Origin of the sequence: Variovorax sp. V116 (assembly GCF_041154435.1) — a bacterium.
Classification (GTDB): Bacteria; Pseudomonadota; Gammaproteobacteria; order Burkholderiales; family Burkholderiaceae_C; genus Variovorax; species Variovorax paradoxus.
On the sequence record NZ_AP028661.1, the window covers coordinates 614,335 to 1,519,541 of the forward strand.

General features: G+C 68.2%; 826 protein-coding genes, 7 tRNA genes, 1 other RNA gene, 7 pseudogenes and 3 riboswitches (2 of these 844 only partly in view). Of the genes and pseudogenes, 495 read left to right on the top strand and 346 right to left on the bottom strand.

What is annotated here, in order from left to right:
- The 4 genes from ACAM58_RS02845 to ACAM58_RS02860 form a co-directional block, all read right to left on the bottom strand.
- On the bottom strand, positions 1-160 hold the 5' end (the start) of the coding sequence (locus tag ACAM58_RS02845; protein WP_018903998.1) for an acyl-CoA dehydrogenase family protein. It extends 1,004 nt beyond the left edge of the window; the window shows 160 of its 1,164 coding nt (coding positions 1-160); the start codon lies at positions 158-160; its stop codon lies beyond the left edge, outside the window.
- Positions 161-163: 3 nt separating this feature from the next.
- Positions 164-970, bottom strand: coding sequence for an enoyl-CoA hydratase-related protein (locus ACAM58_RS02850; RefSeq protein ID WP_369664089.1), 807 nt, complete (start codon positions 968-970; stop codon positions 164-166).
- The gene (locus ACAM58_RS02855) at positions 970-2,148 is read right to left on the bottom strand and encodes an acetyl-CoA C-acetyltransferase (RefSeq protein WP_026283920.1); all 1,179 of its coding nucleotides are present in this window, start codon (positions 2,146-2,148) and stop codon (positions 970-972) included. The genes ACAM58_RS02850 and ACAM58_RS02855 overlap by 1 nt, the downstream gene beginning before the upstream one ends.
- 133 nt (positions 2,149-2,281) lie before the next feature.
- Complete coding sequence (locus tag ACAM58_RS02860) at positions 2,282-2,599, bottom strand: DUF2917 domain-containing protein (RefSeq protein WP_369664090.1); 318 nt, start codon at positions 2,597-2,599, stop codon at positions 2,282-2,284.
- Between the two features lie 82 nt (positions 2,600-2,681).
- On the opposite strand from ACAM58_RS02860, the gene ACAM58_RS02865 reads away from it, so the two are divergent.
- Both ACAM58_RS02865 and ACAM58_RS02870 read left to right on the top strand, forming a co-directional pair.
- Entirely contained in the window at positions 2,682-3,617 is a 936-nt protein-coding gene (locus ACAM58_RS02865; RefSeq protein ID WP_369664091.1) for a LysR substrate-binding domain-containing protein, read from the top strand.
- Positions 3,618-3,924: 307 nt separating this feature from the next.
- Complete coding sequence (locus tag ACAM58_RS02870; RefSeq protein ID WP_278880354.1) at positions 3,925-4,143, top strand: hypothetical protein; 219 nt, start codon at positions 3,925-3,927, stop codon at positions 4,141-4,143.
- A gap of 88 nt (positions 4,144-4,231) precedes the next feature.
- Here ACAM58_RS02870 and ACAM58_RS02875 read toward each other — a convergent pair whose 3' ends face one another.
- Positions 4,232-5,542, bottom strand: a complete 1,311-nt coding sequence (locus tag ACAM58_RS02875; protein WP_369664092.1) for an MFS transporter — start codon at positions 5,540-5,542, stop codon at positions 4,232-4,234.
- A gap of 140 nt (positions 5,543-5,682) precedes the next feature.
- Here ACAM58_RS02875 and ACAM58_RS02880 point away from each other — a divergent pair, with 140 nt between their 5' ends.
- Positions 5,683-6,891, top strand: a complete 1,209-nt coding sequence (locus ACAM58_RS02880; protein ID WP_369664093.1) for a YhcG family protein — start codon at positions 5,683-5,685, stop codon at positions 6,889-6,891.
- A gap of 55 nt (positions 6,892-6,946) precedes the next feature.
- On the opposite strand, the gene ACAM58_RS02885 is transcribed toward ACAM58_RS02880, so the two are convergent.
- From ACAM58_RS02885 to ACAM58_RS02895, 3 genes are all read right to left on the bottom strand, one after another.
- Positions 6,947-9,121 (bottom strand): malate synthase G, encoded by a 2,175-nt coding sequence (locus tag ACAM58_RS02885; protein WP_369664094.1) that lies wholly within the window; start codon positions 9,119-9,121, stop codon positions 6,947-6,949.
- Positions 9,122-9,177: 56 nt separating this feature from the next.
- A complete protein-coding gene (locus ACAM58_RS02890; RefSeq protein WP_278874485.1) occupies positions 9,178-9,855 on the bottom strand; it encodes a haloacid dehalogenase type II in 678 nt (225 codons plus the stop codon).
- 111 nt (positions 9,856-9,966) lie between these two features.
- On the bottom strand, positions 9,967-10,707 hold the full coding sequence (locus ACAM58_RS02895; protein WP_369664095.1) for an IclR family transcriptional regulator: 741 nt from the start codon (positions 10,705-10,707) through the stop codon (positions 9,967-9,969).
- Positions 10,708-10,832: 125 nt separating this feature from the next.
- On the opposite strand from ACAM58_RS02895, the gene ACAM58_RS02900 reads away from it, so the two are divergent.
- From ACAM58_RS02900 to ACAM58_RS02930, 7 genes are all read left to right on the top strand, one after another.
- Positions 10,833-11,774, top strand: coding sequence for a hydroxymethylglutaryl-CoA lyase (locus tag ACAM58_RS02900; protein WP_369664096.1), 942 nt, complete (start codon positions 10,833-10,835; stop codon positions 11,772-11,774).
- Complete coding sequence (locus tag ACAM58_RS02905) at positions 11,767-12,957, top strand: CaiB/BaiF CoA transferase family protein (protein WP_369664097.1); 1,191 nt, start codon at positions 11,767-11,769, stop codon at positions 12,955-12,957. The genes ACAM58_RS02900 and ACAM58_RS02905 overlap by 8 nt, the downstream gene beginning before the upstream one ends.
- A gap of 4 nt (positions 12,958-12,961) precedes the next feature.
- Entirely contained in the window at positions 12,962-13,942 is a 981-nt protein-coding gene (locus ACAM58_RS02910; RefSeq protein WP_369664098.1) for a Bug family tripartite tricarboxylate transporter substrate binding protein, read from the top strand.
- Between the two features lie 22 nt (positions 13,943-13,964).
- Positions 13,965-14,909: an SMP-30/gluconolactonase/LRE family protein gene (locus ACAM58_RS02915; protein WP_369664099.1), complete on the top strand. Its 945-nt coding sequence runs from the start codon at positions 13,965-13,967 to the stop codon at positions 14,907-14,909.
- A 54-nt stretch (positions 14,910-14,963) separates the two neighbouring features.
- Positions 14,964-15,908: a LysR family transcriptional regulator gene (locus ACAM58_RS02920; protein WP_369664100.1), complete on the top strand. Its 945-nt coding sequence runs from the start codon at positions 14,964-14,966 to the stop codon at positions 15,906-15,908.
- 62 nt (positions 15,909-15,970) lie between these two features.
- Positions 15,971-16,423, top strand: a complete 453-nt coding sequence (locus ACAM58_RS02925; protein ID WP_012745621.1) for a DUF2214 family protein — start codon at positions 15,971-15,973, stop codon at positions 16,421-16,423.
- Positions 16,424-16,429: 6 nt separating this feature from the next.
- A complete protein-coding gene (locus tag ACAM58_RS02930; RefSeq protein ID WP_369664101.1) occupies positions 16,430-18,475 on the top strand; it encodes a spermidine synthase in 2,046 nt (681 codons plus the stop codon).
- A gap of 60 nt (positions 18,476-18,535) precedes the next feature.
- Here ACAM58_RS02930 and ACAM58_RS02935 read toward each other — a convergent pair whose 3' ends face one another.
- On the bottom strand, positions 18,536-18,940 hold the full coding sequence (locus ACAM58_RS02935) for a hypothetical protein (RefSeq protein WP_018904011.1): 405 nt from the start codon (positions 18,938-18,940) through the stop codon (positions 18,536-18,538).
- Positions 18,941-19,071: 131 nt separating this feature from the next.
- On the opposite strand from ACAM58_RS02935, the gene argS reads away from it, so the two are divergent.
- From argS to ACAM58_RS02970, 7 genes are all read left to right on the top strand, one after another.
- The gene (argS, locus tag ACAM58_RS02940; protein WP_369664102.1) at positions 19,072-20,757 is read left to right on the top strand and encodes an arginine--tRNA ligase; all 1,686 of its coding nucleotides are present in this window, start codon (positions 19,072-19,074) and stop codon (positions 20,755-20,757) included.
- 7 nt (positions 20,758-20,764) lie between these two features.
- Positions 20,765-21,505, top strand: coding sequence for an SPOR domain-containing protein (locus ACAM58_RS02945; protein WP_369664103.1), 741 nt, complete (start codon positions 20,765-20,767; stop codon positions 21,503-21,505).
- 145 nt (positions 21,506-21,650) lie between these two features.
- A complete protein-coding gene (locus tag ACAM58_RS02950; RefSeq protein WP_012745626.1) occupies positions 21,651-22,298 on the top strand; it encodes a thiol:disulfide interchange protein DsbA/DsbL in 648 nt (215 codons plus the stop codon).
- 193 nt (positions 22,299-22,491) lie between these two features.
- Positions 22,492-23,211: a lipopolysaccharide transport periplasmic protein LptA gene (gene lptA, locus ACAM58_RS02955; protein WP_018904014.1), complete on the top strand. Its 720-nt coding sequence runs from the start codon at positions 22,492-22,494 to the stop codon at positions 23,209-23,211.
- A complete protein-coding gene (gene lptB / locus ACAM58_RS02960) occupies positions 23,208-24,002 on the top strand; it encodes an LPS export ABC transporter ATP-binding protein (protein WP_018904015.1) in 795 nt (264 codons plus the stop codon). The genes lptA and lptB overlap by 4 nt, the downstream gene beginning before the upstream one ends.
- Before the next feature lie 17 nt (positions 24,003-24,019).
- Positions 24,020-25,612, top strand: coding sequence for an RNA polymerase factor sigma-54 (locus tag ACAM58_RS02965; RefSeq protein ID WP_012745629.1), 1,593 nt, complete (start codon positions 24,020-24,022; stop codon positions 25,610-25,612).
- A gap of 10 nt (positions 25,613-25,622) precedes the next feature.
- Positions 25,623-27,227: a phospholipase D family protein gene (locus tag ACAM58_RS02970; RefSeq protein WP_369664104.1), complete on the top strand. Its 1,605-nt coding sequence runs from the start codon at positions 25,623-25,625 to the stop codon at positions 27,225-27,227.
- Between the two features lie 10 nt (positions 27,228-27,237).
- On the opposite strand, the gene ACAM58_RS02975 is transcribed toward ACAM58_RS02970, so the two are convergent.
- The 5 genes from ACAM58_RS02975 to ACAM58_RS02995 all read right to left on the bottom strand — a co-directional run bounded on the left by ACAM58_RS02975 (position 27,238) and on the right by ACAM58_RS02995 (position 31,677).
- The gene (locus tag ACAM58_RS02975; protein ID WP_369664105.1) at positions 27,238-27,885 is read right to left on the bottom strand and encodes a LysE family translocator; all 648 of its coding nucleotides are present in this window, start codon (positions 27,883-27,885) and stop codon (positions 27,238-27,240) included.
- 21 nt (positions 27,886-27,906) lie between these two features.
- Positions 27,907-28,542 (bottom strand): YceI family protein, encoded by a 636-nt coding sequence (locus ACAM58_RS02980; protein ID WP_012745632.1) that lies wholly within the window; start codon positions 28,540-28,542, stop codon positions 27,907-27,909.
- A gap of 40 nt (positions 28,543-28,582) precedes the next feature.
- Entirely contained in the window at positions 28,583-29,164 is a 582-nt protein-coding gene (locus ACAM58_RS02985; protein WP_369664106.1) for a YceI family protein, read from the bottom strand.
- Complete coding sequence (locus ACAM58_RS02990; RefSeq protein WP_307592924.1) at positions 29,161-29,790, bottom strand: cytochrome b; 630 nt, start codon at positions 29,788-29,790, stop codon at positions 29,161-29,163. Before ACAM58_RS02990 ends, ACAM58_RS02985 begins: the two co-directional genes overlap by 4 nt.
- A 90-nt stretch (positions 29,791-29,880) precedes the next feature.
- Positions 29,881-31,677 (bottom strand): hybrid sensor histidine kinase/response regulator, encoded by a 1,797-nt coding sequence (locus tag ACAM58_RS02995; RefSeq protein WP_369664107.1) that lies wholly within the window; start codon positions 31,675-31,677, stop codon positions 29,881-29,883.
- A gap of 80 nt (positions 31,678-31,757) precedes the next feature.
- Between ACAM58_RS02995 and ACAM58_RS03000 the strand changes: the two genes are divergently transcribed.
- From ACAM58_RS03000 to ACAM58_RS03025, 6 genes are all read left to right on the top strand, one after another.
- Positions 31,758-32,999, top strand: coding sequence for a class I SAM-dependent RNA methyltransferase (locus ACAM58_RS03000; protein ID WP_369664108.1), 1,242 nt, complete (start codon positions 31,758-31,760; stop codon positions 32,997-32,999).
- A gap of 40 nt (positions 33,000-33,039) precedes the next feature.
- Complete coding sequence (locus ACAM58_RS03005) at positions 33,040-33,471, top strand: putative toxin-antitoxin system toxin component, PIN family (RefSeq protein WP_369664109.1); 432 nt, start codon at positions 33,040-33,042, stop codon at positions 33,469-33,471.
- Positions 33,472-33,655: 184 nt separating this feature from the next.
- Positions 33,656-34,039 (top strand): T6SS effector amidase Tae4 family protein, encoded by a 384-nt coding sequence (locus tag ACAM58_RS03010; protein WP_369664110.1) that lies wholly within the window; start codon positions 33,656-33,658, stop codon positions 34,037-34,039.
- 96 nt (positions 34,040-34,135) lie between these two features.
- A complete protein-coding gene (locus ACAM58_RS03015) occupies positions 34,136-34,381 on the top strand; it encodes a hypothetical protein (protein ID WP_062363682.1) in 246 nt (81 codons plus the stop codon).
- Positions 34,382-34,426: 45 nt separating this feature from the next.
- Entirely contained in the window at positions 34,427-34,669 is a 243-nt protein-coding gene (locus ACAM58_RS03020) for a hypothetical protein (RefSeq protein WP_038106906.1), read from the top strand.
- 32 nt (positions 34,670-34,701) lie between these two features.
- Entirely contained in the window at positions 34,702-34,956 is a 255-nt protein-coding gene (locus tag ACAM58_RS03025; protein ID WP_018904026.1) for a hypothetical protein, read from the top strand.
- Between the two features lie 9 nt (positions 34,957-34,965).
- Here ACAM58_RS03025 and ACAM58_RS03030 read toward each other — a convergent pair whose 3' ends face one another.
- Positions 34,966-35,883 (bottom strand): hypothetical protein, encoded by a 918-nt coding sequence (locus ACAM58_RS03030; protein ID WP_369664111.1) that lies wholly within the window; start codon positions 35,881-35,883, stop codon positions 34,966-34,968.
- Positions 35,880-37,604: an FMN-binding glutamate synthase family protein gene (locus ACAM58_RS03035; protein ID WP_369664112.1), complete on the bottom strand. Its 1,725-nt coding sequence runs from the start codon at positions 37,602-37,604 to the stop codon at positions 35,880-35,882. Before ACAM58_RS03035 ends, ACAM58_RS03030 begins: the two co-directional genes overlap by 4 nt.
- Positions 37,605-37,659: 55 nt before the next feature.
- Between ACAM58_RS03035 and ACAM58_RS03040 the strand changes: the two genes are divergently transcribed.
- The gene (locus ACAM58_RS03040; RefSeq protein WP_319429065.1) at positions 37,660-38,442 is read left to right on the top strand and encodes a UPF0149 family protein; all 783 of its coding nucleotides are present in this window, start codon (positions 37,660-37,662) and stop codon (positions 38,440-38,442) included.
- Positions 38,443-38,488: 46 nt separating this feature from the next.
- The gene (locus ACAM58_RS03045) at positions 38,489-39,676 is read left to right on the top strand and encodes a nitrate/nitrite transporter (protein ID WP_369664467.1); all 1,188 of its coding nucleotides are present in this window, start codon (positions 38,489-38,491) and stop codon (positions 39,674-39,676) included.
- Here the strand turns inward: ACAM58_RS03045 and ACAM58_RS03050 are convergent.
- From ACAM58_RS03050 to ACAM58_RS03065, 4 genes are read right to left on the bottom strand one after another with little or no spacing between them, the layout of a single operon-like run.
- On the bottom strand, positions 39,666-39,980 hold the full coding sequence (locus tag ACAM58_RS03050; RefSeq protein ID WP_369664113.1) for a GNAT family N-acetyltransferase: 315 nt from the start codon (positions 39,978-39,980) through the stop codon (positions 39,666-39,668). The two genes, ACAM58_RS03045 and ACAM58_RS03050, sit on opposite strands and share 11 nt — an antisense overlap.
- Positions 39,977-40,474 carry a nuclear transport factor 2 family protein gene (locus ACAM58_RS03055; protein WP_369664114.1) on the bottom strand — a complete coding sequence of 166 codons (498 nt, stop codon included), beginning with the start codon at positions 40,472-40,474 and terminating at the stop codon, positions 39,977-39,979. Before ACAM58_RS03055 ends, ACAM58_RS03050 begins: the two co-directional genes overlap by 4 nt.
- A gap of 1 nt (position 40,475) precedes the next feature.
- Positions 40,476-41,030 carry a CinA family protein gene (locus ACAM58_RS03060; RefSeq protein ID WP_369664115.1) on the bottom strand — a complete coding sequence of 185 codons (555 nt, stop codon included), beginning with the start codon at positions 41,028-41,030 and terminating at the stop codon, positions 40,476-40,478.
- Positions 41,024-41,551 carry a phosphatidylglycerophosphatase A gene (locus tag ACAM58_RS03065; protein WP_062363668.1) on the bottom strand — a complete coding sequence of 176 codons (528 nt, stop codon included), beginning with the start codon at positions 41,549-41,551 and terminating at the stop codon, positions 41,024-41,026. The genes ACAM58_RS03060 and ACAM58_RS03065 overlap by 7 nt, the downstream gene beginning before the upstream one ends.
- 166 nt (positions 41,552-41,717) lie before the next feature.
- On the opposite strand from ACAM58_RS03065, the gene ACAM58_RS03070 reads away from it, so the two are divergent.
- Complete coding sequence (locus ACAM58_RS03070) at positions 41,718-43,178, top strand: MFS transporter (protein WP_369664116.1); 1,461 nt, start codon at positions 41,718-41,720, stop codon at positions 43,176-43,178.
- Positions 43,179-43,227: 49 nt separating this feature from the next.
- Positions 43,228-43,938, top strand: a complete 711-nt coding sequence (locus ACAM58_RS03075) for a DUF3053 domain-containing protein (RefSeq protein ID WP_049826138.1) — start codon at positions 43,228-43,230, stop codon at positions 43,936-43,938.
- On the opposite strand, the gene thiL is transcribed toward ACAM58_RS03075, so the two are convergent.
- Together thiL and ACAM58_RS03085 are read right to left on the bottom strand one after the other, a co-directional pair.
- On the bottom strand, positions 43,939-44,898 hold the full coding sequence (gene thiL / locus ACAM58_RS03080) for a thiamine-phosphate kinase (RefSeq protein WP_369664117.1): 960 nt from the start codon (positions 44,896-44,898) through the stop codon (positions 43,939-43,941). It abuts the gene before it with no gap.
- A 25-nt stretch (positions 44,899-44,923) separates the two neighbouring features.
- A complete protein-coding gene (locus ACAM58_RS03085; protein WP_369664118.1) occupies positions 44,924-45,553 on the bottom strand; it encodes a cysteine hydrolase family protein in 630 nt (209 codons plus the stop codon).
- Positions 45,554-45,657: 104 nt separating this feature from the next.
- On the opposite strand from ACAM58_RS03085, the gene ACAM58_RS03090 reads away from it, so the two are divergent.
- Entirely contained in the window at positions 45,658-46,635 is a 978-nt protein-coding gene (locus tag ACAM58_RS03090) for a GlxA family transcriptional regulator (RefSeq protein WP_369664119.1), read from the top strand.
- Here ACAM58_RS03090 and ACAM58_RS03095 read toward each other — a convergent pair.
- From ACAM58_RS03095 to apaG, 4 genes are all read right to left on the bottom strand, one after another.
- The gene (locus tag ACAM58_RS03095; RefSeq protein WP_081247509.1) at positions 46,632-47,834 is read right to left on the bottom strand and encodes a YbdK family carboxylate-amine ligase; all 1,203 of its coding nucleotides are present in this window, start codon (positions 47,832-47,834) and stop codon (positions 46,632-46,634) included. The genes ACAM58_RS03090 and ACAM58_RS03095 overlap by 4 nt on opposite strands.
- Positions 47,831-49,102, bottom strand: a complete 1,272-nt coding sequence (locus tag ACAM58_RS03100; protein WP_012745654.1) for a cation:proton antiporter — start codon at positions 49,100-49,102, stop codon at positions 47,831-47,833. The genes ACAM58_RS03095 and ACAM58_RS03100 overlap by 4 nt, the downstream gene beginning before the upstream one ends.
- On the bottom strand, positions 49,099-51,069 hold the full coding sequence (locus tag ACAM58_RS03105; protein ID WP_278877599.1) for a site-specific recombinase: 1,971 nt from the start codon (positions 51,067-51,069) through the stop codon (positions 49,099-49,101). Before ACAM58_RS03105 ends, ACAM58_RS03100 begins: the two co-directional genes overlap by 4 nt.
- Before the next feature lie 125 nt (positions 51,070-51,194).
- Entirely contained in the window at positions 51,195-51,590 is a 396-nt protein-coding gene (gene apaG / locus ACAM58_RS03110; RefSeq protein WP_012745656.1) for a Co2+/Mg2+ efflux protein ApaG, read from the bottom strand.
- A 71-nt stretch (positions 51,591-51,661) separates the two neighbouring features.
- Between apaG and rpe the strand changes: the two genes are divergently transcribed.
- Positions 51,662-52,360 (top strand): ribulose-phosphate 3-epimerase, encoded by a 699-nt coding sequence (rpe, locus tag ACAM58_RS03115; protein WP_369664120.1) that lies wholly within the window; start codon positions 51,662-51,664, stop codon positions 52,358-52,360.
- A gap of 9 nt (positions 52,361-52,369) precedes the next feature.
- On the opposite strand, the gene ACAM58_RS03120 is transcribed toward rpe, so the two are convergent.
- Positions 52,370-52,642 carry a hypothetical protein gene (locus ACAM58_RS03120; RefSeq protein ID WP_278877596.1) on the bottom strand — a complete coding sequence of 91 codons (273 nt, stop codon included), beginning with the start codon at positions 52,640-52,642 and terminating at the stop codon, positions 52,370-52,372.
- A gap of 172 nt (positions 52,643-52,814) precedes the next feature.
- On the opposite strand from ACAM58_RS03120, the gene ACAM58_RS03125 reads away from it, so the two are divergent.
- The 3 genes from ACAM58_RS03125 to ligD all read left to right on the top strand — a co-directional run bounded on the left by ACAM58_RS03125 (position 52,815) and on the right by ligD (position 55,886).
- On the top strand, positions 52,815-53,828 hold the full coding sequence (locus ACAM58_RS03125) for a succinylglutamate desuccinylase/aspartoacylase family protein (protein ID WP_369664121.1): 1,014 nt from the start codon (positions 52,815-52,817) through the stop codon (positions 53,826-53,828).
- Positions 53,829-53,958: 130 nt separating this feature from the next.
- The gene (locus ACAM58_RS03130; protein WP_369664122.1) at positions 53,959-54,981 is read left to right on the top strand and encodes a Ku protein; all 1,023 of its coding nucleotides are present in this window, start codon (positions 53,959-53,961) and stop codon (positions 54,979-54,981) included.
- A complete protein-coding gene (gene ligD / locus ACAM58_RS03135; RefSeq protein ID WP_369664123.1) occupies positions 54,978-55,886 on the top strand; it encodes a non-homologous end-joining DNA ligase in 909 nt (302 codons plus the stop codon). The genes ACAM58_RS03130 and ligD overlap by 4 nt, the downstream gene beginning before the upstream one ends.
- Before the next feature lie 22 nt (positions 55,887-55,908).
- On the opposite strand, the gene ACAM58_RS03140 is transcribed toward ligD, so the two are convergent.
- Positions 55,909-56,727 (bottom strand): transglutaminase family protein, encoded by an 819-nt coding sequence (locus ACAM58_RS03140; RefSeq protein WP_369664124.1) that lies wholly within the window; start codon positions 56,725-56,727, stop codon positions 55,909-55,911.
- A 336-nt stretch (positions 56,728-57,063) separates the two neighbouring features.
- Between ACAM58_RS03140 and ACAM58_RS03145 the strand changes: the two genes are divergently transcribed.
- The 8 genes from ACAM58_RS03145 (at position 57,064) to ACAM58_RS03180 (ending at position 71,520) form a co-directional block, all read left to right on the top strand.
- Positions 57,064-57,231 (top strand): hypothetical protein, encoded by a 168-nt coding sequence (locus ACAM58_RS03145; protein WP_012745663.1) that lies wholly within the window; start codon positions 57,064-57,066, stop codon positions 57,229-57,231.
- Positions 57,228-59,414: a catalase HPII gene (katE, locus tag ACAM58_RS03150; RefSeq protein ID WP_369664125.1), complete on the top strand. Its 2,187-nt coding sequence runs from the start codon at positions 57,228-57,230 to the stop codon at positions 59,412-59,414. Before ACAM58_RS03145 ends, katE begins: the two co-directional genes overlap by 4 nt.
- Positions 59,415-59,839: 425 nt before the next feature.
- Positions 59,840-61,993 (top strand): CHAT domain-containing protein, encoded by a 2,154-nt coding sequence (locus tag ACAM58_RS03155; RefSeq protein ID WP_369664126.1) that lies wholly within the window; start codon positions 59,840-59,842, stop codon positions 61,991-61,993.
- A gap of 425 nt (positions 61,994-62,418) precedes the next feature.
- Positions 62,419-64,080 (top strand): ShlB/FhaC/HecB family hemolysin secretion/activation protein, encoded by a 1,662-nt coding sequence (locus ACAM58_RS03160; protein WP_369664127.1) that lies wholly within the window; start codon positions 62,419-62,421, stop codon positions 64,078-64,080.
- Between the two features lie 7 nt (positions 64,081-64,087).
- Positions 64,088-69,625, top strand: a complete 5,538-nt coding sequence (locus ACAM58_RS03165; protein WP_369664128.1) for a filamentous hemagglutinin N-terminal domain-containing protein — start codon at positions 64,088-64,090, stop codon at positions 69,623-69,625.
- Between the two features lie 14 nt (positions 69,626-69,639).
- Positions 69,640-70,740, top strand: coding sequence for a radical SAM protein (locus ACAM58_RS03170; protein WP_369664129.1), 1,101 nt, complete (start codon positions 69,640-69,642; stop codon positions 70,738-70,740).
- 22 nt (positions 70,741-70,762) lie between these two features.
- A complete protein-coding gene (locus tag ACAM58_RS03175) occupies positions 70,763-71,272 on the top strand; it encodes a hypothetical protein (RefSeq protein ID WP_369664130.1) in 510 nt (169 codons plus the stop codon).
- Positions 71,257-71,520, top strand: a complete 264-nt coding sequence (locus ACAM58_RS03180) for a hypothetical protein (RefSeq protein WP_369664131.1) — start codon at positions 71,257-71,259, stop codon at positions 71,518-71,520. Before ACAM58_RS03175 ends, ACAM58_RS03180 begins: the two co-directional genes overlap by 16 nt.
- Positions 71,521-71,538: 18 nt before the next feature.
- Here the strand turns inward: ACAM58_RS03180 and ACAM58_RS03185 are convergent, their stop codons facing one another.
- The 4 genes from ACAM58_RS03185 to ACAM58_RS03200 form a co-directional block, all read right to left on the bottom strand.
- Complete coding sequence (locus ACAM58_RS03185) at positions 71,539-72,342, bottom strand: hypothetical protein (protein ID WP_369664132.1); 804 nt, start codon at positions 72,340-72,342, stop codon at positions 71,539-71,541.
- A 58-nt stretch (positions 72,343-72,400) separates the two neighbouring features.
- Entirely contained in the window at positions 72,401-74,392 is a 1,992-nt protein-coding gene (locus ACAM58_RS03190; RefSeq protein ID WP_018904052.1) for a hybrid sensor histidine kinase/response regulator, read from the bottom strand.
- Positions 74,389-75,384 carry an ABC transporter substrate-binding protein gene (locus ACAM58_RS03195; RefSeq protein WP_369664133.1) on the bottom strand — a complete coding sequence of 332 codons (996 nt, stop codon included), beginning with the start codon at positions 75,382-75,384 and terminating at the stop codon, positions 74,389-74,391. The genes ACAM58_RS03190 and ACAM58_RS03195 overlap by 4 nt, the downstream gene beginning before the upstream one ends.
- Before the next feature lie 224 nt (positions 75,385-75,608).
- Positions 75,609-77,498 (bottom strand): hybrid sensor histidine kinase/response regulator, encoded by a 1,890-nt coding sequence (locus ACAM58_RS03200; RefSeq protein WP_018904054.1) that lies wholly within the window; start codon positions 77,496-77,498, stop codon positions 75,609-75,611.
- A gap of 291 nt (positions 77,499-77,789) precedes the next feature.
- Here ACAM58_RS03200 and phnD point away from each other — a divergent pair, with 291 nt between their 5' ends.
- From phnD to tagF, 7 genes are all read left to right on the top strand, one after another.
- Positions 77,790-78,773: a phosphate/phosphite/phosphonate ABC transporter substrate-binding protein gene (gene phnD / locus ACAM58_RS03205; protein ID WP_369664134.1), complete on the top strand. Its 984-nt coding sequence runs from the start codon at positions 77,790-77,792 to the stop codon at positions 78,771-78,773.
- A 14-nt stretch (positions 78,774-78,787) separates the two neighbouring features.
- On the top strand, positions 78,788-79,846 hold the full coding sequence (locus ACAM58_RS03210; protein ID WP_369664135.1) for a phosphate/phosphite/phosphonate ABC transporter substrate-binding protein: 1,059 nt from the start codon (positions 78,788-78,790) through the stop codon (positions 79,844-79,846).
- Between the two features lie 71 nt (positions 79,847-79,917).
- On the top strand, positions 79,918-80,319 hold the full coding sequence (locus ACAM58_RS03215; RefSeq protein WP_369664136.1) for a hypothetical protein: 402 nt from the start codon (positions 79,918-79,920) through the stop codon (positions 80,317-80,319).
- 197 nt (positions 80,320-80,516) lie between these two features.
- Complete coding sequence (gene tssK, locus ACAM58_RS03220; RefSeq protein ID WP_369664137.1) at positions 80,517-81,848, top strand: type VI secretion system baseplate subunit TssK; 1,332 nt, start codon at positions 80,517-80,519, stop codon at positions 81,846-81,848.
- Positions 81,849-81,880: 32 nt separating this feature from the next.
- Entirely contained in the window at positions 81,881-83,209 is a 1,329-nt protein-coding gene (locus tag ACAM58_RS03225; protein ID WP_369664138.1) for a DotU family type VI secretion system protein, read from the top strand.
- On the top strand, positions 83,206-86,805 hold the full coding sequence (gene tssM, locus ACAM58_RS03230) for a type VI secretion system membrane subunit TssM (protein ID WP_369664139.1): 3,600 nt from the start codon (positions 83,206-83,208) through the stop codon (positions 86,803-86,805). The genes ACAM58_RS03225 and tssM overlap by 4 nt, the downstream gene beginning before the upstream one ends.
- The gene (gene tagF / locus ACAM58_RS03235) at positions 86,802-87,425 is read left to right on the top strand and encodes a type VI secretion system-associated protein TagF (RefSeq protein WP_307592883.1); all 624 of its coding nucleotides are present in this window, start codon (positions 86,802-86,804) and stop codon (positions 87,423-87,425) included. Before tssM ends, tagF begins: the two co-directional genes overlap by 4 nt.
- A 454-nt stretch (positions 87,426-87,879) precedes the next feature.
- On the opposite strand, the gene ACAM58_RS03240 is transcribed toward tagF, so the two are convergent.
- On the bottom strand, positions 87,880-88,845 hold the full coding sequence (locus ACAM58_RS03240) for an IS110 family transposase (protein WP_369663129.1): 966 nt from the start codon (positions 88,843-88,845) through the stop codon (positions 87,880-87,882).
- 404 nt (positions 88,846-89,249) lie between these two features.
- Between ACAM58_RS03240 and ACAM58_RS03245 the strand changes: the two genes are divergently transcribed.
- From ACAM58_RS03245 to ACAM58_RS03380, 28 genes and pseudogenes are all read left to right on the top strand, one after another.
- A complete protein-coding gene (locus ACAM58_RS03245; protein WP_369664140.1) occupies positions 89,250-91,178 on the top strand; it encodes a protein kinase in 1,929 nt (642 codons plus the stop codon).
- Positions 91,179-91,232: 54 nt separating this feature from the next.
- Positions 91,233-92,843: a murein transglycosylase A gene (locus ACAM58_RS03250; protein WP_369664141.1), complete on the top strand. Its 1,611-nt coding sequence runs from the start codon at positions 91,233-91,235 to the stop codon at positions 92,841-92,843.
- A gap of 105 nt (positions 92,844-92,948) precedes the next feature.
- Complete coding sequence (locus tag ACAM58_RS03255; protein WP_012745684.1) at positions 92,949-93,698, top strand: hypothetical protein; 750 nt, start codon at positions 92,949-92,951, stop codon at positions 93,696-93,698.
- A 28-nt stretch (positions 93,699-93,726) separates the two neighbouring features.
- Entirely contained in the window at positions 93,727-94,905 is a 1,179-nt protein-coding gene (locus ACAM58_RS03260; protein ID WP_369664142.1) for a hypothetical protein, read from the top strand.
- A gap of 170 nt (positions 94,906-95,075) precedes the next feature.
- Positions 95,076-97,025, top strand: a complete 1,950-nt coding sequence (locus ACAM58_RS03265; protein WP_369664143.1) for a caspase family protein — start codon at positions 95,076-95,078, stop codon at positions 97,023-97,025.
- A 34-nt stretch (positions 97,026-97,059) separates the two neighbouring features.
- Positions 97,060-97,617 (top strand): type VI secretion system tube protein Hcp, encoded by a 558-nt coding sequence (locus tag ACAM58_RS03270; RefSeq protein WP_012745687.1) that lies wholly within the window; start codon positions 97,060-97,062, stop codon positions 97,615-97,617.
- A gap of 1 nt (position 97,618) precedes the next feature.
- Positions 97,619-98,455, top strand: a complete 837-nt coding sequence (locus ACAM58_RS03275; protein WP_062363594.1) for a type VI secretion system accessory protein TagJ — start codon at positions 97,619-97,621, stop codon at positions 98,453-98,455.
- A 2-nt stretch (positions 98,456-98,457) separates the two neighbouring features.
- Positions 98,458-98,973, top strand: a complete 516-nt coding sequence (tssE, locus tag ACAM58_RS03280) for a type VI secretion system baseplate subunit TssE (RefSeq protein WP_012745689.1) — start codon at positions 98,458-98,460, stop codon at positions 98,971-98,973.
- Between the two features lie 7 nt (positions 98,974-98,980).
- Positions 98,981-100,873 carry a type VI secretion system baseplate subunit TssF gene (gene tssF / locus ACAM58_RS03285; protein ID WP_307592875.1) on the top strand — a complete coding sequence of 631 codons (1,893 nt, stop codon included), beginning with the start codon at positions 98,981-98,983 and terminating at the stop codon, positions 100,871-100,873.
- On the top strand, positions 100,837-101,928 hold the full coding sequence (gene tssG / locus ACAM58_RS03290) for a type VI secretion system baseplate subunit TssG (RefSeq protein WP_369664144.1): 1,092 nt from the start codon (positions 100,837-100,839) through the stop codon (positions 101,926-101,928). Before tssF ends, tssG begins: the two co-directional genes overlap by 37 nt.
- Positions 101,925-103,259, top strand: a complete 1,335-nt coding sequence (locus ACAM58_RS03295; protein WP_369664145.1) for a methyltransferase domain-containing protein — start codon at positions 101,925-101,927, stop codon at positions 103,257-103,259. Before tssG ends, ACAM58_RS03295 begins: the two co-directional genes overlap by 4 nt.
- A 69-nt stretch (positions 103,260-103,328) precedes the next feature.
- On the top strand, positions 103,329-106,058 hold the full coding sequence (gene tssH / locus ACAM58_RS03300) for a type VI secretion system ATPase TssH (protein ID WP_369664146.1): 2,730 nt from the start codon (positions 103,329-103,331) through the stop codon (positions 106,056-106,058).
- Between the two features lie 24 nt (positions 106,059-106,082).
- Positions 106,083-107,833 (top strand): annotated as a pseudogene (locus ACAM58_RS03305) (type VI secretion system Vgr family protein); the annotation flags it as partial.
- 304 nt (positions 107,834-108,137) lie between these two features.
- A pseudogene (locus tag ACAM58_RS03310) lies at positions 108,138-109,010 on the top strand (pentapeptide repeat-containing protein); the annotation flags it as partial.
- Positions 109,011-109,092: 82 nt separating this feature from the next.
- Positions 109,093-111,705 (top strand): DUF2169 domain-containing protein, encoded by a 2,613-nt coding sequence (locus ACAM58_RS03315; RefSeq protein WP_369664147.1) that lies wholly within the window; start codon positions 109,093-109,095, stop codon positions 111,703-111,705.
- A gap of 1 nt (position 111,706) precedes the next feature.
- Positions 111,707-112,774, top strand: coding sequence for a pentapeptide repeat-containing protein (locus ACAM58_RS03320; protein WP_369664148.1), 1,068 nt, complete (start codon positions 111,707-111,709; stop codon positions 112,772-112,774).
- A gap of 67 nt (positions 112,775-112,841) precedes the next feature.
- Positions 112,842-113,528: a DUF3540 domain-containing protein gene (locus ACAM58_RS03325; RefSeq protein WP_369664149.1), complete on the top strand. Its 687-nt coding sequence runs from the start codon at positions 112,842-112,844 to the stop codon at positions 113,526-113,528.
- A gap of 12 nt (positions 113,529-113,540) precedes the next feature.
- Positions 113,541-113,936 carry a DUF4150 domain-containing protein gene (locus tag ACAM58_RS03330; RefSeq protein WP_012745698.1) on the top strand — a complete coding sequence of 132 codons (396 nt, stop codon included), beginning with the start codon at positions 113,541-113,543 and terminating at the stop codon, positions 113,934-113,936.
- An 87-nt stretch (positions 113,937-114,023) separates the two neighbouring features.
- Positions 114,024-116,402 (top strand): type VI secretion system Vgr family protein, encoded by a 2,379-nt coding sequence (locus tag ACAM58_RS03335; protein WP_369664150.1) that lies wholly within the window; start codon positions 114,024-114,026, stop codon positions 116,400-116,402.
- Between the two features lie 21 nt (positions 116,403-116,423).
- Positions 116,424-116,906, top strand: coding sequence for a DUF6484 domain-containing protein (locus ACAM58_RS03340; RefSeq protein WP_307592867.1), 483 nt, complete (start codon positions 116,424-116,426; stop codon positions 116,904-116,906).
- 16 nt (positions 116,907-116,922) lie between these two features.
- Complete coding sequence (locus ACAM58_RS03345) at positions 116,923-118,044, top strand: DUF2169 domain-containing protein (protein ID WP_369664151.1); 1,122 nt, start codon at positions 116,923-116,925, stop codon at positions 118,042-118,044.
- A complete protein-coding gene (locus ACAM58_RS03350) occupies positions 118,041-119,072 on the top strand; it encodes a hypothetical protein (protein ID WP_369664152.1) in 1,032 nt (343 codons plus the stop codon). Before ACAM58_RS03345 ends, ACAM58_RS03350 begins: the two co-directional genes overlap by 4 nt.
- On the top strand, positions 119,069-120,199 hold the full coding sequence (locus tag ACAM58_RS03355; RefSeq protein WP_307592864.1) for a PAAR-like domain-containing protein: 1,131 nt from the start codon (positions 119,069-119,071) through the stop codon (positions 120,197-120,199). The genes ACAM58_RS03350 and ACAM58_RS03355 overlap by 4 nt, the downstream gene beginning before the upstream one ends.
- A 24-nt stretch (positions 120,200-120,223) precedes the next feature.
- On the top strand, positions 120,224-121,120 hold the full coding sequence (locus tag ACAM58_RS03360) for a hypothetical protein (protein WP_307592863.1): 897 nt from the start codon (positions 120,224-120,226) through the stop codon (positions 121,118-121,120).
- 7 nt (positions 121,121-121,127) lie between these two features.
- A complete protein-coding gene (locus tag ACAM58_RS03365; protein ID WP_369664153.1) occupies positions 121,128-122,408 on the top strand; it encodes a TIGR02270 family protein in 1,281 nt (426 codons plus the stop codon).
- A 2-nt stretch (positions 122,409-122,410) separates the two neighbouring features.
- Positions 122,411-122,581 carry a hypothetical protein gene (locus tag ACAM58_RS03370; protein WP_307592860.1) on the top strand — a complete coding sequence of 57 codons (171 nt, stop codon included), beginning with the start codon at positions 122,411-122,413 and terminating at the stop codon, positions 122,579-122,581.
- A gap of 113 nt (positions 122,582-122,694) precedes the next feature.
- Entirely contained in the window at positions 122,695-124,353 is a 1,659-nt protein-coding gene (gene tagH / locus ACAM58_RS03375; protein WP_369664154.1) for a type VI secretion system-associated FHA domain protein TagH, read from the top strand.
- Between the two features lie 55 nt (positions 124,354-124,408).
- Positions 124,409-125,248, top strand: a complete 840-nt coding sequence (locus ACAM58_RS03380; RefSeq protein WP_018904083.1) for a PP2C family serine/threonine-protein phosphatase — start codon at positions 124,409-124,411, stop codon at positions 125,246-125,248.
- Between the two features lie 26 nt (positions 125,249-125,274).
- Here the strand turns inward: ACAM58_RS03380 and ACAM58_RS03385 are convergent, their stop codons facing one another.
- From ACAM58_RS03385 to tssA, 6 genes are all read right to left on the bottom strand, one after another.
- Entirely contained in the window at positions 125,275-125,814 is a 540-nt protein-coding gene (locus ACAM58_RS03385; RefSeq protein ID WP_278876438.1) for a peptidoglycan recognition family protein, read from the bottom strand.
- A 27-nt stretch (positions 125,815-125,841) separates the two neighbouring features.
- The gene (locus ACAM58_RS03390; protein WP_012745710.1) at positions 125,842-126,402 is read right to left on the bottom strand and encodes a hypothetical protein; all 561 of its coding nucleotides are present in this window, start codon (positions 126,400-126,402) and stop codon (positions 125,842-125,844) included.
- A gap of 72 nt (positions 126,403-126,474) precedes the next feature.
- Positions 126,475-126,957, bottom strand: coding sequence for a type VI secretion system tube protein Hcp (locus ACAM58_RS03395; RefSeq protein ID WP_012745711.1), 483 nt, complete (start codon positions 126,955-126,957; stop codon positions 126,475-126,477).
- 146 nt (positions 126,958-127,103) lie between these two features.
- The gene (tssC, locus tag ACAM58_RS03400) at positions 127,104-128,597 is read right to left on the bottom strand and encodes a type VI secretion system contractile sheath large subunit (RefSeq protein WP_018904086.1); all 1,494 of its coding nucleotides are present in this window, start codon (positions 128,595-128,597) and stop codon (positions 127,104-127,106) included.
- A 41-nt stretch (positions 128,598-128,638) separates the two neighbouring features.
- Positions 128,639-129,157: a type VI secretion system contractile sheath small subunit gene (gene tssB, locus ACAM58_RS03405; RefSeq protein ID WP_012745713.1), complete on the bottom strand. Its 519-nt coding sequence runs from the start codon at positions 129,155-129,157 to the stop codon at positions 128,639-128,641.
- A 70-nt stretch (positions 129,158-129,227) separates the two neighbouring features.
- On the bottom strand, positions 129,228-130,259 hold the full coding sequence (tssA, locus tag ACAM58_RS03410; protein ID WP_369664155.1) for a type VI secretion system protein TssA: 1,032 nt from the start codon (positions 130,257-130,259) through the stop codon (positions 129,228-129,230).
- Between the two features lie 158 nt (positions 130,260-130,417).
- On the opposite strand from tssA, the gene tssJ reads away from it, so the two are divergent.
- A complete protein-coding gene (gene tssJ, locus ACAM58_RS03415) occupies positions 130,418-130,846 on the top strand; it encodes a type VI secretion system lipoprotein TssJ (RefSeq protein ID WP_369664156.1) in 429 nt (142 codons plus the stop codon).
- Between the two features lie 22 nt (positions 130,847-130,868).
- Here the strand turns inward: tssJ and ACAM58_RS03420 are convergent, their stop codons facing one another.
- Both ACAM58_RS03420 and ACAM58_RS03425 read right to left on the bottom strand, forming a co-directional pair.
- On the bottom strand, positions 130,869-131,999 hold the full coding sequence (locus ACAM58_RS03420; RefSeq protein WP_369664157.1) for a type VI secretion system protein: 1,131 nt from the start codon (positions 131,997-131,999) through the stop codon (positions 130,869-130,871).
- Between the two features lie 10 nt (positions 132,000-132,009).
- Positions 132,010-133,335, bottom strand: a complete 1,326-nt coding sequence (locus ACAM58_RS03425) for a DotU family type IV/VI secretion system protein (protein WP_369664158.1) — start codon at positions 133,333-133,335, stop codon at positions 132,010-132,012.
- Positions 133,336-133,597: 262 nt separating this feature from the next.
- Between ACAM58_RS03425 and ACAM58_RS03430 the strand changes: the two genes are divergently transcribed.
- Positions 133,598-134,281 carry a response regulator transcription factor gene (locus ACAM58_RS03430; protein WP_278876443.1) on the top strand — a complete coding sequence of 228 codons (684 nt, stop codon included), beginning with the start codon at positions 133,598-133,600 and terminating at the stop codon, positions 134,279-134,281.
- Between the two features lie 14 nt (positions 134,282-134,295).
- Here ACAM58_RS03430 and ACAM58_RS03435 read toward each other — a convergent pair whose 3' ends face one another.
- The 7 genes from ACAM58_RS03435 to ACAM58_RS03465 all read right to left on the bottom strand — a co-directional run bounded on the left by ACAM58_RS03435 (position 134,296) and on the right by ACAM58_RS03465 (position 140,212).
- On the bottom strand, positions 134,296-135,627 hold the full coding sequence (locus ACAM58_RS03435) for an MSMEG_0569 family flavin-dependent oxidoreductase (protein ID WP_369664159.1): 1,332 nt from the start codon (positions 135,625-135,627) through the stop codon (positions 134,296-134,298).
- 38 nt (positions 135,628-135,665) lie between these two features.
- Positions 135,666-135,950, bottom strand: coding sequence for an MSMEG_0570 family nitrogen starvation response protein (locus tag ACAM58_RS03440; protein ID WP_018904091.1), 285 nt, complete (start codon positions 135,948-135,950; stop codon positions 135,666-135,668).
- Positions 135,941-136,939, bottom strand: a complete 999-nt coding sequence (locus ACAM58_RS03445; RefSeq protein WP_018904092.1) for a sll0787 family AIR synthase-like protein — start codon at positions 136,937-136,939, stop codon at positions 135,941-135,943. Before ACAM58_RS03445 ends, ACAM58_RS03440 begins: the two co-directional genes overlap by 10 nt.
- Positions 136,936-137,496: an MSMEG_0567/Sll0786 family nitrogen starvation N-acetyltransferase gene (locus ACAM58_RS03450; RefSeq protein ID WP_018904093.1), complete on the bottom strand. Its 561-nt coding sequence runs from the start codon at positions 137,494-137,496 to the stop codon at positions 136,936-136,938. Before ACAM58_RS03450 ends, ACAM58_RS03445 begins: the two co-directional genes overlap by 4 nt.
- A gap of 2 nt (positions 137,497-137,498) precedes the next feature.
- On the bottom strand, positions 137,499-138,569 hold the full coding sequence (locus ACAM58_RS03455) for an MSMEG_0568 family radical SAM protein (protein WP_369664468.1): 1,071 nt from the start codon (positions 138,567-138,569) through the stop codon (positions 137,499-137,501).
- Positions 138,532-139,584 (bottom strand): Nit6803 family nitrilase, encoded by a 1,053-nt coding sequence (locus ACAM58_RS03460; protein WP_369664160.1) that lies wholly within the window; start codon positions 139,582-139,584, stop codon positions 138,532-138,534. The genes ACAM58_RS03455 and ACAM58_RS03460 overlap by 38 nt, the downstream gene beginning before the upstream one ends.
- A gap of 145 nt (positions 139,585-139,729) precedes the next feature.
- Positions 139,730-140,212 (bottom strand): MSMEG_0572/Sll0783 family nitrogen starvation response protein, encoded by a 483-nt coding sequence (locus tag ACAM58_RS03465; RefSeq protein ID WP_018904096.1) that lies wholly within the window; start codon positions 140,210-140,212, stop codon positions 139,730-139,732.
- Positions 140,213-140,562: 350 nt separating this feature from the next.
- Here ACAM58_RS03465 and ACAM58_RS03470 point away from each other — a divergent pair, with 350 nt between their 5' ends.
- Complete coding sequence (locus ACAM58_RS03470) at positions 140,563-141,960, top strand: PLP-dependent aminotransferase family protein (RefSeq protein ID WP_369664161.1); 1,398 nt, start codon at positions 140,563-140,565, stop codon at positions 141,958-141,960.
- A gap of 15 nt (positions 141,961-141,975) precedes the next feature.
- Here ACAM58_RS03470 and ACAM58_RS03475 read toward each other — a convergent pair whose 3' ends face one another.
- Entirely contained in the window at positions 141,976-142,425 is a 450-nt protein-coding gene (locus tag ACAM58_RS03475; RefSeq protein WP_369664162.1) for a hypothetical protein, read from the bottom strand.
- A 268-nt stretch (positions 142,426-142,693) separates the two neighbouring features.
- On the opposite strand from ACAM58_RS03475, the gene ACAM58_RS03480 reads away from it, so the two are divergent.
- Positions 142,694-143,059, top strand: a complete 366-nt coding sequence (locus ACAM58_RS03480) for a hypothetical protein (RefSeq protein ID WP_369664163.1) — start codon at positions 142,694-142,696, stop codon at positions 143,057-143,059.
- A gap of 20 nt (positions 143,060-143,079) precedes the next feature.
- A complete protein-coding gene (locus ACAM58_RS03485) occupies positions 143,080-143,532 on the top strand; it encodes a hypothetical protein (protein WP_369664164.1) in 453 nt (150 codons plus the stop codon).
- Positions 143,533-143,559: 27 nt separating this feature from the next.
- On the opposite strand, the gene ACAM58_RS03490 is transcribed toward ACAM58_RS03485, so the two are convergent.
- Both ACAM58_RS03490 and ACAM58_RS03495 read right to left on the bottom strand, forming a co-directional pair.
- Positions 143,560-143,787, bottom strand: coding sequence for a hypothetical protein (locus ACAM58_RS03490; RefSeq protein WP_012745730.1), 228 nt, complete (start codon positions 143,785-143,787; stop codon positions 143,560-143,562).
- A 21-nt stretch (positions 143,788-143,808) separates the two neighbouring features.
- Entirely contained in the window at positions 143,809-144,159 is a 351-nt protein-coding gene (locus tag ACAM58_RS03495) for a hypothetical protein (protein WP_012745731.1), read from the bottom strand.
- A gap of 201 nt (positions 144,160-144,360) precedes the next feature.
- Here ACAM58_RS03495 and ACAM58_RS03500 point away from each other — a divergent pair, with 201 nt between their 5' ends.
- The 3 genes from ACAM58_RS03500 (at position 144,361) to gph (ending at position 146,110) form a co-directional block, all read left to right on the top strand.
- Positions 144,361-144,618 (top strand): hypothetical protein, encoded by a 258-nt coding sequence (locus ACAM58_RS03500; protein WP_027730236.1) that lies wholly within the window; start codon positions 144,361-144,363, stop codon positions 144,616-144,618.
- Between the two features lie 192 nt (positions 144,619-144,810).
- Positions 144,811-145,296, top strand: coding sequence for a PA2169 family four-helix-bundle protein (locus tag ACAM58_RS03505; protein ID WP_018904102.1), 486 nt, complete (start codon positions 144,811-144,813; stop codon positions 145,294-145,296).
- An 85-nt stretch (positions 145,297-145,381) separates the two neighbouring features.
- Positions 145,382-146,110: a phosphoglycolate phosphatase gene (gene gph / locus ACAM58_RS03510; RefSeq protein WP_369664165.1), complete on the top strand. Its 729-nt coding sequence runs from the start codon at positions 145,382-145,384 to the stop codon at positions 146,108-146,110.
- An 11-nt stretch (positions 146,111-146,121) separates the two neighbouring features.
- On the opposite strand, the gene ACAM58_RS03515 is transcribed toward gph, so the two are convergent.
- Positions 146,122-146,724 (bottom strand): chalcone isomerase family protein, encoded by a 603-nt coding sequence (locus ACAM58_RS03515; protein ID WP_307592844.1) that lies wholly within the window; start codon positions 146,722-146,724, stop codon positions 146,122-146,124.
- 328 nt (positions 146,725-147,052) lie between these two features.
- On the opposite strand from ACAM58_RS03515, the gene trpE reads away from it, so the two are divergent.
- The 28 genes from trpE (at position 147,053) to ACAM58_RS03655 (ending at position 175,447) form a co-directional block, all read left to right on the top strand.
- Positions 147,053-148,555: an anthranilate synthase component I gene (gene trpE, locus ACAM58_RS03520; protein ID WP_369664166.1), complete on the top strand. Its 1,503-nt coding sequence runs from the start codon at positions 147,053-147,055 to the stop codon at positions 148,553-148,555.
- Positions 148,552-148,944, top strand: coding sequence for a GxxExxY protein (locus ACAM58_RS03525; RefSeq protein WP_369664167.1), 393 nt, complete (start codon positions 148,552-148,554; stop codon positions 148,942-148,944). The genes trpE and ACAM58_RS03525 overlap by 4 nt, the downstream gene beginning before the upstream one ends.
- A complete protein-coding gene (locus tag ACAM58_RS03530; protein WP_369664168.1) occupies positions 148,941-149,525 on the top strand; it encodes an aminodeoxychorismate/anthranilate synthase component II in 585 nt (194 codons plus the stop codon). Before ACAM58_RS03525 ends, ACAM58_RS03530 begins: the two co-directional genes overlap by 4 nt.
- A gap of 7 nt (positions 149,526-149,532) precedes the next feature.
- The gene (ltaE, locus tag ACAM58_RS03535) at positions 149,533-150,591 is read left to right on the top strand and encodes a low-specificity L-threonine aldolase (protein WP_369664169.1); all 1,059 of its coding nucleotides are present in this window, start codon (positions 149,533-149,535) and stop codon (positions 150,589-150,591) included.
- A gap of 18 nt (positions 150,592-150,609) precedes the next feature.
- A complete protein-coding gene (locus tag ACAM58_RS03540; RefSeq protein ID WP_369664170.1) occupies positions 150,610-151,269 on the top strand; it encodes a LysE family translocator in 660 nt (219 codons plus the stop codon).
- A 20-nt stretch (positions 151,270-151,289) separates the two neighbouring features.
- Positions 151,290-152,315 carry an anthranilate phosphoribosyltransferase gene (gene trpD / locus ACAM58_RS03545; protein ID WP_369664171.1) on the top strand — a complete coding sequence of 342 codons (1,026 nt, stop codon included), beginning with the start codon at positions 151,290-151,292 and terminating at the stop codon, positions 152,313-152,315.
- A gap of 29 nt (positions 152,316-152,344) precedes the next feature.
- Positions 152,345-153,145, top strand: a complete 801-nt coding sequence (gene trpC, locus ACAM58_RS03550; RefSeq protein WP_369664172.1) for an indole-3-glycerol phosphate synthase TrpC — start codon at positions 152,345-152,347, stop codon at positions 153,143-153,145.
- A complete protein-coding gene (locus ACAM58_RS03555; protein WP_307592839.1) occupies positions 153,142-153,861 on the top strand; it encodes a uracil-DNA glycosylase in 720 nt (239 codons plus the stop codon). Before trpC ends, ACAM58_RS03555 begins: the two co-directional genes overlap by 4 nt.
- A 91-nt stretch (positions 153,862-153,952) precedes the next feature.
- A tRNA-Tyr gene (locus ACAM58_RS03560) sits at positions 153,953-154,038 on the top strand.
- Positions 154,039-154,103: 65 nt separating this feature from the next.
- A tRNA-Gly gene (locus ACAM58_RS03565) sits at positions 154,104-154,177 on the top strand.
- A gap of 41 nt (positions 154,178-154,218) precedes the next feature.
- Positions 154,219-154,293 (top strand) — tRNA-Thr (locus ACAM58_RS03570).
- Between the two features lie 74 nt (positions 154,294-154,367).
- Positions 154,368-155,561, top strand: a complete 1,194-nt coding sequence (tuf, locus tag ACAM58_RS03575) for an elongation factor Tu (protein ID WP_012745744.1) — start codon at positions 154,368-154,370, stop codon at positions 155,559-155,561.
- 19 nt (positions 155,562-155,580) lie between these two features.
- Positions 155,581-155,656: transfer RNA gene (locus ACAM58_RS03580), tRNA-Trp, on the top strand.
- A 137-nt stretch (positions 155,657-155,793) separates the two neighbouring features.
- Positions 155,794-156,177, top strand: coding sequence for a preprotein translocase subunit SecE (gene secE, locus ACAM58_RS03585; protein WP_012745745.1), 384 nt, complete (start codon positions 155,794-155,796; stop codon positions 156,175-156,177).
- Positions 156,178-156,789, top strand: a complete 612-nt coding sequence (gene nusG, locus ACAM58_RS03590) for a transcription termination/antitermination protein NusG (protein WP_025569411.1) — start codon at positions 156,178-156,180, stop codon at positions 156,787-156,789.
- Between the two features lie 136 nt (positions 156,790-156,925).
- Positions 156,926-157,357: a 50S ribosomal protein L11 gene (gene rplK, locus ACAM58_RS03595; protein ID WP_012745747.1), complete on the top strand. Its 432-nt coding sequence runs from the start codon at positions 156,926-156,928 to the stop codon at positions 157,355-157,357.
- On the top strand, positions 157,358-158,056 hold the full coding sequence (rplA, locus tag ACAM58_RS03600) for a 50S ribosomal protein L1 (protein ID WP_012745748.1): 699 nt from the start codon (positions 157,358-157,360) through the stop codon (positions 158,054-158,056).
- A gap of 246 nt (positions 158,057-158,302) precedes the next feature.
- The gene (gene rplJ / locus ACAM58_RS03605) at positions 158,303-158,836 is read left to right on the top strand and encodes a 50S ribosomal protein L10 (RefSeq protein WP_012745749.1); all 534 of its coding nucleotides are present in this window, start codon (positions 158,303-158,305) and stop codon (positions 158,834-158,836) included.
- A 43-nt stretch (positions 158,837-158,879) separates the two neighbouring features.
- Positions 158,880-159,257: a 50S ribosomal protein L7/L12 gene (rplL, locus tag ACAM58_RS03610; protein ID WP_012745750.1), complete on the top strand. Its 378-nt coding sequence runs from the start codon at positions 158,880-158,882 to the stop codon at positions 159,255-159,257.
- Positions 159,258-159,511: 254 nt separating this feature from the next.
- On the top strand, positions 159,512-163,636 hold the full coding sequence (rpoB, locus tag ACAM58_RS03615; RefSeq protein WP_012745751.1) for a DNA-directed RNA polymerase subunit beta: 4,125 nt from the start codon (positions 159,512-159,514) through the stop codon (positions 163,634-163,636).
- A gap of 21 nt (positions 163,637-163,657) precedes the next feature.
- A complete protein-coding gene (rpoC, locus tag ACAM58_RS03620; protein WP_012745752.1) occupies positions 163,658-167,887 on the top strand; it encodes a DNA-directed RNA polymerase subunit beta' in 4,230 nt (1,409 codons plus the stop codon).
- Positions 167,888-167,989: 102 nt separating this feature from the next.
- Positions 167,990-168,598, top strand: a complete 609-nt coding sequence (locus ACAM58_RS03625; RefSeq protein ID WP_012745753.1) for a hypothetical protein — start codon at positions 167,990-167,992, stop codon at positions 168,596-168,598.
- Between the two features lie 141 nt (positions 168,599-168,739).
- Positions 168,740-170,068 (top strand): 16S rRNA (cytosine(967)-C(5))-methyltransferase RsmB, encoded by a 1,329-nt coding sequence (rsmB, locus tag ACAM58_RS03630; protein WP_369664173.1) that lies wholly within the window; start codon positions 168,740-168,742, stop codon positions 170,066-170,068.
- On the top strand, positions 170,049-170,696 hold the full coding sequence (locus ACAM58_RS03635; protein ID WP_012745755.1) for a DUF4390 domain-containing protein: 648 nt from the start codon (positions 170,049-170,051) through the stop codon (positions 170,694-170,696). The genes rsmB and ACAM58_RS03635 overlap by 20 nt, the downstream gene beginning before the upstream one ends.
- Positions 170,693-173,023 (top strand): ATP-binding protein, encoded by a 2,331-nt coding sequence (locus ACAM58_RS03640; RefSeq protein ID WP_369664174.1) that lies wholly within the window; start codon positions 170,693-170,695, stop codon positions 173,021-173,023. The genes ACAM58_RS03635 and ACAM58_RS03640 overlap by 4 nt, the downstream gene beginning before the upstream one ends.
- Before the next feature lie 91 nt (positions 173,024-173,114).
- Positions 173,115-173,816 carry a response regulator gene (locus tag ACAM58_RS03645; protein ID WP_012745757.1) on the top strand — a complete coding sequence of 234 codons (702 nt, stop codon included), beginning with the start codon at positions 173,115-173,117 and terminating at the stop codon, positions 173,814-173,816.
- 18 nt (positions 173,817-173,834) lie between these two features.
- Positions 173,835-173,910 (top strand) — tRNA-Phe (locus tag ACAM58_RS03650).
- 235 nt (positions 173,911-174,145) lie between these two features.
- Positions 174,146-175,447, top strand: a complete 1,302-nt coding sequence (locus ACAM58_RS03655) for a methyl-accepting chemotaxis protein (RefSeq protein ID WP_369664175.1) — start codon at positions 174,146-174,148, stop codon at positions 175,445-175,447.
- 39 nt (positions 175,448-175,486) lie between these two features.
- Here ACAM58_RS03655 and ACAM58_RS03660 read toward each other — a convergent pair whose 3' ends face one another.
- Positions 175,487-175,978 (bottom strand): SRPBCC family protein, encoded by a 492-nt coding sequence (locus ACAM58_RS03660; RefSeq protein WP_369664176.1) that lies wholly within the window; start codon positions 175,976-175,978, stop codon positions 175,487-175,489.
- A gap of 214 nt (positions 175,979-176,192) precedes the next feature.
- On the opposite strand from ACAM58_RS03660, the gene ACAM58_RS03665 reads away from it, so the two are divergent.
- From ACAM58_RS03665 to ACAM58_RS03675, 3 genes are all read left to right on the top strand, one after another.
- Positions 176,193-176,915 (top strand): DeoR family transcriptional regulator, encoded by a 723-nt coding sequence (locus tag ACAM58_RS03665; RefSeq protein ID WP_049808391.1) that lies wholly within the window; start codon positions 176,193-176,195, stop codon positions 176,913-176,915.
- Positions 176,912-177,295 (top strand): DUF427 domain-containing protein, encoded by a 384-nt coding sequence (locus ACAM58_RS03670; protein WP_369664177.1) that lies wholly within the window; start codon positions 176,912-176,914, stop codon positions 177,293-177,295. The genes ACAM58_RS03665 and ACAM58_RS03670 overlap by 4 nt, the downstream gene beginning before the upstream one ends.
- Before the next feature lie 100 nt (positions 177,296-177,395).
- Complete coding sequence (locus ACAM58_RS03675) at positions 177,396-178,511, top strand: mechanosensitive ion channel family protein (protein WP_049808390.1); 1,116 nt, start codon at positions 177,396-177,398, stop codon at positions 178,509-178,511.
- Here ACAM58_RS03675 and ACAM58_RS03680 read toward each other — a convergent pair.
- The gene (locus tag ACAM58_RS03680; RefSeq protein ID WP_369664178.1) at positions 178,496-179,884 is read right to left on the bottom strand and encodes a hypothetical protein; all 1,389 of its coding nucleotides are present in this window, start codon (positions 179,882-179,884) and stop codon (positions 178,496-178,498) included. The genes ACAM58_RS03675 and ACAM58_RS03680 overlap by 16 nt on opposite strands.
- Positions 179,885-179,952: 68 nt before the next feature.
- Here ACAM58_RS03680 and ACAM58_RS03685 point away from each other — a divergent pair, with 68 nt between their 5' ends.
- Positions 179,953-180,345, top strand: coding sequence for a TraR/DksA family transcriptional regulator (locus tag ACAM58_RS03685; RefSeq protein WP_012745847.1), 393 nt, complete (start codon positions 179,953-179,955; stop codon positions 180,343-180,345).
- A 25-nt stretch (positions 180,346-180,370) separates the two neighbouring features.
- On the opposite strand, the gene ACAM58_RS03690 is transcribed toward ACAM58_RS03685, so the two are convergent.
- The 11 genes from ACAM58_RS03690 to ACAM58_RS03740 all read right to left on the bottom strand — a co-directional run bounded on the left by ACAM58_RS03690 (position 180,371) and on the right by ACAM58_RS03740 (position 191,546).
- Positions 180,371-180,739, bottom strand: coding sequence for a hypothetical protein (locus tag ACAM58_RS03690; protein WP_018903814.1), 369 nt, complete (start codon positions 180,737-180,739; stop codon positions 180,371-180,373).
- An 18-nt stretch (positions 180,740-180,757) separates the two neighbouring features.
- Complete coding sequence (locus ACAM58_RS03695) at positions 180,758-181,363, bottom strand: cytochrome c oxidase subunit 3 (protein ID WP_062363499.1); 606 nt, start codon at positions 181,361-181,363, stop codon at positions 180,758-180,760.
- Positions 181,360-183,291 (bottom strand): cytochrome c oxidase subunit I, encoded by a 1,932-nt coding sequence (gene ctaD / locus ACAM58_RS03700; RefSeq protein WP_369664469.1) that lies wholly within the window; start codon positions 183,289-183,291, stop codon positions 181,360-181,362. The genes ACAM58_RS03695 and ctaD overlap by 4 nt, the downstream gene beginning before the upstream one ends.
- Positions 183,292-183,350: 59 nt before the next feature.
- Positions 183,351-184,322: a cytochrome c oxidase subunit II gene (coxB, locus tag ACAM58_RS03705; RefSeq protein WP_369664179.1), complete on the bottom strand. Its 972-nt coding sequence runs from the start codon at positions 184,320-184,322 to the stop codon at positions 183,351-183,353.
- Complete coding sequence (locus tag ACAM58_RS03710; RefSeq protein WP_012745852.1) at positions 184,319-184,888, bottom strand: c-type cytochrome; 570 nt, start codon at positions 184,886-184,888, stop codon at positions 184,319-184,321. Before ACAM58_RS03710 ends, coxB begins: the two co-directional genes overlap by 4 nt.
- On the bottom strand, positions 184,885-185,730 hold the full coding sequence (locus tag ACAM58_RS03715; protein WP_369664180.1) for a substrate-binding domain-containing protein: 846 nt from the start codon (positions 185,728-185,730) through the stop codon (positions 184,885-184,887). The genes ACAM58_RS03710 and ACAM58_RS03715 overlap by 4 nt, the downstream gene beginning before the upstream one ends.
- The gene (locus tag ACAM58_RS03720; RefSeq protein WP_369664181.1) at positions 185,708-187,531 is read right to left on the bottom strand and encodes a methanol/ethanol family PQQ-dependent dehydrogenase; all 1,824 of its coding nucleotides are present in this window, start codon (positions 187,529-187,531) and stop codon (positions 185,708-185,710) included. Before ACAM58_RS03720 ends, ACAM58_RS03715 begins: the two co-directional genes overlap by 23 nt.
- Positions 187,532-187,635: 104 nt before the next feature.
- A complete protein-coding gene (locus tag ACAM58_RS03725; RefSeq protein ID WP_369664470.1) occupies positions 187,636-188,577 on the bottom strand; it encodes a cytochrome c oxidase assembly protein in 942 nt (313 codons plus the stop codon).
- A gap of 126 nt (positions 188,578-188,703) precedes the next feature.
- Positions 188,704-190,329 carry a chaperonin GroEL gene (gene groL / locus ACAM58_RS03730; protein ID WP_369664182.1) on the bottom strand — a complete coding sequence of 542 codons (1,626 nt, stop codon included), beginning with the start codon at positions 190,327-190,329 and terminating at the stop codon, positions 188,704-188,706.
- Between the two features lie 53 nt (positions 190,330-190,382).
- Positions 190,383-190,703, bottom strand: a complete 321-nt coding sequence (gene groES / locus ACAM58_RS03735; protein ID WP_145742341.1) for a co-chaperone GroES — start codon at positions 190,701-190,703, stop codon at positions 190,383-190,385.
- Positions 190,704-190,880: 177 nt separating this feature from the next.
- Positions 190,881-191,546 (bottom strand): diguanylate cyclase, encoded by a 666-nt coding sequence (locus ACAM58_RS03740; RefSeq protein ID WP_369664183.1) that lies wholly within the window; start codon positions 191,544-191,546, stop codon positions 190,881-190,883.
- 189 nt (positions 191,547-191,735) lie between these two features.
- Here ACAM58_RS03740 and ACAM58_RS03745 point away from each other — a divergent pair, with 189 nt between their 5' ends.
- The 3 genes from ACAM58_RS03745 to ACAM58_RS03755 all read left to right on the top strand — a co-directional run bounded on the left by ACAM58_RS03745 (position 191,736) and on the right by ACAM58_RS03755 (position 197,308).
- Entirely contained in the window at positions 191,736-192,815 is a 1,080-nt protein-coding gene (locus tag ACAM58_RS03745; RefSeq protein ID WP_369664471.1) for a glycosyltransferase family 4 protein, read from the top strand.
- Positions 192,816-192,817: 2 nt separating this feature from the next.
- On the top strand, positions 192,818-194,962 hold the full coding sequence (locus ACAM58_RS03750; protein ID WP_369664184.1) for a glycogen debranching N-terminal domain-containing protein: 2,145 nt from the start codon (positions 192,818-192,820) through the stop codon (positions 194,960-194,962).
- Positions 194,963-195,205: 243 nt separating this feature from the next.
- Positions 195,206-197,308 carry a LamG-like jellyroll fold domain-containing protein gene (locus tag ACAM58_RS03755; protein WP_369664185.1) on the top strand — a complete coding sequence of 701 codons (2,103 nt, stop codon included), beginning with the start codon at positions 195,206-195,208 and terminating at the stop codon, positions 197,306-197,308.
- Between the two features lie 17 nt (positions 197,309-197,325).
- Here ACAM58_RS03755 and ACAM58_RS03760 read toward each other — a convergent pair whose 3' ends face one another.
- Positions 197,326-198,432, bottom strand: a complete 1,107-nt coding sequence (locus tag ACAM58_RS03760) for an SMP-30/gluconolactonase/LRE family protein (protein WP_012745859.1) — start codon at positions 198,430-198,432, stop codon at positions 197,326-197,328.
- A 196-nt stretch (positions 198,433-198,628) separates the two neighbouring features.
- Between ACAM58_RS03760 and ACAM58_RS03765 the strand changes: the two genes are divergently transcribed.
- The gene (locus tag ACAM58_RS03765) at positions 198,629-199,063 is read left to right on the top strand and encodes a CBS domain-containing protein (RefSeq protein WP_369664186.1); all 435 of its coding nucleotides are present in this window, start codon (positions 198,629-198,631) and stop codon (positions 199,061-199,063) included.
- A 23-nt stretch (positions 199,064-199,086) separates the two neighbouring features.
- Here the strand turns inward: ACAM58_RS03765 and ACAM58_RS03770 are convergent, their stop codons facing one another.
- The 4 genes from ACAM58_RS03770 to ACAM58_RS03785 all read right to left on the bottom strand — a co-directional run bounded on the left by ACAM58_RS03770 (position 199,087) and on the right by ACAM58_RS03785 (position 204,257).
- Positions 199,087-199,305: a hypothetical protein gene (locus ACAM58_RS03770; protein WP_369664187.1), complete on the bottom strand. Its 219-nt coding sequence runs from the start codon at positions 199,303-199,305 to the stop codon at positions 199,087-199,089.
- Positions 199,306-199,389: 84 nt separating this feature from the next.
- Positions 199,390-201,609 carry a copper-translocating P-type ATPase gene (locus ACAM58_RS03775; RefSeq protein ID WP_369664188.1) on the bottom strand — a complete coding sequence of 740 codons (2,220 nt, stop codon included), beginning with the start codon at positions 201,607-201,609 and terminating at the stop codon, positions 199,390-199,392.
- Between the two features lie 121 nt (positions 201,610-201,730).
- Positions 201,731-203,254 (bottom strand): amidase, encoded by a 1,524-nt coding sequence (locus ACAM58_RS03780; protein ID WP_369664189.1) that lies wholly within the window; start codon positions 203,252-203,254, stop codon positions 201,731-201,733.
- Between the two features lie 16 nt (positions 203,255-203,270).
- The gene (locus ACAM58_RS03785) at positions 203,271-204,257 is read right to left on the bottom strand and encodes a Bug family tripartite tricarboxylate transporter substrate binding protein (RefSeq protein ID WP_369664190.1); all 987 of its coding nucleotides are present in this window, start codon (positions 204,255-204,257) and stop codon (positions 203,271-203,273) included.
- Positions 204,258-204,404: 147 nt separating this feature from the next.
- Here ACAM58_RS03785 and ACAM58_RS03790 point away from each other — a divergent pair, with 147 nt between their 5' ends.
- Both ACAM58_RS03790 and ACAM58_RS03795 read left to right on the top strand, forming a co-directional pair.
- Positions 204,405-205,319, top strand: coding sequence for a LysR family transcriptional regulator (locus ACAM58_RS03790; RefSeq protein ID WP_018903799.1), 915 nt, complete (start codon positions 204,405-204,407; stop codon positions 205,317-205,319).
- A 103-nt stretch (positions 205,320-205,422) separates the two neighbouring features.
- Positions 205,423-205,800, top strand: a complete 378-nt coding sequence (locus ACAM58_RS03795) for an HU family DNA-binding protein (protein WP_012745866.1) — start codon at positions 205,423-205,425, stop codon at positions 205,798-205,800.
- A gap of 60 nt (positions 205,801-205,860) precedes the next feature.
- Here the strand turns inward: ACAM58_RS03795 and ACAM58_RS03800 are convergent, their stop codons facing one another.
- Positions 205,861-206,769: a LysR family transcriptional regulator gene (locus tag ACAM58_RS03800; RefSeq protein ID WP_018903797.1), complete on the bottom strand. Its 909-nt coding sequence runs from the start codon at positions 206,767-206,769 to the stop codon at positions 205,861-205,863.
- 294 nt (positions 206,770-207,063) lie between these two features.
- Here ACAM58_RS03800 and ACAM58_RS03805 point away from each other — a divergent pair, with 294 nt between their 5' ends.
- From ACAM58_RS03805 to ACAM58_RS03820, 4 genes are all read left to right on the top strand, one after another.
- A complete protein-coding gene (locus ACAM58_RS03805) occupies positions 207,064-208,023 on the top strand; it encodes a TRAP transporter substrate-binding protein (RefSeq protein ID WP_369664191.1) in 960 nt (319 codons plus the stop codon).
- Entirely contained in the window at positions 208,020-210,989 is a 2,970-nt protein-coding gene (locus ACAM58_RS03810; RefSeq protein WP_018903795.1) for an EAL domain-containing protein, read from the top strand. The genes ACAM58_RS03805 and ACAM58_RS03810 overlap by 4 nt, the downstream gene beginning before the upstream one ends.
- 29 nt (positions 210,990-211,018) lie before the next feature.
- Complete coding sequence (locus ACAM58_RS03815; RefSeq protein WP_369664192.1) at positions 211,019-213,424, top strand: diguanylate cyclase; 2,406 nt, start codon at positions 211,019-211,021, stop codon at positions 213,422-213,424.
- Positions 213,425-213,572: 148 nt separating this feature from the next.
- Positions 213,573-215,498 carry a PAS domain S-box protein gene (locus tag ACAM58_RS03820; protein WP_369664193.1) on the top strand — a complete coding sequence of 642 codons (1,926 nt, stop codon included), beginning with the start codon at positions 213,573-213,575 and terminating at the stop codon, positions 215,496-215,498.
- Between the two features lie 36 nt (positions 215,499-215,534).
- On the opposite strand, the gene nadE is transcribed toward ACAM58_RS03820, so the two are convergent.
- From nadE to ACAM58_RS03840, 4 genes are read right to left on the bottom strand one after another with little or no spacing between them, the layout of a single operon-like run.
- Positions 215,535-216,383, bottom strand: a complete 849-nt coding sequence (gene nadE / locus ACAM58_RS03825) for an ammonia-dependent NAD(+) synthetase (protein WP_028254050.1) — start codon at positions 216,381-216,383, stop codon at positions 215,535-215,537.
- A 17-nt stretch (positions 216,384-216,400) separates the two neighbouring features.
- A complete protein-coding gene (locus tag ACAM58_RS03830) occupies positions 216,401-217,579 on the bottom strand; it encodes a phospholipase A (RefSeq protein WP_028254049.1) in 1,179 nt (392 codons plus the stop codon).
- Positions 217,576-218,037: a hypothetical protein gene (locus tag ACAM58_RS03835; RefSeq protein ID WP_028254048.1), complete on the bottom strand. Its 462-nt coding sequence runs from the start codon at positions 218,035-218,037 to the stop codon at positions 217,576-217,578. Before ACAM58_RS03835 ends, ACAM58_RS03830 begins: the two co-directional genes overlap by 4 nt.
- A complete protein-coding gene (locus ACAM58_RS03840; protein ID WP_369664194.1) occupies positions 218,034-220,139 on the bottom strand; it encodes an ATP-dependent helicase in 2,106 nt (701 codons plus the stop codon). The genes ACAM58_RS03835 and ACAM58_RS03840 overlap by 4 nt, the downstream gene beginning before the upstream one ends.
- 120 nt (positions 220,140-220,259) lie before the next feature.
- Here ACAM58_RS03840 and ACAM58_RS03845 point away from each other — a divergent pair, with 120 nt between their 5' ends.
- Positions 220,260-221,273 carry an AEC family transporter gene (locus tag ACAM58_RS03845; RefSeq protein ID WP_018903788.1) on the top strand — a complete coding sequence of 338 codons (1,014 nt, stop codon included), beginning with the start codon at positions 220,260-220,262 and terminating at the stop codon, positions 221,271-221,273.
- A gap of 6 nt (positions 221,274-221,279) precedes the next feature.
- Here the strand turns inward: ACAM58_RS03845 and ACAM58_RS03850 are convergent, their stop codons facing one another.
- A complete protein-coding gene (locus ACAM58_RS03850) occupies positions 221,280-221,933 on the bottom strand; it encodes a hypothetical protein (RefSeq protein ID WP_041945440.1) in 654 nt (217 codons plus the stop codon).
- Between the two features lie 254 nt (positions 221,934-222,187).
- On the opposite strand from ACAM58_RS03850, the gene ACAM58_RS03855 reads away from it, so the two are divergent.
- Positions 222,188-222,397: a hypothetical protein gene (locus ACAM58_RS03855; protein ID WP_012745878.1), complete on the top strand. Its 210-nt coding sequence runs from the start codon at positions 222,188-222,190 to the stop codon at positions 222,395-222,397.
- Positions 222,398-222,435: 38 nt separating this feature from the next.
- On the opposite strand, the gene ACAM58_RS03860 is transcribed toward ACAM58_RS03855, so the two are convergent.
- The 6 genes from ACAM58_RS03860 to ACAM58_RS03885 all read right to left on the bottom strand — a co-directional run bounded on the left by ACAM58_RS03860 (position 222,436) and on the right by ACAM58_RS03885 (position 231,561).
- Positions 222,436-224,538 (bottom strand): primosomal protein N', encoded by a 2,103-nt coding sequence (locus ACAM58_RS03860; RefSeq protein ID WP_307596515.1) that lies wholly within the window; start codon positions 224,536-224,538, stop codon positions 222,436-222,438.
- A gap of 478 nt (positions 224,539-225,016) precedes the next feature.
- Positions 225,017-226,129: a uroporphyrinogen decarboxylase gene (gene hemE, locus ACAM58_RS03865; protein WP_018903785.1), complete on the bottom strand. Its 1,113-nt coding sequence runs from the start codon at positions 226,127-226,129 to the stop codon at positions 225,017-225,019.
- A 165-nt stretch (positions 226,130-226,294) separates the two neighbouring features.
- Complete coding sequence (locus tag ACAM58_RS03870; RefSeq protein ID WP_307596473.1) at positions 226,295-227,659, bottom strand: MFS transporter; 1,365 nt, start codon at positions 227,657-227,659, stop codon at positions 226,295-226,297.
- Positions 227,660-227,764: 105 nt separating this feature from the next.
- Positions 227,765-228,457, bottom strand: coding sequence for a thioredoxin family protein (locus ACAM58_RS03875; protein WP_369664195.1), 693 nt, complete (start codon positions 228,455-228,457; stop codon positions 227,765-227,767).
- A 92-nt stretch (positions 228,458-228,549) separates the two neighbouring features.
- A complete protein-coding gene (locus ACAM58_RS03880; RefSeq protein WP_369664196.1) occupies positions 228,550-230,703 on the bottom strand; it encodes a protein-disulfide reductase DsbD family protein in 2,154 nt (717 codons plus the stop codon).
- 108 nt (positions 230,704-230,811) lie between these two features.
- On the bottom strand, positions 230,812-231,561 hold the full coding sequence (locus ACAM58_RS03885; protein ID WP_026283887.1) for an alanyl-tRNA editing protein: 750 nt from the start codon (positions 231,559-231,561) through the stop codon (positions 230,812-230,814).
- A 159-nt stretch (positions 231,562-231,720) separates the two neighbouring features.
- Between ACAM58_RS03885 and ACAM58_RS03890 the strand changes: the two genes are divergently transcribed.
- The gene (locus tag ACAM58_RS03890; protein WP_369664197.1) at positions 231,721-233,079 is read left to right on the top strand and encodes a sorbosone dehydrogenase family protein; all 1,359 of its coding nucleotides are present in this window, start codon (positions 231,721-231,723) and stop codon (positions 233,077-233,079) included.
- 15 nt (positions 233,080-233,094) lie between these two features.
- Here ACAM58_RS03890 and ACAM58_RS03895 read toward each other — a convergent pair.
- Together ACAM58_RS03895 and ACAM58_RS03900 are read right to left on the bottom strand one after the other, a co-directional pair.
- Positions 233,095-233,448 (bottom strand): annotated as a pseudogene (locus ACAM58_RS03895) (GNAT family N-acetyltransferase); the annotation flags it as partial.
- 14 nt (positions 233,449-233,462) lie between these two features.
- Entirely contained in the window at positions 233,463-234,473 is a 1,011-nt protein-coding gene (locus ACAM58_RS03900; protein ID WP_369664198.1) for a zinc-binding alcohol dehydrogenase family protein, read from the bottom strand.
- Positions 234,474-234,566: 93 nt separating this feature from the next.
- On the opposite strand from ACAM58_RS03900, the gene ACAM58_RS03905 reads away from it, so the two are divergent.
- Complete coding sequence (locus ACAM58_RS03905) at positions 234,567-235,472, top strand: LysR family transcriptional regulator (protein ID WP_369664199.1); 906 nt, start codon at positions 234,567-234,569, stop codon at positions 235,470-235,472.
- A 3-nt stretch (positions 235,473-235,475) separates the two neighbouring features.
- On the opposite strand, the gene ACAM58_RS03910 is transcribed toward ACAM58_RS03905, so the two are convergent.
- Positions 235,476-236,273 (bottom strand): SDR family oxidoreductase, encoded by a 798-nt coding sequence (locus tag ACAM58_RS03910; RefSeq protein WP_012745889.1) that lies wholly within the window; start codon positions 236,271-236,273, stop codon positions 235,476-235,478.
- A gap of 76 nt (positions 236,274-236,349) precedes the next feature.
- Here ACAM58_RS03910 and ACAM58_RS03915 point away from each other — a divergent pair, with 76 nt between their 5' ends.
- On the top strand, positions 236,350-237,177 hold the full coding sequence (locus ACAM58_RS03915; protein WP_369664200.1) for a creatininase family protein: 828 nt from the start codon (positions 236,350-236,352) through the stop codon (positions 237,175-237,177).
- 301 nt (positions 237,178-237,478) lie between these two features.
- On the opposite strand, the gene ACAM58_RS03920 is transcribed toward ACAM58_RS03915, so the two are convergent.
- From ACAM58_RS03920 to ACAM58_RS03965, 10 genes are read right to left on the bottom strand one after another with little or no spacing between them, the layout of a single operon-like run.
- Positions 237,479-238,456 (bottom strand): threonine dehydratase, encoded by a 978-nt coding sequence (locus ACAM58_RS03920; protein ID WP_018903774.1) that lies wholly within the window; start codon positions 238,454-238,456, stop codon positions 237,479-237,481.
- 16 nt (positions 238,457-238,472) lie between these two features.
- The gene (locus tag ACAM58_RS03925; protein ID WP_012745892.1) at positions 238,473-239,105 is read right to left on the bottom strand and encodes a LysE family translocator; all 633 of its coding nucleotides are present in this window, start codon (positions 239,103-239,105) and stop codon (positions 238,473-238,475) included.
- Position 239,106: 1 nt separating this feature from the next.
- Positions 239,107-239,799: a VOC family protein gene (locus ACAM58_RS03930; protein ID WP_018903773.1), complete on the bottom strand. Its 693-nt coding sequence runs from the start codon at positions 239,797-239,799 to the stop codon at positions 239,107-239,109.
- Between the two features lie 11 nt (positions 239,800-239,810).
- The gene (locus ACAM58_RS03935) at positions 239,811-240,737 is read right to left on the bottom strand and encodes a PhzF family phenazine biosynthesis protein (protein WP_026283885.1); all 927 of its coding nucleotides are present in this window, start codon (positions 240,735-240,737) and stop codon (positions 239,811-239,813) included.
- Between the two features lie 5 nt (positions 240,738-240,742).
- Positions 240,743-241,384, bottom strand: coding sequence for a glutathione S-transferase family protein (locus tag ACAM58_RS03940; RefSeq protein ID WP_018903771.1), 642 nt, complete (start codon positions 241,382-241,384; stop codon positions 240,743-240,745).
- A gap of 5 nt (positions 241,385-241,389) precedes the next feature.
- Positions 241,390-242,061 (bottom strand): LysE family translocator, encoded by a 672-nt coding sequence (locus ACAM58_RS03945; protein ID WP_018903770.1) that lies wholly within the window; start codon positions 242,059-242,061, stop codon positions 241,390-241,392.
- Positions 242,062-242,083: 22 nt separating this feature from the next.
- Entirely contained in the window at positions 242,084-242,716 is a 633-nt protein-coding gene (locus ACAM58_RS03950; RefSeq protein ID WP_018903769.1) for a DJ-1/PfpI family protein, read from the bottom strand.
- Positions 242,717-242,739: 23 nt separating this feature from the next.
- On the bottom strand, positions 242,740-243,942 hold the full coding sequence (locus ACAM58_RS03955; protein ID WP_174545056.1) for a PLP-dependent aminotransferase family protein: 1,203 nt from the start codon (positions 243,940-243,942) through the stop codon (positions 242,740-242,742).
- Positions 243,943-243,973: 31 nt separating this feature from the next.
- Positions 243,974-244,930 (bottom strand): DMT family transporter, encoded by a 957-nt coding sequence (locus ACAM58_RS03960; RefSeq protein WP_018903767.1) that lies wholly within the window; start codon positions 244,928-244,930, stop codon positions 243,974-243,976.
- Complete coding sequence (locus ACAM58_RS03965) at positions 244,927-245,526, bottom strand: LysE family translocator (protein WP_018903766.1); 600 nt, start codon at positions 245,524-245,526, stop codon at positions 244,927-244,929. Before ACAM58_RS03965 ends, ACAM58_RS03960 begins: the two co-directional genes overlap by 4 nt.
- 104 nt (positions 245,527-245,630) lie before the next feature.
- On the opposite strand from ACAM58_RS03965, the gene ACAM58_RS03970 reads away from it, so the two are divergent.
- The 3 genes from ACAM58_RS03970 to ACAM58_RS03980 all read left to right on the top strand — a co-directional run bounded on the left by ACAM58_RS03970 (position 245,631) and on the right by ACAM58_RS03980 (position 249,175).
- Complete coding sequence (locus tag ACAM58_RS03970) at positions 245,631-247,046, top strand: PLP-dependent aminotransferase family protein (RefSeq protein WP_018903765.1); 1,416 nt, start codon at positions 245,631-245,633, stop codon at positions 247,044-247,046.
- Between the two features lie 88 nt (positions 247,047-247,134).
- Complete coding sequence (locus tag ACAM58_RS03975) at positions 247,135-247,851, top strand: PhaM family polyhydroxyalkanoate granule multifunctional regulatory protein (protein WP_018903764.1); 717 nt, start codon at positions 247,135-247,137, stop codon at positions 247,849-247,851.
- A gap of 43 nt (positions 247,852-247,894) precedes the next feature.
- Complete coding sequence (locus ACAM58_RS03980; RefSeq protein ID WP_026283884.1) at positions 247,895-249,175, top strand: FIST N-terminal domain-containing protein; 1,281 nt, start codon at positions 247,895-247,897, stop codon at positions 249,173-249,175.
- Between the two features lie 17 nt (positions 249,176-249,192).
- Here ACAM58_RS03980 and ACAM58_RS03985 read toward each other — a convergent pair whose 3' ends face one another.
- Positions 249,193-250,494 (bottom strand): D-amino acid dehydrogenase, encoded by a 1,302-nt coding sequence (locus ACAM58_RS03985; protein WP_018903762.1) that lies wholly within the window; start codon positions 250,492-250,494, stop codon positions 249,193-249,195.
- A 90-nt stretch (positions 250,495-250,584) separates the two neighbouring features.
- A riboswitch (glycine riboswitch) is annotated at positions 250,585-250,691 on the bottom strand.
- Positions 250,692-250,730: 39 nt separating this feature from the next.
- Positions 250,731-250,820: riboswitch (glycine riboswitch) on the bottom strand.
- 98 nt (positions 250,821-250,918) lie between these two features.
- On the opposite strand from ACAM58_RS03985, the gene rfbB reads away from it, so the two are divergent.
- From rfbB to ACAM58_RS04020, 7 genes are all read left to right on the top strand, one after another.
- On the top strand, positions 250,919-252,001 hold the full coding sequence (gene rfbB, locus ACAM58_RS03990) for a dTDP-glucose 4,6-dehydratase (RefSeq protein ID WP_018903761.1): 1,083 nt from the start codon (positions 250,919-250,921) through the stop codon (positions 251,999-252,001).
- Positions 251,998-252,888: a dTDP-4-dehydrorhamnose reductase gene (gene rfbD / locus ACAM58_RS03995; RefSeq protein ID WP_018903760.1), complete on the top strand. Its 891-nt coding sequence runs from the start codon at positions 251,998-252,000 to the stop codon at positions 252,886-252,888. Before rfbB ends, rfbD begins: the two co-directional genes overlap by 4 nt.
- Before the next feature lie 40 nt (positions 252,889-252,928).
- Complete coding sequence (rfbA, locus tag ACAM58_RS04000) at positions 252,929-253,828, top strand: glucose-1-phosphate thymidylyltransferase RfbA (protein ID WP_018903759.1); 900 nt, start codon at positions 252,929-252,931, stop codon at positions 253,826-253,828.
- Positions 253,825-254,376 carry a dTDP-4-dehydrorhamnose 3,5-epimerase gene (gene rfbC / locus ACAM58_RS04005; RefSeq protein ID WP_018903758.1) on the top strand — a complete coding sequence of 184 codons (552 nt, stop codon included), beginning with the start codon at positions 253,825-253,827 and terminating at the stop codon, positions 254,374-254,376. Before rfbA ends, rfbC begins: the two co-directional genes overlap by 4 nt.
- 93 nt (positions 254,377-254,469) lie before the next feature.
- Entirely contained in the window at positions 254,470-257,736 is a 3,267-nt protein-coding gene (locus ACAM58_RS04010; protein ID WP_080642496.1) for a class I SAM-dependent methyltransferase, read from the top strand.
- Positions 257,733-258,881, top strand: coding sequence for a hypothetical protein (locus tag ACAM58_RS04015; protein WP_155247799.1), 1,149 nt, complete (start codon positions 257,733-257,735; stop codon positions 258,879-258,881). Before ACAM58_RS04010 ends, ACAM58_RS04015 begins: the two co-directional genes overlap by 4 nt.
- Before the next feature lie 1,394 nt (positions 258,882-260,275).
- Positions 260,276-260,626 (top strand): hypothetical protein, encoded by a 351-nt coding sequence (locus tag ACAM58_RS04020; RefSeq protein ID WP_155247798.1) that lies wholly within the window; start codon positions 260,276-260,278, stop codon positions 260,624-260,626.
- 10 nt (positions 260,627-260,636) lie between these two features.
- Here the strand turns inward: ACAM58_RS04020 and ACAM58_RS04025 are convergent, their stop codons facing one another.
- Complete coding sequence (locus ACAM58_RS04025) at positions 260,637-261,773, bottom strand: hypothetical protein (protein ID WP_155247797.1); 1,137 nt, start codon at positions 261,771-261,773, stop codon at positions 260,637-260,639.
- Between the two features lie 581 nt (positions 261,774-262,354).
- Between ACAM58_RS04025 and ACAM58_RS04030 the strand changes: the two genes are divergently transcribed.
- Positions 262,355-262,573, top strand: a complete 219-nt coding sequence (locus ACAM58_RS04030; protein ID WP_230537748.1) for a hypothetical protein — start codon at positions 262,355-262,357, stop codon at positions 262,571-262,573.
- Between the two features lie 15 nt (positions 262,574-262,588).
- On the opposite strand, the gene ACAM58_RS04035 is transcribed toward ACAM58_RS04030, so the two are convergent.
- Entirely contained in the window at positions 262,589-263,446 is an 858-nt protein-coding gene (locus ACAM58_RS04035) for a site-specific integrase (RefSeq protein WP_230537747.1), read from the bottom strand.
- Between the two features lie 142 nt (positions 263,447-263,588).
- Between ACAM58_RS04035 and ACAM58_RS04040 the strand changes: the two genes are divergently transcribed.
- Positions 263,589-264,146 (top strand): lysylphosphatidylglycerol synthase domain-containing protein, encoded by a 558-nt coding sequence (locus ACAM58_RS04040; RefSeq protein WP_080642495.1) that lies wholly within the window; start codon positions 263,589-263,591, stop codon positions 264,144-264,146.
- Here the strand turns inward: ACAM58_RS04040 and ACAM58_RS04045 are convergent.
- The 5 genes from ACAM58_RS04045 to ACAM58_RS04065 all read right to left on the bottom strand — a co-directional run bounded on the left by ACAM58_RS04045 (position 264,143) and on the right by ACAM58_RS04065 (position 268,015).
- Positions 264,143-265,009, bottom strand: a complete 867-nt coding sequence (locus ACAM58_RS04045; protein ID WP_018903752.1) for a GDP-mannose 4,6-dehydratase — start codon at positions 265,007-265,009, stop codon at positions 264,143-264,145. The two genes, ACAM58_RS04040 and ACAM58_RS04045, sit on opposite strands and share 4 nt — an antisense overlap.
- Positions 265,006-266,043 (bottom strand): GDP-mannose 4,6-dehydratase, encoded by a 1,038-nt coding sequence (gene gmd / locus ACAM58_RS04050; protein WP_018903751.1) that lies wholly within the window; start codon positions 266,041-266,043, stop codon positions 265,006-265,008. Before gmd ends, ACAM58_RS04045 begins: the two co-directional genes overlap by 4 nt.
- Positions 266,044-266,192: 149 nt before the next feature.
- A complete protein-coding gene (locus ACAM58_RS04055; protein WP_018903750.1) occupies positions 266,193-266,939 on the bottom strand; it encodes an ABC transporter ATP-binding protein in 747 nt (248 codons plus the stop codon).
- A 3-nt stretch (positions 266,940-266,942) separates the two neighbouring features.
- Positions 266,943-267,746 (bottom strand): ABC transporter permease, encoded by an 804-nt coding sequence (locus ACAM58_RS04060; RefSeq protein WP_018903749.1) that lies wholly within the window; start codon positions 267,744-267,746, stop codon positions 266,943-266,945.
- On the bottom strand, positions 267,743-268,015 hold the full coding sequence (locus ACAM58_RS04065; RefSeq protein WP_230537746.1) for a hypothetical protein: 273 nt from the start codon (positions 268,013-268,015) through the stop codon (positions 267,743-267,745). The genes ACAM58_RS04060 and ACAM58_RS04065 overlap by 4 nt, the downstream gene beginning before the upstream one ends.
- A gap of 207 nt (positions 268,016-268,222) precedes the next feature.
- On the opposite strand from ACAM58_RS04065, the gene ACAM58_RS04070 reads away from it, so the two are divergent.
- Both ACAM58_RS04070 and ACAM58_RS04075 read left to right on the top strand, forming a co-directional pair.
- On the top strand, positions 268,223-269,227 hold the full coding sequence (locus ACAM58_RS04070) for a glycosyltransferase family 2 protein (RefSeq protein WP_018903747.1): 1,005 nt from the start codon (positions 268,223-268,225) through the stop codon (positions 269,225-269,227).
- A gap of 39 nt (positions 269,228-269,266) precedes the next feature.
- A complete protein-coding gene (locus ACAM58_RS04075; RefSeq protein ID WP_018903746.1) occupies positions 269,267-270,328 on the top strand; it encodes a glycosyltransferase family 2 protein in 1,062 nt (353 codons plus the stop codon).
- A gap of 24 nt (positions 270,329-270,352) precedes the next feature.
- Here the strand turns inward: ACAM58_RS04075 and ACAM58_RS04080 are convergent, their stop codons facing one another.
- Together ACAM58_RS04080 and ACAM58_RS04085 are read right to left on the bottom strand one after the other, a co-directional pair.
- The gene (locus tag ACAM58_RS04080) at positions 270,353-272,386 is read right to left on the bottom strand and encodes an acyltransferase family protein (protein WP_018903745.1); all 2,034 of its coding nucleotides are present in this window, start codon (positions 272,384-272,386) and stop codon (positions 270,353-270,355) included.
- 87 nt (positions 272,387-272,473) lie between these two features.
- Positions 272,474-273,232: a glycosyltransferase family 2 protein gene (locus ACAM58_RS04085; protein WP_369664201.1), complete on the bottom strand. Its 759-nt coding sequence runs from the start codon at positions 273,230-273,232 to the stop codon at positions 272,474-272,476.
- A 45-nt stretch (positions 273,233-273,277) separates the two neighbouring features.
- Here ACAM58_RS04085 and ACAM58_RS04090 point away from each other — a divergent pair, with 45 nt between their 5' ends.
- Positions 273,278-274,375 (top strand): glycosyltransferase family 4 protein, encoded by a 1,098-nt coding sequence (locus ACAM58_RS04090; protein WP_012745925.1) that lies wholly within the window; start codon positions 273,278-273,280, stop codon positions 274,373-274,375.
- A 64-nt stretch (positions 274,376-274,439) separates the two neighbouring features.
- Positions 274,440-275,333, top strand: coding sequence for an acetylglutamate kinase (gene argB / locus ACAM58_RS04095; RefSeq protein WP_012745926.1), 894 nt, complete (start codon positions 274,440-274,442; stop codon positions 275,331-275,333).
- A 10-nt stretch (positions 275,334-275,343) separates the two neighbouring features.
- Here the strand turns inward: argB and ACAM58_RS04100 are convergent, their stop codons facing one another.
- The 3 genes from ACAM58_RS04100 to galE form a co-directional block, all read right to left on the bottom strand.
- Entirely contained in the window at positions 275,344-279,774 is a 4,431-nt protein-coding gene (locus ACAM58_RS04100; RefSeq protein WP_369664202.1) for a class I SAM-dependent methyltransferase, read from the bottom strand.
- Between the two features lie 64 nt (positions 279,775-279,838).
- Positions 279,839-281,473: a glycosyltransferase gene (locus ACAM58_RS04105; protein WP_369664203.1), complete on the bottom strand. Its 1,635-nt coding sequence runs from the start codon at positions 281,471-281,473 to the stop codon at positions 279,839-279,841.
- 372 nt (positions 281,474-281,845) lie between these two features.
- Positions 281,846-282,883, bottom strand: coding sequence for a UDP-glucose 4-epimerase GalE (galE, locus tag ACAM58_RS04110; RefSeq protein WP_369664204.1), 1,038 nt, complete (start codon positions 282,881-282,883; stop codon positions 281,846-281,848).
- 120 nt (positions 282,884-283,003) lie between these two features.
- On the opposite strand from galE, the gene slmA reads away from it, so the two are divergent.
- From slmA to ACAM58_RS04135, 5 genes are all read left to right on the top strand, one after another.
- Positions 283,004-283,657 (top strand): nucleoid occlusion factor SlmA, encoded by a 654-nt coding sequence (slmA, locus tag ACAM58_RS04115; RefSeq protein WP_012745930.1) that lies wholly within the window; start codon positions 283,004-283,006, stop codon positions 283,655-283,657.
- Positions 283,658-283,774: 117 nt separating this feature from the next.
- On the top strand, positions 283,775-285,298 hold the full coding sequence (locus ACAM58_RS04120; protein WP_369664205.1) for a catalase: 1,524 nt from the start codon (positions 283,775-283,777) through the stop codon (positions 285,296-285,298).
- A 150-nt stretch (positions 285,299-285,448) separates the two neighbouring features.
- The gene (locus ACAM58_RS04125) at positions 285,449-286,051 is read left to right on the top strand and encodes a DUF1326 domain-containing protein (protein ID WP_018903738.1); all 603 of its coding nucleotides are present in this window, start codon (positions 285,449-285,451) and stop codon (positions 286,049-286,051) included.
- Between the two features lie 61 nt (positions 286,052-286,112).
- Complete coding sequence (locus ACAM58_RS04130; protein WP_307596424.1) at positions 286,113-286,928, top strand: DUF2182 domain-containing protein; 816 nt, start codon at positions 286,113-286,115, stop codon at positions 286,926-286,928.
- Complete coding sequence (locus ACAM58_RS04135) at positions 286,921-287,808, top strand: DMT family transporter (protein ID WP_369664206.1); 888 nt, start codon at positions 286,921-286,923, stop codon at positions 287,806-287,808. The genes ACAM58_RS04130 and ACAM58_RS04135 overlap by 8 nt, the downstream gene beginning before the upstream one ends.
- Positions 287,809-287,823: 15 nt before the next feature.
- Here ACAM58_RS04135 and ACAM58_RS04140 read toward each other — a convergent pair whose 3' ends face one another.
- From ACAM58_RS04140 to ACAM58_RS04150, 3 genes are read right to left on the bottom strand one after another with little or no spacing between them, the layout of a single operon-like run.
- Positions 287,824-288,888, bottom strand: coding sequence for a malate/lactate/ureidoglycolate dehydrogenase (locus tag ACAM58_RS04140; RefSeq protein ID WP_018903735.1), 1,065 nt, complete (start codon positions 288,886-288,888; stop codon positions 287,824-287,826).
- Positions 288,889-288,895: 7 nt separating this feature from the next.
- Positions 288,896-290,422, bottom strand: coding sequence for a UxaA family hydrolase (locus ACAM58_RS04145; protein ID WP_369664207.1), 1,527 nt, complete (start codon positions 290,420-290,422; stop codon positions 288,896-288,898).
- Positions 290,419-291,165, bottom strand: coding sequence for a FadR/GntR family transcriptional regulator (locus ACAM58_RS04150; RefSeq protein WP_018903733.1), 747 nt, complete (start codon positions 291,163-291,165; stop codon positions 290,419-290,421). The genes ACAM58_RS04145 and ACAM58_RS04150 overlap by 4 nt, the downstream gene beginning before the upstream one ends.
- Positions 291,166-291,302: 137 nt before the next feature.
- Here ACAM58_RS04150 and ACAM58_RS04155 point away from each other — a divergent pair, with 137 nt between their 5' ends.
- From ACAM58_RS04155 to ACAM58_RS04245, 19 genes are all read left to right on the top strand, one after another.
- Positions 291,303-292,037 carry an SDR family oxidoreductase gene (locus ACAM58_RS04155; protein WP_018903732.1) on the top strand — a complete coding sequence of 245 codons (735 nt, stop codon included), beginning with the start codon at positions 291,303-291,305 and terminating at the stop codon, positions 292,035-292,037.
- On the top strand, positions 292,034-292,780 hold the full coding sequence (locus ACAM58_RS04160) for an SDR family NAD(P)-dependent oxidoreductase (protein WP_018903731.1): 747 nt from the start codon (positions 292,034-292,036) through the stop codon (positions 292,778-292,780). The genes ACAM58_RS04155 and ACAM58_RS04160 overlap by 4 nt, the downstream gene beginning before the upstream one ends.
- Positions 292,781-292,809: 29 nt before the next feature.
- Positions 292,810-293,658 carry a fumarylacetoacetate hydrolase family protein gene (locus ACAM58_RS04165; RefSeq protein ID WP_012745943.1) on the top strand — a complete coding sequence of 283 codons (849 nt, stop codon included), beginning with the start codon at positions 292,810-292,812 and terminating at the stop codon, positions 293,656-293,658.
- Positions 293,659-293,795: 137 nt separating this feature from the next.
- Complete coding sequence (locus tag ACAM58_RS04170) at positions 293,796-294,581, top strand: GntR family transcriptional regulator (RefSeq protein ID WP_012745944.1); 786 nt, start codon at positions 293,796-293,798, stop codon at positions 294,579-294,581.
- A 21-nt stretch (positions 294,582-294,602) separates the two neighbouring features.
- Positions 294,603-295,805, top strand: coding sequence for an ABC transporter substrate-binding protein (locus ACAM58_RS04175; protein WP_018903729.1), 1,203 nt, complete (start codon positions 294,603-294,605; stop codon positions 295,803-295,805).
- A 337-nt stretch (positions 295,806-296,142) separates the two neighbouring features.
- Positions 296,143-297,015 (top strand): branched-chain amino acid ABC transporter permease, encoded by an 873-nt coding sequence (locus tag ACAM58_RS04180; RefSeq protein WP_018903728.1) that lies wholly within the window; start codon positions 296,143-296,145, stop codon positions 297,013-297,015.
- Positions 297,012-297,995, top strand: a complete 984-nt coding sequence (locus ACAM58_RS04185; RefSeq protein WP_369664208.1) for a branched-chain amino acid ABC transporter permease — start codon at positions 297,012-297,014, stop codon at positions 297,993-297,995. Before ACAM58_RS04180 ends, ACAM58_RS04185 begins: the two co-directional genes overlap by 4 nt.
- Positions 297,988-298,749 carry an ABC transporter ATP-binding protein gene (locus ACAM58_RS04190; protein ID WP_018903726.1) on the top strand — a complete coding sequence of 254 codons (762 nt, stop codon included), beginning with the start codon at positions 297,988-297,990 and terminating at the stop codon, positions 298,747-298,749. Before ACAM58_RS04185 ends, ACAM58_RS04190 begins: the two co-directional genes overlap by 8 nt.
- Positions 298,746-299,456 (top strand): ABC transporter ATP-binding protein, encoded by a 711-nt coding sequence (locus ACAM58_RS04195; protein ID WP_018903725.1) that lies wholly within the window; start codon positions 298,746-298,748, stop codon positions 299,454-299,456. The genes ACAM58_RS04190 and ACAM58_RS04195 overlap by 4 nt, the downstream gene beginning before the upstream one ends.
- Before the next feature lie 50 nt (positions 299,457-299,506).
- Positions 299,507-300,463 (top strand): tripartite tricarboxylate transporter substrate binding protein, encoded by a 957-nt coding sequence (locus ACAM58_RS04200; RefSeq protein WP_018903724.1) that lies wholly within the window; start codon positions 299,507-299,509, stop codon positions 300,461-300,463.
- The gene (locus ACAM58_RS04205) at positions 300,460-301,749 is read left to right on the top strand and encodes a 3-isopropylmalate dehydratase large subunit (RefSeq protein WP_018903723.1); all 1,290 of its coding nucleotides are present in this window, start codon (positions 300,460-300,462) and stop codon (positions 301,747-301,749) included. The genes ACAM58_RS04200 and ACAM58_RS04205 overlap by 4 nt, the downstream gene beginning before the upstream one ends.
- Positions 301,746-302,270, top strand: coding sequence for a 3-isopropylmalate dehydratase small subunit (locus ACAM58_RS04210; protein WP_018903722.1), 525 nt, complete (start codon positions 301,746-301,748; stop codon positions 302,268-302,270). Before ACAM58_RS04205 ends, ACAM58_RS04210 begins: the two co-directional genes overlap by 4 nt.
- Positions 302,257-303,591 (top strand): MmgE/PrpD family protein, encoded by a 1,335-nt coding sequence (locus ACAM58_RS04215; RefSeq protein WP_018903721.1) that lies wholly within the window; start codon positions 302,257-302,259, stop codon positions 303,589-303,591. The genes ACAM58_RS04210 and ACAM58_RS04215 overlap by 14 nt, the downstream gene beginning before the upstream one ends.
- A 28-nt stretch (positions 303,592-303,619) precedes the next feature.
- Positions 303,620-304,591, top strand: coding sequence for a tripartite tricarboxylate transporter substrate binding protein (locus ACAM58_RS04220; protein WP_018903720.1), 972 nt, complete (start codon positions 303,620-303,622; stop codon positions 304,589-304,591).
- A 2-nt stretch (positions 304,592-304,593) separates the two neighbouring features.
- Positions 304,594-306,276, top strand: a complete 1,683-nt coding sequence (locus ACAM58_RS04225) for a hydantoinase B/oxoprolinase family protein (protein ID WP_018903719.1) — start codon at positions 304,594-304,596, stop codon at positions 306,274-306,276.
- Entirely contained in the window at positions 306,273-308,327 is a 2,055-nt protein-coding gene (locus tag ACAM58_RS04230) for a hydantoinase/oxoprolinase family protein (protein ID WP_018903718.1), read from the top strand. The genes ACAM58_RS04225 and ACAM58_RS04230 overlap by 4 nt, the downstream gene beginning before the upstream one ends.
- Entirely contained in the window at positions 308,324-308,938 is a 615-nt protein-coding gene (locus ACAM58_RS04235) for a cysteine hydrolase family protein (RefSeq protein WP_018903717.1), read from the top strand. Before ACAM58_RS04230 ends, ACAM58_RS04235 begins: the two co-directional genes overlap by 4 nt.
- On the top strand, positions 308,935-310,350 hold the full coding sequence (locus ACAM58_RS04240) for an FAD-dependent oxidoreductase (RefSeq protein ID WP_018903716.1): 1,416 nt from the start codon (positions 308,935-308,937) through the stop codon (positions 310,348-310,350). Before ACAM58_RS04235 ends, ACAM58_RS04240 begins: the two co-directional genes overlap by 4 nt.
- Positions 310,347-311,210: an oxaloacetate decarboxylase gene (locus ACAM58_RS04245; protein WP_018903715.1), complete on the top strand. Its 864-nt coding sequence runs from the start codon at positions 310,347-310,349 to the stop codon at positions 311,208-311,210. Before ACAM58_RS04240 ends, ACAM58_RS04245 begins: the two co-directional genes overlap by 4 nt.
- A 9-nt stretch (positions 311,211-311,219) precedes the next feature.
- Here ACAM58_RS04245 and ACAM58_RS04250 read toward each other — a convergent pair whose 3' ends face one another.
- The gene (locus ACAM58_RS04250) at positions 311,220-312,104 is read right to left on the bottom strand and encodes a LysR family transcriptional regulator (RefSeq protein WP_018903714.1); all 885 of its coding nucleotides are present in this window, start codon (positions 312,102-312,104) and stop codon (positions 311,220-311,222) included.
- A gap of 130 nt (positions 312,105-312,234) precedes the next feature.
- On the opposite strand from ACAM58_RS04250, the gene ACAM58_RS04255 reads away from it, so the two are divergent.
- The 13 genes from ACAM58_RS04255 (at position 312,235) to ACAM58_RS04315 (ending at position 325,925) form a co-directional block, all read left to right on the top strand.
- Positions 312,235-312,993 (top strand): SDR family oxidoreductase, encoded by a 759-nt coding sequence (locus tag ACAM58_RS04255; RefSeq protein WP_018903713.1) that lies wholly within the window; start codon positions 312,235-312,237, stop codon positions 312,991-312,993.
- 133 nt (positions 312,994-313,126) lie between these two features.
- On the top strand, positions 313,127-313,825 hold the full coding sequence (locus ACAM58_RS04260) for a TetR/AcrR family transcriptional regulator (RefSeq protein WP_018903712.1): 699 nt from the start codon (positions 313,127-313,129) through the stop codon (positions 313,823-313,825).
- Between the two features lie 59 nt (positions 313,826-313,884).
- Positions 313,885-315,681 (top strand): acyl-CoA dehydrogenase C-terminal domain-containing protein, encoded by a 1,797-nt coding sequence (locus ACAM58_RS04265; protein WP_369664209.1) that lies wholly within the window; start codon positions 313,885-313,887, stop codon positions 315,679-315,681.
- Between the two features lie 42 nt (positions 315,682-315,723).
- On the top strand, positions 315,724-316,158 hold the full coding sequence (locus ACAM58_RS04270) for a DUF2147 domain-containing protein (RefSeq protein ID WP_018903710.1): 435 nt from the start codon (positions 315,724-315,726) through the stop codon (positions 316,156-316,158).
- A gap of 36 nt (positions 316,159-316,194) precedes the next feature.
- Positions 316,195-318,618: a 3-hydroxyacyl-CoA dehydrogenase/enoyl-CoA hydratase family protein gene (locus tag ACAM58_RS04275; protein ID WP_369664210.1), complete on the top strand. Its 2,424-nt coding sequence runs from the start codon at positions 316,195-316,197 to the stop codon at positions 318,616-318,618.
- A 63-nt stretch (positions 318,619-318,681) separates the two neighbouring features.
- The gene (locus ACAM58_RS04280; protein WP_012745966.1) at positions 318,682-319,101 is read left to right on the top strand and encodes an endonuclease domain-containing protein; all 420 of its coding nucleotides are present in this window, start codon (positions 318,682-318,684) and stop codon (positions 319,099-319,101) included.
- On the top strand, positions 319,098-320,300 hold the full coding sequence (locus ACAM58_RS04285; protein WP_018903708.1) for an acetyl-CoA C-acyltransferase: 1,203 nt from the start codon (positions 319,098-319,100) through the stop codon (positions 320,298-320,300). The genes ACAM58_RS04280 and ACAM58_RS04285 overlap by 4 nt, the downstream gene beginning before the upstream one ends.
- A 167-nt stretch (positions 320,301-320,467) precedes the next feature.
- Positions 320,468-321,364, top strand: coding sequence for an alpha/beta fold hydrolase (locus ACAM58_RS04290; protein WP_018903707.1), 897 nt, complete (start codon positions 320,468-320,470; stop codon positions 321,362-321,364).
- A gap of 31 nt (positions 321,365-321,395) precedes the next feature.
- On the top strand, positions 321,396-322,229 hold the full coding sequence (locus ACAM58_RS04295; RefSeq protein ID WP_012745969.1) for an acyl-CoA thioesterase II: 834 nt from the start codon (positions 321,396-321,398) through the stop codon (positions 322,227-322,229).
- A gap of 91 nt (positions 322,230-322,320) precedes the next feature.
- Positions 322,321-323,067 carry an SDR family oxidoreductase gene (locus ACAM58_RS04300; RefSeq protein WP_174545055.1) on the top strand — a complete coding sequence of 249 codons (747 nt, stop codon included), beginning with the start codon at positions 322,321-322,323 and terminating at the stop codon, positions 323,065-323,067.
- 137 nt (positions 323,068-323,204) lie between these two features.
- Positions 323,205-323,798: a 2-hydroxychromene-2-carboxylate isomerase gene (locus ACAM58_RS04305; RefSeq protein WP_018903705.1), complete on the top strand. Its 594-nt coding sequence runs from the start codon at positions 323,205-323,207 to the stop codon at positions 323,796-323,798.
- Between the two features lie 60 nt (positions 323,799-323,858).
- On the top strand, positions 323,859-324,623 hold the full coding sequence (locus tag ACAM58_RS04310; RefSeq protein WP_012745973.1) for an enoyl-CoA hydratase: 765 nt from the start codon (positions 323,859-323,861) through the stop codon (positions 324,621-324,623).
- Positions 324,624-324,818: 195 nt separating this feature from the next.
- Positions 324,819-325,925, top strand: a complete 1,107-nt coding sequence (locus ACAM58_RS04315; RefSeq protein ID WP_369664472.1) for an ABC transporter substrate-binding protein — start codon at positions 324,819-324,821, stop codon at positions 325,923-325,925.
- Positions 325,926-325,931: 6 nt separating this feature from the next.
- Here ACAM58_RS04315 and ACAM58_RS04320 read toward each other — a convergent pair whose 3' ends face one another.
- Complete coding sequence (locus ACAM58_RS04320; RefSeq protein WP_012745975.1) at positions 325,932-326,357, bottom strand: acyl-CoA thioesterase; 426 nt, start codon at positions 326,355-326,357, stop codon at positions 325,932-325,934.
- A 41-nt stretch (positions 326,358-326,398) separates the two neighbouring features.
- Here ACAM58_RS04320 and ACAM58_RS04325 point away from each other — a divergent pair, with 41 nt between their 5' ends.
- Complete coding sequence (locus ACAM58_RS04325; RefSeq protein ID WP_018903702.1) at positions 326,399-328,276, top strand: ABC transporter ATP-binding protein/permease; 1,878 nt, start codon at positions 326,399-326,401, stop codon at positions 328,274-328,276.
- A 39-nt stretch (positions 328,277-328,315) separates the two neighbouring features.
- Positions 328,316-329,254 (top strand): 2-hydroxyacid dehydrogenase, encoded by a 939-nt coding sequence (locus ACAM58_RS04330; protein WP_018903701.1) that lies wholly within the window; start codon positions 328,316-328,318, stop codon positions 329,252-329,254.
- Between the two features lie 116 nt (positions 329,255-329,370).
- Here ACAM58_RS04330 and ACAM58_RS04335 read toward each other — a convergent pair whose 3' ends face one another.
- A complete protein-coding gene (locus ACAM58_RS04335) occupies positions 329,371-330,813 on the bottom strand; it encodes an amidase (RefSeq protein WP_018903700.1) in 1,443 nt (480 codons plus the stop codon).
- Positions 330,814-330,874: 61 nt separating this feature from the next.
- Between ACAM58_RS04335 and ACAM58_RS04340 the strand changes: the two genes are divergently transcribed.
- The 6 genes from ACAM58_RS04340 (at position 330,875) to ACAM58_RS04365 (ending at position 336,906) form a co-directional block, all read left to right on the top strand.
- Entirely contained in the window at positions 330,875-331,864 is a 990-nt protein-coding gene (locus tag ACAM58_RS04340) for a LysR substrate-binding domain-containing protein (RefSeq protein WP_018903699.1), read from the top strand.
- Between the two features lie 194 nt (positions 331,865-332,058).
- A complete protein-coding gene (locus tag ACAM58_RS04345) occupies positions 332,059-333,510 on the top strand; it encodes an aspartate ammonia-lyase (RefSeq protein WP_012745980.1) in 1,452 nt (483 codons plus the stop codon).
- 171 nt (positions 333,511-333,681) lie between these two features.
- The gene (locus tag ACAM58_RS04350; RefSeq protein ID WP_012745981.1) at positions 333,682-334,584 is read left to right on the top strand and encodes an amino acid ABC transporter substrate-binding protein; all 903 of its coding nucleotides are present in this window, start codon (positions 333,682-333,684) and stop codon (positions 334,582-334,584) included.
- Between the two features lie 124 nt (positions 334,585-334,708).
- Positions 334,709-335,440 carry an amino acid ABC transporter permease gene (locus ACAM58_RS04355; protein ID WP_018903698.1) on the top strand — a complete coding sequence of 244 codons (732 nt, stop codon included), beginning with the start codon at positions 334,709-334,711 and terminating at the stop codon, positions 335,438-335,440.
- Position 335,441: 1 nt separating this feature from the next.
- Positions 335,442-336,131 carry an amino acid ABC transporter permease gene (locus tag ACAM58_RS04360; RefSeq protein WP_018903697.1) on the top strand — a complete coding sequence of 230 codons (690 nt, stop codon included), beginning with the start codon at positions 335,442-335,444 and terminating at the stop codon, positions 336,129-336,131.
- Between the two features lie 37 nt (positions 336,132-336,168).
- Positions 336,169-336,906 (top strand): amino acid ABC transporter ATP-binding protein, encoded by a 738-nt coding sequence (locus ACAM58_RS04365; protein ID WP_018903696.1) that lies wholly within the window; start codon positions 336,169-336,171, stop codon positions 336,904-336,906.
- Between the two features lie 56 nt (positions 336,907-336,962).
- Here the strand turns inward: ACAM58_RS04365 and ACAM58_RS04370 are convergent, their stop codons facing one another.
- The 13 genes and pseudogenes from ACAM58_RS04370 to ACAM58_RS04430 form a co-directional block, all read right to left on the bottom strand.
- The gene (locus ACAM58_RS04370; RefSeq protein ID WP_018903695.1) at positions 336,963-337,904 is read right to left on the bottom strand and encodes a nucleoside hydrolase; all 942 of its coding nucleotides are present in this window, start codon (positions 337,902-337,904) and stop codon (positions 336,963-336,965) included.
- A 46-nt stretch (positions 337,905-337,950) separates the two neighbouring features.
- The gene (locus ACAM58_RS04375; protein WP_018903694.1) at positions 337,951-338,988 is read right to left on the bottom strand and encodes a DctP family TRAP transporter solute-binding subunit; all 1,038 of its coding nucleotides are present in this window, start codon (positions 338,986-338,988) and stop codon (positions 337,951-337,953) included.
- A gap of 375 nt (positions 338,989-339,363) precedes the next feature.
- Positions 339,364-340,662 carry a TRAP transporter large permease gene (locus ACAM58_RS04380; protein WP_012745987.1) on the bottom strand — a complete coding sequence of 433 codons (1,299 nt, stop codon included), beginning with the start codon at positions 340,660-340,662 and terminating at the stop codon, positions 339,364-339,366.
- Positions 340,659-341,243 carry a TRAP transporter small permease gene (locus ACAM58_RS04385; protein ID WP_369664211.1) on the bottom strand — a complete coding sequence of 195 codons (585 nt, stop codon included), beginning with the start codon at positions 341,241-341,243 and terminating at the stop codon, positions 340,659-340,661. The genes ACAM58_RS04380 and ACAM58_RS04385 overlap by 4 nt, the downstream gene beginning before the upstream one ends.
- Positions 341,244-341,357: 114 nt before the next feature.
- A complete protein-coding gene (locus ACAM58_RS04390) occupies positions 341,358-342,377 on the bottom strand; it encodes a tripartite tricarboxylate transporter substrate binding protein (RefSeq protein ID WP_018903691.1) in 1,020 nt (339 codons plus the stop codon).
- Positions 342,378-342,435: 58 nt separating this feature from the next.
- Positions 342,436-344,379, bottom strand: coding sequence for an acyl-CoA synthetase (locus ACAM58_RS04395; RefSeq protein WP_018903690.1), 1,944 nt, complete (start codon positions 344,377-344,379; stop codon positions 342,436-342,438).
- 52 nt (positions 344,380-344,431) lie between these two features.
- Positions 344,432-345,430, bottom strand: coding sequence for a tripartite tricarboxylate transporter substrate binding protein (locus tag ACAM58_RS04400; protein ID WP_018903689.1), 999 nt, complete (start codon positions 345,428-345,430; stop codon positions 344,432-344,434).
- A gap of 34 nt (positions 345,431-345,464) precedes the next feature.
- A pseudogene (locus ACAM58_RS04405) lies at positions 345,465-346,672 on the bottom strand (CaiB/BaiF CoA transferase family protein).
- Positions 346,673-346,736: 64 nt separating this feature from the next.
- The gene (locus ACAM58_RS04410; protein ID WP_018903688.1) at positions 346,737-347,552 is read right to left on the bottom strand and encodes an oxepin-CoA hydrolase, alternative type; all 816 of its coding nucleotides are present in this window, start codon (positions 347,550-347,552) and stop codon (positions 346,737-346,739) included.
- Entirely contained in the window at positions 347,549-348,691 is a 1,143-nt protein-coding gene (locus ACAM58_RS04415) for an acyl-CoA dehydrogenase family protein (RefSeq protein WP_018903687.1), read from the bottom strand. The genes ACAM58_RS04410 and ACAM58_RS04415 overlap by 4 nt, the downstream gene beginning before the upstream one ends.
- A gap of 13 nt (positions 348,692-348,704) precedes the next feature.
- On the bottom strand, positions 348,705-349,913 hold the full coding sequence (locus ACAM58_RS04420) for an acyl-CoA dehydrogenase family protein (RefSeq protein WP_018903686.1): 1,209 nt from the start codon (positions 349,911-349,913) through the stop codon (positions 348,705-348,707).
- Positions 349,914-349,980: 67 nt separating this feature from the next.
- On the bottom strand, positions 349,981-351,171 hold the full coding sequence (locus ACAM58_RS04425) for an acetyl-CoA C-acyltransferase (RefSeq protein ID WP_018903685.1): 1,191 nt from the start codon (positions 351,169-351,171) through the stop codon (positions 349,981-349,983).
- A 30-nt stretch (positions 351,172-351,201) separates the two neighbouring features.
- Positions 351,202-353,337 carry a 3-hydroxyacyl-CoA dehydrogenase NAD-binding domain-containing protein gene (locus tag ACAM58_RS04430; RefSeq protein ID WP_369664212.1) on the bottom strand — a complete coding sequence of 712 codons (2,136 nt, stop codon included), beginning with the start codon at positions 353,335-353,337 and terminating at the stop codon, positions 351,202-351,204.
- 154 nt (positions 353,338-353,491) lie between these two features.
- On the opposite strand from ACAM58_RS04430, the gene ACAM58_RS04435 reads away from it, so the two are divergent.
- Complete coding sequence (locus ACAM58_RS04435) at positions 353,492-354,424, top strand: LysR family transcriptional regulator (protein ID WP_012745998.1); 933 nt, start codon at positions 353,492-353,494, stop codon at positions 354,422-354,424.
- A gap of 54 nt (positions 354,425-354,478) precedes the next feature.
- Positions 354,479-355,000 (top strand): ureidoglycolate lyase, encoded by a 522-nt coding sequence (locus tag ACAM58_RS04440; protein ID WP_012745999.1) that lies wholly within the window; start codon positions 354,479-354,481, stop codon positions 354,998-355,000.
- On the opposite strand, the gene ACAM58_RS04445 is transcribed toward ACAM58_RS04440, so the two are convergent.
- The 7 genes from ACAM58_RS04445 to ACAM58_RS04475 all read right to left on the bottom strand — a co-directional run bounded on the left by ACAM58_RS04445 (position 355,001) and on the right by ACAM58_RS04475 (position 362,611).
- A complete protein-coding gene (locus ACAM58_RS04445; protein ID WP_012746000.1) occupies positions 355,001-355,363 on the bottom strand; it encodes a TfoX/Sxy family protein in 363 nt (120 codons plus the stop codon). It abuts the gene before it with no gap.
- A gap of 76 nt (positions 355,364-355,439) precedes the next feature.
- On the bottom strand, positions 355,440-356,621 hold the full coding sequence (locus ACAM58_RS04450) for an amidase (RefSeq protein WP_018903681.1): 1,182 nt from the start codon (positions 356,619-356,621) through the stop codon (positions 355,440-355,442).
- 34 nt (positions 356,622-356,655) lie between these two features.
- The gene (locus ACAM58_RS04455; protein WP_369664473.1) at positions 356,656-357,693 is read right to left on the bottom strand and encodes an ABC transporter ATP-binding protein; all 1,038 of its coding nucleotides are present in this window, start codon (positions 357,691-357,693) and stop codon (positions 356,656-356,658) included.
- 7 nt (positions 357,694-357,700) lie between these two features.
- Positions 357,701-358,738, bottom strand: coding sequence for an ABC transporter ATP-binding protein (locus tag ACAM58_RS04460; protein WP_369664213.1), 1,038 nt, complete (start codon positions 358,736-358,738; stop codon positions 357,701-357,703).
- A gap of 342 nt (positions 358,739-359,080) precedes the next feature.
- Entirely contained in the window at positions 359,081-359,995 is a 915-nt protein-coding gene (locus ACAM58_RS04465; protein WP_369664214.1) for an ABC transporter permease, read from the bottom strand.
- Positions 359,996-359,999: 4 nt separating this feature from the next.
- Entirely contained in the window at positions 360,000-360,953 is a 954-nt protein-coding gene (locus ACAM58_RS04470) for an ABC transporter permease (protein WP_018903677.1), read from the bottom strand.
- The gene (locus ACAM58_RS04475) at positions 360,953-362,611 is read right to left on the bottom strand and encodes an ABC transporter substrate-binding protein (protein ID WP_018903676.1); all 1,659 of its coding nucleotides are present in this window, start codon (positions 362,609-362,611) and stop codon (positions 360,953-360,955) included. Before ACAM58_RS04475 ends, ACAM58_RS04470 begins: the two co-directional genes overlap by 1 nt.
- Positions 362,612-362,706: 95 nt before the next feature.
- Between ACAM58_RS04475 and pyrC the strand changes: the two genes are divergently transcribed.
- From pyrC to htpX, 4 genes are all read left to right on the top strand, one after another.
- Complete coding sequence (gene pyrC, locus ACAM58_RS04480) at positions 362,707-363,738, top strand: dihydroorotase (RefSeq protein WP_018903675.1); 1,032 nt, start codon at positions 362,707-362,709, stop codon at positions 363,736-363,738.
- Positions 363,735-364,559, top strand: coding sequence for an NYN domain-containing protein (locus ACAM58_RS04485; protein ID WP_018903674.1), 825 nt, complete (start codon positions 363,735-363,737; stop codon positions 364,557-364,559). The genes pyrC and ACAM58_RS04485 overlap by 4 nt, the downstream gene beginning before the upstream one ends.
- Complete coding sequence (locus ACAM58_RS04490; RefSeq protein ID WP_018903673.1) at positions 364,556-365,296, top strand: DUF3025 domain-containing protein; 741 nt, start codon at positions 364,556-364,558, stop codon at positions 365,294-365,296. Before ACAM58_RS04485 ends, ACAM58_RS04490 begins: the two co-directional genes overlap by 4 nt.
- A 152-nt stretch (positions 365,297-365,448) precedes the next feature.
- Positions 365,449-366,321: a protease HtpX gene (gene htpX, locus ACAM58_RS04495; protein ID WP_012746012.1), complete on the top strand. Its 873-nt coding sequence runs from the start codon at positions 365,449-365,451 to the stop codon at positions 366,319-366,321.
- Positions 366,322-366,399: 78 nt separating this feature from the next.
- Here the strand turns inward: htpX and ACAM58_RS04500 are convergent, their stop codons facing one another.
- From ACAM58_RS04500 to cysK, 6 genes are all read right to left on the bottom strand, one after another.
- A complete protein-coding gene (locus ACAM58_RS04500) occupies positions 366,400-366,945 on the bottom strand; it encodes a hypothetical protein (protein WP_018903672.1) in 546 nt (181 codons plus the stop codon).
- Complete coding sequence (locus ACAM58_RS04505; RefSeq protein WP_012746014.1) at positions 366,942-367,385, bottom strand: hypothetical protein; 444 nt, start codon at positions 367,383-367,385, stop codon at positions 366,942-366,944. Before ACAM58_RS04505 ends, ACAM58_RS04500 begins: the two co-directional genes overlap by 4 nt.
- A gap of 145 nt (positions 367,386-367,530) precedes the next feature.
- The gene (locus ACAM58_RS04510) at positions 367,531-368,418 is read right to left on the bottom strand and encodes a ProQ/FINO family protein (protein WP_018903670.1); all 888 of its coding nucleotides are present in this window, start codon (positions 368,416-368,418) and stop codon (positions 367,531-367,533) included.
- 56 nt (positions 368,419-368,474) lie between these two features.
- Positions 368,475-369,104, bottom strand: coding sequence for a flavin reductase family protein (locus ACAM58_RS04515; RefSeq protein ID WP_018903669.1), 630 nt, complete (start codon positions 369,102-369,104; stop codon positions 368,475-368,477).
- An 11-nt stretch (positions 369,105-369,115) separates the two neighbouring features.
- A complete protein-coding gene (locus tag ACAM58_RS04520) occupies positions 369,116-370,756 on the bottom strand; it encodes an NAD(P)/FAD-dependent oxidoreductase (protein WP_369664215.1) in 1,641 nt (546 codons plus the stop codon).
- 72 nt (positions 370,757-370,828) lie between these two features.
- On the bottom strand, positions 370,829-371,749 hold the full coding sequence (cysK, locus tag ACAM58_RS04525) for a cysteine synthase A (protein WP_018903667.1): 921 nt from the start codon (positions 371,747-371,749) through the stop codon (positions 370,829-370,831).
- A gap of 93 nt (positions 371,750-371,842) precedes the next feature.
- Here cysK and rnpB point away from each other — a divergent pair.
- The 7 genes from rnpB (at position 371,843) to ACAM58_RS04560 (ending at position 378,714) form a co-directional block, all read left to right on the top strand.
- An RNA gene (rnpB, locus tag ACAM58_RS04530) (RNase P RNA component class A) lies at positions 371,843-372,190 on the top strand.
- Positions 372,191-372,293: 103 nt separating this feature from the next.
- Positions 372,294-372,773: a MarR family winged helix-turn-helix transcriptional regulator gene (locus ACAM58_RS04535; RefSeq protein WP_018903666.1), complete on the top strand. Its 480-nt coding sequence runs from the start codon at positions 372,294-372,296 to the stop codon at positions 372,771-372,773.
- Complete coding sequence (locus tag ACAM58_RS04540) at positions 372,774-374,852, top strand: FUSC family protein (protein ID WP_369664216.1); 2,079 nt, start codon at positions 372,774-372,776, stop codon at positions 374,850-374,852.
- Positions 374,849-375,055: a DUF1656 domain-containing protein gene (locus ACAM58_RS04545; protein WP_027729862.1), complete on the top strand. Its 207-nt coding sequence runs from the start codon at positions 374,849-374,851 to the stop codon at positions 375,053-375,055. Before ACAM58_RS04540 ends, ACAM58_RS04545 begins: the two co-directional genes overlap by 4 nt.
- A 10-nt stretch (positions 375,056-375,065) precedes the next feature.
- Positions 375,066-376,001, top strand: a complete 936-nt coding sequence (locus ACAM58_RS04550) for an efflux RND transporter periplasmic adaptor subunit (RefSeq protein ID WP_027729863.1) — start codon at positions 375,066-375,068, stop codon at positions 375,999-376,001.
- Between the two features lie 5 nt (positions 376,002-376,006).
- Complete coding sequence (locus ACAM58_RS04555; RefSeq protein WP_369664217.1) at positions 376,007-377,497, top strand: efflux transporter outer membrane subunit; 1,491 nt, start codon at positions 376,007-376,009, stop codon at positions 377,495-377,497.
- Between the two features lie 2 nt (positions 377,498-377,499).
- Positions 377,500-378,714 (top strand): multidrug effflux MFS transporter, encoded by a 1,215-nt coding sequence (locus tag ACAM58_RS04560; protein ID WP_018903661.1) that lies wholly within the window; start codon positions 377,500-377,502, stop codon positions 378,712-378,714.
- A gap of 10 nt (positions 378,715-378,724) precedes the next feature.
- Here ACAM58_RS04560 and ACAM58_RS04565 read toward each other — a convergent pair whose 3' ends face one another.
- Genes ACAM58_RS04565 through ACAM58_RS04575 form a run of 3 tightly spaced genes read right to left on the bottom strand, consistent with a single transcriptional unit; the run spans position 378,725 to position 381,715 of the window.
- Positions 378,725-379,273 carry a hypothetical protein gene (locus tag ACAM58_RS04565; protein WP_012746025.1) on the bottom strand — a complete coding sequence of 183 codons (549 nt, stop codon included), beginning with the start codon at positions 379,271-379,273 and terminating at the stop codon, positions 378,725-378,727.
- 58 nt (positions 379,274-379,331) lie between these two features.
- A complete protein-coding gene (locus ACAM58_RS04570) occupies positions 379,332-380,045 on the bottom strand; it encodes an RNA pseudouridine synthase (RefSeq protein ID WP_018903660.1) in 714 nt (237 codons plus the stop codon).
- A complete protein-coding gene (locus ACAM58_RS04575; RefSeq protein WP_018903659.1) occupies positions 380,042-381,715 on the bottom strand; it encodes an MBL fold metallo-hydrolase in 1,674 nt (557 codons plus the stop codon). The genes ACAM58_RS04570 and ACAM58_RS04575 overlap by 4 nt, the downstream gene beginning before the upstream one ends.
- A 119-nt stretch (positions 381,716-381,834) precedes the next feature.
- Between ACAM58_RS04575 and ACAM58_RS04580 the strand changes: the two genes are divergently transcribed.
- A complete protein-coding gene (locus ACAM58_RS04580) occupies positions 381,835-382,878 on the top strand; it encodes a tripartite tricarboxylate transporter substrate binding protein (RefSeq protein ID WP_012746028.1) in 1,044 nt (347 codons plus the stop codon).
- Here the strand turns inward: ACAM58_RS04580 and ACAM58_RS04585 are convergent.
- Positions 382,865-383,821 carry a DMT family transporter gene (locus ACAM58_RS04585; RefSeq protein WP_051127990.1) on the bottom strand — a complete coding sequence of 319 codons (957 nt, stop codon included), beginning with the start codon at positions 383,819-383,821 and terminating at the stop codon, positions 382,865-382,867. The genes ACAM58_RS04580 and ACAM58_RS04585 overlap by 14 nt on opposite strands.
- Before the next feature lie 138 nt (positions 383,822-383,959).
- Here ACAM58_RS04585 and ACAM58_RS04590 point away from each other — a divergent pair, with 138 nt between their 5' ends.
- The 5 genes from ACAM58_RS04590 (at position 383,960) to ACAM58_RS04610 (ending at position 389,243) form a co-directional block, all read left to right on the top strand.
- Positions 383,960-385,162 (top strand): amidohydrolase family protein, encoded by a 1,203-nt coding sequence (locus tag ACAM58_RS04590; RefSeq protein WP_369664218.1) that lies wholly within the window; start codon positions 383,960-383,962, stop codon positions 385,160-385,162.
- A 116-nt stretch (positions 385,163-385,278) separates the two neighbouring features.
- Positions 385,279-385,563, top strand: coding sequence for a hypothetical protein (locus tag ACAM58_RS04595; RefSeq protein ID WP_018903656.1), 285 nt, complete (start codon positions 385,279-385,281; stop codon positions 385,561-385,563).
- Positions 385,564-385,617: 54 nt separating this feature from the next.
- Positions 385,618-386,361, top strand: a complete 744-nt coding sequence (locus tag ACAM58_RS04600) for a hypothetical protein (RefSeq protein ID WP_018903655.1) — start codon at positions 385,618-385,620, stop codon at positions 386,359-386,361.
- Between the two features lie 241 nt (positions 386,362-386,602).
- A complete protein-coding gene (locus ACAM58_RS04605) occupies positions 386,603-386,833 on the top strand; it encodes a hypothetical protein (RefSeq protein WP_018903654.1) in 231 nt (76 codons plus the stop codon).
- Positions 386,834-386,876: 43 nt separating this feature from the next.
- The gene (locus ACAM58_RS04610) at positions 386,877-389,243 is read left to right on the top strand and encodes a phosphocholine-specific phospholipase C (RefSeq protein ID WP_369664219.1); all 2,367 of its coding nucleotides are present in this window, start codon (positions 386,877-386,879) and stop codon (positions 389,241-389,243) included.
- A gap of 22 nt (positions 389,244-389,265) precedes the next feature.
- On the opposite strand, the gene ACAM58_RS04615 is transcribed toward ACAM58_RS04610, so the two are convergent.
- Positions 389,266-390,237 (bottom strand): alpha/beta hydrolase, encoded by a 972-nt coding sequence (locus ACAM58_RS04615; protein WP_018903652.1) that lies wholly within the window; start codon positions 390,235-390,237, stop codon positions 389,266-389,268.
- 391 nt (positions 390,238-390,628) lie between these two features.
- Between ACAM58_RS04615 and ACAM58_RS04620 the strand changes: the two genes are divergently transcribed.
- The 3 genes from ACAM58_RS04620 to ACAM58_RS04630 all read left to right on the top strand — a co-directional run bounded on the left by ACAM58_RS04620 (position 390,629) and on the right by ACAM58_RS04630 (position 394,915).
- Positions 390,629-391,441 carry a TSUP family transporter gene (locus ACAM58_RS04620; RefSeq protein WP_018903651.1) on the top strand — a complete coding sequence of 271 codons (813 nt, stop codon included), beginning with the start codon at positions 390,629-390,631 and terminating at the stop codon, positions 391,439-391,441.
- A 63-nt stretch (positions 391,442-391,504) separates the two neighbouring features.
- The gene (locus tag ACAM58_RS04625; protein ID WP_018903650.1) at positions 391,505-391,864 is read left to right on the top strand and encodes a hypothetical protein; all 360 of its coding nucleotides are present in this window, start codon (positions 391,505-391,507) and stop codon (positions 391,862-391,864) included.
- Positions 391,865-392,779: 915 nt separating this feature from the next.
- Complete coding sequence (locus ACAM58_RS04630) at positions 392,780-394,915, top strand: alpha/beta hydrolase domain-containing protein (RefSeq protein ID WP_038106759.1); 2,136 nt, start codon at positions 392,780-392,782, stop codon at positions 394,913-394,915.
- Here ACAM58_RS04630 and ACAM58_RS04635 read toward each other — a convergent pair.
- Together ACAM58_RS04635 and ACAM58_RS04640 are read right to left on the bottom strand one after the other, a co-directional pair.
- A complete protein-coding gene (locus tag ACAM58_RS04635) occupies positions 394,878-395,570 on the bottom strand; it encodes a LysR substrate-binding domain-containing protein (protein WP_230537745.1) in 693 nt (230 codons plus the stop codon). The two genes, ACAM58_RS04630 and ACAM58_RS04635, sit on opposite strands and share 38 nt — an antisense overlap.
- 92 nt (positions 395,571-395,662) lie before the next feature.
- Positions 395,663-395,806: pseudogene (locus ACAM58_RS04640) on the bottom strand (LysR family transcriptional regulator); the annotation flags it as partial.
- A gap of 61 nt (positions 395,807-395,867) precedes the next feature.
- Here ACAM58_RS04640 and ACAM58_RS04645 point away from each other — a divergent pair.
- The 8 genes from ACAM58_RS04645 to ACAM58_RS04680 all read left to right on the top strand — a co-directional run bounded on the left by ACAM58_RS04645 (position 395,868) and on the right by ACAM58_RS04680 (position 402,527).
- A complete protein-coding gene (locus tag ACAM58_RS04645) occupies positions 395,868-396,245 on the top strand; it encodes an I78 family peptidase inhibitor (RefSeq protein ID WP_038106754.1) in 378 nt (125 codons plus the stop codon).
- A gap of 17 nt (positions 396,246-396,262) precedes the next feature.
- Entirely contained in the window at positions 396,263-396,922 is a 660-nt protein-coding gene (locus tag ACAM58_RS04650; protein WP_018903647.1) for a 2-hydroxychromene-2-carboxylate isomerase, read from the top strand.
- A gap of 7 nt (positions 396,923-396,929) precedes the next feature.
- A complete protein-coding gene (gene dapF, locus ACAM58_RS04655) occupies positions 396,930-397,814 on the top strand; it encodes a diaminopimelate epimerase (RefSeq protein ID WP_012746049.1) in 885 nt (294 codons plus the stop codon).
- Entirely contained in the window at positions 397,811-398,509 is a 699-nt protein-coding gene (locus ACAM58_RS04660) for a DUF484 family protein (protein WP_062363151.1), read from the top strand. The genes dapF and ACAM58_RS04660 overlap by 4 nt, the downstream gene beginning before the upstream one ends.
- Positions 398,506-399,144 carry a YdcF family protein gene (locus tag ACAM58_RS04665; protein ID WP_244883409.1) on the top strand — a complete coding sequence of 213 codons (639 nt, stop codon included), beginning with the start codon at positions 398,506-398,508 and terminating at the stop codon, positions 399,142-399,144. Before ACAM58_RS04660 ends, ACAM58_RS04665 begins: the two co-directional genes overlap by 4 nt.
- Positions 399,128-400,171 (top strand): tyrosine recombinase XerC, encoded by a 1,044-nt coding sequence (locus ACAM58_RS04670; RefSeq protein WP_062363147.1) that lies wholly within the window; start codon positions 399,128-399,130, stop codon positions 400,169-400,171. The genes ACAM58_RS04665 and ACAM58_RS04670 overlap by 17 nt, the downstream gene beginning before the upstream one ends.
- Complete coding sequence (locus tag ACAM58_RS04675; protein WP_062363146.1) at positions 400,172-401,392, top strand: class I SAM-dependent rRNA methyltransferase; 1,221 nt, start codon at positions 400,172-400,174, stop codon at positions 401,390-401,392.
- Positions 401,393-401,477: 85 nt separating this feature from the next.
- Positions 401,478-402,527, top strand: coding sequence for a GTP-binding protein (locus ACAM58_RS04680; RefSeq protein WP_012746054.1), 1,050 nt, complete (start codon positions 401,478-401,480; stop codon positions 402,525-402,527).
- 126 nt (positions 402,528-402,653) lie between these two features.
- On the opposite strand, the gene ACAM58_RS04685 is transcribed toward ACAM58_RS04680, so the two are convergent.
- Complete coding sequence (locus ACAM58_RS04685) at positions 402,654-404,132, bottom strand: YdgA family protein (protein ID WP_244883407.1); 1,479 nt, start codon at positions 404,130-404,132, stop codon at positions 402,654-402,656.
- Positions 404,133-404,888: 756 nt separating this feature from the next.
- Here ACAM58_RS04685 and dksA point away from each other — a divergent pair.
- From dksA to ACAM58_RS04795, 22 genes are all read left to right on the top strand, one after another.
- On the top strand, positions 404,889-405,512 hold the full coding sequence (gene dksA / locus ACAM58_RS04690; protein ID WP_012746056.1) for an RNA polymerase-binding protein DksA: 624 nt from the start codon (positions 404,889-404,891) through the stop codon (positions 405,510-405,512).
- 45 nt (positions 405,513-405,557) lie between these two features.
- Positions 405,558-407,240 (top strand): STAS domain-containing protein, encoded by a 1,683-nt coding sequence (locus tag ACAM58_RS04695; protein ID WP_012746057.1) that lies wholly within the window; start codon positions 405,558-405,560, stop codon positions 407,238-407,240.
- Between the two features lie 74 nt (positions 407,241-407,314).
- The gene (gene hslV, locus ACAM58_RS04700) at positions 407,315-407,860 is read left to right on the top strand and encodes an ATP-dependent protease subunit HslV (RefSeq protein ID WP_012746058.1); all 546 of its coding nucleotides are present in this window, start codon (positions 407,315-407,317) and stop codon (positions 407,858-407,860) included.
- A 2-nt stretch (positions 407,861-407,862) separates the two neighbouring features.
- The gene (gene hslU / locus ACAM58_RS04705; protein WP_012746059.1) at positions 407,863-409,191 is read left to right on the top strand and encodes an ATP-dependent protease ATPase subunit HslU; all 1,329 of its coding nucleotides are present in this window, start codon (positions 407,863-407,865) and stop codon (positions 409,189-409,191) included.
- Between the two features lie 270 nt (positions 409,192-409,461).
- Positions 409,462-409,890 (top strand): division/cell wall cluster transcriptional repressor MraZ, encoded by a 429-nt coding sequence (gene mraZ / locus ACAM58_RS04710; protein WP_012746060.1) that lies wholly within the window; start codon positions 409,462-409,464, stop codon positions 409,888-409,890.
- An 8-nt stretch (positions 409,891-409,898) separates the two neighbouring features.
- On the top strand, positions 409,899-410,822 hold the full coding sequence (gene rsmH / locus ACAM58_RS04715; protein ID WP_012746061.1) for a 16S rRNA (cytosine(1402)-N(4))-methyltransferase RsmH: 924 nt from the start codon (positions 409,899-409,901) through the stop codon (positions 410,820-410,822).
- Position 410,823: 1 nt separating this feature from the next.
- On the top strand, positions 410,824-411,171 hold the full coding sequence (ftsL, locus tag ACAM58_RS04720) for a cell division protein FtsL (RefSeq protein ID WP_012746062.1): 348 nt from the start codon (positions 410,824-410,826) through the stop codon (positions 411,169-411,171).
- On the top strand, positions 411,168-412,916 hold the full coding sequence (locus tag ACAM58_RS04725) for a penicillin-binding protein 2 (protein ID WP_012746063.1): 1,749 nt from the start codon (positions 411,168-411,170) through the stop codon (positions 412,914-412,916). Before ftsL ends, ACAM58_RS04725 begins: the two co-directional genes overlap by 4 nt.
- A 2-nt stretch (positions 412,917-412,918) precedes the next feature.
- Positions 412,919-414,481 carry a Mur ligase family protein gene (locus tag ACAM58_RS04730; protein WP_062363144.1) on the top strand — a complete coding sequence of 521 codons (1,563 nt, stop codon included), beginning with the start codon at positions 412,919-412,921 and terminating at the stop codon, positions 414,479-414,481.
- A complete protein-coding gene (gene murF / locus ACAM58_RS04735; protein ID WP_369664220.1) occupies positions 414,478-415,908 on the top strand; it encodes a UDP-N-acetylmuramoyl-tripeptide--D-alanyl-D-alanine ligase in 1,431 nt (476 codons plus the stop codon). The genes ACAM58_RS04730 and murF overlap by 4 nt, the downstream gene beginning before the upstream one ends.
- Positions 415,909-415,923: 15 nt before the next feature.
- Positions 415,924-417,102: a phospho-N-acetylmuramoyl-pentapeptide-transferase gene (gene mraY / locus ACAM58_RS04740; protein WP_012746066.1), complete on the top strand. Its 1,179-nt coding sequence runs from the start codon at positions 415,924-415,926 to the stop codon at positions 417,100-417,102.
- Positions 417,103-417,115: 13 nt separating this feature from the next.
- Positions 417,116-419,239 (top strand): UDP-N-acetylmuramoyl-L-alanine--D-glutamate ligase, encoded by a 2,124-nt coding sequence (gene murD / locus ACAM58_RS04745; protein WP_012746067.1) that lies wholly within the window; start codon positions 417,116-417,118, stop codon positions 419,237-419,239.
- Complete coding sequence (gene ftsW / locus ACAM58_RS04750) at positions 419,236-420,534, top strand: putative lipid II flippase FtsW (protein WP_012746068.1); 1,299 nt, start codon at positions 419,236-419,238, stop codon at positions 420,532-420,534. The genes murD and ftsW overlap by 4 nt, the downstream gene beginning before the upstream one ends.
- Positions 420,531-421,595, top strand: a complete 1,065-nt coding sequence (murG, locus tag ACAM58_RS04755) for an undecaprenyldiphospho-muramoylpentapeptide beta-N-acetylglucosaminyltransferase (RefSeq protein ID WP_018903637.1) — start codon at positions 420,531-420,533, stop codon at positions 421,593-421,595. Before ftsW ends, murG begins: the two co-directional genes overlap by 4 nt.
- Complete coding sequence (gene murC, locus ACAM58_RS04760) at positions 421,592-423,049, top strand: UDP-N-acetylmuramate--L-alanine ligase (protein ID WP_012746070.1); 1,458 nt, start codon at positions 421,592-421,594, stop codon at positions 423,047-423,049. The genes murG and murC overlap by 4 nt, the downstream gene beginning before the upstream one ends.
- Positions 423,046-424,017, top strand: coding sequence for a D-alanine--D-alanine ligase (locus ACAM58_RS04765; protein WP_012746071.1), 972 nt, complete (start codon positions 423,046-423,048; stop codon positions 424,015-424,017). Before murC ends, ACAM58_RS04765 begins: the two co-directional genes overlap by 4 nt.
- Before the next feature lie 2 nt (positions 424,018-424,019).
- Positions 424,020-424,808, top strand: coding sequence for a cell division protein FtsQ/DivIB (locus ACAM58_RS04770; RefSeq protein WP_012746072.1), 789 nt, complete (start codon positions 424,020-424,022; stop codon positions 424,806-424,808).
- A gap of 23 nt (positions 424,809-424,831) precedes the next feature.
- Positions 424,832-426,061: a cell division protein FtsA gene (ftsA, locus tag ACAM58_RS04775; protein WP_007832444.1), complete on the top strand. Its 1,230-nt coding sequence runs from the start codon at positions 424,832-424,834 to the stop codon at positions 426,059-426,061.
- Between the two features lie 168 nt (positions 426,062-426,229).
- Positions 426,230-427,450 carry a cell division protein FtsZ gene (ftsZ, locus tag ACAM58_RS04780; RefSeq protein WP_012746073.1) on the top strand — a complete coding sequence of 407 codons (1,221 nt, stop codon included), beginning with the start codon at positions 426,230-426,232 and terminating at the stop codon, positions 427,448-427,450.
- A 205-nt stretch (positions 427,451-427,655) separates the two neighbouring features.
- Positions 427,656-428,579, top strand: a complete 924-nt coding sequence (lpxC, locus tag ACAM58_RS04785) for a UDP-3-O-acyl-N-acetylglucosamine deacetylase (RefSeq protein ID WP_012746074.1) — start codon at positions 427,656-427,658, stop codon at positions 428,577-428,579.
- Positions 428,580-428,592: 13 nt separating this feature from the next.
- On the top strand, positions 428,593-428,769 hold the full coding sequence (locus tag ACAM58_RS04790; RefSeq protein ID WP_018903635.1) for a hypothetical protein: 177 nt from the start codon (positions 428,593-428,595) through the stop codon (positions 428,767-428,769).
- Positions 428,770-428,840: 71 nt separating this feature from the next.
- Positions 428,841-429,323: a hypothetical protein gene (locus ACAM58_RS04795; protein ID WP_026283872.1), complete on the top strand. Its 483-nt coding sequence runs from the start codon at positions 428,841-428,843 to the stop codon at positions 429,321-429,323.
- Between the two features lie 12 nt (positions 429,324-429,335).
- Here ACAM58_RS04795 and ACAM58_RS04800 read toward each other — a convergent pair whose 3' ends face one another.
- Positions 429,336-430,295, bottom strand: coding sequence for a LysR family transcriptional regulator (locus tag ACAM58_RS04800; protein WP_018903633.1), 960 nt, complete (start codon positions 430,293-430,295; stop codon positions 429,336-429,338).
- 114 nt (positions 430,296-430,409) lie between these two features.
- Between ACAM58_RS04800 and glyA the strand changes: the two genes are divergently transcribed.
- Positions 430,410-431,735: a serine hydroxymethyltransferase gene (gene glyA / locus ACAM58_RS04805; RefSeq protein WP_026283871.1), complete on the top strand. Its 1,326-nt coding sequence runs from the start codon at positions 430,410-430,412 to the stop codon at positions 431,733-431,735.
- Position 431,736: 1 nt separating this feature from the next.
- Here the strand turns inward: glyA and ruvC are convergent, their stop codons facing one another.
- The 3 genes from ruvC to ACAM58_RS04820 form a co-directional block, all read right to left on the bottom strand.
- Positions 431,737-432,285, bottom strand: coding sequence for a crossover junction endodeoxyribonuclease RuvC (gene ruvC, locus ACAM58_RS04810; protein ID WP_018903631.1), 549 nt, complete (start codon positions 432,283-432,285; stop codon positions 431,737-431,739).
- A gap of 1 nt (position 432,286) precedes the next feature.
- Complete coding sequence (locus ACAM58_RS04815; protein ID WP_018903630.1) at positions 432,287-433,276, bottom strand: phosphatidate cytidylyltransferase; 990 nt, start codon at positions 433,274-433,276, stop codon at positions 432,287-432,289.
- A gap of 252 nt (positions 433,277-433,528) precedes the next feature.
- Complete coding sequence (locus ACAM58_RS04820; RefSeq protein ID WP_026283870.1) at positions 433,529-434,410, bottom strand: 1-acyl-sn-glycerol-3-phosphate acyltransferase; 882 nt, start codon at positions 434,408-434,410, stop codon at positions 433,529-433,531.
- A 7-nt stretch (positions 434,411-434,417) separates the two neighbouring features.
- On the opposite strand from ACAM58_RS04820, the gene ACAM58_RS04825 reads away from it, so the two are divergent.
- Positions 434,418-434,855, top strand: coding sequence for a DUF2809 domain-containing protein (locus tag ACAM58_RS04825; protein ID WP_038106777.1), 438 nt, complete (start codon positions 434,418-434,420; stop codon positions 434,853-434,855).
- On the opposite strand, the gene ACAM58_RS04830 is transcribed toward ACAM58_RS04825, so the two are convergent.
- The 5 genes from ACAM58_RS04830 to ACAM58_RS04850 all read right to left on the bottom strand — a co-directional run bounded on the left by ACAM58_RS04830 (position 434,800) and on the right by ACAM58_RS04850 (position 440,026).
- On the bottom strand, positions 434,800-435,543 hold the full coding sequence (locus tag ACAM58_RS04830; protein WP_012746083.1) for a transglycosylase domain-containing protein: 744 nt from the start codon (positions 435,541-435,543) through the stop codon (positions 434,800-434,802). The genes ACAM58_RS04825 and ACAM58_RS04830 overlap by 56 nt on opposite strands.
- On the bottom strand, positions 435,540-436,397 hold the full coding sequence (gene aroE, locus ACAM58_RS04835; RefSeq protein WP_012746084.1) for a shikimate dehydrogenase: 858 nt from the start codon (positions 436,395-436,397) through the stop codon (positions 435,540-435,542). The genes ACAM58_RS04830 and aroE overlap by 4 nt, the downstream gene beginning before the upstream one ends.
- Positions 436,398-436,418: 21 nt before the next feature.
- The gene (locus tag ACAM58_RS04840) at positions 436,419-437,270 is read right to left on the bottom strand and encodes an energy transducer TonB (RefSeq protein WP_012746085.1); all 852 of its coding nucleotides are present in this window, start codon (positions 437,268-437,270) and stop codon (positions 436,419-436,421) included.
- 37 nt (positions 437,271-437,307) lie between these two features.
- Positions 437,308-439,368 carry a ribonuclease catalytic domain-containing protein gene (locus tag ACAM58_RS04845; protein ID WP_012746086.1) on the bottom strand — a complete coding sequence of 687 codons (2,061 nt, stop codon included), beginning with the start codon at positions 439,366-439,368 and terminating at the stop codon, positions 437,308-437,310.
- 64 nt (positions 439,369-439,432) lie between these two features.
- Positions 439,433-440,026, bottom strand: coding sequence for a YqiA/YcfP family alpha/beta fold hydrolase (locus ACAM58_RS04850; protein ID WP_012746087.1), 594 nt, complete (start codon positions 440,024-440,026; stop codon positions 439,433-439,435).
- A gap of 299 nt (positions 440,027-440,325) precedes the next feature.
- Between ACAM58_RS04850 and ACAM58_RS04855 the strand changes: the two genes are divergently transcribed.
- From ACAM58_RS04855 to ACAM58_RS04880, 6 genes are all read left to right on the top strand, one after another.
- Positions 440,326-441,069: a response regulator transcription factor gene (locus ACAM58_RS04855; protein ID WP_012746088.1), complete on the top strand. Its 744-nt coding sequence runs from the start codon at positions 440,326-440,328 to the stop codon at positions 441,067-441,069.
- A 5-nt stretch (positions 441,070-441,074) separates the two neighbouring features.
- On the top strand, positions 441,075-442,931 hold the full coding sequence (locus ACAM58_RS04860; protein WP_369664221.1) for an ATP-binding protein: 1,857 nt from the start codon (positions 441,075-441,077) through the stop codon (positions 442,929-442,931).
- A 32-nt stretch (positions 442,932-442,963) separates the two neighbouring features.
- Positions 442,964-444,118, top strand: a complete 1,155-nt coding sequence (rodA, locus tag ACAM58_RS04865) for a rod shape-determining protein RodA (RefSeq protein ID WP_012746090.1) — start codon at positions 442,964-442,966, stop codon at positions 444,116-444,118.
- Positions 444,119-444,171: 53 nt separating this feature from the next.
- Positions 444,172-445,632 (top strand): metalloprotease TldD, encoded by a 1,461-nt coding sequence (gene tldD, locus ACAM58_RS04870; protein ID WP_018903628.1) that lies wholly within the window; start codon positions 444,172-444,174, stop codon positions 445,630-445,632.
- Positions 445,633-445,679: 47 nt separating this feature from the next.
- Positions 445,680-446,216: a hypothetical protein gene (locus ACAM58_RS04875; protein WP_012746092.1), complete on the top strand. Its 537-nt coding sequence runs from the start codon at positions 445,680-445,682 to the stop codon at positions 446,214-446,216.
- A gap of 226 nt (positions 446,217-446,442) precedes the next feature.
- Entirely contained in the window at positions 446,443-447,561 is a 1,119-nt protein-coding gene (locus ACAM58_RS04880; protein WP_012746093.1) for a 3-deoxy-7-phosphoheptulonate synthase, read from the top strand.
- Between the two features lie 9 nt (positions 447,562-447,570).
- Here ACAM58_RS04880 and ACAM58_RS04885 read toward each other — a convergent pair whose 3' ends face one another.
- Both ACAM58_RS04885 and mpl read right to left on the bottom strand, forming a co-directional pair.
- Complete coding sequence (locus tag ACAM58_RS04885; protein WP_012746094.1) at positions 447,571-448,080, bottom strand: cupin domain-containing protein; 510 nt, start codon at positions 448,078-448,080, stop codon at positions 447,571-447,573.
- A complete protein-coding gene (mpl, locus tag ACAM58_RS04890; RefSeq protein ID WP_018903627.1) occupies positions 448,077-449,480 on the bottom strand; it encodes a UDP-N-acetylmuramate:L-alanyl-gamma-D-glutamyl-meso-diaminopimelate ligase in 1,404 nt (467 codons plus the stop codon). The genes ACAM58_RS04885 and mpl overlap by 4 nt, the downstream gene beginning before the upstream one ends.
- A 102-nt stretch (positions 449,481-449,582) precedes the next feature.
- Here mpl and ACAM58_RS04895 point away from each other — a divergent pair, with 102 nt between their 5' ends.
- The 7 genes from ACAM58_RS04895 (at position 449,583) to ACAM58_RS04925 (ending at position 455,923) form a co-directional block, all read left to right on the top strand.
- Entirely contained in the window at positions 449,583-450,182 is a 600-nt protein-coding gene (locus tag ACAM58_RS04895; RefSeq protein ID WP_012746096.1) for a hypothetical protein, read from the top strand.
- Positions 450,183-450,731: a TlpA disulfide reductase family protein gene (locus tag ACAM58_RS04900; RefSeq protein ID WP_012746097.1), complete on the top strand. Its 549-nt coding sequence runs from the start codon at positions 450,183-450,185 to the stop codon at positions 450,729-450,731. It begins immediately after the preceding gene.
- A gap of 99 nt (positions 450,732-450,830) precedes the next feature.
- On the top strand, positions 450,831-451,292 hold the full coding sequence (accB, locus tag ACAM58_RS04905; protein ID WP_012746098.1) for an acetyl-CoA carboxylase biotin carboxyl carrier protein: 462 nt from the start codon (positions 450,831-450,833) through the stop codon (positions 451,290-451,292).
- Positions 451,293-451,294: 2 nt separating this feature from the next.
- Positions 451,295-452,644: an acetyl-CoA carboxylase biotin carboxylase subunit gene (gene accC, locus ACAM58_RS04910; RefSeq protein WP_012746099.1), complete on the top strand. Its 1,350-nt coding sequence runs from the start codon at positions 451,295-451,297 to the stop codon at positions 452,642-452,644.
- 16 nt (positions 452,645-452,660) lie between these two features.
- Positions 452,661-453,545 carry a 50S ribosomal protein L11 methyltransferase gene (prmA, locus tag ACAM58_RS04915; RefSeq protein WP_012746100.1) on the top strand — a complete coding sequence of 295 codons (885 nt, stop codon included), beginning with the start codon at positions 452,661-452,663 and terminating at the stop codon, positions 453,543-453,545.
- Between the two features lie 73 nt (positions 453,546-453,618).
- Positions 453,619-454,962: a zinc-ribbon and DUF3426 domain-containing protein gene (locus tag ACAM58_RS04920; RefSeq protein ID WP_012746101.1), complete on the top strand. Its 1,344-nt coding sequence runs from the start codon at positions 453,619-453,621 to the stop codon at positions 454,960-454,962.
- 58 nt (positions 454,963-455,020) lie between these two features.
- Positions 455,021-455,923 (top strand): carbohydrate kinase family protein, encoded by a 903-nt coding sequence (locus ACAM58_RS04925; protein WP_012746102.1) that lies wholly within the window; start codon positions 455,021-455,023, stop codon positions 455,921-455,923.
- An 82-nt stretch (positions 455,924-456,005) separates the two neighbouring features.
- Here ACAM58_RS04925 and ACAM58_RS04930 read toward each other — a convergent pair whose 3' ends face one another.
- The 8 genes from ACAM58_RS04930 to ACAM58_RS04965 form a co-directional block, all read right to left on the bottom strand.
- Positions 456,006-456,530: a histone H1-like DNA-binding protein gene (locus ACAM58_RS04930; RefSeq protein WP_012746103.1), complete on the bottom strand. Its 525-nt coding sequence runs from the start codon at positions 456,528-456,530 to the stop codon at positions 456,006-456,008.
- Positions 456,531-456,730: 200 nt separating this feature from the next.
- On the bottom strand, positions 456,731-457,906 hold the full coding sequence (locus ACAM58_RS04935) for a ribonucleotide-diphosphate reductase subunit beta (protein ID WP_012746104.1): 1,176 nt from the start codon (positions 457,904-457,906) through the stop codon (positions 456,731-456,733).
- Positions 457,907-458,084: 178 nt separating this feature from the next.
- Positions 458,085-461,000, bottom strand: a complete 2,916-nt coding sequence (locus ACAM58_RS04940; RefSeq protein WP_012746105.1) for a ribonucleoside-diphosphate reductase subunit alpha — start codon at positions 460,998-461,000, stop codon at positions 458,085-458,087.
- Between the two features lie 350 nt (positions 461,001-461,350).
- Positions 461,351-461,959 (bottom strand): 1,6-anhydro-N-acetylmuramyl-L-alanine amidase AmpD, encoded by a 609-nt coding sequence (ampD, locus tag ACAM58_RS04945; protein ID WP_012746106.1) that lies wholly within the window; start codon positions 461,957-461,959, stop codon positions 461,351-461,353.
- Entirely contained in the window at positions 461,946-463,487 is a 1,542-nt protein-coding gene (locus tag ACAM58_RS04950) for a sigma-54 dependent transcriptional regulator (protein ID WP_012746107.1), read from the bottom strand. Before ACAM58_RS04950 ends, ampD begins: the two co-directional genes overlap by 14 nt.
- Positions 463,488-463,512: 25 nt before the next feature.
- The gene (locus ACAM58_RS04955; protein ID WP_012746108.1) at positions 463,513-465,213 is read right to left on the bottom strand and encodes a nitrogen regulation protein NR(II); all 1,701 of its coding nucleotides are present in this window, start codon (positions 465,211-465,213) and stop codon (positions 463,513-463,515) included.
- Between the two features lie 22 nt (positions 465,214-465,235).
- A complete protein-coding gene (locus ACAM58_RS04960; RefSeq protein ID WP_369664222.1) occupies positions 465,236-465,514 on the bottom strand; it encodes a PP0621 family protein in 279 nt (92 codons plus the stop codon).
- Positions 465,511-466,323, bottom strand: a complete 813-nt coding sequence (locus tag ACAM58_RS04965) for an inner membrane protein YpjD (RefSeq protein WP_012746110.1) — start codon at positions 466,321-466,323, stop codon at positions 465,511-465,513. The genes ACAM58_RS04960 and ACAM58_RS04965 overlap by 4 nt, the downstream gene beginning before the upstream one ends.
- A 98-nt stretch (positions 466,324-466,421) precedes the next feature.
- Between ACAM58_RS04965 and ffh the strand changes: the two genes are divergently transcribed.
- Complete coding sequence (gene ffh, locus ACAM58_RS04970) at positions 466,422-467,810, top strand: signal recognition particle protein (RefSeq protein WP_012746111.1); 1,389 nt, start codon at positions 466,422-466,424, stop codon at positions 467,808-467,810.
- 90 nt (positions 467,811-467,900) lie between these two features.
- Here the strand turns inward: ffh and mdoH are convergent, their stop codons facing one another.
- The 7 genes from mdoH to ACAM58_RS05005 form a co-directional block, all read right to left on the bottom strand.
- Positions 467,901-469,916 carry a glucans biosynthesis glucosyltransferase MdoH gene (gene mdoH / locus ACAM58_RS04975; protein ID WP_012746112.1) on the bottom strand — a complete coding sequence of 672 codons (2,016 nt, stop codon included), beginning with the start codon at positions 469,914-469,916 and terminating at the stop codon, positions 467,901-467,903.
- 7 nt (positions 469,917-469,923) lie between these two features.
- A complete protein-coding gene (locus tag ACAM58_RS04980) occupies positions 469,924-470,127 on the bottom strand; it encodes a hypothetical protein (RefSeq protein ID WP_012746113.1) in 204 nt (67 codons plus the stop codon).
- Positions 470,128-470,320: 193 nt separating this feature from the next.
- On the bottom strand, positions 470,321-471,709 hold the full coding sequence (locus ACAM58_RS04985; RefSeq protein WP_012746114.1) for a sigma 54-interacting transcriptional regulator: 1,389 nt from the start codon (positions 471,707-471,709) through the stop codon (positions 470,321-470,323).
- 34 nt (positions 471,710-471,743) lie between these two features.
- Positions 471,744-472,355 carry a hypothetical protein gene (locus ACAM58_RS04990; RefSeq protein ID WP_230537741.1) on the bottom strand — a complete coding sequence of 204 codons (612 nt, stop codon included), beginning with the start codon at positions 472,353-472,355 and terminating at the stop codon, positions 471,744-471,746.
- Positions 472,356-472,473: 118 nt separating this feature from the next.
- A complete protein-coding gene (locus tag ACAM58_RS04995; RefSeq protein ID WP_012746116.1) occupies positions 472,474-473,901 on the bottom strand; it encodes a sensor histidine kinase KdpD in 1,428 nt (475 codons plus the stop codon).
- The gene (gene miaB, locus ACAM58_RS05000) at positions 473,901-475,265 is read right to left on the bottom strand and encodes a tRNA (N6-isopentenyl adenosine(37)-C2)-methylthiotransferase MiaB (RefSeq protein ID WP_012746117.1); all 1,365 of its coding nucleotides are present in this window, start codon (positions 475,263-475,265) and stop codon (positions 473,901-473,903) included. The genes ACAM58_RS04995 and miaB overlap by 1 nt, the downstream gene beginning before the upstream one ends.
- A gap of 94 nt (positions 475,266-475,359) precedes the next feature.
- Positions 475,360-475,755 (bottom strand): hypothetical protein, encoded by a 396-nt coding sequence (locus ACAM58_RS05005; RefSeq protein ID WP_230537739.1) that lies wholly within the window; start codon positions 475,753-475,755, stop codon positions 475,360-475,362.
- 324 nt (positions 475,756-476,079) lie between these two features.
- On the opposite strand from ACAM58_RS05005, the gene ACAM58_RS05010 reads away from it, so the two are divergent.
- Together ACAM58_RS05010 and ACAM58_RS05015 are read left to right on the top strand one after the other, a co-directional pair.
- The gene (locus tag ACAM58_RS05010; protein WP_018903624.1) at positions 476,080-477,207 is read left to right on the top strand and encodes an efflux RND transporter periplasmic adaptor subunit; all 1,128 of its coding nucleotides are present in this window, start codon (positions 476,080-476,082) and stop codon (positions 477,205-477,207) included.
- On the top strand, positions 477,204-480,374 hold the full coding sequence (locus ACAM58_RS05015; protein WP_012746120.1) for an efflux RND transporter permease subunit: 3,171 nt from the start codon (positions 477,204-477,206) through the stop codon (positions 480,372-480,374). The genes ACAM58_RS05010 and ACAM58_RS05015 overlap by 4 nt, the downstream gene beginning before the upstream one ends.
- Here the strand turns inward: ACAM58_RS05015 and ACAM58_RS05020 are convergent.
- From ACAM58_RS05020 to ACAM58_RS05040, 5 genes are read right to left on the bottom strand one after another with little or no spacing between them, the layout of a single operon-like run.
- Positions 480,371-481,018 carry a histidine phosphatase family protein gene (locus tag ACAM58_RS05020; RefSeq protein WP_018903623.1) on the bottom strand — a complete coding sequence of 216 codons (648 nt, stop codon included), beginning with the start codon at positions 481,016-481,018 and terminating at the stop codon, positions 480,371-480,373. The genes ACAM58_RS05015 and ACAM58_RS05020 overlap by 4 nt on opposite strands.
- 21 nt (positions 481,019-481,039) lie before the next feature.
- On the bottom strand, positions 481,040-481,660 hold the full coding sequence (locus ACAM58_RS05025) for a DUF4136 domain-containing protein (protein WP_018903622.1): 621 nt from the start codon (positions 481,658-481,660) through the stop codon (positions 481,040-481,042).
- Between the two features lie 46 nt (positions 481,661-481,706).
- On the bottom strand, positions 481,707-482,636 hold the full coding sequence (ttcA, locus tag ACAM58_RS05030; RefSeq protein ID WP_018903621.1) for a tRNA 2-thiocytidine(32) synthetase TtcA: 930 nt from the start codon (positions 482,634-482,636) through the stop codon (positions 481,707-481,709).
- 57 nt (positions 482,637-482,693) lie between these two features.
- Positions 482,694-483,068 carry a dihydroneopterin aldolase gene (locus tag ACAM58_RS05035; protein ID WP_012746124.1) on the bottom strand — a complete coding sequence of 125 codons (375 nt, stop codon included), beginning with the start codon at positions 483,066-483,068 and terminating at the stop codon, positions 482,694-482,696.
- Between the two features lie 8 nt (positions 483,069-483,076).
- Positions 483,077-483,865, bottom strand: coding sequence for an SDR family oxidoreductase (locus ACAM58_RS05040; RefSeq protein ID WP_018903619.1), 789 nt, complete (start codon positions 483,863-483,865; stop codon positions 483,077-483,079).
- Between the two features lie 59 nt (positions 483,866-483,924).
- On the opposite strand from ACAM58_RS05040, the gene ACAM58_RS05045 reads away from it, so the two are divergent.
- Together ACAM58_RS05045 and ACAM58_RS05050 are read left to right on the top strand one after the other, a co-directional pair.
- Entirely contained in the window at positions 483,925-485,007 is a 1,083-nt protein-coding gene (locus tag ACAM58_RS05045) for a class I SAM-dependent methyltransferase (protein WP_018903618.1), read from the top strand.
- 59 nt (positions 485,008-485,066) lie between these two features.
- Positions 485,067-485,930, top strand: a complete 864-nt coding sequence (locus ACAM58_RS05050; protein WP_369664223.1) for a TauD/TfdA dioxygenase family protein — start codon at positions 485,067-485,069, stop codon at positions 485,928-485,930.
- Between the two features lie 29 nt (positions 485,931-485,959).
- Here the strand turns inward: ACAM58_RS05050 and ACAM58_RS05055 are convergent, their stop codons facing one another.
- The gene (locus ACAM58_RS05055) at positions 485,960-486,361 is read right to left on the bottom strand and encodes a DUF5329 family protein (RefSeq protein ID WP_278877404.1); all 402 of its coding nucleotides are present in this window, start codon (positions 486,359-486,361) and stop codon (positions 485,960-485,962) included.
- A gap of 105 nt (positions 486,362-486,466) precedes the next feature.
- On the opposite strand from ACAM58_RS05055, the gene hisN reads away from it, so the two are divergent.
- The 3 genes from hisN to ACAM58_RS05070 are packed head-to-tail and all read left to right on the top strand — an operon-like array spanning position 486,467 to position 488,423.
- Positions 486,467-487,243 (top strand): histidinol-phosphatase, encoded by a 777-nt coding sequence (gene hisN / locus ACAM58_RS05060; protein ID WP_018903615.1) that lies wholly within the window; start codon positions 486,467-486,469, stop codon positions 487,241-487,243.
- A gap of 9 nt (positions 487,244-487,252) precedes the next feature.
- Positions 487,253-487,447 carry a DUF2905 domain-containing protein gene (locus tag ACAM58_RS05065; RefSeq protein WP_012746130.1) on the top strand — a complete coding sequence of 65 codons (195 nt, stop codon included), beginning with the start codon at positions 487,253-487,255 and terminating at the stop codon, positions 487,445-487,447.
- 49 nt (positions 487,448-487,496) lie between these two features.
- Positions 487,497-488,423: an ROK family protein gene (locus tag ACAM58_RS05070; RefSeq protein ID WP_012746131.1), complete on the top strand. Its 927-nt coding sequence runs from the start codon at positions 487,497-487,499 to the stop codon at positions 488,421-488,423.
- Here ACAM58_RS05070 and ACAM58_RS05075 read toward each other — a convergent pair.
- The gene (locus ACAM58_RS05075; protein ID WP_369664224.1) at positions 488,396-489,949 is read right to left on the bottom strand and encodes a PLP-dependent aminotransferase family protein; all 1,554 of its coding nucleotides are present in this window, start codon (positions 489,947-489,949) and stop codon (positions 488,396-488,398) included. The two genes, ACAM58_RS05070 and ACAM58_RS05075, sit on opposite strands and share 28 nt — an antisense overlap.
- A 173-nt stretch (positions 489,950-490,122) precedes the next feature.
- Here ACAM58_RS05075 and ACAM58_RS05080 point away from each other — a divergent pair, with 173 nt between their 5' ends.
- Positions 490,123-490,464 (top strand): hypothetical protein, encoded by a 342-nt coding sequence (locus ACAM58_RS05080; protein ID WP_369664225.1) that lies wholly within the window; start codon positions 490,123-490,125, stop codon positions 490,462-490,464.
- Positions 490,465-490,476: 12 nt separating this feature from the next.
- Here ACAM58_RS05080 and otsA read toward each other — a convergent pair whose 3' ends face one another.
- From otsA to ACAM58_RS05100, 4 genes are all read right to left on the bottom strand, one after another.
- Positions 490,477-491,862: an alpha,alpha-trehalose-phosphate synthase (UDP-forming) gene (otsA, locus tag ACAM58_RS05085; protein WP_018903612.1), complete on the bottom strand. Its 1,386-nt coding sequence runs from the start codon at positions 491,860-491,862 to the stop codon at positions 490,477-490,479.
- A gap of 73 nt (positions 491,863-491,935) precedes the next feature.
- A complete protein-coding gene (locus tag ACAM58_RS05090) occupies positions 491,936-493,858 on the bottom strand; it encodes a glycoside hydrolase family 15 protein (protein WP_307593759.1) in 1,923 nt (640 codons plus the stop codon).
- Complete coding sequence (gene otsB / locus ACAM58_RS05095) at positions 493,855-494,637, bottom strand: trehalose-phosphatase (RefSeq protein WP_230537738.1); 783 nt, start codon at positions 494,635-494,637, stop codon at positions 493,855-493,857. The genes ACAM58_RS05090 and otsB overlap by 4 nt, the downstream gene beginning before the upstream one ends.
- A gap of 71 nt (positions 494,638-494,708) precedes the next feature.
- A complete protein-coding gene (locus ACAM58_RS05100; protein WP_018903610.1) occupies positions 494,709-495,968 on the bottom strand; it encodes a multifunctional CCA addition/repair protein in 1,260 nt (419 codons plus the stop codon).
- A gap of 161 nt (positions 495,969-496,129) precedes the next feature.
- Here ACAM58_RS05100 and ACAM58_RS05105 point away from each other — a divergent pair, with 161 nt between their 5' ends.
- Positions 496,130-496,855: an OmpW family protein gene (locus ACAM58_RS05105; protein WP_012746138.1), complete on the top strand. Its 726-nt coding sequence runs from the start codon at positions 496,130-496,132 to the stop codon at positions 496,853-496,855.
- Positions 496,856-496,876: 21 nt separating this feature from the next.
- Here ACAM58_RS05105 and ACAM58_RS05110 read toward each other — a convergent pair whose 3' ends face one another.
- The 3 genes from ACAM58_RS05110 to ACAM58_RS05120 all read right to left on the bottom strand — a co-directional run bounded on the left by ACAM58_RS05110 (position 496,877) and on the right by ACAM58_RS05120 (position 500,230).
- Entirely contained in the window at positions 496,877-497,560 is a 684-nt protein-coding gene (locus tag ACAM58_RS05110; RefSeq protein ID WP_012746139.1) for a glutathione S-transferase family protein, read from the bottom strand.
- A 95-nt stretch (positions 497,561-497,655) separates the two neighbouring features.
- Entirely contained in the window at positions 497,656-498,225 is a 570-nt protein-coding gene (locus tag ACAM58_RS05115; RefSeq protein ID WP_012746140.1) for an MgtC/SapB family protein, read from the bottom strand.
- 1 nt (position 498,226) lies between these two features.
- The gene (locus ACAM58_RS05120) at positions 498,227-500,230 is read right to left on the bottom strand and encodes a lytic transglycosylase domain-containing protein (protein ID WP_167313221.1); all 2,004 of its coding nucleotides are present in this window, start codon (positions 500,228-500,230) and stop codon (positions 498,227-498,229) included.
- A 36-nt stretch (positions 500,231-500,266) separates the two neighbouring features.
- Here ACAM58_RS05120 and ACAM58_RS05125 point away from each other — a divergent pair, with 36 nt between their 5' ends.
- Positions 500,267-500,884 carry a 5-formyltetrahydrofolate cyclo-ligase gene (locus ACAM58_RS05125; protein ID WP_012746142.1) on the top strand — a complete coding sequence of 206 codons (618 nt, stop codon included), beginning with the start codon at positions 500,267-500,269 and terminating at the stop codon, positions 500,882-500,884.
- A 6-nt stretch (positions 500,885-500,890) separates the two neighbouring features.
- Here ACAM58_RS05125 and ACAM58_RS05130 read toward each other — a convergent pair whose 3' ends face one another.
- Positions 500,891-501,874: a LysR substrate-binding domain-containing protein gene (locus ACAM58_RS05130; RefSeq protein WP_012746143.1), complete on the bottom strand. Its 984-nt coding sequence runs from the start codon at positions 501,872-501,874 to the stop codon at positions 500,891-500,893.
- A 165-nt stretch (positions 501,875-502,039) separates the two neighbouring features.
- On the opposite strand from ACAM58_RS05130, the gene ACAM58_RS05135 reads away from it, so the two are divergent.
- Positions 502,040-502,360, top strand: a complete 321-nt coding sequence (locus ACAM58_RS05135) for a DUF2917 domain-containing protein (RefSeq protein ID WP_012746144.1) — start codon at positions 502,040-502,042, stop codon at positions 502,358-502,360.
- Positions 502,361-502,416: 56 nt separating this feature from the next.
- Here the strand turns inward: ACAM58_RS05135 and ACAM58_RS05140 are convergent, their stop codons facing one another.
- Entirely contained in the window at positions 502,417-502,821 is a 405-nt protein-coding gene (locus tag ACAM58_RS05140) for a BLUF domain-containing protein (protein WP_012746145.1), read from the bottom strand.
- Between the two features lie 168 nt (positions 502,822-502,989).
- On the opposite strand from ACAM58_RS05140, the gene ACAM58_RS05145 reads away from it, so the two are divergent.
- A complete protein-coding gene (locus ACAM58_RS05145; protein WP_012746146.1) occupies positions 502,990-503,682 on the top strand; it encodes a Crp/Fnr family transcriptional regulator in 693 nt (230 codons plus the stop codon).
- A gap of 19 nt (positions 503,683-503,701) precedes the next feature.
- Here the strand turns inward: ACAM58_RS05145 and ACAM58_RS05150 are convergent, their stop codons facing one another.
- A complete protein-coding gene (locus ACAM58_RS05150; RefSeq protein ID WP_369664226.1) occupies positions 503,702-504,556 on the bottom strand; it encodes a DUF6279 family lipoprotein in 855 nt (284 codons plus the stop codon).
- 31 nt (positions 504,557-504,587) lie between these two features.
- On the opposite strand from ACAM58_RS05150, the gene glmU reads away from it, so the two are divergent.
- Positions 504,588-506,018 (top strand): bifunctional UDP-N-acetylglucosamine diphosphorylase/glucosamine-1-phosphate N-acetyltransferase GlmU, encoded by a 1,431-nt coding sequence (glmU, locus tag ACAM58_RS05155; RefSeq protein WP_369664227.1) that lies wholly within the window; start codon positions 504,588-504,590, stop codon positions 506,016-506,018.
- A gap of 24 nt (positions 506,019-506,042) precedes the next feature.
- Here glmU and ACAM58_RS05160 read toward each other — a convergent pair whose 3' ends face one another.
- A complete protein-coding gene (locus tag ACAM58_RS05160) occupies positions 506,043-506,528 on the bottom strand; it encodes an Lrp/AsnC family transcriptional regulator (RefSeq protein WP_012746149.1) in 486 nt (161 codons plus the stop codon).
- A gap of 139 nt (positions 506,529-506,667) precedes the next feature.
- Between ACAM58_RS05160 and glmS the strand changes: the two genes are divergently transcribed.
- The 6 genes from glmS to ACAM58_RS05190 all read left to right on the top strand — a co-directional run bounded on the left by glmS (position 506,668) and on the right by ACAM58_RS05190 (position 512,730).
- Positions 506,668-508,548 (top strand): glutamine--fructose-6-phosphate transaminase (isomerizing), encoded by a 1,881-nt coding sequence (gene glmS, locus ACAM58_RS05165; protein WP_369664228.1) that lies wholly within the window; start codon positions 506,668-506,670, stop codon positions 508,546-508,548.
- 115 nt (positions 508,549-508,663) lie between these two features.
- Positions 508,664-510,259: a Fic family protein gene (locus tag ACAM58_RS05170; RefSeq protein WP_369664229.1), complete on the top strand. Its 1,596-nt coding sequence runs from the start codon at positions 508,664-508,666 to the stop codon at positions 510,257-510,259.
- A gap of 56 nt (positions 510,260-510,315) precedes the next feature.
- Positions 510,316-511,440: a 3-deoxy-7-phosphoheptulonate synthase gene (locus tag ACAM58_RS05175; protein ID WP_012746152.1), complete on the top strand. Its 1,125-nt coding sequence runs from the start codon at positions 510,316-510,318 to the stop codon at positions 511,438-511,440.
- Positions 511,441-511,448: 8 nt separating this feature from the next.
- Positions 511,449-511,805 carry a DUF2200 domain-containing protein gene (locus ACAM58_RS05180; protein WP_062363113.1) on the top strand — a complete coding sequence of 119 codons (357 nt, stop codon included), beginning with the start codon at positions 511,449-511,451 and terminating at the stop codon, positions 511,803-511,805.
- 99 nt (positions 511,806-511,904) lie between these two features.
- The gene (locus ACAM58_RS05185) at positions 511,905-512,351 is read left to right on the top strand and encodes a GFA family protein (RefSeq protein ID WP_230537736.1); all 447 of its coding nucleotides are present in this window, start codon (positions 511,905-511,907) and stop codon (positions 512,349-512,351) included.
- A 58-nt stretch (positions 512,352-512,409) separates the two neighbouring features.
- Positions 512,410-512,730 carry a DUF2845 domain-containing protein gene (locus ACAM58_RS05190; RefSeq protein WP_012746155.1) on the top strand — a complete coding sequence of 107 codons (321 nt, stop codon included), beginning with the start codon at positions 512,410-512,412 and terminating at the stop codon, positions 512,728-512,730.
- Positions 512,731-512,777: 47 nt separating this feature from the next.
- On the opposite strand, the gene ACAM58_RS05195 is transcribed toward ACAM58_RS05190, so the two are convergent.
- Both ACAM58_RS05195 and ACAM58_RS05200 read right to left on the bottom strand, forming a co-directional pair.
- On the bottom strand, positions 512,778-513,068 hold the full coding sequence (locus ACAM58_RS05195) for a DUF1330 domain-containing protein (protein WP_012746156.1): 291 nt from the start codon (positions 513,066-513,068) through the stop codon (positions 512,778-512,780).
- Positions 513,069-513,124: 56 nt separating this feature from the next.
- On the bottom strand, positions 513,125-513,436 hold the full coding sequence (locus ACAM58_RS05200; RefSeq protein ID WP_012746157.1) for a hypothetical protein: 312 nt from the start codon (positions 513,434-513,436) through the stop codon (positions 513,125-513,127).
- Positions 513,437-513,592: 156 nt separating this feature from the next.
- Between ACAM58_RS05200 and ACAM58_RS05205 the strand changes: the two genes are divergently transcribed.
- From ACAM58_RS05205 to ACAM58_RS05220, 4 genes are all read left to right on the top strand, one after another.
- The gene (locus tag ACAM58_RS05205) at positions 513,593-513,871 is read left to right on the top strand and encodes a GIY-YIG nuclease family protein (RefSeq protein ID WP_012746158.1); all 279 of its coding nucleotides are present in this window, start codon (positions 513,593-513,595) and stop codon (positions 513,869-513,871) included.
- Between the two features lie 101 nt (positions 513,872-513,972).
- Positions 513,973-515,214: a 3-methyl-2-oxobutanoate dehydrogenase (2-methylpropanoyl-transferring) subunit alpha gene (locus ACAM58_RS05210; RefSeq protein WP_012746159.1), complete on the top strand. Its 1,242-nt coding sequence runs from the start codon at positions 513,973-513,975 to the stop codon at positions 515,212-515,214.
- Between the two features lie 4 nt (positions 515,215-515,218).
- A complete protein-coding gene (locus tag ACAM58_RS05215; RefSeq protein ID WP_012746160.1) occupies positions 515,219-516,232 on the top strand; it encodes an alpha-ketoacid dehydrogenase subunit beta in 1,014 nt (337 codons plus the stop codon).
- Positions 516,233-517,471, top strand: a complete 1,239-nt coding sequence (locus ACAM58_RS05220) for a dihydrolipoamide acetyltransferase family protein (RefSeq protein ID WP_012746161.1) — start codon at positions 516,233-516,235, stop codon at positions 517,469-517,471.
- Positions 517,472-517,492: 21 nt separating this feature from the next.
- Here the strand turns inward: ACAM58_RS05220 and ACAM58_RS05225 are convergent, their stop codons facing one another.
- From ACAM58_RS05225 to ACAM58_RS05295, 15 genes are all read right to left on the bottom strand, one after another.
- Positions 517,493-517,849 carry a ferredoxin gene (locus ACAM58_RS05225; RefSeq protein ID WP_012746162.1) on the bottom strand — a complete coding sequence of 119 codons (357 nt, stop codon included), beginning with the start codon at positions 517,847-517,849 and terminating at the stop codon, positions 517,493-517,495.
- Positions 517,846-518,829: a precorrin-3B C(17)-methyltransferase gene (gene cobJ, locus ACAM58_RS05230; protein WP_012746163.1), complete on the bottom strand. Its 984-nt coding sequence runs from the start codon at positions 518,827-518,829 to the stop codon at positions 517,846-517,848. The genes ACAM58_RS05225 and cobJ overlap by 4 nt, the downstream gene beginning before the upstream one ends.
- Positions 518,826-519,617: a CbtA family protein gene (locus ACAM58_RS05235; protein WP_012746164.1), complete on the bottom strand. Its 792-nt coding sequence runs from the start codon at positions 519,615-519,617 to the stop codon at positions 518,826-518,828. Before ACAM58_RS05235 ends, cobJ begins: the two co-directional genes overlap by 4 nt.
- Before the next feature lie 14 nt (positions 519,618-519,631).
- Positions 519,632-519,832, bottom strand: coding sequence for a CbtB domain-containing protein (locus ACAM58_RS05240; protein WP_012746165.1), 201 nt, complete (start codon positions 519,830-519,832; stop codon positions 519,632-519,634).
- Positions 519,833-519,869: 37 nt separating this feature from the next.
- Entirely contained in the window at positions 519,870-520,274 is a 405-nt protein-coding gene (locus ACAM58_RS05245; RefSeq protein ID WP_012746166.1) for a cobalamin biosynthesis protein, read from the bottom strand.
- Positions 520,271-521,008: a cobalamin biosynthesis central domain-containing protein gene (locus ACAM58_RS05250; protein WP_012746167.1), complete on the bottom strand. Its 738-nt coding sequence runs from the start codon at positions 521,006-521,008 to the stop codon at positions 520,271-520,273. The genes ACAM58_RS05245 and ACAM58_RS05250 overlap by 4 nt, the downstream gene beginning before the upstream one ends.
- On the bottom strand, positions 520,998-521,795 hold the full coding sequence (cobI, locus tag ACAM58_RS05255) for a precorrin-2 C(20)-methyltransferase (RefSeq protein WP_012746168.1): 798 nt from the start codon (positions 521,793-521,795) through the stop codon (positions 520,998-521,000). The genes ACAM58_RS05250 and cobI overlap by 11 nt, the downstream gene beginning before the upstream one ends.
- Positions 521,792-523,078 carry a precorrin-6y C5,15-methyltransferase (decarboxylating) subunit CbiE gene (gene cbiE / locus ACAM58_RS05260; RefSeq protein ID WP_196230432.1) on the bottom strand — a complete coding sequence of 429 codons (1,287 nt, stop codon included), beginning with the start codon at positions 523,076-523,078 and terminating at the stop codon, positions 521,792-521,794. The genes cobI and cbiE overlap by 4 nt, the downstream gene beginning before the upstream one ends.
- Positions 523,079-523,098: 20 nt before the next feature.
- Positions 523,099-524,196 carry a cobalt-precorrin-5B (C(1))-methyltransferase gene (locus ACAM58_RS05265; protein ID WP_012746170.1) on the bottom strand — a complete coding sequence of 366 codons (1,098 nt, stop codon included), beginning with the start codon at positions 524,194-524,196 and terminating at the stop codon, positions 523,099-523,101.
- Positions 524,193-524,882, bottom strand: a complete 690-nt coding sequence (locus tag ACAM58_RS05270) for a precorrin-8X methylmutase (RefSeq protein WP_012746171.1) — start codon at positions 524,880-524,882, stop codon at positions 524,193-524,195. The genes ACAM58_RS05265 and ACAM58_RS05270 overlap by 4 nt, the downstream gene beginning before the upstream one ends.
- Positions 524,879-525,808 (bottom strand): sirohydrochlorin chelatase, encoded by a 930-nt coding sequence (locus ACAM58_RS05275; protein ID WP_012746172.1) that lies wholly within the window; start codon positions 525,806-525,808, stop codon positions 524,879-524,881. Before ACAM58_RS05275 ends, ACAM58_RS05270 begins: the two co-directional genes overlap by 4 nt.
- Positions 525,805-526,650, bottom strand: a complete 846-nt coding sequence (gene cobM / locus ACAM58_RS05280; RefSeq protein WP_018903601.1) for a precorrin-4 C(11)-methyltransferase — start codon at positions 526,648-526,650, stop codon at positions 525,805-525,807. The genes ACAM58_RS05275 and cobM overlap by 4 nt, the downstream gene beginning before the upstream one ends.
- A gap of 158 nt (positions 526,651-526,808) precedes the next feature.
- Positions 526,809-527,073, bottom strand: a riboswitch (cobalamin riboswitch).
- Between the two features lie 159 nt (positions 527,074-527,232).
- On the bottom strand, positions 527,233-527,541 hold the full coding sequence (locus tag ACAM58_RS05285) for a hypothetical protein (protein ID WP_012746174.1): 309 nt from the start codon (positions 527,539-527,541) through the stop codon (positions 527,233-527,235).
- 96 nt (positions 527,542-527,637) lie between these two features.
- On the bottom strand, positions 527,638-528,639 hold the full coding sequence (locus tag ACAM58_RS05290; protein WP_012746175.1) for a tripartite tricarboxylate transporter substrate binding protein: 1,002 nt from the start codon (positions 528,637-528,639) through the stop codon (positions 527,638-527,640).
- A gap of 45 nt (positions 528,640-528,684) precedes the next feature.
- On the bottom strand, positions 528,685-529,749 hold the full coding sequence (locus ACAM58_RS05295; protein ID WP_012746176.1) for a tartrate dehydrogenase: 1,065 nt from the start codon (positions 529,747-529,749) through the stop codon (positions 528,685-528,687).
- A 111-nt stretch (positions 529,750-529,860) separates the two neighbouring features.
- Between ACAM58_RS05295 and ACAM58_RS05300 the strand changes: the two genes are divergently transcribed.
- A complete protein-coding gene (locus ACAM58_RS05300) occupies positions 529,861-530,790 on the top strand; it encodes a LysR substrate-binding domain-containing protein (RefSeq protein WP_018903600.1) in 930 nt (309 codons plus the stop codon).
- Between the two features lie 29 nt (positions 530,791-530,819).
- On the opposite strand, the gene ACAM58_RS05305 is transcribed toward ACAM58_RS05300, so the two are convergent.
- The gene (locus ACAM58_RS05305; RefSeq protein WP_012746178.1) at positions 530,820-531,149 is read right to left on the bottom strand and encodes a four-helix bundle copper-binding protein; all 330 of its coding nucleotides are present in this window, start codon (positions 531,147-531,149) and stop codon (positions 530,820-530,822) included.
- A 146-nt stretch (positions 531,150-531,295) separates the two neighbouring features.
- Between ACAM58_RS05305 and ACAM58_RS05310 the strand changes: the two genes are divergently transcribed.
- The 5 genes from ACAM58_RS05310 to ACAM58_RS05330 all read left to right on the top strand — a co-directional run bounded on the left by ACAM58_RS05310 (position 531,296) and on the right by ACAM58_RS05330 (position 536,890).
- A complete protein-coding gene (locus ACAM58_RS05310) occupies positions 531,296-532,612 on the top strand; it encodes a lytic murein transglycosylase (RefSeq protein WP_012746179.1) in 1,317 nt (438 codons plus the stop codon).
- Between the two features lie 115 nt (positions 532,613-532,727).
- On the top strand, positions 532,728-533,987 hold the full coding sequence (locus ACAM58_RS05315; RefSeq protein WP_012746180.1) for a putative Na+/H+ antiporter: 1,260 nt from the start codon (positions 532,728-532,730) through the stop codon (positions 533,985-533,987).
- A 42-nt stretch (positions 533,988-534,029) separates the two neighbouring features.
- Positions 534,030-535,703 (top strand): alpha/beta fold hydrolase, encoded by a 1,674-nt coding sequence (locus tag ACAM58_RS05320; RefSeq protein ID WP_012746181.1) that lies wholly within the window; start codon positions 534,030-534,032, stop codon positions 535,701-535,703.
- A 46-nt stretch (positions 535,704-535,749) separates the two neighbouring features.
- Entirely contained in the window at positions 535,750-536,337 is a 588-nt protein-coding gene (locus ACAM58_RS05325) for a helix-turn-helix domain-containing protein (RefSeq protein ID WP_028254131.1), read from the top strand.
- 1 nt (position 536,338) lies between these two features.
- Positions 536,339-536,890: a GNAT family N-acetyltransferase gene (locus ACAM58_RS05330; RefSeq protein ID WP_028254130.1), complete on the top strand. Its 552-nt coding sequence runs from the start codon at positions 536,339-536,341 to the stop codon at positions 536,888-536,890.
- On the opposite strand, the gene ACAM58_RS05335 is transcribed toward ACAM58_RS05330, so the two are convergent.
- Positions 536,860-537,843, bottom strand: coding sequence for a DMT family transporter (locus ACAM58_RS05335; RefSeq protein WP_028254129.1), 984 nt, complete (start codon positions 537,841-537,843; stop codon positions 536,860-536,862). The genes ACAM58_RS05330 and ACAM58_RS05335 overlap by 31 nt on opposite strands.
- A gap of 138 nt (positions 537,844-537,981) precedes the next feature.
- Here ACAM58_RS05335 and ACAM58_RS05340 point away from each other — a divergent pair, with 138 nt between their 5' ends.
- The 4 genes from ACAM58_RS05340 (at position 537,982) to ACAM58_RS05355 (ending at position 545,724) form a co-directional block, all read left to right on the top strand.
- Positions 537,982-538,857 carry a LysR family transcriptional regulator gene (locus ACAM58_RS05340; protein ID WP_012746185.1) on the top strand — a complete coding sequence of 292 codons (876 nt, stop codon included), beginning with the start codon at positions 537,982-537,984 and terminating at the stop codon, positions 538,855-538,857.
- A gap of 89 nt (positions 538,858-538,946) precedes the next feature.
- Complete coding sequence (locus ACAM58_RS05345) at positions 538,947-543,701, top strand: CapA family protein (protein ID WP_028254128.1); 4,755 nt, start codon at positions 538,947-538,949, stop codon at positions 543,699-543,701.
- 5 nt (positions 543,702-543,706) lie between these two features.
- Positions 543,707-544,654: a S9 family peptidase gene (locus ACAM58_RS05350; protein ID WP_018903597.1), complete on the top strand. Its 948-nt coding sequence runs from the start codon at positions 543,707-543,709 to the stop codon at positions 544,652-544,654.
- The gene (locus tag ACAM58_RS05355; protein WP_028254127.1) at positions 544,651-545,724 is read left to right on the top strand and encodes an aldose epimerase family protein; all 1,074 of its coding nucleotides are present in this window, start codon (positions 544,651-544,653) and stop codon (positions 545,722-545,724) included. Before ACAM58_RS05350 ends, ACAM58_RS05355 begins: the two co-directional genes overlap by 4 nt.
- On the opposite strand, the gene ACAM58_RS05360 is transcribed toward ACAM58_RS05355, so the two are convergent.
- Positions 545,721-546,659, bottom strand: a complete 939-nt coding sequence (locus ACAM58_RS05360) for an SMP-30/gluconolactonase/LRE family protein (RefSeq protein ID WP_028254126.1) — start codon at positions 546,657-546,659, stop codon at positions 545,721-545,723. The two genes, ACAM58_RS05355 and ACAM58_RS05360, sit on opposite strands and share 4 nt — an antisense overlap.
- A gap of 137 nt (positions 546,660-546,796) precedes the next feature.
- Here ACAM58_RS05360 and ACAM58_RS05365 point away from each other — a divergent pair, with 137 nt between their 5' ends.
- Positions 546,797-547,573: an SDR family NAD(P)-dependent oxidoreductase gene (locus ACAM58_RS05365; RefSeq protein WP_028254125.1), complete on the top strand. Its 777-nt coding sequence runs from the start codon at positions 546,797-546,799 to the stop codon at positions 547,571-547,573.
- On the opposite strand, the gene ACAM58_RS05370 is transcribed toward ACAM58_RS05365, so the two are convergent.
- Entirely contained in the window at positions 547,574-548,533 is a 960-nt protein-coding gene (locus ACAM58_RS05370; protein ID WP_012746191.1) for a LysR family transcriptional regulator, read from the bottom strand.
- A gap of 156 nt (positions 548,534-548,689) precedes the next feature.
- Between ACAM58_RS05370 and ACAM58_RS05375 the strand changes: the two genes are divergently transcribed.
- The 10 genes and pseudogenes from ACAM58_RS05375 to ACAM58_RS05420 all read left to right on the top strand — a co-directional run bounded on the left by ACAM58_RS05375 (position 548,690) and on the right by ACAM58_RS05420 (position 561,594).
- Positions 548,690-550,141, top strand: a complete 1,452-nt coding sequence (locus ACAM58_RS05375) for an aldehyde dehydrogenase family protein (protein ID WP_028254013.1) — start codon at positions 548,690-548,692, stop codon at positions 550,139-550,141.
- Between the two features lie 61 nt (positions 550,142-550,202).
- Positions 550,203-551,168 (top strand): ABC transporter substrate-binding protein, encoded by a 966-nt coding sequence (locus tag ACAM58_RS05380; protein WP_028254012.1) that lies wholly within the window; start codon positions 550,203-550,205, stop codon positions 551,166-551,168.
- Positions 551,169-551,300: 132 nt separating this feature from the next.
- Positions 551,301-552,371: a multiple monosaccharide ABC transporter substrate-binding protein gene (gene chvE, locus ACAM58_RS05385; protein WP_012746194.1), complete on the top strand. Its 1,071-nt coding sequence runs from the start codon at positions 551,301-551,303 to the stop codon at positions 552,369-552,371.
- Between the two features lie 8 nt (positions 552,372-552,379).
- On the top strand, positions 552,380-553,948 hold the full coding sequence (gene mmsA / locus ACAM58_RS05390) for a multiple monosaccharide ABC transporter ATP-binding protein (protein WP_369664230.1): 1,569 nt from the start codon (positions 552,380-552,382) through the stop codon (positions 553,946-553,948).
- Positions 553,935-555,149, top strand: a complete 1,215-nt coding sequence (gene mmsB / locus ACAM58_RS05395) for a multiple monosaccharide ABC transporter permease (protein WP_018903592.1) — start codon at positions 553,935-553,937, stop codon at positions 555,147-555,149. The genes mmsA and mmsB overlap by 14 nt, the downstream gene beginning before the upstream one ends.
- Before the next feature lie 8 nt (positions 555,150-555,157).
- The gene (locus ACAM58_RS05400; protein WP_028253963.1) at positions 555,158-556,678 is read left to right on the top strand and encodes a sugar ABC transporter ATP-binding protein; all 1,521 of its coding nucleotides are present in this window, start codon (positions 555,158-555,160) and stop codon (positions 556,676-556,678) included.
- Positions 556,679-556,823: 145 nt separating this feature from the next.
- Positions 556,824-557,858: an ABC transporter permease gene (locus ACAM58_RS05405; protein ID WP_028254138.1), complete on the top strand. Its 1,035-nt coding sequence runs from the start codon at positions 556,824-556,826 to the stop codon at positions 557,856-557,858.
- Positions 557,855-558,883 carry a galactofuranose ABC transporter, permease protein YjfF gene (gene yjfF / locus ACAM58_RS05410; RefSeq protein WP_012746199.1) on the top strand — a complete coding sequence of 343 codons (1,029 nt, stop codon included), beginning with the start codon at positions 557,855-557,857 and terminating at the stop codon, positions 558,881-558,883. The genes ACAM58_RS05405 and yjfF overlap by 4 nt, the downstream gene beginning before the upstream one ends.
- Positions 558,884-558,919: 36 nt before the next feature.
- Positions 558,920-560,671, top strand: coding sequence for an IlvD/Edd family dehydratase (locus tag ACAM58_RS05415; RefSeq protein ID WP_028253965.1), 1,752 nt, complete (start codon positions 558,920-558,922; stop codon positions 560,669-560,671).
- Between the two features lie 6 nt (positions 560,672-560,677).
- Positions 560,678-561,594: pseudogene (locus ACAM58_RS05420) on the top strand (dihydrodipicolinate synthase family protein).
- A gap of 52 nt (positions 561,595-561,646) precedes the next feature.
- On the opposite strand, the pseudogene ACAM58_RS05425 reads toward ACAM58_RS05420, so the two are convergent.
- Positions 561,647-562,513, bottom strand: a pseudogene (locus ACAM58_RS05425) (LysR family transcriptional regulator); the annotation flags it as partial.
- A gap of 120 nt (positions 562,514-562,633) precedes the next feature.
- Between ACAM58_RS05425 and ACAM58_RS05430 the strand changes: the two are divergent.
- The gene (locus tag ACAM58_RS05430; RefSeq protein ID WP_028253967.1) at positions 562,634-563,413 is read left to right on the top strand and encodes an SDR family NAD(P)-dependent oxidoreductase; all 780 of its coding nucleotides are present in this window, start codon (positions 562,634-562,636) and stop codon (positions 563,411-563,413) included.
- Positions 563,414-563,438: 25 nt separating this feature from the next.
- Here ACAM58_RS05430 and ACAM58_RS05435 read toward each other — a convergent pair whose 3' ends face one another.
- The 6 genes from ACAM58_RS05435 to ACAM58_RS05460 form a co-directional block, all read right to left on the bottom strand.
- A complete protein-coding gene (locus tag ACAM58_RS05435) occupies positions 563,439-563,693 on the bottom strand; it encodes a hypothetical protein (protein WP_018903584.1) in 255 nt (84 codons plus the stop codon).
- Positions 563,694-563,865: 172 nt separating this feature from the next.
- Positions 563,866-564,375: a hypothetical protein gene (locus tag ACAM58_RS05440; protein ID WP_028253968.1), complete on the bottom strand. Its 510-nt coding sequence runs from the start codon at positions 564,373-564,375 to the stop codon at positions 563,866-563,868.
- Positions 564,376-564,455: 80 nt separating this feature from the next.
- Positions 564,456-564,872 (bottom strand): hypothetical protein, encoded by a 417-nt coding sequence (locus tag ACAM58_RS05445; RefSeq protein WP_028253969.1) that lies wholly within the window; start codon positions 564,870-564,872, stop codon positions 564,456-564,458.
- 170 nt (positions 564,873-565,042) lie between these two features.
- Entirely contained in the window at positions 565,043-567,610 is a 2,568-nt protein-coding gene (cphA, locus tag ACAM58_RS05450; RefSeq protein ID WP_018903581.1) for a cyanophycin synthetase, read from the bottom strand.
- A gap of 16 nt (positions 567,611-567,626) precedes the next feature.
- On the bottom strand, positions 567,627-569,873 hold the full coding sequence (gene cphA, locus ACAM58_RS05455) for a cyanophycin synthetase (protein ID WP_012746208.1): 2,247 nt from the start codon (positions 569,871-569,873) through the stop codon (positions 567,627-567,629).
- Positions 569,874-570,063: 190 nt separating this feature from the next.
- Positions 570,064-570,195, bottom strand: a complete 132-nt coding sequence (locus ACAM58_RS05460) for a hypothetical protein (RefSeq protein WP_268969206.1) — start codon at positions 570,193-570,195, stop codon at positions 570,064-570,066.
- Positions 570,196-570,249: 54 nt separating this feature from the next.
- Between ACAM58_RS05460 and ACAM58_RS05465 the strand changes: the two genes are divergently transcribed.
- Both ACAM58_RS05465 and ACAM58_RS05470 read left to right on the top strand, forming a co-directional pair.
- Positions 570,250-572,295 carry an ABC transporter ATP-binding protein gene (locus ACAM58_RS05465; RefSeq protein ID WP_369664231.1) on the top strand — a complete coding sequence of 682 codons (2,046 nt, stop codon included), beginning with the start codon at positions 570,250-570,252 and terminating at the stop codon, positions 572,293-572,295.
- The gene (locus tag ACAM58_RS05470) at positions 572,295-572,771 is read left to right on the top strand and encodes a DUF1854 domain-containing protein (RefSeq protein WP_028253971.1); all 477 of its coding nucleotides are present in this window, start codon (positions 572,295-572,297) and stop codon (positions 572,769-572,771) included. The genes ACAM58_RS05465 and ACAM58_RS05470 overlap by 1 nt, the downstream gene beginning before the upstream one ends.
- A gap of 12 nt (positions 572,772-572,783) precedes the next feature.
- Here ACAM58_RS05470 and ACAM58_RS05475 read toward each other — a convergent pair whose 3' ends face one another.
- A complete protein-coding gene (locus tag ACAM58_RS05475) occupies positions 572,784-573,890 on the bottom strand; it encodes an acyltransferase (RefSeq protein ID WP_028253972.1) in 1,107 nt (368 codons plus the stop codon).
- 150 nt (positions 573,891-574,040) lie between these two features.
- Between ACAM58_RS05475 and queC the strand changes: the two genes are divergently transcribed.
- A complete protein-coding gene (gene queC / locus ACAM58_RS05480; protein ID WP_028254139.1) occupies positions 574,041-574,754 on the top strand; it encodes a 7-cyano-7-deazaguanine synthase QueC in 714 nt (237 codons plus the stop codon).
- Here queC and ACAM58_RS05485 read toward each other — a convergent pair.
- Positions 574,751-576,532, bottom strand: a complete 1,782-nt coding sequence (locus ACAM58_RS05485; protein WP_028254140.1) for an ABC transporter ATP-binding protein/permease — start codon at positions 576,530-576,532, stop codon at positions 574,751-574,753. The genes queC and ACAM58_RS05485 overlap by 4 nt on opposite strands.
- 105 nt (positions 576,533-576,637) lie before the next feature.
- Positions 576,638-577,198 carry a phosphonate degradation HD-domain oxygenase gene (locus ACAM58_RS05490; protein ID WP_278879315.1) on the bottom strand — a complete coding sequence of 187 codons (561 nt, stop codon included), beginning with the start codon at positions 577,196-577,198 and terminating at the stop codon, positions 576,638-576,640.
- A 129-nt stretch (positions 577,199-577,327) separates the two neighbouring features.
- Between ACAM58_RS05490 and ACAM58_RS05495 the strand changes: the two genes are divergently transcribed.
- Positions 577,328-577,462 carry a hypothetical protein gene (locus tag ACAM58_RS05495; protein WP_259347628.1) on the top strand — a complete coding sequence of 45 codons (135 nt, stop codon included), beginning with the start codon at positions 577,328-577,330 and terminating at the stop codon, positions 577,460-577,462.
- Positions 577,463-577,567: 105 nt separating this feature from the next.
- Positions 577,568-578,821, top strand: coding sequence for an MFS transporter (locus ACAM58_RS05500; protein WP_062363095.1), 1,254 nt, complete (start codon positions 577,568-577,570; stop codon positions 578,819-578,821).
- A 13-nt stretch (positions 578,822-578,834) separates the two neighbouring features.
- Here the strand turns inward: ACAM58_RS05500 and ACAM58_RS05505 are convergent, their stop codons facing one another.
- The 14 genes from ACAM58_RS05505 to gspG form a co-directional block, all read right to left on the bottom strand.
- Positions 578,835-581,039, bottom strand: coding sequence for a phosphocholine-specific phospholipase C (locus tag ACAM58_RS05505; RefSeq protein ID WP_062363092.1), 2,205 nt, complete (start codon positions 581,037-581,039; stop codon positions 578,835-578,837).
- Positions 581,040-581,065: 26 nt separating this feature from the next.
- Positions 581,066-581,263: a hypothetical protein gene (locus ACAM58_RS05510; RefSeq protein ID WP_369664232.1), complete on the bottom strand. Its 198-nt coding sequence runs from the start codon at positions 581,261-581,263 to the stop codon at positions 581,066-581,068.
- Positions 581,264-581,462: 199 nt separating this feature from the next.
- Positions 581,463-582,362, bottom strand: coding sequence for a 5'-nucleotidase (locus ACAM58_RS05515; RefSeq protein ID WP_012746219.1), 900 nt, complete (start codon positions 582,360-582,362; stop codon positions 581,463-581,465).
- Between the two features lie 24 nt (positions 582,363-582,386).
- The gene (gene gspF / locus ACAM58_RS05520; protein ID WP_369664233.1) at positions 582,387-583,622 is read right to left on the bottom strand and encodes a type II secretion system inner membrane protein GspF; all 1,236 of its coding nucleotides are present in this window, start codon (positions 583,620-583,622) and stop codon (positions 582,387-582,389) included.
- Positions 583,623-583,638: 16 nt separating this feature from the next.
- Positions 583,639-585,030 (bottom strand): ATPase, T2SS/T4P/T4SS family, encoded by a 1,392-nt coding sequence (locus tag ACAM58_RS05525; protein WP_319429979.1) that lies wholly within the window; start codon positions 585,028-585,030, stop codon positions 583,639-583,641.
- A gap of 5 nt (positions 585,031-585,035) precedes the next feature.
- Positions 585,036-587,363 carry a type II secretion system secretin GspD gene (gene gspD / locus ACAM58_RS05530; RefSeq protein ID WP_369664234.1) on the bottom strand — a complete coding sequence of 776 codons (2,328 nt, stop codon included), beginning with the start codon at positions 587,361-587,363 and terminating at the stop codon, positions 585,036-585,038.
- Between the two features lie 2 nt (positions 587,364-587,365).
- Entirely contained in the window at positions 587,366-588,166 is an 801-nt protein-coding gene (gene gspN / locus ACAM58_RS05535; RefSeq protein ID WP_369664235.1) for a type II secretion system protein N, read from the bottom strand.
- A 10-nt stretch (positions 588,167-588,176) separates the two neighbouring features.
- Complete coding sequence (gene gspM / locus ACAM58_RS05540) at positions 588,177-588,710, bottom strand: type II secretion system protein GspM (RefSeq protein ID WP_369664236.1); 534 nt, start codon at positions 588,708-588,710, stop codon at positions 588,177-588,179.
- Positions 588,707-589,918 (bottom strand): type II secretion system protein GspL, encoded by a 1,212-nt coding sequence (gene gspL / locus ACAM58_RS05545; protein ID WP_369664237.1) that lies wholly within the window; start codon positions 589,916-589,918, stop codon positions 588,707-588,709. The genes gspM and gspL overlap by 4 nt, the downstream gene beginning before the upstream one ends.
- A gap of 136 nt (positions 589,919-590,054) precedes the next feature.
- Positions 590,055-591,056, bottom strand: a complete 1,002-nt coding sequence (gspK, locus tag ACAM58_RS05550; protein ID WP_012746226.1) for a type II secretion system minor pseudopilin GspK — start codon at positions 591,054-591,056, stop codon at positions 590,055-590,057.
- On the bottom strand, positions 591,053-591,736 hold the full coding sequence (locus tag ACAM58_RS05555) for a type II secretion system protein J (protein ID WP_369664238.1): 684 nt from the start codon (positions 591,734-591,736) through the stop codon (positions 591,053-591,055). Before ACAM58_RS05555 ends, gspK begins: the two co-directional genes overlap by 4 nt.
- Positions 591,736-592,110 (bottom strand): type II secretion system minor pseudopilin GspI, encoded by a 375-nt coding sequence (gene gspI / locus ACAM58_RS05560; protein WP_012746228.1) that lies wholly within the window; start codon positions 592,108-592,110, stop codon positions 591,736-591,738. Before gspI ends, ACAM58_RS05555 begins: the two co-directional genes overlap by 1 nt.
- Entirely contained in the window at positions 592,107-592,571 is a 465-nt protein-coding gene (locus ACAM58_RS05565; RefSeq protein WP_018903565.1) for a GspH/FimT family pseudopilin, read from the bottom strand. Before ACAM58_RS05565 ends, gspI begins: the two co-directional genes overlap by 4 nt.
- Entirely contained in the window at positions 592,546-592,986 is a 441-nt protein-coding gene (gene gspG, locus ACAM58_RS05570; RefSeq protein WP_018903564.1) for a type II secretion system major pseudopilin GspG, read from the bottom strand. Before gspG ends, ACAM58_RS05565 begins: the two co-directional genes overlap by 26 nt.
- A 49-nt stretch (positions 592,987-593,035) precedes the next feature.
- On the opposite strand from gspG, the gene ACAM58_RS05575 reads away from it, so the two are divergent.
- Positions 593,036-593,680, top strand: a complete 645-nt coding sequence (locus tag ACAM58_RS05575; RefSeq protein ID WP_018903563.1) for a type II secretion system protein N — start codon at positions 593,036-593,038, stop codon at positions 593,678-593,680.
- 15 nt (positions 593,681-593,695) lie between these two features.
- Here the strand turns inward: ACAM58_RS05575 and ilvA are convergent, their stop codons facing one another.
- Positions 593,696-595,336: a threonine ammonia-lyase, biosynthetic gene (gene ilvA, locus ACAM58_RS05580; RefSeq protein WP_244883405.1), complete on the bottom strand. Its 1,641-nt coding sequence runs from the start codon at positions 595,334-595,336 to the stop codon at positions 593,696-593,698.
- A gap of 23 nt (positions 595,337-595,359) precedes the next feature.
- Between ilvA and ACAM58_RS05585 the strand changes: the two genes are divergently transcribed.
- Positions 595,360-596,490: a hypothetical protein gene (locus ACAM58_RS05585; RefSeq protein ID WP_062363075.1), complete on the top strand. Its 1,131-nt coding sequence runs from the start codon at positions 595,360-595,362 to the stop codon at positions 596,488-596,490.
- A gap of 92 nt (positions 596,491-596,582) precedes the next feature.
- Here the strand turns inward: ACAM58_RS05585 and ACAM58_RS05590 are convergent, their stop codons facing one another.
- Positions 596,583-597,788, bottom strand: coding sequence for a porin (locus tag ACAM58_RS05590; RefSeq protein WP_369664474.1), 1,206 nt, complete (start codon positions 597,786-597,788; stop codon positions 596,583-596,585).
- A gap of 262 nt (positions 597,789-598,050) precedes the next feature.
- On the opposite strand from ACAM58_RS05590, the gene ACAM58_RS05595 reads away from it, so the two are divergent.
- Positions 598,051-598,500, top strand: a complete 450-nt coding sequence (locus tag ACAM58_RS05595) for an OsmC family protein (protein ID WP_012746235.1) — start codon at positions 598,051-598,053, stop codon at positions 598,498-598,500.
- A gap of 12 nt (positions 598,501-598,512) precedes the next feature.
- Here ACAM58_RS05595 and coq7 read toward each other — a convergent pair whose 3' ends face one another.
- Entirely contained in the window at positions 598,513-599,142 is a 630-nt protein-coding gene (coq7, locus tag ACAM58_RS05600) for a 2-polyprenyl-3-methyl-6-methoxy-1,4-benzoquinone monooxygenase (RefSeq protein WP_018903559.1), read from the bottom strand.
- Between the two features lie 281 nt (positions 599,143-599,423).
- Here coq7 and ACAM58_RS05605 point away from each other — a divergent pair, with 281 nt between their 5' ends.
- The 8 genes from ACAM58_RS05605 (at position 599,424) to ygiD (ending at position 608,817) form a co-directional block, all read left to right on the top strand.
- Positions 599,424-600,668 carry a porin gene (locus tag ACAM58_RS05605; protein ID WP_018903558.1) on the top strand — a complete coding sequence of 415 codons (1,245 nt, stop codon included), beginning with the start codon at positions 599,424-599,426 and terminating at the stop codon, positions 600,666-600,668.
- Between the two features lie 198 nt (positions 600,669-600,866).
- A complete protein-coding gene (locus ACAM58_RS05610) occupies positions 600,867-601,847 on the top strand; it encodes an ABC transporter permease (protein WP_012746238.1) in 981 nt (326 codons plus the stop codon).
- A 1-nt stretch (position 601,848) separates the two neighbouring features.
- On the top strand, positions 601,849-603,123 hold the full coding sequence (locus ACAM58_RS05615) for a M20 aminoacylase family protein (protein WP_278874701.1): 1,275 nt from the start codon (positions 601,849-601,851) through the stop codon (positions 603,121-603,123).
- 33 nt (positions 603,124-603,156) lie between these two features.
- Positions 603,157-604,743: an ABC transporter substrate-binding protein gene (locus tag ACAM58_RS05620; protein WP_012746240.1), complete on the top strand. Its 1,587-nt coding sequence runs from the start codon at positions 603,157-603,159 to the stop codon at positions 604,741-604,743.
- Positions 604,744-604,826: 83 nt separating this feature from the next.
- Complete coding sequence (locus ACAM58_RS05625) at positions 604,827-605,738, top strand: ABC transporter permease (RefSeq protein WP_012746241.1); 912 nt, start codon at positions 604,827-604,829, stop codon at positions 605,736-605,738.
- 24 nt (positions 605,739-605,762) lie between these two features.
- Positions 605,763-606,833 (top strand): ABC transporter ATP-binding protein, encoded by a 1,071-nt coding sequence (locus tag ACAM58_RS05630; RefSeq protein WP_369664239.1) that lies wholly within the window; start codon positions 605,763-605,765, stop codon positions 606,831-606,833.
- Positions 606,830-607,828 (top strand): ABC transporter ATP-binding protein, encoded by a 999-nt coding sequence (locus ACAM58_RS05635; RefSeq protein ID WP_369664240.1) that lies wholly within the window; start codon positions 606,830-606,832, stop codon positions 607,826-607,828. The genes ACAM58_RS05630 and ACAM58_RS05635 overlap by 4 nt, the downstream gene beginning before the upstream one ends.
- A 56-nt stretch (positions 607,829-607,884) precedes the next feature.
- Positions 607,885-608,817, top strand: coding sequence for a 4,5-DOPA dioxygenase extradiol (gene ygiD / locus ACAM58_RS05640; protein ID WP_369664475.1), 933 nt, complete (start codon positions 607,885-607,887; stop codon positions 608,815-608,817).
- Positions 608,818-608,827: 10 nt separating this feature from the next.
- Here ygiD and zwf read toward each other — a convergent pair whose 3' ends face one another.
- A complete protein-coding gene (gene zwf / locus ACAM58_RS05645; protein WP_369664241.1) occupies positions 608,828-610,297 on the bottom strand; it encodes a glucose-6-phosphate dehydrogenase in 1,470 nt (489 codons plus the stop codon).
- Positions 610,298-610,441: 144 nt separating this feature from the next.
- Between zwf and ACAM58_RS05650 the strand changes: the two genes are divergently transcribed.
- From ACAM58_RS05650 to ACAM58_RS05665, 4 genes are read left to right on the top strand one after another with little or no spacing between them, the layout of a single operon-like run.
- Positions 610,442-611,455 (top strand): ABC transporter substrate-binding protein, encoded by a 1,014-nt coding sequence (locus ACAM58_RS05650; RefSeq protein ID WP_369664242.1) that lies wholly within the window; start codon positions 610,442-610,444, stop codon positions 611,453-611,455.
- The gene (locus ACAM58_RS05655; RefSeq protein ID WP_369664243.1) at positions 611,456-613,732 is read left to right on the top strand and encodes an ABC transporter permease; all 2,277 of its coding nucleotides are present in this window, start codon (positions 611,456-611,458) and stop codon (positions 613,730-613,732) included.
- Positions 613,729-614,778 carry an ABC transporter ATP-binding protein gene (locus ACAM58_RS05660; protein ID WP_369664244.1) on the top strand — a complete coding sequence of 350 codons (1,050 nt, stop codon included), beginning with the start codon at positions 613,729-613,731 and terminating at the stop codon, positions 614,776-614,778. The genes ACAM58_RS05655 and ACAM58_RS05660 overlap by 4 nt, the downstream gene beginning before the upstream one ends.
- Positions 614,779-614,790: 12 nt before the next feature.
- Positions 614,791-615,441 carry an HAD family hydrolase gene (locus ACAM58_RS05665; RefSeq protein WP_369664245.1) on the top strand — a complete coding sequence of 217 codons (651 nt, stop codon included), beginning with the start codon at positions 614,791-614,793 and terminating at the stop codon, positions 615,439-615,441.
- On the opposite strand, the gene ACAM58_RS05670 is transcribed toward ACAM58_RS05665, so the two are convergent.
- Positions 615,428-616,105, bottom strand: coding sequence for a lipocalin family protein (locus ACAM58_RS05670; RefSeq protein WP_369664246.1), 678 nt, complete (start codon positions 616,103-616,105; stop codon positions 615,428-615,430). The genes ACAM58_RS05665 and ACAM58_RS05670 overlap by 14 nt on opposite strands.
- A gap of 253 nt (positions 616,106-616,358) precedes the next feature.
- On the opposite strand from ACAM58_RS05670, the gene tal reads away from it, so the two are divergent.
- The 3 genes from tal (at position 616,359) to ACAM58_RS05685 (ending at position 619,358) form a co-directional block, all read left to right on the top strand.
- Complete coding sequence (tal, locus tag ACAM58_RS05675) at positions 616,359-617,315, top strand: transaldolase (protein WP_018903545.1); 957 nt, start codon at positions 616,359-616,361, stop codon at positions 617,313-617,315.
- 2 nt (positions 617,316-617,317) lie between these two features.
- Entirely contained in the window at positions 617,318-618,880 is a 1,563-nt protein-coding gene (gene pgi / locus ACAM58_RS05680) for a glucose-6-phosphate isomerase (protein WP_369664247.1), read from the top strand.
- Positions 618,881-619,028: 148 nt separating this feature from the next.
- Positions 619,029-619,358, top strand: a complete 330-nt coding sequence (locus ACAM58_RS05685) for a DUF805 domain-containing protein (protein ID WP_369664248.1) — start codon at positions 619,029-619,031, stop codon at positions 619,356-619,358.
- An 8-nt stretch (positions 619,359-619,366) separates the two neighbouring features.
- On the opposite strand, the gene ACAM58_RS05690 is transcribed toward ACAM58_RS05685, so the two are convergent.
- Positions 619,367-620,431, bottom strand: a complete 1,065-nt coding sequence (locus tag ACAM58_RS05690) for a 4-hydroxythreonine-4-phosphate dehydrogenase PdxA (RefSeq protein WP_369664249.1) — start codon at positions 620,429-620,431, stop codon at positions 619,367-619,369.
- A gap of 37 nt (positions 620,432-620,468) precedes the next feature.
- Positions 620,469-621,449, bottom strand: a complete 981-nt coding sequence (locus ACAM58_RS05695) for a Bug family tripartite tricarboxylate transporter substrate binding protein (protein WP_369664250.1) — start codon at positions 621,447-621,449, stop codon at positions 620,469-620,471.
- 90 nt (positions 621,450-621,539) lie between these two features.
- Here ACAM58_RS05695 and ACAM58_RS05700 point away from each other — a divergent pair, with 90 nt between their 5' ends.
- From ACAM58_RS05700 to xylB, 11 genes are all read left to right on the top strand, one after another.
- Positions 621,540-622,475, top strand: a complete 936-nt coding sequence (locus ACAM58_RS05700; protein ID WP_230537734.1) for a LysR family transcriptional regulator — start codon at positions 621,540-621,542, stop codon at positions 622,473-622,475.
- Between the two features lie 177 nt (positions 622,476-622,652).
- Positions 622,653-623,963 (top strand): sugar ABC transporter substrate-binding protein, encoded by a 1,311-nt coding sequence (locus ACAM58_RS05705; RefSeq protein ID WP_012746257.1) that lies wholly within the window; start codon positions 622,653-622,655, stop codon positions 623,961-623,963.
- A 97-nt stretch (positions 623,964-624,060) separates the two neighbouring features.
- Positions 624,061-624,918, top strand: a complete 858-nt coding sequence (locus ACAM58_RS05710; RefSeq protein ID WP_307593682.1) for a carbohydrate ABC transporter permease — start codon at positions 624,061-624,063, stop codon at positions 624,916-624,918.
- Positions 624,919-624,928: 10 nt separating this feature from the next.
- Complete coding sequence (locus ACAM58_RS05715; RefSeq protein WP_369664251.1) at positions 624,929-625,753, top strand: carbohydrate ABC transporter permease; 825 nt, start codon at positions 624,929-624,931, stop codon at positions 625,751-625,753.
- 17 nt (positions 625,754-625,770) lie between these two features.
- Positions 625,771-626,808: an ABC transporter ATP-binding protein gene (locus tag ACAM58_RS05720; protein WP_012746260.1), complete on the top strand. Its 1,038-nt coding sequence runs from the start codon at positions 625,771-625,773 to the stop codon at positions 626,806-626,808.
- Between the two features lie 82 nt (positions 626,809-626,890).
- On the top strand, positions 626,891-628,282 hold the full coding sequence (gene dalD, locus ACAM58_RS05725; protein ID WP_369664252.1) for a D-arabinitol 4-dehydrogenase: 1,392 nt from the start codon (positions 626,891-626,893) through the stop codon (positions 628,280-628,282).
- Positions 628,279-629,067 carry an L-iditol 2-dehydrogenase gene (locus ACAM58_RS05730; RefSeq protein ID WP_018903539.1) on the top strand — a complete coding sequence of 263 codons (789 nt, stop codon included), beginning with the start codon at positions 628,279-628,281 and terminating at the stop codon, positions 629,065-629,067. Before dalD ends, ACAM58_RS05730 begins: the two co-directional genes overlap by 4 nt.
- A gap of 351 nt (positions 629,068-629,418) precedes the next feature.
- Complete coding sequence (locus ACAM58_RS05735; RefSeq protein WP_369664253.1) at positions 629,419-630,090, top strand: transaldolase family protein; 672 nt, start codon at positions 629,419-629,421, stop codon at positions 630,088-630,090.
- A 20-nt stretch (positions 630,091-630,110) separates the two neighbouring features.
- Positions 630,111-631,079, top strand: a complete 969-nt coding sequence (locus tag ACAM58_RS05740; RefSeq protein ID WP_369664254.1) for a carbohydrate kinase — start codon at positions 630,111-630,113, stop codon at positions 631,077-631,079.
- A 13-nt stretch (positions 631,080-631,092) separates the two neighbouring features.
- Positions 631,093-632,031, top strand: coding sequence for a helix-turn-helix domain-containing protein (locus tag ACAM58_RS05745; protein WP_369664255.1), 939 nt, complete (start codon positions 631,093-631,095; stop codon positions 632,029-632,031).
- Positions 632,032-632,076: 45 nt separating this feature from the next.
- Entirely contained in the window at positions 632,077-633,552 is a 1,476-nt protein-coding gene (gene xylB, locus ACAM58_RS05750; protein WP_369664256.1) for a xylulokinase, read from the top strand.
- Positions 633,553-633,626: 74 nt separating this feature from the next.
- Here xylB and groL (ACAM58_RS05755) read toward each other — a convergent pair whose 3' ends face one another.
- The 4 genes from groL (ACAM58_RS05755) to ACAM58_RS05770 all read right to left on the bottom strand — a co-directional run bounded on the left by groL (ACAM58_RS05755) (position 633,627) and on the right by ACAM58_RS05770 (position 639,571).
- Positions 633,627-635,279, bottom strand: coding sequence for a chaperonin GroEL (groL, locus tag ACAM58_RS05755; RefSeq protein WP_012746267.1), 1,653 nt, complete (start codon positions 635,277-635,279; stop codon positions 633,627-633,629).
- Positions 635,280-635,309: 30 nt separating this feature from the next.
- Positions 635,310-635,600, bottom strand: a complete 291-nt coding sequence (locus ACAM58_RS05760; protein WP_018907465.1) for a co-chaperone GroES — start codon at positions 635,598-635,600, stop codon at positions 635,310-635,312.
- Between the two features lie 191 nt (positions 635,601-635,791).
- A complete protein-coding gene (locus ACAM58_RS05765; protein WP_369664257.1) occupies positions 635,792-637,897 on the bottom strand; it encodes a TonB-dependent siderophore receptor in 2,106 nt (701 codons plus the stop codon).
- Positions 637,898-637,963: 66 nt separating this feature from the next.
- Positions 637,964-639,571: a phospholipase D family protein gene (locus tag ACAM58_RS05770; RefSeq protein ID WP_369664258.1), complete on the bottom strand. Its 1,608-nt coding sequence runs from the start codon at positions 639,569-639,571 to the stop codon at positions 637,964-637,966.
- A gap of 182 nt (positions 639,572-639,753) precedes the next feature.
- Between ACAM58_RS05770 and ACAM58_RS05775 the strand changes: the two genes are divergently transcribed.
- The 4 genes from ACAM58_RS05775 to ACAM58_RS05790 all read left to right on the top strand — a co-directional run bounded on the left by ACAM58_RS05775 (position 639,754) and on the right by ACAM58_RS05790 (position 645,449).
- Complete coding sequence (locus ACAM58_RS05775; protein WP_369664259.1) at positions 639,754-641,856, top strand: TonB-dependent siderophore receptor; 2,103 nt, start codon at positions 639,754-639,756, stop codon at positions 641,854-641,856.
- Positions 641,857-641,886: 30 nt separating this feature from the next.
- A complete protein-coding gene (locus tag ACAM58_RS05780; protein WP_012746272.1) occupies positions 641,887-643,077 on the top strand; it encodes a PepSY domain-containing protein in 1,191 nt (396 codons plus the stop codon).
- Positions 643,074-643,256: a hypothetical protein gene (locus ACAM58_RS05785; protein ID WP_018907470.1), complete on the top strand. Its 183-nt coding sequence runs from the start codon at positions 643,074-643,076 to the stop codon at positions 643,254-643,256. Before ACAM58_RS05780 ends, ACAM58_RS05785 begins: the two co-directional genes overlap by 4 nt.
- A gap of 63 nt (positions 643,257-643,319) precedes the next feature.
- Positions 643,320-645,449, top strand: coding sequence for a TonB-dependent receptor (locus tag ACAM58_RS05790; RefSeq protein WP_369664260.1), 2,130 nt, complete (start codon positions 643,320-643,322; stop codon positions 645,447-645,449).
- Positions 645,450-645,478: 29 nt separating this feature from the next.
- Here ACAM58_RS05790 and metK read toward each other — a convergent pair whose 3' ends face one another.
- On the bottom strand, positions 645,479-646,660 hold the full coding sequence (gene metK / locus ACAM58_RS05795) for a methionine adenosyltransferase (RefSeq protein WP_012746275.1): 1,182 nt from the start codon (positions 646,658-646,660) through the stop codon (positions 645,479-645,481).
- Positions 646,661-646,876: 216 nt separating this feature from the next.
- Between metK and ACAM58_RS05800 the strand changes: the two genes are divergently transcribed.
- Entirely contained in the window at positions 646,877-647,773 is an 897-nt protein-coding gene (locus ACAM58_RS05800) for a lysophospholipid acyltransferase family protein (RefSeq protein ID WP_018907472.1), read from the top strand.
- Positions 647,770-648,654 (top strand): lipid A biosynthesis acyltransferase, encoded by an 885-nt coding sequence (locus ACAM58_RS05805; RefSeq protein WP_278878817.1) that lies wholly within the window; start codon positions 647,770-647,772, stop codon positions 648,652-648,654. Before ACAM58_RS05800 ends, ACAM58_RS05805 begins: the two co-directional genes overlap by 4 nt.
- 6 nt (positions 648,655-648,660) lie before the next feature.
- On the opposite strand, the gene ACAM58_RS05810 is transcribed toward ACAM58_RS05805, so the two are convergent.
- The 3 genes from ACAM58_RS05810 to yihA all read right to left on the bottom strand — a co-directional run bounded on the left by ACAM58_RS05810 (position 648,661) and on the right by yihA (position 651,900).
- On the bottom strand, positions 648,661-649,887 hold the full coding sequence (locus tag ACAM58_RS05810) for an IS110 family transposase (RefSeq protein WP_015866363.1): 1,227 nt from the start codon (positions 649,885-649,887) through the stop codon (positions 648,661-648,663).
- A 279-nt stretch (positions 649,888-650,166) separates the two neighbouring features.
- Positions 650,167-651,078: an alpha/beta fold hydrolase gene (locus ACAM58_RS05815; RefSeq protein ID WP_369664261.1), complete on the bottom strand. Its 912-nt coding sequence runs from the start codon at positions 651,076-651,078 to the stop codon at positions 650,167-650,169.
- A gap of 78 nt (positions 651,079-651,156) precedes the next feature.
- Complete coding sequence (gene yihA / locus ACAM58_RS05820; RefSeq protein WP_012746279.1) at positions 651,157-651,900, bottom strand: ribosome biogenesis GTP-binding protein YihA/YsxC; 744 nt, start codon at positions 651,898-651,900, stop codon at positions 651,157-651,159.
- A 70-nt stretch (positions 651,901-651,970) separates the two neighbouring features.
- On the opposite strand from yihA, the gene ACAM58_RS05825 reads away from it, so the two are divergent.
- The 5 genes from ACAM58_RS05825 to ACAM58_RS05845 all read left to right on the top strand — a co-directional run bounded on the left by ACAM58_RS05825 (position 651,971) and on the right by ACAM58_RS05845 (position 658,060).
- Positions 651,971-652,639 (top strand): cytochrome c, encoded by a 669-nt coding sequence (locus tag ACAM58_RS05825; RefSeq protein ID WP_012746280.1) that lies wholly within the window; start codon positions 651,971-651,973, stop codon positions 652,637-652,639.
- 116 nt (positions 652,640-652,755) lie between these two features.
- Positions 652,756-654,924, top strand: a complete 2,169-nt coding sequence (locus ACAM58_RS05830; RefSeq protein ID WP_369664262.1) for a cytochrome c biogenesis protein ResB — start codon at positions 652,756-652,758, stop codon at positions 654,922-654,924.
- Positions 654,921-656,237 (top strand): c-type cytochrome biogenesis protein CcsB, encoded by a 1,317-nt coding sequence (gene ccsB / locus ACAM58_RS05835; protein ID WP_018907492.1) that lies wholly within the window; start codon positions 654,921-654,923, stop codon positions 656,235-656,237. The genes ACAM58_RS05830 and ccsB overlap by 4 nt, the downstream gene beginning before the upstream one ends.
- A 115-nt stretch (positions 656,238-656,352) precedes the next feature.
- Entirely contained in the window at positions 656,353-657,363 is a 1,011-nt protein-coding gene (gene msrP, locus ACAM58_RS05840; RefSeq protein WP_012746283.1) for a protein-methionine-sulfoxide reductase catalytic subunit MsrP, read from the top strand.
- 28 nt (positions 657,364-657,391) lie between these two features.
- On the top strand, positions 657,392-658,060 hold the full coding sequence (locus ACAM58_RS05845) for a sulfite oxidase heme-binding subunit YedZ (protein ID WP_369664263.1): 669 nt from the start codon (positions 657,392-657,394) through the stop codon (positions 658,058-658,060).
- Between the two features lie 30 nt (positions 658,061-658,090).
- On the opposite strand, the gene lysA is transcribed toward ACAM58_RS05845, so the two are convergent.
- Both lysA and ACAM58_RS05855 read right to left on the bottom strand, forming a co-directional pair.
- Positions 658,091-659,374 carry a diaminopimelate decarboxylase gene (gene lysA / locus ACAM58_RS05850; protein ID WP_369664264.1) on the bottom strand — a complete coding sequence of 428 codons (1,284 nt, stop codon included), beginning with the start codon at positions 659,372-659,374 and terminating at the stop codon, positions 658,091-658,093.
- Entirely contained in the window at positions 659,371-659,643 is a 273-nt protein-coding gene (locus ACAM58_RS05855) for a lipoprotein (protein WP_307593658.1), read from the bottom strand. The genes lysA and ACAM58_RS05855 overlap by 4 nt, the downstream gene beginning before the upstream one ends.
- A 12-nt stretch (positions 659,644-659,655) precedes the next feature.
- Between ACAM58_RS05855 and cyaY the strand changes: the two genes are divergently transcribed.
- A complete protein-coding gene (gene cyaY / locus ACAM58_RS05860) occupies positions 659,656-659,988 on the top strand; it encodes an iron donor protein CyaY (protein ID WP_012746287.1) in 333 nt (110 codons plus the stop codon).
- Between the two features lie 19 nt (positions 659,989-660,007).
- On the opposite strand, the gene ACAM58_RS05865 is transcribed toward cyaY, so the two are convergent.
- Positions 660,008-662,416, bottom strand: coding sequence for a penicillin-binding protein 1A (locus tag ACAM58_RS05865; protein ID WP_026284348.1), 2,409 nt, complete (start codon positions 662,414-662,416; stop codon positions 660,008-660,010).
- A 238-nt stretch (positions 662,417-662,654) separates the two neighbouring features.
- Here ACAM58_RS05865 and ACAM58_RS05870 point away from each other — a divergent pair, with 238 nt between their 5' ends.
- The 32 genes from ACAM58_RS05870 (at position 662,655) to ACAM58_RS06025 (ending at position 694,959) form a co-directional block, all read left to right on the top strand.
- Complete coding sequence (locus ACAM58_RS05870) at positions 662,655-663,734, top strand: pilus assembly protein PilM (protein WP_012746289.1); 1,080 nt, start codon at positions 662,655-662,657, stop codon at positions 663,732-663,734.
- A complete protein-coding gene (locus tag ACAM58_RS05875; protein ID WP_012746290.1) occupies positions 663,731-664,351 on the top strand; it encodes a PilN domain-containing protein in 621 nt (206 codons plus the stop codon). Before ACAM58_RS05870 ends, ACAM58_RS05875 begins: the two co-directional genes overlap by 4 nt.
- Positions 664,352-664,358: 7 nt before the next feature.
- Entirely contained in the window at positions 664,359-665,042 is a 684-nt protein-coding gene (locus tag ACAM58_RS05880; RefSeq protein WP_369664265.1) for a type 4a pilus biogenesis protein PilO, read from the top strand.
- Positions 665,039-665,581 (top strand): pilus assembly protein PilP, encoded by a 543-nt coding sequence (locus ACAM58_RS05885; protein ID WP_012746292.1) that lies wholly within the window; start codon positions 665,039-665,041, stop codon positions 665,579-665,581. The genes ACAM58_RS05880 and ACAM58_RS05885 overlap by 4 nt, the downstream gene beginning before the upstream one ends.
- Positions 665,578-667,722 carry a type IV pilus secretin PilQ gene (gene pilQ, locus ACAM58_RS05890; RefSeq protein ID WP_012746293.1) on the top strand — a complete coding sequence of 715 codons (2,145 nt, stop codon included), beginning with the start codon at positions 665,578-665,580 and terminating at the stop codon, positions 667,720-667,722. Before ACAM58_RS05885 ends, pilQ begins: the two co-directional genes overlap by 4 nt.
- 23 nt (positions 667,723-667,745) lie before the next feature.
- Positions 667,746-668,294, top strand: a complete 549-nt coding sequence (locus tag ACAM58_RS05895; RefSeq protein WP_012746294.1) for a shikimate kinase — start codon at positions 667,746-667,748, stop codon at positions 668,292-668,294.
- 32 nt (positions 668,295-668,326) lie between these two features.
- Positions 668,327-669,439 (top strand): 3-dehydroquinate synthase, encoded by a 1,113-nt coding sequence (aroB, locus tag ACAM58_RS05900; RefSeq protein WP_369664266.1) that lies wholly within the window; start codon positions 668,327-668,329, stop codon positions 669,437-669,439.
- A 22-nt stretch (positions 669,440-669,461) separates the two neighbouring features.
- Entirely contained in the window at positions 669,462-670,592 is a 1,131-nt protein-coding gene (locus ACAM58_RS05905) for a deoxyguanosinetriphosphate triphosphohydrolase (protein WP_369664267.1), read from the top strand.
- 62 nt (positions 670,593-670,654) lie between these two features.
- Positions 670,655-671,917 carry a CynX/NimT family MFS transporter gene (locus ACAM58_RS05910; protein ID WP_278881080.1) on the top strand — a complete coding sequence of 421 codons (1,263 nt, stop codon included), beginning with the start codon at positions 670,655-670,657 and terminating at the stop codon, positions 671,915-671,917.
- Entirely contained in the window at positions 671,914-672,489 is a 576-nt protein-coding gene (locus ACAM58_RS05915) for a DUF1415 domain-containing protein (protein WP_307593644.1), read from the top strand. The genes ACAM58_RS05910 and ACAM58_RS05915 overlap by 4 nt, the downstream gene beginning before the upstream one ends.
- Positions 672,486-673,370 (top strand): SAM-dependent methyltransferase, encoded by an 885-nt coding sequence (locus ACAM58_RS05920; RefSeq protein WP_369664268.1) that lies wholly within the window; start codon positions 672,486-672,488, stop codon positions 673,368-673,370. Before ACAM58_RS05915 ends, ACAM58_RS05920 begins: the two co-directional genes overlap by 4 nt.
- Positions 673,371-673,408: 38 nt before the next feature.
- Complete coding sequence (locus tag ACAM58_RS05925; protein ID WP_062363049.1) at positions 673,409-674,104, top strand: transposase; 696 nt, start codon at positions 673,409-673,411, stop codon at positions 674,102-674,104.
- A gap of 183 nt (positions 674,105-674,287) precedes the next feature.
- Complete coding sequence (locus ACAM58_RS05930; protein WP_369664269.1) at positions 674,288-679,036, top strand: glutamate synthase-related protein; 4,749 nt, start codon at positions 674,288-674,290, stop codon at positions 679,034-679,036.
- A 34-nt stretch (positions 679,037-679,070) separates the two neighbouring features.
- Complete coding sequence (locus ACAM58_RS05935) at positions 679,071-680,549, top strand: glutamate synthase subunit beta (protein WP_369664270.1); 1,479 nt, start codon at positions 679,071-679,073, stop codon at positions 680,547-680,549.
- Between the two features lie 65 nt (positions 680,550-680,614).
- The gene (locus ACAM58_RS05940) at positions 680,615-681,475 is read left to right on the top strand and encodes an ABC transporter ATP-binding protein (protein WP_012746303.1); all 861 of its coding nucleotides are present in this window, start codon (positions 680,615-680,617) and stop codon (positions 681,473-681,475) included.
- A gap of 82 nt (positions 681,476-681,557) precedes the next feature.
- A complete protein-coding gene (gene mlaE / locus ACAM58_RS05945) occupies positions 681,558-682,340 on the top strand; it encodes a lipid asymmetry maintenance ABC transporter permease subunit MlaE (protein ID WP_018906525.1) in 783 nt (260 codons plus the stop codon).
- A gap of 38 nt (positions 682,341-682,378) precedes the next feature.
- The gene (gene mlaD / locus ACAM58_RS05950; protein ID WP_012746305.1) at positions 682,379-682,870 is read left to right on the top strand and encodes an outer membrane lipid asymmetry maintenance protein MlaD; all 492 of its coding nucleotides are present in this window, start codon (positions 682,379-682,381) and stop codon (positions 682,868-682,870) included.
- Complete coding sequence (locus tag ACAM58_RS05955) at positions 682,867-683,613, top strand: VacJ family lipoprotein (protein ID WP_062363040.1); 747 nt, start codon at positions 682,867-682,869, stop codon at positions 683,611-683,613. Before mlaD ends, ACAM58_RS05955 begins: the two co-directional genes overlap by 4 nt.
- A gap of 183 nt (positions 683,614-683,796) precedes the next feature.
- A complete protein-coding gene (locus ACAM58_RS05960; RefSeq protein WP_012746307.1) occupies positions 683,797-684,456 on the top strand; it encodes a phospholipid-binding protein MlaC in 660 nt (219 codons plus the stop codon).
- A 4-nt stretch (positions 684,457-684,460) separates the two neighbouring features.
- Positions 684,461-684,733, top strand: coding sequence for a lipid asymmetry maintenance protein MlaB (locus ACAM58_RS05965; protein WP_012746308.1), 273 nt, complete (start codon positions 684,461-684,463; stop codon positions 684,731-684,733).
- Positions 684,734-684,820: 87 nt separating this feature from the next.
- Positions 684,821-685,768, top strand: coding sequence for an ABC transporter ATP-binding protein (locus ACAM58_RS05970; protein WP_012746309.1), 948 nt, complete (start codon positions 684,821-684,823; stop codon positions 685,766-685,768).
- Between the two features lie 82 nt (positions 685,769-685,850).
- The gene (locus tag ACAM58_RS05975) at positions 685,851-686,615 is read left to right on the top strand and encodes an ABC transporter permease (RefSeq protein WP_012746310.1); all 765 of its coding nucleotides are present in this window, start codon (positions 685,851-685,853) and stop codon (positions 686,613-686,615) included.
- Positions 686,616-686,634: 19 nt separating this feature from the next.
- On the top strand, positions 686,635-686,877 hold the full coding sequence (locus tag ACAM58_RS05980) for a BolA family protein (protein ID WP_012746311.1): 243 nt from the start codon (positions 686,635-686,637) through the stop codon (positions 686,875-686,877).
- Positions 686,878-686,914: 37 nt separating this feature from the next.
- The gene (murA, locus tag ACAM58_RS05985; RefSeq protein WP_062363038.1) at positions 686,915-688,204 is read left to right on the top strand and encodes a UDP-N-acetylglucosamine 1-carboxyvinyltransferase; all 1,290 of its coding nucleotides are present in this window, start codon (positions 686,915-686,917) and stop codon (positions 688,202-688,204) included.
- Positions 688,201-688,842 (top strand): ATP phosphoribosyltransferase, encoded by a 642-nt coding sequence (gene hisG, locus ACAM58_RS05990; RefSeq protein WP_012746313.1) that lies wholly within the window; start codon positions 688,201-688,203, stop codon positions 688,840-688,842. The genes murA and hisG overlap by 4 nt, the downstream gene beginning before the upstream one ends.
- Before the next feature lie 11 nt (positions 688,843-688,853).
- On the top strand, positions 688,854-690,176 hold the full coding sequence (gene hisD / locus ACAM58_RS05995; protein ID WP_012746314.1) for a histidinol dehydrogenase: 1,323 nt from the start codon (positions 688,854-688,856) through the stop codon (positions 690,174-690,176).
- Between the two features lie 32 nt (positions 690,177-690,208).
- Positions 690,209-690,580, top strand: coding sequence for a hypothetical protein (locus ACAM58_RS06000; RefSeq protein WP_062363035.1), 372 nt, complete (start codon positions 690,209-690,211; stop codon positions 690,578-690,580).
- Entirely contained in the window at positions 690,577-691,668 is a 1,092-nt protein-coding gene (gene hisC / locus ACAM58_RS06005) for a histidinol-phosphate transaminase (RefSeq protein WP_018906518.1), read from the top strand. The genes ACAM58_RS06000 and hisC overlap by 4 nt, the downstream gene beginning before the upstream one ends.
- Positions 691,665-692,273: an imidazoleglycerol-phosphate dehydratase HisB gene (hisB, locus tag ACAM58_RS06010; protein WP_018906517.1), complete on the top strand. Its 609-nt coding sequence runs from the start codon at positions 691,665-691,667 to the stop codon at positions 692,271-692,273. The genes hisC and hisB overlap by 4 nt, the downstream gene beginning before the upstream one ends.
- Before the next feature lie 19 nt (positions 692,274-692,292).
- Entirely contained in the window at positions 692,293-692,949 is a 657-nt protein-coding gene (hisH, locus tag ACAM58_RS06015) for an imidazole glycerol phosphate synthase subunit HisH (protein WP_018906516.1), read from the top strand.
- Between the two features lie 63 nt (positions 692,950-693,012).
- A complete protein-coding gene (gene hisA, locus ACAM58_RS06020) occupies positions 693,013-693,756 on the top strand; it encodes a 1-(5-phosphoribosyl)-5-[(5-phosphoribosylamino)methylideneamino]imidazole-4-carboxamide isomerase (protein ID WP_012746319.1) in 744 nt (247 codons plus the stop codon).
- A 30-nt stretch (positions 693,757-693,786) separates the two neighbouring features.
- The gene (locus ACAM58_RS06025; protein WP_018906515.1) at positions 693,787-694,959 is read left to right on the top strand and encodes an AAA family ATPase; all 1,173 of its coding nucleotides are present in this window, start codon (positions 693,787-693,789) and stop codon (positions 694,957-694,959) included.
- A gap of 9 nt (positions 694,960-694,968) precedes the next feature.
- On the opposite strand, the gene ACAM58_RS06030 is transcribed toward ACAM58_RS06025, so the two are convergent.
- Positions 694,969-695,889, bottom strand: a complete 921-nt coding sequence (locus tag ACAM58_RS06030) for an amino acid ABC transporter substrate-binding protein (protein WP_369664271.1) — start codon at positions 695,887-695,889, stop codon at positions 694,969-694,971.
- Between the two features lie 8 nt (positions 695,890-695,897).
- The gene (locus tag ACAM58_RS06035; protein ID WP_369664272.1) at positions 695,898-697,205 is read right to left on the bottom strand and encodes a dicarboxylate/amino acid:cation symporter; all 1,308 of its coding nucleotides are present in this window, start codon (positions 697,203-697,205) and stop codon (positions 695,898-695,900) included.
- A 187-nt stretch (positions 697,206-697,392) separates the two neighbouring features.
- On the opposite strand from ACAM58_RS06035, the gene ACAM58_RS06040 reads away from it, so the two are divergent.
- From ACAM58_RS06040 to tatC, 9 genes are all read left to right on the top strand, one after another.
- On the top strand, positions 697,393-698,229 hold the full coding sequence (locus ACAM58_RS06040; RefSeq protein ID WP_369664273.1) for a D-hexose-6-phosphate mutarotase: 837 nt from the start codon (positions 697,393-697,395) through the stop codon (positions 698,227-698,229).
- A 22-nt stretch (positions 698,230-698,251) separates the two neighbouring features.
- Entirely contained in the window at positions 698,252-699,031 is a 780-nt protein-coding gene (gene hisF, locus ACAM58_RS06045) for an imidazole glycerol phosphate synthase subunit HisF (protein WP_012746324.1), read from the top strand.
- Between the two features lie 30 nt (positions 699,032-699,061).
- A complete protein-coding gene (gene hisI / locus ACAM58_RS06050; RefSeq protein WP_174545073.1) occupies positions 699,062-699,460 on the top strand; it encodes a phosphoribosyl-AMP cyclohydrolase in 399 nt (132 codons plus the stop codon).
- Complete coding sequence (locus ACAM58_RS06055) at positions 699,457-699,837, top strand: phosphoribosyl-ATP diphosphatase (RefSeq protein ID WP_012746326.1); 381 nt, start codon at positions 699,457-699,459, stop codon at positions 699,835-699,837. The genes hisI and ACAM58_RS06055 overlap by 4 nt, the downstream gene beginning before the upstream one ends.
- A gap of 11 nt (positions 699,838-699,848) precedes the next feature.
- Entirely contained in the window at positions 699,849-700,238 is a 390-nt protein-coding gene (locus ACAM58_RS06060) for a membrane protein (RefSeq protein WP_012746327.1), read from the top strand.
- A complete protein-coding gene (locus ACAM58_RS06065) occupies positions 700,228-700,587 on the top strand; it encodes a histidine triad nucleotide-binding protein (protein WP_012746328.1) in 360 nt (119 codons plus the stop codon). Before ACAM58_RS06060 ends, ACAM58_RS06065 begins: the two co-directional genes overlap by 11 nt.
- Positions 700,588-700,652: 65 nt before the next feature.
- Positions 700,653-700,901 carry a Sec-independent protein translocase subunit TatA gene (gene tatA, locus ACAM58_RS06070; protein ID WP_018906514.1) on the top strand — a complete coding sequence of 83 codons (249 nt, stop codon included), beginning with the start codon at positions 700,653-700,655 and terminating at the stop codon, positions 700,899-700,901.
- A 13-nt stretch (positions 700,902-700,914) separates the two neighbouring features.
- Positions 700,915-701,373 carry a Sec-independent protein translocase protein TatB gene (gene tatB, locus ACAM58_RS06075; RefSeq protein WP_012746330.1) on the top strand — a complete coding sequence of 153 codons (459 nt, stop codon included), beginning with the start codon at positions 700,915-700,917 and terminating at the stop codon, positions 701,371-701,373.
- A gap of 78 nt (positions 701,374-701,451) precedes the next feature.
- Positions 701,452-702,270 (top strand): twin-arginine translocase subunit TatC, encoded by an 819-nt coding sequence (gene tatC / locus ACAM58_RS06080; RefSeq protein ID WP_012746331.1) that lies wholly within the window; start codon positions 701,452-701,454, stop codon positions 702,268-702,270.
- A 4-nt stretch (positions 702,271-702,274) separates the two neighbouring features.
- Here tatC and ACAM58_RS06085 read toward each other — a convergent pair whose 3' ends face one another.
- A complete protein-coding gene (locus tag ACAM58_RS06085) occupies positions 702,275-703,435 on the bottom strand; it encodes a S1C family serine protease (protein WP_012746332.1) in 1,161 nt (386 codons plus the stop codon).
- A gap of 289 nt (positions 703,436-703,724) precedes the next feature.
- On the opposite strand from ACAM58_RS06085, the gene ACAM58_RS06090 reads away from it, so the two are divergent.
- The 3 genes from ACAM58_RS06090 to pdxA all read left to right on the top strand — a co-directional run bounded on the left by ACAM58_RS06090 (position 703,725) and on the right by pdxA (position 706,950).
- Positions 703,725-705,068: an MFS transporter gene (locus tag ACAM58_RS06090; protein ID WP_018906513.1), complete on the top strand. Its 1,344-nt coding sequence runs from the start codon at positions 703,725-703,727 to the stop codon at positions 705,066-705,068.
- Positions 705,065-705,838 (top strand): Nif3-like dinuclear metal center hexameric protein, encoded by a 774-nt coding sequence (locus ACAM58_RS06095; RefSeq protein WP_018906512.1) that lies wholly within the window; start codon positions 705,065-705,067, stop codon positions 705,836-705,838. The genes ACAM58_RS06090 and ACAM58_RS06095 overlap by 4 nt, the downstream gene beginning before the upstream one ends.
- Before the next feature lie 62 nt (positions 705,839-705,900).
- A complete protein-coding gene (gene pdxA / locus ACAM58_RS06100) occupies positions 705,901-706,950 on the top strand; it encodes a 4-hydroxythreonine-4-phosphate dehydrogenase PdxA (RefSeq protein WP_369664476.1) in 1,050 nt (349 codons plus the stop codon).
- A 23-nt stretch (positions 706,951-706,973) separates the two neighbouring features.
- Here pdxA and mscL read toward each other — a convergent pair whose 3' ends face one another.
- Positions 706,974-707,405 carry a large conductance mechanosensitive channel protein MscL gene (gene mscL / locus ACAM58_RS06105; RefSeq protein WP_012746336.1) on the bottom strand — a complete coding sequence of 144 codons (432 nt, stop codon included), beginning with the start codon at positions 707,403-707,405 and terminating at the stop codon, positions 706,974-706,976.
- A 111-nt stretch (positions 707,406-707,516) separates the two neighbouring features.
- Here mscL and ACAM58_RS06110 point away from each other — a divergent pair, with 111 nt between their 5' ends.
- The 9 genes from ACAM58_RS06110 (at position 707,517) to ACAM58_RS06150 (ending at position 718,289) form a co-directional block, all read left to right on the top strand.
- Entirely contained in the window at positions 707,517-708,209 is a 693-nt protein-coding gene (locus tag ACAM58_RS06110; RefSeq protein WP_012746337.1) for a phosphatase PAP2 family protein, read from the top strand.
- A gap of 371 nt (positions 708,210-708,580) precedes the next feature.
- On the top strand, positions 708,581-709,744 hold the full coding sequence (locus ACAM58_RS06115; protein WP_012746338.1) for a polysaccharide biosynthesis/export family protein: 1,164 nt from the start codon (positions 708,581-708,583) through the stop codon (positions 709,742-709,744).
- Positions 709,741-710,196 carry a low molecular weight protein-tyrosine-phosphatase gene (locus tag ACAM58_RS06120; protein WP_012746339.1) on the top strand — a complete coding sequence of 152 codons (456 nt, stop codon included), beginning with the start codon at positions 709,741-709,743 and terminating at the stop codon, positions 710,194-710,196. Before ACAM58_RS06115 ends, ACAM58_RS06120 begins: the two co-directional genes overlap by 4 nt.
- Positions 710,193-712,445 (top strand): polysaccharide biosynthesis tyrosine autokinase, encoded by a 2,253-nt coding sequence (locus ACAM58_RS06125; protein ID WP_062363029.1) that lies wholly within the window; start codon positions 710,193-710,195, stop codon positions 712,443-712,445. Before ACAM58_RS06120 ends, ACAM58_RS06125 begins: the two co-directional genes overlap by 4 nt.
- Before the next feature lie 342 nt (positions 712,446-712,787).
- Positions 712,788-713,501: a sugar transferase gene (locus ACAM58_RS06130; RefSeq protein WP_062363026.1), complete on the top strand. Its 714-nt coding sequence runs from the start codon at positions 712,788-712,790 to the stop codon at positions 713,499-713,501.
- A 24-nt stretch (positions 713,502-713,525) separates the two neighbouring features.
- Complete coding sequence (locus ACAM58_RS06135) at positions 713,526-714,689, top strand: polysaccharide pyruvyl transferase family protein (protein WP_062363023.1); 1,164 nt, start codon at positions 713,526-713,528, stop codon at positions 714,687-714,689.
- A 9-nt stretch (positions 714,690-714,698) separates the two neighbouring features.
- Complete coding sequence (locus ACAM58_RS06140) at positions 714,699-715,766, top strand: glycosyltransferase family 4 protein (protein ID WP_012746343.1); 1,068 nt, start codon at positions 714,699-714,701, stop codon at positions 715,764-715,766.
- Positions 715,763-717,043 (top strand): hypothetical protein, encoded by a 1,281-nt coding sequence (locus ACAM58_RS06145; RefSeq protein ID WP_062363020.1) that lies wholly within the window; start codon positions 715,763-715,765, stop codon positions 717,041-717,043. Before ACAM58_RS06140 ends, ACAM58_RS06145 begins: the two co-directional genes overlap by 4 nt.
- 16 nt (positions 717,044-717,059) lie before the next feature.
- Positions 717,060-718,289, top strand: coding sequence for a lipopolysaccharide biosynthesis protein (locus ACAM58_RS06150; protein ID WP_062363018.1), 1,230 nt, complete (start codon positions 717,060-717,062; stop codon positions 718,287-718,289).
- 64 nt (positions 718,290-718,353) lie between these two features.
- Here ACAM58_RS06150 and ACAM58_RS06155 read toward each other — a convergent pair whose 3' ends face one another.
- The 3 genes from ACAM58_RS06155 to ACAM58_RS06165 form a co-directional block, all read right to left on the bottom strand.
- Entirely contained in the window at positions 718,354-721,449 is a 3,096-nt protein-coding gene (locus ACAM58_RS06155; protein ID WP_062363015.1) for a YjbH domain-containing protein, read from the bottom strand.
- Complete coding sequence (locus tag ACAM58_RS06160) at positions 721,446-722,066, bottom strand: YjbF family lipoprotein (RefSeq protein ID WP_062363012.1); 621 nt, start codon at positions 722,064-722,066, stop codon at positions 721,446-721,448. The genes ACAM58_RS06155 and ACAM58_RS06160 overlap by 4 nt, the downstream gene beginning before the upstream one ends.
- A gap of 134 nt (positions 722,067-722,200) precedes the next feature.
- Complete coding sequence (locus tag ACAM58_RS06165) at positions 722,201-722,500, bottom strand: hypothetical protein (protein ID WP_018906501.1); 300 nt, start codon at positions 722,498-722,500, stop codon at positions 722,201-722,203.
- A 283-nt stretch (positions 722,501-722,783) separates the two neighbouring features.
- Between ACAM58_RS06165 and petA the strand changes: the two genes are divergently transcribed.
- The 6 genes from petA (at position 722,784) to ACAM58_RS06195 (ending at position 727,128) form a co-directional block, all read left to right on the top strand.
- On the top strand, positions 722,784-723,401 hold the full coding sequence (gene petA / locus ACAM58_RS06170) for a ubiquinol-cytochrome c reductase iron-sulfur subunit (RefSeq protein WP_012746349.1): 618 nt from the start codon (positions 722,784-722,786) through the stop codon (positions 723,399-723,401).
- A 14-nt stretch (positions 723,402-723,415) separates the two neighbouring features.
- Complete coding sequence (locus tag ACAM58_RS06175) at positions 723,416-724,852, top strand: cytochrome bc complex cytochrome b subunit (protein ID WP_012746350.1); 1,437 nt, start codon at positions 723,416-723,418, stop codon at positions 724,850-724,852.
- A gap of 29 nt (positions 724,853-724,881) precedes the next feature.
- The gene (locus ACAM58_RS06180; protein WP_012746351.1) at positions 724,882-725,655 is read left to right on the top strand and encodes a cytochrome c1; all 774 of its coding nucleotides are present in this window, start codon (positions 724,882-724,884) and stop codon (positions 725,653-725,655) included.
- Between the two features lie 95 nt (positions 725,656-725,750).
- Positions 725,751-726,362, top strand: coding sequence for a glutathione S-transferase N-terminal domain-containing protein (locus tag ACAM58_RS06185; RefSeq protein WP_012746352.1), 612 nt, complete (start codon positions 725,751-725,753; stop codon positions 726,360-726,362).
- A 41-nt stretch (positions 726,363-726,403) separates the two neighbouring features.
- The gene (locus ACAM58_RS06190) at positions 726,404-726,997 is read left to right on the top strand and encodes a ClpXP protease specificity-enhancing factor (protein WP_012746353.1); all 594 of its coding nucleotides are present in this window, start codon (positions 726,404-726,406) and stop codon (positions 726,995-726,997) included.
- A 55-nt stretch (positions 726,998-727,052) separates the two neighbouring features.
- Positions 727,053-727,128: transfer RNA gene (locus tag ACAM58_RS06195), tRNA-Thr, on the top strand.
- Between the two features lie 85 nt (positions 727,129-727,213).
- On the opposite strand, the gene ACAM58_RS06200 is transcribed toward ACAM58_RS06195, so the two are convergent.
- The gene (locus ACAM58_RS06200) at positions 727,214-727,612 is read right to left on the bottom strand and encodes a YXWGXW repeat-containing protein (RefSeq protein WP_012746354.1); all 399 of its coding nucleotides are present in this window, start codon (positions 727,610-727,612) and stop codon (positions 727,214-727,216) included.
- A gap of 152 nt (positions 727,613-727,764) precedes the next feature.
- Between ACAM58_RS06200 and ACAM58_RS06205 the strand changes: the two genes are divergently transcribed.
- On the top strand, positions 727,765-728,553 hold the full coding sequence (locus tag ACAM58_RS06205) for a YoaK family protein (protein WP_012746355.1): 789 nt from the start codon (positions 727,765-727,767) through the stop codon (positions 728,551-728,553).
- Here ACAM58_RS06205 and ACAM58_RS06210 read toward each other — a convergent pair.
- From ACAM58_RS06210 to ACAM58_RS06220, 3 genes are all read right to left on the bottom strand, one after another.
- Positions 728,528-729,541, bottom strand: coding sequence for an SDR family oxidoreductase (locus ACAM58_RS06210; protein WP_062363007.1), 1,014 nt, complete (start codon positions 729,539-729,541; stop codon positions 728,528-728,530). The genes ACAM58_RS06205 and ACAM58_RS06210 overlap by 26 nt on opposite strands.
- 124 nt (positions 729,542-729,665) lie before the next feature.
- Positions 729,666-731,387 carry a single-stranded-DNA-specific exonuclease RecJ gene (gene recJ / locus ACAM58_RS06215; protein ID WP_012746357.1) on the bottom strand — a complete coding sequence of 574 codons (1,722 nt, stop codon included), beginning with the start codon at positions 731,385-731,387 and terminating at the stop codon, positions 729,666-729,668.
- Complete coding sequence (locus tag ACAM58_RS06220; RefSeq protein ID WP_244883391.1) at positions 731,384-732,328, bottom strand: hypothetical protein; 945 nt, start codon at positions 732,326-732,328, stop codon at positions 731,384-731,386. Before ACAM58_RS06220 ends, recJ begins: the two co-directional genes overlap by 4 nt.
- Before the next feature lie 159 nt (positions 732,329-732,487).
- Between ACAM58_RS06220 and ACAM58_RS06225 the strand changes: the two genes are divergently transcribed.
- The 3 genes from ACAM58_RS06225 (at position 732,488) to ACAM58_RS06235 (ending at position 735,104) form a co-directional block, all read left to right on the top strand.
- A complete protein-coding gene (locus ACAM58_RS06225) occupies positions 732,488-733,744 on the top strand; it encodes a lipoprotein-releasing ABC transporter permease subunit (RefSeq protein ID WP_012746359.1) in 1,257 nt (418 codons plus the stop codon).
- The gene (lolD, locus tag ACAM58_RS06230) at positions 733,737-734,414 is read left to right on the top strand and encodes a lipoprotein-releasing ABC transporter ATP-binding protein LolD (protein WP_012746360.1); all 678 of its coding nucleotides are present in this window, start codon (positions 733,737-733,739) and stop codon (positions 734,412-734,414) included. The genes ACAM58_RS06225 and lolD overlap by 8 nt, the downstream gene beginning before the upstream one ends.
- A gap of 93 nt (positions 734,415-734,507) precedes the next feature.
- The gene (locus ACAM58_RS06235) at positions 734,508-735,104 is read left to right on the top strand and encodes an ATP-dependent Clp protease proteolytic subunit (RefSeq protein WP_012746361.1); all 597 of its coding nucleotides are present in this window, start codon (positions 734,508-734,510) and stop codon (positions 735,102-735,104) included.
- On the opposite strand, the gene ACAM58_RS06240 is transcribed toward ACAM58_RS06235, so the two are convergent.
- Positions 735,105-735,494 carry a RidA family protein gene (locus tag ACAM58_RS06240; RefSeq protein ID WP_012746362.1) on the bottom strand — a complete coding sequence of 130 codons (390 nt, stop codon included), beginning with the start codon at positions 735,492-735,494 and terminating at the stop codon, positions 735,105-735,107. It lies immediately after the preceding gene.
- Between the two features lie 184 nt (positions 735,495-735,678).
- On the opposite strand from ACAM58_RS06240, the gene ACAM58_RS06245 reads away from it, so the two are divergent.
- The 9 genes from ACAM58_RS06245 to ACAM58_RS06285 all read left to right on the top strand — a co-directional run bounded on the left by ACAM58_RS06245 (position 735,679) and on the right by ACAM58_RS06285 (position 745,944).
- The gene (locus ACAM58_RS06245; RefSeq protein ID WP_012746363.1) at positions 735,679-737,253 is read left to right on the top strand and encodes an ABC transporter substrate-binding protein; all 1,575 of its coding nucleotides are present in this window, start codon (positions 735,679-735,681) and stop codon (positions 737,251-737,253) included.
- A gap of 29 nt (positions 737,254-737,282) precedes the next feature.
- Positions 737,283-738,224, top strand: coding sequence for an ABC transporter permease (locus tag ACAM58_RS06250; RefSeq protein WP_012746364.1), 942 nt, complete (start codon positions 737,283-737,285; stop codon positions 738,222-738,224).
- Between the two features lie 10 nt (positions 738,225-738,234).
- Entirely contained in the window at positions 738,235-739,074 is an 840-nt protein-coding gene (locus ACAM58_RS06255) for an ABC transporter permease (protein WP_012746365.1), read from the top strand.
- Entirely contained in the window at positions 739,074-740,111 is a 1,038-nt protein-coding gene (locus ACAM58_RS06260; RefSeq protein WP_012746366.1) for an ABC transporter ATP-binding protein, read from the top strand. Before ACAM58_RS06255 ends, ACAM58_RS06260 begins: the two co-directional genes overlap by 1 nt.
- 145 nt (positions 740,112-740,256) lie before the next feature.
- Entirely contained in the window at positions 740,257-741,234 is a 978-nt protein-coding gene (locus ACAM58_RS06265; RefSeq protein ID WP_012746367.1) for an ABC transporter ATP-binding protein, read from the top strand.
- A complete protein-coding gene (locus ACAM58_RS06270) occupies positions 741,231-742,544 on the top strand; it encodes an amino acid deaminase (RefSeq protein WP_012746368.1) in 1,314 nt (437 codons plus the stop codon). Before ACAM58_RS06265 ends, ACAM58_RS06270 begins: the two co-directional genes overlap by 4 nt.
- 10 nt (positions 742,545-742,554) lie before the next feature.
- Positions 742,555-743,466, top strand: coding sequence for a MurR/RpiR family transcriptional regulator (locus ACAM58_RS06275; protein ID WP_012746369.1), 912 nt, complete (start codon positions 742,555-742,557; stop codon positions 743,464-743,466).
- On the top strand, positions 743,463-744,935 hold the full coding sequence (locus ACAM58_RS06280) for an amidohydrolase family protein (protein WP_012746370.1): 1,473 nt from the start codon (positions 743,463-743,465) through the stop codon (positions 744,933-744,935). The genes ACAM58_RS06275 and ACAM58_RS06280 overlap by 4 nt, the downstream gene beginning before the upstream one ends.
- Positions 744,936-745,296: 361 nt before the next feature.
- A complete protein-coding gene (locus ACAM58_RS06285; protein WP_012746371.1) occupies positions 745,297-745,944 on the top strand; it encodes a flavin reductase family protein in 648 nt (215 codons plus the stop codon).
- Between the two features lie 27 nt (positions 745,945-745,971).
- On the opposite strand, the gene ACAM58_RS06290 is transcribed toward ACAM58_RS06285, so the two are convergent.
- The 16 genes from ACAM58_RS06290 to ACAM58_RS06365 all read right to left on the bottom strand — a co-directional run bounded on the left by ACAM58_RS06290 (position 745,972) and on the right by ACAM58_RS06365 (position 761,974).
- On the bottom strand, positions 745,972-746,775 hold the full coding sequence (locus ACAM58_RS06290; RefSeq protein ID WP_062363004.1) for a CPBP family intramembrane glutamic endopeptidase: 804 nt from the start codon (positions 746,773-746,775) through the stop codon (positions 745,972-745,974).
- 6 nt (positions 746,776-746,781) lie between these two features.
- Positions 746,782-747,342: an isoprenylcysteine carboxylmethyltransferase family protein gene (locus tag ACAM58_RS06295; protein ID WP_062363001.1), complete on the bottom strand. Its 561-nt coding sequence runs from the start codon at positions 747,340-747,342 to the stop codon at positions 746,782-746,784.
- A gap of 30 nt (positions 747,343-747,372) precedes the next feature.
- On the bottom strand, positions 747,373-748,131 hold the full coding sequence (locus ACAM58_RS06300; protein ID WP_018906485.1) for an SDR family NAD(P)-dependent oxidoreductase: 759 nt from the start codon (positions 748,129-748,131) through the stop codon (positions 747,373-747,375).
- Complete coding sequence (gene paaZ / locus ACAM58_RS06305) at positions 748,131-750,191, bottom strand: phenylacetic acid degradation bifunctional protein PaaZ (protein WP_062362999.1); 2,061 nt, start codon at positions 750,189-750,191, stop codon at positions 748,131-748,133. The genes ACAM58_RS06300 and paaZ overlap by 1 nt, the downstream gene beginning before the upstream one ends.
- 154 nt (positions 750,192-750,345) lie before the next feature.
- Positions 750,346-751,077 (bottom strand): ABC transporter ATP-binding protein, encoded by a 732-nt coding sequence (locus ACAM58_RS06310; protein ID WP_062362996.1) that lies wholly within the window; start codon positions 751,075-751,077, stop codon positions 750,346-750,348.
- The gene (locus ACAM58_RS06315; protein WP_012746377.1) at positions 751,074-752,969 is read right to left on the bottom strand and encodes an ATP-binding cassette domain-containing protein; all 1,896 of its coding nucleotides are present in this window, start codon (positions 752,967-752,969) and stop codon (positions 751,074-751,076) included. The genes ACAM58_RS06310 and ACAM58_RS06315 overlap by 4 nt, the downstream gene beginning before the upstream one ends.
- Complete coding sequence (locus ACAM58_RS06320; RefSeq protein WP_012746378.1) at positions 752,966-753,994, bottom strand: branched-chain amino acid ABC transporter permease; 1,029 nt, start codon at positions 753,992-753,994, stop codon at positions 752,966-752,968. The genes ACAM58_RS06315 and ACAM58_RS06320 overlap by 4 nt, the downstream gene beginning before the upstream one ends.
- Before the next feature lie 97 nt (positions 753,995-754,091).
- Positions 754,092-755,240: an ABC transporter substrate-binding protein gene (locus tag ACAM58_RS06325; RefSeq protein WP_012746379.1), complete on the bottom strand. Its 1,149-nt coding sequence runs from the start codon at positions 755,238-755,240 to the stop codon at positions 754,092-754,094.
- Between the two features lie 37 nt (positions 755,241-755,277).
- The gene (gene paaE / locus ACAM58_RS06330) at positions 755,278-756,372 is read right to left on the bottom strand and encodes a 1,2-phenylacetyl-CoA epoxidase subunit PaaE (protein ID WP_012746380.1); all 1,095 of its coding nucleotides are present in this window, start codon (positions 756,370-756,372) and stop codon (positions 755,278-755,280) included.
- Between the two features lie 3 nt (positions 756,373-756,375).
- The gene (gene paaD / locus ACAM58_RS06335; RefSeq protein WP_041945450.1) at positions 756,376-756,909 is read right to left on the bottom strand and encodes a 1,2-phenylacetyl-CoA epoxidase subunit PaaD; all 534 of its coding nucleotides are present in this window, start codon (positions 756,907-756,909) and stop codon (positions 756,376-756,378) included.
- Positions 756,903-757,682: a 1,2-phenylacetyl-CoA epoxidase subunit PaaC gene (gene paaC, locus ACAM58_RS06340; protein WP_012746382.1), complete on the bottom strand. Its 780-nt coding sequence runs from the start codon at positions 757,680-757,682 to the stop codon at positions 756,903-756,905. Before paaC ends, paaD begins: the two co-directional genes overlap by 7 nt.
- Before the next feature lie 8 nt (positions 757,683-757,690).
- Positions 757,691-757,987, bottom strand: coding sequence for a 1,2-phenylacetyl-CoA epoxidase subunit PaaB (gene paaB / locus ACAM58_RS06345; protein WP_012746383.1), 297 nt, complete (start codon positions 757,985-757,987; stop codon positions 757,691-757,693).
- The gene (gene paaA / locus ACAM58_RS06350; RefSeq protein WP_012746384.1) at positions 757,984-758,997 is read right to left on the bottom strand and encodes a 1,2-phenylacetyl-CoA epoxidase subunit PaaA; all 1,014 of its coding nucleotides are present in this window, start codon (positions 758,995-758,997) and stop codon (positions 757,984-757,986) included. The genes paaB and paaA overlap by 4 nt, the downstream gene beginning before the upstream one ends.
- Before the next feature lie 41 nt (positions 758,998-759,038).
- A complete protein-coding gene (gene paaK / locus ACAM58_RS06355; RefSeq protein WP_012746385.1) occupies positions 759,039-760,349 on the bottom strand; it encodes a phenylacetate--CoA ligase PaaK in 1,311 nt (436 codons plus the stop codon).
- A gap of 14 nt (positions 760,350-760,363) precedes the next feature.
- Complete coding sequence (paaI, locus tag ACAM58_RS06360) at positions 760,364-760,807, bottom strand: hydroxyphenylacetyl-CoA thioesterase PaaI (protein WP_012746386.1); 444 nt, start codon at positions 760,805-760,807, stop codon at positions 760,364-760,366.
- Positions 760,808-761,170: 363 nt separating this feature from the next.
- On the bottom strand, positions 761,171-761,974 hold the full coding sequence (locus ACAM58_RS06365; RefSeq protein WP_012746387.1) for an enoyl-CoA hydratase-related protein: 804 nt from the start codon (positions 761,972-761,974) through the stop codon (positions 761,171-761,173).
- Positions 761,975-762,101: 127 nt separating this feature from the next.
- On the opposite strand from ACAM58_RS06365, the gene ACAM58_RS06370 reads away from it, so the two are divergent.
- Together ACAM58_RS06370 and ACAM58_RS06375 are read left to right on the top strand one after the other, a co-directional pair.
- A complete protein-coding gene (locus ACAM58_RS06370; RefSeq protein WP_012746388.1) occupies positions 762,102-762,704 on the top strand; it encodes a phenylacetic acid degradation protein PaaY in 603 nt (200 codons plus the stop codon).
- 64 nt (positions 762,705-762,768) lie between these two features.
- A complete protein-coding gene (locus ACAM58_RS06375; protein ID WP_012746389.1) occupies positions 762,769-763,404 on the top strand; it encodes a TetR/AcrR family transcriptional regulator in 636 nt (211 codons plus the stop codon).
- Here ACAM58_RS06375 and ACAM58_RS06380 read toward each other — a convergent pair.
- The 4 genes from ACAM58_RS06380 to ACAM58_RS06395 form a co-directional block, all read right to left on the bottom strand.
- Positions 763,388-764,425 (bottom strand): VWA domain-containing protein, encoded by a 1,038-nt coding sequence (locus tag ACAM58_RS06380; protein ID WP_012746390.1) that lies wholly within the window; start codon positions 764,423-764,425, stop codon positions 763,388-763,390. The genes ACAM58_RS06375 and ACAM58_RS06380 overlap by 17 nt on opposite strands.
- Positions 764,422-765,411 carry a DUF58 domain-containing protein gene (locus ACAM58_RS06385; protein ID WP_012746391.1) on the bottom strand — a complete coding sequence of 330 codons (990 nt, stop codon included), beginning with the start codon at positions 765,409-765,411 and terminating at the stop codon, positions 764,422-764,424. Before ACAM58_RS06385 ends, ACAM58_RS06380 begins: the two co-directional genes overlap by 4 nt.
- Positions 765,412-765,519: 108 nt before the next feature.
- On the bottom strand, positions 765,520-766,533 hold the full coding sequence (locus ACAM58_RS06390) for a MoxR family ATPase (RefSeq protein WP_012746392.1): 1,014 nt from the start codon (positions 766,531-766,533) through the stop codon (positions 765,520-765,522).
- 50 nt (positions 766,534-766,583) lie between these two features.
- Positions 766,584-767,576 (bottom strand): S1C family serine protease, encoded by a 993-nt coding sequence (locus ACAM58_RS06395; RefSeq protein ID WP_012746393.1) that lies wholly within the window; start codon positions 767,574-767,576, stop codon positions 766,584-766,586.
- A gap of 91 nt (positions 767,577-767,667) precedes the next feature.
- On the opposite strand from ACAM58_RS06395, the gene ACAM58_RS06400 reads away from it, so the two are divergent.
- From ACAM58_RS06400 to ACAM58_RS06430, 7 genes are all read left to right on the top strand, one after another.
- Positions 767,668-768,528, top strand: coding sequence for a TatD family hydrolase (locus ACAM58_RS06400; protein ID WP_062362993.1), 861 nt, complete (start codon positions 767,668-767,670; stop codon positions 768,526-768,528).
- Positions 768,529-768,658: 130 nt separating this feature from the next.
- Entirely contained in the window at positions 768,659-769,075 is a 417-nt protein-coding gene (locus ACAM58_RS06405) for a hypothetical protein (RefSeq protein ID WP_018906470.1), read from the top strand.
- 78 nt (positions 769,076-769,153) lie between these two features.
- Positions 769,154-769,681, top strand: coding sequence for a DNA-deoxyinosine glycosylase (locus ACAM58_RS06410; protein ID WP_012746396.1), 528 nt, complete (start codon positions 769,154-769,156; stop codon positions 769,679-769,681).
- Entirely contained in the window at positions 769,681-770,463 is a 783-nt protein-coding gene (locus ACAM58_RS06415) for a hypothetical protein (RefSeq protein ID WP_012746397.1), read from the top strand. The genes ACAM58_RS06410 and ACAM58_RS06415 overlap by 1 nt, the downstream gene beginning before the upstream one ends.
- Complete coding sequence (locus tag ACAM58_RS06420) at positions 770,460-772,247, top strand: GspE/PulE family protein (protein WP_012746398.1); 1,788 nt, start codon at positions 770,460-770,462, stop codon at positions 772,245-772,247. Before ACAM58_RS06415 ends, ACAM58_RS06420 begins: the two co-directional genes overlap by 4 nt.
- A 116-nt stretch (positions 772,248-772,363) precedes the next feature.
- Positions 772,364-772,852 carry a tripartite tricarboxylate transporter TctB family protein gene (locus tag ACAM58_RS06425; RefSeq protein WP_012746399.1) on the top strand — a complete coding sequence of 163 codons (489 nt, stop codon included), beginning with the start codon at positions 772,364-772,366 and terminating at the stop codon, positions 772,850-772,852.
- Between the two features lie 15 nt (positions 772,853-772,867).
- A complete protein-coding gene (locus ACAM58_RS06430) occupies positions 772,868-774,379 on the top strand; it encodes a tripartite tricarboxylate transporter permease (protein WP_012746400.1) in 1,512 nt (503 codons plus the stop codon).
- A 137-nt stretch (positions 774,380-774,516) separates the two neighbouring features.
- On the opposite strand, the gene ACAM58_RS06435 is transcribed toward ACAM58_RS06430, so the two are convergent.
- Positions 774,517-775,443, bottom strand: a complete 927-nt coding sequence (locus ACAM58_RS06435; protein ID WP_028254269.1) for a LysR substrate-binding domain-containing protein — start codon at positions 775,441-775,443, stop codon at positions 774,517-774,519.
- A 97-nt stretch (positions 775,444-775,540) separates the two neighbouring features.
- Here ACAM58_RS06435 and ACAM58_RS06440 point away from each other — a divergent pair, with 97 nt between their 5' ends.
- Genes ACAM58_RS06440 through ACAM58_RS06455 form a run of 4 tightly spaced genes read left to right on the top strand, consistent with a single transcriptional unit; the run spans position 775,541 to position 779,936 of the window.
- Entirely contained in the window at positions 775,541-776,515 is a 975-nt protein-coding gene (locus ACAM58_RS06440) for a tripartite tricarboxylate transporter substrate-binding protein (protein ID WP_028254270.1), read from the top strand.
- Positions 776,516-776,529: 14 nt separating this feature from the next.
- Positions 776,530-778,143 (top strand): gamma-glutamyltransferase, encoded by a 1,614-nt coding sequence (locus ACAM58_RS06445; RefSeq protein ID WP_028254271.1) that lies wholly within the window; start codon positions 776,530-776,532, stop codon positions 778,141-778,143.
- Between the two features lie 21 nt (positions 778,144-778,164).
- A complete protein-coding gene (locus tag ACAM58_RS06450) occupies positions 778,165-779,115 on the top strand; it encodes a DMT family transporter (protein ID WP_369664274.1) in 951 nt (316 codons plus the stop codon).
- Between the two features lie 26 nt (positions 779,116-779,141).
- Complete coding sequence (locus ACAM58_RS06455; protein ID WP_028254273.1) at positions 779,142-779,936, top strand: SDR family oxidoreductase; 795 nt, start codon at positions 779,142-779,144, stop codon at positions 779,934-779,936.
- A 39-nt stretch (positions 779,937-779,975) separates the two neighbouring features.
- Here the strand turns inward: ACAM58_RS06455 and ACAM58_RS06460 are convergent, their stop codons facing one another.
- Positions 779,976-780,884, bottom strand: a complete 909-nt coding sequence (locus tag ACAM58_RS06460; RefSeq protein WP_018906465.1) for a DMT family transporter — start codon at positions 780,882-780,884, stop codon at positions 779,976-779,978.
- 101 nt (positions 780,885-780,985) lie between these two features.
- On the opposite strand from ACAM58_RS06460, the gene ACAM58_RS06465 reads away from it, so the two are divergent.
- Entirely contained in the window at positions 780,986-781,969 is a 984-nt protein-coding gene (locus ACAM58_RS06465; protein WP_028254274.1) for an NADPH:quinone reductase, read from the top strand.
- Between the two features lie 101 nt (positions 781,970-782,070).
- On the top strand, positions 782,071-782,481 hold the full coding sequence (locus tag ACAM58_RS06470; protein WP_012746408.1) for a response regulator: 411 nt from the start codon (positions 782,071-782,073) through the stop codon (positions 782,479-782,481).
- Positions 782,482-782,497: 16 nt separating this feature from the next.
- On the opposite strand, the gene ACAM58_RS06475 is transcribed toward ACAM58_RS06470, so the two are convergent.
- The 10 genes from ACAM58_RS06475 to ACAM58_RS06520 all read right to left on the bottom strand — a co-directional run bounded on the left by ACAM58_RS06475 (position 782,498) and on the right by ACAM58_RS06520 (position 795,078).
- Positions 782,498-784,159: a Na/Pi cotransporter family protein gene (locus ACAM58_RS06475; protein ID WP_012746409.1), complete on the bottom strand. Its 1,662-nt coding sequence runs from the start codon at positions 784,157-784,159 to the stop codon at positions 782,498-782,500.
- A gap of 64 nt (positions 784,160-784,223) precedes the next feature.
- Positions 784,224-785,084, bottom strand: coding sequence for a phosphodiesterase (locus ACAM58_RS06480; protein ID WP_278880950.1), 861 nt, complete (start codon positions 785,082-785,084; stop codon positions 784,224-784,226).
- Positions 785,081-786,142: an ABC transporter ATP-binding protein gene (locus tag ACAM58_RS06485; protein ID WP_012746411.1), complete on the bottom strand. Its 1,062-nt coding sequence runs from the start codon at positions 786,140-786,142 to the stop codon at positions 785,081-785,083. The genes ACAM58_RS06480 and ACAM58_RS06485 overlap by 4 nt, the downstream gene beginning before the upstream one ends.
- Entirely contained in the window at positions 786,132-786,932 is an 801-nt protein-coding gene (locus tag ACAM58_RS06490; protein ID WP_028254344.1) for an ABC transporter permease, read from the bottom strand. Before ACAM58_RS06490 ends, ACAM58_RS06485 begins: the two co-directional genes overlap by 11 nt.
- Before the next feature lie 19 nt (positions 786,933-786,951).
- On the bottom strand, positions 786,952-787,773 hold the full coding sequence (locus ACAM58_RS06495; protein WP_369664275.1) for an ABC transporter permease: 822 nt from the start codon (positions 787,771-787,773) through the stop codon (positions 786,952-786,954).
- A gap of 315 nt (positions 787,774-788,088) precedes the next feature.
- Positions 788,089-789,102: an ABC transporter substrate-binding protein gene (locus tag ACAM58_RS06500; RefSeq protein WP_369664276.1), complete on the bottom strand. Its 1,014-nt coding sequence runs from the start codon at positions 789,100-789,102 to the stop codon at positions 788,089-788,091.
- A 48-nt stretch (positions 789,103-789,150) separates the two neighbouring features.
- The gene (locus ACAM58_RS06505; RefSeq protein WP_369664277.1) at positions 789,151-790,161 is read right to left on the bottom strand and encodes a LacI family DNA-binding transcriptional regulator; all 1,011 of its coding nucleotides are present in this window, start codon (positions 790,159-790,161) and stop codon (positions 789,151-789,153) included.
- 380 nt (positions 790,162-790,541) lie between these two features.
- Positions 790,542-791,054, bottom strand: coding sequence for a signal peptidase II (gene lspA / locus ACAM58_RS06510; RefSeq protein ID WP_028254282.1), 513 nt, complete (start codon positions 791,052-791,054; stop codon positions 790,542-790,544).
- Entirely contained in the window at positions 791,054-793,918 is a 2,865-nt protein-coding gene (gene ileS / locus ACAM58_RS06515; protein WP_369664278.1) for an isoleucine--tRNA ligase, read from the bottom strand. The genes lspA and ileS overlap by 1 nt, the downstream gene beginning before the upstream one ends.
- Positions 793,919-794,040: 122 nt before the next feature.
- Positions 794,041-795,078 (bottom strand): bifunctional riboflavin kinase/FAD synthetase, encoded by a 1,038-nt coding sequence (locus ACAM58_RS06520; protein WP_012746418.1) that lies wholly within the window; start codon positions 795,076-795,078, stop codon positions 794,041-794,043.
- Between the two features lie 166 nt (positions 795,079-795,244).
- Between ACAM58_RS06520 and ACAM58_RS06525 the strand changes: the two genes are divergently transcribed.
- Positions 795,245-795,805 (top strand): HNH endonuclease, encoded by a 561-nt coding sequence (locus ACAM58_RS06525; RefSeq protein WP_028254280.1) that lies wholly within the window; start codon positions 795,245-795,247, stop codon positions 795,803-795,805.
- On the opposite strand, the gene ACAM58_RS06530 is transcribed toward ACAM58_RS06525, so the two are convergent.
- From ACAM58_RS06530 to ACAM58_RS06545, 4 genes are all read right to left on the bottom strand, one after another.
- Entirely contained in the window at positions 795,806-796,594 is a 789-nt protein-coding gene (locus ACAM58_RS06530) for an enoyl-CoA hydratase (protein ID WP_028256325.1), read from the bottom strand.
- A gap of 22 nt (positions 796,595-796,616) precedes the next feature.
- A complete protein-coding gene (locus tag ACAM58_RS06535; protein ID WP_028256324.1) occupies positions 796,617-797,969 on the bottom strand; it encodes an alpha/beta fold hydrolase in 1,353 nt (450 codons plus the stop codon).
- An 85-nt stretch (positions 797,970-798,054) separates the two neighbouring features.
- Positions 798,055-799,170, bottom strand: a complete 1,116-nt coding sequence (locus ACAM58_RS06540) for an acyl-CoA dehydrogenase family protein (protein ID WP_028256323.1) — start codon at positions 799,168-799,170, stop codon at positions 798,055-798,057.
- A gap of 12 nt (positions 799,171-799,182) precedes the next feature.
- The gene (locus tag ACAM58_RS06545) at positions 799,183-800,364 is read right to left on the bottom strand and encodes an acyl-CoA dehydrogenase family protein (RefSeq protein ID WP_028256322.1); all 1,182 of its coding nucleotides are present in this window, start codon (positions 800,362-800,364) and stop codon (positions 799,183-799,185) included.
- A gap of 144 nt (positions 800,365-800,508) precedes the next feature.
- On the opposite strand from ACAM58_RS06545, the gene purN reads away from it, so the two are divergent.
- Positions 800,509-801,105 (top strand): phosphoribosylglycinamide formyltransferase, encoded by a 597-nt coding sequence (gene purN, locus ACAM58_RS06550; RefSeq protein ID WP_028256321.1) that lies wholly within the window; start codon positions 800,509-800,511, stop codon positions 801,103-801,105.
- 34 nt (positions 801,106-801,139) lie between these two features.
- On the top strand, positions 801,140-801,460 hold the full coding sequence (locus ACAM58_RS06555; protein WP_012746425.1) for an I78 family peptidase inhibitor: 321 nt from the start codon (positions 801,140-801,142) through the stop codon (positions 801,458-801,460).
- Between the two features lie 40 nt (positions 801,461-801,500).
- Here the strand turns inward: ACAM58_RS06555 and ACAM58_RS06560 are convergent, their stop codons facing one another.
- Positions 801,501-801,737 carry a DUF1653 domain-containing protein gene (locus ACAM58_RS06560; protein WP_012746426.1) on the bottom strand — a complete coding sequence of 79 codons (237 nt, stop codon included), beginning with the start codon at positions 801,735-801,737 and terminating at the stop codon, positions 801,501-801,503.
- 44 nt (positions 801,738-801,781) lie between these two features.
- Here ACAM58_RS06560 and ACAM58_RS06565 point away from each other — a divergent pair, with 44 nt between their 5' ends.
- From ACAM58_RS06565 to ACAM58_RS06575, 3 genes are all read left to right on the top strand, one after another.
- Positions 801,782-803,635: a M48 family metalloprotease gene (locus ACAM58_RS06565; RefSeq protein WP_028256320.1), complete on the top strand. Its 1,854-nt coding sequence runs from the start codon at positions 801,782-801,784 to the stop codon at positions 803,633-803,635.
- A 28-nt stretch (positions 803,636-803,663) separates the two neighbouring features.
- Complete coding sequence (locus tag ACAM58_RS06570; RefSeq protein ID WP_012746428.1) at positions 803,664-804,935, top strand: RsmB/NOP family class I SAM-dependent RNA methyltransferase; 1,272 nt, start codon at positions 803,664-803,666, stop codon at positions 804,933-804,935.
- Positions 804,936-805,068: 133 nt separating this feature from the next.
- Entirely contained in the window at positions 805,069-806,283 is a 1,215-nt protein-coding gene (locus ACAM58_RS06575; RefSeq protein WP_012746429.1) for a fatty acid desaturase, read from the top strand.
- A 151-nt stretch (positions 806,284-806,434) separates the two neighbouring features.
- On the opposite strand, the gene rpmG is transcribed toward ACAM58_RS06575, so the two are convergent.
- The 3 genes from rpmG to trxB all read right to left on the bottom strand — a co-directional run bounded on the left by rpmG (position 806,435) and on the right by trxB (position 807,992).
- Positions 806,435-806,608, bottom strand: a complete 174-nt coding sequence (gene rpmG / locus ACAM58_RS06580; protein ID WP_007830291.1) for a 50S ribosomal protein L33 — start codon at positions 806,606-806,608, stop codon at positions 806,435-806,437.
- Positions 806,609-806,619: 11 nt separating this feature from the next.
- Positions 806,620-806,853, bottom strand: coding sequence for a 50S ribosomal protein L28 (gene rpmB / locus ACAM58_RS06585; RefSeq protein WP_007830293.1), 234 nt, complete (start codon positions 806,851-806,853; stop codon positions 806,620-806,622).
- Positions 806,854-807,032: 179 nt separating this feature from the next.
- Entirely contained in the window at positions 807,033-807,992 is a 960-nt protein-coding gene (gene trxB, locus ACAM58_RS06590) for a thioredoxin-disulfide reductase (RefSeq protein ID WP_012746430.1), read from the bottom strand.
- A 181-nt stretch (positions 807,993-808,173) separates the two neighbouring features.
- On the opposite strand from trxB, the gene ACAM58_RS06595 reads away from it, so the two are divergent.
- From ACAM58_RS06595 to ACAM58_RS06630, 8 genes are all read left to right on the top strand, one after another.
- Positions 808,174-808,848 carry a Crp/Fnr family transcriptional regulator gene (locus ACAM58_RS06595; RefSeq protein ID WP_018903175.1) on the top strand — a complete coding sequence of 225 codons (675 nt, stop codon included), beginning with the start codon at positions 808,174-808,176 and terminating at the stop codon, positions 808,846-808,848.
- Between the two features lie 94 nt (positions 808,849-808,942).
- Positions 808,943-811,342 carry a DNA translocase FtsK gene (locus ACAM58_RS06600; RefSeq protein WP_026283832.1) on the top strand — a complete coding sequence of 800 codons (2,400 nt, stop codon included), beginning with the start codon at positions 808,943-808,945 and terminating at the stop codon, positions 811,340-811,342.
- Between the two features lie 154 nt (positions 811,343-811,496).
- Positions 811,497-812,129, top strand: coding sequence for an outer membrane lipoprotein chaperone LolA (gene lolA, locus ACAM58_RS06605; protein WP_062362977.1), 633 nt, complete (start codon positions 811,497-811,499; stop codon positions 812,127-812,129).
- A gap of 20 nt (positions 812,130-812,149) precedes the next feature.
- Positions 812,150-813,442, top strand: a complete 1,293-nt coding sequence (locus ACAM58_RS06610; RefSeq protein ID WP_062362975.1) for a replication-associated recombination protein A — start codon at positions 812,150-812,152, stop codon at positions 813,440-813,442.
- 239 nt (positions 813,443-813,681) lie between these two features.
- Positions 813,682-814,611: a branched-chain amino acid ABC transporter permease gene (locus tag ACAM58_RS06615; protein ID WP_012746435.1), complete on the top strand. Its 930-nt coding sequence runs from the start codon at positions 813,682-813,684 to the stop codon at positions 814,609-814,611.
- A 13-nt stretch (positions 814,612-814,624) separates the two neighbouring features.
- Positions 814,625-815,824, top strand: a complete 1,200-nt coding sequence (locus ACAM58_RS06620) for an ABC transporter ATP-binding protein (RefSeq protein ID WP_018903178.1) — start codon at positions 814,625-814,627, stop codon at positions 815,822-815,824.
- A gap of 19 nt (positions 815,825-815,843) precedes the next feature.
- Complete coding sequence (locus tag ACAM58_RS06625) at positions 815,844-816,617, top strand: ABC transporter ATP-binding protein (RefSeq protein WP_012746437.1); 774 nt, start codon at positions 815,844-815,846, stop codon at positions 816,615-816,617.
- 16 nt (positions 816,618-816,633) lie between these two features.
- On the top strand, positions 816,634-817,422 hold the full coding sequence (locus ACAM58_RS06630) for an ABC transporter ATP-binding protein (protein ID WP_027730917.1): 789 nt from the start codon (positions 816,634-816,636) through the stop codon (positions 817,420-817,422).
- Between the two features lie 10 nt (positions 817,423-817,432).
- Here ACAM58_RS06630 and ACAM58_RS06635 read toward each other — a convergent pair whose 3' ends face one another.
- Both ACAM58_RS06635 and ACAM58_RS06640 read right to left on the bottom strand, forming a co-directional pair.
- Complete coding sequence (locus tag ACAM58_RS06635) at positions 817,433-818,410, bottom strand: tripartite tricarboxylate transporter substrate binding protein (protein WP_062362972.1); 978 nt, start codon at positions 818,408-818,410, stop codon at positions 817,433-817,435.
- Positions 818,411-818,447: 37 nt separating this feature from the next.
- Positions 818,448-819,512 carry a CDP-6-deoxy-delta-3,4-glucoseen reductase gene (locus ACAM58_RS06640; protein WP_062362970.1) on the bottom strand — a complete coding sequence of 355 codons (1,065 nt, stop codon included), beginning with the start codon at positions 819,510-819,512 and terminating at the stop codon, positions 818,448-818,450.
- Between the two features lie 55 nt (positions 819,513-819,567).
- Between ACAM58_RS06640 and ACAM58_RS06645 the strand changes: the two genes are divergently transcribed.
- The gene (locus tag ACAM58_RS06645; RefSeq protein WP_062362967.1) at positions 819,568-820,509 is read left to right on the top strand and encodes an SDR family oxidoreductase; all 942 of its coding nucleotides are present in this window, start codon (positions 819,568-819,570) and stop codon (positions 820,507-820,509) included.
- 4 nt (positions 820,510-820,513) lie between these two features.
- On the top strand, positions 820,514-821,140 hold the full coding sequence (locus ACAM58_RS06650; protein WP_062362964.1) for a hypothetical protein: 627 nt from the start codon (positions 820,514-820,516) through the stop codon (positions 821,138-821,140).
- Positions 821,141-821,167: 27 nt separating this feature from the next.
- On the opposite strand, the gene ACAM58_RS06655 is transcribed toward ACAM58_RS06650, so the two are convergent.
- A tRNA-Leu gene (locus tag ACAM58_RS06655) sits at positions 821,168-821,252 on the bottom strand.
- Positions 821,253-821,293: 41 nt separating this feature from the next.
- Between ACAM58_RS06655 and cysM the strand changes: the two genes are divergently transcribed.
- The 3 genes from cysM to ACAM58_RS06670 are packed head-to-tail and all read left to right on the top strand — an operon-like array spanning position 821,294 to position 823,000.
- The gene (cysM, locus tag ACAM58_RS06660; protein WP_062362961.1) at positions 821,294-822,196 is read left to right on the top strand and encodes a cysteine synthase CysM; all 903 of its coding nucleotides are present in this window, start codon (positions 821,294-821,296) and stop codon (positions 822,194-822,196) included.
- A gap of 8 nt (positions 822,197-822,204) precedes the next feature.
- Positions 822,205-822,783: an NUDIX domain-containing protein gene (locus tag ACAM58_RS06665; protein ID WP_062362958.1), complete on the top strand. Its 579-nt coding sequence runs from the start codon at positions 822,205-822,207 to the stop codon at positions 822,781-822,783.
- Entirely contained in the window at positions 822,773-823,000 is a 228-nt protein-coding gene (locus ACAM58_RS06670) for a sulfurtransferase TusA family protein (RefSeq protein ID WP_012746445.1), read from the top strand. The genes ACAM58_RS06665 and ACAM58_RS06670 overlap by 11 nt, the downstream gene beginning before the upstream one ends.
- Before the next feature lie 40 nt (positions 823,001-823,040).
- On the opposite strand, the gene galU is transcribed toward ACAM58_RS06670, so the two are convergent.
- On the bottom strand, positions 823,041-823,931 hold the full coding sequence (gene galU, locus ACAM58_RS06675; protein WP_062362956.1) for a UTP--glucose-1-phosphate uridylyltransferase GalU: 891 nt from the start codon (positions 823,929-823,931) through the stop codon (positions 823,041-823,043).
- A 109-nt stretch (positions 823,932-824,040) separates the two neighbouring features.
- Positions 824,041-826,920, bottom strand: a complete 2,880-nt coding sequence (locus ACAM58_RS06680; RefSeq protein ID WP_062362953.1) for a valine--tRNA ligase — start codon at positions 826,918-826,920, stop codon at positions 824,041-824,043.
- Positions 826,921-827,027: 107 nt separating this feature from the next.
- Here ACAM58_RS06680 and yaaA point away from each other — a divergent pair, with 107 nt between their 5' ends.
- The 10 genes from yaaA (at position 827,028) to ACAM58_RS06730 (ending at position 836,475) form a co-directional block, all read left to right on the top strand.
- Entirely contained in the window at positions 827,028-827,810 is a 783-nt protein-coding gene (gene yaaA / locus ACAM58_RS06685) for a peroxide stress protein YaaA (protein WP_062362950.1), read from the top strand.
- Position 827,811: 1 nt separating this feature from the next.
- Positions 827,812-828,651 (top strand): 2OG-Fe(II) oxygenase, encoded by an 840-nt coding sequence (locus ACAM58_RS06690; protein ID WP_062362946.1) that lies wholly within the window; start codon positions 827,812-827,814, stop codon positions 828,649-828,651.
- Positions 828,652-828,668: 17 nt separating this feature from the next.
- Complete coding sequence (locus ACAM58_RS06695) at positions 828,669-829,568, top strand: alpha/beta fold hydrolase (RefSeq protein ID WP_062362943.1); 900 nt, start codon at positions 828,669-828,671, stop codon at positions 829,566-829,568.
- Positions 829,565-830,443, top strand: coding sequence for an NADPH-dependent 7-cyano-7-deazaguanine reductase QueF (gene queF, locus ACAM58_RS06700; protein ID WP_062362940.1), 879 nt, complete (start codon positions 829,565-829,567; stop codon positions 830,441-830,443). The genes ACAM58_RS06695 and queF overlap by 4 nt, the downstream gene beginning before the upstream one ends.
- A 118-nt stretch (positions 830,444-830,561) precedes the next feature.
- The gene (locus tag ACAM58_RS06705) at positions 830,562-831,467 is read left to right on the top strand and encodes an SDR family NAD(P)-dependent oxidoreductase (protein WP_012746452.1); all 906 of its coding nucleotides are present in this window, start codon (positions 830,562-830,564) and stop codon (positions 831,465-831,467) included.
- 96 nt (positions 831,468-831,563) lie between these two features.
- Complete coding sequence (locus ACAM58_RS06710; protein WP_062362937.1) at positions 831,564-832,454, top strand: LysR substrate-binding domain-containing protein; 891 nt, start codon at positions 831,564-831,566, stop codon at positions 832,452-832,454.
- A gap of 19 nt (positions 832,455-832,473) precedes the next feature.
- Positions 832,474-833,361, top strand: coding sequence for a LysR family transcriptional regulator (locus ACAM58_RS06715; protein WP_062362934.1), 888 nt, complete (start codon positions 832,474-832,476; stop codon positions 833,359-833,361).
- A gap of 110 nt (positions 833,362-833,471) precedes the next feature.
- On the top strand, positions 833,472-834,626 hold the full coding sequence (locus ACAM58_RS06720) for a mandelate racemase/muconate lactonizing enzyme family protein (protein ID WP_062362931.1): 1,155 nt from the start codon (positions 833,472-833,474) through the stop codon (positions 834,624-834,626).
- A 133-nt stretch (positions 834,627-834,759) separates the two neighbouring features.
- Positions 834,760-835,767, top strand: coding sequence for a tripartite tricarboxylate transporter substrate-binding protein (locus tag ACAM58_RS06725; RefSeq protein ID WP_259347634.1), 1,008 nt, complete (start codon positions 834,760-834,762; stop codon positions 835,765-835,767).
- A complete protein-coding gene (locus ACAM58_RS06730; RefSeq protein WP_062362927.1) occupies positions 835,768-836,475 on the top strand; it encodes an aspartate/glutamate racemase family protein in 708 nt (235 codons plus the stop codon).
- A gap of 6 nt (positions 836,476-836,481) precedes the next feature.
- Here the strand turns inward: ACAM58_RS06730 and ACAM58_RS06735 are convergent, their stop codons facing one another.
- Genes ACAM58_RS06735 through ACAM58_RS06745 form a run of 3 tightly spaced genes read right to left on the bottom strand, consistent with a single transcriptional unit; the run spans position 836,482 to position 839,813 of the window.
- Positions 836,482-837,846, bottom strand: coding sequence for an MmgE/PrpD family protein (locus ACAM58_RS06735; RefSeq protein WP_062362924.1), 1,365 nt, complete (start codon positions 837,844-837,846; stop codon positions 836,482-836,484).
- 9 nt (positions 837,847-837,855) lie between these two features.
- Positions 837,856-839,019 carry an acyl-CoA dehydrogenase family protein gene (locus tag ACAM58_RS06740; protein WP_012746459.1) on the bottom strand — a complete coding sequence of 388 codons (1,164 nt, stop codon included), beginning with the start codon at positions 839,017-839,019 and terminating at the stop codon, positions 837,856-837,858.
- Positions 839,016-839,813, bottom strand: coding sequence for a citryl-CoA lyase (locus tag ACAM58_RS06745; RefSeq protein WP_369664279.1), 798 nt, complete (start codon positions 839,811-839,813; stop codon positions 839,016-839,018). The genes ACAM58_RS06740 and ACAM58_RS06745 overlap by 4 nt, the downstream gene beginning before the upstream one ends.
- 106 nt (positions 839,814-839,919) lie before the next feature.
- On the opposite strand from ACAM58_RS06745, the gene ACAM58_RS06750 reads away from it, so the two are divergent.
- The 3 genes from ACAM58_RS06750 to ACAM58_RS06760 are packed head-to-tail and all read left to right on the top strand — an operon-like array spanning position 839,920 to position 844,788.
- Positions 839,920-842,247, top strand: a complete 2,328-nt coding sequence (locus tag ACAM58_RS06750) for an acyl-CoA dehydrogenase (RefSeq protein ID WP_062362920.1) — start codon at positions 839,920-839,922, stop codon at positions 842,245-842,247.
- A gap of 43 nt (positions 842,248-842,290) precedes the next feature.
- Entirely contained in the window at positions 842,291-843,277 is a 987-nt protein-coding gene (locus ACAM58_RS06755) for a tripartite tricarboxylate transporter substrate binding protein (protein ID WP_062362917.1), read from the top strand.
- A gap of 5 nt (positions 843,278-843,282) precedes the next feature.
- Positions 843,283-844,788: a class I adenylate-forming enzyme family protein gene (locus ACAM58_RS06760; protein ID WP_062362914.1), complete on the top strand. Its 1,506-nt coding sequence runs from the start codon at positions 843,283-843,285 to the stop codon at positions 844,786-844,788.
- On the opposite strand, the gene ACAM58_RS06765 is transcribed toward ACAM58_RS06760, so the two are convergent.
- Positions 844,785-845,201, bottom strand: a complete 417-nt coding sequence (locus tag ACAM58_RS06765; protein ID WP_012746464.1) for a nuclear transport factor 2 family protein — start codon at positions 845,199-845,201, stop codon at positions 844,785-844,787. The two genes, ACAM58_RS06760 and ACAM58_RS06765, sit on opposite strands and share 4 nt — an antisense overlap.
- A gap of 143 nt (positions 845,202-845,344) precedes the next feature.
- Here ACAM58_RS06765 and ACAM58_RS06770 point away from each other — a divergent pair, with 143 nt between their 5' ends.
- Both ACAM58_RS06770 and ACAM58_RS06775 read left to right on the top strand, forming a co-directional pair.
- Positions 845,345-845,524 (top strand): DUF3606 domain-containing protein, encoded by a 180-nt coding sequence (locus ACAM58_RS06770; RefSeq protein ID WP_012746465.1) that lies wholly within the window; start codon positions 845,345-845,347, stop codon positions 845,522-845,524.
- 184 nt (positions 845,525-845,708) lie between these two features.
- On the top strand, positions 845,709-846,386 hold the full coding sequence (locus ACAM58_RS06775; RefSeq protein ID WP_012746466.1) for a hypothetical protein: 678 nt from the start codon (positions 845,709-845,711) through the stop codon (positions 846,384-846,386).
- Here the strand turns inward: ACAM58_RS06775 and ACAM58_RS06780 are convergent.
- Positions 846,332-847,579, bottom strand: coding sequence for a DNA topoisomerase IB (locus ACAM58_RS06780; protein ID WP_369664280.1), 1,248 nt, complete (start codon positions 847,577-847,579; stop codon positions 846,332-846,334). The two genes, ACAM58_RS06775 and ACAM58_RS06780, sit on opposite strands and share 55 nt — an antisense overlap.
- 122 nt (positions 847,580-847,701) lie before the next feature.
- On the opposite strand from ACAM58_RS06780, the gene ACAM58_RS06785 reads away from it, so the two are divergent.
- A complete protein-coding gene (locus tag ACAM58_RS06785; RefSeq protein ID WP_062362908.1) occupies positions 847,702-848,775 on the top strand; it encodes a purine nucleoside permease in 1,074 nt (357 codons plus the stop codon).
- A gap of 6 nt (positions 848,776-848,781) precedes the next feature.
- Here the strand turns inward: ACAM58_RS06785 and ACAM58_RS06790 are convergent, their stop codons facing one another.
- A complete protein-coding gene (locus ACAM58_RS06790) occupies positions 848,782-849,462 on the bottom strand; it encodes a TIGR02117 family protein (RefSeq protein ID WP_062362906.1) in 681 nt (226 codons plus the stop codon).
- 13 nt (positions 849,463-849,475) lie between these two features.
- The gene (locus ACAM58_RS06795; protein WP_244883484.1) at positions 849,476-850,672 is read right to left on the bottom strand and encodes a DNA polymerase IV; all 1,197 of its coding nucleotides are present in this window, start codon (positions 850,670-850,672) and stop codon (positions 849,476-849,478) included.
- A 162-nt stretch (positions 850,673-850,834) separates the two neighbouring features.
- Here ACAM58_RS06795 and ACAM58_RS06800 point away from each other — a divergent pair, with 162 nt between their 5' ends.
- On the top strand, positions 850,835-851,674 hold the full coding sequence (locus tag ACAM58_RS06800; RefSeq protein ID WP_012746471.1) for an RNase A-like domain-containing protein: 840 nt from the start codon (positions 850,835-850,837) through the stop codon (positions 851,672-851,674).
- A gap of 21 nt (positions 851,675-851,695) precedes the next feature.
- Here ACAM58_RS06800 and ACAM58_RS06805 read toward each other — a convergent pair whose 3' ends face one another.
- The 3 genes from ACAM58_RS06805 to ACAM58_RS06815 form a co-directional block, all read right to left on the bottom strand.
- Positions 851,696-852,316, bottom strand: coding sequence for a hypothetical protein (locus tag ACAM58_RS06805; RefSeq protein ID WP_062362901.1), 621 nt, complete (start codon positions 852,314-852,316; stop codon positions 851,696-851,698).
- A gap of 86 nt (positions 852,317-852,402) precedes the next feature.
- Positions 852,403-853,860, bottom strand: coding sequence for a TRAP transporter large permease subunit (locus ACAM58_RS06810; RefSeq protein WP_062362898.1), 1,458 nt, complete (start codon positions 853,858-853,860; stop codon positions 852,403-852,405).
- A 10-nt stretch (positions 853,861-853,870) separates the two neighbouring features.
- Positions 853,871-854,395: a C4-dicarboxylate ABC transporter substrate-binding protein gene (locus ACAM58_RS06815; RefSeq protein WP_062362895.1), complete on the bottom strand. Its 525-nt coding sequence runs from the start codon at positions 854,393-854,395 to the stop codon at positions 853,871-853,873.
- Between the two features lie 95 nt (positions 854,396-854,490).
- Between ACAM58_RS06815 and ACAM58_RS06820 the strand changes: the two genes are divergently transcribed.
- Together ACAM58_RS06820 and ACAM58_RS06825 are read left to right on the top strand one after the other, a co-directional pair.
- On the top strand, positions 854,491-855,054 hold the full coding sequence (locus tag ACAM58_RS06820) for a putative glycolipid-binding domain-containing protein (protein WP_012746475.1): 564 nt from the start codon (positions 854,491-854,493) through the stop codon (positions 855,052-855,054).
- Complete coding sequence (locus ACAM58_RS06825; RefSeq protein ID WP_062362890.1) at positions 855,054-856,424, top strand: hypothetical protein; 1,371 nt, start codon at positions 855,054-855,056, stop codon at positions 856,422-856,424. The genes ACAM58_RS06820 and ACAM58_RS06825 overlap by 1 nt, the downstream gene beginning before the upstream one ends.
- 28 nt (positions 856,425-856,452) lie before the next feature.
- Here the strand turns inward: ACAM58_RS06825 and ACAM58_RS06830 are convergent, their stop codons facing one another.
- The 4 genes from ACAM58_RS06830 to ACAM58_RS06845 form a co-directional block, all read right to left on the bottom strand.
- Positions 856,453-857,790 carry an MFS family transporter gene (locus tag ACAM58_RS06830; RefSeq protein ID WP_062362887.1) on the bottom strand — a complete coding sequence of 446 codons (1,338 nt, stop codon included), beginning with the start codon at positions 857,788-857,790 and terminating at the stop codon, positions 856,453-856,455.
- A gap of 106 nt (positions 857,791-857,896) precedes the next feature.
- A complete protein-coding gene (locus ACAM58_RS06835; protein WP_062362884.1) occupies positions 857,897-859,054 on the bottom strand; it encodes an alpha-hydroxy acid oxidase in 1,158 nt (385 codons plus the stop codon).
- Positions 859,055-859,192: 138 nt separating this feature from the next.
- Positions 859,193-860,077, bottom strand: a complete 885-nt coding sequence (locus tag ACAM58_RS06840) for a LysR substrate-binding domain-containing protein (protein WP_062362881.1) — start codon at positions 860,075-860,077, stop codon at positions 859,193-859,195.
- A 21-nt stretch (positions 860,078-860,098) separates the two neighbouring features.
- Entirely contained in the window at positions 860,099-860,689 is a 591-nt protein-coding gene (locus ACAM58_RS06845) for a TetR/AcrR family transcriptional regulator (protein WP_062362879.1), read from the bottom strand.
- Positions 860,690-860,774: 85 nt separating this feature from the next.
- Between ACAM58_RS06845 and ACAM58_RS06850 the strand changes: the two genes are divergently transcribed.
- The gene (locus tag ACAM58_RS06850) at positions 860,775-861,200 is read left to right on the top strand and encodes a nuclear transport factor 2 family protein (RefSeq protein ID WP_012746481.1); all 426 of its coding nucleotides are present in this window, start codon (positions 860,775-860,777) and stop codon (positions 861,198-861,200) included.
- 78 nt (positions 861,201-861,278) lie between these two features.
- Positions 861,279-861,722, top strand: coding sequence for a cyanase (gene cynS / locus ACAM58_RS06855; RefSeq protein WP_062362876.1), 444 nt, complete (start codon positions 861,279-861,281; stop codon positions 861,720-861,722).
- Between the two features lie 21 nt (positions 861,723-861,743).
- Here cynS and ACAM58_RS06860 read toward each other — a convergent pair whose 3' ends face one another.
- Complete coding sequence (locus tag ACAM58_RS06860; RefSeq protein WP_062362873.1) at positions 861,744-862,496, bottom strand: SDR family oxidoreductase; 753 nt, start codon at positions 862,494-862,496, stop codon at positions 861,744-861,746.
- A gap of 88 nt (positions 862,497-862,584) precedes the next feature.
- Positions 862,585-864,048: a PLP-dependent aminotransferase family protein gene (locus ACAM58_RS06865; RefSeq protein ID WP_062362870.1), complete on the bottom strand. Its 1,464-nt coding sequence runs from the start codon at positions 864,046-864,048 to the stop codon at positions 862,585-862,587.
- A gap of 134 nt (positions 864,049-864,182) precedes the next feature.
- Between ACAM58_RS06865 and ACAM58_RS06870 the strand changes: the two genes are divergently transcribed.
- Positions 864,183-865,316, top strand: coding sequence for a pyridoxal phosphate-dependent aminotransferase (locus tag ACAM58_RS06870; protein WP_062362867.1), 1,134 nt, complete (start codon positions 864,183-864,185; stop codon positions 865,314-865,316).
- 6 nt (positions 865,317-865,322) lie between these two features.
- Here ACAM58_RS06870 and ACAM58_RS06875 read toward each other — a convergent pair whose 3' ends face one another.
- Complete coding sequence (locus ACAM58_RS06875; protein ID WP_018903213.1) at positions 865,323-865,913, bottom strand: NADPH-dependent FMN reductase; 591 nt, start codon at positions 865,911-865,913, stop codon at positions 865,323-865,325.
- A gap of 122 nt (positions 865,914-866,035) precedes the next feature.
- On the opposite strand from ACAM58_RS06875, the gene ACAM58_RS06880 reads away from it, so the two are divergent.
- Positions 866,036-866,833 (top strand): hypothetical protein, encoded by a 798-nt coding sequence (locus ACAM58_RS06880; protein ID WP_018903214.1) that lies wholly within the window; start codon positions 866,036-866,038, stop codon positions 866,831-866,833.
- A gap of 27 nt (positions 866,834-866,860) precedes the next feature.
- On the opposite strand, the gene ACAM58_RS06885 is transcribed toward ACAM58_RS06880, so the two are convergent.
- The 3 genes from ACAM58_RS06885 to pbpC form a co-directional block, all read right to left on the bottom strand.
- Positions 866,861-868,141 carry an MFS transporter gene (locus tag ACAM58_RS06885; protein ID WP_018903215.1) on the bottom strand — a complete coding sequence of 427 codons (1,281 nt, stop codon included), beginning with the start codon at positions 868,139-868,141 and terminating at the stop codon, positions 866,861-866,863.
- On the bottom strand, positions 868,138-868,827 hold the full coding sequence (locus ACAM58_RS06890; RefSeq protein ID WP_012746489.1) for a FadR/GntR family transcriptional regulator: 690 nt from the start codon (positions 868,825-868,827) through the stop codon (positions 868,138-868,140). The genes ACAM58_RS06885 and ACAM58_RS06890 overlap by 4 nt, the downstream gene beginning before the upstream one ends.
- A gap of 101 nt (positions 868,828-868,928) precedes the next feature.
- A complete protein-coding gene (gene pbpC, locus ACAM58_RS06895; protein ID WP_062362864.1) occupies positions 868,929-871,169 on the bottom strand; it encodes a penicillin-binding protein 1C in 2,241 nt (746 codons plus the stop codon).
- A 264-nt stretch (positions 871,170-871,433) separates the two neighbouring features.
- Between pbpC and ACAM58_RS06900 the strand changes: the two genes are divergently transcribed.
- Positions 871,434-871,646 carry a thrombospondin type 3 repeat-containing protein gene (locus ACAM58_RS06900; RefSeq protein ID WP_012746491.1) on the top strand — a complete coding sequence of 71 codons (213 nt, stop codon included), beginning with the start codon at positions 871,434-871,436 and terminating at the stop codon, positions 871,644-871,646.
- An 18-nt stretch (positions 871,647-871,664) separates the two neighbouring features.
- Here the strand turns inward: ACAM58_RS06900 and ACAM58_RS06905 are convergent, their stop codons facing one another.
- Genes ACAM58_RS06905 through mnmH form a run of 5 tightly spaced genes read right to left on the bottom strand, consistent with a single transcriptional unit; the run spans position 871,665 to position 874,647 of the window.
- Complete coding sequence (locus ACAM58_RS06905) at positions 871,665-872,291, bottom strand: LysE family translocator (protein ID WP_062362861.1); 627 nt, start codon at positions 872,289-872,291, stop codon at positions 871,665-871,667.
- Between the two features lie 28 nt (positions 872,292-872,319).
- Entirely contained in the window at positions 872,320-872,589 is a 270-nt protein-coding gene (locus ACAM58_RS06910; RefSeq protein WP_012746493.1) for a DUF2277 domain-containing protein, read from the bottom strand.
- 37 nt (positions 872,590-872,626) lie between these two features.
- Positions 872,627-873,121 carry a GNAT family N-acetyltransferase gene (locus ACAM58_RS06915; protein WP_062362858.1) on the bottom strand — a complete coding sequence of 165 codons (495 nt, stop codon included), beginning with the start codon at positions 873,119-873,121 and terminating at the stop codon, positions 872,627-872,629.
- The gene (locus ACAM58_RS06920; RefSeq protein WP_062362856.1) at positions 873,118-873,543 is read right to left on the bottom strand and encodes a GNAT family N-acetyltransferase; all 426 of its coding nucleotides are present in this window, start codon (positions 873,541-873,543) and stop codon (positions 873,118-873,120) included. Before ACAM58_RS06920 ends, ACAM58_RS06915 begins: the two co-directional genes overlap by 4 nt.
- A 33-nt stretch (positions 873,544-873,576) precedes the next feature.
- The gene (mnmH, locus tag ACAM58_RS06925) at positions 873,577-874,647 is read right to left on the bottom strand and encodes a tRNA 2-selenouridine(34) synthase MnmH (RefSeq protein WP_062362853.1); all 1,071 of its coding nucleotides are present in this window, start codon (positions 874,645-874,647) and stop codon (positions 873,577-873,579) included.
- 110 nt (positions 874,648-874,757) lie between these two features.
- Here mnmH and ACAM58_RS06930 point away from each other — a divergent pair, with 110 nt between their 5' ends.
- The 5 genes from ACAM58_RS06930 (at position 874,758) to ACAM58_RS06950 (ending at position 878,575) form a co-directional block, all read left to right on the top strand.
- Positions 874,758-875,246, top strand: a complete 489-nt coding sequence (locus tag ACAM58_RS06930; RefSeq protein ID WP_062362851.1) for a DUF4124 domain-containing protein — start codon at positions 874,758-874,760, stop codon at positions 875,244-875,246.
- Between the two features lie 13 nt (positions 875,247-875,259).
- A complete protein-coding gene (locus tag ACAM58_RS06935; RefSeq protein WP_062362848.1) occupies positions 875,260-875,709 on the top strand; it encodes a ribonuclease HI family protein in 450 nt (149 codons plus the stop codon).
- Positions 875,710-875,753: 44 nt separating this feature from the next.
- Positions 875,754-876,002: a DUF3297 family protein gene (locus ACAM58_RS06940; RefSeq protein WP_062362845.1), complete on the top strand. Its 249-nt coding sequence runs from the start codon at positions 875,754-875,756 to the stop codon at positions 876,000-876,002.
- Positions 876,003-876,228: 226 nt separating this feature from the next.
- Positions 876,229-878,040, top strand: coding sequence for a pectate lyase (locus tag ACAM58_RS06945; RefSeq protein ID WP_062362841.1), 1,812 nt, complete (start codon positions 876,229-876,231; stop codon positions 878,038-878,040).
- A gap of 13 nt (positions 878,041-878,053) precedes the next feature.
- Positions 878,054-878,575: an O-acetyl-ADP-ribose deacetylase gene (locus ACAM58_RS06950; RefSeq protein ID WP_062362839.1), complete on the top strand. Its 522-nt coding sequence runs from the start codon at positions 878,054-878,056 to the stop codon at positions 878,573-878,575.
- Between the two features lie 22 nt (positions 878,576-878,597).
- On the opposite strand, the gene ACAM58_RS06955 is transcribed toward ACAM58_RS06950, so the two are convergent.
- Complete coding sequence (locus ACAM58_RS06955; protein ID WP_062362836.1) at positions 878,598-884,636, bottom strand: alpha-2-macroglobulin; 6,039 nt, start codon at positions 884,634-884,636, stop codon at positions 878,598-878,600.
- A gap of 151 nt (positions 884,637-884,787) precedes the next feature.
- On the opposite strand from ACAM58_RS06955, the gene opgC reads away from it, so the two are divergent.
- On the top strand, positions 884,788-885,930 hold the full coding sequence (gene opgC / locus ACAM58_RS06960; RefSeq protein ID WP_062362832.1) for an OpgC domain-containing protein: 1,143 nt from the start codon (positions 884,788-884,790) through the stop codon (positions 885,928-885,930).
- A 19-nt stretch (positions 885,931-885,949) separates the two neighbouring features.
- Here the strand turns inward: opgC and ACAM58_RS06965 are convergent, their stop codons facing one another.
- Positions 885,950-886,735, bottom strand: coding sequence for an SGNH/GDSL hydrolase family protein (locus tag ACAM58_RS06965; RefSeq protein WP_062364430.1), 786 nt, complete (start codon positions 886,733-886,735; stop codon positions 885,950-885,952).
- Between the two features lie 162 nt (positions 886,736-886,897).
- Between ACAM58_RS06965 and ACAM58_RS06970 the strand changes: the two genes are divergently transcribed.
- Positions 886,898-887,434 (top strand): hypothetical protein, encoded by a 537-nt coding sequence (locus ACAM58_RS06970; protein WP_012746505.1) that lies wholly within the window; start codon positions 886,898-886,900, stop codon positions 887,432-887,434.
- Between the two features lie 17 nt (positions 887,435-887,451).
- Positions 887,452-888,753, top strand: a complete 1,302-nt coding sequence (locus ACAM58_RS06975; protein WP_081247503.1) for a tol-pal system YbgF family protein — start codon at positions 887,452-887,454, stop codon at positions 888,751-888,753.
- Positions 888,754-888,766: 13 nt separating this feature from the next.
- On the opposite strand, the gene ACAM58_RS06980 is transcribed toward ACAM58_RS06975, so the two are convergent.
- Together ACAM58_RS06980 and argH are read right to left on the bottom strand one after the other, a co-directional pair.
- Positions 888,767-890,245: a rhomboid family intramembrane serine protease gene (locus ACAM58_RS06980; RefSeq protein WP_062362829.1), complete on the bottom strand. Its 1,479-nt coding sequence runs from the start codon at positions 890,243-890,245 to the stop codon at positions 888,767-888,769.
- 15 nt (positions 890,246-890,260) lie between these two features.
- Positions 890,261-891,658, bottom strand: a complete 1,398-nt coding sequence (argH, locus tag ACAM58_RS06985) for an argininosuccinate lyase (protein ID WP_062362826.1) — start codon at positions 891,656-891,658, stop codon at positions 890,261-890,263.
- 22 nt (positions 891,659-891,680) lie between these two features.
- Between argH and ACAM58_RS06990 the strand changes: the two genes are divergently transcribed.
- From ACAM58_RS06990 to ACAM58_RS07015, 6 genes are all read left to right on the top strand, one after another.
- The gene (locus ACAM58_RS06990) at positions 891,681-892,781 is read left to right on the top strand and encodes a sensor histidine kinase (protein ID WP_081247502.1); all 1,101 of its coding nucleotides are present in this window, start codon (positions 891,681-891,683) and stop codon (positions 892,779-892,781) included.
- Positions 892,778-893,524, top strand: coding sequence for a LytTR family DNA-binding domain-containing protein (locus ACAM58_RS06995; protein WP_012746510.1), 747 nt, complete (start codon positions 892,778-892,780; stop codon positions 893,522-893,524). The genes ACAM58_RS06990 and ACAM58_RS06995 overlap by 4 nt, the downstream gene beginning before the upstream one ends.
- Positions 893,521-894,783 (top strand): AI-2E family transporter, encoded by a 1,263-nt coding sequence (locus ACAM58_RS07000; RefSeq protein WP_012746511.1) that lies wholly within the window; start codon positions 893,521-893,523, stop codon positions 894,781-894,783. The genes ACAM58_RS06995 and ACAM58_RS07000 overlap by 4 nt, the downstream gene beginning before the upstream one ends.
- Positions 894,784-894,862: 79 nt before the next feature.
- A complete protein-coding gene (locus ACAM58_RS07005) occupies positions 894,863-896,011 on the top strand; it encodes a DUF1624 domain-containing protein (protein WP_062362820.1) in 1,149 nt (382 codons plus the stop codon).
- A gap of 5 nt (positions 896,012-896,016) precedes the next feature.
- Positions 896,017-896,769, top strand: coding sequence for a DUF4198 domain-containing protein (locus ACAM58_RS07010; protein ID WP_062364426.1), 753 nt, complete (start codon positions 896,017-896,019; stop codon positions 896,767-896,769).
- Between the two features lie 13 nt (positions 896,770-896,782).
- Positions 896,783-898,189, top strand: coding sequence for an OprD family porin (locus ACAM58_RS07015; protein WP_244883388.1), 1,407 nt, complete (start codon positions 896,783-896,785; stop codon positions 898,187-898,189).
- Positions 898,190-898,211: 22 nt separating this feature from the next.
- Here the strand turns inward: ACAM58_RS07015 and ACAM58_RS07020 are convergent, their stop codons facing one another.
- A complete protein-coding gene (locus tag ACAM58_RS07020) occupies positions 898,212-899,468 on the bottom strand; it encodes an MFS transporter (RefSeq protein WP_062362814.1) in 1,257 nt (418 codons plus the stop codon).
- A complete protein-coding gene (locus tag ACAM58_RS07025) occupies positions 899,455-899,988 on the bottom strand; it encodes a GNAT family N-acetyltransferase (RefSeq protein ID WP_062362811.1) in 534 nt (177 codons plus the stop codon). Before ACAM58_RS07025 ends, ACAM58_RS07020 begins: the two co-directional genes overlap by 14 nt.
- A gap of 49 nt (positions 899,989-900,037) precedes the next feature.
- On the opposite strand from ACAM58_RS07025, the gene ACAM58_RS07030 reads away from it, so the two are divergent.
- Positions 900,038-900,979, top strand: coding sequence for a LysR family transcriptional regulator (locus tag ACAM58_RS07030; RefSeq protein WP_062364424.1), 942 nt, complete (start codon positions 900,038-900,040; stop codon positions 900,977-900,979).
- On the opposite strand, the gene ACAM58_RS07035 is transcribed toward ACAM58_RS07030, so the two are convergent.
- The 3 genes from ACAM58_RS07035 to ppc form a co-directional block, all read right to left on the bottom strand.
- Complete coding sequence (locus ACAM58_RS07035) at positions 900,960-902,198, bottom strand: MFS transporter (protein ID WP_018903235.1); 1,239 nt, start codon at positions 902,196-902,198, stop codon at positions 900,960-900,962. The genes ACAM58_RS07030 and ACAM58_RS07035 overlap by 20 nt on opposite strands.
- A gap of 159 nt (positions 902,199-902,357) precedes the next feature.
- The gene (locus ACAM58_RS07040) at positions 902,358-902,933 is read right to left on the bottom strand and encodes a hypothetical protein (RefSeq protein WP_062362808.1); all 576 of its coding nucleotides are present in this window, start codon (positions 902,931-902,933) and stop codon (positions 902,358-902,360) included.
- A protein-coding gene (ppc, locus tag ACAM58_RS07045) for a phosphoenolpyruvate carboxylase (protein WP_062362804.1) crosses the window boundary here: on the bottom strand, positions 902,930-905,207 show its 3' portion. Its footprint extends 566 nt past the window's final position; 2,278 of the gene's 2,844 nt are visible here — the last part of the coding sequence; its start codon lies beyond the right edge, outside the window — the gene reads right to left on this strand; its stop codon occupies positions 902,930-902,932. Before ppc ends, ACAM58_RS07040 begins: the two co-directional genes overlap by 4 nt.

A 905,207-nucleotide genomic window follows, 5' to 3' on the forward strand; every position in this document is an offset into this window, starting at 1 on the left:
AGAGAAAGCCGTTCTCGCCGGCCTTGGACCAGACGGCGCGGTCCACGTAGCCCTGTTCTTCCCACGCCTCGTGGAAGGGCGCGATCTCCTTGTCCATGAAGCGGCGGAAGCTGTCGCGGAAGGCCTCGTGGTCGGCGCTGAAAAGCGTGCGTTCGATCATGGCTCAGCGCCCGGGGAAGCTTGGCGGGCGCTTCTGCAGGAAAGCGCTCACGCCTTCGCGGAAGCTGGGGCGGTCGATCAGCTCGCGCTGGCGCTCGCTTTCGTAGTGCAATTGCTCGGCCAGCGTGTGGCGCTCGGCGGCCTCGAAGGTTTCGCGCGCCTCGACCACCGCATGCGCCGGCAGGCGGGCGAGCCGCTGTGCGATGGCGCGTGCTTCGTCGAGCAGCTGTTCGTCGTCCGCGCAGGCCCAGATCAGGCCCCATTGCACCGCCTGCTCGGCGCCCAGGCGCTCGTCGAGCAGCGCCATGCCCATCGCGCGTGCCCGGCCGGTGCGCCGCGGAATGGCCCAGGTGCAGCCCAGGTCCGGCACGATGCCGAGCTTGGGCAGGAAGGGCAGGTAGAAATAGGCGCTGCGCGCCGCAACCGTCACGTCGGCCGCCAGCGCCAGGCCCACGCCGGCGCCCGCAGCGGCGCCGTTGACGGCTGCCACCACCGGCACGGGCAGCGTGCGCAGCGTCTCGATCAGCGGGTTGCTGAGCGATTGCATCCACTCCGCAGTCTGCGCGCCGAGCGACTTGCCTTCGCCGCCTGGCGCCATCGCGCTCAAATCGGCGCCCACGCAGAAGGCCTTGCCGGCGCCGGTCAGGATCACGGCGCGCACCGCGCGGTCGTCGCGGATGCGCTCCAGCGTGTCGCGCAGTTCGACCTGCAGTTCGCGCGCAATCGGGTTCAGCTTGGCCGGCAGGTTCAGCGTGAGCGTGGCGACGCCGTCGGCCAGCGCGTAGAGCACATAGGGCTGCGGTGCGTTCATCAGAGCCTCTCCACGATGGTGACGTTGGCCATGCCGCCGCCTTCGCACATCGTCTGCAGCCCGTAGCGCTTGCCGCGCCGGCCGAGCGCGTGGACCAGCGTGGTCATGAGCTTGGTGCCCGAGGCGCCCAGCGGATGGCCGAGCGCGATGGCGCCGCCGTTCACGTTGAGCCGCGCGGGGTCGGCATCCAATGCCTCCAGCCAGGCGATGGGCACGGGCGCGAAGGCTTCATTCACTTCATAGAGATCGATGTCCTGGATGCGCATGCCGGCCTTCTTGAGCGCACGCAGCGTGGCGGGCAGCGGGGCCTCCAGCATGATCACCGGGTCGTGCCCCATCACGCTCATGTGGTGGATGCGCGCGATCGGCTTCACGCCCAGGGCCTTGAGGCCGCGTTCGTTCACCACCAGCACGCCGCTCGCGCCGTCGCAGATCTGGCTCGCGGTGGCGGCGGTGCAGCGTCCGCCCTCGGCAATCAGCTTGACGCCCGCAATGCCTTCGAGCGTGGCATCGAAGCGGATGCCTTCGTCCACCATGTGCCGCTCGCCCGTGCCGCTGCCGTCGGCTTGCAGGATCTCGATGGGCACGATCTCGCCTTCGAACGCGCCCGAGCGCGTCGCGGCCATGGCGCGGCGGTGGCTTTCGAGCGCGTAGCGGTCGAGCGCATCCTTGTCGATGCCGTAGTTCTTCGCGATCATCTCGGCGCCGGTGAACTGGCTGAACTCCACGCCGGGGTAGCGCCTTTTCATGGCCGGGCTCATGTAGGTGCCCAGGCCCGCCTTGGCCGGCAGCGCATTGGGCGTGAACATCGGCACGCGCGTCATGCTTTCGACGCCGCCCGCAATCACCGCGTCCATGGCGCCCGACATCACGGCCTGCGCCGCAAAGTGCAGCGCCTGCTGCGACGAGCCGCACTGCCGGTCGACCGAGGTGCCCGGCACCGACTCGGGCAGCCTCGAGGCCAGCACCGCGTTGCGCGCGACGTTGGTCGCCTGCTCGCCCACCTGGCTCACGCAGCCGAGGATCACGTCTTCCACCGCGGCCGGATCGATGCCGCTCCTTGCCACCAGTGCGTCGATCACCTGCGCCGCCAGGTCGGCCGGATGCCAGCCCGCGAGCTTGCCGCCGCGCCGCCCGCCGGCCGTGCGCGCGGCGGCCACGATGTATGCCTCTGCCATGGTCATGTCCCTCCAGAAAAGAAATCAGCGTGACCCGCGCGGCGCCCAACGCAAAAAAGCCGCCCGTCACGGCGGCGGCGTTCGGTGCTTAGAAGGTCCATGGCATCGAGGGTCGATGCCGGGGCGACTCAGGTCAAGCCGGGGACAACCCGAGCGGCAGCAGTCGCCAAGGCGACCGGCGCCGCGTCGGCAGCGGCATGGCCGCGGGCTGCGCGTCCGACACCGTGATGCACGAGGCTTCGAGCGCCGACACCAGCACGCGCCGGTGCTCGCTGCCTTCGAAGCGCTCGCCCGGCGCAAGCACGATGTCGCGCGGATCGCGGTCGAGCGTCACCCAGACCGAGCCGCTGCGGCATTCGATGCCCACGCCGGCGCCATCGGGCACCGAGAAGATGGAACGGGTCGGCAGGCTGACCTGGAAGAGGGAAGAAGAAAGAGGCTGGGTGCTCATGGCAAGCTCCATTGCATTCGTGATACGAATGAATATAGTGAACCGGCCTTCCTCTTGCACACGGTAATTCGGAATTCGTTGCATGCTTCCAGAGAATGCGAAAGCCTTTGGCGCCGCCTCCGGCGAACTGCCGCCGCTCGAACTGCTGCGCAGCTTCGAGGCCGCGGCGCGCCGGCTGAGCTTCACGCTCGCGGCCGGCGAGCTGCACCTGACCCAGTCGGCCGTGAGCCGCCAGATCCAGCAGCTCGAAGCCAGCCTGGGCGTGCTGCTGTTCGAGCGCCGGCACCGCGCGCTGGCGCTCACCGAAGCCGGCGGCGTGATGCAGCGGGCCGTGACCGACAGCCTGGAGCGGCTGCGCGACGCCACCGCGCGGGTGCGTGCCAGTTCCGCGCCGCGCCAGGTGGCGATCACCACCACGCCGGGTTTTGCGTCGCTGTGGCTCATTCCGAAGCTCGCGCGCTTCACCGGCAGCCATCCGCAGGTCGACGTGCGCGTGTCGGCCACGCTCGACGTGCTCGACCTGGAAAGCAGCCGGCTCGACTTGGCGGTGCGCTTCATGCCGATCGGCCGCGGCATCGGCCCGGCGCTGTTCGAGGAATCGGTGATCCCGCTGTGTTCGCCGCAGCTTGCCGCCTCGCTGCGCACGCCGGCGGACTTTTCGAAGCTCACCCTGCTCACCGTCGAATATCCGGACCATAGCGAAGCGCCCACCGCCGATTGGGAGCCCTGGCTCAAGGTGATGGGGCTCGACGACCTGCGCATGAAGAGCACGCTGCGCTTCACCCAGTACGCCGATGCGGTGGCCGCCGCCGTGGCCGGGCAGGGCGTGGTGATCGGCCGGCTGCCGCTGCTGCGCGAGCTGGTGCAGGACGGCCGCCTGGTGGCGCCGCTCGGCGAGGGCGCGGCTTCGCACCGCGGCTACTTCATCGAGGCCTCGCGGCGCGCCGCCGGCAACCGTGATGCGCAGGAGTTCGCAGAGTGGCTGCGCGACGAAGCCGAGGCGGCGCAGCGGAGCTGAGGGATTCGAGACAAGTGCCTCGCAGCGCGAGGCGTGGGCTTTGCGCCACAGCCGCATGTGCCGCGCTTGCACACAGCGCGCGTGCTCGCCAGAATCCGCCCTTCGTTTTTCAGCAACAGTTTTTCATCCGCGCCTGGCGACGACCAACCTCCCGGGCGGCAACACATTCAATGAACCGTTTCCTGAACACCTAACCCGCACACCGACCGCCCCGGCCGCGTGTGCATCCACGCATCCGCCGAGGCCCATCGACAAAGGCCCCGCGCAGCCATTCGCCGGGGCTTTCTTGTTTCTGGAGTGTGCGCACATGAGTGCTCAACGAAAGGCCCGCGACGACGGCAAGCGTCTGGGCCGGTTTTATTTTTCGGTGCCGAATGCGGCACCCCGCAACCCCGTGGTGGCCGCGATCGCGCGCGGCGAATCCAATCAGAAGGCCGGGCGCCACCTGCGCACGCACCGTGCGGAACGGCGCGCGCAGAAGGTCGCGTTGCAGAAGGCTGCGCGCAGCCTTGGGCGGGAGGGCTGACGATGCGCGAAGACATGGACAAGCTCATCGTGGAACGCCCGCGCCGCAGGGTGCGCTCGCCGTTGAGCTTGCGCCTGCGCGATCCCGCTCAGGGCTGCGCGGAGGCGAGGCCCGCTTTTTCGTGCGCGCGCGGCAGCAACAGGAACGCCAGGGTGCCCACCGCCAGCATGGCCGTGATCGTGAGGAACACCGCGCGAAACGGCTCCACGCCGTTCGACGCGGCCCACGACGCGGCCACGCCCGTGGTCCACTGCATCAGCGACACGCCGAGGAACATCGCCATGTTGAGCAGCGACAGCGCGCGCCCCGTCATGGCCGCCGGATAGGCGGCGCGCGTGTACGAATACTGCAGCACCGAGTAGCCCGAGAGCAGGCCATAGAGGATCGGCAGGCCGATGTCGACGGCGAGCGAATGCGTGAGCGCCATGAACGCGAAGATCACCGCGGCCGCAAACGCGCAGCCCATGAGCCAGCGGCCGCGCCGCCTGCCGCCCGGGTCGAGGCGGCCGAACATGGCGGGGCTGATCATGCCGGCGATGGTCATCACCAGCGCCACGTTGCCGCTGCTGACCAGCGACAGCCCATGGCGGTCGTGCAGCACGGGGCCGAGCCAAAGGCCGCGCAGGGTGATGAAGGCGGCATATGACACGCAGGCAAAGCACAGCAGGCCCAGTGTGTGCGGCATGGCAAAGAGCGGGAGCAGTTCGCGCACGGCCTTGCGCAGCGACTGGCGTTCGGCCGGCGCGGTCTCCGCGCTCGTGCGGTCCTCCGCGCGCACGGGGTCGCGCACGCGCCAGAAGATGAGGATCCACGAAAGCACGGCGGACGCAGCCAGCACCGCATAGCCGGCGCGCCATGACGCGGCTTCGATCAGCAGTGCCAGCGGCGTGCCGGTGAACAGGATGCCCAGGCCCGCGAGGCTCATCACCAGCCCCGACATCGCGGTGAAGCGCGAGGCATCGAAATGCCGTGCGATGAACACCGTGCAGGCCAGGAAAGCCGGCGCGCAGCCGACACCGATCAGCGCCTGCCCCAGCAGCAGCGCATGGAAGCTCGATGCCACTGCGCACAGTACGGCACCCGCGACGGCCAGCGGAAAGGCGGCAAGCACCGTGCGGCGCACGCCGAACGTGTCGATCGACACGCCCATCGCGAGCTGCATGATGCCGAACATGAAGTGGAAGATGCCCGCCCAGGTGCCGATCTGCTGGGGCGAGAGGCCGAAGTGGCCGCTGAGCGGCGTGGCCATCATGGCGCCGACGGTGCGGAAGGCCTGGCTCAGGGCAAAGGCCGAGGCGAGGGCGATCAACATCGCGGTGGTCGAGGTGGACCAGCGGGAGAAGCGGGAGAGGCGTGAGCTGGGGCGCTCCGCGGGCTTGGATGCCGCGTTCGGGTTCATAGGGCGGGAGGCCAGTAAGGAGGGCGGCCTGATGCTAGTTGATCGTCGGACGCGCAGGGTCGCGGTGGCGACGCCTCGTGGACATTCGACCGCACATGACAGGTACCCCATAATTTCTAAACAACCCTGAGAGCCTCGCATTGCCAACGCCCTCCATCTCCTCCAGTGCCCGCACGGCAAAGCCCGGGCGCGCAAAGGCTGCACAGCCGCTTTTCAGCCGTGTGCGAGAGATCCTGGATGCCGCGCGTGCCGGTGTGGCACGGACGATCAATACGACACAGGTCGCAGCCAACTGGTTGATCGGGCGCGAGATCGTCGAGGAAGAGCAGAGAGGGCAGCGCCGAGCAGGCTATGGTGCCAGGCTGCTCGCTGATCTGTCGACGCGCCTGAATGCCGAGTTCGGTCGCGGTTATTCCGCGGACAACCTCGAAGCGTTCAGGCAGTTCTATCTGGACTATCCGCAACTGATTTCCGAGACGGCGTCTCGGAAATCGACCACGCCAACGGCGTTGCCTCTTCAGGTCAGTTCCGAGACATCGTCTCGGAAATCCGAAGGCGACACGGACTGGTGCCCCGGAGCGCTGCATCCGTCTCTTTCATGGAGTCACTACCGCCAACTCTTGCGTGTGGCGAGGCCGGAAGCGCGTGCCTTCTACGAAATCGAAGCGATCCGAAACGCGTGGTCCGTGCGTGAGCTCCAGCGCCAGACGGCCAGCCTGCTGTACGACCGTTTGGCAAAAAGCAAGGACAAGAAGGGCCTGATGCGATTGGCAACGCATGGCCAGGAAGTGATGCAGCCGCTCGATGTGTTGAAAGACCCGGTGGTCATCGAGTTCCTCGGCCTGCCGGAGTCCCCGAGGTTGGTCGAGTCCAAGCTGGAGCAGGCGCTCATCGACAACCTGCAGACTTTCCTGCTCGAACTCGGCAAAGGTTTTGCATTCGTGTCGCGCCAGGAGCGTATCACCATCGACGGCGACCATTTCTATATCGACCTGGTCTTCTATCACGCGGTGCTCAAGTGCTATGTGCTCATCGATCTCAAGGTCGGCAAGTTGACTCATGGCGATCTCGGCCAGATCCAGTTCTATGTGAACTACTACGACCGCGAGCGTCGAACCGAAGGCGACAACCCGACGCTGGGTGTGATCCTTTGCCCGGACAAGAACGATGCCGTGGTGAAGTACACCTTGGGCGAGCAGCAGGAGCGAAATATCTTCGCCAGTCGCTACCAATTGCATCTGCCGACCGAGCAGGAACTCGAGCGAGAGTTGCGCCGTGAAATCCGGCAGTTGTCCGTGGCAACGCCGCTCAAGATGCCCCCAAGAAAAAAGGCCGGACCGGACGCATAAAAACAAGAACGGCACCCGAAGGTGCCGTTGGTTGACTCAGGAAAGAGGCCGAAGATCAGGCCTCGCCCTTCACCTTCAGCCGCCACGCATGCAGCAGCGGCTCGGTATAGCCGCTCGGCTGCTCGATGCCCTTGAACACCAGGTCCTGCGCGGCCTTGTACGCGGCCGAGGTGTCGAAGTGGCCGGCCATCGGCTGGTACACCGGGTCGCCGGCGTTCTGCTCGTCGACCACCTTGGCCATGCGCTGGAAGGTCTCGTCGACCTGCGCCTTGGTCACCACGCCGTGCAGCAGCCAGTTGGCGATGTGCTGGCTCGAGATGCGCAGTGTGGCGCGGTCTTCCATCAGGCCCACGTTGTGGATGTCGGGCACCTTGGAGCAGCCCACGCCCTGGTCGATCCAGCGCACCACGTAGCCGAGGATGCCCTGCACGTTGTTGTCGATCTCCTGCTGCTTCTCGGCCTCGGTCCAGTTGGCCGCGGGCGCGATGGGCACCTGCAGCAGCGCATTGAGGATGTTGTCGCGCTCCGCGTCGGCGTCGATCTTCTCGAGCTCCTGCTGCACGGCCGTGACGCTCACCTGGTGGTAGTGCAGCGCATGCAGCGTGGCCGCGGTGGGCGAGGGCACCCAGGCGGTGTTGGCGCCGGCCTTGGGGTGCGCGATCTTCTGCTCGAGCATGGCGGCCATCAGGTCGGGCATGGCCCACATGCCCTTGCCGATCTGCGCCTTGCCGCGCAGGCCGCACGAGAGGCCGACCAGCACGTTGTTCTTCTCGTAGGCGCCGATCCACGCGCTGGACTTCATGTCGCCCTTGCGGATCATCGGGCCGCCGTGCATGGCGGTGTGCATCTCGTCGCCGGTGCGGTCGAGAAAACCGGTGTTGATGAAGGCCACGCGCGCGGCGGCCTCGGCGATGCAGGCCTTGAGGTTGACGCTGGTGCGGCGCTCCTCGTCCATGATGCCGAGCTTCACGGTGTTGGCGGGCAGGCCGAGCAGCTGCTCGACGCGGCCGAACAGCTCGCTCGCAAAGGCCACTTCGGCCGGGCCGTGCATCTTGGGCTTGACGATGTAGATGCTGCCGGTGCGCGAATTGCCCTTGCGCTTCAGGTCGATCATCGCGATGGTGGTGGTGACCACGGCATCGAGGATGCCTTCGGGAATTTCCTTGCCGCCTGCATACAGCACGGCCGGGTTGGTCATCAGGTGGCCCACGTTGCGCAGGAACATCAGCGAGCGGCCGTGCAGCTTCACGGGGCGGCCGTCGGCGCCGGTGTATTCGCGGTCGGGGTTGAGGCCGCGCGTGAAGGTCTTGCCGCCCTTGGCGACTTCTTCGGTGAGCGTGCCCTCGACGATGCCGAGCCAGTTCGAATAGGCGACCACCTTGTCGGCCGCATCGACCACGGCCACCGAGTCTTCCAGATCGAGGATGGTCGAGAGCGCGGCTTCGAGCACCAGGTCGCTCACGCCGGCGGCATCGCCCTTGCCGATCGGCGTGCTGCGGTCGATGCGGATGTCCAGGTGGATGCCGTTGTGCTTGAGCAGCACCGACGACGGCGCGGCCGCATCGCCCTGGTAGCCGACGAACTGCGCGGGATCGGCGAGGCCGGTGCTGCTGCTTTGCAGCGCGACCACGAGCTTGCCGTCCTTCACGCTGTAGCCGGTTGCCATCTTGTGCGAGCCGTTTTCGAGCGGCGCGGCCTGGTCGAGCACCTTGCGCGCGAATTCGATGACCTTGGCGCCGCGCACGGGGTTGTAGCCCTTGCCCTTTTCGGCACCGCCGGTTTCGGGAATGGCATCGGTGCCGTAGAGCGCGTCGTACAGCGAACCCCAGCGCGCGTTGGCGGCGTTGAGCGCGTAGCGTGCGTTGAGGATCGGCACCACCAATTGCGGGCCGGCCTGCAGCGCGAGCTCGGAATCGACGTTCGCGGTGGTGGCCTTCGCGCCCTTGGGCTGCGGCAGCAGGTAGCCGATCTTCTCGAGGAAGGCGCGGTAGGCCGGCATGTCGGCGATGGGGCCGGGGTTCTTCTTGTGCCAGGCATCGAGCTCGGCCTGCAGGCGGTCGCGTTCGGCCAAGAGCGCGATGTTCTTCGGCGCGAGGTCATGGACGATGGTGTCGAAGCCTTTCCAGAAAACATCGCTGGCCACGCCGCTGGCGGGCAGGACCTTGTCTTCGATGAAGCGATGAAGCTCGGTCGCAACCTGGAGGCCGTGGGTGGTGGTGCGGGCGGTCATGTTTTTTCTCTCCTTGAGAACGGTGCAATGCTGAATGAAATGAGGAGCGGTGTCTGTCAGAAGAACCCGAGCACGTCGCGCAGGCTGCTGCCGATGCGTTCGGGCTGCGTGCCGAGTTCTTCGAACGGAAGCTGGTAGCGGTTGACCCAGAGCGTGCGAAAGCCGAACCAGGTGGCGCCGAGCGCGTCCCAGCCGTTGCAGCTGACGAAGGCGATGCGCGCGGGCGGCAGGCCGGTGGCGGCCACGCCGAGCTGGTACGCATCGGGATGCGTCTTGTACTTGCGGATGCCGTCGACGCTCAGCACATGGTCGAGCAGGCCATCGAGCCCGGCGCTGCGCACGGCCGCGTCGAGCATGCCGGGATCGCCGTTCGAGAGGATGCCGGTGGCCACGCCGCGCGCCTTGAGCGCCTGGAGCACTTCGCGGCATTCGGGAAAGGCCGTGAGCGTGCGGTACTGGTCCATCAGCTGCTGCTCGGCGGCTTCGGTCAGGCCGAGGCCCAGCCGCTTGCAGGTGTAGCGCAGCGCGGCGCGCGTGAGTTCGCCGAAGGGCCGGTAGTGGGCGCCGTGGTTGCTGGTGGTGACGAGGCGCGTGTATTCGATCTGCTTGTCGCGCCAACCCGCGGCCAGCGCCTGACCCTGGCCGGCGAACAGCCGCTCGGCCGTCTGCCCGACGCTGTAGACGTCGAACAGCGTGCCGTAGGCATCGAAGAGCACTGCGCCGGGTTGATCCATGGCTTGGACTTTATTCGATACTTTGCCGACAAGTAATAACCAAGATCGGGATTTATCAGTGACAAAAATGAGGGTAATTGCAGGAAGACCTGCGTTTTCTCCTCCTTTTTGTCAGAGGGTTCCGCTCAGCTCACGGGCCGCGGCGCGTACCGGCTCGATGTGGCGCGCGTCGTAGCGGTGCGCCGGCATCGTCAGCGTGACCGCCGCGGCCAGGCGGCCGTCGGCATGGAACACCGGTGCCGAGATGCCGGCCAGCTCGGCCGTGCGGTCGCCCACCAGCGCGCAGTAGCCCTGGGCGCGGATCTCGTCGTACAGCTTGCGCTCCCTGGCGCCGCGCGGGCGCTCGGCCTCGGGGCCGAAGGCGATCAGCACGCGCGCGCCGGCGCCGCGGTCGTTGGGCAGCAGGTCGCCCGCGCGCACGTGGTCGCGCACCACGTGCGAGGAATCGACACGGAACTGGCACAGCCGCACCCAGCTGTCGCCCTGTTCCTGCCGCACGTGGTACGCCGCGCTCTCGCCCGTCGTTGCGGCCAGCGCGCGCAGCACCGGCAGCACGATGCGGTCGAGCGACAGCGACGCCGCATAGAGGCCGTGCAGCCGCGCGATCTCGGCGCCCAGCGCATAGCGGCCGTCGTCCTGCCGGCGGATCAGCCGCGCATGTTCGAGCGAGGCCAGCAGCCGCAGCACCGTGCTCTTGTAGAGCTGCGTGCGCTCGGCAAACTGCGCAAGCGTGAGCGCCTCGTCGCCGGGTTGGAAGGCCGAAAGCAGGCTCAGCGCGCGGTCGACCGCGGCGGCGCCGCCGGGCGCGGCGTTGAGGTCTGAAACCGATTCGGTCTGGGCTTTGCGGGGCATGGCTTTGGCTTGACAGGGAAAGTCGTTCGGCGGTTTAATTCTGTTTAACGGAATTTAGTTCTGTAAGATAGAACTGTCAAGCGATCAGTGCCACATCACCCGATCGCTCCAAGGAGACGAAACCGATGACACCCCCCGACGTCCTCATCAGCGAGGTCGGCCCGCGCGACGGCCTGCAGTCGGTCAAGGCCACCATGCCCACGGCCGACAAGCTGCGCTGGATCGACGCGCTCCACGCGGCCGGCGTGCGCGAGATCGAGGTCGCCTCCTTCGTGCCCGCCAGGCTGCTGCCGCAGATGGCCGATGCGGCCGAGGTGGTGCGCCACGCCGTCACCTTGCCCGGCCTCACCGTGATGGCGCTGGTGCCCAACCGCAAGGGCGCGCAGGCCGCGCTCGAAGCGGGCGTGCACAAGCTCACGATGCCGGTCTCGGCCAGCGTGGCGCATTCGCTCGCCAACGTGCGCAAGACGCCGACCGAAATGGTCGAGGAGGTGCGCGCCATCTCCGAGCTGCGCCGCGCGATCGCGCCGCATGTGAGGCTCGAGGCCGGCATCTCCACCGCCTTCGGCTGCACGCTGCAAGGCCTGGTGCCCGAAGACGACGTGATCCGCCTCGCCGCGCAGTGCATCGAGGCCGGGGCGGAAGAAGCGGGCCTGTCGGACACCGTCGGCTATGCCAACCCCGCGCAGGTGCGTCGGCTCTTCAGGCGCCTGCGCGCCGAGCTCGGCGCGCACGCCGGCGCCGCCCACATGCACAACACGCGCGGCCTCGGCATCGCGAACTGCCTCGCGGCGTGGGACGAGGGCGTGCGCACCTTCGATGCCTCGCTCGGCGGCCTCGGCGGCTGTCCCTATGCGCCCGGCGCCTCGGGCAATGCGGTCACCGAGGACCTCGTCTTCATGTTCGAGGCCATGGGCGTTCGCACCGGCATCGACATCCAGAAGCTCATCGCGGCGCGCGCGCCGCTCATGGCCGGCCTGCCCGGCGAACCGGTCTACGGCATGACGCCCGAGGCCGGGCTGCCCAAGGGCTTTGCCGTCCAACAGGAAACCACCCCACATGCCTGAATCCCAAGCCCTGCCGTACGCCGGCGTCCGCGTCGTCGAGTTCACCCACATGGTGATGGGCCCGACCTGCGGCCTGCTGCTGGCCGACCTCGGCGCCGAGGTCATCAAGGTCGAGCCCATCGAGGGCGACAGCACGCGCCGCCTGCTCGGCTCGGGCTCGGGCTTCTTCCCGACCTTCAACCGCAACAAGAAGAGCATCGCGCTCGACCTCAAGACACGGGAGGGCGTGGAGGCCGCGCTGCGCCTCGTCGCCACGGCCGACATCGTGAGCGAGAACTTCAAGCCCGGCACCATGAAGAAGCTGGGCCTGGACTACGACAGCCTGAAGCAGCTCAACCCGCGCCTCATCTACGTGAGCCACAAGGGCTTCCTGCCCGGCCCCTATGACCATCGCACGGCTCTGGACGAAGTGGTGCAGATGATGGGCGGCCTCGCCTACATGACCGGCCGCGCGGGCGACCCGCTGCGCGCGGGCACCAGCGTGAACGACATCATGGGCGGCATGTTCGGCGCCATCGGCGCGATGGCCGCGCTGCGCCAGCGCGAACTCACCGGCAAGGGCTGCGAGGTGCAGTCCGCGCTGTTCGAGAACAACGTGTTCCTGGTCGCGCAGCACATGATGCAGTTCGCCGCCACCGGCAAGGCCGCCGACCCGATGCCCAGCCGCATCTCGGCCTGGGCCGTGTACGACGTGTTCACCGTGAAGGACGGCGAGCAGATCTTCCTGGCGGCCGTGAGCGACAAGCAGTGGGCGATCTTCTGCAGGGCCTTCGGCCTGGAAGAAATGCTGGCCGACCCGCGCTTGAAGACCAACAACGACCGCGTGCTCGCGCGCGACTGGATGATGCCGATCCTGCGCTCGCACCTGGCCGGCTACAGCGCCGCCGAACTCAGCGCAGTGTTCGAGCAGAACGAGCTGCCCTTCGCGCCCATCACCAAGCCGCAGGCGCTGTTCGACGATCCGCACCTCAACGCCACCGGCGGCCTCGCGCCCGTGCGCATGAACGACGGCCACATGGCCAAGGTGCCGCTGATGCCCTTCACGCTCGACGGCGAGCGCCCCGCGATCCGCCTGCAGCCGCCGCGCATCGGCGAGCACACGGGCGAGCTGCTGAGGGAAGTGGGCTACAGCGACACGGAGATCGCCGCCCTCAGGACACGCAACATCACCCTTGGAGACTGAGCCAATGCCTTCCATCCCGCGGCGCGCCTTGCCCGTCCTGTTCTTCTGCGCCGCGACCGCGGCTTGCCTTCCCGCCCTGGCCGCAGACACCGCGTGGCCGAGCAAGCCGGTGCGCCTGGTGGTCCCGTACGCGCCCGGCGGCACCACCGACTACGCCGCGCGCCAGATCGCCCAGAAGCTCACCGAGCAGACCGGCATCTCCTTCTATGTGGAGAACAAGGCCGGCGCGAGCGGCACGATCGGCTCCAGCCTGGTGGCCAAGTCCGCGCCGGACGGAGGCACCTTCCTGGTCAACGACACCACCTACGCGATGCTGCCGCACCTCTTCAGGAAGCTGCCGTGGGAGCCCGCCGACCTGGTGCCCGTGACGACCATCGTCGATGCGCCGCTGGTCGTGGTGGTGGGTGCGAACTCGCCCTACAAGAGCGTGGCGGCGCTGATCGACGAGGCCCGCAAGAACCCCGGCAAGCTGACCTTCGGCTCGGGCGGCGTGGGCAGCTCCACCCACCTGGGTGGCGAACTGCTCAAGCAGAACGGCAAGCTCGGGCTCACCCACGTGCCCTACAAGGGCGCGGGCGAAGCGATGCTGGGCGTGGTGTCGGGACAGGTCGACGTGCTGGTCACCGCAGCGCCCACGGCCATTCCGCAGGTCAAGGGCGGCAAGGTGCGCGCACTGCTCGTGACCTCGCCGCAGCGCCTTGCCGCCTTGCCCGAGGCGCCCACCAGCGCCGAGACCGGCCTGAAGGATTTCACCGCCAGCAACTGGTTCGGCATCGCGGCGCCCAAGGGCACGCCGCAGCCGATCATCGACAAGCTGCATGCCGAGGTGAAGAAGGCGCTGGCATCGCCGGACCTCGCGAAGCGCTTTGCGGAGCAGGGCGCCAGCCCGGGCGGCCTGTCCCCGGCCGACTTCGGCAAGTTCGTTCACGGTCAGACCCAGGCCTGGGGCCAGGTGATCAAGGCCGCGGGCGTGCAGCCCGACTGACCCCACCGGAGACCATGCAGCCATGTGGAACCTGAGCTTCCAGCCGCCCGAGATCATCGAGGCGCGCGTGCTCACGCGCCTGCCCGATGCGTTTCGCACGCCGCGCCGCACCGACTGGGTCGACGCCAACAAACCGGGCCACGTGATGGACAGCTTCCTGGAAGGCCCCGCGTTCGACCGGGCCGGGAACCTGTACGTCACCGACATTCCCTACGGCCGCATCTTCAGGATCGCGCCCTCGTCGCTCGAATGGCAGCTGGTGGCGGCCTACGACGGCTGGCCCAACGGCCTGGCGGTCCATGCCGACGGCAGCCTGTGGATCGCCGACTACCGGCGCGGCATCCTGCGGCTCGATGCGGCCGGCGGCGCGGTCGAGACGGTGCTCGGGCATCGCAACAGCGAATCCTTCAAGGGCGTGAACGACCTCGTCTTCGACCTGGAAGGACGGCTCTATTTCACCGACCAGGGCCAGACCGGACTGCACGATCCCACCGGCCGCGTCTACCGGTGGAATGCCGATGGCCGCCTCGACCTGCTGCTGGCCAACGCGCCCAGCCCCAACGGCGTGGCAACCAGCGGCGACGGCAAGGTGCTGTTCGTGGCCGTCACCCGCGGCAACCAGGTCTGGCGCGCGCCGCTGCTGCCCGACGGCAGCCTCTCCAAGGTCGGCGCGCTGCAGACCTTCTTCGGAACCAGCGGCCCCGACGGGCTTGCGCTCACGGCCGATGGCGGGCTGGTCGTTGCCCATGCCAGCCTGGGCGGCGCCTTCGTGCTCAATGCGCGCGGGGAGGTCACGCACATGGTCCGCAGCCCGGCCGGCCAGACCGTGACCAACCTTGCCTTCCGGCCGGGCACGCGGCAGCTGGTGCTCACCGATTCGGCCACCGGCAGCGTGCTGGAAGCCGAGCTGCCGGTGGGCGGAGCGCCGCTCTATTCGCACTCCACGTACTCGCGGGCCCAGAAATAGCCGCGGCGGGCGCCGGCCCAGGCTCGCGGCGCCGCGGGCTATAGTTCCGCCGCCATGGACCGCCTGAAGCAACTCGAATCCTTCGTCTCGGTGGCGACCCGCGGCGGTCTCACGGCCGCGGCCAAGGCCGAGGGCGTGGCGCCTGCGATCATGGGGCGGCGGCTCGACGCGCTCGAAGCGCGGCTGGGCGTCAAGCTGCTGGTGCGCACCACGCGGCGCATCACGCTCACGCACGAAGGCAGCGCCTTTCTCGAGGACTGCCAGCGCCTGCTGACCGAATTCGCCAATGCCGAGGCCAGCGTGAGCGCCGGCGGCGTCAAGGCCAGCGGCCACCTGCGCGTGACGGCGCCGGCCGGCTTCGGCCGCCGCCACGTGGCGCCGCTGGTGCCGCGCTTCCATGCGCTGCACCCGGAGGTCACGATCTCGCTGAACCTGAGCGACCGCGTGGTCGACGTGCGCGGCGAGAGCTTCGACTGCGCGGTGCGCGTGGGCGACATGCCCGACTCGTCCTTGGTCAGCGTGCGGCTGGCCGACAACCGCCGCCGCTGCGTCGCCACGCCGGAGTTCGTGCGCCGCCACGGCATGCCGCGGCATCCGAACGAGCTGTCGCGCTTTGCCTGCCTCACGCTGTCGAGCGACGCCTCGCAGACGCGCGGCTGGGCATTCCGCATTCCGCGCGCCCCGGCGGCTGCCGGCGAGGAGGCCGGCGAAGAACTGATCTACCTGCGGCCCGAGGGCCCGCTCGATTGCTCCGACGGCCAGGTGCTGCACGACTGGTGCCTGGCCGGCCACGGCATCGCGTGGCGCAGCACCTGGGAAGTGGAGGCCGAGATCGATGCCGGCCTGCTGGTGCCGCTGCTGGACGAATTCGCCGCGCCGCCCAACGGCATCTACGCGGTCTTCGCGGGCACCAAGCACCTGCCGCTGCGGGTGCGACTGTGGCTTGATTTCCTCAAGGAGCAGTACGGACGGCCCGAATTCTGGGGCGGCAGGGGGTAAAGCGCGCGAGCGGCGTCACAATCTGCAAGCATTTGCAACCCCATTGAAGAAGAAAGCCATCGATGACCCTCGAAGCCATCCTCGCCTACCTGCATCTGCTGGCCATCCTCACGATGGTCGTCTTCATCTCCAGCGAAGCGGCGCTGTGCCGCGTGCAGTGGCTCAATGCCGCCGTGGTGGAGCGGCTCGCCAAGGTCGACATGGTCTACGGCATGGCCGCCATCGCGGTGCTCGCCACCGGCATTGCGCGCACGGTGTGGGGCGTGAAGGGCACGGCGTGGTATTGGACCAACCCGCTGTTGCACGTGAAGCTCGGCTTGTTCATCATCGTCGGCGTGCTCTCGATCTTTCCGACGCTCACCTACTTCCGCTGGCGCAAGGCGCTGCGCGCCAACGGCACGCTGCCGGCCGAGGCCGACATCCGCAAGACGCGCCGGCTGGTGATGGTGCAGGCCCACCTGATCGCGCTGATTCCGCTGGTCGCCGTGTTCCTCGCGCGCGGCTTCGGCAAGTAGGCGCGCATGGAACGCGCCGGCATCCAGCTTCTGTTTGCCGGCACGATCTTCAGCAGCGCGTTCCTGCTGTTCCTGGTGCAGCCGCTGATCGCCAAGCAGATCCTGCCCTGGTTCGGCGGCTCGGCCGCCGTCTGGTCGACCTGCATGGTGTTCTTCCAGGCCGTGCTGCTCGCGGGCTATGCGTACTCCGACTGGGTCACGCGCCGCCTTCGCGTGCGCGCGCAGGCCGCGCTGCACGTGGGGCTGCTGCTGGCGAGCCTGGCCTTCCTTCCGCTGGTGGTGGCCGCGCGCTGGAAGCCCACCGGCGCCGAAGACCCGGCGTGGCTGATCCTGGGGCTGCTGCTCGCGACCATCGGCCTTCCGTACTTTCTTCTGTCGACCACCGGGCCGCTGGTGCAGTCGTGGGTGGCGCGCACGCCCTGGAGCGCGCGGGTGTACCGCTACTTCTCGCTCTCCAACCTGGCGTCGCTGCTGTCGCTGCTGAGCTACCCGGTGCTGATCGAGCCGCGCAGCTCGCTGCTGCAGCAGGCGCTCGGCTGGTCGTGGGGCTATGGCCTGTTCGCGCTGCTGTGCGCCGGCACGACATTGCTGGTGGCGTACCGCTGGCCGGCGGCTGTGCCGGTTGGCGCGGCGCCCGGCCAGGCCGCGGCCGCGGCCGATAGCGAAAAACCGCCGCGCTGGTCCGACGGCCTGCTCTGGCTCGTGCTGCCGGCGCTGGCGTCGTGGCTGTTGCTGGCCGTGACCAACCACATCACCCAGAACGTCGCGGCGGTTCCCTTTCTCTGGATCGTGCCGCTGTCGCTGTACCTGTTCACCTTCGTGCTGTGCTTCGAGAGCGACCGCTGGTACCGGCGCGGCGTCTTCCTGCCGCTGGCGGCGGGCGTGCTGCTGCTGTGCGCCTTCGGGCTGCAGCACCACATCGGCTCGAATGTGCGCACGGGGCTGCCGATCTATGTCGGCGGCCTGTTCGTGCTGTGCATGTTCCTGCACGGCGAAACCGCCAGGCTGCGGCCGGCGCCGCGCTATCTCACGCGCTTCTACCTGATGCTCGCGCTCGGCGGTGCGCTGGGCGGCGCCACGGTCGGGTTGGTGGCGCCGCATGTGCTGCCGGCGTACTACGAGCTGGGCATCGGCCTGGTGCTGACGGCGCTCGCGGCGGCGGCCGTCCTGCGCCAGCGGATCTGGCTGCGGGCCATGAGCGTGGCATTGGCGGCCGGCTGCGCATACTTCCTGATGGCGCAGATCGCGAGCGACCGGTCGGACGCGCGCCACCTGCTGCGCAATTTCCATGGCGCGCTGATCACCTTCGACATGCGGCGCCTCCACCCGTCGGACAGCGTGCGGGTGCTGTCGCACGGCTCCATCAAGCACGGCGAGCAGTTCCTGGACCCGGCCCGCCGGCGCGAGCCCACCACCTATTACGGCGCCACCTCCGGCATCGGCCGCGCGATGGCTGCCGCACCGGCCGGGCCGCGCCGCGTGGGGCTGATCGGCCTGGGCGCCGGCACGCTCGCGAGCTACGGCCGCAGCGGCGACGCCTACCGCATCTACGAGATCAATCCGCAGGTGTTCGAGCTCGCGGACAGCGAATTCAGCTTCCTGCGCGACAGCCCCGCGCGCGTCGAGCGCGTGCTCGGCGATGCGCGGCTGGCGCTGGAGCGCGAGCCGCCGCAGGGCTTCGACCTGCTTGCGGTGGACGCCTTCTCGGGCGATGCGGTGCCGGCCCACCTGCTCACGGCGCAGGCCATGGATGTCTACCTGCGGCACATGAAGCCGGATGGCATCGTGGCCTTCCATGTGACCAACCGTTTCCTCGAGCTCGCGCCCGTGGTCGCGCGGATCGCCGAACTGAAGGGCCTGCATGCCGTGCTCGTGAGCGACGACGCCGAAGCCTCGCGGTGGCTCAGCCCGACCGACTGGGTGCTGGTGGCGCGCGATCCGGCCGTGCTGGCACGCGAGCCGGTGCGCGCCGCGGCCTCGCCGATCGTGCTGCGCGCCGGCGTCCGCCCCTGGACCGACGATTTCAACAACCTGCTGAGCGTGCTGAAGTAGCCATGAAAAAGGCCCGCACGCGGCGGGCCCTGTTTGCGCAGGCTGGAGCGCGGTGCGGCTTCAGGCCTTGGCGTCCTTTTCGCACTTCTTCATGAAGCTGTTCTTGGCGGCGCCGGCCAGCGGCTTGCCGTTCTTGTCGACGGCCTTGGCTGCGCAAGCGGGTGCTGCGGCGGCCTTGGTGTCTTTTTCGCACTTCTTGATGAAGCTGCCCTTGGCGGCGCCGGCCAGCGGCTTGCCGTTCTTGTCGATGGCCTTGGATTCGCAGCTCGCGGCGGGCGCTGCCGCGGTGGCGGGCGCTGCGGGGGTGGCCGCCGCAGGAGCGGCGGGGGTCGCTGGGGTGGCCGGCGTGGCCGCAGGTGCGGTGACAGGCGCCGGAGCCTTGGCAGCCGGGGCCTTGTCTTGTGCCTGTGCGGCGCCGAAGGAGAGACAGGCGCCCAGGGCGACCAGGGAAAGGAACTTCTTCATGGTGATATGTCCTTGCAAGGTGGGTTGTGACAGGTGCCCCGCCCCGGGGCCGAGGCTTCTAACGGCCCAAGCCAGCGATCGGATGACGATGGTCAACGGCGCCCCGGGTTTGCCCCCGGTAAAATTCGCAGATGCTATTGGTCAAACAGGAGCTGCTCGCGGCGCTCGCGAACACGCTCGAATCCCTCTCGCCCGGCGCTGGCTCCAAAGCCGCGTTCGAGTCGCCCAAGGTGGCTGCCCACGGCGATTTCGCCAGCACGGCCGCCATGCAACTCGCCAAGCCGCTCGGGCGCAAGCCGCGCGAACTGGCCGAGGAGCTCAGTGCGGCGCTGCTCGCCACCCCGGTTTTCGGCCAGTGGGTCGAAGCCATCGAGATCGCCGGCCCCGGTTTCCTCAACATCCGCCTCAAGACGGCTGCCAAGCAGCAGATCGTGCGCGAGGTGCTGGCCGCGGGCGGCGCCTTCGGCCAGCAGCCCGCCACCGGCGAAAAGGTGCTGGTCGAGTTCGTCTCGGCCAACCCGACCGGGCCGCTGCACGTCGGCCACGGCCGTCAGGCCGCGCTCGGCGACGCCATCTGCAACCTGCGCGCCTCGCAGGGCGACACCGTCTGGCGCGAGTTCTACTACAACGATGCCGGCGTGCAGATCCAGACGCTGGCCCACAGCACCCAGCTGCGCGCCCGCGGCTTCAAGCCCGGCGACCCCGAATGGCCGAGCGGCGAAAAGGCGCCCGCCTACAACGGCGACTACATCGCCGACATCGCCGAAGACTTCAAGGCGAAGAAGACCGTCAAGTCGGACGACCGGGAATACACCGCCAGCGGCAACATCGACGACCTCGACTCCATCCGCGAATTCGCCGTGGCCTACCTGCGCCGCGAGCAGGACCTGGACCTGCAGGCCTTCCGCGTGCGCTTCGACAACTACTATCTCGAATCCAGCCTCTACACCAGCGGCCGCGTCGAGGAGGCGGTGCGCAAGCTCGTGGCCGCCGGCAAGACCTACGAGCAGGACGGCGCGCTGTGGCTGAAGTCGACCGACTACGGCGACGACAAGGACCGCGTGATGAAGAAGCAGGACGGCACGTACACGTACTTCGTGCCCGACGTCGCCTACCACATCGCCAAGTGGGAGCGCGGCTTCCACAAGGTGGTCAACATCCAGGGCACCGACCACCACGGCACCATCGCGCGCGTGCGCGCCGGCCTGCAGGCGGCGGGCGTGGGCATTCCCGAGGGCTATCCCGACTACGTGCTGCACACCATGGTGCGCGTGATGAAGGGCGGCGAAGAGGTCAAGATCAGCAAGCGCGCCGGCAGCTACGTCACCTTGCGCGACCTGATCGAGTGGACCAGCACCGACGCCGTGCGCTTCTTCCTCCTGAGCCGCAAGCCCGACACCGAATACACCTTCGACGTCGACCTCGCCGTGGCCAAGAACAACGACAACCCGGTCTACTACGTGCAGTACGCCCATGCGCGCATCTGCTCGGTGCTGGCGGGCTGGGGCGGCGACGCCACCTCGCTCAAGGACGTGGACCTGTCGCCGCTCGAAAGCCCGGCCGCGCAGGCGCTCATGCTGCTCCTGGCCAAGTACCCGGCCATGCTCACGGCCGCCGCCAAGGATTTCGCGCCGCACGACGTCACTTTCTACCTGCGCGAACTGGCGGCCAGCTACCACAGCTACTACGACGCCGAGCGCATCCTGGTCGACGACGAGCCGGTCAAGCTGGCGCGGCTCGCGCTCGTCGCGGCCACCGCACAGGTGCTGCACAATGGCCTCGCGATTCTCGGCGTCAGTGCGCCGAGCAAGATGTGAACTGACTATGAAGAAGACAACCAGACAACGCGGCAACATCGTCATCGGGCTCATCGTCGGCCTGGTGCTGGGGTTGGGTGTCGCGCTGGGCATCGCGGTCTACGTGACCAAGGTGCCGATCCCGTTCGTGACCAAGACCCAGCGCGGCGGTGCCGAGCAGGACGAAGCCGAAGCCCGCAAGAACCGCGACTGGGACCCCAACGCGCCGCTGGCAGGCAAGGCCGGCGCGCCCAAGCCGCCGGCCGCGGCCGGCCCCGTGGCGCCACCGGCCGGCGGCGACACCGCGGCCGTGGCGCCTGGCACGGCCCCGCCGCCCGCGCCGCCGGTGCCGGTGGTGGTGGCTCCGAAACCCGCGCGCCCGGCCCCGGTGCCGGCCGAGGCCAATTCCCTGCCGCCGTCGAACGATCCGCTCGGCGACCTGGCCCGCGCGCGCGCCGGCGGCGGCAGCAGCGGCAGCACCACCACGGCTTCCGCTGCGCCCAGCAACAACAGCGCGGCGGCGGGTGCCGATCCGTTCATGTACTTCGTGCAGGCGGGCGCCTTCCGCACCACCGACGATGCCGAGGCCCAGCGCGCCAAGCTGTCGCTGATGGGTGTCGAGGCCCGGGTCACCGAGCGCGAGCAGGCCGGCCGCACGGTCTACCGGGTGCGCGCGGGCCCGTTCAACAAGAAGGACGAGGCCGATCGCCTGAAGGAGCGGCTCGACAGCGGCGGCCTCGAATCGGCGCTCGTGCGCGTGCAGCGCTGAGCCTGCCGGCAGGCGCCGCGGATATTCTTTAAGCTTCGCCGCGCGGCATGGGCCGCCGCCAGGATCGTCCTGGGCATGCCGCACGCGGGAACTCCGCGCGGCGCGCCGGCTCAGTACTGCCGTACCCAACAGGAGAACTCTTTCAATGAAACGTCGTGACTTTTCGCTGGCCGCCACCTCGCTGGGCCTGCTTTCGCTGGCTGGCAACACCGCGCACGCCCAGGCGCGCGCGCCCAAGGCCGGCACCGAGTACCTGGTGCTCGACAAGCGCGTGCCGGTCGACGCGCCGGCGGGCAAGGTCGAGGTGATCGAGTTCTTCTCGTACAACTGCCCGCACTGCAACGACTTCGAGCCGCAGCTGGAAGCCTGGCTCAAGACGGTGCCCAAGGAAGTGGCGTTCCGCCGCGTGCCCGTGCCCTTCGTGGGCAACGACGTCGAGGCCAAGCAGCGCCTGTACTACGCGCTCGAAGCCATGGGCAAGGTCGACGAATTCCAGCCCAAGGTCTTCGACGCCATCCACAAGCAGCGCCAGAACGTGAACGGCGACGCCAACATCATTGCCTGGGCCGGGGCCAACGGCCTGGACGGCGCCAAGTTCAAGGAAGTCTTCACCTCCTTCGGCGTGGCCAGCAAGGCCAAGCGCGCCGCGCAGCTGACCGACGCCTACAAGGTGGCCGGCGTGCCGGCGCTGGCCGTGAACGGGCGCTGGTACGTGGACGGCGAACTGGCCGGCAACATGACCAAGGCGCTGCAGGTCACCAACTACCTGATCGGCGAAGCGAAAAAGGGCTAACCCCCAGGCTGCGCGGCACTTCGTGTCCGCTGCGCCCACCCCTTGCAGGGGCGGCACCTGCGGCCCGGCGAAGCCGGTTCCGCGGTGTCTCCCGATGGGGACACCGGCCCGCTTCGGCGGGCCTTTTTCATCGGCGTTGGTGGCTGGTGCTGATCCGCCGCATACAATGGTTCAGAGCAAGTTTCGTGCCTCTATGACATTGCCCTCCTATCCCCACACCACCCCCTTCGTTCGCCGAATCCGCCGCCTGGCCGCCGGCGCGCTGCTGCTGGCCGGCCTGGCCTCGGGCGCGCTGGCCGAGACCGCCGACCGCAGCAAGCCGATGAACATCGAATCCGATGCGATGCGCTACGACGACCTCAAGCAGACGAGCGTGTTCACGGGCAACGTGCTGGTCACCAAGGGCACGATCATCATCCGCGGCGCGCGCATCGACGTGCGCCAGGACGCCGAGGGCTACCAGTACGGCGTGGTCACGGCGGCGCCCGGCAAAAGGGCCTACTACAAGCAGAAGCGCAATGCGCCCGACGAGTGGATCGAGGGCGAATCCGAGGTCATCGAATACGACAGCCGCGCCGACAACGTCAAGTTCATCCGCAATGCCGTCATGCGCCGGCTGATCGGCGCCACGCCCAACGACGAGAGCACCGGCGCGCTCATCGTCTACGACCAGAGCAACGACACCTACACGGTCAACGGTTCCACCGTGCCGCCCAACACGGGCGTGAACGCACCCCCAGGCGGACGCGTGCGGACCATCCTCACGCCCAAGAGCGCCACCGCGCCGGCGCCCGGGGCCTCGGCGCCCGCCGGCGGACGGGCCGCGCCGGCGGCGGCCGCGCCCCAGCCGGCACCCGGTGCCGGCCTGCGCTCGAGCACCACGCTGGGCGGCGACGGGGAAAGGCGCAAGTGATCGAAGCCGCTGGAACCCAGAACGCCGACGGCACGCCGGGCAGCCGCCTGGTGGTGCGCGGCCTGCAGAAGAGCTACGGCAGCCGCAAGGTCGTGCGGGATGTCTCGCTCGACGTGCAAAAGGGCGAAGTCGTCGGGCTGCTCGGCCCCAACGGCGCCGGCAAGACCACTTCGTTCTACATGATCGTGGGGCTGGTGCGGGCCGATGCGGGCGAGATCACCATCGACGGCGAGCCCATCGCCCACATGCCGATCCACCGGCGCGCGCGCATGGGCCTGAGCTACCTGCCGCAGGAAGCCTCCATCTTCCGCAAGCTCACGGTCGAGGAAAACGTGCGCGCCGTGCTCGAGCTCCAGCGCGAGCCCGACGCCAGCGGCAAGCCCGCGCCACTGACCAAGCAGCGCATCGAGGAGCGCCTCTCCGGCCTGCTGGCCGACCTGCGGGTGGACCATCTTCGCGATTCGCCCGCGCTCGCGCTCTCGGGCGGCGAACGGCGCCGGGTCGAGATCGCCCGCGCGCTGGCCACGCAGCCGCGCTTCATCCTGCTGGACGAGCCCTTTGCCGGCATCGACCCGATCGCGGTGATCGAGATCCAGCGGATCATCAGCTTCCTGAAGGAGCGCGGCATCGGCGTGCTCATCACCGACCACAACGTGCGTGAGACGCTGGGCATCTGCGATCACGCGTTCATCATCAGCGACGGGCATGTGCTGGCACAAGGCACACCCTCGGAGATCGTCGACAACGCCGAAGTACGCAGGGTGTACCTCGGCGAGCACTTCCGGATGTAAGGGAGGAGTCGGTCTCCATGAAGCAAGGGCTGTCCCTTCGCGTTTCGCAGCACCTGGCGCTCACGCCCCAGCTGCAGCAGTCGATCCGGCTGCTGCAGCTGTCCACGCTCGAACTGAGCCAGGAAGTGGAGCAGATGCTGGACGAGAACCCGTTCCTCGAACGCACCGCGGAAGAAGCCGCGCGCGAGGAATTCGGGCTCGACGCCATCGACACGCCGGTGCCGCGCGACGAGGCCGGTGAAGCCGCCGAGGGCGAATTCAGCTCGGCCCCGGCCAGCAGCACGACCAGCACTTCGAGCGAAACCGCCTCCACGGCCGAGTCCGAGGTTCCTGCCGCCGACGCCACCGAGCGCGAGCCCGACTGGGAAGGCGACGGCACCGTCGACATGGCGCCGGACGACAGCGAATGGGGCAGCGATGCCCCCGCGCGCCAGAACAACCTGGGCGACGACGAGCGTGCCGACGCCACTGAGCTCGCGCGCAGCCAGGAGTCGCTGCAGTCCTTCCTGCACCGGCAGGCGCTGAGCCTGCGGCTGAACGAGAACGACAGCGCCGCGCTGCGCTTCCTGATCGAATCGCTCAACGACGACGGCTACCTGGAGGATTCGCTGCCGGCGCTGGCCTCGGGCCTCGCGGGCGACGACAACGACCAGTTCGACGAGCTGGTGCACCACTTCCAGGTGGCGCTCGGCCTGCTGCAGAGCCTGGAGCCGGCCGGCGTCGGCGCGCGCGACCTGGGCGAATGCCTTTGCATCCAGCTGCGCGCGCTCGCCAGCGAAAGCGAGACCGAGGAACAGGCGCTGGTGCGCAAGACCGCCATCGCGATCTGCAAGCAGCCGATGGAGCTGCTCGCGCGGCGCGACTTCAAGCGCCTGGCCACGCTCACGCGCACCAACGAAGAGCTGGTGCGCTCGGCGCTGCAGGTCATCTCGCGCCTGGAGCCCAAGCCGGGCCGCCGTTTTGTCGATGTCGAGCGCAACATCGTGATTCCCGACGTGATCGTCACCAAGATCGGCCGCGGCACCAATGCCAAGTTCCGCGTCATGCTCAACCCCGAGGTGATGCCGCGGCTGCGCGTGCACGACATCTATGCCGGCGCGCTCAAGTCGCACAAGGGCGAGGGCAGCCAGGCGCTGTCGCAGCGGCTGCAGGAGGCACGCTGGTTCATCAAGAACATCCAGCAGCGCTTCGACACCATCCTGCGCGTGAGCAACGCCATCGTCGAGCGGCAGAAGAGCTTCTTCGTGCACGGCGAGCTCGCGATGCGACCACTGGTGCTGCGCGAGATTGCCGACGAACTCGGCCTGCACGAATCGACCATCTCGCGCGTGACCACGGCCAAGTACATGTCCACGCCTTTCGGCACGGTCGAGCTCAAGTACTTCTTCGGCTCGGCGCTCGGCACCGAGACCGGCGGCAATGCATCGAGCACCGCGGTGCGCGCGCTGATCAAGCAGTTCGTGAGCTCCGAGAGCATCAAGAAGCCGCTGTCCGACAGCCAGATCTCCGAGATGCTCAAGGAGCAGGGCATCGAGTGCGCGCGCCGCACCGTGGCCAAGTACCGCGAGGCCCTGCGCATCGCGCCCGCCAACCTCCGCAAGGCGCTGTAGAAAGCCGCCGATGGCCCGTCGCCTGCTGTCGCGCTGTGGGCAATGGGTCTTCGCCATGGCGGCGGTGCTGCTGTTCGCCGGCTGCGCCACCCTGCCCGACGAGGCGCCGCGCCCGGCCACCCGGGCCATGGCCGCCTCGGCCGACACCGCGCTCGGCAAGATCGCGCAGGCCTCGCAGCCCGACCCCGACCTGAGCGGCTTCCGCCTGATGCCGGGCGGCGACTTTGCCTTCGACACCCGCATCCAGCTCGCGCGGCGCGCCCAGCGCACGCTCGACGTGCAGTACTACCAGATCGAGAACGACGAGACCGGCCGCTACCTGCTGCGCACGCTGCGCGACGCGGCCCGGCGCGGCGTGCGCGTGCGGCTCCTGATGGACGATCTCTACACTTCGGGCGAGGACGAGCTGCTGCTCGGCCTGGCCGCCACGCCGAATGTCGAGCTGCGCCTGTTCAATCCCTTTCCGGCCGGGCGCGGCAGCCTGCTCAGGCGCTTCACCGCCTCGCTGTTCGACTTCAGCCGCGTCAACCGGCGCATGCACAACAAGCTCTTCATCGCCGATGGCGCGATGGCGGTGGCGGGCGGGCGCAACATCGGCAACCAGTATTTCAGGCGCACGGCGGGCGAGAATTTTCTCGATCTCGACACCTTCGTCGCCGGCGCGCTGATTCCGCGCCTGGGCGCGCTGTTCGACCAGTACTGGAACAGCGTCTATGTGCGGCCGGTCCGGTCGGTGGTGGCCAGCACACTGACACGTGACGAGCTGCAGAAGCGCTTCGACACCGCCACCGGCCCGGACACCACGCCGCCGCCGCCCCGGCCCGCGCCCAACGACCTGCTCGGCTACAGCCCGATCGCCGAAGACCTGGATGCCGGCAAGCTCGACCTGATCTGGACGCTGGCCGAGGCGTATGCCGATTCGCCCGAGCGCGTGATCGGCAAGACCGCCTCGTACGGCGGCGTGCCGCTGCTCGACGTCGACAGCGTGCGCTACAACGTGGTCGAGCAGATGCGCCGCGCGCGCTCCGAGGTGACCATCGTCTCGCCCTACCTGATTCCGGGCAAGGCGGGGCTCGAAGTGATGCGCGAAATCCGCCGGCGCAACGTGAAGATCAGCATCGTCACCAATTCCTTCGCCGCCACCGACGAGCCGCTGGTCCACACGGCCTACCGCCGCTACCGGCCCGAGATGCTCGAGCTCGGCGCCGAGCTCTACGAACTGAGCACCACGCGCACGCGGCGCAGCGTGCGCCTCGGCCTGTTCGGCACTTCGGTGGGGCGGCTGCATGCCAAGTCGGCGGTGATCGACCGGCAGGTTCTTTTCGTCGGCTCGATGAATTTCGACCCGCGCTCCGAAACGCACAACACCGAGATCGGCCTGTTCATCCGCAGCCCCGAGATGGCGCAGCAGACGCTCAAGCTCATCGAGGTGCTGAAGCAGCAGGGCGCCTACCGGCTGCGCTTTGCGAAGGACAGCGGCAATGCGCGCATCGAGTGGATCAGCGAGGAGGAGGCCGGCCGGACCACCGTGCTGAACGAGGAGCCCGACTCCGATTTCTGGGGCCGCACCATGCTCGAGATGCTGGCGCCGCTGACGCCCGAGAGCCTGCTGTAGCCCGCGCGGCTCAGCTGCTGCTGCGCACGCCCGACAGCAGCTTGAGGCCCAGCAGCACCATCACGCCGCCGGCCGCGCGGTCGATCCAGGCCTTGTAGCGCAGATAGGCCGAGCGCGGCGCCGCCGACGACAGCGCCAGCGCGACGACCGCATACCAGCTGGTCTCGATGCAGAAGATCACCGCCGGCACCGCCAGCGCCAGCGCCAGCGGCACCTCGCGCGGCAGGAAGGCCGCGAAGATGCTGGCGTAGACCACCGCCGTCTTCGGGTTGCTGACCTGCGTGCCCATGCCGAGGAGAAACGCGCGCCGCGCATTGCTGCCCGTGCCTGCGGCCGCGCGTTCGTCCTGCGCGGCGGACAGCGGCTCGCGCGCACCGCGCCAGATGCGGATGCCCAGGTACACAAGATAGGCGCCGCCGAGCAGCTTCACCGCCAGGTAGAGCGCCGGCACCGCGAGGAACGCCGCCTGCAGCCCGACCAGCGCCGCAATCGCGAACACCACGCCGCCCGCGCCCATGCCCAGTGCCGCGGCCAGGCCGTCGCGGCGCGACGACGACACGGCGGTGCGCGCCACCATGACGAAGCTCGGTCCGGGGCTCATGGCCCCGACGATCATTGCGCCCGCGATGCCCAGCAACGGAACCGTGATGCCGCTCATGGTTGCCTCCTTCTTCTTCTTCTATTGCTGCACGTTGACCGCTTCGACCTGCACCAGCAGCTTCACCTTGTTCTCGAAGCCGAAGTTCAGGCCCCAGGTGATGCCCCAGTCGCTGCGCTGCACCGTCGTCTCGAAGTCGCCGCCGCAGACCTGGCGGTTGATGAGCGGGTTCAGGTAGCAGTTGAAGCGCACGGCCCTGAGCGTGACGGGCCTGGTCTGCCCCATCAGCGTGAGCGTGCCCGGCACGTCGGCCACCTTGTCGCCGTTGAACTCGATGCGGTCCGCCACGAAGCGCCCGGTCGGGAATTCGGCCACGTTGAAGAAGTCCTTGCTTTGCACGTGGCGGTTGAGCAGGTCGACGCCGGTGTTGATGGAGCTGATGTCCATCGTGATGTCGACCTTGCCGCTGCTGCCGCTGCCGTCGATCTGCACCGAGCCGTCCTTGGTGCTGAAGCGGCCGCGGTTGGTGGTGGTGCCGTAGTGCCCCATCTCGTACATCACGAAGGTGTGGGTGGGGTCGATCACGTAGCTGGCGTTCTTCACCGGGCCGCCCGCGGGCTTGGCGGCGACGGGCGGCGCGGTGTATTCCTGTGCCAGGGCAGGGGTGGCAAGGGCCGCCGCGGCTGAGAGCGCGGCAGCGAGGAGGAGCTTCTTCATGGCAATGGGCGTGCGTGGCGTGAGAACGAAATAAAGGAATTCAGAGCGGACCGAAGCCCGCGAGCGTGAACTTGAAGCGAACCAGCACCTCGTTGCCGACCACCGAGGTGTCGGTCCACTCGCCGTCGCCCACCTTGTAGTCGAGCCGCTGGATCGTAAAGCTTCCGCTGGCCACCGCGTGGCCGTTGGCCGGCGCAATGCTCACCGGCACCGTGATCGGGCGCGAGATGTTCTTGATGGTGAGCTTGCCCGCGATCTCGAAGCGGCCGTCGCCCAGCGCCTTGATCGCGCTCGACTGGAAGCTGGCCTGCGGAAAATGCGCCGTGTCGAACCACGGCGGCTTGGGCAGTTCGGCGTCGCTCATCGGAACGCCCAGCGACGCGCTGCCCGTGTCGATCTGCAATGCGACCGTGCCGCCTTCGGGCTTGCGCGGGTCGAAGGCCACCTGCGCATCGAACTTCTTGAACGTGCCCTCCACCGGCACGCCCATCTGCTTGCTCACGAAGGCGATCTGGCTCTTGTCCGCCACCAGCCGGGTGGCCGTGGCGGGCTCGGCGAGCGCGGGCGCGAGAGGGGCGAACGCCAGGGCGGCCGCAAGACAGAGACGGGAGGTGCGCTTCATCCGGCGGATTCCTTGCGTGGCGCGGGCCACATGCGTTTCAAGATGCCATCGCGGTCGATCCAGTGGTGCTTGAGCACCGCCGCCACGTGCAGCAGCGCCACCGCGGCCAGCGTGAAGGCGCTGCCCTTGTGCAGCGGCTTGAGCACGGCCTCGGCCCATTCCTTGTCGACCGGCACAAAGTCGGGCAGCGGCAGCACGCCGAACCACACGACCGGAAAGCCCAGCGCCGAACTGTAGGCCCAGCCGAACAGCGGGACCGCCAGGAACAGCAGGTACATCAGCGCGTGGCTCGCGCGGTAGCCGCTGCGCTGCCAGCGCGGCATGGCCGCCGCCGCTTCGGCCGGCAGCGGCGGCGGCGGATGGCGCAGCCGCCACAGCAGGCGCACGGCCGACAGCAGCAGGATCGTCACGCCGGCCCATTTGTGCCAGTTGTAGAGCTTGATGCGCGCCGGCGAGAGCGGCAGGCCGGTCATGTAGAGGCCGACGCCGAGCGAGCCGACGATCATGGCCGCGAGCAGCCAGTGCAGCGCCATGGCGACCGGGCCATAACGCAGTTCGCGCAGGCCGCGCGGATCGGCGGGCGCATCGGCCATGGCGGCGGGATGGGAGGGGGTGTCGATGGACATCGGGGGCAGGACCGGCGGCCTGTGCGCGGAGCATATATCGGAAGCGGTGAAGGCAGTGCACGAGCCGTGCCAGACGCACCGCCCGCCCGTTCAGCGCCCCGATGCCGCCTGCTGCGCCTGCACCAGCACCGCATGCAGCTCGGCCGGCTGCACCGGCTTGCGCAGCGCATGCCAGCCGCGCTCCGCGGCCAGCCGCTGGGTGGCTTCGCCGATGTCGGCCGATACCAGCGCGATGGCGAGCGAGGGCTTTTGCCGCTGCAGCCGTTCCGCCAGCGCGATGCCGTCGAGCGCGCCCGGCAGCCGGATGTCGCACAGCGCCACGTCGAGCGCGCGCAGGTCGGCCAGCGCCAGCGCCTCGGCCGCGCTGGCGTACACGCGCGGCGCGAGCTGCCATTGCTGCAGCAGCGCGCCGAGGCTGTCGGCCACCACGGCGTTGTCTTCCACCACCAGCACGGCCAGGCCGGGCCGCAGGGCGTGCGCCGCGCCGGACCGGGGCTGCGCCGCGGGCGCGGGAGCCGCCACCGGCGCATCGGCCGGCGCCGCGGGCAGCTCGAAGCCGAACACCGAGCCCCGCCCCGGCGCCGAACGCAGCGAAACCTGGATGCCGAGCTGCGCGGCCAGCCGCCGCACGATCGCCAGGCCCAGCCCATGGCCGCGCTGCAGGTTGCGCTCCACGTTGCCGATCTGCTCGAAGTCGCCGAACACGCGCTCCTGCGAGTCCGCCGCAATGCCGATGCCGCTGTCGCGCACCTCCACCCGCCAGGCGCGCCCGGTGTCGCGCCGGCGTGCGCGCACGGCCAGCAGCACCCGGCCGCGCGGGGTGAACTTGACGGCGTTGTCGACCAGGTTCGCCAGCACGCGGCGCAGCGACACCGCATCGGCCCAGCCCACCGCATCGGCGGGGCAGCGCACCGTGACGCGGCCATTGCCGGCCTGGCGCGCGAGGTCGGCCAGAAGCGGCGCCAGCGGCACCGCCACCGGCTGCAGCGGATCGGCCGCGGCCTCGATGCGGCCGATCTCGAGCAGCTGGTTGGTCAGGCCTTCGAGCGCCTGCTGCGCGCGCGCGAGCGAGGCCACCGTGTGCTGCACCACGGGCGCATCGGCGCCGTTGTCCAGCTGCTGGCGCAGCACCTCGGCCTGCAGGCCGATGGCCATCACCGGCTGGCGCAGGTCGTGGTTGGCGGCCGAGAAGAAGCGCAGCCGCTCGGCCTGCGCCTGCTCGGAGGCGCGCAGCCCGGCCAGCGCCTGCTCGCGCAGGCTGCGCTCGTTCAGGCGAAGGCCGATGTTTTCCTCGAGCTGGCGCGAATGCTCGGCCACCAGCTTCCACATCATCGCGGTCAGGCCGATGCCGATGAGCGCCACCGCCTTCATGGCCGGCGCGCCCAGCCAGAGGCCGGTCACGATCACCGGCGCCAGCAGCAGCGTGATCGCCAGCTGCGTGGCCGGAACGTAGAAGGACACCGAGAACGCCGAGGACAGCGTCATGCCCATCAGCATCAGCCCGAGCAGCAGCTGCTGCTCGGGCTGGGCGGGGTTGAACAGCAGCACGCCGGCCAGGCCGTGCGCCAGCTCCCAGATGCCGGTGCGCGCCGTGTGCGTGCGCTGCGCATCGCGCAGGCTTTGCGGGGTGAAGGGGGTGGGCAGGCGCTGCGGAAAGAAGCCGCGCATGAGCGTCACGGCGGTGATGAGCGAGATCCACACCAGTGCGCGGGAAAGCGAATACTGCCAGGCAAAGAGCGCCGCCACGCCGCAGTTCAGCAGGTATTGCGCCAGCAGCACCGGCCCGATCGGGCGGATCGACAGCCGCAGCACCTCGCACTGGATGGCAAAGCGCCCATCGTCGTCGGCGACAGCCGGAGCAACCATGGGCGCGGTGGTGGAATTCATCGGCCGATCCACTATATAGAGAAGCGGCCCGGCGCGGCGACAATGGCGTTCCCCAGCGGCCGAATGATGGCGAACCCCCCGTGAACGATCTCTCTCTCTTTTTGCCTTGCGCCGCCGGCGTCGAGGAATTCCTCGCGCAGGAAGTCCATGCGCTCACCGGCCGCGTCGGCCAGGACCTGCTCACGCTGCGCGGCGGCGTGCGGGTGCGCGCCGAATGGCGCGACGCGCTCAAGCTCAACCTGCACAGCCGGCTCGCGCAGCGCGTGCTGGTCGAACTGGCCCACGCGCCCTACCGCAGCGAGAACGACCTCTACGCGATCGCGAGCGGCGTGGCCTGGGAGATCTGGTTCACGCCCAAGCAGACCTTCAAGATCGAGACCACGGCGCAGCACAGCCCGCTGCAGAGCCTGAACTTCGCCACCCTGCGCATCAAGGACGCCATTGCCGACCGCTTCCGCGCCAAGGCCGGCGGCGTGCGCCCGAGCATCGAAACCCAGTGGCCCGACTGCCGCGTGTTCGCCCACCTGACCACCGAGCACTGCACGCTCTACATCGACACCTCCGGCGAGCCGCTCTTCAAGCGCGGCTGGCGCCAGGACAAGGGCGATGCGCCGCTGAAGGAAACGCTGGCCGCCGCCATGCTGGCCGCCAGCGGCTGGTGGAACCCCGAAACCGGCGCCGTGGCCGCCGATCCGCTGTACGACCCCTGCTGCGGCAGCGGCACCATCGCCATCGAGGCGGCGCAGATCGCGCGCGGCATTGCGGCCGGGTCGCTCAGGCGCTTCGGCTTCGAGAAGCTGCTGCCGTTCCAGGCGCACGTCTGGGACGCCATCAGGAAAGAGGCCCAGTCGTCGGCGGTGCCGCGCGATGTCGCCATCTTCGGCTCCGACGTCTCGCACCGCATGGTCGACTTTGCCGAGCGCAACGCGGAGCGCGCCGGCGTTGCCGATGCCATCGAGTTCCGCGGCGGCGACGCGCTGCAGCGCATGCCGCCGGCCGAGGGCGGGGTGATCATGCTCAACCCGCCGTACGGCGAGCGCATCGAGGTCGGCGGCGTGGCGCGCTTCGGCGCCCGCGAGGCCGCGCAGACCCCGGGCGAGGGCGGCGGTGAAGGCGGCGACGGCGGCGGCGATTTCTTTCCGCAGCTCGCCACCCACTGGAAGAAGAACTACGCCGGCTGGACCGCCTGGGTGCTCACGCCCGACCTGAAGCTGCCCAGGCAGATGCGGCTGAAGGAATCGCGCCGCGTGCCGATGTGGAACGGGCCCATCGAGTGCCGGCTGTTCCGTTTCGACATGGTTGCGGGTTCGGCCAGGAAGTAGCCACGCGCGCACCTGCGGGTGCGTGCCTTCACGCAGAGCCATGCTCGTTCCGGAATCCGGCCTCGTCGTCATCGACACCAACATCGCGCTCGACCTGCTGGTCTTCGAGGACCCCGCCTGGGTGCCGCTGATCGCCATGCTGGCCGCGGGCGAGCTGCGCTGGCTCGCAACGGCCGCGATGCGCGTCGAACTCGAGCGCGTGCTCGGCTATCCGCTGATCGCCCGCCGCATGGCGCAGCGCGGCCTGCAAGTGCCCGAGGTGCTGGCGGACTTCGATGCGCGGGTGCGCATGATCGAAGGCATTCCGTCGCGTGCGCCCTGCGTCTGCAGCGACCCCGACGACCAGGTCTTCATCGACCTTGCGGTGGCGCACCGCGCGCTGCTGCTCAGCAAGGACCGCGCGGTGCTGTCGATGAAGAAGCGGCTGGCCTTGCGCGGCGTGGTGGTGCAGGCGGCGCTCGGGCTTTCGTAGCCGGCGCAGTGATGGCGCTCGGCTCATGCCGCGCCAATTGCACCCATGGGACTGGTCGATTGCCGCTGTGCGCAGAAACGCGCGAAAACCGGCGGATTGACAACTTCCGACTCATCGACACCTGCGGGGGACGGTGTTAGCTTTCACTGGCGCCGCCCTTCAATTCTTGTTTCGACGGGAAAAAATGCAACCATCTTTCGCGACGCTCTGGGCCAATCATCCCAATATCAAGGGCGACGGCGCTTTATTGGACAAGGACGTTTACAAGGACCAATGTGCGATCAACGTTGGCGCTGCCTTTATCCGGTCGAGCATGAATCTCGACACTTTTCGAGGCGTCTACTCCTGGCAAAAAGACAAGCCGAAGTATCCGATCCGGGCACAGGAGTTAGCGAGCTGGCTTGATTCGGGAACCGCCGGTCTTATGTCGCGCACCGAAAAGTACACCGGCAAGGAAGGATTCGACAAAATTGCAGGACGCACTGGCATCGTGTTCATCCAGAACTACTGGGGTGAGGGGCGGCAGGGCGACCATTATCGATCTCTGGAATGGATCGCGGTTGACTAAACTTTCGTCCTGGTTCCTCATTCAGTGGCGGATCTCTTGGGAAGGTGTCCTCACTGACATGCGCCATGCGCAAGCTATATGGTTTTGGCCGGTCCTATGAAGATCCTCGCTCGACTGCTCTGCATTTTGGTCGGAGCGCTGGTGCTCAGTTTTCTTGTTTCGAAAGTCGTGCTCGCCCCTATTGGGCAGTGGTACGAAATGAACAAGGCCCAGAGCTTCGACGATGTATCCGACGCTTTCGTTATCGCTCTTGCTGTGCAAGCGATTTTCGCTGTTGCGGGCGGGTGGCTGGGCGATTGGGCATTTCGCAAATGGCGACAGAAGCAGCTTGATCGCAAGTAGCTCGTGGCGCATCTGTTGGGCGGGGTCATCATTGATCTGGGCCAAATGAAAACACTCGTTCGATTGCTCTGTATTTTGGTCGGAGCGATTGCACTCAGCCTTGTTTTCTACAAGCTGATTGGCCCTGTGGGCCATTGGTACGATCTCAACTTTGCAAGGAACGACGGTGACCTGGGCCAGGCGTACATGGTCGCGCTCGCCGTTCAACTCCTCGCATTGATCGCGGGCGGTTGGCTCGGCGACTGGGCATTTCGCAAGTGGCGGCAGAGGCAGCCTGATCGCCCGTAGCTCATGTAGCGATCACGGATCGGCCGAGTTCCATGAAGATACTCATTCGACTGCTCTGTATTCTGGTCGGAGCGCTGACCCTCAGCTTTCTTGCTGCCAAAGGTGTGCTCGTTCCCATTGGGCAGTGGTACGAAATGAACAGGGCCCAAAGCGAGAGCGATTTGTCGCAAGCCTTCGTCATCGCTCTTGCAGTGCAGGCCCTTTGCGCCATTGCCGGCGGCTGGCTCGGCGACCTCGCATTCCGCAGATGGCGGCAGAAGCAACTCAGCCGCCAACAGCGCCCCTGACGACCGCTGCTAGTTCTGCAGCGCAGCAGCCGGCCCCAGGTGCCAGCGCCCCAGCAGCCGCGCCACCGCGCGCACGCGCTGCGTGTCGCGGCCCCAGCGGCGGCTGGCGGGCAGCTTCTGCGCCCATTTCATGCGCCGCGCGGCCTCGGCGATGCGCTCGCGCACTTCCGTGTCCACCTCGGCCAGCGCAGCGTGCCAGTGCTGGCCGGCGGCTTCGGGGGCGGCGGCCTCCAGCATCATGGCCGTGGAGTGCAGGTAGCTGAGCCAGTCGCGGGCCTGGCACTCGGCCAGGGTCATGACCTCGGACGGGTCGTCCTCGAAGTCGATGTAGCCGATCACGCCGTCGGGGCACTGCACCAGGTTGCGGTCGAAGGCCTGGCTCAGGTGCTGGCCGCGCACATGCACCTTGGCGATCGCGGCCAGCCCTACGCGCCAGACCGCGAGCAGCGCGGCCGGGCCGGCGGCGGCGGCCTGGTCGAGCCGCTCCTGCAGCACGACGGTGGCGCGGCCGCTTTGGCCGAGGTCCGAGATCAGCAGGCCGTCGGGCTGCTGCGCCAGCACCGCCGGCACGCGCAGGCCCGCGGCCGCGAGCTGCCGCAGGCGCCGCGCCTCGGTGGCGATGGCGGCCTCGCCGCCCGGGTTGGGTACCGGCTTGATGATGTCCAGCCGCGCCATGCGCGCGACCGCCGCCATCACGCGGTAGCCCCACTTGCCGTGGCGCGGGCCGGCCTTCTTGAGCCACACGCGCTCGCTGCCCAGGCGGTGGCTGGCGACGTTCTTCTGCTGCTTGGGCAGCATGAGGCGCAGGAATTCGGCGTAGTCGCCGGCCGCCGGCACGAAGGGCTGCGCGTCCAGCGGCGCGGGCGCGGAGGCCGCGCCCTTGGCGCTGTGCAGCCGCGCCGATGCGCCGCGTCGCAAGGGGTTCATGCGGCCAGCGGAAGGTTCGACACCAGGCCGTGCGGTCCTTGTGTCAGGGGCTGGAAGCTCTCGGCGCTGGCCAGCGGCCAGTAGGTGCGGAACACGTTGTGCTGCTTGTCGAGCGGGCCGAGCAGCGCGCCCGGCTGCACCTGCATCACCAGGTTGCTCAGGAGGCGCACCTCGGTGTCGGAAATGCGCCGCACGATGTGGTGCGCCGTGATCTGCTGCGGATGGTCGAGGCCGGCGGCCTGCACCAGCTCCTGCAGCGCATGCAGCGTGCTGCGGTGGAAGTTGCGCACGCGCTCGGCCTTGGTCGGCACCACCAGCGCCTGCTGGCGCACCGGGTCCTGCGTGGTCACGCCGGTGGGGCAGTGGCCGGTGTGGCAGCTTTGCGCCTGGATGCAGCCCAGCGCCATCATGAAGCCGCGCGCCGCGTTGCACCAGTCGGCGCCGAGCGCCATCATGCGCGCCACGTCGAAGGCCGTGATCACCTTGCCCGCGCAGCCCAGCTTGATGCGGTGGCGCAGGTTCACGCCGACGAGCGTGTTGTGCACCAGCAGCAGGCCTTCCTGCAGCGGCGCGCCCACGTGGTCGCTGAACTCGACCGGCGCGGCGCCGGTGCCGCCCTCGGCGCCGTCGACGACGATGAAGTCGGGCGTGATGCCCGTCGCCTGCATGGCCTTGACGATCGCGAACCACTCCCACGGATGGCCGAGGCAGAACTTGAAGCCGGTCGGCTTGCCGCCCGACAGCTCCCGCAGCTTCGCGATGAAATGCATCATCTCGATGGGCGTGCTGAACGCGCTGTGCGACGAGGGCGAAACGCAGTCGATGCCGATCGGCACGCCGCGCGCGGCCGCGATCTCGGGCGTGACCTTGGGTGCCGGCAGCACGCCGCCGTGCCCGGGCTTGGCGCCCTGGCTCAGCTTGATCTCGATCATCTTCACCTGCGGATCGCGCGCGTTGGCGCTGAAGCGCTCGGCGTTGAACGTGCCGTCCTCGTTGCGGCAGCCGAAGTAGCCCGAGCCGATTTCCCAGATCAGATCGCCGCCATGCACGCGGTGGTGCTGCGAAATGGAGCCTTCGCCGGTGTCGTGCGCAAAGCCGCCCAGCCTGGCGCCCTGGTTGAGCGCGAGGATCGCATTGGCCGACAGTGCGCCGAAGCTCATGGCCGAGATGTTGAACACGCTCGCGCTGTAGGGCTGCGTGCAGGGATGGTGCGACGCCGCGCCCGCGCCCGATGGCGGCGGGCTGGCATCGGCGGTGTGCGGCGTGCCGCCGATCACGATGCGGAAATCGTGGTTGTCGAGCTTGGTGGGCTGCATCGAGTGGTTGATCCACTCGTAGCCCGCAATGGTCACGTCCAGTTGCGTGCCGAAGGGCCGGTTGTCGGGCTCGCCCTTGGCGCGCTGGTACACCAGCGAACGCTGCGCGCGCGAGAACGGGGCGGCCTCGGAATCGCTCTCGATGAAGTACTGCCGCATTTCCGGCCGGATGAATTCCAGCAGGAAGCGCAGGTGGCCGATGACGGGGTAGTTGCGCAGGATGGCGTGGCGCGCCTGCCGCAGGTCGTGCACGCCGGTGCCCGAAAGCACCGCGAAGACCGCCACGCCCACCCAGGCCAGCCACAGGTGGGGCGACACCAGCACCAGGGCGATGCAGGCCGCCAGCCCGACCACGCACAGGGCGAAGGCGCTGTAGCGCGTCGGAAACGGAATAATCGTGGACATAGAAATAGTGTCGACCGGAGCCTGCTGCATCATAGAGGGCTGCCCCGAACTTGCCATGACCAACAACCACGACACCCCCCAGGCCGAAGCGGCCGCTTCCGCCCCCCTCGGCCCCGACGATTTCGACGCCCTCGACCAGGCGCTGGACGCCATGCGCGAGCAGGACGAGGAAATTCCCCAGTGGGAGTTCTGCGAAGGCTTCATGGCCGCGCTGATCTGCACCCGCCGGCCCATCGAGCCGGCCGAATACTGGCCGGTGCTGCTGGGCGAGGGCTTCGTGCCGGCCCAGCACATGGAGTTCGTCTGGAACTGGAAGCGCCGCTGGCTCGAGATCGAAGAGGGCCTGGACGCCGACGTGCAGTCGCTCGACGACGAGCGCAGCTGGCAGCCCGAGGTGCTAGACACCCGCGGCGCCATCGCCTCGCTGCCCGAGGAAGAGCGCGCCGAGGTGGCGGGCGAGGAGATTCCCTCGTTCGCGCAGGTCTGGGCGCTGGGCTTCATGTACGCGGTCGAGAACTGGCCCGAGGACTGGGCCGCGCCGCGCGACAAGGAAGCCGCCCAGATGCTGGACGACGCGCTCGACAACATCGTGGCGCTGACCGAGGACGACAAGGCCAAGCCCACGCTCTCGATGTTCAGCGACGACGGCCCGCCGAGCGTGAGCCAGCAGCGGCTGGACGATTTCGGCGCCGCCATCTGGGCCGTGTACGACCTGCGCCAGCTCTGGAAGAGCCTGGGCCCGAAGGTCGAGACCGTGCGCAAGGAAGCCACGCCCGGCCGCAACGACCCCTGCCCCTGCGGCAGCGGCAAGAAATACAAGAAGTGCCACGGTGCCTGACAGCGGCCCTGCCAGCGCACGGCTGACGCCACGCGCGGCGTGGGCCATGGTGCTGGCGCTGTGCGCCGGCGTGGCGCTGAGCCAGGCCTTCCGCACCGTGGGCGCCATCATGGCGAGCCCGCTGCAGGCCGACTTCAGGCTCTCGGCCCAGGCACTGGGCATTTTCTCGGGCGCCTTTCATTTCGCCTTTGGCGCGATGCAGCTCTTCATGGGCATCGGCATCGACCTGCATGGCGTGCGGCGCACGGTGCTGGTGGCCTTTCCGGTCGCCATCGCGGGCGCGCTGCTGTCGGCGTTCGCGCCGAGCTACGCGGTGCTGGTGGCGGGGCAGGCACTGATCGGCGTCGGCTGCGCGCCGGCCTTCCTGGTGTGCACCGTGTTCATTGCGCGGCACTTTCCGGCCGCGCGCTTTGCCACCGTCTCGGGCCTGGTGCTGGCCATCGGCGGCCTCGGCATGCTGGCCACCGGCACGCCGCTCGCGTGGCTGGTGCAGGCCTATTCGTGGCGCGCGGGCTTCCTGGTGCTGGCGGTGGCCTCGGCGCTGGCGTGGCTCGCGATCTGGCACTGGGTGCGCGAGCCCGCTTCGGCCGTGCCGCGGGTGAACGAGTCGATTCCCGAGGCCATCCGCCAGTTCGGCGCGCTGCTCGCAATGCCGCACACGCTCGGCATCGTCATGCTCGGGGCCGTGACCTACGCTGCCTTCATCTCGCTGCGCGGGCTCTGGCTCGGGCCGCTCATGATGGAGCGCCACGGCTATTCGCTGGTGCAAAGCGGCAACGTCGCCATCGCGGTGTCGGTGATCTCGCTGTTCGGTGCGCCGCTGTTCGGCCGCTTCGACCGTGATGGCGCCGCGCGCCGCCGCCGGATCGTGGTGTGCGCGCTCGGCTATGCGGCGCTGTTCGCGCTCATCGCCTTCACGCATTCGGCCTGGCTGGACATCGGCGGCATGGTGCTGATCGGCGTGCTCTCGGGCTTCATCGTCTGGCAGTACGCCGACGTGCGCGTGGCTTATCCGGCGACGCTCACGGGCCGCGCGATGGCGGTCTTCACCATGGCGATGTTCCTCGGCGTCGCGCTCATGCAGTGGGCCACCGGCGTGGCGGCCTCGGTGGCCGCGGCGCATGGCGGCGATCCGCTCACGGCCGTGCTGGCCACCATTGCCGCGCTGCTGGTGCTGGGCATCGCGGCCTTCGCGTGGCTGCCCGCGCCGAAGGCCGACGCCCTCAGATCTTGAAGGCGCGCTGGATGTCGGGCCGCACCAGGTCGGCGTATTCGCGGTGCTTGCGGATGTAGCCCGCAATGAACTGGCACACCGGAATCACATGCAGCCCCTTGGCGCGCGCCTCGTCCAGCACATGCCGCGCAATGCCCGAGCCCACGCCCTTGCCCTCGTGCTCGGGCAGCACCTCGGTGTGGGTGAACATGATGGCGTCGGTCAGCAGGTTGTATTCGGCGTAGGCCGCGAGCTGGCCCTCGAGCGCGGCTTCGTAGCGGTGCTGGGCTTCGTTGTTGGTGATGATCAGGTTGCTGTTGCTCATGGTTGGCGTGCGAGATAAGTGGCGAGATTGGCGGCCGCGGTGGCGCGTACCTTGTTGCGCAGCATCGGCGTCCAGCCGAGCAGCAGGCCCGGCGCGCCGAGCGCCTGGCGCGACCAGGTCCAGAAGGCAAAGCTGTCGCGGTGCGTGGCAATCAGCCCCTCGGGCGTGAAGCCGAAGCGCGCATCGACGCTGTTGTCGACCAGCCGGCCGGTGGCGCTGAAGCGGTAGTGCGCGTCCCAATGGGCATGGCCGCTGGTGCCGTCGGCCTGCACGTCGCGCCAGGTCAGCCGCCAGACGTCGGCGCCCTTGGCGCGCGTGGCGTCGCAGAGCATGCGCCACATGCCGCCCACCTGTTGCCGGCCGCGCAGCGAGAAGGCCTCGTCGTCGAAGGCCGCGTCGCTGGCGTAGCAGGCAGCCATGGCGCGGGCATCGAGCCGGGAGAAGGCCTCGTAGAAGCGCTCGATGGTCTGGGCATTGGCGGTGGCAGTTGTCATGTCATGGGGCCTTTGTTGTGGTGCCGGGCTGCGGGCCGAGCAGGCCCACCAGTGTCTGCAGGGCGTAGTGCACCGTGGCCGCGCGCACCGCGGCGCGGTCGCCATCGAAGCGGCGGCGCTCGGTGCGCACCTGCCCGCCGGCCGACCAGCCGAACCACACGGTGCCGACCGGCTTGTCGGGGCTGCCGCCGGTAGGGCCGGCCACGCCGGTCACGGCCACCGCGGCGCGCGCTGCCGAATGCGCGATGGCGCCTTCGGCCATGGCGCGCGCCACCGGCTCGCTGACCGCGCCGTGGGCTTCGATCAGCGCAGCATCGACGCCCAGCAGTTCGGTCTTGGCCGCGTTCGAGTAGCTGACGAAGCCGCGCTCGAACCAGGCGCTGGAGCCCGCGAGCTCGGTGCATGCGCCGGCAATGAGCCCGCCGGTGCAGCTTTCGGCCGTGGCCAGCATCCAGCCCTTCTTCAGCAGCAGTTCGGCCAGGGCTGCGACGAGCGCGGGCGTGTCCTGGTCGGCAAGAAAATTCGCTGGGGTCGAGACTTCCATCGTGTTCACCATGCGCGCCAGAGCGCGATGACCAAGAGCGTGCAGAACGCCGCCACCAGGTCGTCGAGGATGATGCCGAAGCCCGCGCGCCACCAGCGCACCTGGACCGCGTCGCGCTGCTTGAACAGCGCATCGGCCCAGGCCACCGGCCCCGGCTTGGCGGCATCGAAGAAGCGGAACAGGCCGAACGCGATGGCCTGCGCGAGGAGCCCGGCCGGCGTGACGAGCCACAGCACGATCCAGAACGCAATCACCTCGTCCCACACGATGCTGCCCGGGTCGGCCACGCCCATGTCGCGCGCGGTGATGCTGCAGGCCCACCAGCCGATCGGCAGCGAGGCCAGGATGATCCAGCCGATGGCCGCGGGCGTGAGCCACAGCTGCATCACGGCAAAGGCGGCCCAGGCCCACAGCGTGCCGACGGTGCCGGGCGCCACGCGCGGCAGGCCGGAGCCGAAGCCCATGGCGATGAAATGCGCCGGGTGGGACAACAGGAAGGCGATCGAGGGGCGGCGGGGCGTGGCTGGCGGCATGGGGCCTGCGGAGGAAGAAGCGGCTTGCATCAGGCCAGAGTGTCGCGCATTCGGGGGGCTGTCCAAGACCCTCTATTTATCAAAGCAATAACTTGTTTAATTCACAAGGCCGGCCTAGTATCCGGGCCTTGCCTTGCCACCCGTCGTCTGCCAAGGACCGCGCCATATGCCTGCCGCCTCATCCAACGCCCCTGCCTCGCTCCACCCCGTTTCGCCCGCTGCCGATTGGAGCGAACTGTTCAGCGGCCGCAACGGCTGGCGCGCGCTGGCGCTCACGGGCGGCGTTGCGCTGCATGCGGTCAACGTGCACATCGTGACGACCGTGCTGCCCTCGGTGGTGAACGAGATCGGCGGGCTCGACTGGTACGCCTGGAGCACCACCCTGTTCGTGGTGGGGTCGATCCTCGGCGCCACGCTGTCGGTGCGGCTGCTGGCGCGGCTGGGGCCGCGCGGCGCCTGCCTGGCGGCGCTCGTGGTGTTCGGCGCGGGTTCGATGGCTTGCGCGCTCGCGCCGGCCATGCCGTGGCTGCTCGCGGGCCGCACGGTGCAGGGGCTGGGCGGCGGCCTGCTCGCGGCCCTGAGCTATGCGCTGATCCAGCGGGTGTTCGCGCCGCGGCTGTGGCCGCGCGCGGTGGCGCTGGTGTCGGGCATGTGGGGCGTGGCCACGCTCTGCGGGCCGGCGGTGGGCGGCCTGTTCGCGCAGGCGGGGCACTGGCGCTGGGCCTTCTGGTCGCTGCTGCCGCTGGCTGCCGTGCAGGCGCTGCTGGTCGCGGTGCAGTTGCGGCCCGCGGCCGGCGTGCGGCATGAACGGCCGCCGGCCATGCCGCGCATCCCGGCGCTGCAGATCGGCGTGCTGGCGGCCTCGGTGCTGGTGATCGCGGCCAGCGAGTTCCTGTCGGCCATGGCCTGGCAGGCCGCCGGCGTGGCGCTGGGCCTGGCGCTCGGCGTGGCCGCCACGCGCATCGACCGGCATGCCGCGGTGCGGCTGCTGCCCGCCGGCGCCTACGCGCTGTGCACGCCGATGGGCGCCATCTATGCCTGCGTGGTGCTGCTCTTGATCGGCACCACCACCGAGATCTTCGTGCCGTACTTCCTGCAGTTGCTGCATGGCCATTCGCCGCTGTCGGCCGGCTATCTCACTGCGGCGATGGCCGGTGGCTGGAGCGCGGGCTCGCTGCTGTCGTCGGGGCGCAGCGGCGCGGGCGCCGACCGCATGCTGCGCGCCGGGCCGGTGGCCTGCACGCTGGGGCTTGCCGCGCTCGCGCTGCTGCTGCCGGCACCCGGGCGCTTTGCGCCGGGGCTCGAGATGCTGCTGGCCGCCATCGCGCTGGCGGCCGTGGGGCTGGGCGTGGGCATCGGATGGCCGCACCTGGTCACGCGCGTGATGTCGCTCGCGCCGGCCGGGCAGGAAGGCCTGGCCTCGGCCTCGATCACGACCGTGCAGCTCTACGGCATGGCCGTGGGCGCGGCGGTGGCGGGGCTGGTGGCCAACGCGGCCGGCCTCAGCGAGCCCGGCGGCGCGGCGGGCGCGCGCTCCGCCGCGGCCTGGCTGTTTGCGAGCTTCGCGTTCGCGCCCGCGCTGGCGGCGTGGCTGGTGGCGCGCTTCGTTGCCGCGCGCCGCCGATGAGGGCCATCGTATGCTCGGCGGTTCATCCAAGCGCGAAGGCATCTGCATCATGAAAAGAACCCGGGTCCGTTTCAACGCGTTGTGGCTGTGCCTGGCGTTCAGCTTCCTGCTCGCGGCTTGCGGCAGCAAGGAGGCCGAGCAGCGCACCGCCTTCATCGGCTTCCTGCAGGCCCGCGTGCTCGACAAGCCGGGCCTGCGCGTGCCCACGCCCACGGCCGACGAGAAGGCCTCCTTCGGCGACTATGCGCAGCACTACGCGGTGATCGCCGACTTCAACGAGGGCATGAACAAGTCGGTCAGCCAGCCGATGGGCCAGGTCATGGCCAAGGGCGCGCTGCGCTCGATTGCCGACCTGGCGTCGCGCCGCGACGACCTCAAGGCCGCCAAGGACGGCCTGGGCGGCCTGCGCACCGCGCTCGACCAGGAACTGGCCAAGGCCGATGCCGCGCACGCGAAGCTCAAGCAGCCCGACGACCTGAAGCAGGTCTACGACAAGGCCTACGAGAAGACCGTCTCGGCGCCGGCCGCCACCTTCAAGGAGGTGTTCCCTGCCCTCGACAAGGTGTTCGACGGCGCGCTCGCGGTGGGCGACTACCTCGAGCAGAACAAGTCGAAGATCCAGGTCTCGGGCTCGTCGGTCAGCGTGAGCGATCCGGCCGTGCAGGCGCAGCTCAACAAGATGCTGCAGGAGCTCAATGGCCAGTCTGCTGCCATCAACGCCGCACAGGCCAAGATGCAGGCAATGGTTCGAGGGTCCTGATCAGACGAAGTGGTCGAAGGAGCCGAAGCGCTGCGCCACCGGCGCGCCGCCGGCGTCCACGATGCGCAGGCCGGCTTCGGCGTCGATGCGGCCGATGCGCGTCACGCGCGTGGCGCTTTCCCTGCCGGCCTGTTCGACCGCGGCGCGCGCGGCGGGCGGTGCGGTGAAGACCAGCTCGTAGTCGTCGCCGCCTGAAAGCGCGCAGGTGCGCAGGATCTCGGTGCCGAGGCCGCAGGACGCGGCCGCGGCGATCACGCCGGTGGCCACATCGGCATCGAGCGTGGCGCCCACCTTGCTCGACGCGAGGATGTGGCCCAGGTCGCCCACGAGGCCATCGCTCACGTCCACCGCCGCAGAAGCCTTGCCCCGCAGCGCCTGGCCCAGCGCCACGCGCGGCGCGGGCTGCTCCATGCGCATGCGCGCCTGTGCGAACACATCGGCGGGCAGTGCGAGTGTGCCGCGGAACATCTCGAGCGCGAGCCGCGCATCGCCGAGCGTGCCGCTGACCCAGATGTCGTCGCCCGCGTGCGCGCCCGAGCGCAGCAGCGCCGCGCCGGCCGGCACTTCGCCGAACACGGTGATGCAGATGTTGAGCGGGCCGCGCGTGGTGTCGCCGCCCACCAGCTCGCAGCCGTGTTCGTCGGCCAGCGCGAACAGGCCGCGCGAAAAGGCTTCGAGCCAGGGCTCGTCGACACCGGGCAGCGCGAGCGCGAGCGTGAAGGCCAGCGGCTTTGCGCCGCAGGCCGCCAGGTCGCTGAGGTTCACCGCCAGCGCCTTGTGGCCGAGCCGCGCGGGATCGACGGTCGACAGAAAGTGCCGGCCCTCGACCAGCATGTCGCAGGACACGGCAAGCTGCATGCCGGACGCGGGCGCAAGCAATGCGCAGTCGTCGCCCACGCCGAGCGGGGAACGCTTGGCGGGGCGCTGGAAGTAGCGTGTGATCAGGTCGAATTCACCCATGGGGCGAGCATAAGCGCTGAACCGCTCACCCCCGCGCGCGCCGGTTCGACATCACGACGTTGTCCTTCTCGATCGGCTGGCCGGCCTGCAGCGCGGCAATCCAGGCCTCGGTGCTTGCCACGGCCGCGAAGTTGCTGTGGAACACGACGCTGAAGACGCGGTGGATTTCCTCGGCGCTGACCTGCCCGGCCGCATTCGAGTAGGGCAGCGCGCCGCTCGCGTCCGACAGGAACTCCACGTTGAGGCCGCGGTGCATGGCCTCGAACACGGTGGAGGCATCGCAGTTCTGGGTCATGTAGCCCACCACGCTGAGCGTGTCGATCTGGTGGCGCGCGATCCAGTCGGCAAAGTCGGTACCGGTGAACACGCTCGGGAGGGTCTTGGTGATGAGGTGGTCATGCGGCCGCCTCGCAATTTCCGGATGCAGCTGGCCGTTGTGCGCGTCGGCCTGGAACACCGGCGCACCCTTGGGGGCGTGGTGCTGCACCACGACCACCGGCGTGCCGGCCGCGCGCGCGGCGTCCATGGCCTGCGTGATCTTCGGCAGCGAGCTTTCGACCGGCGGGTACTCGATGGGCAGGCCGCCGCCTTCGAAGTATTCGTTCTGCACGTCGATCACGACGAGGGCGCGGCGCGGGGTGGGGTGGTTGCTCATGGTGGGTGGCTCCGTGGTTGCAAGTGGTTGGGATGGCGCAATTGTTCGCGCTGGAGCCTTCGGCAGAAAGTGGCCCGGAAGCCATTCATCGATAAAATCGGGCCATGGCTCGAAAAACCCTGGAAACCATCGCCGTCGTCGCCTTCGACGGCATCAGCCCCTTTCACCTGTCGGTGCCGTGCATGGTCTTCGGCGAAGACCGCACGGAAGCGGGCGACCCGCGTTTTCGCCTGCAGGTGTGCGGCACCGAGCCGGGCCCGCTGCAGACCAATGCGGGCTTCACGCTCGGGGTGCCGCATGGGCTCGAGGCGATCCGGCGTGCGCAGATCGTGGTCGTGCCCTCATGGCGCGACGACGGCCGGCCCGCACCGCCGGCGCTGATCCGCGCGCTGCAGGCGGCCCATCGGCGCGGCGCCATCGTGGTCGGGCTGTGCCTGGGCGCCTTCGTGCTGGCCGAGGCGGGCCTGCTCGATGGCCGCCCGGCCACCACGCACTGGAACCTGGCCGAAGCCTTTGCCAGGCAATATCCGAAGGTCAGGCTGCAGCCCGAGGTGCTGTATGTCGACGACGGCGACGTGCTCACCTCGGCCGGCACGGCCGCGGGCATCGACTGCTGCCTTCACCTGCTGCGCGTGCGCCATGGCGCCGAGGCGGCGAACCGCGCCGCGCGGCGCATGGTGGTGGCGCCGCACCGGCAGGGCGGACAGGCGCAGTACATCCGCCAGCCGATGCCCGCCGCGGCCGAGGGCGATCGCCTTGCGCCGCTGCTCGAATGGCTGGGCCGCCACCTCCAGAGCCCGCACGAGCTCGACAGCCTTGCGCGGCGCGCACTGATGAGCCGGCGCACCTTCACGCGGCGCTTTCGCGAGGCCACGGGCACCACCGTCGGCCAATGGCTGCAGAACCAGCGGCTTGCGCTCGCGCAGCGGCTGCTGGAGACCACCGACCGGCCGGTGGAACGCGTGGCCACCGACGTGGGCTTCGGCTCGGCGGTGTCGCTGCGAAAGCACTTCGCGGCGGCGTTCAAGGTGTCGCCCACGGCCTACCGCAGGCAGTTCTCGCAGGAGGCGGTGGCGGCCTAGGCTCCGCCGCCGCGAAAGCGCAGCGCCGCCTGCCGCACCACCTCGGCCAAGAGGCGCTCCTTGCCCTGCTTCTCGCGCAGCCAGCGCGCGTCGTTGCGGTTGGCTTCCACGCTGGTGCGCAGCTCGCCGAGCGCCTGCGTGGCGTTGAGCGCCTCGCTGTGCCATTCGAGCTGCGTCATGGTCATGAGGATGTGGTCGCGCAGCGGCATGTGCTGGCCGCTGGCCGGGTCCACGTACACCGCATCGAGCCCGAAGCGGCAGGCCTGGAAGCGGTTGTAGGTGTAGACGAGGTAGTCGTCCTCGGTCGGTTCGAAGGGCTGCTCCTGCAGGAACCATGCGGCCAGCGACTGCACGTAGCCCGCGAGCGCGGCCGCGCGCTCGACCGTGAGCGGCGTGTCGAACACGCGGATCTCGATGGTGCCGAACTCGGGCTTGGGCCGGATGTCCCAGTAGAAGTCCTTCATGCTGCGCACGACGCCGGTGCGGGTCATGCGCTCGAAATACGCTTCGAACTCCTTCCAGCTCAGCGTGAAGGGCGCGCGGCCCGAGAGCGGAAACGCGAACACCGAGTTGAGCCGGGCCGAGTCGAACTGCGTGTCCTGCCCCTGCACGAACGGCGACGAGGCCGACAGCGCAATGAAGTGCGGGATGTAGCGCGACATGCGGTGCAGCATCAAGAGCGCCGAGTCGGCATCGGGGCAGCCGATGTGCACGTGCTGGCCGAAGATGGTGAACTGCTTGCTCAGGTAGCCGTACAGCTCCGACAACTCGCGAAAGCGCGGCTTGTCGTAGATGCGCCGCTCGTGCCACTGCTGGAAGGCATGCGTGCCGCCGCCCACCACCGCGATGTTGAGCTTGTCGGCGTTCTTGATGAGCGCCTCGCGGATCGGCGAGAGCTGCGTGATCACGTCCTGCGCCGAATGGCAGATGTCGGTGGAGATCTCGATCATGCTCGAGGTCATCTCGGGCACCACGCTGCCGGGCAGCGGGGTCTGCGACATCAGCCGAAGCATGTCCTCGGCATAGGGCGCTAGGTCGTAGTCGTGCGTGTTGACGAGCTGCAGCTCGAGCTCCACGCCGAGCGACAGCGCTTCGGAGCGGTTGAAGGGCTCGAGCTTGACCACGCGGCTCGCAGGGTCCGCGGGCAGGGCGGGCGAGCGGAAGTCGTCGCTGTCGGGCAAAGGCATGGCCGCGGTCATCGCTGCGTGTCCTCCGTGGTGCTGAAGGCCTGGGGCGTCCAGGGCACCGAGCTTTCGCCCACCGCGTGGATGGCCACGGTGGCGAGCACGGCGCCCATCACTTCCATCAGGAGAATCGAGGGCAGGGCCACCTGCGTGATCATGGTGCCGAGCAGCGGCGACGCGGTGGTGAAGTTCGAGGCGATGAGCAGCGCGATCGACGACAGCGGCGACATCGCGCAGCCGACCCAGAAGGCCTGGTTCCAGCTGGCGCCGCTGCCGGGGTTGGCAATGGCCACGCCGGCGATCTTGGCGAACAGGCGGATGCCGATCACGGCCAGCACCACGCTGGCCACGGGCAGCGTCCAGTCGGCCTGCGCCGCCACGATGGACACCAGCACGAACATCAGCATGGTGAGCAGCGACGAGGCCGTGCCGAGCTGCCGCTGCCAGGCCCAGGGCTTGGGGTTCAGCGTCTTGAGCAGCACCCCGCCGATCAGCGCGGCCAGCGGCGCCGAGCCGCCGACGTGGGCCGTGAGCGCGCTGGCGGCCGCAATGAGCGCGAGCAGCAGGATCGAGGTGTTCTCGCTCGTCGGGCTCATGAAGCGCAGGGCCGTGCGCAGCGCCAGCGCGAGGATGGCGCCGACCACGAACGACAGGCCGAGCACCACCGCCACCGGATAGAGCTTCTGCAGCAGCGTCTGCGGCGCCCGTTCGATCAGGCCGGCCTGCGCATAGCCGAGCGCCAGCGCATAGAAGGTGTTGAGCGTGGCCAGCGTCATGGCGCGCTCGGTCACCGGGCCCGAGGCGCGGGTGTCGATGATCACGCGGCTCAGCACCGCCGGCGAGGCGACGATGGCCATCAGCGCGATGGGGTTGGCCACCGGATCGGGCAGGCCCAGCAGCTGCAGCATCCAGAACACGCCGAAGTAGGTGAGCGTGGCCTCGAGCAGGCTCTGCACCAGCACCATCGGGTTGTGGCGGAACCAGCGCAGCGGCAGCCGGCCGCCGGCTTCGAACAGCACCACGGCCGCGCCGAGCTCCAGCAGGAACAGGCTGATGCCGCGCAGCGGCCAGATCGCGCCTTCGAAACCGGCCAGGCCGGCCACCGCGCCGACCATCGAATAGCCCACCACCTTGGGCAGGCCCAGGTAGCGCTGCACCAGGTGGCCGGAGGCCGCCGCCGCGGCCAGCAGCAGCGACCACAGCACCGTGGGCAGGCCGGCCGAAGGGCGCAGCCACTCGGACCAGAAGCCCAGCAGATCGTTGATGAGATTCGTCAGATTCATGCAGGTAGAAAAAAGCTGATGGGCCGGCTGCGCCAGCGCGCCCAGATGGCGCTGCGGATGCGTGCGCGGTCACCCAGGCTGACGCTGTGCGCGCGCAGCGCCAGCCGGAATGCGAAATAGAAACTCACGCTCACATTGAGCGCGCCGATCACGGGAATAGCCGCCACCGCCCACCACAGCGCGGGCTGCTGGAGCACCGCCATGCCCGTGGAGGCCGCGGCCGCCGCGATCTGCCCGGCCGACAGTGTCACGTGGCGCACGTCCAGCCCGAGCCCGAAGAAACCCGCGAATGCGGGCAGCAGTCCGAGCATGAGCCCGAGCGAGATGTTGGAGGCAAAGCCCGATATGTGCGTGCGCATGAAGGTGGCCCAGCGGCGGGCGCGGGCGGCACCCAGAAAAGCGCCGATGCGAGGGTTGTAACGCATGGCGGAGTCCAGGCGATGCAGGACAAAGGCGTTTTCTGTCCAGCCCGCGACGATGCTGGCCGCGAACAGCAGCACGCCGGTCAAGGCCGCGAAGAGCGCCGTGGGCCCCGCCAGCGAGAGCGATTGCAGCGTGGCCGCGGCATGCGCCGCGTCCAGCAGCGGCCGGCCGAGCGCGAACTGCACCAGCAGGGCGAGCGCCAGCATCGCGGGCACCACCAGCCCCACGTTGCCCAGCACGGCCGCCACCTGCGAACGCACCAGGTTGGCCACTTCGTCGACGAAATCGGCCACCGCGGCATCGGTCTTGATGTCGCGCAGCCGCGCCGCCATGGCCGGCGCCGTCATCGCGGGCTGCTTGGTGGCCAGCGTCAGGTGCAGCAGCTGGATCGCGACAAAGCTCGCGGCATACATCAGGCCCGACCAGAGCCCGCTCCAGAAGGCCGACAGCGCGAGCGAATAGATGCCGAACTTGAGCAGCACCGTCAGCGCGGTGAGCGCGCCGCCGCCCGCGGCCTTGCGCACCATCTGCAGGTAGCTGGCGCGGTCGCGCGTGATGTAGTGCTCGCCGGTCTCGGCGCTGCGCTCCGTCACCTTGGCCGCGAGCATCGAGGAATTCGACGCGATCAGTGCGCGGATGCTGTTGCGCTCGCCGCCGGCCAGCACCAGCCGGCCCACCAGCCGCGCCACGCTGGGGGCGGGTGCGGGCGAGATCAGGCAGTCGAGCAGCTCGCGGATGCGCAGCACCCGCTCGCGCAGCTGGCGCAGCCGGAACACCAGGCCGACCGAGATGCCGTTGTCCTCCAGGTGCGTGTAGACCGACGAGGCGCTGGCGCGGCAGGCGTCGAGCCGGTCGCGGAAGGCCAGGAACGCGGCCTGCAGCGCGTCTTCATTGCGGGGGGCCCGGAACATCTGCTCGCGCAACGCGTCGAGGTCGGACATCAGCGCATGGAAGGCGCGGCTCTCGCTTGCCGCGCTCATGCGCAGCCGCAATTCGGGCGAGAAGCCGGCCGCCACCACCTGGCTGCTGCAATAGGTGACGGCGTCCATCACGGTGTGGCGCCAGCGCGGGGCGCCATCGTCGTCGAGTGCGGCGTCGGCCAGCAGATTGCCGATGCGCGCGAGCTGTGCGTCGTCGAGCAATGCGATCCAGCCCGCATCGAACGCGCCGGGCAGCACCATGCGGAACAGGTCCGAGGCGTCGGTGGTTTCGGGCGTGCCGGGCAGGATCTTGCGGCGCAGCCGTTCGGTGAGCTCGCTCACGAAGGCGGTGCGCGGCGCAAAGCCGTAGTCCGCGAGCAGCGTGGTCAGGTCGACCGCCTGCGTGAAGGCGCGCCACCATGCCCGCAGCCGCCCGCGCAGCTCGGGCCTTGCCTCGACCGCGTCGAGCAGTAGCGACACCCGCCCCACCGCGGCCTGCGGCGACGCACGGTCGCCGCGCAGCCAGTCGAAGACGTCGATCAGCCAGATGTGGCGCTGCGCCACATCCGCCGTCGGATCGAGCCGGGCCAGCAGCCCCTGCAGGTCAAGCGATGCAGCAGCCATAAGAAAACTTAAAAAGGAGAACCAAATGCCAGAAACACCGAGGAACCGGCTTTGCCGGGCCTCTGGTGTTGCCCCCGGTAGGGGGTTGGCGTAGCGACACGAAGTGCGCGAAGACTGGGGGCGAGCTAATGAAGTACCCGTGAAACGGGCGCCCCGCCGATGTCCGCCTCCAGCACGAACATCGGAATCGGCACGTCGAAGCGTTCGCCGTCTTCCGTCACCATGAAGTAGCTGCCGTGCATGGTGCCGCTGGGCGCCTGCAGGCGGCAGCCGCTGGTGTAGCGGAACGATTCGCCGGGCGCCAACAGTGGCTGCTGGCCGATCACGCCCAGGCCCTTGACCTCCTGCGCATGGCCCGAGGCGTCGTTGATGAGCCAGTGGCGGGCGATGAGCTGGGCGCTGGTCTCGCCCTCGTTGGTCACGGTGACGGTGTAGGCAAAGGTGTAGATCTTGTCCTTGGGCGAGGACTGGTCTGCGAGATAGCGCGGTTCGACCTGGACGCGGATGGGGCTGTGCGGCATGCGCGCGATGGTAACTGGAGCCTTCTCTTGCACTGCTTTCCGGGTTTTCCGCCGGCTGCGACAATCGGGGCATGAGCAGCACGCCGTTCCGCATCGCCCCCTCCATTCTCTCGGCCGATTTCGCCCATCTGGGCGACGAACTGGCCAAGGTCATCGCCGCCGGCGCCGACTGGATCCATTTCGACGTGATGGACAACCATTACGTGCCCAACCTGACCTTCGGCCCGATGATCTGCAAGGCCCTCAAGCCTTATGCCAAGACAGCCGACGGCGAGCCGGTGCCGATCGACGTGCACCTGATGATCCAGCCGGTCGACGCGCTGGCCGCCTCCTTCGCGGAAGCGGGCGCCGACTACATCAGCTTCCACCCCGATGCCTCGCCGCACGTGAACCGCAGCATCCAGGCCATCAAGGGCGCGGGCTGCAAGGCGGGGCTGGTGTTCAACCCGGGGCTGGGGCTGGAGGCGCTGGACTGGGCGATCGACGACATCGACCTGATCCTGATCATGTCGGTGAACCCCGGCTTCGGCGGGCAGAGCTTCATCGATTCGGCGCTGCGCAAGATCGAGCTCGCGCGCAAGCGCATCGAGCAGAGCGGGCGCGACATCCGGCTGGAGGTGGACGGCGGCATCAAGGTGGACAACATCGCGCGCGTGGCGTCCGCCGGCGCCGACACCTTCGTGGCCGGCAGCGCGATCTTCAATGCCAAGGACTACGCGGCGGTGATTTCGTCCATGCGCGACCAGCTGGCAGGCGTGGGCGGCAAATAAAACCCCGGCTCAGCGCTTGACCTTGTCGTTGTAGACGCGGTCCGCCACCGGCCCGCGGTCGGTATCCACGCTGCCGCGCTCGATGTCCTCGTGGCCCTTGCGGCCGATCTCGGGCGGCTTTCCGTTCGGCGTTTGCTGGCTGTCGGAAGACTCGTCGCGCTCGTGCGGCAGGCGCGGCGCCGAATCGCCGCCCTGCCGGGTCTTGGTGTCGCCGCCGCCGGCGTCCCGCAGCGGGTCGCTCGGGTCGGCCGGGTCCTTGGTACGGGGCTTGGTGCTGCTCATGGCGCTCGGTTCCTTTTTGCTGCGGTGTCTGTGTGCATCCACGACCGAGCCTGCATGGCGCGCCGCCCGCAGCCGGTAGGACAGCCCAGGCATGCCCTGTAGGCACGGCGCGCCGCTATGAAACGAGTAGCGTCTTTGCGCGCAGGGGAAGGCCTCCGCAATAATCGCCCGGATGTCCTCTGATCCTCTTGCCGCTGCTGCTGCCGCCACCGACAACCTGCGCATCCATACCTTCGCCGCGCTGGAGCCGGGCCCGCGGCTGCTCGTGCTGGGCGGCGTGCATGGCGACGAGACCTGCGGCACGGCGGGCATCGAGCGCGTGCTGGCCGAGCTCGACGGCGGCACCTTCCGGCTGCGGCGCGGGCAGCTCACGCTGGTGCCCGTTGCCAACCCGCTGGCGCGGCGGCGCCTGCAGCGCGAAGGCGAGCGCAACCTCAACCGCCTGTTCAAGCCGAGCGCTGCGCCCGCGGACTACGAAGACCGGGTCACCAACGTGCTGTGCCCCATCATCGAGCGGCACGACGTGCTGCTCGACCTGCATTCCTTCCAGAGCGAGGGCGAGGCCTTCGCGATGATCGGCCCGCGCGACAACACCGGCACGCTCGAGCCCTTTGCACGCGCCAGCGAGGAAGGACTGTTGGCGCTGCACCTGGGCACGCCCATCGTGGTGGAGGGCTGGCTCGACATCTATGCCGCGGGGCTCGCGCAGCGCTCCGCCGGCATCGCGGTGGGCGAGGACGCGATCGACTTCGGCCGCGGCACCAACGAATACATCCGCAATTGCGGCGGCTACGGCGTCACGCTCGAATGCGGCCAGCACCGGGACCCGAAGGCGCCCGAGGTGGCGTGGCGCGCCATCCGCCGCGCGCTCGCGCTGCTCGGCATGGCGGCGCTGCCCCAGGGCCTGGCGGGCGCGCCGCCCGCGCCGCCCCGGCTGCTGCGCCTGGCGAGCGTGACCGACCGCTTGCACGAGGACGACAGCTTCGTGCGCGACTGGGCCACCTTCGATGCGGTGCAGCGCGGCGAACCCATCGGCATGCGCCACGACGGCACGCTGGTGAGCGCGCCGGACGACGGCTTCATCGTCTTTCCCAACGCGCTGGCGCTGCCCGGCACCGAATGGTTCTACTTCGCGCGCCCGAGCGAGCGCGTGCTCGGGTCCGCGGCGCACGCGCCATCGGCCTGAAGCATTTGCTCCCTCCCCCGGAAGGGGAGGGAGAGAAAACGCCGGCCTGCGCCTTACGGCAGGCGCCGCCGCGCTCCTACATCGCCGAGCGGCCCGGGGCGCAGAGTCTCGAGGCTGAAGGAGTGTGTCCATGGCAGTCTCGAAAAAAGCCCCCGCGCCGCGCGTCCTGTGGAAGGGCGCGATCAGCTTCGGCCTCGTCCACATCCCGGTGGCGCTGTACTCGGCCACCACCGACCACGCCATCGACTTCGACTGGCTCGACAAGCGCACGATGGACCCGGTCGGCTACAAGCGCATCAACAAGAAGACCGGCAAGGAGATCGCGCGCGAGAACATCGTCAAGGGCATCGAGTACGAAGACGGCGAATACGTGGTGCTGAGCGACAAGGAGATTGCCGACGCCTATCCCAAGACCACGCAGACCATCGAGATCGAGAGCTTCGTGCCCGCCAACGGCATCCCCTTCGTCTACCTCGAGCGGCCCTACTACGTGGCGCCCATCAACCGCGGCACCAAGGTGTACGCGCTGCTGCGCGAGACGCTGCAGCGCACCCAGCGCATCGGCGTGGCGCGCGTGGTGATCCAGACCAAGCAGCACCTGGCCGCGCTCGTGCCGGTGGGCCCGGGGCTGGTGCTGAACCTGCTGCGCTGGGGCGCCGACATCCGGCCCTGGACCGAACTGCCGCTGCCCTCGGAAGACGCGAAGAAGGCGGGGCTGCGCGAGCACGAGATCAAGATGGCCGAGCAGCTGGTCGAGGACATGAGCGCCGAGTGGGACCCGGACGACTACAAGGACGAGTTCAAGGACGAGATCCTGCGGCTGGTCGACCGCAAGGTGGCCGCGGGCCAGACCGAGACCGTGACGCAGATCGAGCCCGCGGAAGGCCAGGCGCTGGAGAGCCGCGGCGCGAAGATCATCGACCTCACCGAGCTGCTGCAGCGCAGCCTGCGCAAGGGCGGTGGCGGCGGCAAGGCGGCCGCGGCCGGCGAAGACAGCGGCGATGAAGAAGAAGAGGCGCCCGCGGCAACCAAACCGAGGTCCAAGGCCAAGCCCCGGGCCCATGGCAAGGCCGCCGCAAAAAGCAGCAGCAGCGGCGCCGCGCGCAAGCGCACTCCGGCCAAGAGCGCCACCGCCCGGCGCCGCGCGGCATGAGCGCGCGCATGGCCACGGCGCAGAAGGCGCCGCGCATCACCCACGCGGAGCGCCTGATCGACGCCGCCAGCGGCCTCACCAAGGGCGATCTCGCGGCCTACTACGCGCGCGTGGCGCCGCTGATGCTGCCGCACCTCGAAGGGCGCCCGGTGGCGCTGGTGCGCGCGCCCGACGGCGTGGGCGGCGAGCTGTTCTTCCAGAAGCATGCGCAGCACAGCGACATCGCGGGCATCAAGCTGCTCGATCCCGCGCTCGACCCGGGCCACGACCCGCTGCTGCAGATCGACACCGCAGAGGCGCTGGTGGGCGCGGCGCAGTTCAACACCGTCGAGCTGCACACCTGGAACGCCACCTCGCGCGCCCTCGGCAAGCCCGACCGCATGACCTTCGACCTCGACCCCGGCGAAGGCATCGACTGGCAGCAGATGCAGGAGGCGGCGCTGCTGGTGCGCGTGCTGCTCGACGAGCTCGGCCTGCCGTCGTTCCTCAAGACCAGCGGCGGCAAGGGGCTGCACGTGGTGGTGCCGCTGCGGCGCCAGTTCGGCTGGGACGAGGTGCGCGGCTTCTCGCGGGCCATCGTCGAGCACCTGGCGCGCACCGTGCCCGAGCGCTTCGTGGCCAAGAGCGGGCCGCGCAACCGCGTGGGCCGGATCTTCGCGGACTACCTTCGCAACGGCTTCGGCGCCACCACCGTGAGCGCCTGGTCGGCGCGCGCGCGGCCGGGCATGGGCGTGTCGGTGCCGCTCGCCTGGGAAGAGCTGCCCGACCTGGACAGCGCCGCCCACTGGACGGTGGCGAACATCGGTCCGCGCCTGGCCACCGGCAACACGCCCTGGGACGCGATGGAGCGCAGCCGCACCGGCCTTCGCGCCGCGATGCAGATGCTCGGCTTCCTGCTTGAGTGACTGCGTGAGCGGGGCCGCGGGCCTACTGCGGCACTTCCTCGGTCGTCACTTCGAAGCGCTTGAGCGAGTTGGCGCCGAACACCATGGTGATCGGCACGTCGGCCGCGTCGCGTCCGCGCGCAATCACGATGCGGCCGATGCGCGGCACGTTGTGGCGCGCATCGAAGGTGTACCAGCGCTCGCCCAGGTACACCTCGAACCAGGCGCTGAAGTCCATCGGGGAGGGCACGGGCGGAATGCCGATGTCGCCCAGGTAGCCGGTGGCATAGCGCGCGGGAATGTTCATGCAGCGGCACAGCGTGATCGCCAGGTGGGCGAAGTCGCGGCACACGCCCGTGCGCTCGCGGAATCCTTCGAGCGCCGTGCGCGTGGCGCGCGCGCTCTGGTAGTCGAAGCGCAGGTGCTCGTGCACGAAGTCGCAGATGGACTGCACGCGGTGCCAGCCCGGCGCCACGCTGGAAAAGTTGCTCCAGGCGAAGGCGAGCAGTTCGCTGTCGACCTCGCAGTAGCGGCTCGGCAGCAGGAAGGGCAGCGTGGCGACCGGCAGGTCCGCCGCCGCGTGCTCGACGGCGCCGAAGTCCACCGGATCGGCCCAGCCCGGGTCGAACACCACCGCATGGTTGCGCAGCCGCACGCTTGGCACGCCCGCGGGAATGCGCACGCGCGCGCAATGGTTGTCGAAGCCGTCCATGTAGTAGTCGGTATGCAGCGGCGGCGTGAGGGTGACGTGCTCGCCGTCCTGCAGGTCCGCCGCGCGCGAAGGGTGGACATGCAGCATGTAGACCAGTGCGGTGGGCGCCGTGACGGCGAGTTCGATGTCGAAACCGATCTTGATCTGCATGTTTCTTTCTTTCTTCCCTGTGTGAATGGCTTCGGTCCACGAATGCCCAAGCAGGCTTCGTGCCGACCGTGTTCGATGCTACGGCTGCGCACCGGGCGCGGATGCGGGCCGACACGCCAGCCCGCGTAGGCGGCAGCCAGCCGCTGTCGGTGCGCTCCTACCGCGTAGACGCCGCCTCTCCCACAAGCGCGGGCGAGGCGCCACTACGGGTAACAGTGTGAGAAAAACATAACCTTTGGATTCGCTCGCAACTGCCCCCGCGAACCCGCTTTCGTGGCTTCATGGAGGCCGCAGCGCAAGCATCGAGTTGTTCAATCTGATCTGCTGGAGCGAATCATGGATCTGTCGTCGCTGTTCGATTCACTCACCGGTGCTTGGGGGGATGAAATCCTGTTCTGGGTGGTGGCCGCCGTGGCGGGCTTCATCTGCCTGATTGCGCTGGTGAACGTGCTGGACCTCTTTCTCGACAACGAAGCCGACCCTCCCATGAAAGACCCTCGATGACGCCTCAGAACAAGGCCGCCGCCGGACGCCGCTCGAAGGCCACGGACGGCAGCAACGCCAAGCAGCAGCAGCTCGATGGATTCGCAACCGATCATGCGCCCAATCTGACGACCAACCAGGGTCTTCAGATCCCCGACAACCACAATTCGCTCAAGGCCGGGGTGCGCGGCCCCACGCTGCTCGAAGATTTCATCCTGCGCGAGAAGATCACGCACTTCGACCACGAGCGCATCCCGGAGCGCGCGGTGCATGCGCGCGGCTCGGCGGCGCATGGCTATTTCCAGGTCTACAAGTCGATGTCGCAGTTCACCTGCGCCGACTTCCTGCAGGACCCGGACGCAAAGACGCCCGTTTTCGTGCGCTTTTCGACCGTGGCCGGCTCGCGCGGCTCGGCCGACACGGTGCGCGACGTGCGCGGCTTTGCCGTCAAGTTCTACACCCGCGAAGGCAACTACGACCTCGTGGGCAACAACATGCCGGTGTTCTTCATCCAGGACGCGATGAAGTTTCCCGACCTGATCCACGCCGTGAAGCCCGAGCCGCACCACGAGATGCCGCAGGCCGCCAGCGCGCACGACACCTTCTGGGATTTCGTCTCGCTCATGCCCGAGAGCACCCACATGCTGATGTGGGCGATGAGCGACCGCGCCATTCCGCGCAGCCTGCGCATGATGGAAGGCTTCGGCGTGCACACCTTCCGCTTCGTCAACCTGCGCGGCGAGAGCCATTTCGTGAAGTTCCACTGGAAGCCCAAGCTCGGCATCCATGGCCTCGCATGGGACGAGGCGCAGAAGGTCGCGGGCAAGGACCCCGACTTCCACCGCCGCGACCTGTGGGAAGCGATCGAGCAGGGCGACTTTCCCGAGTGGGAGCTCGGCGTGCAGCTGGTGCCGCCCGACAAGGCCGATTCGCTCGGCTTCGACCTGCTCGACCCCACCAAGCTGATCCCCGAGGAGATGGTGCCGGTGCAGCGCATCGGCCGGCTGGTGCTCAACCGCAACCCCGAGAACTTCTTTGCCGAGACCGAGCAGGTGGCGTTCCACCCGGGGCACGTGGTGCCCGGCATCGACTTCAGCAACGACCCGCTGCTGCAGGGGCGCCTGTTCTCCTACACCGACACGCAGATCTCGCGCCTGGGCGGCGCCAACTTCCACGAGCTGCCCATCAACAAGAGCGTGTGCCCGTTCCACAACTTCCAGCGCGACGGCATGCACCGCCAGACCATCGCGCGCGGGCAGGTGGCCTACGAGCCCAACTCGCTGGGCGACGGCAAGGAGTTCAGGGTGGACGGCGGCAGCGTCGGCTTCCAGCCGCATCCCGACGAGCTCGAGTCGCCCAAGGTGCGCCGGCGCAGCCCGAGCTTCGACGACCACTTCACGCAGGCGCGGCTGTTCTTCAACAGCCAGAGCGCGGCCGAGAAGGAGCACATCGTTGCGGCCTTCCGCTTCGAGCTTTCGAAGGTCGACGTGCCGGCCATCCGCCAGCGCATGGTCGACAACCTCGCGCACGTCGACGAGAAGCTCGCGCGCCGCGTGGCCGAGCCGCTGGGCATCGGCGCGCCGGACGCCAAGGCGGCCGCGGGCCGCGCGGGCTACCGCGAGCACCGCATGACCCTGCCCATCGAGGAGTCGCCCGCGCTCAGCATGGCCGACAGCGGCGACGGCTCGATCCGCACGCGCAAGATCGCGATCCTCGCGGCCGACGGCATCGACTCCGCCTCGCTCAAGCCGATCCGCGATGCGCTCGAGCAGGCCGGCGGCAAGTGCAAGGTGGTGGGCGCGCGCCTGGGCACCATCGCCAGCGCATCGAAGCGGCAGATCGACGTCGACATGACCTTTGCCAACGGGCCGTCGGTCGTGTTCGATGCCGTGCTGATCCCCGGCGGCGCCCAGGGCGTGGCGGCGCTGGCGGGCATGGGCGATGCGGTGCACTTCGTGCTCGAGGCGTACAAGCACTGCAAGGCCATCTGCACCGTGGGCGACGGCGTGCAGCTGCTCTCCACGCTCGGCATCGGCGCCAACGCGCAGCAGGGCGATGCGCCCGCCGGCATCATCGTGGCGGCCACGCCGGTCACCAACCTCGGCGACACCAGCGAGGCGACGCAGATCGCGCAGGCCTTCATCGCCGCGATTGCCAAGCACCGCCACTGGGACCGCGCCAACATCGATGCGATTCCCGCCTGATGCAGGGCCTGCGGTCCTAGGGCCTGTTAACGCTACGGAAGGGGTCGCGAAGCTCGACACAGCCCGCCCATCAAGGCGCGTGACGCCGTGCGTGCATGCGCACGCACAAGGAGCGCAACGCGGAGGGGCGGGCTGTGGCGAGCTTCCCTTCGGGTTACTTCGCCAAGGGGCCGTCTGCGGCGTTGCCCGCGCTTGCAAGGCCAAAGCCTTGCTGCGCCCGGGCGCCTTGCATCCAGCCCCTTGGCGAAGCAACGCGATCCCCTTCCGTAGCGTTAACAGGCCCTAGTCCGTTCGCGCTAGGCCTTCTTGCGAATAGGCGCCGCAAGGGGCCGCTCCTAGACTTTCCCCACGAGGCCTGAACGGCGCGCACTTCCGCGGCGTCGACCCCCGCAACCGCGGGCACACGGGCCGCGCGCGGGGGTCCAATGACGTGGTTTTCGAGAAGAACGGAACGGGAGCGCTCGGCACGTCGTGCAGGGGCCGCGGGTGCGCTGGGGCTGGCAGCCATTCTTCTGCTGGGCCATGGGTCCCTGGCATCGGCGCAGCAGCCACAGCAGGCGCCGAATGCCGAAGTCGCGGCCGGCAGGGCGGAGCAGGCCCGTCTTGCCGACACCGACACCTTGCTCGCATTGACCAGCGAGGGCGCGGTGCTCTACGGGCAGGATGCGGTCAAGCTGTCCGGCTACCAGTACTGCAGCCAGGCGGTGGCGCTGGCCGAGGCCGGCGAATTCCGCCAGAGCGTGCGCGCCGCCAGCAAGGCGCTGCACCTGGCCAATGCCACGAGCGATCCCAACCTGCTGGCCATGGCCAACCGCGACCTGGCCATCGTCTACAGCTATTCGGGCCAGCTCGAGAAGGCCGAGGAATTCGCGCGCGAGGCGCTCAAGCATCCGGCGCGCGATCCCAAGCTGGTGGTCGGCCCGGTGCAGAAGGTGATCGGCGACGTGCGCACCCGCCGCGGCGACTACGCGGGCGCCGTCATCAGCTATGACGAGGCGCTGGCCAACAGCTCGTCGCGCTATGCGCCGCTGGTGCAGGCCTCGCTCGTCAATGCGCTGATCGAATCGGGCGACGCCGCCAGGGCGCGCGAAGTGCTCGGGGGCATGGCGCCGCCCCGGGACGCGCCGCTCACGGCGCAGCTGGACCGCACCCGCGCGCGGCTGCTGCTGGCCGAGAACAAGCCGGCCGAGGCGCGCGACCTCTACCGCGCGCTCACCGCGCGGCAGGTCGGCACCGACACCGAGTACTACCGCCTCTGGGCCTGGGACGGCGTGGCGCGCAGCGAACTTGCGCTCGGCCAGAAGCAGGCCGCGGCCGAGGCCGTGGCGCGCGCGCTGGGCGGCATCGACCAGGTGCGTGCCAGGTTCCGCAGCGAAGAATTCAAGATGGGCCTGTTCTCGGACCTGCAGTCGGTGTTCGAGCGCGGCGTCTCGATCTACAGCGACGCAGGCGATGCGCGCCAGGCCTTCGAGGTGAGCGAGCGCAGCCGTTCGCGCGCGCTGCTCGATGCGGTGCGCGGCCGCGCGAAGATCAACGAGCGCGCCGCGACCACCGTGGACCTGGCCGCGCTGCAGGGCATGCTCGCGCCCGACGAGCGCGTGGTGCAGTTCCATTCGCTGCCCGACCGGCTGCTGGTGTGGGTGGTCGGCCCGGCCGGCATCGAGGCCAGGACGGTGCCGGTGCGCCGCGACGAACTCACCGAACTGGTCGAGGTGTTCCGCAACTCCATCGTGCGCGGCCGCCGCGCGGCCATCACCAATGCCGACAAGCTCGGCGCCGCGCTGCTCGGCCCGCTGGGCCTGGCGCCGGGGCAGCGGCTGATCGTGGTGCCGCACGGGCCGCTGCACTACCTGCCGTTCCAGGCGCTGCGGCTCGACGGGCGCTACGTGATCGAGACGCATCCGGTGGCGGTGGCGCCATCGATCAGCATCGCGGTGCAGCTCGCGCAGCGCTCGCCGCGCGTGGGCGCGTCGCTCACGGCCTTCGGCAACCCGCGCATCGAGGACAAGTACGACCTGCCGGGCGCCGAGGTCGAGGTGAAGCAGCTCGCGCAGCTGTTCCCGCGCAACGCCGTGTACATGGGCGCCGCGGCCACCAAGACGCAGTTCCGCGACGTGGCCGCGCGCTCGCCGCTGATGCACGTGGCGGCGCATGCGGAGGCCGACGCGGTGGATCCGCTGTACTCGCGCATCCTGCTGGCCAACGAGGGCGGCAAGCAGAATTTCCTGGAGGCGCACGAGATCCTCGGCCTGCCGATGGACGGCACGGCGCTGGTGACGCTGTCGGCCTGCGAGTCGGGGCTCGGGCGCATCGCGCAGGGCGACGAGGTGCTGGGCTTCACGCGCTCCTTTCTCTCGGCCGGCAGCTCGAGCCTGATCGCATCGCTGTGGCCGGTGTCGGACGACGCAACCGCGGTGCTCATGGGCACGCTCTACGGCGAGCTGGCGAAGGGCCGCGACATCCAGAAGGCGATGCAGGCCGGGCAGCTGGCGGTGTTGAAGGATCCGAAGATGTCCCACCCCTTCTTCTGGGCGCCGTTCAACCTGATCGGCAACTGGCGTCTTACGGTGGGGAGCTGACATGAAAAGAAGAATTGCCATGTCTGTTTGTGGTGTTGTGTTTGAAGTTTGTTGTTCGGGCCGCGATCACGCCGACGGGGTACCTTGCTCCGCGAATGTCCCCCGGCCTGCGGCCTCCTCCTTGATTTCGCTGCGCAAGGCACCCCATCGACGTGATCGTCATGCGCAGCGGTCGTTGATCGGTCAGCACAACGACCGCGCTCATCGTGCGCAGGGCATCGGGTGCTCCCCGCAGCGAAATAAAGGAGGAGCCGAAGGCGGGGGACATTCGCGGAGGGGAGTACCCGGTGGCCTGTGCACGCGCCCTGAACAACAGCACCCTGAACAGCAGCGCCCCCAACAACAGCAACACGCGGTGGAGCACTGAGATGCAGATGCGCGCAATCCAACGCTCCACCCCGATCGCCCTCGCAGTCGCCGCTCTGGTGAGCGCAACGCTTCTCGTTGCCGCCCAGCGCACCCATGCAGCGGAAGCCGATGCCAATGCGCTGCTGCCGACAAAGGATCCCTGCGGCAGCTGCGACCGCCCCGTCGCGCAGGCCACTGGCACCGTGGCGCCTCAGAGCCTGCCCGCGCCGCCGCAGCCACCTGCGGCCAGATTCAAGCTCAACGACCTGCGGCTCAACGGCGTCAAGGCACTGAGCAACGAGGAACTGCAGGGCATCACCGCGCCGTACATCGGGCGAGACGTCACGCTCGGCGATCTCGAAAGCCTGGCGCAGGCCATTACCGCGCGCTACAAGGAGCGCGGCTACTTCCTCGCGCAGGCCGTCGTGCCCGTGCAGACCGTGCGCGACGGCATCGTCGAGATCAGCGTCATCGAAGGCCGGCTCGGCAAGGTCGAGGTGATCGTTGCGCCCGATGCGGCCATCAGCGAGGCGCGCGTGCGCGGCTTCCTTGCGCCGTTGCAGCCCGGCGAGGCCGTCAACGCACCGGCCTACGAACGCTCGATGCTGCTGCTGTCGGACCAGCCCGGCATCAAGGTCTCGTCCGCGCTGCAGGAAGGCACGCAGCCGGGCACCACCGACCTGTCGGTGGAAGTGGCGCCGGCGCCGCGCTGGGCCTTCGCGGCCGAGGCCGACAACCACGGCACCAAGGAATCGGGCCGCTACCGCCTCGGCGGCACGATGCGCTGGGCGAGCCCGCTGGGCATCGGCGACAACCTGGACGTGCGCGCCATGGTCTCCAACGGCAATGCGCTGCAGTTCGGCCGCGTCGCCTACGAGGCGCCCATCGGCAGCAGCGGCCTGCGCGCGGGCCTCGGGCTGGCGCGCGTCAACTACGAGCTGGGCGGCGAGTTCTCGGAACTGGGCGCCCAGGGCAAGGCCGACGTGTTCGACGTCTCGCTGAGCTACCCGGTGATCCGCCAGCGCCAGCACAACCTGTTCCTGCGCCTGTCGGCCGACAGCAAGAAGCTCACCGACGAGTACACGGCGGTCGACTTCTCGGCGCGCAAGCGGGTGCGCGGCTTCGGTCTGGGCTGGACCTGGGAGCGCCGCGACGACTGGCTGGGCGGCGGCTATTGGGCGAGCACCGGCAATCTCTACCACGGCCGGCTCTCGATCCGCGACGCCGACAGCCTGCAGACCGACCAGGGCCTGGGCGGGCACCGCACCGAGGGCGGCTTCACCAAGGCCACCTTCCAGCTCTCGCGCCTGCAGGCGGTGCTGCCCCGGCACTCGCTGTACCTGGCGCTGGGCGGCCAGTGGGCCAGCAAGAACCTCGATGCCTCGGAAAAACTCTCGCTGGGCGGCGCGCGTGCCGTGCGTGCCTACCCCTCGGGCGAACTGCTGGTGGACCAGGGCGTGATCGGCACCGTGGAATGGCGCTGGTCGCTCGATGCCGAGTTCACGCCCTTCCTGTTCTACGACGCGGCGCACGGGCGCCAGACCAAGAACCCGACGATCTTCGACAGCGGTGCCCGTTCGCGCAGCCTGCGCGGCGCGGGCATCGGCCTGAGCTGGACGCGGCCCGGCAACTTCACCATCAACGCCACGCTGGCCTGGCGCGCCGGCACCGACCCCGCGCGCACCGACGGCGGCGGGCGCAACCCGCGGCTGTACGTGCAGGCGCAAAAGACCTTCTGAGGGCAGCATGAGAAACCATGATCTTTCCGCGAACGCCCTGCCGCGGCACTGGCGCGTGCGGCCGCTCGTGCTGTCGCTGGCCTGCATGGGCATGGTGCCGGCCTGGGCGCAGCTCAACCTGCCGGCGGGCTTTCCGCAGAGCGGCAATGTGGTGTTCGGCAATGTGGGCATCGCTTCCGGCGGCTCGGCGACCAGGCAGGTGCTCAACCAGAGCACGATGAACGCCATCGTCAACTGGAACGCGTTTTCGCTGGACGGCGGCAAGACGCTCAACATCAACCAGCAGATGGGCGCCGCGAGCGTGATGCTCAACCGCGTGGTGGGCAGCGGCGGCGTGATCGAGCAGTCGGTCATCAACGGCACGCTGTCGGCCAACGGGCATGTGTTCGTGGTCAATCCCTCGGGCGTTCTCTTCGGCGGCAGCGCCCAGGTGAACGTCGGCGGGCTGGTGGCCTCCACGCTGGACATCAGCGACAGCCAGATCGCCAAGGAGGGCAGCGTGGTGGGCAAGGGCGGCCAGCTGCTGTTCGGCGGCGGCATCAACGATGCCAGCAGCACCGCCCGCGTGACGGTCCAGCCCGGCGCGGTCATCAGCGTGGGCGAAGGCGGCACGCTCGGGCTGATCGGCGCGCTGGTGCGCAACGAAGGCAATATCAACGTGGCGCGCGGCTCGGCGGGCCTGGTGTCGGGCGCGCGGGTGACGCTGGACTTCGAAGGCGACGGGCTGACCAAGTTCACGGTGCCGCTCGAAGGCGGGCTCATGAACACCTCGGTGGCCGGCGTGCAGGCGACCGATCCCACCACCAAGGCGCTGGTGATGAACACCGGCACCATCACGGCCGATGGCGGGCGCGTGGTGCTGGTGGGCGCCTCCGGGCTGGTGCAGCAGGTGGTCAACCAGAGCGGCACGGTGCGCGCGCGTTCGCTGGTCGAGCGCGGCGGCGAGATCGTGCTGGAGGCCATCGGCGCCCAGATCGACAGCGGCGCGGGCCTCGAGGTGAGCGGCACGCTGGATGCGCGCGGCAATGCGGCCGGCGTGGCCGGCGGCAGCATCCGCACCACGGCCGGCAACCTCAATGTGCTGGCGGGTACGCAGATAGCCGCCGGCGGCAATGAAGGCGGCGCCAACGGCAGCTGGACGGCCGAGGGGGGCCGCAATCTCTCGATCGTGGCCGATGCCGATTCCGGCAACATCGCGGCCAGCGTGATCGGCAAGGCCCTGAGCCAGGGCACCGACGTGACGCTGACCACGCGCTCGTCCAGCAAGGTGGCGCAGATCAACGACGCCGTCGTGTTCCAGCCCGGCGCCCAGGTGATCAAGGACGGCGGCGGCGCGGCCACGCTGCGCGTGAATTCGGTGGGCAACATCGACATGCGCTGGGCGGTGGAGGGCGGCGGCGCAACCATCGCTTCCACCAGCGGTGCGCTGAACGTCGATTTCAATGCCGACGCGCAGGGCCTGGCCGCCGCCGAGGCCGGCCAGGCCAACGGCATTGCGGCGGCCATCCGGCTGGACCGCGCGCGCATCGATGCCAACGGCGGGAACATCCGCTTCTTCGGGCAGGGCGACAGCGACAACGGGCGGGCGATCGGCGGGCAGGTCAAGGGCCCGGGTGCCGACGGCGCCGGCGAAATCCGCAGCGGCGTCTGGCTGGGCGGCAGCGCCTTGAGCACGCTCGGCGCGGGGAGCATCTTGCTGCGCGGCGAAGGCGGCACCGGCGAAGTGGGCAGCGGCTTCCTGAGCGCCACCGACGGCGTGCGCATCGACGGCGACAGCACGCTCGGCACGCAGGCCGGCGGCATCACGCTGGCCGGCCGCGGCGCCGCGGGAGGCTCGGGCGTGCGGCTGAACGGCGACGACTATTCGGTCGCCCTGTCTTCCGCAAGCGGCAATATCGCCCTGACCGGCACGGTGCGCGACTGGACCAGCGGCGGCCCGGTCGGCGAGCCGCCGGATGGCGCCGGCGTGCAGATCACCGGCTCCAAATTGACCACCGGCGGCGATGTGCGCATCACGGGCCAGGGCGGCGACCTGTCGGGCATGGCCGCCGGCCTGCGCACGCAAGCCGTCGAATTGATCACCAGCTACACCGTGGGCGCCTCGAATGGCGTGGCGATCGACGGCACGCGCATCGAGGCCGGCGCGGGCCGCAGCATCGCGATCACCGGCACGGCCGGCAGCGCAGGCTTCGGCTACGACGGCACGGGCGCGGCGCTGGGCTTCGCGCCGCTGGACGCGACGGTCACTCCGTTTGGCGTGCGGCTTTCGTCCTCCCAGCAGGCCGACGGGCTGCATGCCGCGGGCGGCAGCATCCGAATTGCGGCCGGCACCGGCGACGTGAGCCTGGTGGCCGGCGCCTTCGAGGGCACGCTGCTCGATGCCGCCAGCGCCACCGGCATGGGCGGCAGCATCGGCGTGACGGGGCGCAACATCCTCGCGCAATCGACGGCGGACAGCAGCGGCCTGGCGGACGCCAGCGGCGCGGGCGGCGGCGGCAGCATCGAGATCCGCGGCAGCACCGCGGCCGGCGCCGGCAACGAGAACACGGGCGTGGTCTCGGTCGGCCCGAACCTCACGCTGCTGGCCAACGCGCTGGGCAGCGGCAACGGCGGCAGCATCACCATCGTGGGCGAGCGCTCGGTGCGCGCCTTCGGCGACCTGCAGGCGCGGGGCGGCAGCGCCGGCGGCAATGGCGGCACGATCGAGACCTCGGGCGGCTCGTTCGACGTGAGCGGCATCCGCATCGACGCCTCGGCGCCGGCCGGCCTGGCGGGGCGGTGGATCGTCGACCCGTATGACGTCACCATCGTCCACGGCGTGGCCGGCGGCGGCAGCCTGCCCACCAACCCCTTCGATCCGGTGGCCACCTCGACCATCCAGGACGGCGACATCAACGGCGCGCTGAACACCGGCACCAGCGTGAGCATCACCACCGGCAGCGGCGGCACCGATGCGGGCGACATCCGCTTTGGCAGCGGCATGGTGATCGAGCGCACGGTGGGCAGCGCGCCGCTGGTGTTCGAGCTGAACGCGGCGCACTCGATAGGCGACCGCGTGTTTTCCAGCTCGTACCTGGCGCCGATCATCCGTTCGACCACGGGGCCGATGGACGTGATCTTCAATGCCGGCTCGGCCGGGGCGCTCGACGGCTATGTCCATTACTTCGGCAACACGGGGGCCGACCAGGCCGTCATCTCCACCAACGGCGGCAGCGTGCTGGCGCACGCCACGGGCACGGGCTATGCCGAAGTGGTCTTCAACTCCGCCAGCATCGACACCGGCGGCGGCAACCTGAGCCTTGTGACGGACGGGCCGAGCAGCACCCAGTTCGTCGGGCTCAGCGGCAATGTGCAAACGCGCGGCGGCAGCGTGACGCTGGACTCCGGCTTCGTCGGCGCCAGCCCCGCGTTCAGCGACATCAACATCGACGTGGACGGCACCATCGACACGGGCGGCGGCGCGGTGTCCATCCATGCGCATGGCGTGGGCGGCATCTACGATTCGGTGACCAGCCGCTTCAACAACCAGATCATCACCAACGGCGGGGCAGTGTCGATCCTGAACGGGCAGACCGGCGCGCCCTCGGGCTTCGTGCTGCTCCAGGGCACCCGCATCGACACGCGCGTCGGCCAGTCCGATGCGGGCGCCGGCGGCGACGTGAGCATCGCCGGGGGCGGCGTGAGCATCAACGGCGCGCGCATCGACAGCGCCACCGGCGACGTGGCCATCACCGGGACCGGCGGCACCGGCCAGAGCGGCAGCGCGGTGCAGCTGGATTCGCTGTTCCTGCGGGCCGTGGGCGTTCCGGTTCCCACTGCCATCTCGACCACCAGCGGCAACGTGCTGGTGCGGGGCGTGCAGGACTTCAACCGCGGCTCGAGCGCATTCAATGCGACGCACGGCGTGCTGGTCACCGGCGGCAGCAGCATCACGACCGGCAGCGGCAACATCGCGCTGCAGGGCCTGTTTGCCAGCGCGGTGGTCGACGGCACCGACAGCGGCGTGCGGCTGGAAAACGGCGCGCGCCTGGCCACCACCGGCGGCGGCAGCATCGAGCTGACCGGCAGCTCGCTGCAGGGCACGCCCGGCGTGTCGATCCAGACCGGCCTCTTGTCCACCGGCGCTCCCGGCGCGGCGCCGCAGGTGCAAAGCAGCGGCAACCTGGTGCTGCGCGCCAGCAACGACGGCAGCGCGCCGGCCCTGGCCATCGATGTGCCGGTGAGCGCCGCGGGCACCATCAACCTGCGGCCGGGCGGCATGGACGCGGCGCTCAATGCCTTCGACGCCACGGCCGCCGGCATCACCGTGGGCGGTGCGGCGGGGGGCGGCTTCACGCTGTCGGATGCGCTGATGTCGCGCTTGAATGCGCCCAGCGTGGTGGTGGGCAGCAACACGCACGCAGGCACCATCACCGTGGCCGGACCGCTGACGAGCGCCGGCGCGCTCACGCTGCAGAACGAAGGCGTGGGCGCAGGCGCCGGCGGCATCGTGCTGAACGGCGCCGTCACGGCGGACCGCCTGGGCCTGCTCTCGGCCGGCGACATCACGCAGACGGTGAAAGCACCGATCACCGCCCAGCACCTGCTGGCGCGCTCCAGCCGCGGCAGCGTGCTGCTCGACCAGGCGGCCAACAACGTGAGCGAGAACACGCTGGGCGGCGGCGCCGCCGGCGCCTTCCGCTACCAGGACGTGGACGGCGTGCGCATCGGCGCGCTGTCGGTCACCGGCTTCGACGCCGGCAGCAACCAGCCGCAGCTGGTGTCGGCCACCTCGATGGCGGCCGACACGGTGTTCGTGCGCACGCTCTCGGGCGACCTCACGCTGGACACCGCCGTCACCAGCACCTCGGGCACCGACCTGGTGGCCGCGGCGCGCTTCCAGAATGCGGGCGGCGGCAGCATCGGCGGCGCGCCCTGGCGCATCTGGGCCGACACCTGGGTGGGCGAGTCGCGCGGCGGCCTCGCCGGCTCGGGCGCCACGCCCAACCTGTTCCACTGCGCCTACCTGGGGCTGTGCACCGTGAGCATCACGCCGGGCGACAACCACTTCATCTACGCCCAGCAGCCGCGGGCCACGGTGGTCATCGGCGACGCCAGCCGGCCCTTCGGCACGGCCAACCCGCCCTTCGGCTTCACCATCGGCGGGCTGATCCTGGGCGACGGCACGGCCGGCTTCCTGGGCACGCCCACGAGCGCGGCCGGCATCTTCAGCCCCGCGGGGCGCTATGGCATCAACGGCAGCTTCACCTCCGCGGCCGGCTATGCGGTGGACGTGGTGCCCGGCACGCTGACCGTGACGGCCAGCCTGCGCCGGCCCGACTTCCCGGGCTCGGACCTGGTGCGCGAGCTGCCCAACACCAACACCTACACCTTCGACCGCAACCTCGGCGCGCCGCCGATCTGCTTTGCCACCGGGCCGCTGGAGGGCGACCGTGCGCAGCAGGACGGCGACCTGCTGGCGCGCGAATGGTCGCGCGTGCGTTCGCGGCCCAACCTCACCAGCTGCGTGGCCACCGACCGTAAGAACGGCTGCGCCGATTTCTGAAAGCGAACCCGGCCGTGGAACTGCCGCCGCCCCTGTTCCTGTTCATCCAGACGAACAAGCGCTGCAACCTGCGCTGCGAGCACTGCGACTTCTGGAAGCTCGACGACGCCGACCGTGCGCGCTACCTCGGCCCGGGGCGCCGGCACGAGGTGCTGGCGGAGTTCGCCGCGATGAACCCCCAGGGCAGCGTGGTGATCTGCGGCGGCGAGAGCATGCTCGACCTGGAGGACTACTTCCACATCTCGCGCACCTGCCGCGAACTGGGCCTGGCCTGCCTGTCGGTCATCAACGGCACCCGCGTGCGCGACGAGGCCACGGCCGAGCGCATGATCCGCGAGGGCCCGCACGGCATCTCGGTGTCGCTCAACAGCCATCGGCCGGCCCTGCACGACCGCACGCGCGGCGTGAAGGGCGCCTTCGGCAAGGCGGTCGCCGCGCTGCGCCTGCTGGTGGCGGCGCGCCCGCCGGGCGGCGACACCCGGATCAACGTGATGGGCCTCGTCTTCGACGAGAACTACCTCGAGCTGGAGGACTTCTACGCCTTCGTGCTGGACGAGCTGGGCGCCGACAAGCTGAAGCTGAACTTCCTGCAGCCCAGCTTCGGCCAGATGGGGCTGGTCGACCCCTTCTTCGCCGCCCACCGCAACGTGGACCCGGACCGGCTGGTCGAGGTGATCCGCCGCTGCGACCAGCGCTTCGGCCTGGGGCTGAACCCGCTCTGGCTGCACCAGGTGCACATGTACTTCTCCACGCTGCGCGCCTGCCCGGACGCGGCGCGCGGCTGGGGCTCGCACACGCGCACGACGGAACACATCTGCAACACCTACGAGCGCAACATCATGGTGGACCACTACGGCGTGGCGCGCCTGTGCTTCTCGGGCAGCTTTCCGGGCATGCGGCTGGACAAGCCCGGCGACTTGCGCCTGTTCTGGCGCGAGGCGGAGTTCGTCCGCACGGCGATGCGCGGGTGCAACCAGTTCTGCGGCATCAGCCACAGCGTGCGGCGGGAGACCAGCACCTGCGCCTCGCGCCGACCGGCCGCGCTCTTTCCCGCGGCGCGGCCCGCGGTCGGCGTGGCGCGCACCATTCCCCTGCACGTGGACCGCGGAGGCTGAGGTGAACGGCGCGGCGCTCAGGGTGGCCGTGGTCACCCCCTACCACCGCGAGCCGGCCGCCGTGCTGCGCCGCTGCATGCAGAGCGTGCGCGCGCAGAGCCATCCGCAGGTGGTGCACTACATGGTGGCGGACGGCCTCCCGCAGGCCGGGCTGCTGGCCGAATGGCCGCAGGTGCGGCACATCGTGCTGCCGCAGGTCAACGCCAACTTCGGCTGCACGCCACGCGGCATCGGCGCGCTGTGCGCGCTGGCCGACGGCGCCGACGTGGCGTGCTTCCTGGACGCGGACAACCTGTTCCTGCCCGGCCACGTCGCCTCGGTGGTGCAGGCCTATGCCGAGGCGCAGGAGCGGGCCGGCCGGTCGATGCGGTGTTCTCTTCGCGGTACATGTTCCTGCCGGGCCACGAGCACCTGCGCATCGTTCCGCCGGACGAGGCGCCGGGCTCGGATTTCGTGGACACCAACTGCATCAGCCTGGCCCGCTCGGCCGGGTTTCTCTGGGGCGCGTGGTCGCAGTTGCCGCGTTCGCTGACGCCGGTGTGCGACCGGGCGATGTGCTGGCTCATGCAGCACCACGGGCTGCGGGTGCGCTGGACCCGGCAGTGCACCGTGCTGTACGAATCGCGCTGGCGCGCCACCTATCTGCAGGCCGGCCTGCCGCCGCCCGAGGGGCTGCACGACGAGCTGCTGCGTTCGGCCGGCGTTGGCCTCACGCCGGAAGAGCTCTGGGGCCTGCTGCGGGTGCAGTGGAGCTTCGATCCGCCGGCCCGGCGGGCGTGACGGACCCGGCGCGCCGGCTCACCGCGGGAGGCCGTGGCCGCCCGTTGCGTCCAGTGCGCCCAGCGCGCGCGGCAGGTCGCCGTGCCAGGTCTTCAGGCCCTGGTGCGACAGGCGCGACTGCAGGTCGACGAACACCTGGCCGCCCAGCTGCTGCCAGCGCCGGCAGAAGGCGAAGTCCTCGCTCAGGTAGCGGCCGGTGGCGGGCTCGAACTGGGTGTCGAAGAAGCGCCAGTGCGGCAGGTGCGCATTGGCGTGGTCGCCGGCCTCGGGCGTGTAGCGCAGCTCGGGCATGGCCGCGGCCATGCGTTCGAACACGCCGCGGGCGATCAGCATGAAGCCGGTCGGCGCGTCCAGCACCTCGACGAAGCCGTCCGCATCGGCCTCGGTCGGCGTGTGGCGCAGGTTCAGCGGATAGCGCGCATGCAGCGCGTCGAAGTCGGCCTGCGTGGCGCCTGCGGGCAGCGGCCGGGCCAGGCCCTGGGCCGGCCAGCCGTCGTTCTTGTGCGGGTAGACGCCGGCCACCACGTCGCGGCCGGACAGCAGCAGGCGCAGCGCCGCATCGGGCGCGAAGCCGACGTCGGCGTCGATCCAGAACAGGTGCGTCCATTGCGCATCGGCCATGAACTCGGCCACCAGCCGGTTGCGCGCGCGCGTGAGCAGGCTGTCGCCGTCGAGGAAGCGCGTCTGCATGGCGAAGCCGTGCGTCCACGCCGCATTGACCAGGCCCAGCAGGCTGCGCACATAGAGGCTGGTCATGGCGCCGCTGTAGCTGGGCGTGGCGACGAAGGGGCGGATGCCCTTGAGGGCGGCGGTGTCGAGCATGGCGGGGTCGGTGCGTGGTGAATGCCTGGTGAATGCTGGTGGAAGGGGGGCGTGCAGTTCAGGCCGCGTGCGCATGGCGCCGCGTGGTGAGCAGTGCGCGCAGCTTGGCCGGCGCGACCGGCTTGGTCAGCAGCATCACGCCGCCGTGGCGCAGCCGCTGCAGCACCTCGGGGCCGGTGGCGCCCGAGACCAGCACCGCGAGCGCATCGGGCTGCAGGCGCCGGGCGGCATCGATCACCTCCATGCCGTCGGCGTCGCCGGCCAGCTGCAGGTCGCACAGCACCGCGTCGAAATGCACGTCGCCCGTGCCCAGCCGCGCGATGGCTTCGGCGCCGGTGGCCACGCATTCGACCTGGCAGCCCCATTGCTCCAGCAGCGCGCGGCTGCCGTCGAGGATGGCGGGGTCGTCGTCGACCACCATGCAGTGCAGCCCGGCCAGCGGCGTCAGCGCGAGCGGCGCGGGCTCGGGTGCGGTGGCGTCGGCCGCATGGGCCGCGGGCAGCGTGAGCGCAAAGGTGCTGCCCGCCTGCAGCGCCGAGCGCAGCGTGATGCGGGTGCCCAGCAGCGCCGCGATGCGCGCGCAGATCGCCAGGCCCAGGCCGAAGCCGCGGCGGCGGTCGCGCTCGGTGTTGGCCACCTGGTAGAACTCCTCGAAGATGCGGCCCTGGTGGATGGGCGCAATGCCGATGCCGTTGTCGCGCACCTCGATGCGCACGCTGTCGCCGTTCCTTCCGCGGGCGCGGCGCGCGGCCACCAGCACGGTGCCGCCGGCCGGCGCATGGCGCAGCGCGTTGGCCACCAGGTTGCCGACGATGCGCTGCAGCAGCGCCGCATCGCTGCGCACCGCCAGGCCGCGGTCGCTCCAGCGCAGGCGCACGTGGGTTTCCACCGCGGTGGCGGCATGCTGCGCATCGAGCTGGTCGAACAGCGCCGCGAGCGGCACCTTGGTGATCGCCGGCGTCAGCACCTGGGCATCGAGCCGCGAGATCTCCAGCAGGTCGTCCAGCAGCACGCCCATGAACTCGGTGCTCTCCTGCAGCCGCAGCATGGCGGGGCGCTGCGCGGCGCTGGCGCCCGGCAGCAGGCCGTCGATGAACAGGCCCATGGCATGCAGCGGCTGGCGCAGGTCGTGGCTGGCCGCGGCCAGGAAGCGGGCGCGCGAGAGCGCGGCCTGCTCGGCCTCGGCCATGCGCTGCAGCGCCACCGCGGTGGCCTCGCGCACGCGCTCCTCGCTGATCTGCCGGTTGCGCTGCAGGCGCTCGGCCAGGCGGTCGATGTCGTGGGCGAGCACCGTGAGCTCGTGCGCGCGGCCCTTGCCGGCGCCGCCGGTGGCCGCGCGGCTGTCGCCCTCGGCCACGTCGCAGCGCGCCTCGAAATGGCCGCCCTCGAGCGCGGCCACGGTGCGCGAGATGCGCCGCAGCGGCCGTGCCACCGTGCGCGCCATGTGGCGCACCGAGGCCCAGGCCGCGAGCAGCGCCACCAGCGCGATGCCGATGCTCGCGATCAGCGAGCGGCTGCGTTCGCGCGCATAGGCCGTGGTGTCGCGGAAGGTCTGCACCAGGCCGATGGGCGCATCGCCGGCGGCGGTGGAGCCAGCCGGCGCGAAGGCGCTGGCGCGCGAGGCCTCGCGCAGCGTGACCGGCGAGGTGAACATGCGCAGCTGCGCAAGCGAAGAGGCCTTGGGACCGGCCGTCACGTAGACGCCGGCGCTGTTGCTGATTTCCACGCGCATCACCTGGCCGCCGCGCAGCGCGGCATTGGCCACGTTCTGCAGCGCCGGCAGGTCGCCGGCATAAAGGCTCAGGTCGGACATGGCCGCCACCTGGCGCGCCACCGCCTGGCCCTCGGCGTCGAAGGCGGCCTCCAGCGTCTGCAGCCGGCTGTGGGTGAACCAGCCGGTGAGCGCGAGCGCCACCGCGGCGCACGGCACCACGCCAAGCCGGAACAGGTCGCGCTGCAGGTTGCCGCGCACCAGCAGCGTGGGCGTGGGCGCAGAGGGCGGCGGCGCTGCATCGGCGCGCCCGCCCGCGGAGGGCAGCGTCTCGCTCATCGCACGACCGTGAGCCGCTCGGTCAGTTCCCGCTCCTCGGGCAGGCGCAGGCCGAGTCCGCGCGCCACCGTGGCATTGACCCGCACGGTCGCGGGCGCGGCCGATTCCACCAGCGGATTGCCGCTGCCGCCGGCGCCGCTCGCAAGCTTCTGCCCGAGCAGGCGCGCCTGCTGGGCCAGCTGCGCCGGCGTGGAGACGGCCGCCGCCAGGCCGCCCGAACGCACCAGCCCTTCGCTGGCGCCGAACACCGGCAGGCCCGCACCGGCACCGGCGCGCAGCACCGACAGCGTGGCGGCCTGGTTGTCGCCGATCAGGTCGGGCAGCACCAGGAGGGCATCGCTGCGCGGCACCACCGAGCGCAGCGCGCCGGCCAGCGACCTGTCGTCGGGTGCGTACTCCACCTGGATGTCCCACGGTGGATTGCCGTTCTGCGCAGCGCGCTGCAGCTCGCGCACCAGCGGTTCGGATTCAGGTGTGGCGACCACGCCGATGCGGTGCTTCTGCGGCAGCACCGCGCCGATCAGCGCGAGCTGGTCCGCCATGGCCGGGTCGCGCAGCAGCACGCCCACGCGTCGGTCGCCGCGCTTGAGCGCCGCGCTGCTGGCGCGAAGGCTCTCGTAGTCGAGCCGGCTCAGCATCGCGAGCACCAGCGGCTGCTGGCCCGGGCGCTCCAGCGCGGCGCGCGCGGCCGGCGCGCCGACGGCCAGCGTGAGCGCGGCGTTCGCGGGCGCGGTGCGCAGGCTGCGCGTGCGCACGCCGGCATTGGCGCCGCGCTCGGAGTCGGATTCGGCGCGGGCCGTTTCCACCGGCTGCGCGGCTTCGGCGCCGCCCGGCGCGAGCCGCACCAGCTCGAAGCGGCTGCCGGGCTCCTGGCTCGCGCGCAGATGCTGCACGAACTCGGCATGCGCCGGGAGCTCGTCGCCCACCAGCACCGTGAGCTCGGCTGCCCAGGCGCTGGCGGCGGGCTGCGCCATGCACACGAGGGCCAGCACGGCGCAGGCGCCTTGGCGTCGCCGTTTCCGGAGGAGCGAGATGAGAGGGTTCACGGCGACAAACATGGGCTGCGGCTGCAGCAAGTGCAGCACCCAATGTACGGAAGCCGCCTGCTCCGCGCGATAAGGCAGAGGGCTTATGTCGGCGCCCGCAGCCCCGCGCGGCTGTGAGGAAGATCACAGCGCCGGCAGCCGCTTGGCCTATGTCCGACGCACTACCCTGGTCAGGCGTCGGCGTTGGACAGCGCCGCCGCGCGCTGCGCCTGGATCGCCTGGCGCAGCACGCGCGGCGACACCGGCTTGTAGAGCACCGCGATGCCGGCGCTCGCCACTTCGCGCAAGCGGTCGGGCTTGGTCTCGCCCGTGACCAGCAGCCGCGCCGTGCCCGGGCCGATGCCGCGCGGATGGCGCTCCAGCGCGGCGATCACGTCCAGGCCGTTGTCACCGCCCTGCAGCAGCAGGTCGCTCACCACCACGTCGGGCGGCTGCGCCCAGGTGTCGGCCAGCGCCAGCGCTTCGGCGCGCGTCTGCGCGGCCAGCACTTCGGCGCCCCAGTGGGTGAGCACCACCGTCAGGCCTTCGAGGATGGTGCGCTCGTCGTCGATCACCAGGATGCGCAGGTTTTCCAGGCTCGCTTCTTCTTCGGCGCCGCCGGCGGCGGGCGCGGCGGCCGGCGGCGGCAGCGCGGCCGGCGCCGAGCGCACCAGCACGCGCACGCAGGTGCCCTTGTGCGGCCTGGACGTGAGGTCGACGCGCGTGTTGAGCAGCTCCGCCAGCCGCTGCACCGTGGCCAGCCCGAGGCCCATGCCGCGCGCGCCGCGCGGTGCCTGGCGGCCCGTGGTCTCCACCTGGTAGAACTCCTCGAACACGCGCGCCTGGTGCTGCGGCGCGATGCCCACGCCGGTGTCGACCACGTCGATGCGAACCCCCTTGCCGCGCCGCCGCGCGCCGATCAGCACGCCGCCTTCGAGCGTGTGGCGCAGCGAGTTGGACACCAGGTTGTTGAGGATGCGCGAGAGCATCACGTAGTCGCAGCGCACCCACAGCTCGGTCTTGCGCGCCACCAGCCGCAGGCCCTGCTGCTCGGCCACCGGGCGGAAGTTGCGGCTGATCTCGTCGAACAGCCGGTCCAGCGGAAAGTCGGCCCACTGCGGCTGCAGCACGCCGGCATCGAGCTGCGAGAGATTGAGCAGCTCGGAGAACAGCCGGTCGAGCGAATCGACGCATTCGCGGATGTGGCCGATGCGCTGCAGGCGCAGCGGGTCGGTCTCGCCGTTGGCCAGCCCGTCGGAAAAGAGCGTGAGCGCATGCAGCGGCTGGCGCAGGTCGTGGCTGGCCGCGGCCAGCAGGCGCGTCTTGGCCTGGCTTGCCACTTCGAGCTGCTGGTTCTTGCGCGCGAGTTCGGCGGTGGCCTCGCTGATGCGGCTTTGCAGCAGGCGGTGGCTCTCGGCCAGCGCGCGCGCCGCCTGGTTGAAGCCGTGCTGCAGGTGCCGGATCTCGGAGGTGCCTTCGATGGCCACGCTCGCGGCCTCGCCCGCGCCGAGCCGGTCCACGGCCCTGCCGAGCGCGCGGATCGGCTCGCTGATGCGCCGCGCCGCCCACCAGCCCGCCAGGCCCACGCCCACCAGGCTGATCGCCAGCACCAGCACCACGTTGAGCCACACCGAACGGCGCGCGTCCTGCACCGCGTCCAGGCTCATCTCCACCATCACCTTGCCGCTCTGGCGGCCCTCGTCGCTGACGATCGGCACCACCACCTGCAGGCCATCGCCGCGCGCGCGGTCGACGGTCTCGGAGTTGGCGACGATCTCGCCGTCCTCCGACCAGATCTGCACCTGCTGCACGTGCGGCTGGTAGGTGCCCGACTGGGCGGTGCGCTGCAGCATGCGGCGGTCCATGCGCAGCAGCGGCGTCTGCGCCGCGGTGGCCACCTGCATGGCCACCGTCTGCGCGTTGGCGCGCATCAGCGCGGTCAGGTTGTCCAGGTGCTGGCGCGTCAGGACGGCAATGGCCGCCAGCGTGGCCGCGGTGGCCGGAACCAGCGCCAGCAGGATCAGCTGCTGCGCGAAGGTGAGGCGCGCAAGCCCCCGGAGGACGCGGAAGTTCCAGTTCATGGGGGGATTTGGCGCATGAATGTCGAGCTTAGAGGGACGGCCATGCGAGCGAAAGATGGGAAAAACATCACGAAATTAACTTGTATTTGGTATCTAATTGCGTCGCGTTGCCCATGTTAGACCCGCTGGTCCGCAGCGGCCCCATGTCTTCGTGTTCCAAAAATGCAGGCCTCCCCATGCCGCGCCCGGAAGGCTTCCGGCGCTTCCGACGCCCTTCGCGCCTCTCGCTGCCCGAGGTTCGGGCGCGCCGCCGCCATGGTGGGCGTGGCGCGCCGCGGCGCAGCGGCCGCCATGCTCGCATTGCTTGCCGGCCTGCCACAAATCGCCCTTGCGCAGCCTGCGCTGCAGCCCGATGCACCGGTTCGCTTCGGCATCCTGCCGCTGGGCGGCGCCTTCGAGTCGCGCAGCGACTGGGACCCGCTGCTGGCCGAATTGAGCCGCGCCATCGCCAGGCCCGTGAGCGTGCTGTCGGTCAACTCGTACGAAGCGCTCGACCAGGCGATCCGGCGCGACGAGGTCGACATGGCCTTCCTGTCCGGCAAGATGGCGCTGGACGCGGTCACGCAACGGCGCATGAAGGTGGTGGCCCAGGTGGTGCGGCACGACGGGCTGCCCGGCTACCGGGCGCTGCTGCTGGCGCGCAAGGCGCCGCCGTTCAACAGCATGAAGAGCCTGCTCGCGGAGCCGGAGCGCTGGCGCCTCGCACGCGGCGAGCGGCAGTCGGTGTCGGGCTTCATCGTGCCGCAGCTGCAGCTGTTCCTGCCCAACCACATCGCGATGGAGACGCGCTTCCTGAGCGAGATCGTCGGCACCCACCAGACCACCGCGCTGGCCGTGGCCAACAGCGAAGCCGACGTGGCCACCAACAACACCGCCGACTTCGAGCGCTTCAGGCAGCGCTTTCCGGCCGAGGCCGAGCGGCTGCAGGTGCTGTGGGAGTCGGAGCTCATTCCGCACGCGCAGATCGTGGTGCGGCGCGAATATCCGCCCGAGCTGCGCAGCCGCGTGCAGGCCTTCCTGGTCGGCTACGGCCGCGCGAAGGGCCCCAAGGGCGATGCGGAGCGCGTGGTGCTCAAGTCGCTGCATGACCTGGCCGGCTTCGTGGCGGCGGACAACAGCTCGCTGCAGCCGGCCGCCAAGCTGGCCTACCAGCTGGCCAGGCAGAACGCCATGGGCGCGCAGTGGGTCAACGATGCGGCGCGGCAGGCGCGGCTCTCGCGCATCGAGAGCGGGTACGCGGAACAGACCGCCGTGCTGCGCGACCTGTCTCCCTGAGGCGGGCCCTGCCCATGTCCATGTCCATGCTGCGTCTCCTGCGTTCGGTTGCCGCGGCGCTCGCGCTCTTGGCCGTTGCCGCGGCCTGCCTGGCGCAGGGCGGTGCCGCCACGGCGGACAAGGCGGCTGCTGCGCCGGTCAAGTCGATCCGCTTCGGCGTGCTGCCGCTGGGCGGCGCGGTCGAATCGCGCGCCCTGTGGACGCCGCTGCTGGCCGGCCTGAGCCAGGCCATGGGCGTGCCCGTGAGCGCCTACTCGGTGGCGTCGTACGAGGAGCTCGACCGCGCCATCCAGCGCGACGAGATCGACATGGCCTTTCTCTCGGCCAAGATGGCGCTCGACGCCGTGATGCAGCGGCGCATGAAGGTGGTGGCGCAGATCGCGCGCCGGCCCGGCATGCCGACCCACCGCGCCGTGCTGCTGACGCGCAAGGCCGGCATGCCCAGCACGCTGGAGGCCGTGCTCGCCGAGCCCGAGCGCTGGCGGCTGGCGCGCGGCGACAGCCGCTCCGTGACCGGCTTCCTCATTCCGCAGAGCCAGTTGTTCCTGCCGCGCGGGATCGCGATGGAAACGCGCTTTCGCGGCGAGATCGTCGGCACCCACCAGGCCACCGCGCTGGCCGTGGCCAACGGCGATGCCGACGTGGCCACCAACAACACCACCGACTTCGAGCGCTTCAGGGAACAGTTCCCGGTGGAGGCCGCGCGGCTGCACATCGTGTGGGAGTCGGAGCCGCCGCCTGGTGCGCAGATGGTGGTGCGGCGCAGCTATCCGCCCGAGTTCCAGGCCCGGCTGCAGGCCTTCCTGGTGGGCTACGGCCAGGGCAAGGGCCCCGGCGCCGAAGCCGAGCGCGAGGTGCTGAAGACCCTGCGCGCGGCCTACGGCTATGCCCCCGCCGACGACAGCGCGCTGCTGGCCGAGGCCATGCTCGAATACCAGCTCGGCAAGCAAAGCGCCATGGCCGCTGCCTGGGTCAACGACGCCGCGCGCGAGAAGCGCCTGCAGCGCATCGAGAAGAACTACCGGGAACAGGTCGAGGCCCTGAGCGCCGCCGCCAGTTCTGGCGCGCGCTGAGCATCTGCAGCTGGCATCGATATCATGGATCGGGCCCACCAGGGCAACGCGTCAGTCAAGGGAGAGAACAAATGCCGTCGAACATGAATTCGGCTGCGCGTGCGCAGCATCATCTTGCGCATTGCTCTACATCCACGCCAGCTCGTCGCCAACGAGGCGATCCGATGAAAACGCGGTGGTGGTGGCTGCCGCTGAACATGCTGGCCTGGACCTTGGCGATGCCTTTGCTCAGCGTCGGCCTGCGCTTCCTGGAGCAGCATCGGATCCTGGCAATGTCGGGGAGCGCCGTGGCGGCCGGAGCGATTGCGCTTTTGCTTTGGGCCGCCTTGATCTACGCGAGATGCGTTCCGGCCGCGCCCGAACTTTCGCGCCGCATCGGGTACTTCGTGGCGTTCGTCGCCGCGATGCTTGCGCTGGGCGCAGGAGCCCTTTGGCTGACCTTCTGGGCCATCGTCGCAATCTACGGCCTGTAGCGCCCGCCCAGGGCTGCCCGTTCCGTTTGCCGGTGGACATCTGGCGGGACATTTGCGCCACCGCCATCCAGGCATCTACTCCCTTCGCCGTAGCTCCAAAACCCCGCATCTAGGCCGTTAGGCGGATTTGCCCGCCGCGGCGCGCGCCGGAAACTTCGTGTTTCTTTCAGGCAGCCCTTGCCGTTGACGGAGTGCGGATGAGTTGGCGAACAAAAGTGGTCTGGAGCGAGGGGATGCTGCTGCAGCCCCAGCACCTGCAGCAAAGCGAGCGTCATGCCGACCATGCGAGGCATGTGCTGCTGCGTTCCACCACGCCCTATGCCTGGGGATTCGCGGAGATCGAGATCGACCAGGCCGCGCTCACGCTGGGCAAGCTCGCGCTGGTGCGGGCGGTGGGCCTGTTCGGCGACGGCACGGTGTTCGACATGCCGGCGGTCGATCCGCTGCCCGAGCCCATCGACATTCCGCCCGCCATGCGCGACGAGGCCGTGGTGCTGGCGCTGCCGCTGCGCCGCGCCGGCGCCCGCGAGGCCGATGCCGAAGACTATGAAGAGCTGGTGCGCCACCGCGTGCTCGAGTCCGAGGTGCCCGACTCCAACACCGCGGGCGAGCGCACCGCCGTGCTGCAGCTGGGCCAGCTCCACACGCGCCTGATGCGCGCCAGCGAAGCCACCGACGCCTGGACCACGCTGGGCGTGGCGCGCGTGCTGGAGCGCCGCGTCGACAACCAGGTGCAGCTCGACCGCGCGATGCTGCCGCCGCTCTTGGACGTGGCGGGCCATGCCGTGATCCGTTCCTGGCTCGACGAGCTGCTGGGCCTCTTGCGCCAGCGCGGCGAGGCGCTGGCCGGCCGCATGACGCAGGGCGGCACCGGCGGCGTGGCCGAGATCGCCGACTTCATGCTGCTGCAGGCCGTCAACCGCAACGAGGCGGTCTTCGCGCACCTGGCCCAAAGCGCCATGCTGCATCCGCGGCACTTCTTCGAGCATGCGCTCGGGCTGGCCGGCGACCTGGCGAGCTTTCGCGATTCGCGCCGCGTCACGCGCTTCGGCCCCTACGTCCACGACGACCTGGCGCTGAGCTTCCGCCCGCTGATGGACGACCTGCGGCGCAGCCTCTCGATGGTGCTGGAGCAGTCGGCCATCCGCATCGACCTGCACGACCGCAAGCACGGCGTGCGCGTGGCGGTGGTGACCGACGTGGAGCTGCAGCGCAAGGCGACCTTCGTGCTCGCGGTGAATGCCAACATGCCGAGCGAGGCGCTGCGCGCGCGCTTTCCCACGCAGGTCAAGATCGGCCCGGTCGAGCGCATCCGCGACCTCGTCAACCTGGCGCTGCCGGGCGTCACACTCACGCCGATGCCGGTGGCACCGCGGCAGATTCCCTTCCACACCGGCGCCAACTACTTCGAGCTCGAAACGCGCAACAGCGACCTGTGGCGCCAGCTGGAGCAATCGGGCGGCATCGCGATGCACATCGCGGGCGACTTCCCAGGGTTGGATCTGGCTTTCTGGGCCATTCGTTCCTAGCCGCATCGGGCTGACGGAAACGGAACACCATCATGACAACACCCGATCCCTTCGCCGCCTTCGAGTCGGAGCGCACGGTCATCAAGCCCAAGCCGCGCACGCCGGCCGGCACGCCGCCCGCGCCGGCTCCCGCACCGTTCTTCGGCGGCGCTGATCCGACGCCGGCCGTCGAGGTCGGCGAGATCGGCCTGCTCAATCCGCTGGTCTCGGCCGCGGGCAAGCTGCTGGTGCTGATCGGCAAGCTGCGCAACCTGGTGCAGCCGCCCAATGTGCCGGCCCTGCGCGCCTCCACCGCCGACGCGGTGAACCAGTTCGACGCCGCCGCGCGCCGCGCCGGCGCCAGCAACGAATCGGTATTGGCCGCACGCTACGTGCTGTGCACCGCGCTGGATGAAGCCGTGGCCAACACGCCCTGGGGCGTGCAGGCCGGCTGGAACAAGCAGAGCCTGCTGGTGCAGTTCCACAACGAGACCTGGGGCGGCGAGAAGGTGTTCCAGCTGCTCGCCAAGCTCGCGCAGGACGTGCCCACGCACCGCCAGCTGCTGGAGCTGATCTACAGCGTGCTCGCGCTCGGCTTCGAAGGCCGCTACCGCGTGGTCGACAACGGCCGCGCGCAGCTCGATTCGGTGCGCCAGCGCCTGGCCGACCTGATCGCCAAGGACCGCCCGCCGCTCGAAGCCGAGCTTTCGCCGCATTGGCGCGGGCAGGGCGCGGGCACGGTGCGGCTGCGCGAATCGCTGCCGCTGTGGGTGTTCGCGGCCGGCTTCGCGCTGCTGCTCGCGCTGGCCTGGTTCGGCCTCAGGCTCACGCTCAACTACCGCTCCGACACCACCTATGCCGCGGTGTCGGGCCTGCGCGTGCCCAACCTCCAGATCGCGCCGCCCGCCGCGCCGGCCAAGTCGCCGCGGCTCGCGCGCTTTCTCGAGCCCGAGATCAAGCAGGGCCTGGTCACCGTGACCGACGAGGCCGACCGCAGCGTGGTGCGGCTGCGCGGCGATTCCTTCTTCGGCTCCGGCAGCGCCGAGCCGATGGCCGCCTCGCTGCCGGTGCTGCGCCGCATCGGCCAGGCGCTGGCCGAGGTGAAGGGCGAGGTGCTGATCACCGGCCACTCCGACAACCAGCCGATCCGCTCGCTGCGCTATCCCTCCAACTGGCACCTGTCGGCCGCGCGCGCCGATGCGGTGAAAGGCGCACTCACCACGCTGGTCGAGCCGGCGCGCATGCGCTCCGACGGCAAGTCCGACGCCGAGCCGGTGGCCGCCAACGACACGCCGGCCAACCGCGCGCGCAACCGGCGGGTGGACATCGTGCTCTTGTCCGAGCCGGACCGCGTGGCTGCCGCGGCGGGAGTGACGAAATGATCAAGAAAATCTTCGGCTTCCTGTTCAGCCCGCTGCTGCTGACGCTGCTGGCGCTGGTCATCGTCGCGCTCCTGATCTGGTGGATCGGCCCGCTGGTGAAGATCGGTGCGTGGGTGCCGCTCGAAAGCGAGCTCGCACGCGCGCTGCTGATCGGCGCCATCGTGCTCGTCGTGGTGCTGCGCGCGATCTACCGCCGCTGGCGCGCACGGCGTGCGAGCCAGCACCTGACCGACGGCCTCATGAAGGCGCCCGCCGCCAAGACCGATGCGCCGGTCAACGGCGAACAGAAGATCCTGGACACGCGCTTCAGCGAAGCCGTGGCCACGCTCAAGCAGATGCGCCTGCATGCCGCGGGCAAGAAGCCCGGCTGGCGCGACTGGCTCTCCATTTCCGGCGGCAGCTACCTGTACGACCTGCCGTGGTACGTGTTCATCGGCGCGCCGGGCGCGGGCAAGACCACGGCGCTGGTCAACTCGGGCCTCTCGTTCCCGCTGGCCGAGAAGTTCGGCCCCGGCGCGATCCGCGGCGTGGGTGGCACGCGCAACTGCGACTGGTGGTTCACCGACGAGGCCGTGCTCATCGACACCGCCGGCCGCTACACCACGCAGGACAGCCACCAGTCGGAAGACAAGAGCGCGTGGGAGGGCTTCCTCGGCCTGCTCAAGAAGGCGCGCCCGCGCCGGCCGCTCAACGGCGTGTTCCTCACGGTGAGCGTGGCCGACCTGCTGAGCCAGGGCCCCGAGCAGCGCACGCAGCTGGCCGCGTCCATTCGCGCGCGGCTGCTCGAGCTCGATGCGAAGCTCACCACGCGGCTGCCGGTGTATGTGCTCGTCACCAAGAGCGACCTGCTCTATGGCTTCACCGACTACTTCGACGATCTCGGCAAGGAGCAGCGCGCGCAGGTCTTCGGCTTCACGCTGGCGGCCGACGAGAACGTGCAGGCCGACGAGAAGGGCCTGTCCACGGCCTTCCACCGCGAATTCGCGCTGCTGCACAACCGCGTCAACGACGGGCTCATCGCACGCATGCAGCGCGAGACCGACGGCACGCGGCGCGCGGCGATCTTCGGCTTTCCGGCGCAGTTCGGCTCCATCGGCTCGATGCTGTCGGACCTGCTCGACCAGGTGTTCACCGGCTCGCGCTTCGCGCAGCCGCCGTGGGTGCGCGGCGTGTACTTCACCAGCGGCACGCAGGAAGGCAGCCCGATCGACCGCGTGATGGGCAGCCTCGCGCGCAGCTTCGGCATCGAGCGCGCGATGCTCGCGCCGCAGAAGTCCAGCGGCCGCAGCTACTTTCTCACTGCGCTGCTGCGCGAGGTGGTGTTCCCCGAGCAGCGGCTGGCCGGCGCCAACGTGAAGCTGGAGCGCCGGCGCCATGCGCTGCGCATGGCGGGCGTGGCGGCCATGACGCTGGTCACGCTCGCGCTGCTCGCGGGCTGGGGCTACAGCACGCTGCAGAACCTCAACTACCTGAAGTCGGTCGAGGCGCGCGTCGACCCCGCGCGCCAGAACTTGGCGGCCCTGCCTTCGCGGGTGCAGAACCTGGTCGAGGTGGCGCCGGTGCTGCAGGGCCTGCGCAACATCTGGAAGACGCCCGACAACCGCCAGGGCGACGAGCCGCTGTCGATGACGCTGGGCCTCTACCAGGGCGACAAGCTCGACGCCGCCGCCATGCTCACGCACCAGCGTGCGCTCAACGACGCCTTCCTGCCGCAGATCGCCAAGCGCATCGAGGACCAGCTGCGCACCGCGCAGAAGGACAACCTCGAGTACACCTACGAGGCGCTCAAGAGCTACCTCATGCTCTACCAGCCCGAGCACTTCGATGCCGAGGCGCTCAAGGCCTGGATCACGCTCGACTGGGCGCGCAGCCTGGACCGCGGCATTCCGGAGGACCAGCGCCAGGCGCTCGAAGACCAGCTCGACGTGCTCATTGCCCAGGGCCCGCCGCGTTCGCCGCTCAAGATGGACGAGAACCTGGTGCGCAGCGTGCGCGCCGTGCTCGCGAGCTATCCGCTGGAGCAGCGCGTGTTCAGCCGCCTGAAGCGCCAGCGCGCCACCAAGGACATTCCGGCCTTCAGCATTGCCACCGCGGCCGGCCCCTCGGCGCCGCTGGTGTTCGAGCGCATCAGCGGCAAGCCGCTGACCGAAGGCGTGCCGGGCATGTTCACCTACGACGGCTACCACAAGCGCTTCCAGAATGAAGTGACGGTGCTCACCGGCCTGCTGGCGCAGGAAGACCCGTGGGTGCTCGGGCAGGACCGCAGCGCCGCCGACCGCATGCGCGACGTGGCGGCGCTCGGCGCGCTGACCGACCGCGTGCGCCGCCTCTATCTTGCGGAGTACGTCAAGGTCTGGGAGGCGCTCCTGGCCGACGTGCGGCTGATCCGTGCCAGCGGGCTCGAGAAGAACATCGAGGCCGCGCGCATTCTCTCGGGCGTGGGCTCGCCGCTTGCGAACTTTTTGCGCGCGGTGGTGAAGGAGACCACGCTCATTCCGGCCGACCAGCCCAAGGACGTGGTGAGCAAGGCCACCGCCACCGTCGCGAGCACGCGCAAGGGCCTGGAAGACCTGTTCGGCGGCGACCCCAACAAGGCCGTGGCCAGCGGCAAGCGCATCGAGAGCATCGTGGACGACCGCTTCGAGCCGCTGCGCCGCCTTGTCACCGCCGCCGGGCCGAACCAGCCCGCGCCCATCGACGATGCGCTCAAGCTCTTCAACGAGGTGTACGTGTACCTCACGGCCGTCGACACCGCCGTGAAGGGCCGCACCTCGCCGCCACCCGGCGACGTGGCCGGCAAGCTCAAGTCCGACGCGGGCCGCCTGCCCGAGCCGGTGCGAACCATGGTGGAGAACCTGAGCCAGTCGGGCGCGGCACAGGCCCAGGTGGCCGAGCGCGGCAACCTGAGCCAGGACCTGCGTCCCGTGACCGACTTCTGCAACCGCGCCATCGCGGGCCGCTACCCGTTCGTGGGCAGCAGCAAGCGCGACGTGCTGCCCGAGGACTTCGGCCAGATGTTCGGCGCCGGCGGCCTGATGGACGAGTTCTTCCAGAAGCGGCTGGCCGCGCTGGTCGACACCAGCACCAAGCCCTGGCGCTACAAGCCCGTGGCCGAACGGGGCGCCGTCACCACGCAGGCGCTGGCGCAGTTCGAGCGGGCCGCGCGCATCAAGGACATCTTCTTCCGCGGCGGTGGCCGGGGCCCGTCGATGCGGCTGGACTTCAAGCCGGTGGAAATGGATGCGGGCATCACGCAATTCATCCTCGACGTCGACGGCCAGCTCGTGAAGTACGCGCACGGCCCGGTGGTGCCCATGGCCGTGCAGTGGCCCGGCCCGAAGGGCAGCAACCAGGTGCGCATCCAGGTCAGCCCGCCTTCGGCCACCGGCAGTTCGGGCGCGGCGGTCGATGGGCCATGGGCGCTGTTCCGCGCGCTCGACGACGGCCAGCTCGAAGCCGGCGATGCACCCGAGAAGTTCTTCATCACCTTCCAGATCGGCGCGCGCAAGACGCGCTTCGAGGTGACGACGAACAGCGTGCAGCATCCGATCCGCTTGAAGGAGCTGCGCGAGTTCTCCTGTCCGGAGGGGCTGTGAGCGAAGCCGCTGTTTTTTCTGCATTGCCCGGATGGTTCGGCAAGCTGCCGGGCATGGGCGACTTCGCGCACCGGCGCCTGCCGGAGTCGTTTCGCTCGGTGTGGGACCCGTGGCTGCAGCGCGGATTGGCGCGGCTGCGCGACCGGCATGCGGACTGGACTTCGCACTACCTCGAAGCGCCGGTGTGGTGCTTTGCGCTCGGGCCGCAGGTGGTTGGCGAAGGCGCATGGATCGGCGTGCTGATGCCGTCGGTCGATGGGGTAGGGAGGTACTTTCCGTTCACGCTGGCGGTGGGGCTCGATGCTTCTGCGGGCGGGCCGCTGCAGGGCGAGGCGCTGCAACAGGCGCTGGGGTGGTGGGCGCGGGGGACGCGGGCTGCGCTCGAAGGGCTTGAGGGGGATCTGGATGCGCTGCGGTTTGATGCGGTGCTGGAGAGGGTGTTTGCTGCTGCCGGTGATCTCGAGGTGCGCGAGATGGCAGTGGAGTCGCTTGCCTTGCCGGGGGTGGGGGAGTCTTTGTGGCTTGGTGATCCGAGCGATGGGGAGGGGGCTCGGATGCTTGTTGCGGGATTGCCTTTGGATGCTCGGTTTGAAGCCTTGTTTTTGGGGGGTGGGGAATGACGGTTGTTGGTCGTTTTCCTTCCGGAGGCCGGGATGTCCGCCCGGCGGCGGACTTACTTTCTTTTGCTTCGCCAAAAGAAAGTAAGCAAAGAAAAGGCGACCCTACTGTCTGCGTCCCTCCGCTTCGCTACGGGCAACCTGCGGTGCTCGATTACGGCGGGGGTCCGCAGAACTCGCTTCGCTCAAACAGCTGCGGCCCTGATCCCGCCTCCATCTGCGCTCCTCGGCGCATACAGAAGGGGGGGGAGAAGACGGGCCATTGCTTCGCTCGGCCCCAAGACCAAACCCAACAGCCAATACCAATACCGACAGCCCAATCCCAACCACCGCGGCGCTGCGCGCCGCTGGGGCTTGGTGGCCGAGCGAAGCAAAGGCCCGTGTGGTTTGTCCTCCCCTCTGTATGCGCCGAGGAGCGGAGGGTTTCGCGGATCAGGGCTCGCAGCTGTTTGAGGTTCTATGTTTTTTGCAAGTCAGTTTTAGGGATCAATCGAGCTGGATCGAACACCTCGTTGCCCTTCCAGATAGCGAATGCCACGCGCAACAGCTTGCGCCCAAGAATCATCAGCGCCGCGGTGGTCGCGAAGCCCTTGGCACGGATCGACTGGTACAGCGGCTTGAGGGCCTTGCTGTGACTCGCGGCGAAGCCCGCCAGATACATCTGCCGGCGCAGCAGCGGTGGGCCCTTCTTGCTCAGGCGACGTCGCCCGCGTTTGGTGCCGGAGTCGTTGGGGCGTGGGTCCAGGCCGCTGTAGGCCACCAGTGCATCTGCGTTGGCGAAGTCGAAGCGGCTCAGCAGCGTGGCGAGCAACGCCGAAGTCTGCGGGCCGATGCCGGTGATCGTGCGCAGACGCTCGCATCCCTGGGCCATCTGCGCATCGCTGGCGATCAACGCTTGGACCTGCTGGTCCATCGACTGCAGCAAGGCGTCGAATGCCGCCTGCAGTTTTGCAGTCTCGATGCCCTTCGTATCGATTCCTGTGAAGACCTGGCGCAAGGCCGATCGATGCGTGGCCACCTGGGCTCGGCGCGCGAGCAGATCCTGCAACCGTTGCTGCAACGAGCTGCCAGGTTGCCAGGGGTGCAGCCGGGCACGATGCTCGACGAGATACCGGGCAATCACCCCGGCGTCCACGCCATCGGTCTTGGCCCGGGTGCCCAAGGCACGCGCGTAGAAGTAGACGTCGCGCGCATTGAGCACATAGACCTTCAATCCGGCCTGGCTTGCCAGGTGCGCCAACAGAGTGTGATAGCGGCCCGTGGACTCCATGGCGATGAGCGCATGCGCCGGAATCGCTCGAAGCCAGTTCGAGATACTCACAGCGTCGTTGGCGACACTGCACGGTCGTCGCTCTGGTCCCATGGCGATGACCAGCTCGGCCTTGGACACATCCACGCCGATGCACAGGGTGGGCTCTTGCATGACAACACCTCCGATTGGACAATTTGTCGTGTCGGGGTGCAGCCCACCTGCCACGTTGGCTTGCCTTCAGATCGGTGGTCGTTGCACCGCCAGGTGCAGCGCCGCTCAGTTCCTGATCGACGTTGGAAGGTGGGGCGGGAGAAATCTCAAAACTGTCGGTCCGCTGCCGCGGCCGAATCCGAAGCGAGTCCCTCCACCCCGACACCCAAACATACAAGCGAAGCGAGTTCTGCGAGACCCCGCGAAACGCGAGCACCGCAGGTTGCCCGTAGCGAAGCGGAGGGTCGCAGACAGTGGGGTCGCCTTTTCTTTGCTTACTTTCTTTTGGCGAAGCAAAAGAAAGTGAGTCCGCCGCCGGGCGGACATCCCGGCTCCGGAAAACAAACAAACAAAGGAGCCCGTCAATGACCGAAGCTCCAAACCCCAACATGCCCCCAGAAGACGACCGCACCCGCGTCATGTCCAGGCCCGCGCAGCAACCCGCAGACAGCGAATCCGACACCTCCGCCACCGTCATCACATCCGGCTCCACAAGCCTCTCCAACGCGCCACCAGCAGCAGCCGCCGCTGCAGCAGAAACCAGCGAGGCCGGCCTCCTCCCCGTAGGCAGCCGCCTCGCCGAATTCGAGATCACGCGGGTCGTCGGCCAGGGCGGCTTCGGCGTGGTCTACGAAGCCTGGGACCACACGCTGGAACGCGTCGTCGCCATCAAGGAATACCTGCCCACATCGCTGTCCACAAGGCAGCACGACGGCACGGTGGTCCCGCTGTCCGAGCGCCACCGCGAAACCTTCGACCTCGGCATGCGCAGCTTCATCAACGAAGCCCGCCTGCTCGCGCAGTTCGACCATCCCTCGCTGCTGAAGGTCTACCGCTTCTGGCAGGAGCGCGGCACCACCTACATGGTGATGCCGTTCTACCGCGGCGACACGCTGCGCCAGGCGTTGGTCTCCATTCCCGCGGGCGTGGACGAGGCCTGGCTGATCCGCATCATGGACGGCGTGACGCAGGCGCTGGCGGTGATGCACGGCGCCAACTGCTACCACCGCGACATCGCGCCCGACAACATCATCCTGCTCGAAGGCTCCGGCCGGCCGGTGGTGCTGGACTTCGGCGCCGCGCGCCGCGTGATCACCGACAAGACGCAGGCGATCACCGTCATCCTCAAGCCTGGCTACGCGCCCATCGAGCAGTACGCCGAGATGCCCGACATGTCGCAGGGCGCGTGGACCGACGTCTACGCGCTCGCGGCGGTGATGCATGTGGCCGTGTGCGGGCGCGCGCCGCCGCCCTCGGTGGCGCGGCTCCTGTCCGACAGCTACGTGCCGCTCGCGGGCAACGACATCCTGCGCCAGCGCTACAGCCTGCGTTTGCTGCAGGCGATCGACGCGGGCCTGGGCGTGCGGCCCGAATCGCGGCCGCAGTCGATGGCCGAGTTCCGCGCCGCGCTCGACCTGGAGGTGGGCCACAGCATCGCGCCGACGCCGCGCACCACGCCCGGCGGCTCAGGCGCACGGAACAACAATAGCAACGCCGACCTGCCGACGATGATCGGCCGCGGCAAGGCATCATCACCCGCGCTGGCACCCGCTCCGGGCACGGGTGCCGGCGGAAAGAACGGCGGCAAGACCGTGGCCGCGATCGCCTCGGTGGCGGTGCTGGCCGCCGTGGCCGGCGGCGGCTGGTGGTGGTACCAGGGCCGCACCAGCGCGGGCGTGGAAGAGGGCAGCGGCGGCAAGCAGGTCGCCGTTGCACCGCCGCCGCCGCCCGAATCGCGCGTGGTCCAGGCACCTCCGCCACCACCACCGCCTCCGCCCGCGCCACGCACGCCGCTCGAATCGCTGCAGTCGCTCGCGGCGGGTGCGGCGCCGGGCTTCGACGTGACGGCCGCGCCCAGGAAGGCCGAGGTGTCGATCGGCAAGGACAAGCTCGCCTTCGAGGTCCGCAGCAAGCGCGAGGGTTTCGTCTACGTGTTCCTGCTGTCCAGCGGCGGCGAGATGTTCCTGCTGTTCCCGAACCTGCTCGACAAGTACAACAAGATCACCGCAGGCAGCCCGCTCTCGCTGCCGCGCGCCTCCTGGCCGATGGATGCGGGCGGTCCGGCCGGCACCAATCAGTTCGCGGTGCTCGTGAGTGAGCACGAGCGCGACTTCGGCGGTTCGGGCGTGCAGAACGACGGCGTGTTTCCGCAATTTCCGCTGCCCGTGCTGGCGGCGCTCGAAGCCAGCCGCGGCACGGGTCCGTCGCCTTTGCTGGGCAAGCCGGTCTGCGCGCCCAACACCCCGTGCAACGACGTCTACGGCGTCGCGAATTTCAAAATCGTCGAGAAGTAATCGTCTGCAGAGCGTTGGCCCGATGGGCCGCTCTTTCCGGACAAGGAGGCTTTCATGAACACGACACCGTCGCCGGTTCTTTTCATTTCCGCCCTGCGCTGGGCGGCCACCGCAGCAGCCATGCTTGCGGCGGGCTGCGCCAACACGCCGCCGACGGCGAGCGCCGGCGCTTCGGACACGGCGGCCAGCGCGGCGGCCGCCGGCTCGACGACGACGACGACGACGCCACCACCGCCGCGCCCCGCCGGCTCGAGCACGGCCGGCCAGGCGCGCACCTTCTCGACCCAGCTGGCCACCTACACCTCGGTCAGCTTCGATGCCGTGCCCGGATGGGCGCGCGACGACTTCTCCGAAAGCTGGCCCGCCTTCCTCGGCAGCTGCAAGGTGCTCACCGGCCGCGGCGCCGAGTGGAAGGACGTGTGTGCGCGCGCCCTCCGGGTCGACAGCAAGAACAACAGCGCGATCCGCGCCTTCTTCGAGCAGGAGTTCTCGGCCTACCAGATCCGCGACGACGACCGCAAGCCCGATGGCGTGGTCACCGGCTACTTCGAGCCCGAGATCCCGGGCAGCCGGCAGTACGCGGCGCCGTTCATCTACCCGGTCTATGGCCAGCCCGAGGACATGCTGTTTGCCGATGCGCGCAAGCTGCCGGCCGGCAACGGCACGGTGGCGGCGCGGGTCGAGGGCCGCAACGTGGTGGTGCAGACCGGCCTCAGCACGCGCGACATGGGCGCGCCCGGGCTCTATGCGCTCGACCTCTCGGCCATCACGCGCGACACGCTCGACCGCAAGGTGCGCCTGCGCATCGAGGGCAAGCAACTGCTGCCCTACTACACGCGCGAAGAGATCGAGACCAAGGGCGCGCCCAATGCGAAGGTGCTGGCCTTCGTGAGCAGCGCCACCGCGCTCTATGAGATGCAGATCCAGGGTTCGGGCCGCATCAAGCTGGCCAACGGCGACATCATCCGCGTGGCCTATGCCGAGCAGAACGGCCAGCCTTTCCGCCCCACGCTGGCGCAGGCGGCCAACGGCAAGCCGCGCAGCCCGGTCAAGGTGCGCGGCTCGTCCATCGAACTGCAGCTCGACGACGGCGACGAGGACGACGACGTCGGCGGCCCCGCGACCGGCACCATCCGCACGCGCGGCTTCACGCTTGCGCAGCCCACGGCCAGCGGCGCGGTGCTGGTGCCGGGGCGGCGCACGGCCGGGCCGGTGATCGGCTCGGGCATCAAGGACCCGAGCTACGTGTTCTTCAAGGAATCGCCGTCGCCTTCGGGTGGGCCGGTGGGCGCGTTCGGCGTGCCGTTGTCGGCGGGCCGCTCGATCGCGGTGGACCCGCGCAGCACGCCGCTGGGCTACCCGGTGTTCGTGTCGACCCGCGCGCCCGGCACCGGTGCGCCGATGCAGCGGCTGACCATTGCGCAGGACACCGGCGGCGCGATCCGCGGCGCGGTGCGGGCCGACTATTTCTTCGGCAACGGCCAGCAGGCCGCGACCAACGCGCGCCGCATGAAGGAGCGCGGCCAGCTCTGGATCTTGCTGCCGCGCGGCCTGGCGGTGGCCACGGCGGCGGTGTCCTCGGCCATCCGCACGCGCGGCGGCCCGGCGGGCGCCGGCCTGCCGCAGTGCCTGGTGCCGACCGAAGGCGTGTGCGTGGACGACTGAGTCATGTCTGCCCCCCGGCTTTTCACTCGCTGCGCTCCTGTAACTCCACCCCCCGAGGGAGAGGCGCGGCCCGCCTTGGGGCGGCCCGGCGGCGGCCGCTGACCCATGCAAGAAACCCTTTCGTCCGCGGAAAGCACCGAACTCGTCCGCCTCTGGCAGCGCCGGCAGACGCTGTCCCCGGGCGACATGGGCACCATGTACCGCATCGTGGGCGATGCGCTCGTGGCCTGCAATCCGCCCGAGCTGCAGGTGCTGGGCGAAGGCCGGCAGGAGCTGGTGGCGCAGTTCATCTACGTGAAGGTGCTGCGGCTCGATGCCGATCCCGACGAGGCCGACGAGCGCGCGGGCCACAGCGCGCCCTCCACCGCCTTTGCGCTGTGCGCGTACTTCCGCCGCTACCTGATCGACTGCACGCGCGCGAGCGCATTCCGGCGCAAGCTCTCGATCGGCGAGCAGGTCAGCGAAGCGCAGCTCGAAGATGCGCTGGGCGCCGGTGAAGACCTCGAAGGCTGCCTCGCGGAGCACGGCCTGAGCGCCGGCGCGGTGCAGCTGGCCGCGCGCGCCTTCATCGCAGAGCTGCCCGAGCCCGAGCGCATCCTGCTGTGCGAGGGCTTCGGCAAGGAGGCCGAGGGCGGCCTCTCGGGCATTGCCTCGCGCCATGCCATCGCCTCCTACCACTACCGCGCGGGCCGGCTGGGCCTGGTGCACAAGCGCGAGGGCCTCACCGCCGACTACGCCAAGACCCGGCTTGGGGGCTGGATCCAGCAGACCCTGGGCATCGCGATCGAGCCCGGCAACATGGCGGCGATCCTGCAGGTTTTCAAAATCCTCGGTGCTGAAGCGTCTTATGCCTGAAGACATAGCCATTCAGGAACAGACCGCCATGAACACCGACCTCTGGCCCCCGCTCAGCGTGATCCGAAGCGCATTCCAGGCCGCGGGCCCCGCGCCTGCGATGCCGGGCGCGCCAGGTGCATCCGGCCAGGAAGCCGCCGTGGCGGCCGTCGCGATGCCCGGTGCCGCACCCCATGACGCGCAGCAGGGCACCGCGGCCGCGCCGCCGCGTGCCGTGCTCGATCTCGTGCTTCCGCTCACCGAATTGGCCCGGCGCCGCGAGGCTGTCGCCCAGCGCGCCTTCAGTGCGCGCTGGGCGCCGGGCCGCCTCGTGAGCGTGGTGCACGAAGGGCGGCTGCTCGGCGTGCTGCTCGACCGCTGCATCCACGGCAACCTGTGGCAGGGCTGGATGGCCGCGGGCGAGGCCGACTGGGCCGGGCCGTTCGACGTGCTGCTCGAGCCCGACGACGAGCCCTTCGAGCCGGCCTTCGGCCTGGTGCAGGCCTGGAACATGCTCACGCTCGAACCGAGTCCGCAGCTGTGCGCGCGCGTGCTCGGCGAGGTCTCGGCCACCCGGCTCGCCGCGATCCGCGCGGTGCACGACGAATGGGCCGCGCAGGCGCCGCTGGCCATCGCGCCCGAGCCCGGGCGCATTGCGCTGCGCACCGTGGGCGGCGTGTTCTCGGTGCTGTCCGGTACGCCGCTCGCTGCGCAGGATCCGCGTGCCGACTACCAGGCGCTCTATCGCTCCGCCGCATCGCAGCTGGGCACGGCCCTTCAGCCGGCTTCGAGCCGCACATCGGCGCCACCGAGCGTGCCGCGCGCCCGGCCGCAGCCGCGGCCCGAAGGCGGCTGGTGGGGCAGCATCCGGCACTGGTTCGGTTCCGGCGGATGGCTGCGTCCCGCGTTCGCGGTGCTGGCGCTGTTCGCGGTGGTGCAGAACACCGGCCTGCTCGGCAGCCGGGATGCGGAGCAAGACGATGTGCGCTTTCGTGCGGTGCCCGCCGTGCCCGTTGCAACGCAAGCCAACCTGGTCGTGCGCTGGAAGGACGGCGTGCGCATCGACGAGGCCGGCCGCCTGCTGCGCTCGATGCCGGCCGAGGTGGTCGGCGGGCCGGATGCGAACGGCGTCTGGCGGCTGCGCGCGGCCGATCCGGTCGGCGGCCGCGCGGTGCTTGCGGCATCGCCGCTGGTCGAGTCGGCCGGACCGGTCTCGGGGCGGCCATGACATCGGCCTGCGTGCTGTCTTGTTCCCTCTCCCGCTTGCGGGAGAGGGGCAGGGTGAGGGTGGGTGCCTTCGCAAAAGCATCGCCCTCGCCATCGCCGCCGGCCCTCACCCCAGCCCTCTCCCCAAGGGGAGAGGGAGCAACACAGCGGCGCTTCCGGCAAACGTTGCTAATGGCGTGGCTGCTTGCCTGCAGCAGCTTTTCCTTCGCCACCCAGCGCGCCCTGCTCGTCGGCGTTTCCGAACTCGTCAACCAGCCGCAGGCCCTGTGGCTGCAGGCGCCGCGCAACGACGTGATGCTGATGCGCGATGCCTTGCTGAAGCAGGGCTTTGCCCCATCCGACATCACCGTGCTCGCCGACGGCGTGGGCGGCGCGGTGCTGCCCGAATCGCAGGCCATCCACGATGCGCTCGGCCGGCTGCTCGCGCAATCGAGAAGCGGCGACTTCGTGCTGCTCTACTTCTCGGGCCACGGCACCCGCCTGCGCGACAGCAGCAAGCTCTACCAGGAGCCCGACGGCCTTTCGGAAAACTTTCTCGCGCGCGATGTGCGCGGCACGCTCGGCAGCGACAGCGCGCTCACGGGCGACCTGCGCGATGCCGATTTCGATGCCTGGATCCAGGCCCTCCTCGCGCGCAACGTGTTCGTCGCCTCCATCTTCGACACCTGCTCGGCAAACTCGATGACCCGCAGCGGCACGGCCGAGAGCCCGCTCATCGCCGATGGGCCGGCCGACGACGAGGTGCGCTGGCGCGGCCTGCGCATCGGACAGCTGCTCGGGGCGCCCGCCCCGGCGGCGCGCGCTGCCGTGGCGCGGCCTGCCGCCGCGGCCGAGCCGGTGCCGCGCGCGCGCTATGTCGCGCTCTTCGCCTCCGAGAGCCACCAGATCACGCCCGAGCTGCGGCTGCCGCGCAAGAGCCGCAATGCGCGCCCGCAGGGCCTCCTGACCTGGGCCGTGGTGGAGGCGCTCTCGCGCCGGCCCGCCACCTGGCGCGAGCTGTTCGACGGCGTGCTCGCGGCCTATCCGCCGGTGATCGACGAACTCGCGCAGCGCTTTCCCACGCGCGAGCTGCCATCGCCGGTGGCCGAGGGCAACCTCGATGCGCCGATCTTCGCCAACCGCGCGCAGCCGGTTTCGACGCGGCCGGTGTGGCGTGCGCAGCGCTCCGGCGACGCGCTGGTCCTGCAGGCCGGCCAGCTCGACGGCCTGGTGGCGCAGCAGCCGCTGCGCGTGCTGGCCACGATGGAAGACGGCACGGTGCGCAGCGCCGAGGGCCTGCTGCTGCAGGCCTACACCGACAAGGCGCGCATGGCGGTGCCGCCCGCGCTGCGCGAGCTGTCCGGCGCCGCGCTCTGGAACATCACGCCGCTCGGCGAACCGGCGTCGGTCGCGCTGCGCGTGCGCGCGGAGCAGGGCCTGCCGCCCGGGCTGAGCCTCGACTACCCCGCCTCGGTCGTCGCCGTGGCCGCGGCGGACGGTGCCGACGTGCACTGGAGCGCCTCCCGGCTCGACGTGCTCTCGCCCGCGCTCGGCGCCGGCGCCAGGCCTGTGCCGGCCGATGCCGCAGCGGCCCGCCGGCATCTTGAAATGCTGGCCCGGCTCAAGTGGCTCAACCAGCTCTACAGCATTGCCAGGGATGCGCAGTTCGAGGGCTTCGACGCATTGTTCGAAGTGTGGAACGGCGACCGCCTGGTGCGCAGCGGCCCGGCCCGCCAGGCCGGCGCCGGGCTGCTGCCGCTGCGTGCCGGCGAGCGCGCCGTGCTCAATGTGCGCAATGCCACCGGGCGCTCGGTGGACCTTGTCGTCGTCGGCATCGACCCGCAGGGCGGCGCGCGCCAGGTCTACCCCGGGGACCCGGGCGAGACCAACCGCTTCAAGCGCGGCACGCGCGACGCGCCCGCCGTCAAGCGCTTCGAATTGCCCTGGTTCAACGCCGAAGGCGGCCGGCTGCTGGTGCTGGCCGCGCCGGCAACGCCCTACAGCGCGCCGCGCCTGTTCGGCGCCGGCACGGCCGACGGGGTGGCCCAGGTGCGGGTGCGCGGCGCCCTGCAGCAAGACAGCGAGCGGCAGAGCTTTGCCGCGATGGTGCATTGGGCGGGCGAAGCCTTGTCCGCCAGGTAACGACAGACCACCGGATTTTTTTCAGGAGATCGACATGAGCTGGACCTACGATGGAAAACTGGACCCCGACGAGGCCCTGCGCCTGCTCGACTACCTGTCGGGCGAATCGGGCAACGACTTCGCGATGATGATCGAGAGCAAGGGCTCGCCGATCGAGGGAGAGTCCAAGCGCACCTACGAAGACGGCAAGCAGCGCATGGACATCGGCGGCTACTCGTACAAGTCGGACGTCGTCGTTCCGCCCGGCTCCACCAAGGGCAAGCTGCGCAACCACGCCTTCATCGTGATCCGCGACTGCGATGCGGCCACGGCCTCCATCGCGAGCCTGCTCAAGAGCCAGGACAGCGACCTGAAGGTGACCATCTCGGTCTTCAAGGCCGGCGGAGACAGTTCCAAGGACCAGCAGTCGCACCTCGAATTCGTGCTCGAAGGCGCGCGCGTGAACTGCCACGCCATCGTCACCGGCGGCACGCCCAAGCGGCCCTGCGACCTGATCTTCTTCGACTACACGAAGCTGGAGATCCGCTCGGCGCCGCAGCAGCAGACCGGCGCGCGGGGTGCCGTCCGCACCTGCACCTTCGCGGGGAACTGACATGGCCAGCTCCGCCGAACTCCTCAAGTCCGCCGACCCCGTCGGCGCGCTCAAGGCCCTGAGCGACGAGGTCCGCGCCAAGCCCGCCGACAGCAAGCACCGCGTCTTCATGGCGCAGCTGCTGTGCGTGCTGGGCCAGTGGGAACGCGCGCTCAACCAGCTCACCGTGGCGGCCGAGCTCGATGCGCTCGCCGTTCCCATGAAGCAGGTGTATGGCGACGCCGTGCGCTGCGAAGGCCTGCGCGCCGAGGTGTTCGCCGGCACGCGCACGCCGATGATCTTCGGCCAGCCCGACGAATGGCTGGCGCTGCTGATCGAATCGCTGCTGCGCCAGGGCCGCGGCGAGAGCGAACTGGCCGAGGACCTTCGCCAGCGGGCCTTCGATGGCGCACCCGCCATCGCCGGCACCATCGACGGCGTGCCCTTCGAATGGCTGGCCGATGCCGACATGCGCCTGGGCCCGGTGCTCGAAGCCTTCGTCAACGGCAAGTACTACTGGATTCCCTACGCGCGGCTTGCGCACATCAGGATCGAGCCGCCCGAAGACCTGCGCGATTGCGTCTGGATGCCCGCGCACCTGCAGTTCGAGAACGGCGGCGAGACCCTGGCGCTCATTCCCACCCGCTACGAAGGCACCGAGCAGAGCGAGGACGGCGAGCTGCGGCTCGCGCGCAAGACCGAGTGGCGCGAACTGCGCCCCGAGGTCTGGGCCGGCCGCGGCCAGCGCGTGCTCGGCAGCGACGCCGGCGAGTACGCGCTCATGGACGTGCGCGAGATCCTTTTCACGCCCACCGCCTCTGCCGCAGCGCAGGACGGCCCCGGCGACGCAGGCGGCTGATCGTGGCCGAGCTCACTGCCCAGGAGCGCCTGCAGCCGTCGCTGCTCGACCGCCTGGTCGACGACGCGCCCACCGAAAAGCGCGAGAGCGACGACAAGCGCACGCTCACCAAGCAGGCGCTGCGCTCGGCCGTGCTGCGTGACCTGAGCTGGCTCTTCAACGCCACCGGCTTCGGCCTTGCGATGGACGACAAGCAATACCCGAACGCCGCGCGCTCGGTCATCAACTACGGATTGCCTATGCTGTCTGGCCAGTTCACCTCGTCGGTGCAGCGTGTCAGCATGGAACAGGCTTTGAAGAACGCAATCCTGCAGTTCGAGCCGCGCATTTTGTCCCGCACTCTCGAAGTTGAACTCGTCATGGAAGGCTCGGCACTCGACTCGCACAACAGCATCGGCCTGCAGATCCGCGGCATGCTGTGGGCGCAGCCCGTGCCGCTCGAGTTCCTGATGCGAAGCCGTGTAGACCTGGAAGAAGGACGCATCGAGATCGTGGACATGGCGCAAAACCCAAGGTGAGTCCGACATGGACCCTCGGCTGCTGAACCTGTATGAACAGGAACTGCGCTACTTCCGCGAGAGCTCCTCGGAGTTTGCGCGCGCCTTTCCGAAGATCGCGCACCGCCTGGGCATCGAAGGCCAGGAGGTCGCCGATCCGTACGTCGAGCGGCTGATCGAGGCCACGGCCTTCCTGTCGGCGCGCGTCAACCTCAAGCTCGATGCCGAATACCCGCGCTTCACGGGCCACCTGCTCGACATCGTCTATCCGAATTTCCTCGCGCCCACGCCCGCCATGGCGGTCGTCTCGTTCTCGCCCGACCTGGACGACGCCAACCTTGCGACCGGCCCCAGGCTGCCGCGCGGCGCGGGCCTGCGCGCGCGGCAGGCCGTGGGGCAGAACACGCACTGCGAGTTCCGCACCTCGAGCGCGCTGCGCATCTGGCCGATCGAGATCCAGCGCGCCCAGTACTTCACCTATGCGCCCGACCTGCCGCTCGCCACGCACCCCCAGTCCCGCGCCATCCGTGGCGGCCTGCGCATCACGCTGCATGCGACGGCGGGGCTCAACTTCAGCCAGATTCAGCTCGACGACCTGGTGCTGCACCTGGGCGGCGCCGAAGACGTGGCATGGCAGCTGCAGGAGTGCGCGCTGGGCCAGCCCATCGGCGTGATGGTGCGGCCGCTGTCGCCCACCGGTGCGCTGCAGGGCGCGGCGCAGAGCCTGCCGGCCACGGCGATCCAACCGGTCGGCTTCGAGGACGATGAAGCGCTGCTCCCGGTCACGGCCACGGGCTTCTCGGGCTTTCGGCTGCTGCAGGAGTACTTCGCGTTTCCACAGCGCTTCCAATTCCTGCGCATCGCCGGGCTGCAGTCGGTGCTTGCGGCCATGCCGGTCGCCGAGGTCGAGCTCGTGCTGCTGTTCTCGCGCGGCGATGCGGCGCTCGAAAAACTGGTGAGCGCCGACAACGTGCAGCTGCACTGCGTGCCGGTGGTCAACCTGTTCAACAAGCGGCTCGACCGCGTGCCGCTGACCGAAGGCGTGAGCCAGTTCCATCTGGTGCCCGACCGCACGCGCCCGCAGGATTTCGAGGTGCACACCGTCACCGAGGTCATCGGCCACGGCGCACCCGGCGCCGATGCAGCGGCGGCCGAACAGGTGTTCCGCCCTTTCTATTCGGCCTTCCATGGCACGCGGCACAGCCATCCGGCCTACTTCACGACCACGCGCGAGCCGCGGATGCTGTCGGTGCGCCAGCGCACCGAGGGCCATCGCAGCAGCCACATCGGCTCCGAGGTCTACATGCAGATCGTCGATCCGCAGCAGGCGCCGTATGCGGCCGCGCTGCGGCAGCTTGCGGTGGCCGCGCTGTGCACCAACCGCGACCTGCCGCTCCTGATGCCGCTGGGACGCGACAACGACTTCGACTGCGTCGACTCCTTCCCCGTGCAGCGGGTACGCATGGTGCGCGGTCCTTCGCGGCCGGTGTCGCCGGTGGTGAGCCAGGGGCTGGGCTGGCGGGTGGTCGACCACCTGGCGCTCAACTACCTGTCGATCTCCGACAGCACGCCGGAGCAAGGCGCCGCCGCATTGCGCGAAACGCTGATGCTCTATGCCACGCATGCCGACGAGATGCGCCAGGGCCAGGTGCGCGGCCTGCTCTCGGTGAAAGCCAAGCCCGTGGCGCGCCGCCTGCCGCTCAAGGGGCCGATCGCTTTCGGGCGCGGGCTCGAAGTGACGCTCGAGGTCGACAAGGACGCATTCCACGGCCACAGCGTGTTCCTGTTCGGCGCGGTGATGGCGCGCTTTCTGGCGCGCCATGTGGAGGTCAACCATTTCGTCGAGACCGTGCTGCGCGTGGCGGGCCGGGGCGAGACCATGCGATGGAGGCCGCTGTGCGGGACCCGGCAGATTCTGTAGCCGGGAGAGTCGACGCCGCGCTGCGCGGATGGTCGGCCGAGCCGTGGTCCTTCGACTATTTTGCGGTGCTGCGCCGGCTGGAGTCGGTGGCCGCGACCACGCCGCGCTGGGGCCGCGCCCTGCTGCCGAGCGCGGAGCCGGTGCGCGTGGGACAGGAGCCGTCGCTGTCGTTCGCGCCGGCCAGCTTCAGCCGCTTCGAGCCGGCCAGCGCGTATTCGCCGCCGCGCCTGCGCCAGCACTTCTTCAGCTATGTCGGGCCCAACGGTCCGCTGCCGGTGCACCTGAGCGACTTCATCCGCGAGCGCAGCCTGAACCATGGCGATCCGACCTGGCTGGCCTTTCTCGACAGCTTTCTGCACCGCTTCTCGCTGCACTTCTACCGCGCCTGGGCGCAGGCGCGGCCCGCGGTGGCGCTCGACCGGCCGGGCGAGGACCGCTTCCGCCTGCAGGTTGGCGCGTTCGTGGGCATCGGCACGCCGGGCCGCATCGAGCGCGACGAGGTGCACGACGATGCGCGCCTGCATTTCTCGGGCTGGCTCGCGCGCCGCGTGCACAACGCCGAGAGCGTGGAGTCGGTGCTGTGCAGCTACTTCGGCGTGCCTGTGAAGCTGGAGCGCTGGGTCGGCCACTGGATGAGCCTGCCCGCGGGCGAGCTCACGCGGCTGGGGCAGGGCGAGAGTTCGCGTTCGATGGGCATGGGCGCGATGCTCGGCACGCGCGCGTGGGACCGGCAGCACCGTGTGCGCCTGCACATCGGCCCGCTCACGCTCGCGCAGTACCGCATGTTCCTGCCGACCGGCAACGCGCAGCCGGTGCTGCAGCGCTGGATGCAGCAGCTGCTCGGCGACGAACTCGAATGGGACGCCGAGCTGGTGCTCGAGACGACGCAGGTGCCCGCCACGCGCCTTGGCCAGGCCAAGGGCAACGCGCCGCGCCTGGGCTGGGTCTCCTGGCTCGGCCAGCGCACGCGTGCCAAGGATGCGGCGGACGTGCGCATCGGCAACCGCCCGATGAGTGCCCGCAGCGCCCAGGCCACCGTGGGAGCCGCTGCATGACGACGACGCCCGTGCAGCCGGACACGACGGCGCACGCGGCCGCGCTGGCGCAAGCTGCGGCCCTGGTCAAGGCGCAGAAGCTGGACGCGGCGGGCCGATTGCTGGACCGCCTCCTGGAGGCCGCGCCGGCCGACCCCGACGCCCTGCACTACCAGGGCCTGCTGCGCCATGCGCAAGGCCGCAGCAATGAGAGCATCGCGTTGATCGGAAGGTCGCTCACGCTGCAACCCGCGCAAAGCGGCGCCTGGAACAACCTGGGCAACCTGCTGGTCGAGACCGGCCGCATCGACGACGCGATGCTGGCCTACGGCAACAGCGTCTCCTTCGCCAAAGGAGGCGACGAAGGCGCCGATGCGCTGAGCAACATCGCATCGCTCGAACGCCGCAAGGGCCACTGGCAAGCCGCCGAGCGCGTGAGCCGCCAGGCGATCGAACTGCGGCCGGAATTCAGCGAGGCCTGGTACAACCTGTCGATCGCGCTGATGGAGCAGGGGCGCATCCACGAGAGCGTGATCGCCAACAGTCGTGCGGTGCTGCTGCAGCCGCGCAACCTGAGCGCCCGCTCGCAGGTGATTCGTGCGCTGGAACTGCTCGGCGAGCACGGGCAGGCCCTTGGCATGTACCGGGAGTGGCTGGCCGAGGATCCAGGCAATCCCGTGGTCACGCACCTGCTGGCCGCCTGCGAGGGGCAGGCGCCCGCGCGCGCCAGCGACGGCTATGTGGAGACCGTGTTCGACAGCTACGCCGGAAGCTTCGACGCCAGCCTGGAGAAGCTGCACTACCGTGCGCCCGAGCTGGTGGCGCAGGCGGTGCAGCAAATGCATGGCGCGCCGGCCGCGAGCCTGGCCGTGGTCGATGCCGGCTGCGGCACCGGGCTCTGCGCCCCGCTGCTGCGGCCCTGGGCCGCGCACCTGGCCGGCTGCGACCTGTCGGTCGGCATGCTGCAGCGCGCGGAGCAGCGCGGCGGCTACGACGTGCTGCACAAGGCCGAGCTCACCCACTACCTGCACACGCAGCCCGGCCGCTTCGACCTGGTGATATCGGCTGACACGCTGTGCTACTTCGGCGACTTGCACGAGGTGCTGGCGGCGGCCGCGCGCGCGCTGCGTCCGGCGGGCGGGGTGGTGTTCACGGTCGAGGCCATGCCCGGCGGGCAGCACGACTTCAGGCTCGAAGGCAGCGGCCGCTACCGCCATGCGGCTGCGCATGTGGAGGCCTGCCTTGCGGCTGCCGGCTTTGGTGCCGTTCGCATCGAGCCGATCATTCCGCGCCGCGAGGCGGGGCAGGACGTGCAAGGGTGGCTGGCCAGCGCAAGGCTTTCTGCGCATTGACGCCGGACACGGATCGCCGAACTTCAAATTTACCGGCATGAATCGTCTTCAACAGATACGGAGTCTTCCATGAGTGAAATCAGTCGCACCGCCCTTTTCGGCAAGCTCAACTCGCTGGCCTACAAGGCCATCGAGGGCGCCACGGTGTTCTGCAAGATGCGGGGCAATCCGTATGTGGAACTGGAGCACTGGTTCGCCCAGCTGCTGCAGGCGCAGGACTCCGACCTGCACCGCGTGATCCAGCACTACGGCCTCGACGTGTCGGTCATCGCCAAGGACATGACGGCCGCGCTCGACCGCCTGCCGCGCGGCGCCACCGCCATCAGCGATTTTTCGCCGCACATCGAGAACGCCATCGAGCGCGCCTGGACCTACGCCACGCTGCAGTTCGGCGAAGCGCAGGTGCGCACCGGCTACATCCTGGTGGGCATGCTGAAGACGCAGAGCCTGCGCAACCCGCTGTTCGGTTTGTCCAGGCAGTTCGAGAAGGTCAAGGTCGAGGACCTGGCCGACAACTTCGCGAAGATCTGCGACGCCTCGCCCGAATCGCAGATGCGCGCGCAGGACGGCACCGGCATGGGCAGCGGCGCGCCCGGCGAAGACTCGGGCGCGATGGCGCCCGCCGCCATGGGCAAGGGCGATGCGCTCAAGAAGTTCGCGGTCGACCTCACCGAGAAGGCCAAGAAGGGCGAGATGGACCCGATCACCGGACGCGACGAGGAGATCCGCCAGATCGTCGACATCCTGATGCGGCGCCGCCAGAACAACCCGCTGCTCACGGGCGAGGCGGGCGTCGGCAAGACGGCCGTGGTCGAAGGCTTCGCGCAGCGCCTCGCGCGCGGCGACGTGCCACCGCAGCTCAAGGACGTGAAGCTGCTCACGCTCGACATCGGCCTCTTGCAGGCCGGCGCCAGCATGAAGGGCGAGTTCGAGCAGCGGCTGCGCCAGGTGATCGACGAGGTGCAGGCATCGCCCACGCCCATCATTCTTTTCATCGACGAGATCCACACGCTGGTGGGCGCGGGCGGCGCGGCCGGCACCGGCGATGCGGCCAACCTGCTGAAGCCGGCACTGGCGCGCGGCAACCTGCGCACCATCGGCGCCACCACCTGGGCCGAGTACAAGAAGTACATCGAGAAAGACCCGGCGCTGACAAGGCGCTTCCAGGTGGTGCAGGTGCCCGAGCCCGACGAGGTGAAGGCCATCCTGATGCTGCGCGGCGTGGCCAGCGTGCTCGAGAAGCACCACCGCGTGCAGCTGCTCGACGAGGCCATCGAGGCGGCCGTGAAGCTGAGCCACCGCTACATTCCCGCGCGCCAATTGCCCGACAAGGCCGTGAGCCTGCTCGACACGGCATGCGCGCGCGTGGCTGTGAGTCAGCACGCGACGCCGCCTGAAGTTGAAGACTGCATGCGCCGCATCGAGGGACTCACGGTCGAGCAGGAGATCATCGGCCGCGAGGAAGCCATCGGCATCGACGTGACCAAGCGCGCGGCGCAGGTCACCGCGCTGCTGCTGGAATCGAACGGGCAGCTGGAAACGCTCAACGCCCGCTGGAAGGAAGAGAAGGGGCTGGTCGATCGGTTGCTGGAATTGCGCAGCAAATTGCGTGCGGGGAGCAAGCCGGTGGACACTGCGTCCGCCGATGGCGATGCGAAAGCCGACGTGCCCCCACCCCAGCCCTCCCCCGGCGGGGGAGGGGGCGAAGACCGGGCTGCGCTGCTTGAAGAACTGCATGCGCTGCAGGCCAAGATCCATGCGGTGCAAGGCGAGTCGCCACTGATCCTGCCTTCGGTCGATGAGCAGGCGGTGGCCTCGGTGGTGGCCGACTGGACCGGCATTCCCGTCGGCCGCATGGTCAAGAACGAAGTCGAGGCGGTGCTCAAGCTCGCCGACACGCTCAACCAGCGCGTCATCGGCCAGAAGCACGGCCTGGAGATGATCGCGCGGCGCATCCAGACGTCTCGCGCGCGGCTGGACAACCCGCAAAAGCCGATCGGCGTGTTCATGCTCTGCGGCACCTCGGGCGTGGGCAAGACCGAGACCGCGCTGGCACTGGCCGAGGCCCTGTACGGCGGCGAGCAGAACATCATCACCATCAACATGAGCGAATTCCAGGAGGCGCACACGGTCTCCACGCTCAAGGGCGCGCCGCCGGGCTACGTGGGCTACGGCGAGGGCGGCATCCTGACCGAGGCGGTGCGCCGCCGGCCCTACAGCGTGGTGCTGCTCGACGAGGTCGAGAAGGCCCACCCCGACGTGCACGAGATCTTCTTCCAGGTGTTCGACAAGGGCTGGATGGAAGACGGCGAGGGCCGCATGATCGATTTCAAGAACACGATCATCCTGCTCACCACCAACGCCGGCAGCGAGCTGGTGATGAGCATGTGCCGCGACCCCGAGCTGCTGCCCGATTCCACCGCGCTGGCCGATGCGCTGAAAGCGCCGCTCATGAAGGTGTTCCCGCCCGCGCTGCTGGGCCGCATCGTCACCATTCCCTACTACCCGCTGTCGCCCGACATGATGAAGAAGATCGTGCGGCTGCAGCTGGGCCGCATCAAGAAGCGCGTGGAGACCAACCACGGCGTGCCCTTCGAGTACAGCGACGCGGTGGTCGACCAGGTGGTTGCGCGCTGCCAGGACCCGGAGTCGGGCGGACGCGTGATCGACGCGATCCTGACCAACACGGTGCTGCCCACCATCTCGGTCGAGTACCTGCAGCGGCTGGCCTCGGGCGGCGAGATCCGCCGCGTCGCGCTCGATGTGAAGGATGCCGACTTCACCTACGCGTTCGACTGAGCAACTGCGCATCAAGAGTAAAAAATGGCCGATCACGAGTTCCGCATCGAGACAGATTCACCCGCCAAGGACGACCTGATGTTCTGGCGCATCGTGGGCCACGAGGCGCTGGCGCGTCCGTCGGCCTACGAGCTCACGGTGCTGTCGAAGAACAAGGCGCTCGATGCCAAGGACATTCTCGGCCGCGCCTTCGACGTGGTCATCCAGTTCCAGGACAAGGACGGCGGCGTGCACGAGCGCCACTGCCAGGGCCATGCGGTGCGCTTCGTGCGGGCCGGGCATGTGGGAAGGCATTTCGAATACCGCATCACGCTGCGCTCGTGGTTCTGGCTGCTCACCAAGCGCACCAACTCGCGCATCCTGCAGGACAAGAAGGTGCTCGAGGTGCTCGACGCGGTCTTCGAAGACAGCCCGATCAAGCGCTTCAAGAAGACCAAGGCCGGCAACGTCATCGGCACCCACACGCCCCGGCGCTACTGCGTGCAGCACCAGGAGAACGACTACCAGTTCCTCTCGCGCCTGCTGGAGGACGAAGGCATCTACTACTGGTTCGACGCGCACGACGCGCCCGGCACCATGCACCTGTCGGACGCGAGCGACCTGGCGCACGAGAAGCTGCCGGTGGAAGGCACGCTGCGCTACATGTCCAGCGACGCGAGCGAGGCGCGCCACAACGAGATCTCGCGCTGGGTGAGCGCACGCCAGTTCGACACCGGCAAGCAGGCCTCGCGCGACAGCGACTTCAAGGCGATCAAGAAGAAGCTGGCTGCCACCATCGACGTGAAGGACGACCACGAACTCGCCGACTTCGAGGAGTTCGAATTCCCGGGCGGCTACTTCACGGGCGACGACGGCGAGAACCGCACCAAGCTGCGCGGCGACGAGCTCAACGCGCGCCGCGACCGCCACTGGGCGCTGACCACCTGGCCCGACGTGGCCGCGGGGCGCAGCTTCAAGTTCGAGGGCGACCCCGACGGCACGCGCAACGGCGACTACGTGATCGCGGCCTGCACCTTCATGGCAAGCCACCCTGGCTATGAAAGCGTGGGCGCCGGCACGGCCGTTCCACAGGACCTGCGCACGGCGCTGGCCGGCGTGCTGCGCGACGATGCGGTGAACGCCGACACGCTGCAGGTGCTGGAAGACCTGATCGCCAGCACGCCGATGCTCAGCACCTCGCAGCCGGGCACCAGCGCATTCCTGATCACCGCGATACCGATGGAGCGGGCCTACCGGCCGCCGCGCCTCACGCCGCGCGTGACCATGCCCGGTCCGCAGACGGCCATCGTGGTCGGCCCCGCGGGCGACGAGCTGCACGTGGACGAGCACGGCCGCGTGAAGGTGCACTTCCACTGGGACCGCTACGACGAGAGCAACGAGAAGTCGACCTGCTGGGTGCGCGTGTCGCAGCCCTGGAGCGGCAAGGGCTGGGGCGGGTACTTCATTCCGCGCATCGGCCAGGAGGTGATCGTCGACTTCATCAACGGCGACCCCGACCGGCCGATCATCGTGGGCCGCGTCTACAACGACGACCAGCCCATTCCTACAAGTCGCCCACGCAGAGCGGCTTCAAGACCCGCTCCACGCCCGGCGGCGGTCCCGCGAACTACAACGAGATCATGTTCGAGGACAAGAAGGGCGAGGAGAACATCAACATCCATGCGGAGCGCAACATGAGCCGCAGCGTGGAGCGCGACGATTCCACCACCGTGGGCCGCGACCAGAGCCTGGTGGTCGAGCGCGACCAGAGCGGCATCGTCCAGCGTGACCAGAGCCTGGCCGTCACGCGCAACCGCAGCATCCACGTCAAGAACAACGAGTCGCACATCGTCGACGTCAACCAGAGCCTGAAGGTCATCGGCAACCAGGAAAACAAGATCGTCGGCAACCAGGTCACCACGGTGGACGGCGTGCACCAGGTCGAGGCCAAGGGCGACATCCGCACCAAGACCTCGGGCAACCGCATCGACCACACCACAGGCAATGAAACGCGCAAGGTAAGCGGCAACCAGACCTTCACCGTCTCCGGAAACATGGGCTTCAGGCGGCCACCATCGTGATGGAAACGCCGCACTTCGAATGGAAGATCACCGGTGCCAATTCCGCGGTGATGGCGGTGCCCAGCGGCCCCTACTCGATCATGGCGAACAAGTTCAGCGTGCTGAGCAACACGGACGCCTCGATCCTGGCGGTTGGCAAGATCAACCAGACGTCGATCGAGAACAACGTCACGGTCATGGGGAACAACAACAGCGGCTACGTCGGCATGGCGAGCGAGACGAACATGGGGCTGGCCCGCAGCACCTTTCTCGGCGTGGCCATCGACACCTTCATGGGTGCGAGCATCAGCAACACGCTGGCGCTGCAGTTCGAGGCGGTGGCCGCCGCCAAGCTGAGCATCGCGGTGGGGCCGCACATCGAGATGAATTCGATGAAGATGTACGTGCCCGGTGGAGGGGCCGCCGGCGGCGGCGCCACGGTGCTGAGCGAGGGCGCGGAGTTCCTGGCGATCGTCGGCGTGCTGGAAGGGGTGAACGTGGGCTTCATGTCCTCCGTCATCGGGTTCGCCGAGCTGTCGGACCAGTACAGCGATGCCAAGGCGGAACTGGCGCAGGCGGCCCGGGATGCCGCCGCTGCCGGGCACCCGGGCCTGGCCGCGCGCCTGAACCGCCTGGCCACCGACGGCGCGGGCACCATGGACAAGGACGCGCCGACGAGCACCCAGAACACCCGGGGCGACGCCTTCTCATCGGACTACGACCCCTTTGCCGTGCCCGACGGCGGATCTTCCAGCGATCCATCCGCCGGCGGCGACGGGCCGACCTCGTCGGAGCCCAGCTCGTCGGAGCCCAGCTCGTCCGAGCCCAGTTCATCCGGGCCCAGTTCATCCGGGCCCAGTTCGTCCGAGCCCAGCTCGTCCGAGCCCAGCTCGTCAGAGCCCAGTTCGTCCGAGCCCAGTTCATCCGGGCCCAGCTCATCAGAGCCCAATTCGTCCGAACCCAATTCCTCCGGTTTCTGAAACAAGCTTGCCCCCATGCAGATCATCAAGCCCCAGACACTCGGGCTCTCGTTCAGGCCCATGGCGTTCCGCAAGCGGTTCGGCCTGTCCGTGTCGGGCTACCTGCACGTCCCTTTCGCGCAGCCGGCGCAGGGCTGTCTCTGGGGCGAGCAGTCGATGTGGAATTTTCTCGGCGCCGAGATGGCGGTGCCCTTGATCGACGAGGGCATCGCCAAGCTGACGCCCGAGTTTCTCGTGCATGGCAGGGCCTTCGCGGCACCCGAGCGCCCCGAGGCCGTCGCGGTGCGCGCCCGGCTTGGCGGCACCTCGAAGACCCTGCTGGCATTCGGGGAGCGCTACTGGGACGGTGACGCGCCGAGTGCGCCGGCGCCGATGCAGCCGCTGGCCCTGGACTGGCCCAACGCCTATGGCGGCGCGGACTTCGCCGAGAACCCGTCGGGGCGCGGCCGCCAGGCCACCGACCGCATTCGATGGCTGCCCGCCCTCGAATACCCGGGCGACCGGCTGCGCAGGCCGGACCAGGCGGTGGCGCCCGCGGCCTTCGCGCCGCTCGACGTGCTGCATCCGCAGCGGGCGGCGCTGCGCGGCACCTACGACGCCAACTGGCTGAAGGAGCATGCACCCGGCTACGCGCCCGACCTGAACTGGCAGCACTTCAACATGGCGCCGCGCGACCAGTGGATCGATGCGCCCTTGCGCGGCGACGAGACCTACGAGCTCGATCACATGCATCCCGAGCGCCCGCACATCGAAGGCCGGCTGCCAGGTCTTCGCGTGCGTGCGTTCGCGCACTACCGGATGGGCGAGGGGGACAGCGCGGTCTTCAAGCTGCGTGAAATTCCGATGCGGCTGACGACGGTGTGGTTCTTCCCGGCGGCGCAGCGGATGGTCCTGGTCTTCCACGGCCTGGCTGAAACCGCCGAGGACGACGCATCCGACATCCACGATCTGCTCGGTGCGGTCGAGCGCATCGATCCGGCCGAGGCGCGCACTGGCGCGCACTACCTGTCGGTGCTCGAGAAGCGCACGCGCGGCCGCGACGCGGCGCTCGAGGCCCTGAACGACGGCGATCTGCAGCCCGAGGGCCTGGACACCGCCGATCCCTCGCTGGAGGCCCTGCAAGCCGTCATGAAGTCGCAAGGCCTGCAGGAGGCGGCGCAGTACCGCCGCGCGCAAGTCGAGGTGCAGTTGGCGCGCGACTTCCTGCAGTCGAAGGGCAGGGACCCCGATGCGCTCGGCGTTCGGCTGGCGCCGCGAGAAAAGCCGCCGACCGCCGCCGAGATGCCGGCCTACCTGAAGAAGTTGCGCGAGCAGATGGACGCGCAGAGGTGGGCGGCGCTGGACGACGCGGCAACGCACGCCGAAACCGCGATCGCCTTCGCCAGAAAGCACAAACCCGCCGCTGAAAAGCTCCAGCACCGCGGTCCGCCGCTCTTCAGCGCGAAGCAGCAGCTCGCCGAACTGGAAGGCGCGCACCGTACTGCCGGCAAGCCCTTCGACCGTGCGCGCATCGGTACCGCGCTCTGGCGCATGCAGAACTCGCTGCACGCCGACTACCTGCAGACGGCGCACCTGCAGGCAGCCGCCGTTCCCCTTGCGGGCGAGGCCGCGGCGGCGAGCCGCCGCGAGGTGGCGTTCTTGCTGAGGAGCCATCTGAAGCGGTGGCCGGGCATCGACCTGACGGGCGCGGACCTGTCGAACCTCGATCTGCGCGGCGTCGATTTCACCGGCGCCTGGCTGGAGAGCGCGAACCTGCGCAACGCCAACCTGTCGGGCGCGAAGCTGCAGGCCACGGTGCTGGCCCACGCCGACCTGCGTGGGGCAATCGCCATCGGCACCGACTTCCGTGCGGCCAACCTCGGCGGCGCCGAATGCGCACAGGCGGTGTTCGACAATGCGAACCTGCAGGGCGCCATCCTCGGTGGAACCCGGCTCGGCCTGGCCCAGCTGCGCGGCGCGCGGCTGGCGCAGGCTCAATGGCTCGACAGCGTCTGGGCCGGAGCCGACGCCTCGACGATCGTGGCGCCGGGGATGCTGTTCTACAAGCTCGACATGAGCGGGGCGCGGTTCGTCGAAGCCGTCCTGGCCAACTGCAGCTTCATCGAATGCAACCTGCAGGGCGCAGACTTCAGCGGCGCGGATCTCGGCGCGGCCAGCCTGGTCGGCTGCAATGCCGCGAACGCCCGCTTCGTCGGCGCCCGGATGGCCGGCGCGGTGGTGGTCAAGACCACACGCTTGGCGGGAGCCGATTTCACCGGTGCCATGCTGGCCAATGCCAACCTGGGCGAATGCGACCTGAGCGGCGCGCGGCTGGCGCGGGCGAACCTCGCGGGGGCGAACTTCGGCATGGGCCTTCTTTCGGACAGCGACCTGCGCCTGGCGAACGCCAAAGGGGCGCTGTTTCGCAAGGCGGGGCTGCAACGGGCCCGTCTCGCGGGCGCCAACTTCCACGATGCCATCCTGCAGTCCGCCGACCTGCGCGGCGCGGATCTGCGCGAGGCCAACCTCTTCGGCGCCGACCTGTCCCGCGTGCGGCTCGATGGCGACGCGAAGTTCGACGGGGCGTTGCTCGAACGTGCGCGCATCCACCCACGGCTGACGCCGGAACAGCATGCGGGAGGGCGTTGAGATGCCCAGCGCACTGCTGACTCCGAAACTGCTGGCACTCGCCGTGACGCTGGGCGAGCCGATGGAAGACAAGGACTTTGGCGCCGGCGCCTATGCGCGCGCGTACCTGGCCGGCGGCGTGTTCTCGCGCTGCCGGTTCGACGAGGCCGACCTGCGCGGCGCCGACCTGCGCGAGACGCTGTTCGACCAGTGCAGCTTCAAGGGCGCGCTGATGGACGGCGCCAGCCTGCGCCGCGCCGTGCTCAACCGGTGCACCTTCGACCATGCTGCGCTGCGCAGTGCCGACCTGCACGGCGCGGTGCTGACCGACTGCGCGCTGCCGCATGCGCAACTGACCCAGGCTGTGCTGTCGATGGCAACCGTCTCGAACTGCGACTTCGCCCACGCCGCGCTGATCGGAGCCGACCTGGAGTCTTCGACCTTCACGCGGTCGAACCTGGTGGACGTCAACGCGGACGACAGCCGCTGGGTCCACACCTCGATGCTCGCATGCGGCTTGGCGCAAATGACCTGGGCGCGCGCCCGGATGCAGCGGGTCGTGTTCCACGAGGTCGACCTGCAGGGGAAATCCTTCGCCGGCCTGTCCCTCGACGGTTGCCAGTTCGCGAACTGCAACCTCGGCGGCGCGAGCTTTCGCAACGCGCCGATGCGGCAATGCAATTTCCAGGGCGCGCGCCTCGATCGTGTCGACTTCTCCGGCGCGCAAGGGCCGATGGCCGTGTTCTGCGATGCCCGGGGCGAAGCCGTCAACTTCGCGGGTGCGGGGCTGCGGCAGGCGCTGTTCACGCGCAGCATGCTGCCCGGCGCGCGCTTCGATGGCGCCGACCTGCACCAGTGCCACTTTGCGGATGCGAAGCTGGCTGCCGCTTCGCTGCGCGACTGCGAACTGAGCTATGCCGATTTCAGCCGGGCCGACCTGAAAAAGGTCGACGGCCGCGGCGCCACCCTGTTGCGCACCGTGCTGCATCGCGCCGACACCGAGGACGCGCTGTGGACCGACCGGCCCCGGGCGCTGGAAACCGACGCGGCGTTGGCGCGCGCGGAACTCTGGAGGGGGCCTGCGCCATGACGCGAAATCCGCCGGCCCGCCATGCCGCTCTCTTCCTTTTCTCCACACTTCCGAGGAGTGCCTTCCGATGACTCACGCTACCGCCGCCCCTCTCGATGCCAGCCGCCCGAAGGCGCAGCCGCGCACCCGCAAGCAGGCGCCGCCGCGGCGGCCTTCGCCGATCGCTGCGGAATCCTGCGTGGGCGTGGTGGTGGCCGGTGCGGCCGATGAACTGCGCGTGGTCGCAGGCGACTTCGACGCCCGCGCGAGCGTCGCAGCCAGCTGCCTGCTCGTGCCGCAGCCAGGCGACACGGTGGCGTGCTTCCGGGTGGCACCTGACGAGATCTGGATCCTTGCAGTGCTGGAGCGCGAAGCCGGCGCGCCGCGGGTGCTGCGCAGCCACGGTCCGACGCGCTTCGAGGTCACCGACGGCGCGCTCGAGCTGCATGCGCCGGCGATCGCGCTGAGTTCGCGGCGCTTCGCGCTGGACAGCGCGCGCACCGACATCGCCAGCGACGATCTCGAATTCGCCGGAGGCCAGGTCCGCATCGTGGCCGGGGCAATGCGGCTGATCGGATCGGCGCTTTCCACGGTGTTCGACCGGGTCACGCATTTCAGCAAGCACCATGCGCGGACCACCGAAGGCCTGGACCGCGTGCATGCGGCGCATCTGGAGATGGAAGCGCAGCAGCTCGTGCACATCAGCGCGGAGCACGCACTGGTGAACGGCAGCAAGCTGGTCAAGGCGCGCGGCGGGCAGATCCATTTCGGATAGAGGAGGCGCATCATGTTCGCCAATTGCCAGATGATGGGCACCGACATGGGATTTCCCGATGTGTGCCTGACGCCCACGCCGGCTGGCCCGGTGCCCATTCCCTATCCCAATGTGGCCATGGGGCCGATGGCGGTGCCGAACTGCCCGAACATCCTCATCATGGGCATGCCGGTGCACAACCTGGCCACCACCATTCCCATGACCAACGGCGACAACGCGGGCGTCAACATGGGGGTGGCGTCGGGCACCGTGATGGGACCGAGCCGGCACTTGACGGGCGCCTTCACCGTGCTGTACCTCGGCATGCCCGCGACCCGGCTGACCAGCATGTCGCTGCAGAACAGCACCAACTGCCCGGGCGTGCGGATCGTGCCGAGCCAGACGATGGTGCTGTTGCTTGCGCCCTGAGGCGCTGCCAATCCGGCAGGCTGCAAGGCCTGCCGGGGAAGAGTCAGGGACCGGAAGAAATGGGAGAGGGGCCTCGAGCCGAAGCACATGGCCGATCACGAGTTCCGCATCGAAAGCGATTCGCCCGCCAACGGCGAGCTGATGTTCTGGCGCATCGTGGGCCATGAGGCGCTCGCGCGCTCGTCGAGCTACGAACTCACCGTGCTGTCCAAGAACCATGCGCTCGATGCCAAGGACATCCTCGGCCGCGCCTTCGACGTGGTCATCCAGTTCCAGGACAAGGACGGCGGCATGCACGAGCGCCACTGCCAGGGCCACGCCGTGCGCTTCGAGCGCACCGGCCACGTGGGACGGCACTTCGAATACCGCATCGGCCTGCGCTCGTGGTTCTGGCTGCTCACCAAGCGCATCAACTCGCGCATCCTGCAGGAAAAGAAGGTGCTCGAAGTGCTCGACGCGGTGTTCGAGGACAGCCCGATCAGGCGCTTCAAGAAGACCAGGACCAGCAACGTCATCGGCACCCACAACCCGCGCCGCTACTGCGTGCAGCACCAGGAAAGCGACTACCAGTTCCTGTCGCGGCTGCTGGAAGACGAAGGCATCTACTACTGGTTCGATGCGCACGATGCGCCCGGCACCATGCACCTGTCGGACGCCAGCGACATCGCGCACGACAAGCTGCCCGTGGAGGGAACGCTGCGCCACATCGCCACCGACACCACCGAGGCGCGCCACAACGAGATCTCGCGCTGGGTGAGCGCACGCCAGTTCGACACCGGCACCTACGCCTCGCGCGACAGCGACTTCAAAGCCATCAAGAAGAAGCTCGAGGCCGCGGGCGGCCAGCCCGACAAGCACGAGCTGGCCGAATTCGAGGCCTTCGAGTTTGCCGGCGGCTACTTCACGGGTGCGGATGCGGACGACAAGGGCAAGCTGCGCGGCGAGGAGATCGCCGCGCGCCGCCAGCGCCACTGGGCGCTCACCACCTGGCCCGACGTGGCGGCGGGGCGCAGCTTCACCTTCGAGGGCGACCCCGACGGCACGCGCGATGGCGACTACGTGATCGCCGCCTGCATCTTCGCGGCGAGCCACCCGGGCTACGAGAGCATTCCCCATGCCACGCCGAGGATGCCCATCGAGCAGGCGCTGCGCGAGGCGCTCGACGACGATGCCGTCAATGCCCAGGCGCGGCCCGCACTTGAGGCGCTGATCGCCGACGCGCCCGCGCTGCGCACCGACCTGCAGGGCACCAGTGCCTTCCTGATCACCGCGATTCCCGTCGACGTGCCGTTCCGCCCGCCACGCCTCACGCCGCGCGTCGTCATGCCCGGGCCGCAATCGGCCATCGTGGTGGGGCCGGCCGGCGAAGAGATCCACGCCGACGACTTCGGCCGCGTGAAAGTGCACTTCCACTGGGACCGCTACGACAAGAGCGACGAGAAGTCCACCTGCTGGGTGCGCGTGTCGCAGCCCTGGGCGGGCAAGGGCTGGGGCGGGTACTTCATTCCGCGCATCGGGCAGGAGGTGATCGTCGACTTCCTGAATGGCGATCCCGACCGGCCGATCATCGTGGGCCGCGTCTACAACGACGACCAGCCGATCCCCTTCGGCTCGCACACGCAGAGCGGCTTTCGCACGCGCTCCACGCCCAAGGGCAGCGCGTCCAACTGCAACGAGTTCCGCTTCGAGGACAAGAAGGGTTCGGAGCAGATGTACCTGCACGCCGAAAAAAACCAGGACATCGAGGTCGAGAACGACGAGACCCATTGGGTGGGCCACGACCGCACCAAGACCATCGACCACGACGAGACCACGCACGTCAAGCACGATCGCACCGAGACGGTGGACAACAACGAGACCATCACCGTGCACGGCCAGCGCACCGAAACGGTGGACAAGAACGAGACCATCACGATCCACCAGAACCGCACGGAGACGGTGGACCTGAACGAGACCATCTCCATCGGCCAGAACCGCTCGATCACGGTGGGCGCGAGCGAGACGGCCACGGTGGCACTGCAGCGCACGCATTCGGTGGGGATCAACGAGACCATCACCGTGGGCGCGGCGCAGGAGATCACGGTGGGGGCGATGCAGGCGGTGACGGTGGGGGCGAGCCAGACGATCAATGTGGGCGCGAACCAGTCGAGCAGCATCGGGGCGAACCGGTCGGTGGATGTGGGGGCGGACCTTTCCACCACCGTGGGCAAGAACGAGTCGCGCAGCGTGGGCGAAGGGCGCACATCCAGCGTGGGCAAGGACGACGCGCTCACCGTTGGGAAGAACCTCGTGATCGATGCGGGCGACTCCATCTCCATCAAGACAGGCAGCGCCAGCATCACGATGAAGAAGGACGGGACCATTGTGATCAAGGGCAAGGACATCATGATCGAAGCCTCGGGGAAGATCAACGCGAAGGCGAGCGGCGACATCGTGATGAAGGGCTCGAAGATTCTGCAGAACTGACTGCATGCAAGGAGAGCGACCATGAGCGGCAGGGACCTGATCGACGCACAGCTGGAGGCGGCTGCAGCCATTGCGCCGTGGAACTCCGTTGTCACGGGCGAATTGATTGCCATCGCCGATGAGGGGCAGACGCCGCTCGTCATCTTCGCCGGCCAGATCGGCACGGCCGCCGTGCGGGCGCGCAGCGTGATCGACCTGCACGGTGCGCACATCGGGAGGAGTGTGGTGCTGATGTTCGAAGCGGGGGATCCGGCGCGGCCCATCGTGATGGGCGTGCTGCGCGGCGCGCAGGGTTGGCCCGCATCCAATGCACCGGCGCAGGTCGAAGTCCAGGCCGATGGGGAGCGCGTGCTCGTGAGCGCGTGCGATCAGCTGGTGTTGCGCTGTGGCAAGGCCAGCATCACGCTCACAAGCGCGGGCAAGGTGCTGATCCAGGGCAGCTACGTATCGAGTCGATCAAGCGGGGTCAACTGGATCAAGGGCGGATCGGTGCAGCTGAACTGAGACGGGAGAAGACCTCGTGGAACTGGTCAACGCCACGCGCATGGTCGCTGGAATCAATATCGGGTTGGCGCCCAGCGGGCGCGAATCCCTGGTGGTTGTGATCAAGGGCACCTTCCGCATTCCGCGGCCCGGCGAGGCGGCCGGGCATTTCGAGCTGCACGAGCAGCAGTTGCCGCTCGTGGCTGCCGACACCTTCACCGGAGAGCCGAGGCTTTCGGCGCCTTTGCAGGAGGTGGATTTCGCACCGTGCAAGCCGCGCTGCGACATCCTGCTGTCAGGCACTGCCTACGCGCCGAAGGGGAGGCCCTCCACGGAGGTCGAGGTCGGCGTCAGGATGGGTCGTTGGAGCAAGAGCTTCAACGTGGTGGGGCCACGGCATTGGGCCTGGGCGCCGCTCCGGGCCACCGCGTCGCCGCCCGGAACCTTCGTGCGGCAGCCTCTTTCCTACGACGTCGCATTCGGCGGGGCCGATCTGCGGCATGAAGATCGCTCGGAGCACGTGGCTTTCATGCCCAACCCGGTGGGCTGCGGCTTCCACCGGCACAACCGGATGGACTGGATCGACGGAGCACCCCTGCCAAGGACCGAACAGATCGGCCATGCCGTGCGTGATCCAAGCGGCAACTATCAACCGATGGCTTTCGGTCCAGTGGGGCGCGGATGGTCCACCCGAGCGTGCTTTGCCGGAACCTACGACGACGAATGGTTGGAAAAGCACTTTCCGTTCCTGCCGCCGGATTTCGATCCCCGGTACTTCCAGGCCGCACCGGCGGACCAGCAGCTGCCGCTGGAATTTTTCCAGCAAGGCCCGGTCGAGGTGGCGTTGGGCAATCTCACGCCGGAAGGCATCACGCACTTCACCATTCCGCACCTCATTGCGCCAGTGCATGTGTTCCCCAAGCGCGGCGAGCGCGAAGACTACGCCGCCGTGCTCGACACCGTGGTGATCGAGCCGGACGCGCAACGCTTCAGCCTCTCGTGGCGAGTGGCGAGGCCATTGCGGAAGAACCTGCACGAGATTGCGCAGGTGCTGGTCGGCAAGAAGGGCAAGGAATGGTGGCAGCAGCGCGAGCAGATGGCCTTCCCGATCCCGGTGGTGATGATCCCCATGCCCTCCGAAGAGGCAGAGGCGACATGAGTTCGCCGCCAGTCGCCATTCTTCGATCAGGTCTGGTCACGCCGGTCGGGCTGACTGCGCCGGCGAGTTGTGCGGCGTTCCGCGCCAGGCTGACGAACCCGAGCGAGACCCGTTTCATCGATGCCGATGGAGAGTGGATCATGGCGCACCAGGTGCCGCTGGAGCAGCCTTGGCGGGGCCTTGCCAGGTTGGCGCGGATGGCCGCGACGGCGATCGAGGAGGCGTTGGCGGATGTCCCGCGAGAACAGTGGGATGCACTGCCCCTCATCCTGTGCGTTGCGGAAACGGACAGGCCAGGGCGGATGGAGGGGGTGGATGACGAACTCTTCCAGCGCATCCAGGAACTGCTGGGTGTCGGCTTCTCGGCCGATTCGACGATCGTTGCGCAGGGCCGCGTGGGCGTTGCGGTGGCCTTCGCGCGGGCACGCGCGTTGATGGCCGGACCGCGTACGGCACGCGTGCTGGTGGCCGCCAGCGACAGCCTGCTGTCCTGGCCCACGCTCGGCCGCTACGAGCGAGGGGACCGCCTCCTCACGGCCGGCAATACCGATGGCTTCATGCCCGGCGAAGCAGCCGGCGCCTTGCTGCTGGGCGTGCCCGAAGGCCGTGCCGGCGAACTGCTGTGCACCGGCATCGGCCTTGGCCGCGAACCCGCGCACATTGAAAGCGAAGAGCCGCTGCGCGCCGAAGGTCTTGCCCAGGCCGTCAAGGCGGCGCTGGCCGACGCGGGGTGCCAGATGCACCAGATGGATTTGCGCATCACCGATCTTTCGGGAGAGCAGTATTACTTCAAGGAGGCGGCGCTGGCGCTGTCGCGCACGCTGCGTGTACGCAAGGAGGCGTTCGACATCTGGCACCCGGCGGAATGCATCGGAGAGGTGGGCGCTGCATCGGGCATTGCCATCGTCTCCAGTGCGCTGGCGGCCTGCGAGAAGCATTACGCCCCCGGGCCGAACATCCTTGCGCACATGTCCAACGACGCCGGCCAGCGCGTGGCGCTCTGCCTGCAATACACGGTGCCCGAATGAGCAACCAGGTCTATGCCAACAACATGGAGGTGTCCTGCAAGCAGGCGGCGGGCAAGGCGATCTGCGCCTTCCCGGACGTGTGCTTCACGCCGCCGCAGACACCCGCAACGCCGCCGGGCGTTCCCATTCCCTATCCGAACACCGGAATGGCGTCCGATACGACGAGTGGCTCCACGAGCGTGAAGATCTCCGGCCAGGAGGTGATGCTCAAGAACAAGAGCTATTTCAAGAGAAGCTCGGGCGACGAGGCGGGCTGCGCACCCAAGAAGGGCGTGGTGACCAGCAAAAACATGGGCAAGGTCTATTTCAATGCGTGGTCGATGGACGTGAAGGTGGAGGGCGAGAACGTCGTGAGGAACCTGGACATCACGACCCACAACCACGCATCCTTTCCCGGCAACTCGCCCACCTGGCCCTACATCGACGAGGCCGCATTCGCCGCCGGCAGCGATCATCCGTGCGCCGCAGTAGCCAAGAAGCTGAAGACGCATTGCAGCTCCGCCGCGGGCCCCTTTCTCAAGCCCGACGGCAAGGGCGGGAAGACGATGCCCGCGCGCAGCCGCAAGGCGGCCATGAAGAGCATGTGCAGCAAGAAGAACGAGAAATGCAGGGACGCCATGACCTGCGTCATGACCAAGAAGAGCCCGAACAACTGCTGTCCCAACTCCAAGGGCAAGAAGCCGACGCCTCACCATGTCGTTCCCGATTCGCAGTTCAACAACTCGTCGGGCAAGCGCATCCGGCTGGGTGCCGGGAAAAAATACAGCTACAACGGCGCGCCCTGCGTGTGCGCGAAGGGCAACAGCCATTCGACCGGTGCACATGGAGAGATCCATACCGAAACCAACAACCTGACGGTCAACCACAAATCCCTGGACGCCAAGAACGTTTCCAGGACAGGCAAATCGATCGTCGGGGAGCCGCGCTGGAGCGTGGGCGAAGCGGAGGATGTCGGCGCCAAGGCCGTTGCCGCAGTGACGGGCTGCGACAAGGACTGCACCCAGTCCCAGGTCCGCGCCGGACACCAGGCCATGGGGATCGAGGAGTCCGACCAGATCCGCCCGACGACGGCCGGCGAAGTCAGCAAGCCGCGCAGCATGAAACCCAAGAAACCCAAGCGCCGCTGAAGCCGCGCGCCACAGGAGTCGACCATGAGCAAGGCCCCCTTCAAGGATCTGATCTTCCGCACGGCGGCGGTGATCTCGCCGCGCTGCGGATTCATCTATGCCTGCGATCCGAGGCTGGAGCGCCGCGAAGAACCGCATGCCTACGTGTTCCTGTGGGACGACGGAAAAATCGACCGCGGCGACTGCAACTATGACGCCCACAGCGTCTGCCTGATCGACCACCCCGAGGACGGCACGGTGGACATCTCCGAAGCCGGCTACTACACCGCCGACACCGATGACGACCGCGTGACGCAGGATCTCTTCGAGAACAGCGCACCGCCGCCGAAGGAGAAGCGTTCGCGCGGACTGCGCTCGGTGCGCGAGATCGGAGGCGTTGCCCATGCGATCGGCATCCGCGGGATGGTCTATCGGCTGGACGTACTGGACCGCTGGACCCGGATCGACGAAGGCCTGCCCAACAGCTTCGATGGCCAGGCCATCCATGGCTTCGGCGGATCCGACCTTCTTGCGGTCGGCTTCAAGGGCGGCGCCTGGCATTTCGACGGGAAGGGATGGCGCCGGCAGGACGTTCCAACGAACCGCAACCTGACCTCGGTGGTCTGCACTGCGGAAGGCACCGTGTACATCGGCGGACACGGCGGAACACTGCTGCATGGCCAGCCTGATCGATGGTCGCTGATCGATCATGGCGACACGGCCGAGGACATCTGGGACCTGGAATGGTTTGCAGGAAAACTCTACGTCTCGACGCTCGATGGCCTTTTCGTTCTCGACGGAGAGCGCCTGCGTCCGGTGGCCTACGGCAAGCACACGCCGAAAACCACCTACCAGCTCAGTGCCTGTGAAGACGTGATGTGGTCGAACGGAGAAACCGACATCATGGAATTCGACGGAAAAGCGTGGACGCGCATTGTCTGAGCGACCGTTGACCTCGCACATGGACATGTCCGCATTCGTCCGGCCTCCTGTAGCGATGGTGGTGCAGCAGCACCTCGAGAGCGCGGATGCATTGCGCTCGACACGGTCGGTGCAGGTGCGTGCGCCCCATGTGGAACTGCACCGGTTGCGGCGCCTGGACGATCGCTTGGCGGCGAGTCTGGATGGATTGGCTGTTGCGGGCGACTACGCGAGGCATCTCGGCCTGGCCGCCTTGGATCCGCCTGGCCGCGGGTCCATATTCGTGGCTACCGTCGGCGCGATCGAGGCCCGAGACCCTGCATTGCTCGAAAGACTGCTGTCGCTCGCAGAAGCCGTGCCCGAGGCGCGGGTCGGATTGGTCTCCGCCTTCGGCTGGGTGCCGGCCCCCGAGTTGCGCGGCATCACCCGCGCACTGCTGGATTCGCCGCATGCCTTTCGCCGGGACATCGGCCTGGCCGCATGCGCCATGCATCATGCCGACCCGCAAACCGTGCTCGAAACCGCCATGGCCGATGAAGAGCACTCCGCGCAGGCCATCGTTGTCGCCGGCAAGCTGGGCCGCATCGATCTGCTGCCCGGCTGCCTGGGCGGGCTGATGCACGAGGACGCCGGACGCCGCTTCGAATCGGCCCGCGCAGCGCTGCTGCTCGGCGACCGGCAGGCCGCGCTCCGAACGCTCGTTGTGCTCGCGGGGGAGGGCGGTCCTTGCCAGCCGGCAGCTGCGATGCTGGCGCTCAAGGTCCTCCCTGCCGAACAGGCCCATGCGCTGCTTCAGTCGATTGCCCGGAAGGAGGACTCGGTCCGCATCCTGATCCGCGGCATCGGCGCGGCCGGCGATCCGCACTACGTGCCCTGGCTCATCGCGCAGATGGGCGACCTGAAGCTCGCGAGGCTGGCCGGCGAATCCTTCAGCACGATCACCGGGCTGGACCTCGCCGCCGAAGATCTCGAACTGAAGCCACCGGAGAACCCCGTGGCCGGCCCCAACGACGACCCGGACGACGAAGACGTTGCAATGGACGAGGACGAAGGCCTTCCCTGGCCCGATGCCGAAAAGATCGATGCATGGTGGCAAGCCGACGGACACCGCTTTCCGCACGGCATCCGATGCTTCGTGGGCGAACCAGTCACGCAGGGGCACTGCCTCGCCGTGCTCAAGACGGGGTTCCAGCGCCAGCGTATCGCCGCCGCCGAGCACCTGTCGCTGATGGCGCCGGGCAGGCCGCTGTTCAACGCGGCAGCGCCGGCCTGGCGCCAGCAGTGGCTCTTGTCGCAGATGGAGGCGTAGCCATGCAGGCTCGGTACATCCTTGCTGCGTTGGCTGCTGCCTTCCTGATCGCGGCTGCGATGCGCCGGGTGCGCAACACGAGGCGCCGCCCCGACCCCGCCACCCGCACCTGCCTCCTCATCGCCCTCATCTTCACCGCCGTCGCGGCCTGGCTGCAATGGCATACCTCTTAAGGCGAGATTGCCAACCCGCTCCACGGAATGAATACTCCTTCTGAGTTTTTTCGCCCGTGCATGCGCGGGCTGTGTTCGGGCGTAGAAGGGCATAGAGCCTCGGGGGCAGATTCATGATCCATATCGCTGTCATCACCCGGCAAGGCGCTCCGGCGGGGCAGCCCATCGCTGCCGATTTCGGGCCCAACGGGGGCACCATCGGGCGCGCCGACACCAACACGCTGGTGCTCGACGATCCGGACCGCACGGTTTCGCGCGTGCACGCGCAGGTGCTGTGCCGCGACGGCCAGTACTTCGTCATCGACCGCGGCAGCAATCCGATGCAGTGCAACGGCGTGTCGCTGGGCTCGGGCAAGGAGGCTCCGCTCGCGGATGGCGCGCGGCTGATCGTGGGCAGCTTCGAACTCAGCGTGCGCATGAGCGCGGCCGCGCCGCCGGCATTGGCCATTCCCAACACCGTGATGTCGGCGCCGCTCGGCGCCGCCCCCGCGGCCAGCACCAGCGACGATCCCTTTGCCGACCTGCTTGCGGGGCTCGGATCGCCCGCGCCTGCCGCGCCTGCCGCGGCCCGTGCATCCGGTGCCAGGACGGCCGCGCCGGCAAGCGCGGATCCGCTGCTCTTTCCCGACCCGATGGAAAGCGGCTCGCGCAACGCGCAGGCCGCGCAGGTCGATCCCTTCGCCAACCTGCTCGGGCCCACGCCGTCCGCTGCGCCGGCCGCAGGCTTCGGTGCGCTCGACGATTTCTCCGACCTCGGCGCGCCGCCCGCGCACGGCAAGGCCGCCGGCATCGACGAGCTCTTCGGCGGCATGGGCGGTGGCGGCGGCATCGGCGGCGATCCGCTCGCGCTGTCGCCGCTGGCCGATCCGCTGCTGCAGCCGAACACGGCTTCGTCCGCCGATCCATTGGCCGCATTGCAGAGCGCGGCGCCGCACACGCCGACACCGCGCTCCGATCACCTGCCGATCGACCAGTTCGGCTTCACGCCGCCGAAGGCGATCACGCCGGTTCCGGCCGCCGCGCCGGTGGAAGCGCTGCCGCGCTTCGACGACATCACAGGGCAGCCGATACGCATCAGCGGCCCTGAGGTCGCGAGCCGGCCGTTCGAGCCGCTGCCGCCACCACCACCACCGCCGCCGCCCGTCCAGCGGGCGCCCGCCGCGGCCCCGCGCACCGCATCCGACGACGAGCTGCTCGCCGCCTTCCTGCGCGGCCTTGCCAGTACGCACCAGCCGCCCGAGATGCTCACGCCCGGCCTCATGGAGCGCATCGGCTCGATCCTGCGCAGCGCCACCGAAGGCACGCTGCAGCTCCTGCTCACGCGCCAGGAGTTCAAGCGCGAGGTGCGCGCCGAGGTCACGATGATCGCGGCGCAGGCCAACAACCCGCTCAAGTTCTCGCCGACCGTCGAGGTCGCGCTGGCCCACCTGCTGGGCCCCGGCGTGCGCGGCTTCATGCCGCCGGAAGCTGCGATGCGCGATGCCTTCAACGACCTGCGCGCGCACCAGTTCGGCGTGATGGTGGGCATGCGCGCGGCGCTGGCCCATGTCATTGCGCGCTTCGAGCCCGAAGAGCTCGAGAAGAAGATCAGCGCGAAGTCGGCGCTCGACACGCTCTTCAGCGCCAACCGCAAGGCCAAGCTCTGGGACCAGTTCGTCGCGCTCTACGGCGGCATCGCGAGCGAGGCGGAAGACGACTTCCACAACCTCTTCGGCAAGGCCTTCCTCGAAGCCTATGAAGAGCAGATGGCGCGCCTCAAGTCGGACACCTGAAGAACGCTCTCTCAGGCACCACTACAACAGCACCAGCAAACGCGAGGCACCCCGCTTGGAAATCGAAATCGTCACGCTGTCCCGGCAGGGCGGCCGCAACTACAACGAAGACGTCCACGGCCACTGGCACGACGAGCGCTACGTCGCCTGCCTGGTGGCCGATGGCGCCGGCGGCCATGGCGGCGGCGACGTGGCGGCGGCAACCACGCGCAGCAGCGTGCTGGGCGGCTTCTCGGCGGCGCCGGGGCTGGACGAGTTCACCTTGCGCACGCTGGTCGAGCAGGCCAACCGCGACGTGGTGGCGCGGCAGTCCGAAGGCGGCAAGCTTGCCGGCATGCGCTCCACGGTGGTCTTCGCGGCCATCGACCTGGAGAGCCAGGCGCTGGCCTGGGTGCACAGCGGCGACAGCCGCGCCTACCTGTTCCGCGGCGGCGCCATCGTGGCGCGCACCACCGACCACAGCCTGGTGCAGCAGATGGTGGCCGGCGGCATGCTCGACGAGGAAGGCGCGCGCCTGCATCCGCAGCGCAACATGCTGCTCTCGGCGCTCGGCTCGATCGAGGAAGCGCCCGACATCACGGTGTCCGACCGCATGCGCCTGATGCCCGGCGACGTGCTGCTCCTGTGCAGCGACGGCGTGTGGGAGCCGCTGGGCGACGAGTGCCTGGTCGACACGCTGCACGCCTCGCGCACGCCCAGCCAGTGGACCGAGCAGCTCGACGCGCAGATCAAGGCGCACGCCAAGCCGGGGTACGACAACTACACGGCGCTCACGCTGTGGGTGATTCCCGATGACATCGACGACGCCACGCGCCTGATGCCCGCGGCCGAGGAAGAGACGATGCCGGCGTCGATCGAGGAACCTTCGGCGGCGCCCGGCAAACTGCCGGATTGACGAACCGGGGCCGGACCCGCGGGAATCTAGCCGCCGCTCAATCCCACGGCAGCGTCCACGATGTCCTGCAGCTGCGCGATGACCGGTTTGCCGGGGCAGGGCTTCGACTTGGTGAACATCGCGTGGTACGACAGGCCGCTGTCGTCCGGCGTGGCCGCGAGCTTCAGCGGCACGCCGTATTCCCCGTTGAGCCACGCGAGCAGATAGCCGTTCATGCGGATCTGCATGTCGGTGAGCGTCTCGCCGTGCACCGCGACGTTCTCCACGCTGTACCAGAGGTTGTCCACCTTCCAGCCGTCGACGGCCCAGGAGCGCTGCGACAGCGGAATGTACTGCGCGATCGTGCCGCCCTTGTCCACCGCGAAGTGGGCCGAGGCCGCGCGGTTTTCCCAGGTGGTCTTCAGCGAGCTGAGCAGGCTGTTGCCGTCGGTGATGTGGACGATCAGCCCCTTGATGCCGGTCTTCTTCATCAGGCCGGCAGCCCCCGGGCCGCCATAGTGCTTGCTCAGCGGGTAGTACTCATCCGCATAGGGGTGATAGTCGTTGTCGTTCCACTTGCTGCTCATGCTCGAACTCCTGTTCGTTGGCAGGTGTCAGGGCTTCTTCGGCCGGTACGCCTTGAGCTTGCCGCTCACCGTCACGTCCACCGTGACCACCACGAGAGCCGACTCCGTCTTGCCGTTGTCCTGCCGCTTCATCGGCTTGCGGGTGGTGGTCGAGGTGGAGCTGCCCTTCCAGCGGATCGTGCTGGCGCGCACGGGCTCCTTGTTGCCCTGGTGGTTCTGCTCCAGCACCGTGATGGCGCCGGTGCCCGGGTTCTTGGAGAGGATCGAGGTGTGGTGCGGATGGCCGACCGTTACGTAGGGGCTGTCGGTCCAGCCCGTGCCATCGGCAAAGGTGACGTCGGTGGTGGTGGTCGTCGTCATCTCGTAGTCGCGGTACTGCAGGATGTCGCCGGGAAGCGCATCCTTGAGCGCGACTTCGTTGCCCCAGATGTAATCGTCGTCGTCGCCCATCGGGCCGAAGTCCGACGAGGTGCCGGCGCCGGCCTGGCCGAGGGCCGAGTTGGCCAGGTCCCAGCATTCGCCCGCGCCGATCTGCTTGCCCAGCTGTGCGCTGGCCCACTGAAGGACCGTGGTGTTGAGTGTGGCCATCGCGTCTCTCCGGCTGGAAGGTCAATCAAGGGGCGGCCGCCGTCCACCGGGCGGCCGTTGGCGCAAGGCGCCTCAGACCTTCTTGTTGGCGGCGATGTCCCAGCCGGTTTCCTTGGTGCCGTCGCCGGAACCGTCGGCCTTCTGCGGCGTGTACTCGTACTTGAACTTCGAGAAGTTCAGCGTGATGGTCTCGGTCAGGCGGTCTTCGCCGCCGCTGCCGCCGGTGTGGATGTTGCTGACGATGATGTCTTCCATCGTGAGCTTGATGTACTCGAGCGGCGTGGCCCCGGCCTTGCGGACCACCAGCGTGCCCTTCTTGATGTGCTGGCCGTTGCAGCAGTCGAGCAGCAGCAGGTGCGAGGAGGAGTCCACGTACTTGGTGACCGAGAGGTCCTGCACGCTCACCTTGCCTGCGCCCGAGCCGCCGCCGACGTGGCCGGTGCCCGATTGGCTGGCACCCCAGCTCCAGGAGAGAACGTCGATCTCCTTCTTGTGCGAATCGTCCTTGGATTCACCGTCGACGCCCTCGAGCTTCAAAAACATGTCTGCAGCCATGATGCTTACCTTTCAGTTGTGTGCGAGTCAGAGAAAAAAAGGGCTTCCGTGCGGTGCCTGGTCGGCGGTGGTGCCCGGGAGCTATGGAGAGAACGAGCAATGGGCCCCGTTTTCAAAGGCCCCCCGACGGCATATGCCGCCCGTTGCTACTTGCCGCCCTTGGCCGAGGGCAGCTTCGACACCAGCCGCAGCGACACCGTGAGGCCTTCGAGCTGGTAGTGCGGGCGCAGGAAGAACTTGGAGGTGTAGTAGCCGGGGTTGCCCTCGACCTCTTCGACCACCACCTCGGCCGCGGCCAGGGGCTTCCTGGCCTTGGTCTCTTCGGAGGAGTTGACGGGGTCGCCGTCCACGTAGTTCATGATCCATTTGTTGAGCCAGCGCTGCATGTCGTCGCGCTCCTTGAAGCTGCCGACCTTGTCGCGCACGATGCACTTCAGGTAGTGCGCAAAGCGGTTGCAGGCAAAGAGGTAGGGCAGGCGCGCCGCCAGGTTGGCGTTGGCCGTGGCGTCCGGGTCGTCGTACTCGGCCGGCTTGTGCAGCGACTGCGCACCGATGAAGGCCGCGAAGTCGGAGTTCTTGCGGTGGATCAGCGAAAGCAGGCCGGCCTTCGAGAGCTCGGCTTCGCGCCGGTCGCTGATGGCGATCTCGGTCGGGCACTTCTGGTCCACGCCGCCGTCGTCGCTCGGGAAGGTGTGCAGCGGCAGGTTCTCCACCGCGCCGCCCGATTCGATGCCGCGGATGCGCGAACCCCAGCCGTAGAGCTTGTAGGAGCGGTTGATGTTGGTGGCCATCGCATAGGCTGCGTTGGCCCAGGCGTACTTGCTGTGGTCGGCGCCGGCGGTGTCTTCCTCGAAGTCGAACTCCTCCACCGGATTGGTGTTGGCGCCGTAGGGCGTGCGCGCCAGGAAGCGCGGCATGCACAGGCCCAGGTACTTGGCGTCGTCGGAGTCGCGCAGCGACCGCCAGCCGGCGTACTCGGGCGTGAGAAAGATCTTGGTCAGGTCGCGCGGGTTGGCGAGCTCCTGCCACGATTCCATCTGCATCAGGTTGGGGCTCGCGCCGGTGATGAAGGGCGCATGCGCCGAGGCGGCGATCTTGGACATCTCGCCCAGCAGCTCGATGTCGGGCGGGCTCTGGTCGAAGTGGTAGTCGCCCACCAGCGCGCCGAAGGGCTCGCCGCCGAACTGGCCGTATTCCTGCTCGTAGATCTTCTTGAACATCGGGCTCTGGTCCCAGGCCGCGCCCTTGAACTTCTTCAGGCTCTTGGCAAGGTCCGTCTTCGAGATGTCCATCACCCGGATCTTCAGGTGCTCGTCGGTCTCGGTGTTGTTCACCATGTAGTGCAGGCCGCGCCACGCACTCTCGAGCTTCTGGTAGTCGGGGTGGTGGATGATCTTGTTGACCTGGTCGGTCAGCTTGGCGTCGATCGCGGCGATCATCGACTGGATCGACTTGGTCACGTCCTTGCCGATGACGGTACTGTTGCTCAGCGCCTGCTGCGCGAGCGTGAGCACCGCGGCTTCGACGGCGCTCTTGGCTTCGTCGCTGCGCGGCTTGAATTCCTTTTGCAGGAGCGACGAAAAATCGCTGCCCGCATAGGCGACATCCTTGAGTGCGCTCTGCTCGAGTGCTTCGGCCATGGTGGTTCTCCTCGGGGGTCCGGTGTGTCGGGTGTGGGGGATCAGGCGGCCGGCTTGGCCGCTTCGTCGTCGGGCTTGGCGGTGGCCGCCAGCGACTGCAGCAGGGCCGGGTCCTCGAGCACCTTGGCCAGCAGTTCCTCGGCGCCGTTCTTGCCGTCCATGTAGGTCACGAGGTTCGACAGCTGGGTGCGCGCCTCGAGCAGCTTGTCGAGCGCGCCGACCTTCCTGGCCACGGCAGCGGGCGAGAAGTCTTCCATGTTCTCGAAGGTGAGCTCGACCTTGAGCTCGCCTTCGCCGGTCAGGGAGTTCTCCACCGCGAAGGCGGCGCGCGGTTTCATGGCCTTCATGCGCGAGTCGAAGTTGTCCACGTCGAATTCGAGGAACTTGCGGTCGGCCACGGGCGCGAGCGGATCGGCCGGCTTGCCCGACAGGTCGGCCAGCACGCCCATCACGAAGGGCAGCTGGATCTTCTTCTCGGCGCCGTAGAGTTCCACGTCGTACTCGATCTGCACGCGTGGCGCCCGGTTGCGGGCGATGAATTTCTGACTGCTCTTGGCCATGGCGATGCTCCTTGCGGGGGTAGATGAGGCGGTTCGATCAACAGGAAAAAAAAGGAAAGGGAAAAGCCGGCTACTCGGACGGACGCTTGCCGGTCACGGTCTCGATCGTGTCCAGCGCGCCGGGCGCGAGGTTGGCCATGATTTCGAGAAAGCTCACGCCGATGAGCTTCTTGGCGCGCTCGATCAGGAGCGGGGCGGGGTTGCCGGGCTCGGTCTGCTCGAGAAAGCGGATCACGCGGTCCAGCATCTGCAGCGCGTCCTGCCGGCTCTGGATCTCGCCGCGCATGGCAGCGGGCCGCGGCGCGCCGCCGGCCTGCGGCACATCGCCTTGCGCCTCTTCGGCGGTGCCGGCTTCTTCGGGCGCACCGATGGCAGCGCTGCACGCCTTCTGCAGCATGCGGCCGATGGCGCGCAGCGGGGAGAGGTCGATCGCGTCGGAGCGGCCGGTGCGCTCCACCAGCAGGGCCTGCAGCTTCTCGACCCCGCCGGGCACGCCGATGGCGGCCTGGATCAGCTCGGGCCGCTCGGCATGCAGCGCTTCGAGGCCGCCCTGGATCTGTGCCGGCGAATAGGTGGCTTCGCCGCCCACCGCATTCAATGCGTTGTTGGCCACCGCGATGTCGCGCACGCGGATCGCGCCTACGCCGGGTGCCACGCCCACCTGCGCGTCGTACAGGTCGCGCAGGACCATCGTCTCGTCGCCGAGCGGTGCGAGCGCGTTCAGGCGCATGGTGGGATCGTTGTCGTCCTCGGCATCGAGCTTTGGATGTATGCCGTCCCAGAAATTGTCGAGCAGGCGGGTGAGCAGTTCGAGCCCGGCAACGAAACCGGCAAGTCCCTGCAGCCGCGTGGAAGCACGCAGCAGCAGCACGGCGGCGCGCACGTCCTTGCTGCGGCGAAGGATCGCGTCGGACTGTTCGGCCACCTCGCGCCACTCCGGCTCCACCGCGGGGATGACGGTGTCGCCGAACTGCTGCTCGGGCTTGCCCTGCGCTGCGGTGGTGAGCGCGGTAAAGGCCGCGTCGTACTCCAGATCGTCGCCGCACGGCGAGGCCTCGCCGATGGGCGTGAGCAGGGCTTCGACAAGTTCGGTGGTCAGCATGTTGCCTGTTCGAGTTGGCTGGTGATAATCAAAGATGCGTCCGAACCGGTCAATGCAACGAAGGGAATAGCATGCGCACGCTGGGTACACACCATTCGTCCTATGGACGCTCTTTTGCTGCGGTCTCGCGGCGCCTTGCATTGGCCTCTGGCCTCGCATTGACCGGTGCCCTGATCGCAGGCTGCGCAAGCAAGCCCGTGGTCACGCCGGTGTCGATCACGCTCGCGGCCGGTGCCGACGCCAACCCCGATGCGCGCGGCCGCGCATCGCCGCTCACGGTGCGCATCTATGCGCTGAAGTCGCCCGGCCCCTTCGAAGGGGCCGACTTCTTCTCGCTGTTCGAAAAGGACCAGGCCACGCTCGGCGCCGAGCTGGTGCAGCGCGAAGAGATGCTGCTGCGCCCCGGCGAAAGCAAAAAGCTCGACCTCACGCTGCCGGCCGATGCCAAGGCCATTGGCGTGATGGCCGCGTTCCGCGACCTCGACCGTGCGCGCTGGCGCGAAGTGCGCGCGGTGGAGCCCGGCAAGCCGCAGACGCTCACCGTGACCTTCGGCGCGCGGCAGATCCGCATCGACAGCAGCAAATAAACCTCGCCTGCGGGCCGCTCGTTCACGCCTTCGCCGCGCTGGCGTTCGGCGCGCGGCCGGGCCGCGCGAGCGGCTGGTCGGCGGGCAGGAAGCGCTCGAACAGGTCGGTCACGAAGGCGCCGCCGGCTGCACCCGATGCGGCGGCCGTCACATAGAGGCCGCGCCATCGCGGGCCGCGCGAGCCGCGGCCATGGCTTTCGAACAGGGCCTCGGCCACTTCGCGCAATGCGGGCTGCAGCGCCCGCAGCGCCTCGATGAACTCATGGATCGCGAGCCGGCCCGATGCGCCCGGCTGTTCGCGCAGCAGCGCCATGCGCAGCGCATGCAGCTGGCGCGCCATGGGATCGAACAGGGCATCGAGCCGTTCGGCCGCGGTTTCGCCGTGGGCGGCCGGCCCGGCCAGGCGATGGCCGATCACCTGTGCGAGCACTTCGGGCGGCAGCGCACCGCGCAGCGTGGCATAGCCGGCCAGCTGCTCCAGGCCGGTCACGACCAGGTAGACCGGCAGCTGCAGGCGCAGGGTGTCCGCGGCCTCGTCGAGCAGCCGGCGCATCCTGCCGGCCAGCGGCTTCATGCCTGCGCTGGACGGGTGCAGCAGTTCGCTCGCCGCCACGCAGGCCACCACGCCGTTGATCGGCACGCGGTCGCGCCGCTCGGCCAGTGCGAGGAGCGCCTGGAGCCACAGCGCACGCGTGTGCGGCGCCGCGGCCACGTCGCTGACGGCGCTCGGGTGCAGCTCGATGGCCGTCATCGAGCCGGTGAGCCACCAGCGCCAGTAGGGTTCGCCGAAAGGCTCGCTGCCCGAAGGTGCCAGGTGCTCGGCATGGGCCGCCGCCAGCAGCCCCGGCAGGTTGGCCGCCGCATCGCCGAGAAAGAGAAACCAGGGCACCGGCGCGGCTTGCTGGCACGATGGCTGGCGCAGGAGCTGGCGTGCGTGCGACATGGCTTTCCTCATGGCCTCCCTCATGGCTTCGATCGCGGCTTCGTCGGCTTCGGCCGCCGGCGGGCCGAGTGCGGCAATGCGCCGGCGCAGCGCGCGGCGGCGCGCGCCGCGGCCCGCGTCGTGGACCGCGGCGTACAGCAGCGCAAAGCCGGCCAGGCACAGCGCGAGCAGGAGCCAGAAGAAATGGGCAGGCAACAACGCGGCGGGCATGCTGCGGCTTTCAACGTGCAGTGGTCTCGAGGAACTCGAAATCGGCAAGCAGCCGCTCGTTGCCCTTGTTGGCCGCGAGCACCTCGCGCAGCCGCAGCAGGTAGGCCGAAGCGAGTTCGTAGGGCGGCCGGTCGGCCGCGCCGTCGAGCGGCGTGGGGGACGAGAGCGCCGTGACAAGCACGGTGCCGAAGGGCGGGCCCACCAGCCAGCTCGCCGGGATGTCGCGGCCCAGCTCCAGCTTCTCGCCGGCGCGCAGCCGCATCGGCTGGCCGGTGTTCAGGTGCATGACCGAACCGTCGGCGGTGTAGTAGTCGACCCACAGGTAGCTGTCGTGCCGGGGCGCGGCCACCTGCATGCGCACGTCGTCTCCTTCGCGCAGCCGGCCGTTGCGGGCCGTCACGGCCGTCACGTCCAGTCCGAGGGCCTTCTCGCGGTTGCGCAGCTGGTAGGGCTTCAGGATGGCGAACACCTCGCAGTGGGGCCACACGCGCAGCCTGACGTCGAAGGTGGGCGAGCCGCCATCGGGCAGCAGGCCGGCCACCTCGCGCTCCACCCGCTCGAGGTCGGCCGGCAGCGAGACGAAGCCGCTCACATGCAGCTTGCCGCCCTTGTCGGCCGAAGCCGAGAGATCGGCGCATGCATAGCCTTGAAGATGCTGCTCGATGCGCTGCGCCGGTCCCGGCTCGCCCGCGTGCAGCCCGGCCGGCCACTGCCACCACAGCAGATAGAGCAGCGGCAGCAGCAGCGCGAGCGCCCCGAGCGCGCGCAGCAGGCTGCGGTCGCGGCGGTGCAGGTCGTGCGGGCCCGGCGGATCCGCCACGCCATAGGGCTGCGGCGTGATGCGGTCCTGCACCAGGCTGCCGAGCGCCAGGGGCCTCTGCCGCAGCTGGTGGCCGTGCAGCTCCTTCAGCTTGCCGAGCTCGCCGCGGTCGTCGCTCTCGAAGTAGTACTGGCCCTTGAAGCCGTGCACCAGCGCATGCCAGTAGACCTCGCGCAGCTCGTCGTCCTCGGCGCCCAGCGCCGACAGGTGGTGGAAGAACTCGCTGTGGGCGTTGTTCGAGTTGAACAGCTGCACCTGCAGCGGCGCCGCGCCCGCGGCCGCACCGGGATGGCGCGCCAGGATCTCGTCGATCCAGGCCACCATCGCAAAGACCGCCGATTCGACCTGCGCGGCGGGCTGGCCCGATGCGCAGGCGCGCGCCGCATCGAGCAGCCGGCGGGCCTGTTGCTGCGCGGCAGCGTGCGAGGGCGGCGCGGCGCGGCCGGCCGCGATCGATGCGTCGAGGGCGAGGCCGAAGGAGACGAATGCGGAAAAACAGTCGAGCAGCCGGAGCATGGATGACCGCGCCCGCTCACCGCGCCTGCGTTGCGGAGGATGCCTTGCACCGGCGTCTGCTGCGATGGCACATCCCCATGTCCCCGGTTCCTTCGAGTAAGGATTCCATCTTCCGAACGCCGGGCGGCGGGCGCCATATCGCTTGGGGACTATGCCGTTCGTCGGGCAAACCGGCTTGCTGTGCGGGGCAATCGCCGGTATCTTCGGCATCCGCTGAGTTCAATGCACGCACGCTGGGACACCCGGGACACTAGGACATGCCATGAAAATTCTGATCGCCGACGACCACCGGCTCGTCATCGAGGCGGTCAAGGCCAAGTTGTCGGAGCTGGGGCCCGGCATCGAGTTCGTCCTGGCGATGAGCGTCGACGAATTGCTTGCCGGCGCCACCGACGAGCTCGACCTGGCCCTGATCGACCTCAACATGCCCGGCGCCGACGGCCAGGCGCACATCGACGAAATCCGCCGCCGCCATCCGGCCGTGCCGGTCATCGTGCTCTCGGGCTACGAAGACCCGGCCATCATGCGCAGCGCGCTCGAGCGCGGCGTGCTCGGCTTCATTCCCAAGGCCTATTCGCCCGAGGTCATGCTGTCGGCCGTGCGGCTGGTGCTGGCCGGCGGCGTGTACGTGCCGCCCATGATGCTCACGGCGCTGCCGCCCGGCATCGTGGCCGGCGTGGCGCCCGCGCAGAACGGCGATGCGCGCTCCGCAGGCGCTTCTTCGCAGACGCTCGAGCACCTGCGCAGCGTGCTCACCGAGCGCCAGGTCGAGGTGCTGCAGCTGCTCTCGCAGGGCAAGCCCAACAAGCTCATCGGCCGCAGCCTCGGCATCAGCGAAGGCACCGTCAAGATCCACCTGGCGGCCATCTTCCGCGCGCTCAACGTGCGCAACCGCACCGAGGCCGTGGTGGCCGCGCAGGCGCTGACCGAGGCGCAGCAGGCCTGAGCCCGGGCCTGAGCTCAGGCTGCAGCGCGCAGCCCGGTGCCGGCCGGTTCCTCCTCCTGCGCATCGGCTCGGCCGGCCGCCGCCGCCTTCTTTCTCTCCTCGACCGCCTCGGCAAGAAACTCCGCATCGCGCGCCACGCCCGAGAAGCGGCCCGATCCCCAGGTGTGCAGCCACGGCAGCCCCAGGAAGTAGAGCCCCGGCACGCCCGTCACGCCGCGCTGGTGCACCGGCGCGCCGCGGCCGTTGAACACCGGCGCATCCACCCAATCGAAGTCGGGCGAGAAGCCGATGCACCAGAGCACGCTCGCGATGCCCGCCTCGGCAAGGCTCAGGCGCGTGCGCTCCTCGGGCGGCTCCCACACCGGCGTGTAGACCGAGGGCGGCGGCGCCTCGATGCCCCGGGAGGCAATGAACTTGTCGATCGAGGCGTTGATGCGGTTGTAGGTGGCGTCGGCGCTGTCCAGGTGCTCGCGCAGGTTGGGCTGGAACTCCAGCGTGCCGTCGCCGCCCAGGCCGGTCAGCAGGCCATACAGCTCCATGCCTTCGAGCGCGAAGCGCCGCAGGTCGATGTCGCGGCCGCCGTCGCGGCCGGTCACGTAGTGGTTGGTGTTGTCGCGCACGCCCTCGCGCAGCGGATGCTCGGTCACGGGCATGTCGTAGTACTTCATGTCGGCGAGCCAGTCGACCACTTCGCGGCCGCGGTAGAAGCGCGCGCAGCGCGGCGCATCGCCGGTGGCAAGGTACACCTTGCGCCCGGCCAGGTGCAGGTCCTCGGCGATCTGCGAACCCGACTGGCCGCAACCCACCACCAGCACCGCGCCCTCGGGCAACTGCGCCGGGTTGCGGTACTGCGCCGAGTGGTACTGCACCACGTGCGGCGGCAGCTTCTCGGCCAGGCGCGGCACGATGGGGCGGTGGTAGCCGCCGGAGGCCACCACCACCTGGTCGGCGGTGTAGAGGCCGGCGTCGGTCTGCACCATGAAGCGGTCGCGCTCGCCCGTGCCTGGCACGCGCGCCACGCGCTCGACGGTCACGCCCTCGATGGCCGGTGCCTTCACCTGCGCGACGAAGCCCGCGAGCCAGTCGTTGATCTGGTCCATGACCATGAAGCCGTGCGGATCGTTGCCGGCGTAGGCCCAGCCCGGCAGCTGGCACTGCCAGTTGGGCGTGACCAGGCAGAACGAATCCCAGCGCTGCGTGCGCCAGCTGTGCACCAGGCTGCGCTTCTCGATCACGAGGTGGTCGATGCCGCGCTGCTGCAGGCAGTGGCTCAGCGACAGGCCGGCCTGGCCGCCGCCGACGACGATGACGCTGTAGTGGCTGCGTCCGCCAAATGGATAGGACATGGGGTCTTCTTTCTTTCTCTCTGGATGTGTGGGACGCGTCAATCGAAGGCGACGACCGTGACTTGGGCATCGGCGGCGCCGGTGAAGCGGGCGGCGATGCGCTCGATCTCGGCGAGCTGGTCCATGGCCTGCGAGCACGCGAAGCCGTACTTGGCGCGCACGCGTTCGGAGGCGATGCCCAAGGCCTCGCGCGAGCGCTGCAGGAAGTCTTCGAGCGCATAGCGCTCGCCGGGCGCGAAGAAATCCTGCACCACGGAAGAGGGCGAGTAGCAGCGCGTTTCGCTGGCGTCGGGCCAGCGCACCTGGAAGTGCATCACGGGCATGCGAGCGCCTCCTGCGGCGGCTGGATGAAGGCATCGCGGCCGAAGTCCCACAGCAGGGCCTCGTCGCCGCCGGCCTGCAGCCGCACCTGCCGCGTCGCATCGACCTCGCCGACCACCGCGCAGGCGATGTCGCGCGCGGCGAAGCGGCCTAGCACCGGCGCAACCTGCGAAGGCGCCACGCTGAGCACGAATCCGTAGCTCGGAAAAGAAGAAAGCCAGCGCAGCAGCGGTACGCCGCCGGGCCTGGGCAGTGCATCGAGGTCGATGCGCGCGCCGACGCCCGAGCACTCCAGCAGCATCATCGCGGTGCCGACCGCGCCGGCCATGCTGATGTCCTTGGCGGCGCGGCACAGGCCCTCTTCCGCAATGGAGGGCAGCAGTTCGAGGTCCGCGCGCAGCCGCGCGGCCGGCGCCGTGGTCGACGCGTTCCAGTAGGGAAAGGGCTCCTCGTAGGCGCCGCGCAGGTCGGCCGCCATCACCAGCAGGTCACCGGGCCTGGCGTCGAAGCTCGTGAGCAGCTTGCGTGCGTGGCCGAGGATCGCGACTGCGAGCTGCGGCCGTTCGCTGCGGTTGTTGCTGTGGCCGCCCACCACCGGCACGCCGTAGCGCACCGAGGCTTCCGCCATGCCGCGCAGCACCTCGTCGGCCGGGTGCATGCCGGTGCTCCACAGCGCATCGACCACGGCCGTGGGGCGGCCGCCCATCGCATAGATGTCGCTCACGTTGACCATCACGCCGCAGTAGCCCGCGAACCACGGCATGCGCACGATGAAGTCTTCCACCATGCCTTCGATCGCGAACAGCAGGTAGCCGCCATGGCCGTCGGGGAGGGCCGCACAGTCGTCGCCGATGGGCACGGCCTGCGCGAGCGCGGCATGGCCGCCGGGCAGCGACCGGCCGAGCGCCGACACCACGTCGCTGATGTCGCGCTTGTGGGCGAAGCCGCGCGTGGCGCGCAGCGCTTCGGCGATGGCGTGGACATCGGTCATGACAGCCCCTTCGCGCGCGTGACGAAGCCGCTCACCGGGTCGTGGCAGGGCGGGTAGAAGGCGAGCCCGGCCTGCATGCGCGCATGCGGACGGCCATGGATGGCGCTCTCGTCGAGCAGCTGCCAGCCGAGCTTCTGGAACAGCGGCACGTTCTGCATCTGCACCTGCGCGAAGAACGCATCGCAGCCCAGCGCGTTGGCGCGCGACACCGCGAGCCGTATCAGCGTGGCGCCCAGGTGGCCCTGGCTGCGGAACGCGGGATGCACCGCGAGGCGCGAGCCCCACCATTCGCCCGGCGCCTCGCCGCGGTGGATGCGCACCGTGCCCACCACCTGCTCGGGCATGCCGCCGTTGCACGACATGGCGACCAGCAGCCGCGCATGGCCGTCGGTGGCGTCGCGGTCGTCGCGCGCGAAGATGCCCTGCTCGATGCAGAACACCGCGCGGCGCAGCGCCATGGCTTCGTCGCGCTCCCACTGCTGCGCCGCTTCGCGCACCAGATATTCGACCGGCGCGTAGTGCGGGTCGAGTTCGCTGAGGTCGTCGATGCACAGCATGGTCAGCTTTCGTAGACTGAAAGCGAGGAGCACGCGCCGCACTTGCCGCAGCCCGCCTTGATGTCGGCCGAGCGCAGGCCCGCGGCGACCACGCGCTCGCCCAGCGGGGCCAGCAGCGACTTCATGAATTCGGGCGACGGTGCGGGATGGTCCTCGAGCGGCGTGCCGCTGATCGGCACGAAGGGCACGACGAAGGGGTACACGCCGCGTGCGAGCAGCTGGTCGCAGGTGTCCAGGATGGCCTCGCGCGTGTCGCCCAGCCCGGCCAGGATGTAGGTGCTGACCTGGCCGCGCCCGAACACGCGCACGGCCGCCTCGAAGGCGCTCATGTAGCGCGAGACCGGCACGCTGGCCTTGCCCGGCATGATGCGTTCGCGCACCTCGGGCGTGACCACCTCCAGGTGCATGCCCAGCGTGTCGATGCCCGCGGCCTTCATGCGGTGGAACCACTGGTCGTCGTCGGGCGGCTCGCACTGGCCCTGGATCGGAATGTCGACCGTGGCCTTGATCGCGAAGGCGCTCTCGCAGAGGATGGCCGCGCCGCGGTCGGTGGCGTTGGGCGTGCCGGTGGTCATCACCATGTGCTTGACGCCATCGAGCAGCACGGCCGCGCGCGCCACTTCGGCCAGCTGTTCGGGCGTCTTGCGCGCGACGGTGCGGCCGGCCGCGAGCGACTGGCCGATCGCGCAGAACTTGCAGCTCTTTTTGCGGCTCTCGTAGCGGATGCAGCTCTGCAGCACCGTGGTGGCGAGCACGTCGCTGCCGTGCAGCGTGGCAATGTGCGAATAGGGCACGCCGTCGAAGGTCTGCATCGCATAGAAGCGCGGCTGCTTCGGAAAGCTGATGCTCGCAATGGGAATGCTGCCGCGCATCACGCGGCTCACGCCCCGCGCATCGGGCGCCTCGGCCGTGAACGGCGAATGCCAGGCGCTCGAAGTGTGGACCGGCACCATGATCGTGTGGCCGTCCACCGTCACGGCCTTGTGGTCCGACGGGCCCGCACCGCCGCGGCGGCTTGCCACGCCGGCCGAAGGATCAACCAGCCGCAACCCGAAGGACTGGAGCTCGGTCATCAGCTGCCGGCTGTCCGGCGGGGTCGTCGTGGTGATGGTGGTCATGGTCGGGGCTCCGTTGAGCGAGGGGTTGCGTGGGATGCATCGGCACGGTGGTCTGCGCCGGCCGGTCGTTGATGGCGAGCGACAGCAGCTCGGGCCGCGCGTAGTGGCCGACCGAATCCATCATTCGCTTGCGCTTGGCGATCAGCGCCATGTCGAGGTCTGCAATCACCATGCCTTCGCCCTCGGTGAGCGGCGGCGCAAGGTGCTTGCCTTCGGGCGAGACGATGGCGGTGTGGCAGCCGCCGCGCAGCGCCTTCTGCAGGCTGGCGTCGGGCGTCACGCTGCGGATCTGTTCGTCAGTGAGCCAGCCGGTGGCGTTGACCACGAAGCAGCCCGACTCCAGTGCGTGGTGGCGGATCGTCACTTCCATCTGCTCCGCGAAGATCGGGCCCACCAGCGAGCCCGGGAACTGCGCGCAGTGGATCTCCTCGTGCTGCGCCATCAGGGCGTAGCGCGCGAGCGGGTTGTAGTGCTCCCAGCAGGCGAGCGCGCCAACGCGGCCGACGGCGGTGTCGACCACCTTGAGGCCGGCGCCGTCCCCCTGGCCCCACACCATGCGCTCGTGGTACGTCGGCGTGATCTTGCGGCGCTTGAGCGCCAGCGTGCCGTCGGCATCGAACACCAGCTGCGTGTTGTAGAGGCTGCCGTGGTCGCGCTCGTTCACGCCCAGCACCACGACCATGCCGTGATGCCGCGCACGCTCGGCCACGGCCTGCGTGACCGGCCCGGGCACGACCACAGCGCGCTCCGCCAGCGCGAGGTGCGGCGCACCCTGCAGCACCGGCGGCAGCACGAAGCTGAAGTAGGGGTAGTAGGGCACGAAGGTCTCGGGGAATACAGCCAGCTGCGCGCCCTTGGTCGCGGCCTCGTCGATGGCGCCGCACACCCGCTCGAGCGTGCCGTCGGGCCGGTCGAAGTCGGGCGCGATCTGGATCGCCGCGGCACGCACGATGCGGGGTGAAGAGCTCATGGGCACCCCCTGTTCGCAGCGGCAAGCGAAGCGAAGCCAATTCGTGGAACACCGCAGAACCGGCTTTGCCGGGCTGCTGGTGTTGCCCCCGGCGAGGGGGTTGGCGAAGCGACACGAAGTGCGCGAAGACTGGGGGTGGACATGTTTACAGCGTCCAGGTGTCGAGGATCACGGCGCCGGCCTTCTTGTGCAGCAGCACGAGGTCCAGCACGTCGAGCGGGTTGATCGGCGTGATGCCCTCGATCAGCGCGCCCTCGCCGTGGCCGTACAGCGCCTGCAGCGCGAAGCGGCACGCATACACCTTGCCGCCTTCCTCCATGAACTTGCTGATCTGCTTGTTGAAGTTCTGGTGGCCCGGAAAGGCCTCGTCGCCCAGCGTCGGAAAGCCGCGCTGCACGCCCAGCGTCACGCCGGGGCCGTACAGCAGCACCGAGGTCTCGTAGCCCTTGCGCCTGAGGCGCGTGGCCTGCAGCAGGTTCACGAAGCCGATCGAGCCCTCGAAGGCCACGGTGTGGAAGGTGACGAGCGCCTTCTCGCCGGGCTCGGCCTTGACGTCTTCGAACACCTTCTCTTCGTAGTCGACGAGGAACTCGCCTTTCTCGTTGCGGGGGCGGGTGACTTTGGGCATGGGGTACTCCGGTTGAAGAAAAAGGGGATGAACGCAGGTCTTGCGCGCCTTTCTCTTTGCAGGCGATGTGCCAGCGCCCGGCGCGGCGCGTGCGATCAATGCGCGATCAATTCGCCGGGATGCGGCCTCCGCGCCCGAAAACTTTTTTCGGCCGCACGAAACCCCCTCGGCCAAGGCGGCCGGCGCGGCCCCGCCTGCACCGGGAAGACGCATCCGCCATGCGATCAATGCACCCGATCAACGGGGTTGATCGCACCTGATCGAGGCGTGCGGCCCCTCTGGAGCGGGCGCGATTCCTGCGTGCCTGATCGGTGACCCGATGCAATCAATGGATGCAATCAACTTTGCCGATGACCACGATCACCGCCCACTGGCGCAAGCAGCTGCGCAACACCGCCAAGCCGGCCTACCTGCTGCTGGCGGAATTGATTGCCGACGACATCAAGACCGGCCGCCTCGCCGTGCGCGACCGGCTGCCCACCCTGCGCGAGCTCGCGGCCGAGCTGGAGCTCAACTACACGACGGTGGCACGCGGCTATGCCGAGGCACGCAAGCGCGGCCTGATCGATTCGCGCGCCGGCACCGGCACCTTCATCCGCTCGGGCAGCCCGAGCCTGCGGCTGCGCGGCGGCAGCGGCGCCGAGATGACGATGAACATGCCGCCCGAGCCCGACAACCCGCACCTGATGGCGCGGCTGCACGACAGCGCGAGCCGCGCCTTCGCCGAGGCCAACCTGCACGACCTGCTGCGCTACCAGGACTTCGGCGGCACCGCGCACGACCGCGAGGCCGCGATGCACTGGCTGCGGCCCTTCGTGCCCGACGCGGGCATCGACCGCATCCTCGTGTGCCCGGGCATCCACGGCGTGCTCACGGCGCTGTTCTCGCAGCTCGCGCGGCCGGGCGAGCTGATCTGCGTGGAGTCGCTCACCTATCCGGGCGTGAAGGCCATCGCGGCGCAGCTGGGCGTGCAGCTGCATGCGCTGCAGCTCGATGACGACGGCCCCATTGCCGATGCCTTCGAGCACGCGTGCAGGACGCTCAAGCCCAAGGCGCTCTATTGCAACCCCACGCTGCTGAACCCGACCGCGGGCACGGTGCCCCGCGCGCGGCGCGAAGCGCTGGCCGACGTGGCGCTGCGCTATGCGGTGCCGATCATCGAGGACGACGCCTACGGCATGCTGCCGCGCCAGACGCCGGCCGCGCTCGCCACGCTGGCGCCCGGGCTCACCTACTACGTGAGCGGGTTCTCCAAATGCTTTGGCGCGGGACTGCGCAGCGCCTACGTGTGCTCGCCCACCGTGGTCCAGTCGCAGCGCCTGGCCGGCGCGATGCGAGCGACCACCGTGATGGCCTCGCCCATCACCAATGCCTTGACCACGCTGTGGGTCGAGGACGGCACCGCCGAGGCCATGCTGCAGGCGGTGCGCAGCGAATCGATGGCGCGGCAGGCGCTGGCCGCGCGGCATCTGGGCGGCAGCGGGCTGCAGGCGCATCCCGAGGGCTTCCATGCCTGGCTGCCGCTCTCGCCGGGCTGGAGCCCGGTGGAGTTCGCCTCCTACCTGCGCACGCAGAACGTCGGCGTGGTGGCGAGCGCTGCCTTCTCCACCGATGGCGATCCGCCCGAGGCGGTGCGCATCTGCCTGGGCGGCCCGATGTCGCGCGAGCAGTGCGACCAGGCGCTGCGGCTCATCGCCGACACGCTCGCGCATCCGCTGCATCCGCACGCCACGCTGCTCGGCGGCTGAGCGCGGTGGCCGTGCTCAGGCGCAGTCGAGCTTCAGTGCCTCGATGCGGCCGCCGAAGCCGAGCTTGCGCATCAGGCCGCCCTCGCGGCTGTTCGCCGGAAAGTCGACCGTGCGGTCCTTGAACATCGCATGCTCGTACACCTTCAGCGTGGCGCGCGGGCCCACGCTGACACTGTCGATGTCGCGCTTGAGCTGCCGCGCGGTGCCGCGATCCATGCTCTGGACCTCGGCCGGTCCCACCAGCGTCAGCATGTCGCCCTGGAAGTTGCGGCCGGTATAGAACTGGGCCCAGCAGCCCGAGGCCAGCGCGGGGTCCTCGATGCGCACGGGCACGAGCAGGATCGTGGGATCGGGCTGGTTGTCCGCGGCCGCGGTGGGGCCGGCCGAGCGCGTGGGGCCGGGCATGTGGGAGCAGGCGCCGAGCGCCATGGCGCCGGCAATCATGAGGTAGCGGAAATTCTTCATTGGTTCATTGGATGAGGATGGTGGTTGCTGCGGTTGGGAAAGCAGGCTCTTCAGGCTAGCGGCCACGGCTGCCCGCCGCGTAGGAGCAAAGCCCAAGCGCCCGTCCCCGCGCCGCGACGGCGGCGTTTGCCGCGCGCAACGCCGGGCGGCAAATCTCCGCGAATGGCTGCGGCCCGGATGCGCCCCTTTCCTACGCCGGCCGGTGCTGCGGATGTCCAGTCTGGCGATTCGCACCCATCCAATTTCTTGTTCATCATCGAAGGAAGCCATGGCCACGAGCAGCATCCTGGGAGGCGAACGCCCGCCGGAGGAACCGAAGGGGGCGGACGTCGACAGCCTGGGCCCCAGCGACACGAGCGACAGCGGAAGCGACGTGCGCACCTCGCGCGAACGCAGCGCCATTCCCGAAGACGCCGCGGAAGGCGCCATTCCCATTTCGCATGAAAGCAGCACCGATGCCGAGGGCACCGGTGAGCGTGCGTCGGCGGACGCTCCGCCGTCGGCGCCCGATGCGGACATCCTGCCGGACCGCACCGAGGACGCGGGCTCGGCCGCCGAGCTTGCCGGCACGGAAGAAGAAATCGACGGCGACAACGACGACGAAGCGGAGGACGCCGGCAACAAGCCCGCTTGAGGCGAGTTCGGTGCGACGCCATGCACGGCCAACTTGACTGCGCGCTCCACGGGCTCCAGCAGCTTGCCTATGCCCGGATCACGCGCGAATTCCACCAGGCCTGGCAGGCGAGGACGGACTGTCCCGCGTCCTGCGAAGCCGCCATCGGCGAGTCGCATCGCCGGGTGCAGCAGTGCGAGCAGGTGCTCGCGCAGCTGCGCCTGCTGATCGACGATCCACAGCAGATCGCGGAGATCAAGATTGCGCGCGCGCTGTACCTGCGCCTGCTGCTGGAAAGCGCGCCCGTGCGCCTGCAGTCGTGGAGCGACAGCGAAAGCTTCGACGACATGCCCAAGTCGCACCTGTTCGAATGGATTTCCTACGACTTCGAACGGCTCGAACTGGCCGAGCTCGAAGGCTCCATGACGCCCGAGGAAGCCGCTTCGTACGCGCAGGCGCTCGACGCGCGCGCCAGCAGTCTGCGCGAGGAGTGAGCACGCGCGCGGCGGGCGGGCCTTCACTCAGCCCCGGCCCAGCACGATCGCGCCGTCCTGGATGTAGCGGTCGAATTCGAGCTTGGGAATGGCCGCGGTCAGCGACTGGCCCTGGTCGGTCCAGGTGAGCACGACGCTGTCGTCGGCCATCATGATCTGGCAGTTCCCCTTCGGGATCTTCAGCTGCGGGCCGTCGCCGGCGCGAAAGGCCACATCGCCTGCGATGCGGGCGTCGATCTGCGTGGTGGAAGTCATGGTCTTGATCTGCCTTGCTTGCTATTGCGGCGCGGGGCGCGCGTGGCGGTGGCTGCCGTCGCTGCGCTGCTCCTTGGAAGGATCGGCATCGCGCGTGGGTGCGAGGCCGCCGGGCGAACCCGCCGAGGGCGGCCGCGAGGTCTGCGTGCGCGCGCTGGCCGGGCCCTGGTCGGCGCCGAGCTGGCGCTGGTCGGTCGCGCCGGCGGGCTGGTCCGCGGGGCGCGTGGCCGGCGGTTTCTCCGCATCGCTCATCGGCGGAGCGCGCGTGCCCTTGGGCGTGCCGGTGGGCTGGGCGACCGCGGCCATGGCGGCCAGGGCCATGGCGGCTGCCGCGAGGCCGCATTGGAAGAAGCGCAGTGGTTTGCCGTGCATGGAGGAGTCCTCGAAAAGAAGAAGCTGCAAGCCTCCTTTCTCGCGCAGCCTGGCCGCGTGCTTGTAGGCAGGGACAGCATTCCCGCGCCGGTGGCAGGCCTGCGCGCGACTCGCTTGCGCCGAAGACGCGCCGCTTTCCTACGCGCGCCGCCGCCAGCGCGGCGCACGGTGGAATTTTCTTTCTAGCAAAGGAAATCCAGCGTGACCCAAAGACGATCCACCGAACCAGCGAATGCGCCGGCCTACGGCCGCCCCGTGCCCGCCGAGCGCAGCATGAAGCGCGAGGCCAGGACGCCGGCTGAAAACGGCGAGCCCATGGGCCCCAACAACGGCCCGGCCATCACCGAGCAAAGAAAGCCGCCCACCCCCGGCGATGCCGCGGTCGGCGAAAGCGGCAACCACGGCAGTTCGCCGGGCAGCCAGCCCGGCCGCCCCGAGAAGGCATTGCGCGAGGAATGATGAGCCGCCGGTGAATGCATCGGGGCAGCCCACCCCGAAGAACGCTTACAGCGGACGTCAGGCGGCACCGACACCGGTCCTCCTCCGCTCGAACACCATTTCTTCATGGAACCAGCGCACGCAGTGCAGCAGCTGGCGCTGGCAATTCTCAACCTGCCTCGATTTCGACGAGGCCTACGAAGGAGTCATGACATGGCCAACTACACGAACACCGCGGACACCGCCACCACCGAGGATGTGGTCAAGGTGCTGAACGATCTTCTGGAGAACTCGCGCGACGGCGAATACGGCTTCCGCGCCTGTGCCGAGGAGGTCGACTCGCCGCAGCTCAAGCAGGTCTTCCAGAGCCGCTCGGCCGAATGCGCCAAGGCGGCAGCGGAACTGGTCCAGCTCATCCAGCGTTTCGGCGGCTCGCCCGACAAGGGCGGCACGGCGACCGGTGCCATGCACCGCGGCTGGGTGCACGTGAAGGGCACGGTGGGCGCCAACAGCGCGCTCTCCATGCTCGAGGAGTGCGAGCGCGGTGAAGACGCCGCGGTGGCGCGCTACCGCAAGGCGCTGAAGGAGGACCTGCCGGCCGACGTGCGCGCCGTGATCCAGCAGCAGTCCGAAGGCGCCAAGCGCAACCACGACCAGATCAAGCGGCTGCGCGACGAGATGCGCAGCAAGAGCAAGTAAGTCATAAGGGGCAAGGGGCTGCGCCGCCCGGCAGGGCCGCACGGGGCAAAATGGACATCGTCCTGCAACTCCGGCGGCCTTGTCCTTGACCTCCATTCACTACGACCTCGCGCGCTTCGATGCCGCCATCGTCGACCTCGACGGCACCATGGTCGACACCCTCGGCGATTTCGCGGTGTCGCTCAACCACATGCTGGGCGACCTTTCGCTGCCGCCCGTGGCACCGGCCGCCATCGAGAAGATGGTGGGCAAGGGATCGGAGCACCTGATTCTTTCGGCGCTCGCGCACGTGATGTCATCCGGCAGCGCGGCGCCCGAGGGCGCGGACGCGCAGGTGCTGCACGCGCGTGCGCAGGCGCTCTTCGACCAGGCCTGGGAACGCTACCAGCATCACTATCTCGCCATCAACGGACAGCACTCGGCGGTGTACCCGGGCGTGGTCGAAGGATTGAAGGCGCTGCGCTCGCGCGGCCTGCGCCTGGCCTGCCTCACCAACAAGCCGACCTCGTTCGCCAAGCCGCTGCTGGCGGCCAAGGGGCTCGACGGCTTCTTCGACTTCGCGTTCGGCGGCGATGCCTTCGCGCGCAAGAAGCCCGATCCGCTGCCGCTCCTGAAGACCTGCGAAGCGCTGGGCACCGCCCCCGCGCGCACGCTGATGATCGGCGACTCCAGCAACGACGCCAAGGCCGCGCGCGCCGCCGGGTGCCCGGTGGTGCTGGTCACCTACGGCTACAACCACGGCGAGCCGGTGCGCGGCGTCGATGCCGACGGCTTCGTCGACTCGCTCGCCGAGATCGACCGAAGCGTTTCCTGACGGCGCCGCGGCTACTTGCCGAGCAGCGCGTCCTTGAGCTTCCAGTCGGCCGGCGCCGGCCCGAGCCAGATGCGCAGCAGCGCGTTGAAGAACGCCGGCTCCTTCACCGGATCGGGCTGCGGCACGCCGCGCACCGTCACCAGCGTGCCCGTGCCGGGCAGCCAGTCGATGGTGAAGGTGTCGCCGGCCTTGAGCTGCTTCTGGTCGGAGAACATCCGGCCCATGCGCAGCAGCCCCGGAATGAGGTTGACCATTTCGCTCTTGGGCGAGTTTTCTTCCACGCCCTTGGTGAAGAACCTGCCGAGCTCGTCGGCATCGATGTCGCGCAGCATGGTGATGGCCACGCGCTTGGGCCCGGGCGCGGCCAGCGCCTCCTCGGGCGTGGAGACCTTCTTCTCCACGTACAGGCCCGCCGCGTACACCTTGAAGATGGCCTTGTAGCGCACCCCCGCGCCGTTGAGCTGCAGGGTGCTGCCGCGCAGGTCGAGGGTGTCGTTCAGCTTGACGCCGGCCACGTCGACCTGCGCGGCCGAGGCGCCGAGCGCGAACCAGGCGCAGGCCAGCACGGCCAGTCGGGAGAACAACCGGGTCGGGAGCGAAAGGGCAGCGGGCACGAGGCTTCCTTGATTTGCGAACGATCGTTCGAATGTATCTTTTCGTTTTACCGCCGGCCCCTCGGGCGAACCCTGAAGGCGGCGGTTGCACCCGCCAGCGTTTTCGTGGGCTAAACTCCACGCTCCATGTTCGTTCATCACATCATTCAAACAGGTGAAGGCAGCCGGGGAGCCTGGCCCTGGCGTCGCCATACATCGCTGACTGTTTGATTGCACGGCGCACGCCGTGCGCCCGCGGTACCGGATCGTTTTTTCTCGACGCCGGGCCACCAGTGAATGACCTTGCCACCGGCCAAGAAGCGCCGGCCGGCAACTGGAGAACGAATCCGTGATCACCGAACTTGAATTCAAGAGCCTCAGCGCCCAGGGCTACAACCGCATCCCGCTGATGGCCGAGGCCTTTGCCGACCTCGAAACGCCGCTTTCCCTCTATCTGAAGCTCGCCCATTCGCAAGGCGGCGGCAAGCACAGCTTTCTGCTCGAATCGGTGGTGGGCGGCGAGCGCTTCGGGCGCTACAGCTTCATCGGCCTGCCGGCGCGCACGCTGCTGCGCGCGAGCGGCTTCGGCGCCGACGCCGTCACCGAAGTGGTGACCGATGGCCAGGTCGTCGAAACCGCCGCGGGCAATCCGCTCGATTTCATTGCCGAGTACCAGAAGCGCTTCAAGGTGGCGCTGCGGCCCGGCCTGCCGCGCTTTTGCGGCGGCCTTGCGGGCTACTTCGGCTACGACACCGTGCGCCACATCGAACGCAAGCTCGAAAAAAGCTGCCCGCCCGATGCGCTCGGCTGCCCCGACATCCTGCTGCTGCAGTGCGAGGAACTGGCGGTCATCGACAACCTCTCGGGCAAGCTCTACCTGATCGTCTACGCCGACCCGAAGCAGCCCGAGGCCTACGCGGCGGGCAAGCGCCGCCTGCGCGAGCTGAAGGAAAAGCTCAAGTACTCGGTGAGCGCGCCCATCGTGAAGCCCACCCAGCCGCATCCGCCCGAGCGCAGCTTTGCCAAGGCCGACTACCTCGCGGCCGTGGAGCGCGCCAAGGACATGATCGCCGCCGGCGACTTCATGCAGGTGCAGGTGGGCCAGCGCATCAGCAAGCGCTACACCGAGTCGCCGCTGTCGCTGTACCGCGCGCTGCGTTCGCTCAACCCCTCGCCCTACATGTACTACTACCACCTGGGCGATTTCCATGTGGTGGGCGCTTCGCCCGAGATCCTGGTGCGCCAGGAGAACACGGGCGACGGCGAGCAGAAGATCACCATCCGCCCGCTGGCCGGCACCCGCCCGCGCGGCGCCTCGATCGAACTCGACAAGGCGGCCGAGGAAGAACTCATCAACGACCCGAAGGAGCGCGCCGAGCACGTGATGCTGATCGACCTCGCGCGCAACGACATCGGCCGCATCGCCAAGACCGGCACCGTCAAGGTGACCGAGGCCTTCGCGGTGGAGCGCTACAGCCACGTGATGCACATCGTGAGCAACGTCGAAGGCACGCTGAAGGACGGCATGACCGCCATCGACGTGCTCAAGGCCACGTTCCCGGCCGGCACGCTCACCGGCGCACCCAAGGTGCATGCGATGGAGCTCATCGACCAGCTCGAGCCCACCAAGCGCGGCCTCTACGGCGGCGCCTGCGGCTACATCAGCTATGCCGGCGACATGGACGTGGCCATCGCCATCCGCACCGGCATCGTGAAGGACCAGATGCTGCACGTGCAGGCCGCGGCCGGCGTGGTGGCCGACTCGGTGCCCGAGCTGGAGTGGAAAGAAACAGAAGCCAAGGCGCGCGCGCTGCTGCGGGCCGCTGAACTGGTCGAGGAAGGCCTGGAATGAGCAACGCACCCGACATCCAGAACGATTTCTCGCACGAGATCATCGGCGCCGCCGTCGAGGTGCAGCGCGTGCTCGGCACGGGCTTGAGCGAGGACGCCTATGCCGCGGCACTGGCCGTCGAACTTGCCGAGCGCGAGATCGGCTTCACGCGCGACGTGGCGCTGTCGGCCAGCTACAAGGGCCGCTCGCTCGGCGAGGTGTACCGCGCGGGCTTCGTGGTCGAGCAGTCGGTCATCGTCGAGCTCAAGGCGGTCGACGTGCTGACCGACCTGCACCGCGCGCAGGTGCTTGCCGCGCTGCGTCTCTCGGGCCTCAAGCTGGGCCTTCTGATCAACTTCAACGTGTTCCCCGTCGTCAAGGGCGTGCACCGGATTGTGAGCAAGCCATGAAACTGCTGATGATCGACAACTACGATTCCTTCACCTACAACATCGTCCAGTACCTGGGCGAGCTGGGTGCGGATGTCCAGGTGCACCGCAACGACGAGATCACGGTGGCGCAGATCGGCGAGCTGATCGCCTCGGGCGTCACGCGGCTGGTGGTGTCGCCGGGGCCCTGCTCGCCGGCGGAAGCGGGCGTTTCGGTGGCGGCCATCGAGGCGTTCGCGGGCAAGCTGCCGATCCTCGGCGTGTGCCTGGGCCACCAGGCGATCGGCGCGGCCTTCGGCGGCAAGATCATTCGCGCGCAGCAGCTCATGCACGGCAAGACCAGCGAGATCACGACCACGCAAGAGGGCGTGTTTGCGGGGCTGCCCGAGAAGTTCACCGTCAACCGCTACCACTCGCTCTCGATAGAGCGCGAGAGCTGCCCGAAGGCCCTGTCCATCACCGCCTGGACCGACGACGGCGAGATCATGGGCGTGCGGCACACCGGCTTTGCGCATGAGGTGCGCGTCGAGGGCGTGCAGTTCCATCCCGAATCGATCCTCACCGAGCACGGCCACGCGATGCTCAAGAACTTCCTGGACTGACCCCGCCATGACAGACCGCTCCTCCATCGTCGACCTGCGCAGCGACACCGTCACGCAGCCCACCCCGGCGATGCGCGAGGCCATGATGGCGGCGCCGCTCGGCGACGACGTCTTCGGCAGCGATCCAAGCGTCAACGCGCTGCAGGAAAAGATCGCCGCGCTGCTGGGCTTCGAGGCGGCGCTGCTGGTGCCGACCGGCACGCAGAGCAACCTGTGCGCGATCCTTTCGCACTGCGGGCGCGGCGACGAGTACATCGTCGGCCAGCAGGCGCACTGCTACCGCTGGGAAGGCGGCGGCGCCGCGGTGTTCGGCAGCGTGCAGCCGCAGCCGCTCGACCATGCATCCGACGGCACGCTGCCGCTCGCGCAGATCGAAGCCGCCATCAAGCCCGACGACGCGCACTTCGCGCGCACACGGCTGCTGGCGCTGGAGAACACGCTGGGCGGCAAGCTGCTGCCCTTCGAATACGTGCAGGCGGCAACCGACCTGGCGAAAAGCAGGGGGCTGCAGCGGCACCTCGATGGCGCGCGGCTCTTCAATGCCGCCACCGCGCAGGCCGCGCTGAACAAGAACGGCGACGTCCGCACCGAAGCGCGCCGCATCGCGCAGTGCTTCGACAGCGTGTCGGTCTGCTTCAGCAAGGGCCTGGGGGCACCCATCGGCTCGGCGCTGGTCGGTTCGCGCGAGTTCATCGCGCGGGCGCACCGCATCCGCAAGATGGCGGGCGGCGGCATGCGGCAGGCGGGCTTGCTTGCTGCAGCCGCTTCGCATGCGCTCGACCACCACATCGACCGCCTCGCCGACGACCATGCCCTGGCCCGTCGCCTGGCCGAGGGGCTCGAGGGCATCGAGGGCCTGAAGGTCGAGGCGCCGCACACGAACATCGTGTTCGTCGACCTCATGGGCGCAGCGCAGGCGCGTTCGGCCGAACTGCTCGCGAACCTCAACGGGCAGGGCATTCTTGCCACCGGCCTCTATCGGCTGCGCTTCGTGACGCACCTCGATGTCGATGCGGCCGGCGTCGACCGCGCCGTGGCGGCCATCCGCGGCTTCTTCAACGCCTGAACCCCAAGGAGCCGTGCGATGCCCGATCTCCCGCATCTGCTCGCTTTCATCGCCGCCGGCTGGCTGCTGAACCTCACGCCGGGGCCCGACGTGCTCTACATCATTGCCAACTCGCTGCGCTCCGGCGTGCGCGCGGGCATCGTCGGCGGCTTCGGCATCCTCACCGGCTGCTTCGTCCACATCTTTGCGGCGGCGGTCGGCGTCGGCACGCTGCTGGCCACCTCGGCGGCGGCCTTCACGGTGCTCAAGTATGTTGGCGCGGCCTACCTGCTGTACCTGGGCGTGCGCATGGTGTTCTCGCGCGCCAAGGCGCCGGTCGATCTGCAGCAGGCGGCGGCTGCATCGGGCGAGCGCGGGCTCAAGGAGATCTTCCTGGGCGGCTTCTGGACCAATGTGCTGAACCCCAAGGTCGCGTTGTTCTTCCTGGCCTTCGTGCCGCAGTTCATCGCACCGGACGCCGGCAACAAGGGCCTGTACTTCGTGCTGCTGGGCGTGCTGTTCAATTTCAATTCCATTCCCGTCATCGTGGGATGGGCCGCATTCGCCGGCTGGATGGCGCAGAGGAGCGCCGTGCAGAAGGGCATGCACTGGCTCGACCGCGCGGCCGGCGTGCTGTTCATCGGCTTCGGCCTCAAGCTTGCATTCACGGACGCGCCGGCCGGCCGCGTCGGCCCCTGAAAACACCGAGGAGACTCCCCATGATCACCCCCCAGGAAGCGCTCCAGCGCACCATCGAGCACCGCGAGGTGTTCCACGACGAGATGCTGCACATCGTGCGGCTCATCATGAGCGGCGAATGCTCGCCCGTGATGATGGCGGCGCTGATCACCGGGCTGCGCGTCAAGAAGGAAACCATCGGCGAGATCACCGCGGCCGCGCAGGTGATGCGCGAGGTGTCGACCAAGGTGCCCGTGAAGGACACCACGCACCTGGTCGACATCGTCGGCACCGGCGGCGACGGCTCGCACACCTTCAACATCTCGACCTGCTCGATGTTCGTCGCGGCCGCGGCGGGCGCCAAGGTCAGCAAGCACGGCGGGCGCAGCGTGTCGAGCAAATCGGGCAGCGCCGACGTGCTGGAGTCGCTGGGCGTCAACATCAACCTGCCGCCGGAGCAGATCGCGCGTTCCATCGAAGAGGTGGGCATCGGCTTCATGTTCGCGCCCAACCACCATCCGGCCATGAAGAACGTCGCTCCCGTGCGCAAGGAGCTCGGCATCAAGACCATCTTCAACATCCTCGGGCCGCTGACCAATCCGGCCGGCGCGCCGAACATCCTGATGGGCGTGTTCCACCCCGACCTCGTGGGCATCCAGGTGCGCGCATTGCAGCGCCTGGGCACCGAGCACGCGATGGTGGTGTATGGCCGCGACGGCATGGACGAGATCTCGCTCGGCGCCGCCACCATGGTGGGCGAACTCAAGGACGGCGAGATCCGCGAATACGAACTGCACCCCGAGGACTTCGGCTTTGCGATGTCGAGCAACCGCGCGCTGCGCGTGGAAACGCCCGAACAGTCGAAGACCATGCTGCTCGGCGTGCTCGACAATCAGGCCGGCCCGGCGCTCGACATCGTGTTGCTCAACGCCGGCGCGGCCCTGTATGCCGCCAACGTGGCCGAGTCGATGGCCGCGGGCATCGAGCGTGCGCGCGAGGCCGTGGCATCGGGCGCGGCGCGCGCCAAGCTGGCCGAGTTGGTCAAGGCCTCCACGGCCGCCGCGTGAAGCAGGAAAACAGCCAGGAACGCAGAAAAATGTCCGACATCCTCGACAAGATCATGGCCGTCAAGCGGCAGGAAATTGCTGCAGCGCAGAAGAGAAGCCCGCTCGAAGCCGTGCGCTTCGATGCCGAAAGCCGCGTGCTGACGCGCGATTTCGAGGGCGCGCTGCGCGCCAAGATCGCCGCCGGCCACGCCGCGGTGGTCGCCGAGGTCAAGAAGGCCAGCCCGAGCAAGGGCGTGCTGCGCGAAGACTTCATTCCAGCCGACATCGCGCAGAGCTATGCCGAAGGCGACGGTGAAATCAGCGCGGCCTGCCTCTCCGTGCTGACCGACAAGCAGTTCTTCCAGGGCGGCGTCGACTACCTCAAGCAGGCCCGCGCCTCGTGCGACCTGCCGGTGCTGCGCAAGGACTTCATCGTCGATGCCTACCAGGTGTACGAATCGCGCGCGATGGGCGCCGATGCCGTCCTGTTGATCGCTGCCTGCCTCGACGACGCGCAGATGAAGGACTACGAAGCCATTGCGCGCGGCCTCGGCATGGCGGTGCTGGTCGAAGTGCACGACGCGGCCGAACTCGATCGCGCGCTCAAGCTCAAGACGCCGCTCATCGGCGTGAACAACCGCAACCTGCGCAATTTCGAGGTGTCGATCCAGGCCACCATCGACCTGCTGCCCAGGCTGCCGGCCGACCGGCTGGCCGTCACCGAATCGGGCATTGCCACGCGCGAGGACGTGGCCACCCTGCGCGCGGCCGGCGTCCATGCCTTCCTGGTCGGCGAGGCCTTCATGCGCGCCAAGGAACCCGGCGAGGCGCTCGCCGCATTGTTCAAATGAGCCGGCCCGATCAGCTGGCGAGCAGCGATCCCGCCGACTGGCCCGTCGCGCCGGGCTGGCGGCCGCTGGTGGACGGCTTCTTTGCCGGCATCGTGGGCCAGAAGCTGCTCGGTTTCCTGCGCGAGCGCCTCGATGCGGGCGCCGTCATCTTCCCGCCGCAGCCGCTGCGGGCCCTGGAGCTGACGCCGCCCGAGGACGTGCGCGTCGTCATCCTGGGGCAGGACCCGTACCACGGACGCGGCCAGGCCGAAGGGCTCGCATTCTCGGTGGCGCCCGGTGTGGCGCTGCCGCCGTCGCTGCGCAACATCTTCAAGGAACTCCAGCGCGACCTGGGAACGGCGCCGCCGCCGTTCCCGAACCCGGGCGGCAGCCTGGTGAAGTGGGCCACCCACGGCGTGCTGCTGCTCAACACCTGCCTCACGGTCGAAGAAGGGCAGCCGGCCAGCCATTCAGGCCGCGGATGGGAGGTGCTGACCGATGCCGTCATCCGCCATGTATCGGACAGCGAGAAACCTGTTGTTTTTATGCTCTGGGGTTCGCATGCCCAAAGTAAGCGTGCGTTGATCGACATTGGCCGCCATAAGGTGCTGATGTCGAATCATCCGTCGCCGCTTTCGGCCTTGCGCCCGCCCGTTCCGTTCATCGGCTGCGGCCACTTCGGCGAGGCGCGCGCCTGGCGGCTCGCGCACCAGCCGGGCGGCGAAATTCACGGATAATGCCGGCTGTTTCGCCTCGGGCAGTTCCCCGCATCTTCTTGGTGCTGGGTTCTGCGTAGTCACAAAACCGTGCTATATTTCGAGGTTCGCCGGAGAGGTGGCCGAGTGGTTAATGGCAGCAGACTGTAAATCTGCCCTCTAACGAGTACGCTGGTTCGAATCCAGCCCTCTCCACCAGCGATGAATTTGGTTTCTAAGAGCGATTGGATCTAGCGCTTTGGGTGCCTTGAAGTGCCCCCGATGCGGGAGTAGTTCAATGGTAGAACCCCAGCCTTCCAAGCTGATGACGCGGGTTCGATTCCCGTCTCCCGCTCCAGAGACCCGGTTCGGCGCCGGAAAGCGATTGGTTAGACAAAAGCCCTTTTGGCTCAGTGGTAGAGCACTCCCTTGGTAAGGGAGAGGTCGCGGGTCCGATTCCCGCAAAGGGCACCAGTTTTTAGGGGGTTGCAATGGCAGGTTTGCAACCCATCTGCATACGTTGAAATCGTTTTTTTCGGAGTCGAAAAATGGCAAAAGGTAAATTCACCCGCACCAAGCCGCACGTGAACGTGGGCACGATCGGTCACGTTGACCACGGCAAGACCACGCTGACGGCGGCCATCGCCACGGTGCTGTCGGCCAAGTTCGGCGGCGAAGCCAAGGCCTACGACCAGATCGACGCGGCGCCCGAAGAAAAGGCCCGCGGCATCACCATCAACACCGCCCACGTCGAGTACGAGACGGCCAACCGCCACTACGCCCACGTCGACTGCCCCGGCCACGCCGACTACGTCAAGAACATGATCACCGGCGCGGCCCAGATGGACGGCGCCATCCTCGTGTGCTCGGCCGCCGACGGCCCCATGCCCCAGACCCGCGAGCACATCCTGCTGGCGCGCCAGGTGGGTGTGGGCTACATCATCGTGTTCCTGAACAAGTGCGACATGGTGGACGACGCCGAACTGCTCGAGCTCGTCGAAATGGAAGTGCGCGAACTGCTGGACAAGTACGAATTCCCGGGCGACGACACCCCCATCATCCACGGCTCGGCCAAGCTCGCCCTGGAAGGCGACAAGGGCAAGCTCGGCGAAGAAGCCATCATGAAGCTGGCCGAAGCGCTGGACACCTACATCCCGACGCCCGAGCGCGCCGTGGACGGCACCTTCCTGATGCCCGTGGAAGACGTGTTCTCGATCTCCGGCCGCGGCACCGTGGTGACCGGCGCCGTCGAGCGCGGCGTGATCAAGGTCGGCGAGGAAATCGAGATCGTGGGCATCCGCCCGACCGTCAAGACCACCTGCACCGGCGTGGAAATGTTCCGCAAGCTGCTCGACCAAGGCCAGGCTGGCGACAACGTCGGCGTGCTGCTGCGCGGCACCAAGCGCGAAGAAGTCGAGCGCGGCCAGGTGCTGTGCAAGCCCGGCTCGATCAAGCCGCACACGCACTTCACCGCCGAGGTGTACGTGCTGTCCAAGGACGAAGGTGGCCGTCACACGCCGTTCTTCAACAACTACCGTCCGCAGTTCTACTTCCGCACGACGGACGTGACCGGCGCGATCGAGCTGCCCAAGGACAAGGAAATGGTCATGCCTGGCGACAACGTCAGCATCACCGTGAAGCTGATCAACCCGATCGCGATGGAAGAAGGCCTGCGCTTCGCCATCCGCGAAGGCGGCCGCACCGTGGGTTCGGGCGTCGTGGCAAAGATCCTCGACATCTAAGCCGAGCAAAGAGTACCGGAGGGGTATAGCTCAATTGGCAGAGCGTCGGTCTCCAAAACCGAAGGTTGTAGGTTCGATTCCTACTGCCCCTGCCACTTAGGTGGCGCCTCCGAAAAAGCCCATCCATCACCTGGTGGGAGGCTAAAAAAGCCCATCGTGACCCGATGGGCTTCGGCGTCTCAAGAAGGCGCATTGAATTGAAGGCCGAAAGGCCACAGGAAATCAGCCGAACATGGCCACTTCTCAAATCGAAACCGTGAGCACGGGTGCCGACAAGGCCAAATTGGCCGCGTCGGTGGTGCTGGCAGTGGGCGCCATCGTGGCGTTCTACCTGCTGGCGCGCCAGGGCTCGCTGGTGCAATGGGCTGCGCTGCTGGTCGGCCTGGCCGCGGCCGTGGGCGCCTTCGGCAGCTCCGAGAATGGCCGCCAGCTGTGGGCTTTCGGCCGCGACTCGTGGCGCGAGGTCAAGAAAGTCGTCTGGCCGACCCGCAAGGAAGCCATGCAGATGACGGCTTATGTGTTTGCCTTCGTGGCCGTCATGTCCGTTTTCCTCTGGCTCACCGACAAGACGCTCGAATGGGTGTTTTTCGACCTCATTCTGGGCTGGAGAAAATAAATGACCGACGACGCAGTTGAAACCACGCCGAGCAGCCCCGAGGAAGAAAACACCTCCGTGCTGGCTCCCGCCGCCAACCCCGATCTGCGTTGGTACGTGGTGCATGCCTATTCGGGCATGGAAAAGGCCGTCGAGCGCAACATCATCGAGCGCATCAACCGCGCCGGCATGCAGGACAAGTTCGGCCGCATCCTGGTGCCGACCGAGGAAGTGGTCGAAATCAAGAACGGCCAGAAGCGCACCACCGAGCGCCGCTTCTTCCCGGGCTACGTGCTGGTCGAAATGATCATGGACGACGAGAGCTGGCACTTGGTGAAGCACACCAACAAGGTGACGGGCTTCGTCGGCGGCGCCAAGAACCGTCCGGCCCCGATCTCGCAGAAAGAGGTCGAAGGCATCGTCAGCCAGATGCAGCAGGGCACCGAGAAGCCGCGCCACAAGGTCGAGTTCACCGTCGGCGAATTCGTGCGCGTCAAGGAAGGCCCGTTCACCGACTTCAACGGCACCGTCGAGGAAGTCAACTACGAGAAGAGCAAGGTCAGCGTGTCGGTCATGATCTTCGGCCGCGCGACACCCGTGGAGCTCGAGTTCAGCCAGGTCGAGAAGACCTGAGCCCCGCCGGTCCCCGGACCGGAACCATTCCCGGCTGCGCGTTGTCCGACTCGGCGCGCGGCCTTGATCGAAGAGTCGTTCAACCCCGGGGAGCCGCGGCGAAAGCCAAGGCGATATCACCCGCAAGGAGCAAAGCATGGCGAAAAAAATCGTCGGCTTCATCAAGCTGCAAGTGCCAGCTGGTAAGGCCAACCCGTCACCACCCATCGGTCCCGCACTGGGCCAGCGTGGTTTGAACATCATGGAGTTCTGCAAGGCGTTCAACGCGCAGACCCAGAGCGTCGAGCCTGGTCTGCCGCTGCCGGTGGTCATCACCGCGTTCGCTGACAAGAGCTTCACCTTCATCATCAAGACGCCGCCGGCGATCACCTTGATCAAGAAGGCCATCAAGCTGGACAAGGGCTCGGCCCGTCCGCACACCGACAAGGTCGGCAAGATCACGCGCGCACAGCTCGAAGAGATCGCCAAGACCAAGATGAAGGACCTGACTGCCGCCGACCTGGACGCAGCAGTTCGCACCATCGCCGGCTCTGCCCGTTCGATGGGCGTGAATGTGGAGGGCGTGTAAATGGCCAAGATCACCAAGAAGCAAAAAGCGCTCGCAGGCAAGGTCGACAGCAACAAGCTGTACCCGCTGGCTGACGCAATCGGCATCGTGAAGGAAGCCGCCACCGCCAAGTTCGACGAATCGATCGACGTGGCCGTGCAGCTGGGCATCGACGCGAAGAAGTCGGACCAGGTCGTGCGTGGCGCCGTCGTGCTGCCCAACGGCACCGGCAAGACCAAGCGCGTGGCTGTGTTCGCCCAGGGCGCCAAGGCTGAAGAAGCCAAGGCCGCCGGCGCCGACATCGTCGGCATGGACGACCTGGCTGCCATGGTCAAGGCTGGCGACATGCCTTTCGACGTCGTGATTGCCGCTCCTGACGCGATGCGCGTGGTCGGTACGCTCGGCCAGATCCTCGGCCCGCGCGGCCTGATGCCCAACCCCAAGGTTGGCACGGTGACCCCGGACGTCGCCACGGCCGTGAAGAACGCCAAGGCTGGCCAGGTCCAGTTCCGCGTCGACAAGGCCGGCATCGTGCACGGCACGATCGGCCGCCGCTCGTTCGACAACGACAAGCTGCAGGGCAACCTCGCCGCGCTGATCGACGCTCTGGTCAAGGCCAAGCCGGCGACCAGCAAGGGCGTGTACCTGCGCAAGGTGGCTGTGTCGTCGACCATGGGCCTGGGTGTCCGCGTGGACACGCAGACCATCGCGGCGAGCTAAAGAAAGATTTGCCCGATCCGCAAGGAGAGGGCAGATGTGGTGGGTCGCGGCAGCTCCGGTTGCTGCGAGCCATCCAAGACCGCTGGTGTGCAGGGCGCTGCACTTAATCGCCGGATCGATCCTTCCGGCATCCAGCGCAGATGGCGACCCCACTGCAAGGAATTTGATTTTTGTTCCTGACAGTTGGTCGCTGCATGAAGCGCGATCCGAGGCCCCGGCCGAAGGTCGCATTAAAAGGAGTAGACCTTGAGTCTGAATCGCAGTGAGAAAGAAGCGGTCATCAGTGATGTGACCAGCCTCGCCGCTAAAGCTCAAACGCTCGTGATGGCGGAATACCGTGGCATCACGGTGGCCGATATGACCAAACTGCGCAGCGAAGCTCGCAGCAAGGGTGTGACCCTCAGCGTGTTGAAGAACACGCTGGCACGCCGTGCTGTGGCTGGTAGCGCATTTGAGATCGTTGGCGACCAGATGACCGGCCCGCTGATCTATGGCTTTTCCGAAGACGCAGTGGCCGCCGCCAAGGTGGTGGCCGATTTCGCGAAGACCAACGACAAGTTGGTGATTCGCGGCGGCGCATTCGGCGGCAAGGCCCTGGACGTGAACGGCGTGAAGCAACTGGCCAACATCCCTTCCAAGGAAGTGCTGCTGGCGCAATTGCTGGGCTTGATGCAATCCCCGATCTCTCGTACCGCCCGCGTGCTCGCGGCGCTGGCCGAGAAGCGCGGTGGTGGCGAAGCTGCACCCGCCGATGCACCGGCAGAAGCGCAGGCTGCTTGAGCCTTGCGTTTGAAATATTCAACCCAATTGTTAGGAAACAAAAATGGCATTCGATAAAGACGCATTTCTGACCGCGCTCGACAGCATGACGGTCCTGGAACTCAACGACCTGGTGAAAGCCATCGAAGAGAAGTTCGGCGTGAGCGCCGCTGCAATGGCTGCCCCCGCCGGCGCTGGTGGTGGTGCTGCCGCTGCCGTGGCCGAAGAGCAGACCGAGTTCAACGTCATGCTGATGGATGCAGGCGCGAACAAGGTTTCGGCGATCAAGGCCGTGCGCGAAATCACCGGCCTGGGCCTCAAGGAAGCCAAGGACCTGGTGGAAGCCGCTCCCAAGGCTGTCAAGGAAGGCCTGTCGAAGGCTGACGCTGAAGCCGCCAAGAAGAAGCTGGAAGACGCCGGCGCCAAGGTGGAACTGAAGTAATTCAGACCCGCCAGAGGGCTGGAGGTGCCTGAAAAGGCCCTCCAGCCTTTGCCGCTTTCAGAGCGCACCCGAAAACCGGAAAAAAGACGGTTTTCGAGTGTCTTCTGACCCCGACTGCAGAAGACCCCTTGGTTCGGGCGATGTGCAACGCATCGCTGTCCGCCAACGGCTGGTAGTGGCCAGCCGCCAAGCAGTGGTGCCGTTCGCCCGGCACCGCTGACAAGTCGCTGAAGATCTCAAGCTCCGGAGCTCTCATGGCCCAATCGTCCGCGTACAGTTACACCGAACGCAAGCGCATCCGAAAAAGTTTCGGCAATCGCGACAGCGTCGTAGAAATCCCCTACCTGCTGCAGATGCAGAAAGACGCGTACACCGCGTTCCTGCAAGCCGGCATTCCTCCCAAACAGCGCACCGTCGAAGGCCTGCAGGCCGCGTTCGACGCTGCCTTCCCGATCGTCTCGCACAACGGTTTTGTCGAGATGAAGTTCCTCGAGTACAACCTCGCGAAGCCGGCTTTCGACGTGCGCGAGTGCCAGACCCGCGGCCTGACCTTCGCCTCGGCCGTGCGCGCCAAGGTCCAGCTCATCATCTATGACCGCGAGTCGTCGACCTCGCAGTCGAAGGTGGTCAAGGAAGTGAAGGAACAAGAGGTCTACATGGGCGAAGTGCCGCTCATGACCGACAAGGGTTCGTTCATCATCAACGGCACCGAGCGCGTGATCGTCTCGCAGCTGCACCGTTCGCCGGGCGTGTTCTTCGAACACGACAAGGGCAAGACGCACAGCTCGGGCAAGCTGCTGTTCTCGGCCCGCGTGATTCCCTACCGCGGTTCGTGGCTCGACTTCGAGTTCGACCCGAAGGACATGCTGTACTTCCGCGTCGACCGCCGCCGCAAGATGCCGGTCACGATCCTGCTGAAGGCCATCGGCCTGAACCCGGAATCGATCCTCGCGAACTTCTTCGTGAACGACAACTTCCGCCTGATGGACAGCGGCGCGCAGATGGAATTCGTTCCCGAGCGCCTGCGCGGCGAAGTCGCGCGCTTCGACATCACCGACAAGTCGGGCAAGGTCGTGGTTGCCAAGGACAAGCGCGTGACCGCGCGCCACACGCGCGAGCTCGAGCAGTCGGGCACCACGCACATCAGCGTGCCGGAAGACTTCCTGGTCGGCCGCGTCATTGCCCGCAACATCGTCGATGCCGACTCCGGCGAGATCCTGGCCAAGGCCAACGACGAACTGACCGAAGCACTGCTCAAGAAGCTGCGCACGGCCGGCGTGCAGGACATCCAGGTGATCTACACCAACGAACTCGACCAGGGCGCGTACATCTCGCAGACCCTGCGCATCGACGAGACGGTGGACGAATTCGCCGCCCGCGTGGCCATCTACCGCATGATGCGCCCCGGCGAGCCGCCGACGGAAGACGCGGTGCAGGCCCTGTTCCAGCGCCTGTTCTACAACCCGGACACGTACGACCTGTCGCGCGTCGGCCGCATGAAGTTCAACGCCAAGGTCGGCCGCGACGAATCGACCGGCCCGATGGTGCTGACCAACGAAGACATCCTGGCCGTGGTCAAGATCCTCGTGGACCTGCGCAACGGCAACGGCGAAGTCGACGACATCGACCACCTGGGCAACCGCCGCGTGCGTTGCGTGGGCGAACTGGCCGAGAACCAGTACCGCACCGGCCTCGCTCGCATCGAGAAGGCCGTGAAGGAACGTCTGGGCCAGGCCGAGCAAGAGCCGCTGATGCCGCACGACCTGATCAACAGCAAGCCGATCTCGGCCGCGCTGAAGGAATTCTTCGGTGCCTCGCAGCTGTCGCAGTTCATGGACCAGACGAATCCGCTGTCCGAAATCACCCACAAGCGCCGCGTGTCGGCCCTTGGCCCGGGCGGTCTGACGCGCGAGCGTGCCGGCTTCGAAGTGCGCGACGTGCACGTGACCCACTACGGCCGCGTGTGCCCGATCGAAACGCCTGAAGGCCCGAACATCGGCCTGATCAACTCGCTGGCCCTGTACGCCCGCCTGAACGAATACGGCTTCATCGAGACGCCGTACCGCCGCGTGGTCGACAGCAAGGTCACCAACGAGATCGACTACCTGTCGGCCATCGAGGAAGGCAAGTACGTCATCGCCCAGGCCAATGCGGTGCTGGACAAGGAAGGCAAGCTGACCGGCGACCTGGTCTCCGCGCGTGAAGCCGGCGAATCGATCCTGGTCGGTGCCGAGCGCATCCAGTACATGGACGTGTCGCCCGCGCAGATCGTGTCGGTGGCTGCCTCGCTCGTGCCCTTCCTCGAGCACGACGACGCGAACCGCGCGCTGATGGGCGCCAACATGCAGCGCCAGGCGGTGCCCGTGCTGCGCCCCGAGAAGCCGATGGTCGGCACCGGTATCGAGCGCGTCTCCGCGGTCGACTCCGGCACCGTGGTCACGGCCACCCGCGGCGGTATCGTCGATTACGTCGACGCGACCCGCATCGTGGTGCGCGTGAACGACGCCGAAGCGGCAGCCGGTGAAGTCGGTGTGGACATCTACAACCTGATCAAGTATCAGCGTTCGAACCAGAACACCAACATCCACCAGCGCCCGATCGTCAAGCGCGGCGACAAGATCGCCAAGGGCGACGTGGTGGCCGACGGCGCATCGACCGACCTCGGCGAACTGGCCCTCGGCCAGAACATGCTGATCGCGTTCATGCCCTGGAACGGCTACAACTTCGAAGACTCGATCCTGATCTCGGAACGCGTCGTCGCCGAAGACCGCTACACCTCGATCCACATCGAGGAGCTGGTGGTGATGGCCCGCGACACCAAGCTCGGTGCCGAGGAAATCACGCGCGACATTCCGAACCTGGCCGAGCAGCAGCTCAACCGCCTGGACGAATCCGGCATCATCTACGTGGGTGCCGAAGTGCAGCCGGGCGACACGCTGGTGGGCAAGGTCACGCCGAAGGGCGAGACCACGCTGACGCCTGAAGAGAAGCTGCTTCGCGCCATCTTCGGCGAGAAGGCTTCCGACGTGAAGGACACCTCGCTGCGCGTGGACCAGGGCTCGCAAGGCACCGTGATCGACGTGCAGGTGTTCACCCGCGAAGGCATCACACGCGACAAGCGCGCCCAGCAGATCATCGACGACGAGCTCAAGCGCTTCCGCCTCGACCTGAACGACCAGCTTCGCATCGTCGAAGCCGACGCGTTCGACCGTATCGAGAAGCTCCTGACCGGCAAGGTTGCCAACGGCGGCCCGAACAAGCTGGCCAAGGGCACCAAGCTCGACAAGGCCTACCTGTCGTCGGTCGAGAAGTTCCACTGGTTCGACATCCGCCCGGCGGACGACGAAGTGGCCACCCAGCTCGAGTCGATCAAGAACTCGCTCGAGCAGACGCGCCACAGCTTCGACCTCGCGTTCGAGGAAAAGCGCAAGAAGCTCACGCAGGGCGACGAGCTGCCCGCAGGCGTGCTCAAGATGGTCAAGGTCTACCTGGCCGTCAAGCGCCGCCTGCAACCCGGCGACAAGATGGCCGGCCGCCACGGCAACAAGGGTGTGGTGTCGAAGATCGTTCCGGTCGAAGACATGCCCCACATGGCCGACGGCACGCCGTGCGACATCTGCCTGAATCCGCTGGGCGTGCCTTCGCGGATGAACGTGGGCCAGGTGCTCGAAGTGCACCTGGGCTGGGCCGGCAAGGGCATCGGCCACCGCATCGGCGACCTGCTGCAGCAGGAGGCCAAGGTGGCCGAGCTGCGCAAGTTCATGGAGCAGCTGTACAACGGCTCGGGCCGTCCGGAAGACCTCAGCCAGCTGAGCGACTCCGACGTGCTCGCCATGGCAGCCAACCTGCAGAGCGGTGCGACCTTCGCCACGCCGGTGTTCGACGGCGCCTCGGAAGAGGAAATCCGCGGCATGCTGAAGCTCGCCTATCCGGACGACATCGCCAAGCTCAAGGGCCTGACCGAGACGCGCACCCAGGCCTACCTGTACGACGGCCGCACCGGCGACCAGTTCGAGCGTCCGGTCACCGTCGGCTACATGCACTTCCTGAAGCTGCACCACCTGGTGGACGACAAGATGCACGCCCGTTCGACCGGCCCGTACTCGCTCGTCACCCAGCAGCCGCTGGGCGGCAAGGCGCAGTTCGGCGGCCAGCGTTTCGGCGAAATGGAAGTGTGGGCGCTGGAAGCCTACGGCGCCGCCTACGTGCTGCAGGAAATGCTGACTGTGAAGTCCGACGACGTGCAAGGCCGTACCAAGGTGTACGAGAGCATCGTCAAGGGCGAACACTCCATCGAAGCCGGCATGCCGGAATCGTTCAATGTGCTGGTCAAGGAAATCCGTTCCCTGGGCCTGGACATCGAACTCGAACGTTCTTAAGTTGAAAAGGGAAAGAGTCTTATGAAATCGCTACTCGACCTGTTCAAGCAATTCACGCCTGATGAGCATTTCGATGCCATCAAGATCGGCATGGCTTCGCCCGAGAAGATCCGTTCGTGGTCCTTCGGCGAGGTGAAGAAGCCCGAGACGATCAACTACCGTACCTTCAAGCCCGAGCGCGACGGTCTCTTCTGCGCCAAGATCTTCGGCCCCATCAAGGACTACGAGTGCCTGTGCGGCAAGTACAAGCGCCTGAAGCACCGCGGCGTGATCTGCGAGAAGTGCGGCGTCGAAGTCACGCAGACCAAGGTGCGCCGCGAGCGCATGGGCCACATCGACCTGGCTGCGCCCTGCGCGCACATCTGGTTCCTGAAGTCGCTGCCGTCGCGCCTGGGCCTCGTGCTCGACATGACGCTGCGCGACATCGAACGCGTGCTGTACTTCGAAGCCTACGTGATCACCGACCCCGGCATGACCCCGCTGAAGAAGTTCGGCATCATGTCCGAGGACGACTATGACGCGAAGCGCAAGGAATACGGCGACGAGTTCGTCGCCAAGATGGGCGCCGAAGGCATCAAGGACCTGCTCGAAGGCATCGAACTCGACAGCGAGATCGAACGCCTGCGCGGCGACCTGACCGGCTCCGAAGTCAAGGTCAAGAAGAACTCCAAGCGCCTGAAGGTGCTGGAAGCCTTCCGCAAGTCGGGCATCAAGCCCGAGTGGATGGTGCTCGACGTGCTGCCCGTGCTGCCGCCGGACCTGCGTCCGCTGGTGCCGCTGGACGGCGGCCGCTTCGCGACCTCCGACCTGAACGACCTGTACCGCCGCGTCATCAACCGCAATTCGCGCCTGCGTCGTCTGCTGGAGCTCAAGGCTCCGGAAATCATTGCTCGCAATGAAAAGCGGATGCTGCAAGAAGCAGTCGACTCGTTGCTCGACAACGGCCGCCGCGGCAAGGCCATGACGGGCGCCAACAAGCGCGCGCTCAAGTCGCTCGCCGACATGATCAAGGGCAAGAGCGGCCGCTTCCGCCAGAACCTGCTGGGCAAGCGCGTCGACTACTCGGGCCGTTCGGTCATCGTGGTGGGCCCGACGCTCAAGCTGCACCAGTGCGGCCTGCCCAAGCTGATGGCGCTCGAGCTGTTCAAGCCCTTCATCTTCTCGCGCCTGGAAGCCATGGGCATCGCGACCACGATCAAGGCTGCCAAGAAGGAAGTCGAATCGGGCACGCCGGTGGTCTGGGACATCCTGGAAGAAGTGATCAAGGAACACCCGGTCATGCTGAACCGTGCGCCTACGCTGCACCGTTTGGGCATCCAGGCCTTCGAGCCGATCCTGATCGAAGGCAAGGCGATCCAGCTGCACCCGCTGGTTTGCGCGGCCTTCAACGCCGACTTCGACGGCGACCAGATGGCCGTCCACGTGCCGCTGTCGGTGGAAGCGCAGATGGAAGCCCGCACGCTGATGCTGGCCTCCAACAACGTGCTGTTCCCGGCTTCGGGCGAACCGTCGATCGTTCCTTCGCAGGACGTGGTGCTGGGTCTGTACTACACGACCCGCGACCGCATCAACGGCAAGGGCGAGGGCCTGATCTTCTCCGACATCGGTGAAGTGCAGCGCGCACTCGACGCCAACGAAGTCGAACTCACCGCCAAGGTGGCAGTGCGCATCACGGAGTACACCAAGGACAAGGAAACCGGCGAATTCACGCCTTCCACGTCGCTGGTGGACACCACCGTGGGCCGCGCCCTGCTGTCCGAGATCCTGCCCAAGGGCCTGCCGTTCTCGAACATCAACAAGGCGCTGAAGAAGAAGGAAATCTCCAAGCTCATCAACGTCTCGTTCCGCAAGTGCGGCCTGAAAGAGACCGTGGTGTTCGCCGACAAGCTGCTGCAGAACGGCTTCCGCCTGGCCACCAAGGCCGGCATCTCGATCGCCATCGACGACATGCTGGTGCCCGCTGAAAAGCACGGCATCATCGAGCGCTCGGCCAAGGAAGTGAAGGAGATCGAGCAGCAGTACGTCTCCGGTCTCGTGACCTCCGGCGAGCGCTACAACAAGGTGGTGGACATCTGGGGCAAGGCCGGCGACGAAGTGTCGAAGGTCATGATGGCCAAGCTGTCCAAGCAGAAGGTCATCGACCGCCACGGCAAGGAAGTGGAGCAGGAGTCGTTCAATTCCATCTACATGATGGCCGACTCCGGCGCCCGCGGTTCCGCAGCGCAGATCCGCCAGGTGGCCGGCATGCGTGGCCTGATGGCCAAGCCGGACGGCTCGATCATCGAGACGCCCATCACCGCGAACTTCCGCGAAGGCCTGAACGTGCTGGAGTACTTCATCTCCACCCACGGTGCCCGAAAGGGTCTGGCCGACACGGCGCTGAAGACGGCGAACTCGGGCTACCTGACCCGCCGTCTGGTCGACGTGACGCAAGACCTGGTCGTGACCGAGCAGGACTGCGGCACGCACGGCGGCTACCTGATGCGCGCCATCGTCGAAGGCGGTGAAGTCATCGAATCGCTGCGCGACCGTATCCTCGGCCGCTCGGCTGCCGACGACGTGCTGCACCCGGAAAACCGCTCGGTGCTGCTGAAGGCCGGCGAGATGTTCGACGAGGACAACATCGAAGAGCTCGAGGCGCAAGGCGTCGACGAGGTCAAGGTGCGTACCGCGCTGACCTGCGAAACCCGCTTCGGCATCTGCGCGACCTGCTACGGCCGCGACCTGGGCCGCGGCGGCCTGATCAACATCGGCGAAGCCGTCGGTGTGATCGCTGCGCAGTCCATCGGCGAACCCGGCACGCAGCTCACGATGCGTACCTTCCACATCGGTGGTGCGGCATCGCGTGCAGCGGTGGCCTCGAGCGTCGAAGCCAAGTCCAACGGCGTGATCGGCTTCAACGCCACGATGCGCTACGTGACCAACAGCAAGAACGAGCTGGTGGTGATTGCACGTTCGGGCGAGATCGTCATCCATGACGAACACGGCCGCGAGCGCGAACGCCACAAGGTGCCGTACGGCGCGATCCTGGCGGTCAAGGCCGACCAGCAGATCAAGGCCGGCCACGTGCTCGCCAACTGGGATCCGCTGACGCGCCCGATCATCACGGAATTCGCCGGCAAGACGCAGTTCGAGAACGTGGAAGAAGGCCTCACCGTCGCCAAGCAGGTGGACGAAGTGACCGGCCTGTCGACCCTGGTCGTGATCGATCCGAAGCGCCGCGGCGCTGCCAAGGTCGTGCGCCCGCAGGTGAAGCTCATCGACGCCTCCGGCGCCGAAGTGAAGATCCCGGGCACCGACCACTCGGTGACGATCGGCTTCCCGATCGGCGCCCTGGTGCAGATCCGCGACGGCCAGGACGTGGGCCCCGGCGAAGTGCTGGCGCGTATTCCGGTCGAAGGCCAGAAGACCCGCGACATCACCGGCGGTCTGCCGCGCGTTGCCGAGCTGTTCGAAGCCCGTTCGCCGAAGGACAAGGGCATGCTGGCCGAAATGACCGGTACCGTGTCGTTCGGCAAGGAAACCAAGGGCAAGATCCGCCTGCAGATCACCGATCCCGAAGGCACCGTCTGGGAAGACCTCGTGCCGAAGGAAAAGAACATCCTGGTGCACGAAGGCCAGGTGGTGAACAAGGGCGAAAGCGTGGTCGACGGCCCGGCGGACCCGCAGGACATCCTGCGCCTGCTGGGTTCGGAAGAACTCGCGCGCTACATCGTGGACGAAGTGCAGGACGTGTACCGCCTGCAGGGTGTGAAGATCAACGACAAGCACATCGAGGTGATCGTTCGCCAGATGCTGCGCCGCGTCGTGGTCGACAACATCGGCGAGACCGGCTACATCTCCGGCGAACAGGTCGAACGCAGCGAAATGCTCAACACCAACGACGCCCTGCGCGCCGAAGGCAAGATCCCCGCGACGTTCACCAACCTGCTGCTGGGTATCACGAAGGCGTCGCTGTCGACCGACTCGTTCATCTCTGCCGCTTCGTTCCAGGAAACGACGCGCGTGCTGACCGAAGCCGCGATCATGGGCAAGCGCGACGAGCTGCGCGGCCTGAAGGAAAACGTCATCGTCGGCCGCCTGATCCCCGCGGGCACCGGCATGGCCTACCACCAGGCGCGCAAGGCCAAGGATCAGATGGACGAGGCCGAGCGCCGCGCCATCGCCGAATCCGAAGCCGCCGAACTGGCCGGTTCGACCAGCGATGTTTCCACCACGGCCGACGCCAGCGAAGGCGCCGCGTCCGAATAACTGGTTAGCATCACCGGCCATGACCGGTATCCGACGCCCCCCGACCGCCCCCGGTTGGGGGGCGTTTTTCTTTGAGTTGTCTATTGCGAGGCGTTTTTGCCGATGAGCGTGTTGCCCGATTCGATGGTCGGCTGGATCGTCATTGCCGTGCTGCTGTTCTGGTTCGTGGGCGCGTACAACCGGCTCGTGCGGCTGCGCGCGGCCGTGCTCCAGGCCTATGCGACGCTCGATGCGGCCCTGCGGAAGCAGCTGGACTTCGTCCAGGCCAGCATCACGGCCGCCCTGCCGGAAAAGGATGCGTCCAGCCATTCGTCGGCCGTGGCGCCGCTGCAGGCCGCCACCAACCAGCTTGCGACGTTGCTTGGCGCCACCCGCCTGCATCCGCTCGACCCCGGCGGCATGGCCGCGCTGGCCACGGCGCTGCAGGTGCTGATCACGGCTTGGCAGCGCCAGCATCCGGACGCGGTGACGGTCTTCGAGGCGGACGGAACGCTCTCGCGGCCGGCGCCGCTGCTGCCGGCCGGCGCCGGTGCCGGTTCGGCCTCCGGCACACTGGAACCCATGGCCTGGCCCGAGCCTTCGGCCGCCGCGGAAATCGCACGCAGCCAGTTCAATCTGGCGGTGGGGCAGTACAACGCCGCCATCGTCCAGTTTCCGGCGCTGCTGGTGGCATGGATGGTGCGTTTGCGTCCGGCCGCGCCGCTGCTTTGAAGCCGCCCGGACGCCGGCGTTGCATTTTTTCTCCGTACGCTCGCGGGGCGCCGCGCCAGCCGCGCGCCCGTTGACGCCCATTACCATCGCCCCAACTTGTCAGAACTAACTTCCGATCATTCCGCCGGCACCGCGCCGCCGATGCAACCTCCGCTGTGGCGCCAGCTGCAGCTGACCGCAGCGGCGCTCGCGTCGATTCGCGCCGGCAGCTCGGGCACCGTCGCGTTCGAAGCCGTCGAGCCCGCGATGCGCCCCGGCGTGCAGGCGCTCGGCTTCCAGGTGCTGCGCTGGCTCGGCCGCGCCGAGGCCCTGCGCCGCCACCTGGCCAAGCGCACGCCGCCGCCGCTGCCCGACGCGCTCCTGTGCACCGCTTTGGCGCTGGCCTGGGATGCGCAGCATGCGCCCTACGAGCCCTTCACGCTGGTCGACCAGGCCGTCGAGGCGGCAAAGCGCAATCCCGCCACGCGCGCCCAAGCGAGCTTCATCAACGCCTGCCTGCGCCGCTTCCTGCGCGAGCGCGACGAACTCGTGGCCGCCACCGACCATGAGCCGGTCGCACAGTGGAACCATCCGCGCTGGTGGATCGAGCGGCTCAAGCGCGACCATCCGCGCGACTGGCAGCGGGTGCTTGCCGCCGACAACGCGCAGCCGCCGATGACGCTGCGCGTCAACCTGCGCAAGACCACCGTGGCTTCCTATCAGCTGGCGCTCCAGGCGGTGGGCCTTTCGGCCGTCCGGGTGGGGGAGGCGGGCCTGCAGCTGGCGCGCGCGCGCCCGGTGCAGCAGCTGCCCGGTTTTGCCGACGGCGAATGCTCGGTGCAGGACGCCGCCGCGCAGCTGGCCGCGCCGCTGCTGCTCGAAGGCCTGCTGCCCGCGGCCGGCGCGGCCCCCCTGCGCGTGCTCGACGCCTGCGCCGCTCCCGGCGGCAAGACCGCGCACCTGCTGGAATTTGCCGGGCCGGCGGCCATCGAGGTGACGGCGCTCGAGGTCGATGCCGCCCGCAGCCGCCGCATCGACGAAACCATGGGCCGGCTCGGCCTGTCCGCCAGGGTGGTGGTGGCCGACGCCGCGCGGCCGGCCGCCTGGTGGGACGGCACGCCCTTCGACGCGATCCTGCTCGATGCGCCGTGCACCGCCTCGGGCATCGTCCGGCGCCATCCCGACGTGCGCTGGCTGCGCCGCGAGAGCGACACCGCCCAGCTGGCGGTCCAGCAGGCGGCGCTGCTCGCGGCCCTCTGGCCCCTGGTCCGGCCCGGCGGCCGGCTGCTCTACTGCACCTGTTCCGTCTTCCGGGAAGAAGGCTCGCAACAAATCGATGCGTTCCTTGCGCACAACACCGACGCCCGATTGGGGGCATCGCCGGGCCATTTGCTTCCCCAAAGCGGGGCGAATGCCCGCGCCGTCCCGGACAATCCCTCAGGTGACCACGACGGCTTCTTCTACGCCCTGCTTGAAAAACGTCCGCGCTGAGGCCCGCAGGCGGCGCATCCTGGCGCCGCTGGCCGGGCTCGTGCTGGCCTGGGCATTGCTGCTGACCTGCCTGCTTCCGATTGCGGTGGCGCAGGGGCGCGTCGTGCCATCGGTCACCCAGATGCGGCTGGAACAGGCCGACGACGGCGTCTACCTCACCGCGGCCGTGCAGTTCGAGCTGCCCTCGCTGGTCGAGGAAGTGCTCGACAAGGGCATTGCCATCTATTTCGTGGCCGAGGCCGAGGTCTTCCAGGAGCGCTGGTACTGGACCGACCGCAAGGTGGCCCAGGTCACGCGCCACATGCGGCTGGCCTACCAGCCGCTCACGCGCCGCTGGCGGCTCAACGTGTCGCCGGTGCCCATCACCGGCACCGCGGGCTTCGGCGTTTCGCTGAACCAGAACTTCGACAGCCTCGCCGACGCCATGGACGCCGTCAAGCGCGTCGGCCGGCTGCGGCTGGGCGATGCGGCCGAGGTGGGCGACGAGGCGCAGCACCAGGTCGTGTTCCGCTTCCGGCTCGACACCTCGCAGCTGCCGCGTCCGTTCCAGATCGGCGTGGTCGGCCAGGCCGACTGGAACATCGTGGCCGAGCGCAGCGCCAAGCTCGCGCTGGAGAAGCAGCGGTGAGCAGCAAGCCGCGCAGCGGCGCAGCGGCCACGCCCGCCGCCCGCCGCGCCCGCGCGCTGCGCTGGGCGGTGGGCGTGGGCGCCGCGCTGGTCACGGCCATCGGCCTGGTGCTGATGTTCCTGCTGGCCCAGGCCACCAACAACCGCGCGCTGTACGAGCGCTACTACGTGCGCCTTTTCGGCATCAACGTGGTGGTGGCGGTGCTGCTGGTGCTGGTGATCGGCTGGGTCGCCTTCCGGCTGCTGCGGCGGCTGCGCCAGGGCAAGTTCGGCAGCCGCCTGCTCATCAAGCTGGCGGCTATCTTCGCGCTGGTGGGCGTGGTGCCGGGCGCGCTGGTCTACGTGGTGTCCTACCAGTTCGTGGCGCGTTCGATCGAAAGCTGGTTCGACGTCAAGGTGGAGGGCGCGCTCGACGCCGGCCTGAACCTCGGCCGCGCCACGCTCGACTCGCTTGCGGACGACCTGGCCGCCAAGACGCGCGTGGCCAGCGCCCAGCTGGTGCAGGTGCCCGACGCGAGCGCCGGCCTCGTCCTCGAGCGCATCCGCGACCAGCTCCAGGCCAGCGACGTGGTGCTCTGGACCGGCACCGGTCAGCTGGTGGCCGGCGCCGGCGCCTCGCGCTTCCAACTCAACCCCGAGCGGCCGACCACCCAGCAGCTGCGGCAGGTGCGCGCCGACCGCGCCATCGCCCACATCGAGGGCCTGGACGAAACCGCGGCGCCGGGCACCAACCTGCCGCCCGCCACCGTGCGCGCGCTCGCGATGGTGCAGCGGCCGGGCTTCGACTTCGACACGGCGCCGCGCTTCCTGCAGGTGACGCAGCCGCTGCCGCCCGCGGTGGTGGCCAACGCACTCGCCGTGCAGGAGGCCAACCGCGAATACCAGGAGCGGGCCCTGGCCCGCGAGGGCCTGCGGCGCATGTACATCGGCACCCTCACGCTGAGTCTTTTCCTGGCCGTGTTCGGCGCCGTGCTGCTGGCCGTGCTGTTCGGCAACCAGCTCGCGCGGCCGCTGCTCGTGCTGGCGGACGGCGTGCGCCAGGTGGCCGGCGGCGACCTGCGGCCGACCGCCGTGCTGCAGGGCAAGGACGAGCTGGGCGGCCTCACGCGCTCCTTCGCCGTCATGACCCAGCAACTGGCCGATGCCCGCGGCGCCGTCGAAAAGACCATGGGCCAGCTCGACGCCGCCCGCGCCAACCTGCAGACCATCCTGGACAACCTGACCTCCGGCGTGATCGTGCTCGACGCCAAGGGCACCATCCTTTCCACCAACCCCGGCGCCACCCGCGTGCTGCGCGCCCCGCTGGCGGCCTACGAGGGCATGCCGCTCGCCCAGGTGCCCGGGCTCGCGGACTTCGGCAACAGCGTGCAGCAGCAGTTCGACGAATTCCAGGTCGAGCGCCTGCAGCACGGCCTGGACCACTGGCAGCACGCCTTCGAGCTGCATGCCAGCGGCACCGACCTGCCGCAGCAGGACAGCGCCATCAACATCGTGGCGCGCGGCGCCGAGCTGCCAGGGGCCGCGCGGCTGCTGGTGTTCGACGACATTTCCGAAATCGTCTCCGCCCAGCGTGCCCAGGCCTGGGGCGAAGTGGCGCGCCGCCTGGCCCACGAGATCAAGAACCCGCTCACGCCCATCCAGCTCTCGGCCGAGCGGCTCGAAATGAAGCTCTCGGGCAAGGTCGCGCCGCCCGAGCAGGCCGTGCTCGTCAAGTCGGTCAAGACCATCGTCGACCAGGTCGACGCCATGAAGCGGCTGGTCAACGAATTCCGCGACTACGCCCGCCTGCCCGCGGCCGACCTGAAGCCGGTCGACCTCAACGCGCTGCTGGCCGACGTGCTCCAGCTCTACAGCGCCGAGAACGCGCCGATCGCGCTGCGCTCCGAGCTCGACGAGCGCTGCCCGCCCATCCGCGGCGACGCCCAGCAGATCCGCCAGGTCATCCACAACCTGCTGCAGAACGCCCAGGACGCTGCCGAGGCCGCCGCCAGCACCACCGGCCGCGCCGGCGAGGTCGTCATCCGCACCCGTCTGGGCGATTCGGGCCAGCGCGTGCGCCTGACCGTGCAGGACAGCGGGCCGGGCTTTGCCGAGAACATCCTCAAGCGCGCCTTCGAGCCCTACGTCACCACGAAAACAAAAGGTACAGGTTTGGGACTGGCCGTGGTCAAGAAGATCGCGGACGAGCACGGCGCGCGCATCGAGCTTTCCAACCGCGTTGTCGATGGGGCTGTAGCAGGGGCGCAAGTCTCGCTATCATTCGCGCTGGCAGGCGAGCCGCAAACAGCGGTCGCTCACACCGAAGATCCGAAGTCTTCCGCCGCCTGAGCGTGAAACAAACCCGTCGCGCGCAGACGATGGGGCGGCTGGCGGACCCTACACACATTGCAGATACCGGCGCATACAACAAGCAGCACTCATGGCAAACATTCTCGTGGTCGATGACGAGCTGGGCATTAGGGACCTGCTCTTCGAAATTCTCAATGACGAAGGCCACAACGTGGAGTTGGCGGAAAACGCGGCCGAGGCACGCGCAGCGCGGCAGCGCGCACGGCCCGATCTCGTGCTGCTCGACATCTGGATGCCCGACACCGACGGCGTCACGCTGCTCAAGGAATGGTCCACCGCCGGGCTGCTGAGCATGCCCGTCATCATGATGAGCGGCCACGCCACCATCGACACCGCCGTCGACGCCACCCGCATCGGCGCCTTCGCTTTCCTCGAAAAACCCATCACGCTGCAGAAGCTCCTGAAGGCCGTCGAGCAGGGCCTCGCGCGTGAGAACGCCAGGCGCGCGGCGGCGGGCGTGGTGCCCCCGGCCCCGGGCATCAACCCCTCGGCCGCCATCACCACCACCGGCGACAGCCTGCTGCTGGCCTCGCTCGCCTCCGTGCCGGTGCCCGACGCCGGTCCGCAGTCGACCCAGAGCTTCGACCTCGACCGCCCGCTGCGCGATGCACGCGACGGCTTCGAGAAGGCCTACTTCGAATTCCACCTGGCCATGGAGAACGGTTCGATGACCCGCGTGGCCGAGAAGACCGGCCTGGAACGCACGCATCTGTACCGCAAGCTCAAACAACTTGGCGTCGATCTTTCGAGAGGGCGCAGAAGCGCTGTATAATTTAAGGCTGCACACCAAGGCCCGGTAGCTCAGTTGGTAGAGCAGCGGATTGAAAATCCGCGTGTCGGTGGTTCGATTCCGCCCCAGGCCACCATTCATCATTTTGAGGTCGTCCGCAGGCGACCATCAAAATCAAAAAAGCCCTAAGTAGATCAACTGCTTGGGGCTTTTTTCATTCCAGGGCGGCCCGCAGCGTTCCGCGCCAGGCCGGGCGCTCGTAGGGCGAACCCCGGGTTTACGCCTAGGCCCGCACCCTCAAGTTCCGCCGCCGCACTGCCGATATACCAGGCAACCTGGCCCCGCATCGGCGGCCGTCACGGAAAAAGCACATGCGCAATTGGAAGATCAGTGCCCAGCTGGGCGCGGCGTTCGGGATCGTGTTGCTGTTGATGGCGACGGGGCTCGCGATCGGCATCTCGGGCCTTCAGGAGGTCGCCGGCAGCGGCGTCGCCCCGGAGCTCGCACGGCATATCGCGTCGACGCGCAACCTCATGGCGGGCTTCGGGCTCGCCGCGCTGCTGGCGGGCGTGGGCTGCAGCGTCTGGCTCGCGCGCAGCATCATGCAGCCGCTTGGCGAGGCGATCTTCATCGCGGAGACCGTGGCCTCGGGCGACCTCAGCAAGGAATTCGAGACCGAGCGCGGCGGCGATTTCGGGCGGCTGCTGCGCGGCATGGGCGAGATGGAGGACACGCTGACGGACGTGGTGACGCGCATCAAGGCATCGACCGATTCGATCGTGGTGGCGTCCGGGCAGATCGCGGCCGGCAACCAGGAGCTGTCCTCGCGCACCGAGGAGCAAGCGAGCTCGCTCGAACAGACCGCGGCCTCGATGGAAGAGCTCACGAGCACCGTCAAGCAGAACGCCGACAACGCGCGGCAGGCCAACCAGCTCGCGCTCTCGGCCTCCGAAGTGGCCGTGAAGGGCGGCAGCGTGGTGGGGCAGGTGGTCGACACCATGGCGTCGATCAATGCTTCTTCCCGGAAGATCGTCGACATCATCGGCGTGATCGACGGCATCGCGTTCCAGACCAACATCCTGGCGCTCAATGCGGCTGTCGAAGCCGCGCGCGCCGGCGAGCAGGGCCGCGGCTTCGCGGTGGTCGCGTCGGAAGTGAGAAGCCTCGCGCAGCGCTCGGCCGCGGCGGCCAAGGAGATCAAGGGCCTGATCGACGATTCGGTGGGCAAGGTCGACGTGGGCAGTGCGCTCGTCGGCGAGGCCGGCAAGACGATGGAAGAGATCGTGAGCGGCGTCAAGCGCGTGACGGACATCATCGGCGAGATCACCGCGGCCAGCCACGAGCAGGCGCAGGGCATCGAGCAGGTGAACCAGGCGATCGCGCAGATGGACCAGGTGACGCAGCAGAACGCGGCGCTGGTCGAGGAGGCGGCGGCCGCGGCCCAGTCGCTGCAGGAACAGGCCGACAGCCTCTCGCAGGTGGTGGCCACCTTCAAGCTCGACGACGACGAAGAGGAACCCGCCGCGGCGCCGCCCAGGCCCGCACCCGTCCAGGCGCGTGTCGAGCAACCGGTCCAGCCGGCTCGCCGTGCACTTGCCGCTGCACCGCCGCGCAAGCCGGTGGCGGCGATCGCGGGCTCGTCCGCCGCCAGCGGAGACTGGGAGACTTTCTAAGCCAGTGCGTGCGCGCCGGCCGCAAGAGGCAATGAACGGTCAGGCCCGCTGCCAGCCTGCCTTGAGCGCATCGGGGTTCTTGTCCGCCACAAGATTCAGCTTGATGCCATGCTCGAGAAACGCCTTGAGTCCTGCAAGCGTCCAGGTGAAGCCTTGGGTCGACTCGGCAACGTACTTGAAGAGTTCGTCTCCGTCACCCGTCCAGCCAGACTCCGTGATGACGACGTAGGTCGTTCCATCCTCGCGTGCGGAGAACGTCCATTCGACCGTCGTGCGGCCGCTGTATCCGTCCCACTCGATCACGATGCGCTTGTCGGGTTCGATGTCTTTCACGAGCACCGATGTGGATGCCCCATACATCTCCCAGTCCCATCTGACTTCACGGCCGGCCTCGAGCCGGCCGCTGCTTTTGGTGAACCAGAAGTTGGTTGTCACACGGGGATCGATGAACGCTTCGAACACCTCTGCGACGGGCTTGCGAACCAGCATCTCCGTTTGTGCGACGGGTGCTTTCGTGATCTCGACTTTCATGGTGGCCTCCTTTTGCGGGACGCGTTGCGGCGCCTGCCAATCAATCAATCCTGGCACGGAGCGCGTCGCACCATGAGCACGCGGCGCCATGGACCCACCTGCAGCGCAGTTTTCTTTCAATATGCAACGCTCCACTGCACCTACGCGAATGTGAGCATCGCCCTACAGAAGAGCCGCTGCAAAAAATTAAGGTGACCGATGGCGAGGCCGGGCAATGTGTGAAGTGCCTCGCGCAAAGGAAGCCAAATTGGACCCCCCATCCAGAACCTTCGAGCGCCGCGCGCTCCGCATTCCGCTGCGCTCTTCCGTGACGCTGGAGGCCGACCTGTGCCTGCCGGCGGCCTCGCGCGGGATCGTGCTGTTTGCGCATGGCAGCGGCAGCAGCCGCTTCAGCCCGCGCAACCGACAGGTCGCGGAGAGCCTCAACGAGGCGAAGCTGGCCACGCTGCTCGTCGACCTCCTGACCTCCGACGAAGAGGCCGTCGACGAGCGCACGCGCGAGCTGCGCTTCGACATCGACATGCTGGCCGACCGGCTCGTCGGCCTGACCGACTGGCTGTGCGACTACGAGCCCGCCGCGGGCCTGAGGATCGGCTACTTCGGCGCGAGCACCGGTGCGGGTGCCGCGCTGGTGGCCGCGGCGCAGCGGCCCGACGCGGTGCACGCCGTGGTCTCGCGCGGCGGGCGGCCCGACCTGGCCGGGCCCGCGCTCGAGCGCGTGCGCGCGCCCACGCTGCTGATCGTCGGCGGCAATGACGGGCCGGTGATCGACATGAACTGGCAAGCCCTTGCGGTGCTGCGCGGCGAGAAGCGGCTTTCGCTCGTGCCCGGCGCAACGCATCTTTTCGAGGAACCCGAAGCGCTGGGCGCGGTGTCCAAGCTGGCGCGCGACTGGTTTCGGGACCATCTCGATCCCTCCAGGAGTACCAAGAAATGAGCAAATCACCAGGACACCAGAAATGGCCCGACCACCAGGTGCGCGAAGAGCCGCTTCGCCAGCCGATGGAGGTCGAGGTCGAAGGCATGGTCGTCGCGAGCTCGGCGGACGTGATCAAGGTGGTCGAGGACAAGTCGCCGGTGCGCTACTACTTTCCGCGCACCGACGTCCGCACGGACAAGCTCAAGCGTTCGCAGACCACGACCGAATGCCCGTTCAAGGGCACCGCGAGCTACTACAGCCTGAACGTGGGCGAGCGGCAGCTCGACGACGCGATCTGGTCGTATGAAGCTCCGTACGACGAGCACCAGGCGCTGAAGGGCCGCATGGCTTTCTACGACGAGAAGTTTCCGGAGATCCATGTCCGTCCGAAGAGCTGAGCGAGCCGCCGGGTAGCGCTCTCGCATGTGCGGCAATATTTGCCGCACAACCCGCAGCGATGACCTTCCTTCACTCCAAGCCCGGAAAGGCCGTTCTCCGATGAATGAAGCGCTCGACACGCTGGCCGATGCAACGCTGCTGGGGCTGCCGGTGCCCGATCTGGCGCTGGCGGTGGCCGCCGCGCTTGCCGCCTACCTGGCGATGCGGCTGGTGCTGCGCTACATGATCGGGCGCATGCGCGGCATCGCGCAGCACACGAGCAATCGCATCGACGACACGGTGGTCGAAGTGCTGGCCGGCACCAACCGCGCATTCCTGGTGCTGGCCGCGCTGCTCGTCGGCGTGGGCATGCTCGAGCTGCCCGAGCGCTGGAACCAGCGCGTCGGGCAGCTGTGGTTCATTGCCATTGCGCTGCAGGCGGGCCTGTGGTTCACCCGGGCCATCGGCTTCGGGCTGCGCCGCTACGAGCAGCGCCACTCCTCCGCGAGCATGACGCAGGTCAGCGCATCGGCCACGCTGATGTCGTGGTCGATGCGCACCGTGCTGTGGGCGGTGATCCTGCTGGCGGTGCTGTCGAACCTGGGCGTCAACATCACCGCCTTCGTCGCCAGCCTGGGCGTGGGCGGCATTGCGATTGCGCTTGCGATGCAGAACATCCTGGGCGACCTGTTCGCCTCGCTGTCCATCGCAGTCGACAAGCCATTCGAGGTGGGCGATGCGATCGGTGTCGGCGGGCTCTCGGGCACGGTGCAGCACGTGGGCCTCAAGACCACGCGGCTGCGCAGCCTGAGCGGCGAGCAGATCGTGATCGGCAACACCGACCTGCTCAAGCAGACCGTGAAGAACTATCGCCGCATGGACGAGCGCCGCATTGCCTTCAAGTTTGGCGTGAGCTACCGCAGCACGCCCGAACAGCTGGAGGCCATACCGGGCATCGTGAAGCGGTTGATCGAGTCGCGGCCGTCGCTGCGGCTGGACCGCGTGCACTTCCAGGCCTTCGGCGAGAGCTCGCTCGACTTCGAGGTCGTGTACTTCGTGACCACGCCGGACTACGGGCTCTACATGGACGAGCAGCAGCGCCTCAACCTGCAGATGATGCGCGAGTTCGCGCGGCTGGGCGTGGAGTTTGCGATTCCGGCGCGATCCCTGCACGTGCTGTCGCCCGAGGGCCGGCGCGCGGTGGCGAAGGAACTGGCCACTCAGGAAGAAGAGTAGGAACGCTCCAGGCCGTGCGCCACCGACGCCAGCAGGTCGTCCGGATGCAGCATGGCCGCGCGTGCCTTCTGCGCGGTTTCGTACTGGTGCAATGCGGCCTGCAGCCGCGGTGCCGTGGCCAGCGCGTGCCAGACCGGGGCCAGTGCGGCATGCGATGGCGCCTCGTCGCGTGCGAGCTGCTGCGCGAAAGCCAGGCTCGCGGGCTCGGCAAGCAGCACGGCCCTGGTTGCGGCGCCCAGCGGCTGCGGCAGGGCCTCGGGCGGTGCCGAGCAGCAATAGATCACGTGGGGCGGCAACAGGCGGCGGACCGGGCGCAGGCCCTGCAGCGAGGCGCCGGCAATGCGCTGCTCGCCGTCGGCCGATGCAAAGGCGTAGACCGCGTCGGCGCGGGCCTTCGCAAGGCGCCGCAGGCCGCGCAGCAGGCGCGGAAAGTCGGAGGTGGCCGCGGCGGGCGAGGCCTTGGTTTCGGCAAGGAGAACGAGGCTGGCGCCACCCGCATCGCCCCCGCGCACGATGGCGGCGTCCCACTCCTCCTTGGCCTTGCTCGCTTCTCCCGGAAAGCCGCGCGGCGTGCGAAGACCGCGTGCGACGCGGTAGGTGGCGGCTCCCTCGCTATGGCGGTTCAGCATGCCGGCGATCTCGCGGAAGGCCTCGACCGCGGCGTGTTCGGCGATCCGGCCCTGCTGCGCCGATGCGCGCCCTTCGGCGGCCGCGGCATCGCTGCCCGCGAGCGGTCCGCGCCGTTCGCACAGCGCCTGGTAGCGCTGCACGCTCTCACGCCGGAGCAGCTCGCTGCCGCGCACCAGCCGCCGCAGCGCGGGGCTTGCGTGGATCGCTTCCAGCGGCGCGCGGAAATTTCCGGGGCCGGGGAGTTCCTGCGCGAGCAGCTGCCCGATGGCCTCTGCCAGTTCCGCCCATGCGCCCGCGGCCGCAAGGCCGTGCAGCCGGGCCAGCGCGTCGCGCAGGGCGCCGGCCGCCTCGCGCCGCAGCTTGCCGGGATGCGCGATGGCATCGACCGCCATCCTGAGGGTGCGCCGATCGGCCGCGCGCTGCCGGGACAGCTGCACATGCTCATGCACCTGCGCGTCCCGCGCCTGCAGCATGGCGGCCTGGAACGCCGGGTCGCCGCGTCCGGGCGCGAGCGCCTCGCGGATCAAGTGCGCCAGCGCGCGGGTGAAAAGCGCCTGGATGCCTGGTGCGGGCCCGGTGCGCGCGGCCTCGATCGCAAAGGCGAGCGTGGCCTGCGTGCCGCCCGCCACGGCCGCCTCGGCATCGACCGGCAGAGGAGGCAGGCGATACCGGCGCGGTGCCGCGCGCAAGGCGGCCAGGAGAACGGCGTCGAGGTGCTGTTGTTGCGGCTGCTGCAAATCCATTCGAATCCTGCGGCTGGATGTTCCGATGGCGGCCCGCGGCGGGCATGCCGATTGCCTGCCACTCTGCCATGGACAACACTGAAAAAGCGCAATGGAACCGCAAGCTCGACGAGCGGGCGGCCGAACTCGAAAGCGAACTGAGAGCCGCCAAGGCCGACGAGGACGAGGCGCCCACCCGCACCCCGCACGTCCAGGTGCCGGACACGGTGGACGCGGCCGAGGAGCGGCTGCGCGGCGCGCTCCGGGGCGCGGAAGTGGAGCGCGACGTGTCCGAGCTGCGGGACATCGAGGCCGCGCGCGAGCGCCTGCGCACCGGCGAGTTCGGAACCTGCATCGATTGCGGCGTGCAGATTCCGCTCGATCGACTCGAGGCCATGCCGGCCTCGGCGCGCTGCCTCGAATGCCAGCAGCGCCATGAGCGCACGCATCCGATCGAAATCCGCATTCCCCCCGCCCTGTGAACGCGGGCACTCAGAGCCGCCCTGTTCATTGCAGGCAGGGTGACAGCACCCAGGCCGCGAACCATTGCGCCGCCACCAGCAGCGTGAAAAGTGCGCCCATGCCGGTCGCCAGCGCCGCGAGAAAGCGCTGGCGCACGGCGGGCGCCGCCGCGTCGCTGTCCAGCGTACCGCCGGCCTGTACGCCGCTGCCCAGGCGCCGCCATTCGCCGCCCGCGAGCAGCGTGGGCGCGAGGCAGCCCAGCAGCGCGCCGATGCTCAGCGCATGCAGCAGCAGCGTCGTCTGCAGGGTGCAGGCCTGGGGAACCGCGGCATACGCGAGCGTCTGGCAGAGCAGCGCGAAGGCGGGCACCACGAGCAGCGCGAGCCATGTCTTCGAGGCGTGCAGCTTGGTCATGGCCCGTTCTCCCTCGATTCAATGAAGGCGCGGCACGCCATAGATCACCGCGTAGATCGGCAGCCAGGAGAACACGACGAAGTACCAGTACAGCGCGTTCTCGCTCACGTCGACGAAGCGCTGGCCTTCCATCGGGCCGGTGAACAGCAGCACGTCCAGCACGGCCGTGTCGTAGGTGTCGGTGAGCAGGTGCACCGTGTGCAGCCCGAGCAGGGTCCAGACGACCGAGCCGTAGGCGTTGTGGTCCCAGCGCGTGTGCAGCGCCACAAACTCGAAGCCCCGCAGCACCAGGAAGGCCAGCGCGAACAGCAGGCACACCAGCAGCCAGCCGCGCGTGCGCACCAGGTCGCGGGCTTCGGCGGCGCGCTTGGCCTTCTGGTTCGGCCAGATGCTCGCGAGCAGGATCAGCGTGTTGGCCGAGCCCCACAGCAGGTCGGGCGGCGGTGCGCCGAGGGGCCAGCTGTCCGCCTGGCTGCGCAGGTACAGGTAGGCGCCGATGGCGATTGCGAAGATCGTGCCCTCGATCGCGATCAGGCCGAAGGTGCCCCACCACATCAGGCTGCGGTGGCCGAAGGCATAGCTCGGCAGGGCCGAGACGTCGAGCTCGCGCCGTGGCGCCGTCATGGCCCCTGCTCCAGGCGAAGGTGCACCGCGGTTTCCGCGCGCCGGGGCCAGAACCAGGCCGTGAGCGCGATCGCGATCGGGATGCTGCCCCACACCACGGCCCATGGCGTGAAGATGGAGCCGATGAACAGCACCGTGACGGCCAGTGCGCTGACCAGCGGCCAGATGGTCGGGTCGGGGAAGTTGACGCGCAGGTCGGGCCGCGCATCGAGCACGGTGGTGGCGAGCAGCTCGCGCGTATGGGCCGCGAGACCGCCCACGTGCGTGAAGGGCGGTGGCCTGCCGTCGGCCGCGGCGCGCGGCGGCTCCCAGAGCGGATCGCGGCCGTGCACCACCGGAATCGCGTGGAAGTTGCATGGCGGCGGCGGCGACTCGGTGGCCCATTCGAGCGTGCCGGCGCCCCAGGGGTTGGGGCCCGCGGGCGCGCCGCGGCGCAGGCTGCGCAGCGCGTTCACCACGAACAGCAGCGCCGACAGCGCGATGATCCAGGAACCGAGGGTCGCGACCAGGTTCAGCGTGTCCCAGCCCAGGCCCGCCTGGTAGGTGTAGACCCGGCGCGGCATGCCCCGGAGGCCGAGCAGGTGCATCGGGAAGAAGGTCACGTTGAAGCCGACGAAGAAGAGCCAGAAGTTCCAGCGCCCGAGGCGCTCGCTCATGAGCCGGCCGGTGATCTTGGGATACCAGTAGTAGAAGGCGCCGAACAGCGGAAACACCGCGCCGCCGATCAGCACGTAATGCAGGTGCGCCACCACGAAGTAGCTGTCGTGCACCTGCAGGTCCAGCGGCACCGACGCCAGCATGATGCCGGTCAGGCCGCCCAGCACGAGGATGAAGAAGAAACCGAGCGCGAAGAGCAGCGGCGTCTTGAAGTCGAGCCGGCCGCTGCACAGCGTGGCGATCCAGCAGAAGATCTGCACGGCCGAGGGAATGGCGATCAGCATGCTCGCCGCGGTGAAGAAGCTCTTGCCGAGCTCCGGCAGGTTGACCGCGAACATGTGGTGCACCCACAGCCCGAAGGCCAGGAAGGCGGTGGCGATCAGCGCCAGTACCATGGCCGTGTAGCCGAAGATCGGCCGCCGCGCGAAGGTCGGGATGATGGCCGAGAGAAAGCCCAGGCCGGGCAGGAAGATCAGGTAGACCTCGGGGTGGCCGAAGAACCAGAACAGGTGCTGCCAGAGCACCGCGTCGCCGCCCTCGGCCGGGTTGTAGAAGTGCGTGCCGACCAGCCGGTCCGTGATCAGCGTGGTGCTCGCCAGCATCACCGCGGGCATCGCGAACAGCACCATGAAGGCCGTCACCAGCATGGCCCAGGCGAACAGCGGAATGCGGTTGAGCGCCATGCCCGGCGCGCGCAGCTTGAACACGGTGGTGATCACCACGATGGCCTCCAGCAACGCCGACAGCTCGGTGAAGGTGATCATCTGGGCCCAGAAGTCGGTGCGCTTGCCGGGCGAATAGTCGGGCCCCGCGAGCGGCACGTACGAGAACCAGCCCACGTCGGGCGCGGCGCCCAGCGCGAACACCGCGTAGAGCATCAGCCCGCCGAACAGGAAGATCCAGTAGGCGAAGGCGTTCAGGCGCGGAAAGGCGACGCTGCGCGTGCCCAGCATCAGGGGCAGCAGGTACACGGCCACGGCCTGCATCACCGGCACGGCGAAGAGGAACATCATGGTCGAGCCGTGCATCGTGAACAGCTGGTTGTAGAGATCGGGCCCGACCAGCCGCGCGCCGGGCCGCGCGAGCTGCAGCCGCATCACGAACGCAAGCAGCCCGCCCGCCACGAAGAAGCAGAAGGTGGTGACGATGAAGCGGCGCGCGATCGCCTTGTGGTTGACGGCGGCCAGCCAGCCGAGCAGCCCGGGCGGATCGCGCCAGGTGGCGTCCAGCGCGGCGGCTTCGGGCGAGCCGGGGCCGGGGCCGTCCTTCATCAGGTGCGGCGGGGCGGGGGTGCGGCCGGGTTGCTGCTGCATGGCGCGTTCGTCGTTCATCAGCGCAGGGTCTGCAGGTAGCCCACCAGCGCGCCCATGTCTTCGGACGAGAGCCGGGTGGCGGGCATGTAGGTGCCGGGCTTGACCTGCTGCGGATCGGCGATCCAGCGCCGCAGGTCTTCCGGCGTGTTGGCCAGGCTGCCCGCGGCCAGCGTGCTGCGGCTTGCCAGGTGCGTGAGGTTCGGCCCGCGCACGGCCTGCGCCGAGGTGCCGTCGATGGCGTGGCACATCGCGCAGCTCGAACGCATGAAAATTTCGCGGCCGCGCAGCGGCTGGCCTTCTGCGGGTTCGCCCGCCGTACGGCGCTGCGCCGCGGCCCAGGCCGCATAGCGCTCGGGCGGCTCGGCCAGAACGAAGAAGGCCATCAACGCATGCTGCGAGCCGCAGAACTCGGCGCACTGGCCGCGGTAGATGCCGTCGCGGTCGGCGCGGAAATTCAGGGTGGCGGTGCGGCCCGGGATCAGGTCCTTCTTGCCCGCGAGGCTCGGCACCCAGAAGCTGTGGATCACGTCGTCGGCCTTGAGCGTGACGATCACGGGCCGGCCGGTCGGCACATGGATCTCGTTGGCGGTCATGAAGCTGTCGGCCACCTGCGGCTCCACGTAGCGCACCTCCCACCACCACTGGTGGGCCGTCACCTCGAGCCGCAGCGCGCCGTCGGTGGACAGCCGCGCGAGCGCGCGGTCGGTGAAGATGCTGGCCGCGATGAGCGCGAGCAGCAGCAGCGTGGAGGCCGCCACGGCCGCGATCACGCTGCGCCGGCGGCCGGGCTCGGGCCGGCCCAGGGACGACAGGTCCGGCGCGCTTTCCGCGCCCGCGCGCTGCGCGCGCAGCAGCGCGACGAGCAGCGCCGCCAGCACGGCTGCGAAGACCACGGTGCACACCGCCAGCGTCAGCGTCCACAGGCCGCGCACATGGCCGGCCTGCGGACCGAAGGGGGCGAGCACGTCGTGCAGCGCGTCCATCATCATTTCGCTCCCGGGCGCGCGGGTTCGCGGTCGCGCGCGGCTTCCGGTTCGTTGGCCTGCAGGGCATCGGCGCGGCCGGGGGCCGTGTCCTTGCGCAGTTGGCCGCTCATCGAGCGCACATAGGCGGTGAGCTGCCACACCTGGTCCTCGCTCAGGTGCCCGCCGAACGAAGGCATGCCGTTGGGCCGCCCCTGCATGATGGTGCTGAAGACCTGCGCCGGCTCGCTGCCGTAGCGCCACTGGTCGTCGATGAGCGCGGGCCCCATGCCGCCGCCGCCCTGCGCGTGGCAGCCGGCGCAGTTGTACCAGCGGTACAGGCGCTTGCCCTGCGCCACGTTGTAGGCGTTGTCTTCGTAGCCTTCGCCGTTGCCCGCCGGCAGGCGCACCGGATCGCTGCGCGCCTCGGCCGGCTGCAGCGCGCTGGTCCTCGGTGCTTCGGGGCGCGGCGCCGCGCGGTTGTCGGGCGGCGTCTCGAAGCGGCGCATCTCGCGCTCGCAGGCGCACAGCGCCAGGCTCGATGCGAGCGCGAGCACCGCGGTGCCGGCCATCCGCAGCGGCGGCGTTCTCATGGCGGCTCCCCGTTCGAGACGGGAAGGCGCGGCACCGCATAGGCATCGAGGATGCGGCCGATGTCGGCGCCGCGCCGCAGCAGGAAATCGTCGAGCCGCGCCTTCATCGCGCGGTCGTCCTTGCGCACGCCCATTGCAATCGAGAAGCTGAAAGGCAGGTCCGGATCGCCGGGCGCCGCGGCCGGCGTGAGCCGCAGCGCCGGTGTGGCGCGGGCCGCGAAGTAGCCCGCCTGCGGCCCCCAGACCACCGCGGCATCGAGCTCGCCCTGCGCCACCGCCTCCACCATGCGCTGCGCGGGCGGCCCGTCGCCGGACACGGTGAAGCCGACCACGTTGCGCACCGCGTCGTGCCGCGCCAGCACATGGCCCGGCGGCGTCGCGGCCAGGTCGTTGCCCACCAGCTGCACGCCGATGCGCAGCGCGGGCAGGCGGGCATCGTCGAAGGAGCGCAGCGCATCGGCCATCTCGGCCCGCGCCGCGGGCTGCACGAACACATAGCTCGAGCGGTAGTAGGGCCTCGTGGCCAGCACGCGCTCGTCGCCCGCGGGCACGCCGATGATCACGTCGCAGGCATGGGCGCCGAGCGTCTTGCGCACGAAGCCGCGCCGGTCGGGCAGCCATGCGTACTGCAGCGGCAGACCCAGGTCGTCGGCCAGCAGGCGTGCGATGCGGTTCTCGAAGCCGCTCTGATCCTCGCGCGAGTAGGGCAGGTTGTCGGGCTCCGCGCAGACGCGCAATGCGGCGGCCGGCTCCTGCGCGCCGGCACGGGGCAGCGCACCCGCCAGTGCAAGCAGGGCGGCGCAGGCGGCGCGCGCGAAGTCAGTCCGGCAGCTTGAAGACATACAGCTTGCCGCCCTTGCGCGTGGCCGCGGGCAGGTCTCTCATGGCGTTGGCGAAACCCAGCGCTGCGGTGCCGTCGCGCGCGTCCAGGTCGCCCGAAACCACCGCGCCCGCCCAGCCGCCGACGCCCGACAGCACGGCCACATACTGCCTGCCGTCGGGCCCGCGGTAGGACACCGGCTGGCCGATGATCCCGGAGTCGGTCCGGTACTGCCACAGCAGTGCGCCCGTATGTGCATCGAGGGCCTTGAACCAGCCATCCATCGTGCCGTAGAAGACCACGTCGCCCGCGGTCGCGAGCGCGCCGCTCCAGACCGGGAAATTCTCTTCCTTCGTCCATGCGGCCTTGCCGGCGGCCGGGTCCCATGCGGTGAAGCGGCCGCGCTGGCCGCCGGGCCCCGCGTACATGCGCGCATCGGTGCCCACATACGGCGTGCCCGCGATGTAGCTGACCTGGGAGGACTGGCTGTCCTGGCACAGGTTCTGGTGCGGGATGTAGACCAGCCGCGTGCGCGGCGAGTACGCCGAAGGCTGCCAGTCCTTGCCGCCGGGCGAGGCCGGGCAGATCCCGCGGATGGTCTTGCCGACCTTCGGCTCCCTGGCCGGGTCCTGGCGCAGGCGGCCGGTCTGCAGGTCCACGCCCAGGGAGGTCGTCACCTTCACGAAGGGCCGGGCCGACAGCACCTCGCCGCTCGCGCGGTCGAGCAGGTAGACGTGGCCGTTGCGGTCGGGGTGGACCAGCACCTTGCGCGGCTTGCCGCCCACTTCGGCGTCGACCAGGATGTTCTCGTTCACGCCGTCGTAGTCGTGCAGGTCGTGCGGGCTGAACTGGTAGAACCAGACCGCCTCGCCGGTGTCCGGGCGGCGCGCGAAGATCCCGGCGGTCCAGCGGTTGTCGCCCGGGCGCTGCTCGGGATTCCATGGCCCCGGGTTCCCGGTGCCGTAGTAGACGAGGTCGAGCTCGGGGTCGTAGGAGATCCAGCCCCATGCGTTGCCGCCGCCGATCTTCCAGGCCTCGGGCGGCCAGGAGCTCACGCCCAGGTCCTTGCCGCGGTCCTGCGCATAGAAGGGCTTGAACTGCGGGCCGATCAGCACGTCGCTGTCCGGCCCCGTGCTCCATGCGCGCCACACGGTCTTGCCGGTGGCCGCGTCGAGCGCCGCAAGCCAGCCGCGCACGCCGAACTCGCCGCCGCTGTTGCCCACCAGCACCTTGTTCCTGACCACCAGCGGCGCCATCGTCATGGTCTCGCCGCTGCGGATGTCGCCGAGCTTCGCGCGCCAGAGCTCGGCGCCGCTTGCCGCGTCGACCGCGAGGGTCTGGTTGTCCAGCGTGTTGAAGAAGATGCGGCCGTCCGCATAGGCGGCGCCGCGGTTGACCTGGTCGCAGCAGGCCACGCCCTGCGAGCCGGCCTCGGGCCTGGGCTCGAACTTCCACTTGAGCGGCGCGCCGGGCTTGGCGAGGTCGAGCGCGAAGAGCGTGTTGGGGTAGGGGCCCACGATGTACATCGTGCCGCCCACCACCAGCGGCGCGGCCTCGTGTCCGCGCACCACGCCGGTGGAAAAGGTGAAGGCCGGCTGCAGCTTCGCGGCGTTGGCGCTCGTGATCTCGGCCAGCGGGCTGAAGCGCGTGCCCGCATGGTCGCGCGCGGCCATGGTCCATTCGCCGTCGCCGCCGCCGTGCGGCACGCCGTCGGCCGGCGCGGGCTGCGCGAGCGCGAGCGAGGCCGGCAAGAGGCTGCTCAGCAGCAGCAGGCCGGCCCATCCGGCGCAGCGCTTCTTCTTGGTGTGTTTCTGGCTTCGCATCGACCGTGAGTCCGGCATGAGGGCCTCAGCAACTTAGCAAGGCAAGGACCGCCAGTTGTAGGGCGGCAAGCCGACTTCGCCGTCGGCAACGGCTGATGCGCTGACTACCTAGGCGGCATGGCGCCCGGTGCCGCGCGCGCGGGGCCGCCCTGCAGCAGCCGCGCCGCCGCGACCAGCGCCACCACCAGGTAGGCCAGGCCGGCCGGCACCCACATGATGAGCCCGCCCAGGCGCTGGTCCTCGAGCAGGTCGAAGCCCAGCGCGGGCGTGGCGGTGCCATAGGCCGGATACCAGGGCATGGTCGAAAAGGTCAGCAGCGCGCCGAGGGCGCCGGTGTGCACCATGGTCGTGAAGAGATACAGCATCGAGCCGCCATGCCCGGCGCGCGAAGCGCCGGCGAGCGGCGGCCACCAGAACAGCAGCGCCGTCGCAAGAAAGCTCGCATGCTGCAGGCTGTGCACGGCCTGGCTGCGCAGTGCCGCCTCGAAGAACAGCGGCAGGTGCCAGGCCCAGAGCGCGAGGCCGTGCAGGGCCCAGGCGACCGGCGCACAGGTCAGCACTTCCCATGTGGCGGCCACCGCGGGCTGCCGCACCAGGCGCGTGGTTCGCATGCGCCATGGCGCCGGCAGCGCCCAGGTCCAGACCGCCAGCGGCCGGCCGATCACCAGCAGCGGCGCGGCCAGGATCATGAGCACCTCGTGCTGCACCATGTGCGCGGAAAAAAGATAGCCGCCGAGCGCATCGAGCGGCGAGACCAGCGCCAGCACCAGCGCGAGCCAGCCTGCGCCGAACGAAGCCGCGCGCCGCATGCCGACTCCGCGGCCCGCACCGGCCTTGCGCCACAGGCGCAGCAGGCCGGCCAGGTAGAGCAGCAGGCTCGCGCCCAGGCAGGCCAGCACCCAGGGCTCCAGACTCCAGCCGAGCGTGGGCGTTGCGGCCGCCTCGGGCACATGCGCACTGGCCAGCGGCGCCGCCAGCAACAGCGATGCGGCGCATGCGTGGCGCGCCCGGCGTGCAGGAGGCCGGGAGCCGGTCGGCGGCGTCATGGCTTGCATGGCCCTTAGTCTGAGCTAACTGCGCCGGGGCTGCTCGCGGCGGGAAAGACGCACGAAAAGAAAAAGCGGCGCCCCGCGAGGGACGCCGCTTGCTGCTTCATGGCGGATCGGCCGGGCTCAATAGTCCATGCCGCCCGCCGGCATCGCGGGCGCCTTCTCGGCCGGCTTCGGCAGCTCGGCCACCGTGGCGTCGGTGGTGAGGATCAGGCCCGCGATCGATGCCGCGTTCTGCAGCGCGGTGCGCGTGACCTTGGTCGGATCGACCACGCCGAGCTGCACCAGGTCGCCGTACTCGCCGGTGGCGGCGTCGTAGCCATGGTTGCCCTTGCCCTCGAGCACCTTGGCCACCACCACCGAAGGCTCGACGCCCGCGTTCTCGACGATCGCGCGCAGCGGCGCCTCCAGCGCGCGCAGCGCGATGCGGATGCCCGCGTCCTGGTCGGCATTGGCACCCTGGAGGCTCGACACCGCGGCGCGTGCGCGCAGCAGCGCCACGCCGCCGCCCGGCACAATGCCTTCCTCGACCGCCGCGCGCGTGGCGTGCAGCGCATCGTCGACGCGGTCCTTCTTCTCCTTCATCTCGACCTCGGTCGCGGCGCCCACGCGGATCACCGCCACGCCGCCCGCGAGCTTGGCCACGCGCTCCTGCAGCTTCTCGCGGTCGTAGTCGCTGGTCGCCTGCTCGATCTGCGCCTGGATCGACTTCACGCGCGCGTCGATCTGCGCCTGCTCGCCCGCGCCGTCGATGATGATGGTGTTCTCCTTCTGCACCTCGACGCGCTTGGCGCGGCCCAGGTCCTCGAGCGTGGCCTTGTCGAGCTGCTTGCCGGTTTCCTCGGAGATCACCGTCGCGCCCGTGAGCACCGCAATGTCCTCGAGCATCGCCTTGCGGCGGTCGCCGAAGCCCGGCGCCTTGACGGCCGCCACCTTGAGCACGCCGCGCATGGCGTTGACCACCAGCGTGGCAAGCGCCTCGCCCTCGACTTCCTCGGCCACGATCAGCAGCGGCTTGCCGGCCTTGGCGGCGGCTTCGAGCACCGGCAGCAGCTCGCGGATGTTCGAGATCTTCTTGTCGTGCAGCAGCACCAGCGGCTCATCCAGGTGCGCCACCTGCTTCTCGGGGTCGTTGATGAAGTAGGGGCTCAGGTAGCCGCGGTCGAACTGCATGCCCTCGACCACGTCGAGCTCATTCTCGAGCGACTTGCCGTCTTCCACCGTGATCACGCCTTCCTTGCCGACCTTCTCCATCGCGTCGGCAATGATCTTGCCGATGGACTCGTCGGCGTTGGCCGAAAGCGCCGCCACCTGCGCGATCTCCTTGCCGGTGGAGATGGGCTTGGAGAGCTTGCGCAGCTCGTCGATCACGGCGGCCGTGGCCTTGTCGATGCCGCGCTTCAGGTCCATCGGGTTCATGCCCGAGGCCACGTGTTTCATGCCTTCCTGCACGATGGCCTGCGCGAGCACGGTGGCGGTGGTGGTGCCGTCGCCGGCCACGTCGGCCGTCTTGGAGGCCACCTGCTTGACGATCTGTGCGCCCATGTTCTCGAACTTGTCGGCCAGTTCGATTTCCTTGGCCACCGACACGCCGTCCTTGGTGATGGCGGGTGCGCCGAAGCTGCGCTCGAGCAGCACGTTGCGGCCCTTCGGACCGAGCGTGACCTTCACGGCATCGGCAAGGATGTTCACCCCCGCGACGATGCGCTGGCGGGCGTTGTCGTGGAACCGGACGTCCTTGGCAGTCATTTTTTCATCACTCCTTTCTCAACAGGTCTGGGACATCTTCTTCATCATCGTCATCAGGCGACGCGCTTGAGGCCGCCGCGCTCGCTGGTCTCGATGGTCGCCAGAACATCGTCCTCGCGCAGCACCAGCAGTTCCTCGTCGTCGACCTTGACCGTCTGTCCCGCGTACTTGCCGAAGAGCACCTGGTCTCCGGCCTTCAGCTGCAGCGGCCGCAGCGTGCCGTCGGCGAGCAGCTTGCCCTGGCCGACCGAGAGCACCTCGCCCTGTTCGGGCTTCTCGGCGGCCGAGTCGGGGATCACGATGCCGGAAGCCGTCTTGCGCTGCTGTTCGATCCGCTTGACGATCACCCGGTCGTACAGAGGATGAAGTTTCATGTTCGATCTCCTAAGCGATACAGGTCATCAAAAAAGGAACCCGCGCCGGCACGCGGCCGGCGCCATGTCGGTTCACGTTCTTTCTTGCCGGCCGCAAGAGGCCGGCGCGCGAGAGCTATGGGCGCGCGCGCGGCGCTTCAAGGGCCCGCCGCGCGGATTTTTTTGTGACGATTTTTTTCAGGAGCCACCCAGCACGATGCGGTCGCTGCGGCCGAGCCGGTAGACCGTGGTGCGGCGCGCCGCGGCGTCGGCCTGGCGCGGCTGCGGCATGACGGGGCAGGGCAGCGCGCGCCCGCCGCTGTCGTCGAGCGTGTCGTCGCCGCCCTGCGGCTCCTGCACCGCGGCCCAGATGCCGCGCTTGCGCGGGCGGAACAGCCAGCGCAGGTAGCCGCGGTGCGCGGCCAGGCGCATCAGCTCCTCGCGGTCGGGGGCATCGGCCACCAGGTGCTCGCCGTCCTGTTCGTCGTCCTCGTAGTAGCCGAAGGCGCGGCGCCCATCGCTGACTTCGGTGGCCGGCGCGCCCAGGCGCCACCAGGCCGGCCGCTCGAGCCGCTCCACGTCCCAGGCGCCGAGCTGCCAGGCGGCTTCCAGCAGCGAACGCTCGAGCTCGTCGAATGCATCGAGCCGGCCTGCGGGCACGTCGAACTGCGCCATCGACTGCGGCACCGGCCGCGCCGGCAGCGGCACGCCAGGCAGGCGAAGCGGCGTCTGCCGGAAGAAGCCGTGCCAGTGCAGCGACAGCAGCGCCGGCGCCTGTTCGCGCGCCACCGCGGTCACGGTCACCGCATAGAGCGGCAGCTTCATCGCATCCGACTGGTCCGCAACGGTTTCAAGAATGTCCATCGAAAAACCTCCTGTCACGAGCTGAAAAATCTAGGCCAAGCCCGCGCCGCGTGCAAGCGGCGCAGGCCGCGCAGGCGGCTCTTGAAAGCGGGCGCGCCCATCCCAAAATGTGCGCCGGAGGCTGTGCCGCCTCCATTCTTCGCCTTGTTCCTTGTTCATTCATTCCCTTGCGAGGAGATTGTCTTGACGATGAAGATCGCGCAGATCGCGCCCCTGTACGAAGCCGTTCCGCCGCGGCTCTATGGCGGCACCGAACGGGTCGTTGCCCACCTGGCCAATGCGCTGGTGGACCAGGGCCACGAGGTCACGCTGTTCGCCTCCGCGGACACGCAGACCCGGGCCCGCCTGGCGCCCATGCGGGCCCAGGCCCTGCGGCTGGACCCGGCGCCGCTGAAGTCCGACCTGGCCAGCCACCTTTGCATGCTCCACGAAGTGCGACGACGAGCGCACGAGTTCGACGTGCTGCATTTCCACGTCGACCTGCTGCACTTTCCCTTTTTCGAGGACATGGCCGGCCGCACCCTCACCACGCTGCACGGGCGCCTGGACATCGCGGACCTGCCCGGCGCGTACATGCGCTGGAACCAGTTTCCGCTGGTCTCCATCTCGCGCCACCAGCGCAAGCCGCTGCCCTTTGCCAACTGGCTCGCGACCATCCCGCACGGACTCGAAGAGACGCCCTACGCCTTCGAGCCGAACCCTGGCGGCTACCTGGCCTTCCTCGGCCGCATCTCGCCCGAGAAGCGGCCCGACCGCGCCATCGAGATCGCCCGGCGCGCGGGGCTGCCGCTGAAGATCGCGGCCAAGGTCGACGCGGCGGACGCGAGCTACTTCGCGCAGAAGATCCGGCCGCTGCTGGACGATCCGCTGGTCGAGTTCATCGGCGAGATCGGCGACGCCGACAAGGCCGCGTTCCTGGGCGGCGCGCGCGCGCTGCTGTTCCCGATCGACTGGCCCGAGCCCTTCGGCCTGGTGATGATCGAGGCCATGGCCTGCGGCACGCCGGTGATCGGCTGGCGCTGCGGCTCGGTGCCCGAGGTGATCGAGCACGGGGTGAGCGGGCTCATCGTCGAGGACGAGGCGCAGGCCGTCCAGGCGGTGCACGCCATCGGCGCGCTCGACCGCCGCCGCGTGCGGCAGGCCTTCGAGCGGCGCTACTCGGCCCAGGCCATGGCCAGCGCCTATGTCGAGCAGTACGCGCGGCTGGCCGGCGCCGGCGCGCTCCTGCCGCAGGAGCCGCAAGAGCCCCTCTACCGCGAGGCCGCTTGAGCATGAGCGCCGAAGTACCCGCCACCGAGCAGGCCGAGCCCGCGCCCGAGCGCGCGGTGCAGCATGCCTTCGTGCTCAAGGAGGGCGACACCTACTTTGTCATGGACGGCCACGGCGACGTGGGCGACGGCGTGGACGGGCTCTTCCATGACGACACGCGCATGCTCTCGACCTTCGTGCTCCGGCTGGACGGCGCGCGGCCGCCGCTCCTGTCCAGCGGCGTGAGCCACGACAACGTCTTCTTCACCGCCAACCTCACCAACCGTCCGCTGCCGGTGCTCGGATCGACGTCGATGCCGCAGGGCGTGATCCACATGGAGCGCAAGCGCTTTCTCTGGGGCGCGCGGCTGTTCGAGCGCATCCGGCTGGTCAACTACGGCGACCTGCCCGCGCAGGCGCCGCTCATGCTGCAGTTCGGCGCCGACTTCCGCGACATGTTCGAGGTGCGCGGCCAGCGGCGCGCGCGGCGCGGCGAGATCGGTGCGCCCGAGGTCGGCGCCCAGGGCGTGGTGCTGCGCTACCAGGGACTGGACACCGTCACGCGGCTGGCCTGCATCGATTTTTCCGAGGCGCCGCAGCGCCTGGACGCGGGCACCGCCGCATTCGCCGTGCCGCTGGCCGCGCGCGGCCACTGGACGCTCTACCTGGAGGTGGGCACGGCACCCGCGCGGCCCGGCGCCCAGCGCTTCCGCGAGGCCGGCGTGCTCGCGCGCTGGCGCATGCGCCAGCGGCAACGGCGCGGCTCGCGGCTGCACGCCTCGGGGCGCCTGTTCCAGGCCTGGCTCGACCGCTCGCGCGCCGACCTCGCGCTGCTCACCACCGACCTGCCCACCGGCCCCTATCCCTATGCGGGGATCCCGTGGTTCTCGACGCCGTTCGGGCGCGACGCCATCGTCACGGCCTTCCAGATGCTGTGGATCGACCCGAGGCTGGCGCAGGGCGTGCTCGAATTCCTGGCGGCGCGGCAGGCGCACCAGACCTCGAGCTTCCGCGATGCGGAGCCCGGAAAGATCATGCACGAGACCCGCAAGGGCGAGATGGCCGCCGTCGACGAACTGCCCTTCGGCCAGTACTACGGCGGCGTCGACACCACGCCGCTGTTCGTGGCGCTGGCCGGCGCCTATGCACGGCGCACCGGCGACCGCGCCACCATCGACCGCATCTGGCCCGCGCTCGGCGCGGCCTGCGAATGGATGGAGCGGAACATGGCGCGCCACCCCGACGGCCTGCTCGCCTACCAGCGCGGCGAAGCCAGCGGCCTGGTCAACCAGGGCTGGAAGGACAGCCACGATTCCATCTTCCACGCCGACGGCCGCACGCCCGAGGGGCCGATCGCGCTGGTGGAGGTCCAGGGCTATGCCTATGCGGCCTTCCTTGCGATGTCGGCCATGGCCGAGTGGCGCGGCGATGCGGGCGCGAGCCGCTGGCGCCAGCGCGCGGCGGCCATGCGGCTTGCGGTCGAGAGCCGGTTCTGGCTCGACGACCTGGGCTTCTATGCGCTGGCCATCGACGGCGCCAACCAGCCTTGCCGCGTGCGTGCTTCCAACGCGGGCCACCTGCTGTTCGCCGGCCTGCCGAGCGCAGAGCGGGCCCAGGCCGTGGGCCGCCAGCTGCTGTCGTCGGCCTTTGCATCGGGCTGGGGCGTCCGCACCCTGCCGGCGGAGGCGGTGCGCTTCAATCCGATGTCCTATCACAACGGATCGGTGTGGCCGCACGACGCGGCCCTGTGCGCAGCCGGCCTTGCGCGCTACGGCGAGCGCGACGGCGTGGTGCGCATCCTGGACAACCTGTTCGAGACGGCCGCGCACTTCGGCATGCGGTTGCCGGAACTGTTCTGCGGCTTCGATCGCGAGCCCGGCCAGTCGCCCGTGGCCTACCCGGTCGCGTGCCTGCCGCAGGCCTGGGCCGCCGGCTCGGTGTTCATGCTGCTGCAGGCCTGCCTGGGCCTGCAGGTGGACGGCATCCGGCGCGAGGTGAAGATCGTGCAGCCGCGGCTGCCGGCCGACATCGACCAGCTGCACGTGCAGCGGCTGCAGGTGGGCCACGCGCGGGTGGACCTGCATTTCCAGAGGCTCGAGGAGCGCATCGTCGTGGTCGCGCAAACGGCGCCCGGCACGCCCGGCGTCCAGGTCAACCTGCAGCTCTAGCGCGGCGGCCCGCGGCGGGCTGGCATGACATTTCTGAGCGCATGGGCGCCGCGGGTTGACACTGAATGTCATCCGCGGCGCGGCTTCCTGCACCTTCGCGGTGCCGTCGCGTTCCGGGCCGCGATTCGGTGAATGGAAAAGGATGCATCCGCCGATTGGGCATGCATGTTGCGGTAACGAGGTTTAACAAAACTCGATCCCGACATGCATCAGTCACAAAGCGAAAACAACAACATCAATCCCTTGGACCGCCGCGCATTCTGCGTGGGCGCCGTGAGCCTCGCGGCCCTCGGCACCGCCGCGTGCGGAGGAGGGGGTGGCGGCGGCGGCGTGGCGGGCGGCTTCGGCGCGCTGGGCGGCGGTGCGCCGCAGGCGGATGCATCGGCACCGGCGGCGGCCCCGCCCGCCGCGCCCGATGCACCCGCGGCGCCCGACGCGGCGCCCTCCGCACCGCAGGCGCGCAAGTTCGTGCACCCCGGCCTGCTGCACACCGAGGCCGACTTCGAGCGCATGCGCCAGAAGATCGCGGCCAATGCGCAGCCCTGGGTCGCCGGCTGGAACGCGCTCACGTCCAATGGCCGTTCGCAGCTCGGCGCCAAGCCGCGGCCGCTGGCCACGGTGATTCGGGGGGACGTCCCGGGCCAGAACTTCGCGCAGTTCTACATCGACGTCGCGCGCGCCTACCAGCTCGCGCTGCGCTGGAAGGTTTCTCAGGACACGCGCTATGCCGACCTTGCCGTGGTCTTCCTGAACGAGTGGTCCTCCACGCTGAAAGAGGTCACGGGCAATGCGGATCGCTTTCTTGCGGCAGGCATCTACGGCCAGCAGTTCGCGAATGCGGCCGAGATCATGCGCTCCTATCCGGGATGGGCGGCCGGCGATTTCGAGCGCTTCCAGAACATGATGCTCACGGTGTTCTATCCGCTCAACCACGACTTCCTCGACAGGCACAACGGTGCGGTGATCACCAACTACTGGGCCAACTGGGACCAGTGCGCGCTGGGCTCGATCCTGGCCATCGGCGTGCTGTGCGACCGGCCAGACCTCTACGACGAGGCGATCGGCTACTACAAGGCGGGCCAGGGCAATGGCGCCGGCCTGCAGGCGGTCTACCACGTGCATCCCGGCTACCTCGGCCAGTGGCAGGAGAGCGGCCGCGACCAAGGGCACTGCACGCTGGGCATCGGCCTGGCGGGCGCATTCTGCGAAATGGCCTGGAACCAGGGCGACGACATCTACGGCTACGAGAACAACCGCTTCCTTGCCGGCGCCGAGTACGTGGCCAAGTCCAACCTGCAGGACGGCGCCGGCAACTTCTACACCGTGCCCTTTCTCACCAGCGCCAACCGGCAGGGAACAAAGACCGTGCTGGGGGACGGCCTCGGCCACCGGCGCGGCATCTGGGAAAGCGTCTACAACCACTATGCCAACCGGCTGGGCATCGCCACGCCCTACACCGCGCTGCAGGCCGAGCAGATGCGGCCCGAGACGGACGGCAACAACGGCGACCAGCTCGGCTTCGGCACGCTCACCTACACGCGCGATCCGATCACGACGCCGCTGCGGCCGAGCGGGCTCACCGCGCGCGTGCACGGACCGCAGGTCGAGCTCTCGTGGTGGGGCTGCACCGGCGCGCTGAGCTATTCGGTCAAGCGCGCCACCATGGCGGGCGGGCCGTATGCCACGGTGGCCACGGGCATCAGCGACACGCTGACCTTCACCGACAGCACCATCGCGCCCGGCGTGGCGTACCACTACGCGGTGGTGGCGCTGACCGCGGCCGGAGAAGGCAACCCCTCCGACGAGGCCCGCGCCGCCATCAAGGCCGAGCTGCTGCTGCAGCGCGACTTCAGCGAGACGCAGGCGGCCGCCGACTACGCCGAGCTCCCCGTGGGCGTGGTCAAGGACGTGGCCGACTTCACCATCGCATGCCGCGTGTTCCTGGACGAGATCTCGACCTGGGCGCGCGTCTTCGACTTCGGCTCCGGCGAGCGCCGCTACATGATGCTCACGCCGCGCAGCGACACCGGCAAGGTGCGCTATGCCATCTCGCCGGTTCACGGCTACAACATGCAGATGATCGAAGGCGCGTCGCCGCTGCCGACGGGCCGCTGGGTGCATGTGGCGGTGACCCTGTCCGGCACGCTCGGCACGCTGTACGTCGACGGCGTGGCGGTCGGCAGCAATGCGCAGATGAGCTTCGGGCCCTGCGAGCTCGGCGAGACCACGCGGAACCTGCTCGGGCGTTCGCAGTATCCGAACGACCCGCCGCTGCGCGGCCGCCTCGGCGATCTGCGCATCTACCAGGGCGCGCTGGGTGCCGCGGAGATTGCGGCACTGGTCTAGGCCCGAACGCTGAAGCGCTAGACCGCGCCGTGCGCCTCCACGTAGAGCGCATAGAGCGAATGGCTGCTCGCCATGTAGAGGCGGTTGCGCTTGGGCCCGCCGAACTCGAGGTTGGCACAGCGCTCGGGAAGGCGGATGAAGCCGATCGGCTTGCCGTCGCGGTTGAAGACCTTCACGCCGTCCATCTCTTCGGATTTCCCGAGCGGCAGGTGGGCCTTCAGGCCGCCGCCCACGTCGGTGGGCTCGGGCGCGAATGCGCCGTTGAAGCCCCATCCGCACCAGAGGTTGCCGTCGCGGTCGACGCGGAATCCGTCGAGCGCGCCGGGGCCGTCCGCATCGATGAGCTTGGTCTTGTTCGACACGCTGGCGCCATCGGCGGCAACGTCGTAGCTCCAGATGCTGCGGTTGGGCGTGCCCTTCCACTCGACCACGTAGAGCTTCTTCTCGTCCGGCGAGAACGCGAGCCCGTTCGGGTTCACCAGGTCTGTGATGACGGCGCTGAGCTTGCCGTCCTTCGCGATGCGGTAGACATTGGTGGTGGCCTGCTCCGGCGTGGCCTTCGATCCTTCCCACTCGCCGTTGATGCCGAAGGTCGGGTCGGTGAACCACACGCTGTCGTCCGACTTCACGACCACGTCGTTGGGCGCATTGAGCTTCTTGCCCTCGTAGCTGTCGGCCAGCACGGTGATGCGGCCGTTCTTCTCGGTGCGCACCACGCGACGCGTGACCGAGTGCTCGCAGGTGACGAGGCGGCCCTGGCGGTCGCGCGTGTTGCCGTTGGCATAGTTGGCGTTCTGCTTGTGCACCGTGAACTTGCCGGTCTTCTCGTCGTACTTCATGAGCCGGTTGTTCGGAATGTCGCTGCACAGCAGGTAGCCGCCCTCCGGAAAGTACACCGGCCCCTCGGCCCAGCGCATGCCGGTGCCCAGCTGCTCGACGGTGCTGCTGTAGATGCGGTACTTGGCAAAGCTCGGGTCCAGGATCAGCACCGAAGGGTCCGGGTAGCGCTGGTTGGGCTTGAAGTCGAAGGACTGCGCATTGGCCAGCCCGGCGACGGCGGCCAGTCCGGAGCCCGCGGCATTCTTCAGGAAGCGGCGGCGAGGCTCGAGGGCTTTGTTCTGCATCTGTAGATCTCCTTTGTCGTCGTTGCGGAAAACCGGCGGACGCCGATCTTACGTACCCGCCGCGCGCAGCCGGGCCCTTCGCAGCGGCGAAGTGCGACATGGCTTACTTGCGGTCCCCGAGACTGCCGACACGGCCCGCCCGCCGCCCGCCTAAGCTGGGACCTGCAGCGGGCCTTCGCTGCAGAAGGGACATGCGATGACTCAGGTTCATGAAGTGATGACGCGCGGCGTGCGCACGGTGGCGCCGGGCGACACCATCGTGCAGGCCGCCAAGGCGCTGGAAGAACTCGAAGTGGGCGTGCTGCCGGTGTGCGACGGCAGCCGGCTGGTCGGCGTGGTGACCGACCGCGACATTGCCGTGCGCGGCGTGGCCCGCGAGATCGACCTTGGCGCATCGCCGGTCAGGCAGATCATGACCGCCGACGCGTACTGGTGCTATGCCGACGACACGGTCGACGAGGCGCTCAGCCAGATGAGCGCGGTGCAGATCCGCAGGCTTCCGGTGGTCGACCGCGACAAGCGCCTCGTGGGCATCCTGTCGCTGGGCGACGTGGCGGCCAAGGGCGAGGCCGGCGCGGCGGCCGATCCGCTCGGAAAGATATCGGAGCCCGCGCGGCCCAGGCACCTGTAGCACGGGCCGGCCGGCAGCTTCGCTCAGGCGGTCTGTGCCTGCGGTTGGCCGGAGGCGCGCCGGCGGATCTCGCTGTGCAGCGCGCGCTGTCCCGCGGCCAGCGCGGCTTCGTAGGTGTCCGCCGGATCGAAGGCGTCGCGGAGCACCTTGGGGTTCGCTCCGTTCGCATCCGTTTCGAGCAGGCGCCAGACAAATGATCCGAGGGCTGGCTCCTCGATGATGAGTTCGATGGGCTGTGTCATCCGGCCAACTTGCATGAACCCGCGCCAAATGTATGTAGGCGGAGTTCGAATGCTGCCGGCCCGGTGCCCCATGGGACTGGCGCCTCAGCCCGGCCTGCCGCCCGCGCCCTCGGCTCTCAGCCGCAATGCATTGGTGATGACCGACGCCGAGCTCAGGCTCATCGCCAGCGCCGCGATCATCGGCGACAGCAGCCAGCCCGTGAACGGGAACAGCACGCCCGCGGCCAGCGGCACGCCGAGCGCGTTGTAGACGAACGCGAAGCCCAGGTTCTGCTTCATGTTGGCGATGGTCTTCTCGGAGACGATGCGCGCCTCTGCAATGCCGCGCAGGTCGCCCTTGACCAGCGTGACCTGGGCGCTGTTCATCGCCACGTCGGTGCCGGTGCCCATGGCCACGCCGACATCGGCCTTGGCGAGCGCGGGCGCATCGTTGATGCCGTCGCCGGCCATCGCGACGATGCGGCCTTCGCGCTGCAGCTTCTCGACCAGCGCGAGCTTGTCGGCCGGCTTGACTTCGCCGTGCACCTCGTCGATGCCCAGCCTGGCGGCCACGGCGCGCGCAGTGGTCAGGCCGTCGCCCGTGGCCATGATCACGCGCATGCCCGATGCCTTGAGCGCCGCCAGCGCTTCCGCCGTGGTGGCCTTGACCGGGTCGGACACGGCCAGCAGGCCGGCGGGCTGGCCGTCGACCGCGAGGAACATCACGCTGGCTCCCTCGGCGCGCAGCGCCTCGGCCTGCGGCCGGAGCGCATCGACCGGCACGCCCAGCTGGTCCATCAGCGCGGTGTTGCCGAGCGCCAGCCGGCGGCCGCCGGCGCTGCCGTTCACGCCGATGCCGCTGGCGGACTCGAACTCGTCGGCCGCGGCCAGCGCAAGCCCGCGCTCGCGCGCCGCACGCACGATGGCATGCGCGAGCGGATGCTCGCTGCCCTGGTCGAGGCTTGCCGCGAGGCGCAGCACCTCGTCCTCGCTGAAGCCGGGCAGCGCCACCGCGCGTTCGAAGCCCGGCTTGCCTTCGGTCAGCGTGCCGGTCTTGTCGACGATGAGCGCGTCGACCTTGCGGAAGTTCTCGATCGCGGCCGCATCGCGGAACAGCACGCCCTGCGTGGCCGCCTTGCCCGTGGCCACCATGATCGACATCGGCGTGGCCAGCCCGAGCGCACAGGGACAGGCAATGATGAGCACCGCCACCGCATTGATGAGCCCGTGCGTCCAGCTCGGCGCCGGCCCGAAGAAGCCCCACGCAAAGAAGGTCAGCACCGCGATGCCGATCACGGCCATCACGAAGTAGCCGGCCACGTGGTCGGCCATGCGCTGCATCGGCGCGCGGGAGCGCTGGGCCTGCGCCACCATCTGCACGATGCTTGCGAGCACGGTCTGCGAGCCGACCTTTTCCGACTGCATCACCAGCGCGCCGCTGGTGTTGAGCGTGGCGCCGATGAGCTTGTCGCCGGCCCGCTTGGTCACGGGCAGCGGCTCGCCGGTGAGCATCGACTCGTCGACCGCGCTCGCGCCCTCGACCACCACGCCGTCCACCGGCACCTTCTCGCCGGGCCGCACGCGCAGCTTGTCGCCGACGTGCACGTGGGCGATAGGCACGTCTTCTTCCGTGCCATCGGCGCCGATGCGCCGCGCCGTCTTGGGCGCAAGGCCGAGCAGCGACTTGATGGCCGCCGAGGTCTGCGAGCGCGCCTTGAGTTCGAGGATCTGGCCCAGCAGCGTGAGCGAGATGATCACCGCGGCCGCCTCGAAGTACACCGCCACGCGGCCCATCGACATGAACGATTCGGGAAACACGCGCGGCGCCACCGTGGCCACCACGCTGTAGGCGAAGGCGGCCGCGGTGCCCAGGCCGATCAGCGTCCACATGTTGGGGCTGCGGTTGGCGACCGATTGCACGGCACGCCTGAAGAAGGGCCAGCCCGCCCACAGCACGATGGGCAGCGAAAGAACCAGCTCGATCCAGCTCTGCGTGGCCATCTCGAACCACTGCAGCCGGTGCCCCGCCATCGCGAGCACGGCCACCGCGAGCGTGAGCGGCAGCGTCCACAGGAAGCGGCGCTTGAAGTCGCGCAGCTCGGGGTCTTCGCCCTCGTCGAGCGTCGGCATCTCGGGCTCCAGCGTCATGCCGCACTTGGGACAGTTGCCCGGATGGTCCTGCCGGATCTCCGGATGCATCGGGCAGGTGTAGATGGTGCCGGCGGCCGCAGGCACAGGCACAGGCGTGTGGTCATGCGGCGCGTGGTGGCCTTCGTGCTGCGGGTGATGCGGGTGCTGCGGCGCTCCGGAATGCGCGTGGTTCATCGAGTGCTCCAACGAGAAAACAGGAAGATGCTGCTGCGCACCACGCGCAGCGCATCGCCAGTTTCCAGGCTGACACCGTGTCAAGGTCAAGGCTGGCGCGCTGGCCGGCCCCGGGGCTTTCTCAGACCGCGGAGGTGGCGGCTGCAGGCGCGCTGCGGCCCGCACCGGGCGGCGCCGTGACGATCGACCTGAGCGCAGGTTCGGCCGCGCGCAGCGACGCGATGTCGGGCCGCGGGCGGCGCAATTGCGCGTCGGCCGCGAAGGCCTTTTCCATGGCGTGCGCCGCGCCCAGCACCTGGTGGTCGGCCCTGAACGCGCCCACGATCTGCAGCCCGAAGGGCATGCCCGCATGGTCGAGGCCGCAGGGCAGCGCCAGCGCCGGATGCGTCGTCAGCGTGACCACGTAGGTCAGCGCGAGCCAGCGGTAGTAGTTGGCCTGCTTCTCGCCGTTGATGGTGTCCGCATAGAGCTGCGTCCACGGAAAGGGCGACACCGGCGTGGTGGGCGAGAGGATCAGGTCGTAGTCGGCGAAGGCGGCCTGGAAGCGCTTGATGAGCCGCGTCTGTTCGGCCTGGGCCCAGGCGCTGTCGAGCAGGCTCATCTGCGCGCCCATTTCGTAGTTGGCGCGGGAGTTGGGGCCCAGGCTGGCCGGGTCGCGCTGGTAGGCGGCATGCATGCCGGCCACGAAGGCCTCGGCACGCAGCACGTCGAAGCAGCGGTGCGCTTCGCCGAGGTCGAGCTCGATCTCGTCGCAGCGCTTGAACAGGTGCTGCATCGCACCGATCTTTCCGCGCATGGTGGCGCGGATGCCGTCGTCCACCGCGCAGGTGCCGAAGTCTTCGGTCCACGCCACGCGCAGGTTGCTGAGGTCGATGCCGGCCGGCTTCAGGAAGCTGAGCGGATCGAGCGGATAGCTCAGCGGATCGCCCGCGTGCATGCCGGCGGAGGCCGCCATCTGCAGGCAGGCGTCTTCCACCGTGCGGCCCATCGGACCCACGACCGAGATCGGCGTCCAGCCCAGCAGCTTGCGCACGCTTGGCACGATGCCCGGCGAAGGCCGGAAGCCCACCACGCCGCACTTGGCGGCCGGAATGCGCAGCGACCCGCCGGTGTCGGAGCCGGTGCACACCGGCAGCATGTCGCAGGCCAGCGCGGCGGCCGAGCCGCCGGAAGAACCACCGGCATTGAGGTTCGGGTTGAAGGGGTTGCCGGTGGCGCCCCACACCTCGTTGCGCGAGTTGGCGCCGGCGCCCATTTCGGGAACGTTGGTCTTGCCCGCCACGATGGCGCCGGCCCTGCGAAGGCGGGCCACCAGCTCGATGTCCTCCTGCGGCACGTGGTCGCGGAAGATCGCGGAGCCCCAGGTGGTGAGCAGGCCTTCGGTCGGCTCCAGGTCCTTCACGCCGAGCGGCAGGCCGTGCAGCAGCCCCAGCGCATCGCCGCGCATCACGGCGCTCTCGGCCGCCCGGGCCTCGGCCCGCGCGCGCTCGAAGCAGGTGGCGGTCACGGCGTTGATGAAGGGGTTCACGCGCTCGATGCGCGCGATGCAGGCCTCGAGCAGCTCGACCGGCGAGACCGCCTTGCTGCCGATGAGCCGGCGCAGTTCGACGGCGGTTTGTTCGATCAATTCGGTGTGGGTGCTCATGTCGCTTCGAGTGGCGTCAATCTGATGTGATGTTTGCGCGCGCAGCGATGGCGCGCATCTGCGGCAATTCCTTGGCGATCAGCTCGCTCACGGCGGCGGAATTGGCATAGCCCGGCTCCAGGCCCTGCGCACTGAGCTTGGCGCGCGTGTCGGGATCGGCCATGGTCGCGGCCAGCGCCTTTTCGAGCTTGGCCTTCACCTCGGGCGGCAGGCCCTTCGGCGCCACCAGCACCAGCCAGGTGTCGGTGTTGACTTCGGGGTAGCCGCTCTCGGCCATGGTGGGCACGTCGGGCAGCAGCGTTGAGCGCTTGGCCGTGGTCACGGCAATGGCCTTGATCTTGCCGCTCTTGAGCTGGGGAATGGCCGCGCTCACGGTGTCGATGCTGAACGGAACCTGCCCGCCCATGAGGTCGGTCATGGCCGGGGCGCTGCCCTTGTAGGGCACGTGCGTCATCTTGAGGCCGGCGGCATGCAGGATGGTCTCGCCGGCAAACTGCGAGGTGGTGCCGGTGCCGAAGGACGCGTACGAGTACTTTCCGGGCGAGGCCTTCACGTAGTCGACGAACTGCTTGACCGTTTGCACCGGCACTTCGCTGTTCGCCAGCAGGATGAGGCCCACGCGCCCGGCCAGGCCGATCGGCTCGAAGCCCTTGACCGGGTCGTAGGGCAGGTTGGGGCGGATCGCGGGATTCACCGTGAAGGTGGTGCCCGAGCTGATCAGCAGCGTGTAGCCGTCGGGCGCCGCCTTGGAAACGTAGCTCGCGCCAATCACCGTGCCGGCGCCGCCGCGGTTCTCGATGACCACGGGCTGGCCGAGCTCCTTGCCCAGGCGCTGCGCGATCACGCGGCCGTTCACGTCGGTGGCGCCGCCGGGCGGAAAGGGAATCACGAGCGTGACCGGGCGCGACGGAAACCCGGTGTCGGCAGCCAGCGCCGCGAAGGGCGCGAGGCCGAGGCAGGACAGCAGCAGCACCATGCAGGCCAGTGCGGGGAGGCGTTTCATGAAGGACTCCTGGAGGAACGACAGAGCGGGGATGCAGGTTCATCCTAGGAGCCGCAACGCGCTGCCACAAGCGCAATGTTTAGAATTGTCGATTGCCGATTCGGCAATCGACAAACGCGCGTCGCCACGCGGCCACAAGGAAGAAACATGTCGCTTCACACGCTGCAGGAAACCGCGGTCCGCTACTTCCTGGAGGTGGTCAGGACCGGGTCGGTGAAGGAGGCGGCGCTCAAGCTCAACGTGGCGCCTTCCGCCGTGAGCCGGCAGGTGGCGCGCCTGGAGCGCGAACTCGACACGCTGCTGTTCGACCGGCACGCGCGCGGCATGGTGCCCAATGCGGCCGGCGAACTGCTGGCCGCGCATGCCAAGCGGGTGCAGCAGGACATCGAGCGCGTGGCCGGCGAGATCCAGGGCCTGCGCGGCCTGCGCAGCGGGCGCGTGCGCGTGGCGAGCACCGAGGGCTTCGCGTTCGACTTCCTTCCCACATTGATCTCGCGCTTTCGCGCGAAGCATGAAGGCATCCGCTTTCACCTGGAGGTCTGCCCGCCCCACGAGATTCCCGGCCGCATCCGCGACGGCGAAGCGGACGTGGGCATCACGCTGAGCGCGGTGCCCGAGCCCGGCATCCGGATCGAGCTGCGCCACCCGAGCCCGATCCTCGCCGTGATGGCGAGCGACCATCCGCTGGCGGGGCAGCGGCAGCTCTCGCTGCGCCAGGTGGCGGCCTATCCGCTGGGCCTGCCGCCGCGGGACAGTTCCATCCGGCAACTGCTGGACATCAGCTGCAGCCGGCAGGGGCTGCAGTACGTGCAGGCCATGTCGAGCAACCATGCGAATGCGCTGGTGAGCTTTGCGGCCGCGGGCGGCGGCACCATCGCCTTCTATGGCGAGCTGTCGATCCGCACGCAGCTCAAGTCGAAGGCGCTGGTGGCCATTCCGCTGAAGGACCGCGAGATGAACGAGCGCCACCTCGAAGTCGAGACGCTCGCAGGCCGTTCATTGCCCGATGCAGGCAAGGCTTTCGTGCGGTTTTTGACGGATGCCATCAAGGCCTCGGCCTGAGGGCATCCGCGCGTGCGCTACACTCCGCGCCGCTTGCAGCCGGCCTCAGCCGCTGCGCCGTCATTGGCAACATGACGAGAACAAACCAAAGGAAATTTTTCAAGTGAACCGTATCGAACTGGTCGAGAAGATCGCCACCGCCCACAACGTCAGCAAGGCCGAAGCCGCCCGCATCCTGGAAACCGTCACGGGCTCCATCGTCGCCGCAGTGAAGAAGGGCGACCCCGTGCAGCTCATCGGCTTCGGAACCTTCAAGCAAGTGGCGCGCGCCGCACGCACCGGCTTCAACCCGCAAGCCGGCGCCAAGATCAAGATCGCCGCGCAGAAGGTGCCCAAGTTCGTGCCGGGCGCTGCGTTCAAGGCTGCCATCGACCCCAAGGCTGCAAAGCGCAAGGCCGACAAGGCCGCGGCAGCCAAGCCCGCCAAGAAGGCCGCACCGGCCAAGAAGGCCGCACCCGCCAAGAAGGCTGCCAAGAAGTAAGGAATGGATCGCAGCCGCAAGGCTGCCTTCATGCAAGCAAACGGCCTTCGGGCCGTTTTTTCATGCCGGCGTGCCCAGCCGTTCGAGGATCAGGTCGTGCAGCGTCTGCGCCGCCACCGAGAGGCTGCCCTCCCGGCGCTGCACCAGGTAGATGGTGCGCGTGAGGCCGGGCAGCGGCAGCGGCCGCGTCACCAGCGTCTCGCGCTGGAAGTGGAAGAGCGTGAGTTCCGGCACCACGCTGATGCCGATGCCGGCCTCGACCAGCCCCATCACCGTGGCCAGGTGCTCGACCTCGAACACCGCATTGAGCCGCAGCGGATGCAGCGCCGCGTCGAGCGACTGGCGCACGCTGCTGTTGCGCGCCATCTGGATGAAGGGCCATGGCGCGAGTTGCCGTGCCGTGAGCCTGGCGGCGCCGGCGAGCGGATGGTCCTTGCGGCAGACCAGATGGAAGCGGTCGCCGCAGAGCTTGCGTCCGCGCAGGTCGCTGGCCGCGGCCGCGCCGGCACCCGTTGCCGCCAGCGCGAAATCCGCCTGGTGGCTGCGCAGCTGGGCAATGCAGGCGTCCGACAGCGCATCGTGCAGCTCGACCGTGATGCCGGGCCATGCCTGCATGAACTCCGCCAATATGGCCGGCAGCCGGCCCGCCGCCAGGGAGGGCAGGGCCGCCACGCTGACGCGGCCCTTGCGCCGCTGGGCATGGTCGGCCAGGTCGCCGATGGCGCCCTGCATGTCGTCCAGCAGCCGCCGCGCCGAGGGTTCGAACAGCCGGCCCTCGGGCGTGAGCTGCACGCTGCGCGTGTCGCGGTCGAACAGCCGCGCGCCCAGCGTTTCCTCGAGCGTACGGATCAGTGCACTGAACGCGGGCTGCGACAAGTGGCAGGTCTGCGCGGCGCGCGTGAAGTTGCGCTGCTCGGCCAAGGCCGTGAACGCGCGCAGTTGGCGGCTGGAAAGCTCGGGCGCTGGCATCGGTCTGGAATCTGGGTGGATGGGCCGGGAATCGGGGCCTTGTGGATGGTATTCCTGTGCCCTGTACGCAACGTGCCTTGGCGATTCGGGCCAACGGGCGCCAGAATCGGCGTTTTTGTAAAAAAATTGTGACTTAAGGCCCAATTCGGCATCATGATCCGGGCCATGAGGTCCGGCGAAGTTTCTTCCGCTTGGCGACGCGTGCTCTGGACGCATGTTGCCGTTCTTTTTCTTGCTTTCGCTGCAACGAACAGCAAGGCTCAGCAGCCGGCGCCTGCGCAAGGGCTTCGGATCGTGGGCGGGCTGGCGAGCGTGAGCCAGTACACGCTGCATGAAGAGCGCTTCTGGAGCCAGGACCTGCGCCGCCTGAGCGGCGGAAAGTACAGCGCGAGCATCGTGCCGTTCAACCAGGCCGGCGTTCCGGGGCAGGAAATGCTCAACCTCATGCGGCTGGGCGTCATTCCGTTCGGCACCGCGCTGCTCAGCCAGGTCAGCAACGAGTACCCCGAACTGGGCACGCCCGACATTGCCGGACTGAACCCCGACATGCCCACGATGCGGCGGGTGGTCGCAGCCTTTCGGCCTTACCTGGAGAAGACGCTGCGAGAACGCCATGGCGTCGAGCTTCTCGCGGTGTATGTCTACCCCGCCCAGGTGATCTTCTGCAAGCGGGCCGTGACGCGGCTTTCGGACCTGGCGGGGCGGCGCGTCCGCGTGTCGGGCAGCAGCCAGGCCGACTTCATCCGCGCGCTCAACGGCGTGCCCGTCTTCACCGAATTTTCAGAGATCATGGCGAACATGAATTCGGAGAACACCGAATGCGCCATCACCGGTGCGATGTCCGGCAACACGCTGGGCCTGCACAAGATGACGAATTCGCTCTACACCATGCCCATCAACTGGGGCCTGGCCGTCTTCGGCGCCAACACGGATGCCTGGAACGCGCTGCCTGCGGACCTGAAGGCCCTGTTGAAAGCCGAACTGCCGAAACTCGAGGCCGCGGTCTGGAACGAGTCGGAGCGCGACACCGGCAACGGCATTGCATGCAACACGGGCGCTGCAAGCTGCATGAAGGGCACCAAGGGCACGATGGTCGAGGCGCGCCCTTCTGCGGATGACGAGCGGCGCCGGCGCGAGATCTTCGCCACCAGCGTGCTGAGCCGGTGGGTGCAGCGCTGCGGGGCCGTGTGCGCGGAGGTGTGGGACCAGACCGTCGGTCCCATTGCTGGAATCAAGGCTCCTGTCGGGCAGTGAACAAGCCTGTGCCCAGCCGCATCACCGGCTTCGTCTATGGCGTTGCGGCGCTGTTTCTCGCGGCCGTGCTCGCCATTGCCGGGCTGATGGCATGGCAGATGTACCAGAAGGAGATTGCCGACAGCGAGGCCCAGGCCGTGCGGTTCATCGGCACCTCGGAGGCTGCGCTCAACCGCAGCCTGCTCGGGGCGAACACGCTGCTGGCGGGCCTGGGGCAGTTCCTGCGCAAATCCAGCGGAAGCACCATTGCAGGCGACATTGCGCAAGCCGAGACCGTGCAGCTGGTCGAAACCAGCGTTCGCCAGAGCCTGCTGGCGCGCTACGTCGCCTTCCTGACGCCCGAGGGCCAGGTGATCGGGTCTTCCGACCGGCGCGGAGCGAAGCTGGCGGTACAGCTGCCCGACGGATTCCTGCAAGAGGTTCTGGGCCGTCCGGGACCGGTGATGTCGATCAGCACGCCCTCGGTCAGCCCGGTGACTTCCCAGCAGGTGCTGCATCTTGCGCGCGTCCTCACGCTCGCGGACGGCAGCAAGCTGGTCGCGGTGGCCGAAGTGCAGGTCTCGGTGCTCACCACCATCCTTGCGCAAGGGGCCAACATCAGGGGGCTCGAGGTCACGCTGGAGCGCGAAGGCGGGCTGCTGCTGGCCAGCATGCCGCCGCGCGACGACCTTGCGGGACGCACCATCAGTCCCGCGTTGACCGACCAGGCGGACGGGCGTCCCCGGCACATGCATTCCCGGCTCAGCGGCGCTCCGGCCATCGTGGTTGCCCGGCCCACGCTGCATCGAGGCCTGCTGATCGTCGCGAGCATTCCGCTCGAGTCCGCGCTCGAGGATTGGCGCAGGGACCGCAACGTGGTTGCGGCCGCGGCCCTGGCCTTCGCGCTGATGATCCTGGCCGTCACTTACTTCGCGCTCGCGCAGCTGCGGCGGCAGTGGCGCGCGCGCGCGGAGCTGCTGCGCTCCAAGGCCACGCTGGACCAGGCGCTCGAATCCATGGTGGACGGCTTCGTGCTGCTCGATCCCAATGACCGCGTCGTCACCTGGAACCGCCGCTTCGTGGACTTCTTTCCCTGGACGCAGCCACTGCTCGCGCCGCTGGTGCCGTTCCAGCAGATCGTGGAGCAGAACGCGCGCCACCTGCTGACGCAGAACGACCAGGAGATCACGCTGCTGAACGGGCAGGTGATCGTTGCGGTGAACAGTCCCACGCCCGACGGCGGCCTGGTGTGCGTCTACCGCGACGTGACCGAGAAGAAGCGCCACGTCGCGGATATCCTCGAAGGCAAGGCGCAGCTGCAGGCCACGCTGGATGCCTTGCCTGACGTGCTGATGGACGCCGGCATCGACGGCCGCTGCTACAGCTTCCATTCGCCGCGCCGCCCGCGGCCCGCGTTCAAGGTGCGCGAGCCCGTGGGCAAGCTGATGTCGGACCTGCTGCCCGCGAATGCCGCGGCCGAGGTGATGGTGGCGCTGCGCGATGCCTTCGAAACCGGCTTTTCCACCGGCCGGCAGTTCGAGATCCGGACGGCGCGGGGCGTCACGTGGTTCGAGATTTCGGTCTCGCGCAAGGTCATCGGCGAAGGCGCCGCCGCGCGCTTCATCGTCATCCTGCGCGACATCACCGAGAGCAAGCTGGCCGCCCGCGAGATCGAGCACCTGGCCTTCTACGACATCCTCACGGGCCTGCCCAACCGCCGGCTGCTGCTGCACCGCCTGCAGGCCACCATCGACGCGAACGTGCGGCGCTCGCGCCACGGCGCGCTGCTGTTCCTGGACCTGGACGCCTTCAAGACGCTCAACGATGCGCTCGGGAACGCCACGGGCGACGAGCTGCTCAAGCAGGTGGCCGCGCGGCTGCAGGACAGCCTGAAGGAGGGCGGCACGGTCGCGCGGCTCGGAGGCGACGAATTCGTGGTGCTGCTGGACAACCTCAGCGAAGACGCCGGCGTGGCCGCGATGCAGGCCAATGCCGCGGGCGAGGCCATCCTCGCGGCGCTGAACGGCACTTTCCAGCTCGCGGACCACCAGTACCACAGCACCGGCAGCATCGGCGCCGTGGTGTTCAGCGCCACGCAGCAGTCGCTGGAGGATCTGCTGAAGCAGGCGGACATCGCGATGTACTACGCCAAGTCCGCGGGCGGCAACGCGCTGCGTTTCTTCGAGGCCTCGATGCAGACCGCCATCACGGCCCGCGCAACGCTGGAGAGCGAGCTCCACGCGGCGCTGGCGGGCGAGCAGTTCGTGCTGCACTACCAATCGCAGGTGGCCTCCAATGGCCACGTGGTGGCCGCCGAGGTGCTGATCCGCTGGCAGCATCCGGTGCGGGGCATGGTGCAGCCCGGAGGCTTCATCGAGCTGGCGGAGGAAACCGGGCTGATCGTGCCGATCGGCATGTGGGTGCTGGAGACGGCCTGCGTCCAGCTCGAGCGCTGGAGCCACGATGCGAGGCGCCGGCACCTGCGGCTGGCGGTGAACGTCAGCGCGCGCCAGTTCCGCACCGACGACTTCGTGGACCGCGTGCGCGACGTGCTGCGGCGCACCGGCGCCGACCCGACGCGGCTGGAGCTCGAGCTCACCGAAAGCCTGCTGCAGGACAAGGTGAGCGAAACGATCTGCAAGATGCAGGCGCTCGCGGCACTGGGCGTGCGCTTTTCCATGGACGACTTCGGCACCGGCTTCTCGTCGCTCTCCTACATGACCCAGCTGCCGCTGAACCAGATCAAGGTCGACAAGTTCTTCGTGCAGAGCATCGGCCTCGATCCGAAGGTCGAGCTGATCATCCAGGCCATCATCGGCATGGCCCGCAACCTCGACCTGGAGATCGTGGCGGAGGGCGTCGAGACGCAGCAGCAGTTCGAGTTTCTCCAGGCGCACGGCGCGATGCTGTGCCAGGGCTACCTGTTCAGCAGGCCGGTGCCGCTGGACCAGTTCGATGCCCAGCTGGATGTCGAGATGGCGAGCTGAACGCAGGCTGCGCTCACCAGGCCACTGCGATGCGCCTTCCATTCCCCGCCGTCCCCCGCCTGAGCCTGCGCGCCCGCCTGTCCGCGGGCGTGCTGGCAATCGTCTTCCTGACGACGATGGGCGTCACCGCCGCGGCGCTTTATTTCCTCAAGCGCAGCATGGAGGCGGCCATTGCGAGCGAGGAATTCGAACGCATCTCCGCCATCGCCGGCGCGGTGGACCAGAAGTTCCTGAGCCGGCGCACCCTGCTCAAGACCTTCGGCGACGGCGTCGAGAGCCGCAACCTGGCCGGCCCCGGGGGACTGCAGGAGCTGGTCATGCAGCATGGCGCGCTGAGGGAGGCGTTCGACAACGTGGCCCTCACCGACATGGACGGCGAACTGGTGGCCAACCTCAACGGCACGCAGCCGATCGGCAAGGTCAACATCAAGGACCGCGAGTATTTCCAGCGCACGGTCGCTGCCCGCGCGGGCGTCATCTCCAAGCCCTTCCGCAACCGCGTGAGCGGCCTGGCGCAGATCGCCATGACCGAGCCCGTGCTCGACCGCAGCGGCAATGTCGCCTACGTGATCTCGGCCTTCGTCAACCTCAAGGAAAAGAACTTCCTGGGCGAGCTTGCCAATGTGAAGTTCGGCAAGAGCGGGTACATGTTCATCACGAACGCCGATGGCATCGTCATCGACCATCCCGACAAGTCGAAGCTGCTTCAGCGCGTGGACGCCGGCGGCGCGCGCAACCCCGCGATCGAGCGCGCCATCGCGGGCTTCGAGGGCGCCATCGAAGCGGCCGATTCGCAGGGCGTGCACGGGCTCTACGCCTTCAAGCGCATCGGCCAGACCAACTGGGTGCTGGGCGCGGTGTATCCGCGCGACGAGGCCTTTGCGCGCATTGCGCGGGTCGAGCGCTACGCCTGGGCCGGCGCGCTGCTGCTGACGCTGCTGGCCGGCGGGCTGGCCTTCATGACCGCGCGGGCGCAGCTCGCACCGCTGTCGCGCCTGCGCGAACACATGCAGGTTTCGCGCGCCGCCAGCGCCTATGCGCCCATGCGGGAGGCACCGCCGGACGACGAGGTCGGCGATCTCTCGCGGACCTTCGACCTGCTGATGACGGAGCGGCAGGCCGCCAACGAGAAGCTGGCCGCCAGCGAGAGATTCCTGCGCGACGTGACCGACAACCTGCCGGCCGTGGTTGCCTACTTCGACAGCAGCCAGCGCTGCCTGTTCGCGAACAAGGCCGGCCTCGGCATGCGCGGCAGGACCGTGGCCGACATCGGGCGCATGACCATGCAGGAGTCGCTGCCCGACCACGTCTACCGGCAGCTCGTGCCGGGCATCGCCAAGGTGCTCGCCGGAACGCCGACGCGCACCGAAGGCACCTACGAGCGCAACGGCAAGCCGGGCTTCTTCGAATGCCACCTGGCGCCCGACATCCGCGAGGACGGCACATTGGCCGGCTACTACGTGATGACCTTCGACGTGAGCAAGCGCAAGCAGGCCGAGATGCACAGCGCCGAAAGCGAGCGGCGCCTGCGCGGGCTGACCGACAACGTGCCGGCGCTTCTTGCCGAGCTGGATCTCGAGGAACGCGTGGTCTTCTGCAACGGCAGGTACCAGGCCTGGCTCGGCGTCTCGCCGGAGGCAATGGCGAACCGCCCCGTCCACCAGGCCATCGGCGAGGCGCACTACGAAATCCGCAGGCCGCTGCTGGCGCGGGCATTCGCGGGCGAGGTGGTGTCCTTCGAGCAGACCGCCCGCCTGCTGATCGGCGAGCGGACCTTGCAGACCACCTATCTGCCCCAGCGCACCGCGCAAGGCGCGGTCACCGGGCTGTACATCCTGTCGAACGACGTCACCGAGCTCAAGCAAAAGCAGATGAAGCTCGATGCCCTGGCGCGCGAGGACGCGCTCACCGGCCTGCCCAACCGCCGCTCGTTCGAGGAGCATGCGCGCGACGCCATGGCCAGGTCCCGGCGCGCCGGCCTGCCGGTCTGCCTGCTGTTCCTGGACATCGACTACTTCAAGACGATCAACGATTCGCTGGGCCATGCGGCGGGCGATGCGGTGCTGCGGGAATTCGGCCGCCGGCTCAGGGAGAGCGTGCGCGAGACCGACATGGCGGCGCGCTACGCGGGCGACGAGTTCGTGATCCTTCTCGAAGGTGCCAGCGGCGCCGCCGAGGCGCAGGTGGTGGCCGGCAAGGTGCTGGCCGCCATGCGGCCGGCTTTCCACCTGCCCGGCCGCACGCTGCAGGCCACCACCAGCATCGGCGTCGCGGTCTCGGAGGACGACGAGGACTTCGCGTCCTTGTTCGTGCGTGCCGACACCGCGCTCTATGCGGCCAAGAAAGAAGGAAAGAACCGCTTCATGATGGCGCCGCCCCGGTCTGCAAAACCCGGCGGCGCGTCGTGGCCGCGCGAAGAGCCTTCGAGCGCCTGAGGCCCGCAGGGCCGCGCCTCCAGCGTGCAATCTGGACCTTGTCCTACGCGAAAAGTAACCATTGCTGGCCTAAATTGGCACCACCGTTTCATGGCGGACACTGCGCGCCGTGGCATCGATCGCGCGGCCACTGAAGGGAAAAAGAGCAATGGCAGATCACGGCGCTGGGAGTGCACCCCTGAACCAACGCACTCTGACCGACGCCGATTTCAGGCTGATGGTCGACTCGGTCACCGACTACGCCATCATCGTCCTCGATCCTGGCGGCATCGTCATCAGCTGGAACGAGGGCGCCCGCCAGCTCAAGGGATACGACGCCCCCGATGTCCTGGGGCGGCACTTCTCGCTTTTCTATCCGACCGAGCTGATCGAGCAGAACCGGCCGGAGCAGGCACTCGAAACGGCGCGCCGCGATGGCCGCCTGGAGGAAGAAGGCTGGCGCCTGCGCAGCGACGGCACGCGCTTCTGGGCCAGCGTGGTCATCACGCGAATCCCCGGCGCGGGCGGAGAAGTCCGCGGCTTCTCGCTGATCACCCGGGACCGCAGCGAGATCCGCCGCCAGGACGAGATGCTGCGCATGAGCGAGGAGCGCTTCCGGCTCTTGGTCGAGGGCGTGAAGGACTATGCGATCTTCATGCTCGACCCGGGCGGCCACGTCGTGAGCTGGAATCTCGGCGCGCAGAAGAACAAGGGCTACGAGGCCTCGGAGATCATCGGGCAGCACTTCTCCAGGTTCTATCCGCCGGAGGTCGCCGCCAGCGGCTGGCCCCAGCAGGCGCTGCGCAACGCGCTGCGCGACGGCCGCTTCGAGGACGAGGGCTGGCGCATCCGCAAGGACGGCAGCCGGTTCTGGGCCAGCGTGGTGATCACCGCGCTGCACGATGCCACCGGCAGGCACCGCGGCTTTGCCAAGGTCACGCGCGACCTCACGGAGCGCCGCCGCGTGACCGCGCTCGAGGACGAAGGGCGCCGCGTGACGAACTTCCTTGCGATGCTCGGGCACGAACTGCGCAATCCGCTGGCGCCGATCTCCAACGCGCTCGAGCTCCTCAAGCGGGAGAAAGCGGAGTCGGCCGCGCTCGTGCACACCCGCGACATCATCGCCCGGCAGCTGCGCCAGATCACCCGGCTGGTGGACGACCTGCTCGACGTGGGCCGCATCACCAGCGGCAAGATCCAGCTCGAGAACAAGCCGGTTCGCCTGCGCGATGCCATCGCCGAGGCCATCGAGGCGGTGCGCCCGCTGATCGACGGCAAGTCGCAGACCCTGCACCTGCAGACGCAGGACGCGGACCCCTGGATCGCCGGAGACAGTGCGCGCGTCATCCAGATCGTCAGCAACCTGGTCCACAACGCCGCCAAGTTCACCGGGAACGGCGGCAACATCCACGTGTCGCTCTCGCGGACCGCAGCGGATGCGGACATCAGCGTGCGCGACGACGGGCCCGGCATACCGCCGCAGGACCTGCAGCGGATCTTCGACCTGTTCGTGCAGGGCGAGCAGAACCTGGCCAGGACGCAGGGCGGCCTCGGCCTGGGGCTCAGCCTCGTGCAGCAGCTCACCACGCTGCACGGCGGGCGCGTCAGCGCGTTCAGCACCGGCCGGCCGGGCGAGGGCAGCGAATTCGTGGTGCAGTTCCCGACCACCCAGGCGCCGGTCGCCATGCTCGAGGCGCAGCCGCGGCCGGTGGGCGAGCAGCGCGTGCTGGTGGTGGACGACAACGTGGACGCGGCCGAGACCATGGCGATGCTGCTGGAGGCGCTGGGCTACAAATCCAGCGTCGTGCATGGCGGACTGGCTGCCATCGAGGCGGTGAAGGCGCAGGACCCGGACGTGGTGCTGCTGGACATCGGCCTGCCCGACCTGAGCGGCCATGAAGTCGCCCGCCGCGTGCGCGCCGAGATGGTCAACCCGCCGCCGCTGATTGCCGTCACCGGCTACGGTCAGGCCAGCGACAGGGAAACCAGCCTGGAGGCGGGCTTCCGGGCCCACCTGACGAAGCCGGTCGATGTCGACAAGCTCTCGGCGCTGCTCGAACGGCTGCTGGAGCCGCCTCGGTTCAAGGCCGCGTAGAACCCGCGTGGGGCCCCGCAGAGCCGGCCTGGAAAGCTAGGCCGGGTGCGGCGGCTCCACCGGCAGCGCGCGCTTGTGGGCGCTCTTGCGGTGCGTGGCAAGAATGATCTCGCGCGCCGCGGCGGCCACCGGCTTGCCTTCGAGGAAATCGTCGATCTGCTCGTAGCTCACGCCGAAGGCGTCTTCGTCGGGCTTGCCCGGCACCAGCGATTCGAGGTCCGCCGTGGGCACCTTGAACACCAGCGCGTCGGGGGCGCCGAGCCGCTGCGCGAGGGCGCGCACGCGGCGCTTGTTGAGGCCGCTGAGCGGCGTCACGTCGGCCGCGCCGTCGCCGAACTTGGTGAAGAAGCCCATCAGCGCCTCGGCCGCATGGTCGGTGCCGATGACGATGCCGTCGTGCGCACCGGCCACCGCGAACTGCGCGATCATGCGCTGGCGCGCCTTGATGTTGCCGAGCACGAAGTCTTCATGCGCCGCATCGCGGAAGGCCAGGTCGCCCTTCTTGAGCGCCGCGAGCATGCCGTCGGCCGCGGGGCGGATGTCGACGGTCAGGATGCGGTCGGGCCGGATCACCGCGAGCGAGGCCTGCGCCTCGTGCTCGTCCTTCTGCACGCCGTAGGGCAGGCGCATCGCGATGAAGGTGGCGCCGTAGCCCTCGGCGCGCAGCTTCTCGACGGCGCGCTGCGCGAGGCAGCCGGCCGTCAGCGAATCGACGCCGCCGCTGATGCCCAGCACCAGCGCCCTGAGGCCGGTGCCCCGCAGGTAGTCCGCGAGAAAGGCGGTGCGCCGCTCGATTTCCGCGGCGGCGTCGAAGACGGGCGCGACGTGCAGCGCCGCGATGATCTCGCGCTGCGTGGCGTCGACGGGAGACAGGTCGTGGGTCATGGTGTGGCCTGGAAAAGTCAGAAGTCCACCAGGCTCAGGCCGATGCTGAGCACGGTGCGCTTGCGGTTGTAGTCGACCAGCGTGTCGCCGTAGCCGTGGAACAGCTGCGTATGGAAGCGCAGGTTGCTCGTGGCCGGATCGCCGATGGCCTTGAGCCATTCGAGCCGCACCGAACCGCGGCCGCTGTCGCGCAGGTTGTTGCGCACGGTGAGGCCCAGCGTGTTGTCGCGGTTGAAGTTCCAGCGGCCCGTGAGTTCGGCGCGGCCGATGTAGTTGGAGATGTCGGGGTTGTCGTCCTTCGCGGCCTCTTCCGACATGCGCTGCCAGATGCGCCCGGTGATGGTGAAGCGGTCGCCCAGCTCGGCGCCGCCCATCAGGTAGACGCGGTTCCAGCTGCGCGACAGCGGCAGGCTCTGGCCGTTCGACTGGTGCACCACGCCCACGCCCGCATAGCGCCAGCGCCAGCCGCCGGGCAGGGCGAAGTCCAGCGGATAGACATACATCAGCTCGGGCTCGTGGTCGGTGGTGCGGAACGGCCGCGAGATCGAGCCGTTGAACAGCTGCCAGGTCGACTGCTGCGAGTACGCGAACCACAGCGAGTCCTTCTTGGCCGGTTCGTTCTGCGTGAGCAGGCCCTGGGCGATCTTGGTGCGCACCGACAGGCCGATGCGCATCTCGTTGGCCTGGTAGGCCACGGGCGTGCCGGTATGGCCCTCCGAGGGCGAGGTGGGCGTGTCGGGCCGGCTGGTGGCGGCCGAGGCCGACACGTTCAGCGGCCGGTAGCCGCGGAAGCCGAAGGTGCCGCAGTCGGTGCCGTTCTCCAGTTCCCAGAAGCGCGACAGCGCCGAGTACTGGCGGTCGCGGCAGCCTTCGCTGGTGCCGACCGAGATCACGCGCGTGGCCGGTATAGCGGCGTCCACCGGCGGCGCCGGCTGCGTGCTGGCCAGCACCGGCGGCGCCACGGGCACCGAGACCGAAGGCAGCGTCTGCTGCTGCGCCCAGCGGTCGAAGCAGGCCAGGCGCGCTTCGTTGCTGTTGCCGAGCGCGGCGCATTGCTGCCACGTCAGCTGCGCGTCGGCCAGCGGGCTGCGCGGCTGGTCCGTGGCCTGCGCATGCGCCGCGGCGGTGCCGCCCAGGCAGGCCGCGAGGGCCGCCAGCCGGGAGACGGAGAAGATGGCGTGTGTTCGTTGGGTCATTGGTTTCCTTGCATCCCTCCCTTTTTGTTCAGCACGAACGGATGCGTGCTCTCGTCCGCGGCGTTGCGCCACGTGCCCCTGAATTCCCGGCCGCAGGAGCCCGGTTGCAGGGTGCCGGCCCAGACGCCGCTGATCGCGCGGCCGTCCAGCGATTCGTCGATGGAAAGGGCGCCGTCGTCGTCGACGTCGCCCGCGAGCTGCGCCACCGTCGGCTGGGCACCGCCGTGTGCGGGGCGCGTGATGGTGCCGCGCACGCCGGCGTAGTCGGGATGCCTGCCGAGCTGCACGGCGGCCGCGGCGGGAGTGCCGTCGAAGCGCGCCTCCCAGTGGCCGTAGAGCGACTGCAGCGGCAGCTCGCGCGCATCGGCGGGGCAGTCGCCGCCGCCGCCCTGCGTTGCCGTGGTGCAGCCGGTGGCGGCAAGAAGCGCCGCAAGAAAGGCGGGCAGCAGCCTCTTCATGGCGCCGCCGCAGCCGCGGCCTTGGCGGCCGCGCTGTCCTGTGCCTTGCGCGCGAACTCGGCGCGCAGCGCCTTGAGCTTCTCGCGCGGGTCTTCGCGGGTGGTGGCCTTGTCCAGGCCCATCTCGGCGATGAAGCGGCTCGGCACGCAGGGCACCATCTCGCGGCCCTGCTTGCGCTTCTTGGTCCAGCTCACGGCCAGGCTGCGCTGCGCGCGCGTGATGCCCACGTACATCAGGCGGCGCTCTTCCTGCAGCCGCTGCAGCGTGTCGTCGCTCACCTGGAACTGGCGGCCGTTGTCGTCCTCGAGCTTGAAGGGCAGCAGGCCCTCGGTCACGCCGATCAGCATCACGTGCGGCCATTCGAGGCCCTTGGAGGCATGCAGCGTGGACAGCGTGACCACGTTCTGGTCCTGCTCGCGCTCGCTGATGGTCGACAGCAGCGAGATGGTCTGCGCCACCTCGAGCAGGCTCTTGCGCTCGGTCTCGATGTTGCTGTCGGCGCCCGAGGCATCGTCGATGGTGCCGCCGGCGCGCTGCGACATCCAGTCGACGAATTCCATCACGTTGGTCCAGCGCGCGGCCGCGGCCTGTTCGCTGTCCTCGCCGTCGTAGAGATGCTTCTCGTAGTCGATCTCCTTGAGCCAGTCGAGCATGAAGGTGCGCGAGTCTTCCGCGCCCATGGTGCGGCGCGCGCGGTATTCGAGGTCGTTGATGTAGCGGCCGAACTCGTGGATGCCCTCGAGCGTGCGCTTGGGCATCACGCTCGGCAGCGACGGGCTGAACAGCGCCTCGAACAGGCTCAGCTTGTACTGGCTCGCAAAGGTGCCCAGGCTCGCGAGCGTGGTGTGGCCGATGCCGCGCTTGGGCGTGGTGATGGCGCGCAGGAACGCCGGGTCGTCGTCGTTGTTGACCCAGAGGCGGAACCAGCCGCACAGGTCCTTGATCTCGGCGCGGTCGAAGAAGCTCTGGCCGCCCGACACCTTGTAGGGAATCTGCGCCTTGCGCAGCGCCTGCTCGAACACGCGCGCCTGGTGGTTGGCGCGGTAGAGGATGGCGAAGTCGCGGAACTCCTTGTACTGCTTGCCCTCGATGGCGGTGTCGCCCGCGCGCAGGCTGACGATGCGCGCCACCGCGCGCTCGGCCTCGTGCGCCTCGGAGTCGGCATCGACCACGCGCACCGGCTCGCCTTCGCCGAGCTCGGAGAACAGCGTCTTCGGAAACAGCTTGGGGTTGGGGCCGATCACGTTGTTGGCCGCGCGCAGGATCGCGCTGGTGGAGCGGTAGTTCTGCTCGAGCTTGATGACCTTCAGCGCCGGGTAGTCGACCGGCAGCTTGCGCAGGTTGTCCAGCGTGGCGCCGCGCCAGCCGTAGATCGACTGGTCGTCGTCGCCCACCGCGGTGAAGCGCCCGCGCTCGCCGGCCAGCGCCTTCAGCACTTCGTACTGCGTGGCGTTGGTGTCCTGGTACTCGTCCACCAATATGTGGCCCAGCGCGGCCTGCCACTTGGCGCGCACTTCGTCGAAATCGCGCAGCAGCTTGAGCGGCATGCCGATGAGGTCGTCGAAGTCGACGCTCTGGTAGGCCGTGAGCCGCTCTTCGTAGCGCGCCATGATGCGCGCGGTGATGCGCTCGTTGTCGTCGGCCGCGGCGGCTTCCGCCTGCGCGGCGTTCTGGCCCATGTTCTTCCACTTGCTGATGGTCCACTGCCAGATGCGCGCGGTGGCGGTGTCGGTGGTGCCGCCCGCGTCCTTGAGGATCTTGGTGACGTCGTCGCTGTCCAGGATGCTGAAGGCCGGCTTCAGGCCCAGCACCGCGCCGTCCTCGCGCATCATGCGCACGCCCAGCGCGTGGAAAGTGCAGATCACCACGTGCTTCGCCTCGCGCCCGATCAGCCCCTTGGCGCGTTCGCGCATTTCGCTCGCGGCCTTGTTGGTGAAGGTGATGGCCGCGATGCGCTTGGGCTCCAGGCCGGCCTGGATCAGCCGCCCGATCTTGTGCGTGATGACGCGCGTCTTGCCCGAGCCCGCGCCCGCCAGCACCAGGCAGGGGCCGTGCAGGTAGTTGACAGCTTCTTGTTGCGCGAGATTGAGACCGGAGGACATGGGGAGTGGGAACGGAAGGCCGCGGAGGAACGGCAGGCGCAAAGCGCGCAATGATACGGGGCGCATGTTTCCGGAGAGGCCGCCAGAGTTCACGATGCGGGACGCGGCGACAATCGGCGCGTGCTGCCTGTATTTCTCGTAACTTTTCCTTTCTTCGCGCTGATCGCGGCCGGCTACGGCGCCGCGCGCGCCCGCATCCTGCCGCTGGACGCGATTCCGGGCCTCAACACCTTCGTGCTGTACTTTGCGCTGCCCTGCATGCTGCTGCGCTTCGGCGCGGGCACGCCGATCGGACAGCTGCTCGACGGCAGCGTGGCGCTGGTCTGGGGCCTGAGCGCGCTGGCCGTGGTGGCGGGCGTGGTGATCTTTACCCGCAATGCGCGCATCGGCTGGAACGACGGGGCATTCGGCGCGCTGGTCGCGGCCTTTCCGAACACCGGCTTCATGGGCGTGCCGCTCCTGGTGGCGCTGCTGGGCGCGCAGGCCGCGGGGCCGATGATCATCACCATCGCGTTCGACCTGGTCGTGACTTCTTCGCTGTGCATTGCGCTGTCGCGCCTGGACGGCGCAGGCGGGCAGCACGGCCCGCGGCTGGCCGCGCGCCAGGCGCTGCGCGGCGTGCTGGTCAATCCGATGCCGTGGTCGATCCTGCTGGGCGTGCTGCTGTCGGCGGCGCGCTGGCGCCTGCCGGGGCCGGTGGAGCGCACCATCGCCATGTTGGCCGATGCGGCTTCGCCGGTGGCGCTCTTCACCATCGGCGCGGTGCTGGCGCGCTCGGCGCTGCTCGCGCGCGAGCACGGCGCCAGCGCGGCGGTGGCGGCCGCCATGGGCACGAAGTCGGCGCTGCCTCCCAAGGCACCGCTGGCCGACGTGCTGCCGGTGGTGGCGGTCAAGCTGCTGGTGCATCCGGTGCTGGTGTGGGCGGTGGGGCAGGGGGCCATTGCGCTCGGCCTGCCGCTGTCTTCTTCGGCGCTGATGGTGATCGTGCTGGTGGCGGCGTTGCCGAGTGCGAGCAACGTCTCGATGCTGGCCGAGCGCTTCGGCGCCGACAACGGCCGCATCGCACGCATCATCCTGTGGACGACGGTGGCAACCTTCTTCAGCTTTCCGTTCGCGGTCGGCGTGCTGCGCTGAGCGGCCTCAGGGCGTCAGCACGCCCAGCTTGAACGGATCGGCATCGGACAGGCGCTCGCACTTGGAGAAGTCGCGGCCCTGGGTGCCGTCGCAATAGAAGGCGTTGTAGATGCGGCCGAACAGCGTCGGGCTGGCCGTGAAGAGCACGCCGTGCTCGGGCCGCCAGTTGTCCCGGGCGTTGTCCCTGGGTGCGTCGGCGGCGCGGGTTTCCGTGGCCTGGATGGGCGCGGCTGCCGCAATGGGCGTGAACTCCGCCAGCGTCTTCTGGACCTCCTCGCTGCGCCAGCGCACCGCCAGCTCGGCCGCCGAAGGCCTGGCCGACACCGGCAGCAGCACGCCGTTCACCTGCAGGCCCCAGCCGAAGCGATGCGCCTTGCCGGCCAGGAAGGCATAGGCACAGGCGGCCATGCACTGGCCGCGGATCTCGGTGTCCACACCGCTCGCGCGGATGGCGTCGGCAAAGGCGCCAGCCGCCTCGGCGGTGCCCCCGAACGAATCCTCGAACACCACGGTGCGCACGGTGCCCTTGCCCAGGTGCTCGGTGAAGGCCTTGATGGCGCTGCCGTCGAGCATGCCCGACACCACGAGCCGGCTGCCCTGCAGGTCGAGTTCGGCCGCCGAGCATGCAAGGCATGCGAACAGGAGAACCGCAGCAACCACAGATGAAGGCAGTTTCACGACAGACGACCCCCCGAGGACCAGCGTGCTTTGCTTGAGGTGCGCCGCCGGAACGGGCGTCGCACAGCGACAGCTTGTGCAGCGCGCGGCAGCGCAGTCAACGGTTTTTTCACAATATTTCCGCTGCCGAGTAACGGCCGTAAGGCATAGCTACTGCTATGCCTTCAGATGAATACTTGAGTTTGCACAATGCCTGATAAAGTGTTTGTGAATCAAAGTTTGAATGGGGCAGCACGATGGCAATACTTATTCGTATCCTGCTGTGGCTGGCCTGGGTTGCCGGCGTGAGCTGGTCCTGGCATGCCGACATGCTCGGCGCCGGCACTTCGCTCGCGCTGGGCGCCCTGAGCCTGGTGGTGTTCGCATGGCCCGCCAGCAGCGCGCGGCGCCGCAGCACCGAACTGCGCTACGTCGACGTCGGCAAGGAGCCCGCGGGCCTCTATTGAGCGAGCGAACGAGCGGCCGGGGCCCTGCGGGGCGGGTCCTAGATGCTGTGCGGGTCGACGTCGACCAGCCAGCGGATCACGCCCTTGCCTTCGGGCGTGCGCCTGAGGGCATGCAGCAGCGGCTGCCACTGCGCCAGCAGGCGCTGCAAGGCGGCGCGCGAGGGGCTTTCGATCAGCATCTGCGCCCTTTCCACATTGGCCACGCGCTGGATCGCCAGCGGCACCGCGGGATAGCGCACCACCCGGTCGGCGCCTTCCAGCGCCTCGGCGGCAGCGCTGGCCGCGTTCAGGAAGGCCTGCGCGGCTTCCTGCGTGCGTGCATCGGCACGCAGCAGCGCCTGGAAGGCAAAGGGCGGCATGCCGGCGGCGGCGCGCTCCTCGAGCTGCTGCCGCGCGAAAGCCGTGTAGTCGTGCCGTCGCAGGGCCGAGAAAAGCGGGTGCTGCGCATGGTGCGTCTGGATCCACATCTCGGCCGTGGCGCCCTGCGCCGCCAGGTAGGCGGCGTCGCGGCCCGCGCGGCCGGCCGACTGCATCAAGAGGCTGAACAGCCGCTCGGGTGCGCGGAAGTCGCTGGAGAACAGCGCGCCGTCTGGGTTCACTGCCGCCACCAGCGTGATGCGGCGGAAATCGTGCCCCTTGGCGATCATCTGCGTGCCCACCAGCACGTCGACCTCGCCCGAATGCACGGCCGCGAGCTGCGATTCGAGCGCGCCCTGTTTCTTGGTGCTGTCGGCGTCGATGCGCGCGATGCGTACAGCGCTGCCGTCGGGCCGCGTCACCGCCGCGAACAGCTCCGCCAGGTGTTCTTCGAGCCGCTCGGTGCCGCGGCCCACGGGCGCGATGTCGGGGTTGCCGCAGGAAGGGCAGGCGCGCGGCACGCGCTCGGTGAAGCCGCAGTGGTGGCAGCGCAGCGTGCGGTCGATCTTGTGGAACACGCGGTAGGCGCTGCAGTGCGGGCATTCGCTTTTCCAGCCGCAGTCGGCGCAGGCCAGCACCGGCGCATAGCCGCGGCGGTTCAGGAACACCATGCTCTGCTCGCCGCGCGCGATGCGCTGGCCGATGGCGTCGAGCAGCGCGGCCGAGATCACGGTCTTGGGCGGCTGCAGGTTCATGTCGACCAGCCGCACCGTGGGCAGCTCGCCGGCGCCGATGCGCGACGGCATGGCCAGCCGCACATAGCGCCCGCCCGGGTCCTCGCCCTCTGCGGGGCGGCTCTGGTGCCAGCTTTCGAGCGAGGGCGTGGCCGAGCCGAGGATGACTTTCGCGCCCTCGCGCTGGCCGCGCCAGACGGCGAGGTCGCGCGCCGAATACCGCGCGCCTTCCTGCTGCTTGTAGCTGGGGTCGTGCTCCTCGTCGACCACCACGAGCTTCAGGCCCGGCATCGACGCGAACACCGCCATGCGCGTGCCCAGCACGATGCGCGCGGCGCCGCTGTGCGCCGCGAGCCAGCTCGCGAGCCGCTGCGGGTTGGTCATGCCGCTGTGCAGCGACACCACCGCGTCGTCGCCGAAGCGCGCCTTGAAGCGCGCTTCGAGCTGCGGCGTCAGGTTGATCTCGGGCACCATCACCAGCGCCTGCGCGCCGGGGTCGGCCGCGAGCAGGTCGGCTACGCAGCGCAGGTAGACCTCGGTCTTGCCGCTGCCGGTGCTGCCGACCAGGAGGAAGGTGCCGGCCTCACCCGCCTCGATGCGGGCCAGCGCGGCGGTCTGCTCCGCGCTCAGCGCGACCGGGTGGGCGGCCTCGGCCGTCTCGGCCACCGGGCCGGCCGCCGTCTTGCGCTTGAGGCGGCGCGCCAGCTGCGTTCCGCTCAGGTCGCGCAGCTGCGGCGGCAGCGCGGCCAGGGCGATCTCGCCGATCGAGCGCTGGTAGTAGCGCGCGGCAAAGGCCACGAGGTCGCGCCAGGCCTCGCCGAGCGGGGCCAGCGCGTCCAGCGCGGCGCCCACGGGCTTCAGGGCCATGTCGGGCTCGGCATTTTCGAGCGAGACCGGCGGATTCCAGACCACGCCCAGCACCTCGCGCCGGCCCAGCGGCACCCGCACCAGCGTGCCGGGCACCAGGGCGGCGGGACTGGCATAGCTCAGCAGGTCGCCGAGCGCGGCATGCGCGGGCGTCTGCACCGCGATGTCGAGCCGCCAGGCCATCGCCGCGGGCACGCTCGCCGGTGCCGCGGCTGAGCCGGCCGCTGGCGTTGCTGCTGCTGTTTCGGAGACGGGGCTGACGGTGGGAATGGGTGTCCTTGTTGGCAAGGTTTGTTAATGCGACTTTGAACAAGATCGCTTAAGTCGTTGATTTTCCAGTGCTTTGGGGGTCATCCAGAGTTTCTGTGGATAACTTTGTTGACAACCGGGCTCGACACGCCGGCGAGCCTTGAAAATCAAGCCTCTGACTGGATTGCCCTCAAAAAAAGCAAAGTTCAATCTCTATATAAATCAACAACTTAGCGTCGCTATTGGTTTAGGAGCAAAGAGGGGAGGCCTACAGATAATCTTGCGCAGTGCAACACGTGTTTTGTGCATAAGTCGGTGTTCCTACACCGTTTTTATGCTTGACAAACGCCGGGAAATCGATTTTTGGGGCCGCGGCCGCGTCCCTGCGCGGCTGGCGGCTCTTTTACCGTTTTTAACTTTTGCGCAAGGCGCGCGATTGTGCGTGCACCGCCTGCACCAGCGCCGCCACGTGGTCCGGCGGCGTGAACTGGCTGATGCCATGGCCCAGGTTGAAGATGTGGGTCGGGCCCTTTGAAGCGGCATCGGCATGCGGCTGGCCGAAGGCCTGCAGCACCTTCGCCACCTCGGCCTCGATCTGCGCGGGCGGTGCGAACAGCACGTTGGGGTCGATGTTGCCCTGCAGCGCCTTGGCCTTGCCGTCGGTGCCTTCGCCGACCAGCCGGCGCGCAGCCGAGAGGTTCACGGTCCAGTCGACGCCGAGCACCTCGCAGTCGAGTTCGCGCATGGCTTCGAGCCACAGGCCCCCGCCCTTGGTGAAGACGATGCGCGGCACGGGCTGGCCGTCGGCGCCGTTGCGCTTGAGGCCGGCCAGCACGCGCGCCGTGTAGGCGAGGCTGAATTCCTGGAACGCGCCGTCGGCCAGCACGCCGCCCCAGCTGTCGAACACCATCACGGCCTGCGCGCCGGCGTCGATCTGCGCATTGAGATAGGTGGCCACCGAATCGGCATTGACCGCGAGCAGGCGGTGCATCAGGTCGGGGCGGCTGTAGAGCATGCTCTTGACGAGGCGGTAGTCGCTCGAGCCCGCGCCTTCCACCATGTAGCAGGCCAGCGTCCAGGGGCTGCCCGAAAAGCCGATCAGCGGCACCCGGCCGGCCAGCGCCTTGCGGATCGACGCCACGGCGTCGAACACGTAGCGCAGCTTGGCCATGTCGGGCACTTCGAGCGCCGCGACGGCCGCTTCGTCCTGCACCGGGCGTGCAAAACGCGGGCCTTCGCCGGCCTCGAACGAAAGGCCCAGGCCCATGGCGTCGGGCACGGTGAGGATGTCGGAGAAAAGAATGGCAGCGTCGAGCGGATAGCGCTCGAGCGGCTGCAGCGTGACTTCGGTGGCGTAGTCGACGTTGGTCGCCAGCCCCATGAAGCTGCCGGCCTTGGCGCGGGTGGCCACGTACTCGGGCAGGTAGCGTCCGGCCTGGCGCATGAGCCAGACGGGCGTGTGGTCGGTGGCCTGGCGCCAGCAGGCCCGCAGGAAAGTGTCGTTTTGCAAGGGGGCGAAGGGCATGCCCCGATTGTCGCAGGGGGAGTGGGCTTCGCTTTCGCTGCTTGTTCGGGGGCTCTTGTTCAGGGCGCGTGCACAGGCCACCGGGTACTCCCCTCCGCGAATGTCCCCCATCGGCGGGAGCGCGCCCTGAACCAGCAAAAGCCAGCTAGGGCGAGCCGAAATAATTCAGACCACCGGCACCCGCACCGAATCCGCCGGGTCCACGTTGCGCCGATAGAGCACCAGCGTCGCCACCAGCCCGCAGGCGGCAGCGGCCGTCATCCACAGGCCCGGGGCGCCCTTGTCGCCGGTCATCTCGATCAGGCCGGTGGCAATGGCGGGCGTGAAGCCGCCGAACAGCGCCGTCGCGAGGCTGTAGGCCAGCGAGAAGCCGGCGGTGCGCACATTGACCGGCATCACTTCGGTGAGCGCCACCACCATCGCGCCGTTGTAGCTCGCGTAGAGGAACGACAGCCACAGCTCCACTTCGAGCATGCGCCCGAAGCTCGGCGCGCCGACCAGCCACTTGAGCGAGGGGTAGGCGGTGAGGATGGTCAGCACCGTGAAGAGAATCAGCAGCGGCTTGCGGCCCACGCGGTCGGACAGCGCGCCCATCACCGGCAGCCAGATGAAGTTGGAGATGGCCACGCAGAGCGTGACGACCAGCGCGTCGGTGGTGCTCAGGTGCAGCACCGACTTGCCGAAGGTGGGCGTGTAGACCGTGATCAGGTAGAACGACACGGTGGTCATCGACACCAGCATCATCCCGGCCACGACGAGGCCCCAGTTGGCCACCATCGACTGGAAGATCTCGCGCGCGTCGGGCCGGTGCTTGCGCGCCATGAACTCTTCGGTCTCCTGCAGCGAGCGGCGGATGATGAACAGCACCGGCACGATCAGGCAGCCGACGAAGAACGGAATGCGCCAGTAGAAGTCGCCGATCTCCTGCGGGCTGAACGTCACGTTGAGCCAGTAGCCGAGCGCGGCCGCCACGATGATCGCCACCTGCTGGCTGGCCGACTGCCAGCTCACGTAGAAGCCCTTGCGTCCCGGCGTGGCCATCTCCGACAGGTAGACCGAGACGCCGCCCAGTTCCACGCCGGCCGAGAAGCCCTGCAGCAGCCGCCCGACCAGCACCAGGAGCGGCGCCGCGAAGCCGATGGTGGCGTAGCTCGGCACGCAGGCGATGAGCAGCGTGCCCACCGCCATCAGCGCGAGCGTGGCGATCAGGCCCTTGCGGCGGCCCACGCGGTCGACGTACGCGCCCAGGAAGATCGCGCCCAGCGGCCGCATCAGGAAGCCCGCGCCGAAGGTCATGAAGGTCAGCATCAGCGAGGCGAATTCGTTGCCCGCCGGGAAGAAGGCCTTCGAGATCTGCGTGGCGTAGAAGCCGAACAGGAAGAAGTCGAACATCTCCATGAAATTGCCGCCCGTCACGCGCAGCACGGTGGCGAATTTCGAGGAGGAGGAAGCGCTGGAAGAAGCGGTGCCTGGCGCGGTGCGGGCGGCGGCCGCAGCCGATGGTTGCGCGGCGGATTGCGCAGGATTCATCTGGTTGTCCCCTTGGGCGATGTCGTTCGTCCGAGGGTAGGCCGGGGTTCCCGACCACCGCCTGACCGCGCGAGTCAGGTACCTGTCACTGCCCGTGGGGCTTCGTCAGCTCTTGTACTTCACCGAGCAGCCGTAGGGCCGCGTGGAGGCGGTCGAGATCGGCTTGCCGCCGAAGGCTTCGCCGAGCGCCTGGCTCACGTAGTTGGTCGCGCTCTTGATGTCGTCGGGCCGCGCCGAGGCGATGCTGTCGATGCCGCCGGCATACACCAGCATGCCCTTGGGATCGATGATGAAGATGTGCGGCGTGGTGCGCGCGCCGTAGGCCTGGCCGATCACGCCGTCCTCGTCCATCAGCACCGCGGTGGGCACGGCCTTCTGCGACTTCATCCAGGCGTCGAGCGCGGCGGGCTGCAGGTAGTCGCTGGCCGCGCGCTCGGTGGAATTGACCGACAGCCAGACCACGCCCTGGGCCGTGGCGGCCTTCTGCGTGGCGGGCATGTTGCCGCTGTTGTAGTGCTTGCGCACGAAGGGGCAGCCCGGGTTGGTCCACTCGAGCACCACGAACTTGCCGGCAAAGTCGGACAGCTTGTGCTTGGCGCCGCCGGTGTCCACCGCAACGAAGTCGGGCGCCTGCTGGCCCACGGCGGGCGCGGCGAAGGCATTGTTGCCCATCAGGAAGGTGGCGCCCAGCGCCACGGCGGCCGCCACCACGGCGCGGCGCGAGGCGCGGCTGAGGGCCGCGCGGGCATGGCGCGCGGCACGAATGGAACGCGAGTCGGACGATGGCGAAAGTGACATGGCCAGCTTGAACTCCAAAAGAAAAACGAACAACGGCGACAGCTTAGGGCGCTTTGCTCATGTGCATGTGACAACCCATGTCACGCCGGGGGTCAAAGCGCGGCAAGCGCGGCGCGCACCTCGTCCTTGCCCAGGATCTCGGTCAGCACGACCGGCGCCTTGCCGGGGGCCTGCAGCACGTACAGCGGCACGCCGCTGCGGCCGAGCGCGGTCAGCGCGGCGGTGATGGCCGGGTCGCGGCGCGTCCAGTCGGCGCGCAGCATCGCGACCTTCCTGCGGTCGAAATCGGCCAGCACCTCGGCATCCGCCAGGGTGGCCTTCTTGTTGTACTGGCAGGTCACGCACCAGGCGGCCGTGAAGTCGATGAACACCGGCTGCCCGGCGCCCGTGAGCTCGGCCACGCGCTCGGCCGACCAGGGCTGCCAGCGCTGCCCCGCGGTGGCCGCCATCCTGGCCGGCTCCACCGTCTGCAGCACGTTGCGCCCGATGGCGGCGGCCAGCACCGCGGTGAATGCGACCATCAGCGTGGCAATCACCAGCCGCGTGCGGCCGCGCAGCGTCAGCGCCCAGACGATGGCGGCCATGCACACCAGCAGCGCGAGCAGGGTGCCTGCGCCATCGATGCCGCTTTGCTGGCCCAGCACCCAGACCAGCCAGGCCACGGTGGCGAACATCGGGAACGCCAGCAGCCGGCGCAGCGTGTTCATCCAGGGGCCGGGCTTGGGCAGCAGCAGCGCCACGGCTGGAATGAAGCCCGCCACCAGGTACGGCAGCGCCAGGCCCAGGCCCAGCGCGGCGAACAGCAGCAGCGCCTGGGTGGCGGGAAGCCCGATGGCAAAGCCGAGCGAAACGCCCATGAACGGCGCGGTGCAGGGCGAAGCGATCACCACCGCCAGCACGCCCGAAAGAAAGTCGTTGGCAATCGGATGGCGGGCCTGCGCCGAGCACAGCGACAGGGGCGCGGCGCGGCCGAATTCGAACAGGCCCGCGAGGTTGAGTCCGATCAGCGTGAACAGCGCCGCCAGCGCCGCCACCACGGCCGGCGATTGCAGCTGGAAGCCCCAGCCGAGCTGGGCGCCGGCCGCGCGCAGCGCCAGCATGGCGCCGCCCAGCGCAAGCACCGAGAGCATCACGCCGGCGGTGTAGGCCAGGCCCGCGGTGCGGTGCGCGCTGTGGTTGCCGGCCTGCCGCGCGAAGCCCAGCACCTTGATCGCCAGGATCGGGAAGACGCAGGGCATGAGGTTCAGCAGCAGTCCGCCGAGCAGCGCGCCGAGCAGCGCGGCCATCAGCGTGACCGTGGGTTGCGGCGGCAGCTCCGAAGAAGGCGATGACGGAGCGGCGGCCGCATTGGCAGCCAGGGCCGCCTGCAGCGCGGGCGAGACCTCCGCGCGCGGCGCCGCGGCCGGCCAGTTGCCGCTGACGGGCGCCTCGGTGCGCCAGGCGACGGGCTGGCCCGGCTGCCGGTCGGCCTCGGCCAGCGCCACCACCAGCGGCAGGGTCGTCGGACTCGCGCTGCGCTGGTCGGCCAGCGGCAGCGTCGCGGTCCAGGTGCCGCCTTGCCAGCTCTGGGTCCAGTCCTTGCCCGATTCGGCGGCGGTGCGGATCAGCTCGGGCGTTTCGGGGAAGAAGCCCAGGGTCTTGCCGCGGGCCGAGGCGGGCAGGCCTTCGAGGCGCACCTGCAGGTTGTTGCCGCTGACCTCGACCGCGCCCGGCTTGCCCAGCGGCTGCGGCTGCGCGGCCTGCGCCGCATCGAACTCGGCCTTGTGCAGCGCGGTCGAGCCCTGCAGCGGCAGGGCCAGGGTGAATTCGCCTTCCTCGGGAATGCATTCCTTGCGGCACACCAGCCAGCTGGCCTTGAGCCGCACGTCGAGCGCCGAGGCGCCGGCGCCCAGCGCCAGCGGCGGCTTGAAGTTGCTCGACACCTCGAGCGGCACCGGCAGCAGCACCGTGCCTTCGTAGCCGTAGTTGGCGAGGTTGCCGACCGGGATCTTGCGCGGCACCGGCCAGGCGATCTCGCCGGCCGCCACGCCGCTCGGCAGCGTCCAGTTCAGCTCGGTGGGCAGGCCCGAATCGCCGGCGTTCTTCCAGTAGGTGTGCCACTCGGGCTGGTGGGTGATCTGCAGGCCGACCCAGACCGGTGCGCCCGGCGCAACGCCTTCGGGCGCATGCGCCACCAGTTCGGCGCGCACGTGAGGGGTGGTGACCACCGCGCCCGGCCTGGATGCCAATTGGGCCGCAGCCGGCATGCAGGCTGCGGCGGCTGCTACCAGAAACGTAGCGATGTGAAAGCGGGAAAAGATCATGCCGTCAGTCGGAGCAGGGGAGTGGTGCGAAGTTCCGAGGGTTGCGGCGGCTCAGGCGGCCCAGCCCAGCACCACGCGGCGGCTGTTGGCGCTCTTTTTCTCGATCTTGGTGACCATCACGGCGCCGATCTCGGCGGTGTTTGCAACATGCGTGCCGCCGCAGGGCTGGAAGTCGATCTGCGCCTCGCCCTCGCCGCCGATGCGGATGGTGCGCACCGTGCCCGTGCCGCGCGGCGGCTGCACGCTCATGCTCTTGACCAGCGCCGGGTTGGCGTCGAGCTCCTCGTCGGTGATGGCGCCCACGGTCAGCGGATGCGCGGCTTCCACCAGCCGCGCAAGGCCGGCCGTCAGCGCTTCCTTGTCGAGCGGATCGGTCATGTGGAAGTCGATGCGCGCGTAGTCGGGCGTGATCGAGCAGCCGTTCACCGGTACCGGCACCAGGTGGCAGAGCAGGTGACTCGCGGTGTGGAAGCGCATCAGCCGGTGGCGGCGCTCCCAGTCGAGGCGGGCGGTCACGGCGGCGCCGGGCTCGAGCGCGGCGAGCAGTTCGGCCTGGCCGGGCGCCGGCACGTGGACGACTTCCTGCGTGGGCTGGCCTTCCTCGTTCTTTGCCTTGCGCGTGTCGGCAATGGCCAGTTCGCGCCCGTCGGCCAAGGCCAGTACACCGGTGTCGCCGGCCTGCCCGCCGCCCAGCGGATAGAACACCGTGCGGTCCAGCACGATGCCGGTGTCGTCGATGCGCAGGATGCGGGCTTCGCAGGCGCGCAGGTAGGCGTCGGCGCGGAACAGGTCGTCGGTCATGCGGCCGATGGTAGCGGCGATGCGCGAATGGGGTGCGCCCACGCCAAAAAGCGCCCATGGCCGACAGCCCATGCCGGCGCCGTCCTCATGATTTGCCGAAGGAACGACGCTGAAGAAGGAAAAGGGCGGCCTCCGCGCCGCAGCAACCAAGGAGCGCGAATGAAGGTACCGAGCATCGCCATTTCCCCGCTGGCCTGGACGGCCGCCGTGGCTGCAGCGCTGGCGCTGGCCGGCTGCGGCGAAACCGCCAAGGTGGCGCCCGAGGCCACCACCGGGCCGCGCCCGCAACTGGCCGAACCCAACAAGACGCTGATTCCCACCGTCAACGTGGCCGAGGCGGTCGGCTGGACCGACACCGCCGCCCCCAAGCCCGCCCAGGGCCTGCGCGTGAGCGCACTGGCGCGCGGGCTGGACCATCCGCGCTGGGTCTACACGCTGCCCAACGGCGACGTGCTGGTGGCCGAAAGCAACAAGCCGCCCAAGCCCGAAGGCAGCAGCGACGGCGGCAGCGGCCCGATGGCCAAGGTCCGCAACTGGGTCATGGGCAAGGTCATGGGCCGCGCCGGGGCCAACGTGCCCAGCGCCAACCGGATCACGCTGCTGCGCGATGCCGACGGAGACGGCGCGGCCGAGGTGCGCCAGGTGTTCCTGTCGAACCTGAGTTCGCCCTTCGGCATGGCGCTGGTGGGCAACGAGCTGTTCATCGCCAACGCGGACGCGCTCGTCAAGGTGCCCTACACCGAGGGCCAGACCTCGGCGAGCGCAACGCCCACGGCGGTCACGCCGCTGCCCGCGGGCATCAACCACCACTGGACCAAGAACGTGATCGCCAACGCCGAAGGCACCAAGCTCTACGTCACGGTCGGCTCCAACAGCAACATCGGCGAGAACGGGCTGGCCGCCGAAGAAGGCCGCGCCGCCATCTGGGAAGTGGACGTGAAGAGCGGCGAAAAGCGCCTGTTCGCAAGCGGCCTGCGCAACCCCAACGGCATGGCCTGGCACCCCGAGACCAAGGCGCTGTGGACCGTGGTCAACGAGCGCGACGAGATCGGCAGCGACCTGGTGCCCGACTACCTGAGCTCGGTGAAGGACGGCGCCTTCTACGGGTGGCCCTGGAGCTACTACGGCAGCAAGGTGGATGCGCGCGTCACGCCGCAGAACCCCGAGATGGTGGCCAAGGCCATCGCGCCCGACTACGCGCTCGGCGCCCACGTCGCGGCGCTGGGCCTGGTCTTCTCGGACGGCCGCGGCATGCCGCCGCAGTTTGCAAGCGGCGCCTTCATCGGCGAGCACGGCTCCTGGAACCGCAAGCCCAAGTCGGGCTACAAGGTGGTGTTCGTGCCGTTCTCCGGCGGCAAGCCGAGCGGGCCGCCGGTCGACGTGCTGACCGGCTTCCTCTCGGCCGACGAGAAGGCGCATGGCCGCCCCGTGGGCGTGGCGCTCGACAAGAGCGGCGCGCTGCTGGTGGCCGACGACGTGGGCAACGTGGTCTGGCGCGTGTCGGCGCAGGCGAAGTAGTGGCGCGCGGCCTTGCTCGGTCGCGAGCCCCTGGCCCCACCACTTTCGGGCGAAGCGCCAGCCGATCTCGACGCAGGGCGAAAAGGGCAGCGCGGCCAGCGGCACGTTGAGGCCCGTGAAGCCCGCGAACTCGCCCGATGCCTTGTGCTCCACGGCCCACAGGCCCCAGCCCTGCTCGGCGATGCGGGCCCTGATGCGCGCGGCGAGTGCATCGCTCGCGGCCCGCGCGGGCAGGGGCAGCAGGAACTCCATCACCAGCGGATCGGCCGCAAGCGCGGCAAAGGGCGCGAGATCGCGCTCCCGCCACTGGCGCAGCCGAAGGCGCGGGGTTTCGAATTCGATCGGCGGCTGGATGCTGTCTTCGGCCATGCGGCCGATTGTGCTCAGAACCCTGCGAGCACCACCTTGCCCTGGGCCTTGCCGCTCTCGATCAGCGCATGCGCCTTCCGGAGGTTGGCGGCGTTGATGGCGCCGAAGCTCGCATTGGCGGTGGTGCGGATGCGGCCCGCGTCGACCAGCGCGGCCACCTCGGCCAGCAGCGCGCCCTGCTCGGCGATGTCCGGCGTTTCGAAGCGCGAGCGCGCGAACATCATTTCCCAGTGCAGCGAGATGCTCTTGGTCTTGAGCGGCATCGCGTCGAGCGACGGCAGGTCGTCGATCACCGCGAGCTGGCCCTGGGGCTTCAGGCTTTCGATGATCTGCGCATAGTGCTGGCCGGTCTGCGTGAGGCTCGCGACCATGGCGACCTCGCCGATGCCCGCGGCCTTGAGCTCGGCCGCGAGGGGCTTCGAATGGTCGATGACCGCGTGGGCACCGAGCGCGAGGCACCAGGCCCGCGTCTCGGCGCGCGAGGCCGTGGCCACCACGCGCAGTTGCGTGAGCTGGCGCGCAAGCTGGATGAGGATCGACCCCACGCCGCCGGCGCCGCCGGTGACCAGCAGTGTCTGGCCCGCGCCGCCGTTCTTCGGCACCTTGAGGCGGTCGAACAGCAGCTCGTAGGCGGTGATGGTGGTCAGCGGCAGCGCCGCGGCCTGCGCATCGTCGAGGCTCGTGGGCGCGAGCGCCGCGATGCGCTCGTCCACCGCATGCAGTTCGGCGTTGGCGCCGGGCCGCACGATCGAGCCGGCGTAGTAGACGCGGTCGCCGACCTTGAAATTCTTCACCCCGGCGCCGATGGCCTCGACCGTGCCCGCGGCATCCCAGCCCAGCACCTTGGGCTGGCCGGCTTCGGGCGCCATGTTCTTGCGCACCTTGGTGTCGACAGGGTTGACCGAAATGGCCTTCACGCGCACCAGCAGGTCGCGCGGGCCGGCCACGGGGGCGGGCAGTTCGATGTCCTGCAGCGACTCGGGGTTGTCGATGGGCAGGGGCTGGTGGTAGCCGATGGCTTTCATGGTGGATGACCTTCTTTCTTTCTTGAACGATGGCTCGACTGTAGGATGGCAACCAGAAATTGATAAGACTGCCTCAATGAGCAACACTTTCAAATGAAAATTGAAAATCTCTCGGACCTGCAGGTGCTGGTGCAGACCGCCCGCGGCGGCACGCTCACGGCGGCCGCCCATGCGCTGGGCATGACGCCGGCGGCGGCCAGCGCCACGCTCAAGCGGCTGGAAACGCAGCTCGGCGCCCGCCTGTTCGAGCGCTCGACCCGTGCCATGCGCCTGACTTCGCAGGGCCAGACGCTGCTCGACTACGCGGTGCGCGCCTTCGAGCTGCTCGACGAAGGCGAGTCGCTGGTCACGGCCGAGCGTGGCGAGCTGGTCGGCACCTTGCGCGTGGCCGCCCCGTCGGACCTCACGCGCAGCACGCTGCTGCCCTGGTTCGACGAATTCCTTGAACGGCACCCGGGCGTGCAGCTGTCGCTGTCGGTCGGCGACCGGCTGCTCGACGTGACGCGCGACGAGGTCGACGTGGCGCTGCGCTACGGCGCGCTGGCCGATTCACGGCTGGTGGCGCGGCCGTTCGCGCTGACCAATCCGCTGCTCACCGCATCGCCCGCCTACCTGCGCCGCCACGCCGCGCCGAAGACGCCGCAGGACCTGGTGCACCACAACTGCCTCACCTTCGACCGCGGCGGGCGCCGCCACCGCACCTGGCGCTTCGCGCAGAACGGCCAGTGGACCGAAGTGCGCGTGAAGGGCGACCGCAGCGTGGACGACGCATCGCTCGCGCGCGAGTGGGCCGTCGCGGGGCGCGGCATCACGCTGAAGTCGGCGCTCGACGTGCGCACCGACATCGAGAGCGGCCGGCTGGTACACCTGCTGCCCGAGTGGGACACCGAGCCTTATCCGCTGCACGCCCTCTTGCCCAGCGGACGCTTCGTGCCCGCGCGCGTGCGGGCACTGGTCGATTTCCTGGCGCTGAAGTTCGAGGCGCTGACGGCTGGGTAGGCCCTAGATCATCGGCGTCACGGCGCCGTCCATCGCGACGATCGCGCCCGTCACGTAGCTCGCCTTCGGCGAAGCCAGGAACACGACCGTGTTGGCAATCTCCTGCGGCGTGGCGATGCGCCCGAGCGGCAGCCGGGCCGTGGCGCGCTGCAGCGCCTCGTCGCTGCCGATGCCCTGCAGCTTCGCGTCCGCCTTCATGCCTTCCTGCAGCCGCTCGGTCAGCGTGAGGCCGGGGTTCACCGCATTCACGCGCACGCCCTTGCCCGCATAGGCCGCGGCCATGCCGGCGCTCACCAGCATCAGCGCCGCGTTGGCCGCGCCGCCGGCCATGTGCACCGGGCTCGCGACCTTGCCGCCCTGTCCGATCACGTTGACGATCGCGCCGCGGCCGCGCCGGCCCATGCGCTTGACCACCGGATCGATCATGTGGATGTAGGTGAAGTACTTGGCGTCCATCGCGTCGTGCCAGGCAGTGGCATCCAGCTCGTCGGGCGGCGTGCGGCGCGCGGCGCCGGCCGAATTGACCAGCACGTCGACCGGTCCGAAGGCCAGCTCGGCCGCATCGAGCGCGGCCACGGCGCTGGCCGGGTCCTTGAGGTCGGCTGCATGCACCGAGACCCGGCCCTCGGCCTGCGCAAACGCCTCGGCCAGCGCCTTGCGGCCCCGCTCCAGGTTCTGCAAATCGCGCGACACGAGGCTCACGCGCGCGCCCTCCTGCAGGAAGCCGAGCGCGCAGGCCAGGCCGATGCCCTTGCTGCCGCCGGTGATGAGAACGTGCTGGTCCTGGAGCTGGAGATCCATCGGGTGTCCTTGTGTGTTCGTCGAAGCGCGCGAGGCGCGGGTCGCGTGGATTGAAGCACCGCTCTAAGATCGGCGGATGAACGCATCCCCGGTATCCCTGCCCCGCTACTGGTCTCAACTGACGACGCGCGACTTTGCGGCGCTCGATGTGGCAGCCACGGTCGCGGTGCTGCCCCTCGGTGCCACCGAACAGCACGGGCCCCATCTGCCGCTGGGCGTGGACACGGTGCTGGCCGACGGCATCGTGGCCGCCTCGCTGCCGCTGCTGCCGGCCGGGCTGCCGGTGCTGTTTTTGCCGACGCAGCAGATCGGCCTGAGCCCCGAGCACGCGCGTTTTGCGGGCACGCTCACGCTGTCGGCCGAGACCCTGATCCGCATGTGGAAGGAGATCGGTGCCGGCGTGGCGCATGCCGGCGTGAAGAAGCTGGTGCTGTTCAACGCGCATGGCGGCCACGTGGGCGCGATGGACATCGTGGCGCGCGAACTGCGCGCGGCGCACGGCCTCATCGTCTACAGCGTGAGCTGGTTCAACCTGCCGCTGGGCGATGCGGGCGCGCAGTTCGGTGCCGTCGAGCACCGCTTCGGCGTGCATGCGGGGGAGATCGAGACCTCGATGATGCTGGCGCTGGCGCCGCAGCAGGTGCGCATGGCCGAGGCGAAGAATTTCCGCTCCACCTCCGAGCAGCGCGCGGCCGACTACGCGATTCTCGGCAACGGCAAGAGCGCCAAGCTCGGCTGGGCCATGGAGGACTACAACGCACAGGGCGCAGCCGGCAACGCCGCCGCCGCAACGGCGCCGCGCGGGCAGGCTGTTGTCGATGCGGCTGCGCAGCAGCTCGCGCTGTTGCTGGCGGAGGTGTCTCGGCTGCCGCTGGACACGGCTCGTACGGGGCCGCTGCTTTAGCTTGTTGTTGCTGTTGTTCTTGGCGCCGTTGTTCAGGGCGCGCTCCCGCCGACGGGGTACCTTGCTCCGCGAATGTCCTCCGGCCTGCGGCCTCCTCCTTGATTTCGCTGCGCAAGGCACCCCATCAGCGTGATCGTTGTTCAGCGCGGTGGTTGATCAGCTGCGAACCGACAGCGTGCCCTGGTGCACAGGGCATCGGGTGCTCCCCGCAGCGAAATCAAGGAGGAGCCGAAGGCGGGGGACATTCGCGGAGGGGAGTACCCGGTGGCCTGTGCACGCGCCCTGAACAAAGCGCGCTTGGTCACGCCAATGCGCCAGCGCCCCCCAGCACCCCCGCGAACATGCCCGAATCGACATTGCCGCCGCTCACGCAGATACCCACCGTCTTCCCGCGCCAGCGATCCTGCTGCTGGAGCGCGCCCGCCAGCGCCGCGGCGCCAGCACCTTCCGCCACGTTGTGCGTGTCGCTGAAGAGAATGCGCATGGCCTCGGCCACCTCGTCGTCGGTGACGGTGATCACGTCGTCGGCTTCGCGCAGGATCACCTCGAGCGATTCGGGCACCGGCGTGCGGCAGGCCATGCCGTCGGCCAGCCGCGTGCCGGCCGGCGACTCGACAGGCCGGCCTGCGCGGAACGAATCGCGGTACGCCGTGGCATGCGCCGACACCACGCCGATGAGCCGGGTCGACACGCCGCAGTGAGCCCGCGCGGCGGCCGCGGCTGCGAAGCCGGAGCCCAGCCCGATCGGCACGAACAGCACATCGGGCGGCGCATCTTTGAGTGCGCTGAAGAATTCGACATACGCCGTCGACACACCGCGCACCAGCTCGCGGTGGAACGATGGCACGCGGTGCATGCCGCCGCGCTCGGCGAGCAGGGCCGCATGCTCCGCGGCCGCCTGGAAGTCGTCGCCATGCTCGACCAGCTGCACACCCAGGGCGCGCATCGCGGCGTTCTTTTCGAGCGAGTTGCCATGTGGCACCACGATGGTGGCCGCGAGCCCGTGGCGCCGCGCCGCGAAGCCCACCGACTGGCCATGGTTGCCGCGCGTGGCACTGATCGCATGGCGCACGCCGGGTTGCTCGCGTGCCAGCGTTTCGAAGTAGGTCAGCCCGCCGCGGATCTTGAAGGCGCCCGCCGGCGTGTGGTTCTCGTGCTTGGCCCACACCGTGCAGCCCAGGCGCTGCGCGAGCAGCGGCCACGCATATTGCGGCGTGGGCGGCATGGCCGCGCCGACGGTGCGTTGCGCGGATTCGATTTCTTCGCGGGTGAATCTCACGCGTGCTCCTTCTCTTTTACTTGCGTTCCGTCAGCGCGACGCGCACCGCCAGCGCCGCCAGCACGCTGCCCATGATGTAGCGCTGCGCGCGCAGCCAGCCGGCGCTTTGCGACAGCACAGCCGTGATGCTCGCGGCGCCGAGGATCACCGCGGTGTTGACCGCGGCGCTGCTCGCCATCTGCGCCATGCCCAGCTGCATGCTCTGCAGCAGCACCGAGCCGCGCTCGGGATGGATGAACTGCGGAAAGAACGAGAGGTAGAACATCGCGACCTTCGGGTTCAGCAGGTTGGTGAGAAAGCCCATGCGAAACAGCTTGCCCGGCGGATCGGCCGGCAGCGCGCGCGCCTCGAAGGGCGCATTGCCGCCGGGCTTGACCGCCTGCCATGCGAGCCACAGCAGGTAGGCCGCGCCGGCCAGCCGGATGGCGTCGAACGCGACCGGCACCGCCAGCAGCAACGCGGTGAGGCCGAGCGCGGCCGCGAACAGGTGGGCAAGAAAGGCCATCATCACGCCGCCGAGCGAGACCAGCCCGGCGCGCCGGCCCTGGATGAGCGTGCGCGACACGCAATAGATCATGTTCGGCCCCGGCGTGAGCGCCAGCAGCATCGAGGCGAGTGCGAACCAGGCGATTTCGGTCAAGCTCAGCATGTCAGAGTCCTTCGGATTGAAGCGTGACGGGGCCGCGGGGCGTGTCGAGCACGGCCACCAGGTTGGGCGCGCCGGCCTGCACCGCCATGCCGGCCATGCCGATGGCCGACAGCGCCGCAGAGAGGTCGGCCGCGCGCGGATGCGTGGCCCGCAGCGAGCGCATCGCAAGGCCCGAAGCCGGCATGGCGTCGGTGGGATGCACGGGGCCCCACTGGATCAGCGTGGGCAGCGCGCCGTAGAACAGGCGCTGGCCGTCGTTGCGCACCGTGATCTGCCATTCGAGCCGGCCGGCGGGCGTGTCGCGCGAGGCTTCGAGCAACTGGCCGCGGTCGATGTGGGCGTGCTCCTCGCGCGCCAGCGCCTGCAGCGCGGCGTGCGCGTCGGGCACGCGCGCGACGAAGTGCACCAGCCGCGGTCCGCGCCGCACGAGCCCGGCCTGCAGCACCGGGTCGTCGAGGTCGAACCAGCGGCGCGTGCCGGGGCGCGATGGCCGCTTGCCGGGCTCGATCGCGATGATTTCCAGGTAGGCCTGCGGGAACGCCTCGGCCGCGATGTTCAGCAGCCGGTTGTGCGTGCCCATCAGCGGATGCGAGCCGCCAGGGCCGGGCGTGACCCCCAGCGTGGCCTCGCACCACGCCACGCCCTCGGCCAGCGAGGCGGCGGCGATCACCAGGTGGTCGAGCTGCGCGTGCATGGTGTTTTGCCCTACAGCGTGACCTGGCCGTCGACGCAAGTCACGGCATCGCCGCCGACCCACACCTTGCCGTCGGCGTCGCGCTCGATGTACACGCGCCCGGAACGGCCGAGGCACTGGCCCTGCGCGGCCACGTAGCGCGCGGGCATGTGGCCGTCGGCGATCAGCCATTCGGCCAGGCTGGCGTTGAGGCTGCCGGTGACCGGGTCTTCCTCCACGCCAATGGGCGCGGCAAAGGCGCGCACCTCGAGGTCGATCTTCGGGCCTTCGCCTTCTTCGATGGCAGCGGACTTGCCGCCGAAGGCGCGCGCCTCGCGGTTGGAGCGGCCGATCAGCATCGACGCGCCCTGCTCGGCCGGCACACCCGCCACGCCGGCCTTCACACCCAGCTCCTTGAGCATGCGGTGGTCGGGCACGAGCCGGAGCACGATGTCCGCGTCGCTGAGCAGCAGGCCGAACCACACCGGCCCGTTGTCGAGCACCTGCGCCGCAACCACCTGCTGCGCCTTCAGGCCCAGCGCACCCGCCACCTTGGCCAGCAGCGTGGGGCTCGGCGCGCTGCGCTTGAGCGGCGGGGCCGAGAAAGCCAGGCGCTCGCCTTCATGGCGCAGCGGCACCAGGCCGGCCGCGCACTGCTGCACGATCCGGCCCGCCGCCTTCGGCTTGCCGCCGGCCTGCAGCCAGGCATGGCAGCTGCCGATGGTGGGATGGCCCGCAAAGGGCAGCTCGCCGCCGGGCGTGAAGATGCGCACGCGGTAGTCGGCCGTGGGCTGCGTCGGCGGCAGCAGGAAGGTGGTTTCCGAAAGATTGGTCCACTGCGCGAAGCGCTGCATCTCGGCGTCGCCCAGGCCGCTGCCGTCGAGCACCACGGCAAGCGGATTGCCGAGGTAGGACGTGGCGGTGAAGACGTCGACTTGTTTGAACGGGCGGGGTTTCATGCTTTTCATTCGAGCGGGAGGTCGAGCACGCCGCGCGTGCCCGGCCGGGAGATCAGTTCGCCGTACCAGCGTTCGAGGTTCGGCCAGCTGGGGCGTTGGTATTCGGCCGGCGGCAGGCCGAACCAGCGGTGCGCCTCGCAGCCGATGGGGATGTCGGCCATGGTGAAGCGGTCGCCGGCCATGAAGGGCTGCCGCGAAAGATGCGCGTCGAGCATCGCGAACAGCGCCTCGCTCGCATGCACCGAGGCCGCGATCAGCGCCGGGTCGCGCTCGGCCGGCAGCGTGCGCACCCATTGCACGAAGGCGTCGCGGCTCGCGCGGTTGAGCGTGGTCTGCTGCCAGTCCATCCAGCGTTCGGCATCGAAGCGCGCGGGCAGCTCGCTCGGATAGAACTTGCCGTGCGAATGCCTGGCGCAGAGATAGCGCACGATCACGTTCGATTCCCAGAGCGTGACGCGATCGCTGCCTTCGCCGTCGTCGATGGTGGGCACCATCGCGTTCGGGTTGAGCGCCAGGTACTCGGGCGTCTGCACCACGCCGAACCGGCCGCCGGCCTCGGTGCGTTGAAAGTCGAGCCCGAGTTCCTGCGCGCACCAGACAACCTTGCGCACGTTGATCGAACTGATGCGGCCCCAGATATTGAGCATGGTGTTCAGCTTCCTTGGACAGGTGTGGCGGACAGGGCGGATGGCACGCCGGGACGGTCGAGCAGCAGCAGGCGGATCGCCAGGCCGACCATCACCAGGGCCAGCAGGCCGCGCTGGAACTTTTCAGCCCCCGGACGGCGCTGCAGCCAGCGGCCGAGCTGCCCGCTGCAGGCGCCGAGCAGCGTGTTGAACGCGAGCGCGGCTGCCGACAGCATGACGCCGAGCTGCACCAGTTGCAAGGGCACGCTGCCGCGCGCCGGGTCGACGAACTGCGGCAGGAACACCATGAAGAACAGCAGCGCCTTCGGATTGACGAGGTTGTTCAGGAAGGCCATGCGCACGATGCGCGCGAAGGCGGAAGGCTGCGCACGCGCTCCCGTGGGGAGGCCGCCGCTGCTGCGAAGGGCCTGCACCGCGAGCCACAGCAGGTACAGCGCACCCGCGTAGCGCAGCAGGTCGAACGAGGGCGGCCAGGCCGCGACCAGCGCCGTGACGCCGGTGGCGGCGAAGAGCGTGTGCACCAGGTCGGCCGACGAGATGCCGAGCGCCGCCGCGAAGCCGCCGCGCGGGCCGTGGGCCACGCCGTGCGAGAGCACGAAGGCCATGTTCGGCCCCGGCGACAGGAACAGCGCGAGAACGGCCAGCAGGAAGAGCGCGAGCGTGGCGAGGCTGATCATGGTGTGTCCAGCGGCACTTTCTTCAGGCGGCGTCGGCCGTGGCAGCCGGAACCGAGGGGAGGTAGGGCTCGATGTTGCGCAGCGCGCGCGCCACGTAGTCTTCCTTCTCGCCCACCGGCGCCACGTAGTGCAGCGCGCTCGTCGCGGCCTCGATCCCCTCGCTGCGTGCGATGAGCCAGGCCGCGAGGTAGGGCGCCGACAGGCAGCCGCCGGCGGTTGCCACGTTGCCCTTGGCGAAGAAAGGCTGGTTGAGCACCTCGACGCCGGCCTCCTGCACCCAGGGCTTGGTCGTGAGGTCGGTGCAGGCAGGCACCGCGCCCAGGAGGCCCAGCTTGGCGAGCAGCAGCGTGCCCGAGCATTGCGCGCCGATCAGCTGCCGCTTCGCATCGAGCCGGCGCAGCGCGCCCATGATGGCCGGATCGGCCGCGATCTCGCGCGTGCGGATGCCGCTGCCGACGAGCACCGCCTCGGCTTCGGCGGCCGCTTCGAGCGTGGAGCTCGCATGCACGGTCACGCCGTTCATCGAGGTGACCGTGGCGCTGGGCGCGGCCAGCGTCACGCGCCAGCCTGGCCTCTTGATGCGGTTGAGCACCCCGAGCGCGATCAGCGAGTCGAGTTCGTTGAAGCCGTCGAAAGTCAGGATGGCGATGTGCATCGTGGTCTGCCTCGTGTTGCGGCTCAGACGGGTTCGGGCGCGAGCCTGCGCTCGCCCAGCAGCGCCAGCTCTTCGCGCAGCGTCAGGGCCAGCGCGGCGATCGCGGTGTCGATCTCCTCGACGCTGGCCGTCACGAACGACAGCCGCAGCGTGCGCGGATCGCCCTGGTCCGCATAGAAGGGCGCGCCCGGCACGAAGGCCACGTTGCGCTCCACCGCCTTGGGCAAGAGCGCGACGGTGTCGATGCCCTCGGGCAGGCGCGCCCACAGGAACATGCCGCCCTTGGGTGCGTTGAACTTCACGTCCAGCCCGGCCATCTCGCGCGTGAGCGCGGCCATCATCGCGTCGCGCTGGCGCTTGTAGAGCGCGCGGATGGTGGGCACGTGGCGCTCGAGGAAGTTGTCCTTCATCACGGCCGAGACCATGCGCTGCGTGAAGATCGGCGTGTGCAGGTCGACTGCCTGCTTGGCCTGCAGCAGCTTCGGGAAGATGGCCTTCGGCGCCACCAGGAAGCCCAGGCGCAGGCCCGGTGCGAGCACCTTCGAGAACGAACCCAGGTAGATGCAGCCTTCGGGGTTGCGCGCCGTGAGCGGCAGTGGCGGGGCTTCGTCGAACCACAGTTCGCCGTACGGGTTGTCCTCGACGATCGGCAGGCCGGCGGCGGCCGCGGCGGCCGACACCGCCGCGCGGCGCGCCTCGGTCATGGTGCGGCCGGTGGGGTTCTGGAAATTGGGCAGCAGGTAGACGAAGCGCCCATCCTTGGCCTTGGCCACCAGGTCTTCGACGATCACGCCTTCGTCGTCGCTCGCCACGCTCACCGGATTCGGCTCCATCGGGCCGAAGGCCTGCAGCGCGCCCAGGTAGGTGGGCGTCTCGACCAGCACCTTGCTGCCCGGATCGATGAGCACCTTGGCCACCAGGTCCAGGCCCTGCTGCGAGCCGGTGGTGATGAGGACCTGCGCGGGATCGACGTTCCACGGCAGCATGTCGGCCACGGCCTGGCGCAGCGGCGCATAGCCTTCGCTCGCGGCGTACTGCAGCGCGGCCTGGCCGTCGTTGTGCAGCACCTCGGCGCAGGCGTCGGCAAAGGCCTGGATCGGGAAGGTCTTGGGCGAGGGCAGGCCGCCGGCCAGGCTGATGATGCCGGGGCGCTCGGTGACCTTGAGGATTTCACGCAGCACCGACGGATTCATCTTGGCGGCGCGGGCGGCGAGTTTCCAGTTCATGGGGTCTTCTTTCAGTCGGGTGGGGTGGGATTCAGGATTGTTCGGCATGCGCGGCGCGCGGCGGAACGGCAGGAGCGGGCTGCGGCTGCGAAAGGCGCTTGCCGAGCACCACCGTGCAGACCACGGCAATGGCAAAGCCCAGCGTGACCACGTCGAGCGGTTCGCCCAGCAGCGGAATGGATGCAAGGATGGAGAGAAAGGGCTGCAGCAGCTGCGTCTGGCTCACGCGCAGCGCACCGCCCAGGGCCAGGCCGCGGTACCAGGCGAAGAAGCCGATCCACATCGAGAACACGCCCACGTAGACGAAGCCCAGCCAGGCCGAGGTGGCGATGGGCTCCGCGGGCCATAGGGCCAGCGTGGCGGGCAGTGTCACGGGCAGCGCCATCACGCAGACCCAGCAGATCACGCGCTCCGCGCCGAGCGAGGGCGTGACCTGCGCGCCGTAGATGTAGCCGAACGACGCCGCGACCACCGCACCGACCAGCAGCAGGTCGGCCCATTCGAAGCCGAAGCCGTGGCCGCCCTGGCTTGCGCGCAGCACCGAGAACAGCACCACCAGCAGGCTGCCCGCAATGGCGCAGAGCCAGAAGCCGAGCCGCGCGCGCTGGTGCAGCACCCAGGCCGCGACCGCCGCGGTCACGAGCGGCAGCAGCGCCGTCACCACCGCCGCGTGGCTGGCCGTGACCACGCGCAAGGCGTAGCCCAGCAGCAGCGGGTAGCCGATCACGTTGCCGAGCACCGCCATGCCAAGCGGCTTCCACTGGTGCGACGCGGGCCGCGGCGAGCGCGTGGCCAGCAGGAAGACCGTCGAGAGAATGCCCGCGAGTGCGGCGCGCCCGAGCGTCACGAACCAGGGCGACAGCTGCGGCGCGCCCTGCGTGCCGGTGGCCAGCCGCGTCATCGGCAAGGTGATGGCGAACAGCGCCACGCCGATCACGCCAAGCCACATGCCCAGCGTTTCATCCTTGATGTTGAGCCTGTTGCTCATACGCCCAGCATCCACCAGGCCGTGAGCACCAGCACCAGCCCCATCGCGCGGTTGAACCACAGCAGGCGCTTGCCCTTGGAGAGCCATTCGCGCAGCAGCGCGCCGGCCAATGCATAGGTGAAGTTGCTGATGAAGGCGTAGACCAGCATCACCGGCGCGACGATGGCGAAGCGCCCGAGCGCATCGGGCTGCCCCGCGATCCAGCCGGCCACCAGCGTGAGCGCGAGCAGCCAGGCCTTGATGTTGACGAACTGCAGCATCACGCCCTGGCCGAAGCCGACGTCGAGGCTGGCGCCGTCGGCGCGGCCGAGCGTGCCGCTGCCGCTCAGCTTGTAGGCTAGCCACAAGAGGTAGCCCACGCCCAGCGCCTTGATGGCCAGGCGCAGCGAAGGCACCGCCACCACCAGCGCGCCGATGCCGGCCGCGCACAGCACCAGCAGCAGCGTCCAGCCCACCGGCACGGCCACCACGAAGCGCATGGCGCGCGGCAGGCCGCCGTTGGCCGCCAGGGCAGTGGAAAGCGTGGTGTTGGGACCGGGCGAGAAACTCATCGCCGTGGCCAGCACCAGCAGCGCGGTGAATTCTTGCCAGTTCATTGCATACACTCTAAACTTTCACACCATTACAGTTCCGATACAGTTAGTCGAACATATTCGAAAACTGTATTGGTCTTTCTTTCGACACAGAAGCCGAGCCCCAGATGCTGACACGAACCTCCACCCAGTCGCTCACGGGGCAATTGGCCGACCGGCTGGCCGAACGCATCCGCACCCGGCTGCTGCCGCCCGGCGCACGCCTGCCCTCGGTGCGCGAATGCGCGCGCCAGCAGGGCGTGAGCCCCTACACGGTGGTGGCGGCCTACGACCAGTTGCTGGCACAGGGCCTGGTCGAGGCGCGCCGCCAGCGCGGCTTCTACGTGCGCGACTCGGCGCCGGCGCAGGAGGGGCGCCCATCCAACGCGGCGCCCATGGTGGTCCAGATGATGGCCTCGCGCGTGCCGGCCGATGCGAGCTCGCTCATCCGCAGCATGTTCCACCGGCCCAGCGACAAGCCGCAGCCGGGCATGGGCGTCTTTCCGCCCGACTGGATGGCCTCCGCCTTCATGCCGACGGCCGTGCGCCGCATGACCAGTACAGCCGCGCTGCAGGAGCTGTCGCTCCAGTACGGCGAACCCTCGGGCGACGCCGCGCTGCGCCGCAGCCTGTCGAACAAGCTGGTGGGCATCAACGTGCCCGCCGCGCCCGACCAGATCGTGACCACCGTGGGCGCCACGCACGCGCTGGACATCGTGAGCCGCACCCTGCTGCGCGCGGGCGATCCGGTGATGGTCGAGGAGCCCGGCTGGGCGCTGGAATTCGCGCGGCTCGAGGCGCTGGGCATGCGCATCCTGCCGGTGCCGCGCCGCGCCGACGGGCCCGACCTGGAGGTGATGGCGCAGTACTGCCAGCTGCACAGCCCCAAGCTCTTCGTGAGCGTGAGCGTGCTGCACAACCCGACCGGCTACAGCCTCACGCCCGGCAGCGCGCACCGCGTGCTCAAGCTGGCCAACGAGCACGACTTCCACATCGTCGAGGACGACACCTACAGCCATCTCGCGCCCGAGCACGCCACGCGGCTCAGCGCGCTCGACGGGCTGCAGCGCACCATCTACGTCAGCGGCTTCGCCAAGATCCTCGCGCCCAACTGGCGCATCGGCTTCCTGGCCGCTTCGCCGGAGCTGAAGGAGCGGCTGCTCGAGACCAAGCTGCTGGCCACGCTCACCACGCCCACGCTGTTCGAGCGGGCGCTTTCGTGGTGCATCGACCAGGGGCAGCTGCGGCGGCATGCCGAGCGCATACGCATCCGGCTCGACGGCGCCCGCGGCCGCGCGGTGAAGCTCGCCATGGCGCATGGCTGCAGCTTCGCGTCGGAGCCGGCGGGCCTGTTCGGCTGGGTCGACACCGGCGTCGACACCGACGCGCTCACCCAGCGCATGCTCGACCAGGGCTACCTGCTCGCGCCGGGCTCGCTGTTCCATGCGCGGCGGCCGCCGAGCACGATGATGCGGATCAATTTCGCGACCTCGCAGGACGCGGCGTTCTGGAAGGTGTTCAGCAAGGTGCGCGCGGAACTCTGAGGGGACAAAGGGGACGGCGCCGGGGCCCAAAACGGCGGTGCCTTGGAGTAAGCTGGCATCACAAGAAAACCCAACCGGAGACCTCTGCATGAGCAACGCCAGCCAACCCTTCGACTTCAGTCAATTCGTCCCCGGATTCGATTTTCTGAAGAACCTTGCCGGCGGTGGCGCCGGCGGCGCGGCGGGCAGTGCGGTGCCCGGGTTGCCGAGCCTCGCGAGCTGGGTGGCCCCCACGCTGAGCGTGGAAGAGGTCGACAAGCGCATCCAGGAACTCAAGACGGTGCAGTATTGGCTCGAGCAGAACGGCCACGCGCTCAAGGCCACCATCCAGGCGCTCGAAGTGCAAAAGATGACACTTTCGACCTTGCGCGGCATGAACGTGCGGATGGAAGATATCGCCAGCGCGTTCACCAAGCAGGCGGCCGCCGTGGCGCCTGCCGCTGCTCCGGCACCTGCAGCAGCCGCTGCGCCGGCCGAACCGGAAGCCGAGCCCGAGGAAGAAGAAGCCCCGGCACCGGCGAAGAAGGCGCGCAGCAAGCCGGCTTCGGCCGCTGCCGCTTCGGGCGGCAATGGCGCCGCCGGCGTGATCGATCCGATGCAATGGTGGGGCTCGCTGACCGAGCAGTTCCAGCAGATCGCGAGTTCGGCGCTGCAGGATGCGGCCCAGCTCAAGGTGCCGGCGATGGCCCAGCCGGCGGCTAATGCTCCCGCGGCTTCGAAACCCGCGGCCAGGAAGGCGGCAGCGCCCGCCGCCGCCAAGAAGGCATCGGCCGCCGCGCGCAAGCGAACGACCGGCCGCCGCTGACGTCATACACACACATTTTGAAGAGAACGGGTTGGCACGCATCATGAAGCTGTTTCCTTCCGGCCATGCCACCCACCCGCAATGGCGCATGGCAGCCGGCCTCGTGCTGGCCCAGTTGCGCGCGCAGATGGCGCTGCCCGACTACGCGGCGTCGCCCACGCTCGGGCTGCTCTACATCACCGACCACTATGCGGCGGACGCGCAGGACATCCTCGACCACCTGAGTGCCGAACTGCCCGAGGTCACCGACTGGTCGGGCACGGTCGGCATCGGCGTCTCGGCCAACAACGCCGAATATTTCGACGAGCCCGGCCTCAGCCTGATGCTCTGCGCGCTGCCGAGCGACCAGTACCGCGTGTTCTCCGGCGTGGCGCCGCTGGGCAATTCGGAAATGAGCGGCTTCGAGGCCCACACGGCGCTGGTGCACGCGGACCCCGCCACGCCCGACCTGACCGAACTCATCGGCGAGATGGCGGGCCGCACCGACACCGGCTACCTGTTCGGCGGGCTCTCGTCGGGCCGCGGCGGCGCGCTGCAGTTCGCGGTGGGCGGCAACGGCAACATCCGCGGGCACGGCGCCGCGGGCGGCGTGTTCTCGGGTGGCCTGTCGGGCGTGGTGTTCGGCGAGGGCGTGCGGCTGGTGTCGCGAGTCACCCAGGGCTGCCAGCCGCTGCGCTCGGGCGCGGGGCGCGAGCGCGAGATCACCGAAGCCGACGGCAACCTGCTGCTCAAGCTCGATGGCGAACCCGCGCTCGACGTGCTGCTGGCCGACCTGCAGGTGACGCTCGAGCGGCCGCAGGAAGCCATCGACGCCGTGCGCGCCACCCTGGTGGGCCTTGCCGATGCGGGCAGCGACGGCATCCGCCGCACCGGCGACCTGGGCGCCGACGTGCTGGTGCGCCACATCATCGGCCTGGACCCCACGCGCCGCGGCATCGCGATTGCCGACGTGGCGGAGGCCGGCATGCGCCTGACCTTCTGCCGCCGCAATGCGCAGGCCGCGCGCGCCGACCTGATGCGCATCTGCGCGGAAATCCGGGAGGAACTCGAGCCCGAGGAGCAGACGCTGGCCACCGCACGCGCCGTCGCGGCCGGGGAGGCCGAAGCCGCGCCGCATCCGGCGCGCCGCATCGCGGGCGCGGTGTACGTGAGCTGCTCGGGACGCGGCGGGCCGCATTTCGGCGCGCCGGGCGCCGAGCTGCAGATCGTGCGGCATGCGCTGGGCGACGTGCCGCTGGTCGGCTTCTTCGCCGCAGGCGAGATCGCGCGCCACCACCTGTACGGCTACACCGGCGTGCTGACGGTGTTCACCAGCAAGGACTGAGTCTCGCCCTCTAGCATTCAGGCCGGCTGCAGTACGCGCGCTGCCGGCGCAGGCATGCCGGTGAACGCAAAGTCGACCTCGGGCGCGAGTCCGCTCACGATGTGCGCAATCGACTTGCCCGAGCCGCAGGCATGCGTCCAGCCGAGCGTGCCGTGGCCGGTGTTGAGGAACAGGTTCGGCAGTTTCGTCTTGCCGATCAGCGGCACGTTGCTTGGCGTCGCGGGGCGCAGGCCGGTCCAGAACTGGGCCTGCGTGGTGTCGCCGGCACCCGGAAAGAGCTCCTCGACGCGCCGCACGATCGCCTCGCAGCGCACGCGGTTCAGGTCGCGGTCGTAGCCGTTGAGCTCGGCCGTGCCGGCAATGCGCAGGCGGTCGCCGGAAGCCGAGGTGTAGCGCGAGAACACGAGCTTGAACTCGTCGTCGGTCAGCGAGACCTGGTGCGCCCTGGAGGCGTCCTTCACCGGCAGCGTCACCGAGTAGCCCTTGGCCGGATAGATCGGCAGCCGAATGCCCAGCGGCGCGGCAACGATCGGGCTCAGCGAACCCATCGCGAGCACGAAGGCGTCGCCGCGGATGCGCTGGAAGCGGCCTTCGCTGTCGGTGGCTTCGACATGGTCGATGCGGCCGCCGGTCTCGCGCAGCGCGGTCACCGTGTGGCTCATGAGGAACTTCACGCCCGCTGCGGCCGCGCGCTTTGCCAGCTCGCGTGCAAAAAGGTTCGCGTCGCCGGACTCGTCCTCCGCCGTGTAGGTGGCACCCGCCAGCTTCGGGCGGATGTGGGCGAGGGCGGGCTCGATCTTCACGGCTTCGTCGGCTGAGATCACCTGGCGTTCGCAACCCAATGCGCGCATCTGCTCGGCGGGCTGGAGGGCGCCGTCGAACTCCTTCTGCGTCGTGTAGAAGTGCAGGATGCCCTGCGTGCGCTGGTCGTATTGGAGGCCGGCGTCGGCGCGCAGCTGCTGCAGCACCTCGCGGCTGTAGGTGCCCAGGCGCACGATCTGCTCGATGTTGTGCCGGGTGCGCGCCGGCGTGCATTCGCGCAGGAACTGCAGGCCCCAGAGCCACTGGCGCATGTCGGCGCGGATGCGAAAGAGCAGCGGGGCGTCTTCCTTGCCGAGCCATTGCAGCACCTTGAGCGGCGCGCTCGGGTTGGCCCAGGGTTCGGCATGGCTGACGGAGATCTGCCCGCCGTTGGCAAAGCTGGTTTCGGCGGCCGGCGTGGCCTGCCGGTCGATCACGGTCACCTCGTGGCCGAGTTGCTGGAGGTAGTAAGCAGAAGTCACGCCGAGCAGGCCGGCGCCAAGAACGATCACACGCATTTCAAGTACCTTTGAAGATTGGCACTTGAACGGCGAACTTGGTGTGCTACTGATTCAATAGCAAGCAACCGGACGAACGCCGTCCAAGTTGCCGCTCCCCCTGTCCTTGGTACCTGAGAGATTCACCTGTTGCACCCTGCAACGGGTTTGCTCCTTCGGTGCATCACGCGAGGTGATGGCTCTCCAGACGGCTTGTCAGTTGATGCAGTACCTGCCACGCAACTCTTTGAAAGAACTTCAAGGAATCTGTGGGCCGACCTGAGCGTTTATGGGAGTTTGCGCCTTCGGTGGAGTAGTAATAAGTACTACCCTCTCTCCTGCAGTGAAACGATTGTAGGCGGGGACCGCAAAGCCGCCAACCATGAATTTTGACAATTCGGACCAATGGGATAATTGTCATTGATTCGAAACTTCGGGGAGACTCATGATCCTGGTAACCGGCGGCGCGGGCTTCATCGGCGCCAACTTCGTACTCGACTGGCTGGCGCAGAGCGACGAGCCTGTCGTGAACCTCGACAAGCTGACCTATGCCGGCAACCTCGAGACGCTCGCGTCTCTCAAGGGCGACCCGCGGCACATTTTCGTGCAGGGCGATATCGGCGACAGCGCACTGGTCGACCGCCTGCTGGCCGAGCACAAACCGCGCGCCATCGTGAACTTTGCCGCGGAATCGCACGTCGATCGCTCCATTCACGGCCCCGAAGACTTCGTGCAGACCAACGTGCTGGGCACCTTCCGCCTGCTCGAGTCCGTGCGCGGCCACTGGAGCGCGCTGCCGGCCGAGCAGAAAGCCGCCTTCCGCTTCCTGCACGTGTCGACCGACGAGGTCTACGGCTCGCTCTCCAAGACCGACCCCGCCTTCACCGAAGAAAACAAGTACGAGCCCAACAGTCCCTACTCGGCCAGCAAGGCCGCGAGCGACCACCTCGTGCGCGCCTGGCACCACACCTACGGCCTGCCGGTCGTCACCACCAACTGCTCCAACAACTACGGGCCGTTCCACTTCCCCGAGAAGCTCATCCCGCTGATGATCGTCAACGCCCTGGCCGGCAAGCCGCTGCCCGTGTATGGCGACGGCATGCAGGTGCGCGACTGGCTCTACGTGAAGGATCACTGCAGCGCCATCCGCCGCGTGCTCGAAGCCGGCCGGCTCGGCGAGACCTACAACGTCGGCGGCTGGAACGAGAAGCCCAACATCGAGATCGTCAACACCGTCTGCGCGCTGCTCGACGAACTGCGCCCGCGCGCCGACGGCAAGCCTTACAAAGAGCAGATCAGCTACGTCACCGACCGCCCCGGCCACGACCGCCGCTACGCCATCGATGCGCGCAAGCTCGAGCGCGAACTCGGCTGGAAGCCCGCCGAAACCTTCGACAGCGGCATCCGCAAGACCGTCGAGTGGTACCTGGCCCATGGCGAATGGGTGCGCAACGTGCAAAGCGGCGCTTACCGCGAATGGGTCGAGAAGCAATACGACGCCGCCCCCGCGGCCAAGGCTGCGGCATGAAGCTGCTGCTGCTGGGCAAGGGCGGCCAGGTCGGCTGGGAGCTGCAACGCAGCCTCGCGCCGCTGGGCGAGCTGGTTGCGCTCGACTTCGACAGCACAGACTTCAACGCCGACTTCAGCCGCCCCGAGCAACTGGCCGAAACGGTGCTGAAAGTGCGCCCCGACGTCATCGTCAATGCCGCGGCCCACACCGCCGTCGACAAGGCCGAGAGCGAGCCCGAGTTCGCGCGCAAGCTCAACGCCACCTCGCCCGGCGTGGTGGCCGAGGCCGCGCAGCAGATCGGCGCGCTCATGGTGCACTACTCCACCGACTACGTCTTCGACGGCAGCGGCAGCACGCCCTGGAAAGAAGACGACGCCACCGGCCCCCTCAGCGTGTACGGCCGCACCAAGCTCGAAGGCGAGCAACTGGTGGCCAGGCACTGCTCGAAGCACCTGATCTTCCGCACCAGCTGGGTCTATGCCGCGCGCGGCGGCAACTTTGCCAAGACCATGCTGCGCATCGCCAAGGAGCGCGATCGCCTGACCGTCATCAACGACCAGTTCGGCGCGCCCACCGGCGCCGAGCTGCTGGCCGACGTCACGGCGCATGCCATCCGCGCCACGCTGCAGGACCCGGCCAAGGCCGGCCTGTATCACGCGGTGGCCGGCGGCGAGACTACCTGGCACGGTTATGCGCGCTTCGTGATCGAGCAGGCCAAGGCGGCCGGCGTCGAACTCAAGGCCGGACCCGAAGCCGTCGACCCCGTGCCCACCAGCGCCTTCCCCACGCCCGCGACGCGCCCCGCCAACTCGCGCCTGGACACGCGCAAGCTGCAGACCACCTTCGGCCTGGTGCTGCCGCACTGGCAGCAGGGCGTGGCCCGCATGCTGCGCGAGACCCTTTGACAAGCGAAGCAAGCAAGCAAGAAGCGGAGAACACAACACAATGACCACGAAGACCACGCAACGCAAAGGCATCATCCTGGCCGGCGGCTCCGGCACCCGGCTGCACCCCGCCACGCTCGCGCTCAGCAAGCAGCTGCTGCCGGTGTACGACAAGCCGATGATCTACTACCCGCTCAGCACGTTGATGCTCGGCGGCATGCGCGACATCCTGATCATCAGCACGCCGCAGGACACGCCGCGCTTCCAGCAGCTGCTGGGCGATGGCAGCCAGTGGGGCATCAACCTGCAGTACGCGGTGCAGCCCAGCCCCGATGGCCTCGCGCAGGCCTTCATCATCGGCGACAAATTCGTAGGCAATTCGCCGAGCGCGCTGGTGCTGGGTGACAACATCTTCTACGGCCATGACTTCGCGCACCTCTTGGCCGATGCCGATTCGAAGCCCTCCGGCGCCACCGTCTTCGCCTACCACGTGCATGACCCCGAGCGCTACGGCGTGGTGGCCTTCGATGCCAAGGGCAAGGCCAGCAGCATCGAGGAGAAGCCGGTCAAGCCCAAGAGCAGCTATGCCGTGACGGGCCTGTACTTCTACGACAACCAGGTGGTCGAGATCGCCAAGGCCGTGAAGCCCAGCGCGCGCGGCGAACTGGAGATCACGGCGGTCAACCAGGCCTACCTCGACCTGGACCAGCTCAACGTGCAGATCATGCAGCGCGGCTATGCCTGGCTGGATACCGGCACGCACGAGAGCCTGCTGGAGGCCGCGCAGTTCATCCAGACCCTGGAGCATCGGCAAGGGCTCAAGATTGCGTGTCCTGAAGAGATTGCGTGGCGCAATGGATTCATCGATCGCGAGCAATTGGCAAAGCTTGCCGTGCCGCTGCAAAAGAACGGCTACGGCAAATATCTGAACCATTTGCTGGCGGAGGAGGTGCGCTCGTGAAGGCAACACCTACCGCGATTCCTGAAGTGCTGGTCATCGAGCCGAAGGTCTTCGGCGATGCGCGCGGCTTTTTCTATGAGAGCTTCAACGGCAAGGCGTTCGATGAGGCGGTCGGCCGGCACGTCGAGTTCGTGCAGGACAACCATTCGCGCTCGGCCAAGGGCGTGCTGCGCGGCCTGCACTATCAGATCCAGCAGCCCCAGGGCAAGCTGGTGCGCGTGGTGCGCGGCGCGGTGTTCGATGTGGCGGTAGACATCCGCAAGTCGTCGCCGACCTTTGGCAAATGGGTGGGGGTGGAGCTCAGCGAGGACAACCACAGGCAGTTGTGGGTGCCTGAGGGGTTTGCGCATGGGTTTCTGGTGCTGAGCGACAGCGCCGATTTCCTCTACAAGACGACGGACTACTATGCGCCGGCGCATGAGCGGTGTATAGCTTGGAATGACAAGGACCTTGCAATTGGTTGGCCCGATATCGCAATGGAGCCGATGCTCTCATTGAAGGATGCCGCGGGAGCGGCTCTGCATCAAGCTGAGATATTCGCTGCGTAGTGCAGCACCTACGGCGTTAATAAGTGGCCGTTGCAAGGCCGCAAGTCGGATGCGACCGAAAGTGCGATATGCACGAAGTGAACTGAGAGATTTATGTCTGAGCTTGATTTCAGCGCTGCGCTGGAAAATATTGATGTTGTTCCCCATCCGAGCGCCTGGCTAGGTCACATTCCGTTTGGGGCATGGATCGTTGAGTCGACCAAGCCACGCATGCTAGTGGAACTTGGTACGCACTACGGGCATTCCTATTTCTCGTTTTGCCAAGCGGTCGAGCGTGGACGGTTGGATACCAAATGCTATGCGGTGGACCTCTGGCATGGTGATGAACACGCAGGCCTCTACGGCGAAGAGGTTTTTGCGGCCGTTCAGTCGAGGAACGTTCCGTTTGAAAGCTTTTCGCGCTTGTTGCGCATGACGTTCGACGATGCTATCAACTATTTTTCGGACGGAAGTATCGATCTATTACATATAGACGGACTTCACACATATGACGCGGTAAAGCACGACTTCGAATCGTGGAAGCCCAAGCTTTCGCAGCGATCGATCGTGCTCTTTCATGACATCAACGTTCGCGAGCGAGGTTTTGGTGTATGGCGGCTGTGGGAGGAATTGTCGAGTGCTTATCCGACGATCGAATTCATGCACTCGCACGGGTTGGGCGTTCTGTTTTATGGAGACGACCAAAGTCCAGCAGCAGTGTCTCTGCTGCGGTCTTTTGGCACGGAAGCGGGTCGCTCGCACATAACACGATTGTTCAGCGAATTGGGCCGGACGATCGAGGTTGGCCGAAAGGTTGTTGATGTTTCCGAGGCACTGGGTAGACAGGCTGAAGCTGCCGCCAATACGGAGAAGGAGTTGAGAAGCCAAGTGGCTGCTCAAGATGAGCGTATTGGCGAACTACTGGCGCAGCAAGCTGAGGTTGTGGCCCTGCTTAAAGCGGAGGAAGCGCGGTTAAATGTCTATGAGGAACGCATTTCAGATATGTATCGGCGCCTCAACCATTTTGAGAGCCAAGATGAGCTGCGACGAGCAGAGCGGACCAGATGGGAAGGGGAACGAGCGAGCACGCAGTCACAACTTGCTCAAGCGCGAGAGCGAGAGGCTGCCTTGGACGCGGCATTGCGAGAGGTTTGGGCATCGACCAGTTGGAAGGCCTCCCGTCCAATCCGGTGGGCAGGGGCACGGCTCGCAAACTTGCGTGCAGCGAAGAGACTTTTGTTGCCCGCGAGCGAGGCAGCGGGAGGTCGATTGCGTTTGATGCGGACTGTGGGCAAGGTGGTCGCGCAGGAAGGCATTTCGGGGTTAAAGCGGCGGATCGTTGCTTTTGATCAATCCGGCTGCGCTGCTCATCGGCATACGGAGCCGGATTTAGAGCAACGTCAGACGCGCTACACCTTAAATCGCCATCGTGCCACGGTGGACGTGATTGTCTGCGTGCACAACGCGTTATCGGATGTCAAAAATTGCCTTAGTTCGGTAGTCGCTCATACGCTGCCACCATATCGAATTATTGTGGTTGATGATGGCAGCGGCGAAGACACCAAAAATTACCTCGCCGAGTTCATCCAAGACCAAGGCGGCATTTTGGTGCGTCACGAGGTTGCTCAGGGGTACACATTTGCAGCCAACGCGGGTATGCGTGCGTCCAATGGGGAGTTCGTCGTTCTTTTGAACAGCGATACGATCGTGTCCGCCCAATGGCTCGATAGGATGGTCGAGTGCGCAAATTCTGATCCGCGAATTGGTATGGTGGGACCACTAAGTAATACGGCGTCCTGGCAATCCGTCCCTCGAATCTTTGATGAAGACGGCGATTGGTCGTCTAACCCCTTGCCGCCTGAGATGACGATCTCGACGATGGCGCAACGAGTGGCCATGGCGTCGCGCCGGTCTTATCCGCGGGTGGGGTTCCTTAACGGGTTCTGTCTTTTGATCCGCCGCGAGCAGTTGTCGGACGTGGGACTTTTTGATGAGGAGAACTTCGGAAAAGGTTACGGCGAAGAGAATGATCTGTGCGTCAGAGCATTCTTGAAAGGTTGGCAACTGGCTGTCGCTGACGATGTGTACGTGTTTCATGCGCAATCGAAGAGCTATTCGACCGAGCGCAGGATGAAACTTGTAAAGGTGGCCGATGAGAACTTGCATCGTAAGCACACCAGTGCTCCGATCATGAGTCAACTCGAGATCACGCGCTATAACCTTGGACTGATAGTCACACGCAGTCGCATGCAAGTGATGGATGAGCGGCTGCGTATCCGCGAGGAGATTCGCCAGCGATTTGAGGGCAAACGGATTCTGATTATCTTGCCCATCTTCCACGCCGGTGGCGGTGCAAACGTGATCTTGAGCGAAGCTTCGGTTTTGCAGGAATGTGGAGTCGACGTCGTTATCGCCAATATTGAAGCCGCCCGCACATCCTTTGAAGATTCATATCCGGCTTGTCGTTTAGTCAAGCTATGGCTTTCAGATTGGGAGCAATTGTCGGAGCACGTGCATTTTTATGATGCAGTAGTTGCAACGCTCTATCTTTCTGTTTTTTGGATTAAGGCTGCGCTTGAGAGGAAGAGTCTGCGCAGACCCGTGGTGGGTTACTACATTCAGGATTTCGAGCCGGATTTTTTCGAGCAGGGAAGTGAGGCTTACCTGCACGCGCTCGCAAGCTATTCGGAAGTTCCGATGAAGCTGATGACAAAAACCGACTGGAATCGGAGGATGGTCATAGAGAAAACTGGCAAAACACCTGCGCTGGTCGGTCCAAGCTTCGACTGGTCGAGGTTTGCTCCACCTTCAACTCAACGAGGCTCCAAACAAGTCGTCGTGTGCGCGATGGTCCGGCCATCGACCCCGCGCCGTGCGCCTCAAATGACAGTCAACATCCTTCGGCGCCTCCTAACGGAACGCGCGGATGCGGTTCAGGTGCGCACCTTTGGATGCGCATCCATCGACCCCATTCTGGACCCTCTGAGATCGCACCCGAGCTATCGGAACTACGGCGAACTGAGTTCAGCAGAAGTAGAAGCGTTGATGAAGCGAGTGGATATTTTTGTTGATCTGTCGGTATATCAGGCGATGGGGTTAAGTTGCCTAGAGGCGATGGCGAGCGGTGCAACTGTCATTGGGCCGGTGAATGGCGGACTCCCAGAAATTGTGATTCATGAAGAATCGGGACTGCTTGTCGATACGCGCGATGAGGAGCAGTGTATGAAGGCTTGTCTGCGATTGGTTGACGATTTTGATTTAAGGCGACGGCTGAGCGCTGCGGGCGTAGAGAGAACTTCACTCTTTTTCCCCGATAGGCCTGCACTTGCGTTGGCGCAGACGCTTTTTTCGGACGAGGCGAAGGTGGAGGCGCGCCAATGAAGCGGCGTATTCATGTAATGTTTGAATGTGGGGCAGATGGCATTCCGTACGGGGCCAGCCACATTCGGCTCTTGAGGCCTTTATCCCATCCGAGCCTTCAAGGCGAATTCAACTTGACCTTTGGGACGGATTTGCCTGATTTCGTGGTCGACTTGGTGATTTTGGAGCGCGGGTGGCGTCATGATCATACTTTGGCGGATCAGTCGCGCTTATTGAAGCGACTTGCGACACTTGGAATTCCTTACGTATATGAAATTGACGACAATTTGCTTGATCTAAATGTTGCTCCCGGTGCGCCGGATTATCCAAATTCGGAGCAGCGACAAATAATCATTCGATACGCAAAGAATGCGGCAGGCCTCATTGTTTCCACTCACGCGCTCAAGCGTCGAATGGCGCGCTTGAACGCTAATATTCATGTGGTTGGTAATTATTTGGATGAGCGTTTGTTCGACTTCGATTACCTTAAGCGGAAGGTTGACAGGCGACGAGAGCTGGACAATTCAAGGCTGGTGATGGGGTATATGGGAACCTATTCGCACCTTGAGGATCTGCTAATGGTCGTCGAGCCTTTGAGACGATTTCTTCGTGCGCGGAGGGATTCGGTTCGAATGGAGATTATTGGCATCGGCGACGAGGAACTGGTAAGAGGGCTGTTCAATGATTTGCCTGTTTCCGTGGTTAAGGTCCCGGTCGGACGGGTCGAGTATCCTGAGTTTATAAAATGGATGCAGCGCGAGATCGAATGGGACTTTGCTATAGCACCTTTGGTGGCGAACGAGTTTAATGATTGCAAGTCCGATCTAAAGTTTTTGGACTACTCTTTGAATAGAATTCCAGGAATCTATAGCGCGACAGAGAGTTATACTGAGACGATCGCTGATCAAAAAAATGGATTGCTTGCGGCCGCGGATTCTAACGAGTGGGCGGGCGCCTTGAATCTTTTGGCTGAGAATTCAGAGGTTCGGCAAACCTTATCGGAAGAGGCATTTTCGTATGTAAGGGAATTCCGAACGCTTGAGGCGAATGCGGTGCTGTGGGGCGAAGCAATAGAGGCAATTCTTACGGCGAACCTTGCGACGAAGACTCTTGGTTTAACAGCCGACGAGAATCAACCGCTGAGCAGTATTTCTCGAGCCCTATAACACGCCCGTTTTGGAAGCGTTGAGCTGTGAGGCCGCCAATACGTGGGCGGTGCCTACGCGAGCGTCAACTGCGCGGCGCTTGGCGTGGAGCATTGAGACTCGGCATGCTTTGGCCTACTCTGTTATGCGAGTTCCGACACCGCGCACGAGGGCGTGGTTTATTGATGTCTTACGTTCGAAGTTTGGCCCATCACCTCGGCTGGCTGGGGATGCAGCGCCATGGAGCCGACCCGCGGTTACTCGTCCGGCGTGTGAATGAAGATGAACGTTAGCTTTGCTTGGCGGTCAGCGCGCGCGTCAGCTTTCTTCCATCGTGGGCTCGTCCAAGGTGGTTCCCGCAAAGGTGTCGAGCAGGTACTTGAATATTTCCATCTTCCCCATCTGAGTTTCCTCCTATCGAACGGGGAAGTATCTGTGCTGCGCGTGTGGGCCGCAGAACCCTTCCAGGCGCCGGAGTCTGCCTGGAAGCTTTGCGGCGCGTCTGTGTGGCTACTAGGGCCTTTCCTGCGCCCATCGCAAAGGCTGATAGCTGCACCCTTTTGGGGCTCCGACTCCGGCCGGGCGCGCAGTCGAGACCCCGCCCCGCCTGCCCGCTAAATAGGTCGCTTTCGACGGCGCGGTCGAACAGTGGCGCGGCCACGCGCCGTGCTGCGCCGCCGCGTTGCTAGCGGCATGTCGCGGACGACGTACTGTGACGCTCCCTGTCGGCCCTTTCGGGTGCCTACGGAACTCGCTAGGCCAGTTCTCGCAGGGAGCAAATCCGGTTTGGGTTCGGGGAAAACCTGATTTCCTAATCTGGGGGCCAAACCGGCCGCAAACCCGCATGGCGCCTAGCGCTGAGCAAGTCAGGTCTCACGCTGATCTGACCTAACCTGAAACCTAATTTTTTCGTAAGTTGGTGATTTGTATGGGTTTCTGTTTTCCCGAAGGTCAGAGAGAGAAACCCTGATCTGGTTAGGTTCAGGTTAGGAAAAAATCAGGTTTCTCGAAACGGCCAAAACCCGCATGGATAAAGGCTTTCCGGGGTATTTCGGTAGATCAATTAGGAATGTTAGGTTTTCCCCGAACCCTCGCCGGAATTCTGCCGCCGCCCTGCAAGCGCGAGTGTTCGGCGAGTGGATCTCACGCGAAAACCTTCCTAGCAAAAAATGCCCGCTGATGCGGGCAAAGAGGCTGCGGGGGCAGCCCTAAGGGCGGCCGCCTGAATGGCGGCAGTGATTTATGCCCAAGCGGCAAAGAGTCGGATGTGAACGAATGCGCAGATCAGCGTGAACAAAGGTCACCCGACAAGGCATCGAAGATTGCGCGAGAGCGAGCCAACTATTCGAAGGGCGGGCGCATCCCTTTGCGCCAGTCCCACGGCGCCACCGGCTCTGCTTCGCGCCACAGGCGGCATGCTTGGCCCGGGCCTCGATCTCCGCGAACTCGTATTGCCCGCGGCCCTGCGGCATCTGCTCGCGGGCGTAGGCGCGATACCACCAGGAACCCTCTGCGCGTCCGCATCGATTGGTCTTCGGGCGATCGAGCGCGGCTTCCTTCATGTAAACCAGCCCGGATGCGCTTCGTTCGATCGTTGGCCGAAGGGCTTTGTCGTGCTGCTGGCTGCGGCCGCTGACCTTTGGTGGAACCCCGCCGAAATTTGCAAGGTAATGTTGCTCAAAACCGCATTACCCGGCAAATCCCAGACCAGCGAACGCTATGAATCCCCTAATTTCTTCAATCGCCGCTGTCTTGTTCAGGGCTGAATAATCAGACTTACCAGCTCCAAACAGGAAATGGCCCAACATTAATTATCACTGGTCTGGACCTCTCCTGCGGAACAACCCAGGCCACCATAGGAACAATTGCGGGACTACTGTTGGGGGCCATTCCGTGATCCATGCCGCCATTGCTAAAGGACCCAGTGGTGTATAAATTTCCCACGTTGGTTTGAAATGCGATTTGGTATGCGTCCCAGGGAAATCCAATTATGCTGCTAGTTGTTCCCGCTATCATAATTGTTGAGATGCTCGGGCTCGTGCCCTCTTTCATTCCCAATTGCCAATTTCTTACGCCGCCATAGCCGGTGGTATAAAGATTTCCAGTGTTTGCTTGAAAAGCAGTTATCGTCTGTCCGTTAACAAGCGTTGTAACTGACGGACTTGTCCCATGCATCATGCCCAATCCGGTCGATCCAGGGGCGCCGTCTCCAACAATGAAAAGATCGCCCGTATTTGCCTGAAATGCAATTTGAAACTGATTCAGCCTCCCAACGGCCGTAATGCTGGGGCTTGTGTCGACCATCATTCCGGCGTTCCAATCTCTAACGCCACTGGCACCGTAGGTTAGAAGATTGCCAGTATTGGCTTGGAAGGCTGTAACCGTGGTTCCATTATAAAGCGTCGTAATGGAGGGACTGGTTCCGCGCCTCATGCCAAGCCGAGTGTCACCCGGGCCGCTATCTCCGACGATAAAGAGATTTCCAGTATTGGCTTGAAATGCGATCTGATAGCCATTGGCAGTTAGCGTGATGCTCGGACTCGTGCCCTCCATCATTCCCGCTCCCCAATTCTTTACCCCCTGAGTTCCGGTCGTGTAAAGGTTGCCATTATTGGCTTGAAAGGCGATGACAAGAGCGCCATTTTTGAGGATTGTTGCGGAAGGAGAGGTTCTCGGCATGACGCCAAGATCTTGCACGCCAGCATTAGCGGCTGCTAAAATCGCAAGATTGGTTGTATTGATTTGGGTTGCAATAGGGACTGTATATGAGGTTGTACCCCCAGGTTGGAAGCCAAGGTTGTCTGAAGCAGAAAAGCCAGGTGATGCTTGAGACGAGGCGATGCTTGAAATTAACCCTGACAAAATCGCTATTGATTTGAATGCCGAGATCAATATGTCTTTTGAATTTTTCATTTCCCTCTTCCTAGTATTTCGGAGTTTAGATGTATTGATGTGGTCTTGCAGCGCAATGGAAATTTCAAACGCATGAACCCAGTCTCAAATCGGACTCATGCCACGGCGGCCGTCTGGTATTAGGGAGTCGGTCGCAATTCTCCAGCGCACCTCAAGTCATGGAGAGCAATAAAACGCCTCCTTCGGTTGGAGGCTGGCTCGACACCTTTTGAGCGCCGCACATACATTTTGCAATGTTCGGTGTCGTTCTGGTGAAGCAGTACGAACAATTTCGGCCGCTGGGCGCTCGCTCATGCAGTGAATTAATGCTTTTCGGTTCATTGCCCAATTCGTCCTTAGCCCCGAGGCTGACTCACTCCCGCGGAGGACCGCCGATCTCGCAGTACCACACTTGGTAGAACCAACGCTCTCCGATCTTCTCGGCTCCCGCGAAGCTGATGGTGTCGTAGGCGCAAGCTGCGATCTCTGGCCGCCATAGAAGGGCCCAGCGGCGGAACGTTGGCGTCGGGGCCGCTGATCCACAGCCCAAGGCGGCCCCGTCCCTCGCGCTGTTCGAGAGTGAGCATTCCGCAGGTCCATGGTTGATCCACGAACTCGCGCTTCGTCAGTTGCGCGCCTTCGCGACAATCAGCGCAAGGGATTGGGAATGCCTGCTGAAGGTGTTCCCGCTGTCGCTGGCCAGCTTCATCCGGCGGGCCGATGAGGTGGAGTACGACCGCGAGTTGGTGATGGGGCAGTGGGGCATGATCCCGCCGAAGACGCATGTGCCCACGACCGCGCGCGGCACGCGCCTGCGGTAGAGCACATGGGGATGCTCACGCAGCCCTGAAAGCCAAGAACTTTGCGCCTTGGCGCAGTTCATCGAGATGATCGGCCCACAGCTGCATCATCTTGCGGCGCTTGACCACGAACTCTGCGCGATCGTAGGCGGCGCCGAGCGGCCCGCTCTTTCCGTGCGCGAGCTGCGCTTCAATGAGCTCGGGCTCGACATCCATCTGCTCGACCATGATCGTGCGCGCCATCGCGCGAAAGCCGTGGGCCGTCATCTCGGTGTTGTCGAAGCCCATGCGACGCAGCGCCGTGTTCACGGTGTTGTCGCTCATCGGCCGCTCGCCGGTCGGCAGGCTCGGGAAAACATACTGGCCATGACCGGTGAGCGGCTTGAGGTCTTCCAGGATCTCGACGGCTTGCGCCGGCAGCGGCACCAGGTGCGGCCGTCCGTTGATCTTGGCGCTCTTCGTGCGCTTCATGTCGGCCGCGGGGATAGTCCACATCGCCTTCTCGAGGTCGACGTTCGCCCACCGCATCTGGCGGATGTTGCCGGGCCGCTGAAAGAGGAGGGCAGAAAGGTGCAACGCTGCGCGCGTTGCGGGCTGGCCGGCGTATGCGGCGATTGCTCGCATGAGCTCGCCGGCCTTCACTGGCTCCAGCACTGCGGCCATGTGCTTGACCTGCTCCGGCACAAGCGCGCCTTGCAAGTCCGGTGCTGGGTTGCTGGTGCACCTGCCGGTGGCAATGCCGTGGCGGAACACCTGGCCGGACCATTGGCGCAAGGTGTGGGCGGTCTCGTGCGCGCCGCGGGCCTCAACGCGACGCAGAACCTGCAGCAGCATCGGTGGGATGATGCTGGACAGGGGCAGGCTGCCGAGCCAGGGGAACGCATCCTTCTCCATGATTGAGATCCAACGCTCCGGGTACCGTGGGCTCCACGCCGAACTCTTGGTCTTGTGATACTCGCGCGCCACCGCCTCGAAGCTGGCGTCGGTGTCGGCCTTGCGCTCGAGCCTCTCAAGTTGCCGGCGCTGCGCGGGGTCGATGCCTTGCTGTTGGGATCTTGCGGGCGTCGTCGCGGCCGGTGCGCGCGGCCTTGAGCGTCACCCTCTGGATAGCGGCCCAGCCTTTGCCTTTTGCCACCTTGTAAGAAGCCCGTCGATGTCTGCCAGAGCGACGGCATTTGCAAGCCGATGGGGCCTCGCGCCCGGACGGGTTGCCGCCGAGGCCTTGGCGCAATGGGCGCAGCTATGGACGCTTCGCAATGTGGCCCTGTTCACCCTGCTCGCCGCCTTGGCCTACGGCATTCAGGCTGTTGTGTTCGCTGTGCTTTGCACGGTATTGAGGCTGCCATTGCAGCCGGCAGTGGCTTTGGAGATCTTTGTGAATGCCACGCTGCTCGGTGCCGCGAGCATGGTTCCGGGAGGGCTCGGAACCATGGAGGCATCACTGGTCTTTCAGCTGATGGCGCAGGGCGCGAAGAAGGCGGATGCAGTCGCAATTGCGATCGCAACCCGGTGCATCACCCGCTGGTGCGGCGTTTTCATCGGACCGATTGCTTTTACGGGCGTTTGCATGCGCACGAGACCAAGCAAGCTCTAGCTTTGCTTGGCAAGCAACATGCGTTCGAGGGTGTCTTCCAGCACGGGCTCATTCAAGATGGCTCCTTGCCTTGACAGGAGCGCATGGAGCTTCTGCGGGTCGCCGCACAGACGGTGCACTTCATTCCCTCTGACGAATGCCGGATTGGTCTCGATGTGCAGGTTGTGCGAGGTCATCCGCGCAAAAGTCTCGACGATCCGGCGCAGCGCATACGGCCGTCCCGAGCAGATGTTGTACGTCTCGCCCGGCTCTCCATGTGCGAGCAGCAGCAGGTAGGCATCGCAGACCATCTGCACATCGTTGAACTCGCGCTCGACATCCAGATTGCCCAACTCGATCGACGGCGCACGCGCGGCGAAGTGCGCGGCAAGTTTGGGGATCAGAAAATGGGCGTCCTGTCCGGGCCCGGTGTAGTTGAAGGGGCGCGCGACCACCAGGTTCAACTGCTCGTTGTAGGTCCTCGCCATGAACTCCATGGCGAGCTTGCTCATGCCATAGTGGTTGATGGGTGCCGGCGGCTGGCTCTCGGTGATGGGCGATTGGGCCGTGTTGCCGTAGACATTGGCGCTGCTAGCCAGGAGAACACGGGCAGGCCTGGCAGGCAGTTGCACCAGCGCGTCCAGCAGATGGGTGGTTCCGACCACATTGACTGCGTAGAACGCTGCCTCGTTGGCGTGCCCCACAAAACTGATGGCTGCCAGGTGCACCACGGCGTCGGGCGCAAGCGCCAACACTTCCTGGTGCAGGGCCTCGCGATGCGTCAGGTCGGACTGAAGTGGAATGACGAGGTGGCCAGCCGCAACAGCTCGCTTGGCAAATACCTGGCCGGTGAATCCTTCGGCGCCGGTCAGCAATATCCTCAAAATGACTGGCCCTGGGCGTTTCGCCGAAGGTCGGCCTCCACCATCAACTGGCACAGCTGTTCGAGGGTGGTCGCAGGTTCCCAGCCAAGCTTGGCCTTGGCCTTGGCGGGATTGCCGATCAAGAGTTCCACTTCGGCCGGGCGATAGAACGCCGGATTGATGCGCATGACGGTCTTGCCGGTGGCCGCGTCGACCGCGGACTCCGAATCGCCGGTGCCCCTGAATTCGATGGCCATGCCGGCGCTCTTGAATGCCATGGCAACGAACTCGCGCACGGTCTCCGTGCGATTCGTTGCGAGCACGTAGGTGTCGGGTTCTTCCGCCTGCAGCATGCGCCACATGCCCTCGACGTATTCCTTCGCAAAGCCCCAGTCGCGCTTGGCATCGAGATTGCCGAGTTCCAGCACGTCCAGCTTGCCGAGCTTGATCTTCGCAACCCCGTCGGTGATCTTGCGGGTGACGAATTCCCTGCCTCTCAGGGGGCTTTCATGATTGAAGAGGATGCCGCTGCAACCGAAGATGTTGTAGCTCTCGCGGTAGTTGATCGTCATCCAGTGGGCGTAGAGCTTTGCAACGCCATAGGGGCTGCGCGGATAGAAGGGCGTTTCCTCGGTCTGCGGGATGGCCTGGACCTTGCCGAACATCTCGGATGTCGAGGCTTGATAGAAGCGGATCTTGGGGTTGACCAGCCGGATGGCTTCCAGCAGATGCAGCGTACCCAGGCCGGTGATCTGCGCGGTGGCGATGGGCTGATTGAAGCTGACGCCGACGAAGCTCTGGGCTGCGAGGTTGTAGACCTCGTCCGGCGCTGCCTCACGGATCAGCGTGATCGAGCTGCCAAGATCGGTAAGGTCGTATTCGACCAGATGAAGATCGGGGTTGTGCTGGATTCCAAGCTCTTCGATGCGCCAGAAGTTCACCGAACTGGTGCGGCGATAAGCGCCATAGACAACATAGCCCTTGGCGAGCAGAAGCTCGGCCAGGTAGGCGCCATCTTGCCCGGTGATGCCCGTAACAACAGCATGCTTCTTCATGAAACCCTCTCTCTTTGTTCAAGGAAAGCGCACAACTTTGCACGTCGGATGCCCGATACGTGCTGCAGACGCTTGAATTCTGCCTTGGAAGAGAGAGATTGGACACATGGGCCGGAGCCCTGCCGGCCAAGGCGCCGGCGGCACAGGCTCTAAGGCCGGTCGTCCAGTTCCGTTGCGTCGGCCAGCACGGAAAGCTCGGCGGGCTCGAGCCGCCCATGGCTCAGCTTGACCACCATGTTGCATTCCTTCGCGATCAACGCCGGCGAATGCGAGGCCAGGACCAGGATGCCCGACTTGGAAACCACGTCCCGCATGCGCTTTTCCGCCTTTTCGGTGAAGTCGGCATCGCCCACCGAGAGCCATTCGTCCATGAGGAGAATGTCGGCCTCGACGCTGGTGGAGATCGAAAAGGCGAGCCGCATCATCATCCCGGTGGAATAGGTGCGCACAGGCATGTTCACGTACTGCCCGAGGCCGCTGAATTCGCAGATCTCCGGAATCCGTGCGTCGATCTCCTTCTTGCTCAGGCCCATGACGAGTCCGCGCAGCATGATGTTCTCGATGCCGGTCGCGTCGGCCTCGATGCCGAGCGACGGATCGATCAGGCTCGATACCGTTCCCTCGCGCTTGAATTCGCCGGCGGAGGGCTCGTAGACGCCGGCCAGCGTACGCAGCAGGGTCGATTTGCCCGCCCCGTTGTGCCCGATCAGCCCCAGGCGGTCTCCGCTCTTCAGCTCGAGGTTGATGTCGCTCAGCGCCTGAACGACGGTGACGCCGGTCTCCTTGCCAAACCTGCCGCCGGTGACGGAAGCCGCAAGTGTTTTCTTCAATGACGCTGCACCAGCGCCATAGATCGGAAAGTTGACGGCAACGTTTTTGAGGGAAATGGAAGCCATGTATCAGAGCCAGTAGACAACGCGTCGGCGGTATCTCGTGAACAAAATTGCGGAGGCGACCAAGGTCAGAGCGGTCCACCCTGCGATGCCGAGCCAGCTGTGCGGCGCGGCAACTCCCCCCATCAGCGGCGTGCGCAGCAGGTCAAGCATCTGGGCAAACGGGTTCCAGAGGATGTATTGGGCACGGTTGGGCAGGCTCTCAGGCAGCCAGAATACGGGCGTCAGGAACATCAGCATCTGCATGACGCTGGTCACAATTTGAGTGACGTCGCGAAACCGTGTGCAGATGAGGCCAAGCAGCAATCCAAGTGCATGCGCATTGACAATCGCAATGGCCATTGCAGGAATGACCAGCATCACGGACCACGAGAGCGAGATGCCCGCCCAAAGGGCAACGGGGACGTACAGCACGATCTGATGCGCAAACTGAATCAGGTTCCGAGCCAGACTCCGCCAGACGAACAGGCTGATCGGGAAATAGCCTTGCTTGAGGTAGTTGGAGGAGCCCACGAAGGCGTTACACGACTCCGTCACCACGCTCGAAAAGAAGCCCCAGAAAATGATGCCCAGCGCGAGGTGAGGGAAGAACTTGGAGAGTTCCGTTCCGAACAGCGAACTGTACAGAGGCCCCATGCCGCCGATCATCGCGCCCATGCTCAACGTGAGCCAGAGCGGACCCAGCATCGAGCGGCGATAGCGCAGCACCACGTCGAACCATGCGAGCGTCCACCAGATATCCGTGCGGCGGGTACCTTCCCACCAGTCAGACCACGGGCTGCGGTGCAAATTGGAATGGATCTGGCTCATATGCGCCCGTTGGTGTTTGCCAGGCGCACGAAGCCGTTCCCGCCCGGATGTTCTCGACACTGGGCTTCAATGAGCACCAGTTCCTCGTTGCCGATGTTCGTCAATCGATGTTTCTCTTTCAATGGGTATGGCGATATCCGCCGAGAAAGGGTCCCGTGCTGGACGTTGCCGATCTGGCCAATACCGCGGGCCTGGACACGGGCCCAGTGCGCTGCGCATTGGTGATGATATTGCAGTGACAGTTCCGCCCAGGCCTCACAAACATGCACCTGGCTTGGATGTTGCCTGCTGCGATGCCGGTCGGATCCGGGATTCTGCGGGCCCCAATAGCACAATTGAGAGGGCGCGCATTTTCTTGTTCGGGTGTGAAGAAAGGGATAATTTTACCGGCCCCCGCGCCGGAGGCTCCAGGAACCGTTGAAACCGCCTTTCGCCGCCTCCGCCACATTGATAACCGCTCGCAAGACGAGCAAGCCATGAGCATCCCCCCTTCCCCCGAGATCTCCGTCGCCCTTTGCACCCACAACGGCGCGCGTTTCCTGCGCGAGCAGGTGCGCAGCATCTGCCTGCAGACCCTGCCGCCGGTGGAGATCGTGCTGTCCGACGATGCGTCGACCGACGGCTCGGTGGAGGTGGTGCGGGCTGCGGTGGCCGAGTGCGCGGCCGAACGGCCGGGGCACCCCGTGGCCCTGCGCATCTTCGAGAACCGGCCCGCGCTGCGCGTGGTCAAGAACTTCGAGCAGGCCATCGGGGCCTGCACCAGCGAACTGATTGCGCTCAGCGACCAGGACGACATCTGGCTCCCCGAGCGCCTCGCGCAGATGGCGCCGCTTTTCGAGAGCGATCCGAATCTTCTGCTTCTGCACACCGATGCGCGTCTTGTCGATGCCGAGCGGCGCGACATCGGCGATACGCTGTTCCATGCGCTCGAAGTCACCCCCTCGGAGATCGAACGTGTCCACGGCGGCAACGCTTTCGATGTGTTCCTGCGGCGCAACCTCGTGACGGGCGCGACCACGGTGTTTCGCCGTTCGCTGCTCGAGCATGCCCTGCCTCTGCCCGTCGAATGGGTGCACGACGAGTGGCTGGGCATCATCGCGTCGGCCATTGGCCGGGTCGACCTGCTGGAGCAGCCGCTCATCGACTATCGCCAGCACGAATCGAACCAGATCGGGGCCCGGCGCGACACCTTCGAAGCCAAGGTGCGCAAGGCACTGGCTTCCAGGGGCAACACGCATGTGGAGCGGGCCATCAAGGCCGAACTGCTCCTTGCGCGGCTGCAGAAGATCGGGGGGCGGGTTTCGCCGGAGATTCTCGACAAGGTGCGCAGCAAGATCGAGCACCAGCGCTTCCGCGCTGCCTTGCCCGCATCGAGGCTCGCCCGTTGCCTGCCCATTCTTCGCGAAGCCATGACCGGCCGCTACGACAAGTTCGGCCGTGGCTTCCGGGGCGTGGTGCGCGACCTCTTCGAATCTGTGTAGGCTTGCGCCCAAGCGAATCGCGTCACTCCCACAAAAACAATGACCACCACGAATTCCTCCCCAGCAACCATCGCCGGCGCCCCTGGCGCTTCGCTTAGCGTGGTGGTGATCATCCCGTTCTACAACGGCGCCGATTTCATCGAGCGTTCGGTTCGAAGCGTGTTCGAGCAATCGGTGCCCGCGAACGAAGTGATCGTGGTCAACGACGGCTCCCGGCCCGAAGAGCGCGCGGCGCTCGACGCGCTCGCGGCCCGTTATCCCTTCCGCATCCTGGACAAGGAGAACGGCGGGCAGGGCTCGGCGCGCAACGCCGGGGTGGCTGCCTCCACCTCCGAATACATCTGCTTCCTCGACCAGGACGACTTCTACCTGCCCAACCACATCGAGACGCTCGTCACCTCGATCCCTCCGGACGACCGGCTCTTCGGCTATATCTACGCCGACCTGTACGAGGCCGATGGCGATGGCAACGTGATCCGCACGGGCGTCATCAAGGACCATGCCGAACACCCCAAGCGCAGCATCTTCGACCTGTTGCGCTACGACATGTTCGTGCTGCCCTCGGCCACGCTCGTGAGCCGCAAGGCCTTCGAGGCGGTGGGCGGGTTCGACCCGCAGTTCATGGGCTACGAGGACGACGACCTCTTCCTGCGCATTTTCCGCAAGGGCTACAGCAATCACTTCGTGGACAAGGCCGTCACCGTCTGGTGCATCCACACGGCAAGCACTTCGTTCGGCATCCGGATGGTCCGCAGCCGCTTCAAGTACTTCAAGAAGCTGCTGCAGATGTTCCCTGACGAGCATCAGCGCGGCCGCTACTACCTTCGCGAATATCTGATGCCGCGCTTCCAACTGTTCTTCGTGAATGAAGCGATCGAAGCGATCAAGAAGGACGACCAGTACCGCGGGGAGATGAGCGCGGTGCTGGCGGAGTACGGTGCCATCGTCTTTGCGAACCCCTATGTGGGCCGCAAGAAGAAGCTGCGTCTGTGGATCACGCTCCTCCTGCTGCGCCACAGCACGCCGGGTATGGTCCGCTTCGTGGGCGCGCTCACCCGGTTGCCGGGCATCCGCAGCCTGCGGCGCATCTACAAGAGCTGACGCAGCGGCTCGCCGCGGGGCCAGCTAGCGGCCGACCGCCGCGGGCTGCTTTTGCGTCGTCATCGCCACATCGATATAGGTGGCGAACTGCCGCACATACTCGGCCCTCAGGTGGCCGGAGTCCTTGTAGATCGGCGTCGCGTCGGCGTCCGCTCGGGTGCACTGGTCGTTCTTGCAGAGTGTCGGGATCGGGTCGATCACGATCGCGCCGCTGCGCTTTGCGATCTGGCGCATGCGTTCGTGCAGTTCCTTCTGCACCGATCCCCAAGGCGCAGTAGGCGACATGCGAGCCACCTTCATGTCACCGAGCCGCCCGCCTTTGATGAATTCTTCTGGCCCGTACCCTTCGCCCACAGGGTTGTCCAGCACCAGATAAACCTGCTTGTGCTTTGCAAGATTCGTCATCACCGCCTCGAGCATGTTGAGCGCCAGGTCCACGCCGCCGCCGCCCATGAAGCGGTGCCTGGTCTTGCCGTCGGAGTAGTAGTAGCGGTCGGCCTCGGCGTTGGCGGCGTTGGGCTTGCCGGTTTCCGAGAAGTAGCAGTTCCAGCAGCCGCCGAACACCACCGCGTCGAACTTGTCGCTGATGGCCAGGCGCATGGCGCCGTCGCGGCGTTCGCCGCAGAGGTTGTTCTTTTCGTCGACCACGTTGGGAATGGGCGGGCAGGCGCCCCAGGTGGCAAAGGAGAGCGAATCGAGGGTGTCGGGCGCGATCTTGTTCAGCTCCACGGCGCGCGGGCCGTATTGCTCGATGTGGCTGTCGCCGAAAAGCAGCACGCGGCGCTTGCCGTGGCCGATCTGCTGGAGCACCTCGCCATCGACCTTGATGGGGCTGAGCCCGTCCGGGTAGCCCCAGTCCTTGGCGGCCGCGGCCGTCTTGTTGAAGTAGGGGTCGCTGTGCCGCCCGACGTAGTAGCGCGTGGCCGCCAGCGTGCCCAGCACCACGAAGCCCACCATCAGCGCCACCAGCACCGAGATCACGGTGCTGCTCTCGCTGCGGCGCGTGCCGCGCTCGACAAAGCGGTAGGTCAGCCAGGCCAGCACGACGGCCGCCAGCAGCATCAGCGCGCGCAGGCCGTTGGAGGGCAGTTCGCCCTCGACGATGCGCGCGTAGACCAGCAGCGGCCAGTGCCAGAGGTACAGCGGATAGCTGATGAGGCCGACCCACACCATCGGCCTGGAGGCGAGCACGTAGCGGTTGAGCACGCCGGTCGGGCCGGCCGCAATGCAATAGAAGGCGCCCAGCGTGGGCAGGATGGCCCAGAACCCCGGAAACGCCTTGCCGCCGCGGATGAATGCAAGACCCAGGCCGATCAGCACCAGACCGGCAATCGACTGCGCATGGCGGCCCCAGCCCGGCTTGGGCAGGGGGCGGTGCAGCCGCATGTACGCCAGCATGCCGCCGATCATCAGCTCCCAAAAGCGCGACAGCGGCGAATAGAACGCGGCCTCCCGGTGGCTGTGGATGGTCGCGACGTTGAGCAGGAACGACAGGGCCGCCACCGCGCCCACCACCGTGAGCACGCGCCACTTGCGCTTCCATGCCAGGCCCAGCAGCACGGGCCAGAAGATGTAGAACTGCTCCTCGATGGCCAGCGACCACAGGTGCAGCAGCGGCTTGGTCTCGGCCGCGTTGTCGAAGTAGCCGGCCTCGCTCCAGAAGGCGAAGTTCGAGACGAAGCCGGCGCCCGCCGCCACGTGCTTGCCGAGCTGCTCCCACTCGTGCGGCAGCAGCGCCCACCAGCCGAAGGCGAAGGTCGCGGCCAGCACCAGCACCAGCGCCGGAAAGATGCGCTTCACGCGGCGCGCGTAGAACTCGCGGTAGCTGAACCCGTCGCCCTCGAAGCTGCCCAGGATGATCGTGGTGATCAGGAAGCCCGAGATGACGAAGAAGATGTCGACCCCGATGAAGCCGCCCTTGATCCACTGCGGAAACGCGTGGTAGCCGAGCACCGAAAGCACGGCGACGGCGCGCAGGCCGTCGATGTCGGGTCGGTATTTGGGATGGAGCAGGTGGGCGTGTTCCTGCGGGGCTGTCGGGCTGCTCGTGGTCGTCATCGTCGTGGTTGGGAGGGGACGGCGCCTGCGGTCTCTGCTGGCTTCCCGGCCCCGGATTGTCTGCGCAAACGCGGGAGCGGCTTTTTTTCAGGTTCCGCGGGAGCGGGTCTGCAGGTAGCGCCAGAACGCGCCCGAGGTCCACACCTTGAGCAGGCTGGTCACGTGCCAGTAGAGGTGCTTCCTGCTGCTGCGGCTGGCGCGCTGGGCCTCGTGGCGCGCGAGCAGGTCTTCGCCCACCTGCAGCTTCCAGCCCGCCAACTGGGTCCGGGCGCAGATGTCGAAGTCTTCGCCGTACATGAAGAAGCGCTCGTCGAAGCCTCCGATCTGGCGGTAGGCCTGGCTGCGGAACAGCATGAACAGGCCCGGAATCCAGTCCGGCACCGCCGGGCGCACGTACCCCGGCTTGCGGCGCGTGAGGATCTCGAGCGGCGTGATGACGGCGCGGTGCTGCTCGGGCGCGCTGCGGCCCGGCTCGAGGATGCGCGGCGTCAGCAGGCCGGCGTCAGGCGCGGCCTGCGCGACCAGCGGCGCCAGCACGTCGCCGTCCAGGCGGATGTCGGGGTTGAGCACCAGGAACCAGGGGGTGTCGCAGTGCCCGAAGGCCTGGTTATGGTTGGCGCCAAAGCCCTTGGGGCTCGTGTTTTCGATCCGCTCGACCGCAAAACCCCATTCCAGGCCGGCCAGCACATCGGGTTCGGGGATGTTGAGCGTGAGCACGACCTTGGCGGTCGAACTGCGGCAGAAGCGGTCCAGCTGCTCGAGCAGCGGGCGCACCAGCGCGAGCTGGCCGTGGCTGACGATCGAAATGGTGATCGGGGGGGAAGAAGGGGAAGGGGGCGCTGGCATGGTCTAATTTCGCTCGGGAATTCTAGGGTTCCCCAACACCCACACATGATTGCTCTGATCGTCATCAGTTTCTTCGTCTCCGCCTTCGGGGTCCAGGTGTTCATGCGCCGCGCGCGCAGGCACGCCCGGCTCTACGGCGCCGACATGCCCCAGCGCTTCCACAAGGGCCACGTGCCGCGGCTCGGGGGAGCGGGCATCCTGCTGGGCATGGGCGCGGCCTGGCTGGCCTCCGGCATCACCGGCACCGACCCGTTCAACGTCTCCTGGCCGCTCAAGACCTCGATGCTCACGCTGCTGTGCATTGCGCCGGCGGTGCTCGGCGGCATCGTCGAAGACGTGACGCAGAACGTCAAGGTGCGCTACAGGCTGGCGCTCACCATCGGCTCCGCGCTGCTCGCGTGCTGGGTGCTGGGCCTGGGCCTGTCGCGCACCGGCATCGAGGCGGTCGACGGCTGGCTGGCTCTGGTGCCGTACGGCGCCGTGCTGTTCGCGGCCCTGGCCATCGGCGGGCTGCCGCATGCCTTCAACATCATCGACGGCTACAACGGGCTGGCCGGCACGGTGGCGGTGCTGGTGTGCCTGGCCGTTTCGCACGTGGCGCTGCAGGTGGGCGACCGCCAGCTCGCGGCCATGATGGTCTGCCTGGTCGGCGCCACCATCGGCTTTTTGATCTGGAACTATCCGCGCGGCAAGATCTTTGCCGGCGACGGCGGCGCCTACGTCTGGGGCATGGTGATTGCGCTGGCCTGCGTGACGCTGGTGCAGCGGCACCGCGTGGTCTCGCCGTGGTTTCCGATGCTGCTGCTGATCTACCCGGTGTGGGAGACGCTGTTCTCCATCTACCGCAAGCTCGCGCGCGGGCAGTCGCCCGGCACCGCCGACGCACTGCACTTCCACCAGCTGATCTTCAGGCGCATCGTGCGCGTGGCCTTCGCGGACGACGAGGCGCGCCAACTGCTCGCCCGCAACAACCGGACCTCGCCCTACCTCTGGATGTTCGCCGCGCTGTCGGTGGTGCCCGCGGTGCTGTTCTGGAACAACACCATCGTGCTGATGCTGTTCTGCCTGCTGTTCGTCACGACCTACGTGGGCGCCTACCTGATGATCGTGCGATTCAAGGTGCCGCGCTGGCTGCGCCCGTGACGGCTTCCCTGCTGCAAGAATTCATTCTTTCCATCGTCCCCACCGTTTTGGAGCCTGCCCGCCCATGACCGATCCCGTCCTCAACATTCCCCCGCGCGACAAGGCCGAGATCCTGGCCCAGGCGCTGCCGTACATCCGCAAGTTCCACGGCAAGACCATCGTCATCAAGTACGGCGGCAATGCCATGACCGATCCGGCCCTGCAGGCCGACTTCGCGGAAGACGTGGTGCTGCTCAAGCTGGTCGGCATGAACCCGGTGGTGGTGCATGGCGGCGGCCCGCAGATCGAGGCGGCGCTCAACCGCCTGGGCAAGAAGGGCAGCTTCATCCAGGGCATGCGCGTGACCGATGCCGAGACCATGGAGGTGGTCGAATGGGTGCTGGCCGGCGAGGTGCAGCAGGACATCGTGGGCCTGATCAACCAGGCCGGCGGCAAGGCCGTGGGCCTGACCGGGCGCGACGGCGGCATGATCCGCGCGCAGAAGCTCAAGATGGCGGACCGCGCCGACCCCAACCTGCACCACGACGTGGGCCAGGTGGGCGACATCGTCTCCATCGACCCCAGCGTGGTCAAGGCGCTGCAGGACGACGCCTTCATTCCCGTGGTGAGCCCGATCGGCTTCGGCGAGGAGAACGAGAGCTACAACATCAACGCCGACGTGGTGGCCGGCAAGCTCGCCACCGTGCTCAAGGCCGAGAAGCTCATGCTCTTGACCAACACGCCCGGCGTGCTCGACAAGGACGGCAATCTGCTCACCAACCTGAGCGCGCGCGAGATCGACGACCTGTTTGCCGACGGCACCATCTCGGGCGGCATGCTGCCCAAGATCGAGGGCGCGCTCGATGCCGCCAAGAGCGGCGTGAACGCGGTGCACATCATCGACGGCCGCGTGCCGCACGCGATGCTGCTCGAGATCCTGACCGACCAGGCCTACGGCACGATGATCCGCGCGCGCTGAGGCCGCAGCCTCAGCAGCCGTTCGCGCCCGCCCTGGCCACCGCGGGTTTCCGGCCGAGATACTCGAAGCCCGCGGCGCCAACTTCCTGCACCGACTGGGGCAGCTTCTCGAAGTCGGTCCACAGCGGCGTATCGCGCAGCGACGGATCGCGCCACAGGTCCACCAGCTCGCCCGCGGGGGCCTCCCGGAAGCGCTCCGCGGCTTCGTCGGACACGTTGGCGCGCAGCGCCTGCTCGCACTCCGACGCCAGCCAGCTGACGGAGTGGTTCGGCGCGAAATTCTCCGACACCCGCACGCGCTCGGCCTCGAACTCGCGGAACCACTGCTCCAGCCCGTAGCGGGTGCAGTTGAAGAAATGCCAGGGCCGCTCGTGCAGCGGCTGCATGAAGGCGGTGCGCACCAGGATGCGGCCGCCGGGCTTGAGCACCCGCAGCAGTTCCGCCGCCACCTTCTGCGGTTCGCGGTAGTGCTCGAAGGCGTTCATGACGATCACGGCGTCGAAGACCGCATCGTCGAACGGCAGCACGTGGGCGTCGGCGACCACGTCGGTGTGCCTGAACAGACAGTATTCGACCTCGACCACGTTCTCGATCTTTTCCTGCGAGCCTCCGCCGCTGAGATTCAGCACCCACCCCTTGGTGCTCTTTGCGAGCTTCAGGGCTTCGGGCGGCAGCGGGTTGCTGACGTGCTCGGCGGGCTTGACCTCGGGCTCGCCGATGTCCTCGCAAAGGACCGGCCGGCCCTGGACGACGGGCCAGCGCCGCCAGCCGTCCACGGTCGCCAGTGTGCCGCTTGCCGCATCGGCCGTCAGCTTGAGGCCGGTCTTGGGACAGCGAAGAATCGGCAGCAGCGCCTGGAGCCGCGACTTCGCGCCGCCGTCGCTCAGCGCCACCTGCAGCGCCGGCGGCTTGCGCGCGAGCCGCTCGTCGATCAGCGACACCCAGGGATGCTGGGCCTTGAAGTTCTCGATCAGCCGCTGGTAATTCTGCGGGACCGTGGTCTCGGCCCTGAGCATCGAGCTCGCATGCACGCGGTAGTCCGCGAGCGTTTGCGCCTCCCGCACGCCGCGCTGGCCCTGCTCCGCGAGCCGGCACCAGAAGTCGAAGTCCTCCCAGCCGTGGCGAACGTGGTTGTAGCCGCCGACGATCGCCCACGCCTCCTTCGAGACCAGCGCCATCGCGTCGATGTAGTTGCCGGCCACGAAGCGCTGCGGCTCGTAGAAGGCATCGCCGAGCAGTGCGCTGGAGGCGCCGAAGTGCTGGATGGTCGGGTAGGCGAAGGCCACGCGCTCGGCGCGGATGGCGCGGCGCAGCTCTTCGCAGCATTTCGGGCGCAGCCGGTTGTCGGCATCCAGCGGCAGCACATAGGGGCTGTCCGCAAGGTGGAAGCCCGCATTGCGCGTGAGGCCCAGGCCGCTGTTGGCCTCATGCCGCGCGACCACCACGCGGTTGAAGCGCCTGGCGTGCTGCCGGGCCCATGCCAGCACGGCGTCCAGCGAGCCGTCGGTCGAACAGTCGTCCACCACCACCAGGTCCAGCACCGCCAGCGTCTGGGCACGCACGGATTCCAGCGCCTCGACGATGAACTGCTCGTAGTTGTAGAGCGGAATGGCGACCGTGACATCCGCAAGCTCGGCCTCGTCGGCCCGGTGCTCGAACAGCACTTCCAGCGGCATCAGCTGGGGCCGCGGGATCGGCGCCGAGCGCACGCGGGCATCGAGCGCGAAGGCCCGCGCGGCCAGCGCATCGCCTTGCAGCTGGTCGAGCACGCGGCCGAACTGCGTGGCCCGCTGCAGCGGCCCGTACGAGGCCATCGCGCGCAGGAACGCGGCCGAGCCGACACTGGCCCTCAGCGCGGGGTCCGACGCCAGGGTCGACAGATGGTGGTACCAGTCGTCGGCGCTCGCGGCCAGGAAGCCCGACACGCCGTGCTCGATGGCCCGCGTGAACGGGCCGGTCGGCGACGCGATGGTCGGCACGTCGACCAGCGCGGCCTCGAAGAACTTCAGTTCGCTCTTGGCCTCGCAGAAGGGGTTGCCGAATTCCAGCGGCGCGATGTTGATGTCGAAGCGCGCAATTTCGCGCGGCAGCGTCTCCAGGGTCTGGAAGGGCCGCCATTCGATGCGGTGCGCCAGGCCGGCCATCACCGGGTATTCCTCCACGTCGACCAGGCGCATGCCCGATTCGGTCTGGAAGAGCACCAGCCGGCACAGCTCGTTCTCGCGCAGCACGCGCGCGATCGCCTCGATGGCCAGGCCCAGGTCGCGCTGGTGCGTCCGCGAGCCGCCGGCATAGCCGATGCGCACCAGGTTGTCGGTCCGCGCGCTGCGCCACTGCCGGGCGCTGCGCCTGGAGAGCTCGAAGGTCTGGTCGTCGAAGCCGTTGAACAGCACATGGGTGGACTTGCCCGCCCAGCGCATGTGATAGGCCAGCTCCTGGGTGCTGGCAATGCAGACGTCGGACGCGAGCATGGCGCGGCGCACGCTCGCGAAGAGCTCGCGCACCGCGGCTTCCGGATGGGCGTTGGAGCGGATGCCGTCGATCACCTTGGTGTCGGCCAGGTCGGGTTCGATCATCAGGTCGTCGATGTCGAACACCACCTTCTTGCCTTGCGCATGCATCAGCCCGATGGCTTTTTCGAGCACCGGGCTCCACTGGGTGCGCCAGAGAATCATCACGTCGTGCCGCGACGTCAGCTCGAGCCGCGCCTCCAGCTCTTCCTGCCGCACCCATTCCGCCGGCACGCCGTTCATCCGCGCCGCCTCGATATAGCGCGCGACACGGTACAGGTGGCCGGGCGTGTCCGCCTCGCCCGAAACGTAGAAGATCGAGAACACCCGGCTGGGCAAGGGAGGAATGGGGGGCGGCTCGGTGTCGTCGCTGCCGAGCAGGCCGGCGCGCCGGCCTTCTCGCGCACCCACCAGCGTGTAGTGCAGCAGCGGATTGAAGCCCGCCGCGTCCCCGTAGCGCGCCGCGTATTCGGTGCCCGAGAACCATGGGCCGGGTTGGCGCCCTTCGGCCGCGCCGTGGGTGACGTAGTGCTCCGCGGGGTCCGTGCCGGCCGATGCCACGTCGGGGTAGGTCTTCAGGTACCACTCGCGATCGAAGTAGGGCGAGAACCGGACGATCTCCACCGCCCCCAGGTCCACCGGCTTGCCGGCAATGCGCCGGGCAAGCAGCCGCAGGCGCCTGCGCAGCTTGGCCTTGACGCTCAGGGAGGGGTCGACCCGCAGGCGCGTGAAGCGCTCCATCAACGATTCGACCCGGTCTTCCTTCCGGTCGGCAAGGTTCTTCCAGGCCAGCGCGGTGCGCTGCTGCAGGCTCTTGGCTTCGCTGGTCTCGTTCAGGTCGTCGCGGGTCTTGTTCAGGTCGGTGGCCAATTGCGCCACGACATTCCGAAGCTCCGCCACGCGCCGGTTCGCCTGCTCGTGGGCGAAGCCGGTTGCGCGCGCGGCGGCTTCGGCCTGGGCGGCCTTCGCCTGCGCATCGCCGGCCTGCCTGTTCAGGTCTTCCAGCTGGGCGGCCTTCTCGGCCACCTCGTGGGACAGGGCGTCCAGCTGGCCTTCGGCGCGGGCGCGGGCCTCGGCCTCGGCCGCGCGGGCGGCCGCCACCTGGGCCAGCTCGGCTTCCACCGGCGCGCGCAGGGCATTGGCCTCGTGGATGCGCTGATGCAGTTCGGCCGAGCCGAGCTGTTCGCGCGTGGTCACGAACCAGCGCGTCCCCAGGTGCGCGAAGCGCGCCCTGGCGGCATCGGCGCGCTCGGGTTCGAGGTTGCACAGCGCCATGGCGGCGGCCGGCGCGCGGTCGCCCACGGCCAGCACGCCAAGCCCGTGGCCGTGCAGGAACTCGAACGAGGGATAGTGCCGTGCCTGCTCGGCGAAGAAGCGGAAGACGCCGAAATTGCCGCTGCGCACATTGGTGTCGTGGAACAGCACCACGGCCTTGTCCGACAGCTTGGGAAGCCAGGTCTCGAAGTCGTGCTTGACCGCCTCGTAGGTATGGAAGCCGTCGATGTGCAGCACGTCGATGGAGCCGTCGGCAAAGTACGGCAGCGCGTCGTCGAAGGTGGACTTGAGGAGTTCGGAGAAGGCGCTGAAGTGCTTGTCGTGGAAGTCGCGCAGCTCGTGGTAGACCTGCGCGTCGAAGTGCCCGGCATGCTCGTCTCCGGCCCAGGTGTCCACCGCGTAGCAGCGCGTGGCCGACTTGAGCCGCGCCACGGCCTCGCAGAACGCCGCGTACGACACGCCGTTGTGCGTGCCCAGTTCCACCAGCAGGCCCGGCTTGCAGGCCGCCACGATCCAGAATGCGAACGGCGTGTGGGTCCACCAGGCGCTGGCCTTGCCGAGCAGGTGCGGCGTCCAGAACAGCGGGTCCAGCACCGGGTGCGTCAGCACGTCGAGCGACCGGTCGACCGTCGGAAGAATGAGGGTGGGTTCTTTCATTTGTATTCCTGCCCGGACGGGTCCGGGCCTCCGCTAGAAAGTCGATGAAACCGCCGCGCCCGCCTCAGCGCGCGAGCTGCCATTGCTGGCCGGCGCTGGGGGCCAGGTGCGCGCCGGTGAGCCAGTCCCACTGGACATTCGGGTTGTGATAGGGGTCGTGCTCGAAGCGATCGATCCACTTGGTGCTGGCGTGCGCCTGCTCGCGCGCTGCCCGCTGCTGCTTCTCTTCGGAAACATGGTCGTGCCCGCGCGAGGCGCTCTCCAGGTGCAGCAGCGAGGCGAACGGCGTGCAGACGTTGCGGTAGCCCGCATCGTTCACCTTCAGGCACAGGTCGATGTCGTTGTAGGCCACCGGCAGGTGCTCGCCGTCGAAGCCGCCCACCTGCTCGAACACCTGGCGCCGAACCGCCAGGCAGGCGCCCGTGACCGCCAGGTAGTCGCGCGTGCCGGCGAGCCGCCCGTCCAGGCCGCTGTCGGTGGCGCCGTCGGTGCGGCAGACATGCATCGCCAGCGGGCCGCTTTGCAGCATGACGCCGGCATGCTGGACCGTGCCGTCGCCGTACAGCAGCTTGGCGCCCACGCAGCCGATGTCCGGCCGCATGGCTTCGCCGACCATCTCCCTGAGCCATCCGCCATCGAGGATCTCGATGTCGTTGTTCAGGAAGAGCAGCACCTCGCCGGTCGAGGCCTGCACGCCGGCATTGTTGATGGCCGAGAAGTTGAAGGGGCCCGGCACGCGGAGCACGCGCACGCGCGGGTCCGCGGCCAACTCGGCGAAGAGGGACAGCGTGGCCGGCTCGACGCTGTCGTTGTCGAGGATGAGGACTTCGAAATCCGGATAGTCCGTCTTGCGCAGCAGGCCGTCCAGGCAGGTCCTCACCAGATTGGCGCGGTCGCGCGTCGGCACGAGCACGCTGACCCGTGGCGCGGGGCTGGGCAGTGGGCGGCGGACATGGTTGACGAACTCGGCGATCGGCGAGGGCAGCACCTCGGCCGCCACGCCCGTTTGCCGGAACGCTGCTTCAGCCGCCACCCGCCGGGCCGCCGCCGCATAGGCCTCGACGGCCTGCCGCGTGTCGCCCGCATCGATGACCGGCGGGACCTGCCGGTGGTACAGCACTGAGGGAACATGGCGCACCTGGCTGCAGGGCAGCGGCATGGCCACCCTGCAGTGCAGGTCGTAGCCGGCGGCCGGCTCGAATTCGGCGCGAAAGCCTCCGGCCGCCAGGACGTTGGCGCGCCTCATCACGCACAGGCCGTCCAGCAGGTCGAAGCCGAGCTGCGCCTCCGGATCCCATGCCGACTTGAAGCGCGGCTTGCATCGCAGCTGGCCCTCTGCGATCCAGTCCTCGTCCGCATAGACGACGGCCGCATCGGGCCATTTGGCGAGCGTGAGCTGGATCGACGAAACGGCCTGCGCAGCGAGGCGGTCGCCCGCGAGGATCACGCCGAACCAGGGCTCGGCCGTGTGCTCGAGCGCGAGCTGCTGCAGTTCGAGCCGGCTGGCCGGCGCACTCGCGGGCACCAGCCGTACGTTGATCGAATCGCGAACGAACAGGAGCGCATGGCCAACCGGTTCGGCGCGCGAAGGATCGCAGGTCACCACCACGTCGAAGCGGTGGCACAGCTGTGCCGAGAGCGAAGCCAGCGTGCTGTGCAATGCCTCGTCGCTGCCGCTGTCGGCAATGGCGAAGGTCAAGCCCTCGCGGTACGGAAGATTCTCCAGCTCAGAGCGAAGCGCCGGCTGTTCTGCCTTGTGGCGGGACGCTTCGTCGCGTGTCCACGCGCTGTAGGCGGTGTCGGTGAAGGCAGAGAACCGGCACGCCGCGGCCCATTGGGCGTATCGCGCTTGATCGATAGGCAAATCTTTCCCCCTACTCTGCAAAGAGATGGCACAACCCTCGGGGCTTGCCGGCATGCAGAGCCCCCCATCAATTCAGAATAGCGACGCGATGGATCGCTTGGGTAACAACCCACTTAACATTTGTTGCGGCCGGGTTCCGCGGTGAGCATTCGTTACATGCCCGGAAGCCCTTGCGGGGCTTGTTTCCGGGGAGGCCGGCCGTCCCGGTCAGCAAGCGGTCAGTGACCTTTCGTAGCCGTTCGGATTGCCCTGCTGCCAGCGCCAGCTGTCGGCGCACATCTGGTCGAGCCCGCGGCGCGCGCGCCAGCCCAGCGTGGCTTCCGCCAGCGAGGGGTCGCCCCAGTACGCGGGCACGTCGCCGGGCCGGCGGGGGCCAATCTCATAAGGCAGCGGACGTCCGCTCGCGCGCTCGAAGGCATGCACCACCTCCAGCACCGAGGCGCCGCGGCCGGTGCCGAGGTTCAGCGTGACCAGCCCGGTGTGGCCTTGCGCATGGCGCAGGGCCGCCACATGCCCTTCGGCGAGGTCCATCACATGCACGTAGTCGCGCACGCCGGTGCCGTCGGGCGTGGGGTAGTCGTTGCCGTGGATCAGCAGCTTGTCGCGCTGCCCCACGGCCACCTGGCACACGAAGGGCATCAGGTTGTTGGGCTTGCCCTGCGGGTGCTCGCCGATGAGCCCGCTTTCATGCGCGCCGACCGGGTTGAAGTAGCGCAGGAGCGCAATGCGCCAGCCGGGCTGCGCGCGGTGCAGGTCGGCCAGCGCCTCTTCCACCATGCGCTTGGAGCGCCCGTAGGGATTGGCCGGCCTGCAGGGCGCGTCTTCCGGAATGGGCGAGTGGTCGGGTTCGCCGTACACCGTGGCCGACGACGAGAAGATCAGCGTCCGCACGCCCGCCTGCTGCATGGCCGAGGCGAGCACGAGGCTGCCGTGCACGTTGTTGTCGTAGTAGGTGAGCGGGTCGGCCACCGAGTCGCCCACGGCCTTGAGGCCCGCGAAGTGGATCACGGCCGCAAAGCCTTCTTCGCCCAGCACGCGGTCGAGCAGCGCCCGGTCGCGCACGTCGCCCTCGATCAGCCGCGGCGCGCTGCCGGTGATCTGCCGCAACCGCTCCAATACCCGGATGTCGCTGTTGCCCAGATTGTCGAGAATGACCGGCGTGTATCCGGCGGCGGCCAGCGCGACGCAGGTGTGGCTGCCAATGAAACCTGCACCACCCGTCACCAGAACGCTTTTTGGGGCCATGAGAACTTTTGCTTGGTTGAATGGGCCGATTCTGTACGAGCTTTCCCGGGGCCGGTTTGCGCGCGCTCACTGCGCGGCCCTGTGCGAGAATCAATTGATTACATCTTTGCACGCGCTTCCATGCAGAACGAAGAGACAAGCTATCCCGGCATAGAAACCCAGACCGAAACGCTGACGCCCGTCGCGCCGGTCCGAAAACGCCCCAAGCCCGGGGAGCGGCGCGTGCAGATCCTGCAGGCGCTGGCCGCCATGCTCGAGCAGCCCGGCGCCGAGCGCGTGACCACCGCGGCGCTGGCTGCGCGGCTCGACGTCAGCGAGGCCGCGCTCTACCGCCACTTTGCGAGCAAGGCCCAGATGTTCGAGGGCCTCATCGACTTCATCGAGCAGAGCGTCTTCACGCTGGTGAACCAGATCCTCGAGCGCGAAGGCGCAACGGGCGCCCAGCAGGCCGCAAAAATCCTCACGCTGCTCGTGCAGTTTGCCGAGCGCAACCCCGGCATGACGCGCGTCATGGTGGGCGATGCGCTGGTGTTCGAGAACGAGCGCCTCCAGCAGCGCATGAACCAGTTCTTCGACAAGATCGAGGCCACGCTGCGCCAGGTGCTGCGCGGGGCGGCCGCCGCGGACGGCTCGGCCACCCCGAGCGTGGATGCGCAGGTGCGCGCCGCCGCGCTCACGGCCTTCGTGGTCGGGCAGCTGCAGCGCTTCACGCGCTCGGGCTTCCGCCGGGCGCCGTCGGAGCACCTCGAAGCCACGATCGCGCTGATCGTCTGAAACCTCGGGCGGCCTTCGGCGGGCCGCCTATCGAGGCGATAGCTCAATGTGATGCAGCAAGGCTGTATTCATTGACAAAATGCATGGGCCCCTACAACTCCAGAGGAAAGCCCACCCATGACCGACTCCCGCAAGCTCACCACCGAAAACGGCGCGCCCGTCGAGAACAACCAGCAATCGCAGACGGCCGGCCCCGGCGGCCCCGTGCTGATGCAGGACCACCACCTGATCGAGAAGCTTGCGCGCTTCGACCGCGAGCGCATTCCGGAGCGCGTGGTGCATGCGCGCGGCTCGGGCGCCTTCGGCACCTTCGAGGTGACGGCCGACGTGTCCAAATGGACCAAGGCCAGGTTTTTGAGCCAGGTCGGCAGGAAGACCGAGGTGCTCGCACGCTTCTCGACCGTGGCGCTCGAACTCGGCTCGGCCGACACCGTGCGCGACCCGCGCGGCTTCGCGCTCAAGTTCTATACCGAAGACGGCAACTACGACCTCGTCGGCAACAACACGCCGGTCTTTTTCATCCGCGACCCGCTCAAGTTTCCCGACTTCATCCACTCGCAGAAGCGCGACCCCTACAGCCACGTGCAGGAGCCCAACAACGCCTGGGACTTCTTCTCGCACTCGCCCGAAGCGACGCACCAGTTCACCTGGCTGTTCGGTGACCGCGGCATTCCGAAGAGCTACCGCCACATGGACGGCTTCGGCTCGCACACCTTCCAGTGGGTGAACGCCAAGGGCGAGGCCTTCTGGGTCAAGTACCACTTCAAGACCCACCAGGGCATCCAGACCTTCGTGGCCGAGGAGGCGCAGCGCGTGGGCGGCGAAAACCCGAACCACCACCACCTGGACCTGCTGCATTCCATCGAGCGCGGCGAATTCCCGAGCTGGAAGGTGCAGGTGCAGATCATGCCGGTGGCCGAGGCGCAGACCTACCGCTTCAACCCCTTCGACCTGACCAAGGTCTGGTCGCACAAGGACTATCCGAAGATCGACATCGGCATCCTCACGCTCAACCGCAATCCCGACAACTACTTTGCCGAGATCGAGCAGGCCGCGTTCAACCCGGCCAACTTCGTGCCCGGCATCGGCCCTTCGCCCGACAAGATGCTGCAGGGCCGCCTGTTCAGCTACGGCGACACGCAGCGCTACCGCCTGGGCATCAACCACACGCAGCTGCCGGTGAACCGCCCGCATGCCACCACGGCGCAGAACTACGGCCGCGACGGCGCGATGCGCGGCGACGGCAACGGCGGCCGCGGCCCCAACTACGAGCCCAACAGCTTCAGCGATGCGCCCAAGCAGAGCAACGAGCCGGTCTACGCGCCGCTCGAGATCCATGGCTGGACCGGCAGCCACCAGTGGCAGCAGCACCCCGAGGACAACGACTTCGTGCAGGCCGGCGACCTCTACCGGCTGATGGACGAAGCCGCCAAGGAGCGCCTGGTGAACAACATCGCGGGCGGCCTGGGTGCGGTGACGCGGCAGGACATCATCGACCGTTCGGTGAGCTACTTCCGCCAGGCCGATGCCGACTACGGCGCGCGGCTCGACAAGGCCATCAAGGCCGTGCAGGCCAGGCTCAGGGGCGAGGAGGTGAGCGTGCAGATCGGCAAGCCGGCGCACGACGCAAGCCGCAGCTGATCCACGGGCGGCAGTGGGGTACCCAGGGTAGTGCGCGGCGGGGCATCGTGCTCGACTTGCCCGGTTGCGAAGCGTAGGATCAGCGCCCCCCTTGCCGCTGAGTCGCGGCGACAAGTTCCGTGTTCGTGTGGCTTCTGAACGGAGGTTCGTATGAGCTATCACCTGGAAGGTCGCCTGCTCGAGGTATGCAACTGCAACGTCCTGTGTCCCTGCTGGATCGGCGAGGACCCTGACAACGGCACCTGCGACACCATCGTCGCGTGGCGCATCGACAAGGGAACCATCGACGGCGTCGACGTCGGCGGCAACACCATCGCGGCCGTGGCGCATGTGCCCGGAAACATCCTCGAAGGCAACTGGACGGCGGCGATCTTCGTCGACGACAAAGCCTCCAAGGAGCAGGAAGAGGCGCTGCTCAAGGTCTACACCGGCAAGGCCGGCGGCCCGATCGCCGACCTGGCCGCCCTCATCGGCCAGGTGGTGTCGGTCGAGCGGGCGCCCATTCGCTTCACGGTGAACGAAGGCAAGGGCGAGCTGGAGATCGGCAAGGACTACTACGCCGAACTCGAACCCTACCGCGGCGCGACCGGCGGGCAGACCACGCTGTCGGACACCGTGTTCTCCACGGTGCCGGGCGCGCCGGTGTTCGTCGGCAAGGCGCCCACCTACCGCTCGAAGAACCCCGCCCTCGGCATCGACCTCGACATCAAGAACCACAACGCCCTGCAGAGCACCTTCGTCTTTGATTCATGAGCGCCGTGCCGGGCCGCCCCAAGCAAGCTCGCACCGCAGTGCGGAGCACGAAGGTTAGCCAGTGAACCCCGCGGCCGGCTTGCCGCCGCGCAACGTCATCCGCCACCGCCGCGTGTTCCTGCCGGTTCTCGCTGCGCTGGCCGCGCTTGCGTGGATGGCATTGTGGGCCTGGGCGCGCAGCCCCTACGGGCGCTATCTCGAACACGGCGACTGGACCGCCTCGGGGCCGGCCGCGTTCCTGTGCCAGGCCATTCCTGCCGGCGGCGTGGTCGTGCCCGCAGTGCTCTATGCGGTGGCGTGGATCCTCATGACCATGGCCATGATGCTGCCGACCACGCTGCCGCTGTTCAACGCCTTCGACCGCCTGACCGCGGGGCGTGCGGACCATGCGCGCCTGCTCGTGCTGCTGGGGCTTGGCTACATGGCCGTGTGGGGTGCCTTCGGGCTGCTGGCGCACGGGCTCCACAGCGCGGTGCTGGCGCTGCTCGCGAGCGCGCCCACGCTGGCCTGGCACGGCTGGGTGATCGGCGCCGCGACCATCGCGCTGGCCGGCGCGTTCCAGTTCAGCCGCCTCAAGCACAAGTGCCTCGAGAAGTGCCGCACGCCGCTGAGTTTTGTCATCGAGCACTGGCGCGGCCATGCGCAGGCGCGCCATGCGTTTGCGCTGGGCCTGCACCATGGCCTGTTCTGCGTCGGCTGCTGCTGGGCGCTGATGCTGCTGATGTTCGCGCTCGGCACCGGCAGCCTGGGCTGGATGCTGCTGCTGGCCGCCGTCATGGCGCTGGAAAAGAACGTTCCCTGGGGCCACCGCCTGAGCGCGCCGCTCGGGTTTGCGCTCTTGGGCTGGGCCGTCTTCATGGTGGGGGCGCATGTCTGAAGCCATCTCCGAGGTGCGCCGCGCGCCGTCCACCCTGCAGACCGTCGCGCTGACCGCGGTGGCCATGCTCGCATTCGCGGCCAATTCGCTGCTGTGCCGGCTCGCGTTGCAGCAGCGGGGCATCGATCCGGCCAGCTTCGGCAGCATCCGGCTGGTTTCCGGTGCGCTCACGCTCGCGCTGGTCGTGCAGTTCCGCTCCCGGCCTGCCGTGCCCGGCCGTGCCGACTGGCTCGCGGCCGCCATGCTGTTCGCCTACGTCGCCTTCTTTTCCTTCGCCTACCTGAGCCTCTCCGCGGGCACGGGCGCGCTGATCCTGTTCGGCGCGGTGCAGCTCACGATGCTCGGCGCGGGCCTGGGCTCGGGCGAGCGCTTCGGGCTCGTGGCATGGCTCGGCTTCGTGCTGGCGGCCGGCGGGCTCGTCTACCTGGTGCTGCCGGGCGTTGCGGCGCCGCCGCTGCTGGGCGCCGTGCTGATGGCCATCGCCGGGGTGGCGTGGGGCGTGTATTCGCTGCGCGGCCGCGGCGTGCCCGATCCGCTGGCCGCCACGGGCCGCAACTTCTTGCGGGCCGTACCGCTGGCCCTGGCGCTGAGCCTTGCCTTCATGATGCGCGCCCATGCGGATGCCACCGGCATCGCGCTGGCCGTGGCCTCCGGCGCCTTGACCTCGGGGCTCGGCTATGTCGTCTGGTATGCGGCGCTCGCGCGCCTGTCGGCCATGCAGGCGGCCACCGTGCAGCTGTCGGTGCCGCTCCTGGCGGCGTTCGGCGGCGTGCTGCTGCTGTCGGAGGCGATCACGCCGCGGCTGGCGGCGGCCTCGGTGGCCATCCTGGGCGGCATTGCGATCGTGCTGAGCCAGAAGTCGCGCAAGGCGCGGCGCTAGAAGGAAACGCGGCCTTTACGCGGCGGCGACCGCCACGCCCACCTTGGTTCCGGCCGCGACGATCTCGCCCCAGGTCGCATCGTCCAGCCAGATGCCGTCGCGCTCGCGCGCCACGCGTGCAGCGCGCTCCGGCTCGCCGGCGATCTGCACCTGGTCGAAGCCGGCGCCCGGCGGGCTCTGGCGCAGCCACTCGACGAAGGCCGTCGCCTCCTGCGCGAAGCTCTCCTGGGTTCCCAGTTTGGCGGGATCGATCAGGATCGTCAGCATGCCGTTGAGCACCGTGCGTGCGGTGTCGGCCGGGCGGTGCCAGGTGCCGCCACCGGTGAGCGCGCCGCCCAGCAGCTCGCAGGCCATCGCCATGCCGTAGCCCTTGTGTTCGCCGAAGGTCATGAGCGCGCCGAACAGGCCGTTGGCCTGCGGCACGACCACCACGCCCGGGTCATTGGTGGGCGCGCCGCGCTCGTCGATCAGGTAGCCGTCGGGCACGCGTTCGCCCTTGTTGTGGGCGACGCGCATCTTGCCCTGCGCCACGCGGCTGGTGGCAAAGTCGAGCAGGAAGGGTTCGGCGCCTGCGAGTGGAATGCCGATGCAGCAGGGGTTGGTGCCAAAGCGCCCGTCGCCGCCGCCCCACGGCGCCACCACGGGCCGCGACAGCACGTTGACGAAGTGCATCGAGACCAGGCCCTCGGCCGTTGCCATTTCGGCGAAGTGCCCGATGCGGCCCAGGTGGTGCGCGTTGGCGAGCGTGAAGATGCAGCTGCCGTGCTGCTTCGCCCGTGCAATGCCGAGTTCCATCGCCTGCACGCCGACGATCTGGCCGTAGCCATGCTGGCCGTCGAGCGCGAGCAGCGTGCCGATGTCGGTGTTGATCTTGACCGCGGCATTGGGCACGAGGCCGCCTTCGGCCACCGCATCGACATAGCGCGGCAGCATGCCCACGCCGTGCGAATCATGGCCGCTCAGGTTGGCCAGCACCAGGTTGTCGGCCACCTGCGCGGCTTCGGCCGGCGTGCTGCCGGCGGCTTCGAGGATGCGGGCGCATTGCGATCGCAGAACAGAGGAGGAAAGGGTTTGGGGCATAGGTTCCTTACATCACCGCGCCGACTTGCCAGGGCACGAATTCATTTTGGCCGTAGCCATGTTTCTCGCTCTTCGAAGGCTCGCCGGACGCGGTGGCCAGCACCAGTTCGAAGATGCGCTGGCCCATCTCCTGGATCGAGCTGGTGCCATCCACGATCTCGCCGCAGTTGATGTCCATGTCTTCTTCCTGCCGCTGCCACAGCGCCGAGTTGGTCGCAAGCTTGAGCGAAGGAGAGGGGGCGCAGCCGTAGGCCGAGCCGCGTCCGGTCGTGAAGCAGATGATGTTCGCGCCGCCCGCGACCTGCCCGGTGGCGCTCACGGGGTCGTAGCCCGGCGTGTCCATGTAGACGAAGCCGTGCGCCGTGACCGGCTCGGCGTATTCGTACACCGCCTCGAGGTTGCTCGTGCCGCCCTTGGCCACCGCGCCGAGCGATTTTTCGAGGATGGTCGTGAGGCCGCCGGCCTTGTTGCCCGGCGAGGGGTTGTTGTTCATCTCGCCTTCGTTGATCTCGGTGTAGTGCTCCCACCACTTGATGCGGTCCACCAGTTTTTGGCCGACCTCGCGCTTGACGGCTCGGCGCGTGAGCAGATGCTCGGCACCATAGACCTCGGGCGTCTCGCTCAGGATGGCCGTGCCGCCGTGCGCCACCAGCAGGTCGACCGCCGCACCGAGGGCCGGATTGGCGCTGATGCCGGAGTAACCGTCCGAGCCGCCGCACTGCAGGCCGATCGTGATGTGCGCCGCGCTGCAGGGCTCGCGCTTGACCGCATTGGCGCGCGGCAGCATCTCGTTGATCAGCGCAATGCCTTTCTCCACCGTCTTGCGCGTGCCGCCGGTGTCCTGGATGTTGAAGGTGCGGAAGTTCTCGCCCTCGGCCAGGTGGCCGGTCGCGAGCCAGGCATTGATCTGGTTCGCCTCGCAGCCCAGGCCCACCACCAGCACGCCCGCGAAGTTGGGGTGCGTGGCATAGCCCGTGAGCGTGCGCTCCAGGATCTGCATGCCCATGCCTTGTGTGTCCATGCCGCAGCCCGTGCCGTGGGTGAGCGCCACGATGCCGTCGACGTTCGGGTAGCCGGCCAGCGCCGATGGATTGGTCTTGCGCGAGAAGTGGTCCGCAATGGCGCGCGCCGCGGTGGCCGAGCAGTTCACGCTCGTGAGCACGCCGATGTAGTTGCGCGTGGCCACGCGGCCGTCGGCCCGCCTGATGCCCATGAAGGTGGCCTCGCGCTTCGCGGGCGCGGGCTTCACGTCGGCGCCGAAGGCGTAGTCGCGTTCGAAGTCGCCCTTGTCGGGGCCCATGTCGAGGTTGTGCGTGTGCACGTGCTCGCCGGCCGCAATGGGCTTGCTCGCGAAGCCGATGATCTGGTTGTAGCGGCGCACCGGTTCGCCGGCGGCAATGGCGTGCGTCGCCACCTTGTGCCCGGCGGGAATCAGGCCGCGCACGGCAAAGTCTTCGACCTTGGCGCCGCCGACCAGCTGGCTGCGCGCGATCACGACATCGTCGGCCGGATGCAGGCGAATGAAGGGATTCATCGTGGAACTCGTGTTGTGTGGGAATCGGAAGGAGGAGCGGTTTTTTTCGCGCGGCGCCAGCTCGCGCTGAACCGCTGGTGCGAGTTGTCCATGTGGGCGTGCATGGCGGCCCGCGCGGCCTCGGGGTCGCGCGCGGCCACGGCGTCGCGGATGGCCTCGTGCTCGGCAATCGCCGAGCGCCAGGAGGCCACCGTCTCGAAGTAGCCGCCCAGGCGCGTGAAGATCGGGCCGTTGCGCGAATCCCAGAAGCTCTGCACCGTTTCCACCAGCACGGCGTTGCCGCTGGCATTGACGATGGCCACGTGGAATTCGCGGTCGCCTTCGAGCGGCAGTATTTCGCGGTCGGCGAGCCCGCGCATCGTTTCGATGGCGCGGCTCATGGCGTCGATGTCCTTGCGCTTGCCCACGGCAGCTGCAATGGCGGCGGTCTCGCCCTCGATCACGCGGCGCGCGCGGATCAGCTCCAGCGGGCCCCATTCGGTGGGCGCCACCGGCTTGCTCGCGCGGTGCGAGCGGTCCAGCACATACACGCCCGAGCCGGTTCGGACCTCGACCCAGCCCTCGACCTCGAGCGCGATCAGCGCCTCGCGCACCGAGGGCCGGCTCACACCGAGCTGCTGGGCCAGGTCGCGCTCGGCCGGCAGCCGCGCGCCGACGGCAAGCTCGCCCTTGCCGATCAGCCCGCGCAGCTGGTCGGCAATCTGGCGATAGAGGCGCTGGGGTTCGACGGTCTGGAGCGGCACGGGTGGTGGGGTTAAGGGTTGTCCTGAATTGGACAAGTGGTAAGGCCAATTCAGAATACGATCCGTACCGCGCCGCTGCCATCGGGCCAAACCCTGAACGCCGGGCAGCCGGTGCGCCACTTTCCAAGGAGACATGCATGAGACTCAAGGGCAAGACCGTGCTCGTGACGGCGGCCGGACAAGGCATCGGCCACGCGAGCGTGCTCGCCATGGCCGCCGAAGGCGCGCAGGTGTGGGCGACCGACGTGAACGAGAAGCTGCTGGGGCGCTACGCCGGCGTCGCCAACGTGCGCACGGCGAAACTCGACGTGCTCGACAAGGACGCGATCGGCGCCTTCTTCAAGAGTCTTCCCGCGCTCGACGTGCTGTTCAACTGCGCCGGCGTGGTACATAACGGCACCGCGCTCGAGGCCACCGACAAGGACCTCGAATTCGCGTTCGCCCTCAACGTGCGCGCGCAGTTCTGGACCATCCAGGCCGCGCTGCCCGGCATGCTGGCCGCAGGACGCGGCAGCATCATCAACATGGCGAGCGTCTGCTCCAGCATGAAGGGCCTGCCCAACCGCTTCGTCTACGGCACCACCAAGGCCGCGGTGCTGGGCCTGACCAAGAGCGTGGCGGCCGACTTCGTGTCGCGCGGCATCCGCTGCAATGCCGTGTGTCCCGGCACGGTCGACACGCCCTCGCTCGGCGAGCGCATCAATGCCAACGAAGACCCCGAAGCGGCGCGCAAGGCCTTCATCGCGCGCCAGCCGATGGGACGGCTCGCGCAGGCCGAGGAAATCGCGCCCGTGGTGGTGTTCCTGGCGAGCGACGAATCGGTGTTCGCCACCGGCCAGGCCTTCACGGTGGACGGCGGCATCACCATATGAACCAGCTCGACTTCGCGGGCCGCCACGCCGTGGTGACCGGCGGCGCGGCGGGGTTGGGCTACGGCATTGCCGAGCGGCTGATCGCATCGGGCGGCAGCGTCACGCTCTGGGACCGCGACGAGGCTGCCGCCGGCAAGGCCGCGGCGGCGCTCGGCTCCAAGGCCTTTGCCGTGAAGGTCGACGTGGCGCAGCAGTCTTCCGTCGCTGCGGCCGTGGCGGCCACGCTCGCGCATTCGCCGCGCATCGATGCGCTGGTCAACAGCGCCGGCATCACCGGTCCCAACACCAGGCTGTGGGACTACCCGGTGGACGATTGGCGGCAGGTGATGGAGGTCAACATCAACGGCGTGTTCCTGTGCTGCCGCGAAGTGGTGGCGCAGATGCGCGCGCAGGGCTACGGCCGCATCGTCAACATCGCTTCGGTCGCGGGCAAGGAAGGCAATCCCAATGCCAGCGCGTACAGTGCAAGCAAGGCCGCCGTCATTGCGCTCACCAAGTCGCTGGGCAAGGAGCTGGCCGACACCGGCATCCGCGTCAACTGCGTGACGCCCGCGGCGGTGAAGACCGCCATCTTCGACCAGATGACACCGGAGCACATCGCATTCATGCTCTCGAAGATTCCCATGGGCCGCTTCGGCACGGTGGAGGAGGTGGCCGCGATGGTCGGCTGGCTCTGCACCGAAGATTGCTCGTTCTCCACCGGCGCCGTGTTCGACCTGTCCGGCGGCCGCTCCACTTACTAAGTCAGTCAGTCTCCCCAAGAAAGGACCACATGAAACTCGTTCGCTATGGCAACCCCGGCAAGGAAAAGCCCGGCCTCATCGATGACAACGGCCAGCTGCGCGACCTGAGCGCGCTGGTCAAGGACATCGGGCCCGAGCAGCTCGGCGATGCCGCGCTGGCCAAGCTGCGCAAGCAGAAGGTCGACAAGCTGCCGCTGGTCAAGGGCAAGCCGCGCTTCGGCAGCCCGGTGGCCAACGTCGGCAAGTTCATTGCCATCGGCCTGAACTACGCCGACCACGCGGCCGAGTCCGGCCTGCCGATTCCGAAGGAGCCGGTGGTCTTCATGAAGGCCACCAGCTGCATCCAGGGCCCGAACGATCCGGTCATGCTGCCCAAGAACTCGGTCAAGAGCGACTGGGAAGTCGAGCTCGGCGTGGTCATCGGCACGCGCGCGCGCTATGTCTCGCAGAAGGACGCGCTCAACTTCGTGGCCGGCTACTGCACCATCAACGACGTGAGCGAGCGCGAGTTCCAGATCGAGCGCGGCGGCACCTGGGACAAGGGCAAGGGCTGCGACACCTTCGGCCCGATCGGCCCCTGGCTCGTGACGCGCGACGAAGTGCCCAACCCGCAGAAGCTGTCGATGTGGCTCGACCTCAACGGCAAGCGCATGCAGACCGGCAGCACCAAGACCATGATCTTCAGCATCGCCAAGATCGTGAGCTACCTGAGCCAGTTCATGACGCTCCTGCCCGGCGACGTCATCACCACCGGCACGCCGCCCGGCGTGGGCCTGGGCATGAAGCCGCCGCTCTACCTGAAGAAGGGCGACGTGATGACGCTGGGCATCGAAGGCCTGGGCGACCAGCGCCAGGAAGTGGTTCCGTTCAAGCTGTAAGCCAACAACCAGCGAGCAGCCAGGAAGCGGCGCGGCGGGCATTGGCCCGGCGCGCCGTTCTTGTTTGTGCGGCGTCGGTTTTAAATGTCCCATTGACAGAACATTGAAACTGCAAAAACATCAAAGGCATGTCGCAGATGCCTTTGCCGAAGTACCACCAGATCTACCTGGTCCTGCGTGAGCAGCTGCACGAAGGCCGTTTCGCCGAGGGGCTGCCCGGCGAGCTTGCGCTCATGGCGCAGTTCAACGTGGCGCGTGTCACGGTGCGGCGCGCTCTCGAGCAGCTGTCTTCCGAAGGCCTGATCGCGCGCAACCCGGGGCGCCGCACGCGCGCGCTGCCGCCCGTGCTCGCAGGCGAAGCGAACAACAGCGGCAACGGCATGGAGCGCGCCAATCTGCGCGGCCTGCTCGAGAACCTGGTGACGATGGGCCTGCACACCTCGGTGAAGGTGATCGAGGTGGCCACCATCACGGCCTCCACCCAGGTGGCCGAGGCGCTGCAGCTGCAGCTGGGCGACCCGGTGCAGAAGGCGGTGCGCGTGCGCTCCACCAAGGAAGGCCCGCTCTCGCACATCACCACCTACGTGCCCGACACGATCGCGCGCCGCTTCGGCCGCCGCGAGCTGTCGAAGAAGCCGATCCTCGTGCTGCTCGAGGAATCGGGCGTCAAGGTGGGGCGCGCGCACCAGACCATCTCTGCGCGGCTGGCCGACAGCCTGATCGCGCAGCACCTCGACGTGTCGGTCGGCTCCGCGCTGCTCGCGGTGCGCCGCCTGATCTACGACGAGGACGAGCGGCCCGTGCAGTGGCTGCATGGCCTCTACCGCCCCGACCGCTACACCTATGAAATGCAGCTCTCCCGCGTGGGCGGCATCGACGCGAAGGTGTGGGTCAGCAAGGACGTGTCAGCCAAGTTCAACTGAAGAGAAGAAAAGGAAAGCCCCATGCAGAACCGCCGCAGTTTCGTGTCGCAGTCCGCCGCCCTGGCGACCGCCGTTGCCTTTCCGCTCGTGGCCGGCGCGCAGCCCAAGACCGTCAAGGTCGGCGTGCTGCATCCGGTCACCGGGGCGCTGGCCTATTCGGGCCAGCAGTGCCGCCTCGGCGCGCTGATGGCCATCGAGGACATCAACGCCGCCGGCGGCATCAAGGCGCTGGGCGGTGCGAAGCTCGAGGCCCTGCTGGGCGACGCGCAATCGCAGCCGCAGGCCGGCGCGGCCGAGGTCGAGAAGATGAACGAAGCCGGCGTGTCCGCCATCGTGGGCGCCTACGCCTCGGCCATCTGCCTGGCGACCACGCAGGCAGCAGCCAAGTACAACCTGCCGCACGTCGTCGACGTGGGCGTGGCAGACCAGATCGTGGAGCGCGGCCTGAAGAACACCTTCCGCTTCGGCCCCGGCTACAAGAAGTCGACCGAGGTGGCCATGGCCAACCTGCTGGTGCTCAACAAGGCCGCGGGCAACCCGGCCAAGACGGTGATGATCATCCACGAGGAGTCGCTGTTCGGCGCCGGCACCGCGCAGCTGCTCTCGCGCGAGCTGCCGGGCTACGGCTTCGAGGTGAAGGAGGTGGTGAAGCACGCCAACCCCACGCGCGACTTCAACAACATCGTGCTGCGCATGAAGTCGGTCAACCCGGACATCGTGATCCCGGCCAACTACTACAACGAGTACGCGCTGCTGGTGCGCACCATGCAGCAGCAGAAGGTGGTGCCCAAGGCGATCTTCTCGGTGCTGGGCGGCGCCGCATCGAGCTACAAGTTCGTGAAGGAGTTTCCGGACGCGGCCAACGGCATCATCGACTGCAACCACTGGTTCAACCCGAAGGACAAGCGCTCGCAGGAGCTGCGCAAGCGCGTGGAGGCCAAGGGCCAGTTCTTCAGCTACGAGGTCTTCATGACCTACACCTCGATGTGGCTGCTGGCCGATGCGCTGGAGCGCGCGAAGTCGGCCGAACGCGCGGCGATCGTCGACGCGCTGGAGAAGAGCACCTTCTCGAATCACATCATGCCGTATGGCCCGACGAAGTTCGTCAACGGACAGAACGAGGGCGCGCAGCCGTTGATGACGCAGGTGGTGAAGAACGACATCAAGGTGATCATTCCGCGCGACTACCGCGAGGTGGAGCCTGTGTTTCCGCTCAGGGCATGAACATGTCGCTGCATGGTGTGGGGTGCGGTGACGGGCGGTCTGGCTCTGGGCGTCCGACGTCACCGGTCCTTCGGACTTCGCTGCTGGCAAGCCCCCCGTATTCCGCCGATCGTCGATCAAGCATGGAGCCCGGTATGCGGTGCGGGCCGGGCGAACCCCTCTGCGCCGCCGAGGAGCGCAGCGTTTCGCGGATCAGGGCTCGCAGCTGTTTGAGCGTAGCGAGTTCTGCGAGACCCCGCGAAACGCGAGCACCGCAGGGCAGCCCGAAGGGCCGGCGCAGTGGGGTCGCACGGCCCGCACCGCATACCGGGCGGATCCCACAAGGCGCACAAAGCAAATGTTCGATCTAAGCATCCTCTTCCCCTCGATCCTGAACGGCCTCACCACAGGCGCCGTGTACGCATTGATCGCGCTGGGACTCACGCTGATCTACGGCGTGCTTCACATCATCAACTTCGCCCACGGCGCCTGCCTGATGCTCGCGCTGTACGCCGTCTACTTTCTCAAGGAGCGCTGGGGCATCGACCCGTACATGGCGCTGCCCATCGCGGTGGCCGGCATGTTCGCGCTCGGCTACGCGCTGCAACGCGTCGTCATCAACCGCGCGGGCCACGGCAAGGACGAGAACATCCTGCTCGCCACGCTCGGCATCGCCATCGTCATGGAGAACCTCGCGCTGCTGTTCTTCAAGTCGGACACGCGCAGCATCGACACCGCCTACTCGCTCAGCACCGTCGCCATCGGCCCCGCCATGATCGCCGTGCCCAAGCTCGTGGCCTTCGCGGGGGCGCTCGTGGTGTCGGGCATCCTGTTCTGGATCATGGGCCGCACCGACCTCGGCCGCGCCATCCGCGCCGTCGCCAAGGAGAAGGAAGGCGCCAAGCTCATGGGCATCGACGTCGACCATGTCTATGCCATGAGCTTCGGCATCGGCCTGGCCTGCCTCGGCGCGGCCGCCTGCTTTCTGCTGCCGGCCTACTACGTCAACCCGCAGGTGGGCGGCGGCTTCGTGCTCGTGGCCTTCACCATCGTGGTGCTCGGCGGCATGGGCAGCTTCGTCGGCGCGCTCATCGGCGGCCTCCTGGTCGGCGTGGTCGAGTCGCTCGGCGGGCTGTACCTGGGCGAATCGCTCGGGCAGATCGGCATCTTCGCGATCTTCATCGGCGTGGTGCTGTTCCGGCCCCAGGGCATGTTCGGAGCCAGGGCATGAGCAGCGCACGCGCACAACTCGCGGGCATCGCGCTCTTCGCGGTGCTGGTCGGCTGCGTGCCGCTCGCCACCAAGTCGGGCGTCGCGCTGAACTTCGTGATGATGGCGCTCTACGCCACGCTCATTGCGCAGGCCTGGAACATCCTCGGCGGCTTCGGCGGGCAGTTCTCGTTCGGGCATGCGCTGTTCTTCGGCACCGGGGCCTACATCCAGGCCATCGCGCAGTTGCAGGGTGGCATCAACGCCTGGGCCGCGCTGCCGCTGGCGGTGGCCGGCGCCGCGGGGGTCGGGCTCTTCGTCGGCGCGCTGAGCTTCCGCTATGGCCTCAAGGGCTCCTACTTCGCGCTCGTCACGCTGGCCTTCGCGGAGGTGTTCCGCATCCTCGCGCTGTCGGTGAATTTCACGGGCGGCGGCGTGGGCCTGATGGTGCCGCTGCGCGAGTCGGCGGCCAACCTGCAGTTCGCCTCGCGCGCCGGCTACCTGTGGTTGGTGCTCGCGATGGTGGTCGCGGCCTTGCTCGTCACCTGCTGGCTGCGCAACGGCCGCTTCGGTGCCTACCTGCAGGCCGTGCGCGACAACGAGGATGCGGCGCGCGCCGTGGGCGTGAACCCGTTTCGCGTCAAGCTCGCGGCCATCGGCCTCTCGGCCGCCTTCATGGGTGCGGCCGGCGCGTTCTATGTACAGGTGTTCCAGTACATCGACGCCGGCATCGCCTACGGCCCGGCCGTCTCGGTCGAAGCGCTGGTGGCCGCCATCGTGGGCGGCATGGGCACGCTGTGGGGCCCGGTGCTGGGCGCGGTCGTGCTGCACCTGCTGTCGGATTTCACGCGCAACCTGTTCGGCGAGCTGCCGGGCATCAACATGGTGATCTACGGCACGGTGCTGGTCGTGATCGTGATCTTCCTGCCGCGCGGCGTCGCCGGGCTGGGGCTGTCGGCGCGGCAGCTGTGCAATCCGAAGAAGGGAGGCCGCCATGACTGAGGCGCTGCTGGCCGTGGGCGGGCTCTCGCGTTCCTTCGGCGGACTGAAGGCCGTGCAGGACGTGAGCCTGTCGGTGAAGGAGGGCAGCCTGAGCGCGCTGATCGGCCCCAACGGCGCCGGCAAGACCACGCTGTTCGCGCTGATGTCGGGCTTCCTCAAGCCCGACGCCGGCACTGTGCGCTTCGCGGGCCAGGACATCACGGGCCGCGAGCCGCACCGCAATGCGCTGCTCGGCATGACGCGCACCTTCCAGATCGTCAAGCCCTTTGCGGCGCAGACGGTGCGCGAGAACATCGCGGTCGGTGCGCACCTGCACCTGCGCGGCCGCCGCGAGGCGCTGGCGCATGCCGAGGCCATCGCGCTGCGCGTGGGCCTTGCGCCGCAGCTCGACAAGGCCGCTTCGGACCTCACGGTGGCCGGCCGCAAGCGGCTCGAACTGGCGCGCGCGCTGGCCACGCGCCCGCGCCTGCTGCTGCTCGACGAAGTGCTGGCCGGCCTCAACCCGCAGGAGATCGCCGAGATGATGCCGGTGGTGCGCGGCATTGCCGACAGCGGCGTCACGGTGCTGATGATCGAGCACGTGATGCAGGCCGTGATGCACCTGGCCGAACATGTGTGGGTGCTGGCGCAGGGCCAGCTGATTGCCGAAGGCAGCCCGGCGCAAGTGACCTCCGACGACAAGGTCGTCGAGGCCTACCTGGGCCATGGCACCGCGGCGCGGCTGCGCAAGGCCGCTTCGGGAGCTAGCGAATGACCGCGTTGCTGGACATCCAGGGCCTGCGCGGCGGCTACGGCCGCGTCGAGGTGCTGCGCGGCGTCGACCTGCAGGTGAACGCCGGTGAAATGGTCGCGCTGCTCGGCAGCAACGGCGCGGGCAAGTCCACCCTCAACAAGATGGTCTGCGGCCTGTGCCCCGCCTGGAGCGGCAATGTGCGCTTCGACGGCAAGGACCTGAGCGGCGCGCACTACCGCGACGTGGTCAAGGCGGGCCTGATCCAGGTGCCCGAGGGCCGCAAGGTGTTTCCCAACCTCAGCGTGCTGGAGAACCTGGAACTCGGCTCCTTCACGCGGGCGCGCGAGCGCCGCGCGGCCAACGTCGAGAAGATGTTCCACATCTTCCCGCGGCTGCGCGAACGCATGGCGCAACACGCCGGCACCATGAGCGGCGGCGAGCAGCAGATGCTGGCCATCGCGCGCGGGCTCATGGCCGAGCCCGTGCTGCTGATCCTCGACGAGCCCTCGCTCGGGCTTTCGCCGCGGCTGGTGGAGGAGATGTTCACGCTGATCCGCGAACTGCGCGACGGCGGCCTCGCGGTGCTGCTGGTGGAGCAGAACGTGGGCCAGTCGCTCGAGATCGCGGACCGCGCCTACGTGCTGGAGAACGGCAGCGTGCGTTTTTCGGGCCTGCCCGGCGAACTGCTCGGAAGCGACGAACTGCGGCGCGCCTACCTGGGGCTCTGAAGCCCGCACATCACATTGAGATACCCCCGATTTCCTCGGAGACAAGACACATGAAGAGACGCGACACCCTTCTTCTTCCACTGGCCGCCGCATTTGCCGGCAGCGCGTTCGCGCAGATCGGCAATGCGCCGGTGCGCATCCTCGTCGGTGCGCCCGCGGGCGGCTCGACCGATACGCTGGCCCGTTCGCTGGCCGTCAGCATGGGCCCGGCGCTCGGCCGCACGGTGATCGTCGAGAACCGGCCCGGCGCGGGCGGCAACATCGCGGCCGATGCCGTGGCCAAGGCCGCGCCCGATGGCAACACGCTGCTGATGAGCTTCACCAGCCATGCGATCAATGCCACGCTCTACCCGGCGCTGCCTTTCGACCCGGTGAAGGACTTCACCGCGCTCACCTGCGTGGCGACCTCGCCCTCGATCCTCGTCGCGCATCCGTCGGTGCCTGCGAAGGACGTGCGCGAACTCATTGCGCTCGCCAAGGCGAAGCCGGGCCAGCTCAACTTCGCGATCGGCGCGGTGGGCTCGTCGCTGCACATGGCGGGCGAGGCCTTCAAGATGCAGTCGGGCGTCGACATCGTGAACATCCCCTACAAGGGCACCTCGCCCGCCGTGCAGGACGTGCTCGCCGGCCAGGTGCAGCTGATGTTCGCGGCCGTGGGCAACGTCAAGGCACACATCCAGGCCGGCAAGCTCAGGGCGCTGGGCGTGACCACGGCCAGGCGGTTGCCGGCCTTTCCCGACGTGCCCGCCATTGCCGAGGCGCTGCCGGGCTACGAGTCGAGCGCATGGTTCGGCCTCTTCGGCCCGGCCCGCATGCCGGCGGAGCGCGTGAAGCAGCTCGGCGACGCCGCGCGCCATGCACTGCAGCAGGCCGACATGCGCCAGCGGCTCGAAACCGAGGGCGCGATACCGGTGGGCAATTCGTCCGAACAGTTCTCCGCCTTCGTGCAGAGCGAGATCGCGCGCTGGGCCAAGGTCGTCAAGTTCTCGGGAGCCAAGCCGGAATGACCTTCAACGCTCCAGACCGCGCGCCGGCGCAACAGACGCTGGCGCAGAAGCTCATTGCGCGCGCCAGCGGCCGCGCGCAGGTGGCGGTGGGCGAGATCGTGACCTGCGGCGTCGACATGGCCATGTTCCACGACTCCTCCGGTCCGCGCCGGCTGCAGCCGATGCTCGAGGAGCTCGGCGCGCAGATCTGGGACCGCTCGCGCGTGGTGCTCGTGATGGACCACTACGTGCCCGAGCGCGACGACGATTCGCGCCGCATCGTGCGCATTGCGCGCGACTGGGCGCGCGACCAGCAGCTGCCGCACGTGTACGACAGCCAGGGCATCTGCCACGTGGTGGTGCCGCAGCACGGCCACATCCGCCCCGGCATGCTGTGCGTGGGCGGCGACTCGCATTCGCCCACGGGCGGCGCATTCGGCGCCTACATGTTCGGCATCGGCAGCACCGAGATGCTGGGCGTGATGGTCACCGGCGAGATCTGGCTGCGCGTGCCGGAGACCATCCGCATGTGGTGGGACGGCGCGCTGCCCGCCGGCGTGACCGCCAAGGACATGATGCTGCACATGATCGGCCGCTTCGGCATGAACGGCGGGCGCTACCAGGCGGTGGAGTTCGCGGGCCCGGCCGTCGCCGCGCTGTCGATGCAGGAGCGCATGACGCTCTCCAACATGAGCGCCGAGCTGGGCGCGCAGGCCGGCCTGATCGCGCCCGATGCCACCACCGCCGCATTCCTCGCACAAGCCGGTGCCCCGCCGGTCGACATGGCGCCGTGGTTCACCGACGAAGGCGCCGCGCTCACGCACCACCGCTTCGATGCCGCCGCGCTCGAGCCCTACGTCGCCGCGCCGCACAGCCCGGCCAACGCGCACGGCGTGAGCCGCTACCTGGGCACGCATGTCGACGTGGCCTACATCGGCGCCTGCACCGGCGCCAAGCTCGACGACCTGCGCGCCGCGGCCCAGGTGCTGCGCGGCCACAAGGTGGCGGCGGGCATCCGCCTGATCGTGGCGCCGGCCAGCCTGCACGACCAGGAGCAGGCGCGCGAAGAGGGCGTGCTGCAGGTGCTGATGGACGCCGGCGCCGAACTCTTCCCGACCGCCTGCGGCGCCTGCTCGGGCTACGGCGATCCGATGGGCGACGGCATCACGGTGATCTCGACCACGGCACGCAACTTCAAGGGCCGCATGGGCTCGCCGACCGCGCAGGTGTACCTGGGCTCGCCCTACACGGTGGCCGCGGCCGCACTGCGCGGCTGCGTGACCGACCCGCGCGAGGTGCTCGCATGACTGCGGAAACCCTGCACCGCACGCACCGGGTGTGGCGCCTGGGCGCCGACATCGACACCGATGCGCTCGCGCCCGGCCATGCGATGAAGCACGGCATCGACGTGATCGCAAAGCATTGCCTCGAAGCCGTCCGCCCTGATTTCGCGCGCGGCGTGCGCCCCGGCGACGTGATCGTGGCCGGGCCGAACTTCGGCATCGGTTCGTCGCGCGAGCAGGCCGCGGCCGTGCTCGTGCAGCTGGGCGTGGCCGCGGTGATTGCGCCTTCGTACAGCGGCCTGTATTTCCGCAATGCCTTCAACGTGGGCCTGCTGCTTCTGACCTGCGCCGAAGCCGAGTCGCTGCAGGACGGCGAACGCATCGTGCTCGACACCCGCACGCCTGCGATGCGCACCGCCGATGCGCGCATGCTCGCCTGCGAGCCCGTGCCGGGTTTCCTGATGGACATGGTCGATGCCGGCGGCCTGCTGCAGCTGCTGCGCCGGCGCATGGCCGCCAAGAAAGAAGCCGATGCAGGGCGCTGAACACGATCCGCAACGCGCCGTGCTGCAGGCCACGGTGGCGCTGCACGCGGCGCAGCCAGCCACCGCCGAGGCCGCATCGCAGGCGCGGCGCCTGCTGGCCGATACCGTCGGCTGCGCGCTCGCGGGCCGGCATGCGAGCGAGGTGCAGCGCCTCGAAGCCGCGCTCGCAGCCTGCGAACCCGGCGACTTTTCTTTTCCTGGCGGTCCGCCGATGGCGGTGCAGGCCGCCGCGCAGGTGCTGGCCATGGCCGCGACCTGGGACGAGGCCTGCGAAGGCCATGCACTCGCGCACGGCCGGCCCGGCGTGCCGCTGGCGGCGGCGCTGCTGCCGCTCGCACTGCGGCGCGGTGCGAGTCTTGGTGAGTTCATCGATGCCTTCGTGCTCGGCTACGAGGTCGGCGCGCGCTGCGGCGCCTGGCTGCGCATCCGGCCCGGCATGCATGTCGATGCGAACTGGCCCGCGCTGGGCGTGGCGGCCGGCGTGGCGCGCCTGCTCGCGCTGCCGCCGGCGGGCATCGTGCAGGCCATCGACATCGCGGCCTGCCAGCTCGCGACCAGCCTCTACCTGCCGGTGCAGCAGGGCCGCACCGCGCGCAATACCTACCTTGGCCACAGCGCATCGCTGGGGCTGCAGGCGGCCTTTGCCAGCGCGGCGGGCATCGACGCGCCGGACGGTGCGCTGGCTCACTACGCCCGCACGCACTCGGCCGCGACCGCGCAGCCGCTGCCCGATGCGGCGACCCTGCTGCTGCGCGATGCCTACCTCAAGCCCTTCGCGGCCGTGCGCCACGTGCACTACGGCGCGACCGCCGCGCGCCAGGTCCGCGAGCAGCTGGCCCAGGACACCACCGGCATCCAGGGCATCGTGCTCAAGATATACGAAGAGGCGATCGTCTACTGCGGCAACCGCGCGCCGCGCACGCCGATCCAGGCGCAGTTCAGCCTGTCTTTCGGCGTCGCGGCGATGCTGCGCTTCGGCGATGTCGATCCATCGGCCTATGCCGCGCCGCGCTTCGACGATGCCGAGCTGCGTCGGCTCGAAGCCCTGGTCGTGCTCGAAACCGATGCCGGCCTCACGGCGCGCAAGCAGCGCGGCGCCACGCTCCAGGTGTCGCACGCGGGCGGCACGCTCGCGCAGACCGTGGGCACCATCACGGGCGATGCCGCCCATCCGCTCGACCGCGCGGCGCTCGCCGCCAAGTTCGTGCACTACGCCGCGCACAGCGTGCCGGCCCAGCAGGCCGCGCGCTTCTGCGAGGGCGTGCTGGACGCGCCCGACGGCACCCGTCTTCGCGCGCTGTGGCAGCAGCTTGCCGCCTGAATCCTTCATTCCTCACAGGCCCACCACCATGAAACTCCTGCGCCATCTTGCGAGCACATTGCTCCTTGCCTGCCTGCCGCTCGCCGCCGCCGCACAGGCGGGCAGCTTTCCGGACAAGCCGATCCGCATCGTCGTGCCGTTCCCGCCGGGCGGCGCCACCGATGCGGCGGCGCGCCTGGTCGCCGTGAAGATGGGCGAGCACTGGGGCCAGCCGGTGGTGGTCGACAACCGCGCGGGCGCGGGCGGCAACGTCGGCTCCGACCTCGTCGCCAAGGCGCCGGCCGACGGCTACACGCTGGTGATGGGCGTGACCGGCTCGCATGCGATCAACACCTCGCTCTACAGCAGGATGCCCTACGACCCGGTGGCCGACTTCGTCGCCATCAGCCAGGTGGCGGTGGTGCCCAACGTGCTGGTGGTGCACCCCTCGGTGCCCGCGAAGAACCTGGCCGAGCTCGTGGCGCTCGCGAAGAAGGAGCCCGGCAAGCTCAACTACGCCTCGCTCGGCAACGGCACGGCCGCGCACCTGGGCATGGAAATGCTCAAGTCCGAGGCCGGCGTCGACATCACGCACGTGCCCTACAAGGGCAGCGCGCCGGCGGTGTCCGACCTGCTCGCGGGCCAGGTGCAGATGATGGTCGACGGCCTGCCTTCGGCGCTGCCGCACGTCAAGGCCGGCAAGCTGCGCGCCATCGCGCTCACCAGCCTGCACCGCGCGCCCTCGCTGCCCGGCTTGCCGACCATCGCAGAGACCTATCCGGGCTTCTACGCCGATGCATGGTCGGGCCTGTTCGCGCCCAAGGGCACGCCGCAGCCCGTGGTGGACAAGCTCTCGGCCGAGGTGCAGCGCATCCTGAAGCTGTCCGACGTGCGCGAGAAGCTGATGGCTCTGGGCGCCGAGCCCGTCGGCTCCACCCAGGCGGAATTCGCCGCGCACGTGAAGAGCGAGATCGACAAATGGGCCAAGGTGGTGAAAACCAGTGGCGCGAAAGTGGACTGAACATGAACGACACCCTCGACCCCGTCACGCTCGCCGTGCTGCGCGGCCGCCTCGAACAGGTGGCCGACGAGATGGACGCGACGCTCTACCGCAGCGCGTTCAATCCCATCATTGCCGAGGCGCACGACGCCTGCCACGGCCTGTACGACGCCACCACCGGCGACACGCTGGTGCAGGGCAAGTCGGGCCTGCCGGTGTTCGTGGGCGCCATGGCCTTCGCGGTGCGCGCCACGGCGAAGGCGGCCGCGCCGCGCGGCGGCATGAAGGACGGCGACATCTGGATCAGCAACGACGCCTACGACGGCGGCACGCACGCCAACGACTTCAAGCTGGTCAAGCCCTTCTTCCGCAACGGCAAGCTGTATTGCTACATGGCCTCGGCCGCGCACTGGCACGACGTCGGCGGCGCGGTGCCCGGCAACTACAACCCGGCCGCCACCGAGTGCTGGCAGGAGGCGGTGCAGATTCCGCCGGTGCGCATCGTGCAGGGCGGCGTGCTCGATGCCGACGTGCTCGCCATCCTGCAGGCCAACACGCGCCTGCCCGACAGCCTCTGGGGCGACCTCAACGGCCAGCTCGCCGCGCTGGAGCTCGGCGCCAAGCGCCTGCACGGCCTGCTCGACGAATACGGCGACGGCCTGGTGCTGAATGCGCTCGGCGAGCTGCGCGGCCGCGCGCTGCGCCTCATGCGCGCGCACATCGCCTCGCTGCCCGACGGCCGCTACAGCTTCGAGGACGTGCTCGACAACGACGGCATCGTCAACCAGCCGCTCGCCATCGCGCTCGACATGACGGTGGCCGGCGACCGGCTCACGCTCGACTTCTCGCGCACCTCGCCGCAATGCGCGGGCCCGGTGAACATCTCGCGCGCCACGGCGGTCGCGGCCTGCTATGTCGCGCTCAAGCACCTGTTTCCCGACGTGCCCGCGAACGCCGGCGTGCTCGACGCGGTCGACTTCGTGATTCCCGACAAGCTGGTGATCAGCGCCGAGCGCCCGCGCCCGGTCGGCGGCTATACCGAAACCATCCTGCGCATGATCGACGTGATCTTCAGCGCCGCCGCGCAGGCCGACCCCACGCGCGCCGTGGCGCAGGCCTACGGCACCATCAACGCGCTGTCGATCGCCGGCCACCGCAGCGACAAGGGCCGCGAAGGCCAGCGCTGGGTGATGTTCAGCTTCTTCGGCGGCGGGCACGGCGGCCATTCGGGCGGCGATGGCCTTTCGCATGGCAACGCGCCGATCTCGACCGCGACGATCCCGCCGCTCGAGATCCTCGAGGCCGCGTACCCCGTGCGCTTCACCGAATGGTCGCTGCGCGCCGACTCGGGCGGCGACGGCCGGCACCGCGGCGGCCTCGGCGCCGTCTACGAGATCGAACTGCTCGAGAAGGACGCCGAGGTGTTCGTCTTCGGCGAGCGCGGCACCTCGCCGCCCAAGGGCATTGCGGGCGGCGGCCCGGGCGCCCTCAACGTGTTCCGCTACGAGAACGCGGGCGAGTGGCACACGCCACCCATGGTGTCGAAGATGCGCGGCATCCAGCTCGCGCGCGGCGAGCGCGTGCGGCTCGAAACGCCCGGCGGCGGCGGCTGGGGCCGTGCCGGCGAGCGGCCCACTTCGCAGTGCGAAGCCGATGCCGCCATGGGCTACGTCACGGCCGCTAGCGGCAAGAAAGCATCCGAATGAGCTCCACCAGCAAATCCCTGGTCGTCGGCGTCGATGTCGGCGGCACCTTCACCGACCTGTTCGTGCTCGACGAGGCCAACGGCAGCGCGCGCATCGTCAAGGTGCCCTCCACGCGCGGCGAGGAAGCGCGCGGCTTCATGAACGGCGTGGCGCGCGTGGCCGATTCGGCCGCGGCCATCGCCACCATCGTGCACGGCACCACCGTCGGCACCAACGCGCTGCTCGAACGCAAGGTGGCGCGCACCGGCATCATCACCACGCGCGGCTTTCGCGACGTGCTCGAGATGCGCCGCCGCGACCGGCCCCAGACCTGGGGCCTGCGCGGCAGCTTCGTGCCCGTGGTGCCGCGCGACCTGCGCCGCGAAGTCGACGAGCGCGTGCTGGCCGACGGCACGCTGCACACGCCGGTCGACCTGGACCAGGTGCGCGCCGAAGCGCGCTCGCTGCTCGAGGCGGGCTGCGAAGCGGTGTGCGTGTTCTTCATCAACACCTACGCCAACCCCGAGAACGAACGGCTCGCCGTGGCGGCCGTGCGCGAGCTCTGGCCCAACCCGCACGTCACCTCGGCCAGCGAGGTGCTGCCCGAGATCCGCGAGTTCGAGCGCTGCTCGACCGCCACGCTCAATGCGGCGCTGCAGCCGGTCGTCGGCAGCTACCTCGGCCGCCTCGAAGCCGACCTGCGCGCGCAGGGCTTCGCGGGCGAACTGCTGGTGGTGCAGAGCAACGGCGGCGTGATGTCGCGCCAGACCGCGAGCGACCTGCCGGTGCGCACCGCGCTCTCGGGCCCGGCGGCCGGCGTGATCGCCTGCGCGGCCATTGCACGCGCGGCGGGTTTCCCGAACGCGATCACCGGCGACATGGGCGGCACCTCGTTCGACGTGTCGCTGGTGGCCAACGGCGAGGCCGCGCTGGCGGCGCAGACCGCCATCGAGTTCGGCATGGTGATCCGCTCGCCGATGATCCAGATCGAGACCATCGGCGCCGGCGGCGGCTCCATCGCTTCCGTGGATGCGAGCGGCATGCTGCAGGTCGGCCCCGAGTCGGCCGGCAGCGTGCCGGGACCGGCGTGCTACGGGCGCGGCAACATGAGGCCGACCGTGACCGATGCGAACGTGCTGCTGGGCCGCATCGCCGCCGACCGCCCGCTGGGCGGCGGGCTGCTCGCGGCGCTGGATGCAGAGAAGTCCCGGCAGGCCATCGAGGAGCACGTCGCGCGCCCGCTCGGTCTCGACGTGCATGCCGCGGCCGAAGCGATTCTTACCGTAGCCAATGCGCGCATGGCGGGCGCGATCCGCCTCGTGTCGATCGAGCGCGGGCACGATCCGCGCCGCTTCGCCTACATGCCCTTCGGCGGCGGCGGCGCGCTGCATGTGTGCGCGATGATGCGCGAGGTGGGCGTGGCCACCGGCATCGTGCCGCGCTATCCCGGCGTGACCTCCGCCCTCGGCTGCGTGATGGCCGACATGCGGCACGACGCGGTGCAGACCCTCAACAGGCCGCTCGCCGAACTCGACGTGGCCGACCTGCAGCGCCGCATCGACGAACTCTCGGCGGCCTGCCAGCAGCGCCTCGACTCCTCGGGCGTGCGCTTCGACGAAGTGCGCGAGGTGATCGCGCTCGACATGCTCTATGCGGGCCAGACGCACACGCTGCCCGTGGTGCTGGCCGATGCGGGCAGGGCGCCGATCACCGGGCAATCCATTCGCGCCGCGTTCGAAGCCAGTTACAGCGCCGCCTTCGGCCGCGTGCTCGACGGCATCCCCATCCGCGTGATGAACCTGCGCTATGCGCGCATCGGCGTGCGTCCCAAGTTCGACCTGAAGGTGCTCGCGCCCGAAGGGCAGGGCAGCACCGCGCCGCTGGGCACGCAGCGCGTGTTCCACCACGGCCGGTGGCACGAGGCCGTGCGCCATGCACGGCTCGAACTGCCGGTGGCCGCGCGCATCGAGGGGCCTGCGATCCTCGAGCAGGCCGACACCACCGTGTGGCTCGAACCCGGCTTCCACGCCGAGGTCGATGCGCACGGCAACCTGCTGGTGAGGCTGTCATGAGCGCGGAAACCAAGCCTGTGGCAGCGAAGACGGCGCTGGTCATCATCGACCTGCAGAACGATTTTCTCGACCGCAACGGCGCCTATGCGCGCGGCGGCGACACCAACCCGCCCGCGCTGCTGCTGCCGGCGCGCGTGGCCGCGGTGGCGCGCGCGCTCAAGGCCGCGGGCGGCCTCGTGGCCGCCAGCCAGTTCACGCTGTGGCCCGACGCGGCCGGCGAGCCGATGGTGTCGCCGCACCTGAAGGCGCTGCGCCCCTACCTGAAGAAGGGCGACTTCGCGCCCGGCAGCTGGGGCCAGGTGAACGTCGATGCGCTGGCCGGGCTGGTCGACGTGGCGGTCAGCAAGGTCGCGTATTCGGCCTTCTTCAACACCCAGCTCGACTGGGTGCTGCGCCGCGCGGGCATCGACACCGTGGCCGTGTGCGGCATCGTGACCAACGGCGGCGTGGCCAGCACGGTGCGCGATGCCCACATGCGCGACTACCGGACGCTGGTGCTGGCCGACGGCTGCGCGGCCTTCGGAGAGGAACGCCACCAGACCTCGCTGGCCGACATGCGCAACGTGGCCGAGGTGACCGACTGCGCGGCCTTCATCGCATCGCTCGCATGACGGGAAACCCTTCGCGGCGTATCCGCCGCGCAGCGCAGGTCGAGGCCGAGGTGCACGTGCCGGTGGCCATCGTCGGCGGCGGCGCCTGCGGGCTCACGGCCGCGCTGATGCTGTCCGATGCGGGCGTCGACTGCGTGGTGCTCGAACGCGACGCGCTGCCGAGCGGCTCGACCGCGCTGTCCTCGGGATTCATCCCCGCGCCCGGCACGCGCACGCAGCGGGCGCATGGCGTGCAGGGCGACAGTGCCGAGCGCTTTGCCGCCGACATCCAGGCCAAGGCCCACGGCCGTGCGGCGCCTGCGCTGGTCGAGGCCTACGCGGCTTCCATCGGCCCGGCGCTCGATGCGCTGCAGGAGCGGCATGGGCTGCAGTGGATGCTGCTCGACGGCTTTCTCTATCCGGGCCACAGCGTGCATCGAATGCACGCGTTGGCGCAGAAGACCGGCGCGTCGCTGATGGCGGCGCTGCAGGCGGCCGCAGCGGCAGCGGGCATTCCGGTGCTGACCCAGGCGCTGGTCGACACGCTGGTGCTCGACGCCGAAGACAGCGTGATCGGCATCGACTACCTGCGGCCCGATGGCAGCCGAGAAACGCTGGGCTGCGGCGCACTGCTGCTCGCATGCAACGGCTTCGGCGGCAATTCGGAAATGGTGCGCACGCTGCTGCCCGAGATGGCCGAAGCCAGCTTCGGCGGCCACGCCGGCAACGACGGCAGCGCGATCCTCTGGGGCGAGGCACTGGGCGCGCGGCTTCGCGACCTTGGCGGCTACCAGGGCCACGGCTCGTGGGTCACGCCGCAAGGTGCGCTGATGTCGTGGGCCGTGATGATGGAAGGCGGCGTGCAGCTCAACCGCGAGGGCCGGCGCTTCCATGACGAGACAGAGGGCTACTCGGAAGCCGCCGTGCACGTGCTCGCACAGCCGGGCGGCATGGCATGGAATGTGTTCGACGCGCCGCTGCTTGCACTGGCGCGGGGCTTTCCCGACTTCTGCGAGGCCGAAGCGGCAGGTGCGTTGCGCCGCTGCGAATCGGTGGCTGCGCTGGCGGAATGCATCGGCTGCGAGCCTTCCGTGCTGCAAGCCACGCTCGACGCCATGCGCGCCGGCACGCCACCGCCCGACGGCCGTGTGTTCGCACGCGCACTCCAGGCGCCGTACTTCGCAGTGAAGGTCACAGGCGCGTTGTTCCACACCCAGGGCGGCCTCGACACCGCGCCCGACATGCGCGTGCTGCGACACGACGGCACGCCCTTCGCCAACCTGTTCGCCGCCGGTGGCGCGGCGGGCGGCGTTTCGGGCGATGCGGTCTGGGGCTATCTTTCCGGCAACGGCCTGCTGAGCGCGGTGGCCGGCGGCTATATCGCGGCGCATACGGCTGCCGCACTGATCCCATCGACGAAAGCGTCCAGATGACGAATCCTTCCTTCAAGACCCGGCTCGCGCGCAAGGACATCGTGCTCGCGCCCGGCGTGTACGACGCGCTCAGCGCGCTCGTGGCCGAGCAGGCCGGCTTCGAGGCGCTGTACCTCTCGGGCGCCTCCATCGCCTACACGCGCCTGGGCCGCTCCGACATCGGCCTCACCACCTTCACCGAGGTCGAGGACACGCTGGCGCGCATCACCGAACGCGTGCGCCTGCCCGTGATCGTCGATGCCGACACCGGCTTCGGCAACGCGCTCAATACGCAGCGCACCGTGCGCGGCTTCGAGCGCGCGGGCGCGGCCATGGTGCAGATCGAGGACCAGACCTTTCCCAAGCGCTGCGGCCACCTCGACGGCAAGGCCGTGGTGCCCGCGCGCGAGATGGTCGGCAAGCTCAAGGCCGCGCTGGACGCGCGCGCGTCGAGCGACACGCTGATCCTCGCGCGCACCGATGCGGTGGCGGTCGAAGGGCTCGAGGCCGCGCTCGACCGCGCCGAGGCGTACCTGGCCTGCGGCGTCGATGCGCTCTTCATCGAGGCGCTGCGCTCGCCCGAGCAGATGGATGCCGCCTGCCGGCGCTTCGGCGACCGCGTGCCGCTGCTCGCCAACATGGTCGAAGGCGGCAAGACGCCGATCCAGGATGCCGATGCGCTGCAGGCCCACGGCTTTCGCATTGCGATCTTTCCGGGCGGCACCGCGCGCGCCGTGGTGCACACGCTGCAGGGCTACTACGCGAGCCTGCACCGGCACCGCACCACACAGCCGTGGCGGCCGCAGATGCTGGACTTCGACGCGCTCAACGAGGTGATTGGCACGCCGGAGCTGATGCGCACCGGCCAGAAGTACGACTGACCTGCCGCCTCAACGCAGCACGCGGACCAGCTCGTCGTACACCAGCCGCACGCGCGCCGGCACCGGCGCACGCTGCGGGCGGTAGACGTGGATCGGCCAGGGCTCGGGCGCCTCGGCCTCCAGCACGGGCAGCATCGCGCCTGTGCGCAGCCACGGTTCCGCCAGCGGTCCGATCAATTGCCCGAAGCCCACGCCTGCGAGCACGGCGGCGCATTCGGCATCGATGCTGTCCGTCACGAAGGCGGGCGAGGACACCGTCACCACCCGCCGCCTGCTGAAGGCCCATGGCCAGGGGCGGCCCGAGCTGCGGTCGATCAGCGCGGTGAGCGGCAGCGCCGCCAGCGCATCGAGGCTTTGCGGCCGGCCCACTCTTTCGATGAGCGCCGGCGCCGCCACCACATGCAGCGCCATCTTGCCGACGGCGCGCGCCACGAAGCGCGCATCGCGCATCGGCCCCACGCGCACGCCGATGTCGATCTGCTCGTCGACCACGTCGGCATGCTGCTCCGACAGGCGCAGGTCGAGCACCAGCCCGGGGTGCGCCGCCAGCAGCGGCGCCAGCGCCTGCGGGATGAGCCGGGCGTACACGTGCGGCGCCGTGACCCGCACCGTGCCCGCATGCTGCGACAGCGTGCGCCGGTCGATCTGGTGGAACAGCTCGTCGACGCTGCCCACCGCCACGCGGGCGCGCTCGGCCAGCTGCCGGCCGAAGTCGGTGAGCTGCACGCCGCGCGTGCTGCGGTGGAACAGCGGCTCGCCCAGTTCTTCTTCCAGCTCGCGAACCGCGCGCGTCACGACCTGCGGCGAGACGGACAGGCGCGCGGCGGCCTCGCGGAAGTTGGCGGCAGCGGCGGCGGTGCAGAACACGCGCAGGGCTTCAAGACGGTTGGCCATGGTGGTGCTTTCAAGAGGCGGTGTGTTCCAGCTTGGGGAATTCTGAACTCGCAAGAGTTTCATTTACGGGAATGCACGGATTTTCCACACTGCATGCACTTCTTCTTCCACACACCCGAAAGGAATTCCCATGGCATCCGTTCAAGACAACATCCAAGGCAAGGTCGCCATCGTCACCGGCGCGAGCAGCGGGCTCGGCGAATCGACCGCGCGCCACCTGGCCGCGCGCGGCGCCAAGGTGGTGCTCGCGGCGCGCCGCACCGATCGCCTGGACAAGGTGGTCGCCGAGATCCGCGAGGCCGGCGGCGAGGCCATTGCCGTGGCCACCGACGTGGCGAAGCGCGCCGATCTCGACAAGCTCGCGGCCGCCACCGTCGAGGCCTTCGGCCGCATCGACGTGCTGGTCAACAACGCGGGCGTGATGCCGCTGTCGCCACTGGACAAGCTCAAGGTCGACGAGTGGGACCGCACCATCGACGTCAACATCAAGGGCGTGCTCTACGGCATTGCCGCGGTGCTGCCGCGCATGCAGGCCCAAGGCAGCGGCCACATCGTCAACGTGGCGTCGATCGCGGGGCTCAAGGTGTTCACGCCGATCGGCACGGTCTACAGCGCAACCAAGCATGCGGTGCGCGCGATCTCCGAAGGGCTGCGCGTCGAAATGGGCAACAGCGGCGTGCGCGTGACCATCGTCTCGCCCGGCGCGGTGGAGTCGGAGCTGAAGTTCGGCAGCACCGACGCCGAGAGCGCGGCCGGCGTTAAGGCGTTCTACGAGGCCAACCAGATTCCCGCCGATTCGGTGGCGCGCGCCGTGGTCTATGCCGTGGAGCAGCCGGCGGACGTCGACATCAACGAGGTGGTGCTGCGGCCGGTCTCGCAGGAGTTCTGATCCGGGGAGGGGCGGGGCATGGCGGCCCCGCTTCCCGCCCATTAACCTTCAACCGTGGAAGGTCATTGACAGCCAAAAGTGCAAAGCCCCTGCAAAATAGAACGACCGTTCGTTTTATTCCGGAGCTTCCACGATGCCTGTCAATGCCGTTCCCGCCAAGCCGGTCCGCGCTGCCCAGAAGGGCCAGCAGACCAAGGCCGTGATCGTCGACGCCGCGCTGGCGCTGGCGGCGCAGATCGGGCTCGAGGGCCTGTCGATCGGCGCGGTGGCCGAGCTCACCAAGATGAGCAAGTCGGGCGTGTTCGCCCATTTCGGCTCGCGCGAGGAACTGCAGATTTCCGTGGTGCGCGAGTATCACGCACGTTTCGAGCAGGAAGTGTTTTTTCCCGCGCTCGAGGCGCCGCGCGGCCTGCCGCGCCTGCGCGCCATGTTCGCCAACTGGATGAAGCGCACCTCGGCCGAGATCGACTCGGGCTGCATCTACATCAGCGGCGCTTCCGAATTCGACGACCGTCCGGGCCCGGTGCGCGATGCGCTGGTGGAGTCGGTCAGCATCTGGCAGGCGGCCGTGCTGCGCGCGATCGTGCAGGCCAAGAGCGAAGGCCATCTGCGCGCCGACGCCGACGAGCGGCAGCTGGCCTTCGAGATCCACGGCCTGATCCTCGCGCTGCACTACGAAGCGCGTTTCCTGCAGGTGCCGGGCTCGATCGGCCGCGCGAATGTCGGCTTCGACAACATCCTTGCGCGCAGCGCCACGCCCGATGCGCCGCCCGCCGAAGCCGCGGCATCGGCCAAGCCCGCCGCCTCCCGCCGGCTCAAGCCGGTGCGCTGAGCGGCCCCTTTTTTCCTTTCTTTTTTTCCCCTTTCAGTTTTCGACCAGGAGAGTCCCGGATGCCCAGCTACAACCCACCCGTACGCGACATGCAGTTCGTGCTGCACGAAGTGCTCAACGTCGCCGACGAACTCAAGGCGCTTCCGGCCCATGCCGAGACCGATGCCGACACCATCAACGCGGTGATCGAGGAGGCCGGCAAGTTTGCCGCCGAGGTGACCTTCCCGCTCAACATCAGCGGCGACGAAGAGGGCTGCACGCTCGACAAGGCCACGCATGAAGTCAAGACGCCCAAGGGCTTCAAGGACGCCTACGCCAAGTACGTCGAAGGCGGCTGGCCCGCGCTGTCGTGCGACCCGGCCTTCGGCGGCCAGGGCCTGCCCTTCGTGGTGAACCAGTGCCTGTTCGAGATGCTCAACAGCGCCAACCAGGCCTGGACCATGTACCCGGGCCTCTCGCACGGCGCCTACGAAGCGCTGGTGGCCCACGGCACCGAAGAACAGAAGAAGACCTACCTGCCCAAGCTCACGAGCGGCGAATGGACCGGCACCATGTGCCTGACCGAGCCGCACTGCGGCACCGACCTGGGCCTCTTGCGCACCAAGGCCGAGCCGCAGGCCGACGGCAGCTACCGCATCACCGGCAACAAGATCTTCATCTCGGCCGGCGAGCACGACATGGCCGACAACATCATCCACCTGGTGCTGGCCCGGCTGCCCGATGCGCCCAAGGGCAGCAAGGGCATCAGCCTGTTCGTGGTGCCCAAGTACAAGGTCAAGGCCGACGGCTCGCTCGGCGAGCGCAACCCGATCTTCTGCGCGGGCCTCGAGCACAAGATGGGCATTCACGGCAACGCCACCGCGCAGATCGTGATCGAAGGCGCCACCGGCTCGCTGGTGGGCGAGCCCAACAAGGGCCTGCAGGCCATGTTCGTGATGATGAACGCCGCGCGCCTGGGCGTGGGCAACCAGTCGCTCGGCCTGACCGAGGTGGCCTACCAGAATGCGCTGGCCTACGCCAAGGACCGCATCCAGATGCGCTCGCTCTCGGGCGTGAAGGCCAAGGACAAGGAAGCCGACCCCATCATCGTGCACCCCGACGTGCGCAAGATGCTGCTCACCGCCAAGGCCTACGCCGAAGGCGGCCGCGCGCTGCAGATCTTCTGCACGATGCTGCTCGACAAGGAACACCACCACCCGGACGAGAAGGTGCGCAAGGACTCGGGCGAACTGGTGGCGCTGCTCACGCCCATCGTCAAGGCCTTCATCACCGACAACGGCCACATCGCGACCAACGCCTGCATGCAGGTGTTCGGCGGCCACGGCTTCATCAAGGAATGGGGCATGGAGCAGTTCGTGCGGGACAACCGCATCAACATGATCTACGAGGGCACCAACACCATCCAGTCGCTGGACCTCTTGGGCCGCAAGGTGCTGGGCAACAACGGCGCGTCGCTCAAGAAGTTCGGCAAGCTGGTTGCCAAGCTGGTGGAGGAAGAAGGCGTGAACGAGAAGATGGCCGAGTTCATCAACCCGATCGCGGGCCTGGGCGACCAGCTCACCAAGTTCACGACCGAGATCGGCTTCAAGGGTTTCCAGAACCCCGACGAAGTGGGCGCCGCCGCGGTCGACTACCTGCGCGTGGCCGGCCACTTCGTGTTCGGCTACCTGTTCGCGCGCATGGCGCAGGTCGCGCTGCGCCAGATCGCGTCGGGCAACACCGATCCGTTCTACGTTGCCAAGCTGCAGACCGCGCGCTTCTACTTCGCCAAGCTGTTCCCCGAGACCGCGACGCTGATGCGCACTGCACGCGCCGGCAGCAAGGTGCTGATGGACACCGACGCGGCGCTGGCCTGAGGCCGTCGTCCCTTCTTCTCATCGTCCGACCGGGAGCCGTTCATGAAATCGACGCTTGCAGCCATCGTTCTTGCCGCCACATCCTTCACGGCCATGGCCCAGAACACGCCCGTGGGCCTGTGGCGCAACGTCGACGACAAGACCGGCGAAGCCAAGGCCGAGATCCGCATCGGCGAAGCGAACGGCGCGCTCATCGGCCGCATCGAGAAGTCGCTCAAGAAGGACGGCAAGCCCGATGCGATCTGCGATGAATGCAGCGACGACCGCAAGGGCAAGCCCATCACCGGGCTCGACATCATCCGCGGCGGCAAGAAGGCCGAAGGCAAGGACGTCTGGGAAGGCGGAAAGATCCTCGATCCCGAGAACGGCAAGGAATACCGCGCGAGCTTCACGCCGATTGAAGGCGGCAAGAAGCTCGAAGTGCGTGGCTACCTTGGGCCTTTCTGGCGTACCCAAACCTGGAACCGCGTGCAGTAACGCTGCGTGCAACTCATCCAAGAAATACCAATCAACATGTCCCGATTCCAAGTGAAGAAAGTCGCCGTGCTCGGCGCCGGCGTGATGGGCGCGCAGATTGCGGCCCACCTCGTCAATGTGCGCGTGCCTGTGGTGCTGTTCGATCTGGCTGCAAAAGACGCGACCGGAGCTGTCGCTCAAGGTGCAGCGAAGAACGGCATCGTCTCGCGCGCGATCGAGAACCTCAAGAAGCTCAAGCCCGCGCCGCTCGGCGACGTGGCCGATGCGGTGCTCATCGAGCAGGCCAACTACGAAGACGACCTCGCCAAGCTCGGTGAGTGCGACCTCGTCATCGAAGCCATTGCCGAGCGCATGGACTGGAAGCTCGACCTGTACAAGAAGATCGCGCCGCACGTCGCCAAGCATTCGATCCTGGCCTCGAACACCTCGGGTCTGTCGATCACCAAGCTCAGCGAGGCGCTGCCTGAAGCGCTGAAGCCGCGTTTCTGCGGCATTCACTTCTTCAACCCGCCGCGCTACATGTTCCTGGTGGAGCTGATCAACACGCCCACCACCGAGCCGCAGGTGCTCGACGACCTCGAGGCCTTCGTCACCAGCACGCTCGGCAAGGGCGTGGTGCGCGCGCACGACACGCCCAACTTCATCGCCAACCGCGTCGGCATCGCCGGCATGCTGGCCACGCTGAAGGAGGTCGAGAAGTTCGGCCTCACGGCCGACGTGGTGGACGATCTCACGGGCAAGAAGCTCGGCCGCGCGAGCTCGGGCACCTTCCGCACGGCCGACGTGGTGGGCCTGGACACCATGGCCCATGTCGTGAAGACGCTGCAGGACAACCTGAACGCCGAGACCGATCCGTTCTACGCCAACTTTTCGACGCCGCCGGTGCTCGCCAAGCTGCTCGAACTCGGCAACCTCGGCCAGAAGACCAAGGCCGGCTTCTTCAAGAAGGTGGGCCGCGACATCCTGCGCTTCGACCTGCAGAGCGGCGAGTACGTGCCCGCCGGCGCGAAGGCCGACGAGGTGTACGGCCGCATGCTCAAGAAACCCGCGGGCGAACGCCTGAAGCTCCTGCGCGAGAGCGAAGGGCCGCAGGGGCAGTTCCTCTGGGCCATCCTGCGCGACGGCTTCCACTACGCCGCGGTGCACCTGGCCGACATTGCCGAGAGCGCGCGCGACATCGACCTTGCGATGCGCTGGGGCTTCGGCATGAAGCAGGGCCCGTTCGAGCTGTGGCAGGAAGCCGGCTGGGCGCAGGTCGCCAAGTGGGTGCAGGAAGACATCGACGCCGGCAAGGCGCTGAGCAGCGCACCGCTGCCCAAGTGGGTGTTCGAAGGCCCGGTCGCGCAGGCCGGCGGCGTGCACACGACCGAAGGCTCGTGGAGCGCCTCGCAGAACACCTTCGTGCCGCAGCGCAGGCTGCCGGTGCATGAGCGCCAGCTGTTCCCCGAAAGCGTGCTCGGTGCGAACGCGGCCGATGCCAACACCGCGGGCACGACGATCAGCGACGAGGGCGATGTGCGCGTGTGGACGCTCGACGGCGAAGTGCTCATCGCGAGCATCCATTCGAAGATGCACGCGATCAGCCCCGACGTGGCTGAAGCGCTGGGTGCCGCGGTCGAGCTCGCAGAGGCTGAATACAAGGGCCTGGTGATCTGGTCGCCCGACGAGATGTTCTCGGTCGGCGCCGACCTGCAGGCGATGCTGCCGGCCTTCGTGGTCGCGGGCATCGGCGCGGTCGAAGGCGCGGAAGAAGAGCTGCAGAACGTGATGCTCAAGATCCGCTACGCGAGCGTGCCGGTGGTCTCCGCCGTGCGCGGCATGGCGCTGGGCGGCGGCTGCGAGCTGGCCGTGTATTCGTCGAAGCGCGTGGCGGCGATGGAGAGCTACGTCGGCATGGTCGAAGTGGGCGTGGGCCTGATCCCCGGCGCGGGCGGCCTGACCTACATTGCGCGCCGCGCGGCCGAGAACGCATCGGCCTCCACAGGCACCGACCTGCTGCCCTTCCTGACCGAAGGCTTCACGGCCGCCGCGATGGCCAAGGTGGGCACCGGCGCGCTCGATTCGAAGAAGCTCGGCTACCTGCTCGACAGCGACGTGATCGTGCCGAACAAGGACGAGCTGCTCTACGTGGCGCTGCAGCAGGCCAGGGCCATGGCCGACGCCGGCTACCGGGCGCCGCTGCGCCGCACCTTCCGCGTGGCGGGCCGAAGCGGCGCCGCGACCATCAAGGGCCAGCTCGTGAACATGCGCGACGGCGGCTTCATCAGCGCGCACGATTTCCACATCGCGAGCCTGATCGCGCACGTGGTGACCGGCGGCGACGTGGACGCAGGCTCGCTCGTGACCGAGGAATACCTGATGGCGCTGGAACGCAAGGCGTTCTGCTCGCTGATCGTGCACCCGAAGACGCAGGAGCGGATCATGGGGATGCTGAGCACGGGGAAGCCGGTGCGCAACTGACCTGCATTTCTCCTTCCCCCTCCGGGGGAAGGCAGGGATGGGGGCCACCTCCAACCAAGCACGATGCGAAATCAGTCCACGCCCAACGCTCGCGCAAACGCGCAGGTGCTTCGCCGCGAGATGACCGATTCGGAGCGAAAGCTCTGGGGTGGACTGCGCGCTGAGCAGCTGGGCGTGAAATTTCGGCGCCAGCATCCGCTGGGCAATTACATCGCTGATTTCGCGTGCCTTGCGCCCAAGCTGATCGTCGAACTCGACGGATCGCAGCATCAGCTGCAGCAAGGCTATGACGCGCGGCGCGACGCATTCTTCCGCGCGCAGGGTTTCGATGTGCTGCGCTTTGCATCGAACGATCCGTTCACCAATCTTGATGGGGTTCGCCAGGCGATTGCCAACCGGCTTGCCGAATTGACGCCGCCGGCCCCCATCCCAACCTTCCCCCGGCGGGGGAAGGAGCAAGAAAATCCAGGAGCTTCTTCATGAGCAGCAAACAAGTCCAAGACGCCTACATCGTCTCCGCCACTCGCACCCCCATCGGCAAGTCGCACCGCGGCTACTTCCGCAACTACCGGCCCGACGGCCTGCTCGCGACCACGCTCAAGGCAGCGCTTGCCGCAGTGCCTGGCCTGGACCCCAAGGCCATCGAGGACATCATCTGCGGCTGCGCGATTCCCGAATCGCAGCAGGGGCTGAATGTCGCGCGCATCGGCGCGGTGCTTGCGGGCCTGCCGACCAGCATCGGCGGCATCACCGTGAACCGCTTCTGCGCATCGGGCCTGTCGGCCGTGCAGATGGCGGCGGACCGCATCCGCGTGGGCGAGGCCGACGTGATGATCGCGGCGGGCGTCGAGAGCATGAGCATGGTGCCGATGATGGGCAACTCGCCGTCGCTGTCGCCTTCCATCTTCGAGCGCGAAGGCGATGTCGGCATTGCCTACGGCATGGGCCTCACGGCCGAGAAGGTCGCGCAGCAGTGGAAGGTGAGCCGCGAGGCGCAGGACGAATTCGCGCTCGCCTCGCACCAGAAGGCGCTGGCCGCGCAGAAGGCCGGCAAGTTCGCCGACGAAATCACGCCGATCGAGGTGACCGACCGCACGCCGGACCTCGCCACCGGCGAATCGATCGCGAAGACCCGCACCGTGAACCTCGACGAAGGCGCGCGGCCCGACACCAGCCTCGAAGGCCTGGCCAAGCTGCGCACCGTGTTCGCCGCGCGCGGTACCGTCACGGCCGGCAACAGCTCGCAGACTTCCGACGGCGCGGGCGCGCTGATCCTCGCGAGCGAGAAGGCCGTGAAGCAGTACGGCCTCACGCCGCTCGCGCGCTTCGTGAGCTTTGCAAGCAAGGGCGTGCCGCCGCACATCATGGGCATCGGCCCGATCGAGGCCATTCCGGCTGCGCTGCGCTATGCGGGCCTCAAGCGCGAGGACATCGACTGGTTCGAGCTCAACGAAGCCTTCGCCGCGCAGTCGCTCGCGGTGATCAACACGCTGGGGCTCGACCCGAGCAAGGTCAACCCGATGGGCGGCGCCATTGCGCTCGGCCATCCGCTCGGCGCGACGGGGGCGATCCGCGCGGCCACGGTGGTGCATGCGCTGCGGCGCGAGAACCTGAAGTACGGCATGGTCACGATGTGCGTGGGGATGGGGCAGGGCGCCGCGGGCATCTTCGAACGCGTCTAGCGGCGGCTACTGCGCGGGCGATCTGCGGCGTTGCGGGGCCCGTCGGGAAATCCTCACGACCCTGAAGGTCGCTCCGGTTTCCCGCCACCCGCGCCTTGCATCTCATCCCGCTCGCTACGCCGGCAAGGTTGCAGTCGATGATTCAAGAAAACGCAGGAGACAACTTCATGCAGACGCAGCAGATCCCGGTCGACAACGGCGTGCAACTGGCGGTTCGCCGCTACGAGCCCGCCGGCGCAGCGCGCGCCAGCATCGTGATCGGCGGCGCGATGGGCGTGCGCCAGTCGTTCTACGAACCCTTCGCGCAGTGGCTCGCGCAGCAGGGCCTGCGCGTGTGGACCTTCGACTACCGCGGCTCGGGCGATTCGCGCAACGGCGCCTCGCTGCGTGGCTTCGAGGCCGACCTGTTCGACTGGGCGCGCGACTATGAAGCGGTGATCGACGCCGCCAAGGCCGCGCTGCCCGAACAGCCGCTCTATCTTCTCGGCCACAGCCTCGGCGCACAGCTGCCGGGCTTCCTTCAGCGGCCCGGGCAGGTCGACGGCCTCGTCAGCATTGCGGCCGGCAGCGGCTACTGGCGTGAGAACGCGCCGAAGCTCAAGCGCGGCATCCTCTACTTCTGGTTCGTGCTCGTGCCGTTGGCCACGCGGCTGTGCGGCTACTTTCCGGGCCGCCGGCTGAAGAAAGTGGGCGACCTGCCGCGCGGCGTGATCCTGCAGTGGCGGCGCTGGTGCCTGCACCCGCGCTACAGCGTGGGCGCCGAGGGCGATCTGGCGCTGCAGAGCTACGGGCGCGTGCGCTTTCCGGTGCTCGCGCTGTCCATCACCGACGACGAGCTCATGACGCTCGCCGGCACCGAAAGCCTGTTGAGCTTCTATGCCGGCGCGCCGCGCGCCATGGAGCGCATTGCACCGGCCGACGTGCAGGCACGGCGCATCGGGCACTTCGGCTTCTTCCGCGAACAGTTCAGCCAGAGCCTGTGGCCGAGCACGGTCGACAAGCTGCACCGGCTGGCCGCGCTTACCGCAGTGCAGCAAGCCGGCGTCCCGCACACGACTGCGTGACGCCATCCACCGGAGGCACACTGCAATCATCATGAGCATGCAACACCCCTTCGACAAGGCCCTGGCCCTGCAGCACAGCGACATCCGCGTGGGCCACTTCACCGGCGCCACGAGCCCGGACTACTGGAACATGGTCGGCCCCTTCGGCGGCGCCACCGCGGCCATTGCGCTGCAGTCGGTGATGCAGCATCCGGATGTGCTGGGCACGCCGATCGCGCTGACCGTCAACTTTGCGGCCGCGCTGGAAGCCGGCGCATTCGACGTGCAGGCCACCGCGGTGCGCACCAACCGCTCGACCCAGCACTGGACGGTGCAGATCACGCAGCCTGGTGCCAGCGGTGCGCCGAACATGACCACCACCGCCACCGTGGTGACGGCCGCGCGCCGCGAGACCTGGGGCCAGAGCGACCTGCCGATGCCCGAGGCGCCCAGGCCCGAGACGGTCGAGCGCCTGAGCGTCGGCCCGTCCGGCGTGGCCTGGCTCGACCAGTACGAGATGCGCCTGTTCAGCGGCAGCATTCCTTCGAAGTGGGACGAGAGCCTGCATCACAGCGAAAGCCGGCTCTGGCTGCGCGACGCGCAGGCGCGGCCGCTGGACTTTGCCTCGCTGGCCGCGATGAGCGACGTGTTCTATCCGCGCGTCTGGCTGCGCCGCGCCAGGCATGTGCCGGCCGGCACGGTGTCGATCACCACGTATTTCCATGCCGGCCCGGCGCAGCTGGCCGAGGTCGGCACGGGCTACCTCCTGGGCCGCGCGGTGGGGCAGCAGTTCTTCAACGGCTTCTTCGACCAGAAGGCGCATCTGTGGAGCGAGCAGGGCGTGCTGCTCGCCACCTCGAACCAGATCGTCTACTACAAGGAATGAATATGACCCCCACGTTCGGCACTTCGTGTCCTCTCTGCCCCCCGAGGGGGCGCTCGCTTGCTTGGGGCGGCCCGGCGCGGCGCTCGTGACCATGGCACTCACCAAGGCCGCACTCATCGTCGGCGCCGGCGACGCCACCGGCGGCGCCATTGCCCGCCGTTTTGCGCGCGAGGGCTATGCCGCCTGCGTCACGCGCCGCAGCCTCGACAAGCTGCAGCCGCTGGTCGCGCAGATCGAGGCCGCGGGCGGCCGCGCCCATGCCTTTGCGTGCGATGCGCGCAAGGAAGAGGAAGTGGTGGCGCTCGTCGAGCAGATCGAATCGACGATCGGGCCGATCGAGGTGATGGTGTTCAACATCGGCGCCAACGTGCCCGAGAGCATCCTGGCCGAGACGGCGCGCAAGTATTTCAAGGTGTGGGAGATGGCCTGCTTCTCGGGCTTTCTGAACGGGCGCGAGGTGGCCAGGCGCATGGTGGCGCGCGAGATGCCGAAGAGCGGGCACCGCGGCACGATCATCTTCACGGGCGCCACGGCGTCGCTGCGCGGCGCGGCCAACTTCGGCGCGTTCTCGGGCGCGAAGATGGCGCTGCGCGCGCTGGCCCAGTCGATGGCGCGCGAACTCGGGCCAGAAGGCATTCACGTCGCGCACGTGGTGGTCGACGGCGCTATCGACACCGAGTTCATCCGCAGCAACTTCCCCGAGCGCTATGCGCTGAAGCAGAGCGACGGCATCCTGAACCCCGAGCACATCGCCGACAGCTACTGGATGCTGCACTCGCAGCCGCGCGACGCCTGGACGCACGAGCTCGATCTGCGGCCTTGGTCGGAGAAGTTCTGAGATGATTTCGGGCGCTTCGATTCATCGAGTTGGATGTCGTTCAGGGCGCGCTCCCGCCGACGGGGTACCTTGCGGAGGGGAGTACCCGGTGATCTGTGCACACGCCCTGAACAAGAGCACCTCATAAGGAGACACCGATGACAAAAACAGTCGAGTTCTATTTCGACTTCGGCAGCCCCGCCGCCTACCTCGCCGCCACGCAGCTGCCGCACGTCTGCGCCGACACCGGCGCCGAGCTGGTGTGGAAGCCCATGCTGCTGGGCGGCGTGTTCCAGGCCACCGGCAACCGGTCGCCGGCCGAGGTCGTGCCCAAGGCGCCGTACATGACCATCGACCTGCAGCGCTTTGCCAAACGCTACGGCGTGCCCTTCGTGCACAACCCGCACTTTCCCATCAACACGCTGCTGCTGATGCGCGGCGCGACAGGCCTCCAGATGAGGGAGCCGGCACGCTTTGGCGCATATGTCGGTGCCGTCTTCCACGCGATGTGGGTCGAGCCGAAGAACATGAACGACCCCGCCACCGTCGGCGCCGTGCTTCAGAATGCGGGCTTCGACGCCACCGCCTTGCTCGCGCTGGCCGGCACGCAGGAAGTGAAGGACCGCCTGAAGGCCGTCACGCAGGAAGCGGTGGCGCGCGGCGTGTTCGGCGCGCCCACCATGTTCGTCGGCGACCAGATGTTCTGGGGCCAGGACCGCCTCGATTTCGTGCGCGAAGCCCTCGACGCCTGACCGCTGCGCCACCCTCCAGGCAAACAAACAGACAAACCGTTTTATCCAAGGACCATTCCCATGAGCGACATCCTCGTCCACACCGAAGCCGGTGTGATGACCCTCACCTTCAACCGCGTCGACAAGAAGAACTCCATCACCGGCAGCATGTACGGCGAACTCGCCGACGCACTGGCCGCGGCCGAGGGCGATGCGGCAGTGCGCTGCGTGCTGATCCAGGGCGACCCCACCATCTTCAGCGCGGGCAACGACATCGGCGACTTCCTCAACGCGCCGCCGGCCGGCAAGGATTCGCCGGTGTTCCGCTTTTTGCGCGGCATCGCGGCCTTTCCCAAGCCCATCGTGGCGGCGGTCTGCGGCCCGGCCGTGGGCATCGGCACCACGATGCTGTTCCACTGCGACCTGGTCTACGCGGGCGACAACGCGGCGTTCTCGATGCCCTTCGTGAACCTGGGCCTGTGCCCCGAGGCGGCGTCGAGCCTGCTGGTGCCGCAGATGCTGGGCTACCACCGCGCAGCCGAGGCGCTGCTGCTGGGCGAGCCCTTCATGGCCGAGGCCGCGCTCGAAGTGGGCCTGGTCAACCGCATCGTGCCGCCGACCGAAGCCAATGCCATCGCGCAGGTGCAGGCCCGCAAGCTCGCGGCCAAGCCGCTGAGCGCGCTGGTCGAGACCAAGCGGCTGTTGAAGAAGGCGCAGATGCCGGCCGTGCTCGAACGCATGGACGAAGAAGGCGCGAGCTTCGGCCGCATGCTGCGCGAACCCGCCGCGCGCGAGGCTTTCGGCGCCTTCATGGAGAAGCGCAAGCCCGATTTCTCCAAAGTCTGAGCGCGTTTCCACGCTTGCCGGCCCACGGCGCATGCGTACACTGCTGCCGTGCAAATTTTCGAGACACGATCGTCGGCAACGCCCACCCAGCGTGCGAATGATGCTACTGAAAAAGTAGCAATCGGCACCACGCGCAGGCGTACTTTAGGCCTGCTCGCGGGGACCCTGGCCGCGCCTTCGCTGGCCCTGGCCCGCGTGCGGCCGCTGCGCATCGGCGTCATCGGTTCCTGGTCGGGCCCTTATGCCGCGGGCGGACGCCAGTTCGATGCCGGCATGTCGGTCTGGCTCGCGGCCCACAACCAGCGCATCGCGGGGCGCCCGGTCGAACTGCTGCGCCGCGACGTGCCCGGCAGCGTGCCCGAGCAGGCGCGCCGCCATGCGCAGGACCTGGTGGAGAGCGAGCGTGTCGACCTGCTCGCGGGGCTGGACTTCAGCTCCAACGCCTACGCCGTCGGCGCCGTGGCCACGCAGGCCAAGGTGCCGCTGCTGGTGATGAATGCGGCTTCCTCGGGCATCACGGCGCGCTGCCCGTTCGCGGTGCGCGTGTCCTTCACCATCGCGCAGGTCACGATGCCGCTGGCGCGCTGGGCGGTCCAGCAGGGGCTGCGCGATGTCTGCACCGTGGTGGCCGACTATGCCTCGGGCGTCGATGCCGAAAGCGCCTTCGTCTCGGCCGTCACCGCCGGCGGCGGCCGCATCGGCGCGATGCTGCGCGTGCCGCTCAACACCCTGGACTATTCGGCCTACATGCTGCGGCTGCGCGAGCTCAGGCCGCAGGCGGTGTTCTTCTTCCTGCCTTCGGGCCAGATGCCCGCCACCTTCCTCAAGTTCTGGCGCGACCGCGGCATGGCCGACACCGGCATCCGCCTGCTCGCGACCGGCGACGCCACCGACGACCACTACCTCGAAGGCATCGGCGAGCTGGCCGAGGGCCTCGTGACCAGCCACCACTATTCGTTTGCCCACGAGTCGGCGGCCAACCGCCGCTTCACGGCCGCCTTCGAGACCGAGTACGGCAGCCACCTGCGGCCCGGCTATTTCGCGGTGGCGGCGCACGATGCGCTCGCGGCGGCCGACGCCGCGATGAGCGCGCCGGCCATGCGCGGCAGCGCAGGCGCAGAGCAGCTGGTGGACGCCTTCCGGGGCCTGCGGCTCGAGAGCCCGCGCGGCCCGATCGAGATCGACGCCCACACGCGCGACATCGTGCAGGCCGTCTACATCCGCCGCACCGAGCGGCTCGACGGGCGCTGGATCAACCGCGAGTTCGAACGCTTCGAACGGGTGCGCGAGCCGGCGCTGTGAGCGCGCTCAGGGTTGCTGCTCGATCGGCCGCGGCCGGCCGTTGTCGTCGATGGCCACGTAGGTGAAGGTGGCCTGCGTCACCTTGATGTATTCGCCCTGGGCGCGGAAGCGCTCGGCAAAGACCTCGACCGTGACCGTGACCGAGGTGCGGCCGATGCGCACCAGCTTCGAATAGAACGAGAGGATGTCGCCCAGCCGCACCGGCTGCTTGAAGATGAATTCGTTGACCGCCACCGTGGCCTGGCGGCCCTTGGCGTAGCGCGCCGGAATGACCGAGCCGGCCAGGTCGCACTGCGCCATGACCCAGCCGCCGAAGATGTCGCCGTTGGCGTTGCAGTCCGCGGGCATCGGAATGACCTTGAGCACCAGCTCCATGTCGGTGGGCAGGCTCTTGAGGGTCGCGGCGGCGGCGGTGCTGGAAATATCGGACATGGGCACAATCTGGACAAACTAAGCAACCACGATTGTCCCTCATGCGCCGCAGCGGCGAAGCCCTACCTCCTCCCCCCCACAGCGCCACCGGCCATGCGCCGGCGCGCAGCGACCGCTCCGACTGGGCGACGCTGCGCCGCCTTTTCCCCTATCTCTGGCAGTACAAGTGGCGGGTGATCGCCGCGCTCGGCTTCATGGTGGGCGCCAAGGTGGCCAACGTGGGCGTGCCGGTGCTGCTCAAGAACCTGATCGACACGATGACGCCCAGGCCGGACATGGCGCAGGCGCTGCTGATCGTGCCCATCGGGCTCCTGCTGGCCTACGGGCTGCTGCGCTTTTCGACCGCGCTCTTCGGCGAGCTGCGCGAGCTGATCTTCGCCAAGGCCACCGAGGGCACGGCGCGGCAGATCGCGCTGGAGGTGTTCGGCCACCTGCATTCGCTGAGCCTGCGCTTCCACCTGGAGCGCCAGACCGGCGGCATGACGCGCGACATCGAGCGCGGCACGCGCGGCGTGCATTCGCTCATCTCGATGTCGCTCTACAGCATCGTGCCCACCATCATCGAGCTGGCGCTGGTGCTCACCATCCTGGGCGTGAAGTTCGATTCGCTGTTCGTCTGGATCACGGGCGCGGCGCTGGTGCTCTACATCACCTTCACGGTCACCGTGACCGAGTGGCGCACCCAGTTCCGCAAGACCATGAACGAGCTCGACTCCATGGCCCAGAGCCGCGCGGTCGATTCGCTCCTGAACTACGAAACCGTCAAGTACTTCAACAACGAGGAGTTCGAGGCCAGGCGCTACGACGCCAGCCTGGACCGCTACCGCAAGGCCGCCATCAAGAGCCAGCGCACGCTGAGCATGCTCAACACCGGCCAGCAGCTGATCATCGCGACCAGCCTGGTGCTGATGCTCTGGCGCGCCACCTCGGGCGTGGTCGAAGGGCGCATGACGCTGGGCGACCTCGTGATGGTCAACGCCTTCATGATCCAGCTCTACATTCCGCTCAACTTCCTGGGCGTGATCTACCGCGAGATCAAGCAGAGCCTGACCGACCTGGACAAGATGTTCGTGCTGATGGAAAAGGAGCGCGAAGTGCGCGACGCGCCGGGCGCGCAGCCGCTGTCTTTGCTCCCTCTCCCTCGGGGAGAGGGCAGGGGTGAGGGCGGCGGCGTCGACTCCACCATCCGCTTCGAGGACGTGAGCTTCGCCTACGAGCCCGACCGGCCGATCCTCAAGCACGTGAGCTTCGAGATCCCGGCCGGCAAGACCGTGGCCGTGGTCGGCCCTTCGGGCTCGGGCAAGTCGACGCTCGCGCGGCTGCTCTACCGCTTCTACGACGTGCAGCAGGGCCGCATCACCATCGGCGGGCAGGACATCCGCGAAGTGCAGCAGTCCAGCGTGCGCCGCGCGATCGGCATCGTGCCGCAGGACACGGTGCTGTTCAACGACACGGTCGAATACAACATCGCCTACGGCCGCCCCGGCGCCACGCGCGAAGAGGTGGAAGGCGCGGCCCGCGCCGCGCGCATCCACGACTTCATCGCCGCCACGCCCAGGGGCTATGAAACCACCGTGGGCGAGCGCGGCCTCAAGCTGTCGGGCGGGGAAAAGCAGCGCGTGGCCATTGCGCGCACGCTGCTGAAGAACCCGCCGATCGTGATCTTCGACGAGGCCACCTCGGCGCTCGATTCGGCCAACGAGCGCGCCATCCAGTCGGAGCTCAGGAGCGCCGCGCAGGACAAGACCACGCTGGTGATCGCGCACCGCCTCTCGACGGTGGTCGATGCGCACGAGATCTTGGTGCTCGAGGCGGGCGTGATCGTCGAACGCGGCACGCATGCCGAGCTGCTTGCGAAGCAGGGCCGTTATGCGCAGATGTGGGCTTTGCAAAAGAGCGAAGCCACGCCGCTGATGTAGCCCGATCATTCTTTTTTACATCGATCCAGGAGTTCAGACGTGTCGACCAAGATTCCCCTGCTGGTGCTCAACAGCCTTTCGAGCGCCCACCAGGCCCAGATTGCCGAGGTCTATGACATGACCTATGCCTTCGACCCCGCCGCGCGCGCCGCCGCGATTGCCGAGCACGGCAAGAAATTCCGCGCGGTGCTGACCATCGGCGTGATCGGCATCACGCCCGAAGAAATTGCGGCCATGCCGGCGCTCGAGCTGATCTGCTGCCTGGGCGCGGGCTACGAAGGCGTGCCGCTCGAAGTGACGCGTGCGCGCGGCATTGCCACCGCCAATGGCGCCGGCACCAACGACGACTGCGTGGCCGACCATGCCTTCGGCCTCTTGATCGGCATCGTGCGCGAGTTCCGCAAGCTCGACCGGCTGTGCCGCGAAGGCGTGTGGCGCGAAGCCATTCCGCAGCCGCCGAACGTGTCGGGCAAGAAGCTCGGCATCCTGGGGCTCGGCACCATCGGCCAGAAGATCGCGAAGCGCGCGGCCGCCTTCGACATGGAGATCGGCTATCACAACCGCAAGCCGCGCGAAGGTGCGGTGCACCGCTACTTCGGCGACCTGAAGTCGCTCGCGGCCTGGGCCGATTTCCTGGTGCTGGCCGCGCCGGGCGGGCCGGCCACGCGCCATCTCGTGAATGCCGAGGTGCTCGATGCGCTCGGGCCGCAGGGCTACCTGGTCAGCATCGGGCGCGGCAGCGTGGTCGATACCGAGGCGCTGGCGGCGGCGCTGCGCGAGCACCGCATTGCCGGGGCCGGCCTCGATGTGTACGAAAGCGAGCCGAAGCGGCCCGAACCGCTCGTCGGCCTGGACAACGTGCTGCTGACGCCGCACATGGCGGGCTGGTCGCCCGAGGCCACGCAGAAGTCGGTCGACCATTTTCTTGCGAATGCCGAAGGGCACTTCGCGGGGCGCGGCGTGTTGACGCCGGTCTGAAGTCTTCTTGCTCCTTCCCCCGCCGGGGGAAGGCTGGGATGGGGGCGGGCAGGGCGCTCGATGGATGCGCCGCTTGCCCCCACCCCTGCCCTCCCCCGGGAGCGGAGGGAGAAAAGTCAAGCCAATACCGGGGGGCGATGAGCGCCCCAGCCGCAGGCCTGGTCATAGGCATGCCCGAGCCGCAGCACGTCCAGGTCCGCATGGATCGGCCCGGCCAGCTGCAGGCCCATCGGCAGGCCGCCTTCGCCGAAACCTGCGCGCACATTGAGCGTGGGCAAGCCCGCCAGCGTGAACGGCGTCACGATCTCCATCCAGCGGTGGTAGGTGTCGCTCGGCACGCCGGCCACTTCGGCGGGCCAGTGCAGCTCGGCCTCGAAGGGGAACACCTGCGCCGTCGGCGCCAGCACGAAATCGAAGCGCTCGAACAGCCTGAAGAACGCGCGGTACACGTTCGAGCGGTAGAGCGAAGCCTGGTAGAGCGAGGCCGCATCGAGGTGCCGGCTCTGCTCGATTTCCCACTGCGCTTCCGGCTTGAGCTGCGCGAACAGCTGGGGGTCGCTGAGATACGCGCCGAGCTTGCCGCCCACCAGCAGCTGGCGCAGCCGCAGCCAGGCGCTCCAGTTGTGCTCGCGCGGCACGTCGAGCGTGCAGGGCTCGACCTCGCAGCCGATGGCGCGGAAGGTGCCGAGCGCCTGCTCCCCGAGTTCGCGGATGCCGGGCGCGAGCGGCAGTTCGGGCCAGAGGCTGCCGAGCCAGCCGATACGCAGGCCTTTTCCGTCGCCGTCGAGCGCGATGGCATCGGCCGAGGGCAGCGCCTGCGGCGACGACAGCGGCACGCGCCCGTCGAAGCCCGCCTGCACCGCGAGCAGCCGCGCGGTGTCTTCCACCGTGCGGCCCATCGGGCCTTCGGTGCCCAGCTGCTGGAAGAAGAGTTCCTGCTCGGGGTCGCCGGGCACGCGTCCGCGCGAGGGCCGCATGCCGATCACGTTGTTGAAGGCGGCCGGGTTGCGCAGCGAGCCCATCATGTCGCTGCCGTCGGCCACCGGCAGCATGCCCAGGGCCAGCGCCACGGCCGCGCCGCCGCTGCTGCCGCCGGCGCTGCGCTCCGGCGCATAGGCGTTGCGCGTGATGCCGAACACCGTGTTGTAGGTGTGCGAGCCCAGGCCGAATTCGGGCGTGTTGGTCTTGCCGATCACGATGGCGCCGGCTGCGCGCATGCGCGCGACGTGCAGGCTGTCGATGCGCGCCGGCGAGCGCGGTGGCAGCGGCGAGCCCATGGAGGTCGGCAGCCCCGCCGCGTGGCTCAGGTCCTTCACCGCCAAGGGAAAGCCATGCATCCAGCCGCGCCGCTCGCCGCGCGCCAGTTCGGCATCGCGCTCGCGGGCTTCGGCCAGCAGCACACCGGGTTCGCGCAGCGAGACGATCGCGTTGAAGCGCGGGTTGAGCGCCTCGATGCGGGCCAGCGAGGCCTGCATCAGCTCATGGCAGGACACGCTGCGGGCCGCGATGCGGCGCGAGAGTTCGGTGGCGCAGAGGTCGAGCAGATCGGCTGGAGGCATGGCGAATGCGGGAAAAGGAGGGGGAGCCCAGTATGGCGCGGCGCTCGCATAATCGCCGCGTATGGAAACAAAGTGGCTCGAAGACTTCATCAGCTTGGCGGAAACGCGCAGCTTCAGCCGCTCGGCCCAGTTGAGGCACGTGACCCAGCCCGCGTTCTCGCGCCGCATCCAGGCGCTCGAAGGCTGGGCCGGCACCGACCTGGTGGACCGCAGTTCCTACCCCACGCGCCTGACGCCCGCGGGCCAGACGCTCTATAGCCAGGCCATCGAGATGCTGCAGTCGCTGCAGAGCACCCGCGCCATGCTGCGCGGCCACTCGGCCGCCGGGCAGGACGTGATCGAGATCGCGGTGCCGCACACGCTGGCCTTCACCTTCTTTCCCTCCTGGGTGACCAGCCTGCGCGAGCACTTCGGCCCCATCAAGAGCCGGCTGATCGCGCTCAACGTGCACGACGCCGTGCTGCGCCTGGTCGAGGGCAGCTGCGACCTGCTGATCGCCTACCACCATCCTTCCCAGCCGCTGCAGCTGGATGCCAACAAGTACGAGATGGTCAGCCTGGGCGAGGAAACCGTGGCGCCTTGGGTCAAGGCTGACGCCGACGGCGCGCCGCGCTTCCGGCTGCCCGGCCGGCCGGGCCAGCCGCTGCCCTACCTGGGCTACGCGCCCGGCGCCTACCTGGGGCGCGTGGTCGACCAGCTGCTGAAGGAGTCGGGCACCGCCATCCACCTCGACCGGGTCTACGAAACCGATATGGCCGAAGGCCTGAAGGTCATGGCGCTCGAAGGCCATGGCATCGCCTTTTTGCCGCAGAGCGCGGTGCGCAAGGAGATCAAGGCGCGCAAGCTCGTGAGCGCGCTGCCGCCCGAGATCGACAGCCTGGAGGCGACGATGGAGATCCGCGCCTACCGCGAGCGGCCGAGCGCGCCGGCGCCGGTGAAGGCCGGCAGCGGCCGCGCGGCGAAGGGGCCGGTGTCCGAAGGCCTGCAGCCCAAGCGCACGGCCGATGCGCTGTGGTCGTACCTGGTCGGTGCCCAGCCGCCGGGCCGCTGACCGCCATCCGATCGATCGACGCGCGGAATTTGTGCGCTGCACAATCTATAAATGCCGCGCATAAGCCTCCCCGCAAACGGCATTGGCGCCGCAGCTCCGCGGCCACTACAGTCGCGGCAGTTTTTTGCCGCTGTCACACAGCAATCTTCAGGGCACGCGCCATCCGCGTGCTTTTTTTTAGCCGAGGAACCTGTATGAGCCCGAATTTCAGGACCGAACACGACTTTCTCGGCGAAAAGCAGATTCCTGCCTTTGCCTACTGGGGCGTGCACACGGCGCGCGCGGTCGAGAACTTCGCCATCTCCGGCACCCGCGTGTCGGCCATGCCCGACCTGGTGCGCGCGCTGGCCTTCGTGAAAAAGGCCGCCACCCGCGCCAATGCCGATCTCGGCGCCATCGACCGCGACCGCGCGGCCGCCATCATCCTGGCCTGCGAGGACCTGATCGAAGGCAAATTGCTCGATGAATTCGTGGTCGACGTGATCCAGGGCGGCGCCGGCACCTCCACCAACATGAACGCCAACGAGGTGATCTGCAACCTCGCGCTCGAGAAGCTCGGCCACGAAAAGGGCCGCTACGACGTGCTGCATCCCAACGACCACGTCAACGCCTCGCAAAGCACCAACGACGTCTATCCGACGGCGGTGCGGCTGGCGCTGTGGTTTGCCATCGGCCGGCTGCTCGAATCCATGGCCGCGCTGCGCAAGAGCTTCGAGGCCAAGGCGCTCGAGTTCAAGGACATCCTGAAGATCGGCCGCACCCAGCTGCAGGACGCCGTGCCCATGACGCTGGGCCAGGAGTTCCTGACCTACGCCGTCATGATCGGCGAGGACGAGGCCCGCCTGGGCGAGGCGCGCGCGCTCATCGAGGAAATCAACCTGGGCGCCACTGCCATCGGCACCGGCATCAACGCGCCGCACGGCTATGCCAACCTGGCCTGCCAGTACCTGGCCGAGCAGACCGGCGTGCCGCTCAAGCAGTCGGCCAACCTGATCGAGGCCACGCAGGACACCGGCGCCTTCGTGCAGCTGTCGGGCGTGCTCAAGCGCGTGGCCACCAAGCTCAGCAAGACCTGCAACGACCTGCGCCTGCTCTCCAGCGGCCCGCAGGCGGGCTTCGGCGAGATCCGGCTGCCGGCGCGCCAGGCCGGCTCGTCGATCATGCCGGGCAAGGTGAACCCGGTGATCCCGGAAGTGATGAACCAGGTGGCCTTCGAGGTCATCGGCAACGACATCACCGTGACCATGGCGTCCGAGGCCGGCCAGCTGCAGCTCAACGCCTTCGAGCCGATCATGGGATGGAGCCTGTTCAAGAGCATCAAGCACCTGAGCAATGCTTGCAACACGCTGCAGCTCAACTGCGTCGAAGGCATCGAGGCGAACCGGGAGTTCCTGGCCAAGCGGGTGCGCGAATCGGTCACGCTGGTCACCGCGCTGAATCCGCTGATCGGCTACGAGAAGGCGGCGCTGATCGCCAAGACTGCGCTGGCCACCGGCGGGCCGATCGACCTGGTGGCCGAATCGCTCGGCATCATGACGCGCGCCGAGATGGAGGCGCTGCTCGTGCCCGAGAACCTGACCCAGCCGGTGCGCCTGTCCGCGCCGGTGCCGCCGGCTGCCGAGCCCTCGGGCACAAAGGCTGCTTAGTGAAAGTCGGACAATGCCAATGGGTCCACCTGCACCAAGGCGGCGCTTCGATGCGCGCGGCCGGTGCGGCACCGCCGAGAATGCACCGGGTTGGTCCGGGTATTCCCCATCACGTGAATGTCTAGAATTTCGTTGTATCTGTATCTTCCAGTCACCTCAGGAGTTTTCCGTATGAACAAGCAAGTATTGGCATTGGCAATTGCAGCCCTGGCTGCCGGCAGCGCTTTTGCCCAAGCCAATGACACCCTGGCCAAGATCAAGGCCTCGGGCAGCATCACCGAAGGCGTGCGGGAATCTTCCGGCCTGTCGTACACGCTGGGCAACGGCCAGTACACCGGCTTCCACTACGACATCTGCGCCAACATCATCAAGGACATCCAGAAGCACCTGGGCCTTGCCAAGCTGGAAACCAAGTACCAGCCCGTCACCTCGCAAAACCGCGTGCCCCTGGTGCAGAACGGCACCGTCGACCTGGAGTGCGGCTCCACCACCAACAACGCCACGCGCCAGAAGGACGTTTCCTTTGCCGTGACCACCTACGTGGAAGAAGTGCGCATCGCGGTCAAGGCCAACTCGGGCATCAACAGCATCAAGGACCTCAACGGCAAGACCGTGGCCACCACCACCGGCACCACCTCGGTGCAGACCCTGCGCAAGAACGAGCGCGCCGGCGGCATCGACTTCAAGGAACTCTACGGCAAGGACCACTCCGACAGCTTCCTGCTGCTCGAATCGGGCCGCGCCGACGCCTTCGTGATGGACGGCTCCATCCTGGCCTCGAACATCGCCAAGTCGAAGTCGCCCGCCGACTTCAAGATCGTCGGCGAAGTGCTCAGCGTCGAGCCCATCGCCATCATGATCCGCAAGGACGACCCGGCCTTCAAGAAGGTGGTGGACGACAGCATCAAGGCACAGATCAAGAACGGCGACCTCGCCAAGCTCTGGGACAAGTGGTTCCTGAAGCCGATCCCGCCGGCCAACGTCACGGTGAACCTGCCGCTGTCCGACGCCACGAAGGCCGCCTGGGCCAACCCGAACGACAAGCCGATGGAAGACTACGCGGCCAAGAAGTAAACACGGCAAGGCCATCCGCGCAACGCCCGCCGCCCCCGGCGGGCGTTTGTTTTCGCAAATGCGGCGCGCGGGCACGGCCTCTGCAAGCTAGCAGTCTGGAAATCTGAAAGAAGGAGAGTCCCCGATGGGATCAAACTGGGATTGGCAGGTCTTCTTGCAAGACCCGGGCGGGAAGTACCCGACCTATTGGCAGTGGATGCTGTCCGCATGGGGCTGGACCGTGTCCGTGGCCCTGCTGGCGCTCGTCGTTGCGCTGGTGCTGGGTTCGCTGGTCGGCATCATCCGCACCCTGCCCAACAGCCCGTGGCTCATACGCCTGGGCAATGCCTGGGTCGAGCTGTTCCGCAACATTCCGCTCCTGGTGCAGATCTTCCTCTGGTACCACGTGATTCCGGCGCTGGTGCCGGTCATGAAGGGCGTGCCGAGCTTCGTGCTGGTGGTGCTGGCGCTGGGCTTCTTCACCTCGGCGCGGATTGCCGAGCAGGTGCGCTCGGGCATCCAGGCGCTGCCCAAGGGCCAGCGCTACGCGGGCATGGCGGTGGGCTTCACCACGCCGCAGTACTACCGCTACGTCATCCTGCCGATGGCCTACCGCATCATCATTCCGCCGCTCACGAGCGAAACGATGAACATCTTCAAGAACTCGTCGGTGGCGTTTGCCGTGTCGGTGACCGAGCTCACGATGTTCGCGATGCAGGCGCAGGAAGAAACCTCGCGCGGCATCGAGGTGTACCTGGCGGTGACGGGGCTCTACGTGATCTCGGCCTTTGCGATCAACCGCATCATGGCCTTCATCGAGAAGAAGACGCGCGTGCCGGGCTTCATCGTCTCGGCCAGCGGCGGCGGGGGGCACTGACATGATGAACCTCGACCTGTCGTTCTACAACTGGGACGTCATCAGCAACTTCGTCGTCAAGGGCTTCTACTTCAGCATCATGCTGACGATCGTCGCCACCATTGGCGGCGTGCTCTTCGGCACCGTGCTGGCGCTGATGCGGCTGTCGGGCAAGAAGTGGCTCGACGCGCCGGCCGCCATCTACGTCAACGGCATGCGCAGCATTCCGCTGGTGATGGTGATCCTGTGGTTCTTCCTCCTGGTGCCGGCCTCGTTCTATGCGGCCTTCGGCTCCATCGGCTCGAACTACCGCTCGGAAATCTCGGCCGTGATCACCTTCATCGCGTTCGAGGCGGCCTACTTCAGCGAGATCATGCGCGCGGGCATCCAGTCGATTCCGCGCGGCCAGGTGAATGCGGGCCAGGCGGTCGGCATGACGTACGGCCAGAACATGCGCCTCGTGGTGCTGCCGCAGGCCTTCCGCAACATGTTGCCGGTGCTGCTCACGCAGACCATCATCCTGTTCCAGGACACCTCGCTGGTCTACGCCATCGGCGCCTACGACATGCTCAAGGGCTTCGAGACCGCGGGCAAGAACTTCGGCCGCCCGATCGAGGCCTACCTGCTCGCAGCCGTGGTTTACTTCATCATGTGCTATGCCTTGTCGTGGCTCGTCAAGCGCCTCCACAAGAAGATCGCCATCATTCGCTAGCCGAGTGGCTGAACCGGAGAAAGAAATGTCCGAAAAAATGATTGAAATCAAGAACGTCTCGAAGTGGTATGGCCCGGTGCAGGTGCTCAACGATTGTTCGGTGAGCATCTCCAAGGGCGACGTGGTGGTGGTGTGCGGGCCCTCGGGCTCGGGCAAGTCCACCCTCATCAAGACCGTGAACGCGCTCGAGCCCTTCCAGAAGGGCGAGATCACCGTCAACGGCATTCCGCTGCACGACCCCAAGACCAACCTGCCCAAGCTGCGCTCCAAGGTCGGCATGGTGTTCCAGCACTTCGAGCTGTTCCCGCACCTGTCGGTCACCGAGAACCTCACGATCGCGCAGATCAAGGTGCTGGGCCGCAGCCCCGACGAGGCCAAGACCCGCGGCCTCAAGATGCTCGACCGCGTGGGCCTGATGGCGCACAAGGACAAGTTCCCGGGCCAGCTCTCGGGCGGCCAGCAGCAGCGCGTGGCCATTGCCCGCGCGCTCAGCATGGACCCGATCGTGATGCTGTTCGACGAGCCCACCTCGGCGCTCGACCCCGAAATGGTCGGCGAAGTGCTCGACGTGATGGTGAGCCTGGCCAAGGACGGCATGACCATGATGGTGGTCACGCACGAAATGGCCTTTGCGCGCAAGGTGGCGAGCCGCGTGATCTTCATCGACGTGGGCGGCAAGATCCTGGAAGACTGCCCGAAGGACGAGTTCTTCAGCCACCCGGAAAACCGCCAGCCGCGCACCAAGGACTTCCTGAACAAGATCCTCCAGCACTGATCCGCTGCGTCGCAAGGACAAGAGCCACGCTGTTTTGCAGCGTGGCTTTTTTTTGCCTACGGCAGCCGCGCGATGTGCTCCGTCAGCAGGTCGAAGAAGCCCTGCGCATCGCCGTCGGCGATCCAGTTCGCGTTGGGTGGGCGGTGCAGGCTGCCGTGCCAGTCGGCCGCGGTCTGGCCGAAGCCCATGCCTTCGCGGCTGTCGACCTCGACGTGGATGCGCCTGCCCCGGAAGAGCGAGGGCTGCAGCAGGTAGGCCGTGACGGTCGCGTCATGCACCGGCCCGCCGGGCATGCCGTAGTGCTGCATCTCCTGCGGCGCATAGGCGTCGAGGATGTCGGCGACAATCGCGCCGGCCCGGTTGCCCAGGCCGCGCAGCCGCGCGATGCGCTCGTCGCTCGTGAGGATCTTGTGCGTCACGTCGAGCGGCAGCATGGTGATCGGCACGCCGCACTTCAGCACGGCCTCGGCCGCATGCGGATCCGCGAACACGTTGAACTCCGCCGTGGGCGTGATGTTGCCGCCATTGAAGTGCGCGCCGGCCATGAGCACCAGTTCGCGCAGGCCGCGCACGATGTCGGGCGCCTGTTCGAGGGCGAGCGCCAGGTTGGTCTGCGGGCCGAGCATTGCGAGCGTCACGCTTTTTTCGGGCGCGGCGCGCAGCGTGCGGATCAGGTAGTCGACCGCATGGCCTTCGGCCAGCGGCGCGGCGGGCTCGTGCACCTTCACGCCGGTGATGCCTTCGCGGCCATGGATGTTGGCCGCGTAGATCGGCGTGCGCAGCAGCGGCCGTTCGGCGCCCGCATACACCGGAATGTCGGGCCGCCCGGCCCATTCGCAGGCGAGGCGCGCATTGCGCGAGGTCTTGGCCAGCGGCACGTTGCCGGCCACCGTGGTCAGCGCCCGGACCACCAGCGATTCGGGTGCCGCCAGGGCGAACAGCAGCGCGATCACGTCGTCCGCGCCGGGGTCCGTATCGATGATCAGGGTGTGGTGCATGGCCGCATTGTCGCGGCCGCCACCCCGATCCGCAGGAACGCGGGCTTTACTTCTGGCGCGCCGCGATGGCCTTCTCGGCCTTGGCCACGAGGTCCGCGCCCACGGTCGACTTCCACTTGTCGTACACCGGCCGCGTGGCCTTCACGAAGGCTTCGCGCTCGTCGGGCGTGAGCTGGGTCACGGTGACGCCCATGGCGGCAATGTCCTTGAGCACCGGCTTGTCGGCTTCCACCAGGCCCTTGCGCGCGAGCGCGATTTCCTGCTTGCCGGCATCGACGGCGGCCTGGCGCACGATGGCCTGGTCGGCCGGCGTCCACGAGGCCCAGATTTCCTTGTTGACCACGAACACCAGCGGATCGGCCACGTAGCCCCAGGTGGTCACGAACTTCTGGCCCACGGTGTGCATCTTGAGCACGGTGAACAGGAAGAGCGGGTTCTCCTGGCCGTCGACGGCGCCGCTGGCGAGCGCGGGCTGCGCATCGGCCCAGCTCATCTGCGTGGGGTTGGCGCCGAGCGCGGTGAACATGTCGGAGTAGATCGGCGAGCCGACGACGCGGATCTTCATGCCCTTGAGGTCGGCGGGCGACTTGATCGGCTTCTTCGAGTTGGTGATCTCGCGGTAGCCGTTCTCGCCCCAGGCGAGCGGCACGACGCCGGCCTTGTCGAGGGTCTTGAACATGTCCTTGCCGACCTCGCCCTGGGTGAGCGCGTCGATGGCCGCGTAGTCGGGCATCAGGAAGGGCATGGAAAAAAGGTTGAGCTGCTTGACCTGCGGCGACCAGTTGATGGTCGAGCCGACGGCCATGTCGATCACGCCCTGGCGCAGCGCGCTGAATTCGCGGGTCTGGTCGCCCTGGATGAGGGACACGCCGGGGTACAGCTTGATGTTGATGCGGCCCTGGGTGCGCTCCTTGACGAGGTCGGCCCAGATCTTTCCGGCCTGGCCCCAGGGGGTGGGCGGGCCGAGCACCAGGGACATCTTGTACTCGGGCTTGTAGGCGGCCTGCGCCATGGCGCCGGTCGAGAACATGCACAGGGCGGTTGCTGCGGCGGCAAGGCCGAGCAGGGTGCGGCGGAATTTCATGAGAGGTCTCCTTGTTTTCTGAACACAACTAAGCGATGGATGTTTTTGGGAGCGTTCGGGGCGATGCTGTTCGGGGCGTGTGCACAGATCACCGGGTACTCCCCTCCGCGAATGTCCCCCGGCCTGCGGCCTCCTCCTTGATTTCGCTGCGGGGAGCACCCGATGCTCTGTGCACGAGGGCACGCTCGTTGTGCATCGCTGATCAACCACCGCTCCGCATAACGCTCCCGCTGATGGGGTGCCTTGCGCAGCGAAATCAAGGGGGAGGCCGAAGGCCGGAGGACATTCGCGGAGCAAGGTACCCCGTCGGCGGGAGCGCGCCCTGAACAGCAGGCCTTGAACACAACGCGGCGCAAGGAAAAGCAGCGCCGCACTTCAATACCCCAGCTTGCGCGGCAACCAGAGCGCAAGTTCCGGAAACACGATCACCAGCACCATCACCACGAACATCGAGAACAGCATCCAGCCGACCCAGCGCACGGTTTCTTCCATGCGAACCTTCGCGATGCGGCACGACACCATCAGGTTGACCGCAAGCGGCGGCGTGAACTGGCCCAATGCGACCTTGAGCGTGAGGATCACGCCGAACCACACCGGGTCCCATTTGTAGTACTGCACGATCGGCAGCAGCAGCGGCACGAAGATCAGGAAGATCGACACGCCGTCCAGGAACATGCCCACCGTGATGAGCAGCAGGATCAGGAGCGCCAGGATGCCGTATTCGCCGAGGCCCGAATTCACGATGGCGCGCGTCACCGGGTCGATGATGCCGAGCGTGGAAAGCGAATACGCGAAGATCCCCGCGAGCGACACCACCAGCAAAATCACGGCCGAGAGCTCGCCCGATTCGCGCAAGATGACGAACAGGTCGCGCACCTTGATGGTCCGGTGCACGCACATGCCCACGAAGAGACCATAGAACACCGCCACCACCGCGGCCTCGGTGGGCGTGAACCAGCCCGCGCGCATGCCGCCCAGGATCAGCACCGGCGCCGCCAGGCCCCAGACCGCTTCGCGAAAGCTCTTCCAGAACGGCGGGCGCGGCAGCGTCGCTTCGAGCGCGCCCATCTTGTGCTGGCGGGCCAGCAGCACGGCCGGGATCATCAGCGCCAGGCCGGCCATCACGCCCGGGATCATGCCGGCTGCAAAGAGCGCCGGCACCGAGGCGCCGGGCACCAGCACCGAGTAGACGATGAACGCGACCGAGGGCGGAATCAGGATGTCGGTGGCCGCCGCGGCGCCCACCACGCTGGCCGAGAAGGCGGCCGGGTAGCCCGCGCGCGACATGGCCGCGATCATCACCGCGCCCACGGCCGCGGCATTGGCCGGGCCCGAGCCCGAGATGCCGCCGAGGAACATCGCCACCGCAATGGCCACCAGCGGCAGCATGCCGGGCCCGCGCCCGACGATCGCCACCGCAAAGTTCACGAGCCGCAGCGCCACGCCCGAGCGGTCGAAGATGGAGCCCACCAGCACGAACATCGGGATGGCCAGCAGCGGGTACTTGCCGAGGCCGGCATAGAAGTTCTGCGGCACGGCCAGGAGGCCGAACCACTGGGCGTCGCTGTTGGCCAGCGCGATGCAGGCGGCGCCGGCCAGGCCCAGCGCGGCGCCGATGGGCACGCCCACCAGCATCATCGCAACGAAGGCGACGAAGAGCAGGGTGGGGATCACGATGCGTCGCCCTTGCTGCCGGGGTTCTTGGTGTCGCTGCGGTATTCCTTGCGGCCGCGGCGGACCATGAGGCCCACCGCGCGCAGCGCGATGGCAAACGACACGATCGGCAGCCAGACCGAATACCACCACGCCGGCAGGCCGATGCCCGGCGTGGTCTCGTCGAAGCGGTAGTCGTCCCACACCATGCGGATGCTGAGCGCGCCGATCAGCGTGAACAGGATCGCGATCATGAGCGCGCCGAACTGCGCGAGCCGCTTGCGCCGCGCCATGGAGCCGCTTTCGGAAAAGTATTCGATGCGGATGTGGCGGTCGCGCGCCACCGCGGCCGAGCCGGCCACCAGCGCCAGCATGATCATCAGGAAGACCGAGAACTCTTCGGTCCACGCGAACGACGAGTCGGTGAAGTAGCGCACCAGCACGTTCGCAAAGGTGATGAGCGCCAGCGCGCCCATGATGATGACGGTGAGCCAGTCCTCGATGGCGAGCGGCACCCGGGTGGGCTCGTCGGCGGCTTCGATGTCTGGGGGAAGGGGGCTGGCGGCGTCCAGCAGCGGGCCGGACTCGTTGGGAGTGGTCATCGAGAGGGAGGGGGAAAGCAGCTATGGATGGTAACGATCCATGTCCATCCGTTCATCGGGGTTTTCCTAAGCTGCGGCCCCGTTGCACGCCCCTCCCGGCTCTCTCGAAGCGGGCTACTCGAGCTTGGCGCCCGAATCCTTGATCAGGCGCTCCCACACCGGGCTCTCCTTCTTGTAGACGGCGGCAAAGGCCTCGGGCGAGCTCTCCTTCAGGTCGAAGCCCATTGCCGCCACGCGCGCCTGCACGTCGGGCTGGCGGGTGGCCTTGCCCACCTCTTCGGCAATGCGCTGCACAATCGGCTTGGGCGTGCCGGCCGGCATGGCAATCGCGAGCCAGCCGGCCACGCGGTAGGCCTCGTCGTCCAGGCCCTGCTCGGCCAAGGTGGGCACGTTGGGCAGCGTGGCCATGCGGCGCTCGCCGCTCACGCCGATGGCCCGGAGCTTGCCGGCCTCGATGTGCGGCTTGGCCACCAGCGCGCTGGCAAAGGCCATCTGGATCTGGCCGCCGATCAGGTCCTGCAGCATCGGCGCCTCGCCCTTGTAGGCGACGTGGTTCATCTCGGCCTTCTGCGTGAGGCTCATGTGCGCGCCGGCCAGGTGCGGGTAGGCGCCCACGCCGTACGAGCCGTAGGCCACCTTGCCCTTGTTGGCGGCCACGTACTTCAGGAGCTCGGGCCCGCTCTTCACCGGCACGCTGGGGTGCACCACCAGCACCAGCGGCGCGGTGGCGATCTGGTAGACCAGCGTGAGGTCGCGCTGCGTGTCGTAGGGCAGCTTCTGGTAGAGGAACTGGTTGGTCAGCAGCGAATTGCTCAGCGCCAGCACCAGGGTGTAGCCGTCGGCCGGCGCCTTGGCCACCGCATCGGTGCCGATGATGCCGGCGGCGCCGGGCTTGTTGTCGATGATCACGGGCTGGCCCAGGCCCGCCGCCATCTTCTCGCCGACTACGCGGGCCAGCACGTCGGTGGCGCCGCCCGCGGCAAAGGGCACCACCATGCGGATCGGCTTGCCCGGATAGGCCTGCGCCCAGGCGGCCGGGGTGGTGGCCGCGAGCGCGAGCGAGGCAATGCCGCAGTGCAGGGCGCGGCGGGTGATGCCGTGCGCGGTGTTGGTGGTGGTGAAGGTTGCGCTCATGTCCGATGTCTCCGGCGGTCGTTGTTGTCTGTCGAAAAAAGAAACCAGCACGCGGCGGCTATTCGGCCAGCACCTGCGTCTTGAAGGGAAGCGCCTCGAGCGCCGTGCGGATCCGAGCCTGCAGCGGCGCCGCGAGCGCGCCCGTGGCCGCGGCATCGATGCGCACCTGCACCAGGCTCTCGCCCTCGCTGCGCACGCGCGGCCAGGCGGCCGGCGGCGCGCCAAGCTCCCCGCACACCTGCGCCACCGTGGCCGCCACCACGCGGCTCGCGGCCATGGCGCGAAGCTCGGGCTTGTAGATCTTGCCGACGTTGGTCATCGGCATGTGCTCGATGATGCTCACCGAGCGGGGCTTGGCGGGCGCCTCGTCGACGCGCGCGGCAGTGAAGGCCAGCAGCTCCTCCTCGCTGGCCGAGGCGCCCGGCTCCAGCGTGGCAAAGACCACCGGCAGCTCGCCCGCATAGGCATCGGGCGCGCCCACCGCGGCGCACAGCTGCACCGCGGGATGCGCGCCCAGCGCGTCCTCGATCACCTTGGGGTCGATGTTGTGGCCGCTGCGGATGATCAGGTCCTTCGAGCGGCCGCTGAGGTTGAGCCTCCCGTCGCCGTCGATCCAGCCCAGGTCGCCGGTCGCGAGCCAGCCGTCGGCGGTGAAGGCCTTGGCGTTGTCGGCCGGATCGACGAAGCCCGAGAACAGGTTGGGCGACTTGAACAGCACCATGCCCTGCTCGCCGGGCGGCAGCTCGCGGTCGCTGGCGTTGCCGTTCTCGTCGAGCGCCACGATGCGCATCTGCATGTAGGGCAGCGCAAAACCAACGCAGCCCGCGGGCCCGTCCACGCCGGGCGGCGTGATGGTCGAGATGCCGGCCATCTCGGTCATGCCCAGGCTCTCGTGCACATGCAGGCCGAACAGGCGCTCGAAGCGCGCGGCCAGCTCGGGCGAGAGCACGGCGGCGCCCGTGCGGCAGTAGCCGATCGACGAGATGTCGGCGCCGTCCAGCGGCACGTTCGCGAGCGCCGCCAGCACCGTGGGCACGGCCGAGAGCGAGGTCGGCCGGTACTTCTCGACCAGCTTCCAGTAGTTGGCGAGCACCTCCTTGTTGCGCAGCAGCGAGGTCGTCGGGATGATCACTTCCATGCCCGCCGAGAGCGAGGCCAGCGAGGCCGGCAGCACGCCCGCCACGTGGAACAGCGGGTAGCCGTTGATCGAGATGCCCTGGTCGTTCATGCCCGCGACCTGCACGCTGGCCCAGGCCGTGAACACCTGCGCGCCGTGGCTGTGGCGCGCGAGCTTCGGCGCGCCGGTGGTGCCGCCGGTGTGGAAGTAGGCGGCGATGTCGGTGGGCGCAATGTCGCGGCCGCTCACGAGGCGATCGGACGGCTGTGCCGAACGCAGCACGTCGAACTCGGCCACGCCCTCGGGCAAGGCGCCCGCCGCGCCCGGTGCTTCGTCATGCGGCGCCACGCGCAGCACCGTGGTGAGCGTGGGCACCTGGCCGCGCAGGCGCATTGCCTTCGACCACATGCCCGATTCGCTGTCCGAGCCGTAGGCGATCAGCACCTTGGCGCGGCCCGCGGTCATCAGCGCCACCAGCTTCTCGTCGGTGAGCAGCGGGTTGAGCGGCTGCACGATGCCCGCCGCCTCGCCGCCCCAGAGCGCGAGGTGGTATTGAAGGCAGCCCGGCAGCAGCACCGCCACCGCATCCTGCGGACCCACGCCCAGCGCGTGCAGCATGTTCGCGGTCTGGTGGATGCGCGCGAGCAGCTCGGCGTACGACCAGCGGATCGGCGCGTCGGCCGGGTTGCCGGTGCGCAGGAAGGTCAGCGCGGTCTTGCCGCCGAAGGCCGCGCCCGCGTTGCGGAAGATCTCGTAGGTGCTGCGGACCGTCAGCGCCTCTTCGAGCGGCGTCTCCTCGAGCCTGCGGATGTCGGCGAGGCTGCGGACCGGGAGCGTCGGGCGAAAGGGTGCGCCGGCCGGGTTCGTCTTCTTGCTGTCTGCCATGGCATGTCTCCTGGATATTTGTTGTGGTGCCGGCCGCGTGCGAAGCGCTGTTCTACTGGTTCGTGATCTTGTTGTCGCGAATGACCTTGCCCCAGCGTTCGAAGTCCTGGCGCATGCGCACGCCGGTCTGCTCGCCCGTGCGGTAGGCCGCGAAGGAGCCGACGCCCTCGAGCTTGTCCTGCACTTCCTTGTCAGCGAGCGCGGTCTTGAGCTCGGCGCTCATGCGATCGACCACGTCCTTGGGCGTGCCGGCCGGTGCCAGCAGGCCGCCCCAGGACGTGGCATCGAAACCCGGGAAGCCCTGCTCGGCGACCGTCTTCACGTCGGGCAGCAGGCTCACGCGCTGGCCCGAGCCGACCGCAATCGCGCGCAGCGTACCCGAGCGGATGTGCGGCATCACCGCCACCAGGTCCGAGAACATCGCGGGCACCTGCCCGCCGATCAGGTCGGTCACGGCCGGTGCGCTGCCGCGGTAGGGCACGTGCTGCATCTCGAACTTGCCGATGTTCTTGAGCTGCTCGGTCGTCAGGTGGCCGAAGCTGCCCGCGCCGGCGGTCGTGTAGTTGAGCTTGCCGCCCTCGGCCTTGGCCTTGGCGATCAGCTCCTGCAGGCCGTTCACGCCGGGCAGCACCTTGGGGTTCACCACCATCACGATCGGCAGGTCGTACACCGTGCCCACGGGTGTGAAGCTCTTGAAGATGTCGTAAGGCGTCTGGCCGTACAGGTGCGCGGCCAGCAGCGTGGGCGTGGCCAGCATCACGAAGGTGTAGCCGTCGGGCGCGGCCTTGGCGGCCACCGCCGCGCCGATGGTGCCCGAGGCGCCGCTGCGGTTGTCGACGAGGATGTTCTGCTTCAGGCCCTGCGACATTTTCTGCGCCACGATGCGCGTGGCGACGTCGGTCGGGCCGCCGGGCGGAAAGGGCACGACGAAGGTGATCGGCTTGGCCGGCCAGGCCTGCGCGAAGGCGGTGCCGGCCATGAGCGGAAGGGCCAGCGCGAGGAGGGCGCGGCGTGCGGGATTGCGAAGGGAGCGGGAAGAAGAAACGGCCATGGACTTGTTCAAGGAATGCGGAAGATCGGCGCCTTCAGACGACGCCGCTGGTTTTCAGTTGCGCGAGCCGGTCGTCCGACAGGCCGAGCAGCGACTGCAGCACCTCGTGCGTGCCTTCGCCCAGCTGCGGCGGTGCGCTGCGCACGGGCAGGCGCTCGCCGTCGAAGCGGTAGGGCGGCGCCAGCACGTTGACCTGCCGGCCACCGGATGCGGCTGCTCGGTCACGAGGCCGGCATCGGCCGCGCGCCTGGAGTTGAGCGCTTCGAGCAGGCCCAGCACTTCGCCGCAGGGAATGCCCGAGGCGCTGAGCCTGGCCAGCAGGTCGGCGCGCTGGCGCCTGGCCAGCTCGGCATGCAGCTCGGGCAGCAGCACCGCGCGGTTCGCCGAGCGCAGGATGTTGGTCTTGAAGCGCTCGTCGGCCGCGAGGTCGGGCCGCTCGATCACTTCGGTGCAGAAGCGCGCGAACTGCGCGTTGTTGCCCACGGTGATCACGAGCGGGCCGTCGGCCGCGTCGAACACGCCGTAGGGCACGATCGACGGATGCGAGTTGCCGTAGCGCGGCGGGTCCTCGCCCATCAGCAGCGCCTCGAGGCCGTAGTAGGCGGTGATCATCAGGCCGCAGTCGAAGAGAGCCATCTCCACATGCCGGCCCTTGCCGGTCTTCTCGCGCTGGTAGAGCGCCGCGAGCACCGCCTGCGCCGAGTACATGCCGGTGAACAGGTCGACCATGGCCACGCCGAACTTCAGCGGCGGCTGGCTGGCTTCGCCGTTGAGCGCCATCAGCCCGGCCTCGCCCTGCACCACGAGGTCGTAGCCGGGGCGCGCGGCCTCGGGGCCGGTGCGGTCGTAGCCCGAGATCGAGCAGTAGATGAGCCCCGGATGCTCCTTACTGAGCTGCTCGTAGCCGAGGCCCAGCTTGTCGATGCCGCCGAACTTGAAGTTCTGGATCACCACGTCGCACTGCTTGGCGAGGTCGCGCGCGATCTGCTGGCCCTCGGGCGTCTGCAGGTCGAGCGTGACCGAGCGCTTGTTGCGGTTCACGCTGTTGAAGTAGGCGGTCTCGGTCTTGCCGACGCGCAGGCCCCAGTCGCGCGTGTCGTCGCCGCGGCCCGGGTGCTCGACCTTGATGACTTCGGCGCCCATGTCGGCCAGCACCATGCCGCACCAGGGGCCCGCGAGGATGCGGGACAGATCGAGGACGCGCACGCCGGCCAGCGGCAGCGAGGAATTCAGCATGGGCATGAGGGCAACTCCAGGAAAACGAACAACCCCCGCGTTCGCATGCGAGGGCGGGGCACGACGCGCGTCAGGACGCGTCCGGCTTTGTCTTGCGGCGCAGCGCGTTGAAATCCGCGCGCCGCTTGCCGAGGAAGGCACCGATGCCTTCGGCCGCCTCGGCATCGGCCTGCGATTCGACCATGTACACGGCCTCGGCATCGAGCTGCTGCTCGAGCGTGGCGCGGTGCGCCTGGCGGCACAGCGTCTTGATGCGTGCGATCGCGCGCTCGGGGCCGTCGGCCACCTTGGCCGCGAGCGCGATGGCCTCGGCCAGCGCGGCGCCCTTGTCGGTCAGCCGGTTGACCGCGCCCAGCGCATGCAGGCGCTCGGCCGTCATGCGGTCGCCGGTCAGGCACATCTCGGTCAGCACCTGGCGCGAGACGAATTCCGCAAGAAAGGCCGTGGCGCCGCCGTCGGGCGTGAGGCCGACCTTGACGTAGGCCACCGTGTAGAACGCGTCGCGCGCCGACACCAGCATGTCGCAGGCCAGCGCCATCGAGAGGCCCGCGCCCGCCGCGCCGCCTTCGACGGCCGCGATCACCGGCTTGCCGCAATCGCGGATGCCGCGGATCAGGTCGTGCAGGCCTTCGAGCTTTTCACGGCGCTCGGAGGCGGGCAGCTCGCGGCGCTTGGCCAGCAGGTTGAGGTCGCCGCCCGAGCAGAAGAAATCGCCCGCGCCGGTGAAGACGACGGCGCCCACTTCGGGGTCGTTTTGCGCATCGGCGAGCGCAGCGCTCAGCTCTGCGTACAGCGTCGGCGTGATCGCATTGCGCGCGCCCGGGTTGCTGTTGGTCAGGATGCGGACCGCGCCCTGCTGCGAGATCAAAACGGTCTTTTCGGTCATGCGGCCACCTCCTTGCCCAGCGCGATGTAGCGCTGCAGATGGTGGTCTTCGTCGCCGAGCTGGTGGTCGATCATCACGAGCCGCTTGGCGTAGTGCGGCAGCGGCAGCTCCCAGGTCATGCCGATGCCGCCGTGCATCTGGATGCTTTCTTCGGCCACCAGCGCGCCGATGCGGCCGATGCTGAACTTGGCAGCCGACAGCGCACGCTCGCGCGCCACGCGGTCGGCGCCGTCGATGGCGGCCGCGGCGTTGATCACCGCCGAACGCGCCTGTTCGATCTCGAGCAGCAGGTCGGCCATGCGGTGCTGCAGTGCCTGGAAGCTGCCGATCAGCATGCCGAACTGCTTGCGCGTGCGCAGGTAGTCGAGCGTGGCGGTCTTGGCGGCTTCCATCGCGCCGAGCGCCTCGGCGCACAGTGCGAGCACGCCGCGGCCGATGGCGCGTTCCAGCGTCGCGTGGCCCAGGCCTTCGGTGCCCAGCAGCGCGTCGGCGCCGAGCTTCACGCCGTCGAGCGCGAGTTCGGCGACGCGGCCGCCGTCGATGGCGGGGCAGCCGCGCACCGAAAGGCCCGCGGTCCTGGCAGGCACGAGGAACAGCGAGATGCCGGCTTCATCGTCGACCTTGCCCGAGCTGCGGGCCGAAACCAGGAACAGGTCGGCCTGCTCGCCCTGCGGCACCACGGCCTTGGCGCCGTGCAGCACCCAGCCGTCGCCGCTGCGCTCGGCGCGGGTCGCCACGCGCGTGCGTTCGTAGTGCGTGTCGGCTTCGTCATGCGCAAAGGCCGCGACGGTCAGGCCGTTGATGATGTCGCCGAGCTTCTCTTTCTGCGCATCGCTGCCGGCCGCGCTGAGCGCCTCGCCGACCATCACGGCACCCAGCAGCGGCTCGACCACGAGCCCGCGGCCCAGCGCCTCGAAGACCACGGCAATGTCGAAGCCGCCGCCGCCGAAGCCGCCATCGGCTTCGCTGAACAGCGCGCCGATCACGCCCAGTTCGGCGAAATTCTGGAAGATCTCCTTGCTGAAACCGTGCGCGGATTTTGCGATGCGGTCGCGCGCATCGAAGGCGTACTGCTCGGCGATGAAGCGGTTCAGGCTGTCGGCGAGCATGCGCCGGTCTTCGGTGTGTTCGAAGTTCATGTGCGTGTCTCCTTTACAGCCCGAGGATCATCTTGGAGATGATGTTCTTCTGGATTTCATTGGAGCCGCCGAAGATCGACAGCTTGCGGTTGTTGAAGTAGCGCGCGGCGGCGGCCGATGCGTAGGCCGGGCCGAAGGTTTCGCCGTCGAAGCCGTCGTGCAGCGCCTCTTCGACGAAGGGCCGGCCGTAGACGCCCATGGCGCGGCGCGCGAGCGACGAGATCTCCTGCCGGATCTCGGTGCCGCGGATCTTGAGCATCGAGCTTTCCGCGCCCGGCACGCCGCCGCCGGCCACGGCTGCGATCACGCGCAGGTTGGTGGTCTTCATGTTCTCCAGATCGATCTCGACACGCGCCATGCGTGCGGCAAATGCCGGGTCTTCGGCCAGCGGCTTGCCGTTCTTCGTCTGCGTGGCCGCAATGCCCTTGAGCTGCTCGAGCGCCGCCACCGAGAAGCCGACGCCCGCGATGTTGGTGCGCTCGTAGGTCAAAAGATACTTGGCACAGGTCCAGCCCTTGTTCTCTTCGCCGACGAGGTTCTCGGCCGGCACGCGCACGTCGGAGAAGAACACTTCGTTCACTTCATGCTCGCCGTCGAGCGTGATGATCGGCCGCACTTCCACGCCGGGCGAGGTCATGTCGATCAGGAGGAAGCTGATGCCTTCCTGCTTCTTCGCCTCGCGGTTGGTGCGCACCAGGCAGAAGATCATGTTGGCGTGCTGGCCCAGCGTGGTCCAGGTCTTCTGGCCGTTCACGATGTAGTGGTCGCCCTGGGCGTCGATGCCGCGCACGGCCGAGGTCTTCACGGCCGCCAGGTCGGAGCCCGCGCCGGGTTCCGAATAGCCCTGGCACCACCAGTCGGCGCCGTTCAGGATGCGCGGCAGCCAGTGGCGCTTCTGTGCCTCGTTGCCGTACTTGATGAGCACCGGCCCGAGCATGTTCACGCCGAAGGGCACGATGCGCGGCGCAAAGGCCAGCGCGCATTCGTGTTCGAAGATGAATTTTTCCACCGCCGTCCAGCCCGGACCGCCGTACTGCTCGGGCCAGTGATTCGCGAGCCAGCCGCGCTCGTTGAGGATGGCGTGCCATTCCTCCATATCGGCCTTGGCGAGGATCTTGCCGCCGCGCACTTTCTCGGACAGCCGCACCGGCAGTCTTGCGGCCAGGAAGGCGCGCACTTCGCTGCGGAAGGCTTCTTCTTCGGTCGTGAAATTCAGGTCCATCGCATTCCAATCAGTTGAGGACAGAGCAAAAATTGCTGCGCAATTTCTTGGTCTGTCCCGCAAGGTTTCAAAATATTTCGAACAGGCCCGCCGCGCCCATGCCGCCGGCAATGCACATCGTGACCACCGCGTACTTCGCGCCGCGGCGCCTGCCTTCGATCAGCACGTGGCCCGTGAGGCGCGCGCCGGTCATGCCGAAGGGGTGGCCGATGGAGATCGCGCCGCCGTTCACGTTGAGCAGTTCCGACGGAATGCCGAGCTTCTCCTGGCAGTAGATCGACTGCGAGGCGAAGGCTTCGTTGAGTTCCCAGAGGCCGATGTCCTCGACCTTCAGGCCATGGCGCGCGAGCAGCTTGGGCACCGCGAACACCGGGCCAATGCCCATCTCGTCGGGCTCGCAGCCGGCCACCGCAAGGCCGCGGAATGCGCCGAGGGGCTTGAGGTTGGCACGCTCCGCGTCCTTCGCTTCCATCAGCACGCAGGCCGAGGCGCCGTCGGACAGCTGCGAGGCGTTGCCGGCCGTGATGAACTTGTCGTCGCCCATCACGGGCTTGAGCTTGGCGAGCGCCTCGTAGGTGGTGCCGCGGCGGTTGCAGTTGTCTTCGGTGGCGGTGACTTCGCGGTAGCTGACTTCCTTGGTCTCCTTGTCGGTCACGGCCATGGTGGTGGTGCAGGCGACGATCTCGTCCCTGTAGCGGCCGGCGAGCTGGGCCTCTTCGGTCTTGCGCTGGCTCTCGGCCGAGAAGCGGTCCTGCGCCTCGCGGCTGATGCCGTAGCGCTGGGCCACGATGTCGGCGGTCTCGATCATCGCCATGTAGAGCGCGGGCTTGTGCTGGACGATCCACGGGTCCATGCCGCTGTCGCCGGCATCGGTGGCGCTGCGGCTGCGGATCTGCGAGATGCTCTCGACGCCGCCCGCGATCATGGCCGGCGCGCCGTCCACCACGATGCGGCCCGCGGCCATGGCGATCGCCTGCAGGCCCGAGGCGCAGAAGCGGTTGACGGTGGTGCCGGCGATCGAGATCGGCAGCCCCGCGCGGATGATGCTCTGGCGCGCGATGTTGCGGCCCGTGGTGCCTTCGGGGTAGCCGCAGCCGAGGATCGCGTCCTCGATCAGCGCGGGGTCCAGGCCCGAGCGCTCGACAGCGGCCTTGACCGCAAAGGCCGCGAGCGTGGGGCCCGGCGTGATGTTGAATTCGCCGCGGTGCGCCTTGGTGAGCGGAGTGCGGGCGGTGGAAACGATGACGGCTTCGCGCATGGGGGATGTCTCCTGGACGGCTGGCTCTGGTTACTCGGATTGGTTCAGGCTCGCGAAATCGGCGCCGCGCTCGACCAGCTCCACCAGCAGCGGCGAGGGCTTCCAGAAGATCGGGTCGGCCTTGGCGAATTCGCGGATGTCGGCCAGCACCTTCGGCAGGCCCACGGTGTCGGCGTACTTCATCGGGCCGCCGCGGTGCCGCGGAAAGCCGTAGCCGTAGAGGAAGGTCACGTCCACGTCGAGCGGGCGCAGCGCGATGCGCTGGAGCACGACGTTGGCGCCCTCGTTGATCATCGCGGCCATGTAGCGGCGCATGATTTCTTCCTCGGTGAAGGTGCGCGGCTTGATGCCCGCGCGCTCGCGCTCGGCGTCGATGATGGCCAGCACCTCGGGGTCGGGCTGGCCGGTGCGGGCGCCCTCGGGGTACAGGTAGTAGCCGCGCTGCGTCTTCTGGCCGAACCAGCCGCGCTCGCAGATGCGGTCGGCAATCTGCACGTAGCGCGCCTGCGGATCGCGCGTGGCGGCCTTGCGCTTGCGCGTGGCCCAGCCGATGTCGCCGCCCGCGAGGTCGGACACCTGGAACGGCCCCATCGGGTAGCCGAAGTTGCGCACGGCCTCTTCGATCTGGTAGGGCGACGCGCCGTCTTCCATCATGTGGTCGGCGGCCTGGCGGTACACCGCGAGGATGCGGTTGCCGATGAAGCCGTCGCACACGCCGGCGCGCACCGGCACCTTCTTCAATTTCTTCGCGAGCTCGAAGCCGGTCGCGACCACGTCGGCGCTCACCTTGGCGGGCACCACGATCTCCAGCAGCTTCATGATGTTGGCCGGCGAGAAGAAGTGCAGGCCCACCACGTCCTGCGGACGCGAAATGCTCTCGGCGATCTCGTCGATGTCCAGGTACGAGGTGTTGGTGGCGAGCACCGCGCCGCGCTTGCAGACGCGGTCGAGCTCGGCGAACACGGCCTTCTTCACGCCCATGTCCTCGAACACCGCTTCGACCACGATGTCGACCTGCGCGAGCGCGTCATAAGACGTGGAGCCCGAGAAGCGCGCCATCACGGCGGTCTTGGCCTCGGGCGTCATGCGGCCCTTCTTGATGAGGCCGTCGTACACCTTCTCGACATGCTGGCGGCCGCGCGCGAGGCTGGGCTCGTCGCGCTCGATCATGGTCACGGGCAGGCCCGCGTCGAGCATTGCCACCGCGATGCCCGCGCCCATGGTGCCGCCGCCGACGATGCCGGCCGATGCAAGCGCGCGCGGCGCGGCGGACCGGGTCTCGGGCGCCTTCAGCACTTCGCGCTCGGCGAAGAAGGCGTGGATCAGGCCGGCGCGCTGCGGGCTGTCGATGCACTGCAGGAACAGCTTGCGCTCCAGCGCCATGCCTTCGTCGAAAGGCAGCGTGAGCGCGGCCTCGACGGCTTCGATGATCTTCATCGGCGAGAACAGGCCGCGGCTCTTCTTCGCGGTGTCGGCGCGCGCGGCTTCGAGCGCGGCGCGGCTGGCTTCCTTGTCGGCCAGGCCGCCAGCCTCGCGCGTGCGGCGCACCGGCGCCTTGGCGGCCACGAGTTCCTGCGCGTAGGCCAGGCCTTCGGCGCGCGCATCGGCCTCGTTGCCGAGCCGGTCCACGAGGCCGAGCGACAGCGCTTCCTTCGCGCCCGCGTGGCGGCCGCTGAGCATCAGTTCGAGCGCGGGCTTCACGCCGATCAGGCGCGGCGCGCGTTGCGTGCCGCCCGAGCCGGGCAACAGGCCGAGCTGCACTTCGGGCAGGCCGAGCTTGGCGGTGGGCGAGGCGATGCGGTAGTGCGCCGACAGCGCCACTTCGAGCCCGCCGCCGAGCGCAGCGCCGTGGATGGCGGCAACCACCGGCTTGCTGCAGTTCTCGATAGCAAGGCACACCTCGGGCAGCGAGGGCGGCTGCGGCGTCTTGCCGAACTCGCGGATGTCGGCGCCTGCGATGAAGTTGCGGCCCGCGCCGACGATCAGCACCGCGGCCGCGGCGCCGTCGGCCTCGGCCGCCTCGATGGCGGCCACGAGGCCGCGGCGCACATCCACGCCCAGGGCGTTGACGGGCGGGTTGTCGATGGTCACCACGAACACGTCGCCAAGACGCTCGAAGCTGACGGGACCGGAAGACGTGGAAGGGCTGGAGGTTGTGGTGGCCATGTGCTTGTCTTGTCTCTTGCGTGGCGAGCCCTGCTGCAAACGCGAGGGGCCCGAGGCTCTGGGGGTGAACCCCGCATTCTTGGCCGGTGCCGGTGCTTTGACAATTGCATAGACCATTGACAGACTGTCAAAGAATTTTTGACACAATCGGCCCATGGATCTCCAATCGCTGACCCTGCTGGTGGAAATCCTTGACGCCGGCAACCTGAGCGCGGCCGCGCGCCGGCTCAAGATGAGCCGCGCCAACGTCAGCTACCACCTGAACCAGCTCGAGCGCTCGGTCGGCGCCCAGCTGGTGCGGCGCACCACGCGCCGCGCCGAACCGACCGAGATCGGCCTGCGCCTGTACCAGCACGGCGTGGCGATCCAGGCCGAGCTGCTGGCCGCGAAGGAATCGGTCACCACGCTGGGCCAGGGCCTGCAGGGCCGCGTGCGCCTGAGCGTGCCCAGCGGCTACGGCCAGCTGGTGATGGCCGGCTGGCTGATCGACTTCAAGCGGCAGTACCCGGGCATCGTGCTCGACGTGGTGTTCGAGAACCGCATCGAGGACCTGCTGCGCGACGAGGTCGACATCGCGATCCGCGTGATTCCAGAGCCGCCGCAGAACCTGGTGGCGCGCGAGATGGGGCCGGTGCGCTATGTGGCCTGCGCTTCAAGCGGCTATGCACAGAAGCATCCGCTGCCGGTGCAGCTCGACGAACTGCAGGGCGCGCCCGTGGTCACGGCCGCTGTCATCGGCCGGCAGCTGCGCGTGTCGGCCTACCAGGGCCAGAATCTGGGAGAGGTGCGGCGCGAGGTGATCCTGGAGCCGACGCTGATCTCGGAGAACTTCTTGTTCCTGCGCCAGGCCATCCTCGCGGGCCTGGGCATCGGCCTGGTGCCCGACTACGTGGTGCAGGAGGACGTGCGCAAGGGCGACGTGGTGACCACGCTGGACGACTGGCGCCTCAGCATCTTCGGCACGCAGATGTTCATGCTCTACATGCCCAACCGGCAGCACACGCGGGCAATCCGCACCTTCATCGATTTCATCCTGGAGCGGGTGCGGGTGCCCGGCGCTGAATCGGTTGATCAGTCGCAGCGGTAGGAAGCGCACGCAGGCCCGGTGACCATCGGCATGTTTTCTGCTGTACTCCGCCGCATGAACGATGCAGCTTTCCTCGCCCCGATGCCGCTCGCGGTGCAACCGCTGACACCCCAGGCTTTCGCGCCCTACGGCACGGTGCTGGCCGCGCCCGCCGGCAAGAAGGGCCGCCCGATCAATGGCGGCAATGCCGAACGCTTCGACCTTGTCGGCGACCTGCAGCTCGGCGCGCAGGGCGGCCGGCCGATGCTCGCGCTGTTCCGTGCGCAGGCGCGGCGTTTTCCGCATGAAGTCACGGAGATGGAGCGCCACGCGCTCGGCAGCCAGACTTTCGTGCCCTTGGGAGAAAGGCGCTTCGTCATCGTCGTGGCGCCGGCCGGCGAGGCGCCCGCGCCCGCTGCGCTCGCTGCGTTCGTGACCGACGGGCTGCAGGGCGTGACACTCGCGCCCGGCACCTGGCACCACGCGCTGCTGGCGGTGGATGCGGGCGACTTCGTGGTGGTGGAGCGGGCCGCGGCGAGTGTCGATTGCGATACCTGCGCGCTGGCGGCGCGGGTGGTCGTCGATTGGCGCGACTAACTAGGCGCGCTTGCCGGCCGGCTTCTTTGTCTTCAGGCCTTGCGCCGCGAGAACGGCTTCCCTTGCCAAGGCCGCCAGTGCCTCATGGTCCTCGATGATCTCGATGGGAACCTCGAAATACTTGCGCACCTGGACCCGCCGCGCCTTCGTGTCGTAGGCAAAGCAGGTGCTGCCCAGCTTCTCGTACCTGGGCCGCGTGTCCTTGTCCACGACGAAGTAGAGGCTGCCGCCCATGACCATCGCGAACTGCGTGGCGTGGGCCGAGAGGCCGGTGCCGCCGAAGAAGCGGTTTGTCGTGATGCCGTCGATTCCGGAGAGCCGGTCGACGATGAAATCCACGAATTGCGGCGAGGCCTGCGACATGTTGCTGTTCCTGCGCTCAACGCATGATGGAAGGCCGCAGTGTCGCCCAAGTCAGGGCCAGGGCGCGATGGCCGCGTCAGCCGCCGGCAATGCGCTCCGCCAGCCCGATCAACGACCGGTCCGACCCCGCCGGTCCGAGCAGCGAAATGCCCAGCGGCGCACCGTGGCGCTGCGCGAGCGGCATCGACAATTGCGGAAAGCCGGCAAGGCCCGCAATGCACAGCATCCGGATCGCGCGGTTGCGGTAGTCCTCCAGGCCGGCCTCGCCTTCGCTGCGCAGCGGCGCGATGTCGGGCATGGTCGGCATCAGCAGCACGCCGTCGCTGCCGAGCAGCTTGGCCAAGTGGCTGCGGAAAGCGATGCGGAAGGCGCGGCCCGCGACGATCTGCGCATCGGTCACGCCGCGCGACCAGGCGAAGCGCTCGGCCACGCCCGGGCCCAGCGGCGGCGCGTAGCGCTCGATCAGCGGGCCGTCGGTGAGCCAGGCCTCGTGCGACTGCACGTAGCGGAAGTTCCAGTACATCGCGTCGAAGGAGTCGAGCGCGACCTCGATGCCCGCCGCATCGCCGAGCACGCGCTGCGCGCGCGCGGCCGCATCCGCCAGCGCGTCGGCCGCGGCCGGCACCGCGAGCGACCACACGTCCTCGGGCCGCAGCAGCCGCACGCGCGCGGGCAGCGCGGCCGTGTCGGCACCCAGCAGCACGTCGGCCACGCGCGCGAAGGTGCCGATGTCGCGCGCGAACCAGCCGCAGGTGTCGAGGCTGGGCGCAAGGTCGAGCGCGCCTTCGAGGCTCACGCGGCCATGCGTGGGGCGCAGGCCGTACAGGCCGCAGTGGTTGGCCGGCGCGCGCACCGAGCCGCCGGTGTCGGTGCCGAGCGCAAAGTCGCACAGGCCCGATGACACGGCCGAGGCCGAGCCCGACGACGAGCCGCCGGTGATGCGGTCCTTGGCCGCGCCGTTGATCGGCGCCCCGAAGTGCGCGTTGTTGCCGTTCATCGAGAACGCGAGTTCGTCGGTCACGGTCTTGCCCGCGAAGCGCGCGCCCGCATCGAGCAGCTTCTGCACGGTGGGCGCGGTGCGGGTCTTGATGCCCGACATCGCCAGCACGATCGGGCTGCCGCCGCCGGTGGGATAGCCGGCCACGTCGAACAGGTCCTTGGCTGCAAAGCGCAGGTCGGCCAGCGGGCCGGTGGGCGCATGCGGCACCGGCGCGTCGGGGTACGGAACGAAGGCGTGGGCGGGGTCGTGCAGGGGCATGGCGTGTCGTGGTGTGTGCGTGTGCAGGTGCGGCTCAGGCGGCCAGCGTGGGTGCGATGGCGGCAGCGGCATCGGTATGGATGCAGCGCGCGCGGTGCTTCGGCGCAAGCTCGACCACCGGCGGCTGCGCGGCGCGGCAGGCATCGGTGGCGAGCGTGCAGCGTTCGGCAAAGGCGCAGCCGGGCGGCAGCGCCGACAGGTCGGGCGGCGCGCCGCCGATGGTCTCCAGCCGCGCGCCGCGCGCCAGAGCGCCGTGCGCGCGGCTCTTGAGCAGCGCGATGGTGTAGGGGTGGCGCGGCGAGCGGATCAGCTCGCGCGCCGTGCCTTCCTCGACGATGCGGCCCGCATACATCACGGCGATGCGGTCGGCCACCTCGACCGCGGCGCCAATGTCGTGCGTGACGAAGATCACCGACAGGCCGAGGTCGCGCTGCAGTTCGCGCAGCAGCAGCAGGATCTGGATCTGCACCGTGGCGTCGAGCGCGGTGGTCGGCTCGTCGGCCAGCAGCAACTGGGGTTTGCATGCCAGCGCCAGCGCGATCATCGCACGCTGCCGCATGCCGCCCGACATCTCGTGCGGATAGGCTGCCAGGCGCCGCTCGGGGCTCGGGATGCGCACGCGTTCGAACAGCGCAAGCGCACGCTGCTGCGCCTCGGCCGCCGTGGCCTTCCTGTCGTGCCGGCGGATCGACTCGACGATCTGCGCGCCGACCGAATACACCGGATCGAGCGCGAGCAGCGGCTCCTGGAAGATCATCGAGGCGACCTTGCCGCGGAAGTCGTCGAGCTCGCGCGCGGGCATCGCGAGCACGTCGCGCCCGGCCACCTGCACCTGCCCGCCGATGCGCGTGCGGCGCTCGGGATGCAGGCGCAGCAGCGTGCGCAGCGTCACGCTCTTGCCGGAGCCCGATTCGCCGATCAGCGCGACCACCTCGCCGCGCTGCACCTCCAGGCTCACGCCGCTCACCGCATGCACGGGCTTGCGGCCGCCGCTGAACGTGACACTGAGGTCGCGCAGGCGGACCATCGGCTCGGAGGAGGAAGAGGTCGGGTTGCTCATCGTTGTCGTCATCATGCGTTCAGGCCGCCCGGGCCAGCGGCACGGCCATCGGATGTCCGCTGCCGGGCTCGTGGACCAGGCAGCTCGCCGCATGCCGCGCGCCGGTGGCGATGGGCTCGGGCACGATCTGGCTGCACACCGGTGCGGCCAGCGCGCAGCGCGGATGGAAGCGGCAGCCCGTGGGCGGGTTGATCGGGTTCGGCGGGTCGCCGGCCAGCGCCGCTTGCTCGGTGCGGTGATCGGGGTCCATCGAGGGCATCGACGAGAGCAGCGCGCGGGTGTAGGGATGCGCCGGCGCATCGTAGAGCGCGTCGGCCGGACCGATCTCGGCCACCTGGCCCAGGTACATGACCATCACGCGGTCGCTCACGTAGCGCACCACGTTGAGGTCGTGGCTGATGAAAAGATAGGTGAGGCCGAATTCGGCCTTGAGGTCGAGCAGCAGGTTGATGACCTGCGCCTCCACCGACTTGTCGAGCGCCGACACGGCCTCGTCGAGGATCACCATGCGCGGCTGCAGCGCGAGCGCGCGCGCGATGTTGACGCGCTGGCGCTGGCCGCCCGAGAGTTCGTGCGGATAGCGTTCGGCAAAGCGCTGCGGCTCGAGCCCGACGCGCGCGAGCAGGTCGCGCGCACGCGCCACGGCCTCGCGCCGGCCGACGCCGTGCACCTGCGGACCGAAAGCCACCGAGTCCTCGATGGTGAGGCGCGGGTTGAGCGAGGCGTAGCTGTCCTGGAACACCATCTGCACCTGGCGCCTGAACTCCTTGAGCGGCAGTTCGCGCCCGCCGACTTCGCGGCCGTCGAAGATCACTTCGCCCCGCGTTGGTGCAATCAGCTGCATCAGCAGCCGCGCGGTGGTCGACTTGCCGCAACCCGATTCGCCGACCACGCCGAGCGTTTCGCCTTTGAGCACTTCGAAGTCGACCCCATCGACCGCGCGCACCACGCCACCGCCGCGGCCCAGCGGATCTTTCTTGAGCGGAAAGTGCTTGACCAGGCCGGTGATGGTGAGCAGCGGTTGTGCGGGGCCGCCGATGTCTTTCAGTGCGTCCATGGTGTCCTTTGTCGCTCTTGTTTTTGCGCTGTTGTTTGTTCTTGGCGCTCTTGTTCGGGGCGCGTGCACAGGCCACCGGGTACTCCCCTCCGCGAATGTCCCCCGGCCTGCGGCCTCCTCCTTGATTTCGCTGCGGGGAGCACCCGATGCCCTGTGCACCAGGACACGCTGCTGGTGTACCGCCGATCAACAACTGCTCTGTCCAACGCTCCCGTCGATGGGGTGCCTTGCGCAGCGAAATCAAGGAGGAGGCCGCAGGCCGGGGGACATTCGCGGAGCAAGGTACCCCGTCGGCGGGAGCGCGCCCCGAACAAAGAACCTCAAACACAACGCAAAGCATCCTCACCCCTTGTTGTCCATCGCCGACCGCAACCCATCGGACAAAAGATTGAAGGAGATCGACGTGATGAAGATCATCGCGCCCGGCAACGCGGCGACCCACGGCTGCACATAGATCGCGGTGCGCAGCGTGTTGAGCATCAGGCCCCACTCCGGCTCCGGCGGCTTCACGCCCAGGCCCAGGAACGACAGGCCCGAGGCCAGGATCATCGACACCGCGATCAGACTCGTTGCGTAGACGAAGATCGGACCGAGCACATTGCCCAGCACATGCACCCGCACGATCGTGAACGGGTTCGCGCCCGAGGCGCGCGCCGCCTCCACGTAGTCGCGCGTGCGCACCTGCGTCGTCACGCTCTCGGCCACGCGCGCGATCTGCGGAATGAAGACGATGGTCAGCGAGATCAGCGAATTGACCACGCCCGCGCCCAGCGTGCCCGACAGCGCAATGGCCAGCAGCACCGAGGGAAAGGCGTAGAACACGTCGATGGTGCGCATGATCAGCGTGTTGGTGAAGCCGCCCGCATAGCCCGCAACGATGCCGATCACTGTGCCGAGCACGAAGGCGCAGATCACCGGCGTGATGCCGATGAACAGCGACAGCCGTGCGCCGACGATCAGGCGCGACAGCATGTCGCGGCCCAGTTCGTCGCTGCCGAAGGGCAGGCCCTCGGTGCCGATCGGCTTGAGCCGCTTGAGCATCGACGAGGCGTAAGGATCGGCCGGCGCGAGCCACGGGCCGAACACGGCCAGGCCGATCAGCAGCAGAACCACCAAGGCGGCACCCATCGCGACCGGATCGCGCGTGAAGCGCAGCAGCGCCGAGGTCCAGTAGCCGCGGGAGCATTGCATCGGCGGCAGCGGCTTCACGTCGGCGGCGGCGGAGGAAGAAGAAGAGGGGAGGGGCAGTGCGCTCATGTCTTCAGGCCCGAGCGATGCGCGGGTCGAGCAGCGTCTGCAGCACGTCGACCAGCAGGTTGAGCAACACGAAGAACAGCGCCAGCACCAGGATGGTTCCCTGCAGCAGCGGCAGGTCGCGCTGGAAGATCGCGGAGTTCAACAGAAAGCCGGTGCCGGGCCACGAGAACACGGTCTCGATCAGGATCGAGCCGCCCAGCAGGTAGCCCAGCTGCAGGCCCATCACCGCGAGCGCGGTGGGCGCCGCGTTCTTCACCATGTGGCGGAACACGCCCCAGTGCGTGAGGCCCTTGGCGCGCAGGCCGACGATGAATTCCTGGTCGAGGATGTCGGCCACCAGCGCGCGCACGGTGCGCGCGATGATGCCCATGGGAATCACCGACATCGTGAGGGCCGGCAGGATCAGGAACTGCAGGTGCGCCCAGTCCCAGGCCCAGTCGCTCGAGCCGCCCGGGCCTGCGCCGGTGGCGGGCAGCCACATGAGCTGCGACGAGAACACGATCACCATCACCATGCCCAGCCAGTAGTGCGGCACGCTCACGCCCAGCACCGACAGCATCGAGGCAAGGCGGTCGAGCCATGAGTTGCGGAAGTAGCCGGCCACGAAACCGAACAGGCAGCCCAGCACGAAGCCGATGAAGGTCGCCACCACCGCGAGTCGCAGCGTGTTGCCCACGGCCGTGAACACCTCGCCCGCCACGGCGCGGTTGCTTGCGATGGACACGCCCAGGTCGCCATGCAGCGCACGCCAGACCCACATCGCGAACTGCTCGGGCAGCGAACGGTTGAAGCCGTAGAGCTCGCGCAGCTGCGCCTGCAGGTCGGCCGAGGCGTCGGGCGGCAGGATCGACACCAGCGGATCGCCCGGCGCGATGTGCACCAGCAGAAAACACACCAGCGCCACGCCGACCATGATCGGCACGGCGTAGACGATGCGGCGCAACAGATAGGCGAGCATCAGTCCATCGTCATGGTGGCGATGTCGATGAACCAGCTCTTGGGCTGGACGACGTTCTTGACCTTGGCCGACATCGCGCGCGGCCCCACGTCATGCGCGATCCAGACGAAGGGCGCGTCGTCCACGATGTGCGTATGCAGCCTGGCCAGCGCAGCGTCGCGCGCCTTGTCGTCGAAGCTGGTGCGCGCATCGGCCACGAGCTTGTCGACTTCGGCGTTGCCGTAGTAGCCCCAGTTGTTGGACACCGGCGGAAAGGCCTTGGTGCTCACGAAGCGCACCATCGCGAAGAACGGGTCCATCGCCGCGAAGCTGATGTTGACCGCGTTGGCGCTGTTGGCCGAGGGGTCCTTCGCGCCCTTGCGCCAGTTGGTGAAGAGCGTGTTCCATTCGATCACGTCGAACTGCACGTCGAAGAAGCACTGCTTGAGCGACTGCTGCGCGAACTCGTTCATCGGCAGCGGCTGCATCTGGCCCGAGCCCGAGGCGGAGATCTGCACCTTCACCTTGATGGGCTTGGCGGCCGAATAGCCGGCCTGCGTCATCAGCGCCTGGGCGGCCTTCACGTCGTACTTGATGTCGAAACCCGGCGTGCCGAACCACGGATGGCCCGGCGGCACCGTACCCTTGGGCTCGGCCATCATGCCGCCGAGCAGCTGCTTCATGCCGCCGCGGTCGATGCACAGGTTGGCGGCCTGGCGCACGCGCTTGTCGAGCCAGGGCGACCCCTCGGCAAACGACAGCTGCCACGGCCACACATGCGGCTGCGCGTTGGAATAGATCTTGAAGCCGCGCTGCGTGATCTGCGCCATGGCGTCGGGCGCGGGCGCCTCGATCCAGTCGACCTGGCCGCCCAGCAGCGCGGCGGTGCGCGCATTGGCCTCGGGCATCGGCAGCATCACGACCTTGTCGATCTTGGGCACGCGCTTCGCGTCCCAGTAGGCCTTGTTGGCGGCCAGCTCCAGGCGTTCGCGCGCCACGAAGCGCGTGACCTTGAACGGGCCCGAGCCCGCGGGGTCGGCCGCGAAGGCGGTCCATGCGGCCTTGGACTTGTCGGCGGGCGTGGCGCCGGCCGCGGCGTCGAATTTCTTCTGCCACTGCGCGGGCGAGGCCATGAACAGGTTGCTCAGGTTGATCGGCAGGAAGGCGTCGGGCTCGCTCGTGGCGAGCTCGACCGTCATGTCGTCGATCTTGCGCGCGGTGCGCAGCGTGGGCATGCGCGATGCGGTCACGCCGACCTGGCTGGGATCGAACTGCGGCGCGTCCTTGTCGAGCACCTTCTGCACGTTCCACACCACCGCGTCGGCATTGAAGGCCGAGCCGTCATGGAACTTGACGCCGGGGCGCAGCTTGAAGACCCACCTGGTCTTGTCCTTGGCGTCGACGGCCCAGGAACTGGCCAGTGCCGGGATCAGCACGCTCGGCGCGTCGGCCTTGGACAGGTCCCACTGCGTGAGCGAGTCGTAGATCGGAATGCCGGTGAAGCGGTTGCCTTCGAAGCCCTGGTCGGGCTGGCCGAGCGTGCGCGGAATGTCGGCCGCGGTCATGGCGATGCGCAGCGTCTTCTCCTGGGCCAGGGCCGGCGTTGCGAAGGCCAGGGTGGCGAGCACCGCGCAGGCGGCCAGGGGTTTCAGGATCGAGGCAGGAACGGCACGCTTCACAAGAGCTCCTAGGGATGAAAGGGCAAAGGGATCGAACCGGTGGTGAAGCACGACGTGTGCCAGCCGCAAGGCCGCGATGCGACAATGGCCCTCCCATGACAGACACCCTCACCATCACCCGCCCGGACGACTGGCACCTGCATGTGCGCGACGGCGCCGCCCTCGAAGCCGTGGTGCCGCACAGCGCGCGCCAGTTCGGCCGCGCGCTGGTCATGCCCAACCTGCGCCCCCCTGTGACCACCGCGGCGCAGGCTATTGCCTACCGCGACCGCATCCGCGCGGCGGTGCCGCCGGGCACGGCCTTCGAGCCCGTGATGTCGCTCTACCTGACCGACAAGCTGCCGCCCGAGGAAATCGCGCTGGCCGCGGAAGCCGGCGTGCGCGCGCTCAAGCTCTACCCGGCCGGCGCCACCACCAACAGCGATGCCGGCGTGACCGACATCCGCCACACCTACAAGACGCTCGAAGCCATGCAGAAGCACGGCCTGCTGCTGCTGGTGCACGGCGAGGTCACCGACCCGGCGGTCGACCTGTTCGACCGCGAGGCCGTCTTCATCGACCGCGTGATGATCCCGCTGCGCCGCGACTTCCCCGAGCTCAAGGTGGTGTTCGAGCACCTCACCACCCAGGAGGGCGCCCACTACGTGCGCGATGCCAACCGCTTCACGGCCGCCACCATCACCGCGCACCACCTGCTGTACAACCGCAACGCCATCTTCACCGGCGGCATCCGCCCGCACTACTACTGCCTGCCCGTGCTCAAGCGCGAGACGCACCGCGTGGCGCTGGTCCAGGCGGCCACGAGCGGCAGCGACCGCTTCTTCCTGGGCACCGACAGCGCGCCGCACCCGGCCCACCTGAAGGAACATGCGCTCGGCTGCGCCGGCTGCTACACCGCGCTGACCGCCATCGAGCTCTATGCCGAGGCCTTCGACAGCGTGGACGCGCTCGACAAGCTCGAGGGCTTCGCGAGCTTCCATGGCCCCGACTTCTACGGCCTGCCGCGCAACAGCGGCACCATCACGCTGAAGCGCGAAAGCTGGACCGTGCCCGAGACCGTGCCCTACGGCGACGCCACGCTCAAGCCGCTGCGCGGTGGTGAAACCATCGGCTGGAGACTCGCATGACGCCCGCGCTGCGGGTGATGCTGCTGATCGATGCCGACAACGTCTCGGCCGACGTGATCGAGCAGGCCGTGCAGCGGACCCTGGCCGAGCACGGCGCGGTTCATGTGCGCCGCGCCTATTGCAACGCCGAAACGGCGCTCAAGCAGCAGGCGCTGTTCAAGCGGCTGTCGGTGCGGCCGATGGTCAACCTCTCGGCCGGCAAGAACAGCACCGACATCGCGCTCGCGGTCGATGCGCTCGACCTCGTGATCGCCGAGCGCCCCGACGTGGTGGTGCTGGTGTCTTCCGATTCCGACTTCGCGCCGCTCGTGATCCGGCTGCGCGAAAAGGGCTGCCGCGTCTGCGGCCTGGGCCAGCAGGGCAAGACCGGCGAGGAGACCGTGGCGGTCTACGACGAGTTCACCGACCTGCAGCACCACGGCGCGCCGGTCGCGCCCCGCACCGCGCCGGCGAAGAAGGCCGCGGCCAAGGTGGCCGCGAAGCGTGCGCCGGCCAAGACGGAAAAGACCGCGAAGAGTGCGGCCACGCAGCCGGCCCGCAAGGCCGCGGCCAAGGCCCCGGCCCGAAAGACCGCCAAGGCAGCAGCGAAGCCGCCCGCGCCGCAGCCGCCCTCCGAGGCCGCCGAATTCATCCTGCGCGCGGCACCCGCGCTGCGCAGCGGTGCCGACGTGCCGCTCAACGACGTGGCCCAGGCGCTGCGCGCGGCCGGGCTGCTCGGCAAGCACGGCAGTTCGCTCAAGCTGTTCGACAAGCTCCCGGCGGAGTTCGCCGTGCTGCAGCACCCCGACCGCATCCGCTGGACCGGAGCCGCCGCGCCTTGAGCCTGGCGGCGGTCGACTGGGCGCAGCCCTGGCTCGCGCCTTACCGCGCCATCGGCCAGGCGGCGGCGCAGGCGGCACTCCACAGCCCGGTCGCAGCCGCGCTGCAGCGGCAAGCGGCGCCCGATTCCAGGCCCGCCTTCGTGCCGCAGTCGGCGCTGTCCGCGGGGCAGGCCTATGAGGCCCACATCTTCCAGACCGGCACCGTGCCGACGCGCGACAACCTGCACGACTTCTTCAACGGCCTCGTCTGGCTCGCCTTTCCGGAGGCCAAGCGTCGCCTCAACGAACTGCAGGCCGCCGAGATCGCCCGCGCGGGCATCGGTGCCACGCGCGGCCCGCTGCGCGATGCGCTCACGCTGTTCGATGAGAACGGCGCCGTGCTCGATGCGCCCGAGCCGCTGTGGCGGGCGCTCGCCGCGCGCGACTGGCACACGCTCTTCGTGACGCAGCGCGCGCTGTGGTCCGGGGCGCGCCTCTGGGTGTTCGGCCATGCGCTGCTCGAGAAACTCGCCGCGCCGCGCAAGGCGCTCACCGCGCATGTGCTGCGGCTGCCGGCACCGGCTGCGGGCGGTTCGGCGGCGTCCTGCGACGGGGCGCTGGCGCGCAGCCTCGCGCCGGATCACCTGGCGCAAAAGCCCTTTGTTCCGCTGCCCGTGCTCGGCGTGCCGGGCTGGTGGGCCGGCAACGCGGCGGCGAATTTCTACGACGATCCCAAGGTCTTCAGGCCCGGTCCGTAGAACTTTTGCTCCTATCATCGCTCTACCCGCAAGCCGCGGTGCGGCTCCTCCAGAACCCCAACAACACAGGAAGAGCGCCATTTCCTGCACGGCTTGAAGGGGGCCATCCGGTCCTCATCTAGGCGGCAGCATTCCCCCACGGAGAATTCAACTTGAAACGTATCCTTCTGTTCGTTTTGACCAATGTGATGGTCGTTGCAGTGCTCGGCATCGTCGCCAGCCTGCTCGGCGTCAACCGCTTTCTGACGGCCAACGGGCTGAACCTCACGGCGCTGCTCGGCTTCGCGCTCGTCATGGGCTTTGGCGGCGCGATCATTTCGCTCCTGATCAGCAAGCCCATGGCCAAGTGGACGACCAAGCTGCACATGATCGACAACCCCCAGTCGCCGGACGAGGCCTGGATCGTCGGCACGGTGCGCAAGTTTGCCGACAAGGCCGGCATCGGCATGCCCGAGGTCGGCATCTTCGAGGGCGAGCCCAATGCCTTCGCGACCGGCGCGTTCAAGAACTCGTCGCTGGTGGCGGTGTCCACCGGCCTGCTGCAGAACATGACGCGCGAAGAAGTCGAGGCCGTGATCGGCCACGAAGTGGCGCACATCGCCAACGGCGACATGGTCACCATGACGCTGATCCAGGGCGTGATGAACACCTTCGTCGTGTTCCTCTCGCGCGTGATCGGCTATGCGGTCGACAGCTTCCTGCGCCGCGGCGACGACCGTTCGTCGGGCCCGGGCATCGGCTACTACGTGAGCACCATCGTGCTGGACATCGTGCTGGGCTTTGCCGCCGCCATCGTGGTGGCGTGGTTCTCGCGCCAGCGCGAATTCCGCGCCGACGCCGGCTCGGCCGCGCTCATGGGCCAGAAGCAGCCGATGATGAACGCACTCGCGCGCCTGGGCGGCCTGCCGGCCGGCGAACTGCCCAAGGCGGTGGAAGCCATGGGCATCACGGGCAGCATCGGCAAGCTCTTTGCCACGCACCCGCCGATCGAAGAGCGCATTGCGGCGCTGCAGAACGCGCGCTGAGCACTGCGCGAAGGCATGAAAAAAGGGGCTGGTGATTCACCAGCCCCTTTTTCATTCACTGAGCAGTCGATCGCTCGATCAGAGATTGAGCGCCGCGACGGCTTCCAGGCCCTGCTTGATGTTGTTGCGTGCGGCACCTTCCACCGACATGCGCAGGCGGGTCGTGCCGACGAGCGAATCGAAGGCGCCACCCGTGTAGGTCGACTTGATGACCTGGCGCATCGCCACCGACTTGTCAGAGGTCTTGATGAGCGACCAGCCCGCTTCCATGTCGACCGTGAACGCGGCGCCGAACATGGGCTTGGTCAGCTTGACGATCGAGACCGAGAGTTCGTAGTCGCCGCTCTTGCCCTTGACGACTTCCTTGAACAGGGTCGATTGCGTCACCGCCTTCTCGATGGCGGCAGCCAGGTCCTCGTTGGCGATATCCGAGCTCCACAGCGGATTCGTTTCATTGCCGCCGCCGGTCTTCACCGACAGCGAGTAGGGCAGCTTCTTGCTCGAGGCGATGCTGGTGGGCGTCATGGCCTCCCGGTTGGCTGACGAAGCGCAGCCCGCGAGCACGACGACGATGGAGAGAACGGCCAGGGCGCTTGCGCGGCGAAGGGTGGCGGTGCTGATCATTTGGATTTTTCCGATTCTTTGAAGATGTTGCCGACCACCTCGTCGACCATTTCCGGCGGCGAGAGGCGTGTGAGGGAGGAGTGGAGCGAGTTGCCGGTGGCCAACGGAAAGTCGGACTTGGGCTCGCGGACCGTGACGGTGAGCTCGAACAGGTACATCGTGATGTCCCACATCCACTTGTCGACGTACGTCACGACTGCATCGACCTTCTCGGGCGGCTTGGCGTCCTCCGACACCTCGTACCCGCGTTTTCGCAGATTGCTCGCGATCAGTTTCTGGACCGTGCCGTCTTCACCCTCAAGCTTCCTGACCTGCACCACGCGCAGCTTGTCGAGGTTTGCCGAAGGGTCGACGGTGGCTGTTGCGCGGTTGACGGCGCAGCCGCTCGCGAACACGGAAACAGCCACGGCTGCGAGAAGCAGCCTGATGACTCTTTTCAAATTAACTTCTCCTCCGCCCGGAATGGGCCGGAGGAATGTAGCTGGAAATGTATGAAAACGTTTCTTGAACGCCGGTTCCAGCGAAAAATTTCGCCGCGCTGCGGTCAGACTGCACAGTTGCGGCTTGCCGGCCGCTACGGGGCGTTCAATTGCCGGTGGCGGCGGGCTGGTCGGACCCGGTGGCGTCCGGCGCCGCTGCGGCGGCAGGCGCGGCGGTCTCGGCCGCAGCCTGCGCCCGCTTGTTGTCGTCACGCGCCCGTTGCAGCGTGCGTGCGACCTCGCCGGCATCCATGCCGTACATCTCGGCGAACTCCTGCTCGCTGCTGCGGCCGCTGGCCTCGAAGGCGCGCAGCAGCGCCTCGCGCTTGGCGGCCTGGCGGGCGAGCTCGGCCAGCGCTTCGTCGAGCACGGCGTTGGTTTCCTCGTCGCGCGAGCGCACCAGCACCGCGTAGGCCTCGCGGTCCAGGCCCGAGGCTTCCACGGCGCGGGCGATGCGCGCCACCAGCTGCGGGCGCAGGTCCTCGCCGGGGTTGCGCTGCACGCGGCGGCGGTGCAGTTCGAGGATCGCGTGGTGCACATGCTCGGGCGCGACCGGCTCCACCGCGTTGCCGTCGAGGTCGTGGCGCGCAAGGCCCGCGGCCACCGCCTCGAGATAGCGCGTGGAGCGTGCGTGCAGGCCCAGCGCAACCTTCAGCTCGTCCTTCTTGAAATCGTCGGGGTGCTTCTCGAGCAGGTCCTGGAACACGCCGAGCTTGAGCGGCAGGAAGCGCGCGCCGAACATGTTGGGGTACAGCTCGAACAATTTCTCCAGCGCCGGGTGCACCTTGCGCGCGCGCTGCGGCTGTGGCTGTTGCGCGGCCTGCCTGGGCTTCTGCTTTTGTTGTTGCTGCTGCTGCCGCGGCTGGCGCGGCGCGCGGGGCGGGCGGGCGCCGGCCTTCGGCTGCTGCTGCGACTGGTGCAACTGGGCGGTGCCCTCGGCTTCCGCCGGCTGGACTTCCTGGATTTCTTCTTGGGGCGTGGCGGTGTCGGTCATCGGTCGGTTCTTGTCAGGTTGGCTGGCAGCGGCGGAGAAAAATGGATTCCGCGCATTCAGCGCGGGCGGAACATCTTGAAGAGATTGTCGGGGCTGATCTCGAAGTAATCAGCCGGGCCGCCGCCGCGCAGGATGGGCTGCGCCGCGGCGGTGTCGTAGATGCCGTTCTTCAGCAGGTGGCGCGCAATGTGCACGCCCACCACTTCGCCGAGGATCAGCCAGGTGGGCACCGGCACGCCGTCCACGCCCTCGAGCTGCAGCAGCTGCGTGAGCCGGCATTCGAAGGACACCGGGCTCTCGGCCACGCGCGGCACCGCAATGTGGCGCGACGCCGCGGGCGTGAGGCCGGCGAGCTCGAACTCGTTCACCTCGGGCGGCACCGCGGCGCACGACTGGTTCATCTGCTCGGCCAGCGGGCGGGTGGCCAGGTTCCAGCCGAACTCGCGTGTCTGGCGGATGTTGTGCAGGCTGTCCTTGGCGCCGATGCTCGCAAAGCCCACGATGGGCGGCGTGTAGTTGAAGGCGTTGAAGAAGCTGTAGGGCGCGAGGTTGAGCGCACCGTTTTCGTCCTGCGACGAGATCCATCCGATCGGCCGCGGGCCGACCATGGCATTGAACGGATCGTGCGGCAGGCCGTGGCCCTTGGCGGGTTCGTAGAAGTGGAAATCGTCGTTCGGCACGGCCATGGGTTCCTTGCTCATGTTCCGGCGACGCTGCGCGCCACCGCTTCGGCCACCTTGATGCCGTCGACGCCAGCCGACAGGATGCCGCCCGCGTAGCTCGCGCCTTCGCCGGCGGGGTAGAGGCCGCGCACGTTGAGGCTCTGGAAGTCGTCGCCGCGCGTGATGCGGATCGGCGAGGAGGTGCGCGTTTCCACGCCGGTGAGCACCGCATCGTGCAGGTCGAAGCCCTTGATCTTGCGGCCGAAGGCGGGGAAGGCTTCGCGCATCGCCTCGATGGCGTAGGCCGGCAGCGCCTGGTGCAGGTCGGTGGGCGTGACGCCGGGCTTGTACGAGGGCGTCACGCTGCCGAGCGCGGTCGAGGGCCTGCCCGCGATGAAGTCGCCCACCAGCTGGCCGGGCGCGCGGTAGTCGCCGCCGCCGAGCACGAAGGCGTTCGACTCGAGTTCGCGCTGCAGCGCGATGCCGGCAAGCGCATCGCCCGCGGTTTCGGGCGTCCAGCCGGGAAAGTCGCGCGGGTCGATGCCCACCACGATGCCCGCGTTGGCGTTGCGCTCGTTGCGCGAATACTGGCTCATGCCGTTGGTGACCACGCGGCCGGGCTCGCTGGTGGCCGCCACCACGGTGCCGCCGGGGCACATGCAGAAGCTGTAGACCGAGCGGCCGTTGCTTGCGTGGTGCACCAGCTTGTAGTCGGCCGCGCCGAGCAGCGGATGGCCCGCATGGCGGCCCCAGCGCGCGCGGTCGATCAGGCCCTGCGGATGCTCGACGCGAAAGCCGATGGAAAAGGGCTTGGCCTCGATGTGCACGCCGCGCGCGTGCAGCATGGAAAAAGTGTCGCGCGAGCTGTGGCCGAGCGCCATCACCACGTGGTCGGCGCGCAGCTCGCTCGTTTGGCCGGTGGCCTGGTCGAGCACGGTGAGGCCGCGAATCTGGCCGTCTTCGATCTGCACGTCGGTCACGCGCTGCTCGAAGCGGATCTCGCCGCCGAGCGAGACGATCTGCTCGCGGATGTTCTCCACCACCTTCACCAGCTTGAAGGTGCCGATGTGCGGATGCGCGACGTAAAGGATCTCCGGCGGTGCGCCGGCCTTGACGAACTCTTCCATCACCTTGCGGCCGAGGAAGCGCGGGTCCTTGATCTGGCTGTAGAGCTTGCCGTCCGAGAAGGTGCCGGCACCGCCTTCGCCGAACTGCACATTCGACTCGGGGTCGAGCACGCTCTTGCGCCACAGGCCCCAGGTGTCGCGGGTGCGCTGGCGCACGGTCTTGCCGCGTTCGAGCACGATGGGCTTGAACCCCATCTTCGCAAGCATCAGCGCCGCGAAGATGCCGCAGGGGCCGAAGCCGATCACCACCGGCCGGGGCGCGCCTTCGGGTGCCTGCGCGGGCGGCGTGTAGCGCATGTCGGGCGCGGCCTGGATGTGCGGATGCGCAGCGTGCTTCGCGAGCAGTGCGGCTTCGAGCCCGGCGTCGGCCAGCTGCACGTCGGCGATGTAGACCGTGAGCAGGTCGGCCTTGCGCGCGTCGAAGCTGCGCTTGAAGACGGTGTGGGAAGCGATCGCTTCGAGCGGGACGTCCAGCGTCCGGGCGATCAGGGCGGCCAGCGCCTCGGGGGCGTGGTCCAGCGGGAGTTTGAGTTCGGAGATTCTCAGCATGTCATGGGGCTTGTGGTTATCAAGCAGGCCACGGATTTTACGCGCCGAGGCGCTATGAAAGAGATAGCTGGGTCAGGCCGGCAAAAAGCCTTCGACCGAGAGATAGCGCTCGCCCGTGTCGTAGTTGAAACCCAGCACCACCGCATCGGGTGCCAGCGAGGGCAGCTTCTGCGCGATGGCCGCGAGCGTGGCGCCCGAGGAAATGCCCACCAGCATGCCTTCCTCGACCGCGCAGCGGCGGGCCATTTCGCGCGCCGGTTCGGCGTCGACCTGCAGCACGCCGTCGAGCAGCGAGGTGTCGAGGTTCTTCGGGATGAAGCCCGCGCCAATGCCCTGGATCGGGTGCGGCGAGGGCTGGCCGCCCGAGATCACCGGCGAGGCCACCGGCTCCACCGCGAACACCTGCAGCTTCGGCCACTTCTTCTTGAGCACCCGCGCCACGCCCGTGATGTGGCCGCCGGTGCCCACGCCGGTGATCAGCACGTCGATGCCGTCGGGGAAGTCGGCCGCGATTTCCTCGGCCGTGGTGCGCACGTGCACGTCGATGTTGGCGGGGTTGTTGAACTGCTGCGGCATCCACGCGCCCGGCGTGCCGGCCACGATTTCCTCGGCGCGCGCAATGGAGGCCTTCATGCCGCCCGCGCGCGGCGTGAGGTCGAAGGTGGCGCCGTAGGCCAGCATGAGGCGGCGGCGCTCCACCGACATGCTGTCGGGCATCACGAGGATCAGCTTGTAGCCCTTGACGGCCGCGACCATGGCCAGGCCGATGCCGGTGTTGCCCGAGGTGGGCTCCACGATGGTGCCGCCGGGCTTCAGCGCGCCGGACTTCTCGGCGTCTTCCACCATCGACAGCGCGATGCGGTCCTTGATGGAGCCGCCGGGGTTGGCGCGCTCGGACTTGATCCACACCTGCTGCTTCGCATTGCCGAACAGGCGGTTGATGCGGATGTGCGGCGTGTTGCCGATGGTCTGGAGGATGTTCTGGGACTTCATGGGATCTCCTTGGGCTTTTGTCGGGGCAGTCGAAGCGCCATTGTGGAGCGGACGGCCGGCGCCCGCGAGGTATCGAGCGATAATCCCCGGCGTGAAGCACGCCAGACCGCCGCTGGTGCAAGCCCGCAAGGGGCGACGCCGCAAGGCGCCGCGTCGAAAGACCGCACTGGAGGAACGTCCGGACTGCACAGGACAGCGCAGGAGTTAACGACTCTCCACCGTGAGGTGAGGATCAGAGCAACAGAGACGAGCCGATTCAGTTCGGGTGAAACGGGCAATCTCTGCGCGCAGCAACACCAAGTAGGCCAGTATCGAGGTGGTTCCGCTGAGCTGGCGGGTAGGTGGCATCGAGCCGTTTGGCGACAAGCGGCCCAGAGTAATGGCGGTCACGTTGGGGGCAACTCCAACGCACAGAATCCGGCTTATCGGCGGGCTTCACACTTTTCTTCTTTCTTGATTTCCCCCTGGGGTTCTTCCATGGGGCGCTGCAGTGCTGCGGCTTTTCTCCTAAAATAGATAGCAAGCTAACTAATTTGAGAGAGCCATGGCCCACGTCTCGAAGACCCGCGAAGCCGCGCTGATGTCGCTCGGCATGGCGCTGTCGCCGCTGCAGCGCGGCTACCGGGCCGCGGCCGACAAGGCGGTGGCGCATGTCGGGCTTTCGCAGTCGCTGGCGTGGCCGATCGTGATGATCGGCCGCCTGCACGGCGGCGTGCGCCAGGGCGTGCTTGCCGAGGCGCTGGGCATCGAGGGGCCTTCGCTGGTGCGCTCGATCGACCAGCTGGTGGAGGCCGGCTTCGTGGAGCGCCGCGAAGACCCGGCCGACCGCCGCGCCAAGACGCTGCATCTCACGCCGGCCGGCGAGGCCGCCTGCCAGCCCATCGAGGCCGCGCTGCGCGGCATGCGCGCCACGCTGTTCGAAGGCGTGGCCGACGAGGACATCGCCGCCTGCCTGCGCGTGTTCGCGGTGCTGGGCGAGCGGCTCGGCCGCGCTGCGCCGGGGCCGCAGGAAGGACGCAGGTAGATGGCCGCCTTCCGGCTGCCGCGCTTCAGCCGCGCGGAGCTTCTCTTTTCTGCCAAGAGCTTTGCCGCCGCGATGCTGGCCATGTACCTGGCCAGCCGCGCCGGCCTGCCGCGTCCGTTCTGGGCCTTGATGACCACCTACGTGGTGGCCCATCCGCTGGCCGGCGCGGTGCGCTCCAAGGCGCTCTACCGCTTCTGCGGCACCTTGATCGGCTGCGTGGCCACGGTGCTGCTGGTGCCTGCCTTGTCGAACGCGCCGGAGCTGCTCACGCTGGTGCTCGCGCTGTGGGTGGGCCTGTGCCTGTGCATTTCGCTGTTCGACCGCACGCCGCGTTCCTATGTCTTCATGCTGGCGGGCTACACCGCCGCGCTGATCGGCTTTCCTTCGGTGCAGACGCCGCTCGCGCTGTTCGACACCGCGGTGGCGCGGGTGGAGGAAATCGGCCTGGGCATCCTGTGCGCCACGCTGGTCCACAGCATTGCGTGGCCCACGGGCCTGGCGCCGACCGTGCTGGGCCTGCTCGACCGCACGCTGCAGGACGCGCGCCAGTGGCTCGGCGACCTGCTGCAGTCCGCCGGACGCCGCGCCGATGCCGATCCGCAAACGCTCGCGGCCGACCGCCGCCGCCTGGCCGGCGACATCACCCAGCTGCGGCTGCTGTCCACCCACGTGCCGTTCGACACCACGCACCTGCGCTGGACCGCCGGCGCGATCCGCGCCATGCAGGACCGCGTGGCCGCGCTCACGCCCGCGCTGTCGGCCGTGGAGGACCGGCTGCTGGCGCTGGAGCAGGCCGAAGGCGCGCTGGCGCCGGACGTCGCCGCGGTGCTCGCGCAGGCCGCGCAATGGCTGCAGGAAGACGATGCAGCGCGCGCGCAGTCGCTGCAGCTGCTGCGCCGCTCGATCCAGGCGCTGGGCGCGACGCCGCAGCACAGTCCCTGGAGCCGCGCCTTGCGCATCGGGCTCGCGGGCCGGCTCGAGGAACTGGTCGAGGGATGGCGTGCCTGCGCGCGGCTGCGCATGGACATCGACGAGGGCCTCCAGGGCGCGCTTGCGCCGCGCCGCACGGCCGCGCTCGGCAGCCGCGTGCTGCACCGCGACTACGGCATGGCGCTGCTGTCGGCGCTGGCCGCGGTGCTCGCCATCTGCCTGTGCGGCGCCTTCTGGATCGTGACGGGCTGGCCCATGGGCTCGGCCGCCACCATGATGGCCGCGGTCTTCTGCTGCTTCTTCGCGACCATGGACGACCCGGTGCCCGCGATCCACGGCTTCCTGAAGTACACGCTGTGGTCGATTCCTGTCTCCGCGCTCTATGTGCTGGTGCTGATGCCGCTGGTGCAGGACTTCGGCATGCTGGTGGCGGTGTGCGCGCCGGCCTTCCTGCTGCTGGGCGTCTACATGGCGCGGCCGGCGCATTTCATGGCGGCCATGGCGCTGCTGTTCGGCGTGGCCGGCACGCTGGCCATGCACGACACCGCCAATGCCGACCTGGTGAGCTTCATCAACAGCATGCTCGGGCAGGTCATCGGCGTGGTGGTTGCCGCGCGCGTCACGCGGCTGGTGCGCTCCGTGGGCGCCGACTGGAGCGCGCGGCGCATCCAGCGCGCCACCTGGCGCGAGCTCGGCGAGATGGCCGGCGCCTCGCAGCGCCAGGGCGCGCAGGGCGACGCCTACGCCGTGCGCATGCTCGACCGCATCGGCCTGCTCGCACCGCGCATCGCGCAGGCCGGCGGCAGCATCGAGGGCGTGGCCGCCAACGACGCGCTGCGCGACCTGCGCACCGGCGCCGACATCGACGTGCTGCAGCGGGTGCGCGCGCAGCTGCCGCCGGCCTCGGCCGCGGCGCTCCTGGGCGGCATCTCGCAGTTCTTCCGCCAGCGCGGCAGGGGCCGCATGCAAGCGCGCCCCGCCGGCCTGCTGCCGCAGATCGACGAGGCGCTGTCGGCCGTGCTTGGCGCGCAGCATGCGCCGTCATCCGCATCGCGCAGCGCAGTGACCGCGCTGGTGGGCCTGCGCCGCAATCTTTTTCCCGATGCACCGCCGCGCCTGGCCGCGGCCGGACAAGGAGCCTCCAGATGATTGGCGAAGCAAGTTTCTACGGCCTCTACGTGCCATGGCTGCTGGTGCTGGCCGGCATTGCGCTGGCCGCCCTCTGGGGCGTGCGCCATCTGCTGGCCCTGGCCGGCCTCTACCGCTGGGTGTGGCACCCCGCGCTGTTCGACATGGCGCTTTATCTGCTGCTGCTCTACGGCCTCAGCCGTGCGGCGTCCTTCCTTCAATGACGAGATCCAGATGAAAGCCCCTCTTTCCACCGACAGCTCCTGGCCGATGCGCCTCGGGCGCATTCTTCTCACCGCGGCCGTGGTGGCGGCCGCCGCATGGGCCGGCTTGCAGCTCTGGGACCACTACGAGCTCGCCCCCTGGACGCGCGACGGCCGCGTGCGCGCCAACGTGGTCCAGATCGCGCCGGACGTTTCCGGCCTGGTCACCGCGGTGCCTGTGCGGGACAACCAGGCCGTGCAGGCCGGGGCCCTGCTGTTCGAGGTGGACCGTGCGCGCTACGACCTTGCCGTGCGCCAGGCCCAGGCCGCGCTGGCGGCGCAGCGTGCCGCGAGCGCGCAGGCGCAGCGCGAGAACGCGCGCAACACGGGACTGGACGCGCTGGTGTCGCAGGAGGCCCGTGAACAGACCCGCGCCCGCGCGGAGCAGGCGCGCGCCGCCGTCGCGCAGGCCGAGGTGGCGCTCGATGCGGCGCGCCTCAACCTGCAGCGCGCCGAGGTGCGCGCGCCGGCCGACGGCCTGGTGACCAATCTCGACCTGCGCACCGGGAGCTATGCATCGGCCGGGCGTCCGGTGCTGGCGCTGGTCGATGCGCATTCGTTCTTCGTCGAGGGCTACTTCGAGGAAACCAAGCTGCCGCGCATCCACCTGGGCGACCGCGTGCGCGTGACGCCAATGGGCGGCGGCGCGGTGCTCGAAGGCGCGGTCGACAGCGTGGCCGCCGGCATTGCCGACCATGACCGCTCGACCAGCGCCAACCTGCTGCCCAGCGTGAACCCGACCTTCAACTGGGTGCGGCTCGCGCAGCGCATTCCGGTGCGCATCAGGCTCGATCCGCTGCCGCAGGGCGCACGGCTCGTGGCCGGCCAGACCGTGACCGTGCAGGTGCTCGAGCATCCGCCGGCGCGCAACGCCGGTGCACCGGCCGCCGAGCCGAAGAAGGGATGAGCGCCATGTCCCGTCTTGCCCGTCTTGCATTTCGCATGGCTTCGCTCGCGGTTGCAGCGGGGCTCGCGGCTTGCGCGGCCGTCGGCCCCGACTACCGCCAGCCGCCCGAGGCACTGGCCAGCCAGCCCGGCGCTGCGCGCCCTTTCGCCGAGGTGCCCGCCAACGCCGCGCCGCTGCCCGCGCACTGGTGGCGGCTGTACCACGACCCGCTGCTGGACCGGCTCGTCACGCAGGCCCTCGCGCACAACACCGACCTGCGGCAGGCGGTCGCAAACCTGGAGCGCGAGCGCGCCATCGAGGCCGAGGTTGCCGGCGGCCAGCGCCCCACGCTCGGCGTGAGCGGCGGCCCTTCGTTCGGCCATGCGTCGGGCCTGTCGATGCTGCAGAAGGGCTATGAGCCGCCGAGCCGCTTCAACTACAGCGCGGCTGCCTCCCTGTCCTACCAGGTCGACCTGTTCGGCCAGATACGCCGCAGCATCGAAGCCGCGGGCGCCAACGCCGAGGCCGCCGCGGCCGCGCTCGACCTCGTGCGCGTGAACGTGGCCGCGGGCACCGCGCGCGCCTACGCGCAGGCCTGCTCGACCGGACTGCGCCTGCAGATCGCGCAGAAATCCGTCGCGCTGCAGCAGGACGCCCTGAACGTCACCGAGCGCCTGCAGCGCGCGGGCCGCGCCGGTGCCATCGACGCCAACCGAGCGCGTGCGCAGCTGGAGCAGCTGAATGCCGCGCTGCCGCCGCTGCAGGCCGAGCGCCAGGGCGCGCTCTACCGCCTGGCCACGCTGACCGGCGCCCTGCCGCAGGACTTCCCGCGCGAGGTGGCCGGCTGCACCGTGCCCCCGCGCGTGGCCGGCACGCTGCCGGTGGGCGATGGCGCGGCCCTGCTGCGGCGCCGCCCGGACATCCGCCAGGCCGAGCGCAGCCTGGCGGCCTCCACCGCACGCATCGGCGTGGCCACGGCCGATCTCTATCCGAAGGTGACGCTGGGGCTCTCGGCCTCGTCGGCCGGGCCAGCCAGCGATTTCGGCCGCAAGGACACCATTGGCTGGAGCATGGGCCCGCTGATCTCCTGGACCCTCCCCAACACCGGCATCGCGCAGGCCCGCATCGCCCAGGCCGAGGCCGGCACGCGCGCCGCGCTCGCGAAGTTCGACGGCACCGTGCTGACCGCATTGCGCGAAACCGAGACCGCGCTCGGCACCTATGCGCGCGAGCTCGACCGCCGCGCCGCGCTGCAGGCTTCGCGCGACGAAAGCGCCAAGGTGGCCGCGCAGGCGCGCCAGCTCTACCAGGGCGGCCGCACCGCGTACCTCGAGGCGCTCGATGCCGAACGTTCGCTGGCCGCGAGCGACGCGGCGCTCGCGGCCAGCGAGGCGCAACTGGCCGACGACCAGGTGGTGCTGTTCATGGCGCTTGGCGGCGGCTGGGAGCCGGACGATGGCACCGGCCTTGCGGCCAACGAAGCCGCGCCCGCGTCCACCTCCGTCAAGGCCCGCTGACCATGGCCGCTGCCGCACTTTCCTCCACGCCGCGCCGGCATGCGCCGCTGTGGCTGCTGGCGCTCGTCACCTTCAGCGGCACGCTCGCCATGCACATCTTCGTGCCCGCGCTGCCCGTTGCTGCGCAGGGCCTGGGCGCCGGCATGGGCGCGATGCAGATGACCGTGAGCCTCTACATCCTCGGCCTGGCCGTGGGGCAGCTCGCCTACGGCCCGCTGGCCGACCGCTACGGCCGCCGCCCGGTGCTGCTGTGCGGGCTTGCGCTCTATTCGGCCGCGGGGCTTGCTGCGGCGCTCGCACCCGATGTCCATGCGCTCATCGCCGCGCGGCTGTTCCAGGCCATGGGCGGCTGCGCGGGGCTGGTGCTGGGGCGCAGCATGGTGCGCGACACCGCCGAGCCGCAGGAAGCCACGAAGCGCCTCGCGCTCATGAACCTCATGGTCACGGTCGGCCCGAGCATTGCACCGCTGCTCGGCGGCGCGCTGGCCAGCGCTTTCGGCTGGCGCTCGATCTTCCATGCGCTGTTCGCGCTCGGCCTCACGGGCCTCGTGTTCGCATGGAGGCTGCTGCCCGAGACCGGCATGCCGGGCATGCGCGTCGAAGGCCGGGTGTTGGCGCGCAACTACCGCCTGCTGCTCGCGTCGCCCGCGTTCCTCGGCTTTTCGATCGGCGGCGGCTGCGCCACCACGTCGATGTATGCCTTCATCGCGTCGGCACCCTTCATCTTCGTCGACCAGCTGCATCGCCCTGCGCACGAGGCCGGCATCTACCTTGCGATATTGGTGTCGGGCGTGTGGCTTGGCAGCTTTCTCACCAGCCGCCTGATCGTGCACGCGAACCTCGACCGGCTCATGACGCGCGCCAACCTGCTGAGCTGCGCTGCGGCCTTCGTTCTGCTGGGCGCAGCGCTCGCGCAGCGGCTGTCGGTGCCGCTCATCGTGGCGGCGATGTTCCTCTACACCGTGGGCGCGGGCATGGCTTCGCCGGCCGCGCTCACGCGCGCCATCGGCGTCAATCCGCTCGTGATCGGCTCGGCTTCAGGGCTCTATGGCGCCACGCAGATGGCGGTGGGCGCCGCATGCACCGCGCTGGCGGGGCTGGGGCACCGCAACCCCGCGATGGCGGCGGCGCTGGTGCTGGCCGGTGCCAGCATCGTGGCGCAGGCCTCATTCGCGGTGGCGCTGCGCGCGCAGAAGAGGGCGGAGGCGGCTGCGTAGCCTGCGCGCGTCAGCGCGTGAAGAGCCAGCCGCCCCTGGGCTGGCGCGTCAGCTCATGCCGCCGGACCGAGCGCTCCTCGCCGTCGTCGCCCACGTACACCACTTCGAAGCGCAGCCGCTTCGGCGACACCATCTTCCAGTTCTGGATGCGCTTGACCGTCACGCAGGCGGTCTTGTCGTGGTACTGCATATCGGCCATCGGCCCGCCCTGGAAGCCGGTGCCGTCGAACAGCCGGCCCGGCGCCGCGAACGGGCTGAGCACGGCGCCGTTGCGCGCGGTGATGCAGCCTTCGGTCCGCACGAAGGATTCGATGGTGGGCGCCGCGCTTTGCACCACCTTGGCCACGGCCGGCGTGGGCGGCTTGGTCACGATGGCTTCGCGGATGCGTTCCACCTGCTCCTCGGTGATCGGCGCGAGCCCGCTGGGCGACACGACCGGCGGCGGTGCCGGCGGTGGCGGCGGCGCGTACGAGGGCAGCAATGGCGCGAGATAGCTGCAGCCTGCCAGCGCCAAAGGGGCGGTGCAGGCGAGTGCGGCGGTCCGGGTTCCGAACTTCATGGATGGGTCTCCTGTCGTCGATTCCTCTTCGGGCCTCTTGCGTGCCTCTTCTTCGATGTCAAAAGCGTTCGTGCGGTGAAAGATAGCGCCACTGGCCGGGCTCCAGCCCCGCCAGCGGCACGCGGCCGATGCGGATGCGCCGCATGGCCAGGATGCGCAGGCCGGCTTCGTCGCACAGGTGCGCGATCTGCCCGGGCCGCGCGCCCTTGAGCGCAAAGCGCAGGCCGGTCTGCTCGTCGGCCTGGCGGCCGATGCTCACGCGCGCGGGCGACCGCTCGAAGCGCGCGAGCTGCTCGGGGCTGAGCTTGCCGGCCACGTCGACCATCACCTCGTGTTCGAGCACGCCCGCGTCCTCCTGCAGCTTGCGCTCGATGCGCCATTCCTGGGTGTAGACGACGAGGCCGCTGGCGCCGGTTTCGAGTGGCGTCATGCAGCGCTGCGCCTTGGCGTGCGCGGGCAGAAAGCGCATGCCCGCGCGCTCGGGCTCGTGGTGGTTGGCGGCCACCAGCAGCCGGTGCGCGGTGTCGGTGGCCATGCCGGCCGGCTTGTGCAGCAGCAGGGTGACGGGCACCACCGGCTCCGGCTTGGCGCCGGGCTCGATCTCGACCTTCTGACGATCGTGCACGCGCGACTGCGGCAGCAGCGCCGGCACGCCGTCGACACGCACCGCGCCGTTCTCGATCAGCAGCTCGGCCTCGCGCCGCGAGCAGCCCGCGATGGCGGCCACGCGCTTGGCCAGGCGGATGCCTTCTTCTTCGGCCGCGCGGCTCATGGCGCGGAGGCCCGTTGCCGGATGCGCGCCACGTGCGCGGCCAGCGATCGGGCGGCCACCGGCCACATGCGCTCGGGCACGTCGTCGTAGGCCAGCGGCAGCCAGTCGTCCGGCGTGCCCTGGGGCAGCCTTTGCATGGCCGCGGCGATCTTGGCTTCGCGCTTCAGGCGGTGCGCCTTCAACTGCGCGATGGCGCTGCGTGCGCTGCCGATGACATGGCCGTGCGCGGGCAGGATGAAATCGATGCCGCCGGCCTCGCAGGCCGCATCGAGCTTGTCGAGCGAATCGAGGTACGCGTTCATGTCGCCGTCGGGCGGATCGACCACCGTGGTGCTGCCGTTCAGGATGTGGTCGCCGGAGAACAGGAGTCCGTCTTCCTCGAGCACCAGGCACAGGTGGTTGGCGGCGTGGCCCGGCGTGTGGATGGCGCGCAGCGTGTGGCTGACAGGTTCGCCTTCGGCCGTGGTGCCGCTGAGCACCAGGCGCTCGCCGTCGCGCAGTTCGCGCTCCGCGGCAAAGCGCGCCGACGAACGCGCGGTGGGCGCCGAAGACAGCCCGAGGATCGGCGGCTTCTGCTTGCACAGCGCCTGCAGCGGCGCCGCGCCGGGCGAATGGTCGGCATGCGAATGGGTGCACACGATCATGCGGATGTTTCCTTCGGTGGCACGCCACAGCCGGTCGATGTGGGCCGCGTCGTTCGGGCCCGGGTCGATCACGAGGTAGCCCGTGGCCGCATCGCCCACGATGTAGCTGTTGGTGCCCGGGCCGGTCATGGCGCCGGGGTTGGGCGCGGTCAGGCGCTGCACGTTCCTGAGCAGCGGCACGGCGCGCTCGCTCTGCCAGTCGAGCGCATGCAGCAGCTGCCCGTCGGGACACACCAGCGCGAGCTCGCCGTACGGCGAATCGCTTTCCATGTAGCGCGCGTCCTGGCCGCGCAGCAGGCCCGCGCGCGGGCAGCTGGTCCACAGCGGCTGCTCGGCGCCGCCCCGGGGAGCGCAGGCCTGCAGCACCGCGTCCACGCTGGCATAGGCCGCGAGCCGCTGCAGCGTGCGCACGGTCGGAAAGATCATGAAGAAGCTGCCTGCCGCGTGGCGCGCCAGCGCATCGGCCGGCCGCACCCAGCAGGGCTCGAACTGCTCGCTCTCGTCGGCCGTGGGCACCTGGCCCTCGGGCATGCGCGCCACCAGGAAAGGCACGTCGAAGCGCTTGGGCAGGTCGCGGTCGGTGATCCAGTGCGCGAGGGTGAACACCTGGTCGCAGGCAAGCACCAGCCCGCGCGTGGCGCATTGCTCGGCAAAGGACACGGGCGACGCGGTGCTGCGGTCCATCGAGGCGATGTCCTGCGCGCTCACGGGCCGGCCGTCGGCATGGCGCGCGAGCAGCACGCCAAGCTCCTCGAAGCCTTCGCGGATCGCCGCAATGGCCTGCGTGAGCTGCAGGCTGCTCTGGGTGGGCCGCCGTGCGGCGATGCGCGCGGCGGCTTCATCGGCTGCATCGATCTGCCCGCCGGGGAACACATAGGCGCCTGGCGCGAAGCTTGCGGTGCCGGAGCGGCGCGTCATCAGCACTTCGATGCCGGCCTCTGAATCGCGCAGCAGCAGCACGGTGGCTGCCGCGCGCACGGGCGCGGGCTCGCGTGCGGGGTGGAGTTGTTGGGTGGGACGGACCATGCGGCGATTATGGAGAGATCGCTCGATGCGGTTGCGTGCCGCATAAGCTCATACCGGATCGGGCATGAACCGCGCGCCACAATCCCGGGCTGCACCGCCCGCATCGAGGAAAGACATTCATGATCCATTCTCCCTTCACTCGCCACCTCAGGTTCTCGTCGTCGTTCTTCGCGCGGCGCCTGCGCCCGGCCTTGCTGCTGGCAGGCGCCGCCCTGGGTGCGGCCGCATCGTCCGCTGCGTTTGCGCAGGGCGACTGGCCGCAGCAGCCGGTCACGCTGATCATGGGTTTTCCGGCCGGCTCGGGCGTCGACGTGGTGGCCCGCGCCATCCAGGAGCCGCTCGCGCGGCAGCTCGGAAAGCCCGTGATCATCGACTACAAGTCAGGCGCGGCCGGCAACATCGCGAGCGAGTACGTGGCCCATGCCAAGCCCGACGGCTACACGCTTTCGTTCGGCACCGCCGCCACGCATGGCAGCAACGCCGCGCTCTACAAGAAGCTGCCGTTCGACGTGGAGGCCGACTTCGTGCCGGTGGCGCCGGTGCTCGACGTCTCGAACGTGCTCACCGTCAACCCGGAGGTGATCAACGCCAGGACCTTGAAGGAGTTCGTTGATCTCGTCAAGGCCAACCCCGGAAAGTACAACTATGCGTCTACAGGCAACGGCGCCGGCACGCACATGGCCTTTGCCGAGTTCAATTCGCGCCTCGGATTGAACATGGTGCACGTGCCCTACAAGGGCGGGCCCGAGGCCATCACCTCCGTGGTGCGCGGCGAGACCTGCTGCATCATGAACCAGGTGCAGACGGTGCTGCCGCACTACAAGGCCGGCAAGGTGCGCCTCCTGGGCGTGACCACCGCCGCGCCGGTGGCCGCGGTCAAGGAGGTGCCGACCATCGCCTCCAGCGGCCTTCCGGGCACCAAGGGCTTCGACAGCTCGATCTGGTTCGGCATCTTCGCGCCCAAGGGCACCGACGCGCAGATCGTCGACAAGCTCAACGCCGCCGTGAAGGCGGTGCTCGAGCAGCCCGAGATCCGCGAGCGCTTCGAAAGCCAGGGCAACACCGTGCGCATCGAATCGCCCGCGCAGTTCAAGAAGACGGTGCACGACAACCGCGTGAAGTGGGCCGAGGTGGCCAGGGCTGCGAACATCAGCATCGATTGAGGGGGCGCCGCGGCTGCGGCGCCGGGGTGCCGCCGCGTGCTGGCACCGTCATCGCGACCACGCCCGCCACGATGCACGCGAGCCCGGCCCACGCGGTGGGCGAGAGCGCTTCGCCCAGGAACACCACGCCGATCATCACGCCGATGGGCACGCGCAGGTAGGCCTGCGCGGCGGTCGACATCGGCCCCAAGGTCTTGATGAGCCGGAAGTAGATCGTGAAGGCGAGGGCCGTGGAGAGCACCGCGAGCGCCAGCACGGCAATCATCGACGCGGCCGATGGCGCGAGCGTCCACGGCCGGTCGATCGCGAGGCTCGCGGGCAGCAGCATCGCCGCGCCGCAGAGCAGCGAGCCTGCGGCGGGCACCATCGGATCGAGTCCCTTGAACACGCGGCCGAACATGGCCGCGCAGCCGTAGCAGACGGCTGCCGCCACCAGTCCCAGTTGGGCGAGCAGCGAATGCCCGAGCCCGTGCAGCGCCTCGACGCCGACGATCATGCAGATGCCCGCGAGGCCCGCCGCCACGCCGAAGAGCCGGCGCAGCGTCGGCTTCTCCGCACCGCCCACGCCCAGGCCCAGCAGGAAGATGAAGATCGGCGAGGTCGAGTTGAGGATGGTGGCAAGCCCGGCATCCACGCTGCGCTCGGCCCACGCGATGAGCGTGAACGGCAGCACGCTGTTGAGGCAGGCCTGCAGCGCGAAGCGGCGCCACATTGCGGGCTCCCGCGGCAGCCGCACGCCGCGCAGGCGCAGCAGCGCGAGCAGCAGCAGGCCGGCGATCAGCGTGCGCGCCGCGATCAGCGTCACGGGCGGCAGCGTCTGCACGCCGATCTTGATGAAGGTGTAGGAGGCGCCCCAGCAGGTGGCGAGCACGGCGAGCAGCATCCATTCGAAGGCGATGCGGGGAGCGGGCTTGGCGGCGGCGGCGAGCGGGGTCGTTGGCATGGTGCGTCGATCATCGAGCGTTCGCAGCGCGGACACTTCGGCCTGCAACGAAACGTGCGCGTGGTGACCGCGGGCCCGAATCTGGGTACGCTGCGCACGGCCCTGATCCCCACGCATTCAACGACCGACCGACCTTCCATGCCTTCGCTCCTGATCCGCAACGTGCGCCCCATGGGCGCTTCCCCCGTCGATGTGCTGGTGCGCGATGGCCGCATCGCGAAAGCCGGCGCCGCGCTGTCCGCGCCCACCGATGCAACGGTCGAGGAGGGCGGCGGCGCCTTGCTGCTGCCCGGCCTGGTCGAAGGCCACACCCACCTCGACAAGACGCTGTGGGGCATGGACTGGTACCGCAACGAGGTCGGCACCAAGCTCATCGACAAGATCGAGAACGAGCGCGCCTTCCGGCATGCGAGCGGGCATGACGCGGCCGCCCAGTCGCTGGTGCTGGCCAAGGCCTTTCTCGCGCGCGGCACCACGCGGCTGCGCACGCATGTCGACGTCGACACGCAAGCAGGCCTGCGCCATCTCGAAGGCACGCTGCGCACGCGGCAGACGCTCTCGGAGGTGCTGCAGATCCAGGTCGTCGCGTTTCCGCAGTCGGGCCTGCTGGGCCGGCCGGGCACGGCCGAGCTGCTTGGCCAGGCGCTCGCGCAGGGCGCGGATGTGCTGGGCGGCCTTGACCCCTGCGCGATCGACGGCGACCCGGTGCGCTCGCTCGATGTGCTCTTCGGCATTGCCGACAGGCACCAGCGCCCGCTCGACATCCACCTGCACGAGCCCGGCGCCATGGGCGCGTTCTCGCTCGAGCTGATCCTGCAGCGCACCGAGGCGCTGGGCATGCAGGGCAAGGTCGCGGTGAGCCACGGTTTCTGCCTGGGCGACCTGGCCGAGCGCGAGCGCGACGCATTGCTCGCGCGCATGGCCAGGCTCGGCGTGGTGCTGGTCACCAGCGCGCCGCCATCGCGCAGCGTGCCGCCGCTCATGGCCTGCCGCAAGGCCGGCGTGACGGTGCTCGGCGGCAACGACGGCATCCGCGACACCTGGTCGCCCTACGGCAACCCCGACATGCTGGAGCGCGCGATGCTGATCGGCATGCGCTACAACCTGCGCCGCGACGACGAGATCGAGGTGGCGCTCGACACCGTCACCCACGCCGGCGCGCGCGGCTGCGGCTTCGAGGCCTATGGCCTGGACGCCGGTTGCCGCGCCGACCTGGTGCTGGTCGATGCGCAGACGGTGGCCGAGGCCGTGGTCGCGCGGCCGGTGCGCAGGCTGGTGGTGGCGGGCGGCCGTGTCGTGGCGCGCAACGGCGTGCTGCAGGCCGAGGTGGCGTCGTTGTAGCCGCGCCGCCATGTGCGCCCTCGGCCTACGCGAAAGTCCGCTGCCGGCTGTAGGGCGCCGGGCCGACGCCGGGAGAGTCTTCGCGGCCAACCCCATCCTCGAACGAAAGGCTTTCCATGCGCGCCAATGACAAATTGCTGTCCGGACCCGTTGCCGATCAACTGACGCCGCTGGAAATTTCCCAGGCCGTGCTCCAGGGCGAAGAAAACCCGAACACCGCGCGGCCGCTCACGCCGCTCGAGCAGGCCGCCACGGGCATAGCAACGGGCAGCGGACAACGCTCGCCGCTGGCCCGCATGCTGTGCAGCCCCGCGGTGGCCTGGGGTGCCGCAGCCATGGCGGGCCTGGGCCTGCTCGCCGCGCTGGCCCATGCGAAGCGGGAGCCCACGCTCCGGCCCTGACGCCGCCGGCGGCGACCGCGGGCAGGCGCAACCCGCCTCACTACACTGCTGCGGATGAGCCTTTCCCCTGCACCGCATCGCGTGCGAGAAGACCGCCTCGTTTCCTACTTCCTGAGCGGCGATGCCATGCGCAGCCGCAGCGTGAGCGATGTGGTGCTGTCGGGCAGGGTCGACGTGCCCGTGCCTCCCGCGCGCCTGGTCGCGGATTGGGAGCGCGAGGTGTCCTCGCGCCTGGCGCTCGAACCCGGCGACGTCGAGCCCTTGCCGCTGGCGCGCGCGCGTGCGCGCTGGCCGGACTACCGGCGCTGCGTGCAGGCGATGTCCGACTGGACGCGCACCATCGGTTGGCCCGAAGCGCTGCTTGCCTCCAGCGAAGTCGCCCTCATGGCCTGCCGCGGCGCCCGCTACCACCATGACGGCGCGCAGTACGGCGGCGCGGCCTTCTGCAATCTGTTCCTCAGCGAAGACAGGCAGCTGGATGTGCACTTTCCGTTGACGGGCCACCGGATTCCGCTCGCCCGCGGCACGGTCCTGGTGTTCGACACCGGCCAGCCGCACGCCGTTGTCGAGCGCGGCCGCAGCGGCTTCGACGCGGCACGCTTCGCGCCCGGGCGCGACTGCACCCAGGTGTTCCTGAGCTGGGAGCTTCCGATCGAGGATGCGCATGTCGGGCGCGCGCTTCGCATTGCCTTCGACGTCGATGCGCCGACCGCCTCGCAGCTTGATGAAGAGCAGGTCCGCGTCAACGGCGAGCCGGCGAGTCTCTGCCCCGAGTCCGGCCGCTGGCGCCGCGGCTGAGCATCGCGCGAGCGCGGGCCCGGCTGCAGTTTTTCGTAGTCCTTCGCACGGGCTGTAGAACGTTTGGATTCGGCGGGTTTTCCTTGTAGACGATGCAGGCGCCGAGCGCAGAGACTGCGCCCGCGCGTACGAAAAGAAGCTTGGCAGGCACGCCGTCATCGCCGCTACATCGCGATGTCACAGCTCTTTCTTACGCTGGAGGCCATCCCACCGCCTCGAGAAAAAAGGAGTGTCCTCATCCATGCATCCACGATTCATCCTGCGCGCGCCGCTCGCACTGTCGGTACTGGCCCTTGCATTGACCGCCTGCGGCGGCGGTGATGGCGGAGGCGGCAGCAGTGGCTTCAGCGGCGGCGCCGCCGCTTCGGGCAAGGCGCTCGCCTCCGACCAGCCCAATGCAGGCACCGCCGGCAAGACCGATGCCGCCTCGTCCGGCGCGGGCAGCGAGCCCAGCGTGAGCTACGCGCCCTGACGCCACCCGCGTCCCGGCATTCCCACGACCAAGAACAAACCCCATGACCACACGCCGCAAGTTCCTCCAGACTGCCACCGGCTCCGGCATTGCCGCTGCCACGCTGGCCACCTTTCCGCCCAGCATCCGCCGCGCGCTGGCCATTCCCGCGCACCACGAGACCGGCACCATCAAGGACGTCAAGCACGTCGTGCTGCTGATGCAGGAGAACCGTTCCTTCGACAGCTATTTCGGCACCTTCAAGGGCGTGCGCGGCTACGGCGACCGCTTTGCCGTGCCCGCGCCCAACGGCAAGACCATCTTCCACCAGACCTACACCAAGGCCACGCCGCCCAGCACCTACACGCCCTACCGGCTCGACGAGAGCAAGGGCAACGCGCAGCGCGCGGGCAGCACGCCGCACGGCTGGTCCGACTCGCAGGCCGCGTGGGACCACGGCCGCATGTTCAAGTGGCCCGACATCAAGAACCTGCTGTCGATGGGCTACTACGACACCGCCGAGGTGCCGTTCCAGCGCGCGCTGGCCGAGGCCTTCACGCTGTGCGACCACTACCACTGCGGCATGCACACCGGCACCATCGCGAACCGGCTGTTCTACTGGAGCGGCACCAATGGCCCCAACGGCATCAGCCCCGCCGACGGCAGCCAGGTGCAGCTCGCGGTGCTCAACAACCAGTTCAATGCCGGCAACGACATCGGCGCTTCCACCGAAGGCTGGACCTGGACCACCTATGCCGACCGGCTCGAGAAGGCCGGCGTGAAGTGGAAGGTCTACCAGAGCCTGATCGACAACTTCGGCTGCAACGAGATGATGAGCTTTCGCCACTGGCGCACCGCCATCGAGCAGATGCCGGCGGCGCGCCGGCCCGTGTACGTTCCCGCGACCGACATCACGCAGCCGGTGACCGCCGCCGGCCCGTTCTACGACCCGGCCATCGACGATGCGCTCAGCCCGCTGGCCAAGGGCTTCGGCAACACCATGCCGCAGGGCTTTCTCGAAACCTTCCGCGAGGACATCCGCAACGGCACCCTGCCCGCGGTGTCGTGGATCATCTCGCCGTCGGCCTACAGCGAGCACCCCGGTCCCTCGAGCCCGGCCAAGGGCGGCTGGTACGTGCAGGAAGTGCTGGACGCGCTGACCTCCAACCCCGAGGTCTGGAGCAAGACCGTGCTGCTCATCAACTTCGACGAGAACGACGGATTCTTCGACCACCTGCCGTCGCCCGCGGTGCCGTCGCGCAACCCCGACGGTTCGCTGGCCGGCGCCACCACGCTGGCCGAGGCCGACACGGCCGTCGAGTACCACAACTACACGCCGGCCACGCCCAAGCAGCCCGCCATGGACGGCCGCCCCTACGGCCCCGGCCCGCGCGTGCCGATGTGGGTGGTCTCGCCCTGGAGCCGCGGCGGCTGGGTCAACTCGCAGGTCTGCGACCACACCTCCACGCTCATGTTCCTGGAGAAGTGCTTCGGCGTGGCCGAGCCGCAGATCAGCAAGTACCGCCGTGCCGTCTGCAGCGACCTCACGAGTGCCTTCAACTTCGAGCGCCCCAACGACGAGCCGCTGCCCGTGCTGCCCGGCCGCAAGACCAAGGCCGAAGCCGATGCGCTGACCGCCGCGCAAGAGGCGCTGCCCAAGATCGTGCCGGCGGCCGACGCCGAGCTGCCGGTGCAGGCCACCGGCGTGCGCCCTTCGCGCGCGCTACCCTACGAGCTGCACACCAGCGCGCGCAGCGACGCCCTCAACGGCCGCGTCCAGCTGCTGTTCGCCAACAGCGGCCGCGCCGCCGCCGTGTTCCACGTCTACGACAAGCTGCACCTGTCCGACCGCCTGCCGCGCCGCTACGTGGTCGAGCCCGGCAAGCAGCTCGACGGCCACTGGAACGCCATGGCCGACGACGCGGGCCTGTACGACCTGTGGGTGCTCGGCCCCAACGGCTTTCACCGCCAGTTCAAGGGCGACCTGAACCGGCTGCGCGCCGGCAGCGCGCCCGCGCCCGAGATCCGCGTGGGCTACGACGCGCGCCGCGGCGACCTCTACCTGCAGTTGCGCAACGACGGCCGGCGCGATTGCCGCTTCACCGTGCAGCCCAACAAGGCCTACCCGCGCCCCGACGCCTACCAGGCCGGCGGCAGGGACCGCAACGGCAACAACGGCCATGGCAACGATGGGCACGGCAATGGCGACAACGGCACCTACGGCCACAACCCCGACGGCTCGTGGAGCATCCGCGTCAAGGGCGGCGGCGAGACCGGCATGCGCTGGAGCCTGGACGCGAGCGGCCAGTGGTACGACTTCGTCGTGACCTGCGATGCCGATCCTTCCTTCTACCGGCGCCTGGCCGGCCGCATCGAGACCGGCCGGCATTCGGTGAGCGATCCGGCCATGGGGCTGCAGGACCGCTTCTGAGCTGGCAAGGGGCTGCTTGCCGCTAGGGCAGCAGCCTGGCGATCGCGTCGGCGAACGACGGGATGTCGGTCTGGGTGTGCGTCGTCGAGTAGGTGGTCTCGGTGATCGACAGGCCCGGGTAGCCGCGCGCCACGAGCCGCGCATGCATTCGGCCCACCGGTTCGAAGTTGCACTCGTCCCGGTTGTCGCAGCGCGTGAGAACCAGCGTTGCGGGCAGCGGCCGGTCGCCCAGCGCATCGTGCATTCGCTGCTCGAGGTCTTCGTACTCGGCTGTCTGGAAGTCGAACGCGGCCTCGAACGCCAGGAAGTCCGAGAACACCAGGCTGCCCGCCGCGCCTTCGAGGAACAGCGCAATGCCGGCCATGCTCCCGCTCAGCGAAAGCCCGGTCAGCATGCGCTGCTTTGGATCGGCGCGGTACTTCGCTTCGATGAACGGCACCAGTTCGAGCGCGAGGAAGTCGTGGTAGGCCACGGCGCCCGGCATCGTGTAGTCCTGCTCGCGGCGGGCCGTGCCGCCGATGCCGACCAGGATCGCTTCGGTGCGGCGCTGCTCGAGGATGTTCCTGAGGTCCGAAAACCGCGTGTCGGGCGGATTGAAGACCCCGTCCGCGTCCATTGCGTAGATGACCGGATAAGCCGCCGAGCTGCCATCGTAGGAGGCCGGCAGGTAGATCTCGAGCGCGTAGCTTGCGCCTGTCTTGGCCGAGCTGATGGTGTCGGAAACGACGCGGCTGGCGGCGGGCGGCGATTCGGCAGGCGTCGCGTTGGGCTCGGGCACCGGTGCTGGCGCAGGCTCGGGTGGCGCGGCCGGCGCATCGGTGGCAGGCGGCGTGGCCGGCGGATCGGCCGGCGGCGTGGCAGTGGCCACCGGCGCGACCGGCACGAAGGCGCCGCCACCGCCGCCTCCACCTCCTCCGCCGCAACTCCACATTCCGAGCGCGAGCGCCCAGCTTCCGACCCATACGAACGCACGCGTCCTTTGCCCAAGCTGCATCGGAGTTTTCCTCGAAGCTGGTGGCTTGAAGAGACGCATCAGGGGCGTCGCGCCAAGAAAAAACGCGCCGGTCCGATGCGGGCTTTTCAGGATGCCACGGGAAGCCGTGGGTGCGGTGCTCTTCGGGGTAGATGGAAAACGAAAAAGTCGTATCTGTCCCAATCCTGAAGAGACAGAAGAAAGAAGCGTCCATTCCCAGTGGGCGAGACTTCGAGCTTGGACGCAGGAGCGCGGCACAAGATACTGGGCCTCCGCCCGGCATTCGATCGCAATGGCCCCGGGCTTCTGAGTCAACAGGGAGCCGATCGATGAGTGTCCAGCGCGAGCCGCGTGGAGAAGAAAGCGCGTGGCTGATCCGGGCGATGGAGTCCGCCCATCCGGTCCCTGCCTCATGGACATGATCGGCTTCCTGGCAGGCGACCATTCGCTTTCCATCCTGTGCATCCTTGCCGGGGTCGCTTTCATTGCGGGGGCCTTCGACGCCATCGCAGGTGGCGGCGGATTGGTGACCGTGCCCGCGCTGGTGATCGCGGGGCTCGACCCGGTCTCGGCCATCGCAACGAGCAAGCTGCAAGCGACCCTGGGGGCGGTCTCCGCGACCACGAGCTTCGGGCGCGCAGGCCTGATCGAGTGGCGGCGGATCTGGCCCGCGGCCCTCCTGGCTTGCGTGGGTTCGGTCCTTGGCGCGCTGGCGGTCAGTTCGGTTCCGCAGCAGGTGGTGAAGACCGGACTACCCTTTCTACTGATCGCCATGGCGCTGTACTTCGCCCTGTCGCCCACGATGACCGACGAGGACGCCGGGCAGAGAATTTCGATGGCTGCCTTCTGTGCCACCGCCGCGGTCGTGATCGGGTTCTACGACGGGGCCTTCGGTCCGGGCACCGGCTCCTTCTTCATGATCGCGTTCGTCCTGCTGCTGGGCTGGGGCGTGGTACGGGCCACCGCGCACACCAAGCTGCTCAACCTCGCGTCGATCCTGGGGTCGCTTTCCATCTACCTCTTTCACGGGCTTGTGCACTGGCGCATCGGCGTGGTGATGGGCCTGGGGGCGTTCATCGGTGCGCTGGTGGGGTCCAGGTTGGCGATCCGTGCCGGCGCCAGGCTCATCCGGCCGCTGCTCATGGTGGTTTGCTGCGCCATTGCCTTCAAGCTGATGCTGGCTCCGGCGCACCCCGTCCATCAGTGGCTTGCGGGCAGGATGTGAGAGCCCCCACTGCGCTCGCATGCACGTGGTTGCCGGCCTAGGGGGCACTTACACTCCGGCCATATGAGAAGCGCAAGGGACGTTCAATGCGGCCTGCAGCCCGTGGTGGAGCTGCGGAAAGAGGCTGCGTCGTACGCCTATTCCGTTCGCGCGCCGCGTTCGAAGGGCGTGATCCCGCCCAGCTCGTACAGCAACGGCGGTTTCGTCACACTCGCCGACTGCCTGCTCGACGTGGCGCGCGCACTCGGCGGCGACTTCAAGCGCATCTACGTGCGTCTCGACGGCTACTGCGTTGGAGAGCGCGACATCACCGAACTGCGCCGCGGGCCGCAAGAGGTTGCGGCCGCATTGAGGGCCGCCTGCGACGCGGTTGCGAGCGCCGCCGAAGCGGGTGCTGCCGCATCGGAAGCCAACGATCCCTGAGCTCGCGGCTATGGCTTGATGGTGAGCCTGTCAGCTGCCATTGCGACGAACTCTGATGCGGTAGGCTGGGGCGCGAGCGACGCGCGTCATCTTGGGGTGCCGCTCGGGCGAGCCGCTGCGTTCTCCCCGGATTCCTTCCACGCCGCCCAGCACTGCTGGCTGCAGCATGGCCACCAACCGAGCGGGCCGCATTCCGCGGCCTCTCCGCAGCCCGTTCGGCACCAGACGGTGAGCCGCCGCGACGCGGATGCGCCGGCTTGATCCGGCCTTCGTCCCAACTGCCTCACCGCCAACGCGAACGGTGTTCCATCGACTGGCTGGTCCATCACTTGTCGTCCTTGGGATCGCCCGTCTGCTGCCAGTACGTGCCGCCGAAGGAACTGCGCTTGATGATGGGCAGGATCACGCGCCTTCTCATGGACGCGGGCGACCTACGGGCGCGGGCGAGCGAGCTCGCACGATCGAACATTGACATGAAAGCTCCCTGGCCGCCCTCAGAAGCTGGGGGGCCGTTTTGTCGGGAGATTATGTAAGCCGCTGTTGCAGGCCAGGAAGCTGCCCAAAGTAGTCATCGCAAACGCATCCGCCCAAAGCGTGAACGAATGCACGGCGCCGTGTGGCGCGAGTCGCGTATCGGCACTCGGTGGACAGCCGCTCTGCTAGATTCCGCCCCGGTAGCCATCCATTCGAAGAGTCTTGACTCTGTTCTCCCTGAACCCTTCAATGAAGGTTTTTTTGGCTACCCCTCAACCCGCTTCGGCGGGTTCTTTTTTGGGCAGAACAGTCCCGCAGGAAGCCTCCTTAACCATCGGTTAAGACCGGCTAAACCAGACGCGAATTGCCGTCATGCCCTCGAATCGTGAGGATGCAGAGCGCCGGCGCCGTCGGATCCGCACAAAAAAGACAGGAGACAACATGCATCCCAGAAGCCCAATAGGGCGCCAGCCGCGCCTGCACTGGCTCGCGGCGGCGATGGCCACGGCGGCAATCGTCATTGTTGCCGCGCCGGCCGAGGCACGCGTCACCCGCATCGTGATCGACAGCGTCGCGCCGCTCGCGGGCCAGTCGATTCCATATGAGCAGATTCGCGGCCGCGCCTTCGGCGAGCTCGACCCGGATGATCCGCACAACAGCGTCATCACCGACATCAAGCTGGGCGCAGACGCCGACGGCAAGGTGCGCTACGAAACCACGTTCAACCTGGCGAAGCCGGTCGACATGAACCGCGCGAGCGGCTTCCTCTGGCATGACGTGCCCAACCGCGGCGGTGCCGGCACGCTCGCCGTCGAGGAACGCGAGCTGGGCGACGTCGGCCTGCGCAGCGGCTGGCAGGCGGACAACGCTGGCAACACGGGCGTTCCCGCCAACCAGGCCGAGGGCACGAATCACTGGGTGGCCGTGCCCATCGCCAAGGTCGATGGGCTGGCCGTCACGGGCCAGGTGTTCGCGCGGATCATCAACCAGGGCGGCGCGGGCTCCCAGCCGCTGATCGTGCAGACCAACCCCGTGCCCTACCTTCCGGCCACGCTGGACACGGCCAAGGCAACGCTGAAGACGCACACCAAGGAAACGGTCGATGGCGTTGTCACCGAAGGGCCCGCCATCGCGGCGGGCGACTGGGCCTTTGCCAAGTGCGATGCGGGCAATCCGTTTCCCGGCACGCCGATCGACAACGACCCCGCCCATGCGCCCGGCAACCTGCCGGTGCACATCTGCCTGCGCAACGGCTTCGACCCCAAGCTGCTCTACCAGGTGGTGTACCCGGCGCACAACGCCTATGTGTTGGGCGTGGGCATGGCGGCGTTCCGCGACGTCGGCAGCTTCTTCCGCCACGAGGCGGCCGACGACCTCGGCACGCGCAATCCGGTGGCCGGCTCCATCAAGGGCACGGCCGTGCGGGGCGTGTCGCAGTCCGGGAACATGGTGCGGCAGTTCATCTTCATGGGCCTGAACCAGGACGAGCGCAATCGCAAGGTCTACGACGGGGCCTGGCCGATCATCGCGGGCCGCCGCGTGGCCGCCAACTCGCGCTGGGCCCAGCCGGATGGCGTGCTGGAGCTCTACCAGCAGGGCAGCGAAGGTCCGCAGTGGTGGGTGGACTGGCCGGACCCGGTGCGCAATCAGCCGACCGGCAGCATCTTCTCGCGCTGCGATGCCAACGACACCTGCCCGAAGGTGATCGAGCATTTCGGATCGGCCGAGGTGTACGCGCTGAAACTCACGCCCGAGTGGATCGGCACGGCCGGCGACGCGGACATTCCGCTGCCGCGCAACGTGCGGCGCTACTACGTGCCGAGCAGCCATCACGGTGGCGGCACGGGCGGCTTCACGCACATGCCCGCGGCTGCCGCCGGCCCCGCCTGTCCCGGCAACAGCTTCGGCCGCGGCGCGCTGGCGGCCAACCCGGTGCCGCACACGGAGATCACCAACGTGCTGCGCCTGGCCATGCGCGACTGGGTGCTGAACGGCACGCCGCCGCCGCCCAGCCGGTGGCCCACGCTCGCGGGCAAGACGCTGGTCGACGCCAACATGAAGGCAATGGGCTTTCCGGTCGGCGTGCCCGGCATTCCGGATTCGATCTTCCTGCCGCAGAACTTTGCGTTTCCGGTGTTCGACTACGACTGGGGGCCGCAATTCAGTCATTCGGAAGCGTCCGGCGTGCCCACCAACGTGCCGCCGATCATCAGGAAAGTGATCCCGATGAAGGTGCCGAAGGTCGATGCCGACGGCAACGAGATCGACGGCGTTCCCACGGTGCTGGTGATGGCGCCGCTGGGTACCTACCTGGGGTTCAACATCACTGCCGAGGGCTTCCACCGCGGCCAGGTGTGCAACTACGTGGGCGGCTATGTGCCGTTCGCCCGCACGCGCGCCGAGCGGACCGCGAGCGGCGACCCGCGCCTGTCGCTCGAGGAGCGCTACGGCAGCCACGAGGGCTACGTGGCTGCAGTGCGGGCCGCCGCCGCAAAGGCCTCCGCCGAGGGCTTTCTTCTGCCCGCGGACCGCGACCGTCTCATTCGCCAGGCCTCGGAGAGTGCCGTGCTTCGCTGAAGGGCACCGCCATTTCGATCATGTCCACCAGGGCAGCCGCCGGCGTCGAGAGTTCCGCGCGGCTGCGCATGGCCAGCAGCAGCACGCGTTCCATCTCGATGCCTTCAAGGCCGACCTGCACCAGGCCGAGGGCCTGGGCATAGAGCGCCGCCGCCGCGCGCGGCAGGATCGCCAGGCCGAGCCCGAACGAGACCATGCGGCACATCGAATCGAAGCTGCGCACCTGCACCCGGATGCGTGGCGTGCGCTTGGCCGCGTCGGCCGCCGCCATCACCTTGCGTGTGAGCGATGCGCTGCGTGCCAGCGTGACCAGGTCGTGGTCGAGCACGTCTGCGAGGCAGGCGTTCTGCCGGCCGTCCAGCGCATGCCCCGCCGGCACCAGCAGCACCAGCTGGTCGACATTGCAGACGAGAGTCTCCAGGCCTTCGTGCGGCACGTTGTCGCCGATGACGGCCAGTTCCGCCGTGCCTTTCTGCACGGCGCGGATGCCGTCTTCGCTCAGGGCATCTTCCATGTCGATCACTACCTGCGGATAGCGGCGGGCGTACGCGGCCAGCACGCTGGGCAGGAAGCCGCCGAAAGCGGAGGGGTTGGCGCACAGCCGCAGGTGGCCGGTGGCACCTGATTGAAGATCGTCGACCGCCTGCACCGGCACGCGATCACCTCGATCGCGTGCCGGTGCAGGGTCTGTCCTTCCGGCGTGGCGGTCACGCCGCGTTGGCCGCGCTGGAGCAGCGCCATGCCGCAGTGCTGCTCGAGATCGGTGATGCGCTTGCTGGCCGCCGGAAGCGAGACGCCGAATCGATCTGCGCCCGCCGTCAGGCTTCCACCATCGACGACCGCGACAAAAAGCCGCAGGGAAGTGAGATCGAAACGGTTCAGATTGATCATGGCCGGTGGATTTGACCACTGGCGACGCTACGATCCATTGAAAGAAGGAAGACACCACACCATGCCCATCCTCCCTCCATCCGGTTTCATTTTTTTCCCTCGTACCCGCGGCATCCTGGCGGCCGCCGTTTGCGCCGCGTCGATGTTTATCGCGGGCTGCCAGACACAGCCCGAATTCCGCCCGCTCACCTCCGAGGCGCCGCCGCCGCCCACCTTCGTGACCGTGCCCAGCGAAGAAACCTGCCAGGCCGCGCAGGCGCGCTACGCGCTCGGCCAGGTGCTCGATCCGCTGTTGCTGGAGCAGATGCGCACGCGCACCGGTTCCAAATCGGCGCGCACCTCGGCCGTCGGCGCGCCGCTGCCGGTGCCGGCCGATCCGGCGCGGCTCAATGTCGACGTCGATCCGCAGGGCCGCATCACCGCCGCGCGCTGCGGCTGAACGTCAATAATTCCGGGATGACGATCAAGCCGACCACCCCCGCCATCGCGCTCGACTGCTACTACAGCCTTTCCTCGCCCTGGGCCTACCTGGGCGGGCCGCAGCTGCAGGACATCGTGCGGCGCCACCATGTGCGGCTCACGCTCAAGCCCTACGACTTCCAGGCCGTGGTGCCGCAGACCGGCGGCATTCCGCTGAAGACGCGGCCCGAGCCGCGCCGCAGCTACCACGCGCTCGAACTGGCGCGCTGGCGCGACTACCTCGGCATGCCGCTCAACCTGGAGCCCGCCTACTACCCCAAGGGTGCGCCGGTCGATCCGAACTGGAACAAGTACCCGGGCTGGATGGTGATTGCCGCGCAATTGCAGGGGCTCGATGCCCAGCCGCTCTCGCATGCGCTGCTGCGCGCGCTGTGGGCCGAGGAACGCGACACCTCCGAAGCCGCGGTGCGCATCTCGGTGGCCGAGGAAAACGGCTACGACGGCGCGGCGCTGCAGGCGCTGGAGCAGGCCGCCGAGACCTTGGCGATCTACCGCGCCAACAGCGCCGACGCCATCCAGGCCGGCGTGTTCGGTGCGCCGACCTTCGTGCTCGACGGCGAGCGCTTCTGGGGCCAGGACCGCCTGGCCTTTCTGGACCGGGCGCTCGACAGGCGCCGCCAAGCCACGGGCGGATAATCGCCCGATGCGAATCCGCTTTACCAAGATGCAGGGTGCCGGCAACGATTTCGTCGTGCTGGACGAGACGCGCGGCACGCTGGGCCTCACGGCCGCGCAGTACCGCTTCCTGGCCGACCGCCATTTCGGCGTCGGCGCCGACCAGATCCTCACGGTGCGCCCGCCCTCCAAGGGCGCGGCCGAGGGGGTCGATTTCCAGTACGTGATCCACAACGCCGACGGCGGCGAGGTGGAGCAGTGCGGCAACGGCGCGCGCTGCTTCATGCGCTTCGTGCGCGAGCACCACCTGACCGACAAGGACACGGTGCGCGTCGAAACGCTGGCCGGCATCATCGAGCCGCGCATGGGCGCAGACGGCCGCGTCACGGTCGACATGGGGCCGCCCATCTTCGAGCCCGCACGCGTGCCCTTCGACACCGCCGGCCTCGATCCGCAGCCCACGGGGTCGTGGCACACCTGGCACCTGGCCCTCGGCACGCATGCCGACTCGGCCATCGTGTCGGTCGCGGTGCTGTCGATGGGCAATCCGCACGCGGTGCAGGTGGTCGACAACGTCGACACCGCGCCCGTGGCCCGGCAGGGCCCGCTGATCGAGCACCACCCGCGCTTTGCGCAGCGCGTGAACGCCGGCTTCATGCAGGTGGTCGACCGCTCGCACATCAAGCTGCGCGTGTTCGAGCGCGGCGCCGGCGAAACGCTGGCCTGCGGCACCGGCGCCTGCGCGGCGGTGGTGGCGGGCATCCGGCTCGGCCTGCTGGAGCGCCGGGTCGACGTGCAGACGCATGGCGGCGTGCTCACGATCGGCTGGGAAGGCGAGGGCCATCCGGTGCTCATGACCGGCCCGGCCACCACGGTTTTCGAGGGAGACATCGAGGTGCCCGAGCTGCCATGACTAACTTCAGAAACAACAAAGACGACGCCATGAACCCGATCACCGAAGACGACATCGCCAACTACCTGGCGAACACGCCCGACTTCTTCGAGCGGCACGCACAGCTGCTGGCGCAGGTGCAGCTCACCAGCCCGCACGGCAACCGCGCCGTGAGCCTGCAAGAGCGCCAGGCCGAGATGCTGCGCGAGAAGATCAAGGCGCTGGAGCATCGCCTGATGGACATGGTGCGCCACGGCACCGAGAACGTGGTCATCGCCGACCGGCTGCAGCGCTGGACCAGCGGCTTGCTCACCACGCGCGACCCGCGCAGCCTGCCCTACCGCATCGCGGTCGACCTGCAGTCGCTGTTCCTGGTGCCGCAGACCGCCATCAAGGTGTGGGACTGCAGCGCCGACTACCTCAACGAGGCCTATGCGCAGTGGGTGAGCGACGACGTGAAGGCGCTGGCCACCTCGCTGACCTCGCCCTACTGCGGGCTCAACTCGGGCTTCGAGGCGGCCAACTGGCTGCCCGAGCCGGCCGGCGCGATGTCGATCGCGCTGATCCCGCTGCGGCCCGATGCCGAGTCGCCCGCCTTTGGCCTGCTGGTGCTGGCCTCGCCGGACGCGCAGCGCTTCAACGCCGAAATGGGCACCGACTTTCTCGAACGCATCGCCGACCTGGCGTCGGGCGCGCTGTCGCGGCTGCGGCCTTGAGCGGGCAGCGCCGGTCCTGGCGGGCCGCCGTGCGGCCCGTGCTGTGGACGGTGCTGCTGGCCGGACTGCTGGCCTACCTTGTCATTGCCCTCGTCATCTGGCGGCGCGCGGCCGAGGCGCTGGCCAACCCGCCCGGGCGGCCGGCCGACGCCGCGCTGGTCCTGGGCAACCGCGCCTTCCTCGATGGCAAGCCCAATCCCTGCCTGACGGGCCGGGTCGATGCCGCCATCGCGCTGGCCGATGCGGGCCTCGCGAAGCAGCTCGTGCTGTCGGGCGGCGTCGACAAGGAAGACGGCCGCATCGAGGCCGAGGTGATGCAGCGGCATGCGCGCGCCCAGGGCTACGCCGGGCCGCTGCTGCTGGAGCCGGCATCGACCTCGACGCGCCTGAATCTTGCGATGTCGCGTCCGCTGCTGAAGGCGGCCGGCATCCATGGCGTGATCGTGGTGTCGGAGCCCTACCACCTGTGGCGCGTGGAGCGCCTCGCGCGGGCCAGCGGTTTCGACAAGGACTTCGACGTGCAGTACGCGGCAGCGAGCACGCGCTGCTGGCGCCGCTGGGGCATGGTTTTCAAGGGTGCGTTGCGCGAGCCTCTGGCTGTCGTGAACAATGCGTTCAATGGCTACCTCCACTGAGACGGCGGGGACCGGCTGGGTCGACAAGTACCTGGAGCATGTGCGCGTCGAGCGCCGGCTGGCGGCGCGCACGGTCGAGCTCTACGCCATCCACCTGCAGGCGCTCGCGGCCAACGCCGCCGAGGCCGGGCTCCCGCTCGACCGCGTGCAGACCGCGCACATCCGGCGCTGGATGGCGCAGCTGCACGGCGCGGGACGCGAGCCGCGCGGCATTGCGCTGGTGCTCTCGTGCTGGCGCAGCTTCTACCGCTGGCTCGGCAACGAGGGGCTGGTGGGCTTCAACCCCGTGAAGGACGTGCATGCGCCCAAGGCCGCGCGGCCGCTGCCCAAGGCGCTGGCGGTCGACGACGCGGTGCGGCTCGCCGAACTCTACGACCCCGAGGCCGACCCCTGGACCGAGGCGCGCGACGGCGCCATCGTCGAGGTGCTCTACGGCTGCGGCTTGCGCGTGAGCGAGCTCACCGGCCTCGATGCGCGCGCCAGCAGCACCGCCCGCGGCTGGGTCGACCTCGACGCGCTGGAAGCCAACGTGCTCGGCAAGGGCAGCAAGCGGCGCATCGTGCCGATCGGCAGCAAGGCGGCCGAGGCGCTGCGCGACTGGTTCGCGGTGCGCGGCGATTGTGCGGCGCTGTCGACGGCCGCGCTGCGCGACCCGGCGGGCGCGGCGGCGCTCTTCATCAGCGCCAAGGGCGTGCGCATGTCCTCGCAGGCGGTGTGGAAGCTGCTGCGCGAGCGCAGCCTCAAGGCCGGCCTTGCGGCGCCCGTGCATCCGCACATGCTGCGGCATTCGTTCGCAAGCCATGTGCTGCAGTCGAGCAGCGACCTGCGCGCGGTGCAGGAACTGCTGGGCCACGCCAACATCGCCACCACGCAGGTCTATACGCGGCTGGACTTCCAGCACCTGGCCAAGGTGTATGACGCGGCACATCCGCGCGCGCAGGCGCGCCCCGAGGGCACGCGCGCGCAGCCGCGGCCCGAGGGCACACGCGCCAAGCCGAAGAACGACGACAACAAGCCAACCAAATAAATGAAAACCCTCCGCCTCAAGCCCGGCAAGGAGCGCTCGCTGCAGCGCCGCCATCCCTGGATCTTCGAATCCGCCATCGCACGCGGCGGTGCCGATTCGGGCGAGACGGTGCGCGTCGAATCCCATGACGGCGCCTTCCTGGCCTGGGCCGCCTTCAGCCCGGTGTCCAAGATCCGCGCGCGGGCCTGGAGCTTTGTCGAAACGCAGCGCATCGATGCCGCCTTCCTGGCCTCGGTGTGCGCCCGCGCGGTGGCGGCCAGGACGCTTTTCGACCTGCAGAGCGACGGTGTCCGGCTGGTCCACGGCGAGGCCGATGGGCTGCCGGGCCTGATCGTCGACCGCTACGGCGACACGCTGGTCGCGCAGTTCCTGTCGGCCGGCGTCGAGCGCTGGAAGGCCGCGATTGCCGATGCGCTGCTTGCGGCAACCGGCCTGCACAAGCTCTACGAGCGCTCCGACGCCAGCGGCCGCGAACGCGAGGGCCTCAAGCCGGTCACGGGCTGGCTGCGCGGGGAGGGCGCCACCGAGATCACGATCCGCGAGCACGGCTGGCAGCTTTCGCTCGACATCGCCACCGGCCACAAGACCGGCTTCTACCTCGACCAGCGCGACAGCCGCCAGCGCTTTGCCGAGCTCGCGCAGCATCGGCGCTTCCGGCGCGTGCTCAACTGCTTTTGCTACACCGGCGGCTTCACGGTGGCCGCGCTCGCAGGCCTGCGGGCGGCCGGCGCAGTGGAGGGCGCCGAGCTGGTGTCGGTCGATTCGTCGCAGCCGGCGCTCGAGCGGGCGCGCGCGCACCTGGCGCTGAATGGCTTCGGCGCCGAGGGTTCGGGCCTGAAGACGGAATTCCTGGACGCCAACGTCAACACCGTGCTGCGCGAATTCATCGAGCAGGGCCGAACATTCGACGCCATCGTGCTCGATCCGCCCAAGTTCGCGCCCACGGCCGCCCATGCCGAGCGCGCCGCGCGCGCCTACAAGGACATCAACCGCCTCGCGCTCAAGCTGCTGGAGCCCGGCGGCGTGCTGCTGACCTTTTCGTGCTCGGGCGGCATCAGCGCCGATCTTTTCCACAAGATCGTGGCTTCGGCCGGCATCGATGCGCAAGTGGACGGCTACATCAGCGAACGGCTGGGCGCCGCGCCCGACCATCCGATGACCATCGAGTTTCCCGAAGGCGAGTACCTCAAGGGCCTGGTGGTGGTGAGAAAACCCGCTTGACCCCGCGCCAACGCAACTGAGTGGCATTGGCTAAACTGCCGGCCCATCCCCTTTTTCTTCCTGTTTTCCGCTTCCGGAGCACACCATGGCCCTCATTCCCGCCACCATCCTCACCGGCTTCCTGGGCTCGGGCAAGACCACGCTGCTCAAGCGCATCCTGACCGAGGCCCATGGCCAGAAGATCGCGGTGATCGAAAACGAGTTCGGCGAAGAGAACATCGACAGCGACATCCTCGTGACCGAATCGAAGGAGCAGATCGTGCAGATGAGCAACGGCTGCGTCTGCTGCACCATCCGCGAAGACCTGCGCGAGGCGCTGCAGCTCTTGGCCGCCAAGAAGCGCCAGGGCCTGCTCGACTTCGACCGCGTGGTGATCGAGACCACCGGCCTGGCCGACCCCGGCCCGGTGGCGCAGACCTTCTTCATGGACGACGAGATCGCCGAGAGCTACCTGCTCGACTCCATCCTGACGCTGGTCGACGCCAAGCATGCGCCGCAGCAGCTCAACGACCGCCAGGAGGCGCGCCGCCAGGTGGGTTTTGCCGACCAGATCTTCATCAGCAAGAGCGAACTGGTGTCGGCCGAGGAAACCGAGGCGCTCATCCACCGCCTCAAGCACATGAACCCGCGCGCGCCGCAGCAGAAGGCGCATTTCGGCGACGTGCCGCTCAAGGACATCTTCGACCTGCGCGGCTTCAACCTGAACGCCAAGCTCGACATCGACCCCGACTTCCTCAAGGAAGAAGAAGACCATCACGACCACGACCACGCGCATGGCGAGCATTGCGACCACCCCTCGCACAAGCACGAGGGCCACGGCCACCACCACCACACCGATGACGACGTCAAGAGCTTCGTCTACAAGGCCGACCGGCCCTTCGACCCGGCCAAGCTGGAAGACTTCCTGGGCGCCATCGTCAACATCTACGGCCCGCGCATGCTGCGCTACAAGGGCGTGCTGAACATGAAGGGCACCGAGCGCAAGGTGATCTTCCAGGGCGTGCACCAGCTGATGGGCAGCGACCTGGGCCCGGAATGGGGCAAGGACGAAGCCCGCCAGAGCCGCATGGTGTTCATCGGCATCGAGCTGCCGCGCGAAATTCTCGAGCAGGGGCTCGAGCAGTGCCTGGTCTGAGGCCCTGACTTGCTCCTTCCCCCGCCGGGGGAAGGCGGGGATGGGGGCAGGCCACCGATCAGGCGCCGTGCTTTTTTTGGGCTGCCGTGCCCCCACCCCGGCCCTCCCCCGAAGGGGAGGGAGGAATTACCGGCCCGGCGCGCCCAGCGGCTTGCCGTTGAGCTTCAGGCTGCCTTCGGCATATTCGATCTGCGCGGTCACGTCACCGCCGTCGCGCTTGACGAAGCCCTTTTCCTCGCCTTGCTCGACCAGCCCCGCCATCATCTCGGGCGGCGGCGTCTGGCCGCTGCCGGCGCCGGCGGCGGCCATCTGCTCCAGCCACTGCATCGGCAGCCGCGCGCTGGCCTTGAGCACGCCGCGCTTCATGAGCAGCGCCATGCCGGGCGCCTGCAGGTCTTCGTCGGTGACGCCGGCCATGCCGGCCGTGTAGCTGAGCTCGCCGCGCTTGCCGCCGATTTCGACCAGCATCCTGTCGAGCCCGAATTCGGGGCTGTACTTGGCCATGGCCTTGAGGTCGGGCGCCAACTGGTCGAACAGCACCTTCATGGCCGCCTGCGAGGCCTTGTTGCCGCCCTTGCCGCAGCCGTTCGCGGCGCTCGACTGCATCCAGGCATCGGCCAGCTTCTTGTAGCCGGCGGCGTGGATGCGGCGTCCGCCGCTGCTCATCTCGAACTTGTCGATCTTGGTGTCGCCGATCTTGCCGGTGCCCTTGACCGTGCCGGTCGATGCGTAGAGCCCGTCCGCGATGCTGGCTTCGGCGAGCATGTCGATGTTCTGCAGCAGCACCGCCGGCAGGGCCTTGCCTTCGCCGCCGGCGGCGCCGCCCAGACCCTTGGGAGCCGCAAATTCGAGGCTGTCGAGCCGGGCCTCGGTCTTGCCCGTGGCCAGGACCCAGCCCTCGCTCTTGTCCATGTCGGCCTTGCCGGCCAGCTTGCCCATCTTGAGCGTGGCGCCGGTGCGCGCATCGCTGACATCCAGCCCCGGCATCGCCAGTTCGTAGCGCACGTGGGTGCGGGCGCCGTTCATCTCGGCGCGGACCTGCGCGCCCTGCCAGGCGAAGCGGGCCTTGCCTTCCTCGGCCAGGCTGGCGGGCGCCACCGCCAGGTCGGTGGTGTAGCCGCCGTCGAACGCCACCTTGGTGTGCGCCGTCAGGGGCTTGGCCTTGCCGAAGATCTGCTCGGCCTTGGCCTGGCCCTTCACGTCGAACACCAGTTCGCTGTCGATGGTGGCCGCCGCCAGCGTGCCACCGGCCAGCGGGCCGTGGCGGATGGTGTCGCGGAAGGTGATGCGCACCGCCTTGAAGGGCGTGGCGGCTTGCTCCACTTCTTCCTCATCCTCTTCCTCGCCGGGCTTGGCGGCAGGCACCTGCACCGCGGCGGCAGCATCGGCTGCGCAGCCGAGCTCGATCGTCACGGTGCTGACGGCGCCGAAGAAGCCGCGTTCGTAGCTGCGCTCGACCACGCGCACCAGCGCAGTCTGCTTCGGCACCTCGTCCAGCGCGGCTTCGTAGCTGGACTTTACTTTTGCGCCGGCCAACCACGTGCCGCCGCCATAGGCAAGTGCGATGGCCGCAGCCAGCACGCCCAGAACTGCTTTTTTGCTCAAGATTGATTTCTCTTTTGTATGAATGAGGTCGACCTGCATCGCTCCCCCGGCGATTCCGGCAGGTCTTGCTGCCCCCTCCGGCAGCGCTGGCGATGCTACCGGAGGCAAGGGGGTGCAGGCACATCACCCTTCGATTCGAGTTCTCTATACAATCGCGCGCCTGTTCCGGCAGCCACGCCTTCGTCCGATGGGGCGGGATGTGGTTGACGGTGCGGGGCGCCGCAGGTTCCTGGCGGGCTTTCGGGGGTATAACCCCGGGGTTCGTCACTGCGAGCACTCCGACGAGTGGAGCCCGCGCGGCCTGAAACCCGCGGTGGTTCCCTTGGGAGGAGACACCCAGTGAAAGCGCGTTCCAGTTCGTTCAAGGAGCCAGTCACCGTGAAGAAGCCCGCCGCCAAGGCTACGCCAGCAACCAAGCCCGCCGCCAAGAAAGCGGCGGCTGCAAAGCCGGCTGTACCCGCGGCAAAAAAGAGTTCTTCCGCTGCAAAGGCCCCGGCCACGAAACCAAAAAGCGCTCCAAAGAAGCCAGCAACGCCATCGGCCAAGGCCGCGACCGTTGCAAAGAAGCCCGTCAAGCCTGCAAAGCCTGCTGCGCCGCCGGTGGCATCCGCCCCGGACAAGAGTGCAACCAAAACTGCAGTTGCGGGTCAACCGCCATCCAAAACCGTCGGCCGCACTGCTGCCGTTCCTTCTGCCCCTCCGATCCCAATGAAAAAAACGGCTGCCGCCTCTTCTTCCGCCACGGCGACACCTTCGATGCCCGCTCAGACCGCCGCACCCGCCCCCGCGCGAGGTGGCCGCGTGTCCCGGCTGTCGCAGCTGACCGTGCCTTCCATGCCGCAATCGGTGGCTTCCACCGCGGCCAAGTCTTCGTTCTCGCAGGCGCCTTCCAATGCGCTGGTGCCGCCGCCTCCCGTCGCGGTCAAAAAAGACCCGAAGCTCGCCAACAACTGGAAAGCCAAGTCGGCTGCCGAGTTGACCGATGCCGAGGTGATCGCCATGCCCGACTCCGAGTACATGAATGAAAAGCAGATGGCGTTCTTCCGCCTGAAGCTGGTCGAACTCAAGCGCGGCATTCTCGAAAACGCCGGCGAAACCACCGAGCACCTGCGCGAAGACACCGTGGTGGTGCCCGATCCGGCCGACCGCGCCACCATCGAGGAAGAGCATGCGCTCGAGCTGCGCACGCGCGACCGCGAGCGCAAGCTGCTCAAGAAGATCGAGCAGTCGATCCAGCGCATCGATGCCGGCGACTACGGCTACTGCGACGAAACCGGCGAACCCATCGGCGTCGGCCGCCTGCTGGCGCGTCCCACCGCCACGCTCTCGCTCGAAGCGCAGCAGCGCCGCGAACTCAAGCAGAAGATGTTCGGGGACTGAGCGAGCGGCCAAAGAAGAGAACCTGTTCGCCTCGAAACCTCGTCGATGCCAAAGGAAGAGTCGGGCCGCCTTTTTTCCAAGGTGGCGAAGTTCGTCCGCAATCCGCTCAAGGATTGGTCCGAGCTGAATGCGACTGCGGATTCCACGCTGCCCGAGCAGGCCTACAGCCGCGAAATGCTCAAGGAGATGATCGAGCGGCGCCAGCGCAACGATTTCGTTCGCCGGCGCGAGTTCGACATGCTGCGCAAGCTTCGCCAGCGCGAAGCCGCCGCCCACGCCTTCGAAGGAACGGTCACGCCGTCTTCCTTCAACCTGAACAGCACCACGGAAAAGTCCGAGGGGCGCGCGCTCACGCTCAAGAAGATCGACGAGATCGAGGAGCAGATGTCGCAGCAGTGGTGGAAGGGCCGCGGCCCCAACGGCGAGGTGCTGTCCAATGCGCCGCCCGATGCCGGCGCCGAGACCCTGCCGCCGCCCGTGGACGCGGCCGAGCTGGCCAGCCTGCTTGCCGCACCGGCCTACGGCTCCGCGCCGGCGCCTGCCGTCGTGCCGGCACCGGCGGTGGTTGCCGCGGCTGCGCCTGCCGCGCCCGCCGCAGGCGGCCCGGCGGCCAGCGGCACCTCGCTGCTGTCGGCGCGGCTCGCGCGCGACGGCGCGCTCGAAGAAGCCGTGATCCGCTTCGCGCACGGCGACGATGCCGGCGCCGAGGCCATTCTTCTCCAGGCCCTCGCCTCCGAAAGCGCGGCGGCCGAGGGCGACCACGCCACCGCCGAGCGCGACGACGCGCGCTGGCGCACGCTGTTCGACCTGTACCGCGCCACCGGCGATGCCGCCAGGTTTGCCGCGGCGCGCATGCGCTATGCCCAGCGCATGAAGCGCATGGGGCCCGACTGGGTCTCGTTCGACGAACTGGCGCGCAGCGTGAAGGCGGTGGCCGCCAGCGAACTCGCAGAACTGGCGCCGGCCGGCGCCAACTGGGCCAGCCCGGCACGCCTGGCGCGCGACGGCTTGATCCAGCTCACGCGGGCGCTGTCGCAGGCCGGCTCGGTCTGGACGCTCGACTGGCGCGCGCTGGTCGCCATCGAGGCCGATGCCGCCGCGCCGCTGCGCGTGCTGTTTGCGCACTGGGCCGATTCGCCGGTCCAGCTGCGCTTCATCGGCGCCGCGAAACTGCTGGCCGTGCTGGCCGAGGCCACGCCCAACAGCGAGCGCGGCACGCCGGACATCTGGTGGCAGCTGCACCTGGCTGCGCTGCGCATGATGAACATGCCCGACGACTTCGAACTGGTGGCGCTCAACTACTGCATCACCTACGAGGTGTCGCCGCCGGCCTGGCAGGACCCCAAGGGCGCCTGCACCTCGGTGGCCGCACCGGCGGCAAGCCGTTCGAACTCCGTGTGGTCGCTGCTCTCGGTCAATGGCGAATCGGAGAGCTTTCCCACCACCGACACCGGCTTTGCCGCGCTGGCAGGCGATCTGCGCGGCGAGGCGCATTCGAGCCTGCAGCGGCTGGACACCGACCTGCGCAACACCACGGCGCCCGTCATCTCGTGCGCCGCGCTGCTGCGCATGGACCTGGCCGCGGCTGGCACGCTGCTCGGCTGGGTGCGGGCGCGCGACGCCGAGGGCGAGCGCGTCCAGTTCGTGGACGCCCACCGCCTGATCGCGGTGCTGTTCGACCTGGTCGGCATTGCCGACCATGCGACGGTGGCCCTGCGCAAGAACTAGGGCGCCTTGGCGCTTCGCACATTCGGTAGCAGCCCCGGGCTTGCATTGCCCTCTGGCATCCCCAGATGGCTTCGATGGAACAGTTTCACGGCACCACCATCGTGAGCGTGCGCCGCAAGACCCCCCAGGGCGACCAAGTCGCCATTGGCGGGGACGGGCAGGTCACTCTCGGCAACATCGTCATCAAGGGCACCGCGCGCAAGGTGCGGCGGCTCTATCACGGCAAGGTGCTCGCGGGCTTTGCCGGCGCCACGGCCGACGCCTTCACGCTCTTCGAGCGCTTCGAGGCCAAGCTCGAAAAGCACCAGGGGCACCTCACGCGCGCGGCCGTCGAACTCACCAAGGACTGGCGCACCGACCGCGTGCTGCGCAAGCTCGAGGCCATGCTGGCTGTGGCCGACGCCACCACCTCGCTCATCATCACCGGCAACGGCGACGTGCTGGAGCCCGAAGACGGCGTGATCGCCATCGGCTCGGGCGGCGCCTATGCGCAGTCGGCCGCCAAGGCGCTGATCGACAACACCGAACTCACGGCCGAGCAAATTGTGCGCAAATCGCTGGCGATAGCCGGTGAAATCTGCATTTACACGAACATGAACCACACGGTGGAAGCGCTCTGACCATGTCCATGACCCCGCAGGAAATCGTCTCCGAGCTCGACAACCACATCGTCGGCCAGCCCGCCGCCAAGCGCGCCGTGGCCATTGCGCTGCGCAACCGCTGGCGCCGCCAGCAGGTCGAGGAAAAGCTGCGCACCGAGATCACGCCCAAGAACATCCTCATGATCGGCCCCACGGGCGTGGGCAAGACCGAGATCGCGCGCCGCCTCGCGCGCCTGGCGGATGCGCCGTTCATCAAGGTCGAGGCCACCAAGTTCACCGAGGTGGGCTATGTCGGCAAGGACGTCGATTCGATCGTTCGCGACCTGGCCGAGATCGCCGTCAAGCAGACGCGCGAGGCCGAAAGCGCCAAGGTGCGCGCGCGTGCCGAGGACGCCGCCGAAGACCGCATCCTCGACGTGCTGCTGCCGCCTGCGCGCGGTGCCGAGGGCGCCACGCCGGCGCTGGACGGCCCCAACCCCACCCGCCAGGCCTTCCGCAAGAAGCTGCGCGAGCACCAGCTCGACGACAAGGAAATCGAACTCGACCTGGCCGAAGCCCGCGCGCCGCTCGAGATCATGGGCCCGGCCGGCATGGAGGAAATGACCGAGCAGCTGCGCGGCATGTTCGGCCAGCTCGGCGGCGGCAAGCGCAAGACGCGCAAGCTCAAGATCGCCGAGGCGATGCGCCTCCTGATCGACGAGGAAGCCGCCAAGCTGGTCAACGAGGACGAGATCCGCACCCAGGCCATCACCAACGCCGAGCAGAACGGCATCGTCTTCATCGACGAGATCGACAAGGTCGCCACGCGCAGCGAGGCCCAGGGCTCCGACGTGTCGCGCCAGGGCGTGCAGCGCGACCTGCTGCCGCTGGTCGAGGGCACGGCCGTGAGCACCAAGTACGGCGTGGTGCGCACCGACCACATGCTCTTCATCGCGAGCGGGGCCTTCCACCTGAGCAAGCCGAGCGACCTGATCCCCGAGCTGCAGGGGCGCTTTCCGATCCGCGTCGAGCTGCAGTCGCTCTCGGTGTCCGACTTCGAAAGCATCCTCACGCAGACCCGCGCTTCGCTCGTGAAGCAGTACCAGGCGCTGCTCGCCACCGAGGGCGTCACGCTCGAATTCACGCCCGAAGGCGTGAACCGCCTGGCCACCATCGCGTACGAGGTCAACGAGCGCACCGAGAACATCGGCGCACGCCGTTTGTCGACCGTGATGGAGCGTCTGCTGGATGAGGTAAGCTTCGACGCGACCCGCATCGAGGGGCAGACCATCCGCATCGATGCCGCCTATGTCGACGAGCGCCTTGCGGCACTAAGTCACGACGAAGATCTTTCGCGCTTCATCCTCTGAAGCCCGCTTTGCGGCCCCTGTAACGGCGGCCGCGCTTCACGCATCACATTCATTGCGTGAGCTAAGTGCTTAATTCTCAACGAAATTCGCCGATTTCCAGGTTTGGAAATCGGCGCTAAGTCGTTGATTCCATTACAAAAAATACCACCAACGGCCAGTTGCGTCTGAAGTGTTTCCTGCTACAGTGCAAAAAAGTGCAGTTAAGTGGGAAAAAGTGCGGGTGGTGCCTCTTTCAGGTGCCGCGGCATTCCCAATACAGGGGTTCTGGTCGTGTTTCAAGGCGCTTCATCGCTCAGTCTGGATGCCAAGGGGCGGCTCTCCGTGCCGACCCGGCATCGCGACGTCCTGAGCGCCACGGCGGGCGGCCAGCTCACGATCACCAAGCATCCGCACGGCTGCCTCATGGTGTTCCCGCGTCCCGAGTGGGAGAAATTCAGGGAGCGCATCGCCGCGCTGCCGATGTCGGCACAGTGGTGGAAGCGCGTCTTCCTCGGCAACGCCATGGACGTGGAGATGGACGGCACCGGGCGCATCCTGGTGTCGCCCGAACTGCGTGCCGCCACGGGCATCGTGCGCGACACGCTGCTCCTGGGCATGGGCAACCACTTCGAGCTCTGGGACAAGGCGACCTACGAGGCCAAGGAGGCCGAGGCCACCCAGGGCGAGATGCCGGATGTGTTTCAGGACTTCGCGTTCTGAGGACCGACGTGAACACTCCATGGACCCATACGACCGTCTTGCTGAACGAAGCGGTGGAAGCCCTTCTTTCCGGCAGCACGGCAGCCACCGGCACCTACGTGGATGCGACCTTCGGGCGCGGAGGGCATGCGCGCGCGATCCTCGCGCGGCTGGCACCGGAAGGCAGGCTGATCGCATTCGACAAGGATGCGGAAGCGGTGGCCGAAGCAGCGCGCATCTCGGATGCGCGTTTTTCCATCCGGCACCAGGGATTCCGTTCGCTGGGCGAATTGCCCGATGCCAGCGTGGCGGGTGTGCTGATGGACCTGGGCGTGAGTTCGCCGCAAATCGACAACCCGGTGCGCGGCTTCAGTTTTCGTTTCGACGGTCCGCTCGACATGCGCATGGACACCACGCGCGGCGAGAGCGTGGCCGATTGGCTGGCAACGGCCGAACTCCAGCAGATTGCAGAGGTGATCCGTGACTATGGCGAAGAACGGTTTGCTGTTCAGATTGCAAAGGCGATTGTTGCTCGCAGACAAGAACGGGGCGCAATTTCAACCACCTCCGAACTGGCCGAGCTCGTGGCTGGCACGGTCAAAACCCGCGAGCCGGGCCAGAACCCTGCAACGCGCACATTTCAGGCTTTTCGGATTTTCATCAACGCCGAGCTTGAAGAGCTGCAACAGGCGCTAGAGGCGAGCCTTTCCGTGCTGCAACCCGGAGGCCGGCTCGCGGTGATCAGCTTCCATTCGCTGGAAGACCGCATCGTGAAGCAGTTCATCGCCAGGCACTCGAAGGAGGTGTACGACCGCCGTGCGCCCTTCGCCGCCCCGAAGGCCATGAAGCTGCGCGCGCTCGAGCGCATCAAGCCGTCCGACGCCGAAGTGCACGGCAACCCGCGCTCGCGCAGCGCGATCCTGCGCGTGGCCGAGCGCACCCAGGAAGTCTGACGTGGCGCGCCTGAACCTGCTCCTGCTGCTCGCGGTGGTCGCCTCCGCGCTCTACCTCGTGCACACGCAGTACCTGTCGCGCCAGCTCTACACCGAGCTCGACCGCACCCAGCAGGAAGCCCGCCGGCTCGAGCTCGACCACGACCGGCTGCAGGTGGAAAAGCGCGCGCAGGCCACGCCGCTGCGCGTGGAAAAGCTGGCCAAGGAGCAGCTGCAGATGCGCACCACCACGCCGGCCATCACGCAGTACGTGCGGCCCGACGGCACCGTGATTCCGGCCGTGGTGGCACCGCCGCCCGCGCCGCCCGCAACGCCGGCGCCCAAACCCGTCGCGAGGACCCAGCGATGAGCCGCCGCAGCGTCCGCTACACCACCAGCCCCTTGCTCGCGAGCAAGACGCCGGTCTGGCGCAGCAAGTTCATCGTCGCCGGCATCGCCTTCGGCTTCGTGGTGCTGGCGGGCCGGGCCGCCTACGTGCAGGTGTTCAACAACAGCTTCTTCCAGCGGCAGGGCGAAGTGCGCTTTGCGCGCACGCTCGAGCTGCCGGCCAACCGCGGGCGCATCCTCGACCGCAACGGCCTCATCCTGGCGTCCAGCGTGGTGGCGCCGAGCATCTGGGCCATTCCGGAAGACATCGAGCGCGACGACCCCGAGGTGCGCGCCAAGCTCAAGCAGGTGGCCAAGCTGCTCGAGATGCCGCAGAAGGACTTCGACAAGAAGCTCGAGGACGAGGACAAGACCTTCGTCTGGATCAAGCGCCAGGTCGACGAGCCGATTGCCAAGCAGATTGCCGCGCTCAACCTCAAGGGCATCTACCAGCGCAAGGAATACAAGCGCCAGTACCCCGAGGGCGAGGCCGCGGCGCACGTGGTGGGCTTCACCAACGTCGAGGACAACGGGCAGGAAGGCATCGAGCTTTCCTTCAACAAGGAGCTGGCCGGCAAGGCCGGGTCGCGCCGCGTCATCAAGGACCGCCTGGGCCGCGTGGTCGAGGGCGTGGGCGAACAGGTGCCGCCGGTCGACGGCAAGGACATCCAGCTCAGCGTCGACAGCAAGGTGCAGTTCTTCGCCTACCAGAAGCTGCGCGACGCGGTGACCGCGCGCCGTGCCAAGGCCGGCAGCGTGGTGGTGCTGGACGCGGTCACCGGCGAGGTGCTGGCGCTGGCCAACTACCCGAGCTACGTGCCCGACAAGCGGCAGAACCTCACGGGCGAGCAGCTGCGCAACCGCGCGCTCACCGACACCTTCGAGCCCGGCTCGACCATGAAGCCGATCACCGTGGCCATGGCGCTGGAGGCCGGCCGCGTGAAGCCCTCGACGCTGATCGAGACCTCGCCCGGCCGCTTCCAGCTGGGCGGCTTCACCATCAGCGACACGCACAACTACGGAACGCTCACGGTCGAGGGCGTGATCCAGAAGTCCAGCAACGTGGGCGCGCTCAAGATCGCGCAGAAGATGACCCCGCACGAGATGTGGGACACCTACACCGCGCTCGGCTACGGCCAGAAGCCGCAGATCCAGTTCCCCGGCGCGGTCACGGGGCGCCTGCGCCCCTGGAAGACCTGGAAGCCCGTGGAGCAGGCCACGATGGCCTATGGCTACGGCCTGTCGGCGTCGCTCTTCCAGATGGCGCATTCGTACACCGCCTTCGCGCACGACGGCGCGATCATTCCGGTCACCATCCTCAAGAGCACCGAGTCGCCCGCGGGTGTGCGGGTGTTCTCGCCGTCGAACGCGCTGGCGGTGCGCAAGATGCTGCAGATGGCGGCAGGCCCGGGCGGCACCGGCACGCGCGCGCAGACCGTCGGCTATTCGGTCGGCGGCAAGTCGGGCACCGCGCACAAGCAGGTTGGCAAAGGTTACGCGAGCAACAAATATCGCGCGTGGTTCACCGGCATGGCACCGATCGAAAAGCCGCGCATCATCGTCGGCGTGATGATCGACGAGCCGAGCGACGGCCAGTACTTCGGCGGCGTGGCCGCCGCGCCCGTTTTCAGCGAGGTCGTGCAGCAGACCCTGCGCATGATGAACGTTCCGCCCGACCTCGCGGTCAAACCGCTGGTGGTGACGCAAGGCGTCGACGAGAGCTTCTGAGCATGCTGACACTCACTTCCCCTCAACTCGCCGCGCTCTGGCTCAAGGAGCGCGTGCAGGGTGCGCTGCATGCGGACAGCCGGCCGGTGGGCGCGGGCGACGGCTTCATTGCCTGGCCCGGCGCAGCCACCGACGGGCGCAGGCACGTGGCTTCGGCACTGGCGCAGGGCGCCGCGGCCTGCCTGGTCGAGCAGCAGGGCGCCGAGGCCTTCGGTTTCGATGGCGACGAGCGCATTGCAAGCTATCCGGGGCTCAAGGCCGCCACCGGCCCGATCGCATCGGCCTTCTACGACAACCCCTCGGCCGCGCTCGAAGTGCTGGCCGTGACCGGCACCAACGGCAAGACCTCCACCGCATGGTGGCTCGCCGAATCGCTCTCCACGCTGGCCGTGCCCGGCGGCGTTCGCGCGCCGCGGCTGGACGGCAGCGCCGAGCGCGGCGTGCCTTCGCCCTGCGCGGTGATGGGCACGCTGGGCATCGGCGTGCCGCCGGAGCTCGTCTACACCGGCCTCACCACGCCCGACCCGGTGATGATGCAGCGCGAGCTGCGCGCGCTGGTCGAGCGCGGCTTCGGCGCCTGCGCCATCGAGGCCTCGTCGATCGGCATTGCCGAACGCCGGCTCGACGGCGCGCGCATCGCGGTGGCCGTGTTCACCAATTTCACGCAGGACCATCTCGACTACCACGGCAGCATGGATGCCTACTGGCAGGCCAAGGCCGAGCTGTTCCGCTGGCCCGGGCTGCGCGCCGCGGTGATCAACATCGACGACGTGCATGGCGCGAGCCTGTGCGCGAACCTGCTCGAGGCCGGCATCGGTGCGCTCGACGTCTGGACCGTGTCGGCCGCCGGCGCGCCGGCGCGGCTCATGGCGCGCGACGTCGGCTACGACGCGCAGGGCCTGCGCTTCTCGGTGGCCGAGCACGACAACGATGCGGTGGAGCGCATGTCGACCGGCCTGATCGGCCAGTACAACGTGGCCAACCTGCTGGGCGTGCTCGGCACGCTGCGGGCCCTGGGGCTGTCGCTCGCGCAGGCCGTGGCGGCCTGCAGCAGGCTCACCAGCGTGCCGGGCCGCATGGAGCGCGTGGGCGCCGCCGATGCGAATGCGGCTGCGCCGCTGGCCGTGGTCGACTATGCCCACACGCCCGACGCCCTCGACAAGGCGCTGGCCGGCCTGCGCCCGCTTGCGCAGCAGCGCGGCGGCGCGCTCTGGTGCGTGTTCGGCTGCGGCGGCGACCGCGATCCGATCAAGCGCCCGATGATGGCCGCGGTGGCCGAGCGCCAGGCCGACCGCGTGGTCGTGACCAGCGACAACCCGCGCAGCGAGAACCCCGACGCGATCATCAGCCAGGTGCTGCTCGGCCTCGCGCGCCCCGAAGCGGCCCAGGTGCAGCCCGACCGCGCGGCCGCCATCGCCGACGCCATCGCGCAGGCCGCGCCGCAGGACGTGGTGCTGCTCGCCGGCAAGGGCCATGAAGCCTGGCAGGAAATCGCCGGCCAGCGCATTCCGTTCTCGGACCGGACCCATGCGCTCGATGCGCTTTCGAAGCGGGGTGCCGCATGAGCCACTCGCCGATGATGTTCACGCTGGCCCAGGCGCAGCAATGGATTCCGGGCGCGCGCCTGGTGGGCGACGGCGCAACGGCCATTGCCCGCGTCCATACCGACACCCGCACGCTCGCGGAAGGCGACCTGTTCGTGGCGCTCAAGGGCGAACGCTTCGACGCCAATGAATTCCTGGCCGATGCCAAGGCGCGCGGCGCCGTCGCCGCCATTGCGCACGGCGGCCTCGAGGCGGCCGGCCTGGCAGGGCTCGAGGTGCCCGATTCGCTGGCCGCGCTCGGCGCGCTCGGCGCCGGCTGGCGCGCGCAGTTCGATCTGCCGCTGATCGCCGTGACCGGCAGCAACGGCAAGACGACCGTCACGCAGATGATCGCGGCCGTGCTGGTCGCCTTCAGGGGCGATCGCGCGCTCGCGACGGCCGGCAACTTCAACAACGAGATCGGCGTTCCGCTGACCTTGCTGCGCCTGCGCGCGAAGCACCAGCATGCGGTGGTCGAGCTGGGCATGAACCATCCGGGCGAGATCGCGCGGCTCGCGGCCATCGCGCGTCCGACCGTCGCGCTGGTCAACAACGCGCAGCGCGAGCACCTGGAGTTCATGGCCACCGTGGAAGCGGTGGCGCTCGAGAACGGCGCGGTGTTTTCCTTCGTGCCGGAGGACGGCACCGCGGTGTTCCCGCACGGCGACGAATTCGCTCCTCTGTGGAACGACATGGCGCACGACGGCGCCACGCGCCGCTGCATGACCTTCGGCGAGCATGAAGACGCCGATATTTCTCTGGTGGGCGCCGAATGGCAGCAGGGCGCATGGCAGGTCCGCATCCGCACGCCGCTGGGCGACTTCGATGCGCAGTTGCACATCGCGGGCCGGCACAACGTCGTCAATGCGCTGGCGGCGACCGCGTGCGCGCTCGCTACCGGCATTCCGCCCGAGACCATTGCGCGCGGCCTCTCGGCCTTCGAACCGGTGAAGGGCCGCTCCAAGGCGAGCGCGGTGCTGCTGCCCGGCGGCCATTCGCTCACGCTGGTGGACGACAGCTACAACGCCAATCCCGATTCCGTGCGCGCGGCCATCGACGTGCTCGCGGCCTTGCCCGGTCCGCGCCTCCTGGTGCTCGGCGACATGGGCGAGGTCGGCAACCGCGCGCCCGAGTTCCATGCCGAGGTCGGCGACTGGGCGCGCCAGCGCGGCATCGAGGCCGTGTATGCGCTCGGCGCCGAAACCGCGCACAGCATCGCGGCCTTCGACGGCGGCGACAACGGCCGCCATTTCCCGGACATCGAGACGCTCGGCGCCGCGGTGCTGGCGCGGCTGCCCCAGGTGGGGAGCGTGCTCGTCAAGGGCTCGCGCTTCATGAAGATGGAGCGCGTGGTGCAGGCGATCGAGCAATCACGACAACAACAAAAGGAGGCCGGTCATGACGCATGAGCCGCGCGACACCACATGCTGATGAGCCTGGCCCAATGGCTGCAGACACTTTCGCCCGAGTTCGGGTTCTTGCGCGTTTTCCAGTACCTCACCTTCCGTGCGCTGATGGCTGCGCTGACGGCGCTGGTGGTCGGCCTGGTGGCCGGGCCCTATGTGATCCGCCGCCTGGCCGCGCTCAAGATCGGCCAGCCGGTGCGCGGCTATGGCATGGAAACGCACCTCACCAAGAGCGGCACGCCCACCATGGGCGGCGTGCTGGTGCTGTTCGCCATTGCCTTCGCCACGCTGATGTGGTTCGACCCCTCCAACCGCTTCGTGTGGATCGTGCTGTGGGTCACGCTGGGCTTCGGCGCCATCGGCTGGGTCGACGACTGGCGCAAGGTGGTGCGCAAGGACCCGGAGGGCATGCGCTCGCGCGAGAAGTATTTCTGGCAGTCGGTGGTGGGCCTGATCGCGGGCTTCTACCTGCTCTTCAGCATCTCGGAAAGTTCGAACTGGCGCGTGCTGCAGCTGTTCTTCGCCTGGGTGCAGTCGGGCTTCGACCTGGACTTTCCGCCCAAGATCAACCTGCTGGTGCCCTTCTTCAAGGAAGTGAGCTACCCGCTCGGCGGCATCGGCTTCGTGATCCTCACGTACCTGGTGATCGTGGGCGCGAGCAACGCGGTCAACCTGACCGACGGCCTGGACGGCCTGGCGATCATGCCGGTGGTGATGGTGGGTTCGGCACTGGGCGTGTTCGCCTACGTGACGGGCAGCGCGGTGTATTCCAAGTACCTGCTGTTTCCCAACATCCCGGGCTCGGGCGAGCTGCTGGTGTTCTGCTCGGCCATGGCCGGCGCAGGGCTCGCGTTCCTCTGGTTCAACACCCATCCGGCGCAGGTCTTCATGGGCGACGTGGGCGCGCTCGCGCTGGGCGGCGCGCTAGGCACCATCGCGGTCATCGTGCGCCAGGAGATCGTGTTCTTCATCATGGGCGGCATCTTCGTGGTCGAGGCGATCTCGGTGATGGCGCAGGTCATGTACTTCAAGTACACCAAGAAGCGCTACGGCGAGGGCCGCCGCGTGCTCAAGATGGCGCCGCTGCACCACCACTTCGAGAAGAGCGGCTGGCGCGAGACGCAGGTCGTGGTGCGCTTCTGGATCATCACGATGCTGCTGTGCCTCATCGGCCTGTCGACGCTGAAGCTGCGGTGAGAAGAAAAAACACATGCGGCACCTGAAAGACCTCCCCGTATTGATCCTCGGCCTCGGTGCGTCCGGGCTGGCGATGGCGCGCTGGTGCGCGCGCCACGGCGCGGTCGTCACGGTGGCCGACACGCGCGAGGCGCCGGCGCTGCTTGCGACGCTGCGGGCGGAATGGCCCGAGGTGGCGTTCATCGGCGGGCCGTTCTCGGCCGCGCTGGTCGAAGGCACGCCGATCCGCGCGGTGTACCGCTCGCCGGGCCTGTCGCCCGCCACCATCGCACCGGTCGTCGATGCGGCGCGGGCCGTGGGGCTCGCGGTCGGCGGCGAACTGGATCTGTTTGCGCGCGCGCTGCTGGACCTGCGGACCGTCGAGGTGCCGGTGGCCGAGGCGGCGCCTGAAGTGCCGGAAGACGAGCCTGCGGTGGAGGTGCCGGCGGAGCCCGTCGCGGAACCCGATGCGCAAGGCGAATTGCCGCTCGCTGGTGAGCCGGCGGAAGCTGCGGACGCCGCGGCACCGGAAGAGCCGGCAACGCCCGAGATGCCGCAAGCGGCCGAGCCCGTGGCCGATGCCGCTGCCGATGCGGCAGAAGCCGAGCCCGCACCGCCCGCCGCGCAGGCCGAAGCCATGCCGCGCGACCCGTCGCTGAGCGTTCCCGCCGCGCCGCCGCCAGGCGACGAGCAACAGCCAGCGCAGGAGCAGGCGCCGGCAGCCGAGACGCAGGACGCCGCCGAACCGGCACCCGCGCCCGCGTCCGCGCCTGCCACCGTGTCTCGCTTGCCGACCCCCGGCCAGCCCTACGTCCCCACGGCCGCCAGGGAGGCCGCCGAGTTCGTCGCCAAGATCGCCGAACTCTCCGCCACCAACCCGGCCTCCGCCGCAGTCGAGGAAGAAGACACGCCGCAGCTCAAGCTCGTGCCGATCGAGGAGCCGCCGGCGCCCAGGGGCTACACGCCCGCGGTGCTCGCCGTCACCGGCACCAACGGCAAGACTACCGTCACCGCGCTCACCGGCCAGCTGGTCGAGCGCGCGGGCAAGAGCGTGGCCGTGGCCGGCAACATCGGCCCGACGCTGCTCGACACCCTGGCCGCACACATCGATGCCGAGACGCTGCCCGATGTCTGGGTGCTCGAGCTCTCGAGCTTCCAGCTCGACGGCGTGCAGGGCTTCGAGCCGACTGCCGCCACCGTGCTCAACCTCACGCAGGACCATCTCGACTGGCATGGGGACATGCAGGCGTATGCATCGGCCAAGGCGCGCATCTTCGGCACGCAGGGCCTCATGGTGCTCAACCGCGACGACCCTGGCGTGATGGCCATGCTGCCCGCGCCCGTCAAGGTGAAGCTGCAGCGCCCGCAGGTCCGCGCCCATGTCACCTTCGGCGCGTCGATGCCGCTGCGTCCGGGCGACTACGGCATCGAGCGCGTCAACGGCATGGCCTGGCTGGTGCGCGCACTCGAGGCCGACGAAACGCAGAAGCGCAAGCGCGGCGCAGTGGTCGAGGAAGAAATCTTCCTGCAGCGCCTGCTGCCCGCCGACGTGCTGCGCATCCGCGGCCGCCACAACGCGATGAACGCGCTGGCGGCGCTCGCGCTGGCCAGCGCCGCCGGCTGCCCGCTCGGGCCGATGCTCTACGGCCTGCGCGAATACCGCGGCGAGCCGCACCGCGTGGAGCCAATCGCCATCGTCGATGAGGTCGAGTACTTCGACGACAGCAAGGGCACCAACGTCGGCGCAACGGTCGCCGCGCTCAACGGCCTGGGCGAAGACCGCCGCGTGGTTGTGATCCTCGGCGGCGAGGGCAAGGGCCAGGACTTCGAACCGCTGGCCGCGCCCGTCGCGCAGTACGCGCGCGCCGTGGTGCTGATCGGCCGCGATGCGCCGCTGATCGAGCAGGCGCTGGCCGCCACCGGCGCCTCGCTGATGCATGCGGGCTCGATGCAGGAGGCCGTCAAGCTGGCCGCCGCGCGCGCCAACCCCGGCGATGCCGTGCTGCTGTCGCCGGCCTGTGCGAGCTTCGACATGTTCAAGGACTACGAGCACCGCGCGGCCGTGTTCCGCGAGGCCGTGCAGGCGCTCGAGGACGAGCCTCGCATGGCCGGCCCGTCGTCGAACGATGCCGATTTTTCTTCGGGAGGTCCGGCTTGAACACCACGGCCGCAGGCGCCACGCCCAACGCGAAGACCAGCCGTTTCGGCGGCTGGTTCAGCCGCGCGCGCAGCGGCATCGACTCGCTGCCCGTGCACCTGCCGGTGCGGCTGGGCGGCGCCGGTGTCACGCAGACCAAGGCCGCGCCGATGCGCGTGCTCGGCTTCGACCAGGCGCTGGTCTGGGTCACGGTCGCGCTGCTCACCTGGGGCCTGGTGATGGTGTATTCGGCCTCCATCGCGCTGCCGGACAACCCGCGCTTCGCGCGTGCGGGCTACAGCGCATCTTTCTTCCTCACGCGGCATGCGGCCTCGGTGGTGTTCGCGTTCATTGCGGCGCTGCTGGCCTTCCAGATTCCCATGAAGACCTGGGAGCGCGCCGCGCCCTGGCTCTTCGTGGCCTCGCTGCTGCTGCTGGTGGCGGTGCTCATTCCGCACATCGGCATCAACGTCAACGGCGCGCGGCGCTGGCTGCCGCTGGGCTTCATGCGCTTCCAGCCGTCCGAGCTTGCCAAGCTCGCGATGGTGCTCTATGCCGCCAGCTACATGGTGCGCAAGATGGAGATCAAGGAGCGCTTCTTCCGCGCCGTGCTGCCGATGGGCGTGGCGGTGGTGGTGGTGGGCATGCTGGTGATGGCCGAGCCCGACATGGGCGCGTTCATGGTGATTGCCGTGATCGCCATGGGCATCCTGTTCCTGGGCGGCGTGAACGCACGCATGTTCTTCGTGATCGCGGCGCTGGTGGTGGTGGCCTTCGGCACCATCGTCGCCTCCAGCTCGTGGCGACGCGAGCGCATCTTCGCGTACCTCGATCCGTGGAGCGAGGAGCATGCGCTGGGCAAGGGCTACCAGCTGTCGCACTCGCTGATCGCCATCGGGCGCGGCGAGATCTTCGGCGTCGGGCTGGGCGGCAGCGTCGAGAAGCTGCACTGGCTGCCCGAGGCGCACACCGACTTCCTGCTCGCGGTGATCGGCGAGGAGTTCGGCCTGGTCGGCGTGTTGCTGATCATCGGCCTGTTCCTCTGGCTCACGCGCCGCATCATGCACATCGGCCGCCAGGCGATTGCGCTGGACCGCGTGTTCTCGGGCCTCGTGGCGCAGGGCGTGGGCGTGTGGATCGGCTTCCAGGCCTTCATCAACATGGGCGTGAACCTCGGCGCGCTGCCGACCAAGGGGCTCACCTTGCCGCTGATGAGCTTCGGCGGCTCGGCCATCCTGATGAACCTGGTGGCGCTGGCGGTGGTGCTGCGTATCGACTACGAGAATCGTGTGTTGATGCGGGGAGGCCGCATATGACCGGGCGCACCGCACTCGTCATGGCCGGCGGCACCGGCGGCCACATCTTTCCGGGGCTCGCGGTGGCCGAGGCGCTGCGCGAGCGCGGCTGGCGCGTGCACTGGCTGGGCGCGCCCGGCAGCATGGAAGAAAAGCTCGTGCCGCCGCGCGGCTTCGCCTTCGAGCCGGTGCAGTTCGGCGGCGTGCGCGGCAAGGGGCCGCTCACGCTGTTCCTGCTGCCGCTGCGGCTCCTGCGCGCGTTCTGGCAGAGCATCGGCGTGGTGCGCCGCGTGCAGCCCAACGTCGTCGTGGGCCTGGGCGGCTACATCACCTTTCCGGGCGGAATGATGAGCGTGCTGCTCAACAAGCCGCTGGTGCTGCATGAGCAGAACTCGGTGGCCGGCCTTGCCAACAAGGTGCTGGCGGGTGTGGCCGACCGCGTGTTCACGGCTTTCCCCAATGTGCTGAAGAAGGCGCAGTGGGTAGGTAATCCGCTGCGCGCGGCGTTCACCTCGCAGCCCGAACCGGCCGTGCGCTTCGCCGGCCGCAGCGGGCCGCTGCGTCTGCTGGTGGTTGGCGGCAGCCTGGGCGCCAAGGCACTCAACGCCGTGGTGCCGCAGGCGCTGGCGCGTATTGCGCCGGCCGTGCGCCCGCAGGTGCTGCACCAGAGCGGCGCCAAACAGATCGACGAACTGCGCGCCAACTACGCGGCAGCCGGCGTCGAGGGCGAACTCACGCCCTTCATCGAAGACACCGCGCAGGCCTACGCCGACGCCGACATCATCGTCGCGCGCGCCGGGGCCAGCACCGTAACAGAAATCGCGGCCGTCGGCGCAGCAGCGCTGTTCGTGCCTTTTCCCTCGGCGGTCGACGACCACCAGACCACCAACGCGCGCTTCCTCGTCGACGCGGGCGGCGGCTGGCTGGTGCAGCAGGCCGACCTCACTCCTGAATTGCTGGCTGATTTGCTACAGAAAACCGAGCGCACCGCGCTGATCGACAAGGCCGCCAAGGCCAAAACCATGCAGAAGACCGAAGCAGTGGAAGCGGTCGTCCGCGCCTGCGAGGAGCTTGCCAGATGAAGCACGCGATTCGTCACATCCATTTCGTGGGCATCGGCGGCTCGGGCATGAGCGGCATCGCCGAAGTGCTGTTCAACCTGGGCTACCGCATCACCGGCTCCGACCTGGCCGACAGCGCCACCTTGCGCCGGCTTGCCGGCCTGGGCATCGGTACCTTCGTGGGCCACGCCGCCGCGCACATCGACGGCGCGGATGCGGTGGTCACTTCCACCGCGGTGCAGTCGGACAACCCCGAGGTGCTGGCCGCGCGCGAGAAGCGCATTCCGGTGGTGCCGCGCGCGCTGATGCTGGCCGAGCTGATGCGCCTCAAGCAGGGCATCGCGATTGCGGGCACGCACGGCAAGACCACCACCACCAGCCTGGTGGCGAGCGTGCTCGATGCGGCCGGGCTCGACCCGACCTTCGTGATCGGCGGGCGCCTGAACAGTGCCGGCGCCAATGCGCAGCTCGGCAGCGGCGACTACATCGTGGTGGAGGCCGACGAGTCGGACGCCTCGTTCCTGAACCTGCTGCCCGTCATGGCGGTGGTCACGAACATCGACGCCGACCACATGGAAACCTACGGGCACGACTTCGCGAAGCTCAAGAAGGCTTTCGTCGACTTCCTGCACCGCATGCCGTTCTATGGCGTGGCCATCCTGTGCACCGACGATCCGGCGGTGCGCGACATCGTGGCCGAAGTCACCTGCCCGGTGACGAGCTACGGCTTTGGCGAAGAGGCCCAGGTGCGCGCGATCGACGTGCGCGCAGTGGGCGGCCAGATGCACTTCACCGCGCAGCGGCGCAACGGCGTCACGCTGCCCGACCTGCCGATCGTGCTGAACCTGCCGGGCGAGCACAACGTGCGCAATGCGCTCTCGGTGATCGCGGTGGCGGTGGAACTCGGCATTCCCGACGAAGCGGTGCAGCGCGGCCTGGCCGGCTTCAAGGGCGTGGGCCGCCGCTTCCAGAGCTATGGCGAGGTGGCCGCGCAGGGCGAGCCGGCCGGCAGCTTCACCGTGATCGACGACTACGGCCACCACCCGGTCGAGATGGCCGCAACCATTGCCGCCGCACGCGGCGCGTTTCCGGGGCGACGGCTGGTGCTGGCCTTCCAGCCGCACCGCTACACCCGCACGCGCGACTGCTTCGAGGACTTCGTCAAGGTCATCGGCAATGCCGACGCGGTGCTGCTGGGCGAGGTCTATGCCGCGGGCGAGCCGCCCATCGTGGCGGCGGACGGCCGCACGCTGGCGCGCGCCCTGCGCGTGGCCGGCAAGGTGGAGCCGGTGTTCGTCGACGACATCGGCGCCATGCCGCAGGCCATCCTGGACAACGCGCGCGCCGGCGACGTGGTGCTTTGCATGGGCGCCGGCTCCATCGGCGCCGTGCCGGGCAAGGTGGTTGAAATTGCAGCCGCGGCATCGCTGCCGCAACAAACAACGCGCACCAGGCGCAAGGGGGAGGCATCATGAGCCTTCAGGATCCAAAGCAGTTCGGCAAGGTGGCCGTGCTGTTCGGCGGAAGCTCCGCCGAGCGCGAAATCTCGCTCCTGTCCGGCAACGGCGTGCTCGAGGCGCTGCGCTCGCGCGGCGTCGATGCGCATGCCTTCGATCCCGCCGAGCGCGACCTCGTCGAGCTGCGGCGCGAGGGCTTCGCGCGCTGCTTCATCGCGCTGCATGGCCGGCATGGCGAGGACGGCACGGTGCAGGGCGCGCTCGAGCTGCTCGGCATTCCCTATACCGGCTCGGGCGTGATGGCTTCGAGCGTGGCCATGGACAAGGTCATGACCAAGCGCATCTGGCAGGCCGACGGCCTGCCGACGCCCCGGTACGTGCGCCTGGCGTTCGACCAGCAAAGCCGCGAGCAGGTCCGCGCCGTGCCCGACGTTCTGGGCCTGCCGCTGATCGTGAAGCCGCCGCGCGAGGGCTCGTCGATCGGCGTGACCAAGGTCGAGGGCTATTCGCAGATGCAGGACGCGGTGACGCTGTCGGCCAGGTACGACGCCGACGTGCTGTGCGAGGAATTCATCGAAGGCGAGGAAGTGACTTGCGCCGTGCTCGGCCAGGGGCTCGACGCGCGCGCGCTGCCGGTGGTGCGCATTGCCGCACCCGAAGGCGCCTACGACTACCAGAACAAGTATTTCACCGACGACGTGAAGTACCACTGCCCGAGCGGGCTGCCCGAAGCCGAGGAGCACGAGATCCAGCGCATCACGCTGGCCGCGTACCACACGCTCGGCTGCCGCGGCTGGGGCCGCGCCGACGTGATGATCCGCGCGAGCGACCGCAAGCCCTTCCTGCTCGAGATGAACACCTCGCCCGGCATGACCAGCCATTCGCTGGTGCCCATGTCGGCGCGCGCATCGGGCATTGCCTACGAAGACCTGTGCCTGCGCGTGCTGGCCTCGGCTTCGCTGGATGCCGCGGGGGGAGCGCAATAGCCATGGCCGACAGCATTCCCGTGCCCTTCGACGTCAAGCTCATGAACATCGTCTCGAACCTGGCGTTCGTGGTGGTGGCGCTCATGCTGCTGGCGGCAGGCGCATGGTGGGTGCTGCGCCAGCCGTTCTTTCCCATCGGCGGCATCAAGGTCGACGGCGACGTGACGCACAACAACGCCGTGACGCTGCGCGCCAACGTCGCGCCGCAGCTCGCGGGCAACTTCTTCACCGTCGACCTGGCGCGTGCGCGGACGGCCTTCGAGTCGGTGCCGTGGGTGCGCAAGGCGGTGGTGCGGCGCGAGTTCCCGAACAAGTTGCGCGTGACGCTGACCGAGCAGGTGCCGGTGGCCAACTGGGGCGACGAGGCCGGCTCGAAGCTGATCAACGGCTTCGGCGAGGTGTTCGAAGCCAACGTGGCCGAGGTCGACGACCGGCTGCCGCGGCTCGACGGTCCGATCGAGCAGGCCGGGCAGGTGCTTGGCATGTACCGCGTGATTGCGCCGCTGTTCCCGCCCTACGACTTCAGCGTGGAAGAACTCACGCTGTCGAGCCGGGGCAGCTGGAAGGCGGTGCTGGACACCGGCGCCGAGATCGAGCTGGGCCGCGGCCAGGCCGAGGAAGTGACGGCCCGCACCCAGCGTTTCCTGAAGACCGTGACCCAGGTCGCGGGCCAATACCGTCGCACCGCGGCGGACGTCGAGGGGGCCGACCTGCGGCACAACGACGCCTATGCGCTGCGTCTTCGCGGCGTCACCACGGTCGTTGCCGACCCCAAGACCAAGAAGAAATAGATAGCGAATACCGAGGACATTCAATGCCCAAAGAATACAAAGACCTGGTTGTCGGACTCGACATCGGAACCGCCAAGGTGATGGTGGTCGTCGCCGAGGTGCTGCCCGGCGGCGAACTCAAGCTCGCGGGGCTCGGCATCGCGCCGAGCAACGGCCTCAAGCGCGGCGTGGTGGTGAACATCGACGCCACGGTGCAGAGCATCCAGCAGGCCTTGAAGGAGGCCGAGCTGATGGCCGACTGCAAGATCAGCCGCGTCTACACCGGCATCACCGGCAGCCACATCCGCGGCATCAATTCGAGCGGCATGGTGGCGGTGAAGGACAAGGAAGTCACGCCCGCCGACGTGGCCCGCGTGGTGGAGACCGCGCGCGCCATCAACATCTCGAGCGACCAGCGCCTGTTGCTGGTGGAGCCGCAGGAGTTCGTGATCGACGGCCAGGACGTGAAGGAGCCGATCGGCATGAGCGGCATGCGGCTGGAGGCCAAGGTGCACATCGTGACCGGCGCCCAGAGCGCGGCCGAGAACATCATCAAGTGCGTGCGCCGCTGCGGCCTCGAAGTTGACCAGCTGATGCTCAACCCGCTGGCCTCGAGCCAGGCGGTGCTGACCGAGGACGAGCGCGAGCTCGGCGTGGTGCTGGTGGACATCGGCGCGGGCACCACCGACGTGGCCATCTTCACCAACGGCGCGATCCGCCACACGGCGGTGATCCCGATCGCGGGCGACCTCATCACCAGCGACATCGCGATGGCGCTGCGCACGCCCACCAAGGACGCCGAAGACATCAAGGTCGAGAACGGCTACGCCAAGCAGCTCCTGGCCGATCCCGACACGCAGGTGGAAGTGCCCGGCCTGGGCGACCGCGGCCCGCGCATGCTGAGCAAGCAGGCGCTGGCCGGCGTGATCGAGCCGCGCATCGAGGAGATCTTCTCGCTGGTGCAGCAGGTGGTGCGCGAGTCGGGCTACGAAGAAGTGCTCTCTTCGGGCGTGGTGCTCACGGGCGGCAGCGCCGTGATGCCCGGCATGGTCGAGCTCGGCGAGGACATCTTCCTGAAGCCGGTGCGCCGCGGCATTCCGAAGTATTCGAGCGCGCTCTCCGACATGGTGGCGCAGCCGCGCGCGGCCACCGTGATGGGCCTGCTCGAGGAAGCGCGCTTCGCACGCATGCGCGGCTTCAAGGTGGCGCAGAAGAACGGGTCCGTAAAGACTGCGTTCGGACGTTTCAAGGACTTCATCGTGGGGAACTTCTGACCATGAACCACTCCCCACTCTGGCTCGCACGCGGCGGTCCGCCCTTGCATTTCAACGAGCGATGGCGGCGCACGGGTCCACCGCCGCGACGACAGCTTCGTTGAACTCGTCGAGAACCAGAAAAATTCATAGATACACAACGGCAACTGCAAATTCAAGGAGTTAGAAATGACCATCGAAATGATCGAAGTCGAAGAATTCAACCAGGGCACCCAGATCAAGGTGATCGGAGTCGGCGGCGGCGGCGGCAATGCCGTCGCGCACATGATGGAGCGTGGCGTGCAGGGCGTGCAGTTCGTCTGCGCCAACACCGACGCGCAGGCACTGCAGCGCAGCAACGCGCACAAGATCATCCAGCTGGGCACCAGCGGCCTCGGCGCGGGCAGCAAGCCCGACAAGGGCCGTGACGCGGCCGAAGCCGCGGTGGACGACATCCGCGCCGCCATCGACGGCGCGCACATGCTCTTCATCACGGCCGGCATGGGCGGCGGCACCGGCACCGGCGCGGCACCCGTGATTGCGCGCGTGGCCAAGGAAATGGGCATCCTCACCGTGGGCGTGGTGACCAAGCCCTTCGACTGGGAAGGCGGTCGCCGCATGACCAACGCCGACGCCGGCCTGGCCGAGCTCGAGGCCAACGTCGACTCGCTGATCGTGGTGCTCAATGAGAAGCTGCTCGACGTGCTGGGCGAGGACATCACACAGGACGAAGCTTTCGCGCACGCCAACGACGTGCTCAAGAACGCCGTCGGCGGCATCTCGGAAATCATCAACGAGTACGGCGGCGTGAACGTCGACTTCGAAGACGTGCGCACCGTGATGGGCGAGCCCGGCAAGGCCATGATGGGCACGGCGGCCGCTGCAGGCCCGGACCGCGCGCGCATCGCCGCCGAGCAGGCCGTGGCCTGCCCGCTGCTCGAAGGCATCGACCTCTCGGGCGCCAAGGGCGTGCTGGTGCTGGTGACCGCATCGAAGGGCTCGCTGAAGCTGAACGAGTCGAAGCTCGCGATGAACACCATCCGCGCTTATGCCTCGCCCGATGCGCACGTGATCTACGGCGCGGCCTACGACGAGAGCCTGGGCGACCAGATGCGCGTGACGGTGGTCGCCACCGGTCTCTCGCGCGCCGATGCGCGCCGCCAGGCCCCCACGCTCGAAGTGATCCGCACCGGCACCGACAACATCCCGTTCAACGTGCCCACGCTCGGCGCCGGCCATGCGGGCCACGCCGGCCACGGCGGCGGCAACCAGCCGAACTACGACGGCATGGCCGTTCCCAGCGTGTGGCGCACCAACCGCACCATGGCCGCGGCCAAGGTGGACGCGCTGTCGTCGGGCGGCATGGACGACTTCGAGATCCCGGCATTCCTGCGCCGTCAAGCCGATTGACGGCAGGGCAACCGAACGCAGAGGGCACGAAGGTTCGCAAGGGGTGCGGGGAAGACCTGAAAGGGACTTCTGCCGGCTCTAGGCGCTGCGTTCGCTTCGTGCCCCTTGCGTCCATCGCCGGCCGGTGGGCATAGAACCCATGTCTATCGCTGCCATAGCGAGGGGAATAGGGCGGCATGGCCGCCGCGCGCCTAAAATCTTCGGCGTGCTGCAACAACGAACCCTCAAGTCGATCAGCCGCGCCGTGGGCGTGGGGCTTCACAGCGGACAGCGCGTGGAGCTGACGCTGCGCCCCGCACCGGTGGACACCGGCATCGTGTTCCGGCGCGTCGACCTGCCCGAGCCGGTCGACATCCGCATGACCGCCGAAGCGGTGACCGACACGCGCCTGGCCTCCACCGTCTCGACCGGCGGCGCCAAGGTGCAGACGGTCGAGCACCTGATGTCGGCCTGCGCGGGCCTGGGCATCGACAACCTCTACATCGACATCACGGCCGACGAAGTGCCGATCCTCGACGGGTCGGCCTCGTCCTTCGTGTTCCTGCTGCAAAGCGCGGGCATCGAGCTGCAGAAGGCGCCGCGCCGCTTCATCCGCGTGACGCGCAAGGTCGAGGTGCGCGAGGGCGAGGGCGCCAACGAGAAGTGGGCGAGCCTGGAGCCCTACCACGGCTACAAGCTGAGCTTCGAGATCGACTTCGACCACCGCGTGGTCAATTCCACCGGCCAGCGCGTGGAGTTCGACCTCGGCACCGATTCCTACAGCCGCGACATCGCACGCGCGCGCACCTTCGGCTTCACCAAGGAAGTCGAATACATGCGCAGCAAGGGCCTCGCGCTCGGCGGCGGCCTGGACAACGCCATCGTGATGGACGACACCAAGGTGCTCAATGCCGGGGGCCTGCGCTACGACGACGAGTTCGTGAAGCACAAGATCCTCGACGCCATGGGCGACCTGTACATCATCGGCAAGCCGCTGCTCGCGGCCTACACCGCATTCCGCTCAGGCCACGCGCTCAACAACAAGCTGCTGCGCGAACTGCTGGCCCACAGCGATGCCTACGAGGTCGTCACCTTCGAAGACGAAAAGCGCGCACCGCGCGGCTTCGGCGAAGTGGCGCGGGCCTGGTAGGCCGCGTTCGGCAATGCTTCTCTTCCGCTGGGCCATCCTGCTGCTCCTGCTGGTGGCGGGCGTGTCGTTCGCGTTCTATGCGGGAACGGGCCAGGCCAAGTACCGGAGCTTCGGCTGGATCGTGCTCAAGTGGACGCTGCTCGCGGCCTTCGGCTTTTTTGCGGTGCTGATCGCCGAACGCGTGGTGTAGCTTTATTCCTCCCGCATTCGCATGTCCGGAAACGGCATGCCGGACGGAGGCGGCGGGCGCACGATGGCGCCATGAACACACACCCTGAACATTCCACGAGGAATCCGTTCGGCGTGCAGGACGCGCCGGACCCGGACGGTCCCGACGTGGACGCATTCGCCGACAGCATCGAACTGGGCGGCGGCGCCGACGACCCGAACGCGCAACGCTGGGGTACGGTCACCGAAGAGCTTCCCGACTCGATCGCGGGCGCGTGGTCGAGCCGATGGAACGGCGGCGCGGACCCGGCCATGCCAGGCGACACCGCACAGGACTGGAAGGAAGGCAAGGCGATGGCCAAGGTGGCCGGCGGCCGCTTCTACCTGCTGTTCGACTGGAACGGCGGCAAGCGCCAGGCCCTGCTCGACGTCCGGTACATCGGGCCCGACACACTGGTCGGCCGCTACATCAACCTGGGCAGCCCGGAGATCACGCGGCCCTGGGTCGGCCGGATCGTCGACAACCGGCGGATCGACGGACGCTGGACGAACGGGCGGCTGGATTTTCGAAGATAGTCCGCGGCCTCGTCAGTCGGCCGCCAGCCCCTGCAACGCCTGCACCTGCTGCGCCAGCAGCGGCCCCTTGCGGTGCGCGGGCACCAGCAGCATGAGCGTGTCGCCCAGTGCCTTCGGCCTTCCCCAGGGCGCATGCAGCCTGCCTTGCGCGAGCAGCGGCGCCACCAGCCGTTCGCGGCCCATGAGCACGCCTTCGCCGTCGAGCGCCGCCTGCAGCGCGAGGCTGTAGAGCGAGAAGTCGGGGCCGGCGGCCAGTGCATCGGCCTCGGCCGCGCTGGTGCCGGGGCGCGCGGCCTGCAGCCAGCGCGTCCAGTCGTCGTGCCACACGGTGTCGTGCAATCCGCCGCAGCGCGCCAGCACATCGACGAGGTCGTCGAGCGCGCGCGGGCGGCCGCTCGGCAGCGCCTGCTGCAGGCGCGGGCTGCACACCGGCACGAGCCGGTCGCGTGCGAGCACCATGCCCTGCGCGCCAACGGCGGTTTCGATGCGATCGCCGGCGCGTGCATAGAACAGGCCGAGGTCGAAGGGTTCGCGGCGGAAATTCGGCGGCTGCTCGAGCGCCGTCACGGACACCTGCACGTCGGGCAGCGCCGCCTTCAGCCGCGAAAGCCGCGGCGACAGCCACAGCTGCGCCATCGCCGGCAGGGCCGCCACCTGCAGCGTGCTGCGGCGCGCGGCGGTCTGCGTCTCGTGACGCAGCGCCTGCACTGCGAGGCCGAGCTGGTCGACCGCGGCGCTGAGCGCGGGCAGCGCGCGCCGTCCATGCGCGCTGAGGCGGATGCCCTGGCTATGGCGCTCGAACAGCGCACCGCCGGCCCAGGTCTCCAGCGCCTTGATCTGCTGCGCGACGGCGGCCGGCGTGACGAACAGCTCTTCGGCCGCGCGCGCGAAGCTGCCGTGGCGTGCCGCGGCCTCGAAGGCGCGGACGGCCGTGTGCGGGGGCAGGCGAGGGCGGGGTGGTGCGAGCGGCACGCGATGTGTGGAGCCCCAGTTTTTCTAGGGCTCGGGCCCAGATTATCCGTGTTGCCCGCACGGATGGCGCAGGCGACCATGCGGCCACCTGCCACTTCCAGCGAGATCCGCCGCATGCCTGCCGCCCTCCAACGCCGCTCCTGGGTTCCCGCCGCCAGCGAAGACCATGTGCTCGCGATCGCCGCCGATGCCGCTGCGCGCGATGCGCTGGGCATCGCCGCCGAGATCGAAAGGCTCGCCGACGACAACCACCGCATCCACGACCGCGAGGGCCTGAACCTCAACCCCGCCACCAACGTGATGAACCCGGCCGCCGAGGCGCTGCTGTCGCGCGGCCTGGGATCGCGGGCATCGCTCGGCTACCCGGGGGACAAGTACGAGGTGGGGCTGGAGGCCATCGAGCGCATCGAGGTCATCGCGGCCGAGCTGGCCGCCGAGGTGTTCGGCTCGAAGTTCGCCGAAGTGCGCGTGAGCTCCGGTGCGCTGTCGAACCTCTATGTGTTCATGGCGACCTGCCGGCCCGGCGACACGATCATTGCGCCGCCGCCGGCCATCGGCGGCCACGTCACGCACCATGCGGCCGGCGCGGCCGGGCTCTATGGATTGAAGACGGTACCCGCCCCGGTCGATGCCGACGGCTACACGGTCGACGTGGCCGCGCTCGCCAGGCTCGCACGCGAGGTGAAGCCGAAGCTCATCACCATCGGCGGCAGCCTGAATCTTTTTCCGCACCCGGTGCCTGCGATCCGCGAGGTCGCGGACAGCGTGGGCGCCAAACTGCTGTTCGACGCTGCGCACCTCTCGGGCATGGTGGCCGGCAAAGCCTGGCCGCAGCCGCTCGAGGAGGGCGCGCATGCGATCACCATGAGCACCTACAAGAGCCTCGGCGGACCGGCCGGCGGGCTGATCGTGTCGAACGATGCGGCGCTGATGGAGCGCATCGACGCCATTGCCTATCCCGGCCTCACGGCCAACTCCGATGCGGGCCGCACCGCGGCGCTGGCGCGCGGACTGCTCGACTGGAAGGTGCACGGCAGGGCCTACGCCGCGGCAATGCGCGAGACCGCGCAGGCGCTGGCACGCGCGCTCGATGCCGAGGGCTTGCCGGTGTTCGCGAAGGCGCGCGGCTTCACGCAGTCGCACCAGTTCGCGCTCGAGGCCGCGCACTGGGGCGGTGGGCAGCGCGCCGGGAAGAAACTGGCCGAGGGCGGCTTGCTGGCCTGCGGCATCGGCCTGCCGATCGCGCCGGTCGAAGGAGACATCAACGGCCTGCGCCTGGGCGTGCCGGAGATCGTGCGGCTGGGCTTCACGCCCGACGACATGCCGCAGCTTGCCTCGTGGATCGCGCGTGCGCTGGAGGGCGGCGGCGCATCGGTGGTGGCGGCCGAGGTGCGCGAGCACCGCACGCGGCTCGGCGGCCTGCGCTACATCGTGCGCTGAGTCAGCGCGAGCGTCCCTGCCGGTAGGTGCCGGCGTGCGTCTTCGACAGCTCGGCCGCCTCGGCCAGCCGCGCCATCGACCGGCCGACCTGCGCATGCGTGATGGCAATGCCCAGCGCGTCGGCGGCATCGGCGCCCGGCAGGCCCGGCAGGTCGAGCAGGCGCTTCACCATTTCCTGCACCTGCGCCTTGGCGGCCTGGCCGTGGCCCGCCACTGCCTTCTTCATCTGCAGCGCGGTGTATTCGGCCACGCTGAGATTGCTGTTGACCAGCGAGGTCACGCAGGCGCCGCGCGCCTGGCCCAGCAGCAGCGTCGACTGCGGATTGACGTTGACGAAGATGATCTCGACCGCCGAGGCATCGGGCTGGTAGCGCGCAGCGATTTCCGCGATGCCGTCGAACAGCACCTTGAGCCGCGCCGGCAGGTTGCCGCTGCCAAGGTGGCGCGTGCTGATGGTGCCGCTGGCCACGTAGCGCAGTGCATGGCCGTCCGAATCGACCACGCCGAAGCCGGTGGTCAGGAGGCCGGGATCGATGCCGAGAATGCGCATGTCAGAGGTTGAAGTACCAGCGGATCGAGTGAAAGAAGATCGGCGCCGCGAAGCACAGCGCATCGACGCGGTCGAGCAGGCCGTTGGCGCCGGTGACGCCCACGCCTTTCTTGCCCCAGTTGGGAATGCCGCGGTCGCGCTTGAGCGCCTTCATCACCAGGTGGCCCATGGAGCCCGCGATGCAGGCGATGACGGACACCGCCAGGGCCTGGCCGAACCTGAAGGGCGTGATGAACGAGAACAGCGCGCCCACGAGGCTGGCCACCCCGATGCCGATGCCCCAGCTGGTCCAGTTGAAGCTGCGGCTCACGTTGGGCGCGAAGGGCTTGCGCTGGGTGCGGCGCGAGATCACGTGCTGCACCAGCACCGAGGTCTGCACCACGAACACCAGGAAGAACACGAGAAAGGCGCTCTTGCCTTCGTAGCCCGGAAAGCTCAGCAGCAGCAGCGCGGGCACATGGCTCATGCCGTAGACGCAGACCATGATGCCCCACTGGAGCTTGGCGTTGCGCTCGAGAAAGTGGCTCGGGTCGTCGGCCAGCGCGCTCGCGACCGGGATCGCGAGGAAGACGTAGACCGGAATGAACACGGTGAACAGGTCGAAGCGCGCGGTGGCGACGAGCCAGAACTGGATCGGCAGCACGACGAAGAAGGCCAGGATCAGGCTGCGGTGGTCGCCGCGCCGCGTGGGCGAGAGCGTGATGAACTCGCGCAGCGCGAAGAAGGCGATGAGCGCGAACAGCACGGTGGCGACGGTCTCGCCCAGTGCCCAGCCGATCCAGAACACGATCACCATGAACCAGGTGGTGCCCAGCAGCTTGCGGTAGTGCGCAAGCTCGGCCTGCCAGGCGGCGTCGTGCACGGGGTTGCGCCGTTCCCTGAAGCTCAGCAGGAAGGCGGTGGTGCTCACGATCACGAGCAGGCCGAAGACGATGAGGAACAGGGCCGCGACCTGCTGGGTCGGGGTGAGGCTGCGCAGGAACTGGTTCATGTCAGTTTTCCTCCGCGCTGTTGTTGTTGGTGCTTGCGTTGCAGGCGCTCTTGTTCGGGGCGCGTGCACAGGCCACCGGGTACTCCCCTCCGCGAATGTCCCCCGGCCTGCGGCCTCCTCCTTTTATTTCGCTGCGGGGAGCACCCGATGCCCTGTGCACCTGGGCACGCTGTCGGTTCGCGGCTGATCAACCACCGCCCTGAACGGCAGGCCCTAAACACAACGCGGCACAAAGAAAGGCGAGGTTTCATTTCAGACATCGCGCAATGCAATCACCGCGGCACGGGCGCGATCGAGGAACGGCCGGCGCTCTTCGCCTTCCTCGACGCGGATCGGCGCGCCGAAGGTGACGGAGCACAGGATCGGCACCGGCACGATCTCGCCCTTGGGCATCACGCGCTGCACGTTGTCGATCCATGCCGGCACCAGCACCACCTCGGGAAACATCGTCGCGAGCGTGTAGAGGCCCGACTTGAACTTCTGCGGCTCTCCCGTGTGGCCGCGCGTGCCTTCGGGAAAGATGATGATCGAGTCGCCGCTGCGCAGTGCCTCGACCAGCGGCGCCAGCGGGTCGGAGGCGGGCGTGGGCGGCTCCGGCTCGACGGCTGGCGGTGCGACGGGCGGCGCGGCCGGTGGTGGCGGTGGCGGCGGAGCGGGAAGGTCGAGCCGGCCTTGCACTTCGTCGAAGGCTTCGGGGGTGATGTCGACGACAGGCGGTGCCATGGGCGCCAGCGGCAGCAGGGGCTCCATCGAGGGTTCGATGCGCTCGGGCTGCGGCGCGGTGGCGGCAGCTCGCACGGGCGGCGGGGGCGCTTCGGGTTCCGCCGGCGCTGCGGCAGGCGCGGCCGTCGCCGTCGCCGCGCGCTCCACATACACCGCGTTGAACACCTCGGTCGTGATCCAGCGCTTGACGGGCGTATTGGCCCAGTAGTCGCGCGCCGCAATCGGCCGCGTGATGCTGCGCAGTTCCTCGGGCAGGGCCGCCCAGATCATCACGAGGTCGGCGTGGCTCTGGTGGTTGGCGAAATAGATGCGCTGCTCGGCCTTTGGCGGGCAGCCGTACCAGCGCGCCTGGGCGCCGGTGAGCAACCGGACGATTCCCAACAACAACCAACCTGTGAGCTTTGCCAGCATGGGCGCGATGATACGGGGCATGCGATGGCGTTTCGATCCTCTTTCCCTGGTGTGGGCGGTGGCCCTGTTCCTTGTTCTCGTGCTGCTGGCCACTGTCGGCGCGCGCTGGGGCTGGCTGCGGAGCTTTTTCGGCGACGTGCTGGCCGTGGCGTGGGTCTACCTCGTCTTCAAGGCCTTCATCGCCGCGCGCCTGCTGCCACTGGCGCTGGCCGCGCTCGGCGTGGGCCTGGCGGTCGAATTGGGGCAGTTCCTGGCCTCGGCCTGGCACCTGCACATTCCGAACCGCGCGCTGCGCATCGTGCTCGGCAGCACGGCCGACGGGTGGGACGTGCTGGCCTATGCGATCGGCTTCGCAGCCGTGCTGGCCATGGAAGCGCTGCGCGAAGCCCTCAGGGCAGTTCGGCCGACGGCATCCGCGCCACGATCGTCGAGGCCCGTCCGCTGAGGTAGGACGAGCCGGTGCGGCGCTCGAAGAACTTGGGGCTCGGCAGCATCACGGCAAGGCGCGCGGCTTCGGCGGCGCTCAGGCGCGAGGCGGGCTTCCTGAAGTAGTACTGGGCCGCCGCCTCGGCGCCGAACACGCCTTCGCCCCATTCGACGTTGTTGAGGTAGATCTCGAGGATGCGCCGCTTGTCGAGCAGCACCTCGAGCGCCATCGCGAGCGCCAGTTCCTGGCCCTTGCGCAGCAGCGTGCGCTCGCCGGAGAGCAGCAGGTTCTTCGCAAGCTGCTGCGTGATGGTGGAGCCGCCGCGCAGCTGGACCGGCCGCACCGGTTTGCCGCGTGCGATGGCGCGAGCCGCACGCCGGGCCGCGAGTTCCTCGGCCTTGGCATTGCGCTGGCGCGCCCGCTCGATGGCTTCCCATTCCACGCCGTTGTGGTCGATGAAGTCGGCGTCTTCGCTCGCGATGACGGCGCGCTTGAGGTTGTCGCTGATCTGCGCGTAGGGCACCCATTCCTGGCGCCAGGCACCCTTGCGGCCCTGGTGGATGGCGATCTGCCAGGCTTCGCTGCGCTGGAACGCGGTGCTCTGCGGATCGATCACCGCCATGGCCGCGATGCGCCCCACGAAGAAAAGCTCCAGTGCCACGCCCGCCACCAGCAGGCAGGCCACCAGCCGCAGCAGCCGCTTCATCGGCCGGCGGCGAGCGAGGCGCGCAATTCGGCCAGCACCTGCGCGCCGGGCGGGCGCACGCCGCGCCAGATCTCGAAGGCCTCGGCCGCCTGTTCGACCAGCATGCCGAGCCCGTCGCGCGGCACCGCGCCGTGCGCTTCGGCCCAGGCCATGAAGCCGGCGGCCGCGGGGCCGTACATCAGGTCGACCGCGAGCGAGCCGGGGCGCAGCACCTGCGCGCGCACCGGCACCGCATCGCCCGCGAGGCTGGAGGCCGTGGCATTGACCACCACGTCGAAATTGCCGGACACTTCGTCGAGCGCCCAGGCTTCGAGTACCGCGCCGTGGCGCAGCGCCAATGCCGCATGGCGCTGCACCAGCGCCATGGCCTTGCCGACCGTGCGGTTGGCCACCACGATGCGCGCGGCGCCGGCGTCCAGCAGCGGCCCGAGCACGCCCGCCGCGGCGCCGCCCGCGCCGATCAGCAGCAGCTCGCGGCCCGCCAGCGGCACGGCGGCGTTGCGCACGATGTCGTTGACCAGCCCGATGCCGTCGGTGTTGTCGGCGTGGATGCTGCCGTCGGCTTCGAAGCGCAGCGTGTTCACCGCCTGCGCAAGCACGGCGCGCTCGCTGGTGTGCTGCGCGAGCGCAGCGGCGTCGAACTTGAAGGGCACGGTCACGTTGCAGCCGCGCGCCGTGTCGCCGCGCTCGGCGGCTTCGCGGCGGAAGGCGGCCACGCCTTCGGCAAAGGCGCCGACCGGAACGAGCCGGCGGCTGTAGTCCATCTGCTGGCCGCAGAGTTCGGCAAACCGGGCATGGATGCGCGGCGAGCGGCTGTGCTCGACCGGGTTGCCCATTACGCAGTACAGGTCCATGGCGCGTGGATTCGCTGTTGTCTATTGGGAGGAGAGCTCGATGGTCTCGTCGCGCGTGAACTTGAAGCGCGACTGCAGCACGATCTGGTCGGTCTCTTTTCGCATCGCATCGGTGAATTTGCCGAAGCTGCCGATGCTGTGCACGATGGCCTTGGCGCGGCGGTCGAGCACGACGTCGCCCGAGCTTTCGTCGACCACGGTGTCGAGGATCTTGCCGTCGTGGTTGATGGTGATCGTCATCTTGAGCTCGCCGTAGAGCTTCTTGCCGGCCGCCGTGGGGAAGTTCTCGGTGCCCCGCACTTCGATGCGCCGGCGCAGCGTGTCCACGTAGATGGCGTAGGCCGCCTCGCGCGTGGAAGGGCTCAGGTAGCGCTTCTTGGGGCGCGCGTTCTCTTCGTTCACGCGGCGCTCGATCTCGGCCAGCAGCTCCACCATCTGGCGGCGCTTTTCCTCGCGGGCCACGGCCTCCTTCGGGTCGCCCGAGGCGCGCGGGTCCGGCGCGGGCATGGCGGCCAGCTCGCGCTTGAGCTGCGCGAGCAGCTGCATCTGCTGGGCCTGCATGGCCTCGACCTGGCGCCGGGCCTCCTCGATCGAGTCGCCGACGGCGGTGAAGCTCGACGGCGGCAGCGGGCTGGTGGCGCGGCCGCGTTCGAGGTCGCCGCCGCCCGCGAGCGAGGTCTGGGCCATCACGCGGGCCCTGGCGTCGGGCTTGTCGTTGGTCTTGCTGTTGACCAGGATCACCTCGAGCGGTGTTTCGCTGAAGACCCGGTTGAATGATTCGGGATCGACGAAGCGCACCGCAAGAAGTGCGGCATGCGCGATGACCGACACGCCGAGTGCGATCTGCAGCGTGCTCAGATCCCTGAAGTTCATGGACGACGCTCCTTGGCGCGCATGGAGTGGCCGGTGCTCATGCCGGCGTGTTTTCCGGGGCCGCCTCGCTGTCGCTGAGGTCGACTGCAATGGCGATGGGGCCGGCGACTTCTTCCACTTCCTCGTCGCCGCCTTCCTCCTCGGCCGCGGCATCGGCCTTGGGCGCATCGAGGCGCTCGAGCACGGTGCCGTGCACGTCGAGCGCGATCTCGTCGATCTCGCCGAGCTTCACGCGCAGGCGCGCGCCGCGCTCCTGCTGGCCCGCCACCGGGAACACCAGCGGCAGGGTGTCCGCGCGCACCAGGGCACCGTTCGGAATGTCCTTGATGACGGTCGCCTCGAGCTCGGTGATGCCTTGCTGCTCCAGGTACTTGAGCGTCCAGAAGCGTTCCATGCCGCCCTGGTAGGCGTTGTAGGTTGCGTAGGCAGCATCGAAGCCCGAGAGAATGGAGAACAGGTCCGCATCCTTGGGCTTGAACGGCGCGGCCAGCGCGGCGGTCTTGCCGTGGCGCGCGGCGGCAATGATCTGCCACTGGTTCACGAGGTCGGTGTAGCGGCGCAGCGGCGAGGTGCTCCAGGCATAGCTCTTCACGCCCAGGCCCGCATGCGGCAAGGCCCGCGTGCCCATGCGCACCTTGATGCCGGGCGCCAGGCTGGCCTGGCTGCGGTAGAGCCCGGGCACGCCGAGTTCGCCGAGCCAGCCGCCCCAGCTGCTGTTGGCCAGGATCATGGCCTCGGACACGATCAGGTCGAGCGGTGCGCCGCGCTGGCGCGTGGTGATCTGCACCTGTTCGCTGCCGTTCGGTTCGCCGTCGTTGCCCACGAGGCGAAAGTTGTAGTCGGGCCGGTTGAAGTTCTCGGGCTTGCCGCGCACCACTTCGCGCTGGGCCTTCAGCTGCTTGGCGAGGCGGAACAGGAACGAGAGCGGCGCGCGCAGCTTCGCAGCGGCTTCGGGCGTGTTCTCGCTCGTGAACGAGGCGTCTTCGAGCCAGGGCTGCGTGACCACGGCGTCGAGCTGGTCGTGCCGCAGGTTGGCCACGATCGGCACGCGTTCGAGCTTCGTCTCGGTCGACTGCAGCTCGAGCGTGGTCTCGTCGAAGCGCGCGTAGAGCGACACCGCCGGCCGGTCGCCGCCTTCTAGCAGCGTGTAGGTGCTCACGACTTCGTCGGGCAGCATGGTGATCTTGTGGCCCGGCATGTAGACCGTGGACATGCGCGCGCGCGCCACCTGGTCGATGGCGCTGCCCGGGGTCAGCGCCAGGCCGGGCGCGGCAATGTGGATGCCGACCGTGACGGTGCCGCTGCCAAGGCCCTGCACCGACAGCGCGTCGTCGATTTCGGTGGTCTGCGAGTCGTCGATCGAGAACGCCTGCACGCCTTCGGCCAGCGGCAGGTCGTCCACGATGGGCGGCGCGGCGAGCGCCGGGAAGCCCGTGCCCTTGGGAAAATTCTCGAACAGGAAGCGCCGCCAGTGGAACTGGTAGGGCGAGTCGATGGCGCCGGCGCGTTCCAGCAGTTCGAGCGGCGGGCGCTGGGTGGCGCGCGCGGCGTCGACCACGGCCTTGTATTCGGGCGCGTTCTTGTCGGGCTTGAACAGGATCTTGTAGAGCTGCTCGCGGATCGGCTGCGGGCAGATGCCCTCGGCCAGCTGGGCGGCCCATTCGACGATCTGCGCCTGCACCACTTTCTTCTTCTCGATGGCGGCCAGCGCCTGCTGCAGGATCTCGGCCGGTGCCTTCTTGAAGCGCCCCTTGCCCGCGCGGCGGAAGTAGTGCGGCGCCTCGAACAGCGCGAACAGCGCCGCGGCCTGCTGCGCGAGCGTGGGCTTGTCGCTGAAATAGTCGGATGCGAGATCGGCAAAGCCGAATTCGCCCTCCGGCGCGAATTCCCAGGCCAGGTCGAGGTCCATCGTGGCCGCGAGCGCGCGCGCCTCGACGATCAGCTCGGCCGGGGCCGGCTTCTCGAAACGCAGAACGATGTTGGCGCCCTTGACCTTGACGCGCTTGCCGGTGTCGAGCTCGACCTGCGCCGATGCTTCGGCCTCCGACAGCACGCGGCCGCCGAGGTACTTGCCGGCTTCTTCAAACAATACAAACATGCCCGGATTGTCCCAGACTTGGGGACGCGCACGGGCCTGGCCGCTGCGCGATGCCTGCCGGGCCTCAGACGGGATTGATGAACGCGATCACGTCGTCGAGGTGGTTTTCCTCGAAATCGGACAGAGCATGGTCGCCGCCCTCGATCAGCTTGATGTTGCTGTCGGGATAGCGCGCCGAGGTTTCGTGCCAGTCGAGCGCTTCGTCGCCCTTGGCGATGATGGCCAGCACGCGCTCGGGGCGGGTGAGTGCGCCGACCTCCATGGTGCGCAACTCCTGGATGTATTCGGGCTTGAAATAGAAGTGCTCGGCCGGGTCGTGCCAGGCGGTCTGGTCGCCGATGTAGCGCGCCAGGTCGCGCGCCGGATGCACCGCCGGATTCAGCAGCACGGTGCGGCAGCGCGTCATGCCGGCCACGTAGGTGGCATAGAAGCCGCCGAGCGAGGAGCCCACCACGGCCATCGACTTGCGCGGCCAGTCCGCGATGCCCTTCATCACCATGTCGATGGCTTCGCGCGGCGAGGGCGGCAGTTGCGGACACCACCACTGCAGGTCGGGGTGCTCCCGGGCCACGCGCGCTGCCATCAGCCGCGCCTTGGTGGAGCGGGGCGAGGAGCGGAATCCGTGCAGGTACAACAGGTGAGTGGTTTGCGGGTCCATGCGGGGCGGAGACTGGAAGTGGTGCGGTCTACACAGCTCCCTGGAAGGAGCCGGTTGATTTTGCATGAGGACCGTGCGCCCGACGCGGTCCTCGGCGCACGAGGCTTCGATATGAGGGCTTACTGCACGGAGGTGTTGGTTTGCCACAGGGTCCATGGACGATGCCAAGAAGCAAAAAGTATTCAACCGGAGCGCGCGACCGGACTCGCAAGTCAACGCGAGTTTCAACGGCCCGCGCCGGTGTCCGCATCCCATGAAAACGGGAGGTCCGCCGGCCCTTTTGCGTTGCGCCGAAGCTTATGCTCAAGCCCATGAACATCGAGGCAACGGACACCGGGAAGACGCACCGCTGGGGCGTGCTCGTGGTCGAGGACGACAGCCGCGCGCGCGCCTTCTTCGAGGCGAGCGTGCAGCGCAGCGCCAGCCTTTTCTGGCTCGGAAGCGCCGGCACGGTGCACGAGGCATTGGCGTGGATGGCCCAGGCCACCATCATTCCCGACGTGCTGCTGGTCGATCTCGGCATGCCCGACGGCAGCGGGCTCGACGTGATCCGCGAGGCCGTGGCGCGCTTTCCGGGTTGCGAGCCGCTGGTGATCTCGGTCTTCGGCGACGAGGAAAACGTGCTGGCCAGCATCGAGGCCGGCGCCGTCGGCTACATCCACAAGGACGCCGCGCCGGAAGACATTGCGCAGACCATCGTCGAGATGAAGGCCGGCGCCTCGCCGATCTCGCCCATGATCGCGCGGCGCGTGCTGGCCAAGTACCGCAGCCTGCAGCTGGCCGGAACGCTCGCCGCCGCGCCGCCCGAGGCGGCCCTCGGCAACACCACCACGGCGCCCAGCCTGCTGTCCGCGCGCGAGCACGAGGTGCTGACCTTGATCGCGCGCGGTTTTTCCTATGCCGAGATCGCACGCCTCAAGGGCCTGAGCGTGCATACGGTGCAGACGCACATCAAGAATCTCTACGGCAAGCTGGCCGTGCACTCCAAGAGCGAGGCCGTGTTCGAGGCCACGCGCCTCGGCCTGCTGTCCCATCCGGGGTGAATCGCGTGGCCGGACGCATGTTCGGGCGGGCGGGCAGGGCTATTGCCGCGCTGTGGCTCGCGGCAACTCTGCTGCTGGCAGCGCAGCCGGCGGCGGCCGCGGCGGCCGAGGGCACGATCGAACTGCGCCGCGGCACCGTGTGGACCACCGTCGACGGCGCCACGCACAAGGCGCCCGTCGAACTCTCCTACCACTGGGACCGCCAGCACGGCGGACGCCCCGGCTACGCGACCTTCGAGCTGCCGTTCACGCTCGACGCCGAGCCCGAGGTGCCCTGGGGCATCTTCGTTCCGCGCGCCGGCAGCGTTCTGGAGGTCTGGCTCAACGACGCGCTGCTGCAGGTCTATGGCGACCTCGCCAGCGGCAACGGGCCGGACTACGCCAAGGCGCCGCTCTACGTGCCGGTGCCGGGGCACCTGCTGAAGCCCGGCGAGAACCGCCTGCAGGTCCGCATACGCGCCGACAGCGCCCGCAGGGGCGGGCTGTCGCGCGTGACCATCGGGCCGGCGACACCGGTGCGCACCGATCTCTTCGAAAGCGCCTATGCCTGGCGCTTCACCGGCTCGGTGCTCCTGACCGCCTTCAGCCTGATCGTCGGCAGCATCGCGCTGGCGCTGTGGCTCACGCAGGTGGATGCCGCCGCCACCGGATGGCGCCGGCGCGACAGCCTCTATTTCTGGGCCGCGCTGGCCGAGTTCTGCTGGGCGATCCGCGTGGCCGACGGCGTGATCGCCGAACCGCCGCTGCCCTGGGGCGCCTGGGGCGTGCTCATGGCCACCTGCTATGCGGGCTGGGCCACGTCGGCCATGATGTTCTGCTACCACCTCGCGGGCTGGCACCGCCGCCCGCGCATGCGCTGGCTGCGCTGGCCGATGGCCGGCGTGGTGCCCGGAACCGTGGTGGCCACCGCCCTCGCGCTTCACCGCGAGGAGCCCTACTGGCTCACCGGCTGGCTCGCACTGGAGATCGGGTTCGTCGCGCTGTTCGTCGGCGCCTTTGCCGTGGCCACCATCCGGCGGCCGAACGTGGGCCGCCTGCTGGTGGCCGCCGCCGCGCTGGTGACGCTGGGCTTCGGCACCCGCGACTGGCTCGTGATCCGCCTGAGCGACGCCTACGGCGAGACCACCTGGGTGCGCTATTCCTCCGTGTTCTTCGGCATCGCGCTGCTCTTGATCGTGCTGCGGCGCTTCCATGCCGCGAGCGTGCAGGCGCGCGGCTCGGTCGCGGCCCTGGCCGAGCGCGTGGCGCAGCGCGAACGCGAACTCGCGTCCACCTTCGCCGCGCTCGAGCAGGTGGCGCGCGACCAGGCGCGCACCCACGAGCGCGAGCGCATCCTGCGCGACATGCACGACGGCGTGGGCTCGCACATCAGCTCGGCCATCCGTCAGCTGCAGTCGGGCCAGGCGAGCCCCGAGGAATTGCTGCGGACGCTGTGCGACTCGCTCGACCAGCTCAAGCTGGCGATCGACTCCATCCACCTGCCGCCGGGCGACGTCGGCGCGCTGCTGGCGGCGCTGCGCTACCGGCTGGAGCCGCGGCTGGCGGCCGCGGGCATCCAGTTCGAGTGGGCGGTGGACGAGGTGCCCGACGTGAAGCGGCTCGACGCGCAAGCCATGCGGCAATTGCAGTTCCTGCTGTTCGAGGCGATTTCCAACGTGCTGCAGCATGCCCAGGCCCGGACGCTCAGGATCGAGGCCGAAGCGCCGGCCGGCGCCGTGCAGCTGCGCGTGATCGACGACGGCCAGGGCTTCGACGCGCAGCAGGTGCCCAGGGCGCTGGCCGAGCGTGCCGCGGCCATCGGCGCACGGCTGGCGCTCGAAAGCCGACCGGGGCGCACGGTCGTTCAGCTCGGCTTCGCCTGAAATGCCCGGCGGGGCGCGGATAATCCGCCCCCATGTCCGCAGTGTTCAACCAGCCCTCCCTGGCGCGCCGGGTCGCGCCCATCTTCCAGGGCTTCGACGGCTTTCTGGCTTTTGCCGTGCTGCTGCTGGCCTTTGCCGGGCTGCTGACCATGTATTCGTCGGGCTACGACCATGGTTCGCGCTTTGCCGACCACGGCCGCAACATGCTGCTGGCCGGCTTCATCATGTTCGTGGTGGCCCAGGTGCCGCCGCAGCGGCTGATGATGTTCGCGGTGCCGCTCTACGCGACCGGGGTGGCGCTGCTGGTCGCGGTGGCGCTGTTCGGCATCACCAAGAAGGGCGCGCAGCGCTGGATCAACGTGGGCGTGGTGATCCAGCCGAGCGAAATCCTCAAGATCGCAATGCCGCTGATGCTGGCCTGGTGGTTCCAGCGCCGCGAGGGCCAGCTGCGGCCGCTCGACTTCGTGGTGGCCACGGTGCTGCTGGCGGTGCCGGTCGGGCTCATCATGAAGCAGCCCGACCTGGGCACCTCGCTGCTGGTGCTGGCGGCTGGCATGGCGGTGATCTTCTTTGCCGGGCTGCCCTGGAAGCTGATCGTGCCGCCGGTGGTGATCGGTGCCGTGGCGGTCACGCTGATCGTGGGCTTCGAATCGCAGCTGTGCGCCGACGGCGTCGACTGGCGCGTGCTGCACGACTACCAGAAGCAGCGCGTGTGCACGCTGCTCGACCCCAGCAAGGATCCGCTGGGCAAGGGCTTCCACATCATCCAGGGCATGATCGCCATCGGCTCGGGCGGGGTCGGCGGCAAGGGCTTCATGCAGGGCACGCAGACGCACCTCGAATTCATCCCCGAGCGCACCACCGACTTCATCTTTGCCGCCTATTCCGAGGAGTTCGGTCTGGTGGGCAACCTGTCGCTGATCGCAGCCTTCATCCTGCTGATCTTCCGCGGGCTGGCCATTGCCGCCGCGGCGCAGACCCTGTTCTCGCGCCTGCTGGCGGGCGCGGTCACGATGATTTTCTTCACCTATGCCTTCGTCAACATGGGCATGGTGAGCGGCATCCTGCCGGTGGTGGGCGTGCCGCTGCCGTTCATCAGCTATGGCGGCACCGCCATGGTCACGCTGGGGCTGGGGCTGGGCATCCTGATGTCGATCGCCCGGGCCCGAAAGCTCGCCCAGAACTAGCGCCAGTGCCCTTGGGCCCGGCACGGAAGAGGGCGGCTGCCTAGAATGGCGCCATGATCTCCCGCGAACCCACCATCGAGCGCCTCGCCACGGCGCAAAAGCTCCTGCTCACGCCCTTCGGCCTGGACGAATCGCACCTGAGCAAGGCCCTGGCCGAGATCACCGCGCACCGGGTGGACGACGCCGACCTGTACTTCCAGTACACGCGCAGCGAAGGCTGGAGCCTGGAAGAGGGCATCGTCAAGACCGGCAGCTTCAGCATCGACCAGGGCGTCGGCGTGCGCGCGGTCAGCGGCGAGAAGACGGCCTTTGCCTATTCGGACGACATCTCCGAGGCTTCGCTGCTCGACGCGGCCCGCACGGTGCGCTCCATTTCCTCGGCGGGCCGCACCGGCCGCGTGAAGACGGCCGCCCGCAAGATCGCCTCGAGCCGCTCGCTCTACAACGGCGTCGACCCCATTTCCACGCTCGACAGCACGGCCAAGGTCAAGCTGCTCGAAAAGGTCGAGAAGCTCGCGCGTTCGCGCGACCCGCGCGTGGCGCAGGTCATGGCGGGCCTGGCGAGCGAATACGACGTGGTGCTGGTGGCGCGCGCCGACGGCACGCTGGCGGCCGACGTGCGGCCGCTGGTGCGCCTGTCGGTCACCGTGATCGCCGAGCAGAACGGCCGGCGCGAGGTCGGCTCGGGCGGCGGCGGCGGGCGCTTCGGCCTGGCCTACTTCAACGACGCGCAGATCGCCGAATACGTCGACCAGGCCGTGAAGGCCGCGCTGACCAACCTCGATGCACGCCCGGCGCCTGCTGGCGAGATGACCGTGGTGCTCGGCTCCGGCTGGCCCGGCATCCTGCTGCACGAAGCCATCGGCCACGGCCTGGAAGGCGACTTCAACCGCAAGGGCTCGAGCGCGTTCTCGGGCCGCATCGGCCAGCGCGTGGCGGCCAAGGGCGTGACGGTGCTCGACGACGGCACCATTGCCGACCGCCGCGGCTCGCTGAACGTCGACGACGAAGGCAACGCGAGCCAGCGCAACGTGCTCATCGAGGACGGCATCCTCAAGGGCTACATCCAGGATTCGCTCAACGCGCGCCTCATGAAGGTCAAGCCCACGGGCAACGGCCGCCGCGAGAGCTACGCCCACGTGCCGATGCCGCGCATGACCAACACCTACATGCTCGGCGGCGACAAGGACCCGAAGGAAATCGTGGCCAGCATCAAGAAGGGCCTGTACGCCACCAACTTCGGCGGCGGGCAGGTCGACATCACGAGCGGCAAGTTCGTGTTCTCGGCCAGCGAGGCCTTCTGGGTCGAGAACGGCAAGATCCAGTACCCGGTCAAGGGCGCGACCATCGTGGGCAACGGCCCCGACGCGCTCACCCGCGTGACCATGATCGGCAACGACATGAAGCTCGATTCGGGCGTGGGCACCTGCGGCAAGGAAGGCCAGAGCGTGCCGGTCGGCGTCGGCCAGCCCACCCTGCGCATCGATGGTTTGACCGTAGGCGGAACGGCCTGAGGCCTTGCTAAGCTCCGCTCCTCGATTTTTACAAAGAGGAGCATTCGATGAAGAGGATCAGGATCAATTCGTCTGCGGCCCTGTGGGCCGCGGCTGCCGCAGTGGCACTCGCAACCGCAGGCTGCGCTTCGCGCGGCGGCTCGGGCGGCAGCCAGCCCGCGGCGGCACCCGCTGCCGCGCCGGCAGCACCGGCCCGCGGCGGCGCCAAGGCGGGCATGGATGCCCAGGGCAACGTGGTCGATTCCTCCAAGGTCGAAGCCGGCAGCGGCCGCACCGTCAAGGGCCTGAATGGCTACGAAGGCGAGATCACCGGCAACCCCGCGCGCAACAGCAGGTTCACGCGGCTGCAGATCGGCATGAGCGCCAAGCAGGTCACCGACCTGGCCGGTCCGCCGACCGACCAGGGCGCCTACGTCACGGGCAAGGCCTTCATTCCGTTCTATTTCGGCAGCGACCGCCACCGCTACGAGATGACCTACAAGGGCCAGGGCCGCCTGGTCTTCGCGGGCGGCGGCATGGGCGACTACTCCAGCGGCAACCTGATCTGGATCATCCACAACCCCAACGAATCCGGCTACCGCTGAGCCCTTTGGAGCCGGGCCTTTTTCCCGGCTCTTCGTTTTCCGTGCTACATTCCGCCCACATGTCCGCCCTCCGCGCTTATTTCTTTGCCTACTTTTGGTTCCCGGTTTCCGGCGGACGAGAGGCGAGCGCGTAAAGCAAACGAACACCCTCCCAAAACCGCCGGCGCCTCGAGCCCCGGCGGTTTTTTTATGCCCTGACGATATCCACTCCAACAAGGAAAGCACCATGAGCACGAACACTGCCCCCGCCAGCGACAGCTGGTATGCGAGCGTCGAAAAAACCAGCAAGACCGACGACGAACGCATCAAGGACATCAACGTGCTGCCCCCTCCCGAACACCTGATCCGCTTCTTCCCGATCCGCGGCACGCCGGTCGAGACGCTGATCGAAGGCACCCGCCGCAGCATCCACAACATCATGGCGGGCAAGGACGACCGACTGCTGGTGGTCATGGGCCCGTGCTCGATCCACGACCCGGCCGCGGCGCTTGAATACGCCCGCCGCCTCAAGGTGGAACGCGAAAAGTACGCCGGCACGCTCGAGATCGTGATGCGCGTGTACTTCGAGAAGCCGCGCACCACGGTCGGCTGGAAGGGCCTCATCAACGACCCGTACCTGGACGAGAGCTACCGCATCGACGAGGGCCTGCGCATGGCGCGCCAGCTGCTGATCGACATCAACCGGCTCGGCCTGCCGGCGGGCAGCGAGTTCCTCGACGTGATCTCGCCGCAGTACATCGGCGACCTGATCGCCTGGGGCGCGATCGGCGCGCGCACCACCGAAAGCCAGGTGCACCGCGAACTGGCCTCGGGCCTGTCGGCGCCCATCGGCTTCAAGAACGGCACCGACGGCAACATCCGCATCGCCACCGACGCCATCCAGGCGGCGGCGCGCGGCCACCACTTTCTCTCGGTGCACAAGAACGGCCAGGTCGCGATCGTGCAGACCAACGGCAACCGCGACTGCCACGTGATCCTGCGCGGCGGCAAGGCGCCCAACTACGACGCGGCCAGCGTCGAGGCCGCCTGCAAGGACCTCGAGGCCGCCAAGCTGCCGCCCACGCTGATGGTCGACTGCAGCCACGCCAACAGCTCCAAGCAGCACCAGAAGCAGATCGACGTGGCCAAGGACATCGCCGGCCAGATCGCCGGGGGTTCGAACCGCGTCTTCGGCGTGATGGTCGAAAGCCACCTGCAGGCCGGCGCGCAGAAGTTCACGCCGGGCAAGGACCAGCTCTCAGGCCTCGAATACGGCAAGAGCATCACCGACGCCTGCCTGGGCTGGGACGACTCGGTGCAGGTGCTGGACACCCTGTCGCAGGCGATCAAGCAGCGCCGGGGCTGAACAACAGGCTCAAAGCATCCCGGCCAGGTCCGGCCAGTGGTGCCGCATGGCGGCGGCTTCATCGCTGTCCGGCGGCACCAGGGAGAAGTCGGCGAAGTCGAAGCCGGGGCCGACCATGCAGGCGACCAGCGTGTAGTCGCCGCTCGCGTGGCCCTGGATCGGCCGGGCGGCCTGCCACTGGCCGGCCGGCACCACATGCTGGGGGCGCGTGCCGTGCGCATCGACCGGGCCCAGGCGCACATGGGCCGGCGCCGTGCGCAGCGCGGCATCGCAGGTCCAGAGCGCCAGCGGCACGCCTTCCAGGTGCACCCACACTTCGTCCGACAGCACCCGGTGCCAGCGCGAATGCTGGCCGGCCTCGAGCAGGAAGTAGATGCTGGTGAGCGCGCTGCGCGGCGTGCGGCCGTCAGTGGGAACGACGCTCGCCGCCGAGCGGAACACCTCGCTGTACCAGCCACCCTCGGGGTGGGGCTGCAGCTTCAGGCTCTCGATCAGCTCGCGGGCGCGCATGGCCGTCATGCTGCGCTGGCCGCGCGCAGCGCTGCAAGCAATTTGTCGTGCACGCCGCCGAAGCCGCCGTTGCTCATGCAGACAATGTGGTCGCCAGGCCGCGCCGCCGCGACGATCTGCGCCACCAGCGGTTCGATGGCGCCGGCCACCTGCGCGCGCTCGCCCATCGGGGCCAGGGCCGCGGCGGCGTCCCAGTCGAGGCCGGCCGTGTGGCAGAACGACAGGTCGGCCGCTTCCAGGCTCCACGGCAGCTGCGCCGCCATGACGCCCAGCTTCATCGTGTTGCTGCGCGGCTCGAAGGCCGCGAGGATGCGCTCGCCCTGCCGGCCGGCGTCGGCGAGCTTCTTGCGCAGCCCGTCGAGCGTGGTGCGGATGGCGGTGGGATGGTGGGCGAAATCGTCGTAGACGGTGATCGCGCCGCCGCTGCGCTCGACGCTGCCGCGCAGCTCCATGCGCCGGCGCACGTTCCTGAAGCCGCCGAGCGCGCGGGCCGCATCGGCCGGCGCCACGCCCACATGCTCTGCCGCCGCGATGGCGGCCAGCGCGTTCATCTGGTTGTGCAGGCCCGAGAGTTCCCACTCGACCCGGCCGACCGCCTCGCCCTGGCGCAGCACGTCGAAGGCGTCATGCGTGCCGCGGGCCTGCCATTCACCGCCGGCGCCGAAGCGCGCCAGTTCGCTCCAGCAGCCCTCTGCCAGCACGCGCTGCAGGCTTTCCTCGGTGGCGTTCACCACCAGCCGGCCGGTTCCCGGCACCGTGCGCACGAGGTGATGGAACTGGCGTTCGATCGCGGCCAGGTCGTCGAAGATGTCGGCGTGGTCGAACTCCAGGTTGTTGAGGACCGCGGTGCGCGGGCGGTAGTGCACGAACTTGCTGCGCTTGTCGAAGAAGGCCGTGTCGTACTCGTCGGCCTCGATGACGAAGGCCGAACCCTTGCCGAGCCGCGCCGAGACGCCGAAGTCCAGCGGCACCCCGCCCACAAGGAAGCCCGGCGCCTTGCCGCCCTGTTCGAGCACCCAGGCCAGCATCGAGGTGGTGGTCGTCTTGCCGTGGGTGCCGGCCACGGCCAGAACATGGCGGCCCTGCAGCACATGCTCGGCCAGCCACTGCGGTCCGCTGGTGTAGGGCCTGCCGGCGTCGAGGATGGCCTCCATCAGCGGAAACTTGGGCGCGCCGTCAGCCAGCCGGGCCCTCGAAACCACGTTGCCGACCACGAAGACGTCGGGCGAAAGCGCGAGCTGGTCCGCGCCGAAGCCCTCGATCAGGTCGATGCCGAGCGACCGGAGCTGGTCGCTCATGGGCGGGTACACGCCGGCGTCGCAGCCCGTGACCCGGTGGCCTGCCTCGCGTGCCAGGGCGGCCAATCCGCCCATGAACGTGCCGCAGATGCCAAGAATATGAATGTGCATCGGCCGATTCTAGGGAGGCGGCAAGCGGTGTCCGCGCTCCCGTCCTCGTCCCTTGTACTGATGTTTGTGCGAGGGGCGCCGTACTGCGGGCAAAATGTCCCGATGGACACGTCCACCAAGCGCGAGATTGCCGCCGCCGCAGCCCGCCTCGTCGTCGAGGAGGGGCTGGAGTACGGCCCGGCCAAGCGCCGGGCGCTGCGCGACCTGGGCCTGTCCTCGCGCACGGCGCTGCCGAACAACGACGAGGTGGAGGCCGAGGTGCGCGACTACATCGCGCTCTATTGCGCCGACACCCAGCCACAGGAACTGCGTGCGCTGCGGCTGCTCGCGCTCGAATGGATGGAGCGCATGGCGGCGTTCCGCCCGCATGTGGGCGGCGCGGTCTGGCACGGCACCGCCACGCGGTTGTCAGACATTTATATTCAATTGTTCTGCGATGATTCCAAGTCGGCCGAGATTGCCCTGATCGACCACCACGTGGACTACGAGCCGCGCATGGTCACCGGGTTTCACGGCGAGCAGGTGGAAGCGCTGAGCGTGCATGCCGCAAGCCGCGCATTGGGCGAGGAAATCGGGGTGCACCTGCTGGTGTACGACCTTGACGACCTGCGCGGCGCGCTCCGGCCCGACGCCCAGGGCCGCACGCCGCGTGGCGACCTCGCGGCGCTGCGGCGGCTGATCGAAAGTGAAAAGGACAAGTGAATGACTTCTTCGCCCACACGGCGAGGCCTCCTTTATGGCGGCGTGGCGGTCGCGGCCGCTGCGGCCGGACTGGGCGGCGCATGGTGGCGTGAGCGCGGCAGCAGCAGCCCGAAGGGCGAAGTGCTGGCCGCAAGCTTCTGGACGCAGCGCTTCGAGCGGCCCGAGGGCGGCGAACTGGTGTTTTCCGATTTGCGCGGCAAACCGCTGCTGCTCAACTTCTGGGCCACGTGGTGTCCGCCGTGCGTGGAAGAAATGCCGATGATCGACCGCTTCTTCCGCGAAAATGGTGCGAACGGCTGGCAAGTCGTTGGTTTGGCCATCGATCAGCCGAGCGCGGTGCGCAAGTTCCTGCAGAAGACGCCGGTCAGCTACCCCACGGGCCTGGCCGGCCTGCAGGGCACGGAGCTGGTCAAGAATCTCGGCAACACGGGCGGCGGGTTGCCGTTCACGCTGGTCCTGAACGGCACGGGCGAAGTGGCGGCCCGTAAAATGGGCAAGCTCGAAGCGGCCGACCTGGACGCTTGGCGGCGTGAACTGGTTCACGGTTAGAATCAGATACACACTCGGCATTAGCCGCCAATCGCTGAAAATCACCGATTTTCAGACAAGTTACATCCTATTGACCGGCAAAGTCGGCACTGGAGCTCCATGGATCTGCGCAAACTCAAGACACTGATCGATTTGGTGTCGGAATCCAATATTTCCGAACTGGAAATCACTGAAACCGAAGGCAAGGTTCGCATCGTCAAGGGCGGCGGCGCTGCCCCGGTGCAATATGTACAGACCGTGGCGGCTGCACCCGCTGCTGCTCCTGCCGCCGGCGCACCGGCAGCACCCGCGCTTCCCAGCGCCCCCGCACCTGAAGCGGCACCCGCCGGCCATGCGATCAAGTCGCCGATGGTGGGTACTTTCTACCGCTCTTCCAGCCCGGGTGCCCCGGCCTTCGTCGAGATCGGCAGCAAGGTCAACGAGGGCGACACGGTCTGCATCATCGAAGCGATGAAGATCCTCAACGAAATCGAAGCTGACAAGTCCGGCACGATCACCCAGATCCTCGGCGAAAACGGTCAGGCGGTCGAATACGGCCAGCCACTGTTCATCATCGAGTGACCATGTTCAAGAAGATCCTGGTTGCAAACCGGGGGGAAATCGCCCTCCGGATCCAGCGCGCCTGCAGCGAGCTCGGCATCAAGGCCGTGATGGTCTATTCCGAAGCCGACCGCGACGCAAAGTACGTCAAGCTTGCGCAGGAGGCCGTGTGCATCGGCCCGGCGCCCTCGTCGCTGAGCTATCTCAACATGCCGGCCATCATCTCGGCGGCCGAGGTGACCGACGCCGAGGCCATCCACCCCGGCTACGGCTTCCTGAGCGAGAACGCGAATTTCGCCGAGCGCGTGGAGCAGAGCGGTTTCCAGTTCATCGGCCCGACGCCTGAAAACATCCGTGTCATGGGCGACAAGGTCTCGGCCAAGCAGGCCATGATCAAGGCCGGCGTGCCGTGCGTGCCGGGCTCCGAGGGCGAGCTCTCGGACGACGCCACCACCAACAAGCGCATTGCCCGCGCCATCGGCTACCCGGTCATCATCAAGGCGGCCGGCGGCGGCGGTGGCCGCGGCATGCGCGTGGTGCACACCGAGGCCGCGCTGATCAACGCGATCCAGATGACCAAGGCGGAAGCCGGCGCTGCATTCAGCAATCCGGCCGTGTACATGGAGAAGTTTCTCCAGAACCCGCGCCACGTCGAGATCCAGATCCTGGCCGACAAGCACAAGAACGCGGTCTACCTGGGCGAGCGCGACTGCTCCATGCAGCGGCGCCACCAGAAGGTGATCGAGGAATCGCCGGCACCCGGCATCCCGCGCAAGCTGATCGAGAAGATCGGCGAGCGCTGCGCCGCGGCCTGCAAGAAGATCGGCTACCGAGGCGCCGGCACCTTCGAGTTCCTCTACGAGAACGGCGAGTTCTATTTCATCGAGATGAACACGCGCGTGCAGGTGGAGCACCCGGTGACCGAGTTCACCACCGGCATCGACATCGTGAAGACGCAGATCATGGTGGCGGCCGGCGAGAAGCTGCCGTTCACGCAGCGCCAGATCGAGATGCGCGGCCACGCCATCGAGTGCCGCATCAACGCCGAGGACGCCTGGAAGTTCACGCCGTCGCCGGGCCGCATCACCATGTGGCACCCGCCGGGCGGCCCTGGCGTGCGCGTCGATTCGCATGCGTACACCAACTACTTCGTGCCGCCCAACTACGACTCGATGATCGGCAAGATCATCGTCTACGGCGACACGCGCGAGCAGGCCATGGCGCGCATGCGCACGGCGCTGAACGAAACCGTGATCGAAGGCATCCAGACCAACATCCCGCTGCACCGCGAGCTGATGGTCGACGCCAAGTTCATGAGCGGCGGCACCAACATCCACTATCTGGAAGAGTGGCTGGCGGCGCACAAGCGCTGACCCACGAAACGACGCCATGTTCGAACTTCGCCTGATGGCGCCGGAAGACCGGGTCGAAACGGTCAGCGACGCGCTCGACGCACTCGATGCGCTGAGCGTGTCGGTGGAAGACGCCGATGCGCAGACCGATGCGGAGCAGGCGCTGTTCGGCGAGCCCGGCATGCCGCCGCCCAAGGAAGGCTGGCAGCGTTCGCGCGTGATTGCGCTGTTTGCCGATGAAGCGCTTGCGAAAGAGGCGGCGTCGGTGCTTGCGCTGCAGGACTTCTTCGAAGGCTGCGCGGTGCTCGGCGTGGCACCGGTGCCCGAGCAGGACTGGGTGCGGCTCACGCAATCGCAGTTCGCGCCGGTCGAGATCACGCCCGAATTCTGGATCGTGCCCACCTGGCATGAGCCGCCCGCGCAGGCAAGGCAGGTGATGCGGCTCGACCCGGGGCTGGCCTTTGGCACCGGCACCCATCCCACCACGCGCATGTGCCTGCGCTGGATCGCAAGGCAGGGTTCGTTCGCCGGCCAGCGCGTGCTCGACTACGGCTGCGGCTCCGGCATCCTGGCCATTGGCGCGGCGAAGTTCGGCGCGACCGACATCGATGCCGTCGACATCGACGAGGCGGCAGTGTCGTCGACCCGCCTCAACGCCGAAGCCAACGGCGTGCGCCTGAACGCCGGCCTGCCCGAAGCGGCCAAGGGCAACTACGGCACCGTGCTGGCCAACATCCTGGCCACGCCACTCAAGGTGCTTGCGCCACTGCTGCGCAGCCACGTGGCGCCCGGTGGATCGCTGGTGCTGGCCGGCATCCTCGAGCGCCAGGCCGACGAGCTGAAGGAAGCCTATGCGCCTTATGCCGCGCTCGAAGTCAGCGACAGCGAGGACGGCTGGATCCTCATGACGGCGCGCTGCTGAGGACGCACGCGCCTGCCGTTTCGCGTTTGATCCCACTGGCGCGGCGAGGGCCCAACCCTACAATCGCCCCGTCATGAGCCTCGTCACGCGCTGCCCCGCCTGTGCCACCACCTTCAAGGTGGTGCGCGACCAGCTTCGCATTTCGGATGGCTGGGTGCGCTGCGGACGCTGCAGTCACGTGTTCGACGCCACGCTCGACCTGCACGAGGCGCCCGATGGCCCGCCGGCCGCGAGCGCTGCGCCTCCCCCCGCGCCGGCACCCGCCGCGCCGACCGAGCCGCCGTCCTCCTCCGATGCGATCGAAGACGCGGATTTCTTCGACGACGAACCCGAGGATCGCGAACCGCCGGAGGCTGCGGCTTCCGAGGCCGAGCCGCCGCCAACACCGGAGCCCGTGCCTGCATCGGCACCTGTCTCCACGCCCGCGCCCACCTTCGCCTTGCCGGCGCACGGCATCGTCGCCGACGAGCTGTGGACCGACTTCGAAGCCAACGAGCCCGAATGGCGGCCGCCGGCGAGTTCGCTGCCGCCGTTTCCGAACATCGACCTGAATCTGGCGGCCCCGCCTTCGCCGCCGCCCCCGCCCGCACCGCCGTTGCCGGCCCTGCGCCTCAAGGCGCGCGAGATGGCGGCAACGGCCAGCGAGGAAGACGAAAAGCACGCGCCCGAACAAGACCGCGACCAGGTGCAGATGCAAAAGGCGCTGCGCCGGGCCCGCATCAAGTCGGCCAAGATTGCGAGCGCCAAGGCGCGCGACGAGCGCGCCGCCGCAAAGATGTCAGCCTCGATGGTGCGGGAGGCGAGCGAGCCCGAGCCGGGCCTGCTCCCTTCGCCTCTGCCGTCGGTCCGCGGCGATGCGGAAGATTCGGAGCGGCTTCCTTTTTCCGACGGCAACGAGAACTCGGGCCGTGACATTGCGGGTGTCTGGCAGCGGCCTGGGGTGCGGCGCTGGCTCTGGCTGCTGGCCGTGCTTGCCGTCCTGCTTCTGGTCGTGCAGGTCCTGCGCCACGAACGCGACGGCATCGTTGCGCGCCAGCCGAACCTGCGTCCCGCATTCGCGGGCCTGTGCCGCGTGACCGGCTGCGAGCTCACCGCGCTGCGGCAGATCGGCGACATCGTGATCGAGGGCGCGGCCTTCGCGCGCGAAAAAACCGGCAACAGCGACTACCGGCTCAGCTTCACGCTGCGCAATGGCGCGGCCGTTCCCCTGGCCATGCCGGCCATCGAGCTTTCGTTGCTCGACACGCAGGAGCGCGCCGTGGTGCGACGCGTGCTGATGGCGGCGGACTACGGCGCACCGGCGGTGCTTGCGGCGCGCTCCGACCAGGCGGCGTCATTGCCGATGAGCTTGTCGGCAGCGGAGGCGGCCGCGCTGCCGCCCATTGCAGGCTACCGCGTCGAAGCGTTCTATCCTTGAGGCCTGGCTCGCGCCCGCCTTTTCATTCATCCACCCATTCCTACCCAACGGCTCACCCATGGCAGCAGTGATTTGCGGTTCCCTCGCGTTCGACACCATCATGACCTTCGAGGGCCGGTTCGCCGACCAGATCCTTCCGGACCAGCTGCACATCCTCAATGTGTCGTTCCTCGTGCCGGGCCTGCGGCGCGACTTCGGCGGCTGTGCCGGCAACATCGCCTACAGCCTCAATGCGCTGGGCGGCACCGCACTGCCGATGGCCACCCTCGGCAGCGACGGCGCCGACTACCTGGAGCGCATGCGCATGCTGGGCATCAGCACCGAGTTCGTGCGCCAGCTCGACGACACCTTCACCGCGCAGGCGATGATCATGAACGACGTCGACAACAACCAGATCACCGCGTTCCACCCCGGTGCGATGCAGCAGGCGCACCTCACGAAGATTGCCGCGCGTGAAGACATCCGCGTCGGCATCATCGCGCCCGACGGCCGCGAGGCGATGCTGCAGCATGCGGAGCAGTTCGCCGCGGCCGGCATTCCGTTCGTGTTCGATCCGGGCCAGGGCCTGCCGATGTTCGACGGCGAGGCGCTCAAGCACTTCGTCGACCTGGCGAGCTGGGTCGTCGTCAACGACTACGAAGGCAAGATGCTGTCGCAGCGCACCGGCTGGAGCCTGGCCGAGATCTCGAAGCGCGTGCGCGGCCTGGTCGTCACGCTGGCGGCGGAAGGCTGCGAGGTCTGGATCGACGGCGAGCGCGAGCATGTGCCGGGCGTGACGCCGACGGCGGTGGTCGAGCCCACCGGTTGCGGCGATGCCTGGCGCGGCGCGCTCTTGTTCGGCCTCGAGAAGGAATGGCCGCTTGCGCAGTGCGCGGCGCTCGGCAACCGCATCGGCGCGCTCAAGATCGCGCAGCGCGGGCCGCAGAACTACCAGATCGACCTGAAGGCGCTGGGCCTCTGAGCTGCCCGCTGGCAGGCGCCCATAAAAAAAACCCGGCACCGTGAGGTGCCGGGTTTTTTGCCGTCAAGGCTGCTGAGCAGACTCAGGGCTTGCTGGCCGTCGGAAACGGCCAGGCTGCCTGGGGGTTCAGCGTCGTTTGCGCAGCAGGAGCAGGCGCTACGGCAGGAGCCTTGGCAGCCTTCTTGGCAGCAGGCTTCTTGGCAGCAGCGGCAGGCTTGGCAGCGGGCTTTTTCGCGGCTTTCTTGGCCGCAGCCTTTTTGGCAGGAGCCTTCTTGGCGGCAGCCTTCTTCGCAGGGGCCTTCTTGGCAGCGGCCTTCTTTGCCGGAGCCTTCTTCGCCGCCGCCTTCTTGGCAGGAGCCTTCTTCGCTGCGGCCTTCTTCGCCGGAGCCTTCTTGGCAGCGGCCTTCTTTGCCGGAGCTGCCTTCTTGGCGGCTACCTTCTTCGCAGGCGCCTTCTTGGCGGCTACCTTCTTCGCTGCGACCTTCTTGGCCGGAGCCTTCTTCGCAGCTACCTTCTTGGCGGGAGCCTTCTTAGCGGCCGCGACCTTCTTTGCCGGAGCCTTCTTTGCAGCGGCTTTCTTAGCCGGCGCTTTCTTTGCAGTTGCCATTTCTATTTCTCCTTGATCAAGTTGAAAAAATCAACCTATTGAAGCACTCCACGCACGTTGGTAGCGTGAAGCGATCCATGGCGTTGGAATCTGAGCTCCAGCACCATGAACACCTGAGCCCTCGTCCATGCCGCGCTCTTCGGCGCGATCGGTGGCAAGGGCAATTCTTGAATTCATTAATTCTTGTCGAAAGATTCGATTCAATCCCAGGAGAGCGCACCACCCGACTGGTATTCGATCACGCGGGTTTCGAAGAAATTGCGCTCTTTCTTCAGGTCAATCATTTCGCTCATCCAGGGGAACGGGTTTTCCTCGTTCGGGAAGAGCGTTTCGAGGCCGATCTGCTGCGCGCGCCGGTTGGCGATGTAGCGCAGGTAGCCCTTGAACATGGAGGCGTTCATGCCGAGCACGCCACGCGGCATGGTGTCTTCGGCGTATTTGTACTCGAGCTCGACGGCCTTCAGGAAGAGGGCCTTGATCTCGGCCTTGAACTCGGGGGTCCAGAGGCCGGGGTTCTCGAGCTTGAGCTGGTTGATCAGGTCGATGCCGAAATTGCAGTGCATCGACTCGTCGCGCAGGATGTACTGGTACTGCTCGGCGGCGCCGGTCATCTTGTTCTGGCGGCCGAGCGCAAGGATCTGCGTGAAGCCGACGTAGAAGAACAGGCCCTCCATCAGGCAGGCGAACACGATGAGCGACTTGAGCAGGGTCTGGTCGGTCTCGTGCGTGCCGGTCTTGAAGTTCGGGTCGCTGATGGCGTCGATGAACGGGATCAGGAACTGGTCCTTCTCGCGGATCGACGGCACTTCGTTGTAGGCGTTGAAGATCTCGCTCTCGTCCAGGCCGAGCGACTCGACGATGTACTGGTAGGCGTGCGTGTGGATCGCTTCCTCGAAGGCCTGGCGCAGCAGGAACTGGCGGCATTCGGGCGCCGTGATGTGGCGGTAGGTGCCCAGCACGATGTTGTTGGCGGCCAGCGAGTCGGCGGTCACGAAGAAGCCGAGGTTGCGCTTGACGATGCGGCGCTCGTCTTCGGTCAGGCCGTTCGGGTCTTTCCAGAGCGCGATGTCGCGCGTCATGTTCACTTCTTGCGGCATCCAGTGGTTGGCGCAGGTGGCGAGGTATTTTTCCCAGGCCCACTTGTACTTGAACGGCACCAGCTGGTTGACGTCGGTCTGGCCGTTGATGATGCGCTTGTCGGAAGCCTTGACGCGCTGCGCCGCGGCGGGTGCCACGGGCTGTTGTGCAATCGACGAAGTCGGAGCATCCACCGGTCGGCCTGCGGACAGGCCGCTGGTCGATGCGTGGTGTTGCTGCAATCCTTGTTGCATATCCTTTGATAAGGAGGGCTTGACTTCTTCGTCCCAGGTCAACATAGAAAAATCCAATGCTCAATTATCGGAGCAACGATGTGAGTTGCAAAGTGCTCGTTCACGTCGCGCTCCATTTATGTGGTTGTTATGTTGCTCTCATGCATCGCGCGATGTCAGTCGATGCCGTGATCGACTGAGGGTCCGCGCGTCGTGCATGCACCTCTCTCGCTTCACTCGCGCGTCATTGGCATGCTTCGCAAGTCGGATCGTCGACGCCGCAGAACGCGATGTCGGTGGCAGGCATTGCACTCATCTGCGCCTTCGCTGCGGCAGCTGCGGCTTCGAGTGCGCTCATGCCCGAAGAGGCATCGCTGCCCGACGACACCGCGTTGAGGCGGCCCGACTGCACGGTGGATTTCTCGGCGTGCGTCGCGCTCTGCGTGCGCAGGTAGTAGGTGGTCTTCAGGCCGCGCAGCCATGCGAGCTTGTAGGTGTCGTCGAGCTTCTTGCCCGATGCGCCGGCCATGTAGATGTTGAGCGACTGCGCCTGGTCGATCCACTTCTGGCGGCGCGCTGCGGCTTCGACCAGCCAGGTGGTCTCGACTTCGAACGCGGTGGCGTAGAGCGCCTTCACGTCCTGCGGCACGCGGTCGATCGGACGCAGCGAACCGTCGAAGTGCTTCAGGTCCATCACCATCACGTCGTCCCACAGGCCCAGGCGCTTCAGGTCGCGCACCAGGTAGTGGTTGATGACGGTGAATTCGCCCGACAGGTTCGACTTGACCGAGAGGTTGCCGAAGCAGGGCTCGATGGAAGCGTCGACGCCGATGATGTTCGAGATGGTCGCGGTCGGGGCGATGGCCACGCAGTTGGAATTGCGCATGCCGTCGGCCTTGATCTTCTGGCGCAGGGCCTCCCAGTCGAGCGTGGCCGAGCGGTCCACTTCGACGTAGCCGCCGCGGGCTTTTTCGAGCAGGTCGAGCGTGTCGATCGGAAGGATCCCCTTGTCCCACAGCGAGCCCTTGTAGCTCGAGTACTTGCCGCGTTCGCGGGCCAGCTCGGTCGAGGCCCAGTAGGCGTGGTAGCAGATGGCTTCCATCGACTCGTCGGCAAACTGCACGGCTTCCTGCGAAGCGTAGGGAATGCGCAGTTCGTACAGCGCGTCCTGGAAGCCCATCAGGCCCAGGCCGACCGGGCGGTGGCGCAGGTTCGAGTCGCGCGCCTTCTTCACGGCGTAGTAGTTGATGTCGATCACGTTGTCGAGCATGCGCATCGCGGTCGAGATGGTGCGCTTGAGCTTTTCCTGGTCGACCTTGCCGTCCTTCAGGTGCTGCAGCAGGTTCACCGAACCCAGGTTGCAGACGGCGGTTTCGGTGTCGCTGGTGTTCAGCGTGATCTCGGTGCACAGGTTCGACGAGTGCACCACGCCGGCGTGCTGCTGCGGCGAGCGCACGTTGCAGGCGTCCTTGAACGTGATCCAGGGATGGCCGGTCTCGAACAGCATCGTGAGCATCTTGCGCCACAGGTCCGAGGCCTGGATGGTGCGGGCAGGCTTGATCTCGCCGCGCGCGGCCTTTTCTTCGTAGGCGACATACGCCTTCTCGAAGTCGGCGCCGAACAGGTCGTGCAGGTCGGGCACGTTGGAGGGCGAGAACAGCGTCCAGGTGCCCTTTTCCATCACGCGGCGCATGAAGAGGTCGGGGATCCAGTTGGCGGTGTTCATGTCGTGCGTGCGGCGGCGGTCGTCGCCGGTGTTCTTGCGCAGTTCCAGGAACTCCTCGATGTCGAGGTGCCAGGTTTCCAGGTACGTGCAGACGGCGCCCTTGCGCTTGCCGCCCTGGTTCACGGCCACGGCCGTGTCGTTGACCACCTTGAGGAAGGGCACCACGCCCTGCGATTCGCCGTTGGTGCCCTTGATGTGGCTGCCGAGCGCGCGCACGCGGGTCCAGTCGTTGCCCAGGCCGCCCGCGAACTTGGAGAGCAGCGCGTTTTCCTTGATCGATTCGTAGATGCCGTCCAGGTCGTCGGGCACGGTGGTCAGGTAGCAGCTGGACAGCTGCGAGCGCAGCGTGCCGGCGTTGAACAGGGTGGGCGTGCTCGACATGAAGTCGAAGGACGACAGCACCTCGTAGAACTCGATGGCGCGGGCCTCGCGGTCGATTTCGCCGAGCGACAGGCCCATGGCCACGCGCATGAAGAAGGCCTGCGGCAGTTCGATGCGCGACTTGCGCACGTGCAGGAAGTAGCGGTCGTACAGCGTTTGCAGGCCGAGGTAGTCGAACTGGTTGTCGCGTTCGGCCTTGAGCGCGGCGCCCAGGCGCGGCAGGTCGTACTGCAGCAGCTTCTCGTCGAGCAGGTCGTTCTCGACGCCCTTCTTGATGAACTGCGGGAAGTAGTCGGCGTAGGCGGTGGCGCGCTCGGCGGGCATCACTTCGCGGCCGATGATCTCCTTGAAGATCGTGTGCAGCAGCAGGCGGGCGGTCGCGAAGGTGTAGTCGGGGTCTTTTTCGATCAGCGTGCGGGCCGCCAGGATCGAGGCCTTGTAGACCTCGTCGAGCGGCACGCCGTCGTACAGGTTGCGCATGGTCTCGGCGACGATCGGCGCGGCGGTGATGCTGTCGCCCAGGTTTTCGCAGGCCGATTCGATCAGGCCCTTGAGCTGGTTCAGGTCGAGCGCGACGCGTTCGCCGTTGTCCAGCACGTGCAGCGTGGGCGTGGCGGGTGCTTCCTGCTCGACCTGCTTGGAACGCTCTTGCGTGCGGCGCTCGCGGTAGAGCACGTAGGCGCGCGCGATCTCGTGGTGGCCGCCGCGCATCAGGCCGAGTTCGACCTGGTCCTGCACGTCTTCGATGTGGAAGGTGCCGCCGCCCGGACGCGAACGCACCATGGCGCGGATCACGCCTTGCGTGAGCGCGTCGACCGTTTCGCGCACGCTGGCCGAAGCCGCGCCCTGGGTGCCGTGCACGGCCAGGAAGGCTTTCATCATCGCGATGGCGATCTTGTTGGGTTCGAAGGGAACCACGGCGCCGTTGCGGCGGATGATCTGGTAGTGCGCGAGGTTCTGTCCGGCGGGCGAGCCAGCGGTGTCGCGCTGCTGCTGCGTGGGCGTGGAGGGAACGGCACGCGAGGTCGATGGGGTGTTCAGGGCTGTTTGCATTCGCTTCCTCTCGGTTGGCAATTCTTGTTGGATGGCAACGCCTTGGTTGGGCGTCGCGCCGGCGTTGTTGACCGGACGGAGGACACTATATCTAGGGTCTGAGGGGTGTACAACCCACTAGATGTAGCGTTTTCCAGTGGATACAACCCTGGTCGATATTTCTTTCGGCCTAGGTCACGGCCGTCGATGCCGCATGAATACTGGCCTATGTTGTCGCAACCCGCATGGGCCGTGGCTTGCAGGCCGATTTGGGCTTGCAGGGCGCATGGTTGCTGCATGCAGCGGCTGCAATTTTCTCATTGCTGCGCCGCGGGACCGGCGCATCGCGAGGCGCCGCGCGATTGAAAAAATTAGCGCTGCACCACCTGCGGAGGAAACATCTGTGGACTCCAGCCGAGGTGCCCGCGCAGCAATTGCCAATCGAAGCCGGCGCCGGGGTCCTGTTTTCGGCCTGGCGCAATGTGCTCGTGGCCGGCGATGTGCGCGATGGCGTAGTGCTGCGCGATGGCGGGGCAGAGGCTGGCCAGCGCCTCGTACTGTGCTTCTTCGAAGGGCTGGCCTTCGAGGCCTTCGAGCTCGATGCCGATGGAGTCGTCGTTGCAGTTCTCGCGGCCGCGCCACGACGACACGCCGGCATGCCAGGCGCGATCGTCGCAGCTCACGAACTGCCAGAGCTCGCCGTTGCGCCGCACATAGAAGTGCGAGGAAACCGCAAGGCCGCGGATCGACTGGAAGTAGGGGTGCGCGTCCCAGTCGAGCTGGTTGGTGAAGAGCTGCTGCACGGCCTCGCCGCCGTATTCGCCGGGCGGCAGGCTGATGGAGTGCAGCACGATCAGGTCGGTCTGCGCGCCCGCGGGCCGGGGCCCGAAATTCGGCGAGCGCAGCGCCTTGGCAAAGCGGTACCAGCCGGCGTGCCAGAGCCCGTCGTCGTTGCTTGCCGGTGCTTCAGTCGTCGGCATGGCTGGTGCTGCTGGCACCTTCGTCGCCGCCGGGCGTGGTGATGCCCAGCCGCGCGATGCGGTAGCGGATCTGGCGCAGGCTCATGCCGAGCCGCGCGGCGGCGGCCGTTCGATTGAAGCCGCTTTCGTGCAGCGCGCGCACGAGGATCTCGCGCTCCTGCTGATCGAGGTAGGCCTGCAGGTCCGAGGGGAGGGCGGGCGCCACAGGCTTGGATTCCGCGGCGGGCGCAGCGGCCGCCCGAGGCGCTTCGCCGCCGGCCGCGGCGGCAGAAGAGGGCGCGGGTTCGGCGATGGCCGTCTCGGCCGGTGCCTCGGCAGCCTCCGGCCGCGGCGCCATCAGGTCCAGGTGCAGTTCGTCGCCGTCGTTGAGCGCCACCGCGCGGTGCAGCAGGTTCTCGAGCTCCCGCACGTTGCCGTCGAGCCGGTGCTGGGCCAGGCGGCGCAGCAGTTCGGCGGAAAGATGCGGCACCGGCAGCCCGCCGTCCTGCGCAATGCGCGCGAGCAGCGCGGCGCAAAGCGCGGGCAGGTCCTCGCGCCGGTCGCGCAGCGCGGGTACCGCGATCTCGATCACGTTGAGCCGGTAGAACAGGTCCTGCCGGAAGCGGCCGGCCTGGACTTCGGCATGGAGATCCTTGTGGGTGGCGCTCACGATGCGCACGTCGACCGCGTCTTCCTGCGTCGAGCCGATGGAGCGCACGCTGCGCTCCTGGATCGCACGCAGCAGCTTGGACTGCATCGCCAGCGGCAGGTCGCCGATTTCGTCGAGAAAGAGCGTGCCGCCGCGCGCGGCCTGGAAGTAGCCGTCGCGGTCCTGCGACGAGCCGGTGTAGGAGCCCTTGCGGGCGCCGAAGAACTCGGCCTCGAGCAGGTTCTCGGGAATGGCGCCGCAGTTGACCGCGACGAAGGGGCCCTCGCTGCGCTGGCTGCAGGCATGCACGGCGCGCGCCACCAGTTCCTTGCCGGTGCCCGATTCGCCGCGCACCAGCACCGGCGCCATGCCGCGCGCCACCTTGGCGATGCGCGACTTGACCAGGCGCATCGGCTCCGAGTCGCCCACCAGCCGCTCGAGCGCGGCGACGCCGCTGTCCGGAACGGCCGGCGCGCCGGCGCGCAACGGGTCCGCGGGCGCCGCCTGCCAGGCCTTGGCCGGCGCTGCCTGCTGCGCCTGCACCGCGGACGCGACCACGGCGCGGAACTGCTTCAGGTCGACCGGCTTGGTCAGGTAGTCGAAGGCGCCGGCCTTCAGCGCCTCGACCGCGTTCTCGGCCGAGCCGTAGGCCGTCATCACCACGCAGCGCTCGCTGCGCTGGTTCTTCTGGATGCGGTGGATGATTTCCATGCCCTGTCCATCGGGCAGCCGCATGTCGGTGATCACCGCATCGAACTGCCCCGCCTCCAGGTGCTGCCAGGCTTCCGACACGCTGCCGGCGGCCTCGACGCGATAGCCTTCGCGCAGCAGGGTCAGTTCGTACAGCGTGCGCAGGTCGGGCTCGTCATCGATGACCAGGATGTTGGCCGGGCGCTGCATGGAGGGATGGGGAGTGCTCACAACGCTATTGTGTCAGCCGGTTTTCGCTCGGCGCAAAGCTGACGAAGAATTCATTGCCCTCGGGCCCCCCCGCCACCAGCGCGCGCCGCTCGTAGCCGATGGTGGCGCCGTGGCGCCGGCACAGCTCGCGGCACAGGAAGAGGCCGAGCCCGCTGGAGCGGCTCTCGGATGAGAAAAAAGGCTCGAACAGGTGGCGCTGCACCGCCGGCTCCAGCGGCGCGCCGTCGCTCCACACCTGCAGGCTGGGGCGGCCGGCGCTGCCGCGCTGCGTGGTGGTGACGACCTGGATCGCGCCCGCGCGGCTGCTCGCGTAGCGCGCTGCGTTGTCCAGCAGGTTCACGAGCAGGCGGCGCAGGTGCTCGACATCGAAGCGCACCTCGGCGTCGGCGGCGTCCAGCGCGATCAGCACGCCCTGGCGCTGCGTCTGGCGCACCCACTCTTCGGCCAGCGCCTGCACCGCGGGATCGAGCACGACCTGCTCGCCGAGCGAAAGCACGCGCTGCTGGCGTGCGCGCGAGACGTCGAGCACGTCGTCCACGATGCGTGCGAGCCGCTGCGCGTTGTGCTGCACCATGCTGGTCAGCTTGCGGTGCGCGGGGTCGGTGAGGTCTTCGTTGAGCAGCGCGCTGGCCTGCGTGATGGCCGCGAGCGGATTGCGGATCTCGTGCGCCACCGCGGCCGACATCCGGCCCATCGCGGCCAGCTTCTCGGTGCGGATGCGGGCCTCGAGTTCGCGCAGGTCCTGCAGGAACATCACGCAAAGGCTGTCGACGTGCCGGCTGCTGGTGGGCGTGAGCCGCGTGCGCACGCGCACCTCGCGCGCGGCGCCGCGCGCCTGCGCCACCGGAATTTCCTCGCTTTGCGGCGCGCGCCGCGCAAAGGTCTGGCGCGCCAGCGCAGCCAGCGCATGCCAGGCGGGCTGCGCATGCAGCGCGAACGGCAGGCCGAGCCGGGCCAGCCCCTGGCCGAGGATCGCGTCGGCCGCCGGATTGGCCGCATGCACCATGCCTTCGGCGTCGATCACCAGCACGCCTTCGCTCAGCGTCTCGATCACCAGGTCGTTGACTTGCGCCTGCATCTGCGCGCTGCTTCGGTTGCGCAGCGCGGTTTCTTCCTCGCGGGCCAGCCGGCGCGCCAGCTCGTGCGCCAGCAGGGCCACCACGAAGAGCCCGGTGCCGGTGAGCGCCGCCTGCACGAAGCGGGTGGAGGAATCGCCGGGCTGCTGCAGCAGCCAGTGCCAGCCGGCATCGGCGAGCAGCAGCAGCGTGACCGTGGCCGTGGTGCCCAGGCCCACGGTCACCGTGCCCAGCACCGCGCTCATGAGCACCGGCAGCGCGAACAGCGGCGTGTAGTTGATGCTGCCGCCCTGGAGCACCTGCAGCGCGGTGAAGGTGCCCAGGTCGATGCCGATGGTGAGGAACCACAGCATGCCGAAGGCGCGGATCGGCGGCGTGAAATGCGCGTAGCGGGCGCCCAGCCAGGTGGCAGCCAGGTAGCCGGCCGAAAGCGCCACGGCCAGCGGCTGCACCGTCTGGCCGAGCGCCATGGCCACGCCCTGCAGCAGCACGAGCACCAGCGCAACGAAGCAGCGCGCCGCCATGAAGCCGCGCCACAGCCGCAGCAGCGCGGCGCTTTCGCCGGGGCCCGGCTCGAGCGTGCTCCAGTCGGTGGCGGGTTCGCCGCGCGACCATGGGGAAGAACTCACGGATGCACCCTTGGCGCTGTGCTCATCGATGCCGCGCCCGCTCAGCCGCGCTCGCGGCCTGGCGGTGCGCCGCGCTGCAGTAGACCGCGCCGCCCGGTCCCGCGATTGCATCGCTTGCAGGCAGGTGCAAGCCGCAATGGGCGCAGCGCAGCATGGCCTGCGGCGAAGCCGGCGCTGCGGGCGGGCGCCTGGCCGCGCGCGCCGCCTCTTCGCGCAGGGTCTCGCGCATTTCTTCCCGGCGGTTCTTGCGCCAGAGCCAGATCGCCACCCAGAGCACCGCGAGAACGAGCAGGTATTTCATGTCGCGCCGCGCGCCAGCACCACTTCGAGCACGAAACGCGAGCCCACATAGGCCAGCAGCAGCAGGGCGGAGCCGGCATACAGCACGCGCCGCGCCGTGCGGCCGCGCCATCCGAAGCGGACCCGGCCGATCAGCAGCACCGCGAAACTGATCCAGGCGAGCACCGAGAACACCGTCTTGTGGTCCCACTTCCAGCCGCGCACGCTCGCGCCGTACAGCGTTTCGCTGAACAGCAGGCCCGCGAGCAGCGTGGCGGAAAGCAGCACGAAGCCGGCCATCACGAAGCGGAAGGTGAGCCGCTCGAGCGTGAGCAGCGGCACGCCGCTCTGCGGCTCGGCGGCGGCAAGGCGGATCTGCTTTTCGGCCCGCGTGATCAGCCAGGCATGGACCACCGCAGCGCCGAACAGGCCGTACGAGGCAATGCCCAGCGCAAGGTGCAGCGGCAGCCAGGGCGATGCCGACACATGCAGCGGCGTGCCGGGAAAGAGAATGGCCAGCAGCACGGCGGCCGCGCCAAGCCAGGCCAGCGCGCGGCGCACCTTGAGCTGCGGGTACATGCGGCTTTCGACCGCGTAGACCGTGAGCACCAGCCAGGCCGTGACCGAAAGCGCCGGTGCAAAGCCGAATTTCGGCTGGCTGCCGACGAGGCCATGGCCCAGCACCGCGGCATGCAGAAGCCACGCCAGCCCGAGGGCCCACTGGGTGGCCTTGCGGCTCAGCCTGGCGCCCGCGGCAGCGGCAAATCCATAGGCAGCCGCGGTGGCGATGCCCAGCGCCACGGCAAGTGGGGAGGGGATCGCTAAAATCATTGCCGGAGTTTATCTCCCCCAGGCTTGCGCACTTCGCGTCGCGGCGCCAACCCCCCTTTCCAATGACCCGCCGCGGCGGGCAGCAAGGCATCTCCTTCATGGCCACCGCCCTCACAGAAAAGTTCTCCCGCCTCGTCAAGACGATGAGCGGCCAGGCGCGCATCACCGAAAGCAACGTGCAGGACATGCTGCGCGAAGTGCGCATGGCCCTGCTCGAAGCCGACGTGGCGCTGCCCGTGGTGCGCGATTTCGTCGCCCGCGTGAAGGAAAAGTCGCTCGGCCAGGAAGTGCTGGGCTCGCTCAAGCCGGGCCAGGCGCTGGTCGGCATCGTCAACCGCGAGCTCGCCGCCACCATGGGCGAGGGCGTGTCCGACATCAACCTGGCGGCGCAGCCGCCGGCCGTGATCCTCATGGCCGGCCTGCAGGGCGCGGGCAAGACCACCACCACCGCCAAGCTGGCCAAGCACCTGATCGAGAAGCGCAAGAAGAAAGTGCTCACGGTCTCCGGCGACGTCTACCGGCCCGCCGCCATCGAGCAGCTCAAGATGGTCACCAAGCAGGCCGGCGCCGAATGGTTCCCGAGCACGCCCGACCAGAAGCCGCTCGACATCGCACGCGCGGCGCTCGACCACGCCAAGCGCCACTTCTTCGACGTGCTGCTGGTCGACACCGCGGGCCGCCTGGCCATCGACGAAGTGCTGATGACCGAGATCAAGCAGCTGCACGGCGCGCTCGATCCGGTCGAGACGCTGTTCGTGGTCGACGCCATGCAGGGCCAGGATGCGATCAACACGGCCAAGGCCTTCAAGGAAGCGCTGCCGCTCACCGGCATCATCCTGACCAAGACCGACGGCGATTCGCGCGGCGGCGCGGCGCTGTCGGTGCGCCAGGTGACGGGCGTGCCGATCAAGTTCGCGGGCACCAGCGAGAAGATCGACGGCCTCGAGGTGTTCGACGCCGAGCGCCATGCGGGCCGCATCCTCGGCATGGGCGACATCGTCGCGCTGGTCGAGCAGGTCACGGCCGGCGTCGACGTGGCGGCGGCGCAGAAGCTCGCGGCCAAGGTCAAGAGCGGCGCGGGCTTCGACCTGAACGACTTCCTCGGTCAGTTGCAGCAGATGAAGCAGATGGGCGGCCTCTCGAGCCTGATGGACAAGCTGCCGCAGCAGATGGCCGCCAAGGCCACCGAGGCCGACATGACCCGCGCCGAGCGCGACATCCGCCGCAAGGAAGGCATCATCCAGAGCATGACGCCGCTGGAGCGCCGCAAGCCCGAGCTGCTCAAGGCCACGCGCAAGCGCCGCATCGCGGCCGGCGCGGGCGTGCAGGTTCAGGAAGTGAACCGCCTGCTCAACGAGTTCGAGCAGATGCAGGGCATGATGAAGAAGATGAAGGGCGGCGGCCTCATGAAGATGATGAAGAAGATGGGCGGCATGAAGGGGATGGGCGGGATGGGTGGGCCCGGTGGGCCGAAGCTGCCGTTCTAATTAAATAGAGCGATGGCTGCTGCTTCGGCAGCGCAATAAAAAAGCCGGCCTCGTGGCCGGCTTTCTTGTTTGCGGTGGAGCTTCAGCGCATCAGGCCGTTGCCAGCGCCGCAGGGCGCGCCAGGCGAAGCGCATGCATCCAGGCGCGGCGCAGCACGGCGGGCGAGCGCGATTCCTCGGGAATCAGCAGGAAGCCGCGGTCGCGCAGCGAGGTGCCCAGCGCGATCTGGCTGGTCAGCACCGTGAGCGGAATGGCCAGCAGCAGCGGCAGGCCCACCGGCATGAGCCAGATCAGCGCGCTCGGATCGATCATTGCGACACCCAGGGCCAGCGCGCCGACCACCACGCTCATGGGAGCGAGCTGCGACACGGCGACCTTCCACGGCACGGCAGCGGCTTCGCGCGGGGGCGACTTCCAGTCGAGCTTGATGCCGGTGAGGGCGACCAGCACGAACAGCGAATGGGCCAGCATGCGAACCGGCGCCTGCACGATGGCCAGGCCGCTTTCGAGCACCGAGCTCTTCACCAGGCCCCACAGGCCGCCGTACTGGCGCTGCTCGCCGCGCATCAGCACGGCCGCGATGCCGAGCACGCGGGGCAGGAACAGGAGGCACAGGGTCCAGACCCACAGGCCGGCCAGTTCCGCCGGCAGCACGCTCCAGCTGGAGATCAGGCTCGAGCCGCTCAGCCACAGCGCGGTGCCGAGCGTCAGGAATGCGAGCCACAGCGGCGCCGAGACGTAGGCCATGGTGCCGGTCACGAACATCGCGCGGTGCACCGGGTGGATGCCGGGCTCGGCCATCAGGCGGGCGTTCTGCAGGTTGCCCTGGCACCAGCGGCGGTCGCGCTGCAGTTCGGCCAAGAGGTCCGGCGGCTGCTGCTCGTAGCTGCCGACCAGGTCGGCGCAGAGCCACACGTTGTAGCCGGCGCGGCGCATCAGCGCAGCTTCGACGAAGTCGTGCGACATGATGCCGCCCGACATGCCGCCGGTGCCCTTGATGGGGGCCAGCGCGCAGTGCTTCATGAAGGGCTCGACGCGGATGATCGCGTTGTGGCCCCAGTAGTGCGATTCGCCCAGTTGCCAGAACTGCATGCCCAGCGTGAACAGGCGGCCCGTCACGCGGGAGGCGAATTGCTGCGCGCGGGCATGCAGCGTCACGTGGCCGATGGCCTGCGTGGCGGTCTGGATGATGCCGGCGGTCGGGTTGGCTTCCATCAGCTTGACCATCGAGGTCAGGCAGTCGCCGCTCATCACGGAGTCGGCGTCGAGCACGACCATGTAGCGGTAGTCCTTGCCCCAGCGGCGGCAGAAGTCGGCCACGTTGCCGGCCTTGCGGTGGGTGCGGCGGGTGCGCAGGCGGTAGTACACCTCGACCTGCGGCTGGTTGGGGCTGTCGGCCAGCGCGGCGCGCAGGTCTTCCCAGGCGGCGCGCTCGGCGGCGGCGGTTTCGGGCGAGTAGCTGTCGGACAGCACGAACACGTCGAACTGCTTGGCGTGGCCGGTGGCCGCGACCGATTCGCAGGTGGCGCGCAGGCCGGCGAACACGGTGGCCACGTCCTCGTTGCAGATCGGCATGATGATCGCGGTGCGTGCCTCGGGGTTCATCGGGTGGTGGGCCACCTGCTTGACCGAGAGCGCGTGCTTGTCGCCGCGCACCGAGACGTAGAAGCCCATGAGCGCGGTCACGAAGCCGGTGACGACCCAGCCCGAGAGCAGGCCGTACAGGCCGATCTGGCCGTATTCGAGCCAGACGTTGTCGTAGTCGGGTTGCACGCCGGCAAACAGCACGGACGCGATCACGGTGCTCAGCAGCGTGAGCGCCATGAAGGCGAAGCGGCGCTGGGCCGCGGCGCGCTGCCAGGGCTGCTTGGCCTGGGCGCCGGCTTCGGCGGTCTGGCTTTCCGGCTTGCCGCCGGCGCCGAGCTTGACCAGCAGGGCTGTGCCGATGCTGTTCCAGAAGCCGCGCCAGGGGCGGGGCGTCATGGAGCCGCGGTTGACCGGCGGAGCGGTCACGGAATTGGGATGGCGTTCTTCGCGCACCGGGCTGCGGTGCGAGAAGTCGGCTTCGGTCAGCACGTTCAGTTGGGAGAAGTCGTTCGGCTTCATGTGTGATTTACCAACGTTGCTTGTCGAGGGAAGGGGTGTCGCCAATGGCAGGAAAGCGCTTGATCACGCAATCCGGTTCGGCGCCGCCCGCGCTTGCGAGCGCGGCCACCGAATGACCGGCGGCACGGGGCCGCACGGGGGAAAACTGCTTTTGACGCAGGCCGTCGCGCTGCTGGCGCAGTGCGAAAGATGGGCTGGTGAGTGCTGTCATGCCTGTACAGGGGCAAACCCTGTGCCAGGCTGGAAAAATGCTTTTAGATCAACGACTTAGGGCGATCTGGATGCGGTTTTCGGGGTTGGGGCCGTCTGGAAGGCCCCGAAACCCCGGTTTTTGTCGCCGAATCCCGACAAGCCCGCGAGGCTGGTGGAAAATGGCCTTTTAAATCAACAACTTAGGGGCGTCGCTAGTCGGCGACAGGCTCATTGCCCGGAGCGACAGCGTCGGCCTTGAAGTGGCCCGGCGTGAGTTCGTGCTTCTGCAGCAGGCGGTAGAACTCGGTGCGGTTGCGGTCGGCCAGCCGGGCGGCGTCGGCCACGTTGCCGTCGGTCAGCTTGAGCAGCCCGACGAGGTAGTCGCGCTCGAAGCGCTGCTTGGCCTCGGCATAGGTCTGGACCTCGACCGTGGGCACGCGCAGCGCGCGCTGCACCAGCGCCAGCGGGATCAATGGCGAGCTCGACAGCGCGCAGACCTGTTCCACCACGTTGTAGAGCTGGCGCACATTGCCGGGCCAGGCCGCGGTGGCCAGCGCCTTGAGCGCCTCGGGCGCGAAGCCGGACAGCCGCTTGCCGTACTTGGTCGAGAGCTTCTGCAGGAAGTGGTTGGCCAGAAGCGGAATGTCCTCGCGCCGGGCCGACAGCGGCGGCAGCGTGAGCGTGACCACGTTGAGCCGGTAATAGAGGTCTTCGCGGAACTGGCCGGCTTCCATGGCCACGTCCAGGTCGCGGTGGGTGGCCGAGATGATGCGCACGTCGACCTCGATCGACTGGCTGGCACCCAGCGGGCGCACCGCGCGCTCCTGCAGCACGCGCAGCAGCTTGACCTGCAGGGCGGGCGGCATGTCCCCGATTTCGTCGAGCAGCAGCGTGCCGCCGTCGGCCTGCTGGAACAGGCCCTTGTGGTTGGCATGGGCGTCGGTGAAGGCGCCCTTCATGTGGCCGAACAGTTCGGATTCGAGCAGCGCCTCGGGGATGGCGCCGCAATTGACGGCCACGAAAGGCTTGTCGGCGCGCGCGCTGGCGCGGTGGATGGCGCGCGCCAGCAGTTCCTTGCCGGCGCCGCTGTCGCCGCGCAGCAGCACCGAGGCGTCCGACTTGGCGACCATGCGCGCCTCGGCCAGCAGCTCGGACATGCGGTTGCTGCGGCTCACGATCTCGGCGCGCCAGCTTTCGTCGCCGGCCTTGGCGGGCGTGCTGGCCGGTGCGCCCAGCGCCAGCGCCTGCGCGATCTTGTCGAGCAGTTCGCGGCCGTCGTAGGGCTTGGTGAGATAGGTGAACACGCCGCGCGCGGTGGCCTCGACCGCATCGGGAATGGTGCCGTGGGCGGTGAGCAGGATCACCGGCAGCGAGGGATGGCGCTTGCGAATCTCGTCGAACAGCTGGAGCCCGTCGCGGCCGGGCAGCCGCACGTCGCTGAGCACCAGCTGCGGGTGCTCGATCTCGAGCTGCGTGAGCGCGGTTTCGGCCGAGGTCACGGCCGTGACCTGGTAGCCGGCCGAACTCAGCCGCATCGAGAGCAGCCGCAGCATGTCCGGGTCGTCGTCGACCACCAGCAGGCGCGCGCCGGTCGTGCTCATCGATGGGGTTCCTTGGGCAATCGCCGGCTGCGGTTCATGGATTGGGCCTGGTGCCGCCGGGCGGAGGCAGGGTCGGCGGCGGCACGTTGTTGGGCCGCGCGAAGCTGCGCTCGATGGCGCGCAGCGCCTCGATGCGGTCGTTCAGCTGGTCGATGCGGCGCTGGCTTTCGCGCACCTGCTGCGCCTGCTTGTCGCGGTCGTCCTCGACGCGGCGCTGCTCCACGTAGCGCGCGGCCAGTGCGCGCGCCAGCGGCTGCAGCGGCTGCGCCTCGGGCGAGGGGTTGGAGATCACGCGCTGCATCAGGCCCAGCGCGCGCGCCAGGTCGGCCGGCACGCGGGTCTGTGCGAGCAGCAGCGCGAGCTGCATCTGGGCGGTGGGCGAATCGCCGGGATCGCCGGCGCGGGTGATTTCGGCGGCCAGCTCGGCGCCGCCCAGCGGGCGGACCTTGTCGGCATAGGCCAGCATGGCCGCGGCCGGGCCCTGGGTCATCAGCGTGAAGAGCGAGGCGGGCTGCGTGGCGGGCGCCTTGGGCTCGGCCTCGACCGGCATCACGCGCGGCACGGCGGGCGGCGGCGGCAGGGCCTCGGCCTCGGCGGGTGGTGCGGGCTGCGTCGCGCAGGCGGCCAGCAGCAGGACGAAAGGCATGGCCACCGCCCCGGACAGGGTCGAACTGCGGACGAACGGAAAAAGCATGGATTGAAGAAAAGGCAAGAGGCGGTGTTTGTTTTCAGGTGTGTGCCTGGGGGGCTTCACGGTGGGTTGTTCAGGCCGTGCGCGGCAGTTCGATGCGAAAGCGCGCGCCGGGCCCCTCTGGCAGCAGGGTGATGCGGCCCCCATGGGCAGCAATGTACTCCTGCACGATCGAAAGGCCGATGCCCGTGCCCTTGACGGCATGCTCGGGCTGGCGTTCGCCCCTGTAGAAAGGCTCGAAGATCCGGTCCCGGTCGCCCTCGGCAATACCCGGGCCGGCATCGTTGATATCGATGCACGCGGTGGTGGGCGTGCCCGACACCACGATCGAAATGACGCCGCCGCGCGCCGAATAGCGGATCGCGTTGGACAGCAGGTTGGCCACCGCCGTGCCGAGCTTGGCGCGGTCCACCGGGAGCGTGATCGACTCGCCCTCGGCATGGACGCGCAGGCCGTGGGCCTGCCACTGCAGGCGCTGCGCCTCGATCTGCTCTTCGACCAGCGGCAGCAGGTCGGTGCGTTCGCGGCGCAGTTCGCGCGCCTCGAAGGCGGCGGCGTTGAAGCGCAGCAGCGCCTCGATCTGGCCCTGCAGCGAAACGGTGTTCTGGTTCAGGATCTGCGCCACCTCGAGCTGCGCCGGATTGAGCGGACCCGTCACGCCGTCTTCCAGCAGCGAGACGCCTTCGCGCAGCGCCGCCAGCGGCGTCTTGAGTTCGTGCGAGACGTGGCGCAGGAAGCGTGCCTTGTCGGCATCGAGCTCGGTCAGGCGCAGGCGCAGCCACTCGAGCTGCTGCGACAGGCGCCGCACGTCGGCCGGGCCGCGGATGTCGATCGGCTCGTCGAGCCGGTTCTGGCCGAGCCCGACGATGGCGTGCTCCAGCCGCTTGAAAGGACGCGCGAGCCAGATGCCGAAAGCCAGCGCCAGCGACACCGCCAGGATGCTGGCGGCCACCACTTCGCGCATCAGCCGGCGGCGCGCGTTCTCGATGCGCTTGGCCAGCGCGTCGTTCTGCATTTCGATCAGGAACTGGGCCTGCTGCGCCAGATTCGTGTTCAGCGAATCGAGCTCGCGGAACTGCATGGCCATGCCGCTTTCGCGCGAGAGCGCGCTGTCGGCGCTACCGCTCATGAGCCCCTCGATCACGCCGAGCTGGGCGCGCCACAGCTCGATGCCCGACGGCGCGAGGCCGTTCCGCTCGAGCCGTTCGAGCACCTGGTGCGCTTCGCGCGCGGCATCGTCGAAGCGGCGGCGCAGCACGGCGTCGTTCAGCACCAGCGACTGGCGCCCGGCGCGCTCCATGGCGGCACTGCGCTCGGCCAGCGACTGGGCCGCGCCCGAGAGCCGCAACGCGCGGGCCGCCGCATCGCGGCTCTGGGTCATGAGCGCGTCGTACTGGAACACCGAGCGCAGCGCCACGCCCACCAGCAGGGCGGTGATCAGCAGGAACGCGAAAAGCAGGAGCTGCTGGAACGAGCCCCGTCTGGACGGCCGCTTCGCCATCAGGCGGCGAGCGCGGCGGGAACCGGCACCGTCGACGATTCGCGCGTGGCCACCTCGCCGCGCAGCGTGTAGGCCAGCGAGCGCGTGATGCGCAGGTCGGCCATCTGCCCGACCAGGCGCGCGTCGCCTTCGAAGTTGACCACGCGGTTGCAGGCGGTGCGGCCCATCAGTTCGTTCGCATCCTTGCGGGAAGCCCCCTCGACCAGCACGCACTGCGTGGTGCCGACCAGCGCATCGCCGAAGCGGCGCACGTTGCCGTCGATCACGCGCTGCAGCGTCTGCAGGCGAGCCAGCTTCACCGCATGGGGCGTGTCGTCCTGCAGCGCCGCGGCGGGCGTGCCGGGGCGCGGGCTGAAGATGAAGCTGAAGCTGTTGTCGAACTGGCAGTCGTCGATCAGCTTCATCATCTTGGCGAAGTCTTCGTCGGTCTCGCCCGGGAAGCCGACGATGAAGTCGCTGGAGAGCGCGAGTTCGGGCCGGATGGCGCGCAACTTGCGCACCGTGCTCTTGTATTCCATGGCGGTGTAGCCGCGCTTCATGGCCATCAGGATGCGGTCGCTGCCGTGCTGCACCGGCAGGTGCAGGTGGCTCACCAGCTGCGGCACCTTGGCATAGGCCTCGATCAGCCGCGGCGTGAACTCGTTGGGGTGGCTGGTGGTGTAGCGGATGCGCTCGATGCCCGGAATCTCGGCGACGTATTCGATGAGCAGCGCGAAGTCGGCGATCTCGGCCGTGTCTCCCATGCGGCCGCGGTAGGCGTTCACGTTCTGCCCCAGCAGCGTGACTTCGCGCACGCCCTGGTCGGCCAGGCCGGCGATCTCCACCAGCACGTCGTCCAGCGGACGGTTCACTTCCTCGCCGCGGGTGTAAGGCACCACGCAGTAGCTGCAGTACTTGGAGCAGCCTTCCATGATCGAGACGAACGCCGTGGCGCCGTCGACGCGCGCGGGCGGCAGGTGGTCGAACTTCTCGATCTCGGGAAAGCTGATGTCGACCTGGGGCCGGTCCAGCCGCTCGCGGTCGTTCAGCATCTCGGGCAGGCGGTGCAGCGTCTGCGGGCCGAACACGATGTCGACGTAGGGGGCGCGCGCGATGATGGCCTCGCCCTCCTGGCTCGCCACGCAGCCGCCCACGCCGATCTTCACGCCCTTGGCCTTCAGGTGCTTCACGCGGCCGAGGTCGCTGAACACCTTCTCCTGCGCCTTCTCGCGCACCGAGCAGGTGTTGAACAGGATCAGGTCGGCCTCGTCCACGTTCTGCGTCGGCTCGTAGCCCTGGGCGGCGTGCAGCACGTCGGCCATCTTGTCCGAGTCGTACTCGTTCATCTGGCAGCCGAAGGTCTTGATAAATACTTTTTTGCTCATGGGGTGCTTTCCTGGCCCTTCCCGCCGGGAAGGCCGATGCAGGGCGCTTGCGTCGTCCTGCGGCGCGGCGGGCGCGGCCCGCCGGCCTCTTTATTTATTGCGTGTTGACGGTGTCGTTCGAAGTGAACGGCCAGATGTTCAGGAAGGGCTTGTTCAGCGATTCGCGGCTGGCCGTGGCCTCGCCCGGCGTGAGGATCCACACCTCGCGCAGCAGGCCGGCGGCATCGCGCGTGTAGTTCACCAGGTATTTCTGGCCGACGATGCCGCCCGCCATCACCAGCATGTTCTGTTCGCTGCGGATGCGGGCGCCGGGCGCCAGGCGGTCGACCTGGCCGTCGAGCTCGACATCGGGCGCATTGATCACCATGAACTTGCCGCGCAGCGTGCCGACCGGGAAAGTGCGCCCGCCCACCAGCGATTCGTTCTGGGTCTGCGGCCGCGGCACTTCGGACTGGGCTGCGGCGCCGATGGAAAAAAGGCTCGCAGCCACTGTGCAAAGCGCTATGAAAGTGAGAGCATTCGTGGGTTTCTTGCAGCGGTTCATGGGGTATATCCAGAGGCTGTGGAGCGGCGATTTTAGCGGCGGGGTGAAATCATCCCTGGCGCCTGCCACAGCGGGTTGTACATGGGCCCTGGCATTGCGGCTTTACTTATCTTTACGGCACTCACGGACACTGCGAGTCGACGGCTGCTCCAATAGCCGCTGTCAGCCCAAAGTGCACAAGAACCCATGAAGAAAAAAATCGTCCTCGCTCTTGCAGGTGTGTTGATCGTAGCCGTCGCGGGATGGTGGTGGAGCGGGTCGGGCGATCGCATGGCGGCAAAGAACGCCAGGCCAGCCGCCGCCGGTGGCGCCCCCGCAGACGGCGCGCCGGCCGCGCTCGTCACGCTTGCCACCGCCGAGCGGCAGGACGTGCCGGTCACGGTGCAGGTCAACGGCAGCGTGGTGTCGCTCAACAGTGTCGATCTGCGGCCGCAGGTGACCAACACCGTGGCGGCGGTGCACGTGAAGGAAGGGCAGTTCGTCAAGGAGGGCCAGCTGCTCTTCACGCTCGACGACCGCAACGACCAGGCCAACCTGGCCCGCGCCCGCGCCCAGCAAAAGCGCGACGAAGCCACCCTGGCCGACCTCGAGCGCCAATACAAGCGCAGCCAGGAACTGCTGGCGCAGAACTTCATTTCCAAGAGCGCCACGGACGCCACGCTGTCGCAGCTGGAAGCGCAGCGCGCCGCGGTGGCGGCCGACCGCGCCGCGGTGCAATCGGCGCAGGTGGCGCTGGGCTACGCCACGCTGCGCGCGCCCATTGCGGGGCGCATCGGGGCCGTGAACATCTATCCCGGCACGCTGGTGCAGCCGACGCTGTCGCTGGTCACCATCACGCAGCTCGATCCCATCGCGGTGAGCTTCCCGGTGCCGGAGGCCAACCTGCAGGACCTGCTGGCGGCGGCGCGCAGCCGGGCCAAGGTGGAGGCGCTGGTCGTCGGACGCCGCGAGCCGCTCAGCGGCGTGCTCAATTTCGTCGACAACACGGTCGATCCGCAGATCGGCACGGTGCGCGCCAAGGCGGTGTTCGACAACGCCGACCAGAGCCTCTGGCCGGGCCAGTTCGTCGGCACCCGGATCACGGTTCGCACGCTCTCCGGCGCCACGGTGGTGCCGGCCGCGGCGCTCATGATGCTGTCCGAGGGCACTTCGCTCTACGTGGTCGACCAGGCCATGAATGCCAAGCGCCGCAAGGTGCAGGTGCTCCACACCTTCGGCACCAAGGTGGCGGTGAGCGGCGTCGAGCCGGGCGAGCAGGTGGTCATCGAGGGCAGCCAGAACGTGCGCCCGGGCGGCAAGGTCAGGGCCGATAAAAAGGCCGCGCCGGCCGGTACCTCCGGCGTCACGCCGGGCAGTGCGGCCTCCTCGGACACCCAGGCTCCCCGGGAACGCGCATGAACATCTCGGAGCTGTGCATCCGTCGTCCCGCGATGACGGTGCTGTTGTCCGCGGCGGCGGTGGTGGCGGGCATCTTTGCCTACTTCAGCATCCCGGTGGCCGCGCTGCCGAGCTACAACACGCCGGTCATCAACGTGAACGCCCAGCTGCCGGGCGCGAGCCCGGACACCATGGCTTCGTCGGTGGCGCTGCCGCTGGAGAAGCAGTTCTCGACCATTCCGGGCCTGCAGACCATCAGCTCGGTCAACACCCAGGGCGTGAGCTCGATCACGCTGGAATTCGTGAGCAGCCGCGACATCGATGCCGCCGCGGTCGACGTGCAGGCCGCGCTGCTGCGCGCCCAGCGACAGCTGCCGCAGGAACTGACGCAGCTGCCTTCGTACCGCAAGGTCAATCCGGCCGACGCGCCGGTGCTGTTCATCGCGCTGATCTCGCCGTCGATGAATCCGGCCGAGCTCAACGACTACGCCGAGAACCTGATCTCGCCCACGCTTTCCACCATCGACGGCGTGGCGCAGGTGGGCGTGTACGGTCGCAAGGCCTTTGCGGTGCGCATCAAGGCCAATGCCGACCTGCTCAATGCGCGCAACATCACGCTCGACGAGCTGGCCAAGGCAGTGAATTCGGCCAACGCCAACACGCCCGTCGGCGTGCTCGACGGGCCGCGCCAGACGCTCACCATCCAGGCCAACCGGCAGCTCACGAGGGCGGAAGATTTCGCCAAGCTGATCGTCGGGCAGCGCAACGGCGCGCCGGTGCGGCTGGACGAAGTGGCCACCATCGAGGACAGCTTCGAATCGGTCAAGACCGCCAGCAGCTTCAACGGCCAGAGCTCCATCTCGCTGGCCGTGCAGCGCCAGCCCAACGCCAACACCGTGCAGGTGGTGGATGCGGTGCGCGCACTCATTCCGCGCTTCAAGGCGGAGCTGCCGCAATCGGTCGAGATCCACATGGTGAACGACCGCTCGCTGTCCATCCGCGAAGCCGTGCACGACGTGCAGCTCACGCTGCTGGGCACCGTCGCGCTGGTGGTGCTGGTAATCTTCCTGTTCCTGCACCGGCTGGTGGCCACGCTGATTCCGGCGGCCACCATTCCCATTTCGCTGATCGGCGCGGTGGCGCTGCTCTATGCCTTCGGCTACAGCCTGGACAACGTCTCGCTGCTGGGCATCACGCTGGCCGTGGGGCTGGTGGTGGACGATGCGATCGTGGTGCTCGAGAACATCATGCGCTACGTCGAGAAAGGCATGGAGCCGATGGCCGCGGCGCTGCGCGGCGCGCGCGAGGTGGGCTTCACCATCATCTCGATCTCGATCTCGCTGGTGGCGGTGTTCATTCCCATCTTCTTCATGCCGGGCGTGATCGGCCTGCTGTTCCATGAGTTCGCGGTGGTGGTGGCGCTGGCGGTGCTGGTGTCGGCCATCGTGTCGCTCACGCTGGTGCCGATGCTCGCGAGCCGGCTGCTCAAGCACGTGCCGCGCAAGGATGGCGCGCTCGACCACGAGGAAGAGCACCCCGAGCCCGGCACCGCCGTGGGACGCGCCTTCGAGCGCGGCTACCGCTGGGTGCATGCGAACTACATGCGGACGCTCGACTGGACGCTCGCGCACCGCAAGCTGATGCTGCTGTTGGCCGGCGGCACCTTCGTCGTCACGGCCTGGCTGTTCGTCTCCATTCCGAAGGGCTTCTTCCCCGAGGAGGACATCGGGCAGATCCAGATCACCACCGAAGCGGCCGAGGACATTTCCTTCACCGCCATGAACGCGCTGCAGGAACGCGTGGCCGCTTCGCTGCAGGCCGATCCGAGCGTGGCCTACGTGAGCTCGTTCGTCGGCGTGGGCGGTCCCACCGCCACGCAGAACTCCGGCCGCCTGTTCGCGGTGCTCAAGCCGCGCAGCCAGCGTCCCAAGATGGCCGCGGTGCTCGAATCGCTGCGCCAGCGCTTCCGCGAGATCCCGGGCATCGCGGTCTACATGCAGCCGGTGCAGAACCTGCGCCTGGGCGGCCGCCAGAGCAAGGCGCGCTTCCAGTACACGCTGCAGAGCGTCAATGCGGGCGAGATGGTGCCCTGGGCCACGCGGCTCATGGAGCGCATGCGCGCCGATCCGGCCTTCCGCGACGTCACCAGCGATTCGCAGAACCGCGGCCTGCAGGCCACGCTGGAGATCGACCGCGACAAGGCCGGCGTGCTCGGCGTGGCCGTGGGCGACCTGCGCACCGCGCTCTACAACGCGTACGGCGACCGGCAGATCGGCAGCATCTACGGCGCGAGCAACACCTACCAGGTGATTCTCTCGGCCGCCGACAACGACCGGCAGTTCGAGGACGACGTGTCGCGCCTGTCGGTGCGCAGCACCAGCGGCCGGCTGGTGCCGCTGTCGGCCTTCTCGACCGTCAAGCGCACCGTGGGGCCCACCTCGGTCAACCACCAGGGGCAGCTGCAGGCGGTGACGGTGTCGTTCAACCTCGCGCCCGACGTGCCGCTGGGCAACGCGACCGCGAAGATCGACCAGTTCAAGGAAGAGCTGAAGATGCCGCAGTCGATCATCACCACCTACGGCGGCGATGCCGCGGTGTTCCAGAGCTCGCAGGCCAGCCAGGCCGTGCTGCTGGTGCTGGCCGTGCTCGTGATCTACGTCCTGCTGGGCGTGCTGTACGAAAGCTACATCCACCCGCTGACCATCCTGGCCGGGCTGCCGTCGGCGGCCGTGGGCGCCTTGCTCTCGCTCAAGATCTTCGGCTTCGACCTGACGCTGATCGCGACCATCGGCATCCTGCTCCTGATCGGCATCGTGAAGAAGAACGCGATCATGATGATCGACTTCGCCCTTGATGCGCAGCGCACCGAGGGCATGAAGCCGGTCGATGCGATCCGCGAGGCCTGCCGGCTGCGCTTCCGCCCGATCCTCATGACCACGCTGGCCGCGCTGATGGGCGCGCTGCCGCTCGCATTGGGCCTGGGCGCCGGCGCCGAGCTGCGCCAGCCGCTGGGCGTGGCGGTGGTGGGCGGGCTGATCTTCTCGCAGGTGATCACGCTCTACATCACGCCCGCGATCTACCTCGCGCTCGACCGCTACAGCGGCACCGGGCCGATGGTCGACCTGCCGGGCGAGGCCAAGGCCGAGGCTGGTGGCGGTGCCGCGGGGCACGCGGCCTCGCACGCCTAGGTTGTGGTCTCGTCGAGAACGTCGTCGTCCGCCGCCAGGTGGGCGGTATCGCTCCAGCCCACGAGGCTGAAGCCCTCGGGCGTCCACAGCATGCGGTTGATGGCGGCGTTCCCGAGCTGCCAGGTGCGCGGCGCCTGCAGCTCCTGGCGCGTGGCGGCGCGGTAGAGCACGTCCATCACGCCGCCGTGCGCCACCAGCGTCACCAGCTGGCCCGGATGGCGCGCGGCCAGCTTCGATGCGACGCGCGTCACCCGCTCGCGGAAGACCAGCAGGCTCTCGCCGCCCTCGGGCTGGAATTCGGGATCGCGCTCGCGCCAGCGCCGGGCCTGGTCGGGCAGGGTGGACTCGATCTCGGCAAAGCTCATGCCCTCGAAGCGGCCGAAGGCGCGTTCGCGCAGGCCGGGCTCGGGCTGCACCGTGAGGCCGTGGGGCCTGGCGATCTCCTGCGCGGTCTGCCAGGCGCGCGACAGGTCGCTGGCGTAGATCGCGCCGATGTCTTCGTGCGCCAGCGCCTGCCCGACGCGCCGGGCCTGCCAGAGCCCGGTGTCGTTGAGCCCGATGTCGAGCTGGCCCTGGATGCGCGTGTCGACGTTCCAGGCGGTTTCGCCATGGCGAACGGCAATCAGGCGGGTGGCTTCTTCCATCTGCTGGATTCTAGGAGCGCGTCATTTCTTCTTCGCGGCGGACAGCTCGATGTTCACCCGGCGCTCGCCCTGCGGCGGATTCGGAAAGCCCTGCAGCGCCGCCTCGAACATCACCGGCAGGATGGTCGCGCTGACGTTGTACGGGCCCTCGTTGCGGGCCCGCGTTTCGTAGACCACGCGGTTCGTGCCGATGTCGCGCAGCACGATGCTCACTTCGCGCTCGTACCAGGGATTGGCCGCGGGTGGCATGAAGGCCGGGCCGCCGTACCAGCCGCCGCCGTACCACCGGCGTGCATAGCCGGGATAGCCGTAGCCATAGCCCCAGGGGCCGTCGAAGAGCCATGGATCGGCCCAGGGCGAGAGGCCGGCCGCGACGCGTGCGCCGATCTGCGCGCTGTACTGCGGCCTGGCGTCGTCGCGGCGCAGGCCGACCTTGTCGAGCGCGGCGGCGGCCATGGCCTCGAGCGATTCCTGCCGGGCGAGGTCGGCCTGCTGCGACGGCAGGCGCTCGAAGCGGTAGCTGGCGCCCGGCGCCACGGTGGCGAGCGACGAGAAGCTTTTCACATCGCTGTCGACCACCCAGGAGGTGGCGCAGCCGCTCAGGCTTGCTATCAGAAGAAGAGCTGAAAACGCACGTTTCATGAGGATCTCCGGGCTCCGCGGCCCAAAATTCCCCTGGGTTGCCCGCTCAGCCCTGAAGGATGCGCAGGGCTGCAGGTGCCTGGGAGAGCAGGTCAAAGGAGGGCGTGTCGAAGGCCTTGTCGCCGTCTTCGTCGGCCACGCCGGTCGCCTTCAGACCCTTGAAGTCGTGCTGCGTTCCGTCGAGCAGGTGCGAGGGCACCACGTTCTGCAGCGCGGTGAACATGTTCTCCACGCGGCCGGGGTGCTTCCTGTCCCACTCGCGCAGCATTTCGCCGACCTGCTTGCGCTGCAGGTTTTCCTGGCTGCCGCAGAGCGTGCACGGAATGATCGGGAATTCGCGGTGCTGGGCCCAGCGCACCAGGTCTTTCTCGGCCACGTAGGCGAGCGGGCGGATCACGATGTGCTTGCCGTCGTCGCTCACCAGCTTGGGCGGCATGCTCTTGAGCTTGCCGGCGAAGAACATGTTGAGGAAGAAGGTCTGCAGCATGTCGTCGCGGTGGTGGCCGAGCGCGACCTTGGTGGCGCCCAGTTCGTCCGCCACGCGGTACAGGATGCCGCGGCGCAGCCGGCTGCACAGGCCGCAGGTGGTCTTGCCCTCGGGGATCACGCGCTTGACGATGCTGTAGGTGTCCTGGTTCTCGATGTGGAAGTCCACGCCGAGCTCGCTCAGGTATCTGGGCAGCACCTCTTCGGGGAAGCCGGGCTGCTTCTGGTCGAGGTTGACCGCGACGATGTCGAAGTGGATCGGTGCGCGGGCCCTGAGCTTGAGCAGGATGTCCAGCATGGCGTAGCTGTCCTTCCCGCCCGAGACGCACACCATGACCTTGTCGCCCTCCTCGATCATGTTGTAGTCGACGATGGCGCGGCCGACTTCGCGGCACAGGCGCTTCTCGAGCTTGTGCGTTTCGCGCTCGATCTTCAGGGAATTGGTGGCGGCGCCGGCGACGGGCGCCTCGTCGATCCAGACGGCGTTCATGGGTGGGCTGCTTCGGTCAGGCAAATCGGGGGGAGGAGGGCCCGATTTTGCCTCGGTTCACCATTCCCCGGCTTCCATGCGGATAGCCACCTCGCAGTCGTCGAAGATCTCGAGCTTGGCGATCTTCACCCGCACGCCGACCACGCCGGGCAGCTGCAGCAGGCGCTGCGCGAGCTTGCCGATGAGCGTTTCGAGCAGGTTCACATGCTCGGCCGTGCACTCGTCGATGATGATGCGGCGCACCTTGCGGTAGTCCAGCACGTGGTAGATGTCGTCGTCCTTCGGCAGCAGCGGCTGCGCGCCCAGGTGCAGCTCGGCATCGACCTGGATCGGCTGCGGGGCCGTCTTTTCCTGGTCGAGGATGCCCAGGTTGGCGTCGAAGCGCAGCCCCTGCAGGGTGAGTGTCTGGCGGCCGATCGGGTTGGAGGGCATGGTGGGGCTCACATCAGCGAGAAGTCGCGGTCGAATTTCATGAGGTGCTGGCCGCCGTCCACCACGAGCGTGGTGCCGGTGATCGAGTTGTTCTCCAACGCGAACTTCACCGTGGCCGCCACGTCGGCCGGCGTGGAAGAGCGGCCCAGCGGCGAGAGCGTGTGCAGCTTCGAGAACCTGTCCTCGTCGAGCATGTGGCTGGGCAGCGTGAGGCCGGGCGCCACGCCCACCACCCGCACGCGCGGCGCCAGCGCCAGGGCCAGCATGGGCGTGGCGGCCTCGAGCGCGGCCTTCGACAGCGTGTAGCTCAGGAAGTCGGGGTTCGGGTTCCAGAGCTTCTGGTCGAGCATGTGCACGACGGCGCCCTGCGCGTCGCCGCGCAGCGCCAGGTGGTCGTGCAGCGCCTGCGCCAGCACGATGGCCGCACCGGTGTTGCTGCGCGCATGGCGCTCCATGAGCGCGTAGCTGAAGCTCGCGGCGTCGTCGTGTTCGAAGAGCGCTGCGCTGTGGACCACGGCATCGACGCTGCCGAAGTGCGCCGCCACGCGCGGCAGCAGGGCGCGGGTGGCGCCTTCGTCGAGCAGGTCGGCCTCGAACGGCGCCGAAGTGCCCGAGAGGGCCGCGCAATCGGCCGCCGTCTGCTCGGCCTCGGCGCGCGAGCTGCGGTAGTGCACCGCCACCTGCCAGCCGCCCGCGGCCAGCGCCAGCGCGATCTCGCGCCCCAGCCGGCGGCCGGCACCCGTGACGAGGACGGTGCGGCGGGCTGGCGTAACAAGAGGAAGGGGCGCTGTGCTCATGCGGGCAGAGAAGGGAGAATCGGCGGGTGACGACAAAAACGACGACAAACAGTTTACCCATGGCCCTCGACATCCTGATTGCCCGTTCGGTGGAACGGGCGGGCGGATGGATCGGCTTCGACCGCTTCATGGCGCTGGCCCTGTATGCGCCGGGGCTGGGCTACTACGCCAACAGCTCGGCCAAGTTCGGCCACATGCCGTCGTCGGGCAGCGACTTCGTGACGGCGCCGGAGCTCACGCCCATGTTCGGCCAGGCGCTCGCGGCGCAGGTGGCCGAGGCGCTGGAGAAGACCGGCACCGACACGGTCTGGGAGTTCGGCGCCGGCACGGGCGCGCTCGCCGTGCAGCTGCTGCACGCGCTCGACGAGATCGGCCGCGGCGACGTGCGCTACCGCATCGTCGACCTGTCCGGCACCTTGCGCGAGCGCCAGCAGCAGGCGCTGGCGCGCTACACAGACCGCGTGGAATGGCTCGGCGAACTGCCCGAGGCGATGCAGGGCGTGGTGGTCGGCAACGAGGTGCTCGACGCGATGCCGGTGCAGCTCTTGGCCCGCGTGGGCGGCCAGTGGTTCGAGCGCGGCGTGGTGCGCAACGTGCGCGCCGACGGCTGGGCCTGGGCCGACCGCGAGACCGCGCTGCGGCCGCCGTTCGAGGTGTCCGGCGAGCACGACTACCTGACCGAGATCCATCCGCAGGCGGAGGCCTTCGTCGCGACCCTGGCGGACCGCCTGAAGAGCGGCGCGGCCTTCTTCATCGACTATGGTTTTCCGGAGCGCGAGTACTACCACCCGCAGCGCCACATGGGCACCGTGATGTGCCACCGCGCGCACCAGGCCGACGGCGATCCGCTGTCGGATGTGGGCTACAAGGACATCACGGCGCACGTCAATTTCACCGGCATCGCGCTCGCGGGGCAGGAGGCCGGGCTCGAGGTGCTGGGCTACACCAGCCAGGCGAGGTTCCTGCTGAACTGCGGGCTGCTCGAGCGGATGGGGCAGGGCAGCACGGCAGAAAGAGGCATGGCGGCTCGGCTCGTTCATGAGCATGAGATGGGGGAGCTGTTCAAGGTGGTGGGGTTTGCGGTGGGCGAGGGGTGGGAGGCGATGGGGTTTGCTGAGGGGGATCGGAGTCATACGCTCTGACATAAGCAACCAACAAAAATTTCGTTGAGAACCCCCTCACCAAAACCTACATTGGCGCAATGACCGCCTCCCAGCACTTCGAAGTGCGCCCCTTCAACGCCCCCGTCGGCGCAGAAATCGTCGGCCTCGACATCTCGAAGCCCATCAACGACGAAGACTTCGCGCGCATCCACCGCGCGCATCTGGACCACCACGTGCTGGTGTTCCGCAACCAGCAGATCACTCCGGCCGAGCACATCGAATTCAGCCGCCGCTTCGGCCCGCTCGAGATCCATGTGCTGCACCAGTTCCATCTGAAGAACCATCCCGAGATCCTGATCGTCTCCAACATCAAGGAGAACGGCGAGCCCATCGGCCTGGGGGACGCGGGCGTCTATTGGCATTCGGACATCTCGTACAAGCCCCAGCCCAGCCTGGGCTCGCTGCTGCATGCGCAGGAGCTGCCGAGCGAAGGCGGCGACACGCTCTTTGCCGACCAGCATCTTGCGTGGGAAACGCTCTCTCCCGAGCTGCAGCAGCGCATCCTGCCGCTCAAGGCCGAGCACAGCTACCTTGCCAAGTACGAGGCGCTGCGCGCAAAGAACCCTTGGCGGCCCAAGCTCTCGCAGGAGCAGATCGACCAGGTCGCGCCCGCCGTGCAGCCGGTGGTGCGCACGCATCCCGAGACCGGCCGCAAGGCGCTGTTCGTCAGCGAGCATTTCACGACGCGCATCGTCGGCCTGCCGCCGCAGGAGAGCGACGCGCTGCTGGCCGAGCTGTTCGCGCACAGCGTGAAGCCGCAGTTCGTGTACCGCCACCAATGGGCGCCGCACGACCTGGTGTTCTGGGACAACCGCTCGCTGATGCACCTGGCGGCCGGCACGCCGGATCATCTGCGGCGCCGCCTCAATCGCACCACCATCGTGGGCGACACGCCCTTCTGATGGCTTCTTCCTTGGCCCGATGCAGCGGGTCAACCGGCGCCGGGCTTGCCGCTGCCGCCGCCCTGGCGCAGCGTGCGCAATTCGGCGTTGAGGAATTCGTTGGCGTCCCGCATCGAGCCGTTCGGCATCTTGATCTTGTAGGGCTTGCCCGTCATCTCCGAGCGGGAGGCGCAGCGGTCGATGAAGTCTTCCGCCGTGGTGATCTCGTCTTTGAAGTGGTCGAACTTGGCCTGCATGTGCTTGGCGGCATCGGCGGCGTTGTGCTCGTCGCCGTTGCGCATGAAGGTCATCGTCGTCATCTTCGAGACGCGCAGGATCAGCGTGTCGATGAGCTTTTGCTCCGACGCGGAAGGGGTGGCCTGGGCCAGCGCGGCCGCAAGGCCGAGCACCAGCGCCAACAGGGCGCGACGCGGAAGTTGAAATGAAGCCATGTGGTCGATGTGGCAATTTCCGGACCATGCTAGGGCGGTGGCCCCATGCGTGTCAAACCGGGCCCGGCTCGGGTCTAATCGCAGTTTTGGCACGCTTGGTTTCCCATGAGCTCTTCCGCCCCCGATCTGCTGTCGATCGCGCATTTACTGGCCGATGCCGCCGCCGCGCAGTCGATGCGCTATTTCCGCACGCCGCTGGACATCATCACCAAGGCCGACGAGAGCCCCGTGACGCTGGCGGACCGCGCCGCCGAGACGGCCATGCGCGAGATCCTTGCCGTGCGCGCCGCGGCGGACGGCATCTTCGGCGAGGAGCACGGCCTCGAGCGGCTCGACGCCGAGCGCGTCTGGGTGCTCGACCCGATCGACGGCACGCGCAGCTTCATCACCGGATCGCCGCTGTGGGGCACGCTGATCGGTGTGCTGCGGGGCTCGCGCGTGGTGCTGGGCATGATCGACATGCCGGTGCTCAAGGAGCGCTGGGTCGGCCAGGCCGGCCAGGGCGCGACGCGCGACGGCCAGCCGGTGCACGCGAGCAGCTGTACCGAGGTGGCCAAGGCGCGCATCGTCACCACTTCGCCCGACATCTTTGCGCCGGCCGACTGGCAGGCCTTCGACCGGCTGAGCCGGCAGTGCGCGATGCGGCGCTTCGGCGGCGACTGCTACGGCTATGCGCAGCTCGCGGGCGGCACCATCGACCTCGTGGTGGAAACCGGCCTGCAGCCCTACGACTACCTGGGCCCGGCGGGCGTGATCGAGGCCGCGGGCGGCGTCATCACCGACTGGCAGGGCCAGCCGCTGGGGCTGGAGTCCGATGGCCGGGTGATTGCGGCCGCAACGCCCGAACTTCACCGACAAGCCATGGCCGTCCTTGCGGCCTAGACTGCTCCCATGATCCGCTGGCTGATCGTCGTCGTCCTTGCCCTGGTGCTCATGAGCGGCCTCACGGCCTGGCTGCGCCGCTTCGGCTTCGGGCGGCTGCCTGGCGATTTCGAATTCCGCGCCTTCGGCCGCGAATGGCAGCTGCCGATCTCGAGCACGCTGGTGCTCAGCATGATCGCGGCGCTGGTGGCGCGCTTCGTCTAGCGCCGTTGTTGATGAACCCGTCCAGAGACCCAGAGAGAAGAACCACGCGATGAGAGCCTGCGTTGACATCGGCGGCACCAAGGTGGCCGTGAGCCTTTCCCCTTCGAGCGATGCGCCGCTGGCCGGCCGCCGCAGCGAGCCGACGGCCAAGACCGGCGACAACGACGCCGTGGCGGTGCAGATCATGCGCATGATCGACGAGGTCTGCGCCGAGCAGGGCATCGCGCCGGCCGACATCGACCGCGTGGGCGTCTCGTCCACCGGCCCCTTCGAGCTGCGCGACGGCATGGTGGAGCTGGCCACGCCCAATATCTGCGGCGGCATTGCGGGGCCGGCGCGCGGCCTGCCCAACAACTGGATGACGGCGATCATCGAAGCCCCGCTGGCCCGGCGCTTCGGCCGCGTGCGGGTCGAGAACGACGCCGTGGCCGCGCTCGAGGCCGAGCGCCACTGGGGCGCGCTGCAGGGCCTGGACCACTGCGCCTACGTCACCTGGAGCACCGGCGTGGGCGTGGGCCTGTGCGTGGACGGCCGTGCGCTGCGCGGCAAGAACGGCAATGCCGGCCATGCGGGCCACAGCTTCGTGGTGGACGACGCCAGCGGTGCGCTCTGCGGCTGCGGCAACCTCGGCGACGTGGAGGCGCTGGTGGCGGGCAACTCCATCGCGCGCCGCTTCGGGCAGCCCGCGCCCGACCTGTTTGCGGCCGCCTCGGACGGCGAGCCGCATGCCGTCGAGATCGTCGATGCGCTGTGCCGCGTGATGGGCCGCATGATCTACAACCTCATTGCCACGCTCGACCTCCAGCGCATCAGCCTGGGCGGCAGCGTGTTCTGGCACCACCGCGACTTCCTGCTGCCGCGGCTGCAGGCGCAGGTCGACGGCAAGCTCAAGCCGCTCACGCGCGGCGTGCTGCTGGTGCCCGCGGGGCTTGGCGAAAAGGTCGGCGACTACGCCGCCCTGGCACTGCTCGATTGAAGCCGGCGCGCCTGGGGCGGCCGTGCGGGAACGGCGGGCGATGCCGGCCGAACCGATAGCGGCGCCGCAGCCGCGCCGGCATCACCGCGGCCCATCAGCGTCTCGACGATCTGGCCGAGGCGGCGCAGGCCCGTGTCGACCGCCTCGCCGTACGGCCAACCGCAGTTGATGCGCAGGTAGTGGTCGAAGCGCGAGGAGTTGGAGAACAGCGTGCCGGGCGCCACCACGATGCGCTCCGCGAGCGCCGCATCGAAGACCCGCGACGACGACAGGCGCTCGGGCAGCTCGACCCACAGCTGCAGCCCGCCGGGCGGCAGGTTGATGCGCGTGCCCGCCGGAAAGTAGCCGGCGATCGCATCGGCGGTCTGCTCGCGCTGCGTCTTCAGGCAGCTGCGCAGATGGCGCAGGTGGCGGTCGTAGGCGCCGGTGGCCATGAACAGGCCGGCGCCGCTTTGCGAGAGCCCCTCGTTGTTGCGGGTCTGCGCGTACTTGAGCATCTCCACCCGCGCATGCCAGCGGCCGGCCGTGATCCATCCCAGGCGCAGGCCGGGCGCGAGGATCTTGTGCAGCGAGGCGCAGTGGATCACGTTGCCGCCGGTGTCCCAGGACTTGAGCGCGCGCGGCGGCGTCGGGGCGTCGACCAGCTCGCTGTAGGTGTCGTCCTCGATCAGCGGAATCGCGTGCCGCTCGCACAGCTGCGCGAGCCGCGCCTTGTGGGCGTCGGGCATCACGCTGCCCAGCGGGTTCTGCAGGTGCGGCACCACCACCACGGCCTTGATGTTGTCGTAGGTGCGGATCGCGAGTTCCAGCGCTTCGATCGAGAGGCCGGTCTGCGGGCTGGTCGGAATTTCCAGCGCGCGCATGCCCAGGCTCTCGAGCACCTGCAGCAGGCCGTAGAAGGTGGGCGACTCCACCGCCACCGTGTCGCCCGGCTGCGCCACCGCACGCAGCGCGAGGTTGAGCGCCTCGATGCAGCCGTTGGTGACCAGGATGTCTTCCGGCGAGATCGCCATGCCCACGCGCAGGCTGCGCTGCGCGAGCACCTCGCGGAACTGGCGGTGGCCCTTGAGCGGCGCCGCAATCGTCAGCATGTCGGGCTGCTGGCGCAGCATGCGCGTCATCGCATTGCGCAGCGCCTCGGCCGGATACAGCTCGGGTGCGCCGCGCGCGATGGAAAAGTTGAGCTTCTCGGGAAGCTGCCGGCGGCGCGCCACGAAGTCCGACACCTTGGCGTGGATGCCCACGTACTGCGCCGGGTCGGGCGGCACGCCGGCCGGGGGCTCCTCCATCGGCGCGATGGCGAGGCGCCGCGGCCGGCGCACGAAGTAGCCCGAGCGGTCGCGCGCCTCGACCCAGCCGTCGCTTTCCATCGTGCGGCACAGCTGCAGCGCGGTCGACAGGCTGATGCCGTGCAGGCGCATGAGGCTGCGCAGCGAGGGCAGCTTGTCGCCCTGCTTGAGCGAGCCGGTGTGGATCGCGTCCACGTAGTGCGCTGAGAGCTGGCGGTAGAGCGGTAGCGAATCCATGGCCTCGATGCTCCCCCTGTCGCGCATCCAAAAACAGATGCAGTTGCGAAGGAAAACGACCATAACAGATGCGCCGCGGCCACCGCTGTTCCGGTGCGAATCGCCTGGGTGTGTGCCTGTTTTATGGGCGCCCGAATTCCTACGATGGGCGCATCCACTCCAGAAGGCACGCCATGTCCCCCACCACCCTCGACCGACTGCCCGATACCGTCGTCCTGCAACCGGGCGAGGCCTTGCGCGCGGCGCTCGACCCCGCCACCTGGCTCGAGATGCTGGAGGGCCGCGCGCTGCTCGTGTCGCCGCCCTCATGGTTCGGCGACACCGTGTTCACCGCGAAGACCATGCTGAACGAGGGCGACGTGCACCGGCTGGAACGCGGTGGCTGGATCGAGCTGTCGGCGCTGGCGCCGGTGCGGCTGCGCGTGCATGCGCAGGCACGGCAGCAGGCAGCGGCGGTTCGGCCCGCGGAGCCCCGGCCGGTGATGCGGCTGGTGCGGCTTCTGACCGGAAGCTGAGCGGGCGGCTTCCTAGCGCTGGCTTGCGGCGTGGCGCAGCGCCTCGAGGAAGCTGCGCCGCCACCAGTGGATGTCCTGCTCGCGGATGCGCGACAGCAGCTTCTGGTGCCGCTCGCGCCGCTCCTCGAGCGGCATCTGCAGCGCCTGCTGCACCGTTTCGGCCGTGCCGTGCGTGTCGTAGGGGTTCACCAGCAGTGCTTCCTTCAGCTGCTCGGCCGCGCCGGCAAAGCGCGACAGCACCAGCACGCCCGGGTCGGCCGGGTCCTGCGCCGCGATGTACTCCTTGGCGACCAGGTTCATGCCGTCGCGCAGCGGCGTCACCAGCCCGACCGCTGCCGCGCGGCACAGCCCCGGCACGCGCTTGCGCGCCACCATGCGGTGGATGTAGCGCACCGGCATCCAGTCGAGCTCGCCGTAGTCGCCGTTGATGGCACCGCACAACGCTTCGAGCTCGCGCCGGATGTCGCCATAGGCATCGACCGTCTCGCGCGTGGGCGAGGCGATCTGGATCAGCGTGGCGCTGCGGCGGTTCTCGGGGTAGTTGGCAAGCAGCTCGCGGAAGGCGCGCACGCGCTGGGGAATGCCCTTGGAATAGTCGAGCCGGTCGATGCCCAAGAGCAGCCGGCGCTGCGAATATTCGCGCTTCATGGTCTCGAACATGTCGCGCGATTCCTTCGCGTGCGTGAGCGCCGCGAATTCGTCGACGTCGATGCCGATCGGGAAGGCGCTGCAGCGCACCGTCTGGCCGTAGGCGCGGTACATCTCGTCGCCCAGGTATTCGCCGTGCGCCTCGTTGCGCACGTAGTGCTCGAAATGCTGCACGTCCTGCTGCGCCTGGAAGCCGATCAGGTCGTAGGCGAACAGCGAGCGCATGAGCCACTCGTGCTGCGGAACCGCCGCGATGATGATCTGCGGCGGCAGCGGAATGTGCAGGAAGAAGCCGATGCGCTGCCTGCAGCCCATGCCGCGCAGCTCGGCCGCGAGCGGCATCAGGTGGTAGTCGTGGATCCAGATGATGTCGTCATCCTTCAGCAGCGGCTTGAGCTTGCGCGCGAACAGCTGGTTCACGCGCCGGTAGCCGCCGATGAAGCCGGCTTCGAAGTGGGCGAGGTCGAGGCGGTTGTGGAACACCGGCCACAGCACGTCGTTGCTGTAGCCCAGGTAGTAGCTGTCGTGGTCCTCGCGGCCGAGGTCGATGGTGGCCAGCGTGACCTTGCCGGCCTGCAGCATGTGCAGCTCGCCTTCGCCCGTGGGGCCGTTCTCGACGATCTGGCCGCTCCAGCCGAACCACATGCCGCCGCTTTGCTGCAAGCTCTCGCCGAGCGCTACGGCCAGGCCGCCCGCGGCAGGCTTGCGCGGGTCGGCCACGCGGTTGGAGACGACAACGAGGCGACTCATTGGTGCACCCCTGGCGCTGCGCGCCTCCCCGCCAAGCGGGGGCGAGCTTGCTTGGGGCGGCCCGGCGCGGCGCTCATATGCACGAGTCCCACGGCGCCGACAGCCGCACGGCCGCATTGATGATGCCGACCATCGAGTAGGTCTGCGGAAAGTTGCCCCACATCTCGCCCGTGACCGGGTGCGTGTCTTCCGACAGCAGGCCGAGCGGGTTGCGCGCTGCCAGCATGGTCTCGAAGATCTGGCGCGCCTCGGCCTTGCGGCCGATCTTGGCGAGCGCGTCGATGCGCCAGAAGGTGCAGATGTTGAAGGCGGTCTCGGGCTTGCCGAAGTCGTCGGCCGCCTCGTAGCGGCGCATGTACGGGCCGTCGCAGAGCGACTTTTCCATGGCGTCGACGGTGGAGATGAAGCGCGGGTCGCGCGCGTCGATCAGCCCCACCTCCACCATCAGCAGGATGCTGGCGTCCAATTCATGGCCGCCGAAGCTTTCCGCAAAGGCCTGGCGCTCCTCGCACCACGACTTGGCGAGGATTTCTTCTTTCATGCGCGCGGCGTGGCCGTGCCAGTAGGCGGCGCGTTCGGGCAGCGCCAGCGCGCGCGCGATCTTGGCGAGCCGGTCGCAGGCGGCCCAGCTCATGAGCGCGGAGCTGGTGTGCACGCGGGCGCGGGTGCGCAGCTCCCACATGCCCGCATCGGGCGTGCCGTAGACGCGGATCGCCTGCTCGCCCACGGCCTCGAGGTGCGGAAACTCGGCCCGGCCCGCGCGCGCGAGCAGCCGGTGGTCGTGGAAGGCCTGCGCCGCACCGAGCACGATGTTGCCGTAGACGTCGTGCTGGAAGTGCTCCTGCGCCTGGTTGCCCACGCGCACCGGCCCCATGCCGCGGTAGCCCGCGAGGTTCTCGACCATCGACTCGGGCAGCTCGCGCTCCAGACCGATGCCGTACAGCGGCTGGATGTGCTCGCCGTGCGAGCCGATCACCACGTTGCCGAGCCAGCGCAGGTAGTCTTCCATGGTGCCCACCTCGCTCAGCGAATTGAGCGCGCGCACCACGAAGAAGGCATCGCGCAGCCAGCAGTAGCGGTAGTCCCAGTTGCGCTGGCTGCCCGGCGCCTCGGGAATGCTGGTGGTCATGGCGGCGACGATGGCGCCGGTGTCCTCGTAGAGCGAGAGCTTGAGCGTGATGGCCGCGCGGATCACCGCGTCCTGGTATTCGAACGGAATCGCGAGCCGCTTGCTCCAGGTGCGCCAGTAGGAAATGGTCTCCTGCTCGAAGCTGCGCGCGGTGTCGGCAATGCCGTCGAGCAGGGTTTCGTCGACGCCGAACATGAAGTTGTATTCGCGCGAGATCACGAAGGGCTGGCGCGAAAGGATGTGCGAGATCGATGCGTCGGTGTTGAGCCGCAGTGTCACGTCGGGCCCCACGTAGCGGATGTGGTTGCTGCCGCGCGTGACCTCCAGCGGCCCCGAGGCGCCCCACTGGAAGCGCGGATCGAGCGCCACGCGGATGCGCGGCGCGCCGGCAATCGGCCGCACGCGGCGCACCATCATCAGCGGCCGGAAGTAGCGCGAGCGGCTGTAGAAGCGCGGCGCGAAGTCGGTGATCTCGATGCCCTGGCCGGCGCTGTCGAACAGCTGCGTGCGCAGCACCGCGGTATTGGGTTCGTACCACTGCTTGCTCGAGGCGAAGTCCTCGATCTCGATGGCCCAGGCGCCGGCCTCCTCGCCCGGGTGCAGCAGCGCGTTGAAGACCGGGTCGCCGTCGAAGCGCGGCAGGCAGCACCACACGGCGCGCCCGCGTGCATCGATGAGCGCGCTGTAGGCGCAGTTGCCGATCACGCCCACGTTGAGCGAGGGTTCGGCCGGCGGCCCGAAGCCGCGCGGCGCACCGGAAGCCGCAACGCGCGGGTCGACCGGCGCCTGGTCGGCGGGCCCGGCTGCCCCGGAAATGGACAGGCCCGCGCGGTCCTCGGGTGCTTTCGACAATTGCAGCTCGCTCATCCATCGCTCCTCGGGGATTCGTTTTTCTTGTGGGCCGGCGCGGCCAGCTGGTCGCGCAGCTGCACCAGCCATTCGAACACCGCGCGCGGCGATTCGAGCCGGTGCAGCGCCAGGCTCGGGCCCGAGCCGACCTTGATGCCAACGCCGCCGCGCGGCTGCACCACCGCGAAGCCGCTCTCGTCGGTGGTGTCGTCGCCGGCAAAGACCGGCAGGCGCCCGGCGAACGGCGCCTCCGTCATGAAGGCCTCGATGGCGATGCCCTTGTTGACCCCGGTGGGCTTGACCTCGAACACGAACTTGCCGTGCAGCAGCTCGAGCAGCGGCCGGCCCGCAATGGCGCGCGACATGGCGTCGCGGCACACGGCCTCCAGCTGCGGTGCGAGCCGGTAGTGCAGCGCAATGGCTGCGTGCTTGCGCTCGACCAGCAGGCCTTCATGCACGCGGGCCAGCTCGTTGGCGATGTCCAGGATGGGCGCGAGATCGGGCGCGTGCTGCTCCTGCATGCGGCCCTGCGCGTCGCGCCGCTGCACGCCGTGCTCGCCCGCGGCGGGCAGGCGCAGCGGCGCGAGGAAGCGGTCGATGGCATCGATCTGGCGGCCCGACACCACGGCCAGCGCGCCGCCGAGCTGGTCGCGCAGGTCTTCGAGCAGGCCCGCCAGGGCGGGAGGAATCTCGATCGCCTCGGGGGTGGGTGCGAGCGCGACCAGCGTGCCGTCGAAGTCGAGAAAGAGGGCGGTATCTCGGCCCAACGGAGGCGGCGACTGGGAGGACATTGGCATTGGTGAAAACCATAGCACGGACCCGGCCATTCCCGTGTCGGCCAAAGTCGGACGTATGCGGCGGCGGAGCTTCAGCCCGGCAAGGCGGCCACCGCCTCCACGCGTGCGCGGTGGATCGCCTCGCCGATCTGCGGCCCGGCGGCGCCGGATTGCTGCGCCGCGCGCGCCACGGCCTCGGTGGGCACGCCCGCGGCGGTGGCGAGCACGGCAAGCAGCCGCTCGCGCTGCGGATAGGGCCGGTCCTCGAAGCCGAGCCGGCCGCGCGCATCGCATTCGCAGGCCAGCAGCACGTCGGCAAAGCGCGCCGGCTTGCGAAACGCATCGCAGCGCTCCAGCAGGCGCACCAGCGCCGCGGCCGCGAGTTCGCCGCTGCGGTGGATGTTGCCGTGTTCGCGCGCCACCACCTCGGCGAGCTCGCGGATCTCGACCGGCACGCGCCAGCGGTCGCACACCGCGTGCAGCAGTTCGGCGCTGCGCTTCTCGTGGCCGATGTGGCGCGGCAGCAGCCCAGGCTCGGTCGTGCCCTTGCCGAGGTCATGCATCAGGCAGGCGAAGCGCACCGGCAGCGAGGCCTCGAGCCTGGCGCTGGTGTCGATGACCATCATCAGGTGCACGCCGCAGTCGACTTCGGGGTGGTGGGCCTCGGGCTGCGGCACGCCCCAGAGCCGGTCGACCTCCGGCAGCAGCACCGCCAGCGCGCCGCAGGCACGCAGCACCTCGAACATGCGCGACGGGCGGGTTTCCATCAGCCCGCGCGAGAGCTCCTGCCAGACGCGCTCGGGCACCAGCGCATCGGCTTCGCCGGCTTGGACCATCTCGCGCATCAGCGCCATGGTCTCGGGCGCCACCGAGAAATCGTCGAAGCGGGCCGCAAAGCGCGCCACCCGCAGGATGCGCACCGGGTCTTCGCGAAAGGCGTCCGTGACGTGCCGCAGCAGCTTTTGCTCGAGGTCGCGCCGGCCATGGAAGGGGTCGGCGAGCTTGCCGGCGTCGGGCTCGAAGCGGCCGTCGGTGCCCACGAATTCGGCAGGCAGCGCGATCGCGTTGACCGTGAGGTCGCGCCGCGCCAGGTCCTGCTCGAGCGTGACGTCGGGCGAGGCGTGCACGGTGAAGCCGCGATAGCCGGGCGCGCTCTTGCGCTCGGTGCGGGCCAGCGCGTATTCCTCGCGGGTCTGCGGATGCAGGAACACCGGAAAGTCGCGCCCCACGGGCAGGTAGCCGCGCGCCGCCATTTCCTCGGGCGTGGCGCCCACCACCAGCCAGTCGTGGTCCGACACCGGCCGCCCCAGCAGCCGGTCGCGCAGCGCGCCGCCGACGAGATAGGTTTTCATGCGCCCAGTGTAGGGATTACTCCAGTTGGAAAAAATAGAACGACCGTTCGATAATTTTCAGGCGAATCGCAGGATCGTTCGCCGATTTGCCCGAAAGGTAGCCGCTGTCGCAGTGGAGGCCGCGCGCTGCAGATTTTTAAACCAAAAGGAGTAATCACGTCATGAAGAAAACAATGCTTGCGCTGACCGCAGTGGGCGCGCTGGCGTCCGGAAGCGCGTGGGCGCAGAACGCTGGAGACTGGGTGGTCGGCGCGGGTTGGCTTCATTTTGCGCCGCAGGACTCGAGCAAGCCGCTCACGCTGACGGCGCCGGTGCGCAGCGTGCTGGCGGGGTCGGGCGCATCGATCAGCGATTCGGACACGCTGGGCTTGAGCGCGGTCTATTTCGTCGACAGCCACTGGGCTGTCGAGGGCGTGTTCGGCATTCCGCCGAAGTTCAAGCTCAACGGCACCGGCACGCTGGGCCGCGTGGGCGAGCTGGGCCAAGCGCGCCAGTGGAGCCCCACCATTCTTGGCAAGTACTACTTCAACGAGGGCAACGCGGCCCTCCGCCCGTTCGTGGGCCTGGGCGCGACCTATGTCTGGTACAGCGACATCGAGCTGACGCCGGGGCTGCAGGGCGCGCTGGGCAGCCAGCTGCGCCAGCGGCCGCTCTCCACCTCGACCACCGCCAAGCTCGACAGCTCGTTCGCGCCCGTGCTCAACGCCGGCGTGGCCTACCAGATCGACAAGCACTGGGGCGTGTCGTTCTCGGTCTCCTACATTCCGCTGAAGACCAAGGCCAAGCTCACGACCACCACGATCACCGGGCTGCCGATCGCCACCAGCGAGGCCAGGCTCAAGCTGAACCCGATCGTGACCTACCTCTCTGCGACCTACCGCTTCTGAGGCGGCAGGATTCGAGGAGCCTCAGCGCGCCGTGCGGTAGGGCTCGTTGAACGCCACGAAGTCCTTCTCGGCCAAGGCATCGTCGATCCATGCCTTGACGCCGGGCAGCGCCTGCACGCGCTCGATGTAGGCGCTGATGGCCGGCGGCACCGGCAGGCCGTAGGTCTTGATGCGCGTGCCCACCGGCGCGAAGTAGCTGTCGGCAATGCTGAAGCCGCCGAACAGCAGCGGGCCGCCGTGGGCCTCGAGCAGACCGCTCCACATCTGCACGATGCGGTCGAGGTCGGCCTGCAGGGCGGGGTTGTCCTTCAGGAGCCGTGCGCCGACCTCGGCGAGCGAGGCCTCGATGTTCATGGGGCAGAGGCTGCGCAGCTTGCCGAAGCCCGCATGCATCTCGGCGCAGATGCTGCGCGCGCGGGCCCGCTCGGCCGCGGCACGGGGCCACAGCTGCTTCTCGGGAAAGGTCTCGGCCAGGTATTCGGCAATGGCGAGCGTGTCCCACACCACCAGGTCGCCGTCCACCAGCGCCGGCACCTCGGCCACCGGGTTGATCGCGCCCATGGTCTTCTTGAAGTGCGAGTCGGGCGCGAAGGAATCGAAGCGGACCTTCACCTCTTCGAAAGGAATGTCGGCCTGCTTCATGAGCACCCAGGGCCGCATGGACCAGGACGAGTAGTTCTTGTTGCCGATGTAGAGCTTGCGCATGGTGCGATCCTGCGGTTGGGATGAGAGAGAAAAACCTTCGATGCTAGCCGGGCCGCATCCGCCAATTGATGCCGAAATGCGGCCGGATTGATGCGCTACCGCGGCTGCTCGTCTTCAGGCGAGGCGATCACGCGCGGCGCCGCGCCGGCCTGGTCTTTTTCTTCGCCGTGCGGCGGCCCGACCATGCGCTCGACCAGGTCCACCAGCCGCGGCACCAGCGCGAGCACGGCCAGCGCCAGCAATGCGCTCAGGATGGCGGTGACTTCGCGGCCGAGGCCGCAGGCCATGCCGATGGCGGCCGTCATCCACAGCCCGGCGGCGGTGGTGAGGCCCTGCACATGGTGCTCGTCCTTGCCGCGCTTGAGGATGGTGCCGGCGCAGAGAAAGCCCACGCCCGCCACCAGGCCCTGGATCACCCGGCTCATGTCGGCCGGCTCGATGCCCGTCTGCTGCGGAATCAGCACGAACAGCGCCGAGCCGATGGCCACCAGCATGTGGGTGCGCACGCCCGCCGCCTTGCCCTGCTGCTCGCGCTCGAAGCCGAGCATGAACCCGATCACGGCCGCGAGCATCAGCCGAACGACGATGCGCGTGAGCTGCGCGGCGTCGCCCACGTCCGAGAATTCGGCCGCTACGGTGTCGAGCACCTGGCCGCCCCAGCTCATGTCAGGGGAGATCCTTGTTGGGTTCGGGTTCTGCCGCGTCGCGCGGGCCCACGCGGCCCAGGCGCTCCTTCAGCGACTGCGGCCGCCCGCTGATCAGCGCGGCGTAGTTGGTGGTGTTGGCCAGCACCTTCTTCACGTAGTCGCGCGTTTCGCCGAAGGGCACGTTCTCGGCCCAGATCGCGGCTTCCATCACCGGGCCGTTGCGCCAGCTGCGCGGCCGTCCCGGGCCGGCGTTGTAGGCGGCCGCGGCCAGCGCCATGGAGCCGTCGAAGTCGTCGAGCGCGAGCTTCAGGTAGTTGGTGCCGATGGTGATGTTGGTTTCATGGTCGTTGATCTGCCCGGGCGTGAAGCCGGCCAGGCCGATCTTGCGTGCGGTCCAGCGCGCGGTGGCGGGCATGACCTGCATCAGGCCCGAGGCGCCGACGCCCGAGCGCGCGTCCATGATGAAGCGGCTTTCCTGGCGGATCAGGCCGTAGACGTAGGCCGGGTCCAGGCCGATGTCCTGGCTCTTGCGCAGCACCGTGTCGTGGAAGGGCATGGGGAAGCGCTGCTCGACATCGATCACGCCCTTGGTGCGCTCGCTGGTGTTGATGCAGCGGTCCCAGACCTCGCGCTGGCAGGCGAAGTCGGCCGCGGCCAGCAGCGCGCGGTCGTCCATGCCGCCCTTGTCGTGCAGGTTGGTGGCGTAGTTCCATTCGCGCGTGCCCTCGGAGCGCAGGCCGATCGCAATGGCGTAGAGCGCGCGGTTGAGCGCGATGTTGCTGCGCGCGGCGTTCTTTTCTTCGGGCGTGAGCGGCGCCGGGCGCGTGGGCACCACGGTGCGCTGGCCGAGTTCCTCCAGCGCCAGCATCTCGTAGAAGCCGCGCGTGCCCGCAATGCTCTGGTAGAGCTCGCGTGCCTGCGCGCGGCGGTCGTCGCCGCCCGCCGCGCTGAGTGCGCGCGCCTTCCAGTAGACCCAGGTCGGCTCCAGCTGCGCCGTTTCGCTCATGGCGTTGATGGCGGGCGCCACCTCTTTCCATTGGCCGTTGCGCAGCGCGGCGCGCACGCGCCAGCCGAGCATGTCGTCGGTCAGGTCGCCGTTCTTCGTGACGTTGGCAAAGTAGCTGCCGGCCAGCGGCGAGAGCTTGCTCGCGGCCTGGCGGCCGATGGTGCCCCAGAGCCAGTTGCGCTCCTCGGCCGAAAGCATCGGGCCCCATTTGCTGTCGAGCTGGGTGGCGGCCTGCTCCGGGTCGGCCATGGCGATCTTGATGAGCGCCAGCACCACCAGCTCCTTGCGCGACTTGGCGGCCACGAAGGCGCGGCCGGCCAGGAACTTGGCCGCGCTGGCGTTGAGCTCCTCGAACAGCGGCAGCGCATCGGGCGCGGCAATGGTCACGGCGCCGCGCGCGGCCTGCGGGCGGTTGGTCTCCATGGCCAGGCGCGCCTTCGTCCAGGCATCGTTGGGCGACAGCAGGCGGGCCGCGACCAGGCGGTCGGCCGCGGTGAGGCAGCCGTCGTCCGCCTCTTTCTGCGCGAACCAGTTGCGGCGCACCTCGTTGGCCTGGGCCTGCGTGGCGCTGCCCGATTGCAGGGCCTCGACCAGGATCGCGTAGCAGCGCACCTGCGGATCGTCGCCCATGCGAAAGCCCGCCAGCGCGGCGGAAAAGCCGTCCCAGTCGCGGCGCTGGCCCAGCAGCAGCAGCCAGTCGTTGCGCAGCCGGTCTTCCTGGTAGGTGCCGGGGTAGCGGGCGAAGAAGTCCTGCACTTCGTTCGGCGCGGCTTCCTGCAGGCGGGCCTTGAGTTCCCAGTAGGCGGCCCAGGGTTCGAGCGCATGGCCGCGCGCCTGCGGCAGCAGGGCCGCGAGCCGGCCCTTGTCGCCGCGCTGGAAGGCCTGCTTCATCTGGACCAGGACGTCGTCGTTGCTGTTGGCCTGGGCGGCGGCGGGCTGCTGCGAAAGCAGTGCGGCGGCAGCCAGGACGGCGGAAAAAACCAGCGCGGACGCTGTATTGCGCGGGCGATGCCGCATGGGTGCCAAAATGCTTGGGAACTGCATCGGGGGATTATGGACAAGTCAAAGGATGCCGACACCTCGGCGACCACGAGTTTTCTCAAGGATCAGGTGAGAAAAGCACTGATCGAGCAGCGCCTGGCGATGCCCGACCGGCTCGCCAAGGCCGACCTGCTGCAGCGCGTGATGCGGATCTGGCTGGTGGGCCGGCCCGACACCGTGATCGGCGCCTACTGGCCGATCAAGGGCGAGTTCGATCCGCTGCCCGCGCTGCACCGCTGGAAGGAAGACGGCGAGCTGATCGACGAGCCGCAGCGCCGCCGCATCGGCTTGCCGGTGATGAACAAGGTCCACAAGACGCTGACCTTCCATGCCTGGTACCCGGGCTGCCAGATGGAAGAAGACGCCTACGGCATTCCCAAGCCCAAGGACACCGAGCTGATCGTGCCCACGCTGCTGTTCGTGCCCTGCGTGGGCTACAGCGCCGGCGGCTACCGGCTGGGCTACGGCGGCGGCTTCTACGACCGCACGCTGGCGGCGCTGGAGCCGCGCCCGTTCACGGTGGGGCTGGGCTTCACCAACGGTTTCCTCGAAGACTTCGAGCCCGAGGCGCACGATTTGCCGCTGGACGCGATCCTCAACGACAACGGCGTGGTCTGGCCAACCAGCTGAAGGGGCTCAGTCGATGTTGTCGACGGTGTCCGGATCGGGCACCTCGCCGATGGTCTCGCGCGTGGTGATGGCCTGCACCTGCAGCCAGTCCCAGAAGGCCTTGATCTCGGGCCGCAGCGCATTGCGCGGCCCGGCAATGAGCCAGTAGCCCATCGGCGAATCCATGCGGTGCTGCGGCAGCACCTCCACCAGGTCGCCGTTGGCCAGGCTTTCGGCGATGAGCGAGCTGCGCGCCAGCGTCACGCCCTGGCCGGTGAGCGCGGCCTGCACCATCTGGTAGGCGTAGTTGAAATAGAGCCAGCGCCTGGGCTGCGCGCGTTCCAGGCCGTTGACCTCGAACCAGCGCCGCCAGGTCAGCCATTCGAGGTGCGTGCGGTGCGCGTCGCCGGCCTCGATCAGCGTGAAGCCGGTGATGTCGGCGGGCGTCTTGATGGGCGGGCTGCTCTTGAGCAGCCAGGGGCTCGCCACGGGCGTGAGCGTTTCGCCGAACAGGCGCACGGCGTTGGGCGGCATGACCTCGCGCGTGCCGTAGCGCAGCGCGATGTCGACGTCCGCCACCTCCAGGTCGACCGCCACGTCGCTGGCGTCGATGCGGATGTCGATCTCGGGGTTGTCGCGCTGGAAGGCCTCGAGCCGCGGGATCAGCCACATCGATGCGAAAGACGCAAAGGTGGTGAGCGACACGCTCTTGCGCCCCGCGCTCTGGCGGATCTGGCGCACGGCCGTGTCGATGCGCGGCAGCGACTGCTGCACCGCAAGCAGCAGCTGCGCCCCCGCGCTCGTGAGCTCCACCGCCCGCGTGTGGCGCAGGAACAGCGCCACGCCCACTTCTTCCTCGAGCGACTGGATCTGGCGGCTCACGGCGGACTGGGTGAGCGCCATTTCTTCGGCGGCGGCGCGGAAGTTGAGATGGCGCGCCACCGCCTCGAAGGCGCGCAGGTGCCCCGCGGAAATGGGGCGGGAGCGCAGATGGGTTTGCGAATGCTGCATGGATGGGGGTGTGGGCGGCATCGGAGCATTGATGCGGATTCGGAATCAGTAGGCTACCTCGTTTTCATTGGACTGCCAACGCCATGGAAACGATCATTCATTCCCGAACTGCGCTATTGCCTCTGTCTTGTCATCGCAATTCGGCAACGCCCAAGGAGTTTCATCATGTCCACCGCCGTCTGCACCACCCAATCGCTTGCTTCCCTGCCGTCTTCCACCCGCACCGCTTCGGCCGTTCCGCCGGCCGTGCGCCGCGGCGCCTGGCAGATCGCGCCCGGCGAGGCGATGAGCCTGAAGGCGCGGTCGGCCAGCGTGCTGCGGGTCAAGCAGGGCCGGGTCTGGGTCACGCCGGACGCCACGTCCGCCAGCGCCAGCGAAGACCTGGTGCTGGCCCCGGGCGAATCGCTGAACGTGGCCGCGGGCCAGCGCATCGTCATGGAAGCATGGGACGGCTACGGTGCCACTTACTCGTGGGACCAAGCCTGAGCGCTGCTCGACCTCCCATGGACGCAAAGGGCGGCTTCGGCCGCCTTTTTCTTTTTTCAGCCGTTGATGTCGAAGCTGGGGCGCAGGGCCAGGAAGTGCGCCAACGCGGCTTCGCCGTCCAGCGCACGGATGCCGGCCATGAGGTCGGGCCCTTCGCTTTCGGCCAGGCCCATGCCAAAGCCGCTGTAGCGGCGTGACGCAAGCGGGCCGCGGCGGAAAATCTTGATGTCGGTGTGCCGGCGGTCCTGTTCGATGCGGCGCATCAGCGTCTCCACCGCCCCATGCGGGCCTTCGAGGTGCTGGCAGAAGCGCATGCCGTCGAAGACGAGCAGGCCGGTGATGCCGTACTGGGCATTGCGTGCGCGGGCCAGGGTCACGATCGAGCCCACGGTGGCCGGCGGCAGGTCCGGCGTGAGCATGCTGCAATAGAAGACTTCGTGGAGAGCTTGCTTTTCTGTCATGCGTTCGGAAGCGGAAGGCGTGCGAAGTGTATGAATCTCCCGGGCCCCGCGAAATGTCAAAAGACACAGGTCCGAAGCCTATAGTGGCGCGTGAAATTCGAGGACCATGCATCCCCCGCCTCGCCCCCTGCGGGCCCCCACCCCTGCGAGCGCTGCGCGCTGCGAAAGATGGAAGCCTTCCTGCCGGTGGCGCCGCAACAGCTCGAAGCCATCGCATCCTTCAGGGCCGGCTCCCGCCGCGTCGCCGCCGGCGCCACCATCATCGACGAGCACCGGCCGAGCGCCGAGCTGTTCACGCTCTATGCCGGATGGGCCTTTCGCTACAAGACGCTGAGCGACGGCCGGCGCCAGATACTGAGCTTTCTGCTGCCCGGCGACTTCATCGGCCTGCAGGACGAGTTTGCCGACGGCCACACGCACGGCGTGGAGGCCGCGAGCGAGGCCACGCTCTGCGTGTTTCCGCGCGGCCGGCTCTGGGAGCTGTTCCATGCCCAGCCGAAGCTCGGTTACGACATCACCTGGCTGGCCGCGCGCGAGGAAAAGCTGGTCGACGACAACCTGGTCACCACGGGCCGCCGCAACGCGGCCGAGCGCGTGGCCATGCTGCTGATGCACCTGTACCGCCGGGCCCAGCGCGTGGGCATGGTGCGCGACGGCTGGGTCGAGTTTCCGTTCAGCCAGCAGCACCTGGCCGATGCACTGGGGCTGTCGCTGGTGCATACCAACAAGACGCTGCGCCGGCTGCAGAGCCTGGGGCTCTACAAGCTCGACGCCGGCTGGCTGCGCATCCTGGAGCCTCGCGCGCTCGAGGCGCTGGGAGACTACTTCGAGCGCCCGATGCGGCCGACGCCGCTGATCTAGCAGCTGCCCGGCGACCGTGCTAGCGCGCGGCCACCAGCTGCCGCAGGTCGTCGTGGTAGGCCTGCAGCCGGCGCACCGCCTGCTCCCGCTGGGCGGCGCTGGCGGTGTTGTGCAGCGCGGCCAGGTTGCGGCAGCCTTCCTGCAGCAGGGCCTGCTGGTGATCGTGCCAGGGGCCGGGCGGCGGCTCGGCGATGCGCATCACGTAGGCATGGATGGCCGCGCGCGCCTCGGCCGCGGAGGGTTTGGCGGCATTGAAGCCGCGCAAGAGCTGCAGCGCCTCCTGCTGGCGCTGGCGGCGCTCGGCATCGGCCAGCCGCGGATCGAACACCGATTGCGCCACCTGCCGCCGCAGCAGCTCGCGCTGCTCCGGGCTCAGCCGGCCATAGAAATCCTCCAGCCGGTCGAGGAAGCGGTCGTAGCGCTTCTCCTGCACATCGGCGGCGCTGCGTTCGAGCCATTCCTTGCGATAGTCGCCATTGTTCTTGGCGTACTTGCGCTCGAGCTGCTGCAGCTGCGCCGCGGTCAGGCTCAATGCCAGCTCGGTGCCCGCCGGCTCGGCGCGCTCGGCGACCGCCAGCAGGCGCTCGCGGATCTGGTCCGCCATGCGGCAGGCCTGGGCCGCGGTCACGTCGTGCGGCGCCAGGGCCTGGGCTTCCTGCAGCAGGCTGGCAATGCGCGGCAGCTCGTTCTGGCGGTGCCAGGTCAGCAGCTGTGCGAGCTCGTCGCGCACCTTGGGCGTCTGCGCGCCGTCGAAATCGAGGTAGGTGTCGAGCCACCAGTAGCTCACCTCGGGCAGGTTGTTGTAGGCCAGCCTGACCGTGCTGCAGCCCGCGAGCGCGGCCGCCGCCAGCAGCGCGCCGATAATCCGCGCCAACTTGGCGCAACGCATTCGGGTAGAAAGAAGCATGAATCAGATTCCGCAAGACAACCAGGGACCGGTCGACGTCGTCATCATGGCGGCCGGCAAGGGCACGCGCATGAAAAGCAGGCTGCCCAAAGTGTTGCACCGTTTGGCCGGACGCGCGCTGCTCTGGCACGTGACCGATACCGCCGCGCGCATCGGCGCGCGCCACGTGGTGGTGGTGACCGGCCACGGCGCGGCCGAGGTCGAGGCCGCCATGGCCGGCAACGCCATCGGCGCCGCCTTGCAGTTTGCGCGGCAGGAGCCGCAGCTGGGCACCGGCCACGCGGTGCAGCAGGCGGCGCCGCTCCTGCCCGACGACGGCACGGTGCTGGTGCTGTCGGGCGACGTGCCGCTGATCGGCGAGGACACGCTGCGCGCGCTGATCGCCGCCAGCGGCGGCCGGCGGCTCGCGCTGCTGACCATCGAGTTCTACGATCCCACCGGCTACGGGCGCATCGTGCGTGCCGAAGGGCAGGCGGGCGGCGAGGTCAAGGCCATCGTCGAGCAGAAGGACGCGACCGAGGCGCAGCGCGGCATCCGCGAGATCTACAGCGGTGTGATGGCCGTGCCCGCCGCGCTGCTCAAGGGCTGGCTCTCGCGGCTGGACAACCGCAACGCCCAGGGCGAGTACTACCTCACCGACATCGTCAAGCTGGCCGCGGCCGACGGCGTGCCCGTGGTCGCGCATGTCATCGACGATGCGCTCCAGGTCGCCGGCATCAACAGCCCCGCGCAGCTGGCGGCGCTGGAGCGCGCCTGGCAGCTGCGGCAGGCCGAAGCGCTGATGGCGCAAGGCGTGCGGCTGGCCGATCCCGCGCGCTTCGACCTGCGCGGCGCGCTGGCCTGCGAGGCCGACGTCGAGATCGACGTCAACTGCGTGTTCGAAGGTTCGGTGTTCCTGGGCGAGGGCGTGCGCGTCGGCGCCAATTGCGTGATTGCCAATGCGCGCATCGAGGCCGGTGCGGTGATCCATCCCTTCACCCACATCGACGGCGAGAAGGCCGGCGTGACCGTGGGCGAAAGGGCGCTGGTCGGCCCCTTCGCGCGGCTGCGGCCGGGCGCGCAGCTGGGCGCCGAGGTGCACATCGGCAACTTCGTCGAGGTCAAGAACTCGACCCTGGCCGAGGGCGCCAAGGCCAATCACCTGGCCTACCTGGGCGATGCCAGCGTGGGCCGACGCGTCAATTACGGCGCGGGCAGCATCACGGCCAACTACGACGGCGCCAACAAGCACCGCACCGTCATCGAGGACGACGTGCACGTGGGCAGCAACTGCGTGCTGGTGGCGCCGGTCACCATTGGCGCGGGCGGCACCATCGGCGGCGGCTCGACGGTGAACAAGTCGACCGAGCCCGGCGCGCTCACGGTGGCGCGCGGCAAGCAGGTCAGTTTTGCGAACTGGAAGCGGCCGCAGAAGCAGCCGAAGGCCTGATCGAAGGGCGCCTGCCGTGGCGCCTCAGGGCGTGAGCGGCACCCTGGGATCGAACTTCGCGCGCTTCAGGCTGAAGAAGGCCTTGACGTTGCGCACATTGCCGTCGGCCGTGAACAGGCGCTGCGCCAGGGCGCTGTAGTCCGGCATGTCGCGCGCCGCCACCACCAGCACGAAGTCCGGCCCCGGCGAGACGCGCCAGCATTGCTGCACGGCGTCGTCGGCGATCACGCGGGCCTCGAAGGCATCGAGGGCCGCGGCGTCCTGCCGGTCCAGCGAAATCTCGACCACCGCCTGCAGGCCGTGGCCCAGCACCGCCGCAAGCCGGTCGGGCGAGAGCAGTGCGACCTGGCGCTCGATCAGCCGCTCCTGCCGCAGGCGTTGCACGCGGCGCAGGCAGGTGGGCGGCGAGATGCCGACCTCGGCGGCCAGCCGCTGGTTGGTCTGCGAGGCATCGCGCTGGAGCGCGTCGAGCAGGCGGAGGTCTATTGCATCGGGGGAAAATGGTTCCATATTCAATGGGATTATGGAATAAAAATCCAACTACCTGAGTCGATGAAAGAAAAGTTCGAAATCCATCGAATTTCGACCGCATATTTTTTCATCCGCTTCCTACCATCGAGCCTCTTCTCCAGATTAAAGGCAGCTCACCATGTGCGGCATCGTCGGCGCAGCGTCCCATCGCAACATCGTTCCGGTCCTGGTCCAGGGCCTGCAAAGGCTCGAATACCGCGGCTACGACTCCTGCGGCGTGGCGGTCCATGCGGGCGGCCTCACGCGGGCGCGCACCACCTCGCGCGTGGCGGACCTCGTCACGCAGGTGCGCGAAGTCCATGTCGAAGGCCTGACCGGCATCGCCCACACGCGCTGGGCCACGCACGGCGCGCCTGCCGTGCACAACGCCCATCCGCACTTCAGCCACGGCCCGGGCGCCGACGCGCAGGGCGCGCGGCCAGGCCGCATCGCGCTGGTGCACAACGGCATCATCGAAAACCACGAAACCCTGCGCGCGGCGCTCGAGGCCAAGGGCTACGTGTTCGAGAGCCAGACCGACACCGAGGTCATCGCCCACCTCGTCGACAGCCTCTACGACGGCGACCTGTTCGAGGCCGTGAAGGCCGCGGTGCTGCAGCTGCACGGCGCCTATGCCATTGCCGTGATGTGCCGCGACGAGCCGCAGCGCGTGGTGGGTGCGCGCGCCGGCTCGCCGCTGATCCTGGGCGCGGGCAAGGAGGGCGGCGAGAACTTCCTCGCGAGCGACGCCATGGCGCTGGCCGGCGTGACCGACCAGATCGTCTATCTCGAGGAAGGCGACGTGGTCGACCTGCAGCCCGGCAAGTACTGGATCGTCGACCGCCACCACAAGCCCGTGCAGCGCCAGGTGCGCACCGTGCAGGCGCACAGCGGCGCGGCCGAGCTCGGCCCGTACCGCCACTACATGCAGAAGGAGATCTTCGAGCAGCCGCGCGCCATCGGCGACACGCTCGAGGGCGTGGCCGGCATCGTGCCCGAGCTGTTCGACGGCGTCGGGCAGGACGGCGCCACCGGTGCCAGCGCGCACCGCGTGTTCAAGGACATCGACAAGATCCTCATCCTGGCCTGCGGCACCAGCTACTACAGCGGCTGCACCGCCAAGTACTGGCTCGAGAGCATCGCGAAGATCTCGACGCAGGTCGAGATCGCGAGCGAATACCGCTACCGCGATTCGGTGCCCGATCCGAAGACGCTGGTGGTCACCATCAGCCAATCGGGCGAAACGGCCGACACGCTGGCCGCCTTGAAGCATGCGCGCTCGCTTGGCATGGAACAGACGCTGACCATCTGCAACGTGGCCACCAGCGCCATGGTGCGCGAATGCAAGCTGGCCTACATCACGCGCGCCGGGGTGGAAATTGGCGTGGCCTCGACCAAGGCCTTCACCACGCAGCTGGCCGGCCTGTTCCTGCTGACGCTCGCCATCGCGCAGACCAAGGGGCGCCTGAGTGAAGCCGACGAGGCACGCTACCTGAAGGAAATGCGGCACCTGCCCGTCGCGCTGCAATCGGTGCTCGCGCTCGAGCCGCAGATCATCGGCTGGGCCGAAGACTTCGCGCGCAAGGACAACGCGCTGTTCCTCGGCCGCGGCCTGCACTATCCGATCGCGCTCGAAGGCGCGCTCAAGCTCAAGGAAGTGACCTACATCCACGCCGAGGCGTACGCCGCCGGCGAACTCAAGCACGGCCCGCTCGCGCTGGTGACCAGCGAGATGCCCGTGGTGGCCGTGGCGCCCAACGACACCCTGCTCGAAAAGCTCAAGAGCAACCTGCAGGAAGTGCGCGCGCGCGGCGGCGTGCTCTACGTGCTGGCCGACGGCGACACCAGGATCAAGGGCAGCGAAGGCCTGCACGTGATCCGCATGCCCGAGCACTACGGCGCGCTCTCGCCGCTGCTGCACGTGGTGCCGCTGCAATTGCTGGCCTACCACACGGCCTGTGCGCGCGGCACCGATGTCGACAAGCCGCGCAACCTGGCGAAGAGCGTGACGGTGGAGTGAGGGTGGGCTTTGCAAGATAGTCTAGCAATGAATTTGCAATAAAATCTAGCAATCAACTGGCAAAAGAACCTGGCAATCGACTACCAGCTGCCGCCAGCAAAGCGAGATCCTGCACATGGCAACTCCCGTCGCCGTTCGTACAGCCACCCCGGCGCAGCGGCGGCTCGCCACCGCCCTGGAGGCACTGCGGACCTTGCAGGAGCAAGGCCGGAGCGTCTTCAATACGGGCGAGTTCTCTCGCGCGGATCGCGAAGCGTTGGTGGGCGCGGGGTTTCTCCAGCCGGTGATCCAGGGTTGGTACATGTCCGCCAGCCCTTCCGCCAAGGCTGGTGACACGACGCCGTGGATCGCGGGGATGAAGGACTTCATTGCCGCCTACTGCAACGCCCGATTCGGCTCCGACTGGTGCGTGTCGGCGGAATATTCGCTGAAACTGCACGCCGGGACGACCTTGCTGCCCAAGCAGGTCGTCGTGCATGCGCCACTGGGCAAGAACGGCGTGCTCGACTTGCCGAACGGGTTCTCGCTCATGGACTACCAGGCGAGGGATTTTCCAGCGGCCGACCGGCGCGACAGCGTCGGCAATCTCCGTACGATGACACTGGCCCAGGCGCTCCTGAAAGTGCCGGAGAACTTCTTCAGGGCCTCCGCCGAGGACGCGCAAGTCGCGCTGCTGTCCATCAGCGACGCGTCCGAGCTGAGCCGCGTGCTTGCGGAAGGCAACCACGGCACGGTTGCCGGCCGCCTCGCCGGTGCGTTCCGCGCGGTGGGCCGGGACGCGATCGCGGATGACATCGTCGGTTTCATGCGGGCCTTGGGCAATCAGGTCACCGAGGCCAATCCATTCGAAACCCCTCTGCGAATTGTTCCGGGCGACCGCATCGAGTCCCCCTATGTTTCCAGATTGCGGCTCATGTGGGCCTCGATGCGCGACGATGCGGCGAGCGCCTTCCCGCTGAAGGAGCCGGGCCGGCCTGAGGACGTTGCCGCATACATGCGCGCGGTCGAAGACGCCTATGTCACCGATGCCTATCACTCGCTGTCCATCGAAGGCTACAGAGTCACGCCGGAACTGATTCGCCGCGTCGCGAACGGAGACTGGAACGAGGACATCCACGAGCAGGACCACCAATCCCGGGATGCGATGGCGGCGCACGGCTATTGGCTTGCGCACAACGAGGTCAAGGCGTCCATCCAGAGTATCTTCGCGGGCGCGAACGCCGGGAACGTTCTCAAGGGCGACCACGGTGCCTGGTTCCGGGCGATGTTCTCGCCCAGCGTGACCGCAGGCCTCCTCGCGGCATCGGATCTCGCGGGCTACCGGGGCCATCAGGTCTACATCCGCAACGCGCAGCACGTGCCGCCCCCGCGCGAAGCGGTGCGCGAGATGATGCCGGTCCTGTTCGAGTTGCTGCGCGACGAGCCCTCGGCCGCCGTGCGCGCGGTGCTGGGCCATTTCATGTTCGTCTTCATTCATCCATACATGGACGGCAATGGGCGGCTCGGGCGCTTCCTCATGAACGCCATGCTGGCCTCGGGCGGGTTCCCCTGGACGGTGTTGCGCCTCGAAGATCGCGATCGCTATATGGCCGCGCTGAACTCAGCAAGCGGCCAGGGCGACATCAAGCCCTTTGCGGCATTCATTGCACAGAGCCTGGGTGCGGCCAGCGGGGCGCAGGCCCGTTCGCCGCGAAGCGACCCGCGCGGTTAAGGTACTTGTGGAAGAGGACAATCCGCCAAGCTCCGTTCGAAACCACAGCCACCACCATGCCCCGCCTCGACGACCCTCTCCACGATGCCGAGATCGGCTCTCGCGACAGCACGCTCGACACCACCCGCATCGACGACGTGCGCATCGGCGCGGTCCGTCCGCTCATCACCCCTGCCTTGCTGCAGGAGCGCGTGCCCGTGCGCGACAACACGCTGGCGCTGGTCGAAGGCAGCCGCGCGGCCATCGCCGACGTGCTGCACGGCCGCGACGACCGGCTGGTCGTGGTGGTTGGGCCATGCTCCATCCATGACCACGACCAGGCGATCGAATACGCACAGCGCCTGAAGACCGTCGCCGACTCGCTGCAGGACGACCTGCTGATCGTGATGCGTGCCTATTTCGAGAAGCCGCGCACCACCGTGGGCTGGAAGGGCTACATCAACGACCCGCACCTGGACGGCAGCTTCGCGATCAACGAAGGGCTGGAGCGCGCGCGGCGCCTGCTGCTCGAGCTGACCACGCTGGGCCTGCCGACCGGCACCGAGTTCCTCGACCTGCTGAGCCCGCAGTTCATTGCCGACCTGATCGCCTGGGGTGCCATCGGCGCCCGCACCACCGAGAGCCAGAGCCATCGGCAGCTGGCGTCGGGCCTGAGCTGCCCGGTGGGCTTCAAGAACGGCACCGACGGCAGCGTGAAGGTTGCGGCCGACGCGATCCTCGCAGCGCGTGCGCCGCATGCCTTCATGGGCATGACCAAGATGGGCATGGCGGCGATCTTCGAGACGCGCGGCAACGACGACTGCCATGTGATCCTGCGCGGCGGCAAGGCGCCCAACTATTCGGCCGCGGATGTGGCTTCGAGCTGCGAGGCGCTGCTGGCGAACGGCCTGCGGCCGCAGGTGATGATCGACGTGTCGCACGGCAACAGCAGCAAGCAGCACCAGCGGCAGATCGTGGTCGCCGAAGACGTGGCGGCGCAGATCGCGGCCGGCGAGCGGCGCATCACGGGCCTCATGATCGAGAGCCATCTCGAGGAAGGCCGGCAGGACCTGAAGCCCGGCGCGGCGCTGAAGCACGGCGTCTCGATCACCGATGCCTGCATCGGCTTTGCCCAGACGGTGCCGGTGCTCGAGGGCCTGGCGTCGGCGGTCAAGGCAAGGCGGCGCCTGCCGAAGGCTTGAGAGCGGCCATGCCTCAGCATCGAATTTTCGCGATGGCGTTTGCGAAGGTCTATCCGATGTACGTCCAGAAGGCCGAACGCAAGAACCGGACGAAGGAAGAAGTGGATCAGATCATTCGCTGGCTGACCGGCTATGACCAGGCGGGCCTCGCGCGGCAGATCGAACAGGGGAAGGATTTCGAGGCCTTCTTTGCGGAGGCTCCGGCCATGAATCCGAACAGCGCATTGATCAAGGGCGTGGTCTGCGGCGTCCGCGTCGAGGAAGTCGACGATCCGCTGATGCAGAAGATCCGCTACCTGGACAAGCTGGTCGACGAGCTCGCGAAGGGCAGGAAGATGGAGAAGATCCTCCGGCAGCAGGACTGACTGCCAGGCATTGCATCCCATGGCACCTTATCCGCGGCATTGGCACAGGAGGCGATCGGCGTGACGACTCGACGTGATGGAGGGTGCCTGTGCGGGGCCGTGCGCTTCGTCGCCCTGGGCGAGCCCATGCGCACCTTGCAATGCCACTGCAGGTTCTGCCAGCGGGTGACGGGTTCGACCTCATACGCGGAGTCGATGTATCCGGTGGACGCGGTCCAGTTCTCGGGCGAGCCGATGGCAAGGTACTCGCACAAATCGGAAAGCAGTTCGAGGCAGGTGCATGTCCACTTCTGCCCCCGATGCGGCACCACGCTCACGCTCACGTTCGAGCGCTGGCCCGAGTACCGCGGGATCTCTCGCGGGGCGTTCGATGACCCGAATTCCGTGTCGATCAGCTCGCACATCTGGACCAGCTCGGCGCAGACGGGCGTCGTGCTTCCTGCCGGGATCGACTGCTTCCAGTTTGCCCGCGCGGACCTGGCCGGCTTGCCGCAGGCGCCTGCGCGCTTCGATGCACCGCGCATGGCGCGCACGGACAATGCCTGAGCTTCTCTCAAAAAGTTCTCACCCCCACCACTGGAGCCTTTGGCTCGCGGCGGCGTTCATGGCCATCCTTGTTCCGTCCGCCGAAGCTTCCCAGTCGATGGGCTGCAACGGTTCGCTCGTGGGCAAGGGCGATTCGCCCGTGTCGCTGCTTCAGAAATGCGGCGAGCCGATCTATCGCCAGAGCGTCTGCGTGCCGATGCTGCAGCTCGGCTGGATCGTGACGCCCTACCGCGCGGGCAGTCCCCAGGCGATTCTTGCGAACCAGTGCGTTCCCATGGAGGAATGGACATACGACCGCGGTCGCGGTGCATTCCTTGGCGTCGTGCGCATCTACAACGGCGCAATCGAATCCGTGCGCGACGGCGAGCGCAGCCGGTGAAAGCCAGGGCACCGGACATGCCCTGAGAGCCCGATCCCCTGGATGTCTCAGACCCCTTCGATGATCCGCAGGTCCCGTTCCGCGCCGTCGCCCAGCGCGTCAAGCGCGGCCTGGTAGTCGGGGCTGTCGTGCACGGCCCTGGCCTGCTCGACGCTGTCGAACTCGATCAGCACGGTGCGTTGGGACAGGCCGAACTCGTAGACCTCGGCGGGCAGGCCGCGCGCAAGAAAGCGGCCGCCGCCGGCGGTGATGGCCGGGCCGGCCAGTTTTGCGTAGGCCGCGAGTTTGTCGGCGTCGTTGACGGCACGGTACGCGCTGACCCAGTAGGCTTTTGCCATGGTGATTTCTTCTCTGTCTGTTGCTGAGCGCGCAATATAGCTCGCCCGCTGCGCCCTCAGTCCCACGCAGGAAGTTCGTGCAGCGCATCGTTGGGGTGGCCCACGACGTCGACGCCGGTGATGCCGGCGCCGCCCGGCAGGAGCTGGACATCGCAAACCACCTCCCAGGCATGGCTTTCGGTGCGCCGTGCAAGGCACACTTCCTCGCCGGCGGCGAGGAGCTCCACGCATTCGCCGATGCCGATGCGCCGTGCCGCGCCAAGCGCGAATTCGGTCGAGCCGAACTCCTGCTCCACCACCGGGTGAATCGCGACGAGATCGATCTTTCCGTCGCTGAAGTGAACAGCGGTAATTGCATGCTGGGCCATGTTCAACCTCCATTCGTGGAGAGCCCGACAGCGTTCCGGCAACCGCCGTGGGCGTGGGCTCGGCCACCCACTGTACGCCCGCAAATGCGCGTTCCCCTCGCCGCTTTGCCAAAGCCGACTCCAGCGAAGGGCGGCTGCGGCTGCACAATCCGCGCCATGCCCCGATCCCTGCCCGACCCCGATCCCGTGCCCTACTGGCTCTATCTCCTGGAGTGCGAAGGCGGCGTGTACTACGCAGGGATCGCGCTCGACGTGGAGCAGCGCTTCTTCCAGCATGTGTTCGGACTCGGCGCCAAGTTCACGCGCGCGCGTCCTCCGCTGCGCGTGCTTGCAGCGCGCGCCTATCCCGACAAGGGCGCCGCGCTGCGGGCGGAGATCAGGGTCAAGGCATTGCCCCGTGCGCGCAAGCTCGCTTTCTTCGACGCCGAGGACTGACGCGCCCGCAAGAAAAAATACGCGCTTGACCGGCTGCGCTCCCGCCTGAAATTCGCTAGGCTTTGCTGGCGAGCGATTCCATCGAGCGCGGAGACAACGCGATGAGCCAGGGCGTATCTCTTCGTCTGCATGTGCCGGAGCCCACCGGGCGGCCGGGGCATGAGACGGACTTTTCCTATCTCCACCTGTCGCGCGCCGGCGAGGTGCGAAAACCCCCGGTCGACGCGTCGCCGGCCGACACCAGCGACCTGGCCTACACACTGGTGCGCGTGCTCGACGACGAGGGCCGCGCAGTCGGCCCGTGGGCGCCCGAGGCCGACCCCGAGCTGCTGCGCCGCGGCCTGCGCGCGATGATGAAGACACGCGCCTTCGACGCCCGCATGCTGATCGCGCAGCGGCAGAAAAAAATATCGTTCTACATCCAGTGCCTTGGCGAAGAGGCCATTGCCACCGGCCACGCGCTGGTGCTGCAGCAGGGCGACATGTGCTTTCCCACCTACCGCCAGCAGGGCCTGCTGCTGGCGCGCGACGACGTGACGCTGCTCGAGCTGATCTGCGAGCTGATGTCCAACGAGCGCGATCCGCTCAAGGGACGGCAGCTGCCGGTGTGCTATTCGATGAAGCGGGCCGGCTTCTTCTCGATCTCGGGCAACCTGGCCACGCAGTTCATCCAGGCGGTGGGCTGGGGCATGGCCTCGGCGATCAAGGGCGACACGCGCATTGCCTCGGGATGGATCGGCGACGGCGCCACCGCCGAGTCGGACTTCCACACGGCGCTGACCTTCGCGCACGTGTACCGCGCGCCGGTGATCCTCAACGTGGTCAACAACCAGTGGGCGATCTCGACCTTCCAGGCGATTGCCGGCGGCGAGGCCACCACCTTCGCGGCGCGGGGCGTGGGCTGCGGCATCGCATCGCTGCGCGTCGACGGCAACGACTTTCTCGCGGTGCTGGCGGCCTCGCGCTGGGCCGCCGAGCGCGCCCGCAGCAACCTCGGGCCGACGCTGATCGAATGGGTGACCTATCGCGCCGGCGCGCACTCGACCTCGGACGATCCCTCGCGCTACCGTCCGGCCGACGACTGGGCGCATTTTCCGCTGGGCGATCCGATCCCGCGCCTGGCGCAGCACCTGAGGTCCATCGGCGCCTGGTCGCAGCAGGAGCACGAGCAGACGCAGGCCGACCTGGAGGCGCAGGTGAACACCGCGCTGAAGGAGGCCGAGCGCTTCGGCTCCATGGCCGACGGCCACGTCGCCGGCGCCGCGACCATGTTCGAGGACGTCTACAAGGAAATGCCCGAGCACCTGAAGCGGCAGCGCGAGCAGCTCGCGTCCGAGGGCTGACGCCATGGCCTCGATGACCATGATCCAGGCCCTGCGCTCCGCCATGGACGTGATGCTCGAGCGCGACGACAACGTGATCATCTATGGCCAGGACGTGGGCTACTTCGGCGGCGTGTTCCGCTGCACCGAAGGCCTGCAGGCCAAGTACGGCCGCTCGCGCGTGTTCGATGCGCCGATCAACGAGGGCGGCATCGTCGGCTCGGCCATCGGCATGGGCGCCTACGGCCTGCGCCCGGTGGTGGAAGTGCAGTTTGCCGACTACGTCTATCCGGCCTACGACCAGATCGTGTCCGAGGCGGCGCGCCTGCGCTACCGCTCGGCCGGCGACTTCACCGCGCCGATCACCATCCGCATGCCCTGCGGCGGCGGCATCTACGGCGGCCAGACGCACAGCCAGAGTCCCGAGGCGCTGTTCACGCACGTCTGCGGGCTGCGCACGGTGATGCCTTCCAATCCGCGCGATGCCAAGGGCCTCCTGATCGCCTCGATCGAGAACGACGACCCCGTCATCTTCCTGGAGCCCAAGCGGCTGTACAACGGCCCCTTCGACGGCCACCACGAGCGGCCGCTGGTGTCGTGGTCGGCGCATCCGCTCGGCGAGGTGCCCGAGGGCTACTACACGGTGCCGCTGGAGTCGGCCACCGTGTTCCGCCCCGGCGCCGACCTGACGGTGATCAGCTACGGCACCATGGTGTTCGTCTCGGAAGCGGCCGCACGCGAGACCGGCATCGATGCCGAGATCATCGACCTGCGCAGCCTGTGGCCGCTGGACCTGGAGACGCTGGTCGCCTCGGTGAAGAAGACCGGCCGCTGCGTGATCGTGCACGAGGCCACGCGCACCAACGGCTTCGGCGCCGAGCTGGTGGCACTGGTGCAGGAGCATTGCTTCCACCACCTGGAGGCGCCGATCGAGCGCGTGGCCGGCTGGGACACGCCCTATCCGCATGCGCAGGAGTGGGCCTACTTTCCGGGGCCGGCGCGCGTCGGCGCGGCGATGCGCCGCGTCATGGAGAACTGAATGGCCACGCATGCAATCAAGGTGCCGGACCTTGGCGAAGGCATTGCCGAGGTGGAGCTGGTGGCGTGGCGCGTGCAGCCCGGCGACACGGTGGCGGAAGACCAGGTGCTGGCCGACGTGATGACCGACAAGGCCACCGTCGAGATTCCCTCGCCGGTCGCGGGCCGGGTGCTCGCGCTCGGCGGCGAAGTGGGGCAGCAGCTCGCGGTGGGCGCGGAGCTGATACGGATCGACGTGGAGGCGCAGGGTGAGGCGGTGCAGGTGCCGGCCGCGCACGCACGCGCGTCCGCGCCCGTGCCGGCACCTGCACCGGCGGTAGCAGCTGCGGCGACATCCGCTCCGGCCGTGCGCATATCCTCATCGGCCGGCAAGCCGCTCGCCGCACCCGCGGTGCGCCATCGCGCCGCGGTGCTCGGCATCGATCTGCAGCAGGTGCCGGGCAGCGCCGCGGACGGCCGCATCCTGCACGAGGACCTCGACGCCTGGCTGCTCCGCAGGCAGGGCGCGCAGGCGCCGGGCCCGCCGCGTTACGCGGAGCGCCACGACGAGGAGGCCGTGCCCGTGACCGGCGTGCGCCGCCGCATCGCGCAGCGCATGCAGGATGCGATGCGCCGCATCCCGCACTTCACCTACGTCGAGGAAGTCGACGTGACCGAGTTGGAGCTGCTGCGCGCGCGGCTCAACGAACGCTGGGGCAGCGAGCGGGCGCACCTGACGCTGCTGCCGCTGCTGGTGCGCGCCATCGTGCTGGCGGTGCCGCGCTTTCCGCAGGTCAATGCCCGCTTCGACGACGAGACCGGCGTGCTCACGCGCCACGGCGCAGTGCATGCCGGCATCGCGACCCAGACCGCCGTGGGCCTCATGGTGCCGGTACTGCGCCACGCCGAAGCGCGCGACCCCTGGTCCAGCGCAACCGAGATCGCGCGCCTGGCCGAGGCCGCGCGCGCGGGCCGCGCCACGCGCGACGAGCTGAGCGGCTCGACCATTACCGTCACCAGCCTCGGCGCGCTGGGCGGCATCGCGTCCACGCCGATCATCAATGCGCCCGAGGCGGCGATCGTCGGCGTCAACCGCATCGTGCAGCGCCCGGTGATGAAGGATGGCGCCGTGGTCGCGCGCCGCATGATGAACCTGTCATCCTCCTTCGACCACCGCGTGGTCGACGGCCAGCTGGCGGCCGAGTTCGTGCAGGCCGTGCGCGCCTCGCTCGAATGCCCGGCGCTGCTCTTTGTCGAATAGCCGGCGTGCGACTGCAGCGCCTCAGGCGGCCGTGTCTGGCGCGAGGCCCGGTCCCTGGTGGAACACCAGGTCTTCCACCACCACGCCGCCCACCAGGTGCTGCGACAGGATGCGGTCCATGTTCTCCGGCGTGACGTTGTAGTACCAGGTGCCGTCGGGCTGCACGCACATCACCGGCCCGCCCTTGCAGGCCGCGAAGCAGCCGACGCGGCTGCGCTTGACGCGCAGTGCACCCTCGTTCAGGCCCGCGGCCTTGAACTTGTCGCCCAGGCTGTCGAACAGGTCCTGCGAGGCGCCGTCGGGGCTGCAGCGCGGTCCCGTGCAGACCAGCAGGTGGCGCTTGTAGCCGCCGATCTTGGGCTTGACCACCTCGCTCATTCCTGCGTCTCCTCGAGCGGCGCGGCCGCGGGGCTTTCTTCTTCCTCGGCCGGTGCGGCCAGCACGGCCTCGATGTAATCGACGGGCAGGCGGTGCTGCGCCGCCAGCGCGGCGGCGCTCGCGCCTTCGGCATGGTCGGCGCGCAGGTTGGCCATCCAGCCCAGCAGGCCGGTCGACAGCGAGCGGCCTGGCTTCTCGCCGCTGCGCGTGTTGCCGCCATCGTCCAGGTCGTACTTGTTGGCATAGCCGCGCGGCGTGACCATGAGGCCGTGCTGCACGAAGGTGTGGCTGTTGCCGATGAGCACCGTCGTCAGCATGCCGATGTCGCACTCGCTCATGTGGGCAAGCGTGGTGAACTCGATGCGCTCGCGCCGGCGGTAGGCCGACTTGACCACCGCCACCGGCGTGTCCGGCCGCCGGTGCCGCAGGAAGAGCTGCTGCGCCTGCACGATCTGCTGGGTGCGCCGCCCGCTCTTCGGGTTGTAGAGAGCCACCACGAAGTCGGCCGCCGCCACCGCGTCGAGCCGCCGCGCGATCACGGGCCAGGGCGTGAGCAGGTCGCTCAGCGAGATCGAGCAGAAGTCGTGCGTGAGCGGCGCGCCCACCAGCGCCGCGCAGGCGTTGATGGCCGACGCGCCGGGCACCACCTCGACGGCGATGTCGGAGTCCGGCGTCCAGCCGGCCTGGAACAGCACCTCGTAGGTCGGGCCGGCCATGCCGTAGACGCCGGCATCGCCGCTGGAGATCAGCGCCACCTTCTTGCCCTCGCGGGCACATTCGAGCGCATTGACCGCGCGGTCGAGCTCCTCGGTCATGCCCTTGCGGATCACTTCCTTGCCCTCGAGCAGGTCGGCCACCAGCTTGATGTAGGTGCTGTAGCCGACCACCACGTCGGCTTCGGCGATCGCGGCCAGCGCGCGGCCCGTCATGTGGTCGTGGTGGCCGGGCCCGATGCCGACCAATGAAATCTTGCCGCTCATGGATTCACCTCCAGTGCCGGCGCGGTGCGCGAATTGCCGAACGCAGCGGCCAGCACCGGCCGCAGCCAGCGCTCGAAGGCCAGGCCGCAGGCCACGCCCGTCGAGGCCCAGAAGCTCAGCGAGATCCAGGTGGTCACCCAGATGAAGCGCGCATCGAGCGTCCGCAGCGCGGCCTGTGCCTCGGGCCCGAAGCCCGCGAAAGGATCGCCTGCGGCCTGCGGCGCACCCACCACGAAAGGCAGCGCGAGCCAGGCCGCAGCCGCGGGCCAGCGCAAGGCACTGCGCAGGCCCGCGAGCGAGATGCAGGCCAGCGCCGCGCCGGCTGCGGCCAGCACCCACCAGCCCTGGCGCGAACCCAGCCGGGCCGCATCCATGCCGGGGATCTCGGCCGGCAGCCCGAGCGACGGCCAGAAGTGAAAGCTCAGCCAGCCGGCGGCAGACACCAGCAGCGCCAGCGGCAGCGAGCGCATGCGCGTGCCGCGCCAGAGGCAGACGCCCATTGCCGCAAGCACCAGCAGCGCCATGCTGAAGGCATGCAGCATGTTGGCGACCCAGCTCCAGAAGCTGCGCTCGGCGCCGTCCTCGGGCTGCCATTGAACTTCATCCGCGGCAGCGCCGTGGGCATGCGCCGCGTCATGGCCGTGGCCTGCAGGCGCGGCCTTCTGCGATTCGTAGCTTTCGGCCGCCTGGATGATCGGCGTGGCCTGCCACTGCTGCACGCCGGTCTGCACGCTGCCCACCAGCACGGCCGCCGCCAGCGCGGACCAGATCAGTCGTTGGAAGATCATGGGACGCTCCGCGCTCAGTGGCAGGGCTTGACCGTGACGTGGCGCACGTCGTGCGCGGCGTTGTGCGCGAGCGGGCTTTCGGCAAAGGCGACGCCGTACAGGACGAACAGGCCCAGCGCTGCGGCGCCGGCCAATTGCAGCAGCAGGCTGCGCGCCGTGCCGGCATGGGCGAAGCCGCCGGTGTGGGAAGTGGTGTGCGTGGAGGAGGCGTTCATTGCGGGTTCCATTCGAGAGAGTGAGGGTTGGAGTTCATCAGGACATGCGCGCGATCGAGACCGTCGCGTGGCGCCCGTCGGCGCCGCGGTGCTTGTGCTTGGGGACGACCAGCGCCGCCATCGGCAGGCCGCCGCCGGCCAGCAGCGCGGCCGCCTCGCTGACCGAAGGCGTGCCGGTGTGGCGGCGCACCGTTTCCGACGGATGCGGCACGGGCACTTCTGCCAGCTGCGCGGCAGAGTAGAAGCGCAACGCCCAGCCGTGGGCCGCGGCCAGTGCCAGCAGGCCCGGTTCGTCGGCCTTCAGGTCGATGCTGGCTGCCGCCGCCACCTGCGCGAGCTGCGTGCCGATGCCGGCCAGCGCTTCGTCGATCGCCTGCTGCAGCGTGGCCTGCGGCGTGCCGCGGTCGCAGCCCAAGCCGATGGCGTAGCGCACGGTGCTCATAGCGGCGGCCGATAGACGACGAGCCGCTCGGCCAGCGCGCTCCAGCGTTCGGCGCTGACTTCGGCCTGCGTGATCCACAGCACGGCCTTGAAGCGCGCGAGGTCGACCTCGTCGAAGCGCGCGAAGCGGTGGATGTTGGCGGGCAGGGGCGTGGGGCGGGTCCACCAGCCGGCGCTGCCCGCTTCCTGCACCACCGCAATCGGCTCGCCGTTCACCACATGGGCCGAGACGCGCGTGATGTTGATCTTGGGTGCCTCCACCTTCCAGCCGAGCTCGCGGCCGAGGATGTCGACCGGAATCGTCTTGCCCACGTCCGACGCGGTGGTCAGCACCGGCGTGGCGCCCAGCAGCGAAGCGACCTGCTCGGCCATCGCGTTGGCGCCACCCACGTGGCCCGAGAGCACCGGAATCACGAACTGCGCGGCGTCGTCCACCACCAGCACGCCCGGGTCCTCGTCCTTGCTCTTGAGGTGCGGCGCGATCAGCCGCACCACGGCACCGAGCGAGACGAAGAACACGACCTGGTCGAAGTCCGCGAACAGCGCTGCGATCTCGTCGCGGAAGGCGCCCGCGTAGGCGCGCACCGGGTTGGGCAAGCCGGCCATGAGCGGCGCGAACTTGTCCGCCACGCACACGCTGGCCTCCGGCAGCTGGCGGGCCAGGCCGGCGGCCTGCTGCGCGCCATGTTTGGTGATGGCCACAAGCACCACACGGGGTGCGGCTTCATTCGTCATTCGGGTTGTCCTCTTCGATTTCGGTGCTGGTCTTCTTGCGGCAGCCGCGCACCAGTTCGCCGCGTTCGCGGCCGGGGTTCTTCACCAGCAGCAGCGACAAGTAGTTGACCTTGCTGCCCTTCAGGCTGGCCACGTCGTGCACGATGCGTTCGACCGGCGAGCCGGCCTTTTCGATGAAGCGGCTGTGCGCGAGCAGGCCGCGCCGCGCCAGCAGGTCGATCAGGTCGTCGAGCAGCGGCTTGACCTTCATGAGCACCAGCGTGTCGAAGTCGTCCAGCATCTTCTCGACCGCCGCAATGCCGTAGGCCGCCGGCACGATGGCCACGGTGTCGTCCTGCTCCGAGAGCGGCAGCTGCAGGCGCGCGCAGGCCGCGTTGAACGAGGTGACGCCGGGCACCACGTCGATGCGCGCGGCCGGGTCGAGCTCGCGCAGCACGCGCGCCAGGTAGCAGAAGCTCGCGTAGGTGGAGGCATCGCCCTCGACCAGGAACAGCACGTCCTGCCCGGTGGCCAGCAGCGCCTGCACGGTCTCCGCGGCCTTCAGCCAGTGGCGCGCGAGCTTCTCGGCGTCGTGGGTCATCGGGAACAGCAGCGCCTGGTGCTGCGCGGGCGCCGACAGGCCGGCGCGCAGCGCGATGTCGAGCGCGTAGCTTTCCTTGCGCAGGCTGCGCACCGGGTAGGTCCAGACCGCATCGGCGCGCGTCAGCAGGGACCAGGCGCGGCGCGTGATCAGGTCCGGATCGCCCGGGCCGAGCGATACGCCGTGGAGCATGCCGGGTGCCGTCATGCCACACCGCCTGCTTGCGCACAGACCAGCCACACCGGGTTCTCGGCCGCGAGCCGGTGCATGTGCAGGATCGGCTTGCTGCGCGAGGCCTGCAGCTGCAGCACGTCCCAGGCCGCGCCCTGCGCCTTGAGCGCCTCGACCGCAGCCGCGAGGTTCTCGATGGTCACGAAGTTCATCACCAGCCAGCCGCCCGGCCGCAGGCGCCGCAGCACCAGCGCGATGAGCTCTGCCAGCTCGCCGCCGGAGCCGCCGATGAAGACCGCATCCGGATCGGCCCAGGCCGCCAGGCCCTCGGGCGCCTTGCCGTGCACCAGGCTGTGGTTGCTGATGCCCATGGCCTGGCGGTTGCGCGCGACGATGGCGCTGTCGTCCGCGTTCTTCTCGATCGCGTAGACATGGCCGCGCCAGCACAGCCGCGCGGCCTCCAGCCCGACCGAGCCGGAGCCCGCGCCGATGTCCCACACCACGCTGTCGGCGCGCAGCTGCATGCGCGCGAGCGAGACGGCGCGCACCTCGTTCTTGGTGATCAGGCCCTTCTCGGGATGGCGCTGCTCGAAGCTCGCATCCGGCAAGCCGAACAGCACCTGCGGCGCGCGCAGCCGCGTGCGCCAGAGCAGCACCACGTTCGGATCGGCAAAGCGCATCTGCGCCGCGGCCGTGATGCGCATGCCGCTGACCACGCGCTCCTCGGGCTGGCACAGGCGCTCGGCCACGGCCATCTCGAAATCGTCGGCCAGGCCTTCGGCCACCAGCATGCGCGCGATGCGGTCGGGCGTGTTGTCGGGGCTGGTGAGCACGGCCAGCCGGTCGTGCTGGCGGATGTCGCGCAGCAGCGCATAGAGGCCGTGCGCGGGCGGCGAGCCGGGGAGCCAGTCGCCCGCATCCTTCGCATGCACGGAGGCAAACTTCATCTCCTGCCACGGCAGGCCGAGCCGCGCGCAGGCCAGCTGCAGCGTCGATACGTTCGGAATGACCTCGATCGCCTCGATGCACAGGCGCGCGGCCAGGAAGGCCGCAATGCCATGGCACAGCGGATCGCCGGTGGCCAGCACGACCACGCGGCGCTCTTCGGCCTGCGCGGCGCGGATCCATTCGGGCACCTGCGACAGCGCGCCCGTGAGATCGCGCTGCACCGCGCCGGGCGCGATGTGCGGCGCGAACAGCGCCAGCGTGCGCGCGGCGCCGATCACCAGTTGCGCCTTTTGCAGGTGGGCCATCGCGCCGCGCCCGAGGCTCGCATCGCCGTCGTCCAGCACGCCGAGGATGCGGCATTTGTTGGTCATGTTGTTGTTCTCGCTGTCGTTCACGGGGCCTCCGCGATCTTTCGGCCTTCGAAGTCGCAGACCAGCACCTTCAGTTCGAACTGGTCGGGGTAGCGCGTGCGCAGCGTCTGGATGACGCGCTGCGCGAGCGCCGTGTGAAAGGCGGTGCCGAGCCCGAGCGCGTCCATGCGCTCGCCGGCATAGCGCGCGGTCTCGTTGCCGCGGATCGCATCGCACACATCGGGCGGCGCGCCGAGTCCGGCGGCCAGGTCGGCCAGCAGGCCGGTGTCGACCTCGGCCCGGCCGGCGTGGGTGATGGTCTCGCCCTGCGCGATCTTGGTGAGCTTGCCGACCATGCCGCCGATCACCACCTTCCGGATTCCGGCCTTGACCGCGGCGCCCATCGCGTAGCGCAGGAAGTCGCCCATCTGCACGAAGGCCGGCTCGGGCAGCTCCGGCATTTCGGCCATCACGAATTTCTCGGTGCGCCCGCCGGTCGTGAGCACGACCACGCCATGGCCCAGCGTGCCCGCCACCTGCACGCCCTGCACCACGCTCGCGCGGTAGGCGGCGGTGGAATACGGCTTGACGATGCCGGTGGTGCCGAGGATCGAAATGCCGCCGAGGATGCCCAGGCGCGCATTGAGCGTCTTCTTGGCCATCTCCTCGCCCTGCGGCACGGAGATCGCGACTTCGAGGCCGACCTCGTCGAGCAGCGCCGCGCCCACCGCGCGCACGTTCGCCTCGATGTTGCGGCGCGGCACCGGGTTGATGGCCGGCCCGCCCACGGCGAGCCCGAGGCCCGGCATGGTGACGGTGCCCACGCCGGTGCCGCCGGCCAGCACCACCTGGCCCGCCAGATCGGGCAGCAGGCGCACGTCGGCCGTGAGATGGGCCTTGTCGGTGCAGTCGGGGTCGTCGCCGGCGTCCTTGATGACCATGGCGTGCGCGCTCGCGCTGTCGACGCGGCCATCGTGTACCGCGAAGCGCACGAGATCACCGTTGGGCAGCAGGCACTCGACGTGGTCGGGCACCTGGCCCGTGACCAGGCCGATCACCGCCGCGCGCGCCGCCGCGGCCGAACACGCACCGGTCGTGAAACCGGTGCGGGTGCCGCGGGGCGCGCCCTTGTCCATCATGCGGCGTGTTCGCGCGCCTCGGCCAGGCCCAGCAGCGCGTGGATCGCGGCCACCACCAGCGTGGAGCCGCCCTTGCGCCCGCGGATCACGATCCAGGGCACCTCGTCTTCGAGCGCGGCCAGGTCCTTCGATTCGGCCGCCGACACGAAGCCCACCGGCATGCCCACCACCAGCGCGGGGCGCGCGCCCTCTTCGCGGATCAGCCGCACGATCTCGATCAGCGCGGTCGGTGCATTGCCGATGCCGACGATCGCGCCGTCGACCAGCCCGAGCCGGTGCGCCTTGCGCATGGCCTGCACCGCGCGCGTGGTGCCTTCGGCCATCGCCTGCGAGATCACGTCCGGGTCGCTGATGAACTGGTGAGTGCCCATGCCGAAGTGCGCGAGGCGCGGCGCCGAGAGGCCGACGCAGATCATCTCGACATCGGCCAGCACGCGGCTGGCGCGCGAGCGGATGGCGGCAATGGCGGCGTCGACTGCCTCCGGGTGGAAGTCGGTCAGGCCGTTGAAGTCGAAGTCGGCGTTCGCATGGATCATGCGGCGCACCACGGGCCACTGGTCGGCCGTGTAGGCATGCGAGGCCACCTCGCGGTCGATCACCGCGAAGGAGTCGTGCTCGATGGCGCGGCCCGCCGCGGTGAGCTGCTCGGTGACGACGTTGGCCGCCGGGGCGTGCGTCGGCTTCATCGCAGCGCCGGCACCGCGTCGTGCGCATGGACGTGGCCATGCGCGTGGTCGTGATCGTGGTCGTGGTCGTGGCCGTGCGCCGCCGCATCGCCATGGTGGTGGCCGCCCAGCCCGTGCTCCACCGCAAAGTCGCGGAACTTGCAGCCGTCGCAAGGCATGAGCGCGGCCGGCGCGCCGCGCCGCAGGTCGTCCACGCGCTGTTCGAGCAGCGCGAAGATCTCGGGCTCGAAGCCGAAGTAGCGCGTGGAAACGAAACGGATCGTCGGGTACTGCGCCTTCAGGTGCTCGACCTGGCGCGCGATGCGTTCGACCAGCGTGCCGTTGAACAGGTAGTAGGGCAGCACCACCACCTGCTTCATGCCCAGCAGGCCCTGGCGCTGCACGGCCTTCTCCAGGCGCGGGTAGGTGATGCCGGTGAAGGCAAGGTCGACCAGCTCGTGGTCGGTCTCCTCCATCAGCCAGCGCGCCATCTTGGCCATGTCGCCATTGGCCTGGCGGTCCGACGAACCCCGGCCCAGGATCACCACGCCGGTGGTGGTCGGGTCGGGCATGTCGAGCGCCTGCATCGCGTCCTTGAGGCGGCGCTTGAGGATCGCGAGGATCGGATCGCAGGCCGTGAGGTGCGGCGCGTAGAGGAACTGCACCATCGGGTACTTGAGCCGGGCGCCGTCGATGGCCTGCGGCACGTCCATCTTCACGTGGCCCGCGGCATTGAGGATGAGCGGCACCACGATCACGCGCCGCGCGCTCTCGGCCGCGCGGCGCAGGCCCTCGCTCATCGTGATCTCGGAGAACTCGATGAAGCAGACCTCGATGCGCCAGCCCGGCTGCCGCTCGCGCCATTGCGCGGCAAAGGCCTCGATCTCGTCGTTGCCGGATTTTTCGCGCGAGCCGTGGCCCACCAGCAGAATGGTTTCGGAGTTCATGGGAGTTCCTGGCGCAGGGTTTGGACGGGAACGCTCGCGCGCCGGAAGCGGTGCGTGAAGCTCGCGTCGTAGAGCTTGGATTTGGCGAGCGTGGTCCACTGCCGCGCGCCCAGCGTGGGGCTGGCGATGATCATCGACTGGCTCGCGATGCGGGCCTCGCGGCACAGCGCCTGGATGGTCGCGACCGTGCCGCGCACGATCTTCTCTTCGCCCGGCCAGCTTGCCTTGTGAACCACCACCACGGGCGCATCGGGCGACCAGCCGGCGGCCGTGAGCGCGGCCGTGACCTTGCCCATCAGGGTGATGCTCAGGAAGATGCACAGCGTGCTGTGGTGCGCGGCGAGCGCCTCGAGCGACTCGCCCTCGGGCATGGGCGTGCGGCCTTCGACGCGCGTGAAGATCACGGTCTGCGTGACCTCGGGCAGCGTGAGGCTTTCCACCGCCGCCGCCGCCGAGGCCATGGCGGAGGACACGCCCGGCACCACGCCGATCGGCACGCCCGCCGCATCCAGCGGCTGCACCAGCTCGATCAGTGCGCCGTACAGGCCCGGGTCGCCGGTCTGCAGGCGCACCACGGTCTCGCAGCGCGCGGCCTGCGCGATCAGCCAGGCCGACATCTGCTCGAGCGTCATGTCCTTGCTGTCGGCAATGGCGCAGTCCGGCCGCGCCCAGCGCATGGCGGTTTCGCTCACGAGCGAGCCCGCGAACAGGATCGCCCCGGCGCGCTCGACGAGGCCGCGGCCCTTGACGGTGATGAGTTCCGGATCGCCCGGGCCCGCACCGACGAACCACACGGTTCCCGGCGTCGGCGCACTGCCTGGAGCGATGGCTCGCTTGTTCATGATGATGATTCCTCCGCGCCCGCCGCGCGATAGATGGTCGGTACGACCGGGCGGGGGGAGAGAAATCGGAGGGGCGCCAGTGGATGCGGTTCCGGCGGATGCACACCTGCATCGAGCCGGACGCCATGCGCCGCCCGCCGATCCTCGCCCACCGCAAGGTCATGCGCTGGTCGTCAGGCCGGTCTCCGGGCTCACGAGCGCAGAGCCATCGGCTCTGCAGCAAGACCACCTTCCCATGCCGTTCGCGGCACAGTGGCGCGGGACCGAATCCCGGGGTCTTGCTTCTTGACTCGTTTACCGTTGCGGGGGCAGCGTCGGCATTGCGCGGTGTTCTCTCCACCGCCGCGCACCGACTTCCCGTTTCACCCTGGCCACCCCGCCGTTTACACGGGGCGCCAGGACACCTGACAACGCGCGCAAAGTGTATCAGCCGCTTGCGGCGGGGCGGCGGGCGATCACCTGTCCAGGCCGAGACGCCCGCGCAGTTCCTTGCGGGCCGCGGCGAAATCGCCCTGGTACGCGGGGTTGTTCTGGATCAGAACAGCCGCGCGTCGGCATGGCTCCCGGGTCTGTGTGGGCAGATCAGCGGGCCGGCCGCAGCCGCAGGCCAACCAGGAGTTCGTTGTAGGACGCGGTCACTGCGGCGTTGCCAGGCAGGTAGCGTTCGAGCGCGGCGCCCAGCTCGTCCTGCTCCGAATGGTTCAGCTCGCTCGCCACGCGCCTGAACTCGGCGTGGTAGCAGGGCAGCATCAACGCCGCCGTGAGCGCGTGGACGTCGTTGCCGCGCGCAAGGCGCTCGTTGCACGCCGCGATGCTTCGATAGATGCCGAGCGCCTGCGCGACGCGGTCGTTCTTGCTGCTGTTCCTGCTGTTCCTGCTGTTGCTGCTCATCGCCGGCTCCTTGTGGCGCGCCGTGGTTGGCGCCGCAAGGCAACTCTAGGGACTGGCGAGCGCAGCGGGGAGTAACAAGATCGTCGTGAATCCGGCCTACTCGACCGCGACCTTCCCCTCCTTGACCAGCCTCGCGAACTTCGCCGTCTCCTCGCGGATGCGGGCCGCCATCTCGGCGGAGCTGTCGCCGATCGGGTCGGCGCCGATCGCGCGCATCCGCTCGGCGAACTCCGGCGACTTGATGATCCTGGCCATCTCGATGTGGAGCTTTGCGGTGATGTCCTTCGGCGTTCCGGCCGGCGCGAGCACGCCGAACCAGGTGCCGATGTCGAAGCCCTTGAGCCCGGCCTCCTCGAGCGTCGGCACCTCGGGCAGTACGGCGGAACGCTTGGCGGTGGTGACGGCCAGCGCGCGCAGCTTGCCGCCCTTGATGTGCTGCAGCACGGGCGTGATGGTGTCGAAGGACATGTCCACCTGCCCGCCCAGCAGGTCGGTGGTGAGCGGACCGCTGCCCTTGTACGGCACGTGCAGCAGCTTGACGCCGGTGCTGGCCTGGAACTGGGTGCCGATCAGGTGTTGCGCCGTGCCGTTGCCGTTGGAGCCGTAGGCCAGCTCCTTCGGCGACGCCTTGGCAAGCGCGACCAGCTCGGCCACCGACTTGGCCGGCGTGAGCGAGGCATTGACCACCAGCACGTTCGGCACCATCGCCACCGTGGTGATCGGCGCGAAGTCTTTCTGGAAGTCGTAGGGCAGCTTCTTGTAGACGCTGGTCGCGATGGTGTGGTGCACCGCGCCCATCAGCAGCGTGTAGCCATCGGGCCTGGCCTTGGCGACGTAGTCGGCGCCGAGCGTGGCGCCGGCGCCCGGCTTGCTTTCCACGATCACGGGCTGGCCCAGGGCCTTGGACAGCGCATCGGCGAGCGCGCGGGCCAGCACGTCGGTGGTGCCGCCGGAAGGAAAGGGCACGACCAGGCTGATCGGCTTGGCCGGCCACGGCTCCTGGGCAGTGGCCCAGGGCGCGATGCAAAGGCCGAGGGCCGCCAGGGCGGTTCCCGCGAGGGCGCGGCGGCGCCCGATGGCGAATGGTTGCTTCAACATGTCTTTGTCTCCTGGCTGACGGTCTGCGCCGTGTGTTTGATTGGGTTACGCGAGCCGTGCGCACACGGCCTGCGTGACCTGCGCGGTGGTGGCGCGGCCGCCGAGATCGCGCGTGTGCAGCGCGGGGTCGGCCGTCACGGCTTCGACCGCCTGCATGACGCGCCGGGCGGCCTCGGCCTCGCCCAGGTGCTCCAGCATCATCACGACCGACCAGAAGGTGCCGACCGGATTGGCCAGGCCCTTGCCCATGATGTCGAAGGCGGAGCCGTGGATCGGTTCGAACATCGACGGGTAGCGCCGCTCGGGGTCGATGTTGCCGGTGGGTGCGATGCCCAGGCTGCCCGCGAGCGCGGCGGCCAGGTCGCTCAGGATGTCGGCATGCAGGTTGGTGGCGACGATGGTGTCGAGCGAGGCCGGCCGGTTGATCATGCGTGCGGTCGATGCGTCGACCAGTTCCTTGTCCCAGGTGACCTCCGGGAACTCCTTCGAGACCTGCAGCGCGATCTCGTCCCACATCACCATCGCGTGGCGCTGGGCGTTGCTCTTGGTGACGACCGTGAGCAGCTTGCGGGGCCGCGACTGCGCCAGTTTGAAGGCGAAGCGCATGATGCGTTCGACGCCGGCGCGCGTCATCATGGACACGTCGGTGGCGGCCTCGATCGGATGGCCCTGGTGCACGCGGCCGCCGACGCCGGCGTACTCGCCCTCGGAGTTCTCGCGCACGATGACCCAGTTCAGATCATGGGGGCCGCAGCGCTTGAGCGGGCCGTCGATGCCGGGCAGGATGCGCGTCGGGCGCACGTTGGCGTACTGGTCGAAGCCCTGGCAGATCTTCAGGCGCAGGCCCCAGAGCGTGATGTGGTCGGGAATATGCGGATCGCCCGCCGAGCCGAACAGGATCGCGTCCTTGCCGCGCAGCGCATCGAGGCCGTCGGCCGGCATCATCGCGCCGTGTTCGCGGTAGTGGTCGCCGCCCCAGCCGAAATTCTCGAACTCGAACGTGAAGCTGCTGCCGGCCGAAGCCAGCGCTTCGAGCACCTGCTGGCCCGCGGGCACGACTTCCTTGCCGATGCCGTCTCCGGGAATGGTTGCGATCTTGTACGTCTTCATGGCGATGCCTGCGGGAGGTTGAAAAAGAGATTCCACTGTAAGAAGCAGCAGCCCGCGGAATCGGCGCTAAAGTGAAGCCATTGTTAACCTGAGTTCAACAGTGGGGCCACGATGAGCAGCGCCATCCTTCCGGCCGATCTCGGCTTCTTTTCCACCCTGGCCAGCGCCGGCAGCCTGAGCGCCGCCGCGCGGGAGCTGGGCATCACCACACCCGCGGTCAGCAAGCACCTGGCGCTGATGGAATCGCGCGCGGGCGTGCTGCTGGTCAACCGCTCCACGCGCCGCATGAGCCTCACGCCCGAGGGCGAGCTGTACCTGGAGCATGCGCGCCGCATCCTCGGCGAGATCGACGGCATGGAGGAGCTGCTGGGCGTGTCGCGCGCCACGCCGCGCGGCCTGCTGCGCGTGAACGCCACGCTGGGCTTCGGGCGCAGCCATGTGGCGCCGCTGATCTCGCGCTTCGTGCGCAAGCATCCGGCCGTGGAGGTGCAGCTGCAGCTGTCGGTCAATCCACCGGCGCCGAGCGAAGACCTGTTCGATGTCTGCGTGCGCTTTGGCGCGCCGCCGGACAGCCGCGTGGTGGCAAGGCACATCGCATCGAACCGCCGGCTGCTGTGCGCATCGCCCGCCTACCTGGCGGCGCGCGGCATGCCCAAGGTTCCGAACGACCTGGCCAGGCATAACTGCATCGGCATTCGCCAGGGCGAGGAAGCCTACGGCGTCTGGCGCCTGACGAGCGGCCGAGGCCGCCATGCGCGCACCGAATCGATCAAGACGCGCGGCAGCCTCGCGACCAACGACGGCGAGATCGCCGTGAACTGGGCGCTCGAAGGCCACGGCATCCTGATGCGGGCGGAGTGGGACATCAACCGCTACCTGCGCAACGGCCGCCTGGTGCAGGTGCTGCCGCAGTACTTCACGCCCGATGCCGACATCTACGCGGTGTATCCGCAGCGGCACCAGCTGGCCGCGCGCGTGCGGGCCTTTGTCGATTTCCTGGCGCTTTCATTCACGCAGCAGGTGGCGTCCGGCAAGGCATAGCCGGACGCGCGCGAGCCGGTCGCGGCAGCTCAGCGTGCCATCGCGCGGCACGCGGCTGCGCAATCGCGGCAGGCCTTGGCGCAGGCCTGGCAGTGCTCGTGCTTGTGCCTGGCGCATTCCTCGCCGCAGGCTTCGCAGATGCCGGCGCACAGCGCGCAGATGGCTTTCGCATGTTCGCTGCCGCGCGCCATGGCGGCCGCGGCAAACTGGCAGGCGGCCGCGCAATCCATGTCGAGCGCGATGCACCGGGCCATCATCTGGACGTCGGGCTCCTTCAGGCAGGACGCGGCGCAGTGATGGCATGCGGTGGCGCAGCCGTTGCACGCCTCGATGCATGCGGCGTAGGTTTGATGTGGCATCACTGTCCCCTTCGAGATTCGAGCCGCGGGAGTTCGCTGCTGCTGACGGCCCATGCTCGCTGGCCCGCCCACCGCAGCTGTAGGAAAGGGGCGCGTCGGTGCGTGAGAACGGCTTGCCGCCGTGCAGCACGGGTGAGAATCCGCGGATGCATCCAACCAGCAGCACCTCATTCCTGCAGTCCACCATCCGGCCCGCCCTTGTGGCCGCAGCCACCGCGGCGCTTGTCGCGGGCTGCGCTTCCGCACCGCCCGGGCCGGCGTCGCAGCCGCCGGGCTCCACGGCGAGTCAGCGGCCCGCAACTGCGCCCGCGCCCGCAGCCCCTGACGCTGCCGCGCTCGAGCAGCAGCGCTTCGCCAAATGGGTGGCAGACTTCCGCGCCACCGCACGCGCATCCGGCATCCGCGAAGCCACCTTGCAAAGCGCCTTCGACCAGGTGCAGTTTCTTCCGCGCGTGATCGAGCTGGACCGCGCCCAGCCCGAGTTCACACGCACGGTCTGGGACTATCTCGACAACACCGTCTCGCCCCAGCGCATTGCCACGGGCCAGGACAAGCTGCAGCAGGTGCGCGCCGAAGCCGATGCGGCCGCCGCGCGCTATGGCGTGCCGGCCACCGTCGTCGTCGCCATCTGGGGCATGGAAAGCAACTACGGCGGCAACTACGGTAGCACCCCGGTCATCGACGCGCTGGCCACGCTCGGCTTCGAGGGCCGGCGCGAAGACTGGGCGCGCCGCGAGCTGCTCGCGGCACTGAAGATCCTCGACAGCGGCGACATCGCGCGCGACCGCATGATCGGCTCCTGGGCGGGCGCCATGGGCCAGACGCAATTCCTGCCGTCGAACTTCCTGGCCTACGCGGTGGATGCCGACGGCGACGGGCGCCGCGACATCTGGGGCAGCATGCCCGACGTGGTGGCCTCGACGGCCAACTTTCTCTCGCGCTCGGGCTGGCAGGCCGGCATGCCGTGGGGCGTGGAGATCAAGTTGCCCGCGGGCTTCGACTACGGCCGCGCCGACATGGCCGTGCGCCAGCCGAGCGCGCAGTGGGCGGCCGAGGGAATCACGAGCATGGACGGCCAGCCGCTGCCGGAATTTGCCGATGGCTCGGTGCTGCTGCCCGCGGGCGCGCAGGGGCCGGCCTTCCTGGTCGGGCCGAACTTTCGCGCCGTGCTGCGCTACAACAACTCGACCAACTACGCGCTCGCCGTGGGCCTGCTCGCGCAGCGCCTGGGCGGCGGCCCCGACGTGCAGGCGCCATGGCCGAGGAACCTGACGGCGCTCTCGCGCAGCCAGATCGCCGAACTGCAGGCCGCGCTCACCCGGCGCGGCTTTGCCACTGGCGCGGCCGACGGCGTCATGGGCCCCGCCACGCGCGAAGGGCTGCGCCGCTACCAGCGCAGCGTGGGCCTGCCCGCGGACGGCTACCCGAGCGCGGAGCTGCTGCAGCGCCTGCAGCAGCCCTAGCCGGCGGGCCCCGTTAAACTGGGGCTGGGTGCGGGGCCGCTTGCTTCTTGTTGGCGGCGCCGCAGGTTCATGCGATGGTCGGGCCGCCACGCGGATCAACCACGCCATCCGTCCCATGCAAGAGCCCACCATCCAGTACCTTGCCGCAGCGATCTTCGCCGTCGCGCTCGTCCACACCTTCGCCGCCAAGCAGTTCGAGCGGCTGTCGCACCGCTTTCCCCGCCATGCCGGCCTCTTTCACCTGCTGGGCGAGGTGGAAGTCGTCTTCGGCTTCTGGGCCATCGTGCTTGTGCTTGCGATGGCCCTGGTCGTTGGCGGCGGGCCGGCACTCGGCTATGCGGAGTCGCGCAACTACACCGAGCCCCTGTTCGTCTTCGTCGTGATGGTGGTGGCCGCCTCGCGGCCCGTGCTGCGCACCGTCATGTCGGGCGTGAGCCTTGTCGCGCGGGTGCTGCCGCTGCCCACGCCCGTTGCGGCGGCATGGCTCGGCCTGGCGGCCGTTCCGCTGCTGGGCTCGCTCGTCACCGAGCCCGCGGCCATGACCATTGCGGCGCTGATGCTCGCGCCGCAGATCTTCAGGCCGCAGGTGCCCGAAGCCGTGAAGTACCTCGCGCTGGGCGTGCTGTTCGTCAACGTGTCGATCGGCGGCACGCTCACGTCGTACGCCGCGCCGCCGGTGCTGATGGTGGCCTCGACCTGGCAATGGGACAGCGCCTTCATGCTTGCCACCTTCGGCTGGAAGGCCGCCGTGGCCGTGCTCGTCAACGCCACCGTGGCCACTTTCGTATTGCGCAAGCACCTGCCCGCGGCTTCGAGCGCGCACGCGGCGCTCTCCGAAGCGCCCGTGCCGCCCGCCGTGGCGCTGGTGCACCTCGTGCTGCTGGCCGGTATCGTGCTGTTCGCACATCATCCGGTGGCGTTCCTCGGGCTCTTCCTGATGTTTCTCGGCTACACGCAAGCCTACGAGCGCCACCAGAGTCCGCTCATCATCAAGGAGGCACTGCTCGTCGGCTTCTTCCTGGCGGGGCTGGTGGTGCTCGGCGGCATGCAGCAGTGGTGGCTGGAGCCGGTCGTATCGAGCCTGCAGCCGCTCGCCTTGTTCTTCGGCGCACTGGGCCTCACGGCCATCACCGACAACGCGGCGCTCACCTACCTGGGTTCGCTGATCACCAACATCTCGGACGAATCGAAGTACATGCTCGTGGCCGGCGCGGTGGCCGGCGGCGGCCTGACGGTGATTGCCAACGCGCCCAATCCCGCGGGCGTCGCGCTGCTCAAGCGCGGCTTCTCCGACGAGACCATCGGCGCCGGCGGACTGCTGCTGGGTGCGCTCGGGCCCACGCTGGTGGCCGCCGCGGCTTTCATGCTGTTGTAGCGATGAAACCGCGCATGGCGCGGATCGAAAGGAGACGAGAACATGCGCACGTTCTTTCGCATCGGCTCGGCCGCAGCTGCGGTGCTCGCGGCGGCCCTGGCCATCGGCGGCTGCTCTTCGCATGGAGGTGCTGTTTCATCCAGGAGCGCAAGGGCGGCACCGCCGCCCACCGATTGCCGCGCCTGGGTCGGCGTCGACCGCAACCACGAACTGCCCGGCTACCGGCTGCCGCAGTCCGATGGCCGCACCGCCTGCGTGCCGTTCGGCGTCAATGCCTACCGCCCGCCAGCGGGCTATGCGGACAGCGACTACTACGTCGACGAATTCACAGATGCGCGGCTGAAGGAGCGCTGGCGCGCCTGCAAGGCCGATGCCGCCTGCTTTGCGCGCATCGATGCGCAGATGCAGCGCTGGCTGCCGCCGAACAAGGCGCGCGCGACGCGCTCGACCGGCGTGGTCGATCCTTCCGGCAGGATCGATCCGGAAGGGCCCGTCGACCTGCGGCAGATCCGGCGTCCGGCCTTCTTCGCCAAGGCGCCCTATGCCGAGGCGATTGCGCGCGCCGATGCCGGCACCTTCGTGGTCGAGTTCACCGTGCCGCGCGACAGCTTCGAGCGCATCGACCTGCAGATGGCCGATCCGGTCAAGCTGCGCGGCTGGTACATCGAAGGCCGCGGCGTCGACGATGGCAAGGGCGGCAGGATGCGCGCGCTGGTCGTCATGGCGCCGGGCGGCGGCGGGCAGCTCACCGCGATCCAGCACCCCGACGAAAAGCCCTACCGCATCGACCCGGCCACGGGCCGCGCGGTCGACGTCAAGTTCCCGAACGCCACCACCGAGACCATGGGCCAGCGCTGGTGGCGCGAGAACCTCGATGCGCTCAACCAGGCGGGCTTCGACGTGCTGGCCTACGACCGGCGCGGCGAGGGCATCTCCGGCGGATTCAGCGACACCCACACGCTGGAGCAGGGCGAGGACGTGTTTCGCGTGCTCGCGCAGTTCGACAGCGGCGACGGCCTGCGGCTGCTCACGCCCGACGGCCGCGTGCTCGAAGGCAAGGAGGCGGCCGGCAAGCTGCTGGGCGGCATGAAGTCGACGCGCATTCCGATCCTGCTTGGCGGCTATTCGCGCGGCTCGATGTCGACCGCATGGGCCATGGCCAAGAACTTTTCGGGCGCGTGCAGCTACGACATGCCGGTGCCCGAATGCCAGCCGCCCAAGGGGCTTTCGAACATCAAGGGCGCCATTCTGTTGTCTTCCTTTGCGAGCGGCGCGGGCTACCTGCCCGCATCGCCCGACCTGGCCGATCGCAACCTGTTCCTTGGCGGCATGGCGGCGGACCACCACATCCTTTTCTATCCGAACTCGGCGCCGCTCGCGGGCATGCACAAGTGGCCGGCCGCCTTCTTCGGCAAGGGCCTGTGGGACCGCGCCGAAACACTCGAAGGCACCATCGCCGCCTACGACCGCATTCGCGGTGCGCGCGAAATCGTGGTGGCCCGCGCGCCCCATTCCATCGAGACCTGGCCCGAGAGCGACAGGCAATACCTGCGCGAGCGGATGGTCGCCTTCGCGAAGGTGGCGATCACGGGCGGCACCACCGTGCCGGGCGCAAAGCCCTGGTCCAACCTCAAGGAGCTGGTCGCGACCACGCCTGATTCTTGGGAGCCGTCGTCGAGGCCGAAGGACGGGCAGGACGCTCCCGCCGGTCGATAACTCGCCTTGACTTCTATTCCATGATGTTGGATATTCATCCGGCATCATGGAAACTCAGCCGCCCAGCCTCAACGACCGCATCGCGCAGCGCGTGCGGGACCTGCGCGCCGACCGCGGCCTTTCGCTCGAGGCGCTGGCGGCGCATTGCGGCGTCAGCCGCTCGATGATCTCGCTCATAGAACGCGGCGAAAGCAGCCCGACGGCGGTGCTGCTCGAGAAACTTGCGACCGGCCTCGGCGTTCCGCTGGCGTCGCTGTTCGAGGCGCCGGTGCCTGCGTCGGGGCCGGTGTCCCGGCTGGCCGACCAGCTGCAATGGCGCGATCCGCATTCGGGCTATGTGCGCCGCAACGTGTCGCCCGGCGGCTCCGCATCGCCGATCCACATCGTCGAGATTCTTTTTCCGCCCAAGGCGCGCGTGGCCTACGAAACCGGCGCGCGGGAACCGCAGGTCCACCAGCAGGTGTGGGTGCTCGAAGGAAGCATCGAAGTCACGCTCGGCGACGAGCGCCACCGGCTCGGCGCGGGCGACTGCCTGGCGCTGGTGCTCGACCGTCCCACCAGCTACTACAACCCCACGCGGAAGATCGCGCGCTATGCCGTCGTGATCGCCACCTCGCCCTCTTCCTGGAGATGACATGACCCAACCTGCGGCAACAAACTCCGCGCCACGCATCCGCCTTCTCTCCAGCGTCGGCGACGCCCATGTCCGGCAACTGGCCGACGTGCTCGTCGACTGCGTCGAAGGCGGTGCCTCGGTCAGCTTCATGCTGCCGCTCACGCCCGAGCGCGCCCAGGCCTTCTGGCAGCGCGTGGCCGAAGGCGTGGCAAGCGGCGAGCGCGCGCTGCTGGTGGCCGAAGACGCGCAAGGCATCGTCGGCACCGTGCAACTGGTGCTCGCGCAGCCCGAGAACCAGCCGCACCGCGCCGAGGTCTCGAAGATGCTCGTGCACCGGCGCGCCCGGCGCCAGGGCATCGGCGCGCTGCTGATGCAGGCCGCCGAGCAGCTCGCGCTCGAACACCGAAAGACCCTGCTCGTGCTCGACACCTCCAGCGCCGAGGCCGAGCGGCTCTATGCCCGGCTCGGCTGGACCCGCGTCGGCGTGATTCCGGGCTATGCGCTGCTGCCGGGCGGCGCGCCGTGCGACACCACCTACTTCTATCGCGCGCTGGCGCCGCAGGCGCGGTAGCCCGCAGTGCTGTTGCCGCCCGCGGCGCGCGCTGCGGGTGCGGCTGCCGCCCTGCGGCTCGCGGCCGTATGCAGCAGCAGTCCGCCGACCACCATCGCCATGCCGGCCAGCTCGTGGGCCGAGGGCAGCTTGCCCAGCGCAACGCCCATCAACAGCGCCGACACCGGAACGAAATTCAGGAAGGCCGTGCCGGTGACAGCGCCCAACGTGCGAACGCCATAGTTGAAGGCCAGCACGGAGATGGCGGAGGGCACCAAGCCCACGAACAGCAGCGCGTGCCACGTCAGGCGCAGGCCCTCGGCACTGGGTGCGTGGCTCGCGCCGAAGGCCGTGGCGAGCAGCGCGCCCGCCAGCAGCAGCGGCCACGAAGCCAGCACCGTGAGCGCCGAATACTCGACGACGTCGAGCGCGGGAAAGCGCGCCGCGCCGCGCGTGTACCAGATCCAGCCCAGCGTGCCGGCAAAAGCCACCGCGTCGCCGAAGAGCGTCGAGCCGGCCGACGAGGCGCCGCCGAAGAGCAGGCCCGACACCATGGCAACGCCCGCGAGCGCCAGCGCCGTTGCCAGCAGCGCCAGCCGCGCGGGCCGCACGCCATCGAAGGCCCAGCGCACCAGCTGCGTGGTCATGGGCGTGGTGGCCACGATCACCGCGCCGTGCGAAGGCACCGAGTGCGCGAGCCCGACGAACAGCATCACGCTGAAGACGCCGAAGCCCGCGGCGCCCCGCAATGCCAGCGGCACCGCATGCAGGCGGAGCTTGCGCCAGGGCACCGCGCCGCGCGGCAGCAGCAGCGCGGCGAACAGCAGGGCCGACATGCTGTAGCGGATCAGCGTGAGCCACATGGGTTCGACGTGGTGCAGGACGTCCTTGCCGACAAGGAACATGGCACCCCATCCGGAGGTGGCGAGCAGCAGCGCGGCAATGCCGAGCGGGCGTGGGTTGGCGGTGGACATGATGTGCGGGCCTCGTTGCATGGAATCGATGGCGCCAAGCTTCGGCTTTTGCACGCCGCGCGGCCATTCGCTTCTTTGGACCGGGCGCTCCGAAAAAACGAACGCACGCAGGCCGCGCCAGCGCTCACAATTTGCGCCATGGAGCTCTATCAACTGAAGACTTTCGTCGCCATTGCGAAGGAGGGCAGCCTCACCCGCGCGGCCGAGCGCGTGTTCACCAGCGCACCGGCCGTCAGCGCCCAACTCAAGGCGCTGGAGGACGAACTGGGCGTGAAGCTGTTCGAGCGCACGCCGCGCGGCATGGTGCCCACGCAGGCCGGCCGCAGCCTGCTCGAGGAGGCCGAGCGCACGCTGGCCTCGGCCATGCGCATGCGCTCGGCCGCCGAGCAGCTGCGCGGCGCGGCGCAGGGCGTGGTGCGCTTCGGCACTGTGGTCGACCCGGTGGCGCTCAGGCTCGGCGAGGTGCTGGTCAAGCTCGCCGAGCGCCACCCGCAGGTCACGCTGCAGCTGCGGCAGGGCCTGTCGTTCGAGACGCTGGCGGCGGTGCAGCGCGGCGAGCTCGACTGCGCCTACGCGCTCAGCGACAGCGAGCAGGTCGAAGGCATGGAGCTGCTGCGCCTGGTGCCGGTCGAGCTGGTCGTGACGCTGCCGCTGCCGGTTTCCGAGGCCCACCCCGGCCTCACGCTCGACGAGCTCACCCGCCTGCCGTGGGTGGGAACGCCGCCCTCGTGCATCCTGCGCACGCACCTCGAGAAGCTCTTCGCGGGCGCCGGCCGCGACTACCGGCAAGGGCGCACGGCCGACAGCGAGAGCGCGGTGCGCAGCATGGTCGCGAGCGGCATGGGCGCCGGCCTGCTGCGGCTCGACCAGGCCGAGCAGGGCCAGCGCAACGGCGAGCTCGCGATCTGGAACGGCTGGCGCTCGCGCACCTGGCTTTGCTGGCTCGCGGCCGAAGGCCGGCATGCGAGCGCCGTCGAGGCGGTGCGCAGCGCAGTGCTCGAAACCTGGACCTGAGCGGCGCGCGGGGAGGCCGCCGAATTTGCAGCGGGCGCGCGCGGCCTGTCATCATTCGCGCCTGCATGACCCAAGAACCGACTCTTTCCATGGATCTGTTGAACCGCGCCAGGCAGATCCTGGCCGCCCCGGACGGCACGCTGCCCGGAGCCGCCGCCACGCCCGAGGCCGGCTGCGTGGTACTGATTGCCATGGGCGACGGCACGAGCCGCGCGCGCGTGGTTGCCGGGCGCGCCGCAAGCGCCGAGCAGGCCTGGCAACAGGCCCGCGATGCAGCAGTTGCGCTCGCACAGCGCGTCGGCATGCAGCCGCGCCATGTGCGCGTGGAACTGGTCGACCAGGTCGAGCCCATGAGCTGGGGCGCGCTGAAGGCCCGCCTGGCGGGCACCAGGCGCAACTACTTCAACCATGGCGTGTCCTTCGACGCGAAGTTCGAGGTGGCGCTGCTCGCGCCGGAGATCAACGGCAGCGCCGTCTTCTACAACGGCACCGTGGATCATGCCGAGCCCAATCCGGGCAACCTGCGCCTTCATGCGAAGCGGCGCTTCGGTGCCGAACTCGATTTTCCGCAGGACGACGCGGCGCCGGTGTGGTGCTTCACCACGCGCGCGGCCTATGCCGATGCCGAAGGCGCGTGGCCGATCACTCCCACGGGCCAGTCGGCGGGCTACCGCACGCTGCCCGAGTGGGGCGCCGGCCAGGTGCGCAGCCTCGTGGACAGCGCGAGCGACTATCTTGCGGCGCAGGTCAAGCCCACGGGCGAGTTCCACTACGGCTGGTTCCCGTGCTTCGACCGCGCGATTCCCACCTACAACACGCTGCGCCACGCGAGCTCCACCTATGCGCTGCTCGAGGCCTGGGAGCTGATCCGCAGCGACAGCCAGAAGGCGGCCATCGACCGCTCGCTGTCGCTCTTGACGAAGCGGCTGATCCGCCAGGCCGAGCTGCCGGGCGGCACGCGCGCGGCCTACCTGCTGGACGTCGGCGATGAGATCAAGCTCGGCGGCAACGCGGTGTGCCTGCTGGCGCTCGTCAAGTACACGGAGCTCACGGGCGATCCGCAATACCTGCCGCTGATGGAGCAGCTCGCGCTCGGCATCCAGGCCATGCAGGACCCGGCCAGCGGGCGCTTCGTGCACGTGCTCAACTACCCGTCGCTCGAAGTGAAAGACGCATTCCGCGTCATCTACTACGACGGCGAAGCCGCCTTCGGCCTGATGCGCCTGTACGGCCTCACGCGCGACGAGCGCTGGCTCGCGGTCGTCGAGAAGGCCTTCGAGCATTTCATTGCCGCGGAGCACTGGCGCGCGCACGACCACTGGCTGAGCTACTGCGTCAACGAGCTCACGCGCGTTCGGCCCGAGACGCGCTACTACCAGTTTGGCCTGCGCAACGTGGCCGACTACCTGGACTTCGTGCTGGAGCGCATCACCACCTTTCCGACCCTGCTCGAGCTCATGATGGCCGCGCGCGAGATGGTGGAGCGCCTGGCCGCCGACCCCGCGCTGCGCCCGCTGCTCGAAGGCTTCGACCGCGCCAAGTTCGACCGCGCGCTCGAGCACCGCGCGCGCTACCTGGCCAACGGCTACTTCTGGCCCGAGCTCGCGATGTTCTTCCGCAACCCGGACCGCATCGCCGGTTCGTTCTTCATCAAGCACCACAGCTTCCGCGTGCGCATCGACGACGTGGAGCACTATCTCTCGGGCTACGTGGCTTACCACCGGCTGTTGAAGCACCGCGAAGCATCGGGACTCCCGGCTGCGTGCGGAATTCCCGAAGCCACTTCTGCGCCGGTGCCGGCGGAGATCGGCCGCGCGCCCGTCGCGGTCTGGGGCGGCGACGTGAACCTCGGCCGCCGGCTGCACTACCGCCTGGCAGAGCTCGGCGGCCCGCAGGAGATGCTTGGCGGCATCGCTGCACTTCGCGAGGCGGACCTGCGCATCGCCAACCTCGAATGCGTGGTCGCCACCACCGGCGAACAGGGCGTCGAGAAGGATGAGAGCAGCCCCTACTACTACCGCGCCCGGCCCGAGATGCTCGCGGTGCTGGCCGAAGCGGGCATCGGCATGGTCGCCACCGCCAACAACCACAGCGGCGACTACGGAGCCGCCGCGCTGATGGAGCAGCAGGCGCTGCTGGATGCCGCCGGCATTGCGCACGCGGGCACCGGGCGCAACCTGGATGAGGCGCTGCGGCCGGCCATCGGCCGGGCCGGCGGCGTGCGCGTGGCGCTGTTCTCGCTCGACGCCACGCAGCCGCGCTTCGCGGCAACGGCCGATGCTCCGGGTGCCGCCTGGCTGCCGCTCGGCGATCCCGCCGCCTGGACTGCCACGCTTGCGCCGCGCATTGCCGCCGCGCGTGCCGAGGCCGATGTGGTGCTGGTGGCCGTGCACTGGGGCGCAAACCTCGAAACCGCGCCTTCGCAGGCCGAAATCGACGTCGGCCATGCCATCGTCGATGCCGGTGCCGACGCAATTCTCGGCAGCTCGGCCCATGTGCTGCAGGGCATCGAGATCTACCGCGGCCGGCCGATCCTGCACGATGCGGGCGACCTGCTGTTCGAGTCCATCCGCAACGACCTCGCGGATTCCGGTGTGTTCTCGCTGGCGCTGAGTGTGCGCGGTGTCGAAGAGGTGGTGTTCACGCCCATTGGCGTGGGCTTCGGTTTCTCGCGGCAGCACACGGGCGCGCCGGCCGAGGCCGCGAGTGCGCGCTTCGCCGAGCAATGCCGCGCACTGGGGACCGAAATGGTGCCGGTGGCGGGAGGCCGGTGCGCGGTGAGGCTGTCGCCACCCGAGCGGCGGCCCGCCCTCGCCGCCGCAGCGCCCGCCGCGCGCGCGCCTCGCGCCATCAGGCCGCTCCTCGCGCCCCGGCCCGAATGGATGGCCGATGCGGTGCCGCCCGACGCATGGGTGCCGCCTCTCCAGGCCGGGCCGCTGCGCCTGGTGGGCGTGCGTTGCGCGCCGCGCCAGCTCGTCGGGCGGCGCATGCTGTGGGTGGAGTCTTTCTGGACCGCCGACGCGCCCGTAACGGCCGACCTGCGCATCCAGTTCCGCGCGGTCCCGCTGCGCAGCACCCGCATGCCCGCGTGGGGCGAAGGCATGGACCATGAGCCCTGCGACTGGATGTGGCCGACCAGCCGATGGGAGCCGGGCCGCATCTATCGCGACCGCTACGGGCTGCGCGCGCCTCGCGCCGGCCTGCTGGAGAGCGACGTGCTGCAGCTCGAGCTGCGCGTACGCGGCGCGCTGGCCGGGCTGCCGCCCGCGCGCCGGCTGTCCATCTGGTGCGGCCTGCGCGTGCCCGCTGCGCCAGTGCCATTGCCTGCGCGGCCGGCGCCCGTGCCCGCGGCCCTGCATCCCGGTGCCAGCCCGACCCCGGCACCGGTCTGGACCGCCGAGCAGCTGCAGCGCATCACGGGCGGCCGATGGCTGGTCGAGCCTGCGCCAGGCTGGTTCGTGAACTCGGTGGTGCGCGGGCCGCGCCATCTGCCGCTGCTGCCGCCGCCTGTGCTTTTCGTCGCGGCCGACTACGACACGCTGGCCGCGCACGAGAACTACAGCAAGCGCCTGCCCGGCAATCCGGACCGCCACGCCGACCTGCCGCCGCTCGAAAAAAAGCTGGCAGGCGCGGTGGTCGCGCATGCGGTGGAAGGACTGGCTCCCGACTTTCCGCTGCTGCAGCTGGACGATCCGATCCGCGGAATGATCGCGCTCGGCGAGGCGGCGCGCGCGCGTTTCAAGGGCTTGGTGGTGGGGGTGACCGGCACGGTCGGCAAGTCGTCCACCATTGCCATGCTGCGCGACCTGCTGCCCGAAGCCGCGCGCGTGCACACCACCGTGGACAACTACAACTCGCGCGTCGGCGTGCCGGCCATGCTGGCCAATCTCGGGTCCGATGCGGACGTGTGCATTCTCGAAATGGCGCAGAGCGGCCTGTGGATGGACCGGGGGCCGATCTCGCTGATGGCGCGGCCGCACGTGGCCATCATCACCGAGGTCGGGCTGTCGCAGACCCGCCAGGCCTCGACCCTCGAACAGACGGCGGCCTTCAAGTCGCGCATCTTCCTGGGGCTGGAGCCCGGCGGCGTCGCGATCGTGCCCGACCACATTCCCTGCCTCGCGCAGGTGGTGCGCGCCGCCGCACTCACGGCGGGCGCCATCTGGGTGGTGGGGCCCGGGCCGGACGCCAACATCCGCGTGCTCGACACGCACCCCGAGCCCGGCGGCGGCTGCCGCGTGCGCATTGCGACGGAGGGCCGCAGCTTCGAGTACCTGTTTCCCATCGCGAGTGCCGGGCTGGTGCGCAACTCGGCCCTGGCGTTCGCCGCGCTGCTGGCGATGGGCTTCGATGCGGATGCCGCCTGCGCGCGCATGCCCGGGGTGCGGCTTCCCGCGTCGGTGATGCAGGTGCACACGCTGCGCACCCGGGCCGGCATCGAGGCCACGCTGATCGACGACAGCTGGAACGCCGAGGTCATGTCGATGCGCAACGCGATGGAGTTCGTGCGCACCTACCGGCGTGCGGACGATGCGCCGGTGCAGCGCAAGATCGGCGTGCTCGGGCGCATCGTGAACCTCGGGCGCGATTCGCAAGCCCTGCACCGCGGCCTTGCCGAACCGCTGCTGGCCTCCGGCATCGAGCACCTGGTGACGCACGGCGCAGAGATGCGCTGGCTGCGCGCGGATGTACCGGCCGGGCTGCTCGGACCGCACTTCGACGATGCCGAGAAACTCGCGGACTACCTCGGCACCTTCCTGCGCGACGGCGACCTGGTGCTGCTGAAGGGCGACCGCGTCGGTTCCGACTTCGGCACCATCCCCCAAAGGCTGCAGCAGCTGTGACACCCATGGCCGCATGGCGACGGTGCACCCGCTTCGCGTGGCTCCTGCTGGCGCTCGCGCAGGCGGCGTGCGCACAACGCGCAGGCCCCGATCCGCGCGTGCCGGCCACCTCCGAAGACCAGGCGCTGCAATGGAACCAGCCTGCCGTACGCGCAAACTGCCCCGACCGGCGCGGCTACCTCTGGGTGCAGCCGGCCGAAGGGCCGGCCTGCATCCGCTACTTTGCAAGCGACGAGATCGATGGCGCGCGCGTGGCCATCGTGCAGTTCTCCGGCGACCGCGACGGCGTGATGGACCAGCCGCCCGCGCGCATCCCCGGCAACACCGCGGCGCTGCGCACGCTCGACGCGCAGCGCAGCCGCAACCGCTCCGGCGTGCCGTGGATCTTCATGGCGCGGCCCGGCACCTACGGCTCGTCGGGGGACCATCGCAAGCGGCGCGAGCCCGTGGAATTCCATGCCTTGGACGCGGCGCTCGATGCGCTCATGCAGCGCCACCAATTGCAGCGCATCGTGATCCTGGGCCACAGCGGCGGCGCCACGGCCGGCGCGGCGCTCCTCACCATGGGCCGCACGCGCGTGGCCTGCGCGGTGCTGACTTCGGGCGCCTATGGCCTGCTCGAACGCGCGCGCATGCTGGGCATGTCGAGGGGCGGCCGGACCGACACCACCGGCAGTGCGCAGTTCTACGATCCGCTCGAGCATGTGGGCGGCATCGTGCGCGACCCGTCGCGGCGCATCGTGCTGATCGGCAACCGCGACGACCGGAACACGCCCTTCGCCCTGCAGCAGCGCTTTGCCGATGCGGTGGCGCAGGCGGGCCACCGCATCGAGCTGCAGACCCACGCGGCCGAGCCGCCCACCCACCACGACCTCACGGACGGCATCGGCCTGCAAACCGCATCGCTGTGTGCGCGCGAGGCGCTTTTTCCACCAACTCCAGCAACCGAATGAGCAGCAACATCACCACCCGCGAATTCGGCCGCATGCCCGACGGCCGCATCGTGACCGAATACACCCTGGACAACGGCCTGGGCCTGCGCCTGGGCGCCATCAACCATGGCGGCATCGTCACCGCATTGCACGTGCCCGACCGGCATGGGCGCAGCGGCAACATCGTGCTCGGCCTGCCGAGCCTTGCGGACTACCTGGGCCCGCATCCGCACCTGGGCACCATCGTCGGGCGCTATGCGAACCGGATCGCGGGCGGGCGCTTCACGCTCGATGGCGCCCAGCACCAGCTCCCGCTGAACAACGGCGCCAACTCGCTGCACGGCGGGCACCGGGGCTTCGGCACGCGCTTCTGGCAGATCGAGCCGGTGCCGGTGGACGGCGCGGCGGGCGAGGAAATCGCCATCGAGCTTCGCTACACCAGCGCCGATGGCGAAGAAGGCTTTCCGGGCGAAGTGCAGCTGACGGTGCGCTACGCGCTCAGCACCCGCGAGAACACCTGGCGCATCGACTACCGCGCCGTGACCGACCGGCCCACTGTGCTGAACCTGAGCCACCACGACTACTTCAACCTGGCGGGCGAGGGCGCGGTGCTGGACCATCGGCTCACCATTCCCGCGAGCCGCTACTGCCCCGTGGATGCAGGCCTGATTCCCCTGGGCCTTGCGCCGGTGGCCGGAACGCCGTTCGACTTCCGCGCGGCCACGCCGGTCGGCGAGCGCATCGATGCGCCGCACGAGCAATTGCGCGTCGCCGGCGGCTACGACCACAACTGGGTGCTCGACCGCGAGCCCGCCGGCCTGGCGTTGGCGGCGCGGCTCGAGCACCCGCCGTCAGGCCGCGTGATGGAGGTGCACACGACCGAGCCGGCGGTGCAGTTCTATTCGGGCAACTTCCTCGACGGCAGCCTGCGCGGCGCCGATGGCGAGAGCTTGCGGCGCGGCGCCGGGCTGTGCCTGGAAACGCAGCACTATCCCGATTCGCCGAACCAGCCGGACTTTCCTTCGACGGTGCTGCGGCCGGGCGAAGTGTTCAGCAGCAGCACGCTGCACCGCTTCGGCACACTGGCCTAGCCCCCGAACTCGGCCGCAAGCAGGCCGGGGCTGCCGATGCGCACCGCGAACAACCCGCCGGCCAGCGGCTCGGCCTCGAACTGTTCGGCCGTGAGCCCGCTGCGCGCGGTGCTGATGTAGAGCGTGCACAGGTCCTCGCCGCCGAAGGCGCAGTCCGTGACGTTGCTTGCGGGCAGTTCGATGCGGCACAGCTCGGCGCCGCTCAGCGGGTCGTGGCAGCTCACGCAGTGGCCGCCCCAGTGCGCGATCCAGAGGCGGCCGGCCGCGTCGGTCGTCATGCCGTCGGGCAGGCCATCGCCCTCGGCAAAGCGAAGCCACACCCGCTTGTTGCCCACGGTGCCGGCTGCGCTGTCGAAGTCGTAGGCATAGACGCAGCCTTCGACCGTGGCATTGAAGTACATCGTGCGTTCGTCGAGCGACCAGGTCGGCCCGTTGGTCACGGCAAAGCCGTCGTCGTGGCGCGTGCAGCGGCCGTCGGCGTCGAAGCGGTAGAGCGCGCCGGTCGGTGCCACGCAGTCGAAGTCCATGGTGCCGCCCCAGAAGCGGCCCTGGCGGTCGCACTTGCCGTCGTTGAAGCGGTTGCCGGGCCGGTCGGGCTCAGGCTGGTGCAGGTAGCGCGGCGCCGCATCCACCGCGGGATCGAACAAGGCGAAGCCGCGGCGCATGGTGACGATCAGCCCCGGCGCGTTGGCGCGCTCGGCCAGCGCGGTGATCTCCTCGTCGAACTGCCAGCTGCGCCGCGCGCCGCTGGCCGGGTCGAGCCGGTACAGGCGGCTTTCGAGGATGTCGATCCAGTAGAGCGCCCGTTCGCGCGGCGACCACAGCGTGCCCTCGCCGAGCGTGGCGCCCGCGGGCCACAGGCACTCGGGCTGGCCGAGGATCGATGGCACGCCAAGGGGCGTGGGAGTGGATGCGGTGCGGCCGGTCTGGGTCATTTGTTTTGCGCCTTTGTTGTCTCTGTCCTTGACGCGGCGGATCGTATCAAGGCATATTGATAATAGAAACCAAACTATTTGGCATCAAGTGATATTGATTTTGCAATGTCACCGCCAGCTCTCTGGAGACACGCATCTTGAAGGATTCCCCGCAGCTTTCGATCCATCCCAGCCTGAAGGGCCGCACTGTGTTCGTCACCGGCGGCGGCAGCGGCATTGGCGCGGCCATGGTGGCCGCGTTCGCCGCGCAGGGCGCACGCGTGGCCTTCGTCGACATTGCCGAAGGCGCCAGCGCCGCGCTCGCCCAGCGCATCGTGCAAGAAGGCCATGCCGCGCCGTGGTGGCGCGCCTGCGACGTGCGCGACATCGGCGCGCTGCAAAAAGCCATTGCCGACGCGGTCGCCGAGCTCGGCGACTTTGCGGTGCTGGTCAACAACGTGGCAAGCGACGACCGCCACACGCTCGAATCGGTCACGCCCGACTACTACGACAACCGCATGGCCATCAACGAGCGGCCCGCGCTGTTCGCGATCCAGTCGGTGGTGCCGGGCATGCGGCGGCTGGGCTTCGGCTCGGTCATCAACCTGGGCTCCACGGGCTGGCAGACCAAGGGCTCGGGCTACCCCTGCTATGCGATAGCCAAGTCGTCCGTCAACGGCCTCACGCGCGGCCTCGCAGTGGAACTGGGCCGTGACCGCATCCGCATCAACACCGTGTCGCCGGGCTGGGTGATGACCGAGCGGCAGGTGCAGCTCTGGCTCGACGACGAAGGCGAGCAATCGCTCAAGCGCAACCAGTGCCTGCCCGACAAGCTGATGCCCGAGGACATCGCGCGCATGGTGCTGTTCCTCGCGTCGGACGACGCCAGGATGTGCACCGCGCAGGAGTTCACCGTGGACGCGGGCTGGACCTGATCAGTCCATTTCAAGTTTGCGGCCGTAGACGCTCAGGCTCGCGGTCTTCAGCGCCTTCATCATCACCTTGGCCGCCGGCGACAGCAGCCGGTCGGTGCGCGTGATGATGCCGAAGGCGTCCATGTGGCAGGGCATGTCCAGCGGCAGCAGCGACACGATGCCGTGCGCGGCGTAGTAGCGCGCCACGTCGGTCGCGAGCACGGCCACCATGTCGCTCTGCTGCAGCATGCGAGTGATGAAGAGCAGGGCCGAGCTCTCGATGATGTTGTTCGGCGGCACCAGGCCCTCCTCCTGGAACATCAGTTCGAAGCGGTGGCGCAGCACGCTGCCCGCGGGCGGCACGATCCAGCCGGCGCCCACCACGTCGCGCAGCGTGAGGCCGCTCACGCCCAGGAGCGGATGGCCCGGGCGCACCAGCGCGCACACCGGCTCCTCGGCCAGCGCTTCGTAGCGCAGCTGCGACTTGTCGTGCTCGGCAAAAAGCCGCGCCACCAGGATGTCGAGCTTGCCCTGCTCGAGCCGCTCGATCAGCACCGCGCTGGTCTCGATCTCGAGCGACACGCGCAAATCGGGCTGCTCGCGCTTCACCATCGCCACCGCGGGCGGCATCAGCGTGAGGCCGGGCGCGGTGATGGCGCCCACGCCCACCTGGCCGAAGCGGCCGGCCTTGAGCGCGGTGAGTTCGTCGTGCGCCTGGTTCAGGCTGGCCAGCGCCACGCGGGCATGGCGGATCATGGTTTCGCCGTACCAGGTGGGCCGCATGCCGCGCGGCAGCCGGTCGAACAGCGGCACCTCCAGCACGTCTTCCAGGTCCTTCAGCAGCTTGGAGGCCGCGGGCTGCGTCATGTTGAGCACCTGGGCCGCGCGGTGGATGTTGCCTTCCTCCGCCAGCGCCACCAGCAGGAGCAGCTGCCGCGTCTTGAGGCGGGCGCGGATGAACCAATGGTTGTAGTTGGTCATGTCTCGTGGGTTGTTGTTTGTTAAAGCTTTGTGATCAGAGGGTTTTCCAGAATCCAGCGATTGATATGCATTTTGTCGAAAAAATGATTGGATTGATATCAATTCTGTTCATAGACTCGCCCCACTTCCAAAACGAGAGACAAGGTTGGCGCGCAGGTGATTCACGGCGAGATCCATCAGAACGTGCGGCAATACATCAACGGCCGCTGGGAAACCAGCGCGACCACCGGTGTGAGCGCCAATCCTTCGGACACCAGCGAAGTGGTGGCCGAATACGCACGGGCCGATCGCCGCCAGGTGGAGTCCGCGATCCGCGCGGCCGCCGATGCCTTTTCCCACTGGAGCCACAGCACGCCGCAGCGCCGGGCCGACGTGCTCGACCGCATCGGCACCGAACTCCTGGCGCGCAAGGACGAGCTGGGCCTGCTGCTGGCGCGCGAAGTCGGCAAGACCCTGCCCGAGGCCGTGGCCGAGGCGGCGCGCGCGGGGCAAGTGTTCAAGTTCTTTGCGGGCGAGGCGCTGCGCGGCGGCGGCGAGAACATGGCCTCGCTGCGTGCGGGCGTGCAGGTCGACGTCACGCGCGAGCCGGTGGGCGTGGCCGGGCTCATCACGCCATGGAATTCGCCGCTCGCGGTGCCGGCCACCAAGATTGCGCCGGCGCTCGCGCATGGCAACTGCGTGGTGTTCAAGCCGGCCGAGCTGGTGCCGGCCTGCGGCTGGACGCTGGCCGAGATCATCAGCCGCGCCGCATTGCCCGCGGGCGTGTTCAACCTCGTGATGGGCAGCGGCCGCGAGGCGGGCCAGGCGCTGGTCGACAGCCCGCTGGTCGATGCCCTGAGCTTCACCGGCTCGGCGCGCAACGGCGAACGCATCCTGCAGGCGGCCGCCGCGCGGCGCGCCAAGGTGCAGCTCGAGATGGGCGGCAAGAACGCGCTCGTGGTGCTGGCCGATGCCGACATCGACCATGCGGTCGACTGCGCGGTGCAGGGCGCCTATTTTTCCAACGGCCAGCGCTGCACGGCGTCGAGCCGGCTGATCGTCGAGGCCGCGGTGCACGACGCCTTCGTTTCGCGGCTGCGCGACCGCCTCAAGGCGCTGAAGATCGGCCATGCGCTGGAGCGCGGCGTCGACGTCGGGCCGCTGGTCGATGAAGAGCGCCTCGCGCGCAGCCTGGCCTGGGTCGGCATTGCGCGCGAAGAGGGCGCCGAGCATGTGTGGGGCGGCGAGCCGCTCCAGCGCGCCACGGCCGGCCACTACATGAGCCCCGCGCTGTTCCTGGCCCAGCCCGGGCACCGCATCGCGCGCGAGGAAATCTTCGGCCCGCTGGCCTGCGTGCTGCGCGCGGCCGACTACGACGAGGCGCTGGCGCTGTGCAACGACACGCCTTCGGGCCTGAGCGCGGGCATCTGCACCAATTCGCTCAAGCACGCGATGCATTTCAGGCGCCATGCCGAAGTCGGCATGACGATGGTCAACCTGCCGACGGCGGGCGTGGACTTCCACGCGCCCTTCGGCGGGCGCAAGGGGTCGGGCTACGGGCCGCGCGAACAAGGGCGCCATGCCGCGGAGTTCTACACGACGGTCAAGACCGGCTACATGCTGGCCTGACCACCACGGACGGTTTTCATCAGCAAGCAAACATAGCACTCAGAAAGAAGGAGACATTCCAATGAAACTCAATCGCCGCACCCTCAATATCGCACTCGCCGCCGCCTCGCTCGGCGGGCTCCTGCCCGCCACCGCGCTGGCGCAGAAGAAGATCGTGCTCGGCTTCAGCCAGGTGGGCGCCGAGAGCGAATGGCGCACCGCCAACACCGAGTCGATCAAGGCCTCGGCCAAGGAAGCCGGCATCGAGCTCAAGTTCTCCGACGCGCAGCAGAAGCAGGAAAACCAGATCAAGGCCATTCGCTCGTTCATCGCGCAGAAGGTGGACGTGATCGCCTTCTCGCCGGTGGTCGAATCGGGCTGGGAGACCGTGCTGCGCGAAGCCAAGGCCGCCAAGATCCCGGTGGTGCTGACCGACCGCTCGGTGAACACCAAGGACGACTCGCTCTACGTGACCTTCATGGGCTCCGACTTCGTCGAGGAAGGCCGCAAGGCGGGCCGCTGGCTGGTCGAGAAGATGAAGGACCAGAAGGGCGAGGTGAACATCGTCGAGCTGCAGGGCACCGTGGGCTCGGCGCCGGCCATCGACCGCAAGAAGGGCTTCGAGGAAATCATCAAGGCCGACCCCAAGTTCAAGATCCTGCGCTCGCAGACCGGCGACTTCACGCGCGCCAAGGGCAAGGAAGTGATGGAAGCCTTCCTGAAGGCCGATGGCAAGAAGATCAACGTGCTCTACGCGCACAACGACGACATGGCCATTGGCGCCATCCAGGCCATCGAGGAAGCGGGCCTGAAGCCGGCCAAGGACATCACGATCATCTCGATCGATGCCGTCAAGGGCGCCTTCGAAGCCATGATCGCCGGCAAGCTCAACGTGTCGGTCGAATGCAGCCCGCTGCTCGGCCCCCAGCTGATGAGCGCCGTGAAGGACATCAAGGCCGGCAAGCAGCTGCCCAAGCGCATCGTGACCGAAGAGACGATCTTCCCGATGGAAGTCGCCGCCAAGGAATTCCCCAACCGAAAATATTGAACTCCCCCAGTCTTCGCGCACTTCGTGTCGCTACGCCAACCCCCTCACCGGGGGCGACACCAGCGGCCCGGCGAAGCCGGTTCCGCGGTGTCCCTGGAAAAGACAGTAATTATTGAAAAAACGGATCGAATCATGAAACGCAACTTCCTCAAGGCCTCGCTCGCAGGCATCGCACTGGCCATCGCCGGCATCGCGCCGCTCGCGCATGCGCAGGACAAGGGCCCGATCGCCATCTCGATGCCGACCAAGTCGTCGGCGCGCTGGATCGCCGATGGCGCCAACATGGTCAAGTACTTCAAGGAGAAGGGCTACAAGACCGACCTGCAGTACGCCGACGACGACATCCCGAACCAGCTCGCGCAGATCGAGAACATGGTGACCAAGGGCTCCAAGGTGCTGGTCATCGCGGCCATCGACGGCACCACGCTGTCCGACGTGCTGCAGAAGGCGGCCGACAAGGGCGTGAAGGTCATTGCCTACGACCGGCTCATCAAGGGCTCGAAGAACGTCGACTACTACGCCACCTTCGACAACTTCCAGGTCGGCGTGCTGCAGGCGCAGTCGATCGAGTCGGCGCTCGGCCTGAAGAGCGGCAAGGGCCCGTTCAACATCGAGCTGTTCGGCGGCTCGCCCGACGACAACAACGCCTTCTTCTTCTACAACGGCGCGATGTCGGTGCTGGAGCCGTACATCAAGAGCGGCAAGCTGGTGGTTCGCAGCAAGCAGATGGGCATGGACAAGGTCGGCACGCTGCGCTGGGACGGCGCGGTGGCGCAGGCGCGCATGGACAACCTGCTGTCGGCCTACTACAGCAAGGACCGCGTCGATGCGGTGCTGTCGCCGTACGACGGGCTGTCGATCGGCATTCTCTCGTCGCTCAAGGGCGTGGGCTACGGCTCGGCATCGCAGCCGATGCCCGTCGTCTCGGGCCAGGACGCGGAGATTCCGTCGGTCAAGTCGATCCTGCGCAAGGAGCAGACCTCGACCGTGTTCAAGGACACGCGCGAGCTGGCCAAGGTCACGGTGGCCATGGTCGACGCCATGCTGTCGGGCAAGACGCCCGAGGTGAACGACACCAAGACCTACAACAACGGCATCAAGGTGGTGCCTTCCTACCTGCTCAAGCCCGTGAGCGTGGACGGCGGCAACTGGAAGCAGGTGCTGGTCGACAGCGGCTACTACAAGGAAAGCCAGGTCAAGTGAGCGTTGGAATGGCAGCAGCAGCAGCAGCGGACAGCCGCAGCATCCTCGAGATGCGCGGCATCACCAAGACATTTCCGGGCGTGAAGGCGCTCAGCGATGTCAACCTGGCGGTGCGCGCGGGCGAGATCCACGCGGTGGTCGGCGAGAACGGCGCGGGCAAGTCGACGCTCATGAAGGTGCTGAGCGGCGTCTACCCGTGCGACTCGTACACCGGGGAGATCCACTTCGAGGGCGAGCTGCGCCGCTTCAAGGGCATTGCCGACAGCGAGAAGCTCGGCATCATCATCATCCACCAGGAGCTGGCGCTGGTGCCGCTCCTGTCCATTGCCGAGAACATCTTCCTTGGCAACGAAATTGCGCGCGGCGGCGTGATCGACTGGTTCGCCGCCTATGCGAAGACGCGCGAGCTGCTCGCCAAGGTGGGCCTCAAGGAGCCGCCCACCACGCTCGTGACCGACCTGGGCGTGGGCAAGCAGCAGCTGGTGGAGATTGCGAAAGCACTGGCCAAGGAGGTCAAGCTGCTGATCCTCGACGAGCCCACGGCCAGCCTCAACGAGAACGACAGCGACGCGCTGCTGATGCTGCTGCTGGAGCTCAAGCGCCAGGGCATCGCGTCGATCCTGATCTCGCACAAGCTCAACGAGATTGCCAAGGTGGCCGACTCCATCACCGTGCTGCGCGACGGCGCCACGGTGGAGACCATGGACTGCCGCGGCCAGCCGATCAGCGAGGACCGCATCATCCGCGGCATGGTCGGGCGCGACATGGCGCACCGCTATCCGCAGCGCGATCCGAAGATCGGCGAGACGGTGTTCGAGGTGCGCGACTGGCGCGTGCACCATGCGCTGCATGCCGACCGCGAACAGATCAAGGGCGTGGACCTGCATGTGCGCAAGGGCGAGATCGTCGGCATCGCGGGCCTCATGGGCGCGGGCCGCACCGAGCTGGCGATGAGCGTGTTCGGCAAGTCCTACGGCCAGCGCATCAGCGGCACGGTGCTGATGCACGGCCAGCCGGTGGACGTGGGCACGGTGCGCAAGGCCATCGACCATGGCATTGCCTACGTCACCGAGGACCGCAAGGGCCTCGGGCTGGTGCTGGAGGAAAACATCCAGAAGAACGTGAGCCTGGCCAACCTGGAGGCGGTCTCCAGTTCGATGGTGATCGACGACGCGCGCGAATTCAAGGTGGCGAGCGACTACCGCCGGGCACTCAACATCCGTTCATCGGGCGTGGAGCAGCTGGTGGTGAACCTGTCGGGCGGCAACCAGCAGAAGGTGGTGCTCAGCAAATGGCTCTTCACCAAACCCGAACTCCTGATTCTCGACGAACCCACGCGCGGCATCGACGTGGGCGCCAAGTACGAGATCTACACCATCATCGACCAGCTCGCGAGCGAGGGCAAAGGTATTCTCATGATTTCTTCCGAACTGCCGGAACTGCTCGGCATGTGCGACCGCATCTACGTGATGAACGAGGGCCGCTTCGTGGCCGAATTTCCGGCCGCCGAGGCTTCGCAGGAGCGCATCATGCACGCCATCGTGAGCGCGGGGAGTTCCGTCCATGTCGCAGCCTGACGCCAACGCGGTGAACGCCGCCGTCCCCATCGCAGAGGCCGCCCCGAAGCTGCACGCCGGCTTCCTCAAGAACAACCTGCGCGAATACGGCATGCTGATCTCGCTGGTCGCGATCATGGTGCTGTTCCAGGTGCTGACCGACGGCACGCTGCTGCGGCCGCTGAACCTCACCAACCTGCTGCTGCAGAACAGCTACGTCGTCATCATGGCGCTGGGCATGCTGCTGGTGATCGTGGCGGGGCACATCGACCTGTCGGTGGGCTCGGTCTGCGGCTTCATCGGCGCGCTGGCGGCGGTGCTGATGGTGGAGTATGAATGGCACTTCGTGCCGACGGCCATCGTCAGCATTGCGGCGGGCGCGCTCATCGGCGCTGCGCAAGGCTGGTTCGTCGCGTTCCGCAAGATCCCGTCATTCATCGTCACGCTCGCGGGCATGCTGGTGTTCAAGGGGCTCACGCTGGCGCTGCTGGCGGGGCAGTCGGTGGGGCCGTTCCCGGTCGAGTTCCAGCGGCTGAGCTCGGGCTTCATTCCCGATCCGCTGGGCGGTGACACGTTGCGCACCACCTCGCTGGTGGTCGGCGCGCTGGCTGCCGCGGCGCTGGTGTTCTTCAAGCTGCGCGGGCGCGCCAAGCTCGCGGCGCACGGCATGGAGACGGAGCCGTATGTGTTCTTCCTGGTGAAGAACCTGTTCTTCGCGGCCATCATCCTGTTCTTCAGCTACCTGCTCTCGACCTACAAGGGCCTGCCCAACGTGCTGATCGTGATGGCGGTGCTGATCGTGGTGTACGACTTCGTCACCAACCGCACCACCATCGGCCGGCGCATCTATGCGCTGGGCGGCAACGAGAAGGCAGCGCGGCTGTCGGGCGTGAAGACGCAGCGGCTCGCCTTCCTGACCTTCGTCAACATGGGCGCGCTGGCCGCGCTCGCGGGCCTGGTGTTCGCGGCGCGGCTCAACACGGCCACGCCCAAGGCGGGCCTGGGCTTCGAACTCGACGTGATCGCGGCCTGCTTCATCGGCGGTGCCTCGGCCTCGGGCGGCGTGGGCCGGGTGATGGGCGCGGTGATCGGCGCCTTCATCATGGGCGTGATGAACAACGGCATGTCGATCCTGGGCATCGGCATCGACTACCAGCAGGTCATCAAGGGCCTGGTGCTGCTGGCGGCCGTGTTCATCGACGTCTACAACAAGAACAAGTAGGCGAGCGCATGAGCCAGAGCAGCACCAGCCCCGTGCTCGAACTGCGGGGCATCCACAAGCAGTTCGGCGGCATCCCGGTGCTGCGCGACGTGCAGCTGAAGCTCTACCCCGGCGAGATCCATGCGCTCATGGGGCAGAACGGCGCGGGCAAGTCGACGCTCATCAAGGTGCTCACGGGGGTTCTTCCGTCGAGCGGTGGCGAGATGCACCTGGACGGACAACCCATTCATCCCGCCTCGCCGCTGGAGGCGCAGAAGCTCGGCATCAGCACGGTCTACCAGGAGGTCAACCTGTGCCCGAACCTTTCGGTGGCCGAGAACGTGTTTGCGGGCCGCTATCCGCGCTGCGGCGCGGCGCAGGGTTTTCGCATCGACTGGGCGGCGGTGAACCGGCGCGCCGAAGAGCTGCTGGCGCGCATCGGCCTGGACATCGACGTGAGCCGGCTGCTGTCGAGCTATTCGGTCGCGGTGCAGCAGATGGTGGCCATTGCGCGCTCGCTGGGCGTGTCGTCGAAGGTGCTGATCCTCGACGAGCCGACCTCGAGCCTGGACGACGACGAGGTCGAGAAGCTGTTCGAGGTGCTGCGGCGCCTGCGCAGCGAAGGTCTCGCGATCGTCTTCGTGACGCACTTCTTCAACCAGATGTATGCGGTGTCGGACCGCATCACGGTGCTGCGCAACGGCAACTGGGTGGGCGAGTGGCGCGCCGCGGACCTCGGCCCGCAGGCACTGATTGCCGCGATGCTGGGGCGCGAGCTGGCGGCGCAGTCAGCCCGGCCGGCGGCGCTGCCGGCCTTCGATGAAGCGGCGCCCGCCCTGCTGCAGGCCGAGGGCCTGGGCCAGGCGGGCCAGCTGCAGGCCACCGACCTGCGCGTACGCGCTGGCGAGGTGGTCGGCATCGCGGGCCTCTTGGGCGCGGGCCGCACCGAGCTGGCGCGCCTCCTGTTCGGGCTCGAAGCGCCCGACCGCGGCGTGCTGAGCATCGATGGCCGCTCCGTCAGCTTCTCGAACCCTGCCGACGCGATCCGCGAAGGGCTCGCACTGTGCCCCGAAGAGCGCAAGACCGACGGCATCGTGGCCGAGCTCTCGGTGCGCGAGAACATCGCGCTGGCGCTGCAGGCGCGCCTGGGCGTGCGGCGCTTCCTGTCGCGCGCCGAGCAGACGGCGATCGCGGAGCGCTTTGTCGCGTCGCTGGGCATCAAGACCGCGAGCGTGGAAACCCCCATCGGCCTGCTCTCGGGCGGCAACCAGCAAAAAGCCATGATCGCGCGCTGGCTCGCGACCGAGCCGCGCCTGTTGATCCTCGACGAGCCCACGCGCGGCATCGACGTGGCGGCCAAGCAGGAGATCATGGAAGAGATCCTGCGGCTCGCGAAGGCGGGCATGGCGGTGATCTTCATCTCGTCGGAGATGAGCGAGGTGGTGCGTGTCGCGCATCGCATCGTGGTGCTGCGCGACCGGCAGAAGGTGGGCGAACTCCCAGGTGGTTCGACCGAGGACGAGGTCTACGAAATGATTGCCGCAGCATGACGCCTTCTTTGTTTTTCTCCCTCCCCTCCCGGGGGAGGGCAGGGGTGGGGGCACAGCGGCCTTCCGTTGAGCGCTGCCGCATTGCTGGCGCCGCCTGCCCCCATCCCAGCCTTCCCCCGGAAGGGGAAGGAGCAAGGCGGAACACATGACACGCCTCTCCTCCTTCATGAGCCACCGCCTCGCCTGGCCCATCGTCACGCTGCTTCTGCTGCTCGCGGTCAACACCGCGTTCAACGCCAGCTTCCTGCACCTCGAATGGCGCGACGGCCATCTGTACGGCAGCCTGGTCGACATCCTCAACCGCGCGGCGCCGCTGGTGCTGGTGTCGCTGGGCATGACGCTGGTGATTGCCACGCGCGGCATCGACATCTCGGTGGGCGCGGTCGTGGCCATTGCGGCGGCCGTCGCGGCCTGGATGATCGGCGGCTCGGTGGCGAGCGACGTGAGCCGGTTCCCGATGCCGCTTGCGATCCTCGCGGCCCTGGGCGTTGCACTGCTCTGCGGCCTCTGGAACGGAATGCTGGTGGCCAAGGTCGGCATGCAGCCGATCATTGCCACGCTGATCCTCATGGTGGCGGGCCGCGGCGTTGCGCAGCTCATCGCCGACGGGCAGATCATCACCATCTACTACAAGCCCTTCTTCTTCCTCGGCAGCGGCTACCTGCTGGGCCTGCCGTTCTCGCTGTTCATCGTGGCCGCGGTGTTCGTGCTGCTCTACCTGGCCATCACGCGCACGGCGCTCGGGCTCTTCATCCAGGCGGTGGGCATCAACCCGACGGCCGCGCGCGTGGCCGGCGTGCAGGCGCGCAGGCTCGTCGTGGGCGCCTATGCGTTCTGCGGGCTGTGCGCGGGCGTGGCGGGCCTTTTGATCAGCTCCAATGTCAAGAGCGCGGACGGCAACAACGCCGGCCAGCTGCTGGAGCTCGACGCGATCCTGGCCGTGACCTTGGGCGGCACCGCGCTCACGGGCGGACGCTTCAGCCTCATGGGCAGCGTGATCGGCGCGCTCATCATCCAGACGCTGACCTATGCAATCTATTCGCTGGGCGTGCCGCCGGAGATCAACCTCGTCGTGAAGGCGGTGGTGGTGTTCGCGGTGATGCTGCTGCAATCGCCGGAGTTCCGGGCACAAGTGCGCACGCTGGTGCAGCGGCCGGTGCATGAGGGGGAACGGGCATGAGCGCGGTGATCGAAGCGGCACCCTCACCCCAGCCCTCTCCCGCGAGCGGAAGAGGGGGCAGGGCAGGGTTCAATCCCAAGTATTTGCCGCTGGCCGCAACCATCTCGCTCTTCGTGCTGGTGGCCACGCTGGGCTCGGTGTTCTACGACGGCTTCTTCTCGGCGCAGGTGTTCCTCAACCTGCTGATCGACAACGCCTTCCTGATCGTCGTGGCCGTGGGCATGACCTTCGTGATTCTTTCGGGCGGCATCGACCTGTCGGTGGGCTCGGTGATCGCGCTCACCACGATGGTGTCGGCCTCGCTGGTCGAGAAGCACGGCTGGAGCCCGGCGGTGGTCATTCCGCTGGTGCTGGCCATGGGCACGGCCTTCGGCGCGTTCATGGGACTGCTCATCGAGCGCTTCAGGCTGCAGCCCTTCATCGTCACGCTCGCGGGCATGTTCCTGGCGCGCGGGCTTTGCTACCTGATCAGCATCGACTCCATCAGCATCACCAACGCCTTCTATGCCGAGGTCTCGCAGATCCGCATTCCGGTCTGGGGCGAGGCTTCGCTGTCGATCAGCGCGGTGATCGCCATCGGCGTGCTGCTGGCGGCGGTGTTCATTGCGCACTGCACGCCCTTCGGCCGCGCGGTGTATGCCATTGGCGGCAGCGAGCAGTCGGCCCTGCTGATGGGCCTGCCGGTGCGCTCCACCATCATCGGCGTCTACACGCTGTCGGGCTTCTGCTCGGCGCTCGCGGGCGTGATCTTCACCTTCTACATGCTCTCGGGCTACGGCCTGCATGCGCTGGGCTTGGAGCTCGATGCGATTGCGGCGGTGGTGATCGGCGGCACGCTGCTCACGGGCGGCGTCGGCTATGTGGCGGGCACGCTGTTCGGCGTGCTGATGCTCGGGATCATCCAGACGCTGATCTCCTTCGACGGCACGCTGAGCTCGTGGTGGACGCGCATCGTGGTGGGTGCGCTGCTCTTCGTGTTCTGCCTGCTGCAGCGCTTCTTCACTTCGCGTGCGCCACGGCGCTGACGCTTTTTTTCTTTCTCGCTTTCAGGAAACTTCCGCATGCCGGACAACACCCCCAAGAAGAAGCTGCGCTCGACCGAATGGTTCGGCTCGGCCGACAAGAACGGCTTCATGTACCGCAGCTGGATGAAGAACCAGGGCATACCGGACCACGAGTTCGACGGCCGGCCGATCATCGGCATCTGCAACACCTGGTCGGAGCTCACGCCCTGCAATGCGCACTTCCGCAAGATCGCCGAGCATGTGAAGCGCGGCATCTCGGAGGCGGGCGGCTTTCCGGTCGAGTTTCCGGTGTTCTCCAATGGCGAATCGAACCTGCGGCCCACCGCCATGCTCACGCGCAACCTTGCGAGCATGGACGTCGAAGAGGCCATCCGCGGCAACCCGGTCGATGCGGTGGTGCTGCTCACGGGCTGCGACAAGACCACGCCCGCATTGCTGATGGGCGCGGCCAGCTGCGACATCCCGGCCATCGTGGTCACGGGCGGACCGATGCTCAACGGCAAGCTCGACGGCAAGGACATCGGCTCGGGCACGGCCGTGTGGCAGTTGCACGAGTCGCTCAAGGCCGGCGAGATCAACCTGCACCAGTTCCTCTCGGCCGAAGGCGGCATGTCGCGTTCGGCCGGCACCTGCAACACCATGGGCACGGCCTCCACCATGGCCTGCATGGCCGAGGCGCTGGGCACTTCGCTGCCGCACAACGCGGCCATTCCCGCGGTCGACGCGCGGCGCTACGTGCTCGCGCAGATGTCGGGCATGCGCGCGGTCGAGATGGCGAAGGAGGGGCTCACGCTGTCGAAGATCCTCACGCGCGAGGCCTTCGAGAATGCCATTCGCGTCAATGCCGCCATCGGCGGGTCGACCAATGCGGTGATCCACCTGAAGGCCATTGCGGGGCGCATCGGCGTCGACCTGGAACTGGAAGACTGGACGCGCATCGGCAGCAACACGCCGACCATCGTCGACCTGTTGCCCTCGGGCCGCTTCCTGATGGAGGAGTTCTACTACGCGGGCGGCCTGCCCGCGGTGCTGCGGCGCCTGGGCGAGAACGGCCTCTTGCCGCACCCCGGCGCGCTCACCGTCAACGGCCAGTCGATCTGGGACAACGTGCGCGAGGCGCCGAGCCTCAACGACGAGGTGATCCGCCCGCTCGACAAGCCGCTGATCGCCGACGGCGGCATCCGCATCCTGCGCGGCAATTTGTCGCCGCGCGGCGCGGTGCTCAAGCCCTCGGCCGCATCGCCCGAACTGCTCAAGCACCGCGGCCGCGCAGTGGTGTTCGAGAACCTGGAGCACTACAAGGAGCGCATCGTCGACGAGAGCCTCGAGATCGACGCCAGCTCGGTGATGGTGATGAAGAACTGCGGCCCCAAGGGCTACCCTGGCATGGCCGAGGTCGGCAACATGGGCCTGCCGCCCAAGCTGCTGCGGCAGGGCGTGAAGGACATGGTGCGCATCTCGGATGCACGCATGAGCGGCACGGCCTACGGCACGGTGGTGCTGCACGTCGCGCCCGAGGCGGCTGACGGCGGACCGCTTGCGGCGGTGCGCGACGGCGACTGGATCGAGCTCGACTGCGATGCGGGCCGCCTGCACCTGGACATCAGCGACGAAGAGCTGGCCGCGCGCCTGGCTTCGCTCAGCAGTGCCGACGCGCAGCCCATGAGCACGCGCGGCGGCGGCTACCAGAAGCTCTACGTCAACCACGTGCTGCAGGCCGACGAAGGCTGCGACTTCGATTTTCTGGTGGGCTGCAGAGGCTCCGCCGTTCCCCGTCATTCACACTGATCCACCATGACCCCCAGATACCGCGGCATCTTCCCGGTGGTGCCGACCACCTTCACCGAACAGGGCGCGCTCGACCTCGAGAGCCAGAAGCGCTGCGTCGACTTCATGATCGACGCGGGCTCGGACGGCCTGTGCATCCTGGCCAACTTCTCCGAGCAGTTCGTGCTGTCCGACGACGAGCGCGAGGTGCTCACGCGCACGGTGCTCGAGCATGTGGCGGGCCGCGTGCCGGTGATCGTCACCACCACGCACTACAGCACCCGCATCTGCGCCGAGCGCAGCCGGCGCGCGCAGGACATGGGCGCCGCCATGCTGATGGTGATGCCGCCCTACCACGGCGCCACCTTCCGCGTGCCCGAGCCGCAGATCTTCGAGTTCTACGCCGGCCTGTCCGATGCGGTGAACATCCCGATCATGATCCAGGACGCGCCCGCGAGCGGCACGCTGCTGTCGGCGGCCTTTCTCGCGCGCATGGCTCGCGAGATCGAGCACGTCGCCTACTTCAAGATCGAAACGGCCGGTGCCGCGTCGAAGCTGCGCGAGCTGATCCGCCTGGGCGGCGATGCGGTCGAAGGCCCGTGGGACGGCGAAGAGGCCATCACGCTGATGCCCGACCTCGATGCCGGCGCCACCGGCTCGATGACCGGCGGCGGCTATCCCGACGGCATCCGCCCGATCATCGAGGCGCACCGCGCGGGCGACCGCGACAAGGCCTTCGCCTCTACCAGCAGTGGCTGCCGCTCATCAACTACGAGAACCGCCAGGCGGGCCTCCTGGCCTGCAAGTCGCTCATGAAGGAGGGCGGCGTGATCGCTTGCGAGGCGCCGCGCCATCCGCTGCCGGCGATGCACCCCGAGACGCGCGCCGGCCTGATCGAGACGGCGAAGCGGCTCGACCCGATGGTGCTGCGCTGGGGGCGTTGACAGTGGCGCCGCGCCCCTTGACGAAGTAGGGCGCGACGATCTCGGTCAGCCAGTCCATCACGGCCAGCACGCGCGGTGCGAGCTGGCGCCGGTTGGCATAGAGCAGCGAAACCGGCATCGGGCGCGCGCTGAACTCCGGCATCACCTGCACCAGCCCGCCCGCGGCCAGGCTCGCTTCCAGGCCCGCGAACGGCGCCTGGATCAGGCCCAGGCCGGCCCGCGCGGCCGCCTGGTAGGCGTCGGTGCCGTTCACCGTGACGGTCGCCGCCACGGGCCATGTCCTGTACACGCCATCGGCGGGGTCGAGGTACTCCCAGCCTGCGTCGCTGGAGGCGAGCGTCTGCGCGAAATGAACGACCTGGTGCTGCGCCAGGTCGTCGAGCGTGCGGGGCGTGCCGTGCGCGCGCAGGTAGCCGGGGCTCGCCGCATTGGCCATGCGCAGTGCACCGAGCGGCCGCGCGACGAGTTCCGAATCCCCGAGCATGCCCACGCGCAGCACGCAGTCGAAGCCTTCGTGCACCAGGTCGACACGGCGGTCCGAGGTGCTGATGCCGACTTCGAGCGCGGGATGCCGCGCGAGGAATTCGGGCAGGCGCGGAATGACGAGGTCGCGCGCGATGGCGTTCGGCAGGTCGACGCGCAGCCGACCCGTGAGGCCGCCGGCGTGCGAACGGAACATGGTGGCGAGCTGCTCGCCCTCGGCCAGGTAGTCCTTGCAGCGGTCGAGGAAGCGCGCCCCGTCCTCGGTGAGCCGCACGCTGCGCGTGGTGCGCTGCAGCAGCCGCGTGCCCAGCCGCTCCTCGAGCTGCTGCACGGCCACCGAGACGCGCGCGCGGGTCAGGCCGAGCTGGTCCGCAGCACGGCTGAAGCTCGCGAGCTCGGCCACCCTCGAGAAGATGCGCAATTCATCGGTGTTCATGGCCGAGGATTGTTTCCTTTTTGGTTGACAGTGTGCGCAGTTTCCCGGAATTTATCTTTCTGACGGTAATTTTTAAAGTCCACCCATCGACTCATCGATCAACCCACCAAGGACTTTGAAATGACAGCTTCCACAACCGCCAACCCCTTGCGCATCGCACTCGTCACCGGCGGCAGCCGCGGCCTCGGCCGCAGCGCCGCGCTGGCGCTCGCCGCCGATGGCGTCGACGTGATCCTCACCTACGTGTCGAACGACGCCAGCGCGCAGGCGGTGGTGGCGCAGATCGAGGCGAAGGGGCGCCGCGCCGTCGCCCTCAGGCTCGATGTCGGGGACAGCACGACCTTCGCCGCATTCGCGGATTCGGTGAAGGCGGCGCTGGCTGCCACCTGGCAGCGCGAGCGCTTCGACTTCCTGGTGAACAACGCCGGCGTGGGCCTGCACGCGAACTTCGAGGACACGACGGAAGCCCAGTTCGACATGCTCTTCAACGTGCACTTGAAGGGGCCGTACTTCCTCACGCAGAAGCTGCTGCCGCTCATCAACGACGGCGGACGCATCGTCAACGTATCGTCGGGGCTCACCCGGTTCTCGATCGCCGGTGCATCCGCCTATGCCGCGATGAAGGGCGGCGTGGAAACGCTCACACGCTACCTCGCGAAGGAACTCGGCGCGCGCGGCATTGCGGCCAACACGATCGCGCCGGGTGCGATCGAAACCGACTTCAGTGGAGGCATGGTGCGCGACAACCCGCAGGTGAACGCGATGGTGGCCGGTTTCACCGCGCTCGGACGCGCGGGCCAGCCCGACGATATCGGCGGAGTGATCGCGCTCTTGTTGGGGGAGGGCAGTCGCTGGGTGAATGCCCAGCGCATCGAAGCTTCCGGAGGGATGCTGGTCTGAGCGCGCAGCCCCGGCCGCTTGGGGCTCAGCTCTTCTCGAGCTCGCTCACTTGCAGGGACAGGTCGAACAGCTTCGACTTGCTCGCGTAGTAGCGGTCGAGCCGCCATTCCTTCAGGATGTCCATGGCGAGCTCGAAGCTCTTGTAGTCGAGGCTGTAGAGCGTGACCAGCTCGAAGCTGCGTTCGGATTCGAGCGCCAACACGAGCTGCGCCAGGATTTTGGACGACTCGTTGGCCGGGTCCGTTTCTATGAATCGGCGAGCGACCTTGATGGCATTCATGGGATAGTGTTCCTCGGTAGGCAGAGACCGAGAACTATAGCTAGCACGCCCTCGTGCTTTATGACAGTCGTGTGACATGCGAAGGTCATTGCCCTTGACGGGCATGGCGCATGCATCCACCGCCGCCCGGTGCGGGCGGCGGGGACGCCGCTGGATCGCGTGCTTCAGCGCTTCAGCGCATCGGTGCCGGCATGGGAGCCGGCATCGGCGCCGGCTCCATCGGCGCGATGGGCGCAATGGCCGGCGGCGGGACCCGCGAAGGCGCGGGCATCGGCGCCGGCATCGCGGCGGCGGGTGCCGGCATGACGACGGTGGTGACCGATTCGCGGATCACGCCGCCGCCCATCACGCTGCCATCCACATTGCCGCGGGTGTTGCCGCTGCCGCCCATCACGCGGGCCTCGCAGTCGGCGCGGTCGGCCGGTGGCTGGAGCCCGCAGCGCGCGAGGGCGTTGCGCTGGTAGTCGGGCGCGCTGGTCAGGCCGCCGCGTGCGGCTTCCTGGCGTGCGGCGCCGGCCTCGCGGATGCAGGCCGCGCGGTCCTGCTGGTTGTGGCCGCAGACCGCGAGTTCCTGCTGGTAGGTGGAATCGCCGCGGCGCGGCTGGGCCGAGGCCGAGGTGGCGGCGGCCAGGCCGCCCACGGCAATCAGGGCGGCAATCATCGAACGGGTGGTGCTGTTCATGGGGTGCTCCTTGGAGTGACCTGAAACATGAAACTGTTGGACAAGTCGGGCCGCGCCGGGTTCCTTGCGGCCCCTGCCGGTCAGCGCGCGGGTGCGGCCGGCTGTACCGGCTGTGCCGGCAGCGGTGTCACTGTTTCGCGGATGACGCCGCCGCCCATCACGCTGCCTTCGGTGCTGGTGCGTGCGCCGCCCTGCAGGCGCGCCTCGCAGTCGGCGCGGTCGGCCGCGGGCTGTTCGCGGCAGCGCGCCATGGCATTGGCGTCGTAGCGGCCGGGGCTCGCGCTCGTGAGGCCGTTGCGGCCCGCTTCCTGGCGCGCGGCGCCGGCTTCGCGCAGGCAGGCCGCGCGGTCCTGCTGCACGCCGTCGCAGGTGGCGCGCTCCTGCTGCGCACGTGCGGCCGTGCCGGGCGCCTGCGCTTGTGATGCGCCGGAAAAAAGCAGGCCGCTTGCTGCAAGAAGCGCGGCAGCACAAAGGGTGGAACGAACTGTTGTTGTCATCGGGTGCTCCTGGTTGAGGCGCGCCCTCCGAAAGCGCGACCGGACACGCAGTGTGGTCCGGTGCAGGCCGTGCGGGGTGTGGGACGGCACAGACAGCAGCCCCGGCCGGACTCGCCCTTGCGTGTGGGACGTGTCCGGCATGGGCCGGCGCGCGGCCGGCCCGGTGCGGGTCAGCCCGCCGCGATGCGCTGCGCCAGGTGCGCGAGCGCTTCCTCGACCTGGTCGACCAGGATCAGCGACAGGTCGCCCGGCTGCAGCCGCGCAAGCGCGGTGTCGATGGCGACGAACTCGCCGCGGATCTCGTCGATGTAGCGCGTGCGCGCCGCGCCCTGCAGGCCCTGGCGCAGCAGCGCCATCACCTCGCCGTCGGCACGGCCGCGCTGGGCCGCGTCCTGGTAGAGGATCACGTCGTCGAAGGCCTGGCCGAGGATGGCGGTCTGGTCGCGGATGTCGGAATCGCGCCGGTCGCCCGCGCCGCTGATCACCACCGAGCGCTTGTTGGCCGGCATGGTGTCCACGGCCGAGACCAGCGCGCGCATGGCGTCGGTGTTGTGGCCGTAGTCGGCGATCACGGTGGCGCCGCGGTAGTCCATGACGTTGAAGCGCCCCGGCACGCCGGCCGCGTCGTTCAGGAAGCTCGCGAGGCCGCTGCGGATGGTGTCCCAGTCCAGGCCCACGGCCCATGCGGCGGCCACGGCCGCCATCACGTTGTCGACCTGGAAGCCGATGGTGCCGCCGCGCGTGATGGGCACGTCGCGCAGCGCGATGCGCTCGCGCCAGGAGCCTTCGGCCGCGACCAGCGTGTCCTGGTCGACGTAGACGGTGCGCTTGCCCTGCGCGCGGTGCGTGGCCATCACGGGGTGCTGGCGGTCGGCGGTGAAGAAGATCACGTGGCCCGGGCAGCCGGCGGCCATGGCGGCGACGTTGACGTCGGCGGCATTGAGCACCGCGTAGCCGTCGGGCGCGACGTTGCGCACGATCACGCGCTTGAGCACCGCGAGGTCTTCGACGGTGGTGATGTAGTTCAGGCCCAGGTGGTCGCCGCTGCCGATGTTGGTGACCACGGCCACCTGGCAGCGGTCGAAGCCGAGGCCTTCGCGCAGCACGCCGCCGCGCGCCACTTCGAACACGGCCGCATCCACGTCGGGGTGCATGAGCACGTTGCGCGCGCTCTTGGGGCCGCTGCAGTCGCCGCTGTCGGTCTGGCGGCCGTCGACGTACACGCCGTCGGTGTTGGTCATGCCGGTGCGCAGGCCGCTGGATGCGAGCAGGTGGTTGATGAGGCGCGCCGTGGTGGTCTTGCCGTTGGTGCCGGTCACGGCCACCACCGGAATGCGGCCGTCGTCGCCATGCGCGAACAGCGTGTCCATGACGGCTTCGCCCACCGCGCGGCCGCGGCCGAACGAGGGCGAGATGTGCATGCGCAGGCCGGGCGCGGCATTGACCTCGACCACGCCGCCGTGCTGTTCCTCGAGCGGGCGCAGCACGTTCTCGCAGACCATGTCGACGCCGCAGATGTGCAGGCCGACCATCTGCGCCGCATCGACCGCGCGCGCGGCCACTTCGGGGTGCACGGTGTCGGTCACGTCGGTGGCGGTGCCGCCGGTGGACAGGTTGGCATTGTTGCGCAGTACCACGCGCTGGCCGCGCGCGGGCACGCTGTCGGGCATGAGGCCCTGGGCCTCGAGGCGGCCGATGGCGATGTCGTCCAGGCGGATCTTGGTGAGCGAGGTGGCATGGCCTTCGCCGCGCCGCGGGTCGAGGTTCACGGCGTCGATCAGCTGGCGCACGGTGGCGCTGCCGTCGCCGATCACGTGCGGCGGATCGCGCCGCGCGGCGGCCACCAGGCGGTCGCCCACCACCAGCAGGCGGAAGTCGAAGCCCGGCAGGAATTTCTCGACCATGACCTCGCCATAGGCGGCGGCCGAATCGTAGGCGGCGGTGAGCTGCTCCTGGGTCGTGATGTTGACCGTGACGCCCTTGCCCTGGTTGCCGTCCTGCGGCTTCACCACCACGGGCAGGCCGATCTCCACGGCCGCGGCCCAGCCGTCCTGCGCATCCGAAACCGGGCGGCCCAGCGGCACCGGCACGCCGGCCGCGTTGAGCAACTGCTTGGTGAGTTCCTTGTCCTGCGCGATCGATTCGGCCACGCCGCTGGTGCTGTCGACCTCGGCCGCCTGGATGCGGCGCTGCTTGGAGCCCCAGCCGAACTGCACCAGGCTGCCGCTGGTGAGCCGGCGGTAGGGAATGCCGCGCGCCACGGCGGCATCGACGATGGAGCCGGTGCTCGGGCCCAGGCGCTCGGACTCGTCGAGGTCGCGCAGCTCGGTGATGGCGGCGGCGGCGTCGAAGGCGGTGTCGGCCTGCGCGGCCGCGATCAGCTGTTCGGCCAGTTCGATGGCGCGCCGGCCCACGGCCTCTTCGCTGTACTGGAACACGACCTGGTAGACGCCTTCTTCCACCGTGGGCGAGGTGTGGCCGAAGTTGACCGCGCAGCCGGCCTGGGCCTGCAGCGCCACGGCGGCGTTCTCGAGCACGTGCGCCAGGGCCATCGGCTGGCCCAGCACCATCGGATGCAGCTCGCCGATGTGGGGGAACAGCGCGCGCAGGCGTGCTTCGAAGCCCGGCAGGCGGCTGATGGCGTTCTCGTCGCCTTCGCAGGCAACCACCGCTTCGATGGCGGTGTGGCGGCTCCAGAGGTTGGGGCCGCGCAAGGCGCGGATACGGGTGACTTTCATGGGGCGGCGGTGCGCTTCAGGCGAGTTGCAGTTGGGGGGACGAAAGCGGCTGTGTCTGCGAAAGCTGCAGCGAGGCCAGCGCCGCCTGCAGGTCGGCCTCGAAGGCCTCGACGCCGGCGCCGATGAGGTTCAGCGGAATGCCCAGCGCCCAGGCCGCGGCCACCGCGGCCAGCACGCTCTCCAGGCTCACGCCCGCGTGCGTGGCGCGCCAGACGGTCAGGCGGCCGAGGCCGGGCAGGAAGGATTCGCTGCTGCCGTTGGCCAGCACCACGCGGTCCTGCCGCACCAGCACGGCCTTGCCGCCGGCGGCCTGGTGCGCGGTGAGCGCGGCAGCCTGCGGGTCGGCCGCATAGAGAATGACGGCGCCGTCGCACAGCGGGGCCAGGCCCGCCACGCGCGGATCGCCCGCGTTGAGCACCGCGGTGCCTTCGCCCAGCACCACGTCGACCTGCGTGCGCAGCACCTTGACCATCTGGTCGCTCTCGGTGATGTCGTAGTCGGCCAGCGCCTCGGCGCCTTCGAGGTCGGTCACGATGCCGAGCTCGCAGCGGTCGTAGGCCAGGCCGTCGCGCAGGATGGTCTCGGCGCCGTTCTCGATCACCACGGCTTCCACCGCGCGGTTCACCAGCAGGCGGCGGCCGGCTTCCCAGTTGGCGCTGTCGCGCGCATCGACGCGGCGGCGCTCCAGGAACAGGCCGTCGCGGCAGGCCAGGCCCGTGTGGCGCCCGCCCAGGTTGATGAGCCAGGCGACCAGGCGCGCGAGCACCGCGGTGTCGCGCGAGCCGGCCACGCCGATCACGGGGATGCGGCCCGGCGCATCGCCCGGGAACAGGTGGTCGCAGATCGCGCGGCCCACCGGGCGCGGCGAGCCGACGGCCGGCTTCAGGTGCATCAAGAGGCCGGGGCCGGCATTCACTTCGACGATGGCGCCGCGCTGCGGGCCGAGCGGCTTGCCGATGTCCAGTGCCACCAGGTCGATGCCCGCGATGTCCAGGCCCACCACGCGTGCGGCCAGCACGGCGGCATGCGCGACTTCAGGATGGACCTGGTCGGTGCAGTCGTTGGCCATGTTGCCGTTGCGCTGGATCGTAACCACGCGGCCGGCCGCCGGCACCGAGGCGCCGTCGAGCTCCTGGCGCTTGAGTTCGAGCTGCAGCTTGGCGTCGGTGTCCAGCACGATCAGGTCGAGCGGGTATTCCTCTTCGGCGCCGCGGCGCGGATCGCTGTTGAGCTGCTTGTCGATCAGCTCGGCCACGGTGCTCTTGCCGTCGCCGGTCACGGTGATGATCTCGCCGCGCGCGGCCGCCACCACCTCGCCGCCCACCACCAGCAGGCGGTGTTCGTGGCCGCGGATGAAGCGCTCGACCATCACGTCGCTGCCTTCGGGCTCGGCCACCGCGAAGGCGGCCATGACTTCGTCGCGCGTGGTCAGCTCGAGCGACACGCCGCGGCCGTGGTTGGCGTCCGAGGGCTTCACGACCACCGGCAGGCCGATGTCCTCGGCCGCTTCCCAGGCTTCCTCGGCGCTGGCCACCACCTGGCCCTCGGGCACCGGCACGCCGCAGCTCGCGAGCAGCGACTTGGTCAGCTCCTTGTCGCTCGCGATCGATTCGCCGATGGCGCTGGTGTAGTCGGTCTCGGCGGTCCAGATACGCTGCTGGTTGGCGCCATAGCCCAGCTGCACCAGGTTGCCGCTGTTGAGCCGGATGTGCGGAATGCCGCGGTCGGTGGCGGCGGACACGATGGCCGCGGTGCTCGGGCCCAGGTAGCAGTCCTCGACCTTGGCCTTGACCGCATCGACCGCCTTCTGCACGTCGTCTGCGGTGAAGGGATCGTTGTTGATCGCCGCCATCAGCAGGCGGTGGCCCTGGGCCAGCGCCACGCGGGCCACCTGCTCGTCGCGCGCGCGGAACACCATGCGGTAGACGCCGTGCTCCGAGGTGCTGCGGGTCTGCCCGAAGCCGGTCGGCATGCCGGCCAGGTTCAGCAGCTCGATCACCACGTGCTCCAGCACGTGGCCCGACCAGGTGCCTTCGGTCAGCCGCTGGATGAAGCCGCCGCGCTCGCCCACGCCGCAGTGGTGCTCGATGAGCGCCGGCAGCAGCGCCGTGAGCCGGTCGGTAAAGCCGTCGATCTTGTTGGAGGGGTAGTCCTCCAGCTGGCCCAGGTCGAGCCAGACTTCCAGCACGGGCCGGTAGGTCCAGAGGTTCGGACCGCGCAAATAGTTGATGCGCAGCAGGCGGATGTCGTCGAAACGGGTCATGCAAACGTTCGATGTGCTTTGGCCGAGCACCGCGGCGCCTTCAAGCGCGCCCATGGCAATCGGTCAGAATCGGCGCCCGACAAAGGACGCCATGGCGCGGTCCCTGCGGCCCGCGACGGGCAAGAGTCAAAGAAACACAATGCAACATCACGATCCAGTCGGCACCCGGGAGGGCGAAATCGAGGCGGCCTCAGACGCGCTGAAAAGCCGGCTCGCAGCCGCGGAAAACGTTCTGGTCACACTGCCGGTTGACCTTGACGATGAACTTCTGTTTACCTTTGGGCTCGTGGCCCTCACCGACCGGCGGCTGCTGGCGCTGCAACCGGATGGCCAGTGGTGTGAGTGGACACTATCAGATTCGGCCCTCCGTTTGCATTTGAGCGACCATTCGGGCGTTGGAACGCTCGATCTGGTGGGTGCCGAAGGGCGCCTTGCGCGCTGGCGCTACACGCTGGCGAGCCAGCCGGCCGCGCTGCGGCTACTCAAGCTCTTCGGCCAGCGCGAGAACGGCACTGTCGCCGAGGCGACAGCCGAGCCCGACGGCGACGACCTGGCCCTGCCCGACGCCGAGCTCCAGGCACCGCCCTCCACCTGGGTGCTGCTGCGGCTCGGCCGCTTCGCCAAGCCCTACCGCAAGCAGCTGATCGCAGGCTTCCTGCTGACGCTGGTCTCCACGGCCGCGACGCTGGTGCCGCCCTACCTGACCATCCCGCTGATGGACGACATCCTGATTCCGTTCCAGAACGGGCAGAAGATCGACCCGGCGCGCGTCGGGCTCTACCTGAGCGGGCTGCTGGGCGCGGCGCTGGTCGGCTGGGGCCTGGGCTGGGCGCGCACCTACCTGCTGGCGCTGGTGTCCGAGCGCATCGGCGCCGACCTGCGCACCACCACCTACGAGCACCTGCTCACGCTGCCGCTCGACTATTTCGGCGGCAAGCGCACCGGCGACCTGATGGCGCGCATCGGCTCGGAAACCGACCGCATCAACGTGTTCCTCTCGCTGCACGCGCTCGACTTTGCGAACGACGTGCTGATGATCGTGATGACCGCGGTCATCCTGGTTTCCATCAACCCGCTGCTGGCCGTGGTCACGCTGGTGCCGCTGCCCTTCATCGCCTGGATGATCCACGTGGTGCGCGACCGGCTGCGCACCGGCTTCGAGAAGATCGACCGCGTGTGGTCCGAGGTGACCAACGTGCTGGCCGACACCATCCCGGGCATCCGCGTGGTCAAGGCCTTTGCGCAGGAGCGCCGCGAAGCCGAGCGCTTCCGCGTCGCCAACGCCTACAACCTGCAGGTCAACGACAAGCTCAACCGCACCTGGTCGCTGTTCACGCCCACCGTCTCGCTGCTGACCGAGATCGGCCTGCTCGTGGTCTGGGGCTTCGGCATCTGGCAGGTGGCGCGCGGCAGCATCACGGTGGGTGTGCTCACGGCCTTCATTGCCTACATCGGCCGCTTCTACACGCGGCTCGATTCGATGAGCCGCATCGTCTCGGTCACGCAGAAGGCGGCGGCCGGCGCCAAGCGCATCTTCGACATCCTGGACCACGTGAGCAACGTGCCCGAGCCCGCCAACCCGGTGAAGATCGAGCGCGTGCAGGGCCGCATCGAGATGAGCGGGCTGGGCTTTCGCTACGGCTCGCGCGCCGTGATCCACGACCTCGACCTGACCATCGAGCCCGGCGAGATGATCGGCCTGGTGGGCCACAGCGGCTCGGGCAAGAGCACGCTGGTCAACCTGATTTGCCGCTTCTACGACGTGACCGACGGCGCCATCAAGGTCGACGGCACCGACATCCGCCGCTTTGCCGTGGCCGACTACCGGCGCCACGTGGGGCTGGTGCTGCAGGAGCCGTTCCTGTTCTTCGGCACCATCGCGCAGAACATCGCCTACGGCAAGCCCGACGCCACACGCGCCGAAGTGGTGGCCGCCGCGCGCGCCGCGCATGCGCACGACTTCATCCTGCGCCTGCCGCACGGCTACGACTCGCTGGTGGGCGAGCGCGGCCAGGGCCTGTCGGGCGGCGAGCGGCAGCGCATCAGCATTGCGCGCGCGCTGCTCATCGACCCGCGCATCCTGATCCTTGACGAGGCCACCTCGGCCGTGGACACCGAGACCGAGAAGGAAATCCAGAAGGCGCTCGACAACCTCGTGCAGGGCCGCACCACCATCGCCATTGCGCACCGCCTCTCGACGCTGCGCAAGGCCGACCGGCTGGTGGTCATGGACCGCGGCGAGGTGGTCGAGGTCGGTCCGCACGACGCCCTGATGGAGAAGCAGGGCGCCTACTGGCGGCTCTACCAGGCGCAGCTGCGCCAGGCCGACGAGGAGGCGAGCGAAGGCGCCGTCGACGAACGCGCCGGCGCGCAGCTGCCCCTGGTCATCAGCCATGCGGCCCATCCCGCCGGAGACGCATGATGAACGACACCATTCCCACTTTCGACCTCGAGCGCGATGCCTTCGGCCGCCTGGTGCTGACCGATGCCGAGGGCGAGCGCCACGTGGGCGTGACGCCTGTGCGCGCCTTTCCGCTCAGCGCGCCCGGCGAGGGCGTGTCGCTGGTCGGCAGCGAAGGCCGCGAGCTGGTCTGGATCGACCGCCTCGAGGCCCTGCCGGCGGCGGCGCGCGCGCTGCTCGAACAGGAGCTCGCGGTGCGCGACTTTGCACCCACGCTGCTCAAGTTGCATGGCGTGTCGAGCTTCGGCGTGCCCAGCACCTGGACCGTGAGCACCGACCGCGGTGACACCAGCTTCGTGCTCAAGGCCGAGGAAGACATCCGCCGGCTCGAAGGCGGCGCACTGCTGATTGCCAGCGCGCACGGCGTGCAGTTCCGCATTCCCGACGTGAAGGCGCTCGACCGCGCCTCGCGCAAGCTGCTGGAGCGCTTTCTCTAGACCGCCGCGCGTTCAGGCCGACGCGGCGCCGCCCGATGCGGCCGGCAAGGCAGGCGCCGGCTGGGTGGCCGCCCGGGCCTGCCGGTGGCCCCAGTCGGTGATCGGCTTCTCGAACCGGCGGTAGAGAAAGTCGGAGACAAGCAGTGCCACGCCGAAGGACGCGAACAGCAGCGTCGCCCCCGCCACCGTGGTGGGCGAGATGCCGATCACGGCCTGCGCCGCGAGGTACTGCACCAGGTACATCGCGTACGAGCGGCGCCCCACGAACAGCATGAAGCGCGACGAAAGAAGCCTGCGCAGCCAGCTGTCCGCCGCAACCAGCGAAGGCAGCCACAGGCCCACCAGCACCACGTACACGGCAATCAGCTGCGGCTCGCCGAAGCGCGCGCTGATCGTGAGCGACTTGCGGTGCACCAGGAACAGGGCGAGCGCGATCGCGATGGCGGCCGTCTGCGTCATGAGGCCGCGCATCCATGCGAAGGTCCGGCGCGTGTGCATCGCGATCGCCACCATCGAGCCCACCAGCATGCCAAGGTAGTGCCAGGGCGAGAATCCGGCCGGGTGGGCACCGGTCATCCAGACGGCAACCAGCAGCGCGAGGCTGCATGCAGCGGTCCCGAAGCGCGAGGCGGCGGTGGAACCGAACAGCGTGAACAGCGCCGGCCACACCAGGTAGTACTTCCACTCGACGCCCAGCGTCCAGGTCATCTGCAGCGGCGCGAAGCCGGCAAACTCGTTCAGCAGCGTGAGGTAGTAGGGCGTGGCCGCCTTCATCTGCTCCCAGGCCGCGCCCTGGGCGAGGTAGCTCAGCGCGAGCACCAGCAGGTAGACCAGAAAATAGAGCGGCAGGATCCGGGCCGCGCGCCGGATGTAGAAGGCCTTGAGCGACACCGTGCCGGTGGCATCGCGCTCGCGCAGCAGCAGCGTGGTGATCAGGAAGCCGGAGAGCACGAAGAAGGCATGCACGCCGAGCCAGCCCGAGAACTTGTCCCAGCGCGGACCGCCGAAGTGGAACCCGAAGACAAGAAAGACGGCCACCGCCCGCAGCCCATCGAGCGCTGCGAAATTGCGGGTCTCCAGGTAATCGCCGAGGCCGTGGATCGACCCTTGTTCGCGCATGTTGTGCGTTGCCTCTCCTTCGAATCGCGCGGATTCTGCCCGAGATAGCACTTTGGTGGTGCATCGGCAGGGCCGGACGGCCGCGGCTGTTGGTGCGGCGCCACGTTGCGCCGCCAAGGCTGCGAAAATCGCGGTTTTGAAGAGACGGACATGCCCCTGCACACCACCGCCCTCGTCCTGTTCTCCGGCGGCCAGGATTCGACCACCTGCCTTGCGGACGCGCTGTCCAAGTACCAGCGCGTCGAGACGCTGGGCTTCGACTATGGCCAGCGGCACCGCATCGAGCTCGACGTGCGCGGCACCATCCTTGCCAGGATGCGCGAGCGCTTCCCCGACTGGGCGCCGCGCCTGGGCGAGGACCACGTGCTCACGCTGGCCGCGCTGGCCCAGCTCGGCGGCTCCTCGCTCACCGAGGAGGTGGCCTTTGAAATGCAGGCCGACGGCCTGCCCAACACCTTCGTGCCGGGGCGCAACCTGCTGTTCCTCACGCTGGCCGGCGCGCTGGCCTACCGGCGCGGGCTGCAGGTGATCGTCACCGGCGTCTGCGAGACCGACTTCTCGGGCTACCCCGACTGCCGCGACGACACCATGAAGGCCATGCAGCTCGCGCTCTCGCTCGGGCTGGAGCGCCGCCTGGTGATCGAGACGCCGCTGATGTGGATCGACAAGGCCGAGACCTGGCAGATGGCGCATCGCCTGGGCGGCGAGCCGCTGGTCGAGCTGATCGTGGAAGAAACCCACACCTGCTACCTCGGCGACCGCGAACATCGCCAGGCCTGGGGCTACGGCTGCGGCGAGTGCCCGGCCTGCGAGCTGCGCAAGAAGGGCTGGGAGCGCTACGCCTCGCGCCCCCAGCAGGTCTAGGTGGCCGCAGTCTCCAGCCGGTAGCGCGCGCCGCCCGCCGGTGCGCCTTCGGGCTGGGGCACCAGCGTCCAGCGCTGGTTGTGGAAGTCGCCGACCGCCGCGCGGTGCGCGATCGACACCATGGCGCCGCCCGCGGCCTTCACCCGGTCGGAGAGCCGCTTGTAGAGCACGCCCTCGGCCTCGGCATCGAGTGCGCTGGTGATCTCGTCGGCAAAGAGCCACGACGGCTTCTTCAGCAGCACACGCGCGATCGACAGCCGCTGCTGCTCGCCGCCCGAAAGCTTCTGGCTCCAGGCATCGCTGTCGTCGAGGCGGTCCACGAGGTTGGGCAGCAGCGCATCGGCCAGCGCCTGGCGCAGCTCGGCATCGCTGTAGTTCTCGGCCGGATTCGGATAGGTCAGCGCATTGCGCAGGGTGCCGTCCGGCACGTAGGGCCGCTGCGGCATGAACACCGCGCCCTCGGGCACCTTCACATGGCCGCGTGCGAACGGCCAGATGCCGGCAAAAGTGCGGAACAGGGTCGACTTGCCGCTGCCCGACGGCCCCTGCAGCAGCACGCTGTCGCCCGGCTGGACCGCGAGCGCCGCGCCGGCGAGCAGCGAGGTGCCGTTGGGCAGGGCCACCGTCAGGTCGCCGGTCTGCAGCGCGGGTGCGGTACCGTCGCGCTCGAGCGACTGGCTGCGCGCCGCATGTGCGCGCATCGCATCGTCGAAGCTGGTGAGGCGGTCGGTGGTTGCGCGCCAGACGGCCACGCGGTCGTAGTTGTCGACGAACCAGCTGAGCGAATCCTGCACCTTGCCGAAGGCCGACGAGATCTGCATCAGCTGGCCGAGCTGGATGGCGCCGCTGAAGAAGCGCGGCGCGGCCACCAGGAACGGGAAGATCACGGCCGCCTGCCCGAAGAACGAGGTGAAGGTGATCAGGTTCTTCTGCTGCTTGATCAGCACCAGGTAGTTGCGCAGCACGCTGCCAAAGCGCAGGTCGAGCTGGCCGTGCTCGACCTTCTCGCCCTTGTCCAGCGCAATGGCCTCGCTGTATTCGCGCACCCGCACCAGGTGGTGCCGGAAGTCGGCCTCGAAGCGCTGCTGCCGGAAGTTGGTGCCGATCAGCGGGCGGCCGATGAAGTGCGTGATGGCCGTGCCCACCACGCAATAGGCCACCGCCAGCCAGACCATCGCCCCCGCGATCTGGTAGCTGCTGCCGCCCATCGAGAACGCGAAGCTGCCCGACAGCCCCCAGAGAATGCCCACGAAGCTCACCAGCGTGACCACGGCGTTCAGGAGGCCCATCGACAGCGTCATCGTGTAGTCGGTGAACATCTGCATGTCCTCCTGGATCCGCTGGTCGGGGTTGTCGGGCGCCTGGCCTTCCTTGTTCGCGTAGCGCGCAAGCTCGAGGTGATAGAAGGTGCGGTCGGCCATCCAGCGCGACAGGTAGTCGCGCGTCATCCAGGTGCGCCAGCGCAGCTGCAGCAGCTGCGTCACATAGAACTTGAGCACCTGCACCGCGATGTTGAAGAAGGCGATCCAGCCGAAGACGCCCACCTCGCGCCAGAAGACCGCCGAGTCCTTGTTCTGCAGCCCGTCGTAGAAGCGCCCGTACCACTGGTTGCCCAGCACCGCCACGTACACGTAGAACAGGTTCAGCGCGACGATGCCCAGCAGCATCGCGCGGGCGCGCCATTTTTCCTCGGAACGGAAGTAGGGCGCCGCAAGCGTGAAGACGCGCTTCACTACCTGGGCGAACGTGGCGGCGCGCGCCGTGACGGATAAAGACATGCAGGTTTCCTCGCTGGGCGCGGGTGCGCCGGACTTCGTGAAGAAACGATGGTAGTCAAATGTTCCTTAAGCGGGACTGAACCGGCCCGGCGCCCCGCAAAGTGCTCAGTGCAGCATGACCCGCGCCGCTGCTTCCAGGAAGTGCTTGAGCGGCGGCGTCTCGCGTCCCTGCACCTTCGCTTCCTCGTCCCACAGCCGCAGCCGCACCGCATCGCCGGCCCAGCGCTGCTCGGCGAAGCGCTGCGCCGCGGCCTCGTCCATCACGCCTCCCTGCAGCGCGAGACTGCGCACCGAATCCGCCGAGAGCCGCGAGAAGTAGCCGGGCCGTGTCGCGCAAAGGTAGCGCTTGGCGTCCACGTGCAGCCGGATCGGCTCGCGCACCTCGGCGCCGAAGACGCCGCGCAGGAGCGGCATGGCGATGTACTGGTGGCGGTCGTCGATGCCCAGCTCGGTGGGCGAGCGCGGCAGCGTCTGGTGCTCGGCGATCAGCAGGTGGCCGAGATCGTGCAGCAGCGAGGCCGTGACCAGTGCATCGCCCGCGCCGGCCTGCTCTGCCAGCCATGCGCACTGCAGCGCATGCTCGAGCTGCGACACCGGCTCGCCCGCATACGCAACCCCGCCGCGCTCGGCGAACAGGCGGGCGATTTCGGCGAGGTCGAGTGTCATGGACCCGGCAGCTTCGCGCACCGCAATGACACCCGCATGACGAATCCCATGAGGCGCCATGCAGCCGCGCGGCACGGTCGGCGCGGCGTCCGACTTGACTTGCCAGGCCGCGGGCATAGCATCCGCCGCATGAGAAGCACAGTCCTTGTTCTTCTGCTCTGCATCGGCCTGGTGGCGGCCGGCTGCAACGACAAGCCCAAGCCTGGCGTGCCGGTGCCGAAGGCTTCGGCCGATGTCGTGATGCCGGTCCCGTTCGCGGGCTGATTCGCCCCTCTCGGGCGCGCGGGCGGCCATGCGCCGCCGGGCATTGCGCGCGCTTGCCTTCGCATGTCCGCGCCCGGCGGTATCCTCGGCGCGGAGCAAAAAACAATGAAGACATTCGAGACAAGCGCCCACGAGGCGGATTCGCGCTACGCCATGCTGCGGCTCGGCCTCACGCTGCTGGTCATGACGGTCGGCAGCAGTGGCATGTACGTGGTCTCGGTGATGCTGCCGGCCGTGCAGGCCGAGTTCGGCATCGCGCGCGCCGATGCCTCGCTGCCCTACACGCTGCTGATGCTCGGCTTCGGCGTGGGCGGCGTGCTGATGGGGCGGCTGGCCGATCGCTTCGGCGTGATGTGGCCCCTGCTGATCGGCGCGCTGAGCCTCGGCGTGGGTTATGTCGCGTGCGGCATGGCCGATGGCATCGTGTCTTTCACCCTCGCGCAGGCGGTGCTGGTCGGCCTGCTCGGCAGCGCCGCGGCCTTTGCGCCGCTGGTGGCGGACACCTCGCTCTGGTTCGTCAAGCGGCGCGGCATCGCGGTGGCGGTGTGCGCGAGCGGCAACTACGTGGCAGGCGCCATCGGGCCGCCGATTGCGGAGCACTTCATCGAGACGGTGGGCTGGCGCCAGACCTACATCGGCATGGGCCTCTTTTGCGGCCTGGCAATGGCGGCGCTCGCGCTCTTCTTTCGCGCGCGGCCGCCGGCAGTGGCCGCGGCGCCGGCCAGCCATGCGGGCCATGCCGGGCGGCGGCGCGACATGACGCGGCCCTTCGGCTTCAGCATGGGCACCGCACAGGGCCTGCTGTGCGTGGCGGGCGTGGCCTGCTGCGTGGCCATGGCGATGCCGCAGGTGCACATCGTGGCCTACTGCGGCGACCTCGGCTACGGCCCGGCGCAGGGCGCGCAGATGCTGTCGCTGATGCTGGGCTTCGGCGTGGTGAGCCGGCTGGTGTCGGGCGCGATCTGCGACCGCATCGGCGGGCTGCGCACGCTGCTGCTCGGCGGCGCGCTGCAGGGCGTGGCGCTGCTGCTGTTCCTGCCGTTCGACGGGCTGGTGTCGCTCTATGTGATCTCGGCGCTGTTCGGGCTGTTCCAGGGCGGCATCGTGCCGTCCTACGCGATCATCGTGCGCGAGCATTTCCCGCCCGAGGAAGCCGGCGCGCGCGTGGGCACGGTGCTGATGTTCACGCTGTTCGGCATGGCGTTGGGCGGCTGGATGTCGGGCAAGGTGTTCGACCTGACCGGCAGCTACCACGCGGCGTTCCTCAACGGCATCGGCTGGAACCTGCTGAACGTCAGCATCGCGGCGATGCTGCTGTTCAGGGTCCGGCATCTGCGGCTTCGCACCGCCGCGGCGTAGCTCTCTCGCGCCGTCAGAGATCGGCCAGGCCCATTGCCGGATCGCTCACCGAATGCCGGCCGGTCTCGACGCGGCCGGCAAAGCGCCGCACGAAGCTGGTGTCGGCATCGCATCGCACGGCAAAGTCGTACCACGCGCCGCTCGCTGCCAGGTCCCAGTGCAGCTCGGCCTTGGCGCCGCCTTCCACCGTCGCGGTCCACGGACCGTCGTTGCGGTAGGCCTTGGCACGCACGGTGAACTTGCAGGCGCTCTTGCCGTCGTTGCGCATCTCCAGGTACACGTTGCCGTTGGCGATGTCGTAGCACACGCGCACTTCGGGCACGGCCGCATCGCCGGCGCGAAGCGCGTTCAGGTCGCCCTTGAAGTGGCGGTGAAAGCCGTTGGGCCCGAGCACCCACAGGTCGTAGAAGCCGCTGTCGTCGCGCATCGCGTTCCACGTGTCGTCGAGCGTCTTGCCGGGCTCGACCATGTAGCGGCGCGGCAGGCGGTCGAGGTTGAGCTTGTCGTAGACGTGGAACACGGCGCTGGCGGTGCCGGTGTTCGCGAACAGCAGCTGGATCTTTCCGCCGATGGCATCGGCACGGGCGCTCGTGTGCAGCTCGTAGGGCAGCGCGCGCGAGGGCCGCGTGCCGGTGGCCTGGCGCGGCAGCAGCGGGTCGAGCGGCAGTGCCACTTGCGCCAGGGCCTGCTGGTCGGCACGCAGCTTGTCGGCGTCCGCTTTGGTCGTGCGCCCCGCCAGCGCGGGCAGCGCTTCCGTGTTGGGCGTGGCGAAGTTGAAGGCACTCGTGAGGTCGCCGCACACCGCGCGGCGGAAATCGCTGATGTTGGTTTCCTTCACGCCAAAGCGCGTCTCGATGAAGCGCAGCACCGAGGTGTGGTCGAAGGCCTGCGAGTTGACCCAGCCGCCGCGGCTCCAGGGCGACACCACATACATCGGCACGCGCACGCCGGGGCCGTAGACGCGGCCGTCGGGCGGCGGCTGGTCGGTGGTGCCGGGCGGATTCGGATGGTTGAAGTATTCGGGCGCGAGCGCTTGCACTGGCAGCGTGGTCTTGCCTGCGGGCGTGCCGCCGGCGTCGATCGAAGGCGCGGCCGGCGAAGGAACGTGGTCGAAGTAGCCGTCGTTCTCGTCGAAGTTGATGAACAGCACGGTCTTGCTCCACACCTCGGGCACGGCAGTGAGCGCATCGAGCGTTTCCTGGATGTACCAGGCGCCCTGCACCGGGCTCGACGGGCCGGGGTGCTCCGAATAGGTCGCGGGCGCGACGATCCACGACACCTGGGGCAGCTTGCCGTTCCTGATGTCCTGGCGGAACTGCTCGAGAAAGCCGCCGTCGGGCATGGTGTTGGCAATGCCCTTGTAGAGCGGATTGCCGGCGTCGTCGCTGGCCGGGTCGTAGGCGGGCGAGGCCACGTCGTTGCTCACGGGCTTGCCCGAGGCCTCGTTGGCGAGCCGGTACTGCTTGAAGCCGGCCAGCGAGTTGTCGCCGAAATTCTCGGGCATGTTCTGGTAGACGATCCAGCTGACCTTGGCTTCCTGCAGCCGCTCGGGGTAGGTCTTCCAGCTGTAGCCGTTGGCCGAGCTGTCGATCGAATCCCACTCGTTGTTGACCGTGGCCACGTTCGCGCCGGTGGGGCCGTTGGTGCCGGTCCAGAGGAACATGCGGTTCGAATTGGTGCCGGTGTGCATGCTGCAGTGGTAGGCATCGCAGAGCGTGAAGGCGTTGGCCAGCGCGAACTGGAAGGGCAGTTCCGCCTCTTCGAGATAGCCCATCGACTGCGTGAAAGGCGCCGTCTTCGTTTTCTTGTAGCGCACCCATTCGTACATGCGCCCGCCCGCCCACGCAGCCTGGCCGTCGCTCCAGCTGTGCGGCGTGCCGGCCACGCGCTGCGCGTTGCCCTTGGAGCCGTCCAGGTGGTAGGGCAGCACTTCCTTGCCGGTGTCGTCGAGCTGCTGCCAGACGCTGCGGCCCTGCGGCAGCGGAATGGTGAAGCGGTCGCCGAAGCCGCGCACGCCCATGAGCGTGCCGAAGTAGTGGTCGAACGAGCGGTTCTCCTGCATCAGGATGACGATGTGCTCCACGTCCTTGATGGTGCCGGTCTTGTTGTTGGCGGGAATGGCGAGCGCGCGGCGGATGCTCGGCGGAAAGGCCGAGAGCGCGAGCGCGGCGGCGCCGGTGGTGGCGGTGGCTGTGAGGAAGCTGCGGCGTGAGGTCATGGTGTTGTTCTGATGTGGGATGTTGTTCAGGGCGCGCAGCGCATCTCGGGCTTTGTGCCGGTGTCGGGCGGCGGTGTGGTGGGCGTGGTCGGTGCCGGCGTGCCCACGCCAGGCAGGCCGCCGAAGAAGCCGCTACCGCCGTTGCTGCCGCCGCCGCAGGCGGAAAGGACGCAGGCCAGGAGCAGCGCGGGAACGAGCCGCGCAGGCAGGGATGAAAGTCGCATGGGTGGATTCCTTGGGAGTCGTCGTTGCGTGGGCGCCCGGAAGAGCGCTGAAGAAAGGCCGCGCGGGCTCGAAGGCGCAACGCCGAAAAGGCATCGCGAAGCACCGCGCAGAGGCAGGCCGCAAGACTAGGGAGATCGCGTTACATCGCCATGAACGGGCGATGACAAGGCTGCGGCGCAGGGCGCGCCGCGCAAGCGCTCAGCGCTCGTTGCTGATGCCGCTGGAGACGTGGCCCGCGGGCACGTGGCGCGCCGCGGCATCGACGTGGCCGGTCTGGTCGTCGAAGAAAAAGTCGGGTTCGAACTCGCGCAGGAATTCGCCCTTGGGCAGGCCGCCGAGGAACATCGCCTCGTCGACGCGGATGTTCCACTTCATGAGCGTGCGGATCGCGCGCTCGTGCGCCGGGGCGCTGCGCGCGGTGACCAGCGCGGTGCGGATGCGCATCTGCGCGTTGCCCGCCATCTGCAGGCGATGCAGCGCCGTCAGCAGCGGCTTGAAGGGGCCTTCGGGCAGCGGCAGGTCGGCCTTGCTGAGTTCGTGCGCCTGGAAGGCATCGAGCCCCTCGGCCTGGAACACGCGCTCGGCCTCGTCGCTGAAGAGCACCGCATCGCCGTCGAAGGCAATGCGCACTTCGTTCGGCCAGGCATCGCTGGCCTTCACCGATTCGACCAGCACCCGCGCGGCCGGAAAGCCCGCGCCCAGCGCTTCGCGCACGTCCTGCGCGTTGACCGACAGGAACAGGTGCGCGCGCAGCGGCCGCAGGTAGCCGAAGGGCGGACGCCCCTGCGTGAACACGCCGCGCTGCAGCTTGATGTCGGCCGCCGCGCTCGAGCGGAAGATGCGCATGCCCGAGACCGGATCGTTGCGCGAAAGAATGACCACCTCGACGCGCTGCACGCCGTCGTCGTTGAAGCGCAGCAGCTTGCGGATCAGCGAGTACGCGATGCCCGGCGCGGCCGGCACGTCGATGCGGTCGAGCTGCAGCTTCATGTAGCCCTCGTTGTCGCCGGCCTCGAAGATCCTGTTTTCTTCTTCGAGGTTGAACAGCGCGCGCGACGAGATCGCGACCACGAGCTTGTCTTCGAGCGTGACGGGCATGGCGTGCAGTGCTTCCTGGCGGACTTACTTGACGAACTGGTTGAGCTGGATGATAGGCAGCATCACGGCCAGCACAATGAGCATCACCACGCCGCCCATGGCCACGATCAGCAGCGGCTCCAGGATGGTGGCCAGGTGCATGGCGCGGCGCTGCACTTCGGCGCCCAGCTGGTTGGCGGCGCGCTGCAGCATCAGCGGCAGCGTGCCGGTCTGCTCGCCCAGCCGCGCGAACATCGAGACCAGCCCGGGAAAGCGCTTTTTCTGCGCCAGCGCCGAGGCCAGCGGCGCGCCTTCGCGCACCAGCACCAGCGCGTCGAGCGCATCGGCGCGCATGGCGCGGTTGCCCAGCGTTTCGGAGGCGGCTTGCAGCGCGCGCAGGATCGGCACGCCGGCGGTGGCCAGCATGGCCAGCGTGCTGGCAAAGCGCGCCGCGTTGTAGCCGCGCGCAAGCTTGCCCACGAGCGGCAGCCGCAGCCAGGCGGCGTCGAACTTCAGGCGCAAGGCTTCCTGCGCCAGCGCCAATCGCGCGGCGATGGCGGCCAGCACCACGCCGCCCAGCATCCACCAGCCGTAGCTGCGCACCGCCGCGCTCAGCGACAGCATGACGGTGGTGAGGAAAGGCAGCGAACGCTTGGTGCCCGCGAACACCTGCGCCACCTGCGGCACCACGTAGCTCACGAGGAAGATCACGATCACGATCGCCACCAGCGTGACGATGGCCGGATAGAGCGCCGCGCCGATGAGTTTCTGCTGCAGCGCCTGCCGCTCCTCGAGGTCGTCGGCGAGCCGGTCGAGCACGAGGCCGAGGTTGCCGCTTTGCTCGCCCGCGCCGATCACGGCGGTGTAGATGGGCGAGAACTCGCGCGGATGGGCCGCGAGCGCGCGCGCGAAGGGCGAGCCCGCGTTGACCTCGGCACGCAGCGAAGCGACCAGGTTGCGCTGCGGTTCGGTCTCGGCTTCGTCGGTGAGCGCGGTCAGCGCGCGTTCGAGCGGCAGGCCGGAAGAGACCAGGCCCGCGAGCTGCCGCGTCCAGACCGAAAGGCCGGTGGAGCTGAAGACCCTGGCGCCACCGCCCAGCCAGCGGCGCAGGCCGCCGTTGCCGGTGCCGTTGACGTGGCTGCTGCCCACCGGCGTGACCGACAGCGGAATGAGCGCCTGCGCGCGCAGCAGGCTGCGTGCGCTGCGCGCGGTGTCGGCCTCGAGCACGCCTTCGCGCGACTGGCCGCTGGCATCGATGGCTTCGAAGGAATAGGCGGGCATGGCGGTGCCGGGCGGATCAGTCGCGCGTGACGCGAAGCAGTTCTGCGCGCGAGGTGATGCCGGCCTGCACCAGCCGTTCGCCATCTTCGCGCATCAGGCGCAGGCCGCCGCGCGCGCCGGCCTGGAGCAGTTCGCTCTCGGCCGCCTTGCTGTGGATCAGGCCCTGCACGGTCTCGTCGGCCACCAGCAGTTCGAAGATGCCGGTGCGCCCCTGGTAGCCGGTCTGCCCGCATGCCTCGCAGCCGGCGCCGCCGCAGGCCGTGCAGACCTTGCGCACCAGCCGCTGCGCGAGCACGCCCAAGAGCGACGAGCTCAAGAGGAAAGGCTCCACGCCCATGTCGGTCAGGCGCGTGACGGCGCTGACCGAGTCGTTGGTGTGCAGCGTGGCAAGCACCAGGTGGCCGGTGAGCGAGGCCTGGATGGCGATCTGCGCGGTCTCGAAGTCGCGGATCTCGCCGATCATGATCACGTCCGGGTCCTGCCGCAGGATGGCGCGCAGCGCCTTCGCGAAGGTGAGCTCGATCTTGGCGTTGATCTGCGTCTGGCCCACGCCCGGCAGTTCGTATTCGATGGGGTCTTCCACCGTCATGATGTTGCTGCGGCTCGCATCCAGCCGGGCCAGCGCGGCGTACAGCGTTGTGGTCTTGCCCGAGCCCGTGGGGCCGGTCACCAGGATGATGCCGTGCGGCTGCGCGATGAGGCGCTCGAAGCGCGCGAGCGTGTCGCCCTGCATGCCGACCGATTCGAGCGTGAGCTTCGATTCGGTCTTGTCCAGCAGGCGCAGCACCGCGCGTTCGCCGTGCGCGCTGGGCAGCGTGGAGACGCGCACGTCGACCGCGCGCGTGCCGATGCGAAGGCTGATGCGCCCGTCCTGCGGCAGCCGCTTCTCGGAGATGTCGAGGTCGGCCATGATCTTCAGGCGCGAGATCAGCGCGGCGTGCAGCGCGCGGTTGGGCTGCACCACCTCGCGCAGCGTGCCGTCGATGCGAAAGCGCACGGACGAGGTGCGCTCGTAGGGCTCGATGTGGATGTCGCTCGCGCCGTCGCGCGCGGCCTGCGTGAGCAGCGCGTTGAGCATGCGGATGATGGGCGCGTCGCCGGCGCTTTCCAGCAGGTCCTCGACCGCCGGCAGCTCCTGCATCATGCGCGAGAGGTCGGCGTCGCTCTGCACCTCGCTCACCACCGCGGCGGCGCTCGATTCGCCCTGCGCATAGGCCGCGCTGATGCGCTGCGCGAGCGGGCCGTCGGCCAGCACCTCGAAGGCCTGCACGCCGTACTTGCGCGTGACCTCGCCGACCGCGCTGCGCGAGGGATGGCTCGACATCCACAGCGTGTGGCTGCCGTCGTCGGCTTCTTCGAGCAGCAGCTGCTGACTGCGTGCGAACGCGTAGGGCAGGGGGTGGCGCATGGGCTTCAGGGCAGTTCGCGCGAGCTGGTGGGGTCGGCCGTGGGCGGCAGTGCGCCGCGCAGCGGGCTCGGCCGCAGGGTGCGGGTGTCCCCGGCTGGGCGCGGCGGCGGGATCAGCTGCGTGCCTTGGATGCGGTCGCTGCCGTTGCCGTTGCTGCTGGTGTCGCGGGCACCCGAGCGCGGCAGCGGGGCTTCCGGCAGCACGGGGGCGGCATCCACGCCGCGCAGCATGATGTTGTCGGTGTTCGGCTGGGTGCGCTGCTGCATGCCGCGGATCTCGTCGTAGCGGTCGTAGGCAAAGGCTTCGGTGGAGGCGCCGTCGCGCATGACCGCGGGGCGCAGGAACATCATCAGGTTGCTCTTGTTGCGCGTGCGGATCTCGTTCTTGAACAGGTTGCCGAGCACCGGGATGTCGCCGGCCACCGGCACCTTCTCGATCGTGTTGCCGTAGTCGTCCGACAGCAGCCCGCCGAGCATGACCAGGCCGCCGTCTTCCACCAGCACGCTCGATTCGATCGAGCGCTTGTTGGTGGTCGGGCCATTGGGGTTGTTGATGGTGTTGCCGTCGACGGTCGAGGTCTCCTGGAAGATGGTCATCTTCACGGTGCCGTTCTCGTTGATGGTCGGGCGCACGCGCAGCGTGAGGCCCACGTCCTTGCGCTCCACCGTGGTGAACGGGTTGATGCCCACCGAGCCCGAGGTGCTGGCGTACTGGCCCGTGACGAAGGGCACGTTCTGGCCGATGACGATCTTGGCCTCTTCGTTGTCCAGCGTCAGCAGGTTGGGCGTGGAGAGCACGTTGGCGTCGCCGTCGCTGTTGAAGAAGTTCGCAATGGCGCCCAGGATGTACTGGCCGCCGATCTTGCCGGCAATGCCCAGGTTCAGCCCCGACGACGGCCGCACGTTGGCCACGTCGCGGGTGGCCAGCGCCTGCGTCAGCGCCAGGATGTTGGCGCTGGCCAGGCTCGAATTGGTGCCGATGACCGCGTTGTTGCCCAGCGCGCTCTGCCACTGCACGCCGAAGTTGGCGGCCTTCTTGGCGCTGACCTCGACGATCAGCGCCTCGATCATGACCTGCGCGCGCCGGCCGTCGAGCTTGTCGATCACGGCGCGCATCTGGCGGTACTGCGGCTCGGGCGCCGTGATGATCAGCGAGTTGGTCGACGGGTCGGCCTGGATCTGTCCGCCGGTCGACGGCTGGTTGGCATTGTTGAGCGGCGCGTTGGCGGCCGCCGAGCCGCCGCCTTGGCCGCTGAGGCTCGTCTGCTGCATGGCCTGCGGAATGTTGGCTTGCTGCTGTTGCGGCGCGCCGCCGCCTCCGGCCGCGCCCGGGGCACCCGGCGTGCCGGGCAGCTGGTTGGCCGCCATGGCGGCGCGCAGCGTGGCCGCCAGCCGCACCGCATCGGCGTTCTTCAGGTAGACCACGTAGATGTTGCCGGCCGCGCCGTTGCTGCTTTCGGCGGGCGCGCGGTCGAGCTTCTGGACCAGCGTGCGCACCAGCGCCGCGCGCGCCGGATTGGCCGCGCGCAGGATCAGCGCATTGCTGCGCGGGTCGGCCAGCAGGGTGGTGCGGAACGACGCATCGGCCACACCCGGCGCGGGGGCGCCCGGCGTGGCGCCCGAGCCGCTGCCGTCGACCAGCCGGGTGATCAGCGGCAGCATGTCGGTGGCGATCGAATGCTTGAGCGGGATCACCTCGATGTCCGACGCATTGGGCACGTCGAGCGCCGCGATGATGCGCGCCAGCCGGCGCATGTTGTCCGCGTAGTCGGTGATCACGAGCGAGTTGTTGCCCGGGTTCACGTTGATGGTGTTGTTGGGCGGAATGAGCGGGCGCAGCACCGGCAGCAGGCTGTTCGGCGACTCGTAGTTGAGCCTGAAGATCTGCGTGACGATCTGGTTGCCGGCCACCGAGCCGGCGCTGGGCGTGGCGGTGTTGACGGTCTGGGTCTGGAGCTTGGCGTCGGCCTCGGGCACCACCTTGTAGAGCCCTTCGGCCTCCACCACCGCAAAGCCCTGCAGGCGCAGGGCGGAAGCGAACTGGTTGAATGCCGCAGCCGGCGCGATGGCGCGGTCGGTGACGAGGTTCATCGTGCCCTTCACGCGCGGGTCGACCACCACGTCGCGGCCGGTGACCACCGCCATGGTGCGCGCCACGGCCTCGATGTCGGCGTTGGCGAAGTTGAGCGTGATGGGTTCGCCCCGGCGCGGCGCATCGCCGGATTGTGCGAACACCGGCGGCGCGGCCTGCAGCAAGGTGGCGGCAACCAGCACCTGCGCTGCGAGTGCAACGGCGGCGAGGCGGCTGCCGGGCGAAGTCAGTGGCTTCATCATGATCAACCCAGGGTGATGATCGAACGCGCGTTGTCGCGCCGTCCGATGATGTTCAACAAATTGGAAAGCGCGTCTTCGCGGCCGGCCGCGGCACTGGCTTCGCCGTTGAAGCGAAAGGCGGTGCCGTTCCAGCTGCCGCTGCCGTTCAGCTGCAGGCTGCCTTCGCGCGTGCTCAGCAGCAGGCTCGGGCGGCTGCCGCCTTCGAGCGTGAGGCGGTAGCTGCCCATCGGCTTGAGCGTCGAGAGGCTGGACGACACGTCGGTGGCGTCGAGCGTGGCCTGGCCCGCGATGCGCAGTACGGGGCCGTCCCACTGCATCGAGAGGCCCCGGGTGGAGAGGTCGAGCGTGCCCTCGAGCCTGAGCGTGTTCCAGGGCGCGCCCAGGCCGGTCAGCAAGGTGGCGGGCCAGCGCGAACTGCCGTCGCCCCACTGCAGCTGCATGCCGTCCGTGCGCGGGCTGGCCTTGAGCTGGAGCGGCCGCGCCGCGCAGCAGGGCAGGTCGAGCACGGCGAACATGCCGCTCCAGGCCGGGCGCATGCGCCAGTTGAGCGCGCCGGGCAGCGACACCGCCTCGGCGCCGCCGGCGCCGCTGGCAAGCACCACGGCCGCGGTGCCGTTCCAGACCGTGCCGCGCGGGTTGACGAGCAGCAGCCGGCCCTGGCTCCAGTTTGAGAGCGCCGTCGCCAGCCAGCGCGCGGGCGCGAACAGCACCAGCGCCAGCAGCGCCCCCAGCACGATGCCGAGCAGGGCCCAGCGCCAGCCGCGGCGCGGCGCGGGTTCGGCAAGGGAGGAGCGCGTCACCATGCGGCCAGGCTCAACGGGCTGCGGGCAGCGCCATCACGAGCGTGCCCTCCCAGCGCACCTTCGCGGGCTGCGGGTCCTTGCTGCCGGCGGCCGGCGGCGCGGCGGCCGCACGGGTCAGGTGGGCCTCGCGCGGCACCGCGTGCGCATTGCCGCGCGCCTGCGCCAGCCACTGGGCCACGGCCTTGGCCGGCGTGCCGCGCATCGTGATGGTGGCGGCGCCATCGCCGCTGGCTGTCATGAGCTGGGCATTGGTGCCGAGGCTCTCGCGTACCGAGGTTTCGAGGGCGCGCAGCGCGTCGTCGCGGTTCAGCCGGGGCTGCGCCTGCAGCGCCTTGGCGCGGTTCTGCAGCAGGGCCATCTGCTGCAGCTGCGCGTCGAGCTGCGCATGGTCGGCCGGCGCCGCGGCCAGCGTGCGCAGCGCGGGAGCGAGCGCAACCCACCACAGCAGTGCAAGCGCCACGAGCGCAGCCGCGATGGCGACCATGCGCCGCTCGCGCAGTTCGAGGGCGGCCCAGCGGGCCCGGAGTTGTTCGCTGAAGTTCATCGCGCAGCCTCGGCCTGCACCAGCAGCAGGTCGCCTTCGGCGCGCACGCTGTAGCCGCGCGGACCCATCGCGCCCGAGAGCCGCGTGAGCTCCGAAGGCTGCAGGCCCAGGCCGCGCAGGCGCAGCTGGCCGGCGCTGTAGTCGATGGCGCTGGGTGTCTTGCCCGGCGGAAGATTGGGGGCGAGCGCGCCGATCATCGGTTCGAGGTCGCTGCCCGCGACATCGCCCACGGCCTGCTGCAGCGCCGCGACCTCGCGCGCCATCTGCACCGGCGCGTCGACCACGAGTTTCACGGAGGGGAAGGTCTGGGTCAGCATGTTCTTGACGGCCTGGCGCTTGGCCTCGAGTGCATTGCGCTCCTTCCAGGCCCAGGCATTGAGGCCGATCAGTTGGGTCAGCAGCAGGGCGACGATGCCCCAGCGCGCGGCGCGCCACTCGGGCGCATAGCGCAGCGTCTGCACCACCGACGCAAATTTCTTGCCGGCGCGGGCACGCCCCGTCACGGCGAGGTCGAACTGCGCGAGCTCCCAGGGCGAGCGTGCCGCCTGCAGCCAGCGCTGCGGCGCCTGCACGATGGGCACGCGGCGCTCGAGCAGGTGCTCGGCGGCTTGCGCGACGGCGGGCTCGGCGCTGATCACGGCGGTGTCGAGCGGCAGGCCGGCGGCCAGCGCCAGCCCGGCGCCCGCGAGCGGCAGCGAGACCACGCCGTCGGCATCGCACACCGTGAGCTGCGGCGCCTCGGCTTCGCCGGTGACCTGCAGCAGCGGCGGGCCGTCCGCGGGCTGCGGCGCGAATTCGGGAACGATGCGCACCACGCGCCGCCCGGCCGACTCCAGCCCCTGCACCAGCGTGCGCAGCCAGATGCGGTTGCAGGCCGCCACCCAGACCGGCGCGCCGGCCTTGGCCGCGGGTTCGAGTGCGAAGTGCAGGGCCTCGGGATCGTCGAGCAGATGCTCTTCGAGCAGGCCGTCGAGCACGGCGCGCAGCTTCGACGCGCTGCTCGTGCTGCCCTTGGGCAGCGTGACGCGGTGCCAGGACAGCGCCGCGGCCGGAATGCCGAGCGTGACTTCCGCGCTGGCCGGCAGCAGCGCGAGCAGCGCGCGGCCCTGGTTGCGCAGGGCGATGCCGTCGTCGCCAGCCTGGGCCCAGTCGTACTCGCCCGCGGCGTCGGCCGGGGGGAGGGGAGCGATGAGCAGCAGCGGGGTCATTTCGTTTTCAGGAGGGCGGGTGATTGTAGGGGTGCACCGATGGTGCCATTGCTACTCTATTTGTAGCGTTTGACGTAGATGCGACGGGCTCTGGACGATGTATTGATGCAACAGAAATGAAGAAAATCAGCCGCACTCAGGGTTTAGCCGGAGTGGCCGTGGCAAGGCCGGCGCCGCGGTTGCGCCAGATCGTCTTCACCGTGACGCCGTCGCGCTGCAGCAGCGAGCGTTCCTCGACCCAGGTACGGTCGAGCCGCAGCCGGCCGTAGACCTCGAAGAACTGGGTGCCCACGCTGTGCTGCCCGGCGTTGAACTGCGTGCCGCCGTTCGGCAGCGCGGCGTTGGCGTCGGCAATCTGCTTGAAGTACGAGCGCGTGCGCTTTTCCACCAACTGGCGCGCGTCGCTGATGCTCAGCGACGGCAGGCTGGCGCTGATGGCTTCGGCGCTCGCGGTATTGATGTTGAGCGGCGTGCGTATCGGGAGGACCGTCACGTAGGGCTCGAGCGCGGCCGCGGTCGAAGGCGAAAGGCCGAGCCACACCAGCTGCGAAACCTCCTGCGGCATCAGCGGCGCCGCGCCGGCATCGCCGCCGCCGGCGGCATCGGTGCCGGTGGCCAGCGCGCGCGCGAGCGAGGACGTCATCGCGCTGAGCTCCGAGGCCGGCAGGCCCAGGATGTTGAACAGCTTGGTGAAGGTGGCGATGCTGGCCGGCACCGGCTTGTTGCCGTCGACCAGCGACAGCACGTTGAGCTTGGATTGCGCATCGACGATGCGGCCCGAGAGGAAGGCATCGGGCAGTCCTTCGAGGTTGTCGCTGGCCACGTTCCTCTCGGCCGACAGAAAGCTCGTGAGCCGGGCCTCCGCGAGCGGCACGGCCCAGGGCTCGGCCAGGTGGTCGGGCCCGCCGGTGAGGGCGTCCTCGCGCAGGATCAGGCGCGACCAGTCGAGCGCGCCGATCAGCACCCACGCAGCCTGCACGCGTCCGCGCTCGGCCGCCTCGACTTCGGATGCGCGCCATTGCTGCCACAGCGCCGCGGCGGAGAAGGTGGCGACCAGCATCACGGTCAGCATGGCCGCGAGCAGCGCGGCGCCGCGCTGGCGTTGCCCGGTTGTTCTGCAAACCGTGGATGCGGTCATGAGCGCGGCGCCCCCACCGTGGGCTTGACCCAGTCGCGCGTGAGCGTGCCCGCCAGCCCCTCGCCCGGGGACAGGGTCAGCACCAGCCGAACGCCGTCCGGCATGTTCACGAGCGCGCCAGTGGGATTGGCCGGGTTCGCCGGATTGGGCGCGCTGGCCGGCAGCTCGCCCGCGGGCGTCCAGGCGTTCTCGCGGAAGTAGTAGAGCTGCCAGCTCGTGGCCGGCATCAGCGCGACGTCGCCGCCGCCGCCTTCCTGTGCCCACGAGGAGGCCAGGTTCCACGCCTGCTGCCATTCGCCGCGCGTGGTGAAGGGCGGCGACTGCCAGCGCCGCCAGCGGGTGCCGTCGGCACCGGTGCGCAGCGTCCACGCCACCACCAGCATGGCGGGGGCGCCCGCATCGCTGCCGCGGCGCGTGAGCCGCAGCACGCGGCCGTCCCAGTCGATCGGGCGGGTCTGCGCGATCGGGGTCACGGCGTCGAGGTCGGCGCCCCATTGCGAGAGCGTGGTCTGCAGCGCCAGCATCGCGTCGGCGCGCTGCTGGTTCAGCGTGGTGGCGCGCGACATGCTGTCCAGCCCGCGCCAGCTCACGAGCGCGAGCAGCGCCATCACCGAAATGGCCACCAGCAGCTCGATCAGCGTGAAGCCGCCGCGGGCTCCCTGGCTTGCGAAGCGGCGCATCAGAAGCGGCCCACCACGGTCGAGATCCGCAGCACCGGCGCGTTGGCCTCGTCGCGCACCTGCACGTCGACGCGCCGGAAATTGGGGTTGAGCGTGGCGATGGTGGAGGTGGTCACGTTGAACGAGACGCCGGCCTGCACGCAGATCGAGCCCGAATCGCCCACCGCGGGCATCTGCCTGGCGAGCCGCGCCTTGGCAAGCTCGTTTTCCGCGCACAGGTCGGCCAGCAGCAGGTCGGACTGGCGCTGCGCATTGCGCGTGAGCGACATCGTGGCCTGCGAGCCCGCCGCGAGCGCCAGCGCGACGATGCCGAGCGCAATCAGCACCTCGATCAGCGTGAATCCGCCGCATGCCGAATTGCGCCTGGATGTCACGGCGTGCTCACGGTGAAGGGCCTGAGGCCGTCGGTGGCAATGCGCAGCGAGCGCGCGGGCGGGCCTTCGGAATACAGCACGATCTGCTGCGCGGCAATGATCGGGTCGGGGCCCAGTTGCACCGCCGCCACCGGCGCGCCGCCGGCCAGCGAAGCCGTGGCGCTGATGCCGCTCGCGGCCCAGCCGCTGGGCAAGGCATCGGGCGGCAGGCCGTCGAACACGAAGCTGCCGCCCTCCACGAGGCGCCACCGCACCGCAACGCCGCTCGCGCGCGATTGGGCACGGGCCGATTCGAGCAGCGCGGCCAGCCGGTCGGCCTCGCGGTCGAGCCGGGCCGCGTTGGTGTCGCGCAGCGCGAAGCTCACGCCGGCCGTTGCGATCGCGATGATCGCGATCACCACGATCAGCTCGAGCAGCGTGAAGCCGCCCGTGCGCCTACTGCCAGCTGCCGATGTCGGCATTCTTGCCCTCGCCGCCGGCCTGGCCATCGGCGCCGAGCGAGAGCACGTCGATTTCGCCCTTGATACCCGGATTCATGTATTGGTACGGATGGCCCCACGGATCGTTCGGCAGCTTCTCGACGTAGGGCTTCCAGTTGGGCGCGGCCGGCCCGGCGGTCGGTCGCACCAGCAGCGACTGCAGGCCCTGCTCGGCCGTTGGGTAGCGCTGGTTGTCCAGGCGGTAGAGCTTGAGCGCCTGCATCAGGTTGTTGATGTCGGTCCTGGCGGCGGTCACGCGGGCGTCGTCGGCGCGCTCGATCACGTTCGGCACGATCAGCGCGGCCAGCACGCCGATGATGACCAGCACCACCATCAGCTCGATCAGCGTGAAGCCGCGCTGGGCAGCGCGGGTGGCGTCGCGTAGGATTTTTTTCATAGCTTGGATGACATGGTTCGGAAGGCGCGCTGCATGATAATCCGCGGCCATGACAAGTCCCTATTCCGCCGCGCACTGGCATGCCCCCGTTGCAACCACGGGCCTGTGGGCGCTGGCCGCGGCAGCGGCGGTGTTCTGGGGGCTGCGGCTCGCGGCGCCGCCCGAGCCCGTGGCCGCGGCGGCCACCATGCCCAGGGCGGCGGTCTCGGCCGACGCTGATGCGGTCGCGCGGCTGCTCGGCGTGGTTTCGGGCGCCGAGGCGGCGCCCGCCGCACCCGAGGCGGCCAGCCGCTTTGCGCTGTCGGGCGTGGTGGCGGATCCGTTCAACCAAGGCGCCGCCCTGATCTCCATCGACGGCAAGCCGCCGCGTCCGTTCCGCGTCGGTTCGCGCGTGGGCGACAACTATGTGCTGCAGTCGGTCGGGGTGCGCGCGGCAACGCTCGGCACCAGTGCACAGGGGCCGGCAGCTTTCACGCTGCAACTGCCGGTGCGCGCGCCGATCAGCATTGGCAGTTCGGTCCCGCCGGGTTTGCCGGCCTCGCCAACGCCGGCGGCCAGGCCGAGCGGGCTTTTCCCGGCCACGGTGCCTCCCGTGGTCGCGCCGCCTGCCGGCGGAGCTGCACCGTCACAGGCATCGCAAGCGCCGCCGTCGGATTCTGCGCAGCAGCCGCCCGCGCAGCCTGCGCAGCAATAAAAGCCGGACGGCCTTTCAGGCCTGCAGGAACAGCCTGTAGGCCGGATTCGCCGTTTCCTCGACGTAGGGATAGCCCAGCGTTTCGAGGAAGTCGTCGAAGGCCGCCGCGTCGCCGGCCGGCACCTGCAAGCCCACCAGGATGCGGCCGTAGTCGGCGCCCTGGTTGCGGTAGTGGAAGAGGCTGATGTTCCAGTTCGGCCGCATCAGGCTCAGGAACTTGAGCAGCGCGCCCGGGCGCTCCGGAAACACGAAGCGCAGCAGCCGCTCGTCATGCGCGAGACCCGTGCGCCCGCCCACCAGGTGCCGCAGATGCTCCTTGGCGAGCTCGTCGTGCGTGAGATCGAGCGCGTCGAAGCCGTGCGCAATGAAGGTCTTGGCGATGGTCGTCGATTCGCCGCGCGTCGAGGTGGTCAGGCCCACGAACACATGCGCCTTGGCCGCGTCGCTGATGCGGTAGTTGAACTCCGTCACGTTGCGCAGCGCGCCGCCGGCCGAGCCCGTTTCCTGCGACTCGCTGGCCGGCATCTCGCCCACCAGCTCGCAAAAGCGGCGGAAGCTGCCGCGCTCTTCGGGAATGGTCACCGCGAACAGCGCCTCGCGCTCCTCGCCGACTTCGGCGCGCTCGGCCACGAAGCGCAGCCGGTCGAAGTTCATGTTGGCGCCGCACAGGATGGCCGCATAGGTTTCGCCATGGCGGCCATGCCCGGCCACGTACTGCTTGATGGCGGCCACTGCCAGCGCGCCCGCCGGCTCCACGATGCTGCGGGTGTCGACGAACACGTCCTTGATGGCCGCGCAGACCGCATCGGTGTCGACCGCGATGTATTCGTCGACCAGGTTGCTGGCGATGCGGAAGGTCTCCTCGCCCACCAGCTTGACGGCAGTGCCGTCCGAAAACAGTCCCACGTCGGGCAGGCTCACGCGCTGGCGCGCCGCCACCGATTGCATCATGGCGTCGGAGTCGTTCATCTGAACGCCGATCACCTTGATCTCCGGGCGCACCGCCTTGATGTAGTTGGCCACGCCCGAGATGAGCCCGCCGCCGCCGATCGCCACGAAGACCGCATCGAGCCGGCCCTGGTGCTGGCGCAGGATTTCCATGGCGATGGTGCCCTGGCCCGCGATCACGTCGGGATCGTCGAAGGGGTGCACGAAGGTCAGGCCCTGCTGCGCCTGCAGCTCGAGCGCATGCAGGTAGGCATCGGAATAGCTGTCGCCATGCAGCACCACCTCGCCGCCGAAGCCGCGCACCGCATCGATCTTGAGCCGCGGCGTGGTCACCGGCATGACCACCACCGCGCGCGCGCCCAGCTTGCGCGCGCCCAGCGCCACGCCCTGCGCGTGATTGCCGGCCGATGCGCAGATGACGCCACTCGCGAGCTGCTCCGCCGAGAGGTGCGCCATCTTGTTGTAGGCGCCGCGCAGCTTGAAGCTGAACACCGGCTGCTGGTCTTCGCGCTTGAGCAGCACGGTATTGCCGAGCCGCTCGCTGAGTGCATTGGCTTTCTCGAGCGCGGATTCGACCGCCACGTCGTAAACGCGGGCGTTCAAAATTTTTCTGAGATAGTCGGCGGGCGTCAGTGCCGGCACAGGTACGTCGCGCACGGTTTTGTCCAAGGGAGTTTTCAATTGATAAATGACGATGATAAGAGGCATCGGGATTGCGTACGGGATATGGCATGGACACAAATGTCATAAACCTCATCCAGAGAGCCCCGGCCGCGAACGATTCGGGTTTTTTTGCGCGCAGCTATCCCGCGAGCGAGGCGCCCGCCAGTCATTTAACAAATGAGCAAAATCTGTTAACCCTTTTTGTCAGCGACCTTTCCAAAGGGTTGATGCAGGCAGAAGCGGCGCGTGTGCAGCGCGGTGAAATAGGACGGCCGACCTGGCAGGTGATGGGCAACAGATTGCGCGCACACATCATTCCTTTGCTGGGTGCTGTGCCGGCGCAGGCATTCGCTACTTCCGATGCGCAGCGCCTGATCGATCACCTTGGAGCGCAGGGCTTCACCAGCACGACGATCGCGCAGTACCTGGTGCTGCTGCGAAAGGTGTTGATGCACGGTGTGAGCATCGGCGTGCTTCGCGATGTACCTGCCTTCCCGAAGGTCAAGGTGCGCAGCCAGCCGCGCGGGAGCTTCAGCGTTGCGGAGTACCGGGCGGTGGTGGCGGCTGCGCGCCGGCTGCGCGGACAGCCGCATCCGGTGCTCGATCAGCTGGCCTCCGGCGAGCGCTTCTGGATCGCTCGCGAGCTGCTCGTCATGCCGCAGGAGCTGCCATGGCTGATCCGCTGGATGGTCAACACCTTCGTGCGTCCGAGCGACATCAAGCTCATGAAGCACAGGCACATCGACGTCGTGCGCGGCAAGCACGTCTACCTGCGGATGAACCTGCCCGAAACCAAGCGGCACAGCCAGCCCATCGTGAGCCTGCGCCCGGCCGTGCGGGTTTATGAATGCCTGCTCGCGCATCGCCGCGAGCAGGGCTTTGGCGGCGCGGACGACTACATCTTCATGCCGCAATTGAAGAACCGCGAGCATGCGCTGGCCGTGCTCAACTTTCTTTTCCACTGGGCGCTGGAAGCGACGTCGCTCCAGAAAGGGCCGCAGGGCCAGTCGAGGACTCTTTATTGCCTGCGCCATACCGCCATCACCTTGCGGCTCTTGTACGGGCAGGGCATCGACATGCTGACCTTGGCGCGCAATGCGCGCACGAGCGTCAACATGGTCGAACGTTTCTACGCTTCGGTTCTGAGCGGAGAAATGAATGTGGGATTGCTGCAAAGCAGGCGTGGCCGCCCGAATTGAGCAAAGCCAAAAAGCCGCCCGGCTTGCGCTGGGCGGCTTGATACGGGATTGATCCGAACTGGCTGAAGCCAGCATTGGGAATCAGGCTTCGATCAGAAGGCGTGGCGGATGCCGAAGTCGTAGCCAGTCGAGGTCTTCGGGGTGAAGATGTCGTTGCTGATGAACTTCGGGCTGAAATCCGGGCTGACCCTCAGGTCTGCACCGTTCTTGTTGCTGATGCGGGCAACCGTTGCGTACAGGGCCGTGCGCTTCGACAGGTTGTGCACGTAGCCCAGTGCCAGCTTGTTGGCCTTCGGATTCGGTTCGTTGAAGAACGGGTTGTTGTCGCCCGACTTGTACTTCACGGCCGAGTACGACGCGCGGATCAGGCCGGCACCGACCGGAACCGTCACGCCCAGCAGCCAACCATTGAGCTTGTTCGATGCCACGGAAGCCGGGCGGGCGAAGAAGTCGCCGTCGATGTCGGTCTTTTCGCGGGCGTGGGACAGTTCGCCGAAGAGCTTTGCAGGACCGAAGTCATACGAAGCGCCGAGGTTGAAGGTGTTGACCTTGGTGGTCGTGCCGGCGTAGTAGTCGTCGCCCACGGTGTTGCTGCCGTAAGCCGCTGCAACGTCGAGCGGACCGTTGGCGTAGCCGAAGCGGCCGCCGATGTAGCGGCCGGTGCGCGAGTTGTCGGCCGCGTGAGGCGTAGCCAGGCCCGGGCTGTACTTGGTCTTCTCGTGGAAGCCGTACATCAGCTGGCCGTAGAAACCGCCGAGGTTCGCCGGCAGGAAGTAGCTGACCGAGTTGCTGGCGCGGGTGGGGTTGCCGAATGCGCTGGTGGCCGTCTGGATCAGGTTGGTGCCAACGCCATTGGTGCCGAACGGATCGAACACGGAATTGTTGTGGAACGAAGGCGTCAGGTCGCGGCCGAGGCGGATTTCACCGAAACCGCCCGACAGGCTCACGGTCGAGCGACGGGCGAAGGTGGCAACACCTTGGCTGCCGTCGTCGTTGGCAACCGGCGCTTCGAGCCAGAAGCTGGCTGCCAGGCCGCCACCGAGATCTTCAGTGCCACGGAAGCCCAGGCGGCTGGAGTTGTAGCCCGAGTGGGTCATGCCAACGCTGCTGGTCCGCACGCTGCCTTTGTTGACATAGAACGGGTTGTAGGCAACCGGAAAGCCGAAGGCGTTGTACGTCACGCCGTTGTTCAGGTCGCGCGAGCTGTTCGAATAGCCGCTGATCGAAGCGTCGACCACACCGAACAGCGTGACGGACGACTGAGCCGAGGCAACACCGGCAACAGCCAGGGCAGCCAGAGCAACTGCCCTTCGGGCCCCAAAACTAGAGTGGCCCCGCAGTGCCGGGGACCCAAAGAAAAAAGCCCCGAGCCTTGCAGCTCGGGGCTAAATCCACCAATTGGAAGGGTGGAGGAGACAACCGGTGCGCACGGGTTCGTGCGCCATGAAATAAAGTATATCGGTTGTTTGTTGCGTTGCAACAAGCAAGTGACGATTTCCCCACACACCAACGGATGTTGGCGTGATTTTTTGCTGAACATCCTTGAATGGATCTGAACAGATGGAATGCACAGTAAGTTGGACCGGCGATGCCGGAACGCGATCGGCCATGGGTTTCGTGGCCGAAACCGGCAGCGGCCATGTCCTGATGATGGACGGCGCGCCCGATGCCGCCAAACCCGAGAACGGCGGCCAGAACCTGGCGGCCCGGCCCATGGAAACCGTGCTTGCGGGCACGGGTGGCTGCACTGCCTATGACGTGGTGCTGATCCTGAAGCGGGGCCGCCACCGCGTCGAGCGCTGCAGCGTCAAGCTGACCAGCGAGCGCGCGGAAAAGGATCCCAAGGTCTTCACCAAGATCCACATGCATTTCACGGTGGCGGGCAAGGGCATTCCTGCGGCCGCCGTCGAGCGTGCGATTGCCCTGAGCCACGAAACCTACTGCTCGGCCAGCATCATGCTCGCGAAGACCGCCGAGATCACCACCAGCTTCGACCTGATCGAAACCTGAGTCCGCGAGGCCTCAGATCCGGTGCGCCACCGTGGTCATCACGCGGGAGGCGAGCCGCATCAGGGCCTTGGCCGGGGCCGGCAGTTCCGCCGCGCCGGCATCGATGGCTTGCGCGGCGTGCTGCGCTTCGTCGATCTTCATCTGCTCGACCACGGCCCTGGAGGCACTGTCGGCGGCCGGCAGGCGGCCGAGATGGCTCTCCAGGTGGGCTTCCACCTGGCGTTCGGTTTCTGCGACGAACCCGAGGCTCAGCGGGTCCCCCAGGCGCCCCGCCACCAGGCCTAGGCCGAAAGCGCCCGCATACCAGAGCGGGTTCAGCACGGAAGGCCGGGCGCCGAGTTCGTCCAGCCGCTGGCGCGTCCAGGCCAGGTGATCGGTTTCTTCGTGCGAGGCTTCGAGCAGGCGGGCCCGCAGGACCGGGTCGCGCGCCACCGCGGCCTGCGCGGTGTAGAGCGCCTGGGCGCAAACCTCGCCCACGTGGTTCACCCGCATCAATGCCCCGGCCTCGCGCCGCTCCGAATCGGTCATCTCGCCCGGCGCCTGGGCCGGCGCGGGCGCGGCCCTTGTTGCATGGGGCCGGGCAAAAAGGGTGCGCAATGCCGCATCAGCCGCAGTCAGGACGGGGTCGAGCGTGGAAGTCATGCCCGTATTTGAACGTATGCGGAAAGAGCAGCGCGAAACAGTTGCTTCATTTCATATGGTGGTTTGTGAGCGCGCCAAAGTCCTTTGTTGCAGGACTGCAACGAAACGCGTGGGCCGCTGGAGATTTCGGGCGATTTGTTTTGCCCTGCCGCAGCGGCTCTGGTGCAATAGCATCAACTTCCCAAAAGGAGGTTGGCCCGGGGTCCGGTGGGAGCACAAAAGTGCCAGTCACGGTGAGCCTTCGCACCGGAGCCCTATGTTTAACCTTGGAGAAACTTGCAATGAAAAAATCTCTAGTTGCTCTGGCTGCCCTGGCTGTTGCCGGTGTTGCCTCGGCTCAGTCGTCCGTCACGCTGTTCGGCGTGGTCGACGCGTCGATCAGCGGCTATTCGAGCACCTCGCGTGACCTGAACGGTGCCACGTTCCTGAACCCGTTCTACCTGAACCAAGGCAGCGTCAAGGTCAGCCGTCGTACACTGGCTAACTCGGGCTACAACTCCAGCCGTATCGGCTTCCGTGGTACGGAAGACCTCGGTGGCGGCCTGGCTGCCAGCTTCTGGCTCGAAGCCCCGATCTCCAACGACGACGGCCAGCAAGGTATTGCTACCTTCGCTCGTCGCTCGACCGTGAGCCTGTCGGGTGGTTTCGGTGAAGTCCGCCTCGGCCGTGACTACACCCCGACCTTCTGGAACGACACCGTGTTCGATCCGTTCGGCACCAACGGCGTTGGCTCCAACCTGATCAACACCGCTAACGACGCCTTCGGCACCTTCGGCACCCCCGCAGCTGCAACGGCTCCGTTCACCAACGTTGGCAGCAGCAACTACGTTCGCGCCAGCAACAGCATCGGCTACTTCCTGCCGCCGAACCTGGGTGGTTTCTACGGCCAAGTGCAGTACGCTTTCAGCGAGAAGAACAAGTACAGCCCGGGCACCGCTACGCCGGCTACGCTGAACGCTTCGCGCCAAGGCCGTTACGTTGGTGGCCGTTTCGGCTACGCCAACGGTCCTCTGGACGTTGCGGTTTCTTACGGCAGCAGCACCGTGGGCGACAACTACTACGTTGGCACGACCACCAAGGTCAACACGCTGAACCTCGGCGCTTCGTATGACTTCGGTCCCGTGAAGCTCTTCGGTGAACTGTCGAAGGCCAAGAACAAGATCGACTACGAAGTCGAACCGTTCCTCGGCGGCCGTCCTGACGTGGACCTCACCGGCTACCTGCTCGGCGTGACCGTGCCGGTCGGTGCTGGCCTGATCCGCGCTTCGTACTCGCACGTCAAGTATGACTTCAACGCTCCTGCAGTGTTGTTCGCTCCTGCCGTCGAAGATCCGAAGGCCAACAAGCTGGCTCTGGGCTACGTGCACAACCTGTCGAAGCGCACGGCTCTGTACGCAACGATCGCTCGCGTGAGCAACAAGAACGGTGCAGCCCTGACCGTCGGCGGCCCGGCTTTCATCGCCAACGGCGTCTTCACCCCGAAGACCTCGACCGGCTACGACTTCGGTATCCGTCACGCTTTCTAATTCGAGGCTGGCTTAAGCCAGCTTTGAATCGAAAGACTCAAAAGCCACTCGACGAAAGTCGAGTGGCTTTTTTCATTGGGGGCTTCGCCGATGTTGCATGGGTGCATCCGAAGCGCACCATCCGCGTGCACCCCCGGGGAACCACCGTGCGGGCACGCACCTTGCACTGCTAGCATGCCTGTTCACTCTGCTTGCTGAATGATTGCCTTCGTCCTGCGCCGCCTGATCCAGGCCGTGATCGTCATGATCGCGGTCGCGTTCATCGCCTTTCTTCTCTTCCAATATGTGGGCGACCCCGTCGTCTTTCTGCTGGGCCAGGATGCCAAGCCCGAGCAGATCCGCGAGCTGCGCGCCGCATTGGGGCTCGACCAGCCCTTCTTCGTGCAGTTCTGGCACTTTCTCGTCAACGCGGCCCAGGGCGAGTTCGGCCTGAGCCTGCGCCAGGGCGCGAAGGTCTCGCGCCTCATCGGCGAGCGTTTTCCGGCCACGCTCGAACTCGCGCTGGTGGCGGCCGTGCTGGCGCTGTTCATCGGCATTCCGATGGGCGTGTACACCGCGCTGCGCCGCGGCACTTTCCTGAGCCAGGTGTTCATGACCGTGTCGCTGCTCGGCGTGTCCCTGCCCACCTTCCTGATCGGCATCCTGCTGATCCTGGTGTTTGCGGTGATGCTGGGCTGGTTCCCGAGCTTCGGGCGCGGCGAGACCGTGCAGTTCGGCTGGTGGAGCAGCGGCCTGTTCCGGGCCGACGGATGGCATCACATCATCCTGCCGGCGGTCACGCTCGCGATCTTCCAGCTGACCCTGATCATGCGGCTGGTGCGTGCCGAGATGCTCGAGGTCCTGCGCACCGACTACATCAAGTTTGCGCGCGCCCGGGGCCTCACGAACCGCGCCATTCATTTCGGCCATGCGCTCAAGAACACGCTGGTGCCGGTGATGACCATCACGGGCCTGCAGCTCGGCGGCCTCATCGCCTTTGCCATCATCACCGAGTCGGTGTTCCAGTGGCCCGGCATGGGGCTCCTGTTCATCCAGGCCGTGACCTTTGCCGACGTGCCGGTGATGGCGGCCTACCTGTGCCTCATTGCCTTGATCTTCGTGGTGATCAACCTGGTGGTCGACCTGCTGTACTTCGTGGTCGATCCGCGGCTGCGCGTGGGCAAGGCGGGAGGACATTGAAATGACGGTTGTCGCAGCAGCTGCAGCACCGCGACTGCAGGCCTCGGGCAGGGCGTTTGCGCACATCGCGAGCTTCTATCCGGAGATCACGGCCTTTCGCCGCGACCTGCACGCCCACCCCGAGCTCGGCTTCGAAGAGGTCTACACGGCCGGCCGCGTGCGGGAAGCCCTGCGTGCCTGCGGCGTGGACGAGATCCACGAGGGCATCGGCAAGACCGGCGTGGTGGGCGTCATCCGCGGCCGCTCCACCGCGAGCGGCCGGATGATCGGCCTGCGCGCCGACATGGATGCGCTGCCCATGCGCGAGGACAACGACTTCGGCTGGCGCTCCGCCAACGACGGCCTGATGCACGGCTGCGGGCACGACGGCCACACGGCCATGCTGGTCGGCGCGGCGCGCTACCTGGCCGAGACCCGCAGCTTCGACGGCACCGCGGTGCTGATCTTCCAGCCCGGCGAAGAAGGCTTTGCCGGCGCGCGCGTGATGATCGAGGACGGCCTGTTCGACCGCTTTCCGGTCGACGCGGTCTATGCCATGCACAACTGGCCCGCCATGCCCGCGGGCACGGTGGGTATCAACCGCGGCGCCATGATGGCCGCGGCCGACCGCGTCACGATCGAGATCAAGGGCAAGGGCGGTCACGGCGCCCACGCCTACCAGACCATCGACCCCGTGGTGGTCGCCGCGCACATCATCACGGCCGCGCAGACCATCGTGTCGCGCAGCGTGCGGCCGATCGATGCGGCGGTGGTCAGCATCTGCGCGGTGCAGGCGGGCGACCTGGGCGCGATGAGCGTGATCCCGGGCGAGGCCACGCTGGTGGGCACCGTGCGCACCTTCAGCGCGCGCGTGCAGGCGCAGGTCGAGCAGCGCCTGACCGAGCTCTGCACGGCCGTGGCCGCGGGCTTCGGCGCCACCGCCACCATCAGGTACGAGCGCATCTACCCGGCCACCATCAACACCGCGCCCGAGGCCATGTTCGCGGCCGACGTGGCCGAGTCGCTGGTGGGCGCTTCCAACGTCGAGCGCAGCATGGAGCCCAGCATGGGCGCCGAGGACTTCTCCTTCATGCTGCAGAAAAAGGCCGGTGCCTACCTGCGCATCGGCCAGGACGCCAAATGCGGCGCCTTCCTGCACAACAGCCGCTACGACTTCAACGACGAGATCCTGCCGCTCGGCGCCGCATTGCATGCGGGGCTGATCGAGCAGGGCATGCCGCTGGCTGCCACCCGCAGCCAGCAGCCCGTGAAAGACGCCGCTACCGCGACGCCTTGATGTACTTCAGATTCCAACCCGAGGAGTGTTTCCATGAGTTTTCAGAAGAAGGCGGCCGCGGTCGCAGTTTTGTGCGTGCTGGGCACCGCCAGCCTGGTGGCCGGCGCGCAGACCATCCGCGTGGCGAACCAGGGGGACGCGCTGTCGCTCGATCCGCACTCGCTCAATGAGTCGCTGCAGCTGAGCACCACCGCCAACGTCTATGAAACGCTGGTCGGGCGCAACAAGGACCTGAGCGTTGCGCCGCTGCTGGCGACCAGCTGGAAACAGACCTCGCCCACCGTGTGGCGCTTCGAACTGCGCAAGAACGTCCAGTTCCACGACGGCACGCCCTTCACGGCCGACGACGTGCTCTTCAGCTTCGCGCGCGCCTCGGGCGACGGCTCGGACATGAAGTCCAACACCACCGACATCAAGGAAGTGCGCAAGGTCGACGCGCACACCATCGAGATCGAAACCAAGGGTCCGTTCCCCATTCTTCCCGACGTCATCACGCAGCTCATGATCATGAGCAAGAAGTGGTGCGAGGAGAACAAGGCCGTCACGCCGGTCGACCGGCGCAAGGGCATCGAGAACACCGCCTCGTTCAAGGCCAACGGCACCGGCCCGTTCCGCGTGCGCGAGCGCCAGCCGAACGTGCGCACCGTCTTCACGCGCAACCCGACCTACTGGGGCAAGATCGAAGGCAACGCGCAGGAGATCATCTTCACGCCGATCGCCAACCCGGCCACGCGCGTCGCCGCGCTGATCTCAGGCGAGGTCGACGTCATGGAGCCGGTGCCCGTGCAGGACATCGCGCGCGTCAACGCCAGCCCGACGGCACGCGTCATCTCCGGCCCCGAGCTGCGCACCATCTTCCTGGGCATGGACCAGAAGCGCGACGAGCTGCTGTACTCCAGCGTCAAGGGCAAGAACCCGTTCAAGGACAAGCGCGTGCGCCAGGCCTTCTACCAGGCCATCGACATCGCCGGCATCCAGCGCACGGTGATGCGCGGCGCCTCGCGCCCCACCGCGCTGATGGTCGGCCCCGGCATCAACGGCTGGAACGAAGCGCAGGACAAGCGCCTGCCCTACGACGTCGAGGCCGCCAAGAAGCTGCTGGCCGAAGCCGGCTACCCGAACGGCTTCGAAGTGACGATGAACTGCCCGAACGACCGCTACGTGAACGACGGCCAGATCTGCCAGAGCGTGGCCTCCAACCTGGCGAAGATCGGCGTCAAGATCAACCTCGCGGCCGAGACCAAGGGCACCTACTTCCCGAAGGTGCTGCGCCGCGACACCAGCTTCTACATGCTGGGCTGGACGCCCACCACCTACGACTCGCACAACGCGCTCACGGCACTGATGGCCTGCCCCGACGACAAGACCGGCGCCGGCCAGTTCAACCTGGGCGCCTACTGCAATCCCAAGGTCGACGAGCTGACCAAGAAGATCCAGTCGGAAACCGACAAGCCCAAGCGCGACGCGATGATCAAGGAAGCCTTCGACCTGCACACCGCCGACGTCGGCCACCTGCCGCTGCACCAGCAGACGCTGGCCTGGGGCGTGAGCAAGAAGGTGGCGCTCACGCAGATGGCCGACAACTACATGCCCTTCAAGTGGATGAGCATCAAGCCGTAATTCTGCGGGCCGCCCGCCGGCGGGCGGCCTGAGCGGCTCGATCCTGGGCCCGCTTCTTGCGGGCCCATCCTTTTTGCCTCACGATGAAAAAAACATTCGCCCGCTGGCTCGACAGCGACGTCGGCTACAGCTTTCGCACTTCGCCCGTGGCCATGGCGGCGGCGCTCATTGCACTGGCCTGCGTGTTCTGCGCGGTCTTTGCCGGATGGGTCTCGCCGCACAACCCCTTCGACCTGGCGACGCTCGAGCTCGGCGATGCGCGCCTGCCGCCCGCATGGAGCGCCGAAGGCTCTTCCAAGTACCTGCTGGGCACCGACGACCAGGGCCGCGACATCCTCTCGGCCGTGATCTACGGCGCACGCATCTCGCTGATCGTCGGCGTGGTGTCGGTGGCGCTGTCGATCACCGTGGGCGTGGTGCTCGGCCTCCTGGCCGGCTTCCTCGGCGGCTGGCTCGATTCGTTCCTCATGCGCCTGTGCGACGTGATGCTGTCGTTTCCGCCGATCCTCGTGGCGCTGCTGATTGCGGGCGTCGGCCGCGCGCTGTTTCCCAATGCACATGAGTCGCTGGCCTTCGGCGTGCTCATCATTTCCATATCGCTGACCGGCTGGGTGCAGTACGCGCGCACGGTGCGCGGCTCCACGCTGGTGGAGCGCAACAAGGAATACGTGCAGGCCGCGCGCGTGACCGGCGTGGCGCCGCTGCGCATCATGCTGCGCCACGTGCTGCCCAACGTGATGGGGCCGGTGATGGTGCTGGCCACCATCCAGGTCGCCACTGCGATCATCACCGAGGCGACCTTGTCGTTCCTCGGCGTCGGCGTGCCGCCGACTTCTCCTTCGCTGGGCACGCTGATCAGCATCGGCAACCAGTACCTGTTCTCGGGCGAGTGGTGGATCACCGTGTTCCCGGGCCTGATGCTGGTGCTGATTGCGCTCAGCGTGAACCTGCTGGGCGACTGGCTGCGCGACGCGCTGAACCCGCGCCTGCGCTGAGATAAAAAAAAGGACAACGCCGCCATGACGCTGCTCCAGGTCAAGAACCTTGTGGTCGAGTTCCCGCACCGGCGCGGCACGCTGCGCGCGCTCGACGGAATTTCATTCGACATCGCGCCCGGCGAAATCCTGGGCGTGGTGGGCGAGTCGGGCGCCGGCAAGTCGCTCACGGGCGCGGCCATCATCGGGCTGCTCGAGCCGCCGGGCCGCGTGGCCAGCGGGGAAATCCTGCTCGAAGGCCAGCGCATCGACAACCTCGGCTTCGATGCGATGCGGCCCATCCGCGGGCGCAAGATCGGTGCGATCTTCCAGGACCCGCTGACTTCGCTGAACCCGCTCTACACCGTCGGCCGGCAGCTGGTGGAAACCATCCGCGCCCACCTGCCGGTGACCGAGGCCGAGGCGCGCCGCCGCGCCATCGGCCTGCTGCAGGACACCGGCATTCCGGCCGCCGAGCAGCGCATCGACCATTTCCCGCACCAGTTCTCGGGCGGCATGCGCCAGCGCGTGGTGATTGCCCTGGCGCTGGCGGCCGAGCCCAAGCTCATCGTGGCCGACGAGCCGACCACGGCGCTCGACGTGTCGATCCAGGCGCAGATCATCCAGCTGCTCAAGCGCATCTGCAAGGACCGCGGCGCCGCCGTGATGCTGATCACGCACGACATGGGCGTGATCGCCGAAACCTGCGACCGCGTGGCCGTGATGTACGCGGGCCGCATCGCGGAGATCGGCCCGGTGCATGAAGTGATCCACCAGCCGGCGCATCCCTACACCTCGGGCCTGATGGCCTCGATTCCCGACATGGCGAGCGACCGCGAACGGCTCAACCAGATCGACGGCGCGATGCCGCGGCTCAATGCCATTCCCGAGGGCTGCGCCTACAACCCGCGCTGTCCGCGCACCTTTGCGCGCTGCCTCACGGAGCGGCCCGAGCTCATGCACGCCGGCGCCACGCGCGCCGCATGCTGGCTGCACGATGCCACCGATCCGCACAGGGGCCAGGCCGAGCTGGCGGCCCGGCACCACGATGCGCAGCTGGCCGGCGAGCGCGCCGTGCCCGATGCGGCCGCACCGCTTGCGGAGGTGAGCCGATGAGCACCGCACCGCTGGTGGTGGCGCACGACCTCGCGCGCACCTTCGACGTCTCGCCGCCATGGCTCAACCGCGTGCTCGAACGCAAGCCGCGCGTGCTGCTGCATGCGGTGGACGGCGTGAGCTTTTCGATCGAGCGTGGCAAGACGCTGGCGCTGGTGGGCGAATCGGGCTGCGGCAAGAGCACCGTGGCGCGCCTCTTGGTCGGCCTTTACGCCCCCACGCGCGGCGGCCTGCAGTTCGACGGGCAGGACGCGCATGCCGCGTTCAAGACCCCCGAAGGCCGCAAGCTGCGCCGGCGCATCCAGATGATCTTCCAGGACCCGTACGCGAGCCTGAACCCGCGCTGGATCGTCGAAGACATCGTCGGCGAGCCGCTGCGCGAGCACGGCATCCTCCGCGGCAAGGCCGAGCTGCGCGAGCGCGTGGGCGAACTGCTCAAGTCGGTCGGCCTCTCGCCGCTGGACATGAGCAAGTACCCGCACCAGTTCTCGGGCGGCCAGCGCCAGCGCATTTCCATTGCACGCGCGCTCGCCACCGAGCCCGAGTTCCTGGTGTGCGACGAGCCCACCTCGGCGCTCGACGTCAGCGTGCAGGCGCAGGTGCTCAACATCATGAAGGACCTGCAGCGCCAGCAGGGCCTGACCTACCTCTTCATCTCGCACAACCTGGCGGTGGTGCGGCACGTGGCCGACCAGGTCGGCGTGATGTACCTGGGTCGGCTGGTCGAGGTGGCGGACAAGCAGAAGCTCTTCGCCGAACCGCAGCACCCCTACACGCGCATGCTGCTCGACGCGATTCCGCAGATGAAGCACACCGGCCGCGCGCGCACGCCGGTGCAGGGCGAGGTGCCGAACCCGCTGAACCCGCCGACCGGCTGCGCGTTCCATCCGCGCTGCCCGCATGCGAATGCGCGCTGCTCGGCCGAGCGGCCGAAGCTGCTGAACATCCGGGGCGTGCAGGTGGCCTGCCACGCGGCCGAAGAAGGCCGCATCTAGCTGGAAGCGTGCGTAAACGCACCGACATGCGCGCCAAGGCGGCGCAGAGTGCGGCCATGACCATGAAGAAGAACCCAGGCACCGGCGGCAGCCCGGCGATCCCGTCGGCGCCGGGCCGCCGCGGCTTTCTCATGGGTTCGGCGCTGGCGGCGACCTCGACGCTGGCTACGCTTTGTTCGCTGTCGCACGCCGCGGGCGCGGCCGCGTCGCAGCGGATGCCGGTCATCTTCATCGGCCACGGCTCGCCGATGAATGCGCTGGCCGACAACGCCTTCACGCGCCGGCTGGCCGCCTGGGGCGGGGAGCTGCCGCGGCCCTCGGCCATCCTGAGCGTTTCGGCCCACTGGCTGAGCCGCGGCGCCATCGGCGTCGGAATGCAGGAGCGGCCGAAGACGATCCACGACTTCGGCGGTTTTCCGCAGGCGCTGTTCGACATCGAGTACCCGGCGCCGGGCCATCCCGCGCTCGCGCGCGAAGCCATCGGCGCGGTGAAGCAGGCCGCGGTGGTCGGCACCCAGCAGTGGGGCCTGGACCACGGAACGTGGACGGTGCTGAAGCACCTCTATCCGAAGGCCGACATCCCGGTCTTCCAGCTCAGCATCGACTACGACCAGCCGGCCGCCTTCCACTACGCGGTCGGCCGCGACCTGGCGGCGCTGCGGAGCATGGGCGTGCTCGTGATGGGAAGCGGCAACGTGGTGCACAACCTGCGGGCCACCGACCGCGGCACGCCCGACGGGCCCGTGGCGAGCCGGCCCTGGGCGCAATCGTTCGACGATGCGGTGAAGGCCGCGCTCGCGGGGCGGGACGACCGCGCGCTGGTCGGCTATGAAAAGCTGGCGGGCGCCTCGACCGCGGTGGCCACGCCGGACCACTACTTTCCGTTTCTCTACGCGCTCGGCGCCGCGGGAACGGGCGAGCGCGCGAAAACGGTCTACGAGGGATTCCAGTCGGGCACGCTGAGCATGCGCTGCATCCAGTTCGGCTGAGCGCGCCGGCCTACTGTTCCTCGCTCCACGAGAAGCCGTCGCGCGCAATCATCGCGCTCGAGGCGCTCGGCCCCCAGGTGCCCGCGGCGTAGGGGCGCGGCCCGCCGTCGGACGCCCAGCTGTCGATCAGCGGTTCGACCCAGCGCCAAGCTTCTTCCTGCTCGTCGCTGCGCACGAACAGGTTCAGGCGGCCGTCGATCACGTCGAGCAGCAGCCGTTCGTAGGCGCCCACGCGCTCGGCGCCGAAGCGCTTGTCGAAGTCGAGGTCCAGCTGCACCGGCGCGAGCTGCGCGGCGCTGTGGTGGCCGTTGCTGCGCTGGCGGTTGTCCTGGGCCTGCGCGAGCATGTGCAGCTCCAGGCCGTCGCGGGGCTGGAGGTTGATCACCAGCTTGTTGACGGCGCCGGCCGGTGCGCGGTAGATCGCATGCGGCGTGGGCCTGAAGTTGACCTCGATGCGCGCGTCGCGCGAGGCCAGCCGCTTGCCGGTGCGGATGTACAGCGGCACGCCGGCCCAGCGCCAGTTGGCGATTTCCGTGCGCAGCGCCACGAAGGTCTCGGTGCGGCTTTCGGGGTCGACGCCGGGCTCGTCCCGGTAGCCCGGCACGCGTTCGCCATACGCCGTGCCGGCGGTGTACTGGCCGCGAATCGCGTGCAGCCCCAGCGTCTCGGGCGTCCAGGGCTTGAGCGCGCGCAGCACCTTGAGCTTCTCGTCGCGGATGGCGTCGGCATGCGAGTTGATCGGCGGCTCCATGCCGATCGCGCAGACCAGTTGCAGCGCATGGTTCTGCACCATGTCGCGCAGCGCGCCGGTCTGGTCGTAGAAGGCGCCGCGCTTTTCGACGCCCAGGTCCTCGGCGATGGTGATCTGGATGTTGGCAATGTGCTCGCGGCGCCAGATGGGCTCGAACAGTGCATTGCCGAAGCGCATGGCGAACAGGTTCTGCACCGAGGGCTTGCCCAGGTAGTGGTCGATGCGGAAGACCTGCTTCTCGTCGAGCACCTTGCACACCGCGGCATTGATCGCGCGGTTGGATGCCAGGTCGTGGCCCAGCGGCTTCTCGAGCACCACGCGGGTCGACGGGCCGTTCAGGCCGGCCGCGGCGATCTGCTCGACCACCTGCGTGAAGAGCGCGGGCGCCGTGGCCACGTACATCACCACCGTGTCGGCATTGCGCTGCTTGAGCAGGTCGGAAAGGCGTGCGTAGTCGGCCGGCTTGGACAGGTCCATGCGCAGGTAGTGCAGCAGCGAGGCGAACTTCTCGAACTCCTCGGCCGAAGGGCGCTTGGCGCCTTCGACGGCATTGAAGCGCGACTGGATCAGTTCGCGGTACTGGTCGTCCGAGAGGTCGTCGCGGGCCACGCCGACGATGCGTCCGTCTTTCGGGAGGCTGCCATGCCTGAAGGCCTGGAACAGCGCGGGCATCAGCTTGCGCCATGCGAGATCGCCAGTGCCGCCGAACAGAACGAGATCGAAGCTCATGAGTCGAATTTCCTTTTGTCTTGGTGCCGAGTGGGCTCTCCGGTTCAACCGAATGGTACTTGTACCAATTCATGAAACCTGTACGAAAGCTACGCTCAACCCCGGCCGGGAGGCCTATTTTTGTTTTGGAGGCGAGGTTTTCACATGAAGAAGCTTTTTACTGCAGCGGCCTTGGTGGGTTTGTCGGCCGCCGCGTCGGCGCAGGGCACGGTCAACGTGATCTGCTCGGTCCAGGCCGAATGGTGCAACGTGATCGCCACCGTGTATGCGCGCACCACGGGTACCCGCATCAACATGTCGCTCAAGGGCTCGGGCGAGGCGCTGGCCCAGCTCATCGCCGAGAAGGACAACCCCAAGACCGACATCTGGTTCGGCGGCACCGGCGACCCGCACCTGCAGGCGGCCGAGCAGGGCCTGACGCTCGAATACAAGTCGCCCACGCTGGCGCAGCTGCACCCCTGGGCCCAGCAGCAGGCCAGGCAGTCGGGCTACAGGACCGTGGGCATCTACTCCGGCCCGCTGGGCTTCGGCTACAACCCCGAGCTGCTCGCCAAGAAGAAGCTGCCGGTGCCCAGGACCTGGGCCGACCTGCTCAAGCCCGAATACAAGGGCGATATCCAGGTGGCCAACCCCGCATCGAGCGGCACGGCCTACACCATGATCGCCACGCTGGTGCAGCTGATGGGCGAGGACAAGGCCTTCGACTACCTGAAAGCGCTGCACCGTAACGTGGGCCAGTACACCCGCTCGGGCACGGGCCCGATCAAGGCGGTGGCGCGCGGCGAGACGGCCGTGTCGATCAGCTTCGTGCACGACGGCCCGGGCGAGAAGATGCAGGGCTTCCCGGTCGAGACCATCACGCCCAGCGACGGCACCGGCGCCGAGATCGGCTCCATGAGCATCATCAAGGGTGCGCGCAACCTCGAGGCCGCGAAGAAGTTCTATGAATGGGCGCTCACGCCCGGCGCGCAGGAACTCGGTGCCGCCAACAAGCAGTTCCAGCTGCCGAGCAACGCGAATGCCAAGCTCGACCCGCGCATCCCCGACTTCAAGAAGATCAGGTTCATCAACTACGACTATGCGAAGTACGGTGCCAGCGCCGAGCGCCGGCGCCTGATCGCGCGCTGGGAAAAAGACGTCAATTCGCTGCCGCGCTAGGTGCAAGCCCCTTCCATCGGCGGCGCGCCGGCCAATCCGGCGTCGGTGGCCGCCGCCCGGCGGGCGCAGCGCTGGATCCGGGCCTGGGTGGCGCTGGGTTTTGCGGCCTACCTGCTGCTGCCCTGGTATGCGATCCAGGACGCCACCTGGTACGAAGCCGTTCCGCAGGTCTTCGGCCGGGCCGAGGGCGCCAACGGCCTGATGCAGGCGCTCACGCAGGGGCGCAGCTGGCTCTTCATCGGGCTCGCCGGCCTGGCGATGTGCGCCGTCGGCGCCTGGCGGCCGGCCGGTCGCGCACAGGGGCGCTGGCTGCTGGCGGGCGGCGCCATCGGTGCCGTGGGCCTGGCCATTGCCGGCTTCGCCATCGGTGCCCGCGGCTGGAGCTTCGAAGCGCTCAACACGCAGTTCGGCGAACTTGCGATCAACCAGTTCGGCATCGGCGCGGGCGGCGCCGTGGCGCTCGCGGCGCTCACGATGCTGGCGGCCTTCGGCGTTGCGCGGCTCGGGCTTTTCAAGGGCGACCTGTTCGTGGCGGCCGCGGTCGTCGGCTGCGGGGTGCTGATGGCGCTGTTCATCGCCTACCCGGTGAGCAAGGCGCTTGCGGGGGCCTTCCTCGACGAAGACGGCCGCTGGTCGATCACGGCCTTTGCCGCACGCGTGTTCGCCGAACGAATCTGGGGCGTGGGCTGCCTGGCGGGCGGGGTGCGCTGCGGCGTGGCCTGGAACACGCTCGTGCTGGCGCTGCTGACGGCCGCCGGCACCACCTTCCTCGGCACCCTGATGGCCTTGATGGCCGAGCGCGGCAGCAAGCGCGGCCAGGGCGCGCTGCGGGTGCTCGCGCTGCTGCCGATCATCACGCCGCCCTTCGTGGTGGGGCTCGGGCTGATCCTGCTGTTCGGCCGCGCGGGCATCGTCAACCAGCTGCTCGAGGGCGCATTCGGCATCGAGCCGACGCGCTGGTTCTACGGCATGCCGGGCGTGCTGGTGGCGCAGCTGTTCGCCTTCACGCCCATCGCCTTCATGATCATGCGCGGGGTGGTGCAGGGCATTGCGCCCAGCCTGGAAGAGGCGGCGCAGATGCTGCGCGCCGACCGCCGCCGCACCTTCTTCACCATCACGCTGCCGCTTTTGAAGCCCGGCCTGGCCAATGCCTTCCTGGTCGGCTTCATCGAGAGCATTGCGGACTTCGGCAACCCGGTGGTGGTGGGCGGGCAGTTCTCGGTGTTGTCGACGGACATCTTCTTTGCCATTGTCGGTGCGCAGTACGACCAGGGACGCGCGGCCTCACTGGCGTGGGTGCTCACGGTCTTTGCGCTCGGCGTGTTCGCGCTGCAGCGCGGCGTGCTCGGCCGGCAGAACTACACCACCGTGAGCGGCAAGGGCGACGCGGGCATTGCGATGGCGCTGCCGGACGGCGTGCGGCGCACCATCCAGTGCATCGCGCTGCCGTGGATCGCGTTCACCGCGGTGGTCTACCTGTTCGCCTTTGCGGGCGGCTTCGTGCAGACCTGGGGCCGCGACTACAGCTTCACGCTCGACCACTTCAAGAACGCGTTCGCGCTCGAATGGGGCCAGTTCGGCCTGGTGTGGGCCGGCACCGCGTGGAATTCGCTGCTCACCACGCTCAAGCTCGCGGGCATCTCCGCGCCCATCACGGCCGCGCTGGGCCTGCTGATTGCCTGGCTGCTCGCGCGCAACGAGTTCAAGGGGCAGGGCGTCTTCGAGTTTGGCGCGCTGCTGGCCTTTGCCATTCCGGGCACGGTGCTCGGCGTGAGCTACATCCTGGCCTTCAACGTGCCGCCGTTCGAGCTCACGGGCACCGGGCTCATCATCGTGCTGTGCTTCATGTTCCGGAACCTGCCGGTGGGCGTGCGGGCCGGCACGGCGGCCTTCAAGCAGCTGGACCGGTCGCTCGACGAAGCCTCCCTGATGCTGCGCGCCTCCACCGCCCAGACGCTCTTCAAGGTGGTGCTGCCGCTGCTGAAACCCGCGCTGGTGGCTGCGCTGGTCTACAGCTTCGTGCGCGCCATGACGACGGTAAGCGCGGTGATCTTCCTGGTCACGGCCGAGAACGAACTGGCCACCACCTACATCATCGGCCGCGTGGGCAACGGCGACTACGGCATTGCGCTGGCCTACTGCACGGTGCTGATGGTGCTGATGTCGCTGGCGATTGCGCTGGTGCAGTTCGTGGTGGGCGAGCGCAGGCTGGGGCGGCGCGGCACTGCGCCTCCGCATCAAGGACATCACAAAATGGAAAGCCTGGCGACACCATGAACGGCATCGAATTGCGCAACGTCACCAAGCGCTACGGCACCGACAGGAACGGGCCGCTGGCGGTCAAGGGCATCAGCTTCGAGGTGCCGGCCGGCACGCTCACCACCATCCTCGGGCCCTCGGGCTGCGGCAAGACGACCACGCTGCGCATGATCGCGGGGCTCGAATCGGCCACCTCCGGCTCGATCTTCATGGGCGGGCGCGACGTGACCACGCTGGGCCCGGCCGAGCGCAACGTGAGCATGATGTTCCAGAGCTACGCGCTGTTCCCGCACATGAACGTGATCGAGAACGTGGGCTATGGCCTGCGCATGAGCGGCGTGAAGAAGGACGAGGCCGCCTCGCGGGCACGCAGCGCGCTCAAGGGCGTGGGGCTGGTCGGCTTCGACGAGCGGCTGCCGAGTGAACTCTCGGGCGGCCAGCAGCAGCGCGTGGCCCTGGCGCGCGCGCTGGTGCTGGAGCCCGCGGTGCTGCTGTTCGACGAGCCGCTGTCCAACCTCGACGCCCGGCTGCGGCGCGAAATGCGCGAGGAGATCCGCGCGCTGCAGCAGCGCCTGAAGCTCACGGTGGCCTACGTCACGCACGACCAGAGCGAGGCCCTGGCCGTGAGCGACCAGATCATCGTGATGGACCACGGCGTGATTGCCCAGCGCGGCACGCCCGAGCAACTCTATGCCCGGCCCGAGAGCGAGTTCGTCGCCGGTTTCATGGGCGAGGCGATGGTGTTCCCGGCCACGGCGCAGGCCGACGGCAGCGTCGCGCTCGGCCCGCTGCGGCTGCAGCCGCGCCATGCGGTGGCGCCCGGCGCGGTGAAGGTGGCGGTGCGGCCTGAGGCGTGGCAGATCGGCGCCGCCGGCACGGCCGCGGGCCTGCCCGCCACGCTGCGCAAGGCGGCCTACCTCGGCAGCTTCTACGAATACGGCTTCGACACGCCGCTGGGGCCGGTCTTCGTGGTGTCGACCGATCTGTCGAGTCCCCTGGCCGCGGGCGCCGAGGCCACGCTGTCGCTGGCGGCGCATGGCGTGAGCGTGGTGCCCGCCGCGTGAAACAATGGCGCCATGAACGTGGTTTTCGATCTTGGCGCCGTGCTGCTGGCATGGGAGCCCACCCGGCTGGTGCAGACCCATCTTCCCGAGCATGCCCCCACCGAAGCGGCCGCGGCGGCGCTGGGCCGGGCGCTTTTCCACCATGACGACTGGATGAGCTTCGACTGCGGCATGCGCTCGCTGGACGAGGCCATCGCGCGCATGGCACGGCGGCTGTCGCTGCCGGCGGCCCGGCTGGACGCCATGCTCGGCACGCTCGGGGAGCGCCTGGAGCCCATTGCCGCCACCGTGGAACTGCTCGAAGGGCTGTTCGCGCGGCGCGAGGCCGGCGAAGCGCTGCGCCTGTACTACCTCTCGAACATGCCGGCGCCCTATGCGCGCGCGGTCGAGCGCCGGCACGGCTTCATGCGGCGCTTCGACGGCGGGGTGTTTTCAGGCGACGTGAAGTTCATCAAGCCGGATCGCGAAATCTACGAGCTGCTGGCGGTGCGCCATGCGCTCGAGCCCGCGCAGACGGTGTTCATCGACGATTCGGCCGCCAATGTGGAGGCCGCGCGCGCCTTCGGCTGGCAGGCCATCCATTGCACGCACCCTTCGGCGCTGGCGGCGCAGCTGGCGCGCCATCTGCCGGCTGTCCAGGCTGCCCGGTCTACCGGCCGGTGAGCACCACCTTGGAGGTGTCGAAGCCCAGGCTGGCGGCGTAGTCCAGCTCGGCCTGCAGCGCGTCGTCCTCCAGGCGCGGCGCGCGCGAGAGCACCCAGAGGTACTGGCGGTCAGGCGTGCCGACCAGCGCCACCTGGTAGTCGCGGTCGAGCTTCAGGATCCAGTAGTCGCCCCAGACCATCGGCAGCCAGCTCAGCCACGAAGGCGCAAAGCGCACCTCGAGCCGGCCCGCGCCGGGCTGGCCCGCCACCGGCACCGCCCGGGCCGTTCCCACCGCCTCGTCGAAATTGCCGTCGGGCCGCACGCAGCGGTTGAGCACCTGCATGGTGCCATCGGGCTGGAGCGTGTACTCGGCGCTCACGGGGCCGGCGCACTGCTTCTGGAAGCGGTTGGGCAGGCGGGCCTGCTCGTGCCAGATGCCGGCGTAGCGCTGCAGGTCGACCGGCGCCACCACCTGCAGCGGCGCGCGCATGAGCGGTGCGCCATCGGGCGGGCCCGGCAGCTGCGTACGTGCAGTGCGCCCCGCGCCCATGGCAATCCAGGTGGCGACACCGCCCACCACGAAGGCCGTGGCCAGGGTGCCGATGGCGTGGCTGGTGCGGCGGTCATCGAATGGCGTGCGGCTGGCGGCGGCAGCCGCGGCGGAGCGATGGCGAAGGGGCATGGGCGTGGCACTCCTGTGGTGGTCGGAAGCATCGATCGGAAACGGCCAGCCTAGTCCCGGGCCGGGGCGGCGCGCCGTCAGCGGCGGACCACAGCCGCTGTAGGGCAGCGCGGCCGGCCCGGCCCTTACAACCCTGTCGGCGGCAGGCTGATCCAGGGCGGTGAAAACCCGTGCTACGGTGCGCATGAAAACATCGGCCCCGGCGCAACAGCGTGCAGGACTTGTCATCACCCGCACTGGATAATCTTTCTCCATGAATCAACTCGATGCTCTCCGCCAATGGACCACCGTGGTCGCCGATACCGGCGACTTCAAGCAACTTGCCATCTCCAGGCCGCAGGACGCGACCACCAATCCGTCGCTGATCCTGAAGGCGGTGCAGAAGCCCGAGTACCGGCCGCTGCTCGACGAAGCCGTGAGCAAGCACGCGGGCAAGCCGCTCGACGAGGTCATCGACCGGCTGCTGGTGCGCTTCGGCACTGAAATCCTCTCGATCATTCCGGGCCGCGTGTCGACCGAAGTCGATGCGCGCCTTTCGTTCGACACGGCCGCCACCGTGGCGCGCGGCGAGCGCATCGTGGCGCTCTACAAGGCCGAGGGCATCGACACCGAGAAGCGCCTGCTGATCAAGGTGGCCTCCACCTGGGAGGGCATCGAGGCGGCGCGCACGCTGGAGCAAAAGGGCATCCGCACCAACCTCACGCTGCTGTTCTCGTTCGCGCAGGCGGTGGCCTGCGGCGCCGCCGGCGTGCAGCTCATCTCGCCCTTCGTGGGCCGCATCTACGACTGGTACAAGAAGTCGGCCGGCGCCCAGTGGAACGAGGCCGCCAACGCGGGCGCGAACGACCCCGGCGTCAAGTCGGTGCGCCAGATCTTCGAGTACTACAAGCAGCACGGCATCAAGACCGAGGTGATGGGCGCGAGCTTCCGCAATGTGGGACAGATCCGGGCCCTGGCCGGCTGCGACCTGCTCACCATCAGCCCCGAGCTGCTGGCCGAGCTGGCCGCGAGCAACGAGCCGCTGGCGCATGCGCTCGATGCCAAGGCGGCAACCGGCGGCGATGTCGCCAAGGTCAGCTACGACGAGGCCGGCTTCCGCTTCGCGCTCAACGAAGACGCCATGGCCACCGAGAAGCTGGCCGAGGGCATCCGCGCCTTCGCGGCCGACGCCGTCAAGCTCGAGAAACTCATGCAGGAAAGCGGCAAGTAAGCATGGCCATGACCCAACGCTGCGACCGCGCGCCCGCCTGGGCGCAACTGCAGGCTGCCTTCGAGACCGCGGGCCGCCAGTTCGACGTGCGCCATGCCTTCGTCGACGACGCCGGCCGTTTCGAACGCTTCAGCCAGGAGGCGCCGTACCTGTTTGCCGACCTGTCGAAGAACCTGATCGATGCGCGCACGGAAGAACTGCTCTTCGCGCTGGCCCGCGAGTGCGGCCTCGAGGCGCACCGCGACGCGATGTTCGCGGGCGAGCACATCAACAACACCGAGGACCGCGCCGTGCTGCACACGCTGCTGCGCGCCCCCGCCGATGCCAAGGTGGGCAAGACGGCCGACAAGCTGCGCGAGGTGCACGAAACGCTCGATGCGATGCTGGCCTATGCCGAGAAGGTGCGCGCCGACCACACGATCACCGACGTGGTCAACATCGGCATCGGCGGCTCCGACCTCGGGCCGCAGATGGCGGTGCTGGCGCTGGCCGAGTTCGCCGCGCCCGGCAAGCGCTTTCACTTCGTCTCCAACGTCGACGGCCACGAGCTGGCCGGCGTGCTGCAGGGCCTGGCGCCCGAGCACACGCTGTTCCTCATTGCGTCCAAGACCTTCACCACGGCCGAGACCATGGCCAACGCGCTTTCGGCCAGGCGCTGGTACGAGCAGTCGGGCGGCACCGACATTGCCGGCCACTTTGCCGCGCTCACCACCAACGTCGAGGCTGCGAAGCAATTCGGCATCGACACCACCTTCGGTTTCTGGGACTGGGTGGGCGGGCGCTATTCGCTGTGGTCGGCCATCGGACTGCCGATTGCGCTGGCCATCGGCGCCGACGGTTTCCGCCGGCTGCTGGCGGGCGCGCACGCGATGGACGAGCACTTCCGCAGCGCGCCGCTCGAGCAGAACCTGCCGGTGCGGCTCGGCCTGCTCGATGTCTGGTACCGCAACTTCCACAAGTTCACGAGCCGCGGCATCGCGCCCTACCACAGCGCCCTGAAGCGCCTGCCGGCCTACCTGCAGCAGCTCGAGATGGAAAGCAACGGCAAGCAGGTCGATGCGAGCGGCGCGCCGCTGCCCGCGGGCCTTGGCACCTCGCCCGTGCTCTGGGGTGAGCCCGGCACCAACGGCCAGCATGCCTACTTCCAGATGCTGCACCAGGGCACCGATGTGATCCCGCTCGAATTCGTGGCGGTGCGCGATGCGGCGCACGACCTCGACGGCCACCACCCCAAGCTGCTGGCCAATGCGCTCGCGCAGGCGCAGGCGCTGATGGTCGGCAAGCTCGATGCGGGCGGCCACAAGAACTTCCCGGGCAACCGGCCGAGCAGCTTCTTCGTGTTCGAGAAGCTTACGCCCGAATCGCTGGGCGCCTTCCTCGCGCTGTACGAGCACCGCGTGTTCACCAGCGGCGCGCTGTGGGGCATCAACAGCTTCGACCAGTGGGGCGTGGAACTCGGCAAGGTGCTCGCGAAGGACATCGAGCCGCGCCTTGCCTCGGGCGACATCATGGGGCTCGACGCCTCGACCGCCGGCCTCCTGAAACGCCTGGGCACGCAGGCCTGATCCGCTGAAAGGCCGGGGCAACACGCCCGGACAGGCCGATCCATAGGCCATTTGTTTGCGAACTGATGGCCGAATTTGCCGTTGAATGATGCGTCGATATGATCGGCCCGGGGAATTTCCCTGGGATTCAATCAAGAGGAGTCGATCAATGGACTTTCAAACAGCGGTCAAGACCTGTTTCAGCAAATACGCCGATTTCAACGGACGCGCATCGCGTTCGGAGTACTGGTGGTTCGTGCTGGCCGAGGTCATCGTTCTCATCGTGGCAAGCCTGATCCATCAGTATGTGTACTTCATCGCGGCGCTGGGCTTCCTGCTGCCCGCGCTGGCCGTGGGCGCACGCCGCCTGCACGACATCGGCAAGAGCGGCTGGCTCCAGCTGTTGATGATCATTCCGATCGTCAACCTGGTGCTGATCTATTTCTACGTGCAGCCCTCGCAGCCCGAAACCAACCCGCACGGGGTGCCTGCCGCCTGAGCCTCGCGTCAGGCTGCAGTTTCCGCGCTGGAAAGCGTGCGCACCGGCCCACCGCTGGCCATGCGCACGCACAGGTCGAAGGCCTGCTGCAGGCCTTCGATCTGCGCGACGCCCTTGCCCGCGATATCGAAGGCGCTGCCGCTGGCCGAGGTGGCCACCGGCACGGGCAGGCCGCCATGCAGCGTCACGCCCTGCTCGAAGCCCATGAGCTTCATCGCGATCTGGCCCTGGTCGTGGTACATCGACACCACCGCATCCACGTCGCCGCGGCGCGCGCCGATGAACACCGTGTCGGGCGAGAACGGACCGCGCGCGTCGTAGCCCTCGGCGCGCAGCCGCTCGATGGCCGGCGCGATGATCTCGATCTCTTCCATGCCGATGGAGCCGCCGTCGCCCGCATGCGGGTTGAGCCCCGTCACTGCGATGCGCGGCTGTGCCACGCCCGCACGGCGCAGCGCCGATGCAATGATCTTCACCGCATCGCCCACGCCCTCCACCGTGATGTGGCTCGCCACATCCTTCAGCGGAATGTGCGAGGTCACGCGCGAGGTCCACAGCGAACCCGTGAGGTTGAATTCGCAGACGAAGCCCGTCACCGCGAAGCGCTCCTGCATGTAGCGCAGCTCGTCCTCGTGCACGAGGCCACCGAGCCGCAGCGAATGCTTGTTGAGCGGCGCGAAGACAATGCCCTCGGCCTGGCCGCGCCGCACGGCCGCGGTGGCCAGTTCCAGCGCCTCGAAGGAGGCGCGGCCCGAGGCCTCGTTCGACTCGCCGAGCACCGGCTCCCGGCCCTGCATCCAGTCGCGCTGCAGCAGGGTGGGGCGGCCGTCCTCGAAGCGCAGGTCGTCGAGTCCGTCGATCCGCAGCGGATCGAGCTTGACGCCCGCCACGCGCTCGCCCGCGGCCAGCACCACCGGGTCGGCGATCAGCAGCACGCGCGCGGCGTCCAGGTTGCGCTGGCGCGCGAGCAGCTTCACGGCCATCTCGGGGCCGATGCCGCCGGGGTCGCCGAGCAGCACGGCGATGCAGGGCCTGGCGGGGATCAGGTTCGGGGTCTTCGGTGGGGTGGGCATGTGGGCGGGGTTGAAATGATGAAGAAGAAAAGCGGCCTTATTCGGCCTTGATGTTGGCGTCGCGCACGAGCTGGCCGTAGTGGTCGAACTCCTGCCTGTTCATCGCCGCGAAGGCTTCGCCGGTCAGCGAACCGGGCTCGCCGCCCAGGGCCTTGATGCGCGTTTGCACATCGGAAAGCTTCAGCGTGCGCACGAGCTCGGCGTTCAGCCGCTCGACCGCGGGCCGCGGCGTGCCGGCGGTCACGTAGAGGCCGTACCAGGTGGATACGTCCGCGCCCTTGATGCCCTGCTCGGCCAGCGTGGGCACGTCGGGCAGCTCGGGCGAGCGCTGCGGTGCGCTCACGGCCAGCGCGCGGAACTTGCCGGCCTTGATCTGGCCCATGGCGGAGGAGGTGCTGTCGAACATCATGTCGACCTCGCCGCCGATGATGTCCACGTGCGCCTGCGAGCTGCCCTTGTAGGGCACGTGGATCGACTTCATGCCGGTGGCCAGGTTGAAGGCCTCGCCGCCCACGTGCTGCGTGCTGCCGATGCCCGACGATGCGTACTTGAAGCCGCCGGGCTTGGCCGCCATGGCCGCCAGCAGGTCCTTCACCGACTTGTAGGGCGAGCTGGCCGAGACCACCAGCACGTTGGGCATCACGGCCACCAGGCCGATCGGCTGCAGGTCTTTCAGCGGGTCGTACTTGAGCTTGAGAATGTGCGGCGCCACCGCCTGCGCGGTGTTGGTGGCCAGCAGCAGCGTGCTGCCGTCGGCCGCAGCGCGCGCCGTGAGCTCGCCGGCAATGGTGTTGGAGGCGCCGGGCCGGTTCTCCACCGTCACGGGCTGCTTGAGCACCGGCGCGAACTTGTCGGCCAGCACGCGCGCCAGGATGTCGGTGCCGCCGCCGGGCGAGGCGCCGACCAGGATGCGCAGCGGCTTGTCGGGGTAGGCCGGCTGCTGTGCGCCGGCGGTGGCGGCCATCAGCGTTAGCGCAGCCGCGCCCGCGGCGCGGGCCAGAAGAAAGGATTGCTTCATCGGATGTCTCCTGCTTGTTTGGCGCGAGCTTAGGCAGCTTCGTGCGGCCGATCCAATCGAAAAAGCCCGAAGCTCCATATACTTTTGTGCATGACTTCCGGTCCTGGCCCTGCCGACACATCGCTGATGCTCCATGTGCGGCCGCGCCAGCTGCTGCTCCTGGCGCGGCTCGACACCCACCGCCACCTGGGCCGCGCGGCCGAGGCCATGAACATCAGCCAGCCGGCCGCCACCAAGCTGCTGCAGCAGCTGGAGGATTCGCTCGGCGAAAGGCTCTTCGAGCGCCTTGCGCGCGGCATGGAGCCCACGCCCTACGGCGAGATCCTGATCCGCTACGCCCGCCGCGTGCTCAGCGACTTCGGCAGCGCCCGAGAGGAAATGCTCGCGCTGCGCTCGGGCCTGAGCGGTTCGCTGCGCGTGGGCAGCGTGCCGGGCGCGGTGCCCGAGCTGCTGGCGCCGGCGCTGGTTGAATACCACCGCCGCCATCCGCAGGTGGCCGTGTCGGTGGTGGTCGAGACCAGCGACGTGATGCAGGCGCAACTGGAGCAGGGCGACGTCGACCTGGTGCTGGGCCGGCTCACCGACAGCCACGACGAGGCCAAGTACGCGAGCGTGCCGCTGCTGGGCGAATCGCAGGTGGTGGTGGTGCGCGCCGCGCACCCGGTGTTCGAGCGCGCCACCGTCACGCTGGCCGAGATGGCGAACTGGTCCTGGGTGCTGCAGCCGCCGGGCTCGCCGCAGCGCGGGCGCTTCGAGGCGGCGATGCGCGAGGCGGGCATCCAGGCGCGGCTCGACATCATCGAAACGGCATCGCCGATCGCCATTACCGCCTTGCTGGAAAACTCCGACATGGCGGCCGTTATGCCGGCTTCGCAGGCCAGCCACTATGCCCGCCTGGGCGTGCTGCGCACGGTGCCGGTGGAGCTGCCGGTGCGCGTGCCGCCGATCTGCCTCGTCACCCGGCAGGACCGCGCGCTCTCGCCGGCCGCGGCGCAGTTCCGGCGCCAGCTGCTGGGCGGCGGCTGAAGCCTTTGGATTGAGCTTTTCCATGCTGTATTGCACCAACTAGGGAATCTCCTAGCCAACTGGTGCATGAAAGTACCAAGGCAAGCCGCCGAAGTACCAAACCCGCAAGCGCGTTTCTCCAGAATCCCGCCACGGCGACCCAAACAGAGCGGGCGTCGCTCACCTCTAGGAGACAACATGAAGCGTTTTCTGAAAGCGGGCCTCGTCCTCGCACTCGCCGGCACGGGGCTCGCCTCCCATGCCGCCACCGAACTCGTGATCGCGACCGTCAACAACGGCCACATGATCGAGATGCAGAAGCTCACGCCCTTCTTCGAAAAGGCCAACCCCGACATCAAGCTCAAGTGGGTCACGCTGGAAGAAGGCACGCTGCGCCAGCGCGTGACCACCGACATCGCCACCAAGGGCGGCCAGTTCGACGTGATGACCATCGGCCTGTACGAAACCCCGATCTGGTCGAAGAAGGGCTGGCTCAAGCCCATCGCCACCGACGCCGCCTACGACGTGGACGACCTGCTGCCCGCCATCCGCAACGGCCTGTCGACCGATGGCAAGCTCTACGCCGCGCCGTTCTACGGCGAGAGCTCGATGCTCATGTACCGCAAGGACCTGGCCGACAAGCTGGGCGTGAAGTTCTCCGACCAGCCGACCTGGGCGCAGGTGAAGGAGTTCGCCGACAAGGCCAACGACCCGAAGGCCGGCGTGTACGGCATGTGCCTGCGCGGCAAGCCGGGCTGGGGCGACAACATGGCCTTCCTGACCACGCTGGTCAATACGCATGGCGGCCAGTGGTTCGACATGCAGTGGAAGCCGCAGATCGACACCAAGCCCTGGAAGGATGCGATCACCTTCTACGTCGACCTGATGAAGAAGGACGGCCCGCCGGGCGCCTCGGCCAACAGCTTCAACGAGAACCTCGCGCTCTTCAACGAAGGCAAGTGCGCGGCCTGGGTCGACGCGACCATCGCGGCCTCGTTCATCAGCGACCCGAAGCAGTCGAAGGTGGCCGACAAGGTGGCGTTCGCGCAGGCACCGACCGCCGCCACGCCCAAGGGCGCCAACTGGCTGTGGTCGTGGAACCTCGCCATTCCGGCCAGTTCGTCCAAGGACGAGGCCGCGCAGAAGTTCATCAAGTGGGCCACGTCCAAGGACTACGTCAATCTGGTGGCCAAGGAAACCGGCTGGGCTTCGGTGCCGACCGGCACGCGCAAGTCGACCTATGCGAACCCCGAGTTCCAGAAGGTCGCCAAATTCGCCGAAGCCGAGAAGAAGGCCATCGATACGGCCAACCTCAGCGACAGCACGCTGCCCAAGTCGCCCTACGTGGGCGTGCAGTACGCGGCCATCCCCGAGTTCCAGGCCATCGGCGTGGCGGTGGGCCAGCAGATGAGCGCGGCGCTGTCGGGCAAGGTCACGGTGGACCAGGCGCTCAAGACCTCGCAGACGGCGGCGGAGCGCGAGATGAAGAAGGCTGGCTACTACAAGTAAGCGGTGAGGGGCGGCGTCCATGACCGCCGCCGCATGCCCTCACCCCCACCCTCTCCCGCCAGCGGGAGAGGGGGCAACAGCCTGAGAGGAACACAAGATGAAACGACTCCTGCCCCGCGCCCTCATGGCGCCCGCCGTGCTCACGCTCTTCCTGTGGATGATCGTGCCGCTCGCGATGACGTTGTACTTCTCGTTCGTGAACTACAACCTCATGCAGCCTGGCGAACGCACCTTCGCGGGCATCGAGAACTTTCACTACTTCGTCACCGATCCGGACTTCTGGCCCGCCACCTGGAACACGCTGGTGCTGATCGGCAGCGTGATCGTCATCACCGTGGTGCTCGGCGTGCTGCTTGCGCTCCTGGTGAACGAACCGTTTCCGGGCCGCGGCATCGTGCGGGTGCTCCTGATCTCGCCCTTCTTCGTCATGCCCGCGGTCAATGCGCTGCTGTGGAAGCACATGATGATGAACCCCATCTACGGCATCCTGGCCGACGTGTGGCGCTTCTTCGGCGCGACGCCGGTCGACTGGCTCACCGACGTGCCTCTGTTCTCGGTGATCGTCATGGTGGCCTGGCAGTGGCTGCCGTTCGCCTGCCTGATCTTCATTACCTCGCTGCAGTCGCTCGACCGCGAGCAGATGGAAGCCGCGCGCATGGACGGCGCGAGCGCATTCCAGCGCTTCTTCTACCTGACCATCCCGCACCTCGGCCGGCCGATGGCGGTGGTGATCATGATCGAGATGATCTTCCTGCTCAGCGTGTTCGCCGAGATCGCCATCACCACCAACGGCGGCCCGGGCAACGAGAGCACCAACATGACCTACCTGATCTTCAAGCAGTCGCTGATGAACTTCGACGTGGGCGTGGCCTCGGCCGGCGCGCTGTTCGCGGTGGTGCTGGCCAACATCGTGGCGGTGTTCCTGATCCGCATCATCGGCAAGAACCTCGACTGAAGGAACGACCATGCAACCCAGCAACTTCCTTCCGCAACTGCTGCGCACCGCGGGTGCCTGGGCCGTGGCGCTGCTGCTGTTCTTTCCGCTCGGCTGGCTGTTCCTCACGGCCTTCAAGACGGAACTGCAGGCGATCCACGTGCCGCCGCTCTTCATCTTCGAACCCACGCTCGGCAACTTCAGCGAGGTGCAGCGCCGCAGCGACTACCTGCTGTATGCGCGCAACTCGCTCGTCACCAGCCTGGGCTCGACCATCATCGGCCTCTTGATCGCGGCGCCCGCGGCGTACTCGATGGCCTTCTTCCGCACGAAGAAGACGCGCGACATCCTCATGTGGATGCTCTCCACCAAGATGATGCCGGCCGTCGGCGCGCTGGTGCCGATCTACGTGCTCGCGCAGACCGCGGGCCTGCTGGACTCGCTCACCGCGCTCACAGTCGTGTTCACGCTGTCGAACCTGCCGATCATGGTGTGGATGCTCTACAGCGCCTACAAGGACATTCCGAACGAGATCCTCGAAGCCGCGCGCATGGACGGCGCCAGCCTGTGGACCGAGTTCCGCCACGTCGTGCTGCCGCTGTCGGTGGGCGGGCTCGCATCGACCGGCCTCCTGTGCCTGGTGCTGAGCTGGAACGAGGCCTTCTGGGCGCTCAACCTCAGTTCGGCCAAGGCCGGCACGCTGGCCACGCTGATCGCCTCGTACTCCAGCCCCGAGGGCCTGTTCTGGGCCAAGCTGTCGGCCGCCTCGCTGATGGCCATCGCGCCCATCGTCGTGTTCGGCTGGTTCAGCCAGAAGCAACTCGTCCAGGGCCTGACCTTCGGCGCCGTCAAGTAAAGAAAGGGAGACACCCCATGGCCTACCTGCAACTCAAAGACATCAAGAAGAGCTTCGGCGACGTCGACATCATCAAGGGCGTCGACCTCGAGATCCAGAAGGGCGAGTTCATCGTCTTCGTGGGTCCTTCGGGCTGCGGCAAGTCGACGCTGCTGCGCCTCATTGCGGGGCTCGAGCCGATCACCAGCGGCAAGCTGCTGCTCGACGGCAAGGACATCACCTGGGCGCCTTCGGGCAAGCGCGACCTGGCGATGGTGTTCCAGAGCTATGCGCTCTATCCGCACATGAGCGTGTACGACAACATGTCCTTCGCGCTCAAGCTCGCGGGCGTGCCCAAGGACGAGATCAAGACCAAGGTGGAGTACGCGGCGAAGACGCTCAACCTCACGCAGTACCTCGACCGCACGCCCAAGGACCTGTCGGGCGGCCAGCGCCAGCGCGTGGCCATCGGCCGCGCGATCGTGCGTGCGCCCAAGGTGTTCCTGTTCGACGAGCCGCTGTCCAACCTGGACGCGGCGCTGCGCGGCAACACGCGCGTCGAGATCCACAAGCTGCACCGCTCGCTCGGTGCCACCACCATCTACGTGACGCACGACCAGGTCGAGGCCATGACGCTGGCCGACCGCGTGGTGGTGCTCAGGGACGGGCTCATCGAGCAGGTCGGCACGCCGCTCGAGCTCTACGACCATCCGGCCAACCAGTTCGTCGCGCAGTTCATCGGCATGCCGTCGATGAACATGGTGGCGGCAAGCGCCATTCCGAGTTTTTCCGCCGCCACCGGCGGTCGCCTGCCGAGCGACGGCTTCCTGGGCGTGCGGCCCGAAGGCCTGCGCGTGCATCCGAAGCAGGCTGCGCCCGCGGGCGTGCCGGGGCGCGTGGAGCTGATCGAGGCGCTGGGCGCCGACACGCTGATCCACGTCGACGTGGGCGGCGTGCCGCTGATCGCGCGCCAGAACGAACGCACGCCGCTGCATGCAGGCGACGACGTGGCGGTCGAGCTCGATCCGTCGGTGCTTCATTTGTTCAACCGCGAAGGCCGCTCGGTCTCCGCCTGATTTCTTCCGGAACATTCCCGTGACCCTCGCAGCAGCGCCTCTCGGTGCGCCAACCTCACCCCCGGCTCCTTCGGAGTTCGTGGTGCTTCACCTCGGACTCGGCTCGTTCCATCGTGCCCACCAGGCCGTCTACCTGCAGCGGCTGATCGATGCGGGCGACACCCGCTGGTCGCTTTCGGGCGCCAACATCCGGCCCGACATGGCCGATGTGGTGGCCGCGCTGCAGGCGCAGGGCGGGCGCTACACGCTCGAAACCGTGTCGCCGGCCGGCGAGTTGCGCTACGAACAGATCGAGGCCATCCGCGAAGTGCTGCCGTGGGAGCCCTCGCTGGCCGCGGTGATCGCACGCGGCGCCGCGCCGTCCACGCGCATCGTTTCGTTCACCGTGACCGAGGCCGGCTACTACCTCGACACCAAGGGCCGGCTGGACCTGTCGTTCGCCGATCTGGCAGCCGACATCGAGCGCGCGCGGCGCGGCGATGCTCCCGGCGAGGGCGTGACCATCTACGGCGCCGTCTGCGCGATCCTTCGTGCGCGCAAGGCTGCGCAGGCCGGCGCGGTCACGCTGCTCAACTGCGACAACCTGCGCCACAACGGCGACCGCTTCCGCGCCGGGCTGCTCGAATTCATCGAACGCGCGGGCGACGCCGATCTGCTGGCATGGGTGCAGGCGAACACCGCCTGCCCCAACGCGATGGTCGACCGCATCACGCCGCGCCCGCCGCCCGAGCTGCGCGCACGCGTGCAGGCCGCAACGGGCCGCGACGATGCGGCCGCGATCACCGGCGAGAGCTTCATCCAGTGGGTGATCGAAGACAACTTTGCGGCCGGCCGGCCCGACTGGGGCCGCGTGGGCGTGGAACTGGTCGAATCGGTGCAGCCCTATGAAGAAGCCAAGATCCGCATCCTCAACGCCACGCACAGCTGCATCGCCTGGGCCGGCACGCTGGCGGGGCTGAATTTCATCCACGAAGGCACGCACGACGCGGCCATCCGCAAGATGGCCTTCGACTACGTCACCGACGACGTGATCCCATGCCTCAGCCCGAGCCCGATCGACCTCGCGGCCTACCGCGACGTGGTGCTCGACCGCTTCGGCAACCCCGCGATCCGCGACACCAACCAGCGCGTGGCGGCCGATGGTTTTTCCAAGATCCCGGGCTTCATCGCGCCCACGGTGCGCGAGCGGCTGGCCGCGGGGCAGCCGATCGACAGCGTCGCGATGCTGCCCGCGCTGTTCCTCGCCTTCCTGCAACGCTGGCATCGCGGGGCGCTGCCCTATGCCTACCAGGACCAGGGCATGGACGAGGCCGTGGCGCACGCGATCTGCGATGCCGCCGATCCGGTGCTCGCGCTGTGCGCCGACCCGGCACTGTGGGGCGCCGCCGCGGGCGATGCGCGGCTGGTAGGCGCGGTGCGCGCAGCGAGCGCGCGCGTGGCAAATTTCCTGAAGAACCCTGGAGCAACGAAATGAGCGAACGTTTGAAGAACCGCCACGTGCTGCTGACCGGCGCCGGTGGCGGCATCGGCCTGGCCGTGGCCGAGGCCTGCATTGCCGAGGGCGCGCGCTGCAGCGTGATCGACCGCGCCGCGGCGGCGCCCGAGGCCGTGCGCGCGCTGCAGCAGCAGCACCCCGACAAGCTCGCCTACATCGCGGCCGACGTGACCGACACGCAGGCCATCGCGCACATGCTGGCCGAGGCACAGGTCGCCTTCGGGCCGATCCACACGCTGTTCAACAACGCCGCGGTGTTCGACCTGGCGCCGCTGCTCGACAGCGACGAGGCTTCGTTCGACCGGCTGTTCGCGGTCAACGTGAAGGGCATGTTCTTCGTGATGCAGGCCGTGCTGCGCCACATGGTGGAGGCCGGCACGCAGGGGGCGTCGGTCATCAACATGGCCTCGCAGGCGGGGCGGCGCGGCGAGGCGCTGGTGTCGCACTACTGCGCGACCAAGGCGGCGGTCATCAGCTACACCCAGAGCGCCGCGCTGGCCATGGCGCCGCACGGCATCCGTGTCAACGGCATTGCACCCGGTGTGGTCGACACGCCGATGTGGGACCATGTCGACAGCCTGTTCGCCAAGGCCGAGGGGCTGCCACCGGGCGAGAAGAAGCGCCGCGTGGGCCTGGAGGTGCCGCTCGGCCGCATGGGCGTGCCGGCCGACATCGCGGGGGCGGCCGTGTTTCTTGCCAGCGACGAGGCGCGCTACATCACGGCGCAGACTCTCAATGTCGATGGCGGTAATGTCATGAGCTGAGATGAGAACCTGCTTTTTCGTTCTTGTGCGCTGGTCTTCGTTCAGGGCGCGCTCCCGCCGACGGGGTACCTTGCTCCGCGAATGTCCTCCGGCCTTCGGCCTCCCCCTTGATTTCGCTGCGCAAGGCACCCCATCAGCGGGAGCGTGTTCAGAGCAGCGGTTGATCAGCGGTACACCAGCGGCGTGCCCAAGTGCACAGAGCATCGGGTGCTCCCCGCAGCGAAATCAAGGAGGAGGCCGCAGGCCGGGGGACATTCGCGGAGGGGAGTACCCGGTGATCTGTGCACACGCCCTGAACAGAAGCGCCCCGAACAACAGCGCCAAGAACAACAGCGCCAACAACGCACAGTCATGAACGAAGACTTCCATCTGTACCTCGACAGCGCCGACCTGCCTGAATTGCAGGCCTGCCTGCCGCATCCGGTGGTGCATGGCGTGACGACCAACCCCACGCTGCTCAAGCGCGCCGGCATCGGCCGCGGTGAATTGCCCGGTCTGCTGAAGCGCTGCATCGAACTGGGCGCACGCCAGGTGCAGGCGCAGGTGTATTCCAGCGACGTCGACGGCATGCTCGAAGATGCGGCCGCCTTGCTCCCGCACTTCGACCGGGGCCAGCTGGTCGTGAAGATTCCCGCCACGCGCCAGGGCCTGGATGCCGGCGCGCGGCTCATCGCGCAGGGCGTGCCCGTCACCTGGACCGCCGTGTATGCGCCCGAGCAGGCCCACTTTGCCGCGCAGTTGGGCGCGGCCTACGCGGCACCGTACCTCGGCCGGCTCGACGATGCCGGCGTCAACGGGCTGGCGCTGATCGCGCAGATGCAGGCGCTGGTGGCGCAGCGGCCTTCGTCGGGCACGCGCCTGCTGGTCGCCAGCATCCGCTCGCGCGAGGCCTATCTTGCGTTGCTGGCTCTGGGCGTGGGCGCCATCACGATTCCGCCGCGCCTCTTTGCCGAGCTGCTCGACCATCCCGCCACGCTGGCCGCGGAGCGCGGCTTCCTGGCCGATGCGCGCAGCTTGCCCTGACAGAAGAGAATCCGAGAACCATGCGCATTGCACTCACGGGCGAAGCCCTCATCGATTTCACCGCCAGCGAAGCCGGTGCGCTCGCGTTCCTCGGCCACGAGGGCGGTTCGCCGCTCAACACGGCCGTGGCCTGCGCGCGCCTGGGCCAGCCCACCGGCTTTCTCACGCAGCTGTCGACCGACCTGTTCGGCGAACGGCTGATGCGCTTTCTCGAACGCAACGGCGTCGATACCAGCTTCATCCTGCGCAGCAATGCGCCGTCGACGCTGGCCTTCGTCGAGCGCACGCCCGAGACCAACCGCTACGCCTTCTACACGCGCGGCAGCGCCGATGCCACCTGGGCGCCCGAGCCGCCGCCGCAGCTGCCGGCGGAGTGCCGCTTCCTTCATTTCGGCTCGATCTCGCTGCTGCAGGAGCCGGCGGCCACGCGCATTGCCGAGCTGGTCACGGCCAACGCCGGGCGCCGCGTGATCGTGTTCGATCCGAACGTGCGGCCCAGCCTGATTCCCGACATGGCCGCCTACCGCGAGCGCGTGACGGGCTGGCTGGCCATGGCCGACCTCGTCAAGCTCAGCGACGAGGACGCCGAACTGCTCGCCCCCGGCCAGCCGGTCGATGCGCTGGCCGCGGAGTGCCTCCAGGCCGGCGCGCATGCCGTGATCGTCACGCGCGGCGGCGCCGGCGCCACGCTCTGGCGCACCGGGCATGCGCCGCTTGCCGTGGCGGCGCCGCGGGTCAAGGTGGTCGACACCATCGGCGCGGGCGACACCTTCACGGCCGGGCTCTCGGTTTCGCTGCTCGCGCACGGCGTCGAGCACCCGGCCCAGCTTGGCGCGCTCGGCGACGGCGCCTGGCGCGAGGTGATGCGCTTCGCCGCCACCGCCGCCGCCCTCAACTGCACCCGCGAAGGCGCCGATCCACCCACGCTCGACGCGGTTCACGCCGCGCTGGCGCAGGAAGACAATGAGGCTGTCGCTTCCCGGCCTTGACCCCCGTGCTGCCATGACAACGTCCACACGCAAACGCTCGATTCCCCGTCAGCGCCAACCCGAGCTGGAGCGCGACATCGCGCGCTCCCCGTCGCTGGGCTACGAGGCCCCCGAAACCGGCCTGGTGCGCTGCCTCGCGCACGGCTTTCCGAGCCCGCTGGTGCGGTGGCACTTCCATGAAGACTACGAGCTGCACCTGATCACCGAAACCTCGGGCAAGGCCTTCATCGGCGACTGGATCGGGCCGTTCCAGCCCGGGCACCTCGTGCTCTGCGGGCCGCGGCTGCCGCACAACTGGATCTCGCTGGACGTGCCCGAAGGCGGCGCCGCGGGCCGCGACCGGGTGATCCAGTTCCGCCACGAGCCCATCGAGCGCGCCGCGGCCGAGATTCCGGAGCTGCGCGACGTGATGCAGCTGTTCGAGCGCGCGCGGCACGGCATCGAGTTCTTCGGCATGTCGCAGCAGGCGCAGGCGCACTGGGACAGCATCAAGGCCGCGCGCGGCGTGCGCCGGCTCGGGCTGTTCCTCGAGTTCATGGCCGACCTCGCGCAATGCACCGACTACCGGCTGCTCTCCAGCGTGCAGATGCAGGGCGCGCACGGCGTCGAAGGCGATGCGCAGGTCGACCAGATCAACGACATCGTCAACCGCATCACCAGCAACATGGCGGAGCCGATCTCCATGTCGGACGTGGCGGCCGAACTCGGCATGAGCGAAAGCCGCTTCAGCCGCTTCTTCCGGCGCTCCACCGGCAACAGCTTCACCGACTTCGTCAACCGCGTGCGCATCAACAGCGCCTGCCACCTGCTGATGCAGACCGACCACTACGTGACCGACATCTGCTACCAGGTCGGCTTCAACAACGTGGCCAACTTCAACCGGCGCTTCCTCGAGATCAAGGGCATGACCCCGAGCGAGTTCAGGCGCCAGGCCGACACGCGGTTCGGCTGACGCCCACACCAAGCGCTTTCAAGGCACCAATCAGGGGGCACCATCTTGTATCTGGGACTGGACCTCGGCACGTCCGAGCTCAAGGCGTTGCTGCTCGCCGGCGACCACCGCATCGTCGGCGTGGCGCGTGCGCCGCTCACGGTCGAGAGGCCAGAGCCGCTCTGGTCGGAGCAGGCGCCTAGCCAATGGTGGCAGGCGCTGGAGCAGGTGATGGCGGAGCTTCGCGGCGCGCATGCTGAAGCGCTCTCGGCCGTGCGCGCCATCGGCCTGTCGGGCCAGATGCACGGCGCCACGCTGCTCGACGCCGCGGGCGAGGTGCTGCGGCCCGCCATCCTCTGGAACGACGGACGCAGCGGCCCGCAGTGCGAGGCGCTTGCGCGCGCCGTGCCGCGCCTGGGCGAGATCGCGGGCAACCTTGCGATGCCCGGCTTCACCGCGCCCAAGCTGCTGTGGGTGCGCGAGCACGAGCCTGAAATCTTCAACCGCACGGCGCGCGTGCTGCTGCCGAAGGACTGGCTGCGCTTCATGCTGAGCGGCGAGGCCGTCAGCGAAATGTCCGATGCCGCCGGCACGCTGTGGCTCGACGTGGGCGCGCGCGACTGGTCCGACGAACTGCTCGCGGCCACCGGGCTCACGCGCGGGTACATGCCGCGGCTGGTGGAGGGCAGCGAAGTGTCGGCGCAGCTCAAGCCCGAGCTGGCCGCGCGCTGGGGCGTGGGGAACGGCGCCGCTGGCGTGCTCATCGCCGGTGGCGCGGGCGACAACGCCGCCAGCGCCGTGGGCATGGGGCTGGTGGAACCGGGGCAGGGCTTCGTGTCGCTTGGCACCTCGGGCGTGGTGTTCGTCTCGACCGACCGCTTTCTGCCGAACCCCGCGCAGGCGATGCATGCCTTCTGCCATGCGCTGCCCGGCCGCTGGCACCAGATGTCGGTGATGCTCTCGGCTGCGAGCGCCGTGAGCTGGGCCGCCAAGGCCTTCAGGTTCGTCGACGAGGCCGCGCTGCTCGAAGCGGCCGCGTCGGTCGCGCCCACGCAGCGCGCGCGCTGCCCGCTGTTCCTGCCGTACCTTTCGGGCGAGCGTTCCCCGCACAACAATCCCAACGCGCAGGGCGTGCTGTTCGGGCTCACGCATGCGCACGGCCCGGCGGAGATCGCCTATGCCGTGGTCGAGGGCGTGAGCTTCGGCCTGCGCGACGGCTTCGACACCCTGCGCCTGCCGGCCGGCATGCCGCTGCGCGAAGTGGCGCTGGTGGGTGGCGGCGCGCGCAGTGTCTGGTGGGGCCAGCTGCTGGCCGATATCTTCGAGCTGCCGCTCACGCTGTACGCGGGCAGCGAGACGGGTGGGGCGCTGGGCGCGGCCCGCCTTGCCTGGCTGGCTGACGGCGGCACCGTGGCCGAGGTGTGCACGCTGCCGCCGGTGAAGCAACAGCTGGTGCCTTCGCTTGAAGGTGCCGATGGGCACAAGGCGCGTCATGTGCGCTTCCGGGCGCTCTATATGGCGCTGCGCGACCAGTTCCGTTAATTCGTACGCGCAATGAAAAAGGGCCGCTTTCGCGGCCCTTTCGTTTTGGTGAGCAATGGAGCTCAGCCGGGAAATTACATTCCCATGCCGCCCATACCACCCATGCCGCCCATGTCGGGCATGCCGCCGCCGGCACCGGCTTCTTCCTTCGGTGCGTCGGCGACCATGGCTTCGGTCGTCAGCAGCAGCGAAGCCACCGATGCTGCGTTCTGCAGCGCGGTGCGGGTCACCTTGGTCGGGTCCAGGATGCCCAGCTCGAGCATGTCGCCGTACGTGTCGTTGGCGGCATTGAAGCCGTAGTTGCCCTTGCCGGCCAGCACGGCGTTCACCACCACCGAGGCTTCGCCGCCGGCGTTGTTCACGATTTCGCGCAGGGGCGCTTCGATGGCCTTGAGCACCAGCTTGATGCCGGCGTCCTGGTCGGCGTTGTCGCCCTTGACCTTGTCGCCCACGGCTTGCTTGGCACGCAGCAGAGCCACGCCGCCGCCGGCCACAACGCCTTCTTCCACTGCAGCGCGGGTGGCGTGCAGGGCGTCTTCGACGCGTGCCTTCTTTTCCTTCATTTCGACTTCGGTGGCAGCGCCGACCTTGATCACTGCAACGCCGCCGGCCAGCTTGGCCACGCGCTCTTGCAGCTTTTCACGGTCGTAGTCGCTCGTGGCTTCCTCGATCTGCACGCGCACTTGCTTCACGCGGGCTTCGATGTCGGCCGCAGCGCCCGAACCGTCGATGATGATGGTGTTTTCCTTGCCCACTTCGATGCGCTTGGCCTGGCCCAGGTCGGCCAGCGTCACCTTTTCGAGCGTCAGGCCCACTTCTTCAGCGATGACCTTGCCGCCCGTCAGGATGGCGATGTCTTCCAGCATGGCCTTGCGGCGGTCGCCGAAGCCAGGTGCCTTCACGGCCACGACCTTCAGGATGCCGCGGATCGTGTTCACCACCAGCGTAGCCAGGGCTTCGCCTTCGACTTCTTCGGCAATGATCAGGAGCGGACGGCCAGCCTTGGCGACTTGTTCCAGCGTGGGGAGCAGGTCGCGGATGTTGCTGATCTTCTTGTCGAACAGCAGCACGAAGGGGTTGTCGAGCAGCGCCGATTGCTTCTCGGGGTTGTTGATGAAGTAGGGCGACAGGTAGCCGCGGTCGAACTGCATGCCTTCGACGACGTCGAGTTCGCTGTCCAGCGACTTGCCGTCTTCGACGGTGATCACGCCTTCCTTGCCGACCTTGTCCATCGCGTCAGCGATGAGCTTGCCGATGGTTTCGTCGCTGTTGGCCGAGATCGAGCCGACTTGAGCGATTTCCTTCGACGTGGTGGTGGGCTTGGAAGCCTTCTTCAGCTCTTCGACCAGGGCCGTCACGGCCTTGTCGATGCCGCGCTTCAGGTCCATCGGGTTGATGCCGGCGGCCACGTACTTGAAGCCTTCGCGAACGATGGCCTGGGCCAGCACCGTGGCGGTGGTGGTGCCGTCACCGGCGTTGTCGCTGGTCTTGGAGGCCACTTCCTTCACGAGCTGGGCGCCCATGTTCTGGAGCTTGTCCTTGAGTTCGATTTCCTTGGCGACCGACACACCGTCCTTGGTGACGGTGGGGGCGCCGAACGAGCGCTCGAGCACCACGTTGCGGCCCTTGGGGCCCAGAGTCACCTTGACGGCGTTGGCGAGGATGTTGACACCCTCGACCATGCGTGCGCGGGCTTCACCGCCGAAGACTACGTCTTTTGCTGCCATGTTTTATTACTCCGAATAGGGATGAATTGATTACTTCTCGACCACGGCAAAGAGGTCGTCTTCCTTCATGACCAGCAGTTCGTCGCCATCGACCTTGACGGTCTGGCCGCTGTACTTGCCGAACAGGACGCGGTCGCCGACCTTGACGGTCAGTGCGGTCAGGTCGCCCTTGTCGGTGCGCTTGCCGGGGCCGACGGCCAGGACTTCACCCTGATCGGGCTTTTCGGCGGCTGCGTCGGGGATGACGATGCCAGAGGCGGTCTTGGTTTCGCTGTCAACACGCTTGACGATCACGCGATCGGCCAAAGGACGAAGTTTCATTGCATCTCCTGGATAAGAAACGGGGTTGTGGTCGGGCGCCGGCGGAAAAGGCCGGCGGCCCATCGACTGGAAGCGAGGCTTTGTTAGCACTCGTCAGCAGCGAGTGCTAATCATAAGGGCAATCGGCGGACTTTCAAGGCCGGGGCGGCCCGCCGGGCTGTAACTGCGCTCGGTTTTTGGTCGCGAGGGCTTCAGAGGTCCAGCTTCAGGCTGGCCACGACGCTGCGCCTGGCGCCCGGAATCACGTACAGGTTGCCCCACGAGGCGGTGTAGAAGTTCCGGTTGAAGAGGTTGTGCACGTCGATCGACACGCGGGCGGTCTTGTTGATCTGCCAGAAGCTCACCAGCTTGACGGTGGTGTAGGCCGGCAGCGAGTAGGTGTCGGCGCCGTTGCCCGAACGGTTGCCCACGTAGTTGATGCCGGCACCCACGCCATAGCGGCTGCCGTCGGCCAGCGCATCCTCGCGGATGGCGAACAGGCCGGCGCTCGTCCTCGGGATGTTCACGATGCGCGTGCCGGGCGCCAGCGTTGCGTCCTTCGAGATGCGGGCGTCGACATAGGCGAAATTTCCGCTCACCCGCCAGTTCCTGTCGATCTGGCCGTAGACGTCTGCCTCGAAGCCGCTGCTCTTGACCTCGCCGGCCGCCACGGAGAAGCCGGGCGTGTCGCTGGCCGTCAGCACGTTCGTCTTCTTGATGTCGAACACGGCCAGGTTGGCGCCCAGGCGCTGGTCCGCCGTCTGCAGCTTCAGGCCGGCCTCCAGCGCGGTGGAACGCTGCGGATCGAAGGCCTGGCCGTTCTTGTCGGTGCCGCTGTTGCCGCGAAACGACTTGCCGGCCGAGACGTACCAGGAGCTCCAGTCGTTCGGCAGGTAGGTGAGGCCGGCGCGCGGCGAAACAGCATCGTGCTTCTGGGCGCTGTTGCGGTTCACGCGGTCCTCGATGCGCTGCCTGAAGTGGTCGTAGCGGGCGCCCACCAGCAGCTTCCACTGCGGCGAAAGGCTGATCTGGTCCTGCAGGAAAACGGCGCTCGCACGCTGGTGCTCGTCCGAGCTGGAGGTGAGCGAGGTGAGCGGCGGCCGGGGCTTGCCATAGACGGGCGGGTAGATGTCGATCGGGTAGTTGCCCGAGCGGAGGATTTCGGTGTTCATCCACAGCCTGGACGCTTCCACGCCGACCAGCAGCGTGTGGGCCAGCGCGCCGGTCGTGAACTTGCCTTCCAGCTCCGCCTGGAAGGACGTGTCGCGCGACGGCAGCTGGCGCCAGGTGGCGCGGCGGTTGAGCGTCCGGTTGTCGCTGGCGAGCGAAGTCGCTTCGGTGTAGTTGCCCGAGAAGGTGCTTTCCTTGTAGCTCGCACCGAGGCGGGCGCGCCAGTTTTCCGACAGCTGGCGGTCCAGCGTGAGCTGGTGCGTATTGCTGGTGAGCGTCATGTTGCCGTCGTCGGGCTCATTGAGCACACGGTCGCGCGGCAGGGTTCCGAGCAGGCCGCGAACATTGATCAGCCCGCGGTCCAGCGGCGTTTTCGAACGCAGGAATTCGGACTCGTAGTTGAGCACTGTCTTGTTGTCGATGACCCAGGTCAGCGCGGGTGCCACCAGGGTGCGCCTGTTGCTCAGCAGGTCGCTTCGGCTGTCGCCTTCCTCCACCGCCAGGTTCAGCCGGTAGGCCACGTTCCGGCTCAGCGCGCCGGTGCTGTCCAGCGTGCTGCGGCGCAGGCCCTGGCTGCCGATGCTGAAGTCGGCCGTGTTGCGGCGCGTGAACTCCGGCTTCTTCGTGACGATGTTGATGGTGCCGCCCGGCTCGCTGCTGCCGTAGATGGCCGACGCCGGCCCCTTGAGGAATTCGAAGCGCTCGACCGTGGCGGTGTCGCGCGGCGGGTTGTAGCCGCGCGATCCGGGGAAACCGTTGACCAGGAATCCCATGTCGGTGCTGCTGAACCCGCGGATGCCGAAGTTGTCCCAGGTGCCGCCGAAGTCGTTGAGGCGCGTGATCCCGCTCACAAGATCCACCGTGTCGGCCAGGCGCGTTGCGCCCATGTCCTCGATCAGCTGGCTGGAGACGATGCGCACCGACTGCGGCACCTCCCGCAGCGGCGTGCTGGTGCGCGTGGCACCGCTGCTGGTCGTGGGGTTGTAGCCGCCGGATTCGGGCTCGGCGACCACATGCACTTCGGGCAGCGATGGGCTCGCCGGGTCCGGCTGTCCGGTGCCGGGGCCTTGTGCCATGGAGAGCGGGGAAATGGAAGCGAGGGGGAGCAAGGCAAAGGCGATGCGTGACGACCGGATGCGGAATCTCATTGCAATTTGTTGACGTTTTATTTACAGTTAATGAGAATAACTCTCATTACCTATTGTAGACGTCCGCTACAACTGGTCGGTCGGCACGAACCAGGAGAACAGCAGCAGCTGCAGCCGCGTGAGCAGGCTCGAATCGGGCTCGCTGTCGAGCACCTCGTTGTCCACGTCGCCGGTGCCTATCCATTGCACGTTCTCGCCGTCGGGCATCAGCACGACGCGGTAGACGCCCTCGATGTCGTCCAGCTGGTAGGCATACAGAAGTGCCTGGGTCAGTTCGAAACTCCGCACGCGAACGCCGAATTCGGTGTTCAGCCGCGCCGAGCGCGGGTCGAGGTTCATCGAGCCGAGCAGCACCCACTCGCGGTCGACCAGCGCGAGCTTGGCATGCAGGCGGCCGCGCGCCTTCTTGAGCAGGCTGCGCAGCTGGCGGTTGCGCTTGAGCTGCTGGGTGCTGACCTCGTACAGGTTCACGCCCAGCTTCAGCATGTCGACGCGGTAGCGGTTGTAGTTGATGTTGACCAGCGGCTCGTCGCTGTCGGCCAGCGAATTGGTTATGACGCTGATGCGCACGCCGCGCGCCCGGCCCTCGCGGATGCGGGCCATGCCTTCGTCGCCGGGAATGAAGTAGGGCGAGATCACCACCACGTCCGAGCGCGCCGTGGAGGTCATCTCATGGAAGCGCGCAGCGAGCGATTCGGCGGGCGACGCGAGGATGCCCAGCGCCTTGTTGGGGCTGTCGGCCGCGGCATGGGCGTCGGCGCGCATCCACTTCATGCGGCCGATGTCGGCCAGCTGGACGCCGAGCGGCGGGTCGCCCATCACGTCGGTGCCCTGAAGCGCGGCCGGCGCAGGGGCGTGGACCGCCGAGGTGGCGGCTTCGAATTCCGACTTCATGGCCTCCGGCGTGCCGCTGGCGCCGGCAACCCGCTGGAGCGGGTAGACCACCTCGCTGTTCCAGTAGGTGTCGAAGATGCGGGCGGCTTCCGGAACCACGGGGCCCGCCATGAGGAGCTCGAAGTCGATGAAGTTGGCATCCTCGCTGCGCAGGAAGTATTCGTCGGCCAGGTTGCGCCCGCCCGCGATGGCCATGGCGCCATCGGCCACGAAGAGCTTGTTGTGCATGCGGTGGTTGAGCCGGCGGAAATCGCCGAAGAACTCGAGCCAGCGCGTGGCCGAGTGGTCGCGGGCGTTGACGAAGGGGTTGAACAGCCGGACCTCGGCATTGGGCTCCGCGGCCAGGCCGAGCAGCAGGCGGTCCATGCCGGTCGTGTAGAAGTCGTCGAGCAGCAGGCGCACCCGCACGCCGCGGCGCGCAGCATTTCGAAGTTCGCGCAGCAGCAGGCGGCCGGTCTTGTCGTTGCCGAGCTGGTAGGTCTGCACGTCCAGCGAGGCCTGCGCGCGCCGCATCAGCTCGAAGCGTGCATCGAGCGCAAAGGAAGCCTCCACCAGCGGCCGGATGCTCGACAGCCCATCGTGCGCGGCGGTGTCCAGGCTGGCCGCGGCGCGGCCGAGCGCGGTGGAAGGGGAGGCGGCGATCGAGAGCGTTGGCGGCTCCGGCGTGCGCGGAGGCAGGCCGGCGCAGCCTGCGAGCACCCCGGCGATGCCAGCGGCCACCAGCCAAAGCGCCAGGCCGCGCAGCGCGTGAAACGAAGAGGCGAGAAACTTGTGGAGCATGGGGCCCGCGAACGCACACGACGTGCGGCCGGATCGTAGCCGCTTTGCCTTGCGCCACGGCCGCGCTGCGGATGCATGCAATGGCCGAACGTCCCCTTGCCGATGCGGGGAAATCGGAACAAATGAGACTATTACAAATAGAATACGAATCGTTCTTAATAATGTTTCGGAGTGGAGCGGGAATGGCAAGGTTATTGGCGGGGCGCAGGGTCGCATCGGTTCTGGCAGGCTGCATGGCGGTCTACGTGCATCACCAGGTCCTGGCCCAGACCGCGGCGCCCGGCGCCTTGCCGGAGGTGAAGGTCGATGCGAGCGCCGAGGCCGAAACCGCAACCTCGCCGGTGATCGGCTACCGCGCCCGGAACGCCGCCACCGCCACCAAGACCGACACGCCGCTGGCCGAAACGCCCCAATCGATCACCGTGGTCACGCGCGACCAGATGGTGGACCAGGGCGCGGGCAATGTTCAGGATGCGCTCAACTATGCGGCCGGTGTGCGCTCCGATGCCTATGGCCAGGATTCGCGGACCGACTCGGTGCGCATCCGCGGCGCCACGCCCGACGTCTACCTGGACGGCCTGCGCCAGTCCTATGGCTACTACACCAGCACCACGCGCACCGAGCCCTACACGCTGGAGCGGCTCGAAGTGCTGCGCGGCCCGGCGGGCATGCTGTTCGGCGCGGGCACCGCGGCGGGCGTAGTCAACATGGTCAGCAAGCGTCCGCTGCAGGAAACCCAGCGCGAAGTGGGCGTGCAGTTCGGCAGCTTCGGCCGCAAGCAGGTCCAGGCCGACCTCACGGGGCCGCTGAATGCCGACGGCAGCCTGTCGTACCGGCTGATTGCGTTGCAGCGCAAGTCGGACTCGCAGGTCGACCATGTGCCCGACGACCGCAGCGTCATTGCGCCTTCGCTGACCTGGCGGCCCAGCGCGGCGACCTCGCTCACCTTGCAGGGGCTGTGGCAAAAGGACAAGAGCGGCAGCAGCTCGCAGTTCCTTCCGTGGGAGGGCACCTTGCTGCCGAACCCGAACGGACGCATTCCCGCCAGCCGCTTCATCGGCGAGCCGGGCTTCGACTACTACGACAGCGAACGCAAGACCTTCGGCTGGCAGTTCGAGCACAAGTTCAACGAGAACTGGCGCGTGCGGCAGAACTTCCGCTACGCGAAAAACGAGAACGACAACCGCTACCACTACGGCGCCGCCTTCAGCGGGGCCGAAAGCTGGGACGCCACCGATCCGATCTTCAAGCGCGTGCTCGGCCGCTACTACGACAGCTATCTCACGCGCAACCGCACGCAGACGCTCGACAACCATGTCGAGGGCCATTTCGAGACCGGCGCGGTGAAGCACACGCTGCTGGTCGGCGCGGATTTCTCCAGGCAGCGCGAGAACGTCTGGGGCGCGACGACCTTCGACACCATCGACGTCTACGCGCCGGTGTACGGCCACGTCGACCTGCCCGAGCGCGTGGCGCTGCCGCGCACCCGCCAGCGCCAGACCGGCGTCTACCTGCAGGACCAGGTCAAGCTCGACAACTGGATCTTCGTGGCGGGCCTGCGGCACGACAGGGCGGTGTCCAGCGCGGCAGGCAGCGAAGAAGAAAAGAGCAGCGCAACCACCAAGCGCTTCGGCCTGATGTACGCCATGCCCTCGGGCTGGTCGCCGTATCTGAGCTACACCGAATCGTTCACGCCGCAGTCGCCGCGCTACGGACAGATCTTCACGCCCTTGCGCGGTGAGCAATGGGAAGCCGGCGTGAAGTACGAGCCGAAGGACCGCGCGCTGGCGTTCAGCGCGGCGGTCTACGATCTGCGGGAGAAGAACCAGATCACCTCGCCGTCGCCGAATGTGTACACGCAAGCCGGCAAGACCAAGACCCGGGGCGTCGAGCTCGAGGCCAAGGGCTCCATCGGCCCCGACCTCGACCTGGTCGCGCACTACAACTACACCGATGCCGACGAGCAGATCGAGGGCCTGCCCAAGCACCAGGCGAGCGTCTGGGCCAAGTACCGCTTCTCGATCGGCGGCGTCAGCGGCTTCTCGGCCGGCGCCGGCGTGCGCGTGATGAGCTCGTTCCGCGACCTGCAATTCGGCGTGGGACCGCGCGTGCCGGGCGTTGCGCTGGCCGACCTCGTGTTTGCCTACGACACCGCGCAGTGGCGCTATGCGCTCAACATCAACAACGTGACGGACAAGGCGTACTTCAGCACCTGCCTGTCGCGCGGCGACTGCTGGTACGGCTCGCGCCGCAACGTCGTGGCCAGCGCGACCTACCGCTTCTAACCGCTCACTTTCGACGAGGGCAGCAACGACATGAACAGCCGAAAGATCAAGACCTGGGCCTGGGTGCACAAGTGGAGCAGCCTCGTGTGCACCGTGTTCATGCTGCTCCTGTGCATCACGGGCTTGCCGCTGATCTTCCATCACGAGATCGGCCACCTGCTGGGCACCGAGGTCGAGTCGCCCAGGATGCCCGCGAACACGCCGCGCGTGAGCCTGGACCGCGTGCTCGAAACCGCGCGTGCGAAGCACCCCGACCGCGTGGTGCAGTTCGTTTCGCAGCCCGAGGACGACGACGGCCTCTGGTTCGTCACGCTCACGCCAACGCCCGCACCCACGGACGACTTCAAGTCGGTGGCGGTGGACGCGCGCACCGGCGCCGTGCTTGCGCAGCCCAAGCTCGACGAAGGCTTCATGTACGTGATGTTCAAGCTGCACGTCGACCTGTTCGCCGGCCTCGCGGGCAAGCTGTTCCTGGGTTTCATGGGCCTGCTGCTGCTGGTGGCCATCGTCTCCGGCGTGGTGCTCTATGCACCGTTCATGCGCAAGCTCGACTTCGGCACCGTGCGGCGCGAGAAGCGCCCGCGCCTGAAGTGGCTCGACCTGCACAACCTGCTGGGCATCGTCACGCTGGTGTGGCTGTTCGTGGTGGGCTCCACCGGCATGATCAACACCTGGGCCGACCTGGTCATCAAGTACTGGCAGTACGACCAGCTCAGCGCGCTTCTCGCGCCCTACAAGGACGAGCCGACGGTGCCCGTGGCCCAGCGCGCATCGGTGCAGCGCTCGATGGAGGTCGCGCTCCAGCAGACGCCCGGCATGAAGCTGTCCTTCGTCGCGTTTCCCGGCACGGCGTTCTCCAGCCCGCACCACACCACCTTCTTCATGCGCGGCAGCGAGCCCTTCACCTCGAAGCTGCTGCAGCCGGTGCTGGTCGACGCCAAGACGGCGCAAGTGACCGCCGCGCCGAAGATGCCCTGGTACCTGACGGCGCTGCTGGTGTCGCAGCCGCTGCACTTCGGCGACTACGGCGGCATGCCGATGCAGATCATCTGGGCGCTGCTCGACATCGCGACCATCATCGTGCTGGGCAGCGGGCTGTACCTGTGGCTCAAGCGCGGCAACAGCGTGCCTGCTGCGGCCTCGCCGGCGGGACAGCGGCCGCCGCATGGCGGACCACATCAGCAGCCTGAACCGGCGCCCGCCATGAAGGTGCAGGCATGAAGCAGCGCCACAGCTTCTGGCACATGTGGGGTTGGCCGATCGTGCTGGGCGTGCTCACCACCTTCGGGCTGATCTCGGCGCTGTTCAGCGACGGCGGCCTGGGTGACATGCTGGCCTGGTTCGCGCTGGGCATTCCCGTTGCCGTGTGCGGCTGGTACGGCTGGCGCAGAAAAGGCTGAATCCGGCCCGATCGGGTTCCTGCTAGTACGGGCAGGGGCGCGCGCCGAAGCAGAATCGGCGCAATGAAGCCTGCACTTTCCGCTGCCGCCACTGCCGCCGTCCGCCTGCTCCTGCTGGGAGCTCCGCTCGCCGCAGCGGCGCAGCAGGCCGACCGCGGCAGCCTGCCCGAAGTCACCGTCTCCACGCCGCGCGGCGAGGTCGCTCCGTTCAACGTGCCGGGCTCGGTCGATCGCGTCGACGGCGCCGAGATGCGCGACAGCCGGCTGCAGGTCAATCTTTCCGAAAGCCTGGGCAGCGTTCCGGGCCTGCAGGTGCAGAACCGCCTGAACTACGCGCAGGACCTGCAGCTGTCGATCCGTGGCTTCGGCGCGCGTTCCACCTTCGGCGTGCGCGGCGTGCGGCTGTATGTCGACGGCATTCCCGCGACGCTGCCCGACGGCCAGGGCCAGACCTCCAACATCGACATCGGCTCGCTCGACCGCATCGAGATATTGCGCGGGCCCTTCTCGGCGCTCTACGGCAATTCGTCGGGCGGCGTGCTGCAGGCCTTCACCGCGTCGGGCGAGGGCGCGCCGCGGCTTTCGTACTCGGCGGCCGGAGGCAGCTTCGGCACCTGGCGCCAGTCGCTCCAGGCCAGCGGATCGCAGGGCGCGGTCGACTACCTGCTGAACGCCAGCCGCTTCCAAACCGACGGTTGGCGCGAACACAGCGCGGCACGGCGCGACATTGCGAACGGCAAGCTCGGCATCGCGCTGGACAACGGCGACAAGCTCACGCTGGTGCTCAACAGCGTGCGCATAAGCGCGCAGGATCCGCTGGGCCTCACGGCCGACCAGTACGCGCTCGCGCCGCGCAGCGCACCGCTCGCCACGCAGTACGACACCCGCAAGACCGTGGAGCAGACCCAGGCCGGCCTGCTCTATGAGCGGCGCATCGATGCCGCGCAGTCGCTGCGGCTCATGGTCTACGGCGGCGAGCGCAAGACCGTGCAGTACCAGTCGATCCCGCCGTCGGCGCAGCAGAACCCGCTGCATGCGGGCGGCGTGATCGACCTCAAGCGCCAGTACGGCGGAGCCGACCTGCGCTGGACCGCCGCGCTGCAACTGGCCGACCGGCCGCTCGAACTGGTGGCGGGGCTGGGCTACGACAGCCTGCGCGAACAGCGCCGCGGCTACGAGAACTACCTCGGCCGCGTGGCCGCACCCGTGCTGGGCGTGCAGGGGCGCCTGCGGCGCAGCGAGCGCAACGAGGTCTGGAACCTCGACCCCTACGCGCAGGCCACCTGGCGCCTTGCGGAGCAATGGACGCTCGAAGCCGGCGTGCGCCGCAGCAGCGTGCACTTCGATTCGCAGGACCGCTACATCGTGGGCGCCAACCGCGACGACAGCGGCAGCGCGCGCTACAGCAAGACGCTGCCCGTGGCCTCGCTGCGCTACCAGGCCACGCCCGATCTCGCGCTGTACGGCTCGATCGGCCGGGGCTTCGAGACGCCGACGCTCAACGAGCTGTCGTACCGCGCAGGCGGTGCCAGCGGGCTCAACTTCGCGCTGCGGCCCTCGGTCAACGACAGCGTCGAACTGGGTGCGAAGGCGAGGCTGGGCGGAGGGCTGCTGACGGCGGCGCTGTTCCAGACCCGCACCCGCGACGAGATCGTGACCGACACCAACACCGGCGGCCGCGCCACGTTCCAGAATGCGGGCCGCACGCGGCGCAACGGCTTCGAGCTGGCCTGGCAGCACGAGACGGCCAGCCACTGGCGCACCCAGCTGGCCTACACCTGGCTCGATGCGCGCTACCGCGATGCCTTCTGCTCGCCGTCGCCCTGCGCGGCATCCAACACGGTGGCGGCGGGCAACCGCATTCCGGGCATTGCGCGGCAGTCGCTCTTCGCATCGCTGGGCTGGGTGCCGCCCGAAGGCTGGCGCGCCGGCGTCGAGATGCGCGCGCTCGGGCGCATGCAGGCCAACGACGCCAACACCGCGAGCGCGCCGGGTTATGCCGTCGCCGCGCTGTACGCCGGCTACCTGAAGAAATGGGAACGCTGGGAGTTCAACGCCTTTGCGCGCGTCGACAACCTGTTCGACCGCCGCTACGTGGGCTCGCTGATCGTCAACGAGGGCAATGCGCGCTACTACGAGCCCGCGCCGGCCCGCAACTGGACGGTGGGCCTGAGCGGCGCCTACCGCTTCTGAGGCTCAGGCGCCGCCGTCCACAAGGGTTTTTACAGGCCGGCCGCAGCGCGCAGCGCAGCCGCCTGCGTGGTCGCTTCCCAGGTGAACTCGGGTTCCTCGCGGCCGAAGTGGCCGTAGGCGGCGGTCTTCTGGTAGATCGGGCGCAGCAGGTCGAGCATCTGGATGATGCCCTTGGGACGCAGGTCGAAGAACTCGCGCACGAGCTCGGCGATCTTGGCGTCGGGGATCACGCCGGTGCCTTCGGTGTAGACCGTGATGTTCATCGGCTGGGCCACGCCGATCGCGTAGGCCACCTGGATCTGGCACTGGCGCGCGAGGCCGGCGGCCACGATGTTCTTGGCCACGTAGCGCGCGGCGTAGGCGGCCGAGCGGTCGACCTTGGACGGGTCCTTGCCCGAGAACGCGCCGCCGCCGTGCGGGCAGGCGCCGCCGTAGGTGTCGACGATGATCTTGCGGCCCGTGAGGCCGCAGTCGCCCTGCGGGCCGCCGATGACGAAGCGCCCGGTCGGGTTGATCAGGTAGCGCGTGTCCTTGAGCCATTCCTTCGGCAGCACGGGCTTGATGATCTCCTCGATGATGGCTTCGTTGAACGAGGCCTTCATCTTGGTGGGCGTTTCGCTCTGGTCGGGGTGGTGCTGCGTGGAGAGCACCACGGTGTCGATGCTGTGGGGCTTGCCGTCGACATAGCGCATGGTCACCTGGCTCTTGGCGTCGGGCCGCAGGAAGGGCAGGCGGCCGTCCTTGCGCAGCTGGGCTTGGCGCTCCACGAGGCGGTGCGCGTAGTAGATGGGCGCGGGCATGAGCTCGGGCGTCTCGTCGCAGGCGTAGCCGAACATCAGGCCCTGGTCGCCGGCGCCGGTGTTCAGGTGGTCGTCGCTCGCGTGGTCCACGCCCTGGGCGATGTCGTTGGACTGCTTGTCGTAGCAGACCATCACGGCGCAGCCCTTGTAGTCGATACCGTAGTCGGTGTTGTCGTAGCCGATGCGCTTGATGGTGTCGCGCGCCACCTGGATGTAGTCGACGTGCGCGTTGGTCGTGATTTCGCCCGCGAGCACCACGAGGCCGGTGTTGGTCAGCGTCTCGGCGGCCACGCGGCTGCGCGGGTCCTGCTCGAAGATCGCGTCCAGGATGGCGTCCGAGATCTGGTCGGCGACCTTGTCGGGGTGGCCTTCGGAAACCGATTCGGAGGTGAAGAGGAAGTCGTTCGCCATTTTGTTCAAAGCTCCTTGAAGTGATTTGGCGCGTTGCCAACTCTGCGGAGCCCTGGCGAACGCTTTAGCAGATGCCGATGAATCGGCGGGGCACAATCGCTTTTGCGCTTGTGTTTGTCGCCCTGCAAGTTGTTCCGTAACTCGGCGACAATTTGCATTCTATTCGAGCCGCGCCAAATCGTGCGCGCGCGTCCTGGTTTTCACTCCCTGTTGCTCATGGTCACCCTGTTCCGCCTGCTTGCCCGCGTACCGATGCCCGTGATGCATCGGCTCGGCGCGCTCTTGGGCTGGATCGTCTGGTATTGCGCGCCGGACTACCGCCGCCGCTTCAAGGCCAACGCCGAGAGTGCCGGATTCACCCCCGGGCAGTACCGCCCCGCCATCGCGGCCGCCGGCCAGATGGCTGCCGAGCTGCCCTGGCTCTGGTTGCGCCCGCAGGGCGAGAGCGTGCTGCGGCGCGTGGTGCGCTGGGAAGGCGTGGAGGCCTTCGAGGCCGCCATGCGGGAGAAGAAGGGCGTGATCCTCGTGGCGCCGCACCTGGGCAGCTGGGAGATGTGCGGCCAGGCGATCGGCGAGCGCTTTCTCGAGACCTTCGGGCCGATCACCGCGCTGTTCCGCCCCGCGCGCAAGAAATGGATGGCCGAGCTCATCGCCGCCGGCTCGCGCGACCGGCCCGGCCTGCAGACGCTGCCCACCAACAACACCGGCGTGCGCGGCCTCATCCGCACGCTGCGCAGCGGCGGCTACACCGGCATCCTGCCCGACCAGGTGCCGCCGCTCGGGCAGGGCGTGTGGGCGCCCTTTCTCGGCCGGCCGGCCTACACCATGACGCTGCTGCCGCGGCTCGCGCAGCAGACCGGCGCCGCCTGTTTCATGAGCGTGTGCGAAAGGCTGCCGCGCGGCGCGGGCTACGTGATCCGCTTCGAGCCGATCGTGGGCACGCCGCTCACCGATCCGGCTGCGCCCATCGAGGCCGCGGCGGCCGCCATGAACGACGCCATCGGGCGCCTGATCCACAGCCTGCCGGGGCAGTACGTGTGGGACTACGCGCGCTACAAGGAACCGCGCGGCGAAACCGCGGTGGCGGCCCAGCCCGGGGAGCAGGCACGATGAGTCTCGGTTCCCGGCTCGGCATCGCTTTCATGCGCGCGATCGCGCCGCTGCCGCTGCCGCTGGTGCGCGGTTTCGGCGCGCTGCTCGGCCGCGTGCTGCACACCATCGCCTTGCCGCGGCGGCGCGTGGTCGACACCAACCTGGCGGTGTGCTTTCCCGGCAAATCCGAAGCCGAACGCCGCCGCATCGCGCGCGAGACCTTCGTGTACGTGGCGCAGTCCTGGCTCGACCGCAGCTGGCTCTGGCATGCACCCGAAAAGGTGGTGGCCAGCCGGCTCAAGGTGGTGGGCGCGGCGGCGGAGATCCGCGAGATTGCCGATGGCGACGAGCCGATGATCCTGTTCGCGCCGCATTTCTACGGCCTCGATGCCGCGGCCACGGCGCTGACCATGCACACGGCAAGGCCCTCGGCCACCATCTACACGACCCAGCGCGATCCGATGGTCGACGCGTGGATCCGCGAAGGCCGCACGCGCTTCGGCAACGTGGCGGCGCTCAACCGCGTCGACGGCATCAAGCCGGTGCTCGCGGGCCTGCGCAAGGGCGGCCTCCTGTACCTGCTGCCCGACATGGACTTCGGCCGCGACCAGACCATCTTCGTGCCGTTCTACGGCGTGCAGGCGGCCACGGTGCCCTCGCTCTCGCGCTTTGCGCGGCTGGGCAAGGCGAAGGTGGTGCCGGTGGTCGCGAAGCTCACGCCGGGCGGCTACGAGATCGAAGTGCGGCCGGCCTGGCAGAACTTCCCGACCGACGACGTCGAGGCCGACACGGCGCTCATGAACCAGCGGCTGCAGGGCTACATCGACACGATGCCTTCGCAGTACTACTGGGTGCACCGCCGCTTCAAGACGCGGCCCGAAGGCGCGCCGCCGGTCTACTAAGAAGCGCTACCCCGTATGAGCCAGTACAGGGACCTCGCAGCCGAGATCTTGAAGTCGTTTCATGAGGCGACGGATGGTTTTGGTGCGATCCTGGCGGTCGAAGTGCTCGCAGCCGAGGTCGTTGTACTCGGTGCCGTCACGAAGCATGTGGTACGCGGCGGTGAGCATCGAGGCGGCCACCGCGAGGATGGCCTTCTTGGCTCCGCGACGTGCCTTGATACGCAGGAACTGCGCTCGCAGGTAGCTGGACTTGACGCGCACCGCGGCCCAGGCGGCGGTCACCAGGGTGGTCTTGATCCAGGTGCCACTCTTGCGAACGCGGGTGGATCGGCGCTTGCCGGCGCTCTCGTCGCTGCGCGGGCACAGGCCTGCCCAGGAGATCAGATGCCCGGCAGTGGGGAAGCGCGACATGTCCACGCCGATCTCCGCCACCACGACACTGGCCGTCAGGTCACTGACCCCGGGCATCGTCGTGAGCAGGCGGGCGCGCTGCCGGATCGGCGCCAGCGCTTTTCCCACGGCCGCATCCAGTTCGGCCAACGTGTGGTGCAAGGCGTCGATCACCTGCAGGTGCAGCCGCAGCATGGTCCGGTGGTGCTCGGTGATGCGCCCGCGCAGTGCCTCGCGCAATTCGGCGCTCTTGTTGCGCGCCGTGCCCTGAGCCAGCGCAGCCAGTTGCGCCGGATCGCTCTGGCCGGCCACGATGGCATCGAGCATCGCGCGGCCGCTCTTGCCCAGCACGTCCGACAACACACTGCCCAGCTTGAGGTTAGCGTCCTCCAGCACCTTCTGGATGCGCAGCGAGTGCTGGGAGAGCTCCCGAACGAGTTGCTTGCGGGTGCGCGTGAGGTCGCGCAGCTGCTGGATCGCCTGCGGCGGCACGAAGCTGGAGCGGATCAGGCCGTGCGCCAAGAGATCGGCAATCCACATCGCGTCGTTGACGTCGCTCTTGCGGCCGGGCACGTTGCGGATGTGCGCGGCGTTGGCCAGCACCAACTCGAACTCAGCCTCCAGCACGTGCCACACCGGCTTCCAGTACACGCCGGTGGCCTCCATCGCCACATGGGTGCAGTCGTGCTCGGCCAGCCAATCGCCCAGCGCGAGCAATTCGGTGGTGGTGGTGCCGAAGCTGCGCACCTCCTGATGCATGGGCGGGGAGACGCATCGCACGCAGGCCACGATGGTGTCCTTGTGCACGTCCAGGCCCGCACAGCGCGGATAAAGCACTTGCATGAGAACCTCCTGACGGTTGAGGGGCACCGCAGGCAGTCCTCGTCGTCGAACTCTACTAAGCGTGCTTCGGGGCGTCGCCGCCCTCTGCCACATTCCGGGGTGCTCGCAGGACTGCGGGTCCAACTACTGAACGGGTTCGCAACACCAAGCAAACGCCGACCTCGTCAGCAGTGCCGAGCTCCATCCTATGACCATGCGTCATCGATCGCCAGCCACGACCCACGCTTCATGCCCCGGGGTCGGGCCTGCCCGATGACAAACTACTGAGGCGAAACGGCCTCAGCCCTTGCCAAGAAAGGCCTCGATCTCGCGCGCGACCAGCTGCGGCTGCTCATGCACGATCCAGTGGGTGGCGTTGGGCACCTTCTTCACCTCGAGCTTCGGCACGTAGTCCTCCAGGCCGTCGAGCAGGCCCGGCAGCAGCGCGGCGTCGTCGAGCGCCCAGAAGACGAAGGTCGGCACGTCGATGGTGAGCCGCTCGCGCGGCAGCACCGGAATGCCGTCGATGCTCTGGCCCGGCAGCGGCGGCTTCATCGGCGTGACGCGATACAGGTTGCAGGCGCCCGTCAGGCCGGCGTTCCACACGTCGCGGTAGCGCTGCTTCACGTCCTCGGTCAGCCAGCCGAAGCCGTCGGGTCCGGCCTTCATCAAGGTGAAGAAGGGCCACATGCGCTTGAAGTCGTCGGCCGAGAGCAGGGCCTCGGCATCGGGCCTGGCGAGAGAGTTCATGTAGGCGCTGGCCTGCTGCTGCGCCGGGTTGTGGCGCAGCTCGCGCGTGAAGGTGCCGGGGTGCGGCGAATTGATGATGACCAGCTTGCCGACCTGCTGCGGAAATGCATTGGCATAGCCCCAGCCGAAAGCGCCGCCCCAGTCGTGCGCGACCAAGGCGGCCATGGTGCCGTCCGCGCTCTCGGTGGCCGCCAATTGCTGGATGTCCTGGATCAGCAGGTGGGCCTTGTATGCGGCCACCTCGGTGGGTGCGCTCGACTTCTCGAAGCCGCGCAGGTTGGGCGCGATGCAGCGGTAGCCGCCGTGTTCAGGCTGGGCGAAGTGCTCGAGCAGTTCGTCCCAGATGAACGCGGCCTCGGGAAAACCATGAAGGAACACCATCAAGGGGCGCCCGGGCGTGCCGGCGGCGCGGCAGCTCAGCGTGGTTCCGTTGGGCAGGCTGCGCTGGAACGTCTCGATCATGCTTTGTCTCCTTCAACTTCCGTTGCTATTGTTTTCATAGTGGATCACGCAGATGAAACGGCCCGCGCCGGTTTTCGCCTAGGTGTCTTGCGGCGCGGCCGGCGGGGCCGCCTCCGGCTTTTCTTCTCCGGGCGGATGCGCCCAGCGCCACAGCAGCTCGGCGGCTTCGCCCACGCCCTGTTTCTTGAGGGCGGAGAACAGTTTGACCTCGCCGCCGCCGGCCTGCAGTCGCGTAATGGACAGCACCTTGGCGCCCTCGCTGCGCGTGAGCTTGTCGGCCTTGGTCAGCAGCACGAGGAACTTGAGCCCCTGTTCCACGCGCGGACGGATCACGTCGAGCAGGATCTCGTCGAGCTCGGTCATGCCGTGGCGCGGGTCGCACATCAGCACCACGCCGCGCAGGTTCTCGCGCGTCATCAGGTAGTTGCCCATGACGCGCTGCCAGCGCAGCTTGGCTTCCTTGGGAACCGCCGCATAGCCGTAGCCGGGCAGGTCGGCCAGCACGGCGTCGTCGGCCTTCTGCTTGCCGACGCCGAACAGGTTGATGTGCTGCGTGCGGCCCGGCGTCTTGGAAGCGAAGGCCAGGCGCGTCTGCTGCGTGAGCGTGTTGATTGCGGTCGATTTGCCCGCGTTCGAGCGGCCGACGAAGGCGATTTCAGGCAGGTCGAGCGGGGGCAGATGCTCCAGCTGCGGGGCGCTGGTGAGGAAGTGCGCCGTGTGCAGCCAGCCGAGCGCGATGCGCTCGCGCTCGGCGGCAACGGGGTCCACGGCAGGGGTCGCGCGGGAAGGGGGAGCGGCGTGCTTGCGCGACGGGGTGATCATCAATGAGCTTTCGGAACGGGCTGCCATTGTAGAATCGCGGGGTTTTGCGCCAATAAATCGAGCCCCCGATATGAAGTTGTTTGCCAATTTTCTGCTTGCAGCCCTCATGGGCGTCGCAGCCAGCGCTAGCCTTGCGGCCGACGAGCACGCCGCCGCGCCAGCTGACGGACCCGTCGCGGCCAAGCCGGCCAAGCCCGATCCTGCCAAGGGCGACGCGGTGTTCAATTCCGCCGCCCAGGCCTGTGCTTCCTGCCACAACGCGGACGGCAACTCGGCCATTGCGGCCAACCCCAAGCTGGCGCAGCAGCACCCCGAATACATCCTCAAGCAGCTGCAGGACTTCAAGTCCGGCAAGCGCAAGAGCCCGATCATGCAGCCCATGGCGGCCAAGCTGTCCGACGAGGACATGCGCAACATCGCCTGGTTCGTGGGCTCCAAGAAGATCAAGACCGGCTTCTCCAAGGAGAAGGACCTGGTCGCGCTGGGCGAGAAGATCTACCGCGGCGGCATTGCCGATCGCCAGATCCCGGCCTGCGCCGGCTGCCACAGCCCCAACGGCGCCGGCATGCCCGCGCAGTACCCGCGCCTGGGCGGCCAACATGCCGACTACACGGTGGCACAGCTTGTTGCTTTCCGGGACAACGTGCGCCAGAACAGCGCTCCCATGACCGGCGTGGCCGCAAAGCTCAACGACCGCGAAATCAAGGCTGTTGCAGATTACATCGCCGGCCTGCGCTGACACCACGCGCTTCAGCGTGAACTAACCGCCGATAAAAAACCCAAACAGAGGGCGGGCCGATCCAGCTGGATGGCCCGCCCTTTGCTTTTTCCCTGTTCCTTTTCTCCCATCGACCGATGTCTGTCTCCACCCACGGCCTTCGCGTTCATCGCGGCCCGCAAGTGCTACGCGCTGCGGTGGAACTGTTTTCGTCGATGCGCTTCGCGATTGCGCTGCTCACCGTCATCTGCATCGCATCGATCATCGGCACGGTGCTCAAGCAGCACGAGTCGATCAACAACTACATCAACCAGTTCGGGCCGTTCTGGGCCGAGCTGTTCCGCGCGGCCAGGCTCGATTCGGTCTACAGCGCCTGGTGGTTCCTGCTGATCCTGCTGTTCCTGGTGATCAGCACGACGCTGTGCATCGCGCGCAATACGCCGCGCATCTTCATCGACCTCAAGACCTTCAAGGAAGGCATCCGCGCGCAGAGCCTCAAGGCCTTCGGCCAGCGCGCCGAGAGCCGGCTCGACGAGGCGCCCGCCACGGCCGCCAACCGCATCGGCCAGCTGCTGGTGAGCGGCGGATGGAAGGTCAAGCTCCAGCAGCGCGAAGCCGCGGGCGGCCATGCCGAAGCCGGCTGGATGGTGGCCGCGCGCGCGGGCGGCGCCCACAAGCTGGGCTACATCGCCGCTCACAGCGCGATCGTGCTGGTGTGCATCGGCGGCCTGCTCGACGGCGACCTGGTGGTGCGGGCCCAGACCTGGTTCAACGGCAAGAGCGTGTTCACCGGCGGCGGCATGATTGCCGACGTGCCGGCGCAGCACCGGCTGTCGCCGCGCAACCCGACCTTCCGCGGCAACATCCTGGTGCCCGAGGGCGCGCAGGGCAGCGTGGCCATCCTGCAGCAGTCCGACGGCGTGCTGCTGCAGGAGCTGCCGTTCTCGATCGAGCTCAAGAAATTCATCGTCGACTACTACTCGACCGGCATGCCCAAGCTGTTCGCAAGCGAGGTGGTGCTGCACGACCGCGAGACCGGCGAGCAGGTGCCCGCGCGCATCGAGGTCAACCATCCGGCCAGCTACAAGGGCGTGGAAATCTACCAGTCGAGCTTCGACGACGGCGGCTCCAAGGTGAAGCTCAAGGCGGTGCCGATGGCGGCTGCGGCCAAGCCCTTCGATGTCGAGGGCGTGATCGGCGGGCCCAGCACTGAAATTACCAACGGCCGCGAGAAGCTCACGCTCGAATACGCCGCGCTGCGCGTCATCAACGTCGAGAACTTTGCCGACGGCGGCGCCATGGGCAGCGGCGCCGACGTGCGCAAGGTCGACCTGCGGCACGACATCGAATCGCGCCTGGGCGCCGCCAACAAGACCAGCAAGCCGAAGGTGCTGCGCAACATCGGCCCGAGCATCGGCTACAAGCTGCGCGATGCCGCGGGACAGGCGCGCGAGTACCAGAACTACATGGTGCCGGTCGATACCGGCGACGGCCAGCCGGTGTTCCTGCTCGGCATGCGCGAAAAACCCGAGGAGCCGTTCCGCTACCTGCGCGTGCCGGCCGACGAGCAAGGCTCCATGGACAGCTTCGTGCGCATGCGCACCGCGCTGGCCGATGCCGACACCCGCAACCGCGCGGTGGAGCGCTACATCGCCAAGGCCGTCGATCCCAAGCGGCCCGAGATGGCCGAGCAGCTGCGCGTTTCGGCGGCGCGTGCGCTCGCCCTGTTTGCCGGCAGCGAGCGCGCCAAGGCCGATGCCGCCACGCTGGGCGGCTGGCAGGCGATTGCCGAATTCATGGAAGCCAACGTGCCCGAAGCCGAGCGCGAACGTGCCGGCGCGGTGCTGGTGCGCATCCTCAACGACGTGCTGTTCGAGGTGCTCAATCTGAGCCGCGAGAGCGCGGGGCTCGCAGCACTGCCAAGCGACGAGAAGTCGCAGGCCTTTCTCACCCAGGCGGTGCTGGCGATCAGCGACGCGTACTTCTATCCGGCGCCGGTCGCCATGATGATGACCGACTTCACCCAGGTACAGGCCAGCGTGTTCCAGGTGGCGCGCGCGCCCGGCAAGAACGTGGTCTATCTGGGCTGCCTGTTGCTGATCATCGGGATTTTTGCCATGCTGTACGTGCGCGAGCGCCGTCTCTGGGTGTGGCTCACCCCCGATGGCGCGGGCTCCGGAGACAACACCACGGCCGCCACGATGGCCTTCTCGGTCAACCGCAAGACCATCGACAGCGATCGCGAGTTCGAGCACCTCAAGCACAAGCTGCTTGCCTTGAAGAAAGAAGGACCGGCGTCACCATGAACACCACCACCCTCACGCTGCACGAAAGCTGGTTTTCGCGGCGCAACTTTTTCGACTGGGTGTTTGCGGCGCTGGTGCTGGCAGGCGGCCTGTTCGCCTTTGCGCGCTATGCGGGCTCGATGGACTCCTACGAGAAGCCCATCCTCGGCGCCGCGATGATCTCGGTCATTGCGATCGGCTGGTTCTGGCGCCCGCTGCGGGTGCTGGCCATCGTGGTGGCCGCGGCCTCGCTGCTGGCCATCAGTTCCTACCAGGGCGACCTGGCGCGCGCGGACACGGTGTTCTGGCTCAAGTACTTCCTGTCGAGCCAGTCGGCCATCCTCTGGATGAGCGTGCTGTTCTTCATGAGCACGCTGTTCTACTGGCTCGGTTTCTTCGGCGGCAAGCAGGGCGATACCTTCGACCTGATCGGCTCGCGGCTGGCCTGGGCCGCCATTGCCATGGCGCTCATCGGCACCATGGTGCGCTGGTACGAGAGCCATCTGCTCGGGCCGGACATCGGCCACATTCCCGTCAGCAACCTGTACGAAGTGTTCGTGCTCTTTTGCTGGCTCACGACGGCCTTCTATCTCTACTTCGAATCGCGCTACGGCACGCGCACGCTCGGCGCCTTCGTGATGCTGGTGGTGAGCGCGGCGGTGGGCTTTTTGCTCTGGTACACGCTGGTGCGCAATGCGCACGAGATACAGCCGCTGGTGCCCGCGCTGCAGAGCTGGTGGATGAAGCTGCACGTGCCGGCCAACTTCATCGGCTATGGCACCTTCTCGCTCGCGGCCATGGTGGCCTTCGCCTACCTTATCAAGGAGCAGGCCGAGGAAACGCGCTGGTACAAGCTCACGCCGATCTGGCTGCTGGGCGTGGCGCTGTGCTTCGTGCCGGTGGCCTTCCGCCAGCGCGTGCAGGAGGCCGGCGGCAGCTACTGGGTGATCTATGCGGGCATCTCCGCGCTGATTGCCGCGGGCATTCTGCTCGGCCGCCGGCGCATTGCCGCTCGGCTGCCGGCCAACGAGGTGCTCGACGACGTGATGTACAAGTCGATCACGGTCGGCTTTGCCTTCTTCACCATTGCCACCGTGCTCGGCGCGCTGTGGGCGGCCGACGCCTGGGGCGGCTACTGGAGCTGGGACCCGAAGGAAACCTGGGCCCTGATCGTCTGGCTCAACTACGCGGCCTGGCTGCACATGCGGCTGGTCAAGGGCCTGCGCGGCACCGTGGCTGCGTGGTGGGCGCTGGGCGGCCTCGCGGTGACCACCTTCGCCTTTCTTGGCGTGAACATGTTCCTGAGCGGACTGCACAGCTACGGCACGCTGTAGGCAGGGTTGCGGCTTTTCGCGAAGAATTGAAGCCACGCGCAGCGATTGCGCGTAACCGGACCAGGGAATTGCACGAACTACCCTGAGCACAACGATTCACGCGAAAGGCCGTCACATGTCGTTCCATTTCCGTCCGCAGGGTCGCAGCAGCGGCTTCATCCACCCGCTTTCGAGCGAGATCACGCCGCGCGCCGTCTACGAGGGCCGGCGAGACCTGCTCAAGCTGATGGCCGGCGGCGCAGCCGGTGCCGCGCTCGCGAGCTTTGCGGGGCGCGAGGCCTTCGCCCAGGCCACGGGACCGCACAAGCTGGCGCTGCTGCCGGGTGCCAAGTCCGCCGTGCCGGGTGCGCAGACGATGGAAAAGCTCACCGAGTACAAGGACGCGACGAGCTACAACAACTTCTACGAGTTCGGCACCGACAAGGGCGACCCGGTCAAGAACGCCGGCACCCTGAAGACCCGCCCCTGGACCGTGGAGGTCGAGGGCCTGGTCAAGAAGCCCGGCAAGTACGGCATCGAAGACCTGCTCAAGCTCAGTGCGCAGGAAGAGCGCATCTACCGCCTGCGCTGCGTCGAGGGCTGGTCGATGGTCATTCCCTGGGTGGGCTACTCGCTGGCCGAGCTTATCAAGAAGGTCGAGCCGCAGGGCAATGCGAAGTACGTCGAATTCGTGACCCTGGCCGATCCCAAGACCATGCCCTTCGTGGGCTCGCGCGTGCTCGACTGGCCCTACACCGAAGGCCTGCGCATGGACGAGGCCATGCACCCGCTCACGCTGCTGGCTTTCGGCATGTACGGCGAGGTGCTGCCCAACCAGAACGGCGCGCCGGTGCGCATCGTGGTGCCGTGGAAGTACGGGTTCAAGTCGGCCAAGTCGATCGTCAAGATCCGCTTCGTCGAGAAGGAGCCGGGCACGGCCTGGAACAAGGCGGCGGCGCAGGAATACGGCTTCTATTCGAACGTCAATCCGAACGTCGACCATCCGCGCTGGAGCCAGGCCACCGAGCGCCGCATCGGCGACGGCGGCGGACTCTTCGCCAAGCGCACCAAGACGCTGGTCTTCAACGGCTACGAAGCCCAGGTCGGCCAGCTCTATGCGGGCATGGACCTGAAGAAGAACTACTGAGCCGGCACCGCCACGCGGCCCTTGCCCCATGAACAAGCTGCTCATGCATCCGGCGGCCAAGCCGGTCATCTTCCTGCTGTGCCTGCTGCCGTTCGCGCGGCTGGCCTACGGCGCGTTCACCGACGGGCTGGGCGCGAATCCGGCCGAGTTCCTGATCCGCGCCACCGGCGACTGGACCCTGCGCTTCATCTGCATCGTGCTGGCGGTGACGCCGCTGCGCGTGATGGCCAAGGCCAATGCGCTGGCGCGCTTTCGCCGCCTGCTGGGGCTGTTCGCGTATTTCTATGTGGTGCTGCACCTGCTGTGCTACAGCTGGTTCGACATGGGCTTCGAGTGGGCCGACATCGCCAAGGACATTGCCAAGCGGCCGTTCATCCTGGTGGGTTTCTCGGCCTTCGTGCTGCTGACGCCGCTGGCGGCCACCTCGTTCAACCGCGCCATCAAGGCCATGGGCGCCAGGCGCTGGCAGATGCTGCACAAGCTCGTCTACCTGATCGCCGGCCTGGGCCTGCTGCACTTCTTCTGGATGCGCGCGGGCAAGAACAACTTTGCCGAAGTGTTCGTCTATGCCGCGATCATCGCGGTGCTGCTCGGATGGCGCGTGTGGAACTACGCGAGCAAGCGCAGGCCGAAGCCGTCGGCCGGCGTGCGTGGCGGCAGCGGCAGCGAGAAGGCACTGCGCAGCAGCACCGGCTGACCGGCGCGAACCACGCCGGTCGCGCGCGGATCAGCCCTCGATCCGCTCGCTGCGCAGCTGGTCTTCCATCGTCTCGCGGCGGCGGATCAGCGTGGCGCTCCGGCCGCTCACCAGCACTTCGGCGGCACGGCCGCGCGTGTTGTAGTTGCTGGCCATGCTCATGCAGTACGCACCGGCGGACAGCACCGCCAGCAGGTCGCCGGACACCACGTTGAGCGCGCGGTCGCGGCCGATCCAGTCGCCGCTTTCGCAAACCGGGCCGACCACGTCGTAGGTGGGCGCATCGCCGGCGCGGATGCGCAGCGGCACGATCTTCTGGAACGCCTGGTACATCGCGGGGCGGGGCAGGTCGTTCATGGCCGCATCGACGATGCAGAAATTCTTGTCTTCGCCCGGCTTGGTGTAGAGCACCTCGGTCAGGCACACGCCCGCATTGCCGACCAGCGAACGGCCGGGCTCGATGACGAGCTTGCGCTGGCCGAAGCCGCGCGCATCGAGCCGCGCGAGCAGCTGCTGCCACAGCGCATCGGCCTTGGGCGGCACTTCGCCGTTGTAGTCGATGCCCAGGCCGCCGCCGAAGTCGAGGTGGTGAATGGGCACGCCGGCCGCCTCGATGGCCTCGACCAGGTCGAGCACCCGGTCGCAGGCGTCCAGGTAGGGCGAGGCCTCGGTGATCTGCGAGCCGATGTGGCAGTCGATGCCGACCACCTCGAGCCCCGGCAGCCTGGCGGCGTGGCGGTAGGCCTCGACCGCGCGGTCGTGGGCGATGCCGAACTTGTTGCCCTTGAGGCCGGTGGAAATATAGGGATGCGTCTTTGGATCGACGTTCGGGTTGATGCGGATGCTGATGGGTGCGCGGCGCCTTTCGGCCAGTGCCACTTCGTTGAGCACGTCGAGCTCGGCTTCGCTCTCGACGTTGAAGCAGGCGATGCCGGCGGCCAGCGCCTGCCGCATTTCGGCGCGGGTCTTGCCCACGCCCGAGAAGATGATCCTGGCCGGATCGGCGCCCACCGCCAGCACGCGCGCCAGCTCTCCGCCCGAGACGATGTCGAAGCCGCAGCCGGCTTCGGCGAACACGCGCAGCACGCCGAGCGACGAATTCGCCTTCATCGCATAGCAGATCAGGGCGCTGCGGCCCTCGAAGCCGCGCTGGTAGGCGGCCAGCGCGTCGAGCATCCATTGCTTCGAATAGACGAACAGCGGCGTGCCATGCTCGCGCGCCAGCGCCTCCAGTCCGAGGCCTTCGACGTGGAGCGCGCCGTCGCGGTGCGCAATGTGGGGATGGCCCGGGAGGGGCAGGGAAGCGTTCGTCACTTTTGGGTTCCGGTGCTGGGGGTGGCCGGAGCCGGGGCGCTGCTGGCCGCAGCGGGCTTGGGCGCGGCCTCGGTTTCGGAGGCGGGGCGCGGGCCGCCGGGGGTCAGCAGCTGGGGCAGGGTGGCGCGCTGCGCCGCCGCCGGATCGGTCGGCAGGAACAGCGGTCCGCGCTGGCCGCAAGCAGACAAAGCCGCCGCCGCCGCGGCAAGGCTGACCATGAGCACAGCGCGGGCGGGGGCGCTCACTAGAATTTGACGAACATTCAACATAACGAAATTGTAATGACCGACTCCGAATACATGGACCGCGCCGAAGCCGCGCTCGCCGCCATCGAGCAGGGCTGCGACCGCATCAACGACGCAACCGACGCCGACATCGACAACCAGCGCGTGGGCGGCATGATCACGATTTCATTCAAGAACGGCAGCCAGCTGATCGTGAACCTGCAGAAGCCCCTGCAGGAGATCTGGCTTGCCGCGCGCTCTGGCGGCTATCACTACCGCTACGACGGCAAGGCCTGGGTCGACACCAAGACGGGCGAGGAATTCTTCGGAAATCTTTCGCGTGAGGCGAGCCTTCAGGCCGGGCAGCCGCTGGAGTTTGCGGCCGCCTGAGCCGTCAGCGGCGTCTTCTTCAGTTCCTGAAAAGGTCGAGGATGCGGTTGCGCTCCTCGGGCGGCGGGGGCGGGCTCACCGGAACGCCGCTCAGGGACTCGGCCGGCGGCGATGAAGCGGTGTCCACGCCGAGGCTGGGCACGCCGCGGCCCGGCGCGTAGTCGTCGTAGTACCACTCGCCGCCCACGCTCACGACGCCGGACGGCGGCGTGGCGGAAAGATCGGTCACGGGCACGCCCTTGATCGCCGTTTCCATGTAGTTGATCCAGATCGGCAGGCTCAGGCCGCCGCCGGTTTCGCGGTCGCCCAGGTTGCGCGGCGTGTCGTAGCCGATCCAGGAGATGGCGGTCATCGTGGGCTGGAAGCCGGCGAACCAGGCGTCGAGCGAATCGTTGGTGGTGCCGGTCTTGCCGTAGAGGTCGGGCCGCTTGAGCATGGCCTGGGCCTTGGCCGCGGTGCCGGCGCGCGCCACCGATTGCAGCAGCGTGTCCATGATGAACGCGTTGCGCTGGGGAATGGCGCGGATCGTCTCGTTGAGCAGCGGCGGCTGCTTGTCGACCAGCACCTTGTCCTTGTGGTCGGTGATGCGGGTCACCAGGTAGGGATTGACGCGGTAGCCGCCATTGGCGAACACCGAGTAGGCGGTGGCCATCTGCATCGGCGTGACCGCGCCGGCGCCCAGCGCCATCGGCAGGTAGGCCGGATGCTTGTCCTTGTCGAAGCCGAAATTGGTGATCCATTCCTGGGCGTAGCGCGTGCCGATCGATTGCAGGATGCGGATCGAGACCAGGTTCTTCGACTTCATGAGCGCGGTGCGCATCGACATCGGGCCGTCGTAGCCCCCGCCGTAGTTCTTGGGCTCCCAGGGCTGGCCGCCGGTGGTGCCGGCATCGAAGAACAGGGGCCCGTCGTTGATGACCGTGGCCGGCGTGAAGCCCTTCTCGAGCGCGGCCGAGTAGATGAAGGGCTTGAAGCTCGAGCCCGGCTGGCGCCAGGCCTGCGTCACGTGGTTGAACTTGTTCTTGCCGAAGTCGAATCCGCCCACCAGCGCCTTGATGGCGCCATCGCGCGGGTCCATGGCAACGAAGGCGCCTTCCACTTCGGGCAGCTGGGTGATTTCCCAGGTGTTCTTGGGCGTCTTCACCACGCGGATCACCGCGCCGCGCCGGATCTTGATGTTGGGCGGCGCCTTGTCGGCAAGGCCGGACTGCGCGGGCTTGAGGCCCTCGCCCGTGATCTGCACCGGGTCGCCGTTGCCGCGCACGGCCGAGATTTCCTTGGCGTTGGCCTTGAGCACCACGGCCGCCATCACGTCGCCGTTGTCGGGGTGGTCGGTCAGCGCGTCGTCGACCGCGTCGTCGAGTTCCTTCGGGTCGTTGGGCAGCTCGACGAATTTCTCGGGGCCGCGGTAGATCTGGCGCCGCTCGTAGTCCATGATGCCCTTGCGCAGGGCCTTGTATGCCGCAGCCTGGTCGGCGGCGACCAGCGAGGTGTAGACCTTGAGTCCGCGCGTGTAGGTGCTGTCGCCATACTGCGCATACATCAGCTGGCGCACGGTTTCGGCCACGTATTCGGCGTGCAGGCGGTTCGGGTCGGCCGCATCGCGCAGGTGCAGTTCCTCTTTCTTGGCTTCGGCGGCCTGTTCGGCGGTGATGAAGCCCGCGTCCTGCATGCGGTCGATCACATAGAACTGGCGGCCGCGCGCGCGCTGCGGATTGTTGACGGGGTTGTTCGCGCCCGGCGCCTTCGGCAGGCCCGCCAGCATGGCCGCCTGCGCAATGGAGAGCTCCTGCAGCGGCTTGCCGAAATACGCTTCCGACGCGGCCGCGAAGCCGTAGGCGCGGTTGCCCAGGTAGATCTGGTTCAGGTAGATCTCGAAGATCTGGTCCTTGGTGAGCAGGTGCTCCAGCTTGAAGGTGAGCAGCACCTCGTAGATCTTGCGGGTCAGCGTTTTCTCGGAGCTCAGGTAGACGTTGCGCGCCACCTGCATGGTGATGGTCGAGGCGCCCTGGCTCTTCACGCGGTTCATGTTGGCCAGGCCGGCGCGCACCATGCCCTTGTAGTCGACACCGCCGTGGTCGTAGAAGCGGGTGTCTTCGGCAGCCAACACCGCTTCCTTCACGAGCTTGGGGATTGCCGCGATCGGGGTTAGATTGCGCCGCTCCTCGCCGAATTCGCCAATCAGGATGCCCTCCGCGGAAAAGACCCGCAGCGGCAGTTTCGGCCGGTAGTCCGACAGCTCGGAGATGTCGGGAAGGTTGGGGTAGGCCACAGCCAGGGCGACGGCGATCACGCACAGCAGCGCCAGAACACCGGCCGCGGCGATGCCGAACCCCCAGACCATGAAGCGCAGCAGCCATTTCAGCCAGGCTGGTCGTGTGGAAGGAGGGGTCTTGGCTGGCCCTTTGGGGCGTGAAGTTTCTTGCATGTGGGCCCGGGGAGTCACCGCACATTATAAAAAGCCGCCCCCTTGCCACGGGCCGAACTTGTGTGCATCGTTGCGGGCTAAACCAAAAGTTACTAAATGTGGCTTCAGCGTCAGCTTTTGACAACGGTCCGCCATTTTGCCGGCGCGGGTTGTTTGGCCGCCGCTACGTCTGCTGCTAGCATGCAACCGAACGCAAATTTTTCCATTGGTTACAAATGCAGGGGTAAAGGGACCTAACTTGGCTGCTTTCGGATCATTGTTTCGCCGTCAGAACGCCCCCATGCTCGGCCTGGATGTCAGCTCTTCCAGCGTGAAGCTGGTCGAGCTCGGCCGTGAAGCCAGTGGCAAGCTGGTTCTCGAGCGCTGCGCGATCGAACCCCTTGAACGGGGCTGGATCACCGACGGCAACGTCGAGAAGTTCGACGAAGTGGCCGAAGCCGTCCGCCGGGTCGTGCGCAAGAGCGGCACCCGCACGCGCAACGTCGCGCTGGCGCTGCCTCCCTCGGCAGTCATCACCAAGAAGATCATTCTTCCGGGCGGCATGAGCGAGCAGGAGCTCGAAATCCAGGTCGAGTCCGAAGCCAACCAGTACATCCCGTTCTCGCTCGACGAGGTCAGCCTCGATTTCTGCGTGACCGGGCAGAGCACCGCCTCTGCCGGCGACGTCGAGGTGCTGATTGCCGCGTCCCGCAAGGAAAAGGTGCAGGACCGCGAAGGCCTGGCCGAAGCGGCCGGGCTGAAGGCGGTGATCCTCGACGTCGAGTCCTACGCTTCCCGACTCGCGACCGCCCGCCTGATCGAACAGTTGCCCGGCAAGGGCCTCGATGCCGTGGTGGCGCTTTTCGAAGTGGGTGCCTTCACCACCAGCATGCAGGTGCTGCGCAACCAGGAAGTGCTGTATGACCGCGACCAGGCCTTCGGCGGCGCGCAGCTGACCCAGCTGATCGTGCGCCAGTACGGTTTCTCGGCCGAAGAGGCCGAAGCCAAGAAGCGCAGCGGCGACCTGCCCGACGACTACGGCTCGGGCGTCCTGAAGCCCTTCGTGGAAAGCATCGCGCAGGAGATTGCCCGTGCGCTGCAGTTCTTCTTCACCAGCACGCCCCACAACCGGGTGGACTACGTGCTGCTTGCCGGCGGCTCGGCCTCGCTGCCCAGCCTGACCAGCGCCGTGACGCGCCAGACCTCGTTCGCCTGTTCGCTCGTGAATCCGTTCGACGGCATGGAACTGGGTCCGAACATCCGCGAGAAGAAGGTCCGGCGCGAAGCGCCCTCCTACCTGACCTCTTGCGGCCTGGCCATGCGGAGGTTCGTGCAGTGATCCTCATCAACCTGCTTCCGCACCGCGAAGCCGCACGCAAGCGGCGCCGCGAAGCGTTCTACGGCACCCTGGGCGCGGCCGCCGTGCTGGGCGTGCTGATCGCCGGCCTGGGTTATCTCTGGTTCGAGGCGCAGATCTCGGCCCAGCAGGCCAAGAACAATTTCCTCAAGACCGAGATCACCAAGCTCGAAGTCGAGATCAAGGAAATCTCGACCCTGCAGGAAGAAATTGCCGCGCTGCGCGCGCGCCAGCAGGCGGTCGAAGACCTCCAGGGCGACCGCAACCTGCCGGTGCACCTGCTCAACGAACTGGTTCGCCAGCTGCCCGACGGCGTCTACCTGACCAGCATGAAGCAGGACAACCAGACCGTCACGCTGCAGGGCATGGCGCAGTCGAACGAGCGCGTCTCGGAGCTGCTGCGCAACCTGGGCAACAACAGCCCGTGGCTGGTCAAGCCCGAGCTGGTCGAAATCACTTCCGCAACGGTGAGCCTGAGTCAGCGCGACCAGCGCCGCGTGGCGAACTTCACCATGCGCATCGGCCTCAAGCGGCCGACCGACGCGCAAAAGGCCGCGGCCGACAAGGCCCTGGCCGCAGCGGCGCCAGCCAAGGGGTAGACGGATCATGGCAAGCAATCGCCCCTCTCAAAAACTGGACGTCGGCGCGGCGCTGCGCGGCTTCGGCGACCAGTTCCGCAACCTGAACCCGAACGACCCGTCCGGATGGCCGGCGGTGCCCCGCTACGCCCTGTGCCTGGCGGTCACGGCCCTGGTGCTGGCTGGCCTGTGGTTCGTGTGGCTGACCAACTCCAATGACGAGCTCGAGAGCGAGCGCGCCAAGGAAGTCACGCTGCGCGCCGACTACCAGAAGAAGGTGGCGCTGGCCGCCAATCTCGACCTGCTGAAGAAGCAGCGCGAGCAGGTGCAGCAGTACGTGACGCTGCTCGAGAAGCAGCTGCCCAGCAAGGCGGAAATGGACGCATTGCTGTCCGACATCAACCAGGCCGGGCTCGGGCGCAGCCTGCAGTTCGAACTGTTCCGCCCGGGACAGGTTTCGGTGAAGGACTACTACGCGGAGCTGCCGATCGCCGTGCGCGTGACCGGCCGCTACCACGACATCGGCTCCTTTGCCGCCGACGTCGCGAGCCTCTCGCGCATCGTGACGCTGAACAATCTCACGATCACCCCGCAGCAAAAAGACAAGGACGGCACCCTCACGATGGATGCCACGGCACGCACCTACCGCTATCTCGATGACGAAGAGCGCGCGGCCCAGAAACGCGCCGCGGCGCCGAAGGCGAAGAAATGAGGACCACCGCCAACCTCCTGTGGCTGGTCGCGGCCGCCCTGGGCCTGAGCGCCTGCGCCGATTCGGAGCAGGAAGACCTGCGCCGCTGGATGGTCGAGCAGCGCGCCCAGGTCAAGCCCACGGTGCCGCCGATCACGGAACCCAAGAAATTCACCCCCCAGGCCTACACCGAGGGCGCGGCATTCGAGCCGTTCAACCTGCTGAAGCTGACCCAGGCGCTGCGCCGGGAATCGAACCAGCCCAGCACGTCGGAGCTGATCGCACCCGAGCTGGTGCGCCGCAAGGAAGCGCTCGAAGCCTTCCCGCTCGACTCCATGGCCATGGTGGGCAGCATGAACCGCAACGGCCAGCCGGTGGCGCTGGTTCGTGTCGACAAGCTGCTCTACAAGGTGCGGGTCGGCGAATACCTGGGCCTCAACTACGGGCGCATTACCCGTATCAACGAAACCGAAATCGCCCTGCGTGAAATCGTGCAGGACGCCGCCGGTGAATGGATCGAACGCGTGGCGACATTGCAGCTGCAAGAGAGTGCGAAATGAATCATAAAAAATCAACGATGGCACAGCGGCTGCGAGCTGCGGGGCTGGGTCTGCTGGCACTTGGCGCTTTCGCTTTGGCCCATGCGCAAAACGCCATCGAGGCGGTGACCAGTTCGACGCAGTCCGGCGCGGAAGTGATCCGCATCGACCTTGCCCAGCCGCTCGCGGCCTTGCCGACCGGCTTTGTCGTGCAGACGCCGGCGCGCATCGCGCTCGATTTTCCGGGCGTCACCAACGCCATCGGCCGCTCTGCCATTGAGGTGAACCAGGGCAACCTGCGTTCCGTCAATGTGGTCCAGGCCGGCGAGCGCAGCCGGGTGGTGCTGAACCTCAAGCAGGCAACCGCATACAAGACCGAGATCCAGGGCAAGTCGCTGCTGGTGATTCTCGAACCCGCGGCCGGCGCCGCGCTGGCGTCGTCCACGCCCACCGTCTTTGCCGAGAACCGCAACCGCGACACGCTGCCGCTGCGCGACGTCGACTTCCGCCTGGGTGCGGACAACACCGGCCGCGTGATCGTCGACCTGCCGAACAACCAGGTGGGTGTCGATGTCAAGCAGCAGGGCAAGAGCCTCGTGGTCGAGTTCACCAAGTCGACCCTGCCCGAGGGGCTGCGCCGCCGCCTCGACGTGGCCGACTTCAACACGCCGGTCCAGCTGATCACCTCGCAGCAGTCGGGTGACCGCGTGCGCATGACGATCGAGGCCAAGGGCGACTGGGAGCACAGCGCCTACCAGAGCGAAAACCAGTTCGTGGTGGAGGTCCGCGCCCGCAAGGTGGACCCGGCCAAGCTGACGCAGGGCGTGGGCTACAACGGCGAGAAGCTGTCGCTGAACTTCCAGAACATCGAGATCCGCTCGCTGCTGCAGGTGATTGCCGACTTCACCAACTTCAACATCGTGACCTCCGACTCGGTCACCGGCGCGCTGACGCTGCGGCTGAAGGACGTGCCCTGGGACCAGGCCCTGGACATCATCATGCAGGCCAAGAACCTGGGCATGCGCAAGAACGGCAGCGTGCTGTGGATCGCGCCCAAGGACGAGATCAACGCCAAGGAAAAGCTCGAATTCGAAGCCAAGGCCGCAATCGAGAACCTGGAGCCGCTGCGCACCCAGTCGTTCCAGCTCAACTACACCAAGGCCATTGCCATTGCGCAGGGCCTGACCGGCACGGGCGCCTCGGCCGGCGGCGGTGGCGGCTCCGGCACCACCACGCGCATCCTGAGCCCGCGCGGCAGCGTGATCGCGGAGTCGCGCACCAACCAGCTGTTCGTGTCGGACATTCCCTCGCGCCTGGCGCAAGTGGCCGACCTGATCCAGAAGCTCGACATCCCGGTGCGGCAGGTGCTGATCGAAGCGCGCATCGTGGAAGCCTCCGACACCTTCGGCAAGTCGCTGGGCGTGCGGCTGGGCGGCGGTATCTCCCGCGAACGCGTCGCGTCGGCCAACGGCAATCCGGCATACGGCACCTTCGGCGTCATGCCTGTCACCACCGCCGCCGGCGGCGTGGGCGGCGCAACAGCCACCTGGACCAACTCCAACTTCATCAACCTGCCCGCAGGCGATGCCGGCGGCACCGGCAATGCGCCCGGCACCTTCGCGATCTCGCTGTTCAACTCGAGCTTGTCGCGCATGCTGAACCTCGAGATCTCGGCGCTCGAGGCCGACGGCAAGGGCAAGCTGGTGTCCAGCCCGCGCGTCATCACGGCCGACCAGACCAAGGCGCTGATCGAGCAGGGCGAGGAAATTCCCTACCAGCAGGCCACGTCCAGCGGCGCCACCTCCATCTCGTTCCGCAAGGCGGTGCTGAAGCTCGAGGTCACGCCGCAGATCACACCCGAAGGCAACATCATCCTCACGCTCGACGTGAGCAAGGATGCCCGCGGCGTCAACACCTCGGCCGGCCCGGCCATCAACACCAAGCACGTGCAGACCGAGGTGCTGGTCGAGAACGGCGGCACGGTCGTCATCGGTGGTATCTTCGAACTCACCGAAACCAATGACGAATCGCGCGTGCCGGTGCTGGGTGAAGTGCCCTACCTGGGTGCACTGTTCCGCAAGCGCGAACGCGTTGCCAACAAGACCGAAATGCTCGTCTTTATCACTCCGAAGATGATTACCGACCGCAACGCCGCGCGCTGACGCGCGGGCGTAGCAGCCACCGCGTGGCGATCGCACTCGTCGGGTTGCCCGGCGCCGGAAAGTCCGCAGTGGGCCGGCGCCTGGGCGCACGCCTGGACCTTCCCTTCGTCGATACCGACCACGTGATCGAGCAGCGCATCGGCTGCTCGATCCGCGATTACTTCGAGCGGGAGGGCGAAATCGCCTTCCGCGACCTCGAGCAGGCCGCCATCGCCGACCTGGCCGCCCAGCCCCACGGCGTGCTGGCCACGGGCGGCGGCGCCGTGCTGCGGGAAGCCAACCGCCAGCAGCTGCGGGACCACTTCCATGTGATCTACCTGCGCTCCTCGCCCGAAGACCTGTTCCGGCGCCTGCGCCACGACGTCAAGCGGCCCCTGCTGCAGGTGGCCGATCCGCTGGGCCGGCTGCGCGAACTGCACGATGCGCGCGATCCGCTCTACCGCGAGACAGCCCACGAGGTGGTCGACACCGGGCGCCCCTCGATCGCCATGCTGGTCAACATCATCGTGATGCAGCTGGAGCTTGCCGGCATCGTGGCCGCGGGCACGCCGCCCGAAGAGCCCTCCGACTGAAGCGCCAGCGCGCAGCGCCTAAACTCGCTGCCATGCCATTGCCCGCACCTTCCGCACCGCCAGAACGCGTCGACATCCAACTCGGCGAACGCAGCTACCCGATCCTGATCGGCGCCGGCCTGCTGGACGACCCGCAGAGCTTCGCCGCCGTGCCCGCGGCCGCCAGCGCGCTGGTCGTCAGCAACACCACCGTGGCGCCGCTCTACGCCAAGGCCCTGCGCCAATCGCTGGCCGGGCGCTTTCGCACGGTCCACCTGCTCGAGCTGCCCGACGGCGAGGTGCACAAGAACCTCGAGACCCTGAACCTGATCTTCGATGCGCTGCTCGGCCACGGCAGCGACCGCAAGACCGTGCTGTTCGCCCTGGGCGGCGGCGTGGTGGGCGACATGACCGGCTTTGCCGCCGCGAGCTACATGCGCGGCGTGCCCTTTGTGCAGGTGCCGACCACGCTGCTGGCGCAGGTCGATTCGTCGGTCGGCGGCAAGACCGCCATCAACCATCCGCTCGGCAAGAACATGATCGGCGCCTTCTACCAGCCGCAGCTCGTGGTGTGCGACCTGGCTACGCTGCAGACGCTGCCGCCGCGCGAACTCAGCGCGGGCCTGGCCGAGGTCATCAAGTACGGCCCGATCCACGACATGGCCTTCTTCGACTGGATCGAGGCGAATGTCGACGCGCTGGTGGCACGCGACCCCGCCGCGCTGGCCCATGCGGTCAAGCGCAGCTGCGAGATCAAGGCGCTGGTCGTCGGCCAGGACGAGCGCGAGACCGGCCTGCGGGCCATCCTCAATTTCGGCCACACCTTCGGCCATGCGATCGAGTCGGGCCTGGGCTACGGCGAGTGGCTGCATGGCGAAGCGGTCGGCTGCGGCATGGTGATGGCGGCGCACCTGTCGCAGCGGCTCGGCGGCGTCGATGCGGCGTTTGTCGAACGGCTCACGCGGCTGATCGAGCGCGCCGGCCTGCCGACCACCGGCCCCGCGCTGGGCGCCGACCGGTACCTCGAACTGATGCGGGTCGACAAGAAATCCGAGGCGGGCGAGATCCGTTTCGTGGTGATCGACAAGCCGGGCTCCGCCGCCGTCAGCAGCGCGCCCGATGCGCTGGTGCGCGAAGTGCTCGCGCGCTGCTGCCAGGCCGAATGAGCGCAGCGCCGAGGGTGCACCGATGAGCCTCGCGGCCTATGCCTGCCACCCCGCGCGCTCGCGCGGAAGGCGCCATGCCGAGCCGCCGGCGCCCACGCGCGACGCCTTCCAGCGCGACCGCGACCGCATCGTGCATTCCACCGCGTTCCGGCGGCTGGTCTACAAGACGCAGGTCTTCCTGAACCACGAAGGCGACCTGTTCCGCACCCGCCTCACGCATTCGCTCGAAGTCGCGCAGCTGGGCCGCTCCATCGCGCGGGCCCTGCGCATCAACGAAGACCTGGTCGAAGCGATTGCCCTTGCGCACGACCTCGGCCACACGCCGTTCGGCCATGCGGGCCAGGACGCGCTCAACGCCTGCATGGAAGGCCACGGCGGCTTCGAGCACAACCTGCAGAGCCTGCGCGTGGTCGACGCCCTGGAGCACCGCTATCCGCAGTACGACGGCCTGAACCTCAGCTTCGAGACCCGCGAGGGCATCCTCAAGCACTGCTCGCGCGCCAATGCCGAGCGCCTGGAGGCGGGTGAACCCAACGGCGTGGCGCGCCGCTTCCTCGACCGCACGCAGCCGGGCCTCGAGGCGCAGCTTTGCAACCTGGCCGACGCCATCGCCTACAACGCGCACGACATCGACGACGGCGTGCGCTCCGGCCTCATCAACGTCGAGCAGCTCGGCGAGGTGGAGCTGTTCGAGCGCTACCGCCGCGAAGCGCTGGCCGAATACCCGCAGCTGGAAGGGCGGCGCGTGCTTTACGAAACCATCCGGCGCATGCTGAGCGCGCAGGTCTACGACGTGATCGACGCCACGCGTGCGGCACTCGAAACAGCGAAGCCGGCCGATGCCGATGGCGTGCGCAAGGCGCCGCCGCTCGTTGCGTTCAGCGAAACCATGCAGGCGCAATCGAACGAGCTCAAGGCCTTCCTGTTCCGCAACCTCTATCGCCATCCGCAAGTGAGGCAGACCACCGACCAGGCACAGCAGGTGGTGCGGGAACTGTTCGAGGCCTATCTGGCGCGCGGCGCCGAGATGCCTGTTTCCTACGCAGACCGGCGCGACCGGCATCGCGCCGTCGCCGACTACATCGCCGGCATGACCGACCGCTTCGCCATGCGCGAGCATGAACGGCTGACCGGCCGGCGGGGGATTTCATGAGCGCAGCGCCGGGCCGCCCCAAGCAAGCGCGCACCGCAGCCCGTCAGGGCGAAGGTGGTCCCATGAGTCCTGCAGCCGTTGCTTCCGCGCGCGTTCCGGCCGCCGCCTTTGCGGTGGTGCTGGGCGGCGTCAGCGCCGCACTGCACCTGGGCAAGCTGCCGCCCGCTGTGCCGGCGCTGCAGGCGTCGCTCGGCATCGACCTGGTCGAGGCCGGATTCCTGCTGTCGCTGGTGCAGGTGGCGAGCATGAGCCTGGGGCTGATCGCGGGGCTCGCGGCCGACACCATCGGCCTGCGCCGCAGCATGCTGACGGGCCTCCTGGTGCTGACGGTGGCGAGCCTGCTGGGCGGCGCCGTCGGCGCGGGCTTGCTGGGCGGCGCCTTTGCGGTGCAATGGCTGCTCGGCCTGCGCGCGCTCGAAGGCATCGGCTTTCTGCTGGCGGTCATGCCGGGGCCGGGGCTGATCCGGGCCCTGACGCCGGCGGGCGCGGACAAGGCGGCGCTGGGCGTATGGGGCGCCTACATGCCGCTGGGCGTTGCGCTTGCGCTGCTCTTCGGGCCGGCGCTGATCGCCTGGGGCGGATGGGCCGACTGGTGGTGGACGCTGTCGGCCGTGTCGGCGGCCGCGGCGCTCTGGCTGTGGCTGGCGGTGCCCGCGGATGCGTTGCGCACGGGTGCGGCGCGCGGCATGGCCGGCGGCTGGCCGTCGCGGCTGCGCGCCACGGTCGGCGCACGCGCACCCTGGATGATCGCGCTGACCTTCGCCGTGTATTCGGCCCAGTGGATGGCGGTGATCGGCTTTCTTCCGGCCATCTATGCCGGCGCCGGCGTGCCGGCCGGCTGGGGCGCGGTGCTCACGGCGGTGGCGGCCGCGATGAACATCGTCGGCAACGTCGCGGGCGGCCGCTGGCTCCAGCGCGGCGTCGCGCCCGAGCGGCTGCTGCAGGCGGGTTTCCTGGCGATGGCGTTGGGTGGCCTTGCCGCCTTCGCGCAGCTGGGGCAGGGCGAAGGCGCGCTCGGCCTGCCGCCGGTGCTTCGCTATGCCGCGGTCTGCGTCTTTTCGCTGGGCGGCGGCATGGTGCCGGCGACGCTGTTCCTGCTCGGGGTCCGGCTGGCGCCCGGCCCGTCCACAGTTTCCACCACCGTCGGACTCATGCAGCAAGCGTCCTCTCTGGGGCAGTTCCTGGCGCCGCCGGCGGTGGCCTGGGTGGCCCTGCGGGCCGGCGGCTGGCACTGGACGTGGACCGCCACGCTCGCATGCTCGCTCGCGGGCATGGCCCTGGCGCGGCGCCTCGGCAAAATTCGCCCTGCGGCGGAGGTGGCATGACCAGCCCGGCGACAATCGATGCCATCCAGGCCGAAGCCGACATGCGGCGCTGGCTCGAACGCGCGGTGATCGGGCTCAACCTGTGCCCGTTCGCGAAGGCGGTGCACGTCAAGGCGCAGATCCGCTATGCCGTGTACCTGCCCACCGATGAAGCCGCGCTGATCGACATGCTCCTGGCCGAGGCCGATGAACTCGCCGCGCTCGATGCCTCCGTGCGCGACACCACCTTGCTGATAGCACCCAACACCTTGGCCGATTTCCTGGACTTCAACGACTTCACGGCACGCGCCGAACGCCGGCTCGCGCGTGCGGGCTTCGACGGCGTGTTCCAGCTCGCGAGCTTCCATCCGCGGTTCCAGTTCGCGGGCACCGATGCCGACGACATCGGCAACGCCACCAACCGCGCGCCGTACCCCACGCTGCACCTGCTGCGCGAAGACAGCGTGAGCCGCGCGGTCGAGGCCTTTCCCGAAGCCGAAGCCATCTTCGAGCGCAACATCGAGACGCTCGAAGCGCTGGGGCCTGACGGCTGGGCCGCGCTGGACGTGGGCCCGGGGAGCGCCCGGCCATGAACGCGCCGGCAACAACCCGGGCCGGGAAGACGGCCAAGACCGCCAAGGCCGAAGCCGAGCTGGCCGAGGTCCTGCGGCCGGGCCAGTCGATCGAGCTTCTGAAGGAGCTGCACATCCTCACGCGCGAAGGCCGGCTCAACCAGGATTCGCGGCGCAAGCTCAAGCAGGTCTACCACCTGTTCCAGTTCATCGAGCAACTGCTGCGCGAACTGCCGGGCGGCGGCGCGGAAGCCACGCTGGCCGACCATGGCGCGGGCAAGTCGTATCTGGGCTTCATCATCTACGATCTGTTCTTCCGCTCGCGCGAGGGCGGCCATGTCTACGGCATCGAGACGCGCAGCGAGCTGGTCGAGAAATCTCGCGCATTGGCGCGCCAGCTCGGCTTCGACCGCATGTCCTTCCTGAACCTCACCGTGGCCGAGTCGGCCCAGGCGAGCGAACTGCCCGAGCGCATCGACGTGGTCACCGCGCTGCACGCCTGCGACACCGCCACCGACGACGCGATCGCCTTCGGGCTCGCAAAGAAGGCGCGCTGCATGGTGCTGGTGCCCTGCTGCCAGGCCGAGGTGGCGGCCTGCCTGCGCGAAACCAAGGCGCTGGCCTTGTCGCGCACGCCATTGGCCGAGCTCTGGCGCCATCCGCTGCACACCCGCGAAATCGGCAGCCAGCTCACCAACGTGCTGCGCTGCCTGTACCTCGAGGCCAATGGCTACAGCGTCACGGTCACTGAACTGGTGGGCTGGGAGCACAGCATGAAGAACGAGCTGATCCTGGCGCGCCACACCGGCCAGCGCAAGGCCGGTGCGGCGGCGCGGCTCGGCGAGTTGCTGTCGCAGTTCGGGCTCGACACCCTGGGCGAGACGCGGTTTCGCCTGTCCTGAACGCCCGCCGAAGCGCTCAGCGCCGCGCTCGTCTCGCCATGGCCCGTCTGCCTCGCCTCACGCTTCCCGGCCTGCCGCACCACGTGATCCAGCGCGGCAACAACCGCCAGGCCATCTTCATCGACCGCGCCGACCACGAGCGGCTGCTCGGCCTGATGGCGGACGCGGCCCCGCGCTTCGGCGTGGCGCTGCATGCCTACGTGCTGATGGACAACCACTTCCATCTGCTGGCCACGCCCGACACGACCACCGGGCTGCCGCAGTTCATGCAGGCGGTGGGGCGCAGCTACGTGCGCTATTTCAACGACCGCCACGGCCGCAGCGGCACCCTGTGGGAAGGGCGCTACAGGTCGACGCTGATCCAGACCGACCGCTATCTGCTGACCTGCATGGCGTACATCGACCTGAATCCCGTGCGGGCCGGCCTGGTGTCGGACGCGCGCGACTTTCCATGGTCCAGCCATGGGCACTACGCGGGCCTGCGGCACGACAGGCTGCTGACGCCGCATCCGCTCTACTGGGAACTGGGCAACACGCCCTTTGCCCGCGAGGCGGCGTACGTCGAACTGGTGCGCGGCGGCGTGCGCGCGGCCGACCAGGGCACGCTGACCGAGGCCACCTTGCGCGGCTGGGCGGCCGGCGATGCGGATTTTTTGGCGTCGCTTCAGAAAGCGACCGAACGCCGCGTCGCCAAAGCCAAGGCCGGGCGTCCGCCGGCGGCTTCCGATTCCTGAGCCGAAGCTTCCCGCCGCGGGACTCCGAGCGGAGTTTTTGCTCTCTTCGTTGATGTGTCCCCAATTTTATTCTGACCATAAGAGTCGGGATTTAATTGGAATCTGACCCCATTTAAAGTGTTTGGCATTCTTTGTGCATCGCAATATCCTTCTCTTCCCTGCGAAAAACTGAAGGAGTGCGCCATGACGACGGCTGCCGAGATCGAACATCTCCAACAACACGGTCTGTATTCCGGTGCCGACGAGCACGATGCCTGCGGCGTCGGCTTCGTCGCGCACATCAAGGGCGAAAAGAGCCATGCCATCGTGCTGCAGGGCCTGAAGATCCTCGAAAACCTCGACCATCGCGGCGCAGTGGGCGCTGACAAGCTGATGGGCGATGGCGCCGGCATCCTGATCCAACTGCCCGACCGCCTCTACCGCGAAGAAATGGCCAAGCAGGGCGTGGCGCTGCCCCCGCCGGGCGAATACGGTGTCGGCATGATCTTCCTGCCCAAGGAACATGCCTCGCGCGAAGCCTGCGAGCAGGAAATGGAACGCGCCATCAAGGCCGAAGGCCAGGTGCTGCTGGGCTGGCGCGACGTGCCGGTGAACCGCGACATGCCGATGTCGCCCACCGTGCGCGCCAAGGAGCCGCTGCTGCGCCAGGTGTTCATCGGCCGCGGCAACGACGTGATCGTGCAGGACGCGCTGGAACGCAAGCTCTACGTGATCCGCAAGACCGCCAGCGCCAACATCCAGCGCCTGAAGCTCAAGCACAGCAAGGAATACTACGTTCCCAGCATGTCGAGCCGCACCGTGGTCTACAAGGGCCTGCTGCTCGCCGACCAGGTCGGCACCTACTACCTGGACCTGCAGGACAAGCGCTGCGTCTCGGCCCTGGGCCTGGTGCACCAGCGCTTCTCGACCAACACCTTCCCCGAGTGGCCGCTGGCCCACCCGTACCGCTACGTCGCCCACAACGGCGAAATCAACACGGTCAAGGGCAACTACAACTGGATGAAGGCGCGCGAAGGCGTCATGTCCTCGCCCGTGCTGGGCGCCGACCTGCAGAAGCTCTACCCCATCAGCTTTGCCGGCCAGTCCGACACCGCCACCTTCGACAACTGCCTCGAGCTGCTGACGATGGCCGGCTACCCCATCAGCCAGGCCGTGATGATGATGATTCCCGAGCCCTGGGAGCAGCACGCCACCATGGACCCGCGCCGCCGCGCGTTCTACGAATACCACGCCGCCATGCTGGAGCCGTGGGACGGCCCGGCCTCCATCGTCTTCACCGACGGCCGCCAGATCGGCGCCACGCTCGACCGCAACGGCCTGCGGCCTTCCCGCTACTGCGTGACCGACGACGACCTGGTCATCATGGCCTCGGAGTCGGGCGTGCTGCCCGTGCCCGAGCAGAAGATCGTGCGCAAGTGGCGCCTGCAGCCCGGCAAGATGTTCCTGATCGACCTGGAGCAGGGCCGCATGATCGACGACGAGGAGGTCAAGGCCACCCTCGCCAACAGCAAGCCCTACAAGCAGTGGATCGAGAACCTGCGCATCAAGCTGGACAGCGTCGAGGCCGAGCCGGTGCCCGCGCCGCTCTCGCAGGTGGCGCTGCTCGACCGCCAGCAGGCCTTCGGCTACACCCAGGAAGACATCAAGTTCCTGATGAGCCCGATGGCGCAGGCCGGCGAAGAAGGCATCGGCTCCATGGGCAACGACAGCCCGCTGGCCGTGCTCTCCAGCAAGAACAAGCCGCTCTACAACTACTTCAAGCAGCTGTTCGCGCAGGTGACCAACCCGCCGATCGACCCGATCCGCGAGGCGATCGTGATGTCGCTCGTGTCCTTCATCGGCCCCAAGCCCAACCTGCTGGACATCAACCAGGTCAACCCGCCGATGCGGCTCGAGGTGAGCCAGCCGATCCTCGACTTCGCCGACATGGCCAAGCTGCGCGACATCGGCACCTACACGCAGGGCAAGTTCAAGAGCTACGTGCTCGACATCACCTACCCGCTCGCCTGGGGCTACGAGGGCGTCGAAGCCAAGCTCGCGTCGCTGTGCGCCGAAGCGGTGGACGCCATCAAGGGCGGCCACAACATCCTGATCGTGAGCGACCGCGGCGTGAGCCCGACGCAGGTGGCGATTCCCGCCGTGCTGGCGCTGTCCGCCGTCCACCAGTACCTGGTCCGTGAAGGCCTGCGCACCACCGCCGGCCTGGTGGTGGAAACCGGTTCGGCGCGCGAAGTGCATCACTTCGGCGTGCTGGCGGGCTACGGCGCCGAAGCCGTGCACCCCTACCTCGCGATGGAAACGCTGGCCGCGATGCACGCCGACCTGCCGGGCGACATGAGCGCGGAAAAAGCGGTCTACAACTACGTCAAGGCGATCGGCAAGGGCCTGTCCAAGATCATGTCGAAGATGGGTGTCAGCACCTACATGAGCTACTGCGGCGCGCAGCTGTTCGAAGCCATCGGCCTCAATACCGAGACGGTCAACAAGTACTTCACCGGCACCGCCAGTCGCGTCGAGGGCATCGGCGTGTTCGAGATCGCCGAGGAAGCCATCCGCATGCACAAGGCCGCATTCGGCGACGACCCGGTGCTCTCCAACATGCTCGACGCCGGCGGCGAATACGCCTGGCGCACGCGCGGCGAAGAGCACATGTGGACGCCCGACGCCATCGCCAAGCTGCAGCACAGCACGCGCGCCAACAACTGGAACACCTACAAGGAATACGCGCAGCTCATCAACGACCAGAACCGCCGCCATCTCACGCTGCGCGGCCTGTTCGAGTTCAAGCTGGATCCGGCCAAGGCCATTCCGGTGGACGAGGTCGAGCCCGCCAGCGAGATCGTCAAGCGCTTTGCCACGGGCGCAATGTCGCTCGGCTCGATCAGCACCGAGGCGCACTCCACGCTCGCCATTGCCATGAACCGCATCGGCGGCAAGAGCAACACGGGCGAGGGCGGCGAAGACCCGGCGCGCTACCGCAACGAGCTCAAGGGCATCCCGATCAAGCAGGGCGACACGCTCAAGAGCGTGATCGGCGCGGCCAACGTCGAGGTCGACCTGCCCCTGAAGGACGGCGACTCGCTGCGCTCGCGCATCAAGCAGGTGGCGTCGGGGCGCTTCGGCGTCACGGCCGAGTACCTGCATTCGGCTGACCAGATCCAGATCAAGATGGCGCAGGGCGCCAAGCCGGGCGAGGGCGGCCAGCTGCCGGGCGGCAAGGTCACCGAGTACATCGGCAAGCAGCGCTACGCGGTGCCGGGCGTGGGCCTGATCTCGCCGCCGCCGCACCACGACATCTATTCGATCGAAGACCTCGCGCAGCTGATCCACGACCTGAAGAACGCCGCGCCGCACGCGAGCATCAGCGTCAAGCTGGTGAGCGAGATCGGCGTGGGCACCATCGCGGCCGGCGTGGCCAAGTGCAAGAGCGACCACGTGGTGATCGCGGGCCATGACGGCGGCACGGGCGCATCGCCCTGGTCGTCGATCAAGCACGCGGGCAGTCCGTGGGAAATCGGCCTCGCAGAAACGCAGCAGACGCTGGTGCTCAACCGCCTGCGCAGCCGCATCCGCGTGCAGGCCGACGGCCAGATGAAGACCGGCCGCGACGTCGCCATCGGCGCGCTGCTGGGCGCCGACGAGTTCGGCTTTGCCACGGCCCCGCTGGTGGTCGAGGGCTGCATCATGATGCGCAAGTGCCACCTGAACACCTGCCCGGTGGGCGTGGCCACGCAAGACCCGGTCCTGCGCAAGAAGTTCTCGGGCAAGCCCGAGCACGTCGTCAACTACTTCTTCTTCGTTGCGGAAGAAGTGCGCCAGATCATGGCCCAGCTGGGCATCCGCAAGTTCGACGACCTGATCGGCCGCGCCGACCTGCTCGACATGCGCAAGGGCATCGAGCACTGGAAGGCTTCGGGCCTGGACTTCAGCCGCCTGTTCGCGCTGCCGATCGTGCCGGCCGAAGTGCCGCGCTTCCACGTCGAGAACCAGGACCACGGCCTGGAGCGCGCGCTCGACGTCAAGCTCATCGAGAAGTCGCGTCCGGCCATCGAGCGCGGCGAGAAGGTGCAGTTCATCGAGGTGGCGCGCAACGTCAACCGCTCGGTCGGCGCCATGCTGTCGGGTGCGCTGACCAAGGCGCATCCGCAGGGCCTGCCCGACGACTCGATCCGCATCCAGCTCGAAGGCACGGGCGGCCAGTCGTTCGGCGCGTTCCTCGCGCGCGGCATCACGCTCTACCTGATCGGCGATGCCAACGACTACACCGGCAAGGGCCTGTCGGGCGGCCGCGTGGTGGTGCGCCCGAGCCTCGACTTCCGCGGCGAAGCGGTGCGCAACACCATCGTGGGCAACACCGCGCTCTACGGCGCGACCACCGGCGAAGCCTACCTCTGCGGCGTGGCCGGCGAGCGTTTTGCCGTGCGCCTCTCGGGTGCCACGGCCGTGGTCGAAGGCACGGGCGACCATGGCTGCGAATACATGACGGGCGGCACGGTTGCGGTGCTCGGCAAGACGGGCCGCAACTTCGCGGCCGGCATGAGCGGCGGCGTGGCCTTCGTCTACGACGAGGACGGCCAGTTCGCCACGCGCTGCAACCTTTCGATGGTGTCGCTCGACAAGGTGCTGACCTCGGCCGAGCAGACCGCGAGCATGCACCGCAAGGTCTGGCACGGCGGCGAGACCGACGAGGCCCAGCTCAAGAAGCTGCTCGAGGAGCACCACCGCTGGACCGGCAGCAAGCGCGCGCGCGAACTGCTCGACAACTGGGCCGTGTCGCGCACCAAGTTCGTCAAGGTGTTCCCGAACGAATACAAGCGCGCGCTGGCCGAGCTGCACGACCGCAAGGTCGAGCTCACGAGCAGCGGCAACAACGCGCACATGGGCCTGGAGCCGCATGCGTTGGCCGCACCGGCCACGACGGCTGCGGCCTGAGCGGCAACGAAAACGAAGAACAGAGGAAAGCACGATGGGAAAGATCACCGGCTTCATGGAGCATGAGCGCATCGAAGAGGGCTACAAGCCTGCCTCCGAGCGCGTCAAGCACTACAAGGAATTCGTCGTCGGCCTGGATGCCGAGCAAGCCAAGGTCCAGGGCGCGCGCTGCATGGACTGCGGCACGCCGTTCTGCAACAGCGGCTGCCCGGTCAACAACATCATTCCGGACTTCAACGACCTCGTGTACCGCAACGACTGGCAGAACGCCTTCGCGGTGCTCGACTCGACCAACAACTTCCCGGAATTCACCGGCCGCATCTGCCCCGCGCCCTGCGAGGCGGCCTGCGTGCTCAACGTGAACGACGACCCGGTCGGCATCAAGTCGCTGGAGCACGCGATCATCGACCGCGCCTGGGACGAAGGCTGGGTGGCGCCGCGCTTCGCCAAGCACAAGACCGGCAAGAAGGTGGCGGTGGTGGGTTCGGGCCCGGCCGGCATGGCGGCGGCGCAGCAGCTCGCGCGCGCCGGCCACGACGTGACGCTGTTCGAGAAGAACGACCGCATTGGCGGCCTGCTGCGCTACGGCATCCCCGACTTCAAGATGGAGAAGACCCACATCGACCGCCGCGTCGAGCAGATGAAGGCCGAGGGCGTGAGCTTCCGCACCGGCGTGATGGTCGGCGCCGCGAAGGACCCGCTCGGCAAGGGCTCCAAGGTCACCAACCTGGCCAAGGAAACCGTCACGCCCGAGCAGCTGCAGAAAGACTTCGACGCCGTGGTGCTCACCGGCGGCGCCGAGCAGTCGCGCGACCTGCCGGTGCCGGGCCGCGACCTCGACGGCATTCATTTTGCGATGGAGTTCCTGCCGCAGCAGAACCGCGTCAACGCGGGCGACAAGGTCAAGGGCCAGTTGCGCGCCGACGGCAAGCACGTGATCGTGATCGGCGGCGGCGACACCGGCTCAGACTGCGTGGGCACCAGCAACCGCCATGGCGCGGCCAGCGTCACGCAGTTCGAACTGATGCCGCAGCCGCCCGAGGAAGAAAACCGCCCGCTGACCTGGCCCTACTGGCCGATCAAGCTGCGCACCAGCTCCAGCCATGAAGAGGGCTGCGAGCGCGAGTTCGCCATCTCCACCAAGGAATTCATCGGCGAAAAAGGCAAGGTCACGGGCCTGAAGACCGTGCGCGTCGAGTGGAAAGACGGCCGCATGCAGGAAGTGGCCGGCAGCGAGCAGATCCTCAAGGCCGACCTCGTGCTGCTGGCGATGGGCTTCGTGAGCCCCGTGGCCACCGTGCTGGACGCCTTCGGTGTCGAGAAGGACGCACGCGGCAACGCCAAGGCCACGGTCGATTTCATCGGCGGCTATGCCACCAACGTGCCGAAGGTGTTTGCGGCGGGCGACATCCGCCGCGGCCAGTCGCTGGTGGTCTGGGCCATTCGCGAAGGCCGCCAGGCTGCGCGCTCGGTGGATGAATTCCTGATGGGATTCAGCGACTTGCCGCGCTGATTTTTGTTTCAGTTTTGCGGGGCCGGCCACGGCCCCGCTATCATTCGCGGAAACCGCATGCCGGGATGCCTGAGAAGGTGCCCGGCTTTTTTATTGAGATGGAATCAGCCGCACCCCTGCCACACCCCTTTGTAGAGTTCCGCGACGTTGCGTTCGGCTATGGTGCGCGCGCGATCCTCGGCGGTGTGTCGTTTGCCGTGCCGCGCGGCAAGGTGACGGCGCTGATGGGCGCCTCGGGCGGCGGCAAGACCACCGTGCTGCGGCTCATCGGCGGCCAGCAGCGGGCGCAGCGCGGCGAGGTGCTTTTCGACGGCCAGGACGTCGGCAAGCTCGATGCCGCCGGGCTGTACAAGGCGCGGCGCCGCATGGGCATGCTGTTCCAGTTCGGTGCGCTGTTCACCGACATGAGCGTGTTCGACAACGTCGCGTTTCCGCTGCGCGAGCACACGCAGCTCTCGGAAGCGCTGGTGCGCGACATCGTGCTCATGAAGCTCGACGCGGTCGGCCTGCGCGGTGCGCGCGACCTGATGCCGAGCGAAGTGTCCGGCGGCATGGCGCGGCGCGTGGCTCTTGCGCGCGCCATTGCGCTCGACCCCGACCTCGTGATGTACGACGAACCCTTTGCCGGCCTCGACCCGATTTCCCTCGGCACGGCCGCGCGGCTGATCCGCCAGCTCAACGACACGCTGGGGCTGACCAGCATCGTCGTGTCGCATGACCTCGAGGAAACCTTCCGCATTGCCGACCACGTGATCATCCTGGCCAACGGCGGCATTGCCGCGCAAGGCACGCCTGAGGAGGTGCGGGGGAGCGCCGATCCCCTGGTGCACCAGTTCGTCAATGCACTGCCCGACGGGCCGGTGCATTTTCACTATCCCGTGGCCGGCATCGAGGAAGATTTCGGCAATGAAGGGGGACGGGCATGAGCGCAGCGCTGGGCCGCCCCGAGCAAGCGAAGGCCCCCTCGGGGGGCAGCGAGGACACGAAGTGCCGAGCGAGGGGGCAGGCATGAGCTGGTGGAAGCCCGCCGACATCGGCTTTGCGGTTCGCAGCAAGCTGGCCGACCTGGGCTACGGCGCCAAGCTGTTCCTGCGCCTGCTGGTGCAGGGGGCACGAAGCTTGCAGCGCTTCGGCCTGGTGCGCGACCAGATCCATTTTCTCGGCAACTATTCGCTGGCCATCATTGCGGTGTCGGGGCTTTTCGTCGGCTTCGTGCTGGGCCTGCAGATGTACTACGCGCTGCAGCGCTACGGTTCTTCCGAGGCGCTCGGCCTGCTGGTGGCGCTGAGCCTGGTGCGCGAGCTCGGGCCGGTGGTGGCGGCCCTGCTGTTCACGGGGCGCGCCGGTACTTCGCTCACCGCGGAGATCGGCCTCATGAAGGCCGGCGAGCAGCTCAGCGCCATGGAGATGATGGCGGTCGACCCGGTGCAGCGCATTCTTGCGCCGCGCTTCTGGGCCGGCGTGATCACGATGCCGCTGCTGGCGGCCGTGTTCAGCGCGGTCGGCATCATGGGCGGCTATGTGGTGGGCGTGCTGATGCTGGGTGTGGACCCGGGCGCGTTCTGGGGCCAGATGCAGGGCGGCGTCGACGTCTGGCGCGACGTGGGCAACGGCGTGATCAAGAGCATCGTGTTCGGCTTCACCGTGACCTTCATCGCACTGCTGCAGGGCTACGAGGCCCAGCCCACGCCCGAAGGCGTGTCGCGCGCGACCACGCGCACCGTGGTGATGGCGTCGCTTTCGGTGCTCGGGCTCGACTTCCTGCTCACCGCCATGATGTTCAGTATTTGAAGGAGCCCCGGCTCCAATCGTTCTAGAGAGTGCAAACCATGCAACGTTCCAACAACGACATCTGGGTCGGCCTGTTCGTGCTGATCGGCGGCGCGGCGCTGCTGTTCCTCGCGCTGCAGTCGGCCAACCTGCTGAGCCTGAATTTCCAGAAGACCTACAACGTCACCGCGCGTTTCGACAACATCGGCGGGCTCAAGCCGCAAACGGCGGTCAAGAGCGCGGGCGTGGTGGTCGGCCGCGTGGAGTCCATCTCGTTCGACGACAAGTCTTTTCAGGCCAGCGTCACACTGGCATTGCAAAACCGTTACAGTTTTCCCAAGGACAGTTCGCTCAAGATCCTGACCAGTGGCCTGCTCGGCGAGCAGTACATCGGGATCGAGGCGGGCGCCGAGGAGAAGAACCTGCAAGCCGGCGACACCGTCACCTCGACCCAATCGGCCGTGGTGCTGGAAAACCTGATCAGCCAGTTCCTCTACAGCAAGGCGGCCGAAGGAAATACTTCGACGCCGGGAACAGCCAACAAGAAATGAAAACAGCCCTTTCCCCGTCTTTTGCTATCAGTAAGATAGCAAACCATGCCCGCTGGGCCAGTGTTGCCGTCGCCCTTGCGCTCATTGCAGGCTGCGCGAGCGGGCCCCACGCCAATCCGGCCGACCCTTTCGAGCCGTTCAACCGGGGCGTCACGCGCTTCAACGACACGGTCGACGAGGCCGTGCTCGTGCCCGTGGCCACCGCCTACCAGCGTGTGCTGCCCTCGATGGTGCGCACCGGGGTGGGCAATTTCTTCGGCAACCTGGGCGATGTCTGGAGCTTCGTCAACAGCGTGGCCCAGCTCAAGCTGCAGAACAGCGCCGAGACCTTCATGCGGGTCAACGTCAACACCTTCTTCGGCCTGGGCGGCTTGCTGGACATTGCCACCGAGGCGGGCATCGACCGCCACGAGGAAGACTTCGGCCAGACGCTCGGCCGCTGGGGCGTGGGCGCCGGTCCGTACGTGGTGCTGCCGGTGTTCGGCCCGTCGACCCTGCGCGACACGGCCGCCTTGCCGGTCGACCGTGCCGGCAGCGTGCTCGGCAACATGAACGACGTGGCCTGGCGCAATTCGCTGTCGTTCGTGGAAGCCGTCGATACGCGGGCGAAGTACCTGCGCGCCGGCCGCCTGCTCGACGATGCGGCACTCGACAAGTACACCTTCACGCGCGACGCCTTCCTGCAGCACCGCCGCAACGACGTCTACGACGGCAACCCCCCTGACGACGAGGGTGGGAAATAAAGCACAAAAAGGTGCGGATAGAGGCTTTTCGCGGACGGACGGGCGGTTTTCCTGCTTGCATCCGGTTTCAAGGCTTCACCTGCGCTTCAGGAACCCGGTCGGCCGGGGGCCTGTCGAACACGTTCTTTCCGGCAGGCGCAGCTTCCATTGCGCCTTCTGGATTTTCAACTTGAGGGAATTGCCATGAACAACAAGATCTTGCAACGACGCGGCTTCGGCCGCCTGGTGCTGGCCAGTGCCTTGCTTTTCGGTGCCGCGACGGCTTTCGTGCGCCCGGCCCATGCCGCCGACGAGGCGCCCGATGCGCTCGTCAAGCGCCTGTCGACCGATGTGCTCGAGACCATCAAGGCCGACACCTCCATCAAGGCTGGCGACATCAACAAGATCATGGTGCTGGTCGACAGCAAGATCATGCCCAACGTCAACTTCCAGCGCATGACGGCTTCCGCCGTCGGCCCGGCATGGCGCCAGGCCACGCCCGAGCAGCAGAAGAAGCTGCAGGAAGAATTCAAGACCCTGCTGGTGCGCACCTATGCCGGCGCGCTCGACCAGGTGAGCGACCAGACGGTCACGGTGCGCCCGTTCCGCGGCTCGCCTGAAGACACCGACGTGCTGGTGCGTACCGAGGTCAAGGGCCGCGGCGATCCGGTGCAGCTCGACTACCGGCTCGAGAAAACGCCCGGCCAGGGCGGCGGCTGGAAGGTCTACAACCTCAATGTGCTGGGTGTCTGGCTGGTCGACACCTACCGCACCCAGTTCGCGCAGGAAATCAACGCGCGCGGCATCGACGGCCTGATTGCGGCGCTGGCGGCGCGCAACAAGGGCAACAACGGCAAGAGCTGAGGCCATGCTGGTCCTGCCCTCCAAGCTCACCCACGACGAAGCCCCGGCCTGCATGCGCATGCTGCAGCAGGGGCTGGCGGGGCAGGCCGACACATCCACGGTGGTGGACGCCAGCGCGCTCGCGCATTTCGATTCCTCGGCCTTGGCGGTGCTCCTGGAGTGCCGCCGCGAATCGAGCGCGCTCGGCCGGGGCTTCGCGGTCAAGGGGCTTTCGCCGCGGCTACGCGAACTGGCAGCGCTCTACGGCATTGCGGGGCTGCTGCCGGCGGCGCCCTGACCGCCGGCGGCCCGGCAGCGGCCGCGTCAGGGCATCCGGCCGCCGCCAAGCGGCCTGCGGGGCGGGCCCGTAAAATCGCCGGCTCCCATGCCCGCGATCTCATTCCAATCGGTCTCCAAGACCTACCCTCCCTCCAGACAGCAGCGGGCCCAAGGCAAGCAGGGGCTGCGCGCCGTCGACGAGGTCAGCTTCCAGATCGAGCCGGGCGAGTTCTTCGGCCTGCTCGGGCCCAACGGCGCGGGCAAGACCACGCTCATCAGCATGCTGGCCGGCCTGTCCCGCCCCACGGCCGGCGCCATCAGCGTCCATGGCTTCGACGTGCAGCGCGACTATGCCGAGGCCCGGCGCCAGCTCGGCATCGTGCCTCAGGAGCTGGTGTTCGACCCGTTCTTCAACGTGCGCGAATCGCTGCGCATCCAGTCGGGCTACTTCGGCATCAAGAACAACGAGGCCTGGATCGACGAGCTGCTGCAAAGCCTGGGCCTGGCCGACAAGGCCACGGCCAACATGCGCCAGCTCTCGGGCGGCATGAAGCGCCGGGTGCTGGTGGCGCAGGCGCTGGTGCACAAGCCGCCGGTCATCGTGCTGGACGAGCCCACCGCCGGGGTCGACGTCGAGTTGCGCCAGACGCTCTGGCAGTTCGTCGCCAGGCTCAACAAGGAGGGCAGCACCGTGCTGCTCACCACCCACTACCTCGAAGAGGCCGAGGCGCTGTGCAGCCGCATCGCGATGCTCAAGCTCGGCAAGGTGATCGCCCTGGACCGCACCAGCGAGCTCCTGAAGTCGGCCGCCAGCAACGTGCTGCGCTTCAAGACCGACGCCATGCTGCCCTGGGCCATCGCGCAGCATGCGCGCATCACAGGGCGCATCGTGCAGCTGCCGGCGCAGAACGCCCATGAAGTCGAACAACTGCTGGCCGCGATCCGCGAAGCCGGCGTCGCGGTGGAAGACGTGGAAATGCGCAAGGCCGACCTGGAAGACGTGTTCATCGACCTGATGGCAGGCGAGCAGACGCCGCTGGAGGTGGCGAGATGAGCGCTGCGCCGGGCCGACACAAGCAAGCGAAGCTCCCCCTCGGGGGGACGCGAGGACACGCAGTGCCGAGCAAGGGGGCCCTATGATGGCCGTCACGGGGTGGCGTGCGCTGCTTTACAAGGAAACGCTGCGCTTCTGGAAGGTTGGCTTCCAGACCGTCGGCGCGCCGGTGCTCACCGCGCTGCTCTACCTGATGGTGTTCGGCCACGTGCTCGAAGACCACGTGAAGGTCTACGGCTCGGTCGGCTACACCGCCTTCCTGGTGCCGGGCCTCGTGATGATGAGCGTGCTGCAGAACGCCTTCGCCAACAGCTCGTCGTCGATCATCCAGAGCAAGATCATGGGCAACCTGGTGTTCGTGCTGCTCACGCCGCTGTCGCACTGGGGCTGGTTCTTCGCCTACGTGGGCTCGTCGGTGATCCGCGGGCTGGCCGTGGGGCTCGGCGTGTTCCTGGTCACCATGTTCTTCGCGATGCCGAGCTTCGTTGCGCCGCTCTGGATTCTCGTGTTTGCGCTGCTGGGCTCCGCCATGCTCGGCACCCTGGGGCTCATTGCCGGGCTCTGGGCCGAGAAGTTCGACCAGATGGCGGTGTTCCAGAACTTCCTGATCATGCCCATGACCTTTCTGTCGGGCGTTTTCTATTCGATCGGTTCGCTGCCGCCGTTCTGGCAGGGCGTGAGCCACCTGAACCCGTTCTTCTACATGATCGACGGCTTCCGCTACGGCTTCTTCGGCGTGAGCGACGCCTCGCCCTGGCTCAGCCTGGGCATCGTCGGCGCCGCCTGGCTGGTGGTGAGCGCCATCGCCGTCCACCTGCTGCGCATCGGCTACAAAATCAGAGGCTGAAAAGCCCTTTCCAATTCCCATGACCGCCGAACAACTCCAGGCCCTGATCCAGTCCCACCTTCCCTGCGAGCACATCACGCTCGAAGGCGACGGCCGGCATTGGTATGCCACCATCGTCTCGGCCGAATTTGAGGGCAAGCGCGCGATTCAGCGCCATCAGCGGGTCTACGCGACCCTGGGTGCGAAAATGCATACCGACGAGGTGCATGCGCTCTCAATGAAGACCTACACGCCGGCCGAATGGGCGGCGTTGGAAAAATAACTCTCCGGCCCCCGGGCCCTGATTCGCTGGAAATTCGATGGACAAACTTCTGATTCGCGGCGGGCGCCAGCTCCGCGGCGAGGTACTCATTTCCGGCGCCAAGAACGCAGCCCTGCCGGAACTGTGCGCCGCACTGCTGACCGACCAGCCCGTGACGCTGCACAACGTGCCGCGCCTGCAGGACGTGTCGACCATGCTCAAGCTGGTGCGCAACATGGGCGTTGCGGCCGAGCGCGACGACAACGGCACGGTGCGGCTCGATGCGGGCGACCTCAGCAACCCCGAGGCACCCTACGAACTGGTGAAGACCATGCGTGCCTCCGTGCTGGCGCTGGGCCCGCTGCTCGCGCGCTTCGGCCATGCCAAGGTGTCGCTGCCGGGCGGCTGCGCCATCGGCTCGCGGCCGGTCGACCAGCACATCAAGGGCCTGCAGGCCATGGGCGCCGAGATCGTGGTCGAGCACGGCTACATGATCGCCAGCCTGCCGGCCGGGCGCACCCGCCTGAAGGGCGCGCGCATCCTGACCGACATGGTTACCGTCACGGGCACCGAGAACTTCCTCATGGCCGCCGCGCTGGCCGAGGGCGAGACGCTGCTCGAGAACGCCGCGCAGGAGCCCGAGATCGTCGACCTGGCCGAAATGCTGATCCGCATGGGCGCGAAGATCGAAGGCCACGGCACCAGCCACATCCGCATCCAGGGCGTCGAGAAGCTGCACGGCTGCGAGCACGCCGTGGTGGCCGACCGCATCGAGGCCGGCACCTTCCTGTGCGCCGTTGCGGCCACCGGCGGCGACGTGTTCCTGCGCCACGCGCGGGCCGACCACATGGACGCGGTGATCGACAAGCTGCGCGACGCCGGCTGCACCGTCGCGGCACAGGAGGGCGGCGTGCGCATCAGCTCCAGCGCCCCGGCCTGCGAGCACCTCAAGGCGCAGAGCTTCAGCACCACCGAATACCCCGGTTTCCCGACCGACATGCAGGCCCAGTTCATGGCCCTGAACGTGATCGCGCGCGGCGCCTCGATGGTCACCGAAACCATCTTCGAGAACCGCTTCATGCACGTGAACGAGATGGTGCGCCTGGGCGCCACGATCCACGTCGAGGGCAAGGTGGCGATGGTCGAGGGCGTGCAGCAGCTGTCGGGCGCCACAGTGATGGCGACCGACCTGCGCGCCTCGGCCAGCCTGGTGATCGCCGGCCTCGTGGCCGACGGCGAGACGCTGGTCGACCGCATCTACCACCTGGACCGCGGCTACGACCGCATGGAAGCCAAGCTGCGCGGCCTGGGCGCGGACATCGAACGCATCTCGGGAGCCGCCGCATGATCACCCTCGCGCTCTCGAAGGGCCGCATCTTCGAAGAGACGATGCCGCTGCTGGCCGCCGCCGGCATCGAGGTCACCGAAGACCCCGAAAAATCGCGCAAGCTGATCCTGGCCACCACCCGGCCCGACGTGCGCGTGGTGCTGGTGCGCGCCTCCGATGTGCCCACCTACGTGCAGTACGGCGGCGCCGACCTTGGCGTGACCGGCCTGGACGTGCTGCTGGAAAACGGCAACCAGGGCATGTACCAGCCGCTGGACCTGCGCATCGCGGCCTGCCGACTCAGCGTGGCGGTGCGCGCCGACTACGACTACGCCTCGGCCGTGAAGCAGGGCTCGCGCCTGAGGGTCGCCACCAAGTATGTGGGCCTTGCACGCGAGTTTTTCGCGAGCAAGGGCGTGCACGTCGACCTGATCAAGCTCTACGGCAGCATGGAGCTCGCGCCGCTCACCGGCCTGGCCGACGCCATCGTCGACCTGGTCTCGACCGGCAACACGCTCAAGGCCAATCACCTGGTCGAGGTCGAACGCATCATGGACATCAGCGCGCGCCTCGTGGTCAACCAGGCCGCGCTCAAGCTCAAGCGCGAGCCGATCCGCCGCATCATCGACGCCTTCGCGTCGGCCATTCCCACTGCCTGAACTTCACGCACATGACTCCGAAAGCAGCCCCCGTCCGCCTCTCCACGGCTTCAGCCGGCTTCGACGCTGAATTCAAGGCGCGGCTGCATTGGTCCGCGGATGCCGATGCGGCCATCGAGAAGGTGGTGGCGGACATCCTGGCCGACGTGCAGAGGCGCGGGGACGAGGCGGTGCTGGAGTACACCAATCGCTTCGACAAGCTCGATGCGAAGACGCTGTCCGAGCTGGAGCTAACGCAGGCCGAACTCAAGGCCGCCTTCGAATCATTGCCGGCCACGCAGCGCGATGCGCTCGAAGCCGCCGCTCGCCGCGTGCGCAGCTATCACGAGGCGCAGAAGAAGGCCAGCGGCGAGAGCTGGAGCTATCGCGATGCCGACGGCACGCTGCTCGGCCAGAAGGTTACGCCGCTTGATCGTGTCGGCATCTACGTGCCGGGCGGCAAGGCGGCCTATCCGTCGAGCGTGCTGATGAATGCCATTCCGGCTCACGTGGCCGGCGTGGCCGAAATCATCATGGTGGTTCCGACGCCGGGCGGCGAAAAGAACCAGCTGGTGCTCGCCGCCGCCTACGTGGCAGGCGTCACGCGCGCCTTCACCATCGGCGGCGCGCAGGCCGTGGCCGCGCTGGCCTACGGCACCGCCACCATCCCCGCGGTCGACAAGATCACCGGCCCCGGCAACGCCTACGTGGCCGCCGCCAAGCGCCGCGTGTTCGGCACCGTGGGCATCGACATGATCGCGGGCCCGAGCGAAATCCTCGTCTTGGCCGACGGCAGCACGCCGCCTGACTGGGTGGCGATGGACCTGTTCAGCCAGGCCGAGCACGACGAGCTCGCGCAAAGCATCCTGCTGTGCCCCGACGCCGCGTACATCGACCGCGTGCAGGCCGAGATCGACCGCCTGCTGCCCGGCATGCCGCGCGCCGAGATCATCGCGGCTTCGCTCAACGGCCGCGGCGCTCTCATCCACACCAAGAGCATGGAAGAGGCCTGCGAGATCAGCAACCGCATCGCGCCGGAGCACCTGGAAGTCAGCAGCAGCGAGCCGCAGCGCTGGGAGCCGCTGCTGCGCCATGCCGGCGCGATCTTCCTGGGCGCCTTCACCAGCGAGAGCCTGGGCGACTACTGCGCGGGCCCCAACCACGTGCTGCCCACGAGCGGCACGGCGCGCTTCTCGAGCCCGCTGGGCGTGTACGACTTCCAGAAGCGCTCGAGCCTCATCGAAGTGAGCGAAGCCGGCGCGCAGGTGCTCGGGCCCATTGCCGTCACGCTGGCCGAAGGCGAAGGCCTGCAGGCGCACGCCGAAGCGGCGCGCATGCGGCTGCGCAGGGCCTGAAGCCCGCCCGCCGCCGGCAGGAGCAAAGCAAGATGGCTCGACGCCGTTCTTTTCATCGTTCGCGCGCGACGGCATGGCTGCTGGCGCTCGCGGCTGCGGGCTCGGCGCAGGCCATGAGCATCCGCGAGCTGCGCACGCTGGAAGCGAGCGAAAAGGACGGCAAGGCCTACGCGAGCTACTACCTCGTCGGCGTGCTCGAAGGCCTGCGCGAAGGCGTGGAGGCCTCGCAGCGCAACGGCCAGAAGCCGATCTTCTGCGTCGAGGGCCGGCGCCTGGAGCCTTCGATGGCACGCTCCCTCTATCAAACCGAGCTGACCCGCAACGCCGACAGCTACGAAGCCGACATGCCCGTTCAGCTGGTCATGGCCGGCGCCCTCAGAAACAGCTACCGCTGCACCCGATGACATCTTCTTCGCCCGCCGCCCGCCCGATCGACCGCATCCGCTCCGACGTGCAGTCCATGCATGCCTATGCGGTGCAGGACGCACGCGGCTTCGTCAAGCTCGACGCCATGGAAAACCCCTTCGGCCTGCCGGCCGCGCTGCAGGCCGAGCTTGGCGCGCGGCTCGGTGCGTTGGCGCTCAACCGCTATCCGGGCGAGCGCGGCGCCGACCTGCAGCGCGCGCTGGCCGCGCATGCGCAGATGCCCGAGGGCTTTTCGCTGATGCTGGGCAACGGCTCCGACGAACTGATCTCGCTGCTCGCCATTGCCTGCGACGTGCCCGGGGCCGCGGTGCTCGCGCCCGTGCCCGGCTTCGTGATGTATGCGATGAGCGCGAAACTGCAGGGCCTGCGCTTCGTCGGCGTGCCGCTCACGGCCGATTTCGAACTCGACGAGGCCGCCATGCTTTCGGCCATCGCACGCGAGAAGCCGGCCATCGTGTACCTGGCCTATCCGAACAACCCCACCGCCAACCTCTGGGACGATGCCGCCATCGAGAAGATCGTGCAGGCCCAGGGCGAGCAGGGCGGGCTGGTGGTGATCGACGAGGCCTACCAGCCCTTTGCCGCCAGGAGCTACATCGACCGCATCGCGCGGCATGGCCATGTGCTGCTGATGCGCACGCTCAGCAAGTTCGGCCTGGCCGGCATCCGCCTGGGCTATCTCATGGGCCCGGCCGCGCTGGTCGCGCAGATCGACAAGGTGCGCCCGCCCTACAACATCAGCGTGCTCAATTGCGAGTGCGCACTGTTCGCGCTCGAGCATGCCGAGGTGTTCGAGGCCCAGGCGCGGCAGATCCGCGACGAGCGCCACCGTCTCATGATGGGGCTGGGCCGCCTGGCGGGCGTGAAGGCCTGGCCGAGCGATGCCAACATGATCCTCGTGCGCGTGCCCGATGCCGCCAAGGCCTTCGAAGGCATGAAGGCGCGCGGGATTCTTGTGAAGAACGTTTCTAAAATGCACGAACTGCTCGCAAACTGCCTGCGCCTCACCGTCGGAACGGCCGACGAGAATGCGCGGATGCTCGCGGCACTCGAAGCCTCACTATGACCACCCCCCAGACTGCCGATCGCACTGCATCGGTCACCCGCAACACCGCCGAGACCAGGATCACCGTCAGCGTCAACCTGGACGGCACGGGCAAGGCCAGGCTCTCCACCGGCATCGGCTTCTTCGACCACATGCTCGACCAGATCGCCCGCCACGGCCTGATCGACCTCGAGATCGATTGCCAGGGCGACCTGCACATCGACGGCCACCACACGGTGGAAGACGTGGGCATCACGCTGGGCCAGGCGGTGGCCAAGGCCGTGGGCGACAAGAAGGGCATCCGCCGCTACGGCCATGCCTACGTGCCGCTGGACGAGGCGCTGAGCCGCGTCGTCATCGACTTCTCGGGCCGGCCCGGCCTGGTGATGCACGTGCCGTTCACGAGCGGCATGATCGGCACCTTCGACAGCCAGCTCACCTACGAATTCTTCCAGGGCTTCGTCAACCACGCCTTCGTCACGCTGCACATCGACAACCTCAAGGGCGTCAATGCGCACCACCAGTGCGAGACCGTGTTCAAGGCCTTTGCGCGCGCGCTGCGCGGCGCGCTCGAACTCGATCCACGCTCCGTGGGCGTCATTCCATCGACCAAGGGTTCGCTCTGAACGTCCTCGCCGCCAAGCTATGAAATCTGTAGCAAATACCGTCGCCGTGGTCGACTACGGCATGGGCAACCTGCGCTCCGTCTCGCAGGCCGTGCAGCATGCGGCCGACCAGGTGGGCGTGCAGGTCTTCGTCACCTCCGACCCCGAGGTGGTGCGCAAGGCCACGCGCGTGGTGCTGCCGGGGCAGGGCGCGATGCCCGACTGCATGCGCGAACTGCGCGACTCCGGCCTGCAGGAGTCGGTGCTCGAGGCCGCGGCGAGCAAGCCGCTCTTCGGCGTGTGCGTGGGCATGCAGATGCTGCTGTCGCGCAGCGACGAGGGCCCGACCGACGGGCTCGGGCTGATTCCGGGCGAGGTCGTCAAGTTCGACCTGGCGGGCCGGCTGCAGCCCGACGGCAGCCGCTTCAAGGTGCCGCAGATGGGCTGGAACCAGGTGCGCCAGGCCCAGCCGCACCCCGTGTGGGCGGGTGTGCCGGACATGAGCTACTTCTATTTCGTGCACAGCTTCTATGCCCGGCCGGCCGACATCCGGCACAGCGTGGGCGAGGCCGATTACGGCGCGTGCTTTACCGCCGCCGTCGCACGCGATAACATTTTTGCCACCCAGTTCCACCCGGAGAAGAGTGCGGACCATGGGTTGCAGCTCTACCGAAATTTCCTCCACTGGAATCCCTGACCTTATATTCCCGCCCGGGCCGAAGCTTCCTCAGCCCGGATTCCGCACACTCGCGTCACTTCCATGCTCCTCATTCCCGCCATTGATCTCAAAGACGGCCACTGCGTTCGCCTCAAGCAGGGCGACATGGACCAGTCCACCATCTTCAGCGAAGACCCCGCCGCCATGGCCCGCAAGTGGGTCGAGGCCGGCGCGCGGCGGCTGCACCTGGTCGACCTGAATGGCGCCTTCGCCGGCAAGCCGCAGAACCACGCGGCCATCAAGGCGATCCTGCGCGAGGTGGGCGACGACATCCCGGTGCAACTGGGCGGCGGCATCCGCGACCTGGACACCATCGAGCGCTACATCGACGACGGCCTGCGCTACGTGATCATCGGCACCGCGGCGGTCAAGAACCCCGGCTTCCTGAAGGATGCCTGCGTGGCCTTCGGCGGCCACATCATCGTGGGGCTCGACGCCAAGGACGGCAAGGTGGCCACCGACGGCTGGAGCAAGCTCACGGGCCACGAGGTGGCCGACCTGGGCAAGAAGTTCGAGGACTACGGCGTCGAATCGATCATCTACACCGACATCGGCCGCGACGGCATGCTCTCGGGCATCAACATCGATGCCACCGTCAAGCTTGCGCAGGCGCTGACCATTCCGGTCATCGCCTCGGGCGGGCTGTCGAACATGGCCGACATCGACCAGCTCTGCGCGGTCGAGTCCGAGGGCGTCGAAGGCGTGATCTGCGGCCGGGCCATCTATTCGGGCGACCTCGACTTCGCCGCCGCGCAGGCCCGCGCGGACGAGCTCGCCGGCGCCTGAGGCCGGCGCCTTCCTCTTCTGTAGCGCGGCGTGCTTTCCGCGCTTGCCATTGCCAACTACCGCTCGCTGCGCCAGCTGACGGTGCCGCTCGGACGGCTCACGGTGGTGACCGGGCCCAACGGCAGCGGCAAGTCCAGCGTCTACCGCGCGATGCGGCTCCTGGCCGAGATTGCCAACGGCGGCGCGATCCGCTCGCTGGTGCGCGAGGGCGGGCTTTCCTCCACCCTGTGGGCCGGTCCCGAGCGCTTCTCGGCCGCCATGCTGCGCGGCGATGCGCCGGTGCAGGGCACCACCCGCAGCGAGCCGGTCGCGTTGAAGCTGGGCTTCGCCGGCACCGAGGCCGATGAGTTCGGCTACGCCATCGACATCGGCCTGCCGCCGCCGATCCCGGCGACGGCCTTCTCGCGCGACCCCGAGATCAAGCACGAAACCATCTGGCACGGCCCCTTGCTGCGCCCCGCGGCGCAGCTGGTCGACCGCAGGGGCGCGGCACTGCGCCTGCGCGAGGGCAAGGGCTGGCAGGCCATCGGCCGGCCGATTCCCGCCTTCGCCAGCATGATGACCGAGTACGCCGATCCCCACGCCGCACCCGAGATGCTCGCGCTGCGCGAGCAGATGCGCTCCTGGCGCTTCTACGACCACTTCCGCTCCGACGCCGATGCGCCCGCGCGCCAGCCGCAGCTCGGCACCCGCACACCGGTGCTCGCCAACGATGGTGCCGACCTGGCCGCCGCGCTGCAGACCATCCGTGAGATCGGCGACGGCGAGGCGCTCGACCGCGCCGTGGACGACGCATTTCCGGGCGCCCGCATCCAGGTGCGGGTGAACGAAGACCGCTTCGAAACGCTGATGCACCAGCACGGCCTGCTGCGGCCGCTGACGGCGGCGGAGCTTTCGGACGGCACCCTGCGCTATCTGCTCTGGATTGCCGCGCTGCTGACGCCCCGGCCGCCGGCGCTCTTGGTGCTCAACGAGCCGGAGACCAGCCTGCATCCCGACTTGCTGCCGGCGCTCGGCCGCCTCGTCGCGCAGGCCGCGCGCGAGTCGCAGGTGATCGTGGTGTCGCATGCCGCGCGGCTGATTGCCGCGCTCGAAGACAGCGGCGAGCTGCAGTCGGTGGTGCTCGAGAAGCGCTTCGGCGAAACCCGCATCGCCAACCTCGACATGAGCGAGATCCCGCGCTGGGAGTGGCCCGTGCGCTGAGGCTGCGGGCTACTCGGCCTTCACCGACATCGTCTGGATGATGGCTTCCAGCTGCGCGCTCATCGGCAGGTCGATGCTTTCCCCGGTGGGCAGCTTGCGCAGGAACCAGCGCTTGTACTGGCGCTCGATTTCGCCGTCCTGCGCCAGCACCTGGAAGGTGTCGTTGATCACCTTGGCCAATTGCGCGTCGCCCTTGCGGTACATGATGCCGTAGGGGTCGTAGGAGAGGTAGTCGCCGACCACCTCGTACTGGGCCTTGGCGGCGTCGCGCGCGATCAGGCCGTAGAGCAGCACGTCGTCGGTGGCAAAGGCGTCGGCCTGGCCGCTTTTCACCAGCCCGAAGGAATCGGCGTGGTCGCGCGCCACCCGCAGGTCGATGCCGAGCCTGAACTTCTGCGACAGCTCGCGCAGCGTCTTCTCGTTGGTGGTGCCCGCGGTGACGGCCACCCGCTTGCCCGCCAGGTCGCGGAACGACTTGATCGGCGAGCCCTTCTTCACCAGCACCTTGGTGCCCGAGACGAAGATGGTGGGCGAGAAGCTCACGCGCTTTTGCCGCTCGAGGTTGCTGGTGGTCGAGCCGCATTCGAGATCGACCGTGCCGCGCTCGACCGCATCGATGCGCGAATCGGAGGTCACCGGCACCCACTTGATCGCGAGGCTCTTGTTCACCGCCTCTTCAATGGCCGTGACCAGTTCCCGGCAGAGCTCGATCGAATAGCCGACAGGCTCCTGGCGTGCATTGAGAAAGGAAAACGGCACCGACGACTCGCGGTAGCCGATGGTGATGGTGCCGCTCTCGCGCACCTTGGCGAGCGTGCCCGTCAAGGTCTCCGGGGCCTGCGGCTGCGCCGTGGCCGGGGTCGCCGCGACCAGCGCAGCGGCCGCCAGCAGGCCGGCAAGAAGAAACGACAGCGCGGCCTTGGCCTTCATGGCGAGCCTCACGCGTGGGCCGGATGGGCGAGGGTGGCCGAGGCTTCGGCGTCGAGCGTCGTCGCATTGGCCGCCGCGTCGCTCTCGGAGAGCAGCTCGCCCTCCCACTTGGCGACCACGGCCGTCGCGATGGAGTTGCCCACCGCGTTGGTGGCCGAGCGCCCCATGTCCAGGAAGGTGTCGACGCCCAGGATCAGCAGCAGGCCGGCTTCCGGAATGTCGAAGTGGTTGAGCGTGGCCGCAATCACCACCAGCGAAGCGCGCGGCACGCCAGCCATGCCCTTGGAGGTGAGCATCAGGATCAGCAGCATCGTGATCTGCGTGCTGATCGGCATGTGGATGTTGTAGGCCTGCGCGATGAACAGCACGGCGAAGGTGCAGTACATCATCGAGCCGTCCAGGTTGAACGAATAGCCCATCGGCATCACGAAGCTCGAGATCTTGCGCTTCACGCCGAAACGGTCGAGCGCCTGCAGGATCTTCGGGTAGGCCGCTTCCGAGCTGGCCGTGGCGAACGACAGCAGGAAGGCTTCCTTGATGAGTGCCAGCAGCTTGAACACGCGCGGGCCCAGGAACGAAAAGCCCGCGAACACCAGCACGCCCCACAGCACGAACAGGCCCAGGTAGAAGTCGCCCATGAAGACCGCGAACTTGAGCAGGATGCCCAGGCCGTTCGTCGCAACCGTGGCGGCCATGGCGGCCATCACCGCGAGCGGCGCCAGCTTCATCACGTAGCCGGTGATCTTGAGCATGGCGTGCGAGAGTTCGTCGATGGCGGCCACCAGCGTCCTGGCCTTGTCGCCGAGCGAGGCGAGCGCCACGCCGAAGAACATCGAGAACACCACGATCTGCAGGATCTCGTTGTTGGCCATGGCCTCGGCAAAGGACTTCGGCACCATGTGGCTCACGAAGTCCTTGAGCGTGAACTTCGCGGTCGCCAGGTTGGCCGAAGCGCCGATGTCCGGCAGCGGAAGGCCCAGGTTCTCGCCGGGCTTCAGCACATTGGCCATGACCAGGCCGATGACCAGCGAGATCAGCGAAGCAGTGAGGAACCAGCCCAGCGACTTGCCGAACACCCGGCCCACCGACTTGGCGTCGCCCATGTGCGCGATGCCCACCACCAGCGTGGAGAACACCAGCGGGCCGATCAGCATCTTGATGAGGCGCAGAAACACGTCCGACACAATCGACACGTAGCCTGCGATCTGCGCCGCGGCCTTCTTGTCGGGAAAGCTCGTGAAGATCATGTAGCCGACAAGGATGCCGAGCACCATGGCGATCAGGATCCAGGCGGCGGCCGGCAGTTTTCTCTTCATAGGTGTCCCTTCGGGGTGTGTGTGGTTCTGGGGCGGGCGCACATCGGCCGGCGCCCTGTTCTTGCGCGGCAGCGAAGGGTATCCAAGAAGGTCCCCTGTACGCAACCGGCGCCGGCGCGGCGGCAATGAAGCCTTAAGTGTCCAATGCCAATTCCGTGCCCGGAACTTCGCTGCCTACAATTCTCCAATGGATATCAGCTCGATCGAGTTCCGCGGCCAGCCCGCGCTTCGTGCCGCCGGCGCCGACGGCGGTGCCTTCACCGTGGCGCTGCACGGGGCGCAGCTGCTTTCCTGGACCACCGCCGATGGGACGGAAAGGCTCTACCTGAGCCCCTCTGCGGTGTTCGACGGACAGGCGGCGATCCGCGGCGGCGTGCCCATCTGCTGCCCCCAGTTCAACCAGCGCGGCATGTTGCCCAAGCATGGATTCATGCGCAATCTGCCTTGGGAAAACCGGGGGATCGACGCCACATCGGGCGAACTGACCCTGCGGCTGCGCGACAGCGAGGCCACGCGCAGGCTCTGGCCGCACGCTTTCGAGGCGCGGCTGCAGATCGGCATGGCTGCGGGCCGGCTGCGCACCGCGCTGACGCTGCTCAATACCGGCCATGGCCCGTTCAGCTTCGCAGCCGCCCTGCACACCTACCTGCGCGTCGACGACATCGCGCAGGTGCGCCTCGAAGGCCTGCAGGGTGCCAACCGCTGGGATTCGCTGCGCGACGACCGCCACGTGGAAACGGCCCCGGCGCTGCATTTCAGTGCCGAGTTCGACAGCGTCTATGCCGCGCCCGCGAAGCCGCTGCGCCTGGTGCAGCCGAGCGGCACGCTCGAGATCGCGCAAAGCGCCAGCTGCAGCGAAACCGTGGTCTGGAACCCCGGCGCCGTGCTCGGTGCGAAACTCGCCGACATGCCCGAAGATGGCTACAGGCACATGCTCTGCGTGGAGGCCGCGCGCATCGACGAGCAGGTGCTGCTCGCGCCCGGCGCCCAATGGCAGGGCTGGCAGCAGCTTCGCGTTTCCTGATTTTTTCCCTTTACGACCGACCATGCTCGCAAAACGCATCATTCCCTGTCTCGACGTCACCGGCGGCCGCGTGGTCAAGGGCGTCAACTTTCTCGAGCTGCGCGACGCCGGCGATCCGGTCGAGATTGCGGCGCGCTACAACGCGCAGGGGGCCGACGAGCTCACTTTCCTGGACATCACGGCCACCAGCGACGGGCGCGACCTGATCCTGCCGATCATCGAGGCGGTGGCCTCGCAGGTCTTCATTCCATTGACCGTGGGCGGCGGCGTGCGCACCGTGGCCGACGTGCGCCGGCTGCTCAACGCGGGCGCCGACAAGACCAGCTTCAATTCGGCGGCCATTGCCGATCCGCAGGTGATCAACGACGCCTCGCAGAAGTACGGTTCGCAATGCATCGTCGTGGCCATCGACGCCAAGCGCCGCAGCCCCGAAGAAGCCGCCACGCGCGGCGCGGGCTGGGACGTGTACAGCCATGGCGGCCGCAAGAACACCGGCCTGGACGCCGTCGAATGGGCAACCGAGATGGTGCGCCGCGGCGCCGGCGAGATCCTGCTCACGAGCATGGACCGGGACGGCACCAAGAGCGGCTTCGACCTTGCGCTCACCCGCGCGGTCAGCGACGCCGTCAACGTGCCGGTCATTGCCTCGGGCGGCGTGGGCAGCCTCGACGACCTGGCCGACGGCATCCAGACCGGCGGCGCCGACGCGGTGCTGGCCGCCAGCATCTTCCACTACGGCGAGCACACGGTCGGCGAGGCGAAAGCCCGCATGGCCGCGCGGGGCATTCCGGTCCGGACCTGATCCGCTTCAGGGCCGCCCGGCGGTGGGACAATACCCGCCATGAATTGGCTTGACGAAGTGAAATGGGACGCGAACGGGCTGGTGCCCGTGATCGCGCAGGAACAGGGCAGCAACGACGTGCTGATGTTCGCCTGGATGAACCGCGAGGCGCTCGAAAAGACCGCCGAGCTCGGGCGCGCCGTGTATTTCAGCCGCTCGCGCAACAAGCTCTGGTTCAAGGGCGAGGAATCGGGCCACGTGCAGACCGTGCACGAGATCCGCCTCGACTGCGACAACGACGTCGTGCTGCTCAAGGTCACCCAGCTCGGCCACGAGCCCGGCATCGCCTGCCACACCGGACGCCACAGCTGCTTCTTCAGCAAATACGAGAAGGGCCAATGGCACGCGGTCGAGCCGGTCTTGAAAGACCCGGAGTCGATCTACAAATGACCGCCACAGTGAACACCTCGGACGCCCTCGCACGCCTGGCTGCGGTCATCGAAAGCCGCCTGCCCGCGCGCGGCGGCGACCCCGACAAGAGCTACGTGGCGCGCCTGCTGCACAAGGGCCCCGATGCCTTCCTCAAGAAGATCGGCGAGGAAGCCACCGAGGTGGTCATGGCCGCCAAGGATGCCGACCATGGCGGCGACCGCACGAAAATAGTGAACGAAGTGGCCGACCTGTGGTTCCACACCATGGTGGCGCTGGCGCACTACGGTTTCTCGCCCGGCGAGGTGATCGCGGAGCTGGAGCGCCGCGAGGGCACCAGCGGCATCGAGGAAAAAGCCCTGCGCAAGGCGCAGGCCCGCGAGGCATCCAACGATTGAAAGGACGTCCCATGGCCAACGACATCGTGAACGTGGAACCCGACGACTCGCTCAAGACCTGGGGCTGGATCAGCTACATCCTGCACCTGATCGTGGCCATTGGCGCCGTCCTGCCGGGGGCGCAGGCCTCGGTGGCGCTGCTGCTGCTGGCGCTCTTGATCGACTTCATCAAGCGCGACGACGCGGCCGGCACCTGGCAGGCCACGCATTTCAGCTGGCGCATCCGCTCGGTGCTGTGGGCGGGCCTGCTGTACATCCTGACCTCGTGGCTCTGGCTGCTCTTTCTCGTGCCGGGCTGGATCGCCTGGAGCCTCATTTCGCTGTGGTTTCTCTACCGGATCGTGAAGGGCATGATCCGCATGAACGGCAGCCGTCCCATGGAACCCAAAGATGTCATCTGATCCGAACTGCGTCTTCTGCAAAATCATCGAAGGCAAGATTCCTTCGCGCAAGGTCTACGAGGACGACGAACTGTTCGGCTTTCACGACATCGCCCCCTGGGCGCCGGTGCACTTCATGCTGGTGCCCAAGCGGCACATCGCCTCGATGGCGCAGCTCACCCCCGACGACGCCGCGCTGATGGGCCGGATCATGACGCTGGCACCCCGGCTCGCGCTGGAACAGGGCTGCAGGCCCTATCCGGAGGGCGGCTACCGGGTCGTCGTGAACACCGGCGCCGAGGGCGGGCAGGAGGTCCACCATCTCCATGTGCACGTCATGGGCGGCCCCCGCCCGTGGCTGCGCGGCTGAATCCCATTAATCCGAACTGTCACATTCAGCCCGACTAAAATCGGACACATTCTTAGGAGTCTTCCATGGGTTCTTTTTCTATCTGGCACTGGCTGATCGTGCTGCTCGTCGTGGTCATGATCTTCGGCACCAAGAAGCTGCGGAACATGGGTTCCGACCTTGGTGGCGCCGTCAAGGGCTTCAAGGACGGCATGAAGGACGGCAGCACCACCGATGCACCCGCCGCTTCGTCGGCTCCTGCAGCGCAGGTGACCGGCCAGCCGGCCAGCAGCGACAAGTCCACCATCGACGTCGAAGCGCGTCAGAAGTCCTGAGCGCGGGTCATAAGTGCTCGACCTCGGCATTGAGAAGCTGGCGCTCATCGGCGTCGTGGCTCTGATCGTCATCGGGCCGGAAAAACTGCCCCGGGTGGCGCGCACCGTCGGCACCCTGCTGGGCAAGGCGCAGCGCTACGTGAACGACGTCAAGGCTGAAGTCAACCGCTCGATGGAGCTGGACGAACTGCGCAAGATGAAGGGCACGGTGGAAGAGGCCGCGCGGGACGTCGAGCAGAGCATCCACAGCGGCGCCAGCGAACTCGAGAAGCAGTTCTCCGGCTCGGGCGAAACGCTTTCGGCGCTGGCCGAACCCGAGCCCGCGGTGCCCGAATACAGGCACCCGCGCAAGAACTGGCGCCTGAAGCAGGGCGCCACGCCGCAGTGGTACAAGGCGCGCAACGGCGTGCGCACCAAGGCGCTCTCGGGTGCCGCGCGCGTCGCCCGCTTCCGTCCCCACAAGATCAACTAGCGGCTTTCCCACCAGCGCGTCCCTCGTGCGCCGCACGCCGGCCGAAGCCACGCTTTTCTCCTGCTTTTTCTCTTTCCAATGGCCGATTCCGACAACAAGAACAAAGACGCAGAAGACGAGCTGGCGGGCACCGAGCAACCGTTCGTGCAACATCTGGTCGAGCTGCGCGACCGGCTGCTCTACTGCGTCTACGGCCTGGCGGTCGCGGGCATCCTGCTGGCCATCTGGCCCGGCCCGGGCGGGCTGATCGACCTGATCGCAATGCCGATCCGCGCACACATGCCGCCGGACGCCAAGCTCATCGCCATTGGCGTGTTCTCGCCGTTCTTCGTGCCGCTCAAGGTGCTCATGATGACGGCGGTGCTGCTGGCGCTGCCCTGGCTCATGTACCAGGCCTGGATGTTCATTGCGCCGGGGCTCTACAGCCATGAAAAGCGCTTTGCGCTGCCGCTGATCTTCTTCGGCAGCCTGCTGGCCTATGCGGGCATCGCCTTCGTGCAGTTCTTCGTGCTGGACAAGATGTTCAGCTTCATCCAGAAGTTCACGCCGGCCGCGGTGGCGGCCACGCCCGACATCTCCTCGTACGTCGAGGCCATCCTCTCGCTCTACATCGCGTTCGGCGTGGCCTTCCAGGTGCCGATCGTCGTGATGCTGCTGGTGCGCTTCGAGATGGTCACCATCGAGAAGCTCAAGTCCTTCCGCGGCTACTTCATCGTGGTGGCTTTCGTGGTGGCCGCGGTGCTCACGCCGCCGGACGTGGTGTCGCAGCTTGCGCTGGCGGTGCCGATGTGCCTGCTCTACGAGGTCGGCATCATCGGCGCGCGCTATTTCGCAAATACCACCAAGAAATCCGAAGAGGAAGAAAAAGAAAGCGCCGATTCGTCGGCGTCTTCCTGAGCGCTCACTCGGGCTGGTTCGGCACCTGCCGCATCGGGCTCTTGGGCCGCAGGCCCGGCGTCACGTCCAGTTCCATCTTGTCGGTGCCGCGCTGCAGTGCGAAGCGCGTGGTGCTGCCGGGCTTGAGGCCGGCCACGGCGGTCAGCAGGGCCTGCACGTTGTCGGTCTTCTTTTCGCCGACCGAGGTGATCACGTCGCCCGGCCGGATGCCGGCCTTGGCTGCCGGCCCGTTCTGCAGCACGCCGGTGATGATGACGCCGGCATCGGCCTTCACGCCGAAGGTCTCGGCCAGCTCGGGCGAGAGTTCGTTCGGCTCGACGCCGATCCAGCCGCGGCGCACCTGGCCGTCCTTCACGATGCCCTCGAGCACGATCTTTGCCATGGAAACGGGAATCGCGAAGCCGATGCCCATGCTGCCGCCCGAGCGTGAATAGATGGCGGTGTTGACGCCCTGTAGGTTGCCGTTGACGTCGATCAGCGCGCCGCCCGAATTGCCGGGATTGATGGCCGCGTCGGTCTGGATGAAGTTCTCGAAGTTGTTGATGCCGAGCTGGTTGCGCCCGAGCGCCGAGACGATGCCGCTGGTGACGGTCTGGCCCACGCCGAAGGGATTGCCGATGGCCAGCACCTGGTCGCCCACCTGGAGCTCGTCGGAATTGCCCAGCACGATCGCGGGCAGCTTGTCCATCTCGATCTTGAGCACGGCAAGGTCGGTGTCCGGGTCGGTGCCGATCACCTTGGCGCGCGTGTGGCGGCTGTCGTTGAGGGTGACCTCGATCTCGTCCGCGCCTTCGACCACGTGGTTGTTGGTGAGGATGTAGCCCTCGGCGCTCACGATCACGCCGCTGCCCAGGCCGACCTGGGGCTGGTCGCCCTGGTCGCCGAAGAAAAAGCGGAACCACGGATCGTTGCTGCGGGGATGGCGCTGCGCCGCCTTGCTGGTGTTGATGCTCACGACGGCCGGCGAGGCTTTCTTTGCGGCCGCGCTCAGGCTGCCGGCCGCCGGCACCGCGGGGGCGCCCGCAGGCGCCTCGACGATCGAGACCACGCCGCCCAGCGAGGTGGCGCGGCGGTTGATCCACTCGGGCTTGAGCGTGGCAACAACGAAGTAGGCCGCCAAAAGGACGGTCACGGCTTGGGCAAAGAGCAGCCAGGTGCGTTTCATGAAGCTTGAGATAAAACGGGGGAACGCGCCGTCCACGCGGCGCCGACGGGTCCATTGTCCCTCAACCCCCAGCCGCCAGAAACCGCGCGCTGCGGTCGAGAATGACAAAGGTCTCGTGCGCCAATAAGGGATAACCCTTAGCATCGCGCAGCGAGCCCACACGGCTCCGAGCTCCGGCCTTCCGCGCCGCCCATCCGGCGGACGCGGCCAGGCGTTTCGCCGGCGCGCCGATTTTCCGCTTCCCATCCCTCGGCGGCCCCGGCGCGCGGCAACGACCTCCCTGCCCGCCATGACTTCTCACGCAATCTCCCCGGACGGCACACAGCCGGTGCCGGCGCGCACGCTCGACGCGCGCGACTACAAGACCCTGGCCCTGTCCGCGCTCGGCGGCACGCTGGAGTTCTACGACTTCGTCATCTACGTGTTCTTCGCCACCGTGCTGGGTGCGCTTTTCTTCCCCGCCGACATGCCCGACTGGCTGCGGCAGCTCCAGACTTTCGGCATCTTCGCGGCCGGCTACCTGGCCCGCCCGGTGGGCGGCATCGTCATTGCGCATTTCGGCGACCTGCTCGGCCGCAAGCGCATGTTCACGCTGTCGATCTTCCTGATGGCGGCGCCCACGCTGGTCATCGGCCTCTTGCCCACCTACGCGAGCATCGGCATCGCCGCACCCTTGCTGCTGCTGGCGATGCGTGTGCTGCAGGGCGCGGCCATCGGCGGCGAAATGCCGGGCGCCTGGGTCTTCATCGGCGAGCACGTGCCGGCGCAGCGCTACGGGTTCGGCATCGGCGCGCTGACTTCGGGCATCACGGGCGGCATCCTGCTGGGCTCGCTGGTGGCCGTGGCCATCAACCGCCACTATTCGCCGGCGGAGGTGAGCGGCTTCGCCTGGCGCATTCCCTTCGTGCTGGGCGGGGTGTTCGGCCTCGTCTCGGTGTACCTGCGCCGCTTCCTGCACGAGACGCCGGTCTTCAAGGAACTGGCGGGCCGCAGGACGGTGGCGCGCGAGCTGCCGCTGCGCACCGTGCTGCGCGAGCACCGCGCGGCCAGCGTCTACGTGGCGCTCTTGACCTGGGTGCTGTCGGCCGCCATCGTGGTGGTGGTGCTGTACACGCCCACCTACCTGCAGAAGGTGCACCACATTCCGGCAGCGCTGGCGCTGGAAGCCAACGCCCTGGCCACGCTGACGCTGACCATCGGCTGCGTGCTGGCCGGCTGGGCCAGCGACCGCATCGGCACGCGTGCCGTGATGCTCATCGGATGGGGCGGGTTGTTCGCAACGGCCTATCTTTTCTACACGGGACTGCCCGGCACGCCGGCCACGCTGTTCTGGCACTACGGCCTGGTGGGATTGTTCGTGGGCACCATCGCCACCGTGCCGATCGCCGGCGTGCGCGCGTTTCCGGCGCCGGTGCGCTTCACGGGGCTTTCGTTTGCCTACAACATGTCGTATGCGGTGTTCGGCGGCCTCACGCCGGTGATCCTCACGCTCTGGCTGCAGCACGACACCATGGCACCGGCGCACTACGTCGCCGTGCTGGCCGGGCTGGGCTTCGTGCTGGCCCTGTGGCCATTGGCGGCGCGCGGCCATGCGATGCGCGACGGCATCGGGAGCGCGACAATGGCGCGATGAGCACCACTCGCCATGAATTGCTGCATGCCTTCGACCTGCTCCTTGCGCCGTCGCGCTTCAAGGACTACGGACCCAATGGCCTGCAGGTCGAGGGCCGCACCGTGGTGCGGAAGATCGTCTCCGGCGTCACGGCGAGCCGCGCGCTGATCGAGGCCGCCATCCATGCCGAGGCCGACGCGATCTTCGTGCACCACGGCCTGTTCTGGCGCGGCCAGGACGGCTGCGTCACCGGCTGGATGAAGCAGCGCCTGGGGCTGCTGCTGGGCGACGACGTCAACCTTTTTGCCTATCACCTGCCGCTCGATGCGCATCCGGAGCTGGGCAACAACGCACAGCTCGGCCTGCAGCTCGGCCTGCTCGCCCATGCGGGCTCGACCGGGCGCTTCGGCGAGCAGGAGCTGGGCTTCCTGGGCGCGCGCGACAACGGGGAAGCCTTTGCCAGCGCCAAGGAACTGGCCGCGCACGCGGAAAAGGTGCTGAAGCGGCCCGTCACCCTGGTGGATACGGCGCACCGCCCGATCAAGAACGTCGCGTGGTGCACGGGCGGCGCCCAGGGCTACTTCGAGGCGGCCATTGCGGCCGGGGCCGACGCCTTCATCACCGGCGAGATCTCCGAACCCCAGGCCCACTACGCCCGCGAGATGGGCGTCGCCTTCCTGGCCTGCGGCCACCATGCCACCGAGCGCTACGGCGCGCAGGCGGTGGCCGGGCACGTTGCGGCCCAGCTCGGGCTGAAGCACGAATTCATCGACATCGACAATCCGGCATGAACGCAGCGCCGGGCCGCCCCAAGCAAGCTCGCACCGCAGCCCGCCAGGGCGAAGGTATTCCGATGAACGGACAGGCCCTCCTCGCCATCACGCTGGGCGATCCCGCGGGCATCGGCCCGGAAATCATCGCCAAGGCCTTCCGCCAGGCGCCCGACGCCACGCGCGGCGCGTTCGTGGCCGGCGACGTGGCCGCGATGCGCCGGGCATCGCAGGCGCTGGCGCTGCCCGGGCAACCCGCCTGGCCGGTGGCGCGGATCGAGCGCATTGCCGAAGCGGCCGCGGTGCCGCCGGGCTGCATCCCGGTGCTGCAGGTGGTGGCCGCGCCGGCGGAAGACATCGTGCCGGGCCGCATCAGCGCCGAAGCCGGCCGCGTGGCCGGCCACTGCGTGGTCTGGGCTGCGCGCGCCGCCTTGCGTGGCGAGATCGCCGCCATCGTCACGGCGCCGCTGCACAAGGAAGCACTGGCCGCGGCCGGTTTTCCCTATCCCGGCCATACCGAGCTGCTGCAGGCCGAGGCCGCTGCGCATGCGGGCCTCGCGGTGGACGGCATGCCGGTGCGCATGATGCTGGCCAACGACGAGCTGCGCACCGTGCTGGTGAGCATTCACATGTCGCTGCGCGACGCCATCACGGCCGTGAGCTTCGGCAGCGTGCTGGAGACGCTGCGCATCACCCACCGCGCCTTGCAGCGCATGCTCGGGCGGGCGCCGCGCATCGGCGTGGCCGGCCTCAATCCGCATGCGGGCGAGGGCGGCCTGTTCGGCTCCGAAGAGCGCGACATCATTGCGCCGGCCATTGCGGTCGCCCATGCCGAAGGCATCGATGCCCACGGGCCTTATGCGCCCGACACCGTCTTCATGCGCGCGCGTGCCAGGCCCGGGGTGCCGGGGAGCGGCGAGTTCGACGTGGTGATTGCGATGTACCACGACCAGGGCCTGATCCCGGTCAAGTACCTTGGCGTGGAGAAGGGCGTGAACGTGACGCTGGGCCTGCCGCTGGTGCGCACCAGCCCCGACCACGGCACCGCATTCGACATTGCAGGCACCGGCCGGGCCGATGCGTCGAGCCTCGTCGAGGCGCTGCGCATGGCCAGAACCTTGGCGGGCGCCTGATCAGGAAGGCGCGCGAGGGCGGCTCAGGGGCGCTTCAGGCTGTCGCGGATTTCGCGCAGGAGGGCGATGTCCTCCGGCGGTGCCACCGGTGCCGCGGGCGCCTCGGCATGCGTCTTGCGCAGCTTGTTGATCTGCTTGACCATCATGAAGATGATGAAGGCAAGGATCACGAAGTTGACCGCGATGGTGATGAAGTTGCCATAGGCCAGCACCGGCACGCCGGCCTTCTTGAGGTCGGCCAGGTTGTTGGCGACCCCCGCCGGCACGGTGCCCAGCACCACGTACAGGTTAGAGAAATCCAGCTTGCCGAACACCAGCCCGACGACCGGCATGATGATGTCGGCAACGATCGAATCGACGATCTTTCCGAATGCTGCGCCAATGATCACGCCGACTGCGAGATCGATCACGTTGCCCTTGACGGCAAATTCCTTGAACTCACTGAGGATGCTCATGATTTCAATATGCTCCAGGAGCGCTGGTGTTGAAGGTGCCGCAAGTATGCCTTCGGAACGGCTCCGGCCGGCGATGGCGAAGCAATAGAAAAGCGCACTTATTTCACGTTAATGAATAATTTCTGGTTAATTGCCACCGGCTTCGGTGACAGCGGCTTCCTGTTGCCCACCGCATTGGGAATTGCTATTTGGCTCGCAATCGACCGCGGCACGCGCCCGGCGGCGGTGCGGTGGACGCTGCTATTCGGCGGTTGCGGTTTCATCGTGATGCTGTCCAAGCTTCTGTTCATGGGCTGGGGCATTGGCAGCGCCCATTTCGATTTCATCGGCTTCAGCGGACATACCGCGCTGGCAACCAGCGTCTGGCCGGTCGTTTTCTGGCTGGCGGCGCGGCGCCGCGCACCAAAGGTGCGCATGGCGGCTGCGGTATCGGGATGGGTATGGGGCGTCTTCATCGGCGTGTCGCGCCTGGCCCTCGAAGTTCACTCCACCGCAGAGGTCGTCACGGGTGCGATGCTTGGAACAGTTGTAAGCGCAAGCTTTTTGCTGTTGCATTGGCACCAGTCCATGTTGGTCAGGACACCCCGCTGGCTCACCTTGGCGATGGCGCTGCCGCTCCTCTTTTTCATAGTGGGGCGGCCTGCACCCACACAGGACGCGCTGGAAACGCTTGCCGCGTGGATGGCGGGCATCGAGCGCCCGTTCACCCGTGCCGATCTCCTGCAGAACCGCAGGGCCGTGCGTCAGCCTGCCAACAGCACACAGTTCCTTACAAAAGAGCAAAGCTTTTCACCAAGCGATTGAGGCGGAAGATTTGTGGCCGGAGCGCCACAATTGCTCCGCGCAGCCGGTTAATTGATAGTTCACATTTGCAAACTGCAGGACACAGTTGCAAGCGTGCCATCGAAGCCCTTTTTCCCAATGAAAGAGGCACTTCAGGCATTGATCTCAGGGATAACCCCATCGAGCTCTGGGTTAATCCGCATATAGACACATTTTTTGCATCTATTGAACGGAAATGGGTCAATGTGCGGGCAGCGACAATTCGCTCCAGCCCGCCTGTCCACGATGCGCGGGCTTTGCTTTGACAAACCGCGGCAAAAAAAGTCCCGCCCAATATCAACTGGGCTCGGGCCTTGCATATGAATCGCGGCTGCTGAAAACCAATTTGTGCAATGGGGATCAATTTGACACGCTTCGTGAACCCGAAGGGGTGGGGTTTTGCCCTAATGGGCGCGTTATTGCTGCAGGGCTGCGCACCGGGCTTCAATTCCATGGGCGCCTACGAGGCGGACCAGAGCCTGCCGCCGGAGTTCCAGTACCTGCCGGCCGATGGTGCGCCGGATGGCGTCATCACGTCCATCTCGCCGGCCTTGATCCGCACGATGGCCGAGTCCCAGCCGGCCGCGGTTCCTGCGGAGGTGAAAGCGCTCTTCGGCGAATCGCCGGTCTACACCATCGGCCCGGGCGACGTCGTGGGCGTGATCGTCTATGACCACCCGGAACTGCTGCCGAATGCCGGTGCGGTGATTACGCAGCAGGCCGACCCGACGGGCATCAGCGTGGCGCCCGGCTTCATCGTCGGCGCGGACGGGCAGATCACCTTCCCCTACATCGGCCGCGTCAAGCTCCAGGGACTGACCGAAATCGAGGCCTCCGATCTCATCGCCGACCGCATCGCCACCTACATCAAGGCTCCGCAGGTCACGGTGCGCATCCAGTCCTTCCGAAGCCGGCGCGCCTTCGTCGAGGGCGAAGTGCGCAACCCGGGGCTGCAGATCTTCACCGACGTGCCGATGACGCTGGCCGAAGCCCTGAGCCGGGCCGGCGGCATCACCGCCAATGGCGACCGCTCGTTCGTGACGCTCACGCGCGGCGACAAGACCACGCTCATCAACCTGCCCAACCTGCAGGACCTGGGCGCCGACGCCAGCAGGATTCCGCTGCGCAACGGCGACGTGGTCCAGGTGCGGCACCGCGACGAGAGCAAGGTGTTCGTGATGGGCGAAATTGCCCGTCCGTCGGCGCTGCTCATGCACAACGGGCGGCTCAGCCTCAACGAGGCGCTGGGCGAGGCCGGCGGCCCCAACCTGACTTCGGCCAACACGGGTCAGATCTACGTCATCCGCAACAACGCGCGGGGCTTGCCGGCCATCTTCCACCTGAACGCCAGGAACCCGGCGGCGCTGGGCCTGGCCGAGCGCTTCCCGCTGCAGCCGCGCGACGTTGTCTACATCGATTCGGTGCCGCTGGTCACCTGGAACCGCCTGGCCAGCCTGATCCTGCCGGCTGCGCAAGTGATCAATTCCGGCGACGAGGTCTGGAGCCGCCACAGATGAAATCCGTCCTGACAGTCTGCATCGGCAACATCTGCCGCAGCCCGATGGCCGAAGGCATCCTGGCCGCGGGCCTGCCGCACCTGCGCGTGGTGTCGGCCGGCACCGGCGCTCTCGTGGGCAAGCCGGCCGACGCGATGGCGCAAAAACTCATGCAGGAACGCGGCATCGACATTTCCGGCCACCTGGCGCAGCAGGTGAACCAGATGCTGTGCCGGCAGGCGGACCTGATCCTGGTCATGGACATGGCGCAGCGCCGCCATCTCGAGTCGGCCTACCCCTTTGTGCGCGGCAAGGTCTTTCGCATTGCCGAGGCCGCCAAGCAGGACGTGCCCGATCCCTACCAACAGGACGAGGCGGCCTTCGAGCATGCCCTGGCGCTCATCGACGTGGGAGCCAGGACGTGGATCGACCGCATTTTGAAAATTACAAAACCTGAGCAGCAACCGACATGAACGCACCCCAGCAAGCCGCCCTGCCGATGCCCGCGCTGGAAGAGGAGAACGACGGGTTCAAACTCGTCGAGTACCTGGACATCCTGATCGACCACCGGTGGTTCATTGCCATCGTGGTTGCCGTGGCCCTGCTGCTTGGCATGGCCTACGCCCTTTTCGGGCAGCCGATGTACGAAACCAATGTGGCCGTGCAGGTCGAGGACTCAGGCAATTCGGCAGGCAGCTTCCTGGGCGATGCGGCGTCGTCGCTGCTGAGCGTGAAGACGCCGGCCGCGGGCGAGATCGAGATCATCAAGTCGCGCGCCATCCTCGGCCAGGCGGTGGAGAACACCAAGCTGTACATCAGCGCGCAGCCGCGCTATGCACCCATCGTGGGCAGCTGGCTCGCGCGGCGCGCCACCGAGCTGTCGAACCCGGGCTTCATGGGGCTTTCCGGCTACGTGACGGGGGCCGAGGCGATCATGGTTCCGCAATTCGACGTCCCCGCGGAGCTCGAAGCGAAGCCTTTCATGCTGACCCTCGGGCCGGACAACCGCTACGAACTGCTCGTTCCCAACGTCGACACGCCGCTCAAGGGCACCGTCGGAATCCCGCTCGTGGCCAACGTTCCGGGCGGCAGCCTCCGGCTGCTGGTCAGCTCCATCAGTGCCAAGCCCGGCGCGCAGTTCCAGCTGGCCCGCAACTCCAGGCAACTGGCGCTGCTGTCGCTGCAGGACAACCTCAAGGTCGTCGAGAAAGGCAAGCAGTCCGGCGTTCTCGACGTCAGCCTGAAAAGCCCGGATCCGGAAAAGCTGACGCAGCTGCTCAATGAAATCGGGCGGCTCTATGTGCGCCAGAACATCGAGCGCAAGGCTGCCGAGGCCGAGAAGACCCTGGGCTTCCTGGACACCGCGCTGCCGCAGTTCAAGAAGCAGCTCGAGCAGTCCGAAGACCTCTACAACCGCTATCGAAACGAGAACGGCACCGTCAGCCTCGACGACGAGGCCAAGAATGCGCTGGCCCAGACGGTCGACCTGCAGTCCAAGCTGCTCGAAGCCGAACAGAAGCGGCGGGAGCTTTCGGCGCGCTTCACCGACAAGCACCCGAATCTCCAGACGCTGGACGCGCAGATTTCGGCATGGCGGAGCCAGATCTCGGCGGTCGATTCGCGCATCCGCAAGATGCCGCTGCTGCAGCAGAACACCGTTCAGATGCAGCGCGACATCAAGGTCAACACCGACCTCTACGTGTCGCTCCTGAACAGCTCACTGCAGATGCGGCTGGCCAAGGAAGGCAAGGTCGGCAACGTGCGCCTGCTGGACGACGCCATCATTCCCGAGGAGCCCGTCTGGCCCAAGCGGCCGCTGATCATCGTCCTGGCGCTGCTGCTGGGCCTGGGGGCCGGCGTCGTGCTCGCCATTGCCAAGAACTCGCTGTTCGGCGGCATCCGCAATCCGAGCGAGATCGAGATGCACACGGGCCTCAACGTGTACAGCAGCATCCCGTTGAGCCCGGCCCAGCGCACGATCGACAAGAACATCGAGAGCAGGGCGCCGGGAATGCACATTCTCGCGCTCCAGCAATCGGAGGATCCCGCGGTCGAAAGCCTGCGCAGCCTGCGGACCGCATTGCAGTTCGCCATGCTGGAGGCGCCCAACAACCGCCTGCTCATCTCCGGCGCGACGCCGGGAGTCGGGAAGACCTTCGTCTCGGTCAATTTCGCGGCCATCACCGCTGCGTCAGGAAAGAAGGTCCTGCTGATCGACGCCGACCTGCGCAAGGGCCGGGTCAACCAGTTCTTCTCCCTTTCGCGCTCGTCCGGCCTTTCGGAATTGATTGCCGGCACGCTCGGCTTCGAAAAAGCCATTCGCTCGTCGATCCTGCCGAACCTGGACGTCATGACGACCGGCATGCTGCCGCCCAATCCGGCCGAATTGCTCATGAGCGATTCTTTTTCCCAGATCCTGGAAAAGCTTTCGCCGGATTACGACCTTGTGATTATCGATACCGCGCCGGTGCTGGTGGCGGCGGACACCGCATCGGTGGCGCCGCTCGCAGGCTCTCTTCTGCTCGTTGCCCGGGCCGAAAAGACGCACCTGGGCGAATTGAACGAAAGCGTCAGAAGGCTGGCGCACGCGGGCTGCTCGGCCAATGGCGTAATTTTGAATGCTATGGACTTATCCCGGCGCCATGCGGGCAGCAGCAGCTACAAATACGGTGGTTACCGTTACACACACTATAAATACAAAAACAACAGGGATACCACCTAGTCTGGTGGATAGTTTCTGAGAAAATTTAGCGAGATTGTGATAATTATCACATTGCGCACTAAATCGGTGCCATCAATCAAACGCTAATAACAAAGGACTAGAGACAAGTGCGTCGCTCTTTTGTATTACGTATTTGGATCGCTCGGCCTGCGCATTGATTTTTCTGCGCTGCAACCTTCACGGCTTCCGTGCAGGGCCGTATTGGCCTGAAAACCAAGCCGCCACGTATCACTGAACCCGAAAGGGACAAGCACCTGCTTGTAAGACGAAAGGTTCTCCTGCAATGAGAGTTCTCAAGCTGCAAATTTGCCTCCGCTTCGAATGTGAGAAGGGGGCATTCCTATGACGAATTTCCGCCATGAAGAGTCGATGGCGCCCGCAGGCGATGAAGCGATCGGCGCCATTGCGAACGACGTCGCATGGACGAGGGTGGAGCATCCCGCGCTGCTGCGCGCCGGAAAAAGAGCGGTGGACATTGCGGCCGCCCTGTTCTTTTTCTGCGCCTTCGGCTGGCTCTACGTCCTGATCGCCCTGGGCGTGTTCATCACTTCCGGGGCGCCTGTCCTGTATTCCCAGCCGCGCTTCGGGCGGGGAGGGCGCGTGTTCAAGTTCTACAAGTTCCGCTCGATGCTGCGGAACTCCGCCGAGATCCTGGAGGAGCACTTGCGCAACGATCCGGTGGCGCGCCAGCAGTGGGACGACTACCAGAAGCTCGAAAACGACCCGCGCATCACGCGTTTCGGCAAGTTCATCCGCAAGACCAGCCTGGACGAGCTGCCGCAGTTCTGGAACGTGCTGGTCGGCGACATGAGCCTGGTCGGCCCCCGGCCCTGCATGCTCGACCAGAAGATGCTGTACGGGGCGGACTGGTCGTTCTATTGCGCCGTCCGGCCCGGCATCACGGGCCTGTGGCAGGTCAGCGGGCGCAACCAGCTGAGCTACAAGAAGCGCGTGGCGCTGGATGTCGCCTATGTCGAGACGCTGTCGGTCGGCCGGGACATCGGCATCTTCATCAGGACCATCTGGGTGGTCGCCGTGGGCCACGGGTCGCGATGAGCGGCTTGGCTTCGAAGGCAACCGATGCTTGATTCACAGATGAAAAAGATCCTTATCTGCGCCGTGCCTTTCAGCGACAACCTGGGCGACGGCGTCATCGCGGCATCCCTGGCCCATATTGCGGGCCTGAAATATCCGCAGGCCCGGGTCGAATTCCTGGACATTGCCGGCCGGCTCGGCTTCGAGGAAGAAAACCTGCGCGGCGGCGGCGCATTCCGGCTCTTTGCGAAGCTGCCTTCGTTCATCAGGTCGGTGATCGTGTTCCTGTATTGCCTCAAGGGCTATTTTCTCGGCTGGCGGAAGAACTGGAAGGCCGCTGTCGACGATGCGGACCTGATCGTCATTGGCGGCGGCCAGCTGTTTTGCGACGTGGCGCTCAATTTTCCGGCGAAGCTGTTTCTCCTGAGCCGGCTGCTGCGTGGAAAGAAGGTGGTGATCCTGTCGGTGGGCGTGACGGCGAAATGGTCTTTTCTCGGGCGCTTTCTCGTCGGGCGATTCCTGAAAAACGCGAGGCCCGCCTTCTACGCCACGCGCGACCAGGAATCGGCCAGCAACCTGCACAATTACTTCCGAATCCCGAGGAGCGACATACAGGTGGTGCCCGATCCGGCGCTCATCTGCGCCGATGCCTTCTCGGACGAGCTTTCGCCGGAAAAGAATTGGGACATCGGAATTTGCGTCAGCAGCCTCGATGCGCTGGTGATGAATTCCGAATACGAAGGCTCTAATTCAACGCAATCGGCCAAATTCTTTGCCACGCTGGCCGAATCATTGCGGGCCGAGGGAAAGCGGGTGCTTTATTTCACGAACGGCGCCTCCGAAGACAACAAGGTCCTGGAAGAAATTTCCTCGGCCTCCGATGCGCCGAAATCGATTTTTCTCGTTCCCCGGCACCCGGATGAACTCGTTGCCTTGATCAGCGCCTGCTCGTGCATCGTGGCCCACCGGCTGCACGCGAATATCGTGGCCTACGGTTTGAACATTCCGTCCATAGGAATGAATTGGGACAAGAAGGTGGAGTCGTTTTTCGAACTGACCGGCAGAAAGCGCTACCTCTTCGACTTGTCGCCCCGCGTCGAAAAGCTGGGTACCTCGGTGCTGGGCCTGCTCGATGACCGGCACCCGGACCGCAAAGCGCTCGACGCATTGAGAAGCCAGGTGGTGGCCGGTATCCATGCATTGATCTGATTGGCACCTATGAAGATATTGCACGTTGCCGAAACGCTCAAGGGCGGGCTCGAAACCTATCTTCGGCTGGTTTCGGGCTTTCAGCAGAACTCTCCCGTGATCAGCCAGGCCAAGTTCATCTTGCCCGGCCCGGTGGAGTGGCTGGACTCCCGGGACACGCATGTGGTCCCCACGGCCCGCAGTCCTCTTGCCCTTGCAAGCTACGCCGCCGAGATCAAGAAAATCATCCGCTCGGAGCGCCCCACGGTGCTGCACCTGCACAGCTCGATTCCGGGCGGAATCGTTCGCGCCATGGCGCTGCTCGGCCAGGTGCCGGCCGAGACCAAGATCGTCTATTGCTCGCACGGCTGGGCCTTCGACCAGGTCGGGCCCTCGTACAAGAAGTCGATCTATCGGTGGATCGAATGGCTGCTGTCCCATTGGAGCGACGCGATCATCTGCATCAGCGGCCACGAGTTCCGGGTGGCCGAGAAATTCGGCATCAAGCGGTGCAAGTGCATTCCGAACGGGATCCAGCCCACCGCGCCCATTGCGGAAAACACGGTGGCTCCCAGGGCCCCGGCACGGCCCCGAAGAGTCCTTTTCGTGGGGCGGCTCGACCGGCAGAAGGGCATCGACGCCTTGCTCGACGCCTATGCCCGCGTCCAGCCCGGCTTCAAGCTCGTGATCGTGGGCGGCGCCGTCAGGAACGATCTTTCCCTTGCGCGCTCGAGCGAGATCGAGTTCGCCGGATGGCTCGAGAAGGACGAGCTCGAAGAAGCCTACCGGTCGTGCGACGCGGTCATCGTTCCCTCCCGGTGGGAAGGCTTCGGCCTTGTCGCGGTCGAGGCCATGGCGCGCAGCAAGCCGGTTTTTGCATCCGCCGTGGGCGGCCTGGTCGACATCGTCGAAGACGGCAGGAACGGAAGGCTGTTTTCGCTCGACGCGCTGGACGACGTGCTGCGCGAGATCGATCGGATCTCCGATGAGGAATTGCAGCGGATGGGGCGTGCCGGCCGGCAGATTTTCGAAGAGAAATACACCGCCGACCGAATGAACGCCGCCATCCTGGACTTGTACAAGGAGTCGGTACAGTGAAGAAGCCTTCATTTTTTTCTTCGGTGGCGGGGCGTTTGCGGGGTGCCTTCAGGCTGCTGTGCGCCTCGGCGGCGCTGGCGGCCGTGGCCTGCACCGCACAGGCCCGCGGCATCGCCGAACTGGGCACGGAATATCCGGTCGCGCTGAGCGTGCAGATCGACCCGGCCACCATCACGAACGAGGATCTGAACGAGATCAGGGCATCGGGCTTCGAATTCGTGAGATTCGGCGCGCGGCCGCCGCTGAAGAGCGTCAACCCGGCATCGGTCGACTACTCGGGCCTGATCAAGCGCGTGAAGAACGCCAGGCTCCAGGCGATCGTGACCTTGTTCGGAGGCCGCGAGATCTGGGGGCAGAGCCCGGCGGAAGCGGGAGAAGGCCAGCGCGAAAAGCTGTTTGCCAAGTTCGCGCTCGAGTTCATGAGCGCGCACGCGGCCGATGTCGCCGTCTGGGAGCTGTGGAACGAGCCCGACCACAAGACCTTCCTGAACCCGTCGCTTTTCTCGAGCTTTGAAACCGCGACCGCCGAGTTCTGCCGCAGCATCGCGCAAATGAAGACGCCGCCGAAGATCGTCATGGGATTCGGCTTTGCGAAGCTTCCCTTCAGCCCGGGCCAGGTTCCCTCGCAGCTCGAGAATGCCTTCGTGTCGGCGGCCAAGGCCGACTGCCTGACGGACATATCGATCCATCCCTACCGCTCCATTCCGGAAACCGCCATCGCGGACTATGGAAAGCTGCGCGCAAAGCTGGACCAGCAACAGCTCGGAAAGGTCGGGATCGTCGCTTCCGAGTGGGGCTATGCCTCCTACCTGCCGGTGCGGGACCGCAACACCCAGGCTTCGCTGATCCTGCGCGAATACCTGACCAACGTGGCCGCGGGCATCAGGCTGCTGAATCTCTATGCCTGGCAGGACCGGGGAACCTCCGTCATCTCGAGGGAAGACAACTTCGGCCTCAAGTCGAAGGGCGGCGAAAAGAAGGAAGCCTTTTCGAGCCTCACCGAATTCCTCAAGATCGCCCGCAATTCGAAGAAGCTTTCATACCAGAGCAATGCCGGCCTGAACAAGCTGGTGCTGAGCCGCGGCAATTCCCTGCTGCACGTGGTGTGGACGCAAAGCGCCGAGCAGAACGTGCTGGTTCCCGCCGACAAGGGAAAAAAGTGCACGCGGGTCGACTTCTTCCCGCAGGTGCGCCACGGCAGCTGCGGCAGCCCCGTCGACGGTGGCTTTGCTGCCAAGGCCACCGACTATCCGGTCCTGTTTTCCATTTCGGAATAGGGTGAACAGGCCCAGGATGGCGTCCCTGTCCGGAATTCGAAAGCGCCTCGCAGGTCCGATCTACGCAGTTGCAGACCAGTGCATCTACAGCGCGAGCCAGCTGCTGCTGAGCTTTGCGCTGGCGCGGGCGCTGTCGCCCTCCGACTTCGGCATTGCCTCGGCCTTCCTGGCGATCGTCAGCTTCCAGTACATCGTGCATACGGCGGTGGTGCACGAGCCGCTGCTGATCAAGCGCTACTACGCGGGCCGGTCCGCCGCCTGGTGGAGCTGGGCGCTCGTGCTGGGGGTCTCCATTGCGGGCTTCCTGGCCTGGCAGTTCACGAGCTTTCCGGGGCCGCTCCGCTGGGCCGGCGTGGCCCTGATCGCGGGCTATGAAATATTCTGGATTTCCCGAAGCATCCTGCTCGTGGGACGCCGCTACCTGGTGCTCTGTGCATCCGGCGTGCTGGTCTGCGTCGGATACGTGGCGGTGCTGATCGGCCTGAAGCCGGCGTCATGGACGCAGGCGCTGCTGTGGATCGCCGTCATCCAGCTGCCCTTTGCCATCCTGGTGGCGACGAGCCTGCGCCAGGTGATGGCACCGCTGCCGGCCGCCGCCAACGCCCAGGCCCTGACGCTCGGGGAAGCCGCCAGCTACGGCTGGAAGGCCAGCCTTTCGCAGTTGATGAGCTGGATCATGACGGGAGGCGCCATCCTGCTGCTGGGCTCCTCGGCGGATTCGGTGCAGGGCGGGCTGCTGAAGATCTACATCACCTTCCTGCTGCCGATGCAGTATGTGCTGCTTGCGTTGGGCTACTACATCCTGCCCAGGCTGGCGGCCAACTGGGCATCCGATCGGCGCAAGGACGCCTTTGGCCTGTTCGTCAAGTTCGTCGTCTTCGGTTTCCTGGTGGCCGAGATCGGCGGAATCCTGCTGGGGCTGCTGGGCCCGTACCTGGTGGTGCTGGCCTTCGGCAAGAACTACGGCGGCATGGATTTTTCGCCGTTCTTCTACGCGCCCGCCATCTTCGGCCTGACGATGTGCCTGCGTACGGGGTTCAGGGCCGCCGGCCGGCCCGGTGCGCTTCTGTGGTGCTCGATCTTCGGTGCGCTGGTGTTCGCTGCGGCCATGCTCGCGGCCACGCCGCCCATTTCCTACATCCAGACCATCAACGCCATGACGCTGGGCTTTGCCTGCATGGCGGCCATGATGATGGCCTGGCTGTTCTTCATCATGCGCGCAGCCGGCTCGGACCAGGCCGGCTGATTCCTGTTCTTCGAAAGCCCTGCCGCACGGGTGAGCGCGGCAGGGGATTGGCGGCCGCGCCGCGTCAGCGCGGCCGTTCGAAGTTCAGGATGTTGTCGCCCGTGCCCGGCGTGCCGCTGTCCGGCGGCGCGAACTTGTAGGCGCTCGGGTCGCGGGCCGAGGTCATCTCGTAGAGCGGATGGATCCGGCCGAGCCGCGCACCGCCGTCGCGCACCAGCGGCGCCCAGGCGAAGTTGGCGGTGAACTTGTTCGAGCGCGGCAGCAGCGCGTCGAAGGGAATGGAAAGATAGATGCCCTTGTCGAAGCTGCCTTCGCCGAACTGCCTGGCCGATACGTTGGTCTTGGTGGCGTAGGCCCCGAGCACCACGCCGTTGTCGAAGCGGCGGCTGATGTCGATGGTGACGCCGCGGTCGCCCGCCAGGTACTGGCCCGCGCTGATCTTGGCCAGCACGCCGTGCCAGCCGGTGTCCCAGTAGAGCGTGGCGTGGCCGGTGTTCACCTTGTAGTCGCGCAGGCCGAAGTCCTGTTCGAAGTCGCGCTGGCGCACGTGGTTGAAGTCGACCCCGAAGGCGATCCGGCTGCGCCATGGCCGGTAGAGCCATTCACCGCCGACGCCCGCATACATGGTTTCCAGGGCACCGCCGTACACGCTGTAGTACTGGTTGTCGGAGAGCCTGCCGACGTGCGTCAGCTGGAGCACCGGCATGGTCAGGCGCCTGGCGGTGACGTACTCGCGCTGCAGGGTTCGCACGCGGGGCAGGTTGCTGCCCGCCGTGTAGGTGAACTTGTCGAAGTTGTCGACCATGCGCAGGTTCAGCGCGCCGTTGACCCAGGTGCTGGGCGTGAAGCGGTATTCCGCCACCGCCTGCACGCCGATCTGGTAGAGCACGAATGCGTTGGGCCCGCCGAGGATCTGGCCGAGGCTGGGCGTGAGGCCGATGCTGAACTTGTCGCTGCGGCGCTCCCACGGGCCAAGGGCCTTGTTGTCGGCCGTGGCGGAAGAGGCATCTGCGGATGCGGCCGCAGTGTGGGCGCTGCTGCCCGGCGGAACGAAGGTGGCCGGATCGCCCGAGCCCACGGGCGGGGGCGCATAGTCGCGCTGGCTGGCCGCGCGAACCTCGCCGGGCGTCTGCGCCTGGTAGTGCGCGGTCACCCATTCATTGCGGTTGACCACTTGCGCGTGCATCGGCAGGCCCCGCTCCGAGTAATGGAGCACGAAGTTCTTGATCGAGGCCGGCGCATCGCGATGCAGCACGGCAATGATCTTCTCGACCCGCACATCCCGGTAGACGGTGGCGCTTTCGGTGATCCACACATGCAGCATCTGGCCTTGCGGTGCGATGCGCTGGATGGTCCAGTCCGTGCGGCTTTCGATGTCGGCCGCGGTGGCGGCCCAGCCCGGCGAGGCGGCCGGCGGGTCCGGCGAGAAGCTCGGCGCCGGCGGGTCTGCCGCCTTGGGCATCTGCAGGGTGGCCAGGTTGGTCTGCAGCGTGAGGCCCAGCATCACCTTGTTGCCGCGTTCGAAGCCGGCCGAGAAAATCACGCCGGGGGAGTAGCGGTACTCCAGGCCGATGTTGAACGGGGAGCGCTGCCGCTGGGGGTTGTTGAGCGGCTCGTTCTTGTAGTCGTTGCCGTCGTATTCGAGCTTGAGCGTCAGCGGGTCCCAGGGCGTGCGCCATTGCACGCCGCCAAAGAGCGCGGCAGGTCCGCGAAAGAGCCGGCCGAAGTTGGCGCCGCCCCAGGTCGTCTCGCTCACGCGGGTCTTGAAGCGGCTGCTCAGCAAGCCGAAGGGGTTGCTGATGTTTCCGCTGCTCCCCAGGTAGCCCCAGCCGATGCCGAGGCTGAAATCCAGGTCGCCGTGGCGCTTGCTGGCCACCAGGTACTCGGAGGAGAAGAGGCCGGTGCCGCCGATGTCGCGAAAGCCCAGCGCCACCTCGGGCAGGTAGGCCGACTCCTTCCACAGCCGCGCCTTCAGGTCGATGCTCTTGTCCTTGTAGCCCTGGTTGCTGAGGCCGACGCCGTAGATCCGGTTGCTGATGGAGGTGTAGCGAAAGCCCGCTTCCAGCCAATCCAGCGGCTGGAACATGACGTTCAGCCGCGTGTAGGGCGAGACGTGCGTGAGCGAGGTCCGCATGTCGCCCGCCTGGCCCATGCGCGCGGTGGGCGTCTGCAGCAGGCCGGTCTCGCCCCAGTCGTTGCCGCTCGTCTGGAGCGCGCGGTATTGCGGTGCTGCTTCGGGACGCACGGAAATGGCCGTCGATGGCGCCGGCGCGGCAGGTGCCGGCGGCACGTCGGGCAAGGCAGGCAGGGCGGGCGGTGCAGCGGGTGCGGCGATGGCGGCGGCCGGTACGGCCGCACCCGCCGAAGGCTGCAGGACCGCGCCGCCTTGCGGCGACGGCCCTTGCGTGGCCAGAAACTTGATGATGCCCTCGGAGATCGCCTCCAGGTCGTCCATGCCGCGCGGCGCGGCCCAGACCCATGCGCCCGGCGCCGGCTCGTTCGAGGGATGCGCATTCCAGGGCGCTACGCCCACGCGGGCGGTGCGCCCGTCGGGCTGGGCGACCCAGGCCCAGTCGTGCTTGCCCTCGGGGCTGCAGGCGGCGACATAGTCCCACGCCGTGCGGCCGGGTTCATGGGCCACCTGGCAAAGCTGCCCATCGGGCTGCAGGACCGAGATGGTCTTCAGCGCTGGCGGCGGCGCCACCAGCTGCTGGCCGGCCGTCAGCACCGGATCTTCTTCCGGGTGCGCCTGCAGCCAGCGCGGATCGACGATGCCGAGCGCGACGCGGCCGGTCACCGGCAGGCCCTGCAGCCAAGCCATCAACTGCTTGCGCCGGCCCTGCTCTTCCGGCGGCACGCGCCGGCTGGCGGCATCGAGCCGCAGCAGCAGGGTGTTCTTCAGGAACTGCTGCGCCAAGCGCTCTTGCGGGATGCGCCATGACAGTCCCGGGGAGGCCGTTTCGGCCGGCTGGCGCAGCAGCCAGGCGCTCAGCCGCTCGCCGGGACGGATATCGGCGTCGTCGGCGGGTGTTTTGTTGTCGACGGGGCTGTTGCCCAGGGGCTGCGCGCCGGCGGCGCAACTCGCCGCCAATGCGCAGGCCACCGCCGCGCGAAGAGGCCAGGGATGTCTGCCGAAGCCACGCAGGAGCGAACTGCTCATGTACCAGCGCTCGCCGCTGCGACGGGTGCTGGGGGGGAAGGCGTCCACTGCTCGAAGCTCATACACAGGTCATTGGAAATACATTGCTCGGAATAGACGACCCGAGGCGTGCCGCCCGCTTGCGAAACGCCAAAGCGCGCCGGAGGCAGCGAGGCGCTCGCCGGATGCGAAACGCTGCGCTCCTCGTACCAGCGCAGCGACGCGCCAGCCGTGCCGGCCAGCGCGGTCTGCTGCGGTGCAGCAATGGGCGTGCGCACGACCTCGTCGCGAATGCCGAACCGGTAGCCCGGCATCATGTCGCGCTCGCGCTGGTAGGTCTTTGGCGCCGCGCCGTTCGCATCGCCAGTCCACGCGGGCAGGCTGGAAAAGCGCACCTCGCGCCAATCGGTGCGAAGGCCGGTGGTTCCCACGAGGCGCCCGTCGAGCAGCCTCACGACCTCGCCGTTGCCGCTGTACCAGACCTCGACGGCGCCTTCGGGGCGCTGGTCGATGTAGCCGAGCACCATGAAGACCGTCTGCTTGCCGACGGCGACCCGCAAATAGCGGTAATTCGGGTTGAAAGTGGGCTGGGGCGTCGCGGCGCTGCCGCTATAGATATGCCGCGCCGTGGCCAGCATGGCCGAGGATCCGGAAGAACAGCCGCCAACGCCCAAAAGAAATGCCGACAAAAGGCAGCATTCAATAAGTCGCGTGGCCAGACCAACGCGCGGAGCCTTCGGCGAATGCCCTCCCGCGAAGAGGGCCCGCACGTTTAATTCGTGCCGGTCGTGCCTGTACCCGTGCCCGTGCCGCCGGTGCCGCCCGTGCCGCTGCCGCCGCCGCTGTTGCCGCCATTGCCGCTGCCAACGGCAGCCGCCAGGCCAACGGCGGCCGCGACGCCACCGGCTTGCTGCGCGGTGATGCGTCCGAATGCGGAATTGGTTGCGCCGGTCGCGCTGGCCGGCTGGGGACCAGGCGTCTGGACCGGCGGGGGCGTTTGTGTTTGTGCCAAGGCCGAGGAAATGCCCAGCGCAGCAATGAAAGTGGCGGAAATCAGGGGGGCGATTCGCATGGCAAATATCCTCTCAATTAGCAGTTAACAGTTGGGACAAGATTAGCAGTTGGCGAAGTGTGCCGCAACTAATTTAGCCCTTGAGACATCTTTTACGCGTGCAAATCCTTGTGTCGAAATGTCTTGTAAATCAGGATTAATTCATTGTTATTAATTGCCTCTTTCGCATGGCCGGGAATGCGCGTTCGCGCAGCGCCAGGCCGGCCCCATTGAATATGCGCGCAACAGCCCGCTACAATCGCCGGTTGACCCTGCTCCAGCGAAGAAGACTTAGAGGATCCCCATGAGTGACATGACCTCCGGCTCCCCCCGGATCGACACAAGCAAGCGGACGTGGTTAATCGCATCCAGCTGTGCCGGCGTAGCGGGAGGCGTGGCCACCGCGATTCCCTTTGTGAGTACGTTCCAGCCCTCCGAGAAGGCCAAGGCCGCGGGCGCTGCCGTCGAAGTCGACATCGGCGGCCTCAAGGTCGGCGAGAAGATCACCGTCGAGTGGCGCGGCAAGCCCGTCTGGATCCTCAAGCGCTCGCCCGAGCAAGTGGCCGAGCTCCCCAAGCTCGACGGCCAGCTGGCCGATCCGCTCTCCAAGCGGCACCCCGACGAATTCACCCCCAAGTACGCGCAGAACGAGCACCGCTCGATCAAGCCCGACGTGCTGGTGGTGGTGGGCATCTGCACCCACCTGGGCTGCTCGCCGACCGACCGCTTCCAGGCCGGCCCGCAGCCTTCGCTGCCGAGCGACTGGGAAGGCGGCTTCCTCTGCCCTTGCCACGGTTCCACGTTCGACCTGGCCGGCCGCGTCTTCAAGAACAAGCCCGCGCCCGACAACCTGCCTGTGCCGCCGCACATGTACCTGTCGGACACCAAGCTCCTGATCGGTGAAGACTCCAAGAAGGCCTGAGGCAGAAGAACAACATGGCTGAATTCCACGAAATTTCCCCCAACGCGCCCGCCGGCGAGAAGCTGCTCAACTGGGTCGACAACCGCTTCCCGCTGAGCAAGCTCTGGAACGACCAGTGGGGCAAGTACTACGCACCGAAGAACTTCAACTTCTGGTACATCTTCGGCTCGCTCGCGATGCTGGTCCTCGTGATCCAGATCGTGACCGGCATCTTCCTCGTGATGCACTACAAGCCCGACGCGAACCAGGCGTTCGCATCGGTCGAGTACATCATGCGCGACGTGCCCTGGGGCTGGCTCATCCGCTACATCCACTCGACGGGCGCCTCGGCGTTCTTCATCGTGGTGTACCTGCACATGTTCCGCGGCCTCATGTACGGCAGCTACCGCAAGCCGCGCGAGCTGATCTGGGTCTTCGGCTGCGCGATCTTCCTGTGCCTGATGGCCGAGGCCTTCATGGGCTACCTGCTGCCATGGGGCCAGATGAGCTACTGGGGCGCCCAGGTGATCGTGAACCTGTTCGCGGCCATCCCGTTCATCGGCCCTGACCTCGCGCTGCTGATCCGCGGCGACTACGTGGTGAGCGACGCCACGCTGAACCGCTTCTTCAGCTTCCATGTGATCGCCGTGCCGCTGGTGCTGCTCGGCCTGGTGGTGGCCCACCTGATCGCGCTGCACGAAGTGGGCTCCAACAACCCCGACGGCATCGAGATCAAGGCCAAGCGCGGCCCCGATGGCCATCCGCTGGACGGCATTCCGTCGCATCCGTACTACACGGTGCACGACATCTTCGGCGTGGTGGTGTTCCTCACGATCTTCTCGGCCGTGATCTTCTTCGCGCCGGAAGCGGGCGGGTACTTCCTCGAGTACAACAACTTCATTCCGGCCGATTCGCTCAAGACGCCGAACCACATTGCGCCGGTCTGGTACTTCACGCCGTTCTATTCGATGCTGCGTGCAACCACCGACGACATGGTCAACGTGTTCGCGCTGATCATCGCCGCGGCCGCCGTCCTGAACTTCATCAAGGGCAAGTCGAGCATGGCCCTGAAGATCGCGCTGGTCGTCGTGGCGGCCGTGGTCATCTTCCTGCTCAAGGCCTTCGACGCCAAGTTCTGGGGCGTGCTCGTGATGGGCGGCTCCGTCATCATCCTGTTCTTCCTGCCATGGCTCGACAAGAGCGAAGTCAAGTCGATCCGCTACCGTCCGGGCTGGCACAAGTATGTCTACGGCGTCTTCGTGTTCTTCTTCCTGATCCTGGGCTACCTGGGCATCCAGGCGCCCGGCGTCTGGGGCAGCCTGGTCATCGGTTCGTTCGCGCTGGACATCGCGCAGACCATTTCCCAGATCGGCACGCTTTTCTACTTCGGTTTCTTCCTGCTCATGCCCTGGTGGAGCAGCAAGGGCGAGTTCAAGCCCGTGCCTGAGCGCGTGACCTTCGCCGCCCATTGAGAAGCCCAAGAGAGCTCGAGAGAAACACGATGAAGAAAAGCATTTCTGGCTGGCTCGCGGTTGTTGGCCTGGCCTTGGGCCTGACCTTTTCCGCAGCCGCATCGGCCGAGTCCGGCGGCATGGCCTGGGACAAGGCGCCCAACAAGACCACCGACGTCGCCTCGCTGCAGAACGGCGCCAAGCTGTTCGTCAACTACTGCCTGAACTGCCACTCCGCGGCGTTCATGCGCTACAACCGGCTGCAGGACATCGGCATTACCGAGCAGCAGATCAAGGACAACCTCCTGTTCGCCACCGACAAGGTCGGCGAGACCATGAAGGCCAACATCGACGCGCGCCAGGCCAAGGAATGGTTCGGCACGACGCCGCCCGACCTGACCCTGGTGGCCCGCTCGCGCGCCGGCCATGGCGGCACGGGTGCGGACTACCTGTACACCTACCTGCGCACCTACTACCGCGACGACACCAAGGCCACCGGCTGGAACAACCTGCTGTTCCCGAGCGTTGCCATGCCCAACCCGCTGTGGGAGCTGCAGGGCGAACGCCGTCCCGTCTACACCAAGATCTCGCAGCATGGCCACGAGACCGAAGTGTTCAAGGGCTGGGAGCAGGTGACCCCCGGCACCATGACGCCGCTGCAGTTCGACACTGCGGTCGGCGACCTGGTGAGCTACCTGCAATGGATGGCCGAGCCGGCACAGAACACGCGCATCCGCATCGGTGTGTGGGTGCTGCTGTTCCTCGTCATGTCGTTGGTCTTCGTGTGGCGACTGAACGCCTCGTACTGGAAAGACGTCAAGTAGTTCCGTCCACGCCGACCGCGCGCCTGGTGCGTGCGGTTCCACAGAGTGGGTTGCCAACGCGACCCACTCTTTTTGATTTTTAGGAGTCTCTCGCCATGATGGTCTTGTATTCAGGAACGACCTGCCCCTTTTCCCACCGCTGCCGCTTCGTGTTGTTCGAAAAGGGCATGGACTTCGAGATCCGCGACGTCGATCTCTACAACAAGCCTGAAGACATCAGCGTGATGAACCCGTACGGCCAGGTGCCCATCCTGGTCGAGCGCGACCTCATCCTGTATGAGTCGAACATCATCAACGAGTACATCGACGAGCGCTTCCCGCATCCGCAGCTGATGCCCGGCGACCCGGTCGACCGCGCGCGCGTGCGCCTGTTCCTGCTCAACTTCGAGAAGGAGCTGTTCGTGCACGTGGCCGCTCTCGAGAACCGCACCGCCAAGGGCAACGAGAAGGCGCTCGAAAAGGCACGCTCGCACATCCGCGACCGCCTCACGCAGCTGGCCCCCGTGTTCCTCAAGAACAAGTACATGCTGGGCGACAATTTCTCGATGCTCGACGTGGCGATTGCGCCGCTGCTCTGGCGCCTGGACTACTACGGCATCGACCTCAGCAAGAACGCGGCGCCGCTCCTGAAGTACGCCGAGCGCATCTTCTCGCGCCCGGCCTACATCGAAGCACTGACCCCGTCCGAAAAGGTCATGCGAAAGTAAGTAAGCTGCGTGCCTGCTTCCATCGTTTTTCGCCGCCCTTCATGATCAACGCGCTCGAGTCGTCCTCCACCCGCCCGTACCTCATCCGGGCGCTGTACGAATGGTGCACCGACAACGGGTTCACGCCCTATGTCGCGGTGCAGGTCGACGACACCGTCCAGGTGCCGCGCGAGTACGTGAAGAACGGCGAGATCGTGCTGAACATCAGCTTCGACGCGACCAGTTCGCTCAAGCTCGGCAACGATTTCATCGAGTTCAAGGCCCGCTTCGCGGGCAGTGCGCGCGAGATCGTCGTGCCCGTGGGCCGCGTGATCGCGATCTATGCGCGCGAGAACGGGCAGGGCATGGCGTTTCCCGCACCGGTACCTGCCGGCAGCGGCGCCGAGGGCGGCGGGCCGTCCCAGGCGGCCGGCGCGCCTTCTTCGCCCCAGGGGCCTGCACGCATGCCGCTGCGCGATGCGTCGCGCGGCACCGAAGGCGATGCCGGCAAGATCGTCCACCTGGTGACGGGTGAAGACGCGGACGAAATGGTCGATGCCGGCGACGACGCCGGCTCGCCCACCGACCCCACCGATGAGCCGCCGCGCCCGCCGGCAGGCGGCGGCAGCCGCCCGTCGCTCAAGCGCGTGAAGTAGCGACAGCAGGCAGCCGACGCACACCGCACCGTTAAAATCCCGCAAGTCAATCCGTGCCGCTTTAGCTCAGTTGGTAGAGCACCCGCCTTGTAAGCGGAAGGTCGTCAGTTCGATTCCGACAAGCGGCACCATATCGAACATACCGGAAAGCCCCCGTGCTGACCGGCAAGAAGGAAGCGGCGACCTGCCCGCTTCTTTCATTCCCGCGGCTGAAGATCAGCAGCGCCCCTTCTTGGCCTGTCCCGGCGGGCAGTGGTATCCGCCACCGCCAGGATGCTCTTCGGCGTGGCGATGGTGCGGCTCCGCGCGGCGCCAGTCGCCTTCCATCCACCGCCATCCGCCATCGGCCTGCACCCAGCGGCCCGGCGCATACGCATAGTCGGGCCGCGCCGCCTGCCAGTAGCCCGAGCGCCAGACGTAGGCGCGCTCGTTCCACTGCCAGTGCCCGGGCACCCACACCTGGCCGGCCCTCGGCCCCGGCATGGGTTCGTAGCGCGGCGCGGGAGGCGCCACCTGGATCAGGCCGGGCACGTTGATCTGGACCGAAACCTGCGCCGCGGCGGGCAAGGCCGAAGCCACGAGTGCGGCCGCGGCCAGGAGAGTTGAGACTTTCATTGAAACCCTTGGATGTGTGTACAGGCCTGCACAACGCAAGCCGGCGGGAAAGTGTAATCAGCACATTCCCTTGGGGGCGGCGGCCGGCGGCGTAGAACGCGGTCGATGGGCGTTCGTCCGGGTGCTAGAGTCCAAGCGCAAGTTGCACGCCGATGCGCAGACTACGCTTCCTTACCCACCGCCACCGCGCACCCTCCACCAACCGGGTGCTCGGCCTGCTGCTGGCCTTCAATGCCGGCGCCGTGAATGCGGGCGGGTTCCTGGTGCTGCACATGTACACCTCGCACATGACGGGCTTCGCATCGCAGTTTGCGGACGGGCTGGTGCTGGGCAACACCAAGCTGCTGCTCAATGCGCTGGGCGCCATCCTCGCCTTCCTGGCGGGTGCGGCGGTCTGCGCCATCCTGGTGAACTGGGGCCGCCAGCACCGGCTGCGCAGCGTCTATGCGGTGCCGCTGCTGCTGGAAGCCGCGCTCATGTTCCCGTTCGGATTGATGGGCGCTATCACGCTGACCTGGCCGACCCCGTTTGCGGTTCCGCTCACGGTGCTGCTGCTGTCCTTCATCATGGGGCTGCAGAACGCCGTCGGCTCCAAGACCTCCGGCGGCAGCGTCCGCACCACCCACATGACGGGCAACATCACCGACGTGGGCATGGAGCTGGGCAAGCTGCTCTACTGGAACCGGCATGCCACGCCGGCGCATGCGATGGTGCGCCACAACCGCCGCCGGATGCAGATGGCGGGCGGGCTTGTCGGCATGTTCGTGCTGGGCGGCATCGTCGGCGCGCTGGGCTTCAACTACATCGGCTTCGTCTGCGTGGTGCCGCTGGCGGCGCTGCTGCTGGCCATCTCCATCCCGCCGCTCATGGAGGACGCGCCGCGCTCCAGGCCGCTGCAGAAGCTCTTGGCCGCCTTCAGACGGCGCCCACGCTGCCCGTGACCGGCAGCACGATGCCGGTGATGTAGCTGGCGCAGCTCGGCGCGGCCAGGAACACGTAGGCAGGCGAGAGCTCTTCCGGCTGCGCCGGCCGTTGCAGGTCGGTGTTCTTGCCGAAATCCTTGATCTTCCCGGACGGGCTGTCGGCGGGATTCAAAGGCGTCCACACCGGCCCGGGCGCCACCGCATTCACGCGGATACCCTTGGGCAGCAAGTTGCTGGCCAGCGACTTGGTGAACGCGTGGATCGCGCCCTTGGTGGTCGAATAGTCGAGCAGGTGCGCGCTGCCCTCCAGGCCCGTGACCGAGCCGGTATTGATGATCGAGGCGCCCTGGCCCAGGTGCGGAACCGCGGCGCGCGCCATCTGGAAATAGCCGAAGACGTTGGTCCGAAGCGTGAGTTCGAAGCGCTCGTCGGTGATGTCCTCGATGGACGCCGCATGCAGCTGGAAGGCCGCGTTGTTCACCAGGATGTCGAGCTTGCCGAAGGCCCCGATGGTCTGGTCGACCGCGTCGCGGCAGAACGCCGGATCGCAGACGTCGCCCTTGACGAGGATGCAGCGTGCGCCTTCCGCCTCCACGTGGCGCCGGGTTTCCTCGGCGTCCTCGTCTTCGTCGAGGTAGGCGATGGCGACGTCGGCGCCTTCACGGGCATAGAGCAGCGCCACGGCGCGCCCGATGCCGGAATCGCCGCCGGTCACCAGGGCCGCCATGCCCTCGAGCTTGCCGCTGCCCTTGTAGTCCGGCGCTTCGAAGCGCGGGCGCAGCGCCATCTCGGCCTCGAGCCCGGGCTTGCTCAGGTGCTGCGCCGGCAGGGGATTGACCGGCTGCGAGCGCGGCCCGGCCTGCGCGGGCTGGCTGGACTTCTTGGCGGCGGGCTTGGCGCTGTCCTTTGCGTCCTGCGTGCGCTGGACGGTCCGCTGCTTGGCGGCGGTGTGCGCGCTTGCGCCGGACCGGGTGGATTTTGCGGGGGATGCGGTGGTCGATTTCATGTGCGTGGGCTCCTGCATGTGAAAGGCAACCGTAGAACGCCGCCGCGCGGCCCGCGTAGGAATCCGTCCCGAATGCACGCCCACCGAAGCTGACCCGGGGATTTCCGAGCCGAGCTGTGGCGAGCTAGATCTCAGCGCCTTCGACAAGGAAGCGCACCCGGCGCACACCCTGCCATTCGTCGGCATCGAGCCTGAAGGCGAGCTTCACGCGCGCGGGCAGCGGCTCGGTGTGGCCGAACCAGATGCCGTCGACCGGCTGTCCCTGGTGCCGCAGCTTGAGCGCCAGGTGCTTCTCGCCCACGAGGCGCTGCGACACCACTTCGACTTCCTCGCTGAAGGTGGGCGGCGCGAAGCCCTGGCCCCACACCTCGCGGTGCAGCGTGTCGACCAGGTCGATGCGCATGTACTCGCGCGCGATCGGCCCATCCGTTTCGATCTGGCGCGTGAGCGCGGAGGCGGCCAGCCATTCATGTGCGACCTCGGCCAGCGCGCGCTCGAACACCTCGAACTTCTCGCGCGCCACGGTGCAGCCGGCAGCCATGGCATGGCCGCCGAAGCGCAGCAGCACGCCCGGATGGCGCTTGGCCACAAGGTCGAGCGCATCGCGCAGATGGAAGCCCGGGATCGACCGGCCCGAGCCCTTGAGCTCGTGCTCCTTGCCGGGCGCGCCGCTGGCGGCAAAGACGAAGGTCGGGCGGTGGAAGCGGTCCTTGATGCGCGAGGCCACGATGCCGACCACGCCTTCGTGGAAGTCGGCATCGAACACGCTGATGGCTGCGGGCGGCGCCTCGCTGCCGTCGGCGGTGGCACCGAACAGCGATTCGGCCAGCAGCAGCGCCTGGTCGCGCATGCCGCCCTCGATGTCGCGCCGCTCGCGGTTGATGCCGTCGAGCATGCGCGCGAGTTCGTCGGCGCGGCCGGCATCGTCGGTCAGCAGGCATTCGATGCCCAGCGTCATGTCGGCGAGCCGGCCGGCCGCGTTGATGCGCGGGCCGAGCGCAAAGCCGAAGTCGAAGGTGGTGGCCACCGCGGCGTTGCGCCCCGCGGCCTTGAACAGCGCCGCGATGCCCGCGGGCAGCGCGCCGGCGCGGATGCGCCGCAGGCCCTGTGCCACCAGGCGGCGGTTGTTGGCGTCGAGCTTCACCACGTCGGCCACGGTGCCGAGCGCCACCAGCGGGAGCAGCACGTCGAGCTTGGGCTGCGCGGCCGCGCTGAAGACGCCGCGCGCGCGCAGCTCGGAGCGCAGCGCCAGCAGCACGTAGAACATCACGCCGACACCGGCGATGCTCTTGCTCTCGAAGCTGCAGCCGGGCTGGTTGGGATTCACCAGCACGTCGGCGGCCGGCAGCTCGGGGCCGGGCAGGTGGTGGTCGGTCACCAGCACCTGCAGGCCGCGCGCCTTGGCGGCGGCCACACCCTCGACGCTGGCGATGCCGTTGTCGACGGTGATCAGCATGTCGGCGCCACTGTCGGCCACGCGCTCGGCAATCGGCGGCGTGAGGCCGTAGCCGTCGACCACGCGGTCGGGCACCAGGTAGCTCACGTTCTTCGCGCCGAGCAGGCGCAGGCCGCGCACCGCGACGGCGCAGGCGGTGGCGCCGTCGCAGTCGTAGTCGGCCACGATGCACAGGCGCTTGTCCTGCGCCATCGCGTCGGCCAGCAGCACCGCGGCCTCGCGCGTGCCGTGCAGCGTGTCGGGCGGCAGCAGGCGCGCCAGGCCGTCGTCGAGCTCGTCCTTGGCCAGCACGCCGCGCGCGGCGAACAGGCGGGCCAGCAGCGGATGCACGCCGGCCTGCTCGAGCGCCCAGACCGTGCGGGGCGGAATTTCGCGGGCAATGATCTTCACAGGGCCTCCAGCACGCTGGCGGCGCGCGGCCGGTCGAACAGGCTTCGGGCCCAGCCCACCAGCCCGCGCGGCTGCACCGCATGGCGCTGCGCGGTGCGGTCGCCGCACAGCGTGAGCGTGACGTCGGCACCGGCGGTGTAGGCGGCCAGCAGGCCGGCGACGGGGCCTGCGTCCAGCGCCTGCCAGGCTTCGGCCCAGCCCAGGCCGTCGTCGCGCAGGGCGGCCACGCGCAGCGTGTCGCTCACCGTGGGCGCGGCGGTGCCGGCCGGGGGAACGCCGGGCTCCAGGGCGCCGGTGCCGCTGAGCCAGAAGGAATTGATCGGCGGCACGCCGCGCGCGGCGCGGTCGTCGTTCACGCGCTGGGTGTAGAGCAGCATCTGCATTTCGTTCTGGAGGCGGCGCAGCGGCCGTGCGGCTTCGGCCAGCGGCGACCACTGCGAGATCGGGTGGCCCACCGCGCGGTCGATGGAGGCCGTGGCCAGTCCCGCGAAGATGTGCGCGCGCGCGAGCCAGCGGCCGGGTGTGGGGGAGGGGTGCAGCGCGATGCCGTCTTCCTCGAAGAAGGGATGGGCGGCGGCCAGCAGCGCGGCCGATTCGGCAGCATCGATCTCGATCGCGGCCGGGTCGCCCAGCACCACGTCGTCGATGCCCACCTGCCAGTTGCACAGCGAGACCAGGCCCCAGCCTTCGCGGTCGCCGGGTTCGGCAATGCCGGCCTGCCGGGCTTCCAGCGCGGCCCAGGGAATGCAGCCGTCGGCTGCGGAAATGCCCAGCGCCCGGGCCAGCGCGCGTTCATGGGGCGGCGAGCGCGTGCTTTCGTCCTGCGTGTCGGCCTCCGCGAGCGAGAGCCGCGAGAGCAGCGCTTCGAGATTGGGAAGCCGGAGCGCGGGCAGTGCCGCGCGGCACACCGGGGAACCGCGGCCGGCAAAGGGGATCAACAAGTGACGGGAGGAAGGTTCGGCCATTCCCCCTATTGTCCGGGATGCTAGGATGAAACGCCCCCCGAAGCGCCTTCGGCGCCTCCCCCCACTGGGGGGCGCACCCAGCGGCCCGGCAAAGCCGGTTCCGCGGGTGCACCCGGCTGAGCTCAAACTGAAAATATGCGACTTCCTTATGAACTGAAGCTCGGCTGGCGCTACACGCGCGCAGGCCGGGCGACGCGGCGCAACGGCTTCATCTCGTTCATCTCCGGCGTGTCGATGCTCGGCATTGCATTGGGGGTGGCGGCGCTGATCATCGTGCTCAGTGTGATGAACGGCTTCCAGAAGGAGGTGCGCGACCGCATGCTCGGCGTGGTGTCGCACATCGAAATCTTGTCGCGCGACGGCCAGGCGCTGCCCGACATCGACGCCATCACGGCCGCCGCGCGCAAGAACCCCGAGGTGGTCGGCGCCGCGCCCTTCATTGCCACGCAGGCGCTCATTGCGCGCGGCGAGGACATGAAGGGCACGCTGGTGCGCGGCATCGTGCCCAGGCTCGAACCCGAGGTGACCGACATCGCCACGACGGCGCAGAAGGGCACGCTCGACAAGCTGGTGCCGGGCGAGTTCGGCATCGTGCTTGGCGGCGAACTCGCGCGCTCGCTGTTCGTGCAGCCGGGCGACCAGGTCACGCTGGTGGCGCCGGGCGGTCAGGTCACGCCCGCCGGCGTGGTGCCGCGGCTCAAGCAGTTCACGGTGGTGGGCACCTTCGATTCGGGCCACTACGAATACGACTCGGCGCTGGCCATGATCCATGCGGAAGACGCCCAGCGCGTGTTCCGGCTCGAAGGCCCGACCGGCATCCGCATCAAGCTCAAGGACCTGAACGAGGCGCGCGAAGTGGCCGACCAGATGGCCGTCACGCTGCCGGGCCAGTTCCTCATCCGCGACTGGACGCGCCAGAACAAGACATGGTTTGCGGCCGTGCAGGTCGAGAAACGCATGATGTTCATCATCCTCACGCTCATCGTGGCGGTGGCGGCCTTCAACCTGGTGTCCACGCTGGTCATGACGGTGACCGACAAGCGCGCGGACATCGCCATCCTGCGCACGCTGGGCAGTTCGCCGCGCAGCATCATGGGCATCTTCGTGGTGCAGGGCGCGATGGTCGGCGTGATCGGCACGGTGGCCGGGCTGCTGCTGGGGCTGGGCATTGCCTACAACATCGACGTGATCGTGCCGGCGCTCGAACAGCTCTTCCACGCGAGCTTCCTGCCCAAGGACATCTACCTGATCAGCAAGATGCCGAGCGATCCGCAGCGCGGCGACATCATGCCGATCGCGATCATTTCACTGGTCCTGGCTTTTCTTGCAACGCTGTATCCCAGCTGGCGCGCGAGCCGCGTCAACCCTGCCGAGGCATTGCGCTATGAGTGACGTGGTTCTCAAGGCGCGCGGCCTCACCAAGCGCTTTCACGAGGGGCGCATCGACCTCACGGTGCTGCACGGCGTCGACCTGGACGTGCGCGCCGGGGAGACGCTGGCCATCGTCGGCGCCTCGGGCTCGGGCAAGAGCACGCTGCTGCACCTGATGGGCGGGCTCGATGCGCCCACCGCCGGCAAGGTCGAGCTGCTCGGCAAGGACATCGCGCATGCCGACGCGGCCGAGCAGGGACGGCTGCGCAACCTGCACCTGGGCTTCGTCTACCAGTTCCACCACCTGCTGCCCGAGTTCAGCGCGCTTGACAACGTGGCGATGCCGCTGAAGATCCGGCGCATGGATTCCGCACAGGCGGCGGCCTCGGCCACGAAGATCCTCGAAAGCGTGGGCCTGGGCGAACGCCTGCACCACCGGCCGGCCGAGCTCTCGGGCGGCGAGCGCCAGCGCGTGGCCATTGCGCGCGCGCTGGTCACGCAGCCGGCCTGCGTGCTGGCCGACGAGCCCACGGGGAACCTCGACCGCAGCACGGCGGACACGGTGTTCGCGCTGATGATCGAGCTCGCGCACAAGCACCGCACGGCCTTCGTGATGGTCACGCACGACCAGGAACTCGCAAAGCGCTGCGACCGCGTGCTGCAACTGGTGGCGGGACGTCTGGCGGGTTGAGTCGATGCCGCTTGCCACGCGTGCATGCAATGTCGGCGAAACTGTCTGTCTGTTCGGCAGGATGCCGTTCAATCACAGGAGTGCTTCTTGATCATGGAAACCGACGACGACACCCCACCCGCGGCCACCGCCGAGCCGCGCAATTCGTACCTCGAGGAAAAAGCCTTCAAGTCGCGCACGCTGCTGATCTTCGGCAGCATCACCGATTCGGTGGCTGCCGACGTGACGCGCAGGCTCATCGCGCTCGATGCCGACAGCGGCGACAAACCCATCGACATCCTGGTGAGCTCGCCCGGCGGCCACCTGGAGTCGGGCGATGCCATTCACGACATCGTGCGCTTCATCTCCGCGCCGGTGAACATGATCGGCACCGGCTGGGTGGGCAGCGCCGCCACGCACCTGTACCTGGCGGTACCGCGCGAGCGGCGCGTGTGCCTGCCGAACACGCGCTTCCTGATCCACCAGCCCAGCGGCGGCGCGGGCGGGCAAGCGACCGACATCGCGATCCAGGCGCAGGAAATCATCAAGGCCCGGCACCGCATCGCGCACGAGATCGCGCGGGAAACCGGCAAGCCGATCGACGTGGTGCTGGCCGACATCGAGCGCGACCGCTGGCTCTCGGCCGCGGAGGCGGTCGAGTACGGCCTGGTCTCGCGCATCATCCAGCGCAAGACCGAGCTGCACGCCTGATCAGGCCTTGGGCTTGTAGGCCACCACGTCGATCTCGACCTTGGCGTCGACCATCAGCCGCGCCTCGGTGGTCGAGCGCGCCGGCTTGTTGTCACCGAAGTAGCTCATGTAGATGCGGTTGAAGGCACCAAAGTCGCGCGCGTCCTGCAGCCAGACGGTGCTCTTGCAGACGTCGTCGAGCGTGGCGCCGGCCAGCGCCAGCACCTTCTTCAGGTTTTCCATCACCTGGCGCGTCTGCGCCTCGATGCCGCCCCCCACGATCTCGCCCTCGGCATTGGCCGGCACCTGGCCCGACACGTAGATGAAATCGCCGGCGCGCACGGCCGGGGAGAAGGGGCGGGCCTGGCGGTCCGAGGCGATGGGCGGGGCGCCGAGGTATTCGAGCGGCATGGGAGGACTCCTGAAAGGATTGAAAGAAAAGCAGATCGCAAGTATCGATCCAATCTGAAAATTTGTTTCAGAAAAACCCACAAACAAGGGTTAACACGGATGATTTGGCATGGATAGTGCTTCAAAGTGCGGGCCGAAAAGAAAATTTCTTTCACAATTTGCCTGCCCCACGAAGGAGTTCCCCATGTCTCACGCCGGTCTTGTCCAGTGCCTGCCGAAGCTGTCGAAACGCAGCCTGCTGGCTGCCTCCCTGCTCGCCATGCTGTGTGCCGCGCTGCCTTCCCAGCCTGCGCATGCCCAGGGGCCGCGCAACTTTGCCACGCTGGCCATGGTGGCCGAACCGCAGACGCTCGACCCGATGGCGTCCACGGCCGACCTGGTCGGAACCATCATGCAGCACGTGTACGAGACGCTCTACACCTTCGACGCCAAGTGGAACGTGGTGCCGATGCTGGCCGAGAGCAGCCCCAGGATCTCGGCCGACGGCAAGACCTACGCGATCACGCTGCGCAAGGGCGTGATGCTGCACAACGGCCGCGAACTCAACGCCGACGACGTGGTGGCCAGCCTGCAGCGCTGGATGGACCAGTCGCCGCGCGGCAAGGCCGTGGGCAAGGAAGTCGAGAGCCTCAAGGCCAAGGGCCCGCTGGGCGTGGAGATCGTGCTGAAGGCGCCGTATGCGCCACTGCTCTCGCAGCTCGCGCTGCCCAGCGGCATGGCCGCCATCATGGCGAAGGATTCCATCGCTTCGCCGCTCAAGGATTTCGTCGGCACCGGCCCCTACAAGTTCAAGGAGCGCCGCCCCGACCAGTTCGTGCTGCTCACGCGCTTCGACAAGTACGCGGCGCGCAAGGAACCCGCGAGCGGCTACGGCGGCAAGCGCGAGGCGGCCATCGAGGAGCTGCGCTTCGTGCCGGTGCCCAATGCCAGCACGCGCGTGGAAGGCGCACTGGCCGGCCAGTACGACTTTGCCGACCTGCTGCCGGTCGAAGCGCTGCCGCGCCTGGAGAAGTCGGGCGGCAAGACCGTGCCGATCATGACGCCGTCGTTCGGCTTTCCGTACCTGGTGCTCAACACCAAGGAAGGCGTGGCTTCCAACCAGGCCGTGCGCCAGGCGATCCAGTCGGCGCTCGGCGAGGGCGAGATGCTCGCCGCGGGCTTTGGCGACACGCGCTTTTTCGTGGCCGAAGGCAACCACTTTCCCAAGGGCTCGCCGTTCTATTCGACCGCGGGCACCACGCTCTACAACGAGCGCAACGCCGCCAAGGCCAAGGAGGCCGCGGCCAAGGCCGGCTACAAGGGCGAGCCGATCCGCGTGCTCACCAGCCGCCAGTACGACTTCCACTACAACATGTCGCTCCTGATGGCCGAGCAGCTCAAGCGCGCCGGCTTCAAGGTCGACCTCAACGTGGTCGACTGGGCCACGCTGGTGCAGCGCCGCAACGACCCGAAGCTGTGGGACATCTACGTGACCCATTCGGGCCAGTTCCCCGAGCCGATGCTCTCGCCGCCGCAGCTGGGCGACGGCGCGCCGGGCTGGTGGGACTCGCCCGCCAAGAAGTCGGCGCTGCAGGCCTTCAACGTCGAGAGCGATCCGGCCAAGCGCGGCGCGCTGTGGGGCAAGGTGCAGCAGGTGGTCTATGAAGAAGTGCCGTACATCAACGTCGGCAAGTTCAACGGCCTCTCGGCCAAGAGTCCGGCGCTGGACAACTACCAGCCCGCGACCTGGCCGTTCTTCTGGAACGCAAGGATCAAGTAAACCCCCGCCCCGCCACGGAACCGCCCCCCATGTTTCGCTATCTTGCTTCCCGCGCCGCCGGCATGCTCGTCGTGCTCGCGATCGTGGCGGTGCTCGTCTTCGTGCTCACGCGCGCGGCCTCGGGCGATCCGGTCTCGGTGCTGCTGGGCGACCAGGCGACGGCCGCCGACATCGCGCGCGTGCAGAAGGAATACGGCCTCGACAAGCCGCTGCCCGTGCAGTTCGGCTACTGGCTGCGCGAAGTGCTGCAGGGCAACCTCGGCACCTCGATCTTCCTGCAGCGGCCGGTCACGCAGGCGCTGTGGGAGCGGGCCGAACCGACCACGCTGCTCGCGCTGATGGCCGTGGCCATCGCGGCGCTGATCGGCGTGCCCTGCGGCATCGTCTCGGCGGTGTTCCGCGGGCGCGTGGTCGACCAGCTCTTCACCGGCATTGCGATGCTGGGCGCCAGCATTCCGAGCTTCTGGCTCGGCATCGTGCTGATCCAGATCTTTGCGGTGTCCTTCGGCTGGTTTCCTGTCTCGGGCTACGGCGCGCCCGATGCGCCGTTCGCCGAACGCTTGCATGCGCTGGTGCTGCCGGCCACGGTGCTGGGCCTCTTGAACTCGGCGCTCATCATCCGCTTCACGCGCGCTTCGATGCTCGACGTGCTCGGCGAAGACTATGTGCGCACCGCGCGTTCCAAGGGCCTGAGCGAAAGCACCGTCGTGCTCAAGCATGCGCTGCGCAATGCGCTGGTGCCCATCGTCACGGTGATCGGCCTCACGGTCGCGCTGATGATCGGCGGCGCCGTCATCACCGAGACCGTGTTCGGGCTGCCGGGTGTCGGCAACCTGGTGGTGAGCGCGGTGCTGCGGCGCGACTATCCGGTGATCCAGGGCGCGCTGCTCGTGATTGCGGCGATCTACGTGCTGATCAATTTCTCCATCGACCTGCTCTACGCCGTCGTCGATCCGCGCGTGAAAGTCTGAGGGAACAAGAATGCAAATGCCACGAATGCTCCGCCAGCTGATGCACCGCCGCATCGTGATGGTCTCCGCGCTGGTGCTGCTGGTCATTGCGGTGCTCGCCATCGGCGCGCCGCTGTTCGCCTCCATCGATCCCAATGACACCGCCGTGCTGCAGCGCCTGAAGGGCCCGAGCGCCGAGCACCTGCTGGGCACCGACGAGCTCGGCCGCGACATGTATTCGCGCATCGTCCACGGCGCGCGCTACTCGCTGGCCATCGCGGCGCTCACTGCGCTGGGCGCGGTGGTTGCGGGCACGGTGCTGGGCCTCTTGGCCGGTTTCTTCCGACGGCTCGATACGCCGCTGATGCGCGTGGTCGACGCGATGATGTCCTTCCCCGACATCCTGCTGGCGATTGCGCTGGTGGCGATCCTCGGGCCTTCGCTCATCAACACCGTGCTCGCGCTGGTGCTGGTCTACACGCCGCGCGTGGCACGGGTGGTGCGTGCCTCGACGCTGGTGGTGCGCGAGCTGCTGTTCGTCGAGGCGGTGCGCGCGCTGGGTGTGCGCACCTCGCGCATCCTGTGGCGGCACATATTGCCGAACCTGATGTCGCCGATCCTCGTGCAGGTGTCGTTCATCTTCGCCTACGCGATCCTGGCCGAGGCGGGGCTCTCGTTCCTGGGCGTGGGCGTGCCGCCCGAGATTCCGACCTGGGGCACCATGGTCGCTGGCAGCCAGCAGTACGCGCACCAGGCCTTCTGGGTGGTGCTGTTCCCGGGGCTCGCGATCATCTTCACCGCGCTCTCGCTGCAGCTGCTGGGCGACGGCGTGCGCGACCTGCTCGACCCCAAGCTCAAGAAGACCCTGTGATGACGAACGCCACGAACACCCCGCGTCTCACGGTCAGCAACCTGAGCACCAGCTTTCCCACCGAGGACGGCCTGATCCGTTCGGTGGCCGATGTGAGCTTCTCGATCCAGCCCGGCAAGACCACGGCGCTGGTCGGCGAATCGGGCTCGGGCAAGTCGGTGACCAGCCTCACGCTGATGCGCCTGTTGCCCAAGACCGCGAACGCGCAGGTCAGCGGCTCGGCTTCTTTCGTGACCCGCGAGGGCAAGACGCTCGACCTGCTGCAGATCGGCGAACGCGAGATGCGCAGCCTGCGCGGCAACCAGCTGTCGATGATCTTCCAGGAGCCGATGACCAGCCTGAACCCGGTCTTCACCATCGGCGAGCAGATTGCCGAAAGCGTGCGGCTGCACAAGGGCCTGGACCGCAAGGCGGCCATGGCCCATGCGCTGCGCATGCTGGAGCTGGTGGAAATTCCCGCGGCCGCGCAGCGCATCCACGAGTACCCGCACCAGCTCTCGGGCGGCATGCGCCAGCGCGTGATGATCGCGCTGGCCATGGCCTGCGATCCGACGCTGCTGATTGCCGACGAGCCCACCACCGCGCTCGACGTCACCATCCAGGCGCAGATCCTCGAGCTCATGCGCCGGCTGCAGGCCGAGACCGGCATGAGCATTCTCTTCATCACCCACAACCTCGGCGTGGTCGCGCACCATGCGGACGACGTGGTGGTGCTCTATGCGGGCCGCGTGGTCGAGAGCGCGCCCGTGCGGCCGCTGTTCGCGCAGCCCGAGCATCCGTACACGCAGGGCCTTTTGGCCTGCCTGCCGGGCAAGGCGCGGCTGCCGGGGCAGCCCAAGCCCAAGCGGCTGTTCGCGATCCGCGGCCAGGTGTCGAGCCCGCTGGCACCGCCGCCGGGCTGCGCCTTCGAGCCGCGCTGCGACCATGCGCTGGCGGGCTGCAGGGAAGCGATTCCGCCGCTGATCGATATCCGACCGGGCCGGCAGGCGCGCTGCATTCGCGTGCAGCCGGATGCTCAACTTGCGAGGGTGGCATGACGAGCGCGCTGCTCCTTTCTTGCTCCCTCCCCTCCCGGGGGAGGGCCGGGGTGGGGGCACGCGGCCGTTCCATCGTTGCGACGCTCTCCACCGCCCAGAGCCCCCACCCCAACCCTCCCCCGGAAGGGGAGGGAGAAAGCCTACGATGACCACCGCCGCTCCCCTCATCGAAGTCCGCGGACTCAAGAAATACTTCGGCGCCAGCGACCGCCCGGTGCGCGCGGTCGACGACGTGTCTTTCGCGATCCAGCCCGGCGAAACGCTGGGCCTGGTCGGCGAATCGGGCTCGGGCAAGAGCACCATCGGCCGCACCGTGCTGCGCCTGGTCGAGCGCACCGAGGGCCAGGTGCTCTACCGCGGCGACGACATCGGCGCGCTGTCGGGCGAACGCATGCGCCGGCTGCGCAGCAAGCTGCAGATCATCTTCCAGGACCCCTATGCGAGCCTGAATCCGAAGATGCGCATCAGCGCGATCCTCGGCGAGGCGCTGTCCACGCACGGCCTGCACAAGGGCGCGGCGGCGCGCGACAAGCGCATTGCCGAGCTGCTCGAAACCGTGGGCCTGCGCGCCGAGCATGCCAGCCGCTTCCCGCACGAGTTCTCGGGCGGGCAGCGCCAGCGCATCGGCGTGGCGCGCGCGCTGGCCGTGGAGCCCGAGTTCATCGTGGCCGACGAGCCGCTGTCGGCGCTCGACGTGTCGATCCAGTCGCAGGTCATCAACCTGCTGGCCGACCTGCGCGAGCGGCTCGGCCTCACCATGCTCTTCATCTCGCACGACCTCGACGTGGTCGAGTACCTGTGCGACCGCGTGGTGGTGCTGTACCTCGGCAAGGTGATGGAAGTGGCGACCACCGACGAGCTGTTCGCGCGGCCTTCGCATCCCTACACGCAGGCGCTGCTGGCCGCGAGCCCGAAGCCCGACCCGACGCTTGCCACCGAGCGCATCGCGCTCAAGGGCGATATCCCGAGCCCGATCTCGCCGCCCTCGGGCTGCGTGTTCCGCACCCGCTGCCCGCACGCCATCGAGGCCTGTGCGCAGACGGTGCCGCCGCTCGACGAGATTTCCGCCGGACACTACAGCGCCTGCATCCGAAAAGAGCTGCTCTCCAACATTGCCGCATGAACACCATGACCGACACCACCGCCGACCCGGAATTCAACGACCCGCTGCTGGGCAGCAACTTCAAGGGCTACCCGCGCACCCAGCCGCCGCGCCGCCGCAGCGAAGTCGGCGCCGCGGGATGGAACGTGCTCGCGGGCGACCTGCCGCTGCCGCTGGCCGTACTCAAGCGCGAGGCGCTCGAGCACAACCTGGCCTGGATGCAGTCGCGCGTACGCGCCTGGGGCATCGACCTGGCGCCGCACGGCAAGACCACCATGTCGCCGCAGCTCTTCCGGCGCCAGCTCGACGCCGGCGCCTGGGGCCTGACCTTCGCCACCGTCACGCAGCTGGCGGTGGGCGTGGCCGCCGGCGCGCGCCGCACGCTCATCGCCAACCAGGTGGTGAGCGACGAAGACCTGGCCGGCATCCAGCTGCTGCTGCACGCGCACGCCGACTTGCGCGTGGTGTTCCTGGTCGATTCGCTCGCGCAGCTCGCATTGATCGAGGACTGGTCCAAGCGCCATCCCGAGAGCGTGCCTTTCGAGGTGATGCTGGAGATCGGTGTGGAGGGCGCACGCACCGGCTGCCGCACGCATGAGGAAGCCGTGGCGCTTGCCACGCGGCTGCGTGCCAGCGATGCGGCCAAGCTCGTGGGCATCGAAACCTACGAAGGGCAGGGCGCCACGGGTTCCAGCGAAGCCGACGCGGCCTACGCCAGCGCGCTGATGGACCGCGTGGAAGCCATCGCGCGCCATTGCGACACGCAGCAATTGTTCGAGACCGACGAGGTGCTGGTCTCGGCCGGCGGCTCGGCCATCTTCGACCTGGTGGCGGGGCGCCTGAAGCCCGCGCTGGGTTCGCCGGTGCGCGGCCTGCTGCGCTCGGGCTGCTATGTGACGCACGACCACGGCTTCTACAAGCGCATGGTGAGCGCGGTGGACGAGCGCCTGGGCTGCGATTGCGGCGAGAGCCTGCGCCCCGCGATGGAGGTGTGGGCCACGGTGCAGTCGCGGCCCGAGCCCGGCCTGGCGATCCTGGCCGTGGGCAAGCGCGACATTTCCTTCGACCTGTCGATGCCGGTGCCCATCGCACGCGCCGCACGCGGCATGCTCGAAGCGCAGGCGGTGCCCGCCGGCTGGAAGATCACCGCGCTCAACGACCAGCACGCCTACCTGCGCTGGGACGCCGCCGAAGAGGCGCAGGCCCCCGTGGTCGGCGACCGCGTGGGCCTGGGCATCTCGCACCCCTGCACCACCTTCGACAAATGGCACTGGATGCCGGTGGTCGAAGAGAACTACCGCGTGAGCGACGCCGTCGCCATGCATTTCTGAACCCGCCGCGATGACTCCTTCCCTGCTTCAGAAGATCGCGCAGGCCCGCAGCAGCGCGCCGGCCACGCGGCGCGCGATTCTCGACCTGATCCTCGAAGACCCCGACCGCGCGCTCGAAGAGAGTTTCGAGCAGCTGGCCGAGCGCTCGCGCAGCTCGGTGCCCACCATCATGCGCACCTGCCGCGACCTGGGCTTTGCGGGGCTGCGCGAATTCAAGCTCGCGCTCGCGCAGGAGCTGGCGCTCGGCGGCTCGCCGCTGCACCGGCGCGTGAACATCGAGGACGCGGCCGACGAGGTCGTCGGCAAGATCGCGCGCAGCGCGGCGGCCTCGGTGTCCGGCGTGCGCGGGCAGCTCGACATGCAGGTGCTCGAAGGCGCGGTGGCCGCCATCGCGGCCGCACCGCACGTCGACCTGTACGGCGCGGGCGCCACCTCGTGGTTCATGGCCAACGACCTGCAGGCGCGGCTCTTCAGGCTCGGCCTCTCGGCCAATGCCTGGGCCGACTACCACCTGCAGCAGGTGGCGGGTGCGGCGCAGCGTCCGGGCGGCGTGGTCATCGCCATCTCGCACGTGGGCGGCATGCCTTCGCTGCTCGATGCGGTGGACATCGCGCGCGGGCAGGGTGCCAAGGTGGTCGCGCTCACGCGGCCCGGCACGGCCCTGGCGGCCAAGGCCGACTTCCTGCTGGGCCTCTCGGTGCCCGACGACGCCGTGATGCACGTGGGCATCGATGCCTACCTGACGCACCTCACGGCGATCGAGATCCTCACGGTGCTGGTGGCCCAGCGACGCGGCGAACCCGCGGTGCAGCGCCTGCAGCGCGCGCGCGAAGCCTTCCAGCGCCACGGCATCGACGCCACCACGCATCCGCTGCAAAGCTGGGATGGCGGCGGCATCAACACGGGAGGGCCCGCATCGTGAGCGATCGATCGAAAGCCATCCTGCTCGAGGCCGGACTCGTGGTCGACGGCTCGGGCGGGCCTTCGTGGCCCGGCGACGTGCTGCTGCAGGGCGACCGCATTCTTGCGCTCGGCGAGGGCCTGCGCGGGCGGCTGCCCGAAGGCCTCGCGCCCGAAGACGTCGAGATCGTCGACTGCCGCACGAAGGTGATCGCACCCGGCTTCATCGATGCGCACACGCACGACGACGCCATCGTGCTGCGCGACCCGCTGTGCCTGCCGAAGGTGTCGCAGGGCATCACCACCGTGGTGACGGGCAACTGCGGCATCTCGCTCGCACCGTACCGCACGCCGCAGTCCAAGCCGCCGCTCACGCTGCTGGGCGCGGAATCGTTCAAGCATGCGACCATGGCCGAGTACCGCGCGGCCGTCGATGCCGTGCAGCCCGCGCTCAACGTGGCGGCGCTGGTGGGGCACACCACCTTGCGCTTCGCTGCGATGGAAGCGCTTGATCGTCCGGCCAGCGGCGACGAGCTCGCGCGCATGGCGGCGCTGCTCGAGGGCTGCATGGCCGAGGGCGCGCATGGCTTGTCGTCGGGGCTGTTCTATGAAGAAGCATTTGCTGCGCCGGCCGAAGAAGTGACCGCGCTCGCACGCGTCGTGGCAAGGCACGGCGGCGTCTACGCCACGCACCTGCGCAGCGAGATGCAGCAGATCATCGAGGCGCTGCATGAAGCGGGCGACACCGCTTTCAGCGCCGGCGTGCCACTGGTCATTTCGCACCACAAGTGCGCGGGCCCCGCCAACTGGGGCCGCACGAAGGAAACGCTGCCCTTGATCGAAGCGCTCGCGCAGCGGCAGAAAATATCGATGGACGTGTACCCCTACGTGGCCGGTTCCACCGTGCTGCGCGAAGACCTGGTCGACGGCGTCATCGACGTGCTGCTGACCTGGTCCGACCCGTACCCCGAGATGACCGGCCGCCTGATCTCCGACATCGCGCGCGAGTGGGGCACCACCGAGCAGGAGGCGTGCTTGCGCCTCAAGCCTGGTGGCGCCTGCTACTTCCAGATGCAGGAAGAAGACGTGGAGCGCGTCATTGCGCATCCGCTCACCATGATCGGCAGCGACGGCCTGCCGCACGACCGCCATCCGCATCCGCGGCTGTGGGGTGCGTTCCCGCGCGTGTTCGCGCGCTACTGGCGCGAGCGCCGCCTGTTCACGCTCGAGCAGGCCGTGCACAAGATGACCGGCATGACCGCGCGCAACCTGCGCATCGCAGACCGCGGGTTGCTGCGTGTGGGTGCAATGGCCGACGTGGTGGTGTTCGACCCCGAGACCATCGCCGACACCGCCACCTACGACAAGCCGCACGGCGTGAGCCTGGGGGTGGAGCGGGTGTTCGTGAATGGGGTGCTCGCGTATAGGGGCGGTGATGCTGAAGCGAAGGTGCTTGCGCGGGCGGGGCGGATGCTGACTCGCGGGAGCTGAGGCGCACGTTGCGCTGGGGTCTTGTGTTCGGGGCGCGTGCACAGGCCACCGGGTACTCCCCTCCGCGAATGTCCCCCGGCCTGCGGCCTCCTCCTTGATTTCGCTGCGGGGAGCACCCGATGCTCTGTGCACGAGGGCACGCTCGTTGTGCATCGCTGATCAACCACCGCTCCGCATAACGCTCCCGCTGATGGGGTGCCTTGCGCAGCGAAATCAAGGGGGAGGCCGCAGGCCGGAGGACATTCGCGGAGCAAGGTACCCCGTCGGCGGGAGCGCGCCCCGAACAACAGCGCCAAGCCGAACAACGCCAAGCCGAACAGCAGCGCCAAGCGAGCGCGCAAAAGGCGTGGCATGCTGGCGCATGGCCCATTCCACACCGCTTTCCGACTCCCCGGCCCAGCCTTCGTCTTTCCACCGCCGCCCGGTCCCCCTCGCCAAGGCCTACCGCCTGCTCAACCACGGCCCCACCGTCCTCGTGAGTGCCGCGCATGGCGGCCAGCGCAACATCATGGCTGCGGCGTGGGCAATGCCGCTGGATTTCGATCCGCCCAAGGTGGCGGTGGTGCTCGACAAGAGCACCTGGACGCGCGTGCTGCTCGAAGGTGCGGGCAGCTTCGCGCTGCAGGTGCCTACGCGGGCGCAGCTCGATCTCACCGATGCGCTGGGCAACAGCTCGGGCCGCGAGATCGTGGAGCGCGACGGGCACGACAAATTTGCGGCCTATGGCTTGCGGACCTTTGCGGGCGTTGCAACCGAGGCGCCGCTGCTGGAAGGCTGCGCGGCCTGGCTCGAATGCCGCCTGCTGCCCGAGCCGCCGATCCAGCAGCGCTACGACCTATTCCTGGGCGAGGTGATCGCGGCGCAGGCCGATGCGCGCGTGTTCGCCGACGGCCGATGGAACTTCACCGGGCATGACGAGCTGCGCACGCTGCATCACGTGGCGGGCGGGCATTTCATCGTCGATGGCGAGGCCGTCGATGCGCGGCCGCTGGCGCCCGTGCGCCGCTAGCCTTGCCGCGCGTGGCCGGCTCCGGTTTCAGGGAACGGGGTTGCGCGCGACCGGCACCACCAGCATGCGGCGCAATGCGAGCACGCCGCACAGTCCCGCGATAAAGACGAGCAGCAAGGCCCACGCCGTGTCCGCCGTCGAGCTGCCATCCGGCCAGTCGCCGATGAAGATCGTGCCGCTGTTGTAGGCCGCATGCAGCGCAATGCACGGGATGAGCGAGCGGCTGCGCTCATAGAGCCATCCGAGCACGGTGCCCATCACCAGGCCCACGACGAACTGGTAGATGTTCAGGTGCGCGGCGCCGAAGAGCAGCGCCGAGCCCACGATGGCCTGCCAGCGCGAATAGCGCAGCAAAAACCCGCGCAGCACGATGCCGCGGAACAGCATTTCCTCGAGCAGCGGCGCCATCAGGCACACGGCCAGCGTGGCCGCGACGCTGCCGTCGGCCATGCGGCTGAACATCGACTCCTCCCAGGCGGAAAGCGGCGCGATGAGAATCAGCAGGTTGAGCACGGCGCTCATCACCACCATCAGCCCCGGCACGAGCAGCAGCACGGGCGGCACGACCAGCATCAGGGTGGCGCGGGCGGAAGCCGGCGACTGGTGGAAGAGTTCGCGGTAGCTGAGCTTCTGCTGGTGCATCACCACGGCGAACACGCAGCCGTTGCCCAGCACCGCCGACAGCACGCCGAGCTGCATGCCGTTCAGCCCAAGCCAGCGATTGGCATCGCGCAGCGCTGCGCCGATCGCGAATTCGCAGAGAAACACCGCAAGGAACAGCAGCGCGGCCTGCGTGGCAGAGGGAAAGGCCGTGCTTTTAGGAGAAGGCATGGGCTGTTACAGCACGAACGGAATGAAGCGCCGCGTGCAGCGCATGTATTCGCGGTAGTCGTCGCCGAAGTGCGCAATGCATTCCTTCTCGTCGCTCAGGGCCGTGAGGAACAGCAGCACCGTGGCCGCCATCACCAGCGCCAGCGTGAGCCAGGTGAACTGCTTGAGGAAGGCGCCCCAGGCCAGCAGCATGAGCGCCGTGTACATCGGGTGGCGGATGTAGCGGAAGGCGCCGGTCGAAACAATGGAAGAGGTCTTCTCGAAACCGTAGAGCGCCGGATCGTCGCTGCGCGCCTCGGTCGGCTTGCTGTGGGCCTTGAGCAGTTTCACCGCATGGATCGGCAGCCAGATCGACAGCGCGAGGAATACGCAGGACAGCAGCTGGGTGAACGACAGCGGGTCCACATGCCACACCGGCAGGTTCACGATGATCAGCGCCAGCATGCATTCCCACGCGAAGAAGCGGTAGAAGCCATGCGAGCCGGGCTGGCGCAGCGGGCCGCGCGAAACATACAGCAGCGCGGCCGTACCGGCGACGAAGAGAAAGATCTGGAACCAGGCAAGCATGGCGGCCGAATTTACACGGGCCGCCCGGCTTCAGCCAGAAATGGAGAATCCGCCGTCGACCGGGATCGCGGTGCCGGTCACGTAGTCGGAGGCGGCGCTCGCAAGGAACACCGCGGTGCCGGCGATGTCGGCCGGCTGGCCCCAGCGCCCGGCAGCGGCGCGGGCCACCACGCGGTCGTAGAGGCCCGGGATCTGGCTGCGGGCGCCGTCGGTCAGCTCGGTCTCGAACCAGCCCGGCAAGATGGCATTGACCTGGATGTTGTCGGCCGCCCACGAAAGCGCGGTCGACTTGGTGAGCTGCACGATGCCCGCCTTGCTCGCGGCATAAGCGGGTGCGTAGGGTGCGCCGAAGATCGACATCATCGAGCCGATGTTGATGATCTTGCCGCCGCCGGCCGCCTTCAGGTGCGGATGCGCAGCGCGGCTGCAGAGAAAGGCGCTGGTCAGGTTGGTGTCCAGCACCAGGCGCCATTCGTCCAGCGCGAGCTGGTCGACGGGCTTGCGCACGGTGGTGCCGGCGTTGTTGACGAGGATGTCGAGGCGGCCGCAGCGCGCGGCTGCTTCGTCGACCGCCTTCTGCACCGAGGCTTCGTCGGCCACGTCGACTTCGAGCGCGAAGCTGTCGCTGCCCAGGGCCCGGAGCGCCTCGACCGCGGCGGCCGACTTCTGCATGTTGCGCGCGGCAATGACGACGCGGGCGCCGGCCTTGGCCAGCCCCTGGGCCATGCCCAGGCCGATGCCGCCGTTGCCGCCGGTGACGAGCGCTGCTTTTCCTGTGAGATCGAACATCAGGTGGTTTCTGGTTTCTTGGAGACGAGGGTCAGGATATCGTAGCTCGCGACCAGCTCGCCGTCCTGGTTCGTCACCTCCACGTCCCAGGCCACCACGCCCTGTCCCTGGCCGCTCGCGTCCTTCCTGTTGCGGTCGATCTTGCGCTTGCAAGTGAGGCGTGCGCGGATGGTGTCGCCGATGCCCACGGGCTTCACGAAGCGCAGCGTGTCGAGGCCGTAGTTGGCAAGCACCGGGCCCGGCGCGGGCGACACGAACAGGCCCGCCGCGGCCGACAGCACGAAGTAGCCGTGCGCGATGCGCTTGCCGAACGGCGACTCCCTGGCCGCCACCTCGTCGAAATGCATGTAGAAATAGTCGCCCGAGATGCCGCCGAAGGCCACGATGTCGGCCTCGCCGACGGTGCGGCGGTGCGTGAGCAGCGAGTCGCCGATGCGCAGGTCCTCGAAGTGGCGGCGGAACGGGTGCACCTCGCTCTCGCGCACGGCCGCGCCGCGCACGTGTTCGCCGGTGATCGCGGCCAGCATGGTGGGCGAGCCCTGCACCGCGGCGCGCTGCAGGTAGTGCTTCACCGCGCGCAGGCCGCCGAGCTCTTCGCCGCCGCCCGCGCGGCCCGGGCCGCCATGCTTGAGCTGCGGCAGCGGCGAGCCGTGGCCGGTTGATTCGGCCGCGGCCTCGCGGTCGAGCACCAGCAGGCGGCCATGCCATGCGGCGGCCACCGGAATGGCCCTGGCCGCGATGGCCGGGTCGCGCGTGACCAGCGTGCCGACCAGGCTGCCGCGCCCGCGCGCGGCCAGCGCCAGGGCTTCGTCGATGCCGTCAGCACTGTCATAAGGCATCAGCGTGCTGACGGGGCCGAAGGCTTCGACATCGTGCGCGGCATCGTGTTCGAGGGGCCTCCGGCTCAGGAGCAGCGTCGGCGCGAAGAAGGCGCCATCGGCCACGCCGTCACCCACCGGCGAGAAGCCGTCGCGCTCGCCGTACACCAGCTCGGCGCCCTGCAGCAGCGTGGCGACGCGCTCGGCCACGTCGGCCTGCTGCGCGTGCGAGGCAAGAGCGCCCATGCGCACCTCTTCGCGCGAGGGATCGCCGATGACGGTCTTGGCCAGCCGCGCGCGAAGGCGTTCGGCCACCGCATCGAGGTGCTGGCGCGGCACGATCGCGCGGCGGATCGCGGTGCACTTCTGGCCGGCCTTGACGGTCATTTCGCGCGCCACTTCCTTCACGAACAGGTCGAACTCCTCGTCGCCCGGCGTCACGTCGGGCGCGAGGATCGCGCAGTTGAGCGAGTCGGCCTCGGCGTTGAACGGGATCGAGTGGCGCACCAGGTTCGGATGCACGCGCAGCCTGGCGGCGGTGTCGGCCGAGCCGGTGAAGGTGACCACGTCGGCCCCTTCGAGCCGGTCGAGCAGGTCGCCCGTGCCGCCGATCACGAGTTGCAGGCTGCCTTCGGGCAGGATGCCCGACTGCACGATGAGCCGCACCAGCGCCTCGGTGAGGTAGCTGGTGGCCGTGGCCGGCTTGCCGATGCAGGGCATGCCCGCGAGAAAGCTGGGCGCGAATTTCTCGAGCAGCCCCCACACCGGAAAGTTGAAGGCGTTGATGTGCACCGCCACGCCGCCGCGCGGCACCAGGATGTGCGTGCCCGCAAAGCCGCCCTTCTTGCCGAGCGCAAAGGCCGGGCCTTCATGCACCAGGTTGCCCGAGGGCAGCTCGTTGCTGCCGATGCCGGCATAGGCAGCGAGCGTGCCGGCGCCGCCTTCGATGTCGATCCAGCTGTCGGTGCGCGTGGCGCCCGTGTGGGCCGAGATCGCGTAGAGCGTTTCCTTGTGGGCGGCCAGGTGCTTGGCCAGTGCCTTCAGCCGCTCGGAGCGCTGCTGGAAGTCGAGCGCCATCAGCGCGGGCAGGCCGACGCGGCGCGCGTGGGCGAGCGCTTCGGCAAAGTCGATGGCCTCGGCATGCGTGCTGGCCACGGGCTGGCCGTTGACGGCGCTGCGCAGCTGCTGCGCGCCCTGCTGGCCGATCCAGCGGCCGGCGATGTAGCTTTGAAGGGTGGTCATGCGGATGTCCTTTCGCTGTCTTGGTATTGCTCCTTCCCCTTCCGGGGGAAGGTAGGGATGGGGGCAAGTGGCGTTCGTTCGGCGCAGTGCTCTGTCAGGCGCCGCTTGCCCCCACCCCAACCCTCCCCCGGAAGGGGAGGGAGAAAATCCGGAGTCATTCCTTCTTTCCGATGCCCAGGTAGGTGTCGATGATTCTCTGGTCGTGCATCAATTCGCGTGCATGGCCTTCGAGCGCGACGGCGCCCATCTCGAGCACATAGGCCCGGTCGGCCACCTGCAGGGCGGCGCGTGCGTTCTGCTCCACCAGCAGCACCGAGACGCCATGGCTTCGCAGTTGCGAGACCACGCGCAGCACTTCGCGCACCACCAGCGGCGCCAGGCCCAGCGAGGGTTCGTCGAGCATCAGCAGCCGCGGGCGCGCCATCAGCGCGCGGCCGATGGCCAGCATCTGGCGCTCGCCGCCCGAGAGCGTCGAAGCCAGCTGCGGCTTGCGTTCGCGCAGCCGCGGGAAGATCTCGAACACTTCATCCATGCGCGCACGCTGGTCGCGCTTGCCCTTGCGCCACTGGTAGAAGCCGCCGAGCAGCAGGTTGTCCTCGACCGACATCTCGCCGAACAGCTCGCGCCGCTCGGGCACCAGCGCCACGCCGCGCGCCACCATGGTCTCGACGCTCGGGCGCGCGATGCGCTCGCCGTGCAGCATGAGCGCGCCGGTGGAAGGCAGGAGCCCCATCGCCGCGCACAGCAGCGTGGTCTTGCCCGCGCCGTTGGGGCCGATCACGGTGACGATCTCGCCTTCGTTCACATGCAGGCGCACGCTGTGCACCGCCTCGACGCTGCGGTAGGCGACGCAGAAGCCGTCGAGTTGAAGGATGGGCGTGCTCATCGTGCGTCCTCCAGCAGTTCGTCGTCGGCACCGCCCAGGTAGGCTTCGAGCACGCGCGGATTGGCCTGCACTTCGGCCGGCGTTCCGGTGGCGATCACGGTGCCGAATTCGAGCACCGTGATGCGGTCGGCCAGGTTCATCACGAATTCCATGTCGTGCTCCACCACGAGGATGCCCAGGCCTTCGGCGCGCAGCTGGTCCAGCAACACCGAAAGCGCGCGCTTCTCCAGGTGGCGCAGGCCCGCTGCGGGCTCGTCGAGCAGCAGCACCGAAGGCTGGCCGGCCAGCGCGCGTGCAATCTCGACCACGCGCTGCTGGCCCAGCGAGAGCGATGCGGCCGGCGTGTCGGCATGCGCGCCGAGGCCACAGCGTTCGATCTGGCGGCGCGCCTCGGCCATCAGCGCGGCTTCCTCGGCGCGATCCAGCCGCAGCATCGCGGCGAGCCATCCGCGCCTGGCGCGCAGGTGGGCGCCGAGCGCCACGTTCTCGGCCACGCTGCGCGCACCGAGCAGGCGCACATGCTGGAAGGTGCGGCCCAGGCCCAGCGCGGCGAACACGCGCGAGGGCCTGGCCGTCATCGCCTGGCCCGCGAGCCGCACTTCGCCGGCGCTCGGATCGTCCACGCCCGAGACCATGTTGAAGAAGGTGCTCTTGCCCGCGCCGTTCGGTCCGATCAGCGCATGGATCTCGCCGGCCTTCAGCGTCATCGAGATGTCGTTATTGGCCACCAGGCCGCCGAAGCGCTTGCTGACCTTGGTGGCCTGCAGCAGCACCTCGCCCCGGGCGGGCAGGTTGCGGTGCGCGAGCTGCACGGCCGGCGCGGTAGGGCTCGCGGCCGGGGCATGTGGGCGCACCCAGCGGCTGGCGATGCGCGCGAGCGTGGGCCACAGGCCGTCCGCGAAGCGCTGCAGCACGAACAGCATGAGCAGGCCGAACACGATCACTTCGAAGTTTCCGCTGCTGCCCAGCAGCGATGGCAGCACGTCCTGCAGCTTTTCCTTCAGCAGCGTGATGAGCGCGGCGCCCAGCACCGCACCCCACAGGTGGCCCGCGCCGCCCACCACCGCCATGAACAGCAGCTCGATGCCGATGTTCAGGTTGAAGGGCGTCGGATTCACGAAGCGCTGCAGGTGCGCATAGAGCCAGCCCGAGACGGCCGCCAGCAGCGCAGCCAGCACGAACAGCTTCACGCGGTGGCGGGCGGTGTCCACACCCATCGACTCGGCCATCAGCCGGCCGCCCTTGAGCGCGCGGATGGCCCGGCCTTCGCGCGAGTCGAGCAGGTTGTGCATGGCCCACAGCGCGAGCAGCAGCACGGCCCAGATCACCACGCCCAGCGCGCGCGGCGTGGCCAGCGAGTAGCCGGCAATCACCAATGGCGGCACGCCGGTGATGCCCGTCTGCCCGCCGAGGAAGTCCATGTTGCCGAGCAGGTAGTACAGGCTCAGGCCCCAGGCGATGGTGCACAGCGGCAGGTAGTGGCCCTGCAGCTTGAGCGTGACCGCGCCCAGCGCCCAGGCCAGCGCAAAGGTGAAGGCGAGGCCGAGCATCAGCCCGGCCCACGGCAGCAGCGCGGGGCCCACGGCGCCGCCCAGCCATGCGGCGGCCATGGGCGAGGTGCAGATCCACGCGGTGGCGTAGGCACCCATGCCGACGAATGCGGCTTGGCCGAAGGAGGTCATGCCGCCCACGCCGGTGAGCATCACCAGCCCGGCCGCGACCAGCGCATAGAGCCCGATGTTGCTGAGGACCGAGACCGTGAACTCCGGCAGGAAGCCCCAGGCGAGGGCCAGCGCCGCCACGCAGGCGAGCGTCAGCTGCCGGGGCGTGACCAGCGCGCGGCCGGCCGGTGCGGCGGCGGTTGCAGTGGTGCTGGACGGGGTGTTGTTCATTCCTCGTCCTCCACATGGTGGCTGTGCAGCGAACGCCACCACAGCACCGGAATGATCAGCGTGAAGACCAGCACCTCCTTGAACGGACTGGCCCAGAACGAGGCAAAGGCCTCGAGCTGCCCGACCAGCAGCGCGCCCGCGAGCGCCAGCGGATAGCTCGCCAGCCCGCCCACGATGGCGGCGACGAAGCCTTTCAGCCCGATCAGGAAGCCGGTGTCGTAGTACACCGTGGTGAGCGGCGCAATCAGCAGGCCCGAAACCGCGCCGATGAGCGCCGCAAGCGCAAAGCTCAGGTCGCCCGAGAGCTCCGTCGGAATGCCCGACAGCCGCGCGCCCACGCGGTTGATGGCGGTGGCGCGCAGCGCCTTGCCGATCATCGAGCGGCCGAAGAACAGGAACATCGCAAGCACCAGCAGCAGCGTGACGCCGACCACCACCAGCGACTGCCCGCCGACCGGGATGCCGCCGATGTCGAAGCGCTCCTCGGAGAACGCCGTGGTGCGATAGCCCTCGGCACCGAAGAACAGGAGGCCCAGGCCCACCAGCACGCCATGCAGCGCGACGGAAACGATCAGCAGCATCAGCACGTTGGCGCTGGCCAGTGGCCGGTAGGCCAGGCGATAGAGCAGCGGCCCGAGCGGCATGATGAGCAGCAGCGTGGCGAGCGCCTGGCCCGCCATCGACGTGGGCTTGAGCAGCAGCACCAGCGCGGCCGCGGCCAGCGGCAGCACCACGCACCATGCGAGCGCGGAGGCCCAGTCGACCACCGCGCCGCGCTTCCAGCGCCAGAACTCGACCACCAGCACCATCGCCGCCAGCGCGAGCAGCAGCCACAGCGTGGCCGGCACGCGGCCGGCCTGCAGCACCGCCATCGAGAGCGCCCCGAAGGCGACGAACTCGCCCTGGGGAATGAAGATGACGCGCGTGACCGAGAACACCAGCACCAGCGCGAGCGCCATCAATCCGTAGACGGCGCCGTTCACGATGCCGTCCTGCCCCAGAAGCAGGGCGATCTGCAGATCCATAGAAAAACCTTCGGGCCTTGCCCGTGTGTCGAATCAGTGTCCGGCGCGAGCCCCCACCCCGACCCTCCCCCGGGAGGGGAGGGAGCAAGACCTGCGATCAGGGTTGGTATTTCCAGGCGCCGTTCTCGATCTTGACCATGACCCGGGCACGCTGGTCGAGACCCAGATGATCGTTGGCGGTCATGTTGAACACGCCGTGCGCGCCCGACACTTCCTTGACCTGCTCGAGCGCATCGCGCAGCGCGGCGCGGAATTCGGGCGTGCCGGGCTGCGCCTTCTTGAGCGCCACCGGCACGGCCGAGGTCATCAAGAGGCCCGCGTCCCAGGCGTGCGCGCCGAAGGTCGACACCGAGTTCTTGCCGTTCGCGGCCTCGTAGGCGGTGACGTAGGCCATGGCCGATTTCTTCACCGGATGGCTCGCGGGCAGCTGCTCGGCCACCAGCACCGGGCCGGCAGGCAGGAAGGTGCCTTCCACGTCCTTGCCGCCGACGCGCAGGAAGTCGGCATTGGCCACGCCGTGCGTCTGGTACATCTTGCCGGTGTAGCCGCGCTCCTTGAGCGTCTTCTGCGGCAGCGCGGCCGGCGTGCCCGAGCCCGCGACCAGCACCGCGTCGGCCTTGGCGGCCATGATCTTCAGCGCCTGGCCGGTCACCGAGGTGTCGGTGCGCGCATAGCGCTCGTTGGCCACGATCTTGAGCTTCTTCAGCTCCGCCGCTTTGGCGAATTCCTGCGACCAGCCCTCGCCGTACGCATCGGAAAAGCCGATGAAGGCCACCGTCTTCACGCCGCTCGCGGCCATGTGCTCGGCAATGGCGAGCGACATCATGATGTCGTTCTGCGGCGTCTTGAAGACCCACTGCTTCTTGGCATCCATGGGCTCGACGATGCGGGCCGACGCGGCAATCGAGATCATCGGCGTCTTGGCTTCGCTCACCACGTCGATCATCGCGAGCGAGTTGGGCGTGGTGGTCGAGCCCAGCACGATGTCGACCTTGTTCTCGGCGATGAGCTTGCGCGTGTTGGCCACCGCGGCCGTGGTGTCGGAGGCGTCGTCCAGCACGATGTAGTTGATCTTCTGGCCGCCGATGGTCTTGGGCATCAGCGCAATGGTGTTCTTCTCGGGAATGCCGAGCGAGGCGGCCGGGCCGGTGGCCGACAGCGTCACGCCCACATTGACGTCGGCCCAGGCCGCGGCGGCGGTGGCGCACAGCGCGGCGATCAGCAGGGGCTTGAAGAAGAATTTCATTTTGGACTTGTCTCCGGGTTGAAAAATCGTTGTGGCGTCAACGCTCGTCGAAGGACAAGGTGACGCGTTCTGTGAGAGGGTGGGCCTGGCAGGTCAGCACGAATCCCGCGGCTACTTCATTCTTGTCGAGCGCAAAGTTTCTTTCCATGCGGACTTCCCCCTCCACCAGCTTCGCGCGGCAGGTGCCGCACACGCCGGAGGTGCAGGAGAACGGCACTTCGAGCCCGGCGGCCGACGCCGCATCGAGGATGCTCGGCTGCCCTTCGGTGAAAGTGATCTCGCGCTGCAGCCCGTCGCGCACGATGGTGATGCGCGCCTGCTTGGCATCGCCGGGCAGCGCTTCGTGCACCACCGCACCCACCTGGCCCGCTGACGCGGCCGAAGGCAGCGCGACGCCGAAGCGCTCGATGTGGATGCGCTCCTCGGGCACGCCCGCGGCCAGCAGCGCGGCCTCGGCCTCGTCGTTCATCTGGAACGGGCCGCAGATGTAGGCGTGGTCGATGCCGGCCGCCGGCACCAGCGTGTTCAGGAATTCGCCGATCTTCTCGCGGTTCATCACGCCGCGGCCGAGCGGCGAATCGGTCTGCTCGTCGGAGAACACCAGCTGCAGCGCGAGCCGCGTCATGTAGCGGTTCTTCAGGTCCTCGATCTCTTCCTTGAACATCGTGGACTGCAGCTGCCGGTTGCCGTAGATCAGCGTGAAGCGGCTCAGCGGCTCGCGCGCCAGCACGGTCTTCATGATCGAGAGAATGGGCGTGATGCCGCTGCCGCCCGCAATGCCGACGTGGTGCCGTGCGGAGCCCGGCTCGATCGGCACGAAGAAGCGGCCCTGCGGCGCCATCACCTGCACCGTGTCGCCGGGCTGCAGGTGCGCGTTGATCCAGTTGGAGAACACGCCGCCTTGCACCTTGCGCACGCCCACGCGCAGCTCGCCGTCGTCCAGGCCGGCGCAGATCGAATACGAGCGGCGAAGGTCCTGCCCGTCGATGTCGCGCCGCAGCGTGAGGTACTGGCCCTGCGTGAAGCCGAAGACTTGCTGCAGCTCGGGCGGCACTTCGAAGGAGACGATGACGGCCTCCGAGGTGTCGGGTTCGACGGCCTTCACGCGCAGGGGGTGGAAGAGGGTGCTCATCGCTCAGATCGGCTTGAAGTGTTCGAAGGGTTCGCGGCAGGCGAGGCAGCGGTAGAGCGCCTTGCATGCGGTGGAGCCGAAGGCGGAGAGGCGTTCGGTGCGCTCGCTCGCGCAGCGCGGGCAGGCAATGCGTTCGCCGCCGGCGATGCGGCCGAAGAGGCGGATGGGCATGGCGGTGCCGGCTGCAGCTTCGGGCGTGAGGTGGGCCGGCGGCGCGATGCCGTAGGCCTTGAGCCTGGCGCGGCCTTCTTCGCTGATCCAGTCGCTGCTCCAGGCGGGCGCGCGGCGCAGCGTGGCGCGTGCGCGGCCGAGGCCCGCCTTTTCGATGGCGGCCAGCACGTCGTGCTCGATGGCCTCGGTCGCAGGGCAGCCCGAGTAGGTCGGCGTGAGCACGATCTCCAGCCCGTCCTCATGTTCGATCACCTCGCGCACGATGCCCAGGTCGCAGACCGACACGGCCGGCACCTCGGGGTCGAGCACGGTGTGCAGCACGGCCCAGGCCGCGTCGATGCGCGATGCAATGGCGGTGCTCACCACACGCCTCCGGGATAGCTGCGCTGCAGGTGCTGCATCTCGGCCAGGATGTAGCCCATGTGCTCGCTGTGCACGCCCTGCTTGCCGGTGCTGCGGAAGGCAGTCTCCTGCGGCATGGCGAGCCCGGCGGCGTCGAGCACCTGCTGCATCTCGGCAAGCCACGGCTCGTGCAGTTCGCTCCATGCGGGGCCGAGGCCGCTTGCGCTGGCTTGCGCATCGACCGCATCGCTCTCGAACAGCTCGGGCATGTAGAGCCAGAGCTGCTTCAGCGCCTTTTCCGTGCGGCGGCGCGATTCGTCGGTGCCGTCGCCGAGCCGCACGACCCAGTCGCCGGAATGCTGCTGGTGGTAGCGCGCTTCCTTCACGGCCTTGCCGGCGATGGCGGCCACTTCGGCATCGCTCGATGCGGCAAGGCGTTGCCACAGCAGCTTGAGCAGCGTGGCGACCATGGTGTTACGCACCACGGCAAAGGCAAAGTCGCCGCGCGGCAGCTCGACCAGCGTGAGGTTGAAGTAGTCGCGCTCGTCGCGCAGGTAGGCGAGCTGGTCTTCGTCATGTTCGCGGCCTTCGCCTTCGAGCTTGCCGGCGTGCGTGAGCAGTGCGCGGGCCTGGCCGACGAGGTCGAGCGCGATGTTGGCCATCGCGATGTCTTCTTCCAGCACGGGCGCATGGCCGCACCATTCGCCGAGGCGCTGCGCGAGCACGAGGCAGGTGTCGCCTATGCGCAGCAGGTATTGCACGGCGGGGGTGCGGTTCAGTTCTATGGATGCTTGCATGGCGCCGCTCACATGTGGTCCACGGACTTGGGCAACTTGTAGAAGGTCGGATGCCGGTACACCTTGTCCTCCGCCGGATCGAAGAACATGTCCTTGTCCCCCGGGTCGCTCGCCACGATCTGGTCCGAGCGCACCACCCAGATGCTGCTGCCTTCCTGGCGGCGCGTGTAGACGTCGCGCGCCATCTGGATCGCCATCTTCGGATCGGCCGCGTGCAGGCTGCCGCAATGCTTGTGGTCGAGACCGGCCTTGCTGCGCACGAACACTTCCCACAAGGGCCACTCTTGCTGGATATCGGCGCTCATGCGGCCTCCTTCATCGGTTGCTTGTTGGCGTAGGCCATCGCGGCTTCGCGCACCCACGCGCCTTCTTCCCAGGCATCGACGCGGGCCTGCAGGCGTTCGCGGTTGCAGGGACCGTCGCCGCCGATCACGCGCCAGAACTCGCTCCAGTCGATGGCGCCGAAGTCGTGCGCCTGGCGCTCTTCGTTCCACTTGAGGTCGGGGTCGGGCAGGGTCACGCCGAGGATGCGCGCCTGCTCGACGGCGGCGTCGATGAACTTCTGGCGCAGCTCGTCATTGCTGAAGCGCTTGATGCCCCAGCGCATCGACTGCGCGCTGTTGGGCGACTGGTCGTCCGGCGGGCCGAACATCATGACCGAGGGCCACCACCAGCGGTTGACCGCGTCCTGCACCATCGCCTTCTGCGCCGCGGTGCCGTGCGTCATCATCGTCAGCAGGGCTTCGTAGCCCTGGCGCTGGTGGAAGCTCTCCTCGCGGCAGATGCGGATCATGGCGCGCGCATACGGTGCGTAGGAGCAGCGGCAGATCGGCACCTGGTTCATGATGGCCGCGCCATCGACCAGCCAGCCGATGGTGCCCATGTCGGCCCAGGTGAGCGTGGGGTAGTTGAAGATCGAGCTGTACTTGGCCTTACCGCTGTGCAGCGCGTCGAACATCTGGTCGCGCGAGGTGCCCAGCGTTTCGGCGGCCGCGTACAGGTACAGCCCGTGGCCGCCTTCGTCCTGCACCTTGGCCAGCAGGATGGCCTTGCGCTTGAGCGTGGGCGCGCGGCCGATCCAGTTGCCTTCGGGCAGCATGCCGACGATCTCCGAATGCGCATGCTGGCTGATCTGGCGCACCAGCGTCTTGCGGTAGTGCTCGGGCATCCAGTCCTTCGCCTCGATGAAGTCGCCGGCATCGATGTGCGCGTCGAAGCGCTCCTCGAGCCGCATTTCCTCGGCGGAGCGCACGGCTTTCTTCTGCTTGCCGTCGCCTGCGTCCTTGCCCATGGTGTCCATTGCCTGGGTGTACATGTGCGTGTCCTTTCTGTGCGGTGTGTGGGCGCGCGGGCGGCTCAGCGCGGGCGCGTGTCGATCACGCGGCGGGCCTTGCCGGTCTGCGTGCGTTCCATTTCGTCGGGGCCGTGCACGACCACGCGGGTGGAGATGCCGATGAGCGTCTTCACGCGGTGCTGCACCCAGTCGGAGATGGCGTTGCGGTCGGCCGCGGCGGCCTCGTGCGGTGTGAGTTCGCAGTGCACCTCGACCTGGTCGAGCAGGCCTTCGCGGCTCACGCGCACCTGGTACAGGCCGGTGAGCGCGCTGTGCGCGAGCACGATCTCTTCGACCTGCGTGGGAAAGACGTTGACGCCGCGGATGATCATCATGTCGTCGCTGCGCCCGACGATCTTGCCCATGCGGCGGAACGAACGCGAGGTGGGCGGCAACAGGCGCGTGAGGTCGCGCGTGCGGTAGCGCACGATCGGCATGGCCTCCTTGCTGAGCGAGGTGAAGACCAGCTCGCCTTCCTCGCCGTCGGCCTTGAGCTCGCCGGTGTCGGGGTCGATGATCTCGGGATAGAAGTGGTCTTCCCAGATCACGGGGCCATCCTTGCTCTCGACGCATTCGCTGGCCACGCCCGGGCCCATCACTTCGGACAGGCCGTAGATGTCGACCGCATCGAGGCCGGCCTTGGCTTCGATGTCGCGGCGCATGGCCTCGGTCCACGGCTCGGCGCCGAAGATGCCGATCCGGAGCGAGCTGTCCTTGGCATCGAGGCCCTGGCGCTCGAACTGCTCGATGATCACCTGCATGTAGCTGGGCGTGACCATGATGATGTCGGGCTTGAAGTCCTGAATGAGTTGCACCTGCTTCTCGGTCTGGCCGCCCGACATCGGGATGACGGTGCAGCCCGCGCGCTCGGCGCCGTAGTGCGCGCCAAGGCCGCCGGTGAAGAGGCCGTAGCCGTACGACACGTGCACCATGTCGCCGGCACGGCCACCCGCGGCGCGGATGGAGCGCGCGACCAGGTCGGCCCAGGTGTCGATGTCCTTCAGCGTGTAGCCGACCACGGTCGGCTTGCCGGTGGTGCCCGACGAGGCATGGATGCGCGCCACCTGCGCGCGCGGCACGGCGAACATGCCGAAGGGGTAGTTGTCGCGCAGGTCGGTCTTCACCGTGAACGGAAACTTCGAGAGGTCGGCGAGCGACTTCAGGTCATGAGGGTGCACGCCCTTGGCATCGAAGGCCCGGCGGTAGTGCGGCACGTGGTCGTAGGCGCGCTGCAGCGTGGCGCGCAGGCGCTGGATCTGCAGCGCGGTGATCTCGTCGCGGCTCGCGGTTTCGATGGGCTCGAGCTCGCCGGGGGCAGGGTGTCTGGCTGTCATGGGCTTGTGTCTCCTCAGGCGGCAACGGCGGGGCGGCCCTTGGCGGTGTAGGAACGGCCGCGGAACATGGCGACGCGCTCGCCGCGCTGGTTGGTGATCTCGGTGTCGTACACGCCGGTGCGGCCGGCCTTCGACACTTCGAAGCAGCGTGCGGTGAGCACGTCGCCTTCGCGTGCCGGTGCGATGAAGTCGATCGAGAAGCCCGAGGCCACCGTGAGCTCGTTGTACGAGTTGCAGGCGAAGGCAAAGGTGGAATCAGCCAGCGTGGCCATGAAGCCGCCGTGGCAGATGGCGTGGCCATTGAGCATGTCGGTGCGCACGCGCATCTCGAGGGTGGCCTGGCCAGGGCCGACCTCGACGATGCGCATGCCGAGGCCCTTGGAGGCGTTGTCGTTCGCGAACATGCCGTCGCGGACGTACTCGGCGGTTTGCTGGGGGGTGCGGGTGGTGTCGGTCATTCTTGGGTTCCGCTTGTGCCGGGCTTTGTCTCCGGGGCTTCGGGGCGCTGTTGTTCGGGGCGCGTGCACAGGCCACCGGGTACTCCCCTCCGCGAATGTCCCCCGGCTTCGCCTCCTCCTTTATTTCGCTGCGGGGAGCACCCGATGCCCTGTGCACGATGGGCGCTGCCGTGGTGCTGGCCGATCAACGACTGCTCCGCATAACGCTTCCGCTGATGGGGTGCCTTGCGCAGCGAAATCAAGGGGGAGGCCGCAGGCCGGAGGACATTCGCGGAGCAAGGTACCCCGTCGGCGGGAGCGCGCCCCGAACGGCAGCGCCCTGAATGACCCTCGCCGCGATGAATAGAAAAACAAGGCTTCATCTCAGCGGTCCTTGAACACTGGCGCGCGCTTGGCGCGGAAGGCCTCGACGCCCTCGCGGTAGTCGCCACCATTGCCCATCTCGCGTTGGATGCGCGCTTCTTCGGCCAGCGCTGCATCGAGGTCCAGGCCCTGTGCCGCCGCCATGGCCTGGCGCGTGGCGACCAGGGCGCGGGTCGGCATGGTGGCCAGCTTCGAGGCGAGCGCGGCGGCCGTTTCGGGCAGTGCCGCGTCGTCCACGCACTGCCAGATCAGGCCGATGCGCGCGGCCTCCTCGGCCGGCAGCTTGTCGCCCAGCATCGCCATGCCCAGCGCGCGCGCCGAGCCCACGAGCCGCGGCAGCAGCCAGGTGCCGCCGGTGTCGGGCACGAGGCCGATCCTGGTGAAGGCCTGGATGAAGCTGGCCGAGCGGCCGGCCACGACAAGGTCGCAGCACAGCGCGATGTTGGCGCCCGCGCCGGCGGCCACGCCGTTGACGGCGGCGACCACGGGCACCGGCATCGAGCGCAGGCGCGCGACGAGCGGGGCGTAGTAAGCGGAGATGACGTGGCCCAGGTCCTTGGGCGCGGCACCGGGCGCGGGGTCGGGCGCGACCGAGGGATCGGCCAGGTCCTGCCCGGCGCAGAAGGCGCGGCCCGCACCCGTGAGCAGCAGGCAGCGCACCTGCGGATCGCCGGCCGCAAGGTCCAGCGCCGCCATCAGTTCGCCATGCATTTCGGTCGTGAAGCTGTTGAGCGCCGCGGGGCGATTGAGGCTCAGCGTGCGAACGGCACCGGCATCGCTGGTGAGAACTAAAGGTTCTGGCATGGGCTTGTCTCTGATCCTTAAACACTATTGACCGACCGTCCGGTAGATTTTAAGATCGAGCTCGATGCCAGCACAAGCGGGTGGCTTCAGGGCAAACCCTGAGCCCGCAACAAAGGAGACCGATCGAATGCCCAGCTACTCCATCGACGGCGTGATTCCCGTCGTCGACCCGACGGCTTATGTGCACCCCAGCGCCGTGCTGATCGGCGACGTGATCGTCGGGCCCGGCTGCTATGTCGGCCCCTGCGCCAGCCTGCGCGGCGATTTCGGCCGCATCGTGCTGCAGGAGGGCTCCAACGTGCAGGACCACTGCTGCATCCACGGTTTTCCGGACCAGGACACGGTGGTCGAGGTCAACGGCCACATCGGCCACGGCGCGATCCTGCACAGCTGCATCGTGCGGCGCGATGCGCTGGTGGGCATGAATGCGGTGGTGATGGACGAGGCCGAGATCGGCGAGCAGGCCATCGTGGCGGCCTGCGCCTTCGTGCCGGCCGGCATGAAGGTGCCGGCGCGCTCGCTGGTGGCGGGCATTCCGGCCAAGGTGAAGAAGATGCTGAGCGAGGAAGAAATCGCCTGGAAGCTCGAAGGCACGCAGACCTACCAGGCGCTCACCGTGCGCAGCCTGGCCAGCCTGCGCGAGGTCGCGCCGCTGCAGCAGACGGAACCCGGCCGCCCGCGCCTGCCCGCCACCGAGGTGCGCTCGCTGATCGCGACGCGGCGCGGCTAGCTTCGTGCAAGATCGCGGGTTGCCCGCAACAACTGCCAATCAATCAAGGAAGAAAGAAGACCCGATGCCGCGTGGAAGATCCGCCACCTATGACGACCAGCGCGAGTTCATCCTTGCGCAGGCCGCCCAGCTGTTCGCGCGCCGCGGCTATCCCGCCACCTCGATGAACCAGGTGGCCGAGGCCTGCAATCTCTCGAAGGCCACGCTCTACCACTACTACAAGGACAAGAGCAGCCTCCTGATCAGCATCGCCGAGACGCATGTGTCCAAGCTCGCCGCGCTGGTGGCCGAGGAAGAGGCCTCGACTCACACTGACGAGGAGCGCCTGCGCCGCTTCATCTACCGCATCGTCGAGGAATACGCCGGCGCACAGGACGCCCACCGCGTGCTGACCGACGACGTGCGCTTTCTGGAAGAAGAAGACCGCGAGCGCGTGCTGAACCAGGAGCGCGAAGTGGTGGCGGGGTTTGCGCGTGCCGTGTCGGCCTTGCGGCCGGGCGCGCCGAGCGACGACCTCGCCAAGCCGCTGACCATGCTGCTGTTCGGCATGATCAACTGGATGTTCACCTGGATGAAGCCCGGCGGCCGGCTCGACCATGCGTCCATTGCGCCGATCGTGGCCGACCTGTTCCTGGGCGGCATCGGCGCGGTGAAGTCGCCGCCAGCACCCCAGCTGGATTCCGTCAAAGAATCCGGTTGAACCAGAGCAGTGAGAGCCCCGCCGACGCCAGCGTGAGGATGGCTGCGCCCAGCGCAAAGAGCGCCGAGATCTCGGTTTCCTTCTTCTCGACCGTGAGCCGCGAGCTCAGCGTTTCGTAGACCTTCTTCAGGTCGGCGGCGGTGCCGGCGTAGAAGTATTCGGCCTGCGTCTTGTTGGCCACGGCCTTGAGCGTTTCCTCGTCGAGCCGCACGCGCATCGACCAGCCCTCGAAGCCGATGGTCTCGCCATCGACCGTGCCCACGCCCACCGTGTAGATGCGCACGCCGCGGTCGGCTGCGGCCTTGGCGGCATCGAGCGGATCGACGCCGGTGGTGCGCTGGCCGTCGGTCAGCATGATGACGGCGGCCGAGGTGTAGGAGCCCGGCGCCACCGGTGTGAACTCCTTGGCCTGCTTTTCCGCCTGGTCGATCGGCGTGCCGCGCTGGCGGCTGGGCGCGCTGAATTGCGAGACGTCGATGCCTGCATCGGGGAACAAGGTGGCGAGCGACACCACGATCGCATTGCCCGTGGCGGTGGCGCGCTGCAGCTGGAAGCTGTCGATCGCGGTGATCAGGTCGTCGTGGTTGGTGGTGGGCAGCTGCGCCACCTGCGCGCTGCCCGCGAAGGCCACGATGCCCACCTTGACATGGCGCGGCAGGTCCTTGATGAAGCTCTTGGCCGCCTCTTGCGCCGCGACCAGCCGGTTGGGCAGCACGTCGGCCGCGCGCATGCTGCCCGACACGTCCATCGCCAGGATGATGGTCTGCTGGTTCGACGGCAGCATCACCACCGCCATCGGGCGCGCGGCGGCCACCAGCATCGCGGCCATGGCCAGCAGGAACAGGAACGGCGGAATGTGCCGGCGCACGCTCTGGCCGGCGCCCATGGCCTCGCGCACGATCGACAGGCTCGCATAGCGCATCGCGAGCTTCTTCTTGCGGCGGATCAGCCAGATGTAGAGCAACACCAGCAGCGGCAGGGCCGCCAGCAACCAGAGGAATTGAGGCCAGAGAAATGTCATGCTGCCACCGCCTTCATGCTGCCCGGGCCGATGCGCATGCGGCGCTTGCGCAGGTCGGCGAAACGAACGATGGCTTCCACCAGGTCGTCGCTGGTCGAAAGCTCCAGTGCGTCGACACCCGCTTTCGATAGCGAGGCGCGCAGCGTGGCCTCGCGCTCGGCGGCCAGCCGCGCGAAGCGCTTGCGGAAGCCGGCGTCGTGCGTGTCGACCCAGAGCTGCTCGCCGGTTTCCGCGTCGCGCAGCGGCACCAGGCCGAGGTCGGGCAGCTCGAGTTCGAGCGGGTCGAACAGGCGCACGGCAATGACTTCATGCCGCTGCACCAGCTGGCCGAGCGGGCGTTCCCAGCCGGGCTCGCTCAGGAAGTCGGACACCACGAACACGGTGGAGCGGCGCGGCATCAGCGTGGCGGCCGATTTCAGCAGGTCGGCCAGGCGCGTCATGCCTTTTTGCGCGGGCGCGGCCTCGGCCTTGCCGGCGCGGCGCTCCATCGCATGCAGCAGGTGCAGCACGTGGCGGCGGCCGCTGCGCGGCGGAATCACCGCCTCGAGGTCGGTGCCGTAGACCAGTGCGCCCACCCGGTTGCCGTGGCGCGTGAGCAGGCGCGCGAGCACGCCGACGAAGCCGGCGGAGATTTCGCGCTTGGCCTTGAGGCCGGAGCCGAAGTCGACCGAGCGGCTCAGGTCGAGCACGAACCAGGCCGCCATCTCGCGGTCTTCGGTGAAGACGCGCACATGCGGCGTCTGCAGGCGGGCGGTGACGTTCCAGTCGATGTGGCGCACGTCGTCGTGGTGCTGGTATTCGCGCAGGTCGGCCAGGTCGAGCCCGGTGCCGCGCATCAGCGTGCGGTAGTCGCCCTGCAGCAGGCCATCGAGGCGGCGGATCACGGTCCATTCGAGCCGGCGCAGCGCGCGTTCCGTTCCACCGGCCTCGGCGATGAGCCGTTCGTCGTTCGCGGCCGCAGGGGCCTTACGCCACCAGCTTTTCATAGGAAGCCGGGGAACACCGCGGAACCGGCTTTGCCGGGCCGCCGGTGTTGCCCCCTTGAGGGGGGAGTCGAGCTACACGAAGTGAGCGAGGGACGGGGGTGGGTCATTTCAGGCCACCAGCTTTTCATGTTCGAGCGGTTTGGGAGGAGCGGGAACGGCCTTCATGATCTTCTCGACCAGGCCGTCGGGTGTGAGGCCTTCGGACAAGCCTTCGTAGGAAAGCGTCACGCGGTGGCGCAGCACGTCGGGCACCAGCGCGGTCATGTCCTCGGGCAGGGCGTAGCTGCGGCCGCGCAGCAGCGCGAGTGCGCGTGCGCCTTCGGTCAGGCTGATGCTCGCGCGCGGGCTCGCGCCGAAGGTGATGAAGCGGCGCATGTCCTTCAGGCCGTGCTTGTCGGGCGTGCGCGTGGCCGACACCAGCTTGACCGCGTACTGGATGAGCGAGGGATCGACGTACACGCGCCGCGCCTCGGCCTGCAGGGTGGCGAGCTGCTCGGTGGTCGCCACCGGATTGACCTCGACCAGCGAGCCGATCACGCGCTGGACGATGACGAACTCTTCCTCGTCGCTCGGGTAGTCGACCAGCACCTTCATCATGAAGCGGTCGACCTGCGCCTCGGGCAGCGGATAGGTACCCTCGGTTTCGATGGGGTTCTGCGTGGCCATCACCAGGAAGGGGCGCGGCACCTTGTGCGTCTCGCCGGCAATGGTGACCTGGCGCTCCTGCATCACTTCGAGCAGCGCGCTCTGCACCTTGGCCGGCGCGCGGTTGATTTCGTCGGCCAGAAGCAGGTTGGCGAACACCGGGCCCAGCGAGGTGCTGAACTCGCCGGTCTTCTGGTTGTAGATGCGCGTGCCCACCAGGTCGGCCGGCACGAGGTCGGGCGTGAACTGGATGCGCTTGAACTGTCCGCGCACGGTGTCGGCCAGCGTCTTGATGGTGAGCGTCTTCGCAAGGCCCGGCACGCCCTCGACCAGCAGGTGCCCGCCCGCGAGCATGGCCACCATCACGCGCTCCAGGAAGCGGTCCTGGCCCACCACCACGCGCTTGACCTCGTAGAGGATCTGCTCCATCAGCTCGGCCGTGGCGGGAGAGGTGGAAAAGGGGTTCTCTGTGCTCATGCGGGGCCTCTCGGTAAACAACAATCGAAAGCGTCGGGGGATGTTCCTGGCTAGAACGGCGGCGAGCCCGCGGCCGAGGCCGCGTTCTCTATGGGCACCGCAAAGCCGATGCCGATGAAGGTGCGCTGCTGCGTGGGGTTGAGGATGGCGGTGACGATGCCCAGCACCTCGCCGTCCATGTTGATCAGCGGGCCGCCCGAGTTTCCGGGGTTGGCAGCGGCGTCGAACTGGATCAGGTTGCCCAGTTCCTGCTTGCCTTCGGGCGAGCGGAACGAGCGCTTCAGGCCCGACACCACGCCGGCCGACACCGAGGGGCCGATGCCGAACGGAAAGCCGACCGCGGCCACCTGGTCGCCGGGCTGCAGGTCTGCGGTCGAGCGCATGACGGCGGGAATCAGGTCGTCGGGGATCTTCTGGGCCTGCAGCACCGCGAGGTCGTTCTCGGGCTGCACGCCGGTGATGGTGGCCACGGCCTCGAGTCCGTCGGAGAAGGTGACCTTGATGGTCTCGGCGCCGGCCACGACGTGCAGGTTGGTGAGGATCACGCCCTTGTCGACGATGACCACCCCGGTGCCCACGCCGCGCTCGACCTCGCCCGGAGGCGCATCGGCTTCGGGCGGCTTGCCCTTGGCCATGTTGCGGCCGCGCTTCTGGGTCTTGGCCTCGGGCGTGGCCTTCTCGGGGCCGTAGCCGACCACCCGCACCACCGAGGGCCGCACGATCTCGGCGGCCTTTGCGGCGGGCGAGGGCAGCGTGTGGGTCTGCAGCGTGCGCAGCACGGCCGAATCGATGTCTTTCTGCGTCAGCGCCTTGCCCTGCCGGGGCCACCAGGTGGCGCCGCCTGCAACCAGCGCGGCGCACAGCACCAGCAGGAATGCGAAGCTGCGCCGGCCCGGCTGCCAGCCGGCCTTCGCGTGCGGCGGGGGTGGCGCGCCATTGCCTGCTGCGCCCTCGGGCGACGGCACGGCAGCCTCTTGGGCCGCGGAATCGGCCGCTTGAGGCAGCGTGCGGGGCGAACGGCTGTAGAAAGCGGGCCTGCGCATCGGGGCACCTCCGGCAAGGGATGACGGGTCAGTAGGGAGTCACAGTAGCACGCTTTCTTCTGCCTTGCATCCCTTCGGGCATCATCTGGCCATGGCTGTTTTTGTCGATACCCACTGCCACCTCGATGCGCCCGAATTCGGTGCGGAAATGCCGCTCGTGCGTGCACGGGCCGCCGAAAGGGGCGTGGTGCTGTGCGTCATTCCCGCGGTGGCGGTCTTCAACTTTGCGACCGTGCGCGAGCTCGCGCGGGTGCAGGGCGACGCCTATGCGCTGGGCATCCACCCGCTGTGCACCGGCAATGCAGAGGAGGCCGACCTGGAGGCACTCGATGCCGAGCTTGCCGCGCACCGCGGCGATCCGCGGCTGGTTGCGGTCGGCGAGATCGGCCTCGACTACTTCGTGGAAGGGCTGGACAGCGACAAGCAACAGCACTTCTTTCACACTCAGTTGCAACTCGCGCGCAAATACGATCTGCCGGTGCTCATCCACGTGCGCCGCTCGGTCGACAAGGTGCTCAAGCACCTGCGGCAGACCGCGGCCGGCCGGCCGTGGCAGGGCATTGCCCATGCGTTCAACGGCAGCGAGCAGCAGGCCGCGTCCTGCATCGGGATCGGCCTGAAGCTGGGCTTCGGCGGCGCCGTGACCTTCGACCGCGCATTGCAGCTGCGGCGGCTGGCGGCCACGCTGCCGCTCGAATCGATGGTGATGGAAACCGATGCACCCGACATCCAGCCGCATTGGCTCTACCGCACCCAGGCGCAGCGCGCGGCCGGCGAAGCGCAGGGCCGCAACGAGCCAGGCGAGCTGCCGCGCATCGCCGAAGTGGTGGCGCGGCTGCGCGGCATCGGCATCAATGAACTGGCCGAAGCCACCACCCGCAATGCGCTCGCGGCGCTGCCGCGGCTCGAAGGCCTCCTGTCCTTGTCGGAAGGCCGGCCGCACACCGCGTAGGCCGACATCCCGTCTTGCGATGGCGCAACGAAGCCTGCGGGTTTGCTGTCATCCTCGGTGCTCGAAGCGGCGTTTCTTGTCCAGTGGCAAGTTCGTCACTCCAGCATCTCATCCCAAAAGGAGCTTTCGCATGAACACATCTTTCATCCGCACCGTGCCTGTCGTGCTCGCCCTCGCGCTGGCCTCCATCGGCGTGTCCGCCGTGGCCCAGACCACCGCCGCTCCGGCCACCGCAGCGCCGGCGCCAGCCACCGCGGAGCCCAGCACCACCGAGAAGGTGAAGGAAGCCGGCAAGGACGCGGTCGATGCCACCAAGCGCACGACCAAGAAGGCCGTGAACGCCACCGAGCGCGGCACCAAGAAGGCCTGGAACGCGACCAAGCGCACCACCAAGAAGGCCACCAATGCCACCAAGAGCGTGGCTGCCAAGACCGGCGACGCCGTTGAAACCGCCGGCCACAAGACGGCCGACGGCATGCGCAGCGCCGGCAAGGCGATCGGCGAGAAGGTGCCCGGCACCGCCGAGAACGAAGCCGCCAAGAAGTAATCGGAATTCGCCTTTAGAAAAACCCGCTTCGGCGGGTTTTTTCATGGGCGGGCGACAGTGCCAAGATAGAGCCTGTCCATGAACCCACCCAACGCATCCGACACCGGCAGCCCCGTGCTCACGGGCCTGGCCCCCATCGTCTCTCCCGCCACCGTCGTACTGATCCTGGGCAGCTTCCCGGGCGTGCGCTCGCTCGAACTGCAGCAGTACTATGCGCATCCGCAAAATCAGTTCTGGAAAATCTTGCAAGCCGTTTGGCCCCACCATCCGCTCCCCATGGGCGCAGACAGCTATCCCGAGAAGAAAAAGTGGCTGCTCGAGCGCGGCCTGGGCGTGTGGGACGTGTACGCGGCCTGCGAGCGCGAGGGCAGCCTCGACTCCGCCATCCGCGCGCCCGTGGCCAACGACATCGCGGGCCTGCACCTGCCCCGGCTCGCGGCCATTGCGCACAACGGCGGCGAGAGCTTCAAGCATGCGCGCCACACGCGCACCCTCGGGGTGCCGGTCTACCAGCTGCCTTCCACCAGCCCCGCCAACGCGTCGTGGAGCTTCGAGCGCAAGCTCGAAGCCTGGCGCAAGGTCTTCGACGCCCACCACCTTCTTTGATGGCCACGAGCAAAACTCCCGTTCTCCCCGAAGTCAACTTTTCCGATTGGGGCGACATCCGCTACCTGCACCTGGGCACCGAATGGGTCCAGGGCTCGATGAAGCTCGACGCGCCGTTCGAGATCGAGCTCGAATACGTGCAGCGCATGATGGCCTGGCTGCTGTTCGCCGACCCCAAGAGCGTGGCCAGCCGCCATGCCATGCAGCTGGGCCTCGGCGCGGCCACGCTCACCAAGTTCTGCCGCAAGACGCTGCGCATGCGCACCACCGCGGTGGAACTGAATCCGCAGGTGGTGTCGGCCTGCCGCGGCTGGTTCAAGCTGCCGGCCGACGACCCGAAGCTGCGCGTGGTCATTGCCGATGCCGCGCAGGAGATCCGCAAGCCCGAATGGCAGGGCACGGTCGATGCGCTGCAGGTCGACCTCTACGACCATGAAGCCGCCGCGCCGGTGCTCGACAGCGAAGACTTCTACGCCGACTGCCGCGCGCTGCTCACCGAGGACGGCTGCATGACGGTCAATCTCTTCGGCCGCTCGTCGAGCTACGAGCGCAGCCTCGAGAAAATCGCCGGTGCATTCGGCGCCGATGCGGTCTGGGCCTTCAAGCCGACGCGCGAAGGCAACACGGTGGTGCTGGCGCAGCGCGCACCCAGCCGGCCCAAGCGCGAAGCCCTTGCCGAGCGCGCCCAAACGATCCAGACTCGATGGGCCCTGCCCGCGCCCAAATGGCTGCGCGTGTTCAAACCGCTGAATCCCACCCTCACCCGACCGTCCGGCCCATGAGCGCTGTTTCCGCCCCCGCATCCCTGGCCGCCCGCCACGAAGGCCCGCTCGACCTGCGCCGCCTGATCGAATGGCTCGCCGCCGACGGCGTGATTTCTCCGGTGGAAGCCAAGCGCACCATCGCGCGCTGCGCCCAGGCCGAGAGCCGGCAGGCGCCGCTGGTGCGGCTGGCCAACGTGGCCATGACGCGCGAGAGCGACGGCAAGCCGCTCGACCTCGAAATGCTCACGCAGTGGCTCTCCGGCCGCGCCGGGCTTGCCTACCTGCGCATCGATCCGCTCAAGGTCGACGTGGGCAAGGTCGCCGACACCATGAGCGCGGCCTACGCCGAGCGCCACAAGGTGCTGCCGGTGCAGGTGCTGCCCAACGAGGTGGTGGTGGCCACGGCCGAACCCTTCCTGACCGACTGGATCGCCGAGGTGGAACGCCAGTCGCGCCGCACCGTGCGCCGCGTGGTGGCCAACCCCACCGACATCCAGCGCTACACGGCCGAGTTCTTTGCGCTCGCCAAGTCGGTGCGCGCCGCGCAGAAGGCCGGCGGCAACACCGGCGGCGCGAGCTTCGAGCAGCTGGTGGAGCTGGGCAAGAGCACCAAGCAGCTCGACGCCAACGACCAGAGCGTGGTGCAGGTGGTCGACTGGCTCTGGCAATACGCCTTCGACCAGCGCGCGAGCGACATCCACCTGGAGCCGCGGCGCGAGCAGGGCGTGATCCGCTTTCGCATCGACGGCATCCTGCACCCGGCCTACCAGATGCCCATGGGCGTGATGAACGCGATGGTGTCGCGCATCAAGCTGCTGGGCCGCATGGACGTGGTCGAGAAGCGCCGCCCGCTCGATGGCCGCATCAAGACGCGCAACATGCGCGGCGACGAAGTCGAAATGCGCCTTTCCACCCTGCCGACCGCCTTCGGCGAGAAGATGGTGATGCGCATCTTCGACCCCGACACCGCGGTGAAGGACCTCGACGCGCTCGGCTTCGCGCAGCACGACGCGCAGCGCTGGGAACAGCTCGTCACGCGGCCCAATGGCATCATCCTGGTGACCGGGCCCACGGGCTCGGGCAAGACCACCACGCTGTACTCCACGCTCAAGCGCGTGGCCACCGAAGAGGTCAACGTGAGCACGGTGGAAGACCCGATCGAGATGATCGAGCCTTCGTTCAACCAGACGCAGGTGCAGCCGCAGCTCGATTTCGGTTTTACCGAAGGCCTGCGCGCGCTGATGCGGCAGGACCCGGACATCATCATGGTCGGCGAGATCCGCGACCTTGCCACGGCCGAGATGGCGGTGCAGGCCGCGCTCACCGGCCACCTGGTGTTCAGCACGCTGCACACCAACGACGCGCCAAGCGCCATCACGCGGCTGATGGAACTCGGCGTGCCTTCCTACCTCATCAACGCCGTGATGCTCGGCGTGCTGGCCCAGCGGCTGGTGCGCACGCTGTGCCCCAACTGCAAGCAGCCCGACGACACGGTCACGCGCGAGAAGCTCGAGACCATCGTCAAGCCCTGGCAGATCACCGGTTCGGTGCGCGCCTACAAGCCCGTGGGCTGCGTCGACTGCCGCATGACCGGCTACATGGGCCGCATGGGCCTGTACGAGCTGCTGAGCATCAGCGAGGACTTCAAGGCCCAGGTCACCAAGGAGCCCAACCTGGCCGGGCTGCGCCGCCAGGCCGTGATCGACGGCATGCGCCCGCTGCGCCTGGCCGGGGCGCTGCGCATCGCCGAAGGCGTCACCACCATCGAGGAAGTGCTGAGCGCGACGCCGCCGCTGGAGTGAAGCAGCGGCCGGGCCCCCGGGGTTATCCCTAGGCTTTCGGTTAGTGGAATCCACATCGAGCTGACCACCAGCTGACCAGACAATCTCGCATCGAAATTTGTTCGAGGAGACTGTTCGTGAAAATCAAGAGTCAGAAAGACTTTTTCTCGGGTCTGATGTTTACGGTCGTGGGCGTGGCGTTCGCATGGGGCGCCACCACCTACAGCGTAGGCAGCGGCGCCCGCATGGGGCCGGGTTATTTCCCGTTGATGCTGGGCATCCTGATGGCCGTCATCGGCCTGGGGATCATGTTCAGCGGCCTGACCGTCGAAACCACCGACGGCGAAAAGATCGGCAAGTGGGCCTGGAAGCAGGTCGTGTTCATCCTGGGCGCCAATCTCGCGTTCGGCATCCTGCTGGGCGGCCTGCCGAGCCTCGGCGTGCCGGCCATGGGAATGATCATCGCCATCTACGCGCTCGTGATCATCTCGAGCCTGGCGGGCCATGAGTTCAAGCTTCCCAGCGTGCTGATCCTGGCCACCGTGCTGGCCGTCGGCAGCTATGTCGCCTTCATCTGGGCGCTGAAGCTGCAGATCCAGGTCTGGCCGACCTTCATCACCGGTTGAGAAGAAAGCGCGCAAATGGAATTGTTTGAACACCTCTCGATGGGTTTTGGCGTTGCCTTTACCTTCACCAACCTGCTGTACTGCCTGGTCGGCTGCATCCTGGGCACCCTGATCGGCGTGCTGCCGGGCATCGGCCCGGTCGCGACCATCGCGATGCTGCTGCCCGCCACCTACGCGCTGCCGCCCGTGTCGGCGCTGATCATGCTGGCCGGCATCTACTACGGCGCGCAGTACGGCGGCTCGACCACCGCCATCCTCGTGAACCTGCCGGGCGAATCTTCGTCGGTGGTGACCGTGATCGACGGCTACCAGATGGCGCGCAAGGGCCGTGCGGGTCCGGCGCTGGCCGCGGCGGGCCTGGGCTCGTTCTTCGCGGGCTGCGTCGGCACGCTGATCCTGGCGGCCTTTGCGCCGCCGCTGACCGAGCTGGCCTTCAAGTTCGGCCCGGCCGAGTACTTCTCGCTGATGATCCTGGGCCTGATCGGCGCCGTGGTGCTGGCTTCGGGCTCGCTGCTCAAGGCCATCGCGATGATCGTTCTGGGCCTCTTGCTGGGCCTGGTCGGCACCGACGTGAATTCGGGCGTGGCGCGCTACAGCTTCGACGTTCCGGAACTGACCGACGGCATCGGCTTCGTGGCCATTGCCATGGGTGTGTTCGGCTACGGCGAAATCATTGCCAACCTTTCGCGCCCCGACGACGAGCGCGAAGTGTTCACCGCCAAGGTCTCGGGCCTGTTCCCGACCAAGGAAGACTTCAAGCGGATGATTCCCGCGGTGCTGCGCGGCACGGCGCTGGGCTCTTCGCTCGGCATCCTGCCCGGCGGCGGTGCGCTGCTGTCGGCTTTCGCGGCCTACACCATCGAGAAGAAGACCAAGCTGCATCCCGGCGAAGTGCCGTTCGGCAAGGGCAACATCCGCGGCGTGGCAGCTCCCGAGGCGGCCAACAACGCCGGTGCGCAGACCTCCTTCATCCCGCTGCTCACGCTGGGCATTCCGCCCAACGCGGTGATGGCGCTGATGGTGGGCGCAATGACGATCCACAACATCCAGCCCGGCCCGCAGGTGATGACCAGCAACCCCGAGCTGTTCTGGGGCCTGATCGCCTCGATGTGGCTGGGCAACGCGATGCTGATCATCCTGAACCTGCCGCTGATCGGCATGTGGATCAAGCTGCTGTCGGTGCCCTACAAGTTCCTGTTCCCGGCGATCGTGCTGTTCTGCGCCATCGGCGTGTACTCCACGAACAACAACACCTGGGACATCTGGATGGTCGGCATCTTCGGCTTCGTGGGCTACACCTTCTTCAAGCTGGGTTGCGAGCCTGCGCCGCTGCTGCTGGGCTTCATCCTCGGACCGATGATGGAAGAAAACCTGCGCCGCTCGCTGCTGCTGTCGCGCGGCGACTGGAGCGTGTTCGTCACGCGTCCGATCTCGCTCGGCCTGCTGCTTGCCGCTTTGCTGCTGCTCGTGATCGTGCTGCTGCCGGCGGTCAAGGCGAAGCGCGAAGAAGCCTTCGTCGAGGACTGAACGGCCCACCCCCGTCCCTCGCTCACTTCGTGTAGCTCGACTCCCCCCTCAAGGGGGCAACACCAGCGGCCCGGCATAGCCGGTTCCGCGGTGTTCCACGAAAAATACGGCGGCGCCTTCGGGCGCCGTTTTCTTTTTCAGGGCCTGGCAGCCCTTGGTGGTTTCATGTGCTGTCGTGCCATGGTGAGAAAAGCCATGGCCGCGGGATTGAGCGGATGCTTGGCCAGGCGGATGGCGACGACCGGGTATTCGAGCGCCGGGCGTGTCACCGCCACGGCGCGCAGGTTGCCGGGCATCAGCACCTCCACATAGCGCGGCAGGAGCGCCACACCCGCGCCCGCCTGGATCAGGCCGAAGGCTGTCGACAGCATCGACACATGGTGGACCACGCGCGGATACACATTCGCCATGCTCGACAGCTGGCGGCTCACGGCGCGCCACACGTTGGCGTCGGGGTTCACGTGGATGAAGGGCAGCGCCTCGAGCTGCCGGGCATCGACCACCACGCGCTGGGCCAGCGGATGGTCGTCGCGTACGAAGAGGGCCATGCGCTCGGTGAACAGCGGCTCGGTCGCCAGCTCCGAGTGCTTCTGGCCGATGTCCGAGCCAAAGCCCAGGTCGGCCTCCTGCGAGAGGATGCGCGAGATCATCTGCTCCGCGGTGCTGTCCAGCAGCGTGGTGGCCAGCGTGGGGTGCTTCTGCGAGAAGCGGCCGAGCATCGGCGGCAGCAGGGCGCCCGCCGTGAGGTGGCCCACGGCCAGCACCACGCGTCCTTCGCGCAGCTGCGACTGCGAGCGGCAGGCGCCCACCGATTCATCGATCATCCGCAGCGCCCGCACGGCGGTCTCGACCATCACTTGGCCCGCGCTCGTGAACTGGATACGGCGGCCGCGCACGATGAGCGGCTGTCCGAGCTGCTCTTCCATGCGCTTGACCAGGTGGCTGATGGCCGGCTGCGTCAGCTGCAGGCTTTCCGCTGCCAATGTGAAGCTGCCCGATTCGGCGACCGCCGCCAGCGCCCGCAGCTGCTGCAGCGAGACTTCCTCCGTGGCGTTCTTCGTCATAAGCAGCGCTCATAGTTGAATAAGCTCGATTATCTGGCTTGATGTGCGGCGGCTGCATAGCATGCGAGCTTTTCTCCACCGGGCCAGAATCAGCACCATGAAAAGAATCCAGTTCCTCCAAGCGGCCGCGGCGGCGCTTTGCGTGGCTGCATCGACGGCCAGCGTGGCCCAGGGCTATCCGAACAAGCCGGTGCGGCTGATCGTGCCGTTCCCGGCGGCCGGCGCAACCGACCTCTTCGCCCGCACGCTCGGGCAGAAGATGAGCGAAAAGCTCGGCACCTCGCTGATCATCGACAACAAGCCGGGCGCGGGCGGCGCCATCGGCTCCGACATGGCCGCGAAGGCGCCGGCCGACGGCTACACGCTGCTGCTGGCCACCACCAGCACCCACTCCATCGGGCCGGCCATCACCAGCAAGCTGCCCTATGACACGGTGCGCGACTTCACGCCCATCGCGCACGTGGGCGATGCGCCGAGCATCATGCTGGTGCCGGTCAACTCGCCCGCAAAGACCGTGCGCGAATGGATCGACCACGCAAAGAAGAACCCCGGCAAGCTCAACTACGCGTCCAGCGGCAACGGCACCATCGTGCAGCTCACTGCGGAGCTCTTCAAGGCGCAGGCCGGCGTGTTCGTGACCCACATTCCCTACAAGGGCACGGCGCTGGCCATTCCCGACCTGATCAGCGGCAAGGTCGACGTGCTGTTCGATTCGCTTCCCACCGGCATGCCGCACGTGCGCGACGGCCGGCTGCGCGCGCTGGGCGTCACCACGCTCAAGCGCAGCCCGCTCGCGCCTGAACTGCCGCCGATCGCCGACACGCTGCCGGGCTTCGAGTCGAACACCTGGTTCGGCTTCTACGGTCCCAAGGGCCTGCCGGCGGACATCGTGGCGCGCGTCAACAAGGCCGCGAACGAGGCGCTGGCCGATCCCGAGGTGAAGGAAAAACTGTCGCGCCTGGGCATCGAGCCTGCCGCCGCCGGAACGCCCGAGCAGTTCGCCAAAATGGTGGCGGCCGATGCCGCCAAGTGGAAAAAGATCGTGGTCGAGCGCAAGATCACCAACGAATAAGCGAGCACATTCCCATGAATTTCGACTTCGGCAACCCCTATCTCTCCACCCGCATTCCGATCTTCGCGCGCAACGTGGTGTCGACCTCGCACCCGCTCGCCTCGCAGGCGGGGCTGCGCATGCTGCAGCAGGGCGGCAATGCCGTCGATGCGGCCATTGCCACCGCGGCCGTGATGACGCTGGTCGAGCCCGTGAGCAACGGCCTGGGCAGCGACGCCTTCTGCATCCTGTGGGACGGCAAGGAACTGCACGGCCTCAACGCCTCGGGCCCCGCGCCCAAGGCCTGGACGCCCGACTACTTCAAGGCCAAGTACGGCGCCGACGCCGCCACGCCGCCGATGCGCGGCATCGATTCGGTCACCGTGCCGGGCGCGGTGCGCGGCTGGGTGGCGCTCTCCGACCGCTTCGGCAAGCTGCCTTTCGCCGACCTGCTGGCACCGGCCATCGACATCGCCGAGCGCGGCTACCTGGTGCCGCCGGTGGTGCAGCAGAAGTGGGCCGCGGCCACGCCGGTGCTGGCATCGGTGGCGGGCTTCGCGCAGACCTTCATGCCCTGGGGCCGCGCACCCGAAGTGGGCGAGCTGTTCCGCTTCACGGCCGCCGCGCGCGCGCTCAAGGCCATTGCCCGCACCAAGGGCGAGGCCTACTACAGCGGCGAGATTGCCGAGGCGCTTGCCAGGTTCTCGAAGGAGCAGGGCGGCTCGCTCACGGTGGCCGACCTCTCGGCCTACCAGCCCGAATGGGTCAAGCCGATCTCGCGCGACTACCGCGGCCACACGCTGCACGAGATTCCGCCCAACGGGCAGGGCATTGCGGCGCTGATCGCGCTCGGCATCTTGGAAAAGTTCGACATCGCCTCGCTGCCGGTCGACTCGGTCGCTTCGCAGCACCTGCAGATCGAGGCGATGAAGCTCGCCTTCGCCGACGTCTACCGCTATGTGTCGGAGCCATCGTCGATGACGGTGACACCCGCGCAAATGCTCGATGACTCCTACCTCGCATCGCGTGCGAGACTCATCGACGTGAAAAAGGCACAGGACTTCAAGGCCGGCAACCCCGTCAAGGGCGGCACCATCTACCTCACGGCGGCCGACGAGAGCGGCATGATGGTGAGCTTCATCCAGAGCAACTACATGGGCTTCGGCTCGGGCTGCGTGGAGCCCGAGTTCGGCATCAGCCTGCAGAACCGCGGCCACGGCTTCAGCCTCAAGGCCGAGAGCCCGAACGTCGTGGCGCCGGGCAAGCGGCCGTTCCACACCATCATCCCGGCCTTCCTCACCAAGGACGGCCAGCCGGTGATGAGCTTCGGCGTGATGGGCGGCAACATGCAGCCGCAAGGCCACATGCAGACGCTGGTGCGCATGCTCGACTACAAGCAGAACCCGCAGGCCGCCTGCGATGCGCCGCGCTGGCGCTTCAACGCGGGGCTCGAGATCAACGTCGAGGCCGCAATGAACCCGGCCACGGTGCAGGGCCTGCGCGAGCTTGGCCACCACCTGGACGTGATCGACGACTCCTACCAGGACTTCGGCGCCGGCCAGTTCATCTGGCGCGCGGGCGATCCGTCGGTCGAAGGCTACGTGGCCGCCAGCGATCCGCGCCGCGATGGCCTGGCGGCGGGCTTTTGACGGCTACGCGATGATCGGGGAATGACCAAGTCCGCCGTACAGACCGGCATTCCCTCTTCTTCAGCCAGCGGCGCAAGGAGCCTTGCGCCCGGCCTCATCCTCGCCTCGCTCGGCGCGGTCGCGTTCAGCGGCAAGGCCATCATCGTCAAGCTGGCCTACCGCTACGGCGTGGATGCGATCACGCTGATCATGCTGCGCATGCTGTTCGCGCTGCCGCTGTTCGCACTGATGGCGTGGTGGGCCGGCCGCGGCAAGCCCGCGCTCACCTTGCGCGACTGGTTCGGCGTGGCCGGGCTCGGCTTCTCGGGCTACTACCTGGCGAGCTTTCTCGACTTTGCCGGGCTCGCCTACATCTCGGCCAGCTTCGAGCGGCTCATTCTCTATCTCAACCCCACGCTGGTGCTGCTGTTCGGCTGGCTCCTGTACCGGCGGCGCGCCACGCGGCCGCAGGTGCTCGGCATGATCGTGAGCTATGCCGGCGTGCTGCTCGTGTTCGGGCACGAGCTCTGGATCGGCGGCGGCGGCAAGGGCGGCGGCGCGGCGGCCTGGGGCACCTTCCTCGTGTTCCTGAGCGCCGTGAGCTATGCGGCCTACCTTGTCTACAGCGGCGAATTCGTCAAGCGCCTGGGCTCGCTGCGGCTCGTGGGGCTGGCCACCACCGTGGCCTGCCTGCTGTGCATCCTGCAGTTCGTGCTGACGCGGCCGATGAGCGCCGCAATGCAGGTGGCGCCCGAGGTCATCTGGCTGTCGGTGCTCAACGCCACGCTGTGCACGGCGGTGCCTGTCCTCATGGTCATGATGGCCATCGAGCGCATCGGCCCGGCCATGGCCGCGCAAACCGGCATGATCGGGCCGCTGTCGACCATCCTCATGGGCGTGGTCATACTCGGCGAGCCGTTCACCGCGTGGATCGCGGCCGGCACGGTGCTCGTGATTGCGGGCATCTTCGTTTTCACACGCACGGGGCGCTAGCGCTCCTGCAGTCAAGGAGCAACAACATGGATTTGGGCATTGCAGGCAAGACCGCGCTGGTGTGCGGCGCGAGCAAGGGACTGGGCTACGGCTGCGCCGAGGCGCTGGTGCGCGAGGGCGTGAACGTGGTGATCGTGGCGCGCGGCGCCGAGGTGCTCGAAGCGGCGGCTGCGAAGCTGGCCGCAGCGGCAGCCGGCTCGCCGGCGCCTTTCGTCAAGCACGTGGCCGCCGACATCACGACCGAGGCCGGCCGCGCGGCGGTGTTCGCGCTCGGCCACGACTTCGACATCGTCGTCACCAACGCCGGCGGCCCGCCTCCGGGCGATTTCCGCAACTGGGACCGCGAGGCATGGATCAAGGCCGTCGACGCCAACATGCTGACGCCGATCGAGCTCATCAAGGCCACGGTCGACGGCATGGCCAAGCGCGGCTTCGGGCGCATCGTCAACATCACCTCGAGCTCGGTGAAGTCGCCCATCGACATCCTCGGCCTCTCCAACGGTGCGCGCAGCGGCCTCACGGGCTTCGTGGCCGGCGTGGCGCGCACGCCCATCGCCGCGCAGGGCGTGACCATCAACAACCTGCTGCCCGGTTCCTTCGACACCGACCGCCTGAAGGGCACGATGGCCGGCGCAGCGCAGAAGTCGGGACAAGACTTCGACACCGTGTGGGAAGCCCGCAAGAAGAACATTCCGGCCAGGCGCTTCGGCACGCCCGCCGAGTTCGGCGCGATCTGCGCCTTCCTCTGCAGCATGCAGGCCGGCTACATGACGGGACAGAACGTGTTGGCCGACGGCGGCGCCTACCCCGGCACGTACTGAGCTCGCCCCCAGGCTGCGCGCGCTTCGTGCCGCGCGCGGCTATGGGCGCCGTGACGAGATCACGATGCCGCCCACGATCAGCGCAAAGGCCGCGCCGTGGTACCAGTGCGGCGGCTCGCGCAGGAAGGCCGCGGACAGCAGCGCGGCGAACAGCGGCGTGAGGTTCATGAAGAAGCTCGCGGCCTGCGGCCCCGCATGCTGCACGCCGCTGCCCCAGCAGCGGTAGGCCACCACGGCCGGGCCGATGCCGATGAAGGCCAGCGCCGCCAGCAGCGGCCATCCGAGCTCCATGCGCGCATCGGCCAGCGTCCATTCCCCGGCCGCGAACAGGCCCGACCATGCGAGGCCGAACACCAGCTGTGCCATCAGGAACGCGGCCCAGTCCTGCCGCACGTCCTGCGGCTCCCGCGTGCGCACCAGGAACCAGCTGTAGAACGCCCAGGCGATGGTGCCCAGGATCATGTAGAGATCGCCCGGCACCAGCCGCAGCGCGAGCAGCTGCCGCCATTCGCCCCGGCTCAGCACCAGCAGCACGCCCAGCATCGAGAGCAGCGAGCCGCCGATCTCGCGCCCGCCGACACGCGCGCCGAAGAAAATGCCGCCCACCGCCAGCATCCACAGCGGCAGGCTGGAGCCCACCAGCGTGACGTTGATCGGCGCGGAGGTCTGCAGCGCCAGGTACTGGAATGCGTTGTAGCTGCCGATGCCCAGCAGCCCCAGCACCGAATAGCGCTTCCAGTGCGCCCACATCGGGCTGCCGCGGCGCAGCACCGGCCATGCGAGCGGCAGCAGCAGCACGAACGCGATGACCCAGCGCACGAAGTTCAGCGTGAGCGGCGACACCAGGTCGCGCACCAGGCGGCCGACCACCGCATTGCTCGCCCACAGCAGCGGCGGCACGGTGAGCAGGAAGACGGTGGAAGGCGTGAGGCGCTGCTGGATCTGCATGGCCGCCGACTCTACCGGGCATTCCCCGCCCCCGTCGCGCGAAGGCCAAACGTGGCACCATGCGCCTCTTCTTTTCTGTGCGACTGGAGACTGCAAAGATGATGAGCAAAGCCGTCCGTATCGACCGCCATGGCGGCCCCGAGGAACTGAAGATCGTCGACGTCGAGGTGGGCGAGCCCGGCCCCGGCGAGATCCGCATCCGCCACAAGGCCGTGGGCCTGAACTTCATCGACACCTACCAGCGCAGCGGGCTCTATCCGTTCCAGATGCCGCTGCAGCTGGGCATGGAAGCCTCGGGTGTGGTCGAGGCCGTGGGCGAAGGCGTGGCGCACCTGAAGGCCGGCGATCGCGCCGCCTATGCGAGCCAGCCGCCCGGTGCCTACAGCGAGCTGCGCGTGATGCCGGCCAAGAATGTCTGCAAGCTGCCCGATGCGATCTCCTTCGAGACCGGCGCGGCCATGATGCTCAAGGGCCTCACGACGCAATACCTGCTGAAGAAGACGCTGCCGGCCGAAGGCCTGCAGCCCGGCGACTTCATCCTGTTCCATGCGGCGGCCGGCGGCGTCGGCCTGATCGCCTGCCAGTGGGCCAAGGCGCTCGGCCTGCAGCTGATTGGCACGGCCGGCAGCGACGCCAAGTGCAAGCTCGCGCTCGAACACGGCGCGGCGCATGCCATCAACTACAGCACCGAGAACTTCGCGGCCCGCGTGAAGGAGATCACCGGCGGTAAGGGCGTGAAGGTGGTGTACGACTCGGTCGGCAAGGACACCTGGGAAGGCTCCATCGACTGCCTGCGCCCGTTCGGCCTGCTGGCTGTGTTCGGCAACGGCTCGGGCCCGGTACCGCCGATCAGCCTGGGCACGCTGGCGTCCAAGGGCTCGCTCTACGTGACGCGACCGACGCTGTTCACGCACATCGCCACGCGCGAGAGCACGCAGGCCATGGCCGACGACCTGTTCGCCGTGGTGCAGAGCGGCGCGGTGAAGATCCCGATCGACCAGCGCTATGCACTGGTCGACGTGCAGCAGGCGCATCGCGACCTGGAAGCGCGCAAGACCACCGGCTGCACCATCCTCACGCTCTGAGGCCGGGCCAGCCGCCGTCCTACCCGCGGTGGGGTGTCATGCCTGCGTCTTGTGCAAGGCGCACTTTGTAGCCTTCAGCAAAGCCAGCGAAGGCCCGCGCCATGGACACCGTCAGAACCTTCATCGTCGAGGACAACCCCGCCATCCGCGAGAACCTGGCCGGCACGCTGCGCGAGGTGGCGCGGGTCGATCCGGTGGGCCAGGCCGAAACCGAGAACGAGGGCGCGCGCTGGCTCGCGGGCAACCTGTCGCAATGGGACCTGGCCATCGTCGACCTGTTCCTCAAGGACGGCACCGGCTTCGGCGTGCTCGAGGCCTGCCGCAACCGCGATCCGAACCAGAAGATGGTGGTGCTCAGCAACCACCTGACGCCGCAGATGCGGCGCAAGTGCGCGCAGCTGGGCGCCGACGCGGTGTTCGACAAGGCCACCGAGCTCGACGACCTGGTCGACTTTTGCCTGCGCCGGCGCATGGAGCAGTTCGCGGCCCCGCCATTCCCTGCGGCGCACTGACCGCGCCAGCGCGAGATCAGCCCTCGATCTTGCCGAGCCGCGATTCGCGCAGCCGGCTCGGCGCCAGCGCGCCCGCCGATTCGAGGATCGGATAGGCAATGGAGCAGATGTGCGAGTTGATCCGCTTCAGGTCGCTGATCAGGTCGATGTGCAGCGAGCTGGTCTCCATGCTCAGCGTGGTGCGGTCGGAGAGCCGGTCGAGGTGCGTGGTGGCATAGGCCCGCTCGAGGTCGCGGAAGCGCGCCTTCTCCTCGAGCAGCCGCTGCGCGTCGCGCACGTTGCCGTTCAGGAAGACGCTCATGCTCAGCCGCAGGTTGGCGACCAGCCGTCCGTGCAGCTCGACGATTTCCGCCATGCCCGCTTCGGAGAAATTGCGCTGCGGCTTGATCTTCTTGTCCTCGATGTCGATGATCACGCGCTCGATGATGTCGCCGATCTGCTCCATGTTGATGGTGAAGCTGATGATGTCGGTCCAGCGCCGGCTTTCTTCCTCGCCCAGCGCCTCGCGCGAGATGCGCGTCATGTAGTACTTGATGGCCGAGTAGAGCTCGTCCACCGTGTCGTCGAGCTGCCGCAGCTCCTGCGCCAGGCGCAGGTCGTTGTGGCGGATCACGTCGAGCGTGCCGATGAGCATGGTCTCCACCACGTCGGCCTGGTGCAGCGCCTCGCGCGCCGCGTTGGAAATGGCGAGCGAGGGCGTCGACAGCGCCGACGGGTCGAGGTGATGCGGCCGCGTGGAGGTGGCCGGCAGCGGAGGCACCGGCAGCATCTTCGTGACCAGCGCGGCAACCCACTGCGTGAGCCCGATGAAGCCCAGGCTGATGAGCACGTTGAACGCCAGGTGGAACAGCACCACGCCGTGCGTCGCGTTCGGCACGTGCGGCTGCACGTAGCGCAGCCAGAGCCCGACGAAAGGCGCGACGATGGCCACGCCCAGCCCCTTGAACAGCAGGTTGCCCACCGTGACCTGCCGCACCGGCACCGCGGACTTGGCCGTGGTCAGCACCGCCAGCAGGCCGCTGCCGAGGTTGGCGCCCAGCACCAGCCCGAGCGCGACGTCCAGCGGCACCACGTTGGAACTGGCCATGGCCGCCACCAGCAGCACCACCGCCAGGCTCGAATAGGCCACGATCGCCAGCGCCGCGCCGATGGTGATCTCGAGCAGCACATCGCTGTTGAGCGAGGCCAGCAGCACGCGCACGGCCGGCGCCGAAAAGAGGGGCTCGGTCGCTTCCACCACCAGCTGCAGCGCCAGCAGCATCAGCCCCAGGCCGATCAGCACCCGCCCCACGCGGCCCGCCACGCTGGCCGAGCGGGTGATGAACAACACCACCCCCACGAAGATGAACATCGGCGACAGCCACGAGAGATCGGCCGAGAACAGCACCGAGATGAGCGCCGTGCCCACGTCGGCCCCGCGCATCACCGCCAGCGCCGCCGGCAGCGTGACCAGGCCCTGCCCCACGAAGGAGGAGGTCATCAGCGAGGTGGCGGTGCTCGACTGCACCAGGGCCGTGACGCCGATGCCCGACAGCGCGGCCGTGAAGCGGTTGCGCATGCTCTGCACCAGGATCTTGCGCAGGTTGGCGCCGAACACGCGCAGCACGCCCGTGCGCACGAGGTGCGTGCCCCACACCAGCAGGGCAACGGCGGCGAGCAGGTTCAGGAGGTGCTTCATGGATGCCGGTTTCTATCCTTTTCGTTTTTGTTCGTTTGCGGCCCCATTTTCCACATGAATGGCCTCAGTCGATCAACGCTCCGTTGTCATGGAAGGGAAAAGGGCCTTCGAAAGTGCCCGAAGCTGCCAGATGGGTCACGAGCCGGCCGTCCCGGGCCGACCAGGCGTGAATCTTGAAGCCCGGGGGCTCCAGCGTCCAGGCCGAGGCCGCATCGGGCGACAGGTCCAGGCAGACCTGGTGCGCCGGCGCCGGCGAAGTCGATGCAATGCTGCCGCCAAAGCGCACGTCGATCGCGCGGTGCAGGTGGCCGCAGATCACGCGCTCCACGTTGCGGTGCCGCGCGACCAGCGCCTCGAGCGCCTCGGCGCCCTGCAGCAGGCCGATCTCGTCCATGTGGCCGATCAGCGTGCGGAAAGGCGGGTGGTGCATGGCGATCACCACTGGCTCGCCGCGGCAGGCATCGAGCTGTTCCTCGAGCCAGGCCAGGCGCTCGCTGCAGAGTTCGCCGTGGCTCGCGCCCGGCACGCAGGTGTCCAGCGTGAGCAGGCGCAGCGCGCCGACGCGCACCGAATACTGCACGAAGCCGGCCGAGCCGACGCCCGCCGCCAGGTAGGCATGGCCGGGAAAGCTGCGGCGCAGCTGGCCGCGCTCGTCATGGTTGCCGGGCATCAGGTAGACCGGCATCGCGAGCGGCGCCAGCAGGCGCGCCAGGTGCTCGTATTCGGCCGCGCGGCCGAAGTCGCTGAGGTCGCCCGTGATCACGACGGCGTCGGGCTGCTGCGGCAGCCGAAGCACCGATTGCACCGCGCGCTCCAGGTAGGGCGCGGTGTCGATGCGGCCATAGGCCAGGCGTCCCGGCTCGCGGATGTGCAGGTCGGTCAGCTGGACCAGGAAGGTGGTGTCTTGTGTCGTTGTCGTCGTCATGCGATGGTCTCCTGCGAGGTCATCAGGCGGTCGGGCTGGATGCGCAGGCCCACCGGATCGCCGGGACCGAAGGGTGTGTCGCGGCCCACGTCGGCCACGAGCAGGGGCTGGTCCTGCACGCGCAACTGCAGCTGCACGCGGTCGCCGAGAAAGGTGCGGCGCTCGACCGTGGCGGTGCCCCAGTCGGGCCGGGGCGCGCTCACTTCGACGTCTTCGGGCCGCACCAGCAGCATCGCATGGCTGCGCCAGGCGGGTGGGCAAGGCAGGGTGCTTCCGCCGAGTCGGACAACGCCTTGCGCAATGGCGTCGGCTTCGCGCGCGAGGCGGTTGACGCGGCCCAGGAATTCGGCAACGAAGGGATGTGCCGGCGCGCGGTACAGCTCCTCGCCGCGGCCGATCTGCACGATGCGCCCGGCGCTCATCACCGCCAGGCGGTCGGCAATGGCCAGCGCCTCCTGCTGGTCGTGCGTCACGTGGATGGCCGTGATGTGCAGCCGGCGCAGCAGTTCGGCAAGCTCGTCGCGCAGCGACTCCTTGAGCTTGGCATCGAGCGCGGCCAGCGGCTCGTCGAGCAGCAGCACGCGCGGGCGCACGGCCACGGCACGCGCCAGCGCCACGCGCTGCCGCTGGCCGCCCGAGAGCTCGGCGGGGCGCTTGTTCTCCAGGCCGCCCAGGCGCGTCAGGTCGACCAGCTCGCCCACCGCGCGCCTTTCCTCTTCCGGCGCCACGCCGCGGATGCGCAGCCCATAGCCGATGTTGGCCGCCACCGTCATCTGCGGAAACAGCGCATAGCTCTGGAACACCATGCCCACGCCGCGATGCTCCACCGGCCGCTCGGTGACGTCCTGCCCGCCGAACACGATGCGGCTGCCTGCGTCGGGCGCTTCGAGCCCCGCGATCAACCGCAGCAGCGTGGTCTTGCCGCAGCCCGAGGGCCCGAGCAGCGCCAGCACCTCGCCGGCCTCCACGTGCAGGTGGGTGGGCAGCAGGCCGCGCGTGCCGTCGGCGTAGGTTTTCGCGCAGTTCGCGATGTCGATGGGAATGCGTTCAAGTTCCATGGCGTTTCTGCATCAGGTTGGCAAGATATTGAAGGCCCCACAGCACCGGAAGGATCACGGCGAAGAAGACCAGCGTGTAGGCCGATCCGATCTCGATGCGCATCGAGGCATAGCTGTCGGCCAGGCCCACGGGCAGGGTGCGCGTGAGCGGCGTGTGCAGCATCCACGTGAGGTTGAACTCGCCCACCGAGAGCGTGAACACCATCAGGCTGCCGGCCACGATGGCGGGGAACACCGCGGGCACGAGGATGCCCATGAAGCGCTGGCGGAAGTTCGCGCCCAGCGAGCGGGCCGCCTCTTCGAGCGCGAGCAGGTCGTCGCGCTGGAAGGCCGAGCTCACGGTGCGCACCATGAACGGCAGCGTGAACACCATGTGGCCCACCAGGATGAAGGCGAAGCTCTGGCGGAAGGCCGTGAGCTGCCCGTAGGCAAGGATCAGCGCCAGCGCCGTGGCCAGCCCCGGCACCGCCACCGGCAGCGTGAGCAGCTCCTCGAAGATGTGCGCCGCGCGCGAGCGGCTGCGCGCCAGCGCATAGGCGCAGGGCACGCCCAGCAGCACGGTGCCCACCACGCAGGCCAGCGCCAGCGCGAGCGACCAGCCGACGGTGCCGCCGTAGTTGTCCCATACCTCGCCGAGCCAGCGCAGCGTGAGGCCGCTCTTCAGGCCCGCGCTGTAGTTGTTGACCAGGCCCGCCATCACCGACAGCAGCATCGGCGCGATCATGAAGAGGCTCACGAGCACGGTGATGGCCAGCAGGAAGGGCGCCCGGGGTTGCGTGTTCTTTCGCATGAGGGAGTTCCTTGATGATTCAGCGCGCGACCGGGTTGGCCCCGAAGCGCCGCGCGGCGAACAGCACCAGCCAGGTCACGAGGCCCAGCGCGATCGACAGCGATGCGGCGAGCGCGAAGTTGGCGTAGTTGGTGAACTCGTTGTAGATGGTGATGGGGATCACCTCGAACTTGCTGGCCAGCGTGAACGCGGTGCCGAAGGCGCCCATCGAGGTGGCGAACAGGATCGCGCCGCATGCGAGCGTGGTGGGCGCGAGTTCGGGCAGCCACACGTCGCGCGCCACGCGCAGCCGCGAGGCGCCGAGCGAGCGCGCGGCTTCTTCGAGCTGCATGTTCATGGCCTCGGCCGCGGCGGCATAGGTGGCAATGGCGCGCGGCAGCGAGAAGTAGAGGTACGCGAGAAACAGCCCGAGCAGGCCGTAGGCGAAGGTGATGCGCTGGCCGAACAGGCTGTCGCCGATGTCGGCCACCAGCCCTTGGCGCCCGCCGAGCAGGATCACGAAGAAACCAATGATCACGCCCGGAAAGGACAGCGGCAGCGTGAGCAGCGACAGCAGCATGCGCTTGCCCGCGAAGGCATGGCGCGCAAGGTAGATGCCGACGGCGGCGCCGAGCACCAGGGTTGCCAGTGTCACGGCCACCGACAGTGCGACGGTGTTGGCCATGCTCTGCAGGTAGCGCGAGTCGGTGAGCACTGCGAAGTAGGTGGACCAGCCTTTGCTCGCCGGCAGCGTGAGCAGGCGCACCACCGGCAGCAGCCAGAAGGCCGCGAAGAAAACGGCGGCGGGGGCTGCGCAGGCCAGCAGGCGCCAGCGGGGGTTCCAGGCGTTGGGTTGCTTCATCTCAGTTTTTCATTACGCGCTTGTGTTCTTGTCGCTGTTTTGTTCGGGGCGTGTGCACAGGCCACCGGGTACTCCCCTCCGCGAATGTCCCCCGCCTTCGGCTCCTCCTTTATTTCGCTGCGGGGAGCACCCGATGGCCTGTGCACCAGGGCACGCTCTGGGTGTACCGCTGATCAACGACTGCTCTGTCCAACGCACCCGCTGATGGGGTGCCTTGCGCAGCGAAATCAAGGGGGAGGCCGCAGGCCGGAGGACATTCGCGGAGCAAGGTACCCCGTCGGCGGGAGCGCGCCCTGAACGCATCCGGGACAAAACTCAGCGCACTTCCTTGAGATACCGATCGGAGAACGCACGCTGCGCCTCGGCCATGCGGGCGTAGTCGACGCTCTTCGCGCGGGCGTATTCGGTAGCAGGCAGGAACTGCGCCTCGATGTCCTTGGGCATTGCGCTCGCGCGCACCGGCCGCAGGTAGGCCTTGGCCCAGATCGCCTGGCCCTCGTCGGACAGCACGAAGTCGAGCACCTTCTTGCCCTCGGCCGCATGCGGCGCCCTGGCGACCAGGCTCATCACGTAGGGCACGGCCAGCGTGCCTTCGCTCGGGATGACGAAGGCGACGTTGGCCTTGTCCTTGTACTTGGCGCGGTAGGCATTGAAGTCGTAGTCCAGCAGGATCGCGATCTCGCCCGACAGCACGCGCGCGTAGGAAGTCTGCTTGGGCACGATGGGCTCGTTCTTCTGCAGCGCCTTGAAATAGTCGATGGCCGGCGCGAAGTTGTCGAGCGTGCCGCCGCGCGCCTCGTTCACCGCCACCGCGCCGACATAGCCCACGAAGGCCGAGGCCGGATCGAGGTAACCGATCAGGCCCTTGTATTCGGGCTTGAGCAGGTCGGCCCACGACTTCGGAATCGGCTTGCCCTTGAGCGCATCGACGTTGACCATGAAGCCGAGCGTGCCCGAGTGGATGGTGAACCAGTTGCCCGCCGGGTCCTTCAGGCCGTCGGGAATGTCTTTCCACGCGGCCGGCTTGTAGGGTTCGACCACGCCTTCCTTCTGCGCCTGCACCGCGAAGGTCACGCCCAGGTAGGTGACGTCGGCCACGGGGCTCGCTTTCTCGGCCACCAGCTGCGCGAGCGACTGGCCCGAGTTCTTGTTGTCGGCCGGCACGGTGATGCCGGTCTTGGCCTTGATGGCCTTGAGCTGCGTGCCCCAGTCGGCCCACTCGGTGGGGCAGTTGTAGCAAATGGCAGTCTGGGCCATGGTGCTGCCAGCGGCAACGAGCGCGGCGGCGATCAGGCCGAGGCGAGCCATGCGGGAAATACGGAGGGACATGAAAGAACTCCTTGGATGGATATGTGGAGACGGAGGTGAGGTGATCGATCAGTCGTTGGCGTTGTCGCGCGCGGCCGCGCACGATTCGCCGTCGCGGAAGAAGTACGGCAGCAGCAGGCTCGCATCGGCCTGCAGCGCGGTGCCGCCGGCCATCGCCTGGATCAGCAGCTCGACGCTGCGGCGGCCGATGTCGTCGTTGGGCTGCGCGATGGTGGTGAGCGCCGGCGTCAGGTCTTCGCCGAGCGCGATGCCATCGAAGCCGATGACGCTGAGGTCGTCCGGCACGGCAAGGCCGCCCAGGTGCGCGGCGCGGATGCTGCGGATGGCGAGCAGGTCGTTCGAGCAGACCAGCGCAGTGGGCCGGCCGGGCGCCTGCAGCACGCCGGCGAGCGCATCGACCGCGCTTTCGACAAACGGCACCTCGATCAGCGGCGGTGCCTTGAGCCCGGCATCGCTCATGCCCTTGCGGTAGCCGCGGTAGCGCTGCTGCGCGCGGTCGGACGCGGCGAGCGTGCCGCTGACCATCGCGATGCGGCGATGCCCATGCAGCACCAGCCGCGCCACCGCATCGGCCACGGCCGCTTCGCCATCGACGGTCACGCAGGGATGCTCGGGGTGCCTGTTGTAGGCCAGCACGTAGGGCGTGCCGGTGCTGCGCAGCCGGGCCAGCGCGGCCGACGTGGAAGGATTGGAGACCACGAGGATCAGCCCGTCGACATTGCCGGCCAGAAGCAGGTGGACCGCGCGCTCTTCCTCGTCGAGCTGGTAGCCGGTGGTGATGGGAATGATCGCGTAGCCGCCGGCGATGGCCGCGCGTGCGATGCCCTGCAGGCATTCGGCAAAGGTCGGATTCAAGAGCGTCGGCAGCACCACGCCCAGCGCACGGCTGCGCTGGGTGCGCAAGGTGCGCGCGCTGGCGTTCGGCACATAGTCGAGTTCACGCGCGACGCGCTCCACCAGCTCCCGCGTGGATCGGGTCACCTTGTCGGGGAAATTGAAGGCTCGCGACACGGTGGCCACGGAAACCCCGGCTTTGGCTGCAACGGCTTGGATGCTCATTCGTGCGGTGTCATGTAATCGATTACATTTCACCGCGGCAGTATGACCCCGCCGTGACAGCCGATGAAGTGGGGAAAAACCCTCGCGCGCGTGCGAGCCCGGTCTTGCTCCCTCTCCCTCCGGGAGAGGGCCGGGGTGAGGGCAGCGGCATCCAAGCGACGGCAAGCGCCCGGCAGGCGGTGCGGTGCGGTCGGCCCCTCTGTGCCGCCGAGGAGCGCAGCGTTTCGCGGATCAGGGCTCGCAGCTGTCTGAGCCGAAGGCGAGTTCTGCGAGACCCCGCGAAACGCGAGCACCGCAGGGCAGCCCGAAGGGCCGGCATAGTGGGGCCGACCGCGCCGCGCCGCATGCCGGGCGCGTCTCCCCAAAGCCGCTAAGAAGCCCTACTTCCCCCGCCGAACCCGCCGTATCTCATCCAGCACCAGGCAGATCGCCCCCAGCGTGATCGCGCTGTCCGCCGCATTGAACGCCGGGAAGTACCAGTTGCCCACGTGGAAGCTCAGGAAGTCCACCACGTAGCCGTGCATCATCCGGTCGATCACATTGCCGATCGCCCCGCCCAGGATGCAGGCCATCGAGAACGAAAACAGCTTCTGCCCCGCGTGCGACTTCAGCATCCAGACGATGAACACCGCGGCCGCCACGCCAATGGCCGTGAAGAACCAGCGCTGCCAGCCTGAGTGGTCGGCCAGGAACGAGAACGCGGCGCCCGTGTTGTGCGCGCGAACCACGTTGAAGAAGCTCGTCACGTAGGTTGCGTCGCCCAGCTTGTAGTAGCCCAGGATCAGCGTCTTGGTGAACTGGTCGATGATCAGGATGATCGCCGCCAGCCCGAGCCATGGCCAGATGCTGCCGCTGCGCGAGCGCGATGCCGACATGGTGCGTGCCGCCGCCATCAGGCAAAGCTCCGCGGCTCGCCGGCACCGAACAGGTTGCTCGTGCAACGGCCGCAGATCGTCGGATGCGCCGGGTCGTGGCCCACGTCGTCGCGGTAGTGCCAGCAGCGATCGCACTTCTGCGCCGTGCTCGGCGTCACCACCGAAGACAGCGCTTCGCCCGCCGCCAGTTCGATCGCCGAAGTGATGAAGACGAACTTCAGGTCGTTGCCCAGCGACTCCAGCAGCGCGAAGTCGTCGGCCGGTGCGCTGAGCTGCAGCTTGGCCTGCAGCGACGAGCCGACCTTGCCTTCGGCGCGCACGGCTTCGATGTCCTTGTTGACCACGTCGCGGATCTCGCGGATGCGGCCCCACTTCGCAAGCAGTGCTTCGTCGGGCGCGGCGAACTGGCTGTAGGTCTGCGCAAAGATCGACTCGCCCGGCTTGCCCGTGCTCACGAACTTCCATGCCTCTTCGGCCGTGAAGCTCAGGAACGGCGCCATCCAGCGCAGCATTGCCTGCGAGATGTGCCAGAGCGCCGTCTGCGCACTGCGGCGCGCCAGCGAGCCCGGCGCGGTCGTGTAGAGCCGGTCCTTCAGGATGTCGAGGTAGAAGCCGCCCAGGTCTTCCGAGCAGTAGATCTGCAGCTTGGCCACCACCGGATGGAACTCGTACACCTTGTAGTGCGCAAGGATCTCGGCCTGGAACTGCGCCGCGCGCGAGAGCGCATAGCGGTCGATCTCGAACAGTTCCTCGAGCGGCACCGCATCCTTGGCGATGTCGAAGTCGCTCGTGTTCGCCAGCAGGAAGCGCAGCGTGTTGCGGATGCGGCGGTAGGCATCGACCACGCGCGCGAGGATCTTGTCGTCGCCCGCGATGTCGCCCGAGTAGTCGCTCGCGGCCACCCACAGGCGGATGATTTCCGAGCCCAGCTTGTTGCTGATTTCCTGCGGGTCGATGCCGTTCTTGAGCGACTTGCTCATCTTGATGCCCTTGGCATCCACCGTGAAGCCGTGCGTGAGCAGGCCGCGGTAGGGCGCGCGGCCTTCCAGCGCGCAGGCGATCAACAGCGACGAATGGAACCAGCCGCGGTGCTGGTCATGGCCTTCGAGGTACAGGTCGGCTTCGGGGCCGCTCTCGTGGTGCACGTTGGGGTGCGTGCCGCGCAGCACGTGATAGAAGGTCGAGCCCGAGTCGAACCACACCTCGAGGATGTCGGTGCTCTTGGTGTAGTGCGGCGCATCTTCGGCGCCCAGGATTTCTTCGGCCGTGACGCGGCTCCAGGCCTCGATGCCGCCCTTCTCGACGATGTCGGCGGCCTGGTCGAGGATTTCCATCGTGCGCGGATGCAGCTCGCCCGAATCCTTGTGCAGGAAGAACGGGATCGGCACGCCCCAGCTGCGCTGGCGGCTGATGCACCAGTCGGGCCGCCCGGCGATCATGTCGTGCAGGCGCGCCTTGCCGTTCTCCGGGTAGAAGCTGGTCTGTTCGATGGCGTCGAGCGCGGTCTGGCGCAGCGTCTTGGGCGCCTTGTCCTTGGTGAACACGCCTTCGCCCTGGTCCATGCGGATGAACCACTGCGCCGCGGCGCGGTAGATCACCGGCGTCTTGTGGCGCCAGCAGTGCGGATAGCTGTGCGTGATGGTCTCGGTGGTGAGCAGGCGGTTGGCATCGCGCAGCGCCGCGATGATCACCGGCACGGCCTTCCAGATGTTCTGCCCGCCGAACAGCGGGAAGTCGGGCGCGTAGCTGCCGTTGCCCTGCACCGGGTTCAGGATATCGTCATACGCCACGCCATGCGCGATGCAGGAGTTGAAGTCGTCCACGCCGTAGGCGGGCGAGGAGTGGACCAGGCCGGTGCCGTCGGTGGCGGTGGCGTAGTCGGCCAGGTACACGGGCGACAGGCGCTGGTAGCCGTGGTTTCCGTTCTCGTCCTTCACGTCGTACAGCGGATGCTCGAATTCGAGCCCGCCAAGTGCTTCGCCCTTGACCGTGGCCAGCACCTTGCCGTCGAGCGCATAGCGCGTCATGCACATCTCGACCAGCGAGTTGGCGAGGATCAGGAGGCCGCGCTCGGTGTCGACCAGCGAGTATTCGATCTCCGGGTTCAGGTTGATCGCCTGATTGGCCGGGATGGTCCACGCGGTGGTGGTCCAGATCACGGCAAAGATGTCGCCGAGGATCGTGTGGTCGGTCCCGAAGGCCTTGAGCACCTTCTCGCGCTCGTGCGCCTTGAAGGCCACGTCGAGGGTCTGGCTCTTCTTGTCGGCGTATTCGATCTCGAACTCGGCCAGCGACGAGCCGCAGTCGAAGCACCAGTACACGGGCTTGAGGCCGCGGTAGACGAAGCCGCGCTCGATCACGCGCTTGAACGCGCGCAGCTCGCCGGCTTCGTTCGCGAAGTCCATCGTCTTGTAGGGATGGTCCCATTCGCCCAGCACGCCCAGGCGCTGGAAGTCGGCCATCTGCTGCGCGATCTGTTCCGTGGCGTAGGCGCGGCTCTTGGCCTGCATCTCGTCGCGGCTCAGGTTGCGGCCGTACTGCTTTTCGATGGCGTTCTCGATCGGCAGGCCATGGCAGTCCCAGCCGGGCACGTAGAGCGCGTCGTAGCCTTCGAGCTGGCGCGCCTTGGTGATCATGTCCTTCAGGATCTTGTTCACCGCGTGGCCCATGTGGATCTGGCCGTTGGCGTAGGGCGGGCCGTCGTGCAGGATGAACTTGGGCGCGCCGTGGCGGGCGTCGCGCAGGCGCTGGTAGCGGCCTTCGTCGTTCCATTCCTTGACCCAGCCCGGTTCGCGCTTGGGCAGGTCGCCGCGCATCGGGAAGGGGGTGTCGGGCAGGTTCAGCGTGGAACGGTAGTCGGTAGGGGAAGCGGCGTCAGACATGTTGGGGTGCGAAACAGAGGGGCTTCGACAGGCTCAGCCCGAACTGCATTTGAGCGGTCGGTGCGGAAGAAAAGCCGTTCGCCCTGAGCTTGTCGAAGGGCGGCAGCACGGTGCGTGCAGGGCTAAATTCGGTCGCGCGTGGTCTGGCGGTGGGTTTCGGCGTGGGTCGACGCAAAGAACGCGCGCGCGTCGCGCCCATCCTTCGCGATGCCCGCAGTCAGGGCCTCGAGGCTGGTGTAGCGCAATTCGTCGTGCAGTTTGTGCAGGAGTTCCACGCGGACGATTTTACCGTAGGCCCCTTCGGCTCCCAGATGCGAGGGCCACTCGAGGCAATGCGTCTCCAGCAGCACGCGGCCCGCGTTGACGTCGTTGGCATCGAGCGAGGGCCGCACGCCGAGGTTGGCCACACCCGGCAGCGGCTGGTCGGCCAGCCCGTGCACCAGTACCGCGAAGATGCCGCTGGCCGCCGGTTTCCAGTGCTTGAAGCGCAGGTTGAGGGTGCGGAACCCGTCGTCCTTGCCGGGCGCCGAGGCGCCCAGCGCGCGGCCGAGCTTGCGGCCATGGACCACGTGGCCCGAGATCGTGTAGGGCCGCCCGAGCAGGTGCTGGGCATCGGCCATGCGGCCCTCGGCCAGCGCCTCGCGCACGGCCGAGCTGGAAACGCGCAGGCCGTGGACCTCGTAGCTGTTCATGCGCGCCACGTCGAAGCCGTGCGCATCGCCGGCGGCGTCGAGCATGGCGTAGTCGCCGGCCCGCCTGGCGCCAAAGCGGAAGTCGTCGCCCACCAGCACGTAGCGCGCGCCCAGGCCGTCGATCAGCACGTTCTGGATGAAGGCTTCGGGCGACTGGGAGGCCAGCCGGCCGTCGAAGGGCAGCACCACCGTCTGCGCCACGCCGCAGGCCGCGAGCTCGGTGAGCTTGTCGCGCAGCGTGCCGATGCGCGCGGGCGCCAGGTCGGGTTTCTTGGTGACGGCGGCGAAATAGTCGCGCGGATGCGGCTCGAAGGTGAGCACGCAGCTGGGCAGCCCGCGATGGCGCGCCTCGGTCTGCAAGAGCGCCAGCATGGCCTGGTGGCCACGGTGCACGCCGTCGAAATTGCCGATGGTGAGGGCGCAGGCCGGAGCCACGCCCGGGTGCCGGAAGCCGCGGAAAACCTGCATGGATGGGTATCTTTTTGATAGCGCCTTTTGCCCGTCGAATGGGCATATCAGGCCGTTTTGTCACAAAGCCGGTATATTGTGACTCAGTGCGTCGCCTGAAGTGGTCTCCGGCGTGCTCCGTGTCCCTGGTCTTTCCGTGATTCTTCCCTTTTTGAGGAGGCGTGTGGTGAAGGTCTTGAAGCTGTCGGCCCAAGGGCTGCCCCAGTCATGGATATCGCTCGAACAGGCGGTCATCCACTATGCAGCGGACGAAGTCCGCTGGGAGGTGGGCGCGCAGGTGGCCGTGTTCCGTGGCGGCCACAATGCCATCACCGGCCAGCAGTCGCAGATCGCGATCAACAGCATCATCGGCACCAAGGGCGTGCCGCGCATCAATCCCTTCACCCAGCGCCCGGGGCTCACCAACAGCAAGCTGTTCTCGCGCGACCGCAACGTCTGTGCTTACTGCGGCGGGCATTTCCACGAAGACGAGCTCACGCGCGAGCACATCATTCCGTTCGCGCAGAACGGCATCGACACCTGGATGAACGTGGTCACGGCCTGCCGGCCCTGCAACCACCGCAAGAGCAGCCGCACGCCCGAGCAGGCCAACATGCCGCTGCTGTACGCGCCCTACGTGCCCAGCCTCTGGGAAGATTTCATTTTGCGAAACCGCCGCATCCTGGCGGACCAGATGGAATTCCTGATGGCGCACCTGCCGCAGAGCTCGCGGCTGCACGACACCTAGCTAGCGCTTCCAGCCGGGCGGGCGCTTCTCGATGAAGGCCTGCACGCCTTCCAGCGCGCTCTCGTCCATCATGTTGCAGGCCATGGTCTGGCTGGCGTCGGCCAGCGCGGCCTCTATGCCGGTTTCGAGCTGCCGATAGAACAGCGCCTTGCCGAGCGCGAGCGCCTGGCGCGGCTTGGCGACGATGCTGGCCACCAGCGCCTCCACTGCGGCGTCGAGCTCGCCGGGCGGCGCCACCCGGTTGACCAGGCCTTTCTCGCGGGCTTCCTCCGCGCCGATGAATTCGCCGGTCACCAGCATCTCGAAGGCCTGCTTGCGGCCGAGATTGCGCGACAGCGTGACGCTCGGCGTGGCGCAGAACAGGCCCACGTTCACGCCGCTGACCGCGAAGCGCGCCTCGCTCGAGGCCACCGCCAGGTCGCACACCGCGACCAGCTGGCAGCCCGCGGCCGTCGCGATGCCGTGCACGCGCGCGATCACCGGCACGGACAGGCGCTGGATCGACAGCATCATCGCGCCGCAGCGCTCGAACAGCCGCTGGTAGTAGCCGAGCGAGGGTTCGGCGCGCATTTCCTTCAGGTCGTGGCCCGCGCAGAAGGCCTTGCCCGCTGCCGCGATGACGACGGCGCGCACCGTGTCGTCGGCCGCAATGTCAGCGAGCGCCTGTTCGAGCGCGCCCAGCATGCCTTCGGAGAGGGCGTTGAACGAGGCCGGGCGGTTCAGCGTCAGCGTGGCCACGCCGCGCGCATCGCGTGTCGCCAGCACGAAGGGAGAAGTCGCGTCATTCATGTCCTGGGCCCTCGTCAATCAGTCAGTAGGTCAATTCGAGCACCGTCACGTGCTGCTGCGCCGCCGGCCAGGTCAGGCCGGTGATGCGCTCCGCGTTGAATTCGCCGGTCACCGCGCGCTGCGGTTGTGCGGCGGCCACCCGCAAGCGCGAACTCGACACGCCGGAGCCCTTGGGCGGCACGCCGGGCGGCGGGCTCTGGCCGTCGAAGCGCATGGTGTCGCGCTCTGCATCGAAGTAGCCGCGCGGCCGCGTGAAGACGACCACCGCCTGGGCGCTGCCATCGGCCGGCGTGAGGCGTTCGGGCCGCAGGTTCACGACGCGGCTGCTGCGCGGAAACGGACTGCGGTAGATGTGCGTGATGCCGTAGCCGGGTGCGCTGAGCACGAACTCGTAGGCCGTGTCGCCGCGCGCATTGAACGGACCCCAGCGGCCATCGGCGCCGATGCTCTTGCTGTGCACCGCATCGCCGCGCCGTGCGCCCGTGGCCGGATCCACCGCGTAGACGGTGACCTGCCCGCCATTGAGCGAAAGGTTCTCCGCGCCCACCGCCCGGCCGTCGAGCACGACGCTCGCCTCGGGCGCCACCGCCGTGCTGCGCGGCGCTTCGCCGGTCAGGAACTGCCAGGTCGCCGCGAATGCCGCGGGCGAGAACGAGGTTTCCCGGTGGTCCACGCGCGGCAGCACCACGTTGGTTGCGCCCTTGAGCGCCGGTCCGTCGAAGCCGATGTTCGTCGGCTGGCCCGGCACCCCGATCCACACGCCATCGGGCTGGGCGTACTTGTCGTTGTTGTCCGAGCGCAAGGTGAGCCACTTCACGCCCGGCGTGACCTCCTCGCCGTTCGGCCCTTTCGGCGCGTTGAGCTGCTGCATGAAGCCCGAGAGCCCCGAGAACTCGTTGTTCTCGCGGAAGCCCTTCACGGCCCAGATGCCGTGCGCCGGATTGCCGCCCAGCACCACGTGGCTCACGACGGCCGCGCCGCCGCCGTTCTGCACGTAGTTGCGGATCGTGTTGCCGCCGCGCGAATTGCCGATCAGCACCACCTTGCCGGCGCCCGTGGCCTTCAGCACCTTGTCGACCTCGGCCTTCAGGAAGAGGGCCGAATCGGCGGTCGAGCTGCGGCCCGGCTGGGCCACGGCATCGTCGTCGCGTGCCAGCGGGTAGGGCTGGTCGAGCGCAAAGAGCCGGTCGCGCGGCCAGCCGTTCGACTCGAAGCGCCAGATCGTGGTCTGCCAGAGCGCAGCCGAATCGCCATTGCCGTGCATGAAGACGATCGGCGGGCGTTCGGTGTACGAAGGCGAGGGGGCGGTGGCGCAGGCGGTCAGCATGGCGGTCGATGCGAGTCCGAGGGCCAGCAGGGTGCGGCGTGATGGCATGTGATGTGTGTTCCTGGCGAGGTTCCAGTAAGAACGCCCGCCGGCGCAAGGCGGGCGGGCGTTGGATGCTATGGGAAAAACTCCGTCAGGCGAAGACGCCGGCCGTGTCCTGCATGCGCGCCGACACTTCGCCCAGGTGGTGCAGTGTGTCGCCGAAGGTCATTTCGAGCTGCGTGAGCTTGCGGAAATAGTGGCTGCCGATGTATTCGTCGGTCACGCCGATGCCGCCATGCAGCTGCACCGAATTCGCGGCGACAAAACGCATCGACACGCCCAGCTGGTACTTGGCGCGTGCCAGCGCCTGGCGCCGCTCCTCGGCGGGCGCATTGAGCTTGAGCGTGGCGTAGTAGCTCATCGAGCGCGCGAGCTCGAGCTGCATCTTCATGTCGGCCACGCGGTGGCGCAGCGCCTGGAAGGTGGAGATGGTCACGCCGAACTGCTTGCGCTGGTTCATGTAGTCGACGGTGAGGGCCAGGGTCTTGTCCATCACGCCGACCGCTTCGGCGCAGGTGGCGGCAATGCCGACGTCCACCGCATATTCGAGCGCGGCCAGGCCGTCGGCCGTGACCAGCGTGGCGTCTGCCTTGTCGAACACCACCTCGGCCGCGCGGCCGCCGTCCTGCGTTCCGTAGCCGCGGGCCTCGACGCCGCTCGCGCTGCGTTCGACCAGGAAGAGGGCGATCCTGCCGTCGGCCTTGGCCGGCACCAGGTAGGCGTCGGCCTCGTCGCCCACGGGCACCACGCTCTTGGCACCGGTCAGCGACCAGCCGTCGCCGGCCTTGGCCGCATGGGCCTCGCACACGTCGAGGCGATAGCGCGACTTGCGTTCCTGATGAGCCAGCACCACGATGGCCTGGCCGCCGGCGATGCGCGGCAGCCAGTTGTCCTTGGTGTCGGCACCGGCGTAGCCGCCCAGCACGGCGCCGGCGATCAGCGTCTGCGCAAAGGGCTCCAGCACGATGCCGCGGCCCAGCTCTTCCATCACCACCATGCCGGCCACCGGACCCATGCCCAGGCCGCCGTCGTCCTCGGCGATGTAGAGGCCGCCCAGGCCGAGCTCGGCCAGTTCGTCCCAGGCCTCGCGCGAGAAGCCGCCGTGGGCCTCGATGCTGCGGCGGCGTTCGAAGTCATAGCCCTTGTCGACCCACTTGCGAACGGCGTCGCGCAGTTGTTCCTGGTCGTCGGTGAAATTGAAATCCATGTTCTTGTCTCCTCAGCCCAGCACCGTCTGGGCGACGATGTTGCGTTGCACTTCGTTCGAGCCGCCGTAGATGGTGGTCTTGCGCATGTTGAAGAAGGTCGATGCAAGCGGCGCGAGCGCCGGGTTGCCGCCCGGGAAGTTGCCCTGCCAGCCGGCTTCCATCGCTTCGCGGATGAGCGGCAGCGAATAGGCGCCGCCGGCCAGCATCATCAGTTCGCTGTAGCGCTGCTGGATCTCGCTGCCGCGGATCTTGAGCAGGCCCGCGACATCGAGCGAATTCTTGCCCGAGGTGGCGGCCGAAAGCACGCGCAGCACCATCATCTCGAGCGCGACGATGTCGACCTCCAGCTTGGCGATCTCGTCGCGGAAGCGCTGGTCGTCGTAGACGCCTTCGCTCTTGGCGATGCGCTTCAGGCGCTCGAGCTCGCGCTTGGCGCGGTTCACGTCGGCGATGTTGGTGCGCTCATGCGAGAGCAGGTGCTTGGCGTAGGTCCAGCCCTTGTTCTCCTCGCCGATCAGGTTCTCGGCCGGCACCTCGACGTTGTCGAAGAACACCTCGTTCACTTCATGGCTGCCGTCCAGCAGCTTGATCGGCCGCACCGTGACGCCGGGCGACTTCATGTCGAGCAGCAGAAAGCTGATGCCGGTCTGGGGCTTGCCCTCGTTGCTGGTGCGCACGAGGTTGAACATCCAGTCGCCATGCTGGCCGAGGGTGGTCCAGGTCTTCTGGCCGTTGACGATGTACTTGTCGCCGTGGCGCTCTGCCTTGGTCTTGACCGAGGCCAGGTCGGAGCCCGAGCCGGGCTCGCTGTAGCCCTGGCTCCACCAGACCTCGCCGCTCGCGATGCCGGGAAGAAAGCGCTTCTGCTGCTCGGCATTGCCGAAGGCCATGATCACCGGGGCGACCATCACGGGGCCGAACGGGATGATGCGCGGCGCGCCGGCCAGCGCGGTTTCTTCCTCGAACAGGTGGCGCTGGATGGCGGTCCAGCCCGGGCCGCCGAATTCCTTCGGCCAGCCGTAGCCGAGCCAGCCCTTCTTGCCAAGAATCTTGGCCCAGCCCTGCAAATCGTCGCGCGTCAGCTCGAGCGCGTTGTGCACCTTGTGCGAAATTTCTTGGGGAAGGTTTTCTCTGACCCAGGCGCGAATTTCTTCGCGGAACTGCTGTTCTTCGGGCGTGAAGCTCAAATCCATGCGTGCCTCGCTGTGTTGATCGGTCCGCCGCCGTCGCGGCTGCGGCGGCATGTCTCCGGAGCTTCGAGTTTTAGCACGGTCGTGCTGTGAATCGGTGTCCGCGCGGCGACAACGCGGGCGGAGCACAGATAATCCCGGCCTCCCATGAAGAACATCGTGATCCTGATTTCCGGCGGCGGCTCCAACATGGCGGCCATCGTGCGCGCCGCCGAGCGCGACCGCTGGCCCGAGCGCTTCGGCGCGCGCATTGCCGCGGTCGTCAGCAACAAGGCCGACGCAGGGGGGCTTGCCGTCGCCAGGGCCCACGGCATCGCAACCGCCGTGGTCCCGCACAAGGACTTCGCGACGCGCGAGGCCTTCGACGAGGCGCTGGCGAAGGCGGTCGACGCGCATTCGCCGGCGCTGGTGGTGCTGGCGGGCTTCATGCGCATCCTGACGCCGGGCTTCGTCGGGCGCTACGCCGGCCGCCTGATCAACATCCATCCCTCCTTGCTGCCGGCCTTTGCGGGGCTGAACACGCACCAGCGGGCCATCGATGCCGGCTGCAAGGTGGCGGGCGTCACGGTGCACCAGGTCACGACCGAACTCGACCACGGTCCGATCCTGGATCAGGCGGTGGTGCCGGTGCTGCCGGACGACACGGCCGCCACGCTGGCCGGCCGGGTGCTCGCGCAGGAGCATCAGTTGTATCCACGCGCCATTGCCGCGTGGCTTGCAGATACATCAAGTCACACGTCTTAAATTTGTTTATATTCGCGGGTTTTCGGGAGCACGAATGAAAACCCAATCGCTACTGTCCGCGGTCGCCGGCGCTGTCCTGTTGTCGGCCTGCGCCGCGCCAGCCCCCGCACCAACCCCTGCATCCGCATCCGCTGCACCGCCCGAGCCGGTGTTCCAGTGCAATGCGGACGGCGCGCGCTTCGCCGTCGGCCAGCCGCTGTCGCCCCAGCTCGAGGCCGCCGCCCGCGTACGCGCCGGTGCGGGCACGGTGCGTGCGCTGAAGCCCGGCGAGGCAGTGACGATGGAACTCAACGGCGGGCGCCTGAACCTCGACGTGGATGCACGCGGCCGCGTGACGGACGTCCGCTGCGGCTGAGGCGCACTGGGGCCGGCGCTGTCGTCGAATACCTGGTGTTCTAGATCGGCGCGAAGCGCGGTTGGATGACGCCGTCGATCTCCACCGTGCCCTCGAACATCGCAGCCGGGCGGACCCACAGCCCTTTCGCACCATAGAGCGCGCGGTACAGCGTCATCGGCTCCAGCGTTTCGCTGTGGCGCACGGTGCCCAGCACCTCGTATTCGCCGCCCTTGTAGTGCCGATAGCGGCCGGGGGGCGTCTCGATCAGGGGTGGCAGGTCGTTGTCGTCGTTCATGTTCTTGCTGGCCTTTCAATGGGAGGCTGGTGGAGGAAAGTCGGATGGATCGCGCTGATTTTGTTCACCTCGTCAGGCTGAGCGAGCATGCCAGCGCGGACGACAGCGCGCGCTACCGGCGCGGCGTCGCGGCTTTTGCGGCGCTCGGCTATCTCTGGGTGCTGGCTTGCCTTGCGCTTTCGGTCGGCATCATCGCCTGGGTCGCGCTGGCGGCCGGACGCGGGCGTTTCAGCTTCACGCGCGGCTGGCTGCTGCTGTTCGCCCTGGGCCTGCTCTGGGCCACGCTGCGCGCGCTCTGGGTCCGGTTCGACGAGCCTGAAGGGCGCGAGCTTTCGCGCGCCGATGCGCCCGCGCTGTTCGAGGCGCTCGAGCGCATCCGCAAGAAGATCAAGGGGCCGCCGGTCCACCGCGTCTATCTCGACGACGAGTTCAATGCCAGCATCCGGCAGGTACCGCGCTTCGGGCTGTTCGGCGGGGCGGTCAACTCCCTGAGCATCGGGCTGCCGCTGCTCATGATGCTGGACCGGCGGCGGCTGCTGTCGGTGCTCGCCCATGAATACGGGCACCTGCGCGGCAACCACGGCAAGCTCAGTGCCTGGATCTACCGCACGCGGCTTTCATGGCTGAAGCTGGACGCCAGCCTGCAGCGCGACGAAGGCGTGATGGCGCTGGTGTCGCAAGCCTTCTTCCGCTGGTACTTTCCGCGTTTCGCGGCCCGCACCTTCGCGCTTGCGCGGCAGGACGAATACGAAGCCGACCGCATCTCCGGCCGGCTGCTGGGCACGCCCGTGGCCGCGGCCGCCTTGACCGAGATCGCCATCAAGGCCCGCTGGTATGCCGACGAGTTCTGGGCCTCGCACTGGGCGCGCGCCGAACGCGAGCCGCAGCCGCCCGGTCCCTTCGAGGCCCTGAGCCAGCGCGCCGCCACGCCGCCGGACGCCGAATTCGCGCGCCAGGCCCTGCGCGAAGCCATGCGACGCGTGAGCGACCTGGAAGACACCCATCCCGTGCTGCGCGACCGGCTCGAGGCGCTCGGCCAGAAGGCCGTGGTGCCGCCCTGGTCGGTCGAACCCGCGCTGGGCATGCTGGCCGACAGCGCCAAGTGGATCGCGCATTTCGACAACCAGTGGCGCCGCGCCCATGCCGGCGACTGGAAGCAGCACCACGCGCATCGCTCGCGCATCCGCGAGCGCGTCGAGCTGCTCGCGGCGCGGGGCGAGCGCAACACGCCCGACGAGCTGGTGGAGTGGGCGGATGCCGAACGCCGGCTCGATCCGGCCGCCCCGGTGCGTGTCCGCTATGAGCGCGCACTCCAGATCGCGCCCGAGCACGCCGGCGCGCTGCGCGGACTGGCCCAGATGCTGCCCCTGCGCGACCGCGCGGCGCGCCTGGCGGTGCTCGAGCGCCTGTACGGCTCCAGCGCGGCGAGCCGCTGGTGGGCCGCGAAAAGTGCCGTGGCCGCGCTCGAGGACCCCGATGCGGGCGCGCACGACGAGGACGCGCTCAAGCTGTGGCGCGGCCGCCTCAAGGAGGCCGAGGAAGCCGAAGCCCGCGCCTGGGAAGAGATCACCGAGACGCCTTTCTTCAGCCAGATCGCCCGGCACGACCTGGGCGACCACGAACTGGGCGAGCTGCGGGCCGACCTCGCGCGCTGCCTGCCCGTTTCGCGGGCCTGGCTGGTGCGCAAGATCCTGCGCGAATTCCCGTGGCGCCGGGCCTACGTCGTGTTCGTCGAGTTGCCGGGGCTGGACGACGACGACCGCTGGCAGCTCTGCCGCCAGCTCGAACACACGCTGAGCCTGCCGGGCGCGGCGCTGGTGCTCTGGGCCGGCCATTCGCCGACGCTGGAGGAGATCGAGCGGCAGGCTTTCGGGGCGATCTGGACGCGCACCGCGTAGCGGGCCGCCCGGCTGAGACAATCGGGGCATGCACCCCAAAGCCCTGTTGGAGGCCACCGCCGATCTGGTCGGCCTTGTCCTGAAATTCGATCACCCGGCCGACCAGGTCGTTTCGCGCTTTTTCCGCGACCACCGCGAGTTCGGCCCGCGCGAGCGCGCCACGCTTGCCGAAACCGTCTACACCGTGCTGCGCAAGAAGCTGCTGTTCGACCACCTCTCGCCCTCGGGCAGCGGCTCGAAGGAGCGCCGCATGGCGATCCTGGGCTTTCACGGCCCGCGCGACTTCCTCAAGAGCGCCCTCAACGACACCGAAAAGCGCTGGCTCGACAACTGCGACGCCGTCAAGCCGGACGATCTGCTCGAACGCCATCGCCACAACCTGCCCGAATGGCTGGTGGGGCCGCTCAAGGCCCAGCTGGGCGACGGTTTCTGGGCGCTGGTCGAAAGCCTGCAGCAGCCCGCGCCGCTCGATCTCCGCGTCAATGCGCTGACCGACAAGCGCGCCGAAGTCAAGGCGGAGCTTGCGAAAGCTGCTATCAAATCGGAAGCAACGCCGTTCTCGCCCTGGGGCCTGCGGATCGACGGCAAGCCCGCGCTGACCAAACTGGACGCCTTCGCCCGCGGCGCCGTCGAGGTGCAGGACGAGGGTTCCCAACTGCTCGCGCTGCTGCTGGATGCCAAGCGGGGCGAGATGGTGGTCGATTTTTGCGCCGGTGCCGGCGGCAAGACGCTGGCCATCGGCGCGACCATGCGCAACACCGGCCGGCTCTACGCCTTCGACACCTCGGCCCACCGGCTCGACGCGCTCAAGCCGCGGCTCGCGCGCAGCAAGCTGTCGAACGTGCATCCGGCCGCCATCGCGCACGAGCGGGACGACCGCATCAAGCGCTTGGCCGGCAAGATCGACCGCGTGCTGGTGGACGCACCCTGCTCGGGCCTGGGCACGCTGCGCCGCAATCCGGACCTGAAATGGCGCCAGTCGCCCCAATCGGTCGAGGAACTGACGGTCAAGCAGGCCGCCATCCTGCAAAGCGCGGCGCGCCTGCTGAAATCGGGCGGACGGCTGGTCTATGCCACCTGCAGCGTGCTGCCCGAGGAAAACGAGGCCATTGCCGAGGCTTTCAGCGCCGCCAACCCCGATTTCGTGCCCCAGGACGCCGCGGAACTGCTGCAGGGGCTCAAGGTGGAGGGTTTCGAGGCGCTCTGCGCAGGCGGAGCGGACGGGCGGCGCTATCTGCGGCTGTGGCCGCACCGCCACGCCACGGACGGTTTCTTTGCCGCGGTGTGGAACCGCAAATAGGCACGGCACTCCAAATTAGGGTAAATCTGCGCCTTCAAGGAAGGGCAAAGGGCCTCATTTTGGCCCTGCCGCCTTAAAATCGCGGGTTAACTGAAAGGCTGCACCTTCGTGTGGCCATGGAGCACTTAATTCAATGTTGATTCCTGACTCTGCCGTTTTGAGCGCGGCCATCGACTGGCTCGGACACGGCTTGTGGGACCTCACATGGTGGCAAGTCGTGCTGTACACGCTCGTCACCACGCACATCACGATCGCTGCGGTCACGATCTTCCTGCACCGCACGCAGACGCACCGGGCCATGGATCTGGGCCCGATCCCCTCGCATTTCTTCCGCTTCTGGCTGTGGCTCGGCACCGGCATGGTGACCAAGGAATGGGTGGCCATCCACCGCAAGCACCACGCCAAGTGCGAAACCGAAGAAGACCCGCACAGCCCGCAGGTCAAGGGCATCGACGAAGTCCTGTGGCGCGGCGCCGAGCTGTATCGCGCCGAGTCGAAGAACAAGGAAACGATGGAGCGCTACGGCCACGGCACGCCCGACGACTGGCTCGAGCGCAACCTGTACACCCGCTACAGCTGGCAGGGCGTGGGCCTCATGCTGGTCATCAACCTGGCGCTGTTCGGCGCGCTCGGCCTCACGGTCTGGGCCGTGCAGATGCTGTGGATCCCGATCACCGCGGCCGGCATCATCAACGGCATCGGCCACTACTGGGGCTACCGCAACTTCGAGGCGCCGGACGCCAGCCGCAATGTCTCGCCCTGGGGCCTGATCATCGGTGGCGAAGAGCTGCACAACAACCACCACACGTATCCCACCTCGGCCAAGTTCTCGGTCAAGAAGTACGAATTCGACATCGGCTGGGTCTACATCCAGATGATGCAGAAGATCGGCTGGGCCAAGGTCAAGAAGGTGCCGCCGAAGATGCTGATGGGCGACATCCAGCCCGTGGCCAACGAGAAGACGCTCGAGGCCGTCATTGCCAACCGCTATGAAGTCATGGCCGGCTATGCCCGCGAGATGCGCCGCGTCACCAAGGCCGAACTGGCTGCGCTCAAGACCAAGGGCGGCGACATTTCGGTGCTCAAGGCGGCCAAGAACTGGCTGCATCGCGACGACGACAAGGTGCCCGCATCGGCCCGCTCGCACCTCGTGCAGGCGCGCGCTGCCCACCCGGTGATCGACAAGATGGTCACCATGCGCGAAGAGCTGCGCCAGCTCTGGCTCAACACCTCGCAGTCGCGCGAGCAGCTGGCGGCCGACCTGGCGGCCTGGTGCCACCGCGCGGAGGCCAGCGGCATCGCCGGCCTGCGCGAGTTCTCGACCCGCTTGCGCGCTGCACGCGCCTGATCAGGCGGGCGTTCGCGCCCATCAAGAAGCCGGCCCATGGGCCGGCTTTTTTGTTTGTGCCTGCCGCACCCCGCGCTGCGCGTGATTCGACAGGCAACAAAAAACCCGCTGGGTGAGCAGCGGGTTTTTCGTGGGGGAAACCGGGGCCGAATTACTTCAGCTTGATTTCCTTGTATTCGACGTGCTTGCGTGCCTTGGGGTCGAACTTCATGATCGACATCTTTTCAGGCATCGTCTTCTTGTTCTTGCTGGTCGTGTAGAAGTGGCCGGTACCCGCGGTGGATTCCAGCTTGATCTTTTCGCGTCCGCCTTTGCTCGTTGCCATGATTCAGCTCCTTAAGCTTGGCCGCGTGCACGCAGGTCTGCGAGCACGGCGTCGATGCCGTTCTTGTCGATCAGGCGCAGTGCGGCGCTCGAAACACGCAGGCGAACCCAGCGGTTTTCAGTCTCGACCCAGAAACGGCGGTATTGCAGGTTCGGCAGGAACCGGCGCTTGGTTTTGTTGTTGGCGTGGGAAACGTTGTTTCCGACCATCGGGCCTTTGCCCGTTACGTCGCATACGCGTGCCATGAGGACACTCTTTCTTGAACAGCTGGCACCGGCGCAATCGTGGCGATTGCAGGTGTTTTGCAGCTTGACCTCGCCAGAAAACGGGTGGCGGTACCCCGGCTTTGCCTGGATTCTCGGCCCCGGTTGAAAGGGGCTATTTCGGCAAAGCCTTGGATTATAGCCCTTTTGGGGCTGCCCGCTTAAAGCGTGCCGTCCTGCTCGAGGAAGCGCTGGGCGTCCAGCGCGGCCATGCAGCCGGTGCCGGCGCTCGTGATGGCTTGGCGGTACACGTTGTCCTGCACGTCGCCGGCGGCAAAGACGCCCGGAATGCTGGTCATCGTGGCAAAGCCCTGCAGGCCCGAGCGGGTCAGGATGTAGTTGTCCTTCATTTCCAGCTGGCCCTGGAAGATGTCGGTGTTGGGGTGGTGGCCGATCGCGATGAAGCAGCCCTTGAGGTCGATCTGCTCGGTGGCGCCGCTTTGCGTGTTCTTGATGCGGATGCCCGTCACGCCCGTGTCGTCGCCCAGCACCTGGTCGAGTTCGTTGTGCAGCTTCAGGACGATCTTGCCTTCGGCGACCTTCTCCATGAGCTTGTCGATCAGGATGGGCTCGGCGCGGAACTTGTCGCGGCGGTGCACCAGCGTGACCTTGTTCGCGATGTTGGCCAGGTACAGGGCTTCCTCGACGGCGGTGTTGCCGCCGCCGATCACGCACACTTCCTGCTCGCGGTAGAAGAAGCCGTCACAGGTGGCGCAGGCCGAGACGCCGCGGCCCATGAATTTCTGTTCCGAGTCGATCCCCAGGTACTTGGCGGAAGCACCCGTGGCAATGATCAGCGAATCGCAGGTGTAGGTGCCACTGTCGCCGGTCAGCGTGAACGGGCGCTTGCCGAGGTCGACCTTGTTGATGTGGTCGAAGACGATCTGCGTCTTGAAGCGCTCTGCGTGCTCGAGAAAACGCTGCATGAGCTCGGGGCCCTGCACGCCATGCACGTCCGCGGGCCAGTTGTCGACCTCGGTGGTCGTCATCAATTGGCCGCCCTGGGCAATGCCCGTGATGAGCAGCGGCTGGAGGTTTGCGCGGGCTGCGTAGACGGCGGCGGTGTAGCCGGCCGGGCCGGAGCCCAGAATCAAGACCTTGGCGTGTTGGGGAGCGGACATGAGTGGAAAACCTAGGATTTGCGCTGCTTCAGCGTGTACATTTTCAGGGTGGTAGCGATATATGTGGAGTATCACCGCTCGGTTCAACACCGGGTGCACGGTGTTTTCAATGCGCGCGATTGTAGTAATCCATCGGGCCCACGATGGACGAGCTTGCGCACGCCGTATCAGGGATTGATAAATGTCGATGCTGTCCAATCTTGAGTTGCTGCGGCGCGTTCCGCTGTTTGCCTCGCTCACGTCCTCGCAGTCTGCAAGCATTGCGGATGCGATCATCAAGAAGCGCTTCAAGCGGGCCGAAGTCGTTGTCGAGCAGGGCAAGAAATCGGACGCGCTCTACATCATCCTGACCGGACGCGCGCGCGTGACGAGCGCCGACAACCGCGGGCGCGAGGTGATCCTTGCCACCTTGCATCCCGGCGACTACATCGGCGAGATGAGCCTGATCGACGACGAGCCCCATTCGGCCACGGTGCGCACCGAGATCCAGTGCGACGTACTCATGCTGGACCGGGACGCCTTCGCACGCTGCCTGCCCGAGAACTCCTCGATGGCCTACAACATCATGCGCGGCCTGGTGCAGCGCCTGCGCCATGCCGACCGCAAGATCGAGTCGCTTGCGCTGATGGACGTCTATGGGCGCGTGGCGCGCTCGCTGCTCGAGTTCGCGATCGACGATGGGGCAGGCAACCTGAAGGTGCGCGACAAGATCTCGCGCCAGGATCTCGCGAAAATGGTGGGCGCCTCGCGCGAAATGGTGAGCCGCGTGATGAAGGATCTCGAGGAGCGCGGATTTGTCCAGACCCAGGACGACGGCTCCATGATCGTCAAGGACCGGCTCTTGTCCCTGGCTTGAGCCGCCGGGTCCGGCGCTTCAGGCGGCCGCACCCTTTTGTTGTAGTGTTCAGGCATCCAGCCGCCGTTTCGAAGGATTGGGTGCCGCGTTTTTCATGACCTATTCGCTCAATACACTTCAATCTTCTTCTGCCGCCGAGGGGCAGCCGGTGCGCCTGCGCGCCATGCGCTTCGCCCACGAGATCACGCTGGTGGCGGGCTTTGCGGGGCTCTTGTTCTGGCTGCTGGCCATGCTGAGCTTCACGCCCTCCGATGCGGCCTGGTCGACCTCCGGCACCGGCGGCGAGATCAAGAACTGGGGCGGCCGCATCGGCGCCTGGCTGGCCGACGGCAGCTATTTCCTGGCCGGCTATTCGGTCTGGTGGTGCCTCGCGGCGGGCCTGCGGGCATGGCTTTCGTCGCTGGCCAACTGGCTGCGCGGCGGCGAGGCCGCGCCGGCCGAGCAGCCGGTGCGCGGGCGCTTCAACCGCAGCCGCCTGGCGTTCTGGTTCGGCCTGGTGCTGCTGCTGTGCGCGAGCGTGGTGCTCGAATGGTCGCGCCTGTACCGGCTCGAGTCCCACCTGCCGGGTTCGGGCGGCGGTGTGCTGGGCTACCTGGTGGGGCCCGCAAGCGTGCGCTGGATGGGCTTTACCGGATCGGCGCTGGTGGCCATCGCTGCCGGCGTGATCGGCTCGGCGCTGGTGTTTCGTTTCTCATGGAGCCAGATCGCCGAGCGCATCGGCGCGCGGGCCTATTCGCTGTTCGAGTCGCGCCGCGAAAAGCGCGAGATGGCGGCCGACATCGCCATGGGCAAGCAGGCCGCCCGCGAGCGTGCCGAGGCCGAAGACCTGCCGTTCTCGCGTGCAGCGGACGGTGGCGAGCCGGCGGATTTCGACGGCGACGAAGAACTGCGCATCGAGCCGCGCCCGAAGCGCCGCGCGGCGTCGCCGCCGGTGCAGATCGAGCCCGCGATGACCGAGGTGCCCAGGAGCGACCGCGTCGTCAAGGAGCGCCAGAAGCCGCTCTTCAAGGAACTGCCCGACAGCAAGCTGCCGCAGGTCGACCTGCTCGACGCGGCGCAGGCGCGCCAGGAAACGGTCTCGGCCGACACGCTCGAGATGACCTCGCGCATGATCGAGAAGAAGCTCAAGGACTTCGGCGTCGAAGTGCATGTGGTGCTGGCTTCGCCGGGCCCGGTGATCACGCGCTACGAGATCGAGCCGGCCACCGGCGTCAAGGGCTCGCAGATCGTCGGCCTGGCCAAGGACCTGGCGCGTTCGCTCTCGCTGGTGTCGATCCGCGTGGTCGAAACCATCCCGGGCAAGAACTACATGGCGCTCGAGCTGCCGAACGCCAAGCGCCAGTCGATCAAGCTCAGCGAGATCCTCGGCTCGCAGGTCTACAACGAAGGCAAGTCCTTCCTGACGATGGGCCTGGGCAAGGACATCATCGGCAACCCCGTGGTGGCCGACCTGGCAAAGATGCCGCACGTGCTGGTGGCCGGTACCACCGGTTCGGGCAAGTCGGTGGGCATCAACGCGATGATCCTCTCGCTGCTCTACAAGGCCGAGGCACGCGACGTCCGCCTGCTCATGATCGACCCGAAGATGCTCGAAATGTCGGTCTACGAAGGCATTCCGCACCTGCTGGCGCCCGTGGTCACCGACATGCGGCAGGCCGCGCACGGCCTGAACTGGTGCGTGGCCGAGATGGAGCGCCGCTACAAGCTCATGAGCAAGCTCGGCGTGCGCAACCTGGCCGGCTACAACACCAAGATCGACGAAGCCAAGGCGCGCGAGGAGTTCATCTACAACCCCTTCAGCCTCACGCCCGACGATCCCGAGCCGCTCAAGCGCGAGCCGCACATCGTGGTGGTGATCGACGAACTCGCCGACCTGATGATGGTGGTGGGCAAGAAGATCGAAGAGCTCATCGCCCGCCTTGCGCAGAAGGCGCGCGCCGCCGGCATCCACCTGATCCTGGCCACGCAGCGGCCCAGCGTCGACGTGATCACCGGCCTCATCAAGGCCAACATTCCCACGCGCATCGCGTTCCAGGTGTCGAGCAAGATCGACAGCCGCACCATCCTCGACCAGATGGGCGCCGAGGCGCTGCTGGGCATGGGCGACATGCTCTACATGCCGAGCGGCACGGGCCTTCCGATCCGCGTGCACGGCGCGTTCGTGAGCGACGAGGAAGTGCACCGCGTGGTGGCCTACCTCAAGAGCCAGGGCGAGCCCGACTACATCGAAGGCGTGCTCGAAGGCGGCACGGTCGACGGTGACGGCGACATGCTGGGCGAGGGCGGCGACGCCGAGAAGGACCCGATGTACGACCAGGCGGTCGAAGTGGTGCTGAAGAACCGCAAGGCCAGCATCTCGCTGGTGCAGCGCCACCTGAAGATCGGCTACAACCGCGCGGCGCGGCTGGTGGAAGACATGGAGAAGGCGGGCCTGGTCAGCGCCATGAGCGGCAGCGGCCAGCGCGAGATCCTGGTGCCGGCGCGCGCCGAATAGCCGGCCCATGCCTGCGCACCTGGGCGTTACCCACTGACAGCCACGTTGCAAAAGCTGCAATAACGTTGCAAAACTTCATGAAGCCCCGCACATGGCGCAACGCGCAGCGGGGTATGGTCCTGTCAACGCCATCGCTTTTTCCGAGGAACCCCAATTGAAAATTCGCCATTGGCTGTTGATCGGCCTCCTGTGTTCCGCCAACGCCTGGGCCGGCGGCCTTGAAAGCCTCGAGGCCTTCGTGAAGACGGTCAAGTCGGGCCGCGCCGAGTTCACCCAGACCGTGACGGCGCCGCCGCGCGAAGGCCAGCCTGGCCGCACCAAGACCTCCACCGGCACCTTCGAATTCCAGCGGCCCGGCAAGTTCAAGTTCGACTACCAGAAGCCCTTCGCCCAGAGCATCGTGGCCGACGGCAAGACGCTGTGGCTCTACGACGCCGACCTGAACCAGGTCACGCAGCGCGCCCAGTCGCAGGCGCTGGGCTCGACGCCCGCCGCGCTGATTGCCGCGGCACCCGACCTGCGCGCGCTGCAGGCCGACTTCACGCTCGAGGCCGCGCCCGAGCGCGACGGCCTGCAGTGGGTCAAGGCCACGCCCAAGAACAAGGACGGCCAGCTGCAGAATGTGCAGGTCGGCTTCCAGGGCGACGCGCTGGCGGCGCTCGAAATCCTTGACAGCTTCGGGCAGCGCTCGGTGCTCAAGTTCAGCAAGGTGGAGGTGAATCCGGCACTGCCTGCCAGCGTGTTCGAGTTCAAGGCGCCCGCCGGCGCGGACGTCATCAAGCAATAGCCACCGGACGCACCGCAGGTTTGGCCACCAGTTCGCATCAACCCCTTGCCGAGCGCCTGCGTCCGAAGACGCTGGGCGAGGTCATCGGCCAGCAGCACCTGCTGGGGCCGGGCATGCCGCTGCGCATTGCCTTCGAATCGGGCCAGCCGCATTCGTGCATCCTCTGGGGGCCGCCCGGCACCGGCAAGACGACCATCGCGCGGCTGATGGCCGATGCCTTCGATGCGCAGTTCCTCAGCATCAGCGCGGTGCTCGGCGGCGTGAAGGACATCCGCGATGCGGTCGAACGCGCCACGGCGGCGCGCGACGGCCTGGAGCAGCGGCGCACGATCGTCTTCGTCGACGAGGTGCACCGCTTCAACAAGAGCCAGCAGGACGCGTTCCTGCCGCATGTGGAATCGGGACTCTTCACCTTCATTGGCGCCACCACCGAGAACCCCTCGTTCGAGGTCAACTCGGCCTTGCTTTCGCGTGCGGCCGTGTACGTGCTGCAACCGCTCACCGAGGCCGACCTCAAGCAGATCGTGGCCAAGGCGCAGGCCATCCAGGCAGTGCCGGGCATCGAGGACACGGCCATCGACCGGCTCGTCGCCTATGCCGACGGCGATGCGCGGCGCCTGCTCAACACGCTCGAGACGCTGGCCGTCGCGGCCCGCGCCGAGAAGCTCGGCCACATCACCGACGAATGGCTGCTGCGCGTGCTCGGCGAACGCATGCGGCGCTACGACAAGGGCGGCGAGCAGTTCTACGACACCATCAGCGCGCTGCACAAGTCGGTGCGCGGCAGCGACCCCGACGCCGCGCTCTACTGGTTCGTGCGCATGCTCGACGGCGGCGCCGATCCGCGCTACATGGCGCGCCGGCTGGTGCGCATGGCCAGCGAGGACATCGGCCTGGCCGACCCGCGCGCGCTGCGGCTCGCGCTCGACGCCGCCGAGGTGTATGAGCGCCTGGGCACGCCCGAAGGCGAACTCGCGCTGGCCGAGTGCGTGGTCTACCTGGCGATGGCGCCCAAGTCGAATGCGGTCTACACCGCCTACAACGCCGTGCGCGCGCTCATCAAGAAGGACAGCACCCGCCCGGTGCCGATGCACCTGCGCAACGCGCCCACCAAGCTCATGAAGGACCTCGACTACGGCAAGGGGTACCGCTACGCGCACGACGAGGAGGGCGGCTTTGCCGCGGGCGAGCGCTACCTGCCCGATGGCCTCGAGGGCCAGGTTTTCTACCAGCCCGTCGAGCGCGGGCTTGAAATCCGCATCGCGGAGAAGCTGCGTGAACTGCGCCGCCTGAACGGCCAGCGCGAGGAGTGATACGCCTTTTCACCATGCGCGTACGCCATGCATGACTTCACTCGCATACAGCATGGCATGAGCGGGTAAACCCCGGGCAAGGCGCACCAAATCGGCGCTGGTGGGTGCTTACAATCCCGCCCACAAATCAGCCAGCGGCACATGTTGGCTGGTTTTTTGCTTATCAAGCCAAGGTGCCAAACCGGTGCCAAGGTGGGTGAACAGCACCCCGCAACGGTGCAACAAATAGGGAACGCGTTATGGAAATATTGCTGCAGCAGATCATCAACGGTCTGGTCCTGGGCAGCATGTATGCCTTGATAGCCTTGGGCTACACCATGGTGTACGGCATCATCAACCTGATCAATTTTGCGCACGGCGAAGTGCTGATGGTGGGGGCGCTCACGAGCTGGACCATCATCGGGCTCATGAAGGAATCCATGCCCGGCACGCCCGGCTGGCTGATCCTCATCATCGCGCTGATCATCGCCTGCATCGTTGCAGCCACGCTCAACTTCGTGATCGAGAAGGTCGCCTACCGGCCGCTTCGCAACAGTCCCAAGCTCGCACCGCTCATCACGGCCATCGGCATGTCGATCCTGCTGCAGACGCTGGCCATGATCATCTGGAAGCCCACCAACAAGGCCTATCCCAACCTGCTGTCGACCACGCCCATCGAGGTGGGCGGCGCGGTGATCTCGCCCACGCAGGTCATGATCCTGAGCGTCACGGCGTTCTCGCTCGTGGTGCTGATGTGGCTGGTCAACTACACCAAGCTCGGCCGCGCGATGCGCGCCACCGCCGAGAACCCGCGCGTCGCGGCGCTGATGGGCATCCGGCCCGACATGGTCATTTCGGCCACGTTCATCATCGGTGCCGTGCTCGCGGCCATCGCGGGCGTCATGTACGCCTCCAACTACGGCATCGCGCAGCATGCGATGGGCTTCCTGCCCGGCCTCAAGGCCTTCACCGCGGCGGTGTTCGGCGGCATCGGCAACCTGGCCGGCGCGGTGGTCGGCGGCATCCTGCTCGGGTTGATCGAAGCCATCGGCTCCGGCTACATCGGCACCCTCACGGGTGGCGTGCTGGGCAGCAACTACAGCGACATCTTCGCTTTCATCGTGTTGATCGTCATGCTCACGCTGCGGCCCTCGGGCCTGCTCGGCGAGCGCGTGGCGGATCGGGCCTGAGGAGCAGCACACCATGAAGAACAGCAAGAACCTCGCGCTCTACATCCTGGGCGTCGTCGCGGTGCTCGCACTGCCGATCTTCCTGCAGAGCCAGGGCAACGCCTGGGTGCGCATTGCCGACATCGCATTGCTCTACGTGATGCTCTCGCTCGGCCTGAACATCGTCGTCGGCTACGCCGGCCTGCTCGACCTGGGCTATGTGGCCTTCTTTGCGATCGGGGCCTACCTGTTCGCGCTGATGGGCTCGTCGCACCTGTCCGACACCTTTCCGTGGTTCAAGGCCATGTTCCCGAACGGGCTGCACACCTCGCTGCTCATCGTGATACCGCTGGCGCTCGTGGTGGCCGGCATGCTGGGCGTGCTGCTCGGTGCGCCCACGCTCAAGCTGCGCGGCGACTACCTGGCCATCGTGACGCTCGGCTTCGGCGAGATCATCCGGGTGTTCCTGAACAACCTCGACCAGCCGATCAACATCACCAACGGCCCGAAGGGCATCACCGCCATCGACTCCGTCAAGTTCTGGGGGCTCGACCTCGGCAAGGCATGGAAGTTCGACGGCTTCTCGATCTCCTCGGTCACGCTCTACTACTACCTGTTCCTTGCGCTGGTGGTGGCCACGATCATCATCTCGCACCGCCTGCAGATGTCGCGCATCGGGCGCGCCTGGATGGCGATCCGCGAAGACGAGATCGCCGCCAAGGCCATGGGCATCAACACCCGCAACATGAAGCTGCTGGCCTTCGGCATGGGCGCGAGCTTCGGCGGCGTGTCGGGCGCCATGTTCGCGGCCTTCCAGGGTTTTGTCTCGCCGGAGTCGTTCAGCCTCATGGAGTCGGTGATGATCGTTGCCATGGTGGTGCTGGGCGGCATCGGCCACCTGCCGGGCGTGATCCTCGGCGCCGTGCTGCTGGCTGCGCTGCCCGAGGTGCTGCGCTACGTGGCCGGCCCGCTGCAGGCCATGACCGACGGCCGCCTCGACGCGTCCATCCTGCGCCAGCTCTTCATTGCGCTGGCCATGATCATCATCATGCTGGTGCGCCCGCGCGGCCTCTGGCCTTCGCCCGAGCACGGCAAGACATTGCAGCGCAAGGGGGCCGCTGCCCCCGGCGCACCGGTGGCGCCGGGGTCGCTGCAGACCCATGCGCCGGGCATCGAGACGCCGGCCGACGAACTGCCGGGTGCGGCCTCGCGCCCCATGTCGATCAATCCGTGAGCCGAAGGAGAAAATCAACATGACGACAGACACCATCCTCGACGTTCGCGGCATCTCCAAGCGCTTCGGCGGCCTGCAGGCGCTTTCCGACGTCGGCATCACCATCAAGCGCGGCCAGGTCTATGGCCTCATCGGCCCCAACGGCGCCGGCAAGACCACCTTCTTCAACGTGATCACCGGGCTCTACACGCCCGACAGCGGCAGTTTCGAGCTGGCCGGCAAGCCCTACCAGCCCACGGCCGTGCACGAAGTGGCCAAGGCCGGCATTGCGCGCACCTTCCAGAACATCCGCCTGTTCTCCGAAATGACGGCCCTCGAGAACGTCATGGTGGGGCGGCACATCCGCACGCATTCGGGCGTGTTCGGCGCGATGCTGCGCACCGGCAGCTTCAAGGCCGAGGAAAAAGCCATCGCCGACCGCGCGCACGAGCTGCTCGAGTACGTGGGCATCGGCAAGTTCGCCGACTACAAGGCGCGCACGCTGTCGTACGGCGACCAGCGCCGGCTCGAGATTGCGCGCGCACTGGCCACCGACCCGCAGCTCATCGCACTCGACGAGCCCGCCGCCGGCATGAACTCGACCGAGAAGGTGCTGCTGCGCGAACTGATCGACCGCATCCGCAAGGACGACCGCACCATTCTCATCATCGAACACGACGTCAAGCTCATCATGGGCCTGTGCGACCGCGTCACCGTGCTCGACTACGGCAAGCAGATCGCCGAAGGCACGCCCTACGACGTGCAGAAGAACGAAAAGGTGATCGAGGCCTACCTCGGCACCGGAGGACACTGAAATGGCGACGACGACGATGACGAGCGCAGAAGAAACAACAACGACGGCAACGGCAACTGCAACCCCGCGCAAGACCGCGGCCAACGCCCCTGGCAAGACGCTGCTCAAGGTCAGCGGCCTCAAGGTCGGCTACGGCGGCATCCAGGCGGTGAAGGGCGTGGACTTCGAGGTCCACGAAGGCGAACTGGTGTCGCTGATCGGCTCCAACGGCGCCGGCAAGACCACCACCATGAAGGCGATCACCGGCACATTGCCGGCGGGTGCCGGCACCATCGAATTCCTGGGCCGCAACATCAAGGGGCGCGGCGCCTGGGACCTGGTGGGCGAGGGCCTCGTGATGGTGCCCGAAGGCCGCGGCGTGTTCACGCGCATGACGATCACCGAGAACCTGCAGATCGGTGCCTACATCCGCAAGGACAAGGCCGAGATCGCGAGCGACATGGAGCGCGTGTTCGTGACCTTCCCGCGGCTGCGCGAGCGCAAGGACCAGCTCGCGGGCACCATGTCGGGCGGCGAACAGCAGATGCTGGCCATGGGCCGCGCACTCATGGCGCGCCCCAAGGTGCTGCTGCTCGACGAGCCCACCATGGGCCTGTCGCCGATCATGTGCGACAAGATCTTCGAGGTGGTGCAGACCGTGGCCGCGCAAGGCGTGACCATCCTGCTGGTGGAGCAGAACGCCAACCGTGCGCTGCAGCTGGCCGACCGCGGCTACGTGATGGAGTCGGGCCTCATCACGATGACGGGCGACGCCAAGGATCTGCTGAGCGACCCGCGCGTGCGGGCCGCCTACCTCGGCGAATAATCTCCAAGGGTCAGTCGACCCTGGCGCCGGTCGCCTTCACGACGGCTTCGTACTTGGAGAGTTCGCTCTTCATGAACGCGCCGAACTGCTCGGGCGAATTGGCGACCGGCTCGGCCAGCAGCGTGGCAAAACGGGTCTTCGTTTCCGGTGCGTTCAGCGCCGCCACGAAGGCCTGGTTGAGCTTCACAACCACGTCGTGCGGCGTGCCGGCCGGTGCCACCAGGCCCCACCAGGTGTCGATCGAGAAGCCCTTGAGCGTGTCGGCCACCGGCGGCAGCTCGGGCATGGCGCTGCTGCGCTGCAAGGTCGTCACGGCAATGGCCTTGAGCTTGCCCGAGCGGATGTTCGGCGCCGCCGTGGCCAGGTTGTCGAAGTTGAAGTCGACCTGGCCCGAGAGCAGCGCCAGCTGCGCCGGATTGCCGCCGTTGTACGGAATGTGCAGCGCGAAGATGCCGGCCTGCTTCTTGAACAGCTCGCCTGCCAGATGGCCGGCGCTGCCGTTGCCGCCGCTGCCGTAGTTGAGCTTGGCGGGGTTGGCCTTGGCGTAGCGGATCAGGTCGGCCACGGTGTTGATCTTCAGGCGCTGCGCCGTTTCCGCATTCATCACCAGCACGTTCGGCACGCGCACCATCTGCGTGATGGGCGCGAAGTCGGTCGCCGCGTTGAACGGGATCTTGCTGTAGAGCCACGGATTCACCGCGTGGGTGGCGGTGGCCGCAATGCCGATGGTGAGGCCGTCGGGCGCCGCCTTGGCCACGATGTCGGCGCCGATGTTGCCGCCCGCACCGGGCTTGTTGTCGATGATGACCGTGCCCAGGGAGTCCTTCACGCGTTCGGCCAGCATGCGGGCCGTGACGTCGATGGGGCCGCCAGCGGCGTAGGGCACCACGAGGCGGATCGGGCGCTGCTGCTGGGCCGCGGCCTGGCCGGCGGTGGCCAGCAGCGTGGCGCCGGCGAGCAGCGCGAGGAGGAAGTGTCTCGTCTTCATTCTTTGATGTCGTCTCGGAGAAAAGGGAAAGCGGGGATCAGGGAAGCGCCTTGTCGGCCTCGGTGGTGAACGCGTCGGCAAAGAATTCTTCTTCGGGCAGGCCGGCCAGCGCCACGTAGTCGTGCCTGGCCGAGTCGACCACGATCGGCGCGCCGCAGGCATACACCTGGTGGCCTGAAAGGTCGGCAAAGTCTTCCAGCACCGCGCGATGCACGAAGCCCGTGCGGCCGTTCCAGTTGTCTTCCGGCGTGGCGTTGGAGATGACCGGCACGTAGCGCAGGTTCGGCATCTCCTTCTGCTGCTCGCGCACCCAGGCGTCCATGTAGAGGTCTTCGGGCCGGCGGCCGCCCCAGTAGAGCGAGGCGGGCCGGTCGATGCGCTTGAACTTCATGTGCTCGAGCAGCGCCTTGATGGGCGCAAAGCCGGTGCCCGAAGCCAGCAGGATCATCGGCTTGGCCGAATCCTCGCGCAGGAAGAAGCTGCCGTAGGGGCCTTCGATGCGAAGGATTTCCTTTTCCTTCATGGCGCCGAACACATGGTCGGTGAACTTGCCGCCCGGCAGATGCCGCAGGTGCAGCTCGATGCCCGTGCCCGGCTCGGCCAGCGTGTGCGGCGCATTGGCCATCGAGTAGCTGCGGCGCGCGCCGTCGCGCAGGATGAATTCCACATACTGGCCCGCATGGAACTGCAGCGGCTCGCCGGCCGGCAGCTGCAGGCGCAGCTTCATCACGTCGTGGGAGAGCCGCGTGAGCGCCAGCACCCGCACCGGCATCTTGCGGATCGGCAGGGCGCCGGCCTCGGTGACCTGGCGCGACTCGAGCACCACGTCGCTCTTGGCATGGGCGCAGCAGGTCAGCACGAAGCCGGCCAGCTGCTCTTCGGCGCTCAGCGCCTTGCTCTGGTGCGGCCCGAGCTCGACCTCGCCCGAGAGCTTCCGGCACTTGCACGAGCCGCAGGCGCCATCCTTGCAGCCATAGGGAAGGCCGATGCCCTGGCGGATGCCGGCCGCGAGAATGGTTTCGTCGCCATGCACCACGAAATGACGCCCGCTGGGCTCGACGGTGATGGAAAAGCCCGCTTCATGCGGCGCTGCAACAGTCATCGGTATTCTTCGGCTTGTTTCAGCCTGGGTCTGAAAAGGGAAAGGAACTCGGATTTTGCCTTCAATCAATAGCCCTTCCGGCGCGCTGCCGGCGCGCTTTCGCCGCGAACGCCTGCTGATCGTGGGCTGCGGGGACGTCGGCCAGCGCGTGGCGCGCAGCCTGCGCGGCCGCATGCAGCTGGTGGCGCTCACTTCATCGGGCGAACGGGTGCCGGCCCTGCGGGCGGCGGGCATCCGTCCGCTCCAGGGCAACCTGGACGATCCGGCCACGCTGCGCCGCCTGGCCGGCGTGGCCACCCGCGTGCTGCACCTGGCGCCACCGGCGCGCGACGGCGGCGCCGCCTGGTGGCGCGACCAGCGCACCACCGCGCTGGCGCGCGCGCTGCGGCTGCGTTCCGTGCCGCTGGCGTTCGTCTACGGCTCCACCAGCGGCGTCTATGGCGACTGCGGCGGCGCCCGCGTGAGCGAAACGCGCCCCGTGCGGCCCGACACGCCCCGCGCCCACCGCCGCGTGGACGCCGAGCGCGCAGTGCGCTGGCTCGGCCGCAGCGCGGGTGTGCGCGCCAGCATCCTGCGCATCCCGGGCATCTATGCGCCCGACCGCGAGGGCGGCACGCCGCGCCAGCGGCTCGCGCGCGGCACGCCGGTGCTGCGGCGCGAGGACGACGTGTTCACCAGCCACATCCATGCCGACGATCTTGCGCGGGCCTGCGTGGCGGCGCTGTTCCGGGGCCGGCCGCAGCGCATCGTGCACGCCTCGGACGACACCGAGCTGCGCATGGGCGACTACATCGACCTGGCGGCCGACCTGTACGGCATGCCGCGCCCGCCGCGCGTGGCCCGCGAGGAAGCCCAGCGCCAGCTGCCCTTGCAGCTGCTGAGCTTCATGGGCGAATCGCGCCGGCTCGACAACACGCGGCTCAAGCGCGAACTGCGCGTGCGGCTCGCGCACCCGACGGTGCACACCGGCCTGCGCGAAGAAGCAGCAGCAGCCTGAAGCCGTGCCGGACCTGCCCGCGAAGGCCTTTCATTTCGTCGATGCCGCCAACTGGCCGGCGGTGCGGCAGCAGGGGCTGTGCAGCACCGACGAGCTGCTGCGGCGCGGTGCCTTCGGCACTGAAGTCGAAGCCTCGGTGCGCGCGCACCGCCCCGAGGGCGTCACGCTGCCCGACGGCCGCTACATCCGCGACCAGCGTCCCATGCCGCCCGGAGCACTGGCACGCTGCCTCGATCCCGGCCTGGCGCCGGCCGACTGGTATGCGCTGCTCAACGGCTGCGTGTTCTTCTGGCTGGACCCCGAAAGGGTGCAGCGCCATCGCGCCGCCCTGCGCGGCCGGCCGCAGGTGCTGCTGACTTTCGACGCGCATGCGCTGGCCGCCGCCCACGAGGCTGTCGCGCACGTTACGCCATTCAACATCGGAAGCGCCCTGCGCAAGGCCGCGCCGCGGGGGCTGCGAACGCTGGTGCCGCTCAAGCAATGGCAGCCGAAGGGATGGGCATCGGAGGCACTGCCGGGGCAGGCGGTGCGGGCTGCGAGCCATCGGCCGGCCGAGCTGGTGCTGCGCGCGGCGGCCGTGCCGGACGCGATGCGCCATGTCACGGCGACCGAAATGATCGGGGCTGCGTGAGGGCAGGCAGGAAAGAGGGGGAGGGGGTGGTGCCCGGGGCCGGAATCGAACCGGCACACCTTTCGGTGGGGGATTTTGAGTCCCCTGCGTCTACCAATTTCACCACCCGGGCACATCCGGAAGGAAGCCCAAAATTATGGCACAGTGGCTGCCATGAATTATCCGACGATCGAAGACGCCATCGGCAAGACCCCCCTGGTGGCACTGCAACGCATCGATGCGGCCGAAAACGCCAGGCGCGGCAATGTCATCCTTGGCAAGCTGGAAGGCAACAATCCCGCGGGCTCGGTGAAGGATCGTCCTGCGCTTTCGATGATCAAGCGCGCCGAGGAGCGCGGCGAGATCAAGCCCGGCGACACGCTGATCGAAGCCACCTCGGGCAATACCGGCATCGCGCTGGCCATGGCCGCGGCCATCAAGGGCTACCGCATGGTGCTGATCATGCCGGAGGACCTGTCCGTCGAGCGCGCCCAGACCATGAAGGCCTTCGGCGCCGAGCTGGTGCTCACGCCCAAGAGCGGCGGCATGGAATACGCGCGCGACTTGGCCGAGCAGATGGTGGCGCAGGGCAAGGGCCGGGTGCTCGACCAGTTCGCCAATGCCGACAACCCGCGCATCCACTACGAGACCACCGGCCCCGAGATCTGGACCGACACCAAGGGCAAGATCACGCATTTCGTGAGCGCCATGGGCACCACCGGCACCATCACCGGCGTCTCTCGCTTCCTGAAGGAAAAGAACCCCGCGGTGCGCATCATCGGCGCGCAGCCGGCCGAAGGCTCGCGCATCCCGGGCATCCGCAAGTGGCCGGCCGAATACCTGCCCAAGATCTACGACCCGAGCCGGGTCGACGATGAAATCAGCGTGAGCCAGGACAACGCCGAGGAGATGTGCCGGCGCCTTGCGCGCGAAGAAGGCATCTTCGGCGGCATCTCCGCGGCCGGCGCGCTCTGGGTGGCGCTCGAGGTTGCCAAGACGGTCGAGAACGCGACCATCGTGTTCGTGGTGTGCGACCGCGGCGACCGGTACCTGTCGACCGGCGTCTTTCCCGCCTGACCGAAGCCATGGCCCATCCCAAGTTCTGCCAGGCCTGCGCCACGCCGCTCGAATGGATCGCGTTGATGGAAGACGGCGGTCCCAAGGAACGCCTGCGCTGCCCCTCCTGCGGCCACACGCACTGGAACAACCCCACGCCCGTGCTCGCGGCCATCGTCGAGTATCGCGGCCAGGTGCTGCTGGCGCGAAACGCCGCCTGGCCCGTGAAGATGTATGCGCTGATCACCGGCTTCATGGAAGCCGGCGAAACGCCCGAGGAAGGCATTGCGCGCGAGGTCAAGGAAGAAACCAACCTCGACGTGAGCGCGGCCAAGCTCGTCGGCGCGTACGACTTCCAGCGCATGAACCAGATCATCATCGCCTACCACGTGGTGGCCGATGGCGAGGTCAAGCTTTCGCCCGAGCTGCTGGACTACCGCCTCTACGACCTGCCCGACCTCAAGTGCTGGCCCGCGGGCACCGGCTATGCACTGGCCGACTGGCTGCGCACGCGGGGGCACGAGCCGGTGTTCTTTACCGCGGCGGAAAACGAGGAACGGCGGCGCGGCCTGAACCTGCCGCCCGAGGAGCCGAAGCATGCAGGTTGACCGCGAACTCGACACGCGGGGCCTGAACTGCCCGCTGCCCATTCTCAAGGCAAAGAAGTCGCTCAACGACATGGCGAGCGGCCAGCTGCTGAAGGTGGTGTCGACCGACCCGGGATCGCTGCGCGACTTCCAGGCCTTTGCGCGGCAGACCGGCAACGAGCTGGTCGAGCAGCAGACGATCGGCAGCGACTTCATCCACGTGCTGAAGAGGCGCTGAGCGCCAGAAAAGAAAAGGGCCCCGCCGGGGCCCTTTTTCTTCAGAGCTCCAGGCTCTTGAGGTATTCGCGGAACTGCCCGCCGACTTCGGGGTGCGCGAGCGCAAGCTCCACCGAGGCTTGCAGGAAGCCTTCCTTGCTGCCGCAGTCGTAGCGGATGCCCTTGTAGGCATAGGCGTAGACCGCTTCCTTCTTCATCAGCGCCGCGATGCCGTCGGTGAGCTGGATCTCGCCGCCCGCGCCCTTGGGCTGGTTGCGGATCTCGTCGAACACGGCGGGCGTGAGGATGTAGCGGCCCGCCACGCCAAGGCGCGAAGGTGCCTTGTCCGGCGAGGGCTTCTCGATCATGCGATCGACCTTCACGAGGTCGTCGCCGATCGATTCGCCCGCCACGATGCCGTAGCGCTTGACGTGTTCGAGCGGCACTTCCTGCACCGCGAGCACCGAAGCACCGAGCTTGCCGAAGGCGGCCGTCATCTGCGCGAGCACCGGTGCGCCGCCCACAGGGCCGACCATCAGGTCGTCGGCCAGCAGCACGGCGAAGGGCTCGTTGCCCACCAGGTGTTCGGCGCACAGCACTGCATGGCCGAGCCCCAGCATGCGCGGCTGGCGCACGTAGGAGCAGGTCATGTCGTCGGGCATGACCGAGCGCGCGATGTTGAGCAGTTCGAGCTTGCCGCTGGCCTCGAGCTGGCTCTCGAGTTCGTAGGCGGTGTCGTAGTGGTCTTCGATGGCACGTTTGTTTCGGCCAGTTACGAAAATCATGTCGCGAATGCCCGCCGCGTAGGCTTCCTCAACCGCGTACTGGATGAGTGGCTTGTCGACAACCGGCAGCATTTCCTTGGGCTGCGCCTTGGTGGCGGGCAGAAAGCGGGTGCCGAAACCTGCAACAGGAAATACGGCCTTGCGGATGCGTGTCGAGGGAGTGGGCATGGACAATTTGGGCGTCTGTTCGTTCAGTTGAAGAAGAAGGTTCGATGGATCAACGGCGGCACGGAAAGGCCGTCGTTGCCATGCTAAACCTTGCCCAGGCCCGCGTGTGTCAGCCGAGACGCACAAGCTGGTCGCGAAGACGCTCCAACATGGTGCTGAAATCGGCCAGGCGCTTGCGCTCCTGCTCGATCACGGCCGGCGGTGCCTTGGCCACGAAGGCTTCATTGCCGAGCTTGCCGTTCACCTTGAGGATCTCGCCCTCGATGCGGGCAATTTCCTTGCCGATGCGCGCGCGCTCGGCGGCCTTGTCGATCTCCATGTGCAGGCACAGGCGCGCCGTGCCGACCACGGCCACGGGCGCCGCTTCGGCCGCCGCCGACCAGGAAGCCTCGTCGTCGAAGACCTTCACTTCCTTGAGCTTGGCCAGTGCCTGCAGCACCGGCGCCGCGTCGCGCAGGAAGGCCGCGCCCTCGGCATCGTCGGCCACCGCATAGAGCGGCAGGCGCACCGCGGGCGACACGTTCATTTCGCCGCGCAGCGTGCGGCAGGCATCGACCAGCGCCTTCAGGCGCGCCACATGCGCTTCGGCTGCTTCGTCGATCTTCCCGGGCTGGCTTTGGGGGTAGGCCGCGACCATGATCGATTCGCCCTCGCGTCCGGCGACGGGCGCCACCTTCTGCCAGAGCTCCTCGGTGATGAACGGAATCACCGGGTGCGCGAGGCGCAGCAAGGCCTCGAGCGTGCGGATCAGCGTGCGGCGCGTGGCGCGCTTTTGCGCATCGTCGCCGGTCTGGATCTGCACCTTGGCGATCTCCAGGTACCAGTCGCAGAACTCGTCCCAGGCGAACTGGTAGATGGCGTTGGCCACGTTGTCGAGCCGGTATTCCTCGAAGCCCTTGGCCACTTCGGCCTCGACGCGCTGCAGCTGCGATGCGATCCAGAAATCGGCGCGGCTGAACTTCAGGTAGCCGTGCGCCGGGCCGCCGACCGCGCATTCTTCCTTCGTGTGCTCGCGCAGGCCGCAGTCCTGCCCCTCGCAGTTCATCAGCACGAAGCGCGTGGCGTTCCAGAGCTTGTTGCAGAAGTTGCGGTAGCCCTCGCAGCGCTTGCTGTCGAAGTTGATGCTGCGGCCGAGCGAGGCCAGCGACGCGAAGGTGAAGCGCAGCGCATCGGCGCCGAAGGCCGGAATGCCATCGGGAAATTCCTTCTGCGTGTTCTTGCGCACGGCAGGCGCGGTCTCGGGCTTGCGCAGGCCCTGCGTGCGCTTGTCGAGCAGTTCGGGCAGCGCGATGCCGTCGATCAGGTCGACCGGGTCGAGCACGTTGCCTTCGGACTTGCTCATCTTCTTGCCCTGTGCGTCGCGCACCAGGCCGTGGATGTAGACGTCCTTGAACGGCACCTTGCCGGTGAAGTGCTTGGTCATCATGATCATCCGGGCGACCCAGAAGAAGATGATGTCGTAGCCCGTCACGAGCACCGTGGAGGGCAGGTACAGCGCGAGGTCCTCGGTCTTCTCGGGCCAGCCGAGCGAGGAGAAGGGCACCAGCGCGGACGAATACCAGGTGTCGAGCACGTCCTCGTCGCGGCGAAGCGTCTTGCCCGGGGCCTTGGCCTGCGCCTCGGCCTCGTCATGCGCCACGTACACCTTGCCGTCCTCGTCGTACCAGGCCGGGATCTGGTGGCCCCACCAGAGCTGGCGCGAGATGGTCCAGTCCTGGATGTTCTCCATCCAGTGGTTGTAGGTGTTGACCCAGTTCTCGGGCACGAAGCGCACCTCGCCGGTCTTCACCACGTCGATGGCCTTCTGCGCGATCGAGGTGCCGTCGGCGCCCGGACGCGTCATGGCCACGTACCACTGGTCGGTGAGCATCGGCTCGACGATGGCGCCGGAGCGCGCGCAGCGCGGCACCATGAGCTTGTGCTTCTTCACCTCGACCAGGAGGCCGAGCGCATCGAGGTCGGCCACGATGGCCTTGCGCGCCACGAAGCGGTCCATGCCGCGGTACTTCTCGGGCGCGTTGTCGTTGATGGTGGCGTCCAGCGCGAGGATGCCGATCAGCTCGAGCTTGTGGCGCTGGCCGACCGCGTAGTCGTTGTAGTCGTGCGCGGGCGTGACCTTGACCACGCCGGTGCCGAATTCCTTGTCGACGTAGTCGTCGGCAATGATCGGAATCAGCCGGTCCACCAGCGGCAGCCGCACCTGCTTGCCGATCAGCGGCCGGTAGCGCTCGTCCTCGGGGTGGACCATCACGGCCGTGTCGCCGAGCATGGTCTCGGGCCGCGTGGTGGCCACCGTGAGCGTGCCGCTGCCGTCTGCCAGCGGATAGGCGATGTGCCAGAGCGAGCCGTCTTCCTCTTCGCTCTCCACTTCGAGGTCGCTCACCGAGGTCTTGAGCACCGGGTCCCAGTTGCCCAGCCGCTTGCCGCGGTAGATCAGGCCTTCTTCATAGAGCGAGACGAAGGTCTGCGTGACCACCTTGGACAGGTCGTCATCCATCGTGAAGTATTCGCGGCTCCAGTCGACCGTGTCGCCCATGCGGCGCATCTGCTCGGTGATGGTGTTGCCCGACTTTTCCTTCCATTCCCACACGCGTGCCACGAAGTTCTTGCGGCCGAGGTCGTGGCGGCTGATCTTCTGTTCCTGCAGCTGGCGCTCCACCACGATCTGCGTCGCGATGCCCGCATGGTCGGTGCCCGGCACCCACAGCGTGTTGTCGCCCTTCATGCGGTGGTAGCGCGCCAGGCTGTCCATGATGGTCTGGTTGAACGCATGGCCCATGTGCAGCGTGCCTGTCACGTTGGGCGGCGGCAGCTGGATGGCGAAGGAATCGGCGCCCTTCTTGGGCGCCTGCGTGCCGCGAAAGCCCGCCTTGGCGTAGCCGCGCTTCTCCCACTCGGGGGCCCAGTGCGCCTCGATGGCGGCGGGTTCGAACGACTTGGAGAGGCTCTCCAGTCCAGGCTGGGCGGAAGGGGTGGTGGGTTCGCTCATGGGAAATGCAGAAGCGGCGCCTTCGGGGGTGCCGTGGGGACAAGATGGGATAGCCGGCGATTTTACCGGGGCCGCCCCGGGGCAGGCCCACCCCACATAATTCCGGGATGCTCTTCCTGCTCTCCCCTGCGAAATCGCTTGACTACGACACCCCCGTTCCCACCGAAGTCCCCGCCACCCAACCCCATTTCGAAGCCCCCCGCGGCCCCTCGGCCGAACTGATCAAGCTGCTGCGCGAGAAGTCGCCGCAGCAGATCTCCGAACTCATGCACCTGTCGGACAAGCTCTCCGCGCTGAACGTGGCGCGCTACCAGGCCTGGTCCGGCAAGAGCACGCCGAAGAATGCGCGCCAGGCCGCCTTCGCGTTCGATGGCGACGTCTACGGCGGGCTCGATGCGCGCTCGCTCACGCCCGCGCAGCTGGCCTGGGCGCAGGAGCACGTTTGCATCCTGAGCGGCCTCTACGGCCTGCTGCGTCCGCTCGACCTGCTGCAGCCCTACCGGCTGGAGATGGGCACGCCGCTTGCCAATCGGCACGGCAAGGACCTGTATGCCTTCTGGGGCGCGCGCATTGCGGAGCACCTGAACCAGCGCCTGGCGGCGGACCGCACGCCCGTGGTGGTCAATGTGGCCTCGCAGGAGTACTTCAGGTCGGTGGACCGGAAGGCGCTCAAGGCGCGCGTGGTCGAATGCGTGTTCGAGGAGTGGAAGGGCGACCGCTACAAGATCGTGAGCTTCTACGCCAAGCGCGCCCGCGGCCTGCTCGCGCGCTGGGCGGTGCTGCACAAGGCCGCCACGCCCAAGGCGCTGGAAAAATTCGATCTCGAGGGTTATGGTTTCGATGCCACGGCGTCGACGGCCGAAAGGCTGGTGTTCAGAAGGAAGACTTGATATGTCGCAACCGATCAGTCCGGAGCTCCGGGAATGGCTGGTGTCGCAGCTCGCGGCGGGGCATTCGGTGCCTGCGCTGCGGGCCTCGATGCGCGCGGCCGGCTGGCAGGACGCGGCCACCGACCTGGCGCTGGCGCAGCTCGAGGCCGGCTTTCCCCACGTGGAGGTGGCCAGGCCGCGGCGCACCGAGATGCCCGGTCCCGACCTCGAAGGCGCGCCGCTGTACATCGACGCGGGCGACCGCCGCGTGCAGGTGCTGCAGACCATGCGGCATCCGCGCGTCGTCGTGTTCGGCAACCTGTTGTCGCCCGAGGAGTGCGAAGGGCTGATTGCCGCCGCGCGGGTGCGGCTGGCGCGCTCGCTCACGGTCGAGACGCGCACCGGCGGCGAGGTGCTCAACGTCGACCGCACCAGCGAGGGCATGTTCTTCGAGCGCGGCGAGAACGACATCGTCGCGCGCCTCGAGCAGCGCATTGCCGCGCTGCTGCGCTGGCCGGTGGAGTTTGGCGAAGGCCTGCAGATCCTGCGCTATGCGCCCGGCGCCCAGTACCGGCCGCACTACGACTACTTCGACCCCGGCGAGCCCGGCACGCCCACCATCCTCAAGCGCGGCGGCCAGCGCGTGGCCACGCTCGTGATGTACCTGCAGGAGCCCGATCAGGGCGGCGCCACCACCTTCCCCGACGTAGGCCTGGAAGTGGCGCCCGTGCGCGGCACCGGCGTGTTCTTCAGCTACGAGGATCCCGACCCCGCCACCCGCACGCTGCATGGCGGCGCGCCCGTGCTCGCGGGCGAGAAGTGGGTCGCCACCAAGTGGTTGCGCGAACGCGAATTCAAATAAACAGACACGGGAGCGCCATGAAGCTGCTGGCCAACGGATTGCAGATCGAGGTCGACGACACCGGCGGCGAAGGCCGCCCGGTGGCCCTGCTCATCATGGGCCTGGGCATGCAGCTGGTCGGCTGGCCGCAGGACTTCGTGCAGGCGCTGGTCGATGCGGGCTTTCGCGTGGTGCGCCACGACAACCGCGACATCGGCCTGAGCCAGGGCTTCGACCATGCGGGCACCGGCAACATCGTGTGGGAGAGCATTCGACAGAAGCTGGGCCTGCAGGTCCGATCGGCCTACACCTTGCAGGACATGGCGCGCGATTCGCTGGGCGTGCTCGACGCATTGGGCATCAAGCAGGCGCACGTCATCGGCGCCTCGATGGGCGGCATGATCGCGCAGCACCTGGCCGCCGAAGCGCCCGAGCGCGTGGCCAGCCTCGTGAGCATCATGAGCTCCAGCGGCGCGCGCGGCCTGCCCGGACCGCGCAGCGACGTGGCCGCCATGCTGCTGCGCCGGCCGCTGGGCGGCGGCGAGGCCGAGCTGGTGGCGCACAGCATCCGGCTGCTCAGGCTCATCCAGAGCCCCGCCTATCCGCAAAGCACCGAGGCGCTGGCAGAGCGCCTCACCTTCAGCATGCGCCGCGCCTACCGCCCGGCCGGCATGTTCCGCCAGATGCTCGCCATTGGCGCCGATGCGCGCCGCCCCGAAGTGCTGCCGCGCATCAAGTGCCCGACGCTGGTGCTGCACGGCGAAGCCGATGCGCTGGTGCCGATGGCCTGCGGCCTGGATACCGCCAAGCGCATTCCGGGCGCAAAGTTCGTCAGCATTCCCGGCATGGGCCACGACCTGCCGCCCGAGGTCTGCGCGATCCTCGCCCACCACATCGCGCCGTTCCTGCATGCGGCCGAAGAACACCACAAGCCATGAGCCTCGACAACATCCCCCCCGCCAACCCCAACACGCCCGAGCAGTCGCAGCTGGGCCGCGCCTCGGCCTATGCCGACAGGTACGACCCCTCGCTGCTCTTTCCGATTGCGCGCAGCACCCAGCGCGAAGCCATGGGCATCGCCGCCGGCGCGCTGCCCTTCTTCGGCGCCGATCTCTGGACCGCCTTCGAGGTGAGCTGGCTCAACCTGCGCGGCAAGCCGCAGCTGGCCATCGCGCACTTCACCATCCCCTGCGAAACGCCCAACATCATCGAGAGCAAGTCGTTCAAGCTGTATCTCAACAGCTTCAACAGCAGCGCCTTCGCGAGCGTCGAGGCGGTGCGAGACCGCCTGCGCGCCGACCTGTCCGAGGCGCTCTGGCGCGGCAGCGACCAATCGGCCGGCATCGGCGTGAAGCTGCTGGCACCCGACATGTTCGACCGCGAGCCGGTGCACGAACTCGACGGCCTGGACCTCGACCGGCTCGACATCGAGTGCACCCACTACCAGCCCGCGCCCGAACTGCTGTCCAGCGACAGCACCCAGCCGCCGGTGAACGAGACGCTCACGAGCCGCCTGCTCAAGAGCAACTGCCTCGTCACCGGCCAGCCCGACTGGGGCAGCGTGCAGATCCGCTACAGCGGCCCGGCCATCGACCAGGCCGGCCTGCTCGCATACATCGTGAGCTTTCGCAACCACAACGAGTTCCACGAACCCTGCGTGGAGCGCATGTTCACCGACATCTGGCGCCGCTGCCAGCCCAACAAGCTCGCCGTGTATGCGCGCTACACGCGGCGCGGCGGGCTCGACATCAATCCGTTCCGCACCAGCTGGCCGCAGGCGCTGCCGCCGAACATCCGCACCGCGCGGCAATAAGGGAGGGGCAAGGGCGCCGCCGAAGCCCCTCTTCGGAAATCCGGAACCCGCAGCGCGGCCCCTGTGGCATTCTGGAACTGCCCGCGACACTGCGGGCGGCTATCCGGAGCAGACACACATGGTTGAAGGAAAAGTAGTCGTCGTCACCGGCGCGGGCGGCGGCATCGGGCGCGACATCGCGCTGGCCATGGCGAGCCATGGCGCCAAGGTGGTGGTGAACGACATCGGCGCGGCCCTTGATGGTGCGGGCGGCAGCGCCGGCCCCGCGCAGCAGGTGGTCGACGAGATCCGCGCTGCGGGCGGCCAGGCCGTGCCCAACACCGACAGCGTGGCCGATGCGGCCAGCGCGGCGCGCATCGTCGAGTGCGCGGTCGAGAGCTTCGGGCGCATCGATGCGGTGGTCAACAACGCCGGCATCCTGCGCGACCGGTTCTTCCACAAGATGTCGGTCGACGAGTGGGACGCCGTGCTCAAGGTGCACCTGTACGGCGCCTACTACGTGAGCCGCGCGGCCGCCACGCACTTCAAGGAGCAGAACTCGGGCGCGATGGTGCACATGACCTCGACCTCGGGCCTCATCGGCAACTACGGCCAGGCCAACTATGCGGCGGCCAAGCTCGGCATCGTGGCACTGTCGAAGTCGATCGCGCTCGACATGCTCAAGTTCAACGTGCGCTCCAACTGCATCGCACCGTTTGCATGGAGCCGCATGATCGGCGCCATTCCCACCGACACCGACGAGCAGCGCGCCCGCGTCGACAAGATCAAGCAGATGACGCCCGCCAAGGTGGCGCCGCTCGCGGTGTACCTGGCAAGCGATGCGGCCGGCGCGGTCAACGGCCAGATCTTCTCGGTGCGCAACAACGAGATCTCGCTCATCAGCCAGCCGCGGCCGGTGCGCTCCATCCATCGCTCCGAGGGCTGGACCCCGCAGAGCATTGCCGAGCACGCCATGCCGGCCATGCGCGCGAGCTTCCATCCGCTGGACCGCTCGGCCGACGTGTTCAGCTGGGACCCGGTCTGAGCGGGGCCCGCTCCTGAGGTCAAACCCTGAGGCCGGCGCGCGCGGCGCCATTCGCCGGACAATGCACGCTTCCTTTCTTTCTGGCGCGCTTGTCCGGTGAACCTGCATTTCGACCTGTTCGACCTGAAACTGTTCGTCTACGTGGCGGACGCGCGCAGCCTCACGCGCGGCGCCGAGAAGGCCTGCATCTCGCTGGCGGCCGCCTCCACCCGCATCAAGCAGATGGAAGAGGCCGTGGGCGGCAAGCTGCTGCACCGAAGTGCGCAGGGCGTGAGCCTCACGGCGGCAGGGCAGGCGGTGCTCTACCACGCCAAGCGCGTGATGCAGCAGATGGAGCACCTGCGCTGCGACATGCAGGATTTCGGCAAGGGCATCAAGGGCCATGTGCGCGTGTTCGCCAACACCACCTCCATCACCGAATACCTGCCGCAGAAGCTGGCCGGCTTTCTCACGCAGCATCCGGCGGTGCAGGTGGACCTGCGCGAATACCTGAGCGAGGAGATCGTGCGCGCCGTGGCCGACGGCGAGGCCGACATCGGCATCCTGGCCGGCGACGTGCACACCGGCGAACTCGACGCGCGCCCCTTCGGCCGCAACCAGCTGGTGCTGGTGGTGCCCGCTGCGCACCACCTGGCGGGTGCGGCCTCGGTGGCCTTTGCCGACACGCTCGACGAGCAGCACGTGGGCCTGCACCACGGCAGCGCCATCCACCGCTTCCTGCAGCGCCGGGCCGAGCTGGCCGGCCGCGGCTTCAACCCGCGCATCCAGGTCAGCAGCTTCGAGGCGATCTGCCTGATGATCGAGGCGGGCGTGGGGGTGGGCGTGCTGCCGGCCTCGTCGGCGCAGCGGCTGTCGATGGCGATGCGCATCGCGACCGTGGCGCTCAGCGATGCCTGGGCCGAGCGCGAGCTCAAGCTCATCGCACGCAGCCGCGAGCAGCTGCCGGCCTCGGCGCGCGAGCTGTTCGACCACCTCGTTGCGCCCTGAAGAAGAAGGCGCGCAGGCCATGTCCGCCGACCTGAAGTCGCTGCGCCTGTTCGTGACCGTGGCCGACCACGGCAGCATCAGCGAAGGCGCCAAGCGCTGCCACATCGCGCTCGCGGCCGCGAGCAAGCGCATCTCCGACCTGGAAGCCCGCGCGCGGCTGCCGCTGCTGGTGCGCCATGCGCGCGGCGTGACGCTCACTTCGGCCGGCCACGGCCTGCTGCTGCATGCGCGCGCCGTGCTCTCGGCCATGGACCGGCTCGGCGCCGAGCTCGACGACTTCCAGAACGGCGTGGCGGGCGTGGTCAGCATCACGGCCAACGCGTCCACCATCGCGCAGTTCCTGCCCGCGCAGATCGGCTCCTTCCTGCGGCTGCATCCGGTGCTCAAGATCGACCTGCAGGAGCGCGCCAGCACCGAGGTCGTGAAGGCCGTGCAGGCCGGCCTGGCGGACATCGGCGTGATCGAGGGCAACACGCCCGCCGACATGCTCGAATGCCTGCCCTACCGCAGCGACGAACTGGCCGTGGTGGTGGCGCGCGACCATCCGCTGGCCCGCCGCAAGCGCATCGGCGTGGAGGAGGTGCTGCGGCACGACCATATCGTGGTGCGCGAAGGCACGGCGCTGCACCGCGTGCTGCTGAACGCGGCGCTGGAGGCGCAGCTGCCGCTCAAGGTGCGCATGCAGGTGGGCAGCTTCGACATGGTGTGCCGCATGGTGGAGCAGGGCGTGGGCATCGGCGTGCTGCCTTATGCGGCCATCCTGCCGCAGCTGCAGATACTGAAGCTGCGCTGCCTCAAGCTCGATGCGCCGTGGGCGGTGCGCCGCCACCTGCTGTGCGTGCGGCGGCAGCAGGACCTGACCGCGGCCGCGCGCTCGGTGCTGGAGCATCTCGGCCGGCCGGACTGAGCCCCGAGCCTTCGCGCGGCGCGAAGCCTCGCGCCCGCCAAAAACGAATTGTTCTCCGCGGCCTGCGCACCAAGAATCGTGCAGCCGAAGCAAAGCAACAGGAGACGTTCTTGAAGATCATCCGCGTCAGCGCCACGCCGCTGAACATTCCCGTCACCATCGATGTGCTGGGGCTCAACCAGCAGACCTCGCTGTCGCTCTGCCTGACCGAGATCGAGACCGACACCGGCCTTGTCGGCCATGGCATGACGGCCATCACCGAAGAAGAAATCATTGCCGCTGCCGTGCGCGAGGTGGCCGGCCCGGCATTGATCGGCGAAGACCCGATGGCCACCGAGCGCCTGTGGGACAAGCTCTACTGGCTGCTCTCGCCGCGCGGCCAGACCGGCTATGCGAGCCACGCCATCGCCGCGCTCGACATCGCGCTGTGGGACCTGAAGGCCAGGGCGCTCGGCCAGCCGCTGTGGCGCCTGCTGGGCGGTGCGCGCTCCAAGGTGCCGGTCTATGCGACCTTCGGCTTCGGCTTCTTCGAGCGCGACCAGCTCGCCGCCGCCGCCAAGCTCTGGGTCTCGCAGGGTTTCCGGCGCCTGAAGATGACGGTCGGTGGCCATGCGCTCGCGCGGCGCGACGAGCCGCGGCCCATCGACGAGGTCATTGCCGAGGACGTGCGCCGCGTGGCGGCCGTGCGCGAGGCGGTCGGTCCTGATGTGAAGCTGTACGTCGACGCCAACTGCGGCCTCGACCTGTTCCACGCCACCGAACTCGCGCGCCGCATCGAGCCCTACGGCATCAGCTTCTTCGAGGAGCCGCTCACGCAGAACGACGTGCGGCAGATGGCCCAGCTGCGCGCGCGCACCAGCATTCCGCTGGCCTGCGGGCAGAACGAAGGGCTGGCCTTCCGCTTCCGCGACCTGCTGGTGAACCAGGCGGCCGACGTGCTGCAGCCCAACGTGACCATCTCGGGCGGCTATTCGCAGTGCCTGAAGATCGCGGGCATGGCCGCGGCCTTCAACGTGCCGATCGACAACGGCGGTGCCTGGCCCTTCCACAACATGCACCTGCATGCGGGCGTGTCGAACGGCGGCATGGCCGAATACCACTACGTGGCCGTGCAGATGCTCAAGCAGGTCTTCGACGGCCTGCCGGTGCCGCAGGACGGCTGGCTGCAGCTGCCCGAGACGCCGGGCCTGGGCTTCGCGCCCAATGCGGATCGCGTGCGCGAGCTTGCGAAGCTGCCGACTTCGCGCGGCAAGGGCAAAGCATAAAAATGGACGCTCCCCGAAGCGCCTTGGGCGCTTCCCCCCACTGGGGGCGCACCCGGCGGCCCGGCAAAGCCGGTTCCGCGGGTGCACTTGAACGAGCCGCGCAGACGGCCGCTGATCGATGACCATTGGAGACATGATGAAAGCCAGAGAGATTGCTCGCCCTGCACGCCGCCAGGCGCTGCGTGCCGCCATGGCCCTGGGCCTTGCGGGTGCGCTCGCCGCGCCCGCCGCCTGGGCCCAGAAGTACCCCGACAAGCCGATCCGCCTCGTGGTCGGCTATTCGGCCGGCGGCGGCGTCGATGCGGTCGCGCGCCTGCTCGGCACGCGCCTGTCGGCGGTGCTCGGCCAGCAGGTGATGGTCGACAACCGCACCGGCGCCACCGGCATGATCGCCGCCGAATACGTCGCCAAGTCGGCGCCGGACGGCTACACGCTGATGATGGGCGACAGCGCGCTGCTGGCCGCCAAGCTGCTGCAGCCGAAGGCGCCGGTCGATCCGCTCACCAGCTTCAGGCCCGTCGCGGGCGCCTTCGTCTCGCCGCTGATGATCGTCACAGGCAACGACTTCCCGGCCAGGACGCCGGCCGAATTCGTGAAGGAGATCAAGGCCCGGCCGGGACACTATTCCTACGCCACCTCGGGCGTGGGCACGGTGCACCACCTGGGCTTCGAGATGCTCAAGCAGACCAGCGGCAGCAGGGTGGTGCACGTGCCCTACCGCGGCGCCGCGCAGATCGTGCCCGACGTGGTCGGCGGGCAGGTGCCCATCGGCGTGGTCAGCGCCACGGCCGGCATGGCGCAGGCCAAGGCCGGCAAGCTGCGCGCGATCGCACTGATGAACACCGCGCGGCTCGAAGGCGCCGAGAGCGTGCCGCCGCTGGCCGATGCGCTGCCGGGCTTCGACGTGGCGCCGCGCATCTTCGTGCTCGCGCCCGCCGGCACGCCCGACGAGATCGTCGACAGGCTCTCGGCCGCGGTGAAGACCGTGCTCGACACGCCCGACGCCGGCGCCGCGGCAGCCGCGCAAGGCACGCTGCGCGCCTACGCCACGCCGGCGCAGCTCGGCAAGGACATGGCGGAGGAGACGAAGCGCTGGCAGCGCATCATTGCCGAGCAGAACATCGTGGCGGAGGGCAAGTAGATGGCGCGGCCGCACCTGGGCCTGATCGTGCCGCCGGCCGCCGGCGCGGTGCCGGTGGACGGCCCGCTGCTCTACGGCGAGCGCATCCGCTTTTCAGCAAGAGGCTTGGGACTCGGCGAAATCTCGACCCGCGGCTACACCGAAGTGATCGACTCGGTCGTCGACAAAGCGCTGGAACTCAAGGCGGAGGGCGCCAGCGCCGTCTCCCTCATGGGCACGTCGCTGAGCTTCTTCCGCGGCGTCGCCTTCACGCGTCAACTCCAGCGCGAGATGGAACAGGCGACGGACCTGCCTTGCACGACGATGAGCGACGCCATCATCGCGGGCCTGCATCACCTGAAGGTTCGGCGCGTGGCCGTCGCCACCGCCTACATCGACGAGGTCAACACGCAGCTGCGAACCTATCTCGAACAGAGCGACTTCGAACCGCTGGCGCTCGAAGGCCTCGCCATCTCCGATGTGCAGGCCGTGGGCCAGGTGCCGACCGAGGTGCTGGTCGACCTGTGCCTCAAGGTGTTCGAGGACCAGCCCGGCGCCGATGGCCTCCTCATCTCGTGCGGGGGCCTCGTCACGCTCGATGCCGTGCGCGAGGTCGAGGCGCGCCTGCAGGTGCCCGTGGTGTCCAGTTCGCCCGCGGGCTTCTGGGACCTCGTGCGCACCGCCGGGCTCGATGCGCGCTCGCCGGGGCAGGGCCGATTGTTCGCCTGAAGGGCCTCAGCCGAGCCAGCGGCCCACGCGCGGCGCAGACTCGAGCTGCCAGATGCGTTGGCACAGCGCCTTCGCCTCGTCGGCCGTGGCGCCCTCGCCGTAGTGCGCAAGGCGCTGCATCTTGTCCTCGATCTCGGCGCGGCTCAGGCTGTTGCCCGGGTCGCCCTTGGGCTCGTCGACGCGGCCGGCCAGCGTGCGGCCGTCGCGGGTCTGCACGCTGACCTTGCCGATCCAGCGCGCGGGGTAGGCGGTGTCGACCTCGGCGTCGAGTTCCATCGCCACCTTGTCGCGGAACGTGGCCACCTCGGGCGCGAGAAAGTCGCGGTCGAATTCGCCCAGGCCGGCGCGGCCATGCACCGCGATCAGGCCCAGCACCGTGCCCATCGAGAACTTGCCCTGGTGCACGGTGGCCGGCACCGTGACCCGGCCCAGCACGTCGATGGCGCCCTGGTGCACATGCGCGGTCACGCGGGCCACGTCGCCGTGCGCGAGCTGGTGCTCGCTCATCACCTGCAGCAGCGCATCGGCCGCGGGATGCGTGTGGCGGCAGGAGGCGTGGTACTTGAACGAGGTTTCGGCCAGCGCCCAGCGCGTGCCGAGGCGGTCGGTGAGCCGTGCCGGATCGGCATCGCTCGACATGCCCACGCCCAGGCCCTGCGCGCCTTCGAGCACTTTCGCCGCGCCCGTGAAGCCGTCCTGCGCGAGGTAGGCCGACATCAGTCCGCTCGCGGCCGCATGCGCGCAGTGCAGCTGCTTCGAATCGGCCGCATCGCGCAGGAATTCCCAAACGCCGGCCGACTGCGTGCCGGCCGAGCCGAAGGCGTGCAGCATCTGCTGCGGCGCGAGTTCGAGCAGCCGGCCCACTGCCGCGGCAGCCGCGAGCGTGCCCGCCGTCGCGGTGGTGTGGAAAGTCTTGTAGTGCGAGCGGCCCAGGAACTCGCCCACGCGGATGCCGACTTCGTAGCCCGCGACCACGGCCGTCAGCAGCTGCGCACCGCTGGCGCCGATGCTCTGCGCCACGGCCAGTGCGGGCGCAATGACCACGGCCGCGGGATGGAACACCGAACCGTTGTGCACATCGTCCTGCTCCACGTAGTGCGAGGCCGCGGCGTTGACGAGCGCGGCGAACACTGGCGAAGTGGTGCGGCGCGAGGTGAGCATTTCGCTCGGCCCCTCGGCCGGCCCCATCGTCTGCGCGAAGCGCTCGATGCTGCGTACCGGCCGCGCCGTGCGCGCCGCGAGCACCGAGCCCAGCCAGTCGAGCATCAGGTCCTCGGTGCGGCGCAGCACGGGGGCGGGAATGTCCGCTAACTTGAGTTCGGCGGCGAAGGTGGCGAGATCCCGGCTGGGATGATTCGATGAGGTGGTCATGGAGTGCCTTCAGAACGAACGCGGCAGGCCGAGCATGTGCTCCGCCACGTAGCTCAGGATGAGGTTGGTCGAGATCGGTGCCACCTGGTAGAGCCGCGTCTCGCGGAACTTGCGCTCGATGTCGTATTCGCACGCAAAGCCGAAGCCGCCATGGAACTGCAGGCAGGCATTGGCCGCCTCCCAGCTGGCCTTGGCCGCCAGGTACTTTGCCATGTTGGCCTGTGCGCCGCAGGGCTCGCGCGCATCGAACAGGCGGCAGGCCTCGTAGCGCATGAGGTTGGCGGCCTCTATCTCGATGAAGGCCTCGGCAATCGGAAACTGCACGCCCTGGTTCTGGCCGATGGGCCGGCCGAACACCACGCGCTCCTTGGTGTAGGCCGTGACCTTGTCGATGAACCAATAGCCGTCGCCGATGCATTCGGCCGCGATCAGCGTGCGCTCGGCATTGAGGCCGTCGAGGATGTACTTGAAGCCCTGGCCCTCTTCGCCGATCAGGTTCTCGGCCGGGATCTCGAGGTTCTCGAAGAACAGCTCGTTGGTCTCGTGGTTCACCATGTTCAGGATGGGCCGCACCGTCATGCCTTGGCCGATGGCCTCGCGCAGGTCGACGATGAAGATCGACATGCCTTCGGATTTCTTCTTGACCTCCGCAAGCGGCGTGGTGCGCGCCAGCAGGATCATCAGGTCCGAATGCTGGATGCGCGAGATCCACACCTTCTGGCCGTTGACGACGTAGCGGTCGCCCTTCTTCACGGCCGTGGTCTTGATCCTGGTGGTGTCGGTGCCGGTGCTGGGCTCGGTCACGCCCATCGACTGCAGGCGCAGCTCGCCAGTGGCGATGCGCGGCAGGTAGTTGCGCTTCTGCGCCTCGCTGCCGTGGCGCAGCAGCGTGCCCATGTTGTACATCTGGCCGTGGCAGGCGCCCGAGTTGCCGCCCGAGCGGTTGATCTCTTCCATGATCACCGAGGCTTCGGTGAGCCCGAGGCCGGAGCCGCCGTATTCCTGTGGAATGAGCGCGGCCATCCAGCCGGCTTTGGTGAGCGCGTCGACGAATTCGGCCGGGTAGCCGCGCGCCTCGTCGATCTTGCGGAAGTACTCGTTGGGAAACTGCGCGCACAGGTCGCGCACGGCATCGCGGATGTCGGCAAAGCGGGTGTCGTTGTGGTTGTTCATCTCGTCCAATCCTGGCGCGGGCCGCCGGCTTCCTTTTCGACGCGCTGCCAGATCTCGATGGCCATCGGGTCGTCGATTTCCTCCAAGAGGTGGCCCACGAGCCCGATGGCGCGCGCCATCACGCCGAGGCCGCGGATGATCTTCCACGGAAAGCCGAACTCGGCCGCAATCGCACCGATGGCGCCCGTCGCATTGATGGGCAGCGACTTGCCCGAGACGCGCTCGGCCTCCTGCTGCACCGCCTGCATCAGCGCCACGTAATGGCCCGAGAGGCCGTTCTCCTCGGCGATCTGGAACAGGCGCGGCGTGCGCGGGTCGATCGGCTTGTGCAGCGGATGCCCGAGGCCCGGCACGATCTGCTTGCGCGCGCGATGGTCGGCCACGATGTCCTTCGCCATGTCGGCCAGTGGCCGCGCCGGCTTCTCGCCGAAGGGAATGGCCTCGTAGAGCATCCTGGCTGCGCCTTCGGTGCTGCCCACGAACACCGTGCCCAGGCCGCACAGGCCCGCGGCCACCGCAGCCTGCAGCGCCTCGGGCGCGCCTGCATAGGTGAGGCGCGCGGCCAGCGCGCTGGGCGTGATGCCATGCTCGACCAGCGTGACGACGATGGCGTTGAAAGTGACCGACTCCTGCGGTGTCGGGATGCGGCCCGTGAGCTCCAGGAAGGCCATGTCGCCGAGGTTCAGGTGGCCCAGGATCTCGGAGGGCAGGTCGCGCCCGCGCACGGTGATTCGGTCGGGCGTGCTGTGGCCGAGCTCGGTGTGCAGGGATTTCTTGATCTTTGTGGTGGTCATGTGCCGAATCTATGCCGCCCTCGCGCGAGGCGGGTCTGTGAATGCGAAACCCTCCCTTCGGCAAATGCAAATGCCGCGCGGCGGGGCGTTCTGTCACGCTGCGGCGATGGACACAGAATCACTTTCCGCCGTGCGCGATGCTGCGCTCGACTACTTCGTTCGCAGCCGTTCCATCCAGCGGCGGCGCGAGCGCATGGAGCGGCCCGATGCCGACGAGGCGCAGGGCTGGAGCGCCATGGCCGAGCTGGGCTGGACCGGCATGCTGGCACCCGAATCCGCAGGCGGGCTCGGTCTGGGGCTCGCGGGCGCCGCGCAGATCCTGCGGGCCGCGGGCGAGCATGTGGCGCCCGAGCCGTTGCTGGCGGTGGCGGGCCTGAGCGCGATGCTGCTCGCGCGGCTCAAGGCTCCGGCCGCGCAGTCGCTGCTGGCGGAGCTGGTCGCGGGCCGCAGCCTGCCGGCGCTGGCCTGGCAGGAGAGCGCCGGCGACCTGAGCGCCGTGCCGCTGGCCTGCGGCTGCGAGCCGCGCGGGGGGCATGCGGGCGGCGTGCTGCTGCAGGGCGAGAAGCTCATGGTGCTGCCCGGCGCGGCCGCCAGCGGCTGGCTGGTGTCGGCGCGCGGCAGCGACGACGCGGTGCTGCTGTGGGTGCCGCGCGGCACGGCCGGCGTGAGCGAAACCCTGGTGCCGCTGGTTGACGGCAGCCAGGCTGCGAGCCTGCGCTTCGAGCAGGTGGCGCTGCCCGCGGATGCGGTGCTGGCCGAAGGCCCCGCCGCGCAGGACGCGCTACGCCACGCGCTCGCGGCCGGCCAGGTCCTGCAGGCGGCCGAACTGCTGGGCGTGGGCCAGGCGATGCTCGCGCAGACGCTGGCCTACCTGCGCACCCGTTCGCAGTTCGGCAAGCCCATCGGCAGCTTCCAGGCGCTGCAGCACCGCTGCGTGGACATGTTCATCCACCTCGAAGTGGCGCAGGCCGCGCTCGCCGAGGTGCTGGCACTGGCGGACCAGGGGCTCCCGGCCGAACGGCTCGAAGCCGAAGCCAGCCGCGTCAACGCCCGCTGCACCGCCGCGGCGCTGCAGGCCTCGCGCACGGCAGTGCAGCTGCATGGCGCCATCGGCTACACGCAGGAGTGCGAGCTGAGCCTCTACTACAAGCGCACGCTGTGCCTTTCGGCGTGGCTCGGCAACGTGGCCGCGCACCAGCGCCGGCATGCCGCGCTGGCCGACGGCGGCGAAGCGCGGGCGGGCACCGCCGCATGGGAGGGCGAGTTTCCGCGCAGCGCCGACTGGCATGCGATGCCCGAGGCCGAGTTCCGGCGCATGGTGCGCGCCTTCCTGCAGCAGCGCTATCCGCAGCAGCTGCGCTACCTGTCGCACCGCGCACGCTGGAGCGAGATCCGCGAGTGGTACCTCACGCTGTCGGCGCAGGGCTGGATCGCGCCGGCGTGGCCGGAGGTGCATGGCGGCATGGGGCTGCCGGCCGACAAGCTCATTGCATGGATCGAGGAGCTCGAGCAGCACGGCGTGGCGCGCGCGCCGGACCAGGGCATCGTGATGATCGGCCCGCTGCTGATCCAGCATGGCACGCCGGAGCAGCAGCAGCGCTTCCTGCCGCGCATCCTGAGCGGCGAGCATGTGTGGTGCCAGGGCTATTCGGAGCCCAACGCCGGCTCCGACCTGGCGGGCCTTCGCACCGAGGCCGTGGCGGGGCGCGATGCCGAGGGCGATCACTTCATCGTCAATGGCCAGAAGATCTGGACCACGCTCGCGCAGGATGCCAACCACATCTTCATGCTGGTGCGCACCGACAAGGCCGCGCGCAAGCAGGAGGGCATCAGCTTCCTGCTGTGCGACTTGCGCACGCCGGGCATCACGGTGCGGCCCATCCACACGCTCTCGGGCGAGCCCGAGTTCTGCGAGGTGTTCTTCGACAACGTGCGCGTGCCGGCCGAAAACCTCGTGGGCAAGCTGCATGGCGGCTGGACGATTGCCAAGGCGCTGCTGGGCTTCGAGCGCATCTTCCTGGGCAGCCCCAAGCAGTCGCAGTACGCGCTGGGACAGCTTGCGCGGTTGGCGCAGGCGCGGCGCCTATTTGCAGACCCGGTGTTCGCGCAGCGCTTTGCCGCACTGCGGCTCGACGTGCTCGACCTGTCGGCCGCATACACGGGCTTTGCCGACATCGTGCGCGCGGGCCAGCCGCTGCCGGCATCGGTGTCGTTGCTCAAGATATGGGCCAGCGAAACCTACCACCGCATCGGCGCGCTGCTGGTCGAGGCCGGCGAAGAGCAGGGCGCCGTCGCGGGCGACCAGCTGCTCGACGGGCAGAGCTTCAACGTGCTGTCGCCGCTCATCGGCTCCACCGCCGCAATGATCTACGGCGGCACCAACGAGATCCAGCGCAACATCCTTGCGCGGCAGGTGCTGGACCTGCCGGCCTGATCGATGCGAGCCGCCGAAGAAATACACACCAGGAGACAACGCCATGACATCGACTCACTTCTCGCGCCGCCACCTCATGGCCGCGATGGCAGGCAGCGCGGCGCTGTCTGCACTGCCGCATCGCGCCTTCGCGCAGCAGCCCCTGCCGCCGCTCATCAAGCTGGTGGTCGGCTATTCGGCCGGCGGTCCGGTGGACGGCGCGGCGCGCCTGCTCGCGCCCGCGCTGAGCCAGGAGCTCGGCACGCAGGTCATCGTCGACAACCGGCCCGGCGCCAGCGGCTCGGTGGGTGGCGACGCAGTGGCCAAGGCCGCACCCGACGGCGCGCTGCTGTTCTTCGGCGCGAGCCCGACCATCACCATCAATCCGAACGTCCAGCGCAAGATGGCCTTCGATCCGATGAAGGACCTGACGCCCATCGCGCCGCTGGTCGACTACACCAACGTGCTCGTGGTCAACAAGGACCTGCCGGTGCGCAGCGTGGCCGAGCTGCTGGCCTATGCGAAGGCGCACCCGGGCAAGGTGTTCTACGGCTCGGCCGGTATCGGCGCGTCGAACCACCTGAGCGGCGCGCTGCTCGAGAAGATGACCGGCGTGCAGCTCACGCACGTGCCCTACAAGGGCAGCGCACCCGCGTTGGCCGATGTGATGGGCGGCACCGTGACCATGATGTTCGACATCATCGCCACCTCGCGGCCCTTCATCCAGTCGGGCAAGATCCGCGCGCTGGCCGTCACCTCGCGCCAGCGCAACCGCATGCTGCCCGAGGTGCCGACCATGATCGAGTCGGGTGTGGCCGGCTACGACGTGGGCGGCTGGTTCGGCCTCTACGGTCCGGCGCGCATGGACGCGGCGCTGGTCGCGCGCCTGAACGCCGCCGCGCACAAGGCGCTGGCGCGTGAGGATGTCGCCCATCGGCTGCGCGAGCAGGGCTACGAGGTCTGGAGCGGCGGCGCGGAGCTGCTCGCGGCCAAGGGCCAGGCCGACCGCAGGCTCTGGGCCACCGCAGCGCAGGGCATCGAGGCGGAATGAGCGAAATGCCGGCACCCACGCGGATCCACGAGCTGCTCGAAGCACGCGCATTGCAGTCACCGGGCGCGGCCTTTCTCTTCGAGCCATCGGGCACCGTGTCGTACGGCGCGCTGCAGGCCATGGCCGAGGCGGCCGCGCAGGACCTCTTGGCCGCCGGCGTGCGGCCGACCGACCGCGTGCTGCTGGTGGCCGAGAACTGCGCCGCGCACATCGCGCTCATCATGGCGTGCAGCCGCATCGGCGCATGGTCGTGCGGGGTCAACGCGCGCATGTCGCCCGGCGAGGTCGCGGCCATTGCCGACCGCGCCGATGCGCGGCTATGCTGCTTCACGAGCGATGCTTCGGACGCCGCGCGCCAGCATGCGCAGCGCGCCGGCGCGGTGCCCTCGGCGCTGCCGGGCGTGATGCGCTCGGCCGTGCGCGCCGAGGCCAGCCCGGAGGCCGACTCCGCGCTGGCGGACACTGCGGCCATCATCTTCACTTCAGGCACCTCGGGCACGCCGAAGGGCGTGATGGTGTCGCACCGCGGGCTGCTGCATTTCGGCCGCGTGTCGGCCGGCGTGCGATCGCTGGGCGCGCACGACCGGGTCTACGCCTTCCTGCCGATGACGCACATCTTCGGCATCGGCACGGTGCTCATGGCCGCGCTCACGGGCGGCGCCGCGCTGGTGCTGCGCGCGAGCTTCTCGCCGGCCGACATGCTGCATGCGCTCGCGCATGAAGAGGTGTCCAACTTGCTCGGGCCGCCCACGATGTACGCGCGGCTGCTGGCGCACGTCGAGGCCGGGCACGGCGCGCCGCGCTTTCCGGCGCTTCGCTATGTCTACACCGGCTCGGCGCCGCTCGATCCAGCGCTCAAGCAGCGCGTGGAGGCGCTGTTCGGCCAGCCGCTGCACTATGGCTATGGCCTGTCGGAGTACGCGGGCTCGGTGTTCCTCACGCGCGTGGAGGCACCGCGCGCGGACACCGCCGCGGGCCATGGGGTCGAGGGCGGCGAGGCGCGCATCGTCGGACCTGACGGCCAGGACCTGGCGCCGGGCGAGACCGGCGAGATCTGGCTGCGCGGGCCCGGCCTCATGCTGGGCTACTTCCGCGATGCGGCGGCCACGGCGCAGGTCATGCGACCCGGCGGCTGGTATGCGAGCGGCGACCTCGGGCGCCTCGATGCGGACGGTGCGCTGTTCGTGGTCGGCCGGCTCAAGGAAATGATCATCCGCTCGGGCTTCAACGTCTATCCGGCGGAGATCGAGGCGGTGATCGGCCGCTTTGCGGGCGTGCACCTTTGCGCGGTGGTGGGCGTGCCCGAGGCCGACGGCAACGAGCGCATCGTCGCCTTCGTCGAGATGAAGCCCGGCGCCGTGCTCGATGAACCGGCGCTGCGCGCCTACCTCGCGGAGCACCTGTCGCCCTACAAGCGGCCCGCGCGCATCGAGACCATCGACGCCATGCCGACCACGGCCAACGGCAAGCTGCTCAAGCGCGAGCTGCAGGCGCGCGCCGCCCGGCCCTAGCCGAAGATGCAGGCGCGGCCCTTCTGCGTGTCCATGTACTCGCGCACGCGGGCGATGCGCCCATCGCGCAGTTCGAAGATGAAGCAGTAGTCGTTGTCGTACCGGCGGCCGTTCGCGAGCGTGGCCTGCAGGCGCAGCTCGACGATCACGGTATCGCCCTCGCAATAGCGGCTGCGGAAATCGACCGCGACGTCGGAGACGAAGAGCGCCGGAAATCTCTCGGCCAGGAAATGAACGATGGCGTCCGGGCCGATCATGTGGTCGGGCGCATCGAGTGCCAGCGCGGTGGCGTTGCCGCGTGGCGCCAGCCATTCGGCATCCTCGGTGAACCAGGATGCGATGCGTTGGGGGTCGCGGCTTGCGAAAGCCTTCCATGCGTCGGCGATGGTGCGCTTGTTCTGTTCGGAGTTCATGCCCTGACCATAGGCGCGGCCCGCGGCGCCCGCACGCCGGTTTCGGACATTTCCTGCAAGGAGCCGCGCCGCCGTCCGCCAGTGCCGCGCCGCAGGGGCGCGCATCGTCCCTGCATCGACATACGAAACACAGGAAGCACGCCATGGCAGACGACCCGAACAAGCGCGGCCCGCAGGACCGGACCCGCATCAATGTCAACGAGCCGCACGAGGTGCGCTATTGGACCGAGACGCTGGGCGTGACCGAGGCGCAGCTGCGTTCGGCCGTGGCCGCCGCGGGCGTCGAGGTGAAGGACGTGCGGGTCTACCTCGGCAAACCCTAGGCGGGTGGCGAAAGCGTAGGTACGCTCCTACACCCGCTGCGGGGGGCGGGACCGATACTTTGGCTTTCCTTCGCTTCAGGACGCGCAAAGTGAACGAGCCGAATGCCGAACCCCGCACCAGCAGCAGTGGTCCGCGGGCCTGCCACCCCCTCACCGAGGCGAAGCCTTCGGCTCTCCGCGCCCAATGAAGGCCTCGCCCGGAGCCCGAAGCTGGATCGCCGCCGGCGTACGCCACGAACTGCTCACCCGCGCCTTGCCGGCACTGCGCCACGACATGGCGGCGCCGGTGTCGGTGATCCGCATGGCGCTGCTCATGCTCAAGCGCCAGATCGGCGCGCCGGTCATCGATGCACCGGTCTGCGAGGAGCGTGTGGCGCTGATCGACAACCAGGTGTCCGAACTCGTCGAGGGCATCCGCTCGCTGCGCGACTGGGAGCTGGCCACGACGGATGACGGCATCACGCGCAGCGCGCTGGTGGCGCAGTGCGTGGGCCTGATGCGCGCAGCCTTCGACATGCACGGCGTCGAGCTGGCTGTCGATGCCGCGCTCGAACCGCGCGAGGGCGAAACGCGCTGGCCCCAGGGCGCCGCGCTGCGCTACCTGGTGCTTGGCGGCCTCGGATACCTGCACGACGGCGCATCCGAAGCCGGCGCGATCCGCATCGAGGCCGATGGCGGCAACGCGCTTCGCCTCAGCGCCTTGCCGCGCGAATCGGCCGGTGCCAGCCCGGTGCTCGACGCGCACCGCGCCCCGCGTGCGCTGGCCATCGACGCGATTGCGCTCCAGAGCCTGGCGGAAGACCTGGGCTACACCGTGGCGCTCGAGCGCGACAGCGTGCGCTTTCCGCTCGCGCCGGGCTGAGGCCTTCGTCGTTCTTCTCCGGCCTTGCGCCGGCCGTTGGCGCTGCGTGCCTCGCGTTGCTGGCGCGCCTGGCCTTGCCGATGCATCCGCAGGAAGGCGAGCAGCCGCTGTTCGGCGGCGTGCAGCCCGCGCGTCTTGCGCGCCGCGGTACGGGCCGACATCTTTCGCAGCAGTTCGGCCGCGGGGTCTTCCTCGTCGCCCGCCAGCGCGCTGCCCAGCGCCAGCACGGCCGGGTGCACGTAGGCCTTCTTGCAGACCGCGGGCGTGTTGCCCAGCTGCCTGGCCACGGCGGCCAGTATTTCCTTGGCGCTGTAGCGCGTGCCGTCGGCGGCCGTGCGCCCCGGTTCGCAGGCCAGCCGCGTGAGCTCCAGCGCCTGCACCGTGCCGTGCCAGGTGCGGAAGTCCTTTGCGGTGAAGCGCTCGCCGGGCGAGGCTTCGGCGATGTAGCCGTTGACGTCGGTGGACGAGACGCTGCGCAGCTCCCCGTCTTCGTCCTGGTACTGGAACAGCGCCTGGCCGGGCAGCTGCTGGCATTGGCGCACCACCCTGGCCACGCGCGGATCGTCGAGCCGGGCTTCATGCATCACGCCGCTCTTGCCCCTGAAGCGCAGCCGCAGCGCCTCGCCCTGCACGGCCGCGTGCCGGTTGCGCAGCGTGGTGAGGCCGAAGGAGCCGTTGCTGCTGGCGTATTCCTCGTTGCCCACGCGCAGCAGCGTGGTGTCGAGCAGCCGCACCAGGGCTGCCAGCACCTGCTGGCGACCGGGCGCCTTGGCCGTTGCCGCGCCTTCCTGCAGGTCGCGTGCGACGCGGGCGCGGATGCGCGGCAGCGCGAGCCCGAAGGCCTCGAGGCGCTCGAACTTGGTCTCGTCCTTGAAAAGCCGCCAGTCGGGGTGGTAGCGGTACTGCTTGCGGCCGCGGGCATCGATGCCGGTGGCCTGGAGGTGGCCATTGGGCAGCGGGCAGATCCACACCTGCGTGTAGGCCGGCGGAATGGCCAGCATGCGGATGCGGGAGAGCTCGTCCGCGTCGCGCACCCAGCGGCCCTGCGCGTCGCGGTAGCGGAAGTGCTCGCCGTGCTTCAGTCGCCGGATGCCCGGCATGTCGGGGTTCACGTAGACCAGGCCGTTGGCAATGGGCGCGGCCGTCGGCGAGGGCCTGGAGGGCGGGGCGGTCGATCTGGAGCGGGCCGGCATGGGGTTTGCGTGGTGACGGTACCCAGCGCTTGTGCCTGCACCGACAATCGCCGCCTGTAGGACGCCGCAATCGCCGCTGGTGCGATGGAGGCGCTTTGTTCTTTTCCTGGAGTCCCAAAGAAATGATGTTCTTCCATCGGCCGTTCCCGTCTTCCTGCGTGCGCTGGCTCTCGGCCTGCGGCGCGGCGCTGCTCGTTGCGGCCTGCGCTTCCCCAACTTCGCCGACTTCGCCGGTATCGGCTGCACGCCCAGCTGCTGCTGCTGCCGCGCCCGTCAAGGTGAAGGTCTTCGTCGCGGCCATGTTCGAGATCGGCCAGAACACCGGCGACCGGGCCGGCGAGTTCCAGCACTGGTACGAGCGCTACTGGAAGGGCGCCGCGCCCATGGCGGTGCCCGGCGCATTGCAGCCGGTGTACTGCAATGCCGACGGCGTGTGCGGCGCGGTGCTCGGCATGGGCAAGGTCAACTCGTCGTCGTCGATGCAGGCCATCCTGCTGAACCCGCAGTTCGACTTCTCGCAGGCTTACTACGTGATTTCCGGCGTGGCCGGCACGCCGCCGGCGCGCGGCACCATCGGCGAGGTGAGCTGGGCCACCTGGCTCGTGGACTACGACCTCGGCCACCGCTGGGCGCCCGAGGAGAACAAGCCCGGCGAACCCACCTTCATGCCGCGCAAGGGCTACGAGGAATACCGCCGCTTCAAGCTCAACCCCGACCTCGTGGGCTGGGCCATGAAGCTCTCGTCCGACACGCCGCTCAAGGATTCGGACAGCGCGCGCAAGTACCGCCTGCGCTACCCCGATGCGGCCGCGCGGCGCGCGCCCTTCGTGGCCACCGGCACCCACATGACCGGCGACACCTTCTTCCACGGTCCCGGCATGTCGAAGCAGGCGCAATACATCGCCAGGCTCTACGGCGCCGACGACTACGTGATCACCGAAATGGAAGCCGCCGCCATCACGCTCGTGATCAAGCGCACCCATGGCACCGACCGCGTGATGAGCCTGCGCGGTGCCGTCAACTTCGACCAGGGCAGCCCGAAGGAAAGCACGCTGCAGCACCTGGACCCGGCCCCGGGCGAGACGGCGGGCGGCTTTGCCGAGACGGTGGAGAACATTGCGCTGGTGGGCACGCGCGTGGTGGACCACATCGTGGCCAACTGGCCGCAGTGGCAGGCCGGCGTGCCCAAGCCCTGAGCGGGTTCAGGGCCGCACCGGCTGCAGGTGCCACGTCACGTTGAAATCGAAGGGCGTCCAGCGGCTCACCGTGACGCCCGCCTGCCGCAGGCCGCGGCCGGTCCAGGTGTTGCAGGTCTCGAAGAGGTGGTAGCCGCCTTCGGCCTCGTAGAAGGCGTCGTCGTTGCCGTAGTGGGCGCCGGCAACGGGTGTCGCGCCGCCCGAGGCGAGCGTCGCCTGCACGTAGCCCGCGAGCTGCGCGTACTGCGCCTGCGAGAGCGGCAGGTGGAAGGCGTTGCTGCGCAATGAGGCGCGCGTGAGATAGGTCACGTGCAGCAGCGCGCGGTTGCCGCCGAGCAGGGCGCCCAATGCGCGCGAGGCCGTGAGGTCGGCCCAGGTGGGCGTGTGCAGGTAGAACTCGCGGTCGCCCCAGCCGATGGCGATGAACTCCGCATCGGGCGGCACGGCCCTGAAGTGCGCGAACGGAAAGAGCTGCTGCCAGTCGACGGTGGCCGAGCGGATCGGAAACACCAGGTCGGTGTGGATGCCGTTGCTCAGCACCCAGGCCTGGACGGCGGGCGGCGACGCGGGCGCCCGTGCATTGGCCGGCCAGAGCATCAGCGCGCAGGCCGCGCCCACGTACAGCCCCGCGGCCATCGTGAAGCCCAGCAGCGTGAATGCGATGCGCCGGAGCCAGCGTCTGATCACGGCGCCGGGTGTTTCAGAAGAGCGACGCGGTGGCCGAGGCCGCCTCCGCCGACGCGCGCGAGGCCGGGCCGACCACAGCCGGCGCCGTGGCCTCGGGACTGCCCGCCTTCGCAAGCGCGCCCACGCGCACGCCCAAAAGGCGCAGCGGCCGCTCCAGCGGCACGCGCTTCAGGCACAGCCCGCCGACCTGGCGGATGGTCTTGCCGTCGGCGGTGTGGCGCTCGATGGTCTGGTCGCGCGTGGCGATCTTGAAATCGTCGTAGCGCAGCTTGATGCCGATGGTCTTGCCCACGTAGCCCTTGCGCTGCAGGTCTTCGGCCACCTTCTCGCACAGGTGGGTGAAGATCGCGCCCAGCTCGGCGCGGTCGCGCACCGCATGCAGGTCGCGGTCGAAGGTGGTCTCGCGGCTCATCGACACGGGCTCGCTCTCGGTCACCACCGGCCGGTTGTCGCGGCCCCAGGCCACCTCGTGCATCCACGCGCCCGTGGACTTGCCGAAGTTCTGGATCAGCCAGTCGCGCTCGCGCGCCGCGAGCTGGCCCACGGTCTCGATGCCGAAGCGCTTGAGCTTCTCGTCGGCCTTGGGTCCGATGCCGTTCACCTTGCGGCAGGGCAGCGGCCAGATGCGCGTCTGCAGGTCGTCTTCGTAGACCACCGAGATGCCGTTGGGCTTGTTGAACTCGCTCGCCATCTTGGCGATGAGCTTGTTGGGCGCCACGCCGATGGAGCAGGTGAGGCCGGTGGCGTCGAGGATGGCCTTCTGGATGAGCCGCGCGAGCGATCGGCCGCCGTCGCGCTGGCCGCCGGGCACATCGGTGAAGTCGATGTAGACCTCGTCCACGCCGCGGTCTTCCATCAGCGGCGCGACCTCCCTGATGACCTGCTTGAAGGTGCGCGAGTACTTGCGGATCTCCTCGAAGTCCACCGGCAGGATGATGGCCTGCGGGCACAGCTTGGCGGCCTTCATGAGCCCCATGGCCGAGCCCACGCCGAACTGCCGCGCCGGGTAGGTGGCGGTGGTGATCACGCCGCGGCCCACGTAGTCTCTCAGCCGCGGAAAGGCCTCCACCGGGATGTCGGCCAGCGTGCCGCCCTCGGGCACGTGGCGGATCGCCTCGTCCACGCTGCGCCGCCCGCCGCCGATCACCACCGGCAGGCCCTTGAGCTGCGGATAGCGCAGCAGCTCGACCGACGCGTAGAAGGCGTCCATGTCGAGGTGGGCGATGCGGCGGATCGGGGGCGTTGGAACGGTCGGGGAGCTCACGGCATGGATTGTCTCGCGGCCGGGCGATGTTCGCCTGCCGGGCGGCCGCGTGCAAGAATGCGGCCGATTTGCAGGCTGGCCCTCCGGTGGCATGGAAAGGAATCTGGCATGGATGACGAAGTCGAAGGCATGACCATCGCGCTGACGCCGGTGCAGATGGCCGCGGTTCTGGGCGGGGAGGACGTGCCCGAATCCGCGAGCCTGAGCAACCGGCTCTGGGGCACGGTGGGGCTGGTGGGCGGCGTGGTGGAACTGGTGGGCGCCGGCATCCTGTGCGTCGCGCCCGAGCCCACGATGGTGACCAAGGCCGGCTGCGTGGTGCTGGGCGTGCACGGCTTCGACACCCTGGCGACCTCGGGCCGCCAGGTCTGGACCGGCACCCCGCAGCGCACCGCCACCGCCGTCACCGCCAGCTCGGCGGCCGAGGCGCTGGGCGCCTCGCGTGAAACGGCCGATGGCATCGGGCTTGCCGTGGACGTGGCGGTGCCGCTGGTCGTGGCTTCGGGGCTGGGCGCCGCGCGCATCGTCGCCGTGATGCGCGGCGGCCGCATCCGCTTGGTGGAGCATGAGGCCGCGGCGGGATCGCGGCTGGGCGGCCACACCATGGCGCGCCACGTCGGGCAGACCGATGCCCAGCTGCTGGCCAGGGTACGAACCGCCACCCGGCCGGGCCCGCGGGCGGTGTCCACCTTTGCCGACCTGGCCACTGCAGAACGCGCGATCACCGAGACGCTGCGCGCCAACGCCGCCGCGGTGCGCGCCTGGTCGCGCGGGGCGGCCGCGGGCAGCAAGTCGCCGGAGTTGGAGCACGTGCTGGGCTACGTGGTGGGGCGGGGCGTGCAGTTCGGCAGCACCGCCGTCAACGACCTCTCCGGCGTGCGGATCATCCTCAAGATGGAAACCTACAACGGCAAGCCGTTCTACATCCTCACGGCCTATCCGATCTGAGCCGCGCGGCGCCGCGAGCGCCTACAGGAAGGACGGGGCTTCGCCCGTCGTCCACACGTCGGCGCCGAGTTCTTCGGCCAGGCGGGCCAGCAGCCTGGCGGTGCGCTCGCGCAGCGGGGCAATGCGGGCCTGCAGGCCGGCCCGGGGCAGCGCTGCGGCCTGGACGGTCGCGTCGGAATCGGGGTCGCTTTCGCGGATGTAGAGCGTGCTGTTGCGGGCCCAGGCCTCCACCGCCCAGCCCTGGTCCTGGTCGGCATAGACCATGCCCTCGTCGTGCCCCGCCACGGCGGCAAGGAAGTGGTCCATGGAAGAGAACGTGTCGTACCAGGGGAAGGACAGGTGCACGTCCGCATCCTCGTTGTCCAGCCGCAGATCCATCCAGAAATACTGGCGCACCTGCTGGAGTTTCAGCCCGCGCTGCCGGGCCAGTGCAGCCACCCGGCCGTAGTAGGCAGCAAGCTCCGCCTCGTGCCCGATGGCCTCCGGAACGCTCACCCGCAGGCGCTCGGCGCGCGGGAATTCCGGCAGCGCGAGCGGCTCGGGCGGGCGGTCCCGCACGGGATGGAACTCGTCCCACAAATGAAATGCGATCTCGGGCTCCAGCGAGTTGATCGGCTTGGCGTCGGCGAACCAGGGTTCCACTTGCGCGCTCCTCTGAATGGTCGGGCGGACGATGTTAGCCCGAGGCGCAGCCGCGCACTCTGCGGCATGTCCGGCGCGCATTCTTCTCAGGGCGGCGGCACCATGTCACGCATGAGCTTGTCCAGCGCTTCGTCGCTCATCTGCTCGGCCGGCGCCAGCGCAGTCGGCGAAGTGCGCAGCCAGCGCGTGGTCACGGGCAGCGCCATCACCAGCGCGGCCACGGTGGCGAGCACCGCGAGGTAAGGCGCGAGCGCGCGCGCGACGGCGGCCGCAGGCGGCCGCGGCGCGACCTGGCCGCGCGCGAGCACCAGCGCATAGCCGAAGGGCGGCAGCAGGAAGCCCGCCTGCAGCACCAGCAGGGTCAGCTCGGCGATCCATGCTGCATCGTCGAGCTGTGCGAGCACGGGCGGCATCACGATGGGAACGATCAGGAAGATCAGCTCGAAGGCATCGAGCACGAAGGCGAAGGCCAGCAGAACGGCCAGCACCACGCCCAATCCCGCCATAGGGTGGCCCTGCAGCGACAGCACGAGCCGTGCAATCAGCCCGTCGGTGCCGAAGCCGCGCAGCAGCAGAGAGAAGGTGGTGGCCGCCACCAGCAGCGCATACAGCGCGCCGGTGAGCGCCATGGCATCGTCGAGCACCTGCCACAGCACCGGGCGCGTGAGCTGGCGCGACGCCAGGCCCCAGCCGAGCAGCAGCACGCCGGCCGCGGCCGCGCCTTCGACCGCGCGCACCTTGCCGAGCGTGACCAGCACCAGCAGTGTGCCGATCAGCAGGGGCACGAGCAGCAGCGTCCAGCCCTCGCGCCGGTTCAATGGCTCCCGTTGCACCGGCGGCCGCGGCTTGCGCCGTGCGCCGAACCACGCCACCGCGAGCCAGCCGGCCAGCAGGACGGCGGCGGGTACCAGTGCCGCCTGCAGGATGTCCTGCGTGTTGACGATGCGGTTCGCGGCGCCGGCGGCGGCCGTCGGGAGCCCCAGCTCGCGGGCCATGTTCGTCCCTTCGGTGTGGGCGCGCAGCATCGCGTCGCCGAGCAGCAGCAGCACGAGCGAGGGCGGCACGCTCACGCCCAGCGTACTGGTGAGGGCCACGAGTGCGGTGCGCTGGGCCGGGGGCACTCCCTCGCGCGCCCAGCCTTCGCCCGCGGTGCGCGCCAGGGTGAGCAGGCTGGCGCCGACCGAGCCGTTCATCGGTGCGAGCATCAGGCCCAGCAGCATGCCTGCGAGTTCGGGCGCGGCCCGCGGTGTGATGCGTGCGAGCACCTTGCGCAGGCCGGTGTACAGGTGCTCGGCCAGGGCCAGCCGGTTGAGCAGCGCACCGACCAGCCCATACAGTGCCAGCGCCTGCAGCAGATCGTGCTCGAGCAGGCCGACGATGCGCCAGGGCAGGTTTTGCAGCAGCGCCAGGTCGAAGGCACCGAGCGCGAGGCCCGCAACAGCGCCCAGCGAGCATACGCCGAGCAGCACGGCGTAGGTCGGCCAGCCGGTGGCCATCATCAGCACCAGGGCCAGCGCAAGCAGGGCGAGTCCGGTCCATGCCATGGCGTTGCCTTTACGACCGCCGCCGCTCGCACCAGAGGTCGAGCGCGCCCTGCACCGCCAGCAGCGCCGCGAGCAGAAGCAGCGCAACCTTGATCATGAAGTAGCCCGGATTGAAGGTGTCGGGAAAGCGTTCCAGCGCCGTCACCGCATCCGCGACCGGCACCGCGGCGCTGCAGACCAGGAACAGCGCCCAGGGCAGCACGCACAGTGCCGCGCCGGTGCGGCGCAGCCGCGCGATGCGGCTCGTGGTGTCGGCCGCGAGGTCGGGCCGCGCCACCAGGTGCGCACCGCGCCGCCCGGCATGCCGCAGCGCCACCGCCACGTAGAGCGCGAACAGCCACTGCGCGAGATCGTTGGCCTGCGTCGGCCCGCTGCCGGATCGAGTCAGGTCGCGCAGCGGCCATTGCACGAAGAGCAGCAGCGCGATCGCAATGGCCAGCGGCATCGCGGCGCGATCGATCAGGTCCAGCACGCGCAGCGATGGCGGCGCTGAAGGCGAATCGGTCGGTTCGGGATGTTCCGGCGGGAGCGTCATGTCGCGGGCAACCCTATCGCCGCAACCTGACCGCCACCTGCGGCAAAAAGGGCACGGCTTGCGCTCGGCGGCATGCCGGTGCCATCATCCGCGCCATGCAGACAGTTTCCTCCATCCTGTGGCGCAGGCTCGATGCACCGGGCCATGACGCCTGCCGGCTCGAGCGCAACGCGACCGCGTGGCAGCTCGACGGCGCCGCCGTGTTCCGCCTCGAGGACGGCCGCATCGGCCAGCTGCACTACCGCGTGCGCTGCGACCTGCACTGGCACACGCAGTGGGGCACCGTGCGCGGCTGGCTCGGCGGCAGCGCCATCGACCTGGCCATTGCCCGCGATGCGCGCGGCCACTGGAAGCTCAACGACGAGGCGGTGCCCGACCTGTCGCACTGCACCGACCTCGACCTGGGCTTCACGCCCGCCACCAACCTGCTGCAGCTGCGCCGGCTCAACCTGGCAAAGGGCGAGGGCGCCGATGCGCCGGCCGCCTGGGTCGACTTGGACGGCGGCGGCGTGCTCAGCGAGCTGATGCAGCGCTACGAGCGAACCGCGGACGACGCCTATGCCTACGAGGCCAAGCGCTTCGACTACGCGGCTACCCTGCGCGTCACGCAGGACGGCTTCGTGCGCGACTACCCGGGCCTCTGGAGCGCCGAAGCCTGATGGTCGCCACGGCATTGATGACCCACAGCAAACCACTTCTTCGCACCTTCGCCTTCGCGCTGCTCGGCACCATGGCCGCGCTGTCGGCCGAGGCCGCCGCCTGGGGCCCCAGGCCCACGGCCTGCCCGGCGCCGGTGCCCGCGCAAACGCGCTGCTACACCGGTGCCGATGGCGCCGGCGCGCTCTACTGGATTGCCATACCGCAGGCGTGGAACCGCGTGCTCGTGATGCACGCCCATGGCGGCCCCGAGACCGGCCCGCCCAGGCTCGAGCGCAGCGAGGAAGACCTGAAGCGCTGGGCCGTCACCGTGAAGGCCGGCTACGCATGGGCCGGCTCCACCTACCGCCGCGGCGGCTACGGCGTGACCATGGCCGCGGAGGACACCGAGCGTCTGCGCCGCATCTTCGTGCAGCGCTTCGGCCCACCGCGGCGCACGCTGCTGCATGGCCAGAGCTACGGCGCGGGCGTGGCCGCGAAGGCGGCCGAACTCTATGCACCGGCCGGCGATGCCAAGAGCCCGTACGACGGCCTGCTGCTCACCAGCGGCGTGCTCGGCGGCGGCAACAGCGCCTACGACTTCCGGCTCGACCTGCGCGTGGTCTACCAGTACGTGTGCCGCAACCATCCCAAGCCCGACGAGCCGCAATACCCGCTGTGGCAGGGCCTGCCGATGGACTCGAAGCTCACGCGCGCCGAGCTGGCCGCGCGCGTCAAGGAATGCACCGGCGTCGGCCTGCCCGCGGCGCAGCGCACGCCCGAGCAGGCCGCGCGGCTCAAGACCATCCTGTCGGTGGTGAAGATCCAGGAGCGCTCGCTGCTGGGGCACCTGAACTGGGCCACCTGGCTGTTCCAGGACCTGGTGCAGCAGCGCCTGGGCGGACGCAACCCCTTCGGCAACATCGGCGTGGCCTACCAGGGCTCGGCCGACGATGCGGCGCTGAATGCCGGCGTGGCGCGCTATGCGGCCGACCCGCAGGCCAAGGGCGCTCTCGCCGCCGACAGCCAGCCCACCGGCCGCACCGCGCTGCCCACCGTGGCGCTGCATGCCATCGACGACCCCACCGCTTTCGTCGAGCTCGAGAACGCCTACCGGCGCATCCGCGATGCCGCGGGCACGGGCGGCACGCTGGTGCAGAGCTTCAGTGCCGAGCGCGAGCACAGCTACCTGAGCGATTCGGAATACCCGGCGCTCTTCGAAGCCTTGATGGACTGGATCGACAAGGGCGAGAAGCCCACGCCCGCAAGCCTGGCGCAGCGCTGCGCGGCGCTGATGCCGCGCTACGGCACCGACGGCAGGAACGGCTGCCACATCAAGCCCGAATGGCAGGCGCCGGCGCTCGAAACCCGCGTGCCCGTGCGGGCTCCTTGAGCGAGGCGAGGCAGCAAGCGGCGCAGGCTCAGTGGTCGCGGTGCAGGTAGCTCGCCTGCCGCGGCAGCCGCAGGCTCACGAGGAAGGCGATCACCATCATCGCGGTCACGTACCAGAAGAAGGCCGATTCGTGGCCCAGCGACTTGAGCCCCAGCGCCACGTACTCGGCCGAGCCGCCGAAGATCGCGTTGGCCACGGCGTAGGCCAGGCCCACGCCCAGCGCGCGCACCTCGGGCGGAAACATCTCGGCCTTCACGATGCCGCTGATCGAGGTGTAGAAGCTCACGATCGCCAGCGCCGCGATGATCAGCGCGAAGGCGGCCACGGCGTTGGTGGTGTGCTGCAGTGCCGTGAGGATCGGCACCGTGGCCAGCGCGCCGAGCCCGCCGAACAGCAGCATGTTGTTGCGCCGTCCGATGCGGTCCGACAGTGCGCCGAACAGCGGCTGCATGCACATGTAGAGGAAGAGCGCGCCGGTCATCACGTAGCTGGCGGTCTTGATCGGCAGGTGCACCGTGTTCACCAGGTACTTCTGCATGTAGGTGGTGAAGGTGTAGAAGATCAGCGAGCCGCCGGCCGTGAAGCCCAGCACCGTCAGGAAGGCCGGCATGTGGTGCTTGAAGAGCCCGGTCATGCTGCCGGCCTCCTTGTTGGCCTTGGCTTCGGCGCTTTGCGTCTCGTGCAGCGTGCGCCGCAGCAGCAGCGCCACCACCGCGGCCACCGCGCCGATGACGAACGGAATGCGCCAGCCCCAGGCCTTGAGCTCGGCTTCGGTGAGCAGCTGCTCGAGCACCACGATCACCAGCACCGCCAGCAGCTGCCCGCCAATCAGCGTGACGTACTGGAACGACGAGTAGAAGCCGCGCTGCCCGCGCAGCGCGACCTCGCTCATGTAGGTGGCGGTGGTGCCGTATTCGCCGCCCACCGACAGGCCCTGGAACAGGCGGCAGACCAGCAGCAGGAACGGCGCCCAGGCACCGATCTGCGCATAGGTGGGCAGGAAGGCAATCACCAGCGAGCCGCCGCACATCATCGACACCGAGATCAGCAGCGAGGTCTTGCGCCCGACCCTGTCCGCAATGCGCCCGAACAGCCAGCCGCCGATCGGCCGCATCAGGAAGCCCGCCGCGAACACGCCGGCGGTGTTCAGCAGTTGCACCGTCGGGTCCGACTTGGGAAAGAACGACGACGCGAAATACAGCGCCGAGAAGGCATACACGTAGAAGTCGAACCACTCGACCAGGTTGCCCGACGAGGCCGCCATGATCGAGAAGACGCGGTGGCGTTTTTCTTCTGCCGTGTAGTGGGGAGGGGGTGGCGATGCGAGGGCCGATGAGCTCCCCGGATTGGAAGTGGCTGCGCTCATGATGCGTTGTGCCGCCCGTGCAGGCGATGTTGTTGGAAGCAACATTTTCTGCACCCGCGCATATGTGCGCTGTCAGCCAGCGCCGCAAGCCTGATGCCCGAGGGGTTTAGAAGCTGCCCGGCAGCAGGATGCTCGAATCCACCTTTTCGATGTCGGTGCGTCCGCAAAAGGCCATGGTGATGTCGAGTTCCTTGTGGATGATCTGCAGCGCGCGCGTCACGCCGGCCTGGCCATGGGCACCCAGGCCGTAGAGAAAGCTGCGGCCGATCAGCGTGCCGCGGGCGCCGAGTGCGCGCGCCTTGAGCACGTCCTGGCCGCTGCGGATGCCGCCGTCCATCCACACCTCGATCTCGCGGCCCACGGCATCGACGATGGCGGGCAGTGCCGCGATGGAAGAGGGCGCGCCGTCGAGCTGGCGCCCGCCGTGGTTGGAGACGATGAGAGCGTCGGCGCCGCTCGCGGCGGCCAGGCGCGCGTCTTCCACGTCCATGATGCCCTTGAGGATCAGCTTGCCGCCCCAGCGCTTCTTGATCCATTCGACGTCGGCCCAGCTGAGCGCGGGGTCGAACTGCTCGGCCGTCCAGGACGACAGCGACGACAGGTCCTTCACGCCCTTGGCATGGCCCGCGATGTTGCCGAAGGTGCGGCGCCTGGTGCCGAGCATGCCCAGGCACCAGTGCGGCTTGGTCGCCAGGTTGATCATGTTGGCGAGGGTCGGCTTGGGCGGCGTCGACAGGCCGTTCTTGATGTCCTTGTGGCGCTGGCCGAGGATCTGCAGGTCGAGCGTGAGCTGCAGCGCAGACACGTTCGCGGCCCGGGCTCGCTCGATCAGGCGCTCGATGAAGTCGCGGTCCTTCATCACGTAGAGCTGGAACCAGAACGGATGCCGGCCGGTGTGCTCGGCAATGTCCTCGAGCGAGCAGATGCTCATGGTCGAGAGCGTGAACGGAATGCCGAAGGCCTTGGCCGCGCGCGCGCCCAGGATCTCGCCGTCGGCATGCTGCATGCCCGTGAGGCCGGTGGGCGCAATGGCCACGGGCATCGCAACGTCCTGCCCGATCATGGTGGAGCGCGTGGAGCGGCCCTCCATGTTCACGGCCACGCGCTGGCGCAGCTTGATCTTCTGGAAGTCGCTCTCGTTGGCGCGGTAGGTGCTTTCGGTCCACGCGCCGGAATCGGCGTAGTCGTAGAACATCTTCGGCACACGCCGCTTGGCGATCACCCGCAGGTCTTCGATGCAGGTGATCTTGGAAAGGTCGGCCACGGGGGAGTCTCCTGGGTAGTCTCTGTTGTTCGATCGCGCGAGCGGGGATTATGGACACGCTCCGCCGCGGGCCGAGTGTGGCGTCCGGATGGGACCCCGATCTGAAAAATACCCGGGCCGGACCTGAAAAGAATTCAGTCAGTCCCGCAGCGCCTGCCGCAGCCATTCGACGAAGGTCGCGCACTCCCAGCGCTCCATCGCCCCCGGCCGCCAGCACAGGAAGTAGGCGTTGGGCGAGGGCACGCTCTCTGCCGAAAGCCGCACGAGGCGCCCGTTCTCCAGCCAGGCGCTGCCGAGCTTCAGGTGCATCAGCACCACGCCGAAGTCTTCGGCCGCGGCATCGAGCGCCAGGCCCAGGTCGTTGAACTGGTGGCCCGTGGCCGGCTCCGGCAGGCCGATGCCGCGGGCCTTGAACCAGGTGCGCCACGACTCGAGCGGCGTGCGCAGCAGCTGCACGCGCGAGGCCTCGGCATCGGTCGCAAAGCCGTCGAACGGCCCGTGGCGCTGCAGGTACGCCGGGCTGCAGGCGGGCGCGACGTCATCGGCCAGCAATTGGCAGAACTCGCGGTCGTGAAAAGGCCCGGTGCCGAAGCGCAGTTCCAGGTCGGCCTCTTCGGCCGTCATGTTGCGCACCGGCATGGTCACCTGCAGCATCAGCTCGATGTTCGGATAGGCATCGCGAAACCGCGCGAGCCGGGGCAGCAGCATCTGGCGGGAGAAGGTGGGCGTCACTGCCACGCGCAGCCGGCGCACCTGCGATGCGGGCTCGCGGCCGGGCACCCGCTGCAGCGCCGCAATGGCCTCGCGCACGCGGGCCAGGTAGGCCATGCCGTCGGCGCTCAGGCCGAAGTCGTTGCCTGTGAAAAGCCTGAGTTCGAGCAGCGTCTCGAGCTGGCGGATGCGGTGGCTCACCGCGCTGGGCGTGACGCTGAGCTCTTCCGCTGCGAGGTTCACGCTGCGCAGGCGCGCCACGGCCTCGAAGGCCTGCAGGCCCTGCGTGGAGGGAAGTCGCGTCGATGCCATGGGTGTTTTCCGGGAGCGATCTTATCGATGCAGCGTGGCGGCCAGTGCCTCGAGCAGGCGCCGCAGGTCGTCGACGGCTTCGCGCGCCAGCGCGGCGCCGCCCATCTGCGCTTTGACGATGGCACCGTCGACACCCAGCGCCGCGGCCTGGGCGAGCGCCATGCGCGCGGGCAAGGCCGCGGGCAGCAGGCCGGCAATGACTTCCACCATCTCGCGCTTGTGTTCGCGCGCGCGCTCGGCGGCGCCCTCCACGCTGCCGCCCACCTCGGCCACCGCGTTGATGAAGGCGCAGCCGCGAAAGGCCGCGTCGGCGAACCATTCGGCCATCGCGTCGGCGAGCAGCAGCAGGGCCCCGGCATTGCCGGCGCGTTCGTGCGCGCCGCGGCGCCCCAGTGCATCGACGAACCATGCCATCCATCGTGCATGCCGGTGATCGAGAAAGGCGCGCACCAGGTCGTCCTTCGATGGGAAGTGCCGGTAGAAGGTGACCTTGGTGACGCCCGATGCGGCAATGACGCGGTCGATGCCGGTGGCGCGGATGCCGTCGGCATAGAAGAGGTCGTGCGCGGTGAGCAGGATGCGTTCGCGCGCGGGCAGTGCGGAGATGTCCATGGCGCGATTGTAGGCATGTAGACAGGTCTGTCTACGTGTGGCACATTGCGGGCCTTCGCCATCCCTCATTCAACGAAAGACCGCCATGGAATCCCGCCCGCCGCTGCCTCCCTTCACCCTCGAAACCGCAACGAAGAAGGTGCAGGCCGCCGAAGACGCCTGGAACACGCGCGACCCGGTGCGCGTGAGCCTGGCCTACACGCCCGACACCGAATGGCGCAACCGCGCCGACTTCGTCAACGGCCGCGAGCAGGTGGTGCAATTCCTCACCCGCAAATGGGAGCGCGAGCACGACTACCGCCTGAAGAAGTCGCTCTGGGCCTTCATGGACAACCGCATCGCGGTGCGCTTCGAGTACGAATGGCACGACGCGGCCGGGCAATGGTTCCGCAGCCACGGCAACGAGAACTGGGAATTCGCCGAGAACGGCCTGATGCAGCGGCGCTTCGCGAGCATCAACGACCAGCCCATTGCCGAGTCGGAGCGCAAGTTCCGCTGGGAACGCGTATGAGGGCCGCGGTCCGATGCCGATCGCCCGGCACGGCTGTTGCTTGCTGCGGGTGACACACCCCATCAGGAGCAAACCCGCATGAACCGCAACGACGTCACCGAGAAAATCATCACCGTGAAGGTGTCCAAGGGCATCCAGTGGGCCGACGTGGCAAAGAAGGTCGGCCTCTCCAAGGAGTGGACCACCGCCGCCTGCCTCGGCCAGATGACGCTCGACGACAAGCAGGCCAAGGTCGTGGGCAAGATTTTCGGCCTCACGGCCGCAGAGCAGAAGTGGCTCCAGGTGGTGCCCTACAAGGGCTCGCTGCCCACGCCGGTGCCGACCGATCCGCTCATCTACCGCTGGTACGAGGTGGTGAGCGTGTATGGCACCACCATCAAGGAACTGATCCATGAAGAATTCGGCGACGGCATCATGAGCGCGATCGACTTCAGCATGGACATCCAGCGCCAGGCCGACCCCAAGGGCGACCGCGTCAACGTGGTGCTGTCGGGCAAGTTCCTGCCCTACAAGACCTACTGACGCGGTCCCTCGGAACGAACCTCAGAACGCCGCGTGCTCGGCCGGCCTTGGGCGCCACGCGGGGCGCCGCGGGGCCGAGATGCTGCTGCCCTCGATGGCGCCCGCAATCGAGCGGGCCACGGCCTCCGCGGGCACTGCGATGCGCCGCCGCGTGACCATGCGCTCGAAGCTGCTGCAGGCTGCGATGCGGTCGGCCAGCGTGCTGTCCGCCTCGCTCACGTCGGGGCGCACCACCGTCACGCGTACCTTCCCTGCATGCTCCTGCCGCAGGCCCTCGGAGATGGCGTCCACCGCATACTGCGTGCCGCAATACACGGCCGAGTTCGGCGACACGCCCTGCGCGGGCACCGGCGCCACGTTGACGATGTGGCCCCAGCCCTGTTCCTGCATGGTCGGCAGCACCGCCGCAATGCCCAGCAGCACGCCGCGCAGGTTGACGTCGAGCATCAGCTCCCATTCGTCGACCTTGCGCGTCCACAGCGGCGACAGCGGCATCACGCCCGCGGCGTTCACCAGCACGTCGATGCGGTCGTGCGTTTCGAGTGCGAATTCGGCAAATGCTTCCACGTCGGGCCGGTAGGTGACGTCCAGCCGCTGGAAGTGCGCGGTGCCGCCGGCGGCGGCGATTTCTTCGGCCAGCGCTTCGAGCCGGTCGGTGCGGCGCGCGCCGAGCACCACCTTGGCGCCGCGCCGCGCCAGGAGCCGCGCGGCCGCCGCGCCGATGCCACCACTTGCGCCCGTGATGAGGACGACTTTTTCCTGGATTGCGCTCATGAGACTCTCCTCGTGCGATGGGTGTGGACCATGGCGCAACACTGCGCCGGGCATGGAGGCAAGTCTCTCGCGGATGGGGCCTCGGGCGTTATCCGGATCGAACAGGCTTCTTGCCTGATCCTGCAAGACCTGCGGTCCGGCCCGCCATGGCGCCGAGCGTGCGCAGGCCCTTCTCGATGCGCGCGTCCCAGCCGTGGCCGCCGCTCAGGCGCAGGCAGTGGGCGTACTTGCCGCTGGCCGAGAACACCACGCCGGGCGCAAAGCAGATGCGTTTCTCCAGCGCCTGCGCAAACAGGAGCCGCGTGTCCGCGGGCTCGGGCAGTTCGACCCACAGCACGAAGTTGCCGGCCGGCCTCGACACCTTGGTGCCCGGCGGGAACGCCTGCTCGATCACCCGCGTCATGCGGGCCAGCGTGTCGGCGAACTCGCGCCGGACGCGGCGCAGGTGGCGGTCGTAGTCGCCGTTCGACAGGAAGGTGGCGAGCGCCACCTGCGTCAGCACCGGCGTCGCCAGGCTGGTGGCGAACTTGGTTTCGAGCACGCGGGCCATGTGGCGGCGCGTGGCGATCCAGCCGATGCGGTAGCCCGGCGCGAGCGTCTTGGAGAAGGAGCCGCAATAGATGACGTTGTCGTGCGTGTCGAGCGCGCTGAAGGGCAGAGGCCGCTCCTCGCCGAAATGGACGTCGCCGTACACGTCGTCCTCGATCAGCGGCACGCCGTGTTCGGCCAGGATGCGCAGCACGGCGCGCTTGTTCTCTTCGGGCATGGTGCAGCCGAGCGGATTGCTGAAGCTCGACGCCAGCACGCAGGCGCGCACCTTGCCCGAGGCCACGACCTCGCGCAGCGCATCGACCGCGACGCCGGTGTCCGCATCGGTCGGCAGCTCGACCACCTTCAGTCTCTTTGCGCGCAGCACCTGCAACAGCCCGAAGTAGGTCGGCGATTCGATGGCGACCGTGTCGCCCGGCTCCGTGACCGCATCGAGCGCGAGCGCCAGCGCCTCGGTGCAGCCGCAGGTGATGGCGATGTCGTCGGGTGCCAGCGCCTGTCCGAAGCGCAGCGCGCGGCGCGCGATCTCCAGCCGCAGCGACATCTCGCCGTGCGGCGGCGAGTAGGTGTTGCACTGGCTGCCCTTCACGCGGGCCGTGCGGGCCAGCACGAGGTCGAGCCTGGAGGAAGACAGCAGCCGCTGGTTGGGAATGGCGCAGCCGAGCGGCACGAAGGCTTCGTCCGACGCGTGCTTCAGCAGGTCGAGCATGAGGCCCGACAGCTCCACCTTGGCGGGCCGGATCGAATGGCGCGCGGTGGTGGGCACGGGCAGGGCGGGCGGCGGCTTGGCGACGTAGTAGCCCGACTGCGGCCGCACTTCGAGGATGCCGCGGTCTTCGAGCAGGCGGTAGGCCTGCACCGCGGTGCTCAGGCTGGTGCGCTGCTGCGTGCTGATCTCGCGCAGCGAAGGCGCCCGCGCACCCGGCTTCAGCGTGCCGCGGCCGGCCAGGCCGGCCACGAAATCGGCAATTTCTTCATAGCGGAACCGGGGAGATTGCGACACGGATCACTCCTGCTGGCGTGGATGGCACTGCACCCAACTGTACTGCACCAAATTTCAGAAAAGTGTGGCTGTTATCGACGGTCATGAAACTGCAACATCGGAGCCATCGACAGCAACGGATCAAGCGGCAGTTCATGGCACGGTTTCCCGACAACGAAATCATTTCCCTCGTCAGCAAGGCACCGCGCTTCGACCTTGCCGAAAGCGTGGGGCCGAGCGTGCGGCTGTCGGAACTGGCGGACATGGCCTTCGGCGAGGATGCGGATTTTTCGCTGGACTACGGCACCGCGGCCGGCAGCTCCGCCCTGCGCCAGGAAATCGCGAACGAGCATGGCGTCGAGGCCGACGACGTGGTGGTCACGGTCGGCGGTGCCCACGCGCTGTTCCTCATCGCCTTCACGCTGTGCCAGGCGGGCGACGAAGCCGTGGTGGCCGAGCCGGTGTTTCCGTTGGCGCGCAACGCGCTGGCCGCCGTCGGCGCCACCACGCGCGCGCTGCCGCTCGCTTTCGACACCGGCTACCGCATCGACCTGGACGCGCTGCGCCAGCTGCTCTCCCCGAAGACCAGGGTGCTGAGCCTGGCCTCGCCGCAGAACCCTTCGGGCGTCGCGATTCCGTCGCAGACCTTGCGCGAGATCGTGGCGATGCTGGCCGAACTTGCGCCGAAGGCCTGGCTCGTGATCGACGAGACCTACCGCGAGGCGGCCTATGGCGACGCCGCCGCGGTGCCCCCTGCTGCCGGGCTGGGGGACCGGGTGATCTCGGTGTCCTCGCTGTCCAAGTGCCATGGTTCGGCGGGCCTGCGCATCGGCTGGGCCATCACGCGCGACGCGGCGCTGCGCCAGGCGCTGGTCACGGCGAAGTTCAGCACGGTGATCTCGTGCTCGCCGGTCGACGAGGCGCTTGCGCTGGCCGTGTTCAGGCAGCGCGACCGGATCATCGGCGAGCGGCGCAAGCTCCTCGCGCAAAACCTGCAGCTCACCGAGGCCTGGGTGTCGCGCCATGCCAGCCACATCGAGTGGGTGCGCCCGGACGCCGGGGCGCTGTGCTGCATGCGGCTCAGGCGCGAGCTCTTCGACGCCGCGGCCGTCGAGCGCTTCTATGCGGCGCTGGCCAGGTACAGCACGCGCGTCGCGCCCGGTCCGTGGTTCGGCGACGACCCGCTGGTGTTCCGGCTGGGCTTCGGCCTGCCGACGCTCACGCAGCTGGCGATTGCGCTGGAGTGCGTGTCGGTGGCGCTGACGGAGGCTGCGAAGGCGGGTGTCTAGGGTCGCTCAATAAGGCGGCGCCTTGCGCGCCCGCTGCGCGCGCGCCGCCTCGGTCCACCATGCCAGGTCGTCCGCGAACCTTCCGAATGAGCGATCGAGCGATTCGCCCGCGCTGCCGGTGGGCTTGCCGCTCGCATCGAGCGTCTGCGAGATCGGGCCGATGGCCAATGTGCTCGACACCACGACCATGCCCATCTCCGACAAAACCGAATGCCACACGGTGCCCGAGCGCACGCCCGAGAACCGGCCGGCCGAATAGCTCGCGATGGCGGCGGGGCGCCAGAACCATTCCTCGAGGAAGTGGTCGGTCAGGTTCTTCAGGCCGGGCTGCGGGCCCCAGTTGTATTCGCCGGTCACGAAGACGAAAGCATCCGCGCCGCGTATCTTCTGCGCCAGCGCTTCCATCGCCGCGGGCGCGGTGCCGGGGGGATATTCCTTGTACATGCGGTCGAGCATCGGCAGGCCGACGGCCTTGGCGTCGATCAGTTCGGCCTCGGCGCCGCGCGCATCGAGGCCCGCCACCAGGTAGTCGGCCAGGCGGATGCCCATGCGGTCCGAGCGGTACGAGCCATAGAACACCAGGATCCTGTCAGCCATCTCTGCTCCGTTCGAGGCCGGAATGGCCCGCGTGAATGAACGAACGAAGGCTACAGCATCGACCCGCCCGCACCGCAATTGGTTGCAGCAAGTTCCGGGCGGGCTGGCTACCATGCCGGTCCATGAACCCGCTGCCCATTCTTCGCACCGCCGCCCTGCCGATGTTCGCCCTGCTGCTTGCGGGGCCTGCGGGCGCCGCGCCGTCGGCGCAGCTTTTCGATGCGGTCAAGAAGCCGGAGTCGCTCGATGCGGACTGGCGCGCGCAGCTTTGTGCGCTGTTGCCGCAGCCCTGCGATCCGCAGGCGCTGGGCCTGTACCGGCCGCGCGGCGGCGCAGCGGGCGACTACGCGGTGTTCTCGGGCGAGCCGCTGGCCATGGCGCGCGTCAAGCGCATCGCGGGCACAGGCGCGTGGCAGCTGAACCGCCTGCACGACTTCAGCGGCTATGCGGCCGCATTGCTGAAGAAGGCGGCCGACCCGGCCACCGCGGACGCACGCATTTCGCTGGCGCCGGCGCTCTATCCGCTGGCCGAAGGGCAGTGGGCCGTGGCGGTGCTCCAGACCGTGTCGGAGATGTACTCGGGCGGCGGTGCTTCGTTCAGCAAGGCCGACTTCGTTCCGCTCGAGGATGCGAGCCGCGCCGTGCATGAAGGCATTCCTTTTTCGTGCTCGAAGATGGTCCGCGCCTGCTTCAGCGAAAAGGAATACAAGCAGTCGAAGCACTGCCACGACGAAAGCAGCGGCAGCCTTCGCATCAGCTACGGCGAACCCGCGAACCCGGGTGGAGCCTACGCCTGGCAGTACACCTGGCTGCAGAGCGAATGGCCGCAGAACACGCCGGCCAGCGAGACCACCACCACGCGCCTGCACTTCACGGCCCGGACCACCGAAAGGGCGAGCTTCTGCGGCGGACCGCAGTAGGCGGCAGCGCCGCGCGCTCTTCTCTTCTCAGTGCCGCGGAACCGTCACCGCGCCCACGTGCATCGAGCGCCCCGCGCCAAGGCCCGCCATCACCAGCGCAATGCCCAGCCCGATGAAGAGCCATGACGACGCGCGGAAGCTGCCGGTCCAGCCGTGCAGCAGGCCCGCCACCAGCGGCCCGCAGGCAGCCACCACGTAGCCCACGCCCTGCGCCATGCCCGAGAGGTGCGCCGCCACGTGCGAATCGGGCGAGCGCAGCACCATGAAGGTGAGCGCCAGCGCAAAGGTGCCGCCCTGAGCAATGCCCAGCAGCACGGCCCACAGCCACACGCCGCCCAGCGGTGCGAACAGCATCGCCAGCATGGCGGCCACGGTGATGACGGCCAGCACCACCGCCAGCCCGCGCTGGTTGCGCAGCCTCACGGCCACTGCGGGAACGATGAGGCAGGTCACGACCTGCGTCATGACCGCCAGCGACACGACGTAGCCGGCCGTTTCGCCGCCGAGTCCGCGTTCGCGCAGGATGGGCGCGAGCCAGCCCATCACGGTGTAGGCCAGTGCCGATTGCAGGCCCATGAAGAAAGTGACCTGCCAGGCCAGCCGGTCGCGCCACAGCCCGCGCACGGTGAAGCCCGATTCGCTGGCCACCGGTTTCAGCGGCAGCGCCTGCGGCGCCCAGATCAGCGTGACCAGCAACGCGGGCACCGCCCACATCGCCAGCGCATAGGTCCAGCCGCCGCCCAGCGCATGTTCGAGCGGCACCGTGAGGCCCGCCGCGCTGGCCGCGCCGCCGCACACCGCCATGGTGTAGAGGCCCATCATCAGCGCCGCCTGCCTGGCGAAGTCGCGCTTCACCAGGCCCGAGAGCAGCACGTTCGACACCGCGATGCCGCTGCCCGCGATGGCCGAGGCCACGAACAGCAGCGGGATGCTGCCGGTGCCGCGCAGCAGCGTGCCCACGAGGATGAGCACCATGCAGGCGAGCAGCGTGCGCTCGGTGCCGAAGCGCCGGCCCAGGCCCGGCGCCAGCGGCGCGAACACGCCCAAGCAGACGATCGGCAGCGTGGTCAGCAGGCTCGCGGCGGTGGCCGAGAGTCCGGTGGCCGCGATGATCTCCGGCAGCACCACCGACAGGCTGGCGAACACCGGCCGCAGGTTGAAGGCGATCAGCACCACGCTCGCACCCAGCAGGATGCGCCGGCCCAGGCCGGCCGCCGGCGTGGGGCGCGGCGCGGGCGTGCTGTCGGCCTCGGCGTCGATCAGCAGTTCGTCGGCAGCGCGGGCCGTCCGGAATGCCACCGCGCTCATCGGACAGGCTCGGCGTCTTGCGCCAGCGCGTCGATCATCGGCGACATGAAGGCGCGCACCGCCTCGGCGGCGCGGTCGGGGTCGCGGCTTGCAATGGCCTCGAGGATGGCGGTGTGCGCAGCCGTGTCGGGTTCGGGCAGGCTGGTGCCCATCGTGCTCGCGATGGTTTCCTTGATGTAGCCGGCAATGAAGCGGCAGGTTTCTGCCAGCGCGAGGTTGCCCGAGATGTCGACGATGGCCAGGTGGAAGGCCAGGTCGCGCTCGATGAAGCCCGCGCCGCCGTCGCTCGCGTCGGGCACGCCGCGCTTGTTGAGCAGGCTGTTGAGGTTGCGCAGGTCCTTGGCGGTGTGGCGCACGGCGGCCAGCCGCGCGGCCTCGACCTCGAGCGCGCGGCGCACCTCGAACTGGTCGCGCAGGCTTGCGCGCCGCATCTTCTGCAGGCTGGCCGACGGGTCGAAGCCCGAGCGCACATAGGTGCCCGAGCCTTGCCGCACTTCGAGCAGGCCGCGCGAGACCAGCGTCTTCACCGCTTCGCGCACGGTGCCGCGGCTCACGCCGAGCAGTTGCGCGAGCTGCGGCTCGATCGGAATGCGCGATCCGACGGTCCAGCGGCCGGCCGCGATCTCGGCGCGGATGCTGTCGGCGGCACTGTCGGCCAGGGAGGTTCGGGGGGCTTGGAGCAGCATATGAATAAGAAAGACCTAATTCATTCAATCATTGGATGAATTTTCGCGCGACTGCAATGCCGCAGTCGAAAGCAGGGGGATTCGGGCGGCCGCCGGCGCGTCTACCGGCGCGCGCTTTTCGCGACCACGCCCGCGCCGCGCACTTCGAGCTTGCGCTGGTCGACCACCTTGCCCGTGGCATCGGCGAGTTCGATCACGTGGCGCCCGGGCCACGGCAGCCACTGCGCGCTGTTGCCGCGCGCAAACAGCTTGCCGTCGATGCGCCATTGCACGCCGCGGCCTTCGGACTCGAAGCGCACGCGCTGGTGCAGCGGCGGAATGTCGGGGTCCAGCGCGATGATGGTGCCGTCGGCCGGCGCGGTGATGCGCGGCGCGGCCCCGGCGCCTGCCGGCGTGCCGGCGTTGTCGAGCGCGAAGAGCGGCTGCTCCGTGCCCTGCAGGAACCATTCGCTGCGCGCCGCCTCGAGCGCGTTGCCGTCGGCGCCGGGGCCGAACGTCACCTGCGCCTCGACCAGGCCGGCGGGCGGCCGGGGCGCGCGGCTCGGCTCGCGCGCGTGCAGGAAGCGCATCACCTCGGCCCACACCGGGGCCGCGCCGCTGGTGCCGCTCACGTCCCACATCGATGCGCCGCTCGCGTTGCCGACCCACACGCCGACCGTGTAGCGCTGCGACCAGCCCACGGCCCAGTTGTCGCGCATGTCCTTGCTGGTGCCCGTTTTCACGGCGGTCCAGAAGCGCGTGGAAAGAATGCTGTCGAGCCCGAAGGTGCGCGTGCGTGCGTTCGCGTCGGACAGGATGTCGCCGACGATGAAGGCCGCGCGCGGATCGAGGATGGGCGCAGCCGGCGCCGGCACGGGAGGCCGCGCCATCAGGGTGGGCGGCCCGTAGCGCCCGCCATTGGCCAGCATGCGATAGGCGTTGGCGAGCGACAGCAGCGACACCTCGGCGCTGCCCAGCGCCAGGCTGTAGCCGTAGTAGTCGCCGCTTTCACGCAGCGGCAGGCCGGCCGCGCGCAGCTGGCGCGCGAACGATTCGGGCGACACCATCACCAGCGTGCGCACGGCCGGCACGTTGAGCGAGGCGGCCAGCGCGGTGCGCGCCGATACCGGCCCCTTGAACTGGCGGTCGTAGTTCTGCGGAATGTAGAGCCCGCTCGCGGTGCTGATCTGCGCCGACGAATCGTCGATCAGCGAAGCCGCCGTGAGCCGCCGCTCGGCGATGGCCTGCGCATAGAGCAGCGGCTTGAGCGTGGAGCCGGGCTGGCGCAGCGCGGTGACCGCATCGACCTCGGCCGCCTGGCTCAGCGGGCCCGAGGAGCCGACCCAGGCGAGCACCTCGCCGCTCGCGTTGTCCAGCACCACGAGCGCGCCGTCTTCCACGTGGCGGCCGCGCAATTCCTTCAGGTGGCGCTGCAGCGTGGCCAGCGCAAAGCGCTGCAGCGGCGCACGCAGCGTGGTCCGCACGGCGGCCTCCTTGCCGGCTGCTGCTGCTTGGCGCGAGGGCGGCGCGGCCGTCTCGCCGGCCTCGCGCAGTTCCTTCAGAACGCGCCGCGCCGCATGCGGTGCAATGCCTTCGGTCGCATCGAAGGCCCGCCGCTGCACCGCCGCGCTCGTGAACATGTCGAGCGCATCGCAATCGATCTTCTGCCCCGGCTCCATCGCGCGCATCACCTCGCAGGCACGCTGCGCCACCAGGGCCGGCTTGGCGTTGGGCGCGCGCACCAGCGCCGCGGCCACGCTGGCCTCGCGCGCGTCCAGGCCACTGGGCGCCTTGCCGAACAGCGTGCGCGAGAGCGCGTCGATGCCCACGATCTCGCCGCGGAAGGGCACGGTGTTGAGGTAGGCCTCCAGGATCTGGTCCTTGCGCCAGCTGCGCTCCAACTGCGCGGCTGCCACGGTCTGGCCGATCTTCTGCGTGAAGCTGCGCCCGCTGTTGGCGCGGCGCAGGTCTTCGTCGAGCAGGCCCGACAGCTGCATCGTGATGGTGGATGCGCCGCGCGTGCGGGTGTTCCAGAGGTTGCCCCAGGCGGCGGACGACACCGCGCGCCAGTCGATGCCGCTGTGCTCGTAGAAGCGCCGGTCTTCGCTCAGCACCATGGCCATGCGCAGCGCGGGCGAAACATCGGCCAGCACCACCCACTGGCCGCGCCGCACGCTGGCATCGGTGCGCACGCGCTGCAGCAGCTCGCCGTTGCGGTCGAGCACCGCGGTGTCGGAAGGGCGGAACTCGCGCTTCACCTCGTCGAAGCTCACGGCGCCGGCAGCAACCGGCAGCGCGCAGGCGATGGCCGCCAGCGCTGCGGCAAGGCGGCTGCGGCTGGCGGGGAAGGGCGGGCGGTGCATGGCGGTGGAAAGCGGAAATCGGCGGCGTGGCGGCGCCATTCTCGGCGAAGCGGCCACGGGAACTGCACCTACTTGCGAACGGGTGCGCCGCCGCCTGCGGCCGCAGGAACTTGGCGCCAAAGTCCGCAGCATGTTCCACATCCGGTAACCAACTTCACGTCCCGGCCTCATGGCGGATACGCAGCCGAGACGCAGATGGCCTTCAATGCAGTTGCCGGCTTGCGCGAGGCGAGCCGCCTTCCTACAACTCCAAGGAGAAACCAAATGATGATGACGAAGACATTGGCCCTTGTGCTTGCCGCATCGGCCGTGCTGGCCGGCTGCGTTGTGGCACCCTATGACCGTCCGGCGCCGCGCCCGAACTACGGCTACGGAGACCGCGACCGCGACGGCGTGCCCAACCGCTATGACCGCGATCGCGACGGCGACGGCATACCGAACCGCTACGACCGCAACCCGAACAATCCTTACCGCTGAGCCTGGCCGCCGCGCGCCTCAGGCGGGCCGGCGCGCGAGCAGCGCCCACACGCCCGCCGCACTCAGCAGCGAGCCGCCCGCAAGGTTGAAGCGCCGCTGCGCGCGCGGCGAAGACAGCAGCTTGCGGGCCGATCCCGCGAACACGGCATAGAACGTGGCATTGAGCGCAGCCATCGCCACGAAGGTGACGGCCAGCACCCAGAGCTGGCGCGTCATGTCGGCCGCGGGGCTCAGGAACTGCGGCAGGAACGCCACGAAGAACACGATGCCCTTGGGGTTGAGTGCCGTCACCAGGTAGGTGTTGGCGAACAGCCGCCAGCGCGAATCGGGCGCCGCGGGCGCCGCGATTTCGGTGCCGCCGATGCCCGCGCGCAGCAGCTTGATGCCGAGGTACAGCAGATACAGCCCGCCCACCCACTTCACCACCGTGAACCAGAACGCCGACGCGGCCAGCAGCGCGCCCAGGCCGAGCAGCGACACCACCAGCGCGGTGGAATCGCCGAGCGCCACCGCGGCCACCAGCGGCACGTTGGCGCGCCGGCCGTGCGACATGGAATAGCTGATCACCGTGAGGATGGTCGGCCCGGGAATGATCAGCAGCACGGACGATGCGGCGACGAAGGCGAGCCAGAGTTCGATCGGCATGGGTTCTCCAGAAAAATGCAGTTGGCAGTCAGGTGCCGAAGCGCGCGGCCGACCTGGCCTTTGCGCGTTCGGCTTCGATGGCGCGGTCGCGCGGCTCGGCGGTGGTGACCAGCGAACCGATCAGCCGCGAGGCGCTCGCGGACACCTCGTCGACCGCGCGTTCAAAGGCTTCCTGGTTGGCCTTGGACGGCACGCTGAAGCCGCTGAGCTTGCGCACGAACTGCAGCGCGGCGGCGCGGATCTCCTGCTCGGTGGCGGGAGGTTCGAAGTTGTAGAGGGTCTTGATGCTTCTGCACATGGGGCGCTCTCCGGTTGCATGCAGTGGATGCTTCAGTCTAGCGAAGCAACGCCATCGCGTGGGCGTCGTGGTAGGTGCCGTCGACCAGGCTTGCGCGGCGCAGCAGGCCTTCGTGCTCGAAGCCGAACCGTTCGTACAACGCCTTCGCATTCAGGTTGTCCGCGCGGACGGCAAGCTCGATGCGGGTGAGGCCGCGCGCCCATGACCTGTCGATGGCCGCCTGCAGCAGCTTGGCGCCGAGTCCGAGCCCGCGTGCCTCGGGCAGCAGCGCGATGCCGAGCAGGCCGATGTGGGCCCGCGAGTGGCCGAAGACCGGCGACACGTCGCACCAGCCCACCACCTTGCCGCTGCCATTCACCGCCACGAAATGGGGGAAGCCCGCCGCCAGCACGCTGCGGTAGAAGGCCAGCGATTGTTCCCAGGGCGGCGCCTGCATGAGCGCAAGGTACTTCCGTTCCCGCGCCACCACGTCGAGCGCCTGGTGCAGGCTTTCGAAGTGGTGCTCTTCGGTGGCGACGACGGAATGGTTCACTCGATCAGCCCGCGCTCGGCCGCCTGCGCCTGGTTCTCGAAGATCGCCATCGCGGTCTTCATGCGCCTGAAGCCGAGCTTCTCGTAGAAGGGCTCCTTGCCGGCCACCGCATAGAGAATGATCTTGCGGTGTCCGCGCGAGAGCTCCAGCAGCCGCGAGACGATCTGCCTGCCCAGGCCGGTGCCCTGGTGGCTCGGGTGCACCGCCACGTCGCAGATGTAGGAGCAGTCGAGCCCGTCGGCCATCGCGCGGCCCGCCCCGACGAGCCGGCCCGCGTCGAACACCAGGCACTTGAACATGCTGTTGCCGAACACGAGCTTCAGACCGTCCGGCTGCTTGTTGCCCAGCGGTGCGGCCTGGTAGAGCCGCGAGAGTTCGTCCCAGTCGAGGCCTTCGAGCGAATCGCGCCATTCGAGTGTCATGAGCCTGCCTTGCCGTTGCCGTGAATGTGCCCGCTACCCTGCGGCGTTCAACCGCAGGATGGCCTCCGCCACCGTGTCGATGCCCGCGTCGGTCAGGTCGGGCGCCGCCACCTGCTGGCGCAGCGGCCACTTCTCGAAATGGCGCGCCTGCGAGCGTTCGTAGTGCGGATCGTAGTGAAGCGCCATCAGTTCGGCAAAGAGCTGCGGCAGGTTGCCCGCGAGCGCCCATTCCTGCCAGCGCTGCACCACGGCCTTGCCCTGCATTTCCTTGAGCCTGTCGAGCTGGCCCGCCAGCGCGGCGCGGTCGTCGCCCAGGTAGGCGTAGTCGCGCAGCAGGTAGTCGAGCCGCGCGGCCGCGTCGGCCTGCACCTCGATGCAGTCGGCCGCGCGCATGTGCGCGACCAGCGGGATGGGCACCGAGAGCCGGCCGATGCGCGCGCTTTCGCCTTCCACGTAGAGCGTGCGCGACACATCGAGCGCATCGAAGCAGGTGGCGATGCGCGTCTCGAACTGCTTTTGCGAAGGCTGCGGCACGCCGGGCAGGGCGCCCAGCAGCGAACCCTTGTGGCTCGCGCAGTGCTCCAGGTCGAGCACCTGTTCGCCGCGCGCGGCCAGCGCCTGCAGGACGCGCGTCTTGGCGCTGCCGGTGGCGCCGCAGATCACCTTGAGCCGGAGCTTGGGCACCGTGGCCTCGATCTGCGCCAGCACGTGCTGGCGATAGCTCTTGTAGCCGCCGGCGAGCTGCTGCGCGTCCCAGCCGACCAGGCGCAGCCAGGTCACCATCGAGCCGCTGCGCAAGCCCCCGCGCCAGCAATACACGAGCGGGCGCCAGTTGGCGGGCTGCTCGGCAAAGCGTTCGCGCAGGTGCTGCGCGAGGTTGGCGGCCACCATGGCGCCGCCCACGCGCCGCGCCTCGAAGGCGCCGGTCTGCTTGTAGATGGTGCCGACGATGCGGCGCTCCTCGTCGTCGAGCACCGGGCAGTTGATGGCGCCGGGAATATGGTCGAGCGCGAATTCGGAGGGCGAGCGCGCGTCGATGAGGGTGTCGAAGCGGTGCAGGTCGGCCACGCGCGTGGGCTGGTGGCGCGGGTTGTATACGGTCATGGCCTGGTGCGGTTGGAGGAAGGAGCGGACAACCTTCGATTGTAGAAACCCGGCCAGAATGCAGGGCAGGGGAGACACTGTCGTCTTCGGCTGCCAACGGCGGAGGTCGCATGATGCGCACATCGGTTCTGTTCATTCCGGTCTTCTTCTTCGGCGCGGCCGCCGCGGCCATGGGTGCGCAGGCGGCCGAGGTGGTGCGCTGCACCGATGCGGGCGGAGGCATCGTCTACACCGACGGCCCTTGCCCCGCCGGCAGCCGGCTCTCGCGCCAGGTGCCCATCACCGAACCGCTGACGGTGACGCCGCCCGCTTCCCCCGAAGAAGCGCGCCGGCCGGCATACACGCCGCCACCACCACCGCCGCCGCCCGCGGCCAGCAACGCGCCGCAGGGCCCGGCCATCATTCCGCGCAACGTCGGCGAGCCGCAGCGCCCCGCGCCCGAATCGCCGCCGGTCTATAGCTGGGGGCCCGACCCGTACTACGACCCCGGCCGCCCGATTGTTCGCCCGCCACGGCCTCCGCGCCCGCAGGATCCGGGACCGCCTCCGGGCCAGCGGCCCTGCCAGAACCTCGCGGGCATCAAGCGCAACAACTGCTGAATCGACGCAGCCGATGCAACTCCCCCACTGGACCGTGTACTGCGACGGCAGCGCGATGCCGAACCCCGGCCGCATGGGCGCCGGCGCGGTCATCACCGAGCCCGACGGCACCCGCCACACCCTCTCGCTGGCCAGCCATGCGACGGGCTGCAACAACGAAGCCGAACTCAGGGCGCTGACCCTCGCGCTCGAGGACCTCAAGGCCAGGGGCGCGACCGCGGTGCTGGCCTATACCGACAACAGCATCCTCGTCGAGCAGCTCGGTGCGCCCGGCGCCCGGCCGATCGCGCGCATGGCCGGGTTGTTCGAGGACGCCCGCGCCTTGCTCGGCTCGTTCGAGGAGGCGAGCCTGCGCTGGGTGCCGCGGCACCGCAACCACGAGGCCGATGCGCTCGCGCGCGCCTCGCTGGGCGTTGGGCCCAAGCCGGCGGCCCGCATGGCGAAGAAGAAGACGCGGCGGTAGGTGCGGCCCCGGGGGCGCGGGGCAGAGGCCATATCATCCGCGGCATGACCGAAGCCAATTCTCTTCCCCCTCTTCCCGACCACCTGTCCACCGACCCGCGCAGCCCCCACCACGTGGCGGCTGTCTTCGAGCACGACATCGGCATCCGCTTCAACGACAAGGAACGCCTCGACGTGGAGGAGTACTGCATCAGCGAAGGCTGGATCAAGGTGCCCGCGGGCAAGACGGTGGACCGCAAGGGCAAGCCGCTGCTGCTCAAGCTCAAGGGCAGGGTCGAGGCGTTCTACCGCTGAGGCTGAGCAGCACCGGGCACATGCGCAGTGCCCGAGCCGCCGGGCGCTCCGCTCGGCCATGAAACGAACGATTCAACACAAAAAAGTCGGCGTTCTTGCATCTTTAGTTGTCGTACAACTGGATTCGAAAACCATCGAAAATGGCAGAATTCCAGCGACTCATCGGACATCGTATGAGTTGAAAAGTACCAAGGCGGCTCAACCGCTGCCTAACTGGAGACAAAAGATGAAACGCAGGAACTTCGTCATTTCGACACTTTCTCCCTTGGCGCTGAGCGCGTGCGGCGGCGGGGGAGACGGCCCCGGCTTTCCGCCGTTCCCGGTGCCGCCGCCGGCACCCGCGCCCGAACCTCCGCCGAGCACCGAGGCACTGGCGCGCAAGGCGATGCGGCGCGCCGCGGGCTTCATGGACGAGACGGTGTCCTATCGCGGCGGCTACGTCTGGGCCTACCTGCCCGACTTCTCCACCATCTGGGGCGAAATGGAGGCGCGCCGCACCATGTGCTGGATCCAGCCGCCCGGCACGCCGACCGCCGGCCATTGCATGCTCGATGCCTACCATGCCACGGGCGACGAACTCTTCTACAGCGCCGCCGAGCGCACCGCGCTCGCGCTGGTCGAGGCGCAGCATCCGGCAGGCGGCTGGAACTACATCCACGACTTTGCCGGCGAAGCCTCGCTGCGCGAGTGGTACGCCACCGTGGGCGCCAATGGCTGGCGGCTCGAGGAGTTCCAGCACTACTACGGCAACGCCACCTTCGACGATGCGGGCACGGCGGTGTCGTCGCAGTTCCTCTTGCGCATGTACCTGGAAAAGCGCGATGCGCGCTTCCTGGCGGCGCTGCAGAAGGCCATCGGCTTCGTCACGCAGGCGCAGTTCAGCTCCGGCGTGGCCGACGGCGGCTGGCCGCAGCGCTATCCGCCCTCGCCCGATGCGATCTCGTCGATGCCGCTGCCCAACCCGCAGCAGCTGCCTTCGGGCGCGACCGCGGGCATGGAAGACGGCGACTACACGCGCCACGTCACCTTCAACGACGACGTGGCGGGCGAGAACATCAAGTTCCTGCTGATGTGCGTGGTGGCGCTGGGCGACCAGAGCCTGGTGCCGTACATCACCCGCGCAATGGACTGCCTGCGCCGCATGCAGCAGCCCGGGCCGCAGGCCGGCTGGGGCCTGCAGCACCTGGCCACGGACCAGAACGGCCGCCTGGCCGGGGCGCCCGCCGGCGCGCGCAGCTACGAGCCGCGGTCGCTGGCCACGCACACGACGCAGACCAACGTGCAGCAGCTGTTCAACTATTTCCGCCTGACGGGCGACCGCGGCTACCTGGCGCGCGTGCCCGAGGCGCTCGACTGGCTGGACAGCTGCAAGCTCACCGACACCATGATTGCGGAGAATCCGCTGCTCAAGGGCCGCACGCATCCCACTTTCGTGGAGCTCGGCACCAACCAGCCGCGCTTCGTGCACCGCTACGGTTCGAACATCCACAACGGCGCCTACTACGTCGACCACGACCACCGCGCAACGCCCAGCCACTACTCGGCCGGCCGCGCCATCGACATTGCCGGCATGCGCCAGACCTACGCCCAGCTCAACGGCATGAGCGACACCGCCATCCAGCAGATGGTGGCGGCTTCTCCGCTGCGCCACGGCGAGCAGCGGCCGCTGCCCAAGTACTTTTCGCTGCGCGAGGTGGACTTTGCCGACCTGTTCGCCGACCGCGTGATGACCAGCCCCGTGGTGAGCGCCGCCGATGCCGCGGCGGTGATGGACAAGCTCGACCCCAAGGGCTATTGGCTCGCGCCGCTGGCGGCCGTGACCAACCCCTACAAGGGCGACGGGCCTTCCACGCCGTACACGGGCGATGCCTACCGCAGCAAGCATGTGGGCGACGTGTTCGACACCTCGCCCTACGACCCGGCGGACCCGCCGCTGATCGAGCCCTACGTCAAGAAGGAGCAGCCGCAGGGCATCACGGTCGCGAGCTTCGTCGCCAACATGGGCAAGCTGATTGCATTCACCGCGCCGGTCGCCTAATCTGTCCTGGATCATGCAGAAAGCGCTTCGTGCCATCCGCGGCGACATCACCACGCTGCAGGTCGATGCCATCGTCAATGCGGCCAATTCCTCGCTGCTCGGCGGAGGCGGCGTCGATGGCGCCATCCACCGCGCCGCGGGGCCCGAGCTCCTGCATGAATGCCGCCTGCTGTCGGGCTGCAAGACCGGCGACGCCAAGCTGACCCGGGGCTACCGGCTGCCGGCCCGCTTCGTCATCCACACCGTCGGGCCGGTCTGGCGCGGCGGTGCGAGCGGCGAGCCGGAGCTCTTGGCCTCGTGCTACCGGAAGTCGATGGAAATCGCCGGGCAGCACGGCGTTCGCAGCATCGCGTTCCCCTCGATCAGCACGGGCATCTACGGCTACCCGATCGAGCTCGCGGCGCCCATTGCGGTGGCCACGGTCCGATCGGCGCTGGCCGCGAGTGCCAGCGTGCAGGAGACCACGTTCTGCTGCTTCTCGGACGCGGACCTGGCGGTGTACGAAGCGGCGCTTGCGGCGGCGGGGCCGGCATAAGCAGGCCCCGCCACTTCTTTTCTTACTTCGCCGCCTCCACCTTCACGCGCGCATTCGGCGTCTCGCCGAACATCTCGGGCGCGTACATCGCCTCGACGCGGCTCGGCGGCAGCGCGAAGTCGCCCACATTGTTGAGGCGCACGGTGTATTCGATCTTCACCACGCCCTTGGGCAGGTACTCGTAGTAGCTGCGGAAGGCCTCGAAGCTGCGCTCCTCGAAGGCCAGCCAGCCGGCGCCCGACTTGCGCTCGCCCTGCGTGGCGATCTGCGAGTCGCGGCCGAGGCCCGTGCCCAGGATGGTGGCGCCGCCCGGGATCGGGTCGCTCACCACCACCCAGGTCATGTCGGTGCTGGCGTTCACCTCGACGGTCACGCGCAGCACGTCGCCGCGCGTGTACTTGCCCGCGGTGGCCTGCTCGACCGGCGTGATGGTCTTCTTGATCGCATAGCCCGCGGCGAACGGCGCCTTCAATTGCACCGCGGCAATCGACTGCATCGTGAGCCAGGGCTTGCCGCTGCCCTGCTGCGTGACCAGCAGCGTGTCGCGCACCGGCGTGCCCGCGGGCGATGCGGCCCAGGGCAGGAACATGCTGTTGTTCTTCAGGTTGCCGGGCGACGCGGGCGCGCCGAAGAAGGTGCTCTGGTTGGGCGCGCCGGCCGCGTCGGTGGTCTTCACGCGCTCGACGCTGCGCCAGTCGACCTGCGCCTTCACGGCGCCGAGCGTGGCGGCCGTGACGCCGGCCACCGGCGTGCTCTCGAACACCTTGGAGAACTTCTCGAGCGCGAGCCCGCCCCACAGGTTGGCGGTGGTGGTGTGCCAGGCGCCGTTCTGCTGGCGGCCGATGAAGCCGTTGGCCAGTTTGCCGATGTCGTCCTTCCAGGCCGGGTCGTCCATCACGCTGAGCAGGAGGCGCGCGGTGTTGACGTCGCCGTTGGTCATGAGCCACCACCAGTAGTCGTCCTGCTCGGTGCTGAAGATGAGCTTGGTGCCCTGGTAGGACAGGCGCGCCTTGAGCACGTTGTTGGCCTCCTCCAGCCGCTGCTGCCGCTGCGGCACGTCCTGCACGCGCTTGAGGATGTTGAGCCAGTCGATCACCGCGCTGGTGGGCCATTGGTTCGGCGCGATGGTGATGCTGCCGAGCATGCTGCCCTTGGCCGTGCCGTAGCGCGACAGGGCCTCGAGCGCGGCGAGCTTGCGCACGTCCAGGTCCTTGCGCGGGCTCCAGAACTCGCGCTGGATGCGGCCTTCGACAAAGGCGATGAGGCCCGACTCCATCGGCGCGCGCGCCGCGTCGGGCAGCGCGAAGGCGGGGTTCAGCGCCGCCGCCTCGTGCGTGGCCGCCAAGAGGTAGGAAGTGAGGATGTCGCTGCCGCGGTTCGATTCGCCGTCGCGCGGCGGAAAGTAGCTGGCCAGGCCGTCGCTGTCGAGGTAGGTCGGCAACTGGGCCATCACGCCCTGCCACATCTTCGCGTCGCGCAGGCCGACCGACTTGCTGGTCTTCTGCTCGAGGCAGATGAACGGGTAGTTGGCGAACCAGTCGCGCACGCCCGGCAGGCCCTCGGCCAGCTTGGGTTGCAGCGACAGCTTCAGGCCGCCGCGGCCGGGCAGGGCGTCGGCGGGCGGCGCCACGTCGATGGTGAAGGGGCCGTCGAGCTGCACCAGCGTGGCCTGCTGCACCGTGAGCGGCACCGACGGGATGATGCGCTGGCGCACCTTGAGCGCATCGCGCGCGCCGCCGAGGGTGTCCTTGGCCTCGATCTCCCACAGGATGGCTTCGGCGCGCGTCTGCGCGAGCTGCGCGGGCGCGGTCACGGTCCATGCGACTTCGCGCGCTTCGCCGGCCGGGATGTCCACCGTCTGCGGCGGGAGCGTGAGCAGCGTGGCGCGCGGCGCAGCCTCCACCTTCATCGGCTTTTGCGTGGTGTTGCGCAGCGTGATCTGGGCGCGGAACTGGTCGTCCTCGCGCACCAGCGGCGGCAGGCCGCTGATGATCTGCAGGTCCTGCGTGGCCTGGATGCTGGCCTGGCCGGTGCCGAACAGGCTGGTGCCCGAGTCGGCCACGGCCACGATCTTGAACGTGGTCAATGCATCGTTGAGCGGCACCGTCACCACGGCCTGGCCGTTGGCATCGAGCACCACCTTCGGGTTCCACAGCAGGAGGGTGTCGAGCAGCTCGCGCGTCTGGCCCTTGCCGCCGCCGCCGCCCGCGGGCACGGCCTTGCGCCCGTAGTGGCGCCGGCCGACGATTTCCATCTGCGCGGTGGAGGTGGAAACGCCCCAGCTGCGCCGCTGCAGCATCGCGTTGAGCAGGTTCCAGCTGTCGTTGGGCATCAGCTCGAGCAGCGCCTGGTCGACCGCGGCCAGCGCCACTTCGGCGCCCGCCGCGGGCTTGCCGTCGGGCAGCTTGGCGGAGATGGTGATCTGCGCCTTGCTGCGCACCGGGTAGCTGGGCTTGTCGCTGGTGACGGTCACGTCGATCTGGTGCGCGCGCGTGCCGACGCGGATCTCGGCCATGCCGAGGCGATAGGCGGGCTTGCTGAGGTCGACCATTGCGGTGGGCGCGACGTATTCCTTGCCTTCGTACCAGAAGGCGGTCCACCATTCGCGCGGCGCCTTGAAGCCCCAGGTGAAGAAGCTGTACCACGGCACTTCGCGCAGCCGGCCGCGCAGCGCGAGCACGCTCACGTAGGCGTTCGGCCCCCATTCGGGCCTGACCTGCAGGCTCACGGTCGGGTCCTTGCCGTCGAGCTGCACCACGTGGGTCTCGATGATGCCCTCGCGTTCCACCGACACCAGCGCAGTGGCAAAGCGGAAGGGGCTCCTCACCTGGAACTTGGCAATCTCGCCGGGCTGGTAGCTCTTCTTCTCGGGCAGCACGTCGATGCGGTCGTTGTCCTCGCCGCCGAACCAGAGTTCGCCCTGCTTCGTCACGTACACCGAGCTGGCGGCGCGGCTGTCGCGGCCTTCGCTGTCGGTGGCGCTGGCCACCAGCTCGACCTCGCCGGCTTCCTTGAGCTCGGACTCGCACAGCAGCAGGCCGCGCGCGTCGCTCTTGCCGCTGCAGACGGTGCCGATGTCTTTCGTCTCGGTCTTGTTGTCGTAGGTGTAGAAGCCGCCCACCATGCGCTTGCGGCTGGTGGTGGTGATGCGCGCCACGGCGCGCACGTTGAGGGTGACGCCGGCCTGCGGCTTGCCCGAGAGGTCGAGCGCGAGCGCCTGGTACTTGAGCTTCTGGCTGGTCGAGACCCAGCCTTCGGTCTTGATGCCGGCGATCACCGAGGCGGGCCACAGCGTCTGCGTGCTGCGGATGGTCTGCACCTCGCCGTTCGGGTCGGCATAGGTGGCTTCGAGCAGCAGCTCGCGCGCGGCCTTGACCTTGGGCACCTTGTCGATCGTGAGCTTGCCGGTGCCATCCTTGTTGAGCGTGAGCGGCAGCTTGTCGGCGATCACGCGGGTGTCGCTGGCGCTGTTGATGTCTTCCTCGGCGCCCGCGGTGTCGGCCGCCGCCGCGGCGGGTGCCTGCGAGCTGTCGGCCTGCACGCGCGGCGGGCTGAAGCTGAAGGCCTCGTGGTCGGCAAAGCCGAGGCTCTTGCCGCGCACCATGGCCGACACGCGCACCGGCAGGTTGGCAGCGCCGCCGCCGGCCACGTAGTTGATCTGCACCTCGGCCGGCACCGAGGCCACGCTCACCAGCGGCTTCTTGTCGGTGGGCGCGATGCGGCCTTCGAGCACGGGCAGGCGGAATTCCTCGACGCGGAACTGGCCGGTGGCGAAGCTGCGGTTGAAGCCGCCGTCGTCGTCGACTTCGACTTCTTCCTCTGAGCTGCTGCCGTTCGCGTCCTTGCCCTTGCCGCTGCGCAGCATCACTTCGTACAGGCCGAGCTTGGCGGCCGGCGGAATGGCAAAGCTGTTCTCCGCGCTCAGGCCGCCAGTCGGCGTCTTGCGCCAGGCCAGCGGCTGCGTGAAGCGCTGGCCGCTGCCGGTGTGGGTGATGACCAGCGTGTCGGGCCGGTTCTCGGGCAGGCCGAAGCCCTTGCTGGTCTGGGTGCGGATCAGGTGCTTCATCGACACCGTTTCGCCGGCGCGCAGCAGGGTGCGGTCGAAGATGGTGTGGGCCACGCGGTCGGGCTCGGCCTGCAGGCTGGTGGGCACGTTGAAGCGCCAGGGCTCGATGCCGCGCTGCCAGTCGCTCCAGGTGAAGGCGAGGTCTTCCACGCCCTTGTCGTCCTTGGCGCGGGCGCTGACGAACCAGGCACCCGCGTTGTATTCGTCCGGGCCGTTGCAGTTGGGCGCATCGGGCGCGATGCCCGTGAGGTTGACGATGCCGTTGGCGTCGGTGGTGCCCGAGGCGACGGCAACGCCGCGGCAGTCGGACACGCGCACCTCGGCATTCGGCACCACCTTGCCCTTGTCGAGCGTGGTGACCCAGGCCATCGAGTTCTCGCGGCCGAGCTTGAAGTGCACCGCCAGGTTGGTGGCCAACGCGGTGGTGCGCACGTACATCGTGCGGCTGGCGCCGTAGCGCTCGTCGAGCAGCGCGTCGCCGAGCTTTTGCGAAGCGATCTCGAGCACGTGGAAGCCCGGCGTCAGCGGAATGCCGATGACCTCGAACGGCCGCGGATCGCCGCTCTCGGCCTTGGGCATGTCGAGCGCCTTCACGCCCGGCTGGCCCGCCAGAAGCGACAGCATGCGGCTTTGCACGCGGCTGCGCTCGCTGTTTTCGATGACGGCGGGCAGCGCGCCCTTGATGTCCTTGCGCGCCTGTTCGCGGCTCACGGTGTATTCGTCGTAGCGGCGCACCTTGCGGAACCACGCGATGATCTCGGCGTCGGTCTTCGGGTTCATGTCGCTGACCTTGCCGGGCGTCAGCGCCTGCACCATCAGCGCGGGTTCCACGCGCCGCACGGTCACCGGCATCATGGCCGGCGTGCCGGGCTCGGCCAGCCGCTCGACCACGCCGAAGGGCGAGGCCGCGAACTTGGCCAGCGGCGGCATCGCGCCGGTGGCCACCTTCAGCGGAAAGCTGCCGGGCGAGGCCAGCGGCCGGCCCGAGGCGTCTTCGAACTTGGCGGGCAGCTCGATGCTGAACTTGGTGTCCTCGGCGAACGGCGGGCTGAAGCTCGCGGCGCTGACGACGTCGTCTTCGCTCGGCGTGCCGCCGTCGTTCTCGAGCGTGGCGGCAATCGACTTGCCGCCGCCCTTGAGCTGGATCTGCGAGGCCATCTTGCGCGTGACCGGCGCATTGAACTGCAGCTGCATCGGCCGCAGCGGCAGGCAGGCGGCCTGGGCGTTCTCGCGCTCGCAGCTGAAAGACACGGCGAACGGCTCGCGCACCTGGAAGCTCAGGCGGCGCTCCACGTTGTTGGCCACGCCCGAGGGCGTGGCCACGCCCTTGCCGTAGACGATCTGCACCTTGCTGCCCGGCGTGAGCGTGCGGTTGCATTGCAGCGCGATGAAGCGCAGCGGGTCCTTGGCGGCTTCCGCCTCGCGGCCGAAGGCCTTGAGGAGCCCGGCACGCTGCTCGCCTTCGAGCAGCCGCACGGGAATGCGCTCGCCGAGGCCGTCGGCCGCGCACCAGACGTTCTGGCGCACGCTCTCCACGGTGGCGGCGCCATTGAGCTCGAGCACGAACATCTGCTGCTCGTCGATTCGCCCATAGCTGCCCGGCATGTGGTTGCGCACGAACGGTCCGCCGCTATTGAATTGATAGCGTTCCGGCCCGGTCAGCTCCCCGCCCGAGGCGGGCTTGAAGCCGGCAATCCGCGTGACGGTGCAGCGCACGCCGGGCGGCAGGTCGTTCTCGAAATCGTAGACCCAGGCTTTTGCATCGGTCCAGCGGCCGGTGCCCTTGCCGGCCTGCGCGTCGGTGCAGCTCACGGCGAGCGGCGCGGGCGCCTTCGGGTCGCCGAAGTTGACGGCCGGCTGGTCGAACTTGGCGACCACCTGGCGCACGCGTGCCACTTCGCCCTGCGGCGTCAGGCTGGTGATCTGGAGGGCGAGGGCCGGGACGGCGAGCAAGGCGCTGCCGGCCAGAAGCAATGCTGGAATGGTTCTTTTCAATTTTTTCTCCACCTGGAAGCAGCGCGCAGCGTAGCCGATTTGAATGGCGCTCCGGCAGTGCCAGTCGTCATATGCCTTGGCCGCTCTTCATACAATCGGCACTGTCGTGCGTGCGCCGCGCGGACCGCCACCAAGACCTCGCCGCCGACCGATGAAACGCTACTGGGAAATAGACGCCTTGCGCGGGCTGATGCTCGTGCTGATGACCGTCACCCATCTGCCCACCCGCCTGACCGACCCGCTGGGCCAGCCCTTCGGCTTCGTCTCGGCCGCCGAAGGCTTCGTGCTGCTGTCGGCCTTCGTGGCCGGGCTGGTCTACAGCCGCATCGGCTACGTGCGCGGCGTCGACCCGATGCGCCAGGCCTTCTGGCGGCGCGTGCTCAAGGTCTACCTGTGCCAGGCGGCGATCCTGCTGTTCCTGTTCACCGTGATTGCCGCGCTCGGGCTGCATATCGACCAGCCCGCGGTGAAGAACCTGGTGTCCTACTACCTGGCCGAGCCGCGCGACGGCTTTCTCTTCGGGCTGCTGCTGATCTACGAGCCCGCGCTGCTCGACATCCTGCCGATGTACATCTTCTTCATGCTGATGAGCCCCTGGGTGCTGGCCTTTGCCATGCGCCACGGCTGGACGCTGGTGATGGCCGCCAGCGTCACCCTGTGGGCGCTCGCGCAGTTCGACTTGAGCGAATGGATCTACGGGCTGGCGGTGAACTACCTCGGCCTGCCGGTGCCATTCCACGAGATGGGCGCCTTCAACAGCTACGCCTGGCAGTTCCTGTGGTTTGCCGGCCTGTGCCTCGGCGCCAGCCGCAACCTGCCCGGCGCGCGGCCGCTGCGCTTTCCGGCCTGGCTGTGGGTGCCCGCGCTGGCCATTGCGCTCTACGGCTTCTGGTGGCGCCACCACGGCATCAATGGCCAGGCGCCGTTCGGCGGCGACGTGGAGATGAACCTGCTGTTCGACAAGTGGCAGCTCGGGCCGCTGCGCCTCGTGAACCTGGTGGCGCTGGGCATCCTGGCGGTGCGCTTCGGGCCCGGGCTCATGCGCAGGATTCCGCGCCTGCACTGGCTCGAGGCCATGGGCGCGGCCTCGCTGCCGGTGTTCTGCGCGCACCTGGTGGCGGTGCTGCTGGTGCTGGCCTTCTACGGCGACAGCCAGACCGCCCGGCCCTGGTGGGGCGACGGCCTGCTGCTGCTGGCGGTGTTCGCGGGCATGTACGCGGTGGCGCGCTTCACGCGCGGGGCCGACCTGCCGCCGCCGGCGGAAGACGTGCCGGGGGAGACGGTGCGGGCCTGAGCCCGGCCGGGAGCGCCGCTCAGGGCAGCGCCGCTGCGGGCGCCGCGACCGGCACGGGTGCCGGCGCGGCCCCTGGCAAGTGCCCCGCGATGACCGACTGCCAGAGCCGGTAGCCCTCGTCGGTCATGTGCAGCCGGTCGCTCCTGAACAGCTCCGGCCGCGGCCGGCCGTCGGCGCCGAGCATGGGCGTGAAGACGTCGATGTATTCGCTGTCGGGCAGCCGGTTGAGATAGGCCGAGATCACGTTGTTGGTTTCGCGTATCTGCGGCATCAGGTGCTCGCGCGAAGGGCTCGGCTTGATCGAGATGAAGCTGATGCGCGTGTTCGGCAGCTCCGCACGCACCGCATTGGCAAAGCGCGCAAAGCTCTCGAGCACCTGCAGCGGCGTGCGGCCCTCGGCCAGGTCGTTGTCGCCGGCGTACACCAGCACCTGCCGCGGCCGGTAGCGCACCACCAGGTCGCGCGCGAACAGGCTGCAGTCGGCCAGGGTCGAGCCGCCGAAGCCGCGGTTGACGATGCCGGGCACCTGGCGGAAATCCTGCGCGAGGCTTTTCCACATGCGCACGGTGGAGCTGCCCACGAACACCACGCCGCCGGGCGCCGGGAACTGCTGCTGGTCGGCCCGGAAGAAGGCGGCCAGTTCGTTGTGCCAGCGCGCCTTGGCCGCCAGGTATTCGGAGGAGGAGGCGGCCGCATCGGCCGCCGTGCCGTCCAGCGACTCGTAGGGCAGCACGGCATTGTGGTTCTGGGCCTGCGAGGCGAGTGCGGTTGTCAGCAGCAGCGCGGCGGCCAGCGCGGTTTTCATCGAAGGCATCGGAAAGGCGGAACGCTGATCAGATCGTATCTGCGGATTGTGGGGCATGGAGCGCAGCCATCCGGTCCCCGCCCGAAGCCCCTCAAGAAACATCCCGCAACGTATACTGCCCCGCAAAATCGGAGCGGGGCGCACGGGCGTGCGGGCGGGGAAATGAAGCAAATAGCGATCGTCGTCGCGCTCTGCGTGGGCGCGTGGTACTTTTTCATCGGCGGGCGCAAGCTCGACGAGGCCATGGTGCGCAAGTACTACGAGAAAGAGGCGCACGCCATCTACTCGCGCGATGCCGAGCAGCTGTGCAAGCAGCTCAGCAAGAAGGCCGTGATCCAGAACAAGACGATCATGATGGGCCGCACGCAGGAGACCACCAGCGACCGCGAGCAGGCCTGCGACGGCATCCGCAAGTCCTTCAAGATGTTCGAGTCGGTGGGCGAGCGCATGGGCGGCATGCTCACCATCGAGTACGAGTACCACATCGACAGTATCGACGTGGCAAGCGACCGCAAGAGCGCCACCGTCGAAGGCACCAGCGTGCTGAAGATGGGCGAGGCGGCCATGCAGTTCAAGAGCAGCTTCACGCAGCGGCTGGAGCGCGAACTGGGCCAGATGCGGCTCGTGCACGGCGACGGCGTCACGGTAGTGCGCCTGGGCGGGCGCGGCGCCATGAGCCAGAGCGACTTCTTCAAGTAGCCGCAGGCAACGCCATCATGCGCATCAAGGAATCGCTCCCGCCCCCGCCGCCTTTCTGGCACCGCCTCAACAGCTTCTTCGCGTTTCCGTTCCAGCTGCGGCCGTTCATGTACGGCCTGGTGCTCGCGTTCTGCAGCCTGCTGTTCGAGGCCATTCCTTTCCTGCATCCCGGCCTGTCGCTGGTCGTGATCGAGCTGGGCATCGTGCTGGCGGCCAGCCGCTACGGCTTCAAGGTCACGGCGCTCGGATCGCGCGGCATCTGGCGCTCGGCCGATTTTCCGCGCGAGCTGAACGAAGACTGGGTCAACCTGCCCTGGAAGCTGTTTGCCATTTCGGTGGTGCAGGGCGCGCTGATCGGCTGGCTCGCCTGGTACGAACCGGTGCTGGGCACGGTCGCGGTGTTCGTGGTGTCGTTCACCTTTCCGGCCGCGGTGATCGTGCTGGTGCAGTCGGGCAGCTTCTTCCAGGCCATGAACCCCGGCTACGTGATGGATGCGATGCGCATCATCGGCTGGCCCTATGCGCTGCTGTGCTTCTTCCTGTTCCTGCTGAGCGCGGGTGCGCAGATTGCCATCGGCATGCTGCTGCCGATGATCGACGGCCTCATCATGCTGCCGATCGCCAATTTCGCGTTCATCTACTTCGGCTGGGTGATGGCGAGCCTGCTGGGCTACGTGATGTACCAGCACCACGACGCCTTCGGCATCGACCTCCTGCCCGGCGGCGGCGTGGACGGCGGCGCGCCGGTGGACCGCCGCACGCCCGAGCAGATCGCCGCGCAGCGCACCGATGCCGAAGTGGCGCAGCTCATCACCGACGGCGACGTGGCCGGTGCGCTTGGCGTCGCCTACGAGGCGCAGCGCGTGGCGGCGGCCGACGACCTGGCGGCGCAGCGCCGCTACCACCGCGTGCTGCTGCTCGCGCCCGAGAAGGCGTCCACGCTGCTCGACCAGGCGCGCCGCTTCATTCCGCTGCTGCTGCGGCGCGACCTGGCATCCGAGGCGCTCAAGGTCTTCAAGGCCTGCCGCGAAAAGGACAAGGCCTTCGCGCTCGACGACGCCCCCACCGTCATGACGCTGGCCAAGGCCGAATGGCGCAATGGCGATGCGCATGCGGCGCTGGCGCTGCTGTCGGGTTTCGACCGGCGCTTTCGCGGCCATGCAGCCATTCCGCAGGCCTACGAACTGGCAGCCCGGGTGCTGGTGCAGGGGCTCGGCCGCGCCGACATGGCGCAGCCGATCCTGGCGACGCTCGAATCTCGTTTTCCGGACAGCGAGCAGACGCAGGAAGTGCGCTGGCTGCTGCGGCCCGCGGCCTGATCTCCAGCCGCGGTCAGGCGCGCTCGAGGGCGCGCGTCACCATGTCGTTGGGCGCGATCCGCAGCAGGTGCGGCAGCCAGCCGACGGCCATGTCGCGCTCGCCGGCATGCAGCAGGCCGTTGGCGCAGACCGACAGCGTGTCGGCCAGCTCCGGATGGTCGGGCGCGGTCTTCAGCAGCACGCGGCACAGCTTGTCGGCGTCCTGGAACTGGCGCACGCGCGTGAAGCGGCGCGCCAGGCGGGCCATGTCGTCGGCCTTCAGGCGCGCGCCGGGCTTCGCTTGGTCGAGGTAGGTGGTGTAGCTGGCGTGCTGCAGGGCCAGGGTGTCGGGGTCGGTGGCGGGGAGGCGGAAGATGCGGCGCGCGGCCTGGTGGAAATCTTCGCCCGCGGGCTGCAGCCGCGCGGTGTTGAACCAGGCGCGCAGCGTGTCGGTGTCGCCGGGGCGCAAGGCGGCGGCGGCGCGCCACTCGGCGCAGGCGGGCTCGAACTTCATTGCCGCCGACAGCTTGCGCGCGGCGGCCACGTGCTGTTCGAAGCGGTCGTCGTCGGTCGCCATTTCCGATTTCACGGTCTCGGGCGCCTTCACGCGGCCCAGCCACATGGCACCGGCCATCAGCGCGGCGCCCGTCAGGAGGCCGCCCAGGTGTGCCATGTAGCCGACGCTCTGGTCACCCCACCATTGCTGCATCAGCTCGTTGGCGATCCAGGCCGGCAGCAGCAGGAGGGCAGGCGCCGTGACGTAGTTGAAATAGAAGAAGAGCTGGTAGAAGAACCGGATGCGCCGCAGCCGGTACATCACGGCGTACATGCCCATCAGCGCCGAGATCGCACCCGAGGCGCCAAGGCCGTGGCCGCCGTTGCCGGCATAGGCCCAGCCAGACAACAGCGAAGAGCCGACGGCGCCGAGCAGGTAGAAGGCCAGGTAGGTGCCGCGCCCCAGCGCCAGTTCGACCGAGAAGCCGAACAGGAAGAGGAACAGCATGTTGCCCAGAAGGTGGCCGGTGTCGGCGTGCAGGAAGGCCGCGGTGATCCAGGTCCAGGGCTTGGGCTCGGCGCCCTTGTCATGGTCGAGCGACCAGCGCTGGGTGAAGGACGCCGGCCGCATCGCCTCGTACTGCTGGCGGTCGCGCTTCCATTCGGCATGGCGCGGGTTCGCGGGCGTGATGACCTCGCCGGCCTGCAGCTTCTGCAGGAATTTGCTGTCGTTCTGCAGGCTGTCCAGCAGCTGCGGATGGGTTTCCTCGTGCGGCAGCATGCGCCGCGCCTGCTTGCCGCGCCTGGGGTCCGTCTTCTCGAGCCACTCCACGAAGGGCGGCAGCTCCAGCTCGGGCAGCACGCTGTTCACGTAGTAGCGGGCCGCGCGCTCCTCGGCCTTTTCCTCGCTGCGCTGCGGCCCCCAGAACACGATCATGTTCACGAGGATCAGCAGCACCGTCATCCACGGTGGATTGCGCCAGCTCGGTTTGTTCTCGAGCGGGATGGCGTAGAACAAGCGGGGCCTTGGGCGTCAGGCCAGCCGGGCCCGGTGGCGCGCGATCTGCGCCCTGACCTGCGCCGGCGCGGTGCCGCCGAGGATGTTGCGCGCATTGAGCGAGCCGCGCAGGCTCAGCACGTCGTACACGTCTTTCTCGATGTTCGGGTTGAACTGCTGCAGCACGGCCAGCGGCAGCTCCGCGAGGTCGACCTTGTGCGAAGTGGCGGCCTTCACGGCGTGGGCCACGGTTTCGTGCGCGTCGCGGAAGGGCAGGCCCTTCTTCACGAGGTAGTCGGCCAGGTCGGTGGCGGTGGCGTAGCCGCGCAGCGCGGCGGCTTCCATGGCCTCGGGCTTCACGGTGATGCCGCCGATCATCTCGGCAAAGATCCGCAGCGTGTCCTTGAGCGTGTCGACGGTGTCGAACAGCGGCTCCTTGTCTTCCTGGTTGTCCTTGTTGTAGGCCAGCGGCTGGCCCTTCATCAAGGTGATGAGCGCCATCAGGTGGCCGACCACGCGGCCGGTCTTGCCGCGCGCGAGTTCGGGCACGTCGGGGTTCTTCTTCTGCGGCATGATCGAAGAGCCGGTGGTGAAGCGGTCGGCAATCTGGATGAAGCCGAAGTTCTGGCTCATCCACAGGATCAGTTCCTCGCTCATGCGGCTCACGTGCACCATGCACAGGCTGGCCGCGGCGGTGAACTCGATCGCAAAGTCGCGGTCGCTCACGGCGTCCAGGCTGTTCTGGCAGACGCCGTCCATCTTCAGCGTTCTGGCGACCAGCTCGCGGTCGAGCGGGTAGCTGGTGCCGGCCAGCGCCGCGGCGCCCAGCGGCAGGCGGTTGACGCGCTTGCGCACGTCCTGCAGGCGCTCGGCGTCGCGGCTGAACATTTCCACGTAGGCCAGCATGTGGTGGCCAAAGCTCACCGGCTGCGCCACCTGCAGGTGCGTGAAGCCGGGCAGGATGACCTCGACGTTCTTCTCGGCGATGTCCACCAGCGACACCTGCAGCGCCACCAGCAGCTCGGCAATCAGGTCGATCTCGCCGCGCAGCCACAGGCGCACGTCGGTGGCGACCTGGTCGTTGCGGCTGCGGCCGGTGTGCAGGCGCTTGCCGGCGTCGCCCACCAACTGGGTCAGCCGGGCCTCGATGTTCAGGTGCACGTCTTCCAGGTCGAGTTTCCACTCGAAGGCGCCCGATTCGATTTCAGCGCGGATCTGCGCCATCCCACGCTCGATCTCGGCGTGGTCCTGCTTGCCGATGATGCCCTGCGCGGCCAGCATGCCGGCATGTGCCAGGGAACCCTCGATGTCGGCCTGCCACAGGCGCTTGTCGAAGAAGACGCTCGCGGTGTAGCGCTTCACGAGGTCGCTCATGGGTTCGGAGAACAGGGCCGACCAGGCTTCGGATTTCTTGTCGAGTTGGTTTTGAGTCATGGGAGCCGTGGTAGAGGCAATAATGGGTTGGTTACCCGATGTATCAGTGATGCGCAATCCGGCGATTTTATCGGCCACCTCCACCCCCACGCCCCCGGCCCCGCCGGAAAGAGGGCGTTTGGCCGCGCGCGGCAGCCCGGGGCTGTTCGACGCCTGCCAGATCGGGGTGGTGCTGCGCGCGGTGCTGTTCGTGGAGGCGCTGGTGGCGACCGCCACGCTGTTCGTGTCCTCCTCCCCCGGGGAATGGCTGGTGCAGACCGCCACCGTCACGGGCGGCGCGCTGCCCGCCACGCTGCTGTGGCTGGTGGCGGCCTGCGGGCTCAAGAAGCCGCTCGGGCGCCTGCCGCGCCAGGCGCAGTACGCGGCCGGCGCCGCGCTGGGTGCCGTTTCCTCGCTCTATGGCTGCGGCCTGTTGCGGCTGACCGGCGTGCTGGGCACGGCGCCCTGGCTCGCGAGCGCCGTGGCGGGCGCCTTCGTCGCGGGCATGGTGATGGCGGCGATGGTGCTGCGCGCGCGCGGCCAGACGCCGGCCGCCATGACGGCCCGGCTGGAAGAGCTGCAGTCGCGCATCCGCCCCCACTTCCTGTTCAACACGCTCAACAGCGCCATTGCGCTGGTGCGGGAAGAACCCGCCAAGGCCGAGACCATGCTCGAAGACCTGGCCGAGCTGTTCCGCCAGGCGCTGGCCGATCCGGGCGAATCGGGCACGCTGGCCGACGAGATCGCGCTGGCCGAGCGCTACCTGGCCATCGAGCAGGTGCGCTTCGGCGACCGGCTGCGCATCCGCTGGGACCTCGATGCCGCGGCCAGCAGCGCGCGGCTGCCGCCATTGCTGCTGCAGCCGCTGGTCGAAAACGCCATCAAGCACGGCGTGGAGCCCAGCCCCGAGGGCGCCAAGCTGCGCATCCGCACCGAGCGCCGCGGCAGCGTGGTGGTGATCGAGGTGGTCAACAGCCTGCCGCCCTTGCGCTGGGCCGACGAGCCCCTGCCGCGCGGCCATGGCATTGCGCTGGCCAACGTGCGCGACCGGCTGCGGCTCTTGCACGACATGCAGATGCAGTTCAGCGCCGGCATGGACCAGAAGAACTACCGCGTGCGCATTGCCATTCCCGCCGAATCATGACCCTCAAGACCCTGATCGTTGACGACGAAGCCCTGGCCCGCTCGCGCCTGCGCACGCTGCTGCGCGACTGCCGCTCGCCCGCCGCCGAAGTGGTGGCCGAGGCCGCCCAGGGCGCCGAGGCGCAGCAGCATCTCGCGGGCATGGCGCTGGACCTGGTGCTGCTCGACGTCCACATGCCCGGCATCGACGGCATCGAGGTGGCGCGCGCCCTGCGCGGGCGGGCCGACGCGCCGGCGGTGGTGTTCGTCACCGCCCACGCGGCGCATGCCGTGACCGCCTTCGACCTCGATGCGGTCGACTACCTGACCAAGCCGGTGCGCGCCGAGCGGCTCCAGCAGGCGCTGCAGAAGGCCGAGCGTTTTTTGAAGGAGCGGCGCGCGCTGCAGGCCGACGCGCTGCAGGAAAGCGTGCTCATCCAGGACCGCGGCCGCGCCGAGCGGGTCCCGCTGTCGGAGGTGCTCTACCTGAAGTCCGAGTACAAGTACCTCACGGTGCGCACCGCCACGCGCAGCCACATCCTGGATGGCTCGCTGAACGAATTCGAGGAGCGCTATCCCACCCGCTTCCTGCGCGTGCACCGCAATGCGCTGGTGGCGCGCTCGGCCATCCGTGCGCTCGAGAAATACGACGACGGGGAAGACGCCGAAGGCTGGGCCCTGCGGCTCGACGCGATTCCCGAACCCGTGGCGGTGTCGCGGCGACAATTGGCTGCAGTGCGCGAAGTGCTGAAGGAAGCGCGATGACAGATGACCACAAACCGGCCGGCGATGCCCCGGCCGCGCAGCCGCCCCCGGAGCCGCCGCCATCGCCGGCGGAGCCCCCGGCCGAGGTGCCGCCCGAACCCGTGCTGGAGTCCCCGCCCGAAGCCGTGCCGCCCGAGCTGCGGCCGGAGCCCGAACGCCTGCTGCTGCACATGCCGGTCGACGTGCGCAGCGCCTCGCTGGTGGTGCTGGCCGTGCTGGCCAGCGTCTTCGCGCTGCGATGGGGCCAGGCCGTCTTCATCCCGCTGATGCTGAGCCTGCTGCTGACCTACGCGCTGTCGCCGCTGGTCGAGCGGCTGCACCGCCTGTGGCTGCCGCGCTGGATCGCCGCCGCGCTGATCCTCGTCGGCCTGTTCGGCGGCCTGGGCTGGACCGGCTATTCGCTTTCGGGCAATGCCACGCAACTGGCCGAATCGCTGCCCATCGCGGCCCAGAAACTGGGGCAGGCCATGCGCCGGAGCAGGAGCGCCAACGCCACGCCGCTCGAAAGCGTGCAGCAGGCGGCCGCGCAGCTCGAGAAGGCGGCCGAGGAAAACTCCGCGCGCGTCGCGGCCCGCAAGGGCGTTGCGCGCGTGGTGATCGAGCGGCCGTCCTTCAACGTGCGCGACTACCTGCTGAGCGGCACCGTCGGCCTGCTCGAGGCGATCGGGCAGCTCACGCTGGTCGCCTTCCTGACCTACTTCGCGCTGTGCTCCGGCGACACCTTCCGGCGCAAGCTGATCAAGATCACCGGTCCGAGCCTGCAGAAGAAGAAGGTCACGGTGCACGTGCTCGACGACATCACCCGCAACATCGAGCGCTACCTGCTGGTGCAGATCCTGATCAGCGCGCTGGTGGGCGTGACCACGGGCCTCGCCTTCTGGGCCATCGGGGTCGAGAGCGCCGCCGTGTGGGGAATCATCGCGGCCGTGACCAACCTCATTCCCTACGTCGGCTCGGTGATCGTCATGGTGGCCGCCGGGCTGGTGGCCTTCCTGCAGTTCAACAGCCTGGAGATGGGCATCCTGGTGGGCGGCGTGTCGCTTGCCATCCACACGCTGGTGGGCAACCTGCTGATGCCCTGGCTCACCAGCCGCACCAGCCGCATGAACCCGGTGGCCGTGTTCGTGGGCGTGATCTTCTGGGGCTGGCTCTGGGGCGTGTGGGGGCTGCTGCTGGGCATTCCGATCACCATGGTGATCAAGTCGATCTGCGACCGGGTCGAAGACCTGCAGCCGATCGGGGAGCTGCTCGGGGAATAGCCGGCGCGGAATTTCCGGTACGCTACATTATTGGGAATTCATTCCCGATAACACCATGCCTGAAATCCCGCCTCCTTCCATGCCGGCCCGCGCCCGGCTGCTTTCCATCGATGCCCTGCGCGGCCTCGTGATCCTGTTCATGCTGCTGGACCACGTGCGCGAGACTTTCTACCTGCACCACCAGGTGCCCGACCCGATGGTCGCGGCCGAGACGCCGTCCGAGCTGTTCTTCAGCCGCCTGCTGGCCCACCTGTGCGCGCCGGTGTTCGTGTTCCTGACCGGGCTGTCGGCCTTTCTCTATGCCGCGAAGCAGCCCGGCGGCCGCGCGGCGGCTTCCTCCTTCCTGTGGAAGCGCGGCCTGTTCCTCGTGCTGCTGGAGGTCACGGTCATCAACTTCGCATGGACCTTCCAGTTCCCGCCGGCCAAGGTGTTCCTGCAGGTGATCTGGATCATCGGCCTGTCGATGCTGGCGCTGGCGGCGCTGGTATGGCTGCCGCGCAAGGTGCTCATCGTGCTGGGCATCGTGCTGGTCGCGGGGCACAACCTGCTCGACGGCCTGCACTTTCCCGTGGGCCATGCACTGCACGTGCCCTGGGCCATCCTGCATGACCGGGGCTGGATCGAACTGCCCGGTGCTGCACTGAAGCTGCGCACCTCCTATCCGCTGCTTCCATGGATCGGCGTGATCGCGCTGGGCTACGCCGCCGGGCCATGGTTCGCGGCCGGCGCCGATGCCGCGCAGCGCCAGCGGCGGCAGCTGGGCTGGGGCGCGGGGCTGCTGGCCGGCTTCGTGCTGCTGCGGCTGCTCGACGTGTATGGCGACAAGCCCTGGACGGCCGGCGACACCGCCCTGGCCAGCTGGATGGGCTTTCTCAACATCACCAAGTACCCGCCCTCGCTGCTGTTCATTGCGCTGACGCTCGGCATCGGCCTGCTGCTGCTGCGCGCGTTCGAGCGCCGGCAGGGTGCGGCATGGCTGGCGCCGCTGGCCGTGTTCGGTGCCGCGCCCATGTTCTTCTACGTGCTGCACCTGTACGTGCTCAAGTTCCTCTATCTCGGCGCCGAAGCGGCCTGGGGCCGGAACCACGGGGCGCTCTTCGGTTTCGATGCGATGTGGATGGTGTGGGCCGCCGCGGCCGTGCTGGCCGTTGCGCTGTACCCCGCGGTGCGCGCCTTCGCCGGCCTGAAGGCGCGGCGCCGCGACATCGCCTGGCTCAAGTACCTGTGATGGCCATGGCATTCCTTCTTCACAACCCCATGCTGCGCGGCGCCGTCGCGGCTTCGCTGCTGTGGGCCGCATCGGCCGCGGCCCAGGCCCACGGCATCTGGTTTGCCCAGCGCTCGGGCGACCTGGCGCTGATCTACGGCGAGGGCGGCGACGACCTCGACGCCGCCAAGCGCCTGCCGCTCATCAAGGCGGTGGCCGGCTACGACGCGGCGGGCCGCCCGGTGCAGACCGCGCTCGAAGCGGCCGGCAAGCTCGCGCTGGTCGACCTGCGCGAGCAGCCCGCCATCGTCGCTGCCGTGCTGGACAACGGCATCTGGACCAAGGCAGCCAACGGGCAGTGGTTCAAGAAACCCAGGGGCGAGGTGCCGGGCGCCTCGGCCAGCGGCCACAACTTCAAATACGCGGTGCATCTGCGCGCGCCGCTGGGCCGGCCGCTTGGAGGGCTGCCTGGCCATGCGCTGCAGATCGTGCCGGTCGATGCCGCGCTGCCCGCGATGCGCGGCGAACCGCTGCGCCTGCGCGTGCTCTACCGCGGCGAGCCCGCTGCCGGCGTGCCGGTGCTGGCCGACTTCGTCAACGACCCCGATGGCGAAGCGGTGCTGACCGCCGCCGACGGCACGGTCACGCTGCCGGTGCGCAACCAGGGACTCAACGTGATCGCCGCCAGGCTCGATGCGCCCGCGGACGATCCCGCCGCCACCGACAAGGTCGAGCACCTGGCCACGCTGTCGTTCCGGCTCGCGCATGCGCCGGAATGAGGAGGGGCAGGACATGATCCGCACGCAATCGGCATTCCCTGCCGCCCGTCCGGCCCCGTGCCGGCGTTTCCCGAGGGCCGGGCGACGCTGCTGGGGCGCCGCACTGATGATGCTCGGCGGTGCCGCGGCCGGTGCCGAAGCCCCGGTTGCCGAAGCCACCGGAGGCTTCGTCGAAGACACGCGATGGAGCCTGCTGAACCGCACCGTCCTTGAACGCCGCGACTACCTGGACGGCGGCAGGAGCAACGGCGGACGCAATGCCGTGCTGCCCAGGGCCAGGCGCAGCGACTACGCGCAGGAATGGGGCTACGGCCTCATGGGCGCGGTGGAGTCGGGCTTCACGCGCGGCGTGGTCGGCTTCGGCGCCGATGCGCACGCCTACTTTGCGCACAAGCTCTCGGGCGACGACCTGCGCGTCGGCAAGGTCCGCATGCTGCCGGTGGACCGCCAGGGCTACGCACAGGACGGCATTGCGCGCGGCGGCGCGGCGCTGAAGGTGCGCATCTCCTCCACGGTCCTCAAGGTGGGCGAGCAGCGCGCCAAGGCGCCGATCTTCAGTTCCTCCGACACGCGCCTCTTGCCCGAGACCATGCGCGGCTGGCTGCTCACGAGCCACGAGATCGACAAGCTCACGCTGCAGGCCGGCCATTTCACCGGCTCGGCCGACCGCAACGCGCGCGGCACCGCCAATCCGCTGGTCGTCAACTACCTCGACCCGAAGTCGCCGCGCGGCGATGCCTTCGACTTTGCCGGCGCCACGTGGAAGGCGGCGCCCGCGCTTTCGCTCTCGGCCTACCTCGGGCGGCTGAAGGACACCTGGCGCACCGGCTACCTCGGTGCCTCCTACGCGGTGCCGCTCGGCGCGAAGCGCGCCCTGGCCTTCGACCTGCAGCTCTATCACAGCAAGGACACCGGCCGCGCGCTGGCCGGCCCGATCGACAACACCACCGCGAGCCTCATGGCCACCTACACGCACGGCCCCCACCGCCTGGGCGTGGGCTGGCAGAAGGTGGACGGCGACACGCCCTTCGACTACCTGACGCGCGGTGCCATCTGGCTCGGCAATGCCGCGCAGCTGTCCGACTTCAATGCGCCGCACGAGCAATCGTGGCAGCTGCGCTACGAAGTCGATGCCGCAAGCTGGGGCGCGCCGGGACTCGCGATGGGCGCCGCCTACATCCGCGGCAGCGGCATCGACGGCAGCCGCGTGCCCGCCCGCGGCGGCTATGCCTGGCTGGGCTACGGCAAGGACGGCCGGCACTGGGAGCGCGACCTCTGGCTGCGCTACACGGTGCAGGCCGGATCGGCCAAGGGACTGGCCTTGCTGCTGCGCTATGGCGAGCACCGCAGCAACAAGGCGCAGGCCGAACTCGACGCCCGCCAGATCCGCGTGGCCGTCGAATATCCGATCGGGAGTTGATGGTGCGAGACGCCGGCGAAGTTCAGCGCGCACGCCGCGCGCGCTCCAGCCGGCCGAAGCGCACGATCATCCACGGCCCCAGCAGCGCGCCGAGCCCGACCGAGCTCCATGCCGCCACCCAGCTGTACGTGCTGCCGAAGCCGAAGCGCGTCTGTCCCCTGTCCAGCACCAGGCCGAACACCCAGGGGCTCAGCGCACCCGCGCCGAAGCCCATCACCGAGCGCACCGAGTACGCCACGCCCAGCCGGTGCGGCGCCACCACGTCGGCCAGCGCGGTCGAATAGACGGAGGAGTCCGCAATCGCGAGCAGGTTGTAGAGGGCGGCCATCACGGCCAGCAGCCACAGCGGCCAGGTCCACATCCAGCCGAACGCGAAGGACATGCACAGGCTCATGAGCGTGGCGGCCATCATGATGCGTGCGCGGCCGAAGCGGTCGGACGCGGCACCGCCCCCGATGCTGCCGAACACGCTCACCAGGTGCGCGAACGCCGCCAGCGCAATGCCCGCGCCCTGCCACGGCGCGGCGCCGCCGGCCGAGGCGACCAGGTAGGCCGGCAGCCAGGCCCACAGCGCCATCAGTTCCCAGCAGTGGAAGGCATAGGCCCAGTTGCCGGCCATCGCGGGCTTGTCGCGCACCGTCTCGGCCAGCGCATGCCAGGTGCCTTCGCGCGGCGGCGTTCCTGCGCCGGCGGCCGGTGCGGGCGGCCGCATGCGCCGCAGCGCCGGCACCGTGAGCAGTGCGCCGGCGAAGGTGCAGCCCGCCGCCGCCAGCAGGCCGAAGCGCCAGTGCAGGGCGTGGCTGAAGGCCGCCACCACCGCCAGCGACAAGGCGTAGCCCATCGACGCCGAACCAAGAAAGAGCCCCATCGCCCGGCCGCGCACGGCGGGCTCGGCGTTGCGCGCGAGCAGCTGCAGGCCCGGCGTGTACGAGGCGCCCGCGCACAGCCCGGCCAGGCCGTAGAGCAGCAGCGCCGAAAGATGGCCGTGCGCGAAGGCGGCAAAAGCCAGTGCCGAGCACGCGCTGACCGCGCTGCCGATCAGGAAGACGCGGTGCGGGCCGTAGCGGTCGGCCAGCAGGCCGACGGCGAACAGCGAACTCATGTAGCCCACGTGCCATGCGCTCTGGATCGAGCCAGCCTGCGCGGCCGTCATGTGCCAGTCGGCCATCATGAAGGGCAGCACGCCGGAATAGGCGGTGACCACCATGGCCTGCAGCAGCCGGCTCGCGCACAGCAGCGCAAGCCATCCGCGCGCGGGGGCCGGTTCAGCGCAGCGCACGTTGCATGAGCACGGTGTCGACCCACTGCCCGAACTTGAAGCCGACGTTGCGCAGCACGCCCACCGTCTCGAAGCCCAGGCCCTGGTGCACGCGCTGCGAGCCCGCATTGGCGCTGTTGCCGATCACCGCCACCATCTGCGCGAAGCCGCCGTCGGTGCAGCGCCGGATCAGCTCCTGGAGCAGCGCGCGGCCGATGCCACGGCCCTGCATGCCTTCTGCCACGTAGATCGAATCTTCGACCGTGTGGCGGTAGGCGGAGCGGCTGCGGTAGGGGCTTGCATAGGCGTAGCCGGCCACCTCGCCGTCCTTCAGCGCGACAAGGTAGGGGAGGCCGCGCGCCAGCACGCCGGCGCGGCGCGCCTGCATCTCTTCGACGCTCGGCACCTCTTCCTCGAAGGAGCACAGGTCGTGCAGCACGTAGCGGCTGTAGATGGCCTGTACCGAAGGCATGTGGTGCGCCCCGGCGTCGAGGATTTCGGTGGAGGCGAGAGCTTGGGTGGCTTGAACAGGCGAAGGCATGGTCCGGATCTTGACGCTGCGCGGACGATAAGTGAAGCTTCGCCGACTGATGCAAGGCATAAGGAATACTTTGGATAAGACGCTCAACCTCGACCAGCTCCGGTCCTTCGGCCTGGTGATCGAAACCGGCAGCTTCTCGGCTGCGGCCGACCGGCTCGGCCTCACGCAGCCCGCGGTGAGCCTGCAGGTCCGCCAGCTGGAGCGCAGGCTCGCGGTGCGCCTGGTCGAGCGCGTCGGCAAGCGCGCCAAGGCCACGCCGGCCGGTGCGGAACTGCTGCGGCACAGCCACCACATCGAAACCGCGGTGGAGAACGCCATCGACGCGCTGGCGGACCATGCGAGCGGCGTCACGGGCCGCGTGCGGCTGGGCACCGGTGCCACCGCCTGCCTCTATTTTTTGCCGGCCGTGCTGCGCAGCCTGCGCGAGCAGTTTCCGGCGCTCGGCATCGTGGTGAGCACGGGCAACACCGACGACCATGTCCGCAAGGTGGAGGAGAACAGCAGCGACCTTGCGCTGGTGACGCTGCCGGCCGCGGGCCGCTCACTGAGCGTGGTGCCGGTGCTCGACGACGAATTCGTCGCCATCGGCCGCAGCGACCTTGCGCCGCTGAAGGCGCGCGTGGCACCCGCCGACCTGGCGGCGCTGCCGCTGGTGCTGTTCGAGCCCGCGGCCAACACGCGCAAGCTGGTCGACCGCTGGTTCGCGGACGAAGGCCTGCAGCCGCAGCCCGTCATGGAACTGGGCAGTGTCGAGGCGATGAAGGAAATGGTGGCTGCGGGGCTGGGCTACGGCATCGTCCCGCGCATGGCAATGACGGGCCGCGGCGCGCACCCGGGCCTGAAGATCAGCCGCCTGGCCCCCCGCATGCACCGCACGCTGGCCGTGGTGATCCGGCGCGACAAGCCGGTCAACAAGGCCCTGCGCGTGGTGCTCGATGCGATCCTTGCGGCGGGCGCACAGGCCAGCCGCGCTACTCGGCCGAAGAAGTAGCGAGCGCGGCGCCGCCGCGCGCCCGGCCCAGCGTGCCGACGATCAGCGCCGCGATCAGCACCAGCACGCCGCTGAGCACCATCGCGCTGGAGATGCCGTGGTTGTCGACCGTCACGCCGCCGATCAGCGCGCCGGAAGCGATTGCCACCTGGAAGCCGCTCACGAGCAGGGCCTGGCCGGCTTCGGGCGCGTCGGGCACGGCCTCCATCATCCAGCCCGTGAGCGCGACCGGGATCAGGCCGAAGGCCACGCCCCAGATCACGACCACCACCGCGCCGGGCACGAAGCCGGAGCCGATCACCGTCGACAGCAGGAGCGCGGTCGCGAGCATCAGCGCCGCCAGCAGGGTGGTGCCGCGCACGCTGCGCGCCACCAGGCTGCCGCCGAGGAAGGTGCCGACAAAGCCCACCGCGCCATACACCAGCAGCAGCGTCGAGACCGAGTTGGGCGCGAGGCCGAACACCTGCTGCAGCAGCGGCTTCAGGTAGGTGTAGGCCGCGAAGTGGCCGGCAATGAAGAACAGCACCGCGAGCAGCCCGACCTGCGCCATGCGCCGCGTGAGCGGCGTGAGCAGGTCGCGCGCACCGATGGCGCGCACCGGCGGTATCGCGGGCAGCAGCCACAGCTGCACCAGCAGCACCGCGGCCGCGAGCGCGCCGGTCACCGCGAACGAGGCGCGCCAGCCGAACTGCGTGCCCAGGAACGAACCCGCGGGCACGCCCAGCACGGTGGCGGCGGACACGCCCGCCAGCACCAGCGACATGGCGCGCGCCTTGGAGGCGTCCGGCACCAGCTGCGTGGCGGCGGCCGGCGCAAAGGTCCAGAAGCCGCCCACGCACAGGCCGAGCATGAGGCGCGCGACCAGCATGGTCGCGAAGTTGGGCGCAAAGGCGGCCAGCAGGTTCGAGGCGATCAGCAAGGTGGTGAGCGCGATCAGCACGGTGCGCCGGTCGAGCCGGCCCGAAGCGACGATGAGCGCGGGGCCGGCAAAGGCCGCCAGCACGCCGGGCATGGTGATCATCAGGCCGGCCGTGCCGTCGGACACGTTCAGGCCGCGGGCGATGTCGGTCAAAAGGCCGATGGGCATGAACTCGGTCGAGACCATGGCAAAGGTGCCGACGGCGATCGAGCCGACCGCCAGCCAGGCGGAGCGGGCGGTCCTGGCGGGCTCGGGCGCAAGATCGTCGATGCAGGGGTTGCTGCTGGGTGAATTCATCATGGGAAGAAGTCCTGGACCGCGTCGGCAAGCGCATACCGACACGTTGTTGCGAAAGGCTTCCCAGTGTCCGGGCGGACAGGCCCGCCACCAAGGGGCCTGCCGGCAGTAGTCAGTTTCCCGGCGGCGAACAATCGACCCTTTTGCCGTTCCCCACCTTCCCTAGATATGCGGTGCGCGAAGCTCCAGCACGCGCCCATCGGCAATGAACGAATCGCCCACCAGCACGCGGAAGGCCGCACCTGCAGGAAACCGGGGGCCGGCGGTCTGCGGCGACAGCAGCTCGATGTCCAGCGCATGCGGCTTGCCCCGCGCGAGCGCTCCCCCCGGCGGCACGAACCAGCGCGCCGAGAAGCCTTCGTTGCCGACCACCAGCGCGCAGCGGTATTCGCCCGGCGCGAGCGGCACGTCGTGCGAAGGCAGTGCCGGCGGGCGCAGCCTGAGCTCGGCCAGGAAGTGGGGCGTGAACGCGCGCGCCGCATCGAAGCCCGCGGGCTCGGCCGGCGCCGCGCGCCGCGGCAGCTTGCCGATGAGCCAGGCAATGACGTTGCCGATGATCGGCACCCACAGCACCATCAGCAGCGTGCCGATGTCGCGCGTGGTCGTGCCGCGCTCGGCGTAGTGCCGCACGATCGCGCCCGCGACCGCCAGGCCCAGCAGGATGAGGACGATGAGCCTGCGGCGGGACTGGATGGTGGTCATCGTGGAGGCATTGCCCTTCGGTGCATTGGCCTTCATCCGGTGTTGCGCAGGCCGGCCGCCACCCCGTTGATCGAGATGTGGATGCCGCGCTGCAGCCGCTCGCCGCCTTCGCCCGCGCGGTAGCGGCGCATCAGCTCGACCTGCAGGTGATGCAGCGGATCGATGTACGGAAAGCGGTGGCGCACCGAGCGTTGCATCTCGGCGTTGCCTTCGAGCCTTTGCTTGGCGCCGGTGATGAGCGTGAGCGCATCGGAGGTGCGGTGCCATTCGGTGTCGATCATCGAGAACACCTTCTGGCGCAGCTTGCGGTCGGTCACCAGCTCGGCGTAGCGCGAGGCCAGCGCGAGGTCGCTCTTGGCCAGCACCATGTCCATGTTGGAGAGCAGCGTGCGAAAGAACGGCCACTGCGCATACATGCGGCGCAGCAGCGCAGTGCGCTCCTTGCGCGCGGCCGGCGTTGCGGCCGAGGCCAGGAACTGCTCCACGCCCGAGCCGAAGCCGAACCAGCCGGGAATGGTGAGCCGGCACTGGCCCCAGCTGAAGCTCCATGGCACAGCGCGCAGGTCGTCGATCTTGTGGCTCGGGTTGCGCGAGGCGGGACGCGAGCCGATGTTGAGTTCGGCAATCTCGCGGATCGGCGTGGAGCCGAAGAAGTAGTCGCCGAAGCCCGGGGTTTCGTAGACCAGCTTGCGGTAGGCCGACATGCTCGCGCTCGACAGCTCCCCGGCCGCCGACAGGAACGTGGCGGGCGCCGACTTGGCCTGCGGCAGCAGCGTGGCTTCGAGCGTGGCGGCCACCAGCGTCTCGAGGTTGCGCCGGCCGATCTCGCGGTTGGCGTACTTCGAGCCAATGACTTCGCCCTGTTCGGTGAGGCGGATCTGGCCGCGCACCGTGCCGGGCGGCTGCGCGAGGATCGCCTGGTAGCTCGGTCCGCCGCCGCGTCCCACCGTGCCGCCGCGGCCATGGAACATGCGCAGGCGAATCGGGTTGGCCTTCTTCTTGTTGAGCTCGTCGAACAGCGCCACCAGCGCGATGCCCGCGCGGTAGAGCTCCCAGTTGCTCGTGAAGATGCCGCCGTCCTTGTTGCTGTCGCTGTAGCCGAGCATCACGTCCTGCTCGGCGCCCGAGCGCTCGATGAGCGCCTGGATGTTCGGCAGCGCATAGAAGGCGCGCACGATGGGCGCGGCATTGCGCAGGTCCTCGATGGTTTCGAACAGCGGCACCACGATCAGGTCGCAGGTGGCCTTGCCGTTCATCGCGCCGCGCAGGAGGCCCACTTCCTTTTGCAGCAGCAGGGCCTCGAGCAGGTCGCTCACCGTCTCGGTGTGGCTGATGATGTAGTGGCGGATGGCCGCCGCGCCGTAGCGCGCACGCGCCGTGCGTGCGGCCGCGAAGATCGCGAGCTCGCTCTGCGCCAGCGGCGAGTACTCGGCATCGGGCACGCGCAGCGGACGCGCGTCGTCGAGCAGCTTGAGCAGCAGCGTCTGCTTCGCTTCTTCCGCCAGCGAAGCGTAGGCCGGCTCGATGCGTGCGGTGGCCAGCAGTTCGGCGATCACGGCCTCGTGCTTGTCCGAGCTCTGGCGCAGGTCGACCGTGGCCAGGTGGAAGCCGAACACCTCGACCGCGCGGATCAGCGGCCGCAGGCGCGGCGCCGCCAGCACGCTGCCGTGCTTCTCGACGAGCGACTCTTCCACCGTGCGCAGGTCGTCCAGGAATTCCTCGGCCTTCGCATAGGGGTTCTGCGGCGGCACGGCGTGGCGCGCGGCCTCGCCGCCGGTGAGATCGCGCAGCGTGGCCGCCAGCCGCGCATACACGCCGGTGAGCGCGCGGCGGTAGGGCTCGTCCTTGCGGTGCTCGCTGGTGTCGGGCGAGCGCGCGGCCAGCGCCTGCATCTCGACCGACACGTCCACCAGCGTGGCGGACAGCGAGAGCTCGCCGCCGAGGTAATGCACTTCGGTGAGGTAGTGGCGCAGTGCCAGCTCGGCCTGGCGGCGCAGCGCGTATTCGAGCGTTTCGGCCGTCACGTTGGGATTGCCGTCGCGGTCGCCGCCGATCCACTGGCCCATGCGCAGGAAGGGCGCCACCGAAGGCAGCACGCCGCCCTGGCCCAGCGCCTTTTCGAGGTCGGCATAGACGCGCGGAATCTCGCGCAGGAAGGTGGCTTCGTAGTAGCTCAGCGCGTTCTCGATCTCGTCGGCCACGGTGAGCTTGGAAAAGCGCAGCAGCCGCGTCTGCCAGATCTGCGTGACGCGGATGCGCATCTGCGTTTCGTTCTCGGCAAACTCGAGCGGCGTAAGCGCGTCCTTGGCG

Coding starts and splice junctions, on each gene's coding strand:
- ACAM58_RS02850 (WP_369664089.1), bottom strand. CDS start 970: ATGAACGCACCGCAGCCCTATGTGCTCTACGCGCTGGCCGACGGCGTC.
- ACAM58_RS02855 (WP_026283920.1), bottom strand. CDS start 2,148: ATGGCAGAGGCATACATCGTGGCCGCCGCGCGCACGGCCGGCGGGCGG.
- ACAM58_RS02860 (WP_369664090.1), bottom strand. CDS start 2,599: ATGAGCACCCAGCCTCTTTCTTCTTCCCTCTTCCAGGTCAGCCTGCCG.
- ACAM58_RS02865 (WP_369664091.1), top strand. CDS start 2,682: ATGCTTCCAGAGAATGCGAAAGCCTTTGGCGCCGCCTCCGGCGAACTG.
- ACAM58_RS02870 (WP_278880354.1), top strand. CDS start 3,925: ATGAGTGCTCAACGAAAGGCCCGCGACGACGGCAAGCGTCTGGGCCGG.
- ACAM58_RS02875 (WP_369664092.1), bottom strand. CDS start 5,542: ATGAACCCGAACGCGGCATCCAAGCCCGCGGAGCGCCCCAGCTCACGC.
- ACAM58_RS02885 (WP_369664094.1), bottom strand. CDS start 9,121: ATGACCGCCCGCACCACCACCCACGGCCTCCAGGTTGCGACCGAGCTT.
- ACAM58_RS02890 (WP_278874485.1), bottom strand. CDS start 9,855: ATGGATCAACCCGGCGCAGTGCTCTTCGATGCCTACGGCACGCTGTTC.
- ACAM58_RS02895 (WP_369664095.1), bottom strand. CDS start 10,707: ATGCCCCGCAAAGCCCAGACCGAATCGGTTTCAGACCTCAACGCCGCG.
- ACAM58_RS02900 (WP_369664096.1), top strand. CDS start 10,833: ATGACACCCCCCGACGTCCTCATCAGCGAGGTCGGCCCGCGCGACGGC.
- ACAM58_RS02905 (WP_369664097.1), top strand. CDS start 11,767: ATGCCTGAATCCCAAGCCCTGCCGTACGCCGGCGTCCGCGTCGTCGAG.
- ACAM58_RS02910 (WP_369664098.1), top strand. CDS start 12,962: ATGCCTTCCATCCCGCGGCGCGCCTTGCCCGTCCTGTTCTTCTGCGCC.
- ACAM58_RS02915 (WP_369664099.1), top strand. CDS start 13,965: ATGTGGAACCTGAGCTTCCAGCCGCCCGAGATCATCGAGGCGCGCGTG.
- ACAM58_RS02920 (WP_369664100.1), top strand. CDS start 14,964: ATGGACCGCCTGAAGCAACTCGAATCCTTCGTCTCGGTGGCGACCCGC.
- ACAM58_RS02925 (WP_012745621.1), top strand. CDS start 15,971: ATGACCCTCGAAGCCATCCTCGCCTACCTGCATCTGCTGGCCATCCTC.
- ACAM58_RS02930 (WP_369664101.1), top strand. CDS start 16,430: ATGGAACGCGCCGGCATCCAGCTTCTGTTTGCCGGCACGATCTTCAGC.
- ACAM58_RS02935 (WP_018904011.1), bottom strand. CDS start 18,940: ATGAAGAAGTTCCTTTCCCTGGTCGCCCTGGGCGCCTGTCTCTCCTTC.
- argS (WP_369664102.1), top strand. CDS start 19,072: ATGCTATTGGTCAAACAGGAGCTGCTCGCGGCGCTCGCGAACACGCTC.
- ACAM58_RS02945 (WP_369664103.1), top strand. CDS start 20,765: ATGAAGAAGACAACCAGACAACGCGGCAACATCGTCATCGGGCTCATC.
- ACAM58_RS02950 (WP_012745626.1), top strand. CDS start 21,651: ATGAAACGTCGTGACTTTTCGCTGGCCGCCACCTCGCTGGGCCTGCTT.
- lptA (WP_018904014.1), top strand. CDS start 22,492: ATGACATTGCCCTCCTATCCCCACACCACCCCCTTCGTTCGCCGAATC.
- ACAM58_RS02965 (WP_012745629.1), top strand. CDS start 24,020: ATGAAGCAAGGGCTGTCCCTTCGCGTTTCGCAGCACCTGGCGCTCACG.
- ACAM58_RS02970 (WP_369664104.1), top strand. CDS start 25,623: ATGGCCCGTCGCCTGCTGTCGCGCTGTGGGCAATGGGTCTTCGCCATG.
- ACAM58_RS02975 (WP_369664105.1), bottom strand. CDS start 27,885: ATGAGCGGCATCACGGTTCCGTTGCTGGGCATCGCGGGCGCAATGATC.
- ACAM58_RS02980 (WP_012745632.1), bottom strand. CDS start 28,542: ATGAAGAAGCTCCTCCTCGCTGCCGCGCTCTCAGCCGCGGCGGCCCTT.
- ACAM58_RS02985 (WP_369664106.1), bottom strand. CDS start 29,164: ATGAAGCGCACCTCCCGTCTCTGTCTTGCGGCCGCCCTGGCGTTCGCC.
- ACAM58_RS02990 (WP_307592924.1), bottom strand. CDS start 29,790: ATGTCCATCGACACCCCCTCCCATCCCGCCGCCATGGCCGATGCGCCC.
- ACAM58_RS02995 (WP_369664107.1), bottom strand. CDS start 31,677: ATGAATTCCACCACCGCGCCCATGGTTGCTCCGGCTGTCGCCGACGAC.
- ACAM58_RS03005 (WP_369664109.1), top strand. CDS start 33,040: ATGCTCGTTCCGGAATCCGGCCTCGTCGTCATCGACACCAACATCGCG.
- ACAM58_RS03010 (WP_369664110.1), top strand. CDS start 33,656: ATGCAACCATCTTTCGCGACGCTCTGGGCCAATCATCCCAATATCAAG.
- ACAM58_RS03015 (WP_062363682.1), top strand. CDS start 34,136: ATGAAGATCCTCGCTCGACTGCTCTGCATTTTGGTCGGAGCGCTGGTG.
- ACAM58_RS03020 (WP_038106906.1), top strand. CDS start 34,427: ATGAAAACACTCGTTCGATTGCTCTGTATTTTGGTCGGAGCGATTGCA.
- ACAM58_RS03025 (WP_018904026.1), top strand. CDS start 34,702: ATGAAGATACTCATTCGACTGCTCTGTATTCTGGTCGGAGCGCTGACC.
- ACAM58_RS03030 (WP_369664111.1), bottom strand. CDS start 35,883: ATGAACCCCTTGCGACGCGGCGCATCGGCGCGGCTGCACAGCGCCAAG.
- ACAM58_RS03035 (WP_369664112.1), bottom strand. CDS start 37,604: ATGTCCACGATTATTCCGTTTCCGACGCGCTACAGCGCCTTCGCCCTG.
- ACAM58_RS03040 (WP_319429065.1), top strand. CDS start 37,660: ATGACCAACAACCACGACACCCCCCAGGCCGAAGCGGCCGCTTCCGCC.
- ACAM58_RS03045 (WP_369664467.1), top strand. CDS start 38,489: ATGGTGCTGGCGCTGTGCGCCGGCGTGGCGCTGAGCCAGGCCTTCCGC.
- ACAM58_RS03050 (WP_369664113.1), bottom strand. CDS start 39,980: ATGAGCAACAGCAACCTGATCATCACCAACAACGAAGCCCAGCACCGC.
- ACAM58_RS03055 (WP_369664114.1), bottom strand. CDS start 40,474: ATGACAACTGCCACCGCCAATGCCCAGACCATCGAGCGCTTCTACGAG.
- ACAM58_RS03060 (WP_369664115.1), bottom strand. CDS start 41,030: ATGGTGAACACGATGGAAGTCTCGACCCCAGCGAATTTTCTTGCCGAC.
- ACAM58_RS03065 (WP_062363668.1), bottom strand. CDS start 41,551: ATGCCGCCAGCCACGCCCCGCCGCCCCTCGATCGCCTTCCTGTTGTCC.
- ACAM58_RS03070 (WP_369664116.1), top strand. CDS start 41,718: ATGCCTGCCGCCTCATCCAACGCCCCTGCCTCGCTCCACCCCGTTTCG.
- ACAM58_RS03075 (WP_049826138.1), top strand. CDS start 43,228: ATGAAAAGAACCCGGGTCCGTTTCAACGCGTTGTGGCTGTGCCTGGCG.
- thiL (WP_369664117.1), bottom strand. CDS start 44,898: ATGGGTGAATTCGACCTGATCACACGCTACTTCCAGCGCCCCGCCAAG.
- ACAM58_RS03085 (WP_369664118.1), bottom strand. CDS start 45,553: ATGAGCAACCACCCCACCCCGCGCCGCGCCCTCGTCGTGATCGACGTG.
- ACAM58_RS03090 (WP_369664119.1), top strand. CDS start 45,658: ATGGCTCGAAAAACCCTGGAAACCATCGCCGTCGTCGCCTTCGACGGC.
- ACAM58_RS03095 (WP_081247509.1), bottom strand. CDS start 47,834: ATGACCGCGGCCATGCCTTTGCCCGACAGCGACGACTTCCGCTCGCCC.
- ACAM58_RS03100 (WP_012745654.1), bottom strand. CDS start 49,102: ATGAATCTGACGAATCTCATCAACGATCTGCTGGGCTTCTGGTCCGAG.
- ACAM58_RS03105 (WP_278877599.1), bottom strand. CDS start 51,069: ATGGCTGCTGCATCGCTTGACCTGCAGGGGCTGCTGGCCCGGCTCGAT.
- apaG (WP_012745656.1), bottom strand. CDS start 51,590: ATGCCGCACAGCCCCATCCGCGTCCAGGTCGAACCGCGCTATCTCGCA.
- rpe (WP_369664120.1), top strand. CDS start 51,662: ATGAGCAGCACGCCGTTCCGCATCGCCCCCTCCATTCTCTCGGCCGAT.
- ACAM58_RS03120 (WP_278877596.1), bottom strand. CDS start 52,642: ATGAGCAGCACCAAGCCCCGTACCAAGGACCCGGCCGACCCGAGCGAC.
- ACAM58_RS03125 (WP_369664121.1), top strand. CDS start 52,815: ATGTCCTCTGATCCTCTTGCCGCTGCTGCTGCCGCCACCGACAACCTG.
- ACAM58_RS03130 (WP_369664122.1), top strand. CDS start 53,959: ATGGCAGTCTCGAAAAAAGCCCCCGCGCCGCGCGTCCTGTGGAAGGGC.
- ligD (WP_369664123.1), top strand. CDS start 54,978: ATGAGCGCGCGCATGGCCACGGCGCAGAAGGCGCCGCGCATCACCCAC.
- ACAM58_RS03140 (WP_369664124.1), bottom strand. CDS start 56,727: ATGCAGATCAAGATCGGTTTCGACATCGAACTCGCCGTCACGGCGCCC.
- ACAM58_RS03145 (WP_012745663.1), top strand. CDS start 57,064: ATGGATCTGTCGTCGCTGTTCGATTCACTCACCGGTGCTTGGGGGGAT.
- katE (WP_369664125.1), top strand. CDS start 57,228: ATGACGCCTCAGAACAAGGCCGCCGCCGGACGCCGCTCGAAGGCCACG.
- ACAM58_RS03155 (WP_369664126.1), top strand. CDS start 59,840: ATGACGTGGTTTTCGAGAAGAACGGAACGGGAGCGCTCGGCACGTCGT.
- ACAM58_RS03165 (WP_369664128.1), top strand. CDS start 64,088: ATGAGAAACCATGATCTTTCCGCGAACGCCCTGCCGCGGCACTGGCGC.
- ACAM58_RS03185 (WP_369664132.1), bottom strand. CDS start 72,342: ATGCTCGACACCGCCGCCCTCAAGGGCATCCGCCCCTTCGTCGCCACG.
- ACAM58_RS03190 (WP_018904052.1), bottom strand. CDS start 74,392: ATGAGCGAGACGCTGCCCTCCGCGGGCGGGCGCGCCGATGCAGCGCCG.
- ACAM58_RS03200 (WP_018904054.1), bottom strand. CDS start 77,498: ATGAACTGGAACTTCCGCGTCCTCCGGGGGCTTGCGCGCCTCACCTTC.
- phnD (WP_369664134.1), top strand. CDS start 77,790: ATGCTCGCATTGCTTGCCGGCCTGCCACAAATCGCCCTTGCGCAGCCT.
- ACAM58_RS03210 (WP_369664135.1), top strand. CDS start 78,788: ATGTCCATGTCCATGCTGCGTCTCCTGCGTTCGGTTGCCGCGGCGCTC.
- ACAM58_RS03215 (WP_369664136.1), top strand. CDS start 79,918: ATGCCGTCGAACATGAATTCGGCTGCGCGTGCGCAGCATCATCTTGCG.
- tssK (WP_369664137.1), top strand. CDS start 80,517: ATGAGTTGGCGAACAAAAGTGGTCTGGAGCGAGGGGATGCTGCTGCAG.
- ACAM58_RS03225 (WP_369664138.1), top strand. CDS start 81,881: ATGACAACACCCGATCCCTTCGCCGCCTTCGAGTCGGAGCGCACGGTC.
- tssM (WP_369664139.1), top strand. CDS start 83,206: ATGATCAAGAAAATCTTCGGCTTCCTGTTCAGCCCGCTGCTGCTGACG.
- ACAM58_RS03240 (WP_369663129.1), bottom strand. CDS start 88,845: ATGCAAGAGCCCACCCTGTGCATCGGCGTGGATGTGTCCAAGGCCGAG.
- ACAM58_RS03245 (WP_369664140.1), top strand. CDS start 89,250: ATGACCGAAGCTCCAAACCCCAACATGCCCCCAGAAGACGACCGCACC.
- ACAM58_RS03250 (WP_369664141.1), top strand. CDS start 91,233: ATGAACACGACACCGTCGCCGGTTCTTTTCATTTCCGCCCTGCGCTGG.
- ACAM58_RS03255 (WP_012745684.1), top strand. CDS start 92,949: ATGCAAGAAACCCTTTCGTCCGCGGAAAGCACCGAACTCGTCCGCCTC.
- ACAM58_RS03260 (WP_369664142.1), top strand. CDS start 93,727: ATGAACACCGACCTCTGGCCCCCGCTCAGCGTGATCCGAAGCGCATTC.
- ACAM58_RS03265 (WP_369664143.1), top strand. CDS start 95,076: ATGGCGTGGCTGCTTGCCTGCAGCAGCTTTTCCTTCGCCACCCAGCGC.
- ACAM58_RS03270 (WP_012745687.1), top strand. CDS start 97,060: ATGAGCTGGACCTACGATGGAAAACTGGACCCCGACGAGGCCCTGCGC.
- ACAM58_RS03275 (WP_062363594.1), top strand. CDS start 97,619: ATGGCCAGCTCCGCCGAACTCCTCAAGTCCGCCGACCCCGTCGGCGCG.
- tssF (WP_307592875.1), top strand. CDS start 98,981: ATGGACCCTCGGCTGCTGAACCTGTATGAACAGGAACTGCGCTACTTC.
- tssG (WP_369664144.1), top strand. CDS start 100,837: ATGGAGGCCGCTGTGCGGGACCCGGCAGATTCTGTAGCCGGGAGAGTC.
- ACAM58_RS03295 (WP_369664145.1), top strand. CDS start 101,925: ATGACGACGACGCCCGTGCAGCCGGACACGACGGCGCACGCGGCCGCG.
- tssH (WP_369664146.1), top strand. CDS start 103,329: ATGAGTGAAATCAGTCGCACCGCCCTTTTCGGCAAGCTCAACTCGCTG.
- ACAM58_RS03315 (WP_369664147.1), top strand. CDS start 109,093: ATGCAGATCATCAAGCCCCAGACACTCGGGCTCTCGTTCAGGCCCATG.
- ACAM58_RS03320 (WP_369664148.1), top strand. CDS start 111,707: ATGCCCAGCGCACTGCTGACTCCGAAACTGCTGGCACTCGCCGTGACG.
- ACAM58_RS03325 (WP_369664149.1), top strand. CDS start 112,842: ATGACTCACGCTACCGCCGCCCCTCTCGATGCCAGCCGCCCGAAGGCG.
- ACAM58_RS03330 (WP_012745698.1), top strand. CDS start 113,541: ATGTTCGCCAATTGCCAGATGATGGGCACCGACATGGGATTTCCCGAT.
- ACAM58_RS03335 (WP_369664150.1), top strand. CDS start 114,024: ATGGCCGATCACGAGTTCCGCATCGAAAGCGATTCGCCCGCCAACGGC.
- ACAM58_RS03340 (WP_307592867.1), top strand. CDS start 116,424: ATGAGCGGCAGGGACCTGATCGACGCACAGCTGGAGGCGGCTGCAGCC.
- ACAM58_RS03350 (WP_369664152.1), top strand. CDS start 118,041: ATGAGTTCGCCGCCAGTCGCCATTCTTCGATCAGGTCTGGTCACGCCG.
- ACAM58_RS03355 (WP_307592864.1), top strand. CDS start 119,069: ATGAGCAACCAGGTCTATGCCAACAACATGGAGGTGTCCTGCAAGCAG.
- ACAM58_RS03360 (WP_307592863.1), top strand. CDS start 120,224: ATGAGCAAGGCCCCCTTCAAGGATCTGATCTTCCGCACGGCGGCGGTG.
- ACAM58_RS03370 (WP_307592860.1), top strand. CDS start 122,411: ATGCAGGCTCGGTACATCCTTGCTGCGTTGGCTGCTGCCTTCCTGATC.
- tagH (WP_369664154.1), top strand. CDS start 122,695: ATGATCCATATCGCTGTCATCACCCGGCAAGGCGCTCCGGCGGGGCAG.
- ACAM58_RS03385 (WP_278876438.1), bottom strand. CDS start 125,814: ATGAGCAGCAAGTGGAACGACAACGACTATCACCCCTATGCGGATGAG.
- ACAM58_RS03390 (WP_012745710.1), bottom strand. CDS start 126,402: ATGGCCACACTCAACACCACGGTCCTTCAGTGGGCCAGCGCACAGCTG.
- ACAM58_RS03395 (WP_012745711.1), bottom strand. CDS start 126,957: ATGGCTGCAGACATGTTTTTGAAGCTCGAGGGCGTCGACGGTGAATCC.
- tssC (WP_018904086.1), bottom strand. CDS start 128,597: ATGGCCGAAGCACTCGAGCAGAGCGCACTCAAGGATGTCGCCTATGCG.
- tssB (WP_012745713.1), bottom strand. CDS start 129,157: ATGGCCAAGAGCAGTCAGAAATTCATCGCCCGCAACCGGGCGCCACGC.
- tssA (WP_369664155.1), bottom strand. CDS start 130,259: ATGCTGACCACCGAACTTGTCGAAGCCCTGCTCACGCCCATCGGCGAG.
- ACAM58_RS03420 (WP_369664157.1), bottom strand. CDS start 131,999: ATGCCCGCCGCGTTGTTGCCTGCCCATTTCTTCTGGCTCCTGCTCGCG.
- ACAM58_RS03425 (WP_369664158.1), bottom strand. CDS start 133,335: ATGCTCCGGCTGCTCGACTGTTTTTCCGCATTCGTCTCCTTCGGCCTC.
- ACAM58_RS03430 (WP_278876443.1), top strand. CDS start 133,598: ATGAAAATTCTGATCGCCGACGACCACCGGCTCGTCATCGAGGCGGTC.
- ACAM58_RS03435 (WP_369664159.1), bottom strand. CDS start 135,627: ATGTCCTATCCATTTGGCGGACGCAGCCACTACAGCGTCATCGTCGTC.
- ACAM58_RS03440 (WP_018904091.1), bottom strand. CDS start 135,950: ATGCCCGTGATGCACTTCCAGGTGCGCTGGCCCGACGCCAGCGAAACG.
- ACAM58_RS03445 (WP_018904092.1), bottom strand. CDS start 136,939: ATGACCGATGTCCACGCCATCGCCGAAGCGCTGCGCGCCACGCGCGGC.
- ACAM58_RS03450 (WP_018904093.1), bottom strand. CDS start 137,496: ATGCTGTGCATCGACGACCTCAGCGAACTCGACCCGCACTACGCGCCG.
- ACAM58_RS03455 (WP_369664468.1), bottom strand. CDS start 138,569: ATGACCGAGCTCCAGTCCTTCGGGTTGCGGCTGGTTGATCCTTCGGCC.
- ACAM58_RS03460 (WP_369664160.1), bottom strand. CDS start 139,584: ATGAGCTCTTCACCCCGCATCGTGCGTGCCGCGGCGATCCAGATCGCG.
- ACAM58_RS03465 (WP_018904096.1), bottom strand. CDS start 140,212: ATGCCCAAAGTCACCCGCCCCCGCAACGAGAAAGGCGAGTTCCTCGTC.
- ACAM58_RS03470 (WP_369664161.1), top strand. CDS start 140,563: ATGACCACGATCACCGCCCACTGGCGCAAGCAGCTGCGCAACACCGCC.
- ACAM58_RS03475 (WP_369664162.1), bottom strand. CDS start 142,425: ATGAAGAATTTCCGCTACCTCATGATTGCCGGCGCCATGGCGCTCGGC.
- ACAM58_RS03480 (WP_369664163.1), top strand. CDS start 142,694: ATGGCCACGAGCAGCATCCTGGGAGGCGAACGCCCGCCGGAGGAACCG.
- ACAM58_RS03485 (WP_369664164.1), top strand. CDS start 143,080: ATGCACGGCCAACTTGACTGCGCGCTCCACGGGCTCCAGCAGCTTGCC.
- ACAM58_RS03490 (WP_012745730.1), bottom strand. CDS start 143,787: ATGACTTCCACCACGCAGATCGACGCCCGCATCGCAGGCGATGTGGCC.
- ACAM58_RS03495 (WP_012745731.1), bottom strand. CDS start 144,159: ATGCACGGCAAACCACTGCGCTTCTTCCAATGCGGCCTCGCGGCAGCC.
- ACAM58_RS03505 (WP_018904102.1), top strand. CDS start 144,811: ATGGCCAACTACACGAACACCGCGGACACCGCCACCACCGAGGATGTG.
- ACAM58_RS03525 (WP_369664167.1), top strand. CDS start 148,552: ATGAGCAACGCACCCGACATCCAGAACGATTTCTCGCACGAGATCATC.
- ACAM58_RS03530 (WP_369664168.1), top strand. CDS start 148,941: ATGAAACTGCTGATGATCGACAACTACGATTCCTTCACCTACAACATC.
- ltaE (WP_369664169.1), top strand. CDS start 149,533: ATGACAGACCGCTCCTCCATCGTCGACCTGCGCAGCGACACCGTCACG.
- ACAM58_RS03540 (WP_369664170.1), top strand. CDS start 150,610: ATGCCCGATCTCCCGCATCTGCTCGCTTTCATCGCCGCCGGCTGGCTG.
- trpD (WP_369664171.1), top strand. CDS start 151,290: ATGATCACCCCCCAGGAAGCGCTCCAGCGCACCATCGAGCACCGCGAG.
- trpC (WP_369664172.1), top strand. CDS start 152,345: ATGTCCGACATCCTCGACAAGATCATGGCCGTCAAGCGGCAGGAAATT.
- ACAM58_RS03555 (WP_307592839.1), top strand. CDS start 153,142: ATGAGCCGGCCCGATCAGCTGGCGAGCAGCGATCCCGCCGACTGGCCC.
- tuf (WP_012745744.1), top strand. CDS start 154,368: ATGGCAAAAGGTAAATTCACCCGCACCAAGCCGCACGTGAACGTGGGC.
- secE (WP_012745745.1), top strand. CDS start 155,794: ATGGCCACTTCTCAAATCGAAACCGTGAGCACGGGTGCCGACAAGGCC.
- nusG (WP_025569411.1), top strand. CDS start 156,178: ATGACCGACGACGCAGTTGAAACCACGCCGAGCAGCCCCGAGGAAGAA.
- rplK (WP_012745747.1), top strand. CDS start 156,926: ATGGCGAAAAAAATCGTCGGCTTCATCAAGCTGCAAGTGCCAGCTGGT.
- rplA (WP_012745748.1), top strand. CDS start 157,358: ATGGCCAAGATCACCAAGAAGCAAAAAGCGCTCGCAGGCAAGGTCGAC.
- rplL (WP_012745750.1), top strand. CDS start 158,880: ATGGCATTCGATAAAGACGCATTTCTGACCGCGCTCGACAGCATGACG.
- rpoB (WP_012745751.1), top strand. CDS start 159,512: ATGGCCCAATCGTCCGCGTACAGTTACACCGAACGCAAGCGCATCCGA.
- rpoC (WP_012745752.1), top strand. CDS start 163,658: ATGAAATCGCTACTCGACCTGTTCAAGCAATTCACGCCTGATGAGCAT.
- ACAM58_RS03625 (WP_012745753.1), top strand. CDS start 167,990: ATGAGCGTGTTGCCCGATTCGATGGTCGGCTGGATCGTCATTGCCGTG.
- rsmB (WP_369664173.1), top strand. CDS start 168,740: ATGCAACCTCCGCTGTGGCGCCAGCTGCAGCTGACCGCAGCGGCGCTC.
- ACAM58_RS03645 (WP_012745757.1), top strand. CDS start 173,115: ATGGCAAACATTCTCGTGGTCGATGACGAGCTGGGCATTAGGGACCTG.
- ACAM58_RS03655 (WP_369664175.1), top strand. CDS start 174,146: ATGCGCAATTGGAAGATCAGTGCCCAGCTGGGCGCGGCGTTCGGGATC.
- ACAM58_RS03660 (WP_369664176.1), bottom strand. CDS start 175,978: ATGAAAGTCGAGATCACGAAAGCACCCGTCGCACAAACGGAGATGCTG.
- ACAM58_RS03665 (WP_049808391.1), top strand. CDS start 176,193: ATGTGTGAAGTGCCTCGCGCAAAGGAAGCCAAATTGGACCCCCCATCC.
- ACAM58_RS03670 (WP_369664177.1), top strand. CDS start 176,912: ATGAGCAAATCACCAGGACACCAGAAATGGCCCGACCACCAGGTGCGC.
- ACAM58_RS03675 (WP_049808390.1), top strand. CDS start 177,396: ATGAATGAAGCGCTCGACACGCTGGCCGATGCAACGCTGCTGGGGCTG.
- ACAM58_RS03680 (WP_369664178.1), bottom strand. CDS start 179,884: ATGGATTTGCAGCAGCCGCAACAACAGCACCTCGACGCCGTTCTCCTG.
- ACAM58_RS03685 (WP_012745847.1), top strand. CDS start 179,953: ATGGACAACACTGAAAAAGCGCAATGGAACCGCAAGCTCGACGAGCGG.
- ACAM58_RS03690 (WP_018903814.1), bottom strand. CDS start 180,739: ATGACCAAGCTGCACGCCTCGAAGACATGGCTCGCGCTGCTCGTGGTG.
- ACAM58_RS03695 (WP_062363499.1), bottom strand. CDS start 181,363: ATGACGGCGCCACGGCGCGAGCTCGACGTCTCGGCCCTGCCGAGCTAT.
- ctaD (WP_369664469.1), bottom strand. CDS start 183,291: ATGAAGGACGGCCCCGGCCCCGGCTCGCCCGAAGCCGCCGCGCTGGAC.
- coxB (WP_369664179.1), bottom strand. CDS start 184,322: ATGATGATGGACGCGCTGCACGACGTGCTCGCCCCCTTCGGTCCGCAG.
- ACAM58_RS03710 (WP_012745852.1), bottom strand. CDS start 184,888: ATGAGAACGCCGCCGCTGCGGATGGCCGGCACCGCGGTGCTCGCGCTC.
- ACAM58_RS03715 (WP_369664180.1), bottom strand. CDS start 185,730: ATGTCTTCAAGCTGCCGGACTGACTTCGCGCGCGCCGCCTGCGCCGCC.
- ACAM58_RS03720 (WP_369664181.1), bottom strand. CDS start 187,531: ATGCGAAGCCAGAAACACACCAAGAAGAAGCGCTGCGCCGGATGGGCC.
- ACAM58_RS03725 (WP_369664470.1), bottom strand. CDS start 188,577: ATGACGCCGCCGACCGGCTCCCGGCCTCCTGCACGCCGGGCGCGCCAC.
- groL (WP_369664182.1), bottom strand. CDS start 190,329: ATGACTGCCAAGGACGTCCGGTTCCACGACAACGCCCGCCAGCGCATC.
- groES (WP_145742341.1), bottom strand. CDS start 190,703: ATGAAACTTCATCCTCTGTACGACCGGGTGATCGTCAAGCGGATCGAA.
- ACAM58_RS03740 (WP_369664183.1), bottom strand. CDS start 191,546: ATGGACATTCTTGAAACCGTTGCGGACCAGTCGGATGCGATGAAGCTG.
- ACAM58_RS03745 (WP_369664471.1), top strand. CDS start 191,736: ATGAAGATCGCGCAGATCGCGCCCCTGTACGAAGCCGTTCCGCCGCGG.
- ACAM58_RS03750 (WP_369664184.1), top strand. CDS start 192,818: ATGAGCGCCGAAGTACCCGCCACCGAGCAGGCCGAGCCCGCGCCCGAG.
- ACAM58_RS03760 (WP_012745859.1), bottom strand. CDS start 198,432: ATGCAGAACAAAGCCCTCGAGCCTCGCCGCCGCTTCCTGAAGAATGCC.
- ACAM58_RS03765 (WP_369664186.1), top strand. CDS start 198,629: ATGACTCAGGTTCATGAAGTGATGACGCGCGGCGTGCGCACGGTGGCG.
- ACAM58_RS03770 (WP_369664187.1), bottom strand. CDS start 199,305: ATGACACAGCCCATCGAACTCATCATCGAGGAGCCAGCCCTCGGATCA.
- ACAM58_RS03775 (WP_369664188.1), bottom strand. CDS start 201,609: ATGAACCACGCGCATTCCGGAGCGCCGCAGCACCCGCATCACCCGCAG.
- ACAM58_RS03780 (WP_369664189.1), bottom strand. CDS start 203,254: ATGAGCACCCACACCGAATTGATCGAACAAACCGCCGTCGAACTGCGC.
- ACAM58_RS03785 (WP_369664190.1), bottom strand. CDS start 204,257: ATGAAACGCCTCCCCGCACTGGCCTGCATGGTGCTGCTGCTGTCCTGC.
- ACAM58_RS03790 (WP_018903799.1), top strand. CDS start 204,405: ATGTCGCTTCACACGCTGCAGGAAACCGCGGTCCGCTACTTCCTGGAG.
- ACAM58_RS03800 (WP_018903797.1), bottom strand. CDS start 206,769: ATGCCAGCGCCCGAGCTTTCCAGCCGCCAACTGCGCGCGTTCACGGCC.
- ACAM58_RS03815 (WP_369664192.1), top strand. CDS start 211,019: ATGCGCCTTCCATTCCCCGCCGTCCCCCGCCTGAGCCTGCGCGCCCGC.
- ACAM58_RS03820 (WP_369664193.1), top strand. CDS start 213,573: ATGGCAGATCACGGCGCTGGGAGTGCACCCCTGAACCAACGCACTCTG.
- nadE (WP_028254050.1), bottom strand. CDS start 216,383: ATGACCCACGACCTGTCTCCCGTCGACGCCACGCAGCGCGAGATCATC.
- ACAM58_RS03830 (WP_028254049.1), bottom strand. CDS start 217,579: ATGACCCAACGAACACACGCCATCTTCTCCGTCTCCCGGCTGGCGGCC.
- ACAM58_RS03835 (WP_028254048.1), bottom strand. CDS start 218,037: ATGAAGAGGCTGCTGCCCGCCTTTCTTGCGGCGCTTCTTGCCGCCACC.
- ACAM58_RS03840 (WP_369664194.1), bottom strand. CDS start 220,139: ATGTCCTCCGGTCTCAATCTCGCGCAACAAGAAGCTGTCAACTACCTG.
- ACAM58_RS03855 (WP_012745878.1), top strand. CDS start 222,188: ATGGCAATACTTATTCGTATCCTGCTGTGGCTGGCCTGGGTTGCCGGC.
- ACAM58_RS03860 (WP_307596515.1), bottom strand. CDS start 224,538: ATGGCCTGGCGGCTCGACATCGCGGTGCAGACGCCCGCGCATGCCGCG.
- hemE (WP_018903785.1), bottom strand. CDS start 226,129: ATGCCCTTCGCCCCCTTGCAAAACGACACTTTCCTGCGGGCCTGCTGG.
- ACAM58_RS03870 (WP_307596473.1), bottom strand. CDS start 227,659: ATGAATCCTGCGCAATCCGCCGCGCAACCATCGGCTGCGGCCGCCGCC.
- ACAM58_RS03875 (WP_369664195.1), bottom strand. CDS start 228,457: ATGTCACTTTCGCCATCGTCCGACTCGCGTTCCATTCGTGCCGCGCGC.
- ACAM58_RS03880 (WP_369664196.1), bottom strand. CDS start 230,703: ATGCCGGCTGCGGCCCAATTGGCATCCAGGCCGGGCGCGGTGGTCACC.
- ACAM58_RS03885 (WP_026283887.1), bottom strand. CDS start 231,561: ATGACCGACGACCTGTTCCGCGCCGACGCCTACCTGCGCGCCTGCGAA.
- ACAM58_RS03890 (WP_369664197.1), top strand. CDS start 231,721: ATGAAGGTACCGAGCATCGCCATTTCCCCGCTGGCCTGGACGGCCGCC.
- ACAM58_RS03900 (WP_369664198.1), bottom strand. CDS start 234,473: ATGAAAGCCATCGGCTACCACCAGCCCCTGCCCATCGACAACCCCGAG.
- ACAM58_RS03905 (WP_369664199.1), top strand. CDS start 234,567: ATGAAAATTGAAAATCTCTCGGACCTGCAGGTGCTGGTGCAGACCGCC.
- ACAM58_RS03910 (WP_012745889.1), bottom strand. CDS start 236,273: ATGGATCTCCAGCTCCAGGACCAGCACGTTCTCATCACCGGCGGCAGC.
- ACAM58_RS03915 (WP_369664200.1), top strand. CDS start 236,350: ATGAACGCATCCCCGGTATCCCTGCCCCGCTACTGGTCTCAACTGACG.
- ACAM58_RS03925 (WP_012745892.1), bottom strand. CDS start 239,105: ATGCTGAGCTTGACCGAAATCGCCTGGTTCGCACTCGCCTCGATGCTG.
- ACAM58_RS03930 (WP_018903773.1), bottom strand. CDS start 239,799: ATGCACGCGCAGCTCGACCACCTGGTGATCGCCGCCGCCTCGCTGGCC.
- ACAM58_RS03935 (WP_026283885.1), bottom strand. CDS start 240,737: ATGAAACCCCGCCCGTTCAAACAAGTCGACGTCTTCACCGCCACGTCC.
- ACAM58_RS03940 (WP_018903771.1), bottom strand. CDS start 241,384: ATGCTCAATATCTGGGGCCGCATCAGTTCGATCAACGTGCGCAAGGTT.
- ACAM58_RS03945 (WP_018903770.1), bottom strand. CDS start 242,061: ATGATCAGCCTCGCCACGCTCGCGCTCTTCCTGCTGGCCGTTCTCGCG.
- ACAM58_RS03950 (WP_018903769.1), bottom strand. CDS start 242,716: ATGCACATCGCCATCCTGACTTTCGACGGCTTCAACGAACTCGACTCG.
- ACAM58_RS03955 (WP_174545056.1), bottom strand. CDS start 243,942: ATGAACTGGAAACTCGCCGCCCGCGCCGCCAAGATGAATCCGTCGGTG.
- ACAM58_RS03960 (WP_018903767.1), bottom strand. CDS start 244,930: ATGAGCAACAGGCTCAACATCAAGGATGAAACGCTGGGCATGTGGCTT.
- ACAM58_RS03965 (WP_018903766.1), bottom strand. CDS start 245,526: ATGAACTGGCAAGAATTCACCGCGCTGCTGGTGCTGGCCACGGCGATG.
- ACAM58_RS03970 (WP_018903765.1), top strand. CDS start 245,631: ATGCTGACACGAACCTCCACCCAGTCGCTCACGGGGCAATTGGCCGAC.
- ACAM58_RS03975 (WP_018903764.1), top strand. CDS start 247,135: ATGAGCAACGCCAGCCAACCCTTCGACTTCAGTCAATTCGTCCCCGGA.
- ACAM58_RS03980 (WP_026283884.1), top strand. CDS start 247,895: ATGAAGCTGTTTCCTTCCGGCCATGCCACCCACCCGCAATGGCGCATG.
- ACAM58_RS03985 (WP_018903762.1), bottom strand. CDS start 250,494: ATGCGTGTGATCGTTCTTGGCGCCGGCCTGCTCGGCGTGACTTCTGCT.
- rfbB (WP_018903761.1), top strand. CDS start 250,919: ATGATCCTGGTAACCGGCGGCGCGGGCTTCATCGGCGCCAACTTCGTA.
- rfbD (WP_018903760.1), top strand. CDS start 251,998: ATGAAGCTGCTGCTGCTGGGCAAGGGCGGCCAGGTCGGCTGGGAGCTG.
- rfbA (WP_018903759.1), top strand. CDS start 252,929: ATGACCACGAAGACCACGCAACGCAAAGGCATCATCCTGGCCGGCGGC.
- ACAM58_RS04010 (WP_080642496.1), top strand. CDS start 254,470: ATGTCTGAGCTTGATTTCAGCGCTGCGCTGGAAAATATTGATGTTGTT.
- ACAM58_RS04015 (WP_155247799.1), top strand. CDS start 257,733: ATGAAGCGGCGTATTCATGTAATGTTTGAATGTGGGGCAGATGGCATT.
- ACAM58_RS04020 (WP_155247798.1), top strand. CDS start 260,276: ATGCTTGGCCCGGGCCTCGATCTCCGCGAACTCGTATTGCCCGCGGCC.
- ACAM58_RS04025 (WP_155247797.1), bottom strand. CDS start 261,773: ATGAAAAATTCAAAAGACATATTGATCTCGGCATTCAAATCAATAGCG.
- ACAM58_RS04035 (WP_230537747.1), bottom strand. CDS start 263,446: ATGGAGAAGGATGCGTTCCCCTGGCTCGGCAGCCTGCCCCTGTCCAGC.
- ACAM58_RS04040 (WP_080642495.1), top strand. CDS start 263,589: ATGCCTTGCTGTTGGGATCTTGCGGGCGTCGTCGCGGCCGGTGCGCGC.
- gmd (WP_018903751.1), bottom strand. CDS start 266,043: ATGAAGAAGCATGCTGTTGTTACGGGCATCACCGGGCAAGATGGCGCC.
- ACAM58_RS04055 (WP_018903750.1), bottom strand. CDS start 266,939: ATGGCTTCCATTTCCCTCAAAAACGTTGCCGTCAACTTTCCGATCTAT.
- ACAM58_RS04060 (WP_018903749.1), bottom strand. CDS start 267,746: ATGAGCCAGATCCATTCCAATTTGCACCGCAGCCCGTGGTCTGACTGG.
- ACAM58_RS04070 (WP_018903747.1), top strand. CDS start 268,223: ATGAGCATCCCCCCTTCCCCCGAGATCTCCGTCGCCCTTTGCACCCAC.
- ACAM58_RS04075 (WP_018903746.1), top strand. CDS start 269,267: ATGACCACCACGAATTCCTCCCCAGCAACCATCGCCGGCGCCCCTGGC.
- ACAM58_RS04080 (WP_018903745.1), bottom strand. CDS start 272,386: ATGACGACCACGAGCAGCCCGACAGCCCCGCAGGAACACGCCCACCTG.
- ACAM58_RS04085 (WP_369664201.1), bottom strand. CDS start 273,232: ATGCCAGCGCCCCCTTCCCCTTCTTCCCCCCCGATCACCATTTCGATC.
- ACAM58_RS04090 (WP_012745925.1), top strand. CDS start 273,278: ATGATTGCTCTGATCGTCATCAGTTTCTTCGTCTCCGCCTTCGGGGTC.
- argB (WP_012745926.1), top strand. CDS start 274,440: ATGACCGATCCCGTCCTCAACATTCCCCCGCGCGACAAGGCCGAGATC.
- ACAM58_RS04100 (WP_369664202.1), bottom strand. CDS start 279,774: ATGAAAGAACCCACCCTCATTCTTCCGACGGTCGACCGGTCGCTCGAC.
- galE (WP_369664204.1), bottom strand. CDS start 282,883: ATGGCCCCAAAAAGCGTTCTGGTGACGGGTGGTGCAGGTTTCATTGGC.
- slmA (WP_012745930.1), top strand. CDS start 283,004: ATGCAGAACGAAGAGACAAGCTATCCCGGCATAGAAACCCAGACCGAA.
- ACAM58_RS04120 (WP_369664205.1), top strand. CDS start 283,775: ATGACCGACTCCCGCAAGCTCACCACCGAAAACGGCGCGCCCGTCGAG.
- ACAM58_RS04125 (WP_018903738.1), top strand. CDS start 285,449: ATGAGCTATCACCTGGAAGGTCGCCTGCTCGAGGTATGCAACTGCAAC.
- ACAM58_RS04135 (WP_369664206.1), top strand. CDS start 286,921: ATGTCTGAAGCCATCTCCGAGGTGCGCCGCGCGCCGTCCACCCTGCAG.
- ACAM58_RS04140 (WP_018903735.1), bottom strand. CDS start 288,888: ATGCCCCAAACCCTTTCCTCCTCTGTTCTGCGATCGCAATGCGCCCGC.
- ACAM58_RS04145 (WP_369664207.1), bottom strand. CDS start 290,422: ATGAATCCCTTCATTCGCCTGCATCCGGCCGACGATGTCGTGATCGCG.
- ACAM58_RS04155 (WP_018903732.1), top strand. CDS start 291,303: ATGAGACTCAAGGGCAAGACCGTGCTCGTGACGGCGGCCGGACAAGGC.
- ACAM58_RS04160 (WP_018903731.1), top strand. CDS start 292,034: ATGAACCAGCTCGACTTCGCGGGCCGCCACGCCGTGGTGACCGGCGGC.
- ACAM58_RS04165 (WP_012745943.1), top strand. CDS start 292,810: ATGAAACTCGTTCGCTATGGCAACCCCGGCAAGGAAAAGCCCGGCCTC.
- ACAM58_RS04170 (WP_012745944.1), top strand. CDS start 293,796: ATGCCTTTGCCGAAGTACCACCAGATCTACCTGGTCCTGCGTGAGCAG.
- ACAM58_RS04175 (WP_018903729.1), top strand. CDS start 294,603: ATGCAGAACCGCCGCAGTTTCGTGTCGCAGTCCGCCGCCCTGGCGACC.
- ACAM58_RS04180 (WP_018903728.1), top strand. CDS start 296,143: ATGTTCGATCTAAGCATCCTCTTCCCCTCGATCCTGAACGGCCTCACC.
- ACAM58_RS04185 (WP_369664208.1), top strand. CDS start 297,012: ATGAGCAGCGCACGCGCACAACTCGCGGGCATCGCGCTCTTCGCGGTG.
- ACAM58_RS04190 (WP_018903726.1), top strand. CDS start 297,988: ATGACTGAGGCGCTGCTGGCCGTGGGCGGGCTCTCGCGTTCCTTCGGC.
- ACAM58_RS04195 (WP_018903725.1), top strand. CDS start 298,746: ATGACCGCGTTGCTGGACATCCAGGGCCTGCGCGGCGGCTACGGCCGC.
- ACAM58_RS04200 (WP_018903724.1), top strand. CDS start 299,507: ATGAAGAGACGCGACACCCTTCTTCTTCCACTGGCCGCCGCATTTGCC.
- ACAM58_RS04205 (WP_018903723.1), top strand. CDS start 300,460: ATGACCTTCAACGCTCCAGACCGCGCGCCGGCGCAACAGACGCTGGCG.
- ACAM58_RS04210 (WP_018903722.1), top strand. CDS start 301,746: ATGACTGCGGAAACCCTGCACCGCACGCACCGGGTGTGGCGCCTGGGC.
- ACAM58_RS04215 (WP_018903721.1), top strand. CDS start 302,257: ATGCAGGGCGCTGAACACGATCCGCAACGCGCCGTGCTGCAGGCCACG.
- ACAM58_RS04220 (WP_018903720.1), top strand. CDS start 303,620: ATGAAACTCCTGCGCCATCTTGCGAGCACATTGCTCCTTGCCTGCCTG.
- ACAM58_RS04225 (WP_018903719.1), top strand. CDS start 304,594: ATGAACGACACCCTCGACCCCGTCACGCTCGCCGTGCTGCGCGGCCGC.
- ACAM58_RS04230 (WP_018903718.1), top strand. CDS start 306,273: ATGAGCTCCACCAGCAAATCCCTGGTCGTCGGCGTCGATGTCGGCGGC.
- ACAM58_RS04235 (WP_018903717.1), top strand. CDS start 308,324: ATGAGCGCGGAAACCAAGCCTGTGGCAGCGAAGACGGCGCTGGTCATC.
- ACAM58_RS04240 (WP_018903716.1), top strand. CDS start 308,935: ATGACGGGAAACCCTTCGCGGCGTATCCGCCGCGCAGCGCAGGTCGAG.
- ACAM58_RS04245 (WP_018903715.1), top strand. CDS start 310,347: ATGACGAATCCTTCCTTCAAGACCCGGCTCGCGCGCAAGGACATCGTG.
- ACAM58_RS04250 (WP_018903714.1), bottom strand. CDS start 312,104: ATGGCCAACCGTCTTGAAGCCCTGCGCGTGTTCTGCACCGCCGCCGCT.
- ACAM58_RS04255 (WP_018903713.1), top strand. CDS start 312,235: ATGGCATCCGTTCAAGACAACATCCAAGGCAAGGTCGCCATCGTCACC.
- ACAM58_RS04260 (WP_018903712.1), top strand. CDS start 313,127: ATGCCTGTCAATGCCGTTCCCGCCAAGCCGGTCCGCGCTGCCCAGAAG.
- ACAM58_RS04265 (WP_369664209.1), top strand. CDS start 313,885: ATGCCCAGCTACAACCCACCCGTACGCGACATGCAGTTCGTGCTGCAC.
- ACAM58_RS04270 (WP_018903710.1), top strand. CDS start 315,724: ATGAAATCGACGCTTGCAGCCATCGTTCTTGCCGCCACATCCTTCACG.
- ACAM58_RS04275 (WP_369664210.1), top strand. CDS start 316,195: ATGTCCCGATTCCAAGTGAAGAAAGTCGCCGTGCTCGGCGCCGGCGTG.
- ACAM58_RS04280 (WP_012745966.1), top strand. CDS start 318,682: ATGCGAAATCAGTCCACGCCCAACGCTCGCGCAAACGCGCAGGTGCTT.
- ACAM58_RS04285 (WP_018903708.1), top strand. CDS start 319,098: ATGAGCAGCAAACAAGTCCAAGACGCCTACATCGTCTCCGCCACTCGC.
- ACAM58_RS04290 (WP_018903707.1), top strand. CDS start 320,468: ATGCAGACGCAGCAGATCCCGGTCGACAACGGCGTGCAACTGGCGGTT.
- ACAM58_RS04295 (WP_012745969.1), top strand. CDS start 321,396: ATGAGCATGCAACACCCCTTCGACAAGGCCCTGGCCCTGCAGCACAGC.
- ACAM58_RS04300 (WP_174545055.1), top strand. CDS start 322,321: ATGGCACTCACCAAGGCCGCACTCATCGTCGGCGCCGGCGACGCCACC.
- ACAM58_RS04305 (WP_018903705.1), top strand. CDS start 323,205: ATGACAAAAACAGTCGAGTTCTATTTCGACTTCGGCAGCCCCGCCGCC.
- ACAM58_RS04310 (WP_012745973.1), top strand. CDS start 323,859: ATGAGCGACATCCTCGTCCACACCGAAGCCGGTGTGATGACCCTCACC.
- ACAM58_RS04320 (WP_012745975.1), bottom strand. CDS start 326,357: ATGTCCGATATTTCCAGCACCGCCGCCGCCGCGACCCTCAAGAGCCTG.
- ACAM58_RS04325 (WP_018903702.1), top strand. CDS start 326,399: ATGCGCCGCAGCGGCGAAGCCCTACCTCCTCCCCCCCACAGCGCCACC.
- ACAM58_RS04335 (WP_018903700.1), bottom strand. CDS start 330,813: ATGCCTCCAGCCGATCTGCTCGACCTCTGCGCCACCGAACTCTCGCGC.
- ACAM58_RS04340 (WP_018903699.1), top strand. CDS start 330,875: ATGGAAACAAAGTGGCTCGAAGACTTCATCAGCTTGGCGGAAACGCGC.
- ACAM58_RS04345 (WP_012745980.1), top strand. CDS start 332,059: ATGAGCCCGAATTTCAGGACCGAACACGACTTTCTCGGCGAAAAGCAG.
- ACAM58_RS04350 (WP_012745981.1), top strand. CDS start 333,682: ATGAACAAGCAAGTATTGGCATTGGCAATTGCAGCCCTGGCTGCCGGC.
- ACAM58_RS04355 (WP_018903698.1), top strand. CDS start 334,709: ATGGGATCAAACTGGGATTGGCAGGTCTTCTTGCAAGACCCGGGCGGG.
- ACAM58_RS04360 (WP_018903697.1), top strand. CDS start 335,442: ATGATGAACCTCGACCTGTCGTTCTACAACTGGGACGTCATCAGCAAC.
- ACAM58_RS04365 (WP_018903696.1), top strand. CDS start 336,169: ATGATTGAAATCAAGAACGTCTCGAAGTGGTATGGCCCGGTGCAGGTG.
- ACAM58_RS04370 (WP_018903695.1), bottom strand. CDS start 337,904: ATGCACCACACCCTGATCATCGATACGGACCCCGGCGCGGACGACGTG.
- ACAM58_RS04375 (WP_018903694.1), bottom strand. CDS start 338,988: ATGAAATTCCGCCGCACCCTGCTCGGCCTTGCCGCCGCAGCAACCGCC.
- ACAM58_RS04385 (WP_369664211.1), bottom strand. CDS start 341,243: ATGACCACTCCCAACGAGTCCGGCCCGCTGCTGGACGCCGCCAGCCCC.
- ACAM58_RS04390 (WP_018903691.1), bottom strand. CDS start 342,377: ATGAGCGCAACCTTCACCACCACCAACACCGCGCACGGCATCACCCGC.
- ACAM58_RS04395 (WP_018903690.1), bottom strand. CDS start 344,379: ATGGCAGACAGCAAGAAGACGAACCCGGCCGGCGCACCCTTTCGCCCG.
- ACAM58_RS04400 (WP_018903689.1), bottom strand. CDS start 345,430: ATGGCCGTTTCTTCTTCCCGCTCCCTTCGCAATCCCGCACGCCGCGCC.
- ACAM58_RS04410 (WP_018903688.1), bottom strand. CDS start 347,552: ATGACCGAAAAGACCGTTTTGATCTCGCAGCAGGGCGCGGTCCGCATC.
- ACAM58_RS04415 (WP_018903687.1), bottom strand. CDS start 348,691: ATGAACTTCGAACACACCGAAGACCGGCGCATGCTCGCCGACAGCCTG.
- ACAM58_RS04420 (WP_018903686.1), bottom strand. CDS start 349,913: ATGGACCTGAATTTCACGACCGAAGAAGAAGCCTTCCGCAGCGAAGTG.
- ACAM58_RS04425 (WP_018903685.1), bottom strand. CDS start 351,171: ATGCGCGAAGCCGTCATCGTTTCCACCGCCCGCACTCCGCTCACCAAG.
- ACAM58_RS04430 (WP_369664212.1), bottom strand. CDS start 353,337: ATGGCCACCACAACCTCCAGCCCTTCCACGTCTTCCGGTCCCGTCAGC.
- ACAM58_RS04435 (WP_012745998.1), top strand. CDS start 353,492: ATGGATCTCCAATCGCTGACCCTGCTGGTGGAAATCCTTGACGCCGGC.
- ACAM58_RS04440 (WP_012745999.1), top strand. CDS start 354,479: ATGAACGATGCAGCTTTCCTCGCCCCGATGCCGCTCGCGGTGCAACCG.
- ACAM58_RS04445 (WP_012746000.1), bottom strand. CDS start 355,363: ATGTCGCAGGCCTCGCCGCAATTCGTGGATTTCATCGTCGACCGGCTC.
- ACAM58_RS04450 (WP_018903681.1), bottom strand. CDS start 356,621: ATGCCCCTGCACGACCCCGCCCACGCCTTCGTTCCGTACCCCGACGCG.
- ACAM58_RS04455 (WP_369664473.1), bottom strand. CDS start 357,693: ATGACGACAACGATGAGCAACCCGACCTCTTCCTCCTCCGAGCCGATG.
- ACAM58_RS04460 (WP_369664213.1), bottom strand. CDS start 358,738: ATGGACGCACTGAAAGACATCGGCGGCCCCGCACAACCGCTGCTCACC.
- ACAM58_RS04465 (WP_369664214.1), bottom strand. CDS start 359,995: ATGAGCGCACTGCCCCTCCCCTCTTCTTCTTCCTCCGCCGCCGCCGAC.
- ACAM58_RS04470 (WP_018903677.1), bottom strand. CDS start 360,953: ATGCTCGCCTATCTGTTGCGCCGCATCGTCTACGCCGTGCCGATCATG.
- pyrC (WP_018903675.1), top strand. CDS start 362,707: ATGACAGACACCCTCACCATCACCCGCCCGGACGACTGGCACCTGCAT.
- ACAM58_RS04485 (WP_018903674.1), top strand. CDS start 363,735: ATGACGCCCGCGCTGCGGGTGATGCTGCTGATCGATGCCGACAACGTC.
- ACAM58_RS04500 (WP_018903672.1), bottom strand. CDS start 366,945: ATGATCAGCACCGCCACCCTTCGCCGCGCAAGCGCCCTGGCCGTTCTC.
- ACAM58_RS04510 (WP_018903670.1), bottom strand. CDS start 368,418: ATGACCGACACCGCCACGCCCCAAGAAGAAATCCAGGAAGTCCAGCCG.
- ACAM58_RS04515 (WP_018903669.1), bottom strand. CDS start 369,104: ATGGCCGTGCCGAACGACGATTTCCACTTCTACGAACCCGCCAAGGGC.
- ACAM58_RS04520 (WP_369664215.1), bottom strand. CDS start 370,756: ATGCTGAGAATCTCCGAACTCAAACTCCCGCTGGACCACGCCCCCGAG.
- cysK (WP_018903667.1), bottom strand. CDS start 371,749: ATGAAGTCCCAGAACATCCTCCAGACCATCGGCAACACGCCGCACATC.
- ACAM58_RS04535 (WP_018903666.1), top strand. CDS start 372,294: ATGGCCCACGTCTCGAAGACCCGCGAAGCCGCGCTGATGTCGCTCGGC.
- ACAM58_RS04540 (WP_369664216.1), top strand. CDS start 372,774: ATGGCCGCCTTCCGGCTGCCGCGCTTCAGCCGCGCGGAGCTTCTCTTT.
- ACAM58_RS04545 (WP_027729862.1), top strand. CDS start 374,849: ATGATTGGCGAAGCAAGTTTCTACGGCCTCTACGTGCCATGGCTGCTG.
- ACAM58_RS04550 (WP_027729863.1), top strand. CDS start 375,066: ATGAAAGCCCCTCTTTCCACCGACAGCTCCTGGCCGATGCGCCTCGGG.
- ACAM58_RS04555 (WP_369664217.1), top strand. CDS start 376,007: ATGTCCCGTCTTGCCCGTCTTGCATTTCGCATGGCTTCGCTCGCGGTT.
- ACAM58_RS04560 (WP_018903661.1), top strand. CDS start 377,500: ATGGCCGCTGCCGCACTTTCCTCCACGCCGCGCCGGCATGCGCCGCTG.
- ACAM58_RS04565 (WP_012746025.1), bottom strand. CDS start 379,273: ATGAAGTTCGGAACCCGGACCGCCGCACTCGCCTGCACCGCCCCTTTG.
- ACAM58_RS04570 (WP_018903660.1), bottom strand. CDS start 380,045: ATGAGCCGCGCGGCCGAAGAAGAAGGCATCCGCCTGGCCAAGCGCGTG.
- ACAM58_RS04575 (WP_018903659.1), bottom strand. CDS start 381,715: ATGGTCCGTCCCACCCAACAACTCCACCCCGCACGCGAGCCCGCGCCC.
- ACAM58_RS04580 (WP_012746028.1), top strand. CDS start 381,835: ATGATCCATTCTCCCTTCACTCGCCACCTCAGGTTCTCGTCGTCGTTC.
- ACAM58_RS04585 (WP_051127990.1), bottom strand. CDS start 383,821: ATGCCAACGACCCCGCTCGCCGCCGCCGCCAAGCCCGCTCCCCGCATC.
- ACAM58_RS04590 (WP_369664218.1), top strand. CDS start 383,960: ATGCCTTCGCTCCTGATCCGCAACGTGCGCCCCATGGGCGCTTCCCCC.
- ACAM58_RS04595 (WP_018903656.1), top strand. CDS start 385,279: ATGCGCGCCAATGACAAATTGCTGTCCGGACCCGTTGCCGATCAACTG.
- ACAM58_RS04600 (WP_018903655.1), top strand. CDS start 385,618: ATGAGCCTTTCCCCTGCACCGCATCGCGTGCGAGAAGACCGCCTCGTT.
- ACAM58_RS04605 (WP_018903654.1), top strand. CDS start 386,603: ATGCATCCACGATTCATCCTGCGCGCGCCGCTCGCACTGTCGGTACTG.
- ACAM58_RS04610 (WP_369664219.1), top strand. CDS start 386,877: ATGACCACACGCCGCAAGTTCCTCCAGACTGCCACCGGCTCCGGCATT.
- ACAM58_RS04615 (WP_018903652.1), bottom strand. CDS start 390,237: ATGCAGCTTGGGCAAAGGACGCGTGCGTTCGTATGGGTCGGAAGCTGG.
- ACAM58_RS04620 (WP_018903651.1), top strand. CDS start 390,629: ATGGACATGATCGGCTTCCTGGCAGGCGACCATTCGCTTTCCATCCTG.
- ACAM58_RS04625 (WP_018903650.1), top strand. CDS start 391,505: ATGAGAAGCGCAAGGGACGTTCAATGCGGCCTGCAGCCCGTGGTGGAG.
- ACAM58_RS04630 (WP_038106759.1), top strand. CDS start 392,780: ATGCATCCCAGAAGCCCAATAGGGCGCCAGCCGCGCCTGCACTGGCTC.
- ACAM58_RS04645 (WP_038106754.1), top strand. CDS start 395,868: ATGCCCATCCTCCCTCCATCCGGTTTCATTTTTTTCCCTCGTACCCGC.
- ACAM58_RS04650 (WP_018903647.1), top strand. CDS start 396,263: ATGACGATCAAGCCGACCACCCCCGCCATCGCGCTCGACTGCTACTAC.
- dapF (WP_012746049.1), top strand. CDS start 396,930: ATGCGAATCCGCTTTACCAAGATGCAGGGTGCCGGCAACGATTTCGTC.
- ACAM58_RS04660 (WP_062363151.1), top strand. CDS start 397,811: ATGACTAACTTCAGAAACAACAAAGACGACGCCATGAACCCGATCACC.
- ACAM58_RS04670 (WP_062363147.1), top strand. CDS start 399,128: ATGGCTACCTCCACTGAGACGGCGGGGACCGGCTGGGTCGACAAGTAC.
- ACAM58_RS04675 (WP_062363146.1), top strand. CDS start 400,172: ATGAAAACCCTCCGCCTCAAGCCCGGCAAGGAGCGCTCGCTGCAGCGC.
- ACAM58_RS04680 (WP_012746054.1), top strand. CDS start 401,478: ATGGCCCTCATTCCCGCCACCATCCTCACCGGCTTCCTGGGCTCGGGC.
- dksA (WP_012746056.1), top strand. CDS start 404,889: ATGCCCGCTCAGACCGCCGCACCCGCCCCCGCGCGAGGTGGCCGCGTG.
- ACAM58_RS04695 (WP_012746057.1), top strand. CDS start 405,558: ATGCCAAAGGAAGAGTCGGGCCGCCTTTTTTCCAAGGTGGCGAAGTTC.
- hslV (WP_012746058.1), top strand. CDS start 407,315: ATGGAACAGTTTCACGGCACCACCATCGTGAGCGTGCGCCGCAAGACC.
- hslU (WP_012746059.1), top strand. CDS start 407,863: ATGTCCATGACCCCGCAGGAAATCGTCTCCGAGCTCGACAACCACATC.
- ACAM58_RS04725 (WP_012746063.1), top strand. CDS start 411,168: ATGAGCCGCCGCAGCGTCCGCTACACCACCAGCCCCTTGCTCGCGAGC.
- ACAM58_RS04730 (WP_062363144.1), top strand. CDS start 412,919: ATGCTGACACTCACTTCCCCTCAACTCGCCGCGCTCTGGCTCAAGGAG.
- murF (WP_369664220.1), top strand. CDS start 414,478: ATGAGCCACTCGCCGATGATGTTCACGCTGGCCCAGGCGCAGCAATGG.
- mraY (WP_012746066.1), top strand. CDS start 415,924: ATGCTGATGAGCCTGGCCCAATGGCTGCAGACACTTTCGCCCGAGTTC.
- murD (WP_012746067.1), top strand. CDS start 417,116: ATGCGGCACCTGAAAGACCTCCCCGTATTGATCCTCGGCCTCGGTGCG.
- murG (WP_018903637.1), top strand. CDS start 420,531: ATGACCGGGCGCACCGCACTCGTCATGGCCGGCGGCACCGGCGGCCAC.
- murC (WP_012746070.1), top strand. CDS start 421,592: ATGAAGCACGCGATTCGTCACATCCATTTCGTGGGCATCGGCGGCTCG.
- ACAM58_RS04765 (WP_012746071.1), top strand. CDS start 423,046: ATGAGCCTTCAGGATCCAAAGCAGTTCGGCAAGGTGGCCGTGCTGTTC.
- ACAM58_RS04770 (WP_012746072.1), top strand. CDS start 424,020: ATGGCCGACAGCATTCCCGTGCCCTTCGACGTCAAGCTCATGAACATC.
- ftsA (WP_007832444.1), top strand. CDS start 424,832: ATGCCCAAAGAATACAAAGACCTGGTTGTCGGACTCGACATCGGAACC.
- ftsZ (WP_012746073.1), top strand. CDS start 426,230: ATGACCATCGAAATGATCGAAGTCGAAGAATTCAACCAGGGCACCCAG.
- ACAM58_RS04790 (WP_018903635.1), top strand. CDS start 428,593: ATGCTTCTCTTCCGCTGGGCCATCCTGCTGCTCCTGCTGGTGGCGGGC.
- ACAM58_RS04795 (WP_026283872.1), top strand. CDS start 428,841: ATGAACACACACCCTGAACATTCCACGAGGAATCCGTTCGGCGTGCAG.
- glyA (WP_026283871.1), top strand. CDS start 430,410: ATGCCTGCCGCCCTCCAACGCCGCTCCTGGGTTCCCGCCGCCAGCGAA.
- ruvC (WP_018903631.1), bottom strand. CDS start 432,285: ATGCGCATTCTCGGCATCGATCCCGGCCTCCTGACCACCGGCTTCGGC.
- ACAM58_RS04815 (WP_018903630.1), bottom strand. CDS start 433,276: ATGAACCAGTTCCTGCGCAGCCTCACCCCGACCCAGCAGGTCGCGGCC.
- ACAM58_RS04820 (WP_026283870.1), bottom strand. CDS start 434,410: ATGCTGGCAAAGCTCACAGGTTGGTTGTTGTTGGGAATCGTCCGGTTG.
- ACAM58_RS04825 (WP_038106777.1), top strand. CDS start 434,418: ATGATACGGGGCATGCGATGGCGTTTCGATCCTCTTTCCCTGGTGTGG.
- ACAM58_RS04830 (WP_012746083.1), bottom strand. CDS start 435,543: ATGAAGCGGCTGCTGCGGCTGGTGGCCTGCCTGCTGGTGGCGGGCGTG.
- aroE (WP_012746084.1), bottom strand. CDS start 436,397: ATGGACCTGTACTGCGTAATGGGCAACCCGGTCGAGCACAGCCGCTCG.
- ACAM58_RS04840 (WP_012746085.1), bottom strand. CDS start 437,270: ATGAACTTCAGGGATCTGAGCACGCTGCAGATCGCACTCGGCGTGTCG.
- ACAM58_RS04845 (WP_012746086.1), bottom strand. CDS start 439,368: ATGTTTGTATTGTTTGAAGAAGCCGGCAAGTACCTCGGCGGCCGCGTG.
- ACAM58_RS04850 (WP_012746087.1), bottom strand. CDS start 440,026: ATGGACCCGCAAACCACTCACCTGTTGTACCTGCACGGATTCCGCTCC.
- ACAM58_RS04855 (WP_012746088.1), top strand. CDS start 440,326: ATGCTCAAGCCCATGAACATCGAGGCAACGGACACCGGGAAGACGCAC.
- rodA (WP_012746090.1), top strand. CDS start 442,964: ATGTCCGCAGTGTTCAACCAGCCCTCCCTGGCGCGCCGGGTCGCGCCC.
- tldD (WP_018903628.1), top strand. CDS start 444,172: ATGATCTCCCGCGAACCCACCATCGAGCGCCTCGCCACGGCGCAAAAG.
- ACAM58_RS04875 (WP_012746092.1), top strand. CDS start 445,680: ATGAAGAGGATCAGGATCAATTCGTCTGCGGCCCTGTGGGCCGCGGCT.
- ACAM58_RS04880 (WP_012746093.1), top strand. CDS start 446,443: ATGAGCACGAACACTGCCCCCGCCAGCGACAGCTGGTATGCGAGCGTC.
- ACAM58_RS04885 (WP_012746094.1), bottom strand. CDS start 448,080: ATGACGGCCATGCGCGCCCGCGAGCTGATCGAGAGCCTGAAGCTGCAG.
- mpl (WP_018903627.1), bottom strand. CDS start 449,480: ATGCACATTCATATTCTTGGCATCTGCGGCACGTTCATGGGCGGATTG.
- ACAM58_RS04895 (WP_012746096.1), top strand. CDS start 449,583: ATGGACACGTCCACCAAGCGCGAGATTGCCGCCGCCGCAGCCCGCCTC.
- ACAM58_RS04900 (WP_012746097.1), top strand. CDS start 450,183: ATGACTTCTTCGCCCACACGGCGAGGCCTCCTTTATGGCGGCGTGGCG.
- accB (WP_012746098.1), top strand. CDS start 450,831: ATGGATCTGCGCAAACTCAAGACACTGATCGATTTGGTGTCGGAATCC.
- accC (WP_012746099.1), top strand. CDS start 451,295: ATGTTCAAGAAGATCCTGGTTGCAAACCGGGGGGAAATCGCCCTCCGG.
- prmA (WP_012746100.1), top strand. CDS start 452,661: ATGTTCGAACTTCGCCTGATGGCGCCGGAAGACCGGGTCGAAACGGTC.
- ACAM58_RS04920 (WP_012746101.1), top strand. CDS start 453,619: ATGAGCCTCGTCACGCGCTGCCCCGCCTGTGCCACCACCTTCAAGGTG.
- ACAM58_RS04925 (WP_012746102.1), top strand. CDS start 455,021: ATGGCAGCAGTGATTTGCGGTTCCCTCGCGTTCGACACCATCATGACC.
- ACAM58_RS04930 (WP_012746103.1), bottom strand. CDS start 456,530: ATGGCAACTGCAAAGAAAGCGCCGGCTAAGAAAGCCGCTGCAAAGAAG.
- ACAM58_RS04935 (WP_012746104.1), bottom strand. CDS start 457,906: ATGTTGACCTGGGACGAAGAAGTCAAGCCCTCCTTATCAAAGGATATG.
- ACAM58_RS04940 (WP_012746105.1), bottom strand. CDS start 461,000: ATGCAAACAGCCCTGAACACCCCATCGACCTCGCGTGCCGTTCCCTCC.
- ampD (WP_012746106.1), bottom strand. CDS start 461,959: ATGCCGACGACTGAAGCACCGGCAAGCAACGACGACGGGCTCTGGCAC.
- ACAM58_RS04950 (WP_012746107.1), bottom strand. CDS start 463,487: ATGCAGCGCCCGGCCAACATCCTGGTCATCGATGACGAGCCCGACCTG.
- ACAM58_RS04960 (WP_369664222.1), bottom strand. CDS start 465,514: ATGAAATACCTGCTCGTTCTCGCGGTGCTCTGGGTGGCGATCTGGCTC.
- ACAM58_RS04965 (WP_012746110.1), bottom strand. CDS start 466,323: ATGATTTTAGCGATCCCCTCCCCACTTGCCGTGGCGCTGGGCATCGCC.
- ffh (WP_012746111.1), top strand. CDS start 466,422: ATGGCCACCGCCCTCACAGAAAAGTTCTCCCGCCTCGTCAAGACGATG.
- mdoH (WP_012746112.1), bottom strand. CDS start 469,916: ATGAAGCCGAACGACTTCTCCCAACTGAACGTGCTGACCGAAGCCGAC.
- ACAM58_RS04980 (WP_012746113.1), bottom strand. CDS start 470,127: ATGACAGCACTCACCAGCCCATCTTTCGCACTGCGCCAGCAGCGCGAC.
- ACAM58_RS04985 (WP_012746114.1), bottom strand. CDS start 471,709: ATGAGCACGACCGGCGCGCGCCTGCTGGTGGTCGACGACGACCCGGAC.
- ACAM58_RS04990 (WP_230537741.1), bottom strand. CDS start 472,355: ATGCCTTTCGTCCTGCTGCTGGCCGCCTGCGCGACGCAGCCCGCACCA.
- ACAM58_RS04995 (WP_012746116.1), bottom strand. CDS start 473,901: ATGGCGAAGCGGCCGTCCAGACGGGGCTCGTTCCAGCAGCTCCTGCTT.
- miaB (WP_012746117.1), bottom strand. CDS start 475,265: ATGAGCAAAAAAGTATTTATCAAGACCTTCGGCTGCCAGATGAACGAG.
- ACAM58_RS05010 (WP_018903624.1), top strand. CDS start 476,080: ATGGCGGCAAAGAACGCCAGGCCAGCCGCCGCCGGTGGCGCCCCCGCA.
- ACAM58_RS05015 (WP_012746120.1), top strand. CDS start 477,204: ATGAACATCTCGGAGCTGTGCATCCGTCGTCCCGCGATGACGGTGCTG.
- ACAM58_RS05020 (WP_018903623.1), bottom strand. CDS start 481,018: ATGGAAGAAGCCACCCGCCTGATTGCCGTTCGCCATGGCGAAACCGCC.
- ACAM58_RS05025 (WP_018903622.1), bottom strand. CDS start 481,660: ATGAAACGTGCGTTTTCAGCTCTTCTTCTGATAGCAAGCCTGAGCGGC.
- ttcA (WP_018903621.1), bottom strand. CDS start 482,636: ATGAACGCCGTCTGGATCGACGAGGCGCCCGTCGCCGGCGCCGCCACC.
- ACAM58_RS05035 (WP_012746124.1), bottom strand. CDS start 483,068: ATGCCCTCCAACCCGATCGGCCGCCAGACACTCACCCTGCAGGGGCTG.
- ACAM58_RS05040 (WP_018903619.1), bottom strand. CDS start 483,865: ATGAGCACAGCGCCCCTTCCTCTTGTTACGCCAGCCCGCCGCACCGTC.
- ACAM58_RS05045 (WP_018903618.1), top strand. CDS start 483,925: ATGGCCCTCGACATCCTGATTGCCCGTTCGGTGGAACGGGCGGGCGGA.
- ACAM58_RS05050 (WP_369664223.1), top strand. CDS start 485,067: ATGACCGCCTCCCAGCACTTCGAAGTGCGCCCCTTCAACGCCCCCGTC.
- ACAM58_RS05055 (WP_278877404.1), bottom strand. CDS start 486,361: ATGGCTTCATTTCAACTTCCGCGTCGCGCCCTGTTGGCGCTGGTGCTC.
- hisN (WP_018903615.1), top strand. CDS start 486,467: ATGAGCTCTTCCGCCCCCGATCTGCTGTCGATCGCGCATTTACTGGCC.
- ACAM58_RS05065 (WP_012746130.1), top strand. CDS start 487,253: ATGATCCGCTGGCTGATCGTCGTCGTCCTTGCCCTGGTGCTCATGAGC.
- ACAM58_RS05070 (WP_012746131.1), top strand. CDS start 487,497: ATGAGAGCCTGCGTTGACATCGGCGGCACCAAGGTGGCCGTGAGCCTT.
- ACAM58_RS05075 (WP_369664224.1), bottom strand. CDS start 489,949: ATGGATTCGCTACCGCTCTACCGCCAGCTCTCAGCGCACTACGTGGAC.
- ACAM58_RS05080 (WP_369664225.1), top strand. CDS start 490,123: ATGTCCCCCACCACCCTCGACCGACTGCCCGATACCGTCGTCCTGCAA.
- otsA (WP_018903612.1), bottom strand. CDS start 491,862: ATGAGTCGCCTCGTTGTCGTCTCCAACCGCGTGGCCGACCCGCGCAAG.
- ACAM58_RS05090 (WP_307593759.1), bottom strand. CDS start 493,858: ATGAGCGAGCTGCAATTGTCGAAAGCACCCGAGGACCGCGCGGGCCTG.
- otsB (WP_230537738.1), bottom strand. CDS start 494,637: ATGCCAATGTCCTCCCAGTCGCCGCCTCCGTTGGGCCGAGATACCGCC.
- ACAM58_RS05100 (WP_018903610.1), bottom strand. CDS start 495,968: ATGAAAACCTATCTCGTCGGCGGCGCGCTGCGCGACCGGCTGCTGGGG.
- ACAM58_RS05105 (WP_012746138.1), top strand. CDS start 496,130: ATGAAGAAAACAATGCTTGCGCTGACCGCAGTGGGCGCGCTGGCGTCC.
- ACAM58_RS05110 (WP_012746139.1), bottom strand. CDS start 497,560: ATGCGCAAGCTCTACATCGGCAACAAGAACTACTCGTCCTGGTCCATG.
- ACAM58_RS05115 (WP_012746140.1), bottom strand. CDS start 498,225: ATGAGCTGGGGCGGCCAGGTGCTCGACACCGTAGCGGCCGAATTCTCG.
- ACAM58_RS05120 (WP_167313221.1), bottom strand. CDS start 500,230: ATGCGGCATCGCCCGCGCAATACAGCGTCCGCGCTGGTTTTTTCCGCC.
- ACAM58_RS05125 (WP_012746142.1), top strand. CDS start 500,267: ATGGACAAGTCAAAGGATGCCGACACCTCGGCGACCACGAGTTTTCTC.
- ACAM58_RS05130 (WP_012746143.1), bottom strand. CDS start 501,874: ATGCAGCATTCGCAAACCCATCTGCGCTCCCGCCCCATTTCCGCGGGG.
- ACAM58_RS05135 (WP_012746144.1), top strand. CDS start 502,040: ATGTCCACCGCCGTCTGCACCACCCAATCGCTTGCTTCCCTGCCGTCT.
- ACAM58_RS05140 (WP_012746145.1), bottom strand. CDS start 502,821: ATGACAGAAAAGCAAGCTCTCCACGAAGTCTTCTATTGCAGCATGCTC.
- ACAM58_RS05145 (WP_012746146.1), top strand. CDS start 502,990: ATGGAAGCCTTCCTGCCGGTGGCGCCGCAACAGCTCGAAGCCATCGCA.
- glmU (WP_369664227.1), top strand. CDS start 504,588: ATGAATCAGATTCCGCAAGACAACCAGGGACCGGTCGACGTCGTCATC.
- ACAM58_RS05160 (WP_012746149.1), bottom strand. CDS start 506,528: ATGGAACCATTTTCCCCCGATGCAATAGACCTCCGCCTGCTCGACGCG.
- glmS (WP_369664228.1), top strand. CDS start 506,668: ATGTGCGGCATCGTCGGCGCAGCGTCCCATCGCAACATCGTTCCGGTC.
- ACAM58_RS05170 (WP_369664229.1), top strand. CDS start 508,664: ATGGCAACTCCCGTCGCCGTTCGTACAGCCACCCCGGCGCAGCGGCGG.
- ACAM58_RS05175 (WP_012746152.1), top strand. CDS start 510,316: ATGCCCCGCCTCGACGACCCTCTCCACGATGCCGAGATCGGCTCTCGC.
- ACAM58_RS05180 (WP_062363113.1), top strand. CDS start 511,449: ATGCCTCAGCATCGAATTTTCGCGATGGCGTTTGCGAAGGTCTATCCG.
- ACAM58_RS05190 (WP_012746155.1), top strand. CDS start 512,410: ATGGCCATCCTTGTTCCGTCCGCCGAAGCTTCCCAGTCGATGGGCTGC.
- ACAM58_RS05195 (WP_012746156.1), bottom strand. CDS start 513,068: ATGGCAAAAGCCTACTGGGTCAGCGCGTACCGTGCCGTCAACGACGCC.
- ACAM58_RS05200 (WP_012746157.1), bottom strand. CDS start 513,436: ATGGCCCAGCATGCAATTACCGCTGTTCACTTCAGCGACGGAAAGATC.
- ACAM58_RS05205 (WP_012746158.1), top strand. CDS start 513,593: ATGCCCCGATCCCTGCCCGACCCCGATCCCGTGCCCTACTGGCTCTAT.
- ACAM58_RS05210 (WP_012746159.1), top strand. CDS start 513,973: ATGAGCCAGGGCGTATCTCTTCGTCTGCATGTGCCGGAGCCCACCGGG.
- ACAM58_RS05215 (WP_012746160.1), top strand. CDS start 515,219: ATGGCCTCGATGACCATGATCCAGGCCCTGCGCTCCGCCATGGACGTG.
- ACAM58_RS05220 (WP_012746161.1), top strand. CDS start 516,233: ATGGCCACGCATGCAATCAAGGTGCCGGACCTTGGCGAAGGCATTGCC.
- ACAM58_RS05225 (WP_012746162.1), bottom strand. CDS start 517,849: ATGAGCGAGGTGGTCAAGCCCAAGATCGGCGGCTACAAGCGCCACCTG.
- cobJ (WP_012746163.1), bottom strand. CDS start 518,829: ATGAGCGGCAAGATTTCATTGGTCGGCATCGGGCCCGGCCACCACGAC.
- ACAM58_RS05235 (WP_012746164.1), bottom strand. CDS start 519,617: ATGATCTTCCAACGACTGATCTGGTCCGCGCTGGCGGCGGCCGTGCTG.
- ACAM58_RS05240 (WP_012746165.1), bottom strand. CDS start 519,832: ATGAACGCCTCCTCCACGCACACCACTTCCCACACCGGCGGCTTCGCC.
- ACAM58_RS05245 (WP_012746166.1), bottom strand. CDS start 520,274: ATGAGCACCGTGCGCTACGCCATCGGCTTGGGCTGCGACCGCGGCACG.
- ACAM58_RS05250 (WP_012746167.1), bottom strand. CDS start 521,008: ATGACGAATGAAGCCGCACCCCGTGTGGTGCTTGTGGCCATCACCAAA.
- cobI (WP_012746168.1), bottom strand. CDS start 521,795: ATGACGGCACCCGGCATGCTCCACGGCGTATCGCTCGGCCCGGGCGAT.
- cbiE (WP_196230432.1), bottom strand. CDS start 523,078: ATGACCAACAAATGCCGCATCCTCGGCGTGCTGGACGACGGCGATGCG.
- ACAM58_RS05265 (WP_012746170.1), bottom strand. CDS start 524,196: ATGATGGACAAGGGCGCGCCCCGCGGCACCCGCACCGGTTTCACGACC.
- ACAM58_RS05270 (WP_012746171.1), bottom strand. CDS start 524,882: ATGAAGCCGACGCACGCCCCGGCGGCCAACGTCGTCACCGAGCAGCTC.
- ACAM58_RS05275 (WP_012746172.1), bottom strand. CDS start 525,808: ATGAACTCCGAAACCATTCTGCTGGTGGGCCACGGCTCGCGCGAAAAA.
- cobM (WP_018903601.1), bottom strand. CDS start 526,650: ATGAACAAGCGAGCCATCGCTCCAGGCAGTGCGCCGACGCCGGGAACC.
- ACAM58_RS05285 (WP_012746174.1), bottom strand. CDS start 527,541: ATGAGCAGCAACAGCAGGAACAGCAGGAACAGCAGCAAGAACGACCGC.
- ACAM58_RS05290 (WP_012746175.1), bottom strand. CDS start 528,639: ATGTTGAAGCAACCATTCGCCATCGGGCGCCGCCGCGCCCTCGCGGGA.
- ACAM58_RS05295 (WP_012746176.1), bottom strand. CDS start 529,749: ATGAAGACGTACAAGATCGCAACCATTCCCGGAGACGGCATCGGCAAG.
- ACAM58_RS05300 (WP_018903600.1), top strand. CDS start 529,861: ATGAGCAGCGCCATCCTTCCGGCCGATCTCGGCTTCTTTTCCACCCTG.
- ACAM58_RS05305 (WP_012746178.1), bottom strand. CDS start 531,149: ATGCCACATCAAACCTACGCCGCATGCATCGAGGCGTGCAACGGCTGC.
- ACAM58_RS05310 (WP_012746179.1), top strand. CDS start 531,296: ATGCATCCAACCAGCAGCACCTCATTCCTGCAGTCCACCATCCGGCCC.
- ACAM58_RS05315 (WP_012746180.1), top strand. CDS start 532,728: ATGCAAGAGCCCACCATCCAGTACCTTGCCGCAGCGATCTTCGCCGTC.
- ACAM58_RS05320 (WP_012746181.1), top strand. CDS start 534,030: ATGCGCACGTTCTTTCGCATCGGCTCGGCCGCAGCTGCGGTGCTCGCG.
- ACAM58_RS05325 (WP_028254131.1), top strand. CDS start 535,750: ATGGAAACTCAGCCGCCCAGCCTCAACGACCGCATCGCGCAGCGCGTG.
- ACAM58_RS05330 (WP_028254130.1), top strand. CDS start 536,339: ATGACCCAACCTGCGGCAACAAACTCCGCGCCACGCATCCGCCTTCTC.
- ACAM58_RS05335 (WP_028254129.1), bottom strand. CDS start 537,843: ATGTCCACCGCCAACCCACGCCCGCTCGGCATTGCCGCGCTGCTGCTC.
- ACAM58_RS05340 (WP_012746185.1), top strand. CDS start 537,982: ATGGAGCTCTATCAACTGAAGACTTTCGTCGCCATTGCGAAGGAGGGC.
- ACAM58_RS05345 (WP_028254128.1), top strand. CDS start 538,947: ATGGATCTGTTGAACCGCGCCAGGCAGATCCTGGCCGCCCCGGACGGC.
- ACAM58_RS05350 (WP_018903597.1), top strand. CDS start 543,707: ATGGCCGCATGGCGACGGTGCACCCGCTTCGCGTGGCTCCTGCTGGCG.
- ACAM58_RS05355 (WP_028254127.1), top strand. CDS start 544,651: ATGAGCAGCAACATCACCACCCGCGAATTCGGCCGCATGCCCGACGGC.
- ACAM58_RS05360 (WP_028254126.1), bottom strand. CDS start 546,659: ATGACCCAGACCGGCCGCACCGCATCCACTCCCACGCCCCTTGGCGTG.
- ACAM58_RS05370 (WP_012746191.1), bottom strand. CDS start 548,533: ATGACCAACTACAACCATTGGTTCATCCGCGCCCGCCTCAAGACGCGG.
- ACAM58_RS05380 (WP_028254012.1), top strand. CDS start 550,203: ATGAAACTCAATCGCCGCACCCTCAATATCGCACTCGCCGCCGCCTCG.
- chvE (WP_012746194.1), top strand. CDS start 551,301: ATGAAACGCAACTTCCTCAAGGCCTCGCTCGCAGGCATCGCACTGGCC.
- mmsA (WP_369664230.1), top strand. CDS start 552,380: ATGGCAGCAGCAGCAGCAGCGGACAGCCGCAGCATCCTCGAGATGCGC.
- mmsB (WP_018903592.1), top strand. CDS start 553,935: ATGTCGCAGCCTGACGCCAACGCGGTGAACGCCGCCGTCCCCATCGCA.
- ACAM58_RS05400 (WP_028253963.1), top strand. CDS start 555,158: ATGAGCCAGAGCAGCACCAGCCCCGTGCTCGAACTGCGGGGCATCCAC.
- ACAM58_RS05405 (WP_028254138.1), top strand. CDS start 556,824: ATGACACGCCTCTCCTCCTTCATGAGCCACCGCCTCGCCTGGCCCATC.
- yjfF (WP_012746199.1), top strand. CDS start 557,855: ATGAGCGCGGTGATCGAAGCGGCACCCTCACCCCAGCCCTCTCCCGCG.
- ACAM58_RS05415 (WP_028253965.1), top strand. CDS start 558,920: ATGCCGGACAACACCCCCAAGAAGAAGCTGCGCTCGACCGAATGGTTC.
- ACAM58_RS05430 (WP_028253967.1), top strand. CDS start 562,634: ATGACAGCTTCCACAACCGCCAACCCCTTGCGCATCGCACTCGTCACC.
- ACAM58_RS05435 (WP_018903584.1), bottom strand. CDS start 563,693: ATGAATGCCATCAAGGTCGCTCGCCGATTCATAGAAACGGACCCGGCC.
- ACAM58_RS05440 (WP_028253968.1), bottom strand. CDS start 564,375: ATGAACAGCACCACCCGTTCGATGATTGCCGCCCTGATTGCCGTGGGC.
- ACAM58_RS05445 (WP_028253969.1), bottom strand. CDS start 564,872: ATGACAACAACAGTTCGTTCCACCCTTTGTGCTGCCGCGCTTCTTGCA.
- cphA (WP_018903581.1), bottom strand. CDS start 567,610: ATGAAAGTCACCCGTATCCGCGCCTTGCGCGGCCCCAACCTCTGGAGC.
- cphA (WP_012746208.1), bottom strand. CDS start 569,873: ATGACCCGTTTCGACGACATCCGCCTGCTGCGCATCAACTATTTGCGC.
- ACAM58_RS05470 (WP_028253971.1), top strand. CDS start 572,295: ATGAACGACACCATTCCCACTTTCGACCTCGAGCGCGATGCCTTCGGC.
- ACAM58_RS05475 (WP_028253972.1), bottom strand. CDS start 573,890: ATGCGCGAACAAGGGTCGATCCACGGCCTCGGCGATTACCTGGAGACC.
- queC (WP_028254139.1), top strand. CDS start 574,041: ATGCCCCTGCACACCACCGCCCTCGTCCTGTTCTCCGGCGGCCAGGAT.
- ACAM58_RS05485 (WP_028254140.1), bottom strand. CDS start 576,532: ATGTCTTTATCCGTCACGGCGCGCGCCGCCACGTTCGCCCAGGTAGTG.
- ACAM58_RS05490 (WP_278879315.1), bottom strand. CDS start 577,198: ATGACACTCGACCTCGCCGAAATCGCCCGCCTGTTCGCCGAGCGCGGC.
- ACAM58_RS05495 (WP_259347628.1), top strand. CDS start 577,328: ATGAGAAGCACAGTCCTTGTTCTTCTGCTCTGCATCGGCCTGGTGGCG.
- ACAM58_RS05500 (WP_062363095.1), top strand. CDS start 577,568: ATGAAGACATTCGAGACAAGCGCCCACGAGGCGGATTCGCGCTACGCC.
- ACAM58_RS05505 (WP_062363092.1), bottom strand. CDS start 581,039: ATGACCTCACGCCGCAGCTTCCTCACAGCCACCGCCACCACCGGCGCC.
- ACAM58_RS05510 (WP_369664232.1), bottom strand. CDS start 581,263: ATGCGACTTTCATCCCTGCCTGCGCGGCTCGTTCCCGCGCTGCTCCTG.
- ACAM58_RS05515 (WP_012746219.1), bottom strand. CDS start 582,362: ATGCCCGTCACGCTCGAAGACAAGCTCGTGGTCGCGATCTCGTCGCGC.
- gspF (WP_369664233.1), bottom strand. CDS start 583,622: ATGCCCGCCTATTCCTTCGAAGCCATCGATGCCAGCGGCCAGTCGCGC.
- ACAM58_RS05525 (WP_319429979.1), bottom strand. CDS start 585,030: ATGCGCCACCCCCTGCCCTACGCGTTCGCACGCAGTCAGCAGCTGCTG.
- gspD (WP_369664234.1), bottom strand. CDS start 587,363: ATGATGAAGCCACTGACTTCGCCCGGCAGCCGCCTCGCCGCCGTTGCA.
- gspN (WP_369664235.1), bottom strand. CDS start 588,166: ATGGTGACGCGCTCCTCCCTTGCCGAACCCGCGCCGCGCCGCGGCTGG.
- gspM (WP_369664236.1), bottom strand. CDS start 588,710: ATGAACTTCAGCGAACAACTCCGGGCCCGCTGGGCCGCCCTCGAACTG.
- gspL (WP_369664237.1), bottom strand. CDS start 589,918: ATGACCCCGCTGCTGCTCATCGCTCCCCTCCCCCCGGCCGACGCCGCG.
- gspK (WP_012746226.1), bottom strand. CDS start 591,056: ATGACCGCATCCACGGTTTGCAGAACAACCGGGCAACGCCAGCGCGGC.
- ACAM58_RS05555 (WP_369664238.1), bottom strand. CDS start 591,736: ATGCGCCGCTTCGCAAGCCAGGGAGCCCGCGGCGGCTTCACGCTGATC.
- ACAM58_RS05565 (WP_018903565.1), bottom strand. CDS start 592,571: ATGCCGACATCGGCAGCTGGCAGTAGGCGCACGGGCGGCTTCACGCTG.
- gspG (WP_018903564.1), bottom strand. CDS start 592,986: ATGAAAAAAATCCTACGCGACGCCACCCGCGCTGCCCAGCGCGGCTTC.
- ACAM58_RS05575 (WP_018903563.1), top strand. CDS start 593,036: ATGACAAGTCCCTATTCCGCCGCGCACTGGCATGCCCCCGTTGCAACC.
- ilvA (WP_244883405.1), bottom strand. CDS start 595,336: ATGCCTCTTATCATCGTCATTTATCAATTGAAAACTCCCTTGGACAAA.
- ACAM58_RS05585 (WP_062363075.1), top strand. CDS start 595,360: ATGGACACAAATGTCATAAACCTCATCCAGAGAGCCCCGGCCGCGAAC.
- ACAM58_RS05595 (WP_012746235.1), top strand. CDS start 598,051: ATGGAATGCACAGTAAGTTGGACCGGCGATGCCGGAACGCGATCGGCC.
- coq7 (WP_018903559.1), bottom strand. CDS start 599,142: ATGACTTCCACGCTCGACCCCGTCCTGACTGCGGCTGATGCGGCATTG.
- ACAM58_RS05605 (WP_018903558.1), top strand. CDS start 599,424: ATGAAAAAATCTCTAGTTGCTCTGGCTGCCCTGGCTGTTGCCGGTGTT.
- ACAM58_RS05610 (WP_012746238.1), top strand. CDS start 600,867: ATGATTGCCTTCGTCCTGCGCCGCCTGATCCAGGCCGTGATCGTCATG.
- ACAM58_RS05615 (WP_278874701.1), top strand. CDS start 601,849: ATGACGGTTGTCGCAGCAGCTGCAGCACCGCGACTGCAGGCCTCGGGC.
- ACAM58_RS05620 (WP_012746240.1), top strand. CDS start 603,157: ATGAGTTTTCAGAAGAAGGCGGCCGCGGTCGCAGTTTTGTGCGTGCTG.
- ACAM58_RS05625 (WP_012746241.1), top strand. CDS start 604,827: ATGAAAAAAACATTCGCCCGCTGGCTCGACAGCGACGTCGGCTACAGC.
- ACAM58_RS05630 (WP_369664239.1), top strand. CDS start 605,763: ATGACGCTGCTCCAGGTCAAGAACCTTGTGGTCGAGTTCCCGCACCGG.
- ACAM58_RS05635 (WP_369664240.1), top strand. CDS start 606,830: ATGAGCACCGCACCGCTGGTGGTGGCGCACGACCTCGCGCGCACCTTC.
- ygiD (WP_369664475.1), top strand. CDS start 607,885: ATGACCATGAAGAAGAACCCAGGCACCGGCGGCAGCCCGGCGATCCCG.
- zwf (WP_369664241.1), bottom strand. CDS start 610,297: ATGAGCTTCGATCTCGTTCTGTTCGGCGGCACTGGCGATCTCGCATGG.
- ACAM58_RS05650 (WP_369664242.1), top strand. CDS start 610,442: ATGAAGAAGCTTTTTACTGCAGCGGCCTTGGTGGGTTTGTCGGCCGCC.
- ACAM58_RS05660 (WP_369664244.1), top strand. CDS start 613,729: ATGAACGGCATCGAATTGCGCAACGTCACCAAGCGCTACGGCACCGAC.
- ACAM58_RS05665 (WP_369664245.1), top strand. CDS start 614,791: ATGAACGTGGTTTTCGATCTTGGCGCCGTGCTGCTGGCATGGGAGCCC.
- ACAM58_RS05670 (WP_369664246.1), bottom strand. CDS start 616,105: ATGCCCCTTCGCCATCGCTCCGCCGCGGCTGCCGCCGCCAGCCGCACG.
- tal (WP_018903545.1), top strand. CDS start 616,359: ATGAATCAACTCGATGCTCTCCGCCAATGGACCACCGTGGTCGCCGAT.
- pgi (WP_369664247.1), top strand. CDS start 617,318: ATGGCCATGACCCAACGCTGCGACCGCGCGCCCGCCTGGGCGCAACTG.
- ACAM58_RS05685 (WP_369664248.1), top strand. CDS start 619,029: ATGGACTTTCAAACAGCGGTCAAGACCTGTTTCAGCAAATACGCCGAT.
- ACAM58_RS05690 (WP_369664249.1), bottom strand. CDS start 620,431: ATGCCCACCCCACCGAAGACCCCGAACCTGATCCCCGCCAGGCCCTGC.
- ACAM58_RS05695 (WP_369664250.1), bottom strand. CDS start 621,449: ATGAAGCAATCCTTTCTTCTGGCCCGCGCCGCGGGCGCGGCTGCGCTA.
- ACAM58_RS05700 (WP_230537734.1), top strand. CDS start 621,540: ATGACTTCCGGTCCTGGCCCTGCCGACACATCGCTGATGCTCCATGTG.
- ACAM58_RS05705 (WP_012746257.1), top strand. CDS start 622,653: ATGAAGCGTTTTCTGAAAGCGGGCCTCGTCCTCGCACTCGCCGGCACG.
- ACAM58_RS05710 (WP_307593682.1), top strand. CDS start 624,061: ATGAAACGACTCCTGCCCCGCGCCCTCATGGCGCCCGCCGTGCTCACG.
- ACAM58_RS05715 (WP_369664251.1), top strand. CDS start 624,929: ATGCAACCCAGCAACTTCCTTCCGCAACTGCTGCGCACCGCGGGTGCC.
- ACAM58_RS05720 (WP_012746260.1), top strand. CDS start 625,771: ATGGCCTACCTGCAACTCAAAGACATCAAGAAGAGCTTCGGCGACGTC.
- ACAM58_RS05730 (WP_018903539.1), top strand. CDS start 628,279: ATGAGCGAACGTTTGAAGAACCGCCACGTGCTGCTGACCGGCGCCGGT.
- ACAM58_RS05735 (WP_369664253.1), top strand. CDS start 629,419: ATGAACGAAGACTTCCATCTGTACCTCGACAGCGCCGACCTGCCTGAA.
- ACAM58_RS05740 (WP_369664254.1), top strand. CDS start 630,111: ATGCGCATTGCACTCACGGGCGAAGCCCTCATCGATTTCACCGCCAGC.
- ACAM58_RS05745 (WP_369664255.1), top strand. CDS start 631,093: ATGACAACGTCCACACGCAAACGCTCGATTCCCCGTCAGCGCCAACCC.
- groL (WP_012746267.1), bottom strand. CDS start 635,279: ATGGCAGCAAAAGACGTAGTCTTCGGCGGTGAAGCCCGCGCACGCATG.
- ACAM58_RS05760 (WP_018907465.1), bottom strand. CDS start 635,600: ATGAAACTTCGTCCTTTGGCCGATCGCGTGATCGTCAAGCGTGTTGAC.
- ACAM58_RS05765 (WP_369664257.1), bottom strand. CDS start 637,897: ATGAGATTCCGCATCCGGTCGTCACGCATCGCCTTTGCCTTGCTCCCC.
- ACAM58_RS05770 (WP_369664258.1), bottom strand. CDS start 639,571: ATGCTCCACAAGTTTCTCGCCTCTTCGTTTCACGCGCTGCGCGGCCTG.
- ACAM58_RS05775 (WP_369664259.1), top strand. CDS start 639,754: ATGGCAAGGTTATTGGCGGGGCGCAGGGTCGCATCGGTTCTGGCAGGC.
- ACAM58_RS05780 (WP_012746272.1), top strand. CDS start 641,887: ATGAACAGCCGAAAGATCAAGACCTGGGCCTGGGTGCACAAGTGGAGC.
- ACAM58_RS05785 (WP_018907470.1), top strand. CDS start 643,074: ATGAAGCAGCGCCACAGCTTCTGGCACATGTGGGGTTGGCCGATCGTG.
- ACAM58_RS05790 (WP_369664260.1), top strand. CDS start 643,320: ATGAAGCCTGCACTTTCCGCTGCCGCCACTGCCGCCGTCCGCCTGCTC.
- metK (WP_012746275.1), bottom strand. CDS start 646,660: ATGGCGAACGACTTCCTCTTCACCTCCGAATCGGTTTCCGAAGGCCAC.
- ACAM58_RS05800 (WP_018907472.1), top strand. CDS start 646,877: ATGGTCACCCTGTTCCGCCTGCTTGCCCGCGTACCGATGCCCGTGATG.
- ACAM58_RS05805 (WP_278878817.1), top strand. CDS start 647,770: ATGAGTCTCGGTTCCCGGCTCGGCATCGCTTTCATGCGCGCGATCGCG.
- ACAM58_RS05810 (WP_015866363.1), bottom strand. CDS start 649,887: ATGCAAGTGCTTTATCCGCGCTGTGCGGGCCTGGACGTGCACAAGGAC.
- ACAM58_RS05815 (WP_369664261.1), bottom strand. CDS start 651,078: ATGATCGAGACGTTCCAGCGCAGCCTGCCCAACGGAACCACGCTGAGC.
- yihA (WP_012746279.1), bottom strand. CDS start 651,900: ATGATCACCCCGTCGCGCAAGCACGCCGCTCCCCCTTCCCGCGCGACC.
- ACAM58_RS05825 (WP_012746280.1), top strand. CDS start 651,971: ATGAAGTTGTTTGCCAATTTTCTGCTTGCAGCCCTCATGGGCGTCGCA.
- ACAM58_RS05830 (WP_369664262.1), top strand. CDS start 652,756: ATGTCTGTCTCCACCCACGGCCTTCGCGTTCATCGCGGCCCGCAAGTG.
- ccsB (WP_018907492.1), top strand. CDS start 654,921: ATGAACACCACCACCCTCACGCTGCACGAAAGCTGGTTTTCGCGGCGC.
- msrP (WP_012746283.1), top strand. CDS start 656,353: ATGTCGTTCCATTTCCGTCCGCAGGGTCGCAGCAGCGGCTTCATCCAC.
- ACAM58_RS05845 (WP_369664263.1), top strand. CDS start 657,392: ATGAACAAGCTGCTCATGCATCCGGCGGCCAAGCCGGTCATCTTCCTG.
- ACAM58_RS05855 (WP_307593658.1), bottom strand. CDS start 659,643: ATGTTGAATGTTCGTCAAATTCTAGTGAGCGCCCCCGCCCGCGCTGTG.
- cyaY (WP_012746287.1), top strand. CDS start 659,656: ATGACCGACTCCGAATACATGGACCGCGCCGAAGCCGCGCTCGCCGCC.
- ACAM58_RS05865 (WP_026284348.1), bottom strand. CDS start 662,416: ATGCAAGAAACTTCACGCCCCAAAGGGCCAGCCAAGACCCCTCCTTCC.
- ACAM58_RS05880 (WP_369664265.1), top strand. CDS start 664,359: ATGGCAAGCAATCGCCCCTCTCAAAAACTGGACGTCGGCGCGGCGCTG.
- ACAM58_RS05885 (WP_012746292.1), top strand. CDS start 665,039: ATGAGGACCACCGCCAACCTCCTGTGGCTGGTCGCGGCCGCCCTGGGC.
- pilQ (WP_012746293.1), top strand. CDS start 665,578: ATGAATCATAAAAAATCAACGATGGCACAGCGGCTGCGAGCTGCGGGG.
- aroB (WP_369664266.1), top strand. CDS start 668,327: ATGCCATTGCCCGCACCTTCCGCACCGCCAGAACGCGTCGACATCCAA.
- ACAM58_RS05905 (WP_369664267.1), top strand. CDS start 669,462: ATGAGCCTCGCGGCCTATGCCTGCCACCCCGCGCGCTCGCGCGGAAGG.
- ACAM58_RS05910 (WP_278881080.1), top strand. CDS start 670,655: ATGAGTCCTGCAGCCGTTGCTTCCGCGCGCGTTCCGGCCGCCGCCTTT.
- ACAM58_RS05915 (WP_307593644.1), top strand. CDS start 671,914: ATGACCAGCCCGGCGACAATCGATGCCATCCAGGCCGAAGCCGACATG.
- ACAM58_RS05920 (WP_369664268.1), top strand. CDS start 672,486: ATGAACGCGCCGGCAACAACCCGGGCCGGGAAGACGGCCAAGACCGCC.
- ACAM58_RS05925 (WP_062363049.1), top strand. CDS start 673,409: ATGGCCCGTCTGCCTCGCCTCACGCTTCCCGGCCTGCCGCACCACGTG.
- ACAM58_RS05930 (WP_369664269.1), top strand. CDS start 674,288: ATGACGACGGCTGCCGAGATCGAACATCTCCAACAACACGGTCTGTAT.
- ACAM58_RS05935 (WP_369664270.1), top strand. CDS start 679,071: ATGGGAAAGATCACCGGCTTCATGGAGCATGAGCGCATCGAAGAGGGC.
- ACAM58_RS05940 (WP_012746303.1), top strand. CDS start 680,615: ATGCCTGAGAAGGTGCCCGGCTTTTTTATTGAGATGGAATCAGCCGCA.
- mlaE (WP_018906525.1), top strand. CDS start 681,558: ATGAGCTGGTGGAAGCCCGCCGACATCGGCTTTGCGGTTCGCAGCAAG.
- mlaD (WP_012746305.1), top strand. CDS start 682,379: ATGCAACGTTCCAACAACGACATCTGGGTCGGCCTGTTCGTGCTGATC.
- ACAM58_RS05955 (WP_062363040.1), top strand. CDS start 682,867: ATGAAAACAGCCCTTTCCCCGTCTTTTGCTATCAGTAAGATAGCAAAC.
- ACAM58_RS05960 (WP_012746307.1), top strand. CDS start 683,797: ATGAACAACAAGATCTTGCAACGACGCGGCTTCGGCCGCCTGGTGCTG.
- ACAM58_RS05965 (WP_012746308.1), top strand. CDS start 684,461: ATGCTGGTCCTGCCCTCCAAGCTCACCCACGACGAAGCCCCGGCCTGC.
- ACAM58_RS05970 (WP_012746309.1), top strand. CDS start 684,821: ATGCCCGCGATCTCATTCCAATCGGTCTCCAAGACCTACCCTCCCTCC.
- ACAM58_RS05975 (WP_012746310.1), top strand. CDS start 685,851: ATGATGGCCGTCACGGGGTGGCGTGCGCTGCTTTACAAGGAAACGCTG.
- ACAM58_RS05980 (WP_012746311.1), top strand. CDS start 686,635: ATGACCGCCGAACAACTCCAGGCCCTGATCCAGTCCCACCTTCCCTGC.
- murA (WP_062363038.1), top strand. CDS start 686,915: ATGGACAAACTTCTGATTCGCGGCGGGCGCCAGCTCCGCGGCGAGGTA.
- hisG (WP_012746313.1), top strand. CDS start 688,201: ATGATCACCCTCGCGCTCTCGAAGGGCCGCATCTTCGAAGAGACGATG.
- hisD (WP_012746314.1), top strand. CDS start 688,854: ATGACTCCGAAAGCAGCCCCCGTCCGCCTCTCCACGGCTTCAGCCGGC.
- ACAM58_RS06000 (WP_062363035.1), top strand. CDS start 690,209: ATGGCTCGACGCCGTTCTTTTCATCGTTCGCGCGCGACGGCATGGCTG.
- hisC (WP_018906518.1), top strand. CDS start 690,577: ATGACATCTTCTTCGCCCGCCGCCCGCCCGATCGACCGCATCCGCTCC.
- hisB (WP_018906517.1), top strand. CDS start 691,665: ATGACCACCCCCCAGACTGCCGATCGCACTGCATCGGTCACCCGCAAC.
- hisH (WP_018906516.1), top strand. CDS start 692,293: ATGAAATCTGTAGCAAATACCGTCGCCGTGGTCGACTACGGCATGGGC.
- hisA (WP_012746319.1), top strand. CDS start 693,013: ATGCTCCTCATTCCCGCCATTGATCTCAAAGACGGCCACTGCGTTCGC.
- ACAM58_RS06030 (WP_369664271.1), bottom strand. CDS start 695,889: ATGAAGGCCAAGGCCGCGCTGTCGTTTCTTCTTGCCGGCCTGCTGGCG.
- ACAM58_RS06035 (WP_369664272.1), bottom strand. CDS start 697,205: ATGAAGAGAAAACTGCCGGCCGCCGCCTGGATCCTGATCGCCATGGTG.
- ACAM58_RS06040 (WP_369664273.1), top strand. CDS start 697,393: ATGGATATCAGCTCGATCGAGTTCCGCGGCCAGCCCGCGCTTCGTGCC.
- hisF (WP_012746324.1), top strand. CDS start 698,252: ATGCTCGCAAAACGCATCATTCCCTGTCTCGACGTCACCGGCGGCCGC.
- ACAM58_RS06055 (WP_012746326.1), top strand. CDS start 699,457: ATGACCGCCACAGTGAACACCTCGGACGCCCTCGCACGCCTGGCTGCG.
- ACAM58_RS06060 (WP_012746327.1), top strand. CDS start 699,849: ATGGCCAACGACATCGTGAACGTGGAACCCGACGACTCGCTCAAGACC.
- ACAM58_RS06065 (WP_012746328.1), top strand. CDS start 700,228: ATGTCATCTGATCCGAACTGCGTCTTCTGCAAAATCATCGAAGGCAAG.
- tatA (WP_018906514.1), top strand. CDS start 700,653: ATGGGTTCTTTTTCTATCTGGCACTGGCTGATCGTGCTGCTCGTCGTG.
- tatC (WP_012746331.1), top strand. CDS start 701,452: ATGGCCGATTCCGACAACAAGAACAAAGACGCAGAAGACGAGCTGGCG.
- ACAM58_RS06085 (WP_012746332.1), bottom strand. CDS start 703,435: ATGAAACGCACCTGGCTGCTCTTTGCCCAAGCCGTGACCGTCCTTTTG.
- ACAM58_RS06090 (WP_018906513.1), top strand. CDS start 703,725: ATGACTTCTCACGCAATCTCCCCGGACGGCACACAGCCGGTGCCGGCG.
- ACAM58_RS06095 (WP_018906512.1), top strand. CDS start 705,065: ATGAGCACCACTCGCCATGAATTGCTGCATGCCTTCGACCTGCTCCTT.
- pdxA (WP_369664476.1), top strand. CDS start 705,901: ATGAACGGACAGGCCCTCCTCGCCATCACGCTGGGCGATCCCGCGGGC.
- mscL (WP_012746336.1), bottom strand. CDS start 707,405: ATGAGCATCCTCAGTGAGTTCAAGGAATTTGCCGTCAAGGGCAACGTG.
- ACAM58_RS06110 (WP_012746337.1), top strand. CDS start 707,517: ATGAATAATTTCTGGTTAATTGCCACCGGCTTCGGTGACAGCGGCTTC.
- ACAM58_RS06115 (WP_012746338.1), top strand. CDS start 708,581: ATGGGGATCAATTTGACACGCTTCGTGAACCCGAAGGGGTGGGGTTTT.
- ACAM58_RS06120 (WP_012746339.1), top strand. CDS start 709,741: ATGAAATCCGTCCTGACAGTCTGCATCGGCAACATCTGCCGCAGCCCG.
- ACAM58_RS06125 (WP_062363029.1), top strand. CDS start 710,193: ATGAACGCACCCCAGCAAGCCGCCCTGCCGATGCCCGCGCTGGAAGAG.
- ACAM58_RS06130 (WP_062363026.1), top strand. CDS start 712,788: ATGACGAATTTCCGCCATGAAGAGTCGATGGCGCCCGCAGGCGATGAA.
- ACAM58_RS06135 (WP_062363023.1), top strand. CDS start 713,526: ATGCTTGATTCACAGATGAAAAAGATCCTTATCTGCGCCGTGCCTTTC.
- ACAM58_RS06140 (WP_012746343.1), top strand. CDS start 714,699: ATGAAGATATTGCACGTTGCCGAAACGCTCAAGGGCGGGCTCGAAACC.
- ACAM58_RS06150 (WP_062363018.1), top strand. CDS start 717,060: ATGGCGTCCCTGTCCGGAATTCGAAAGCGCCTCGCAGGTCCGATCTAC.
- ACAM58_RS06155 (WP_062363015.1), bottom strand. CDS start 721,449: ATGAGCAGTTCGCTCCTGCGTGGCTTCGGCAGACATCCCTGGCCTCTT.
- ACAM58_RS06160 (WP_062363012.1), bottom strand. CDS start 722,066: ATGCTGGCCACGGCGCGGCATATCTATAGCGGCAGCGCCGCGACGCCC.
- ACAM58_RS06165 (WP_018906501.1), bottom strand. CDS start 722,500: ATGCGAATCGCCCCCCTGATTTCCGCCACTTTCATTGCTGCGCTGGGC.
- petA (WP_012746349.1), top strand. CDS start 722,784: ATGAGTGACATGACCTCCGGCTCCCCCCGGATCGACACAAGCAAGCGG.
- ACAM58_RS06175 (WP_012746350.1), top strand. CDS start 723,416: ATGGCTGAATTCCACGAAATTTCCCCCAACGCGCCCGCCGGCGAGAAG.
- ACAM58_RS06180 (WP_012746351.1), top strand. CDS start 724,882: ATGAAGAAAAGCATTTCTGGCTGGCTCGCGGTTGTTGGCCTGGCCTTG.
- ACAM58_RS06185 (WP_012746352.1), top strand. CDS start 725,751: ATGATGGTCTTGTATTCAGGAACGACCTGCCCCTTTTCCCACCGCTGC.
- ACAM58_RS06190 (WP_012746353.1), top strand. CDS start 726,404: ATGATCAACGCGCTCGAGTCGTCCTCCACCCGCCCGTACCTCATCCGG.
- ACAM58_RS06200 (WP_012746354.1), bottom strand. CDS start 727,612: ATGAAAGTCTCAACTCTCCTGGCCGCGGCCGCACTCGTGGCTTCGGCC.
- ACAM58_RS06205 (WP_012746355.1), top strand. CDS start 727,765: ATGCGCAGACTACGCTTCCTTACCCACCGCCACCGCGCACCCTCCACC.
- ACAM58_RS06210 (WP_062363007.1), bottom strand. CDS start 729,541: ATGAAATCGACCACCGCATCCCCCGCAAAATCCACCCGGTCCGGCGCA.
- ACAM58_RS06225 (WP_012746359.1), top strand. CDS start 732,488: ATGCGACTTCCTTATGAACTGAAGCTCGGCTGGCGCTACACGCGCGCA.
- lolD (WP_012746360.1), top strand. CDS start 733,737: ATGAGTGACGTGGTTCTCAAGGCGCGCGGCCTCACCAAGCGCTTTCAC.
- ACAM58_RS06235 (WP_012746361.1), top strand. CDS start 734,508: ATGGAAACCGACGACGACACCCCACCCGCGGCCACCGCCGAGCCGCGC.
- ACAM58_RS06240 (WP_012746362.1), bottom strand. CDS start 735,494: ATGCCGCTCGAATACCTCGGCGCCCCGCCCATCGCCTCGGACCGCCAG.
- ACAM58_RS06245 (WP_012746363.1), top strand. CDS start 735,679: ATGTCTCACGCCGGTCTTGTCCAGTGCCTGCCGAAGCTGTCGAAACGC.
- ACAM58_RS06250 (WP_012746364.1), top strand. CDS start 737,283: ATGTTTCGCTATCTTGCTTCCCGCGCCGCCGGCATGCTCGTCGTGCTC.
- ACAM58_RS06255 (WP_012746365.1), top strand. CDS start 738,235: ATGCAAATGCCACGAATGCTCCGCCAGCTGATGCACCGCCGCATCGTG.
- ACAM58_RS06260 (WP_012746366.1), top strand. CDS start 739,074: ATGACGAACGCCACGAACACCCCGCGTCTCACGGTCAGCAACCTGAGC.
- ACAM58_RS06265 (WP_012746367.1), top strand. CDS start 740,257: ATGACCACCGCCGCTCCCCTCATCGAAGTCCGCGGACTCAAGAAATAC.
- ACAM58_RS06270 (WP_012746368.1), top strand. CDS start 741,231: ATGAACACCATGACCGACACCACCGCCGACCCGGAATTCAACGACCCG.
- ACAM58_RS06275 (WP_012746369.1), top strand. CDS start 742,555: ATGACTCCTTCCCTGCTTCAGAAGATCGCGCAGGCCCGCAGCAGCGCG.
- ACAM58_RS06285 (WP_012746371.1), top strand. CDS start 745,297: ATGGCCCATTCCACACCGCTTTCCGACTCCCCGGCCCAGCCTTCGTCT.
- ACAM58_RS06290 (WP_062363004.1), bottom strand. CDS start 746,775: ATGCCTTCTCCTAAAAGCACGGCCTTTCCCTCTGCCACGCAGGCCGCG.
- ACAM58_RS06295 (WP_062363001.1), bottom strand. CDS start 747,342: ATGCTTGCCTGGTTCCAGATCTTTCTCTTCGTCGCCGGTACGGCCGCG.
- ACAM58_RS06300 (WP_018906485.1), bottom strand. CDS start 748,131: ATGTTCGATCTCACAGGAAAAGCAGCGCTCGTCACCGGCGGCAACGGC.
- paaZ (WP_062362999.1), bottom strand. CDS start 750,191: ATGACCACCCTTCAAAGCTACATCGCCGGCCGCTGGATCGGCCAGCAG.
- ACAM58_RS06310 (WP_062362996.1), bottom strand. CDS start 751,077: ATGAGCACGCCCATCCTTCAACTCGACGGCTTCTGCGTCGCCTACCGC.
- ACAM58_RS06315 (WP_012746377.1), bottom strand. CDS start 752,969: ATGAACAACACCCCGTCCAGCACCACTGCAACCGCCGCCGCACCGGCC.
- ACAM58_RS06320 (WP_012746378.1), bottom strand. CDS start 753,994: ATGGATCTGCAGATCGCCCTGCTTCTGGGGCAGGACGGCATCGTGAAC.
- ACAM58_RS06325 (WP_012746379.1), bottom strand. CDS start 755,240: ATGAAATTCTTCTTCAAGCCCCTGCTGATCGCCGCGCTGTGCGCCACC.
- paaE (WP_012746380.1), bottom strand. CDS start 756,372: ATGAGCACCCTCTTCCACCCCCTGCGCGTGAAGGCCGTCGAACCCGAC.
- paaC (WP_012746382.1), bottom strand. CDS start 757,682: ATGCAAGCATCCATAGAACTGAACCGCACCCCCGCCGTGCAATACCTG.
- paaB (WP_012746383.1), bottom strand. CDS start 757,987: ATGAGCGCCGATATCCAGCAAGAGTGGCCCTTGTGGGAAGTGTTCGTG.
- paaA (WP_012746384.1), bottom strand. CDS start 758,997: ATGTACACCCAGGCAATGGACACCATGGGCAAGGACGCAGGCGACGGC.
- paaK (WP_012746385.1), bottom strand. CDS start 760,349: ATGACAGCCAGACACCCTGCCCCCGGCGAGCTCGAGCCCATCGAAACC.
- paaI (WP_012746386.1), bottom strand. CDS start 760,807: ATGACCGACACCACCCGCACCCCCCAGCAAACCGCCGAGTACGTCCGC.
- ACAM58_RS06365 (WP_012746387.1), bottom strand. CDS start 761,974: ATGCCAGAACCTTTAGTTCTCACCAGCGATGCCGGTGCCGTTCGCACG.
- ACAM58_RS06370 (WP_012746388.1), top strand. CDS start 762,102: ATGCCCAGCTACTCCATCGACGGCGTGATTCCCGTCGTCGACCCGACG.
- ACAM58_RS06375 (WP_012746389.1), top strand. CDS start 762,769: ATGCCGCGTGGAAGATCCGCCACCTATGACGACCAGCGCGAGTTCATC.
- ACAM58_RS06380 (WP_012746390.1), bottom strand. CDS start 764,425: ATGACATTTCTCTGGCCTCAATTCCTCTGGTTGCTGGCGGCCCTGCCG.
- ACAM58_RS06385 (WP_012746391.1), bottom strand. CDS start 765,411: ATGAAAAGCTGGTGGCGTAAGGCCCCTGCGGCCGCGAACGACGAACGG.
- ACAM58_RS06390 (WP_012746392.1), bottom strand. CDS start 766,533: ATGAGCACAGAGAACCCCTTTTCCACCTCTCCCGCCACGGCCGAGCTG.
- ACAM58_RS06395 (WP_012746393.1), bottom strand. CDS start 767,576: ATGCGCAGGCCCGCTTTCTACAGCCGTTCGCCCCGCACGCTGCCTCAA.
- ACAM58_RS06400 (WP_062362993.1), top strand. CDS start 767,668: ATGGCTGTTTTTGTCGATACCCACTGCCACCTCGATGCGCCCGAATTC.
- ACAM58_RS06405 (WP_018906470.1), top strand. CDS start 768,659: ATGAACACATCTTTCATCCGCACCGTGCCTGTCGTGCTCGCCCTCGCG.
- ACAM58_RS06410 (WP_012746396.1), top strand. CDS start 769,154: ATGAACCCACCCAACGCATCCGACACCGGCAGCCCCGTGCTCACGGGC.
- ACAM58_RS06415 (WP_012746397.1), top strand. CDS start 769,681: ATGGCCACGAGCAAAACTCCCGTTCTCCCCGAAGTCAACTTTTCCGAT.
- ACAM58_RS06420 (WP_012746398.1), top strand. CDS start 770,460: ATGAGCGCTGTTTCCGCCCCCGCATCCCTGGCCGCCCGCCACGAAGGC.
- ACAM58_RS06430 (WP_012746400.1), top strand. CDS start 772,868: ATGGAATTGTTTGAACACCTCTCGATGGGTTTTGGCGTTGCCTTTACC.
- ACAM58_RS06435 (WP_028254269.1), bottom strand. CDS start 775,443: ATGACGAAGAACGCCACGGAGGAAGTCTCGCTGCAGCAGCTGCGGGCG.
- ACAM58_RS06440 (WP_028254270.1), top strand. CDS start 775,541: ATGAAAAGAATCCAGTTCCTCCAAGCGGCCGCGGCGGCGCTTTGCGTG.
- ACAM58_RS06445 (WP_028254271.1), top strand. CDS start 776,530: ATGAATTTCGACTTCGGCAACCCCTATCTCTCCACCCGCATTCCGATC.
- ACAM58_RS06450 (WP_369664274.1), top strand. CDS start 778,165: ATGACCAAGTCCGCCGTACAGACCGGCATTCCCTCTTCTTCAGCCAGC.
- ACAM58_RS06455 (WP_028254273.1), top strand. CDS start 779,142: ATGGATTTGGGCATTGCAGGCAAGACCGCGCTGGTGTGCGGCGCGAGC.
- ACAM58_RS06460 (WP_018906465.1), bottom strand. CDS start 780,884: ATGCAGATCCAGCAGCGCCTCACGCCTTCCACCGTCTTCCTGCTCACC.
- ACAM58_RS06465 (WP_028254274.1), top strand. CDS start 780,986: ATGAGCAAAGCCGTCCGTATCGACCGCCATGGCGGCCCCGAGGAACTG.
- ACAM58_RS06470 (WP_012746408.1), top strand. CDS start 782,071: ATGGACACCGTCAGAACCTTCATCGTCGAGGACAACCCCGCCATCCGC.
- ACAM58_RS06475 (WP_012746409.1), bottom strand. CDS start 784,159: ATGAAGCACCTCCTGAACCTGCTCGCCGCCGTTGCCCTGCTGGTGTGG.
- ACAM58_RS06480 (WP_278880950.1), bottom strand. CDS start 785,084: ATGACGACGACAACGACACAAGACACCACCTTCCTGGTCCAGCTGACC.
- ACAM58_RS06485 (WP_012746411.1), bottom strand. CDS start 786,142: ATGGAACTTGAACGCATTCCCATCGACATCGCGAACTGCGCGAAAACC.
- ACAM58_RS06490 (WP_028254344.1), bottom strand. CDS start 786,932: ATGCGAAAGAACACGCAACCCCGGGCGCCCTTCCTGCTGGCCATCACC.
- ACAM58_RS06495 (WP_369664275.1), bottom strand. CDS start 787,773: ATGAAGCAACCCAACGCCTGGAACCCCCGCTGGCGCCTGCTGGCCTGC.
- ACAM58_RS06500 (WP_369664276.1), bottom strand. CDS start 789,102: ATGTCCCTCCGTATTTCCCGCATGGCTCGCCTCGGCCTGATCGCCGCC.
- ACAM58_RS06505 (WP_369664277.1), bottom strand. CDS start 790,161: ATGAGCATCCAAGCCGTTGCAGCCAAAGCCGGGGTTTCCGTGGCCACC.
- lspA (WP_028254282.1), bottom strand. CDS start 791,054: ATGGCGGCGGCACGCACCATGTCGGCATCGCGCTCGCGCAGCGGCAGC.
- ileS (WP_369664278.1), bottom strand. CDS start 793,918: ATGTCTGACGCCGCTTCCCCTACCGACTACCGTTCCACGCTGAACCTG.
- ACAM58_RS06520 (WP_012746418.1), bottom strand. CDS start 795,078: ATGCAGGTTTTCCGCGGCTTCCGGCACCCGGGCGTGGCTCCGGCCTGC.
- ACAM58_RS06530 (WP_028256325.1), bottom strand. CDS start 796,594: ATGAATGACGCGACTTCTCCCTTCGTGCTGGCGACACGCGATGCGCGC.
- ACAM58_RS06535 (WP_028256324.1), bottom strand. CDS start 797,969: ATGCCATCACGCCGCACCCTGCTGGCCCTCGGACTCGCATCGACCGCC.
- ACAM58_RS06540 (WP_028256323.1), bottom strand. CDS start 799,170: ATGGATTTCAATTTCACCGACGACCAGGAACAACTGCGCGACGCCGTT.
- ACAM58_RS06545 (WP_028256322.1), bottom strand. CDS start 800,364: ATGGATTTGAGCTTCACGCCCGAAGAACAGCAGTTCCGCGAAGAAATT.
- purN (WP_028256321.1), top strand. CDS start 800,509: ATGAAGAACATCGTGATCCTGATTTCCGGCGGCGGCTCCAACATGGCG.
- ACAM58_RS06555 (WP_012746425.1), top strand. CDS start 801,140: ATGAAAACCCAATCGCTACTGTCCGCGGTCGCCGGCGCTGTCCTGTTG.
- ACAM58_RS06560 (WP_012746426.1), bottom strand. CDS start 801,737: ATGAACGACGACAACGACCTGCCACCCCTGATCGAGACGCCCCCCGGC.
- ACAM58_RS06565 (WP_028256320.1), top strand. CDS start 801,782: ATGGATCGCGCTGATTTTGTTCACCTCGTCAGGCTGAGCGAGCATGCC.
- ACAM58_RS06570 (WP_012746428.1), top strand. CDS start 803,664: ATGCACCCCAAAGCCCTGTTGGAGGCCACCGCCGATCTGGTCGGCCTT.
- ACAM58_RS06575 (WP_012746429.1), top strand. CDS start 805,069: ATGTTGATTCCTGACTCTGCCGTTTTGAGCGCGGCCATCGACTGGCTC.
- rpmG (WP_007830291.1), bottom strand. CDS start 806,608: ATGGCAACGAGCAAAGGCGGACGCGAAAAGATCAAGCTGGAATCCACC.
- rpmB (WP_007830293.1), bottom strand. CDS start 806,853: ATGGCACGCGTATGCGACGTAACGGGCAAAGGCCCGATGGTCGGAAAC.
- trxB (WP_012746430.1), bottom strand. CDS start 807,992: ATGTCCGCTCCCCAACACGCCAAGGTCTTGATTCTGGGCTCCGGCCCG.
- ACAM58_RS06595 (WP_018903175.1), top strand. CDS start 808,174: ATGTCGATGCTGTCCAATCTTGAGTTGCTGCGGCGCGTTCCGCTGTTT.
- ACAM58_RS06600 (WP_026283832.1), top strand. CDS start 808,943: ATGACCTATTCGCTCAATACACTTCAATCTTCTTCTGCCGCCGAGGGG.
- ACAM58_RS06615 (WP_012746435.1), top strand. CDS start 813,682: ATGGAAATATTGCTGCAGCAGATCATCAACGGTCTGGTCCTGGGCAGC.
- ACAM58_RS06620 (WP_018903178.1), top strand. CDS start 814,625: ATGAAGAACAGCAAGAACCTCGCGCTCTACATCCTGGGCGTCGTCGCG.
- ACAM58_RS06625 (WP_012746437.1), top strand. CDS start 815,844: ATGACGACAGACACCATCCTCGACGTTCGCGGCATCTCCAAGCGCTTC.
- ACAM58_RS06630 (WP_027730917.1), top strand. CDS start 816,634: ATGACGAGCGCAGAAGAAACAACAACGACGGCAACGGCAACTGCAACC.
- ACAM58_RS06635 (WP_062362972.1), bottom strand. CDS start 818,410: ATGAAGACGAGACACTTCCTCCTCGCGCTGCTCGCCGGCGCCACGCTG.
- ACAM58_RS06640 (WP_062362970.1), bottom strand. CDS start 819,512: ATGACTGTTGCAGCGCCGCATGAAGCGGGCTTTTCCATCACCGTCGAG.
- cysM (WP_062362961.1), top strand. CDS start 821,294: ATGAATTATCCGACGATCGAAGACGCCATCGGCAAGACCCCCCTGGTG.
- ACAM58_RS06665 (WP_062362958.1), top strand. CDS start 822,205: ATGGCCCATCCCAAGTTCTGCCAGGCCTGCGCCACGCCGCTCGAATGG.
- ACAM58_RS06670 (WP_012746445.1), top strand. CDS start 822,773: ATGCAGGTTGACCGCGAACTCGACACGCGGGGCCTGAACTGCCCGCTG.
- galU (WP_062362956.1), bottom strand. CDS start 823,931: ATGCCCACTCCCTCGACACGCATCCGCAAGGCCGTATTTCCTGTTGCA.
- ACAM58_RS06680 (WP_062362953.1), bottom strand. CDS start 826,920: ATGAGCGAACCCACCACCCCTTCCGCCCAGCCTGGACTGGAGAGCCTC.
- yaaA (WP_062362950.1), top strand. CDS start 827,028: ATGCTCTTCCTGCTCTCCCCTGCGAAATCGCTTGACTACGACACCCCC.
- ACAM58_RS06690 (WP_062362946.1), top strand. CDS start 827,812: ATGTCGCAACCGATCAGTCCGGAGCTCCGGGAATGGCTGGTGTCGCAG.
- ACAM58_RS06695 (WP_062362943.1), top strand. CDS start 828,669: ATGAAGCTGCTGGCCAACGGATTGCAGATCGAGGTCGACGACACCGGC.
- queF (WP_062362940.1), top strand. CDS start 829,565: ATGAGCCTCGACAACATCCCCCCCGCCAACCCCAACACGCCCGAGCAG.
- ACAM58_RS06705 (WP_012746452.1), top strand. CDS start 830,562: ATGGTTGAAGGAAAAGTAGTCGTCGTCACCGGCGCGGGCGGCGGCATC.
- ACAM58_RS06715 (WP_062362934.1), top strand. CDS start 832,474: ATGTCCGCCGACCTGAAGTCGCTGCGCCTGTTCGTGACCGTGGCCGAC.
- ACAM58_RS06725 (WP_259347634.1), top strand. CDS start 834,760: ATGATGAAAGCCAGAGAGATTGCTCGCCCTGCACGCCGCCAGGCGCTG.
- ACAM58_RS06730 (WP_062362927.1), top strand. CDS start 835,768: ATGGCGCGGCCGCACCTGGGCCTGATCGTGCCGCCGGCCGCCGGCGCG.
- ACAM58_RS06735 (WP_062362924.1), bottom strand. CDS start 837,846: ATGACCACCTCATCGAATCATCCCAGCCGGGATCTCGCCACCTTCGCC.
- ACAM58_RS06740 (WP_012746459.1), bottom strand. CDS start 839,019: ATGAACAACCACAACGACACCCGCTTTGCCGACATCCGCGATGCCGTG.
- ACAM58_RS06745 (WP_369664279.1), bottom strand. CDS start 839,813: ATGACCACCACAAAGATCAAGAAATCCCTGCACACCGAGCTCGGCCAC.
- ACAM58_RS06750 (WP_062362920.1), top strand. CDS start 839,920: ATGGACACAGAATCACTTTCCGCCGTGCGCGATGCTGCGCTCGACTAC.
- ACAM58_RS06755 (WP_062362917.1), top strand. CDS start 842,291: ATGACATCGACTCACTTCTCGCGCCGCCACCTCATGGCCGCGATGGCA.
- ACAM58_RS06760 (WP_062362914.1), top strand. CDS start 843,283: ATGCCGGCACCCACGCGGATCCACGAGCTGCTCGAAGCACGCGCATTG.
- ACAM58_RS06765 (WP_012746464.1), bottom strand. CDS start 845,201: ATGAACTCCGAACAGAACAAGCGCACCATCGCCGACGCATGGAAGGCT.
- ACAM58_RS06770 (WP_012746465.1), top strand. CDS start 845,345: ATGGCAGACGACCCGAACAAGCGCGGCCCGCAGGACCGGACCCGCATC.
- ACAM58_RS06775 (WP_012746466.1), top strand. CDS start 845,709: ATGAAGGCCTCGCCCGGAGCCCGAAGCTGGATCGCCGCCGGCGTACGC.
- ACAM58_RS06780 (WP_369664280.1), bottom strand. CDS start 847,579: ATGCCGGCCCGCTCCAGATCGACCGCCCCGCCCTCCAGGCCCTCGCCG.
- ACAM58_RS06785 (WP_062362908.1), top strand. CDS start 847,702: ATGATGTTCTTCCATCGGCCGTTCCCGTCTTCCTGCGTGCGCTGGCTC.
- ACAM58_RS06795 (WP_244883484.1), bottom strand. CDS start 850,672: ATGGACGCCTTCTACGCGTCGGTCGAGCTGCTGCGCTATCCGCAGCTC.
- ACAM58_RS06800 (WP_012746471.1), top strand. CDS start 850,835: ATGGATGACGAAGTCGAAGGCATGACCATCGCGCTGACGCCGGTGCAG.
- ACAM58_RS06810 (WP_062362898.1), bottom strand. CDS start 853,860: ATGGCATGGACCGGACTCGCCCTGCTTGCGCTGGCCCTGGTGCTGATG.
- ACAM58_RS06815 (WP_062362895.1), bottom strand. CDS start 854,395: ATGACGCTCCCGCCGGAACATCCCGAACCGACCGATTCGCCTTCAGCG.
- ACAM58_RS06820 (WP_012746475.1), top strand. CDS start 854,491: ATGCAGACAGTTTCCTCCATCCTGTGGCGCAGGCTCGATGCACCGGGC.
- ACAM58_RS06825 (WP_062362890.1), top strand. CDS start 855,054: ATGGTCGCCACGGCATTGATGACCCACAGCAAACCACTTCTTCGCACC.
- ACAM58_RS06830 (WP_062362887.1), bottom strand. CDS start 857,790: ATGAGCGCAGCCACTTCCAATCCGGGGAGCTCATCGGCCCTCGCATCG.
- ACAM58_RS06840 (WP_062362881.1), bottom strand. CDS start 860,077: ATGGCATCGACGCGACTTCCCTCCACGCAGGGCCTGCAGGCCTTCGAG.
- ACAM58_RS06845 (WP_062362879.1), bottom strand. CDS start 860,689: ATGGACATCTCCGCACTGCCCGCGCGCGAACGCATCCTGCTCACCGCG.
- ACAM58_RS06850 (WP_012746481.1), top strand. CDS start 860,775: ATGGAATCCCGCCCGCCGCTGCCTCCCTTCACCCTCGAAACCGCAACG.
- cynS (WP_062362876.1), top strand. CDS start 861,279: ATGAACCGCAACGACGTCACCGAGAAAATCATCACCGTGAAGGTGTCC.
- ACAM58_RS06860 (WP_062362873.1), bottom strand. CDS start 862,496: ATGAGCGCAATCCAGGAAAAAGTCGTCCTCATCACGGGCGCAAGTGGT.
- ACAM58_RS06870 (WP_062362867.1), top strand. CDS start 864,183: ATGGCACGGTTTCCCGACAACGAAATCATTTCCCTCGTCAGCAAGGCA.
- ACAM58_RS06875 (WP_018903213.1), bottom strand. CDS start 865,913: ATGGCTGACAGGATCCTGGTGTTCTATGGCTCGTACCGCTCGGACCGC.
- ACAM58_RS06880 (WP_018903214.1), top strand. CDS start 866,036: ATGAACCCGCTGCCCATTCTTCGCACCGCCGCCCTGCCGATGTTCGCC.
- ACAM58_RS06885 (WP_018903215.1), bottom strand. CDS start 868,141: ATGAGCGCGGTGGCATTCCGGACGGCCCGCGCTGCCGACGAACTGCTG.
- ACAM58_RS06890 (WP_012746489.1), bottom strand. CDS start 868,827: ATGCTGCTCCAAGCCCCCCGAACCTCCCTGGCCGACAGTGCCGCCGAC.
- pbpC (WP_062362864.1), bottom strand. CDS start 871,169: ATGCACCGCCCGCCCTTCCCCGCCAGCCGCAGCCGCCTTGCCGCAGCG.
- ACAM58_RS06900 (WP_012746491.1), top strand. CDS start 871,434: ATGATGATGACGAAGACATTGGCCCTTGTGCTTGCCGCATCGGCCGTG.
- ACAM58_RS06905 (WP_062362861.1), bottom strand. CDS start 872,291: ATGCCGATCGAACTCTGGCTCGCCTTCGTCGCCGCATCGTCCGTGCTG.
- ACAM58_RS06910 (WP_012746493.1), bottom strand. CDS start 872,589: ATGTGCAGAAGCATCAAGACCCTCTACAACTTCGAACCTCCCGCCACC.
- ACAM58_RS06920 (WP_062362856.1), bottom strand. CDS start 873,543: ATGACACTCGAATGGCGCGATTCGCTCGAAGGCCTCGACTGGGACGAA.
- mnmH (WP_062362853.1), bottom strand. CDS start 874,647: ATGACCGTATACAACCCGCGCCACCAGCCCACGCGCGTGGCCGACCTG.
- ACAM58_RS06930 (WP_062362851.1), top strand. CDS start 874,758: ATGATGCGCACATCGGTTCTGTTCATTCCGGTCTTCTTCTTCGGCGCG.
- ACAM58_RS06935 (WP_062362848.1), top strand. CDS start 875,260: ATGCAACTCCCCCACTGGACCGTGTACTGCGACGGCAGCGCGATGCCG.
- ACAM58_RS06940 (WP_062362845.1), top strand. CDS start 875,754: ATGACCGAAGCCAATTCTCTTCCCCCTCTTCCCGACCACCTGTCCACC.
- ACAM58_RS06945 (WP_062362841.1), top strand. CDS start 876,229: ATGAAACGCAGGAACTTCGTCATTTCGACACTTTCTCCCTTGGCGCTG.
- ACAM58_RS06950 (WP_062362839.1), top strand. CDS start 878,054: ATGCAGAAAGCGCTTCGTGCCATCCGCGGCGACATCACCACGCTGCAG.
- opgC (WP_062362832.1), top strand. CDS start 884,788: ATGAAACGCTACTGGGAAATAGACGCCTTGCGCGGGCTGATGCTCGTG.
- ACAM58_RS06965 (WP_062364430.1), bottom strand. CDS start 886,735: ATGAAAACCGCGCTGGCCGCCGCGCTGCTGCTGACAACCGCACTCGCC.
- ACAM58_RS06970 (WP_012746505.1), top strand. CDS start 886,898: ATGAAGCAAATAGCGATCGTCGTCGCGCTCTGCGTGGGCGCGTGGTAC.
- ACAM58_RS06975 (WP_081247503.1), top strand. CDS start 887,452: ATGCGCATCAAGGAATCGCTCCCGCCCCCGCCGCCTTTCTGGCACCGC.
- argH (WP_062362826.1), bottom strand. CDS start 891,658: ATGACTCAAAACCAACTCGACAAGAAATCCGAAGCCTGGTCGGCCCTG.
- ACAM58_RS06990 (WP_081247502.1), top strand. CDS start 891,681: ATGGGTTGGTTACCCGATGTATCAGTGATGCGCAATCCGGCGATTTTA.
- ACAM58_RS06995 (WP_012746510.1), top strand. CDS start 892,778: ATGACCCTCAAGACCCTGATCGTTGACGACGAAGCCCTGGCCCGCTCG.
- ACAM58_RS07000 (WP_012746511.1), top strand. CDS start 893,521: ATGACAGATGACCACAAACCGGCCGGCGATGCCCCGGCCGCGCAGCCG.
- ACAM58_RS07005 (WP_062362820.1), top strand. CDS start 894,863: ATGCCGGCCCGCGCCCGGCTGCTTTCCATCGATGCCCTGCGCGGCCTC.
- ACAM58_RS07010 (WP_062364426.1), top strand. CDS start 896,017: ATGGCATTCCTTCTTCACAACCCCATGCTGCGCGGCGCCGTCGCGGCT.
- ACAM58_RS07015 (WP_244883388.1), top strand. CDS start 896,783: ATGATCCGCACGCAATCGGCATTCCCTGCCGCCCGTCCGGCCCCGTGC.
- ACAM58_RS07025 (WP_062362811.1), bottom strand. CDS start 899,988: ATGCCTTCGCCTGTTCAAGCCACCCAAGCTCTCGCCTCCACCGAAATC.
- ACAM58_RS07030 (WP_062364424.1), top strand. CDS start 900,038: ATGCAAGGCATAAGGAATACTTTGGATAAGACGCTCAACCTCGACCAG.
- ACAM58_RS07035 (WP_018903235.1), bottom strand. CDS start 902,198: ATGATGAATTCACCCAGCAGCAACCCCTGCATCGACGATCTTGCGCCC.
- ACAM58_RS07040 (WP_062362808.1), bottom strand. CDS start 902,933: ATGAAGGCCAATGCACCGAAGGGCAATGCCTCCACGATGACCACCATC.